This is a genomic window from Paraburkholderia sediminicola (genome assembly GCF_046026675.1).
Lineage (GTDB): Bacteria > Pseudomonadota > Gammaproteobacteria > Burkholderiales > Burkholderiaceae > Paraburkholderia > Paraburkholderia sediminicola_F.
Genome location: NZ_JAQQEY010000002.1, coordinates 1,778,429 through 2,701,174, shown reverse-complemented (window position 1 = coordinate 2,701,174; position 922,746 = coordinate 1,778,429). Strand labels below are relative to the sequence as shown.

General features: G+C 61.8%; 813 protein-coding genes, 4 tRNA genes, 6 rRNA genes, 6 pseudogenes and 6 riboswitches (2 of these 835 only partly in view). Of the genes and pseudogenes, 433 read left to right on the top strand and 396 right to left on the bottom strand.

The features are described 5' to 3' along the window. A protein-coding gene (locus PQQ86_RS31800) for a porin (protein ID WP_408276155.1) crosses the window boundary here: on the top strand, positions 1-660 show its 3' portion. The gene continues 510 nt to the left of window position 1, outside the view; only the last 660 of its 1,170 coding nucleotides appear in the window; its start codon lies beyond the left edge, outside the window; its stop codon occupies positions 658-660. A 59-nt stretch (positions 661-719) separates the two neighbouring features. Here the strand turns inward: PQQ86_RS31800 and PQQ86_RS31795 are convergent, their stop codons facing one another. Next, a complete protein-coding gene (locus tag PQQ86_RS31795) occupies positions 720-1,856 on the bottom strand; it encodes a DSD1 family PLP-dependent enzyme (RefSeq protein ID WP_408276152.1) in 1,137 nt (378 codons plus the stop codon). 44 nt (positions 1,857-1,900) lie between these two features. Continuing rightward, positions 1,901-2,374: a LysR family transcriptional regulator gene (locus PQQ86_RS31790; RefSeq protein WP_408276149.1), complete on the bottom strand. Its 474-nt coding sequence runs from the start codon at positions 2,372-2,374 to the stop codon at positions 1,901-1,903. Between the two features lie 221 nt (positions 2,375-2,595). On the opposite strand from PQQ86_RS31790, the gene PQQ86_RS31785 reads away from it, so the two are divergent. Together PQQ86_RS31785 and PQQ86_RS31780 are read left to right on the top strand one after the other, a co-directional pair. Next, the gene (locus PQQ86_RS31785; RefSeq protein WP_408276147.1) at positions 2,596-3,675 is read left to right on the top strand and encodes a hypothetical protein; all 1,080 of its coding nucleotides are present in this window, start codon (positions 2,596-2,598) and stop codon (positions 3,673-3,675) included. 171 nt (positions 3,676-3,846) lie between these two features. Further along, complete coding sequence (locus PQQ86_RS31780) at positions 3,847-5,370, top strand: CoA-acylating methylmalonate-semialdehyde dehydrogenase (RefSeq protein WP_408276144.1); 1,524 nt, start codon at positions 3,847-3,849, stop codon at positions 5,368-5,370. A 167-nt stretch (positions 5,371-5,537) separates the two neighbouring features. Here the strand turns inward: PQQ86_RS31780 and PQQ86_RS31775 are convergent, their stop codons facing one another. The 9 genes from PQQ86_RS31775 to PQQ86_RS31735 all read right to left on the bottom strand — a co-directional run bounded on the left by PQQ86_RS31775 (position 5,538) and on the right by PQQ86_RS31735 (position 13,046). Beyond that, entirely contained in the window at positions 5,538-5,945 is a 408-nt protein-coding gene (locus tag PQQ86_RS31775; protein ID WP_408276141.1) for a type II secretion system protein, read from the bottom strand. 56 nt (positions 5,946-6,001) lie between these two features. Then, on the bottom strand, positions 6,002-6,385 hold the full coding sequence (locus tag PQQ86_RS31770; protein ID WP_408276139.1) for a type II secretion system protein: 384 nt from the start codon (positions 6,383-6,385) through the stop codon (positions 6,002-6,004). A 7-nt stretch (positions 6,386-6,392) separates the two neighbouring features. After that, complete coding sequence (locus PQQ86_RS31765; protein WP_408276136.1) at positions 6,393-6,875, bottom strand: type II secretion system protein; 483 nt, start codon at positions 6,873-6,875, stop codon at positions 6,393-6,395. A gap of 1 nt (position 6,876) precedes the next feature. Beyond that, positions 6,877-7,812 (bottom strand): type II secretion system protein GspD, encoded by a 936-nt coding sequence (locus PQQ86_RS31760; protein ID WP_408279410.1) that lies wholly within the window; start codon positions 7,810-7,812, stop codon positions 6,877-6,879. A gap of 43 nt (positions 7,813-7,855) precedes the next feature. Continuing rightward, a complete protein-coding gene (locus PQQ86_RS31755) occupies positions 7,856-9,196 on the bottom strand; it encodes an MFS transporter (protein ID WP_408276133.1) in 1,341 nt (446 codons plus the stop codon). A 52-nt stretch (positions 9,197-9,248) separates the two neighbouring features. Continuing rightward, the gene (locus tag PQQ86_RS31750) at positions 9,249-9,812 is read right to left on the bottom strand and encodes an isochorismatase family protein (RefSeq protein WP_408276130.1); all 564 of its coding nucleotides are present in this window, start codon (positions 9,810-9,812) and stop codon (positions 9,249-9,251) included. Between the two features lie 16 nt (positions 9,813-9,828). After that, positions 9,829-10,296, bottom strand: a complete 468-nt coding sequence (locus PQQ86_RS31745) for a MarR family winged helix-turn-helix transcriptional regulator (protein WP_408276127.1) — start codon at positions 10,294-10,296, stop codon at positions 9,829-9,831. A 144-nt stretch (positions 10,297-10,440) separates the two neighbouring features. After that, complete coding sequence (locus tag PQQ86_RS31740) at positions 10,441-11,586, bottom strand: porin (protein WP_408276124.1); 1,146 nt, start codon at positions 11,584-11,586, stop codon at positions 10,441-10,443. 545 nt (positions 11,587-12,131) lie between these two features. After that, on the bottom strand, positions 12,132-13,046 hold the full coding sequence (locus PQQ86_RS31735) for a LysR substrate-binding domain-containing protein (RefSeq protein WP_408276122.1): 915 nt from the start codon (positions 13,044-13,046) through the stop codon (positions 12,132-12,134). Between the two features lie 121 nt (positions 13,047-13,167). Between PQQ86_RS31735 and PQQ86_RS31730 the strand changes: the two genes are divergently transcribed. The 5 genes from PQQ86_RS31730 (at position 13,168) to PQQ86_RS31710 (ending at position 18,385) form a co-directional block, all read left to right on the top strand. Then, positions 13,168-14,055, top strand: coding sequence for a HalD/BesD family halogenase (locus tag PQQ86_RS31730; RefSeq protein WP_408276119.1), 888 nt, complete (start codon positions 13,168-13,170; stop codon positions 14,053-14,055). Positions 14,056-14,095: 40 nt separating this feature from the next. Beyond that, complete coding sequence (locus PQQ86_RS31725; protein WP_408276116.1) at positions 14,096-15,322, top strand: M24 family metallopeptidase; 1,227 nt, start codon at positions 14,096-14,098, stop codon at positions 15,320-15,322. Positions 15,323-15,416: 94 nt separating this feature from the next. Further along, complete coding sequence (locus PQQ86_RS31720; protein WP_408276114.1) at positions 15,417-16,454, top strand: ABC transporter substrate-binding protein; 1,038 nt, start codon at positions 15,417-15,419, stop codon at positions 16,452-16,454. Positions 16,455-16,559: 105 nt separating this feature from the next. Beyond that, on the top strand, positions 16,560-17,528 hold the full coding sequence (locus tag PQQ86_RS31715; protein WP_408276111.1) for an ABC transporter permease: 969 nt from the start codon (positions 16,560-16,562) through the stop codon (positions 17,526-17,528). Between the two features lie 23 nt (positions 17,529-17,551). After that, complete coding sequence (locus PQQ86_RS31710) at positions 17,552-18,385, top strand: quaternary amine ABC transporter ATP-binding protein (protein ID WP_408276108.1); 834 nt, start codon at positions 17,552-17,554, stop codon at positions 18,383-18,385. Between the two features lie 14 nt (positions 18,386-18,399). On the opposite strand, the gene PQQ86_RS31705 is transcribed toward PQQ86_RS31710, so the two are convergent. Next, positions 18,400-19,989, bottom strand: coding sequence for a tetratricopeptide repeat protein (locus PQQ86_RS31705; protein WP_408276106.1), 1,590 nt, complete (start codon positions 19,987-19,989; stop codon positions 18,400-18,402). A gap of 88 nt (positions 19,990-20,077) precedes the next feature. Further along, on the bottom strand, positions 20,078-20,782 hold the full coding sequence (locus tag PQQ86_RS31700) for an ArsR/SmtB family transcription factor (RefSeq protein ID WP_408276103.1): 705 nt from the start codon (positions 20,780-20,782) through the stop codon (positions 20,078-20,080). A 148-nt stretch (positions 20,783-20,930) separates the two neighbouring features. On the opposite strand from PQQ86_RS31700, the gene PQQ86_RS31695 reads away from it, so the two are divergent. The 8 genes from PQQ86_RS31695 (at position 20,931) to PQQ86_RS31660 (ending at position 30,708) form a co-directional block, all read left to right on the top strand. Next, positions 20,931-22,310 carry an MFS transporter gene (locus PQQ86_RS31695; RefSeq protein WP_408276100.1) on the top strand — a complete coding sequence of 460 codons (1,380 nt, stop codon included), beginning with the start codon at positions 20,931-20,933 and terminating at the stop codon, positions 22,308-22,310. Between the two features lie 359 nt (positions 22,311-22,669). Then, positions 22,670-22,879, top strand: coding sequence for a DUF3311 domain-containing protein (locus PQQ86_RS31690; protein ID WP_097393771.1), 210 nt, complete (start codon positions 22,670-22,672; stop codon positions 22,877-22,879). Between the two features lie 18 nt (positions 22,880-22,897). Continuing rightward, positions 22,898-24,283 carry a sodium:solute symporter family protein gene (locus tag PQQ86_RS31685; RefSeq protein WP_408276097.1) on the top strand — a complete coding sequence of 462 codons (1,386 nt, stop codon included), beginning with the start codon at positions 22,898-22,900 and terminating at the stop codon, positions 24,281-24,283. A gap of 38 nt (positions 24,284-24,321) precedes the next feature. Continuing rightward, positions 24,322-25,977, top strand: a complete 1,656-nt coding sequence (locus PQQ86_RS31680; protein ID WP_408276095.1) for an amidohydrolase — start codon at positions 24,322-24,324, stop codon at positions 25,975-25,977. After that, positions 25,974-26,939 carry a CobW family GTP-binding protein gene (locus PQQ86_RS31675; protein ID WP_408276091.1) on the top strand — a complete coding sequence of 322 codons (966 nt, stop codon included), beginning with the start codon at positions 25,974-25,976 and terminating at the stop codon, positions 26,937-26,939. Before PQQ86_RS31680 ends, PQQ86_RS31675 begins: the two co-directional genes overlap by 4 nt. A gap of 260 nt (positions 26,940-27,199) precedes the next feature. Next, positions 27,200-27,604 (top strand): nuclear transport factor 2 family protein, encoded by a 405-nt coding sequence (locus tag PQQ86_RS31670; protein ID WP_408276088.1) that lies wholly within the window; start codon positions 27,200-27,202, stop codon positions 27,602-27,604. A gap of 19 nt (positions 27,605-27,623) precedes the next feature. Then, positions 27,624-29,039, top strand: a complete 1,416-nt coding sequence (locus PQQ86_RS31665; RefSeq protein WP_408276085.1) for an NAD(P)/FAD-dependent oxidoreductase — start codon at positions 27,624-27,626, stop codon at positions 29,037-29,039. 241 nt (positions 29,040-29,280) lie between these two features. Beyond that, positions 29,281-30,708 carry an amino acid permease gene (locus tag PQQ86_RS31660; RefSeq protein ID WP_408276082.1) on the top strand — a complete coding sequence of 476 codons (1,428 nt, stop codon included), beginning with the start codon at positions 29,281-29,283 and terminating at the stop codon, positions 30,706-30,708. Positions 30,709-30,802: 94 nt separating this feature from the next. On the opposite strand, the gene PQQ86_RS31655 is transcribed toward PQQ86_RS31660, so the two are convergent. Then, on the bottom strand, positions 30,803-31,639 hold the full coding sequence (locus PQQ86_RS31655; RefSeq protein WP_408276080.1) for an IclR family transcriptional regulator: 837 nt from the start codon (positions 31,637-31,639) through the stop codon (positions 30,803-30,805). A gap of 219 nt (positions 31,640-31,858) precedes the next feature. On the opposite strand from PQQ86_RS31655, the gene PQQ86_RS31650 reads away from it, so the two are divergent. The 4 genes from PQQ86_RS31650 (at position 31,859) to PQQ86_RS31635 (ending at position 37,889) form a co-directional block, all read left to right on the top strand. Continuing rightward, complete coding sequence (locus PQQ86_RS31650) at positions 31,859-33,520, top strand: GMC family oxidoreductase (protein WP_408276077.1); 1,662 nt, start codon at positions 31,859-31,861, stop codon at positions 33,518-33,520. A gap of 188 nt (positions 33,521-33,708) precedes the next feature. Beyond that, a complete protein-coding gene (locus tag PQQ86_RS31645) occupies positions 33,709-35,013 on the top strand; it encodes an MFS transporter (protein WP_200620297.1) in 1,305 nt (434 codons plus the stop codon). Between the two features lie 144 nt (positions 35,014-35,157). Then, a complete protein-coding gene (locus PQQ86_RS31640; protein WP_408276074.1) occupies positions 35,158-36,147 on the top strand; it encodes an AAA family ATPase in 990 nt (329 codons plus the stop codon). Further along, the gene (locus PQQ86_RS31635; RefSeq protein ID WP_408276071.1) at positions 36,147-37,889 is read left to right on the top strand and encodes a cobaltochelatase CobT-related protein; all 1,743 of its coding nucleotides are present in this window, start codon (positions 36,147-36,149) and stop codon (positions 37,887-37,889) included. The genes PQQ86_RS31640 and PQQ86_RS31635 overlap by 1 nt, the downstream gene beginning before the upstream one ends. A 113-nt stretch (positions 37,890-38,002) precedes the next feature. Here the strand turns inward: PQQ86_RS31635 and pta are convergent, their stop codons facing one another. The 6 genes from pta to tauA all read right to left on the bottom strand — a co-directional run bounded on the left by pta (position 38,003) and on the right by tauA (position 45,567). Continuing rightward, the gene (gene pta / locus PQQ86_RS31630) at positions 38,003-39,040 is read right to left on the bottom strand and encodes a phosphate acetyltransferase (protein WP_408276067.1); all 1,038 of its coding nucleotides are present in this window, start codon (positions 39,038-39,040) and stop codon (positions 38,003-38,005) included. A 229-nt stretch (positions 39,041-39,269) separates the two neighbouring features. Further along, positions 39,270-41,072, bottom strand: a complete 1,803-nt coding sequence (xsc, locus tag PQQ86_RS31625; RefSeq protein ID WP_408276064.1) for a sulfoacetaldehyde acetyltransferase — start codon at positions 41,070-41,072, stop codon at positions 39,270-39,272. Between the two features lie 170 nt (positions 41,073-41,242). Further along, on the bottom strand, positions 41,243-42,700 hold the full coding sequence (gene phnY, locus PQQ86_RS31620; protein ID WP_408276062.1) for a phosphonoacetaldehyde dehydrogenase: 1,458 nt from the start codon (positions 42,698-42,700) through the stop codon (positions 41,243-41,245). Positions 42,701-42,804: 104 nt separating this feature from the next. Beyond that, the gene (locus tag PQQ86_RS31615) at positions 42,805-43,725 is read right to left on the bottom strand and encodes an ABC transporter permease subunit (RefSeq protein WP_408276059.1); all 921 of its coding nucleotides are present in this window, start codon (positions 43,723-43,725) and stop codon (positions 42,805-42,807) included. Further along, a complete protein-coding gene (locus tag PQQ86_RS31610; protein WP_408276056.1) occupies positions 43,718-44,533 on the bottom strand; it encodes a taurine ABC transporter ATP-binding protein in 816 nt (271 codons plus the stop codon). Before PQQ86_RS31610 ends, PQQ86_RS31615 begins: the two co-directional genes overlap by 8 nt. Before the next feature lie 32 nt (positions 44,534-44,565). Beyond that, positions 44,566-45,567, bottom strand: coding sequence for a taurine ABC transporter substrate-binding protein (tauA, locus tag PQQ86_RS31605; protein ID WP_408279409.1), 1,002 nt, complete (start codon positions 45,565-45,567; stop codon positions 44,566-44,568). Positions 45,568-45,921: 354 nt separating this feature from the next. On the opposite strand from tauA, the gene pdxR reads away from it, so the two are divergent. After that, positions 45,922-47,448, top strand: a complete 1,527-nt coding sequence (pdxR, locus tag PQQ86_RS31600) for a MocR-like pyridoxine biosynthesis transcription factor PdxR (RefSeq protein WP_200651299.1) — start codon at positions 45,922-45,924, stop codon at positions 47,446-47,448. Between the two features lie 8 nt (positions 47,449-47,456). Here pdxR and PQQ86_RS31595 read toward each other — a convergent pair whose 3' ends face one another. Together PQQ86_RS31595 and PQQ86_RS31590 are read right to left on the bottom strand one after the other, a co-directional pair. Beyond that, positions 47,457-48,209 (bottom strand): IclR family transcriptional regulator, encoded by a 753-nt coding sequence (locus tag PQQ86_RS31595; RefSeq protein WP_074288001.1) that lies wholly within the window; start codon positions 48,207-48,209, stop codon positions 47,457-47,459. 145 nt (positions 48,210-48,354) lie between these two features. Continuing rightward, positions 48,355-49,119 (bottom strand): IclR family transcriptional regulator, encoded by a 765-nt coding sequence (locus PQQ86_RS31590; protein WP_408276053.1) that lies wholly within the window; start codon positions 49,117-49,119, stop codon positions 48,355-48,357. Between the two features lie 201 nt (positions 49,120-49,320). Here PQQ86_RS31590 and sauS point away from each other — a divergent pair, with 201 nt between their 5' ends. The 3 genes from sauS (at position 49,321) to PQQ86_RS31575 (ending at position 53,975) form a co-directional block, all read left to right on the top strand. Further along, positions 49,321-50,766, top strand: a complete 1,446-nt coding sequence (gene sauS / locus PQQ86_RS31585) for an acylating sulfoacetaldehyde dehydrogenase (RefSeq protein WP_408276050.1) — start codon at positions 49,321-49,323, stop codon at positions 50,764-50,766. Beyond that, positions 50,763-52,439 carry an AMP-binding protein gene (locus PQQ86_RS31580; protein WP_408276047.1) on the top strand — a complete coding sequence of 559 codons (1,677 nt, stop codon included), beginning with the start codon at positions 50,763-50,765 and terminating at the stop codon, positions 52,437-52,439. Before sauS ends, PQQ86_RS31580 begins: the two co-directional genes overlap by 4 nt. A 153-nt stretch (positions 52,440-52,592) precedes the next feature. After that, positions 52,593-53,975 carry an MFS transporter gene (locus tag PQQ86_RS31575; protein WP_408276044.1) on the top strand — a complete coding sequence of 461 codons (1,383 nt, stop codon included), beginning with the start codon at positions 52,593-52,595 and terminating at the stop codon, positions 53,973-53,975. A gap of 7 nt (positions 53,976-53,982) precedes the next feature. Here PQQ86_RS31575 and PQQ86_RS31570 read toward each other — a convergent pair whose 3' ends face one another. Then, the gene (locus PQQ86_RS31570) at positions 53,983-54,303 is read right to left on the bottom strand and encodes a 3-phosphoglycerate dehydrogenase (protein WP_408276041.1); all 321 of its coding nucleotides are present in this window, start codon (positions 54,301-54,303) and stop codon (positions 53,983-53,985) included. 291 nt (positions 54,304-54,594) lie between these two features. On the opposite strand from PQQ86_RS31570, the gene PQQ86_RS31565 reads away from it, so the two are divergent. The 5 genes from PQQ86_RS31565 (at position 54,595) to PQQ86_RS31545 (ending at position 58,752) form a co-directional block, all read left to right on the top strand. After that, entirely contained in the window at positions 54,595-55,494 is a 900-nt protein-coding gene (locus tag PQQ86_RS31565) for an NAD(P)-dependent oxidoreductase (RefSeq protein ID WP_408276038.1), read from the top strand. 66 nt (positions 55,495-55,560) lie between these two features. After that, the gene (locus tag PQQ86_RS31560) at positions 55,561-57,312 is read left to right on the top strand and encodes an IlvD/Edd family dehydratase (protein WP_408276035.1); all 1,752 of its coding nucleotides are present in this window, start codon (positions 55,561-55,563) and stop codon (positions 57,310-57,312) included. Positions 57,313-57,445: 133 nt separating this feature from the next. Continuing rightward, the gene (locus tag PQQ86_RS31555; RefSeq protein WP_408276032.1) at positions 57,446-57,907 is read left to right on the top strand and encodes a VOC family protein; all 462 of its coding nucleotides are present in this window, start codon (positions 57,446-57,448) and stop codon (positions 57,905-57,907) included. 3 nt (positions 57,908-57,910) lie between these two features. Next, positions 57,911-58,249, top strand: coding sequence for an ArsR/SmtB family transcription factor (locus tag PQQ86_RS31550; protein WP_054039157.1), 339 nt, complete (start codon positions 57,911-57,913; stop codon positions 58,247-58,249). Then, entirely contained in the window at positions 58,246-58,752 is a 507-nt protein-coding gene (locus tag PQQ86_RS31545; RefSeq protein WP_408276029.1) for an SRPBCC domain-containing protein, read from the top strand. Before PQQ86_RS31550 ends, PQQ86_RS31545 begins: the two co-directional genes overlap by 4 nt. Before the next feature lie 28 nt (positions 58,753-58,780). Here the strand turns inward: PQQ86_RS31545 and PQQ86_RS31540 are convergent, their stop codons facing one another. Then, positions 58,781-59,392 carry a LysE family translocator gene (locus tag PQQ86_RS31540; protein WP_097393747.1) on the bottom strand — a complete coding sequence of 204 codons (612 nt, stop codon included), beginning with the start codon at positions 59,390-59,392 and terminating at the stop codon, positions 58,781-58,783. 64 nt (positions 59,393-59,456) lie between these two features. Next, positions 59,457-60,104: a VTT domain-containing protein gene (locus PQQ86_RS31535; RefSeq protein WP_408276025.1), complete on the bottom strand. Its 648-nt coding sequence runs from the start codon at positions 60,102-60,104 to the stop codon at positions 59,457-59,459. Between the two features lie 135 nt (positions 60,105-60,239). On the opposite strand from PQQ86_RS31535, the gene PQQ86_RS31530 reads away from it, so the two are divergent. After that, entirely contained in the window at positions 60,240-60,767 is a 528-nt protein-coding gene (locus PQQ86_RS31530; RefSeq protein WP_408276022.1) for a GNAT family N-acetyltransferase, read from the top strand. A 20-nt stretch (positions 60,768-60,787) separates the two neighbouring features. Here PQQ86_RS31530 and PQQ86_RS31525 read toward each other — a convergent pair whose 3' ends face one another. Next, positions 60,788-61,849, bottom strand: a complete 1,062-nt coding sequence (locus PQQ86_RS31525) for an alkene reductase (protein ID WP_408276020.1) — start codon at positions 61,847-61,849, stop codon at positions 60,788-60,790. A 93-nt stretch (positions 61,850-61,942) separates the two neighbouring features. Further along, positions 61,943-62,245 carry an ArsR/SmtB family transcription factor gene (locus PQQ86_RS31520; RefSeq protein WP_154567261.1) on the bottom strand — a complete coding sequence of 101 codons (303 nt, stop codon included), beginning with the start codon at positions 62,243-62,245 and terminating at the stop codon, positions 61,943-61,945. 525 nt (positions 62,246-62,770) lie between these two features. On the opposite strand from PQQ86_RS31520, the gene katG reads away from it, so the two are divergent. The 4 genes from katG (at position 62,771) to PQQ86_RS31500 (ending at position 69,407) form a co-directional block, all read left to right on the top strand. Beyond that, complete coding sequence (gene katG, locus PQQ86_RS31515) at positions 62,771-65,020, top strand: catalase/peroxidase HPI (protein ID WP_408276016.1); 2,250 nt, start codon at positions 62,771-62,773, stop codon at positions 65,018-65,020. Between the two features lie 430 nt (positions 65,021-65,450). Next, positions 65,451-66,422 carry an amidohydrolase family protein gene (locus PQQ86_RS31510; RefSeq protein ID WP_408276013.1) on the top strand — a complete coding sequence of 324 codons (972 nt, stop codon included), beginning with the start codon at positions 65,451-65,453 and terminating at the stop codon, positions 66,420-66,422. Between the two features lie 22 nt (positions 66,423-66,444). Beyond that, positions 66,445-67,914, top strand: coding sequence for an aldehyde dehydrogenase family protein (locus tag PQQ86_RS31505; protein WP_408276010.1), 1,470 nt, complete (start codon positions 66,445-66,447; stop codon positions 67,912-67,914). Positions 67,915-68,033: 119 nt separating this feature from the next. After that, positions 68,034-69,407, top strand: a complete 1,374-nt coding sequence (locus PQQ86_RS31500; protein ID WP_408276007.1) for an MFS transporter — start codon at positions 68,034-68,036, stop codon at positions 69,405-69,407. Positions 69,408-69,678: 271 nt separating this feature from the next. Here the strand turns inward: PQQ86_RS31500 and PQQ86_RS31495 are convergent, their stop codons facing one another. Beyond that, positions 69,679-70,446 carry a Crp/Fnr family transcriptional regulator gene (locus PQQ86_RS31495; protein WP_408276004.1) on the bottom strand — a complete coding sequence of 256 codons (768 nt, stop codon included), beginning with the start codon at positions 70,444-70,446 and terminating at the stop codon, positions 69,679-69,681. A gap of 294 nt (positions 70,447-70,740) precedes the next feature. Between PQQ86_RS31495 and PQQ86_RS31490 the strand changes: the two genes are divergently transcribed. Both PQQ86_RS31490 and PQQ86_RS31485 read left to right on the top strand, forming a co-directional pair. After that, positions 70,741-72,384, top strand: a complete 1,644-nt coding sequence (locus PQQ86_RS31490; protein ID WP_408276001.1) for an FAD-dependent oxidoreductase — start codon at positions 70,741-70,743, stop codon at positions 72,382-72,384. Continuing rightward, the gene (locus tag PQQ86_RS31485) at positions 72,381-72,710 is read left to right on the top strand and encodes a 4Fe-4S binding protein (protein ID WP_408275998.1); all 330 of its coding nucleotides are present in this window, start codon (positions 72,381-72,383) and stop codon (positions 72,708-72,710) included. Before PQQ86_RS31490 ends, PQQ86_RS31485 begins: the two co-directional genes overlap by 4 nt. Before the next feature lie 70 nt (positions 72,711-72,780). On the opposite strand, the gene PQQ86_RS31480 is transcribed toward PQQ86_RS31485, so the two are convergent. The 3 genes from PQQ86_RS31480 to PQQ86_RS31470 all read right to left on the bottom strand — a co-directional run bounded on the left by PQQ86_RS31480 (position 72,781) and on the right by PQQ86_RS31470 (position 74,837). Then, on the bottom strand, positions 72,781-73,626 hold the full coding sequence (locus tag PQQ86_RS31480) for an SDR family NAD(P)-dependent oxidoreductase (RefSeq protein ID WP_408275995.1): 846 nt from the start codon (positions 73,624-73,626) through the stop codon (positions 72,781-72,783). A gap of 58 nt (positions 73,627-73,684) precedes the next feature. After that, positions 73,685-74,254 carry a TetR/AcrR family transcriptional regulator gene (locus PQQ86_RS31475; protein ID WP_408275992.1) on the bottom strand — a complete coding sequence of 190 codons (570 nt, stop codon included), beginning with the start codon at positions 74,252-74,254 and terminating at the stop codon, positions 73,685-73,687. A 118-nt stretch (positions 74,255-74,372) separates the two neighbouring features. Beyond that, a complete protein-coding gene (locus PQQ86_RS31470) occupies positions 74,373-74,837 on the bottom strand; it encodes a MarR family winged helix-turn-helix transcriptional regulator (RefSeq protein ID WP_408275989.1) in 465 nt (154 codons plus the stop codon). 288 nt (positions 74,838-75,125) lie between these two features. Here PQQ86_RS31470 and PQQ86_RS31465 point away from each other — a divergent pair, with 288 nt between their 5' ends. From PQQ86_RS31465 to PQQ86_RS31450, 4 genes are all read left to right on the top strand, one after another. Continuing rightward, positions 75,126-76,775: an FAD-dependent monooxygenase gene (locus PQQ86_RS31465; protein WP_408275986.1), complete on the top strand. Its 1,650-nt coding sequence runs from the start codon at positions 75,126-75,128 to the stop codon at positions 76,773-76,775. Between the two features lie 114 nt (positions 76,776-76,889). Next, positions 76,890-78,041 (top strand): porin, encoded by a 1,152-nt coding sequence (locus tag PQQ86_RS31460; protein ID WP_408275983.1) that lies wholly within the window; start codon positions 76,890-76,892, stop codon positions 78,039-78,041. Between the two features lie 68 nt (positions 78,042-78,109). After that, on the top strand, positions 78,110-78,670 hold the full coding sequence (locus PQQ86_RS31455) for a YceI family protein (protein ID WP_408275980.1): 561 nt from the start codon (positions 78,110-78,112) through the stop codon (positions 78,668-78,670). A gap of 37 nt (positions 78,671-78,707) precedes the next feature. Then, positions 78,708-79,292 carry a YceI family protein gene (locus tag PQQ86_RS31450; RefSeq protein ID WP_408275977.1) on the top strand — a complete coding sequence of 195 codons (585 nt, stop codon included), beginning with the start codon at positions 78,708-78,710 and terminating at the stop codon, positions 79,290-79,292. Between the two features lie 339 nt (positions 79,293-79,631). Here PQQ86_RS31450 and PQQ86_RS31445 read toward each other — a convergent pair whose 3' ends face one another. From PQQ86_RS31445 to PQQ86_RS31435, 3 genes are all read right to left on the bottom strand, one after another. Next, entirely contained in the window at positions 79,632-81,638 is a 2,007-nt protein-coding gene (locus PQQ86_RS31445; protein ID WP_408275974.1) for a bifunctional DedA family/phosphatase PAP2 family protein, read from the bottom strand. Between the two features lie 141 nt (positions 81,639-81,779). Then, entirely contained in the window at positions 81,780-82,475 is a 696-nt protein-coding gene (locus PQQ86_RS31440) for a glycine zipper 2TM domain-containing protein (protein ID WP_408275971.1), read from the bottom strand. 114 nt (positions 82,476-82,589) lie between these two features. Then, positions 82,590-83,234 carry an HD domain-containing protein gene (locus PQQ86_RS31435; RefSeq protein ID WP_408275969.1) on the bottom strand — a complete coding sequence of 215 codons (645 nt, stop codon included), beginning with the start codon at positions 83,232-83,234 and terminating at the stop codon, positions 82,590-82,592. 194 nt (positions 83,235-83,428) lie between these two features. On the opposite strand from PQQ86_RS31435, the gene PQQ86_RS31430 reads away from it, so the two are divergent. Next, positions 83,429-83,767 (top strand): hypothetical protein, encoded by a 339-nt coding sequence (locus tag PQQ86_RS31430; RefSeq protein ID WP_408275966.1) that lies wholly within the window; start codon positions 83,429-83,431, stop codon positions 83,765-83,767. A gap of 3 nt (positions 83,768-83,770) precedes the next feature. On the opposite strand, the gene PQQ86_RS31425 is transcribed toward PQQ86_RS31430, so the two are convergent. After that, positions 83,771-84,412, bottom strand: coding sequence for a GntR family transcriptional regulator (locus tag PQQ86_RS31425; protein ID WP_408275963.1), 642 nt, complete (start codon positions 84,410-84,412; stop codon positions 83,771-83,773). Positions 84,413-84,521: 109 nt separating this feature from the next. Between PQQ86_RS31425 and PQQ86_RS31420 the strand changes: the two genes are divergently transcribed. The 10 genes from PQQ86_RS31420 to dhaK all read left to right on the top strand — a co-directional run bounded on the left by PQQ86_RS31420 (position 84,522) and on the right by dhaK (position 93,601). Further along, the gene (locus PQQ86_RS31420; protein ID WP_408275961.1) at positions 84,522-84,998 is read left to right on the top strand and encodes an OsmC family protein; all 477 of its coding nucleotides are present in this window, start codon (positions 84,522-84,524) and stop codon (positions 84,996-84,998) included. 193 nt (positions 84,999-85,191) lie between these two features. Continuing rightward, positions 85,192-86,211: a LacI family DNA-binding transcriptional regulator gene (locus tag PQQ86_RS31415; RefSeq protein ID WP_408199614.1), complete on the top strand. Its 1,020-nt coding sequence runs from the start codon at positions 85,192-85,194 to the stop codon at positions 86,209-86,211. A 114-nt stretch (positions 86,212-86,325) separates the two neighbouring features. Further along, complete coding sequence (locus tag PQQ86_RS31410; protein WP_408275957.1) at positions 86,326-87,657, top strand: ABC transporter substrate-binding protein; 1,332 nt, start codon at positions 86,326-86,328, stop codon at positions 87,655-87,657. 66 nt (positions 87,658-87,723) lie between these two features. Next, complete coding sequence (locus tag PQQ86_RS31405; RefSeq protein ID WP_408199610.1) at positions 87,724-88,680, top strand: carbohydrate ABC transporter permease; 957 nt, start codon at positions 87,724-87,726, stop codon at positions 88,678-88,680. Next, positions 88,677-89,630, top strand: coding sequence for a carbohydrate ABC transporter permease (locus PQQ86_RS31400; RefSeq protein ID WP_408199608.1), 954 nt, complete (start codon positions 88,677-88,679; stop codon positions 89,628-89,630). Before PQQ86_RS31405 ends, PQQ86_RS31400 begins: the two co-directional genes overlap by 4 nt. Then, positions 89,627-89,821: a hypothetical protein gene (locus tag PQQ86_RS31395; protein ID WP_097393719.1), complete on the top strand. Its 195-nt coding sequence runs from the start codon at positions 89,627-89,629 to the stop codon at positions 89,819-89,821. Before PQQ86_RS31400 ends, PQQ86_RS31395 begins: the two co-directional genes overlap by 4 nt. Positions 89,822-89,825: 4 nt before the next feature. After that, positions 89,826-90,929, top strand: a complete 1,104-nt coding sequence (locus PQQ86_RS31390) for an ABC transporter ATP-binding protein (protein ID WP_408275952.1) — start codon at positions 89,826-89,828, stop codon at positions 90,927-90,929. Further along, entirely contained in the window at positions 90,922-91,968 is a 1,047-nt protein-coding gene (locus PQQ86_RS31385; RefSeq protein ID WP_408275949.1) for an ABC transporter ATP-binding protein, read from the top strand. The genes PQQ86_RS31390 and PQQ86_RS31385 overlap by 8 nt, the downstream gene beginning before the upstream one ends. Continuing rightward, on the top strand, positions 91,965-92,597 hold the full coding sequence (gene dhaL / locus PQQ86_RS31380; RefSeq protein ID WP_408275946.1) for a dihydroxyacetone kinase subunit DhaL: 633 nt from the start codon (positions 91,965-91,967) through the stop codon (positions 92,595-92,597). Before PQQ86_RS31385 ends, dhaL begins: the two co-directional genes overlap by 4 nt. A 14-nt stretch (positions 92,598-92,611) precedes the next feature. Next, positions 92,612-93,601: a dihydroxyacetone kinase subunit DhaK gene (gene dhaK / locus PQQ86_RS31375; RefSeq protein WP_408275943.1), complete on the top strand. Its 990-nt coding sequence runs from the start codon at positions 92,612-92,614 to the stop codon at positions 93,599-93,601. A 64-nt stretch (positions 93,602-93,665) separates the two neighbouring features. On the opposite strand, the gene PQQ86_RS31370 is transcribed toward dhaK, so the two are convergent. The 4 genes from PQQ86_RS31370 to PQQ86_RS31355 all read right to left on the bottom strand — a co-directional run bounded on the left by PQQ86_RS31370 (position 93,666) and on the right by PQQ86_RS31355 (position 97,369). Continuing rightward, on the bottom strand, positions 93,666-95,333 hold the full coding sequence (locus tag PQQ86_RS31370; RefSeq protein ID WP_408275940.1) for an NRAMP family divalent metal transporter: 1,668 nt from the start codon (positions 95,331-95,333) through the stop codon (positions 93,666-93,668). A gap of 134 nt (positions 95,334-95,467) precedes the next feature. Continuing rightward, entirely contained in the window at positions 95,468-95,611 is a 144-nt protein-coding gene (locus PQQ86_RS31365; RefSeq protein ID WP_408275937.1) for a hypothetical protein, read from the bottom strand. 991 nt (positions 95,612-96,602) lie between these two features. Next, positions 96,603-96,836, bottom strand: a complete 234-nt coding sequence (locus PQQ86_RS31360; protein WP_408199595.1) for a hypothetical protein — start codon at positions 96,834-96,836, stop codon at positions 96,603-96,605. A 65-nt stretch (positions 96,837-96,901) separates the two neighbouring features. Next, the gene (locus PQQ86_RS31355; protein ID WP_408199593.1) at positions 96,902-97,369 is read right to left on the bottom strand and encodes an Lrp/AsnC family transcriptional regulator; all 468 of its coding nucleotides are present in this window, start codon (positions 97,367-97,369) and stop codon (positions 96,902-96,904) included. A gap of 155 nt (positions 97,370-97,524) precedes the next feature. Between PQQ86_RS31355 and PQQ86_RS31350 the strand changes: the two genes are divergently transcribed. Together PQQ86_RS31350 and PQQ86_RS31345 are read left to right on the top strand one after the other, a co-directional pair. Further along, positions 97,525-98,154 (top strand): LysE family translocator, encoded by a 630-nt coding sequence (locus PQQ86_RS31350; RefSeq protein ID WP_408275933.1) that lies wholly within the window; start codon positions 97,525-97,527, stop codon positions 98,152-98,154. A gap of 184 nt (positions 98,155-98,338) precedes the next feature. Continuing rightward, positions 98,339-98,659 carry a YnfA family protein gene (locus PQQ86_RS31345; protein ID WP_408279408.1) on the top strand — a complete coding sequence of 107 codons (321 nt, stop codon included), beginning with the start codon at positions 98,339-98,341 and terminating at the stop codon, positions 98,657-98,659. Between the two features lie 43 nt (positions 98,660-98,702). Here PQQ86_RS31345 and PQQ86_RS31340 read toward each other — a convergent pair whose 3' ends face one another. Then, positions 98,703-99,212: a DUF1993 domain-containing protein gene (locus PQQ86_RS31340; protein ID WP_408275930.1), complete on the bottom strand. Its 510-nt coding sequence runs from the start codon at positions 99,210-99,212 to the stop codon at positions 98,703-98,705. Between the two features lie 306 nt (positions 99,213-99,518). On the opposite strand from PQQ86_RS31340, the gene PQQ86_RS31335 reads away from it, so the two are divergent. The 6 genes from PQQ86_RS31335 (at position 99,519) to PQQ86_RS31310 (ending at position 105,064) form a co-directional block, all read left to right on the top strand. After that, positions 99,519-101,075 carry a S53 family peptidase gene (locus PQQ86_RS31335; RefSeq protein ID WP_408275927.1) on the top strand — a complete coding sequence of 519 codons (1,557 nt, stop codon included), beginning with the start codon at positions 99,519-99,521 and terminating at the stop codon, positions 101,073-101,075. Between the two features lie 255 nt (positions 101,076-101,330). Next, positions 101,331-102,995 (top strand): S10 family peptidase, encoded by a 1,665-nt coding sequence (locus tag PQQ86_RS31330; protein ID WP_408275924.1) that lies wholly within the window; start codon positions 101,331-101,333, stop codon positions 102,993-102,995. A gap of 253 nt (positions 102,996-103,248) precedes the next feature. After that, a complete protein-coding gene (locus tag PQQ86_RS31325; protein ID WP_408275921.1) occupies positions 103,249-103,902 on the top strand; it encodes a hypothetical protein in 654 nt (217 codons plus the stop codon). A 101-nt stretch (positions 103,903-104,003) separates the two neighbouring features. Beyond that, on the top strand, positions 104,004-104,354 hold the full coding sequence (locus PQQ86_RS31320; RefSeq protein ID WP_408275918.1) for a hypothetical protein: 351 nt from the start codon (positions 104,004-104,006) through the stop codon (positions 104,352-104,354). 291 nt (positions 104,355-104,645) lie between these two features. After that, positions 104,646-104,792, top strand: coding sequence for a hypothetical protein (locus PQQ86_RS31315; protein ID WP_408275915.1), 147 nt, complete (start codon positions 104,646-104,648; stop codon positions 104,790-104,792). A 5-nt stretch (positions 104,793-104,797) separates the two neighbouring features. Further along, positions 104,798-105,064 carry an RNA-binding protein gene (locus tag PQQ86_RS31310; protein WP_175050054.1) on the top strand — a complete coding sequence of 89 codons (267 nt, stop codon included), beginning with the start codon at positions 104,798-104,800 and terminating at the stop codon, positions 105,062-105,064. A 120-nt stretch (positions 105,065-105,184) separates the two neighbouring features. Here the strand turns inward: PQQ86_RS31310 and nadE are convergent, their stop codons facing one another. Then, positions 105,185-106,045 (bottom strand): NAD(+) synthase, encoded by an 861-nt coding sequence (gene nadE / locus PQQ86_RS31305; RefSeq protein WP_408275911.1) that lies wholly within the window; start codon positions 106,043-106,045, stop codon positions 105,185-105,187. A 414-nt stretch (positions 106,046-106,459) separates the two neighbouring features. Between nadE and PQQ86_RS31300 the strand changes: the two genes are divergently transcribed. Then, complete coding sequence (locus PQQ86_RS31300; RefSeq protein WP_408275908.1) at positions 106,460-107,476, top strand: L,D-transpeptidase; 1,017 nt, start codon at positions 106,460-106,462, stop codon at positions 107,474-107,476. A 132-nt stretch (positions 107,477-107,608) separates the two neighbouring features. On the opposite strand, the gene PQQ86_RS31295 is transcribed toward PQQ86_RS31300, so the two are convergent. Then, positions 107,609-108,481 carry a DMT family transporter gene (locus PQQ86_RS31295; protein WP_408275905.1) on the bottom strand — a complete coding sequence of 291 codons (873 nt, stop codon included), beginning with the start codon at positions 108,479-108,481 and terminating at the stop codon, positions 107,609-107,611. Between the two features lie 73 nt (positions 108,482-108,554). Next, the gene (locus tag PQQ86_RS31290; RefSeq protein ID WP_408279407.1) at positions 108,555-110,114 is read right to left on the bottom strand and encodes an ABC1 kinase family protein; all 1,560 of its coding nucleotides are present in this window, start codon (positions 110,112-110,114) and stop codon (positions 108,555-108,557) included. 175 nt (positions 110,115-110,289) lie between these two features. On the opposite strand from PQQ86_RS31290, the gene PQQ86_RS31285 reads away from it, so the two are divergent. Then, positions 110,290-111,045 carry a DeoR/GlpR family DNA-binding transcription regulator gene (locus PQQ86_RS31285; protein ID WP_093632798.1) on the top strand — a complete coding sequence of 252 codons (756 nt, stop codon included), beginning with the start codon at positions 110,290-110,292 and terminating at the stop codon, positions 111,043-111,045. A 112-nt stretch (positions 111,046-111,157) separates the two neighbouring features. On the opposite strand, the gene PQQ86_RS31280 is transcribed toward PQQ86_RS31285, so the two are convergent. Then, on the bottom strand, positions 111,158-112,267 hold the full coding sequence (locus PQQ86_RS31280) for a 2-aminoethylphosphonate--pyruvate transaminase (RefSeq protein WP_408279406.1): 1,110 nt from the start codon (positions 112,265-112,267) through the stop codon (positions 111,158-111,160). Between the two features lie 375 nt (positions 112,268-112,642). Here PQQ86_RS31280 and phnS point away from each other — a divergent pair, with 375 nt between their 5' ends. The 13 genes from phnS to rrf (PQQ86_RS31215) all read left to right on the top strand — a co-directional run bounded on the left by phnS (position 112,643) and on the right by rrf (PQQ86_RS31215) (position 126,798). After that, entirely contained in the window at positions 112,643-113,734 is a 1,092-nt protein-coding gene (phnS, locus tag PQQ86_RS31275; RefSeq protein ID WP_408275902.1) for a 2-aminoethylphosphonate ABC transporter substrate-binding protein, read from the top strand. Positions 113,735-113,822: 88 nt separating this feature from the next. Then, positions 113,823-114,923 (top strand): 2-aminoethylphosphonate ABC transport system ATP-binding subunit PhnT, encoded by a 1,101-nt coding sequence (gene phnT / locus PQQ86_RS31270; protein ID WP_408275899.1) that lies wholly within the window; start codon positions 113,823-113,825, stop codon positions 114,921-114,923. After that, entirely contained in the window at positions 114,901-115,845 is a 945-nt protein-coding gene (locus PQQ86_RS31265) for a 2-aminoethylphosphonate ABC transporter permease subunit (RefSeq protein ID WP_408275897.1), read from the top strand. Before phnT ends, PQQ86_RS31265 begins: the two co-directional genes overlap by 23 nt. Next, positions 115,835-116,698 (top strand): 2-aminoethylphosphonate ABC transport system, membrane component PhnV, encoded by an 864-nt coding sequence (gene phnV / locus PQQ86_RS31260; RefSeq protein ID WP_408275892.1) that lies wholly within the window; start codon positions 115,835-115,837, stop codon positions 116,696-116,698. Before PQQ86_RS31265 ends, phnV begins: the two co-directional genes overlap by 11 nt. A 93-nt stretch (positions 116,699-116,791) precedes the next feature. Continuing rightward, entirely contained in the window at positions 116,792-117,526 is a 735-nt protein-coding gene (locus PQQ86_RS31255) for a phosphonate utilization associated transcriptional regulator (RefSeq protein WP_408275887.1), read from the top strand. Between the two features lie 57 nt (positions 117,527-117,583). Beyond that, the gene (gene phnA / locus PQQ86_RS31250) at positions 117,584-118,840 is read left to right on the top strand and encodes a phosphonoacetate hydrolase (protein WP_408275884.1); all 1,257 of its coding nucleotides are present in this window, start codon (positions 117,584-117,586) and stop codon (positions 118,838-118,840) included. After that, positions 118,837-120,288 carry a phosphonoacetaldehyde dehydrogenase gene (gene phnY / locus PQQ86_RS31245; RefSeq protein ID WP_408275882.1) on the top strand — a complete coding sequence of 484 codons (1,452 nt, stop codon included), beginning with the start codon at positions 118,837-118,839 and terminating at the stop codon, positions 120,286-120,288. Before phnA ends, phnY (PQQ86_RS31245) begins: the two co-directional genes overlap by 4 nt. A 4-nt stretch (positions 120,289-120,292) precedes the next feature. Then, a complete protein-coding gene (locus PQQ86_RS31240; protein ID WP_408275879.1) occupies positions 120,293-120,853 on the top strand; it encodes a phosphonate degradation HD-domain oxygenase in 561 nt (186 codons plus the stop codon). Positions 120,854-121,429: 576 nt separating this feature from the next. Next, positions 121,430-122,960 (top strand): 16S ribosomal RNA (locus PQQ86_RS31235). A gap of 63 nt (positions 122,961-123,023) precedes the next feature. Continuing rightward, positions 123,024-123,100 (top strand) — tRNA-Ile (locus PQQ86_RS31230). Positions 123,101-123,178: 78 nt separating this feature from the next. After that, a tRNA-Ala gene (locus tag PQQ86_RS31225) sits at positions 123,179-123,254 on the top strand. A 342-nt stretch (positions 123,255-123,596) separates the two neighbouring features. Beyond that, positions 123,597-126,477 (top strand): 23S ribosomal RNA (locus PQQ86_RS31220). A gap of 208 nt (positions 126,478-126,685) precedes the next feature. After that, positions 126,686-126,798 (top strand): 5S ribosomal RNA (gene rrf / locus PQQ86_RS31215). The 16S, 23S and 5S rRNA genes sit together here with 2 tRNA genes alongside, the layout of an rRNA operon. Before the next feature lie 204 nt (positions 126,799-127,002). Here the strand turns inward: rrf (PQQ86_RS31215) and PQQ86_RS31210 are convergent. Continuing rightward, positions 127,003-128,007: a LysR family transcriptional regulator gene (locus PQQ86_RS31210; protein WP_408275876.1), complete on the bottom strand. Its 1,005-nt coding sequence runs from the start codon at positions 128,005-128,007 to the stop codon at positions 127,003-127,005. 199 nt (positions 128,008-128,206) lie between these two features. On the opposite strand from PQQ86_RS31210, the gene PQQ86_RS31205 reads away from it, so the two are divergent. The 3 genes from PQQ86_RS31205 (at position 128,207) to scpC (ending at position 132,463) form a co-directional block, all read left to right on the top strand. Next, a complete protein-coding gene (locus PQQ86_RS31205) occupies positions 128,207-130,372 on the top strand; it encodes an FUSC family protein (protein WP_408275873.1) in 2,166 nt (721 codons plus the stop codon). A 168-nt stretch (positions 130,373-130,540) separates the two neighbouring features. Then, the gene (locus tag PQQ86_RS31200; RefSeq protein WP_408275870.1) at positions 130,541-130,756 is read left to right on the top strand and encodes a hypothetical protein; all 216 of its coding nucleotides are present in this window, start codon (positions 130,541-130,543) and stop codon (positions 130,754-130,756) included. Positions 130,757-130,948: 192 nt separating this feature from the next. Then, a complete protein-coding gene (gene scpC, locus PQQ86_RS31195; RefSeq protein WP_408279405.1) occupies positions 130,949-132,463 on the top strand; it encodes a succinyl-CoA:acetate CoA-transferase ScpC in 1,515 nt (504 codons plus the stop codon). A 72-nt stretch (positions 132,464-132,535) separates the two neighbouring features. Here the strand turns inward: scpC and PQQ86_RS31190 are convergent, their stop codons facing one another. Together PQQ86_RS31190 and PQQ86_RS31185 are read right to left on the bottom strand one after the other, a co-directional pair. Further along, on the bottom strand, positions 132,536-132,790 hold the full coding sequence (locus PQQ86_RS31190; RefSeq protein WP_028197420.1) for a GlsB/YeaQ/YmgE family stress response membrane protein: 255 nt from the start codon (positions 132,788-132,790) through the stop codon (positions 132,536-132,538). 162 nt (positions 132,791-132,952) lie between these two features. Next, complete coding sequence (locus PQQ86_RS31185) at positions 132,953-133,660, bottom strand: MgtC/SapB family protein (RefSeq protein ID WP_154565796.1); 708 nt, start codon at positions 133,658-133,660, stop codon at positions 132,953-132,955. Between the two features lie 662 nt (positions 133,661-134,322). On the opposite strand from PQQ86_RS31185, the gene PQQ86_RS31180 reads away from it, so the two are divergent. After that, a complete protein-coding gene (locus tag PQQ86_RS31180) occupies positions 134,323-134,847 on the top strand; it encodes a hypothetical protein (RefSeq protein WP_408275867.1) in 525 nt (174 codons plus the stop codon). A gap of 129 nt (positions 134,848-134,976) precedes the next feature. Here PQQ86_RS31180 and PQQ86_RS31175 read toward each other — a convergent pair whose 3' ends face one another. Continuing rightward, positions 134,977-136,140 carry a metallophosphoesterase gene (locus PQQ86_RS31175; protein ID WP_408275864.1) on the bottom strand — a complete coding sequence of 388 codons (1,164 nt, stop codon included), beginning with the start codon at positions 136,138-136,140 and terminating at the stop codon, positions 134,977-134,979. 367 nt (positions 136,141-136,507) lie between these two features. On the opposite strand from PQQ86_RS31175, the gene PQQ86_RS31170 reads away from it, so the two are divergent. Then, positions 136,508-136,837 carry a hypothetical protein gene (locus tag PQQ86_RS31170; RefSeq protein WP_408275861.1) on the top strand — a complete coding sequence of 110 codons (330 nt, stop codon included), beginning with the start codon at positions 136,508-136,510 and terminating at the stop codon, positions 136,835-136,837. A gap of 23 nt (positions 136,838-136,860) precedes the next feature. Here PQQ86_RS31170 and PQQ86_RS31165 read toward each other — a convergent pair whose 3' ends face one another. Further along, positions 136,861-137,445 (bottom strand): malonic semialdehyde reductase, encoded by a 585-nt coding sequence (locus PQQ86_RS31165; RefSeq protein WP_408275860.1) that lies wholly within the window; start codon positions 137,443-137,445, stop codon positions 136,861-136,863. 141 nt (positions 137,446-137,586) lie between these two features. Between PQQ86_RS31165 and PQQ86_RS31160 the strand changes: the two genes are divergently transcribed. The 5 genes from PQQ86_RS31160 to yjfF all read left to right on the top strand — a co-directional run bounded on the left by PQQ86_RS31160 (position 137,587) and on the right by yjfF (position 143,466). Then, a complete protein-coding gene (locus PQQ86_RS31160) occupies positions 137,587-138,186 on the top strand; it encodes an alpha-ketoglutarate-dependent dioxygenase AlkB family protein (RefSeq protein ID WP_408275857.1) in 600 nt (199 codons plus the stop codon). 348 nt (positions 138,187-138,534) lie between these two features. Further along, the gene (locus tag PQQ86_RS31155) at positions 138,535-139,521 is read left to right on the top strand and encodes an ABC transporter substrate-binding protein (RefSeq protein WP_154565790.1); all 987 of its coding nucleotides are present in this window, start codon (positions 138,535-138,537) and stop codon (positions 139,519-139,521) included. 209 nt (positions 139,522-139,730) lie between these two features. Then, positions 139,731-141,341 (top strand): sugar ABC transporter ATP-binding protein, encoded by a 1,611-nt coding sequence (locus tag PQQ86_RS31150; protein ID WP_408275853.1) that lies wholly within the window; start codon positions 139,731-139,733, stop codon positions 141,339-141,341. After that, complete coding sequence (locus PQQ86_RS31145; protein WP_408275852.1) at positions 141,338-142,369, top strand: ABC transporter permease; 1,032 nt, start codon at positions 141,338-141,340, stop codon at positions 142,367-142,369. Before PQQ86_RS31150 ends, PQQ86_RS31145 begins: the two co-directional genes overlap by 4 nt. Next, positions 142,366-143,466, top strand: a complete 1,101-nt coding sequence (gene yjfF, locus PQQ86_RS31140; protein ID WP_408275848.1) for a galactofuranose ABC transporter, permease protein YjfF — start codon at positions 142,366-142,368, stop codon at positions 143,464-143,466. Before PQQ86_RS31145 ends, yjfF begins: the two co-directional genes overlap by 4 nt. A 22-nt stretch (positions 143,467-143,488) precedes the next feature. Here the strand turns inward: yjfF and PQQ86_RS31135 are convergent, their stop codons facing one another. Next, positions 143,489-144,790, bottom strand: a complete 1,302-nt coding sequence (locus PQQ86_RS31135; RefSeq protein ID WP_408275845.1) for an MFS transporter — start codon at positions 144,788-144,790, stop codon at positions 143,489-143,491. A 76-nt stretch (positions 144,791-144,866) separates the two neighbouring features. Next, a complete protein-coding gene (locus PQQ86_RS31130) occupies positions 144,867-145,646 on the bottom strand; it encodes a putative hydro-lyase (RefSeq protein ID WP_408275842.1) in 780 nt (259 codons plus the stop codon). A 174-nt stretch (positions 145,647-145,820) separates the two neighbouring features. Between PQQ86_RS31130 and PQQ86_RS31125 the strand changes: the two genes are divergently transcribed. Beyond that, positions 145,821-146,759 (top strand): LysR family transcriptional regulator, encoded by a 939-nt coding sequence (locus PQQ86_RS31125; RefSeq protein ID WP_408275839.1) that lies wholly within the window; start codon positions 145,821-145,823, stop codon positions 146,757-146,759. Positions 146,760-146,791: 32 nt separating this feature from the next. On the opposite strand, the gene mdcH is transcribed toward PQQ86_RS31125, so the two are convergent. From mdcH to PQQ86_RS31085, 8 genes are read right to left on the bottom strand one after another with little or no spacing between them, the layout of a single operon-like run. Continuing rightward, a complete protein-coding gene (mdcH, locus tag PQQ86_RS31120) occupies positions 146,792-147,730 on the bottom strand; it encodes a malonate decarboxylase subunit epsilon (protein WP_408275837.1) in 939 nt (312 codons plus the stop codon). Continuing rightward, positions 147,730-148,422, bottom strand: coding sequence for a malonate decarboxylase holo-ACP synthase (locus PQQ86_RS31115; RefSeq protein ID WP_408275834.1), 693 nt, complete (start codon positions 148,420-148,422; stop codon positions 147,730-147,732). The genes mdcH and PQQ86_RS31115 overlap by 1 nt, the downstream gene beginning before the upstream one ends. Beyond that, entirely contained in the window at positions 148,422-149,237 is an 816-nt protein-coding gene (mdcE, locus tag PQQ86_RS31110) for a biotin-independent malonate decarboxylase subunit gamma (protein ID WP_408275831.1), read from the bottom strand. The genes PQQ86_RS31115 and mdcE overlap by 1 nt, the downstream gene beginning before the upstream one ends. Then, positions 149,234-150,118: a biotin-independent malonate decarboxylase subunit beta gene (locus PQQ86_RS31105; RefSeq protein ID WP_408275829.1), complete on the bottom strand. Its 885-nt coding sequence runs from the start codon at positions 150,116-150,118 to the stop codon at positions 149,234-149,236. Before PQQ86_RS31105 ends, mdcE begins: the two co-directional genes overlap by 4 nt. Continuing rightward, positions 150,115-150,429 (bottom strand): malonate decarboxylase subunit delta, encoded by a 315-nt coding sequence (locus tag PQQ86_RS31100; RefSeq protein WP_171927925.1) that lies wholly within the window; start codon positions 150,427-150,429, stop codon positions 150,115-150,117. The genes PQQ86_RS31105 and PQQ86_RS31100 overlap by 4 nt, the downstream gene beginning before the upstream one ends. Next, a complete protein-coding gene (locus PQQ86_RS31095) occupies positions 150,417-151,514 on the bottom strand; it encodes a triphosphoribosyl-dephospho-CoA synthase (protein ID WP_408275825.1) in 1,098 nt (365 codons plus the stop codon). Before PQQ86_RS31095 ends, PQQ86_RS31100 begins: the two co-directional genes overlap by 13 nt. 2 nt (positions 151,515-151,516) lie before the next feature. Beyond that, complete coding sequence (mdcA, locus tag PQQ86_RS31090; RefSeq protein WP_408275822.1) at positions 151,517-153,187, bottom strand: malonate decarboxylase subunit alpha; 1,671 nt, start codon at positions 153,185-153,187, stop codon at positions 151,517-151,519. 8 nt (positions 153,188-153,195) lie between these two features. Further along, positions 153,196-153,969, bottom strand: a complete 774-nt coding sequence (locus PQQ86_RS31085; protein WP_408275820.1) for a GntR family transcriptional regulator — start codon at positions 153,967-153,969, stop codon at positions 153,196-153,198. A 188-nt stretch (positions 153,970-154,157) separates the two neighbouring features. Here PQQ86_RS31085 and PQQ86_RS31080 point away from each other — a divergent pair, with 188 nt between their 5' ends. The 3 genes from PQQ86_RS31080 to PQQ86_RS31070 all read left to right on the top strand — a co-directional run bounded on the left by PQQ86_RS31080 (position 154,158) and on the right by PQQ86_RS31070 (position 156,276). Continuing rightward, the gene (locus PQQ86_RS31080; RefSeq protein ID WP_408279404.1) at positions 154,158-155,456 is read left to right on the top strand and encodes an MFS transporter; all 1,299 of its coding nucleotides are present in this window, start codon (positions 154,158-154,160) and stop codon (positions 155,454-155,456) included. A 264-nt stretch (positions 155,457-155,720) separates the two neighbouring features. Further along, a complete protein-coding gene (locus PQQ86_RS31075) occupies positions 155,721-156,014 on the top strand; it encodes a type II toxin-antitoxin system Phd/YefM family antitoxin (RefSeq protein WP_175054819.1) in 294 nt (97 codons plus the stop codon). A gap of 10 nt (positions 156,015-156,024) precedes the next feature. Continuing rightward, positions 156,025-156,276, top strand: a complete 252-nt coding sequence (locus PQQ86_RS31070) for a Txe/YoeB family addiction module toxin (protein ID WP_408279403.1) — start codon at positions 156,025-156,027, stop codon at positions 156,274-156,276. A gap of 79 nt (positions 156,277-156,355) precedes the next feature. On the opposite strand, the gene PQQ86_RS31065 is transcribed toward PQQ86_RS31070, so the two are convergent. Both PQQ86_RS31065 and PQQ86_RS31060 read right to left on the bottom strand, forming a co-directional pair. Then, complete coding sequence (locus PQQ86_RS31065; RefSeq protein ID WP_408275817.1) at positions 156,356-156,736, bottom strand: hypothetical protein; 381 nt, start codon at positions 156,734-156,736, stop codon at positions 156,356-156,358. Between the two features lie 501 nt (positions 156,737-157,237). Beyond that, positions 157,238-158,158: a DMT family transporter gene (locus PQQ86_RS31060; protein WP_408275814.1), complete on the bottom strand. Its 921-nt coding sequence runs from the start codon at positions 158,156-158,158 to the stop codon at positions 157,238-157,240. Between the two features lie 114 nt (positions 158,159-158,272). Here PQQ86_RS31060 and PQQ86_RS31055 point away from each other — a divergent pair, with 114 nt between their 5' ends. Then, on the top strand, positions 158,273-159,160 hold the full coding sequence (locus PQQ86_RS31055) for a LysR family transcriptional regulator (RefSeq protein WP_408275812.1): 888 nt from the start codon (positions 158,273-158,275) through the stop codon (positions 159,158-159,160). Positions 159,161-159,263: 103 nt separating this feature from the next. On the opposite strand, the gene PQQ86_RS31050 is transcribed toward PQQ86_RS31055, so the two are convergent. The 6 genes from PQQ86_RS31050 to PQQ86_RS31025 form a co-directional block, all read right to left on the bottom strand. Beyond that, positions 159,264-160,322 carry an ABC transporter ATP-binding protein gene (locus PQQ86_RS31050; RefSeq protein WP_408275809.1) on the bottom strand — a complete coding sequence of 353 codons (1,059 nt, stop codon included), beginning with the start codon at positions 160,320-160,322 and terminating at the stop codon, positions 159,264-159,266. Positions 160,323-160,361: 39 nt separating this feature from the next. Next, positions 160,362-161,966, bottom strand: coding sequence for an ABC transporter permease (locus tag PQQ86_RS31045; RefSeq protein WP_408275806.1), 1,605 nt, complete (start codon positions 161,964-161,966; stop codon positions 160,362-160,364). Next, on the bottom strand, positions 161,967-162,998 hold the full coding sequence (locus PQQ86_RS31040) for an iron ABC transporter substrate-binding protein (protein ID WP_408275803.1): 1,032 nt from the start codon (positions 162,996-162,998) through the stop codon (positions 161,967-161,969). It lies immediately after the preceding gene. A 79-nt stretch (positions 162,999-163,077) separates the two neighbouring features. Then, entirely contained in the window at positions 163,078-164,478 is a 1,401-nt protein-coding gene (locus PQQ86_RS31035; protein WP_408275801.1) for a Dyp-type peroxidase, read from the bottom strand. 84 nt (positions 164,479-164,562) lie between these two features. Next, on the bottom strand, positions 164,563-165,714 hold the full coding sequence (locus PQQ86_RS31030) for a hypothetical protein (RefSeq protein ID WP_408275798.1): 1,152 nt from the start codon (positions 165,712-165,714) through the stop codon (positions 164,563-164,565). Positions 165,715-165,814: 100 nt separating this feature from the next. Then, on the bottom strand, positions 165,815-167,344 hold the full coding sequence (locus PQQ86_RS31025) for a carbohydrate porin (protein ID WP_408275796.1): 1,530 nt from the start codon (positions 167,342-167,344) through the stop codon (positions 165,815-165,817). Between the two features lie 396 nt (positions 167,345-167,740). On the opposite strand from PQQ86_RS31025, the gene PQQ86_RS31020 reads away from it, so the two are divergent. From PQQ86_RS31020 to hutC (PQQ86_RS30985), 8 genes are all read left to right on the top strand, one after another. Further along, positions 167,741-168,580, top strand: a complete 840-nt coding sequence (locus tag PQQ86_RS31020) for an arylamine N-acetyltransferase family protein (protein WP_408275793.1) — start codon at positions 167,741-167,743, stop codon at positions 168,578-168,580. Between the two features lie 51 nt (positions 168,581-168,631). Further along, positions 168,632-169,312 carry a methyltransferase gene (locus PQQ86_RS31015; RefSeq protein ID WP_408275790.1) on the top strand — a complete coding sequence of 227 codons (681 nt, stop codon included), beginning with the start codon at positions 168,632-168,634 and terminating at the stop codon, positions 169,310-169,312. A gap of 326 nt (positions 169,313-169,638) precedes the next feature. Beyond that, the gene (locus PQQ86_RS31010) at positions 169,639-170,463 is read left to right on the top strand and encodes a transporter substrate-binding domain-containing protein (protein ID WP_234486923.1); all 825 of its coding nucleotides are present in this window, start codon (positions 169,639-169,641) and stop codon (positions 170,461-170,463) included. 93 nt (positions 170,464-170,556) lie between these two features. After that, positions 170,557-171,279 carry an ABC transporter permease gene (locus PQQ86_RS31005; RefSeq protein ID WP_054040266.1) on the top strand — a complete coding sequence of 241 codons (723 nt, stop codon included), beginning with the start codon at positions 170,557-170,559 and terminating at the stop codon, positions 171,277-171,279. Between the two features lie 15 nt (positions 171,280-171,294). After that, entirely contained in the window at positions 171,295-172,050 is a 756-nt protein-coding gene (locus tag PQQ86_RS31000; RefSeq protein ID WP_408275788.1) for an ABC transporter permease, read from the top strand. A 34-nt stretch (positions 172,051-172,084) separates the two neighbouring features. Continuing rightward, positions 172,085-172,876: an ABC transporter ATP-binding protein gene (locus tag PQQ86_RS30995; protein WP_028197383.1), complete on the top strand. Its 792-nt coding sequence runs from the start codon at positions 172,085-172,087 to the stop codon at positions 172,874-172,876. 54 nt (positions 172,877-172,930) lie between these two features. Next, positions 172,931-174,574 carry an HAL/PAL/TAL family ammonia-lyase gene (locus PQQ86_RS30990; RefSeq protein ID WP_408275785.1) on the top strand — a complete coding sequence of 548 codons (1,644 nt, stop codon included), beginning with the start codon at positions 172,931-172,933 and terminating at the stop codon, positions 174,572-174,574. Between the two features lie 228 nt (positions 174,575-174,802). Further along, positions 174,803-175,486 carry a histidine utilization transcriptional repressor HutC gene (gene hutC, locus PQQ86_RS30985; RefSeq protein WP_093646454.1) on the top strand — a complete coding sequence of 228 codons (684 nt, stop codon included), beginning with the start codon at positions 174,803-174,805 and terminating at the stop codon, positions 175,484-175,486. Positions 175,487-175,523: 37 nt separating this feature from the next. On the opposite strand, the gene hutC (PQQ86_RS30980) is transcribed toward hutC (PQQ86_RS30985), so the two are convergent. From hutC (PQQ86_RS30980) to PQQ86_RS30960, 5 genes are all read right to left on the bottom strand, one after another. Next, positions 175,524-176,324, bottom strand: coding sequence for a histidine utilization transcriptional repressor HutC (gene hutC, locus PQQ86_RS30980; protein WP_408275782.1), 801 nt, complete (start codon positions 176,322-176,324; stop codon positions 175,524-175,526). 70 nt (positions 176,325-176,394) lie between these two features. Then, positions 176,395-177,264 (bottom strand): amino acid ABC transporter ATP-binding protein, encoded by an 870-nt coding sequence (locus tag PQQ86_RS30975; protein WP_154566041.1) that lies wholly within the window; start codon positions 177,262-177,264, stop codon positions 176,395-176,397. Between the two features lie 19 nt (positions 177,265-177,283). Further along, complete coding sequence (locus tag PQQ86_RS30970) at positions 177,284-177,946, bottom strand: amino acid ABC transporter permease (RefSeq protein ID WP_408275778.1); 663 nt, start codon at positions 177,944-177,946, stop codon at positions 177,284-177,286. A 30-nt stretch (positions 177,947-177,976) separates the two neighbouring features. Further along, positions 177,977-178,627, bottom strand: coding sequence for an amino acid ABC transporter permease (locus PQQ86_RS30965; protein ID WP_408275775.1), 651 nt, complete (start codon positions 178,625-178,627; stop codon positions 177,977-177,979). 27 nt (positions 178,628-178,654) lie between these two features. Continuing rightward, entirely contained in the window at positions 178,655-179,482 is an 828-nt protein-coding gene (locus PQQ86_RS30960; RefSeq protein ID WP_408275772.1) for a transporter substrate-binding domain-containing protein, read from the bottom strand. Positions 179,483-179,757: 275 nt separating this feature from the next. On the opposite strand from PQQ86_RS30960, the gene PQQ86_RS30955 reads away from it, so the two are divergent. After that, entirely contained in the window at positions 179,758-180,747 is a 990-nt protein-coding gene (locus PQQ86_RS30955; protein ID WP_408275770.1) for an isopenicillin N synthase family dioxygenase, read from the top strand. Beyond that, complete coding sequence (locus PQQ86_RS30950; RefSeq protein WP_408275767.1) at positions 180,744-182,168, top strand: FAD-binding oxidoreductase; 1,425 nt, start codon at positions 180,744-180,746, stop codon at positions 182,166-182,168. The genes PQQ86_RS30955 and PQQ86_RS30950 overlap by 4 nt, the downstream gene beginning before the upstream one ends. A 91-nt stretch (positions 182,169-182,259) precedes the next feature. On the opposite strand, the gene PQQ86_RS30945 is transcribed toward PQQ86_RS30950, so the two are convergent. The 3 genes from PQQ86_RS30945 to PQQ86_RS30935 all read right to left on the bottom strand — a co-directional run bounded on the left by PQQ86_RS30945 (position 182,260) and on the right by PQQ86_RS30935 (position 187,661). Continuing rightward, on the bottom strand, positions 182,260-183,042 hold the full coding sequence (locus tag PQQ86_RS30945) for a substrate-binding domain-containing protein (protein ID WP_408275764.1): 783 nt from the start codon (positions 183,040-183,042) through the stop codon (positions 182,260-182,262). A gap of 203 nt (positions 183,043-183,245) precedes the next feature. Beyond that, a complete protein-coding gene (locus PQQ86_RS30940; protein WP_408275762.1) occupies positions 183,246-186,656 on the bottom strand; it encodes an alpha/beta fold hydrolase in 3,411 nt (1,136 codons plus the stop codon). A gap of 213 nt (positions 186,657-186,869) precedes the next feature. Continuing rightward, positions 186,870-187,661 (bottom strand): hypothetical protein, encoded by a 792-nt coding sequence (locus tag PQQ86_RS30935; RefSeq protein WP_408275759.1) that lies wholly within the window; start codon positions 187,659-187,661, stop codon positions 186,870-186,872. A gap of 356 nt (positions 187,662-188,017) precedes the next feature. Here PQQ86_RS30935 and PQQ86_RS30930 point away from each other — a divergent pair, with 356 nt between their 5' ends. Further along, complete coding sequence (locus tag PQQ86_RS30930) at positions 188,018-189,799, top strand: ATP-binding response regulator (protein ID WP_408279402.1); 1,782 nt, start codon at positions 188,018-188,020, stop codon at positions 189,797-189,799. A gap of 45 nt (positions 189,800-189,844) precedes the next feature. On the opposite strand, the gene PQQ86_RS30925 is transcribed toward PQQ86_RS30930, so the two are convergent. From PQQ86_RS30925 to PQQ86_RS30910, 4 genes are all read right to left on the bottom strand, one after another. Continuing rightward, on the bottom strand, positions 189,845-190,591 hold the full coding sequence (locus PQQ86_RS30925; RefSeq protein WP_408275756.1) for a response regulator transcription factor: 747 nt from the start codon (positions 190,589-190,591) through the stop codon (positions 189,845-189,847). A 340-nt stretch (positions 190,592-190,931) separates the two neighbouring features. Then, positions 190,932-191,123, bottom strand: a complete 192-nt coding sequence (locus PQQ86_RS30920) for a hypothetical protein (RefSeq protein ID WP_408275753.1) — start codon at positions 191,121-191,123, stop codon at positions 190,932-190,934. Next, entirely contained in the window at positions 191,098-192,102 is a 1,005-nt protein-coding gene (gene cydB / locus PQQ86_RS30915) for a cytochrome d ubiquinol oxidase subunit II (protein ID WP_097396922.1), read from the bottom strand. Before cydB (PQQ86_RS30915) ends, PQQ86_RS30920 begins: the two co-directional genes overlap by 26 nt. A 35-nt stretch (positions 192,103-192,137) precedes the next feature. After that, entirely contained in the window at positions 192,138-193,550 is a 1,413-nt protein-coding gene (locus tag PQQ86_RS30910; protein WP_408275749.1) for a cytochrome ubiquinol oxidase subunit I, read from the bottom strand. Between the two features lie 419 nt (positions 193,551-193,969). On the opposite strand from PQQ86_RS30910, the gene PQQ86_RS30905 reads away from it, so the two are divergent. From PQQ86_RS30905 to PQQ86_RS30885, 5 genes are all read left to right on the top strand, one after another. Beyond that, positions 193,970-195,115 (top strand): CaiB/BaiF CoA transferase family protein, encoded by a 1,146-nt coding sequence (locus tag PQQ86_RS30905; protein WP_408275746.1) that lies wholly within the window; start codon positions 193,970-193,972, stop codon positions 195,113-195,115. Positions 195,116-195,283: 168 nt separating this feature from the next. Continuing rightward, positions 195,284-196,585, top strand: a complete 1,302-nt coding sequence (locus PQQ86_RS30900) for a CitMHS family transporter (protein ID WP_408275743.1) — start codon at positions 195,284-195,286, stop codon at positions 196,583-196,585. 48 nt (positions 196,586-196,633) lie between these two features. Next, positions 196,634-197,800, top strand: a complete 1,167-nt coding sequence (locus PQQ86_RS30895; RefSeq protein ID WP_408275741.1) for an acyl-CoA dehydrogenase family protein — start codon at positions 196,634-196,636, stop codon at positions 197,798-197,800. A gap of 18 nt (positions 197,801-197,818) precedes the next feature. Continuing rightward, complete coding sequence (locus PQQ86_RS30890; RefSeq protein ID WP_408275738.1) at positions 197,819-198,571, top strand: IclR family transcriptional regulator; 753 nt, start codon at positions 197,819-197,821, stop codon at positions 198,569-198,571. A gap of 901 nt (positions 198,572-199,472) precedes the next feature. Next, positions 199,473-200,294 (top strand): alpha/beta fold hydrolase, encoded by an 822-nt coding sequence (locus tag PQQ86_RS30885; RefSeq protein ID WP_408275735.1) that lies wholly within the window; start codon positions 199,473-199,475, stop codon positions 200,292-200,294. An 82-nt stretch (positions 200,295-200,376) separates the two neighbouring features. Here PQQ86_RS30885 and PQQ86_RS30880 read toward each other — a convergent pair whose 3' ends face one another. Continuing rightward, the gene (locus tag PQQ86_RS30880; protein ID WP_408275732.1) at positions 200,377-200,916 is read right to left on the bottom strand and encodes a DUF2867 domain-containing protein; all 540 of its coding nucleotides are present in this window, start codon (positions 200,914-200,916) and stop codon (positions 200,377-200,379) included. A 417-nt stretch (positions 200,917-201,333) separates the two neighbouring features. On the opposite strand from PQQ86_RS30880, the gene PQQ86_RS30875 reads away from it, so the two are divergent. After that, positions 201,334-202,161, top strand: coding sequence for an NAD-dependent epimerase/dehydratase family protein (locus PQQ86_RS30875; RefSeq protein WP_408275729.1), 828 nt, complete (start codon positions 201,334-201,336; stop codon positions 202,159-202,161). A 29-nt stretch (positions 202,162-202,190) separates the two neighbouring features. After that, the gene (locus tag PQQ86_RS30870) at positions 202,191-203,483 is read left to right on the top strand and encodes an MFS transporter (RefSeq protein ID WP_408275726.1); all 1,293 of its coding nucleotides are present in this window, start codon (positions 202,191-202,193) and stop codon (positions 203,481-203,483) included. 156 nt (positions 203,484-203,639) lie between these two features. Here the strand turns inward: PQQ86_RS30870 and PQQ86_RS30865 are convergent, their stop codons facing one another. The 3 genes from PQQ86_RS30865 to garL form a co-directional block, all read right to left on the bottom strand. Then, on the bottom strand, positions 203,640-205,835 hold the full coding sequence (locus tag PQQ86_RS30865; RefSeq protein WP_408275722.1) for a glycoside hydrolase family 28 protein: 2,196 nt from the start codon (positions 205,833-205,835) through the stop codon (positions 203,640-203,642). A gap of 278 nt (positions 205,836-206,113) precedes the next feature. Next, positions 206,114-207,028: a 2-hydroxy-3-oxopropionate reductase gene (locus PQQ86_RS30860; RefSeq protein ID WP_408275720.1), complete on the bottom strand. Its 915-nt coding sequence runs from the start codon at positions 207,026-207,028 to the stop codon at positions 206,114-206,116. A gap of 11 nt (positions 207,029-207,039) precedes the next feature. Beyond that, entirely contained in the window at positions 207,040-207,840 is an 801-nt protein-coding gene (gene garL, locus PQQ86_RS30855; RefSeq protein ID WP_408275718.1) for a 2-dehydro-3-deoxyglucarate aldolase, read from the bottom strand. 245 nt (positions 207,841-208,085) lie between these two features. Between garL and PQQ86_RS30850 the strand changes: the two genes are divergently transcribed. Continuing rightward, positions 208,086-209,669, top strand: coding sequence for an aldehyde dehydrogenase (NADP(+)) (locus tag PQQ86_RS30850; protein WP_408275715.1), 1,584 nt, complete (start codon positions 208,086-208,088; stop codon positions 209,667-209,669). A 116-nt stretch (positions 209,670-209,785) separates the two neighbouring features. Here the strand turns inward: PQQ86_RS30850 and PQQ86_RS30845 are convergent, their stop codons facing one another. The 3 genes from PQQ86_RS30845 to kdgD all read right to left on the bottom strand — a co-directional run bounded on the left by PQQ86_RS30845 (position 209,786) and on the right by kdgD (position 213,134). Continuing rightward, positions 209,786-210,529 carry a FadR/GntR family transcriptional regulator gene (locus PQQ86_RS30845; RefSeq protein WP_054040224.1) on the bottom strand — a complete coding sequence of 248 codons (744 nt, stop codon included), beginning with the start codon at positions 210,527-210,529 and terminating at the stop codon, positions 209,786-209,788. 198 nt (positions 210,530-210,727) lie between these two features. Then, a complete protein-coding gene (locus tag PQQ86_RS30840) occupies positions 210,728-212,080 on the bottom strand; it encodes an MFS transporter (RefSeq protein ID WP_408275712.1) in 1,353 nt (450 codons plus the stop codon). Positions 212,081-212,216: 136 nt separating this feature from the next. Beyond that, positions 212,217-213,134 (bottom strand): 5-dehydro-4-deoxyglucarate dehydratase, encoded by a 918-nt coding sequence (gene kdgD / locus PQQ86_RS30835; RefSeq protein WP_408275709.1) that lies wholly within the window; start codon positions 213,132-213,134, stop codon positions 212,217-212,219. Positions 213,135-213,361: 227 nt separating this feature from the next. Here kdgD and garD point away from each other — a divergent pair, with 227 nt between their 5' ends. From garD to PQQ86_RS30800, 7 genes are all read left to right on the top strand, one after another. Continuing rightward, on the top strand, positions 213,362-214,951 hold the full coding sequence (gene garD, locus PQQ86_RS30830; protein ID WP_408275704.1) for a galactarate dehydratase: 1,590 nt from the start codon (positions 213,362-213,364) through the stop codon (positions 214,949-214,951). A 34-nt stretch (positions 214,952-214,985) separates the two neighbouring features. Next, positions 214,986-215,828 carry an NAD-dependent epimerase/dehydratase family protein gene (locus PQQ86_RS30825; RefSeq protein WP_408275701.1) on the top strand — a complete coding sequence of 281 codons (843 nt, stop codon included), beginning with the start codon at positions 214,986-214,988 and terminating at the stop codon, positions 215,826-215,828. Beyond that, positions 215,825-216,754, top strand: coding sequence for an SMP-30/gluconolactonase/LRE family protein (locus PQQ86_RS30820; protein ID WP_408275698.1), 930 nt, complete (start codon positions 215,825-215,827; stop codon positions 216,752-216,754). Before PQQ86_RS30825 ends, PQQ86_RS30820 begins: the two co-directional genes overlap by 4 nt. 640 nt (positions 216,755-217,394) lie before the next feature. Next, positions 217,395-218,387 (top strand): TRAP transporter substrate-binding protein, encoded by a 993-nt coding sequence (locus PQQ86_RS30815; protein WP_408275695.1) that lies wholly within the window; start codon positions 217,395-217,397, stop codon positions 218,385-218,387. Between the two features lie 139 nt (positions 218,388-218,526). Further along, entirely contained in the window at positions 218,527-219,006 is a 480-nt protein-coding gene (locus PQQ86_RS30810; RefSeq protein ID WP_408275692.1) for a TRAP transporter small permease, read from the top strand. 7 nt (positions 219,007-219,013) lie between these two features. After that, positions 219,014-220,366 (top strand): TRAP transporter large permease, encoded by a 1,353-nt coding sequence (locus tag PQQ86_RS30805; RefSeq protein ID WP_408275689.1) that lies wholly within the window; start codon positions 219,014-219,016, stop codon positions 220,364-220,366. Positions 220,367-220,439: 73 nt separating this feature from the next. Beyond that, positions 220,440-221,639 (top strand): porin, encoded by a 1,200-nt coding sequence (locus PQQ86_RS30800; RefSeq protein WP_408275686.1) that lies wholly within the window; start codon positions 220,440-220,442, stop codon positions 221,637-221,639. 255 nt (positions 221,640-221,894) lie between these two features. On the opposite strand, the gene PQQ86_RS30795 is transcribed toward PQQ86_RS30800, so the two are convergent. From PQQ86_RS30795 to PQQ86_RS30785, 3 genes are read right to left on the bottom strand one after another with little or no spacing between them, the layout of a single operon-like run. After that, positions 221,895-222,128: a 4-oxalocrotonate tautomerase gene (locus PQQ86_RS30795; RefSeq protein ID WP_408279401.1), complete on the bottom strand. Its 234-nt coding sequence runs from the start codon at positions 222,126-222,128 to the stop codon at positions 221,895-221,897. Beyond that, the gene (locus tag PQQ86_RS30790; RefSeq protein WP_408275684.1) at positions 222,124-222,900 is read right to left on the bottom strand and encodes a class II aldolase/adducin family protein; all 777 of its coding nucleotides are present in this window, start codon (positions 222,898-222,900) and stop codon (positions 222,124-222,126) included. Before PQQ86_RS30790 ends, PQQ86_RS30795 begins: the two co-directional genes overlap by 5 nt. A 50-nt stretch (positions 222,901-222,950) precedes the next feature. Beyond that, positions 222,951-223,895 carry an urea transporter gene (locus PQQ86_RS30785; RefSeq protein WP_408275681.1) on the bottom strand — a complete coding sequence of 315 codons (945 nt, stop codon included), beginning with the start codon at positions 223,893-223,895 and terminating at the stop codon, positions 222,951-222,953. Between the two features lie 260 nt (positions 223,896-224,155). On the opposite strand from PQQ86_RS30785, the gene PQQ86_RS30780 reads away from it, so the two are divergent. Then, positions 224,156-224,710, top strand: a complete 555-nt coding sequence (locus tag PQQ86_RS30780) for a putative glycolipid-binding domain-containing protein (protein ID WP_408275679.1) — start codon at positions 224,156-224,158, stop codon at positions 224,708-224,710. Here PQQ86_RS30780 and PQQ86_RS30775 read toward each other — a convergent pair. From PQQ86_RS30775 to PQQ86_RS30720, 12 genes are all read right to left on the bottom strand, one after another. After that, positions 224,685-225,665 (bottom strand): alpha/beta fold hydrolase, encoded by a 981-nt coding sequence (locus PQQ86_RS30775; RefSeq protein WP_408275676.1) that lies wholly within the window; start codon positions 225,663-225,665, stop codon positions 224,685-224,687. The genes PQQ86_RS30780 and PQQ86_RS30775 overlap by 26 nt on opposite strands. Continuing rightward, the gene (locus PQQ86_RS30770) at positions 225,662-226,543 is read right to left on the bottom strand and encodes a metal-dependent hydrolase (protein ID WP_408275673.1); all 882 of its coding nucleotides are present in this window, start codon (positions 226,541-226,543) and stop codon (positions 225,662-225,664) included. Before PQQ86_RS30770 ends, PQQ86_RS30775 begins: the two co-directional genes overlap by 4 nt. Before the next feature lie 96 nt (positions 226,544-226,639). Beyond that, complete coding sequence (locus PQQ86_RS30765) at positions 226,640-227,548, bottom strand: SDR family NAD(P)-dependent oxidoreductase (protein ID WP_408275670.1); 909 nt, start codon at positions 227,546-227,548, stop codon at positions 226,640-226,642. A 48-nt stretch (positions 227,549-227,596) separates the two neighbouring features. Continuing rightward, entirely contained in the window at positions 227,597-229,207 is a 1,611-nt protein-coding gene (locus PQQ86_RS30760) for a flavin-containing monooxygenase (RefSeq protein WP_408275667.1), read from the bottom strand. A 248-nt stretch (positions 229,208-229,455) separates the two neighbouring features. Then, the gene (locus tag PQQ86_RS30755) at positions 229,456-230,457 is read right to left on the bottom strand and encodes a sulfonate ABC transporter substrate-binding protein (RefSeq protein ID WP_408275664.1); all 1,002 of its coding nucleotides are present in this window, start codon (positions 230,455-230,457) and stop codon (positions 229,456-229,458) included. A 200-nt stretch (positions 230,458-230,657) separates the two neighbouring features. Continuing rightward, positions 230,658-231,524, bottom strand: a complete 867-nt coding sequence (locus PQQ86_RS30750) for a MerR family transcriptional regulator (RefSeq protein ID WP_408275661.1) — start codon at positions 231,522-231,524, stop codon at positions 230,658-230,660. A 9-nt stretch (positions 231,525-231,533) separates the two neighbouring features. Then, positions 231,534-232,136 carry a GNAT family N-acetyltransferase gene (locus tag PQQ86_RS30745; RefSeq protein ID WP_408275658.1) on the bottom strand — a complete coding sequence of 201 codons (603 nt, stop codon included), beginning with the start codon at positions 232,134-232,136 and terminating at the stop codon, positions 231,534-231,536. 224 nt (positions 232,137-232,360) lie between these two features. Continuing rightward, positions 232,361-232,654 (bottom strand): hypothetical protein, encoded by a 294-nt coding sequence (locus PQQ86_RS30740; RefSeq protein ID WP_408275656.1) that lies wholly within the window; start codon positions 232,652-232,654, stop codon positions 232,361-232,363. Positions 232,655-232,709: 55 nt separating this feature from the next. Beyond that, positions 232,710-233,321 carry a peroxidase-related enzyme gene (locus tag PQQ86_RS30735; protein WP_408275653.1) on the bottom strand — a complete coding sequence of 204 codons (612 nt, stop codon included), beginning with the start codon at positions 233,319-233,321 and terminating at the stop codon, positions 232,710-232,712. Further along, positions 233,318-233,860: a CMD domain protein gene (locus PQQ86_RS30730; protein WP_408275651.1), complete on the bottom strand. Its 543-nt coding sequence runs from the start codon at positions 233,858-233,860 to the stop codon at positions 233,318-233,320. Before PQQ86_RS30730 ends, PQQ86_RS30735 begins: the two co-directional genes overlap by 4 nt. A gap of 15 nt (positions 233,861-233,875) precedes the next feature. Next, on the bottom strand, positions 233,876-235,381 hold the full coding sequence (locus PQQ86_RS30725) for an NAD(P)-binding domain-containing protein (RefSeq protein WP_408275648.1): 1,506 nt from the start codon (positions 235,379-235,381) through the stop codon (positions 233,876-233,878). Then, entirely contained in the window at positions 235,378-236,364 is a 987-nt protein-coding gene (locus PQQ86_RS30720; protein ID WP_408275645.1) for a LysR family transcriptional regulator, read from the bottom strand. Before PQQ86_RS30720 ends, PQQ86_RS30725 begins: the two co-directional genes overlap by 4 nt. A 350-nt stretch (positions 236,365-236,714) precedes the next feature. Here PQQ86_RS30720 and PQQ86_RS30715 point away from each other — a divergent pair, with 350 nt between their 5' ends. The 4 genes from PQQ86_RS30715 to PQQ86_RS30700 are packed head-to-tail and all read left to right on the top strand — an operon-like array spanning position 236,715 to position 241,405. Next, positions 236,715-237,911 carry an ABC transporter substrate-binding protein gene (locus tag PQQ86_RS30715; protein ID WP_408275642.1) on the top strand — a complete coding sequence of 399 codons (1,197 nt, stop codon included), beginning with the start codon at positions 236,715-236,717 and terminating at the stop codon, positions 237,909-237,911. A 58-nt stretch (positions 237,912-237,969) separates the two neighbouring features. Further along, positions 237,970-239,793, top strand: coding sequence for an ABC transporter permease (locus tag PQQ86_RS30710; RefSeq protein ID WP_408275640.1), 1,824 nt, complete (start codon positions 237,970-237,972; stop codon positions 239,791-239,793). A 10-nt stretch (positions 239,794-239,803) separates the two neighbouring features. Further along, entirely contained in the window at positions 239,804-240,646 is an 843-nt protein-coding gene (locus PQQ86_RS30705) for an ABC transporter ATP-binding protein (RefSeq protein WP_408275638.1), read from the top strand. Positions 240,647-240,664: 18 nt separating this feature from the next. Beyond that, positions 240,665-241,405: an ABC transporter ATP-binding protein gene (locus PQQ86_RS30700; protein ID WP_408275636.1), complete on the top strand. Its 741-nt coding sequence runs from the start codon at positions 240,665-240,667 to the stop codon at positions 241,403-241,405. 69 nt (positions 241,406-241,474) lie between these two features. Here PQQ86_RS30700 and sapR read toward each other — a convergent pair whose 3' ends face one another. Together sapR and PQQ86_RS30690 are read right to left on the bottom strand one after the other, a co-directional pair. Beyond that, positions 241,475-242,368: a sap1 transcriptional regulator SapR gene (sapR, locus tag PQQ86_RS30695; protein WP_408275633.1), complete on the bottom strand. Its 894-nt coding sequence runs from the start codon at positions 242,366-242,368 to the stop codon at positions 241,475-241,477. A 124-nt stretch (positions 242,369-242,492) separates the two neighbouring features. Then, positions 242,493-243,380 carry a DMT family transporter gene (locus tag PQQ86_RS30690; protein WP_408275631.1) on the bottom strand — a complete coding sequence of 296 codons (888 nt, stop codon included), beginning with the start codon at positions 243,378-243,380 and terminating at the stop codon, positions 242,493-242,495. 116 nt (positions 243,381-243,496) lie between these two features. On the opposite strand from PQQ86_RS30690, the gene PQQ86_RS30685 reads away from it, so the two are divergent. Next, complete coding sequence (locus PQQ86_RS30685; protein ID WP_408275628.1) at positions 243,497-244,939, top strand: aminotransferase-like domain-containing protein; 1,443 nt, start codon at positions 243,497-243,499, stop codon at positions 244,937-244,939. Positions 244,940-244,961: 22 nt separating this feature from the next. Here PQQ86_RS30685 and PQQ86_RS30680 read toward each other — a convergent pair whose 3' ends face one another. The 3 genes from PQQ86_RS30680 to PQQ86_RS30670 form a co-directional block, all read right to left on the bottom strand. Beyond that, positions 244,962-246,035 carry a TAXI family TRAP transporter solute-binding subunit gene (locus PQQ86_RS30680; protein ID WP_408275625.1) on the bottom strand — a complete coding sequence of 358 codons (1,074 nt, stop codon included), beginning with the start codon at positions 246,033-246,035 and terminating at the stop codon, positions 244,962-244,964. A 249-nt stretch (positions 246,036-246,284) separates the two neighbouring features. Further along, positions 246,285-247,292 carry a zinc ribbon domain-containing protein gene (locus PQQ86_RS30675; RefSeq protein WP_408275622.1) on the bottom strand — a complete coding sequence of 336 codons (1,008 nt, stop codon included), beginning with the start codon at positions 247,290-247,292 and terminating at the stop codon, positions 246,285-246,287. A gap of 440 nt (positions 247,293-247,732) precedes the next feature. Continuing rightward, positions 247,733-249,268 carry an MDR family MFS transporter gene (locus PQQ86_RS30670; protein WP_408275619.1) on the bottom strand — a complete coding sequence of 512 codons (1,536 nt, stop codon included), beginning with the start codon at positions 249,266-249,268 and terminating at the stop codon, positions 247,733-247,735. Positions 249,269-249,343: 75 nt separating this feature from the next. Here PQQ86_RS30670 and PQQ86_RS30665 point away from each other — a divergent pair, with 75 nt between their 5' ends. Further along, on the top strand, positions 249,344-250,132 hold the full coding sequence (locus PQQ86_RS30665; RefSeq protein ID WP_408275616.1) for a TetR/AcrR family transcriptional regulator: 789 nt from the start codon (positions 249,344-249,346) through the stop codon (positions 250,130-250,132). Between the two features lie 13 nt (positions 250,133-250,145). Here the strand turns inward: PQQ86_RS30665 and PQQ86_RS30660 are convergent, their stop codons facing one another. Next, the gene (locus PQQ86_RS30660; protein WP_408275613.1) at positions 250,146-250,868 is read right to left on the bottom strand and encodes a ribonuclease activity regulator RraA; all 723 of its coding nucleotides are present in this window, start codon (positions 250,866-250,868) and stop codon (positions 250,146-250,148) included. Between the two features lie 496 nt (positions 250,869-251,364). On the opposite strand from PQQ86_RS30660, the gene PQQ86_RS30655 reads away from it, so the two are divergent. After that, positions 251,365-251,877 carry a response regulator gene (locus PQQ86_RS30655; protein WP_408275611.1) on the top strand — a complete coding sequence of 171 codons (513 nt, stop codon included), beginning with the start codon at positions 251,365-251,367 and terminating at the stop codon, positions 251,875-251,877. A 113-nt stretch (positions 251,878-251,990) separates the two neighbouring features. On the opposite strand, the gene PQQ86_RS30650 is transcribed toward PQQ86_RS30655, so the two are convergent. Both PQQ86_RS30650 and PQQ86_RS30645 read right to left on the bottom strand, forming a co-directional pair. Then, positions 251,991-252,569 (bottom strand): Fur family transcriptional regulator, encoded by a 579-nt coding sequence (locus PQQ86_RS30650; RefSeq protein ID WP_408275609.1) that lies wholly within the window; start codon positions 252,567-252,569, stop codon positions 251,991-251,993. Positions 252,570-252,692: 123 nt separating this feature from the next. Beyond that, entirely contained in the window at positions 252,693-253,319 is a 627-nt protein-coding gene (locus PQQ86_RS30645; protein WP_408275606.1) for a glutathione S-transferase family protein, read from the bottom strand. A 243-nt stretch (positions 253,320-253,562) separates the two neighbouring features. On the opposite strand from PQQ86_RS30645, the gene PQQ86_RS30640 reads away from it, so the two are divergent. Further along, positions 253,563-255,266 (top strand): ATP-binding domain-containing protein, encoded by a 1,704-nt coding sequence (locus tag PQQ86_RS30640; protein ID WP_408275603.1) that lies wholly within the window; start codon positions 253,563-253,565, stop codon positions 255,264-255,266. 7 nt (positions 255,267-255,273) lie between these two features. Here the strand turns inward: PQQ86_RS30640 and PQQ86_RS30635 are convergent, their stop codons facing one another. Continuing rightward, on the bottom strand, positions 255,274-256,221 hold the full coding sequence (locus PQQ86_RS30635) for a phosphoribosyltransferase (RefSeq protein ID WP_408275600.1): 948 nt from the start codon (positions 256,219-256,221) through the stop codon (positions 255,274-255,276). Between the two features lie 295 nt (positions 256,222-256,516). Here PQQ86_RS30635 and PQQ86_RS30630 point away from each other — a divergent pair, with 295 nt between their 5' ends. Together PQQ86_RS30630 and PQQ86_RS30625 are read left to right on the top strand one after the other, a co-directional pair. Continuing rightward, positions 256,517-257,059 (top strand): putative pterin-binding protein, encoded by a 543-nt coding sequence (locus PQQ86_RS30630; protein WP_408279400.1) that lies wholly within the window; start codon positions 256,517-256,519, stop codon positions 257,057-257,059. Further along, the gene (locus tag PQQ86_RS30625) at positions 257,029-258,897 is read left to right on the top strand and encodes an ATP-binding response regulator (protein WP_408275598.1); all 1,869 of its coding nucleotides are present in this window, start codon (positions 257,029-257,031) and stop codon (positions 258,895-258,897) included. The genes PQQ86_RS30630 and PQQ86_RS30625 overlap by 31 nt, the downstream gene beginning before the upstream one ends. Positions 258,898-258,977: 80 nt before the next feature. On the opposite strand, the gene PQQ86_RS30620 is transcribed toward PQQ86_RS30625, so the two are convergent. The 3 genes from PQQ86_RS30620 to PQQ86_RS30610 all read right to left on the bottom strand — a co-directional run bounded on the left by PQQ86_RS30620 (position 258,978) and on the right by PQQ86_RS30610 (position 261,721). Beyond that, positions 258,978-259,832, bottom strand: coding sequence for a helix-turn-helix domain-containing protein (locus tag PQQ86_RS30620; protein ID WP_408275595.1), 855 nt, complete (start codon positions 259,830-259,832; stop codon positions 258,978-258,980). Positions 259,833-260,123: 291 nt separating this feature from the next. Continuing rightward, a complete protein-coding gene (locus tag PQQ86_RS30615; RefSeq protein ID WP_408275592.1) occupies positions 260,124-261,464 on the bottom strand; it encodes a type II toxin-antitoxin system HipA family toxin in 1,341 nt (446 codons plus the stop codon). A gap of 2 nt (positions 261,465-261,466) precedes the next feature. Next, the gene (locus tag PQQ86_RS30610; RefSeq protein ID WP_054036490.1) at positions 261,467-261,721 is read right to left on the bottom strand and encodes a helix-turn-helix transcriptional regulator; all 255 of its coding nucleotides are present in this window, start codon (positions 261,719-261,721) and stop codon (positions 261,467-261,469) included. 207 nt (positions 261,722-261,928) lie between these two features. On the opposite strand from PQQ86_RS30610, the gene PQQ86_RS30605 reads away from it, so the two are divergent. The 5 genes from PQQ86_RS30605 to zwf all read left to right on the top strand — a co-directional run bounded on the left by PQQ86_RS30605 (position 261,929) and on the right by zwf (position 266,892). Then, positions 261,929-262,561 (top strand): cysteine peptidase family C39 domain-containing protein, encoded by a 633-nt coding sequence (locus tag PQQ86_RS30605; protein WP_408275589.1) that lies wholly within the window; start codon positions 261,929-261,931, stop codon positions 262,559-262,561. 95 nt (positions 262,562-262,656) lie between these two features. Continuing rightward, complete coding sequence (locus PQQ86_RS30600) at positions 262,657-262,914, top strand: hypothetical protein (protein ID WP_408275586.1); 258 nt, start codon at positions 262,657-262,659, stop codon at positions 262,912-262,914. A gap of 147 nt (positions 262,915-263,061) precedes the next feature. Continuing rightward, positions 263,062-264,165, top strand: a complete 1,104-nt coding sequence (locus PQQ86_RS30595; protein WP_408275583.1) for a potassium channel family protein — start codon at positions 263,062-263,064, stop codon at positions 264,163-264,165. Between the two features lie 97 nt (positions 264,166-264,262). Then, on the top strand, positions 264,263-265,207 hold the full coding sequence (gene lhpI / locus PQQ86_RS30590) for a bifunctional Delta(1)-pyrroline-2-carboxylate/Delta(1)-piperideine-2-carboxylate reductase (RefSeq protein ID WP_408275580.1): 945 nt from the start codon (positions 264,263-264,265) through the stop codon (positions 265,205-265,207). A 203-nt stretch (positions 265,208-265,410) separates the two neighbouring features. After that, positions 265,411-266,892 carry a glucose-6-phosphate dehydrogenase gene (gene zwf / locus PQQ86_RS30585; protein ID WP_408275577.1) on the top strand — a complete coding sequence of 494 codons (1,482 nt, stop codon included), beginning with the start codon at positions 265,411-265,413 and terminating at the stop codon, positions 266,890-266,892. A 25-nt stretch (positions 266,893-266,917) separates the two neighbouring features. Here zwf and PQQ86_RS30580 read toward each other — a convergent pair whose 3' ends face one another. Further along, on the bottom strand, positions 266,918-267,964 hold the full coding sequence (locus PQQ86_RS30580; RefSeq protein ID WP_408275575.1) for a response regulator transcription factor: 1,047 nt from the start codon (positions 267,962-267,964) through the stop codon (positions 266,918-266,920). Continuing rightward, entirely contained in the window at positions 267,957-271,421 is a 3,465-nt protein-coding gene (locus tag PQQ86_RS30575) for an ATP-binding protein (RefSeq protein ID WP_408275572.1), read from the bottom strand. The genes PQQ86_RS30580 and PQQ86_RS30575 overlap by 8 nt, the downstream gene beginning before the upstream one ends. A 274-nt stretch (positions 271,422-271,695) precedes the next feature. Here PQQ86_RS30575 and urtA point away from each other — a divergent pair, with 274 nt between their 5' ends. The 7 genes from urtA to PQQ86_RS30540 all read left to right on the top strand — a co-directional run bounded on the left by urtA (position 271,696) and on the right by PQQ86_RS30540 (position 278,358). Continuing rightward, positions 271,696-272,961, top strand: coding sequence for an urea ABC transporter substrate-binding protein (gene urtA, locus PQQ86_RS30570; protein ID WP_408275569.1), 1,266 nt, complete (start codon positions 271,696-271,698; stop codon positions 272,959-272,961). Positions 272,962-273,033: 72 nt separating this feature from the next. Then, a complete protein-coding gene (urtB, locus tag PQQ86_RS30565; RefSeq protein WP_408275566.1) occupies positions 273,034-273,951 on the top strand; it encodes an urea ABC transporter permease subunit UrtB in 918 nt (305 codons plus the stop codon). Positions 273,952-274,011: 60 nt separating this feature from the next. Beyond that, positions 274,012-275,175, top strand: a complete 1,164-nt coding sequence (urtC, locus tag PQQ86_RS30560; protein WP_408275563.1) for an urea ABC transporter permease subunit UrtC — start codon at positions 274,012-274,014, stop codon at positions 275,173-275,175. Then, positions 275,172-275,915, top strand: a complete 744-nt coding sequence (gene urtD / locus PQQ86_RS30555; protein ID WP_408275560.1) for an urea ABC transporter ATP-binding protein UrtD — start codon at positions 275,172-275,174, stop codon at positions 275,913-275,915. The genes urtC and urtD overlap by 4 nt, the downstream gene beginning before the upstream one ends. A gap of 34 nt (positions 275,916-275,949) precedes the next feature. Further along, complete coding sequence (gene urtE / locus PQQ86_RS30550; RefSeq protein WP_408275557.1) at positions 275,950-276,639, top strand: urea ABC transporter ATP-binding subunit UrtE; 690 nt, start codon at positions 275,950-275,952, stop codon at positions 276,637-276,639. A 36-nt stretch (positions 276,640-276,675) separates the two neighbouring features. After that, on the top strand, positions 276,676-277,908 hold the full coding sequence (gene fmdA / locus PQQ86_RS30545; protein WP_211703476.1) for a formamidase: 1,233 nt from the start codon (positions 276,676-276,678) through the stop codon (positions 277,906-277,908). Positions 277,909-277,989: 81 nt separating this feature from the next. Beyond that, a complete protein-coding gene (locus PQQ86_RS30540) occupies positions 277,990-278,358 on the top strand; it encodes an FmdB family zinc ribbon protein (protein WP_408275553.1) in 369 nt (122 codons plus the stop codon). Positions 278,359-278,447: 89 nt separating this feature from the next. On the opposite strand, the gene icmH is transcribed toward PQQ86_RS30540, so the two are convergent. From icmH to tssJ, 3 genes are all read right to left on the bottom strand, one after another. Further along, positions 278,448-279,227, bottom strand: a complete 780-nt coding sequence (gene icmH, locus PQQ86_RS30535; RefSeq protein WP_408275550.1) for a type IVB secretion system protein IcmH/DotU — start codon at positions 279,225-279,227, stop codon at positions 278,448-278,450. Further along, positions 279,224-280,570 (bottom strand): type VI secretion system baseplate subunit TssK, encoded by a 1,347-nt coding sequence (gene tssK, locus PQQ86_RS30530; protein ID WP_093638429.1) that lies wholly within the window; start codon positions 280,568-280,570, stop codon positions 279,224-279,226. The genes icmH and tssK overlap by 4 nt, the downstream gene beginning before the upstream one ends. Positions 280,571-280,678: 108 nt before the next feature. Beyond that, positions 280,679-281,305: a type VI secretion system lipoprotein TssJ gene (gene tssJ / locus PQQ86_RS30525; protein WP_256458319.1), complete on the bottom strand. Its 627-nt coding sequence runs from the start codon at positions 281,303-281,305 to the stop codon at positions 280,679-280,681. Between the two features lie 363 nt (positions 281,306-281,668). On the opposite strand from tssJ, the gene PQQ86_RS30520 reads away from it, so the two are divergent. The 9 genes from PQQ86_RS30520 (at position 281,669) to tssA (ending at position 292,507) form a co-directional block, all read left to right on the top strand. Further along, positions 281,669-282,361: a tetratricopeptide repeat protein gene (locus tag PQQ86_RS30520; RefSeq protein ID WP_408275546.1), complete on the top strand. Its 693-nt coding sequence runs from the start codon at positions 281,669-281,671 to the stop codon at positions 282,359-282,361. Positions 282,362-282,398: 37 nt separating this feature from the next. Beyond that, positions 282,399-282,947, top strand: a complete 549-nt coding sequence (gene tssB, locus PQQ86_RS30515) for a type VI secretion system contractile sheath small subunit (RefSeq protein WP_097396852.1) — start codon at positions 282,399-282,401, stop codon at positions 282,945-282,947. A gap of 18 nt (positions 282,948-282,965) precedes the next feature. Beyond that, positions 282,966-284,456 (top strand): type VI secretion system contractile sheath large subunit, encoded by a 1,491-nt coding sequence (gene tssC, locus PQQ86_RS30510; protein WP_097396851.1) that lies wholly within the window; start codon positions 282,966-282,968, stop codon positions 284,454-284,456. A 72-nt stretch (positions 284,457-284,528) separates the two neighbouring features. Next, positions 284,529-285,032: an Hcp family type VI secretion system effector gene (locus tag PQQ86_RS30505; RefSeq protein ID WP_054036475.1), complete on the top strand. Its 504-nt coding sequence runs from the start codon at positions 284,529-284,531 to the stop codon at positions 285,030-285,032. A gap of 82 nt (positions 285,033-285,114) precedes the next feature. Then, positions 285,115-285,594, top strand: a complete 480-nt coding sequence (gene tssE / locus PQQ86_RS30500; RefSeq protein ID WP_054036473.1) for a type VI secretion system baseplate subunit TssE — start codon at positions 285,115-285,117, stop codon at positions 285,592-285,594. 128 nt (positions 285,595-285,722) lie between these two features. Then, positions 285,723-287,561 (top strand): type VI secretion system baseplate subunit TssF, encoded by a 1,839-nt coding sequence (tssF, locus tag PQQ86_RS30495; protein WP_408275541.1) that lies wholly within the window; start codon positions 285,723-285,725, stop codon positions 287,559-287,561. Continuing rightward, positions 287,525-288,619 (top strand): type VI secretion system baseplate subunit TssG, encoded by a 1,095-nt coding sequence (gene tssG / locus PQQ86_RS30490; protein ID WP_408275538.1) that lies wholly within the window; start codon positions 287,525-287,527, stop codon positions 288,617-288,619. The genes tssF and tssG overlap by 37 nt, the downstream gene beginning before the upstream one ends. Positions 288,620-288,654: 35 nt before the next feature. Beyond that, positions 288,655-291,330 (top strand): type VI secretion system ATPase TssH, encoded by a 2,676-nt coding sequence (tssH, locus tag PQQ86_RS30485; RefSeq protein WP_408275533.1) that lies wholly within the window; start codon positions 288,655-288,657, stop codon positions 291,328-291,330. A gap of 67 nt (positions 291,331-291,397) precedes the next feature. Further along, positions 291,398-292,507 carry a type VI secretion system protein TssA gene (tssA, locus tag PQQ86_RS30480; RefSeq protein ID WP_408275528.1) on the top strand — a complete coding sequence of 370 codons (1,110 nt, stop codon included), beginning with the start codon at positions 291,398-291,400 and terminating at the stop codon, positions 292,505-292,507. A gap of 84 nt (positions 292,508-292,591) precedes the next feature. On the opposite strand, the gene PQQ86_RS30475 is transcribed toward tssA, so the two are convergent. From PQQ86_RS30475 to PQQ86_RS30460, 4 genes are all read right to left on the bottom strand, one after another. Next, complete coding sequence (locus PQQ86_RS30475) at positions 292,592-293,545, bottom strand: OmpA family protein (protein WP_408275525.1); 954 nt, start codon at positions 293,543-293,545, stop codon at positions 292,592-292,594. 4 nt (positions 293,546-293,549) lie between these two features. After that, the gene (gene tagF / locus PQQ86_RS30470; protein WP_408275520.1) at positions 293,550-294,542 is read right to left on the bottom strand and encodes a type VI secretion system-associated protein TagF; all 993 of its coding nucleotides are present in this window, start codon (positions 294,540-294,542) and stop codon (positions 293,550-293,552) included. Continuing rightward, positions 294,539-298,423, bottom strand: a complete 3,885-nt coding sequence (gene tssM / locus PQQ86_RS30465; RefSeq protein ID WP_408275515.1) for a type VI secretion system membrane subunit TssM — start codon at positions 298,421-298,423, stop codon at positions 294,539-294,541. Before tssM ends, tagF begins: the two co-directional genes overlap by 4 nt. Before the next feature lie 268 nt (positions 298,424-298,691). Continuing rightward, positions 298,692-299,537, bottom strand: a complete 846-nt coding sequence (locus PQQ86_RS30460) for a M15 family metallopeptidase (RefSeq protein ID WP_054036462.1) — start codon at positions 299,535-299,537, stop codon at positions 298,692-298,694. A 125-nt stretch (positions 299,538-299,662) separates the two neighbouring features. On the opposite strand from PQQ86_RS30460, the gene PQQ86_RS30455 reads away from it, so the two are divergent. Continuing rightward, a complete protein-coding gene (locus tag PQQ86_RS30455; RefSeq protein ID WP_408275512.1) occupies positions 299,663-300,610 on the top strand; it encodes a hypothetical protein in 948 nt (315 codons plus the stop codon). Between the two features lie 113 nt (positions 300,611-300,723). Here PQQ86_RS30455 and PQQ86_RS30450 read toward each other — a convergent pair whose 3' ends face one another. Beyond that, entirely contained in the window at positions 300,724-301,632 is a 909-nt protein-coding gene (locus PQQ86_RS30450) for a LysR family transcriptional regulator (RefSeq protein ID WP_408275509.1), read from the bottom strand. A gap of 124 nt (positions 301,633-301,756) precedes the next feature. Here PQQ86_RS30450 and PQQ86_RS30445 point away from each other — a divergent pair, with 124 nt between their 5' ends. Both PQQ86_RS30445 and PQQ86_RS30440 read left to right on the top strand, forming a co-directional pair. Next, complete coding sequence (locus PQQ86_RS30445; protein ID WP_408275506.1) at positions 301,757-302,815, top strand: SDR family oxidoreductase; 1,059 nt, start codon at positions 301,757-301,759, stop codon at positions 302,813-302,815. A gap of 96 nt (positions 302,816-302,911) precedes the next feature. Further along, entirely contained in the window at positions 302,912-304,057 is a 1,146-nt protein-coding gene (locus PQQ86_RS30440; protein ID WP_408275503.1) for a nucleoside hydrolase, read from the top strand. A gap of 37 nt (positions 304,058-304,094) precedes the next feature. Here PQQ86_RS30440 and PQQ86_RS30435 read toward each other — a convergent pair whose 3' ends face one another. Together PQQ86_RS30435 and PQQ86_RS30430 are read right to left on the bottom strand one after the other, a co-directional pair. Beyond that, positions 304,095-305,051 carry a LysR family transcriptional regulator gene (locus PQQ86_RS30435; RefSeq protein ID WP_266258785.1) on the bottom strand — a complete coding sequence of 319 codons (957 nt, stop codon included), beginning with the start codon at positions 305,049-305,051 and terminating at the stop codon, positions 304,095-304,097. A gap of 819 nt (positions 305,052-305,870) precedes the next feature. Then, positions 305,871-306,923: an NAD(P)-dependent alcohol dehydrogenase gene (locus PQQ86_RS30430; protein ID WP_408275499.1), complete on the bottom strand. Its 1,053-nt coding sequence runs from the start codon at positions 306,921-306,923 to the stop codon at positions 305,871-305,873. Between the two features lie 320 nt (positions 306,924-307,243). Here PQQ86_RS30430 and PQQ86_RS30425 point away from each other — a divergent pair, with 320 nt between their 5' ends. Further along, positions 307,244-308,242, top strand: a complete 999-nt coding sequence (locus PQQ86_RS30425) for an AraC family transcriptional regulator (RefSeq protein WP_408275496.1) — start codon at positions 307,244-307,246, stop codon at positions 308,240-308,242. A gap of 20 nt (positions 308,243-308,262) precedes the next feature. On the opposite strand, the gene PQQ86_RS30420 is transcribed toward PQQ86_RS30425, so the two are convergent. From PQQ86_RS30420 to PQQ86_RS30410, 3 genes are all read right to left on the bottom strand, one after another. After that, positions 308,263-309,036 (bottom strand): molybdopterin-dependent oxidoreductase, encoded by a 774-nt coding sequence (locus tag PQQ86_RS30420; protein WP_408275493.1) that lies wholly within the window; start codon positions 309,034-309,036, stop codon positions 308,263-308,265. Further along, positions 309,033-309,665, bottom strand: coding sequence for a cytochrome b/b6 domain-containing protein (locus PQQ86_RS30415; RefSeq protein ID WP_408275490.1), 633 nt, complete (start codon positions 309,663-309,665; stop codon positions 309,033-309,035). Before PQQ86_RS30415 ends, PQQ86_RS30420 begins: the two co-directional genes overlap by 4 nt. Positions 309,666-309,765: 100 nt before the next feature. Then, positions 309,766-310,398 (bottom strand): hypothetical protein, encoded by a 633-nt coding sequence (locus PQQ86_RS30410; protein ID WP_408275487.1) that lies wholly within the window; start codon positions 310,396-310,398, stop codon positions 309,766-309,768. A gap of 184 nt (positions 310,399-310,582) precedes the next feature. On the opposite strand from PQQ86_RS30410, the gene PQQ86_RS30405 reads away from it, so the two are divergent. Then, a complete protein-coding gene (locus PQQ86_RS30405) occupies positions 310,583-311,254 on the top strand; it encodes a heavy metal response regulator transcription factor (RefSeq protein ID WP_093638501.1) in 672 nt (223 codons plus the stop codon). After that, positions 311,251-312,651 (top strand): heavy metal sensor histidine kinase, encoded by a 1,401-nt coding sequence (locus tag PQQ86_RS30400; protein ID WP_408275484.1) that lies wholly within the window; start codon positions 311,251-311,253, stop codon positions 312,649-312,651. The genes PQQ86_RS30405 and PQQ86_RS30400 overlap by 4 nt, the downstream gene beginning before the upstream one ends. Here PQQ86_RS30400 and PQQ86_RS30395 read toward each other — a convergent pair. Continuing rightward, positions 312,648-313,067, bottom strand: coding sequence for a VOC family protein (locus PQQ86_RS30395; RefSeq protein WP_408275482.1), 420 nt, complete (start codon positions 313,065-313,067; stop codon positions 312,648-312,650). The two genes, PQQ86_RS30400 and PQQ86_RS30395, sit on opposite strands and share 4 nt — an antisense overlap. A 71-nt stretch (positions 313,068-313,138) precedes the next feature. Then, positions 313,139-313,480 carry a zinc ribbon domain-containing protein YjdM gene (locus tag PQQ86_RS30390; protein ID WP_074287721.1) on the bottom strand — a complete coding sequence of 114 codons (342 nt, stop codon included), beginning with the start codon at positions 313,478-313,480 and terminating at the stop codon, positions 313,139-313,141. A gap of 207 nt (positions 313,481-313,687) precedes the next feature. On the opposite strand from PQQ86_RS30390, the gene PQQ86_RS30385 reads away from it, so the two are divergent. Next, on the top strand, positions 313,688-314,011 hold the full coding sequence (locus tag PQQ86_RS30385) for a VOC family protein (protein ID WP_408275479.1): 324 nt from the start codon (positions 313,688-313,690) through the stop codon (positions 314,009-314,011). Positions 314,012-314,058: 47 nt separating this feature from the next. Here PQQ86_RS30385 and PQQ86_RS30380 read toward each other — a convergent pair whose 3' ends face one another. Further along, complete coding sequence (locus PQQ86_RS30380; protein ID WP_408275477.1) at positions 314,059-315,537, bottom strand: sensor domain-containing diguanylate cyclase; 1,479 nt, start codon at positions 315,535-315,537, stop codon at positions 314,059-314,061. A gap of 266 nt (positions 315,538-315,803) precedes the next feature. On the opposite strand from PQQ86_RS30380, the gene PQQ86_RS30375 reads away from it, so the two are divergent. The 4 genes from PQQ86_RS30375 (at position 315,804) to PQQ86_RS30360 (ending at position 321,613) form a co-directional block, all read left to right on the top strand. Further along, positions 315,804-316,736, top strand: a complete 933-nt coding sequence (locus tag PQQ86_RS30375; protein WP_408275474.1) for a 2-hydroxyacid dehydrogenase — start codon at positions 315,804-315,806, stop codon at positions 316,734-316,736. Between the two features lie 145 nt (positions 316,737-316,881). Further along, positions 316,882-319,803 carry a molybdopterin-dependent oxidoreductase gene (locus tag PQQ86_RS30370; protein ID WP_408275472.1) on the top strand — a complete coding sequence of 974 codons (2,922 nt, stop codon included), beginning with the start codon at positions 316,882-316,884 and terminating at the stop codon, positions 319,801-319,803. Positions 319,804-319,895: 92 nt separating this feature from the next. Beyond that, positions 319,896-320,651, top strand: a complete 756-nt coding sequence (locus tag PQQ86_RS30365; protein ID WP_097396828.1) for a 4Fe-4S dicluster domain-containing protein — start codon at positions 319,896-319,898, stop codon at positions 320,649-320,651. 11 nt (positions 320,652-320,662) lie between these two features. Further along, the gene (locus PQQ86_RS30360) at positions 320,663-321,613 is read left to right on the top strand and encodes a dimethyl sulfoxide reductase anchor subunit family protein (protein ID WP_408275469.1); all 951 of its coding nucleotides are present in this window, start codon (positions 320,663-320,665) and stop codon (positions 321,611-321,613) included. Positions 321,614-321,675: 62 nt separating this feature from the next. On the opposite strand, the gene PQQ86_RS30355 is transcribed toward PQQ86_RS30360, so the two are convergent. After that, complete coding sequence (locus PQQ86_RS30355) at positions 321,676-324,237, bottom strand: adenosylcobalamin-dependent ribonucleoside-diphosphate reductase (protein ID WP_408275466.1); 2,562 nt, start codon at positions 324,235-324,237, stop codon at positions 321,676-321,678. Between the two features lie 372 nt (positions 324,238-324,609). Continuing rightward, positions 324,610-324,894, bottom strand: coding sequence for a DUF3331 domain-containing protein (locus PQQ86_RS30350; protein WP_028197253.1), 285 nt, complete (start codon positions 324,892-324,894; stop codon positions 324,610-324,612). Between the two features lie 345 nt (positions 324,895-325,239). On the opposite strand from PQQ86_RS30350, the gene PQQ86_RS30345 reads away from it, so the two are divergent. Then, entirely contained in the window at positions 325,240-326,322 is a 1,083-nt protein-coding gene (locus PQQ86_RS30345) for an AI-2E family transporter (protein ID WP_408275463.1), read from the top strand. 57 nt (positions 326,323-326,379) lie between these two features. On the opposite strand, the gene PQQ86_RS30340 is transcribed toward PQQ86_RS30345, so the two are convergent. Both PQQ86_RS30340 and PQQ86_RS30335 read right to left on the bottom strand, forming a co-directional pair. After that, entirely contained in the window at positions 326,380-327,240 is an 861-nt protein-coding gene (locus PQQ86_RS30340) for an alpha/beta hydrolase (RefSeq protein WP_408275461.1), read from the bottom strand. Between the two features lie 173 nt (positions 327,241-327,413). Then, positions 327,414-328,523, bottom strand: a complete 1,110-nt coding sequence (locus PQQ86_RS30335; RefSeq protein WP_408275459.1) for an OpgC domain-containing protein — start codon at positions 328,521-328,523, stop codon at positions 327,414-327,416. Positions 328,524-329,072: 549 nt separating this feature from the next. On the opposite strand from PQQ86_RS30335, the gene PQQ86_RS30330 reads away from it, so the two are divergent. Continuing rightward, a complete protein-coding gene (locus PQQ86_RS30330) occupies positions 329,073-330,245 on the top strand; it encodes a porin (protein ID WP_408275456.1) in 1,173 nt (390 codons plus the stop codon). 84 nt (positions 330,246-330,329) lie between these two features. On the opposite strand, the gene PQQ86_RS30325 is transcribed toward PQQ86_RS30330, so the two are convergent. Beyond that, positions 330,330-330,659: a hypothetical protein gene (locus tag PQQ86_RS30325; RefSeq protein WP_408275454.1), complete on the bottom strand. Its 330-nt coding sequence runs from the start codon at positions 330,657-330,659 to the stop codon at positions 330,330-330,332. A gap of 317 nt (positions 330,660-330,976) precedes the next feature. After that, the gene (locus PQQ86_RS30320) at positions 330,977-331,564 is read right to left on the bottom strand and encodes an NUDIX domain-containing protein (RefSeq protein WP_408275452.1); all 588 of its coding nucleotides are present in this window, start codon (positions 331,562-331,564) and stop codon (positions 330,977-330,979) included. A gap of 123 nt (positions 331,565-331,687) precedes the next feature. Between PQQ86_RS30320 and PQQ86_RS30315 the strand changes: the two genes are divergently transcribed. The 4 genes from PQQ86_RS30315 (at position 331,688) to PQQ86_RS30300 (ending at position 337,724) form a co-directional block, all read left to right on the top strand. Next, the gene (locus PQQ86_RS30315; protein ID WP_408275449.1) at positions 331,688-332,443 is read left to right on the top strand and encodes a DeoR/GlpR family DNA-binding transcription regulator; all 756 of its coding nucleotides are present in this window, start codon (positions 331,688-331,690) and stop codon (positions 332,441-332,443) included. A 447-nt stretch (positions 332,444-332,890) separates the two neighbouring features. Then, positions 332,891-335,719 carry a xanthine dehydrogenase family protein molybdopterin-binding subunit gene (locus tag PQQ86_RS30310; RefSeq protein WP_408275446.1) on the top strand — a complete coding sequence of 943 codons (2,829 nt, stop codon included), beginning with the start codon at positions 332,891-332,893 and terminating at the stop codon, positions 335,717-335,719. After that, positions 335,716-336,465, top strand: a complete 750-nt coding sequence (locus PQQ86_RS30305; RefSeq protein ID WP_408275443.1) for a (2Fe-2S)-binding protein — start codon at positions 335,716-335,718, stop codon at positions 336,463-336,465. The genes PQQ86_RS30310 and PQQ86_RS30305 overlap by 4 nt, the downstream gene beginning before the upstream one ends. Next, on the top strand, positions 336,462-337,724 hold the full coding sequence (locus PQQ86_RS30300; RefSeq protein WP_408275440.1) for a c-type cytochrome: 1,263 nt from the start codon (positions 336,462-336,464) through the stop codon (positions 337,722-337,724). Before PQQ86_RS30305 ends, PQQ86_RS30300 begins: the two co-directional genes overlap by 4 nt. A 185-nt stretch (positions 337,725-337,909) precedes the next feature. On the opposite strand, the gene PQQ86_RS30295 is transcribed toward PQQ86_RS30300, so the two are convergent. Further along, positions 337,910-338,089, bottom strand: a complete 180-nt coding sequence (locus PQQ86_RS30295; RefSeq protein WP_408275437.1) for a hypothetical protein — start codon at positions 338,087-338,089, stop codon at positions 337,910-337,912. A 32-nt stretch (positions 338,090-338,121) separates the two neighbouring features. On the opposite strand from PQQ86_RS30295, the gene PQQ86_RS30290 reads away from it, so the two are divergent. Both PQQ86_RS30290 and PQQ86_RS30285 read left to right on the top strand, forming a co-directional pair. Further along, on the top strand, positions 338,122-338,469 hold the full coding sequence (locus PQQ86_RS30290) for a hypothetical protein (protein ID WP_408275435.1): 348 nt from the start codon (positions 338,122-338,124) through the stop codon (positions 338,467-338,469). Between the two features lie 684 nt (positions 338,470-339,153). Beyond that, positions 339,154-340,107 carry a peptidoglycan DD-metalloendopeptidase family protein gene (locus PQQ86_RS30285; RefSeq protein ID WP_408275433.1) on the top strand — a complete coding sequence of 318 codons (954 nt, stop codon included), beginning with the start codon at positions 339,154-339,156 and terminating at the stop codon, positions 340,105-340,107. 159 nt (positions 340,108-340,266) lie between these two features. On the opposite strand, the gene PQQ86_RS30280 is transcribed toward PQQ86_RS30285, so the two are convergent. Both PQQ86_RS30280 and PQQ86_RS30275 read right to left on the bottom strand, forming a co-directional pair. Next, positions 340,267-341,085, bottom strand: a complete 819-nt coding sequence (locus tag PQQ86_RS30280) for an alpha/beta fold hydrolase (RefSeq protein WP_408275430.1) — start codon at positions 341,083-341,085, stop codon at positions 340,267-340,269. Positions 341,086-341,551: 466 nt separating this feature from the next. After that, positions 341,552-341,950 (bottom strand): hypothetical protein, encoded by a 399-nt coding sequence (locus tag PQQ86_RS30275; RefSeq protein ID WP_408275427.1) that lies wholly within the window; start codon positions 341,948-341,950, stop codon positions 341,552-341,554. Positions 341,951-342,403: 453 nt separating this feature from the next. Between PQQ86_RS30275 and PQQ86_RS30270 the strand changes: the two genes are divergently transcribed. From PQQ86_RS30270 to PQQ86_RS30260, 3 genes are read left to right on the top strand one after another with little or no spacing between them, the layout of a single operon-like run. Continuing rightward, the gene (locus PQQ86_RS30270; protein ID WP_093638590.1) at positions 342,404-342,859 is read left to right on the top strand and encodes a (2Fe-2S)-binding protein; all 456 of its coding nucleotides are present in this window, start codon (positions 342,404-342,406) and stop codon (positions 342,857-342,859) included. Position 342,860: 1 nt separating this feature from the next. After that, on the top strand, positions 342,861-345,095 hold the full coding sequence (locus tag PQQ86_RS30265) for a xanthine dehydrogenase family protein molybdopterin-binding subunit (RefSeq protein WP_408275424.1): 2,235 nt from the start codon (positions 342,861-342,863) through the stop codon (positions 345,093-345,095). A gap of 12 nt (positions 345,096-345,107) precedes the next feature. Continuing rightward, a complete protein-coding gene (locus PQQ86_RS30260; RefSeq protein ID WP_408275421.1) occupies positions 345,108-346,388 on the top strand; it encodes a c-type cytochrome in 1,281 nt (426 codons plus the stop codon). 126 nt (positions 346,389-346,514) lie between these two features. Here PQQ86_RS30260 and PQQ86_RS30255 read toward each other — a convergent pair whose 3' ends face one another. From PQQ86_RS30255 to PQQ86_RS30225, 7 genes are all read right to left on the bottom strand, one after another. Continuing rightward, positions 346,515-347,171 (bottom strand): amino acid ABC transporter permease, encoded by a 657-nt coding sequence (locus PQQ86_RS30255; protein WP_054036418.1) that lies wholly within the window; start codon positions 347,169-347,171, stop codon positions 346,515-346,517. Between the two features lie 2 nt (positions 347,172-347,173). Then, positions 347,174-347,926: an amino acid ABC transporter permease gene (locus PQQ86_RS30250; RefSeq protein WP_408275418.1), complete on the bottom strand. Its 753-nt coding sequence runs from the start codon at positions 347,924-347,926 to the stop codon at positions 347,174-347,176. A 67-nt stretch (positions 347,927-347,993) separates the two neighbouring features. Continuing rightward, entirely contained in the window at positions 347,994-348,818 is an 825-nt protein-coding gene (locus PQQ86_RS30245; protein ID WP_408275415.1) for a transporter substrate-binding domain-containing protein, read from the bottom strand. Positions 348,819-348,908: 90 nt separating this feature from the next. Beyond that, entirely contained in the window at positions 348,909-349,982 is a 1,074-nt protein-coding gene (locus tag PQQ86_RS30240) for an ABC transporter ATP-binding protein (protein WP_408275412.1), read from the bottom strand. 49 nt (positions 349,983-350,031) lie between these two features. Beyond that, positions 350,032-350,919: an ABC transporter permease gene (locus PQQ86_RS30235; protein WP_408197688.1), complete on the bottom strand. Its 888-nt coding sequence runs from the start codon at positions 350,917-350,919 to the stop codon at positions 350,032-350,034. Further along, positions 350,916-351,899: an ABC transporter permease gene (locus PQQ86_RS30230; protein WP_408275408.1), complete on the bottom strand. Its 984-nt coding sequence runs from the start codon at positions 351,897-351,899 to the stop codon at positions 350,916-350,918. The genes PQQ86_RS30235 and PQQ86_RS30230 overlap by 4 nt, the downstream gene beginning before the upstream one ends. Next, complete coding sequence (locus tag PQQ86_RS30225) at positions 351,896-352,990, bottom strand: ABC transporter substrate-binding protein (protein ID WP_408275405.1); 1,095 nt, start codon at positions 352,988-352,990, stop codon at positions 351,896-351,898. Before PQQ86_RS30225 ends, PQQ86_RS30230 begins: the two co-directional genes overlap by 4 nt. 563 nt (positions 352,991-353,553) lie before the next feature. Between PQQ86_RS30225 and PQQ86_RS30220 the strand changes: the two genes are divergently transcribed. Beyond that, positions 353,554-354,447 carry a LysR substrate-binding domain-containing protein gene (locus PQQ86_RS30220; protein WP_408275402.1) on the top strand — a complete coding sequence of 298 codons (894 nt, stop codon included), beginning with the start codon at positions 353,554-353,556 and terminating at the stop codon, positions 354,445-354,447. Between the two features lie 47 nt (positions 354,448-354,494). Here PQQ86_RS30220 and PQQ86_RS30215 read toward each other — a convergent pair whose 3' ends face one another. Both PQQ86_RS30215 and PQQ86_RS30210 read right to left on the bottom strand, forming a co-directional pair. Beyond that, a complete protein-coding gene (locus PQQ86_RS30215; protein WP_408275399.1) occupies positions 354,495-355,577 on the bottom strand; it encodes a calcium:cation antiporter in 1,083 nt (360 codons plus the stop codon). Positions 355,578-356,002: 425 nt separating this feature from the next. Then, the gene (locus PQQ86_RS30210; protein WP_408275396.1) at positions 356,003-356,365 is read right to left on the bottom strand and encodes a BON domain-containing protein; all 363 of its coding nucleotides are present in this window, start codon (positions 356,363-356,365) and stop codon (positions 356,003-356,005) included. Positions 356,366-356,761: 396 nt separating this feature from the next. Between PQQ86_RS30210 and PQQ86_RS30205 the strand changes: the two genes are divergently transcribed. Both PQQ86_RS30205 and PQQ86_RS30200 read left to right on the top strand, forming a co-directional pair. Further along, on the top strand, positions 356,762-357,409 hold the full coding sequence (locus PQQ86_RS30205) for a DNA-3-methyladenine glycosylase (protein ID WP_408275393.1): 648 nt from the start codon (positions 356,762-356,764) through the stop codon (positions 357,407-357,409). A gap of 270 nt (positions 357,410-357,679) precedes the next feature. Beyond that, positions 357,680-358,024: a DUF4148 domain-containing protein gene (locus tag PQQ86_RS30200; RefSeq protein ID WP_408275391.1), complete on the top strand. Its 345-nt coding sequence runs from the start codon at positions 357,680-357,682 to the stop codon at positions 358,022-358,024. A gap of 271 nt (positions 358,025-358,295) precedes the next feature. On the opposite strand, the gene PQQ86_RS30195 is transcribed toward PQQ86_RS30200, so the two are convergent. Then, positions 358,296-358,739, bottom strand: a complete 444-nt coding sequence (locus PQQ86_RS30195; RefSeq protein WP_408275388.1) for a CBS domain-containing protein — start codon at positions 358,737-358,739, stop codon at positions 358,296-358,298. Positions 358,740-359,006: 267 nt separating this feature from the next. Here PQQ86_RS30195 and ribA point away from each other — a divergent pair, with 267 nt between their 5' ends. Next, a complete protein-coding gene (ribA, locus tag PQQ86_RS30190; protein WP_408275386.1) occupies positions 359,007-359,657 on the top strand; it encodes a GTP cyclohydrolase II in 651 nt (216 codons plus the stop codon). Positions 359,658-359,844: 187 nt separating this feature from the next. On the opposite strand, the gene PQQ86_RS30185 is transcribed toward ribA, so the two are convergent. Both PQQ86_RS30185 and PQQ86_RS30180 read right to left on the bottom strand, forming a co-directional pair. Then, positions 359,845-360,045 carry a hypothetical protein gene (locus PQQ86_RS30185; RefSeq protein WP_408275383.1) on the bottom strand — a complete coding sequence of 67 codons (201 nt, stop codon included), beginning with the start codon at positions 360,043-360,045 and terminating at the stop codon, positions 359,845-359,847. A 26-nt stretch (positions 360,046-360,071) separates the two neighbouring features. Continuing rightward, positions 360,072-360,992, bottom strand: coding sequence for an NmrA family NAD(P)-binding protein (locus tag PQQ86_RS30180; protein ID WP_408275381.1), 921 nt, complete (start codon positions 360,990-360,992; stop codon positions 360,072-360,074). 207 nt (positions 360,993-361,199) lie between these two features. Between PQQ86_RS30180 and PQQ86_RS30175 the strand changes: the two genes are divergently transcribed. From PQQ86_RS30175 to PQQ86_RS30165, 3 genes are all read left to right on the top strand, one after another. Beyond that, positions 361,200-362,135: an AraC family transcriptional regulator gene (locus PQQ86_RS30175; RefSeq protein WP_408275378.1), complete on the top strand. Its 936-nt coding sequence runs from the start codon at positions 361,200-361,202 to the stop codon at positions 362,133-362,135. A 105-nt stretch (positions 362,136-362,240) separates the two neighbouring features. Continuing rightward, a complete protein-coding gene (locus PQQ86_RS30170; protein ID WP_408275376.1) occupies positions 362,241-363,341 on the top strand; it encodes a triacylglycerol lipase in 1,101 nt (366 codons plus the stop codon). 4 nt (positions 363,342-363,345) lie between these two features. Then, positions 363,346-364,404 (top strand): lipase secretion chaperone, encoded by a 1,059-nt coding sequence (locus PQQ86_RS30165; protein ID WP_408275373.1) that lies wholly within the window; start codon positions 363,346-363,348, stop codon positions 364,402-364,404. Between the two features lie 26 nt (positions 364,405-364,430). Here PQQ86_RS30165 and PQQ86_RS30160 read toward each other — a convergent pair whose 3' ends face one another. From PQQ86_RS30160 to PQQ86_RS30150, 3 genes are all read right to left on the bottom strand, one after another. After that, positions 364,431-365,258 (bottom strand): anti-sigma factor family protein, encoded by an 828-nt coding sequence (locus PQQ86_RS30160; protein ID WP_408275370.1) that lies wholly within the window; start codon positions 365,256-365,258, stop codon positions 364,431-364,433. Further along, entirely contained in the window at positions 365,255-365,773 is a 519-nt protein-coding gene (locus PQQ86_RS30155; protein WP_054036380.1) for a sigma-70 family RNA polymerase sigma factor, read from the bottom strand. The genes PQQ86_RS30160 and PQQ86_RS30155 overlap by 4 nt, the downstream gene beginning before the upstream one ends. A 143-nt stretch (positions 365,774-365,916) precedes the next feature. Continuing rightward, the gene (locus tag PQQ86_RS30150; protein WP_408275367.1) at positions 365,917-366,642 is read right to left on the bottom strand and encodes an anti-sigma factor family protein; all 726 of its coding nucleotides are present in this window, start codon (positions 366,640-366,642) and stop codon (positions 365,917-365,919) included. Positions 366,643-366,809: 167 nt separating this feature from the next. On the opposite strand from PQQ86_RS30150, the gene PQQ86_RS30145 reads away from it, so the two are divergent. The 3 genes from PQQ86_RS30145 (at position 366,810) to PQQ86_RS30135 (ending at position 368,821) form a co-directional block, all read left to right on the top strand. After that, positions 366,810-367,079: a DUF4148 domain-containing protein gene (locus PQQ86_RS30145; RefSeq protein ID WP_408275365.1), complete on the top strand. Its 270-nt coding sequence runs from the start codon at positions 366,810-366,812 to the stop codon at positions 367,077-367,079. 114 nt (positions 367,080-367,193) lie between these two features. Continuing rightward, positions 367,194-368,285: a catalase family peroxidase gene (locus PQQ86_RS30140; RefSeq protein WP_408275363.1), complete on the top strand. Its 1,092-nt coding sequence runs from the start codon at positions 367,194-367,196 to the stop codon at positions 368,283-368,285. Further along, positions 368,282-368,821 carry a cytochrome b gene (locus tag PQQ86_RS30135; RefSeq protein ID WP_408275360.1) on the top strand — a complete coding sequence of 180 codons (540 nt, stop codon included), beginning with the start codon at positions 368,282-368,284 and terminating at the stop codon, positions 368,819-368,821. The genes PQQ86_RS30140 and PQQ86_RS30135 overlap by 4 nt, the downstream gene beginning before the upstream one ends. Here the strand turns inward: PQQ86_RS30135 and PQQ86_RS30130 are convergent. Then, positions 368,818-371,322 carry a GcvT family protein gene (locus PQQ86_RS30130; protein WP_408275357.1) on the bottom strand — a complete coding sequence of 835 codons (2,505 nt, stop codon included), beginning with the start codon at positions 371,320-371,322 and terminating at the stop codon, positions 368,818-368,820. The two genes, PQQ86_RS30135 and PQQ86_RS30130, sit on opposite strands and share 4 nt — an antisense overlap. Positions 371,323-371,491: 169 nt before the next feature. Between PQQ86_RS30130 and PQQ86_RS30125 the strand changes: the two are divergent. The 3 genes and pseudogenes from PQQ86_RS30125 to PQQ86_RS30115 form a co-directional block, all read left to right on the top strand. Beyond that, positions 371,492-371,641: pseudogene (locus tag PQQ86_RS30125) on the top strand (type II toxin-antitoxin system MqsA family antitoxin); the annotation flags it as partial. A 104-nt stretch (positions 371,642-371,745) separates the two neighbouring features. Further along, positions 371,746-372,525 carry a DeoR/GlpR family DNA-binding transcription regulator gene (locus tag PQQ86_RS30120; RefSeq protein WP_408275355.1) on the top strand — a complete coding sequence of 260 codons (780 nt, stop codon included), beginning with the start codon at positions 371,746-371,748 and terminating at the stop codon, positions 372,523-372,525. A gap of 201 nt (positions 372,526-372,726) precedes the next feature. Continuing rightward, positions 372,727-376,203, top strand: coding sequence for a DEAD/DEAH box helicase (locus PQQ86_RS30115; RefSeq protein WP_408275352.1), 3,477 nt, complete (start codon positions 372,727-372,729; stop codon positions 376,201-376,203). Positions 376,204-376,269: 66 nt separating this feature from the next. On the opposite strand, the gene PQQ86_RS30110 is transcribed toward PQQ86_RS30115, so the two are convergent. Beyond that, complete coding sequence (locus PQQ86_RS30110) at positions 376,270-376,605, bottom strand: type II toxin-antitoxin system HicB family antitoxin (RefSeq protein WP_408275348.1); 336 nt, start codon at positions 376,603-376,605, stop codon at positions 376,270-376,272. Continuing rightward, positions 376,602-377,039, bottom strand: a complete 438-nt coding sequence (locus PQQ86_RS30105) for a type II toxin-antitoxin system HicA family toxin (RefSeq protein WP_408275344.1) — start codon at positions 377,037-377,039, stop codon at positions 376,602-376,604. Before PQQ86_RS30105 ends, PQQ86_RS30110 begins: the two co-directional genes overlap by 4 nt. 533 nt (positions 377,040-377,572) lie before the next feature. On the opposite strand from PQQ86_RS30105, the gene PQQ86_RS30100 reads away from it, so the two are divergent. The 4 genes from PQQ86_RS30100 (at position 377,573) to PQQ86_RS30085 (ending at position 382,981) form a co-directional block, all read left to right on the top strand. Then, positions 377,573-378,310, top strand: coding sequence for a response regulator transcription factor (locus PQQ86_RS30100; RefSeq protein ID WP_408275340.1), 738 nt, complete (start codon positions 377,573-377,575; stop codon positions 378,308-378,310). Continuing rightward, complete coding sequence (locus tag PQQ86_RS30095; RefSeq protein ID WP_408275336.1) at positions 378,307-379,761, top strand: FecR family protein; 1,455 nt, start codon at positions 378,307-378,309, stop codon at positions 379,759-379,761. Before PQQ86_RS30100 ends, PQQ86_RS30095 begins: the two co-directional genes overlap by 4 nt. A 66-nt stretch (positions 379,762-379,827) precedes the next feature. After that, positions 379,828-382,350, top strand: coding sequence for a CHASE2 domain-containing protein (locus tag PQQ86_RS30090; RefSeq protein WP_408275333.1), 2,523 nt, complete (start codon positions 379,828-379,830; stop codon positions 382,348-382,350). Between the two features lie 34 nt (positions 382,351-382,384). Beyond that, the gene (locus PQQ86_RS30085; RefSeq protein ID WP_408275330.1) at positions 382,385-382,981 is read left to right on the top strand and encodes a DUF4136 domain-containing protein; all 597 of its coding nucleotides are present in this window, start codon (positions 382,385-382,387) and stop codon (positions 382,979-382,981) included. Positions 382,982-383,003: 22 nt separating this feature from the next. On the opposite strand, the gene bluB is transcribed toward PQQ86_RS30085, so the two are convergent. The 5 genes and pseudogenes from bluB to cobA all read right to left on the bottom strand — a co-directional run. Continuing rightward, the gene (bluB, locus tag PQQ86_RS30080; RefSeq protein ID WP_408275327.1) at positions 383,004-383,663 is read right to left on the bottom strand and encodes a 5,6-dimethylbenzimidazole synthase; all 660 of its coding nucleotides are present in this window, start codon (positions 383,661-383,663) and stop codon (positions 383,004-383,006) included. Then, positions 383,647-384,945, bottom strand: a complete 1,299-nt coding sequence (locus PQQ86_RS30075) for a cobyrinic acid a,c-diamide synthase CobB (RefSeq protein ID WP_408275324.1) — start codon at positions 384,943-384,945, stop codon at positions 383,647-383,649. The genes bluB and PQQ86_RS30075 overlap by 17 nt, the downstream gene beginning before the upstream one ends. 3 nt (positions 384,946-384,948) lie before the next feature. Beyond that, on the bottom strand, positions 384,949-385,551 hold the full coding sequence (gene cobO / locus PQQ86_RS30070) for a cob(I)yrinic acid a,c-diamide adenosyltransferase (protein ID WP_054036361.1): 603 nt from the start codon (positions 385,549-385,551) through the stop codon (positions 384,949-384,951). Then, positions 385,548-386,060 (bottom strand): cobalamin biosynthesis protein, encoded by a 513-nt coding sequence (locus tag PQQ86_RS30065; RefSeq protein WP_408279399.1) that lies wholly within the window; start codon positions 386,058-386,060, stop codon positions 385,548-385,550. The genes cobO and PQQ86_RS30065 overlap by 4 nt, the downstream gene beginning before the upstream one ends. Before the next feature lie 33 nt (positions 386,061-386,093). Continuing rightward, a pseudogene (cobA, locus tag PQQ86_RS30060) lies at positions 386,094-386,816 on the bottom strand (uroporphyrinogen-III C-methyltransferase); the annotation flags it as partial. A gap of 224 nt (positions 386,817-387,040) precedes the next feature. Next, positions 387,041-387,268: riboswitch (cobalamin riboswitch) on the bottom strand. A 79-nt stretch (positions 387,269-387,347) separates the two neighbouring features. Further along, positions 387,348-387,620, top strand: a riboswitch (cobalamin riboswitch). Positions 387,621-387,811: 191 nt separating this feature from the next. Here cobA and cobW point away from each other — a divergent pair. The 4 genes from cobW (at position 387,812) to PQQ86_RS30040 (ending at position 394,451) form a co-directional block, all read left to right on the top strand. Next, a complete protein-coding gene (gene cobW, locus PQQ86_RS30055) occupies positions 387,812-388,912 on the top strand; it encodes a cobalamin biosynthesis protein CobW (protein WP_408275319.1) in 1,101 nt (366 codons plus the stop codon). Positions 388,913-388,918: 6 nt separating this feature from the next. Next, entirely contained in the window at positions 388,919-392,719 is a 3,801-nt protein-coding gene (gene cobN, locus PQQ86_RS30050; RefSeq protein ID WP_408275316.1) for a cobaltochelatase subunit CobN, read from the top strand. Continuing rightward, complete coding sequence (locus PQQ86_RS30045; RefSeq protein WP_408275313.1) at positions 392,716-393,780, top strand: magnesium chelatase ATPase subunit I; 1,065 nt, start codon at positions 392,716-392,718, stop codon at positions 393,778-393,780. Before cobN ends, PQQ86_RS30045 begins: the two co-directional genes overlap by 4 nt. 131 nt (positions 393,781-393,911) lie before the next feature. Beyond that, positions 393,912-394,451, top strand: coding sequence for a vWA domain-containing protein (locus PQQ86_RS30040; RefSeq protein ID WP_408279398.1), 540 nt, complete (start codon positions 393,912-393,914; stop codon positions 394,449-394,451). A gap of 41 nt (positions 394,452-394,492) precedes the next feature. Here the strand turns inward: PQQ86_RS30040 and PQQ86_RS30035 are convergent, their stop codons facing one another. Further along, positions 394,493-395,428 (bottom strand): flagellar brake protein, encoded by a 936-nt coding sequence (locus PQQ86_RS30035; protein ID WP_408275310.1) that lies wholly within the window; start codon positions 395,426-395,428, stop codon positions 394,493-394,495. Positions 395,429-396,183: 755 nt separating this feature from the next. Here PQQ86_RS30035 and PQQ86_RS30030 point away from each other — a divergent pair. From PQQ86_RS30030 to rrf (PQQ86_RS30010), 5 genes are all read left to right on the top strand, one after another. Next, positions 396,184-397,714: ribosomal RNA gene (locus PQQ86_RS30030) — 16S ribosomal RNA — on the top strand. Between the two features lie 63 nt (positions 397,715-397,777). Then, positions 397,778-397,854, top strand: a tRNA-Ile gene (locus tag PQQ86_RS30025). A 78-nt stretch (positions 397,855-397,932) separates the two neighbouring features. Further along, positions 397,933-398,008 (top strand) — tRNA-Ala (locus PQQ86_RS30020). Between the two features lie 342 nt (positions 398,009-398,350). Continuing rightward, positions 398,351-401,231: ribosomal RNA gene (locus PQQ86_RS30015) — 23S ribosomal RNA — on the top strand. A 208-nt stretch (positions 401,232-401,439) separates the two neighbouring features. Next, positions 401,440-401,552 (top strand): 5S ribosomal RNA (gene rrf, locus PQQ86_RS30010). 126 nt (positions 401,553-401,678) lie between these two features. On the opposite strand, the gene PQQ86_RS30005 is transcribed toward rrf (PQQ86_RS30010), so the two are convergent. The 3 genes from PQQ86_RS30005 to PQQ86_RS29995 all read right to left on the bottom strand — a co-directional run bounded on the left by PQQ86_RS30005 (position 401,679) and on the right by PQQ86_RS29995 (position 406,280). Continuing rightward, on the bottom strand, positions 401,679-402,746 hold the full coding sequence (locus tag PQQ86_RS30005; RefSeq protein WP_408275307.1) for a lipocalin-like domain-containing protein: 1,068 nt from the start codon (positions 402,744-402,746) through the stop codon (positions 401,679-401,681). Positions 402,747-402,967: 221 nt separating this feature from the next. Further along, entirely contained in the window at positions 402,968-405,538 is a 2,571-nt protein-coding gene (locus PQQ86_RS30000; protein WP_408279397.1) for an FtsX-like permease family protein, read from the bottom strand. Further along, positions 405,528-406,280, bottom strand: coding sequence for an ABC transporter ATP-binding protein (locus PQQ86_RS29995; protein WP_408275304.1), 753 nt, complete (start codon positions 406,278-406,280; stop codon positions 405,528-405,530). Before PQQ86_RS29995 ends, PQQ86_RS30000 begins: the two co-directional genes overlap by 11 nt. A 688-nt stretch (positions 406,281-406,968) precedes the next feature. Here PQQ86_RS29995 and PQQ86_RS29990 point away from each other — a divergent pair. From PQQ86_RS29990 to cysS, 6 genes are all read left to right on the top strand, one after another. Continuing rightward, positions 406,969-408,522, top strand: coding sequence for an NADH-quinone oxidoreductase subunit M (locus tag PQQ86_RS29990; RefSeq protein WP_408275301.1), 1,554 nt, complete (start codon positions 406,969-406,971; stop codon positions 408,520-408,522). Between the two features lie 375 nt (positions 408,523-408,897). Continuing rightward, positions 408,898-409,797 (top strand): ubiquinol oxidase subunit II, encoded by a 900-nt coding sequence (gene cyoA, locus PQQ86_RS29985; protein WP_408279396.1) that lies wholly within the window; start codon positions 408,898-408,900, stop codon positions 409,795-409,797. Positions 409,798-409,800: 3 nt separating this feature from the next. Continuing rightward, the gene (gene cyoB, locus PQQ86_RS29980; protein ID WP_408275298.1) at positions 409,801-411,789 is read left to right on the top strand and encodes a cytochrome o ubiquinol oxidase subunit I; all 1,989 of its coding nucleotides are present in this window, start codon (positions 409,801-409,803) and stop codon (positions 411,787-411,789) included. Beyond that, a complete protein-coding gene (cyoC, locus tag PQQ86_RS29975) occupies positions 411,789-412,394 on the top strand; it encodes a cytochrome o ubiquinol oxidase subunit III (protein WP_097396765.1) in 606 nt (201 codons plus the stop codon). The genes cyoB and cyoC overlap by 1 nt, the downstream gene beginning before the upstream one ends. Continuing rightward, a complete protein-coding gene (cyoD, locus tag PQQ86_RS29970; RefSeq protein ID WP_093644557.1) occupies positions 412,395-412,751 on the top strand; it encodes a cytochrome o ubiquinol oxidase subunit IV in 357 nt (118 codons plus the stop codon). Between the two features lie 354 nt (positions 412,752-413,105). After that, positions 413,106-414,491, top strand: coding sequence for a cysteine--tRNA ligase (gene cysS / locus PQQ86_RS29965; protein WP_408275295.1), 1,386 nt, complete (start codon positions 413,106-413,108; stop codon positions 414,489-414,491). Between the two features lie 77 nt (positions 414,492-414,568). On the opposite strand, the gene PQQ86_RS29960 is transcribed toward cysS, so the two are convergent. Beyond that, positions 414,569-414,817, bottom strand: coding sequence for a hypothetical protein (locus tag PQQ86_RS29960; protein ID WP_408275292.1), 249 nt, complete (start codon positions 414,815-414,817; stop codon positions 414,569-414,571). Positions 414,818-415,113: 296 nt separating this feature from the next. Here PQQ86_RS29960 and PQQ86_RS29955 point away from each other — a divergent pair, with 296 nt between their 5' ends. Next, positions 415,114-415,506, top strand: coding sequence for a carboxymuconolactone decarboxylase family protein (locus PQQ86_RS29955; protein ID WP_408275289.1), 393 nt, complete (start codon positions 415,114-415,116; stop codon positions 415,504-415,506). 25 nt (positions 415,507-415,531) lie between these two features. Here PQQ86_RS29955 and PQQ86_RS29950 read toward each other — a convergent pair whose 3' ends face one another. The 3 genes from PQQ86_RS29950 to PQQ86_RS29940 all read right to left on the bottom strand — a co-directional run bounded on the left by PQQ86_RS29950 (position 415,532) and on the right by PQQ86_RS29940 (position 419,751). After that, complete coding sequence (locus tag PQQ86_RS29950) at positions 415,532-416,224, bottom strand: HAD family hydrolase (protein WP_408275287.1); 693 nt, start codon at positions 416,222-416,224, stop codon at positions 415,532-415,534. A gap of 84 nt (positions 416,225-416,308) precedes the next feature. Continuing rightward, a complete protein-coding gene (locus PQQ86_RS29945; protein ID WP_408275284.1) occupies positions 416,309-417,760 on the bottom strand; it encodes a cytochrome-c peroxidase in 1,452 nt (483 codons plus the stop codon). A gap of 200 nt (positions 417,761-417,960) precedes the next feature. Then, positions 417,961-419,751 carry a phospholipase C gene (locus PQQ86_RS29940; RefSeq protein ID WP_408275281.1) on the bottom strand — a complete coding sequence of 597 codons (1,791 nt, stop codon included), beginning with the start codon at positions 419,749-419,751 and terminating at the stop codon, positions 417,961-417,963. A 380-nt stretch (positions 419,752-420,131) separates the two neighbouring features. On the opposite strand from PQQ86_RS29940, the gene PQQ86_RS29935 reads away from it, so the two are divergent. From PQQ86_RS29935 to PQQ86_RS29910, 6 genes are all read left to right on the top strand, one after another. Continuing rightward, the gene (locus PQQ86_RS29935) at positions 420,132-420,452 is read left to right on the top strand and encodes a YXWGXW repeat-containing protein (protein WP_408275279.1); all 321 of its coding nucleotides are present in this window, start codon (positions 420,132-420,134) and stop codon (positions 420,450-420,452) included. 47 nt (positions 420,453-420,499) lie between these two features. Beyond that, a complete protein-coding gene (locus PQQ86_RS29930; protein WP_408275276.1) occupies positions 420,500-421,060 on the top strand; it encodes an RNA polymerase sigma factor in 561 nt (186 codons plus the stop codon). Next, positions 421,057-421,476, top strand: coding sequence for a hypothetical protein (locus PQQ86_RS29925; protein ID WP_408275273.1), 420 nt, complete (start codon positions 421,057-421,059; stop codon positions 421,474-421,476). Before PQQ86_RS29930 ends, PQQ86_RS29925 begins: the two co-directional genes overlap by 4 nt. Then, complete coding sequence (locus PQQ86_RS29920) at positions 421,473-422,006, top strand: periplasmic heavy metal sensor (RefSeq protein ID WP_408275271.1); 534 nt, start codon at positions 421,473-421,475, stop codon at positions 422,004-422,006. The genes PQQ86_RS29925 and PQQ86_RS29920 overlap by 4 nt, the downstream gene beginning before the upstream one ends. Before the next feature lie 74 nt (positions 422,007-422,080). Beyond that, positions 422,081-423,616: a DUF1800 domain-containing protein gene (locus tag PQQ86_RS29915; protein ID WP_408275268.1), complete on the top strand. Its 1,536-nt coding sequence runs from the start codon at positions 422,081-422,083 to the stop codon at positions 423,614-423,616. Between the two features lie 5 nt (positions 423,617-423,621). Then, positions 423,622-424,770 (top strand): DUF1501 domain-containing protein, encoded by a 1,149-nt coding sequence (locus PQQ86_RS29910; protein ID WP_408275265.1) that lies wholly within the window; start codon positions 423,622-423,624, stop codon positions 424,768-424,770. Between the two features lie 95 nt (positions 424,771-424,865). Here PQQ86_RS29910 and PQQ86_RS29905 read toward each other — a convergent pair whose 3' ends face one another. Next, entirely contained in the window at positions 424,866-425,234 is a 369-nt protein-coding gene (locus tag PQQ86_RS29905) for a BON domain-containing protein (RefSeq protein ID WP_408275262.1), read from the bottom strand. A 203-nt stretch (positions 425,235-425,437) separates the two neighbouring features. On the opposite strand from PQQ86_RS29905, the gene PQQ86_RS29900 reads away from it, so the two are divergent. Next, on the top strand, positions 425,438-426,730 hold the full coding sequence (locus PQQ86_RS29900; protein ID WP_408275259.1) for an MFS transporter: 1,293 nt from the start codon (positions 425,438-425,440) through the stop codon (positions 426,728-426,730). A gap of 103 nt (positions 426,731-426,833) precedes the next feature. Then, on the top strand, positions 426,834-427,727 hold the full coding sequence (locus PQQ86_RS29895) for an IclR family transcriptional regulator (protein ID WP_408275256.1): 894 nt from the start codon (positions 426,834-426,836) through the stop codon (positions 427,725-427,727). Between the two features lie 52 nt (positions 427,728-427,779). Here the strand turns inward: PQQ86_RS29895 and PQQ86_RS29890 are convergent, their stop codons facing one another. Next, on the bottom strand, positions 427,780-429,585 hold the full coding sequence (locus PQQ86_RS29890) for an acyl-CoA dehydrogenase (protein WP_408275254.1): 1,806 nt from the start codon (positions 429,583-429,585) through the stop codon (positions 427,780-427,782). Positions 429,586-429,850: 265 nt separating this feature from the next. Here PQQ86_RS29890 and PQQ86_RS29885 point away from each other — a divergent pair, with 265 nt between their 5' ends. From PQQ86_RS29885 to PQQ86_RS29865, 5 genes are all read left to right on the top strand, one after another. Beyond that, positions 429,851-430,624, top strand: a complete 774-nt coding sequence (locus PQQ86_RS29885; protein WP_408275251.1) for an SDR family oxidoreductase — start codon at positions 429,851-429,853, stop codon at positions 430,622-430,624. 166 nt (positions 430,625-430,790) lie between these two features. Further along, positions 430,791-432,017: an acyl-CoA dehydrogenase family protein gene (locus PQQ86_RS29880; RefSeq protein ID WP_408275248.1), complete on the top strand. Its 1,227-nt coding sequence runs from the start codon at positions 430,791-430,793 to the stop codon at positions 432,015-432,017. Between the two features lie 120 nt (positions 432,018-432,137). Further along, complete coding sequence (locus PQQ86_RS29875; RefSeq protein ID WP_408275245.1) at positions 432,138-433,865, top strand: long-chain fatty acid--CoA ligase; 1,728 nt, start codon at positions 432,138-432,140, stop codon at positions 433,863-433,865. Further along, a complete protein-coding gene (locus tag PQQ86_RS29870; protein WP_408275243.1) occupies positions 433,862-435,418 on the top strand; it encodes a class I adenylate-forming enzyme family protein in 1,557 nt (518 codons plus the stop codon). The genes PQQ86_RS29875 and PQQ86_RS29870 overlap by 4 nt, the downstream gene beginning before the upstream one ends. Positions 435,419-435,481: 63 nt before the next feature. Continuing rightward, complete coding sequence (locus PQQ86_RS29865) at positions 435,482-436,387, top strand: SDR family oxidoreductase (RefSeq protein WP_408275240.1); 906 nt, start codon at positions 435,482-435,484, stop codon at positions 436,385-436,387. A gap of 65 nt (positions 436,388-436,452) precedes the next feature. Here PQQ86_RS29865 and PQQ86_RS29860 read toward each other — a convergent pair whose 3' ends face one another. The 7 genes from PQQ86_RS29860 to PQQ86_RS29830 all read right to left on the bottom strand — a co-directional run bounded on the left by PQQ86_RS29860 (position 436,453) and on the right by PQQ86_RS29830 (position 443,901). Continuing rightward, the gene (locus PQQ86_RS29860; RefSeq protein ID WP_408275238.1) at positions 436,453-437,637 is read right to left on the bottom strand and encodes an ABC transporter substrate-binding protein; all 1,185 of its coding nucleotides are present in this window, start codon (positions 437,635-437,637) and stop codon (positions 436,453-436,455) included. 84 nt (positions 437,638-437,721) lie between these two features. Continuing rightward, positions 437,722-438,429, bottom strand: a complete 708-nt coding sequence (locus tag PQQ86_RS29855; protein WP_408275235.1) for an ABC transporter ATP-binding protein — start codon at positions 438,427-438,429, stop codon at positions 437,722-437,724. Beyond that, complete coding sequence (locus PQQ86_RS29850) at positions 438,416-439,180, bottom strand: ABC transporter ATP-binding protein (protein ID WP_408275232.1); 765 nt, start codon at positions 439,178-439,180, stop codon at positions 438,416-438,418. The genes PQQ86_RS29855 and PQQ86_RS29850 overlap by 14 nt, the downstream gene beginning before the upstream one ends. Continuing rightward, entirely contained in the window at positions 439,173-440,183 is a 1,011-nt protein-coding gene (locus PQQ86_RS29845; RefSeq protein ID WP_408275229.1) for a branched-chain amino acid ABC transporter permease, read from the bottom strand. The genes PQQ86_RS29850 and PQQ86_RS29845 overlap by 8 nt, the downstream gene beginning before the upstream one ends. Before the next feature lie 8 nt (positions 440,184-440,191). Beyond that, on the bottom strand, positions 440,192-441,055 hold the full coding sequence (locus PQQ86_RS29840) for a branched-chain amino acid ABC transporter permease (RefSeq protein ID WP_408279395.1): 864 nt from the start codon (positions 441,053-441,055) through the stop codon (positions 440,192-440,194). 366 nt (positions 441,056-441,421) lie between these two features. After that, positions 441,422-442,513 carry a porin gene (locus PQQ86_RS29835; protein ID WP_408275227.1) on the bottom strand — a complete coding sequence of 364 codons (1,092 nt, stop codon included), beginning with the start codon at positions 442,511-442,513 and terminating at the stop codon, positions 441,422-441,424. A 476-nt stretch (positions 442,514-442,989) separates the two neighbouring features. Continuing rightward, positions 442,990-443,901 (bottom strand): LysR family transcriptional regulator, encoded by a 912-nt coding sequence (locus tag PQQ86_RS29830; RefSeq protein WP_408275224.1) that lies wholly within the window; start codon positions 443,899-443,901, stop codon positions 442,990-442,992. A gap of 125 nt (positions 443,902-444,026) precedes the next feature. Here PQQ86_RS29830 and PQQ86_RS29825 point away from each other — a divergent pair, with 125 nt between their 5' ends. Together PQQ86_RS29825 and PQQ86_RS29820 are read left to right on the top strand one after the other, a co-directional pair. After that, on the top strand, positions 444,027-445,121 hold the full coding sequence (locus tag PQQ86_RS29825; protein WP_408275222.1) for a tartrate dehydrogenase: 1,095 nt from the start codon (positions 444,027-444,029) through the stop codon (positions 445,119-445,121). Between the two features lie 99 nt (positions 445,122-445,220). Beyond that, positions 445,221-446,516 carry an MFS transporter gene (locus PQQ86_RS29820; protein WP_408275219.1) on the top strand — a complete coding sequence of 432 codons (1,296 nt, stop codon included), beginning with the start codon at positions 445,221-445,223 and terminating at the stop codon, positions 446,514-446,516. Positions 446,517-446,649: 133 nt separating this feature from the next. Here PQQ86_RS29820 and PQQ86_RS29815 read toward each other — a convergent pair whose 3' ends face one another. After that, positions 446,650-446,931, bottom strand: a complete 282-nt coding sequence (locus PQQ86_RS29815; RefSeq protein WP_408275217.1) for a hypothetical protein — start codon at positions 446,929-446,931, stop codon at positions 446,650-446,652. A gap of 120 nt (positions 446,932-447,051) precedes the next feature. Further along, positions 447,052-447,372 carry a hypothetical protein gene (locus tag PQQ86_RS29810; RefSeq protein ID WP_408200901.1) on the bottom strand — a complete coding sequence of 107 codons (321 nt, stop codon included), beginning with the start codon at positions 447,370-447,372 and terminating at the stop codon, positions 447,052-447,054. An 875-nt stretch (positions 447,373-448,247) separates the two neighbouring features. On the opposite strand from PQQ86_RS29810, the gene PQQ86_RS29805 reads away from it, so the two are divergent. The 4 genes from PQQ86_RS29805 to PQQ86_RS29790 all read left to right on the top strand — a co-directional run bounded on the left by PQQ86_RS29805 (position 448,248) and on the right by PQQ86_RS29790 (position 452,374). Continuing rightward, the gene (locus tag PQQ86_RS29805; RefSeq protein WP_093644473.1) at positions 448,248-449,426 is read left to right on the top strand and encodes a quaternary amine ABC transporter ATP-binding protein; all 1,179 of its coding nucleotides are present in this window, start codon (positions 448,248-448,250) and stop codon (positions 449,424-449,426) included. Further along, entirely contained in the window at positions 449,419-450,321 is a 903-nt protein-coding gene (gene choW / locus PQQ86_RS29800; protein WP_093644471.1) for a choline ABC transporter permease subunit, read from the top strand. Before PQQ86_RS29805 ends, choW begins: the two co-directional genes overlap by 8 nt. 7 nt (positions 450,322-450,328) lie before the next feature. Then, positions 450,329-451,330 (top strand): GlxA family transcriptional regulator, encoded by a 1,002-nt coding sequence (locus PQQ86_RS29795; RefSeq protein WP_408275214.1) that lies wholly within the window; start codon positions 450,329-450,331, stop codon positions 451,328-451,330. A 108-nt stretch (positions 451,331-451,438) separates the two neighbouring features. Further along, a complete protein-coding gene (locus PQQ86_RS29790; RefSeq protein ID WP_097396736.1) occupies positions 451,439-452,374 on the top strand; it encodes a choline ABC transporter substrate-binding protein in 936 nt (311 codons plus the stop codon). A 121-nt stretch (positions 452,375-452,495) separates the two neighbouring features. Here PQQ86_RS29790 and PQQ86_RS29785 read toward each other — a convergent pair whose 3' ends face one another. Next, positions 452,496-453,578: a GlxA family transcriptional regulator gene (locus PQQ86_RS29785; protein WP_408200895.1), complete on the bottom strand. Its 1,083-nt coding sequence runs from the start codon at positions 453,576-453,578 to the stop codon at positions 452,496-452,498. Positions 453,579-453,839: 261 nt separating this feature from the next. On the opposite strand from PQQ86_RS29785, the gene PQQ86_RS29780 reads away from it, so the two are divergent. From PQQ86_RS29780 to PQQ86_RS29750, 7 genes are all read left to right on the top strand, one after another. After that, entirely contained in the window at positions 453,840-455,234 is a 1,395-nt protein-coding gene (locus tag PQQ86_RS29780) for an L-serine ammonia-lyase (protein ID WP_408275209.1), read from the top strand. A gap of 46 nt (positions 455,235-455,280) precedes the next feature. Then, positions 455,281-456,525 (top strand): sarcosine oxidase subunit beta family protein, encoded by a 1,245-nt coding sequence (locus PQQ86_RS29775; protein WP_054038698.1) that lies wholly within the window; start codon positions 455,281-455,283, stop codon positions 456,523-456,525. Between the two features lie 16 nt (positions 456,526-456,541). Then, on the top strand, positions 456,542-456,868 hold the full coding sequence (locus tag PQQ86_RS29770) for a sarcosine oxidase subunit delta (RefSeq protein WP_408275207.1): 327 nt from the start codon (positions 456,542-456,544) through the stop codon (positions 456,866-456,868). Further along, positions 456,865-459,867, top strand: a complete 3,003-nt coding sequence (locus tag PQQ86_RS29765; RefSeq protein ID WP_408275205.1) for a sarcosine oxidase subunit alpha family protein — start codon at positions 456,865-456,867, stop codon at positions 459,865-459,867. Before PQQ86_RS29770 ends, PQQ86_RS29765 begins: the two co-directional genes overlap by 4 nt. Then, on the top strand, positions 459,857-460,513 hold the full coding sequence (locus tag PQQ86_RS29760; protein WP_408275202.1) for a sarcosine oxidase subunit gamma: 657 nt from the start codon (positions 459,857-459,859) through the stop codon (positions 460,511-460,513). The genes PQQ86_RS29765 and PQQ86_RS29760 overlap by 11 nt, the downstream gene beginning before the upstream one ends. Before the next feature lie 60 nt (positions 460,514-460,573). Beyond that, positions 460,574-460,837, top strand: a complete 264-nt coding sequence (locus PQQ86_RS29755; RefSeq protein ID WP_097396730.1) for a hypothetical protein — start codon at positions 460,574-460,576, stop codon at positions 460,835-460,837. 122 nt (positions 460,838-460,959) lie between these two features. Beyond that, positions 460,960-462,378: an MFS transporter gene (locus PQQ86_RS29750; RefSeq protein ID WP_408275200.1), complete on the top strand. Its 1,419-nt coding sequence runs from the start codon at positions 460,960-460,962 to the stop codon at positions 462,376-462,378. 119 nt (positions 462,379-462,497) lie between these two features. Here the strand turns inward: PQQ86_RS29750 and PQQ86_RS29745 are convergent, their stop codons facing one another. The 6 genes from PQQ86_RS29745 to PQQ86_RS29720 all read right to left on the bottom strand — a co-directional run bounded on the left by PQQ86_RS29745 (position 462,498) and on the right by PQQ86_RS29720 (position 468,183). Next, positions 462,498-462,788 (bottom strand): HigA family addiction module antitoxin, encoded by a 291-nt coding sequence (locus PQQ86_RS29745; RefSeq protein ID WP_063499006.1) that lies wholly within the window; start codon positions 462,786-462,788, stop codon positions 462,498-462,500. A 10-nt stretch (positions 462,789-462,798) separates the two neighbouring features. Beyond that, positions 462,799-463,095, bottom strand: a complete 297-nt coding sequence (locus PQQ86_RS29740) for a type II toxin-antitoxin system RelE/ParE family toxin (protein WP_408275197.1) — start codon at positions 463,093-463,095, stop codon at positions 462,799-462,801. Between the two features lie 131 nt (positions 463,096-463,226). Then, entirely contained in the window at positions 463,227-464,954 is a 1,728-nt protein-coding gene (gene betA / locus PQQ86_RS29735; RefSeq protein WP_408275194.1) for a choline dehydrogenase, read from the bottom strand. Between the two features lie 11 nt (positions 464,955-464,965). Further along, a complete protein-coding gene (gene betB / locus PQQ86_RS29730) occupies positions 464,966-466,435 on the bottom strand; it encodes a betaine-aldehyde dehydrogenase (protein WP_408275192.1) in 1,470 nt (489 codons plus the stop codon). A 41-nt stretch (positions 466,436-466,476) separates the two neighbouring features. Continuing rightward, entirely contained in the window at positions 466,477-467,064 is a 588-nt protein-coding gene (gene betI, locus PQQ86_RS29725) for a transcriptional regulator BetI (protein WP_408275189.1), read from the bottom strand. A gap of 183 nt (positions 467,065-467,247) precedes the next feature. Next, positions 467,248-468,183 carry an AraC family transcriptional regulator gene (locus PQQ86_RS29720; protein ID WP_408275186.1) on the bottom strand — a complete coding sequence of 312 codons (936 nt, stop codon included), beginning with the start codon at positions 468,181-468,183 and terminating at the stop codon, positions 467,248-467,250. Positions 468,184-468,309: 126 nt separating this feature from the next. Between PQQ86_RS29720 and PQQ86_RS29715 the strand changes: the two genes are divergently transcribed. From PQQ86_RS29715 to fdhA, 3 genes are all read left to right on the top strand, one after another. Continuing rightward, the gene (locus PQQ86_RS29715; RefSeq protein ID WP_408275183.1) at positions 468,310-469,392 is read left to right on the top strand and encodes a zinc-binding dehydrogenase; all 1,083 of its coding nucleotides are present in this window, start codon (positions 468,310-468,312) and stop codon (positions 469,390-469,392) included. Then, positions 469,389-470,357: an oxidoreductase gene (locus tag PQQ86_RS29710; RefSeq protein ID WP_408275180.1), complete on the top strand. Its 969-nt coding sequence runs from the start codon at positions 469,389-469,391 to the stop codon at positions 470,355-470,357. The genes PQQ86_RS29715 and PQQ86_RS29710 overlap by 4 nt, the downstream gene beginning before the upstream one ends. Before the next feature lie 192 nt (positions 470,358-470,549). Further along, the gene (gene fdhA / locus PQQ86_RS29705; protein WP_408275177.1) at positions 470,550-471,749 is read left to right on the top strand and encodes a formaldehyde dehydrogenase, glutathione-independent; all 1,200 of its coding nucleotides are present in this window, start codon (positions 470,550-470,552) and stop codon (positions 471,747-471,749) included. A gap of 142 nt (positions 471,750-471,891) precedes the next feature. On the opposite strand, the gene PQQ86_RS29700 is transcribed toward fdhA, so the two are convergent. Next, positions 471,892-472,887 (bottom strand): GlxA family transcriptional regulator, encoded by a 996-nt coding sequence (locus PQQ86_RS29700; protein WP_408275175.1) that lies wholly within the window; start codon positions 472,885-472,887, stop codon positions 471,892-471,894. Between the two features lie 442 nt (positions 472,888-473,329). On the opposite strand from PQQ86_RS29700, the gene PQQ86_RS29695 reads away from it, so the two are divergent. From PQQ86_RS29695 to PQQ86_RS29650, 10 genes are all read left to right on the top strand, one after another. Next, on the top strand, positions 473,330-474,604 hold the full coding sequence (locus PQQ86_RS29695; RefSeq protein WP_408275172.1) for a serine hydroxymethyltransferase: 1,275 nt from the start codon (positions 473,330-473,332) through the stop codon (positions 474,602-474,604). Between the two features lie 18 nt (positions 474,605-474,622). Then, positions 474,623-475,594 (top strand): dipeptidase, encoded by a 972-nt coding sequence (locus PQQ86_RS29690; RefSeq protein WP_134464784.1) that lies wholly within the window; start codon positions 474,623-474,625, stop codon positions 475,592-475,594. 43 nt (positions 475,595-475,637) lie between these two features. Further along, positions 475,638-476,174 carry a DUF5943 domain-containing protein gene (locus tag PQQ86_RS29685; RefSeq protein WP_408275168.1) on the top strand — a complete coding sequence of 179 codons (537 nt, stop codon included), beginning with the start codon at positions 475,638-475,640 and terminating at the stop codon, positions 476,172-476,174. 37 nt (positions 476,175-476,211) lie between these two features. Next, positions 476,212-478,275: an oxidoreductase gene (locus PQQ86_RS29680; protein ID WP_408275165.1), complete on the top strand. Its 2,064-nt coding sequence runs from the start codon at positions 476,212-476,214 to the stop codon at positions 478,273-478,275. 2 nt (positions 478,276-478,277) lie between these two features. After that, on the top strand, positions 478,278-480,191 hold the full coding sequence (locus PQQ86_RS29675; protein WP_408275162.1) for a (Fe-S)-binding protein: 1,914 nt from the start codon (positions 478,278-478,280) through the stop codon (positions 480,189-480,191). A gap of 4 nt (positions 480,192-480,195) precedes the next feature. Further along, positions 480,196-481,374, top strand: a complete 1,179-nt coding sequence (locus tag PQQ86_RS29670) for an electron transfer flavoprotein subunit alpha/FixB family protein (protein WP_408275159.1) — start codon at positions 480,196-480,198, stop codon at positions 481,372-481,374. Next, positions 481,371-482,162 (top strand): electron transfer flavoprotein subunit beta/FixA family protein, encoded by a 792-nt coding sequence (locus PQQ86_RS29665; RefSeq protein WP_408275157.1) that lies wholly within the window; start codon positions 481,371-481,373, stop codon positions 482,160-482,162. Before PQQ86_RS29670 ends, PQQ86_RS29665 begins: the two co-directional genes overlap by 4 nt. Before the next feature lie 73 nt (positions 482,163-482,235). Further along, on the top strand, positions 482,236-483,546 hold the full coding sequence (locus PQQ86_RS29660) for an aromatic ring-hydroxylating oxygenase subunit alpha (RefSeq protein ID WP_408275154.1): 1,311 nt from the start codon (positions 482,236-482,238) through the stop codon (positions 483,544-483,546). 33 nt (positions 483,547-483,579) lie between these two features. Then, on the top strand, positions 483,580-484,848 hold the full coding sequence (locus PQQ86_RS29655; RefSeq protein WP_408275151.1) for an FAD-binding oxidoreductase: 1,269 nt from the start codon (positions 483,580-483,582) through the stop codon (positions 484,846-484,848). Between the two features lie 143 nt (positions 484,849-484,991). Continuing rightward, entirely contained in the window at positions 484,992-485,849 is an 858-nt protein-coding gene (locus tag PQQ86_RS29650; RefSeq protein ID WP_408275148.1) for a glycine betaine ABC transporter substrate-binding protein, read from the top strand. Between the two features lie 86 nt (positions 485,850-485,935). Here the strand turns inward: PQQ86_RS29650 and purU are convergent, their stop codons facing one another. Both purU and PQQ86_RS29640 read right to left on the bottom strand, forming a co-directional pair. Then, complete coding sequence (gene purU / locus PQQ86_RS29645; RefSeq protein ID WP_408275145.1) at positions 485,936-486,811, bottom strand: formyltetrahydrofolate deformylase; 876 nt, start codon at positions 486,809-486,811, stop codon at positions 485,936-485,938. Between the two features lie 166 nt (positions 486,812-486,977). Next, positions 486,978-487,892, bottom strand: a complete 915-nt coding sequence (locus PQQ86_RS29640) for a choline sulfate utilization transcriptional regulator (RefSeq protein WP_408275142.1) — start codon at positions 487,890-487,892, stop codon at positions 486,978-486,980. Between the two features lie 152 nt (positions 487,893-488,044). On the opposite strand from PQQ86_RS29640, the gene betC reads away from it, so the two are divergent. The 3 genes from betC to PQQ86_RS29625 all read left to right on the top strand — a co-directional run bounded on the left by betC (position 488,045) and on the right by PQQ86_RS29625 (position 492,060). After that, positions 488,045-489,592 carry a choline-sulfatase gene (gene betC, locus PQQ86_RS29635; RefSeq protein ID WP_408275140.1) on the top strand — a complete coding sequence of 516 codons (1,548 nt, stop codon included), beginning with the start codon at positions 488,045-488,047 and terminating at the stop codon, positions 489,590-489,592. A gap of 40 nt (positions 489,593-489,632) precedes the next feature. Then, a complete protein-coding gene (locus PQQ86_RS29630; protein WP_408275137.1) occupies positions 489,633-490,586 on the top strand; it encodes a choline ABC transporter substrate-binding protein in 954 nt (317 codons plus the stop codon). Positions 490,587-490,911: 325 nt separating this feature from the next. Beyond that, the gene (locus PQQ86_RS29625; protein ID WP_408275134.1) at positions 490,912-492,060 is read left to right on the top strand and encodes a porin; all 1,149 of its coding nucleotides are present in this window, start codon (positions 490,912-490,914) and stop codon (positions 492,058-492,060) included. A gap of 61 nt (positions 492,061-492,121) precedes the next feature. Here PQQ86_RS29625 and fusA read toward each other — a convergent pair whose 3' ends face one another. Continuing rightward, positions 492,122-494,173 (bottom strand): elongation factor G, encoded by a 2,052-nt coding sequence (gene fusA, locus PQQ86_RS29620; protein ID WP_408275131.1) that lies wholly within the window; start codon positions 494,171-494,173, stop codon positions 492,122-492,124. 243 nt (positions 494,174-494,416) lie between these two features. Between fusA and PQQ86_RS29615 the strand changes: the two genes are divergently transcribed. Further along, positions 494,417-495,070 (top strand): protein-L-isoaspartate(D-aspartate) O-methyltransferase, encoded by a 654-nt coding sequence (locus tag PQQ86_RS29615; protein ID WP_408275128.1) that lies wholly within the window; start codon positions 494,417-494,419, stop codon positions 495,068-495,070. 88 nt (positions 495,071-495,158) lie between these two features. Here the strand turns inward: PQQ86_RS29615 and PQQ86_RS29610 are convergent, their stop codons facing one another. Then, positions 495,159-495,395, bottom strand: a complete 237-nt coding sequence (locus PQQ86_RS29610; protein ID WP_408275124.1) for a hypothetical protein — start codon at positions 495,393-495,395, stop codon at positions 495,159-495,161. A gap of 96 nt (positions 495,396-495,491) precedes the next feature. Here PQQ86_RS29610 and PQQ86_RS29605 point away from each other — a divergent pair, with 96 nt between their 5' ends. Then, a complete protein-coding gene (locus tag PQQ86_RS29605) occupies positions 495,492-496,001 on the top strand; it encodes an oxidoreductase (protein ID WP_408275120.1) in 510 nt (169 codons plus the stop codon). A gap of 82 nt (positions 496,002-496,083) precedes the next feature. Here PQQ86_RS29605 and PQQ86_RS29600 read toward each other — a convergent pair whose 3' ends face one another. Then, on the bottom strand, positions 496,084-496,464 hold the full coding sequence (locus PQQ86_RS29600) for a cupin domain-containing protein (protein ID WP_408275116.1): 381 nt from the start codon (positions 496,462-496,464) through the stop codon (positions 496,084-496,086). A 247-nt stretch (positions 496,465-496,711) separates the two neighbouring features. Here PQQ86_RS29600 and PQQ86_RS29595 point away from each other — a divergent pair, with 247 nt between their 5' ends. Continuing rightward, positions 496,712-497,566: an AraC family transcriptional regulator gene (locus PQQ86_RS29595; protein WP_408275113.1), complete on the top strand. Its 855-nt coding sequence runs from the start codon at positions 496,712-496,714 to the stop codon at positions 497,564-497,566. A 103-nt stretch (positions 497,567-497,669) separates the two neighbouring features. Here PQQ86_RS29595 and PQQ86_RS29590 read toward each other — a convergent pair whose 3' ends face one another. After that, complete coding sequence (locus tag PQQ86_RS29590) at positions 497,670-498,317, bottom strand: LysE family translocator (RefSeq protein ID WP_408275110.1); 648 nt, start codon at positions 498,315-498,317, stop codon at positions 497,670-497,672. Between the two features lie 103 nt (positions 498,318-498,420). Between PQQ86_RS29590 and PQQ86_RS29585 the strand changes: the two genes are divergently transcribed. Then, on the top strand, positions 498,421-499,269 hold the full coding sequence (locus PQQ86_RS29585; RefSeq protein WP_408275108.1) for a LysR substrate-binding domain-containing protein: 849 nt from the start codon (positions 498,421-498,423) through the stop codon (positions 499,267-499,269). Between the two features lie 86 nt (positions 499,270-499,355). On the opposite strand, the gene PQQ86_RS29580 is transcribed toward PQQ86_RS29585, so the two are convergent. Continuing rightward, positions 499,356-499,949: an ureidoglycolate lyase gene (locus PQQ86_RS29580; RefSeq protein WP_459252435.1), complete on the bottom strand. Its 594-nt coding sequence runs from the start codon at positions 499,947-499,949 to the stop codon at positions 499,356-499,358. A gap of 184 nt (positions 499,950-500,133) precedes the next feature. Further along, positions 500,134-500,463, bottom strand: a complete 330-nt coding sequence (locus PQQ86_RS29575; RefSeq protein WP_408275102.1) for a helix-turn-helix domain-containing protein — start codon at positions 500,461-500,463, stop codon at positions 500,134-500,136. A 679-nt stretch (positions 500,464-501,142) separates the two neighbouring features. On the opposite strand from PQQ86_RS29575, the gene PQQ86_RS29570 reads away from it, so the two are divergent. The 6 genes from PQQ86_RS29570 to PQQ86_RS29545 all read left to right on the top strand — a co-directional run bounded on the left by PQQ86_RS29570 (position 501,143) and on the right by PQQ86_RS29545 (position 505,247). Further along, positions 501,143-501,373 carry a hypothetical protein gene (locus PQQ86_RS29570; RefSeq protein ID WP_408275100.1) on the top strand — a complete coding sequence of 77 codons (231 nt, stop codon included), beginning with the start codon at positions 501,143-501,145 and terminating at the stop codon, positions 501,371-501,373. 385 nt (positions 501,374-501,758) lie between these two features. Then, entirely contained in the window at positions 501,759-501,950 is a 192-nt protein-coding gene (locus PQQ86_RS29565; protein ID WP_408275099.1) for a hypothetical protein, read from the top strand. Beyond that, a complete protein-coding gene (locus PQQ86_RS29560) occupies positions 501,950-503,740 on the top strand; it encodes a replication endonuclease (RefSeq protein WP_408275097.1) in 1,791 nt (596 codons plus the stop codon). The genes PQQ86_RS29565 and PQQ86_RS29560 overlap by 1 nt, the downstream gene beginning before the upstream one ends. A 14-nt stretch (positions 503,741-503,754) precedes the next feature. Further along, the gene (locus PQQ86_RS29555; protein WP_408275094.1) at positions 503,755-504,018 is read left to right on the top strand and encodes an ogr/Delta-like zinc finger family protein; all 264 of its coding nucleotides are present in this window, start codon (positions 503,755-503,757) and stop codon (positions 504,016-504,018) included. Beyond that, on the top strand, positions 504,015-504,227 hold the full coding sequence (locus PQQ86_RS29550) for an Ogr/Delta-like zinc finger protein (protein ID WP_408275091.1): 213 nt from the start codon (positions 504,015-504,017) through the stop codon (positions 504,225-504,227). Before PQQ86_RS29555 ends, PQQ86_RS29550 begins: the two co-directional genes overlap by 4 nt. 36 nt (positions 504,228-504,263) lie before the next feature. Beyond that, positions 504,264-505,247 (top strand): hypothetical protein, encoded by a 984-nt coding sequence (locus tag PQQ86_RS29545; protein ID WP_408275089.1) that lies wholly within the window; start codon positions 504,264-504,266, stop codon positions 505,245-505,247. Positions 505,248-505,363: 116 nt separating this feature from the next. On the opposite strand, the gene PQQ86_RS29540 is transcribed toward PQQ86_RS29545, so the two are convergent. After that, positions 505,364-506,284: a hypothetical protein gene (locus tag PQQ86_RS29540; protein WP_408275086.1), complete on the bottom strand. Its 921-nt coding sequence runs from the start codon at positions 506,282-506,284 to the stop codon at positions 505,364-505,366. A gap of 586 nt (positions 506,285-506,870) precedes the next feature. On the opposite strand from PQQ86_RS29540, the gene PQQ86_RS29535 reads away from it, so the two are divergent. The 3 genes from PQQ86_RS29535 to PQQ86_RS29525 all read left to right on the top strand — a co-directional run bounded on the left by PQQ86_RS29535 (position 506,871) and on the right by PQQ86_RS29525 (position 509,155). Beyond that, positions 506,871-507,200: a hypothetical protein gene (locus PQQ86_RS29535; RefSeq protein ID WP_408275083.1), complete on the top strand. Its 330-nt coding sequence runs from the start codon at positions 506,871-506,873 to the stop codon at positions 507,198-507,200. Between the two features lie 29 nt (positions 507,201-507,229). After that, on the top strand, positions 507,230-507,907 hold the full coding sequence (locus PQQ86_RS29530) for a hypothetical protein (RefSeq protein ID WP_408275080.1): 678 nt from the start codon (positions 507,230-507,232) through the stop codon (positions 507,905-507,907). 324 nt (positions 507,908-508,231) lie between these two features. Next, positions 508,232-509,155, top strand: a complete 924-nt coding sequence (locus tag PQQ86_RS29525; protein WP_408275077.1) for a hypothetical protein — start codon at positions 508,232-508,234, stop codon at positions 509,153-509,155. 174 nt (positions 509,156-509,329) lie between these two features. Here the strand turns inward: PQQ86_RS29525 and PQQ86_RS29520 are convergent, their stop codons facing one another. Together PQQ86_RS29520 and PQQ86_RS29515 are read right to left on the bottom strand one after the other, a co-directional pair. Further along, entirely contained in the window at positions 509,330-510,373 is a 1,044-nt protein-coding gene (locus tag PQQ86_RS29520) for a phage portal protein (RefSeq protein ID WP_408275074.1), read from the bottom strand. Further along, on the bottom strand, positions 510,370-512,148 hold the full coding sequence (locus PQQ86_RS29515) for a terminase ATPase subunit family protein (RefSeq protein WP_408275071.1): 1,779 nt from the start codon (positions 512,146-512,148) through the stop codon (positions 510,370-510,372). The genes PQQ86_RS29520 and PQQ86_RS29515 overlap by 4 nt, the downstream gene beginning before the upstream one ends. A 153-nt stretch (positions 512,149-512,301) precedes the next feature. Here PQQ86_RS29515 and PQQ86_RS29510 point away from each other — a divergent pair, with 153 nt between their 5' ends. The 27 genes and pseudogenes from PQQ86_RS29510 (at position 512,302) to PQQ86_RS29380 (ending at position 530,722) form a co-directional block, all read left to right on the top strand. Next, entirely contained in the window at positions 512,302-513,321 is a 1,020-nt protein-coding gene (locus tag PQQ86_RS29510; RefSeq protein WP_408275068.1) for a GPO family capsid scaffolding protein, read from the top strand. Between the two features lie 40 nt (positions 513,322-513,361). Next, a complete protein-coding gene (locus tag PQQ86_RS29505; RefSeq protein ID WP_408275066.1) occupies positions 513,362-514,381 on the top strand; it encodes a phage major capsid protein, P2 family in 1,020 nt (339 codons plus the stop codon). Beyond that, on the top strand, positions 514,381-515,061 hold the full coding sequence (gene gpM / locus PQQ86_RS29500) for a phage terminase small subunit (RefSeq protein WP_408279394.1): 681 nt from the start codon (positions 514,381-514,383) through the stop codon (positions 515,059-515,061). The genes PQQ86_RS29505 and gpM overlap by 1 nt, the downstream gene beginning before the upstream one ends. Before the next feature lie 102 nt (positions 515,062-515,163). Beyond that, positions 515,164-515,655, top strand: a complete 492-nt coding sequence (locus PQQ86_RS29495; protein WP_408275063.1) for a head completion/stabilization protein — start codon at positions 515,164-515,166, stop codon at positions 515,653-515,655. Continuing rightward, on the top strand, positions 515,655-515,861 hold the full coding sequence (locus PQQ86_RS29490; protein WP_408275061.1) for a tail protein X: 207 nt from the start codon (positions 515,655-515,657) through the stop codon (positions 515,859-515,861). The genes PQQ86_RS29495 and PQQ86_RS29490 overlap by 1 nt, the downstream gene beginning before the upstream one ends. 27 nt (positions 515,862-515,888) lie before the next feature. Beyond that, on the top strand, positions 515,889-516,230 hold the full coding sequence (locus PQQ86_RS29485) for a putative holin (protein ID WP_408275058.1): 342 nt from the start codon (positions 515,889-515,891) through the stop codon (positions 516,228-516,230). Between the two features lie 6 nt (positions 516,231-516,236). Further along, positions 516,237-516,518 carry a phage holin family protein gene (locus PQQ86_RS29480; RefSeq protein WP_408275055.1) on the top strand — a complete coding sequence of 94 codons (282 nt, stop codon included), beginning with the start codon at positions 516,237-516,239 and terminating at the stop codon, positions 516,516-516,518. Next, positions 516,515-517,321, top strand: a complete 807-nt coding sequence (locus tag PQQ86_RS29475) for an N-acetylmuramidase domain-containing protein (RefSeq protein WP_408275053.1) — start codon at positions 516,515-516,517, stop codon at positions 517,319-517,321. The genes PQQ86_RS29480 and PQQ86_RS29475 overlap by 4 nt, the downstream gene beginning before the upstream one ends. After that, entirely contained in the window at positions 517,318-517,764 is a 447-nt protein-coding gene (gene lysB / locus PQQ86_RS29470; RefSeq protein ID WP_408275050.1) for an Rz-like lysis system protein LysB, read from the top strand. The genes PQQ86_RS29475 and lysB overlap by 4 nt, the downstream gene beginning before the upstream one ends. Next, positions 517,658-517,885: an Rz1-like lysis system protein LysC gene (gene lysC / locus PQQ86_RS29465; RefSeq protein WP_408275047.1), complete on the top strand. Its 228-nt coding sequence runs from the start codon at positions 517,658-517,660 to the stop codon at positions 517,883-517,885. The genes lysB and lysC overlap by 107 nt, the downstream gene beginning before the upstream one ends. Then, complete coding sequence (locus PQQ86_RS29460) at positions 517,878-518,297, top strand: phage tail protein (protein WP_408275044.1); 420 nt, start codon at positions 517,878-517,880, stop codon at positions 518,295-518,297. The genes lysC and PQQ86_RS29460 overlap by 8 nt, the downstream gene beginning before the upstream one ends. Continuing rightward, on the top strand, positions 518,294-518,764 hold the full coding sequence (locus PQQ86_RS29455) for a phage virion morphogenesis protein (RefSeq protein ID WP_408279393.1): 471 nt from the start codon (positions 518,294-518,296) through the stop codon (positions 518,762-518,764). The genes PQQ86_RS29460 and PQQ86_RS29455 overlap by 4 nt, the downstream gene beginning before the upstream one ends. 85 nt (positions 518,765-518,849) lie before the next feature. Further along, positions 518,850-519,545 carry a phage baseplate assembly protein V gene (locus tag PQQ86_RS29450; protein WP_408275043.1) on the top strand — a complete coding sequence of 232 codons (696 nt, stop codon included), beginning with the start codon at positions 518,850-518,852 and terminating at the stop codon, positions 519,543-519,545. Further along, positions 519,542-519,901 (top strand): GPW/gp25 family protein, encoded by a 360-nt coding sequence (locus tag PQQ86_RS29445; RefSeq protein WP_408275041.1) that lies wholly within the window; start codon positions 519,542-519,544, stop codon positions 519,899-519,901. The genes PQQ86_RS29450 and PQQ86_RS29445 overlap by 4 nt, the downstream gene beginning before the upstream one ends. Continuing rightward, the gene (locus PQQ86_RS29440; RefSeq protein WP_408275038.1) at positions 519,898-520,809 is read left to right on the top strand and encodes a baseplate J/gp47 family protein; all 912 of its coding nucleotides are present in this window, start codon (positions 519,898-519,900) and stop codon (positions 520,807-520,809) included. Before PQQ86_RS29445 ends, PQQ86_RS29440 begins: the two co-directional genes overlap by 4 nt. Next, positions 520,802-521,365: a phage tail protein I gene (locus tag PQQ86_RS29435; RefSeq protein ID WP_408275035.1), complete on the top strand. Its 564-nt coding sequence runs from the start codon at positions 520,802-520,804 to the stop codon at positions 521,363-521,365. The genes PQQ86_RS29440 and PQQ86_RS29435 overlap by 8 nt, the downstream gene beginning before the upstream one ends. Positions 521,366-521,565: 200 nt before the next feature. Continuing rightward, the gene (locus PQQ86_RS29430; protein ID WP_408275033.1) at positions 521,566-522,423 is read left to right on the top strand and encodes a gp53-like domain-containing protein; all 858 of its coding nucleotides are present in this window, start codon (positions 521,566-521,568) and stop codon (positions 522,421-522,423) included. A 7-nt stretch (positions 522,424-522,430) separates the two neighbouring features. Then, entirely contained in the window at positions 522,431-522,874 is a 444-nt protein-coding gene (locus PQQ86_RS29425; protein ID WP_408275030.1) for a phage tail assembly chaperone, read from the top strand. 40 nt (positions 522,875-522,914) lie between these two features. Beyond that, on the top strand, positions 522,915-524,090 hold the full coding sequence (locus PQQ86_RS29420) for a phage tail sheath protein (protein WP_408275027.1): 1,176 nt from the start codon (positions 522,915-522,917) through the stop codon (positions 524,088-524,090). A gap of 27 nt (positions 524,091-524,117) precedes the next feature. Continuing rightward, on the top strand, positions 524,118-524,627 hold the full coding sequence (locus tag PQQ86_RS29415) for a phage major tail tube protein (protein WP_408275024.1): 510 nt from the start codon (positions 524,118-524,120) through the stop codon (positions 524,625-524,627). 75 nt (positions 524,628-524,702) lie between these two features. After that, the gene (locus PQQ86_RS29410) at positions 524,703-525,068 is read left to right on the top strand and encodes a phage tail assembly protein (protein ID WP_408275023.1); all 366 of its coding nucleotides are present in this window, start codon (positions 524,703-524,705) and stop codon (positions 525,066-525,068) included. 8 nt (positions 525,069-525,076) lie between these two features. Continuing rightward, positions 525,077-525,190: a GpE family phage tail protein gene (locus tag PQQ86_RS29405; RefSeq protein ID WP_408275021.1), complete on the top strand. Its 114-nt coding sequence runs from the start codon at positions 525,077-525,079 to the stop codon at positions 525,188-525,190. A 15-nt stretch (positions 525,191-525,205) separates the two neighbouring features. Next, complete coding sequence (locus PQQ86_RS29400; protein ID WP_408275018.1) at positions 525,206-527,887, top strand: phage tail tape measure protein; 2,682 nt, start codon at positions 525,206-525,208, stop codon at positions 527,885-527,887. An 11-nt stretch (positions 527,888-527,898) separates the two neighbouring features. Further along, positions 527,899-528,285, top strand: a pseudogene (locus PQQ86_RS29395) (phage tail protein); the annotation flags it as partial. Between the two features lie 317 nt (positions 528,286-528,602). Further along, entirely contained in the window at positions 528,603-529,670 is a 1,068-nt protein-coding gene (locus PQQ86_RS29390) for a phage late control D family protein (RefSeq protein WP_408275015.1), read from the top strand. A gap of 198 nt (positions 529,671-529,868) precedes the next feature. Beyond that, on the top strand, positions 529,869-530,234 hold the full coding sequence (locus tag PQQ86_RS29385; protein WP_120296296.1) for a tlde1 domain-containing protein: 366 nt from the start codon (positions 529,869-529,871) through the stop codon (positions 530,232-530,234). Continuing rightward, on the top strand, positions 530,231-530,722 hold the full coding sequence (locus PQQ86_RS29380; protein ID WP_408275013.1) for a hypothetical protein: 492 nt from the start codon (positions 530,231-530,233) through the stop codon (positions 530,720-530,722). Before PQQ86_RS29385 ends, PQQ86_RS29380 begins: the two co-directional genes overlap by 4 nt. 376 nt (positions 530,723-531,098) lie before the next feature. On the opposite strand, the gene PQQ86_RS29375 is transcribed toward PQQ86_RS29380, so the two are convergent. Beyond that, on the bottom strand, positions 531,099-532,157 hold the full coding sequence (locus tag PQQ86_RS29375) for a hypothetical protein (protein WP_408275010.1): 1,059 nt from the start codon (positions 532,155-532,157) through the stop codon (positions 531,099-531,101). Between the two features lie 1,231 nt (positions 532,158-533,388). On the opposite strand from PQQ86_RS29375, the gene PQQ86_RS29370 reads away from it, so the two are divergent. The 5 genes from PQQ86_RS29370 to PQQ86_RS29350 all read left to right on the top strand — a co-directional run bounded on the left by PQQ86_RS29370 (position 533,389) and on the right by PQQ86_RS29350 (position 539,903). Next, positions 533,389-535,206, top strand: coding sequence for a tetratricopeptide repeat protein (locus PQQ86_RS29370; protein WP_408275007.1), 1,818 nt, complete (start codon positions 533,389-533,391; stop codon positions 535,204-535,206). A 234-nt stretch (positions 535,207-535,440) separates the two neighbouring features. Further along, complete coding sequence (locus tag PQQ86_RS29365) at positions 535,441-536,502, top strand: hypothetical protein (protein WP_408275004.1); 1,062 nt, start codon at positions 535,441-535,443, stop codon at positions 536,500-536,502. 784 nt (positions 536,503-537,286) lie between these two features. Further along, a complete protein-coding gene (locus tag PQQ86_RS29360; RefSeq protein ID WP_408275002.1) occupies positions 537,287-538,336 on the top strand; it encodes a winged helix-turn-helix domain-containing protein in 1,050 nt (349 codons plus the stop codon). A gap of 194 nt (positions 538,337-538,530) precedes the next feature. After that, entirely contained in the window at positions 538,531-538,881 is a 351-nt protein-coding gene (locus PQQ86_RS29355) for a hypothetical protein (protein ID WP_408275000.1), read from the top strand. 548 nt (positions 538,882-539,429) lie between these two features. Then, positions 539,430-539,903 (top strand): response regulator receiver protein, encoded by a 474-nt coding sequence (locus PQQ86_RS29350; protein WP_408274999.1) that lies wholly within the window; start codon positions 539,430-539,432, stop codon positions 539,901-539,903. A gap of 201 nt (positions 539,904-540,104) precedes the next feature. Here PQQ86_RS29350 and PQQ86_RS29345 read toward each other — a convergent pair whose 3' ends face one another. Beyond that, complete coding sequence (locus PQQ86_RS29345; protein ID WP_408274996.1) at positions 540,105-540,392, bottom strand: hypothetical protein; 288 nt, start codon at positions 540,390-540,392, stop codon at positions 540,105-540,107. Between the two features lie 383 nt (positions 540,393-540,775). Here PQQ86_RS29345 and PQQ86_RS29340 point away from each other — a divergent pair, with 383 nt between their 5' ends. Then, positions 540,776-541,030 carry a type II toxin-antitoxin system RelE family toxin gene (locus PQQ86_RS29340; protein WP_408274994.1) on the top strand — a complete coding sequence of 85 codons (255 nt, stop codon included), beginning with the start codon at positions 540,776-540,778 and terminating at the stop codon, positions 541,028-541,030. Next, the gene (locus tag PQQ86_RS29335; RefSeq protein WP_408274991.1) at positions 541,014-541,340 is read left to right on the top strand and encodes a helix-turn-helix domain-containing protein; all 327 of its coding nucleotides are present in this window, start codon (positions 541,014-541,016) and stop codon (positions 541,338-541,340) included. Before PQQ86_RS29340 ends, PQQ86_RS29335 begins: the two co-directional genes overlap by 17 nt. A 70-nt stretch (positions 541,341-541,410) precedes the next feature. On the opposite strand, the gene PQQ86_RS29330 is transcribed toward PQQ86_RS29335, so the two are convergent. Continuing rightward, positions 541,411-541,941, bottom strand: coding sequence for an IS21 family transposase (locus tag PQQ86_RS29330; protein WP_408274990.1), 531 nt, complete (start codon positions 541,939-541,941; stop codon positions 541,411-541,413). A gap of 255 nt (positions 541,942-542,196) precedes the next feature. Between PQQ86_RS29330 and PQQ86_RS29325 the strand changes: the two genes are divergently transcribed. Beyond that, positions 542,197-543,612 (top strand): ISNCY family transposase, encoded by a 1,416-nt coding sequence (locus PQQ86_RS29325; protein WP_408265958.1) that lies wholly within the window; start codon positions 542,197-542,199, stop codon positions 543,610-543,612. Positions 543,613-543,932: 320 nt separating this feature from the next. Here the strand turns inward: PQQ86_RS29325 and PQQ86_RS29320 are convergent, their stop codons facing one another. Continuing rightward, complete coding sequence (locus tag PQQ86_RS29320) at positions 543,933-544,181, bottom strand: LamG domain-containing protein (RefSeq protein ID WP_408279392.1); 249 nt, start codon at positions 544,179-544,181, stop codon at positions 543,933-543,935. On the opposite strand from PQQ86_RS29320, the gene PQQ86_RS29315 reads away from it, so the two are divergent. The 4 genes from PQQ86_RS29315 to PQQ86_RS29300 all read left to right on the top strand — a co-directional run bounded on the left by PQQ86_RS29315 (position 544,155) and on the right by PQQ86_RS29300 (position 547,484). Next, positions 544,155-544,412 carry a hypothetical protein gene (locus tag PQQ86_RS29315; protein WP_408274988.1) on the top strand — a complete coding sequence of 86 codons (258 nt, stop codon included), beginning with the start codon at positions 544,155-544,157 and terminating at the stop codon, positions 544,410-544,412. The two genes, PQQ86_RS29320 and PQQ86_RS29315, sit on opposite strands and share 27 nt — an antisense overlap. Positions 544,413-544,476: 64 nt before the next feature. Beyond that, the gene (locus PQQ86_RS29310) at positions 544,477-545,517 is read left to right on the top strand and encodes an EpsG family protein (RefSeq protein WP_408274986.1); all 1,041 of its coding nucleotides are present in this window, start codon (positions 544,477-544,479) and stop codon (positions 545,515-545,517) included. Positions 545,518-545,523: 6 nt separating this feature from the next. Further along, positions 545,524-546,306 (top strand): glycosyltransferase, encoded by a 783-nt coding sequence (locus PQQ86_RS29305; RefSeq protein ID WP_408274984.1) that lies wholly within the window; start codon positions 545,524-545,526, stop codon positions 546,304-546,306. Next, positions 546,303-547,484, top strand: a complete 1,182-nt coding sequence (locus tag PQQ86_RS29300; RefSeq protein ID WP_408274982.1) for a polysaccharide pyruvyl transferase family protein — start codon at positions 546,303-546,305, stop codon at positions 547,482-547,484. Before PQQ86_RS29305 ends, PQQ86_RS29300 begins: the two co-directional genes overlap by 4 nt. Positions 547,485-547,553: 69 nt before the next feature. On the opposite strand, the gene galU is transcribed toward PQQ86_RS29300, so the two are convergent. After that, positions 547,554-548,435 (bottom strand): UTP--glucose-1-phosphate uridylyltransferase GalU, encoded by an 882-nt coding sequence (gene galU, locus PQQ86_RS29295; protein WP_408274979.1) that lies wholly within the window; start codon positions 548,433-548,435, stop codon positions 547,554-547,556. A gap of 396 nt (positions 548,436-548,831) precedes the next feature. Between galU and PQQ86_RS29290 the strand changes: the two genes are divergently transcribed. From PQQ86_RS29290 to PQQ86_RS29255, 8 genes are all read left to right on the top strand, one after another. Continuing rightward, complete coding sequence (locus PQQ86_RS29290) at positions 548,832-549,098, top strand: flagellar transcriptional regulator FlhD (RefSeq protein WP_408279391.1); 267 nt, start codon at positions 548,832-548,834, stop codon at positions 549,096-549,098. Between the two features lie 299 nt (positions 549,099-549,397). Continuing rightward, positions 549,398-549,856, top strand: a complete 459-nt coding sequence (locus PQQ86_RS29285; RefSeq protein WP_408274977.1) for a YjjA family protein — start codon at positions 549,398-549,400, stop codon at positions 549,854-549,856. Between the two features lie 19 nt (positions 549,857-549,875). Beyond that, positions 549,876-551,093: a chromate efflux transporter gene (gene chrA, locus PQQ86_RS29280; RefSeq protein WP_408274974.1), complete on the top strand. Its 1,218-nt coding sequence runs from the start codon at positions 549,876-549,878 to the stop codon at positions 551,091-551,093. 216 nt (positions 551,094-551,309) lie between these two features. After that, entirely contained in the window at positions 551,310-551,480 is a 171-nt protein-coding gene (locus PQQ86_RS29275; RefSeq protein WP_171928376.1) for a hypothetical protein, read from the top strand. Between the two features lie 106 nt (positions 551,481-551,586). Then, positions 551,587-552,099, top strand: coding sequence for a sigma-70 family RNA polymerase sigma factor (locus PQQ86_RS29270; RefSeq protein ID WP_408274971.1), 513 nt, complete (start codon positions 551,587-551,589; stop codon positions 552,097-552,099). An 11-nt stretch (positions 552,100-552,110) separates the two neighbouring features. Beyond that, positions 552,111-552,569: a DUF4880 domain-containing protein gene (locus PQQ86_RS29265; protein ID WP_408274968.1), complete on the top strand. Its 459-nt coding sequence runs from the start codon at positions 552,111-552,113 to the stop codon at positions 552,567-552,569. Between the two features lie 49 nt (positions 552,570-552,618). Continuing rightward, on the top strand, positions 552,619-555,117 hold the full coding sequence (locus tag PQQ86_RS29260) for a TonB-dependent siderophore receptor (RefSeq protein WP_408274965.1): 2,499 nt from the start codon (positions 552,619-552,621) through the stop codon (positions 555,115-555,117). Positions 555,118-555,178: 61 nt separating this feature from the next. After that, a complete protein-coding gene (locus tag PQQ86_RS29255; RefSeq protein WP_408274962.1) occupies positions 555,179-555,940 on the top strand; it encodes a hypothetical protein in 762 nt (253 codons plus the stop codon). Between the two features lie 350 nt (positions 555,941-556,290). Here PQQ86_RS29255 and PQQ86_RS29250 read toward each other — a convergent pair whose 3' ends face one another. Continuing rightward, on the bottom strand, positions 556,291-556,575 hold the full coding sequence (locus tag PQQ86_RS29250) for a DUF4148 domain-containing protein (protein ID WP_408274959.1): 285 nt from the start codon (positions 556,573-556,575) through the stop codon (positions 556,291-556,293). Between the two features lie 290 nt (positions 556,576-556,865). On the opposite strand from PQQ86_RS29250, the gene PQQ86_RS29245 reads away from it, so the two are divergent. From PQQ86_RS29245 to PQQ86_RS29235, 3 genes are read left to right on the top strand one after another with little or no spacing between them, the layout of a single operon-like run. Continuing rightward, on the top strand, positions 556,866-560,111 hold the full coding sequence (locus PQQ86_RS29245) for an efflux RND transporter permease subunit (protein ID WP_408274956.1): 3,246 nt from the start codon (positions 556,866-556,868) through the stop codon (positions 560,109-560,111). A gap of 19 nt (positions 560,112-560,130) precedes the next feature. Then, complete coding sequence (locus tag PQQ86_RS29240; protein WP_408274953.1) at positions 560,131-561,486, top strand: efflux RND transporter periplasmic adaptor subunit; 1,356 nt, start codon at positions 560,131-560,133, stop codon at positions 561,484-561,486. Between the two features lie 27 nt (positions 561,487-561,513). Then, on the top strand, positions 561,514-563,010 hold the full coding sequence (locus PQQ86_RS29235) for an efflux transporter outer membrane subunit (protein ID WP_408274952.1): 1,497 nt from the start codon (positions 561,514-561,516) through the stop codon (positions 563,008-563,010). Here PQQ86_RS29235 and PQQ86_RS29230 read toward each other — a convergent pair. The 10 genes from PQQ86_RS29230 to PQQ86_RS29185 all read right to left on the bottom strand — a co-directional run bounded on the left by PQQ86_RS29230 (position 562,991) and on the right by PQQ86_RS29185 (position 575,170). After that, a complete protein-coding gene (locus tag PQQ86_RS29230) occupies positions 562,991-564,574 on the bottom strand; it encodes a heavy metal sensor histidine kinase (RefSeq protein ID WP_408274949.1) in 1,584 nt (527 codons plus the stop codon). The two genes, PQQ86_RS29235 and PQQ86_RS29230, sit on opposite strands and share 20 nt — an antisense overlap. Then, positions 564,574-565,251, bottom strand: a complete 678-nt coding sequence (locus PQQ86_RS29225) for a heavy metal response regulator transcription factor (protein ID WP_256458125.1) — start codon at positions 565,249-565,251, stop codon at positions 564,574-564,576. The genes PQQ86_RS29230 and PQQ86_RS29225 overlap by 1 nt, the downstream gene beginning before the upstream one ends. 150 nt (positions 565,252-565,401) lie before the next feature. Continuing rightward, entirely contained in the window at positions 565,402-566,313 is a 912-nt protein-coding gene (locus tag PQQ86_RS29220) for an ABC transporter ATP-binding protein (protein WP_408274945.1), read from the bottom strand. A 79-nt stretch (positions 566,314-566,392) separates the two neighbouring features. Continuing rightward, complete coding sequence (locus PQQ86_RS29215; protein ID WP_408274943.1) at positions 566,393-567,364, bottom strand: ABC transporter permease; 972 nt, start codon at positions 567,362-567,364, stop codon at positions 566,393-566,395. Beyond that, positions 567,351-567,473, bottom strand: coding sequence for a hypothetical protein (locus PQQ86_RS29210; protein ID WP_408274939.1), 123 nt, complete (start codon positions 567,471-567,473; stop codon positions 567,351-567,353). Before PQQ86_RS29210 ends, PQQ86_RS29215 begins: the two co-directional genes overlap by 14 nt. Further along, the gene (gene uca / locus PQQ86_RS29205) at positions 567,470-571,093 is read right to left on the bottom strand and encodes an urea carboxylase (RefSeq protein ID WP_408274935.1); all 3,624 of its coding nucleotides are present in this window, start codon (positions 571,091-571,093) and stop codon (positions 567,470-567,472) included. The genes PQQ86_RS29210 and uca overlap by 4 nt, the downstream gene beginning before the upstream one ends. After that, positions 571,090-571,746: an urea amidolyase associated protein UAAP2 gene (locus tag PQQ86_RS29200; protein WP_408274931.1), complete on the bottom strand. Its 657-nt coding sequence runs from the start codon at positions 571,744-571,746 to the stop codon at positions 571,090-571,092. The genes uca and PQQ86_RS29200 overlap by 4 nt, the downstream gene beginning before the upstream one ends. A gap of 11 nt (positions 571,747-571,757) precedes the next feature. Beyond that, positions 571,758-572,513 carry an urea amidolyase associated protein UAAP1 gene (locus tag PQQ86_RS29195; protein ID WP_408274927.1) on the bottom strand — a complete coding sequence of 252 codons (756 nt, stop codon included), beginning with the start codon at positions 572,511-572,513 and terminating at the stop codon, positions 571,758-571,760. 57 nt (positions 572,514-572,570) lie between these two features. Then, a riboswitch (guanidine-I (ykkC/yxkD leader) is annotated at positions 572,571-572,728 on the bottom strand. Positions 572,729-573,163: 435 nt separating this feature from the next. Then, positions 573,164-574,222, bottom strand: coding sequence for an isopenicillin N synthase family dioxygenase (locus PQQ86_RS29190; protein ID WP_408274925.1), 1,059 nt, complete (start codon positions 574,220-574,222; stop codon positions 573,164-573,166). Positions 574,223-574,231: 9 nt separating this feature from the next. Beyond that, on the bottom strand, positions 574,232-575,170 hold the full coding sequence (locus tag PQQ86_RS29185) for a sugar phosphate isomerase/epimerase family protein (RefSeq protein WP_408274922.1): 939 nt from the start codon (positions 575,168-575,170) through the stop codon (positions 574,232-574,234). A gap of 156 nt (positions 575,171-575,326) precedes the next feature. Here PQQ86_RS29185 and PQQ86_RS29180 point away from each other — a divergent pair, with 156 nt between their 5' ends. The 4 genes from PQQ86_RS29180 (at position 575,327) to PQQ86_RS29165 (ending at position 578,851) form a co-directional block, all read left to right on the top strand. Continuing rightward, positions 575,327-575,695 carry a MarR family transcriptional regulator gene (locus tag PQQ86_RS29180; protein ID WP_408274919.1) on the top strand — a complete coding sequence of 123 codons (369 nt, stop codon included), beginning with the start codon at positions 575,327-575,329 and terminating at the stop codon, positions 575,693-575,695. Between the two features lie 117 nt (positions 575,696-575,812). Next, a riboswitch (guanidine-I (ykkC/yxkD leader) is annotated at positions 575,813-575,946 on the top strand. A gap of 173 nt (positions 575,947-576,119) precedes the next feature. Continuing rightward, positions 576,120-577,163 (top strand): ABC transporter substrate-binding protein, encoded by a 1,044-nt coding sequence (locus PQQ86_RS29175; RefSeq protein WP_408274917.1) that lies wholly within the window; start codon positions 576,120-576,122, stop codon positions 577,161-577,163. Positions 577,164-577,231: 68 nt separating this feature from the next. Next, positions 577,232-577,687 carry a hypothetical protein gene (locus PQQ86_RS29170; protein WP_408274914.1) on the top strand — a complete coding sequence of 152 codons (456 nt, stop codon included), beginning with the start codon at positions 577,232-577,234 and terminating at the stop codon, positions 577,685-577,687. Between the two features lie 120 nt (positions 577,688-577,807). Continuing rightward, complete coding sequence (locus tag PQQ86_RS29165) at positions 577,808-578,851, top strand: rod shape-determining protein (RefSeq protein ID WP_028194510.1); 1,044 nt, start codon at positions 577,808-577,810, stop codon at positions 578,849-578,851. A gap of 125 nt (positions 578,852-578,976) precedes the next feature. Here the strand turns inward: PQQ86_RS29165 and PQQ86_RS29160 are convergent, their stop codons facing one another. The 14 genes from PQQ86_RS29160 to PQQ86_RS29095 all read right to left on the bottom strand — a co-directional run bounded on the left by PQQ86_RS29160 (position 578,977) and on the right by PQQ86_RS29095 (position 594,074). Beyond that, positions 578,977-579,753, bottom strand: a complete 777-nt coding sequence (locus PQQ86_RS29160; RefSeq protein WP_408274910.1) for a GntR family transcriptional regulator — start codon at positions 579,751-579,753, stop codon at positions 578,977-578,979. 36 nt (positions 579,754-579,789) lie between these two features. Continuing rightward, on the bottom strand, positions 579,790-580,176 hold the full coding sequence (gene hpxZ / locus PQQ86_RS29155) for an oxalurate catabolism protein HpxZ (protein WP_408274907.1): 387 nt from the start codon (positions 580,174-580,176) through the stop codon (positions 579,790-579,792). Further along, a complete protein-coding gene (locus PQQ86_RS29150) occupies positions 580,167-580,862 on the bottom strand; it encodes a cysteine hydrolase family protein (protein WP_408274904.1) in 696 nt (231 codons plus the stop codon). The genes hpxZ and PQQ86_RS29150 overlap by 10 nt, the downstream gene beginning before the upstream one ends. Then, positions 580,859-582,523: an ABC transporter ATP-binding protein gene (locus PQQ86_RS29145; RefSeq protein WP_408274902.1), complete on the bottom strand. Its 1,665-nt coding sequence runs from the start codon at positions 582,521-582,523 to the stop codon at positions 580,859-580,861. Before PQQ86_RS29145 ends, PQQ86_RS29150 begins: the two co-directional genes overlap by 4 nt. Positions 582,524-582,526: 3 nt before the next feature. Continuing rightward, positions 582,527-583,264 carry a biuret amidohydrolase gene (gene biuH / locus PQQ86_RS29140; protein ID WP_408274899.1) on the bottom strand — a complete coding sequence of 246 codons (738 nt, stop codon included), beginning with the start codon at positions 583,262-583,264 and terminating at the stop codon, positions 582,527-582,529. 61 nt (positions 583,265-583,325) lie between these two features. Further along, entirely contained in the window at positions 583,326-584,252 is a 927-nt protein-coding gene (locus PQQ86_RS29135) for an ABC transporter permease (protein ID WP_171928398.1), read from the bottom strand. Then, positions 584,245-585,360 (bottom strand): ABC transporter permease, encoded by a 1,116-nt coding sequence (locus tag PQQ86_RS29130; RefSeq protein ID WP_408279390.1) that lies wholly within the window; start codon positions 585,358-585,360, stop codon positions 584,245-584,247. Before PQQ86_RS29130 ends, PQQ86_RS29135 begins: the two co-directional genes overlap by 8 nt. A gap of 57 nt (positions 585,361-585,417) precedes the next feature. Beyond that, positions 585,418-586,515 (bottom strand): BMP family ABC transporter substrate-binding protein, encoded by a 1,098-nt coding sequence (locus PQQ86_RS29125; RefSeq protein ID WP_408274896.1) that lies wholly within the window; start codon positions 586,513-586,515, stop codon positions 585,418-585,420. Between the two features lie 40 nt (positions 586,516-586,555). Then, positions 586,556-588,421: an allophanate hydrolase gene (gene atzF, locus PQQ86_RS29120; protein WP_408274894.1), complete on the bottom strand. Its 1,866-nt coding sequence runs from the start codon at positions 588,419-588,421 to the stop codon at positions 586,556-586,558. Positions 588,422-588,671: 250 nt separating this feature from the next. Beyond that, positions 588,672-589,358 carry a TetR/AcrR family transcriptional regulator gene (locus PQQ86_RS29115; RefSeq protein ID WP_408274891.1) on the bottom strand — a complete coding sequence of 229 codons (687 nt, stop codon included), beginning with the start codon at positions 589,356-589,358 and terminating at the stop codon, positions 588,672-588,674. 85 nt (positions 589,359-589,443) lie between these two features. Continuing rightward, positions 589,444-590,361: an ABC transporter permease gene (locus PQQ86_RS29110; RefSeq protein WP_408274888.1), complete on the bottom strand. Its 918-nt coding sequence runs from the start codon at positions 590,359-590,361 to the stop codon at positions 589,444-589,446. Then, the gene (locus tag PQQ86_RS29105; protein WP_408274885.1) at positions 590,361-591,458 is read right to left on the bottom strand and encodes an ABC transporter permease; all 1,098 of its coding nucleotides are present in this window, start codon (positions 591,456-591,458) and stop codon (positions 590,361-590,363) included. The genes PQQ86_RS29110 and PQQ86_RS29105 overlap by 1 nt, the downstream gene beginning before the upstream one ends. Further along, positions 591,455-593,095: an ABC transporter ATP-binding protein gene (locus PQQ86_RS29100; protein ID WP_408274883.1), complete on the bottom strand. Its 1,641-nt coding sequence runs from the start codon at positions 593,093-593,095 to the stop codon at positions 591,455-591,457. Before PQQ86_RS29100 ends, PQQ86_RS29105 begins: the two co-directional genes overlap by 4 nt. Before the next feature lies 1 nt (position 593,096). Then, positions 593,097-594,074 carry a BMP family protein gene (locus PQQ86_RS29095; protein ID WP_408274880.1) on the bottom strand — a complete coding sequence of 326 codons (978 nt, stop codon included), beginning with the start codon at positions 594,072-594,074 and terminating at the stop codon, positions 593,097-593,099. 208 nt (positions 594,075-594,282) lie between these two features. On the opposite strand from PQQ86_RS29095, the gene PQQ86_RS29090 reads away from it, so the two are divergent. Genes PQQ86_RS29090 through PQQ86_RS29080 form a run of 3 tightly spaced genes read left to right on the top strand, consistent with a single transcriptional unit; the run spans position 594,283 to position 597,867 of the window. Then, positions 594,283-595,083, top strand: coding sequence for a cysteine hydrolase family protein (locus tag PQQ86_RS29090; RefSeq protein WP_408274877.1), 801 nt, complete (start codon positions 594,283-594,285; stop codon positions 595,081-595,083). Further along, positions 595,080-596,270, top strand: a complete 1,191-nt coding sequence (locus PQQ86_RS29085; RefSeq protein WP_408274874.1) for an amidase — start codon at positions 595,080-595,082, stop codon at positions 596,268-596,270. Before PQQ86_RS29090 ends, PQQ86_RS29085 begins: the two co-directional genes overlap by 4 nt. 10 nt (positions 596,271-596,280) lie before the next feature. Next, a complete protein-coding gene (locus PQQ86_RS29080) occupies positions 596,281-597,867 on the top strand; it encodes a gamma-glutamyltransferase family protein (protein ID WP_408274871.1) in 1,587 nt (528 codons plus the stop codon). A 30-nt stretch (positions 597,868-597,897) separates the two neighbouring features. Here PQQ86_RS29080 and PQQ86_RS29075 read toward each other — a convergent pair whose 3' ends face one another. Next, positions 597,898-598,659: a GntR family transcriptional regulator gene (locus PQQ86_RS29075; RefSeq protein ID WP_408274868.1), complete on the bottom strand. Its 762-nt coding sequence runs from the start codon at positions 598,657-598,659 to the stop codon at positions 597,898-597,900. Beyond that, the gene (locus PQQ86_RS29070) at positions 598,656-599,621 is read right to left on the bottom strand and encodes a polysaccharide deacetylase family protein (protein WP_408274866.1); all 966 of its coding nucleotides are present in this window, start codon (positions 599,619-599,621) and stop codon (positions 598,656-598,658) included. Before PQQ86_RS29070 ends, PQQ86_RS29075 begins: the two co-directional genes overlap by 4 nt. 316 nt (positions 599,622-599,937) lie before the next feature. On the opposite strand from PQQ86_RS29070, the gene PQQ86_RS29065 reads away from it, so the two are divergent. From PQQ86_RS29065 to PQQ86_RS29045, 5 genes are all read left to right on the top strand, one after another. Continuing rightward, positions 599,938-600,996 (top strand): ABC transporter ATP-binding protein, encoded by a 1,059-nt coding sequence (locus PQQ86_RS29065; RefSeq protein WP_408274864.1) that lies wholly within the window; start codon positions 599,938-599,940, stop codon positions 600,994-600,996. Positions 600,997-601,148: 152 nt separating this feature from the next. Then, on the top strand, positions 601,149-602,444 hold the full coding sequence (locus tag PQQ86_RS29060) for an ABC transporter substrate-binding protein (protein WP_054042307.1): 1,296 nt from the start codon (positions 601,149-601,151) through the stop codon (positions 602,442-602,444). 119 nt (positions 602,445-602,563) lie between these two features. Then, the gene (locus PQQ86_RS29055) at positions 602,564-603,478 is read left to right on the top strand and encodes an ABC transporter permease (RefSeq protein WP_408274860.1); all 915 of its coding nucleotides are present in this window, start codon (positions 602,564-602,566) and stop codon (positions 603,476-603,478) included. 2 nt (positions 603,479-603,480) lie between these two features. After that, positions 603,481-604,374: an ABC transporter permease gene (locus PQQ86_RS29050; RefSeq protein ID WP_408274857.1), complete on the top strand. Its 894-nt coding sequence runs from the start codon at positions 603,481-603,483 to the stop codon at positions 604,372-604,374. Between the two features lie 718 nt (positions 604,375-605,092). Further along, positions 605,093-606,367 (top strand): acyl-CoA dehydrogenase family protein, encoded by a 1,275-nt coding sequence (locus PQQ86_RS29045; protein WP_408274854.1) that lies wholly within the window; start codon positions 605,093-605,095, stop codon positions 606,365-606,367. 124 nt (positions 606,368-606,491) lie between these two features. Here PQQ86_RS29045 and PQQ86_RS29040 read toward each other — a convergent pair whose 3' ends face one another. Then, on the bottom strand, positions 606,492-607,466 hold the full coding sequence (locus PQQ86_RS29040; protein ID WP_408274852.1) for an aliphatic sulfonate ABC transporter substrate-binding protein: 975 nt from the start codon (positions 607,464-607,466) through the stop codon (positions 606,492-606,494). A gap of 185 nt (positions 607,467-607,651) precedes the next feature. Here PQQ86_RS29040 and PQQ86_RS29035 point away from each other — a divergent pair, with 185 nt between their 5' ends. From PQQ86_RS29035 to PQQ86_RS29015, 5 genes are all read left to right on the top strand, one after another. After that, complete coding sequence (locus tag PQQ86_RS29035; RefSeq protein ID WP_408274850.1) at positions 607,652-608,710, top strand: LLM class flavin-dependent oxidoreductase; 1,059 nt, start codon at positions 607,652-607,654, stop codon at positions 608,708-608,710. Positions 608,711-608,812: 102 nt separating this feature from the next. Next, a complete protein-coding gene (locus PQQ86_RS29030) occupies positions 608,813-609,331 on the top strand; it encodes an SLATT domain-containing protein (protein WP_408279389.1) in 519 nt (172 codons plus the stop codon). Positions 609,332-609,825: 494 nt separating this feature from the next. Then, entirely contained in the window at positions 609,826-610,596 is a 771-nt protein-coding gene (locus PQQ86_RS29025; protein WP_408274848.1) for a DUF4118 domain-containing protein, read from the top strand. Positions 610,597-610,599: 3 nt separating this feature from the next. After that, positions 610,600-611,484: an alpha/beta hydrolase gene (locus tag PQQ86_RS29020; protein WP_408274845.1), complete on the top strand. Its 885-nt coding sequence runs from the start codon at positions 610,600-610,602 to the stop codon at positions 611,482-611,484. Continuing rightward, positions 611,481-612,320 carry a MipA/OmpV family protein gene (locus tag PQQ86_RS29015; RefSeq protein WP_408274842.1) on the top strand — a complete coding sequence of 280 codons (840 nt, stop codon included), beginning with the start codon at positions 611,481-611,483 and terminating at the stop codon, positions 612,318-612,320. Before PQQ86_RS29020 ends, PQQ86_RS29015 begins: the two co-directional genes overlap by 4 nt. Positions 612,321-612,390: 70 nt before the next feature. Here PQQ86_RS29015 and PQQ86_RS29010 read toward each other — a convergent pair whose 3' ends face one another. Beyond that, entirely contained in the window at positions 612,391-613,095 is a 705-nt protein-coding gene (locus PQQ86_RS29010; protein ID WP_408279388.1) for a YceH family protein, read from the bottom strand. A 223-nt stretch (positions 613,096-613,318) separates the two neighbouring features. On the opposite strand from PQQ86_RS29010, the gene PQQ86_RS29005 reads away from it, so the two are divergent. Together PQQ86_RS29005 and PQQ86_RS29000 are read left to right on the top strand one after the other, a co-directional pair. Beyond that, complete coding sequence (locus tag PQQ86_RS29005; protein ID WP_408274839.1) at positions 613,319-613,891, top strand: helix-turn-helix domain-containing protein; 573 nt, start codon at positions 613,319-613,321, stop codon at positions 613,889-613,891. 12 nt (positions 613,892-613,903) lie between these two features. Then, a complete protein-coding gene (locus tag PQQ86_RS29000; RefSeq protein ID WP_408274836.1) occupies positions 613,904-614,431 on the top strand; it encodes a GNAT family N-acetyltransferase in 528 nt (175 codons plus the stop codon). A gap of 31 nt (positions 614,432-614,462) precedes the next feature. Here the strand turns inward: PQQ86_RS29000 and PQQ86_RS28995 are convergent, their stop codons facing one another. The 3 genes from PQQ86_RS28995 to PQQ86_RS28985 all read right to left on the bottom strand — a co-directional run bounded on the left by PQQ86_RS28995 (position 614,463) and on the right by PQQ86_RS28985 (position 618,000). After that, positions 614,463-615,095, bottom strand: a complete 633-nt coding sequence (locus PQQ86_RS28995) for a LysE family translocator (protein WP_408274833.1) — start codon at positions 615,093-615,095, stop codon at positions 614,463-614,465. A 239-nt stretch (positions 615,096-615,334) separates the two neighbouring features. Beyond that, positions 615,335-616,540, bottom strand: coding sequence for a M20 aminoacylase family protein (locus PQQ86_RS28990; RefSeq protein WP_408274830.1), 1,206 nt, complete (start codon positions 616,538-616,540; stop codon positions 615,335-615,337). Positions 616,541-616,641: 101 nt separating this feature from the next. Then, on the bottom strand, positions 616,642-618,000 hold the full coding sequence (locus PQQ86_RS28985) for an MFS transporter (RefSeq protein WP_408274828.1): 1,359 nt from the start codon (positions 617,998-618,000) through the stop codon (positions 616,642-616,644). Positions 618,001-618,180: 180 nt separating this feature from the next. Here PQQ86_RS28985 and PQQ86_RS28980 point away from each other — a divergent pair, with 180 nt between their 5' ends. The 3 genes from PQQ86_RS28980 (at position 618,181) to PQQ86_RS28970 (ending at position 621,106) form a co-directional block, all read left to right on the top strand. After that, entirely contained in the window at positions 618,181-619,140 is a 960-nt protein-coding gene (locus PQQ86_RS28980; RefSeq protein WP_408274825.1) for a LysR family transcriptional regulator, read from the top strand. A gap of 76 nt (positions 619,141-619,216) precedes the next feature. Continuing rightward, a riboswitch (glycine riboswitch) is annotated at positions 619,217-619,310 on the top strand. Positions 619,311-619,484: 174 nt separating this feature from the next. Next, on the top strand, positions 619,485-620,696 hold the full coding sequence (locus PQQ86_RS28975) for a D-amino acid dehydrogenase (RefSeq protein ID WP_408274822.1): 1,212 nt from the start codon (positions 619,485-619,487) through the stop codon (positions 620,694-620,696). 188 nt (positions 620,697-620,884) lie between these two features. Next, positions 620,885-621,106, top strand: coding sequence for a BON domain-containing protein (locus tag PQQ86_RS28970; protein WP_408274819.1), 222 nt, complete (start codon positions 620,885-620,887; stop codon positions 621,104-621,106). A 2-nt stretch (positions 621,107-621,108) separates the two neighbouring features. Here PQQ86_RS28970 and PQQ86_RS28965 read toward each other — a convergent pair whose 3' ends face one another. The 4 genes from PQQ86_RS28965 to PQQ86_RS28950 all read right to left on the bottom strand — a co-directional run bounded on the left by PQQ86_RS28965 (position 621,109) and on the right by PQQ86_RS28950 (position 625,421). Beyond that, positions 621,109-622,281, bottom strand: a complete 1,173-nt coding sequence (locus tag PQQ86_RS28965) for an acetate/propionate family kinase (protein ID WP_408274816.1) — start codon at positions 622,279-622,281, stop codon at positions 621,109-621,111. Between the two features lie 12 nt (positions 622,282-622,293). Beyond that, positions 622,294-624,687, bottom strand: a complete 2,394-nt coding sequence (locus tag PQQ86_RS28960) for a phosphoketolase family protein (RefSeq protein WP_408274813.1) — start codon at positions 624,685-624,687, stop codon at positions 622,294-622,296. Positions 624,688-625,060: 373 nt separating this feature from the next. Then, on the bottom strand, positions 625,061-625,267 hold the full coding sequence (locus tag PQQ86_RS28955; protein ID WP_101563197.1) for a hypothetical protein: 207 nt from the start codon (positions 625,265-625,267) through the stop codon (positions 625,061-625,063). Positions 625,268-625,298: 31 nt separating this feature from the next. Further along, positions 625,299-625,421: a hypothetical protein gene (locus PQQ86_RS28950; protein WP_268966730.1), complete on the bottom strand. Its 123-nt coding sequence runs from the start codon at positions 625,419-625,421 to the stop codon at positions 625,299-625,301. A gap of 322 nt (positions 625,422-625,743) precedes the next feature. Here PQQ86_RS28950 and PQQ86_RS28945 point away from each other — a divergent pair, with 322 nt between their 5' ends. Then, positions 625,744-625,869: a hypothetical protein gene (locus PQQ86_RS28945; RefSeq protein WP_266226226.1), complete on the top strand. Its 126-nt coding sequence runs from the start codon at positions 625,744-625,746 to the stop codon at positions 625,867-625,869. Positions 625,870-625,911: 42 nt separating this feature from the next. Here PQQ86_RS28945 and PQQ86_RS28940 read toward each other — a convergent pair whose 3' ends face one another. The 5 genes from PQQ86_RS28940 to PQQ86_RS28920 form a co-directional block, all read right to left on the bottom strand. Continuing rightward, positions 625,912-626,616 carry an HAD family hydrolase gene (locus PQQ86_RS28940; protein ID WP_408274809.1) on the bottom strand — a complete coding sequence of 235 codons (705 nt, stop codon included), beginning with the start codon at positions 626,614-626,616 and terminating at the stop codon, positions 625,912-625,914. A gap of 15 nt (positions 626,617-626,631) precedes the next feature. After that, positions 626,632-627,729: a phosphogluconate dehydrogenase (NAD(+)-dependent, decarboxylating) gene (gene gnd, locus PQQ86_RS28935; RefSeq protein WP_494478231.1), complete on the bottom strand. Its 1,098-nt coding sequence runs from the start codon at positions 627,727-627,729 to the stop codon at positions 626,632-626,634. A 349-nt stretch (positions 627,730-628,078) separates the two neighbouring features. Next, entirely contained in the window at positions 628,079-629,401 is a 1,323-nt protein-coding gene (locus PQQ86_RS28930) for a sugar efflux transporter (RefSeq protein WP_408274804.1), read from the bottom strand. 173 nt (positions 629,402-629,574) lie between these two features. Next, positions 629,575-630,030 carry a hypothetical protein gene (locus tag PQQ86_RS28925; RefSeq protein WP_408274802.1) on the bottom strand — a complete coding sequence of 152 codons (456 nt, stop codon included), beginning with the start codon at positions 630,028-630,030 and terminating at the stop codon, positions 629,575-629,577. A 105-nt stretch (positions 630,031-630,135) separates the two neighbouring features. After that, positions 630,136-630,516 carry a DUF2628 domain-containing protein gene (locus tag PQQ86_RS28920; RefSeq protein WP_408274799.1) on the bottom strand — a complete coding sequence of 127 codons (381 nt, stop codon included), beginning with the start codon at positions 630,514-630,516 and terminating at the stop codon, positions 630,136-630,138. A 183-nt stretch (positions 630,517-630,699) separates the two neighbouring features. Between PQQ86_RS28920 and PQQ86_RS28915 the strand changes: the two genes are divergently transcribed. From PQQ86_RS28915 to PQQ86_RS28900, 4 genes are all read left to right on the top strand, one after another. Next, positions 630,700-631,116 (top strand): MarR family winged helix-turn-helix transcriptional regulator, encoded by a 417-nt coding sequence (locus tag PQQ86_RS28915; RefSeq protein WP_408274797.1) that lies wholly within the window; start codon positions 630,700-630,702, stop codon positions 631,114-631,116. 56 nt (positions 631,117-631,172) lie between these two features. Beyond that, complete coding sequence (locus tag PQQ86_RS28910) at positions 631,173-631,460, top strand: hypothetical protein (RefSeq protein ID WP_408274794.1); 288 nt, start codon at positions 631,173-631,175, stop codon at positions 631,458-631,460. A 168-nt stretch (positions 631,461-631,628) separates the two neighbouring features. Continuing rightward, positions 631,629-631,949 (top strand): thioredoxin family protein, encoded by a 321-nt coding sequence (locus PQQ86_RS28905; RefSeq protein WP_408274791.1) that lies wholly within the window; start codon positions 631,629-631,631, stop codon positions 631,947-631,949. 41 nt (positions 631,950-631,990) lie between these two features. Next, complete coding sequence (locus PQQ86_RS28900) at positions 631,991-633,010, top strand: class I fructose-bisphosphate aldolase (RefSeq protein ID WP_408274789.1); 1,020 nt, start codon at positions 631,991-631,993, stop codon at positions 633,008-633,010. A 107-nt stretch (positions 633,011-633,117) separates the two neighbouring features. On the opposite strand, the gene PQQ86_RS28895 is transcribed toward PQQ86_RS28900, so the two are convergent. Both PQQ86_RS28895 and PQQ86_RS28890 read right to left on the bottom strand, forming a co-directional pair. Continuing rightward, entirely contained in the window at positions 633,118-637,329 is a 4,212-nt protein-coding gene (locus tag PQQ86_RS28895; protein WP_408274786.1) for a CheR family methyltransferase, read from the bottom strand. Positions 637,330-637,621: 292 nt separating this feature from the next. Further along, positions 637,622-639,775 (bottom strand): hybrid sensor histidine kinase/response regulator family protein, encoded by a 2,154-nt coding sequence (locus tag PQQ86_RS28890; RefSeq protein WP_408279387.1) that lies wholly within the window; start codon positions 639,773-639,775, stop codon positions 637,622-637,624. 376 nt (positions 639,776-640,151) lie between these two features. Here PQQ86_RS28890 and PQQ86_RS28885 point away from each other — a divergent pair, with 376 nt between their 5' ends. Further along, positions 640,152-641,702 (top strand): FAD-dependent oxidoreductase, encoded by a 1,551-nt coding sequence (locus tag PQQ86_RS28885; protein ID WP_408274784.1) that lies wholly within the window; start codon positions 640,152-640,154, stop codon positions 641,700-641,702. Positions 641,703-641,742: 40 nt separating this feature from the next. Here PQQ86_RS28885 and PQQ86_RS28880 read toward each other — a convergent pair whose 3' ends face one another. The 4 genes from PQQ86_RS28880 to PQQ86_RS28865 form a co-directional block, all read right to left on the bottom strand. Then, entirely contained in the window at positions 641,743-643,743 is a 2,001-nt protein-coding gene (locus PQQ86_RS28880) for an AI-2E family transporter (protein ID WP_408274781.1), read from the bottom strand. A 65-nt stretch (positions 643,744-643,808) separates the two neighbouring features. Then, complete coding sequence (locus PQQ86_RS28875) at positions 643,809-643,997, bottom strand: DUF2934 domain-containing protein (RefSeq protein ID WP_408274778.1); 189 nt, start codon at positions 643,995-643,997, stop codon at positions 643,809-643,811. Between the two features lie 141 nt (positions 643,998-644,138). After that, positions 644,139-646,355, bottom strand: coding sequence for a glycogen debranching protein GlgX (gene glgX, locus PQQ86_RS28870; RefSeq protein WP_408274775.1), 2,217 nt, complete (start codon positions 646,353-646,355; stop codon positions 644,139-644,141). 465 nt (positions 646,356-646,820) lie between these two features. Beyond that, a complete protein-coding gene (locus PQQ86_RS28865; RefSeq protein ID WP_408274773.1) occupies positions 646,821-647,279 on the bottom strand; it encodes a response regulator in 459 nt (152 codons plus the stop codon). A gap of 577 nt (positions 647,280-647,856) precedes the next feature. Between PQQ86_RS28865 and PQQ86_RS28860 the strand changes: the two genes are divergently transcribed. The 3 genes from PQQ86_RS28860 to zapE all read left to right on the top strand — a co-directional run bounded on the left by PQQ86_RS28860 (position 647,857) and on the right by zapE (position 652,477). Beyond that, entirely contained in the window at positions 647,857-648,759 is a 903-nt protein-coding gene (locus PQQ86_RS28860; RefSeq protein WP_408274769.1) for a YihY/virulence factor BrkB family protein, read from the top strand. A gap of 261 nt (positions 648,760-649,020) precedes the next feature. Continuing rightward, positions 649,021-651,342 carry a hybrid sensor histidine kinase/response regulator gene (locus PQQ86_RS28855; protein ID WP_408274765.1) on the top strand — a complete coding sequence of 774 codons (2,322 nt, stop codon included), beginning with the start codon at positions 649,021-649,023 and terminating at the stop codon, positions 651,340-651,342. 19 nt (positions 651,343-651,361) lie between these two features. Beyond that, positions 651,362-652,477 (top strand): cell division protein ZapE, encoded by a 1,116-nt coding sequence (gene zapE, locus PQQ86_RS28850; protein ID WP_408274763.1) that lies wholly within the window; start codon positions 651,362-651,364, stop codon positions 652,475-652,477. Positions 652,478-652,509: 32 nt separating this feature from the next. On the opposite strand, the gene tkt is transcribed toward zapE, so the two are convergent. The 3 genes from tkt to PQQ86_RS28835 all read right to left on the bottom strand — a co-directional run bounded on the left by tkt (position 652,510) and on the right by PQQ86_RS28835 (position 656,442). Next, positions 652,510-654,594 (bottom strand): transketolase, encoded by a 2,085-nt coding sequence (gene tkt, locus PQQ86_RS28845; RefSeq protein WP_408274760.1) that lies wholly within the window; start codon positions 654,592-654,594, stop codon positions 652,510-652,512. 229 nt (positions 654,595-654,823) lie between these two features. Next, positions 654,824-655,069 (bottom strand): DUF6723 family protein, encoded by a 246-nt coding sequence (locus PQQ86_RS28840; protein WP_093644253.1) that lies wholly within the window; start codon positions 655,067-655,069, stop codon positions 654,824-654,826. Between the two features lie 266 nt (positions 655,070-655,335). Beyond that, positions 655,336-656,442 carry a porin gene (locus PQQ86_RS28835; RefSeq protein ID WP_408279386.1) on the bottom strand — a complete coding sequence of 369 codons (1,107 nt, stop codon included), beginning with the start codon at positions 656,440-656,442 and terminating at the stop codon, positions 655,336-655,338. A 285-nt stretch (positions 656,443-656,727) separates the two neighbouring features. Here PQQ86_RS28835 and PQQ86_RS28830 point away from each other — a divergent pair, with 285 nt between their 5' ends. After that, positions 656,728-657,954, top strand: a complete 1,227-nt coding sequence (locus PQQ86_RS28830) for an AAA family ATPase (protein WP_408274754.1) — start codon at positions 656,728-656,730, stop codon at positions 657,952-657,954. Between the two features lie 38 nt (positions 657,955-657,992). Next, positions 657,993-659,744, top strand: a complete 1,752-nt coding sequence (locus PQQ86_RS28825) for a cobaltochelatase CobT-related protein (protein WP_408274752.1) — start codon at positions 657,993-657,995, stop codon at positions 659,742-659,744. A gap of 5 nt (positions 659,745-659,749) precedes the next feature. Here PQQ86_RS28825 and PQQ86_RS28820 read toward each other — a convergent pair whose 3' ends face one another. Both PQQ86_RS28820 and PQQ86_RS28815 read right to left on the bottom strand, forming a co-directional pair. After that, a complete protein-coding gene (locus tag PQQ86_RS28820) occupies positions 659,750-660,583 on the bottom strand; it encodes a class II glutamine amidotransferase (RefSeq protein WP_408274749.1) in 834 nt (277 codons plus the stop codon). 85 nt (positions 660,584-660,668) lie between these two features. Further along, positions 660,669-661,346 (bottom strand): MarC family protein, encoded by a 678-nt coding sequence (locus PQQ86_RS28815; protein ID WP_408274747.1) that lies wholly within the window; start codon positions 661,344-661,346, stop codon positions 660,669-660,671. Between the two features lie 347 nt (positions 661,347-661,693). Between PQQ86_RS28815 and PQQ86_RS28810 the strand changes: the two genes are divergently transcribed. The 3 genes from PQQ86_RS28810 to PQQ86_RS28800 all read left to right on the top strand — a co-directional run bounded on the left by PQQ86_RS28810 (position 661,694) and on the right by PQQ86_RS28800 (position 664,160). After that, on the top strand, positions 661,694-661,909 hold the full coding sequence (locus PQQ86_RS28810; protein WP_408274744.1) for a DUF3311 domain-containing protein: 216 nt from the start codon (positions 661,694-661,696) through the stop codon (positions 661,907-661,909). Further along, the gene (locus tag PQQ86_RS28805; protein ID WP_408274741.1) at positions 661,906-663,378 is read left to right on the top strand and encodes a sodium:solute symporter family protein; all 1,473 of its coding nucleotides are present in this window, start codon (positions 661,906-661,908) and stop codon (positions 663,376-663,378) included. Before PQQ86_RS28810 ends, PQQ86_RS28805 begins: the two co-directional genes overlap by 4 nt. A gap of 134 nt (positions 663,379-663,512) precedes the next feature. Further along, entirely contained in the window at positions 663,513-664,160 is a 648-nt protein-coding gene (locus PQQ86_RS28800) for a glutathione S-transferase family protein (RefSeq protein ID WP_408274738.1), read from the top strand. A 65-nt stretch (positions 664,161-664,225) separates the two neighbouring features. Here the strand turns inward: PQQ86_RS28800 and PQQ86_RS28795 are convergent, their stop codons facing one another. After that, a complete protein-coding gene (locus PQQ86_RS28795; RefSeq protein ID WP_408274735.1) occupies positions 664,226-665,059 on the bottom strand; it encodes a phytochelatin synthase family protein in 834 nt (277 codons plus the stop codon). 108 nt (positions 665,060-665,167) lie between these two features. Here PQQ86_RS28795 and PQQ86_RS28790 point away from each other — a divergent pair, with 108 nt between their 5' ends. Beyond that, positions 665,168-665,587 carry a DUF1289 domain-containing protein gene (locus PQQ86_RS28790; protein ID WP_408274733.1) on the top strand — a complete coding sequence of 140 codons (420 nt, stop codon included), beginning with the start codon at positions 665,168-665,170 and terminating at the stop codon, positions 665,585-665,587. Positions 665,588-665,611: 24 nt separating this feature from the next. Here PQQ86_RS28790 and PQQ86_RS28785 read toward each other — a convergent pair whose 3' ends face one another. The 3 genes from PQQ86_RS28785 to PQQ86_RS28775 form a co-directional block, all read right to left on the bottom strand. After that, a complete protein-coding gene (locus PQQ86_RS28785; RefSeq protein ID WP_408274730.1) occupies positions 665,612-666,757 on the bottom strand; it encodes a diguanylate cyclase in 1,146 nt (381 codons plus the stop codon). Between the two features lie 1,148 nt (positions 666,758-667,905). After that, a complete protein-coding gene (locus PQQ86_RS28780) occupies positions 667,906-668,250 on the bottom strand; it encodes a cupredoxin domain-containing protein (RefSeq protein WP_408274728.1) in 345 nt (114 codons plus the stop codon). A 33-nt stretch (positions 668,251-668,283) separates the two neighbouring features. Continuing rightward, positions 668,284-669,252, bottom strand: coding sequence for a metallophosphoesterase family protein (locus PQQ86_RS28775; protein WP_408274725.1), 969 nt, complete (start codon positions 669,250-669,252; stop codon positions 668,284-668,286). A 587-nt stretch (positions 669,253-669,839) separates the two neighbouring features. On the opposite strand from PQQ86_RS28775, the gene PQQ86_RS28770 reads away from it, so the two are divergent. Beyond that, on the top strand, positions 669,840-670,532 hold the full coding sequence (locus PQQ86_RS28770) for a hypothetical protein (RefSeq protein WP_408279385.1): 693 nt from the start codon (positions 669,840-669,842) through the stop codon (positions 670,530-670,532). A 173-nt stretch (positions 670,533-670,705) separates the two neighbouring features. On the opposite strand, the gene PQQ86_RS28765 is transcribed toward PQQ86_RS28770, so the two are convergent. From PQQ86_RS28765 to PQQ86_RS28750, 4 genes are all read right to left on the bottom strand, one after another. After that, positions 670,706-672,880, bottom strand: a complete 2,175-nt coding sequence (locus PQQ86_RS28765) for a M1 family metallopeptidase (protein ID WP_408274722.1) — start codon at positions 672,878-672,880, stop codon at positions 670,706-670,708. 561 nt (positions 672,881-673,441) lie between these two features. Beyond that, positions 673,442-673,678: a hypothetical protein gene (locus PQQ86_RS28760; RefSeq protein ID WP_408274720.1), complete on the bottom strand. Its 237-nt coding sequence runs from the start codon at positions 673,676-673,678 to the stop codon at positions 673,442-673,444. 119 nt (positions 673,679-673,797) lie between these two features. Next, the gene (locus tag PQQ86_RS28755) at positions 673,798-674,250 is read right to left on the bottom strand and encodes an SRPBCC family protein (RefSeq protein WP_408274717.1); all 453 of its coding nucleotides are present in this window, start codon (positions 674,248-674,250) and stop codon (positions 673,798-673,800) included. Next, positions 674,247-674,582 carry an ArsR/SmtB family transcription factor gene (locus tag PQQ86_RS28750; RefSeq protein ID WP_408274714.1) on the bottom strand — a complete coding sequence of 112 codons (336 nt, stop codon included), beginning with the start codon at positions 674,580-674,582 and terminating at the stop codon, positions 674,247-674,249. Before PQQ86_RS28750 ends, PQQ86_RS28755 begins: the two co-directional genes overlap by 4 nt. A gap of 137 nt (positions 674,583-674,719) precedes the next feature. Here PQQ86_RS28750 and PQQ86_RS28745 point away from each other — a divergent pair, with 137 nt between their 5' ends. Beyond that, entirely contained in the window at positions 674,720-675,625 is a 906-nt protein-coding gene (locus tag PQQ86_RS28745) for a LysR family transcriptional regulator (protein WP_408274711.1), read from the top strand. 37 nt (positions 675,626-675,662) lie between these two features. Here PQQ86_RS28745 and PQQ86_RS28740 read toward each other — a convergent pair whose 3' ends face one another. Further along, positions 675,663-676,286, bottom strand: a complete 624-nt coding sequence (locus PQQ86_RS28740; RefSeq protein WP_408274708.1) for an HAD family hydrolase — start codon at positions 676,284-676,286, stop codon at positions 675,663-675,665. A 273-nt stretch (positions 676,287-676,559) separates the two neighbouring features. Between PQQ86_RS28740 and PQQ86_RS28735 the strand changes: the two genes are divergently transcribed. Further along, positions 676,560-677,327, top strand: a complete 768-nt coding sequence (locus PQQ86_RS28735; RefSeq protein WP_408274705.1) for a YkgJ family cysteine cluster protein — start codon at positions 676,560-676,562, stop codon at positions 677,325-677,327. 32 nt (positions 677,328-677,359) lie between these two features. Here the strand turns inward: PQQ86_RS28735 and PQQ86_RS28730 are convergent, their stop codons facing one another. From PQQ86_RS28730 to PQQ86_RS28720, 3 genes are all read right to left on the bottom strand, one after another. After that, positions 677,360-678,511 carry a branched-chain amino acid ABC transporter substrate-binding protein gene (locus tag PQQ86_RS28730; protein ID WP_408274703.1) on the bottom strand — a complete coding sequence of 384 codons (1,152 nt, stop codon included), beginning with the start codon at positions 678,509-678,511 and terminating at the stop codon, positions 677,360-677,362. Between the two features lie 131 nt (positions 678,512-678,642). After that, the gene (locus PQQ86_RS28725) at positions 678,643-679,872 is read right to left on the bottom strand and encodes an NAD(P)/FAD-dependent oxidoreductase (RefSeq protein ID WP_408274700.1); all 1,230 of its coding nucleotides are present in this window, start codon (positions 679,870-679,872) and stop codon (positions 678,643-678,645) included. After that, complete coding sequence (locus PQQ86_RS28720; RefSeq protein WP_408274698.1) at positions 679,872-679,994, bottom strand: hypothetical protein; 123 nt, start codon at positions 679,992-679,994, stop codon at positions 679,872-679,874. Before PQQ86_RS28720 ends, PQQ86_RS28725 begins: the two co-directional genes overlap by 1 nt. Positions 679,995-680,300: 306 nt before the next feature. Here PQQ86_RS28720 and PQQ86_RS28715 point away from each other — a divergent pair, with 306 nt between their 5' ends. Beyond that, on the top strand, positions 680,301-681,704 hold the full coding sequence (locus PQQ86_RS28715; protein WP_408274695.1) for an aminotransferase-like domain-containing protein: 1,404 nt from the start codon (positions 680,301-680,303) through the stop codon (positions 681,702-681,704). 122 nt (positions 681,705-681,826) lie between these two features. Further along, the gene (locus PQQ86_RS28710) at positions 681,827-682,912 is read left to right on the top strand and encodes a TIGR03118 family protein (RefSeq protein ID WP_408274692.1); all 1,086 of its coding nucleotides are present in this window, start codon (positions 681,827-681,829) and stop codon (positions 682,910-682,912) included. Here PQQ86_RS28710 and PQQ86_RS28705 read toward each other — a convergent pair. The 6 genes from PQQ86_RS28705 to PQQ86_RS28680 all read right to left on the bottom strand — a co-directional run bounded on the left by PQQ86_RS28705 (position 682,863) and on the right by PQQ86_RS28680 (position 691,268). Then, entirely contained in the window at positions 682,863-683,891 is a 1,029-nt protein-coding gene (locus PQQ86_RS28705) for a hypothetical protein (protein ID WP_408274690.1), read from the bottom strand. The two genes, PQQ86_RS28710 and PQQ86_RS28705, sit on opposite strands and share 50 nt — an antisense overlap. Positions 683,892-684,289: 398 nt before the next feature. After that, on the bottom strand, positions 684,290-685,645 hold the full coding sequence (locus PQQ86_RS28700) for a sigma-54 dependent transcriptional regulator (RefSeq protein WP_408279384.1): 1,356 nt from the start codon (positions 685,643-685,645) through the stop codon (positions 684,290-684,292). Positions 685,646-686,001: 356 nt separating this feature from the next. Next, positions 686,002-687,156, bottom strand: a complete 1,155-nt coding sequence (locus tag PQQ86_RS28695) for an epoxide hydrolase family protein (RefSeq protein WP_408274687.1) — start codon at positions 687,154-687,156, stop codon at positions 686,002-686,004. 260 nt (positions 687,157-687,416) lie between these two features. Then, positions 687,417-688,562 (bottom strand): porin, encoded by a 1,146-nt coding sequence (locus PQQ86_RS28690; RefSeq protein ID WP_408274684.1) that lies wholly within the window; start codon positions 688,560-688,562, stop codon positions 687,417-687,419. Between the two features lie 480 nt (positions 688,563-689,042). Beyond that, positions 689,043-690,053, bottom strand: coding sequence for a DUF4148 domain-containing protein (locus PQQ86_RS28685; protein ID WP_408274681.1), 1,011 nt, complete (start codon positions 690,051-690,053; stop codon positions 689,043-689,045). A gap of 315 nt (positions 690,054-690,368) precedes the next feature. Further along, on the bottom strand, positions 690,369-691,268 hold the full coding sequence (locus PQQ86_RS28680; RefSeq protein ID WP_408274678.1) for a DMT family transporter: 900 nt from the start codon (positions 691,266-691,268) through the stop codon (positions 690,369-690,371). Positions 691,269-691,615: 347 nt separating this feature from the next. Between PQQ86_RS28680 and PQQ86_RS28675 the strand changes: the two genes are divergently transcribed. Continuing rightward, positions 691,616-693,931, top strand: a complete 2,316-nt coding sequence (locus tag PQQ86_RS28675; RefSeq protein WP_408274676.1) for a PA14 domain-containing protein — start codon at positions 691,616-691,618, stop codon at positions 693,929-693,931. A 222-nt stretch (positions 693,932-694,153) separates the two neighbouring features. Continuing rightward, positions 694,154-695,821 (top strand): alpha,alpha-trehalase TreA, encoded by a 1,668-nt coding sequence (gene treA / locus PQQ86_RS28670; protein WP_408274673.1) that lies wholly within the window; start codon positions 694,154-694,156, stop codon positions 695,819-695,821. 116 nt (positions 695,822-695,937) lie between these two features. Here the strand turns inward: treA and PQQ86_RS28665 are convergent, their stop codons facing one another. The 3 genes from PQQ86_RS28665 to PQQ86_RS28655 all read right to left on the bottom strand — a co-directional run bounded on the left by PQQ86_RS28665 (position 695,938) and on the right by PQQ86_RS28655 (position 698,464). Beyond that, complete coding sequence (locus PQQ86_RS28665; protein WP_408274671.1) at positions 695,938-697,053, bottom strand: alkene reductase; 1,116 nt, start codon at positions 697,051-697,053, stop codon at positions 695,938-695,940. 213 nt (positions 697,054-697,266) lie between these two features. Beyond that, on the bottom strand, positions 697,267-697,902 hold the full coding sequence (locus PQQ86_RS28660) for a carbonic anhydrase (protein WP_408274668.1): 636 nt from the start codon (positions 697,900-697,902) through the stop codon (positions 697,267-697,269). A gap of 301 nt (positions 697,903-698,203) precedes the next feature. Next, a complete protein-coding gene (locus PQQ86_RS28655) occupies positions 698,204-698,464 on the bottom strand; it encodes a DUF1488 family protein (RefSeq protein WP_169490214.1) in 261 nt (86 codons plus the stop codon). A gap of 238 nt (positions 698,465-698,702) precedes the next feature. Here PQQ86_RS28655 and PQQ86_RS28650 point away from each other — a divergent pair, with 238 nt between their 5' ends. Continuing rightward, on the top strand, positions 698,703-700,196 hold the full coding sequence (locus PQQ86_RS28650) for an MDR family MFS transporter (RefSeq protein WP_408274665.1): 1,494 nt from the start codon (positions 698,703-698,705) through the stop codon (positions 700,194-700,196). Between the two features lie 6 nt (positions 700,197-700,202). On the opposite strand, the gene PQQ86_RS28645 is transcribed toward PQQ86_RS28650, so the two are convergent. The 3 genes from PQQ86_RS28645 to PQQ86_RS28635 form a co-directional block, all read right to left on the bottom strand. Next, positions 700,203-701,327 (bottom strand): alpha/beta hydrolase family protein, encoded by a 1,125-nt coding sequence (locus PQQ86_RS28645; protein ID WP_408274662.1) that lies wholly within the window; start codon positions 701,325-701,327, stop codon positions 700,203-700,205. Between the two features lie 2 nt (positions 701,328-701,329). Then, on the bottom strand, positions 701,330-702,226 hold the full coding sequence (locus PQQ86_RS28640) for an AraC family transcriptional regulator (protein WP_408274660.1): 897 nt from the start codon (positions 702,224-702,226) through the stop codon (positions 701,330-701,332). Between the two features lie 84 nt (positions 702,227-702,310). After that, complete coding sequence (locus PQQ86_RS28635) at positions 702,311-703,198, bottom strand: LysR substrate-binding domain-containing protein (RefSeq protein ID WP_408274657.1); 888 nt, start codon at positions 703,196-703,198, stop codon at positions 702,311-702,313. A 184-nt stretch (positions 703,199-703,382) separates the two neighbouring features. Between PQQ86_RS28635 and speB the strand changes: the two genes are divergently transcribed. Together speB and PQQ86_RS28625 are read left to right on the top strand one after the other, a co-directional pair. Beyond that, positions 703,383-704,369: an agmatinase gene (speB, locus tag PQQ86_RS28630; RefSeq protein ID WP_408274655.1), complete on the top strand. Its 987-nt coding sequence runs from the start codon at positions 703,383-703,385 to the stop codon at positions 704,367-704,369. 44 nt (positions 704,370-704,413) lie between these two features. After that, on the top strand, positions 704,414-705,529 hold the full coding sequence (locus PQQ86_RS28625; protein WP_408274653.1) for a polyamine ABC transporter substrate-binding protein: 1,116 nt from the start codon (positions 704,414-704,416) through the stop codon (positions 705,527-705,529). A gap of 28 nt (positions 705,530-705,557) precedes the next feature. Here PQQ86_RS28625 and cobM read toward each other — a convergent pair whose 3' ends face one another. Genes cobM through cbiE form a run of 4 tightly spaced genes read right to left on the bottom strand, consistent with a single transcriptional unit; the run spans position 705,558 to position 709,481 of the window. Beyond that, entirely contained in the window at positions 705,558-706,286 is a 729-nt protein-coding gene (gene cobM / locus PQQ86_RS28620; RefSeq protein WP_408274651.1) for a precorrin-4 C(11)-methyltransferase, read from the bottom strand. Positions 706,287-706,336: 50 nt separating this feature from the next. Further along, the gene (locus tag PQQ86_RS28615; RefSeq protein ID WP_408274648.1) at positions 706,337-707,059 is read right to left on the bottom strand and encodes a cobalt-precorrin-6A reductase; all 723 of its coding nucleotides are present in this window, start codon (positions 707,057-707,059) and stop codon (positions 706,337-706,339) included. Further along, positions 707,056-708,144, bottom strand: coding sequence for a cobalt-precorrin-5B (C(1))-methyltransferase (locus tag PQQ86_RS28610; protein ID WP_408274645.1), 1,089 nt, complete (start codon positions 708,142-708,144; stop codon positions 707,056-707,058). The genes PQQ86_RS28615 and PQQ86_RS28610 overlap by 4 nt, the downstream gene beginning before the upstream one ends. After that, positions 708,144-709,481 carry a precorrin-6y C5,15-methyltransferase (decarboxylating) subunit CbiE gene (gene cbiE / locus PQQ86_RS28605; protein WP_408274642.1) on the bottom strand — a complete coding sequence of 446 codons (1,338 nt, stop codon included), beginning with the start codon at positions 709,479-709,481 and terminating at the stop codon, positions 708,144-708,146. Before cbiE ends, PQQ86_RS28610 begins: the two co-directional genes overlap by 1 nt. Before the next feature lie 84 nt (positions 709,482-709,565). Continuing rightward, positions 709,566-709,744: riboswitch (cobalamin riboswitch) on the top strand. A gap of 84 nt (positions 709,745-709,828) precedes the next feature. On the opposite strand from cbiE, the gene cobG reads away from it, so the two are divergent. From cobG to cobJ, 4 genes are read left to right on the top strand one after another with little or no spacing between them, the layout of a single operon-like run. Further along, positions 709,829-711,430: a precorrin-3B synthase gene (cobG, locus tag PQQ86_RS28600; protein ID WP_408274639.1), complete on the top strand. Its 1,602-nt coding sequence runs from the start codon at positions 709,829-709,831 to the stop codon at positions 711,428-711,430. Continuing rightward, a complete protein-coding gene (locus PQQ86_RS28595; protein WP_408274637.1) occupies positions 711,423-712,049 on the top strand; it encodes a precorrin-8X methylmutase in 627 nt (208 codons plus the stop codon). Before cobG ends, PQQ86_RS28595 begins: the two co-directional genes overlap by 8 nt. Then, positions 712,050-712,781 carry a precorrin-2 C(20)-methyltransferase gene (locus tag PQQ86_RS28590; RefSeq protein ID WP_408274634.1) on the top strand — a complete coding sequence of 244 codons (732 nt, stop codon included), beginning with the start codon at positions 712,050-712,052 and terminating at the stop codon, positions 712,779-712,781. Further along, entirely contained in the window at positions 712,769-714,577 is a 1,809-nt protein-coding gene (cobJ, locus tag PQQ86_RS28585) for a precorrin-3B C(17)-methyltransferase (RefSeq protein WP_408274631.1), read from the top strand. The genes PQQ86_RS28590 and cobJ overlap by 13 nt, the downstream gene beginning before the upstream one ends. Positions 714,578-714,587: 10 nt before the next feature. Here cobJ and PQQ86_RS28580 read toward each other — a convergent pair whose 3' ends face one another. The 3 genes from PQQ86_RS28580 to PQQ86_RS28570 are packed head-to-tail and all read right to left on the bottom strand — an operon-like array spanning position 714,588 to position 719,224. Next, positions 714,588-715,415: an alpha/beta hydrolase gene (locus tag PQQ86_RS28580; protein WP_408274628.1), complete on the bottom strand. Its 828-nt coding sequence runs from the start codon at positions 715,413-715,415 to the stop codon at positions 714,588-714,590. Between the two features lie 45 nt (positions 715,416-715,460). Continuing rightward, on the bottom strand, positions 715,461-718,085 hold the full coding sequence (locus PQQ86_RS28575; RefSeq protein WP_408274626.1) for an AAA family ATPase: 2,625 nt from the start codon (positions 718,083-718,085) through the stop codon (positions 715,461-715,463). Beyond that, positions 718,082-719,224 (bottom strand): metallophosphoesterase family protein, encoded by a 1,143-nt coding sequence (locus PQQ86_RS28570; protein WP_408274623.1) that lies wholly within the window; start codon positions 719,222-719,224, stop codon positions 718,082-718,084. The genes PQQ86_RS28575 and PQQ86_RS28570 overlap by 4 nt, the downstream gene beginning before the upstream one ends. A 195-nt stretch (positions 719,225-719,419) precedes the next feature. On the opposite strand from PQQ86_RS28570, the gene PQQ86_RS28565 reads away from it, so the two are divergent. The 4 genes from PQQ86_RS28565 (at position 719,420) to PQQ86_RS28550 (ending at position 724,931) form a co-directional block, all read left to right on the top strand. Next, on the top strand, positions 719,420-720,700 hold the full coding sequence (locus PQQ86_RS28565; RefSeq protein WP_408274620.1) for a DUF445 domain-containing protein: 1,281 nt from the start codon (positions 719,420-719,422) through the stop codon (positions 720,698-720,700). Between the two features lie 137 nt (positions 720,701-720,837). After that, entirely contained in the window at positions 720,838-722,790 is a 1,953-nt protein-coding gene (locus tag PQQ86_RS28560) for an AI-2E family transporter (protein WP_408274618.1), read from the top strand. A gap of 220 nt (positions 722,791-723,010) precedes the next feature. Further along, positions 723,011-724,720 (top strand): FAD-dependent oxidoreductase, encoded by a 1,710-nt coding sequence (locus PQQ86_RS28555; protein WP_408274616.1) that lies wholly within the window; start codon positions 723,011-723,013, stop codon positions 724,718-724,720. Between the two features lie 19 nt (positions 724,721-724,739). After that, entirely contained in the window at positions 724,740-724,931 is a 192-nt protein-coding gene (locus tag PQQ86_RS28550) for a hypothetical protein (RefSeq protein WP_408274613.1), read from the top strand. Between the two features lie 97 nt (positions 724,932-725,028). Here the strand turns inward: PQQ86_RS28550 and PQQ86_RS28545 are convergent, their stop codons facing one another. The 3 genes from PQQ86_RS28545 to PQQ86_RS28535 form a co-directional block, all read right to left on the bottom strand. After that, complete coding sequence (locus PQQ86_RS28545) at positions 725,029-726,012, bottom strand: 2-dehydropantoate 2-reductase (protein ID WP_408274611.1); 984 nt, start codon at positions 726,010-726,012, stop codon at positions 725,029-725,031. 64 nt (positions 726,013-726,076) lie between these two features. After that, on the bottom strand, positions 726,077-726,868 hold the full coding sequence (locus tag PQQ86_RS28540; RefSeq protein ID WP_408274608.1) for a class II aldolase/adducin family protein: 792 nt from the start codon (positions 726,866-726,868) through the stop codon (positions 726,077-726,079). A gap of 54 nt (positions 726,869-726,922) precedes the next feature. Further along, complete coding sequence (locus PQQ86_RS28535; protein ID WP_408274605.1) at positions 726,923-728,122, bottom strand: amino acid aminotransferase; 1,200 nt, start codon at positions 728,120-728,122, stop codon at positions 726,923-726,925. A gap of 216 nt (positions 728,123-728,338) precedes the next feature. On the opposite strand from PQQ86_RS28535, the gene PQQ86_RS28530 reads away from it, so the two are divergent. Further along, positions 728,339-729,280, top strand: a complete 942-nt coding sequence (locus tag PQQ86_RS28530) for a LysR family transcriptional regulator (RefSeq protein WP_408194758.1) — start codon at positions 728,339-728,341, stop codon at positions 729,278-729,280. A gap of 95 nt (positions 729,281-729,375) precedes the next feature. Here PQQ86_RS28530 and PQQ86_RS28525 read toward each other — a convergent pair whose 3' ends face one another. Next, positions 729,376-730,194, bottom strand: coding sequence for a helix-turn-helix transcriptional regulator (locus PQQ86_RS28525; RefSeq protein ID WP_408274601.1), 819 nt, complete (start codon positions 730,192-730,194; stop codon positions 729,376-729,378). A gap of 141 nt (positions 730,195-730,335) precedes the next feature. Next, positions 730,336-731,226 carry a LysR family transcriptional regulator gene (locus PQQ86_RS28520; protein WP_408274598.1) on the bottom strand — a complete coding sequence of 297 codons (891 nt, stop codon included), beginning with the start codon at positions 731,224-731,226 and terminating at the stop codon, positions 730,336-730,338. Positions 731,227-731,333: 107 nt separating this feature from the next. Here PQQ86_RS28520 and PQQ86_RS28515 point away from each other — a divergent pair, with 107 nt between their 5' ends. Then, positions 731,334-732,557: an MFS transporter gene (locus tag PQQ86_RS28515; protein ID WP_408274596.1), complete on the top strand. Its 1,224-nt coding sequence runs from the start codon at positions 731,334-731,336 to the stop codon at positions 732,555-732,557. 117 nt (positions 732,558-732,674) lie between these two features. Here the strand turns inward: PQQ86_RS28515 and katE are convergent, their stop codons facing one another. The 5 genes from katE to PQQ86_RS28490 form a co-directional block, all read right to left on the bottom strand. After that, the gene (gene katE, locus PQQ86_RS28510) at positions 732,675-734,786 is read right to left on the bottom strand and encodes a catalase HPII (protein ID WP_408274593.1); all 2,112 of its coding nucleotides are present in this window, start codon (positions 734,784-734,786) and stop codon (positions 732,675-732,677) included. Between the two features lie 191 nt (positions 734,787-734,977). Further along, entirely contained in the window at positions 734,978-735,874 is an 897-nt protein-coding gene (locus PQQ86_RS28505; protein WP_408274591.1) for a MipA/OmpV family protein, read from the bottom strand. A 425-nt stretch (positions 735,875-736,299) separates the two neighbouring features. Continuing rightward, positions 736,300-737,043 (bottom strand): peptide-methionine (S)-S-oxide reductase MsrA, encoded by a 744-nt coding sequence (gene msrA / locus PQQ86_RS28500; RefSeq protein ID WP_408274588.1) that lies wholly within the window; start codon positions 737,041-737,043, stop codon positions 736,300-736,302. Between the two features lie 19 nt (positions 737,044-737,062). After that, positions 737,063-737,575 (bottom strand): peptide-methionine (R)-S-oxide reductase MsrB, encoded by a 513-nt coding sequence (gene msrB / locus PQQ86_RS28495; protein ID WP_408274584.1) that lies wholly within the window; start codon positions 737,573-737,575, stop codon positions 737,063-737,065. Positions 737,576-737,710: 135 nt separating this feature from the next. Further along, a complete protein-coding gene (locus tag PQQ86_RS28490) occupies positions 737,711-738,238 on the bottom strand; it encodes an Lrp/AsnC family transcriptional regulator (protein ID WP_408274580.1) in 528 nt (175 codons plus the stop codon). Positions 738,239-738,399: 161 nt separating this feature from the next. On the opposite strand from PQQ86_RS28490, the gene PQQ86_RS28485 reads away from it, so the two are divergent. Then, on the top strand, positions 738,400-739,416 hold the full coding sequence (locus PQQ86_RS28485) for a 1-aminocyclopropane-1-carboxylate deaminase (protein ID WP_408274577.1): 1,017 nt from the start codon (positions 738,400-738,402) through the stop codon (positions 739,414-739,416). Positions 739,417-739,863: 447 nt separating this feature from the next. Here PQQ86_RS28485 and PQQ86_RS28480 read toward each other — a convergent pair whose 3' ends face one another. Continuing rightward, on the bottom strand, positions 739,864-740,754 hold the full coding sequence (locus tag PQQ86_RS28480) for a LysR family transcriptional regulator (RefSeq protein WP_408274574.1): 891 nt from the start codon (positions 740,752-740,754) through the stop codon (positions 739,864-739,866). A 136-nt stretch (positions 740,755-740,890) separates the two neighbouring features. On the opposite strand from PQQ86_RS28480, the gene PQQ86_RS28475 reads away from it, so the two are divergent. Beyond that, entirely contained in the window at positions 740,891-741,616 is a 726-nt protein-coding gene (locus PQQ86_RS28475) for a pirin family protein (protein WP_408274571.1), read from the top strand. A 96-nt stretch (positions 741,617-741,712) separates the two neighbouring features. Then, a complete protein-coding gene (locus PQQ86_RS28470) occupies positions 741,713-742,126 on the top strand; it encodes a DoxX family protein (RefSeq protein WP_408274568.1) in 414 nt (137 codons plus the stop codon). Positions 742,127-742,213: 87 nt separating this feature from the next. Here PQQ86_RS28470 and PQQ86_RS28465 read toward each other — a convergent pair whose 3' ends face one another. From PQQ86_RS28465 to prpR, 4 genes are all read right to left on the bottom strand, one after another. After that, positions 742,214-743,368 carry an alkane 1-monooxygenase gene (locus PQQ86_RS28465; protein ID WP_408274563.1) on the bottom strand — a complete coding sequence of 385 codons (1,155 nt, stop codon included), beginning with the start codon at positions 743,366-743,368 and terminating at the stop codon, positions 742,214-742,216. Between the two features lie 362 nt (positions 743,369-743,730). After that, a complete protein-coding gene (gene ahpF, locus PQQ86_RS28460; RefSeq protein ID WP_408274558.1) occupies positions 743,731-745,323 on the bottom strand; it encodes an alkyl hydroperoxide reductase subunit F in 1,593 nt (530 codons plus the stop codon). A 152-nt stretch (positions 745,324-745,475) separates the two neighbouring features. Continuing rightward, positions 745,476-746,039: an alkyl hydroperoxide reductase subunit C gene (ahpC, locus tag PQQ86_RS28455; RefSeq protein ID WP_408274556.1), complete on the bottom strand. Its 564-nt coding sequence runs from the start codon at positions 746,037-746,039 to the stop codon at positions 745,476-745,478. A 148-nt stretch (positions 746,040-746,187) separates the two neighbouring features. After that, a complete protein-coding gene (prpR, locus tag PQQ86_RS28450; RefSeq protein ID WP_408274553.1) occupies positions 746,188-748,185 on the bottom strand; it encodes a propionate catabolism operon regulatory protein PrpR in 1,998 nt (665 codons plus the stop codon). Positions 748,186-748,357: 172 nt separating this feature from the next. On the opposite strand from prpR, the gene PQQ86_RS28445 reads away from it, so the two are divergent. The 4 genes from PQQ86_RS28445 (at position 748,358) to PQQ86_RS28430 (ending at position 752,383) form a co-directional block, all read left to right on the top strand. Beyond that, positions 748,358-749,239, top strand: coding sequence for an isocitrate lyase/PEP mutase family protein (locus PQQ86_RS28445; RefSeq protein WP_408274551.1), 882 nt, complete (start codon positions 748,358-748,360; stop codon positions 749,237-749,239). Positions 749,240-749,514: 275 nt separating this feature from the next. Then, a complete protein-coding gene (locus PQQ86_RS28440; protein ID WP_408274549.1) occupies positions 749,515-750,951 on the top strand; it encodes an MFS transporter in 1,437 nt (478 codons plus the stop codon). Between the two features lie 168 nt (positions 750,952-751,119). Then, positions 751,120-751,500: a GNAT family N-acetyltransferase gene (locus PQQ86_RS28435; RefSeq protein WP_408279383.1), complete on the top strand. Its 381-nt coding sequence runs from the start codon at positions 751,120-751,122 to the stop codon at positions 751,498-751,500. A 238-nt stretch (positions 751,501-751,738) separates the two neighbouring features. Then, complete coding sequence (locus PQQ86_RS28430) at positions 751,739-752,383, top strand: cation diffusion facilitator family transporter (RefSeq protein ID WP_408274546.1); 645 nt, start codon at positions 751,739-751,741, stop codon at positions 752,381-752,383. Between the two features lie 6 nt (positions 752,384-752,389). Here PQQ86_RS28430 and PQQ86_RS28425 read toward each other — a convergent pair whose 3' ends face one another. Then, positions 752,390-753,271 (bottom strand): 2OG-Fe(II) oxygenase, encoded by an 882-nt coding sequence (locus PQQ86_RS28425; protein ID WP_408274543.1) that lies wholly within the window; start codon positions 753,269-753,271, stop codon positions 752,390-752,392. Positions 753,272-753,369: 98 nt separating this feature from the next. After that, positions 753,370-753,849: a nuclear transport factor 2 family protein gene (locus PQQ86_RS28420; RefSeq protein ID WP_408274540.1), complete on the bottom strand. Its 480-nt coding sequence runs from the start codon at positions 753,847-753,849 to the stop codon at positions 753,370-753,372. Positions 753,850-754,217: 368 nt separating this feature from the next. Here PQQ86_RS28420 and PQQ86_RS28415 point away from each other — a divergent pair, with 368 nt between their 5' ends. Both PQQ86_RS28415 and PQQ86_RS28410 read left to right on the top strand, forming a co-directional pair. Next, positions 754,218-754,760, top strand: a complete 543-nt coding sequence (locus PQQ86_RS28415) for a hypothetical protein (protein WP_408274537.1) — start codon at positions 754,218-754,220, stop codon at positions 754,758-754,760. 140 nt (positions 754,761-754,900) lie between these two features. Beyond that, the gene (locus PQQ86_RS28410) at positions 754,901-756,253 is read left to right on the top strand and encodes a DUF2325 domain-containing protein (RefSeq protein ID WP_408274534.1); all 1,353 of its coding nucleotides are present in this window, start codon (positions 754,901-754,903) and stop codon (positions 756,251-756,253) included. Positions 756,254-756,272: 19 nt separating this feature from the next. Here PQQ86_RS28410 and PQQ86_RS28405 read toward each other — a convergent pair whose 3' ends face one another. The 3 genes from PQQ86_RS28405 to PQQ86_RS28395 all read right to left on the bottom strand — a co-directional run bounded on the left by PQQ86_RS28405 (position 756,273) and on the right by PQQ86_RS28395 (position 757,896). Further along, on the bottom strand, positions 756,273-756,596 hold the full coding sequence (locus PQQ86_RS28405; protein WP_093636141.1) for a winged helix-turn-helix domain-containing protein: 324 nt from the start codon (positions 756,594-756,596) through the stop codon (positions 756,273-756,275). A 127-nt stretch (positions 756,597-756,723) separates the two neighbouring features. Further along, positions 756,724-757,314, bottom strand: coding sequence for a nitrogen fixation protein NifQ (locus PQQ86_RS28400; RefSeq protein WP_408279382.1), 591 nt, complete (start codon positions 757,312-757,314; stop codon positions 756,724-756,726). Positions 757,315-757,407: 93 nt separating this feature from the next. Continuing rightward, positions 757,408-757,896, bottom strand: coding sequence for a molybdopterin-dependent oxidoreductase (locus PQQ86_RS28395; RefSeq protein ID WP_408274531.1), 489 nt, complete (start codon positions 757,894-757,896; stop codon positions 757,408-757,410). 225 nt (positions 757,897-758,121) lie between these two features. On the opposite strand from PQQ86_RS28395, the gene PQQ86_RS28390 reads away from it, so the two are divergent. The 3 genes from PQQ86_RS28390 (at position 758,122) to PQQ86_RS28380 (ending at position 761,878) form a co-directional block, all read left to right on the top strand. Beyond that, a complete protein-coding gene (locus PQQ86_RS28390) occupies positions 758,122-759,048 on the top strand; it encodes a hypothetical protein (RefSeq protein ID WP_408274529.1) in 927 nt (308 codons plus the stop codon). 87 nt (positions 759,049-759,135) lie between these two features. Next, on the top strand, positions 759,136-760,011 hold the full coding sequence (locus PQQ86_RS28385) for an extracellular solute-binding protein (protein WP_408274527.1): 876 nt from the start codon (positions 759,136-759,138) through the stop codon (positions 760,009-760,011). Between the two features lie 28 nt (positions 760,012-760,039). After that, entirely contained in the window at positions 760,040-761,878 is a 1,839-nt protein-coding gene (locus PQQ86_RS28380) for an ABC transporter ATP-binding protein/permease (RefSeq protein WP_408279381.1), read from the top strand. Positions 761,879-761,899: 21 nt separating this feature from the next. On the opposite strand, the gene PQQ86_RS28375 is transcribed toward PQQ86_RS28380, so the two are convergent. The 3 genes from PQQ86_RS28375 to PQQ86_RS28365 form a co-directional block, all read right to left on the bottom strand. Next, complete coding sequence (locus PQQ86_RS28375) at positions 761,900-763,342, bottom strand: nicotinate phosphoribosyltransferase (protein WP_408274524.1); 1,443 nt, start codon at positions 763,340-763,342, stop codon at positions 761,900-761,902. Positions 763,343-763,472: 130 nt separating this feature from the next. After that, the gene (locus PQQ86_RS28370; protein WP_408279380.1) at positions 763,473-764,099 is read right to left on the bottom strand and encodes a methyltransferase family protein; all 627 of its coding nucleotides are present in this window, start codon (positions 764,097-764,099) and stop codon (positions 763,473-763,475) included. Between the two features lie 409 nt (positions 764,100-764,508). Then, entirely contained in the window at positions 764,509-764,796 is a 288-nt protein-coding gene (locus PQQ86_RS28365) for a hypothetical protein (RefSeq protein ID WP_408274521.1), read from the bottom strand. Between the two features lie 1,243 nt (positions 764,797-766,039). Between PQQ86_RS28365 and PQQ86_RS28360 the strand changes: the two genes are divergently transcribed. From PQQ86_RS28360 to PQQ86_RS28345, 4 genes are all read left to right on the top strand, one after another. Next, a complete protein-coding gene (locus PQQ86_RS28360; RefSeq protein WP_408274519.1) occupies positions 766,040-767,476 on the top strand; it encodes a sigma 54-interacting transcriptional regulator in 1,437 nt (478 codons plus the stop codon). Positions 767,477-767,638: 162 nt separating this feature from the next. Then, on the top strand, positions 767,639-769,315 hold the full coding sequence (locus PQQ86_RS28355; RefSeq protein ID WP_408274516.1) for an MFS transporter: 1,677 nt from the start codon (positions 767,639-767,641) through the stop codon (positions 769,313-769,315). A 167-nt stretch (positions 769,316-769,482) separates the two neighbouring features. Next, complete coding sequence (locus tag PQQ86_RS28350; RefSeq protein ID WP_200561835.1) at positions 769,483-769,833, top strand: NIPSNAP family protein; 351 nt, start codon at positions 769,483-769,485, stop codon at positions 769,831-769,833. A gap of 323 nt (positions 769,834-770,156) precedes the next feature. Beyond that, positions 770,157-772,817 (top strand): mechanosensitive ion channel family protein, encoded by a 2,661-nt coding sequence (locus PQQ86_RS28345; protein WP_408274512.1) that lies wholly within the window; start codon positions 770,157-770,159, stop codon positions 772,815-772,817. On the opposite strand, the gene PQQ86_RS28340 is transcribed toward PQQ86_RS28345, so the two are convergent. From PQQ86_RS28340 to PQQ86_RS28330, 3 genes are read right to left on the bottom strand one after another with little or no spacing between them, the layout of a single operon-like run. Then, positions 772,756-773,037, bottom strand: coding sequence for an alpha/beta fold hydrolase (locus tag PQQ86_RS28340; RefSeq protein WP_408274509.1), 282 nt, complete (start codon positions 773,035-773,037; stop codon positions 772,756-772,758). The two genes, PQQ86_RS28345 and PQQ86_RS28340, sit on opposite strands and share 62 nt — an antisense overlap. Positions 773,038-773,056: 19 nt before the next feature. Then, complete coding sequence (locus PQQ86_RS28335) at positions 773,057-775,333, bottom strand: ATP-dependent DNA helicase (protein ID WP_408274506.1); 2,277 nt, start codon at positions 775,331-775,333, stop codon at positions 773,057-773,059. After that, positions 775,330-777,114 (bottom strand): VRR-NUC domain-containing protein, encoded by a 1,785-nt coding sequence (locus tag PQQ86_RS28330; protein WP_408274503.1) that lies wholly within the window; start codon positions 777,112-777,114, stop codon positions 775,330-775,332. The genes PQQ86_RS28335 and PQQ86_RS28330 overlap by 4 nt, the downstream gene beginning before the upstream one ends. Before the next feature lie 274 nt (positions 777,115-777,388). Between PQQ86_RS28330 and PQQ86_RS28325 the strand changes: the two genes are divergently transcribed. Continuing rightward, positions 777,389-777,961 (top strand): TetR/AcrR family transcriptional regulator, encoded by a 573-nt coding sequence (locus PQQ86_RS28325; protein ID WP_408274500.1) that lies wholly within the window; start codon positions 777,389-777,391, stop codon positions 777,959-777,961. A gap of 19 nt (positions 777,962-777,980) precedes the next feature. On the opposite strand, the gene PQQ86_RS28320 is transcribed toward PQQ86_RS28325, so the two are convergent. The 7 genes and pseudogenes from PQQ86_RS28320 to PQQ86_RS28290 all read right to left on the bottom strand — a co-directional run bounded on the left by PQQ86_RS28320 (position 777,981) and on the right by PQQ86_RS28290 (position 785,525). Beyond that, a complete protein-coding gene (locus tag PQQ86_RS28320) occupies positions 777,981-778,577 on the bottom strand; it encodes a LutC/YkgG family protein (protein WP_408274497.1) in 597 nt (198 codons plus the stop codon). Continuing rightward, a complete protein-coding gene (locus PQQ86_RS28315; protein WP_408274494.1) occupies positions 778,564-779,955 on the bottom strand; it encodes a lactate utilization protein B in 1,392 nt (463 codons plus the stop codon). The genes PQQ86_RS28320 and PQQ86_RS28315 overlap by 14 nt, the downstream gene beginning before the upstream one ends. Further along, a complete protein-coding gene (locus PQQ86_RS28310; RefSeq protein WP_408274492.1) occupies positions 779,952-780,695 on the bottom strand; it encodes a (Fe-S)-binding protein in 744 nt (247 codons plus the stop codon). Before PQQ86_RS28310 ends, PQQ86_RS28315 begins: the two co-directional genes overlap by 4 nt. Before the next feature lie 306 nt (positions 780,696-781,001). After that, a complete protein-coding gene (locus PQQ86_RS28305) occupies positions 781,002-781,748 on the bottom strand; it encodes a FadR/GntR family transcriptional regulator (protein ID WP_408274490.1) in 747 nt (248 codons plus the stop codon). A 235-nt stretch (positions 781,749-781,983) separates the two neighbouring features. After that, a pseudogene (locus tag PQQ86_RS28300) lies at positions 781,984-782,319 on the bottom strand (peptidase S10); the annotation flags it as partial. A gap of 406 nt (positions 782,320-782,725) precedes the next feature. Beyond that, a complete protein-coding gene (locus PQQ86_RS28295) occupies positions 782,726-783,913 on the bottom strand; it encodes a pyridoxal phosphate-dependent aminotransferase (RefSeq protein WP_408274487.1) in 1,188 nt (395 codons plus the stop codon). Between the two features lie 136 nt (positions 783,914-784,049). Then, positions 784,050-785,525 (bottom strand): RNA polymerase factor sigma-54, encoded by a 1,476-nt coding sequence (locus PQQ86_RS28290; RefSeq protein ID WP_408274485.1) that lies wholly within the window; start codon positions 785,523-785,525, stop codon positions 784,050-784,052. A gap of 534 nt (positions 785,526-786,059) precedes the next feature. On the opposite strand from PQQ86_RS28290, the gene PQQ86_RS28285 reads away from it, so the two are divergent. Beyond that, complete coding sequence (locus tag PQQ86_RS28285; protein WP_408274483.1) at positions 786,060-786,398, top strand: BON domain-containing protein; 339 nt, start codon at positions 786,060-786,062, stop codon at positions 786,396-786,398. Positions 786,399-786,474: 76 nt separating this feature from the next. Here the strand turns inward: PQQ86_RS28285 and PQQ86_RS28280 are convergent, their stop codons facing one another. The 6 genes from PQQ86_RS28280 to PQQ86_RS28255 all read right to left on the bottom strand — a co-directional run bounded on the left by PQQ86_RS28280 (position 786,475) and on the right by PQQ86_RS28255 (position 789,944). Next, positions 786,475-786,927 carry a PA2169 family four-helix-bundle protein gene (locus PQQ86_RS28280; protein ID WP_408274480.1) on the bottom strand — a complete coding sequence of 151 codons (453 nt, stop codon included), beginning with the start codon at positions 786,925-786,927 and terminating at the stop codon, positions 786,475-786,477. A gap of 340 nt (positions 786,928-787,267) precedes the next feature. Next, positions 787,268-787,852 carry a hypothetical protein gene (locus tag PQQ86_RS28275; RefSeq protein ID WP_408274478.1) on the bottom strand — a complete coding sequence of 195 codons (585 nt, stop codon included), beginning with the start codon at positions 787,850-787,852 and terminating at the stop codon, positions 787,268-787,270. A gap of 96 nt (positions 787,853-787,948) precedes the next feature. Next, entirely contained in the window at positions 787,949-788,293 is a 345-nt protein-coding gene (locus PQQ86_RS28270; protein ID WP_408274476.1) for a DUF1488 family protein, read from the bottom strand. After that, positions 788,290-788,853 (bottom strand): DUF4142 domain-containing protein, encoded by a 564-nt coding sequence (locus tag PQQ86_RS28265; protein ID WP_408274473.1) that lies wholly within the window; start codon positions 788,851-788,853, stop codon positions 788,290-788,292. Before PQQ86_RS28265 ends, PQQ86_RS28270 begins: the two co-directional genes overlap by 4 nt. A 97-nt stretch (positions 788,854-788,950) precedes the next feature. Then, positions 788,951-789,502: a type 1 glutamine amidotransferase domain-containing protein gene (locus tag PQQ86_RS28260; protein ID WP_408274470.1), complete on the bottom strand. Its 552-nt coding sequence runs from the start codon at positions 789,500-789,502 to the stop codon at positions 788,951-788,953. A gap of 100 nt (positions 789,503-789,602) precedes the next feature. Further along, entirely contained in the window at positions 789,603-789,944 is a 342-nt protein-coding gene (locus PQQ86_RS28255) for a chemotaxis protein (RefSeq protein WP_408274468.1), read from the bottom strand. 176 nt (positions 789,945-790,120) lie between these two features. On the opposite strand from PQQ86_RS28255, the gene PQQ86_RS28250 reads away from it, so the two are divergent. Beyond that, on the top strand, positions 790,121-791,353 hold the full coding sequence (locus tag PQQ86_RS28250) for a DNA topoisomerase IB (RefSeq protein WP_408274466.1): 1,233 nt from the start codon (positions 790,121-790,123) through the stop codon (positions 791,351-791,353). 139 nt (positions 791,354-791,492) lie between these two features. Here PQQ86_RS28250 and PQQ86_RS28245 read toward each other — a convergent pair whose 3' ends face one another. Then, entirely contained in the window at positions 791,493-791,768 is a 276-nt protein-coding gene (locus PQQ86_RS28245) for a hypothetical protein (protein WP_408274465.1), read from the bottom strand. Between the two features lie 83 nt (positions 791,769-791,851). Beyond that, entirely contained in the window at positions 791,852-792,154 is a 303-nt protein-coding gene (locus PQQ86_RS28240; protein WP_408274463.1) for a hypothetical protein, read from the bottom strand. Positions 792,155-792,553: 399 nt separating this feature from the next. Between PQQ86_RS28240 and PQQ86_RS28235 the strand changes: the two genes are divergently transcribed. The 4 genes from PQQ86_RS28235 (at position 792,554) to PQQ86_RS28220 (ending at position 795,775) form a co-directional block, all read left to right on the top strand. Continuing rightward, positions 792,554-793,081 carry a PRC-barrel domain-containing protein gene (locus PQQ86_RS28235; protein WP_408274460.1) on the top strand — a complete coding sequence of 176 codons (528 nt, stop codon included), beginning with the start codon at positions 792,554-792,556 and terminating at the stop codon, positions 793,079-793,081. Positions 793,082-793,279: 198 nt separating this feature from the next. Next, entirely contained in the window at positions 793,280-793,690 is a 411-nt protein-coding gene (locus PQQ86_RS28230; protein WP_408274457.1) for a DUF3175 domain-containing protein, read from the top strand. An 86-nt stretch (positions 793,691-793,776) separates the two neighbouring features. Further along, positions 793,777-795,096 (top strand): cation:proton antiporter, encoded by a 1,320-nt coding sequence (locus tag PQQ86_RS28225; RefSeq protein WP_408274454.1) that lies wholly within the window; start codon positions 793,777-793,779, stop codon positions 795,094-795,096. A gap of 109 nt (positions 795,097-795,205) precedes the next feature. After that, positions 795,206-795,775, top strand: a complete 570-nt coding sequence (locus PQQ86_RS28220) for an FUSC family protein (RefSeq protein WP_408274451.1) — start codon at positions 795,206-795,208, stop codon at positions 795,773-795,775. On the opposite strand, the gene PQQ86_RS28215 is transcribed toward PQQ86_RS28220, so the two are convergent. Further along, the gene (locus PQQ86_RS28215) at positions 795,772-796,725 is read right to left on the bottom strand and encodes a cupin domain-containing protein (protein ID WP_408274448.1); all 954 of its coding nucleotides are present in this window, start codon (positions 796,723-796,725) and stop codon (positions 795,772-795,774) included. The two genes, PQQ86_RS28220 and PQQ86_RS28215, sit on opposite strands and share 4 nt — an antisense overlap. Before the next feature lie 117 nt (positions 796,726-796,842). Between PQQ86_RS28215 and PQQ86_RS28210 the strand changes: the two genes are divergently transcribed. Further along, entirely contained in the window at positions 796,843-797,199 is a 357-nt protein-coding gene (locus tag PQQ86_RS28210) for a carboxymuconolactone decarboxylase family protein (protein WP_408274445.1), read from the top strand. A 179-nt stretch (positions 797,200-797,378) separates the two neighbouring features. Here PQQ86_RS28210 and PQQ86_RS28205 read toward each other — a convergent pair whose 3' ends face one another. After that, entirely contained in the window at positions 797,379-798,428 is a 1,050-nt protein-coding gene (locus PQQ86_RS28205) for an aldo/keto reductase (RefSeq protein ID WP_408274442.1), read from the bottom strand. Positions 798,429-798,770: 342 nt separating this feature from the next. Here PQQ86_RS28205 and PQQ86_RS28200 point away from each other — a divergent pair, with 342 nt between their 5' ends. The 3 genes from PQQ86_RS28200 to pdeR all read left to right on the top strand — a co-directional run bounded on the left by PQQ86_RS28200 (position 798,771) and on the right by pdeR (position 809,018). Next, positions 798,771-802,106, top strand: coding sequence for an autotransporter family protein (locus PQQ86_RS28200; protein ID WP_408274439.1), 3,336 nt, complete (start codon positions 798,771-798,773; stop codon positions 802,104-802,106). Between the two features lie 163 nt (positions 802,107-802,269). Next, positions 802,270-806,778 carry a DEAD/DEAH box helicase gene (locus PQQ86_RS28195; RefSeq protein ID WP_408274436.1) on the top strand — a complete coding sequence of 1,503 codons (4,509 nt, stop codon included), beginning with the start codon at positions 802,270-802,272 and terminating at the stop codon, positions 806,776-806,778. A 239-nt stretch (positions 806,779-807,017) separates the two neighbouring features. Further along, positions 807,018-809,018 (top strand): cyclic di-GMP phosphodiesterase, encoded by a 2,001-nt coding sequence (gene pdeR, locus PQQ86_RS28190; RefSeq protein WP_408274433.1) that lies wholly within the window; start codon positions 807,018-807,020, stop codon positions 809,016-809,018. A gap of 86 nt (positions 809,019-809,104) precedes the next feature. Here the strand turns inward: pdeR and PQQ86_RS28185 are convergent, their stop codons facing one another. Together PQQ86_RS28185 and PQQ86_RS28180 are read right to left on the bottom strand one after the other, a co-directional pair. Beyond that, positions 809,105-809,992 carry a crotonase/enoyl-CoA hydratase family protein gene (locus PQQ86_RS28185; RefSeq protein ID WP_408194678.1) on the bottom strand — a complete coding sequence of 296 codons (888 nt, stop codon included), beginning with the start codon at positions 809,990-809,992 and terminating at the stop codon, positions 809,105-809,107. A gap of 454 nt (positions 809,993-810,446) precedes the next feature. After that, on the bottom strand, positions 810,447-811,910 hold the full coding sequence (locus PQQ86_RS28180) for a M20 family metallopeptidase (protein ID WP_408274430.1): 1,464 nt from the start codon (positions 811,908-811,910) through the stop codon (positions 810,447-810,449). Between the two features lie 164 nt (positions 811,911-812,074). Between PQQ86_RS28180 and PQQ86_RS28175 the strand changes: the two genes are divergently transcribed. After that, positions 812,075-812,395 carry a superinfection immunity protein gene (locus PQQ86_RS28175; RefSeq protein WP_408274427.1) on the top strand — a complete coding sequence of 107 codons (321 nt, stop codon included), beginning with the start codon at positions 812,075-812,077 and terminating at the stop codon, positions 812,393-812,395. Between the two features lie 39 nt (positions 812,396-812,434). Here PQQ86_RS28175 and PQQ86_RS28170 read toward each other — a convergent pair whose 3' ends face one another. Continuing rightward, positions 812,435-812,854, bottom strand: a complete 420-nt coding sequence (locus tag PQQ86_RS28170; protein ID WP_408274425.1) for a winged helix-turn-helix transcriptional regulator — start codon at positions 812,852-812,854, stop codon at positions 812,435-812,437. Between the two features lie 84 nt (positions 812,855-812,938). Here PQQ86_RS28170 and PQQ86_RS28165 point away from each other — a divergent pair, with 84 nt between their 5' ends. Further along, a complete protein-coding gene (locus tag PQQ86_RS28165; RefSeq protein ID WP_093635885.1) occupies positions 812,939-813,256 on the top strand; it encodes a DMT family transporter in 318 nt (105 codons plus the stop codon). Positions 813,257-813,296: 40 nt separating this feature from the next. Here the strand turns inward: PQQ86_RS28165 and PQQ86_RS28160 are convergent, their stop codons facing one another. From PQQ86_RS28160 to PQQ86_RS28115, 10 genes are all read right to left on the bottom strand, one after another. Beyond that, positions 813,297-813,569, bottom strand: coding sequence for a YodC family protein (locus PQQ86_RS28160; RefSeq protein ID WP_408274421.1), 273 nt, complete (start codon positions 813,567-813,569; stop codon positions 813,297-813,299). Positions 813,570-814,055: 486 nt separating this feature from the next. After that, positions 814,056-815,621, bottom strand: coding sequence for an MFS transporter (locus PQQ86_RS28155; RefSeq protein ID WP_408274419.1), 1,566 nt, complete (start codon positions 815,619-815,621; stop codon positions 814,056-814,058). A gap of 30 nt (positions 815,622-815,651) precedes the next feature. After that, on the bottom strand, positions 815,652-816,290 hold the full coding sequence (locus PQQ86_RS28150; RefSeq protein ID WP_408274416.1) for a TetR/AcrR family transcriptional regulator: 639 nt from the start codon (positions 816,288-816,290) through the stop codon (positions 815,652-815,654). Between the two features lie 63 nt (positions 816,291-816,353). Continuing rightward, positions 816,354-817,196: an isocitrate lyase/PEP mutase family protein gene (locus PQQ86_RS28145; protein WP_408274413.1), complete on the bottom strand. Its 843-nt coding sequence runs from the start codon at positions 817,194-817,196 to the stop codon at positions 816,354-816,356. 191 nt (positions 817,197-817,387) lie between these two features. Next, positions 817,388-817,813 (bottom strand): OsmC family protein, encoded by a 426-nt coding sequence (locus tag PQQ86_RS28140; RefSeq protein WP_097396500.1) that lies wholly within the window; start codon positions 817,811-817,813, stop codon positions 817,388-817,390. A 280-nt stretch (positions 817,814-818,093) separates the two neighbouring features. Beyond that, positions 818,094-818,648, bottom strand: coding sequence for a carboxymuconolactone decarboxylase family protein (locus PQQ86_RS28135; protein ID WP_408274409.1), 555 nt, complete (start codon positions 818,646-818,648; stop codon positions 818,094-818,096). Between the two features lie 28 nt (positions 818,649-818,676). Next, positions 818,677-820,005: an aspartate aminotransferase family protein gene (locus PQQ86_RS28130; RefSeq protein WP_408274406.1), complete on the bottom strand. Its 1,329-nt coding sequence runs from the start codon at positions 820,003-820,005 to the stop codon at positions 818,677-818,679. Positions 820,006-820,039: 34 nt separating this feature from the next. Next, the gene (locus tag PQQ86_RS28125) at positions 820,040-821,086 is read right to left on the bottom strand and encodes a C45 family autoproteolytic acyltransferase/hydrolase (protein ID WP_408274403.1); all 1,047 of its coding nucleotides are present in this window, start codon (positions 821,084-821,086) and stop codon (positions 820,040-820,042) included. A 135-nt stretch (positions 821,087-821,221) separates the two neighbouring features. Beyond that, entirely contained in the window at positions 821,222-822,076 is an 855-nt protein-coding gene (locus tag PQQ86_RS28120; protein ID WP_408274400.1) for a MurR/RpiR family transcriptional regulator, read from the bottom strand. A 110-nt stretch (positions 822,077-822,186) separates the two neighbouring features. After that, complete coding sequence (locus PQQ86_RS28115; protein WP_408274395.1) at positions 822,187-824,469, bottom strand: amylo-alpha-1,6-glucosidase; 2,283 nt, start codon at positions 824,467-824,469, stop codon at positions 822,187-822,189. Positions 824,470-825,402: 933 nt separating this feature from the next. Between PQQ86_RS28115 and PQQ86_RS28110 the strand changes: the two genes are divergently transcribed. Beyond that, positions 825,403-826,653, top strand: coding sequence for an IS256 family transposase (locus PQQ86_RS28110; RefSeq protein ID WP_408265345.1), 1,251 nt, complete (start codon positions 825,403-825,405; stop codon positions 826,651-826,653). Positions 826,654-826,941: 288 nt separating this feature from the next. On the opposite strand, the gene gltA is transcribed toward PQQ86_RS28110, so the two are convergent. Then, positions 826,942-828,240 (bottom strand): citrate synthase, encoded by a 1,299-nt coding sequence (gene gltA, locus PQQ86_RS28105; RefSeq protein WP_408274390.1) that lies wholly within the window; start codon positions 828,238-828,240, stop codon positions 826,942-826,944. 433 nt (positions 828,241-828,673) lie between these two features. Between gltA and PQQ86_RS28100 the strand changes: the two genes are divergently transcribed. Next, entirely contained in the window at positions 828,674-829,075 is a 402-nt protein-coding gene (locus tag PQQ86_RS28100) for a hypothetical protein (protein WP_408197262.1), read from the top strand. Between the two features lie 14 nt (positions 829,076-829,089). Here PQQ86_RS28100 and PQQ86_RS28095 read toward each other — a convergent pair whose 3' ends face one another. The 3 genes from PQQ86_RS28095 to PQQ86_RS28085 all read right to left on the bottom strand — a co-directional run bounded on the left by PQQ86_RS28095 (position 829,090) and on the right by PQQ86_RS28085 (position 832,049). Continuing rightward, positions 829,090-829,875: an alpha/beta fold hydrolase gene (locus tag PQQ86_RS28095; protein WP_408279379.1), complete on the bottom strand. Its 786-nt coding sequence runs from the start codon at positions 829,873-829,875 to the stop codon at positions 829,090-829,092. A gap of 270 nt (positions 829,876-830,145) precedes the next feature. Continuing rightward, complete coding sequence (locus tag PQQ86_RS28090; protein WP_408274387.1) at positions 830,146-831,198, bottom strand: rod shape-determining protein; 1,053 nt, start codon at positions 831,196-831,198, stop codon at positions 830,146-830,148. A 191-nt stretch (positions 831,199-831,389) separates the two neighbouring features. Further along, positions 831,390-832,049 (bottom strand): alpha/beta hydrolase, encoded by a 660-nt coding sequence (locus tag PQQ86_RS28085; RefSeq protein WP_408274384.1) that lies wholly within the window; start codon positions 832,047-832,049, stop codon positions 831,390-831,392. Positions 832,050-832,417: 368 nt separating this feature from the next. On the opposite strand from PQQ86_RS28085, the gene PQQ86_RS28080 reads away from it, so the two are divergent. Next, positions 832,418-834,001, top strand: a complete 1,584-nt coding sequence (locus PQQ86_RS28080) for a DHA2 family efflux MFS transporter permease subunit (RefSeq protein ID WP_408274381.1) — start codon at positions 832,418-832,420, stop codon at positions 833,999-834,001. A 41-nt stretch (positions 834,002-834,042) separates the two neighbouring features. Here the strand turns inward: PQQ86_RS28080 and PQQ86_RS28075 are convergent, their stop codons facing one another. Beyond that, positions 834,043-834,795 carry an AraC family transcriptional regulator gene (locus PQQ86_RS28075; RefSeq protein WP_408274378.1) on the bottom strand — a complete coding sequence of 251 codons (753 nt, stop codon included), beginning with the start codon at positions 834,793-834,795 and terminating at the stop codon, positions 834,043-834,045. Between the two features lie 149 nt (positions 834,796-834,944). Here PQQ86_RS28075 and PQQ86_RS28070 point away from each other — a divergent pair, with 149 nt between their 5' ends. Beyond that, positions 834,945-835,859 (top strand): glutaminase, encoded by a 915-nt coding sequence (locus PQQ86_RS28070; RefSeq protein WP_408274375.1) that lies wholly within the window; start codon positions 834,945-834,947, stop codon positions 835,857-835,859. Positions 835,860-835,956: 97 nt separating this feature from the next. Here the strand turns inward: PQQ86_RS28070 and PQQ86_RS28065 are convergent, their stop codons facing one another. The 3 genes and pseudogenes from PQQ86_RS28065 to PQQ86_RS28055 form a co-directional block, all read right to left on the bottom strand. Continuing rightward, a complete protein-coding gene (locus PQQ86_RS28065; protein ID WP_408270448.1) occupies positions 835,957-836,241 on the bottom strand; it encodes a Fis family transcriptional regulator in 285 nt (94 codons plus the stop codon). Positions 836,242-836,274: 33 nt separating this feature from the next. Continuing rightward, a pseudogene (locus PQQ86_RS28060) lies at positions 836,275-836,633 on the bottom strand (type II toxin-antitoxin system RelE/ParE family toxin). Positions 836,634-836,783: 150 nt separating this feature from the next. Next, positions 836,784-837,653, bottom strand: a complete 870-nt coding sequence (locus tag PQQ86_RS28055) for an NmrA family NAD(P)-binding protein (protein ID WP_408274372.1) — start codon at positions 837,651-837,653, stop codon at positions 836,784-836,786. Positions 837,654-837,866: 213 nt separating this feature from the next. Between PQQ86_RS28055 and PQQ86_RS28050 the strand changes: the two genes are divergently transcribed. From PQQ86_RS28050 to PQQ86_RS28040, 3 genes are all read left to right on the top strand, one after another. Further along, the gene (locus tag PQQ86_RS28050) at positions 837,867-838,838 is read left to right on the top strand and encodes a PadR family transcriptional regulator (RefSeq protein WP_408274367.1); all 972 of its coding nucleotides are present in this window, start codon (positions 837,867-837,869) and stop codon (positions 838,836-838,838) included. Between the two features lie 82 nt (positions 838,839-838,920). Then, positions 838,921-839,748 carry a siderophore-interacting protein gene (locus PQQ86_RS28045; RefSeq protein ID WP_408274361.1) on the top strand — a complete coding sequence of 276 codons (828 nt, stop codon included), beginning with the start codon at positions 838,921-838,923 and terminating at the stop codon, positions 839,746-839,748. Positions 839,749-839,825: 77 nt separating this feature from the next. After that, positions 839,826-841,082: an MFS transporter gene (locus PQQ86_RS28040; RefSeq protein WP_408274358.1), complete on the top strand. Its 1,257-nt coding sequence runs from the start codon at positions 839,826-839,828 to the stop codon at positions 841,080-841,082. Positions 841,083-841,133: 51 nt separating this feature from the next. Here the strand turns inward: PQQ86_RS28040 and PQQ86_RS28035 are convergent, their stop codons facing one another. The 6 genes from PQQ86_RS28035 to PQQ86_RS28010 form a co-directional block, all read right to left on the bottom strand. Next, complete coding sequence (locus PQQ86_RS28035) at positions 841,134-842,282, bottom strand: enoyl-CoA hydratase/isomerase family protein (protein ID WP_408274355.1); 1,149 nt, start codon at positions 842,280-842,282, stop codon at positions 841,134-841,136. After that, complete coding sequence (locus PQQ86_RS28030) at positions 842,279-843,097, bottom strand: enoyl-CoA hydratase (protein WP_408274354.1); 819 nt, start codon at positions 843,095-843,097, stop codon at positions 842,279-842,281. Before PQQ86_RS28030 ends, PQQ86_RS28035 begins: the two co-directional genes overlap by 4 nt. Then, the gene (mmsB, locus tag PQQ86_RS28025; protein WP_408274351.1) at positions 843,097-843,990 is read right to left on the bottom strand and encodes a 3-hydroxyisobutyrate dehydrogenase; all 894 of its coding nucleotides are present in this window, start codon (positions 843,988-843,990) and stop codon (positions 843,097-843,099) included. Before mmsB ends, PQQ86_RS28030 begins: the two co-directional genes overlap by 1 nt. A gap of 42 nt (positions 843,991-844,032) precedes the next feature. Beyond that, the gene (locus tag PQQ86_RS28020) at positions 844,033-845,550 is read right to left on the bottom strand and encodes a CoA-acylating methylmalonate-semialdehyde dehydrogenase (RefSeq protein ID WP_408274348.1); all 1,518 of its coding nucleotides are present in this window, start codon (positions 845,548-845,550) and stop codon (positions 844,033-844,035) included. Between the two features lie 68 nt (positions 845,551-845,618). Beyond that, entirely contained in the window at positions 845,619-847,310 is a 1,692-nt protein-coding gene (locus tag PQQ86_RS28015; RefSeq protein ID WP_408274345.1) for an AMP-binding protein, read from the bottom strand. Positions 847,311-847,417: 107 nt separating this feature from the next. Continuing rightward, positions 847,418-848,551, bottom strand: coding sequence for an acyl-CoA dehydrogenase (locus PQQ86_RS28010; protein WP_408274342.1), 1,134 nt, complete (start codon positions 848,549-848,551; stop codon positions 847,418-847,420). Positions 848,552-848,840: 289 nt separating this feature from the next. Here PQQ86_RS28010 and PQQ86_RS28005 point away from each other — a divergent pair, with 289 nt between their 5' ends. The 6 genes from PQQ86_RS28005 to PQQ86_RS27980 all read left to right on the top strand — a co-directional run bounded on the left by PQQ86_RS28005 (position 848,841) and on the right by PQQ86_RS27980 (position 855,392). After that, on the top strand, positions 848,841-849,896 hold the full coding sequence (locus PQQ86_RS28005) for an AraC family transcriptional regulator (RefSeq protein WP_408274339.1): 1,056 nt from the start codon (positions 848,841-848,843) through the stop codon (positions 849,894-849,896). Positions 849,897-849,978: 82 nt separating this feature from the next. Further along, positions 849,979-851,646, top strand: a complete 1,668-nt coding sequence (locus PQQ86_RS28000; protein ID WP_408274336.1) for an NfeD family protein — start codon at positions 849,979-849,981, stop codon at positions 851,644-851,646. Continuing rightward, positions 851,643-852,416 carry a slipin family protein gene (locus tag PQQ86_RS27995; protein ID WP_054036028.1) on the top strand — a complete coding sequence of 258 codons (774 nt, stop codon included), beginning with the start codon at positions 851,643-851,645 and terminating at the stop codon, positions 852,414-852,416. Before PQQ86_RS28000 ends, PQQ86_RS27995 begins: the two co-directional genes overlap by 4 nt. Before the next feature lie 139 nt (positions 852,417-852,555). Then, entirely contained in the window at positions 852,556-852,813 is a 258-nt protein-coding gene (locus tag PQQ86_RS27990) for a DUF4148 domain-containing protein (protein ID WP_408274332.1), read from the top strand. A 482-nt stretch (positions 852,814-853,295) separates the two neighbouring features. Then, positions 853,296-854,597 carry an NCS2 family permease gene (locus PQQ86_RS27985; RefSeq protein WP_408274329.1) on the top strand — a complete coding sequence of 434 codons (1,302 nt, stop codon included), beginning with the start codon at positions 853,296-853,298 and terminating at the stop codon, positions 854,595-854,597. Between the two features lie 255 nt (positions 854,598-854,852). After that, positions 854,853-855,392 carry a cytochrome b gene (locus tag PQQ86_RS27980; RefSeq protein WP_408274326.1) on the top strand — a complete coding sequence of 180 codons (540 nt, stop codon included), beginning with the start codon at positions 854,853-854,855 and terminating at the stop codon, positions 855,390-855,392. A gap of 266 nt (positions 855,393-855,658) precedes the next feature. On the opposite strand, the gene PQQ86_RS27975 is transcribed toward PQQ86_RS27980, so the two are convergent. Next, positions 855,659-855,949 carry a DUF1488 family protein gene (locus tag PQQ86_RS27975; RefSeq protein WP_408274323.1) on the bottom strand — a complete coding sequence of 97 codons (291 nt, stop codon included), beginning with the start codon at positions 855,947-855,949 and terminating at the stop codon, positions 855,659-855,661. Between the two features lie 418 nt (positions 855,950-856,367). On the opposite strand from PQQ86_RS27975, the gene PQQ86_RS27970 reads away from it, so the two are divergent. Next, the gene (locus PQQ86_RS27970) at positions 856,368-858,359 is read left to right on the top strand and encodes a sigma-54-dependent Fis family transcriptional regulator (RefSeq protein WP_408274321.1); all 1,992 of its coding nucleotides are present in this window, start codon (positions 856,368-856,370) and stop codon (positions 858,357-858,359) included. Positions 858,360-858,432: 73 nt separating this feature from the next. Beyond that, a complete protein-coding gene (locus PQQ86_RS27965) occupies positions 858,433-858,732 on the top strand; it encodes a 2Fe-2S iron-sulfur cluster-binding protein (protein ID WP_408274318.1) in 300 nt (99 codons plus the stop codon). A 44-nt stretch (positions 858,733-858,776) separates the two neighbouring features. Here the strand turns inward: PQQ86_RS27965 and PQQ86_RS27960 are convergent, their stop codons facing one another. Both PQQ86_RS27960 and PQQ86_RS27955 read right to left on the bottom strand, forming a co-directional pair. Then, positions 858,777-858,971, bottom strand: a complete 195-nt coding sequence (locus PQQ86_RS27960) for a YqaE/Pmp3 family membrane protein (protein ID WP_028194701.1) — start codon at positions 858,969-858,971, stop codon at positions 858,777-858,779. Between the two features lie 86 nt (positions 858,972-859,057). Beyond that, the gene (locus PQQ86_RS27955; protein WP_408274316.1) at positions 859,058-859,252 is read right to left on the bottom strand and encodes a DUF1653 domain-containing protein; all 195 of its coding nucleotides are present in this window, start codon (positions 859,250-859,252) and stop codon (positions 859,058-859,060) included. Positions 859,253-859,496: 244 nt separating this feature from the next. Between PQQ86_RS27955 and PQQ86_RS27950 the strand changes: the two genes are divergently transcribed. After that, a complete protein-coding gene (locus PQQ86_RS27950) occupies positions 859,497-859,901 on the top strand; it encodes an OsmC family protein (RefSeq protein ID WP_408274313.1) in 405 nt (134 codons plus the stop codon). Positions 859,902-860,097: 196 nt separating this feature from the next. Then, on the top strand, positions 860,098-860,892 hold the full coding sequence (locus tag PQQ86_RS27945; RefSeq protein WP_408274310.1) for an SDR family NAD(P)-dependent oxidoreductase: 795 nt from the start codon (positions 860,098-860,100) through the stop codon (positions 860,890-860,892). Between the two features lie 139 nt (positions 860,893-861,031). On the opposite strand, the gene PQQ86_RS27940 is transcribed toward PQQ86_RS27945, so the two are convergent. Then, complete coding sequence (locus PQQ86_RS27940; RefSeq protein ID WP_054036018.1) at positions 861,032-861,676, bottom strand: helix-turn-helix transcriptional regulator; 645 nt, start codon at positions 861,674-861,676, stop codon at positions 861,032-861,034. A gap of 349 nt (positions 861,677-862,025) precedes the next feature. Between PQQ86_RS27940 and PQQ86_RS27935 the strand changes: the two genes are divergently transcribed. The 3 genes from PQQ86_RS27935 to infA all read left to right on the top strand — a co-directional run bounded on the left by PQQ86_RS27935 (position 862,026) and on the right by infA (position 863,499). Next, positions 862,026-862,244 (top strand): hypothetical protein, encoded by a 219-nt coding sequence (locus PQQ86_RS27935; RefSeq protein WP_028194708.1) that lies wholly within the window; start codon positions 862,026-862,028, stop codon positions 862,242-862,244. Positions 862,245-862,811: 567 nt separating this feature from the next. After that, positions 862,812-863,093, top strand: a complete 282-nt coding sequence (locus tag PQQ86_RS27930) for a hypothetical protein (protein WP_093635985.1) — start codon at positions 862,812-862,814, stop codon at positions 863,091-863,093. A gap of 133 nt (positions 863,094-863,226) precedes the next feature. Further along, complete coding sequence (gene infA, locus PQQ86_RS27925; RefSeq protein ID WP_012427521.1) at positions 863,227-863,499, top strand: translation initiation factor IF-1; 273 nt, start codon at positions 863,227-863,229, stop codon at positions 863,497-863,499. Positions 863,500-863,668: 169 nt separating this feature from the next. Here infA and PQQ86_RS27920 read toward each other — a convergent pair whose 3' ends face one another. Further along, positions 863,669-864,412, bottom strand: coding sequence for a GntR family transcriptional regulator (locus PQQ86_RS27920; RefSeq protein ID WP_408274306.1), 744 nt, complete (start codon positions 864,410-864,412; stop codon positions 863,669-863,671). Between the two features lie 269 nt (positions 864,413-864,681). Here PQQ86_RS27920 and PQQ86_RS27915 point away from each other — a divergent pair, with 269 nt between their 5' ends. From PQQ86_RS27915 to PQQ86_RS27895, 5 genes are all read left to right on the top strand, one after another. Then, positions 864,682-865,920, top strand: coding sequence for a cyanate transporter (locus PQQ86_RS27915; RefSeq protein WP_408274303.1), 1,239 nt, complete (start codon positions 864,682-864,684; stop codon positions 865,918-865,920). A gap of 357 nt (positions 865,921-866,277) precedes the next feature. Then, a complete protein-coding gene (locus PQQ86_RS27910; protein ID WP_408274300.1) occupies positions 866,278-868,386 on the top strand; it encodes a S8 family serine peptidase in 2,109 nt (702 codons plus the stop codon). 91 nt (positions 868,387-868,477) lie between these two features. Then, positions 868,478-870,400 carry a tetratricopeptide repeat protein gene (locus tag PQQ86_RS27905; RefSeq protein WP_408274297.1) on the top strand — a complete coding sequence of 641 codons (1,923 nt, stop codon included), beginning with the start codon at positions 868,478-868,480 and terminating at the stop codon, positions 870,398-870,400. An 89-nt stretch (positions 870,401-870,489) separates the two neighbouring features. Beyond that, positions 870,490-871,065 (top strand): ANTAR domain-containing response regulator, encoded by a 576-nt coding sequence (locus PQQ86_RS27900; protein WP_408197318.1) that lies wholly within the window; start codon positions 870,490-870,492, stop codon positions 871,063-871,065. Between the two features lie 10 nt (positions 871,066-871,075). Beyond that, entirely contained in the window at positions 871,076-872,227 is a 1,152-nt protein-coding gene (locus PQQ86_RS27895) for a CmpA/NrtA family ABC transporter substrate-binding protein (protein WP_408274293.1), read from the top strand. A 22-nt stretch (positions 872,228-872,249) separates the two neighbouring features. On the opposite strand, the gene PQQ86_RS27890 is transcribed toward PQQ86_RS27895, so the two are convergent. After that, entirely contained in the window at positions 872,250-873,668 is a 1,419-nt protein-coding gene (locus PQQ86_RS27890) for a sensor histidine kinase (RefSeq protein WP_408274290.1), read from the bottom strand. Continuing rightward, the gene (locus tag PQQ86_RS27885) at positions 873,665-874,336 is read right to left on the bottom strand and encodes a response regulator (RefSeq protein ID WP_120345163.1); all 672 of its coding nucleotides are present in this window, start codon (positions 874,334-874,336) and stop codon (positions 873,665-873,667) included. The genes PQQ86_RS27890 and PQQ86_RS27885 overlap by 4 nt, the downstream gene beginning before the upstream one ends. Before the next feature lie 139 nt (positions 874,337-874,475). Here PQQ86_RS27885 and PQQ86_RS27880 point away from each other — a divergent pair, with 139 nt between their 5' ends. The 4 genes from PQQ86_RS27880 (at position 874,476) to PQQ86_RS27865 (ending at position 879,650) form a co-directional block, all read left to right on the top strand. Continuing rightward, positions 874,476-875,564 (top strand): ABC transporter substrate-binding protein, encoded by a 1,089-nt coding sequence (locus PQQ86_RS27880; RefSeq protein ID WP_408274287.1) that lies wholly within the window; start codon positions 874,476-874,478, stop codon positions 875,562-875,564. A 99-nt stretch (positions 875,565-875,663) separates the two neighbouring features. Then, a complete protein-coding gene (locus PQQ86_RS27875) occupies positions 875,664-877,433 on the top strand; it encodes an ABC transporter permease (protein ID WP_408274284.1) in 1,770 nt (589 codons plus the stop codon). Beyond that, positions 877,426-878,493: an ABC transporter ATP-binding protein gene (locus PQQ86_RS27870; protein ID WP_408274281.1), complete on the top strand. Its 1,068-nt coding sequence runs from the start codon at positions 877,426-877,428 to the stop codon at positions 878,491-878,493. Before PQQ86_RS27875 ends, PQQ86_RS27870 begins: the two co-directional genes overlap by 8 nt. Before the next feature lie 80 nt (positions 878,494-878,573). Continuing rightward, a complete protein-coding gene (locus PQQ86_RS27865) occupies positions 878,574-879,650 on the top strand; it encodes a porin (protein ID WP_408274278.1) in 1,077 nt (358 codons plus the stop codon). Between the two features lie 370 nt (positions 879,651-880,020). Here the strand turns inward: PQQ86_RS27865 and PQQ86_RS27860 are convergent, their stop codons facing one another. Together PQQ86_RS27860 and PQQ86_RS27855 are read right to left on the bottom strand one after the other, a co-directional pair. After that, positions 880,021-880,461, bottom strand: a complete 441-nt coding sequence (locus PQQ86_RS27860) for an ester cyclase (RefSeq protein WP_408274275.1) — start codon at positions 880,459-880,461, stop codon at positions 880,021-880,023. Between the two features lie 608 nt (positions 880,462-881,069). Continuing rightward, positions 881,070-881,960, bottom strand: a pseudogene (locus tag PQQ86_RS27855) (LysR family transcriptional regulator); the annotation flags it as partial. A 543-nt stretch (positions 881,961-882,503) separates the two neighbouring features. Here PQQ86_RS27855 and PQQ86_RS27850 point away from each other — a divergent pair. Further along, the gene (locus PQQ86_RS27850; RefSeq protein WP_408274272.1) at positions 882,504-883,562 is read left to right on the top strand and encodes a Dyp-type peroxidase; all 1,059 of its coding nucleotides are present in this window, start codon (positions 882,504-882,506) and stop codon (positions 883,560-883,562) included. Then, positions 883,555-884,358, top strand: a complete 804-nt coding sequence (locus PQQ86_RS27845) for a family 1 encapsulin nanocompartment shell protein (RefSeq protein WP_175051605.1) — start codon at positions 883,555-883,557, stop codon at positions 884,356-884,358. Before PQQ86_RS27850 ends, PQQ86_RS27845 begins: the two co-directional genes overlap by 8 nt. 81 nt (positions 884,359-884,439) lie before the next feature. Here the strand turns inward: PQQ86_RS27845 and PQQ86_RS27840 are convergent, their stop codons facing one another. Continuing rightward, entirely contained in the window at positions 884,440-885,429 is a 990-nt protein-coding gene (locus PQQ86_RS27840; RefSeq protein WP_408274269.1) for a LysR family transcriptional regulator, read from the bottom strand. 282 nt (positions 885,430-885,711) lie between these two features. On the opposite strand from PQQ86_RS27840, the gene PQQ86_RS27835 reads away from it, so the two are divergent. After that, positions 885,712-887,139: an aminotransferase-like domain-containing protein gene (locus PQQ86_RS27835; protein ID WP_408274266.1), complete on the top strand. Its 1,428-nt coding sequence runs from the start codon at positions 885,712-885,714 to the stop codon at positions 887,137-887,139. An 89-nt stretch (positions 887,140-887,228) separates the two neighbouring features. On the opposite strand, the gene PQQ86_RS27830 is transcribed toward PQQ86_RS27835, so the two are convergent. The 11 genes from PQQ86_RS27830 to PQQ86_RS27780 form a co-directional block, all read right to left on the bottom strand. Next, positions 887,229-887,486, bottom strand: coding sequence for a MoaD/ThiS family protein (locus tag PQQ86_RS27830; RefSeq protein WP_408274263.1), 258 nt, complete (start codon positions 887,484-887,486; stop codon positions 887,229-887,231). A 55-nt stretch (positions 887,487-887,541) separates the two neighbouring features. Beyond that, entirely contained in the window at positions 887,542-888,093 is a 552-nt protein-coding gene (locus PQQ86_RS27825; protein WP_408274260.1) for a molybdenum cofactor biosynthesis protein MoaE, read from the bottom strand. Positions 888,094-888,138: 45 nt separating this feature from the next. After that, the gene (gene moaA, locus PQQ86_RS27820) at positions 888,139-889,245 is read right to left on the bottom strand and encodes a GTP 3',8-cyclase MoaA (RefSeq protein WP_408279378.1); all 1,107 of its coding nucleotides are present in this window, start codon (positions 889,243-889,245) and stop codon (positions 888,139-888,141) included. 240 nt (positions 889,246-889,485) lie between these two features. After that, on the bottom strand, positions 889,486-890,397 hold the full coding sequence (locus PQQ86_RS27815) for a bestrophin family protein (protein ID WP_408274257.1): 912 nt from the start codon (positions 890,395-890,397) through the stop codon (positions 889,486-889,488). A gap of 37 nt (positions 890,398-890,434) precedes the next feature. Next, a complete protein-coding gene (gene cydB / locus PQQ86_RS27810; RefSeq protein WP_408274253.1) occupies positions 890,435-891,442 on the bottom strand; it encodes a cytochrome d ubiquinol oxidase subunit II in 1,008 nt (335 codons plus the stop codon). Between the two features lie 4 nt (positions 891,443-891,446). Beyond that, on the bottom strand, positions 891,447-892,835 hold the full coding sequence (locus PQQ86_RS27805) for a cytochrome ubiquinol oxidase subunit I (RefSeq protein WP_408274250.1): 1,389 nt from the start codon (positions 892,833-892,835) through the stop codon (positions 891,447-891,449). Positions 892,836-892,955: 120 nt separating this feature from the next. Then, on the bottom strand, positions 892,956-895,238 hold the full coding sequence (locus tag PQQ86_RS27800) for an FdhF/YdeP family oxidoreductase (protein WP_408274247.1): 2,283 nt from the start codon (positions 895,236-895,238) through the stop codon (positions 892,956-892,958). Between the two features lie 250 nt (positions 895,239-895,488). Next, the gene (locus PQQ86_RS27795) at positions 895,489-898,278 is read right to left on the bottom strand and encodes an ATP-dependent Clp protease ATP-binding subunit (protein ID WP_408274244.1); all 2,790 of its coding nucleotides are present in this window, start codon (positions 898,276-898,278) and stop codon (positions 895,489-895,491) included. A 452-nt stretch (positions 898,279-898,730) separates the two neighbouring features. Beyond that, complete coding sequence (locus PQQ86_RS27790) at positions 898,731-899,111, bottom strand: TraR/DksA family transcriptional regulator (protein WP_408274242.1); 381 nt, start codon at positions 899,109-899,111, stop codon at positions 898,731-898,733. Between the two features lie 146 nt (positions 899,112-899,257). Further along, entirely contained in the window at positions 899,258-899,458 is a 201-nt protein-coding gene (locus PQQ86_RS27785) for a hypothetical protein (protein WP_408274240.1), read from the bottom strand. A 28-nt stretch (positions 899,459-899,486) separates the two neighbouring features. After that, positions 899,487-899,738, bottom strand: coding sequence for a hypothetical protein (locus PQQ86_RS27780; protein ID WP_408274238.1), 252 nt, complete (start codon positions 899,736-899,738; stop codon positions 899,487-899,489). Between the two features lie 253 nt (positions 899,739-899,991). Between PQQ86_RS27780 and PQQ86_RS27775 the strand changes: the two genes are divergently transcribed. Beyond that, positions 899,992-900,306: a DUF6566 family protein gene (locus PQQ86_RS27775; RefSeq protein ID WP_408274236.1), complete on the top strand. Its 315-nt coding sequence runs from the start codon at positions 899,992-899,994 to the stop codon at positions 900,304-900,306. Between the two features lie 92 nt (positions 900,307-900,398). Here the strand turns inward: PQQ86_RS27775 and PQQ86_RS27770 are convergent, their stop codons facing one another. From PQQ86_RS27770 to rhaM, 7 genes are all read right to left on the bottom strand, one after another. Beyond that, the gene (locus PQQ86_RS27770; RefSeq protein ID WP_244179394.1) at positions 900,399-900,758 is read right to left on the bottom strand and encodes a host attachment protein; all 360 of its coding nucleotides are present in this window, start codon (positions 900,756-900,758) and stop codon (positions 900,399-900,401) included. Positions 900,759-901,049: 291 nt separating this feature from the next. After that, entirely contained in the window at positions 901,050-902,057 is a 1,008-nt protein-coding gene (gene rhaS, locus PQQ86_RS27765) for a rhamnose ABC transporter substrate-binding protein (protein ID WP_200651977.1), read from the bottom strand. A gap of 94 nt (positions 902,058-902,151) precedes the next feature. Further along, positions 902,152-903,168 (bottom strand): ABC transporter permease, encoded by a 1,017-nt coding sequence (locus PQQ86_RS27760; RefSeq protein WP_408274234.1) that lies wholly within the window; start codon positions 903,166-903,168, stop codon positions 902,152-902,154. Beyond that, a complete protein-coding gene (locus PQQ86_RS27755; protein WP_408274231.1) occupies positions 903,161-904,219 on the bottom strand; it encodes an ABC transporter permease in 1,059 nt (352 codons plus the stop codon). The genes PQQ86_RS27760 and PQQ86_RS27755 overlap by 8 nt, the downstream gene beginning before the upstream one ends. Continuing rightward, positions 904,216-905,745 (bottom strand): sugar ABC transporter ATP-binding protein, encoded by a 1,530-nt coding sequence (locus tag PQQ86_RS27750; RefSeq protein WP_408274228.1) that lies wholly within the window; start codon positions 905,743-905,745, stop codon positions 904,216-904,218. The genes PQQ86_RS27755 and PQQ86_RS27750 overlap by 4 nt, the downstream gene beginning before the upstream one ends. A 53-nt stretch (positions 905,746-905,798) precedes the next feature. Beyond that, positions 905,799-906,692: an amidohydrolase family protein gene (locus tag PQQ86_RS27745; RefSeq protein ID WP_408274226.1), complete on the bottom strand. Its 894-nt coding sequence runs from the start codon at positions 906,690-906,692 to the stop codon at positions 905,799-905,801. 31 nt (positions 906,693-906,723) lie between these two features. Then, positions 906,724-907,047: an L-rhamnose mutarotase gene (rhaM, locus tag PQQ86_RS27740; protein WP_408274224.1), complete on the bottom strand. Its 324-nt coding sequence runs from the start codon at positions 907,045-907,047 to the stop codon at positions 906,724-906,726. 132 nt (positions 907,048-907,179) lie between these two features. On the opposite strand from rhaM, the gene PQQ86_RS27735 reads away from it, so the two are divergent. Continuing rightward, the gene (locus tag PQQ86_RS27735) at positions 907,180-908,178 is read left to right on the top strand and encodes a LysR family transcriptional regulator (protein WP_408274221.1); all 999 of its coding nucleotides are present in this window, start codon (positions 907,180-907,182) and stop codon (positions 908,176-908,178) included. A 15-nt stretch (positions 908,179-908,193) separates the two neighbouring features. Here the strand turns inward: PQQ86_RS27735 and lra1 are convergent, their stop codons facing one another. The 6 genes from lra1 to PQQ86_RS27705 all read right to left on the bottom strand — a co-directional run bounded on the left by lra1 (position 908,194) and on the right by PQQ86_RS27705 (position 914,490). After that, positions 908,194-908,976 (bottom strand): L-rhamnose 1-dehydrogenase Lra1, encoded by a 783-nt coding sequence (gene lra1 / locus PQQ86_RS27730; protein ID WP_408274219.1) that lies wholly within the window; start codon positions 908,974-908,976, stop codon positions 908,194-908,196. An 86-nt stretch (positions 908,977-909,062) separates the two neighbouring features. Further along, positions 909,063-910,241 (bottom strand): L-rhamnonate dehydratase, encoded by a 1,179-nt coding sequence (rhmD, locus tag PQQ86_RS27725; RefSeq protein WP_408274217.1) that lies wholly within the window; start codon positions 910,239-910,241, stop codon positions 909,063-909,065. Between the two features lie 49 nt (positions 910,242-910,290). Continuing rightward, on the bottom strand, positions 910,291-911,619 hold the full coding sequence (locus PQQ86_RS27720; protein ID WP_408274214.1) for an MFS transporter: 1,329 nt from the start codon (positions 911,617-911,619) through the stop codon (positions 910,291-910,293). 91 nt (positions 911,620-911,710) lie between these two features. After that, positions 911,711-912,463, bottom strand: a complete 753-nt coding sequence (locus PQQ86_RS27715; protein ID WP_408274210.1) for an SDR family NAD(P)-dependent oxidoreductase — start codon at positions 912,461-912,463, stop codon at positions 911,711-911,713. Positions 912,464-912,633: 170 nt separating this feature from the next. Next, complete coding sequence (locus PQQ86_RS27710) at positions 912,634-913,881, bottom strand: MFS transporter (protein WP_408274207.1); 1,248 nt, start codon at positions 913,879-913,881, stop codon at positions 912,634-912,636. Between the two features lie 300 nt (positions 913,882-914,181). After that, positions 914,182-914,490, bottom strand: a complete 309-nt coding sequence (locus PQQ86_RS27705; RefSeq protein ID WP_408274206.1) for a hypothetical protein — start codon at positions 914,488-914,490, stop codon at positions 914,182-914,184. A 784-nt stretch (positions 914,491-915,274) separates the two neighbouring features. Here PQQ86_RS27705 and PQQ86_RS27700 point away from each other — a divergent pair. Further along, the gene (locus tag PQQ86_RS27700) at positions 915,275-915,601 is read left to right on the top strand and encodes an H-NS histone family protein (protein WP_093636065.1); all 327 of its coding nucleotides are present in this window, start codon (positions 915,275-915,277) and stop codon (positions 915,599-915,601) included. Between the two features lie 85 nt (positions 915,602-915,686). On the opposite strand, the gene PQQ86_RS27695 is transcribed toward PQQ86_RS27700, so the two are convergent. The 3 genes from PQQ86_RS27695 to PQQ86_RS27685 all read right to left on the bottom strand — a co-directional run bounded on the left by PQQ86_RS27695 (position 915,687) and on the right by PQQ86_RS27685 (position 917,599). Beyond that, positions 915,687-916,208, bottom strand: coding sequence for an arsenate reductase/protein-tyrosine-phosphatase family protein (locus PQQ86_RS27695; RefSeq protein ID WP_408274203.1), 522 nt, complete (start codon positions 916,206-916,208; stop codon positions 915,687-915,689). A 211-nt stretch (positions 916,209-916,419) separates the two neighbouring features. Then, positions 916,420-916,620, bottom strand: a complete 201-nt coding sequence (locus PQQ86_RS27690) for a hypothetical protein (protein WP_408274200.1) — start codon at positions 916,618-916,620, stop codon at positions 916,420-916,422. A gap of 298 nt (positions 916,621-916,918) precedes the next feature. Beyond that, on the bottom strand, positions 916,919-917,599 hold the full coding sequence (locus PQQ86_RS27685) for a J domain-containing protein (RefSeq protein ID WP_408274197.1): 681 nt from the start codon (positions 917,597-917,599) through the stop codon (positions 916,919-916,921). 472 nt (positions 917,600-918,071) lie between these two features. Here PQQ86_RS27685 and PQQ86_RS27680 point away from each other — a divergent pair, with 472 nt between their 5' ends. The 5 genes from PQQ86_RS27680 to PQQ86_RS27660 all read left to right on the top strand — a co-directional run. Beyond that, on the top strand, positions 918,072-918,731 hold the full coding sequence (locus PQQ86_RS27680; RefSeq protein WP_408274194.1) for an NADPH-dependent FMN reductase: 660 nt from the start codon (positions 918,072-918,074) through the stop codon (positions 918,729-918,731). Between the two features lie 478 nt (positions 918,732-919,209). Next, a complete protein-coding gene (locus tag PQQ86_RS27675) occupies positions 919,210-919,425 on the top strand; it encodes a DUF6566 family protein (protein ID WP_408274191.1) in 216 nt (71 codons plus the stop codon). Between the two features lie 177 nt (positions 919,426-919,602). After that, on the top strand, positions 919,603-921,057 hold the full coding sequence (iaaH, locus tag PQQ86_RS27670; RefSeq protein WP_408274187.1) for an indoleacetamide hydrolase: 1,455 nt from the start codon (positions 919,603-919,605) through the stop codon (positions 921,055-921,057). Between the two features lie 91 nt (positions 921,058-921,148). After that, positions 921,149-921,925, top strand: coding sequence for a CDP-diacylglycerol diphosphatase (locus PQQ86_RS27665; RefSeq protein WP_408279377.1), 777 nt, complete (start codon positions 921,149-921,151; stop codon positions 921,923-921,925). 211 nt (positions 921,926-922,136) lie between these two features. Beyond that, positions 922,137-922,746 carry the 5' portion of a fatty acid desaturase gene (locus tag PQQ86_RS27660; protein ID WP_408274184.1) on the top strand. It continues 401 nt past the right edge of the window, so only the first 610 of its 1,011 coding nucleotides appear in the window; the start codon lies at positions 922,137-922,139; its stop codon lies beyond the right edge, outside the window.

The window sequence follows — 922,746 nt, the reverse complement described above, 5'->3', positions numbered from 1 at the left end:
GGACTGAGCTTCGGCGCGACTTACGGTTTCAGCAATCAGGCAGCGGCCGCGGACGGTTCGTCGGGCTTTACGAACAATCGCCTGATAAGCGCGGGAGCGGCTTACGCACGCGGACCGTTCGCGGCGGGTATCGGCTTTCTGCAGGCGGACCGCCCCGATGCGCAACCTGCCGGCGCATTAGGCGCGCCGGGTGCCGGTGTGTACGACGACTATGAGAATACGTTTTCGAGCAGCATCGCCAGCACAGCGGGGGTGAAACGGCAGCGAATCTGGCTCGCGGGGGCTTCGTACCAGTTCTTCGGCGCACTCACAGTGGGCGGCATGTACTCGAAAACGCAGTACCGCTATCTGGATGCGACCGCGTTGACGCTCGATAACTACGAAGCGAACCTGACCTGGCAGATTACGCCTGCGTGGGAGACGGGCGTGGCCTACATCCGTACCAATGGGCGCTATTCAGGCAGCGGCACGGGTGACGCGGAGCCAGGCTGGGATCAGATCAACCTCGGCACCGAGTACGCGATATCGAAGCGCACGACGCTCTATCTGGTCGGCGTTGCGCAACAGGGGCGTCATGCGGTGGCGCAGATTTATGGTGTGTCGCCGTCGAGTACGCGGCGGCAACTGGTGGTGACGTCAGGCATCCAGCATCAGTTCTAGTCCCATGCGGACGGCGCGGCGGCGCCGTTCGTCGCCGTGCCGGTGTTGTACCTGACACTTCACCAGCCTTGAAAACGCCTCCACTCGACGCTGCCGCCGTCCGCCGACACTGCGTGATACTCGGGGAACTGCGCTCCGGTCGCGCATGCGTGATTGGGCAGAATGCGCAGCTTCATCCCGACCGGAAAGCGCTGCGCGATGTCGTCCACAGGCGCGCCATCATCCGACGACGACAGAATCCCGTGCTCCTGATTTGCGCCGCTCACCTGAAAGCCGCCAAGCGGCGTTCCATTCAGCAGACAGGGCTGGCCATAGCCGAAATCGTGTGACTGCTTCGAGGTGCCGCGATCACGGCTCATCGCCATCCAGCCTGCGTCGAGAATCGCCCAGCCTTTGTCCGCCTGATGCCCGATCACGGTGGCGAGTACGCTGAGCGCGATATCTTCAAGCGCGCACACGCCGACGTTGTGCATGACCAGATCGAAGAAAACGTAGACACCTGCTCGCACTTCGGTCACGCCATCCAGCTGCTCGGCGGCCAGTGCCGTGGGCGTCGACCCGACGCTGACGGCGGGGCACGGAATGCCTGCGTCGCGCAGCCGTTGCGCCGCGCGCACGCAGCCGGCGCGTTCCTGCTCCGCTAGCGCGGCGAGCGCCTCCGGCGTATGAAGCTCGTAGCTGGAACCCGCGTGAGTCATCACGCCGCCCACCTTGACGCCGTTCTCGTGCAGAATCCGGCCGACTTCGAGCAGCGTGTCCTGTTCCGGCGCAATCCCCGAGCGGTGGCCATCTGTGTCGACCTCGATCCACACCTCAAACGATTCGCCGTGCTGATCCGAAAACGCGGCGATGGCCGCAGCGGTGGTCGGATTGTCGACCACCAGCTTCAGATCGCAACCCTGGCGGCGCAACGCCAGCGCTCGCGGCAGCTTTGAAGGGGCAATGCTGACCGCGTAAAGGATATCGCTGACGCCGGCCGCGAAGAAGGCCTCCGCCTCCTTGAGGGTCGAGACCGTGATGCCGCGCGCACCGGCGGCGATCTGTGCACGGACCACGTCGATGCATTTGGTGGTCTTGACGTGCGGACGGAAGGTGACGCCCAGTGTGTTCACATGTCCCTGCATTCTCGCGATGTTCTTCTGCATCCGGGGGATGTCGATCAGCGCGGCAGGGGTGTCGATGTGCTCGAGTTTCATGGGTTCACCGGGGAATGGAGTGGCTTTCGGTCTGGCTGAGCCGATTATAGAGTTTCGTCGGTCGCGCGGCGTTCAGTCAGGGTAACTCCAAGATTCAGTTCGAAGCGGTCCATCGTGTCGGTCAAGGGCTGGTCAGACAGTGTGAGCGCCACGTCGACATCGGGGTTTTGCTGCTGGAAGTCGGCGATGGCGGGCGCGAGGTGGCGCCGGCCGAATCCCAGCGGCGCATTGATTTTCAGCGTGCCGACCAGACCGCCCCGGCGTGTCTGCAGGTCTTCGAACAGCGAGTCGAACTGCTGGACCAGTTCGGCGCCGCGTTCGCACAGGAGCGCGCCTTCTTCCGTGAACTGCAAACGGCGCGCCGTGCGGTTCACCAACTGCGTGTCCAGTTTCTTTTCGAGCTGCTGCAGGCGCTGGGTCACCGCCGAGGGCGATAGCCCCAGTTTTCGCGCCGCGGCGATCAGGCTGCCACTTTCGCGGATCGTCAGCAGAAACCGGATATCGGCCGAGTCGTTCATGGCGGCAACTTTTGAGTTCGGGAGTCTGGCAGCTTAAAGCGTTTGGATGCGCTGTTCCAGTGCGTCACAAGACGTTCCTGCAAGGTAAACTGATACGTTCGTAACGAAGCCGACAGCTTGAACGGCTAAAGTGCGCTCTTGAGTGTGTACTTGAACCAGGTGGGGCGGGCAGCATCTGCCTTCCATCGAATCGTTGTTGCTTCCATTTGAAGAGAAGTCCCATGCCGTTATCACAAGGACCAGGTCCGGGAGCCCCCACGCAGCAAAATACCCTGAAACAGGGGGTATTCCTGCACACGGGCTGGCGCAGCGCAGGAACGTGGGTCTGGTCGCGTCTGCGCGCACTCGATTCCGTCACCGGATTCTATGAACCGTTCAGCAACGTGCTCGCCGATCTGAGCCTCGCCGACGTTTCTGCGTCCCGCCCTACATTGATCTCTGGACACCCGCCGCTCGCCGTGCCGTATTTCGAAGAGTACCGGCCGTTTCTCCAGGAGGGCGCGCGCGGCGTAGCCGGATACAGGAAGCGCTTCGGCACCGATCGCTTTGCACCCGCGCCCGACGCGGAATTCCCCGCCTTGCAAGCCTATCTGGCCAACCTGTGCGAACGCACCGCCGAGCACGGCAGCGTACCCGTCTTCAAGTTCTGCCGTTCGTCTGGGCGGTTGCCGTGGCTCAAGCAAGCTTTCCCGCAGGTCATGCATGCCGCCGTGTTGCGAAATCCCGCTTCGCAGTTCGCCTCGGGGTGGCTGCTCAATCAGCAATGGAGCAATTCGTTTTTCGTGGCCGCACCGTTTCGCGTGCTGGGTCTGAACCAGACGGAGCCCGTAGTCCGACAGGCCATCGAAATCTGCGGCGTGAGCTTGCCACCTGGCGCGCCCACTTCGGATGACGCCTACGCCATGGCGTGCGAGCAGTACGCGCGCACGGCGGAAGGCAACAACGCGTATCGGGCGTTCGTCGCGCTATGGATTCTCTGTGCGCTGCGTATGGCCGACGGCGTCGATCTGATGATCGATGTTGACCGGCTGGGGCAGTCGCGTGAGTACGCGGCCGGATTGCGCGCCGGGTTCGAGGCGCAGACCGGCTTGTCACCCGACTTCAGCAGCGCGCGCGATCTGGTCGAGGAAACGCGTCGCAGCGCGGCGCGCATGGCTGGGATCGACGGCCGGTCGATGCGAGCCGTTCATTCCGCGGCGCTGAAATTCCTCAAAGCCCAGAACGGCGCGGACGCAGACTTTATCGAGCTCGTCCGCGAAAAGATGGTGTTGGCCAATGAATTGACCGAGCAATGGCGCTGAGTTGGGCGTCTTTTCCTGAAGTTGCGCCAGCTTCACCGGCCAGTACAGTTGCCACGCAAAAAACAATACAGTGAGGCGCGGTTTTATTGTGCTGTATCGGGAATATGACCGGCGCCGTCGATACAGTTGGCGGATCAACCCTTGCGGCCTATCCCGAACACGAGGAACGAAATGAATGCAGTGAACGAACAAGCGAAGTTGTCGGTGCAGCAGTTGGGGCATTACATCAGCGGTGCACCGGCTGCGTCGACCAGCGGCCGCTTCAAGGACGTGTTCAATCCCGCCACCGGTCAGGTGACCGGCTCGGTCGCGTTGGCGTCGGTCGAGGAAGTGGACGCGGCGGTCAAGGCCGCCAAGGCTGCCTTTCCCGCCTGGAGCGAAACCGCGCCGCTCAAGCGTGCCCGCATTCTGTTCAAGTTCAAGGAACTGCTGAACAAACACCACGACGAACTGGCCATGCTGATCACGCGCGAACACGGCAAGGTGTTCACGGACGCGCAAGGCGAAGTGGTGCGCGGTATCGAAGTCGTCGAGTTCGCTTGCGGAATTCCGAATCTGCTGAAGACCGATTTCACCGACCAGATCGGCGGCGGCATCGACAACTGGAATCTGCGTCAGGCGCTAGGCGTGGTGGCGGGGATTACGCCGTTCAATTTCCCGGTGATGGTGCCGATGTGGATGTTCCCGGTCGCGCTCGCCTGCGGCAACACGTTCGTGCTGAAGCCCTCGGAGCGTGACCCGTCGGCGTCGTTGCGCATTGCCGAACTGCTGAAGGAAGCCGGTTTGCCCGATGGCGTGTTCAACGTTGTGAACGGCGACAAGGTGGCCGTGGATGCGCTGATCGAACATCCGGACGTCGCGGCGCTGTCGTTTGTCGGGTCCACGCCGATCGCCGAATATATCTATACGGAAGCATCGAAGCGCGGCAAGCGTGTGCAGGCGCTCGGTGGGGCGAAGAATCATCTGGTGGTGATGCCGGACGCCGATCTGGACCAGGCTGTGGACGCCTTGATCGGCGCCGCGTACGGTTCGGCAGGCGAGCGCTGCATGGCGATCTCGGTCGCGGTGGCGGTGGGTAATGTCGCCGATGAGCTGATCGAGCGCCTGGTGCCGCGCGTGAAGTCGCTGGTGATCAAGAACGGCGAGAATCTCGATGCTGAAATGGGTCCGTTGGTTACGGCCGAACATAAGGCCAAGGTGGCCGGTTATATCGACTCGGGCGTGGCGGAAGGCGCGAAGCTGATCGTCGATGGCCGCGCGCATCCGGTCACGAATGCAGACGGCTTCTTCATCGGCGGGACGCTGTTCGACCAGGTCGGTACCGAGATGAAGATCTACAAGGAAGAAATCTTCGGCCCGGTGCTGGCGGTGGTGCGTGTGCCCGATTTCGCGAGCGCGGTCGAGCTGATCAATGCGCACGAGTTCGGCAACGGCGTGTCGCTCTTCACGTCGGATGGCGGTGTGGCGCGGGCGTTCGGCCGGCAGATTCAGGTGGGCATGGTCGGCATCAACGTGCCGATTCCGGTGCCGATGGCATGGCACTCGTTCGGCGGCTGGAAGCGTTCGCTGTTCGGCGATCACCACGCGTATGGCGAAGAAGGCGTGCGTTTCTACACGCGCTACAAGAGCATCATGCAGCGCTGGCCGGATAGCATCGCGAAAGGTGCGGAGTTCACGATGCCGGTGGCGAAGTAAGCCCGCAACTTCCCGTATCGCCCGGTGCGGAACCGCATGCCGGGTGGTGTGGCAGGGGTGTAACCTCAGGGCTGCACCCTTGTGCCGATTGTTGAATGGTCATCACAACAGCGATATGTCATTCTGTATCGCTCCAGTTGCCGCATCGCACGGCACCATGCGCTTGCTCATGGTGCATAGGTGAACTCCCACTGCCGGTAGCTCTGCGCCACGGCAAATGCTATCTGATTCGTCATGAATCCGGCCACCTTGACTGGTTTTCGCAGGGACATGCTGCGTACCCCCATCACGCCGCCGTCGGGCGCAGGAATCGGAGAGAAGGCTTGTCCCGTTATTGGGTCGGGATAGAGCCTGCGCAAATAGCGGCGTATCACAGGATAGCGTGGGTCGCGCAGCAGATCGTCGAGTTTCTCCGGGTAGCGTTTGGCTCCGATTGGCGTGCTCTGCCAGTACTGCCGGATCGCGTCCCGATACAGATTACCGGTATACAGCAATTCTGCTTCTCGAGCGCGCTGGTTTGACTTCGCGACATCCTCCAGCAGCTTGCCAAGACCGAGCGTGATGAACAGCACCATCAGCAGTGCCCAGAAATACGCGACGCCTCGCTGACGCCCTAAGCTGGAGAAACTTCTCACCACGAGTCGTATTCCGTGCCGTCGAGCGCTTTGCCTCGCGCGCCACTTTTCACATCGACAACAGTTTTGTCGTCTTCATCGGCACCCGGCACCGGCACCCAACTGTCGGAGCGGTTGGTCACCGGGTCCACCGGCAGCGCCCGCAGATAGTGCCGTTCGGTTAGCGCGGGGAGGTTTTCCGGGTACTTGCCAGTGTCGCTGTAATACTCGTCCAGCGCCCGGCGCAAGACCGATAGATTTGCTTTCAACGCCGCTTCCTTTGCGCGGTCGGTCTGGTGAACATAGCGCGGCGCGACGATCGAGAGCAGAGTCGCCACGATGGCGAGCACCACCAGCAATTCAATCAGCGTGAAGCCACGATTCTGCTTTTGCGGGACCATCTACTCTTCACCATTCTCGATACGGGATGCCATTGGTTCCCTTCCGGTCACTCAACGAAGATACGTCATACACGTCGCCGCTGTCTTGCGGATCGTCAGCTTCGCTGGAGTAGCTGCGCTTACCCCAGCTGTCTTGAGCGGGCCCAGGCAGCGCCGGATTCATCGGATCGCGCGGCACGCGGCGCAGGAAGTAAATCTTCCTGCCTTTCGGGTCGCGCCGATCCACGACGCCGGTCACCAATTCGTCCAGGGACCTCGGATAACCGGTTGAATCGAGTGAACGTGCAATCCGGCCTTCGTCGCCCGCTTGTTTGTAGGCATCGATCGCGGCTCGGATTTCTCGTAACGCCTCTTTTAGTTCGCGCTCCTTTTGACGCTGCTCATGCAATTTGACGAACGGCGTCGCAACCGACGCAATGACCGCCACCAACGCGACAGTGACGATCATTTCGATCAGGGTAAAGCCGGAATCCAGAGGCTTCTGCTTCATCTCACGGGGAAACGACGATCTGTTTGGGGAGGGCCACCGTACTGGCCATCTGCGCGTGGCTTTCTTTCTCCACCCTCAGGTTCTGCAATGACAGATTGACTGGCCCATTCGACGGGTGATCCGCCTGAAACGTGATCATTGCGAGCGAGCCATCGGCTGTCGCCTTACCGATCGAAATATGAAGACGGTTGCCTTCCTGCTTCGCATCGAGCGCCACGCCCGCACGCGGCTCAACCTTGAGCAGCTGGATATCGGGCTGGTCCAGTACGAGATCGAGTTCCGCTTTTTCAAAGCCGGGGCCGTTGGTGAGCAGATTGACGGTAAAGCCGGTTTTTTGTGTGGCCTGTGAAGGCACGGCCAGATCGAAACGGACAGCGTCTGCCCGATCTTGTGGATTTGGCGAGGCGCTAAGAGCCCGCGCTGCGGGCGATGGCGCGACCGAGGCGGTACTGGGTCCTGATGCCGGCGGCGCGGTGACTGCGGCATCCGCCGCCGAAGCCGCCGGAGGAGGCAGGCTATCCGAATCGCTGTACTGTGCCGCGGGCGTTAGCCGTAGTGGCCGGGTCGACACCTGCTCGGCAGTTCCGCTGGGGAACGCTTGCGCGTAGGAGTTCGGCATCGCCAGTGAACGCGCCACATGAGGCGTAATCAGCAAAACGATTTCGGAGCGGGTATTGCTATCGCTATCGTTAGAAAACAATCGCCCGAGCACCGGAATTTTTCCCAAGCCGGGAATATGGGTACCGGATTCCTGGCTGTCGGTTTTGATCAACCCTGCCAGCGCCTGGGTTTCACCTTCGTGCAGGCGCAATACCGTATTCGCGTTGCGCGTACCGATCTGGTATGCAAGCAGGCCGGTGGCGGAAGAGCGGACTTCCTTGACAATATTGCTTACCTCCAGCGCGACTCGCATCGTCACATCATTGTCGACATGAATTTCAGGTTCCCTACGCCGTTCGCCGCGCTTCGCGCAGCGGCCCTTAAACCCCAGCGGACGTATCCTCTTCCGCTTCGCTCAACACGGCATTCTGCACTGCCGTGACGGGACTGACATAAGGCGGCGCCTGGCGCGGGTCGTCGATGCTGTAGCGCAAACGCCCCGCCTCGACATACACGCGCAACTGACGATACTTGACCAGATACATCAAGCCGACGACCGCCGCGGCGAAACCCGATGCAGCGCCGACGCCGAGCGCCCAACGCGGGCCGAAGCGATCCGCGACCCAACCCACTACCGGCGCGCCGAGCGGCGTGCCGCCTAGCGCGATGGCCAGCAGGATCGCGATGACCCGGCCACGCATGGCCGGCTCGGTGGAGATTTGCACGAGGCTGTTCGTCGACGTGTTGAACGTCTGCGTCGCTACGCCAACCACGACGAGTGCCAGGCCGAACAATACGTAGTTCGGCATTAACGAGGCGACCGTGCAGCCCACGCCAAAAACCGCCGCTGCGCCGAGCAGAAGAGCCATGCGAGGTTTCGCCCTGCGTGCGGAGAGCAGCGCACCGGTTACCGAGCCGATTGCCATGGTCGAGCTCAGTACCCCATATTGACTCGCACCCGCATGAAAGGCGGTGACCGACATGGTCGAGATGAAGATCGGGAAGTTCAGCCCGAACGTACCGATCAGAAACATCATCAACAGCGCGGCTTTCAGATCGGGGCGCGTCCACACATACTTGAAGCCTTCCACGAAGCTGCCGCGCGTGCGTGTCGCACGTGGTTTCAAATTCAGTTCGCTGACGCGCAGCATGCGCAGCGAACCGAGCACGGCGACGAAGGAGAGCCCGTTGATCAGAAACACCCAGCCCGTGCCCACTGAGGCGATCAACAGCCCTGCGACAGCAGGCCCGATCATGCGCGCCGCGTTGAACGAGGTGGAGTTCAGCGCGACCGCGTTCGACAGATCGGCTTCTCCCACCAGATCGGAGACAAAGGTCTGACGCGCCGGCGAATCGAACGCGGTGACACAGCCGAGCAAGCCCGCAAACACATAGACCTGCCATAACTGCACGAGGCCGGTCACTGTGAGAATCCCGAGGCATAACGCCAACGTGCCCATCGCCCCCTGTGTGGCGAACAGCAGCTTGCGGCGATCGAAATGATCGGCCGCATAGCCGGTTAGGGGCAGCAGGAGCATTTGCGGCCCGAACTGCAGCGACATCACAATGCCCACGGAGGTTGCATTGTGATGCGTGAGTTCCGTGAGCACGAGCCAGTCCTGCGCCGTGCGCTGCATCCATGTCCCGACGTTGGAGACGATCGCGCCGCTGGCCCAGACACGGTAGTTGAACGTACGCAGTGAACGGAATGTGCCACTCACCGGGACGTCCCCGTGTGGACGATTCGTGCCGTGCACCGGTTCAAACGCGTGGTCATGCGCGCGATGTCTCGAGCAGATCGAGGACGTCCTGCGTCGTGCCGGTTTCGCCGAGGCGCGGGAAGATTCGCGTGATGCTGTTGGTGTGAGCGTCCAGGTTCATGTCCGTCATCGCGTCCACCGCGAACGTGACGTTGAAGCCGAGTTCCTGTGCGAAACGGGCGGTGGACTCGACGCCGATGCTGGTGGCCACGCCGACCAGTACCACTTGCGTGACGCCTTGTTTGCGCAGATACGCTTCGAGGTCGGTGTTCGTGAATGCACCCCAGGTGCGCTTGGTCACCAGATGATCCGACGGCTGCTGATTCAGTTCGGGAACGAGGTCCGCAAAGCCGGCGGGGAAGTCACCGGCAGGGCGCGACTGTTCCGCGCGGCCGGGCGCGCCGCCCGCCACGTTGACGAGCACCACCGGCAGACCGTGGCGGCGAAATGCATCGGCCAGACCAACGGAGCGCTTGACGACCTCTGCGGTGGGGTGGGCGGTGGGCAGTGCGACGATGCCTTGCTGCAAATCGATGACGACCAATGCGGTCTTTGCGTCGAGCGTAGTGAGGGCCATGGTGTTTTCCTGGAAGTTACGAGTCGATAAGGCGTTTGAGCAAGTCGACGCCAATCGCCAGTTGTTTCTGTTCGGCGGCGGAGAAGCGGGTCTGGATCGTACGGAATAGCCAGTCTTCGCGCGCCGCGCGGCTTGCCTTGATTTTTTTGCGGAAGGCGGGCGTGAGGGAGAGAACGGTTTGCCGCCCGTCGTTCGGGTCGGGTGCGCCACTCACGAGCCCAGCTGCTTTCAGAACTGAAAGCGTCTCGCCCATGGATTGCGGCCGCATACCCTGGATGCGCGCGAGCGTGGTGACCGTTGCCGGACCTTCGCGTTCCAGCAGACTGAGAACCTGCACCTGCGACGGCGTGAAATCGCCCACATGTGCTTCTTCGCGCAACCGGCGGCGCAATTTGCCGACAAGTACGCGGAGGTCTTCCGCTGTTGTGTGCAACGCGTCGGGATCGGAGAGGGGCCGTGTGGGCTGGGTGTCGTTGCTGGACATACCGGCAGATGTGAAGGTTACCTACGAAGGTTACCTTCACATCTGCCGGGAGTCAAGTTGACTGGATTGACAGCGGAATGCAAGGAAAGCCATGCATTCCGTGTTGGGCTTGAGTAATCGGGCTGGCGCGCGGCGACGCGTCGTTTAGAACTTATGGCGAAGCGCCACGCGGGCCACGACCTGATTCTGCGTCGACGAGGGAGACTGCGTGCCTGGGACGAATGCGTCGTCGAGAATCGAGTTGGTCGAACTGCCGGCGACCTTCTGATATTCGCCTTGAACGTAGACGTCCGTGCGTTTGGACAGGTTGTAGTCCGCCATCAAGCCGACGGAGTGGATTTTGGGTTTTACGCTGCCTGTCGAGGCGTCGTATGTCTCCATCGTGTAGACATACTGTGCGCCGACAAAGAACGCGGGTGTGATCTGGTATTTGCCGTTCACTTCGAAGTTCTGGTATTTGAGCGTATTCAGCAGAACGCCGTTCGCGGCAAGCGGGATGCCGATATACCCATTACCGGTTGGATCTTTGTAGTTCGAGTTGGTATACGCGAAGCCGACGGTCGCTGAGCCGAACGTGTAGTTGATCCCACCACCGAACACGCGCATGCGGCCGGCAATGAAGCTTGCATCGTTGGCGGTAATTGCACCGTTCGACCCCACGCCGGGATTATTCGCCTGCAAATAGGCCGCGGCGATCAGCAGGCCGCCGTTTGCGTATTGAGCGCCGAAGCTGTACTGACGATTGTTGGCGAAATTCGTATCATTGCTGAAGCTATACGTGCCACCGAACTGGAACCCCGAGAAATCCGGGCTGGCGTATTTGATGGTGTTATCGACGCGGAACGAGTTATCGGTATTGTCGTTGTCGTACGGGTGAGCGAACAGATAGCCTGCCCAATTGCCGTTGGCGGTGGTTTGCGCGAGATAGTCGACGACCGAATCGTATTGACGGCCTAGCGTAACGGAACCGAAGCGATCGCTGCTCAGCCCCACATAGGCTTGCCGCCCGAACATGCGGCCGCCCTGATTGAGCCGCCCGGAATTCAGATCGAAGCCATTTTCGAGTTGAAAGATTGCTTTGAGACCACCACCGAGATCTTCCGAGCCTTTCAGGCCCCAGCGACTGCCTTGAGCGTAACCGCTGGCGAGCTCCACGACGCTACCGTGCCCGACGTTATTCGTGTAGTCGATCCCTTCATCGATGACTCCATACAGCGTCACGCTGCTTTGCGCGAAAGCGGGGGAGGCGACGACGCCGACCAGGGCGACAGCGAGGACTTTCTTTTTCATAGGATCTCCGGAATGTATTGGCAAGTGGCCGACGCATGATTTTCCGGACAATACTTTTTGCAAAGCGAGGAATTCTGATGGCACCAATCGGAAACCCCGATGGAGCAACCGCAGGGGAGGTGACAACCGAACCGCAAACCCTTTGCGATCCGAACTATTCGATTGAAGAGAGGACGAACAATACGCGAGTCAAGTTGGCACAAGACGCGCAGGACGAAGCGAGGAGGGGACAAACCAGACGGTGTTAAGAACAACGCTTCGGCGCGCGCAGCGCCGCCGGAAGAATGACACCCTTGTCACAAGCGCAAGCAGGTGCACAACCCCAGATTCCAGATGCACCACTACCCTACGCGAACTACGGTCCCCGCTTAGCAGGAGTGGTTTGAGCCGCTTTCTTTTGCCTACTTTTCTTTGCGGCAAGCAAAGAAAAGTAGGTGCCGCCCCGCACAGGGGCAACGCTAATAGACCACTAGCAAATCAAGGAAAGGCCAACGCCATAAGAACACTGACAAAAGCGCCGCACAGGCAAAAAAAACCAGCAAAAACTAAGCAGCAACCCCCACAACAACGTTGCGCCTTTCCTCCACCATCTCCTCAATCAACCCAGCGAGCACATCCACAGCAGGATCCCGATTAACAGAAGCCCGATGCAACTCCAGATCAGCCGCAGGCAAGGCGGGCAGCCCTTCATTAACCCCTAACACCCGCCAGTTATCCGGCAAAGTACACCGATCGATAATAGTGACAGCCGCCCCATGATTAACAGCAACCTTAATCCCAGTAGGACTCTGACTGGTATACACAACCTGATACTGCCGCTCAAGCGCGGCAAGCGCTTCAAGCCCCCGTTGCCGATAACAGCAAGTCTCGGGAAACAAGGCAAGAGGCACAGGCGCCCCAGCCTCAAGAACAAAATCCCGGTGCGCCGCCCACACCACCTCCTCACGCCCAAGATGCCGTCCACTGGTCTGCGACCCATGCCGCACCACTAGCGCCAGATCCAACTCCCCAGCCTGCAACCGCTCCAGCAACTCCAGCGACATCCGGCAATGAATATGCGGCCGCGCGCCTGGCCTCAGCGCATAAAACTTCTTGAGCAACTCGGGCAGCCATAACTCCGCATAGTCCTCGGGCAGCCCAAACCGGATCACGCCATCACTATTACTCCGGTTCAATGCAGCAATCGCCTCGTTCTGCACCTGAATAATGCGCCGGGCGTGAATCAAAAAATTCTCGCCATCGCGCGACAAAGCCAACCGCCGGCTGTTACGCAGAAACATATGCGTTTCCAACCGGTCCTCCAGCGTGCGAATCCGCAGACTGATGGTCGACTGTGTGCGGTGCAGCAATCTGGCCGCCGCGGTAAACCCGCCGCTATCGACCACGGCAACGAACGCCCGCACCAGTTCGGGGTCCAGAGAACTCAGTTTCGACCAATCGGGTCCGCTGATGGAAGCCATCGGAATTACTCGCTTTCCAAAGAAATTTGGCGATCAAAACATGGGGGCGTCAGTGAGGTGATTGTTGTCGAAAACAATTCGCGTCACAAATCAGTCTGAACCCCTAATCTGGAGTCCCGCCGTGTCAGTCAGTCTTCCTCTTGCCGATGCCGAATGCAACGATTTGAGCGACATCGTCGATACCGGGCGCTATCCGTTGCACGATCCGGACCACCCCCGTATGCGCGAGCTGATCGCAAGCTGCCGCGCCCACCTGGCGGGCAACGGCAGCGCGGTGCTGCACGGCTTCCTGCGGCCCGAGGCGCTCGTCCAGGCGCGGGCCGAGGGTGTGGCGCTGGCGGCCAAGACCTACTTTTCGACCCGTAAGGTCAACGCCTACTTCACGGCGGACGATCCGTCGCTGCCCGCCGACGATCCGCGCCGCGTCTTCATGGACCGCACCAGCGGCTTTGTCACCCGCGATGTGATCCCCGCCGACGCGATCGTGCATCGCATCTATGTGGCTCTCGCGATGAAGCGCTTCGTTGCCGCCTGCCTCGGTGAAGCGCGTGTTTGGGAATACGCGGACCCTTATGCCGGACTGGTTCAGAACGTCATGCCGCCGGGCACCGAACAGCCGTGGCACTACGACACCAACGAATTCATCGTCTCGATGATGACGCAACAGCCGGAAGCGGGCGGCGATTTCGAGTATTGCCCGAATATCCGTTCACCCCAGGGCGAAAACTATGGCGACGTGGGCAGCGTGGTGCGCGGCGAGACCCGTGCGCCGATCAACGTGATCACGTTGCAACCCGGCGATCTGCAACTGTTCAAAGGACGTTTTTCGCTGCACCGCGTCACCAGGGTGCAAGGCGGAATCGACCGGCATACGGCGATCTTCGCGTACTCGCAGAAGCCCGGTGTGATCGGCCGGCTCGAACGCACGCGCCAACTGTATGGACGCGTGTCGGAAATGCATCTGGAAGCCGAGCAGCGGCTCGTGCGCGCCGACAACCTCGTCGACTGAAGCTGTTTTTCTAAAACCATCCCACGTCCCCTTCGAAAACATGACGATTATTCGCCCGACTCACCGCCCGGAAGATTGCGAACCGACCGTAGAGGAAATCGCACAAATCCAGCGCGACCGGCTTGCCGCCGTGCGCCGCGAACTGAAAAAGCGCGATTTGACCGCCGCGATCCTGTTCGACCCCACGCATATGCGCTATGCGACCGGCTCGCGCAACATGCAGGTCTATTCGATGCGCAATCCGGCGCGCTATCTGTTCGTACCGGCCGAAGGCAAGGTCGTGCTGTTCGAATACGCCGGCTGTGATTTTCTTGCCGACGGACTCGATACGGTCGACGAAGTGCGGCCGGCTACCGCGATTTCCTATTACTTCTGCGACGACATGCTGGGCCGCGTCACCGAACGCTGGGCCGACGAAATCGACGAGCTGGTCAGGCAGAGCGGCGGCGGCAAACGCATTGCCATTGAGAGCGCAACGTCGGCGGCGGCCTTTGCGTTGCAAGCGCGTGGCTATCAGATCAGCGATGCGCAGGAACCGCTCGAACGGGCCCGCTCGATCAAAGTACCTAACGAGATCAAGATGATCCGTTCATCGCTGCGTGCCGCCGAAGAGGGCGTGCGTAAGCTGGAAGCCGCACTCGTGCCCGGCATCAGCGAAAACGAACTCTGGTCGCATCTGCACAAGCACATCATCGAAACGGACGGCGACTACGTGGAAACACGTTTGATCAGCTCGGGTCCGCGCACGAATCCGTGGTTCCAGGAAAGCAGCCCGCGCAAGATCCAGACAGGCGAACTCGTCGGTCTCGATACGGACGTAGTGGGACGCTTCGGCTATTACGCGGACTTCTCGCGCACGTTCCTGTGCGGCGACGCTCCCGCCACGACAGCACAGAAAACGCTCTACACACTCGCCTATGAACAGGTGCATTCGAACATGGAGAACGTGCGCGCCGGCACCACTTTCCAGGAGTTCATCGCGAAGGCCTGGAAGATTCCCGGCCCGTACCAGGCGCGCCGCTACTTCGCGCTCGCGCATGGCGTCGGCATGACCGGCGAGTATCCGTACATCGTCCATCGCGAGGACAACGACGCCAAGGGCTATGACGGCGTGATCGAGCCCGGCATGACGCTGTGCATCGAAAGCTATATCGGCCATGAAGATGGCGGCGAAGGCGTCAAGCTGGAAGAGCAGGTGTATGTGCGCGACGACGGCCGCGTGGAACTGCTGTCCGACTATCCGTTCGAGAAGCGCCTGCTCGCTTGAGCGCATGGCGTGTCCTCACCGGCATGTGTGGCAGAGGTTCGGTCCCTCGTGCATGCCGGCTCATTGCAATTCAACGCTCCAAGGGTGATCGACAATGCAATTCAGACAACTTCGGGCGGTGTTGTGCGCCGCCGCCATGACTTTGACCGGCGTCACCGCGCACGCCGCGGATAGCTGGTGCGCGCAGGGCAAGACGGTGCATTTCGCCGGCATTACATGGGAAAGCGGCTCCTTCGCGACCGAAGTGCTGCGGCAGATTCTGGAGAAGGGTTACGGCTGCAAAACCGATGTCGTGCCCGGCAGCACGGCCGCCACTGAAACCGCGCTCGCGCACAACGACGTGCAGATATGGGCCGAACAATGGACTGGGCGCAGCGAGATCACCGCCAAGGCCGTGGCTTCGGGCAGCGTCAAGCTGGTGGGCGACACCTTGCCGGGCGGCACGAAGGAAGGCTGGTTCGTGCCGGAATACGTGGTGAAGGGCGATCCCAAACGCGGTATCAAGCCGCTCGCAGCGGGTCTTGTTTCGGTGACAGACCTGCCTAAGTACAAGAGCGTATTCGCGGACGACGAGGAACCGGACAAGGGCCGCTTTCTCAACTGTCCGACGGGTTGGGATTGCGAACGGGTCAACACACGCTTGCTGAAGGTGCTGAATCTCGATGCGAGCTACACCAACTTCCACCCAGGCACCGGCGCCGCGCTCGATGCCGCTATCGCTTCGGCGTACCAGCGTGGCGCGCCGATTGTGTTCTATTACTGGGGCCCGGCCGCGCTGATGGCGAAGTACCGGTTCGTCGAACTGAAGATGCCTGCCTATAACGACGCATGCTGGAAGACCTTGCGCGACGAAAGCAGTACCTCGCAATGTGCTTCCTCGTACATGGTCTCGCATGTCACGGTAGGCGTATCCACACCGTTCTACGACGCCGACCCGCAACTCGTGTCGATGCTCGGCAAGGTCAAGTTTCCGATGGACTTCCTCAACAGCACGATCCTCGAAATGAGCACGAAGAAACTTGACGGCTCGGCCATGGCAACACAATTCCTGCGCGAGCATCCGGAGATGTGGAAGCAATGGGTGCCTGTCGACGTCGCGTCGAAAGTGCAGGCCGGACTTGCTGGCGCCTGACGGGCTGTAACGTCAGGCGGATTTCGACGGCACGAGGTCTTGCGGCTTCGTGCCGGACTGCAGGTGGTGTACGGCCTGTGGTCTACCTGTAGTGGAGGAGGGGTCATGCATTCGTTTTTTCTGCATCTTTCGATTGCCGACTGGGTGAACGACGCCGTGCAATCGTTCGTTACCCGTTACGGCGACAGCTTTCACCAGTTCAGCATTGCGCTCTTACGCTATGTGCTCGTGCCGCTCGAAGGCGCATTGCGCGCGTTGCCGCCATGGCTGATCCTGCTGACGGTCGGCGTGGTGACGTGGAATGCGACGCGGCGCCTGAGCATTGCCGGCTTCTTCATGCTGCTGCTCTATGCGATCGGTTGCTTCGGTCTGTGGGAAAAGCTGATGCAGACCCTCGCATTGATGCTGGTGGCGACGGTGCTGTCGGTCTCGCTCGGTGTGCCGCTCGGCATTCTCACCTCGCGCAGCGCGTGGCTGCGGCGCGTGCTGTTGCCCACGCTCGACGTCATGCAAACGCTGCCCAGCTTCGTCTATCTGATTCCGGTGCTGATGCTGTTCGGCCTCGGCAAGGTGCCGGCGATCCTCGCCACCATCATCTATGCGCTGCCACCGCTGATTCGCCTGACCGATCTCGGCATCCGCCATGTGGATGGCGAGGTGGTCGAGGCGGCGCGCGCCTTCGGCACGACGCGCTGGCAGTTGCTGGTGAACGTGCAGATGCCGCTGGCGCGGCCCAGCATCATGGCCGGCATCAACCAGACGACGATGATGGCGCTCTCCATGGTGGTGATCGCCTCGATGATCGGTTCGCGCGGCCTCGGCGAAGATGTACTCGCCGGCATTCAGACGCTCGACGTGGGCAAGGGGACACAAGCCGGCATTGCCATCGTGATCCTCGCAATCGTGATCGACCGTATCAGCCAGGGCTATGGGCAGGACCGTCGTGCGCGACGGGTGTTAGCGCAGCGCAGAAAGGCCCGGGCGGCTTCACGCATTCCTTATCGTGCGAGCAGTACGAATGCGGATGAAACATCGGCGGCTGAAGGCGGATTCGAAACCCGCACGGCCAAATGACAGGAAAAAGCGAGGAGAGCGACATGGCAGCGATTGAAGTCAACCACGTGTACAAGCTTTTCGGGCCGCCGGCCAGTCACGCGCGCGTGCTCGACCTGTTGCGAAGCGGCAAGGGCAAAGCCGATGTGCTGGCACAAACCGGTTGCAATGTCGGCTTGAACGATGTCAGCCTGAATATCGGCGCGGGCGAAATCTTCGTGATCATGGGACTGTCCGGTTCCGGGAAGTCGACCCTTGTGCGCCATTTCAACCGGCTGATCGAGCCGACCGCGGGCGAGATCGTGATAGACGGCTCCGATGTCATCAAGCTCGGTGCGCAAGGCCTGCGTGACCTGCGCCGCTATAAGGTCAGCATGGTGTTTCAGAATTTCGGACTATTGCCGCACCAGACCGTGCTCGACAATACGGCGTACGCATTGCGTGTGCGCGGCGAATGCAAGTCAGAGGCCAACGAGAAAGCCCGTGTCTGGCTCGGCAAGGTGGGCCTGAACGGCTACGACGAACACTATCCGGACGAGTTATCCGGCGGCATGCGTCAGCGGGTCGGCTTGGCCCGCGCGCTCGCCGCGGATACGGACGTCCTGCTGATGGACGAGGCATTCTCCGCGCTCGACCCGCTGATTCGCACGGAAATGCAGGACCAGTTGCTGCAACTGCAGGCCACGCTAAAGAAGACCATCGTATTTATCACGCACGATCTCGACGAAGCGCTGCGGATCGGTAATCGCATCGCGATTCTGCGCGACGGCAAACTCGTGCAGGAAGGGACGCCCAACGAGATCCTGACGCGCCCAGCGGATGACTACGTGAGGCGTTTTGTCGAGCGCCGCTCGGATCGTGGCACGGTCAGCCATTGATGTTGAGCCCGGTTTCACGGCGCAATCTCCGGAATGTCGGGCAAGCCATCTTTGGGCCCGAGTATGTCATCGACCGCGAGGTCTTGGCAGTCGGGTGCCGGAGCGGCCGTCGCTGTAACCGTCTCGATTCCAGCATGACTTCCTGTGTCAACGACGTGAGTTGTTTCGGCTTGCAAGGCGACGCTGCAACCTTGCTCCTCGAGCAGTGAGGTCGAGTTACTCGCGCGGCATTCCTTGTGCAAGCTGTCGGCCCAGTCCGCAAAGCCGAGGAGCTCATTTCGCTCTTTCGGATCCCCGACCAGTTTGGCGTACCTGGCATAGGCGAGCCCCGCGCGTGTCGGATCTATCTTGACGGCGCTCACGTATTCGCGGCGCGCGCCGTTGTCATCGCCGAGCAACCTGAGCGACTCCGCCAGATTGACGTGCGCTTCCTGATAGTCAGGTTTCAGATAAACGGCGATATGGAAATCGTCGCGCGCATTTTGCAAGTCGGACTTCGCTTCAGCGGAATGGCGGTCAGGCGCTTGTCTCGCCAGTGCCAGCCAGGCGCGGCCAATTGCATTGAACGCCGCCTCCCTTGACGAATGCAAGGCAATGGATCGTTCGAAAGCGCCGATCGCCTGTTTGTGGCAACCGAGCTCGCTGAGTGCGACACCCCAGTTATAAAAGCTCCAGGACGACGGGTATTCGGCGGATAGGCGGCTGACCGCGTTGATTTCGCCTTTGTAATCGTGGTTCACCTCGTCGATCTTCGAGAGTCCGAGGAGGGCCCATTTGTAGTTCGGCTGTTCGTCTCCGGCATCGACGATGCTCGAAAATATCCGTTCAGGCTCGGCAAAATCGCAGCCGTTCTTGTCACCGTAGCAGCTCGTCTGGGCTTCGGCCGACCGGTACGAGGCGTAGATATAAGGACTGTGCTTCTTCAGCACATCGCTGGCGAGATTGGGGAGTTTCTTCTTCAGATCGGCGATTGCGCCTTCGGTCGTGTCGAAACGGTAAACCTGGCCGCGTTCCACCAGGACCAGATGTAAAACGTAGTGGTCTGGGGTGCCGGTTACGCTGCCCGAGATGGTTGAAACCGGAAGCGGCAGCGCCTCGCGCACGTACTGCAGGATCGTCTTCGCGGAAATGGATGTGCCGGGCACGGAGAAATCCGGCATGTCGGAATCGAGCCTGATTTCTTCTTTGGCGGAGGCGGGTATCACGTTTGCCGCGCTCTCTTCGAGGACGATCAGTTGGCCCGCGACGAGTGACTGGACCACGTCGCTGGAGTAGCCGATTTTGGCGAGTTCCTCGGGAACAGAGAAGTTTTCGATGACGGTCTCGCGTGCGGATAGCAATTTCCAAAGCACGGCGGCGGCAAGGCATGCGCCGATCAGAAGCAGCAGGTTCAGCGAAACGATGCGCAGGTTGGACGTGAAGGTTGCGAGCTTCGCAAGACGGCCTTCGTGCGGGGTGCCCGTTTTCCTGGGTGTCGGCCCTGGCTTTTGCTCGGATTTCTGTTCCGGCTCGGGCCTCTGTCCCGGATGCGGCGGATCGGTTGGCTTGACCGCTTTCAGATGTGGGGGGCGATGAGCTCCGCGATGATGTTTCTGTGCGTGCATGTTGCCTCCCCTCGGTGAGCCGGCTTCAACAAAACGAAGCTGCGAGGCGAGGATTTAACAATTGGGCAGTCTGCGTGACCCGACGCTTTTAAACAGGTTCGACTGTCTCGCGCACGATGCCGAAGTGCGTCTTGAGTCCATCCCAGCCGAGCGCCGTGACGGCCACTGACCGCGTGGTGGAAGATTTGCGCACCCAGCCCCATGCAAGAAAGGCATCCATCAGCCGGGCGCCTAATGGCCCCGCGACGTGAAACTGCCGCTCGGTCCAATCGAGACATTGGCGGGCCAGTTCCGTTTGGCCTACCGGCAACTCGCCGATATCGATGCCGAGCTGCTGCAGCCACGCGTGGCCGGATGTGGTGAGCGCGTAGCGGCGCTCGCTCGCCTCGACGAGGAAGCCCCGCGTGAGCATGCTTTGCGTCACCGCGATGCTGATCTGGCCCGCCAGATGGTCATAGCAGCAGCGCGCGAAACGCAGTGCCTGCGCCGAGCGATTCGGCGTATTGCGCCAGGCCGGGGTCACCGGGCCAACCGACGCGAGGCTCTCAAGCACGTGCGAAACGTGCGCGCCGGCGAGCCGGTAATAACGATGCCGACCCTTGCTTTCGACGCTCAGCAAGCCGCCGTCGAGCAGCTTGGAGAGGTGTGAGCTGGCGGTCTGGGCTGTCACGCCCGCCGCTGCTGCAAGCGCGCCGGCCGACATGGTGCTGCCGTCGGCGAGCGTGATCAGCATCACCGAACGAACCGGTTCGGCGATCAGGTGAGCAACGCTCGAAATATTGTGCTGGCCCATTTATGTGCAATGTCCGTCATTGATGCGTGAGTGACACCTGCTGGCAGGTGAGCAGTCGCCCACACGCACACTTCGATACAGCCCGAAGCATTCTCTGTGTGGGCCGCCTTATAGTCAACGGCGAAGCAGAAAAAAGGGGCTGGAACTCTTGAACGATGAACGTGAATATCAGAAGCGTGTATTGATCGCGACGAGCCTCAGCTACGTCATTGTCATCCTGGATACGTCGATCGTAAACGTTGCGCTGGAGCCGGTTGCGGCGAATCTGGGCTCGGATATTGCCGGCTTGCAATGGGTGGTCAACGCTTACACGCTGACGTTTGCCAGCTTGCTGCTGAGCGGCGGCGCGCTAGGCGACCGGATCGGCGCGAAAACGGTCTACCTCGCCGGATTGCTGGTCTTCGCTGGCGCATCGGCGTTATGCGGATTGGCGCCGGATTTGCAGATTCTGGTGGTTGCGCGGGTATTGCAAGGCGTCGGTGCGGCACTATTGGTGCCGTGTTCGCTGACCCTGATCAACCATGCTTTTCCGGTTGCCCGGCAGCGCGCCAGCGCGATCGGCGTATTGGCCGGGTGTGGCGGTATCGCGATGGCGGCGGGGCCTCTCGCCGGTGGTCTGCTGACTCATCTGCTTGGCTGGCGCAGCATTTTTCTGGTGAACGTGCCGATCGCGCTGATCGGCGCGTGGCTGACTACGCGCGTCGATTCGGTGCGGCCGGCCAGCTCGGACAGGTCGATGGATGTCGCCGGGCAACTGCTCGCCGTCGTTGCGCTCGGTGCGTCGGTAGCCGTGCTGATCGAGGGAGCGAAGCTCGGGTGGAAAGCGGGCGCGATACATGCAGGCGCGGCGATTGCGCTTGCCGCCTGGGTTGCGTTCGTGCTCGTCGAGGTCAGGCGCAAACAACCGATGCTGCCGCTGGGCTTCTTTCGTAGTCCAGTATTTTCTGCGTCGGCATTCGTTTCGCTGATTTCCGGCCTGATTTTCTATGGCTTGTTTTTCCTGTTGAGCTTGTACTTCCAGTCTGCCCGCGGATGGTCACCATTGCAGACCGGCCTCGCATTCCTGCCGTTGACCGTGATGGTGGCCATCGGCAGCTTCGTATCCGGCGCGTTGAACCGGACGTACGGCGCGCACCGGCTCGTTTGTGCTGGCTTCCTGCTGTATGCACTGGGTTTCGCCGGGCTCGTGGCGCTCGCGGACGATGCGCCGTACTGGCGTATTGCGCTTTGCTTTCCCGCAGTCGGTTTCGGGGCGGGGGTGATTTCGCCCGCGGCGACCGCCGCGTTGATGACAGCGGTGGACAAGGCGCGTGCCGGCGTCGGGGCGGGTGTGCTCAACGCGAGCCGGCAGACAGGGGCCGCTTTTGGCGTCGCGATCTTCGGCGCGCTGATGAATACGATCCAACCAGTCGACGCTGGGATTCGAGTGGCGGTGTATCTGGCGATCGGCCTGTCGCTGCTGGGTGTGCTGGTTTGGAGTGTCGCTTTGGCCGTGGCGACGCGTTATGCGGGCAGTGATGCCTGGTAAGCGGGGTGAACCGCAAAAGTGCGGCGCGCTGGGCGGCATCGGCGGTCGCCGGCCCGAACATCTCGTGAGCGCTTTGCCGCGGTGTTCCGGGCTGGTCGCTCTGGTCACGTAAAAACGACCTGGCCACATTTGCTGAAGCGGGTGCCATGCCCGCTCGTGGCTCCTCATGTGGACCAGGCGATTTATTATCGCTGGTACTAGTCAGGTGCATTTTCGGCCACCGATACTGAATTCATCTGCTATGGCCGCCGTGCCACATTCGCTCGCTGCGGATCGCCACTACCTGGGGCCGGTCCTGCATTGGCCGGCGGATTCAGCAGAGATGATTTGATCGCTTACGAAAAGCAGACGGAGACTTCATGCTCAAGTTCCTGATTGGGATCGGCATCCCCTATATCGGCGTGATAGGCCTGCTGCCCTGGGTCGCCTCGGTCGATCGATTTGTCCTCGGCGTGCCGTTCATCTATGCGTGGATTTTCGCGTGGTTTGTCCTGACGTCCATCTGCCTGCAGGTGTGCTGGCGTCTGTTCGATCGCCGCGCGGACGAAGCCGATCCGCAAACCCACTGAAGCAGCAGGAGAGCCAGGATGTCCACCGTTGTCTTTCTCGGTTTGATTCTCTTTTCGCTGTATCTGGCGATACGGTCCAAAAAAGGCCATGGCGCGCAAAGCGTTCATGACTTCTTTGTCGCGTCCCGGCAGTTTGGCGCGTATCTGGTGTTTTTCCTCGCTGCGGGCGAAATCTACAGTATCGGCACGATGGTCGGCTTTCCAGGTGGCATCTATGCCAAGGGGCCCACGTATGGGGTCTGGTTCCTGGGATACATCCTGCTGGCGTATCCCGTCGGCTATTTCATCGGGCCGAAAATCTGGGAAGCCGGCAAACGCTATAACGCCATTACGCTGCCCGACCTGTTCAAAGGCTACTTCGGCAACCGTGCGCTGGAGGTGATCGTCGCCGGATCGGCGATTCTGTTCCTGCTGCCGTGGGGCGAGTTGCAATTCACGGGGCTCGTTGCCGCGTTCAAGGGCCTCGGCTGGAATTTCCAGCCGCTCTATCTGATTCTGATTTCAGCAATGCTGGCATTCACCTACATCGCTATTTCCGGCGTGCGGGCGTCGGCGTACATTGCGATCCTGAAAGACGTGCTGATGGTCGTGGCGATTGTGATCACCGGACTCGCGGTTTCGTGGGAATCCGGCGTCACGGAAGTTTTTCATGCCGCGAGCCTGCACGTCAGCAACAGCATGAACGCCAGTCAACTGACGTTTTCGATGAGCACCATACTGTTCCAGTCGTTGGGGTTCTATGTGATGCCGTTCGCCGTGCAGGTTTTCTTCACGGCCACCAGCCCGAACACGATCCGGCGCACCCAGGTGGCCATGCCGCTGTACATGCTGATGTATCCGTTTCTGGTCATCGCTTCGTACTATGCGATCAGTCAGAACCTGCACCTCGCGTCGCCGAATGAAGCGTTCTTTGCCGCAGCGATCCGGCTGCTGCCGGGCTGGCTGCTGGGTTTGGTCGCGGCCGGCGCCGCGCTATCCGGTCTGCTGGTGCTGACGGGTATCTGCCTCGCCATCGGCCCGCTCGTGACGCGCAATCTGTTGCCGAAGATGCCCGAGAGCAGGCAGAAAGCCACCGCGAAAACGGTGATCGTGGTCTACCTGCTGGTCTCGATCGTGATGACCTTGCTGACGCCGAATCTGATGCTCACGCTGATCAATACCGCGTACTACGGCGTGACCCAGTTTTTCCCGGGCGTGATGGTCATTCTGTTTTCGCTTCGAGTCAAACCGGCCGCCGTTGCAACGGGTATTCTGACCGGCCAGATCCTCGCGATCATCCTCTACATCCTTCATGTCGATCTCGGCGGATTCAACCTGGGCCTGCTGTGTCTCGTGATCAATATCGCGGTGACTGCCGTGCTGAACCATGGCTGGAAGCGTAAGCCGGTGCATGCGCTGTCCTGACCGTCCTGCCTGTGTCCTGAACCAAAGAACAGCTATCCATGAATTCGATTGAACGCGGTCCCGTCACCGTCTTCGTTGCCAGAAAAATTCTGACGATGAATCCGGCCCAGCCGCAGGCCACGCATGTTGCCGTGCGAGACGGCAGAATTCTCTCCGTCGGCAATCTGGAGGACGTGAGTCGCTGGGGCGAGGCTGAGATCGTCGACACGTTCCAGGACAAAGTGTTGATGCCTGGTCTCGTCGAAGGGCATTGCCATCTGATGGAAGGCGCCATGTGGGATGCCGTGTATCTCGGCTACTACGACCGGCGCGGTCCCGACGGCAAACTGTGGCGAGGACTAAGAACGCTGGACGAGGTGATCGAACGGCTCGCTGAAGCACAACGCGTTATGACGGATGCTGAGGCGCCGCTGCTCGCGTGGGGCTTCGATCCGATTTTCTTCGGCGCGAGCCGTCTGTCGGTTAGAGAACTCGATACCGTTTCCGCGAGCCGGCCCATTGTCGTGCTGCACGCGAGTGTGCACCTGATGAACGTCAACACCGCCATGCTGGCGCTCGCCGGTATCGATGAGGACACCGACATCGACGGGATCGACAAGGACGGCGAAGGCCGGCCGACCGGCGAATTGCAGGAATTCGCCGCCATGTTCCCCGTGTATCAGGTGATCGGCAGCCAGCTTTCCATTGCGGCGAGCGAAAAGACCGAGGCCATCTGGAACTTCGGCAAGGTCGCGCAACTCGCGGGCGTGACTACCGCGACGGATCTGGTCAACGATCTTTCGGCGCTGGGCAATCGCAATCTGCGCGAAGTCACAGCCGATCCGCAGTATCCGGTCAGAATCGTGCCCGCGTTTGCTCCGCAGCGAAGCCCTGATAACGGCGTCGAAAAAGTACTGGCGGCCATTCACGACAGCACGGAGAAATTGCGGTTCGGCCCGGTCAAGTTTATCGTCGATGGATCAATTCAGGGGTTCACGGCGCGGCTCAAATGGCCTGGTTATGTCGGCGGCCAACCGAACGGCTTGTGGCTGATTCCGCCGAGCCAGCTGGAAGAAGTGTTCACGCCGTTTCACCGCGCGGGGCTGCAACTCCATATTCATACCAACGGCGATGAAGCCACCGAGGTTGTATTGAACGCCCTCGAGAAGATGCTCGACGCCTGTCCGCGCAGCGATCATCGCCACACGCTGCAGCACTGTCAAATGGCTGACGCGAGCCAGTTGGCCCGCGCGGCGAAACTCGGCATGTGCATCAACTTTTTCTCCAACCATATCTACTACTGGGGCGACGCCCACTACGCGCAGACCATGGGCCCCGACCGGGCGAACCGGATGAACGCGGCGGGAACGGCGCGGCGTCTGGGCATTCCTTTTGCCTTTCATTCGGATGCGCCGATCACGCAGTTAAGCCCGCTGTTTACCGCCTGGTGCGCGGTGCAGCGCAAGACGGCCAGCGGTCGCGTGCTAGGTGCGAGCGAATGCATCCCCGTGGCGGACGCATTGCGCGCGATTACGCTGGGGGCGGCCTATACGCTCAAGATGGAGCATCTGATCGGCAGTATCGAGGTGGGCAAATTCGCGGACTTCGCCGTGCTGGCGGACGACCCGACCGAGGTCGCAGCCGAACAGTTGAAAGACGTCGAAGTGTGGGGCACGGTGCTGGGCGGCCGCGTGTTTCAGTCGCCGGCAAAATGAACGACGTGGCGCAGTCGACTGCTCGGCCACCCATTCCGCTGGTGGTGCTCGGCGGCTATCTCGGTGCGGGAAAGACGACGCTGCTCAACCATGTGCTCTCGAATGCGGGTGAGCGCGGGGTGGCGGTGCTGGTCAACGATTTCGGTGATATCAATATCGACGCCGCACTGATCCGCGAACGCACGGACGACGTCATCAATCTGGAGAACGGCTGCGTTTGCTGCTCGATAGGGGGCCGCCTCGTCGATGCGCTTGTGAAGATCAGCGCGCGTCCCGAGCGTCCTGAGCTTTTGGTAATAGAAGCCAGCGGTGTTTCGGATCCCGTGAAGATCGCGCAGATCGGTCTGCTCGACCGGGCATTCAGGTTGGTCGGGATCATCGTTGCCGTGGATGCAGAGCGGATTGGGGCGACCTTGCTCGACCCGTATGTTGGCGATATTGTGCGTCGCCAGATCGCGGGCGCGACGGCCCTCGTGCTCACCAAGACCGACCTCGTGACGGAGCAGGAAAAAGTCGCGGCGAAGGAGATGGTGTCGTCGTGCGCGACCACTTCCATCCTGCTCGAATCCGCAAACGGATCCATCCCGCTGGAGTTGATCTTCGACGCGAGTGTCGTGCCTCGTCATCGCACCGGTGGGCCCGCTTTCGCGGCGCGCGAGCATGTCAATAGTCATCAGGATATCTGCAGTTTTTCCTTTCGCTCGGACTTTCGCCTCGACAGGAAGAAACTCAGGGACGTGTTTCGCAGCCTATCGGTCCCGCTCTTGCGGGCGAAGGGCATCATATGGCTCGACCAGGAGGCTTCTCCGCAGGAGCTCCATGTGGTCGGCGGCCGCATTCTGATCACGCCTTTTGCAGGTCACGCAGCGGGTGAATCGACGATCGTTCTGATCGGTCGCTTCAGCGACGAAGACGAGCGTACGGTGAAGCGCTGCCTCGAAAGCACACAAGCGCTGAACTAGCGTTAGCCTCGCACCAGCGTGCAGCGGTCATCACGTCAAGCAAGTCAATCGCACTAAACCCACCAAGCCTACCAACGGTCTGAATCCGAAAACCCGGCTCCGAGCCAGTCAACCCGCGTCTCCCCGACACACGCTGCACCAGGCGAAACCAGCGCACTGGCCCTACCGTCGAGCGGACACGAAACTTACACTTTTCCATAAGAGATCGCCGCTTAGGCAAGCTCACGAGTCTCACCCAATTCACCAAGCAGGAGACATGCATGGCCACAACAGAAACGTCCGCATCGAAGGTCACCGCGGACACGCTCGCCGCATTTTCAGCCGCGTTCAATCGTCACGATGCGAACGCGCTGATGGACTTCATGACCGAAGACTGTGTGTTCGACGCCGCCGGCGGAAGCGAAGTCTATGGCGCGCGCTTCGTCGGCCGCGACGCGGTGCGCGCGGCGTTCGGAACAGTCTTCAAGACTTTCCCGGATGCACATTGGGGCAAGGGCCGTCACTACGTCATCGGAGAACGCGGTGTGTCCGAATGGGTCTTCACGGGGACGCATGCGGAAGGCTGGCGCATCGAAGCAGAAGGGTGCGACCTCTTCGAGTTCCGCGATGGTCTGATCGCAGTCAAGCGCGCGTTCCGCAAGGAACGTCCGAAGCAGAACGTTTGACGCCGACGAGGAGCTTCTCATGGAGCAAAGTGTCATCACACGGGTCGGCGAAGGTCTGTCCGCAGGACGGGATAGCGCAACACAGTATGACCCGAGATACGACCCGCTGGTCTCGCCGGGACCGGGGCATGGCAAACAATACGCACCGACCTACTGGGCGGCGACTGCCGGCACGCCGCCGCCGGACGACGGTCCGATCACGAAAGATATCGACGTGGACGTGGCGATCATCGGCGCAGGGTATACGGGGCTCGCGACGGCGCTGTGTCTCGCGCGCGAGCATGGCATCAAGGCTGTGGTGCTCGAGGCCAACAAAACCAGTTGGGGCTGCAGCAGCCGCAATGGCGGACAAGGGCAGAATGCGTCCGGACGCCTGTCGCGTTCCCAATGGATCGAGCGTTGGGGTAAAGACGTCGCGTTGAAAATGCACGACGAGATCCAGGAAGGCTTCGACAACTTCAAGTCGCTGGTGGCGGAAATCGATTGCGATCCGCAGCCGGGTGGCCACTTTCTGATTGCGCACCGGCCGCGCATGATGGACAAACTCGCTGCCGAAGCCAAAGTCTGGAAAGACGTTTTCGGTTATCCGTCCGAGCTGATCGACCAGGCCACGTTTCGCCGCGAGTATGTCAATGATTGCGAGGCAGCTGGCGCGCTCCACGAACCCGAGGGTATCGGCATCCACGCGTTGAAGCTCGCGTATGGCTATCTGCGGCTCGCACGCGAAGCAGGCGCGCGCGTTCATCCGGCGAGCCCGGTAATCGGCTGGGAAACCATTAACGGCATTCATCATTTGCGCACGCCGGGCGGCATCGTGCGGGCTCGCTCCGTGGGTATCGCGACCGGCGCGTATACGGCGCCGGACCTTCATCCTTCGCTCACGAGCCGGGTGATGCCGATCCTGTCGAATTCGATGGTGACGCGTCCGCTCACGCAGCAGGAAATCGCCGCCTGCAATTTTCGAACGACGCAGGTGCTCACCGATACGCGCACGCTGCGTTTCTACTACCGCTTCCTGCCCGACAACCGGCTGCAGATCGGCAGCCGTAGCGCGATCACCGGTGCGGATGCGCCGAATCCGCGCCACTACGAGTTGCTCGTCGAAGGGATGGGCCGCAAGTTTCCGGCGTTGCGCGGTGTCCAGATCGACTATTCATGGTGGGGCTGGGTGGATGTGAGCCACGACATGATGCCGCGCGTGTGCCAGCCGGATCCGAAGCAGTCGGTGTTTTACGCACTGGGCTATGGTGGCAACGGTGTGTCATATTCTCAGCAGGCGGGGCGACGCCTCGCCGAACGGATCGCGGGCAAAGGGTCGAAGCAGACGTTGCCGATTTTCACGTCCCCGTTGCCCGGCCATCCGTTCGCGCCGTTCCGTCGCATTGGACAACGGATGCTCTACCAGTTGTATTTCCGGCGCGACGAGAAACCTTGAACGTGGCCTGCGTGCCGCGCCACCCGCGGCACGTTAGTCGCCAGCCGTCGTGCGTCACTTGCGCGGCGTTGCGCAGCCAGACAGGTCTGCGCGTTAAATCATAAGAAAAGACACGATGCAGCGAGACGCGTCAGCGTCCTCGCTCGATCCGAATTGACGGCGCTCAGGTTCCGGGAATGCGCGCAGCTTCGTACGCAGCCCCGCACGATCGGCGTCGGCATCAACAGGATGTGGAGGTGACATGCAAGTATCGAACAAGAGTGAACTGAAGACCGGCCTCAAGGAGCGCCACATGACCATGATCGCGCTGGGCGGCGTGATCGGCGCGGGCCTGTTTGTCGGCAGCGGCGTCGTGGTCCAGCAGGCCGGCCCGGCAGCGGTTCTGTCGTTTCTGATTACCGGTGGCCTGATCGTGCTCGTCATGCGCATGCTCGGAGAAATGGCGTGCGCCATGCCGGCGGTGGGTTCGTTTTACGAATACGCGCGCCTCGCCTTTGCCGGCAAACGCGGGCCGGGCAAGCTGGCCGGCTTTCTGACCGGCTGGATGTACTGGTATTTCTGGGTCATCGTCGTGGCCGTCGAGGCGGTGGCTGGCGCGAAACTGGTTCAATTCTGGCTGCCGGATACGCCGGCATGGGCGATCAGTCTTGTGTTGCTGGTCGTGTTGACCGCGACCAACCTGATCTCGGTGGGCAGCTACGGGGAATTCGAGTTCTGGTTCGCGTCCATCAAGGTGGCGGCGATCATCGTGTTCCTGTTCCTCGGCGCGCTCTACGTGCTGGGCCTGTGGCCCGCGTCGATGCACACCACCTCGGTGATGCCGACGCTGCTGTCGCACGGCGGGTTGATGCCGAAGGGGATCGGGCCGGTGTTGAGTGGCGCCGTCGCGGCGACCGGTTTTTACTTTGGCGCCGAGATCGTCACGATTGCCGCTGCGGAAGCGCATGAGCCGGTCAAGGCCGTCGCCAAAGCCACCAATTCGGTGATCACCCGCGTATTGATTTTCTATGTCGGCTCGATTCTGCTCGTCGTGGCGCTGGTGCCGTGGGACTCGCCGAAAATGGCGACACCGTATGTGAGCGCGCTCAGTGCAATGGGCATCCCGGCCGCCGCCAATGTCATGAATGCGATCGTGTTGACTGCCGTGCTGTCCGCGCTCAATTCGGGCCTTTACGCCGCATCGCGGATGATGTTTGCGCTGACCCGCCACGGCGATGCACCGGCTGCGCTTGCCAAGGTCAATCGCCGCGGCGTTCCCGTTCGCGCGATTCTGATCGGCACCTTGTTCGGTTATGTGTCGGTCGTCATGTCTTACGTTTCGCCCGACAAGGTGTTCGCCTTCCTTGTCAATTCATACGGCACGGTGGCCATCTTCGTCTACGTGCTGATCGCCGTGTCGCAACTGAAGCTGCGCGCCCGGCTCGAGCGCGAGGCGCCGGAGATGCTGCGCGTGAGGATGTGGTGCTATCCGTATCTGACCTGTTTCGCTATTGTCGGCATGATCGGCATTCTGGTGGCCATGGCGTTCATTCCGGACCAGCGCACGCCGCTGTGGCTCGGGGTGGTGAGTCTCGGCGTGCTGCTCGTGGCGTATGTGTGGCGGGCCAGGAAAAGCGGCGTAGCGTCAACTGAACCGGAATTCGTGGATTATCGGCCTCGTACTCATTGAGGTTTGTCCAGGAGGGGGCTGTTTGATGTGCGGCGTTGGATCGTTCACGATCGCCGCCGCGCTCTGCTAATGATAGGTTGGCGGCGCGGCGTTGCTACTTCGGCACGGCCACCGTCACCGCCGTCGCAGGCTGAAGCAGCGGTCCGATGCGCACGGCGATCTCCTTGAGCTTCGGCACCGCTTTCAACAGATCCTCAAGACTGGAACGCGCTGTGGGCGAATGAACGGCCAGTGCCGCGAGCACGCGGCCATCCTCGACATTACGCACGGGCACCGCGACCGCCACCATCCCGCGCACGAACTCCTCGTTGTCCACCCCGATGCCGCGCATGGCGAGGCGGTCGAGTTCCGCTTCCAGCAGATCGATATCGGTCAGGGTGCGATACGTCATCGATTTGAGCGGCAAGCGGCGGATGACAAGTCCGCGCTCGGCCGAGTTCATCTGCGAAAGAAACAGCTTGCCGCTGGCGGTGCAATGCAGCGGGACGCGCGTGCCCGGTTGCATATGCAGACGCAAGGGTTCACTCGTCTCGACACGCTCGACGTACAGCACGGTATCGCCGTCGAGCACGGTGAGATTGCAGGTCTCGCCGAGCGACTCTACGAGCGTGCGCAGCAACGAACGGCATGCACGCGTAAACGTGCTGTTTGCGAGCGTGGTGAGGGCGAGCTGCGCGGCGCGCGGCCCGAGCGCAATGGCGCGATCGGCGCCGCGCGAATCCGGCATGTGTGTGACGTAACCGCGCGCTTCGAGCGACTCGATCAGACGCATCAAGGTCGCCTTCGGAATCTGCAGACGTGAGGACAACTGGGAAAGTGACGACGGCTGTCCGGCGGATGCAAGTTGTTCCAGCACGCTGAGCGCGCGCAGGACGCGGGTGTCGTCGGCGGGCTCGTGAGCGGGTGAGGGGAGATGCGTGGTGTCTCTCATTGTCCTTCCCGAGGCGGATGAAGGTGAATGCAGCCCGAACGGATCAGTGACAACCCGGATGAACGCGTGCGGACAGATTGAATAGTGAAACGAAAAAGTCGGTTTTCGTACCAGGTTATTCAATCGTAACCGGATTTGCTTGAAGTCGAAACTGCCATCCAATAAATTGGGACGAAATGATCCGGTTTTAAAAACAAAGGCAGCAGCACGGAGACATCAATGGTACGGAGTTTCGACTACGTGGTCGTCGGCGCGGGATCGGCTGGCTGTGTACTGGCCAACCGCCTCTCCGAGAATGGCCGCTACTCGGTTTGCCTGCTCGAAGCCGGGCCGCCCGACCGCTTTCTGTGGATCCATATCCCGATCGGCTACGGCAAGACCATGTTCCATCCGGTCTACAACTGGGGCTTTTACACCGACCCGGATCCGAACATGCACGGCCGCAAGCTCTACTGGCCGCGCGGGCGCACGCTGGGCGGCTCCAGTTCCATCAATGGGCTGATCTACATTCGCGGTCAGAAAGAGGATTACGACCACTGGGCCGCGCTCGGCAATCGCGGCTGGAGCTGGAAGGATTGCCTGCCTTACTTCCGACGGCTCGAACACAACGAACTGGGCGAGTCGCCGACACGTGGCGTGGACGGTCCGTTGTGGGCCTCCACGATCAAGCAGCGCCACGAACTTGTGGATGCATTCATCGCCGCGTCGAATCGCCTGGGGGTCCCAACGGTCGACGACTTCAATCAGGGCGATCAGGAAGGGGTCGGCTACTACCAGCTGACCACGCGGCGTGGCTGGCGTTGTTCGACGGCCGTCGCTTACCTCAAACCCGCGCGCAGCCGGCCGAATCTGCAGATCGAGACCGACGCGCTAGCGTCGAAGATTCTCTTCGAAGGCACCCGTGCTACGGGTGTTCGCTATGTGCAGCACGGCAAGGTTCACGAAGTGCGAGCGCATCGCGAGGTGGTGCTGACCGCAGGCGCGCTGCAGTCGCCGCAATTGCTGCAGGTATCGGGCGTTGGGCCTGCAAAATTGCTCACTGAGTTGGGTATTCCGGTGGTCGCCAATCGAGCCGGCGTCGGCGAGAACTTGCAGGACCATCTGCAAGTTCGTCTGACCTATGAAGTAACGCGGCCGATCACCACAAACGACCTGCTGCACTCCTGGACCGGCCGCGCGAAGATGGGGCTGCAATGGGCGCTGTTTCGCGAAGGGCCATTGTCTGTCGGCATCAATCAGGGCGGCATGTTCTGCCGCGCGTTGCCGGACGAGGCGAAAACGCCCGACATCCAGTTCCACTTCTCCACGCTCTCCGCCGACACCGCGGGCGGCGACGTCCACGCGTTTCCCGGCTGTACCTATTCGATCTGCCAGTTGCGGCCGGAGTCGCGCGGAAGCGTGCGGATCCGCACGAGCGACATGCGCGATGCCCCGTCGATCCAGCCGAATTATCTGGCAACCGATCTCGATCGCCGCACGACGGTCGCGGGTGTGCGTTTCGCGCGCCGCGTCGCCGCCGCGGAGCCGATGGCATCGCTGATGAAACGCGAAGTGCGGCCCGGCCGGGAAGCACAAAGCGACGACGAGTTGCTGCACTTTTGCCGCGAATACGGCCAGACGATTTTTCATCCGTCGGGCACCGCGAAGATGGGCGTCGCGAGCGATCCGGGCGCGGTGGTCGACGAACGCTTGCGCGTGTATGGCACGCAAGGCTTGCGGGTGGTCGATTGTTCGATCATGCCGACGCTGGTCTCCGGCAATACCAACGTACCGATCGTGATGGTCGCTGAGAAGGCGTCCAGCATGATTCTTGAGGATGCCCGCGCCGGCGACCTTCCGGCTGGGCAAGTGCAACCGCGGAGCATGGAAGCGCAATACTGAGGCAACAGCAGAAACAACGAAGCGAAGTGGCCACAAGAAGTAAAACGATCGCTATCTGACTCGCTGCATTCGAAGTCGATAAAAGCAGCGTGCAGGCGGCGGAATTCGTGCCCCAGGAGGAGACAGACAGGGGCTCAAATGTGCTGCGTTGCCGGGACGGCACGCGGCCATCCATTGGAGGAGGCGCTATGGCAATCGATAAGCGGGTTATCCGCCGCGTTGCATTCGCGAGCGTGATTGGCGCGACGGTCGAATGGTATGACTTTTTTCTGTACGGCGTCGTCGCAGGCATTGTATTCAACAAGCTTTACTTTCCCGCTCACGATCCGCTCGTCTCGACGATGCTGGCCTACGGCACATTCGCCGTCGGCTTCATCACGCGGCCGCTCGGCGGCGTGATCTTCGGTCACTTCGGCGACAAGGTCGGGCGCAAGTCCGCATTGATCTGCACGCTGATCATCATGGGGGTGTCGACGGCGGGCGTCGCCTTCGTGCCGACCTTCGATCAGATCGGCATCTGGGCGCCCATTCTGTTGCTCTTCCTGCGCGTGTTGCAGGGCATTGGGCTCGGGGGTGAATGGGGCGGCGCGGTGCTGATGGCCTATGAATATGCGCCTCCGAACCGGCGTGGTCTGTACGCGAGCTTGCCGCAGATCGGTTTGTCGATCGGCTTATGCCTCGCGTCGGGCATCGTCGCGGGCATTTCCCGGCTGCTGCCGGAAGCGGCGTTTCTTTCGTGGGGCTGGCGGGTCGCGTTCGGTGCTTCGTTGCTGCTCGTGGTGCTCGGCCTTTACATCCGCCTCAAGGTGATGGAGACGCCGGAGTTTCTCGCGCTCAAGCGCAACCGCCGCGATGTGAAAATCCCGTTCGTCGACATGATCACGCGCTACCGCAGTTCGGTGCTGCTCGGCATGGGCGCGCGCTGGATCGACGGGGTGTTCTTCAATATCTTCGCGGTGTTCATGATCGGCTACCTCACGCAGCGTCTTTCGATGAGCCGCACGGAAGCGCTCACCGGCGTGATGATCGCGGCGATGGTGATGTGTTTCTTCATCCCCTTCTTCGGCAGGATGTCGGACCTGATGGGACGTGCGCGCGTGTATCGCTGGGGCTCGCTGATCTGCGGCGCCTCGGTGCTGCCGGCGTTCTGGCTGATGGAGACGCAGTCCGGCAATACGCTGGGCGTCTGGCTCGGCGTGGTGATCCCGTTCGGCATCTTCTACGCGATGGTCTACGGTCCGGAAGCCGCGCTCTTTGCCGAGCTGTTCGATCCGGAGGTGCGCTATACCGGCATCTCGTTCGTGTATCAGTTCTCGGGCATCTTCGCGAGCGGCCTCACGCCGATCATCGCGACGGCGCTGCTGCGGCTCGACGGCGGCAAGCCCTGGTATGTCTGCGGCTACGTGATTCTGTCTGCGCTGCTCTCGGCGTGGGCGGCGCGAGCGATGGAACGGCGCACGAAACCTTTTGACGAGATGGCGACCGTGCGTTGATGGCGCGGGCTGATGGGTCGATGCGGACAAAGCGCCGCCCAGCACGCGGGATTCTGTTTATAATAAAACGGAACAAAATGTACCGAAAATTTAACGAATCCGGCGGCGCCGAACGAACATCCCCATAGCGGGGAGGAGAATGAAGTGACTGATATCGTGACTGGCAAACCCGACAGAATGGTCGCGGTACGAACCGTTTTCGGCATCGATTCGGGCCTGATGGTGCCCGCTTTCAGCGAGCGCGACGACCACGTGCCGGAGATCGACGAGGTCTACCGCTTCAATCCGGAAGTGACACTGGCGATTCTGGCCGGCTTCAGCCGTGATCGCCGGGTGATGGTGCAGGGCTTGCACGGCACCGGGAAGTCGACGCACATCGAACAGGTTGCGGCCCGTCTCAACTGGCCGTGCGTGCGTGTCAATCTCGATGGGCATATCAGCCGCCTCGATCTGGTCGGCAAAGACGCGATCGTGGTGCGCGACGATCTGCAGGTTACCGAGTTTCAGGAGGGGATCGTGCCATGGGCACTGCAGCGCCCGGTTGCCCTGATCTTCGACGAATACGATGCGGGGCGCCCGGACGTGATGTTCGTGATCCAGCGCATTCTCGAGCGCGACGGCAAGTTCACGTTGCTCGACCAGAATCGTGTGATTCATCCGCATCCGTATTTCCGGATGTTCGCCACCACCAATACGGTAGGACTGGGCAATCTGAACGGTTTGTATCACGGCACGCAGGTGCTGAATCATGCGCAGATGGATCGCTGGAACGTGGTGGCCACGCTCAACTATCTGCCGCGCGCAGAAGAGGCCGGCATCGTGCTTGCACGTGTACCGGAACTTGCGGACGAGGCGGGACGTGCGCTGATCGAGTCGATGGTGAGCGTGGCGGAACTTACTCGCAAGGGCTTTGCGAGCGGCGATCTGTCGACGCTGATGTCGCCGCGCACGGTGATCAACTGGGCGGAGAACTGCCAGATTTTCCGTGATCCGGCGATGGCGTTTCGCCTGACCTTCCTGAACAAGTGCGATGAAGCCGAGCGTTCGATTGTGGCCGAGTATTTTCAGCGCTGCTTCGGTACGGAACTCGAGTCCGTGGCCAATGCTGAAGACCACGCTGCGGGCATTCGCTGATGACGTCTGACAGGCAAGCGGCGCTGCGCGCCGAGCAGCGCGAGGCCCTGTGCGCAGCGACCGTGCGTGCTCTCACAGGCGACGCCGCGTTGCATTATCGCGAAGGCCGTTTGTGCCGTGACCTGCGGCCTTTGCCCTTGCATGCGCCGCATTTGCGCACCGATCCACAGCAGGACGATCTCGCGTCCCTGCGTGGCGCCGCCGACGGTGCAGCCTTGCGACTCATGCACTCCGATGCGGCGTTGCACAGCCAGCTATGCCCGACGGACCGCGTTGAGCGACTGGTATTCGAACTGCTCGAGCAACTACGATGCGAAACACAGACGCCGCCCGGCATGCCGGGTCTGGTGCGGAATCTGCGTGATCGTTTCGAGGCCTGGTCGCTGGCTTTCTACCGCTCCGGGCTCGCCGAAGACCACCTCGGCATCCTCCTGTACACCGTGGCACAGATTGCGTGGTCCCGCCTGACGGGCTGGCCCGTGCTCGAAGAGACCGAAGGCCTGATCGAAGCCACGCGCGCGGCCATCGCGCCGGTACTGGGCGTCTCGCTGGCGGGTTTGCGCCGGAATCGGCAGGAGCAGGGCGCGTTCGCGGTCCATGCGCTCGAACTGGCGAGGCTGGTGGGCGACATGATCCGTACCGCCCGCGCCGAGGCGCTGGACGATGCCCGGGATGACCCGCAGCAGAGCGACGACAAAGCCCCCCGCACGGCGTTCTCGCTCTGGTTCGATGTCGAGGACGACGAGTACAAGGACATGGCCGTTGCGCTGACCGGCAAGAGCCGCGTGCTCGAAGCCTCGGAGCAGGGTTATCGGGCGTTTACCACGCGCTACGACCGCGAGATAGCGCCTGGCACGCTGGTCCGCAAAGCCTTGCTCAGCGAGTTTCGCGAACGGCTCGACGAACGCGTCGCTGCCCAGGGCATCAACGTGGCGCGACTCGCGCACGCGCTGAAGGCGGCGCTGGCGATTCCGCAACGCGATGGCTGGTCGTTCGGTGAAGAGCATGGGCGTATCGACGGACGGCGTCTCGCGCAACTGGTTAGTTCTCCCTCTGAACGGCGTCTGTTCCGGCTGGAACGAAACACGCTCATGGCCGACTGCGTAGTCGGTTTCCTGATCGATTGCTCGGGCTCGATGAAAGCGCATATCGAGCCGGTGGCGATCATGGTGGACATCCTCACGCGCGCGCTCGACCAGGCCGGCGTGACCACCGAGGTGCTAGGCTTCACCACCGGCGCCTGGAACGGCGGCCGGGCCCGGCTCGACTGGCTGGCGCAAGGCCGGCCGTCGCACCCGGGCCGGCTCAATGAACTGTCTCATCTGGTGTTCAAGGACGCCGACCAGAGCTGGCGACGCGCCCGCGCCGATATTGCCGCGCTCTTCAAGGCGGACCTGTTTCGCGAGGGTGTGGATGGCGAGGCGGTCGACTGGGCCTGCGCGCGTCTCGTCGCCCGTCCTGAGGCGCGACGGATTCTGATCGTGATCTCGGATGGCAGCCCGATGGATAGCGCGACGGGCCAGGCCAACGACGCCTTCTATCTCGACAACCATCTCAAGGCCGTCGTGGCGCGCCATGAGGCCTCGCGCGATGCGGAGGTGCTGGGCCTGGGTGTCGGGCTGGATCTCAGTCCGTATTACCGCAGGTGTCTGGCGGTGGACCTATCCGTGCCGCCTGACATGAAACTGTTCGCGGAGATTGTGGGTTGGATCGGCGCACGCGGGCAGGGCGGCAGGAGGTGACCGCTCCGGCGGCCTTAAACGAATAGCTGGCGCGGGGGGGCGCAGGTTAAACGCGCAACCGATCACATCTGGCATGCCAAACGCGCCGCGTGGTCGCGGTGAACGTCAGTTGGTCACGACGTGAGCGGCGTGGTGTGTGCGTCCAGCGGCGCTTCGGCGGTTTGCGCCTGCACCGCAGTCACCGCGATCACGTAGTAGATATCGTCGGCGCTGCAGCCGCGCGAAAGATCGTTGGCCGGCTTTTTCAGGCCTTGCAGTAAGGGGCCAATTGCCTTCGCATCGCCGATCCGCTCAGCCAGCTTGTAGCCGATATTGCCGGCCTCGAGACTCGGGAAAATCAGCACATTGGCATGCCCTTGAACCTGCGAGTGCTCGATCTTGCGCATGGCGATCTCGGAGACGAGTGCTGCGTCCAGTTGCACGTCGCCGTCGATCGCCATATGCGGGCGCTGTTCCCTTACCTGGCGCGTTGCTTCCACGACCTTGTCGACTGCCGCGTGCCGGGCGCTGCCGCTAGTCGAAAATGACAGCATGGCTACACGCGGCTCCTCCATCAGCAGGCTTTGCGCGCTGTCGGCCGCCGCCATCGCAATCTGGGCCAGTTCTCCTGCGTCCGGGTCCACCACCAGTCCGCAGTCGGAGAAGATCAAGCCGCCTTTGAGCGTGTGGAAGGGCTCGCACAGCATCATCAGAAAGAAACTCGACACGAGTTTGAAGGACGGATGGATGCCGATGATCTGGATCGCCGTGCGAACCACGTCGGCGGTTGTGTGGACGGCGCCGGCCACCGAGCCGTCGGCGTGACCGAGCCGCACCATCAGGTTGGCGAAGTTGAGGGGTTTGAGGATTTCCTGCTTTGCTTCGTCAAGCGTCATGCCTTTCTTGCTGCGCAGTGCGAAGAGTGCTTCGGCAAACGAGGGCCCGAGCGGCGAGGTCGCGGGATCCACCAGCTCCATGCCAGACAGTTCGATGTTTTGCCCGGCTGCGGCCGCGCGGATGCGCGCACTCGCGCCCACCAGCACGATGCGGGCGATGCCTTCACGCGTGGCGCGTTGCGCGGCCTCCAACATGCGGGGATCTTCCGCCTCGCACAGCACGATGCGTCTCGGCGAGGAGCGGGCGCGTTCGATGATGCGGTTGATGGCTTTCATGGCACTGGGCGGCAGTCACGGTTGAAAAAGGGGAGCAGCAAACGAAGGCGGCCGGAGACGAAACAGGCAGCCAACGAATGCGGCCGAAAACAAAGCGGCCAGAAACCAGGCCCGAAACAAAGAAGCCCCGAAACAAAGAAGCCGGAAACGGCAGGGGACATCCCGTTTCCGGCCCGCCGGGCGCGAGGCGATATGCCCCCAACGCCCGGACCATCAGACAACGGTTGGGTCAAACATAGTCCTTGTACTTGTCGAGCAGACGCACTGGCTTGGCCAGCGCATCGCGGCGGAACGGATCGCCGAGTTCGCGGGTGCACATGATCTCGATGATGGTGGTCTTGCCGTGGTTCATCTGTGCATCGATCGCACGCTTGAGCGCCGGGCCGACGTCCTCGAGGCGGTCCACCGTCACACCCTCAGCGCCCATCGCACGCGCAATGCCAGCGAAGCTCTGGTTGTCGAGTTCACCCGCGACGAAGCGGCGGTTGTAGAAGTCGACCTGGTTCTTCTTCTCGGCGCCCCATTGCCGGTTGTGGAAGACCACCGCGGTGACCGGAATGTTATGGCGCACGCAGGTCATGGTTTCCATCAGGCTCATGCCCCACGCGCCGTCGCCGGCGTAAGAGACAGCGGGGCGATGCGGTGCCGCAACCTTGGCGCCGATGATGGTGGGGAACGCGTAGCCGCAATTGCCCCAGCTCATCGCAGCGAAGAAGCTGCGCGGCTTCTTGAAGCGCAGATAGCTGTTGGCCACGGAGTTGATGTTGCCGATGTCGGTGGAGACCATCACGTCTTCCGGCATGGCCTTTTCGAGCTCGCGCAGAACCTGGCGCGGGTGCAGATAGTTGCCGCCGCCGGGCGTGCGCTCGTCTTTCTGCTCCTCGATCATGTCCATGCTGTAGGGGTCGCGCTCGTGGGTCCAGCCGTCGAGCTCCTTCTCCCATGTCGCTTTCTCCGCGGCGATCTCGCCGGCGCGCTCTTCACGCGAGGCGTCGCAGACGAGGCTGCGGCCTTCAAGGCGCTGCGTGAGTGCAACCGCAGCGGCCTTGGCGTCGCCGCAGATGCCCACGGAGATCTTCTTCACCAGGCCGAGCATCTTGTGGTCGGCGTCGATCTGGATGATTTTGGCGTTCTGCGGCCAGTAGTCCATGCCGTGTTGCGGCAGCGTGCCGAACGGTCCCAGACGCGAACCGAGCGCGATCACCACGTCGGCGCGCTGGATCAGCTTCATCGCGGCCTTGGAGCCCTGATAGCCGAGCGGGCCGCACCACAGCGGATGGTCGGCGGGGAAAGAGTCGTTGTGCAGGTAGCTGTTGACGACGGGCGCGCCCAGACGCTCGGCGAGCGCCTTGCATTCCTCGATCGCATCGGCCATTACCACGCCGCCGCCGGAGATGATGACCGGGAACTTGGCCTGGGCGAGCAGCTCAGCCGCTTCGTTCAGGCGTTGATCGCCGCCGGGGCCGCGGTCGAGGCGCTGCGGTTGCGGAATCTCGGCCTTGATCTGGCCGTAGAAATAATCGCGCGGAATGTTGAGTTGGGTCGGGCCCATCTCGGCCAGCGCGCGATCGAAGCAGCGGCCGGTGAATTCAGCCATGCGCGCGGGATGGGTGACGTGGCCCTGATACTTGGTGAACTCCTGGAACATGGGGAGTTGCTTCGCTTCCTGGAAGCCGCCGAGGCCAATGCCCATGGTTCCGGCCTCGGGCGTGATCATGACCACGGGGCTGTGCGCCCAATAAGCCGCGGCGATGGCGGTCACGCAATTGCTGATGCCCGGGCCATTCTGGCCGATCACCACGCCGTGGCGGCCCGACACGCGGGCATAGCCGTCGGCCATGTGGCCGGCGCCTTGCTCGTGCACCACGGGAATGAGGCGGATGCCGGCGGGCGCGAAGATGTCCATGGCGTCCATGAAGGCCGAGCCCATGATGCCGAACATGTCGGTCACGCCGTTCGCGGCCAGGGTTTCGACGAAAGCTTCTGACGGGGTCATGGCCTGCGGGCCGCTGACGGGGGTGTGATCGCTCATGAGGGCTGTCTCCGATGTTTAATGAAACTGGAACAATTTGTTCCGAAAAGTTGTTGTCTAAAATGTAGAGCATGCACCTGAGATGGTCAATAGGTGATGCGAAATAAGTGGTACAAATTGTCTCGAAAATTAATGAATGCGATGCAGGGTGGCATGCAGGGGAGAGCGGCTCAATCCCACGGCAGCGAATAGGTCTTCACGTTGGTGAAGCTTTTCATCGCTTCCTGGACGCCTTCCTTGTAGCCAAGACCCGAATCCTTGATGCCGCCGAACGGCGTCAACTCGAGCCGGTAGCCGGGCACTTCGCGCACGTTCACGCTGCCCACCTGCAGTTCGGCGATAAAGCGCGTGATGTAATCGAGGCGATTCGTGCAAACCGAAGACGAGAGCCCGTAGTCGGTCGAATTGGAAATCCGGATCGCGTCGTCGATATCGCGAAAGCGGATCACCGGCGACACAGGCCCGAAGGTTTCGTATTTGACGAGCGGCATGTCCGGGGTGACGTGATCGACCACGGTGGGCGAATACAGCGCACCTTCGCGGAGATTGCCGACCAGAAGCTTCGCGCCGCGGCTGATCGCATCGTTCACCTGAGCTTCGAAGAATTTCGCTGCGGCTTCGTCGATGACGGTGCCCATGTCGGTCGCCGGATCGGTGGGGTCTCCATAACGTATGGCCCGGGTCTTCTGCACGAGCAGTTCGACGAAGCGGTCGGCCACCGCCTCGTGCACCAGAATGCGCTTGACCGCGGTACAACGCTGGCCGGAGTTCTTGTAGGAGCCGGAGACGGCCAGCGTGCTGGCCTCTTCCAGGTCGGCGTCTTCCATCACGATGATCGGATCGTTGCCGCCGAGTTCGAGCACCGCGCGTCGATAGCCCATCTTGCCGGCGATGTATTTGCCGATCTGCACGCCGCCCGTGAAGGTGATCAGATCGACGTGCTCGTTCGTGATCAATTCGTCGGCGATGTCTTTCGGGTCGCCGGTGATGACCTGCAGCATTTCTTGCGGCAGACCGGCCGCGTAAAAGATATCCGCGAGCAGATACGTGGACAGCGGCACCTTCTCGGAGGGTTTGACGACGATGCGGTTGTTGGTCGCGATGGAGGGCACGATTTTGTGGGCAACCTGATTCATCGGATGGTTGAACGGGGTGATCGCGGAGATGACGCCGAGCAGGGGATCGCGCTGGGTGTAGACGCGGCGCTTCTTCCCGTGCGGCGTGAGATCGCAGGAAAACACCTGGCCGTCGTCTTTGAGCGCCTCGTTGGCGCCGAACGTCATCACGTCGGCGACGCGGCCTGCCTCGTAGAGCGAGTCTTTCTTGCACAGGCCGGACTCGGCAGTGATCAGATCGGCAATTTCTTCGGTACGCTGACGAACCATTTCAGCCGCACGCAGCAGGATCTGTGAGCGCTCGTAGCGCGTCAGCCGTGCACGATATTGGTGTGCCCAGGCAAAGGCGTGTCGTACGTCGGCCAACGTCGCCTTGGGCACCGTGCCGACCAGTTCACCGTTGTAGGGATTGAAAACTTCGATGATCTCCGCGCGCCGGATTTGTTCTCCGCCGATGCGCAGCGCTTCATGACGAACCTGCGGCGACGGCCAGACTATCGCGATCGAATTCATGCTGCCCTCCAGCGATAACAGACAGCTGAAGTATTGCGGAGGGCACCGTCATCGGAGTAGTGCCAGCCGCCGCCAATCGCTGAGTCCACGCCGGCCTTCTACAATCACACCCGGCCTTTCCACGGCACCAGCACGCGCTCCAGGTGGCGCATCAACAAGTCAAAGCACAACGCAAAGAAGCCAATGACGATGATGCCCATGATCACCACGTCGCTCGCGAGAAACTCCGCGGCGTTGAGCACCATGAAGCCGAGACCGCTGGTTGACGCCACCATTTCCGCGGCGACGAGCGTCGTCCAGCCGACCCCGATGCCGATCCGCATACCCGTGAAAATCTCCGGCAACGCGGATTTCAGAATCACATACAACACGACCTGTGTGCGCGAGGCGCCCATCGAATAGGCCGCATGAATCTGCTCGATCGACACGGACCGCACGCCGGACCGCGCGGCAATCGCGAGCGGCGCGAAGATGGCGAGATAGATGAGAAAGACTTTGGAGAATTCGCCGATGCCGAACCAGATGATGATGAGCGGCAGGTAGGCGAGCGGCGGCAGCGGCCGATAGAACTCGATAGGTGGATCGAAGACGCCGCGCGCAAAGCGCGAGACGCCCATCATCACGCCGATTGGAATCGCGGTCACGCAGGCGAGCGCGAAGGCGCCGAACACGCGCAGCAAGCTGATGCCGGTATGCTGCGCGAGCGTGGAGTTGGCGAAGCCTTCGGTAGCGACGTAGATGAACTTTGCATACACCGCTTGCGGCGATGGCAGAAAGAGCGGCTTGATCCAGTGCAGGTTAGTCGCAACAAACCACAGCCCGACGAACAGGGCGACCGTAATGAGGCTCGTGACGACGCTGCTGCCCTGGCCGGGTACGCCGAATGTGTCGCCAGGACGCGCGGGTTTCTTGGCGAGAAGTCGTGGACGTCGACCGGGAGTGCGCGGCGGTTCCATCGGCGTGTCGGCTCCGAGCGAGGCTTGCTGGCCGTGCGCCAATGCATGAGCCCGTTTTGAACTAAACATGTGTCACCTCGGCTTCGGCGGCGTGCATTTTCTCGTCGCCGTAAATGATGCTGAGCACGCGTTCGCGCATGTCGATGAAATCGGGGCTCGACTTGATGGCGCGCGCGTCGCGAGTTTCCAGGAAGCGTCGATTGAAATCCAGCTCGTAGGTGTGTGTGATGCGCCCGGGGCGTGGCGACATCACGACCAGATGGCTGGCCAGAAAGAGCGCTTCCTCGACGCTGTGTGTGATGAAGAAGAACATCTTGCTGGTTTTCGTCCAGACGTCGAGCAGCAGTTCCTGAATAGTTTCGCGAGTCAGCGCGTCGAGTGCGGCCATCGGCTCGTCCATCAGCAGCATGGCGGGGTCGCAGGTCAGCGCGCGGGCGATGCCCACACGCTGCTGCATCCCGCCGGAGAGCTGATAGATCATGTGCTTGTGAAAGTCCTGCAAGCCGACCAGCGCCAGATTGCGCGCGGCGATGTCGCGCCGCTGTGCTTTCGGCACGCCCTGAAGCTTCAGGCCGAACTCGGCGTTGTCGATCACGTTGAGCCACGGCAACAGGGCATGCTTCTGGAACACGACGCCACGGTCGGCGCCCGGTCCAGCGATCGGCGAGCCGCCGAGCAGCAACTCGCCGCTGGTCGGCGCGATGAAGCCCGCCATCAGCGAGAGCAGGGTGGTCTTGCCACAACCCGATGCACCGAGCGCGACGACGAAGTCGCCCGAGTTGATCGTCAGATTGATGTTGTCGAGCGCGTGCACCGTCTGGCCGGCCTTGCGCCCCGGAAAGACCACGCTCACATTCTTGACTCTCATGCTTTCCATGTTGCCTCCTGATTCGACAGAACCGGCCTACGTCATTTGAGTTTCATTGCCGCTTCGGCATAAGCCGGGGTCACGAACTTCGAGTAATCGGGCAACACGGCGCTGATCTGCTTCTGATCCTTCAGGAAGTTCGCTGTGTCCTTCAGCGCGAAGGTGGCGCGGCCCGCACTGCCGCCGCCCAGCCATTGCGATGAGGCCTGCTCCTGGAGCGTCGGGAAGGCATAGAGCGAGAGCGATTCCGGCACGTCGGCCGGCGAGCCGCCAATCATCTTGGCGATGGCCGTGGCCTGCGGCGAAGTCGCATTCCATTGCGCTGTGTTCTTGCGGTACTGGTCGTCGGCATCAGCGATGGCTTTCACGAGCTTTGCCATGAAGTCCTTATGCGCCTCGCCCCATTGGCGATCGACGGCGATTCCATCGAAGGTTGGTTTGCCGAGCTTCGACAGGTCGCCGGACGTAATCAGGACCTTGCCGTTCTTCTTTAATTGCGCGAGCGCCGGGTCCCACACGTAGGCGGCGTCGATATCGCCGCGCTCCCACGCCGCAACCAACTGGTTCGGCTGCATGTTGAGGATCTTCACCTCCGACGGATTGATGCCCCAATGCTGCAGCGCGAACATGGTGTGATAGTGCGTCGTCGACACGAACGGCACGCCGATCGTCTTGCCCTTCAGATCGGACGGTTTGGTGATGCCGGAGCCATTGCGTACGACCATCGCTTCGGCCTGGTTGATGTTGTCCAGAATCCAGAAGAGCTGCAGGTCGAGGCCCTGGCTGACCGCGGCGGCGAGCGGACTCGAGCCGATCACGCCGACCTTCACGTCGCCCGACGCCATGGCGGTCGCGACCTTCGCGCCGGATTCGAACTGCCGCCAGTTGATCTTGTAGCCCGTGTCTTTCTCGATGGAGCCGCTCGCGATCGCGACGACCCATGGGTCGACGATCTGTTGATAGGCTATCGTGACCTCCTTGTCCTGCGCGTGGCTGGTGGGCGCCACCACGCAGGCGAGCGCAGCGAATGCCGCTACCGTCATGCGGCGCGTCAGATGGCCGAACCAGCGGGACAGCTTTTGGGGGTTATCGCTTTTCATCGTAGGTCTCCAGAATGGCCGTGCAGGCACGCGAGTACACGTGAATCCAACCTTCGCCGACGGGGGCTTGTCCCAATCGCCGGCAATGGGGTGATGCGAGTATCGTCAGTAAAAAATATTGCGGGTTAGGGCCAGACGTGGCTGATCGTTGAGTCCACACCCTTGCGCCAGAGTGGACCGTTGCACCGATCTCGCCGGTAGCCGCCCGGGTGGCTGGCTCCCGTTTTTTTGCGCATCCACAATGCCGGTGTCCGCCTTTGCGCGGGCGGGCTCCGCCTATAAAAATCAGGAGAAAGCATGGCAAGTCGCACCTCGGTGGCCCTATGGACCCAGCGGTTCCAGCGCTCACCCGAGTCGAACATGAGCCTCCAGGGTCAGATTCGCCAGATGCTGGTGGCCGCGATTCTGGACGGCCAACTGCTGCCGAATCACGCGTTGCCGTCCAGCCGGGAGCTCGCCGACCAGTTAAGCGTTGCCCGCAATACGGTCGTGCTCGCTTACCAGCAACTGGTGGAGGAGGGCTATCTGCTCTCGCGCGAGCGCAGCGGGCATTTCGTCAACCCGGCCATCCTCGAGGGGCGGCACGAATTTGCGCCGCTGCAGACGGTCCCCGGACAGGCGGCCAATGAGGCGCTTGCAAGGCCGGATTGGGACCAGCGCGTCAGAAGACGGCCATCCTCGCAGCGCAATATCGTCAAGCCGGGCAACTGGCTGAGCTACGAATACCCCTTTATCTACGGACAGTTCGACCAGTCGCTGTTTCCGACTAACGACTGGCGCGAATGCTGCATGAAAGCGCTGTCGGTGATGGAGATTCGCAACTGGGCGCCGGATCTGATCGAGCGCGACGACGATACGTTGATCCAGCAGATCCGCACGCGGGTGCTGCCTCGGCGCGGTGTGTTTGCGATGCCGGACGAAATTGTCGTGACGATCGGCTGCCAGCAGGCGCTCTATCTGATTGCGGATCTGCTCGCGAGCGAACGGACCACGATCGGCTTCGAAAACCCCGGCTATCCGGATGCCCGCAATATCTTCGAGAACCGCAATGCGCGGCTGCAGCCGCTGCCTGTGGATAGCGGCGGCGTGCGCCCGGTCGAGGACGCCGATTTGCTCGCTCAATGCGATTACGTCTATGTGACGCCAAGTCATCAGTGCCCGACCACGGCCACCATGCCTATCGAGCGCCGTCATGCGCTGCTGGAGCAAGCGCAGGCCCATGACTTCGTATTGATCGAGGACGACTACGAGAGTGAAAACAACTTCTCCGGCACGCCGCATCCGGCATTGAAGAGCCTGGATACGGCAGACCGGGTGATCTATATCGGCAGTCTGTCGAAGACGTTTGCGCCCGGGCTGCGGCTGGGTTATATCGTCGGCCCGCGTGAACTGGTCCGCGAACTCCGTGCGCTGCGGCGCCTGATGGTGCGGCACCCGGCGGCCTATATTCAGCGCGCCTTTGCCACCTTTCTGGCGCTGGGGCACCACGATGCGCTGCTGCGGCGGCTCGCTCACGCCTATCGGGAACGCGCACAGGCGCTGATGACGGCGCTCGACACGCACCTTCCCGAAGCACGCTACCTGCCGGTCGGCGGTGGTGCGTCCTGTTGGGTTGAAGGGCCGCCGTGGCTCGATGCGACGCAGCTTGCCGCGGATGCGCAGGCACATGGCATCCTGATCGAACTGGGGCGAGTTTTCTTCATGACGGGACTGGAACAGAACCACTGCTTCCGGATGGGCTTTTCGGCCATCAAGCTCGAAAAGATCGATGAGGGCGTGCGCCTGCTCGCGGAGCTTGTGCGCGCGCAGCAGCCCGAGGAATAGGCGGCGCGCTAGAACGTTTTAGCGAGCTGCTGAGCGGCTTCCTGCAGGCGCGGCACGAACTCGAGGGCGCGCGACAGCGGCGCCCGCGAGACCGGCGCATGAACGGCGATCGCCGCGATACAGGTGTTGTTCTCATCCATCACCGGCGCGGCCACACACGCGATACCGGCGACAAATTCCTCATTGTCGATGGCGATGCGCTTGTGCGCGGTGCGGTCGAGTTCCGCTTCGAGTAGTTCGGGGTCGGTTATGGTATTCGGCGTGAAGCGTTCGAGCTTCAGCGTGCGGACGAGGGCGCTGCGTTGTTCGCGCGGCAGCATGGCCAGCAGCAGCTTGCCGCTCGCGCTGCAATGCGCCGGTACGTGCGAGCCGGGCTTGAGATCGAGCCGCAACGGCCAGGGCGCTTCGAGCCGGTCGAGATACAGCACTTCGGTTTCGTGCAGCATTGTGAGGTTGCAGGTCTCGCCAAGATCGGCAACCAGATTCGACAGGATCGCATGCCGCAACCGGCGAGCACCCGAGTGCATCATGACGCCAAGACCGAGTTGCGCGAGACGTGGCCCGATCACGTAGGCATTCTTCTGACCTGGTTCGCGGATCACAAGGCCACCGGCCTCGAGCGAAGCCAGCATGCGGTGCAGCGAAGCCTTCGGCAGGTCGACGTCCTGAGCAATGTCGGCTAGCGAGACCGGACCTTCGGCGCGTACGAGATGTTCCAGCAGGGCGAACGCGCGCAGGGTAGGGGTATCCGCTTTAGTCATGGTGCCGTTCCGGAAAATGGATCGGCGCCATTGTACCGTGCGCCTTTGTCGGCCATGCTTTTGCAGGATTGAGGTGGATTCGGCGTGTAATTTCAGCGCAGATCGTCCCGTTTTTCGGAATGCGGTGCGGCGCGCTATTCCAGCGCTATTGCCGGAACGTCTTGGCGGTTTCCTCCGCGGCCAACCGCAGATCGGGCAGGAACGCCAGCAGATCGTCGAGCACGACCCGCCCGACCGGCGCCTGGACGGCGATGGCCGCGCACGCGCGATTGCGATCCAGCATGACCGGCACCGCGATCGCGATGAGCCCCTGCAGATGTTCCTGATTGTTGATCGCGAGCTGGCGGCGGCGCGTGATGGTCAGTTCCTTACGTAACTCGCCTCGATCCGTAATCGTCCGCTCGGAATAGGCGCGCAGCGGCAAGGTTTCGATAACCCGTTCGCGCCGGTCTTTGGGAAGAAAGCTGAGCAACAGCTTGCCGCTTGCCGAACAGTGCAGCGGCACATGCGAGCCCGGTTGAAGGTGCATGCGCAGCGGCCACTCCGTTTCCACCCGGTCCACATAGACCACGTCGTTGCCGGCCAGCATCGTCAGATTGCAGGTCTCGCCGATTTTGGCCACCAGCTGTTCAAGCAGGACATGGCGTGCAGCGGCCGGGCCCGCATGCATCAGCACATTGACCGCCAGCATACGCACGCGCGGCGAACACTCATACAGCCGGTCGCCGGCGCTGCGAGTGACCAGCCACGCATCCATTAACTGCACCAGAATGCGATGCACGGTCTGCTTGGGCAGTTCGAGGGCATGGACGAGATCCGTCATGGAAAGCGGGCCGTTTGCCTCAGCCAAGGTTTCGAGTACGCGAAATGCACGCACGGCTGCCGCATTCGATTGATTCGAAGTCGCCACGCTGTCTCCTCGATGTCGTAGTTATAAGTTGGATTGTGCATCGGTCTGTTTAGTTTTCGGGACTATGGAAAGTCCCGAATATCGCACTTTTCGATTCTGGCCCGCTCAGCGCAAGGGATAGTTCAAAAAACGGGACTCCGAAGCAGGTACGGCTCACTAGATTGGTACCAACGCCAATTTTTTCAGTCCGGAGTGAACCGTATGAACGTTAGGGCCACAGAAGCGGAAGCTACGCACGCTGGTACACACAGCGAAGTCGAACGCGTCGTCGCGTCGCTGGTTGCGCGTGCGCGCGCCGCACAGCGCGGATTCGAGGTCGCGGGGCAGGATGTGCTCGATGCCGCCGCCGATGCCGCCGCGTGGGCGATCATGGAGCCCGCCCGCAACCGCCAACTCGCCGAGCTGGCGGTGCGCGACACCGGTCTCGGCAACGCGGACGACAAGTTCCGCAAGAACTATCGCAAGACGCTCGGGTTGTTGCGCGATCTGCGCGGGCAGAAGACCACGGGTGTGATCGCGCGTCATGATGCCACCGGCATCGTCGAGATCGCGCGGTCGGTCGGCGTGGTGGCGGCGATCACGCCGTCCACCAATCCGGCGGCCACGCCGATCAACAAGATCGTCAACGCGCTTAAATGCGGCAATGCGGTCATCGTGGCGCCTTCTCCGAAGGGCTATTCGTCGTGCGCGCTGCTGATCGAATTCATTCACACACAGTTCGCCAGAGTCGGGCTCGCAGCTGACCTCGTCCAGATGTTGCCTGCGCCGATCAGCAAGGCGGCCACCGCTGAACTGATGCGGCAATGCGATCTGGTCGTGGCGACCGGGTCGCAGGCGAATGTGCGGATGGCGTACGCAAGCGGGACGCCCGCGTTTGGCGTGGGAGCGGGGAACGTTGCTTCGATCGTCACTGCGTCTGCAGATTTGCACGATGCAGCGCACAAGATCGCGCGCTCGAAAACGTTCGACAACGCCACCAGCTGTTCGTCCGAAAACAGCGTCGTGATCGAAGACGCGATGTACGCGGACATGCTGGCCGAACTGACCGCCTGCGGCGGTGTGATGCTCGACGCCGCACAAAAGGCACACTTGCAGGCCGCCCTGTGGTCGAACGGCAAGTTATCAGCGCACTGCACTGCACGCTCGGCCACGGAGATTGCACAGGCTGCGGGCCTCGACGACATCGCCGCACGTGAGCCCGCTTTCCTGATGGTGGAGGAAACCGGCTTCGGCGCTGACTACCCGTTCTCGGGCGAGAAGCTCGCACCGGTACTGACTGTTTATCGCGCGGAGACCTTCGACGCCGCTGCCGACGTCGTGCGCGGCGTCTACGGCTACATGGGCGCAGGGCACTCGGTCGGCCTGCATTCCAGCGATTCGGGCCAGGCGGAGCAGCTCGCCTCGACGCTGCCGGTAGCGCGCGTGATCGTGAATCAGGCGCATTGCCTTGCAACCGGCGGCAACTTCGATAACGGCTTGCCATTCTCGCTGTCGATGGGATGCGGAACGTGGGGCCGCAACAATTTCTCGAGCAACCTCAACTTTCAGCATTACCTGAACATCACGCGAGTGGCCTACCCGATCGAAGAGCGCGTCCCCGAACTGGACGACGTACTCGGGGATTTCTTCGTGAGGTATGGCAAATGACGACGCCTCACACAATCCGTGCGCTGATCGACGCGCGTGCCGTGCAGTATCCCGACAAGCCGTTCCTGCTGGCGGCTCCTGAATGTGCTGAAGACGGCGGCGCCGTGCTGCGTCCCGACGTGCTGACCTTCGCGGAACTGCGCGACGACTGCCGCGCGCTCGAGACGGTTTTTCACGAAGCAGGCTTGCAGCCCGGCGATGTCGTGTCGGTCTTCATGGGTAACGGCATCCATACGGCAAGGCTGCTGCTCGCGGCGATGTACAGCGGGCTCGTCGCCAACCCGCTCAATCTGTTGTGCCAGCCGTCGCAGTTGCGCTACATCGTCGAACATTCGGACACGCGCATGGTCTTTGTTTCGAGCGATACGCACGCGGCGATGTCGGGCGCGATCGCGGAGTTGCGCGAGCAGGGATTGACCCGCGACATCGCGTTGCTGCAGACGGCGCCCGATGCCGCTATTGCACCGGCGCCGACCGCCGTCGAACCCGTGTTGGCGGAAATGGCGGCGTCTATGGATGTGCACGCAAAACCGGCCCAGTGCGTGTCACGTGTGACATACGAGGCACAGGCGAAACATGTAGACACCTGGGATACCGAAACGCCTTCAAGCGGCGACCCGGCTGCAAGCGACGTAGCGCTGCTGATGTACACGTCCGGCACGACGGGTGCGCCAAAAGGCGTCCTGCTGGACCAGCGAAACCTGCTGGCCAATGCGCGCAACATCTCGCACGAACACCGGCTCGGAACCAGCGACCGGGTCTTCGCCGCCTTGCCGCTTTATCACATCAATGGTCTCGTCGTGACGTTGCTCGCGCCGCTCTTTCATGGCGGCTCGGTGGTCATGGCGCCGCGATTTTCCGCGCGCACCTACTGGCGCGATGTCGCGCGCCATGGTTGCACATGGATCAACGTGGTGCCGACGATCGTCGCTTATCTTCTCAATAACGACGAACCGTGCACGGTCGATCTGTCCGCCCTGAGATTCTGCCGCAGTGCGTCGGCGGCGCTGCCCGTCGATCATCACCGCGCGTTCGAGGCCCGTTTCGGGGTCGGCATCATCGAAACGATGGGTATGACCGAAACCGCGGCGCCTATGTTTAGCAACCCATACGACCCGGCAAGCAGAAGAATCGGCAGTATCGGCCTGCCGTCAGGCGGCGAAGCGAAGGTGATCGATCGTGACGGCCGCGAATGCGCGCCTGACGAGTGCGGCGAACTGGTGTTGCGTGGCGAACAGGTCATGCGCGGCTATTACAAGCGCGCGAGAGAAACGCGTGCGGCCTTTACCGCCGACGGCTGGCTGCGTACCGGCGACCTGGGCTATCGCGACAGCGACGGTTACTTCTACATCAACGGCCGTGCAAAGGAATTGATCATCAAGGGCGGCGAAAACATCGCCCCGCGCGAGATCGATGAAGCGTTGCTCAAACACCCCGGCGTGCTGGATGCGGCGGTGGTGGGCGTGCCGGATACCGCTTACGGCCAGGAGATCGTCGCCTTCATCGTGCCTCGCATTTCAGAGGGGCCGGGCGCGCTCGATATTGCGGATCTGCATGCGCACTGTCTGCGCGAACTGGGCCGCTACAAGACGCCGAAGGAGTTTCGCTTCATCGCGGAACTGCCTCGTGGACCGTCGGGCAAGGTGCAGCGCCTGAAGCTCGTACCTACCTGACGGCGCGTGTATCGGCATGCGCGGCGGCACGCCCGGATCGCGCTAGCAGGCACAGGAGGAGGGCGCGGGTCGAAGCGCACGCGACGCAGTACGACGTACGGATCGAACGATCACAGACGCCCCCGGCGTCACATAAGAGACACAGGAGACAGCATGCAAACGCTCAAGCGGCGTGTGAAGACACGCCACATCATCCTGGCCGTCATGTGCCTGATGTATTTCATCTCATACATCGACCGTGTGAATATTGCCGTGGCCGGTCCTATCATCCGGCACGAAATGGGGCTGACGACGGTTCAACTCGGCCTCGTGTTTTCCGCTTTCGCTTATCCGTACGCGTTCATGCAGGTCATCGGCGGCTGGCTGTCGGACAAGTACGGGCCGAAGCTGGTGCTGACGGTACTTTCGCTGATCTGGGGGGCGGCGACGCTCGCGACCGGATTCGCCGGCAGTGTGGCAATGCTCGTCGCGCTGCGGTTCGCACTGGGCATCGGCGAGGGCGGCGCGTTTCCGACGGCGACGCGTGCCTTTACCTACTGGATGCCGGTGGCGGAGCGGGGTTTCGCTCAAGGCATTACCCATAGCTTCGCCCGCCTCGGCGGCGCGGTCACGCCGCCGCTCGTGCTCGCGGTGGTGGTGGCGGGCGGCTGGCGCGACGCGTTCATTCTGCTCGGCGTGGCGAGTCTCGCGTGGACGGTTCTATACCTCTGCGTCTTTACGAACTCACCGGAGCAGAACCGGCGCGTGACGCCTGAGGAAACGGCGGAGATCGGCTATCGCGCGGGCGACTGCGAACGCGCCAAACGTGCGGCCACGCCATGGCGCAAGCTGGTCCGTCGTATGTGGCTCGTCACGTTCGTCGACTTCTGCTACGGCTGGCTGCTGTGGGTTTATCTGACCTGGTTGCCTTCATACCTGAAGGAAGCCCGCGGCTTCGATCTCAAGCAACTGGCGCTGTTTACGGCGCTGCCGCTGCTCGCGGGCGTGATCGGCGATACCCTGGGCGGTGTCGTCTCCGACCGGCTCTACAAGCGCACCGGCCGGCTGCGCTTTGCGCGCTGTGCCGTGCTGGTGGTGGGCATGGGCGGCTCGCTCGTGTTCCTGCTGCCGATGGTGTCCGCGACCAATCCACTCATGGCGGTGCTGTACCTGTCGGCGTCGTTCTTCTTTCTCGAGATCACGAACCCTGTGTTGTGGACTTTGCCGCTCGACATAGGTGGTCGATACGCGGGCACGGCAGGCGGCATGATGAACACGGGCTTCGGCGTCGCCGGCATGATCTCGCCCGTCGTGTTCGGCTATCTGATCGAAACGACCGGCAGTTATAACGTGCCTTTTACGATTTCCGCATGCCTGCTCGGGGTGGGGATCGTGGCGGCGCTTTTCATCGATCCGGCGAGGACGGTCGAGGCCGACGAGGAGCGCGAACGGCTCGAAGGCAGCCCGCTGGACGGCATGCCCGCGTTTCTCCAGGCGGGCGCCGCGGTGCGGTTGGAGAGGCATCATCTGCGCCGTCCGCTGCGCTGGTGGCGATAAGGTGCGCTCAGGCGAGTGGGCGGACGGCAGGCGACTCCGCCCGCGGCATGCCGCGGCTGGCGCGCAGATAGGCAACGCCGGCGTCGCTGAGCGTCACTTCGGCCACGCTGCCGGGTAAATGGGTGCGCGTGAGATAGCCGCGCGCGAAGGCATCCTCCCAGATCGGCAACCGTGGGCAGGAGGTCCGCCAGACTTCGATCGCTTCACTGTAGGGCCGGGCGCCCGGTCCAATCCATTCCAGCAGGTCCAGGATCAGGGTTTCGATAGGGTCGTGCATGTCCGCTCCGCGCAGCGTGTCCGAACTATCGTTGGGAATTGTGGGGTCCATGGCGGCTCCGTCTCCTTGCTGTGCTCTCATCCTGAGCGCCGCGCCGCGAGCAGTAAAATGAAAATATTTGCGGCATTGCTGCATTTTTCTTATGAACATCGGCACCCGCGGTGTGCAGGCGTGATTGCGGCAATTTAGATAGACTGGGCGGCGTCGCTCGGCTCGATTGACTTCGTCCAGCAAAGGGCGTTACGAGGTGGCCAAAGCGGTGGCCTCGTTGTCGCGCGCGTGCGCCTGCGCCCGGTCCACCGAACCGTGGCCACAAGCAACGGATAAGAAAGGGAGACACCCATGAAAGTAGGATTCATCGGCCTCGGCGTGATGGGGCAGCCAATGGCGCTCAACCTCGCGCGCGCCGGCACCCCACTGGTTGTGTGGAACCGCACGCCGGAACGTTGCGCCGCGTTGCGCGACGCAGGCGCGCAAGTTGTGGACAGCGCGGGCGATGTCTTCCAGCAGGCCCGCATCGTTATCCTGATGATGGCTACCGATACGGCGCTCGACGCAGTGCTCGGCCGCCACACCGCGGATTTCGCAACGAACGTCGCACAGCACATCATCGTGCACATGGGCACGACATCGGCCGACTATTCCCGTGGTATCGAGGCCGACATCCGCGCGGCAGGAGGGCAGTACGTCGAGGCGCCCGTCTCGGGCTCGCGCAAGCCGGCCGAAGCGGGTCAACTGGTGGCGATGCTGGCGGGCGAGCCGGTGGCCGTCGAAGAAGTGCGTCCACTCCTCAAACCGATGTGCCACGAAACGGTGATTTGCGGGGCGGTGCCAGCGGGCCTTCTGATGAAGCTGTCGGTCAACACGTTCCTGATTCCGATGGTGACCGCGCTTGCCGAGGCATCGCATCTTGCGCGGCGCTACGGGCTCGACATGAAGCAATTCCAGGCCGTGCTCGACGCGGGCCCGATGGCTAGCAACGTATCGCGCGTGAAGGTCGACAAGCTCGTGAACGAGGATTTCACGGTGCAGGCCTCGATTGTCGACGTGTTGAAGAACAACCGGCTCGCGGCCGAGGCGGCGCGCCATGCGAATCTCGCGTCGCCGTTGCTGGATGTCTGCTTTGATCTGTACACCGAGACTGTTGAGTTGGGTCACGGTCAAGCCGATATGGCGGCCGTCGTGCATGCGATCGAAGCGCGCACCGAGGCGAGGGAAAACGCAAAGGGTGGATCTGCCTGAGCGTCGCAGCACCGCTTCCCGCACTTGCCATGCTCCTCTTTCACGCACCTTATGCCGGATTTCCCCATGTCCAAGATCAAACCAGACGATTCGCTCGCCGCACCGGCCACCGGGATCCGCAAAGGTCTCACCAACTATGGTGACAGCGGCTTCTCCCTGTTTTTGCGTAAAGCTTTCATCAAGGGGGCGGGCTATACCGACGAAGCACTGGATCGACCTGTGGTCGGCATCTCCAACACCGGCAGCGCCTACAACCCGTGCCACGGCAATGCGCCGCAATTGATCGAGGCGGTCAAGCGCGGCGTGATGTTGGCTGGCGGCTTACCGATGGATTTCCCGACCATTTCCATTCATGAAAGTTTTTCGCAGCCGACCAGCATGTACCTGCGCAACCTGATGTCGATGGATACCGAGGAGATGATCCGCGCCCAACCGATGGACGCGGTCGTGCTGATCGGGGGCTGCGACAAGACCGTGCCGGCGCAGTTGATGGGCGCGGCATCGGCGAATATTCCCGCCATCCAACTGATCACAGGCTCCATGCTGACCGGCTCGCACCGCGGCGAGCGCGTGGGTGCGTGCACTGATTGCCGCCGCTATTGGGGCAAATTCCGCGCCGACGAGATCGATAGCGCGGAAATTGCCGCCGTGAACAACCAACTCGTGGCCAGCGTCGGCACCTGTTCGGTGATGGGCACTGCCAGCACCATGGCTTGCGTGGCCGAAGCACTGGGGATGACAGTGCCGGGCGGCGCATCGCCGCCGGCTGTGACGGCCGATCGTATCCGTATCGCGGAGGAGACCGGCGCCCAGGCCGTGCGAATGGCACGCAGCGGCCTGACGATCGACAAGATTCTGACCGCCGATGCATTCGAGAACGCCATCCGCGTGTTGCTCGCGATCGGTGGCTCGACCAATGGCATCGTGCACCTGACCGCTATTGCGGGACGCATGGGACTGGATGTCGATCTGAAGGCACTGGATCGCATGGGTCGCGAAACACCGGTGTTGCTGGACCTGAAACCGTCCGGCCAGCACTACATGGAAGACTTCCACCACGCCGGCGGCATGGCGACGTTGCTGCGCGAACTCAAGCCGCTGCTCAAGCTCGACGCGATGACCATCACCGGGCGCACGTTGGGCGAGGAGATCGAATTGGCCGGTCCCGGCTTCGAACAGGATGTGGTGCGCACAATCGCCGATCCGATCTATCCGCAAGGCGGCATTGCCGTCTTGTACGGCAACCTAGCGCCTGGCGGCGCGATCATCAAGCAATCCGCCGCCGATGCCAACCTCATGCAGCACGAGGGGCGCGCTGTGGTGTTCGAGAACGGTCAGGATATGGCTGAGCGTATTGACTCGGACGACCTCGACGTCACGGCCGACGATATTCTGGTGCTGAAAAACATCGGTCCGAAAGGTGCGCCGGGAATGCCTGAGGCCGGTTATATCCCGATTCCGAAAAAGCTGGCGCGTGCCGGCGTCAAGGACATGGTGCGCGTTTCTGACGGGCGCATGAGTGGCACCGCCTTTGGCACCATCGTGTTGCACGTGACGCCTGAGGCGGCCGTGGGTGGCCCGCTGGCCTATGTTCAAAACGGCGATCGTATCCGGCTTGACGTAGCCGCGCGCGAAATCACGCTGCTCGTGTCGGACTCCGAACTGTCAAGCCGTGCGGCCGCCGCGCCCGTAGACGTGCCGACGGCCGAACGCGGGTATCGGAAACTGTTCCTCGATACGGTGCTGCAGGCCGATAAGGGCGTCGATTTCGATTTCTTGCGTGCCGCGAGAATTCACGACACGACGCCGAAGGGCTAGCGGCTGCGTGCCGCACCGCGATCCAGATTTCCGTTGGAAAGAGTCAGCAATACAAACACGCCTTCCTTGCATTTCCAATTTATTTAACTATAATGTTAAATATAAACCAAAAGGTTTATAAAAGGAGGCAATCATGAACGAACCGTTTCATCGTCCTTCGCTGGGCGCGTCGGTGTACTACAAGGATCCGTTTGCCGCGCTCGACTGGCTTGAGAAAGCGTTCGGCTTCGAGCGTCAATTGGTGGTCACAGATAGCGACGGCCAGTTGGGCCACTCGGAAATGCGTTTCGGCGACAGCTACGTGATGATCTGCCGCGAATGGTCGGAAGACGCGACGAGTCCTGCTTCGATCGGCGGCAAGAATACGCAATCAGTGCACGTGCAACTGCGCGAGGGGATCGACGAACATTGCACCCATGCGCGTGCTGCGGGCGCTGTCATCACGCGCGAACCGGCGGATCAGTTCTATGGCGACCGCGTCTATGCGGCGCGCGATCCGGAAGGGCACGTCTGGAGCTTCGGCCAGACGGTTCGCGAGGTGTCGCGCGAGGAAGCAGAGCGTGTGAGCGGCCTGAAAATCGAAGGGTGGGTATAAGCGATGGGACTGCCTGCCAGCGTCTCGCTTGACCGCACTCTGGCCGCACTGGCGGATCCGAACCGGCGTCAGGTGGTCGATCTGCTCAGCCAGCAGCCGATGCGCGCCGGCGAACTCGCGCAAGCCACCGGTCTTTCGCCGCAGGCGATGAGCCGGCATTTGCGTGTGCTGCGCTCGAGCGAACTGATCGAAGAATCGCACGACGGCGTCGACGCGCGCGTGCGTCTCTACGTGCTCAGGTCGGCGCCGATGAGCGAACTCAAGGCATGGCTCGAACAGACCGAAGCCTTATGGTCCGAGCAATTGCTGTCGTTCAAGGCGCATCTGGAGCAACAGGAATGAGTTCGCGCGTGCAGGTGTCGCTACGCGTCGTGGCAACGCCCAAGCGCGCGTTCGAAGTGTTTACGCGTGAGATCGGCAGATGGTGGCGGCCGAATGGCCTGTTTCAGTTCACGCCGCAAGGCGCGGGCGTGCTGTCGTTCGAACAGGCCGAGGCGCCTCACACGTCCGCTGCGTATGTCCGCCTGATCGAAACACAACCGGACGGCAGCGTGTTCGAGATCGGCCGCGTGACGGTCTGGGAGCCGGGCGAGCGTTTGGCATTCGGCTGGCGTCAGGCCAGTTTCACCGACGCGCAGCACACGCAGGTCGAAGTGCGTTTCGAAGCGGTGGGTGACGAAACGCGCGTGACCGTGGAGCATCGCGGCTGGGATACGGTGCCGCAGGAGCATGTCGCGCGCCACCATTTCCCCGAGCGCGTGTTTCTGTTGCGGCACGGCGAATGGTGGCAGGTTTTGCTGGCGTCGCTACGGACTGAAGTGCAATCGGCTGCGCCACCGGGCTGAATGGCTGCGTGTGCGTCGTACGTTCTCGTCAGCGTGTGGCGATAGCGGCGGCAACACCGGCCATGACCGTGGCGCTGGCGCGGTTGGTGAACTTCACCGCGCGGCGCGTGCTCAGCAACTTGCGCGCACGTGTGGCGAGCAGCGCCCAACCGAAGTCGACGGCCATCAGTACGATCAGCATGGTGAGCGTGAGTTCGAACCACGCGACGGTGCCGATGCGCGACAGATCGATGATGGTCGGCAGCAACGCGAGGTAGAACATCATGATCTTCGGATTGCCGAGCGTTACCAGCAGGCCGGCGATGAACATGCGCCACGGCGACTGGCCGCTCGGCAGGTCGCTGCCTTGCACGTCGGCCGGCGCGCGCCACATCTTCCAGGCCAGGAACAGCAGATAGGCGACACCGACAAATTTCAGCGCGATAAACACCATGCCGAAGCTGCGCGCGATCACCGCAAGGCCGGCTACGGCGCAGGTGAGCCACAATGCTTCACCCAACCACATCGCGGCGAGAAACGGCAATACGTCGCGAAAGCCGTTGGTCAGCACGCGCGCGACCAGTGCGGCGATGCTGGGGCCGGGCGTGCCGGCGGCGATGATCAGCGCCAGCGCGAAGACGAGCAAAGCAGACAGCGACATAAGGTTTCTCCACGAAATTCAGTGGGCGCGCAACCATCGGCTTAGTGAGCGCGCAATCTCCGGTTTAATGAGCGCGCAACCGCCGGTTGACGAAGCGCCACACGGCGCTCACCAGCAGCGATCCGACACCGAGCGAGACGCCCAGCAGCACGATCGAACTCATATGATCGCGCACCAGCGGCACGTTGCCGAACAGATAGCCGGCCGCCACCAGCGACACGATCCACAGCGCCGCGCCGGCCGTAACGAACGACACGAAACGTGCAAACGTCATGCGCGAAACACCGGCGACGAACGGCGCGAACGTGCGCACGACGGCAATGAACGGGGACAGCAGAAAGGTCAGGCCACCGCGTGCTTCGTAAAACGTGTGTGCTTTGCGCAGTGCGTTTTTGTCGAGCCAGCGGTAGTCTGCGGTATAGACTTTTTCGCCGATGGCACGGCCGATCGCATAGTCGACGATGCTGCCGGTCACCGTGGCGGCGAACAGCACGGGGATCACGAGCCAGACGTTCAGCGCGCCAGTGGCGGCGAGACCGCCACAGATGAAGATCAGCGGATCGCCAGGCAAAAAGAAAAGCGGCAGGAAACCGATTTCGACGAACACGACGAGAAATAGCATCGCATAGACGGCCGTGCCGTATTGCACGATCAAACCGCTCAGGTGCTGGTCGAAGTGCAGGGCGACCTGCAGCACATGCATGAGATCCATCTTGGTTTGAAAGGGGTTTGGGTGTTCGGGATTTTAGTCCCGCGGCGGTGCGGGCACTTGTTTATTTCTTGCTGCTGATGTCAATATCGGGGCGTGTCTTCCAGAATCGCGCCCGAAAAAAGTTAAGAAACCCCTATGCAACACGCTTCCAACCTCACGTTCCGCCTTGCCGCACCGCACGATGCGGACGCTATCCGTACGATCGAATTCGAGGCCGGCCAGCGTTTTGTCAGCGTCGGCATGACCGGTATCGCCGATGCACCGCCGATGGAGCTGGAACTTGTCCACCACAAGATCGACGCGCAGCAGATCGTCGTCGCCGTGGATACTGATGAGACGTGTGTGGGGTTTGTGATGTTCGAGCCGCAACCCGCGCGCTTCTATGTTCAGGAGCTTGACGTGTTGAGTTCGCATGCCGGGCAACGTATCGGCGCGGCGCTGATCGAGCAGGTCGCGCGACTCGCGCGTGCGCAACAGATAACGCAACTCATTTTGTCGACGTTTCGCGATGTGCCGTGGAACGCGCCGTACTATCGGCGGCTCGGCTTTCGCGATATCGAGGAGGCCGATCTGGATGCGGCACTGATCGCACGGCGCGATGCGCACATCGCGCGCGGACTCGACGAATCCAAACGCGTGTTCATGCGGCGTGACCTTGCGTAACGCCGCATGAACCGAACGTCTTATTCCACTGCTTCCAGCGTCGGATAATCCACGTAGCCAGTTTCGCCGCGTGCGTAGTAGGTTGCCGGATTCGGCTTGTTCAGCGGCGCATTCGTCGCGAAGCGGCGCACCAGATCCGGATTCGCGATGAAAAGTTGACCCCAGGCCACCGCGTCCGCTTCACCCGCGTCGAGCACGTGCTGCGCGGTTTCCCTGGTGAACTTTTCGTTCGCGATGTACGGGCCGCCGAACGCCTTCTTCAGTTGCGGGCCGAGGCGGTCGTCGCCGAGTGCTTCGCGGGCGGCGATGAACGCGATCTTGCGCTTGCCGAGTTCGCGTGCCACGTAACCGAAGGTCGCTGCCGGATCCGAATCACCCATGGTGTGCGAGTCGCGGCGCGGTGCGAGGTGCACGCCGACACGGTTCGCGCCCCAGACGTCGATACAGGCGTCAGTGATTTCGAGCAGCAGGCGGGCGCGGTTTTCAATCGGGCCGCCGTAGACGTCGGTACGCTTGTTGGTGCTGTCCTGCAGGAACTGGTCGAGCAGATAGCCGTTCGCGCCATGCACTTCCACACCGTCGAAACCTGCTGCCTTCGCGTTTTCAGCGCCCTTGCGGAACGCTTCGACTACGCCCGCGATTTCGTCGAGTTCGAGTGCGCGCGGCGTCACGTACGGACGTTCCGGACGCACCAGGCTCACGTGGCCTTGCGCCGGGATGGCGCTAGGCGCAACCGGCAGTTCGCCATTGAGGAACAGCGGGTCCGAAATACGGCCGACGTGCCACAGCTGCAGGAAAATCTTGCCGCCGGCTGCGTGCACGGCGTTCGTGACGATCTTCCAGCCTTCCACCTGCTCCTGCGACCAGATACCCGGGGTGTCGGCGTAACCGACACCTTGCGGTGTAACGGACGTAGCTTCGCTAATGATCAGGCCTGCCGTTGCGCGTTCGGCGTAGTACTTCGCCATCAGCGCGTTCGGCACGCGGATTTCTTCGGCGCGTTGGCGCGTAAGCGGCGCCATGATGATGCGGTTCGACAACGTGATGTCGCCAATCTGGAGCGGGTCAAAAAGAGTCGGCATATGAGTTCACCTTAGGTGGCGGGCGCGTGGCCCCGGCCTTAAAAAACTGCGTGATGAAATAAGCGAAAAAACGCGGCGATGCGGATGAAGCGCTCAGAGCTCGGTGTTCATGTGCTCGAGAAAAGCTTGAATGACAGCCTCGTTGCGTTTGAAAAACACCCATTGACCGACCCGCTTCGACGTAACCAGACCGGCGCGCTGCAAGGCGGCGAGGTGCGCCGACACGGTTGACTGCGACAAGCCGCAGTGCGCGTCGATCTTGCCGGCGCACACGCCGTGATCGAGTGGCAGCTCCTGGTCGGAGAAATGCGCATACGGCTCGCGCAGCCAACCGAGAATCTCCCGCCGTACGGGGTTGGCAAGCGCTTTGTGAATCGCGTCGATATCGAGCGTCATGTGGGTCGGTTTCAGGGCATCAACTTCAGATCGTCAACAACAGGCAGGTATGACGCGCGTTAGCGGCCATTCATCTGCATCGCTACAAGACGAATCATATATCGGAATTTTACGATATGCTTGAAGCCACTACTGGCTATGGGGTCGATAGATGTAGACGCACAAATAAGCCGCACTCTCCACGGCGCTGGAAGGCGCACATGACGGTAAATATGAAAGGCATCTGTCACGTTATAGTTACGATCTATCAATAGCATTGCAAAAATCGCATTCTGTTGATGGCCGCTCTCACATATATTTTTATGTGCAGTAGGCCTGCCGACGCGGACCAATCCTGGTCCAATACACGCCAAGACGTCCGTCATCGGACGAAGGCTATGCGCGCTGGGTGACAGTGCCAGCACATCAAAAAGAGCCCATCATGTGATTTCCCGACCGCCCGTTGGCGCTGGTTCGGCGATGCACCGTAGAAGCCAGACGCCGTGGAAGAACTGGTAGTGGGTACATTCCCCAAGGAGATAGTGCATGTCAAACGATGCAAAGTGCCCGTTCAATCATGCTGCCGGAGGTGGCACGACCAACCGTGACTGGTGGCCAAAGCAGCTGCGGGTGGATCTGCTTAGCCAACACTCCAGCAAGTCGGACCCGCTGGACAGCGGCTTCAACTATGCCGAGGCGTTCAAGAGCCTCGATCTCGCCGCGGTGAAGAAGGATCTTGCGGCACTGATGACCGACTCGCAGGAATGGTGGCCGGCAGACTTCGGCCACTATGGTCCGTTCTTCATCCGCATGGCCTGGCACAGTGCCGGCACGTACCGCATCGGCGACGGCCGCGGTGGCGCCGGGCGTGGTCAGCAGCGTTTCGCGCCGCTCAACAGCTGGCCGGACAACGTCAGCCTCGATAAAGCTCGCCGCCTGCTGTGGCCGATCAAGCAGAAGTACGGCCAGAAAATTTCCTGGGCCGATCTGCTGATCCTTACCGGCAACGTCGCGCTCGAGACCATGGGCTTCAAGACATTCGGCTTCGGTGGCGGTCGCGCCGACACCTGGGAGCCGGACCTGGACGTCTACTGGGGCAACGAAAAGACCTGGCTGGGCGGCGATGTCCGTTACGGCAAAGGAGCTGCCGGCAGTGGCGGCGAAGGTGTGATCGTGGCCGATCCAGAACTGCATGGCAGCGAAGTCAGCCGCGATGACAACGGACGCAACCTGGAAAACCCGCTGGGCGCCGTGCAGATGGGCCTGATCTATGTCAACCCGGAAGGTCCCGACGGCAATCCTGATCCGCTCGCTGCGGCACATGACATCCGTGAAACCTTCGCTCGCATGGCCATGAACGACGAGGAAACGGTCGCGCTGATCGCCGGTGGCCACAGCTTTGGCAAGACGCACGGCGCCGGTCCTGCCGACAATGTGGGTCCGGTACCGGAGGCCGCCGACCTCGAGAACCAGGGGCTGGGCTGGAAGAGCAGCTTTGGCACCGGCAAGGGCGCCGACGCGATCTCCAGCGGACTGGAAGTCACCTGGACCACCACGCCGACGAAGTGGGGCAACGGCTTCTTCGAGAACCTGTTCAAGTACGAATGGGAACTGACCAAGAGCCCCGCCGGCGCCAACCAGTGGGTCGCCAAGGATGGCGGCGAAACGATTCCGCACGCTTACGATGCCGCGAAGAAGCAGCGGCCGACGATGCTCACCACCGACCTCTCGCTGCGCTTCGACCCCGTCTACGAGAAAATTTCGCGGCGCTTCCTGGCGAACCCCGACCAACTGGCCGACGCCTTCGCCCGTGCATGGTTCAAGCTCACTCACCGCGACATGGGACCGCGCGCCCGTTATCTTGGACCGGAAGTGCCCGCTGAAGAACTGATCTGGCAGGACCCGATTCCGGCGGTCGACCACGCTCTGGTGAACGATCAGGACGTCGCCTCGCTCAAGCAGAAGATTCTGGCGTCAGGGCTGTCCGTTTCGCAACTGGTGTCGACGGCCTGGGCGTCGGCATCCACCTTCCGCGGCTCGGACAAGCGCGGCGGCGCCAACGGCGCGCGCATTCGCCTCGCCCCGCAGAAAGACTGGGCGGTCAACCAGCCCGAGCAACTGGCGAAGGTACTGAAGGTCCTGGAAGGGATCCAGAGCGAGTTCAACGGCGCGCAGTCCGGCAAGAAGGTATCGCTGGCCGACCTGATCGTGCTGGCCGGTAGCGCCGGCATCGAGCAGGCCGCGAAAAACGGCGGCCATCAGGTGACCGTGGCATTTACGCCGGGACGCGCGGATGCGTCGCAGGATCAGACCGACGTGGAATCCGTTGGAGCGCTTGAACCCGTCGCCGATGGTTTCCGTAACTATCTGAAGGGCAAGTACAGTGTCCCGGCCGAGGCATTGCTGATCGACAAGGCGCAATTGCTGACCCTGACCGCACCCGAGATGACGGCGCTCATCGGCGGCTTGCGCGCCCTGAAGGTTCAGAGCGGGCAGGATTCGCATGGTGTCTTCACCAAGCGGCCGGAAACGCTGACCAACGACTTTTTCGTCAACCTGCTCGACATGGGTACGGAATGGAAACCGGTCTCCCGGGACGTGTTCGAAGGGCGCGACCGCAAAACCGGTGAGGTGAAGTGGACCGGTAGCCGTGTTGATCTGGTGTTTGGTTCGCACGCTCAGTTGCGGGCGCTGTCCGAAGTCTATGCAAGCGAGGATGGGCAGGCGAAATTTGTTCGCGACTTTGTCGCAGCGTGGGTCAAGGTGATGAACCTCGACCGCTTCGACCTCGCCTGAGCAGGGTGAGGGTTCCGTCAAGCTCGCAACCCTGACGGCACTTTGCCTCACTTTGCGAAGGTAATTCTGCATGTCGCGGTGCGACTCCGGTTATATCGGAGTCGCACCGTTTTTTTTGCGTCCATGCCATACCGTGCAGCCTGAGTGACTCGAATATTCGCGTCATTGCCTCAGCCTGCATGATCGTCCTCTCCCTTCCTTAGGTTTCGTAGCGGCCCACTTTGGCCCGCGACTCGACCGTTGCGTTGCTTGCGGGTGTCTGCCAGTCGATTCAGGGTTTACTCGGTGCACACATACTTGAAAAATCAAGTACACTCAGTCGCAACATAGTTGAAAAATCAAATAAATTAGCTTCTGGGACAAACCCGTGTGATGCGCCTCATCTTCGCTTTGCAGATGAGGTTGCGATGCCTTGAATTGGAGCAGATCAATGAGAAACAAGATTGCGCTTGAGGAACACTTTGCGATAGACCTCACTATCGAACAGTCGAAAATTTATGCGCCTGCCGCCGTTTGGGAAATGCTGAAGTCCAATCTGATGGACATCGAGCAGCAGAGACTCGAGCGGATGGAGCAGGGCGGAACCGGGTATTCAATCTTGTCACTCAACTCGCCTGGCATCCAGGGTATCCCGGACGTTAAACAGGCGATTGATGTCGCGCGACGGGCCAATGATGTCCTCGCAGAACATGTTGGCCGCCATCCATCCCGTTTGGGCGGATTTGCCGCGTTGCCTATGCAGGACCCCGAAGCGGCGGCACGCGAACTCGAGCGAAGCGTGAAAGATCTGGGATTCCATGGCTTCATGGTGAATGGCTTTTCCCAGGTGGGCGATGCGGAAAACGTTGTGTACTACGATGCCCCGCAATACACCGATTTCTGGGCGAGCGCGGCGGCGCTCGGCAAGCCTTTCTATATGCACCCTCGCGATCCGTTGCCGTCGCGCGAACCGATCTACGATGGTTTCCCATGGCTGACCGCCGCAACCTGGGCGTTCGCGGTTGAGACGAGTACTCACGCACTGCGGCTGATGACCTCCGGTCTCTTCGACCGCAATCCTGAGTTGCAGATGATTCTTGGCCATCTCGGCGAGGGGATTCCGTTCAACATCTGGCGTGTCGACCACATTCTCCAGAAGGCGCCGCGAGGATTGCCCTGCAAGCGCAGCGTGGGCGAATACCTCAGGGAGAATGTTTACGTCACGACGAGCGGAAATTTCAGAACGCAGACGTTGCTGTCCACGATGCTGGAAATGGGCAGCGACAGGATCATGTATTCGGTGGACTATCCGTTCGAAACGCATGACGAGGCGTCCCAGTGGTTCGACACATGCTCGATCAGCGAAACGGATCGCGTGAAGATTGGACGGGAAAACGCACAGCGTTTGTTCGGTCTTGAATGATGCGAGGAATAGGAGAAATCGAATGTCCGTGACTCAATTGGCACCAGCAGATGTGTGGCGTAACAAAATCTATAGCGGCGGATGGAAGACCGGAGGCGCGGGTACGATCCCGGTGACCGAGAAGGCGACCGGCGTGGAATTGGGATCGATTGGTTGCGCATCGGCTGCCGATGTGTCCGCCGCCGCCGCGATCGCGACCGAGGCGCAACGCGCCTGGGCCGCGACGCCAGGGCCTCAGCGCGGGGATGTGTTGCGCGAGGTCGCCCGTTTGCTGGAGGTTCACAAAGAGGAAATCGCCGTTCAGATTGTTCGCGAGACTGGGTCGATACGGCCAAAGGGGCAACTGGAGGTGAAGCTGGCGATACGCGAGATTCTCGAAGCGGCAGCGTTGGGCAGCCAGCCAACCGGGATGATCACGACAAGCGACGTGAAGGAGCGACATAGCGTAGCGCGCAGAATTCCCATGGGCGTGGTCGGTGTTATTACCCCGTGGAATTCTCCGTTCATTCTGGCGGCGCGCGCCATCGCTCCGGCGCTCGCCACCGGCAATGCAGTGCTGCTCAAGCCCGACCCTCAATCGCCGGTCAGCGGCGGCGTCCTGTATGCGCGGCTATTCGAGGCGGCGGGGCTGCCCGAGGGGCTGTTCCATGTCCTTCCCGGTGCGACGGAAACCGGTGACGCGCTGGTCCGGGATCCTCTTGTCAACATGATCAGCTTCACAGGATCCACGCGGGTCGGGCAAGCGATCGGCGCCGTAGCGGGCGGCTTGCTCAAGCGAGCGAGTCTCGAACTCGGCGGCAAGAATCCCTACATCGTGCTTGACGACGTCAATGTCGAAGCTGCGGCGAGCGCTGGAGCGTGGGGATCGTTTTTGCATCAGGGGCAAGTCTGCATGTCTGCGGGCCGGCATCTCGTTCATGAACGCATTGCTGACGCCTACATTGAAAGCCTCGTCAGGCGAACCAGGGCTCTATCGGTTGATGACCCTTTCAAGGGCAATGTCCATCTCGGCCCCATCATCAATGAACGGCAGGCTGCAAACGTCGATCGGATCGTTGCTGAGTCTGTGAGCAAGGGCGCGAAGGTTCTCGCTGGCGGGAGTCGCGACGGGCTGTTTTTTAACCCGACCGTTATGGTGGACGTCGCGCCGGGGATGCCTGCGTTCGAGGAAGAGATTTTCGGTCCCGTCGCCGCGGTGACGGTGTTCAAGAACGATGACGAAGCGGTCACGCTCGCCAATCAGAACCGGTATGGCCTGGTCGCGGCCGTGGCTTCTTCGGATTTACGTCGCGCCCAGCGGATTGCGGATCGACTGCATGCCGGCATCGTCCACATTAATGATCAGACGGTCATGCACGAGGTGTTTGGTCCGATGGGCGGTCTGGGTTTGTCCGGCAACGGACATAACTACAGCACCCTGACCAACATCGACCAGTTCACGGAATGGCAGTGGGTGACGAGCCGCGACGAACTTCCGGCTTATCCATTCTAGAACGGCGTTGTGCCGGGCTCGCCGCACACGGGCACGGATCCGCGTCGCCAGGCAACGTCGAGAAGACAGGAATGACCTATTGGCGCACGATTTCATGCGCCAACGGAGCGAGGTGAATTGTGACCCCCGATACTGCGCAGCGAGTCGAAGAGACGCCTGCTTCGATCGTCGACATTGGCGCGTTGATCGATAGCCAGCCATTGAGCACCTTCCAGAAATGGATCATGGTGATGATCGGTTGCTCGGTGGTGATGGATGGATTCGACGTGCAGACAATGGGTTTCGTCGCGCCTGCGATTGTCCGTGCGTGGGGCATCAGCCCGGCCGAGCTCGGCCCTATTTTCGGTGCCGGCTTGCTGGGGATGCTCGCGGGCTCCATCGTTCTCGGCGCCATGGCCGATCGTGCGGGGCGTCGGCCGGTACTCATTGGCGCGACCGTTTTCTATGGGCTATGCATGCTCGGTACCACTCTGGTTCAGAGTGTGCCGGAATTTCTTGTGCTTCGTTTCCTGACCGGTTTCGGGATCGGCGGCGTGATGGGTAACGCTATCGCGCTGGTCAGCGAATACAGTCCGCAGAAATATCGGGCATCGCTGATGACATGGGTCTCGTGTGGCTTCACGGGTGGGGCCATTGCTGGAGGACTTCTTTGCGCAGCCTTGCTCCCGTCGATGGGCTGGAGGTCGGTGTTCTTCGTTGGGGGCGTATTGCCGCTGCTCATTGCCGTCCCGATGGCGAGGTATCTGCCGGAATCGCTCCAACTGCTGGTGGTCAAACAGCGCAGCCTGGAAAAGGTGGCTCAGTGGCTTGGGCGAATCGCGCCGAACGTCCAGCTTGCGCCGGGAACGCGCTTTGCCGTTCGCGGGCAGTCGCAAGCGAAGGCCTCCGTTGGCGAGCTGTTTCACCACGGCCGCGGCACGATCACGCTGCTGCTGTGGGGGATCAACTTCGCGAATCTGCTGGACCTCTTTTTCCTGTCGAACTGGCTTCCGATGCTTTCCTTGCGAATCGGACACGGGGTGGCGACGGCTGTGCTCATCGGCACCTCATTGCAGATCGGCGGTACGGCGGGCGCGCTGGTGCTTGGTCCGTTGATGGACCGTTTCGGCTTCTATCGTGTGCTGGCGCTCAGTTTTCTGGTCGCCACATTTTCGGTAGCATCTGTTGGTCTGCCCGATCTATCAACGGGGTTGCGCTATGCCGTCGTGCTGATAAGCGGAATCTGCATCGTCGGCGGGCAGCCGGCGGTCAACGCGTTGACCGCGACGCTCTATCCAACTTCGTTGCGGGCCACCGGGGTTGGTTGGAGTCTGGGAATCGGCCGGGCGGGCTCAATTATCGGTCCTGTGGTGGCCGGACAACTGATCAGGCTGCAATGGTCGAATACCGCGTTGTTTGTCGCGGCTGCGGTGCCCGCGCTGGCATCGTGTCTGATGCTTGTTTTCCTCAGCCGTGCTTCGGCGAGAAATCGGATCGATTGCGTTGAGTGTTAGTGGGTTGTGACAGATTCAGAGAGAGCGCTTCGATCATTAACTTAGTAAAACTAATATAAATAGCCTTATGTGACGGCGGGAACCTGCATGGCCGCAGCGATGACTTCGTTTTGAATCCGCTTAATCCATGGCGTCATTTAGATAAAAGAAAAACAGCATAGCACTGTCGTGTCAACGACAGATTGCCCAAACAGCCAACCTGGATAATGACCCCGGCGTCGTTTGAATACGACGGCGAAAGATCATACCGATAGCGATCTGGTGCGGCTGCTCAAACGGGGCGGTGCGGCTCGAACGGTTCAATCGGATGGGCGGATGGCTGCCTGACAATGGATTCGAGTTCGGCGGTATCTATCAAGGTGATCCGGCCGTACCGGATACGCACGAGTTGCCGGTCTATGAACCAGCGCAGTTCCTTGTTGACGTGCTGGCGTGAGGCCATGAGCAGTGCAGCCAGATCTTCCTGTGACAGACGGATGCCGAGCGTAACGCCATCATTATCGGAGTGGCCGTAGCGTTTGCCGAGTGCGAGTAAATGGCCGGCGAGGCGCGCGCGAAACGACATCAAACCAAGATTGCCGAGGCAGTCGTGAAGGTGGCGCGCACGTGTGGCGAGTAAACGGAGCAGGCTTACGGTGAGGGTCGGATCGCGTTCGAGTGTGGCGTTCAACGCAGCGGCGGGAATGTGAAAAAGCCGGGTGAGTCCGCGCGCCCGCTGGTTGTGAATGGAGCGCTGATCGGTCATCACGGCGGTGAGATTGGCCAGCTCGCCTGGCGGGATGAAAGTCTCGACGGCCCGAATGCCCTGGGTGCTTGGCCATCCCCATTCGAGCATGCCGGAAAGAATGATGTGGATATCGGTGCAGGGATCGTTGGCGAGATAAATCAGCTGGCCATCTGCATATGTGCGCAGATGGCCAGCTTCGACGAGGGTGTCGAGGACGGCTTCGGGCCACGCGCGCAGGCCCTCATGGTTACGGAACGCAATCCATATGATCTCCCGCTGCCTGCGTGACAGATCGCGGCCGCTCGACTGCAATGGCAGATTTGCCGCTGCTTTGGCGGAGATATCTTCAGCGCGGTCGACAGGGGAAAGGTTTTGGGGTGGAGCTTGCATGCGGCAGTCCGGTTCGGGGTGTTTGAGTCGAAGAATCGATAAACGCGAGCTGTGTTGAATGGAATGTCTCGGGCGATTAACGATAAACGATAAACGTGTATCGCGGCACGGGTGCAGGGCCGCTTTAAGGACGTTTTTTTGTGAGCGCCGGACGTCTGCCGGCGGGATGATGGAACGCGAGCCGTCTGGACCTCGCCCTAATGGGAGAAGATTTATATGAGTCAACCGATTGTGAGCGGCGCGCTGGACGATGCAACCGCAGCTACGCGTCATGATGTCGATGTGCTGGTCGTCGGTGGCGGTCCGGCCGGCACCTGGGCCGCGATTAGCGCGGCAGCGAGGGGAGCGAAGGTCGTGCTGGCGGACAAGGGTTTCTGCGGGACCTCGGGCGCGACGGCGCCGTCAGGCACCGCGATCTGGTATGTCTCGCCGCAGAGCGATACACGAGAGCGGGCGAAACAGAGCCGTTTCGATCTGGGAGGCCAGCTTGCGGAACACGACTGGATGGATCGTGTTCTTGAGCAAACCTGGGTGAATGTCCACCAGCTTGCAGAGTGGGGTTATCCGTTTCCCGTCGACGAAAATGGCGAGGAGCAGCGCACATCGCTGCAGGGGCCGGATTATATGCGGCTGATGCGCAAGCGCGTGAAGGAGAGCGGTGCAAGCATCCTCGATCACAGCCCAGCCCTCGAACTACTCGTGGATGGGGGCGGCGCGGTTGCCGGCGCGCGCGGCGTGCAGCGCCAGAGCGGGGAAACGTGGGTCGTGCGCGCGAAGGCTGTGGTGATTGCAACGGGCGGTTGCGCGTTTCAGAGCCGCGCGCTCGGCTGCAATGTGTTGACTGGCGACGGCCACCTGATGGCCGCCGAGGTGGGCGCGGAGATGTCCGGCATGGAGTTCTCGAATGCCTATGGTCTTGGTCCGGCATTCGCTTCGGTCACCAAATCTCTGTTCTACAAATGGGCGACGTTCTACGACGAACAGGGCGTGAAGCTCGAGGGAGCAGGCTCGGCATTCGGGCGCAGCATCATCGCGCGCGAGCTGCAGACGCGCCGCGTGTTCGCGTGTCTCGACCGCGCGGACGAACAGGTTCGCGTGTGGATGCGCACGGCGCAACCAAACTTCTTCGTGCCTTTCGACCGGCTGGGCATCGATCCCTTCACCCAGCACTTCCCGATAACGCTCAGGTTGGAGGGGACGGTTCGCGGAACCGGTGGCCTGCATGTCACGGGCCGCGATTGTTCGACGTCGGTGGAAGGTCTCTACGCGTCAGGCGACGCCGCGACTCGCGAGATGATTTGCGGCGGGTTCACTGGAGGCGGCAGCCATAACGCAGCATGGGCGATGTCGTCGGGTTTCTGGGCGGGCGCCGGTGCCGCTGACCACGCGCTCGCGAAGCGTCGCGCCGGGACCGGCAGACTCTATTGCGCGGGCGATGTCGGCTTGCGCGACACGTCGCACAACACGCCTTTTGACAGCGCGAGTGTCGTGAAGGCCGTGCAAGGCGAGGTGTTCCCGTATGAGCGTAACTGGACGCGCAGCGGGGACCTGCTGGACGATTCGCTGAGCCGCCTCGACGCACTGTGGGCCGGCTTGCGCGCACGCGCGCCGGCACGCGGCGCGCACGAGGCCGTGCGTGCGCGAGAGGCGGCGGCGATGGTTGCGACCGCGCGCTGGATGTATCGCAGCGCGCAGGTACGTACCGAGACGCGCGGCATGCATCGACGCGCGGAATACAAGTCGATCGATGCCGGGCAGCGTCACAGATTGATCAGCGGAGGCCTCGACGACGTATGGGTCCGCAGGAAGGAGGTGGACACGGGGTTGGTGCCAGCTGAACATCAAGGAGCCCATGCATGATCGAACTTTTGAGCGAATCGCGCTGCACGGGATGCAACATCTGCGTCCGCGCGTGCCCCACTAATGTATTCGAGGCGGTGGAGGGTGGCATTCCGCGGATCGCGAGGCAGGACGACTGTCAGACCTGCTTCATGTGCGAGCTGTACTGTCCAGCTGATGCCCTGTTCGTTGCGCCGCAGGCCGATGCGGCCGTCGCGGTGGAGGAAGCACGTCTTCCGCACGGTGTGCGCCTCGGCAGCTATCGCGAAGCACTCGGCTGGGGTCCGGGGCGCAGCTCTACCGCCGCGCTTGATGCAAGTTACGCACTACTGACGCCTATCAATTGATGAAAGACGGCAGCAGTGCCATAGCTTCGGCGAGACGCCGTACCCCTCGTCAAAGGGGTAGCGGCACCGCTCACTCGGGCACGAAGCCAGTCTTGCCCTCGAACATCACGGACTCGGCGATGTCCTTTTGTGCCTGCAGCGCGGCCAGACTCCCGGCGTAGCCGGTTTCCAGCACAGAAAAGGCATCTCCGCCGAGGACGGTGCGCAGCGGCGGCTTCGGCATCTGGCTGACCGTATAGATGGCGTCGGCTATTTTCACGGGGTCGCCTGAAGCGTATGCGTCGCCGTTTTCCGCAATCCAGCGGCGCAGCTTGCCAACCGCGCTGTCCTTGTATTCATCGAGTTCTGCGGTCCAGCGGATATTGGCCACGAAGCCGGTCTTGATGGAGCCCGGTTCGATGATGATGGTCTTGATGCCGAACTCGGCGATTTCCTGGCCCACCGCTTCGGCAAAGCCTTCCAGACCGAACTTCGCGGCGTGGTACAGCGCGCCTCCGGGGAAGGCCGCGCGTCCGCCGACGCTGCTGACATGGATGAACGTGCCGCGTTTCTTTGCGCGCAACGCCCCGAGGAAGGCACGCGTGACGTGGATTGGCGCCAGCAGATTCAGCGCAAGCTGCTGCTCGATATCGGCCTCGCTCATTTCCTCCATCGCGCCGATCACGGCGCCGCCCGCGTTGTTGACGACCACGTCGACATCGGGATGGCGCGCTGCGGCGGCCCGAACCTGTTCGTGATCGGCCAGGTCGACCGACTCCACCTGGAGCAGATCCGGATGGGCCTGCTTCAACGCCTGCATCGCTTCGACACGGCGCACCGCTGCAACCACAGGATGCCCCTGGGCCAGTACTTTTTCCGTGAGGGCGAGCCCGAGACCGCCGGACGCGCCGGTAATGAACCACTTCTGATTTGACATGATAGCGTTCTCCTTTCAAATAATGAGCGCGTACGCACTCAATGATAATCGAAAATTTTTAGACCGTGATTGCCCGCCAGGCGACATGAAAGCCGAGTTGACGGTGACGTTCGGCACTCTCAGGGTGCTTGTCGACGTACTCGATCGTTGTGTCGGCGATGTGCTCAATGATGGACGAAAGAAATGCGATCGAGGCGTCCACCAGCACGCCATCGCGCACGGCGTCCTCCATCATCTGGGACACCGCCAGAAACGGTCCCATGCCCTGTGCTCGTGTGTCGTCGAGTATGTGGCCGGAGGCCGAAAGCCGTGAGAGGGCAAAGCGCCCAGCGGCATTGGCCAGTCCCCAACTCACATAGCGCTCGAAGACGTGCTGCATACGCTGCCGGTAGCCTGCATCGTGTGGATAGTCCGGCATCACGGATCTCGCCAAATCCTGCTTCAGGTGCAGGTACAGCTCCTGGAACAACGCGTCCTTGTTCTCGAAGTAGGTGAACAGGGTGCCTTCCGCCACACCGGCGCGCCGGGCGATGCCCGCCGTGGTGGCCAGCACGCCCTGTTCAGCAACGATTTGCGTTGCAGACAGCAGCAGGGCGCCGCGTTTTTCCGGACTCAAAGGGCGTGCCATCGTATGTCTGAAGATAAATAGAGTGATTACGCGCTCAATTATAACCACTTTTTGGGATGAGTGCCGATCAGACGATGGGGCGAAGAATGACACTTCAGCCGCGAACGAGTGAGTCGAGTCAAACAAGGTCGTCGAGCGCGCCGGCGTTTTCGTACACCTTGAGCAGCATGGCGCGAAGCACCTGAACGTCGTTTGCAGTAAAGCCGCTCAGTATCACCGACTCATGTTGCTTCGCGACCGGGACGATGCGCAGCGCCAGTTCGTCGCCCTTGCTTGTCAGGGCAATCCTGATTGATCGTCCATCCGTCGTGCTCTTCTCGCGCTTGACCAGCTCCTGGCTCTCAAGACGATCAATGATCCTGGACAGGGCGGAAATATCAGACGTTGCATGCACCGACAACTCAGACAAGGTCTGGCGCGGAACGTACAGCAACGAGGCACAGACTCGCCATTCGCTGAGGTTCAGGCCGAACGGTTTCAGTGCCTTCGCGAATGCGTTTCCCATTCGGCCTCCGGCCCGTGTCAGCAGGAACGGAATCGCCTGTTCGAGTTCTTGTGGTCGCTTCGGTGTCTTCATGGTCATCGGTGGGTTGCGGGTTTACATGGGTGCGTATATTTGAAAAATCAACTATACTCCATTTCAAATCTAGTTGAAAAATCAAATAAATGTTATCCGGGCGAATTCGGATAGCCCGCCTCTTTCTGAGTGAGCAACGCGTCATATGCTGAACCAGCGCAGACGTGAGGGAGGCGTCGGATCGATCGAGCCTGCTGGATAAAAAATATTCAGCGTTGGTCTTTCAATCACTTCATTGGCATTGCTAATAAAAATAACAATTGCAATGACGATCTATACGAACGGAGATCGGATTTGGACACTCAAGTCATCATTGTCGGAGCTGGGCCGGTCGGGCTGACACTTGCGATCGATCTTGGCAAGCGCGGCATAGCGTGTGTGCTCGTCGAGCAAAAGGCGGAGCCCCAATTTTTGCCGAAAATGGAGCGTTGCAACGCGCGGACCATGGAGATCTTCCGGCGGCTTGATCTCGCGGACTGCATCCGGGCCGCCGGCATGCCCGAGGACGTCCCCATGGACATCCAGATCATCCGCTCCATGGCGGAGCCTCCGATACTGCGCTTGCCCTATCCGTCGGTGGCGGAGGCTCGCGCGCTCACGCTCGAGAGCCACGACGGCAGCCTTCCGCTCGAACCTTATCAGCTCATTTCTCAGTACACACTGGAACCGCTTCTTCTTGAGGTGGCCGAGCAATTGCCGGCGGTCACGGTGATACGGAGTACGACGTTTCTGGAATTCACCGAGCAGGACGAAGCCGTTCTGGTGGCGGTCAATGCCGCCGACGGTGTGAGAAGAACTTTGAAGGCCGCTTACCTCGTGGGCTGCGACGGTGGCGCGAGCCATGTACGTAAGCAACTGGGCATCCGTCTGGAGGGCGAGGGCAACATTGCGCGACTGAGACAGGGCCTGTTCTACTGCGAGCAACTCTACGAGCGGCTTCCGATTGGCAACGGGCCGAGCCGGGGGCGGCACTATCTGGTGGCGGGCGGGCCTCCCACGTTCATGATCATGCAGGATTCCACACGACATTGGACGGTCCATTCCGCTGTCGAGAGCGATGACGAGATGCGACGGATGTTCGAACGGATCATCGGCGTTGCGTTGCCCTACGAGATGCTGTATTGCGCGGAATGGCGGCAGAATCTGCTGTTGGCCGAACGCTATGGAAAGGGACGGGTGTTTCTCGCAGGCGATGCGGTGCACCTCGTGATTCCTACGGGCGGTCTCGGCATGAACACCGGCGTTGGCGACGCAACCGATCTTGCCTGGAAGCTGGCCGCCACGCTGCAAGGATGGGGCGGCCCGGGGTTGCTGGCCTCCTACGAAGCTGAACGGCGCCAGATTGGCGAGCGGGTTGTCGGCGCATCGCGCTACGCGTCGCTTGGATATCGCGCATGGTTGGCCGAGGTGCGCCCGGAGATTGGAGACGATACACCCGCAGGGGCGACTGCTCGTGCCCATCTGGCCGTTGTGGCGAACGTGGAGCAGCGCAAAGCAAACGAGATGATCGGCGCGGAACTAGGCTATCGCTATGTGGATTCGCCCATTGTCGACAATGTACCGGGAGGGCCGCAGCACGATCTGCGTGCCTATCTTCCCACTACGTGGCCGGGCGCGCGGCTTCCCCATATGTGGCTCACCGACGGAAGCGCCATCCAGGACCGGCTGCGGCCGGAGCGCTACACGTTGATCGACGTCGCGGGTGGGCATGATGCGAGCCCGCTGCTCGCCGCGTTCGAAACGCTCGGCTCGCCACTCGATGTGCTCGTGCTCGCGGATTCGAGGCTTCGAACCGTCTATGAGCGCGACCTGATCCTCGTGCGGCCCGACATGCATGTCGCGTGGCGCGGCGACCGGCTCCCGCAGGCCGTCGATGATCTCGCCGCAAAGGTGACAGGACATAGCAACGCAAACCGCGCGTTGGGTTCGATCAGCAGCCGCTGACGGAGCCGGCTGAATCGAAGCAAATCATTCGGTCAGCCCCACGCAGCAGACTCGACGCGCGACGACGCGGGTGTGCCGTCGTCTTGAGATTTCAACAACATTGGAGACGAAAAAATGAGCGCACGGTTGAATCGGGCCAGAGGTGGCCATTCATGGCACCGGCTGTTTTGGTGGACGCTTCCGTCGCTTGCGGCATGTGCGTCAGGCGTATCGCATGCGCAGAGCTCTGTCACCCTATATGGGATCATCGATACCGGCGTTGAATATGTGACGAACGTCGGTGCTCAAAAATCCAGCTCAGTGCATATGCCGTCTCTCACAGCCTCGCTACCATCGCTGTGGGGCCTCCGTGGTAAAGAGGATCTGGGTGGTGGTCTGAGTGCGGTTTTTGTATTGGAGTCGGGATTCGCTCCAGCACAGGGCACGCTGAATCAAGGGGGACGTCTGTTTGGCAGGCAGGCCTATGTCGGGCTTGCGGGGCGGTGGGGGACGTTGACCCTCGGGCGGCAGTATTCGCAAATCTTCTGGGCGGCATTAACCGGCGACACGCTCGCTCCGAATATCTTTGCCGCCGCCGATCTTGACCCCTACTTGACCCAGCCGCGCGTTGACAATTCGATCGCCTATACCTTCACGTCCTCGGGACTGACCGTGGGCGCGACGTATTCACTGGGACGTGACGTGGCGGATAGTGCGCCGGCCGGAGGGTGCGCCGGCCAATCGCCGACTGACTGGCGGGCCTGCAAGTCCATGTCTGCGATGGTGAAATATGACGCCGGGAAGTGGGGCGCGGCGGCGGCCATCGACCGCAACTACGGCGGGGGCGGCACGGGTTCGCCCTTACCTCTTAGCTCGCAAACCGATACACGCGCCCTCATCGACGGCTACGTGAAGTTTGGCAACTCGACTTTCGGCGCGGGATTCCAACACCGGATCAATCACGGCGTGCAGACGCCGAAAGTCTTCGACGCGACCAGCAACTATTGGTGGATCGGTGGATCCTATTTGCCCGTTCCATATATTTCGCTTGACGCACAGTTCGGCCATATCATCGTGAACAGCAATGACGCGGGGGGCTCCGTGATCGCCGCGCGCGCGATGTACTTCCTGTCCAAGGGCACTGCGGTATACGTCACGGCAGGGCACGTGTTTAACCAACGTAACGCAGCGTTCTCGATTGACGGTGGCGTGGTCCCGCCTGCTTCGACGCCATTGCCGGGCATGGGTCAAACCGGTGCGATGGTGGGTATTCGACACCTGTTCTAAATGTCATTTTTTCGTTCGATTGCATAGTTAGGATAACAATATGTTTTATTTGGACGCGTAAGGAAGATATGAAACTCCGATTCCGTCAACTGATATTGGCCGCTACGGCTACCATGTCGCCCTTTCTGGGCGTTGCGTATGCGCAGGTCGATACGTCGAAAAGCACGGTAACTGCCACCTCGAAGCAGATGAACGTGCCTGTCGACGGGACGTTCAGGAAGTTCACTACGCAGCTTGTCTTCGATCCGGCCAGGCCGACGGCGGGCAGCGCGCGGCTGACCATCGACACCGCTAGCTACGATCTCGGCGACCAGAGCTACAACCAGCAGGTGCGCGGCAAAGACTGGTTCGACACGGCGCAGTTTCCCAATGCCACATTCGTCTCAAGCACCATTGCACCGGCTGGCGGCAACCAGTTCAAGGTTAGCGGCAAGCTGACCATCAAGGGCAAGTCGGAGAGCGTGACGATGCCGGTCACCGTCACGCAGCAGAGTGCGACGCAAACCTTCGACGGCAGCTTGCCGATCAGGCGTAGCCAGTTCGACATCGGCGCAGGCGAATGGAAAGACACGTCGGTCGTCGCCGACGAAGTCTTAATCAGGTTTCACATTGTCGAAGCCAAAAAATAAGCAGAAAAACCGCTCAGAACACCCAGGAGAAGCAAAAATGAAGAAGCAACTTTTGACGGTAGCGATCGCCGCTCTGGCCGCAGGCACATCGTTCGGCGCAAAGGCAGCGCAGACCACGTATCAACTGGATCCCACGCATACGTACCCCAGCTTTGAAGCGGATCACTTCGGTGGCGTCTCGATCTGGCGCGGCAAGTTCAACAGGAGCAGCGGCACGGTGACGATCGATCGCGAAGCCAGAACCGGCACGCTGGAAGCGACTATTGACATGACGTCGGTGGATATCGGCAACGATACGCTGGATACGGCGTTGAAGAGCTCGAAATTCTTCGATGCCACTCAATTCCCGACCGCTGTCTATAAGGGTACGTCGATGGCGTTCAAGGGCGATGTGCCGGTCGAAGTGATCGGCGAGTTGACTTTGCACGGCGTGACGAAACCGCTAAATCTGAAGATCGAGTCGTTCAAGTGCTTCCAGAACCCGCTGCTTAAACGTGAAGTGTGCGGAACGGAATCGACCGCGAGTTTCGACCGGTCGAACTTCGGCGTTGACATGGGCAAGACATACGGCTTCAGGATGCAAACGGTGCTGCACATTCAGGCTGAAGGTATCAGGCAATAAGGCGGCATCGCCCTGCCACCATGTCGAGCACGGGATATTGTGTAATGGCCACGGTGCCGGATAAAACCACCGGCACAATCGTCAAGCGATCGTTAACCATTTGAGACGTCTGGTCATGGTTATGTCCGCGGTCCTTTGCTTTGACATTGCCGTCTTTCAAAACGGACCGCTATAACCGTCCAGCGTCTCGACGGATCGCCTTGCTAAGGTTATCCACAGAAAATGTTCATATCCTTGTGGACAAGTCCTGGCCAAAGCCGCCAAGTGATTGAGCGCAGAGCGATTTCCTGATCGGTACGGCGAACCCGCGCATCCTGGCAGACCCAGGCAACGAGCCGCTCATTCCACCGGCGAGGTCAGCAGCGACACCGGCACGCCGTGACAACTCACCCTGGCCACGAGCGCCGCGCTGAGGTCGGCGCCTGCCCTTGCGTGCGCATCGAACGACGACTCTTCCTTGTCGACTCGCAGAATGTTAATCGGCCACGACGCCCGGGAGAGCCGCTCGTGGGCAAAGGACCCGACCCACAGCGGAGTAGCGGACGCACCGTTCTCCACTGCGTAGCCGCTCGGCCAGAAACGCAGGACGTCGCGTTCGTCGCGCGTGTCGCCGGGACGCATGAAGACCAGCGACGAAGGTACGCCGTTGTTCAGCTTCGGCAATACCGGCAGCGAGGTCGCCGCGACGTTCGGCGAGGCAAGCGAGAGCAGGCTGCGCGCGGAAAGGTCCGTGCCCTCGATCCATCCCTGGGCGCGCAGTTGCCCCCTGATCGAATCGATGTTCGACACCCATTGCAGCGTGAGCGGTTCCTTGTGGTCGCCGCCCATATCCGAGCGATAACATGGCAGTCTCTTCCACAGCGACGCTGTCCACTGCGCTTCTGTGACCAGCACGGGCTGCGGGCGCGGCATGTTGTCCGGCGCTGCGGTGGGAGAATTGATGCTCAGTTGCACGCCCACGCTCGCGAGCATGACCACCAGAACCACGACCGGCATGAAGCCGCGCGAGGGCGGCACTACCGGATACCGCAATATCGCCGTCAGCGAGACGATGGCTACCCACATGTACGCGAGCGCGGCGCCGCCGATCGCGTCGGAGACCCAGTACCTGCCGAAGTAAAGCCCTGCGAGCGCGACCATGATCACGACAACCATACTCGCGGTCGCCACGAGCAAACCTTCCAGCATGCCGACCCGTCGCACGAGCAGGAACGCGAGGAAGCCGTAGACGATCACCGTCGCGGCGACGTGATTGCTCGGAAACACGTACGCGTCGGATAGCATTTGATTGGGCGGCGCACGGTGCATGGCGAATTGCAGGGCGAAGATCAGCAATTGGGAAAACACGACCGCGGCTAGCCAGTAGCCGATGGCGCGCCAACGCCGTTCGAGCAGCATCCACACCACCACCGTCACGACCACCGCCGTCAGCGTAAAGACGCTGCCGAGTGTCGCCACGCCCGCAAGGACCGTGTCGCTCCATGGCGTGCGCACCGATTGCAGGAAGTGATAGACGGACAGATCGACGCTCACCAGCGGATCGCCACTGACGACGTCTTCGAGCACTCCGAAGAAGAGCGCACCCGCCGCGAGCACAACCAGCGACGTCAACACGATGCTGCTGGCATCCGGCTGTTCGGGGTCGAGCAACCGCCGCGCGAACCGGCCGAACGGCCCTGGGTGGCGGCACGCCCAGCTTCCCAGATAGCGGCCCGCCGCGCTCGACCAGGCACTGGCATGCGAGACCAGGAACTCCATCGCGCGAAAGCTCAGCCAGACGATGCCCACCAGCAACGCGATGATGACAACGAGGCGGAACGACACTGCGCCGGCCAGCAGCACCGAGGCGCCGAAGACCACGCCCGGCAGGATATGCGCGGGAGCCCATAGCAGCGCCGACAGGACGTTCATGCCGTAGAAGCGCAGCGGCGTCATGCCCAGCATGCCCGCCACCACCGGCACGATCGCTCGTAATGGTCCGACGAAGCGAGCGAACACAACGCCCTTGGCGCCGTGTTTCTGAAAGAAGCGGTGGCCGGCGTCGAGTATCAACGGGTGGGTGCGGAACGGCCAGAACTGGACGATCCTGTCCTTGTAGCGGCCGCCGATCCAGAAGCTCATGCCGTCTCCGGCGATGGCGCCGCCGATCGCCCACAGGAACACCCAGCCGAGGCTCAGTGAACCCGTGCCGGCCAATGCCCCGGCCAGGAACATCGCGGTGCTGCCCGGGATGAAGGTGCCGATGACGGCGATGGCCTCCAGAAAGGCCGCAAGAAAGACGACCGTGAGCATCCACGCCGGATGGCCGGCAAGCAGATGCAAAAGGTGGATGTAGGCATGCTCCATCGTGCGCGATCAGCCGTTCTGGCGTAACGGTTGATCATAACGCGCGCTGCGCTGCCGCACATTTTTGCCAACGGGCATCGGGCGACATGCCGGCGCACAATCTCACGAAGCCGTCAGCAAGTCGCCAGATGCGTTCGCCGGTTACGAAGCCGTCAACGAATCGCCGGATACGTGGACCCGCTCGCCGATCTGGACGTCCGGCTGCGTGGGGTAGCTGAAGTTGCGGTAGCTGCCGTCCTGCATGCGCACCTGAACCTGATAGGTGGTTTGCTTTCGCACGGCGTGCTCGATCCCGTTGCCGGCAAGACCCCCGCCGACAGCGCCCGCGATGGTGGTGAGAATCTTGCCCCGTCCTCCGCCGATCTGATTGCCGACGAGGCCGCCGGCCACCGCGCCACCTAGCGCGCCGAGCCCGGTGGTCGGCTCAGGCGCCTGCACCGTGTTGATGGCGACGACTTCGCCCGCATAAGGGTCGGCGACCGGCCTTGCCGGCGCGGGTTCATAGGGTGCCTGGTAGCCCTGATTGTTTGCGTACCTCGGTGCCTGCGCGGCGGGCGTGCTGTGCGTGTGATGCACAGGCGGCCGTGCCGGTGCGGCTTGCTGAACCGTTTGCTGAACCGGGGCCGCCTGGGGCGCGGCGACCGGCGCGCCGGCAACCTGCGTCGCGACCGTGGTGGCCGCCTGCACGGGCTCGGTAACGGCGTGCGAGGTAGGCAGAAGGCCAGTCATCGCCGCGATGCCGGTGGCGCTTGCCAGGATGACGGCTACCGCCGCGCCGGCGACCAGGGGGTGAATGCGGCTGCGCTGCGGATTACTGGAAGTGAGGTTCGTGTTCATTGCGGGCTCCGCGGGTAGGTGCCTGCAATAACGCCGCAGCAGCGCGGCCGGTGGACGCCGGATGCACGTTGCTTTGTAAGCATTTGTACAACTTGCCGACGAAGATGGGCCCGCTCAGATTTCGTCGGTAAATTCGTCGAGGAAGCGCTGCAGACGATCATGGCGAATCTTCGCCAGACGCGCGCCGGTTGCTGTCTGGAAACCGGCGGCCAGTTTCAGCAGCTTCGTATGGAAATGGTCGAGCGTGTACGCGGTGTCGTCCAAAGGACGCTCCGCCGCGTGTGGGTCGGCCGGGTCGTACAAGGCGCGGCCCATCCGGCCGGCCACGTAGAAGCAACGCGCGACGCCCAGCATTCCAATGGCGTCGAGCCGATCGGCATCCTGCAGCGTTTTTGCTTCGAGCGTGGTCGGCGCGACGCCGGCCGAAAAACTATGCGCTTCCACCGCGTGCGCCGCGGCCTGAATTTTCGCATCCGGCCAGCCGAGCGACGCCAGCACGCGCGCGGCTTTTTCCGCTGACAGCCGCGAGGCCTGCGCGCGCAGCGGTGAACTCTTCTCTACCGCGACGCAGTCATGCAGCAGCGTCGAGGCGAACAGCACCTGTGCATCGCCACCTTCTTCCGCCTGGATGGCGGCCGCGTTCTTCCAGACACGCTGCAGGTGTGAGGTGTCGTGGGAGCCGTCGCCGTTGTCGTCGTATGCGTGAGGCAACAAGATTGCGGCGAGGTCCTGAAATGGGGCGAAGGCAGGTTTCGTCATGGTATAGGGCGAGAAAAAGAGCCGCAGATTATCGCCGATCGTCGATCAATCCCTGAATTTCAGCGATGAACAAAAGTGGCTGGCGGACAGTCTTACTGTTTGACCGGGTTCCTTTGCAAGCGTCGTTGGCTCGACGTCGCTACGATGTGTGGGAAGCATAGGTCGGGCAATTCGACGGCATGATGGAGTGGGCTATGAAAATCGTAACAAAGACCATGTTGGCCGCGGCGCTGGTGATGGGTCTGACGGGCGTGGCTTGCGCTCAATCGGCAAACCTCAACGCCAATGGTATGGTCGGTTTGCAAGCAGGTGGGATGAACGGCGCGGGGCAGGGAACGGGTTTGGGGGCGGGCGCGGCCGGGCTGAGCCCAACGCCAGGCGGGGGCACCGTGGGCCACGCCCCAGTGATCGGAGGAACCGGCGGCACTGGATCGGGTCCGGTGCTCAACAACATGCGGGCAAACGGCACCAGCCTGAATATGAGCCCGGATCCTCGCGCACCGAACATAACGGGAAAAGCGTTCGGGCAGTAGTAATCATTCAGCCCGAACCAGTTGCAGAACAATGCGCTTCGCCGAAGCGAGATGTTCCACTGTCACCGATCGCGCGAGGCGAGCGTTGCCAGCCTCGCATGCTTCGAGAATCTTGAGATGCTCGTCCTGGAACGCCGGTGTGTCGGCGAGCAGCGTACTTTGCAATCGCTCGTAGCGTTCGACCTGAGCGCGCAACTCGCGGATCGCTTTCAATTGCCGGCCGTTTGCACACGGCCGGTATAGCAGTTCATGAAACTCGCGATTCAGTTCACCCTGTCTTTGCGCGGTATCGGCATCTCCCAGAAGCCGATGAACGAGTTCGGCGCGCGATAACGTCTCACTGTCCATGCGTTTGACCGCGTGGAAAATGGCGTCGCCTTCGAGCAAGATGCGCAGGCCGTAAATCTCGTCCAGGTCCGACTCGGTCAAGGTGCGCACGACCGCCCCGCGATTGCGCATGAGTTCGACCAGTCCTTCGCCCTCGAGCTTTTGTATGGCCTCCCTCATCGGCACCCGGCTCACGCCGAAGCGATCGGCGAGTTCGCGCTCGACCAGCCGTGCGCCATCCTCCAGTTCGCCGGTCGCGATCAGTTCGCGTAGTGAGACGGCGATGGCATCGGCCGTCGAATCCAGTTTGTGGTTCATGTGCGTCGGGTTCCTGTCGTTTGGAATAATGGTATACCAAAATGGGTGTGCGCATTTAGAATGTACCTGTTGCGAAATCAAATCCGGGTCAACAGCGAAGGAGATTGGCATGGCGTTCGGCGAGCACAAATATGGGGTATCGGTGCAATGGACTGGCAACCGCGGCAGCGGCACCTCGGGATACCGTGAATACGGTCGGGACCACATCATCGCTGCGGGAAACAAGCCTGACATTCCCGGATCATCGGACGCAGCGTTTCTCGGTGACGCGAACCGGTGGAACCCGGAAGATCTGCTGGTCGCCTCAGCGTCCGCCTGTCACAAGCTCTGGTATCTGCATCTTTGTTCGGATGCGGGCATCGTTGTTCTGAGCTATCGCGACAGCGCGGAAGGCACGATGCTCGATAGTCCGGAGCAGGGCCGTTTTTCACAGATCGTTCTACGCCCGCATGTCGTCATTCGGGCCGGCGGCGATCTCGAACTGGCCGGGCGTTTGCATCACATGGCCCATGAGAAGTGCTATATCGCGAACTCGGTTAACTTTCCAATTCTGTGCGAGCCGGTCATCGGGACGGATGGGAACTGACGGTTGTGCGGCGCCAGTGATTCGGCATAGCGAGCGTTCGGCACGGGGTTGCCAATTGGTTCACACCTCCGTGTGCACTGCACAATGTCATCAAAAATGATGGATTTATCGAAGTAAAAAAACTTGCATTTCGTGTAGAAAAAGCTACCTTCATAAAACAAAATGACTTCTGGCTCGGCACCGGAGGAGACACATGCCGGCTACACGTATGATGATTGCGCGTCGTGCGGGCGTTAGCGTGGCCACGGTCGATCGTGTGTTGCGCGACGATCAGGCCGTGCGTCCGGAAACCGCTGAGCGCGTTCATCTGGCGCTGGCTACGCTGCGCGATGAACGCGCAAGTCGCGGCCGCCCGGCGAAGGCCGGTTCGTTTCGTGTCGCTTTCGTGCTTCCGCAGATCAACTCGCGCTTTCTCGATCACGTCGAGCGCGGCATTGCGTTGTCCGCGAGCTTCTTTCGCGAACACCGCATCATCCCTTCGTTCTATCGCTGCGATTTCTCCAGTCAACGCGACACCGCCGCATTCGCCGAACAGGTGGCCGGCTACGACGCGCTCGTACTCGTGCCGCTCGACTATCCATGGGTAGAACGTCTGATCGAAGACCTGAACGCGGCGAACGTGCCCGTCGTCACGGTGTTCTCCGATCTGCCGTCAAGCCGCCGCGCCGCGTACGTCGGTGTCGATAACCGGATCGCCGGTCGTACGGCCGGTTTGTTGATGGGCAGATTTCTCGGTTCCCGCATTGGCACGGTGGCGGTGCTTTCCGCCTCGTCACGCCTGCACGATCAACTTGAACGGCGCACCGGCTTTTCGCAGGTTCTGGAAGAGGACTTTCGCAATCTGCGCTGGATCGCCGAGCCCGATTTCGCCGAAGACGACGACGGTGCGGGTCTCGCCGCGCAGGGTTTGCTGGCACGCCATCCGGACCTGGTCGGCATCTATGCAACGGGCGGCGGTATCTCCGGGATTGCCGCGGCATTGCAGGAATCCGGCGACAAGACCCGTCTGGTTGTGATCGGCCATGAATGCACCGCGGAGACCCGCAGCCAGTTATCCGAACGCGCGATCGACGTGATTCTCGATCAGGACGTGCGAGGCATCGTGCACTGGGCCGGCCTTGCAGCGATCAATTTTCTTAACGACGTGCGTGGCGCGCTCGCCATCCCAACGCCGGAAACCCGAATTTATCTTCGTGAGAATGCGCATGCCTGAAGCTCGCGACACGCGGATTGCCGTCTGAATCCGCTGGAGCCGAAACACGGCGCCCGGCGCATGGGCGCTGTTCCATATCAGGTTGGAGACCCAAGAAAGACAAGGAGAAGACACATGTTACGTCTTACGTCGGCAAGGGTAATGGCGGCGGCCATCGTATCGTTGGGATTCGGCATGGCGACGGGCGCGCAAGCACAGGGCAAGCAGTTGACGTTATGTTGGGCGGCATGGGACCCGGCCAACGCACTCGTCGAACTGTCGAAAGATTTCACGAGCAAGACCGGCATCAAGATGAAGTTCGAGTTCGTGCCATGGACCAGTTACGCGGACCGTTTCATCAACGAACTTAATTCGCATGGCAAACTATGCGACCTGATCATCGGCGACAGCCAGTGGATTGGCGGCGCGGCGGTCAATGGGCACTACGTCAAGCTCAACGATTTCTTTACGAAGAACAAAATATCGATGGATGACTTCGTGCCGGCGACTGTGGTCGGTTATTCGGAGTGGCCGAAGAATACGCCGAACTACTGGGCATTGCCGGCAATGGCCGACGCGGTCGGCTGGACCTATCGCAAGGACTGGTTCGCGCGCCCGGAGTTGCGCGCGGAGTTCAAGCAAAAATATAAACGCGAACTCGAACCACCCACCACGCTGGATGAGCTCAAGCAAACCGCCGAGTTCTTCCAGGGCCGCAAGATCGACGGCAAGACCGTGTACGGCGCGTATATCTTCACCGAGCGCGGTTCCGAAGGCATCACGATGGGCGTGACCAACGCGCTCTATAACTTCGGCTTCGAATACGAAGACCCGAAGAAGCCTTATCACCTGGACGGCTTCGTCAATTCGCCGGGCGCGGTCAAGGGGCTGGAGTTCTATAAGGCACTCTACAAGTGTTGCACGGCACCGGGCATGACCAACGCATACATGCAGGAAGGACTCGACGCGTTCAAGTCAGGCCAGGTGGCGATGCAGATGAACTGGTTTGCGTTTTTCCCGGGACTCTATAAAGACCCGAACGTCGGCGGCGACAAGATCGGTTTCTTCGTCAATCCGCGCGAGTTGAAGCAGTTCACGCAGTTGGGCGGGCAGGGCATCTCAGTCGTTTCGTACTCGGATCATAAAGACGACGCGCTCGAGTACATCAAATGGTTCGCGCAGCCGGATGTCCAGAAGAAATGGTGGCAGCTGGGCGGTTATTCGGCGGCGAAGTCGGTGGTCGATGCCCCAGACTTCCCAAAGAGCGCCCCGTTTGCACCGGCCTTCCTGAAGTCGATGGCGATCGTGAAGGACTTCTGGGCAGAGCCCGCTTACGCCGAACTGCTGCTCGACATGCAAAAGCGCGTGCATGATTACGTGGTGGCCGACAAGGGCACGGCCAAGGAAGCGCTCGATCTCCTGGTCAAGGACTGGAACAAGGTCTTCAAGGCCGAAGGCAAGAACTAGCGCGTTTCCCGACTGGGCCGGCGCCGCCTGCACGGATTGTCGCCGGTCCGCTTAAAGGAGTCAGGCATGTTGGCAAACAAGCCTTTTCCGTCGGCTGGGCTCGAGTCAGGCGCACAGGCGCGCGTGAGCACGCGCCTTGCCGGGCTATCGGACAGAACCATCGCGTGGCTGTTCATTCTTCCGACAATCCTGCTGCTGCTCGCAATCAACATCTTCCCGTTGATCTGGGCATTGCGTCTCTCGTTCACGAACTTCAAGTCGAATATGCCGAGCGTGCCGGCGCACTTTGTCGGCATCGACAACTACGTCGACATTCTCACCGACGAAGACATCTGGTACGCCATGCAAGTCACGGCGCGTTTCGTGTTCTGGTCGGTCGGACTTGAGGTGCTGCTCGGCTTCGGCCTTGCGTTGCTGATCAACCGGCAGTTCCGCGGGCATAGTTTCTGGACCACGTTGATCCTGCTGCCAATGATGCTTTCGCCCGCCGTCGTGGGCAATTTCTGGACCTTTCTGCTGCAACCGCAAACCGGTCTTTTCAACGATATCGTCAGCTTCTTTACCGGCATTGCGCCCGGTTCGTTCCAGATGATCGGCGACGTGTCGCTTGCGCCCTGGACCATTGTGATGGTCGACACGTGGATGTGGACGCCTTACGTGATGCTCATCTGCCTCGCGGGTCTGCGCTCGATTCCCGACTACATCTACGAAGCGGCGGAAGTGGATCGCGCTACGCCGTGGCGGCAGTTCTGGTCGATCACGCTGCCGATGACCTTGCCGTTCCTGATGCTGGCGGTGCTGTTTCGCGGCATCGAGAACTTCAAGATGTTCGACATGGTGAACCTGCTGACCTCCGGCGGACCGGGTTCGGTAACTGAAACCGTGTCGATTACGCTAAAGCGCGCGGCATTCGAGAAGTGGCAGACCGGCTATTCGTCGGCGCTGGCCATCATTCTCTTCGTGACGGTGTTCGGTGCGGCGAACATCTATGTGAAGGCACTCAACCGGGTGAAACAACGATGAGACCGACTGCCAGTCAATACTCGGTGGTGGCGTCGTCGCCGCGCAGCAAGCGCTTCGCCGCCGCGGCCGTCATCACGTATGCATTGCTCGCGACCTTGCCGATGGTCTGGATCTTCCTGACGAGCTTCAAGACCCAGGAAGACGCGATCGCCTATCCGCCGGTCGTGCTGTTCCATCCGTCCATGGAAGGCTATGTGAACCTGTTCACGATCCGTTCGCGGCAGACGCCGGAGTTCATCGCAAGTTTGCCGCCTGCACAAACCTGGTATGAGCGCGACGTGCGCAAGCGCAACATGGTGATCGCGGGACCGTCGAAGGTGTTGCCGCGCTTCGTCAATTCGCTCGTGATCGGATTCGGTTCGACTTTCCTCGCGGTGTTTCTCGGCACGCTCGCGGCGTATGCCTTTTCGCGTTTCAAAGTACCCCTCGCCGACGACCTGCTGTTTTTCATCCTGTCGACTCGCATGATGCCGCCGATAGCGGTCGCGATTCCGATTTACCTGATGTATCGCGCGTTGGGCCTGAGCGACAGCTATGTCGGCATGATCGTGCTTTATACGGCAGTGAATGTCTCGTTGGCGGTGTGGCTGCTGAAGGGCTTCATGGACGAGATCCCGCGCGAATACGAAGAGGCCGCGCTGGTGGACGGCTATACACGTCTGCAGGCCTTCGTCAAAGTCGTGCTGCCGCAGGCAATCACCGGCATCGCGGCAACCGCGATTTTCTGTCTGATCTTCGCGTGGAACGAGTATGCGTTCGCGTCTTTGCTGACAAGCGGCGATGCGCAGACCATGCCGCCGTTCATTCCGTTCATCATCGGCGAAGGCGGGCAGGACTGGCCCGCTGTGGCGGCAGCGACCACGCTGTTCGTACTGCCGATTCTCTTCTTTACTGTCGTGCTGCGCAAACATCTTTTGCGCGGTATCACATTTGGAGCGGTGCGCAAATGAAACGTGATTTCGTTCTCACGCAGGGACGCTGGCTGCGTCGCAGCTATAGCGAAACTGTCTCCACCGTGCTGATCGGTGCCGGCATGGCGATGCTGGTTCAGCCGTTTTCGCTGGCGCTGTTCACGTGGTCGTTTCCGGTCATTCTGGTGGGCGCACTCGCGTTCCTCGTTACGAGCCATTTCCCGGAATAGCGCCATGTCGACCATCGTGCTCGCCAACCTCCATAAACGCTTCGACGATTTCGTCGCGGTGCGCAACACCAGTCTGACGATCGATGCGGGGCGCTTTGTCGTGCTGCTCGGTCCGTCGGGCTGCGGCAAGACCACCACGCTGCGGATGATCGCCGGACTCGAGTTGCCGACTTCAGGACAGATTCTGATCGACGGCGAAGACGTGACGGCGCTGCGTGCGCGTCAGCGCGATATCGCGTTTGTGTTTCAGATGTTCGCGCTGTATCCGCATATGACGGTGCGCAACAACATTGCGTTTCCGTTGAAGAACGAGCATATGTCGCGCAAGGAAATCGCCACGCGGGTCGATGCGGCCGCACACATGCTGCGCATCGAAGACATTCTCGATCGCAAAACGGGCGGCCTGTCGGGCGGTGACCGGCAGCGCGTCGCTCTTGGCCGCGCGATCGTGCGGCAGCCGAAGGCTTTTCTGATGGACGAGCCTCTTGGGACGCTCGATGCGGACTTCCGCGAGTTGATGTGTCTTGAACTGCGCAAGCTGCATAACGCGCTCGCGGCAACGACGGTTTATGTGACGCACGATCAGAGCGAAGCAATGGCGATGGCCGACGACATTGTCGTGATGAACAAGGGCGAAGTGCTGCAAGCTGGGCCGCCACATGAGATTTATCATTTTCCGGCCACCGTGTTTGTCGGCAACTTTATCGGCAGTCCGCCGATGAATTTCCTGCCGGTCGATCGTGGTGTCGATGCGGGTGACGAAGCGGTACAACTTCACGGCGCCCCGGTGCCGGTGCCACGTTGCGAGGCGGCGGCCGAGCGTGTTCTGCTTGGTATTCGCCCGGAGCATGTGGTGATCGACGAGCGCGGCCCGCTGCGCGGCAAGGTCATCGCCGATGAATATCTCGGCTCGCATCAGGTGCTGGTGATTGAGACCGCGCTGGGCATCGTGCGCGTGCGGGCGGGCAAGGACGATGGCTTGCCTGCCGGATCGCCGGTCGGTTTGTCGTTTCGCAAGGAGCGCACGCTGCTGTACGACGCACAAACGGGCCGCCTGCTGCCACGCGCCGCTCAAACGATTCCCGCATACGGAGAGGTTCATGGCTGAAATCCAGTTGCGCAATGTATCGAAACGGTTTGGCGACATCCTCGCTGTGGACGATCTTTCGATCGACGTCAATGATGGCGAGTTCATCGTGTTGCTAGGGCCAAGCGGTGCGGGCAAGACGACGACGCTGCGTCTGATTGCCGGGCTGGAACGACCGGATGCCGGCGATGTACTGATCGATGGCGCCATTGCTACGGGCGTGCATCCATCGGATCGCGACGTCGCGTTTATCTTCCAGCAATACTCGCTCTATCCGCATCTGACTGTGTTCGGCAATCTGGCTTTTCCGCTGCGCTCGCCAAGAAGGCGCAGCAGCGAGGCCGAGGTGCGCGCGCGAGTCCAGGCGGTCGCCGAGATGCTGCACATGGAATCGAAGCTCGAGAATATGGCGACACACCTGTCAGGCGGCGAAATGCAGCGTGTGGCGATAGGGCGCGCGCTCGTGCGGCAACCGAAGGCATTTTTGATGGACGAGCCGCTGTCGTCGCTCGACGCGAAGCTGCGCGAGGAGTTGCGTATCGAACTCAAACGCCTGCATCGCACGATCGGTGCAACGATTGTCTACGTCACGCACGATCAGGTCGAAGCGACGACGCTCGCGGACCGCATCGGCATTCTCGAGCATGGGCGTCTCGTGCAGCTCGGCACGCCTCGGGAGGTCTACGGCAATCCGGTTTCGCTAAGCGCGGCGCAGCGGCTGGGCTCACCGCCGATCAATGTGCTGCCGCCGGCGCTGTTTGATTCGGCGCGCATGCCGGCGGGAACGGCTACCGTGGCAATCCGTCCCGAGGACATCGTGCTGCATGACGGTGACACGCGGGATCAACGTGATGTTTCAGGTGCGCAGGACGCATTGAATCTGAAGGTGCTCGAATATTCGCCGCTGCGGCACCTGCTGATCCTCGATCGCGCGGGAACCGCTGTAGTGGCAACGACAGTGGCGGAGCGCAATTTCACGCCGGGGCAATCGGTCGGCGTTTCGCTGCCGGCGCGCAGCCTTTTATATTTCCGTGCCGACGGCAGGAGGATAGCGACATGAACGGAAAAACGGTCATGGCGTGCATCGACGCCGCATATGCATCGCTGAAGGAACATACCGACGAGATCGCTTTGCTCGACCAGCAGATCGGCGATGGCGATCACATCTTCAATCTGCTGCGAGGCATGGAGGCCCTGCTGGCTGTGAGGTCGGACATCGAAGCCGCAGCATTCGGCCCCGCGATGGAAATCGCGGCATCCAAGGTGCTCTCGACGGTGGGCGGATCGTCCGGGCCATTGTTCTTTTCGCTGCTGAGCGGCATGTCTAAAGCTTCCGAACGACATGCGCTGGATACAACGGGCTTTGCACACGTTTTTGCCGCGGGGGTCGAAGCGGTCGGTCAACGGGGCAAGACCGGTGTCGGCAGCAAAACGATGATGGACGTCCTGATCCCGGTCGCGGAGCGCTTCGACACACTGGCCACACAGGGCGCGACCGCTCGCGAGGTGCGCGAGGTGTTGCCGCGAGTCGCGGAGGAAAACATGCTCGCTACCCGCGACATGCTGGCGACCAAGGGGCGGGCGTCGTTTCTCGGCGAGCGTTCGCGTGGGCATATCGATCCGGGCGCGCGTTCGAGTCAGATCATGATTGCATCGGTATGCGCGCGCCTCGCGCAACATGACGAGTGAAGGAGCGAGAGACCGTGAAAAAATTTATCAATCATGTGGACGATTTTCTCGCCGAGAGTCTGGCGGGATTCGCCGCCGCGCACAGCGACCTGGTCGTGCTGAACAATGAGCCGGTGTTTGTGTGCCGTAAGGCGTTGAAGCCCGGCAAGGTTGCGCTGATTTCGGGTGGCGGCTCTGGCCATGAGCCTCTGCACTCAGGCTTCGTCGGCTATGGGATGCTCGATGCAGCCTGTCCGGGGCAGATTTTCACGTCGCCAACACCCGACCAGATGATGGCCGCGGCAAAGGCTGTCGATACCGGCGCAGGCGTGCTGTTCATCGTGAAGAACTACTCCGGTGACCTGATGAACTTTGAAATGGCGTCGGAGATGTCCGAGGTGCCGAATGCAATGGTGCTGATCAACGACGACGTGGCCGTGGAGAATTCGAGTTACACGACCGGCCGGCGCGGCGTGGCCGGCGCGGTAATCGTCGAGAAACTGGTTGGCAGTATGGCGGAGAGCGGCGCGGATCTCGAGCAATGCAAGGCCTTCGGCGACCGTATCAACAAGCGCACCGCGTCGATGGGCGTGGCGTTCACCAGTTGCACAGTGCCGGCGGCCGGCACGCTAACGTTCAAAATCGGCGACGACGAGATCGAAGTGGGCGTCGGCATTCATGGCGAGCCTGGGCGTCGGCGCGCGAAGTTCGCACCAGCTGACGCTATTGCGGGAGAGTTGCTGACGGCTATTACTGAAGACCTGAAGCCGGCGGCAGATGCTGAACTACTTGTGCTCGTCAATGGGCTTGGTGGCACACCCCTTGGAGAACTGTATCTGCTCTTCAATTCCACGCGCGTGTGGCTCGAGAAGCGCGGACTGAATATCAGCCGGGTGCAGGTAGGCGCACTGACGACCTCGCTAGAGATGGCCGGTGCATCGATCACACTGTGCGTGCTCGACGATGAGATGACGCGCCATTGGGACAGCGCAGTACATACGCCGGGATTACGTTGGGGCGTGTAACGCGAAAGTCGGCTGTTTGCCCGCCGCTCACCGAAACAACCGGGAGCGGGCGGGCAGCATCGATTTAATGCAACAACGTCATCTGCACGACCTTCACGACGACGAGTGCGACTGCCACGACCAGATAGCCGCGCAGCACACCCATCCACACGCGTTTGGACAGGGTCAGTTGCGGTGCCGGCAGTTCTTCCAGGGGCGGCATGCGCCACGTATTGCGTGCTTCTTTCGAAAACTGCTGGTCGCTATCGGAAACCGCGGAAACCGCCGCGTCCGCCGGTGCGAGCCGCAGCCTGCGAACCGTCACGGTTGCGGCGTAGCCGACTACGGCCAGTAGCGTGCCGCCGGCCAGTATTTCCATAATCGCTTCGCCGGTAATGTCCGGATACATCACCGATGCAGTGAGGATGATGGAGAGCATGACGAGCACCCAGACAACGGCGCCTGTAAAGAAGTTCAGCTTCTTCGAGTTCACCCACGGACCGAGAACGGCGCGGTCGTTGCACAACAGCAGCAGGAACACTGTTGCACTCGGAAGCAGCACGCCCGCGAGCGTCTGCACGGCTTCGGTCAGAAGACCGAGCGGGCTGCCGGGAATCAATACCAGCGCAGCCGCGGCCGCGACGATGCCGAAGTAGACGAGGTAGAAACCCTTTGCATCGGTCACGCCGCGATGCAGCGAATGGCGGATCTTGAACACGTCGCCGATTGCATAAGCGGTGGACAGTGAGACGGCCGCCACGCCGATGATGCAGGCGTCGAGCAGCGCAACCGCGAAGAGAACCGCGGGTGTGCGGCCGGCATATTTTTCGAGGCCGGCGATCACGCCGCCCGCATCCGTGAAATTGCCGAACTCCGGTTTGCCTGCGTACAGTGCAGCGCAGAACGAGATCATGGCCACCGCACCGATCATCACGAAGACGATGCCGATCCACAGGTCGGCTTTCTCGTACTTCATGAAGCGCGGCGTGATGCGTTTGTCCACGATATAGCTCTGCTGGAAAAACAGCTGCCATGGCGCGACCGTGGTGCCGACGATGCCGATCACGAGCAGCATCACATCGCTCAGTTTCGAATTGACGGGCCAACTCGGAATGAAGAAATCGTGCGTCATCTGCGCAACCGGAGGATGAATCGACACCAGTACCGGCACCAGCAATAGGCTCGACAGACAGAGTACGACCGCAAAGCGTTCGAAGCGCCTGAAGTTGCCTGTACTGACCGCGGCCATCGTTGCGGCCGCGGCGATGCAGACCCCGGTCACTTTCGAAATGCCGAAGAAATCCAGCACGAACGTGATGCCGATGAACTCGGTCACGATGGTGAGCGCGTTCAGGATGAACAGGTCGATGACGCTGAATGCCCCCCAGAATTTGCCGAAGCGCTCGAAGATCAACCGGGCATGGCCGACGCCGGTCACGGCGCCGAGACGCAGCACCATTTCCTGATTGACGAAGAGAACGGGCACGAGCAGCAGCATGGTCCACAGCAAGGTGGTGCCGTAGTTTTGTCCCGCCTGCGTGTAGGTGCCGAACGCGCCGGCGTCGTTGTCGCCGACCATCACGATGAGGCCGGGACCGAGGATCGCGAGCAGCGTCCGGATGCGGGCCCACCAGTTGTTGCGAGGTGCGGTGTCGTGGTGCGCAATGGTGCCGAGCGCGCCTTTGATGTCGCCGAGATGGGCTTCGTCGAGAACGGCGCTGCGTGGTGGTGAGACGTTAATAGGAGTGGACATTTTTAACCGCCTTGGCAGTGTGATTTGAATGCAGTGGCGCGCCTTCGGAATCCCCAGTACGCGTTTCGTCGAATGAGATCAAGCGACGGCGGCGCATGCGGATCGCGAAGACGTGCGGGTACTGACCGTGGGTATTACGAAGCTGAATTCGAGAGGAACGCTTTGACTCGGTGCCAGGACACGGCGAGCCAGTGCGGCTTGATGCTGTGAAGCGCGAGTGCAGCGTCGCTGTGGATATGCGTTTGCTGCAGGGTCGGTACGAGGACGGCGATGTACATGGTATTTCTCCGGTGCGTATGGCTTGACGCGGATTGCGGAAAGCCAGCAGACACGGAGCGCGGCCGGCACTATGCGCGCGGCGGCGAACGTCTACCTGCTTTCCTCAGGCAAAAGAAAAATTGCGTGGCAATTGAGCGGCATAAGGGATAACTGTCACTGTCCGGCATGGTGGCTCCTTATCGGCGATTGCTAATCGGCGTTGCTCGTCTGCGTCGAGTACGCACGTGTTTGTCCACGCGCTCGGCCGCGCCGGAATTCGAACGGATCGAACCGGCGTGAGCGAACGCTGCCGCGAGTGGATGCTCGCGACGCGATGCCATACGGTTGCGGGACGTGCGTAAGCACGTCGCGGCCGAATGGCGCTAGTTAAGGTGCACGGGGAGGGTTACTACGGCGCGCACCGTCTGCCTGCTGGCAAGACGGCGGCTGAGAAAAGAGAGCGCGGGCGTCGGGCCGGTCAGGCAGTGAAACTGTTCGAAGATCGACTACTGCTGGTGTCCAAGGCAATGGCCCCGTTTGTGATGACGGGCGAATTTTATGCACTCCCGCAAGAAGAAGTCAACATGCTTCGTTAAGCGAAGCAAATAGTCTTTTTTTATGTGTGCGACAAGGCGCTTTGCCGTCGCTAGCGGGGCTGAGTCTTTCAGAAATGACAGGAAGGATAGGGGAATGAAGGGCGCGGACGCAGCGGTGAATAAGGTAACTGCGGGGTAACGACGGGGCAGGCGACGGGCTCGCCTGCAAATTCGGAGTGCAATCTCTTTTGTGTGATTTTTACTTGCTGCGCGGCGGCGCGTTGTTCATCGGCGAGGTGCAGTACACCGTCAACCAGCCTGCGGCGAATCCCTCGGCAGGGCGTCAAGACGCAACTAACGGTCAAGCCCGACCGGCTCCTCCGAATAACGCGGCGCCCGCCTCTGTGGAAACTGAAGACGGCCGCCGCTCGCGTCCTACTCAGCAGCTATGCAGTGAAGAGACCGGCTATGCCACTCAACGATTGCCGTCAAGCAGATCGCCAAGCAATTCGTCGAATGCGGCCTGGGCATCTTCGAGTTCCTGCAACGCAGCGTCGAACGTTTGCAGCGCGAACTGCGAAGGCTGGCCGCTGCCGGCCGGCGGGAATTGCGATTGCAGTGATGCGAAAGCCGCCTTTACCCGTGTGGTTGCGGTCAAAACGCGCTCCATCGCGGCTGTTTCTTCGGCTCTCGCCCGTTCGTGATCCATGAAAACTCCGTGCTCGTCTGGTCGGCTCGCGCCGTATCAAATGGGTGACTATGCCACGTCCGCGTTCAGGACAGCGGCAGGCCGGCGTTAGCCTTGATTTCCCGCAGCGACAACGCCGATTCCACCGACGTCACGCCCGGCAGGCTGCGCATCTCGTCGCGCATGAACGTGCCGTAGTCGTCGAGATCGCGCGCGACCACCTGCAGAATATAGTCGGCGCTGCCCGACACGTTGTGGCACGCCAGAATTCGCGGGATTGCCTGCACCTCACGTTCGAAACGGGTGGCCACCGCGCGGTCGTGCACGGCAAAACGCACATAGACGAACGCGACAACGCCGAGGCCGAGGGCGGAGCGCGAAAGCATCGCGCGGTACTGGTCGATATAGCCGTCGTTTTCGAGGCGCTTGAGGCGGCGGGCGCAAGGCGTCTCGCTCAGGCCGACCATGTCGGCCAGCCGTGCATTCGACATGCGGCCGTCGTTCTGCAGCGCGGCGAGGATCGCGCGGTCTGTTTTATCGAGGTCGGTTGTCATGGCTTTGGGGTGTTGACAGTGCGTTGGCGGTAAACATGGTTCGGGGGTGGAATACTAGCGTATTCCTTCAAAGATGAAGCCATTGCTCCTGTATTTCGCCAGCGAACCCTCCGCTGGCGACGGCAAGATAGAGCCCTTAAAAACAAGAGGCTTCTATGATTTCCGCACACCTTCTGGTCGTTTATATCGCTGCGTTGTTGGTGGTTTATGCCGTGCCTGGGCCCGACATGGCGCTGGTTCTGCAGACCAGTATCGGACGCGGCGTGCGCAGTGGCTTCGCCGCGGCCGGCGGTCTCGGGGTGGCGCGGGCCGTGCACGTCACATTGTCGGCATGCGGGGTGGCGACGCTGCTGCGCAGTGCGCCCTGGTTGTACGACGTGGTGCGTTACGGCGGCGCGGTCTATCTCGCGTGGGTCGGTATCCAGATCTTCCGTTCTCCCGTGTTCGCATTGCCTGACGGCGGCGCGTTGGGCTCCGAGTCGCGGCCGTTGCGGACCGCTTTCGTCAAGGGCTTGCTGACCAATCTGTTGAACCCGAAAGCACTGCTGTTCTGCTCGGTGCTATTGCCGCAGTTCGTGCGTCCTGCGGCCGGACCGGTTGCGCTGCAGATGGTCGAACTGGGTCTGGTGCTGCTCGCCATCGGCGCATGTTTCGACGCCGTGTACGCGATTGGCGCGGCGCGCATTGCCGGGTGGATGCGGGCTCATCCTCTCGCGCAGACACTGCAGCGTTGGACTTTCTCAGCGGCGCTGATCGGCTTTGCGTTGCGGCTTTCGCTGGACTGACCGCCGAACTTGCGGATGTGTCGGCACAGGGTGATGCGATGCCCATGACAGGTAGCGAATAGAGTGGCCAGGCGCGACGGTCGGCGCATGCATCATGCCCACGCGCGAAGTGATTGTGTTAATAAAGCCGATAGACAGCCGCGCACCGTCCCGCGGCAACACAACCGCTCGCTTCTATCTGTCGATGAAAACTTTTCTGCTTTATGCCGTGACCGCCATTGCTGAGATCGTTGGGTGCTATTTGCCCTGGCGTTGGCTGAAGGAAGGGGGCTCCATCTGGCTGCTGGTGCCCGGCGCGCTCAGCCTCGCATTGTTCGCCTGGCTGCTGACACTGCACGGCACCGCCGCAGGCCGCGTGTATGCGGCTTACGGCGGTGTGTACGTGGCAGTGGCGATCGTGTGGCTATGGGGCATCGATAAAGTGCGCCCCACGCTGTGGGATGCGGCCGGTGTGGCATTCACCCTGGCCGGCATGGCGATCATCGCGTTCCAGCCGCGGGTTTGATGCCGCAATCACATGGCGCACACGCAGCAGCGCATACGCCGTCTCACTTGATGCCGCCGAGATAGTCGAGCTTGCCAAGTTCGACGCCGTTGTGACGCAGAATGTCGTACGCCGTCGTGACGTGAAAATAAAAGTTCGGCAACACGAAACCGAGCAGATATGACAGCCCCGTGAACTCGATCGGGCCAACGCGCATTTTCAGTGTGATCGGGCGTTCTTCAGATCCATCGATCTGTTGCGGATTGAATTCCTTCAGATAATCAATCGTCTTTTGAAGGCGGGCATCGAGTTCGTCGAAGGTCTGTTCGACGTCGTCGTACTTCGGCGCTTCGACGCCGGCCAGACGCGCGGCGCAGCCCTTCGCCGTGTCGCTCACGATATAGACCTGGCGCAATAGTGGCAGCATGTCCGGCGCGAGCCGGGCGTTCGTGAGCACGGACGGGTCGATCTGTTTCTCCGCAGCGTGCGCCTCGGCCTTGCCGAGGATGACTTGCAGGTTAGTCATGCCGCGCACCAGCACGGGCAATGATGCTTGATACATCGAAATTGACATGAGGTTCCTCTGATTCTTCGATCGTGCGCGCGGGTGGCGCGCGAGGCGCTGCGACGGCTGGATTGCCGCTTCAGCATCATAGCGCGGGTGCTGCACGACGCGCATTGATCGAACGCCGCGTTAGCCATTCGGACAACTGCCGCGCACGCCGGAACTGTGTTCGAATGCATGGGTCGGACGGTTTGGCGAGGTCCTTGAAACAGCAATCCGCCGCTGGCCACGCGGCGGTAAGTTCGTGCAGGCGCGTGCCGTGCTTGGGGTCCACCTTGCGGTCCGCGCCATCACGCTAACAGGAGAATCGACACCATGGTCAATAGACAACCGCTGCCGGGAAGCGAGCGCACGGCGGAACAAGGTTCGACAGTCGTTGGGCAATGCGATCCGGCAGAACGGATCGAGGTTTTCGTGATGCTGCGCCGTCAACACCAGGCGCAGTTCGACGCACTGATGAGCAAGATCGAAGCGGGCGACCCGAGCGTCAAACCGCTATCGCGGGAGGCGTTTGCAAAAGATTACAGCGCCGCTCCGGACGATATCGCCAAGGTCAAAGCGTTTGCAGCTGCACACGGCCTGACGGTGGTGCGGGAAGATCCGGCAGCGCGCCAGGTGCTGCTGAGCGGCACGATCGCCCAGTTCCAGACCGCCTTCGGTGTCAAGCTGGAACATTACCAGCACCACACGGCGGGCCAGTTCCGCGGCCGCACCGGCACGATCAGTGTGCCGGACGATCTGCACGGCATCGTACAAGCCGTGCTCGGCCTCGATAACCGGCCTCAGGCGCGGCCGCACTTTCGTATCCGGCCGCCGTTCCAGCCGGCCAAAGCGCATCAGGCGTCCTTTACACCACCGCAGCTCGCATCGTTGTATCAGTTTCCGCAAGGTGACGGCAGCGGCGAATGCGTCGGTATCATCGAACTCGGTGGCGGGTACAACGCGTCGGACCTCAAGAGTTACTTCGCGAGCCTCGGCGTGGCGTCGCCCAAGGTGAAATCTGTCGGCGTCGATCAGGGTAGCAATCAGCCGAGCGGCGACCCGAACGGGCCAGACGGCGAAGTCACGCTCGACATCGAAATCGTCGGTGCGATTGTGCCTGGCGCGACGATCGCAGTCTATTTCACACAGAACAGCGACGCCGGTTTCATCGACGCGGTGAGCCGCGCGGTGCATGACACGACCAACAAACCCTCGGTTGTCTCGATCAGTTGGGGCGGCCCGGAGTCGAACTGGACCAGCCAGTCGCTGCAGGCATTCAACAGCGTGCTGCAAACGGCGGCAGCACTCGGTGTGACGGTCTGCGCGGCGTCGGGCGATAGCGGCTCGAGCGACGGTTCCAGCGGCGATCAGGTCGACTTTCCGGCGTCGAGCCCTTACGTGCTGGCATGCGGCGGCACGAGCCTGACCGCGTCGGACACATCGATTTCGCACGAGGTGGTGTGGAACGACGGCGCACAGGGCGGCGCAGGAGGCGGTGGCGTGAGCCGGACCTTTCCGGTACCGGTGTGGCAACAGGGTCTGTCGACCACTTCATCGAGCGGCGCGAAGACGGCGCTCAGCGGGCGCGGCGTGCCGGACGTGGCCGGCGATGCATCGCCCGTCACCGGCTATAGCGTATTGATCGACGGCACGCAGACGGTGGTCGGCGGCACCAGCGCGGTTGCACCGCTGTGGGCAGCGTTGATTGCGCGGATCAATGCGGCGAAGGGGCAACCGGCCGGTTTCATCAACCCGAAGTTGTACAAGGCGCCGGGCGCGTTCAACGACATTACCCAAGGCAACAATGGCAGCTTCGCCGCGTCGCCAGGCTGGGATGCGTGCACGGGACTCGGCAGTCCCAATGGTCAGAAGGTGGCGGCGGCACTATAGTCTGATGAGTCGCGGTTCAGTTCGGAAGGCGCCTCGCTGATTGCCAGCTTCGACGCGGCGCTCACCGGCTGTCCGTGCTTGTCCCAAGGTGCGTTGCGTTCAGGCCGCAGGCGGTACGGTGCATGCCTTCAGGAGACGCAGGCAACGCAGGACACACGAGTGACATCAAGAGACATCGAGACACATCGAGACACACCAAGACACACCAAGACACACCAAGACACACCAAGACGTTAACGAATCCATGGAGCGATCATGACGAACACCGAGTCAGCTTCCGTTAGTCCGCAGTCGTCACACAACACGCATGCTTCGCCCGCAACGGCCGCCGGCGGTGCGTCGCACAAAACCGGAGATCAGCCGTTCTTCGATCCGGTCGCCTATGGCAACGGGCCGGACGATTCCGTCACCGATACCACTGAAACAGCCGCGGTGACGCACCATTCGACCACGATCGGCGGCCAGAAGATCAACTACACGGCGACGGCGGGTCACCTCGTTATTGTCGACCCAAGCAGTTCGCAGCCTGAAGCCAAGATGTTCTACGTCGCGTTCACGCAGGACAACCAGAAGGAGGAAACCCGGCCGGTGACGTTCTTCTACAACGGCGGCCCGGGTTCGTCTTCGGTGTTCGTGCTGCTGGGCTCGTTCGCGCCGCGCCGCATCAAGACGTCGATGCCGGGCTTTACGCCGCCCGCGCCGTATTCGATGGAAGACAATCCGGACAGCCTGCTCGACAAGAGCGACCTCGTCTTCATTAACCCGGTCGGCACGGGCTACTCGGCGGCCATTGCGCCGAAGACGAACCGCGCCTTCTGGGGTGTCGACCAGGACGCCGACTCGATCAAGCAGTTCATCAAGCGCTTTCTCACCAAAAACAATCGCTGGAATTCGCCGAAGTACCTGTTCGGCGAGTCTTACGGCACGGCGCGCAGTTGCGTGCTGGCGTACCGGCTGCACGAAGACGGCGTCGATCTGAACGGCATCACGCTGCAATCGTCCATTCTCGACTACACGCAATCCGGCAACCCGGTCGGCGCGTTGCCCACAACGGCGGCGGACGCGTGGTATCACAAGAAACTCGGCATTGCGCCGCGGCCGACCGATCTCGGCACGTTTGCCGAAGAAGTGGCGCAATTCGCGCGCACCGACTATCTGGCGGCGCTGCGCAAGTTTCCGACGACGGATTCCGCAACGGTCGAAAAACTCAGCGAATACACCGGTATCGACAAAACCGCCTTGCTCGCCTGGAGCCTCGACATCGCCTCGTACGACAGCCGCGGCAATTCGCTGTTCCTGACCACGCTGCTGAAATCGCAGGGTCTCGCGCTTGGCGAGTACGACGGTCGTGTGACGGCGATCAACACCGGCATTGCCGGCAAGATCGACCCGAATTCCGGCGGCAACGATCCGACCATGACGGCGGTGACCGGCGTCTATACGACGATGTGGAACGTGTATCTGAACGAGCAGTTGAAATACACGTCGAATTCGGCGTTCACGGACCTCAACGATCAGGCATTCCAGTATTGGGACTTCAGCCATATCGATCCGACCGGCGCGCAGAAGGGGCTCGACGCGAAGGGCAACATCATTCTGTACACCGCCGGCGATCTTGCCGCCGTGATGGCGCTCAATCCTGACCTGAAGGTGCTGTCGGCGAACGGTTTCTTCGACTACGTCACACCGTTCTATCAGACCGTGCTCGATCTGCAGCAAATGCCGCTTGTCAGCCAGCAGGTCCGGCAGAATCTCTCGGCGCGTTTTTATCCGTCGGGACATATGGTCTATCTCGACGGTGGTTCGCGTACCGCGCTCAAGGCGGATCTCGCCAGGATGTACGACACGACGGTGTCCAATACCCAGGCCCTGTTCCGTATCCGCGCCTTGCAGGCTCGGGTGGTGCAAAAGGCGAAGTAGCTTGCGGTTGTGCGGCGCCTGAGCCATGCCCTGGCGCGGCTCAGGCAGCTACGTTGCCTTTGTACGGTGTTTCGGCGCGGTCCTGCCACGTGTATTCGTGCACGCCGGGACCGCGCTGGCGTTCACCTGCGAGCGCATTGGAGAGCATCTTCGCTAGCCTGCGTATGTATGCATTTTTCGCGCAGGGATATTGAATGTGTTTTAATTAGTCTGCGAATTGAACTATTGCGCGCCGCTGCCGGCGCGCCGACGAATGAACGCAGGCATTGCAGACAGGCGCCGCATCATCTATTACAGCGACGCAACCAGCAGGACATACGAGACGATTCCGCCGACGCACGCGCGCCGGTGCAGTGCCGCGCGTCCTGGCCGCAAGACGCGTCTTGCGTTCCTGCTCGGCTTCGCCGCGATATTCGCCTTGCGAATCGGTGAAGTATGGGCTCAGGATTCGGCGATGCTCGACGAGCGCGTCACGCAGGAGTCCGTCGGCGAAACGATTTGCCGACCCGGCTATGCGGACACGGTTGCACCACCGTTCGACGAGTTGATGGCCCACAGGGACCGCATGCTTGCCGCGCGCGGCATCGATGCTGACAACGGTCCCGCTTTCGCGCTGGACAGGCGCGTGCCCATTGTGCTCGGCGGCTCCCCGAACGCACCCTCCAATCTCGATCTTCTGCCGTGGGCAGGCCAGCAGGGCGAGCGTCGCAAGGCGCGCGCCGCGGTCATGCTCAAGCGCTGCGTTTGCGAAGGGAAGCTGAGCCTCGCGGAGGCGCAAGCGGCGATCGTCGGTAACTGGTCGGTGGTCTATTCGGGCTTTAGCCAGACGTCTTGCGATGTGAGCCGTCTCGATGTCGCAACTGGCGACAGCAACGGACGAGGCGACGGTCGCGACAGCGCGCCATGAGGCCGCCTGTCTTCGCCTTCGTTGTCCTCGCGGTTCATTCGCGCGTATTCGGCTGCGCCGCTCGCAGCACAGCTACCCCAATATATTCTCGGAGAATCAACATGACCCATTCACGCCTTGCCGCACTGGCACTCACGTTCGGCTGTCTGTTCGGCAGCGCTGCCGCGCTTGCCGCCGAACCCGTGCACTGCGGCAGTGCCGACTCGCTGCAGATTCGCGGCGACGTGCCCGCAGCAATCAGTTTCGACGTGTACCGGCAACTGCGGCCGCTAAACGCGCAGCGCGTCGCGCTATTTCAGGCGGCCGGCGAGGTGAAACGCCTGCCGGACGGTTTGACGGTGTGCGAAGTTGCTGACGACGGCGTCGACGACCCGTCCGCGGTGCTGGTTCACGTGCCGCAAGGCAAGAACGCATGGTGGGTGAGCGCGGCAAATGTGCAAGCGGCGGACTGATCCCGACGATCAGCCCGCCCTTTGCGCACGTCCCCCGCAGGATGCCGGTGGCGATAAATGTCGCTGTCAGGTGCGGCCCGGTTTTTGCGTCCAGCGTCCGCGTCTGGCGCGTGTGCCGGGCCTGCACCACTGAATGAACATGTGTTTTGCTATTTTTACGGCCGCTTATTCAGGTACAGTGCATTAACGGAAGTTTTTCGTAGGTCCGTTTTTACGACATTGTGTCGCATCGCTTTTGTTGTCGATTGTGGCTATCCTGAAAACAGGACGAAATTCGAAGGGGAGATTTAAATGATTGCCTTCTATCTGACATTGGCTGCTTTGGGTGCGGCCGGCGCGGCTTTGATCCGCGAACTCGCGGCTACCCAGGCGAAACAGCGTGCAGCGCTGCGCCCGGTGCGGGTACAGGCCTCGGATCGCAGCGCGCGCCGAGGGTAGGCGGCATGAACCTGATCGTGCGCAATATCGCGGAATCGTGCAGCGAACAGGAAGTGCGGGAATTCCTCAAGCGTGAGCTTGGGCATTACGCGAAACACGTCGAAGTGGTCGACGCCGGAAAACCCAGCGCCTACGCCACGGTCGAGTTAAACGCGGAAGTGCCGTATGTGGGCGAGGTGATCGCGCGGCAGATTCACGGCAAGCAGTTGGGTGGCTTGACGCTCGAGGCCAGTGCCGATCTGTTTAGTGACGACACACCGCCTGCTCACTGAGTCTGTCGCAACTGCACTTGCCGATTGCTTCGAATCCGCCGAGTGGGGAGAACGCGATGCGTCAGGCGCAAATTCCTGACGTGCATCCTCTCCGCGCATTCTCGTTGTTACTTCCCTTTTTCATTCCCCGCTTGCCTTTACCGGCCAATCGAACGGCGTGTAGGGTAGCGCCCGCTTGTGCCGCGTGACCTCGTAGAACCGCAGGACAGTTTCGCGCGCCGCGTCGCTCACCGGTTTGCCTTCCAGAAAGTCGTCGATGTCGTCGTAAGGGATACCGTATGCGTCTTCATCCGGTCGTTGTGGACGCAACATTTCCAGGTCGGCGGTCGGTACTTTGTGCGCCAGCGATTCGGGTGCGCCCAGGGCTTTGGACAGAGCCCGCACACGACGTTTATTCAGACCGGTGAGCGGCAGCACATCGGCGCCGCCGTCGCCGAACTTCGTGAAAAATCCCATCACCGATTCGGCCGCGTGATCCGTGCCGATCACCACGCCCACCCGTGCGCTGGCTACCGCGTATTGCGCGATCATTCGCTGCCGCGCCTTGATATTGCCGTGGACGAAATCCTGCTGTGAGTCGTCGTTAAATCGCACGCCACTGTTATCCAGTGCGGCGAGCATTGCATCGGCAGCAGGTTTGATATCGATGGTGAGATTTTCGTCCGCGCGAATGAAGCTCAAGGCCTGCTGCGCGTCGGCTTCATCTTTTTGCAGGCCGTAAGGCAAACGGATGGCGACGAAACGCGCGTCGTACTGTTCGGCACGCAGCCGCTCGACCGCGAGTTGCGCAAGGCGACCAGCGGTAGTCGAATCGACGCCGCCGCTGATACCGAGCACGTAAGTTTTCAGGCCGTTGGTACGCAGATAGTTCGCCAGAAAGGCGACCCGGCGCTCGATTTCCTGTGCGGCGTTGAACTCGGCGGTGACGTGCATTTCCGCTGCGATGCTTGCCTGGCGTGCGGCTGGGTCCTGTTGCGTCATGTTCCTCTTTCCTCCATGTGCGGTAATGCGAGTGTCAACCATGAACGCTCGCGTGGATTGCACGAGCGACCGGTCCACGAACGAGCCGATTCTGCGAGCATGTCGCGACGAATCGGTTGCGCGGTTTTATCGCGGATATTGGCTTTCAGTTCACTTTGCGCTGCTTAAAACCGACGGGCAGAGCGTTGAATATGGCCTGTTAATACGGTGATATGGGTGAATTGGCCGAGTCTTCGTCGACAGATGCCAATGTGCTTAGTAACATCCTCGTTCCGAGCGCCGCATGAGCCGGCGAGCAGTCAATAATAATCAGGTTTGCTCAAATACGCGATGAACTACCCCAATTGGCCTGGCCAGCCTGCACCGGACCGCAGTACTCCCACATCGGTAGATCGTCGAAGCGAAGTGGTATGTATGTCGGATTTACGCTTCGTGCCGCGTTTTGCGCGCGCCGTTGGTTCAGTGCGCTATCTGGCGCGCGTGTTCGCGGCTGTCTTTTGCGCGGTGTCATGTGGCGTCGCTATTGCGGCGTCGGGTACGACATCGGCCTCGGCTTCGGGCGCCACGTCTGCCCGGCTATCGGCATCCGTGGTGGCGAACCACCCGGCGCGCGCGGTCGACGCGTCGGCGGTTGCCGCGCTCGATGCCACCGGCGTGGTCGACCCACGCCGCGCGTTCCTGCTGCGCGACGTGTTCGCGCAAGACGTGACGCGTCGGCTGAAAGTGCCGGCCGCGGAGCAGCGCGCCTATGCCGACCGTCTGCAAACGGCGCTCGGCGAGCATGTGCTCGGCAACCTGTCGGGCGAGTATGTCGTGCTGGTCGATCGCAACGCCAACGTGCAGGCGCTGTTCATCTATTTCCGGGCAACGCCGTCCGACAACTGGCAAATGATCGGCGCGTCGCCGGTCTCAACGGGCCGGCCTGGCGAGTACGACCACTTCATCACGCCGCTCGGCGTGTTCGAACATACGCCATCCAACATGGACTTTCGCTCCGAAGGCACGCTGAACGAGAACCACATCCGCGGCTACGGCCAGCGCGACATGCGGATCTTCGACCTCGGCTGGGCGCAGGGAGAGCGGGGTTGGGGCAAGGGCGGCATGTCGCAGATGCGGTTCCAGATGCACGCCACCGATCCTGACCGGCTCGAGCCGCTGCTGGGTATTCGCCATTCGAAGGGCTGCGTGCGGATCCCTGCGTCGCTCAATGCGTTTATCGACCACTACGGCATTCTCGACGCTGAATATGTCGCGCTCGTCGAGTCCGGCAAATCGCTGTGGGTATTGAAAAGCGATCGCCAGGTGACGCCGTGGGCGGGGCGCTACATCGTCGTGGTGGATTCGGCGCGCAAGAGCCGCCCGGCCTGGGCGCCAGCCCCGGGCAGCAAGGTGCGCGCGAAAGTGCCGGCCGGAGCCGATACAGCGGATTAAGCGGCGGGTTGAGAGGCGACCGAGGGTGCTGAGCTGATATCGAACTGACCACGTTCGCGCGACCATGTCGTCTGGAACGAGCGACGAATACGCATTGACCGACGCAGGCCGCTCTGCGTCGATCGAAAAAACTCACGACCGCGCCAGCACCACGCCCACCAACGCCACCGCGAATCCGGCGATCTGCACCGGCAGCAGCGTTTCGCCGAAGCCGACATACCCTTCGAGCGCGGCGAGCGGCGGCGCGAGAAACATCAGCGCGGTGGCGCGCGCCGCATCGCCGCGCCTGACCATCCACACCAGCAAGGTGACGCTGATTCCGGACAGCATCACGATGCCCCACGCCAGCGCCCCCCACAAAGTGGCCGATGCAATCCAGCGATGCTCGCCGAGCGCCAGCGCAAGCATCGCCGCAACGACCGCCGCGCCGAAGTTCTGCACCGCACTTGCGCTGCGGATGTCGGCCTTTGCCAGCGAAGTCTTCTGAAACAGCGTGCCTGCGGTGATCGCGCCGATCGCGAGGATCGAAATAAGCACGACCAGCCACGGCGGCGCGTCGCCATGCGAGGCGGGTGGCGCGGCCGCGGCGAGTTTCGGTTCAAGAACCAGCACGACGCCGGCAAGGCCGAGCGCCATTCCGGTCCAGCCACGCCGCGACAGCCGCTCGCCGAATAGCGGGGCCGCGACGGCGGCAGTCGCAAGCGGCTGCAGTGCGCCGAGCAAGGCCATCACACCGGCGCTCAAGCCCTGTGCGACGGCCCAGTAGCCCGCGCCGAGATAGACGCCTTGCAGCAGCGCGCCCGCGACCAGGTGCTTGCCGAGATCGCGGCCGCCTGGCCACGCGGCGCGTGCGGCGAACGCGGCAAGCGCGAATATCAGCGCGGTGCCGCCGAAGCGCGCGAGCAGGAACAGATTGGGATCGGCATACGGTGTGATCGCCCGGGCGACCACGAAACCGGTCGACCACAACACGACGAATACGGCGGCGATTGAGGAGGCGAGCATCGGAGACGGGTAGCGTGAAAAACCGCCATCTTGCCTGGAGGCAAGGCGCGCGTCTTGTTCGAAGCTGCAATCATCACCACATCAGCAATACCGTTCCCGCGCCGAGTACTCCGCCGCACACCGCGCACGCCCACAGCAGCACACGCGTGCGCCGATATTCACGGCTGATATCCACCATCAACTGTGCATTCTGCTGCGGGGTGCGGGCGCGATCATGCTCGTGCTGTAGATAGCGCACGGCCAGTTGCGGCACGCGCGGCAGCATATGCGCCAGATGCGGCAACTCGCGCGAGATGCGTTTGATCCACCCGCGGTGATCCATGTCGCGCTGCGCTATGCCAGCCAGCACGCCGCGCGTGACATTCCACGTATCGACGCCTGGATGCAGCGCCCGCGCGAGCATTTCCGCCTGCTGGAACGAGCGCTGGGCGGCGGCGAGCCGTCCGGACACGGCGCCGTCGAACGGATGCACCGCGTGCAGCAGATGATGAAATAACGAACCCGCCGAGCGGTCCTCCGGCGCGGCTGCGAAGTGCGCTTCGGCGCGCGTGCGCAATTCGGCCTCGAGCGTTTCCTTGCGCGTGTCGTCGGACACATGACCGGCGTCGCGATGCAGTTCGGCGAGCCGGCCGTAGTCCTGGTCGAAGAGGGCAGTCGCGCCGTGTACGAAGAATTCGCGCTCGCCGGTCGACAGACTCGACATGATCGAAAACTCTGCCAGCACGAGGCGTCCCAAAGTGTCCGGTTCGATGCTCACGCGCACCTTGCGCGCATCGAGCGTCGCGTGAAAGAAGCCGTGCTCGAATGCCTGTTCAGTCACCACCTCGACGATATGCGCGGCCAGCGGCGCAAGCTTGACGTGATGCAGATGCAGGCCGGGCAGGTCGCTGGCAGGCAAGGTGCTCACGCGTTGCATCGTCAGCGTCTGGTTGGTGCACAGGTCCCAGATTACGTCCGGCACGACGATGCGCCGGTCGCCGTCGAAATGATGGCCGGTCTGGCTCAGATTGGCGGCTTCGGCGCGCAGGTCGAAGCGGCGTTGGATATCGTCGGTGAAGGTCTGCGCCAGCGTCCGCAGTTGCAGGCGGCGGGCTGAGCTGGAAAGTTTCTCCAGCCAACGCGCGACCCAGCGCAGAAGCGCGAGCTCGTCGCCGATTTGTTGCAACTGATCGGCGCGCACCAGCTTGATGGCCACTTCGCTATGGCCGTTGACCGGCACGATGAGTCGCGCGAAATGCGTCTGTTCGGCAAAGCCGCCGCGCACCGGCACCAGATCGACTGCGCTGAAGATCGTGGCGAGCGGCCGGCCGAATGCGCGTGCCAAAGCCTGTTCGGATTCCTGGGGCGGCAGCGCGGCTTCGAGATGATCGATCGCGTCGATGGCATCGTGCAGGGTACCGCTCGCGAGTTCGGGCCGCTCGACCAGGGTCTGCGCGAAACGGCTCGCGAGCGGCCCGAGCGCGGGCAGGACACCGTGCAGGCTCGCGCCGCTGCGCCCGGCCGCGTGCACGCGGCCGATCAGCTGGATCATCCAGTGCAGTTTGTGGTCGGATGGGGCGGCAAGCCAGATCAGGCGTGCGCCATAACGCAACGCGTGGAACAGCAGCAGTAAACGGCGAAACAGTGGCGGCATCGGCAGTTCGGTTGACGGACTACGCGGCTTCGACAGGCGTCGGCGCGTGGCCAGGGCGTTCAGGTTAGCAGGTAAGCGCCGTAAGAGGAGCATCCCCGCGCCACGCGTAATACAATACGGCGGCCTTCTCCAATCGTGGCGAAACCCAAGCGTGCCGGTTCCCGGCCTCCAATAGATGCTCGCAGAACAACGTCACCAATATATCCTGGCGCAAGTCGCCAAAACCGGCGCGCTCTCGGTCGCTGAACTGGTGCGCGAACTGAATGTGTCGCGCGAGACCATCCGCCGCGATCTGAATGCACTGGCCGGGCGCGGTCTGCTTGTCACGACCCATGGCGGCGCGCTCTCCAGCGACCGGCGCGAGCCCGACCTCGATACGCGCGAAGCCGCCAACGCTGGCGCCAAGCGGGCCATCGGCGAACGCGCGGCCGAGTTCGTGCCGGACGGCGCCTCGCTGATCATCGATTCGGGTAGTACCACCCAGGCGGTGGCCCGGGCGCTGCTCGACCGGCATCGCCTCTCGGTCTATACGAACGACTGGCGTATCGCGCTGCTGCTCGGCCGCCGCAACGATAACCGCGTGACGCTGCTCGGCGGCGAACTGTCGGATATTGAAGACGCCACCTTTGGTCTGGACACGGTCCATCAGCTGACGCAGTACCACGCGGACTTCGCCTTCATCGGCGCCGGCGGCATTTCGCCGGACGGCTACCTGACCGACTACAGCCGCATGGCCGCCGAGGTACGCAGCCGTATGATCGCCGCCGCCGACATGGTGGTGGTCGTCGCCGATCACTCGAAGTTCGGGCGCGTGACGCCGGTGCGCATCAACGGTATCGAATCGGCGCGTTATCTGGTCACCGAACTGGCGCCGGAGAAGGCGCTCGGCAAGGCGATCACGGCGCATGGGCCGGAAATCCTGATCGCCTGAGCGGCTGCGCCCGCGGAGCACCCGAACATCCGAGTGGGCCAGTGGCGTGGGCGCATGAGCGAGCGCCCCGCCGATCTGCGCGCCACGGCTGCTCCGCGGCATCCACGTCACTTCACTTCACGCGGATCCCAAGCCACTTCAGCGTACGGTCGATCGCAGCCACTGCGTTACGTAGTTCGTCCGCATCGATCGCGCCGATGCAACCCACGCGGAACGTGTCCACTTGCGTCAGCTTGCCCGGATACAGCACGTAACCCGCCTCGCGCACCGCGGCATAAAAGTTGGCAAAATTCCACGCGGGGTCGCGCGGCGCGTAGAACGTGACGATCACCGGCGCCTGCACTTCGGGTTTCAGAAACGGTTCGAAGCCGAGCGCTTTCATGCCGCTTACCAATGCCGCACAGTTCTGCGTATAGCGCGCGCCGCGTGCCGCTTGTCCCCCTTGCGCGAAGAACTGATCGAGCGCCTGACGCAAAGCCGCGACCACATGAGTCGGCGGCGTGAAGCGCCATTGCGTCGTCTTCTCCATGTAGACGTATTGATCGTAGAGATCCAGCGCGAGCGATGGCGAGCGTCCTTCGCTCCGCTCCAGCACGCTGCGCCGCACAATCACGAATCCCATGCCCGGCACGCCTTCCAGGCATTTTCCGCTCGCCGAGATCAGCGCGTCGATGCCGCCGAGCCGTAAATCGATCGGCAGCGCGCCGAACGAGCTCATCGCGTCGACGATCAGGCTTTTGCCGTGCCGCTGACACACCGCGGCGATATCGTCGAGCGGATTGAGCAGGCCGGCGCTCGTTTCCAGATGGACTTGCGCGACGTGAGTGATGCGCGATTCCCGATTCAGGGCGTCTTCGATGGCGGCCGCGCTGACCGGTTCGTCCTCGCGCAGCGTCAATTCCACATAGGCGATCCCCATTCGCTGCAATATTCGGATCAGACGGGCACAATACGCGCCGTTGTTCGGAACCAGCACGCAGCCTTGACGCGGCACCAGCGTGCCGAGCGCCGCTTCGACCGCGAACGTGCCGCTGCCTTGAAGCGGCACGCATACATAGTCATTTTCACCATGTACGATTTTGACGAGGTCGGCGCACACGGTATGGGTTATACGGTTGAACGCGGCATCCCACGAACCCCAGTCGCGCAGCATCGCCTCGCGGGTTTGCGGCGCAGTGCTCAGCGGCCCCGGGGTCAGCAGGATTGGATCGTTTCCAGGAATCACAGCGCCTCCGTCATCAGATGAATGTCCGTCGCCCGGGCAGGGTGACGAAAAGATTGATTTGGATATTATTGGCGAATTGTGTCAATTGTTGGAATTCGACAGAATCGTCATGGCGTTGTCATGGAAACCTGTGATCCTTGCCGTGCCCGTTCAGGCATGGCCGGCAGCGCGAGTATCGTAGATGAGCTGTAAGTCAGGCTGGAGAAGAAGCGGCAAAGTTGTCGGCAATCTGCAATCCGCGCGAATTCGGGCGAAACTGCACGGCAACTGGCTGCGGGCAACACGCAAGCGGCGCGGCGCTACCGCCGTTCAATCACAACAGGTATCGGGATATCCCGACCGTCTGGTTTTTTGCCTTTCGGAGAGAGCGACATGACAAAGACAAATTCCCTTCACGCCACGGCTGGCCTCGCACGCAAACTGTTGCCGGCGCTGGTCGCCGCGGCAGCATTCGGCGGCACGGCGATGCAGGCCCATGCGGCTGACGCAGTGGTGCTGTACACCGCCGACGGCCTCGAAAACCTCTATAAGGATGTGCTGCCGGCCTTCGAAAAGAAGGAAGGTGTGAAGGTCAACATCGTCACGGCGGGTAGCGGCGAAGTGGTGAACCGCGCCACCATCGAGAAGGACCAGCCGAAGGCCGACGTGATCGTCACGTTGCCGCCGTTCATCCAGCAGGCCGACCAGGCCGGCCTGCTGCAGGCTTACCAGAGCGCCAACTACAAGAACGTGCCGGCAATCGCCAAGGCGCCGAACGGTTCGTGGGCGACCTTCGTGAACAACTACTTCTCGTTCGCGATCAACCCGGACGTTACGAAGAACCAGCCGAAGACCTTCGCCGACCTGCTGCACCCGGACTACACCGGCAAGGTCGCCTACTCGAACCCGGCCACGGCTGGCGACGGCATGGCCGTGATCATTCTGACCACGTCGCTGATGGGCGAAGACAAGGCGTTCGACTATCTGAAGAAGCTCGAAGAGAGCGCCAAGTTCCACACCAAGGGCACGGGCTACCTCGATGTGCTGCTCTCGCGTAACGAAATCGCCTTCGCTAACGGCGACCTGCAGATGGATCTGGACGATGCAGCGAACGGCGGTCTGTCGCTCAAGCCGATCTTCCTCGCAGCCAGCGCCGGCGGCAAGCCGACCACGTTCCAGCTGCCGTACGCGATCGGCCTGATCAAGAACGGTCCGAACCAGGCTGAAGGCAAGAAGCTGATCGACTACCTGATGTCGACCGACGTGCAATCCAAGGTGCCGGACATCTTCGGTATCCCGGGCCGCACGGACGTGCCGCTCGCCGGCAAGAACGGCGAAGCAGTCAAGAAGGCGATCGCCGGCGTGACGCTGATCCCGGTGGACTGGACGCAAGTGATGGCGAAGAAGGCTGACTGGACGGCACGTTGGAAGAGCGATGTGATCGGTTCGTCGGGCAAGCAGATTGAAGTCGTCAAGCCGAAGTAAGCCGCAGTTTGCAGTTGAGTCAGGCGGCGCCTCCTGCATTCGCGCGGGGCGCCGTATCAGCATTAATCTAGTCGGAGGATGAAACCCGGTGAATACGGCCAGTCTTGCTCACCCAGGCGCGCTCGGCGCCTCACCGGACGCGCTCGACGGCGCGCGTTCGAACACGCCGGGCGGCGTACAGATCGACCATCTGACGGTGCGCTTCGGAACGCGCACCGTGCTGGACGATCTGTCGCTGACCATTCAGCGCGGCGAATTGCTCACCGTGCTCGGCCGCAGCGGTTGCGGCAAGACCACGCTGTTGCGCTTCATCGCCGGGTTCATTGAAGCGGACGGACTGTCGGGCACCTTGACCGTCGCCGGTCACGACCTGACACACGTGCCGCCGCATAAGCGCAATCTCGGCCTGTTGTTCCAGAGCTATGCGCTGTTTCCGCATTTATCGGTATTCGAGAACGTGGCTTTCGGCTTGCGTGCGCGCCGTACGCAGTCGAAGGATGTCGCGCGACGTGTCGCCGACGCGTTGAAGCTCGTGCAACTGGGCGACGCCGGGCATCACATGCCGGCGCAATTATCGGGCGGCATGCAGCAGCGCGTGGCGCTCGCGCGTGCGCTCGTGATCGAACCTGATGTGTTGTTGCTCGACGAACCGCTTTCCGCACTCGACGCCAATCTGCGCGCCTCGGTGCGCTCCGAACTGAAGGCGCTGCACGAGCGCCTGCCGAATCTGACGATCGTCTGCGTGACGCACGATCAGGACGACGCGCTGGTGCTGTCCGACCGCACGCTGCTGATGCGCGAAGGCCGCATCGCGCAACTCGGCACGCCGCAACAGTTGTACGACACGCCGAACGACGGTTTCGTCGCACGCTATCTGGGCGCGGCCAATCTGTTGCCGCCGCAGGTCGCATTCGGCATGGACGACGTGCGCTACAACGAGCGTGAGCGAGTGGCCTGTCTGCGTCCGGAAGCGCTGCGTATCGTGCCGCTTGGGGAGGGGCAATTGCATGGCGCGATTGCGTCGGTCGAATGGTACGGCGCGGTGTTGTCGGTGTCGGTCGCCCTGGACGCGATGCCTAACGAGCCCGTGCTGGTCACCATGCAGCGTGGCCACGGCATGATGCCGGAGAAGGGCACGCGTGTTTCCCTGCGTTATGAGGCTGACGATGTCGTCCTTATCAACCCCTGATACCCCAAATTCGATAAGCGAAGCCGCTGCCGATGCCCGCCGCAGCGCGAGCGCGGCCTCGCACACGGCGGCGGTGAAGCGACGCGAACGCGCGGCGCAATGGCACCTGCTGTTCCTTGCGGTGGTCGTGCTGGGTCCGCTGGTGATCTATCCGCTCGTGCGTCTGGTGCTGCTGAGTTTCACTGGTCCGCACGGTTTGAGTCTACAGGCCTACTCGACGTTTTTCGGCAATCCGGAAACGCGCGGCGTAGTCGGCACCACGCTGTGGATTCTGTGTGTGAGTGCCGGGCTCGCATCGTTGCTCGGTATCGGCCTCGCGTCGCTATTGTTCTTCAAGCCGTTTCCCGGCGCGCGCATGGTCACGCGTTTCCTCGAACTGTTCGTCGCGTTCCCGTCGTTTCTGGTCGCATTCACGTTGATCTTTCTGTACGGCTCGCAAGGCTCGGTCAGCATCGCCTTGCAGCAGCTGTTTCACCTCGAGGCGCCGCCGCTCAATTTCCTGTTCGGTGTGGGCGGCGTGATTCTCGCGGAGGTGGTCTTCTACGCGCCGTTTGTCGTGCGTCCTACGCTGGCGTCGTTCGCCACGCTCGACATGCGTCTGATCGAAGCCGCCCGCAGCCTCGGCGCGAGCGGCTGGATGGTCGCGTTCAAGGTGATCCTGCCGCTCGCGTGGCCGGGCATCGCTGCGGGCACGATCCTGTGTTTTCTGCTGACGTTGAACGAGTTCGGCATTCTGCTCGTGCTCGGCAGCGCGCATCTGATTACGCTGCCGGTCGCGATCTACAGCTCGGCGACCGTCGACCTGGATCTGCCGACCGCCGCCGCCGGCGCGGTCGTGATGCTGGTCATGTCGTTGTCGCTGTACGCGTTGTACCGCCAGGTTAACCGTCGCAAGGTGAAAGGAGCGGGCCATGGCCGTTGAACTCGACCCAACCGTTTTGCCCGTCATGCACAAAAAGGCGCGGCCGGTGCGCCGCAGTCTGCCGGTGCGCATACTCGGCAGTCTGTTTCTCGGCTTTGCCGCGTTGCTGTGCTTCTGGCTGTTCGTCTTGCCGGTGCTGGTGGTCGCGCTGTCGAGCGTGGCCGGGCATTGGTCGGGCACGATCCTGCCGGACACTCTCAGCACGCGCTGGTTCGAGCGGCTCGGTTCCAGCGACTTCGACGCGCTGACGACGAGCCTCGGAATCGGCATGGGCGTCGCCGTGCTCGGCACGATTCTCGGGCTGTGGCTGGCATTGGCGCTCGAAGGCCGTGACCGGCGTGGTCTCGGCGCGTTCGTCGACACCATCGCGATGATGCCCAATGGCGTGCCGAGCGTGGTGCTCGGGCTGGCCGTGCTGATCGCGTATCACAAGCGTCCGCTCGATCTGTCGAGCTCGGCGGCCATCGTCGTGTTCGTGCAGCTCGCGCTGGTGCTGCCGTTCTGCTACCGCTGCGCGGCCGCCGCGTTGCGTCCGGAATTGACCATTCTGCGCGAAGCGGCAGCGAGCCTGGGTGCGCCGCCGTCGATGGTGCTGCGCCGCGTCGTGCTGCCGCAACTGGTACCGGCGATCCGCGCGAGTCTCGCACTTGGCTTCGCGCTCTCGCTCGGCGAACTCGGCGCCACGCTCACCGTGTATCCGCCGGGCTTTGCGACGGTGCCGATCGTGGTGGTCGGGCAGGTGGAGCGCGGGTATTACCTGCCGGCCTCCGCGTTGTCGCTGATCCTGCTGATGGTCTCGCTTGCTGCCCTGCTGCTGATCGCGGCGCGTGTCCCGCGCCGTCGGGTGGACTGACGAGCACCTTCTGATTGTTGTGTTTGCGTGCGCATGCCAGGCGGCGGGCGCGCAAACACGCAAACACATATCGATGTGGCGAAATTTGTCAAAATGACCGAATATATGCAAACTGCTTCTGTCGATCCGATTGAGGTTGTGCGCAGGCATTCGCTGACGACGCTGGTCCGCGACGAAATCGAACGGCACATCATCGAAGGGGCGCTCGCACCCGGCGACAAACTCAACGAAGCTGACTGGGCCGCGCGTCTACAAGTGTCGCGTGGGCCGGTGCGCGAGGCGTTTCGCGCGTTGGAGCAAGCGGGCCTCGTGCGCACCGAGAAAAACCGCGGCGTGTTCGTGCGGACGGTATCGCTGGAGGAAGCGGACGAGATTTATGCGGTGCGCGCGGTGCTTGAAGAAGCGGCGTGCCGCCTGCTGGCTTCGCGTATCGATGCGGGAAAGCTTGCGATGTTGCGCGAGTGGCTCGACGCGATGCGCGCCGCGCTCGATGCGCAGGATCACGATGCCTACGCGCGCGCCAACGTGGAGTTTCACGACGCGATCGTGGCGGCGGCGGGCAATGTGAAGCTGTATGAGACATATCGAAGGCTGGTGAGCGAATTGAGTCTGTTTCGCCGCGCCGCACTGGTGGTGCGTGCCGATGCGATGGAACGCTCGCTTGCGGAACATCGCGCGATTCTGACGGCGCTGGCCTCGCGCGACGCCGAACATGCCGCGGCGTTGATGCACGCGCATGTGAACGGCGGCCTGCAGCGCGCGCGTGAGGCGTGCGAACCGGAGGGATCGTTGGGCGCGGTGCGGATGTCGGCGGCATCGAACGATTGAGACTGGCTGCAACGGATTGACTGGAGCACACGTGCTCTCAACGGATGGAAGGTAACAATGGCAAACGCAAGCGAACGTACGATCGAAGTCAACGGCCGCAGTTACCGGCTGCCCTCGCAACCCACGGTCGTGGTGTGCGTCGACGGCTGCGAATACGATTACCTCGAAGCCGCGGTCGCGGCGGGCGTCGCGCCTTTCATCGGCAAGATGCTCAAAAGCGGTGCGGCCTTCAAGGGCGACTGCGTGATTCCGTCGTTCACCAACCCGAATAATCTCTCGATTGTGTGCGGTGTGCCGCCTTCGGTGCACGGCATTTGCGGCAACTACTTCTGGGACCCGGACGCGAACGGCGGCGAAGGCGCGGAAGTGATGATGAACGATCCCGCCTATCTGCGCGCGGGGACCTTGCTGGCTGCCGCGGCGGAAGCGGGCGCGTCAGTCGCTGTGGTCACCGCGAAAGACAAGCTGCGCCGGCTGCTCGGCTGGCAATTGAAGGGCATCTGCTTCTCGGCGGAAAAAGCCGACAATGTGACGCGCGAAGAAAACGGCATCGATGAAGTACTTGATCTGGTCGGCTTGCCGGTGCCTGAGGTGTATAGCGCGGATTTGTCCGAGTTCGTGTTCGCCGCGGGCGTGCGGCTTGCTGAAACCCGCAAGCTCGACCTGATGTATCTGTCGACCACCGATTACATCCAGCACAAATGGGCGCCGGGCACCGAAGGCGCGAATGCGTTTTACGCGATGATGGATGGCTACCTCGCCAGGCTCGATGCGCTCGGCTGGGTAATCGGCCTGACCGCCGACCACGGCATGAACGCCAAGCACGACCCGAAGACCGGCGAGCCGAATGTGATCTATCTGCAGGACGTGCTGGACGATTGGCTTGGTGTTCGCCGCGCCCGTGTCATCTTGCCGATTACCGATCCCTATGTCGTGCATCACGGCGCACTCGGTTCGTTCGCGACGATTTACCTGCCGCACGATGTGAGCGTTACGCAGGTGATCGAACGGATCGGCGGATTGCAGGGCATTGAAGTCGTGCTCGACAATCGCGCCGCTTGCGAGCGCTTCGAGCTGCCGAATGACCGCGTCGGCGATATCGTCGTGGTCAGTACCCGGCATGTGGTGCTTGGCACGCGTCGCGATGAGCACGATCTGTCCGGACTGACCGTGCCGTTGCGATCGCACGGCGGCATCTCCGAGCAGGAAGTGCCGCTGCTGTTCAATCGCCGCGTCGAGGTTTTGCCTTCCGGGAAACGGTTGCGCAACTTCGATATCTTTGATGTCGCCTTGAATCACGTGTCGTCATCATGAACGCCGTGCTGCGGGACCATCCGGCATTTCGGGCGGAAGCACTGCGGCTCAAAGGTGAGCGCGCGACCCGCTCACGCGCGCTTGACGTGTTCGATCCTTATTCGGGGGCGCGGGTGGGCACGGTCCCGTTGGCGAGCATCGACGATGTGCGAGCCGCGTTCGAATACGCCGCCGCCTATCAGGCGAAACTAACACGCTACGAGCGCTCGCAGATTCTCGAACGCGCCGCGGCGTTGCTGCGGGAGCGGACCGAGGAAGCCTCGGATCTGATTTCGCTCGAATCGGGTTTGTCGAAGCAGGATTCGCGCTATGAGATCGGCCGCGTCGCCGATGTGTTCAAGTTCGCCTCGATCGAAGCTTTGCGCGACGACGGGCAGAGTTTTTCCTGCGATCTCACGCCGCATGGCAAGCAGCGTCGGGTGTTTTCGCAGCGTGAGCCGCTGGCGGGTGTGATCGTCGCGATTACGCCGTTCAACCATCCGATGAACCAGGTCGCGCACAAGATTGCGCCGGCTATTGCAACCAATAATCGCGTGGTGTTGAAGCCGTCGGAGAAGGTGCCGTTGTCGGCGTTTTATCTGGCAGACATTCTTTATGAAGCGGGTTTGCCGACACCGATGCTGCAGGTGCTGACCGGCGATCCGCGCGAAATCGCCGATGAACTGATTACGCATCCTTTGGTCGATCTCGTCACTTTCACCGGTGGCGTGGCGATCGGCAAATATATTGCGGCGAAGGCGGCATACCGACGCGTCGTGCTGGAACTGGGCGGCAACGATCCGCTGATCGTGCTCGAAGACGCCGATCTCGATCGCGCGGCAACGCTGGCCGTGCAGGGTTCGTACAAGAACTCCGGGCAGCGGTGTACTGCAGTCAAGCGGATGCTGGTGCAGAAGAGCATCGCGGCGGACTTCACCGATCTGGTTGTGGAGAAGACGCGCGCATGGACCTATGGCGATCCGTTCGACGCGTCCAGTCAGATGGGCACCGTGATCGACGTCGCCGCAGCGCAACTATTCGAGGCGCGTGTGAACGAGGCTGTGGCGAGTGGCGCACGCTTGCGCATCGGCAATCAGCGCGACGGCGCGCTTTATTCGCCGACGGTGCTGGATGGCGTCGACCCGTCAATGACGCTGGTGCGTGAGGAAACGTTTGGCCCGGTGTCGCCGATCATTACCTTCGATACGCTCGACGACGCTATTCGTATCAGTAACGGCACGCCGTTCGGGTTGTCGTCCGGGGTCTGCACGAACCGGCAAGACGCGATCACGCGCTTCATCAATGAATTGCGCGTGGGGACGGTCAACGTATGGGAAGTGCCGGGGTACAGGATCGAGCTGACGCCGTTCGGCGGCATCAAGGATTCCGGGCTTGGCTATAAGGAAGGTGTTCAGGAAGCGATGAAGAGCTTCACCAATCTGAAGACCTTTTCATTACCGTGGGAGTAAGAACGTGGCATTGAGTCTGAACGACATCCGTTCGTTATATGAGCAATACGGCAAGCTCGCCTATAGCGGCGAGCCGGTGACGCAGCTTGAACACGCGCTGCAAAGCGGCGCACTGGCGGAAGAGGCGGGTGCCGACGATGAACTCGTCGCCGCTGCGTTTCTGCATGACCTCGGCCATCTGCTGAATCTGCAAGGCGAAACGCCGACGGAGCGGGGCATCGACGATCTGCATCAGTATTTCGCGCTGCCGTTCTTGCGGCCGGTGTTGTCGGACGCGGTGTTGGAGCCGATCCGGTTGCACGTCGACGCCAAACGCTGCCTATGTGCAATCGACGATGCGTACTTCGGCCAGCTTTCCGCCGATTCGGTGCGGAGCCTGGAATTGCAAGGCGGCATCTTCAGTAAGGAAGAGGCTGAGGTATTCCTGCAGAAGCCCTACGCGGAAGACGCCTTGTGTCTGCGCAAATGGGACGATCGCGCAAAAGAAGAGAACCGTGCGACGCCGGGGCTCGATCATTATTTGAACGTAGTCGAGCGCGTGATGCAGAAGCACGTGGCTGCCTGAACGAAGTGATTTTCGGCTGAGCTTCGGGTGAGCTTGTTGTGCCACTCGTTTTCAATTCTCGCGCCATTTCTGGCGCAGTCCATGCGTATCAAAATAACGCTTGCAAGGGGCGGTGCGGCTCGCTAGAATCTCGCTCTTTCGTGCTTCGGACACCGGGCACGGGAAGCGGGAGAGCCAGCAGTGGCAAGGCTTTGCGCGAAGTGGGCGGGTTCAGGAAGTTGGAAAAACCTGTTGACGGCGTAGCGAAAGTTCTTCATAATCTCGTTTCTCTGCTGCTGATGCAGCGACGCAGAACGAAGCGGTGCCGGGTGGTTGGGGTTGATGCCTCGCGGTGCAGGTTCGGTAGTGAATGCGGACTCGATCTTTAAAAATTAACAGCCGATAAGTGTGGGCGCTTGATGCGCGACGCGAGCCGGACTCTTCGGGGTCTGGCGACAAGCGAAAGTATCAAGTCTCACACGAGTATTAAAGGAAGGTTTTCCTGTCGGGGTGGATTCACGCCGGCAGGAGGATCATTCGTCAGTACGTTGAGTGAGCGACCGGTCTCGGAAGAGACCGAAAAACAGTAACAGGTTTGAACTGAAGAGTTTGATCCTGGCTCAGATTGAACGCTGGCGGCATGCCTTACACATGCAAGTCGAACGGCAGCACGGGAGCAATCCTGGTGGCGAGTGGCGAACGGGTGAGTAATACATCGGAACGTGTCCTGTAGTGGGGGATAGCCCGGCGAAAGCCGGATTAATACCGCATACGCTCTACGGAGGAAAGGGGGGGATCTTAGGACCTCCCGCTACAGGGGCGGCCGATGGCAGATTAGCTAGTTGGTGGGGTAAAGGCCTACCAAGGCGACGATCTGTAGCTGGTCTGAGAGGACGACCAGCCACACTGGGACTGAGACACGGCCCAGACTCCTACGGGAGGCAGCAGTGGGGAATTTTGGACAATGGGGGAAACCCTGATCCAGCAATGCCGCGTGTGTGAAGAAGGCCTTCGGGTTGTAAAGCACTTTTGTCCGGAAAGAAAACCTCTGCCCTAATATGGTGGGGGGATGACGGTACCGGAAGAATAAGCACCGGCTAACTACGTGCCAGCAGCCGCGGTAATACGTAGGGTGCAAGCGTTAATCGGAATTACTGGGCGTAAAGCGTGCGCAGGCGGTCCGCTAAGACAGATGTGAAATCCCCGGGCTTAACCTGGGAACTGCATTTGTGACTGGCGGGCTAGAGTATGGCAGAGGGGGGTAGAATTCCACGTGTAGCAGTGAAATGCGTAGAGATGTGGAGGAATACCGATGGCGAAGGCAGCCCCCTGGGCCAATACTGACGCTCATGCACGAAAGCGTGGGGAGCAAACAGGATTAGATACCCTGGTAGTCCACGCCCTAAACGATGTCAACTAGTTGTTGGGGATTCATTTCCTTAGTAACGAAGCTAACGCGTGAAGTTGACCGCCTGGGGAGTACGGTCGCAAGATTAAAACTCAAAGGAATTGACGGGGACCCGCACAAGCGGTGGATGATGTGGATTAATTCGATGCAACGCGAAAAACCTTACCTACCCTTGACATGTATGGAACCTGGCTGAGAGGTCGGGGTGCCCGAAAGGGAGCCATAACACAGGTGCTGCATGGCTGTCGTCAGCTCGTGTCGTGAGATGTTGGGTTAAGTCCCGCAACGAGCGCAACCCTTGTCCCTAGTTGCTACGCAAGAGCACTCTAGGGAGACTGCCGGTGACAAACCGGAGGAAGGTGGGGATGACGTCAAGTCCTCATGGCCCTTATGGGTAGGGCTTCACACGTCATACAATGGTCGGAACAGAGGGTCGCCAACCCGCGAGGGGGAGCCAATCCCAGAAAACCGATCGTAGTCCGGATCGCACTCTGCAACTCGAGTGCGTGAAGCTGGAATCGCTAGTAATCGCGGATCAGCATGCCGCGGTGAATACGTTCCCGGGTCTTGTACACACCGCCCGTCACACCATGGGAGTGGGTTTTACCAGAAGTGGCTAGTCTAACCGCAAGGAGGACGGTCACCACGGTAGGATTCATGACTGGGGTGAAGTCGTAACAAGGTAGCCGTATCGGAAGGTGCGGCTGGATCACCTCCTTTCTCGAGCTAACGTGTCGAACGTTGAGCGCTCACGCTTATCGGCTGTGAACAGGACAGACTCAGGGGTCTGTAGCTCAGTTGGTTAGAGCACCGTCTTGATAAGGCGGGGGTCGATGGTTCGAATCCATCCAGACCCACCACTGTTTCTGCGGTGGCTGCGCTGATCACTGAACCCCCTGGGGCTATCAATATACGGATAGCAGTATCCGTGTATGACTGGGGGATTAGCTCAGCTGGGAGAGCACCTGCTTTGCAAGCAGGGGGTCGTCGGTTCGATCCCGTCATCCTCCACCAATCTTCAATGCCGGTTTTACTGCAGCGGCCCTGAAAGGGATTTGCGGTGTAGTGAAACAGGCATTGGCGATTGAGCCAGTCAGAGTGATACGCGGTTATAGCAACCGCGCTATCGGCTGTCGTTCTTTAACAATCAGGAAGAAGTAGTAAAGAGATTCACGAAAGGACATCTAGAGATGGGTGTGTGAGTAGGTGAATCAGGGTTGTGATTGTATCAATGTATGAAAAGGGGAATCGAAAGATTGCTCTTGGAATACGGCGCAACACGAATACTCAACCTGTAGCGACTGTGACGAAACACTTCATTCCCCGTGGATGCAGTGCGAGACACACCCGTTATAGGGTCAAGCGAACAAGTGCATGTGGTGGATGCCTTGGCGATCACAGGCGATGAAGGACGCGGTAGCCTGCGAAAAGCGGGGGGGAGCTGGCAAACGAGCTTTGATCCCCCGATGTCCGAATGGGGAAACCCACCTCTTTTGAGGTATCCGTAGCTGAATACATAGGCTACGTGAAGCGAACGCGGTGAACTGAAACATCTAAGTAACCGCAGGAAAAGAAATCAACCGAGATTCCCAGAGTAGTGGCGAGCGAAATGGGACCAGCCTGTACTCTTTATCTTCATTGTTAGTCGAAGGCTCTGGAAAGTGCCGCCATAGCAGGTGATAGCCCTGTAGACGAAAACAGCGAGGAAGAACTGGGTGTACGACAAGTAGGGCGGGACACGTGAAATCCTGTCTGAAGATGGGGGGACCATCCTCCAAGGCTAAATACTCGTGATCGACCGATAGTGAACCAGTACCGTGAGGGAAAGGCGAAAAGAACCCCGGGAGGGGAGTGAAATAGATCCTGAAACCGCATGCATACAAACAGTAGGAGCCTCCTTGTGGGGTGACTGCGTACCTTTTGTATAATGGGTCAGCGACTTACATTCAGTGGCAAGCTTAACCGATTAGGGCAGGCGTAGCGAAAGCGAGTCCGAACAGGGCGATTCAGTCGCTGGGTGTAGACCCGAAACCAGGTGATCTATCCATGGCCAGGATGAAGGTGCGGTAACACGTACTGGAGGTCCGAACCCACTAACGTTGAAAAGTTAGGGGATGAGCTGTGGATAGGGGTGAAAGGCTAAACAAACCTGGAAATAGCTGGTTCTCTCCGAAAACTATTTAGGTAGTGCCTCGTGTATCACCTTCGGGGGTAGAGCACTGTCATGGTTGTGGGGTCCATTGCGGATTACTACGCCATAGCAAACTCCGAATACCGAAGAGTGCAATCACGGGAGACAGACATCGGGTGCTAACGTCCGGTGTCAAGAGGGAAACAACCCAGACCGCCAGCTAAGGTCCCCAAATATTGCTAAGTGGGAAACGAAGTGGGAAGGCTAAAACAGTCAGGAGGTTGGCTTAGAAGCAGCCATCCTTTAAAGAAAGCGTAATAGCTCACTGATCGAGTCGTCCTGCGCGGAAGATGTAACGGGGCTAAGCAATATACCGAAGCTGCGGATGCACATTTATGTGCATGGTAGGAGAGCGTTCCGTAAGCCTGCGAAGGTGCATTGAAAAGTGCGCTGGAGGTATCGGAAGTGCGAATGCTGACATGAGTAGCGATAAAGGGGGTGAAAGGCCCCCTCGCCGTAAGCCCAAGGTTTCCTACGCAACGTTCATCGGCGTAGGGTGAGTCGGCCCCTAAGGCGAGGCAGAAATGCGTAGCTGATGGGAAGCAGGTTAATATTCCTGCACCATTGTTAAATGCGATGGGGGGACGGATCGCGGAAGGTTGTCCGGGTGTTGGAAGTCCCGGTCCTTGCATTGGAGAAGGCGCTTAGGCAAATCCGGGCGCGGAATTCAAGGGTGCGAGGCCATTCACTTCGGTGAAGAAGCAACTGGAAGTGGTTCCAAGAAAAGCCTCTAAGCTTCAGTTTAACAAGACCGTACCGCAAACCGACACAGGTGGGCGAGATGAGTATTCTAAGGCGCTTGAGAGAACTCGGGAGAAGGAACTCGGCAAATTGGTACCGTAACTTCGGGATAAGGTACGCCCCTGTAGCTTGATGCGCCTGCGCGCAAAGGGTGAAGGGGTTGCAATAAACTGGTGGCTGCGACTGTTTAATAAAAACACAGCACTCTGCAAACACGAAAGTGGACGTATAGGGTGTGACGCCTGCCCGGTGCCGGAAGATTAAATGATGGGGTGCAAGCTCTTGATTGAAGTCCCGGTAAACGGCGGCCGTAACTATAACGGTCCTAAGGTAGCGAAATTCCTTGTCGGGTAAGTTCCGACCTGCACGAATGGCGTAACGATGGCCACACTGTCTCCTCCCGAGACTCAGCGAAGTTGAAGTGTTTGTGATGATGCAATCTCCCCGCGGCTAGACGGAAAGACCCCATGAACCTTTACTGTAGCTTTGCATTGGACTTTGAACCGATCTGTGTAGGATAGGTGGGAGGCTATGAAGCGTGGACGCCAGTCTGCGTGGAGCCGCCCTTGAAATACCACCCTGGTTTGTTTGAGGTTCTAACCTTGGTCCGTTATCCGGACTGGGGACAGTGCATGGTAGGCAGTTTGACTGGGGCGGTCTCCTCCCAAAGTGTAACGGAGGAGTACGAAGGTACGCTAGGTACGGTCGGAAATCGTGCTGATAGTGCAATGGCATAAGCGTGCTTAACTGCGAGACCGACAAGTCGAGCAGGTGCGAAAGCAGGTCATAGTGATCCGGTGGTTCTGTATGGAAGGGCCATCGCTCAACGGATAAAAGGTACTCTGGGGATAACAGGCTGATACCGCCCAAGAGTTCATATCGACGGCGGTGTTTGGCACCTCGATGTCGGCTCATCTCATCCTGGGGCTGTAGCCGGTCCCAAGGGTATGGCTGTTCGCCATTTAAAGAGGTACGTGAGCTGGGTTTAAAACGTCGTGAGACAGTTTGGTCCCTATCTGCCGTGGGCGCTGGATATTTGAAGGGGGCTGCTCCTAGTACGAGAGGACCGGAGTGGACGAACCTCTGGTGTACCGGTTGTCACGCCAGTGGCATCGCCGGGTAGCTATGTTCGGAAGAGATAACCGCTGAAAGCATCTAAGCGGGAAACTCGCCTTAAGATGAGATATCCCCGGGGCTTCGAGCCCCTTGAAGGGTCGTTCAAGACCAGGACGTTGATAGGTCAGGTGTGGAAGCGCAGTAATGCGTTAAGCTAACTGATACTAATTGCCCGTAAGGCTTGATCCTATAACAGGTGTGTCTCGACCAGCGCTTACGCTGGTCCGATCCCCGAAGGGGATACGTGTGAACCCCCGGATGGGGGAGCAGAACACACAGGTTGAGATCGATGTTGTGCACGATACGCACAACCCAAAGTAATACCGAGAGGCATCCTCTCAGCTACTTCTTCCAGATTGGTTGTATTGCTCCACGAGCAGTACGGCAACAAGTCATGCCTGATGACCATAGCGAGTCGGTCCCACCCCTTCCCATCCCGAACAGGACCGTGAAACGACTCCACGCCGATGATAGTGCGGATTCCCGTGTGAAAGTAGGTAATCGTCAGGCTCCCCAGCAGCACCAGAAACCCCACCCCGCAACGGTGGGGTTTCTGCGTTTACCGGCGCAAAAAGCGGGCATCTCACTCCTTCCCGATCAAAAACATTGCCTCTATCTGGCGAGTCATTGATGCCATCACGAAATGATCCGCCACTTCGTTGACCGCGTCGCTTCATCGCACAGGCGCGGCAGCGCTTCGTCTCCAAATCTGCGTCAGCGCGCAGCGACGTCCCTATCGTCCCCAATGCTGGCCGCAGGAGCAGGCGCCGCGTCATCGGCTGCATGCATCCGGCCAACTTCCGCAAGTAACGCCTCGTCGCGTGCAATCACCTTCGGTAGATGCGTGCGTAAGAACTCAACCCACGTCCGCGTCTTCGCATCGACGAACTTGCGTGACGGATACAGCGCGTAAACGTTCATCTTCTGCAGCTTATATTCAGGCAGCACCCGGACTAACGTCCCGTCACGCAGCCCGGCAATCGCCGCGTAAAGCGGCACCATACCAATGCCCATTCCCTCGCGAATCGCGACGATCAGCGATTCCGCAATATTCACTTGCACGGGTCCGTTCACTTCCATCATCTCGCTGCCGTTGGGGCCGTCGAGCACCCATTCATAGGCCGGAAATGCTGGCGTGTGCAAGATCAGACACTCGTGATGCGCCAGGCCGCTGGGCTGTTGCGGCGCGCCATGAGTACGCACGTAAGCAGGCGATGCGCAAAGAATGCTGAAAGTTGTACCAAGCGGGAGCGACACGAGGTCGGAATTCGGCAGAGTCGAGGCGCCGATAACAGCGACGTCAGCGCTGCCTTCGAACAGGTCGGGCATGCGTTGCGACAACGTCAACTCGACGGTCACTTCGGGATAAAGCGCGCGATACCGGGAGATGGCCGGCAGCACGTAATGCTGGCCGATACTGGCAAAGCTGTGCATCCGCAAAGCGCCGGCAGGGCGTTCGTGGGCGCAGCTTGCTTCTTCTTCCGCTGTGTCGACATCCGCAAGGATTTGCTGAGAGCGTTTCAGATAACGCTCGCCCGCTGTGGTGAGCGCGAGTCGCCGCGTCGACCGGTTCAGCAAGCGCGTACGCAGATGCGCTTCGAGTTCGGAAACCGCGCGCGACATCGCGCCAGTCGTCGAATTGAGCGACTGCGCGGCGGCGGTAAAACTACCGGCTTCAACCACGCGCACGAACACTCGCATATTTTGTAGCGTATCCATCGATCCTTCTATTTCACGGCAGAAGCCGTATTGTCCGCCTGTCCCGCAAGCCCATTGTTGTTCATTCTGGAAGGGACGTTCCGCGCCCGTCCTATTAATTCGCCCAGCACATGCTCTTACAATCGGCGCCTTGCCTGCTGGTGTGCGCAGCGTTCACCGGGGCCTCTTTTAGCGACAAACCGGGACGCGTTGCTTTCTGATGAGACGCCAACATGCGATCAAACCGACGGCGGATTCTCGCCGGCAGTGGCGCGTCATGTTGCCGGCGCTCAGTCTGGCCGTTCGCGACTGGGCAATCAGCGACGGTCTGATCTGGCTGCATCTGCTGAAAACGGTCACTGCGGGTTTGCTGGCGCTGGGTATCGCCATGTTGCTGGATCTCCAGCAGCCGCGAATCGCGATGACCACGGTGTTCGTGCTGATGCAACCCTTCAGCGGCATGGTGCTCGCCAAGAGTTTCTACCGGATTCTCGGCACCGCGGTGGGGACGGTCGCTGCCTTGATGCTCGGCGCGCTGTTCGTCCAGCAGCCCGAGTTGTACATGCTCGGCATGATCGTTTGGGTAAGCGCCTGTATCGCGGCAGCGGTCCGGTATCGGCATTTCAGATGGTACGGCTGTGTGCTGGCCGGCTATACCGCCGCGCTGATCGGCATCCCGAATGTCACAGTGCCTCACGACCTGTTTCTGGCGGCGCTCACGCGCGCAGCGGAGGTGGCGGTCGGCATCGCGTGTTCGAGCGCAGTCAGCGCGCTGATCGTGCCGCAGCGTTCCAGCCTTGCGCTGCGTCGCGCGCTCCATCTTCGATATACAAATTTTACTTCGTTCGCTGCCGACGTGCTGGGTCGTGGAATCGATCGTTGCCAATTTGAACGGCGCTTTGCGGACCTCGTCGACGAGATCGTCGGCTTTGAAGCGACGCGAACATTTGCTGCCTTCGAGGATCCGGCCATGCGTTCACGCAGCCAGCATCTCGGCCGTCTGAACGGCGAATTTATGGACGCGTGTGCGCGGTTGCATGCGCTGCACCAGTTGCTCAAACGCCTGCGCGTAAGCGGCCCGAGCTGGAGGGTCGACGCCATCACACCGTACTTCAGCGAGCTGTCGGCACTGCTGGAATCCACCCGGCCTGCAGATGCCGATGCCGCGCACCTGGCCGCTGGTTTGCGGCTCTTCCAGGCGAGCTTGCCAAGGCGCGTGCGCGAATCGAGACGGCCACTGGAAGCCGCGCCCGCTGAATCGCTAGCGGACTTCGACACAGCCGCGGAGCTGCTATATCGATTTGTCGACGAATGGATCCGCTACTCCGAGACTTACGCGTCTTTGGCCCGGCGCAAACCGGGAGCCGGGCAGCGCACCGCCGGCCGCTACGTGAGCAGGACGAACGGCTTTGTGGTCACGTTTACCTTTGCCAGGTCGGCGGCGGTGATGGCGATCGCCGGCTGGTTCTGGATCGCCACCGACTGGCCGAGCGGCGGTCTGGCAGTAATCGGCGCGGCGCTGGTTTGTGCGTTGACGTCGGCCGCGCCGAACGCATCAAAAATGGCCGTGCAGATGGCAGTCGGTGCGGTGCTGGCGACCATGACCGGCTACCTTTTTACGTGCTACGTGTATCCGAACATCGACGGCTTTCCGCTGCTTTGCGCGATGCTCGCCCCGGTGCTTGCACTCGGTGCCTTCATCGCGTCGCGCAAGCGCTCGGCAGGGTATGGCATCGGCTTTTCTGTGTTCTTCTGCCTGCTCGCCGGGCCGGACAACGTCGTCACGTATGCGCCCGACCTGCTGATCAACAATGGTATAGCGATCACGGCGTCGCTATTGCTTGCAGCGATCGTTTCCGCGGTGGTGTTTCCCGTGGACATGCCGTGGCTCACCGAGAGAATCAAGGGTGATTTGCGTGCGCAGGTTGTGTCTGCGTGCAAGGACGACCTGCCCGGACTCAATCAACGCTTTCAGTCGAGCACTCACGATCTGGCCTCGCAGTTGCGCATGCTGCTGACGCGGCGCTCCCGCCGCCGCCGTGATGCGTTGCGCTGGATGCTCGTCACCCTCGAAGTAGGGCACGCCGCAATCGATCTGCGCAATGAAGCAGCGCGTGCGGGCTACGCGCAAGCCCTTCATTCGCACTGGAACAGCGGCCTCAAGCGGACTTGCGACGACCTCGCGCGGCTCTTTACGCGACCGGACGCGCATGCTCTCGAGCGCGCGCTCGTATCCGTGCGCTCAGCCACGTGGATCGCGCAGGACCTGCTGGAAACCGTCCATGCCGACCGGGACCGGCGACACGACCTGCAACGCATCCTGAGCTGCCTGCACTTCATCCGCACGGCGCTGCTCGACAAAGAAGCGCCTTTCAATACGCGCTGATCTGTGCATTGGATCGGGCGTGCGCCCCGATCCTTCCGCCAGATGGAAAGATCCCTTCCGTCCAGCCCGGTTTATCTGTGTAGGTGGCCGTCATATAGTTTCATCACCGCCGCGCAGTCCCCAAAAGGGACTTCCTGCGGGACGGAACCGTAAGAACTGGAGAACGAAATGAATGTGTTGAAGATTGCCCTGATTGCCTGCACTTTGTCCGCTGCTGTCGCTCATGCACAGACGGCGCCTGCCGCCCCGGAACAACAGGTCGCACAGGCGAATGCACCGCGCGCGAACAGCGTCGCTGAGCAACGCCGTGTCGCAGTACCGAAGGCCAAAGCGGAAGAGTGCGTGGGGCCCGTGAGTTTCTGCAATATTTTCTTCGGCAGCTAAGCAGCGCCACGCGCAACACCAGCCGTACCTGCAAGACCTGTCGCGGGAATGTTGCACGCGACGAAACGTCTGGCCGCGACGCCGTTCCATCGAGACGCCGCGGCTAGTGCGACAAGCTGGCTACTGAGCGAAGCACACCGCAGACGTGCGCACCGGTAGACCGGACGGGTGACTATGGAGAGACTCGATTTCATGTACCAGGACCGGATTCGCTGCTCCGCGTTGTGCGGAAAAATCACGTCAGCCGCCGAGGCGGCGCTTCTGATTCAGGACGGCATGCGCGTGGGCGCCAGCGGCTTTACGCGCGCGGGCGACGCCAAAGCTGTTCCCGTTGCACTCGCCGAGCGGGTCCGTCAGGAAGGCACGCCGCTGCAAATTACATTGATGACCGGCGCATCGCTCGGTCATGACGTGGATCGCATGCTCACCGAGGCGCATGTGCTGGCGCGTCGCTTGCCGTTTCAGGTCGACAAGACCCTGCGCGATGCGATCAACCGCGGCGAAGTGATGTTCGTCGATCAGCACCTGTCCGAAACTGTCGAGATGCTGCGCGCGAATCAGCTCGGCAAACTTGACGTTGCCATTATCGAAGCCACCGCGATCACCGAAACCGGCGGCATTGTGCCAACCACTTCAGTCGGCAACTCGGCCAGCTTCGCGATCCTCGCCGACAAGGTCATCGTCGAAATCAATCTTGCCCAGCCGCTCGCCCTTGAGGGACTGCACGACATCTGGATTCCGGGCCGCAGGCCGAATCGCGAACCGCTGCCGATCGTGCGTCCGCAAGACCGTATCGGAACGCATGCCATCGAAATTCCGCCAGAAAAAATCGCGGCGATCGTGATCACCGACAAGGCGGACAGCCCGTCCACGGTGCTGCCCGCTGATGCGGAAACCGAGCTGATTGCACGCCATTTGATTGAGTTTTTCCGGCATGAAGTGTCATTTGGACGCATGCCTCCGCAATTGCCGCCGTTGCAGGCGGGCATCGGCACGATTGCCAACGCGGTGCTGGCCGGTTTTGTCGATTCGCCTTTCGACGCCTTCGAAATTTACTCAGAAGTACTGCAGGATTCGACCTTCGATCTGATGGACGCCGGCAAGGTGACGTTTGCCTCGGGCGCGTCGATCACGTTGTCGGCCGCACGTCAGGCGCAAGTGTTCGATGAACTCGAGCGCTATCGCGATCGCCTGGTGCTGCGTCCGCAGGAGGTCAGCAACCATCCTGAAGTGATTCGCCGGCTCGGTCTGATCGCGTTGAATACCGCATTGGAGTTCGACATATACGGCAATGTGAATTCCACACACGTTGGCGGCACGCACATGATGAACGGCATTGGAGGCTCGGGTGATTTCGCGCGCAATGCGTCATGCGCGATCTTTGCGACGAAGTCAATGGCGAAGGGCGGCCGCATTTCGAGTGTCGTACCGATGGTGCCGCACTGCGATCACAACGAGCACGATGTGGACGTGGTCGTGACGGAGCAGGGCCTGGCCGATCTGCGCGGACTGGCGCCGCGGGAACGCGCTACGCTGATCATCGAAAACTGCGCGCATCCGCTCTATCGCGATCTGCTTCGCGACTACTATCGGGATGCCTTGCAATGGGGTGGGCAAACGCCGCATCGGTTAGACCAGGCTTTCACCTGGCATACGCGTCTGCGTGATACCGGCTCGATGTTGCCGACAGTAGAGGCGCGTCTCTAAACACTAAATAAAACCGGCGTCAGGTGGCATTCACCCCCCCCCCCCGACGCCGTAAGACATCAGGTGCTGCGCTCAGGTGCCGCGCCGGACGAGCCGGATAAGAAACAGCAGAATGACGGCGCCGATCACAGCGGTAATGATCGAACCGATCCAGCCGCCGCCGAGCGAAATGTGCAGTACACCGGCAAGCCAGCCGCCGATGAATGCGCCGACAATCCCGACGATGATGTCGACGATCAGACCGAAGCCGCCGCCCTTGACGAGCACACCAGCCAGCCAGCCAGCGATCGCGCCGATGATGAGCCATGCAATGATGCCGTGTTCCATATTCGAGACTCCATGGTTGAGTGTGAAAAAATCACGGTGACAGAGCTTAGTCGAAGGTTATGGGACAGTCCATATTCAGGACGCGGAATTAACATTGTCTGAATCTATTGCAAGCTAAGTGTAGACGATGCGCGCGAATATGGGGAGCTTACACAAGGTGACTCACTCCGGCGTCGGCTCTGCATCTTTAGCCGTCCAGCTCACGCTCGATACGCTCTTTTCCATGCTAATACGGCTCGCCATCTGTTCGAGCTTCGGTTGATCTTTCGGATGCAGCTTCAATGTTGCGGTAACGCGAATGCGTCCCGTATCGTCTTCGACGTCTTCGCTCGTCAGGCTCTGGAACGACAGCGGTGTCGAATACATTGAGTTGGATACCGCGGTACGAATGTGGATTTCATCGGCCTCCCGGCAAACGATCGTCAGCACATACTCGCGCACGAGGTCAGCGTCCGAAACGGGCGCCGCGTTGATGGCACGGCTCACTTCACGCAGCACCGTATTGGTCAGCAGCACGACCGCGGTGCCGGCGAGGGCCGGGCCGTAGTGCCCCGCACCGCACAGTACGCCGACCGCCGCCGAGCACCACAAGGTCGCGGCGGTGTTGATCCCCTGAATGGAGCCCTTGTCGCGCATGATCACGCCGCCACCGAGAAAACCGACGCCGGAGACGACATACGCGGCAATCTGCGTGATACCGGCGGTACCGTTGCCGGTCAGCACGCCGAGCGTGACGAACAGGCAGGCGCCGCTGGCGACCAGCGTGATGGTCCGCAGGCCGGCGTTACGCTGGCGCATTTGCCGTTCGAGGCCGATCGCGACGCCACAGCTGAAGGCGGCAAAAAGCCGCAAGACGAATTCAATTGTCATCGGTAAGAAAGGTTGAGACGTGTGTTCGCACAGTGTGATCCTTACGCGTGACAGCATCACGTATCCGCAGGTGGAACGCGAACGCGACAAGGCGTGACAAGGCGTGCGAGCCGGGGCTCGCGACGCAAAAGTCGCGGAGCAAGCGCAAGGCATCGGACCATGCGGCGCTTCACTTGCTGCAAGAGGGTAAAAGCGACGTGCACCGTCGGGCCCGAAGGCAAGACGGCGACAGGCAAAGGCTGACGCGGAAATCTTGCCGATCAGGCGATCGGGCGAATCGAAGCTTGACTAGTACTACCGCTACTGTCCAAGATCGTGATTCCGGTTAAATGAACTGGGCGAATTTTAGGCAGCTCTGCAAAGTTAAGTCAAGCCGCGATGAGGCAGGCTGGCGGAATGTGTTGTGGGTCGCTTGCTGAATTTTCCCCGGTGAGATCAGAATTTTCCTCGCATAAATACGGACTCCGAATATTGACGAGGTCCATCCCGGAAAACACACTGTTCGCACACTTCGAAACACGTGGTGCGGTTCTGGTGTTCAATCCGCATTTCATCTCCCTGGGTTTCGCCCAGAAATTTTTCGGTTGTCCTTGCGCAGTACCTTGCGCATCCGATCCGCACCGTGTCGTCTCTTTTTCCGCTGTTCACCCAAAGAGGAATGTATGAAAGAAAAAGCTCTCGGCATCGTTGCCGGTGCATTGATTGCTGCGGCTCCGCTCGTGTCGTTCGCCGCCGGTTTGCCCGCGCCGTTTGAAGGCAGCAGCACGCTGCAGGCGGATGGTGTCGTGAAGTCGATCGACCAGGCAAAACATTCGGTGACCGTGCTTGACGCACAGGGCGGCGAAGCTTCATTCAACATCACCGATACGAGCAACCTGGCGCAAATCAAGCAGGGTGGCAAGGTCCACATCCGGATGATGCGCAACGCCATGGTCAGCGTAACGCGCGGTGCCGACGGCCACGGCGCGGCGGTTCAACCGGTACAGCAGAACACCGTACAGAACGTGACCGCCGAAGTTCAGGCGATCGATCATGCCTCCGGCATCATGGCCCTGAAGGGCCCGAATGGCGCGGTGTTTCATATCCAGGGCCGCGAGCCGGCAAAGGTCGCTGGCCTGACGCCAGGTATGCAAGTGTCGGTGGCGTACGCACCGCAGGTCAGCGTGGCCGTTGCGCCTGCTCAGTAACGCAAATTGGCCGAAGTCGTGCGCCAGTGCCGAAGCGCGGATGTCCTTTGCGGACGTCCGCGTTTCTTTTTGGCGGTGCAATCCAGTATGACTTCGACTCGGCGATACTCGGCACGCTAGCCCGGTGCCTTAGTCGGGTTCGCCGGGCACGAGGCGCAATCGCGTGATCTCAGAGGGAGCCCCCAGGCGTTTCGGCGGTCCCCAATAGCCGGTGCCGCGACTCGTGTAGACCCACAGGCCGTTCAGCCGTGCGAGACCAGCCGTGAACGGCTGCTGGAAACGCACAAAGAAATTCCATGGGAAGAACTGACCGCCGTGTGTGTGGCCGGATAGCTGCAGTGTGAAACCTGCTGCTGCGGCTGCTTCGGCAGAGCGCGGTTGGTGTGCCAGCAGTACTTTGATCAGCACGTCGCCAGGCGCTCCTGCGAGGGCCGCAACCGGGTCGCTGCGATGCAACGGATCATGATGGCCCGCTGAGTAATCGGTGACCCCGGCAATCACGGCGCGCGCGCCGTCGTGTTCCACGACCACATGCTCGTTAAGCAGAACGTTTAACCCCAGGCGCCGGAATTCGTCGATCCAGGCGTTCGCGCCGGCGTAATACTCGTGGTTGCCTGTCACGAGGAACGCGCCGTGACGCGCGCTGAGCCGTGATAGGGGCTGCGTGTGTCTGGTCAGTTGCGGCACGCTGCCGTCCACTACATCGCCGGTGACGGCAATCAGATCCGGCTTCAGACGATTCACCGCGTCGACGATTGCATCCACGTAACTGCCTTTGATAGTCGGGCCGACGTGGATATCGCTGATCTGGACGATTGTGAAGCCGTCGAGCGCCGGCGGCAAATCGTCGATCGGCACCTCGATCGTCACGACCCTGGCGCGACGCCGTGCGTTGAACAGGCCGACGAGCGTCGAGAGCAGCGCAAGCAGCGGTACCGCAGCCGCCGAGCCGATGCGCCAGTGCGCGATTGCTATTGTGTTCGGCCAGATTGCGTCGACGGTGAGCAGCGAGGCGAGCGCCAGGTCACGCGCGAACGTCAGAACCAGCAGCGACGAGAAGAAGCCCATCGCCAGCAGCCCGACCCACGCGAGGCGGTCGCTGAGTGGCTGCTGTTTGATGGTGCGCGCCAGCATGCCGAGCGGGATCAGAAAGATCGACAGCACCAGCCACAACGCGCACAGCCACCGGCCGGTGACGCTGACAGGCATGTCGGGAATCAGACGAAAACCGACGTAAATATGCAGCAGGATGCCAATCAGGATGAAGCGAACAAGAAACGATGAGCGGCGCATAGAGAGGATCGAGGCGGGAAGGGGCCGGCACGAGCGGAGCAACGGCGGCGGCTCGCCAACCGCAATCATGAAATAGCAGACGAGCCGGATCATTCTACCGACATGTACAGCCCCTTGCCGACGGCGCCAGATTTGCTTCCGGGGCTGGCCGAACACGTCCGTGTTTGACACGGCAAGAGGATCCCGCGTTGCAGCAATTTCCTCTGTCGCATGCCGCCGCATGAACTGCTGCAGTACTCTAATTAAATGGGCTTTGAATTGTGTTTCGCGTGCACTATTCTCAAATAGAACCGGCTCATTTAAGGGCCATCGCGGCCCAGCGGCGGTTCGTTTTGTCCTCGGTTGAGGGCGAGGCAGGAGGCGCATCATGAAACTGCTTGGATCGGGCAATCACGTACGCCACGGACTTCATGGGCATCACGTCGGACGAGAGGGCAGCCACGTCATGCTGCCGCTGGTGGGCATATCGCTGATGGCGCTCGCCTTGTACTTCGGCGTGCGCGACATCGACTTCTCCGAGCTGGGCAAAAACGCGTTATTCGACGTGGTAATGGTATGCGTTGCACTCGGCATCGCAGGGCTGTTCGGCGCCGTCGGCGCGTGGTTACGTTCGAGTGGCGACGACGCCGATGAAGGTTTTTGCTTCATCGGTGCGGTGATCGGTGCAGTAGTGTTCTACGTGGCGCTCCTCAGATAAACGCACCGGCGTCCTAAGGGCTGTCAGACGATCTGGGCGGCTTCGTCGAAGGAGAACCGCGGGCTGCGCGGGAACAGCTTCGACGAGTCGCCGTAGCCCAGATTGATCAGGAAGTTGGCCTTCACGGTCGTGCCGGCGAAGAAGGCCCCGTCGACCTTGGCGGCGTCGAAGCCCGACATCGCACCCGTGTCCAGGCCGAGCGCGCGAGCGGCGAGAATCAGATAGCCGCCTTGCAGCGTCGAATTGCGAAAGGCCGTGTCCGCAATCGCCTTGTCGTTGCCGGCAAACCAGCTGCGCGCGTCGGCATGCGGAAACAGTTTCGGCAGATGCTCGTAGAACGCCATATCCATCCCGACGATCACCGTGACCGGCGCCGCCATCGTTTTCTCGAGATTCCCCGGCGATAAAGCCGGACGCAGCCTTTCTTTGCCTTCAGGCGTTTTTACGTAGACGAAGCGGCCGGGGCTCGAATTGGCCGAGGTCGGACCGAGCAGCACGAGTTCGGTGAGTTGCTTGAGCACGGCATCGTCGATCGGTTTGGCCTGCCAGCCGTTATGTGTGCGCGCTTCGCGAAAGAGCTGATCGAGAGCCTGATCGGAAAGAATCATGGTGGTAGTCCCTTGTAGCGGAGTGGGAAATCCGGATGACAGCGCAAGCCACAGGCGTGAGCGTTGTCGTCATTGCCGCCATAATAGCCAAGGTTCTAATTCGCGCATGTATCGCACGCGCAATCGCATTCAGGCAATTTCATGGCGGACCTTTTCAATGACCTTCCAGCGCCCGACGTGGACTGGTATCCCGAGTGGCTCGCGCCCGAGGCCGCGGCGCACGCTTTAACGCAACTCATCGGCGAAGTGGAATGGCGTCAGGACATGATGGGCACGCCTGCCGGCCGTGTGCCGCTGCCGCGGCTGACGGCCTGGCAGGGCGAGCCGGATGCGGTCTACGTCTACTCCGGCATTCGCAACGTGCCGCAACCGTGGACTCCGACCGTCGCCGAACTGCGGGTCGCCGCGGAAGCAGCCTGCCACGCGCGCTTTAACAGCGTGCTGATCAATCGCTACCGCAGCGGCACCGACAGTATGGGGTGGCATGCGGACCGCGAGCCTGAACTCGGCGCCCGGCCCGTGATTGCGTCGATCAGCCTGGGCGTCGCGCGCACTTTCGATTTGCGGCACAACAAGACTGGCGTCGTGCAGTCGTTTTCGCTGAAGGGCGGCAGCTTGCTGGTGATGAAGGGCAACACGCAGGCCGACTGGCGGCATCGCGTGCCGAAGGAGCCGCGTGTGGCCGGCGAGCGGATCAATCTGACGTTTCGCTGGGTGACGCCGCGCGGGGCAACCCGCTAACTTGCGGGCTAGCCATTAGCCGCGCCGCACCCGGTCCGAAAGCCCAAAGACCCGGCGTCCACTCGCTACTTGGCCTGAAGCCACATCGAGCACTTAAGCGCATAAAAAGCATCTCCAACGCCACGCTCGGTCATTGCCGATACTCGAGCAAATCCCACAGTATCGCCCACGTCCACGCTACAGCCGATACCGCCCGCCATACCAGAATTGGTATCGCCGGCGCGAATCATATGATTGGACGGTTAACGCCCCAGACACTACGCTACATCACGATCCACGCACCGTGAGGGCCGCAAACACCGGGCGGGTCCGATGGATCGCCTACACAACAACGATCAGGAGACAGTCATGGCGAATACACGACGCGCCGCATGTCGTGCGTTGGGCGCGCTCGCGCTTTGCTCGAGCATCGGCGCGCTGGCGCTGACAGCGCCGGGCGCATACGCGCAGGACAAACAGATCACCCTCGGCTTCGCACAGGTCGGCGCCGAAAGCGCATGGCGAACCGCCAACACCGAGTCGGTGAAGTCCGCGGCGGCGGACGCGAAGATCAAGCTCAAATTCTCCGACGCCCAGCAAAAGCAGGAAAACCAGATCAAGGCGATCCGCTCCTACATTGCGCAGAAAGTCGATGTGATCGCGTTCTCTCCGGTCGTCGAATCCGGCTGGGAGCCGGTGCTGCGCGAAGCTAAAGCCGCAAAAATTCCGGTGATCCTGACCGACCGCAACATCGACGTGAAAGACACATCGCTGTACGTGACGATGATCGGCTCGGACTTCATGGAAGAGGGCCGGCGCGGCGGTCATTGGCTGGCCGATCACTATAAGAATGATCCAGGTCCCATCAACATCGCCGAACTTCAGGGCACGGTCGGCTCGGCTCCTGCCAACGACCGCCATTCCGGCCTGATCGAAGTGATCAAGAGCGATCCCAAGTTCAAGATCATTGCGTCGCAAAGCGGCGACTTCACACTTGCCGGTGGCAAGCAGGTGATGGAAGCATTTATAAAAACTTATGGAAATAAAATAAATGTAGTTTATGCGCATAACGACGATATGGCGCTCGGCGCCATCCAGGCGATGGAAGAGGCCGGCATGCATCCGGGCAAGGACATCACCGTCGTCTCGTTCGATGCAACCAAGGGCGGCTTCCAGGCGATGGCCGCGGGCAAGATGAATGTCGATGTGGAGTGCAGTCCGCTGCTGGGGCCGCAACTGATGTCGGCGGTCAAGGACGTGGTGGCCGGCAAGCCGCTGCCCAAGCGTATCCTGACGGAAGAGACCGTCTTCCCGATGAGCGTCGCGGCGCAAACTTTGCCGACGCGCAAGTACTGAGGCGGAGTGTGATGGCTAATTGATTAGCTATCCATACGATAGACGCAGAACGCAAGCGAAGTACGGACAGATCGCAGGGGTTTCTCCAGTGGTGCCTGACCGCCTGACTGCTCCGGCAGCGGGCGGTCTCTTTTCCGCAGAATCAGATGGCGCGTAGCTGAGCCACCCTGAGCCCACCCGACCAACGCACCGCCGATCGAGCGAGGTCTATGACGCATCCCGCATCGGAACCCAATCCGCCGGCCATGAAGGCCGTCACAGGCGACGCTCGCGACGGCGCCGCCTCGAATGCACTCGAACCCATTCTGGCCACTACCGGCGTCAGCAAGACGTTCCCTGGCGTAAAAGCGCTGCAACGGGTCGACTTTCGCCTGTTCCCCGGCGAGATTCACACCCTGATGGGGCAGAACGGTGCCGGCAAATCCACCCTGATCAACGTGCTGACCGGCGTAGTCGCGCCTGACGCCGGCACGATCCGCCTCGGTGGCGAGATCGTCGCGTTTGCGTCACCGCAGGAGGCGGAAGCGGCCGGCGTGCGCACGCTGTATCAGGAAGTGAACCTGTGCCCGAACCTGTCGGTGGCGGAGAATATCTTTGCGGGCCGGCAGCCAAAGCGTTTTGGCGCGATCGACTGGCCCGACATCAAGCGGCGCGCGCAGGCTGCGCTTGCTCGCCTCGACGTGACGCTCGACGTCACCCGATCGCTCGACGCCTATCCGATCGCCGTGCAGCAAATGGTGGCGATCGCGAGAGCACTGTCGGTCGACGCCCGCGTGCTGATCCTCGACGAGCCGACTTCCAGCCTCGACGACGGTGAAGTCGCGCAGCTTTTCAAAATACTTCGGCATCTTAAACAGTCCGGAATCGCCATTCTGTTTGTTACGCATTTTATTGAGCAAACCTATGCCATTTCCGATCGCATCACGGTGATGCGCAACGGCGAGCGTGAAGGCGAGTATCTCGCACGGGATCTGCCGGCCGATCAACTGGTCGCGAAAATGGTCGGCCACGAGCGCATGAGCGCGCGCTTGCGCGAAGCCGCACATGACGGCCACGCTGTCCATGAAGGACCTCAGAGCAAGGACGCTGTTCAGCCGTTCGTCGAATTGCGCGGCGTCGGACGGCGCGGCACGTTGCAGCCGATCGACCTCGACGTGCAGCCGGGCCAGATCCTGGGCCTGGCCGGCCTGCTAGGCTCGGGCCGCACGGAGACCGCCCGGCTGTTGTTCGGGGCCGACCGCGCCGACAGTGGCACCATCCTGATCGAAGGGCGGCCTGTCCGGCTGCGTTCGCCACGGGACGCGGTGCGCCACGGCATCGGCTATTGCGCGGAGGATCGCAAGAAAGAGGGCATCGTCGCCGAATTGTCGATCCGTGAAAACATTCTGCTGGCGCTGCAGGCGCGGCGCGGCTGGCTGCGCAAGATCAAACGGCATCGCGCGCAAGAAATCGCGGACATGTGGATCGAGCGCCTCGGCATCAAGGCAGCGGACGCCGAACAGCCAATCGGGCTGCTCTCCGGCGGCAACCAGCAGAAAGCGCTGCTCGCGCGCTGGCTTGCTACGAATCCCAAACTCCTGATTCTCGACGAGCCCACCCGCGGCATCGACGTCGCCGCCAAGTTCGACATCATGGACCGCTTGCTGGCGCTGTGCGCGAACGGTCTGAGCATCCTGTTCATTTCGTCGGAGATCGGCGAGGTGCTGCGTGTGAGTCATCGCGTGGCGGTGCTGCGAGACCGTCGCAAGATCGCTGAAGTGGCCGGCAAGGCTTCGAACGAAGACAACATTTATCGACTCATCGCGGGGAGCGGCGAATGAAGCTATCGAACTGGTTCGTGCGCGATGGTGCGGAGCGCCCGTTGATCTGGCCGTGCGTCACGCTGGTGCTCCTGTGCGCCCTGAACCTATTGGTGAATCCAAATTTTCTCTCTTTGAGGATGCTCGACGGCCACCTGTTCGGCGCGCCGATCGACGTGTTGAATCGTGCTGCGCCGCTGGTGCTGGTTGCGACTGGTATGACGCTGGTGATCGCCACGCGCGGCATCGATATTTCGGTTGGCGCGGTAGTCGCGATCGCCGGCGCCGCAGCGGCCACGATACTCGCGACGCAACCCGCGCCGAGTGCCGGATTGATCGCACAGGCCCTGGTCGCGGCGCTGATCGTCGGCGTGTTGAGCGGCATGTGGAACGGGCTGCTGGTGTCGTTCGTCGGTATGCAGCCGATCATCGCAACGTTGATCCTGATGGTCGCCGGCCGTGGCATTGCGCAATTACTGACGGCAGGGCAGATCATTCCGATCGGCGCACCGGGCTATCTGTTCGTCGGCGGTGGGTATTGGCTTGGCGTGCCGTGTTCGGTGTGGATCGCCAGCGTTGCCGTGCTGGCCACCGCAGGGCTCGTTGAAGGCACCGCGCTCGGGCTCTTCATTCGCGCGATCGGCGTCAATCCGGTGGCGACGCGTCTTGTCGGCCTGCGCTCGAAAGCGCTGGTATTCGCGGTGTACGGCTTCTCGGGATTGACGGCCGCGATGGCGGGCATCCTCATCAGCTCGAACGTGCGCAGCGCCGATGGCAACAACGCGGGCCTGCTACTCGAACTCGATGCGATTCTGGCGGTGACACTCGGCGGCACGTCGCTGCTCGGCGGCCGCTTCAGTCTCGCCGGCACCGTACTGGGTGCGCTGATCATCCAGACGCTCACCTATACGACTTATTCGATCGGCGTGCCGCCGGAAGCGACGCTCGTCGTCAAGGCGGCCGTGGTGCTGGCAGTGAGTGTGATTCAGTCGCCCTCGGCGCGCTCGCTCGCCATGTCGCTCTTCAGGCAGCGCGGGGTGGCGCGATGAGACGACTCCTCGAGGCCTGGGCTCATATCGTCGATCCGCGCACGTTACCGATCGCCGTCACTGTCCTGTTGTTTTGCGCGCTGTTCGGTTTCGGCTCGGTGATGTACACCGGCTTTTTCTCGTGGCAAGTGCTGCTCGATCTGCTGGTCGACAACGCCTTCCTGCTGATTGTCGCAATCGGCATGACGTTTGTGATCGTGTCCGGCGGGATCGATCTGTCGGTGGGTTCGGTGGTGGCGCTGACCACCATCGTCGAAGCGGTGTTGTCCGAACACATGCATCTGTCGGTCTGGGTGATCGTGCCGATCGTGTTGCTGATGGGCACGGTGTTCGGCGCGGTACAGGGTGCGCTGATTCACTTTTTCCGCTTGCAGGCGTTCATTGTCACGCTGGCTGGCATGTTCTTCGCACGTGGCTTGTGCTTTCTGATCACGACGCAGTCGATCACGATCAATGACCCGACGTTCCAGAAGATTTCCGCGTTTCGGCTCAATATCGGCGTTGGTTCGGTGACGGCTAATGTGTTGATCGCCCTCGCCACGCTTGCCGCAGCGATCTATGTCGCGCATTTCACGCGGTTTGGCCGCAACGTGTACGCGATTGGTGGCAATCCGCGCTCGGCGTTGCTGATGGGCTTGCCGGTCGCGCACACGCGGATCGGCGTGTATGCGCTGAGCGGCTTCTGTTCGGCGCTCGGTGGCGCGGTATTCACGTTCTACGTGCTGTCGGGTTATGGCCTCCAAGGGCAGGGTATGGAGCTCGACGCGATCGCGGCGACGGTGATCGGCGGAACCTTGCTGACGGGAGGCGTCGGCTATGTGATCGGCTCGCTGTTCGGCGTCGGTATTCTAGGCACGATCCAGGCGCTGATTACCTTCGACGGCACGCTCAGTTCGTGGTGGACCCGCATCGTTATCGGCGCGTTGCTGTGCGCGTTCTGTCTGCTGCAAAGGCTGATCGAGCGGCATGCGAAATCTGTGGGGCGTCCGGGTGGCACCGGTGCTGTTGTGACGCCAGGCCGTGAGCACGGCCGGGGCGACGCAACAGCGGCGTCCGATTCTCATGTGATCGGACGCGCGCCGGAGCAGGCGCTATAGCGCGAATGCGCGACGGCGCGGCTTAGGCGTTGAGTTCGCGCCCCCGGGTTTCCGGCAACGTCAGAGCGGCAAGGATCACGATACCGTATGCAGCGGCGGCGAATACGCCGATCGCGTGGCCGAGCGTCATGGTCTGCGAGACGTAGCCGATCAGGAACGGAAATGTCGCGCCGACCGCCCGCCCGAAGTTGTAGCAGAAGCCCTGGCCGGAGCCCCGAATGCGCGTCGGGAACAACTCGGTGAGGAACGCGCCCATCCCCGAGAAAATGCCGGACGCACAGAAGCCGAGCGGAAAGCCGAGCACGAGCATCGTGAGGTTATCGAGCGGCAGTTGCGTGTAGATCAGCGCGATCGCACACGAGGCCAGCGCGAACGTGATGAACGCGCGTTTGCGGCCGATCTTGTCGCTGACGTAAGCGCCCGTCAGATAGCCGCAGTACGAACCGACGATCACCACGCCCAGATAGCTGCCAGTGCCGATCACGCTCAGATGCCGTTCGGTTTTCAGATACGTCGGCAGCCAGGTGGTCACTGCGTAGTAGCCACCCTGCACACCCGTCGCGAGAATGGACGCGCGCAGCGTCGTCCAGACAATATCGCCACGGAAGATATCGAACAGCGAAGGACGCGTTTGTGCCGCGGCTTGCGCTTCTTTCTGCTGCCGATGCACCTCCGGCTCTTCAACGAAGCGGCGGATCCAGATCACAAAAGGCGCCGGCGCAATACCGATCGCGAACAGCACGCGCCACGCGTAATCTGCCGGCACCCATGAAAACACGGCCATGAACAGCAGCGTCGACACGCCCCAGCCAATCGCCCAGCCTGCCTGTACGAGCCCTACCGCCTTGCCGCGGTCACGCGGACGGATGACTTCGCCGATCAGCACCGCGCCCGCTGTCCATTCGCCACCAAAGCCGAGCCCCATCAGTCCGCGCGCCCACAGCAATTGCGAGAAGTTCTGCGCCAGCGCGCAAGCTAGCGTAAAAACCGCGAACCAGAGAATCGTGATCTGCAGGGTCTTCACCCGGCCGATGCGATCCGATAGCACACCGGCCGCCCAGCCGCCGAGCGCCGAACTCAGCAGCGTGACCGTCCCGATGAGACCGGCGTCACCGCGCGTGATGCCCCATGTCGCGATCAGCGTCGGAATCACGAAGCTCAGGAATTGCGTATCCATTGCGTCGAGCACGTAGCCGATCTTGCAGCTCCAGAACGCACGCTTCTCGCTGGTGGAGATCTGCTGATACCACGCGAACGGGTTTTTGCCTGCGCCTGGCGCGCTGTAGCGCTCGGTGTCTGTGGTCAACTGCGCTTCGGTTTTCATAGCTGGGCTCCGGTCGTAGTCAGTGGCCGCGTCTTGCCGCGCGGCTTGGGGTGGGACAACTCAAATAACGCCGCGGCTAGAGCATCGCCAGCGTGGTGTTAGGAATGTCGGTGACGAGCATATGTCCTGGTTTGTGCGCGATCGCAAACGGCAAACGTGCGCTTTCTATCGCGGCTTGCGGCGTGACGCCACAGGCCCAGAACACGGGTAACTCGTCGCTGCGCACCTCGACTGCGTCGCCGAAATCGGGCCGCCTGATGTCGCGAATGCCGATCAGCGAGGGATCGCCGATATGAACCGGCGCGCCATGTACCGCAGGAAAACGGCTGGTGATCTGGATGGCGCGAATCGCGTCGGCGGCTTTCATCGGCCGCATCGAGACCACGCGGTTGCCGCCGAACACGCCTGCGGCCACGTTGCGCTCCTGCGTGCGATACATCGGCACGTTGACCTGCTGTTCGATATGACGCAGCGGAATGCCTTCACGCCGCAACATTTCTTCGAATGAAAACGAGCAGCCGATCGCGAACACCACCAGATCGTCGCGCCACAATTCGTCGAGACTACGCACTTCCTCGGCACGTTCGCCGTGGCGGTACACATAAAACGCGGGGACGTCGTTGCGTATGTCGAGATCCGCGCCGAGCGACGGGACGCGCCATTCGCCGGGTTCGCCGATGCCGAGCAACGGGCAAGCTTTCGGATTGAGCGTGCAGAAGCGCAGGAAGTCGTCGGCGTATTGCCTGGGCAGGATGGCGAGATTGGCTTGCGCATAGTCGCCGCAGTAGCCCGCAGTCGGCCCGGAAAGACGGCGGCTGCGAATCTGCTGACGAAACTCGGATGGTGTGTAGGACATGAACGGCTTGACTCCAGCTAGCTCCACGTGACTGATGGGAGCCAGATTAGTAACGCCAAAAATATCCTTCCAGCGAGTTATTCTTGTGTTTCGGTAAATTAAACTTAACAGAACCGCTGACGATTTTGCGGCGATGATCGAGTCTTTCGGGTCGCTGTTGGGAGGGCTAATGCAATGAATACCCGCTTTGTCGAAACGTTTCTGACGCTCGCTCGTCTAGGCAGTTTTCGCGCGACCGCCGCTGCAATGCACGCCACGCCCGCCGCGATTTCGCTACGCATCAAAACGCTTGAAGCCGAGTTGGGCGTCGAGTTGATCGAGCGCGACGCCGCCGAGTTCCAGCTCACGGCGCATGGCGAACGGCTGCTTGCGCATGCGCGCTCGGTGGTGCAGGCCACGCGCTCGTTGCAACTGGCCGCGCAGGACGAAACCCAGGTGACGAAGCGGCTGCGACTCGGCGTCATCGAAACGGTGGTGCATAGCTGGCTGCCGGACTACATCCGGATGCTGAACGTCGAGTACAACCGCATCGTCGTCGACCTGACCGTCGACTCGAGCGCCGTGCTTGGGCCTCGTTTGCGCGCTGGCGAACTGGATCTCGTCATTCAGGTGGAGGAAACCGGCGAACAGGAAGCGTCGATCGTTTCGACCTTGCTGGCGAGCTATCCGGTGCGCTGGATCGCGCGCAACGATCTGATTCCGACGAGCCGCGCGAAGCATGTGCAGACGGTCTTGCAGAAACCCGTGCTGACATTCGGCCGTGGCACCGCGCCGCAAGTCGCCGTGGAGGCGATCGTGGAAATGCTCGCGAAGCGCGCCGGTGTGCCGCTTGCGGATACTCAGGTGACCTGTATGCCGTCGGTCGCGGTGATCGTGAAACTGTTGCGCGATGGCTATGGCATTGCGGCAGTGCCGGCACTGTTCGTTGAGCCTTTTCTGAGCAGCGGCGAACTGGGGCAATTGCAGGTGCGTCCGCTGCCGCCGCCGATCGACGTTGCGATGATCTACCGCGACGACGCCGACGTCGGCGTGCTGGCGGCTTCGCGCGTCGCACGCAGCGCGTGCGATCAGTATGCGAAGGCGATGGGGCGGCAGTTGATTGAGAGACGGTGAGGCGGGACTCGAGTCGGCCGAACGGCCGCGTCTTAAAGTCCATCAATACCGAGTCGCCGACGCGCCGTAGCGACCAGTTTGTCGAACGAGAAGGCACTCGCGGCAAGCGCGGTGGTATCAGGAAAGTTCTCGCGTGTAATGTCCGTCAACACCTGGCCCGGCGGCGCTTCGATCAGCACGCGGGCGCCCATTTCCTGCATAACGGTGAGCGCGTCGAACCAGCGGACGGTGTGGCGCATATTGGTCGCGAGATCGTCGCGAATGGCCTCTGCTGTGTACAGCGGGCGGCCGCCGCGATTGCCGATATAGGTAGTCTGGGGCGTGTGAAAAGGGATGTTTTTTGCGTACGCAACGAGCTCGTCCGTGGCCTGCGCGAGCAGTTCGCAATGTGACGGCACGCTTACCGCAAGACGGACGGCTTTGCGTGCGCCTGCCGCCAAAGCGCGTTCGATGAATGTGTCCAGCGCGTCATTCGCTCCTGCCATAACGATCTGACGCGGCGCATTGACATTGCCAACATAGACACGTTGATTACCCGCATCCGCGTGTTGCGCGGCGAGTGTCTCCAGTTGGTGTTCGGTCAAACCCGACACTGCCGCGAGACCGTAGCCGGATGGGTACGCTGTCTCCATCAACTCGGCGCGTTTGCGAACCATCTTTAACGCGTCGCCAAAGCGAATCGCACCACAACTGACAGCCGCTGCATACGCGCCCACCGACAAACCCGCACTGATCTCCGGCATGAGCTGTTCCTCTGCCAGTGCCCGCGTGATCGCCACGCCCGCGACGGTCAAACTGATCTGAACGGCTACGGTTGAGCGCAGGGCATCGGGTGTGTCGAGGGTGAGTACGTCGATGCCGAGCACTTGAGACGCTTCTTCGAGCGTGCCGGTTACGGCATGATGCTGCGGCAGACGGTGCAGAAATCCGTCCGACTGCGCGCCCTGGCCGGGGAACAGAAGCGCAAGCATCAGGCATTGTCGCGAGCGGGCGCCCACGGATCGGTAATCAGCTGGGGCCCGCGAGCATGGCGCGCCATCACGCGTGCTTTGTCCGCTGCCCACTCGGCCAGCGCAACGCCGCCTGCGGGCGTTTCCAGTTGTGCATCCACACGAATCCCGGCGCGTTGCGCGGTCGCTTGAAGATAGTCCAGCAACTGAATGGCGGCGTGGTGCGAGAGTTTTTCCGGGGCGCGAATCAGCAGATCGAGATCGCTTGAGAACGTAACCGCGGGAGTCTGAGTTGCCAGTTCGAAACCTGCGCTGCCGGTTGGTCCCCAAACGAACCCAGCCAATGCGCCGGCCGTGTCGCGTCGTAGTGCAGCAAGGGCCGCGAAAGTCGGCAACGCATTGCGCGACGCAAGCGGGCTGCGTCGCGCCAACGCTTCCGGCGGCACGGCGATTTCAATATCGTCCCCATGCGCCCACGTGCCGTAACGCTGCGACCGCTCCATACCGCGCAAGCCGATCGCCACAAAGCCGTCAGCGACCAGTGCGCGCCGCACAACGGCATACGGCGCGCGCTCGAAAGACCCACGAACCCACGCCGGTTCGCCGTCAAACTGTGGCAAGCGGTGCAAGCGCAACAGATCATGAGGCTGCCAGCGCGCGTCGCATGACAGCGCGTGATCGGCTGCAAACGGCGGCGCGGCGCAGACCTGCATTACACGGCATCCCATTGTTCGGCGAGACGCCGCCGCACTTCGATCGACGCTGCGCGATTCTTTTGAGCCGCAGCCGACTCCAGACGATGCGACAGATCGCGGCCGCCAGCGCGCGCGCTGCGGATCTGTTCGGTTAATACCTGACGCACGCGCTCGATTTGCGCGGCATCGGGCGCGTCGGCGTCGACGCCTTCGATTAACTGATCGAGCAGGCCGAGCTTGGCGAACGACGTCATCGAGTAGGACATCGGCACAATGGTTTCGCCGAGCGCGTCGAGTGCTTCGACGGTGCGCCGCGTAACGCGTGCGGCCGCTTCCTTGCCCATTGCGTGAACCATCGTGCCCGGCGCGTCTAGTGCCACGATCCGATTGGCCTGATAGCCGTGCGCGAGGAACGCGCCCGACATGGCCGGTCCGACGATCAGTGCGATCACCGGATGCCCGGCGTCGCGCGCCGATGCATACGCGTCGACCGCGGCGGCGCAGGCGAGGTGAATGCCGAGCATCTCTTCGCGGTAACCGTACGCCTGACTTTTGACATCGACGATCGCGACGATCGGGCGGCGCGTACCGCTCGTTTCACCCTGCGCGATGACCTCGCGTACAGCGCGTGCGAGCAGCCAGCCTTGTTCGAGGCCGACAACGTTATCGGTCGCGCGCGGAAAGCGGTTGTCGGGATCGGGGACGACCGCAATGAAGTGCGCGGGCTCGCCGCCGAGCGACGCGTCGCCGCTCCATACGGGCGCTTTACCGGACGGTTCACCGGCAAGTGTATGGAACCAGCGTGCGCCGCGGCTGAGGGTGGCATCGCTCATGCCTGCTCCTTGCGCGCGTTGTTCTGCGCAGGTGGGTTGTACACGTCACGCATCGTTTCCGGCGTCACGCTGGCCGGGTCGATTCGCGCGAGGCGGTTGAGAAAACCGTCGACCTGTTCGCTGCGATGCGCAGCCGGCAGCCCTTGGGTGAATGCGGACCGCACGGCGGCGTGTACAGCGTCCGCATCGTCGTCGACCAGTTGATCGGCGAGCGCGGTCGCAGCCCGTTGTTCGCCGCCGATCAATTGCCACGCGCGGCGCCGATCGCTCGCGTCGAGTTCTTCGATACCGGCTTCCTGTTCGATCACTTCGGGGCCGTTCATGCCGAGTCGTCCCTGCTTCGTCACGACCAGATACGAGCACAAGGCCGCGGCCAGCGACATGCCGCCAAAGCAACCGACCATCCCCGCGATCACGCCAACTACCGGTACATGCCGGCGCAATGCCACGATCGCGGCCTGAATCTCGGCGATCACGGCAAGGCCTAGGTTTGCTTCCTGCAGCCGCACGCCGCCAGTTTCGAACAGCACGACAGGGCGCACGATCTTGCCGCGTTCGCAGTCGCGCAAGGCCATGTCCAGCGCGGCGGCGATCTTGCTGCCCGACACTTCGCCGATGCTGCCGCCCTGGAACGCGGACTCGATCGCAGCGACCACGGCCGGCTCGCCGTCGATGGTGCCGCGTGCGATCACACAGCCGTCATCCGCCTGGCAGACGACACCTTGCAGCGGCAGCCACGGCGATTCGATCTTGTCGAACGGTCCGAGCAGTTCACGGAACGTGCCGGCGTCGAGCAGCGAGCGGGCACGTTCGCGGGCGGACAGTTCGATAAAGCTTTCGCGCAGCATCGGCGCTGGGTGTGCGGTGGCGACAGTAGTCATGCGGCGTCTCCCTGTTCCGCCGCTTCAATGGCCTCCGCGAGCCGCAGCGCTACGACGCCCGGTGTCGCACCGAAGTCGTTGATTTCGATTTGCGCTGCGCCGTCGTAGCGCGTGAAGAAGCGGTCGAGCACGCTCTTCCAGATGTGGCTGTAGCCGTCGACGCTGGTCCGCACGACTACATGCGCGCTCAGGGCCGCACTGTTTTCTGCTGGCGACAGCAGGACTTCCAGATCGCCCGAACCGACCACGCCGACATGCGCGCGGGTTGTGACGGCGCGTTGCGCCGGATAGTCGAAGGTCAGATGTTCCATGAGGCTGAGCTCCCGCCGGCGTCGTGATGCGCCAGCATATCTAGAAAGAGGGTGGCGGCAAGCAGATCGGCTGCGCCGCCGGGAGATGCGTTGAGCGACAGCAATGCCCGTTCGAGTGCCACGAGGGCGGTGCGCCCATCCGGCGTCGAACTCCCGCCGGCTTGCAGCACGCGGCGCGCGCCTTGTTGCGCGGCGTGCAAACCGGGCAAACCCGCGCGATGCAGCAGACAGGTGTCGTCGAGCGACACCATGATCGAGAGCAGGGCGTCGATGCGCGCGGCGTTTTCGTCGACTCCGCTGGCTCGCGCTGCGAGCAAGGCGGGCAATCCGATGTCGACGACGTGCGGGAATCCGTCTTGTGCCTCGCGGCGTGCTCCACCCACCTGATAGCGCTGCCGCGCTCGCTCGCCGTGACTATCGGCGGGGGCGGCGAAACGATCCGGGAAACAGGCAGTCTGTGCGGCGAGTGTGCAGACATCCGAAGCGTTGATACGCGTGGCGCTGCCTGACATCGAAGCACCCGCCACCAGCAGGCCGACGATCCAGATTGCACCCCGATGTGCGTTACTGCCGCTGGTTGCGTGCAGCATGTCCTGTTCGCCGGCGCGGCCGATTTGCGCGAGTTCCGCACGCAATAGCGCGGATGGTTCACCGCGGCGGCGCGCCGTGCGCGCGAGCGCCGCAAAGGTCGGTTCGAGCGCGTGTGCCGAACGCAGCATGGTGGCGAGATCGAGGTCGCGATGTGCGCCGCTGCCCCGCTGGTCGACCAGCGCGGGTTTCGGCGTGAGTTGGGCTTCCTCGATCAACGCGGTCACCGCGAAGCGCGCGAGCTGCGCATCGGACGGTGCTGCCCGTACCCTAACCGCCAGCCTTTCTACCGTGCCTGCCGCGTGCAAAACCGTGGCGCGCTGGCGTGCCGGCGCGATGCGCCAGAGCACGTCGACCTCGGCCACTGGTTCGGCATACGCCGTGGATCTGACCGTGCCCGTCTCTCTCCCAGTCAGCGCGGCAGCACGGGACGCGAGTTCCGCCTTCGCGTCCGGCATGGCGTCGGCCTCGCACTCGAGCAAAACAGCGGGCGCCATCGTTACCAGCTCCTGAAGCGAGCCGGCGGCTCGTACAGGCCGCCCGACCACGTCACCAGATCGTCGATGCTGCGTGCGGCCAGCAACGAGCGCTTCGCTTCACCGCGTCGAATGCCGAGATCTTCCGGATACGCGACGATGCCACGCCGGCGCAATTCGGCCGTTTTCTCCGGCTTCGCGCGCAACCCGATCGGCGTGACACCGGCTACTGCAGCCAGTGCCGCACGCCGCTCGTCGATCCCTTCGGCCTTGTGCAGATGCGCGATGCCTTCCTCGGTGACGACATGGCTCACGTCGTCGCCGTAAATCATCACGGGCGCGATCGGCATGCCGCTCTTCGCGCCGACAGCCACCGCATCGAGTTCATCGACGAAGGTCGGCTCGCCGCCTTTCTTGTACGTTTCGGCCATCTGAACGACCAGTTTCTGTCCACGCGACACCGGACCCTGATCCTTCAGCAGCTTGAGCCATGCTTCGCTTGAATGACGCCGGCCGCGCGGATCGTGGCCCATATTCGGCGCACCGCCGAAACCGGCGAGGCGGCCACGCGTGACCGTCGACGAATTGGCGTCCGCGTCGATCTGCAAGGTCGAGCCGATAAACAGATCGACACCATATTGGCCGGCCAGTTGGCACAGCACGCGGTTCGAGCGCAGGCTGCCGTCGTTGCCCGTGAAAAACACATCGGGGCGCGCTTCGATGTACGCCTCCATGCCGACCTCACTGCCGAAACAATGGATGCTGTCAACCCAGCCCGATTCGATTGCGGGGATCATGGTGGGGTGCGGATTGAGCGTCCAGTTGCGGCAGATCTTGCCTTTCAGGCCGAGCGATTCGCCGTAGGTGGGCAGCAGCAATTCGATCGCCGCCGTATCGAAGCCGATGCCGTGATTCAGCGATGTCACACCGTACGGTTCATAAATGCCGCGAATCACCATCATCGCGGTGAGCACCTGCAGGTCGCCGATATGCCGCGGATCGCGCGTGAAGAGCGGCTCGACGGCGAAGGGCCTATCCGCCTCTACGACCACGTCGACCCACGAACCCGGAATATCGACGCGCGGCAGTTCATCGACGATCTCGTTGACCTGCACGATCACGATGCCGTGGCGGAATGCGGCGGCTTCGGCGATGGTCGGCGTGTCCTCGGTGTTCGGGCCGGTGTACAGATTGCCGTGACGGTCCGCCTTTTCCGCGCAAAGCAGCGCGACGTGCGGCGTGAGATCGACGAACATCCGCGCGTATAACTCGACGTACGTGTAGATCGAGCCGATTTCCAGTTGCCCGTCTTCGAGCAGTTGCGCGACGCGCAAACTCTGCGGTCCGGCAAACGAGAAATCGACCTTGTGCGCGATGCCGCGCTCGAACAGCGTCAGATGTTCAGGACGGCCGATGCTCGATATCAGCAGATGCACGTCGTGGATCTTTCGCGGATCCACCTTGGCGAGGGCACGCGACAGGAAGTCGGCCTGTTTCTGATTGTCGCCTTCGAGTGCGACACGGTCGCCCGGCTGAATCAACGTTTCGAGGGCGTCGACGATACGGTTGGTCGGCAGGACACCGTCTTCCAGCCACGGTGCGATGGCCGCGAGTCGACGGTTCTTTTCGTCGCGGCGGGTGGTCCAGGAACGTGCGGTGGTGGAAGCTTCGGTGGCTTCGGCGGATCGGTTCATCGGCGGATTCAGCTCCCGGTGGTGGTGCGCGTGCGTCTGGCGCGCGGCTTGGGTTGATTCGCAAGCGCGGCTTCCGCCTGCACGCGTTCGGTCAGAAAACGATGGAGCAGGTCACCGGTGCCGAGCAGATGCGCGACAACCAGGGACTGTGCAGCGGGAATATCACGACGTTGTACGGCGTCGAGCAAGGCGGTGTGTTCGTCGTCCGACTCGCCCTTGTACGACGGCAAACCGAACTTCAGACGCAAATACCGTTCACCGCGCCGATGCAGCGTGCCGATCATGTCCTCGAGTTGTGGACGGGCGGCGGGCGCATACAGGCTCATATGAAACGCGACATTGCGTGCGACGTACAACGACGGGTCCGGCTCGCGTTCGGCGGCATGGCACAGAGTGGCGCATTCGCGCAGCGTGGCGGCAGTGTGATTCGGAATCGCGAGGCCGATGGCGAGGCTCTCCAGCGCGGAGCGAATCTCATAGATTTCGCGCGCTTCATCCGCCGACAACGGCGCGACGGTCGCGCCTTTATGCACGGCGGCTCTCGCCCAGCCTTCACTTTCGAGCTGGCGCAAGGCCTCGCGCACGGGAATTGCGCTGACTGAGAAATGCCGTGCGATCGCGTCCTGCCGCAGCGGCGCGCCAGGCGCTAGCGTGCCGTCGACAATCGCCGCGCGCAGCGCCTCCGCGATCACGCGGGACGTGCTCTCACGCGGCGCCGCCGCGGGTAAAAGCGGGCTGCGCGCCGGGGCATCCAGGGGAAAACCATCTATTGCATCGTTCATAATATTGAATATTATATATGAAATTGCGCACTTGACAGGCGGGCAAACCCGGAAAGTTTTTCCCACCCGGCGGCCTGCGATGTCCTCTCATCCGTTATACGAGGCACATCGATCCACTAGCAAGCGCGCCATCTCGTCGTTCCCTTTATGTAAGCCACGTACGCCAACCGCAGGGCCGGAGGAGCATGATGAATTCACTAACCGACCGCACGCCGGTCGTTCGGCGCCGCACGCCGCTCAATCGTTCGCAGATTGCAGGATTTTGGGGAGCGTGGGCCGGCTGGACGCTCGACGGGATGGACTCGTTCATCTATGCCCTCGTGCTGACGCCGGCATTGACTGAGTTGTTGCCGCGCTCGGGGTACGCCGCGACGCCCGCGAATGTGGGCCTCGCCGGCTCGATTCTGTTCGCGCTGTTTCTGGTGGGCTGGGGGCTGTCGTTCATCTGGGGACCGCTGGCGGACCGCTTCGGCCGCACCAAGGTACTGGCGGGCACCATTTTCACGTTCGCCATTTTCACGGGACTTGCGGCCACCTCGCACAACGTGTGGGAGCTCGCCATCTATCGCTTCATTGCCGGGGTCGGCATTGGCGGCGAGTGGGCGTTGGCGGGGACTTATGTGGCCGAGTCATGGCCGGAAGATCGCCGCAAGATGGGCGCCGGGTATCTGCAAACGGGCTATTACGCCGGGTTCTTTCTGGCGGCCGCGCTCAACTACACGATCGGCGTGCACTACGGCTGGCGCGCGATGTTCCTGACCGGTGCGGTGCCGGTCGTGGTCGCGATTCTGGTGCTGCTGCGCGTGAAGGAATCGGAGAAGTGGGAAAAGGCGGACGCGAGCATCGTGCGCGCCAAACCGCTGCGCGAAATTCTCGGACCGACGTATCGGCGGCGCACGTGGGTTGCGTGCATTCTGCTGACGATCGCGATTATCGGTTTGTGGGCAGGCGCGGTATACGAGCCATCGGCTGTGATCCAACTGGCGACGAAGGCCGGCATGGCGAAGAACGATGCGATCCGGACGGCGTCGCTGGCAACCGGCTTGCTGTCGATTTCAACGATTCTCGGCTGTCTCGCGTTGCCACCGCTGGCTGAGCGGATCGGCCGCAAGAAGACGCTGGCGATTTACTTCCTCGGCATGGCGGTGGCGATTGTCGGCAGTTTCGGCTGGGCGTTTTATCTGCCGAATGGACTCGCGCCATTTATTGCGTGGCTCTGCGTGCTGGGTTTCTTCGGCGGCAATTTCGCGCTGTTCAGCTTGTGGCTGCCGGAGCAATTCGAGACCCGCGTACGGGCCACGGCGTTTGCGTTCTGCACGTCGTTCGGACGGTTTGTCGGGGCCGGCGTGAACTTTCTGCTCGGCGCGGCGGTGTTGCATATGCATACGCTGGGCGTGCCGGTGGCGCTCACGGCGCTGGCGTTTATCGTGGGGCTGTTCGTGATTCCGTTTGCTCCGGAGACGAAGGGGGAAGTGTTGCCGCAGTGAGATTGGCCGTTTGGCTGAGTGGCGGGCGTGGGCGGCAGCAGGCATGCTTTCTATTGGTTAGACGACGTGTTCCTCTGCCGTTTTTGGTTTGCTGACCTGTACGGTAATCTGTACAATGATTGCCGTTGCGCAGATGTGTTTTTTCTTCTGGGCCACCGGCTCATCTGCCAGTCCCGGCGGTGCAAGAGGTCAACTCGACGGTGGAATCGTCTCTAACTTTTGACAGGAGCGACTGGGGGCAAACCTCTCAGGTCGATAAAACGAATGAACGTCCTTACTTACAGCGAGGCGCGTGCCGGCTTTAAGCAAGCGATGGACGACGTCTGCCGCGATCACACGCCCATGCTGATAACCCGACAGGGCGGAGAAAATGTGGTCATGGTTTCGCTCGAGGATTTCAATGCGATGCAGGAGACCTTGTATCTGTTGAGTTCGTCGAAGAACGCCCAGCGGCTCGCTAAGTCTATCGCCCAATTGAACGCCGGCGGTGCCACTGCGCGCGAATTGCTGACTGATGAACAAACAGAAAAGCCGCAACGAGGAGGCCGCAAAGGCTGATAGTGTTTTTATGTTCACCGACGACGCGTGGCACGACTATTTGTATTGGCAAGCTACTGACCGAAAGGTCTTGCGCAAGATCAACACGTTGTTAGAGGAGTGTCGGCGCGACCCCTATCGCGGGACTGGAAAACCAGAGGCGTTAGTTGGAAGCCTGAGCGGGTTCTGGTCGCGACGTATTACGCACGCAGATCGTCTGGTCTACTTGCCGAGAGACGGAAAGATCTTCGTGATTGCCTGCCGTTTCCACTACGACGACTAAAGCAAAAAAACCGGGCGCATTGCCCGGTTTTCTTGTTTAACGCATCAATGCGTGCAGCGCGTGCCACGCGTTACACCCCTCACATATGCCACCTTGCCGACACCGTCAGCGTGCGTGGCGCGCCCGGCATGTTGTACATATCCGCGTTGCCGTGCGCCGCGATGAAATACTTACGGTCGAACAGGTTATCCAGCGTCAATGCCACGTCCACGTTCTTGCCGTGATACCCCGCGCCGAGATCGAACGTCACGAAAGAAGGCAAGGTGACCGCATCGCTTGCTGAGGTATAGCGCGCCGATTGGAATTGCGCACCGCCGGCCGCGGCCTTGACTGCGATGGCGGGCAGCGTGCTGTCCGCCGCGCCGGCAGCGGGTGTAGCTTCCTGCGCCAGCAAAGGTTTGGCGCTGGCAAGAGAGGTGGCGAGCAGCAGCGCTCGATAAGTATTCTTTTTGACGTTCATGGCGACGTTCTTCGAGTATGGATCGGTGGTGTTTTTTGTTTTGGAGTGCAGCGGAAGCGGTAATACAAAGACGCGAGGCAGGCGCAAAACGAGGCGCAAGCAGGCGCGCACGGCGAGGCAAAGCTCGTGTGGTCGGTCAGGCGAGACGAAGTGGTGATTTCCCCTGTTGCTGTTGAATGAATTCGAAAATCGAAACGGCCGGGGCGCCGTGCGTCAGCGCGAGATGCGCTGGCGTGACATCGGCTGCCTCGGAATGGCATGTCGATGTGGGGATGGGAGGTGCTGCAGAAGCCGGATCAGTGCCCGGCTTGTAATATTTGGAAAGTATAAACGAGAACGATTCTCGCTTGTGCTGAATGAAGGGGAAATGCGGGGGTTCTGCAGGGATTTTTTCGGCGAAATGAAAGCCGATGCCGCGAACGCGAACCGTCGCCGGGTGACGGTCAGCAGCGTGCGACCGGCGTGCAACCAGTCTGTCGCCGCCGGCTTACTGCTCAACGCTCAATCGGCGTGATGCCGCGCACGTGCGCCGGGACGCAACATCGAAAGTAGCGGCCAGCCGAGATTCACGCCAAGACTTGCGATGACGATCAACGCCATCCCCGCGAGTTGCGGCACCGACAGCGCCCGCCCATACACGACGGCATCGACCATGATCGCCGTCAGCGGATAGACGAACAGCAGCACGGCGATGATCGGCGTGGTCAGTTTCGGCAGCGCGCCGTAGATCAGCACGTACGATAGCCCCGTATGCAGCACGCCCATGCCGACCAGCCAGAACCACTGCATCGGCCCGATATGCACGGCGGTAAGCGGCGCAATGAACGGCAGGCACACCACGCCGACCGCGCATTGCGCGAGCGTCAGCAGATGCGGCCGCAAATTGCCGAGTCCTTTGGCGATCAGCGTGACGCTTGCATACAGCACCGAACCCGCCAATGCTTCGCCGATACCGATCAGATAGCTCGTATGCCCCTGCAGATTCGCAGTGGCCGCGACGCCCGAGGCCAAAACAAGCCCGACGAATGCGGTTGCGATCCAGCCGAGCCGGTCGACACCGAGGCGCTCGTTGAACAGCGCCGCGCCCATCAGCACGACCCAGAACGGCTGCACATGAAACACCACGGTCGCCACCGCAATGCTGGTGCGATGAATCGCGTCGAAGAAGCCGACCCACTGCGTGACCATCAACACGCCGGAGATCAGCGCGAGCGCGACGGTGCGCTGTGTGAAATGCGCGCGTGTGAAGAAACCTTTCCACGCGCAATACGCCGCTAGCGAGAGGAAACCGAACAGGCAACGAAAGAACACCAGCGTCAGCGCACCCAGCCGCGCTTCCTCGACGAAAATGCCGAGCGTGCCCATCAAAAGCCCGCCGCTGGCCAGCGTAATGGCGCCTTGTTGACGTTGGGTGAGGGACATGCGAAGCGGCTCCAGAAGTGGGTCACATAAGATGGAGTCAGAAGTATTGCGTGGCTTGCACGGCATCGGCAAACGAATTAAATTGAGTAATTCCATAAGCTGGATTGATAAATCATGCACCCCGAATTCGACGTCGATTTGCTGCGCACCTTTGTCGCGGTGGTGGAAACGGGCAGTTTCACGAAGGCTTCGACTACCGTGCACCGCTCGCAGGCAGCGGTCAGCATGCAGATCAAGCGGCTCGAAACCATGCTCGGCACCACGTTGTTCGCCCGCAATACGCGCAATCTCTCGCTGACGCGGCCTGGCAATACGCTGCTCGAGTACGCGCGGCGCGTGCTGGCGTTGCATGAGGAGGCGTGGTCGGCAATCGTGCGGCCCGAGGTGACCGGGCGGGTGGTGCTGGGCGCACCGGACGATTACGTGTCGTCGCTGCTGTCGCCGGTATTGCGGCGTTTTTCGAATCTGTACCCGCACGTGGAAATCGAGATCGTCTGCGCGCAGAGCACGTCGCTCGCGCCGATGCTGGCCGATAACAAGATCGATCTCGCCTTCGTTACGCGCGATCGCAAATTGCGGGGCGAATTCGTGCGCAGCGAGCCGATGGTGTGGGTGGGGGCGTCAGTGGATACGCCGGTGCTGGCGGCGTCGCCTTTGCCCGTGGGGCTTTATGAGCCCGGTTGTGTCGCGCGCCAGCATACGCTGGCTGCGCTCGACGGAGCGCATATCCGCTATCGGGCGGCGTTTAGCAGTGCCAGTCTGATGGGGTTGGTGGCGACGGTGGATGCGGGACTTTCGGTAATCGCGCTCACGCGTTGCAGCGTGCCGTCGCGGCTGGCGATTCTGGGCGAAGCGCAAGGCTTGCCGAAGATCGCGCCGCTGGAAATCGTGGTGGCGCGCAGCGCCAAATCGGACCGGCCCACGTGCGATTATCTGGCCGCGCAGATGGTGCAGGATTTGTCGCTGCGGCCGCAGGGGCGCGGGGCCGTGGCGCCGGCGTGATGATGCTGCAATGGACGCCCCCTAAAGGGCGTTACTTAAGCGCGCAGGTTACGGCGTGGCTCAACCGCGCGATTTGAGCGCGTGACTGAACCGCGTGCGCCACTCAATCCCGCGGATAAGCCGTCACCTCGCCATCCACGGCAAGCCGCACGTGTTCCCCCGGTCGCGGCGACAGATACCCCGGCACGCGAGCGCGCACCACGGTCCGCGCGCCGGACTGCAATTGCAGCGCGACGCCGGCGTCCTGTCCCTGAAAGATCACCTCCTGCACGACGGCCTCATAGGATGCCACGCCATTCGGCATCGTTTCTTCAGCACGCAGCAGACGGATCTGTTCTGGTCGCACCATCACGTCGACTGCGCCATTGCCCATCGGCTCGCACAGCGGCAAGTCGCCGAGTTCGCAGTCGACGCGATCCTGCTTGACCACGCCCGGCAACAACACCGCTTCACCGACGAACGATGCGAGTTCACGTGTCACCGGCCGGCGGTAAAGCGTCTCCGGCGTGGCGGTCTGGATCAGCCGGCCGTTCCACAGCACCGCGACCTCATGACCGAGCGACAACGCTTCCGATTGATCGTGTGTGACAAGAACCGCCGTTGCGCCCGTCGCGGCCAGGGCGCTGGCCACTGCTTGCCTCGTTTCGAGCCGCAGGGCGGCGTCGAGTGAGGAGAAAGGTTCGTCAAGCATCACCAGCGTTGGCGACGGCGCGAGTGCGCGAGCCAACGCCACACGCTGCTGCTGACCGCCCGACAACTGCTGCGGTGCGCGCGTGCCGAAGTTCGCCGGCAAGCCGACCAACTCCAGCAATTCAGCCACACGATGACGCGCGCGCCGCTGCGTACGCGGCAAGCCGAACACGATGTTGTCCGCCACGGACAGATGCGGAAACAGCGCGCCTTCCTGCGGCACATAGCCGATGCGGCGCTGCTCTGAAGGCATATGCAGGTTGTCGCCGGCCACGCGGCGGCCGTCGATTTCGACGCTGCCGCTATCCGCGCGTTCGAAGCCGCACAACAGCCGCAGCAAGGTGGTCTTGCCGCTGCCGGAAGGTCCGAGTAGCGCGAGCAGCGTGCCGCGCTCGACGGAGAGATCGATGCCGTGCAGCACCGGATGGCCGTCGAACGATTTTTGCAGTCCGCGGATACGAAGTTCGCTCATGAAAATCCGATTGAAAAAGCGGGCGAGGGCGCGCGACGTTCAGCTGCGTTCGCCGAGTAGTGCCGATCTGCCGAGCAACGCGAACAGGAGGCCGGAGGCGAACAGCGAAATGCCGGTGAGCAACGCCGCATAGGGCGCGGCGGCGGCGAACGCCATCGTGGAAGTGTCGGCCCAGACCTGGGTCGCGAGTGTTTGCGTGTCGAGGGGAGAGAGCAGCAGCGTCGCGTTCAACTCGGTGACGACCGAGATGAACACCATCGCCGCGGCCGCGCCGAGTCCAGGGCCCGCCAGCGGCAACACCACGCGGAACAGGGTTTGCGACCAGGTCAGGCCGAGTGCGCGCGCAGTTTCTTCGAGGCGCGGCTGCGCCTGCATGAAGGCGGCACGCACACTCACCAGCGCCACCGGCATGAACAGCATCGCGTAAGCGATCACCAGCAGCGTCGCGCTTTGATAAAGCGGCTGCAGCGCGTGCACCGCGAGCGACACGATGGCCAGCGCGATCACCAGCCCCGGTATGCCTTGCGCCAGAAACACGGTGCGTTCGAACAGCGTCGCGAAACGCGTCGGATAGCGCACCAGCAGAAACGCGAGCGGTACCACCAACAGCGTGGTCAGCAATGCGGCGGCGAGCCCGAAACCGAGCGACGAGATCGTCGCGTTGAACAGCAGTTCGGGCGACACGTCGGCCGGGGTGACAGCAGCCGCGCCCGGTTGCGTAAGCCAGAAGCCGATCATGCCGAGCGGCACACCGAGCGTTGCGATCGCCAGCGCGGCAAAACCGCCGACGACAATCCAGCGCCATGCGCCAAGGTCGTAGCGCAACACCGCGCGACGTGTGCCGCGATCGACGCGTTCATAGCGCGCCGCGCCGCGTACCCGAAACTCGAACGCCAGCACGACGAGGCAGATCACGATCAGCAGACACGCGAGCAGCGAAGCACCACCGCCATCGAAACTGGTGCGGTATTCGGCGTAGATTTGCGTGGTGAAGGTGTGAAAGCGCAGCAGCGTAAACGCGCCGAATTCGGACAGTACACCGAGCGCCACCAGCAGCATGCCGCCGAGCAGCGCAGGCCGCAGCTGCGGCAGCACGACGCGAATAAACGTGGTCCAGCGGTTGCAGCCGAGCGCGCGCGCGCTTTCTTCGAGCGCCGGGTCCATGCTGCGCAACGCCGCGGCCACCGGAAGATAAACGAGCGGGAAATACGCGGAACTCAGTACCAGCAATGCACCGTTGAAGTCCTGCAAATCGAGGCTCAGCGACACCCAGGCATAGCTCGAAATGAAAGCCGGCATCGCGAGCGGTGCGGCGGCGAGCACAGCCCAGATGCGACGCCCCGGCAAATGCGTGCGCTCAACAAACCAGGCGGCCGCCGTGCCGACGACAGCGCAGACGAGCGTGGTCGATACGGTGATCAGCACCGTGTTGACCAGCAATTCACCGACCAGCGGGCGGAAGATCAGATCGACCGCCTCGCCGATACCGAAGCTCGCCGCGCGCCAGAAGGTAAACGCAATCGGCAGCAACACCAGCAAAGCGCTGAGTGCTGCTGCCGCGAACAAACCGCGCGGCGCGCGCGAACGGGCGCGCGCCGGGGCGGGGGTTACAGCCGGCGGCCCGGCTGACACGGCATCGCTCATTTACAGCAAACCTGCCTGGCGTAGCAGTTTGCCTGCCTGGCTGTCGTCGCCGAGTTGCTGGATCGTCAGCGCCGGCGGCTTCAATTCAGCGAAGGGCTTGAGGATCGGGTCCGGCGCGACACCTGCGTGCAGCGGATATTCGAACATGACGTGGCTGTTCGCCATCAACTGCTGTGCGCGTTCGCTGACCAGATAGGCCAGAAACTTCTGCGCGCCGTCCGTGTTGTGGGCCGACTTCAGCACCGCTGCGCCCGACACGTTCACCATCGCGCCGGCGTCGCCGTTGCCGAAGTGATAGATCGCGCTGCGGGTTTTCGCATCGCCGATTTCAGCGTGCAAACGCGCCCAGTAATAGTTATTGATGATGCCGGTCGCGACGCCGCCGCGATTGACGGCTGCCACCACGCCTTCGTCGTCGTCGAAAATCTGCGAGTTGGCTTTCAGGCCCTTCAGCCATGCGACGGTTTGCGCTTCGCCCTTCAACGCGAGCACGGCGCTCACGAGCGGCAGGAAGTCGCTGTCGCTCGGCGCGATGCCGACCTTGCCTTTCCATTCCGGCTTGGCCAGGTCAAACAGCGATTGCGGCAGTTGCGATGCCTGCAGCTTGGTCGTGTTGTAGGCCAGCACGCTTTCGCGGGCGGTCACGCCCACCCATGCGCCGCTCGGCGAGTTGAAGCGCGCCGGTACGGTGGCGAGCGTCGAGCCGTCCACCTTGTTCAGCAGGCCTTTCTCTTCGAGCAACATCAGCTCGGGCGAATTTTCCGTGAAATACACGTCGGCGGGCGTCGCTGCGCCTTCCGCGACGATTTGTGCGGCCATCGCCGGGCCTTCGCCGTTACGGATCTTCACCGAAATGCCCGACTGTTTTTCGAAGTCCTTGGCGAGCAGATTGACGACCTGCTCGTGCTGCGCGTTGTACAGCGTGATCGACGCAGCGTGGGCTGTCGACGGCACGGTTGCGAGCGCTGCCAGAGTGAGGGCGGCGGCGCCGCTGACGAGGCGCAGGCGGGTGCCAAACCAGGAATGAGCCATGATCCTAAAATCCGTTAGTGATGTTGTTGGTCTTCGAAGGGCCGCCAGCCTCATGGCCGGCGGTTTACTGCGGCTTGCATTACGTCTCGAACAACCCCGCGCCGATATACGAACCCGGCTTCGCGCCCGGCGGCACCGCGAACACCGCGCTGCCTACGTGCGTCGTGAACTGGTTCATCATGTCGAACTTCGCGAGCTTGTCGTTGATCGGAATGAAGCCGGTACGCGGGTCGCTCTGGTGAGCCACGAAAATCAGCCCCGCGTCGTATTCGGTTTCCTGACGCCATGGCGGCCAGCGCTCGATGTAGAAGTTCGTGCCGTCGTTGTACGAATACGAGCGGCGCAGAATCTGCGCACCGTTGTTGCTGGCCTGGTTCGACAGACGCACATGCGAGTTCTCCGGAATCACCGGATTGCCGTCCTTGTCTTCTTCCTTCAGGTTCACCGGATCGAACTCGTTCTTCTTGCCGATCGGCGCGCCGCTGTACTTGTGGCGGCCGAACACCTGCTCCTGGAAGTCGACTTCCGTGTTGTCCCAGTGTTCGAGTGTGATGCGGATGCGCCGTACCACGGTGTAGGTGCCGCCTTCCATCCACGGCGCGTCGGCGGTGGCGCCGGCCCAGACGAATTCGTTCATCAATTGCGGTTTCGCGGTCGACGGATTATTGGTGCCGTCCTTGAAGCCCATCAGATTGCGCGGCGTCTGGCCGCGCGGACCGGACAGGAAACCGGATTGGCCCCAACGCATCGCCGCGGTGCCGTAGGCGAGACGCGCCAATTGCCGGACCGCGTGAAACGCGACCTGCTGGTCGTTCGCGCAGGCCTGGATGTACAGGTCGCCGCCGGTTTTTTCGGCGATGAGCTGATCGCCGTTGAAACGCGGCAGATCGACAAGCGCGGCGGGGCGGCGCGAGGCCAGCCCGTAGCGGTCCTTGCCGTCCTTCGTGAACAGACCCGGACCGAAACCGAACGTGATCGTCAGGCCGCATGGACCGAGGCCGAGCACGTCGCCGGAATCCGGCGCGGCTTTTGTGTTGGCCGGGCTGTAGGCCGTGTCGTTGGACTTGGCATCGGTCTTGGCATCGGCCTTCGTGCTGACCTGCGTATCAATCTTTGTGTCGGCCAGTGCCGTTTTCGCCGCGGCGCCAGTCGGCAGCGGCGCGGCCGTGGCGCCTTGTGTCAGGCGCGCAGCAGCGTCGGTCCAGGCACGCAGCAGCGCGATCACGTCTTCGCGTTTCCCGGTCGTCAGATCGAGCGCGGCAACGTACGTGTGACTCTGCTGCGGCGTGACGATGCCGCCTTGATGCAAACCGTAGAACGGCTCGACCGCCGTCTGCGGATCGGCACCGTGCGCCGGCGTCTTGCCGAGCGCGGCCTGGGCGACGCCGGTCGCACCGAGGCTCGCGCCCGCTGCGACCGCGGCGCTGCCGGCCTTCAGAAAACCGCGCCGGGAGGGCCGCGGGGGTTGATCGTTTGCCATGGTTCCTTCACCTTCATTTGGCCGTGGGGATGCCAGGGTTGCGTTCCGGCTCGTTGGCCGGATCTGCGTCCGTCTTTGCTGCGTTTACTTCGCGAGCACCAGGGTGTTCACGTCGTCCTGCACGTAGTAGAAACCGTCGCCTTCAGGCGTCATCGCGAGACCGAACAGGTCGCCGTTGCCCGGGGGCGATTGCGCCTTGTCGGTGTCGATCCAGCGCGCGTAGATCTGCTTGCCGCCGGCCGGATCGATTTCGACGATCTGGCCGTTCAGCGCGTTCGTGACGAGCAGGTGGCCGTTCGGCGCGGTGACCATGGCAAGCGGGCGATGCAGCAGACCGTCGGCGGTCAGTTGGCGGCCCACGCCCGCGCTGGTGTCGCGCGTCATCGGTTCGTCGATTTCGGTGATGCGATTGCCGATTGCATCGGACACGTACAGCAGTTTCTGATCGTTCGAGAGCGCGAGTCCGGTCGGGCCGACGAGGAACACGCCCTTATCGGCCTGCGCGCCGAAGCCGCTGCCCACCACGGTTTCCTGCTTGACGACGGGCGGCTTGCCGGCCGGCACGTCGAGGTCCAGACGCAGCACGGTGGCCTGCTTGAACACCGGCGGATTGCCGTTCGCACCGCCCACGCCGAAGCCGGCATTGCTGACGAACAGCGTCGCGCTGGTGCCGTTGTCGACGACCGCCATGTTGCCCCACGGATCGTTGATATTCTCGCTGCGGATGGTCGATGCAACCTTGCCGTTCGGATCGATCACGATCAGGCAGCCAGCGCCCTTGGTGCCGGTGGTGCCGTCATTGCTCGGCGTGCTGCCGACGATCACATAGCCCGACTTGAGCATCGTCATCGCGGTCGAGAGGCCGATACCGCCTGGGCATTCCTTCAGATCGCGCGGCACCGTGGCGAACACCGTCATCTCCCTGGTGTCCGGGTGATAGTTGATGATCGTGCTGCCGGTGCCCTGCAGATTGGTCGAATTATTGAAGTTGCCGACCAGGACGTCGCCTTGCTTGACGGTGCCTGCCGTGACCGGAGCGACCACCACCGCGTACGGATTCTGGTCGCCGTTTCCCGGCACGGTGTTGATCAGCGTGGTGTGATGCTTGACGGTTTCGAGGAAACCTTGCGGCTCGGCGTGCGCGACGCTGGCCGTAGCGAATGCGGCAGTGCTGACTGCGGCGGCGATCAAGGCGCGCGCGGCGCGCGGCGAAAACTTGCGCGTGGGATTGTTCATGAGTGAGCCTCGGTGCCTGCGCACAAAGCGGTAGTTGCGGTCATGATCGAAAGCATGGGATTCGATTGGTCTTGAGCGTGTGTGGTGATGGCGAACGGCATCAGAACGTAATGTTGGTCCGCACGCCGATGACGAACGTGTTGCGCAGCGGCTGCGTCGGATCGCTCGGGTTCTGGCCGGCGCCGGCATTGAATGTGTATTGCGCGTCGGCCTGCAGTTGCCACCACGGGTTGACCTGATACTGGTAGGTCGCTTCGAGCGTGGTTTCGCTGGTGCGCACACCGTACGGGCCGCCGCTGAATGCCAGGTTATCCTGATCAAGACCATTCGCGTGGTTGCTGATCTTGATGTACGTGAGCGCAATGCCGGCGCTGTCGTTGTCGCGGCCGGCGAACGGCGCCTTCAGCACGACGCCGAGGTTGGCGGCGACGCTCACCAGATTGCGGTCGCCCGGCGCGCCCATCACGCGCGCGAAGACATTGAGGCTGCGCGGTTCGTCCGGATCCGGGCGCCAGATCATCTGGTCGGCGACTGCGTAGAGGCTATAGTCGCCGTGGTGATTCTGCGCGACGCCGGTCGTCGCCGGGTTCGCGAGCGAGAGGCCGGTGTTGTCGAAGCGCTGGTCGGCGAAGCTGCCGTTGTTGTACCAGACGCCGAGCTTGTAGGTGCCGGGCAAACCGCCGCCGCCCGCACTGACCATTTCGCCGTCGGCCGGCTGGTTGATCGCGTACTGCAACTCGCCGATGAATAGCGTGCCGTTGTGCAGATTGAAGTTGGTGCCGCTTATGTTGTTCGGGTTGTTGCCGAGCGGATCGCCGTCGAATACGCCGGCGAGCGCCGTCAACGAAGGCGTGATCTGTCCACGCACGCGCACGCCGAGGTCGGCCAGCGGATAAGCGGGACCGCCGGACGGCATGTCGTAGGACGGCAGGGCAGGCCAGCCGAACATCGTGTTCACGAACAACGCCGAATTCGTGCTGGTGATGAATTCCTGGTCGATACTTTGCTGACCGACCTTGACGTCGATGCGCTTGTTCAGGAATGACTGCTGGTACCACAGTTCCCACAGGCGGGTCGTGTCCTGGGCTTCGATTCCGCTCGCCGTATTCAGCGTGCCCAGCTTGTTGGCGCTGAGGTTGGCCCCGTGGATCTGCAAGGCGCTGACGTTGAACAGGCCGCCCGGCAAACCGAACGCCTTTTGCGTGTCCATCTGCACGGTCGCCGTGGTCAGGCCATCGTAGTCCGCACCGCGCGCGAGACCGCCGCGGACATTGGCAAGCACTTCGCTGGTTTCGGTGAGGGCGAACGTCACGCCGTATTTGCCCAGCCAGGGACGCAGACCGCCGATGTCGCCGAGCATCGTCGGGCGATTCCAGAAACCGGTCCATTGATTCGTCTGCGTCGCCTTGATGTTCAGGTCGGCTTCGGGCGCTTCCGGCGCGGCATCGGGATTGGCTTCCGCCATGGCTGCGCCGGCGGTCAACGAGGCCCACGCGAAAGCGGTGCAGAGTGCGGCGCGGCGCAGGGAAGGCAAACGCGAACGCGAACGGCGCGTGGCGCCGCCGCGCATGGCGGAGTCGTGAAGCGAACGCGCCTTAACGGCGGGCTCGACGGAGTGAGCGAACTTCATCGAAATCCTTATTTGTGTTGTATCGACTGATCTGACTATCGCGGCGCTACGTCACCATGGGCCTGCGATGTGCCGCATCGGTTCGCGACGCCTGACGCGGCAGATGGCGAGATCGTACGCATGCGGAATAGGTGCGTCAACACAAATGAGAACGATTCGCATCAATATTACTGGGGTGTAATTTTGAGCTTTACGTACCGCTACTAAAGGGTCTTTGAATGTAAATAAAATGGAATACAAACGTAATGATTTAGTATGGTTTAAGTCATATCGAACCGGTGCCGGTGCCCGGGTCCAGGGCCGGTAGCAAAAGACGCTATGATTATCTTCCGAAGCTGCGGCGCAGCGCGAAAGCCTTAAGTGCCTGGCGCCCAAAACCATACCGGGACGACACCGATGTCACACACAGTGAATCTGGAAAACTATTTCACCCGCATAGGCTACAAAGGACCTCGCGCGGCGACGTTGGAAGTGCTCCAGGAACTCCACAAGCTGCACCCCCGAGCGATCCCCTTCGAGAACCTGAATCCGCTCACTCACCGCGCGGTAAAACTGGATCTCGAATCAGTCGAACAAAAGCTGATCACGCAAAAACGTGGCGGCTATTGTTTCGAGCAGAACGCGCTCTTCGCGAACGTCCTGACGCAGTTAGGCTTCAACATAACGCCACTGCTAGGCCGAGTTCTGTGGGGCCGCGAATCCGGTGCAATCCCGCCTCGCACGCACATGGTGTTGCGTGTCGACATCAAAGATGAAGCATGGATCGCCGATGTCGGATTCGGCAGCGTGACGTTGACGGCACCGCTGCGTCTGAGCGCCGGCACCGCGCAGCCGACGCAGCTGGGCACGTTCCGTCTCGCCGATGCATCGAACGACGCGCTCTACCTCGAAGTCCAATCCCGCGACGACACGTGGGCCCGCGTCTACCGTTTCGACCTGCATCCGGTCGAGTGGATCGATTACGAGACCTCGAACTGGTACACCTCGACCGCACCGGATTCGGTCTTCCTGAACCATCTGATCGTTTGCCGGGTCCTGGCGGAGTCGCGGCTGACCTTGCTCAACGACCAACTGAACGAACGCGCCGCGGACGGCCAGATCATCAGCGAACGGCAGCTAAAAAGCGCGGACGAACTCGCGACCTGCCTGCGCGATCAATTTGGTCTGAACACGGGCGACATCGACATGGCAGACGTATTCGGACGCGTGCGCTCACCCGCGACGGCCTCAGCCTGAGACAGGCGCGTATAACGAACTTCAACAATCACCAGCGGGCACGAGCCAGCCATGATCACGCGCCTTGTCCTGCAAACGGCAGCCTGGCTGGTATGTATGGGCGCGCTGCTGTTCGGCGCCGCGGGCACGCTCGCGTGGCCCGCCGGCTGGTGGTATCTGATCGAGACCGGCGGGCTGAGTTTGTGGGTCGGGTTCTGGCTGGCGCGCCACGATCCCGGCCTACTTGCCGAACGTCTCGCGCCGATCGTTCAGGCGCAGCAAAGCCGCTGGGACCGTTTCTTTATGGTGGCCGTGGCGGTGATGTGGAGCGCCTGGCTCGTCCTGATGGCTCTCGATGCAATGCGCTATCGCTGGTCAGCGCCGCTGCCGGTATGGCTGGTGAGTTTCGGCTCGCTCAGTATCTTCGTCTGCATCTTCATGTGCCTGATCGTCTTCCGGGCGAATAGCTATGCCGCGCCCGTCGTGAAGATCCAGGCAAGCCGCGGTCACAAAGTCATTGACACCGGCCCCTACGCTTTTGTCCGTCATCCGATGTACTCGGCCGCGCTGCTGTTGTTCATCGGCACACCCTTGCTGCTCGGCTCGTGGTGGGGGCTTGCCTGCGTGCCGTTACTGGTGATCGGCATTGGCTGGCGCGCCGTGCGCGAGGAGCGCGTACTGGCCGCGCAACTCGAAGGCTACATTGCCTACACAACGCGTGTGCGTTATCGCTTCGTGCCGTTCATCTGGTAGGGCGCGCCATGCGCCAACTCGGAGCGCGTTCGTTCCTTTCACACCAACCTGTCTAGACAAACCGCACCACGTTGGCGCACCTGGCGTTGACCGGCTCATCGTCTTTGTCCTTTCAAAACTCCCTTAAAAGCCTTATCGCACGGCCTTGTCTAGGGGCTTACCCGATGATTTCGACGATTTCGAAGAAATCCGCTTGCGATGGTTTTTTGACTCATGCAAGCTTGTCTATACAAATTAGGCGGCAGTTAAACATCCAGCTCGATGGTTTCCTCAATCAAAGGAGTTTCGACGTGAAAGTGAAGCGCACGACGTTAGCAAAAGCATTGATGGGCGCCGTACTCGGCGCCGCGACGATTTTCGCGGCACCGGTGCAGGCCAAAGACTGGAAGACGGTGACGATCGCGCTGGAAGGCGGTTACGCACCCTGGAACCTGACCTTGCCGGGCGGCAAGCTGGGCGGCTTCGAACCTGAGCTGGTTGCCAATCTGTGCGAGCGCATCAAGCTCCAGTGCAATCTCGTAGCGCAAGACTGGGACGGCATGATCCCCGGTCTGCAAGCCGGCAAGTTCGACGTCCTGATGGACGCGATCTCGATCACGCCGGAACGCGAAAAAATCATCGCGTTCTCGAAGCCGTACGCCGCTACGCCGGCCACATTCGCCGTGACTGACGCGAAAGTACTGCCCAAGGCCGCGCCGACCGCTGCCGTCGTCAAGCTGTCGGGCGATCCGAAGACCGATCAGCCCACCGTCGACGCCTTGCGCAAGCAGCTGAAGGGCAAGACCATCGGCATTCAGTCGGGCACGGTCTACACTAAATTCATCAACGACGGCTTCAAGGACGTCGCCACGATCCGCGTCTACAAAACCTCGCCTGAGCGTGACCTCGATCTGGCCAACGGCCGCATCGACGCCTCGTTCGACGACGTGACCTACTACGCCGCCAACATCGACAAGAAAGAGACCGCATCGATCGTTATGGCCGGCCCGAAGATCGGCGGCCCGATCTGGGGTCCGGGTGAAGGCCTCGCGTTCCGCAAGCAGGACGCCGACCTGAAAGCGAAGTTCGACACCGCGATCAGCGCTGCGCTTGCCGATGGCACCGTCAAGAAACTCTCCGCCAAGTGGTTCAAGACCGACGTCACGCCTTGATTCACCTGAGCGTTCAGAGGTAACGGCAGGCGCGGCGTAAAAAACCGCGCCCGCCGGCTGGTTCGATCCGCCGTAATGGATGAGAGGTAGGGAATGGCTCTGATAGAGATGCTCGGCTTCGGGCCGGAAGGCTGGGGCGGCGTGTTGCTGCTTGCGGCATTGATGACGGTCGCGCTTACGCTGGCAGCGCTCGCGGTCGGCGCCGTGTTCGGCGCACTGATTGCGGCGGCCAAGCTGTCGCGCTTTCGCACGCTGCGCGTGCTCGGCGATGCGTACACCACCGTGTTTCGTGGCGTACCTGAGCTGCTCGTTATCTATCTGTTCTATTTCGGCGGCTCGACGCTCGTGACCACGATTGGTCAATGGTTCGGCGCGGACGGCTTTGTCGGTGTGCCGCCGTTCGTGATCGGCGCGCTCGCGGTCGGCATGATTTCCGGCGCGTACCAGGCCGAGGTGTATCGCTCGGCGGTGCTCGCGGTATCGCGCGGCGAACTCGAAGCCGCGCGTTCGATCGGCATGCCGACCATGACCATGGCGCGCCGCATTCTGATTCCGCAAGTGCTGCGTTTCGCCTTGCCTGGCATCGGCAATGTCTGGCAATTGAGCCTGAAAGATTCGGCGCTGATTTCCGTCACGGGGCTGGCCGAACTGCTGCGTGCCAGCCAGGTGGCGGCGGGTTCGACACATCAGTACTTCACGTTCTTCGTGGTGGGCGGCGCGCTGTATCTGCTGATGACCAGCATCTCGAACCGGGTCTTCAACCACGCCGAAGCGCGCGTGGGCCGATCCTTCAAGCGCAACTTCGCGCGCAACTGACGAGGAGCGGACATCATGCATTTCGACTTCGATTTTCTGCTCGACACGCTGCGGCAACTGATTGCGGCTGTGCCGACCACGCTCGGGCTGTTCTTCTGCTCGTTGATTCTCGGCGGTTTGCTCTCGCTCGTGATCGTCACGATGCGCGTGTCGCCGCACTGGCTGCCAAATCGCTTCGCGCGTGCTTATATCCTCGTGTTCCGCGGTTCGCCGCTGTTGATCCAGATGTTCCTCGTCTACTACGGCATGGGCCAGTTCGGCGTGATTCGCGAGAGCTTCCTGTGGCCGGTGTTGCGCGAGCCGTACTTGTGCGCGGTTTTATCGTTGGCGCTGTGCACTGCCGGATATACCGCTGAGATTATCCGCGGGGGTTTGATGGCCGTGCCGGTCGGTCAGATCGAAGCGGGTTATTCCATCGGTTTGTCGGGTTTCGCGCTGCTGCGCCGTGTGATCGGTCCGATTGCGTTGCGCCAATGTTTGCCGGCGTACTCGACCGAGGCCGTGCTGCTCGTCAAATCCACTGCGCTCGCGAGCCTCGTCACCGTGTGGGAAGTGACCGGCGTCGCGCAGCAGATCATTCAGCAAACGTATCGCACCACTGAAGTATTCATCTGCGCCGCGCTGATCTATCTGTTCCTGAATTTCGTCATCGTGCGTTTGCTCGGCTTCCTCGAAACGCGCCTGTCGCGCCATCTGCGTGCGGCGCCCGCGCAAAGCTCGCCGACCCGGCCGGTTTCGTCCACGACGGAAGCACGCCGCGCCGCGCCCTGAACGATCGCACATCTTGCAGAATCTGGAGAATCCCATGAACGCCACGGCACCTGTTGCACTGTCGGTCAAGAACATCCATAAGTCGTTCGGCGACCACCACGTGCTCAAAGGCATTTCGCTCGACGCCCATCAAGGCGACGTGATTTCGATTCTCGGCGCGAGCGGCTCCGGCAAGAGCACGTTCCTGCGCTGTCTGAATCTGCTCGAAACGCCGGATGATGGCTCGGTGGCGCTTGGCGGCGAAGAGCTGAAAATGAAGCGGCGCGGCGACGGCAAGCTGCAACCGAGCGACCGCCGCCAGGTGGACCGGGTGCGCTCGCAACTCGGCATGGTGTTCCAGAACTTCAACCTCTGGTCGCATATGACCGTGCTGGAGAATCTGATCGAAGGGCCGATGCGCGTGCAAAAGCGCAGCCGCGCCGAATCGGTTGAAGAAGCGGAAGCGCTGCTGGCGAAAGTTGGTCTCGCGGAAAAGCGCGGCCACTATCCGGCACATCTGTCCGGTGGTCAACAGCAGCGGGTGGCGATCGCGCGTGCTTTGGCGATGCATCCCAAAGTGATGCTGTTCGACGAACCGACTTCGGCGCTCGATCCTGAACTGGTCGGCGAAGTGCTGCGCGTGATGCGCTCACTCGCCGAAGAAGGCCGCACGATGTTGGTCGTCACGCACGAGATGGGTTTCGCACGCCATGTGTCGAATCGCGTGATGTTCCTGCATCAAGGTCAGGTAGAAGCCGACGGGACACCGGACGAAGTGTTCGTCGAATGCAAGTCGGACCGCTTCCGCCAATTCGTGTCGAGCCACCAGGATCGCACCACTAACTAATCAATCAGCATTGGCTGGTTGCCACTTCGTTACTTCACCGCACAGAGCACTATCATGGCCGTGATCCGTTCCGATCGTCCTCTCGACTGGGTTCAGGTGGCGGCCATCGCCGCCGGCGAACCGCTCGAGCTTTCCGCCGATGCCCGCTCGCGTATCCGGGCGGCACGCGTGCTTGTTGAACAGATCGTCGAGCGCGGGATTCGCGCGTATGGCGTGAATACCGGCGTCGGGGCGTTGTGCGATGTAATCGTGTCGCCGTCCGAACAGCGCACGCTGTCGCGCAACATTCTGATGAGTCATGCGGTAGGCGTGGGCGCGCCGCTCGGTGTTGCCGAGACGCGCGCGATCATGGCGGCGGCCGTCAACAATTTTGCACACGGACATTCGGGGATTCGCCTCGAAGTCGCGGATCAATTGGTCGCGCTGCTCAATGCCGATTGCCTGCCGGAAGTGCCCGCGTTCGGCTCGGTGGGTTATCTGAGCCATATGGCGCATATCGCACTCGTCTGTATCGGCGAGGGACATGTGCGTTATCGCGGCGAACGCCTGAATGGGCGCGATGCGTTGCAACTGCTCGGCCTCGAACCGCTGGTGCTCGAAGCGAAGGAAGGTTTAAGCCTTATCAACGGCACGCCGTGCGTGACGGGTCTCGCCGCCTTGGCGCTGGCGCGCGCCGCGCGTCTCTTCGACTGGACCGACGTGGTCGCTGCGATGAGCTTCGAGAATCTGCGCGGTCAGCTCGCGGCCTTCGACGAAGACTCGCTGGCGCTGCGCATTTCGCCGGGCTTGAACCTGGTCGGCGAACGCATGCGTACCGCGCTCGCCGATAGCGGCATTCTTGCCGCGGTGGTCGGCCAGCGCACGCAAGATCCGCTGAGCATGCGGACCATTCCGCACGTACATGGCGCCGCGCGCGACGTGCTCACCGGGACCGCCGAGGTGGTCAACCGCGAGCTCGCGTCGATTACCGACAATCCGATCGTCGCCGGCACACCGGAAAACCCGCGCGTCTATTCGCAGGCGCACGCGGTGGGGGCGTCGATCGCGCTGGCGATGGACAGCCTCGCCACCGCGATCGCGCAAGTCGCGGCAATGGCCGAGCGGCGCCTCGACCGTCTCGTCAATCCGCTCGTGAGCGGCTTGCCGGCGTTTCTTGCGGAGCCGGGCGGCACCTGTTCGGGCTTCATGATCGCGCAGTACACTGCCGCCTCGCTGGTCGCGCAGAACCGGCGCCTCGCGATGCCCGCGAGTCTCGACGGTGGCATCACGTCTGGCTTGCAGGAGGACCACCTGTGCCATGCCACGCCCGCCGCGCTGAAAGCGTTGGAGATCGTCGACAACGCCGGGCGTATCGTCGCCATTGAATTGCTGGCGGCGGCGCAAGCCTATGATCTCCAAAGCATCGACGCACCGCGCGCGCCGCACACCGACTCGCTCTGGCAACGCATACGCCGTGCTGTGCCGACCTATCGCGACGATCGGCCGCTCGCGGACGACATGACCATCGCGTTTCGCATCATCGCCGATGAAACACCGCCGCCGCTGCCAAACCCGGGTACTATTCGGCCCGGGCCGGAAGCTTCAGTCAACGGCGCAGCGCTTGCCGCATTAGCGAGCGTGACGAGCGTGGGCACCACAGGCAAGCTCGGCGCCGACGCGGCGGCCAACGACGGCCGGGCCACTGCCCACGCAGGTTGACGACGCTCGTTGCTGGAATTGCGTGGCTGGTTTGAATTGATGGATTCGAAATGATGGATTCGGATTGATGGAGACAGAGCCGGTGAGCGGGCTTACCCGCCGGTGAACCGGCCTAACGTGTACCACCCGCGTACCACCCACGAGGTCGACGTGAACACTATTACAAACGCGCAAACCGCAGACACGCAGGACCGCCCTGGTCGCACCCCTGAGACACCCGCCAAGGCGATGCCCGCCTATGAGCAGATCAAGCGCTATGTGATCAGGCGCATCAGCGAAGGCGACTGGAAGCCAGGCGGCCTGATCCCATCCGAAACGGAGCTGGTTAAAGAGTTCGGCGTCGCGCGCATGACGGTATCGCGCGCGCTGCGTGAGCTCACCACCGAACGCGTGCTGACGCGCGTGCAAGGTTCCGGCACGTTCGTTGCGCCACAGCGCTACGAATCCACGGTGCTGGAAATCCGCAACATCGCCGACGAAATCGCCGCACGTGGTCATCGCCATTCCGCGCGTGTGCTGACGCTCGAACCCAGCGACGATCCTCACGCGCTCGAAGCGCTCGGTCTCGCCAGCGGCCCGGCGTTTCACTCGTGCATCGTGCACAGCGAAGAGGGCGAGCCGATTCAGTACGAAGATCGCTACGTCAATCCGAAGGTATTCCCCGAGTACCTGGAGCAGGATTTCACTGTCGAGACGCCGAATCACTACATGGTGCGGCTTGCGCCGATCCAGCGCGCGGAGTTTCGTATCTATGCGCAGAAGCCCGACGCGTATGTGCGGCGGCATCTGATGATGGATATCGGCGAGCCTTGCCTGCAGCTATGGCGCCGCACATGGGTTGGTGATGATGTGGCGACGTCGGTGCAGCTGTGGCATCCGGCGTCGCGTTTCCATCTGGCGGGCAACGTGTGAGTGGAGGCAAGCGGGCGAGGGCGCGGCGTGCGCGCCGCTAGCCCTGGCGCTGCGACAGATCGGGCGTGAATCGGCAACCCAGCCGATATCGCGAGCCCGGATGCACGAAACGCGCGAACGTGACCGCAATGCCGCTCGTCCATGTGCGGCGCATCAGCGTCAGGCACGGCTCATCGGCACGAATTTCCAGCCACTCGGCTTCGGCGCGCGTCGGCAGACCTGCGTCGACGACATGCTCGACGTCGTGCGCCGGCACGGTCTCGAACAGATACTCGGACGGCCTTGCCGTGGAGAAATCCTGCTTCAGGAAGTCCGGCGCCGTGACCGGATTGACGTAACGGTCTTCGAGCTGCACCGGCAGACCGTTCTCGCGATGCACGCAAATTACATGAAACACGGAAGTGCCGGGCGCAAGCCCTAAAGCGTTCGACACCGTCACCGGCGCGGTTTCACGTTGCGAGAGGACGGTGTCGTAGCTGTATTCGTGACCCCGCGAGCGGATCTCGTCGCCGATATGGGCGATCATCAGCAGCGTCGATTGCGGCTTGGTTTGCGCGACAAACGTACCGACGCCGGACACGCGGGTGACGAGGCCTTCATCGGCGAGTTCGCGCAGCGCGCGGTTCACCGTCATGCGCGACACGCCTAACGTCGCGACCAGGTCCAGCTCGGACGGCAGACGGTCGCCCGCTTGCCGCGCGCCCGATTCGATGATCTGGCGGATGTGATTCTTGACCTGTTCGTAGCGGGCGGCCGGTGCGTCGGTCACCACGCGCGCGGTTTTCATTGCCGCGGCGGGTGGGGTGTCGTGAGCTTTGCTGCGGACGGTGGAGGACATCGGCGGCCCTTGCGCTACAGTCCGCGTGAACTGCACGAGTCAGCCGAATCAGGAGGGCATCGGCGCAAGTTCATACCGGCTCCGCATCATCCGGACCACGCGCCCAGAAGGCATTGCGGTCGAAGTAGTTTTGCAGGAACTGCCGCAACCGTGGCTGCCCGGCATCGTGAAAGACTTCGCGCGGCTTGCCTTGCACGGCAATGCGCCCCTGGTCGATGAACATGACCTTGTCGGCGACCTGCGCGGCAAAGCCCATTTCATGTGTGACCACGGCCATCGTCATGCCGTCGCGCGCGAGCTGTTTCATCACTTGCAATACTTCGCCGACCAGCTCGGGATCGAGCGCCGAGGTCGGCTCGTCGAACAGCATGATGTGCGGCTCCATCGCCAGCGCACGGGCAATTGCAACACGCTGCTGCTGGCCGCCCGAGAGTTTCGACGGGTAGGCGTCCCCCTTATGCGCGAGGCCAACGGTTTCCAGCATCGCATTGGCGCGGCGGCGCGCTTCATCGCGTGACAGACTGCGCACGCGCAGCAATGCTTCCATCACATTGCCGAGCGCCGTCATATGCGGCCACAGATTGAATTGCTGAAATACCATGCCGACGTTGCGCCGCACGCGATTGATCTCGCCTTGCGACGCTCGCACGCGTTTTCCATTGCGCTCGCTGTAACCGAGCAGTTCGCCTTCGATGCGCACGTCGCCCTGATCGTAGGTTTCGAGCGCGGCGAGGCAGCGCAGCAGCGTGCTCTTGCCCGAGCCCGACGGGCCGATGATGCAGACCACTTCGGAGCGGGCGATCTCGAGATCGACGCCGCGCAGTACTTCGACTTCGCCAAAGCGTTTCTTCAGGTCGCGCACTTCAATCAGCGGCGCGCCGGGTGGCGTATCGAAGGCAGCGGTGGAAGTGGAGGACGGCATGTCGGCGATAGCGTTCATAAGATGGTCCGGATTCCGTTCATGCCATGAAGCGCGCGATGCGGGTTTCGGCCCACATGCCCGCGCGCGAGGTCAGTTCGACCAGCGCGAGATAGCACACGCACAGCACCAGCAGCGTTTCGACAAAAGCGAAGGTGGCCGAACCGATGCCGGTCAGCACGAACGTGAGCTCGGGGACGGTGACGATTGACAGCACCGCGGTTTCCTTGCTCAGCACGATAATCAGATTAGTCAGCGCAGGCACGATCAGCACCAGCATTTGCGGCATCTGAATGCGCAGGACGGCTTGCCAGCGGGTGAGTCCGAGACAGGACGCCGCTTCGAGATGACCTGGCGGCACCGATTGAAAACCGGAGCGGAAGGCTTCGGCGAAATACGCGCTGCCGTAGAGGCCCAAGCCGAGCACGCCGGCTGTCATCGGTTCGAGCGTGAGGCCGAAGGACGGGCCGCCGTAATACAGCAAAAAAAGCTGCACCAGAAATGGCGTGCCGCGAAACAGTTCGATATAGAAGCGCAATACGCCGCGCACCCAGCGTCCGCAAAAGAGCTGCAGCACGGCGATGAGAAAGCCGATCAGAATGCCGATCGCGACGCCCGCGGCCCAGGTGCCGAGCGTGGTCGCGAGACCGGCGGCGATCGGCTGCAAGTTGTGCGTGATGACGGTGGGGTCGAGCTTTTGCATGGCCTATTTCAGTCTCAAGCTCAAGGTGGGTCAGGCATGCTGCAAACGGTATTCGGCGGCATGCGCGACGAGCGCCAGCGTGCCGCAGATCACGAAGTAAATCAGCCCGGCCGCGACGTAGGCTTCGAGCGGTCGATAGGTGCTGGCCGCAATGTTCTGCGCAGTGCGCGTCAACTCGGCTACGCCCACCACCGAGATCAGCGATGAAGCCTTGATCAGCAGCACCATTTCGTTGACGAGCGAAGGCAGTGTCAAGCGAAACGCCTGCGGCACCAGAATGCGCCGCAGCATATCGAACGGTGACAGCCCGAGCATGCGCGCGGCTTCGAGATGACCCGGCGGAATGCTGAGGAAACCGCCGCGCAGAATCTCGGCGATATAGGAAGCGGAACACAGCGACACGGTGCTGATTGCCGCGACGATGGGCGATACGTTGATCCCGGCGAACGGCAGCAGGTAATACACCAGCAGCAGTTGTACCAGCATCGGCACCCCGCGAAAAAAGAACACGTAGGCGCCGCCGAACATGCGCGCCCAGCGCTGCGGGGAGAGACGTGCCGCACACACACCGATCGCGACGAAGAAACCGATCAGGAGTCCCGTCAGCGAAATGCCGATGGTGGCGAGTGCCGCATGCAACAGCAGCGGCAGGCCCTGAAGGAAGACGGTCGTGCTGAACATAAGAGCCGCACTCGCTAGATCAGTGCATCAATAGTTCGGCGCCGGCATCGTTGTCGGCGCATCCATCGCGACACCGAACCACTTTTTCTGCAAAGTAGCGAGGCGCCCGTCGTTGTGCATTTTTACGAGGGCGGCGTTGAAGGCATCGGCGAGCGGCTTGCTGTCCGCGTCTTTACGCAGGCAGTAAGCAAAGTACACCTTTGCGCCGAACGGCGGCTGTACTACGGCGAAGGTTTCAGGGCGTTGTTTGGCCACGTACGCGATGTTGGTCATCGAGTTCGCGACCGCCGCGATGCGGCCGGCGGCGAGATCGGCGTAGGCCTGATTGTTGTCGACGTATTCGCGGATTTCAGGCGGCTTCGGCAAGGTGGCGACGTAGGCCTTCAACTGATCGAGCTGGGCCGAGCCTTTGCCCGCGCCGACCGTCTTGCCGGCGATATCCGACGATTGCTTGACGGCGGAGTCGTTGGCGCGCTTGAGCAGCGCGTCGGTGGCGTCCGCGATCGGCAGCGTGTACGTGTAGCGTTCCATGCGCGCCTTGGTGACCGTCAGTGGACCGCCCACCATATCGAACTTGCCGGCTTCGAGACCCGGCAGCACGCTCGGCCACGGCAGGTCGATGAAGCGCACCTTCACGCCCATTTCCTTGCCGACCTCGGCGAACAGGTCCTTATTGAAGCCCGCTTGCTGGCCGTTTTCAAGGAAGTCGAACGGCGCGAACTGCATCTCGGTGCCCACCACCAGTTCGCCTGCTTTCTTCACTTTGGCGAGCTGGTCTTCTGCGTGGGCGGTGACGCTTGCCGCGCACAACGACAGCATGACCAAACGACACTTCCAGCCTGCAAGGATGCTCATGGGATTCTCCGGTTGGCAAAGCGGTGTCGCGCGAAAGCGGTTCATCAGTAGGGACCGGCGCGAGTCATGCGATGCAGTATATACCGCAGTTTTCGTGCGAAATAAATAAACGTGCGAGTAGAGAAAAGCCCTTACGTAAAGGCGCGCAAAGCAACTTGCGGGTACGCTTTTGGCGGTATATACAACTGGAATGCACGAGGCGCGCGAACCTGTCGCGAATGATTCATCAGCCTCTTTCGTCGGTTGAATTGACCGGCCCACCAGGGAGCAACGCAATGCCCGTGACCCGCATTCCGATCATCGACCTTGCCGGCGTGCGTGCTGGCGACCCACAGGCTTTGACGCGCGTGGCGCACGAAATCCGCGAAGCGTGCACGACGATCGGCTTCTTCTACATCATCAATCACGGCGTGCCGCAAGCGGCAATCGATGCGGCCGAACAGGCGGCGCGCACGTTCTTTGCGTTTCCGGTGGAGACGAAGCGGCGCGCGGCGGTCAATCAACGGCACCGAGGTTTCAACGCGCTGGGCGACGCCACCATGTATCAGGCCAAGCGCCCCGACTACAAGGAGTTCTTCAGCATTGGTCTTGAGTTGCCTGAGGACGATCCCGATGTGAAGGCCGGACAGGCGCTGCGAGGGCCGAACAACTGGCCGGAGTTCATGCCTGAGCTGCGGCCTGCGCTATACGGCTATTACGAAGCGGTCGCCGCATGCGGCGCCGATCTGTTGCGTGCCGTGGCCGTGAGTCTCGGCGTCGACGAACATTTCTTCGCGCCGCGCTATACGAAGCGGATGCAGCGCACGCAGATGGTCTACTATCCGCCGCAGCCGCCCCAACCGGACGCGGATCAGTTCGGCGTCGCGCCGCATACCGACTACGGCTGCATTACCCTGCTATGGCAGGATCAGGTGGGCGGTTTGCAGGTGCGCGAGATCGCCAACGATACGTGGGTCGATGCGCCACCGATCGAGGGTAGCTTCGTGGTGAACGTCGGCGATCTGCTGGCGCGCTGGACCAATGACCGTTTTCGCTCCACCTTGCATCGCGTGATCAATGCGTCCGGACGCGAGCGCTATTCGATCGCGACGTTCTATGATCCCACTTACGGTGCAACGGTCGATCCGCGCGAACTCGGTACGAGTGATGCCGAACTCAAGTACCAACCGGTCGCCGCAGGTGACTACATCCTCGGGCGAATCAACGATTCGATGGGCTATCGCAAGAAAGCGGTAGCGGAAGGAACGCAAGGAACCACTGCATGACAGATAACAGTTTGGCGAATGGCGCAACCCATACCGCAGCGCCGCTTTCCGCGACGCTCGATGCGCTGCGTGCCGCGCTCGGAGCCGACGCGGTGCGCGTTGGTGAGCAGATCGGCGAACACGCGATGACCGATTGGACCCGCCACGATCCGACACGTCCCGCCGGGCTGCTTTTGCCGCGCAACACGGAAGAAGTCTCGCGCGCGCTGGCCATTTGCCACGCGGCGCATCAACCGGTGGTGCCGCAGGGCGGCATGACCGGTCTCGCGGGCGGCGCGATTGCGCGCACGACGGATATCGCGTTGTCGCTCGAACGGCTCACGGGCGTCGAAGAAATCGACGCAGCGTCGGCCACGCTAACCGTGCGCGCCGGCACCACTTTGCAAACCGCGCAGGAAGCCGCTGCCGAAGCGGGTTTCGAACTCGCCCTTGATCTGGGCGCGCGCGGCTCGTGCCAGATCGGCGGCAATCTGGCGACTAACGCAGGCGGCAATCGCGTGATCCAGTCAGGCACTGCGCGCGATCAGGTGCTAGGACTCGAAGTCGTGCTCGCCAACGGCGACGTGCTGACTTCGCTCGGCAAGATGGTCAAGAACAACACCGGCTACGACCTCAAACACTGGTTCATCGGTTCGGAAGGCACGCTCGGCGTGATCACACGCGCGGTGCTACGGCTCCATCCGCCACGCGCGGCGCGCCACACGGCGCTCGTTGCACTCGACGATTACGCCGCCGCCGTGAACCTGCTGCGCCGCCTGTCGACGCGCTTTGGCAACGACATCGGCGCGTTCGAGATCATGTGGCCGGATTTCTACGATTTCGGCGTGAAGCTGACGGGCACGCGCTCGCCATTCGCCGACTCGCACCCGCTCTATGCACTGATCGAACATGCGAGTTTCGACGCAAGTGACGACGGCGAACGCTTCTCGGCCGTGCTGACCGAAGCGCTCGATTCAGAAGCGATCCGCGACGCCGTGATCGCGCAATCGGTGGCCGACGTGCGGGCGTTATGGGCAATTCGCGAATGCACCGCAGAGTTTCCGGTGCGGCTCGATCCGATCAACTTCGACGTGAGCTTGCCCATCGGCGAAATCGGCGCTTTCGTCGACCGTTGCCGCGCGGCGCTCGACCAGCGCTGGCCGGGCAACGTGTCGTATTTCTTCGGCCATATCGGTGATTCGAATCTGCATCTCACCGTCGACGGCCATTCGATTCCCGGCGTCGATCATCACGCGGTGTATGCGTTCGTCTATGAGATGCTGGGGCCGTTGCGCGGTTCGGTATCGGCGGAACACGGGATCGGCTTGCTCAAGCGCGAGTTCTTGCCGATCTCGCGCTCGCCTGCTGAATTGGCTGCAATGGCCGCCATCAAACATGCGCTGGATCCGTACGGCATTCTGAATCCGGGCAAGTTGTTTTGAGCAGAGTGCGCCGCGCGAGTTACCGCGGCGTGTCTTCGCTGCGCGCCAGCAGTTCGCGGGCGTAACGCGCGGCGACGCCCTGGCAGTTTCGTCAATGCGTCGCGACGGAATCCATTCCGGTCGACGTGACTTCGGGTTGCGCAGCAGGGGAAGCGAGATAGTCGAGCAGCGCCTTCGCCTCTTTCGGATGCTCCGCGCCCACCGGGATGCCCGCGGCAAATCGCGTCACGGATTGCACCGACTCAGGAATCTTTCCGACGAAGGTGGCGCCCGGCACCGGCAGCAACTCGCTGACCTGCTGGAATCCCACTTCGTAATCGCCATTGGCGACCACCGAGGCGACCGGGATCTTCTGAATCATCTTCGCTTTGGCTTTCACCTGATCCTCGATGCCGAGCTTCCTGAAGAGCTCGCGCTCGATATAGACACCGCTCGCGCTGTCCGAGTAGGCGATCGATCTGGCATGCAGCAAGGTCTCTTTCAGCGCACCGACCGAGCTGATATCCGGTTTCGGCGCACTGCTGCGCACGACCATACCGATGCGGGAATCGGCGAGCTCGACGCGCGATCCGGGAATCACCTTGCCTTGCTTGATCAGATCGTCGAGCGCGTAGCCGACCATGATGACCACGTCTGCGTGTTCGCCGCGGTCGAGCCGGTTCGGAATGGCCTCCGGCGATTTACCCATCGAGGGCCCGAGTATGGTGTCGAGCGTATTGCCCGTCGACGCGGTGAACTTGGGGCCGAGCAGTTTATACGCGGCGGTGAAGCCGCCCGAACTCATCACGTGGAGTTCGGCGGCTTCTACGTGTGCCGTTGCAACGGTGCCGGCCAGCAGCCCGGCGGTCAACATGGTCTGAAAGAAGGTTTTCATCCGGATAAGCGTGGCAGTCTGACGTGGATAAAGGCGTGATCGGTTCACGATGCCAGGCAAGCCGACCACAAAACGTGGCGACTCGCCGCCCTTATACATACCACACCTGAACCGGCGCCAGCACAGCGAGCGGCGCGCAACACGTGCACGCGCCTACGGGATGCTCCGGCCCGGCCCAATCGCAACACTGCGCTCAACCTCCGTCAATGCGCATTCAGATACCGCGTAATCACCGGATAGACATCCACCGCCGCATTCTTGCCGAGGATGCAGTCGATGTGCCCATAGTTGGGAATCAGATGTCGCTCATACGGCTGCTCGGGCCATTGCTCGACCAGCATGTCATAGGTCAGCAAGGTGCTCTTCGGCAGATAGGTTTCGTTTTTCTCGCCATGGATAAAGCCGATCGGCAGGCGCAAGCCGTCCAGACCCTTCATGCCGTCCGCGCCGTTCAGGTAGACGTCTCTGCCTTCGGCATCGACGACTTTGCCCGCCCGCACCATCGCAGCGAGATGCTTGAAGACGGCGATGTCGTGCACACCGAGCAGTTCCTGCAGATTCGAATGAAGCGTCTCATTCAGCTGCTCGTGTTCGTAGAGCAGGCCGTAAAGGAAGGTCGCCCGGTGGCAGATGGGGCTGCCGCAGCCCTGTTTATGACTGAGCGGGTAGAGCCGCAACGCTTCATCGAGCAGATTCTGGGGCCACGACCGGTGCTCCGTAAAAGCGGTCAGATCAAGCACGCCGAGATGCTGCATGATGTCCGGGACATGCAACCCGCACTTGATCTTTTCCAGCGTGCCCGGCACCGGATGCGCCGAGACCTGCGAGATGACCGCCGAGCGCACGCCCTTGAGGCCGTACAGCAGCGACATGGTCAACGCCAGCCCACCCAAGCAGTGGCCCAGCACCTGAATGTCCGGCAGGTTGGTCAACTCCCGCACTTTGGCGACCGCGGCCGGAATGTCCTCACGAGCGACCTTGTCGACATTGGTCGGCACCATCACGCTGGGCATTTCGATGCTGACACGCAGATCGACGAGCCACACGTCGTAGCCGGCCGCACAGAGATATTCCACCAGGTTGGTTCCGATCAGATCGGTGGAGTAGATCCGGCTCGACACGCCCGAGCCGTGGATCAGCAGCACGGGACGCAGCGGTTTGTCGGGCGGCCCGGCGTAGCGCGTGAGTCGCAGCGTGGTCCCGTCGGCTGTGTCGAAGAAGACGACTTGCGGCACGGGCGCGCGTAGTGCGCGCTTGAGGCGCGGCGCGGCCTTCGGATCGTAAAACTGCAAGGGCGCGGCCACGCCGCCGTATTCGGTGAACAGCACGCCCGCGAAAAACTTGCCGAACTTCAGGGTCCATTCAAGGCGCGATGTCAGGTCGGGCGTGTTGGTGACCTCGAGCGTGCGTTGCTGCTTGAGGAAATTCTCGGGCGTGATGATCAACGTTGCTTTGCCGATCGCCGGCGCATCCGCTTGCGCCGAGTCGCGGAGTTCGGCGTAGAGCGTGTTGGTCTGGTCCCATAGATTGATCGGCGACGTACGGGTGATGATTTTCTGTCCCGTCAGGTAATACCTCTTGCCATCCGTGGAATTGAGCGTCATGCGGTAATTCATGTTGCGCTCATCCACATCCGATTCGTTGACCACGAACAGATTGAAAGTGCCGTCCGTGATCGTCATCGGTTGCGCGGAGAGCGCGGGGCAGGTCAGCGTGCCCGTAGTGTGGGCCAGATGTCGCGGATTGCTCAGCATATCGGCCAGATCGTCCGATTCCACCGTCAGCGTGAATTGGATCGGACTGGTGGCGGCTTCGCCCGCCACCGCCGGCGTATAGGTGCCGACCATCGTTTCGGTGAAGCGCAGGCCGATCTTCTGGGGCGTGGGCGTAGCGGCCGTGCCCTTCGCCTGGTAATCGATGTCCCAGCCTCGCGCATTGGCGAGCAGCGCGCAATTGCGTTCCGCCAGCGCGGAAATCGTCAGCAGCGGATTGACGCCGAGCGACATCGGCATGACCGCGCCGTCCATGACATATAGGCCTTCGTGTACCGCATTTCCGGTAGTGCCGCTAAAGACTCGACCCTCATGATCGACGACGCCACGCGCCGCGTCTTCGCCCATCCCACAGCCGCCAAGCGGATGCACGGTGACAATCTGGTTGCCGAGCAATCTGGTCGAAATCGGGTTGCGCATGTATTTGCCGCCGAGCGGCGCCTGCGCCTTCTCGAGCGTTTCTTCGATGGTCTGGAAGATCGGCTGCTTGCCGGCATTCGGCCAGGCGATGCGCGGCCTGCCTTTGTCATTCACGCTGATCTGGCCGCTTTCGTCGTCATGCGCCATCACCAGGTAGGTTTGCGTGTGATTGAGGGCGCCGTGATAGGGGCCGCGCAGGAAGCTCTCGATCACGCGCGCGTCGTAGCCAAACGGTTCGCCGGCGGCGCGCGGCGCGGGAATGTCGACGCCTTCGAACGGCGCTGCGCCGCCGAGCAGGGCGACCAACGCGGCGCCGACCGGCCCGGCGAGCGAGCCTTCTTCGATTACGAAGCCGTCGGTCACGTTAGCGGTGTTGCGGTGGTCGATAATGCCAGTAATCGTCGGTCCGACCGGTGGGATGTCGCCCTTCTTGTGCGCACCCCAGCCGACGCCGTTGATCACCTCCTCGGTGTTGTACGCGAAGGCGAGCACGTCGCCGTTACCGGTGAGGTGCTGGCCGACCATGTCCGACACGCTCAACCCCTCCTTGCGCGAGCGCAACAGCAGGGCGGTCGAACCGATCGTGCCGGCCGACATGATAACGACATCGGCGCTGACGAACAGATTGGGCGCGTCATAACTCTCGCGGCCCAGCTTGACTTCCTGGAAGCGCACGATCCACTTTTGCGTGGCAGCGTCGCGCAACACGGAATGCACCGCTGCGCCCGTGAAAATATGGGCGCCGTGCGCGACCGCGTCGGGCAGGTAGTTCATGTGCGTCGAATTTTTCGCGTCGTAGTTGCAACCCGAGTTGCAATCGCCGCATCCGACGCAGGCTTTCTGCTCGACACCCGCAGCGTTGACGCGGTCCTCGAAAGTGACCGTGACCGGCGGCGGGTAAAAGCGATCTTCCATGCCGAGCGCCCGCGCGGATTTTTTCAGCGCCAGAAGTTTCGGCAACTGCAAAAAATCGCCGGACACCGCCGACGGCTGCAGCATGGCGCGAGCCAGTTCATAGCCCTTGTCGCGTCCCGCCTTGTCGGCGCGGAGTGCCTCGGGCCAGCGGTCGTCGTCCCATAAGCGCGGTTCGGCTTCGAGCGCGACATTTGCGTTGATCAGCGAGGTGCCGCCCAGACCGCAGCCCACCACCGCATTCACGTCTTCATTCACATGCACTTCGAGCAGCGCGAGCGGTGAGCCGATTTGCGCGAGGGCGGTGTTGTACTGCATCTGCGCGGCGCCTTCGATCGGCGTGCGCGGATAGTCGCCGGCCATGAATTCACGGCCGCGTTCCAGCACGCACACGTTTCTGCCGGCACGCGCCATACGGCTCGCGGCAATCGCACCGCCATATCCCGATCCCACCACCACCACGTCGTAATGCGACTGCATTGCTGTCAAGGCGCTTGATAAGCGGTTCATTCAGACCACCTCGTCAGGAAGGGGATGCCGGGTAGGGGAACCCGGACTTCGGAAGGAAGACGGCGTGCGGCTGCGGCTTTTTTATCGTAGGCGGTGCGCGATGACAAAAAAAGGCGCATCGTACGTGGCGCGCGACGCTTGCGTGGGGCGGGCCCGATTTCCGGAAAGGGGAAAAAAGCCGCCGTCGGCCCACGCTGGTCTGTCAATGCGCTTTTAGGCGGCTACTTCATTCATTTCGCTGTCGCTCGATTCGGCGGCGAGCAGGTTCAAGGCGATCAGAATCGCCGCGCGGTTGTCGAGATCGATCTCGATGCCGAGCACCTCGATCAGCCAGCGGCCGATCTTGGTATTGGAAAATTCGTCGGCCCCGGCCGTCTTTTTCATGGTGACGCCAAGTTTGACGGCGCGATAGTGATACGAGGGCACACGATGCTGAGCAGCGACTGCCGACAGGCCGCCTTTTCCTTCCGAGCACCAGCCGAGGCTGCCGGCCAGCACGATGCGCTCCGGCTCGTCGAGGCTGTCGATAAAAGTCCGTGCCGCGAGCCGCACGCGTTGTTCGTCGAGGTCGTATTGCAGCAACACGCTTTCGACCGGGTCTTCCAACGCTTGCGCGTGCAGATCGATTTCCTGCGCCATGCCTTCGTTTTCCATCGACACGTTGCGTTGATGGCCGGCGCTGCGCAGACAGTCGATCAGGTAACGGCGAAAATATGCGCACAGTGCGTAGCCGTTGGACGGCGCGCTGTCGGCGCAGGCATTCGTTTCCGTGTGGCCGGGCGCAAGGCGCAGTACTTTCGCGTAGATGAACTGGGCGACCAGTTCTTCCTTGTCTTCGCCGAGCGCCTGCAGTTCAAGCGGGTGGTAGGTGCGTAGCGCCCGCTTGACCAGATCGACCATCGACACCATTTCGTCGGCGGACAGCTGGGTACGCCGACGCCACAGGTCGGGCAGGATCGCATCGTCGAGATTGCGGACGAACGCGTGGCTCGGAACTGCGCCCATGAAAACCTCCATAAAGGGTTAGGCAATGAGCGCGGGGAGCCTCGACTGCAGGCGAAGAAGGGGTGTTGGAACTTTTGAGCCGCGCTGGAATGTGAAGCCAGTATGGTTTCCGGCGGGCGCTTCGCCTATATGGATTAAGTGGTAGCTGATGGGTAAACTGCCGGGTAAACCATCCGCGCGTCTGCCTGTTCGCCGTCTGATGACCGTGCGCTGCACCAAAAGGCTGCAGCGCGCGATGGAGCACCGCAACACTTGATGCAGCCACTCTCGCGCAGCACGTCAGGCCCGCCGTGCCTGCGTCGCTGAGCTTGCGTCCTACGCCATCGAATCTGTCGTGCCGACGAGGAGACCGCATGATGCGGGCTGATCCAATCCAGCGTGCAATCGACGAAGACCTCGTGCGCGTGCTGTACGCGCAAGATCCCATCGCCTTCTTTTCGCACTGGTTTTCGATTGCGGTGCTGGTGGCGATCTACTGGCCGAACGTGCCGTCGCCGCCGCTGTTCATCGCGTGTTTCGGGTTTTACGCGACCGCCAATTGCGGCGGCCTGGCGCTGTGGATCTGCAATCGCCGCTATCCGCACCTCGCGACGCCGCGCGGCTGGATCAACCTGCATGCGCTGCGCGGCGTGCTGCTGTACAGCGCGCCGGGGCTTGCGGTGTGGTTCGCGTTCCAGAGCACCCAAGCCGATTTGCCGCTGCTGCACACTGTGATGCTCGTCACGCTGGCGGCCGGCGTATTCATGTCGAACGGCTTCGATCTGTTGAACTTTTCGACCGCGATTCCGTTTCTGCTGTTTCCGGCAATCGTGCTGCATTTCGGCACGCATACGTTCGACCGCACCATTCTCGCAATCGTCCTCGCGTTCTTCTTCTGCGCGATCAATGTCTATGCGCTGAGTTATCGCAAGCTGTTCCAGCAGGTCGTGCAGGCGCGCGTCGATCAGCAGTATCTGGCGGAGTCGCTGGCGGCGCAAAAGCGTGTCGCCGAAGAGGCCAGTCTTGCCAAAACGCGGTTTTTTGCAGCTGCGAGCCATGATTTGCGCCAGCCGCTGCATGCGATCGGATTGCTGGCCGCTTCGCTCAACGACACGGCGGCGACGCCCGTGCAGCATGCCAGGACAGCCCAGCACATCGTTTATAACGTCGAGGCGTTGAATCAGCTGTTCAACCAGGTGCTCGATCTTGCGAGGCTCGAAAGCGGTGTGACCCAGGTGATCCGCTTGCATTTCCGGCTGTCGGAACTGTTCGAGCGGGTCGGCAGCCAATACCGTCCGCAGGCGGCGGCCAAGGGGCTGGCACTACGGATCGCGCCGTCCTCGGTGGTCCTGCATGACGATCCGGTGCTGCTCGAGCGTGTGCTGAGCAATCTGCTCTCGAATGCGGTGCGCTATACCGAGGAAGGCGCGATCTGGGTCGGCTATCGCCGCGCGGGGCGTCTTTCGGGCGGCTATATCGAGGTGCGCGATTCCGGCATCGGCATTCCTGCCGAGGAACACGAGCGCATCTTCGAAGAGTTCTACCAGGTTGCCAATCCGCAGCGCGACGCGCGTCAAGGGCACGGTTTGGGCCTGCCGACGGTGAAGCGCCTCGTCGACATGCTCGGCGGCGAGTTGCAACTGCGCTCGGCGCCGGGCCGCGGCTCGGTGTTCCGCTTTCCGGTGCAGGCGGGCGACGCCGGCGGAATAGTCGCGAGCCTGAACGAGTCGGTGGCGGGCGGACCGTCGGCGCAGGGGCGGCGCGTGCTGTGCATCGACGACGAACCGTCGATTCTCGAAGGCCTTACCAGTCTGCTGGGACGCTGGGGTTGCATCGTACGTGGCGCACGCGATGAGGTCGACGCGCTGGTCGCGCTGGAAGACGGCTTCGTGCCGGATGCCGTGTTATGCGACTACCAGCTGGCCAATCACCGAACCGGCGCGCAAGCGCTGTCGGCCGTGCGCAATATGCTCGGGCGGGCGGGCCACGACGGTGTGGTGACCTTGCTGATCACGGGCGATATGGCCTCGGCCGAACTGGCGGCGCTGGCCCTGCAGGGCATTCCGGTGCTGCACAAACCGGTTACGCCGGCGCGTTTGCGACGCACCCTGGAAATGCTGTGGCAGCAGGCTGAACTGGATAAGGGACGGGCGGCGTGAAAGGCGTCATGAAGGGCGGCATGAGCGCCGCCCGTTGATCCGTTGTTACAGGGTTTTCCCCGCCTCAAGCCAGCCGTTGATCACGGCGATCGCCGTGGACCGGTTGTGTACGCCAAGCGCCCGGAAGATGACCGACAGATGCACCTTGACCGTCCCTTCCGCGACGCCCAGCTCACGCGCGATCATCTTGTTGGTCCAGCCGCGATGCACCAGCCGCATGATGTCCTGTTGTCGCGGCGACAGGTTCTCCAGCAGATGTTGCTGGTGCGGCTGCAGCGCCTGGATTTGTGTGATCGGTTCCGTGAGCGCGGTGCCGCCCTGAGTCGGGGCGTGCGCGGCGTCATGGGCGACAAGCTCGACACGCGCGGGTGCGGCTTGCGTCTCACGCGAGCCCAGCAGGCTAAGCGCCTCCATCGGCACATAGGCGCCGCCCGACAACACCAGCTCAATCGCTTTGAGCATGACGCTGGCGGGTTGCCGCTTGGGCACGAAGCCGAGCGCGCCGGCGGCCAGCACCGCGCGCATCTCGTCGGGCGACTCTTCGGCTGAGAGCACGACGACCGGTAACGCCGGGTTCGCCTTCAACAGCACTTCAAGCGACGAAGCGCCGGTCATGCCCGGCATATGCAGGTCGACGATGGCGAGGTCGTGGTCGGCGTCGGGCCGCGCGGCGGCGGCGAGGGATTCCCAGCTATCGGCTTCGTCGAATTGCGCGTCGGGATCGAGCCCACGCAATAGTCCTTTGACGCCTTGCCGGATCAGTTCATGGTCGTCGGCCACAAGAAACTTCATGATGTCTCCGCGAGTCGGGACTGCGCGTTGTGGACTGCCACCGCCGTGCTTCTGGCTCTATTTCCCGTTTTACTTCTATTCTCGATTCGCGTCATTGCCGGCTACCCCGCGATCATATGCCGATCGGTGGTGCGGCGCGCCTTCCGGTTTGCCGCACGAATGAACATCTATTTATATAATCGCCGGCTGGTCCGATGCACCAGCATTATGTGTAAGGTAGGTCTCCCGCGCATAGGTTCCGGCTTGTTACGAAGACGAGCCGCACGGCGCAATTTTTGAAGCCGTCCACGCGGGAATCCGCAGGTTATGCGCACCAGATGAAATCACGCAAGCACATGATTCATTTGACTGCAAATAACGTCGCATTCATCAGAAGCTTGAACGCGAAGCCGAGCGACATCGCCGAGGCTACGCCAAAGCACCATAGCGCGACGAACCACAGCCAGCCGGGCAGCCGGCGCTCCGGCGATTGAGACGTGCCGCGTGCGGTGCTGTCGCCCGCGTCCTTAATGATAGTGATGTTGGTCGCCATGACGCACCTTGCCGCGAAATACCCAATAACCCATCGTCGTATAAGCGATGATGACCGGCAGAATCACTGCTGCGCCGACTAGCGTGAACATCTGGCTCGAGCGCGGCGCAGCGGCTTCCCAGAGCGTCATGCTCGACGGAATCGCGTACGGCCACAAGCTCACCAGCAGCCCGGCATAACCGAGCAGCACCAGCAGGAGCGCCAGCACGAACGGCGTGTTGTGATGCCGCGCACGCACCGCACGATGCATGAAGAACGCGCAGATCGCCACGAGGAACGGTACCGGCAGCAGGCGATAGAACAGGTTATCGTGGAACCAGCGTTGCGCGATATTCGGATCTTGCAGCGGCGTCCACAGGCTAACCATTGCGATGAACCCGAGCAGCACGAGCGTTAGCGGCCACACTACGCGATGCAGGCGGCGTTGCAGATCGCCTTCGGTTTTCGCGACCAGCCAGCAGCAGCCGAGCAACGCGTAGGTGATCACCAGGCCGAGGCCCGTTAGCAGACTGAACGGCGTGAGCCAGCCGAAGGCGTCGCCCGCATAGCCGCCGTCAATCACCGGAATGCCTTGCAGGAACGCGCCCAGCACGATGCCCTGAAAGAAGGTTGCGCCCGCCGAGCCGCCGATGAACGCCAGGTCCCATAGATGTTTGGTGCGCTTGGCCTTGGCGCGAATCTCGAACGACACGCCGCGGAAAATCAGGCATACGAGCATGAAGATCAGCGGCAGATACAGCGCCGACAGCACGGTTGAGTAGACCACCGGAAACACCGCGAACAGCGCGGCGCCGCCAAGTACCAGCCAGGTTTCGTTGCCGTCCCACACGGGCGCGACGGTGTTCATCATCAGGTCGCGCTCTTTCTCATCGGGGAAGAACGGGAAGACGATGCCGATGCCGAGATCGAAGCCGTCCAGCACCACATACATGAATAGGCCCAGCGCGATGATCGCGGCCCACGCTACGGTTACGTCCATTTTCTTTCTCGCTTGCGGGAAGTAAAGCAGTGAGGTTAGGCGGCGTCGATCATGTGATCGGCGGCGGACAGCGGGCGGCGCGCGGTCTGATTCGGCATGTGCTCAGGCACGCCATGTGGTGTTTGTCCCGGCAGTGCCGGACCCGAGCGCATCAGCTTGAGCATGTAGTAGATGCCGGTGCCGAACACGAGGAAGTAGACGACCACGAAGGCCATCAGCGAGATGCCGACCTGCTGCGTGGTGAGCGGCGACACCGCCTGCGAGGTGCGCATGACGCCATACACCACCCACGGCTGACGGCCGGCTTCAGTGGTGACCCAACCGGCCAGCAATGTGATGAAGCCGGTCGGGCCCATGGCCACGGCGACGCGCTGGAACCACTTCGCTTCGAACAGACGTTCGCGACGACGCAGCACCCATGCGGCCAGCGACATCAGGATCATCAGCACGCCGAGTCCGGCCATGATGCGGAAGCTCCAGAACACCACCGTCGAGTTCGGCCGGTCTTGCGGCGGGAATTCCTTCAGGCCGCGAATTTCGCCATCCCAGCTATGCGTGAGGATCAGGCTGCCAAGGCGCGGAATCGATACGGCATAGCGCGTGGTCTCCGCTTGCATATCCGGAATGCCGAAGAGATTCAGCGCGGTGCCGCCTTTCTCGGTTTCCCACAGACCTTCGATCGCCGCGATCTTGGCCGGCTGATATTTGCGCGTGTTCAAACCATGCTGATCGCCGACGAATGCCTGGATCGGCGTGAGGATCAGGAGCAGCCAGAGCGCCATCGAGAACATCTTCTTGACCGCCGGATCGCGTCGACCGCGCAGCAGATGCCACGCGCCTACCGCCGACACCACCAGCCCCGCGACGATGAACGCCGCCAGTGCCATATGCGCAAGCCGGTACGGGAACGAAGGATTGAAAATGATCTTGAACCAGTCGAGCGGCACGACATGGCCGTCGACAACTTCAAAGCCTTGCGGCGTTTGCATCCAGCTATTGGACGCGAGAATCCAGAAGGTCGAGATCAGCGTGCCGATCGCCACCATCAGCGTGGCGCCGAAGTGGGCGCGCGGACTCACGCGCTGCCAGCCGAACAGCATGATGCCGAGGAAGCCCGCTTCGAGGAAGAACGCGGTCATGACCTCGTACATGAGAAGAGGTCCGGTGATGGGCCCGGCGAAACTGGAGAAGCCCGACCAGTTGGTGCCGAACTGATAGCTCATCACGACGCCGGACACGACGCCCATGCCGAAGGCGACTGCGAAGATCTTCGACCAGAACAGGCAAAGATCTTTGTAGTACGCCTTGCCGGTTTTCAGCCAGCGCCATTCGAGGACAGCGATGAAACTGGCGAGGCCGATGCTGAGCGCCGGAAAGACAATGTGAAACGAAACGGTGAACGCAAACTGAATGCGGGCGAGATCGAAGGCCGAAATTGCGGAGTTCATGAGCGTGAAGTGCTTTAGGTGCGTCATGCCAGGAGGCGGCTACGCGCGTCGACCGTTGTCGGTGCGCACTGCGCTGGGCAGATGGCGCAAGAGTAGGGGATGGGTGAAACTTTTGCTGCAATGCGACGTGCGTCAAAAAACCGCGTTGTTTTGCGCGTATTTTCGTTTTTGAGACGGCAAAGCCTTGATAGGTATCAAGTTTTCCTTAGTACGTCCTCGCGTGCGTCTCTCGTGGTCTGCGCGGAACTGCGGCAATAGACCGCGCTGCAACAATGCCGCCAGACGCCTTCGCAACTGATTGCGTTGGCCTGGTGTTTCCCCGCAACCTGCTTGACTTCGATATTTCCTGGGCATAAAGTTTTATTCATGCATAGGAATTAACGGCCGTGGTCCGCCATCGCTCAATCAGGAGACAAGCCTTGCTCAATCTCACGCCCGGTTCGCTCGCGGGGCTCCGCATCGTCGATTTGTCACGCGTGCTCGGCGGCCCGTATTGCACGCAAATCCTCGCCGATCACGGCGCCGAGGTGATCAAGGTCGAACCGCCGAATGGCGACGAAACGCGCACGTGGGGTCCGCCGTTTGACGGTGACACGGCGTCGTACTTCGTTGGCGTGAATCGCAACAAGCTCGGCGTGTCGCTCGATCTGACGCAGGCGCCGGACCGTCAGAAACTGCTGGCGCTGCTCGACACGGCGGACGTGCTCGTCGAAAACTTCAAGATCGGCACCCTGGAGCGTTGGGGCCTCGGCTACGACACGTTGCAGGCGCGTTTTCCGCGCCTCGTACATTGCCGCGTGTCCGGTTTCGGCGCGGACGGGCCGCTCGGCGCATTGCCCGGCTACGACGCTGCCGTGCAGGCGCTGACCGGTTTGATGAGCGTGAACGGTGAGGCGGGCGGTGCGCCGTTGCGCATCGGCGTGCCGATTGTCGATCTGGTCACCGGGTTGAACGCGGCGCTTGGCGTTCTGATGGCGCTGCGTGAACGCGAGTCGAGCGGGCGTGGTCAGTTCGTCGAATCGACGTTGTTCGACAGTGCGCTGTCAATCCTGCATCCGCATACGCCAAACTGGTTCTACTCAGGCAAGGAACCGCAACGCAGCGGCAATGCGCATCCGAACATCACGCCGTACGACATGTTCCATACGGGCAGCGTCGATATTTTCCTGGCGGTGGGCAATAACGCGCAGTTCGCGGGACTGTGCGCCGTGATTGATGCGCAGCCGCTCGTCGACGATCCGCGTTTTGCCAGTAACAAGGAGCGTAGCGCGCATCGCCGTGAATTGCGTGCAGAACTCGAGAAGCACTTTGCGTTATGGGAGGGCGAGTTGCTCGCCGACACGCTTATCAGGCGTGGCGTGCCGTGTGCGCCGGTGCTCGGTCTGGGTGCGGCGCTGGAACATCCGCATACGGCGCATCGCGGTATGCGCGTGGAGATCGGCACGTACAAGGGCATTGCGTCGCCGATCAAGCTGAGCCGCACGCCGGCCAGTTACCGCAGCACACCGCCTGCACTCAACGAGCACGCCGAACAGGTCTTCGGCAAGCGGCCCGCGGACGACTGACGTTTTCGCTTCGCCTCGATAAATCTCGTCGATATAACCAGGAGCGGCCGCGTGTCGCCAAGGAGACAGCATGTGCACGAACCGCGCAGGACGACGCGCGCCGTCGGGTTTTACGTCCCGTTTCATGGGGCTCGTTGAATGGACGTCCAGCACGCACGGAGTCGCACAATGCTCGCGCTGATCGGCACGGTCGCCATCGTCGCGTTGTTTGGGCTGATCATCACGAAGCGCCTTTCGCCGCTGGTCGCGCTGATCATCGTGCCGATCGTGGCGGCGCTCGTTGCCGGCTTCGGGCTTTCGACGGGCAAGTACATCGTGCACGGCGTGCAGAACATCGGGCCGGTGGCCGGCATGTTCGTGTTCGCCATTCTGTTCTTCGGCATCCTGACGGATGCGGGCATGCTCGATCCGATCATCAACGGCGTATTGCGCGTGGTCGGCTGCCATCCGACGCGCATTGTGATGGGCTCGGCTTTGCTCGCGCTGCTGATTCACCTCGACGGTTCCGGTGCGGTGACGTTCCTTGTCACGTTGCCCGCGATGCTGCCGCTCTACACGCGCCTTGGCATCGACAAGCGGATTCTCGCGTGCGTGGCATCGATGGCGGCGGGTGTCAATTTTCTGCCGTGGGTGGGGCCGATGCTGCGGGCCTCGGCGGCCTTGCACATTCCGGGCACGGTGATTTTCTATCCGATGATTCCGGTGCAGATCGTCGGTCTGATTTTTGTGTTCGGCACCGCGTACGTGCTCGGCAAGCGCGAAGAGAAGCGCCTCGGTCTCGATCGCGCGAGTGCTGCAGCGGTCGCCGCGATGACGCGCGAACTCACGCCGGAAGAACAGGCGCTGCGCCGCCCCGGCCGCTTCTGGATCAACCTTGCCTTGACGCTGGTCGTACTGGTCACGCTGGTGTCGGGCATCGTCGATCCGATGGTGATGTTCATGCTCGGCACGGTTGCCGCGTTGATCATTAACTATCCCGACGTCAAACATCAACGCGAGCGAATCGACGCGCACGCCAAAGCCGCGCTGATGATGGCAAGCGTGCTGCTTGCCGCGGGCGCGTTCACCGGCATCATGTCCGGCACCGGCATGCTCACGGCGATGGCGCAGGTGGTGGTGCAGCACGTGCCGGTCGAACACGCGCGCCATATGCCGTTCGCGCTCGGGCTCGTCTCGATGCCTTTGAGTCTGCTGTTCGATCCCGATTCGTTTTACTTCGGCATTCTGCCGGTGCTGGCCGAGAGCGGGAAGATTCTCGGCGTGCCGCCGGTGCAGATGGCACAGGCCGCCTTGCTCGGTCAGATGACGACCGGTTTTCCGGTCAGCCCGCTCACGCCCGCGACGTTTCTGATCGTTGGCCTGACCGGCGTCGAACTCGCCGAGCATCAGAAATTCACGATTCCCTTTCTCTTCGCCGCCACGATCATCATGGTGTTGACCGCGGTGCTGGTCGGCGTGTTTCCGCTTTGAGTGCGCTTTGCATGTGTTTGGCGAGGCGCGGTAACCCAGGACCTTGACATGAATTTCGATCTCACCGAAGACCAGCAATCGATCCAGGCCGCGATCGAAAAGCTTTGTGAAAAATACGACGACGAGTATTGGCTGGCCCGCGATCGCGACGGTGGTTTTCCACACGATTTCCACCGCACGCTGGCCGATGCCGGCTGGCTCGGTATCGCGATGTCGCCGGAATACGGCGGCTCGGGTCTCGGCATGACCGAGGCCGCGCTCATGATGCGCACGATCAGTGGCTCGGGCGCGGGCTTGTCGGGAGCCTCGGCGGTGCATATGAACATCTTCGGGCTGAACCCGGTACAGGTGTTCGGCAACGAAGAACAGAAGCGCCGTTTTTTGCCGCCGCTGATCGAAGGGCGCGACAAGGCCTGCTTCGCGGTGACCGAACCGGACGCCGGGCTCGACACCACGCATCTGAAGACCCAGGCCGTGCGCGACCGCGACCACTACGTGCTGACGGGACGCAAGATCTGGATCTCCACGGCCCAGGTCGCAAGCAAGATGCTGATCATTGCGCGCACCACGCCGCTCGAGCAGGTCGCCAAGCCGACCGACGGTCTCACGCTGTTCTACACCGACCTCGACCGCGAGCGGGTGGAAGTGCGCGAGATCGAAAAGATGGGCCGCAAGGCGGTCGATTCGAACATGCTGTTCATCGACAATCTGCGCGTACCGGTCGAGGATCGCATCGGCGACGAAGGCGCGGGCTTTCGCTATCTGCTGCACGGCCTGAATCCCGAGCGCATCCTGATCGCCGCTGAAGCCATCGGTCTCGGTCAGGTGGCGTTGAAACGCGCAACGCAGTATGCGAAGGAGCGCGTGGTATTTGGCCGGCCGATCGGCCAGAACCAGGCGATTCAGCATCCACTCGCCCAGGCGTGGATGCAGCTCGAAGCGGCCAACCTGATGGTGTTCAAAGCCGCTTCGCTCTACGACGCCGGCCAGCCCTGCGGCGCCGAAGCCAACGCGGCCAAGTACCTCGCTGCGGAAGCCGCGTTCCAGTCGTGCCAGACGGCGATCGCCACGCTCGGCGGGATGGGCTACGCGAAGGAATATCACGTCGAACGCTATCTGCGGGAGTGTATGATTCCGAGGCTCGCACCCGTGAGCCCGCAGATGATCATGTGTTTCATCGCGGAGAAAGTGCTGGGCCTGCCGAAGTCGTACTGAGCGTTTCTCTTCATCGCCATGGATGTCAAACTCGTTGCCCGCACGCTAGACCTGTTCGAATTGTTCGCCGCCGAGCAACGGCCGCTGCCGCTCACTGAACTCGCGCGTTTGCTGAACGTGCCAGTGTCGAGCTGTCTTGCGCTCGCTCGCACGCTGGTGAGCCGAGGCTATCTGTACGAGGTCAGAAAGCGCGGTGGCTACTATCCAACGCGTCGCCTGCAATTACTCGCCAGCGCCATCAACGCGGTCGACCCGATTGTGGAGATGGTCCATCCGCGACTCGTCGAATTACGCGACGCGAGTGGCGAGACGGCCGTGCTTGGCAAGATTCACGGCACGGCCGTGGTGTATCTCGACGTGGTCGAATCGACCAAGGCCATTCGCTACACGCGTGCGCCCGGCGAGTTGCGGCCCTTGCACGCGAACTCGATCGGCAAGGCAATTTTCGGTGAACTCGACGCCGCCGCGCAGCAATCACTCGGGGTGCAACTGTCGTTCGAACACTTCACCGGTGCGACCGTTGCCGATCTTCCCGCGCTCGTCGCGCAAGCAGCGGTTGCGAAGGCTAAGGGCTGGAGTGCCAATCTCGGTGAGAGCGCGCCGGAGTTGTCGGCGATCGCGGTGGCAGTGACGATTGGCGGGGACCTGTACGGTCTTTCGGTTGTGGGGCCGACGGAGCGCATTCAGAAAGATCAGAAGGCCCATGCGATCGAATTGATGCGCGTAAAGCAGGCGATCGAAGCGCAGGAACAGCAGGAGCCGCAGGAATAAACGACGCGTGGACGCAAGTTTCAGTCTCGCGAAGTTTCAGCGCTGCGATTGAAGGCTGTGACTCAAGGCTGTGATCCGCGGTTGTGACCCAACGTTGCGAAAGATCACCTCCGCAAGAATTGCCTCCGCGACGACTCAACATCACGGGTACGCCGGCTACGCGATCGAGATAAACAACTGCTTGCCACACGCGGCCGCGTACCTGCGCAACGTGTCGATAGAAGGCGAGTGCTGTCCCGACGCAAGTCAGCAAAAATTGGGAGCATTGCCTGGCAGGAAATCGAACGACAGGAAGAGGGCGAAAGCAGGACCGCGATGAACGGCTACAACGGCGTTGGCGCAACCAGGTGTTCGGGAGAGTTGATTCGTGCGGGACGCGATATTGGGCGCGGCACAGCGGAGATCTCCTTTCTCAAGGGTTGACTGAATCGGAGTAGCGACGCAAGGGCCACTCAAGGGTCACTCGCCACCATCCGACAATAACGCCGTTCGCGCCGACTTTTTATTAACCCTTTAGCTAGCCAACAGGCCAGTTTGCTTCTACCATGCAAGCAGCGAACCGGCGGCTTCTTCAGCGTCATCACATGCCCGAAATGGATGAGCGCCGCATCGCCATCCTGTTTCATTCCTGATAGTCATTTCGAACACCACGTGAACCGACCGGTTCTTCGTGCGCCCGTCATCAAAATGCGTTGCAGACCGTGTCATGCTGGAGCAAGTGTCTCATCGTGCATTGACTGGTCGTTTCCCTCGCATGCTCCACTCACGCGCGTCGAGTTCGTCCTGCATTCGCTGTTAACGGTTTTCGTTGGGCGGCACGGCTTGTGCTGCCCGACCGGTTTGAGCGGCACGCTCCATCCACCTGCCGGCGACGGCAGACTTCATCCAAAGGAGTCGACAGATGAGCACGATCACCACGAAAGACGGTACGGAAATTTTCTACAAGGATTGGGGCAAAGGGCGCCCGGTTGTTTTTTCGCACGGCTGGCCGTTGTCCGCGGACGCCTGGGACGCGCAGATGCTGTTCCTCGGTAGCAAAGGGTTTCGCGTGATCGCGCACGACCGGCGCAGCCATGGCCGTTCGGCGCAGACGTGGGACGGCAACGACATGGATACTTATGCCGACGATCTCGCCGCGCTGATCGAACATCTCGACCTGCAGGACGCCACGGTGGTCGGCCATTCGACCGGCGGCGGGGAGGTCGCGCACTACATCGGCCGCCACGGTACGAAACGTGTGGCGAAGGCTGTGCTGATCGGCGCGGTGCCGCCGTTGATGCTCAAGACAGAGGGCAATCCCGAGGGCACGCCGATCGACGTGTTCGACGGCATCCGCAAGGGTGTCGAGGCGGATCGTTCGCAGTTTTTCAAGGATCTGGCGCTGCCGTTTTACGGCTATAACCGTCCGAACGCCAAGGTGTCACAAGGCGTGATCGATTCGTTCTGGGCACAAGGCATGGTCGGATCGATCAAGGGCTTGTACGACTGCATCAAACAGTTCTCCGAAGTCGACTACACGGAAGACCTGAAGAAGATCGACGTGCCGACTCTGGTATTGCATGGTGACGACGACCAGATCGTGCCGATCGATGCCGCAGGCCGCAAGACCGCGAAAATCGTGAAGAACGCCACGCTCAAGGTCTACCCGGGCGGCCAGCACGGCATGTGCACGGTGGAAGCGGACAAGGTGAATGCCGATCTACTGGAGTTCATCAGCTCGTAATGCGCTGACGTAGCAAGTGCGGCTGGCGCAGGGCGATTGTCCCGCGCGGGCCGCACCCGTACCCGCATACGACGGCCGCCGCTCAGGCAGTCGGCCAGCCGATGCGCGCCGCTCGGCGCAACGTCGAGCGAACCACCAACCGGTGGAACGGAGCGATGGCGAGGATATAAAAACGCCCAAGCCCGTTGTGACAGTGCACGACCGTGGACAGGATCAGATAGCGCGCGCTGCCCTCGCGCGTATCGCGCGTTTGCTGCAATACCGAAAGCCGGAAGTCGAGATGACTGTCGTTCTCGCCGAGAATGATCTCGTGTGCGCTGCGCGTGTAGATTCGGAAGATGTCGACCCGATCCCTTGAGCCGGGTGGATTCGCCATGCGCAACTGCTTCGACGTCTTGAGCCCGAAACGGGCGACTAACGCATCACGCAGCCCCAGCAGTTTCGCTATCCATCCCGCCTGATGGGCGAACATAAAGCGCGCGAGCAATTCCGGGTCGTCGATTGTGTCGTCCGGCAAGCGGACGGCGTACGCGTCTGCGAGGTCCGGGGCATCGTATATGCGGGCCACGCCGGATTCGGCCGGCACGGCAACGGAAAGCACGGAACGGTTGGCAAATGGCATGGGATGGCGCTGCGTCGAAAAGAGAACGGGGTGGAAAGGGTGACTTCGCCGCGGAGCGCCGCAGTTCGATCGCGCACATGCGCGTCAAGTCTACGCGCGCTCGACAACGCGCGCTCGAGAGTCGGTGTCCATTGCGCCAACTGGCCGCTTGCGCTGGATGACGTATGACGGGCATTAATCTACGCATCGAGTTATACGACGTCACATAAATAGTGTCTGGTGTATGTGTTTGTTTGCAAAAGACAAATCACTAGACGGCTTGCGCTTATGCGGGTAAATGCCTGGTTGAAATCAATCTAAGAATCGAAGATAGTACGTTATCGTACAACTAGGAGCTGGTTCCGGCCCGTTGCTGCCACGGCTCGACTGCTTGCCGTCCTCCGGCTCTAATCGCGCGCGGCGCTGTAAAGGATTCTTATGAAGAAGATTGCCCTGAGTGGAGCCGGCGGCCAGCTCGGCTCGGTAGTGCGGACGGCGTTGGTCGGTCGCGGCATCCCCTTGCGTTCGGCGGCGGGTTCGAAGCCCCTCGTGCCGTTGGTGGAAGGCGAAGACGTGATGCACGGCGACCTGCGCGACCCCGCCGTCGTGGATCGCCTGCTGAAGGGTGTCGACGTGCTGATTCACTTCGCCGGCACGAGTGTGGAACGTCCGCTGCCCGAAATCATCGACAACAATCTGCGCGCGCTGGTCGAGGTGTACGAAGGCGCACGCCGGCAAGGCGTTCGGCGCGTGGTGTTTGCCAGCTCGAACCACGCGATCGGCATGTATCCGGTCACCGAGCATCTCAGTCTCGACTGCGCGCTGCGTCCGGACGGTTTCTACGGCTTAAGCAAAGTGTGGGGCGAAGCGCTGGCAAGAATGTATTGGGACAAGCACGGCATCGAGAGTATTTGCGTGCGCATCGGCAGTTGCCTCGAACGGCCCACCGAGCCGCGCCACCTGAGCACCTGGTTCGGTCATCGCGACCTGCTGCATTTCCTCGACCGCTGTGTCGAGGCGGAGGACATCGGGTTCATCACCGTGTGGGGCGTGTCAGCCAACACACGTAGCTGGTGGGACAACAGCGGCGCCGAGCGCCTCGGTTATCAACCGACCCAGGACGCCGAAGCCTACGCCGGGGAAATCCTGGCTCGGCCTAATCCGCTCGATGCCTTGGGTCAGCGTTACCAGGGCGGCAGCTTCGTCGGCATCGATTACTCGCGCGACGACACCACGGGCAACGACACCGCGGGCCAGCCGTCCTGATTGGTTAAGGAATACGAGGAGACGCAGTCATGAAAATCAAGGGCATCCGCTGGTGGATGGTCAGCCTGGTCGCGGCCGGGCTCATTATCAATTACCTTGCGCGCAATACGCTGTCGGTGGCGGCGCCGACGCTGATGAAGGACCTCAACATCACCACCGCGCAGTATTCGCATGTCGTGGTGGCGTGGCAACTTTGCTATGCATTCATGCAGCCGGTCGCGGGCTATGTGCTCGACACCGTCGGCACCAAGATCGGCTTCGCGGCGTTCGCGCTGGCCTGGTCGCTGGCCTGTGCTGCGGCGGCATGGTCGACGGGCTGGCGCAGCCTGGCGTTCTTCCGCGGCGTGCTCGGTATCGCCGAGGCGGCGGGCATCCCGGCCGGCGTCAAGGCGACGAGCGAGTGGTTTCCGGCCAAGGAGCGTTCTGTTGCGATCGGCTGGTTCAATATCGGCTCGTCCGTTGGTGCGCTGCTTGCGCCGCCGCTGGTCGTTTGGGCGCTGTTGCACGGGCAATGGCAATGGGCTTTCCTGATCGTCGGCGTGGCCGGGATTGTCTGGAGCGCGCTGTGGATGCTGCTGTACAAGCACCCGCAGAAACAGAAGCTCTTAAGCGACACCGAGCGCGATTACATCCTCAGCGGGCAGGAGGCAAAGCACAGCGACGCCGGCGCGGTGAAACGCAGTTGGGCTTCCATGCTCGGCAGCCGCGATTTCTGGGCAATCGGCATTCCCCGGATTCTTTCCGAGCCGGCCTGGCAGACCTTCAACGCGTGGATTCCGCTGTACATGATGACCGAGCGGCACATGAACCTGAAGGAAGTCGCGCTGTACGCGTGGATGCCTTTTCTGGCGGCGGATATCGGCTGCGTGCTCGGCGGCTATCTCAGCCCGCTGTTTCATAAGTACGCGAAGGTCTCGCTGTTTACGTCGCGCAAGATGGTGTTCGTTGTTGGCGCGCTCTGCATGATCGGGCCGGCTTGCGTCGGGCTGGTGGCGAGTCCTTATGCGGCCGTCGCGCTGCTGTGCGTCGGCGGCTTTGCTCACCAGACCCTGTCGGGTGCGTTGTACGCGATTACCTCCGACATGTTCGGCAAGAACGAAGTCGCTACCGCCACGGGTATGGGCGGCATGGCAGGCTACCTGGGCGCGGCGGCGTTCACCGCGCTGTTCGGCGTGCTGGTCACGCAGATCGGCTACAGTCCGTTGTTTGTGGTGCTGGCGGTGTTCGACATTATCGCGGCTGCTGTGGTGTGCCTGCTGGCCCGAAGTGGTGATAAGACAATCGACCTGCGTTGGGTGGCGGCGAGTGTAGCGGCCAAGTGAGTCACGGTTAGGACCGGGCCGCGAATGGCGCCGGGTAGTGAAAATGGCGGCTCCCGAGGGCGCCGCCATTTGTTTTGCATCGCGCTTAACACGTAACGCCGAGCGACGACCGTCGCGAGGTCTCCAGCATGACGCACGCCGGCGACCGTTTGCCCGTTAACCTACCAGCGAACTGTTATACGTGACGCCACCGATCACCACATTGCTGAGCGTGATGGCTTTCACATTGCTCACAAAGACCGGCCCTGGCGTGGTCGTCGTTGCGGGCCCCACACAGATCGGCGTTCCGAGGTTGCAGTTCGAGATCGTCACGCCGGTAATCGGCTGCACCGTCGGCACGGGTAGCGGACCGTTGTAATCCGCGGCCACCGGACCCTGCGCGACGATCGCCTGGAAGCACGAAGCCGATGTCGCAGAAAAGCCCGTAGGCATCGCGTAACTCACCGTACCCGACACGTTGGTCGCGTTCACGTTCGAGATGTTGACGTTGTTGATCGTCGCCGGGTTCCAGCGCACCGCATCGCCCGAGGGGCTGTAGTCGCAGTCGAACGTGATCAGCCCACCCTGGCCGGTAGACGGGTTTGCCGCGAGACCGACCGTGCCCGTACCGGCGACCGAACCCGGAACGCTCGAGCCCAGCGCGCCGCCGCCGTATTTTCCCGCCAGATTCACGCCATTGGGCAGCGTCACGCCATTGATCCACACGTTGTTGATGAATCCGCCGCGATTCATGTTGGTTTTGAAGCGAAGCGCGATATTCAGCGGATTGGTCGCCCAGTTCTCGTTCTGCATCGTCAGATTGCGTGCGTAGACGTTTTCCACGCCCGCGCTCATTTCGCTGCCGATCGTGAGGCCGCCGTGGCCGCTCTGCATGGTGCAGTTCTGGACCACGATGTTCTGCATCGGGCCGTATTCCGTGTCGAGGCACTTGCCGGACTTGATCGCGATGCAGTCGTCGCCGGTATTGAACTGAACGTTCTGCACGAGGACGGTGTTACACGCATCCGGGTCGAAGCCGTCGTTGTTCGGGCCGATGCTGTCGGCAAACACGCCGTCGATCACCACGTTCGTGCAATCGGTCGGATGGTGCTGCCAGAACGGCGTGTTCTGCGTGTGGTAATTCTGCAGCAGCACGTTGGTGCAGCCGATGAATTCGACCATGCATGGACGCAGAAAGTGACCGAGGCCGAAGACGCGATTCACGACCGGCACGCCGAGTTCCGACAGCGCGGGCAGATAGTTCTGGTCCTGATTCCAGCCCGAAACCGTGAGCAGATTCATCAGCGTCGTTGTCGTGCCATCCTGATTCGTAAACGACACGTTGGCCTGCGGATTCGTGACCTGGGCCGCGGGCAGACTCGTCAGGGCCGTGCTGGCCGGGTAGGTGCCGGCGTTGGCCGGGTAGGAGGTGGTGCCCGTGTTCGCGTCGGCTTGCGAAACCGGTACTCCTCCCGAAGCCGGTTTCACGTAACCGTACGCGCTACTCGTGCCCTTGAACGTCCACCAGCACGACGTTGGCGGCCTGGTGCTCAACTGCATTGGTGTCATCGCCTGACCGTTCAGAACACATGTGTTGTCGTCGGCGGTCAGCGCGATGTTGTTCTGCTGGTACGCATAGATCGGCGAGCCGAAGTTCAGGCAGTCGTTCGCCTGCCAGCGCGTCCAGTACAGATTGCCGTTTGCAGTGGGGTACGGGCCGTTCTTCGCGTAGTCAGCCGGGTTCGGGCTGAAATAGATGGTGCAACCGGAGCTCAAATGGAAATTCACGTTGCTCAGGAGAACGATCGGGCCGCCGCAATACCAGTTGCCCGCAGGCACCACGACGCGGCCGCCGCCCACCGCATGCGCGGCCTGAATCGCGGTATTGAACGCGGCGCACGAATCATAGGCCGTGTCCGTCATATCCCACGGCACCATTATGTTCGAGCCGGGGCTTTGCGGCGACGTCGCCGCCTGCGAACCCGTCACCCATGAAATCGCGCCACCGGGCCAGGCGCTTGCCTGGATCAAGGCGGATGCCGGCAGCGTCCGTGCGCCGTAGCCCGTCACCTGGAAATCAACCGCGGGGAACGTCGACGTGGTGATGCCCGCAAGCTTGTTGATGATCGCCGTTGCCTGGCCGGTTGGTCCCCAGATTGGGTCCGTCGCCACGGTTGGTGTAGTCGACACGGGCGTCGTGGAGCTTAAAGAGCCGCTGCTACCGCCGCAGGCGGATAGTCCGCCCAGCAGGGTTGCGCCTGCGGAAGTTCCTGCGAGCACGATAAACGCTCTGCGTTTAGGTGAGTTTGGTTCGTCCTGGCTGCGGATTCTCGATGTCGCCGGTTTGCCGTTGTTTTTATCTTTGGATGCCACGGATGTCTCCTTGCCCTTTGCGGGCGTTGTAAGTGATCGTCAGTTTTCGATGAGCCATGCCTCTTCAATCCGTCGCTTGAATCGGCGGCGAATATCGAACCCATTTGCATGGTCGTAAGTTATACTTAATATTTGTAATAAAACTTTATTGATGAGTGTGATTAGGTTGCTGTGAAGATTCGCGAGGATGCCTAACGCGACGTGCGCCGTTCCATCTTCTCTATTTGCATAGAGCAAGCGGAAACGGCGCTGCGGATCGGGCTTGCGGGCTTGCAGGTTTAGGCGGACTTCTGGCCGATCTCGTGATTGGCGAGTATTTCGAGCGCGCGCACCATGGCGGAGTGATCCCATGCCTTGCCGCCATGCGCCACGCAGGCGTTGAAGAGCTGCTGGCAGGTGGCCGTGTTCGGCAAGGAGACGCCGAGCGCCTGGGCCGTCGAGAGCGCGAGATTCAGATCCTTCTGATGGAGCTCGATCCGGAAGCCCGGGTCGAAGGTGCGCTTCGTCATCCGTTCACCGTGCACTTCGAGAATGCGCGAGGACGCAAAGCCGCCCATCAGTGCTTCGCGTACGCGCGCCGGATCGACGCCGGCTTTGGAGGCAAGCAGCAGTGCTTCGCCGACGGCCTCGATCGTCGCGGCGACGATCACCTGATTGGCCACCTTGCACACCTGGCCCGCGCCAACTGCGCCGATCAGCGTGACGTTCTTGCCCATCATGTCGAAGAGCGGCTTGACGCTATCGAAGGTTGCCGGTTCGCCGCCCACCATGATGGTCAGCGAACCGGCCTTGGCGCCGACCTCGCCACCTGAAACCGGTGCGTCCATATAGTCCGCGCCGCGCTCACGCACGCGGGCGGCGAAGTCGCGGGTGGCCATCGGCGAAATCGAGCTCATGTCGACCACCGTCTGTCCTGGACGCAAGGCCTCGGCGAGGCCGTGTTCGCCAAACAGCACGCGTTCGACGTCCGGCGTATCTGGCACCATGACGAAGATCACATCGGCATGCGCGGCCACGGCGGCTGGGCTGTCGCACGCAACGGCTCCGGCCTGGATGAGATCGTCGGGTACGCCGCTGCGCGTAAACGCAGCAAGCGCGACGCCGTTCTTGAGAAGGTTGGCGGCCATGGGCTTGCCCATGATGCCGAGTCCGATAAAGCCTGCTTTTTGCATGGAAATCTCCGGAGATGTCATGGCGGCCGTCCTTACTTCCGGTCCGCCTGTTTCTGCATGAAGTGTTTTTGAACTGTCTGCGCGGCGGCTTTCAGCAGCCCCATATCGGCACAGACCGCGATGACGCGGCAGCCCATCGAGATATAGCGCTCCGCGTCGGCCTGCACGGGCGCGAGGATGCCGCTCGGCTTGCCGGCGGCCTGTGCGCGCTCGAAAACGCGCGCTATGGCCTGTTGCACGTCGGGATGGTTCGGGTTGCCGATGTGGCCATGGGCAGCAGCGAGATCGGACGGTCCGACGAAAACGGCATCGACGCCGTCCACGGCGAGGATCTCGTCGATATTATCGACCGCCTTGCGGCTTTCGATCTGAACGATGACGCAGACGTTGTCGTTGGCGATATCGAAGTAGTTGGCAACGGTCGCATAGCGATTGCCCCGTTGGCTCACCGAGACGCCGCGGATACCCTGAGGCGGGTAACGCGTCGCGGCGACAGCACGCACTGCGTCTTCGGCGGTGTCGACGAAAGGCACCAGAAAATTCGAGAAGCCGCTATCGAGGAGCCGTTTGATGAACACGCTGTCGTTGGCCGGCGGCCGAACCACAGGCGCGCTCGGGCTGTCCTTGAGCGCCATCAACTGGGGGATCAGCGTCAGAACGTCGTTCGGCGCGTGCTCGGCATCCAGCAGCATCCAGTCGAAGCCGACAATGCCAAGCAGCTCCGTGGCAATCGGGCTGGCAAGCGAAGCCCAGCAGCCAATCAGGGTTTCGCCGCCGCAGACCGCGCGGCGAAAGCTATTGGGTAAAGGCTGGTAAGGCGTGGCGGCTGTCATGGGTGTCTCCTCGAGCTGCAATTGAGCGGGCAGGTAAGCTGGCAGATAAGCGGTCAAGCTCCGACGTTTACTGAATGAAATGTTATAGGTCGTCGTACATCTTAATGAAGATTAGCATCGGCCCGACTGGTTGTAACGGCCACGTAAACCCGAATTCCTCGCGGAGCAAGGGTTTCAGGTTGCATATGGGTCGCTCAATGTTGTAGGATGACCTATATCTGAGATGTCCATCCAAGGAAAGCGAAATGTCTATTACCGGCGAAATGCTGATTGGCCGCAAAGCAGTGCGCGGCGAGGAAAAACCCTTGCGCGCGTTCAATCCCGCCACGGGATCCGACATCGCCGAGCCGGTGTTCGGCAGCGGCTCGGTCGTGAATGTCGAGCTTGCCTGTGAACTCGCGCAGAAAGCGTTCGACCCGTACCGGCATCTGCCGCTCACGGTGCGCGCCGAGTTTCTCGAGCGTATCGCGGACGGCATCACGGCGCTCGGCGACGCGCTGATCCAGCGCGCGCACGAAGAGTCCGGCCTGCCGAAGGCGCGCCTCGAAGGCGAGCGCGGTCGTACGACTGGCCAGCTCAAACTGTTCGCGCAGGTAGTACGCGGCGGCCAATGGCTCGCCGCCACGCTCGATTCGCCGTTGCCCGAGCGCAAGCCGCTGCCGCGTTCCGACCTGCGGATGCAAAAGATTCCGCTGGGCCCGGTCGCCGTGTTCGGCGCCAGCAACTTCCCGCTCGCGTTTTCGGTGGCGGGCGGCGATACCGCTGCGGCGCTCGCTGCGGGCTGCCCGGTGGTGGTGAAGGCGCATCGCGCTCATCTGGGCACTTCCGAAATGGTCGGTCGTGTGATTCAGCAAGTCGCGCAGGACATGGACCTGCCTGAAGGCGTGTTCTCGATGATCGTCGGCGCAGGCAATTCAGTCGGTGAAGCGCTGGTCGCGCATCCGGCGATCAAGGCGGTGGGCTTCACGGGTTCGCGCGCAGGCGGTACGTCGCTGATGCGCGTTGCGGCCTCCCGGGCCGAGCCGATTCCGGTCTACGCGGAAATGAGCAGCATCAACCCGGTGTTCCTTCTGTCGAATGCGCTGTCGCAACGCGGTGCGGCCATCGCGCGTGGCTTCGTCGATTCGCTGGTGCTCGGCGCGGGGCAGTTCTGTACCAACCCGGGGCTCGCGATCGCCATCGATAGCGACGCACTCAAAGGCTTCGTCGCAACGGCCTCCGAGGCGCTGAGCGGCAAGCCGGCGCAGACCATGCTGACCGCCGGCATTCATGCGGCCTATGAAGAGGGCGAAGACAAGCTGGCGGCGACACGCGGCGTCGAGGCGGTTGCCCGTGGCATTGACGCGACCGGACCGACGCAGGCTTGCGCGGCCTTGTTCGTGACCGACGCGCTGACCTTCCTGTCCACGCCGGCACTGGAGGACGAGGTTTTCGGGCCCGCGTCGACCATCGTACGCTGCAAGGACGAGCAGGAGTTGCTCGCCGTTGCCGAACACTTCGCCGGTCAGTTGACCGCCACGGTACAAATGGATAGCGCCGATCTGGCGGCGGCGAAGAAGCTGGTGCCGATTCTCGAGCGCAAGGCCGGCCGGATTCTGGTCAACGGTTTCCCGACCGGCGTCGAGGTTTCGCACGCGATGGTGCACGGCGGCCCGTACCCGGCCACGTCCGACAGCCGGGCGACGTCAGTGGGGACGACGTCGATCGAACGCTTCCTGCGTCCGGTGTGCTATCAGGATTTCCCGGCCGATCTGCTGCCGGAAGCGTTGACCGACGCCAACCCGCTGGACCTGTGGCGTCGTCGTGATGGCGAGATCACGCGCAGCTAAGCGATGCGTGAGCGGCGCCCAGGTGGGCGCCGCCGCGTGAGACAAAAAAATGGCCGGGATATCCCGGCCATTTTTGCATTCAGCGTGATGACTCAGTGTTTGCTCAGCGCAAGGAATCAGCTATTTGCTTCAGCCGCTTCGTTGGCGCGCCGCAGCCGCTCGCGGCTATTCGACAGATGCATACGCATCGCGGCACGTGCGCCTTCGGCGTCGTGCCGCGTGATCGCCTCGAGAATGCTTTCGTGCTCCAGGTTGACGAGCGACAGATACGCGTCGGGTTCAGCACGCGCGATCCCCGCCGAGTCGAGCCGGTTGCGCGGAATCAGCGCGCTGCCCATTTGTGTGAGGATGTCGACGAAATAGCGGTTGCCGGTTGCACGCGCCACGGAGATATGGAACTGCAGGTCGGCATCGACACTATCCAGCCCGTTGTGGCGGGTGGCTTCGATCGCGTCGAGCGCCGCGCGCATGCGCGCGAGATCGTCGGGTTTGGCCCGTTGAGCGGCGAGACCCGCGCATTCCGTTTCAAGGCTGATGCGCAGTTCCAGGATCGACAGCACGTCGCGCAAGGTGGTGGCGGGCACCATGTCGATGCCCAGCTTTTCGCGCTGCGGTTCCAGCACGAAACTGCCGATGCCATGGCGCGTTTCTATGATCTTGCCCGCCTGCAAGCGTGAAATCGCTTCACGGATAACGGTGCGGCTCACGCTCAGCGTGACCATCAATTGCGATTCGGTCGGGAGTTTGTCGCCGGGCTTCAACGCGTTAGACGCAATTTGCTCGGTGACGTAGCTGACGACAAACTCGGCAAGATTGCGCGCGCGCCGTGGCGGTGCTGCGGATGCCAGTGGTGTAGCCATCGAAAACGCCCCTTGAATCAGATAGTTGCAGGTACTTCCTGCGATTCATTATACCGTCGTCTGACGACTGATTATATAAACGCCGGATCATTTTCGGCATCGGTGTCGGACCTGACGCCGATGCCCGGTTTCAGGCGCCTGGCGGACAAACCGCGTTATTTGGCAGGCGCGCCGGGAAGTACGATAACAGCCTGACTGCTAGCCCCGGCGCAGTTCGACCCGTTTGATGTCTTTCACGATCACGAGGTAGCTGAACACCGTTAGCAGGGCATTCAGGCCGACGAAAACCAGCGCGCCGTTGAACGACCCTGTCTTCGCGACGAGGTAGCCGATCACGATCGGCGTCACAATGCCGGCGACATTGCCGAACATATTGAAGATGGCGCCCGACAGACCGAGGGCCTCTTTCGGCGACGTATCTGCCACCACGGCCCAGCCGAGCGCCCCGATGCCTTTGCCGAAGAAGGCGAGCGACATGAGCGCGACGACGATCCAGTCGGTCGACACGTAGTTGCAGCCGATGATGGACACCGAGAGCAGCATGCCGCCGACAATTGGCACTTTGCGCGCGATGGTGAGCGAATGTCCGCGCCGGATCAGCCCATCGGACAGGATGCCGCCGAGCACGCCGCCGGAGAACCCGCAAACCGCCGGCAGCGACGCTACCAGACCCGCCTGCAGAATCGTCATGCCGCGCGCCTGCACGAGGTAGATCGGAAACCAGGTCAGGAAGAAGTAGGTCAGCACGTTGATGCAGTACTGGGCGAGATAGACGCCGAGCAGCATGCGGTTGGTCAGCAGTTGACGCACCAGCGACCAGCCTCCGGTACTGGCGACGTCTGCAGCCCGGGCCGCTTTCGTGTGCCCGTTCACCACGCCGCCGCCCTGTTCGATGTAGTCGAGTTCGGCGCGCGAGACACGCGGGTGATCGGCGGGGTTCTTCATCACCTTCAACCAGGTGAGGGCGAGTAACAGTCCGGCCGCGCCCATCACGACGTAGACCGCGTGCCAGCCGAATGCATGGGTGAGCCATGCCATCAGCGGCGTGAAAATGACTGCCGCGAAGTATTGCGCTGAATTGAAAATGGCGGAGGCGGTGCCGCGTTCGTTGGTGGGAAACCAGCTGGCCACGACCTTGGCATTGGCCGGAAACGCCGGAGATTCGGCGGCACCCATTGCGAAGCGCAGCACGAACAGCGCGGTGACGGCGGCGGCTGCACTCCCCAGCAGACCGATCGAGCTTTGCAGCAATGTAAACAACGACCACAGGAAAATGCTCGCCGCGTAGACGCGCCGCGCGCCGAAGCGGTCGAGCAGCCAGCCCGCCGGCAATTGCGACAGAACATAGGCCCAGCTAAACGCGGAGAAGATATAACCCATCTTGATCGCGTCGAAACCGAACTCGGCGCGCATCGCGGATCCGGTTACTGAGAGCGTGGCGCGGTCCGCGTAGTTGAATGTCGTGATCAGAAAGATCAGCAACAGAATTGCGTAGCGGACTTTGGTGCGCTTTGCGACATGGGCGGGGCTCGCGGTGCGGCTCATTTCCATCGTCATCTCCTGAACTTTTTATCTGTGAAAAAGCGCCCGGCGACGTTGCCGTCCCGGGCGCTCTTTACGGTGCCGCGTGCTCGAGCCAGGTTCGGCCAGATTGGGCCAGGCTCGCACGGCTTGGCGCCTTGCTGCGTTACTGCGCGCCGAGCTTCTTGATCAGCACGTCGAGTTGCGCCATTTCTTCTTCGGTCAGGTCGGTCAGCGGTGCGCGCACCGGACCGGCGCTGTGGCCGACCAGCTTGGCGCCGGCCTTCACGATGCTGACCGCGTAGCCCTGGCGGCGGTTGCGGATCGCCAGATACGGCAGGAAGAATTCGTCGATCAGCTTGCCGACGGTTGCGTGGTCGTCCGCGGCAATCGCGCGGTAGAAGTCCATCGCGGTTTTCGGGATGAAATTGAAGACGGCCGACGAATACACCGGCACGCCCAGCGCTTTGTAAGCCGCAGCGTAGACTTCAGCAGTCGGCAGGCCGCCGAGGTAGGAGAAGCGGTCGCCGAGACGGCGGCGGATCGACACCATGTTCTCAATCTCGCCCACGCCGTCCTTGAAGCCGATCAGGTTCGGGCAGCGCTCGGCCAACCCTTCGAGCATGTCGGCGTTAAGCTTGGAGTTCGCGCGGTTGTAGATGATCACGCCCATGTCCGGCACGGACTTGCAGACTTCTTCCGCGTGCGCCGCGATGCCTTCCTGGCAGGCTTCGGTCAGGTAGTGCGGCATCAGCAGAATGCCGTTCGCGCCGTGACGCTCGGCCTCCTGGGCATACGCGATCGCCACGCGGGTCGGGCCGCCGGCGCCGGCGAGAATCGGTACCTTGCCTTTGCAGACTTCAGTTGCCGTACGCACAACGTTCGAGTAGTCGTTATGCGTGAGCGAGAAGAATTCGCCCGTGCCCCCCGCGACGAACAGCGCCGAGGCACCGTAAGGCGCGAGCCATTCGAGGCGCTCGGCATAGGTGTCGGCGCGGAAATCGCCTTGTTCGTCGAAGTCGGTAACGGGGAAGGACAGAAGGCCTTCGGAAACGATCTGCTTCAGTTCCTGCGGTGTCGTCATGATGGGTATCCAGGGCGTCGAATAGGGTCGGTATTTAGAAATGATGATTTCTTATACGTCATCGTACAACAACAATTCGGCTAACTCAACGATGTTTTCACGGCATAATGCGCGCCATAGGGTAAATACGGAACGTCTGGGCAATCTTTCATGTTGTAGGATGACGTATGAATGATTGGCGCAACGATTGGCGCAGCAGGCGTGAAATCGCCACAAGGATCGATGTCATGGAACAAACCCCGCTCTACATTCGCGTTCACCCCAATGACAATGTCGCGATCGTCGTCAACGACGGCGGTCTGGGTGAGGGCGCCGTATTTCCCGACGGTCTCGCGCTGCGCGAGCGTGTTCCGCAGGGCCACAAAGTCGCGCTGGCCGATCTCGCGGAAGGCGACGAGGTCATCCGCTACAACGTGGTGATTGGCTACGCGCTCAAGGCCCTGCCGAAGGGCAGTTGGATCAATGAGCACGTGATCCGCATGCCGAGCCCGCCGGGGCTGGAAGATCTGCCGATTGCCACCATCAAGGCGCCGGAGATGCCGCCGCTGGAAGGCTTCACGTTCGAAGGCTATCGCAATGCCGACGGCTCGGTCGGCTCGCGCAACATTCTGGCCATCACGACCACGGTGCAATGCGTCGCTGACGTGGTTCAGCACGCGGTCACGCGCATCAAGGCCGAACTGCTGCCGAACTATCCGAACGTCGACGATGTGGTGAGCCTCGGCCACACGTATGGTTGCGGCGTCGCGATCGACGCCCCGGACGCGATGGTGCCGATCCGCACCGTGCGCAACATCAGCCTGAATCCGAACTTCGGCGGCGAAGTGATGATGGTCAGCCTCGGTTGCGAGAAGCTCCAGCCTGAACGTCTGATGCCGCCGGGCACGATTCCGATTGCCGCTGCTGCGAATGTCGCCGAGGTTGCCGACATCGGCGACGTCGAGGCCGATCTGAATGGCGGCGTGGTGGTGTTGCAGGACGAAGCGCACGTCGGCTTCCAGTCGATGATCGAGTCGATCATGAGAATGGCCGAGGGCCACCTGAAGCGGCTGAACAATCGCCGCCGCGAGACCTGCCCGGCCTCCGATCTGGTGATCGGCGTGCAGTGCGGCGGCAGCGATGCGTTTTCCGGACTGACCGCGAATCCTGCCGTGGGCTTCGCTACCGATTTGCTGGTGCGCGCCGGGGCAACGGTGATGTTCTCCGAAGTCACCGAAGTTCGCGATGGCGTCGATCAACTGACGGCGCGCGCGGCCAACGCGGACGTGGCGGCGGCGATCATCCGCGAAATGCAGTGGTACGACGATTATCTGAAGCGCGGCGGTGCGGATCGCAGCGCCAACACCACGCCCGGCAACAAGAAGGGCGGCCTGTCGAACATCGTCGAAAAGGCGATGGGCTCGATCATCAAGTCGGGCAATTCGGCCATCTCCGGTGTGCTGTCGCCTGGTGAAAAGGTCAAGCAGAAGGGCCTGATTTACGCGGCCACGCCGGCGAGCGATTTCATCTGCGGCACGCTACAGGTCGCCGCGGGCATCAACCTGCATGTATTCACGACTGGCCGCGGCACGCCGTATAGCCTTGCTGAAGTGCCCGTCATCAAGGTCGCGACGCGCTCCGATCTGGCGCGCCGCTGGCATGATCTGATGGATATCAACGCCGGTACCATTGCGACCGGCGCCGCGACGATCGAAGACGTGGGTTGGGAACTGTTCCGCCTGATGCTCGACGTCGCAAGCGGACGTAAAGAGACCTGCGCGGAGAAACTCAAACTCCACAATGCGTTGACGCTGTTCAATCCGGCGCCGGTGACCTGATGGTACCGATCGTAATCACGACAAAGACTGAGACATGACTGACTCGAACCTTGAACGCCCGGCGGCGCAGAAACCTTTCCGCCGTCTTCTGCTCACCGGTGCTGCCGGTAACCTCGGCCAGCAGTTGCGCGGCGCGCTCGCTGCGTGGGCCGATGTGGTGCGCGTCACCGATATCGCGCCGCTGGGCGAAGTGGCGGCGCACGAAGAAGCATCGATCGTGGATCTCGCGGATGAAGCCGCCGTTCACGCGCTGCTAGAAGGGGTGGATGCCGTCGTTCATCTGGGCGGCATCTCCGTCGAGGCGCCGTTCGAAGACCTGCTCGAAGCGAATATCCGCGGCCTGTACAACCTTTATTCGGCCGCGCAGAAGCAGGGCGTGCAGCGCATCGTGTACGCGAGCTCGAATCATGCGGTGGGTTTTCATCCCACGACGTCGGTGGTCGATATCGACGCGCCGCTGCGTCCCGATAGCCTGTATGGCGTGACGAAGTGCTTCGGCGAATCGCTGTCGCGCTATTACTTCGACCGCTTCGGTCTCGAGACGGTGTGTCTGCGGATCGGCTCGTCGTTCGAGCAGCCGAAGAATCCGCGCATGCTCGTCACCTATCTGAGCTTCCGAGACTTTATCGAACTGGTGCGTTGCTCGCTCTTCACCAACCGGGTCGGGCACGCGATCGTTTATGGCGTGTCGGATAACCGGACCAAGTGGGTCGACAACACCAAGGCAGCGTTCCTCGGCTTTCGTCCGCAGGACAGTTCGATCGAATTCGAGCATCTCTTCCCGGTCACGGCGCCCACGGCCGAACTCGCCGATCCGACTCAGCATTTCCAGGGCGGCCCGTTTGTGCTGGCCGGTCCGATGGAGCCGAAGCGGTGAGCGGCATGGCGAACCCGCGGGTGGAGCGTGTCGAGGCGGCGGGGCAGGCGCCCGCGTCAGTCGGCGAGAGCCCGGTGTGGCGTGCCGCTGAACAGGCGCTCTACTGGGTGGATATTCCGGCGCAAAAGATCGTGCGGTTTCGGCTCGAAACGGCTGAGCGCATCGAGTGGCAATTGCCGGAGAAGGTGGCGTGCATTGCCTTCGATCATCGCGGCACGGTGCTGGCAGGCTGTGAGACGGGGCTGTTTGCGGTCACGCTGACTGAAGGCGCGCCCTGCGGCGAACCGATGAAGGTGACGGGCAGAAAGCTCGCCGCGCCGCGCTTCGCGTTCGACGATATGCGCTTCAACGACGGCCGTTGCGATCGGCAGGGGCGCTTCTGGTCCGGCACGATGGTGCAGGACATGGCAGCGGCAAATCCTGCGGGCGCGCTCTATCGCTTCGACGAGCGCGGCGTGCTGTCGGCGCCGGTTGTCGACGCGTTGATCACGCAAAACGGTCTGGCGTGGTCGCCCGATGGGACCACGATGTATCTGTCGGATTCGCATCCTCTGCGCCGGCAAATCTGGGCATTCGATTACGACATCGAAGCGGGCGAGCCGAGTAATCGACGCGTATTTGCCGATCTGCGTGATTACGCTGGTCGTCCCGACGGCGCAGCCGTGGATGCCGACGGCTGCTACTGGATTTGCGCAAACGACGCCGGACTGCTGCTTCGTTTTACACCGCAAGGCAAGCTCGATCGGCAGATTGCCGTGCCGGCCGTGAAGCCCGCGATGTGCGCGTTCGGCGGCCGGGATCTGGATACGCTGTTCGTGACGTCGATTCGTCCCGCGACGGGTGCGAGCGAACACGACGGCCATCTGTTTGCTGTTCGCCCAGGCGTGACCGGGCTGCCCGAGCCTGAATACGCGGGCGAACTCTGAACAAGCGACGTGCATGAGGCGGGGCGCCGGGGAATTAGCACGCCGGCGCCCAATAGTTGCAACCTTTTATTCATCACTTGTCGTACAACATAGTGGCAAAAATGCCACTCTCGGGCCATCTTCCTCTCTACGAAAAATATAAATCCGCAAGGTGGGGAGTTTGCTCGAAATCCCTTCTGGCTTGGCTTTGGCGTCATATATTGGTCCGGAAACTTTTACGCTCAAGCTGCTGTCGTGCGGGTAAATACCGGCTGTACAACTCAAACTACGTTTTATAGACTTCATATGTCGTCGTACAACATATGAGCCCAAACAAATTCCTTTCGAGATAGCTTTGGGCAGCCGGACAAAGAAGGCAGCGTTCTCTGCGCGCATGACCAACGCGCGAGGGGTTCATGCCGAAGCAGTCGGAGTAAAGAAGTCGAGTTGTCTGACAGGAGTGCTGAGCATCTGCGCCGGGGTAGCAAGCAGACCAGCACGGCAAACCGCTCGCTGCCCACTGGGGCTGCGTGCGTGGAGCCGGGAGACGCATCAAAACCATGTCGCATCCGTAAGCGGCCCTCCGAAGGCGGCCCCGCGAAAGCGGTCCTCCGCAAGCGGCCTTCCGCATCTGGATGATCTAATTTCAAGGAATGTCACGATGAAAAACAAGTTTGCCTCTTCCCGTGTTTCGATGATTGTCGCGGCGTCTGTGCTGGCATTCAGCACCGTATCGGCACACGCGCGCGTGTTCCGTGTGTCGGACGTGCATGGCGACACCTATCCGACCAATATGGCCGTGAAATACATGGGTGAAGAAATCAGCAAGGCAACCGGTGGCAAGGATTCCGTGAAGGTTTTCGGCAACAGCGCACTGGGTTCGGAGAACGACACGATCGATCAGGTGCGCATTGGCGCACTGGATATGGCGCGCGCCAACGGTGCCGCGTTCAACGAGATCGTGCCTGAATCGATGATTCCGTCGCTGCCGTTCCTGTTTCGCGACATCGACCATTTCCGCAAAGTGATGTACGGCCCGGAAGGCCAGAAGATTCTCGACGCCTTCAAGGCGAAGGGCATGATCGCGCTGACGTTCTACGAGAGCGGCGCGCGTTCGATGTACGCGAAGAAGGCCATCCATTCGCCCGCCGACATGAAGGGCCTCAAGGTACGGGTGCAGCCTTCGGATCTGATGGTCGACGAAATCAAGGCGATGGGCGGCACACCGACCCCGATGCCGTTCGCCGAAGTCTATACGGGCCTGAAAACGGGTCTGGTGGATGGCGCGGAAAACAACCTGCCGTCGTACGAAGAGACCAAGCACTTCGAAGTCGCGCAGGTCTATTCCGAAACCCAGCATTCGATGACGCCGGAAGTGCTGGTGTTCTCCAAGAAGGTGTGGGACACGCTGACGCCGCAGGAGCAGGAGATCATCAAGAAGGCGGCGGCTGACTCGGTGCCTTATTACACGAAGCTGTGGACCGCGCGTGAAGCCGACGCGGCAAAGACGGTCACCAAGGGCGGCGCGACGATCGTTACCGCGTCGCAGATCGACCGTCCTGCTTTCGTGAAGGCGATGCAACCGGTCTGGGCGAAGTATGAAAAGACGCCGCAAATGAAGCAGCTCGTCGACGAAATCCAGGCAGTCAAATAAGTTTGGACGTAACGCGGTGGAGAAGGGCCGTGCAGCACGCGCTGCCGGTTTTTCCCACCGTACGGTTTCCTGAGCCGGTGAGGCTTAGCAGGATTCCTGAAGATCAAATATAAGTCCGCTGTATGCAAGGATGGGGTCAATGAGATTCATGAAACGCCCAAATGATTTTCTCTTCGGTGTACTGGTGGTCGTGGCGTCGGCGAGTCTCGCCACGCTGTGTCTATTGGTGATTTATAGCGTCGTGATGCGCTATGTCTTCAGCGATGCACCGGATTTCGTCGAGCCCATTGCCCTCCTCCTGGTGATTGTGATCGCCATGTTCGGCGCCGCGCTCAAAGTTCGCGAAGGCGGCCACATCGGGCTTGATTCGCTAGTCAAGAAACTGCCGCCGAAAGGTCAGATGATCGCTCATGCGTTCCAGCATATTTGCCTGATCGTGCTGGCCGTGGCGATTTTCTTCGGCTGCTGGCAGATGGCGGAGACGACGATAGACGACAAGATCCCGATCCTGGGCCTTCCGGAAGCGCTTCGATATTTGATTCCGGTCATTGCCAGCGCCTGCATCGCTCTGTTCTCGTTCGAGAACCTGCTGGGGCTTTTCGCACAGAAACAAAAATAGAAGAATCATGGAACTTGCCATTCTCTCAGTTAGTTTCCTCGTTTTCCTCGTATTCGGGGTTCCTGTTTCATTCGCGTTGGGACTCTCGTGCGTCCTGACGTATCTCTATGAAGGCTTGCCGGCGGCCACCGCCATGCAGTCGATGATTTCGGGAATGAACGCGTTTTCGTTTCTCGCGGTCCCATTCTTCATCTTCTCCGGCGAGTTGATGCTGCACGGCGGTATCGCCGACCGTATCCTGCGTTTCGCGCAGGCCACGGTCGGCCATTTCCGCGGTGGGCTCGGCATGGCTAACGTGGTCGCGTGCACGCTGTTCGGTGGCGTGTCCGGTTCGCCGACGGCAGACACGTCGGCCATGGGTGGCGTCGTCATTCCGTTGATGAAGCGCGAAGGCTATAGCGCGGCCTATGCGGTCAACGTGACGACCCATTCGTCGCTGGCGGGCGCGCTGATGCCCACGTCGACGAACATGATCATCTATGCGTTCGCGGCCCAAGGCATCACCGGGACGTTGAATGGTCACCAGATGAGCGGCGTGTCGATCGGCGATCTGTTGTTTTCTGGTCTGTTGCCGGTTCTGTGGGTGATGGGTTTCGTGCTCATCGCCGCGTACTGGCAGGCGGTCAAGTTTGGCTATCCGCGCCGCCCTGACGGCTCGACCGAATTGCAGCGCTTTCCCGGCTGGTTCGCGGTGGCCCGCACCTTTCTCGGTGCGTTGCCCGGCTTGATGGTGATCGCAATCATTCTGGTCTGCGTGGCCAAGGGTATTGCTACAGCGACGGAGGCCGCCGCTATCGCGGTGGCTTATTCGCTCGTGCTGACGATCGTCATTTATCGCACGATGACGATGAAGAAGCTCTTTCACGCGCTGTCCAAGGCCGCTAAAACCACTGGCGTGGTGTTGCTGCTGATCGGCGTGTCGAACATGCTGCGCTACCAGATGGCCTATCTGGAGATTCCCGATGCCATCGAGCACATGCTCGATGGGGCAACGAGCCTGCCGTGGTTGATGCTGCTTTACATCAACATCATCCAGATCTTTCTCGGCACGTTCGTCGACATGGCCGCGCACATCCTGATCACCACGCCCTTGTTCCTGCCGATGGCGATGCATGCCGGCGTCGGTCCCGTTCAGTTCGGGATCATGATTTTGCTGAACTGTGCATTGGGTCTCGTGCATCCGCCGATTGGTTCGGTGCAGTTCATCGGCTGCGCGATCGGCAGTGTGTCGATAGGTGAAACCACCAAGGTGGCGTGGCCTTATTACCTGGCTATCTTCAGCGCGATCAACATTGTGACGTACGTACCGATGTTCTCGACGTGGTTGCCTAGCCTGATCAATGGTCACCCGGTGTTTTGAATGCTTGATTAAGAGTCGGCGCCGGTGTGGCACTGCCAGATACGACAAATAAGTTTTTTAAAGAGGAGCAGAAATGAAAAAGGTAATAGCAACCTCGGCCCTTGGGTTGGTCGCCCTCGGCGCGCACGCTCAGAGCAGTGTGACGCTGTACGGGATCGTCGATACGGGAATCGGTTATCAGAGCAGCCAGACGTCGCTCGGTTCGACGAGTGGCGGCCGCTCGGTGATCAAGATGGTGAACGGCATCTGGGCGGGCAGCCGCTTCGGCCTGAAGGGCTCCGAAGATCTGGGCGGCGGCACGAAGGCGATCTTCCAGTTGGAAGAGGGCTTTAACAGCGCAACCGGCGCACAGTCCGTCACCGGTCTTGCGTTCAACCGGCAGGCGTATGTCGGCGTGGCCAACGCCACCTACGGCTCGTTCACGGCCGGCCGTCAATACACGTCGTACTACACACTGCTGTCGCCCTACAGCCCGACCACGTGGCTGACGGGCGCATACGGCGCACACCCGGGCGATATCGATTCGCTGGATACGCTGTACCGCGCCAACAACTCGCTGGTGTACACGTCGCCGAGCATGTATGGCCTGACGGTGAGCGGTTCGTATTCGGTGGGCGGCGTGGCGGGCAGCACCAATGCCGGTTCGACGTATAGCGCGGCAATCCAGTACCTGAATGGTCCGTTCGGTATCGCGGCAGGCTACCAGCGCATCAATAACTCGACGCCTGGCGGCGGTGCGTGGGGTGCGGATTCCACGACGTCGAATGCGGGCGCGCAGGCGGGTGTGTCGGGCATCAATAACGGTTACCAGACGGCGCAGGCGCAGCAGCGCGTTGCGGTGACGGGCGGTTATGCGTTCAGCTCGCAATGGGACGTCTCGTTCTCGTATTCGAACGTGCAATACATCCCGGGCATCAACTCGAAGTTCCACAACGAGGCGATTTTCAACACCGCGGGTGCAGTGCTGCACTTCAAGCCGCTGACGGTGCTGGATCTGGCTGCGGGCTATAGCTATACGCGCGCAACGCAGTCGAATGGCATCTCGAGCTCGGCACGCTACCAGCAGTTCAACCTCTCGCAGTACTACAGCCTCTCCAAGCGCACCGGTCTGTACGCGCTGGAAGCCTATCAGCGTGCGGGTGGCCAGACGATCGGCACGAACGGCACGAGCATCATCAACGCAACGGCCGATATCGGCGACGGCCAGAACAGCGCGCCGTCTTCGTCACGCAGCCAGTTTGCTGCTGGCGTAGGCATCATCCACAAGTTCTAATCGACGGGTGGCGTGGCGGCGTCTGTCGACACTGCCACGGCGACGCGTTTCAGATACGCGTCGCTCAGAAGTACCTGCTGCGCGCGCAACGCGCGCAGCATTTTCGGCGGTGCATGGACTTCGGCTCAGTCGTGAAGCGCTCCGTGTCGCGTTACTGCCCACCGATAGACCCAGTGACGGCTTTTCAGCTCACATGGCGCAAATCCGTGGTGCCAATCGGACAGGATTAAGACGCAGGATAGCGAATACGGACAATCAAGCGTCCGCTTCGGACCACAAACGTCCACCCGTTGCCCAGTTTTCGCGTTTGACGTCGGTGAGAATAATGTCCACCGAATTCGGTTCGACGCCGAGCGATTCGCAGGTCGCTTTGGTAATGGCTTCGACGAACTGGCGTTTTTGTTCCAGCGAGCGGCCTTCGAAGAGTTCGATACGAAACGTGGGCATTGCATGACTCCGTGATGAGTGATGTTGAGAAGTAAATTTAATCGCGGTACGTGCGATCGATCCGGTCGAGCTTGCGTAGCAACGCAGGCCATTCCAGCGCGCCTTCAATAGCACCGCCGTCGTACAGTTGATCGGCGGTGCGTGCGGCTACGGCGTCGCTCGGCACGACAAGCTCGCTGCCGCATGCTTGCGCCTGCAACTGGATTTCGCAGGCCTTGATCAGCGTCGCCATCAGTACATAGGCTTCGGCGACGGTGCGGCCGGCGGTCAGGGTGCCGTGATTACGCAATAGCATGGCCGGTCTGTTGGCGAGATGTGCGACGAGGCGTTCGCCTTCGGTCGGCGTAAAGGCGAGGCCTTCGTAGTCGTGATACGCGAGGTGGCCGTAAAAACGCAGCGCATGTTGCGACGCCGGCAGCAAGCCGGCCGGTTGCGCGGAAACCGCCACGCCCGCCGTATTGTGCAAATGCATCACGCAGAAAGCATCGGCGCGTGCCGCGTGCACGGCGGCGTGCAGCGCGAAGCCGGTGGCGTTGACCGGATGCTCACTCGCGCCAACGATGTTGCCTTCGATATCGATCTTCACCAGGTTCGACGCGCACACTTCGTCGAATGCGAGACCGAACGGGTTGATCAGGAAGTGGCCGGGTTCGCCGGGAACGCTGGCCGAGATATGCGTGTAGACCAGGTCGTCCCAGCCGTTGAGCGCCGCGAGGCGATAGGCGGCGGCCAGGTCGACGCGGGTTTGCTGTTCCGCTTCTGACCTTGGCCCCGCCTCGGTGACACGGCCAGCGGGCGTGTGGGTGAACGACATGTCTGCCTCCTGAAATTGCTTGATGGGCTGTGACTGTGGCCTGGGTCCAGCTAAACCTGGCGCCTGGCCGACGCCGTCGACGTGACACGCCTTCCTGCTTCGACACGCTTCGCCAGTTCGGGCATTGCCGTACCGCGCGTAAAACGGCCCGCGAGCCACTGCATGCTCCAAGTCGCGAGTACGAATGGCGCGGTCATAGCCGGCAACGCATAGTAAGCGGCCGCCATTTGCAGCACGACCGAAAGTACAACACCGCCGAGCGTCATCGCGATGCCGCAATCGACCAGTGCAATCGCGGTCAGCGCGCCGTTGAATCCTAACAGGCCTGCGTCGAACGAGCTTGCACCCGCGCCGAGCAGCAAATGCATGACGCTCGCGAGGCCCGCGCCAACCAGCGTCCACAGCGCGTGCCGTCTTGACGCAGCCGCAATGCCGATCCACACGAGCACACCTGGCAACGCGCCGGACGCAAAGCCGGTTTGCGCGAATCCGGCGAGTAAGCCGCTGCTCAATTGCACCGTGCTGAGCGGGGGCTCAGCGGCGAGGCTTGCTTGTTGAGCGACGCGAGTCACCAGCGGCAGCCAAAGCCACGTGACGATCAAACAGGGGCTCGAGAAATAGCCGAGCCCACGCGCGCGCAAGCAGCGCGACCACGGTTCCAGCAGCCATGCCGTGCCCGTCGCGGCCAGAATGGCCACGGCGGCGGCCGTCGCGTTGTCGGGGATGAAGCTGAATGCGGCGAGACCAGCCAGCGCGCCATTGAAGCCGTGCAAGCCGGCGCGCGTGTCGGCCTCGCAATAGCCGGCCAGCACCGCGCTCACGTTGGCCGCGATCGCGCCCATTAGCGCCGCACAGGCGAGGCGCGGATCGTATAGCAGCCACGCGCCTAGCAGGCACGCGCCGGTGAAGGCGTTCGGTTGCAGCACGATCTGGCCGAGACTGCGCAGCAAGGTGCGCAAGGCGGCAGATTGTGCTTCGGTTGCGGCGGCGTGCATGGTTTGAGGGCGGCGAATTCGATGCGGCGCGACTTTGCCGCGTGCAGGTCGGCCGCGCGCAGCGGATCAGGTTAAGAATGAACCGCGAGCATAGGCTACTGGCGCCGCGCCGGGGATCGCCGCCGTTGATAGTGGCTATTTGCGACACATGCGCGCCATAGAGCCGAAAGCCGAAAAAGATGCGTCGGCGAACCGAAAACTTTCACGCTACGATAGAAACCCGGCGCGTTTGCCGCGCCGTTCCACAAGGAGAGAGGCTGATGCGTGAACTAAGGTGGGCATCGGAAGAGGGCGACGGCTTCGAACATCTGGCGTTCGACGCGCACGCGGACGGTTTTGCAGTGGAAAGCGTCCTGGTCGGGCAGCGCTACGGCAAGGAATATGGTTTGCACTATAAGGTGCGCTGCGATGCGCAATGGCGCACCACGTATGCGTGGCTGAAGATCGTCGGCGGCGCTGAGCTGGAATTGCACGGCGACGGCGCCGGCCATTGGCATGATGGCCACGGCCTCGTACTGAGCGCGATTGAAGGCTGCATCGATATCGATATCGCCGCCACACCCTATACGAACACGTTGCCGATCCGCCGTTTGCAACTAACCGAAGGCGAGCGTCAGCCGATTTCCGTGGCCTATATTTCGACACCGGATCTACAGGTTACGCGGGCCGAGCAGGCGTATTCGTGCATCGAGTTGAATCGCGTGTATCGCTATGAAGGCATCTTCCGCAATTTCACCGCGGACCTGACGGTGGATGAAGACGGCCTCGTGATCGACTATCCGACGCTGTTCACGCGCCTGCCGCGCGAGCGGTGACCGTCGAGGTGCCGGAGCCGCCGTTGTCTGATAGCTGCTGTGCCCTGTGTTGCTCGACAAAGCACTCGATGCCTGCCGCGATACGTTCGGGTTCGCGCAATACGACCCAATGGCCGGCATCGATTTCAGTGCGGCTATACGGGCCGAGCCAGCCTTCGAGTCCAATGGAGAGCTCGGGCCCGACGTAGCGATCGCGCAGCGGCACGATGAATTGCACCGGCGCATGTGCGTGACGCGCGCGTGGGTACAGCAATTTGTCGATGAAATTGGCGCGATAAAGATTCAGGCCGTTGATCGCGTTGCGCATCTGCGCAAGATCGCGTTCAGGGCGCACCCGTTCGGTCAGGCGCAGCCATAGCGGCCACATGCGTGCGCCGCCGGCGCGCCATACCAACTCCGGCAGCAACGGTAGGTGAAAGAAGAAGATGTACCAGGATTTGAGTGCTTGCCGAACGCCGCTGCCGAACGGGCGCTTAGCTGCCCGATGCGCATTGGACTGTTCCGCACGATCGGCGCTAGCACCAGCACCAGCACCGCGTAAGCCGAAAGACGCATGATCGAGGCACGGCCCTGAGATCGACGTGTACGACGCAATGCGGTCTTTGAAGGTCGGATCAGTGACCGCTTCCCAGCTTTGAATCGAACCCCAGTCGTGGCCGACCAGGTGAAACGGCCGCGCGCCGCATGTTGCATCCGCGACGGCCGCGAGATCGGCGGCCAACCGTTCGAGCCGGTAAGCCGCGCGCGACTCGGGCGCGCCGGATGCCCCGGCGCCACGCACGTCATAGCTGATGACGCGGTAGCGCGCGTCGAGTTGCGCGCGGACCGGCTCCCACACTGCCGCCGAATCGGGGTAACCGTGCACGAGCACGATCGGTGGCGCGTCGCGCGGTCCACTCACGTAGACCGCGAGCCGCACGTCGCCGGCTTCGACCGACAGCGTGTCGCGTATCACGCGGCCGCCTGCACGCCACGTCGTGCGGCTTTGCGGGCGCTCGGCATGGCCGCGTTGGTGGCGTCGACCGCGGCGATGAGCCCGTCGATGCGCGACAGTTGTGCGCGATTGTCGTGATCCCACGGATGGAAGCTCGGCCGGAAAAAGCTCAGCCATTCACCGGCAATACGCGGAAACACGCCATGGCGCGGGCCGTACAGATACTTCACGACGCGCCACATGCCGCGGATATGGCCGCCGCGTTTGCGATCGGCGATTAGCAGACGCACGTGGAAGTCGAACACGATCAGCCAGAAGGTCAGCGTCGTGGCGAGCATCGTGCCGGTGCGCAGCAGATAGCGTCCGAGGCCGGGCTTCAGCACCGCATTCCACACGTCGTACGAAACCGACTTGTGTTCCGTTTCTTCGAGCGCATGCCACGTCCACATCTGCGTATAGCCTTCGACCGAACCGCCGATACGCGATGCGTCTTCCAGCAACAAGCCGGCAAGCATCGCCGTGTAATGCTCGAGGCAGACCGTGACCGCGAGTTGATACGAATGCGGCAGGATCTTGCGGCCGAAGTTGAGAATCGCCCACAGGCGCTTGTCGAGCTTATGCGCGGGCAAACCGGCTTCCTGCAACAGATCGTTGTATTCGATGTGTTCGCGCGTATGCATCGCTTCCTGGCCGATGAAGCCGAGCACCTGTTTTTTCAGCACGGGGTCGTCGATCTGGTCGCGGTAGTTGCGCACGCTGTCCATGAAGAAACGTTCGCCGGCAGGGAAGAGCAGCGAAAGCGCATTGAAGAAGTGTGTCACATGCGAGCCCTGCACGTGCCAATCCGAGGCACGTTCGGGCGGTAAGTTGAAGCGGAGGTCGCGGCGAACCGGCATCATGGCCATTCTCCTTGTTTTCCTTTATGTCCTGTTGATTGTGCTGATCGTGCTGATCGTGTGAATTGCGTTGCGCGCTGCACGCCATCGGGCGACGCATCACGCACGCCGGCCGTCCACTTGCGCGGCGCGGCGTGCGCGCTTTTCCGCAACGCGTTTCATACGGCGCGTCTGCATCACGACCAGCGCCTGATAGGCCGCCGGCAACGTGCGCGCCAACCAGTCGGCGGCGCGCGCATCGCGGCCGATCAGCACGCGCCGCTTGTTCTTGCGCACGCCGTCGAGAATTACACGTGCGGCTTCGTCGGCGGTGGTGATGAAAAACTTCTCGAAGTCGTCCTTACCTTGCTGTTCGTTTTCCAGCATGAAGCCGACCATGTTCGACGAGATCCGGCTCGACTGCGCGATGCTGGTGCGAATGCCGCCCGGGTGCACGCAGGTGGCCGACACGCCGCACTTCATCAGATCGAGTTCCTGGCGCAATGCTTCGGTAAAGCCGCGCACGGCGAACTTGGTCGCGTTGTAGCCGCTCATGCCGGGCTGCGAGAACAGGCCGAACACGCTCGACGTATTGACGATGTGTCCCGCACCGGAGGCCTTGATATACGGCAGAAACGCCTTCGTGCCATGCACTACGCCCCAGAAATTGATGTTGACGATCCACTCCAGGTCGGCGTACTCCATACCTTCGATGGTGCTCGACAGCGCCACGCCCGCGTTGTTGAACACGAGGTTCACGCGCTGATGCTGCGCGGCCGTTTCGGCGGCCCATTCGAACATCGCGGCGCGGTCCGATACGTCGAGCACACGCGTAGTGATACGCAGCGGCGAGCCGACGATATGCGGCGCGGCGGCCTGCGCAAGTTGCGCGGTTTCGGCGAGGCCCGCGGCATTGCGATCGGCGAGCGCGAGGTGGCAGCCTTCGCGCGCCAGCCGGATCGCGAGCGAACGGCCCATGCCCGAGCCTGCGCCGGTGATCGCGGCCACTCTGTCGGTGAAGTTCTTCATTGGCTTATCTCCTGTCCTCTCTGAACGGTGCCTTGTCGTTATGCTTATTCAGGTTGCTTCGGCGGATGTCGCGGCTGCATTGCCATGTCCATGTGCATGCACGGGTTGCTGCTGCGAGCCGGCGTGGCCGCCTGGCGGTTGCACCGCGGGCGAATACGCGAGGTAATCCTCCATGCTGAAGGTGCTGGTCGCCTGGCGGAATTTGTAGGCGAATCCTGGCCACAGCGTGGTGTTCTTGCCGGTTTTCGGATCGAGATACCAACTCTTGCAGCCGCCCGTCGACCAGATTGCGCGGCCGAGTTTCTGCTGGATCTGTTCGTTGTAGGCGCGTTCGACATGCGGACGCACTTCGATCGCATCGGCGCGTTCCGCGTTCATCGTCTTCAGCGCGCGCAGCACGTATTCGACCTGCGACTCGATCATGAACACCATCGAGTTGTGACCGAGGCCGGTGTTCGGGCCGACGATCATGAAGAAGTTCGGATAACCAGGCAGCGTCGTACCGAGATACGCATGCGCGCCATCGCGCCACGTATCGACGATATCGACGCCGCCACGGCCACGCACCACACCCGCCGGAAACGGATCAGCCACCTGAAAACCGGTGCCGAAGATCAGGCAGTCGGCCGGATGACGCGTGCCGTCGGTCGTGATCACCGCATCTTCTTCGACGCGGGCGATGCCGGCGGTCGTCACCGCCACGTTCTGGCGCGACAGCGCGGGGAAGTAGTCGTTCGAGATCAGGATGCGCTTGCAGCCCATCGTGTAGTTCGGCGTGAGGGTGGCGCGCAGTTGCGGATCGGGCACCTGGCGGCGCAGATGGCGTTCCGCGACTTTCTGCGCGGTTTTCATGAGCGTTGGATGAATCGCGAAGCCGAAGGCGCGCGATTCGAGCATGCAGTAGAGCGCCGAACGCATGATCTTCTGCGTGAACGGCAGATGCTTGAACAACCACTGTTCGAACGGCTTCACCGCGCGGTCGGCCTTGGGCATGATCCACGGCGGCGTGCGCTGGAACAGGTTCAGATGCGAGACGCGCGGCGCGATCTGCGGCACGAACTGGATCGCGCTCGCCCCGGTGCCGATCACCGCGACGCGTTTGCCTTCGAGCGGATACGTGTGGTCCCAGTGCTGCGAGTGGAACGCTTTACCCTTGAATGTCTCGATGCCGGGAATGTTCGGCAGGGCCGCGCGTGACAGTCCGCCCATGCCCGAGATCAGCACGCGCGCCGACCATTGCTGGCCGTTTGCGAACGTCAGTTGCCAGCGGTGGCGGGTTTCGTCGTAGATCGCGGAGGCCAGTTCATGGCCGAAGCGCAGATGACGCTGGATACCGAAGCGTTGCGTGCATTCTTCCAGATAGGCGCGAATTTCCGGCTGACGCGCGAACATGCGGGTCCAGCGCGGATTCGGGGCGAAGGAAAACGAATAGACGTGGGATTGCACGTCGCAGGCACAACCCGGGTAGTGGTTGTCGCGCCAGGTGCCGCCGACCGACTCGGCCTTTTCGGCGATGACGAAATCGGTCATGCCGGCTTGCCGAAGCCGGATCGCCATGCCGAGGCCGGCAAAGCCGGAACCGATGATGGCGATATCGGTGTCGACGGGCGCGGATGCGTTGGGCGCCGCGTCGTCGGGGGGCATCATGCGTGCGTTCATCCGATCCGTCTCCTTGTTGTTCGCTCTTAACTGTTACATTGGTTGATGTAACAATAAAGGCTGTCAACGGACGACGCAAGCGGGCTGTTAGACCCTGGGCTCTAAGACTGGCCACAGAATTTTCGTAATGTGAAATAAAGATGAGAGCATCAGGCGTAAAAAAGCGGACCGGCGGGTCCGCTGTTCCTGGCTACGCAGGCTATGCGTAAGACGTGCAGCACGCACGGCAGCACGGCCGTGCTGCCGCTTCACTTCGCGGCCAGAGCCGCAGCCACCTCGCGGTTCTGCCAGACGTTGTCCTTCACCGTGATTTTTTGCGGAATCAGATGCGCGCCGTAAAACGCATCCGCGACGACCTGCTGCGAGCGCACGATCTCGTCGGTCACGGCGGTGGTGCCGTACGGATAACGGCGCACCCAGGTTTCGACCAGCTTCTGATCGAGGCCGACCTTCGGCGCGATCAGCGCGGCAGTTTCCACCGGATGGTCATTTACCCATAGGCCGGTGATGCGCAACTGTCCAAGAATCGCACCGATCACATCCGGATGCTGCTGCGCGAAGTCACGTGTGGCCTCATAGAAGTTATGGGGGCTGTTGAGTTCCGAATAATCGACCAGCGTGCGCGCCTTCAGCGCCTGCTGTGCGGACGCATAGTAAGGGTCCCAGATCGCCCATGCATCGACGGTGCCGCTTTCGAAGGCGGCGCGCGCATCGGCGGGCGCCAGATAGACCGGGCGAACGTCTTCGTAACGCAGGCCGGCTTTTTTCAGCGCTTCGAGCAGCAGATAGTTCGCGCTGGAACCCTTCTGCAGCGCGACGCGCTTGCCCTTCAATTCCGCCACGCTATGCAGCGCGGAATCGTTTCGGACCAGAATCGCTTCAGCATGACGCCCTGACGGCTCCGCGCCGACATACACGAAGCTCACGCCGCCGGCCTGTGCGAACACGGGCGGCGGCGCGCCGGTGTAGCCGAAGTCGACGCTGTTCGCGTTCAGTGCTTCAAGCAGTTGCGGGCCGGCCGGAAATTCGAACCACTTGATGCTGTAGCCGAGCGGCTTGAGCTTTTCGTCGAGCGAGCCTTGCGCCTTGAGGATCGCGAGCAAGCCCGATTTCTGATAGCCGATGCGCAGCACGTTGGCCGGCTCGCTGCCGTTGCCATTACTGGTGCTCTGCGCGCTCGCGCTGAATGTGGTGAGCGCCGCCAGCAACGCAGCGGCGACGTGTAGCGAAATACGGGTATGTCGGGACATCCTGCGAATCTCCATTGCGTTCGATTAGTCGAAGATCGTCGCATGGACGTCCCGCCGATCAAACGAAGCAATGCAGATTTGAATATGACGCGCACGCGTACGGCCGGGGCATGAAAGCGCCTGCTTGCTCGCTGAAAGGGGACGCGCTCGCCGCGCACGCGAGCAGCACCGCTAGCGGGAGCAAATGGCCGCGTGCAACGCTATTTCCTGGGTTTATCTTTCTTTGCCGCGGCGCGCTCGGCCGCCGTGCCTTCGGGCACGTGACCCAGCTTCTTTTCCATGATCGCCGCGACCCGGTCGCCGAGATAGTCGCCGGAGGCTTCTTCCAGCGCACGGTTCATTTCGCTTTCTACCAGCACCATCGCCAGCGGCCGCACCCGCCAGATCGCGTCGACCAGGGCGGGCACGTCGGCGGGCGGCGGCAGGGCGTCGGCGTCATAGCGGTCCAGTTGACGGACCACCAGATCGACCAGCGCCTTGGCGACCGCATTGAAATGCGGTCTGGCGATACCCACGGCGTCGAGCAGGTCGGCGAGCGGAATGCCTTCCTTGGCCATGGTCGCGCCGGCGGCCAGCGCTGTTGGGCTGCCGGACACGAAGGAGAGGCCGTCGCGCTCCAGCAAACCCAGATCAACCGCTTTGCCGAGGGCGCTCGGCGAGGCTTTGTCGCCGAACATTTGCAGCAGTTCGATCAGCGAGTATTTTTTCGGCCGTTCGCGCGACCAGCGGCTGCCGATCGCAGTTTCGAGGCCGAGGATCGAACGCAGATCGTGGCCTTCGTCGACGGCCATGATCAGATCCTGGATGTTCGCGAGCGTGTAGCCGCGCGTAAGCAGGTGATTGATCAGCTTCAGACGCGAGACATGCGTGTCGTCATACACGCCGACGCGGCCGCGCTTTTCCGGCGGCTCGAGCAGGCCGCGGTCCTGATAGGCGCGCACGTTGCGCACGGTGGTGTCGGTCACACGAGCGAGTTCGTCGACGGTGTATTCGTTGCGCGGCGTAGCGCTTGCCGGGACGCTCGGGGCGTCGGACGAAGGCGGAATAGGGGGCGGCGTTTTGGGCATGAGGGGATTTTAACGCGCCACGTCGTCCGGCACGGTCGAATCGCCCACGCCCAACGTCCGCTGCATCAGCGTGGTGTCGAGCCACCGGCCGTGCTTGAAGCCGACCGCCTTCAACGTGCCGGTCAATTCGAAGCCCAACTGCGCATGCAGAGAGAGTGAACCGCCGCTGCCGCCGTCGGCGATCACGGCGACCATCTGGCGCCACGGTCCGGTTTCGCAGCGCTCGATTAGCGCCTGCAGTAGCACGCGTCCCAGGCCGCGCCCGCGATAGGCGTCGCTCACATAGATCGAATCTTCGATCGTGTTGCGATAGGCGGCGCGCGGCCGGTACGGCGTCGCGTAACAGTAGCCGGCGACTTCGCCGTCGATCTCGGCCACCATGTACGGCAGCCCGTGACTGCGTACCGACGCGAGCCGCGTGCGCAAGTCGTCGACGGAAGGCGGAATTTCTTCGAACGAAGCGACGCCGGTCAGTACGTGGTGCGCGTAGATCGCCTGGATCGCGGATAGATCGGCTTCGGTGGCATCGCGGATCAAGGGCGCGGTGGACAGCGGGGTGGCAGTGGAGTCGGCTGAATGGGGCGTGGAGGGCGCGGGGCGGGTGGTGCTCATACGTGGTCCTGTCGGCGGTGAGTCTGAGGATACGTTTCACTATGCCCGCCGCGGGCGAGAATTTGAAGCGAATCAAAAATCGCCGGGATTTTTAGGCAGTATCCGCGTATGCATAGGTGGCCGGCGCGATCGAGGGATGGCGCGTAGCGCCCGGCCATACGGCTGCGCCGGGCGCTACGGATTTTCGTCGCGAAGACGCCTGCGCGTGGCAGGCGTTTCGCCGATCAGTTATGCGAGTACGTATCCGGCTGCGTCACATGCCCACGATGATGCCGATGATGCTTTGCCTTGTGCTTCGGCTTGGCCTTGGCCGGAGCATTTTCCGCCGCCTGCTGTTGCGGCTGGGCCTGCATCGGTTGCGGCTGTTGGGCCTGGGCACCGGGAGCGGGTGCCGGATGGGCATTGCCGGACGGCAGCGAGCTCTGGCCTTCGCCGAAGCGAAAGGTTTGCGAGGTTTGCGCGTATGCGGTGGCGGACAGCGTCAGGGCGGCAACCGCCACGCAAATCGAAAACTTCATGAATCCATCCTCCTTCTGAACGAGCCCGTGAGGATACCGCAATGCGGCTGATGGCCTATTCGGCATGCGGAAACACCGGTTCTCCAAGCGTGAGCATCAAGCGGTTGGCCCACGCGAAGATCGCGATAGCGTGAGTCAGATCGAGAATCTCCGCCTGCGTCAGGCCGTTTGCTTCGAGCCGCTTGATAGTGGCGGCGTCGACGCCTTCAGGGTGTTCAGTCAGTTCGATCGCGTACCGGATGATTGCGCGCTCGCGCTCCGTGGTGCCTGCGGTCGACGGGTCTTCAAAAACCTGTTCGATCGCGTCGGTCCGCTTCGCGAGCTGACCGAATCGTTGTGCATGCACCGAAGCGCAATACACGCAGCCGTTCAGGCGCGAAACCACGGTGCTGGCGAGTTCACGCTCGGCGCGCGGCAGGCCGCCTGGCGCATACATGATCGCGTTGAAGACCCCGGAGCGCTGGCGCAGAATTTCCGCCTGCTGGACCAGCAGCAGATAGTAGTCGGAGGTCTTGGCGTGCGGATGGCTCTCTTCGAGCACGGCGATCTGCTCTAGTGTGGCGCCGGCGAGGCTGACCGTGTCGAGCCACGCGCGCCAGCCGAGCGTATCGAAGGTGAAGCCGTTGAGCCGCTCAACCGGCGATGCACTGGTGTTGACCTGGCTCATGCTGCCTCCTGTGCGGCGCGCAATGCCTTCAGGCCTGCTACCACGCGCAATTGATAAGTGACAAACGCGATCAGCTGTGACAACGCGATGATGCCGCGTGTCGTGATGCCGGCTTGCTGCAGCGTTTGCAGATGCTCGGGGCGTGCTTTGACTGGTGTGATAGTCAGCAGTTTGACGTGCGAGAGGATCGCGATCAGGCGAGCGTCGGTGGCGGGGTCGAGCGTGCCCGCTTCGATTGCGTCGAGCGTGGCGGGCTGTGCGCCAGTGGCGATGAGCTTCGTCGAGTAGGCATCGGCGAGGTCATTGGCCAGCGAGAGGCGCGAGGCATACCACGCGGCAAACAAACGCTCCTGCGGCGACAGGTCGGGCAACGCCGGATCGAACAACGCGTCTTCGCTGCGTTGCGTGTGCAGTGCGACTTTGTCGCGGGCTTGGCGAATCGCAGCGAGTGGGCTGCCGGCTTGCAGGCCGGCGAGGGTGTCGATGGTGTCCGCGCCTGAGGGCGCTGCGGGTTGAGTCGGTGACGCGAGGTCGGTCATGTCTGCTCCGGCGGGTTAATCTGTGTTTTCGGCGGCGTTTTCAGCAGTGCTGTCAGCGGCGTTCTCTGCTTGCAGGTGAGCGCGTGAAGTGTCGGACGATGCATCCGCATCGGTCCATTCGTCCCCTCGAAGCTCAGCCGTGTCGAAGGCAAGCAGCGCCTCGTAGTGCCGCTCGCGATCCGCGTCGAACAGGCGGCTTGCGATGCCGCGCGCCAGACGCTGCGCGCCATCGCTGATCGCGGGGATGTCGCCGGAGAGCTTGCCGTGGCTGAGGCTCGCTGCATGATTGAAGCAATGGATCTGCGTCAGCGCGCCACATGTGCCTGGATCGCGCTCCTGAAACGCGAACGCGGCGCCGAGATCCGGCGACTCGGCCAGTTCGTACGAAGGCAGCGACGGGTCTGCCTGATAGCGGTCTTTCCAGCGCCGTACAAAGCGGGCGAACGGCGCGAATTCGGCGCGCGTGGCGATATCCGAATGAAAACCGGTCGCGAAGATCAGAAAGTCGACCACGTAGCGACCCTTCGGCGTCGTTATAGCGAGCGCGTCATCGTCGAGTTTATTGAGGGCAACAAGCGGGCTGCCGACGTGAAAGCGTGCGCCCGCATGGCGTGAAACCCGCAGCACGCTGTCTCTTGGCGGCGGTGTTTGCTCAGCCTGTGCGTAGTGCAGGAAACGCCATTTGGATGCGTCGTCGAGATCGGCGAAACCGTGCACGAGCCCCGGACTGCCGATGCCCGTCAGCTTGTTCACGCGCGGAATATCGTCGCGGCGGATAAACAGATCGACGCTGGCCGCACCCGCTTCGAGCGCGGTCGCGGCATTGTCGAAGGCGGATGCACCCGCGCCGACGACGCCGACACGCTTGCCGGCCAATGCAGCGAAATCGATTGCATCCGCGGAGTGCGCCCAGTAGCGGTGTGCAACCGTATTGGCGATGGCGGGTACAGACGGGCCGCCCAAGCCGTCGCGTCCGGTGGCGAGCACGACATGCCGCGCGAGCACCGCGCGCTGCCCACTCGCATCGGCGAGATCGAGTTCAAGCAGGCCGTCGTCGCGCGGACGCAGCGAGGTCAACGTGGTGTCGTTTTGCACCGGCAGATCGAGCACCTCGCGATACCAGCGCAAATAGTCCATCCACTGTGTTCGCGGAATCTTGTAGAGCGCATCCCACGCGCCGCCGCCGAATTGCGCTTCGTACCACGCGCGAAACGTGAGGGCCGGCATGCGCAGTGCGGGCCCCGTGAGTTGCTTGGGCGAGCGCAGCGTTTCCATTCGCGCGAACGATACCCATGGGCCTTCGCGTCCTGATGGCGCGCGGTCGAACACCTGCAGATTGTCGATGCCGAGCCAGCGCAGTTCCGCCGCCGCAGCGAGCCCCGCCATGCCGCCGCCGATCACGACGACATCGAGTACGCGTTCAGCGCCGGCGAAACGCGGCGGGACCCACGAGGGTGCGGGCAATTCCAGCCAGCGCAGATCTTCACGCAAGCGGGCTTCGAGTGCGGCAAGGCGATTCATGCTGTGTGTTCCGGGTGTTTGGTGCGCGTGCGGGAGACGCGCGTTTCGCGCTGTAGCAGTGCATCGTGTTGCTGGGCAGGATGTAGCACTACGTCTTCCAGCAGTTCGCGGGTCGCGTGTTCGATGGATTGCAGCAACGCGTCGACGGCCGCGCGGCGTGGTTTGCCTGCCGGCGTCACGACGCCGAAGAAGAACGGAATCGCGCAGTCGAGCGGCCGCGCCGTCACGCCCTCGATCGACAGGCCGAGTCCGGTGGCGGGGTCCACAATTGCGACACCGGCGCCCGCGCGAGCGGCCATCACCGCGTTCAACGATGCGTTGGTTTCGAGAAACACGTCGGCGGAAATACGCGCGGCCGCGAACGCGGCGTCGATCCGATGCCGCAGCCGAAACCGGTTCGCCACGGTGACGATGCGCCGGTCCGCCAGATCGCGCAGCGCGATTTGCGGTTGCGTGGCGAGCGGGTCGCCGCTCTGCACGAGCGCCACGCAGGGCGCTTCGGCGATCCAGTGGATGTCGAGCCCTGCATGCCCAATCGGCAGCGTGACCAGACCGATATCCGCGGTACGGGTCAGGACTTCATGCACGACGTGTTCCGCCGACAAACTGCGTAACTGGAATTGCGGGGCGTGGCCGAGCGGCGGCAGCGAGGCGATGGCTGGCGGCACGATCGACGCCGCCAGCGCGGGCGTGGCCGCCACGCGCAGCGGTTCCGCTTCGTCGAGGCCGATGGCGCGCGCCCGTTGCTCGATGGTCTTCAGCCCGATTAGCGAACGCTCGACTTCTTCGTAAAGCAGAAACGCGCGATCCGTCGGCGTCACACGCGGACCGTTGCGATTGAACAGCGCATAGCCGAGATCCGCCTCTAGTTCCTGAATCTGACGCGTGACGGCTGGCTGCGAGCGTTCTAGCAAACGTCCCGCACCGGTGATGCTGCCGGCGGACATAACCGCCGAAAATGCTTCGAGTTGATGCAGCTCCATGACTCGCCCTGGCAATTCGGTCTGCGCATTGTAGGGTCGTCTGAATACGGGATTTATATAATGAATTCCGATATCGACAACCGAAAAAGTGCGAAGCGGATTCGCGGGCGAGTGCGTGGCGCCGCAGATTCTGTTTCATATGGCGCGTGTCGGAAGAGAGAAAAGTCAATTGCGTCAATGAGATACCTCGGCGTGTCTGCGCATGGGCGTGAACACGGGCTCGTCGCGTTGCCGCGAGCGAGCGGAGGCACCTTCTCCAGAGTGATAACCATATTCCCAAAACTTCGTTGGTTCGCCGGAATTCACCGTGGTTACATGGCCCCACTTTGAAGCTGACAGGCGGGGCAAACATGAAACACGTATCCAAATCGTCGCGGACCAACTGGTCACGCTGGCTGAAAACGCTGCCGGTGCTCGCAGCAGTGGCGGGCATCGCAGCAACCTCGCCGGCCTACGCCGGCGCCGCGACGGGCGAGCCGTATCTGATCGGCGTGAGTGGCCCGCTGACCGGACAGGACGCGCAATACGGCACGCAGTGGAAGCGCGGCTTCGATCTCGCACTGGAGCAGATCAACAGCCAGGGCGGCATCAAGGGCCGACCGCTCGCGTACGACTTCGAGGACAGCCGTGGCGACCCGCGTCAGGCCGTATCGATCGCGCAAAAGTTTGTCGGTGATCCGCGCATTCTGCTGGAGCTGGGTGACCTGTCGAGCACGACCTCGATGGCAGCGTCGCCGATTTATCAGCGCGGACAACTCGTGCAATTCGGCTTCACCAATTCGCACCCCGACTTCACCAAGGGGGGCGACTACATGTGGAGCACGGCGCTGAGTCAAGCCGAGGAGCAGCCGCTGCTCGCGCACTACGCGACGAAAGAACTCGGCTTCAAGCGCATTGCCGTGCTCTATCTGAATACCGACTGGGGCCGCACGAGCAAGGACATTTTCGCGAAAGCCGCCGCACAGGATGGCGCGCAGGTCGTCGCGGCTGAAGGCTATCAGCCGACCGAAAAGGATTTCCGCGCGACGCTGGTGCGCGTGAACGAAGCGAAACCCGATTCGCTCGTGCTGATCTCGTACTACGCGGATGGCGCGCAGATCGTGCGCCAGGCGCGTTCGTCGGGTTTGACGCAACCGATCGCGGCAGTGGGCTCGGTCTATTCGCCGAAGTTTCTCGAACTGGGCGGCGAGGCCGTGAACGGCGTATTCACCGAATCGAATTTCTTCCCCGGCGACAAGCGGCCTGAAGTGCAGGACTTCGTGCAGCGTTATCGCGCGAAGTACAACGGCGAGCCCGATACCTTCGCCGCGCGCGCTTACGACGCGATGATCGTCTCGGCTGAAGTCATGCGCCGCTACGGCGTGAGCCGTCAGGCGGTGCACGACGGGCTGAAGCAGATCAAGGACGTGCCGAGCCTGATCTTCGGCAAGGTGCAGTTCGACCCGCAGACGCGCCGCGTGGCCGGCGCGCGCAGCGTGTACCTGGTCGTCAAGGACAATCAGTTCACGCAATGGGATGGTGTTAAGCCGCTGGTCGCTTCGAAATAACGCCTGGGCAACGCACAAGCAACGCTCACGTGTCTGCTTCTCACCGGATCTGAATGCTATGGCTTCATGGCTCGACTACACGATCAACGGACTGATCGTCGGCAATATCTATGCATTGCTGGCGGTCGGACTCGCGCTGATCTTTGGCGTGTCTCATCTGATCAACTTTGCGCACGGCTCGGTGTACATGATCGGCAGCTTCATCGGCTGGCTGTGTCTGACGCGGCTTGGGTTGCCGTTGCCGCTGGCTTTGCTGGCGGTGGTGATAGGCTGCGGGCTGCTGGGCATCGCGATCGAGCGTATTGGCTTGCGGCCGCTGCAGGGCGCGGCACGCATCGCGCCGCTACTCGCGACGATCGGTATCAGCTTCGTGCTCGATCAGTGCGCGCAGCTGCTGTTCGGCGCGGATCCGCGGCCGGTGCCGAGCACGCTGCCCGATTGGCACTTTCGCGTCGGCGGCGCAACGATCGGCTCGCTGGATCTGCTGATCGCAGGCATCGGCGTGACGGCTGCTGCCGTGCTCTATGTGTTCCTGCGTTTCACGCGTCTCGGCTGGGCCGTACGCGCCACTGCGCAGGACCGGGACGCGGCGCAGCAGATGGGCGTCAACGTCAACGGCGTCAATCAGGCGGTGTTTGCGATCGCGTGCGCGCTCGGCGGGGTGAGCGGCTTGCTGGTCGGCATGTACTACAACAGCATCGATCCGGCGATGGGCTTCCAGGCCACGCTGAAGGGCGTGGTGGCTCTGCTGATCGGCGGTCTGGGCAACGTGCCGGGCGCGATTGTCGGCAGCCTGCTGCTGGGTCTGGTCGAGAGTTATGGCGTGGCGATCTTCGGTACCAGTTACCGCGATCTGTTCGCGTTCGTGCTGCTGTTGCTGTTTCTTGTGTGGCGTCCCAATGGACTCTTTAGCGGCAGCCGCCGCTTGCCGCCCGAGCCGATGACCGGCACGTTCCTGTCCGCTGGAAAAGCGGTGAAAGTGCCGCGCGCCGTGGTGATTGCGCTGGCGCTGGCCGCGGTTGCGCTGCCGTTTGTCGCCAGTTCGTCCTATCTCCTGCAAACACTCACCAATGCCTGGCTGTACGGAATGTTGGCGTTGAGCCTGACGCTGGTGGCGGGTACGGTTGGGCAGATTTCGCTCGGCCATGCTGCGTTGCTGGTGATCGGTGCGTACGCGTCGGCGTTGCTGTCGACGAATCTCGGCTGGTCGCCGGTCGTGACGATCTTCTGCGCGGGTCTGATCACCGCCGCGCTGGGCACGCTGCTGGTTTATCCTGCGTTCCGTTTGCGCGGTCACTACGTATCGATTGCGACGCTCGGCATCGGCGAAGTAGTGAGCCTCGTGATCCTCAACTGGGACAGTCTGACGCGCGGCCCGCTCGGCATCGCGGGCATTGCGCCGTTGTCGGTGTTCGGCTGGACGCCGGACAGCGCGCGTGCGATCTACTGGTTCGCGCTGGGTGTGCTGATCGTGCTGGCGCTGCTACAAACGCGGCTGTTGGGCTGCCATCTGGGCCGCACGCTGCGGGCGATTCGTGAAGACGAGGTCGCCGCGCGCTCGCACGGGATTCGCCCGAACCGCTACAAGGCGATCGCGTTTGCGTTCGGCGGTCTGGCTGCCGGCATTAGCGGCGGGATTGCGGCGCATCTGTATAGCTACATCAACAACCAGACTTTCGACTCGCAAGTATCCATCCTCGCCTTGACGATGGTGATTCTCGGCGGCCTCGGTAACGTGCTGGGCGGCATCGTTGGCGCGGTCGCGCTGATTGGCTTGCCGGAGATTTTCCGCTGGGCCGCCGACTATCGGATGCTGATCTACGGCCTGGTATTGCTGCTGCTCGTGCGGTTCAGGCCGCAGGGTTTGCTGGGAACGGTATGACGGAGCGCACATGACACAGACCCTTCTCGACGTGCGCGGCGTGACACGGCGCTTCGGCGGACTGACCGCGGTGAACGCCGTTGATCTTTCGATTGCGGAAGGCGAACTCGTCAGCGTGATCGGGCCGAACGGCGCAGGCAAGTCGACGCTGTTCAATCTGATCACCGGGCTCGATACGCCGGACGGTGGCAGCGTGCAATTCGACGGCCGGGACATCACCGGCGTGCGGCCGGAAAAGCTCGCCGCGCTCGGACTTGCGCGCACGTTTCAACATGGCCGCGTGTTCGGCAATCTGAGCGTGCTCGACAACGTGTTGATCGGCGCGCATGCGCGTTTGCGGGCCACTCGCACGGGTTGGCCAATTGTCGGCGCCATCGCCGAAGTCGCACGCGCACTGATCGGACCCGCTTCGATCCGACGTGAAGACGCGGCGTTGCGCGACGAAGTGCGCGAGATCATCGCGGGGTTTGGCGAGCGCCTCGCGCCGCGTATCGATCATCCGGCGCATAGCCTGTCGTATGCGAACCGCCGGCGCGTCGAGATCGCCCGTGCGCTCGCCTTGCATCCGCGGATCCTGCTGCTCGACGAGCCGACGGCCGGCATGAACGAGTCCGAAACCGCCGAAATGCTGGTGCTGATCCAGCAACTGAAAGCGCGCGGACTGACCATCCTGCTGATTGAACACAAGCTCGACATGGTGATGCGCTTATCGGATCGTGTGGTCGTGCTCGACAACGGCGGGAAAATCGCCGAAGGGCTGCCGCGCGACGTGCGCAACGATCCGCGTGTGATCGAAGCGTATCTGGGCCATCGCAATGTCGGCGGTGCGGCGGCTGTACGCGTCGCGGCCTGAACTTCTGGAACATCGACGATGAGCGACGCTCTACTGAAACTCGAACACATCGAGACGTTTTACGGTCCCGTGCAGGTGCATTTCGACGTCAATTTTCAAGTCCGGCGTGGGCAGATCGTGAGTTTGCTCGGCGGCAACGCGAGCGGCAAATCGACCACCATGAAGCTGATTCTCGGTCTGCACAAGCCGCGCTCCGGCAGCGTGACGTTCGAAGGTGAGGCAATCACAGGACTCAGTACGCCGCAGATCGTACGGCGCGGTGTTGGGTCCGTACCCGAGGCGCGGCGGCTGTTCGGCGACATGACGGTGCGTGAAAACCTGCTGATGGGCGCATACACACGGCGCGACCGTGTTGCCATCGACGAAGATTATGAGCGCGTGCTGGGCCTTTTCCCCCGCGTGAAAGAGCGCCTGACGCAAAAGGCGGGCACGCTTTCGGGTGGCGAACAGCAGATGCTGGCTATGGCGCGCGCGTTAATGAGCCGGCCGAAACTGATCTGCATGGACGAACCCACCATGGGTTTGTCGCCGCTCTACGTCGATAAAGTGCTGGAATTGATCGACACGATCAACCAGCAAGGCGTGACTTTCTTCATGGTCGAGCAGAACGCCAGCCTCGCGCTGGAGATCGCGCATTACGGCTACGTGTTGCAGACCGGCCGCGTCGTGCTCGAAGGCACGGCGGAGTCCTTGCTCGGCGATGAACGGATCCGTGACGCGTATCTCGGTGGGGAAGCTGCGGCGACGACCGCGTCCTGATGCGATTGCGCAGCTCGGAGGCCGCCGGTAAGCCGACCGTCAATCGCGTGGCTTACCGCGAATGCGGCCTCAAAGGTCAAACTGGTCGAACTCGCTCTGCAGTTCACGGTTACGTGCAACGCGCTCGTCGATGCCCGGCCCGAGCCGTTCGACAATCGCCGAAATCAGCAGATTGAACAGGCACGTGAGCGGCGCCAGCGAGTCCCAGAACTGACCGACATCGGTCTTCACCTGCAAAAGATCACCGTCGAATTCGCGCGCCCACGGACAGTAAATATCCGTGATGAGCGCGAAGGGTAGCCCACGGCGGGTGGCCGCCTCGCAATAGCGGCGAGCGATCATCGAATAGGCGCGCGTATCGGTGACGATCAGATAAGGCGACTTGAACCCGGAGTTCAGCGAATCGACATACGAGCCCGACATGCCGTCCGAATAGAACACGCGCGGACGGATGTACTCCAGGTAGCTGTAGAAAGCGTTGCTGATGCCGCGTGTGGACTGAATGCCGAGGATATAGACGGCGTCAGCGCTCGAGATGCGTTCGGCCACGCGGGCAAACACCGGCGATTGCGCAAGCTGGTAGACATGCTGGATCGCGCCGATTTCGAGTTCGAGCGAGTGGGCGAGGGCGGGGTTGCCAACATCGGGCTCGCTTGCGGCCGGTGTGGCTTCGTCATGCTGGCCGGAGGTACGGCGAAATGCGTCGAGCCGGTCGGTGATCAGCCACGGACGCTCCTGCGCGCCGCGCAGTTCGCGCTTCAGGTCATCCAGGTTCTGGTAGCCGATGCTGCGCAAGAACCGGCCCACCGAAATGCCGCTGGTGCCGGCTTGCTGGGCGATCTGGTCGGCGTTTTCGAGGCCGAGCCGGTCGAGATTCGCCAGCATGTAACTGGCGACGCGCTTGGAGGTGGGCGTGAGTTCGGCAAAGCGGGCTTCGACGGTTTGTGCAAATGCGGTCGGCATCGTAGTCGCGGCGCGAGTGGTGGATCGATTATCGAGATGATGACATATTCATTCGACAGCCGACCCCGCGCGGTCCCAAAATCAGGGAACGCACGCACGCACGCACGCGCGGGCGAGACACCGTTCAGACTGCCGGCCGCACCGGCGTGCTTCGCGAGAAGCGCCGCGCGCCCGCCACACACGCGACCACCACGACGGTCACCAGGATCATCGCGGGCGGCACCTGTTCGTGCAGCAGCAAACCGGCGAGCAACAGGCCAAAGAACGGCTGCAGCAATTGCAGTTGCCCGACTCCCGCGATGCCGCCGAGCGCCAGTCCGCGATACCAGAACACGAAGCCGATCAGCATGCTGAAAAGCGACACGTACGCGAGTCCCCACAGCGCCGCATGGCTCACACCTTCAAACGATGCCGGCCGTGCCCACCAGGCGAGCGGCAGCATCACCGGCAGCGACAGCACCAGCGCCCACGAAATCACCTGCCAGCCGCCGAGATGGCGCGACAGCCGCGCGCCTTCGGCATAACCCAGGCCGCAGACGACGATCGCCGCCAGCATCAGCGCATCGCCGAGCGGCGACGCGTCGAGGCCGTGGCGCAAAGCAAACGCGACCACCGCGCCGCTGCCGAGCGCCGAGAACAGCCAGAACGCCGGCTGCGGGCGCTCGCCGCCGCGGAGCACGCCGAAGATCGCGGTGGATAGCGGGAGCAGCCCGACGAACACCACGGCGTGCGCGGCGCTCACGTGGCGCAGCGCGAGGGCGGTCAGAAGCGGAAAGCCGACCACCACGCCGAGTGCGACGATCACCAGCGGGACGAGGTCGCGCTTCGCCGGCCGAGCCTGGCGAAACACGAGCAGAAGCAACAGCCCCAACGTGCCCGCGATAGTCGCGCGGGCCATCGTCAGAAACACCGGATCGAAGCCTTGTACGGCGATGCGGGTGGCGGGTAGCGAACCGCTGAAAATCAACACGCCCACCATGCCGCTCACCCAGCCGTTCGTTGTCTTGTCCATCGAAAGAGCCCATACGCATTGAAAATGGAACCTGCAGCATCCGCTTTCGCGCTGCAAAGGGTAAGCTACGGATCAGTACAATTCATACAAACTGTACCGAACATGGAGCAGTACAGATGGCAGAAAGCGATACCAACCGGGCGGCCTTGGGTGCGCCAGCGGGCACGCGGGTCGGCACGGTGATGCACAGTTTGCGCGAGCGCATTGCGAGCCGTTCGTTGATGCCGGGCGCGCGCGTGCCCTCGATCCGCGCGATGACCGAGTCGCTCGGCGTGTCGAAGTCGACCGTAGTGGAAGCGTACGACCGGCTGGTCGCGGAAGGGGTGATCGTGGCGCGGCGCGGTTCCGGTTTTTTCGTGTCCGGCCATGCGCCGCCGCTCGCGCTGGCCGATCTCGGGCCGCGGCTGGATCGAGAGGTCGACCCGCTGTGGCTCACGCGGCAGTCGCTGGAGGCCGGTGCGAAGGTGTTCAAGCCGGGCTGCGGCTGGATGCCGCCTTCGTGGCTGCCGGAAGACGGCGTGCGCCGCGCGTTGCGTGCCGTGGCGCGCGATCCACAGTCGCCGCTCGCCGACTATGCGAGCCCGCTCGGTCTGCCCGCGCTGCGTCAGCAACTCGCGTGGCGGCTCGTGCAACATGGCGTGGAAGCGCCGCCCGAGCAGATCGTGCTGACCGACGGCGGCACGCACGCGCTCGATCTCGTCTGCCGCTTTCTGCTCGAACCAGGCGACACGGTTCTCATCGACGATCCGTGCTACTTCAATTTCCAGGCGCTGCTGCGCGCGCATCGCGTCCGCATCGTCGGTGTGCCTTATACGCCGTCCGGTCCGGATCTGGCGGCATTCGAGCGAGCGCTGATCGAGCACCGTCCGCGGCTCTACGTGACCAACTCCGCGATCCACAATCCGACCGGGGCGACGCTTGCGCCGGCCATTGCGCATCGGCTGCTGAAACTGGCGGGCGAGCACAATCTGCTGATCGTCGAAGACGATATCTTTGCCGACTTCGAGGACGAACCCGCGCCGCGTCTTGCGGCGTTCGACGGTCTCGCGCGGGTGGTCTCGATCGGCAGCTTTTCGAAGACCCTGTCCGCGGCCGTGCGCTGCGGCTACATCGCGGCGCGGCGCGAATGGATCGAGCCGCTGGTCGATCTGAAGCTGGCCACCACGTTCGGCAACGGTCAGCTCGCGGCGAGCGTCGTGCATCGCTTGCTGGTGGATGGCACCTACCGGCGGCATCTGGAATCGATGCGCGCGAAGCTGGCGGACGCCATGGGCGAGACGATCAGGCGGCTGGGTTATGCCGGCCTTGAAGTGTGGACGCGGCCACGTGCCGGCATATTTGTGTGGGCACGCCTACCCGATGCGCTCGACGCCGCCGATATCGCGCGTCACGCGTTAGCCGAGAGTGTGGTGTTCGCACCGGGCAACGTATTCAGCGCGTCGCAATCGGCGGCCGGTTTTCTGCGCTTTAACGTGTCGCAGTGCAACCGGCCGAAGGTGTACGAGGCGTTGCAACGGGCGATGGACGTGTCGGCCGCATCGAAGAAGACGCACGCCTGAGCGCGCGCCTCGCGACACGACGTCACTTGCACAGCAACAGCAGACGCTCCTGATCCGTGCAGGAGGAGCGCGGTTTCTGCGCGGCTTGCGCGGCCGTCGCGCTGATCGCTGCGCTTTTGTTCGCAAGACACGCGCGCAGATGTTTTTCTACCGGCCCGTAGTATTTCCATCCGCGCACGAGAGGTGGCAGTTCGAGTTTCACCTGCTTCCACTTCGGATGCCCGTGTTCCTGCAGATTGTCGAAGTTGGCGCAGAGCGAGTCCGCAAAGTGATTCAGATTGCCAACGGTATCGCGCAGACCGTAATCGTAAGTGACGAGAAAGGCCTTGACCGTGAGCGTTGGGACATCTTCCTTCAGCCAGTTCGGATAGCTGGTCGTGCGGAGGGTCGTGGGAAAATACGTCTGCTTTGCACGGGTGGTTTCGGGCGCGTTGGGATCAACCTTCAGCGGGCGGATCTGTTGCAGCAGTTCGGGATTCATGTCGTTGAACAGTTTCGCCGGCTGCCCGACCACGATGATCGCAACGTCCACCTTCTTGACGATCAATGCGGCGAGCGCATCTTCGTTGCTCAGGTGCTGGACGTTCTGCTCGGGAATCGCCTGTCCGAACATCAGGTGATAGAGCGTCGTGGCCGTTTGAGCGGTGCCGCTGCCGAGCAGGCCCACGCTGATGCTCTTGTCCTTGATGTCGGCGAAGGTTTTCATCGGCGAATCCGCGCGTACCACGACGTTAATTTCCTCGTCGTAGAGCGGCATGATGAGCCGTAGCGGCCGGATTGCCGTACCCGCGTCGGCATTGCCCGCGTTGGCCATGTCGATGTAGGCCTGATACACGTCGGACTGCACTAGCGCGAGCTTCACGCCCGGCTCGAAGCGCATGCGTTGTACGTTTTCAGCCGAGCCCTTCGACGCCATCACTTCCAGATCGATGCCCGCCGGCTGCGCCACCCATTTCGACAGATCCTGGCCAATCTGAATGTACGTGCCGCGCTCCGGACCGGTGACGATCTTATAGTGCGCAGCCTCCGCGCTTGCAAACGAAGACATGATCATCAGCACCAGCCCCAGCCATCCCGTTAGAAGTCTCTTCAGCATGGTTTATCTACCTATCGGTCAGGGTTGAACTGCCTCTCGCGTCGGCGCGCGCGAAGCACTGGTGAGCCGGCTTGCCTTCTCATGTTCAATGCGTGGCGCCCGCCACGTCCGTCTGTTGCCGCTCAGAGGGCACGCGAACCGTCAGTGCAATCGGGTGTGCCGTGATTCATGCGCTCAGTCAGACAAATCGGTCGTACGAACCGCCAGGAAATTCGGTATCCAAACCTTTTCGCTTACGGGAATTCCGGTTTACGCATGCGGCTTAAGCGGTGCCCAACCTGTCTCGTGAATCACGCGTTCGAGGATCGTTTTCGCGGTGTCGTTGCCGGAGTCGATCGCGAGCGCCTCATTGGCGTGCTGGCGTGCGCAACCCCACGACTGCTGCGAGGCACACAGTTGTGCGGCCTGCAACGCGGCGTCGCGGCGCGCGGCGAGTGGCTTCAATTCAGTCAACAGGCTTTCCGCGTCGCTATTGCCGGGTTGCAGCGTTTGCGCCGCGCCAAGCGCCGCTTGTGCCGCGGAGAGATCGTTGGCGCGGAAGGACAGACGCGCTGCCTGCAGCGCTTGCGCGGCATCACGGAACTGTGGCGCCACTGGTTTTACAGGCGCTGCGGGCAACGGCGGTGCGATGGGCGTGGCCAGGATTGCCGGTGCGGCTTTGGGTGGATTGGCGGCGTTGCTGGGAATAGCGGGCTTAACCGCGGCGGCCTGATTCGTCGGCTGAGCCGGTGCGTACGGCGCAATCGTGCCGGTAGCCGTTCTGGCGTCCTGAGGATTGTCCGCCGCCTGCTCGGTATTGCCGCTCTGCGATTCGTGGGTGTCGCTAAATAGCGTAAAGGCGACATACGCTAGTCCGATTGCGCCAATCGCCACGATCGCGAGCAGCACCCGGCGTATCGGGAACACGATGCGGCCTGCAGAATGCGGTAGATCGGCGAGCGGCGGAATCGGCGTATCCGGAGACGCGAGTACCGACGCTTGCATCGGGGGCTCGACAGGGGTGGCTTCGCCGGTGGCCGCATTCGGCGCGGCGAGATCGGTTTCAAGCGGCTGTGTCGGATCGAAGCCGTTTTTCTGCGCTGTCTTGCTGACGGCACTGGCGCGGCTGCCGGGAATCACGACACGCTTGTGCGGCCCGGCGTCGAGCGGATGCACGGCGCCGCAATACGGGCAATAGTCGACTTGCCGGTACAGCGCACCGCCGCAGCGTTTGCAGGGCGTCGGGAAACTATGGCCGAGTATTGTCTGGGTGGACATACTGTGGACCCACCTGTGGAAAACAGTGCCGTTACGGCATGCTCCAGATCGTGTTGAGGCAGGAGTAATGTCCGCGGAAACCACGATCCACATGCGCTGGAGAGCCTTGGGACGCAAGTCCTCGCTTGCGGTGCCGCTGAATGCAATATGTGGCGTTTCGGTGAGAACGTCAATCGACGTTCTCACCTACTTTATGTGCGTTAGAGCACATTTGTAGGTACGACGAAACACTGCATATGTCGGCAGAACGAACAGGCTGTCTGTTTTTTTCACACGGTTTGCGAAGTTAAGGTGCAGACGCGTCGACAACGATGGCGCGCTGGCGGAATTGGCAGAACGAAATGGCGGCGATGAAAGCAGAACGAGGTCGAAGCGCGCGGCGTTCGACCTCGTCATCAAGCGCTTGCAGAAAACGCTCGTTGGAAACGGGATGCGCGAAATCAGTGCTTGCGCAACGGGTGATCCTTCAAAAGCCACGCGAGCGCAAAGGCCAGTACGACAACGCAGGCCGCCGAGAGATACACCGTGTGCAACGCACCGGCAAACGCTTGCAGATAATCGTCGCGCAACGCTTCAGGCAACTGGTGGATAGCGGCCGGTCCGAGCGCGTGCGGCAATTCGGTGTCGGCCGGAATCAGTTTTTCCAGACGCGCGGCTAGGCCATTCGAAAATACCGCGCCAAAAGCGGCCACGCCGATCGAGCCGCCGATTGAACGGAACAGCGTTGCGCCCGAAGTGGCGACACCCATGTGCTTGAACTCGACTGTATTCTGCACGGCGAGAATCAGCACCTGCATCACCATGCCGAGGCCGAAGCCGAGAATGCCCATGTCGATATACATCACACGAATGGGCGTGTTGATCTGCAGGCGTGCGAGCAGCACCATCGCGACGGCGACGAGAAACGTGCCGGCGATCGGGAACATGCGGTACTTGCCGATCTTGCTGATTACGCGTCCGGTCACCATCGACATCACGAACAGGCCGCCCATCATCGGCAGCATCTGCATGCCGGCTTCCGTGGGCGTCGAACCCTTGACCACTTGCAAATACAGCGGGAGGAACGTCACCGAGCCGAACAGCGACACGCCGATGATGAAGCCGATCAGACTGCTCAGCAAAAACGTGCGCTGTTTGAAGAGTTCGAGCGGCATGATCGGTTCGACGGCAGTGCGCTCTTCGTGGATGAAGCCCCAGATCGCCACCAGCCCCATCCCCAGCGTGAACCACAACTGCGGCGACGACCACGGCAGGATCGTGCCGCCCTGGCTCGTGAACAGGATGATGCAGGTGAGTGCGCCGGCGAGAAACGCGGCGCCCATGTAGTCGATGGTGTGCTTCACGTGCCGCACGTGCGGCTTGAATACCGCGCCGATCACCGCCAGCGAGATGAGGCCGAGCGGCAGGTTGATGTAGAAAATCCAGCGCCATGACAGATGCTCGACGAGAAAGCCGCCGAGCAGTGGCCCGACCACCGTCGCGAGACCGAATACGCCGCCGAATACACCCTGGAAGCGGCCGCGCTCAGCCGGCGGAATTACGTCCGCGATGGCGGCCATCGTCACGACTAGCAGACCGCCGCCGCCGAGCCCCTGCAGCGCTCGCAGCACGATCAACTGGGTCATGTTCTGAGCGACGCCGCACAGCGCGGAGCCGGCGAGGAACACGACGATCGCGGTTTGCAGCACGATCTTGCGGCCGAACAGATCGCCGAATTTGCCGTACAAGGGCACGACGATAGTCGAGCTGAGCAGGTAGGCGGTCACCACCCACGAGAGGTTATTCAGGCCACCTAGTTCGCCGACTATGGTCGGCAGCGCGGTCGAGACGATCGTCTGATCGAGCGCGGCGAGCAGCATGACCAGCAGCAGCGCCGGAAACAGCAGCCGGATCGGCGGGTGGTCATTTGCCTGCGGGCCGGACTGCACATCTGGCAGCGTTAGCCCGGCGGGTTGAGTCGTTGTCGATTGGTCCATGGCGCCACAGTGTTGAAATTAATTAATTCGGAGATTAATATATGCGACATTGTCTCACTCGTCAAATTGAATGCAATGGCAAGGATTACGTCAGATGACCGGGAAGTGAAACGCCAGCCGCGCAGCACGGCCGCCGTGAAGGCGCGAAAGCTTTCGAAGCAGGCGTCGACCGCCGCAGGCGATTCTGCGGACGCTTCATTTGCCGCACCGCCGTCCGCAGCCGCACGCCGACCGGGCAGGCCTTCGGGCTCGGCGCGCGGCCCGGAGCAGCGCAGCCGCCTGCTGGACGCCGCGCTCGCCCTGTTCGCGCGGCAGGGCATCGTCGACACCACGCTCGGGGAGATTGCCCGCGAGGCGGGTTTCACGCCGGCGATGATGCATTACTACTTCAAGACGCGCGATCAGCTGCTCGACGTGCTGATCGATGAGCGTTTTGCGCCGCTGCGCGCGGGGATCGGCGTACCGTTTCAGGAGAATCGCGACGATCCGGTGGCCGCCATCACGCAACTCGCTCGGCGTTTGGTGAAGACGGCGAGCGACAATCCGTGGTTTCCGTCGCTGTGGGTGCGCGAAGTGATCAGCGACGGCGGCTTGCTGCGCCAGCGCATGCATGAACGGTTCGGCGACGCGAGTCAGAAGGCGTCGCTGTTAGCCATCGCGCGCTGGCAAAAGGAAGGGCGCCTGAATGCCGGGCTGGAGCCCTCGCTGGTGTTCGTTACGCTGCTGGGCATGACGATTCTGCCGCTGGCCACCTCGAAGCTGTGGCGTAACGATCCCGCGCGGTGCAATATCGGCAGCGAGGAGATTGCCCGGCATGCGGTGGCCTTGCTGGTGCAGGGCGTCGGTCCGGGCAAAGCGGACTGACACACTGCCTGACTCATTCAGAAATACGTTTCTGCCGCCACGCCTCATACGCAGCCCTGGTTTTTTCGTTCGGCGGATAAGTGCCGGGCAGGGCGGCGCCCTCACGAATGCGCTCGGTGAGAAACACTTCGAGTTGCTCCTGTTCGGCGGCGGCTTGCGCAACCTCGGCTGCCATTTTGAACGGGATCACCACCACGCCGTCCGCATCGCCCACGATCACGTCGCCGGGAAACACCGCGACACCGCCGCAGCCGATCGGCACATCGATATCCACCGCGTGATGCCGGATCAGATTCGGCGGCGCGCTTGCACCGGCACAAAACACCGGCATACCGAGCGCGGCGATCGTCGTGCTGTCGCGCACCGGACCGTCGGACACCATGCCCGCCACGCCGCGCACCTGCAAGCGCTGCGAGAGGATCGAACCGAACGAGGCGCTGCCGCGTTCGCCGCGGCAATCCTGCACGAGCACATGACCGGCCGGAATGGTCTCGACACATTTGCGCTGTGCGTACTCCGGATCCGCAAACAGTTCGAGTACGTCGATGTCCTCGCGTGACGGAATATTGCGCAGCGTGAAGGCCGGCCCGACCAGATTCGCGCCACTGTGCGCGGCGAGCGGCGCGACGCCCTGCATGAACGTATTGCGCAAGCCGCGCTTGAACAACTGGGTGGTCAGCGTGGCGGTACTGACATGGCGGAGTGCTTCGAGCGTGGCGGAGTCGAGATCGGACATGGTGTCGGGCGGCCTCAGGTTTTAGGGGCGGGGAGATGGCGCTCATATGACGTGCTGCATCGCAGCGGCAGAACGTAACGTAGTCGCTGCGATCTCGCGCACACGATCATAGCGCCGCTGTGGATCGTGCGGCAGGCTCGCCAACAACGCTGAAGTAACGTCGGATCTGGTGAATCTGACGAAGCCGGCGAGGCACGCAACGTGCTACCTGAGGAGTGGATGTAAACGCCGCGCGGGGGGCTTAACAGCGCCGGCGTCGCAATAGAACATGAATGTCAGAGCAGACGCTGAGGCGGGCAAGGCGATGGACATGGGTTTCACCAGCCGCCACGGCGAATCGGATGTCGGCATCGGTCAGCCAGGGCAATGGAGCCGAGGGCCGGTTTTTCATCGGCGTGCAATTTTGGCGCGTTACTGTGCGCACGCGTTGCGCCCAGGCCATGTTTTACAATCGCGGGCCTGCATGCAACTCGACGCATGAAATCGAGTCGGAACCATGAACAGCAATACCGCAGCCGCGCACATCGGCGGCAAACAGCAAGACAATACGTTGGCCGAATCTGATGGCCTAACCGGTTTTTTAGAGCAACAACAGAACATGAACGGAGCATTGAGACTCGATCAGGCCACGATCGTGCTCGTCGAAGACGACCGGGATAGCCGGGAATCGCTGGCCTTGTTACTCGAGGCGGAAGGGGCGCATGTCGTCGCCGTGGCGGATGCGGAAGAGGGTGTCGAAGCGGCGCTGCGGCTATTGCCTGACGCCGTGGTGTGCGACCTCGAATTGCCGGCCATGGACGGTTTTTATCTGATCCAGCGGCTGCGCGATCACGAGATTCGCGGTGACCACGCGCCTTCGGTGGCCGTGGCGCTCACAGGCCATACCGACGACGCTTACCGCTTACGCAGCATCGGCGAAGGGTTCCAGCATTTCATGACTAAGCCGGCATTGCCGGAGGACCTCGTGACACTGTTGCACGACGCGATCGACGCTCGCGCGGCAGGCTGAGGAGCGGCCTCGCGGCCGGAGGGCGGTTTCTTGCCGCCGCAATTTTGGCGGCAAGCTTTCGTCTGGCGAAACGATCTGCAATCAGATTGCAAACCTGATTGCAGGCACCACTGTTATTTGGCGGCGGCGACCGGTGCAACAGCGCTGGCGCTGGCCGCTTCCGTTGCCTGACAGGCGGAACACAATCCCTTCAATTCGATTTCATCGCTCGCAAGGCGGTAACCCGCGTCTTCGATTTGCGTGACGAGCGCCTGGCGCAGCTTCGGCTGATGCAACTCGGTAACGTTGCCGCATTGCTGGCAAACCACCAGAATGCCGTGCTGGCATTGTGTCAGGTCGTGGCAGACGGTAAACGCATTGATCGACTCAATCCGGTGCACGAGCCCTGCCGAGAGCAGAAAGTCTAGTGCCCGGTAAACCGTAGGCGGCGCCGAACCGGGATGGATCTGGCGCATGTCGTCGAGCAGCGAATAAGCTTTGGTGGCGCGCCCGGAATTCAACAGCAATTCGAGTACTTTGCGGCGGATCGGCGTGAGTTTTTCGCCGCGTTCGCGGCAATATTCCTCCGCGAGAGTCAGTGCGGCTTCCTGCGATTCACCGTGCCCACTGTGCATGTGCCCCGGCTCATGATGATGAGCGGAGGCGGCAGGGGTGGTTTTGTCGGCGGTCGCGGCGGGCTTGGCGGTCTTCATGCGAGGATTATAAAGGCCATCGTGCTTCGCTGTGCCGGTGTGCGAGGCACCTGCCGGCCGCGGCTGGACGCCGCGGCGGCGCATGAAGTCGCCCGTGAAGCCGTTCAATGGCCGTCGGATAGTTTAAGTCAGCGGGAAATCGATGTATTTCTTGAAACCCGGACGTGTCGCAAGCCGCGAATACCAACGCTCCAGATTCGGCAACGGCGGGCGTTCGACGCCGTCCAGTCCGAACCAGCGTTTCGCATACGCGCCGATCACGATATCGGCGAGCGTGAACTTTTCGCCTTCGAGGAAGAAGCGGCCTTGCAGATGGTTGTCCAGCAGGCGCCACAGCAACGTGACCGCGCTGAAGTCGGCGGCGAGCTTGCTGGCATCGCGCTCGGCGGCGGGCGTGCGCACGAGGGCCCAGAACACGGGCTTTTCCGCGGGTTGTAAGGTGGTGAGCGACCAGTCGAGCCAGCGGTCGATGCTGGAGCGCAGTTTCGGTTCGGACGGGTACAGGAGGCTCGATTCGCCGTATTCCAGCACCAGATAGCGCAGGATCGAATTCGATTCCCACAGCACGAAGTCGTCGTCGACCAGCGTCGGAATTTTACCGGTCGGGTTCATCGCCAGATAGTCGGGCTCGTTATTACGGCCGAATTGCAGGCCTGCGTCGATGCGTTCGTACGGCAGCACCAGTTCGTCGCAACACCACAAGACTTTCTGTACGTTGACCGAGTTGGCGCGTCCCCAGATCGTGATCATCCGGTAAATCCTTTCTTTGTATTGACAGTTGGCAAGCCGCGCGGCGCGCGGCGTTCAGCCAGTAACAATACACGATGCGCATGGGTTTGCGCGCCGCCAGTCTGCAATCTGCCGCGTGAAGCGGTACCCGGAGCGTAGTCCGAAGCACCTTGCCCATAGAGGTCCGAGCTCGTCCGATGTGTCATGCCGGCAACGCGCGGTCGTTGCGTACAATGAGCGCACCCGAATACGACGAGGCACCGCATGGCCCGCATTGTCCCCGACGACTGGAAGAGCCTCGCCGCCACCGGCGCGGCGGCACGTGAACGCGAGACCCTCTCGTTGCTGGAAGAAGCGCTTCCCGATGGCTACACCGTCTATCACGGCGTGCACTGGACCCGTCTGAACCAGAACTTTTCGGTGTTCGGCGAGGCCGACTTCGTGATCGTCAGCCCGGCTGGGCGCGTGATGATTGTCGAACAGAAAACCGGTTTCCTGCGCGAAACGCCCAAGGGGCTCGTCAAGGTCTATCTTCAGACGGAACGCAATGTGGCAATCGCGCTCGCGCATACCGTCGAAACGCTGCACCGGCGCTTCACCGCGGCGTTCGGCGCGGGGACGTATTTCATCGAAGAACTGCTGTATTGCCCGGACCACATCGTCAAGGACGCGGCGATTGCCGGCGTGAATCCCGCACGGATCGTCGACGCGGCGTGTAAGGACCGGCTTGCCGCGATCATTCGCGAAGCCTTGCCGGCGGACGAAGCGCGCCTCGCGTGCGCACCGAAAATCCACCATTTTCTCGCCGACGAACTCTCGCTTACGCCCGACGCCAGCGCCCTGGTCGGCCAGGCCGGCACGCTCGTCACGCGTCTTGCCGGCGGCCTCGCGACCTGGGCGCGGCGGCTCGAGTTTTCGCCGTTCCGGCTGCGTGTGATCGGCACGGCCGGTTCCGGCAAGACGCAACTGGCGGTGCAGGTGATGAAGGACGCGGCGGCGCGTGGCCAGCGGCCTTTGTACGTGTGTTTCAACCGCCCGCTCGCGGATCACATTGCGCGGGTCGCGCCACCTGAGGCAAAGGTGGCGAACTATCACCAGCTATGCGACTGGATCGCGCGCGATGCGGGCCGCGAGCCGGATTTCCAGTCCGGCGACGTCTTCAAGCAGCTTGAAACGACTTTCGCCGAAACGCCGATCGACGCGCGCTGGCAATTCGACGTGCTGATCGTCGACGAAGGACAGGATTTCCAGCAGCCGTGGGTGGCCCCACTCGAGCGGCTGTTGCGGCCGGGCGCCGCGTGGTGGTGGCTCGAAGATCCGCTGCAGAATCTGTATATGCGCGAGCCGGTCGAGCTGCCCGGATGGACCACGCTGAAAGAGACTACCAACTACCGCAGTCCGCGTGACATTCTCGATTATGTGCGCGACGTGGTCGGCGCTTCGGTGCCGGTCGCGGCGGGTCTGGCCTCAGGCAGTCCGTTCGACGGCTCCGATATTTCGCTCTCCGTCTACGACGAAGCGAATGCCGCCGAAGGCAGCATCGAGGCAACCAAGCGGGCGATCACGCAGGCCTTGTCGCTCGGCTTTCGCAAACAGGATATTGCAGTGCTCTCGTTTCGCGGCCGCGAAGGCTCGGCGATGACCGCGCAGGATCAACTCGGACCGCATCGGCTGCGCAGCTTCACGGGTAAGTACGATCTGTTCGGCAACCCGGAATATCGTGAGGGGGATGTGCTGTTCGAGTCGATCTACCGCTTCAAGGGGCAGGCGGCGCCGTGCGTGATTCTCACGGAGGTCGACTTCGAGCTATTCGACGAGCGGATTGCACGCAAGCTGTTCGTCGGCGCCACGCGTGCGACGATGAAGCTGATCATCGTCGCCTCTCAGCGGGCCGCGCGGCACCTGCATCTGCGTGATGGTAAAGAGCTCAGAGAAACTAAAGAGCTAAGAGAGACGAAAGAAGCCTAGCCGCCGCTCACGTCCACGCGCGCGCACCCACCAGCATCCCGGTTTGCGTAAGTGCGTCCCACCAGATCACGCGCAGTAACGGCGCCTGCTGCGCGATTAACAGCGCCTGCACCGGATCGCTCTCGACAAAATGCGTGACACCGCTGCGCAACGCCGCCGCGGCCTTGTGAGCGGCAGCGCCGGCGGCACTTTCGTCGTGCGTGCCGGGCATGCGCATCACCAGTTGCATATGACCGAAGCCGTGCCGCGCGAGCCATGCTTCGGTGCGCGCGCGATCCAGTTCCGGCCGGCCGGTGATGATCGTGCGCACGCGTTGCAGATCGATGCCCGGCAGCACCTCGAACGGCAGCAGCGCGTCGCGATCGGCGAGCGCCGCGGCCAGATCCTCGTCGTAGCGTGCGAGCGGCACGTCGGGCAGCAGGATGCCGTCGAGGTCGATCGCGTAGGTGGCGTATTCGTGATCGTCGGCCATGGCGGGCGCGGCCCCCGCTTCGACGCGCTCCCAGTCCTCGCGATAACGCTCGGTGTAGGCATGGCGCTCCCACGGAAACAGCGCGAAGTAGCCGCGGGCGTCGATCGCGTAGTCGGGTTGCGTGCGGCTCAGGTCGTCGACCGCTGCAGTCAGCGTTTTGACGTCGAGGCCATGCTGCTGAAGGAACGCGATGCAATCGGTCAGCGTAAAGCCACGCCCGGCGATATCCTCGCACAGCAGCACTTTCGAGCCAGCGGGCGGAATCGGCAGCGTCGAATCCCAGGCGACCGTGCGTGACTGGCGGTCGTACCGAAGGAAGGCGACGGGCGTGCCGGCCGCATGCGAAACCATCAGCGCAAGCGGCGCGCCGCCACGCAGAATGCCGATCGCCATGGTGAAATGCTCCGCCAGCAACGCGGGTTGCAGCGACTCGATCCAGTGATCGAGTTGTTCGTACGTCAGGGGTAAAACCGGCTTGTTCATGACTCTCAGGGCGTCGCGGTGCGCGCGTAGGGCAGGTGTCCCGTAGACGGAGAGCGGCGCGCGGCGCAGCGCGGCGGCAGGTCCTCGTTTTTGAGACAAAGAATTTTGGCGATATTATGCATGCGGTTCAAAGATCGCGCGTCGGGGTGACGCGCGTGCGCCGGACGGGGCGTGTCGCAAAGACCACCGCCGCGGCGGGAAAAGGACAAACGCGGGGTGCTGCTGGTTCGCTGGCCGGTTGAGCCGGCGCAGCGCAGCCGCCCGCAAAATAACGAACGATGGAATGGCCAAACAGATGACCAAGGTGAGCATAGCGGTGGATGGCAGGAAAGGCGCGGTCAGGGGCGCATGGTGGGGACTGGGTCTGATACTCGCTTTCGCCGCGTGGAGCGTGCAGGCGCAGGCAGAGTCGTTGCCGTTGTCGCTCGACGTGAAGGGCAAGATCAGCAAGACCAACGATGCGACGCACCAGCTTTATCACTTCACCGAGGCCCAACTGCTCGCGCTGCCGGCTCATTCGATTACGACCGCCACCACCTGGACGCCACGTTCCACCTTCACAGGACCGCTGCTCGCAGATATCCTGAAGACAGTCGGCGCATCCGGCAGCGCAGTCGAGATCCATACGCTCGACGACTATACATACACCATTCCGGTGTCGGACTGCGATCGCTACGGCGTGGTCGTTGCGTACAGCATGAACGGCCAGCGCCTGAAGATCAGCGACTTCGGGCCGCTGTTTCTTATCTATCCGCGCGACGCGTTTCCCGATGAACTCATGGGCGCGGCGGGCGATTCGAAATTCGTATGGCAGATCAAGGCACTCATCGTCAAATAACACGCCGCCGCTTGCGTCGTGTCCTCTACGTGTTGATCTGGCTGACCGCGCTTGCGGCGCCGGCAGGCGCGATCGGCTATCTGTTGTACGCGAACCTGCTCAATCCGCGCGCCACCGAACAGCTGACCGGTCAGTACGATGGTTTCTATTGGGATGCCGCGCAACTGCAGATCGCCTACGCGCGTTTCGAGAACCAGTTGCTGCTGTATCAATCCGGCGTCGACGACGACTATCCGCGGCTCATGCTGCGCTACCAGTTGCTGCAATCGAAGCTGCACGTGATGGCCGGTTCGACCCGCAGACTGACTACGCAGCTCGCGCTGCTGCAACGGCAACAGGACGAAATCCAGTCGCTCGATCATTTGCTGGATGGGATTCAGCCTGAGGTGGATGCGCTGCCGAAGGATCGCAGCCACGCCGATAAGATTGTCGTGGAGTTGCGCCAGCATTGGAACGAGGTCAACGATCTCGCGTTGAGCCGCCGTTTCGCCGACGTGGCCGACCGTGAGGCGATGAACCGCGATTTCATCGACAAACGCCGCATGCTGTTCGCGGGCGGCCTGTTGCTGCTATTGCTGTCGGCGGCCGCAACCACGCTGCTGGTGCTCAACGGTCGGCGCCGCACGCGCCTGATGCATCAGCAGCACGCGGCCCTTGACGCAGAGCATCAGGCGAGCCGCGCGGCGCGCGAGGCGAGTCTCGCGAAGGACGCGTTTCTCGGCATGATCAGCCACGAACTGCGCACGCCCTTGCATGCGATCGTGTCGTCGATCGAATTGCTGGGCTTCAACTATCACTCCGAGGCCGACCGCAAGGTCATTCAGCGGCTCGAAACGGCAGGGCGGCATCTCGAAGCGCAGATGAAAGACCTGACCGACTACGCGCGCCTCGGCGCCGGCAAGCTCGAGTTGCGTCACGAGCATTTCGAGCCGCGCGAGCTGCTGGCGTCGATCGTCGACGAACACGCGATGTCGGCCGCCGCGCGCGGCCTCAAACTGGAAAGCGAGGCGAGCGGCATGAGCGGCCTCGTCGATTCCGATCCGCACCGCATCCGCCAGATTGTCAATAACCTGGTCACCAACGCGATCCGTTACACCGAAACCGGCACGGTGCGAGTGCAACTGAGGCAGCGGCCGGCGGTGCTGATTTTCGTCGTCAGCGATACGGGGCCGGGCGTGCCGCATGCACAGATTCCGCTGATCTTCCAGGAGTTCACGCAACTGGACGCGTCGCGCACACGCCGCTTCGAGGGCGCGGGGATGGGGCTCGCGATCGTGCAGGGGCTGATCAGGCTGTTCGGCGGCACCGTCGAGGTGGCGAGCACGGTGGGCGAGGGCACGACCTTTACGGTGACGATCCCGGTCACGCCGGTCGCGGCAACCGCACCGCCCGGTGTGGCGGCGCAGGCCGAACCAGGCGGCGCGCGCCCTTGCGTGTTGATCGTCGACGACAACCGGCTGATTCGCGAGTCGCTCAGCGAAATGATCGCGCACATGGATTTCGACGCGCATGCCGTTTCCAATGCCGACGATGCGCTCGCGTGGCTCGACGCGCGTCGCTGTGACGTGGTGCTGCTCGATCTGCATATGCCGGATCGCGACGGTTATGCGTTCCTTGCGGATTTCACGGCACGCCCAGGACCGTCGTCGGGTGTTCCAGTGATCGTGGTGAGCGCGTATGCGCCGGAGGCGGATAGCGTAGGCAGTGCGGGTGGGGCGGCAGGGGAAGCGGGAGAAGCCGGCTTGCAGCCGTTCTTTGAAGCGTTATTAAAGCCAGTACATTACGAGGAACTGCGCAGTGCGTTGCAGCGAGCCTTGGCTTCGCGGCATACGGTGTGACGTGACGCCTTGAGGAAACGCAGTTGGAGGAGGGCTCAACCTGAGCACACACCTTCAGCCGCTTGCTGGCGCATGCAACATTAAGGCCGGTTGAGGCGCTTGGACAGATCGGCGACCAGGATCGCCATACGCGCGGGCTTTTCATAGCACGCGACGTCGTAATTGCGGATGACCTGGCTGATCTCCGATTCGCTGGCCTTGCCGGTCAGCAGTTCGCCGGTCAGCACGAAAATCGGCGCGTCCGGATTCTCCGACGCCCGCACGGCGCGGATCGCTGCCGCCGAGGTCTGCGAGCCGAACAGCCAATCGATCACAATGCCGTCGAAGATCTGCGTTTGCAGTTGTTCGGTGAACGCCGCGAGGCCGTAGATCGCCACCGCCGTGAAACCGCTGCGTTCGAGATAGTCGCGCAGGTTGTCGGCGGAGGCCTGATCGTCGTCCACTACGGCGATGGTCGGCTTGTCGGTTTCGGCGCGGCGTGGATAGATCTCGATCTTGTGGACTTCGTACGCGCTTTGGTAGAGCGTGCCGTCGTGGCGCGCCACGCGCCATTGGCCAAGCTTCGAGTACGCGACAAATTCAGGGCGGCTGCCCGGTTCGAGCGCGGCGCCGACCCATGCGGTGCAGGCCAGTTCGATCGCGCCGACGCAGAACAGCGCCTCCTGGGCGATGGCGCCGACCATGCCCGGATCGAGCGACTGTGCGCCGAATAGCTGGGCGGCAGGTTCGCCGAACACCTCGGCAACCTTCTTGATCTGCGAGAGGGTCCACGGGCTGTTGCCGCGCAACTTGCGGTGTCCCTGCGAAAAACTCAGATCGAGGATGCGGCATAGCTCAGTGGTCTGCTGGCGTTTGCCGATTCCGTGCCGGCTCATCAACTCGCGCACGCGCTCGGCGACGGCAATGGAGTCAGGTGAGTTTGTTTCGTTGGTCATACTGCGTGAGGATCTGCCTTCTTGAAGGGTGGCTGGGGGCATGCGATATGGCATGCGCAGCGCGGCCATGCACATTGGATGCGCATTGACGCGGCTACGCGGGGGACAGCAAATGTACCGTAAAAAGTCTCACGGCCTGTGTTTTGGTATGACCGCCGCCAAACCTGTCGGTAGGAGGCGCGAACAGACGAATTCGGCGATCTGTTTATGCCTTTAGCATCGAATGTATTTTACCGATTAAACCGGGAGGAATCTGTAAGTAATTCCGATTGGATTTTTCCCTATCCGCCGTTACGCCGGCGGCATGGTGTCGAGCTTCGCCGCCGAGTTTTTCAGGCCTTTGAAAATCCGCTCGGCGACCTTGCCCGGAAAGCGCTCGGGCAATTCGGCCGAGACCCGTGCGATGACCTCCGGCGTCTGTTCGATCAGCCGCTGGATCAGCGGTTCGGCGTTCGCGCCGTATGAGCACCGTAGCGCCATGGTGTTGAAGTGGCGCCGCTGCACGTCGCGGAAGGCGTCGTGTTTGCTGCGCGACCACATCCCCATGGCGAGCCTGGCCTTGAACCATGACCACTGGTTCGGGCCGTTGCCTTCCACCGGCCAGATCGACATCACGTCGTAAAGCGGTGTGAGACGGTACTGGCCGCCCGCCAGCAGGCGAATGCTGAAGTTCTTGGCATGGCCGTCCGGCGCCGCCAGCATCCAGAACAGGATCTGGCTGGCCAGCAGCGTCTCGATGTCCTGTTGCGCCGACACCGATTGCTGGAGAATCCGCGCGAGGTCCAGCATGCCCGGGCCGCCTTCGTTTTCATACTTGCGATGCGGCGGCACGCCGTACACCTGGCAGAAGTCCTCCTGCGGCAGGCGCAGCAGCCATTGCCCGCTCGAATGCAGTTGCCGGTCGAAGCGTTCGACGCTCAGCACCCGCTGCTTGCCGAACGTCATGATCTCGGTGTTAGCCACCGGCAGGCCATAGGCGCGCAGAATCCGCAGACACAGCCATTCGTTTTCGACCGAGGTGCTGAGGTCGGCGAGCTTGTTGCCGACCAGCCCAAGTGGCAGCTTGAAAATGTGCGTGGTAGGCGTGGCGCCATGCGGGCGTTGCCATTTGCCGTCGTGCCACAGCAGCGCGGTTTTCTCCTGCGCGCCGGCGAGCGAGATGCGGAAATCGTCCGCTTCGTCGGCCGCGCCGAGGGCGGGGGTGCTGACGGTACGGGCCAGCATGGTCTCGATCTCGTTGTCGGAGAGCGGCGTGCCCTCGATGCGTTCGACGCCGGCCGGCGCGTCGTCTTCGGCCAGCAATTGGACGGCGCCCACGCAATCGCGGCCGATTGCTTGCAGCAGATCGAACGCATCGAGCGTATCGGTCTGGTAGCGCTGGGCGATGCGCTTTCTGATCGCCTCACTATCGGGGAGCAGATTGTCGAAATAGTTGAGCACCCGTGGCCCTTTGTTCGCCACGTTGCTTGGCGCGAACGGCAGCGAGAGCGAAAGCGGTCGGCCCGCGGGTGAGGCGACCCATGCGGGGTCGTAAGCGAACTCCATGGGGCCGCGGGTGGGCAGGCGCCAGACGCCGACGCGCTCGCCGTTGGCCCACACCGAAAGCGCCCGCGAATGCGTTTGGCGGCCCATGCTTACCACTCGACTAAAGGCGCCGGTTCAGGCACCGGCTGGTTTTTGTCGCGCACTTGCAATTGCAGCCCGTAGGCGCCGCACAGCGCCAGCAATTGTGCGAGGGTAAGGGCGGTGGCGTCGGTTTCCAGCGCCGAGATGCGGCTCTGGCTGACGCCGATGCGCGCGGCGGCGTCAGCCTGGGTGAGGCCGGCCTGGCGCCGGCCGGCAGCGAGCAGCTGGGCCATCTGGTCCGGCGTGGCGACAAGGTGGATCATGGCAAATTATCCGCGAGACGAATAAACACACTTTATGCGTCGCACAGATATTTGTCAAACATTCGTGTGACGGATATTCGACAAATATCTGTGTGACGCATAAAAGGCAAATATCCGCATGACGAATAAATCCCGTCTACGTGCGCCCCTGCTGGACCGGCCGTGTAGCATGCTGTGAAAATATTTTCTGCCGACTCCGCGTGACTCATGAACCAACCGACACTACGCCACACCGACGTGCCGTATCACACGCAATGGGGCAGCCCCGAATGGGTGCGCCACATCGTCGAACAACAGGGCGACCCATGCGACGATCCGCACTGGCAGAAGAGCGGTTTTGCCGACCCGGAGCGCTACCGTTTCTGGGCGAAACGCCTGTGCGGTCTGACCTGCCTCGAATCCGCGCTCGACTACTGGCGCATCGAACACGCGCCGCGCGCCGTGTTGCTGGATGAAGCGTTGCGCTACGGCGTGTACCGGCTGCGCGACGACGGTGGCGTAGACGGTTTGATCTACCGGCCGTTCGCCGCCTGGCTCGGCGAGGCATTCGGTCTTCAGGTCGAGGTGCTGCCGCAGGCGCCGCTCGAAGAGATCGCCGTGCGTATCGACGGCGACACGCTGGCGATCGTTTCCGTGAGCCCCGAAATCCGTTATCCGGAGCGGCCGAATCAGCGCCAGGGCGGGCATCTGATCCTGCTGCACGGGCGCGATCGCGATGGCGTATGGTTTCATAATCCGTCGGGCATTGCGCCTCATCAGGCGGATGTCTATTTGCCGTTCGCAACGATGGCGCGTTTCTACGCAGGGCGTGGCATGACGCTCACCCGCAGCGCGCGCTAGACACAGCAGCCGGCAAGCCGCACGGCGAACGCAATGATCGGGCCCGTTTTCTGCTGTGGAGCTTCACACCGACTTTTGCGATACCGGAGCCTGACATGAAGCGAACCTATGCCGTGCTTGCCGCCAGCCTCGTCGCGCTCGGCGCCGTCACCGCAGCGCATGCAGCTTCCCAGGACGACCAGTCCAAGGCCTGCCGCGGCGACGCGATGCATTTCTGCGCTGCCGACATTCCGAACAAGGAAAAAATCACCGCCTGCATGAAGCAGCACCTCGACGAACTCAGTCCGCCGTGCCGCGCGATGTTCAAGGGCGGCAAGAAAGACGACGCTAAAGCCGACGCCGCTTCGCAATGACCGTAGCGGCGGCGCGCCGCTGCTTTTCAGTAAGACACGCTAATTCCTGCGCCGTAGTTGCAGTTGCGTGCCCGTGCTCCCGTGATGCGGCCCCACGGCGCGCCGGGCGTCGTAAAATCGCTTGTTCCCGATTCCCGGAGTAGCCGCGTGTCTGACCAGCCACACCCGCAGTCACGCCCGCCACGTTTTCGCCTGCCGCGCCGTGCCCGCACGCCCTGGCAGGCGCCGCGCGCCCGCACACTTTTCACGCGCCCCGCGGCGTCCCCGCAGCGTGTGCTGCTGCAGCGTATCTATCTCGTGCTCGGCCTGTGCGTGCTCGCCTTCGCCGTGCTCTATCTCGACCGCGACGGCCTGCGCGACGCCAACCGCAAGGTGCTCGGCATCGTCGATCTGATGTACTTCACGATGGTCACCGTCGCCACCGTCGGTTATGGCGATATCGTGCCGGTCACCGCCCGCGCGCGACTTATCGACGCCTTCTTCATCGTGCCGATCCGTATCGTCATCTGGTTCGTGTTTCTGGGCACCGCTTATCAGTTCGTCATTCAACGCGTCATTGAGGAATTCCGCATGAAACGCCTGCAAAAACAACTGCGCGATCACGTCGTGGTGTGCGGCTACGGATTGAGTGGTTCGGTGGCGGTGCGCGAGCTGCTGGAAAGCGGCTTCGCCGCGGAGTCGATCGTCGTCATCGATTCACAGCAGGACGCGCTCGAAGCGGCCACGGCGTTGGGCGTGGCGGGCCTGCTTGGCGATCCGTCGCGTGAGGATCTGTTGCAGCAGGCCCAGGTGCGGATCGCCAAAGCGGTGATTATCGCCGTCGGCGACGACGCCGTCGCGATCCTGCTTACGCTGACCGTGCGCAGCGTCGCGCCGGATACGAAAATCGTCGTGCGGATTCAGGAGCAAACCTATCAGCGCCAGCTGCGCCAGGCCGGCGCGGACGTGATCGTTTCGTCGACCAGGATCGGCGGCCTGCTGCTCGCCGACGCGGTGGACAGCAACTACATCGTGCCATTCGTCAACGATCTGCTGTCGGCGCGCGGCCGCGCCAATCTGATCGAACGTGTGGCAACGGCGCAGGAAGTCGGCCGCTGGAGCAATGCGTTGCCGGGCGCAGTGGTGGTCGGCCTGGTCCGTGCGGGACGCATGCTGTCGTTCTACGACGACGAGCCGTGCCCGATCGAAGCCGATGACCTGCTTATGGTGATCCAGTCGTCGCGTCCGCCGAGAGCAGACTCCTCGCGCTAGCCCACACTGCAATGTGCACGACCGGGTGCGCTGACTTACGGTTTTCTGCTGCGCTGAATCGAACACATCAACTTGCCTCGACAGGAAAAGCCCGCTTATGACCCGCCCGACTACGCAGATTTTCGACGCCGCCACCACCGCGCAGCTGATCCCGTACGCGCCGCTCGTCGACGCATTGAGGCGTGCGAGTATCGACTACGCACAGCAACGCATTGTGAGTCCTGAGCGGCTCGTCGTGCCGCTCAACGAGGGCGGCATTATGCTATCGATGCCGGCCACCGCGCCCGATCTCGCGATCCACAAGCTGGTCAACGTGTGCGCGAGCAATGGACCGCGCGGCATTCCGACGATCCACGGCCAGGTGATGGCCTTCGACGCCGATACCGGCGAGACGCTCTTCATCCTCGACGGTCCGACGGTGACCGGGCGCCGCACGGCGGCGATGTCGATGCTCGGCGTACACACTTTCGCGCCGGCAAGGCCGCGCGAATTCCTGCTGATCGGTACCGGCACGCAGGCTGTGAATCATCTGGAAGCGATCGGCGAACTGTTTCCCGATGCCCGTGTTTGGGTGAAGGGCAGTGCGCCCGCGCGGGCCGAAGCGTTTTGCGCCGCACATGGTGCGGATGGTGGCAAGGCGCCCGAACTGCAACCGCTGGCCGACTCCAATGCGGCCATCCCCGATTCGATCGACGTGGTGATCGCGCTGACCACCAGCAAGCAGGCCGTTTACGACGAAGCCGCGCGCGCGGACCGGCTCGTGATCGGCGTCGGCGCGTTCACGCCGGCCATGGTCGAGATCGGCGCGCGCACAATCGCAGGCAGCGCGCTGTTCGTCGACGACGAAGCCGGCGCGAGGCATGAAGCCGGCGATTTCATCCAGGCCCGTGTCGATTGGGCGCGGGTCGGCGGAATTGCCGCCGTGGTGGGCAACGTCGCTTTGTTGCCGTCGAAACAACCGATTGTTTTTAAAAGTGTCGGCTGCGCGGCGTGGGATCTGGCGGCCTGCCGCGTGGCGCGCGAAGCCTTGTCCGGCGGCTGATCGCGGACTGTTCGCAGCACCCGGCGCCTTGCGGTTCGGAGGTCCGGGTTGGCATCTTGCGCCAACCTGCGGCACATGTTGCCGTGCAAACAATCTCAAAACGTTGCACCATAGGCGTTTGCCAGAAAAAAGCGCCGGTCCGCCGGCGTTTTTTTGCCCTTTGTCTGTTGACTTGACGCCTACCACGACGCTGCGACCGCGCTATGACGACCCAACACGCTTCTGCCACTCCCAACCTGCCGCTCGACATGATCATCTTCGGCGGCACCGGCGACCTGTCGTTCCGCAAGCTGCTGCCCGCGCTCTACATGGCGCATCTGCACTGCAATCTGCCGCCGGAGACCCGTATTCTCACGATCGGCCGCAAGCCGTGGTCGCGTGAAGAGTACATCAGCGAATTCATGGAAACGAAGGCGAAGCCCTTCATCGAAAAGAAGGCGTTCGATGCCGCCGCCTGGGACAAATTCCTTGCACTGTTCGAGTACGTGCGCATGGACGTCGATTCGGTCGAGGACTACCAGCGTCTGAAGGAAGTGTCGCGCGAAGGCGTGCGGCGCGTGTTCTATCTCGCGACCTCGCCGGATCTGTTCACGAATATCTGCGAAAACCTTTCGGCGGCGGGATTGGTCGACGAGAATTCGCGGGTCGTGCTCGAGAAACCGCTGGGCCACGATCTGGCGTCCGCGCAGGAGATCAACACGGCGGTTGGCAAGCATTTCAGCGAAGCGCAGATCTACCGGATCGATCATTACCTCGGCAAGGAAACCGTGCAGAACCTGATGGTGCTGCGCTTTGGCAACGCGATTTTCGGTCCGCTGTGGCAGGCGCCGTATATCAAGCGCGTGCAGATCACCGTGGCCGAAGAGGTCGGGGTGGGCAGCCGCGCGGGCTTCTACGATAAAACCGGCGCGCTGCGCGACATGGTGCAGAACCACTTGCTGCAGCTGCTGTGCATCGTCGCCATGGAGCCGCCGGTGTCGCTCGATCCGGATGCGGTGCGCGACGAGAAGCTCAAGGTGCTGCGCTCGCTGCGTCCCATGACGCCCGAGGATATCGCGCGCGATACCGTGCGCGGCCAGTACACGGCCGGTGCGGTAAACGGCGAGCCGGTGAAGGGCTACCTCGAGGAAGACAACGTGCCGGCCGGCAGCCGCGCCGAGACTTTCGTCGCGTTGCGCGCGCATATCAACAACTGGCGCTGGGCCAACGTGCCGTTTTACCTGCGCACCGGCAAGCGTCTGCAGAAGAAGGTATCGGAAATCGTTATCGAGTTTTCCGAGTTGCCGTTCTCGATCATTCCGAGCGGTGGACGCAATTACGGCAACCGTCTCGTGATCCAGTTGCAGCCGGAAGAGTCGATCCAGTTGCAGATGCTCGCGAAGGAACCCGGCAGCGGCATGCACATGTTGCCGGTGAATCTGAACCTGGACTTGCAGCAGGCTTTCACCGAACGTCGCGCGGAAGCGTACGAGCGTTTGTTGATCGACGTGATTCGCGGACGCCTCACGCACTTCATGCGCCGCGACGAACTCGAAGCCGCATGGGCGTGGGCCGAACCGATTCTGGACGGCTGGGCCAAGTCGGGCGACAAGCCACGTGGTTATACGGCAGGCACGTTTGGACCGGCTGCGTCGACGGCGCTGATGGCGCGTGAAAACGCCGTGTGGGCGGAAGAGTCGCAGTAAGCAGCCTGCCGTAGGGCGGGGATCTTCAATACCGCGTGCTCGCCTTGGCGGCGATCGCCGCCGCCGCTGCGCGGGTCTCCACATGCAACTTGCCGAACACATGTTCGAGGTGCTTGTTGACCGTGCGCGGCGCCATGCCGAGGATGTCTCCGATATCGCGATTGGTCTTGCCGCGCGAAAGCCATAGCAGGACTTCCGCTTCGCGGGCCGTCAGGTTGAATTGCGCGCCGAGCGCGCTGGTGTGCGCGGCGTCGTTGAATTCTTCGAGCAGGATCACCCAGTCGCCACGCGTCGCGCGGCCAAGTACCCGCGCGACGCGGCGCGCGCCGTCTGCAGCCGTCTCGAAGGCGGCTTGCAGGTCGCAGCCCGTTTCGATCCAGCGCGCCAGCCATTGACTCAGCACCGGCGGCAGACGCGGGCCGGCTTCGATAAGAGGGGCCGGTAGCCGCGTGCCGTCGTCCGCCAGATTGTCCTTCACGTTGCTCCCCGCGCTTCCATTCCTCTCCTCGGTTTGCGCGTCGCTCGATCCGTAACGCGCGAGCCGCTGCCGCGCAAGGTCGCTCTGCCATCTGATTTCTCCGCTCGCGGCGGCAATCAGCGCCGCGCGCATGCCGATTTCGAGCACCATGTCTGCCTGACGCTGCTGGCGCGAGCGCTGCACATGCGCGGCGATGCGCGCGCTGACCTCGCTCGGCTTCACGGGCTTGGTCACGTAATCAATTCCTCCGACCCGAAAGCCTTGCACGACATGTTCGCTGTCGGTCAGCGCGGTCATGAAGATCACCGGCAGATGCCGGTTGCGGGGATCGGCCTTGATCTGCCGGCAGGTTTCGAAGCCATCCATGCCGGGCATCAGCGCGTCGAGCAGCACAGCATCCGGCGTGATGCGCGCGAGGCGCTGCAACGCAGACTGTCCGTCGAGTGCAACCAGCACTGCGTAGCCGGACGCCTGCAGCGTATCGGACAGCAGCGCGAGGTTGTCGGGCGTGTCGTCGACGATCAGCACAACCGGCTTGTCGTCGGGTAGTTCCGGTTGCGTATCAGAGGGCAGGAGCAACGATTCATCATGCATCGGGATTGACCTGCTGGGTAGGCGCGAGCAATTGCGCGAGTTCAGTCAGCCGGAATCGTCGCGCGAGAGTGCGCAACGGTTCGAGCAGGGTAGCCAACTCCGGCGCGCCGCTCTCCGCCGCGTCGAGTTGTTCGATGAAGCCCTGCACGTAGCCCATTTCAAGCTGCGCATGCAGTTTCTCGCGCAGGGTGGCGGGCAAGCTTGCCGGCACACCGGTCAGCGAAACGGCGGAAACGGGCAGCGCTGTGTCGGTCGACTCGACGATCCACCGCAGTTGCAGCAACGCAGCCAGTTTGTCGAGCAGGAGCGGAATGTGCAGCGGTTTGGCGAGGTAGTCGTCACAACCGGCCGCGGCCCCTTTGTCGCGATCGTCGGCGAAGGCGTTGGCCGACAGGATCAGGATCGGCGCCGCTGACAACTGGTTGTCGCGAATCAGGCGGCTCGCCTCGAAGCCGTCCATGTCCGGCATCGAGACATCCATCACGATGAGGTCGGCCGACCCCGTGCCGAGCCATTGCAACGCCTCCGGTCCGCTGGCCGCTTCGACCACCAGGAAGCCCAGCGGCGCAAGCGTATGCGTGACGATACGGCGCTGCTCGGTGAGATCGTCGACTACCAGCACCGTACGGCGCGGCCCGTCGTACCCCTTGACGTTGAGCGGGCCGCTTGCCAGCAACTGCGGCGCGCGCACTTCCGGTGCGAACAGCTTGACGATAAAGCGGGTCCCGTTACCCACCTCGCTTTGCACCTGCAGGTTGCCGCCCATCAGCTCTGTGAGCAGGCGGCAGATCGTCAGGCCGAGCCCGGCACCGTGGTCGTGTTCACGTGCCGCCGCGCCGCGCTCGAACGGCAGGAACAGGCGCTCCAGTTCGGCAGCCGGCATGCCGGGGCCCGTGTCGGTGATCTCGAAGGTGAGGGTCTCCCACGCATAGCCGGCGCGCACCTTCACCGAACCGCTCGACGTAAAGCGGATCGCATTGCCGATCAGATTGATGAGAATCTGCCGTACCCGCTTCTCGTCGACGCGTACGACTTCCGGAATGCGGCCGGTAGTCTGGAAATCGAAGTGCAGTCCTTTGTCGGTGGCCTGCGGTTCGAGCATCGCCGAGAGTTGCATGACGAAGTCCGGCAGCGAAATTTCCGTCACGTTCAGTTGCAGCTTGCCCGCCTCGATGCGGGCGACGTCGAGCAGGCCGTCGACGAGCGCCAAAAGATGCTCGCCGCTGCGATAGATAGTTGCCACTGCGTTGTGGCGGGCGGGAGGCAGTTCATCGGTGCCTTGCAGCAGCAGTTGCGCGTAGCCGAGGATGCTGTTGAGCGGTGTGCGCAATTCGTGGCTGAGACCCGTCACATAGCGGCTCTTCGCGCGGTTGGCCGATTCGGCGGCGGCGCTCGCCTGCTGGAGTGCGGCGTCGGTTTTACGGTGTGCCTCGATTTCCTGCATCAGCAGTTCCGCTTGCCGCTGCGATTCCTCCTGCGTTACCTTGCGGTTCTCGTTGGCGAGCACCAGCCACCATGCGGCGATACAGCCGACCAGCGCGAGTGCGAAAAAGGCCTTCAGATACCCCTGCAGCAGTACGTCGTGGACAGTGGCGTCGAGATCGGGCAGGGTTCGCACGCTCTGATACCACTGCACGGCAAGCACGCCGCCAAGCAGAGCGAGCACGACGATCAACAGACCGGCGTACTGCGCGAGCCGCAGGCCGGCGGCACCGAGCCTGAGCCGTGGGAACAGCGCATGCATTGACTTGCCGAACTGGGCCGGCAGTCGCGCGTGAGGTTTGCAGGAGTCGTTGCAGCGCGAGTCGAGTGAGCAGCAGAGCGAGCAGATCGAACCGGCGTAGGCCGGGCAGTGCGCCATGTCTTCGCGCTCGAAGCTGTTTTCGCAGATCACGCAGCGCAGAACCGCGCCCGCTTCGAGGTCGCGACTGTCGCGCGCCAGATAGAAGCGCCCGCGTGTGGCGATCGCCAGCAACGGCGAGCAGACGAAGGCGACCAGCAGCGCGATGAAGGACGCCAGTGCTTCAGCGATCGCGCCGAAGACGCCCGCATGGGACAGCGCGGCAATCAGCGAGGCGATCACCATGGCACCCACCCCGACGGGATTGATGTCGTACAGGTGTGCCCGCTTGAACTCGATGCCGCGGGGGCTATAACCGAGCGGCTTGTTGATTACAAGGTCACCGACCACCGCGCCAATCCAGGCAATCGCCACATTCGCATAGAGTGCGAGCACCTTGCTGATGGCTTCAAATACGCCCATCTCGACGAGCAACAGTGCGATCAGCACATTGAACACCAGCCATACCACGCGTCCCGGGTGGCTATGCGTGAGCCGCGCGAAGAAGTTCGACCACGCGAGCGAACCGGCGTAGGCGTTGGTGACGTTGATTTTCAGTTGCGAGACAATCACCAGCAGCGTCATTGCGGCGAGTGCGCCTTCAGGCGAGTGGAACACGTAGTGATACGCGACGAGATACATCTGGGTCGGCTCGACCGCCTTCACCGGGTCGATTTCGTGCTCGATTGCGAGGAAGGCAAGAAACGCCCCGCCCAGCATTTTCAAAGCGCCAGGCACGATCCAGCCAGGACCGGCCGAAATCAGCGCGACCCACCAGCGGACGCGATTTGCACGTGTGCGCGGCGGCAGGAAGCGCAGGTAGTCGACCTGTTCGCCGATCTGCACGATCAGAGAAAACACTACAGTGCAGCCGGCACCGAAGGAGACCAGGTTGAACTCGCGGCCGTCCGCCGAAAGACCGCCGAAGGTGACCCATTCGGCGAGCAGGTGCGGCTCGCGCCACAGCACCACGGCATAGGGCACGACGAGCAGCACGAGCCACACAGGCTGGGTCCAGCCTTGCAAGCGGTTGATGAAGGTGATGCCGAAGGTCACCACCGGAATGATGACGAGCGCGCTGATCACGTAGGCGACCGATAGCGGGACCTTCAGATAAAGCTCGAGCGCGAGCGACATGATGGCCGCTTCGAGCGCGAAGAATACAAAGGTGAAGATCGCGTAGATCAGCGACGTCAGCGTGGAGCCCAGATAGCCGAAGCCGGCGCCGCGCGTAAGCAGGTCCATGTCGACGCCGTTGCGCGCGGCGTAGTAGCTGATCGGTATGCCGGTCAAAAAGATCAGGACCGAGACGGCGAGGATCGCGTAGACCGCGTTCGTAAAGCCGTAGTTCACCACCAGCGCACCGCCGATTGCTTCCAGCACGAGGAACGATACCGCACCGATCGCCGTATTCGCGACCCGGAACTCCGACCAGCGCCGGAATGTACGCGGCGTGAAGCGCAGCGCGTAATCCTCGAGCGTTTCGTCGCCGACCCATGCGTTGTAGTCGCGGCGAATCTTGACGATGCGCTGCGTGCCGCCGGACGGTGGGCGCGATGCCCCAGCTTGGGTGGCCGGGTCGGCGGGGCGCGGGGGCTGTGACTCTGTTTGGTGCATCGAGGCTTGTCGTCGACGGGTTCCGGGGCTAACGGTGCGGCCATGCAAATTGCATTCCATTCGAAGCCGGCGCGACACCGTCATGCCATGGGCGGCGCTGCGTCGGCACCGCTCGCTCGCCATGCCGACGCGATTATAGGGAGCGGATTTTTACCGCGCCCTACGTCAACTGACGTATTGGGCCGCGCAAATTGGCTACCTACCTTTCGTTCCGTCGACACCGCCAGCCGGTTCCCAGCGCGGGTCGCCCGATTACGACCACAAGGAGAATTCGATGTCACACGACGACCAGAACGAATCTGGCATGCCTTCGGCGCTGCGCCGCAAACTCTTGATGGGCCTCGCCGCCGCGCCCGCGCTCGCCGTCTCCGGTATCGCACGGGCCCAGCAGTATCCGACCGCGAAGGTCAACACCACGCGCCTCGCGGTGACCGATACCGAAGTGACAGTCGGCCAGTTGCACTCGGCAACCGGCACGATGGCGATCTCCGAAACCGGTTCGATTCAGGCGGAGCGTCTCGCGATCGAACAGATCAACGCAGCAGGCGGCATTCTCGGCCGTCAGATCAAGATCATTCAGGAAGATGGCGCGTCCGATTGGCCGACCTTCGCGGAGAAGTCGAAGAAGCTGCTTGAAAACGATCACGTGGCTGCCGTATTCGGTTGCTGGACGTCAGCGTCGCGCAAGGCCGTGTTGCCGATCTTCGAACGCGATAACGGCCTCTTGTACTACCCGACGTTCTACGAAGGGCTCGAGCAATCGAAGAACGTGTTCTACACCGGGCAGGAAGCGACCCAGCAGATTCTCTGGGGGCTGAACTGGGCGAACCAGACGAAGAAGGCGAAGAGCTTCTTCCTGATTGGCTCCGACTACATCTGGCCGCGCACGTCGAACAAGATTGCGCGCAAGCATATCGAGCAGCATCTGAGCGGGTGCAAGGTAGTCGGCGAAGAGTATTACCCGCTCGGCACCACTAACTTCAACTCGTTGATCAACAAGATCAAGATCGCCAAGCCGGATTGCATCTACGCGATCATCGTCGGTGGTTCCAACGTGGCGTTCTACAAGCAACTGAAAGCGGCCGGCATCACTGCGGACAAGCAGTTCCTGCTGACCATCTCGGTGACCGAGGACGAAGTGCTCGGGATCGGCGGTGAAAACGTCGCGGGCTTCTATTCGGCGATGAAGTATTTCGAATCGCTCGACAACGACAACAACAAGAAATTCGTCGCGGCATTCAAGGCCAGGTACGGACCCAAGTCGGTGATCGGCGACGTCACCCAGGCCGCCTATCTCGGGCCATGGCTGTGGAAAGCGGCGGTGGAAAAGGCCGGCAGCTTCGACGTCGACAAGGTCGTCGCCGCATCGCCTGGCATCGAGTTGAAGACTGCGCCGGAAGGCTACGTGAAGATTCATGCAAACCATCACTTGTGGAGCCGCACGCGCATCGGTCAGGCGCAGGCGGACGGTCAGTTCAAGGTGGTGGCCGAGTCGCCCGATCTGATTGAACCGAACCCGTTCCCCAAGGGTTATCAGTGAAACGCGAATCAGCCGCGAATCAGGCGCGCTGCCGCCACGTGAGCGCGCGCGGATCATTTCGAGGAGAGCGTCATGTCGGCTTCAGACATTCTTAACGTCACGCTGATGCAGGGCTTTGCCGGCCTGAGCCTGTTCAGCGTGCTCCTGCTGATGGGGCTGGGGCTGGCGGTGATCTTCGGCCAGATGGGCGTCATCAACATGGCGCACGGCGAGTTCATGACGATTGGCGCGTACACGATCTACATGTTCTCGCAACTGGCCGACAACTACTGGCATGGCTACGCGCCGGTGTACTTTCCGATCGCGATCGGCGCCGCCTTCGTGCTGGCATTCGCGGCAGGCTGGGTGGCGGAGTGGGCGCTGATCCGCCATCTGTACCGGCGTCCGCTCGACACACTGCTGGCGACCTGGGGCCTGAGCCTGGGGATGCAGCAGGTGTTTCGCTCGGTGTTCGGCCCGAAGGAGGTGAGCCCCACGCTGCCGGACTGGTTGATGGGTTCGTGGTCGCCGAAGCCGGGTCTCGACATCCCGATCAACGGACTGTTCGTGATGAGCCTCGCGGTGCTGATGACCGGCGGTGTACTGCTGGCGCTATATCGCTCGCGCTGGGGACTACGAGTGCGCGCCACCGTCGCGAACCGGCAGATGGCGAACGCGGCCGGCATCGATACCCGCAAGACCGACCGGCTGACCTTCGCGATCGGCTGCGGGATCGCGGGCGTGGCGGGCGCGGCGTTCACAGCGATCGGCTCAACGGGACCGACCAGCGGGTCACTCTACATCGTCGATTCGTTCCTGGTGGTGACGTTCGGCGGCGCGGCGAGTCTGCTCGGCACGGTGGCGTCCGCGTTCGGCATCGCGCAGATGCAGTCGATCAGCGAATTTTTCATGACCGGCTCATCGGCTCGCGTGGTGACGCTGCTCACCATCGTCGTTGTGCTGATGTTGCGGCCGCAAGGGCTCTTCGCTTCGAAGGTGCGTCGTGCCTGAGCACTCATCGACTGCGCCACTGAACGGCTGCCTCAATCGCTTCAGCCCGGAGAAACGAATATGGACCAGCTGAACCCTTCCGCCGGCGCGTCCGGCGCGCCCGGCCCCGCCGCGGCCCGCGCCGGCTTGCGGCCCGCGCTGAAGCGCTGGCTGACAGGCGATGGCTACGGCAGCATCGTCGTGCTGGCGTTGCTGATTCTCGTCGTGTTTCCACTCGCGCTCGATGTGTTCCGCCTGAACCTGATGGGCAAGTATCTGACTTATGCGTTCGTCGCCGTTGGGCTCGTGATGGCGTGGGGCTATGGCGGTGTGCTGAGCCTAGGGCAGGGCGTGTTCTTCGGCCTCGGCGGCTACTGCATGGCGATGTTTCTGAAGCTCGAAGCTTCGGACCCGATCAGCACAAAGATCCAGTCGACGCCGGGCATTCCCGACTTCATGGACTGGAATCAGTTGACCGCCTTGCCGTTCTGGTGGAAGCCGTTTCATTCGCTGCCGTTTGCGCTGGCGGCGGTGCTGGCCGTGCCATGCGCGCTCGCGTTCGTGGTCGGCTTCGCGATGTTCAAGCGGCGCGTGGGTGGCGTCTACTTCGCGATCATCACGCAGGCGGTGGCGCTGATCCTGTCGGTGCTGATCATCGGCCAACAGGGCTATACCGGCGGTGTGAACGGCATCACCGATCTGCGCACGCTGCTCGGCTGGGATATTCGCGGCGATGGAGCAAAGCTGATCCTGTACTTCGTCAACGCGGTGCTGCTGCTCGTGGCCATTGTTTGCTGCCGGCAGATTCAGCGCAGCAAGCTCGGTACCTTGCTGCTCGCAATGCGCGACAAAGAGGACCGGGTGCGCTTCTCCGGCTACGACGTCGCCATGTTCAAGGTGTTCGCGTTTTGCATCGCCGCTGTGCTTGCGGCGATCGGCGGGGCGATGTTCACGCTGCAGGTCGGTTTCATGTCGCCGTCGTTCGTGGGCATCGTGCCGTCAATCGAGATGGTGATCTACGCCGCGGTGGGCGGGCGCATGTCGCTGGTGGGCGCGGTCTACGGCGCGGTACTCGTCAATCTCGGCAAGACGTGGTTCTCCGAGAGTTTCCCGAACCTGTGGCTGTTTCTGATGGCCGCGCTCTTCATTGGCGTCGTGTTGGCGTTTCCGAACGGGCTGGCGGGTCTCTACGACAGCCACGTCAAACCATGGCTCGCGCGCCTCGGCGCAAGGAGCGCTTCATGAGCAATACCGATTTCGTGCTGGCCGTCGAAGGCCTGAGCGTGTCGTTCGATGGTTTCAAGGCCATCGATTCGTTGAACCTGTATGTCGATCGCGGCGAGTTGCGCGTGGTGATCGGGCCGAACGGCGCGGGCAAGACGACGCTGCTCGATCTGATCTGCGGCAAGACACGAGCGAGCGAAGGCAGTATCAAGTTTCGCAACGAGGAGATGACGCGGCTGCCGGAGTTTCGCCGCGTGCGCAAAGGGATTGGCCGCAAGTTCCAGACGCCGTCGATCTACGAAAACCTCTCAGTGTTCCAGAACCTCGAGGTGTCGTTCCCGCGCGGGCGGGGCGTCTTTGGCGCGCTGACGTTCCGGCGCACCGGCGATGTGCTCGACCGTGTGCGCAGCGTGGCCGGTGAAATCGGCCTTGAAAACCAGCTCGATCTCGAGGCCGGGCTGCTGTCGCACGGGCAGAAGCAGTGGTTGGAAATCGGCATGTTGCTGATGCAGGAGCCGGAATTGCTGATGCTCGACGAGCCGATTGCCGGCATGAGCGTGCGCGAGCGCGAGGTTACGGCCGAGCTGCTCAAACGGATCTGCCAGAACCGCTCGATGATCGTGATCGAGCATGACATGGCGTTTGTCGCGCAGATTGCCCACAAGGTCACCGTGATGCACCAGGGAAAGATTCTCTCCGAAGGGGCGATGGAACAGGTGCAGGCGGATCCGCGCGTCATCGACGTTTATCTCGGCCACTGAGCTGGCTATCGAGTCGTTCACGGAGGAGCCCAGCATGTTGAATGTCGACGACGTATTCGTCAGTTACGGCCAAAGCGAAGCGCTGCATGGCATCAGCTTCAACGCCGCCCGCAACGAAACCGTGGCGATCATGGGACGCAACGGAATGGGCAAGACCACGCTGTTCAAATCGCTGATCGGCATTTTGCCGCTTAAGGCAGGTTCGGTGCAGGTAGACGGTGAGGAGGTGTCGCGTGACGAGAGTTTCCGACGGGTCGCCAAAGGCATCGCCTATGTGCCTCAAGGCCGGCAGATTTTCGCAACGCTGAGTGTCGAAGAGAATATCCAGACCGGTCTCGAGAATGCCCCCACGAAAACGGTACCCGAAGAGATCTACGCACTGTTTCCCGTGCTTTACGACATGCGCACCCGCAAGGGCGGCAACCTCTCCGGCGGCCAGCAGCAACAACTGGCGATTGCCCGCGCGCTCGTTGCTCAGCCCAAAGTGTTGTTGCTTGACGAGCCGACCGAGGGCATCCAGCCGTCGATCATCAAGGACATTGCCAAAGCATTGAACGAGATCCGCAAGCTGCGCGATATCACGATCATCGTGTCGGAGCAGGTGCTGAGTTTTGCGCTCGACGTCGCAGATAGGCTGTTCGTTATCGAAGGCGGCCGGCTCGTGCACGAGAGTCCGCGCAGCGCCGTCGACACTGCAAAGATTCGCGAATACCTGTCGGTGTGAGCCGACTGTCTGTCATTTCCTGGAGGAGGGTTTGCAATGGCTGAAACGCTAATCAAGGTCGACCTGAAACAGTCGGCCTACGACAACGAAAACGTCCACAACCGATGGCATCCGGACATCCCGATGGCCTGCTGGGTCAATCCCGGCGACGATTTCATTCTCGAAACCTACGATTGGACCGGCGGTTTCATCAAGAACAACGATAGCGCTGACGACGTGCGCGATATCGACCTGTCGATCGTGCACTTTCTGTCGGGACCGGTCGGCGTCAAGGGCGCGGAGCCGGGCGATCTGCTGGTGGTCGATCTGCTCGATATCGGCGCGAAGCAGGAAAGCCAGTGGGGCTTCAACGGCTTCTTCTCGAAGAAGAACGGCGGCGGCTTCCTGACCGATCATTTCCCGCAGGCGCAAAAGTCAATCTGGGACTTCCATGGTCTCTACACCAGTTCGCGGCATATTCCCGGCGTGAACTTCGCGGGGCTGATTCACCCGGGGCTGATCGGGTGCCTGCCCGATCCGAAGATGCTGGCGACGTGGAATGAACGCGAGGCGGCGCTGATCGCCACGGACCCGCAACGTGTGCCCGGCCTCGCCAATCCGCCGTTCGCGGCGACGGCGCACATGGGACGACTCGCTGGCGACGATCACGCCAAAGCTGCCGCCGAAGGGGCGCGCACAGTGCCACCGCGTGAGCATGGCGGCAATTGCGACATCAAGGATTTGTCGCGGGGCTCGAAGGTGTACTTCCCCGTGTATGTCGACGGTGCAGGCCTATCGGTTGGCGACCTGCACTTCAGTCAGGGCGACGGCGAAATCACTTTCTGCGGCGCGATCGAAATGGCCGGCTGGGTACATATGAAGGTCGAGCTGATCAAGGGCGGCATGGCGAAGTACGGCATCAGGAATCCGATCTTCAAACCGAGCCCGATCACGCCGAACTACAACGACTACCTGATTTTTGAAGGTATCTCGGTCGATGAGCAGGGCAAGCAGCACTACTTGGACGTGCATATCGCATACCGGCAGGCTTGCCTGAACGCGATTGAATATCTGACGAAGTTCGGCTATTCACGCGCACAGGCCTATTCGATTCTTGGTACTGCGCCTGTACAAGGGCATATCAGCGGTGTGGTCGATGTGCCGAATGCGTGCGCCACGCTGTGGTTGCCCACGCAGATCTTCGACTTCGATATCCGGCCGAGTTCGGCCGGGCCGGTCAGGCACATCGCGGGCGGGGTGGATCTGCCGTTGTCGCCGGATCTGGTCTGACGCGTGTCTTATTGAGCGGGCGCGATAGCGCGTGCCGAGGCCGCCGCGCAATCAGTACGGCGGCCATCCGGCATGCTGGCGATGCAAATACCGATCCACCGATCTTTAGAGGGCAGCACGATGCCGACTTACGACTACCGTTGCGATACCTGCGGCCCCTTTGCCGCGATACGCCGCGTCGCCGAGCGCGATACGGCCTGCGCGTGTCCTGCTTGCGCCGCACCGGCGCAGCGCATGCTGAGTCTGCCGGCGTTGTCGCTGATGTCGACGGCCGCGCGTGCCGGTCACCAGACTAACGAACGCTCCGCGCATGCGCCGCAGCGTTCGGGCGAGTACACGCATCGACATGGGCCGGGGTGCGGGTGCGGGGCGAAGGCGTCCGCCGGCGCGACGACCCAAGGCGGCCTCAAGACCAATCCTGGCGGGCGGCCGTGGATGATCAGCCACTGACCTGTCATACGGGGCCGTGCGCCGGGCAGCGGTTTATTAACGACGTTGCGTGCTGACGCACCCGGGCACAAAGGGTCCCTTAATGTCCCTTAAGGCAACGAAATCGTCAATGTGGCCGATTGCGGTCCGAGTTTGACCACCTGCGAATACGGAGCGAGCGTGCGCAACGTCTGATCTTTCAGGTAAGTATTCAGCCCCAAATAAGCGAGCAGCCCAACCAGCGCGAACACCGCGCCGATAGACCACAACGGCACCTCGCGCTTAAGCCGGTGCGCGACCTGGTCCGGCAGCGGCCAATGCGGCGCGAACGGTGCGCGCTTGCCTTTCATATGCGCGATTTCGTCGCCGATGCGCGCGGTCAGATAGGCGAGCTTCTCCGGTCCTTCGAGCAGATATTTGCCCTGGAAGCCGAGCAGCAGGCACATGTGGAACACCTCGAGCGACTGCAAACGCGCGGCGCCCTGCGCACGGCATTCCTCGAGATACTGGAAGAATTTCTCGCCTGCCAGTTGCTCACCGAACAGCACGAGCTGCAACGGCCGGCGCTCCCACTCCGTGCGAATCTTGAAGGTGGACGACAACACCGATTCGTCGATGGCCGCGCAGAACGCAAACTTGGACGCGTAGACATCTTCCGCCGACGCATTGAGCTTTTTCGCGCCGCGCTCGAAGTCGCCGAGAAACTGCTGGATGCGCTGGCTGAATTCGTTGGCTTCGCCGGGCTCGCGACCGTTCTTCAACAGAAACAGCATGAAGAAACCGTCGTACAGCAGATCGAGCAGCGAGCGGACCTGGTAGCTCGGCTCGGTCATGGGGGCGGGCGTCGCGGCAGGCGTGCTGCCGCCAAACAGGGAAGGCGCGTAGCTCATGATGTGACGGCGATCAGTTCGAGTTGAAGATCGTTGATGCCCGACGGCGCGTAAATCATTGCCGATTGGGCCTGCAACATACGGTCATACAATGCGCCGCGCGATTCGCAGGAGAAGTAGCATGCGCCCGGCCGCACCGGAATGGCGGGCGGGACTTGCGGCGTGTAGACGAGGCGCACGCCCGGCATGGCCGAGAGCACCAGCTTGTCGACGTCGTCTGGTGCGCCGACCTTGAAGCGGGCGGGTACGGCTTCGACGAGTTCCGCGGTCGGCATGTCCGCGGACACCGCGATGTAGAACATCGTTTTGTCGTCGATCTTGCCCGAGTCGAGACGGCCCGCATGGAACGACGGGCGCACTTCTTCGAGTGCGATCGCGAAGTAACGCGTGGAGATCACGGTTTCGAGCAGATCGCGCAGAATCGTGTCGAGACGCGCAAAGCCGGGGCCCGGATCGTCATGCCGGTAAGCCGGCAGATCGGACAGCGCATAACCCTTCGAAAACGTCATCAACTGGCCGGCCAGACGCAGCAATTCCTGAAACAGACGCTCAGGATGCAGCGCCGAATGCTGATACAGATGCGCGAGCGAGGCGAACGCGGCGCTCGCGGTGTGCAGCAGCCAGAACGACGCGATGTCGCCGGAGCGGAACTCGATGATGTTCTTGGTCGGCTCGCGGTGAAAACCATACAGCGCGTTGACCTTGGCCTGCAGCGCGTCGATCAGTTGACGCAGCCGTTGATGCAGGATCGGCGACGCGTCGATCGCGAGGCAGGGCGGCACGAACGTGTCGTCGATTTCAAAACCCGAGGTGGCGGTGCGGCGCACGCGCACGAGCGGCACCGACAACAACTGGTCGCGCGGCTCGCTATGCGCAATGAGTTTGACGCTGGTCTTCAGGAAGGTGATGTCGGCTTCGGCGGCGTCGGTGAAATGATCGGCCACCGGTGTCTGCTCGCTGACGTAACGCGACACGAAACCCGCATTGCTGTCTTGTGAATAGTTCGCGCCGGCTTCGCGCAACGGATGCAGCGCGAGATAAAAGGTAAATTCGTTGATGCCGTCTGGCAGCGTGTCGAGCGCGATCGGCGGTGGCAGGCCGTCGGCTTGCGGCGCGGAGTAGAGCGCGCCATCCGGAAACACTAGTGAGAGTTCGCTCACGCGCAGCACGTTGCTGCCGAGCGCGTCGCGGTCGAAGCGCGCCGAACGCACGCCCCAGTTGTACGGCTGGATTGCCTGGATCGATTCGAACAGGCGCGCCTCGTGATAGGCGTCCTGACGCTGAAAATGCTGCGGCCTCAGAAACAGGCCTTCCCCCCAGAGCACTTTTGCTGAATAACTCATCTCAAACCTGTTATATGCGTTCAGCGTGTGACGCGTCCGGAGATAACCGATTCGAACGCCGCATTGTTAATTCTCTAAAAACTGTTAAATCGTATTTGCACGGCATCTTTAGCCACAGCTTACCGAAGAAAGCATATTCAACGGCTGGGCGGGCAATCCCTGTTCTGGCGGGATCACAGTGCCGTTGGTCACCGTCATTGCACAGTTATGCAGGCCGATCATTATGCCGGATTTCTCCGACTTCGCCGGGTCGAAGGCGAATTTCCAACGTTGCATGGCCGGGTCGCGGAATAGAGCGACGATACCGAATGCCTGCGCTTCGCGCGAGACTTTTTCGGTAACGACGTAACGTTGACCGGGGATCAGCGTCACTTCGCGCACGCCCAGCAGATCGCCGCCCAGTACGGTCTTTTCCTTGGCCGGATCGGTAAAAGCGTCGAATGGCGCCTGCTGGAATGAAGTCGGGTCTTTCAGCACGTAAAGCCGCACGACCAGCGCCAATGGGCGATTGTCATTGGCGGAATTCAGATTCGGTGCGGCGTATAGCGTGAGGCCGACATTACGTGGTGGCTTTTGCGCGTCCGGCACGTCGGGCTTGCCGAGGCCGCTCGCCTGCAAAACCGCGTTGGCAGCGGCTCCCAGCGCCGGCACGGCGGCCGCGCAGCCGCCCAGAAGTGCGCATACCGCGGCGCTGGCAATCAATAGCGATGCATGGCGAACAAGACGCGAATTCATATACATCGACCGGCTCGGCGCCGTCCCCCGTCAAAACATCAATAACGAATTCAATCCGGCAAATTTGCAGCAACGCTATGCCGCGTAATGCCGCTTTATGCAAAGTGCATTGTTCTCTGGCACTCGCGTGTTGGCAGGCCGATATGCGGAAATTTTTTCCGTTCTCCGCAATGTGACTATTGCGCCAGGAAACAATTTCTGCATGTTTCGTTTAAATCATCCACGTGCATTTTTTTTGTGCAATGCTTCTTCACACGAAAGTTGAATTATCGAAAATTGGCCTGTACTATACCCGCGCAGTTGAAGCAAAGCAAAACTCCGGTTTTCCCTTGAATTAAAAAAATCGCACGTCGGTGAAAAACGATGAATGAGCGTCTGTTAGTAAAACTATCTGGGGTAGTGTTGGCATGCGGCGTGATTGCCGGTTGCGCGACACAGGGCAACAATACAGCGACCACACCGGAGGCTTTTAATAAGCAACTCGCGGACGCGGATACCGTCGCCAAGGGCGGTGATCAGGATCGCGCCATCTCGCTTTATCAGCAATTGTCAAAATCGGATCCGACCCGTGAAGAACCGTGGTCGCGCATTGCGCAGATCCAGTTCACGCAGGGTCATTACGGTCAGGCCATCGTCGCCGCGCAAGAAGCGCTGCAGCGCGACCAGACAGATCGTCAGGCCAAGAGCGTGCTGGCGGTTGCCGGCCTGCGCGTGGCCACGCAATCGCTCGGCGAACTGCGTCAGGATGCGTCGCTCGCGGGTGATGCGAAGTCAGACGCGCAAGCGCTCGCCAAGCAGCTGCGCGACACGCTCGGCGAAGCTACGTTGTTCCCGCCTGATCCGAACGACAAGCCGACCGCGAAGAAGAAACGCGTCGTTCGCCACGTCGTCGCCAAGGGCAAGACCGCGGATACGCCGGATGCCACTACCAGCGCAGCGGCTCCGGCCGCTACGCCGGCGGCTCCCGCAGCGCCCGCCGCCCCGGCTGCGCCTGCAGCACCCGCCAAAGCCGCACAAAGCGGCGGCGCGTCCGACCCGTTCAGCGCGCTGCGCTGATCCTCACGCCTGATCTATCTGCATCCGGGAGCCGACGATGGCGAAGAAAGAGAGTATTCAGAAACGTTTGCAAAAAGTGCGGCCTCCGCGCGTTCAACTGACGTACGAAGTTGAGCGCGGCGATGCGATCGAGATAAAGGAACTGCCGTTCGTCGTCGGCGTGGTCGCCGATCTGGCCGGGCAGTCCGAAGTCGAGCAGCCGAAGCTGCGCGATCGCAAGTTCGTCAACATCGACCGCGACAATTTTGACGACGTGATGAAAGCGATCGAACCGCGCGCTGCGTTTCAGGTGGAAAACCGCCTGAGCGAGACGGGCGGCAAATTTGCAGTCGACTTGCGTTTCAAGTCGATGGCCGATTTCAATCCGGATGAAGTGGTCGCGCAGATCGAACCGCTGCGCCGTCTGCTCGATGCGCGTTCGAAGCTGGCCGACCTGCGCAACAAGCTGGCCGGCAACGACAAGCTCGAGGACCTGCTGAGCGAAGTGCTCAACAACACGCAGCAGTTGCAGACGCTGGCGAAAGATCAGGGCAACGCAGCAGACCAGCACGCCGGCGCGCCGGATCACGACAAGCAGGGCGAATAAGTACGTACGGGGTGTGAGATGAACCAGCAAACGGCAGCAGCCCAACTCGCCAGCGCGCAGAGCGGCACGGAATCCACGCTGCTCGACGAAATCGTCGAGAAAAGCCGCGTGGCGAAGTCCGACTCAGAACACGCGCGCGCGAAAGACCTGATCGGCGAGCTCGTCCACCAGGTGCTCGACGGCACGGTGGTGATGTCCGACAATCTGTCGGCCACCATTGACGCGCGCGTCGCGGAACTTGACCGCCTGATCTCCGCGCAACTGAGCGCGGTGATGCATGCGCCGCAATTCCAGCGCATGGAAAGCACGTGGCGCGGCCTCGACTACCTGTGCAAGGAAAGCAATACCGGCTCGACCGTCAAGATCAAGGCGCTGCACGCGCCGAAACGCGACCTCGTGCGCGACTTCAAGAACGCCATCGAATTCGATCAGAGCGCACTCTTCAAGAAGGTATATGAAGAAGAGTTCGGCACATTCGGTGGCGCGCCGTTCGGCACGATCATCGGCGACTTCGAAGTGACGCGTCAGCCTGAAGACGTGTACTTCATCGAACAGATGGCGCATGTCGCGGCCGCGGCGCACGCACCGTTCATCGCATCGGCGTCGCCTGAACTGATGGGTCTCGAAACGTTTGCCGATCTCGGCAAGCCGCGCGATCTCGGCAAAGTGTTCGATACCGTCGAATACGCGAAGTGGAAGTCGTTCCGCGACTCCGAAGACTCGCGCTATGTCGGCCTGACCTTGCCGCGTTTTCTTGGCCGCCTGCCTTTCAATCCGAAAGACGGCGCCACGGCGGAAGGCTTCAACTTCGTCGAAGACGTGGACGGCACCGATCACAGCAAATACCTGTGGTGTAACGCAGCGTGGGCATTTGCCGCTCGCCTGACGGCCGCATTCGACGACTTCGGCTGGTGCGCGGCGATTCGCGGCGTGGAAGGCGGCGGCCTGGTGGAAGACCTGCCCACCCACACGTTCAAGACCGACGACGGCGAAGTCGCGCTGAAATGCCCGACCGAAATTGCGATTACCGATCGCCGCGAAAAGGAACTGAGCGACCTCGGTTTCATCCCGCTCGTGCACTGCAAGAATTCGGATTACGCCGCGTTCTTCGCCGCGCAATCGGTGCAGAAACCCAAGAAATACAGCACCGATAGCGCAAATGCGAACGCCGTGCTGTCCGCGCAGCTGCAGTACATCTTCTCGGTATCGCGCGTCGCGCACTACCTGAAGGCGATGATGCGCGACAAGATCGGCAGCTTCGCATCGGCGCAGAACGTCGAAGTATTCCTGAACCGTTGGATCTCGCAGTACGTGCTGCTGGACGACAACGCGACCCAGGAGCAGAAAGCGCAGTTCCCGCTGCGCGAGGCATCGATACAGGTCTCTGAGATTCCGGGCAAGCCTGGTGCGTATCGTTCGGTCGCGTTCCTGCGTCCGCACTTTCAACTGGACGAGCTGTCGATCTCTTTGCGGCTTGTCGCTGACCTGCCGAAACCGGCAAATTCATAAACGAAGTCAGAAAGCCCGTGCCGGCCGCACGGGCAGGCTGTTAAAACCACCTCTTTGGGGAGTCGATGAGTTATGAAGGACATCTATTTAAAATTCGGCAATCCGGCGATCAAAGGCGAGTCTGCCGATAAAGATCATGCTGGCTGGATCGAAATCGATTCGTGGAGCCACTCGATTACGCAACCGCGTTCGGCAACGGCTTCGACGGCGGGCGGTCACACGTCCGAGCGTTGCGAGCACGCTGACATGCAGTTCACGAAAGACATCGACGTGGTCAGCCCGCTGATCTATCAACACGCATCGGGCGGCACGACGTTCGACGAAGTGACGATCGACTTCATGCGTTCGGACGGCGAAGGCAACCGCATCAAGTACCTGGAAGTGAAGCTCAAGTACGTGATCATCTCGAGCGCCACGCCGAGCGTGGTAGGCGAAGGCCTGCCGACCGAACAGTTCTCGCTGAAGTACGCTGCCGTGCAGTGGAAGTACACGCAGCAGAAGATCGGCGGCAACCAGGGCGGCAACGCGCAAGGCGCGTGGAGCCTGACGAAGAACGACAAGACGTACGCGGTCTGATGCCGGGGCGCACGCGGCGTGCGGCCTGAAAAGGCTGACGCCCGCCGCGCGCGCCTCGCATCGAACCGGTTTTCGGACGCTGATGAAACGCTTCGAACCCAGCTTTCTCGACAAGCTGTTCGACGACGAACCGCATCTGCCGGCTTCCCCGGCGATGCGGCAATTGTCGTTGGACGAGTTGAAGGCCACCGTTGCGCGCGACGTCGAGGCAATCCTGAACACCCGGATCGCCCTGACCGAGCACGAGCTGGCGGCGCTGCCGGAATGCCAGCGCTCGGTGCTCACGTACGGCCTGAACGATTTCGCGGGCTTGAGCCTGGCGAGCCATTACGACCGTACGTTTATCTGCAAATCGATTCAACAGGCGATCGCACGGCATGAGCCGCGCTTGCAGCAGGTGGCGGTCACGCTCGAATTGAACGAACAATCCACCAACGCGCTGAACTTTGCGATTCAGGCGCTGCTGGTTGTGCACCCGGCGGAAGAACCGGTGAGTTTCGATGCGATGCTGCAGCCTTCTACGCTGCAATATTCGGTGACGCGCGCACGCGCGAAGCTTTAGTAGCTGATTTTGGCGGCTGAGTTTTAGTACCTGCGTTTTGGTGTTTTGAGTACCGCTTTGTCGTCACCGTTAACGCGCAACGGTAGCGGCTGATCAGGCGGCGATGGTTCAGGTTCGGGGATAGATCGATGGAAGAATTGCTGCCGTATTACGAGCGCGAATTATCATTTCTGCGGCGCTATTCGCGCGATTTTGCCGAGCGCTATCCGAAGATCGCCGCGCGCCTCGCGATGTCGGGCGAGCACTGCGAAGATCCGCACGTCGAGCGGATGATCGAATCGTTCGCGCTGTTGGGCGCGCGTATTAACAAGAAGCTAGACGACGATTACCCCGAATTCACCGAAGCGCTGTTGGAAGTGCTGTATCCGCACTACCTGCGGCCGTTTCCGTCGTGCTCGATCGCGCAGTTGGGCACCTCGGCCGCGCTCAGTCATCTGACCGAACCGGTGCTGGTCGAGCGTGGCACCGAACTCAAGTCGCGCCCGATTCGCGGCGTGCAATGCCGCTTCCGGACTGCCTACGATGTGACGCTGACGCCGATCCGGATCTCGGAGGCGAAGTACACGTCGGTGGCCATGGCGCCGAGTGCGACCGTCCTGCCAGGCAACGCTACGGCGATCGTGTCGATCACATTCGAATCGACGGCCGCGCAGCTCGATCTCTCCGCATTGAAAGTCGGCACGTTGCGCACGCACCTGCACGGCGAACAATCGTTTATCGCGGCGCTGGCGGATTGCCTGTTCGTCAACGCGATGGCCACTTATGTCGAAGCCGACCGCCGCGGTGTGTGGACCCAACTGCGTGAGTCACCTGTCGTACAAGCCGGTTTTGACGAAGACGATGCGCTGATCGACTATCCGGCCAAATCGCATCCGGCGTACCGGTTGCTGACCGAATACTTTGCTTTCCCCGAGAAATTCAACTTCACCGATTTCGATCTGGCGGCGATGACCCGCGCGAGCGGCCGCTGCCAGCGCCTGACGCTGCACATCGTACTCAAGGAAGTGCGCAGCGACTCTCACGTCGCGCGCTTGCTGGATTCATTGTCTGCGCATCATTTCCGGTTGTTCTGCACGCCGGTCGTGAATCTGTTTGAACAGCACGGCGAGCCGATCCGCATCAGTCACCAGGCGATTTCGTACCCGGTGATCGCCGAAGCGCGCCGGGCATTCGCGTACGAAGTCTATTCGATTGACTCGGTGAAACTCGTCCGGCAGCAGGCACATGAAGAATCGGTGATCGAATTCCGGCCGTTCTATTCGCTGCATCACGGCGAAGCGGCGCGTGCGGGACACTACTGGTTCGCGCGACGCAACGATTGGGTTGCGCAGAAAAGCCCCGGCTACGAGACCGAAATCTCGATCGTCGATATCGACTTCGAACCTGCCGCGCCGCAGACCGATACACTGAGTCTCGATCTGACGTGTACCAATCGCGACTTGCCCGCCGGCCTCGCCGTGGGTCTCGAAGGCGGCGATCTGTTTCTGGAAGGCGGCTCGCTGACCGGCAGCATCACGATGCTGCGCAGGCCGACGCCTAGCGTGCGTTTCGAGCGCGGGCGCGCCTCGCACTGGCGGCTGATTTCGCATCTGGCGTTGAATCATGTGTCGCTCGCCAATAGCGGCCTGTCGGCGCTCAAGGAAATGCTGGTGCTTTACGATTTGCGGCGCACGGCGGTGTCGGCGCGACATATCGACGGCCTGGTCGGCATCGAGCAGCGCGCAGCGGTGCAATGGCTGCCGGGCAAGCCGTTTGCAACCTTCGTGCGCGGCATCGAGATTCGTTTGACGATCGACGAAGAGCACTTCGTCGGCACGAGTCTCGCGTCGTTCGTGCGGGTGATCGATACGTTTTTCGGGCTGTACGTGCATCTGAACAGCTTTGTGCAACTGGTCGTCGTGTCGAAGCGCACCGGCGAGGAGATTCTGCGATGCAAACCGCGCAGCGGCGAATCGATCCTGGCGTAGTCGAGCAACTTCTCGACGAACCGCATCGCTTCGAATTTTTTCAGGCGGTGCGGATTCTCGAGAAGTGGTTCTCGCAGCAAACGCCGTCGAGTCATGGACGCCCCGGCGAAATCGTCGCGCAGCGGATTGCCTTTCGCAATTCGCTGTCGATGTCGTTTCCGCCTAGCGAAATTCACAGCGCACAGTCTTACGACGATGAAGGCACGGCGCTGAAAGAGAAGCCGCAACGCACCGCCGCGCTCGAAGCAGGCTCGCTCCACAAGGTCGATATCACGCCGGCGTTTTTCGGTTTGCTCGGTGGGCAGGGTGCCTTGCCGCTGCATTACACCGAACAGATCATCGCGCGCGAGCAGATCAAGCGCGACCGGGCCGCACGCGAATTTTTCGACGTGTTTTCGAATCGCGCGACTGCACTGTTCTATGCGGCATGGAAGAAGTACCGGCTGCCGTTTCATTACGAACTGGATCGCGACGAACGTTATCTGCCGCTGTTGCTCGCGTTAGCAGGCGTCGCCGACGACGACACGCGCAACAGTCTGCAAAGCGGCGACGGCGCGCTATTCGACGAAGCGATTGCCGGTTATGCACTGGCTGCGCGGCACCGGCCGGTTTCAGCGGCCTATCTGCAACGCACGCTGTCCGAGTACTTCAAGGTGCGGGTGCGTGTCGAGCAGTTCGTCGGCAAATGGTACGACGTGCCGCGCGATCAATTGACCGTGCTCGGCGGTGTCAATGCGACGCTCGGCGCAACCGCGCTGGCGGGCGAGCGGGTCTGGCAACGCGACATGCGCGCGCGGCTCGTGATCGGGCCGCTCGACAAGGCCGACTACGAAGCGTTTTTACCTGGCGCCGACCGCGCCGTCGCGCTCGAACGCATGCTGACGTTGCTCGCCGGCGTGACCCTCGAATACGAGGTCTCGCTGGTACTGCGCCGCAAGGAGGTGGGACCCAGCACGCTGAGCGGCGGCGCGCGCCTCGGCTGGGACGCATTTCTGTGCACGAGAGAAGCCAACCGTGACCGTGCGGATGCCCGCTACGAATTGCACGTGATTCACTGACTACAACGATAGAACCTGGACCCGGATCGCACGACATGAGCACGTCCCTCAATACCCTGATCGCCAAACTGAATCCGACCTGCCGGCAAGCGGCTTTGCTTGCGGCGAACAACTGTCTCGCGCGCGGTCACTATGAGGTCGACCTCGAACATCTGCTGCTGGCGCTGCTGGATGAACCGGCGAGCGATGTCACGCTGGCGCTGCGTGCGAGCCGGGTCGACGCGCATGCTTTGCGCGCGGATATCGAGCGTGAATTGCAGCGCTTGAAGACAGGCAACACGCGCACGCCGGTATTCTCGAAGCACCTCATCGATTTGCTCGAACAGGCGTGGTTGATCGCGTCGCTAAATTCGCAGATCGGACGGATTCGCTCAGGGCATTTGCTGTTGGCGTTGCTGACGGCGCCGGACCTCGCGCAGTTTGCTGAGCGTATGTCGCCGCTGCTGCGCGACGTGCGGGTGACGGATCTGAAGCACAAGTTCGACGAAATGACTGCGGGGTCGCGTGAAGTCGAATGGAGCAATGCGGCAGAGAACGCCGCAGAAGGCGTGAGCGATGTCGCTACGGCCGACTCCGCACCCGGTGCGCCTTCTAAAACCCCCGCGCTCGATACCTACACCAGCAATCTTACGCAGCGTGCGCGCGAAGGAAAGATCGATCCGGTGATCGGCCGCGAAGGCGAGATTCGCCAGACCATCGACATCCTGATGCGTCGCCGGCAGAACAATCCGATCATGACGGGTGAGGCAGGCGTCGGTAAAACGGCGGTGGTCGAAGGTCTCGCGCTGCGCATCGCGGCCGACGACGTACCCACGCCGCTGAAAGGCGTCGCGTTGCACGTGCTCGATATGGGGCTGCTGCAAGCCGGTGCGAGCGTTAAAGGCGAGTTCGAGAACCGCCTGAAGAACGTGATCGACGAGGTGAAGAAGAGCCCGCATCCGATCATTCTGTTTATCGACGAAGCGCATACGATCATTGGCGCCGGTGGCCAGGCAGGCCAGAACGATGCGGCGAATCTGCTGAAGCCGGCTTTGGCGCGCGGCGAATTGCGCACCATCGCAGCGACCACTTGGAGCGAATACAAGAAGTACTTCGAGAAAGATGCGGCGCTGGCGCGGCGTTTCCAGGTCGTAAAGATCGAAGAGCCGAGCGAGACGCTCGCGGCGGCGATGCTGCGCGGCATGGCTGCGTTGATGGAAAAGCACTTCAACGTCCGCGTGCTGGACGATGCGATCACCGAAGCAGTGCGTCTGTCGCATCGCTACATCAGCGGCCGCCAACTGCCGGACAAGGCGATCAGCGTGCTCGACACGGCCTGCGCGAAAGTCGCGCTCGCGCACAGTTCGACACCTGCAGCGATTGATGACACGAAGAAGCGGCTCGAACGCATCGACGCCGAAATCGCCGCGCTGGAACGCGAAGCGGCGAGCGGTGCATTGCACAACGAGCGGCTCGCGGAACTGCGCGGCCTACGTGAAGAAGACGTGAAAGATCTGGCCGTTGACGAAGCGCGCTACGACAACGAGCGCGCATTGGTGACGGAGATCGTCGGCCTGCGTGCGGAAATCGACGCCGCACGCGTGAGCAGCGCGGACGCCGCGCAGGCCGACAAGGCGCAGCAGGCGCGTGAAACGCTGGCCACGCGTGTTGCGGAATTGCATGCTTTGCAGGGTGGCCAGCCGATGGTCCCATTGCAGGTCGACGGCCACGTGGTCGCCGAGATCGTCGCTTCATGGACAGGCATTCCGCTCGGCCGCATGATCAAGGACGAAATCCAGACCGTGCTGAATCTGCAGCCGCTGCTGGCCGCGCGCGTGATCGGGCAGGACCATGCGCTCGATGCGATTGCACAACGCGTGCGCACCGCCAGCGCGAGTCTCGAAGACCCGAACAAGCCGCGCGGCGTGTTCATGTTCGTCGGACCGTCGGGTGTCGGCAAGACCGAAACCGCGCTGGCGCTCGCCGACGTGCTGTATGGCGGCGAGCGCAAGATGGTCACGCTCAACATGAGCGAGTATCAGGAGGCGCACAGCGTGTCGGGCCTGAAGGGTTCGCCGCCGGGCTACGTCGGTTACGGCGAGGGCGGTGTGCTGACCGAAGCGGTGCGTCGCAATCCGTATTCGGTAGTGCTGCTCGACGAAGTGGAAAAGGCGCATCCGGACGTGCTGGAAATGTTTTTCCAGGTGTTCGATAAGGGCACGATGGACGACGCCGAAGGGCGCGAGATCGATTTCCGCAACACGCTGATCATTCTGACCTCGAACGTCGGCTCGCAGGCGGTGATGCAGGCCTGCCTGAACAAGAGCGCCGAAGAGCTGCCGGATCCGGACGAACTCGCGGAGACGTTGCGCCCGCAACTGTACAAGACGTTCAAGCCGGCGTTCCTCGGTCGTATGAAAGTGGTGCCGTACTACCCGATCTCCGATGACGTGCTCGCCGAAATCATCGACTTGAAGCTGGAGCGGATCCGCCGCCGCATCGAGTCGAATCACAAGGCGGTGTTCGAGTGGGACGAATCACTCGTCGACGCTGTGCTGGCGCGCTGCACCGAAGTGGATTCCGGCGCGCGCAATGTGGACCACATTCTGAACGGCACGCTATTGCCTGAGGTCGCGCAGCAGGTGCTGGAGCGTATTGCCAATGGCACCGCAATCGAGCGCATCGCGGTCCGTGCGAGCGAGGCGGGCGAGTTCGAATACACGGTTGCGTGAACAGGCAAGTCCCCGCCTGCTTGCCAATCTGTTTTAATGCCGTACCGGATACTTATTGCTTTCTGTCATGCCGACTAATCTGAACACGCTGCTGGCGCCGATCAGCGAAACATCGCCTTGCGGCGACGACCTGCTGTTTTCGGCGGACTTCGACGCGATTCAGCACGCGCGCCGTTTTGAAGACCCGTCGCTGGATCAGGGCGAATGGGTCACGGATATCAAGGAGGCCGACTGGCCATTCGTGGTCGAACGCTCCAGCAACCTGCTGCAGACGCAGACCAAAGACCTGCGCCTCGCTGTCTGGCTCACCGAGGCGTTGGCCATCGAAGAGGGCGTAACCGGTCTCACGCAAGGGTATGCGCTGCTGACGGGGCTGTGCGAACAGTACTGGGATCACGTGCATCCGTTGCCGGAAGGCGACGACACTGAGTATCGCCTCGGCAACGTCGCTTGGCTGATGGGCCGCACCGGTGATCTGCTGCGGGCGATGCCCCTCACGTCGTCGCAAGGCAGTTCGTACAGCACGATCGATTGGGACGTGGCCACGCATGTCGCGCAAGCGGTCAAGCGCGATCCGGATCACGCCGATGACATCGCGCGCGGCAAGCCCTCCATCGAGCAGATCGAAGCGTCGAAACGCGCCACGCCGCCTGCGTTCTATTCAACCCTGCTGGTCGATCTGAAAGCGTTCGAAGCGGCGATGCTCGCACTCGAACAGCAACTGGACCAGCGCGCGGCCGATTCGGCGCCAAGTTTCCGTCAGGCGAAAGATGCGTATGAGAGCGTCTACCGGTTGGCGGAACGCTTCGCACGCGAACTGGGCGTCAGCGCTGAAGCGTCGCCGCCGAAAGTGCCGAAGCCGGAAGACCACGAACGCGCTGAGCCTACCTTCAAGACTTCACCGCAACGCGAGGAACCCGTGTTGACGACCATGCCGACCACGATCAGTCCGATTGCAGGAATCCAGAGCCGTGCGCAAGCCGTCGCGCAGTTGCGTGCCGTGGCCAGGTTCTTTCGCAGCACCGAGCCGCATAACCCGGCTGCTTACCTTGCGGACAAGGCGGCGGAATGCGCGGATATGCCTTTGCATCAGTGGCTTTCCTCGGTGGTGAAGGACGATGGGTCGCTTGCGCATATTCGCGAGCTGTTGGGCGTGAAGCCCGAGGAAAACAGCTAGAACTTCCTTGAACGCAAGAAAAAAAGCCTGGCATCGAAATCGGTGCCAGGCTTTTTTAATTCATGAGGTCAAGCAGGCAGCAACTCAAGACCCCGCGCGAAACTCAATACGCCGATTACGCGCGCGCCCGTCGGTCGTATCATTCGATGCGATCGGCTGATCGGGACCAACCCCTGTGGTCGTCATCTGCTCGGGCGGAATGCCTCTCGCGACCAGATAACCCTTCACCGCATCCGCACGCGCCTGGCTCAGCGCGATATTCGAGGTGCGATTGCCCGAGTTGTCGGTATGGCCGATGATCGCCACCGTCTTCGTCTGCATCTTCGACAATACAGCCGCCATCTGATCGAGAATCGCGCGGCCCTGCGGCGTGAGGGTCGCGCTGCCGGTCTCGAACTCGATCGTGCGATTCGCCAGAGTCTGATCGAGCACGCCCTGTTCAGATGCACTCACGCGTAGACCGTTTTTGATCGTATAGGTCGGATTCAGTGCGTTCGCCATATCGCTTGCGAGCTGCTGACGTTGCGATTCGTTGTGCACTTCACCTTTCACGTCGATCTGGGTGCCGTCGATCTTCAACTGGCCTTTGCTGATCTGCTTCAATTGCGGGCCGATCAGCTTTTGCACGTTGGCGGACCAGTTCGGCGGCGTCGCGACGTCCGCGACTTCGATCTGATCGACCACGTTGGACGCGCCGTAGGTGTCGCGCAGACGTGCCAGCACGGCGGCCTTGGTCGCTTCATCCGGCACTTTGCCGCCCACTACGACCTGGCCCGGCATGGCATTGGCGGGCGGCGGTGATGCGCTGATCGCACCGGTGCCGGCACCGGTGGTGCCGCTGGCGAGCCCGGCCGTGCTGACCGCAGGGCCTCCATTGCCCGACTGCGACGACGGCGCGGGCAGAACCGTCGTGCGAATCGCAATGCCGCTGTTGTCGACCGGCGTGACGCGTGCCGGGCCGTCATTGTCGGCATGGGCGAACGCGCTGATCAGAAGGCCGGCCAGCAGCGAGGCAATGTGCGTGGATTTGCTCAACATCGTGTCACGCTCCCGTGAATGCTTCGCGGAACGTGTCGATGCTGACACGCAACGACAGTTGCGGTTGGTCGAGGTAGCTGACGAGCTTGCTGATGCCATGGTCGTTTTGTGCGTGTTCGTCGATCCACTCGGGATCGTCGATATCGATGTTATGTGCCGCGTACGCCTGCGGATCGACCACGCTGTGCAGCGTTTTGGCCGAGGCGCCGTTAAAGCCGATGATGAGCCGTTCGCGCTCGGCAATCGTGCCAATGAAAATCGCCAGTTCGAAATCGGCCTGCGAGACGAACGGTGCGATCAGTTCGAGCCAGAAAGCGGCGACGAGAGAGCGATAGAACGGATCGTTCGGCAGCGGCAATGTCAGTCCGCGTTCGAGATGCGATGAACCGCTTTGCATCACCGGACGCAGCAGCGAACCGAGCGCCAGCATCGCGCCACGCAAGCGCACCGGATGGCCGCTCGCAAGCAGCATCTGCTCGAGGCCGGAGAGGGTCTGATGCTCGACGAAGTCGTTGAAGGTGCCGTCGTGCGGATTGCCTGGACCGCCGCCGATTTCGATCAGCACTTGCGTTTCGCCGAGCGCGTGTAACGCGCCGGCCGGCTCGCTCACGCCGAGCAAAGGCTTCATCTGCGAGGCGATACGCGACCACAGGCGCGCAAAGGCCAGCGGACTGTGCGCGAGGAACGTCAGCGGCTTTTCTACTTCCAACGCGGTGGCGGCAAGAAACGGAAAGCGGCGCGACGATTGATCCTGGCTCGCCACCATATGGCCGGCAATCGCCAGCTTGCTGCGCGAACCGAGGAACGCGAAGTGCATCGGCTTGGCGTTTTCGTAGACGATCTTCCAGCGCGGATCGTCAGTGAGCAACTCCATGGCCTCGGCGATCCAGCGGTCGAGCGTGGCCAGCAATTGCGGGTTGTGCGCGCTTTTGACGAAGTCGCCGCGCGACGGAATCTTGCCGAAGTAGGCGATTTGCGCCTGCACGGTTTGCGTCATTGCGCACCCCCTGTGTTCGAAACCGCGGCGGCGGCCGTTGCCGGCCGTGCCGCTGGTGAGGCCGGTGCGATAGCAGGCGCGGCGCCCGGCGCACCCGCGGCCGTCGCATTGACTGAATTCGCTGCCGCGCTTACGTCCGCCACCGACGACGGCAGCCGCAAGCCGCGCAGGCTTTGCTGTTGCGGTGCGTCGCTGCTAGCGCTGCCCGAGGCCTGTGACGTGCTGATGATGCGCATGCTGACCGCCACCGTGACATTGCCTTGCGTCCACGACAGATCGAAGGTGCCGTCCGGACGGCGTTTGCGTTGCGCCGAGTTGATCAGCTTCTCCAGACCGTAGCGGCCCGGCTCGTTGACCAGTTGCAGCGTGCGGCCGTCGAAGGTCGTGGCATTCAGCGTCGCACCCGGCGAGCCCGACGGATTCGGCCATACGAAGTTGGTCCACTGCGGCGGCGTATTGCGGTAACGCATCTGCTGGCCGTCGATCGCGAGCGTGTATTCCGTGGTGCCGCTGCTCGGCTGCGGCAGGATCTGGAATACGGTCTGCGGTTCGGCCGAGCTTTGGCCACCCGAGGTCGCCGCGCCGCCGGCAAGCGGCGCCACCCAGCGCGCGAAACCGCTGGTGAAGTCAGGCGTCAGCGCGAGACCCATATCGCCCCATGTGCGTGAGGTCAGCGTGTCGCCGCGGCGCACCGCGAGCGGCCCGAGCGTCGTGCCGACGAACTTGGCGATCGCGCCGTCCGGCCCGAACACCTGGGCGATTTCGCCGGCGCCGGCTTCGACCTTTGCATCGCCTTCAAACGGATACTTGTTCGCGAGCGACCCCTGGAAGGTCTGGTAGACCTGCGCGTTCCACACCTTGTTGACTTCGACGCTAGCCGGCTGGATCACCACCGCATACGCCGCCATCAGGGGACGCACCAGCAGCGGCCGCAGTGCCTTGCGTTGCGAATCGGTGAGGCCCGTCAGCATCTGTTCGTCGACGTACTTCAGCGAATCAGCCAGTTCGGAGCCGCTGCCGTCCAGCGTCTGCTGCATCAGCTGACGCGAGCCCGGCCCCGGATCGCCCTGGTTCTTGATCACGTTGAAGCGCGTACGGACCTTCGAGAGCGTGTCCATGTAGCCCTTCAACATCGAGCCGTTGTCGCCGGAGACGACGATGCGGCCCAACGCCGAGAACTCCTGGCCGATCGGGCCCATCGGCACTTCGACCGGATTGCCGTTGATGTCGATGTTGGCGTTCAACTGGCCGGTCGGCGCACGCGAGAACCAGTTCCTGAACCAGCTGGTCATGCCGGTTTGCGCGCGCTTCAGGTTCGCGTTGAAGAGCGACGGGTTGTCCCACGAAGTCTGGTCATACGCAGTTTCGAGAACCTTGCGGATCGGCGAATCCTGCGGATCGCCGAGACGGTTCATCGCATCCACCGCCTGACCGAAGCTGCCGAAGCTCTGCACGGCAATGCCTTGCATGAACTTCTGCCAGTGCATCGCGTACTCCGTCTTGTACATCGCTACGAGTGCTTTCTGGATCTGCTCGGGGCTGCCCTCGAGCGTCAGGTCGTCATGCGCGGAGGTGTTGAGCACCCAGTCCTTGGCCTGCAATTCCTTGGTAGCGGCATCGCGAATCGCCGGCTGCACATACTGGAACCACGCTTCACGCGTGAACGTGCCGGGGATCGCGTAGCTGCCGGCCACCAGGGCCGTATTGTTTTCGCCGACGATGCGCGCGATCGTCATCGGCGCGAAACGGGTCGACGCACGCGCCTTGATTTCCTCATAGACGCGCTGACGGGCCGGCATGCCGCGCACCACGCGGCGCAGGTTTTCACGCGTCTGGTCAACGAGACCGAGGTTCTGGTCGATCATCGGCCAGTCGTTGTCCGACACGCGCGACAGATAGAAGGTGATCATGCGCTCGGCGCTGCGGATCATCTCGTCGCGGGGCATGTTGCCGCGATTCGTTTCGAGCCAGCCGCGCCAGAAGCGGGCGACCTGATCGGTCAGGTGAGCGGTTTCCACGTGACGCTTGTCGCTCAGCATCAGGTAGGTCTTGAGCGCGTTGTACGCGTCTTCGACGTTGGTCGGCGACGCGTCGCTATACAGGCCGCCCTGGCTGTTCGCCGCCATCGCCGTGTGCGCGGACACCGGAATCGCCGCGGCGTCCGGCGTGCGGTTCAGCGGTGCGAGCTGATCGGGGTGCGCATTGACGTCCTTCAGGAACGACGCGAGATTCTGCGAGACCGGGTCGAGCAGGATCTGGCGCACGCCGTTGTAATACTCGGTGAGCAAGTGCTGCTCGAGGCGGTCGCCCTGATACAACCCGAGCGACACTGCCAGCGGCTTGTCTCGGCGGAACTGTTCGAGCTGGTCGATGCGGTCTTCCAGAATGTCCATGGCCTGCAAACGCGATTGCAGGTCGTTGCGGTTCTGCTGCAGGCGCACCACGTTGTCGAGGTCGGCCTTGACGTTGTCGGCGAGCTGCTCATTGCCTATCGTCGACCACGTCCAGCCGCCGAGCGCCAACGCGAGCACCGCGACGAAGCCGAAGAACGTGGCATAACGCATGCGCGTCTTGGCGGGACTGGCGAACTGCTTGACGGTCTGCCGGTCGGCGAAGATCACCTTGGAGAACAGGTCGCGCAGGAAGAAGCCGTTCTTCGAGAACGCGCTATGCGGCTTGGGCAGACTGTCCGCGGAGAGGCCGAAACGGTTGGCGATGCGCGTGGCGGCGGCGCTGTTGGTTTCGCCTTCCTGCAGCGCGCTGGTGAAATAGAAGCCGCGGAAAATCGGCTTGTGCTGGAACGGGTTGGTTTCGAACAGCGTGGCGAGGAACGCGCGCAACGCGGGCTTGATCGTCGAGAATTCGAGCGGGAAGCTCAGCTGACCCGGCGAGAGCTTGTTGCCGCGGTTGATCGACATCTGCGCGACGCTGATTTCTTTCAGGCCGTCGTAGAGCTCTTCAAAATGCTCATCAAAGAGGCCCACCACGTCGCGCTTTTCGTCCGGTTCGTAGGGCAGGGTGGCGCCCCACACGCGGTCGTATTCATGGCGGTCGCTGCCGCTGAAAAATTCGGTGAAGCCCGTGATCAGGTCGGCCTTGGTGAACATTACATACACCGGCGCGAACACTTCGAGTTTCTCGGTCAGTTCCTGCACCCGTTGGCGCAGATTCTTCGCGAGATTGATCGCGAACTCGGGCTTGCTGCTGGTCAACTCGGCAATGCTCGCCGTGACGATGATGCCGTTGATCGGCGCCTTTGGCCGGAAGCGCTTGAGCAGGCCGAGGAAGCCGATCCATTCGGTGCGGTCTTCTTCGTGCACGGAATAGCGGCCGGCGGTGTCGAGCAGAATGCCTTCGGTCGTAAAGAACCAGTCGCAATTGCGCGTGCCGCCGATGCCGTGAATCACTGCACTGTTTTTGTCGGCGAAGGGAAATTGCAGACCGGAATTCAGCACGGCGCTGCTCTTGCCTGCGGCCGGGTTGCCGATCACGATGTACCAGGGCAATTCATACAGCGCCGAGCCGCCGGACATCTGACCGATCTTCGAGGTCTTGATGGTTTTCACCGCGTCGACGAGGCGCGTGCGCAGCACGTCGAGTTCGGCCTGGCGCGCGGGCGTTGGGGCAGGGCCGGTTTCGGTCTGTTTTTCGGCTTGCTGCTCAAGCATTTCGCCGAGCTTGTTGTTCGCGCGCCGTGCGCGCAGGCGGCGCACTACCCACACCAGCAGCCATAGCGCGATCACCGCGCCGAGCACGATGGCAGGCCACATCAGGTCGATCTGCAAGGTATCGGCACCGATGAACAAAACAGCAGCGAGCGCGAGCAAGCCGATGATCGAGAGCGTGCGTGTATGGGTCAACACGTTAAGAATGCGTCGCATAAGCCGTTCAGGTCTTGGTGAGGTGTGTTGTGGCGCGTGTGTGGCAAACAGCATGGCGCGAGCGCGGGCAAAGTCTGCCAGCGCCGCGTTTGAAACAAATGGAAAGCATATTCAGGCGAAGGTGAATGCGGCCGGATTGTTAAATCCGCCATGGGCGGTTTCGCCAATGGCGCTGGGGCGAATGCCGTTATGCATGCGGCATTGCCGATTTTTGCCGGAAAATTTGCTTGAACGCCCCATTGCCAACCTCTTTATTGCCCACTTCGCCTTAATGACCACGCCCCAGGACGAAGCCGGGTTTGTGATATTCAACGTGCCCGAGATCCATCAATTTCCAACGGCCACCCCACGTCAGGCCGACCTGTTCGGCCGTCTGTCCGTATAACTGATAGCCTCGCATGGCCCAGGGATCTTTTTCTGAAATGACGAGCTTGCCGTCGCGCAAAAACGCATTGTCCGCGGCAAGACCGTATTGGTGATAGCTTTGAAACGCTGCGGCATTGGTGACGTTGCCCCCCATTTGCGCCAGGCGGTTTTGCCGCTCCGGACTGCGATAACCTTCCAGCAATGCCATTTCATACCCGTACTGCTCGTGCATGATTTTGTACACGAGCAATAAACGCGTTCTGAAATCGGCGTCGAGCAAATTCCAGTCGCGGCTCGCGTCTTTCAGCGCGGGCCGAATCTGCTCCACTTCCTGCGTTGCAAATACCTCGGGCGGCAGCGGCGGCGGGGGCACGAGCTGTTCGCCATTCAATAACGCGGCAATTTTCTCGTCCGGTACCCGTGCAGTGTCATCGAATTGGAATAATTGCCGGCCGCGTAAAGCCAATGCCACCAATGGCGGCGTCGCAAGAATACCTGTGGTGGTAAAAATCAGCAAGCGCCGCTTTGCCAGTAACTTTTGCATATCAACTGCGGTCGATTGCGAAATTTTTGCCGAACGTACTAATTGACCGCGAGCACGTGAAGCACCTTGAGATGCTCCGCGCATAACGCGGCCATGAATGGCGAGTGCGGCGCCTAATAAAGAGGCGCGTACCGCCGGCAATAGCAGCATTGCGGCGATCACAACGGCGAAGGCGAAATAGGCGAGAAGTACTACGGCAATCAAAGTCGACCCCGGAAATTGGAAACAATTGTATTTTGTAATGCTTGCTCTTAGAATCAGGCCTGCTCGGAGAGGAGCCGGAACGGTATTATCACGGCGAAATAATCCAGGATTCAATGAGACAGTGAATGAGTGCGCCGGAAAGTTCGAATTCCAAAGCCCCACCTAGCCTGTTATCCGATAAGGCTAAGGGCGCCGATGGCAATGGTTCGCGAATTCTCGCGAATCTGGAAGGCCGCGTCGAGCCGCCTACCGATAAACCACGCCGGTCGAAAACGCCGCTGCTGCTGGTCGCCTTGCTGGTGATCGCGGCCGGCGGTTGGGGCGCGTGGCATATGCAGCAGCGTGTGCAGACGGAGTCGTTGGCGTCAGCCACGCCCGCCAACGCCGCGAAAGCTGCGGTGCCGGCGTCCGCAGCGAGCGGTGCGCCGCAGGTCACTGTGAAAGCGGAGGCGCCGGTTGCCGCGTCGTCGCAAGCGGCCACGATCGTTGCTGACGACAGCGACAGCAAGGCGCCTGCGGCATCCGCGGGTGAGCCTGCAAGCGGTGATGCAAGCCGCTTGTCGCGCGCGCTTGCCGATGGCGCTGAGCCAAGCACCGCGTCTACACCGGTTGCGTCCGCAACGGCCGCGTCGGCGGTCACGGTGCCGGCGGCAAAGCACGGTAAGAGCTCTTCGACGGCTGTCGCCAGCAATGCGAAGCACGACACGGCGGCGCACGGCAAGAAGGAAAGCGCGAGCGCAAGCAATCATCACGCGAGCGCGCCGACCGCAGTCGCTCAAACGAAGAAATCGCGCCCGGCCGGTAATGCTTCGAAAGATGATTCGGATGCCGATCTATTAGCTGCACTCGTGGCGCGCACCAAACCGGCTGACGCGAAAGCGGCAGACGGTAGCACGGCCACCAAGGTCAGTGCATCGGCTACGCCTGGGAATGCCAAGCTGGCCGAACGCGTGAAAGAGTGCGGGCAACGCGGCTTCTTCGAAGACCAGTTGTGCCGCTGGCGCGTGTGCGATGGACATTGGGGTAAAGACCCGGCTTGTCCGGGGGCTGCGCCACAGGCACGTCAGCCGTAAGTTCACGTAATGCGCCGCGCGTCTTCGTGACTCGCGGCACATTCGGTCCACGCGGTTCACATTCGCTGCCGCAGCGTTTTGTGAATCTGCGGCTTCACAGCTAGCGGTGCGCGTCACTCGACGCGCATCCGTTCCACCAGAAAGTCGAGCAGCGCGCGCACACGGGCGGGCAGATGACCGCCCTGGCCAAGATAAAGCGCGTTGACCGGCTCGGTCTCGCCGGGATCCAATGCTTCGAGCAGCACGGTGAGCTGGCCGGCAGCGACATCCTCACGCACCTGAAAGGCAGCAAGCCGCGCCAGACCCACGCCAGCCAGCGCGAGTTGGCGAAGCGTCTCACCATCGCTGACCTGCGCATTGCCTTCCACCGGTACTTCGATCCTGCGCTGCTCCGCGTCGAGCAGCGGCCAGGCGCTCGTCGCTCTTGCAAAGCCGAATCCCAGCCGGTTGTGCGCCGCCAGATCCGCGGGCGTTTGTGGCGTACCGTGCCGCGCCAGATAGGCAGGTGCACCGACAATCACCATTTTCGCGTCGCCCAGCTTGCGCGCCACCAGTTGCGAATCCTTCAGCGGACCGCTGCGCAGCGCGATATCCGTGCGCTGTTCGAGCAAGTCGACCACCTGATCGGTCAGCACAATATCGAGCGTAATGTCGGGATGGATAGCAAGAAATTCAGGCACGAGCGGCAGCAGATAGTGCCGTCCGAGCGGTACGTTCGCATGCACGCGTAGCCGGCCACGGGGCGCCGCGCCGGTGGCCGCACCGCGTTCGGTTTCATCGAGTTCAGCGAGGACGCGCACGCCGCGTTCGTAGAATACGCAGCCTTCCGGCGTGAGTTGCAGATTGCGTGTCGAGCGGTTCACCAGCCGCGCGCCCAGCCGGGCTTCGAGACGCGACACCAGTTTGCTGACTGCCGATGGCGTCATCCCTAGCGCGCGTGCCGCTGCCGAAAACCCGCCTAGGTCGACCGCGCGCACGAACACTTCGAGCTCGCCGGAACGGTTCACATCCAAACGTGCCATCGTGAGTTCAGTTCACAGGTGATATGCCATACGGCAGTCTACCGAAAGCACTGTCGTGCCGATATCTTTCAGTTACCGAATGGCGTGGGCCGTCGCAACGAAAAGAGTGACCGGGAGCATGGCAATGAACGCAACAAAGAAGGTGGCTTTGGTGGTGGGCGCACAGGGTGTGATCGGGCGCAATCTGGTCGATCATCTGGTCACGCTCGACGATTGGGAGGTGATCGGCCTCTCGCGTCGCGGCGGCGAGGCTCGGGAACGGGTGCAACACATCGCCGTCGATCTGCTCGATCCGGCCGATACTCAGTTGAAACTGCGCGCTTTGGATCACGTCACGCACGTGTTCTATGCCGCGTATCAGGACCGTCCCACCTGGGCCGAACTGGTGCCGCCTAATCTGGCGATGCTAGTCAACGTGCTCGACGCCCTCGAACCAGTCGCGACGGGCTTGCAGCATGTGAGCCTGATGCAGGGCTACAAGGTGTACGGTGGGCATCTTGGTCCGTTCAAGACACCGGCGCGCGAGGACGATGCGCATTTCATGCCGCCAGAATTCATGTTCGACCAGCAGACTTTCCTCGAGTCGCGCCAGCAGGGTAAGCCGTGGAGCTGGTCGGCGATCCGGCCTTCAGTGGTGGGCGGCTTTGCGTTGGGTAACCCGATGAATCTGGCGGTGGCGATTGCAGTGTATGCGTCGATGTCGAAAGAGCTCGGCTTGCCTTTGCGTTTTCCCGGCAAACCAGGTGCCTACGACAAACTGCTGGAAATGACCGATGCCGGTTTGCTTGCGCGCGCAACGGTCTGGGCCGCGACCGAGCCACGCGCCGCAAATCAGGCGTTCAACATCAACAATGGCGATCTGTTCCGCTGGAACGACGTGTGGCCGAAGATTGCCCGCTATTTCGAGCTCGACGCGGCGCCGCCGTTGCCTATGTCGCTCGATTCGATCATGGCTGACAAAGAATCATTGTGGAGCGCGATGGCAGTCAAGCATGGCCTGCAGCCCGTTCCCTATCGGGATGTCTCGTCATGGCGTTTTGCGGATTTCGTTTTCTCCTGGGACTACGATATGTTCGGCGACGGATCAAAAGCGCGGCGTTTTGGGTTTCACGAATTTGTCGATACCGAGACGATGTTTATCGCCATTTTCGATGATTTAAGGCGCAGAAAGCTGATTCCATGAATTACGCATTGAATCTGACGATTTTATTTCGTTAGGTTTACGTCTATGATGAGCCTCCTTATTCGAGCAGTATGACTGCATAAAAAGGAGACATCGGTGAAGGGACTTTTCGTGGCGTTGACCTGCATGGCAAGCGTGGTGGCCGTCTCAGCGCTCTCGGCGTGTGGCGGGAACGATCTCAACGCCCAGACGAATCCACCCAGGGTGATTATCGACAGCGACTACAACACATTGAGCGACGACGGCCAGCTCGGCGTAATGGCTGCGCAATTACAGGCGCAAGGTTCACTGAAAGTATTGGGTATTACGGTGGTCTCCGGCAATCAATGGTTGAAGCAGGGCGTATCGGACGCATTGAAATCGGTTGAGCGTCTTGGCGTTGAAAATCAGATCGGCGTCTATGCGGGCGCCAATTATGCGTTATCGCATGATTTCGCCACCATCCAGGCCGAGCAGAAGCAATTCTCCGGCGGCGACGGCTATTTCGGCGCGTGGAATACGCCCGAGCCGAAATCGGACAGCGACCTCGTTGCACCGCCGGACGGCTTCGCCACGCACACGAAAGTGCAGAGCAGGAGCGCGGTGGATTTCATCGTCGATTCGGTGAAGCAATATCCTGGCGAGGTGACGATTCTGGCGATCGGCCCGCTGACCAACATCGCGCTCGCCACGCGTCAGCATCCCGAGATCGTGCCGTTGATCAAACAGATCATCTACATGGGCGGTGCGGTCGATGTGCCTGGCAACACTACACCCACAGCCGAATTCAACTGGTGGTTCGATCCGGAAGCGGCGAAGACCGTGCTGCGCCTGCCGATCAAACAGGTGGTGATTCCGCTCGACGTGACAGATACCGTGAAGATGGACAAAACGCTGTACGACCGCGTTGCGCACGATCCGAACAAACAGACCATCATCACGCAACTATTCAAGACCTTGAATGGCTATGGATTCGACGGCAAGAACGGTTTTGAAACGAATCCAAACTACACCACGAACATCTGGGACACGCTGACGCTGGCGTATCTGATGCATCCGTCGTTCGCAACGCAGACGGTGGATGAATGGGTGGATGTGGATATGAGCTTCGGCGCGAATGATGGCAAGTCGACCGGTTACACCAGTTCGCCGCCGGCGGGTTTGCAGAAGATGACGGTGGTGAAACGCTTCGACAATCCGAGTTTTTTCAATTTCTACGTTGATCTGCTGACACGTCCGGTGCCGGTGACACTACCGAACTAACGCGTCCGCGGTGTTGCGGGCCTGCATGAAACCCGCCTCAAGCGGGATGCAGGCCGCGCAACAACTGACGCACTCGCGACAGGTCCTGATCGACGTGCTCGGTCTGCTCGAACAACTCTGCGAGCCAGTCGACGAAGGCCCGCACGCGAGGCGACACACGGCGGTTCTTCACATACGCGACCGAGACTGGCATCGGCACGGGTTTCCATTGCGGCAGTACTTCGCGCAATAGTCCCGAATCGAGGTAGGGCTGTGCAGCGATTCGCGCGGGCTGGATGAGCCCCAGGCCTTGCAATCCGCAGGTTAGATACGCCTGTTCGTCGCTGACTTTGACGAAGCCTCTGACCTTGACGTTTTGCGCTTCGCCGTCCACTTCGAAGTCGAAATCGACTTCGCGGCCGTTATGCGGCGACATGCAATTGACCGCGACGTGTCCGCGCAGATCGTCGAGGTCGACGGGCGTGCCATGTCGGGCCAGATAAGCCGGGCTTGCGCATGTTACGTGCTCGAGGGTGCCCAATTGCCGCGCGATCAGATTCGAGTCTGGCAATTCGCCTAGCTGGATACTGCAGTCGATGGCTTCGGATATCAGGTCAACTGTGCGGTTGCTGATGCCGATGGCGAGATCGAGATTCGGGTAACGGGCATGGAAGTCTTCCAGCGCCGGCAGGACGATGGTGCTCGCTACCGCGCCGGGCATTTCTATGCGCAGGCGGCCGGTCAGGTTATCCGTTGCGTGACGGAGGCTCGCTTCCATTTCGTCGATGTCGGCGAGGATTTGCGCGCAGCGTTCGTAGTAGGCCGCGCCTTCCGGGGTGATGCTCAGGCGCCGCGTCGTGCGGGTTAGGAGGGCGGTGCCTAGTAGTGCTTCCAGGTTCTGGACGATGGTTGTCGCTGTCGCGCGGGGGATGTTGAGGGACTCCGCTGCGCGGGTGAAGCTGTTGGTGTCCACGATTCGGATGAATGTCCGCATTGCAGTTATTCTGTCAATCACGATTCAAACTCCAGTTGGTGAATTAAGGGTGTGGGTTTTTGCCTTTGACGGCGGCATTGTCAGTGTTCTTATGGCTTTGGCCTTTCCTTGTTTTGCTAGTGGTCTATTAGCGTTGCCCCTGTGCGGGGCGGCACCTACTTTTCTTTGCCGGCTGCAAAGAAAAGTAGGCAAAAGAAAGCAGCTCAAACCGCTACTGCTAAGTGGGCACCGTGGTCTGCCACGGGTAGTGGTGCATCTGGAATCTGTGTTCGTGCACCTGCATACGCCAGTGACAAGGGCGTCATACTTCCGGCGGCGCTGCGCGCGCCGAAGCGTAATTCTTAAAACCGTCCGCTACGTTTGGTCCTTGCGTTGGTGCTCTCGCATTTTTCCGGCACCATGACTCGTTATTGCATTGCCACCGTCACCGCCACTGCGAGTGATCGATATTTATTTGAAGTGGGGTTCGCCCATGAGTGCGACGGCGCATCGCCGAGGCGAAGCCGATGGCTCCCGCTGCACAAAAACGAAGCCCCTGGTTTCCCATGCATACCCGTCCGCGACGCACGCAGTGCGGAGTGGGAGCTGATGACACCTTTGTCACTCACGCGGAATGTGCGGGAACACAGATTCCGGATGCACCACTACCCGTGGCAGACCACGGCGCCCACTTAGCATTAGCGGTTTGAGCCGCTTTCTTTTGCCTACTTTTCTTTGCGGCAAGCAAAGAAAAGTAGGTGCCGCCCCGCACAGGGGCAACGCTAATAGACCACTAACAATTCAAGGAAAGGCCAAAACCCCAGGAACACTGACAAAAAGCGCCGCGAAGGCAAAATAAAATCACTTCCGTAAGGAATCCAGATCAACAACAAACCGATACTTAACATCACTCTTAAGCATCCGTTCAAAGGCTTCATTAATCCCCTGCATAGGAATCACCTCAATATCCGAAGTAATCCCATGCTCGCCGCAAAAATCAAGCATTTCCTGCGTCTCAGCAATCCCGCCAATCAACGACCCAGCCAGCCTGCGGCGCTTGAAGATCAGATTGAACACCTGCGGCGACGGATGGTCATGCTCCGGCGCCCCAACCAGCGTCATCGTCCCATCACGCTTGAGCAGATTCAAAAACGGATTCAAATCATGCTGCGCAGCCACCGTATTCAGAATGAAATCGAAACTGTTGGCATGCGCGCCCATCTCTTCAGCATTTTTCGAAATGACAACCTCATGCGCACCCAGTCGCCTGGCATCTTCAATCTTCGACGGCGACGTCGTAAACAACACGACATGCGCGCCCATCGCACGGGCCAACTTCACGCCCATGTGACCCAGGCCGCCAAGGCCGACAATCCCGACCTTCTTGCCAGGACCGGCACCCCACGTGCGCAACGGGGAATACGTTGTGATACCCGCGCACAGCAACGGCGCCACGCCCGCCGGGTCGAGATTCTCCGGCACGCGCAGCGTAAATGCCTCATCCACCACCAGTTGCGTCGAATAACCGCCGTAAGTGATCTGACCGTCAACCCGGTCCACACCGTTGTACGTGCCGACAAAACCGTTTTCGCAATACTGCTCGAGACCTTCCTCGCAACTCGCACACGTACGGCACGAATCGACCAGGCATCCAACGCCCACCAGGTCGCCTGCCTTGTACTTCGTCACGTCCGGACCGACCGCCGTCACACGACCGACAATTTCATGGCCCGGCACCACCGGAAAAACCGTGTTCTTCCATTCGTTGCGTGCCTGATGCAAGTCGGAATGGCACACACCGCAAAACAGGACTTCCATCTGCACGTCATGGGCGCGCAGTTCGCGGCGCTGAATTTCGAACGGAGCGAGCGGCGCGGTCGCGTCGGTCGCTGCATAGGCGTAAGTCGTGCTCATGGGTAACTCCAGCAAAGAGGGTGATGTCGCAAGGCGCCGGCGATGGGCGACGCGCGTCGCCGATGCGGCCAAACCTTGTCATGAACCGGGATCAGGGCGCAGGCGGTGGTCGACGTATTCACCGAAACGGTGAACGGGTAACCGAGCCCGGCGCAGCGTGGAAATAGATGATCCGGTAGGGTTCCCATAGTAGGGGCCGGGAGCGAACCGGGGAATACCTGAATGTCTTGAAGATTTGCCTAAAACTCCTGGCGGTGAGCGCACTAGGTCGTTTGATGCTAAATTTCAAGCATTATTCTCTTGCACGTCACTATACCGTCATGTCAACCCGTTCCATTGAACCCGCCTCGGTCAGTCGTGATCCGGCCGAGCGCGGCCCCGCCGATCCTGCCCAGCAGCGTCTGGTCGATTTGTTCGATTTGCTCGCGCCCAAGCCGGGCGTGACGCGTTCGAGCTTCGAAGGTGTCAATCTGTTGCGCGCCAATAGTCCGATGCCGCGTATGCCCGTGATGTACGAGCCGAGCATCGTGATCGTGTGTCAGGGCCGTAAGCGCGGTTTTCTCGGCGATCAGGTGTTCCAGTACGACGCGCAGCAATACCTGGTGTTGTCGGTGCCGCTGCCGTTCGAATGCGAAACCGAGGCGAGTCCGGAAGAGCCGTTCCTCGCGATCTCGGTGCGTGTCGATCTGACCATGGTGGCCGAGTTGCTGATGGCGCTGAGCGAGACGCAGGGCGCTACGCAGAACGAGCCGCTCGGCATTTATTCGACGCCGCTCGACCCGGCTCTGTCCAATGCCGTGCAGCGTTTGATGGACGCGTTGGCCTCACCGCTCGATGCGCGGATTCTGGCGCCAGGCGTGGTCCGCGAAATCTGTTATCGCGTGTTGACGGGCGAGCAGGGCGATGCGATTCGCGCGGCGCTCACGCATCAGAATCATTTCGGCCGCATCGCCAAGGCGTTAAGGCGCATCCACGCCGACTATCAGGGGCAACTCGACGTCGATACGCTCGCCGCCGAAGCCGGCATGAGCCTCGCCGTCTTTCATGCGCAATTCAAGGCCGTGACGGCGACCTCGCCGATGCAATACGTGAAAACCACACGTTTGCACCACGCGCGTTTGCTGATGACGCACGATGGTTTGAATGCAGGTGCGGCCGCGGCACGCGTCGGTTACGAAAGCGCGTCGCAATTCAGCCGCGAGTTCAAGCGTCTGTTCGGCCTGAGCCCGGTCGATGAAGTCAAGCGTATGCGCACCGTGTACGATGCACCGCCGCCGCGCGTGGTCAGGCCGGTCCCGCGTTATGTGACCGCGGTATAAGTGCGCATTCTCAGGAAGCGTTATAGCCCGCTAAACCAGTTGTACCCCTGGTCTTCCCAATAGCCACCAGGGTTCGTGTTGGTCACGAAAATTGCCGCGATGTGCTTCGGATTCTTGAAGCCCAGTTTGGTCGGTACGCGCAACTTCAGCGGGTAGCCGTATTTGGCCGGCAGCGGCGCGTCGCGGAAATCGAGCGTGAGTTGGGTTTGCGGATGCAAAGCCGTCGCCATGTCGAGGCTCGAGTAATAGCGGTCCGCACATTTGAATCCGACATAGCGTGCGCTCAGGTCAGCGCCGATACGTTCGAGGAACGTGCGAAACGGCACGCCTCGCCATTGCCCGATCGCGCTCCATCCTTCGATGCAGATGTGCCGCGTAATCTGTGAAGCCTGGGGCAAGGCGCGCAGTTGATCGAGATTCCACGTGCGCTTGTCCGATACCAGACCCGACACTTCCAGTTGATACGTCGAGCCGTCGATATCCGGCGCGTCGAACTCCGGATAGAACGCGTTGAAGGGGAACGGGTCGGTGATTTCGCTTGCCGAATAGGTCGGCGCGAGCTTGTTGCGATCGAACAGCCACCCCTGCACGCGATCGTTCCAGCGCGACATGGCCCACAACACCTTGTCGGCCGAATCGCCGTCCTGCATGTTGCAGCCCGACAGCATCGCCAGCGCGCCGATCGAGAGCGACGAGCGCAGGAACAAGCGCCGTTGCAATCGTTCGATTTGCGGTTTGTGGTCGGCGAGGACAATGCGCGTGCCGCGCGAGTCTTTGCGTTCTGCGTCGCTCATGCCTCGCTCCTTTCATGCGTGGACAGCCGGGCGCGGCCGGTCAACATCGGCAGCAACGTGCGCGGCACCAATAGCACCAGCGCCAGATGCACGACGACAAAACCCACCACGCCCGCCATCGCGACAAAATGCACGCGACGCGCGAAATCGAAACCGCCGAATAGTGCGGTAAGCCAGGAGAATTGCACCGGCTTCCAGATCGAAAGCCCGGACGTGACCAGCAGCACGCCAAGGCACAATACGAAGAGATAGAGCGCGCGCTGCACCGCGTTATATTTGCCCGTATCGTGCGGCAGTTTGAACCGCATCGCTAATGCGGCATCGTGTACGACATCGCGCGGATAGACAGGCAATAGCTTGCGACGAAAATGCCCACGCCCGATGCCATACGCCAGATACAGCAGGCCGTTCGCGCACAGCAGCCACATGGCCGCAAAGTGCCATGCAATCGAGCCACCCAGCCAGCCGCCTACGGTCGCCCACACCGGAAATTTGAACGGAAAGAAGGGCGACGCGTTATAGATCGCCCAGCCGCTCATCACCATGCAGACCATGGCAAATGCGTTGATCCAGTGCGTAATTCGTACGACGAGGGGGTGGACGATGAAGCGCGCTTGCGGTTCGGGCATGGTCAATGGTGATGAAACAAGGAAAAATCTGAAAGCCGCGTCATTGAGGCACGCGGCTGTTCGAACGGTTAAAAATGAGAGCGTTTGAAGAAACGCCGTATTACATCGGCGGCGTTACACCGTGCTCGCCCGCGGAGATGAAATTCGCCGCCATCGAGCCATCGGCTTCCTTATGGGCGAACAGCACGACCTTCGCGCCCGGCACCAGCAGCGCGCGGTCACCGGGTTCGAGCGCGACGATAGGCACGTCTTGCGGGATCACGATTTTCTTTTCGCCGTCCTTGTACTTGACCGTGATCGTGCGACCGTTGCTGACCACGAGCGAGCCCACCGTGCCGTTGGTCATCGTGCTGTTCGAGCCGAGGTCCCACGGGCGATGACCTTCGCCGGAGCCACGCATGCTGGCCGGGAATACGTGTACTTCGAGCGCCTTCAGCGAGCCGTCGGGCTGCGGGATCGCGGCGGTGCCGACATAGCTGTCCGGCTTGATGTCGTTCACGTCGGCAATCGTCACGCCGCGAATCGGCGTGTCTTTGGCAAGCTTCACGTCGACGTCTTTGCCGTCGCGCGTGTGGACCTTGAGCACGTCGCCCGAGAGCGCGGTCACGGTGCCACGTACGCCGGTGGGCGCGGCGCTCTGAGCTTCTGCGACGGATCCTGCTGCGAACAATGAGGCGGCGACGAGCGCGGGGGCAACGAAGGCGCGCATCGCATTAGCGGAGACAATCTTCATGAGTCTGCTCTGGGTGGGTGAAAGATAGCCTCAGGTTAGGCGCGCGATCGGCTCCGCCAAGTGACAGACGGATGACAAAAACGTCATGAACGGCGCGCCGCGGCCGCGTAGAATGGCCGCCATATCCACGTCCACATTCATGACCCACGTCCACGGCGGCGCTCGGGATCGGAAACCAGGCATCATGAGCATCCTCGTCATCGAAGACGACCCGAAAACCGGCGACTACCTGAAGAAAGGCCTGCGCGAAAGCGGCTACGCGGTCGATCTTGCGCGCACCGGCACCGATGGGCTGCACATGGCGCTCGAGCACGCGTATGACCTCGTGGTGCTGGACGTGATGCTGCCCGGCATCGACGGTTGGGAAATCATGCGTGCGCTGCGAGCGCGGCGCGATCTGCCGGTCATTTTTCTGACCGCGCGCGATCACGTCAGCGACCGCATTCGCGGCCTCGAACTCGGCGCCGACGATTACCTCGTCAAGCCTTTCTCATTCACCGAGCTGGTGCTGCGCATCCGCACGCTGTTGCGCCGCGGCGTGATCCGCGAGAGCGATGTGTTCGAGATCGCCGACCTCAAGCTCGACGTGCTGCGCCGCAAGGTGACGCGCGAAGGCGTCGAGATTCCGCTGACCAATAAGGAATTCATGCTGTTGCATCTGCTGGTGCGCCGGCAGGGCGAGGCGTTGTCGCGTACGCAGATCGCCTCGGAAGTGTGGGATATGAACTTCGACAGCGACACCAATGTGGTCGACGTGGCGATCAAACGGCTGCGCGCGAAGATCGATCATCCGTTTGAAAAGAAGCTGATTCATACGGTGCGCAGCATCGGCTACACCTTCGGCGACGGCGCATGAAAACGTGGACCGAACGCTCGTTGACGGCTCGCACCACGGTGCTGTTCGCCTTGATCGCGTGCGTGGTGATCGGCACATTGGGCATGTATTTCTACCATTCCGCCGAGCTGTCGTTGCAGCGCCGCGCGGACGTGGTGCTCACCGGCCGTGTCGAGCATTTCAGCCGCATCGTGCACGATCTCTATTCGGTCAGCGAATTGAAGAGCCGGCCTTTGCTGTTCGAGAGCATGCTCGGCGCGGAGCAAGACGTGCTGCTGTTTCGCCGTCCGGGTGAAGCGCCGTTCGTCGACGTGAACCCCGGCAATGTCGCGGTGCCTGCCCTGCAGGCCGGCACGGCGGACCATTTGCCGACGCTCTCGGACATCCGCCAGACCATGCTGCCGGACGGTGTGCCGGTTCATTGGGCGATCGCTACCGTCAAAGCGCGTGAGGATGGCAGCGAAGTCGAAGTGATTGCCGCGCATCCAATGACCCAGGAAGTGCGGATGCTGGCCGCCTACCGCAATCGCATCGTGCTGGCCACGCTGACCGGCATGCTGGCTGCCACGTTGCTCGCCTATTACGTGCTGCGCCGCGCGTTGCGGCCGGTGCGCGAGATCGCCTCGCGCGCGGCGCAGATCAGTCCGGCGAGTTTGTCGGTGCGGCTCGACAGCGAGGCCGCGCCGGTCGAATTACGCCAGCTCACGCACGCCTTCAACGCCATGCTCGACCGTCTTGCCGACGGTTACCAGCGCCTCTCGCAGTTCTCCGCCGATCTGGCGCATGAAATTCGCACGCCGGTAGGTGCCTTGATCGGCCAGACCCAGGTGACGCTCGCTAAACCGCGCGATGCCGAGGAGTATCAGCAACTGCTCGAATCGAATCTCGAGGAGCTGAGCCGTTTGAGCCACATCGCGGAGAACATTCTGTTCCTCGCGCACGCGGACCATGCGGCGCTGTCCATCGATCGTGAGCCGGTCGATCTGCGCGACGAACTCGTCAGGATCGCAGACTATTTCGAAGGTCCCGCCGATGAACGCGGCATGCGCTTTACCGTCGAGGCTCAGGGCGTGGCGTCGGCCAATCCGATGCTATGCCGGCGGGCGATCAACAATCTCGTCGTCAATGCGGTGCGATACGGCGCGGGCGATACGGTGGTGCGCTTGAGCGGCGCACAGGACGAGCAGGGCGCGACCGTGGTGGTGGAAAACGACGGTGCGCCGATTCCTGGCGAGCAACTGGACCGTCTGTTCGATCGTTTCTACCGGGGAGACGCGGCGCGTAGCGCGTTCACCGAATCGAGCGGGCTGGGACTCGCGATCGTCAAGGCGATCATGCATCTGCACGGCGGCACGGCGCGCGTGGTGTGTCCGGTTCCGGGCGTGGTGCGCTTCGAATTGCGCTTTCCAGGCGCTTAGACGGCTGTCTGCGTGGCTGAGGTTGTGTCCGGCGTGTGGCAACACACGCAAAGCTTGTTGCCATCAGGATCGCGAAAGTACGCGCCGTAGTAGTCCGCGTGATAGTGCGGCCGCAAACCCGGTGCCCCTTCGCAGGCGCCGCCTTGAGCGAGCGCCGCAGCATGCGTGCGATCGACCGTGGCACGGTCCGTGGCCAGCAGGGCCAACATCTGGCCGTTGCCGACGGTGGGAGCACGGCCGTCGTGGGGCCTGCTGATCACGAACAGCGGCCGCGGTGCGTCTGCCGGCATCCAGCCAGCCCAGCACGCATCTTCATCGCGGAACTTGAGCCGCAGTCCTAGCGTTTCCATCAGCACGCCATAAAAGCCGAACGCGCGCTCGAAATCCGTAATGCCGACGAATACGTGGGAAAGCATCAGTGTCGCTCCTCACTTGTGTTGCAGGCCGACCCAGGCCGACCCAGGCCGACCCAGGCCGGCCGGATGCGTCAAACCTTCTTCAGATACTCCGCCTTCAGCATGAAGTTGCCTGCGTCCATCTTGCAGTCCACTTCGTGATCGCCGCCGACCAGACGAATGCTTTTCACCTTGGTGCCCATTTTCAACGTGATCGACGAGCCTTTCACTTTCAGGTCCTTGATCAGCACCACGGCGTCGCCGTCGGCCAGCGGGTTGCCGTTGGCGTCCTTGACGACGCGCTCGTCAGCCTCGTCAGCACTTGCGGCAGCGGTCATCGGCCACTCGTGCGCGCAATCCGGGCAGACGTAATTCTCGCCGTCCGGGTAGGTATTTTCCATTGCACATTGCGGGCAGGCGGGAATCGTCGACATGATTTTCTTTCCAGGCCGCGGCGCACCGCGGATAACTTCAGGGCCGGGGAGTATAGCGGACGCGCACCGGGCCGCCAGCATCCGGCACGCCGGATACTGTTGCAGCGCAAACCGGTAATACCGATACCGGGATGATCGCGCAACTGGTTGCGGCAGCGCACGACAGATACGATGAAACACCTCATCCTAACCGTCGGGACAACCGCTATGAAACGCTTCCACATTGCTTTGGCCGTTACGAGCCTCGAGGCTTCAATCGACGATTACAGCGCCCGTCTCGGCCAGCCGCCCACGGCCGTGGTGCCGGGCCGTTACGCGATGTGGCGAACCGAGCTGCTCAACTTTTCGATCAACGAGATGCCGGGTAAGGGTGGGCAGCTTCGGCACGTCGGCTTCGAGGATGACTCAGTAGAAGGCTACTCGAGCAGCAAGGACGTGAACGGCCTCGAGTGGGAGCTGTTTTCGGCGGAAGAGCAGGATCGGCGGATCGTCAGCACTTACGGCGAGGCGGTGCGGACCGACAAAGGCTGACGCGCCTTTCCGCTCCGGCCCGAGCCTGGGTGATGCACGGCCAGGCGTCAGTCCTCCGGCGCGTCCGCAGCCGGACGGTTCGCGTAGTGCGCGCGCTTTTCCTCATACATCAGCAGATCGGCGCGTTGCACACCGGCTTCGAGACGGTCGCCGCGCTGGCACGTCGCCGCACCCATCGAAAGACTCAGCAGAGCGCCCGGATAAAACTGGTTGTTCAGATCGACCAGTTGCCGGATCGCATCGACCATCGCGGCGCCGCCACGCTCGTCGGTGTCCGGCATCAGGATCGCAAACTCGTCGCCGCCGATGCGCGCCGCGTGAGAAGGCGAGTCCGTCGCTTTGGCGAGGACTTCGCCGGCCCGCCGTAACAGCGCGTCGCCGGCCGCGTGGCCGAGCTGGTCGTTCACGCGTTTGAGGCCGTTCAGATCGGCCATGATGATCGTCACCGGCCACGGACCTTTGCGTTCCAGCCGGTTCAGTTCATCTACGTAAAAGGAGCGGTTGCGCAGTTTGGTCAGCACGTCATGCTTGCCGAGGAACTCCAGATACGCTTCGGCCTTCTTGCGCGCCGTGATGTCGGTGAGGGCCACCAGCACCAGATCCCAATTCTTTTCATGACCCGGCAGTACGGAGAACTGCAGGTGCACGTGCACCTCGTTGCCGTCGAGCGAATAGTTGAGCACTTCGCGTTGTTGGAACAGCTTGCCGTCCCATAGATCGATCAACTGCTCGCGGAAATGCGGTCGCATATCGTCGCGGAAGACGTCGGGCAGGCGCGCCAGCAGTGTTTTCTTGTCTTTTGCCACGAACATGTCGAGCGTGTGCTGGTTCACGTCGAGCACGTGGATTTCCTGCATACAGCGCTCGACAAACTCGGGATGCACGTCAGTAAACACGCGGAAATCGCTGATGCCGGCGGAGCGCGCGTCGTCGAGCAGACGCTTGACCGCGCTGAAATCTTCCACCCACAACGAGACCGGCGAATATTCGAACAGGCCGCGCACATACTGTTCGGCAAGCGTCACGCGATGCCGCGCGCCTTCGAGTTCGGTAATGTCTTCGACCGATACGAGCACGCGGTCCCAGCGGTCCTCATGGCCGGGCAGCACGGCGCCCTTGAGCAGCACGTCGAGGCGGCGCCCGCCGAGCGTGTAGTTGACCGTCTGGCTCGTGAAATGCACCTGGCCGGCCCATAACTGGCATAACTCCTCGAGGTGAGTCTTGAGCATGTCGTCGCGGAATACGGAGGCGAGATTGCTGGTGAGCGCGTCGAAATCGGCGGCCTCGAATTGCGTCAGCGTTTTCTGGTTGACCTTGATGACGCGGATGCTATGCGCGCATTCGGCGACAAGGGCCGGATATTCGGCGAAATGGGCACGCAGATCGGTCACGCCTTCTGCCCGCCATCTGTCGAATAGCGCGCGTACGCCGCTGAAGTCTTCGAGCCAGAGCGAGACAGGCGCGAGTTCGAACATTTCGGAATCGTCGTTGGCGGGCGCTGAGCCGCGTCGGAGGGTGTCCTGCATGAGATTCCCGTGGTCGGAGTTCCGGCTATTCTAAAGCGGCTTGGATTCGGCTCAAAAGAAAGACGCATGGTGCATATTTTTCGTGCCGGTCCATTCACGAAGATAACGGCGTGGTTCGCGGGGACTTTAGGCCGCGCGACGGCCGGTTCGCAACAGGGTCTTTTGCTTATGACCGCCCGTGATTGCCCGCCAGCAGGGCCACGGGCGGCTTGTTACACTCACTCGTCGTGTTTTCCGTCCCTCATCGTTTAAGAAAAAGCGCCCCCATGAAGCCATCCCTGCTGGTTCTGATCTCCTTGAAAGACGCAAGCCGCGCCAGCGTCGAGACTGCTTTCGACGTCGTCTATGCACCCGATGCCATTCAGCGGGCCGCCGCGATCGCAGCGCATGGCGAGACGATCCGCGCCGTGCTGACCAACGGCACAACCGGGCTGACGGCCGCAGAAATCGATCGGATGCCGCAGCTCGAGTTTGTCAGCGCGCTCGGCGCCGGTTACGAAAACCTCGCTGTCGACCATGCCCGTTCGCGCGACATCGTGCTCGTCAACGGCGCGGGCACCAACGATGACTGCGTGGCCGATCACGCGTTCGCCTTGCTGCTTGCGGTGGTGCGCGACGTGCCGCAACTCGATCAGGCCACCCGCAAGGGCGCCTGGCGCGACACGTTGCCGATGCACCCGAACGTGTCCGGCAAGCGGCTCGGCATTGTCGGGCTCGGCAATATCGGCGAGAAGGTCGCGCGGCGTGGCGCCGGGTTCGATATGGAAATTGGTTACCACAACCGCAAACCGCGTGAAGGCTCGCCGCTGCGCTATTTCGACAGCGTGCAGGGTCTGGCGCATTGGTGCGACTTTCTGGTGGTCGCGACGCCCGGCGGCGCCGGTACCCGTCATCTGATTAACAAGGCGGTGCTGGACGCACTCGGTCCGGACGGTTTCGTGGTCAACGTCTCGCGCGGCAGTGTGGTGGATACCGCTGCTTTAGCGGATGCGCTTGCCACCGGCGCGATCGCCGGCGCGGGTCTGGACGTCTATGAAAGCGAGCCGCATCCGCCCGAAGCCTTGCTGACGCTGCGTAACGTGGTCCTGACGCCGCATGTGGGTGGCCGCTCGCCGGAGGCAATCACGGCTTCGGTCGACAATTTCCTGGCTAATGCGGCGCGCCACTTTGCTGGTGAGGCGGTGTTGACGCCGATCTGACATTTGAAGGCGAACTGAAACCATCAGCTCAGCGGATAGTTTCTCTCGTAAATCGCGATTTCCCTTGTAGGCTCGTGGCGAATAGGATGGTCGGTATCGAACCCACATCGCTTCGACACAGCCGGAGCCGCGACGGAGATCCCGCATGGAACACCACGCCCGCACGCAGGACGAACGGCTCGAGATCAAGACGACCACCTGCTACATGTGCGCCTGCCGCTGCGGCATCCGCGTGCATCTGCGTGAAGGCGAGGTGCGCTATATCGACGGCAACCCCGAGCATCCGCTGAACCAGGGGGTGATCTGTGCGAAGGGCGCCTCGGGCATCATGAAGCAGTACTCGCCCGCGCGCCTGACCCAGCCGTTGATGCGCAAGGCGGGCGCGGAGCGGGGCAGTGCGCAGTTCGAGCCGGTGTCGTGGGAGGTTGCGTTCGACGTGCTCGAAAAGCGCCTCGCTACGATTCGCGCCACCGATCCGAAGAAATTCGCGCTGTTTACTGGCCGCGACCAGATGCAGGCGCTTACCGGCCTCTTCGCCAAACAGTTCGGCACGCCTAATTACGCGGCGCATGGCGGCTTCTGCTCGGCCAACATGGCAGCCGGGATGATCTATACGATCGGCGGCTCGTTCTGGGAGTTCGGCGGCCCCGATCTCGACAGTGCCAAACTTTTCTTCATGATCGGCACGGCGGAAGATCATCATTCGAATCCGCTCAAGATCGCCATTTCGAAGTTCAAGCGCGCGGGTGGGCGCTTCATCGCAATCAATCCGATCCGTACCGGCTATGCGGCGATTGCCGACGAATGGGTGCCCATTAAACCCGGCACCGATGGCGCGTTGTTCATGGCGTTTCTGCACGAACTGATCGCGGCCGACGCCTGGGATCACGAGTTCGTGCAGCGTTATACGAACGCGGCGGAGCTTGTCGATCTCGACGAAGCCAGCGAAAACTTCGGCCTGTTCGTGCGCGATCCTGAGCGGCCAGTCGGCAATCCGCTGTTTCCGCAGAACCATCTCTGGTGGGACGCCGCGGCCGCGCGCGCTGTGCCGCATCATGCACCCGGTGTGACACCCGCGCTCGACGGCCGCTATACGCTCGCGGACGGCACGCCGGTCACGCCGTCGTTTGCTTTGCTGCGCGAACGCGTGGCCGACTGCACACCGGAGTGGGCCGCTGAGATCACCGGCATTGCCGCGGACACGATTCGCCGCCTCGCGGGCGAAATGATCCAGACCAGCCGTGATCACCGGATCACGCTGCCGATCCAATGGACCGACGCGTGGGGTGAGACGCACGAGACCGTCACCGGCAATCCGGTCGCTTTTCACGCGATGCGCGGGCTGGCCGCGCATTCCAACGGCTTCCAGTCGATCCGCGCGCTGGCGGTGCTGATGTCGTTGCTGGGCACGATTGACTGCCCCGGCGGCTTTCGTCATAAGTCGCCGTTTCCTCGCGCGGTGCCGCCATCGGCGAAACCACCGAACAGTCCGGATGCCGTCAAGCCGAACACGCCGCTTGCCACCGGTCCGCTCGGCTGGCCCGCCGCGCCCGAAGATCTGTTCATCGACGAACACGGCGGCCCGGTCCGCATCGACAAGGCCTTCTCCTGGGAATATCCGCTTGCTGTGCACGGCGTGATGCATAGCGTGATCGCCAACGCATGGCGCGGCGACCCCTATCCCATCGACACGCTGCTGATTTTCATGGCCAACATGGCCTGGAATTCGTCGATGAACACGATGAAGGTGCGCGAGATGCTCGCCGACAAGCACGCGAACGGCGAGTACAAGATTCCGTTTCTCGTGGTGTGCGACGCGTTCCAGTCGGAGATGACGGCATTCGCCGATCTGATCCTGCCGGACACGACCTATCTCGAGCGGCATGACGCGATGTCGATGCTCGACCGGCCGATCTCCGAATTCGACGGTCCGGTGGATTCCGTGCGCGTGCCGGTCGTGCCGCCAACGGGTCAATGCAAGCCGTTTCAGGAAGTGCTGATCGAACTCGCTTCGCGCCTCAAGTTTCCCGCTTTCACGACGGCCGAAGGCACGCGCCGCTTTCGCGACTATCCCGACTTCATCATCAATCACACTACGACGCCTGATTCCGGCGTGGGCTTTCTGATCGGCTGGCGCGGCAAGGACGGCGACAAGGCGCTGGTGGGCGAGCCGAATCCGCAGCAGTGGGAACAGTACGCAAAGAACAACTGCGTGTTCCATTACCGCTTGCCGGAGACGCTCCAATACATGCGCAACTGCAACGGGCCGTATCTCGACTGGGCGGTGAAAAACGGCTTCCGTAAATTCAACGAGCCGATCCTGATCCAGTTGTACTCCGACGTCATGCAGAAGTTCAGGCTCGCTGCGCAAGGCCGCAGGAGCGGCAGGCAACCGCCCGAGCACCTGCGGGCGCGGGTCGAAAAGTATTTTGATCCGCTGCCGTTCTGGTATGCGCCGCTCGAAAGCGATTCGACCGATCTCACGCGTTTTCCGCTGGCCGCGGTGACGCAACGGCCCATGGCGATGTACCACTCGTGGGATTCGCAGAATGCGTGGTTGCGGCAGATTCATGGTGAGAACTATCTCTACATGAATCCGCTGATGGCGGCCGAAAACGGCATTGCCGACGGCAGCTGGATCTATGCCGAATCGCAATGGGGCCGCGTGCGCTGCATGGCGCGCTTTAGCGAGACCGTCGAGCCGGGGACGGTGTGGACCTGGAATGCGATCGGCAAGGCATCGGGCGCATGGAACCTCGGCGCGGGGGCGAACGAATCGCAGCGCGGCTTCCTGCTCAATCACCTCATCACCGACGAGTTGCCCGGTCGCGACGAAGCCGCCGCGCGTCTCTCGAATTCGGACCCGGTGACAGGCCAGGCCGCGTGGTACGACGTGCGCGTGCGCGTCTATCCGGCAGAAGCGGACGCGCGTCATACGCTGCCGCAGTTCGGTGCGATGCCCGCGTTGCCGGGATCGAACGGGGTGATATCGCGGGTCGTGCAGACCTATTTCGCGGGGCGCGGCGAATTCGCGGCACGGTTGCGTGGTGCGGTGGGACGCAAGTGATGCAGGTTTCGCACGCGAGCAATGTGAAACCCGGGCACCGCAGAACGGCGGGCGGCGCGCGAATAACGCAGTAAAGCAGCAAGGAGCCTTTAATGACTCAGATGGCGTTAGTGATCGACCTGAACGTGTGCGTGGGATGCCAGGCTTGCGTGACGAGCTGCAAGGAGTGGAATACGTCGGGCGAGTCGGGCAGTCTCGCCGATCTGAATCCGTACGACGCCGATCCGTCTGGCACCTTCTTCAATCGCGTGCAGAGCTTCGAAGCCGGCAGCTACCCGAACGCCGACACGATCCACTTCCCGAAGTCGTGCCTGCACTGCGAGGACCCGCCGTGTGTGCCGGTGTGTCCGACCGGCGCCAGCTACAAGCGCAAGGAAGACGGGCTCGTGCTGGTTGATTTTGACAAGTGCATCGGCTGCAAATACTGCGCGTGGGCGTGTCCGTACGGTGCGCGCGAACTCGACGAAGCGCGCAAGGAGATGACCAAGTGCACGCTATGCGTCGATCGCATTCACGATGAAAACCTCTCCGAACGCGACCGGCAACCCGCGTGCGTGCTCGCGTGCCCGACCTCCGCGCGACTGTTCGGCGATATCCACGATCCGGAGTCGGTGGTGTCGAAGGCAATCGAGGAACGGGGCGGCTATCAGTTGATGCCTGAGTGGAACACCAAACCGGCGAACCACTATTTGCCGCGCATCACGACGTCGGCATCGGGTTGCGGCAGCGGCGCATGCTCGTGCAAAGACACAGGTATGGCCCTGGAAGCGCCCGAATCGCTCGAATCACTTGATGCGCAACTCGAACACGGCCAACTGCATCTTGCGTCGATGGCGACGCGTATCTAAAGGACCTCGCGATGAATCCGGCTTTTTCGGTGGTTTTTCTCACGACGTTGAGCGGCGCGGCACAGGGGCTGCTAATCGCGCTCGTCGGTGTGGAGACGGCCGCGCATCTGGGACTCGTCACGGCGCCCGCGGATGTGTTCTATGTCACCGGCGCGGGCGTGTCGGTCGTGTTGGGTGTCCTCGGGCTGATCGCCTCGTTCTTCCATCTCGGGCATCCGGAGCGTGCATGGCGCGCGGTCGCGATGTGGCGGACGTCGTGGTTGTCGCGTGAGTGTCTGTGCTTGCCGGCGTTTCTCGCCTGCGCGTTTTTCTACGGCGTCGCGCACGGGTTCGGCTCACCGTGGTCACTCGCGATAGGTTGGCTCGGGGTGCTGGCAAGCGCCGCGCTGTTCGTCTGCTCGGCGATGATCTACGCATGCCTGCGCTTCCTGCAGGAATGGGCCACGCCGCTTACGCTGGTCAACTTCGTGCTGCTCGGTTGCGCGTCCGGCTTCACACTGGCAACGGCGCTGAGCGCGTGGTTCGCACCCGCGCTGACAGTGGGGCTCGCGATCTGTGCCTGCGTGCTGACACTCGCGGGCTGCGCGAGCCGTTCGGCATCGCTCGTGCGCAACGCGCGCTTACGGCCGAAGTCCACCGTGCAGAGCGCGACGGGTATCCAGAATCCGAAGCTCGTTCAGGTCTCGCGCGGCTTCACCGCGGGCGCGTTCAATCTGCGCGAGTTCTTTCACGGCAAATCAGCGGGGACGCTGCGTGGCGTCAAATGGGGGTTCCTCGCCACCGCGTTTGCCGTGCCAGTTGTGCTGATGGCGCTGGGCGCGGGCCTGCATCCAATTGGTGTCTCGCTCGGCTTGCTGGCCGCCGCCTGTCTGGTGCAATACGCCGGACTCGTGGCGGAACGCTGGTTCTTCTTCGCCGAAGCGAAGCATCCGCAGAATCTGTATTACGCGAGAGTCGGGTGACGCGTGGGTTGGCGCGGCCGTTCGATACCGGCGGCCGCGTCTGCGTTGCGGCTAGCTGTCATTCACCCGCACGCGCCGACTTCACCACACGCGGTACAGAAGTCGCACCCATCTTTGCGAATCACGGCATTCGCTCCACACGAGCCGCATTTTCGGCCGAGCATGGTGTGCAACCCTTGCATACCGCCGGGTTGCATCAAGGCTGCTTCGTCAGCCTCGCCAGGCGGCGGACGGATACCGAAATCCGCTGGCAACGCCGTCTCGGCTTTCATCTGCCCGCGCGGCAAACGCGCCAGCATGCGCGAGGGCACCTGATTGCCTTCCGCGTCGAGAAAACCGCGGCGGTGCAGAATCTGCTGGATCGCAAAGGCGAGCGCCGCCACTTCGGAATCGTGCCAGCGCGGCGTGCGATGACCGTCGAGACGTTGCACTTCGCCGAGCCGCACCTGCCCGCGATCCCATGACACCTTGCGCATATCCTGCAGGTTGCGCGCGACAAAGCCGCCGCGTGCCGCGAGCGACAGCGAACGCATCGTCGCCGTGATCCATTGCTGCGATTCGTCGCGCTGCCCGGTCGGAATGAAGAACTCGATGGGGCGTTCAATCGTGACTTCTTCACCGCCCAGCCGTCCCGTCACTTCGATGAACGACACCGCCACGTAAAGCGACTTTTTGCCGGCTTGCGTCAGGTATTCGACCTTTTCGATGATCGCCGGCAATTCACCCTTGGGCCGGTGATCGATCGCGATCCGCAGCGGGTCCTGATCGGTTTCGGCCAGCGTGTCATCCGCTTGCGGCGGGCTTACGCTCAGCACCGCGCCGAGTGTCTCATTCGGGCGGTACGTGGCGAGCCCTTTCAGACCGTTTTTCCAGGCGTCGAAGTAGAGGCTTTCGAACGCTTCGAACGGATAGTCCGCCGGCACGTTCACCGTCTTCGAGATCGACGTGTCCACGTATGGCTGCACGGCGGCCATCATGTCGAGGTGGTCGCGTGCCGACATTTCCAGTGCGCTGACGAAGTAGTCGGGCAGGTTTTTCACGTCGCCGCCGAGCTCGCGATAAAGGCGATACGCGTAGTCTTCGACATCGAACGACTCGCGGCCGCCGTCTGCCATCACCTTCACGCGCGTGTAGGTCCACGAGAAGGCCGGTTCGATGCCGTTCGACGCGTTGTCGGCGAATGCGAGACTGACAGTGCCCGTTGGCGCGATCGACAGCAAATGACTGTTGCGGATGCCGTCCTGGCGTATCGCATCCTTGATGTCGTCGGGCAGGCGCGAGGCGAAGGTGCCCGTTTCCAGATAGCGTCCGGCGTCGAACAATTCAAACGCGCCGCGCTCGCGCGCCAGTTCCACTGACGCCCGATAGGCCTCGTCGCGCATCAGCTGGGCGATGCGCACCGCGAAGTCGCGGCCTTCCTGCGAGTTGTAGCGCAGACCGAGCATCACCAACGTATCGCCGAGGCCGGTGAAGCCCACGCCGATGCGCCGCTTGGCACGCGACTCGTCATATTGCTGCTGCAGTGGCCATAGCGTGACGTCGAGCACGTCGTCGAGAAAGCGCACCTGGACGCGGGTGCGTTTGGCGAGACCGTCCCAGTCGAACGAAGGCTTGCGGCCTTTCATTTGCGCGAACGGATCGACCACGAAGCGCGTGAGGTTCAACGGTCCGAGGTTGCAACAGCCGTAAGCCGGCAGGGGTTGTTCGCCGCACGGATTGGTGGCGCGGATGGTTTCGACGGCGCGTAGATTGTTGTCCTCGTTCATGCGCGAGATGAACACGATGCCGGGCTCGGCGACGTCGTATGTGGAGCGCATGATGCGGTCCCAGATCTCGCGTGCCGGCCTTTCGCTATAGACCCACAGGCCGTCCTCGCGTTGCCGCACATCGCCGGCCGCGCGCAGCGCCGGCGACGGCTCGCCGCGGTGCACGAGCTGCCAGGGCTGATCTTCTTCGACGGCGCGCATGAATTCGTCCGTGACGCCTACTGACACATTGAAGTTGTTCCAGCGGCCTTTCGAATGCTTCGCCTCGATGAACTCGATCAGATCGGGGTGATTGCAGTCGAGCACGGCCATTTGCGCGCCACGCCGCGAGCCGGCGCTTTCCACCGTCCGGCACGAGGCGTCGAACACGTCCATATAGCTGCACGGTCCGGACGCCGACGAACTGGTGCTATGAACCCGGGCACCCTTGGGCCGGATCGCGGAGAAGTTGTAGCCGACGCCACCGCCTCGGCGCATCGTTTCGGCGGCTTGCAACAGCGCTACGTAGATGCCGGGCAGGCCCTGTTCGTCGACACCCTGAATCGCGTCGCCGACCGGCTGCACGAAGCAGTTGATGAGCGTGGCGGCGATGCCCGTGCCCGCTGCGCTCATGATGCGCCCGGCGCCGAGCGCGCCGTGCCGCAGGTTGTCGGCAAAGAGCGCTTCCACCGACTCGCGCAGGGCTTCTGGCTCCGCCTGAGCGACGCCGCGAGCGACGCGTTTGAACACGTCGTCGGCCGATTGTTCGTCGCCTTTGGCGTATTTCTCGAGCAGGACGTCCAGAGAGAATTGTTGCGGTGCAACTAGCGGGGCGGGAGAAACCGCTGCGGCGCGGGGTTCGTGCGTGTCTTCTGCCATGGTGTCGCCTCTCGTTTGCCGCGAGACGGGCTGCGGCGCGTTCGAATGGGATGCGGGGCATTCATTTGACGCTGCGCGTCTGACAGGCGTGGTGGCCTGGCGCATCGGGGATCACCTTAACGCACGTGGCCAAGCGCCGCAATCGGGCTTTTGGGGGCGGGACTGCAGAGTGGGCCAATGCCACCGGCCTTCAGCAGCGGCCATGATAGACATATAGGCAGTGAGTTGACGAGCGGCGCCGGGCGTGTCGAAGAGCGGCTGAAAAAGCGGACAGCGCAGCGGAGAGCCAGCGCCAATGAATCACGAAGGGCGCGCCTACGACGGCAGGGGCAGTGAGCTTACCGCAGCCACGTGTCGCCGAGGCAAAAAACTTCAGGCTTCAACCAGTTCGCCCAACACCTCAGCACAAATCATTGCAGAAGCATTCGAAGGCGCCGGCCGTTCGGCCGGTTTGAACACCGCATCGCCGCGGCGAATCTTGCGCCGTGTCACGGCGCACGTTCCCGACGTATGCGCTGAGCGCCGCCGCCAACGCTGCTCGCCGTAATGACAGCGCCCCGGTTCGACCCAGCGGATCACCAGCGTGGTGTCGGAGCGTTCGAGAATTTCGATGCGTACGCCATTGGTTCCGTCAAGGGGGATGGACTCTAAGGTCATCATCGTCGGCTCCGTATTGTGGTGTGCCGAATGTAGTCCCGCGCGCGGCGGATAGCCATTGTGCCGCGGTTGAAACACTGTTCTCGAAACAGCAACAATGAAACTTGACATTCGCGCTTACCCGAAACGACGGGGCTTTGCGGGATGTATGCGAGGTGAATTTGCGATAGCGTGGATTTTTGCAACGCAGTGTTGTACGCAGTGCGACGAGCATGCCGCCTGCGAAGGGCGCCGGTGCTTCCTTTAAGATGTGGTTATTGATGAGCAACCGTGCGACGCAAGTGTAGCGGGTTTGCATTTTTCTGGTCGTCACGCGCGCATATCCACAAGATCTCAAGAGCCCACATGATTTCACGCCCCCCCGTAGCACCGCCCGAATCGCCGACACCGCCTGATTGCCTGAAAAAGCAGAAAGCGGCTTCACTCGTCCTGTATATCGCGCTCGTGTTGCTGGCGCTGTGGGTCGTGCGCGATTTCATTGCGGTGGCGGCTTGGGCAGGTGTCATTGCGATCGCGCTGTGGCCGCTTTTGCAAAAGGCGGAGGGCAGCCGCTGGTTCACGGGCCGTACGACGCTGATCGCCGCGACGCTAACCCTTGCGATCGCATTGCTGGTGGTGCTGCCGGTCGGCATCGGCATTGCCCAGGCGCTACGCGAAGCCCATGACCTGAATGAGTGGTTCAAGGCCGCGCAGGAAAACGGTATTCCGATGCCGGCCATCATCGAGCGCCTGCCGCTCGGCGTGCAACAGATTTCATCCTGGTGGCAAGCAAATCTCGCTCAGCCACTGCGCGACTCGGCGGCAATGAAGGGGCTGCACAGCACCACGGTGATGACACTCGGCCGCCACTTCGGCGCGCGCGCCGCGCACGGCGTGATGGTATTCGCGTTCATGCTGATCACGCTGTTCGTGATCTTTCAGGCGGGGCCGCGTCTGTCCGGCTCGTTGTTGAAAGGCGCGCGGCGCGGCTTCGGCGACGACGGCGCGCAGTTGCTCGAGCGCATGGCCGCGGCAGTACGCGGGACGGTGTCGGGGCTGGTGGTGGTCGGGCTCGGCGAGGGCGTGCTGATGGGCGTCGCCTATTTTGTGACGGGCTTGCCGCACGTCGCGCTGCTCGCGTTCGTCACGGCGATCGCCGCGATGCTGCCGTTCTGCGCGCCGCTCACGTTTGGCCTTGCGGCCCTGTGGCTGTTCTCGCAAGGCTCGGTTGCCGGTGCCATCGGGCTTGCGGTGTTTGGCTCGGTTGTGGTGTTCGTCGCCGAGCATTTCGTGCGGCCGGTGCTGATCGGCAACTCGACGCGATTGCCTTTCCTGCTCGTGCTGTTCGGCATTCTCGGCGGGGCGGAGACGTTCGGTCTGCTTGGCCTCTTCATCGGGCCCGCGCTCATGACCGTCCTGGTGGTGCTGTGGACGGACCTCGTGCAATAGTTGCACGCAATGTTCGGCGCAATCACGATTGCTGATTTGCCGGCTTATTTTTCCTGATTACTTTTCCTGATCGCGCGCCGACTGTTTGACGCAGCCCAGCGTGTATTTCAGCGCGGCAGGCAGCAGCGCGCTCCAGACATCCCAGGTGTGGCCGCCGTCGATGATGCGCAGCGCCGCCGGATTCCCCGTCAGCCGAAGGTGCGTGTAAAGCGATGACGCATCGGCCTGGATCGCCAGGTCGTCGTCGCCGGCGGCGATGAACATCGGCAGGCGATACGGCTGGCTCATGTACCGCTCCCATTGCGCGGGATAGTTGAGCGCATGCCAGACATGCGGATCGAACTGCCGGTCGCCGAACACGCCGACGCGGCGCGCCGCCGAAGCGAGCGGCGGCTCGTTCGCATAGATCGCGGGGCTTAGCAGGAGCGCACCGCAAAAGTGCTCGGGTTGCGTCATGGCGTAGCGCAACGCGCCGAAACCGCCCATTGATACGCCGCCGATCATCCGCCCGCTACGCTGCGTCGCGACCGCGTAGCGCGTTTCGATCTCGGGCAGCAGATCGCCAAAAAACGCCGTTTCCATCTTCTCCTTGCGATCGACATACCAGTCCGTGCCGCCTTGCGGCATCACGATCGCGACCGGTGGCATCTCCTTGTGCTCGATCAGCGCGTCGGCGGTGGATTGCAGATGGCCCTGCGTGAGCCAGTCGTTGGCGTCGCCGTTGTTGCCATGCAGGAGGTAGAGCACGGGAATGCGTGCGGCGTCGTGACGATAGCCGGTGGGCAGATAGATCGTGTACGCCCAGTCGCGGCCGAGCGCTTCGGAATGGAAGCTTCGGCTGATGACGGTGCTGGCGCTCGCCGGCGCGCCGACAGCGGCGCATAGCGCGAGGAGTGCGGAATGTAGGAATAGACGCATGTCAGAGTAAGAGGCCGCCGCGCAGATCGCGCGCGGCCGTCATGCTATCAGGATCGGCAGTGAAAAATTGACAAGCGGCAGCGGGGTAAGCGACGCCGCGGTAATTCGTCAGGCACGCAAGCGGCAAGCGGCAACACAGCAAAAGCTCGCGCGTGCATGCGCACGCCGCTCACTCAGGTCGACGTTCTGAGACGCAAGCTCCACAGGTGCGTCACGAAGCGCTTGAGTGGCTCAGATGCCCTAGCGACGGCGAATAGCGCGCCCACCGCACATGCATCCGCTACCAGCCCGAGGGGATAGTTCAGATAGCCGTCAGTCGCGGCATACAGCACCGAATCGACGACTAGCGAAATCACGGCGCCCGCGATAAAGCACAGCAGCCCTTTGCGCCCGATCATGCCAACCCACGGCATCCATTGAGCGAGCTTCCTTGCCCAGCCGAGCTGGATCAGGTTCGCGACGAGCCAGGCAATCGCCAGAAAATTGACCGCGCGCAGATAGGAAAGATTTTGCTTGAAGCTGGCATCGAGCGGCTCGCGTTCAATAAAGAGCTTGTAATAGGCCGCGGCGGCGACCACCGCGAACGCCAGCACACTGACCAGCCAGCCGAGACGGTGCGTGCTGATCCGCTGATAAACCGGTTGGCAACGTGCCAGCACGCCGAGCACGAACAGCAATTGCCAGGCAAACGGGTTGAAATCCCAGTGCATGTCCGGAGCGGCGGGCAGGTACGCGTCGATCGCCGGTGCACCTGCCCACAGTGCGACGCTGCCGGCCAGCAGCAACCACGGCTTGCTGCGTGCGAGCGGCAGGATCATTGGCACCAGCAGTGCGAAGAACGCGTACATCGGCAGCACGGAAGCGAGATATGGCTGACGGCGGAACAGCAGAATGTCGCGCAGGGCGGCCACGGGGGTGTCCATCAGATCGTCGAGATCCGTGGTGGCGAGATTCGGGCCGTCGATACTGAACGCGGTCAGCACCGCGCTGACCAGCAACATCAAGCCTGCGGTGATGAGGAAGGCGCGATAGATTTCGAGCGAGCGGCGCAGGAAGCGGCTGCGCGCGGTCGCCTCGTTACGCCGTTCGGCAAGCGCCGCGTAGGCCGTCGCGGTGGCGAAGCCGCCGAGGAACACGAAGACTTCAGCCGCATCGCACAGCGCATAGGCATGCAGCGTGACGCGCGACAGAATGCTGCCGCCGATGTGATCGACGACGATGATCAGGAGGACCAGCCCGCGAAAAAAATCGAGCTCGATCAAGCGGGATTGCGACTTTTGCATTGTGTGGTGCCAAAAGCAGCCCCGTGCGACGGCGCGCTAGTCCAGCGCGGCAGGCGTCTCACAAAGCTTTTTGAAATTGGATCAGGTGTTGCGGCGGGCGGCGGACCGGTGGATGCGCGACCTGCGGGGCGGCCATCCGTGTCGCCGCTTGAACCGGCCATGCGAGGCGCGGCTGCAGAGGCCAGTAAAAATGACCCGTTTGAGGGCGCAGAGTTCCGCTGCAGCGCCGCAAAAGCTTTCGATTATATTTCCTTCCATGACAAAACCGCTTCGAAACGCGCAAAGCCGGCGCGGCTAATCCGGCAGCCAGCTTAAGTCCCGGCGGCGCGGCGCCGTTTACCTGAATAAGCGCTGCGAAAAAAGGGGCCGCCCCAGGCAGTGGAGATTTCGCAACGTTTTGAGATATGCGCGCGACACCTGATGGACGGCGACGTAACGGCGTGTGAGGATTTCCTCAAAGCGCGTCGGGGTCGCTAAACGCCTCGAGAAGCGTCAATAAGAAAGCGGTCGGATCGAGTTGTCCCATTGCTCGAGCTCAGGGAGATCTTCATGAACAAGCAAGTGTTCGCGCTGGCTGTCTCCACCGCTTTGTCCGCCACTTCGTTAGCGATTTTCTCCCTGCCTGCTTTTGCCCAGACAAGTGTCACGCTGTACGGCGTGCTCGATGAAGGCATCAACTACACCAACAATGTCGGCCGCGGCCATGTCTATGAACTCGCGAGCGGCTATGCGCAAGGCAGCCGCTGGGGTTTGAAGGGCGCCGAGGAACTGGGCGGCGGCCTGAAGGCGATCTTCCAGCTTGAAAACGGCTTCGACGTCAGCTCCGGGCGGCTTAACCAGGGCGGCCGGATGTTCGGTCGCCAGGCGTTCGTCGGCCTGAGCTCGGAGCCATACGGCACCTTGACGTTCGGCCGCCAGTACGACTCGGTGGTCGACTATCTGGCGCAGACCACGGCCAACGGCAACTGGGCCGGTTCACTGTTCTCGCACCCGTACGATAACGACAACACCGACAACTCATTCCGCCTCGACAACAGCGTCAAGTACACCAGCCCGTCGATCTCGGGCTTCCAGTTCGGCGGCGTCTACAGCTTCAGCAACGACACCGGCTTCGCCAACAATCGCGCGTACAGTGTCGGCGGACAGTACACCTATGGCGGACTGCTGGTGGCTGCGGCCTATCTGCAGGCCGACAACCCCGGCAACGGCTCAAACGGCGCGATCACCGCGAACGACGCCAGTTTCATCGCCGCCCGCATGCGCGTGTTCGGCGGCGGCATCACTTATACCTTCGGCCCGGCCACTGCCGGCTTCGTGTACACCAACTCGAATTATCTTGACCCGACCGGCAACGGCTATCTCGGCGTGACGCCGCTCGTGCCGCCGGGCGTGTTGTTGAACTCGCTGAAGTATCAGAACTTTGAGGTGAACGGCAAGTATCAGATTTCGCCGATGCTGTTCGTCGGCGCGCAGTACGTCTACACGATGGAAACCTACGATGCCTCGAGCGGCGGCGTGAAGCCGAAGATTCATTCGTTCGGCTTGATGGCGGACTACAACCTGTCCAAGCGCACCGATGTGTACATTCAGGGCGAATATCAGCAGGTAACCGGCGACGCTACCTATTCGATTCTGGACGATGCCTTCACGCCCGGCACGCAGTCGCCGTCATCGACGTCGAAGCAGGTCGTGGTGCGCGCGGCGATACGGCATAAGTTCTAGGGGTGGCAGGGCGTGCCGGTGGTGGACTGAATGATAACTGCAGAGCCCGATGCGATGGATATTGCCTTCCCGTGTGACGGGAGATTAATTCATCACGTAGTTCTGAATCAGAATCCCGATAACCACGCCGGCAGGAATGCCGAAGGTTCTGCCGCGAATAGTCGCGCTCAGATCTTCATCGAGTACGAAGCTGCAGCGGCGTTCACGCCAGACGGTCTTATAAGCCAATGGTTTTGCATCGACGATAACGATTGAAATGAGCGCGGTCAGGATGACCTGTTCCAAAGCATGCAGTTTCGCGATAAACGGCGAAAATTCACCGGCATTGCACAGCAATACCATTACGACTGCAGCGATCAGGGTGCCGAAAAAGAAGCCGCCCATAAATCTGTTCGCTGAATTAAGAGAATCCACTTAAAAACCTCAAATCATTCGCCGGCTTTATGAAGCTGACGAAGTAAAAAATATATTGACGGAATGAGTTGTCCGTTTAAAGACCGGCCTCGCAATGACTGCGAGGCACGTTTTAAAAGGACCCGTAAGGATATTTTTTTGATGTTCTCCGACATATCATCCTTTTCCCAAAGTCGCGTGGAATTAGTCTGAAATGCCAGGCTCGTGGCGAAGCCACTGACAGAACAACCATAGCGGAAGCAGGGCGCTCGCGACATTCCGCGCAAGCGCCCATGCGCGCTGCCGTCGATATCGCCGAACGACCTGCGAGTCGATGCTTACGCGCCGAACAGATTCAACTTTGCGTACTGCAACAGCATGATCGTCTTCCCGTCGACGATATCGCCACGCTCGACCATCGCCAGCGCGTCGTGTACTGGCAGTTCCAGCACCTCGATATCTTCGCCCTCGTCGGCAATGCCGCCACCCGCGCCGACTTTCGCCACCGCATCATATTCAGCGACGAAAAAGTGCAGCTTTTCCGTCACCGAACCTGGGCTCATGAAGGCTTCGAATACTTTGCGCACTTGATGCACGCGGTAGCCGGTTTCCTCTTCGACTTCAGCGCGAATCCGTTCTTCGGGCGAAGCTGCCTCCAGCAGACCCGCCGGCGCCTCGATCAGCATGCCGTGATGACCGTTGACGAACGCCGGCAGGCGGAATTGCCGCGTCAACACCACCGTGCGGCGGCGCAGGTCGTATAGCAGTAGCGTCGCGCCGTTGCCGCGGTCGTAGGTTTCTCGGCTCTGGCGTTGCCAACTGCCGTCCGCGCGTTGGTAGTCGAAGGTGGTTTTCTTCAGCAGGTACCAGTCGTCCGATAGCACTTTCACGTCGACGATTCGCACCCGCCCGGCGATTTCGTTCATGGCTCGCATCCTGTCCTGTTCGGAAACGCGGTCTGCACCGCATGCAATTCATGGTATCGTGCAATATCATGCAAAAACAAGAAATTTCGTGCAGTTTGCCAAAATGCTTTCAGGACGGCCGCCTTGCTCACATCGCAAAGAAAACAGTTGATCCTGGAAGCGCTCAAGCGCGACGGCCAGGTGATCGCCAGGACCTTGAGCGTCGAGTTCGACGTCTCGGAGGACACCATCCGCCGCGATCTGCGCGAACTCGCCGCCGAGGGGCAGCTTCAGCGCGTACATGGCGGCGCCTTGCCGGCGTCGCCGGCGGCGGTGGATTTTGCCGGGCGCGAGCGCATCGAGTCGGCATCGAAAGCGGCGATCGGCCGGGCGGCGGCGGGCATGATCGCGCGCGGGCAGATTGCGTTCATCGACGGCGGCACGACGGCCGTGCAACTGGCGCGTCACTTGCCGCGCGACTTGCGGGCGACAATCGTCACCCACAGCCCGAGCATTGCCGTCGAACTGGCGGAGCACGCGGAGCTCGAGGTCATCATGATAGGTGGGCGCCTGTTCCGGCATTCAATGGTCAACGTTGGCGCGGCGGCCATCGAATCGCTCAGCCACATTCGCGCCGACTTCTATTTCATGGGCGTCACCGGTGTGCATCCGCAAGCGGGCCTGAGCACCGGCGATATGGAGGAGGCCTACGTGAAACGCGCGCTTGCGGAACATGCGGCTGAAACGGTGGTGCTGGCGTCGGCGGAGAAACTCAATGCGGCGTCGGCGTACAAGATCGCGGACGTGTCGGCGGCTAGCACGATCGTCGTCGAGCGCAACACGCCAGAGGTGCTTACCGTGCCGTTCGAAGCATTGGGGATCACGATCCTGCGCGCTTAGTTAAGTACGTTTTAGTCAGGTACGCTCGCGCCAAAATAGCGGCCATCGCCGATTCGCGACAGATAACAAAAGGCGTAATAAACCCGCTGTTATAGCGATTCATACCCAATCCGTTATTTGCGAGATAGCTGACAAAAAATGACGCACCGTGTGTCTAAACAGCGAGATAATCCCGGCCCTTGGCCCTCTGTAGGGCGGGGAAAAGGCAACTCACGGTAGTTCAAGGTAAATCAGATCGACTGCGGCAGCCGAAGTGATGGCTACGGCACGTCGCCGGTACGCCCGGGCTCGAGCAAGGGCCCGCGGTTCGAACACCTCCCTCGTGGTTATAGCCGTCCAGCGCAGGTTTGCCGCGCGCGAGCACGCGCGTGGTCTCGCGCGAGATTTGAGGTTTTCCACGGTCGTCCTGCTCACGAGTTGCCGCTGTGTTCACTAAAGGAGAAGTCCATGGGGAAACTCGACCTTTCGCGTCGTAGTTTTCTGAAGGCCAGCGTGTTGGCGGGTGTGTCGGTGTATATCGCGCCGATGGGCAGCCGCGCATTTGCTGCGTTGTTCGAAGACAAAATTCTGACGCCGGTTCAGTGGGACGCCGTCAACGGGCAGGCGAAATTCCGCATCGACGGTATCGCTAAAGTGACTGGCTCGAAAGTGTTCGCGCGCGACATCCGCGCCGCCGACATGCCGCACTGGCCGCAGCAGCAGTCGCACGCCTTCATCTTGCGCACGACGCAAGCCGACCGTAGCTATGAAGGCTTCGACCTGTCGCTGCTCGGCGACGAACTGAAGCCCGACCGCGTGGTGACGGCGGACGATTTGACGCGTGACGGCCTGATCTTCCCGGCCTTCTACGGCGACGATATGTTGCTGCCGCCGGGCAAGACGCCCGCGTATCTCGGCCAGGCGGTCGCGATCCTGATTTATCACGACTTCGCGCGCTTCCGCTTCGCCAAAGACAAGCTCAAGTTTCAGGATCAGATCATCCGTTACGGTGCGCCAACGGGGCCGCTCGAGCGCGATCCGTGGGGCACGTTCCGCTTTGTGCGCGTCGGCGGCAAGACGCCGTATGACGACGATATCTTCTCCAGTCTGAAAGATGCGCCGGTGTTCCCGAGCATGATGCGCAAGCACCAACCGGTGTGGCCGGACGGCGTCGAACACGGCAAGCTCGACGAGCAGGGCATGTTCCATGCCGGCCAGATCCAGCAGGAGCTGGATCATCCGTCGGCGGACTGGCTCGTCATGGAGCGCGAGTACAACACGCAGTCGATCGACACGGCCGCGCTCGAACCCGACAACGCGAACTGCTGGTACGACGCGGCGACACAATCGCTGCACATGGTCGTGCCGACCCAGGCGCCGTCCGAAGTTGCCGACAGTGCGGCCGGCATGGTCGCGAAGTGCGCGTTCCCGGTGAAGAACCTGTTCATTCACCCGTGCTACACGGTGGGCTATGGTTCGAAGGATCACTTCAACGTGCCGTTCTACGGCCTCGTCTGCGCGATGTATGCGGACGGCCGCCCGGTGCGCCTTGCGAACGATCGTTACGAGCAGTTCCAGACGTCGTTGAAACGCCATGCGTTCAAGATGAACTACCGGATCGCCGTCGATAAGAACACCGGTCTGATGCAATCGTTCAAGGCCGCGATGGAAGCGGACGGGGGCGGTCGCTGTAACTTCTCGCCGTCGGTGGCGATGGTCGGCGCGACGGCCGCGCAATCGATCTATTACTTTCCGAAGAACGATCTTTCGGCGGTGGCGATCGCCTCGCGCGCGATCGACGCCGGTTCGGCACGTGGCTACGGCACGCTGCAAAGCATGGCCGCGACCGAGATGATGGTCGACGAAATCGCCGCGCAACTGAAACTCGATCCGATCGACTTCCGCCTGAAAAACGCGCTGCGTTCGGGCATGAAGAACACCCAGGGCGCGGTGCCCGCAGGCGCGATTCGTGTCGATGACGTGTTGCAGAAGGCGAAGGTTCATCCGCTGTGGGTGAATCGCGCGAAACGTAAGGCCGAGTTCGAAGCCGCGCATCCGGGCAAGCGCTATGGCGTCGGTTTTGCGTGTGTGCAGAAGGACTTCGGCACGGGTGCGGAAACTTCATTCGCGAAGGTCGAGTTCAGCGCCGACGGCAAGATCGGCCTGCAACACACGGCGGCTGAAATCGGGACCGGCATGTCGACCTCGCAGGCGATCGCGGTCGCGAAGTGGCTCGGCAAGCCGGCCACCGACGTGCACGTCGCGATCACCGATTGGTCCGATCTGCCGGTCGTCACGAGCGGCGATCCGTACATGATGTCGCAAGCGGACCAGGACAAGCTGGCCGCGAATCCGCGCTGGTCGCCGGGCTATGCGTCGCCGTCGAGTGCGACGAATTCGGCGTTCTATTTCACGCACAGCACGCGCGAAGCGGCACGCGTCGTTTTCGCGCACGGCTTGTGGCCGGCGGCGATGTCGATCTGGAGCCAGGGCGGCGGCGGTGGTCAGGCCGCACCGCTGGTGGTGCGCATCGAGGACGCGCGTTGGGTCGACGGCAAGCTGTCGGCGGCGGGGCTTGAGGCGTTGCCGTTCGAACAGCTCGCGAAGAAGGCTCACGAGTTAGGTCTGGTCACGGGCGCAACGGTGCACGTGTTCAATCGCTGGCAATGGACCGAGTCGGACTTCGAGATCGACGGCAATGTCGAGCGTCTGCCGCTCGACGGGCTTGCGCTTCGATATGGCGACAACGCTTCGGCCGATAAAAAGAAACTGCAAACCACGCCGAACCATTACCGCGTGCTCGATCGTCTGCGCGTGTTCATTCCGCCGGTTCAGCGTAACAACGCAGCCGTGACGTACTACAGCGCCGTCGGCACACTGGTCGAGTTGTCGGTGCATGAAGCGAGCGGCAAGGTGGACCTGCTCGCCCATCACTCGATCATGGAATGCGGCAATCAGCTCTCGCCTCAACTCGTGTCGGGCCAACTGCAAGGCGGCCTTGCGATGGGTATCGGCCATGCGCTGCACGAGTATTTGCCGCTCTATGAAGACGGTCCAGGCAACGGCACGTGGAACTTCAATCGCTACCACTTGCCGCGCGCGACGGATGTCGCCGTCTGGACCCAGACCGGCGAAGTGCTGCCGCCGCTTACCGAGACCGATCCGCCGAAGGGCATCGCCGAAGTGGTGATGATTCCGGTGGTCGGCGCCATCGTGAACGGTATCGCGCACGCGATCGGCCATCGCTTTACCGATTTGCCGGTCACCCCGCAACGTATTCAGGAGGTGCTCGCATGACGGCCCCCACTCAAACTTCCGCTAATGCTGCGAGCGCCGTTGTTGCCTCGAGCTCTGTTTCTGGCGCTTCCGCCGCAGCTACTGCGGCCTCCAGTCCCGCGGGTGCTGCTGCCGCGCACACTGCTTCTGGTGCTTCTGGTGCATCGAGTGTCTCCGCCGGCGCGCCAGCCGCAACCGTGGTGGAGCGTCCGTTGACGCATTTCCGTACGCTGCCGGTGTCGGTCAAGGTGAACGGCGAGATCGTCGGCCCGACCGAGGTGCCTGCCGGTCTGATGATGATCGACTTCCTGCACGAGTATCTGCACCTGACCGGCTCGCGCCTCGGCTGTGGCCAGGGCATCTGCCACGCGTGCGTCGTGATCGTCGACAAGCCGGACGGCACCAGCGAAGAAGTGCGCACCTGCATCACGGGCGCGAATTTTTTCCACGGCAAAACCATCCGCACGATCGAAGGCCACGCTAAGCGCAACGAAGCAGGAGAGGTGGTCGAACTGTCACCGATCCAGCAGAAGTTTCTCGAGCACTTCAGTTTTCAGTGTGGCTACTGTACTCCCGGTTTCGTCAATGCGGCGACCGTGCTGATCGAACGTCTGAAGCGTCAGCCGATTGCCAAAGACAAGGTCGAGCAAACCATCACCGAGGCGCTGAACGACCATATCTGCCGTTGCACGGGCTACGTGCGCTACTACGAAGCCGTGAAGGAGGTCGTGATGACCACGCCAGGCCTCGTAAAGGACGCGGCATGATGACTCCCTCGATGAATGTGCGTCGCGCGTTGCTGTTGCTCGGCACGGCCGCTTTGCTAAGTGCCTGCGGTAAACACGATGACTCTGCTGCTGCGATGCAGGCAGCCGCCGCAATGGGCCCGCAATCCACCGCGGCCGATCCGCTCGCTCGCGGCCGTTACCTCGTGAAAGCCGCCGATTGCGCCGCCTGCCACACCACGTCGGATGGCGCGCCGTTCGCCGGTGGCGTGAAGCTGTCCTCGCCGTTCGGCACCTTCTACGGCACCAACATCACGCCGGACAAGGACCACGGTGTCGGCAAATGGAGCGCGGACGATCTCTACAAGGCGCTGCACGATGGCGTCACGCCGACGAAGCAGTTGTATCCGGCCATGCCGTACACGTCTTACCGTCAACTGTCGCGCGCGGATAGCGATGCGATCTACGCGTACCTGATGGCGCAGAAGCCGGCGGCCGTGGCGAACCATGAGCCCGAGTTGTCGTTCCCGTTCAACATGCGCTTTGGCGTGCGCTTCTGGAACTGGGTGTTCCTGACGGACACGTTGCCCGATGCATCGAAAGGCCAGTCGGCCGACTGGAATCGCGGGCGCTATCTGGCGAGCGCACTTGGCCATTGCGCCGAATGCCATACACCGCGCGGCAAGTTCGGCCAGCTCGACGGCGCCAGGCCGCTGACGGGCGCGGCGCTCGGCAGAATCGCCGCACTGGACATCACGCCGCATGGTTTGGCAGCGCGTGGCTGGACCGCAGCGGATCTGCAGTCGTTCTTCGCCACGGGCGTCGCGCCGCAAGGTTCGGCTTTCGGCGAGATGTATCCGGTCGTGCATCTGAGCAGTCAGTACATGACGCATGATGATCTGCGCGCGATGTCGAGCTATCTGCTTGGTGACCAGCCGCCGGCGCCGCAACCGTTGCAATCGGTCTCCGCCGATGCCGCGCAACTCGAGGCCGGGCGCAATGTGTATCTCGCGGTGTGTGCCGGCTGTCACGGGCTGAGCGGCGAGGGTAAGCCGCACGTCGCTGTGCCGATGCATGGCAACTCGACAGTGCGCCAAAGCGATGCGCACAATCTGATCGTGGCGATGCTTGATGGCATCGGCGCGCAGGATTTCCCGGGCCTCGAGCGGATGCAGGAGATGCCGGGCTTCGCCACGCAACTCAGCGACACGGAACTCGCGCAGCTCGCGAATTATCTGCGCGCGACGTATGGCGGCCAACCCGCCGACGTGACGGCCGATGCGGTGAAGGCGTTGCGTTGAAGCATGCCATGCGTTGGGCGCTGGAAATGAAGCGCTAATCGTTATGTAAGAAAGAGCCGGTGCCGATAAGGGCACCGGCTTTTTTTATATGCTCGCCACCAAGCCACCAAGCCACCAAGCCACCAAGCCACCAAGCCACCAAGCCACCAAGCCACCAAGCCACCAAGCCAATGATTGACGTCTTTTCACGCCGATCCTCGTGTCTCCCGCGAATGGCGTGCAATGAACTCACGCGCCAAGGTTTGCTCAAACGGTATCGCGCCGCTGCCGCCCGGCGGCGCGCCGTACGTTTCGCCGTAGACCGATCCGATGTCCTTCATGGAGACTTCATGAGCAATCTCGCAACGCAGATTCTTCCTCATCATAGTGACCCTCATTCGGTGGGTGCGCCGCTGGCTTGCGTACAGGTACGATCAGCAAGGTGTTCCTCAGCCCGGAATTTCACCACGCCGCCGAACATCAGCAATTCGTCATCAAAATCGACAAGGTCGTGAAGTTCGACGGCGGCACGCAGAACCTGGTGGGTACCGAAGTATTCGTTGCTGTGCGCTACGGCGACAGCGAAGGGCTCGCGCAGGAGATCCCCGGTCTGCAGGTCGGGCAGCCAATCGAGGCGCAAGGCGAATACATCGCCGAAGCCAGCGCCTATCCAACCGCCGATAACAACAACCCTGTTCTGCCGGTGCTGCACTTCACGCATCATCCGGTCGGCTACGTGCTGTATCAAGGGCATACCTACAGCTAGGCCAGTCGCTGCGAGCCGGGCGGGCGCACGCCCGCCCGTCCGCTCGCCTGCGCATTTCCCATCCCCGTTCCTCGTCTCGCGTACCGGCCATTCAAGTTTTCGCCGCGTTGTGCCGATAAGCAAACGTTATCGTCCGGTCGTCGGGCGGCGCGGCCGTTTACGGTCTTCGCGATCATGCGCGTAGAGACCGCGAGGCCGACGCCGCGTGTGAGGCGCAGACGGACCTGATGTGCCGGCTGGTGCCGTCAGGGCGGCGGTAGTCGGACCAGCACGGAACAGCACGGAGCAGCGGAGGCTCCGCGACGTGCGGCGCCGGACTGGTTGCGGATGCAACCGTGTCTGCAACACCGTAAGTAAGGTTTGTATCTGTTTGTGTGGACCGGGACGTTTTTTGCAAAACGCACTTTACAATTCCGCGTGAATTTTAATCGGCAATCTGGCCCTTTTCGCGGAAGATCGGCTGTTTTCGGGCATCCGGGCATCCGAAGACCCGGCGTCCGGGCATTCAGCATCTGGGCATCCAGTAAGGCGAAAGGGATTGGGTTGGACGGCAGGGCACGGGTGGGCGCCGCACGAGGCGGCCTCGCTGTGTCGCGGCGGAAAGCAGCGCTTCGTCAGTCAGAATGCGCGCATTGCACGCGACAGGGCAGCATCCGGCTCGCCAATAAAAAGCAGGAGTCGAACATGTTGGGAAAGCGTTTCGACAGAACAATGATGGCCAGTCTGGCTGGCGTGTGGGTCGCGCTGGCGGTCAGCGGTTGTGCGAATGTGGGACAGCCGGACGCGCAAACTGGCGCGGCATCGGGCGCGTCGGCTGCCTCCGGTGTGCCGGCAGCGGCTGCAGCGCCGGCTTCCGGTGCGCTCGCAAGTTCGCCGGTCCAGTTGGCCGCCGACGACGGTACGCCGCTTAAAAAGTCGCCGCCGTTGGTGTATCGCGTCAAGCGTGGCGACACGTTGGCGCGCATCGCGCAGCATCATCATTGCAGTGTCAGGCAGTTACAGGCGTGGAACGGGCTCAAGCCGTCCTCGCGATTGAAGCTCGGGCAGGTACTGCACGTCGCTTCGCCGGAAACGGTGCGGGCCGCCAACGCGGCAACTGCCGCTGCGAAGGCTGCGGCGGCGTCCGCGCCAGCCGTTCCGCTTGCCGCGCAGCAGGCGCCGGCGGGAACCACATCGCAGGCAACGACGCAGTCCGCCACGCCATCACCCGCGCCCAGTGCAGCCGAGGCGCGCGAAGTCGCGCAGCAGACTTCCCGGCATGCGAACGGCGTGTCGCTGGTATGGCCTGCAGGCGGCCGTGTAGTCGAAGCATTCCAGCCGGGCGAAACACGCGGCATCGAAATCGGCGGCAAGGCCGGCGATCCGGTGCGGGCTGCGGCCGACGGTAAGGTGATGTATGCCGGCACCGGTTTGAACAGCTACGGCAGTCTGATCATCGTCCAGCACAACAAGGACTTTTTGACCGCGTACTCGCATAACCGCAAGCTACTGGTCAAAATCGGCGACATCGTGCGGCAAGGCCAGCAGATTGCCGAGATGGGCGATGAGAACAACTCGCGCGTCTCGGTCGGTTTCGAGTTGCGCCGTGACGGCAAGCCGATTGATCCGATGCCGTATTTGCCGCAAGGCCGCGGCTAGACGCGGCTAGACATTAGCCGGCGATTTTTCGCCATACCAAACAAGCAGCGATCCCGGTCATTCATTTGCGGGGATAGCTGCTTCGTCACATCCTCGCATCCGGGGCCTCCGAGTCCACTCCCAGGCAGATCAGACCGGCTAACGGTAACGCGCCTTCCTTCAATCGAACCAGCGCAGCGCCGCTGCGACGATCGCTTCGGGCGCGTCTTCCTGCACCAGATGACCGGCCTTGGGCACTGCCTGAAAGCGCGCCTCGGGTATGACCGCCGCCAGTTGCCGGCCGCGTTCGAGCGGAATCCACTGGTCGTCTTCGCCCCACAGGATTTGCGTCGGGCAACGCATCTGCGAATAACGTGTTTCGACCGCGTCGGTGTAGCGCTGATCCATCTGGGCGATCTGGCGGTAGAACGCGGCTTGTCCCATTGCGCCGAGCCACGGCGTCATATAAGGCGCGAGTTCCTCGTCCGGAATGTCGCGAGCAATCGCGCCGCGCACGTAGGCCTTCACCACCGCTTCGTGGATATACGGCGGCAGCCCGGCGAAGGCCGCGCCGTGTTCGCGCACGTGCTGCACGAACGGCGAACCCCATGGTGCGACGGCGACCGGATCGATCAGCGTCAGGCTGCGATAGTCGCACCCGTCAATGAGATGCGCGCGCAAGGAAGTGGCGCCGCCGAAATCGTGCGCGATGATGTCCGGATTCGTCAGTTGCCAATGCGCGAGCAACTCCGCCAGCAGCACGTTCTGCACGCCGAGCGAGACGTCCTGAGCGTCGCGTTGCTCGGATTGGCCGTAGCCAAGCAGATCGTAGTAATACACGGTGCGCACTGGCGCGAGATGCGCAGCGATGCGATGCCACACATACGAAGAAAACGGTGTGCCATGAACCAGCACCAGCGGCGGGCCGTTGCCGGTCACGCGAAAACGTACGGTTTGATCACGGAACGTATAGCTTTCGGGAAGCGGCCAGTTTTGCATGGTGATGAGCGTCGCGAGAAAGTCTGCTTACATTAGCAGGGCGCGCCAAAGCGCGCTGACCGGCTTATCGTAGTGTCGTAGCGCGCTCGGAAAGCCTCCCGCAAAAGCTCACCTTTGTTTTATTCAGCAAAGCCAGGCAAATTCAAAAGACTGTGACTCACGGCGTCGCCGGATTGAACGGTGAGTGGCGCGGATATAGCGTACTGTTACGAAACGAGCATAAATCACCTTGAAACAAGGTGTTTTTGTGTTGGCTGGATTCGGGAAACCTGGTAATCGTCGAGGACACGTCGATTCGGTATTCAACGAAACGACGTGTCCTCGACCAGAATGTGCGTGTGGCAATGGTGAGCGAATTCGGGAGCCGAAGGCGCAATCAATACGGGACGCCGCGCTGCCACGCACTACCACAGCGACAACCTCCGGCTAACGCCGACGAAACCGAGGCAAAGTAACGCGCCGTCGGCTACTTCGTTTCAGCGCCGCGCAGCAATTGCGAAACCTGGCCGTGGTGATGCAGGATCGCCGGGTCGACTTGCAGGAGCGGCAAGTAGCGCGGCAGGAATGCGTTGTTGGGCTGGTCGGGAGAAAAGAGGCCGGAGACGGCTTCGGCTGCGGCGAGCCGATCGGCGGCGTCTGCTTCCTTGTCGTCGAGAATCTCGTCGACGTTGGCGATCACCGTGGAGAGCGGCGTGAGCCAGCGGAACGCCGAACCGTTAATGAGCACCTGCAGGAAGGCCGCCGGGGTCACAGGGCCGAATTCCTTTTCGTACGCCGCGCGCTCGTGATCGAGAATCGACTTATGCAGCGCCAGTAGCGGTTTGCGAATCTCCGAGAGGAATTGAATGCATTGCTGGTCGTTCATCTTGCCGCTCCTTCGGATAGTCATGCCGGTTCAGACCGGGCGATCGGATCAAGCCAGATCCATGCTAACAAAATCGCTCGCAGATCCATCAATAAGATTGATGCGCGCACGCGAAGCGCATCAGATCAAACCAATGCCGCAATGGTAACGCATTGATTTGAATCTCGTTTCACTTCCGGCAAGCGCCGCCGCGAAGTCCCTTTCGCCATGTGGATGCGCGTGCGGACATGTCACGTTGTCGGCGAATTTCTTTATCCACGACTACAATTTCCAGGTCCCTTCCAGTGCACTCGCGCTGCGCATCATTTACTGTACTCATTGATCTGCAATTGAACTGTAGCCGCATGACGTATTAGCACGGCGTGTCGAATAAACACGGCAAGTCTTTGCGTTTTGGTTCGACGTCTCTGTCTAAACAGACTGATAAACAATAAACCCCACCCGGAGCCGCCCATGACAACGTTCAACATCAACGGCCAGACTCATACCGTCGACGCACCCCCCGACATGCCCCTCTTGTGGGTCTTGCGCGACCTCGTCGGTTTGACCGGCACCAAGTTCGGTTGTGGTATCGCTCAATGCGGCGCGTGCACCGTGCATCTCGATGGCGTCGCGGTGCGCTCGTGCGTGCTGCCGGCGGCGGCTGTCGGCGATAAGAAAATCACCACCATCGAAGCGGTCGGCAGCACGCCGGCCGGGCAGAAGGTGCAGCAGGCGTGGCGTCAGCTGGACGTCGTGCAATGCGGCTACTGTCAGTCCGGGCAGGTGATGTCGGCGGCTTCACTGATCGCGAGCAACCCCAATCCAAGCGATGCGGATATCGACGCCGCCATGGCCGGCAACATCTGCCGCTGTGGGACGTACAACCGCATCCGCGCGGCGATCAAGCAAGCCGCGAAGGGAGCCTGACATGTCCCAGGGATTGCTCGATTCACAAAACGGCGCGCAGCCGTCGAAGGGTGGCATCTCGCGCCGCACCTTCCTCAAATTCGGCGTCACGGTAGGCGCGGCAACCGGCGGCGGCTTGCTGCTCGGCTTCAGCATGCCGGCTGCCAGTCAGGACCAGAAGGCCGGCAAATCGGTGATCGGCGGCGATGGGGATGAAGCGCCACAAAGCGGCGTCTTCGCGCCGAACGCCTTCATTCAGATCGACACCGCGGGCAAGGTCACGCTGGTGATTCCGAAGGTCGAAATGGGGCAAGGCGTCTATACGTCGATCCCGATGCTGATCGCCGAAGAACTCGAAGTACCGCTCGATTCGGTCACGCTCGACCATGCACCGCCGAACGAAAAGCTCTTCATGGATCCGCTGCTCGGCGGCCAGCTCACCGGCGGTTCGACGTCGATTCGTTATGCATGGGAGCCGATGCGCCGTGCCGGCGCAACCGCGCGCACGGTACTGATCAGCGCCGCCGCGCAGCAATGGCAAGTCGATCCGGCAAGCTGTCATGCGCAGGCCGGACAGGTGATGCATGCGGCGAGCAATCGCAGCATCGGCTACGGTCAGTTGGTAAGCGCCGCCGCCAAATTGCCCGCGCCGCAGAACGTCAAGTTGAAAGACCCGAAGGATTTCAAGCTGATCGGCACGCCGGCCAAACGGCTTGATTCGCCCGAGAAGGTCGACGGCACGGCGATGTTCGGGCTGGACGTGCGCGTGCCCGACATGGTCTACGCGGCCATCGCGAATTGCCCGGTGTTCGGTGGCACGCTCGCGAGCGTCGACGATACCAACGCGAAGAAGATTCCCGGCGTGCGCCGGGTCGTCAAGCTCGATAACGCGGTCGCCGTGATCGGCGATCACACGTGGGCCGCCAAACGCGGTTTGCAGGCGCTGGATATCAAATGGAACGAAGGCGCGGGCGCGCAGATCGGGATGAAGCAGATCGTCGACGATCTCGCCAATGCGTCGCAGCGCAATGGCGCGGTGGCGCGTAAAGACGGCGACGTGAACAACGCGTTTTCAAACGCGAAGACACGCATCGACGCCGTGTATCAGCAGCCGTTCCTCGCGCACGCCACGATGGAACCGATCAACTGCACGGTGCATGTGCGGCCCGACGGCTGCGATGTCTGGCTCGGCTCGCAAGTGCCGACGCGGGTGGTGGATGCCGCGGTTGCCGTCACCGGCTTGCCCGCTGACAAGATCGTCGTGCACAACCATCTGATTGGCGGCGGCTTCGGCCGGCGGCTCGAGTTCGACATGGTCACGCAGGCGGTCAAGATCGGCAAGCAGGTCCCGACGCCGGTGAAGGTGCTGTGGACGCGTGAAGAAGACATCCAGCACGACATGTACCGGCCGTACTACTACGACAAGATCTCGGCGGGCCTCGACGCGAACGGCAAGCCGATCGCGTGGCAGCACCGGATTGTCGGCTCGTCTGTCATGGCGCGCTTTGCCCCGCCCGCCTTCCAGCATGGGCTCGACCCGGATGCCGTGGAAGTGGCTGCCGACCTGCCGTATGACCTGCCGAACCAGCTGATCGACTATGTGCGCCAGGAACCGCATGCTGTTCCCACCGCATTCTGGCGCGGCGTGGGGCCGACGCGCGGTACCTTCGTGGTCGAGAGTTTCGTCGACGAACTTGCCGCGCAGGCGAAAATCGATCCGGTGAAATATCGCCAGGATCTGCTGGGCAAAACGCCGCGCGCGCTGAACGTGCTCAATACCGCCACGCAGGCGGCGAATTGGGGCAGTGCGGTGCCGAAGGGCCAAGGGCGCGGTGTCTCGGTGATGCATGCGTTCGGCAGCTTCTTCGCGATCGTCGTCGACGTTGCGGTCGATCAGGGCGAGGTGGCCGTCAAGCGGGTCGTGTGTGCGGTCGATTGCGGGATGGTGGTGAACCCGAACACGATCGAAGCACAGGTACAGGGCGGCATCATCTTCGGCATCACGGCGGCGCTCTATAGCGAGATCACGATCAAGGACGGTCGCGTCGAGCAGAACAACTTCACCGACTACCGGATGCTGCGCATCGATCAAACACCGCCGATCGAGGTGCATATCGTGAAGAGCAGCGAGGCGCCTGGCGGCATCGGCGAGCCTGGCACAGCGGCGCTCGCGCCGGCTCTGACGAACGCGATTTTTGCGGCCACCGGTAAGCGGCTGCGGCAATTGCCGGTCGGCAGTCAACTTCAAACCGCCTGACTGGAGCCCAACATGAAAAACACACTGAAGGGTTTCGGTGCAGCGCTGTGTGTGGCGTTGCCGTTCCTCACGCAAACTCCGGCGCAAGCCGCGGATCAGGCGCTGGTGCAACGCGGCGCCTATCTGGCGAAGGTCGGCGATTGTGTCGCTTGCCATACGGCGCCGAAAGGCAAACCGTTCGCGGGCGGCCTGCCGATGACTACGCCGATGGGCCAGATTTACACCACCAACATCACGCCGGATCAGCAAACCGGCATCGGAAACTACACGGAAGAGGACTTTGCGAAAGCGATGCGCGAAGGCGTCGCGAAAGACGGTCACAACCTGTATCCGGCAATGCCGTATCCGTCGTATGCGAAGGTCAACGACGACGACATGAAAGCGCTGTACGCGTACTTCATGAGCGGCGTGGCGCCGGTGCTGCAGGCGAACCGTGAGCCGGATATCAAATGGCCTCTGAACATGCGCTGGCCGTTGAAGTTCTGGAACATGGTGTTCCTGGAGAAGGGCGCCTATCAGGACAAGCCGGGCAAGGATGTCGCGTGGAATCGGGGCGCGTATCTGATCCAGGGCCTGGGGCATTGCGGTTCGTGCCATACGCCGCGCGGCATCGCGTTCCAGGAGAAGGCGCTGGATGAAAGCGGCAACGCGTTCCTCACGGGCGGCGTGCTCGACGGCTGGTTCGCGGCGAACCTGACCGGCGAGCACAACGTCGGCCTGGGTCGCTGGAACGATCAGGATCTGCAGGCGTTCCTGAAGACCGGCGCCAATCGCCACGCATCGGCATTCGGCTCGATGACCAGCGTGATCAACAACAGCACGCAGGGCATGAACGATACCGACATCGCCGCGATGTCCACGTACCTGAAGTCGCTACCGCCTGCGGGCGGCAGTGGTACGCCGCCTTATACGTACGATCCACAAGCGACGAAGGTGTCGCTGAACCGTCCCGCGAACGATGCCGGCGCGCGTGTTTATACGGCGTATTGCATGCACTGCCATGGTGTCGACGGACGCGGCTTTGCGCCAATGCTTGCGCCGTTGGCCGGTAATCCGAACGTGCTGGAGAAGGATCCGTCCTCGCTGATCAATGTGACGTTGAACGGTACGGAGGATCTGGTGATCGGCGGCATTCCCGCACCGTACCCGATGCCGAAGTACGCACCGGTGCTCAACGACCAGCAGATCGCGGATGTGCTGACCTTCGTGCGTGCCGGGTGGAATAACGGCGGGTCGGCAGTCACGGCGGGTGACGTAGCGAAGTTGCGGAAGTCGACGCAGGCGGCGAAGTAGTCAAATCGCTATGGCAATAAAAAACGGCAACCGGGTGAAACGGTTGCCGTTTTTTTATGCATGCGTGTGAGGGCCACTAAGCGTTTGGGGAGGCGTTCAGTGAAGCAAAGAACAGCCAACGGCAAGTCACCGGTGCTGCCCCACCTTCTGCCGCTTCTCCAGCACGCGCGCGTACCACGTCAACGGGAAACACATCGCGAAGTAAATCATCGCGACCATGCCGTAGATCGGGAACGGGCGGAATGCGGCGTTGGTGATCATCGTGCCGGTCTTGGTCAATTCCGTGAAGCCGATGATCGACGCGAGCGCCGTGCTCTTCACCACCTGCACGAGGAAGCCGACCGTCGGCGCCACAGCGATCTTCAGCGCCTGCGGCCAGATGATGTAGCGCAGTTGCTGGCTGAACGTCATGCCCAGACTCGCGCCCGCAGCCCATTGACCACGCGGCACGGCTTCCACGCAACCACGCCAGATATCGACCAGGTACGCGCTGGTATAAAGCGTCAGCGTGACGGCTGCCGCAACCCAGGGCGACACATCGACACCCAGCAACGGCAGGCCGAAGAAGGCCAGAAACAGCTGCATCAGCAAGGGCGTGCCCTGAAACACTTCCACATACACCACCACGATCCGCCGCAGCCACGGCAACGGTGACACGCGCATGGCGAGCAGGATCAGCCCGACAATGCCGCCGCCGACAAACGCGATCAACGACAACAACACCGTCCAGCGGGCGGCGAGCAACAGATTGCGGGCGATGTCCCACAGCGTGAATTCGACCATGATCAACGCTCCGTCGGCAAAGTGCGGGCGCCGCGCCACATCAGGCGGGTGCGCCAGTTACGCGGCGCGCTGCCGTTGCTGCCGCCGCGAGCCACACGGCCCGCGAAGAGGCCGCGGCCGAGCCGGTTCATGAGTTGCCGCAGTACGATCGACAACACCAGATACGTCGCGGTGATGATCACGTAGCTCTCGAACGAGCGGAAATTGCGTGACTGGATGAAGTTGGCCGCATAAGTCAGATCGGGCACCGAAATCTGCGAGACCACCGCCGAACCAAGCATCACAATCAGCACCTGGCTCAGCAGCGCGGGAAACACGTTGGCGACCGCCTGCGGCAGCACGACGTAGCGAAATACTTGCCGTCCATGCAGGCCGAGCGCTTGCGCGGCCTGCACCTGACCGCGCGGGATCGAGTCGATACCGGCGCGCACGATTTCGATCGCGTACGCGCCGAGATTGACGGTCATCGCCAGAATCGCGGCCTGCACCTCGTCGATATGAATGCCGAGGCTCGGCAAGCCGAAGAAGATGAAGAACAACTGCACGATGAAGGGCGTGTTGCGGATCAATTCGACGTAAGTCGCGACCACCCAGCGCGCCCACTTCGGGCCGGCCACCGCAATGCTCGCGCCGCCAATGCCGACGAGACCGCCGAGCACGGTGGATACGGCGGTCAGCCCCAGCGTGACGGCGACGCCGCGCGCGAGCAGCCCCGCATAGAGGCCGAAACCGCTGAAATCGAACGCATAAGTCATGGCGTGGCGCTCATCGTGAGGTCAAACTCCGGCGCGGGCCGGCCTGGCCGGTCCGCGCAAAAACGGTTCAGAGGTCGGCCGGCAGCGGCGCACGCAGCCATTTCTGCGAAATCGCGTTCATGGTGCCGTCCTTGCGGGCCTTGGCAATCGTTTCGTCGACTTTCTGCTTCAAACGCGGCTCGTTCTTGTTCAAACCGACGTGATCCGGCGAGCTGAATAGCGAGAACTTCTGCTCGGGATCGTTCGCCGGATGACGCGCGAGAATGGTTGCGCCGACGTCGTTGCCGACTACCATCAACTGTACCTGACCAGAAAGAAACGCCGAAATTGCGCCGTTAGGATCGTCGAATCTTTTGATGTTCGCACTGGGGGGCGCGATTTTGGTCACGCTCAGGTCTTCCAGCGTGCCGCGCGCAACTGAGATCGACTTGCCGGCGAGGTCGGCGGCGTTCTTCACGGGCAGCGTCTTCGGGCCGAAGACGGCGAGGTAGTAGGGCGCGTAGGGCTGCGAGAAGTCGATCACCTTTTCGCGTTCCGGCGTCTGACCGACTGAAAGCAGCATGTCAGTCTTGTGGTCAGCGAGGTAGGCCATGCGGTTGTCGCCGGTCACCTGCACGAGTTCGACCTTTGCGTTGAGCGACTTGCCGATCAGATTCGCGACGTCGATGTCGTAGCCCATCGGCTTCATGTCTGCGCCGATCGAGCCGAACGGCGGGTAGTCCTCGAATACGCCGATGCGTACCGTGCCGGACTTGGCGATGTTGTCGAGCGCGTCGGCATGCGCAGCCGACGAAAAGGCGCACAGTGCGCCGAGGCCGGTGAAGGCGAGCGTCGCGGCGAGGGTGGCGAAGACGCGGCGCGCGTTCGATTGGGCAACTTGGGGCTGATTCATGGTCTTTCCTCTGTCGAAAACTCGGTATTGGAATGGATTTCAGTGAACGCTTCAGCGACGCGTTTCGGTGCCTTGCCTCAGCGACACGTTTCAATGCGCCGCACGGGCGGCGATCAGTTTGCACGCGTGCGGCGGCAATTCCGCGAACACCGGCATGCCGAGCGTCAACCCCGGCGTTTCGCGGGGTGTGGTCGCGGCAGTCAGGGTGAAACCGGCGCAATCGATCGTGGCTTCCAGCGACGCCCCCACGTCACGGATAAAAGTCACCGTGCCCGCGAGCCGGTTCTGCCCGGCATCGCCGGACGCTGTTTTGACGCAGACGTCTTCCGGCCGGATCAGCAGACGGATATCGCTGCTGGACTCCGGCATCCGCGCCGGTTGCGCAACCTCAATGCGCCTTCCGCCCGGCAGATTGACGCTTCCCGCGCCGTCGTAGCTGACCGGCAGGATGTTGCCGAGGCCGATGAAGTCCGCGACGAATTCGCTGACCGGATCGCGATAAATATCGAGCGGCTTGCCGACCTGGGCGATCCGGCCTTTTTCCATTACGACGATCTCGTCGGCCATCGTCATCGCTTCGCGCTGGTCGTGCGTCACCATGATCGTTGTGATGCCGAGGCGCTGTTGCAGCAGGCGGATTTCGACCTGCATCGCTTCGCGCAGTTTGGCGTCGAGCGCGGAGAGCGGTTCGTCGAGCAGCAGCAGTTTCGGTTGCGACGCGATCGCGCGGGCAATCGCCACGCGTTGCCGCTGGCCGCCGGAGAGTTGCGTGACCGGCCGGTTCGCCATATGCGGCAACTGGATCAGTTCCAGCAATTCAGCGACGCGGCGCGCTTGTGCGTCTTTCACGGTCTTGCGCAGCTTGAGCGGATACGCAACGTTCTGCGCGACCGTCATATGCGGAAACAGCGCAAGCGACTGGAACACCATGCCGAAGTCGCGCTGATTGGCAGGCAGACGGGTGATGTCGCGGCCGGCGAAGTTGATGCTGCCTGAACTCGGCGTTTCCAGGCCGGCGATCATCCGCAACAGCGTGGTCTTGCCGCAGCCGGACGGCCCGAGAAAGCACACCAGCTTGCCGTCGGGCACGCTCAGATCGACGCTGTCGACGGCATAGGCCGCGTTGAAGCGCTTGGTCACGGCCTGCAAGGTCAGATGGGTCATCGAATGCTCCAGCAAAAAGGCATCAGCGCAGCGCTAATCGAAAGCGTGGTCAAAGCGCCACCCCTTCGTCGCCGATCAGCTTTTCGAGCAGCCAGATCAGCGCGAAGTCGATCGCGACGATGAATACGGCGAAACAGAACACGGTCGGATCGAGCGACGACACCGTGCGGCTATAGAGCCACACCGGCAGCGTCATCGTGTCGATGCCGTACAGGAAAAACGTCACCGTGAATTCATTGAACGAGACGATGAACGCGAATAGCATGCCGGCGAGAATGCCGGGGCGCATGAGCGGCAGGATCACGTCGATCAGCGCGCGGCTCGGGCTCGCACCCATCACGCAGGCGGCTTCCTCAAACTCGGGGCCGATCGATGCCACTGACGCCGCGCAGTTTTTCACGGTGAACGGCAGCGCCAGAATCACGTGCGCGATGATCAGGCGGAATACGCCGAGTTCGATCGGCAGCACGTTGAACACCAGCAACAGCGACAAGCCGAGCATCACCAGCGGATAGACGAGCGGCAACGCCACCAGTTGTTCGACCGCGGGTTTGCCGCGAAAACGGTAGCGGCTCAATGCGTAGGCGGCGGGCACCGAGACGAGCGTGGCGATGACCATCGTCGAGAGCGCGACGATCAGGCTTGTGCTGAGCGCGGCGCCCATCGAGAGGGAGTCGCTCGCGTCCGGCGAGACGAAGCTGTGCCATGCCGCGCGGTACCAGTGCAGGCCGTAGGCGTGCGGCGGGAATTCGAGTGTGTCGGCCGCGCTGAACGACATGGTGATCATCGTCAGGATCGGCAGCGCGGCGAGGAACAGCACGATGGCAGCGAGCAGCGCGGTGGCTTTGCCGAGCTGGCCGGGCATGGTCATCGGTAAACGCGGCAGGCGCGGTGAACGCGGGGGGCGCGTCAGGGGAGTCTGGATCGGCGTGCTCATGCGTGGGGCTCCTCGGCAAGATGTTGCGTACGGCGCACGAGCCGTTGCGACAGCGCCATCACGGTGAGCGTCGCGATCATCAAGACGACGCCCGATGCGGAAGCGGCGGGCCAGTTCAGCAGGGGCGCCACCTGGTCGTGGACCAGCACGGCGAGCATCGGCACGCGACGTCCGCCGAGCAGCAGGGGCACGGCGAAGGCGCTGGCGTTGTAGGCGAACACGAGCAGGGCGCCCGACACGAGACCCGGCATGGCGAGTGGCAGCAACACGTGACGCAGCGTTTGCCAACGCGTCGCGCCAAGGGTGGCAGCGGCTTCTTCATACGAGCTCGAGACCGCGCGCATTGCACTCGACAATGGCAGCACGGCCAGAGGAAACGCCGTCTGAATCAATCCGAGCAACACGCCGTGTTCGCGATACAGCCACATCACCGGGCGGTCGACGAGGCCACTGCCGAGCAGCGCGTGATTAAGCAGGCCGGCCGGGCCGAGAATGATCAGCCAGCCATAGCCTTGCAGCAGCAGATTGACGAGCAAGGGCAGCAGCACGCCCGCGAGCAACAACCGCCGCGCGAGCCGCGACTTGGTGCGGGCCATTGCCAACGCGACAGGAATCGCCAGCAGCACGGCGCAGACCATGCTTTGAAATGCGAGCCTCAACGTGAGCCACAGTGACTTCAAGAAATAACCATCGACGAGATCGGCATAGTTCTGCAGCGTGAAGCCGTGCCATTCGTTGCCTTGCGTACCGAAGCTCATACGCAGCACGACGAGCGCTGCCGCGCCGAGAATGGCGAGAAACAGCAGGATTGGCGCGAGCAGAATCCAGGGGCGCGCTTTCGCGAGCGCCGTGGACGCCTGCTCGTCCGGTGCGCGGGAAGCGGCGCCGGGTGAGCCGGAAGCCGCGCCCGACGCATCACCCGACGCAGCGTCTGACGCTGACGAGGCACGCCGCGAAAAACGCGCGAGCATCGCGGTCATGCCGAGAAAATTTCGGTGTAGCGCTTGATCCACGCAGGCTGCACGACGGCGAGCGCCTTGTCGTCATGCAGGATCGCTTTTTCAGCGATCTGCTGCGGACTCGGCACGAACGCGCGGCTTTCGGCGGGAATCACGGCTTTCGAATTGACTGGGCCGTTCAGCACGTCGGCGGCCATGCGGCCTTGCACGCCGGCGTCGAGAGAATGGTTGATGAAGGCATGGATCAGATCGCTGTCGGCCGGGTGCGACTTCGGAATCACCGTGAACATCAACTGCGTAGCGAAGCCTTCCTTCATGCCGTAGGTGACGCCCATTTTGTACTCGGGCTTGCGGATCTGGTCCGGGAAAAAGGCCGGCGAATAGATGCCGCCGATATCGAGCGAACCCGTGCGGAACAGATCGGCCACCTGATTCGGGTTCTCGCCGAGCGTCATCACGCGATCTTTCAGTTGCATCAGCTTCTTGAAGCCCGGCTCGATGTTCTGTTGCGAGCCGCCGTTCATTTTCGCGGCGATGATCGCGAGGTCCACCGCTTCGGCCCATTCGGGCGGCGGAAGGAACAGGCGTCCGGCGTACTTCGGGTCCCACAGTGCTTCGTACGAAGACGGCGCCGTCTTGACCGTCGACGTGTTGTAGATCAACCCGTCCGACCACAGCAGATAACCCACGCCGAAGCCGTTCGCGCCCGTGCGGTATTGCGGAGCGACCTCCTTCAGGTTCGGCAGCTTGTCGAGATCAGGCTTCATCAGCAGGCCGGCGTCACCGAGACCCGCTGCGCCGACGCCGGCCAGCGTGATGACGTCGTAAGTCGGGCGATCGCCCGCGGCCTTGACCTTGGCGACCATGCCGGAGGTGCCGTCGGCGCGGTCGGCGATCACCTTCGCGCCGGTCTTCGCCGTGAACGTCGCGGCGATGTTGCGCAAGGCGGCGGCGCCGGTGTCGTCCGACCAGGTCAGCAAGCGCAGTGTCTTGCCGGAGAAGTTGTGCTCCTGCGCCCGCAGATTGATTAACGGCATCGGCAAACTGGACGCCGCGAGTGCTGCGCCGATTGCCTTGATGGCCTGCCTTCTACCCCGTTTGATCTCTTGCATGGCGGTCTCCTGTGTTGAACGCCTGTTGCCTGGTGATATTCGCTCTGACCGCTGCCGCTGCATCGCCCATTTGCGCTGCGTGCTGTACTCAACTTCATGTACCCGACCTCGCGCAATGCCGGTGCGTTGCGTGTTGATGCACTCTAGGTTTGCCAAAATCCCCCAACAAACGAAATATGCGCATGGAGCGCATGACGGAATCTCATGGCCTGGTCGTCGCGCGACGCTAGCGGCGGCTTTGCTGCGATCCGTGGGAACGCCAATCCAGTGGCGTATCGGGGTTAACGTCCATGATTTTTTCGAGCTAGCGGGCTGCAGGGAGGTATGAGGAAAGCTCGGTTCTGGTGCGGTATCCGGCGGGATCTGCCCTGAGTCGGTGCAAGCGGGGTCGCCCAGGCCGGAATCGACAGCCGCGTCATGAGCGAAATGCATGCATATTTGCTCGCGCACAACGCGTCAGAAACATTCTGATCGCGTATCCTGCGGGTTCAAGGGGCGCGACGGCAGGCAACGCCGCCCGCCCGCGCAATGACTTTTCCTGATCCCTGACCGGACTCATCCAGATGCGACGTCTCCCGCCGCTCAATGCGCTGCAGATTTTCGAAACCGTCGCGCGGCATCGCAGCTTCACACGCGCCGCTGACCACCTATGCCTGACACAAGGCGCGGTAAGCCGGCAAATCATCGCGCTCGAGGACTACTACAAGTTTCCGCTCTTCAAGCGTCATGCGAAAGGCCTGACGCTGACCGCCGAAGGCGAACTGTTGCTGCCGGCGGTCAAGGAGAGCTTCGCGCGTATCGAAGAGATATCGCTGCGCCTTACGCGTCAGCGCACCGATCTCGCGCTGAAAGTGCCGACCTGCGTGATGCGCTGGATGTTGCCGAAGATCATGCGCTTCCAGGCCGAGTATCCGGAGCTGCACGTTCAGATCACCACCACCTGGCAGCACGACGTCGACTTCCAGCTCGAGCCGTTCGACGCGGCGATCATCTATGGCTCCTCACCGGGCGTGGACGTGCAGGCGGTGCCCTTATTCGAGGAGCGTCTGACGCCGGTGTGTGCGCCCGATCTGTTGAAAGACAAACCGTTGGACGAGGTGGCGGATCTGACGCGCCACACGCTGCTGCATCCAACGCGCGACCATCGCGACTGGAAGATGTGGCTCGCCAAGGTGGCCGAGGTGGATGCCGCGAATGCGCCGGCAATTGACGCTGAGCACGGCCCGAGCTTCGACACGCTCGACATGGCGACCAACGCCGCTTTGCAGGGCTTCGGTGTCGCCATCAGCGATCTTGCCTTGATCGACGAAGACGTCGCGGCCAAGCGTCTCGTGCGACCGTTCGATACGGTGCTCAAGACCGGCTGGCGGTATTACTTCGTGTATCCGGATTCAGTCGCGCATCAGCAGAAGCTGAATCTGTTCCGCGATTGGATTGCGGAGCATTGGGAAGAGTAAGAAGAGGGGCCGGTTGTCTGCGTAGAGCGTGGCCCCGAGCCTTATCGTCAGGGCGCGAAGGACAGAAACAGATAGGCCGCGAACAGCGACAGATGCACAGCGCCTTGCAGGATCGTCGTGCGTCCGGAACTGAGCGTCAGGGTGCCGACGATCAACGTGAGCATCAGCAGCACGGTTTCCTTGCCGTCGATACCGAGTATGAGCGGCTGAGCGGTCCACAAGAACACGGCGGCGACCGTTGGAATGGTCAGCCCGATACTGGCCAGCGCCGAGCCGAGCGCGAGATTCAGGCTGTTCTGCAAGCGATCGGCGCGCGCCGCGCGCACGGCGGCGAGCCCTTCCGGCAATAGCACCAGCGCAGCGATGATAATGCCGACCACCGCCGGCGGCGCCCCCGCGTTCTTGACCGCGGTTTCAACCACCGGCGAGAGCACTTTCGCGAGCAACACGACGGCGACGAGGCACACTACCAGCAAGCCGCCGGCTGCCAGCGCGACACCGACACTCGGTGGGGCGGCATGGACGTCCTCGTCGGGCACGCCGGCAAGAAAGTAGTCGCGATGCCGCACGGTCTGGACAAACACGAAGACCCCATACAGCACCAGCGACGACACCCCCGCGAACGCCAGTTGCGAAGACGACAGAACCGGGCCGACGCTGGTCGTCGTGTAGTTCGGCATGACCAGGGTCAGCACGGACAATGACGCGAGCACCGCCAACGACGCCGCAGCGCCACGACTCTGAAAGTCCTGCTCGCGATGCCGGATGCCGCCCACCAGCAGGCAGATGCCCACGATCCCATTGCAGACGATCATTACTGCGGCGAACACCGTGTCGCGCGCAAGCCCGGCCTTTTCCGGGCCGGACGTCAGCATCACCGAGACGATCAGGGCGACCTCGATCACCGTCACGGCCACCGCCAGCACGAGAGTGCCGAACGGCTCGCCGACGCGATGCGCGACCACTTCCGCATGGTGCACCGCTGTGAACACGGCGGCGCACAGTGCGACTCCGATCAGCGCGAGCAGCAGCCCGTTGCCCGGCACGGCGTACGCGATGCCCAGCACGATCCAGGCAACGAAGGGCGCGGCAATGGTCCAGCGGGGCAAAACGGTCGCGGGCGTGGTCATTCAGGACTTCCTCAAGTTGCGTGTTCTTGTTGCTTGTGCGGGACTGATGCGACGTGCACACACGGGTGTCGACGAGATCTGGGAGTGAGCGAAAATGCTAAACTATTTTGTCAATAATGCGCTCTAACGCATTAAATTATAAAGGATAATTCTCGGCGGGCGAGAGTTTATCAGCCCGCGCTACAGGTTGTGCTGACGCAGTAGCGAAGGTCACAAGGCAACCGGCAGCTGTTCTGCATCTGAAGGATTGAGTGACGCAGGATTGCGCGGACAATGCGGCGCGGTTTCGATAGGTGAAACACCATCAGACAAAACTGCCGTGTTGGCAGCGTCAGGGAAAGAAGCGGGATGTATCGGTCCGGACGCGCCGCCTCGTGATGAAGCGATGCGTCCGGGTATATAGCGTTACAACCGACCGACGCGGTTTACTGGCCGACCGGACGGATCGAGAGGGCGTTCTTGACCGACGTCACGCCCGGCACGGCTTGCGCGGCCTGGGTTGCCAGGTCGACTTGCGGCTGCTCAGGCACTGTGCCGGCCAGCGTCACTGCGCCGTCACGTGCGCGCACGGTGATGTTGGTCACGCTCAGGCCCTTGGTCTTCGACAACGCGCTGCGCACTTTACGACCCAGTGCGCGGTTGGCCGCCTTGGCCGACTTGGCGCTAGGTGCGGACGAAGCCGCGGGAGCCGCCGGAGCTGCAGCGTCGCTGCTTTGCGCGTACGCATTGATGGACGCCAGAACGATCAGCGCACCGCCGACCATCTTGATTGCCTGGAATGCTTTCATTCAACTCTCTCCTATTGTCATGAATACGACGGCCCCGGGATGGGCCGGTGTACTGCACCAGCGGGTACTTCGGGATCAAATCTGAATGGAACGTTGCTGCGGTAGTGCGACTTCTTGCAATCTGTAAGCGGATCAGGCGCGCCTAAGCACACGCATGCCGGCAAAGGCTGTCCTGCAAGCCGGAAACACACGATACTCCAATTAGTGCCATGGTGAATGCGTCAGTGCCTGGAAATGAGGTTTTGGTACAACGAATGGGCCGATGAAGGCAGGCCGATGGCGCTCCGCCGCTTGATTCGGTGCGGGTGATACACCAGTTGGCGTGTCCGCTGCACTATCGCAGGTCGCGCATCTATCGAACCCTGCGCTTTGCGCTTAACGACTCGTCCGGATTGCATGCCGAATCAGCCTCTACCCATCCTCCCATTGCTTCGTGACGATTTGCCGCTCGATACCGTCGCGCTGGCGCGTTTCATGATCGGCAAGTATCTGGTGCATGACCTTCCCGAAGGCCGGATCAGCGGCCGCATTGTCGAAACCGAGGCGTACCCGCTCGGCGATTCGACCAGCCACGCGTTTGCCGGCCGCCGTCCGTATAACGGTTCGATGTTTCTCGCCCCCGGCCACGCCTATATCCGGCTGACGTACGGGCTTTCGTACATGCTGAACATGTCCGCGGAAGCGGAAGAGGTCGGCGCGGGCATTCTGATTCGCGCGATCGAGCCGCTGGAGGGCTTGCCGCTGATGGAAGCGCGGCGGCCGGGCGTGCCGCTGCGCGATCTTGCGCGCGGTCCCGGCCGGCTCACCGTGGCCTTGGGTATCGATCAGTCGTTTGACGGCCGCGATCTTTGCAACGGGCACGGCCTGTGGATCGGCGTGATCGAGACCGGCGACGTGCCGATCGGCGTGACGACGCGCATCGGCTTGTCGCGCGAAATGCATCGGCCGTTACGGTTTTTCGAACCCGGCAGCGCGTTCGTCAGCGGACCGCGAAAATTGCTGCTACCGCCGCATGCCGAAGCGTTGACGAGTCCGCAAATCTGACCATTAGCGTGACGCAAAGCGGCAAAACATGCCAAGTGGACGCGCATTTTCGAACCATCAAACAGAAAGGTTACGATCCCGACAATTATTACGGCAAAACGAAGCCTTCAATCAAATTTGGCGGTAAGTTTCGCCACACTCTTGCGTTTTGAACAATTATCTATCTCACAATTAAGGGTTTTCCCCTGATGATCGGGTGACTAGACTGAATTCATTCGCTTCTCACATGGTGTGGCAAGCGAAGCTAAAAAACAGATCTGGAGGTTAGTCATGAAATCGCTCATCAAGGTAATCGCCATTGCAGCCGTTCTCGCCGCCCCAGCTGTCTCGTTTGCTCAATCGAGCGACCAGCCTGCGACCCGCGCGGAAGTCCGCAGTCAGTTGATCCAGCTTGAACAAGCGGGTTACAACCCGGCCGCCAGCAACGACACGAACTATCCGAGCGACGCTCAAGCCGCCGAAAGCCGTGTGCAGGCGCAAAATCCGGCCGTAGCGCAAACGCAGGAACCCGTCGCGGATACCAGCGGTTACGGTGGCGCGGTGAGCGGTTCGTCACAAGCGGGTGGCGTCTTGCAACCGATGTCCGGCCCGAAGTCGGTTTATTTCGGTAACTAAATTTGGCGGCCGGGTGGTCCGGCCGGCAGTTGATCTGATCGAAGCGGGGCGTGCGTAAATCCGCTGAACGCAGGTTCCGCGTTCCGCAAGCGTCAGTAGTGTGGTGTGGCGAGGTAGGTGCGCGCTTTATGCGGCGCGCATTCTCGCCGTCCACATTTCAGGAACCTCCGCTGCCGCAAGGTAGCTTCGCCCAACCTTTTTCAAGGATTGGGCTTTTTTTGCGCCCCGTTTCGGCAGTGTGCGACCTGCGACCTGCGATATGCCGCGATCCTCAGGGGCGTTCGCCGTGGATATAGAACTCGAGTTGCTGAATGGTGAATTGCTGCTCGGCGATGATGTTCTTCACCAGGTCGCCGATCGATACCATGCCGACCAGGCGGTCGTTTTCGATGACCGGCAAGTGGCGCATGCGCCGTTCGGTCATCAGGGCCATGCAATCATCGGTGGTCTGGTCGGGACGGACGAAGCGCACGGCTTTACTCATGATGTCGCGCACCGGCGTAGCCTTCGACGAACGGTCCATCAGGACGACTTTGCGCGCATAGTCTCGCTCCGTAACGATCCCGGCGATGCTGTCGCCGTCTGTCACGACCAGCGCGCCGATGCCTTTTTCAGCCATCAGCTTGATCGCGTCGTAGACGGAATCGTCAGCCCCGACGGTGAAGACGATGGTGTTGTTCGGTTTAGTTTTAAGAAGCTGTGCAACGCTTGTCATGGAGCAACTCCGTTTCGCAGTGCAGCACGCCGATGCGGCGCGCTGTCGTGAGGGACAGGCCATTCCAGTATAGGCGCGGCGCGCGGCGGAAGGACCTCGGGAATACCTGTGGCGCGCGGTGCGTTTAACTCGGATAGCCATGTGACGCGCGCCGGTTTGGTACGCGGCACGCGGGCATCCGGGCGCGGTGTGCCGATTAGCGGTAAACTGCCGGTCCATACCGCATCCCAATTTTGCGGGTTCATGTCAGCACCATAGTCCAACGCCATGCTCACGTCTCACGATCCGTCGCAAGCAACAGACGGCGCACCCAACGGCGAGTGCGTCGTCCTCGACGCTACCGCCACGCTCCCCACGCGCTACGGCACGTTTACCTCCTACGTGTTTCGCGTGGCCGAGAGCGGCGCCGAACATCTCGCGCTCGTGATGGGCGACGTCGCAAACCAGTCGTCCGTGTTGACGCGCCTGCACTCCGAGTGCCTGACGGGCGATGTGCTCGGCTCGTACCGCTGCGATTGCGGCGAACAGCTCGATCTGGCGCTGCGCTACATCGCGGCTGAAGGCTGCGGCGTGCTGCTCTATCTGCGCGGCCACGAAGGGCGCGGCATTGGCCTGTCGAACAAGATTCGCGCGTATGCGTTGCAGGAGCAGGGTCGCGACACCGTCGAGGCCAATCTCGATCTCGGCTTGCCCGACGATTCGCGCGAATACGATTCCGCGGCAGGCATTCTGCGCACGCTCAAGGTCACCTCGGTGCGCCTGATGAGCAACAATCCGGAAAAATTCGACACGCTGTCGAAGCACGGCATTCCGGTCTGCGAGCGGGTCGCGCTGGCGATTCCGATGCGCGAGGAAAACGAGCGCTACATCCGCACCAAACAATTGAAGTTTGGGCACTACTTCGACGAAAACGAATAATTGACGCATGCGTACCGGCCATCGTTTGCAGACGGCGGCCGGTGCTGTGACGTCGATTTCGTCAATGTAGTGGCGGGGTCGTGCTGGCGGCTTCGCCGCATTGGCGACGCACCTGCGCGTGTCTACCGCGTATCGAGCCGAGCGGAGTGGAGCCGGATCGATACGATTCGATTCGAGCCGTGGCGAATCAGAACAAGCCAAAGTCGTCGTTGCTATCCGGGATTGCGTTCAGCACGTCCCGAAGCGATCGCCAGCCTGTCAGTCCCGCAAGACCTGCGCGGATCGCCATCCAGTAGTTGACGCTCGTAGTCGCGCGCGTTAGCGAGGTTCGATGCGCCACGATCTTCCGCGATTCAATCGATGCGCGCAGCAAAGGGCAGGTATGCATGTCATTCCTCCTGATACGAGTGCTGTTTAGTGCGCGGTTGCCTTTGCATTTGCAGCTGAAGTTTCAGCAACACGCGCCAGGATCGACGCAAACACGCCCTCTAGCACAGTCGCGCCGAAACGCTGCTCGCTGATCTCCGTTTCAACGTCGATGCGGCCCGCGTTGTGCGCGTCGTACAGATCCGCGATGAGACGCGCGTGGTTCTCGCCAAGTCCCGCGCCATGGAGCATGGCGGCCCATTCGCCGCGCGGCACTTCGTGGGCCGTGATCTGACGGTGCGCCAATGCACCGAGCGTGCGTGCGACGTCTAACGCGCTGACGCGCGCCTCACCTTCGATACTCACCACCCGTGGCGACACCTTTGCCGGTCTGTCGTCAAGCAATAGTTCAGCGGCCAGCAGCCCGACATCCTGTGCGGCGACCGTCGGAAACAGCTTGCTCAACGGATGATGCAGACTGGGCAGCACGCCTCTGGCGAGCGCGATTGGCAGCACGCGCGCCCAGTTGTGCATGTGTTCGGCTGCGCGCAGAAACGTCAACTGCGAGTCAATGGGCGCGAGTTGCGTTTCGAGGATGTGAAACAGCGTCGTGATGCCGGTGCCGCTCGGGTGTTCCGCGCCGTAGTCGGATAGCGCGAGCACGCGTTGCGGCGGGTTGGCGCGCAATGCGCCTGCGCTTACGTCGATCATGCGCCGCATCGTGGTTGCGGGATCGGCGTCGGCGTGCGGCACTGGGCACAGTATCTGTACCGCGTACGCTCCCTCGATAGCTTGCGCGACCGAAGCTGGGTCGAGCAGATCGGCGATGGTAATTTCACAGCCGATTTCCGCCAACACGTCGCCTTGCCTCGCGTGGCGCACGACTGCGCGCACTTCGCGGCCCGCCCGGCGCAACGCCGCCGCGCTCACTCTGCCTACATTGCCTGCTGCTCCAAAGATCACGATCACGTTGAGCTCCTTCCTGGGTCGGTATGCGGCCATCTTAAGGAGACGGGGGCGGAGAAACGCGCGGGCACGGATCGTCGTGCGCAGATTCGGATGATTGTTTTTCGTTGTGGCGGCGCAGCACGTGTATTGAGGGGGTGCGCGCCAAGCGAAAGAGCGAAAAACGCAGCACAATGCACACACGTTGGCCGCCATCCACGAGGGAAAGCAATGAATGCCGTGACACCGATTCCGCAGCCACACAGCGGCTCCCGCATCGCGCTGCTCTCGAGCAAGACGCTCGGCTGGCAGGGCTTCGGCGCAGAACTGGTCAACGTGTCGGCCGGGCTGCACCGGATTCCGGCGCTCAAGCATCATCGCGTGGGTGTGCATGTCGGCGCGCCGGTCAAGGCGCGTTGCATGTGCAATGAGCGCCGCTATTCGCGGATTCAGGCGCATGGCGATGCGGATGTGATTCCGGCGGGCGTCGACGGACAGTGGACCGATGAAGCCGCCTGCACGATTTTCAGTGTGTGGATCGGCGAAGACTTCGCGCAGAGGATCGTCGAACAACTGGAATTGAAGGCGAGCGAAGCGCGGCTTCGTCCGCAGTTCCAGATGCGCGACCCGCGTTTTCAGCATCTGGCCTGGGCGTTGCGCGCGGAACTCGAAGCGGACGATGCGTCTGATCCGCTGTACGCCGAAAGCCTGTGTACGGCGATGGTGGTGCGGCTGATCGGCAGCGCGCCGGCGCTCGACAAACTCGAGAACAAACGTCGCACGCTTGCGCCGAAGACTGCCGCTCGCGTGATCGAGTTTATCGAAGCACACCTCGATCAGCGCCTCACGCTTGGCGAACTGGCGGTGCACGCTGAATTGAGCGTCCCGCATTTCAAGGTACTGTTTCGCGAAACGCTCGGCATGCCGGTGCATCAGTATGTGGTGCAGCGGCGCGTGGAGCGGGCGGGAGCGCTATTGCTTCAAGGCAGATTGAGCGCGAGTCAGATCGCGCTGGAGACGGGCTTTGCGCATCAGAGTCATATGGCGCATTGGATGGGGCGGTTGTTGGGGGTTACGCCGCGAGAGCTGGTCAAGTCAACCGCGAATCCAGGTAGCATTGTCGAGCTCGATGCCTTCAATGCCCGTCGCATCGCAACACTGCGATAGACCTCAAAAACGCACTGCAGCATAAGCAGTTTGGAGGACCGGCTCTATTGCCCTCGATCGATTTGTATAGCTAAATACGCGGACTTCGCAACCGGAGGCCGTCACATGTCGAAATCGAAGGGGAAGGGTTCTCGCATCGTCGCCTGGGCGATCGCTGCTGCTGTCGCCAATGCGCCGCTCGCTGTGCTTCTCACAATCGCCACGCCGGTTGCCATCGATCGTGCAGTCGCCGCGACGTCGACCACCAGCGCTGACGATTATGCGGCAACTCGCTATCCGATCATCCTCGTCCATGGCCTCACCGGAACCGACAAATATCTCGGCGTGCTCGACTACTGGTACGGCATTCAGTCCGACCTTCAGCAGCACGGCGCAAGCGTGTATGTGGCGAACCTATCGGGCTTTCAGAGCGATGACGGTCCGAACGGGCGCGGTGAACAGCTACTCGCCTACGTGAAGCAGGTGCTGGCCGCGACCGGCGCGCAGAAGGTGAATCTGATCGGCCACAGCCAGGGCGGCTTGACCTCGCGCTATGTTGCGGCGGTAGCGCCGGAACTCGTCGCTTCGGTTACCACGATCGCTACGCCGCATCGCGGCTCGGAGTTCGCCGACTTCGTGCAGGACGCGTTGCAAAAAGATCCGACCGGTCTTTCGACACCGATCATCGGTGCATTTGCGAATATATTCGGCATCCTGACGAGTAGTAATCACAACGCGAATCAGAATGCGGTAGCCGCGCTGCAAACGCTGACCACGGCTAACGCCGCGGCCTACAACTTGCGCTATCCGAGCGCGGGCCTCGGTGCGCCCGGCTCGTGTCAAACGGGCGCCGCGACTGAAACCATCAACGGCAACACGCATCTGTTGTACTCGTGGGCTGGCAGTGCGATTCAGCCGACCTCTGTGCTGGGCATTCCCGGCGCCACCGACACCAGCGTCGCGCCAATCGATTCCGCCAACCTCCTTGATCCATCGACACTTGTCCTGTACGGCACCGGCACGATCATGCTGAGTCGCCAGTCGGGACAGAACGACGGACTCGTATCGGTGTGCAGCGCGCTCTACGGCAAGGTGCTCGGCACGAGCTACAAGTGGAACCATCTCGACGAGATCAACCAGTTGCTCGGCGTGCGCGGCGCGAATGCGGCTGACCCGGTGGCAGTGATTCGCACGCAGGCAAATCGCCTGAAGACGCAAGGCGTGTGAACGGATGCGGCGATTGGATCGGCAGCGGGGCAGTGCGCGGAGTCAGTGGCTGGTTTTCGTGGCGGTGGGTGTGGTGTCGGCGGCCGCGGCATTGTGGCTGAACCGCCCGCCGTCCTCGCATGATGCGTCGGCGCTGCACGCGGTGAATGCAGCGAGTTCCGCGCAGCCCGCGCTTGCTTCGGGCAAGGACATGGTGGCCGGCACGTCGACGACCGGCGCATTGCCCACTTCGCTCGACGGTTCGTCGCCACCGCATCTGCCAACCGATGGCCGCGGCCACCTCGCGCACACGCGCGCGGTCCGCGATTTCTTCGATTACTTCCTGACGGCGCAAAACGAAATCTCTCCAGCGACGCTCGATGCATTGGTGCGTCGGCAGATCGCCGCACAACTCGACGGCACGCCGGCCGCCGACGAAGCGGTGACCGTCTGGCAACGCTACAACGCGTATCGCACGGCGCTCGACCAGTTGCCGCAAACCTCGCCAATCCAAAGCCAGAGCGGCGCAAAGCTGGACCTCGACGCGTTGCAACTCTCGCTCGACCAGCGCGATGCTTTAGGCGCCCGCTTGATGGGCGAATGGAATGAGCCGTTCTTCGGCGCCGAATCGCAGCAGCGACATACGGATCTAGCGCGTCTGCGCATCGCGTCAGATGGCTCGTTGAGCGCCGCGCAAAAAGCGGCGCGTCTTGCCGCACTAGATGCGGGACTGCCGCCGGAAACACGCGCAGCCCACGAACGAGCGCGCCAGCAGCAGGCCGCACTCGACGCGATCAGTCAGGCGCAGAAACAGGGCGGCTCGCTCGATACGATGCGTGCGCAGATCACGCAGACACTTGGGCCTGAAGCGGCGCAGCGCGTCGTGCAGATGCAGCAGGCTGATGACGCCTGGCAAGCCCGCTACGCAGACTATTCGAGCCAGCGCGCGCAGATCGACAAACAGGGTTTGCCGCCTCAGCAACGTGACGCGCAGATCGCGCAATTGCGCCAGCAGTTCTTCACCAATCCGAGCGACGCGATGCGCGCGGCGTCGCTCGATCGCGGCGGCGGCTCGGCAAACTGAACCCGCTATCGCAACGTGGCGGCAGCTCAACCCGGCGCCGCGCCCGTCAACTGCGAGTACACGTCATGCGACAGTTGCAACAGCACCTTGCGATCGATCCCGCCTGACACCGCATAGCCAAAGTCGCCATCCACCCAGTAGAACACGTTCACAGGGCCGTCCTGATACAGCTTGAACGCGGTGGTATTCGAGTTCACCTGACGGTGCGAAATGCACAGTGTCACGCGTTCGCCATTCGGCCCGCGATACATGAACTGCGCGGTCGGTCCATCGGCGCCCGGCAGCAGGCGGCCGCCCGAGAGGTTGAAACCGCTCTTCGAAAGCATCGGCGGATGCACATTGGTGCCGAGCCGGTTGGACAGCCACTGCACGAAATCCTGTTCGTGATCCGCAGTCATTTCGGCTGGACGGTCGACGGCGGGCATATAGACCACATGCGCCACTGCGGCCTGCCGCGCAAACATTTCCGAACTGTCCGCGCTGACCGGGCGCGTGTCCGAATGACCGGCCACCGGTGCTACGACGTCCTGCCCCATATGCGTGCCGACGCCGATACCCACGCCCAACACCAGCGCTGCCGCCATCCCGGCGAACTGCGGCCAGTTAGCGGCTATGCGCCAACGGCGCCCACTGGCCAGAGGCGTTTGCAGACGCTTGGGCACGGGCTCGCTCAGCACGCCGTCATAGCGTTCATGAAACATGTTGTTCAGCGAGAAATAATCGCTGACGCGTGTGGCCAACTCGGGGTTCTGTTCGAGCGCGCGCTCCACCTCGACGCGCCGTTCGTCGGACAGCGTGCCGTCCACGTACGCGTGCAGGTCTTGTTCGCCGATCGGCGTGTGTTGGTCGCTCATCGCACCACCTGTAATTTTGCACCGGGCTGCGTGCCCGCCATCAATGCCCGAAGCCGCTCGCGCCCACGCGAAAGGCGCGACATCACCGTGCCGATCGGAATGTTCAGCGCCAGCGCCACGTCGGCGTAGCTCATTTCCTCGAGACCGACCAGCAGCACGACTTCGCGCTGCTCCATCGGCAGACGCTGCAACGCATAATCGAGGTCGCGCATTTCGAGCGAACGGGTCTGATCGGACGGCACGGCAAATTCGCTTTCGTGGACGCTGTCGTCGTCGACCGCTACGTGAACCGCGCGCGCCGAAGCCTTGCGCGCCTGATTGGCGAACACGTTATGCATGATCGTGAACAGCCACGCACGCAGGTCGGTGCCGGGCTGGAACATGCCGGTACGGCCGAGCGCGCGTTCGAGCGTGTCCTGCACCAGATCGTCGGCGAGATCGCGATTGTTGATCAGCGCTCGCGCATAGCGCCGCAAGCGCGGCACATGCTCCATCAACTCGTCACGGACATCCATTTTTCATCCCAATCGTGGGGCTTCTCGTGGGCGCCGGGTGGGCGGCCGTCGATTGAACCACCACGCGCATTCGAGGTGCAAACACGCGTGGACACATTTTATTCAATTGTTTTTGTCGCGTTGCGCAAAAACCTGGCGACGGCTTAGCGCATCGTCATCACGTCGGCGGCGCGCATCAGGCCGTGGGTGCGGGCGTCGCCGGCGACCACGAAGCGCTGCCATTGCGCCGTCCAGGTCAACAGCCTGATCTCGCCGACGCGCAGGGCGGCCCACTGCGGCTGGGCCGGCGCCAGCAGTGCCAGCGTGGAAATCAGCACGACGGGGCGGTTGTCGCCGTTCAGGTAGATCAATTCGCTGGCGCGTTGGAAGGGACCGAGCGATAGGACCCTTTGATCCACCAGCCGCAATCCGATCGCCGCGAGGTTGGGCGCGGACACGTCGCTTCGCGTCGGCGACGCAGCGGAATACTGTGCGGCGGCGGTTTCCGCCAACGCCATCACGGCCGCATTGTTGAGTGCCTGCCGGGACACCTGGGTGGCGGCGAGCCAGCCGCTCGCGGCGACCAGCGTCAGAACGAGCGCCCCGAGAGCGTTCACCACCTTGCCCGGACGCTTCGCGGCCTTCAGCCGCTCGAATACGCCGCGCCGTCCTTCGGCGCGGGTCGAAACGGGTTCGTCAGTTGTCTGGAAGGCCTGCTGCATCTGCGTGTTGAGCCTTCCGTAGAACGCCACGCGGCGTGCTTCCGCCGGATCTTTGCCCAGATAGTCCTGCAGAAACGCAGCGCGTTCCGGCGTCAGCGTGCCATCGGCGTAGGCCTGAATGTCGGCTTCGGAAAGCGGCGAATCGGAGGGAGGGACGGTTGAGGTCATGGCATCGGCATTTGTCGGATTTCAGCTATCGAGTGGCGAACACATGCAGGTGGGGGTTTATTCCACGTTCGAAGATTGTTTTTTACGACGCGCCAAGGCAGGAATAAAAGCCGGGAACCCGTGGTTATCCCTCATGCAAACCCGCACAAAACTCTCTGGAGTCCATCATGAAGAAGATCGCTTTTGCCGCATTGTCCCTCGTCGTTCTCGCCGCTTCGTCGAGCGTTTTTGCAGAAGGCAAGACACGTGCTCAGGTGTACCAGGAATTGATCGAAGCCCAGCAGAATGGCCTCGATTATGTGACTGATACATCGTATCCGGAAGTCAACCCCATCTTCGCCCAGCAGGTCGCGCACAACAAGGAAGCACTCGCCGCCAAGGCGGCCGCCGCGAGTCATGTCGCGAGCGGCGCCGCGACGGCAGGCAGCGTCAATTGACCGTATCGGCAGCCGGCGCGCACGCGGAACGGACGCGCCGGACGTCGAATGGAATAGATCGCCGGATTCGGTGTTTGCCGATGAGTGCATCTATCCGACAGTCAAGGAGTCGTCGTGACAAAACCATCCGTTCCCAACGCTGCGCCTCCATGCGTGCCATGCCGGCTCGCCGCGATCGGCGCGGTCGTCGCGGCTCTTGCCGGCGGCTTCGCCTATACGGCGGGCTGGCTGACACCCGCACGGCTCACCGCGCCGCGAATCATCAATACTTTCGAAGCGGTGGCCGGCCATCCGCATCCCGGCTATCGCCGCAACCATGCGAAGGGCTTATGTGTAGCGGGGTATTTCGACAGTAGCGGCGACGGTTCGGTGCTTTCGCATGCTGCAGTATTCGCGCCGGGCCGCACGCCGGTCATCGGCCGCTTCGCGGTTCCCGGCGGCAATCCCTCCGCGCCCGACACGAGCTCACCGGTGCGCAGCATGGCGTTGCTGTTCCAACTGCAGAATGGCGGACAGTGGCGCACAGGAATGAATTCGACACCTGTATTCGCGGTCCATACGCCCGAGCAGTTCTATCAGCAACTGGTCGCGGCGAAACCCGATGCCGCGACCGGCAAACCGGACCCCGCAAAGCTGAAAGCGTTTTATGCGGCAAATCCGGAGACCAAACCGTTTCAGGCATGGGTGAAAGCGCATCCGCCATCGTCGAGTCTGGCGAATGCTGCGTACTACAGCATCAACGCTTTCCAGTTCACCGACAGTGCGGGCAATACTCGCGCCGTGCGTTGGGCGATGGTGCCTGAAACGCCGTATGCACCAATCACCGATGCACAAAAGGAAGAGAAGAATTTCCTCGAAGCCGACCTCGATCAGCGTCTGCAAAATGGACCGTTGCGCTGGCATCTGATCCTGACGGTCGCGCAGCCCGGCGACCCCATCGACGACGCGACGATGCAGTGGCCCGACGATCGTCAGCATATCGATGCCGGTACGCTGGTGATCGATCACACGACGTCGCAGGAGGACGGTGTCTGTCGCGATGTCAATTTTGATCCAACCATCTTGCCGGCCGGTATCCGACCCTCCAACGATCCGTTGCTCGCCGCGCGCTCGGCTGCGTACGCTCTGTCGTATAAGCGCCGCACGCGCGAAGAATCGTTGCATCCAGAGGTTCATCAAATGGAGTCGAACGGAGAGCGTTCATGACACAGACGCGTACCCATTTCAGTCCGCTCGCGCGACTCCTGCATTGGACCATGGCGCCGCTGATCATCGCGATGCTGTTTATCGGCGTGGGAATGGTCGCGACGGTGTCGCGGGTGCATACCACGCTGATCGCGATCCACAAACCGCTTGGGATAGCGCTGCTGCTATTGGTGATACTGCGCGCGGGCGTGCGTATCCGGCGCGGCAGTCCGCCGTTGCCGGCATACATGCCAGCGCCGCAGCGTATTGCCGCAAGGCTGTCGCATCTCATTCTCTATGCGCTGATGATCGCGATGCCGTTGATCGGCTGGGGGATGCTATCCGCCGGGGGATTTCCGATCACGCTATACGGCCCCCTGCATTTACCGCCGATCGCGCCGCACAACACAGAGTTGTTCGCGCTACTACGTGCCTTGCATACATGGCTCGCATTCGCGCTGTTTGCCACGGTGCTGTTGCATCTCGCGGCGGCGCTGTTTCATGGCCTGATTCGCCGCGATGGGGTGTTTTCGAGTATGGCACGCGGCGGCCGTTAGCTCTTCACCCGTTCCGAGCGCGGATCATAGGGCGCCTTCAGATGCACGGTCGCCGGCAGCAGATCGCCGGCGACGTCGATCATGTATTGACCGCTGTTCAGATACGCGGCATCGGCGACGCCGTCCGGATGGTTGATATAGCCCATCGCCACCGGGCAGCCGAGCGTGTGGCCGAACGCCGCCGAACTGACGAAGCCGACCGGCTTGCCGTCACGCAGAATGGCTTCGCCGCCCCACAGCATGCGTTCGGCGGCGCCGTCGGCAGTGAGCACCACCATGCGGCGGCGCAGCGGTTCGGCGCGCAATTTCAGCAACGCGTCGCGGCCGCGGAACGGGATGTCCTTATCCAGCTTGCAGGCGAACGAGAGCCCCGCTTCGAACGGATTCGTATCCGGCGTCAGTTCGCGGCCCCACGCGCGGTAGCCTTTCTCGATGCGCAAAGAGTCGATCGCGTAGTAGCCCGCATTGACGAGCCCGAACGCCTTGCCCGCCTGTTGCAAGGTTTCGAACACGCTGACTGCGAACTCGACCGGCACGTACAGTTCCCAACCGAGTTCGCCGACGTAGGTGAGGCGGGTGGCGCGCAACGTCGCGTAACCGAGATCGACCTCGCGGCTCTGGCCGAACGCGAACGCCTCATTGCTCCAGTCCGCCTTCGACACGCTTTGCAGCAACTCGCGTGAACGTGGACCCATTACGGCAAGCACGGCGTATTGGCCGGTGACGTCGACCAGCATGCAGTGTTTGTCGCGCGGAATCGCTTTTTCGATGGTGTCGAAATCGCGCGTGGTTTGCGCGGTGCCAGTGACCAGCAGGTATTGATCGTCGGCGAGGCGCGTGAGCGTGAAATCTGATTCGTAGGTGCCGCGCTCGTTGAGCATGCCGGTGTAGACCGTGGTGCCAGGCGGCACTGCCACATCGTTGGCGACGATACCTTGCAGCACGCTTTCCGCGTCGCGCCCTTTGACGAGAAATTTGGAGAACGAAGTCATGTCGAATAGCGCGACGCCTTCGCGACACGCGCGATGTTCGGCGCCGCTCCACGGCAGCCAGTTCTGCTGGCCGAACGCGTAATCGATCTGTGCTTCAGCGGGTGTCGGCGCGAAAAAGTTAGCGCGCTCCCAGCCCATTTTGCTGCCGAAGCAGGCGCCGTCGTCACGCAGCAGCGAATACAGCGGCGAGCGGCGGAACGGCCGCGCGCTGTCGAGTTCGCGATTCGGCCAGGGCATCGCATAGTGCAGGCCGAGCGTTTCCTTCACGCGATCATGCAGCCACGTGTCGTTGCCGTTAAAACGCGCAAAGCGGCGGATGTCGACCGGCCACAGGTCCATCGTTGGTTCGCCCGCGACGATCCATTCGGCGAGCGCCATGCCCGCGCCGCCGGCCGATGCGATCCCCATCGAATTGAAACCCGCGCCGATGAAAAAGCGCCGCAATTCCGGTGCTTCGCCGAGCATGAAGTTGTTGTCCGGCGTGAACGATTCCGGGCCGTTATAGAACTGCTTCACCTGCGCTGTTTCGAGTGCGGGTACGCGCTGCAGCGCATTTTCCATCAGGATTTCGAACTGATCCCAGTCGTCGGGCAGCAGCTGGAATTCGAAATTGTCCGGGATGCCGTTCATGCCCCACGGTTTCGCATTCGGTTCGAAGCCGCCCATCACGAGACCGCCCACTTCTTCCTTGAAGTAGATGAAACCGTCTGGGTCGCGCATCACCGGCAGGTCCGGATGCACGCCGGAAATGCGTTCGGTGACGATGTAGTAGTGCTCGGCCGAGTGCAAGGGCACGGTCACGCCGCACAGGCGGCCCACCGCTTTGGCCCATTGACCCGCGCAATTCACGACGATGTCCGCGCCGATCGTGCCTTCTTCGCCGTCCTTGTTGCGCCACGCGAGGCCGCTGACTTCGCGCGCGCCTGTCGTGCCGTTTGCCTTGTCTTCGAGTGCGGTGCGCGTGTGAATCGCCGTGACCCGGGCGTTCTCGACGATGCGTGCGCCACGCGTGCGGGCGCCGCGGGCGAGGGCCTGCGTCAGATCAGTGGGATTTGCTTTGCCGTCGCCGGGCAGCCAGACGGCGCCGAGCAGGTCGTCGGTGCGCATCACCGGCCATAGATCGCCGGCTTCCTGCGGGCTGATCACGTCGCACGCCACGCCGTAGGCGCGCGCGACGGCGGCGGTGCGCTTGAGTTGCGTCATGCGCTCGGCCGTACGGGCCACCGAGAGCGAGCCGCATTGCTTCCAGCCGGTCGCGAGGCCGGTGTCGGCTTCGAGTTCGGCATAGAGGGCGGTCGAGTAGCGGATCAGCTTGGTCATGCTTTCCTGCGCGCGCAGTTGGCCGACGAGGCCGGCAGCGTGCCAGGTCGTGCCACACGACAACTGACCCTGTTCGAGCAAAACCACATCGGTCCAACCCAGTTTGGTCAGGTGATAGGCGACTGAGCAGCCAATGATGCCGCCCCCGATGATGACGACACGGGCGTGAGTGGGGATGTGTGTGGACATATGTGGAAATAAGTTGAATTAACACGCGTAGATTGCAACAAAATTTGGCATAAAGCAACGATCGATTTGGCTGACGTGGGATCAAAGGAGGTGACGAATGCGTTGGCAGCAGACGGCAACGCTACCTTTTGATAACCAGGCAGGTTGTCCTCGTCGTGCCATTCAAGGCCAGCGTGAGGCAGCGGAAATTTTCGATGCGGGGTGAACGCTTTTTCACGGTATGAGAATGGCAAGACCAGGCCGCCGCTCGCGCTCATCAAACTATTGAAGGTTGCTGGGTCGGCATCCTGAGTTGCTGGCGGAAGTGAAGGCGGATTGAGCTCTGAGGTGGTGAATGTGGGTTTGTATGGAAATGAGTTGGGATTTCTTGGCGAATTATGAGGTGTTTGCTAGACTGGGTGCCGTCATGTTTGCCGCCATCCTATGTTCTCCACCCAACGCCAAGCCGAAATCCTGCGACTCGTCCGCGACGAGCGTACCTGCACGATTACTGATCTCGCCGGGCGCTTCGAGGTTTCCGACGAGACCATCCGCCGCAATATCAAGCCGCTGATCGCCGACGGCCTGCTTATCAAGGTCCACGGCGGCATCATGCTGCCCGAGCGGCTCGACGAGCCGCCGTTCCAACGGCGCATGGTGGCAAGCCGTGAGGGCAAGCAGGCGATTGGCGCGCGCGTCAGCGAACTGGTGCGGGACGGCGATTCGTTGATCCTCGAGGGCGGCACGACCTGCCTGCATATCGCTCAGGCGCTCACCGCGCGCTCGCGGCTCACGGTGGTGACCAATTCCACCGAAGTCGCCCGCGTGCTGGCGCCGCGCAACGGCAACCGGGTGTTCATTGCGGGTGGCGAGCTGCGCGCCGACGACTCCGCTGCGTTCGGCGACAGCGTGCTCGCCTTTCTGCGCCAGTTCCATGTGCGCTACGCAATCGTCTCGGTTACCGCGATCGACGCGCAGGGCCGTTTCATGGACGCACTGCCCGCCGACGTCGCGTTTTCGCTTGCCGCTTTCGCACAGGCCGAGCGGCGTGTGGTCGCGGCGGATCACGCGAAATTCGGTCATAGCGCGTTGGTACACGCTTTCGGCCCGGATGCGGTCGATCTGCTGGTCACCGACGAAACCCCGGCGCCGGCGCTCGCTCAGGTGTTCGCGGCAGCGGGGCTGGAAGTGAGCGTCGGGGCATCCAGCGTCCCCGCGCTCTGAGCGAAGCCAGGCCATCCGTCCCTTGCACCGCCTTCAAAGCCGTCTCCACAGATAATTGCGCCCAACGCGTAAAATGGCCGGTTATCACGGGCAACCTATGCCGGGCTGAAACTGCGTGGGCAGTCGCGATTCATCGCCTGCCGCGCCGATTTCGCGTCCGCGCACAGTTGCCCCCGCCGGCTTGAAAAGGAATGGACCCTGATGTCGTCAGTTTTCTTCGATCGGGAACGGATTACGGAATGGCTGGGCGACCACACCGTCGCCAAGGCACGCTCGGTCGGCGCAGTCACGAACGTGAAATGGGACGGCCCCAAGCTCAGCGGCTATGTGCAGGGCTCACGAGTGCTGCCCTACCACACGCAGGTGAGGTTCCGTACTGATGGCGGCAGACCTTGGGCGCAAAGCGAATGCAGTTGCCCGGTCGGCCGCAATTGCAAGCATGTCGCCGCGCTGCTGCTCGCTGAGCTCGAATATCACGACGAGATGGACCACATCACCAACGTCGACACTGACATCGACTCCGATGAGCGCTCGGCCGACGGCTATCCGCAGGCGCCGTCCGGAACAGCGATGCAGCCGCCCTCCGGCGTGCGTCCCGAACTGGTCAGCTGGCTGGAGCGTTTTCGCGCGCGCGCCGAGGCCGCCGATGCAGTCGCGCAGAAGGCGGGCGCCGCACGCACCCAAACGCTGGCCTACCTGCTGAACTGGTCCAAATTCCACATGCGCCACGAGGTCGTGCTGTACCGGGCGCACCGCAATCCGGACGGCACGATTGTCGAAGTCGACGAGCCTTGGGGCAATGTGGAAGCCGCCCTGCTAAAACAACCCAGGTTTGTCTCCGACGAAGACCTGTCGATCCTGCGCGGCCTGTGGCTCGGCCGTTCTCGCGAGGACTTCGGCCAGTTCATTCTGCGGGGCACGAGCGGCGCGGAGATGCTACAAAAGCTGATCGCGACGGGGCGCCTGTTTTTCGAGCTCAAGCCGGCGCCGGGTCACGAGGGGCCGACGCCGTTGTCGCGCGGCGCCGACCGGCCCGGGCGGATCGAATGGGAACCGCTGGCGGACGAACGCCTGCGGCCCGTCCTGTGCACCGAGCCGCGCGCCACCATGGTGCTGCCCACCGAGCCGGTCTGGTACGTGGACGGCGTCGCGAATGAAGCGGGCATCGTCGAATCGTCGTTGCCGTTCCAGCAGTTGCCCGATTACCTCGCCATGCCGCCGATCTCGCTCGCCGAAGCGCCGCTCGTCGCCTCGGTGCTGCGCGAGATCGCGCCCGATTTGCCGCTGCCGCCCACGCACGACGCCTCCGCGATTCGTGTGATCGACGTCGATCCCGTGCCGGTGCTCACGCTCAATAGCCACGCGTTGCCATCTACAGCCAAGGCGGGGCAGCGCAAGTCCGAGGCCGTCGAGCTGGCCGGCGTCAGCTTCGATTACGACGGCGTCAGCATCAATGTCGACAGCAGCGTCACCCTCGTGCCCATGCCGGGCGGCGACGTCATCCATATCCGCCGACGCTACGAAACCGAAAAGAAGCGTTTACTCGAACTGCGCAAAACCGGGCTGCAGAAAGTCCCGACCAGCCGCGTGTACGCATCGCGGCTTTTGCCTGACACGATGCTCGGTCTGCCCGATGCCGAATCCTGGTCCGCCTTTGTCAACGACGCCGTACCTGAGCTCGTGAGCAAAGGCTGGCGCGTGACGATGGCGCCGGAGTTCCGCTACAACGTCATCGAGATCGACGCGATCGACGGCACCGCGCAGCAGGCGGGCGACGGCTGGTTCGATCTGGAGATGGGCATCCGCATCGGCGAGCGCAATGTGCGGCTCGAGCCGCTGCTCGCCGATCTGTTCCGGCGCGACCGGCGTTGGCTTGGCGGCGCGCTTGAAGCCATCGCCGACGACGAACCGATCGAGTTGAAGACCGAGGAAAACAAACGCCTGCGTTTGCGCGCCGACCGGCTGAAGCCGGTGGTGCGCGTGCTGGTCGATCTGTTCGACGCACTGGGCGGCACGTTGGCCGACGGCGCGCCGCTGCGGGTGCCCTCCGTCGATGCGGGCCGCCTCGAAGCCTTGAACAGCACAGGTCGCTGGCAATTCCAGGGCGACGATTCGATTCGCCAACTGGCGCAGCGTCTGCAGGCCGGCCCGGGCTTGCACGAGGTGCCGGTACCGCGTGGTCTGAAGGCGGAACTGCGCGCGTATCAGCAGCAGGGCCTGAACTGGATGCAGTTTCTGCGCGAACACGATCTGGCCGGCGTGCTCGCCGACGACATGGGTCTCGGCAAGACCGTGCAGACGCTCGCGCACATCCTCGCGGAGAAGGAAGCCGGACGGCTCGACCGTCCCGCGCTGATCGTCGTGCCGACCACGCTCGTGCACAACTGGCGCGAGGAAGCGCGACGCTTTGCGCCCGAACTGAAAGTGCTGGTACTGAATGGCCCGCAGCGCAAGGAGCGTTTCGAGCAGATCGGCGAGCACGACCTGATTCTTACGACTTACGCGCTGCTGTGGCGCGATCAGAAGGTGCTCGCCGAGCATGACTATCACCTGCTGATCCTCGACGAGGCGCAGTACGTGAAGAATGCCAGCACCAAAGCCGCGCAGGCGATCCGCGGATTGCGCGCGCGGCATCGGCTATGTTTGACGGGGACGCCGCTGGAGAATCACCTCGGCGAGCTGTGGTCGCAGTTCGACTTTCTCTTGCCGGGCTTTCTCGGCAGCCAGAAAGACTTCACCAAACGCTGGCGTAATCCGATCGAAAAGAACGGCGACGGCGTGCGCCGTGCGCTGCTGGCGCGCCGCATCCGGCCGTTCATGCTGCGCCGTCGTAAGGACGAGGTCGCGAAAGAATTGCCGGCCAAGACCACCATCGTCTGTTCAGTCGATCTGGAAGGCGCACAGCGCGATCTATACGAAACGGTGCGTACGGCAATGCAGGAGCGGGTGCGTGCGGCGGTCAGCGCGCAGGGCCTCGCGCGCAGTCACATTATCGTGCTCGATGCCTTGCTGAAGCTTCGCCAGGTTTGCTGCGATCCGCGTCTCGTGCGGAAAATCAGGGTTGACGAGGCGCCGGGCGAACCAGGCGAGAAGCGCGGCAAAGTGGAAAAAGCTGAAAGGCTCGAAAAGGGCGCACGTGTCACGCGCTCGGCCAAGCTCGATTTGCTTCTGTCGATGCTGCCTGAATTGATCGAGGAAGGACGGCGCGTGCTGCTGTTCTCGCAATTCACCGGCATGCTGGCGCTGATTGCCGACGCGCTCGAGGAAGCGGCGATTCCCTATGTCATTCTGACCGGCGACACGACGGACCGCATCACGCCGGTCGAGCGCTTCCAGCAAGGCGAAGTGCCCTTGTTCCTGATCAGCCTGAAGGCGGGGGGCGTAGGTCTGAACCTGACCGCTGCGGATACCGTGATTCATTACGACCCGTGGTGGAATCCTGCCGCCGAGAATCAGGCGACCGATCGTGCCCATCGGCTGGGGCAGGATAAGCCCGTATTCGTCTACAAGCTGATTGCCGCGGGCAGCATCGAAGAAAAGATCGTGGAGTTGCAGGAGCAGAAGGCGGGACTCGCCGACAGTATTCTCTCCGAAGACGCCGCCGGCGCAGCCAAGTTCTCGGACGACGACCTCGACGCGCTATTCGCGCCGATGCCGGGGATTGAAAGCAGCAGGTGAGGAAAGGGTGGGCTGCGCCTGCCGCGGAACCTACACGGTCCTGTTTGGTGCGCAAGCGGCACGGTTTCAGGCGTGCGCCGCGCGCGCTAGCACTTCGTCGACCCACTGGTTGATGCTCTTGCCGGCCGCCGCCGCTGCGATCCCGACTGCAGCGTGTACTTCAGGTCGGATGCGCAGCATCAATTTGCCGGAAGCGGGCTTTTGCGGATTGCGTCCAGTTTCAGCGCAGTCTTCCAGGTAGTGATCGACCGCCCGATGAAACTCGTCGGTCAGTTCAGTCACGGTTTCCCCGTGGAAACTGATGCGATCTGAAACGCCGAGCACATGCCCGACAAAAATGTTCTCGCGCGGATCGAATTCAACTCGCGCGAAATAGCCTTTGTACGTCATCGAATTCATCACGGTTCGACTCCAAGTTCGGTAAACCACACACGCAACTCTTCCACCTGATATTTCCGGGCCTCTTTTCCGGGATGCGGGCGATGCAGATATCTGCGGCTGTCGTGTAACTCGAACGCCACCCGAGACCCGGCTCCCTCTCGCACCTCTCCGCCGAGCGCCAGGATCAACGCTTCAATGTCCGCGAATACGATGCCGCCCTGAGTGGGCCGTTTGAATAGGGCGTGGAGCGTGCCGAAGTGTTTTGATTTCATTATGATAGCAGAAATTGATAGCATTGGCATGCGCTTGATGTCAATGATCGGAACACGTCGCAGACCGCTCAACCCTCGCCGCGACAATTGTTGCGGATCACCTCGCTCATCGTCAGCCTCTCTGACGCGTCCACAAAAGCGCCAGGTTCCCCGCCAACCCGCCAATTTTTTAATTTCAATCAAAGCAATCTAACAATCCTTAAAGGATTTATTTTGAGACTGTTCCTATACTGACTCGCAAATTGTCAAATCGCTGTTTCCTGAACGCCGGGGGCACAGCCCGATAGGACAAAAGGCAGACGGGGCCAATCACCGTGCGAGCGAGACCAGCCGACTCGAATAACGATCCATTGAGGTCGATTTCAATAACAGGCAGAGCCTGAGAGACGTTGGGGAAAATCCCATAGAGCGGCCCGCAGCGGCCGAGCCGGGCCGGATAGCTGCATAAGTACATCCGGGAAAAAGAACGGCCGTTTTCGATTATGATGATCTGCCCCCTCGGTAATCAGCGCATTAAAGCCAAAATACGCGCTAATTTTGAGACAGTGGGGCGGCAGAACTGAACAGGGCGCGAGGCAACGGACCGTTAATCGAAAAAGAGTGCAGCCGAAGTTGAAAACAGGAAGCTGGATCGTCGGTGTTCGCACCGCCATCCCGGCCATCTGCCGGCTCACCGGCCACCAGTTACGAAGGACGATGCCGCATTGCGGGGTTTTATGAGAATTGCAGTCCTGGATGACGATTCGGCTCAAGCCGATCTTGTTTGCCAAACGCTGTCGGCGGCCGGCCATGTCTGTCATGCTTACGGCGCGGGCCGTGAACTGGTGCGGCAATTGCGGCGCCAAACTTTCGACCTGCTCGTGCTCGATTGGAACGTGCCCGACATGTCGGGTGAAGAGGTGCTGCGATGGGTGCGCGAAAGCCTCTCCGAGCGCTTGCCGGTCCTGTTCATGACAAGCCGCGGCCGCGAAACCGATATCACTTCGATCCTTAACACCGGCGCGGACGATTACGTCGTCAAGCCGGTTTCTGCCGCGGTCCTGCTGGCGCGTGTCGGCTCGTTGCTGCGCCGCGCGTATCACCTCAAGCCGGCTGCGGCGAAAGAAGTTTTCGGCGAATTCGAATTCGATCTGGGCGCGAAGCACGTGGTGGTGCGCGGCGCGACCGTCGCTGTGACGCAGAAGGAGTTCGAGCTTGCGCTGCTGCTGTTCCAGCATTTGAGCCGGCCGCTGTCGCGCGCGCACATTCTCGATGTGATCTGGAAGCAGGCGACGGACATCCCGTCGCGCACGATGGACACACACGTGTCGATGCTGCGCAGCAAGCTCGGCTTGCGTCCGGAGCATGGCTATCGTTTGACGCCGATCTACGGCTATGGGTACCGGCTCGAACGGATCGAATCCGGCTCGCCACCCGTGCCGACCGAAGACCGCCCCGAAGCGGGGGATGCGTGACGGTTGCTTTCGATGTGGTAGCACCCGGCTGCGTAGGTTCGCCGGGTCGGCTCGCCCGTGTGGCGCTTGCGGTGGCCGCCCTGATTGCAATGACGTGCTTCGCGCCGGTGTCGGCGGATGCGCAATCGTCGCGCGCGCCGAAACCACGTAACAAAGCGACTGCGCCAGTCTATGTGTCCTACGTGACCCACGACGGCGACACGTTGTACGAAATCGCCGGCCGCTATCTGCGCGACTCCGGCGATTGGGCCATGTTGAGCCGTCTGAATCACGTGCCCGCGCCACGCCGCATGCCGGCCGGGATCACGCTGCGTCTGCCGGCCGACAGGCTCAGACAGGACCCCGAGTCGGCGCGCGTGATCGCGACGAGCGGTCCGGCGGAGCACGCTTTCGGCAAGAATCCTTATACGCCGCTCACGGCGGGCACAACGCTTGGCGAGGGCGACCGCATTCGCACCGGCCATAACGGCTTTGCCACGCTGGAGTTGCCGGACGGCTCGCACATCACGGTGTCGCAGGACGGTGTGCTCGATATCGGCACGCTGCGGCGCACCGTGCTGACCGGCGCGGGCGATCGCGTACTCGATCTGCAGCATGGCGAAGTCGAGAGCCAGGTCACGCATGCCACCAAAAAGGACGACCGCTTCCAGATCCGCTCGCCATCGGTTGTCGCGGGCGTGCGCGGTACGCGCTTCAAGGTCGCCTACGACGGCGACGCACAAACCACGGCGGTGGAAGTGCTGGACGGAGCGGTTGGCGTTGACCCGGCCGCCGTCGCTGGCCGGATCTCCGCGCCGCCACCCGGCGTGCCGTTGCAGGCGTCGGCGCAACTCGTCAAGGCGCGCTTTGGCAGTGTCACGCGGGCCGGCGGCGCGATCGGCGGTCCGGTGGAATTGCTGACCGCGCCGTCGCTTACTGACCCGGCAAACGTGCAGGACAGCAAAACGGTCGCTTTCGACCTCGTCCCCGCCGAGCGCGCCGTGGCCTATCGCGTACAGATTGCGCGCGATGCCGATCAGCTCGACCTGATCCGCGATCTGCGCGTGAATGCGCCGCATGCCGACTTCGGCGATCTGGCAGACGGCACGTATTTCGTGCGCATCGCCGCGATCGACGCGAACGGACTCGAAGGCCTGCCCCAGGTGTATGGATTCGAGCGGCGCCAACTCGGACTGGCGGCCTCCGCAGGGCCGCGCGCCGGCAGCCGCGACTACGAGTTCCGCTGGTTCGTCAGCCGCTCCACGGTCGAGACGCGCTTTCGCTTTGTGCTGGCCACGACCGCCGACCTGCGCCATCCGCTCGTCGATAAGACCGATCTGACGGGCGGCCAGATCGTGGTGAGCGACCTGCCGGGCGGCGTCTACTACTGGACGATCGTCGCCGAGCAGTTCGAAAACGGCCGCTTCTACGAGAAGAGCAGCGCGGTTCGCTCGTTTACGCTTGCACGCTGACGCTGGTAGATTCACGGGGCCGGGTCAACAACCGACCCGTTCCTTAGCTCTCAACCACGCCACGTCTTGCCGACCACACACACGCGCCTGAGTCTCGACCCTCGCGCCCGTCTCGGACGGCGCGCCGGCCGCCGCTTCCTGCTCGAATGGGTGGCGATCGGCTGTCTGGGCATTGTGGTGGTTTTGCTCAGTTCGCTCGGCCGGCTGACCGCCGGCGTCGATCATCTGGTCTACGACCGGTTCCTGAGTCTGCGCGCGCAACCGGTGCTGCGCGATATCGTGGTGCTCGAAATCGACAACGCCAGCATTGCGCAGCTTGGCCGCTGGCCATGGCCGCGCAGCATCCACGCCAGGCTGCTCGAACAGATTGCGAAGGCGAAGCCCGCCGCAGTGATCTACGACGTGCTGTTTACCGAAGCCAATGCCGAAGACGCCGAGCTCGCCCGCGCGGTCGCCCTGAGTCCCACCTATCTGCCGATGCTACTGACGCCGCCGGACAGCGCCGGCCAGCGCGTCGCGGTCGAGCCGGTGGCGCCGCTCGCGCATGCGGCAGCGGGGCTTGGGCATATCAACCTTGAAGTCGATAGTGACGGCATCGTGCGCAGCGTCGCGCGGTTCGAGGGCGACGCGAATTCGCGCTGGCCGCAATTGATGGTGCCGGTCGCCCAGGATGTCGAGCGTGGCGCGCTGCAATTGAACGAGCGGCTGCATCGGCAGTTTTCCGGCGAGGCGGCGGCCCAATCCGATGACCATGACGAAGGCGAGGGCCGCTTCCTGATTCCTTTCGGTCCGAACGCGCAAAATTACGCGAAGCTGAGTTTCGCGGATGTGCTCGCCGGCAATGTCCCCGCGGACAAGCTGCGCGGGCGCATCGTGTTGATCGGCGTGACCGCGTCCGGCTTGTACGACCGCTTTGCCACACCGGTATCCGGTGAGCTGGGGCCGCTGCCCGGTGTCTATATCCACGCGAACGTGCTCGATACGCTGCTGACCGGTCGCGAGCTCGAGCCCGCCGGGCCCTGGGTGCTGTTAGCGGTATCGCTGGCGCCGCTCGCCGCGCTGCTCGCAGGTTTTCTGGTGCTGTCGCCGCGACGTTCGTTGCTGCTGACCGTCGCGTTGGGCGTGCTTGCCACCGTCGGCAGCGCGGCGCTGCTGTACGGCGCGCGGCTGTGGATGTCGCCGGTGCCGGCGATCGCCGGTTTGATCGTGGTGTATCCGATCTGGAACTGGCGGCGCCTCGAAATGACGATGGCTTATCTGCGCGAAGAGTTGCAACGCCTCGCCGACGAGCCGCACCTCTTGCCGGAAACGCCGCAGCGCCGCCGCGAGTTCGGCGGCGACGTGCTGGAGCAGCATATGGCGCTGATGGCGCAGGCCGCGCAGCGCGTGCAGGACATGAAGCGCTTCGTGTGGGACAGCCTCGACAGCATGCCCGAGCCGATCCTGGTGAGCGACGTGGAAGGCATCGTGCTGATTGCGAACCATGCCGCCAAGGCGCATTTCGCGCGTCTTGGCGCACCGCTGCCGGAGGGCCGGCCGATGCGGGCGGTGCTGGGCGGACTGACGCTGGTCAAGACTATCGACAGTGGCGCAGCGTCGGACGCCGAAAACAATCTCCTCGCGCATGCGCAGTGGCCGGCGCTGCTCGATCCCGCGCGCGGCGAGTTCGCCGAGCTGATGGCGCAAGGCGTCGAGGTGCGCGACGCCCACGAGCGCGACCATCTGCTGCGCTACGCAAATTGCACGAACGAGCAAGGTGAGACGACGGGCTGGATCGCGGGCCTCGTCGACGTATCGGCCTTGCACGCGGCCGAGCGCCAACGGGAGGACGCGTTGCGGCTGCTGTCGCACGATATGCGCTCGCCGCAGGCTTCGATTCTGGCGCTGGTGGAGATCGAGCGGGCGCGCAGCGAGCCGGTGCTCGCGCGCGGCCTGCTGGAGCGCATCGAGCGTTATGCGCAACGTGCGCTGACACTCGCCGACGATTTCGTGCAACTCGCGCGCGCCGAATCGCAAACCTATGTGCTCGAGGCGGTGAGCATGACCGAGCTGTTGATCGACGCCAGCGACGAAGTCTGGCCGCAGGCCCACGCCAAGCGCATCACGCTGCAAACCGATACGGCCGGCGGGACCGACGCCGACGACGGCCACTGGATCTGCGCCGACCGCTCGCTGATGACGCGTGCGCTCGTCAACATCCTGAACAATGCGGTCAAGTACAGTCCGCCGGATACGCAGATCACGTGCAGCCTGAAGAGCCTCGGCGGTCTCAGCGCTCCACGCGGCCTGGCGCAGACGGCCGCGCCCGCTGTGGCAAAACGTGTATCGTGCACGATTCGCGACGAAGGCTATGGTATTCCCGAAGAGCAGCAGGCGGGCCTGTTCGAGCGCTTCCGGCGCTTTCACGAAACGGAACGGCCGGAGGTGGGCGGCGCCGGATTGGGTATGGCATTCGTCAAGACGGTCGTGACGCGCCATGGCGGCGACGTCGATGTGGTCAGCGCGCCGGGCAAGGGGACCGCATTTACGATTTCCCTGCCGGTACTCGACGAAGCGCAAGCCGACGTCTCCACAACGCCACGCTTATGACTATGAACACTCACCTTATCGAAGCGAGAAGCCGGTGAAAGCGATATTGATCTGTGCCGCGCTGGCCGCGGCGAGTCTGACCGGATGCGCGGGTTTGAACGCCGACGTGCACACGGCGAATCCTGCGGCCGTGCTGCAGGGCGAGCGCACCTATACGATTGCGCGGATGCCATCGCAGGAGGCCAGCACGGATCATCCGCAATTTGAAACCGTGCTGCGCGATGAATTGGCGAAGAACGGCTTCACCGATTCGACGGCCAGGTCCGCGCACTATTTATTGTCGATTGCGTATGACACGCGGCCGGCCGCGATCGGCGTGGGCGCGAAGGATTGCGCGCCAGGTGCGTGCGAACGCTCGCCCGAGCCACCGTTTTCGCTATTCGGTGGACGCGCTTATCAGCACGCGCTGACGCTGCGGTTTTTCGAACAGTCGAGCGGACAGGAAGTCTACAAGGTGAGCGCAGCAAGCAGCGATCGCGATGCCGATCCGTTGCATGCGATGCCGGTGCTCGTGAAAAGCGCGTTGGCAAAGTTTCCGTTCGATGCGCCGCCGGACTGGCGCGTGAAACTGCGGGCCGATCAGACGGGCGGCGTGCCGGATGTGGTTTCGGTCAAGCCCCTTCAGCCGTAGCGGTCAGACGTCAGCGCCAGCGTTATTCCGGCGCTTTGTCGTCTTCCGGCCAGCGATTTTCGAACACACAATCGGCGAGCGGCATGCGGCTCGCCCAGCGTTCGGTTTCCAGCATCGGCTCGCTGTAGAACTGATCGACGTGACCGAGACACAGGATCGCCACCGGCCGTGCGCCGTCGGGCATATGCAGCAGCGTACGCACCGTGTCGACGTCGAATAGCGACACCCAGCCCATTCCCAGACCTTCCGCGCGCGCGGCCAGCCACATGTTCTGGATCGCGCACGCCACGGAAGCCAGATCCATTTCCGGCAAGGTGCGGCGTCCGAAGATGTGCCGCTCGCGGCCGTCCATCAGCGCCATCACCAGCAGTTCGCCGCACTCCAGCATACCTTCCACTTTTAGCTTCATGAACTCTTCGCGACGCTTGCCGAGTGCGTCGGCGGTAGCGAGGCGTTCGCTTTCGACGCTCGCATGCAGGGCCGTGCGCAAAGCCGGGGCGGTAATGCGCGCGATGCGCCACGGCTGCATGAAGCCGACGCTCGGCGCATGATGTGCTGCATCGAGCAGGCGTTGCAACACGGCAGGGTCAACCGGGTCGCGCACGAAATGGCGCATGTCGCGCCGCTCGTAAATCGCGCGGTAGACGGCTTCGCGTTCGAAATCGTTAAAAGGCTTCGCCATGGAACAGGGCGGCCGTGAAGGCCGGGTTGGAGGGCCAATAAGCATGCATATAGGTTGCCACAATCGAGCCTGTGCGGAACACGGCCTCGCCGGGGGCGTCGCTATTTGGCCGGGTGGCTGAACGCAACGGCGTGAGCGGCGTCGTCAGCTTCGAGTAGTGAAACGTGTGGCCGGTCATTGAGCCGTGCAGGCTGTCGATCTGTTGCATGCCGAGCGCGGTGAAGCGCGTTTGCATCATTGCATGGCCGGGCAGCAGGCCGAGCATCGGCGTTGTGGTGCCGCCCGTGTCGGTCAACTGTTCAAGCAGGTAGAGCATACCGCCGCATTCGGCGACGACCGGTTTGCCTGCTGCAGCATGTGCGCGGATCGTTGCGGCACTGCGCAGATTGCCGGCGAGCAATTCAGCATGCAGTTCAGGATATCCGCCCGGCAGGTACAGGGCGTCGGCATGCTTCGGCAACGCTTCATCGGCGAGCGGTGAGAAGTAGTCGATGCGCGCGCCGAGTGTCTCCAACAGCGTGACGTTGGCCGGATAGATGAATGAGAACGCGGCATCACGCGCAATGGCGATGCGCTTGCCTTCCAGAAGACGCGGCGGCGCTTCTTCTATAGGCGTGCCGAATTCGACCGGCGGCGGCAATTCGGCCAGCGCGGTTTGTGCGAGCGCATCGGCGGCACGATCCAGACGTGTGTCCAGATCGTCGATCTCCGTCGCCTGATGCAAGCCGAGATGCCGATCGGGCAGCTCGATTTCGTCGTTGCCGCTGATGTGCCCGCACCAGCGCAGGTCCGGCGGCAAAGCCTCTTCGAGCATTTGCGCGTGCCTTGATGAGCCGACGCGATTGGCGAGCACACCGTAAAACGGCACTTGCGGCCTGAATTGCGCGAGGCCGAAGGCGACCGCGCCGAAGGTCTGCGCCATGGCTTTCGCCGAAATTACCGCGAGTACCGGCACGCCGAATGTGGTTGCCAGATCGGCGCTGCTCGGTGTGCCGTCGAACAGACCCATCACGCCTTCGATCAAGATCAGGTCCGCTTCGGCCGCCGCCTGCGCGAGCAGGTTGCGACAGGCCGCTTCGCCTACCATCCACAGATCGAGCGACAGGACCGGCGCGCCGCTGGCACGCGCCAGGATCATCGGGTCGAGAAAGTCGGGGCCCGTTTTGAATACACGCACGCGTCGCCCCAGCCGCCGGTGATAGCGCGCCAGACCCGCAGTAATCGTGGTCTTGCCTTGGCCCGACGCGGGCGCGCTAATGAACAGGGCGGGGCATGCGGACATCGCTCAGAACTCCACGCCGCGCTGCGCTTTCACGCCTTGCTCGCGATACGGGTGCTTGACGATGCGCATTTCGGTGACGAGGTCGGCGGCTTCAATCAGCGCGTCCGGCGCGTGACGGCCGGTCACCACCACATGCAGCATTTCGGCGCGCGCGTTCAATACCGACAAAACTTCGTCGAGCGGCAGGTATTCGTACTTCAGCACAGTATTCAATTCGTCGAGGATCACCATCTGATAGTCACCGCTTTCGATCATGCGACGTGCTTCGTTCCACCCTTTGCGCGCGGTGGCGATGTCGGCGTCGCGATTCTGCGTGTTCCAGGTGTAGCCGTCGCCCATCGTGACGAAGTCGCAATTGGCGATTGCGCCGAGGAAGTCGCGCTCCGACGTATGCAGCGCGCCCTTGATGAATTGCACGACGCCAAGGCGCATGCCGTGCCCAAGCACGCGCACGGCCATGCCGAACGCAGCGGTGGTTTTGCCTTTGCCGGTTCCGGTATTGACGATCAGCAGACCCTTTTCGACGGTGGCGCTGGCCTGCTTTTTCTCGTGGCCCTCGCGCCGGCGTTCGGTCATGCGTTGATGTGATTCGGGATCGGTCTTCATGGCAGGTCCTGTTCTCGAGTGTCGTTGTTTGTCTGTTCGCAGGCGAGGCGGGCGGTGGTGGATGCTATCGCGACTGTGACGCCGGCGTGCACGGTTTTGCGTACGAGTAGCCGTGCGTTGGGGGTCTCGGCTGCAAACGAGCCGAGTGGGGTAATTGAGCCAATCGAGGCATGGGCTGCGTCAGGCGCGCGGGCCGCATCAGATTCGGCCGCTGCAGCGAGCAAGGCGCACGGCTCGCAGACGCCGTCCATGCCGAGATGCTCGCGTGCGGCCGCCGACGGATCGTCCACGGAGATCGCCGCAATCTGCTCGCGGCTGAACAGCTTCAGCGGTAGCGCATGACGTGCGCAAAACTCGAGCAAGCCGGTTTCGTGGGCTTTGATGTCAACCGAGGCTATCGTGCTGATTTCATCGAATGAATGCGAGCCGAGCGTGGCACGCACAGCCGTTTCGATTTCCTCGGCGGAGCTGTGCAAACGACAACCGATGCCGACGGTTAGCGTTCTCATTGCGTGTCTGTGGGATTCGCAGCCGACATTCACCGCATCCCGCGCCAAAGCCAGCGACGCCACACCACCGATCACCACGATCGCCGGCGAGCCGAGCCCGGCGCGCGAGACCGTATCCGCGAACTCGCCGAGCCGCGCGAGCGCATGCCGTTGCTCGGGGCGCGTAGCTGATTCGATCGCCGCGCATGGCGTATCGGCGCTCATCCCGGCCGCGAGCAACGCATCGACGATTTCGTTCAGTCGCCGCATGCCCATGTAAATCACCAGCGTCATCCGCGTAGCGACGAGCGCGGCCCAGTCCGGCTCGCCGCTGCCGGCGCCGTGTCCGGTGACGAACACCACGCCTTGCGCGTGACCGCGATGCGTCACAGGAATACCGATTGCCGCGGGCGCCGCAATTCCGGCGGTGATGCCGTTGATCACGTCCACGCGAATGCCCGCGGCATGTAGCGCCTGCTGTTCTTCGCCGCCACGGCCGAACACGAACGGATCGCCGCCTTTCAAACGGGCGACGCTGCGTCCCGCCTGCAGATGTTCGAGCATCTGCGCGACGATGCCGGCCTGCGGCGTTGACGGATGCCCGCCGCGTTTGCCGACATAGACGACCAGCGCGTCGACGCGCGCGAACTGCAGTACTTCAGGGTTCACCAGATCGTCGACCAGCACCACATCGGCTTGCGCCAACGCGCGTGTCGCCTTGAGCGTCATCAGTTCGACGTCGCCAGGGCCGGCGCCGATCAGCCAGGCGCGGCTCATCGCGGCGTGCATGGCGCGCGCCATGTCGTGACCAGCGGGAGCGGGTGAGGCGCGAAGATGCCGGAGGCGGCAGAAATTGAGGTCATGCGGTGCTACGGATTACGCGCAACGAAAAACGCCGCTCGCCAGGTTTCCCACAGGAAAACGCCAACGGCCGCGCCACGTCGTGCTTCAGCGCCTTCACATCCGTCCCTCGCGGATTCCAGCGGCCGGCAGCGTGACGTTCACTGCCTCCGCGTCTGGCCGGTATCCGGGCTGACGGCCTCATGCGTTTTGCCTTCCCGTCCGGATTCGTCGGACAGTGGCATCAAAAACGCATGCGCGATGCGAAAGCACCGCAGGTCGCTTACCGTTGCGGGGACAGCACAGGTTGAGCGCAGCGAGCGCGGCCTGTTTCCCGTTTAACTGCACATGCGAGCGCATATGCGGGCACCAAACGCGCGCATACGATAGCACACGGCAGGCCGCGCCGGCACTGTGGAAAGGCCTTGCCGAAGCCCGCGTTTCCTTGACGGCACGGGGCGCTCGGCCTAAACTCGCACGCACTTTGGTGCTCGTGTGCGCGCTCGTGCGCATGCAGTTAAACGGGAAACAGGGTGCCCACCTGCAATGGACCGGGTCAACCTGTGCTGCCCCCGCAACGGTAAGCGAAAAGCGGTGCGCTCAAGAGCGCCGCGGAGCCGGCTTCGATGTCCACGCGCAAGGCCGCGTCGGCATATAACCACTGGGCGAGAAACCACTCGTCCGGGAAGGGGAAGCGGCGCTTTCGCCAGCCCGGATACCGGCCAGACTACGAAGAACGACCATCGCGGGGATGCGGTGGCGCGTTCATGACCTCATTCCCGTTTTCTGATTTTCGGTTGCCTCGGCAACGCCGTTGTTCGTCCCCGTGTTTTGTTATTGTTGTTGCCGGCAGGGCTTGAACCCCGTTCGCATGACCTATAGAGACAAAACGCCCCGGCGTGCACGAGCAGCTCCTACGGATGGACCTCACGATGCAAACTCAAATGCGCAAGATTCCCGTCACCATCGTCACGGGCTTTCTCGGCAGCGGCAAGACCACGCTGCTGCGGCACATTCTTCAGCATGCGGGCGGCAAGCGCATCGCGGTGATCGTCAACGAGTTCGGCGAACTTGGCATCGACGGGGAAATCCTCAAGGGTTGCGGCATCGGCTGCGATGAAAACGGCGTCGAGACCGAAGGGCAACTGTACGAACTCGCGAACGGCTGCCTCTGCTGCACCGTGCAGGAAGAGTTTTTCCCGGTGATGGAAAAGCTGGTCGAGCGCCGCGAGCAGATTGATCACGTGCTGATCGAGACCTCCGGTCTCGCCTTGCCGAAGCCGCTGGTGCAGGCGTTCAACTGGCCGCAGATCAAGAATAGCTTCACCGTCGACGCGGTCGTCACCGTGGTTGACGGCCCGGCCGCAGCGAGCGGCCAGTTCGCCGACAACCCGATCGCCGTGGATGCGCAACGCAAGGCCGATCCGAATCTCGATCATGAATCGCCATTGCACGAATTGTTCGAAGATCAATTATCGGCGGCCGATCTGGTGATTCTGAACAAAACCGATTTGCTCGATGAAGCGCAGCAGGCTTCTGTCGAGGCCGTCATTCGCGAAGAAATTCCCCCGCAAGTGAAGATCGTGCGCGCGCAGATGGGTCAACTCGACATCCATACGCTGCTGGGTCTCGAAGCGGCGTCGGAAGAAACGATCCATCTGCGCCACGACCATCACGGTTCGGCCGAAGACGCCGATCACCACCACGACGAGTTCGATTCGGTGGTGGTGCACGCGAATGTTTCGTCGCGCGAAGCTGTGATCGCCGCGTTGCAGGGCCTTGTCGAAACGAACACGATTTACCGCGTGAAAGGGTTCGCGGCGTTGCCGGGCGCGGCGATGCGTCTGGTGATCCAGGGCGTGGGCCGTCGTTTCGATAGTTACTTCGACCGGCGCTGGCAAGCGGGTGAAACGGGCACAGAACAACAAAGCCGCTTTGTGCTGATCGGCGCAGACCTCGACCAGGCCGCGCTGCAAAAAGCATTCGACGCCGCGTTGGGCGCCGTAGCGAGCGCCCAGCCGCAACAGGCGTAACCGGTCATGCATCTGCTGCGCACCACGCCGGGCGGTTTTGTCGACGATACACAGGGTGTGATCCGGATCGATCAGCAGCCCGCCGATATCGTGGTGCTCAGTTCCGCGGATACCACGCTGTCTTTGCTCGCGAGCGTGTTTCCTCGTCTGGGTGCGGGTTTTCCGAGCGTGCGGCTCGCGAACGTCACGTATTTGCGTCAACCGGCCTCGATCGATTTCTATGTCGAAGACGTGCTGCAGCATGCGCGTGTCGTAGTGGTCGACCATCTCGGTGGCGAGGCGTACTGGCCGTACGGCATCGAACAGGTGGTCGCCCTCGCCGAGCGCGAGCAGCAAACGCTCGCGATGTTTTCCGGCGATCTGCAGGAAGACCCGAACCTGCTCGCGCGCAGCACCGCCGACGCCGATCTGTGCCATCAGCTATGGCGCTATCTGCGTGAAGGCGGCCCGCAAAATGCCGAGGCGTTCCTGCGCTGTATCGCGTACCGCTCGCTTGGCTGGGGGGGCGAGCCTGCGTTGCCGCGCGCGTTGCCTGCCGCGACGCTCTACCATCCGGATCGCGACACGCCGACCATTGCCGACTGGCAGGCGCGCTGGCGGGAGGGCGCGCCGGTCGCTGCGATTCTGTTCTACAAGGCCCATCTGCAGGCGGCCAACACGGCGGTGTTCGATACCCTGATCGATGCGCTCGAAGCACAAGGTCTGAATCCGTTGCCGATCGCGATTACCTCGCTTAAAGATGTGATGAGCCGCGACGTCGTTCAGCAGTTGTGCGCGCAACATAATGTCGCGCTGGTGCTGAATACAACCGCATTCGCCGCGTCTGCGATCGACGACCCGGAGCCGCTTGCGCTTGCCGGCGACGCGCCGGTGCTGCAGGTGATCCTGAGCGGCAGCAATCGTGAAGATTGGGTCAAGGACAATCAGGGCCTCAATTCGCGCGATATCGCCATGCATATTGCGCTGCCGGAAGTGGACGGCCGCATCATCACGCGGGCGATCAGCTTTAAGGGCCTCGCCTATCGTTGTCCGCATACCGAGGTCGATGTGGTCCGCTACCAGCCGGACCTCGAACGCGTCGGCTTTCTGGCCGAACTGAGCCGCCGCTGGTGCCGTTTACGCACGCTAGATAACGCGGACAAGAAACTTGCGTTGATCCTCGCCAACTATCCGATGAGCGAAGGGCGTATCGGCAATGGCGTGGGGCTCGATACGCCGGCCTCGGTGGTCGGCCTTCTGTCCATGTTGCGTGATGAGGGATATCGCCTGGCCGAGCTGCCCGCCGACGGTGACGCGTTGTTGAAGAAGCTGACCGAAGGCGTGACCAACGATCCGGTCGTGCGTGATTTGCGGCCCGCGTTGCAAAGCCTCGCGCTCGACGACTACCTTTTGTACTTCAACGCGTTGCCGGCGGAAGCCCGCAATGCGCTGAACGCGCGTTGGGGCTCACCCGAGCAGGATCCGACGCTGCGGCGCGGCCGTTTCATGATCGCGGGCTGGCGTTGCGGGCAGGTGTTCGTCGGGATCCAGCCGTCGCGTTCGCGCGAGCAGGGCGATTACGCGAGCTATCACGACGCCGAACTCGTGCCGCCGCATGCCTATCTGGCCTTCTATTTCTGGCTGCGTCATCAGTTCGGCATCGACGCGATCGTGCATGTCGGCAAGCACGGCAATCTCGAATGGCTGCCGGGCAAGAGCGTCGCGTTGAGCGATGCCTGTTGGCCCGATCTGATTCTCGGTCCGATGCCGCATCTGTATCCGTTTATCGTCAACGATCCGGGCGAGGGTAGTCAGGCGAAACGCCGCGCCCAGGCAGTCATCATCGATCACCTGATGCCGCCGCTCACGCGCGCCGAAAGTTACGGGCCGTTGCAGGACCTCGAGCGCCAGGTCGACGAATACTATGAAGCACTGATGGTCGATCCGCGCCGCTCGAAGCTGTTGAGGTGCACCATTCTCGCGACCATCGTCGAGCACAAGCTGCATGACGAGTTGAGTCTTGCGGAGCCGAACGGTCAGGACGATGAAGATGCGCTGTTGACGCGCGTCGATGCGTGGCTGTGCGAGTTGAAGGAGGCGCAGATTCGCGATGGTTTGCATACGTTCGGGCAATCGCCTGAAGGTGTGCAGCGGCGCGATACGTTGCTGGCGCTGGGGCGTTTTCCGGTCGGCGATGGCCAGGGCGGCAAGGCTGGTTTGATCGACGCATTGGCGCGTGATCTGCAGATGGATCACCTGTTCGACCCGCTGTCGGTGGATTGGTCTGCGGTGTGGGACGGTCCGCGTCCTGGCGCATTGCAGTGTGTGAGCGATGCGCCTTGGCGGCACTGTGGCGATACGCGCGAGCGTCTGGAACTGCTGGCGGCTGAGATTTTACGTGAAGTGTGCGGCGATGAATCGTCCGATGCGACGCCCGCAAGCGGAACTTTGCCGCAAGCCGAACGTGTGATCGAACGCTTGCGCAACGACGTGCTGCCGCGGCTCGACGCCTGCGGTCCGCAGGAAATGCTGCATTTGAAGCGCGGCCTTGAAGGGCGCTTCGTGCCGCCGGGGCCGAGCGGTTCGCCGTCGCGTGGACGACCCGACGTGCTGCCTACCGGCCGCAACTTCTATTCGGTCGATACGCGCGCTGTTCCGACGCAAGCGGCATGGTCGCTTGGTTTGAAATCCGCGCAGCAGTTGATCGAACGGCATCTGCAGGAAAAGGGCGACTACCCGCGAGCGATCGGGCTCTCGGTATGGGGCACGGCGACGATGCGCACCGGTGGCGACGATATCGCCCAGGCGCTCGCTTTACTCGGCGTGCGGCCGAAGTGGGCGCCAGGCAGCCATCGCGTGACCGACTTCGAAATCATGCCGATCGCGGCCTTCGACCGGCCGCGTATCGACGTCACGTTGCGCGTATCCGGGTTTTTTCGCGATGCCTTCGCGAACGTGATGCATCTGTTCGACGCCGCCGTGCAGGCCGTGGCCGAACTCGACGAGCCCGAGGACCTGAACCCGATCCGCGCGCGCGTGCTGCGCGAACGCGACGCGCTGATTGCGCGCGGCATGGACGCCGCCGAGGCGCGCAAGCGCGCCGGCTGGCGCGTGTTCAGCGCGCGACCCGGCGCGTATGGCGCGGGTCTGCAGGACATGATCGACTCGCAGCAATGGCAAACCGACGCCGATCTCGCGAACGCCTATCAGGCGTGGGGCGGTTACGCCTACACGCAGAAAAGCGCCGGCGAAGAAGCGCGCCACGCATTCGGCACACGCCTTGCCGCGATGGACGTCGTGCTGCAGAACCAGGACAATCGCGAGCACGACCTGCTCGATTCGAACGATTACTACCAGTTTCAGGGTGGCATGGTCGCGGCGGTGCGACATCTGGCGGGTAATCAGCCGCAGATCTATCACGCCGATCACAGTAATCCGGCCGCGCCGCGCGTGCGCACGCTGCATGAAGAGATCGCGCGGGTGGTCCGTTCGCGCGTGGTCAATCCGAAATGGCTCGATGGCGTGAAACGCCATGGCTACAAGGGTGCCGCCGAAATCGCGGCGACGGTCGACTACCTCTACGGCTACGATGCAACCGCGCGGGTGATCGCCGATCATCAATATGCGCTCGTCACCGATGCTTACCTGAACGACGCCGACACACGCGAGTTCTTGCAACGGCACAATCCGCACGCCATGCATTCGATCTGCGAGCGTCTGCTCGAAGCGATGCAGCGCGGTTTGTGGCAGGCGCCCGGCGACTATCGCGCGCAAGTCGAACAGCATCTGCTCGCGAGCGAGCAGCAGATCGAAGGAATGCAACCATGAACGCTTCGACCCAACGGCCCACTTTTCCTTTTGCCGCGCTGATCGGCCAGACGCCATTGCAGCAGGCGCTCCTGCTCGCTGCGATCGATCCTGGTCTGGGTGGCGTGCTGGTGAGCGGGCCCCGCGGCACTGCGAAATCGACCGCGGCGCGCGCGCTCGCGGAGCTGTTGCCCGAAGGGCAATTGGTGAATTTGCCGCTCGGCGCAAGTGAAGATCGTTTGATCGGCACGCTCGATATCGAAACCGTGCTGCGCGACGGCTCGGTGCGTTTTTCGCCAGGCTTGCTTGCGAAAGCGCATCGCGGCGTGCTGTATGTCGATGAGGTGAATCTGTTGCCCGACGCACTTGTCGATGCGTTACTCGATGCGGCTGCCAGTGGCGTGAATACCGTCGAACGCGATGGCGTCTCGCATAGTCACGATGCAAGCTTCGTACTAATCGGCACGATGAATCCGGAAGAAGGCGAGTTGCGGCCGCAATTGATCGATCGCTTTGGTTTGATGGTTGGGCTGCAGAACTGTTTTGAGCCGCACGTGCGTCAGCAGATTGTCAAGGCACGTCTGGCGTTCGATCTTGATCCGCAGAGTTTTCGTGCGGGATATACCCAGCAACAGGAAACGTATGTTCAGCGGATTCATGCGGCACGTGAAGCGCTGCCGCAACTCGACTTCGACGACGCTGTGCATGCGCATGTCAGTGCGCTGTGCATCGACGCGGCGGTCGATGGGCTGCGTGCCGATCTCGTGATGTTGCGCGCGGCGCGGGCATTGGCAGCGCTGGAGCAGGCGGATGCGGTGACGACGGAGCATGTCGAACGGGTTGCTGAGTCGGTGCTGATGCATCGGCGCCGCGATCGGGAGGCGCGTGCAGGCGACGACGCACGTAAGAGCGAAGCGCCGCGGCAGGCTGCCGACGATGAGGATGCAACGTCCTCGCCATCTTCGCTGGATGCAACGTCAGGCGTCGCTGCCGGTGATAGCGACTGGGGTTACTTGCCACCACAGCCTGCTGGCGTCGCGCAGGTGAAAGGCGTCATCCCGCTCAACGCAAAAAAACGCTGAGCCATCGAAAGGGTGCCGCCGCTGACTCGCGCAGCGGTTTTCGATGGCGGCAAGGTGCCGGCGCAGGTCCGCGCAGCCGCTTGCAAGGCGCGCCGGGCAAGCGCATTGCATGGCTGCCGACGCTCATCGCAATGCGTCAGGACACATTGCGCGCCGAACATCTGCGTTTCGCACGAGAGGCGCCGCAGGGCGGTGTGCTGCATTGCTTCGTGCTCGATTGCTCCGGTTCCATGCTTGGCGGCCAGCGCCTCGCGCTCGCCAAGAGTCTGCTGATCGCCTTGTTCGATCGCGCAAGCGCCGCTCGCGCCGAGGCGGCGCTGGTGTGTTTTGGCGGGGCCGGCGCGGATCTGCGTTTCGGTCCGGCTGTGCCGCGCTGGTGGAATGAGCGGTGGCTAAGACCGGTGTGCGGGGGCGGTGGGACGCCGTTAGCGTCCGGCGTGAAGCAGGCTGCGCAGGTGCTGGAGCGCAGCGCCCGACGCAAGCCCGCGCAGCAGCGCTGGCTGTGGATCCTGACCGACGGCCGCAGTGGCGATCAGCCAGCGCGGCCGCGCCACGCGGACGAGGTGGTATTCGTCGACTTCGAGCGAGCGGCGATACGGCTGGGCCGTTGCCGGACACTTGCCGATGCATGGGGCGCGGCGCTGTTTACGCCGGACGAACTGATCGCCTGAGTCTGAGCGGCACGCGCGACGTGCGGCACGTTTTCGCGCGATTATTTCAAACCGTTGGACCAGTACTGCACATCGTCCTGGCGATCGAATACGAAGACTTTCATCGCCATCAGCTGCGCGGCGTCGAGTTGATCGAGTTCGAGGCCGTGGGCCGACGGCTCGCCAGGCGCACTGCCTTTCTGCACGTTGCGGATGACTGCGGTGGTTTCGATCTCCGTTTGCATCTCCGCCGATTTGAGGCTGAAGGCGATGCGTAGTCGTTCGCCGACTGCACCCAGCGTCCACGAAGCGGCCAACGACATGCCGAGGGCGCTGATGCTTTTGGCGAGGCCCAGGCCGTCATACGAATCGCCAGCTTCGCCGACGCCGAAGCGCACTGCGAGGTGCGCATGGACGCGGATCGATTTGCGTTCGCGCAGGCGGCGGATCACACCGGGTTTCGATAGCACCACATAGTCGAATGGGGCGCGGCACACGGCCTCGACCGTGCAGACGAAACGAAACACAGCATGGCTTGCTATGGCGACGATCTCGATGTTTTCACCGAGTCGTAGCGGGGGGGTGCGGCCGTCTTGCAGTGGAGGCGTGACGAAGAGCGCATGGTTGGGTGCGAAACCGATGATGCGGCTTGGATGCATCGGGGCGCCGCTGCCGAGCTGGGAGCGCACGCCGATTAATGCACCTATCGTCAGGTGCATGTCTTTTAGTGTGAGGTTGCCGGTGGTGTTGGCGGGGTGGTCGGTTTGGGATTCCGGTTGTGAGGCCTTTTCCAGCAGGTCGCCGCGGTGCGGGTGAAAGTTGTCGAAGAGGAATTTGCGCTCGTCCGTGGTCGCGAGGATGGTGCCGCCGGCGAAGAGGAGCGTGCCGTCGGAGTCTGCAATCGGCCAGTCGAGTGGGGTGCCTACCGGCACGGCTTCCAGCGTCAGGGTTGGGGCCGCGGCTAGGGCTTCGGCTTGGGTTTCTGTCGGGTTTTCCATGGTCGGCGGCTAAATATGTGGCGGGATTACTTGTTTACGGCTGTTCTGGCTGGGAGCTTTAGGGGTTGTTTGGCTAGGGACTGTGGTTTTGCTTGATTTGCTAGTGGTTTATTAGCGTTGCCCCTGTGCGGGGCGGCACTTTCTTTGCCGCCGTGTACGCGCCAGTGACAAGGGAGTCATTCTTCCGGCGGCGCTGCGCGCGCCGAAGAGTACTTCATAACGCCACTCCCCTTGGTTGCACTTCTTGTGGCGTGAGTTCGCTCGTTAGTATTGGCGTCTCCCGCTTGCAAAAAATTGCGATCACAGCTATCGCCCGTAAATTAACTTGGATACCTAAGTATTTTTCCGTCGCCGTGACGTGGGCTGCTTCGGTGTCTCTCAACTTTTTGAAAATAATTGCTCAAGGGGGATTGACGACCTGTCGACCGATCTCCATAATCTCGTTTCTCTGCTGCTGATGCAGCGACGCAGAACGAAGCGGTGCCGGGTGGTTGGGGTTGATGCCTCGCGGTGCAGGTTCGGTAGTGAATGCGGACTCGATCTTTAAAAATTAACAGCCGATAAGTGTGGGCGCTTGATGCGCGGCGCGAGCCGGACTCTTCGGGGTCTGGCGACAAGCGAAAGTATCAAGTCTCACACGAGTATTAAAGGAAGGTTTTCCTGTCGGGGTGGATTCACGCCGGCAGGAGGATCATTCGTCAGTACGTTGAGTGAGCGACCGGTCTCGGAAGAGACCGAAAAACAGTAACAGGTTTGAACTGAAGAGTTTGATCCTGGCTCAGATTGAACGCTGGCGGCATGCCTTACACATGCAAGTCGAACGGCAGCACGGGAGCAATCCTGGTGGCGAGTGGCGAACGGGTGAGTAATACATCGGAACGTGTCCTGTAGTGGGGGATAGCCCGGCGAAAGCCGGATTAATACCGCATACGCTCTACGGAGGAAAGGGGGGGATCTTAGGACCTCCCGCTACAGGGGCGGCCGATGGCAGATTAGCTAGTTGGTGGGGTAAAGGCCTACCAAGGCGACGATCTGTAGCTGGTCTGAGAGGACGACCAGCCACACTGGGACTGAGACACGGCCCAGACTCCTACGGGAGGCAGCAGTGGGGAATTTTGGACAATGGGGGAAACCCTGATCCAGCAATGCCGCGTGTGTGAAGAAGGCCTTCGGGTTGTAAAGCACTTTTGTCCGGAAAGAAAACCTCTGCCCTAATATGGTGGGGGGATGACGGTACCGGAAGAATAAGCACCGGCTAACTACGTGCCAGCAGCCGCGGTAATACGTAGGGTGCAAGCGTTAATCGGAATTACTGGGCGTAAAGCGTGCGCAGGCGGTCCGCTAAGACAGATGTGAAATCCCCGGGCTTAACCTGGGAACTGCATTTGTGACTGGCGGGCTAGAGTATGGCAGAGGGGGGTAGAATTCCACGTGTAGCAGTGAAATGCGTAGAGATGTGGAGGAATACCGATGGCGAAGGCAGCCCCCTGGGCCAATACTGACGCTCATGCACGAAAGCGTGGGGAGCAAACAGGATTAGATACCCTGGTAGTCCACGCCCTAAACGATGTCAACTAGTTGTTGGGGATTCATTTCCTTAGTAACGAAGCTAACGCGTGAAGTTGACCGCCTGGGGAGTACGGTCGCAAGATTAAAACTCAAAGGAATTGACGGGGACCCGCACAAGCGGTGGATGATGTGGATTAATTCGATGCAACGCGAAAAACCTTACCTACCCTTGACATGTATGGAACCTGGCTGAGAGGTCGGGGTGCCCGAAAGGGAGCCATAACACAGGTGCTGCATGGCTGTCGTCAGCTCGTGTCGTGAGATGTTGGGTTAAGTCCCGCAACGAGCGCAACCCTTGTCCCTAGTTGCTACGCAAGAGCACTCTAGGGAGACTGCCGGTGACAAACCGGAGGAAGGTGGGGATGACGTCAAGTCCTCATGGCCCTTATGGGTAGGGCTTCACACGTCATACAATGGTCGGAACAGAGGGTCGCCAACCCGCGAGGGGGAGCCAATCCCAGAAAACCGATCGTAGTCCGGATCGCACTCTGCAACTCGAGTGCGTGAAGCTGGAATCGCTAGTAATCGCGGATCAGCATGCCGCGGTGAATACGTTCCCGGGTCTTGTACACACCGCCCGTCACACCATGGGAGTGGGTTTTACCAGAAGTGGCTAGTCTAACCGCAAGGAGGACGGTCACCACGGTAGGATTCATGACTGGGGTGAAGTCGTAACAAGGTAGCCGTATCGGAAGGTGCGGCTGGATCACCTCCTTTCTCGAGCTAACGTGTCGAACGTTGAGCGCTCACGCTTATCGGCTGTGAACAGGACAGACTCAGGGGTCTGTAGCTCAGTTGGTTAGAGCACCGTCTTGATAAGGCGGGGGTCGATGGTTCGAATCCATCCAGACCCACCACTGTTTCTGCGGTGGCTGCGCTGATCACTGAACCCCCTGGGGCTATCAATATACGGATAGCAGTATCCGTGTATGACTGGGGGATTAGCTCAGCTGGGAGAGCACCTGCTTTGCAAGCAGGGGGTCGTCGGTTCGATCCCGTCATCCTCCACCAATCTTCAATGCCGGTTTTACTGCAGCGGCCCTGAAAGGGATTTGCGGTGTAGTGAAACAGGCATTGGCGATTGAGCCAGTCAGAGTGATACGCGGTTATAGCAACCGCGCTATCGGCTGTCGTTCTTTAACAATCAGGAAGAAGTAGTAAAGAGATTCACGAAAGGACATCTAGAGATGGGTGTGTGAGTAGGTGAATCAGGGTTGTGATTGTATCAATGTATGAAAAGGGGAATCGAAAGATTGCTCTTGGAATACGGCGCAACACGAATACTCAACCTGTAGCGACTGTGACGAAACACTTCATTCCCCGTGGATGCAGTGCGAGACACACCCGTTATAGGGTCAAGCGAACAAGTGCATGTGGTGGATGCCTTGGCGATCACAGGCGATGAAGGACGCGGTAGCCTGCGAAAAGCGGGGGGGAGCTGGCAAACGAGCTTTGATCCCCCGATGTCCGAATGGGGAAACCCACCTCTTTTGAGGTATCCGTAGCTGAATACATAGGCTACGTGAAGCGAACGCGGTGAACTGAAACATCTAAGTAACCGCAGGAAAAGAAATCAACCGAGATTCCCAGAGTAGTGGCGAGCGAAATGGGACCAGCCTGTACTCTTTATCTTCATTGTTAGTCGAAGGCTCTGGAAAGTGCCGCCATAGCAGGTGATAGCCCTGTAGACGAAAACAGCGAGGAAGAACTGGGTGTACGACAAGTAGGGCGGGACACGTGAAATCCTGTCTGAAGATGGGGGGACCATCCTCCAAGGCTAAATACTCGTGATCGACCGATAGTGAACCAGTACCGTGAGGGAAAGGCGAAAAGAACCCCGGGAGGGGAGTGAAATAGATCCTGAAACCGCATGCATACAAACAGTAGGAGCCTCCTTGTGGGGTGACTGCGTACCTTTTGTATAATGGGTCAGCGACTTACATTCAGTGGCAAGCTTAACCGATTAGGGCAGGCGTAGCGAAAGCGAGTCCGAACAGGGCGATTCAGTCGCTGGGTGTAGACCCGAAACCAGGTGATCTATCCATGGCCAGGATGAAGGTGCGGTAACACGTACTGGAGGTCCGAACCCACTAACGTTGAAAAGTTAGGGGATGAGCTGTGGATAGGGGTGAAAGGCTAAACAAACCTGGAAATAGCTGGTTCTCTCCGAAAACTATTTAGGTAGTGCCTCGTGTATCACCTTCGGGGGTAGAGCACTGTCATGGTTGTGGGGTCCATTGCGGATTACTACGCCATAGCAAACTCCGAATACCGAAGAGTGCAATCACGGGAGACAGACATCGGGTGCTAACGTCCGGTGTCAAGAGGGAAACAACCCAGACCGCCAGCTAAGGTCCCCAAATATTGCTAAGTGGGAAACGAAGTGGGAAGGCTAAAACAGTCAGGAGGTTGGCTTAGAAGCAGCCATCCTTTAAAGAAAGCGTAATAGCTCACTGATCGAGTCGTCCTGCGCGGAAGATGTAACGGGGCTAAGCAATATACCGAAGCTGCGGATGCACATTTATGTGCATGGTAGGAGAGCGTTCCGTAAGCCTGCGAAGGTGCATTGAAAAGTGCGCTGGAGGTATCGGAAGTGCGAATGCTGACATGAGTAGCGATAAAGGGGGTGAAAGGCCCCCTCGCCGTAAGCCCAAGGTTTCCTACGCAACGTTCATCGGCGTAGGGTGAGTCGGCCCCTAAGGCGAGGCAGAAATGCGTAGCTGATGGGAAGCAGGTTAATATTCCTGCACCATTGTTAAATGCGATGGGGGGACGGATCGCGGAAGGTTGTCCGGGTGTTGGAAGTCCCGGTCCTTGCATTGGAGAAGGCGCTTAGGCAAATCCGGGCGCGGAATTCAAGGGTGCGAGGCCATTCACTTCGGTGAAGAAGCAACTGGAAGTGGTTCCAAGAAAAGCCTCTAAGCTTCAGTTTAACAAGACCGTACCGCAAACCGACACAGGTGGGCGAGATGAGTATTCTAAGGCGCTTGAGAGAACTCGGGAGAAGGAACTCGGCAAATTGGTACCGTAACTTCGGGATAAGGTACGCCCCTGTAGCTTGATGCGCCTGCGCGCAAAGGGTGAAGGGGTTGCAATAAACTGGTGGCTGCGACTGTTTAATAAAAACACAGCACTCTGCAAACACGAAAGTGGACGTATAGGGTGTGACGCCTGCCCGGTGCCGGAAGATTAAATGATGGGGTGCAAGCTCTTGATTGAAGTCCCGGTAAACGGCGGCCGTAACTATAACGGTCCTAAGGTAGCGAAATTCCTTGTCGGGTAAGTTCCGACCTGCACGAATGGCGTAACGATGGCCACACTGTCTCCTCCCGAGACTCAGCGAAGTTGAAGTGTTTGTGATGATGCAATCTCCCCGCGGCTAGACGGAAAGACCCCATGAACCTTTACTGTAGCTTTGCATTGGACTTTGAACCGATCTGTGTAGGATAGGTGGGAGGCTATGAAGCGTGGACGCCAGTCTGCGTGGAGCCGCCCTTGAAATACCACCCTGGTTTGTTTGAGGTTCTAACCTTGGTCCGTTATCCGGACTGGGGACAGTGCATGGTAGGCAGTTTGACTGGGGCGGTCTCCTCCCAAAGTGTAACGGAGGAGTACGAAGGTACGCTAGGTACGGTCGGAAATCGTGCTGATAGTGCAATGGCATAAGCGTGCTTAACTGCGAGACCGACAAGTCGAGCAGGTGCGAAAGCAGGTCATAGTGATCCGGTGGTTCTGTATGGAAGGGCCATCGCTCAACGGATAAAAGGTACTCTGGGGATAACAGGCTGATACCGCCCAAGAGTTCATATCGACGGCGGTGTTTGGCACCTCGATGTCGGCTCATCTCATCCTGGGGCTGTAGCCGGTCCCAAGGGTATGGCTGTTCGCCATTTAAAGAGGTACGTGAGCTGGGTTTAAAACGTCGTGAGACAGTTTGGTCCCTATCTGCCGTGGGCGCTGGATATTTGAAGGGGGCTGCTCCTAGTACGAGAGGACCGGAGTGGACGAACCTCTGGTGTACCGGTTGTCACGCCAGTGGCATCGCCGGGTAGCTATGTTCGGAAGAGATAACCGCTGAAAGCATCTAAGCGGGAAACTCGCCTTAAGATGAGATATCCCCGGGGCTTCGAGCCCCTTGAAGGGTCGTTCAAGACCAGGACGTTGATAGGTCAGGTGTGGAAGCGCAGTAATGCGTTAAGCTAACTGATACTAATTGCCCGTAAGGCTTGATCCTATAACAGGTGTGTCTCGACCAGCGCTTACGCTGGTCCGATCCCCGAAGGGGATACGTGTGAACCCCCGGATGGGGGAGCAGAACACACAGGTTGAGATCGATGTTGTGCACGATACGCACAACCCAAAGTAATACCGAGAGGCATCCTCTCAGCTACTTCTTCCAGATTGGTTGTATTGCTCCACGAGCAGTACGGCAACAAGTCATGCCTGATGACCATAGCGAGTCGGTCCCACCCCTTCCCATCCCGAACAGGACCGTGAAACGACTCCACGCCGATGATAGTGCGGATTCCCGTGTGAAAGTAGGTAATCGTCAGGCTCCCCAGCAGCACCAGAAACCCCACCCCGCAACGGTGGGGTTTCTGCGTTTACCGGCGCAAAAAGCGGGCATCCGAAAACATCGCCACCGCAAGACTTTGACCGAAGCGCTCCGGGGCTGCCGGTGTCACTCCTTCCCGACCCGCAGTGCGTTCGCGTAACCCGTCAGCTCCAGATAGGCACGCCCAACGTCCACGCCGCCACGGCTCACCCGCACAGCACCTTCCCAATACACTGCGCCCGTGGATTGACGGGAATCGAGCTCCTGGTCATCCATCAACGGATCGAGGCGCCACGTAAGCGCGCCGGTTTTGACCGTCATCGACACAGGATACGACGTGTTCGTGTGCGGCGAGCGCCATGTGCGAACTGGAGTGAAATCGACCTGATCGCGGCTGAACGTTGTCACCTGACCGTCGCGATTTCTGAGTGCGGCATGTGCCCATACTGCGTGTCCATCGCGACTGCGGACCTTGAAAGCCATCAAGGCTGAACCGTCCGTCAGATTGGCGCCGAGCCAATCCCATCCGAGCGCGTCGGTATCGAGCAGCGTGCTGGACCATTCGTGATCGAGCCACGCAGCGCCGGTAACGACCGTTTCGCCCGTCGATTTGCTGCCCGCCGCGACCGGTCGAACTACGCTGCCAGTCACGCGCAATTGCGGCTCGCTGTAGTAATAGCTTGCCTGTTCGGGGCGCGGACCCTTGCGCGAGTAGCCCCGTTCGCCCTGGACCAAAGGCGCCTGTGTCGGCGTCAGTGCGAGGCGCAGCGCGAATCCGTTCGCGTCCACTGTAACGTCATAGTGGCCGTCGTCCGCACGGACGATTTTCCATGCATCGAGTTTGACGTCGGTATTGTCCGGTTTCGCATATGCCAGCCCGAAGCCTTCGCGGGCAACGCGCTGATCGTGAGTCAGATGACCAAGCGCAGGGTCGCTTAACGCGGCATGGGCAATGATCAATTGCGACGGTGCGAACGCGCTCGGGTCCGCTGGGTCGTGACCGGTTGCCGAGCGAAAGAAGGTGATCTGGAAACCGAGCGGCTGATTGTCCGGTGTCGTGAGCCAGCCTGTTGCGTACCACCACTCGGTGCGAAAAGCCGCGTGTGCACCCGTGTCTTGCGGCAGCACGATCGAATGGCCCGGCGTGACCGCCGCGAACTCGGGTGTCGCGGCGAACGCAGGTGCGGTAGCCATCAAACCCAGGCAAAGCAACGCCGAATGAATCGCAGCGCTCAATTGCCGTGCACTTGCGAGGCGAGGCAGCGCAGCCGATGACCCGCATGGAGCACCGTGCGCCAGACAGACGCGACCGGCTCGATAAGCGCGTGTCGCTACTCGATACGTCGCTTGATACATCGATCCATACGCCGCGTCATACATCGATTCTCGCCCCATCTCATGCGACGACCCGTCCATCACCAATCCTCCTTCACCGCCCGCACGGCATCCACCGACACCGCGCCTCGTCCCGCGATCACCGCCGTCGAACACGACGAAGCCAGCATCACCAACGCGACGGTGCTGAGCACGGTCCATGGAACGTGCAACGACATGCTCCAATGAAACGACTGCGGATTGACGACGAACACCAGGATCAGACTGATCGCGAATCCAAGAAGGAAGCCCATCGCGATCCCGCAAGCGGTGAGCATTCCGCCTTCGAGCGCAAGAATCGCGAGAACCTGCGAGCGGGTCACGCCCACATGCCGCAGCATGCCGAACTCACGGGCCCGTGCGAGTGTCTGCGCGGAAAACGTCGCTGCGACGCCGAACAGGCCGATCACGATCGCGACCCCCTCGAGAAGATACGTGACGGCAAAACTTCGATCGAAAATAACCAGCGTACGCGCGCGGATTTCGCCTGGTTGCGACAGGTTCAGCGATGCACTGAAGGGCAGCGCACGCAGGCCAGCAATCACACGTTCGACGCTCGTTCCCGGCTGAACGGTGACTGCCACATCTGTCGCGCCTGTGTCGGCGGTTAGGCGCCGGTAATCCGCAAGCCGTATCTGAATCGCGCCGGTCTGCCGCACGTAATCACGCCATATACCGGCTACAACGAACACGTGACCGCGCTCGCCGAGCGGCAACTGCACGCGCTGGCCGAGCTTATATCCATACAGATCGACCATTGCTTCGGATACCCAAACAGGTATCTCGCCCTCATGCAACGCGGAAGGAGGCAGCACCGCTCCAGTCATCTGCAGATTCGCACCCGGATCGGCGGCGTCGATTTCACGGGCTAGCACCGCGACGTCCGGCCGTGCAGGATCGAGCGTGAGATGCGAGGTGCGGGCAAACGCCGCCGTCTTGATGCCGGGCACGGTACGCAGCAGCGTCTGTTCGTCGGGGCGCAAGCCACCGGTGTCGCCGTTCGGTGCCACGCGAACGTACAGATCGGCCGAGAGCAGGTGGCCCAACCAGTCTTCGACAGAAACACGGAAACTGGCCACCATGATCGCCATCGCGACGATCAGCGCGAAGCTCGACAGCACGCCGCCTATCGCGATCGATGCATGGCCCGGCGCATTCGCGAGACGCGCCAATGCCAATGTGCTCGCCGCGCCGGCCCGGCGCCGCGCGCCGAGAGCACGGCTTGCAGCGCCGAAGATCAAAGCGGTCACGCGCGGCATCAGCGCAATTCCGCCGACCAGCAACAGCGCAACAGCCAGATAGCCGCCGACAGGCGCATCGAACAACGGCGGCACCTGGGTGAGCACGGCGGCAACCAGCAGACACGTCAACGCGGGCCAAGGCGTAGCGAGCCGGGCCAGTGCGCCTTCTTCGGCGCCGGCTTTGAGCGCCACCGCGGGCCGCGCACGTGCCGCCTCCAATGCGGGGGCAAGACTGCCTAATACGGACACAGCAATGCCAAGCGTCAGAAATAGTGCGGTTGCTAGCGGCTCGAAACCGACGTGCGGTTGCACGCCGGGAAAGTATCCACCGCCCAGGTCGCTGCCGAAGAAACGCAACGCGCCGCTCGCCATCGCATAGCCGAGTGCGAGTCCGGACAGCGAGCCGAGCAGGCCTAGCAGCGCACCTTCCATCAGGATCTGGCGCAGCAACTGGCCGCGCGTCAGCCCAAGTACGCGCAGCATCGCGAACTGTGCACGGCGCCGCACGACGCCCAGCGCCTGGGTCGAAAACACGAGGAACGCGCCGGTGAAAAGCGCCACCAGCGCGAGCACGTTCATATTGATCCGATAGGCGCGCGACAAACGATCGGTGCGGCTTTCGGCGTCGCGCGTTTCGGAGATCACCCACCGGCCACCGAGCCGCGCTTGAAGATCACGCTTGAAGCGTTCGCGATCGACGCCCCGTTCGAGTTGCACGTCGATGCGTGACAGCTTGCCCACCTTGCCGAACTTCCACTGAGCGGCGGCAATGTCCATCACCGCGAGCCGCTGCCCCGGCCGTGTTCTCACGAGACCGCCGGCCACACGAAAGTGCACGATCGATGTGCCGCTTTGCAGCGCCACGTAATCGCCGATCTTCACGTTCAACCATTGTTGCGCCGCCGCCGAGAGAAACACCGTATCGGCCGCGAGCGTATCGAACGGCCGTTCAGGCGACGGCACACCAATCAGATCAGGCGCAATGCGGCTTGCCTTGAAGACATCGATACCGAGCACAGGCAACGCTGCGCTCTGATCCGGCACGGTGACATCGAGAGCGAGTACGGGACTCGCCAGCGCCACGCCAGGCTTAGTCGACAAACGCGGATAGATGGACTCGTCGAATAAAGGTTGCGCACCGCGCACCTGCAGATCGGCCTCGCCCGACAGGCTGCGCGCCGCCGCCGAGAATTCATTGAAGGCCGCGCTGTTGATCAACTGAACTGCGTAGCCAAGCGCGACGCCGAGCGCGATCGTTGCGATTGCAACCAGTGCGCGTCCACGATGACTGCGCCACTCGGCACCCAACAGCCAACGCGCGAGCGTGCGATGACCTCGCATACGCTGCAGCGGGTGTGGGTCAGCGTGCATCATCGGCTGAACGCGCAGCGGATCGAGCGTCGGGTGTCGAACCGGAAAACGCGGAACGTCCGGACGACGATACGTGCAAACCGCCGTCGCTCAGAATCAGAATGCGGTCCGCCACTGCCGCGGCTGCCTCCGAGTGCGTGACCATGATGGTGGCTGCACCGGTTGCCTTGCTTTGCGTGCGGAACAAGCCGAGTACTTCGTGTGCGGTATCGGGGTCGAGGTTGCCGGTGGGTTCGTCGGCGAGAATCAGTTTCGGACGATGCACGAGCGCACGCGCAATGGCGACGCGTTGCAACTCGCCGCCCGACAGCTGCCGCGGAAAATCATCGCCACGGCCGCTCAAACCGACGGCCGCGAGCATATCGAGCGCGCCGGCCGTGGGCAGCTCGTTTAGCAGCAGCGGTAGAGCGACATTCTGCGCAAGCGTCAGATGAGGGAGTACGTGAAACGCCTGAAACACGAAGCCCAGTTTTTGCCGGCGCAACCGTGTTGCCGCGTTGTCATCCAGACGCGAGACTGCGCTGCCGTCGATGATCACGTCGCCGCTATCTGCACTGTCGAGCCCTGCAATGAGATTCAGCAGCGTCGATTTGCCGACGCCGGAGTCACCCATGATCGCGACGAATTCTCCTGGCGCGAGCGTGAAATCGAGGTGTGCCAGCACGATGCGGCCGGCGCCATAGGTCTTGCCAAGCCCGCGGCATTCGAGCGCGGGAACGACACCTTCATCACGAAGCAGCATGCGGTATCCGATAAGTCTGGCCGGTGAGGGCGCGGCGTCCAACCGTGCGAAGAACTACCTTACTACGCACGAGCGTCGGCCCCTGAACCGCCGAAGTATATTCGGGTTCTGTAAGGCTCGCAGGCGAGCGCCGCCATCACCCGATACCTGTCTGACAATGGACAGGCAGGCAGATCGACCGGGTCTTTTCGGGCCCGCGCCGATGCTTCTTTAGAGTGCCGGATCAAAAAAATTTTCCGTTCGTGAGCGCGCTAAATTTTTGCCGGCGGCTCGAAATCGGCTTTGATGGCGCGTCGCGCACCAGAATGATTTATTTCGGTGCGATCGTCGCGTTGAAGCGGTTGTGCAAGAGTGGCTAATCGCACGTCAACTGCTTTCTTCTACATGTAAATAGCATGGTGTATACCCTGAAAAAATTGCTTTGTGCATCTGCACATTTTTGGGCGTTTCGCAAGGGCGGGCGTGACAACAATGCATTACCAAAGGCGTTGCAGCGTTGTTGCGCTGCAAAAGTATTCTTATCTTGGTAATCTCCCACCCTTGGTCATTCGACTGCGGGTAAACGTGAGGCAGGCAGCACCGCTTCCACGTCAATTTCAGCGAAATCCAGCCTACATATCCATTTCAATGCTTTCGTTTTTGAAGGCGTTGATGCGGCGTTTTGTATTTCAAGTTTTCAACAGAACACATGCCATTGCCTCCGCTTCTTAGCCTACTCATCTGGATCCCTATTGTCGCCGGCCTGGTGGTTTTGCGTGCCGGATCGGACTCGGCACGTAACCGCACGCGATGGCTCGCGTTGACCGGCGCGATAGCGGGTTTCCTGCCGGTGATTCCGCTCGTGTCGAATTTCCGCAATGACGTGACGTCGATGCAGTTCGTCGAGAACGTCCGCTGGTCGCCCACGTTCGATATCGCATGGCATGTGGGGGTGGATGGGATTTCGCTTTGGCTCGTCGCGTTGACCGCGCTGACCACGATCATCATCGTGGTCGCCTCGTGGGAATCGATTACCGAGCGCACCGCGCAATACTTCGGCGCGTTCCTGATGTTGTCGGGTTTCATGCAGGGCGTGTTCACGTCGATGGACGGCATGCTGTTCTTCATCTCGTTCGAAGCGACGCTGATTCCGCTATACCTGCTGATCGGGACGTGGGGCAATTCGAACCGTTCGTATGCCGCAGTGAAGTTCTTCTTCGTCTCGTTCCTCGGCTCGCTGATGATGCTGATGTCGATGCTGTATCTGTATGCGCAGACGCACAGCTTCGACCTCGCGCTGTGGCGTGAAACGCACCTCGGCACGTGGCCGCAAGTCCTGATCTTCCTCGGCTTCCTTGCCGCGTTCGGTGTGAAGGTGCCGATGTGGCCGCTGCATACGTGGCTGCCCGACGTCCACCTCGACGGCCCGACCGGCGCCGCGGTAATGATCGGCATGCTCAAGCTGGGCGGCTACGGCCTGCTGCGTTTTGCGTTGCCGATCGCCCCGCAGGCCAGCCACTTCTTCGCGCCGATGATGATCACGCTGTCGCTGGTCGCGGTGATCTATTCGAGCCTGCTGGCACTCGTGCAGACCGACATGCGCCGTCTGCTCGCGTATTCGACGATCGCGCACATGGGCCTCGTGACGCTCGGCCTGTTCGTCTTCAACCGCATCGGCCAGGCCGGCGCGATCGTGCAGATGCTGTCGTATGGTGTGGTGTCCGGCGCGATGCTGCTGTGCACGGGCATGCTCTTCGACCGCACGAAGACGGCTTCGATCGCTGAATACGGCGGCGTTGCCAACACCATGCCGCGCTTCGCTGCGTTCGTGATGCTGTTCTCGATGGCCAATATCGGCCTGCCGGGCACTTCGGGTTTTGTCGGCGAGTTCATGGTGCTGATGGGCGCGATCCGCTTCAATTTCTGGATCGGCGCCATCGCGGCCTCCACGCTGGTTCTGAGCGCGGCCTACACGCTGTGGATGTACAAGCGCGTGATTTTCGGCGCGATTGCCAATGCACGTGTCGCGAAGCTGCAGGACCTCGGCAAGCGCGAGTTCGTGCTGCTCGGCGCGATGGCTCTGCTGGTGCTGGCCATCGGCATCAATCCGAAGCCGTTCACCGACGCGATCGACCCGTCGGTCGGCACGCTGCTGGCGCAATCGGAACGCAGCCTGCATCCGTCAGACTCCGTGCCGGCTGACGGTGGCGAGCACCTGCAGGCTGCGGCGCCCGCTACTGTCGCGGCACGCACACCGGGCTGATCGAAACAAGGCGCGTGTCGCAGGTGCAACATCCGTCGCCAGGACTTTGCTGGCGCGAACGCGCTTTTTTTCACCCCTACACACGTCCTTTTCGGGCATTCGGCACAGATCAACCACTCAGGTCACGCTGCGTTTTAATGCTTGTTTAAAGGGACTTTTGTGATCTGTCGATTCCGTCGGCACTTCGCAATAGCGCATTGCAAACCCTCACGTGCGCGCAGCCGTGCGGCAACATGTCACACGGTGTTGCGGCGCAATAGATCGTTGCGAAAACGAGTGTTTATATCCCCTTGACGACCCCCTATTATGCGATCGCTTACTAATGGAGAGCGGTCGAATGACGTTCGTTGAAGTCGTAGAAGAAAGGCAATGGATATGAAAGGAAAGACGCTGCGAGGGTCGGCAGGTTTCCTTTCCGCCGGCCTTGTGTTGTTGCTCTCGGGTTGCAGCAACCTCGATGTTTTGAATCCGAAGGGAAGTGTGGGTCTGGCTGAACGTGAGCTGATTGCCACGTCGGTCTGGGCCATGCTGATTGTGGTCGTTCCGGTTATCGCGCTCACGCTGCTGTTCGCATGGCGCTATCGTGCATCGAACAGGAATGCCGAATACAAGCCGGGCTGGGTGCATTCGACCGGCATCGAAATCGCCATCTGGACGATTCCGACGCTGATCATTCTGTTTCTCGCCGTGCTGACGTGGAAGAGCACACACGAGCTCGATCCGTATAAGCCGCTCGAATCGCAGGTCAAGCCGATCAACGTCGAAGTCGTCGCACTCGACTGGAAGTGGCTCTTCATCTATCCCGACCTCGGCATTGCATCGGTGAACCAGCTGGCGTTCCCGGTCGGCACGCCGGTGAACTTCCTCATCACGTCGGACACGGTGATGAACTCCTTCTTCATTCCGCAACTCGGCGGCCAGATCTACGCGATGGCGGGTATGCAAACGCGTCTGCACCTGATCGCTGACGAGGCCGGCAACTACGCAGGCACTGCAGCGAACTTCAGCGGTAAGGGTTTCTCGGACATGAAGTTCCGCGCGCTCGCCACGTCGCCGGACGAGTTCAACGCGTGGGTCAGCAAGGTACGCGCCTCGTCCGACCGTCTTGACATGGACCGCTATCACGCGATGTCGGCGCCTACCGAGAAGGAGCCGGTGCGCTACTTCTCGTCGGTCGATCCGAGGCTCTTTCACAACATCATTGCCCGATACAACAACGGTAACGTCCTCGACAACATGAACGACGCCAACTGTGCGCCTAAGGGTAAGGGGTAACGCATGTTCGGAAAACTTACGCTCGATGCGATTCCGTACCACGAGCCAATCATCGTGGGCGCGGGCATCTTCATGGCGCTCGTCGGGTTGGCCGTGCTCGGCACGATCACCTATCTCGGCAAATGGCGCTACTTGTGGACGGAATGGCTGACTTCCGTCGACCATAAGAAGCTCGGCATCATGTACATCATCGTGGCGATGATCATGCTGCTGCGCGGCTTCTCGGACGCGATCATGATGCGTCTGCAACAGGCGCTCGGCTATATGAGCCCAGGCTATCTGCCGCCGCATCACTACGACCAGGTGTTCACGGCTCACGGCGTCATCATGATTTTCTTCATGGCGATGGCGTTCATGATCGGCCTGATGAACCTGATCGTGCCGCTGCAGATCGGCGCGCGCGACGTAGCGTTCCCCTTCATCAACTCGTTGAGCTTCTGGATGACCGCGGTAAGCGCGATTCTGATCAACGTGTCGCTGGTGATCGGTGAGTTCGCGCAGACGGGCTGGCTCGCTTATCCTCCGCTATCGGAATTGCAGTTCAGTCCGGGCGTTGGGGTCGACTATTACCTGTGGAGTTTGCAGCTCTCCGGTATTGGCACCTTGCTTACCGGTGTGAACTTCTTCGCGACCATCGTGAAGATGCGCGCCCCGGGCATGACCTGGATGAAAATGCCGGTATTCACGTGGACCGCGCTCTGCACCAATGTGCTGATCATGGCGTCGTTCCCGATCCTGACCGTGACGCTCGCGTTGCTCGGTCTGGACCGTTACCTCGGCATGCACTTCTTCACGAACGACGGCGGCGGCAACGCCATGCTGTACCTGAACCTGATCTGGGCATGGGGTCACCCGGAGGTGTACATCCTGATCCTGCCGGCGTTCGGTATTTTCTCGGAAGTCGTGGCCACCTTCGCCAAGAAGCCGCTGTTCGGCTACAAGACGATGGTATGGGCGACCTGCGCGATCATGGTGCTGTCGTTCCTCGTGTGGTTGCACCACTTCTTCACGATGGGTTCGGGCGCTGACGTCAATGCCTTCTTCGGCATTGCGACGATGGTGATTGCGATTCCGACCGGCGTGAAAGTGTTCAACTGGTTGTTCACGATCTACAAGGGTCGTCTGGAATTCACCACGCCCGTGCTGTGGACGATCGGTTTCATGATCACGTTCACGATCGGCGGAATGACCGGCGTGATGATGGCGATCCCGGGCGCGGACTTCGTGCTGCACAACAGCCTGTTCCTGATCGCTCACTTCCACAACGTGATCATCGGCGGTGTGCTGTTCGGTTATCTGGCCGGCTTCAACTACTGGTTCCCGAAAGCGTTCGGTTTCAAGCTGAACGAGAAACTCGGCAAGGCTGCATTCTGGTTCTGGCTGGTCGGCTTCTATGTCGCGTTCATGCCGCTGTATGTGCTCGGCTTCATGGGCATGACGCGTCGTCTGAACCATTACGACAATCCGGCATGGCATCCGTGGCTGATCCTCGCTGCGTTTGGCGCAGGGCTGATTGCTATCGGCATTGCCTGCCAACTGGCGCAGTTGTACGTCAGTATCCGCGACCGCAATCTGCCGCAAAATCGCGACGTCTCGGGCGATCCATGGAATGGTCATACGCTGGAGTGGGCGATGAGCTCGCCGCCGCCGGTGTACAACTTCGCGATCATCCCGACGGTGCGTAAGCTGGATGCGTTCACCGATATGAAGTCGCGTAAAGCGCAGCAAACAGAGCCGGTGTATCGCGACATTCATATGCCGTCGAACACGTCAGCGGGTCTGCTGGTTGGCCTGTTCTCGCTGGCGCTCGGCTTTGCCGGTGTGTGGCACATCTGGTGGCTTGCGATTGTCGGCCTGGTCGGTGCAATCGGAACAGTGATCGTCTATAGCTTCCAGGGCAACGACGGCTACTACATCCCGGCCGACACAGTCGCGTTGATTGAAGAAAAACGCGCCGGCGCTGGTGCCCACATTGCGCTTGAGGTGGACTGATGCTACAGAAGACTATTGCGGTTCAACCGCATCTCGCGCCGGACCATGTGCCGTCGCAATCGGTATTCGGTTTCTGGCTGTACCTGATGACCGACTGCATCATCTTTGCCGCGCTCTTCGCCGTGTTCGCGGTAATGGGCCATCAGTTCGCGGGTGGCCCGACCGGCAAGGATCTGTTCGAGATTCCAGGCGTTGCGCTTGAAACGTCGATGCTGCTGCTGAGCAGTATTACGTACGGTTTCGCGATGCTGGGCGCGCACAAGAACCGGAAGGGCGTGCTGCTCTTCTGGCTCGGCGTGACCTTCCTGCTGGGTCTCGCGTTCCTCGTGCTGGAAATGCGCGAGTTCTCGCACCTGATCGCAGAGGGTGCGGGCCCGAGCCGCAGCGCGTTCCTGTCGTCGTTCTTTACGCTGGTCGGCACGCACGGTTTGCACGTGACGTGCGGCCTGGTCTGGATGGTGGTGCTCGCCGTGCAGGTGATGCGTCATCGCGATCTGACCGAACGCGACATGATTCGCCTGACGTGCCTGAGCCTGTTCTGGCACTTTCTGGACGTCGTGTGGATTGGCGTCTTCACCTTTGTCTATCTTGCGAGCGTGATCTAAATGGACCATAGCCATCACTCACACCTGGCGCACCCGGACGAAGGACACGGCGGAGAAAGTCACGGCAGCTTCGGCAGCTATACGGTGGGTTTCATTCTCTCCGTCATCCTGACTGCCGCGGCTTTCGGTCTCGTCCTTAACGGGACGTTGACCGGCGAGAACGCGCTGCTCGCGATTGCAGGCCTCGCGTTTGTGCAGATCGTCGTGCATCTGATTTTCTTCCTGCACATGAACGCGTCGTCGGCACAGCGTTGGAACGTCATGGCGTTCGGCTTTACGGTGCTCACGGCTGTGATTCTGATCGTCGGGTCATTGTGGATCATGCATAACGTCAGCATGCACATGATGTCCCGCTAGGCGGAAAACTAAGTCATTTGAGAAAAAGCCCCGCAAGTTGAAAACTTTGCGGGGCTTTCTTCATGCATTCCAAAGGCGCACGATTTGGACACGGCGCCGCGATTCAGGATTGACCGCTCTCGAAACACGCGTTAGCATCGTTTCCATGATCGCATCTATCCATTCTCGTCCGCATTCTTTGCACGCATGCTGTTGCAGCCTGCCAAGGGGAGCTTGCGTCTAGCGAGTCGATCTGTACACGTCCGCATCCCTGAGGCCACCCGTCACAAGACCGGTGGCTTTTTGTTTTGATCTTTCCGCTTTCGTTCTTGCGCTCTCACGTTCACTAACGCGCTCAACACCACAGGAATTCACATGCCACTCGTCCTGTACGACACCTGGTCGCGCACCTTACGCGCTTTCACGCCGATTCAAGCGGACCATGTGGGGCTGTATTGCTGCGGTCCGACCGTGTACGACCACGCGCATATCGGCAACCTTCGAACCTACGTGTTCGAAGACGTGCTGCGACGCGTGCTGACATTGAACGGTTACACCGTGCGGCACGTCGTCAATATCACCGATGTGGGTCACCTGGTGTCCGATGCTGACGAAGGCGAAGACAAAATGGAGAAGGGCAGCCGCCGCACTGGCGAATCGGCGTGGACGATCGCGGAGCGATATACGGAAGCCTTCATGAACGACTGGCGCGCGCTGAACCTGCTCGAGCCTGCCCTGTGGTGCCGCGCGACCGATCACATCGTCGAGCAGATCGACTTCATTGCCGAACTCGAACGCAACGGCTATACGTACCGCACGACCGACGGCGTCTACTTCGATACGAGCAATCAGGACGACTACGGCTTTCTCGCACGTCTCGACGTCGCTGGCCTGCAGGCCGGCAAGCGTGTTGCGCTGGGAGAGAAACAGAACCCGACGGATTTCGCGCTGTGGAAATTCAGTCCGCCGGACACCATACGGCAAATGGAGTGGGATAGTCCGTGGGGCCGGGGTTTTCCCGGTTGGCATATCGAATGCTCGGTGATGTCGGCGAAATACCTCGGCCCGTGGTTCGACATTCATTGCGGAGGAGAGGATCACATTGCCGTGCATCACAGCAATGAAATCGCGCAAACGCGGGCACGCCATGGAACCCGTCTCGCGAACTTCTGGATGCATGGCCATTTTCTCACGCTGGACACCGGCAAGATGTCGAAGTCGGGCGGCGATTTCGTGCGTTTGCAGACGTTGATCGATCGAGGCATCGATCCGCTCGCGTATCGCTACTTGTGCCTCAGCGCGCATTACCGGAGCACGCTGCGCTTCAATCTCGAAGCGCTCGATGCCGCGCAATCCGCGTTGGACCGTTTGCATCGAGCTTATGTGCAATGGCCTGAAGGGGGCATGCCCGATGCGAACAGCGTTGAGCGTTTCAAGGCTGAGGTCGATCAGGATCTGAATCTGCCGCGTGCGCTCGCCGTGCTCTGGGATGTGGTGAGAAGCAATCTCCCGGCGGCGACGCGACGGGCGACGGTCGATCGATTCGACGTCGTGCTCGGACTTCGGCTTGCCGACTGGAAGGAAGACGTGCCTGTGATTCCCGCCGATATCGCGCTTATCTTCGACGAGCGTGACAAGGCCCGCGCGGCTAAGGACTGGAACGAGGCTGATCGTCTGCGTGAGCAATTAAAAACCGAGGGCTGGCTCGTGAAAGACGGTCCGGGTGGGCAGGTGCTGCGTCCACGCGATACAGGGAAGTAACGATACCCCGGCGTGGCGATGAAGATAGACGGGCCGCCATGCTGGCCCGTCTATCTTCACGCGGTTTCTCGCGTTGCCTAAAGCGGCACCACGACCGGCTCGGAGTGGCAAGGCGGCTTGCCGTAGGGGACATGGACAGGCCCACAACCCCAGTGAATCGGCGGACACTCCCAGCCGCGCCGAACGACAATAGGCGGCATCATCCCGCCAGGGCAAGCAGACGGTGCTTCCCGCGTGAGGCAAGCGATGCCGCCGCGGATGGATTGCGAAGCCGTGCAGTCGAGCTCATCGACGCGGGGCAAATCTTTGAGAACTAGCGTTTTCATGGTGGATCTCCGGCAGGGTTGGATTGACAGTGAGCCCGGGTATCGCCGCGCTCATTGATTCCCTTTGCACACACCATGCCATCCGCCGCAAAGCGTTATGGCGTCCACATCTACCGATCTCGCGAGCGCAGGATGGTTGAGATACACCGACTCGTGACGCTACGGTGTTGGCGCACCACCAACAGCTACGCTGTTGCGAGCATTCGCTACACCTGCCGGAATTCTGGGCACAATGGGCAACCCTGCGCCACTCGCGCACGAATCGCCGATTTCCATTAGCAAGCAAAGGAGGATGTATGAGCCAGCTTAAAGCCGTCGAATATTCCGCAGCTTCGCCTGAAGTCACAGCCGTCTATGACGACATCAAGCAGACGCGCCAGGTCGACGACGTCAACAACTTCTGGAAATACATCGCCCAGCATCCGCCTACGCTCGCGCGCACGTGGGACAGTCTGAAGGACGTGATGGCACCGGGTGCGCTAGATCCGCTGATCAAGGAATTGCTTTACGTCGCGGTGAGCGTGACGAACAACTGCGGCTACTGCGTCGCAAGCCATACGGCGGCGGCCCGCCGCGCGGGCATGACCGATGAAATGTTCGGCGAGCTGCTGGCGGTGGTCGGTATGGCGAACGAGACCAACCGCCTCGCGGTGGGGTATCGCGTGCCGATCGACCCCGCTTTCGAGTAACGTCGTCGAGTAACGGTGCGCGCGCTTAACCCTGCACGCCGCGCCATCCGGCGAGCAGCGTGGGCAGGTCGGCCATGTCACGGAAGACGTGAACCGCGCCCGCGCCGTGCAAGGCAGTGGCGCTGCTGTGGCTCAGTTCTTTCGGACAATAGCCGAACACTGTGGCACCGGCGGCCACGCCTGCAGTCACGCCCGTAACGGTATCGTCAACCACAGCGCAGCGTTGCGGCTCTACGCCCAGGCTTGCGGCCGCGGCGAGATAGACATCGGGATACGGCTTGTTGCGCGGTGTTTCGTGACCGCTAGAGATGCGCCCTTCGAAGCAGTCGAGAATACCGGCCTTCGCCAGTTGCAGTTCCACTTTGATGCGATCGGCGCCGGACGCGACAGCAATGCGTCCGTTGAGCGATGTGTAAAGCGCGCGCACTGCCGACGCCGCGCCATCGATCGCCACCAGCTCGCGATCGAGCGCCTCATTGCGACGCGCGCGAAATTGCATGAGCCAATCCGCTGTAATTGCGAAGCCGGTGCGCGCTTCGATGAGTGCGGCTTCATCCCTGACGGCCTTGCCGACAAAAATTTGCATCGCCTCTTCGACACTCAAGTGCCAGCCCAGCTCACCGAGCATCTCGGTCAGCACGCGGTTGGTGATGGGTTCGGAGTCGACGAGCACGCCGTCGCAGTCGAAGAGTACGGCGTGGAAAGGGAAATCGGCCATCGGGCAGGGTACGAAAAGTGGTCGCGGAACCGGGAAGGATACCTCACCGGCTCGCGCGACGCTGCGTAACGGCCCCTGTGGGAGTCAGGACCCTGCGGCCTTATACCCGTCATTCAGCGTTTTCATAAACGCAATGATGTCCTGAATGTCCTGATCCGTCATGGCCGGCTGATCCCCGAACTTGCGATCGAACGGCGCATCGGCAACATCGACATTGGCGCGATACTGCGCCGGCAGATCGTTGTACTTCTGTACCTTGCCCGAAGCATCGCGTGGATAGATCTTCTCGGGCGCCGTGTTGCGCAGGTTGTAGAAGTCCATGACCTGCTTGAGATCGTGATACACGCCGTTGTGGAAGAACACCTTGCGCTCGGCAACATTGCGCAGGGTCGGCGTAAGGAACATCCCGCAGTACTGCGTCTCCTTCGTCATGTCGTCACGGAACGGCCCGCACACGCCCATATCGAAGAACTTCGGATCCTTGTTGGCCGGAATGGCCGGATTCCGCGGCACGCCAAGGGCCTCGTACTGAGTGTCGGTGAACACTGGCGGCAAGCCATCCTTGCTGGGCTGGCTCAAGTGGCAACCCGCACAATTAGCCTTGTCCTTATCGTTGAACAACTGCAAGCCATGCAATTCGGCGTGGGTCAGCCGTGCTTTACCTTCGAGCCAGTAATCGTACTTGCTGGTAAAAGCATGGAACGACTGATCCTCGGTCTGATACCGTCCCACTGCGAACATGGCTTCCGAGATCAGCAGGCTCGGATTATTGACGATGCCCGGTCCGAAGATCTGCTTGAACTGGTCCACATACTTCGTTTGCAGCAGCTTGTGCGCGACATCTGCTTCAGTTGCGTTGGCCATCTCCACCGGATTCATCAGCGGACCGATTGCCTGGATTTGCAGCGTATCGGCGCGGCCGTCCCAGAACAGACCGCCTTGCGGCACCATCGCCGGGGCGGCGGGGGCGGCAAGCGCCGTCTTCTGTGCGCGCTGCACGCCGGCGGCCTGCGACGCCAGTTGGGTCATATCGACGGGCACGTCGGTATCGCCCTGATCTGGTCCGATGCTGAATGGCGCCTGGCGGTACAGATACGTCAGCGACGGCGGCGGCCGATAGCCCGCCTGATTCATGTGCGCGCCGCCGAGTTGAACCGGGAACGCGTTATCCGGCGCATACGAATGCTGTGCTGAGTGGCACGACGCACACGACTGCGTACCCGATGCCGACAACGTCTGGTCGAAGAAAATCTGTTTGCCGAGCAGCGCAACCGCGCTCAGCGGCGCGTCTTGCGGACGCATCAAATGAACTGGATTGGGATTCGCGCCGGTGATTTCCTCGACGATCGAGCCAACTGCGGGCGGCATCCGTTCCGGATAGATGAGCGCGTACGCGCAAACCACGACGAGCGCGAGCATGATGCCGGCGGCGCTCCACGCGAGCAGCCTGAGCCAGGCGCGACGGGTAATGACGGGACCCGGCTCACCGCCGGCAGGCAGATGCGGGGGCAGCAGGGCGTCTGAAGGATGATTCATGGCGGTAGTGACAAGTAATTCGATCAGGTGCGATCAAAAAGCAAATCGAGCCAGCACGTTTGCACTGGCTCGACGCCCAACTACAGCTTGATGTGTTTCGTGCTCTTCCTCGCGCTGCGCATCGTGTCGTCATGCACGAGCAGCGCTCGTGCATGACATGACGGCAGGTGCACCGAAAGAGCAGTCCGCACGTTTGCGGGTCAGCTAGCCGGCGGCGCCGACAGTTTCGTACCCAGGTTTTCGTCCAGATACACCGTCGGATTGTTGCCCGAGCCCGAGAAGTTGAACATGTTCATGATGCTGCCCGCGGTTGCATCGAACGAACCACTGCCAAGGCGTTGACCGCCGAGCCAGTTGTCCTCAATGAACCTGACCACGGACGCCTGGGTGATCGGCGTATCGTCGACGAAGTTGACCTTCGCCCACGGCGACACCACGATAAACGGCGTGCGCGTACCCGGGCCGCAACGCCCGTTCACCGCACCGCCATTCACACCCTGCGGCTGAACCGCGCCTGTTGCAGTGCACTGACCCGTGCCGCTCAGGTTGTCGGTGCCAGCCACCGTCGCGCCGCCCGCGGATTGCGCCGTGGTCGAATCGAACGACGAGCTCTTCGGCGCCATGTAGCGGTGGTCGTACCAACCGTCCGAATCGTCGTAGGCGATGATCACGGCGGTGTTCTTCCAGTCAGGCTGTTGCTGCAGGAAGTTGATCACCTTCGTGACGAAAGCTTGCTCGTCGATCGGGTCCGAGTTGCCCGGGTGGCCATCGCTGATCGCAGGCGCCTTCAGGAAGCTCACCGACGGATAGTTGCCCGCCTTCACCGCGGTGAAGAAGTCGTCGGTGTCGTACTGGTGGTGAACCGGCGTTGCCGTGTTGTCGAGCGGATCGGTCGCGCCGATCACTGCCGTCGACGTCGGACGCGTGTGCTTCAGGTTGGCCGTGGTCGCGTAGTACTGGAACCAGGCGTGATGCTGCACGTAGTCAGACTTGGTTGCGTTCAGGACTTGCGAGAAGGTCGAGCGTGCGCAACCGGTCGTGCCGTTGGCATTCGTGGTCGTCAGGTTGAAGCCGCCCATGAAGCCGCCCCACGTCAGGCCCTTCGCGCTGAGCAGGTCGCCGATGTTCCTGGACGTCATCGCGCCCGTCACCGTGCTGCCTGCCGCGATCGTGCAGGCGTCACCGGTCGGGTCCAGGTCGCCGACCATCGTGAAGCCGCCGGTCGAGTCAGGAATTGCGTTGGCCGAGGTTCCGCCCGTCACCACGACACCGTTGTTCTGGCCTGAGATGACTTCGAGTGCGCCAGGCGTCGACGGACCATACGTGTCCGTGTACGCGTTCTGGTTCATTGCGAAGTTCTGCGCGTAGTTCCACATTGCCGTGACCGTATTGCCGTCGAAGTAACCGAGCACCTGGCCTTTCGTGGCGAACGCGCCGGTGCTGCCGGCAATGGTCGAACCCGCCGCCGTGAACAGCGGGAACGAGTCCATCGCGCCGTTGTTATATGCGAGCTGTTCTGCGGCATACGCGTGGTTCTGGCTCGACGTATTGGCTTGCGAACGATCGAGACGGAACGGCAGCAGGTCGGCGGCCGGCAGGCCGAGACCCGCTATCGTCACCGAACCCACCGTGCGGCCCGCCGTGTTCGGCGAGGTCGACAGCGCGTTCGGGTTCGCGGTGATCAGGTTGTTGGTGCTGAGGTTGTTGACCGACGGCGTGCCAGCGGCTGCTGAGAATTGCGGCTCGCCAACCGGGTTGTTGGCCTGCGGGTAGGTTGCGAAGTAGTGGTCGAACGAGACGTTCTCGCCGAAGATCACCACCACGTGTTTGATCGGCGTGGCCGTCGTGACGGCATCCTGCGCCGACACCGTAACTACCGGCGTCGATGCAGCCGCCGGCGCGGACGCCGTCGAACTCACGCTATTGTTGCCGCAAGCAGCGAGCGCAAGCATCGCGGCAAACGGGATGGGTAAGAGGGTTCTACGGAACATGTGACTGGCTCCAGATTCGACTTCGCCGTTCAGCGTTTCCAGTAATGCACGTGTGGATGTTCGCTGGGGATATTGTTAGAAATACAGCTGAGGTGTCTTACCGCTAGAAACAGCGCGCATTGAAACACCCGCTGATTAAGATTTGAGGGCGCGAACATTACGCCACCTATCGGTTGCCATTCATTTAGATAACTTTTACTGTCGTTCCGCTTGCGCGAGGCCGCGATGGAAAGGTTGTTATGGCCTCCTCGATTCGCGTGCAGCGGCGCGTTTCTTTCAGCGCCAATCAGAACGGCGGAGAACGACGGATTTTTCCGGCTGCGGCGTTCAAGAAGAAACGCAGCCGCTTCTGGCTTCGGCTCTTATGGGAGAAATCCAACATGACATCGACCAAACTGGTCCGCCTTCTGACTTCCGTGCTCGCTGCGGCGATTACGTCCGTTGCCACACTGGCGGCTGCGCCTGCCTTCGCGCAGGCGGTGATCGTCGCGCCGATGGCGCCGCCGCCGCCGCGCGTCGAGGTGATGCCGGCGCCGCGTGCCGGCTACGTCTGGGATCAGGGGCGCTGGCGTTGGGAGCACGGCCGTTATGTGTGGGTGCCGGGCCACTGGCAGCCGGTGCGCGTCGGCTATCGTTGGGTGCCGGGGCATTGGGTGCAGCGCGGACCTAACTGGCGTTGGGTCGAAGGGCATTGGGCCTGAACGTTGAGCGCCGTGGTGCTCTTTGGCTCGCTGTGGAGCCGCATACCTTGAGCGAACGCGATCCCGATGCGGAATTGCTCGAGGGGGTGGCCCGGCAGGACCCGGCCGCCGTCCGCTCGCTCGTCGCGCGCAAGCTGCCGCGTCTGCTCGCGCTCGCCACGCGCATGCTGGGAGACCGCATGGAAGCGGAAGACGTGGCGCAGGAGGTCTTCGTGCGGATCTGGAAACAGGCTTCGCGCTGGCGGGAAGGCGAGGCGAAGGTCGATACGTGGGTCCATCGTGTCGCGCTCAATCTCTGCTATGACCGTCTGCGCGGCCGCCGCGAAGTCCCGCAAGACGACCTGCCCGACGTGATCGACCCCGCCGCGTTGCCCGACGCCGCGCTTGAAGCGCGCGCCCAGGACGAACGCGTTCGCGAGGCGCTCGCCGCATTGCCGGCACGACAGCGCGAGGCGCTGGTGCTGAATTACTACCAGGAGATGTCGAACATCGACGCTGCCGCCCTGATGGGCATCACGGTCGATGCACTGGAAAGTCTGCTGGCACGTGCGCGCCGCAATCTGCGCGCCCAACTGGCCGGCAGCGGCCTTAGCAAGGACAAGTCATGACGCCCGAAAGATTCCATCAGATCGTCGAAGCCTACGGCGCCGATCCGCGCCGCTGGCCGCAACAGGAACGCGCAGCGGCAGATGCCTGGGCCGCGGCGCATCGTGCCGAGGCCGGCGCGTTGCTGGCGGACGTGGCCGGCATCGATGCATGGCTGGCCACCGACAAGGTCGATCCGCCTGGCGCGGCATTGCAGCAGCGCATCATCGGCAGCGCACCGGGACGGCGGCCGAGCGCACCACGCCGGAAACTGTGGTGGTCGGGTGCGGCGGTGGCAGGCGTTGGCGTGCTGGGCGGCGTGGCCGGCGCTTTTGCGGTCTCGTTCTTTGTTTTGACGGGGACGGTTCCGCAAGTGCATGAGTCCTCTTATTTAACTTCGAGCTTCGGTGGTTCATCCGCCGATTGGAGCGGCGAATGAACGGCCGGTCATGGAAAATCGTGCTGGTGGCTTCGCTGGTGCTCAACGTGTTTCTGCTGGGCGCGATTGCCGGGGGCGCTTATCAGTGGTTTGCGGCGCATGGCGCGACCACCACGGTGCTGGCGCAGCAGCGCACCGCGCTGCGCTTTGCTGCTGAAACGCTGCCGGCCGAGCGTCAGAAGGCTTTCGTCGACGGCTTGAAGAATGCGCGCCGCGAGGGCCGGCAATATGCCCGCGAAGGCCGCGAAGGGCGTCACGACGTGTTGCGTCTGCTCGCCGCGCCGCAGTTCGATCGCGCGGCACTGGACGCGGCGTTGGCCCGCACGCGTCAGGCCGACAGCAGCTTGCGCGCGCAAGTGGAGGGCAGTGTGGCGGATTTTGCGGCGACGCTGTCGCCTGAAGAGCGCGTCGCATTCGCCGACAGCCTGAAGCTGCGCGGACAATGGCGTGAACCGCAACCGGCCGCCAATGCGAACAAGCCACCGAAGCCGGCCGCAAGTGAGTCTTCGAGTGAAGTGTCGGGCGAATAAAAAAATCGGAACGGCCGCGACGGATTGGAGCGTGGCGGTCGTTTAAAGAAATATCCAACGCCGAAGAGGATGGCATGGCCACATCACCGAACATGAATGCCGCGGCGATTGCGCTGAACCGCTTCGGCCTCGGCGCGCGTGCCGACGATACGCCGCCCGTCGACCCGAAGGGATGGCTGCTCGCGCAGTTCGAGCAATATCAGCCGCGGCCTGCCGCGTGGGCGAGCCAGCCTGATTCGGCGGCGCTGTCCGGTGAGCTGGCACAGCAGCGCATGCAACTGAATCAACTGAACCGCCAGACTCAGCAGACCGTCAACGAAGGCGCATCCGCCAATCAGACGAATGCGCAGGCCAGCATGCAAACCACTGGGCAGGCCAACCTGCAAACCAGCGGGCAGGGCGCACCAGAAACCGTCGCACAAACTGATAAGCAAGCCGAACGAAAAGCATTGCGCGGCGAAATTCTCGACATGTACCGTTCTTCGGTGAACGCGCGGGTCGCCAGCGCGCTGACCACGCAGACACCTTTTATCGAGCGGCTGGTTCATTTCTGGGCGAACCACTTCGCGGTGTCGACGGAAAAACCCGGCGTCGCGGCGCTGGCCGGTTCATTCGAAGCGGAAGCGATCCGCCCGCACGTGCTTGGCCGTTTCGAAGATATGCTGGTCGCCGTCGAACGTCATCCGGCCATGCAGTTGTTTCTCGATCAGACGCGTTCGGTTGGACCGGACAGCATGGCGGCCATGCGCGCCGCAGAGCGCAATCCGAACGTCAAACGCGGGCTGAATGAGAATCTGGCGCGCGAAATCATGGAGCTGCACACACTCGGTGTGCGCAGCGGCTACAACCAGGACGACGTCACGGAATTCGCCCGTGCGCTGACCGGCTGGAGTCTCGCTGGCAATCCAGGCAACCCGCGCGGGCAGGGTACGCAGCCGAACGCCGCCCCAGGCACCTTCGTGTTTCGCGTCGCGCTGCACGAGCCGGGCTCGCGAACCATCATGGGCCTCCGCTACGACCAGCCGGGAGAAGAACAGGCGCTGGCGATCCTGCACGACCTCGCGAGCGCGCCCGCGACGGCACAGCACATCGGCGGCAAGCTCGCCCGTCACTTCGTTGCGGATAATCCGCCGCCGGATGTGAGCGAGCGATTGGCGAATGCATTCGCGCGTAGCGGCGGCGATCTGCCGACTGTGTACCGGACGCTGCTCGACATGCCGCAGGCGTGGTCGCCGGCTGCGGTGAAGTTCAAGACGCCGTGGGAGTGGACCATTTCTTCGATGCGCGGGCTCGGCTGGCAGGACATCGGCAACCTGCAGGCCGCACCCATCCTGACGCAACTCGGTCAACCGGTGTGGCGGCCAGGCTCGCCTGCGGGCTACGACGACATTGCCGCAAGCTGGGCGGCGCCCGATGCGCTCGTGCGCCGGGTCGAAGTGGCACAGCGCTTCGCGTCGCGCGTCGGCGACCGGCTCGACGCGCGCTCGCTCGGGCAGACCTTGCTGGCCGGCTCGCTCAGTGCGCCGACTGCCACGGCCGTGTCGCGTGCCGAAAGCGCATCGACCGCGATCGCGCTGCTGCTGGTCTCGCCGGATTTTCAACGGAGATGAACGCCATGTTTTCACGCCGAAAATTTCTCAGCGTTGCCGCTGCAGGCGCAGGCGCGATTCTCGTGTCGCCACGGATCGCGTTTGCCAGCGTCGCAACGGATCGCCGCTTCGTGTTCGTGATCCAGCGCGGTGCGGCCGATGGCCTGAACATCGTCGTCCCGTACGCCGAACCCGCCTACGCGACATTGCGCGGTGCGCTTGCGATCGATGCATCCAAAGCGACCCGGCTCGACGGCACCTTCGCGCTGCATCCCTCGCTGGTGCAGACCGCCGCGATGTATGCGGATCGCCAAGCGCTGTTCGTGCATGCAGTAGCGTCACCGTATCGCGACCGCTCGCACTTCGACGGGCAGAACGTGCTGGAGACCGGCGGCACCTCGCCGTATCAGATGAAGGACGGCTGGCTGAACCGGCTCGTCGCATCGATGCCCGCCACGCGCGAGAACGCGATCGCCTTTGCGCCGACCGTGCCGATGGCGCTGCGCGGCAACGCGCAGGTGACCTCGTACGCGCCCTCGGGGTTGCCGCAGGCTCCCGACGATCTGCTCATGCGGGTCTCTCAGCTGTACGATCAGGATGCGCAATTGCGCCCGCTATGGGAGTCCGCCATGACCGCGCGCGGACTCGCGGGCGACGCCGGAGCGCGTCAGGACCCGGCGAGCCTTGGCAAGCTCGCCGCCGGTTTTCTGTCACGCGACGATGGTCCACGCATTGCGATGATCGAAACCGGTGGCTGGGACACGCACACTGCGCAGAACGCACGCCTTGCCAATCAGCTGAAAGCGCTCGACACGATGCTGGCGGCATTGCGCGACGGCATGGGGCCGTTGTGGAGCAAGACTACCGTGGTGGTGGCAACCGAGTTCGGCAGAACCGCCGCCGCCAATGGCACGGGGGGCACCGATCATGGCACCGGCTCGGTGGCGATGATGCTGGGAGGCGCGGTGGCGGGCGGACGTGTGCTCGCCGACTGGCCGGGCCTGAAACCGGGCGACCTTTACGAAGCGCGCGACCTTAAGCCGACGATGTCGCTGGATGCGTTGATCGCCGGCGCCGCAAGCGAAAGCCTCGGACTCGATCCGCAGCGTACGGCCGCTACATTGTTCGGCCAGACCGCCGGCATGCGCCCGCTGACAGGGCTCGTGCGCACATAAGCTGAAAACCGCCAGAACGACAGACAGCGCCGCAAATTGGCTCTTGCGGCGCTACCCATCGTCACTGCTCGTCATTCGTCAATCGTCAGACGCGATCAACCTCCACCGCCGCCCTGCGTGCCGAGCGTCAGCTTGTTGTTCACCGACGTCACGCCTGAAACGCCCTTGGCCACTTCCTCAGCTTGTGGGATTTGAGCGCCATCGGGCACCGTTCCAGTCAAGGTCACCGCACCGCCGCGCGCCCGGACAAACACGTTCGACACATCAAAACCCTGCGCCTTGCCTAATGCCTTGCGCACGGCCAGACCCAACTTGCGGTCCGTGCTCTTCATCGCTTTCGAATTCGGAGCCGGCGCCATCATGGTGCCCGACGCCATCGCATCGCTCGATTGGGCATAGGCGCCGGACGCAGTCGCCACACACAATGCGATGCCGAGCGCCTTCAATAGATTGACTGTTTTCACGTTTTCTCCATTCCTCGAAAAGTTGATTTCGCATCGTTGCATGCAAAAAAACACGCGCCTGCAAGCACTTTTCCGCCCGCATGGGCCTCCGGTCTTGTAGAAGAGTAACGTCGTGAAGCTCCCGGCGCGCTTAAACAATACTCCAGCAAACGCGCGAGCGTTGAAAAAACTGACCTGGCCGCCCGTCACCCGATTCGCCTATCATGACGGCTTCGATCATTCAGGGCGTACCGCAGATGTCTGATGGCGTACAGGAACAACTACACGAACCACGCACTGAAGCCGCTGCATCGTCGATCGATTATGGCTTGTGGGCACTGACCTTCAGCTACGTATTGAGTCAGTTTTTCCGTAGTTATATCGCTGTGATTTCCACCCAGCTGATCGGCGATTTTCATTTCTCGCCGCAGATGTTCGGCTGGTTTGCGGGCTCATTCTTCCTTGTGTTCGCCATCGCGCAACTCCCGGTCGGCGTCATGTTCGACCGCTACGGCGTGCGCGGTCCGACCGCGCTTTTGATGGGCGTCGGCGCCGCGTGCGCCGGCGTTCTTTCGATGACGACGAGCGCAACCGTGGCGCTCGTCGCGCAAGCCGGCATCGGACTGGGTTGCGCGCCGATCTTTATGGGGCTGCTCAACTACGTGCTGCATTCCGGCCACGGCACGCGCAATGTACGCGCTGTCACGACGGCGAGTGCGATCGGCATGGCGGGCGCATTGCTGGCCGCGTTTCCTCTGAGCCGGGCGACGGCTAGCTTCGGCTGGCGTCCGGTCATGGTTACCGCTGCGTTAGCCATGCTATGCGCGACGCTTGGCGTCGTATGCTTCGTGCGCCGGCGCGATGCCGCCGCGCATGAGCAAAGCCTCGCTGCATCGCAACACGCGGCAGGCGCATTGAAACGGCGTACCGGTTTCTGGACCTTGATGCCGGCCTGCCTCGCGCTCTCGGTCGGCAGCACGTTTCGTACGTCATGGGGCGGCCCGTATCTCGCCGACGTCTACGGCTTCGACGTTATCGCCCGCGGCAATGCAATGACCGTCACCAGCGTGATCGGGATCGCCGCATCGTTCTGTATTCCGGTGGTCGTGCGGTTCTGCGCACCCAAGCTTATTTCGTTGCTGTGGCTGATCGCCGGCGTGCTGGCGGCACTGGTACTCGCTGTCAGTCCGGACGGCAACTGGGGCGTCAGTGTCGCGTTGATCTGCGTGTTGTTCTCGGTCGGCTCGATCCATCCGCTCGTAATGTCGCAAGCGCGCGCCATCATTGCACCGCGCCGGCTCGGGCTCGGTCTGGGCCTGCTCAACAGCCTCGTTTTTCTCGGCGTGGCGCTGACCAGCAGTTGTTTCGGCTGGATCGCGGGTGTCGCAAAACAGGCGCATCTGTCTAATGCGGGGATCTACTCGGCGCTATTTGCCGTGACCGTCGTGCCGCTTGCTGTCGGCGCGGTAATTTATTTTTTCAGCCCGGTGGTGGCTGCGCCGAAAGAAGAAGTCTGAGCGATTTTTTGCATTTGTCTATAATTCCGCAGCCCGGATCACCCCTGTTCCGGACTATGGTTTGTCCTTCAGATGGTGCCGTTTCGCGGGAGCGCGTTTCATTTTGAGCAAAACCAATCACAGCCCGATCGATCATCCGGTCGAGGAGCCGAGCGCGGCAGACGGTGAGCAGACACCCGCTGCATCCGCCAGCGCAAATTCGGTCCTCGCGAGCCGGACGGCGCACGAGGCGCACAAGGACGACCGGCATTTCGTCACGGCACTCGCGCGCGGGCTCGAAGTGCTGGCGTGTTTTCGCTCAGGCGACAAATCGCTGAGCAATCAGGAACTCGCATTGCGCTGCAAGCTGCCGAAATCGACGGTATCGCGTCTGACTCACACGCTGACGCTGCTCGGCTATCTGATTCATTTGAAAGAGAGCGGCAAATACCGGCTTGGCACGGCTTCGCTCGCGCTGGGCAGCGCGATGCTGGCGCGGCTTGATGTCCGCAAGATCGCCCGGCCGGTGATGCAGGAGTTGGCTGATATCGTCGGCGCAACCGTGTCGTTGGGTACGCGCGACCGGCTCTCGATGATCTACGTGGAAAATTGCCGGGCCTCGGTTGCGCTTACGCTGACGCTGGAAGTCGGTTCGCGTATTCCGGTTGCCACGTCGGCGATTGGCCGTGCGTGGCTCGCGGCGATTCCTGAACACGATCGTCTCAGCTTCATGGAGCAGGTGCGTGAGCTCGATCACGTCGCGTGGCCGAAAACGCGCCGTGGCATCGAGAACGCGCTCGAAGATTACCGCACGCTCGGCGTGACGACTTCGTTCGGGGACTGGCAGAAAGAGGTGAATGGCATCGCACGTGCTTTCCAGCCGGGTGGCGAGCTGCCGATCATGGCGATCAATGTCGGCGGACCTTCGTTCAAGCTCTCCAAAGAGTTCCTGCTCGAAGAAGTGCGGCCACGTCTGATCGACGTAGTGACGCAGCTGGAAGTCGCGCTGTCGCATTGAGCGGTGTCAGGCGGTATCAAGCGGCGTGGAAAGCCGCACTGAGCGGCAGCGCCTAGAACCACTGAGGTGCCATGCTGAGCGTCGTATCGTCGAGACTGCGCAGCGTGGCAAGCATCAGCGAGACACGCGGCAGTTCCCAATGGAAGAACCACTGACACGCATGCAGCTTGCCGCGATAGAAGTCACGGTCGGCTTCACTCTTCGCTTCAGGTAGCGCGGCGCTCGCAACGATCGCCTGCCGCAACCACGTCCACGCAATCACGATATGCCCGAACGCTTCGAGAAAAGCATTCGCGTTGGCGAGCGCGCGTTCGCTTTCGCTGGCGAGCGTGGGCAACAACGCTTCAACCGTGCCGGTCAATTCGTTCCATGCCTGGCCGAGTGAATCGGCATGCGCTTGCAGTGCCGGATGAACTCGAGCCGATTCGAGGCTGCGCTGTATTTCACGTCCCAGCAGCTTAAGCGCCGCGCCTTGTTTCATCACGACTTTGCGGCCGAGCAGATCGATCGCCTGGATACCGTGCGTGCCTTCGTGAATCATGTTCAGGCGATTGTCGCGGTAGAACTGCTCGACCGGATATTCACGCGTATAGCCATAGCCGCCGTGAATCTGGATCGCCAGACTATTCGCTTCGAGGCACCACTGCGAGGGCCACGACTTCACCACCGGCGTCAGCAGATCGAGCAGCAGGCCCGCTTCGGCGCGTGCAGTGTCGCTCTCGCCGGTGTTCTGTTCGTCGACGAGGCGCGCCGCGTACAGGCACAGCGCGTACGCGCCTTCCACATACGCTTTTTGTGCAAGCAGCATGCGGCGCACGTCGGCGTGTTCGATCAACGGCAATTGCGGATCGAGCGGATTCTTGTTTTCCGGACGACGCCCTTGCGGCCGTTCGCGCGCGTAATCGAGCGACGCCAGATAGCCGCGATAGCCGAGCATGACTGCACCGAGGCCGACGCCGATACGTGCCTCGTTCATCATGTGGAACATGTAAGCGAGCCCGTGATGCGGTTCGCCCACCAGTTCACCGATGCATTCGCCGCGCTCGCCGAACGACAGCATCGTCGACGTAGTGCCACGCCAGCCCATCTTGTGAATCAAGCCCGCGAGCGCGACGTCGTTGCGCGCACCGCGGCTGCCGTCGTCATTCACATGGAACTTCGGCACCGTGAAGAGCGAGATGCCTTTGACACCCGGCGGCCCGCCGGGAATGCGCGCCAGCACCAGGTGAACGATGTTCTCGCTCAACTCGTGATCGCCGCCCGAAATGAAAATCTTGTTGCCGCGGATCGAATAGGTGCCGTCTTCGTTAGGCGTTGCACTGGTGACGAGATCCGAGAGGCTCGAGCCCGCTTGCGGCTCGGTCAACGCCATCGTGCCGAACGCGCGGCCTTCGAATAAGGCTTGCAGATACTTGCGCTTCTGCGCGGCGCTGCCGAAGCGCTCGATCACGTTCGCATTCGCCGTGGTCAGCATCGCGTAAGACGAGGTGGCGATGTTGGCGCTCTTGAAGAGCGACAGGCAAGCAAAGGAAATCACCGAGGGCAACTGCATGCCGCCCCATTCGTAGTCTTTGCCTGCAGCAAGGAAACCGGCGGAGCGGAACGCGTCGAGTGCGTCTTTGACCTCGGCGGGCATCGTGACGCGTTGACCGTCGAATTGCGGTTCGTGTTCGTCCGAAAGACGGTTGTGCGGCGCGAACTTTTCAGCGGCGACCGCATGAGCGGTTTCGAGCGCCGCGTTGAAAGTTTCGCGAGTGTGGTCGGCGTGGCGCGCGCGCTGCGTGAGCGTCTCGGCCTCGAGCACCTCGAACAACTGGAATTCCAGATCACGCGAGTTGATGATCAGCGCATCTTGCATGGGAGAAGATCCGTCCAAAGGTAAGCCGCTACGCAGAACAACTACGCGGCAAGCGCGGGAACCCACGAAATCGCATAGACGCGGCTCGATTGAAAAGTGCGGTATTCGGGTAAGTCCCGATGACCCGCCCATCGACGATGCGTGTCAGTTTAAATCAAAAGTGAATGAGCGTGCTTTTATTTACAGGCTGAATTTCGGCACGTATGATGGTTAGCAAATCTGGAATAGAAGTCTGCATTGCAGAACAACTTGGAGGAGCGTCGTAATGTCTGTGAAAGACCTGTTTCAACTGGACGGCAAGGTTGCACTGATCACCGGAGGCTCGCGCGGGCTGGGCCTGCAAATGGCCGAGGCACTCGGAGAAATGGGCTGTCGCGTGGCAATCACCGCGCGTAAGGCCAATGAACTCGCCGAAGCGAAAGCACATCTGCAAAGCCGGGGTATCGAGGTACAGACCATCGTCAACGATCTGCAGCGCTTTGAGGGAATCCCCGGTCTCGTGGATGAAGTGCTCGGCCTGCATGGCAGCATCGACATTCTCGTGAACAATGCGGGCGCGACATGGGGCGCACCGGCCGAAGATTATCCCGATGAAGCGTGGCACAAGGTGATGAACCTGAATGTTCATGCGCCGTTTTTCGTCGCTCGTGAAGTGGGCAAGCGCAGCATGATTCCGCGTCGTGCGGGCAAGATCATCAACATCGCGTCGGTGGCAGGGTTGAAGGGTTCGCCGCCTGGCATGAACACGATTGCGTACAACACCTCCAAGGCTGCGGCGATCAATTTCACGCGGGCGCTCGCGGCGGAATGGGGCAAGTACAACATCAACGTCAACGCGATCTGCCCGGGATTTTTCCCTTCGAAGATGTCGGCGGGCTTACTCGACAAACTCGAAGACACCATCGTTTCGCGCACGCCGTTGCAGCGCCTCGGCGGTGATGAGGATCTCAAAGGCCCGGTCGTGTTCCTCGCGAGTGAAGCGTCGCGTCATATCACGGGCCAGTATTTTGCGGTGGATGGCGGATCGATCATTGTTTGATCGGCTGGTCACGAGACGCGGCGCGTGGGCCAGGGCGCGCTGCGTTTACCTAAAAGAGCTTTGCATGGGACCGGAGTAAGTGCTTTGCATGGGACCAGAGTAAGCGCTAAAGCGCCAACTCTGGCCGACAGCTAAAGCGCTAACTCCAGTCGACAGGAGACGCCGCATGAATTTTCAGCACTCGGACAAGGTCAAGAGTTTGCAGCAGCGCCTGAACGCTTTCATGGACGAGCACGTGTATCCAGCCGAGGCGGTTTTCGAAGCGCAGATGGACGCCGCGCGTGAATCCGGTAACCGGTGGCAGCCCGCGCCGGTCATCGAGGAATTGAAACAGAAAGCGAAGGCCGTGGGTTTGTGGAACCTGTTCCTGCCCGAATCGAAATACGGCGCGGGGCTCACCAACCTCGAATACGCACCGCTGTGCGAAATCATGGGGCGCTCGCATATCGGTGCGGAGCCGTTCAACTGCTCGGCGCCGGACACCGGCAACATGGAAACGCTGGTGCGTTACGCAACACCGGAGCAGCAACAGCAATGGCTGCTGCCGCTGCTCGACGGCACGATCCGCTCGGCATTCGCGATGACGGAGCCGGAAGTGGCGTCGTCAGACGCGACCAATATCGAAGCGCGCATTGAGCGCGACGGCGACGATTACATTCTGAACGGCCGCAAATGGTGGACCTCGGGCGCGAACGATCCGCGCTGCAAGGTCCTCATCTTCATGGGCAAGTCCAGCCCGGACTACACCAACCGGCATCAGCAGCAGTCGATGATTCTGGTGCCGATAGACGCACCAGGCGTGAAAGTACTGCGTCATCTGCCGGTATTCGGCTATGACGACGCCCCGCATGGCCACGCCGAAATCTCCTTTGAAAACGTACGTGTGCCGGCCAGCAACATGCTTCTCGGCGAGGGCCGCGGCTTCGAGATCGCGCAAGGGCGGCTCGGGCCGGGCCGTATTCACCACTGCATGCGTTTGATCGGACGCGCTGAGCGCGCGCTCGAAGCAATGTGCCGCCGCTCGCTGGAGCGCGTTGCGTTTGGCAAACCGATCGCGGACCAGGGCGTCACCCGCGAACGGATCGCGAACGCACGCATCATGATCGACCAGACGCGGTTTCTGGTGCTGAACGCGGCGCACAAGATGGACACGGTCGGCAACAAGGACGCGCGTCAGGAGATCGCCATGATCAAGGTGGCTGCGCCCAGCATGGCGTGCCAGGTGATCGACTGGGCGATGCAGGTGCATGGCGGCGGCGCGGTCAGCGACGACTTCGGCCTTGCTCGCGCGTATGCGAGTTCGCGCACGCTGCGTTTCGCGGACGGCCCTGACGAAGTGCACCGTAACGCCATTGCGAAGATGGAGCTTGGGCGTTACCTCGGGCGTTCATGAAGCCGCTGACTCCACTGATTTCCCTGATTCATTAGCCAGCCGCGTCCGTCACGCGGTGGATGTAAACGAAGCGCGCACCACCGTGTGAAACGCGCACAGACAGTAAGGCAGGAGACGCCGATGAACGAACGCCATCACCCGAATTGGCCGCCGCAAGTGCCACTGCATCTGACGCTGCCCGAGACCAACATTTTCTATAACGCCGAAGTATCGGCGGCGCGTTTTCCCACGAAGCCGTTCATCGTCTTCTACGACACGCCGATTACGTTCGGCGAGTTCAAGGACGAAACCGAGCGTATCGCGGGATTTCTTCAGCAGGAATGCCACGTCAAGGCGGGCGACCGCGTGCTGCTTTACATGCAGAACAGCCCGCAATGGATCATCGCTTACTACGGGATCCTGCGTGCGAACGCTGTCGTGGTGCCGGTCAATCCGATGAACATGAGCGGTGAACTGGCGCATTACGTCGAGGACAGCGAGGCGACCACGATCATCGCGCCGCAATGCCTGTTCGCGAACGTCGAGCCGCTGATCGGCAAGGGGTCGGGGAAGGGCATCGAGCACGTCATCGTCGCGACGTATAGCGATTATCTGAAGCGGCCATCGCCGATTCCCGTGCCGGAATTCGTGGCGGCGCCGCGCAAAACCTTCAATATCTCCGGCGTCATACCCTGGCGCGAGGTGCTCGAACGGCATATCGCGCCGGGTCCGCTCACTACCGGTCCGGACGATCTGTGTGTGATGCCATACACGTCCGGCACCACCGGCAAGCCGAAGGGCTGCATGCATACGCACCGCAGCGTGATGAGCACGCTGCTCGGCGGCTGCGTCTGGTTCTCGGCGCCGCCGGACGGTGTGTATCTATCGATATTGCCGTTCTTTCACGTGACCGGCATGCAAGGCGGCATGAACAGCGCGGTCTTTTCCGGCGCCACGATTATCGTGTTGCCGCGCTGGGATCGGGAAGCGGCGGCGCTATGCATGCAGAAATATCGCGTGACCGCGTGGCAGTCGATCACGGCGATGATGGTCGATTTTCTGTCGAACCCGAAGCTCGGCGAGTACGATCTGTCGAGCCTGACGGGCGCACGCGGCGGCGGCGCGGCGATGCCGGACGCGATTGCCAGGAAGCTCAAGTCGCTGACGGGGCTCGATTACGTCGAAGGCTACGGCATGTCGGAGACGATTGCCGGCACGCACATCAATCCCCCGCATCGGCCGAAGCCGCAGTGCCTGGGCATTCCCGTGTTCGACGTCGACTCGCGCGTGATCGATCCGGTCACGCTGCAGGAACTACCGCAAGGCGAAACCGGCGAGATCATCGTGAACGCGCCACAGGTGATGCAGGGCTACTGGCGCAATCCCAAGGCGACTGAAGAAGCGTTTATCGAACTCGACGGCAAGCGTTTTCTGCGTACCGGCGACCTCGGTCATATCGACGAGGATGGCTATTTCTTCATGACCGATCGGCTCAAGCGCATGATCAATGCATCGGGCTATAAGGTGTGGCCCGCGGAAGTCGAGGCGCTCATGTACCGGCATCCTGCCATCCACGAGGTGTGCGTGATCGGCGTGAAGGACGCGAAGCGCGGCGAAACCGTCAAGGCGCTGGTGGTGCCTGCCGCGGCGCATGCCGGCACGATCACCGAGCAGGAGATCATCGACTGGTCGCACGATCAGATGGCGTCTTACAAGGCGCCGCGCATTGTCGAGTTCGTGACGTCGCTGCCCAAGTCGGGCAGCGGCAAGATTCTGTGGCGCAAGTTGCAGGAAGAGGATGCGGCACGCACGGCCGCGGCCAGTGAGAGCAGCGGCAGCACTGGCAGCACAGGAGGCGCCTCGTCATGACATGGCTCGAAGCCTTACTGGACGAACCGTTCGTCTGCATCACCGACATGCTCCGCCGCTTCGCCAAAGAACGCGGTGAGCACGCGGCATTGATCTGCGACGGCGAGGTCGTGACTTATGCCGAGCTTGATGCACGAGTCGATCGCTTTGCTGCCGCGTTGCAGCGCGACGGCATCAAGCCTTACGATGCGATTGCGTTATGCGCCGCCGCCTCGGTGGAATACGCGGTGGTGTTTCTTGGCGGCCTAAGGGCAGGAGCGGCGGTCGCGCCGCTCGCGCCATCGTCGAGTGCGGCGAGTCTCGTCAGCATGATCGGCAACTCCGGCGCGCGGCTGTTGTTTCTCGGTGCCGACGTCAAGCGTCTCCTCGAACCGGTGGCCGCAGAGATCAGCGCAATCCCCATCGCGCTGGATGCGCACGCAGGCAGCACCCCGCTTGAAGCGTGGCTCGCGCCCAAGGGCGCAACGCCAGAAGCCGTGACGATCGATCCGGCGTGGCCGTTCAACATCATCTATTCGTCAGGCACCACGGGTACGCCGAAAGGCATCGTGCAGTCGCACGGCATGCGCTGGGCTTATGCGGTGCGCAGCATCCAGCGCGGCTATGGACCAGACGCCACGACGCTCATCTCCACACCGTTGTATTCGAACACGACGCTCGTGAGTTTCATGCCGACGCTGACATTCGGCGGCACAGTCGTGTTGATGCCGAAATTCGACGCCACACGCTATCTCGAGCTGGCGCAACAGTATCGTGTCACGCACACCATGCTGGTGCCGGTCCAGTATCAGCGCTTGATGGCGCATCCGGACTTCGACCGTTACGACCTCTCAAGCTTCCAGGCCAAGTTTTGCACGAGCGCGCCGTTCGCCGCGAGCGTGAAGGCGGACGTGGTGCGCCGCTGGCCGGGCAAGCTGACCGAGTACTACGGCATGACCGAAGGCGGTGGCTCGTGTCAACTGGAGGCGGACGAATGTCCCACCAGGCTGCATACGGTCGGCAAACCGATCGAAGGTCACGATATCCGTCTGATCGACGAGCTCGGTAACGAGGTCGCAGCGAGCGAGGTGGGCGAAATCGTCGGCCATTCGCCCGCGATGATGACCGGCTACTACCGTCAACCGGAGAAGACTGCCGAGGCGGAGTGGTACGACCCGAGTGGCAAGCGTTTCATCCGCACCGGCGACATGGGCCGTTTCGACGCAGACGGATTTTTGACCCTGCTCGACCGCAAGAAGGACATGATCATTTCGGGTGGCTTCAACGTTTATCCAAGTGACCTCGAGGCAGAACTGTGCTCGCACCCGGACGTCGCGGATGTGGCCGTGGTGGGCGCGCAGTCGGAGCAATGGGGCGAGACGCCGGTTGCGTTCGTGGTGCGCCGCCCGGCCGCACCGATCGACGCCGACACGCTGCTGGCCTGGGTCAACGCGCGGCTCGGCAAGGTGCAGCGGCTCTCCGCGCTGACCTTTGTCGACGCGTTGCCGCGCAGTCCGATCGGCAAGGTGCTGAAACGGGAATTGCGCGAGCAGTACTATCCCGCATCGCGTTAGCACAGCGTATAGAGACGTCTGAATACACCTGGCTGAATACACCAACTGGCAATGGGACAAGGCATGGACAATTTTGAAGGCAAGGTTGCGGTGATCACCGGCGCGGGCTCCGGATTCGGCCGAGAGTTCGCTCGGCTCGGCACGAAGTTGGGCATGCGCCTCGTACTCGCCGACGTGCAACAGGACGCGCTCGATGAAACCTTCGCCGAGGTGAGCGCGGCCGGCGCACAGGCCATCGCGCGCCGCTTCGATGTCGCGAAGGGCGAGGAAATCGACGCACTGGCCCGCGCCACGCTCGACGCCTTCGGTGGCGTGCATCTGGTTTTCAACAATGCGGGCGTAGGCGGCAGCGGCGGTCTCGTGTGGGAGAACACCGAACGCGACTGGCAATGGCTGCTCGGCGTCAACCTGTGGGGCGTGATTCACGGCGTGCGGGCTTTCACGCCGCTGATGCTCGACGCCGCCAAACGCGATCCGGACTATCGCGGACATATCGTCAACACGGCGTCGATGGCCGGCATGCTCAACCCGCCCATGATGGGGCCGTACAACGTGTCGAAACATGCCGTGGTGTCGCTGACCGAGTCGCTATACCAGGATCTTTCGCTGGTCACGCAGCAGGTGGCGTGCTCGGTGCTGTGCCCGTACTTCGTGCCGACGGGTATCGCGAAGGCGCATCGCAATCGTCCGTCCGAACTGGACAACGACACGCCGCCGACCTTATCGCAACGCGTGTCGCGCGCGATGAGCGAAAAGGCGGTGAGTTCAGGGAAGGTGAGTGCGGAAACAGTCGCGGGCATGGTGTTCGATGCGATCCGCGAAGAGCAGTTCTATATTTTCTCGCATCCGCACGCGCTAGCCGCTGTGAAAACGCGCGCTGAGGACATCGTTACGCCGCGCAATCCGACCGATCCGTTCGCCGAGCGGCCTGAAGTGCGTATTCAGATTATCGAAGCGTTGAAAGGCTAATCCGAATTGGAGATGCGCGAAGCGCCGTGGGAACCACGGCGCTTTTTTTCGCCTATATTACGTTGTCACTTTGCCGTTGTCAGCGAACTCAGCACCGCCGACTTCAACTGTCCGCCCTGAACTACCGCCGCAACCGGATTGCCGATCACGAAGCCACCGTGATCGTCGACGCCCGTCACACTTTGCGGATTGGCCTGTGGCGGCAGCGCCTTCACGGCTTTATCGAACTGATTGCGGATCGCGGCCGCGTCACTGACGCTGCCGGCCAGCTTCATCGCGAGTGCCGTTGCGTAGACCGCGGTGTAGTTCAGCGATACTTCCTGGCTCGGATCGCGGCCATCGTGACTCTTGCGGAAGCGCTCCACAAACATTTTGGCGTTCGGCGTTTCATCATTAGCCAGCGGCAATACCCCGATCGCGCCGTTCAACGGTGCATAGCCGCCGGTCACCTTGGCCACTTCGTCGAGCTTGGCCTGATCCATCACGATGAAGCCGCCTTTGAAACCCAGTTCGCGTGCCTGCTGCGCAATCAGGCCGGTCGGCTCGGACGGGCCGCCGATAAACATCACATCCGGTTTGGCGGCCAGCACACGGCTCACGCCGCTGTAGAAATCGGTGGCGCGGTTATACGACATCGAATTGTCCGCGACGATCGTGCCGCCGGCCGCTTCCCACGCGGGCTTGAATGCGGCGACCCAGACCTTGCCGTAGTCGGTATCGGTGGCGGCGAGTGCAACCTTCTTGCCGTACGTCGCCATTTCGTACTTGATGAACGCGTTCAGATACGACGTGAACGCGGGCGGAATGCGCACTGTGAGCTTGTTGCCGCGCTCGCTGATCTGCGGCACGCTGGTGTACGAGAGCAGCAATAGTTTCTGTTGTTCGTTGCTGGTCTGCACGGCGAAGCCACCGCCCGAATGCGGGACGAGCACCACAGCCGCCTGCTGTTCCTGCGCGAGACGACGCGCGTTGATGGCGGTCTCTGCGGGGTTGTACTTGTCGTCAAGCGGCACGATTTCGAGCTTGATCTTCTTGCCGGCCACTTCGATGCCGGCCTGATTGACGTCGGCGGCGGCCATCTGCATGCCTTCGAGCACTTCCTGGCCGTACTTCGCCGCGCCTCCGCTTAACGGACCGGAGTAGCCGATATGCACCACCTGCTGCGCCATGACTGCGCTGGAACCCAGCAGCGCGGTCGTGGCGACCGCCGCAACCACTCCGGCGCGTCCGCACAAGCGTTTGATCGTCATACGTGTCTCCTTTAGGATTGTTCGAATGGCCCGACGCTTATGGTCACGTTCATGGTCATGCGTCAGGCTGTGCATCAAATCCGTTTAGCCGCCGACGTACGCGCGCCGGATCGCTTCGTTGTTCATCAGACTCGCGTGATCGCCTTCGAGCACGATGCGGCCGTTCTCGATCACGTAGGCACGGTGCGCGATCTTCAACGCCGCAAACGCGTTCTGTTCGGCGAGCAGCACCGTCGTGCCCGCGCGATTGACCTGCTGGATCACCTCGAACACCTGTTTGACCACCAGCGGCGCGAGACCGAGCGACGGTTCGTCGAGCAGCAAGACCTTGGGCCGGGCCATCATCGCGCGGCCGATCGCCACCATCTGCTGCTGCCCGCCGGACAACGAGCCGGCCGCATGATCCTTGCGTTCGGCGAGAAGCGGAAAGAGTGCGAACACCTGGTCGAGATTGCGCTGATTACCGGCCTTGTCACCGCGGTGCACATAGGCGCCGAGCGTGAGGTTCTTCAGCACCGACATGCCCGGGAAAAGCTTGCGGCCCTCGGGGCACTGAATCACGCCGTTGCGCACAATCTGCGCGGGCGTCATGCCGAGCAGCTCGCGCGTCCCGAGGCGCAGGCTGCCACTCGTGGCGCGGCGCAGGCCGCTCGTCGCGAGAAAGATCGAACTCTTGCCCGCGCCGTTGGCGCCGAGCAGCACCACCAGTTCGCCGTCGTCCGCGTGCAGCGTGATGCCGTCCAGCGCGCGGAAACTGCCGTAATCGAGCGCGACGTTCTCAAACTTCAGCATGTTCGCTCCCAAGATAGGCATCGATCACGGCGGGGTTGGCGCGAATCTCGGCAGGCGTGCCCTCGGCGATTTTCTTGCCGTAGTTCAGCACCATGATGCGATCGGCGAGCTTCATGATCATGTTCATCTTGTGTTCCACCAGGCAAACCGTCACGCCGTGTTTTACAAGCTTGCGGATCAGTTCGGCGAGGCCTTCGGTCTCTTCGGGGTTGACGCCGCCAGCGGGTTCGTCGAGGAGCATCAGGCTCGGCTCCGTGGCGAGTGCGAGCGCCACGGCGGCACGCTTGCGCTCTTCCTGCGAGATGTCGCCGGCCATCCGTTCCGCAATCGCCGACAGCCCGACGAAATCCAGGGCCTCGCGCGCCTTCTCGCGGCAGATGCGTTCTTCCTGCTTGAGCCGCGCTGAATGCGTCAACACATCCCATAGCCCCGAGCGTGTGCGCAGCCGGTGGCCGACGATCAGGTTGTCGAGCACGCTGGCCCGGTCGAACAGCGCGGTGGATTGAAATGTGCGCGCGATGCCGAGGCGCGCCATCTGGTCGGCGGCCATCTTGGTCACGTCCTGGCCTTTGAAGCGGATGCGTCCCGAGCTCGGCAGATGGGTGCCGCTGATCAGATTGAAGAAGGTGGTCTTGCCCGCGCCGTTCGGCCCGATGATTGCATTGATCTTGCCGGCTTCGATATGCGTGCTGATGTCGTCGACCGCGACGAGACCGCCGAAGCGTTTGCTGAGCGAGTCGATTTCAAGCATGACGGTCTCCGCTCGTGGGCTGCGATTGACGCGCGACACTGCCGCTCGTCGCCGTTGCCAGTTTCGCCCGCTGGCTCTTTCTCGCCCTATACAAACCGACAATACCGTTCGGCAGAAAGATCACCAGCAAAATGAGGATCGGGCCGAACACGACGAAACGGTACGCCTGCAAAAACTGCAGATACTGCGTGAGCCATGGTATGGCGAGCGCGCCGAGCAGCGGGCCGGCGAGGGTGCCGATGCCGCCCACCAGCATGTACATGGTCATGTCGAAGGTATGCTCGACACCGGCCAGATCCGGTCCGAGAAAACGCACGGAGCCCGCATAGAGGCCGCCCGCGAGCCCGGCATAGACGACCGACAGCACGAAGGCCAGCACCTTGTTACGCATCAGGTTGATGCCGAGCGACTGCGCGAGACCGTCGCTATTGCGGATCGCCATGAACGTCCGGCCGAGCAGCGAGTCGACGATGCGATGCATCAGCCACACGCCGAGCACCAGAAAGGCAAACACCAGGTAATAGAGCGGCCGCGGATTTTCAAACGAGACGATGCCGAAGCCCGAGGGCGCCGGGATGCCGACGATGTCCGAGACACCATGCGTGAGGCTGTCCCATTTCTCGATGACGAGAAACATGATGTAGCCGACGCATAGCGTAAAAATAGAAAAGTAGTGGCCGCGCAGACGCAGCGAAACAAGGCCGACCAGCGCACCCAGTATCGCGACGACGACGCCCGACGCAATGAACGCCAGCCAGAACGGCACCTGATGATCGACTGTGAGAATGCCCACCGTGTACGCGCCCACCGCCATGAAGCTGCCATGCGCGAGATTGAACTGTCCCGTATAGCCGGTGATCAGATTCAGCCCGACGGTGGCCAGCGCGAAGACGTACGCGGTGGACATCACGGTGAGCATGTAGTCGTTGGTGGCCAGAAACGGAAACACGAGACCGAGCACGAACAGCAGTGCCCACGCCAGCTTGCCCTCGAATAATTTCATGACCGGTTTCACGATGCGCGCAGTTCCCTGGTGAACAGTCCTTGAGGACGAACCGACAGAATCACCACCAGCAGTACGAAGGCGATGATGTCCTTATAGTCGGTCGAAATGTAGAAGGCGCCGAAGCTCTCCGCCATGCCGATGATCAATCCGCCGACGATCGCGCCAGGCACGCTGCCCATGCCGCCGAGAATGATGATCACGAAGGCCTTCAGGATCACCAGTTGGCCCATGGCCGGATAGACGAGGTTGATCGGCGCGTACAGCGTCGCGGCCACGGCGGCGAGAAGGCCCGAGATGCCGAAGGTCAGCATTGTGACCTTGTTGGCGTCGATGCCCATCAGCGATGCGCCTTCGCGGTCCTGTGCCATCGCGATGATGCTCGAGCCGATCACTGTGTATTTGAGGAAGAGTTGCAGCAGCACCACCAACGCGAACGCGGCGCCGATGATCAGCAGGCGCTGCACCGGCGCGGTCACGCCGCCCAGATCAATGATCCCGGCGTAAGGCGTGGCCATACGGTGAAAGTCCGCGCCCCAGAGCGCCTGCGCACCGGCTTCGAGGAACAGCAGAAGGCCGATCGCGGCGATCATCGGATGCAATTCGGAAGATTTGCGCAGCGGGTGGAATACCAGCCGTTCGGCGAGGATCGCGAGTAGTGCGACTGCGAGGCCGGAGCCGATCATCGCGAGCCAGTAGTTCCAGCCGAGCCGGCTCATCAGGTAGAACGAGACGAACGCGCCGACCATGTAGAACGCGCCGTGGGCGAAATTCGGTACGGCGAGAATGCCGTAGACCAGCGTGAGTCCAAGTGCGACGAGGCTGTAGATGCCACCTAGCGTCAAGCCGTTGAGAAGCTGCTGCAAAAACATGTCCACGCTTTGACACCCTCCAACGGAGGCACACTGCGCAATGGTTACCCTTGCTGCAGGGGACGCATCGCCGCATGCCTGACTACGGATGGGACAACAGCCGCTTCCTCGAATCCGGCGACCGTTATCGACGGTTGTCGACGCTTAAAACACGCACCCATCGGCACAAACTGGAATTGGTGATGGGTGGCGGCGCTAGAGAAATTTGGCACGGGCGTTCGCTTTGCGTCAATAAGTTTTTCCATTTGATTGTTCTGCATTGCAGATTACTAGGGAAGTCACTTACATGGCGCGCATCAACTCGCCCGTTCGCATGATCCAGCGCGCCGCTTACGCGGCACTCCGGCATCTCTGGTTCTGCGGCGGTCAGAACATGTGCCGCATGCCGATGTTCACGCCGGCCGTTGTGCCGGTCACTTCGTTCAGTGCGTTGTTGACGGACAGTCCGGTGTGCATGGCACCGTGGTTAGTCACGAAGCCGGCCTGCCCATACACCACAGTAGCCTTCGAGAGGGAATACTCGACCCCGGTGGAGGCCAGTATCGAATTGTTCGACGAGTTGTTTCCGTCGCGCGTGACCCACACGCCAGCGTCGACGTTCAGCGCCGGTGTGATGCGATAGCTGGCGCCGCCTGAATAAACACGATCGTTGAACGAGCCTGCCACCTTGTACTGCACGTAGGAAGCCTTCACGGTCAGGTTGTTGAACACGTAGCTGGCGCCGATTGCACGGCCGTCAAATTCGACCACGCTCGGAATCGCGATCGATGCTGCGCTGCCGCCGGCGTTGCCGCTATAGAGCGCGGCATCGATGGTCAGCGTGCCGAGGTGGTAGCGCAGGCTCGCCGAGTACTGCCGTCCCGCCTGAAAGTCTCCGGCTGTGCCGCCCAGCGCCATCATCGCGCTGCCTTGCAAGCCGGCGATTTCCGGCGACGTGTACGAAATACCGTTCGGGTTGAACAGGCCGGTCACATAGACGTTGTTGAGATAGGTGATGAGACCGCTGCCGAAGTACGACATCTCACGCGGATCGAAGTCGTACACTGCGAGGAAGAAGGGCGAGAACTGCAAGCCGGCCTTGACCGTACCGTAGCGGCTGTCCACACCGACCCACGCCTGCCGCCCGAACGCGTTGCCGTTCGAATTGCTGAACGCGCCGTTAGCAATGCTGATGCCGCTTTCGAGTTCGAAGATCGCACGCATGTTGCCGCCAAGATCTTCGGCGCCACGCATGCCGAAGCGTGAGCCGGAGAGGCCGCTGTCCGTGAACGAGTATTGATGGCCGGCGTTCTGACCGGTGGTCGCGTTAAGCGTTTTGCTGGTGTAGAGGATCGAGCCGTCGACGATACCGTACAGCGTGACACTGCTTTGCGCATGGGCGCTCTGGGCCGTACCCAGAGCGCATGCGCCCACTAATCCAAGAATGGCTCCAATTCGATTGCGATGACTTGCCGGCATGCTTCGTGTCTCCTTGTTTATTGGAATCAATTGAACTGGCGAAGTAATGCTTGTGCTGCAAGATTCTGGCGATCTGTTGCGCGATGCGATTTCAACAGGCGATAAAGAGCCCTCGCGATCTGATAAGGGATGCGAAATTTTGGGTCTGCTGGTATGCGTCTCGAGTCCGGTTGCCGGCTGGCTTGTCTCCTGGGTGCTGGGGCGGCTCGGCGCTGCTAGGAGCTCATCGATCGCGTGCTTGCGCACAGGATGCAGGCGCAATTTGGCACGACCGTTCGTTCTGTGTCAACGGGGGAAATCGCTCGTTTGGACTGCAATGCAGGCCAAAATAGGGAAAACACCTGGCACTGAAGGTGTGCTTGAAGTGCACCGTAAGGCTATGTAACACAAGGAGATTGCCGGAATTATCCGGTTTGAATTGCGAGAGAGGCGGTTGATTTGACAGTTCTGCATTGCAGAACTGTCAAAGAACTGCCTCAGCGCGCGGCGAACGCCTCTATCAACACGTCGACGAATGCCTTGACCCGCGCCGTCATCTGCAACTGTTGCGGGTACACCGCGTAAATATCGGCATCCGGCGTGCGGTATTCCGGCAATACGTGGATCAGGCGGCCATCGGCGAGATACTCCGCGATGTCCCATTCCGCCCGCATCAGAATGCCGTGACCGTCGAGCGCCCATTTCACTGCAATCTCACCGTCATTGGTGGTGAGGTTGCCGCGCACGCGTACGGTCTCGGTCTTTTCGGCCGCGCCGCGTCCGCTGGTTAAACGCCATAGCCCGTAGCCATCGTCGCCCTGACGAATGCCGATGCAGTTGTGTTGCGATAACTCCGCCGGACTGCGCGGCGCGCGCCGTTTGGTGAAATACGTTGGCGATGCGCACAGCAGCCGGCGGTTGGACGCGACCCTGCGCGCAATCACGCGCGCATCCGGGGGTTCGCCGAAACGCACGCACACGTCGAAGGCGTCGTCGCTAATCGGTGGTGGGTCGACGGAGAGTTGCAACTGCACGTCAACCTCGGGAAAGCGCCGCACAAATCGGGAAATGAGCGGCGCCACGTGACTGCGGCCGAAACCGAGCGTCGCGTTCACACGCAACAGACCTTTCGGGGCCGCTTGCGAGCCGCCGAGTAACTGGGCCAGGTCGTCCATTTCGCTCAAGATGCGCCGTGCCCGGGTGAGATAGAGCTCGCCCTCCGGCGTCAGGCTCATACGCCGGGTTGTGCGATTCACGAGCGACACGCCCGCGCGCGATTCCATTTGCGCCAGATGCTTGCTTACGGCCGCCGTGCTCAAGCCGAGTTCGCGCGCAGTGGCGGTCAGGCTGCCGCTTGCGGCGAGCGTGGAGAAGAAGGCGAGGTCTTCCGGTTGTATCGACGAAGTCATGTTGAGCGGGCCATTGAGCGGCCCATTATTAACTTCAGGTTAAGGATGCTTTGAGTCTAGCAGCGTTTTCGCGTGCGGTCTCCGTTCTAGCATGCAGCCATACGTTCAACACCAAGGAGACGCCAGTGAAGACCTATCGCATCGCAACCATCCCCGGCGACGGCATCGGCAAGGAAGTCGTGCCCGCGGGCCAACGGGTTCTCGAAGCCATCGCTGCGCGAAGCGACGCCTTCCAGTTCGAGTTCGAGAATTTCGACTGGGGCGGCGATTTCTATCGCCAGCACGGCGTGATGATGCCGGCCGATGGACTCGATGCCATCCGCAACAAGGATGCGATTCTGTTCGGCTCGGCGGGCGACCCGCATATTCCCGATCACGTGACGCTTTGGGGGCTGCGCCTGAAGATCTGCCAGGGTTTCGATCAGTATGCGAACGTGCGTCCTACCCGCATCCTTCCTGGCATCGACGCGCCGTTGAAACGCTGTGGACCGAAGGATCTCGACTGGGTCATCGTTCGCGAGAACTCGGAGGGCGAGTACTCCGGCGTAGGCGGACGCGCACACCAGGGCCATCCGATCGAAGTGGCCACCGATGTTTCGATGATGACCCGTGCGGGCGTCGAGCGCATTCTCCGTTTCGCGTTCCGCCTCGCCCATTCGCGGCCGCGCAAGCTGCTGACGGTGATTACCAAGAGCAATGCGCAACGCCACGCGATGGTGATGTGGGACGAGATTGCACTCGAAGTCTCGAAGGAATTTCCTGACGTCAAGTGGGACAAGGAGCTCGTCGACGCTGCCACCGCGCGCATGGTCAACCGTCCCGCCACGCTCGACACGATCGTCGCGACGAACCTTCACGCAGACATTCTCAGCGATCTGGCAGCGGCACTGGCCGGCAGCCTCGGCATCGCGCCGACTGCGAATCTGGACCCTGAGCGCCGCTATCCCTCGATGTTCGAGCCGATTCACGGTTCCGCGTTCGACATCATGGGTAAGGGTCTCGCCAATCCGGTTGGCACGTTCTGGTCGGTTGTGATGATGCTCGAGCATCTCGGCGAGATGGCCGCTGCCAAACAATTGATGAGCGCGATCGAACGCATCACCGCTGACCCGGCGTTACACACGGGGGACCTCGGTGGAACGGCCACGACCGTCCAGGTGACGGATGCTGTCTGCGCGATCCTCGCCGCGAAACCAGCGGCAGAGTTCAAAGCCGCCTGAACTCGCAATACGTAGTACGCAATACACAATGCCCGCATTAGACAAAAACAAAACGCCCGGACGAACACGTCACGGGCGATTTGAAGAATGGAGACTGGCATGGCCAATGAATTGCAAGCCCGTGTGGTTCGCAAGCTGACGTGGCGGATTTTGCCCTTCGTCATGCTGCTTTATTTTGTGAGCTTTCTCGATCGTGTGAACGTTGGCTTTGCCGCGCTCACGATGAACAAGGATCTCGGCCTCTCGCCGACCATGTTCGGGCTCGGCGGCGGCATCTTCTTTCTAGGGTACTTTCTGTGCGAAGTGCCCTCGAACCTCATTCTGAATAAGGTCGGTGCACGCATCTGGATTGCACGCGTGATGGTGACGTGGGGGCTGGTGTCGGCGGCTTCCGCGTTTGTCGTCGGGCCAAACTCGTTCTATACGCTGCGTTTTTTGCTTGGTGTGGCCGAAGCCGGTTTCTTCCCCGGCATCATTCTTTATCTCAGCCAGTGGTTTCCTGCACGGCAGCGTGCAGTCGCGGCGGCCGCGTTCATGGCGGCCGCACCGTTGTCGACGGCAATCGGATCGCCCATTTCAGGCGCCATCATGCAGATGCCGGCCCTGTTCGGCTTGAAAGACTGGCAATGGCTTTTCCTTATCGAAGCAATTCCTGCGGTCGTTCTCGGCTTCGTGGTTTTGAAAGCGCTCACCGATTCGCCGGAAAAGGCGACGTGGCTTGCCGCGGATGAGAAAGCGTGGCTCGTCGCAACCTTGCGCGAAGAACGCGCGGGACGTGAATCGCAGGCAGGCCACGCTGCGGGTGCGCTCGCTGCGCTGCGCGACCCGCGCGTGTGGATCATGTCGATGATTTATTTCGGCACTTCGGCGGGACTTTATACGCTCGGACTGTGGGCGCCGCTGATCATTCGTCAATTCGGCTTTACCGCGCTCGGCACTGGCGCGTTGAACGCGATTCCCAGCGTGCTGGCTGTGATCGGCATGGTGATGTGGGCGCGTCATTCGGATCGCACTGGTGAGCGCACGTGGCATGTGGTGATTCCGTGCGTCGCAGCCGGCGTCGGGCTCGCATGGGCAGGCTTTGCGGATACCGTCCTTGCGGTGGTGCTCGCGCTGATCCTCGTGAACGTGGGCATCAGCGCGGCCAAGGCGCCGCTGTGGGCTATGCCGAGTACCTTTCTCTCTGGCGCCGGCGCCGCGGCCGGTATCGCCATGATCAACTCGATCGGCAATCTCGGCGGTTTCGTCGGTCCGTTTGCGATCGGCTGGCTGAAGAGCGTGACGGGTGGATACGCTGCCGGACTTTACGTGGTGGCGGCGAGTCTTGCGGTATCAGCCATACTCACGTTGGCTATCGGCCGGCGAGGATATCGGCCGGCTCCCGCGCCACAATGATCTCGCTGGCTTTCTGATCGGTTTCCCGATTGACGATGTGCCTCGCTTCCGCGCCGATTGTTGTGCGTTGACTTGCTGTGAATAGCGGTTAGCGCGGGGACAGCGCGGAAGTGCAAGGCATCATCGCGCGTATTCAATGCCTGAACAGTCGCGAGTCCTTACCCGCGAAACGCATCGTCGCAGATTGCGAAAAGCTTGTCGCGGGTGCGCCGTAACCTGAGCTGTCACCATGGCCCGACAGCGTGTGCGAGGGTTGCTGATATTGCGTACCCGCCTGATTGTTCTGCGTGTCGTGCATCGAGACGGTCGGCGCGGGTGGTGTGTCGTTCATCGGTGCGTTCATCTGCTGGGCAAACGACAGGGTCGGGATGGCGACGATCGAAGCAATGAGCATGACGTGTTTGAGTGCTTTCATGAAGGCTCTCCTATAGTGTGATGGTGCCGCGCCGACCATTCCGGTCGACGCGTACCCACAGAATAAGAAGCTTTCCTTAATTTCTCCTTAGGGGCGCTCAAACAACTCTCTTCCGCATCTTCAATCCCCATCCCAACCATGGCGCTCACGCCATTCGCGCTCGTGCTCCTCATGCTCATGGTGGCGCCACTGTCGTTCGCGCCACTCCCGACGTTCATGCCACTGTCGTTCGCGCCAGTCGTCGCCGTAGCCGTAGCCATATTCCACCACCGGCGGGGGCGCATAAACGACCGGTGGAGGTGCAATGTAGGCGGGCTGGGCAGGCACGAAAACCGGCCCGGGAATGCCGATGCCGATGCCCACGTCGACGTGCGCCGAAGCGACTGTGGAAGCCACTAATATCGCGCCGCCGAGAATCACTGATAATAGGTTCTTGCGCATGTTTTTCTTTTCGCCCGATGATTGCGGGCGATGACAGTGAAGATGGTGCGCAGTTTAGGCAGGGCCGCGGTTTGCAGGTGCAAGAGGGATGCGAGATTGGTAACACGGAGTAACGGCGCGTAGCCTTAAGGTTGCCCTAATGAATTCCGTGCACGATGAACCGGCTAGACCTCTGGTTCTCCTCCTCTGCGTGCAACCAGTGGCGCTGTGTTCGGCTCGAACCAGCAATCGATAGCCAGGTCGCGCCGTTTCAATTTTTGCCGAATGGCATCCACGATGGGCGGGGGATCGTAATGGGCTTTTCTGCTGAGGTTTGGGCGCTAGTGCGCCTGTGTTGCATGTACCCCGTGCTGGGCGGCCTTGCGATCTGGTATTTTTCGCGGGCGGACCGTCTGCTGCAGGTGGTTCGCGCCCGTCATTGAGGCTCGATCCTTGATCATGGCGCCAACCTCGCGGACGTGCAACGACGCCTATTGAGCAACGGTGGGCTTGCTGCGTTGCGGCAAAATGCGCCTGCCACGTCGTCCGCACAGCTTTTTTTCCGCCAGGCCACCCTGACTTGCTCTGGTGCGACACGGCCGGCCAACCGCTCCAACACCCCGCAAACCCTTTACCAGAAGGGCTTCGCCCGCCGCCAGCCGGCGCCCGCGCACTGGCGGTGTCGCATTTCCACATGTGGTTGTCGCAAATAGTCGGCTAGGCGTACTTTTTTCTGGCAACTATGTATGCACAGCGCGGACGGACGTCCGCCACTGCAGCAACCATCTTGCATGGGACCGGAGTAAATGCTTTGCATGGGACCAGAGTAAGCGCTGAAGCGCTAACTCTGGCCGGCCGCTAAAGCGCTAGCTCCGGTCGACAGAGGAGAGCATTCAATGAATTCCCCAAAGGTCGTGGTCGAAGGGCTGTGCAAGGTGTTCGGCACCAACCCGAAACAGGCGATCGGCATGCTGGCAGGCGGCGCAACCAAAGAAGAGGTCTTTGCGCGCACCGGTCAGATAGTCGGCGTCCATAACGTGTCATTCGAAGTCAAGGAAGGCGAAATCTTCGTGCTGATGGGCCTCTCGGGCTCCGGCAAGTCGACGCTGATTCGCCTGATCAACCGTCTCGTCGAGCCGACGGCCGGCAAAGTGCTGATCGACGGCCGCGACGTGGCCAGCGTGCCGCGCGCGGAATTGACGGCGCTGCGCCGCAAGGACATGAGCATGGTGTTCCAGTCCTTCGCGCTGATGCCGCAACGCACGGTGCTGTCCAACGCGGCGTTCGGGCTGGAAGTGGCGGGCATCGGCAAGAAGGAGCGCGAGAAGCGCGCCATGACCGTGCTCGAGCAAGTTGGCCTCGCGCCCTTCGCACAAAAGCTGCCGGCCCAGCTGTCTGGCGGCATGCAGCAACGCGTGGGTCTGGCGCGGGCGCTGGCCGTCAACCCGTCGCTGATGATCATGGACGAGGCGTTCTCCGCGCTTGATCCGCTCAAACGCAAGGAAATGCAGAACGTGCTGCTCGACCTGCAACGCGAGCAGCAGCGCACCATCCTGTTCGTCTCGCACGATCTGGAAGAGGCGATGCGCATCGGTACCCGGATCGCGATCATGGAAGGCGGCAAGGTCGTACAGGTCGGCACGCCCCAGCAAATCATCACCAATCCCGCCGACGACTACGTGCGCGCGTTCTTCGAAGGCATCGACACCAGCCGCTATCTGACGGCCGGCGACCTGATGCAGACAGACGCCGTGCCGCTCATGCAGCATTCTCCCCAGATCGACGCCTCGAGCGTGGCCGCGACGCTCAACGGCAGCGCCGAATACGCGTTCGTACTCGACAGCGAGCGCAAGTTCCGCGGTTTCGTATGTCGCGATGCGATGGGCAGCGCGTCGCCGCAGCTCAATCACATCGAATGCATCCGCCGCACTACGCCGTTGGACGACGTCGTCGAGCGCGTGGTGGCGAGCCGTGCGCCGCTGCCGGTCGTCGAAGCGGACGGCTCCTACTGCGGTTCGGTCAACAAGACGAACGTGCTGAACGTTCTCACGCGCCATCGAGGTTCCCATGTCTGAAGTCATTCCACTTGGCGCCTGGGTCGATCACGGCGTTCACTATCTGCTCGACCACGACGCAAAAACCTTCGACTCAATCGGCAAGGTCATCGAGAGTTTTGCCGCGCTGATCGAGCACGGCCTGCAAGCGGTGCCGATGTGGGCGCTGATGGCGTTTTTCGTCGGTGTCGGTTTGTGGCGGGTGGGCTGGCGTTTCGCGCTGTTCACGTTGCTGGCGATGCTGCTGATCTACGGCACCGGCTTCTGGGATCAGATGGTGATCACGCTCGGTCTCACGCTCTCGTCGACGTTGATCAGCCTGCTGCTCGGCGTGCCGCTCGGCATCTGGACCGCGAAGAGCCGCACTGTCGAAATGATGGTGCGCCCCGTGCTCGATCTGATGCAGACCATGCCCGCGTTCGTCTACCTGATTCCGGCGGCGATGCTGTTCGGTCTCGGCCGCGTGCCGGGGATTCTCTCCACGGTGATCTTCGCGATGCCGCCCGCTGTGCGTCTCACGTCGCTCGGCATCAAGCATGTGAATCGCGAAATCGTCGAAGCAGGGCAGGCATTTGGCTGCACGCCCTTGCAGTTGCTCTACAAGGTGCAGTTTCCGAACGCGTTGCCGTCGATCATGACCGGCGTGAACCAGACCATCATGATGGCGCTCTCGATGGTGATCATCGCCTCGATGGTCGGCGCGGGCGGCCTCGGTAACGACGTGCTGGCGAGTATTCAACGGCTCGATATCGGCCTTGGTTTTGAAAGCGGCCTCTCTGTGGTGATGCTTGCGATCATTCTCGATCGCATCACGGAAAGCTTCGGCCGCTCGCCGGGCACGGCGCGGGCGCCTCTGTTGTCGGGCTTGCGCAGCGTCATGAAGGTGCGCAGGGCGCCGGCGGCACAGCACGGCTGAGCCGCCTATGAAGCGCGACGCGATCTCTCCTGTTGTTGAGGCTCCATCCGATTCGCCGCTGTCCGGACTCGCGCACTTCGGCTTTCTGACGCTGCCGAATTTTTCGATGATCGCGTTCACGAGCGCGGTCGAGGTGCTGCGCATGGCCAACTACGTGGGCCGCGCGCAGCACTACACATGGTCGGTGATTACACCGGACGGCGAGCCGGCGCGAGCGAGTAACGGCATCACCGTGAAGCCGACCACGACGCTGGCCGAAGCGGGTATGCCGGATGTGCTGATTGTCTGCGCCGGCTGGCATGTGCGCGACTACGTGGACGATACGATCATCGCATTGCTACAAGACGTTGCGTCGAAGGGCATTCCGCTTGGCGGCATTTGCACGGGACCGTACGCGCTGCTGGCTGCGAATCTGCTCGACGGTTATCGCTGCACCGTGCATTGGGAAGACATGTCGCCGTTGCACAAGAGTTACCCGCACGTGCGTTTTGCCGATGAACTGTTCGTGATCGACCGTGACCGGATGACCTGCACCGGCGGCACCGCGCCGCTCGATCTGATGCTGAACCTGGTCGGTATGCGCCTCGGCCATGCAGTCGCGGCGCAAGTGTCCGAACAGTTCATCGTCGAGCGGATTCGTGGTTCCACGGATTATCAGCATATTCCCGTCGACGCGCGGGTCGGCTTCTCGCGAGCCGAATTGATCGAAGTCGTGCGCTTGATGGAAGCCAATATCGAAGAGCCGTTATCGCTCGATGAGCTCGCGCGGCTGGTGCATCTGTCGCAACGTCATTTGCAGCGCATGTTCAAGATGTTTCTGAGCGTGTCGCCGACGCACTACTACCTGACGTTGCGTTTGCGTCGTGCGCGTGAACTGCTGCGCAATACGGATGCGTCGATCGCGCGGGTAACGGCTGTATGCGGCTTTCATTCGCCGTGTCATTTCAGTAAGGCCTATCGCGCGCAGTTCGGTCACGCGCCGAGTGTAGAGCGACGGTTGTCTGCGTAGATGAGTCCGTATGAGTGAGTTGACGTCAATGAAGTCGACGCAAGAAGCCGCACTTTGAAAATCCGATTATTAAAACCAGTGAAGCATCAATCACCCAAAGGGAACGCCATGAAACGTTTGTGGGCTGCGTCGTTGTGCGCGCTGTCGGTGTCGTCTGTCCTCGCAGCAGAACCTGCCACCTGCCGGGACGTCCGGTTCGCCGACGTCGGCTGGACCGATATCGCGGCGACGACCGGTCTCGCTTCGACGGTGCTTGAGGGGCTCGGCTACAAGCCGACCAAAACCATCGCTTCGGTGCCGATCACTTTTGCGGGTGTGAAGAGCAAGCAGATCGATGTGTTCCTTGGCTACTGGTCGCCGACCATGGACCCGATGATCGATCCGTTCAAAAAGGCCGGCCAGCTCACTGTGCTGCCTACGCCGAATCTGACCGGAGCGAAATACACGCTGGCTGTGCCGGACTACGCGTATCAGGCTGGCATCAAAACCTTCGCCGACATCGCGAAGAACTACGACAAGCTCGACGGCAAGATTTATGGCATCGAACCGGGCAACGACGGCAATGCGCTGATCAAGAAGATGATCGACAGCAACCAGTATGGTCTTGGCAAGTTCAAGCTGGTGGAGTCGAGCGAGGCGGGCATGCTGGTCGAAGTGAATCGCGCGGTTCGCGATAAAAAGCCAATCGTGTTCCTCGGTTGGGAACCGCATCCGATGAACGTGCAGATGAAGATTGATTACCTGTCCGGCGGTGACGACGTGTTCGGCCCGAATTACGGCGAAGCCAGAGTGCTGACGGTCGTCCCGAACGATTACTCGACGCGTTGCCCGAACGTCGCGAAACTCGTGTCGAACCTGCACTTCACGACGGATATCGAGAACCACGTGATGCTGCCGATCATGAACAAGACGGATCCGAACAAAGCGGCGAAGGACTGGCTGAAGGCGAATCCGGCTGTGCTCGACAAGTGGCTTGCTGGCGTGAAGACCTTTGATGGGAAGGATGGGTTGCCGGCAGTGAAGGCTTATGTTGCAGGGAAGTGAGGCTTGAATTTGGGTTTAGCTTTCGCGCCGCTCCGGCGGCGCGAAAGCGGGACTGCAAAAGCAGACCCATCACTTCAGCCGGCAAACCAGGGCTGCCAAACCCGGACAACAAACGGCGCGCTCAGATCGCCCGAGCCCGCCCCGGAAAGGTTTCGTCATAGCCTGAGCCGTCATCGACTTCAGCCGCCGTACCGCGTTGCTCGCGGTACATCATCGGCGGCAGGCCGAACTGCTTGCGGAATTCGCGGCCCAGATGCGAGGCATCGGAAAAGCCGCAGCTCGACGCGATATCCGCCACCGTTTTATCCGAACTCGTCAGCAGCCAGGCGGCGGTGCGCAAACGCACCTGCTTCGCATAGGCCTGCGGCGCCTTACCGGTCTGCGCCTTGAAGAGCCTTTCGAGCTGACGCGGCGACAGATCGAGTTTGCGCGCCAGTTCATCGAGCGATAACGATCGCCCCACATGCTGCTCCATCAGCAGAATCGCGCGCTTCACCTTGGGATGCGCAGCAGGCGCCAACCCCGGCGGATGCGGCTGCGGCGCGTTGCCCTTCTGCATATCGTCCACCAGCAGAATCCGCAACGCCTTCTGCACCGTGGCCGTTTCGAAGTGGCGCAGCAGAATCGCGGCCGCCACGTCGATCGACGCCCGCCCACCGGAACATGTAATGCGCCGACGGTCGATCACGAACAGCCGATCCGCCACCAATGCCTCCTCGTTGACCGCCGGAAAGCGCTCGATGAAATCCCAGTAGTGAAACCAGCTCACGCAGATACGGTGGCCTTCCAGCACGCCCGCGCGCATCAGCGAGAACACGCCGGTGCACATGCCGACGAGCGTCGCATCGGTAGCGGCGGCGCGGCGGATGAAGGCCAGCGTCGCATCGTTCGCGGCCGGCCCCGAATGCAGCAGCCCCCCCACCACGACGACGTAATCGAACGGTTCGGCCTTGTCGAACGTCTCCCACGGCGTGATCTGGATCCCGCAACTCGCGCGCACCGGAGCGAGGGTTTCCCCTATCACGCTCCACGAACAGCGCACGGGCTTGCTGAAGTCGCCTTCGTCCGCGGACAGGCGCAGCAGGTCGACGAAACCCGAGAACGCCGTCAGCGTGAAGTTCGGCAGCAGGATGATGCCGAAGCGGATGCGCTGCTTCGAGGCGCCGTCGATCGATTGAAGGGGAAGCGGTTCAGCGGAATTCATGCACGCAGCCAGCAAGGGAAAAGGGTTGAAACAAGCATAGCACCGGGGACAGGGACCGCTTGAGACGCCCTGTCGCAAATGCGTCAGAAGTCATCGCAAATCCGCCGCAGTGCTTGGCCGGCGGTCCGCTTGACGCCACTATCCCACTGTCATGCCGTTTTTATTCTATCGGTCCAATTTGACGTGCGGTGCAATAGGGGCTACTTCAAGCCAAACCCGGCACCCCAGCTAATTCTGGTCTCGCAACGTATAAGGCACGCCATGAACGTCAGCGTCTTCGATCTGTTCAAGATCGGCATCGGTCCCTCCAGCTCGCACACCGTCGGGCCGATGATCGCTGCGTGCCGCTTCGCCTCGCATATCGAAGACGCCAATCTGCTGGGCTTCGTGCGGCGCGTCAAGGTCGAGCTGTTCGGCTCGCTCGGCGCGACCGGGAAAGGGCATGGCACGGACAAGGCGGTGCTGCTCGGCCTCGAAGGTAATCTGCCCGATCTGATCGACCCGGACGTGATCGAACCGCGCCTGCAAGCAATTCGCGAAACGAAGCAACTGGTGCTGCTTGGCAAGCATCCGGTCAAATTCGACGAGCGCGAACAACTTGGCTTTTTCCGCAAGCTGATGCCGGGCGCACCGGGCTCGAGCATCGTGCATCCGAACGGCATGCGTTTTCAGGCCTTCGACGAAAACGGCCAGTTGCTGGTGGAGAAGGAGTATTACTCGATCGGCGGCGGCTTTGTGATCAATAGCGAAGGCGATCGCGTCAATGGCCTGCGCGCCGGCGCGGAAGTGCCGTTCCCGTTTCGCACTGGCGACGATCTGATGCGTGTGTGCCGTGAAACCGGATTGTCGATCGCGCAGGTGACGCTGCGCAACGAATGCGCGTCGCGTCCCGAACAGGATGTGCGAGAAGGGCTGCTGGCGATCTGGCGTGTCATGTCCGCCTGCGTCGAGCGTGGCTGCAAGGTGCATGGCGAATTGCCCGGCCCGATGCACGTGAAGCGCCGCGCCGCCGACCTGTGCGCGCAATTGCGCTCGCGCTCTGAAGAGTCGTTGCGCGATCCGCTGTCGATGCTCGACTGGGTCAACCTCTACGCCATGGCCGTGAATGAAGAAAACGCAGCGGGTGGGCGCGTCGTCACGGCACCGACCAACGGCGCGGCCGGCGTGATTCCCGCAGTGCTGCATTACTACGTGAAGTTCATGCATGCGTCGAACGACGAGGGCATCGTCACCTTCCTGCTGACGGCCGCGGCGATCGGCATCATCTACAAGGAAACCGCTTCGATCTCAGGCGCCGAAGTGGGCTGCCAGGGCGAGGTCGGCGTCGCGTGCTCGATGGCCGCAGCGGCGCTCGCCGCCGTGATGGGCGGCACGCCGACGCAAGTCGAAAACGCCGCCGAGATCGGTATGGAACACAACCTCGGCATGACCTGCGACCCGGTCGGCGGCCTCGTGCAGATTCCCTGCATCGAACGTAACGCGATGGGCGCGATCAAGGCGCTCAACGCGGCGCGCATGGCGATGAAAGGCGACGGCCAGCACTACGTGTCGCTCGACAACGTGATCAAGACGATGCGCGAAACCGGCGCGGACATGAAGACCAAATACAAGGAGACGTCGCGCGGTGGACTCGCCGTGAACGTCATCGAGTGTTGAACAAGTTAAGAATCAAAGAGTAACAACAGGACCCAAAGGACCAACAATGAGCCGCTATTCGATATTCAGCCTGTTGCGCAACGGGATGTCGTATCACGAGAACTGGGAGCGTCAGTGGAAGAGCCCGGAGCCAAAGCGTGAATACGACGTCGTGATCGTCGGCGGCGGCGGGCATGGCCTCGCCACTGCCTATTACCTCGCGAAGGAGCACGGCGTGCGCAATATCGCCGTGCTGGAGAAAGGCTGGATCGGCGGCGGCAATACCGCGCGCAATACGACCATCGTGCGCTCGAATTATCTGTGGGACGAATCGGCCGCGCTTTACGAAAAGGCGATGAAGCTGTGGGAAGGTCTGTCGCAAGACCTCAACTACAACGTGATGTTCAGCCAGCGTGGCGTGATGAACCTCGCGCACACGTTGCAGGACGTGCGTGACACCGAGCGCCGCGTGAATGCAAACCGGCTGAACGGCGTGGATGCCGAGTTCCTCACGCCGGAGCAGATCAAGGAAATCGAGCCGACCATCAATCTGAACAGCCGCTATCCGGTGCTCGGAGCGTCGATTCAACGCCGTGGCGGTGTGGCGCGCCACGATGCGGTGGCGTGGGGCTTCGCACGCGGGGCGGATCAACACGGTGTCGATATCGTGCAGAACTGTCAGGTCACGGGGATTCGCCGCGACGGCAGTCAGGTGGTTGGCGTGGATACCACCAAGGGTTTCATCAAGGCGAAGAAGGTTGCGGTGGTTGCGGCGGGTAATACGTCGTCGCTCGCCGATATGGCGGGTATCCGCTTGCCTCTGGAGAGCCATCCTTTGCAGGCTTTGGTCTCGGAGCCGATCAAGCCGGTCGTCAATACGGTGGTGATGTCGAACGCGGTGCACGCGTACATCAGCCAGTCCGACAAGGGCGATCTGGTGATCGGTGCGGGCGTCGATCAGTACACGGGCTTCGGTCAGCGCGGTAGCTTCCAGATCATCGAAGGCACGCTCGAAGCGATCGTCGAAATGTTCCCGGTGTTTTCGCGCGTGCGGATGAACCGCCAGTGGGGCGGCATCGTGGACGTGTCGCCGGATGCGTGCCCGATTATCAGCAAGACCGACGTGAAGGGGCTTTATTTCAATTGCGGCTGGGGTACCGGTGGCTTCAAGGCGACGCCTGGTTCGGGATGGGCCTATGCACACACGATCGCGAAGGACGAGCCGCATCCGCTGAACGCGCCGTTCTCGCTGGATCGTTTCTACACCGGCCATCTGATCGACGAACACGGCGCTGCCGCTGTTGCCCACTAACGCTGAGGAAAACAAAATGCTGCTGATCGAATGTCCTTGGTGCGGGCCACGCGCCGAAACCGAATTTTCCTGCGGCGGCGAAGCGGACATTGCACGTCCGCTCGACACCGACAAGCTCACAGACAAGGAATGGGGCGACTACCTGTTCATGCGCAAGAATTCGCGCGGCGTGCATCGTGAGCAATGGATGCACGCGCAAGGATGCCGCCGCTGGTTCAAGGCCCAGCGCGACACCGTGAGCTACGAGATTCAGGGCTACGAGACGTTCGAACGTCCGCTGCTCGCAATGGACAGCAACGAGGCTAACGCACAAGACAAGGCACACGAGGGCAAGGCATCATGAGCCAGAAAGACCGACTCCCCAGTGGCGGGCGCATCAACCGCGCGATTGTACTGAACTTCACGTTCAACGGACGCAAGTATCAGGGCTATCAGGGCGATACGCTCGCGTCCGCGCTGCTCGCGAACGGCGAACACTTCGTGGCGCGCAGCTGGAAGTACCACCGGCCACGCGGCATCGTGACGGCAGGCGTGGAAGAGCCGAATGCGGTCGTGCAGCTCGAAACCGGCGCATACACGGTGCCGAACGCGCGTGCGACTGAAGTGGAGTTGTATCAGGGACTTGTCGCGACCAGCGTGAACGCGCAGCCGAGCATCGAAAAAGACCGCATGGCGATCAATCAGAAGTTCGCACGCTTCATTCCGGCGGGCTTCTACTACAAGACCTTCATGTGGCCGCGCAAATTCTGGCCGAAATATGAGGAAGTGATTCGCGATGCGGCCGGTCTCGGCAAGGCGCCCGAGCAAACCGATGCGGACCGCTACGACAAGTGCTTTGCGCACTGCGACGTGCTGGTGGTCGGCGGTGGCCCGACGGGGCTGGCGGCCGCGCATGCGGCGGCATTGTCCGGCGCGCGCGTGACGCTGATCGACGATCAGCCGGAACTCGGCGGCTCGCTGCTGTCGTGCCGCGCGGAGATCGACGGCAAACCGGCGCTGCAATGGGTCCACAAGATCGAGGACGAGTTGCGGCAGATGCCTGATGTGAAGATCCTGTGCCGCAGCACCGCATTCGGCTACCAGGACCATAACCTCATCACCGTTACGCAGCGGCTCACCGAGCATCTGCCGGTGTCGCAGAGAAAGGGTACGCGCGAACTGATGTGGAAGATTCGTGCGAAACGCGTGATTCTTGCAACGGGCGCGCACGAGCGGCCGATCGTGTTCGGCAACAACGATCTGCCCGGCGTGATGATGGCCTCGGCTGTGTCGACCTATCTGCATCGCTATGCGGTGCTGCCGGGTCGCAATGCTGTCGTGTTCACGAACAACGACGACGGCTATCAATGCGCGCTCGATCTGAAAGCGGCCGGTGCCCAGGTGACGGTCGTCGATCCGCGCGTGGGCGAATCGAAGGGCACGCTGCCCGCGCTCGCACGGCGCTATGGCGTCAGGGTGATGAACGGTGTGGCTGTGACAGCGGCGCACGGCAAGCTGCGGGTTGCCTCGGTCGATGTGGCGTCGTATTTGAACGGACAGGTCGGTGCGAAGCAGAGCGCGCTGCCCTGCGATCTGCTCGCGATGTCCGGCGGCTGGAGTCCGGTGCTGCACCTGTTCGCCCAATCGGGCGGCAAGGCGCACTGGCATGACGACAAGGCCTGCTTCGTGCCTGGCAAAGCGATGCAGGCGGAGACGAGCATCGGCGCGTGTGCCGGCGATTTCACGCTGGGACAGGGGATTCGCTTCGCGGTCGATGCCGGTATCGAGGCGGCGCGTGCGGCGGGTCACATCGTTGCGCGGCCGAATCCGGTGCACGTGGCCGAGGTTACCGAAACGAAGATGCAACCGTTGTGGCTCGTCGGCGGCCGCGAACTGGCGGCGCGCGGGCCGAAGCAATTCGTCGACTTCCAGAACGACGTATCCGCAGCCGATATTTTTCTGGCGGCGCGCGAAGGTTTCGAATCGGTCGAACACGTAAAGCGTTACACGGCAATGGGATTCGGCACCGATCAGGGCAAACTCGGCAACATCAACGGCATGGCGATTCTCGCGCAGGCGCTGGGCAAGACGATTCCCGAAACCGGCACGACGACGTTCCGCCCGAACTACACGCCGGTTACGTTCGGCACGTTTGCGGGCCGCGAACTGGGTGAGTTTCTCGATCCGGTGCGCAAGACCGCGGTGCACGAATGGCACGTGGAAAACGGTGCGGCGTTCGAGGACGTCGGCAACTGGAAGCGCCCCTGGTACTTCGCGAAGGCCGGCGAGGACATGCACGCCGCGGTAGCGCGTGAGTCGCTCGCAGTGCGCACGAGCGTCGGCATTCTCGACGCTTCCACGCTCGGCAAGATCGACATTCAAGGCCCCGATGCGGCGAAGCTGCTGAACTGGGTCTACACGAATCCGTGGAGCAAGCTGGAAATCGGAAAGTGCCGTTATGGTCTTATGCTCGACGAAAACGGCATGATCTTCGACGACGGCGTGACCGTGCGTCTCGCCGATCAGCACTACATGATGACGACCACCACAGGCGGCGCGGCACGCGTGCTTACCTGGCTCGAGCGTTGGCTGCAAACCGAGTGGCCGGACATGCGCGTGCGGCTTGCCTCCGTAACGGATCATTGGGCGACGTTTGCCGTGGTCGGCCCGAACAGCCGCAAGGTCCTGCAGAAGGTGTGCCACGACATCGATTTTGCAAACGCGGCGTTCCCGTTCATGAGCTATCGCGAAGGCACCGTGGCGGGTGCAGCATCGCGCGTGATGCGGATCAGCTTCTCGGGCGAACTGGCTTATGAAGTGAACGTCCCCGCGAACGTCGGTCGCGCGGTGTGGGAAGCGCTGATGGCTGCGGGCGCGGAATTCGACATCACGCCGTATGGCACGGAAACCATGCACGTGCTGCGTGCAGAGAAGGGCTACATCATCGTCGGTCAGGATACGGACGGTTCGATGACGCCGTACGACCTCGGCATGGGCGGTCTCGTCGCTAAGTCGAAAGACTTTCTCGGCAAGCGTTCATTGACGCGGACGGACACGGCGAAGGCCGGGCGTAAGCAACTGGTCGGGCTGCTCGCGGACGATCCATCGTTCGTGATTCCCGAAGGCTCGCAGATCGTCGCCGGTCCGTTCCAGGGCGATACCGCACCGATGCTCGGCCACGTCACGTCGAGCTATTACAGCCCGATCCTGAAGCGTTCGATCGCAATGGCGGTGGTGAAGGGCGGTCTCGACAAGATCGGCGAAACGGTCACGATTCCGCTCGCGAGCGGCAGGCAGATTGCGGCCAAGGTCACCAGCTCGGTGTTCTACGACAGCGAAGGAGCACGTCAACATGTGGAATGAAACAAGAGGGACGGTGTCGGCAGTGGATCGCGCTGTCGGCCAGCAAACGGGCGTGTGGCAGGAGTCGCCGCTGGTGGGCACGGATGCGCTGCTGAAAAAGCATCAGGCGACGGTGTCGGCGGCTTTCAGGTTGAGCGAGCGGCCGTTTCTCGAACTCGTGAACGTGCGAGGCGACACGCGTGACGCGGCGTTCGTGAGCGCGGTGGAAAGCGTGATCGGCTGCCGGCCGCCCGAGAAGGCGAACACCATGGCAAGCGGCAACGACTACGACATGCTGTGGCTCGGCCCCGACGAGTGGCTGGTGCGCTCGGCTATGGCGCACGACGCGACGCGTACCGCGCCGTTGCAGGCGAAGCTCGGCACGGCGTTTGTGGGCGTGTTCGCGTCGGCGGTGGATATCGGCAGCGGCTATACGGTGCTCGAAATCAGCGGCACGCGTACGCGTGAGGTGCTGGCGCGCGGTTGCCCGCTCGATCTGCATCCGAAACTGTTCGGCGAAGGGCAGTGCGCGCAGAGTCACTACTTCAAGGCGTCGATGACGCTGGTGCCCACCGGCGCGGACAGTTTCGATATCGTCGTGCGCCGCAGTTTTGCGGACTACTTCGTCAAGATGATGCTCGACGCGGCCGAGCCGCTGATGTCGTGAAATGCGGCGGGCGGTGTCTTGCTGAGGCACCGCTCGCGGCTTTCCCGGCCGCCGACTGACATGACGTCGACACGTCTAGCCACCGCGCGTCTCACCGAGCGTGCATGCCTTCAGGGCGATGCCCACGCTGCGCTCGCGCTGCTCGATCAGAGCATCGTGCTGCGGCACCGGCGTATTGCATTAATCCGCTATCTCCTCGCGCAGCAGTTGGGCGCACCGCTGCAGCCGCGGCATCACGAATACGTTGAGAAAATCGCCGCTCGCTTGAGTGCGGATGCACTCGCGCGTATCGCCGGCGCCGCGCGTGCGCGGTTGCGACCCTAACGACGCCCTCGTTCCATCCCGATGACGTATTCCTTCTATGTGGCCGATTTATGTCGGCGTCTACTGAATACGCACTGATCGGAACGTCCACGCGGCAGCCGCCGCATCAACGAGGGCATGACATGTCTACCGCTTTTCAGCCTCGCGCGAGCGCAGCCGCCAGACTTGAGCGACTGCCGTTCTCCGGATATCACCGGACCATTTTCATCATCATCGCGATCGCATTCTTTTTTGACTCGGTCGATCTCGGCACGATGACTTTCGTGCTCGGCTCGATCAAGAGCGAATTTCATTTGTCGAGCGCGACGACGGGGCTGGTTGCGAGCGCGAGCTTCTTCGGCATGGTGATCGGCGCGGCCGTCGCCGGATTATTGGCCGATCGCTTCGGACGGCGCCCCGTGTTTCAATGGAGCATGGTGCTGTGGGGGCTCGCATCATATTTGTGCTCGACCGCGCAGAGTGTCGAGGCGCTGATTTTCTATCGAGTGCTGCTCGGTTTCGGCATGGGTATGGAGTTTCCCATTGCACAGACGCTCCTGTCCGAATTCGTGCCTGCCAAGTCACGTGGACGACTGATCGCGTTGATGGACGGCTTCTGGCCGCTCGGGTTTATCACGGCGGGCGTGGTGTCGTATTTCGTGCTGCCGTCGTTCGGGTGGCGCACGGAGTTCGCTTTGTTGGCCATTCCCGCTGTGTTCGTGCTGATCGTGCGCCGCGTCGTGCCGGAATCGCCGCGCTGGCTGGAACATCGCGGACGCCTGGCCGAAGCGGACAAGATCCTTGCTGAGGTTGAAGTGAAGGTGATGAAGGCGACCGGACTGAGCCAGTTGCGCGCACCGGTGATGCTGCAGGAACCGCCGGCCGCAAAGGGTACGAGTGCGTTTCGCGAGATATGGAGCACAGCCTACCGTCGCCGCACGATCATGGTGTGGACGCTGTGGTTCTTCGCGTTGCTTGGATTTTATGGGCTGACGTCGTGGCTCGGCGCGTTGATGCAACAAGCGGGCTTTGCGGTGACGAAGTCGGTGCTGTATACGGTGCTGATTTCGCTCGGCGGGATTCCGGGCTTTATCTGCGCAGCGTGGCTGGTCGAACGCTGGGGACGTAAGCCGACCTGTATCGCGTCGCTGGCCGGCAGTGCGGTGATGGCCTATGTCTACGGACAAACCGCGCTGCACGCGCAAACGCCGACGCTGCTGATCTGTGCCGGACTCGCGATGCAGTTTTTCATGTTTGCGATGTGGGCGGTGCTTTACACCTATACGCCTGAGCTTTACGGCACAGGAGCGCGGGCTACAGGATCAGGGTTTGCATCGGCGATCGGTCGTGTGGGGTCCTTGATCGGCCCTTATGTGGTCGGCGTGGTGCTGCCGATGTTCGGGCAAGGCGGCGTGTTTTCGCTTGGCGCGATGTGTTTTGTGATCGCTGCTGCCGCAGTGTGGATCATGGGCATCGAGACGCGTGGGCTGGCGCTGGAGACTTTGGTGTCGGAAGCGGTTGAGCCGGATGCGCAGGGGGTGTTGAGTCCTGCGCGAGAATGAATGCTTAGGGGGTGTTGGATCTCGCTGGAAATGAGCTTTTGCGCACGCCAGATACATACGACCAGGGCGGACGTAAAAAAACCGCCCGGAGGCGGTTTCATGTTGGTGCTGTCGGGCGTCTATGCGGCGTGTGCCAGTTCTGGGAACGCCTGGATCTTGCGATGCGGCCTCTGTTGCGCCTGCCATAGGTCATAACGCGCCTGCATGATGGTCCACATCTCCGCCGAGGTGCCCAGCGCAGCGCCGAGCAGCACGGCCATGTCCGCCGAAATTCCGGCGTGACCGTTGAGAATCCTTGAGAGCGCCGCTCGCGTGACGCCAAGCCTCTCAGCAACAATCGTGACGCTGAGATCGCCAAGGTACTCGCGCAACACCAGTCCAGGGTGCGCCGGGTTGTGCATTGATGTCATCGTCGAATCCTTAGTGATAGTCCTGATAATCGACAAGAACAGCATCCGGTCCCTCAAAGAAGAACGTGAGACGCCAGTTCCCGGTTACCCAGATAGACCAATGGCCTTCGATATCCTGCCCCTTCGGGTTCTTCCCGGAAAGCTGATGCAGCCGCCATGGCACTGCGTTCATATCCGCCGGTCCTGTCGCAGCATGGAGCGCTGTCAGGCGAACCCGAAGTTTCTCCGCGTGGGCGGCCGTGATCCCTTTTTTGGAACCCGTCAGGAAGAACTGCTCCAGCCCTTTGTGTCTGAAGGTCTTGATCATTCGTATAGTGTATATGAACGCTATACGAAAAGCAAGCGACCTGAAGGGATGCCATGTCCTAACCGTCGCCGCCTAGTTCGCAGGGTTGCTGCGCGTTGCCTTTGCCACTCAACTTCAGGCGCGTGCGAGCCTTACGCCCCTGAGGACGCCCCCTGTGGGATAACTTGTTTTTGCCCTTTGGACGTTGACCGCGAATGCGTCGCGCCCGCTCCATTCGCCACGAAGTACGGCGTCTCCACCCGCGCCAGCGCATCCCGTCCGCGAATCCGATCGGCGATCTTTTCCGCGAGCATGATCGTCGGCGCGTTCAGATTGCCGGTTGTGATCTGCGGCATGATCGATGCATCGACGACGCGCAGCGCGTCGAGCCCATGCACGCGGCCCTCGCTATCCACCACGGCCATATCGTCATAACCCATCTTGCACGAGCACGACGGATGAAACGCCGTCTCCGCCCGCATGCGCACGAACGCATCGAGCTGTTCATCCGTCGTCAACTCCGCGCCCGGATTCAACTCCCGGCCGCGATAGCGATCCAAAGCCGGCTGCCGAACGATCTCGCGCGTAATACGGATACCGTCACGGAATTCCCGCCAGTCGAGCGGATCGGCCATGTAATTGAACAGGATGCTCGGATGCGCGGCAGGATCGCGTGACGTGAGCTTCACACGGCCACGGCTTGGCGAACGCATCGAGCCGACATGCGCCTGGAAGCCGTGCATCTTGATCGCGTTGGAACCGTTGTAGTTGATCGCAACAGGCAGGAAGTGATACTGGATGTTCGGCCACAGGTCCTCATCACGGGTACGGATGAAGCCGCCCGCTTCGAACTGATTGCTCGCGCCAATACCCGTGCCGTTAAACATCCACTCAAGTCCGATGGCAGGCTGATTCCACCATTGCAACGCGGGATACAGGGAAACCGGCTCCTTGCATTCGTACTGGATGTACATCTCCAGATGGTCCTGTAGGTTTTCGCCGACGCCTGGCAGATCGTGCACGAGCGGCACGTCGAGTTCACGCAGCCACGTCGAGCGGCCCACGCCCGAGCGTTGCAACAATTGCGGCGAGGCAATCGCGCCGCTGCACACCAGCACTTCGCGGCGCGCATGCGCAGTCTCGGCATTACCGTTATGCAGATACGTGACGCCTATCGCACGCTTGCCGAGGAACAGCACGCGATCGGTCATGGCATGCGTCACGATCGTCAGATTCGGACGCGTCTTCGCGCGATCCAGATAACCGCGTGCGGTGCTGGCGCGTCTGCCGTTCGCCGTGACCGTGCGATCCATCGGGCCGAAGCCTTCCTGCTGATAGCCGTTCAGATCGTCGGTACGTGGAAAACCCGCCTGCACGCCGGCCTCGACCATAGCCGCAAACAGGGGATTGTTGCCGGGCTTGCTCGTCGTCACATGGACCGGGCCGTCGCCGCCGTGGTACGCGTTCGCGCCGACATCACGCGTTTCCGCTTTGCGGAAGTACGGCAGACAATCCAGATAGGTCCAGTTTTCCAGTCCAGAACGCGTTGCCCAGCCGTCGTAATCGAGCGCATTGCCGCGGATGTAGCACATGCCGTTGATCAGCGACGACCCGCCGAGCCCCTTGCCGCGCCCGCACTCCATGCGGCGGTTGTTCATATGCGGCTCGGGGTCGGTTTCGTATGCCCAGTTATAGCGTCGCCCCTGCAATGGATAGGCGAGGGCCGCAGGCATCTGTGTGCGGAAATCGAAACGGTAGTCCGGGCCGCCTGCTTCGAGCAGCAGCACGGTCACGTCCGCGTCTTCGGTCAGGCGCGAGGCGAGCACGTTGCCTGCCGAACCCGCGCCGACGATGATGTAGTCGTATTCGTTCGAAGCCATCTCCATCCCTCCTAGAACACCGGTTGATACGGGCCGAGTTCGACCTGCACGGACTTGATGCGCGTGTAGTGTTCGAGCGTGGTGATGCCGTTCTCACGGCCGACGCCCGATTGCTTGTAGCCGCCCACCGGCATTTCCGCAGGCGACTCGCCCCAGGTGTTGATCCAGCAGATACCCGCTTCGAGACGGTGAATCACGCGATGCGCACGCGCCAGGTTCTCGGTGACAACGCCGGCGGCCAAACCGTACGCGGTGTTGTTTGCCCGCGAGATCGCTTCGTCTTCGTCATCGAAAACGAGGATGCTCATCACGGGGCCGAAGATTTCTTCGCGCACGATACGCATCTCGTCATTGCAACCGGTGAAAACTGTCGGCTCGACGTACTGGCCGTTGCCGAAGTGGCCTTCCGTCAGCCGCTTGCCGCCGGCAATGAGCCGCGCGCCGTCCTGCACGCCGCTTTCGATGTGGCCGAGCACTTTCTGCAATTGTGCGGCGCTGACCAGCGGGCCGAAGTTGGTGTCGGCGTCAGTGGGTGCGCCCACGCGAATCCGCTTTACACGTTCCAGCACCAGTGCTTCGAACCGTTCCAGCACGCTACGCTGCACGAATACACGTGTGCCGTTCGTGCAGACCTGACCGGAACTGAAGAAATTGGCGCTCATCGCGATGTCAGCGGCGCGTTCGAGGTTGGCATCGTCGAAGACGAGCAGGGGGGACTTTCCGCCTAGCTCCATCGTCACTTCTTTCAGCGACGAGGCGCCCGCCAGCGACATGACCTTCTTTCCCGTTTCGACGCCGCCGGTGAACGAAATCTTCTCGATGTCCGGATGCGCGGCGAGCATCGCACCCACGCGTCCGTCGCCTTGTACGACGTTGAACACGCCGGCTGGTACACCGGCCTCGGTATAAATCCCGGCGAGTTTCAACGCAGACAGTGGCGTGATTTCGCTCGGCTTGAAGATCATCGCGTTGCCGGCAGCCAACGCGGGCGCCGATTTCCAGCACGCGATCTGGATCGGGTAGTTCCACGCGCCAATACCTGCACACACGCCCAGTGGTTCACGCCGCGTATAAACAAACGACGACGGCCGCAGCGGAATCTGCTGACCTTCGATGGCGGTAGCCAAACCTGCGTAGTACTCGATCACGTCCGCGCCAGTGACGATATCGACAGCGCGGGTTTCTGCAATCGCCTTGCCGGTGTCGCGTGTTTCGAGTGCGGCGAGTTCGTCATTGCGCTCACGCAGGATCTCGACTGCACGGCGCAGGATGCGCGAACGCTGCATCGCCGTGAGCGCGGCCCATTCGCGTTGGCCGTCACGTGCGGATTGCACCGCGCGATCGACGTCGGCCGCCGAGGCCTGTTGCACGGTCGCGAGCGTTTCGCCGGTGGCGGGGTCGAGGGTGTCGAAAGTCTCGCCACTGGTCGCGTCGACGTAGGTGCCGCCTATATAGAGACGTTGCGTTGCGAATACCGCCATGACTTGCTCCTTTCTGAAGATGTCGCCGTTCTGGACGCGTGCTAGTTGCGTGCGTCCAGAAGCAGATCGATGTAGTCGTTTGCCACACGCAGTGCAGCCTTGGTATCGAAGGGCTCACCGGACAAAGCGCCGCGCAGCCACAGTCCGTCGATCAACGCCGCCAGGCCGCTTGCTGCACGGCGCGCCGCCGGACGCGGCAGTGCTTTAGAAAAATCCGCGCACAGGTTCGAGTTCAAGCGCCGCGTGTTCACGTACTGAAGCCGCCGCAATTGCGGCTTGTGCATGCTCTCGGACCAGAACGCGAGCCACGTTTTCATGACCGGGCCGCTGGTCTGCTCGATGTCGAAATTCGCTGCGACGACCGCGCGCAGTTTCGAGCGCGGATCCGCCTTCGCCGCACGGCGCCGTCTCGACGTGGCTTGCCACAGATCGCGCAGCACGTGGCGCATGGTGGCTTCGAGCAAACCGTCCTTGTCGCCGAAATAGTGGCTGACGATGCCGGTGGAAATGCTCGCGCGCTGTGCGACCGAGGCGAGCGTCGCACCGGCCAGACCAGTCTGGTCGATGGTCAGCAAGGTTGCGTCGATCAGCTGGGCGCGGCGGATTTCGCGCATTCCAAGTTTGGGCATGGTGCTGGAGGCGGCGGGCGCAGGCCGGCCGCCCAAGTGTTCGATGGGGAATGTTAGTTTTTTTATATTGAACGGTCAATCAATAAAAACGGGGTGCATCAGTGAACTCGTGGGCGGTCCGTACGATTGCGGCCGCCGTACCGCAACAGGAATAACACCGCGGTTGAACGACAGACGTTAGCCTCAGGCCTCGCGGCTGAGCGTACGGAAACGGCCGGGACTCTGTCCGGTCGAGCGCTTGAAGGCGATGCTGAATGCCGTGTCCGACTGATAGCCGATTCGCGACGCAATCTCCGTCAACGGTTCCTCCGAGTGTTTGAGCGCGGAACGGGCAATCGTCATGCGCCAATGAACGAGATAGTCGAGCGGCGCGCTGCCCACCTGGCGGCGAAAGCGTGTCGCAAACGCGGTGCGCGACATGCCCACTGCGGACGCGAGGCTCTCGACGGTCCAGCGTTCACCGGGTTGCGCATGCATCATGGACAAGGCGCTACCGATCTTCGGATCGGCCAACGCGCCGAGCCAGCCGTCGGGTTGCGGCGTTGACGCCAGATAAGCGCGCAGCACGTGAACGAGAACCAACGCGGCGAGACTGCTGCTCGCGACCTCCGCACCGGCATGCTGACCGTTCGTTTCCCATTCGAGCAGGTCGAGGACGCGTGAAAGCGCGTGCGAGCCCAGGTCTGCCGCACGAAGATGAATCAGCGGCGGCAGATGCCTGAGCAGAATCTCCGTGACGTCGTTCTCGAACGTGAAGCGGCCGCTCGCGAGACTCACCTGTTCGTGATCGCCGTCGCCCGGGTCGCCCTGGTAGCGAACCACACCGTCCGCGCCGCGAATGCTGCGATAAACCGCCGGTCCATCGAGCGGCGCACGCTCGGGGTCGCTCGCCGAACAGAACGGCTGGCCGTCCGTGAGCATGTAGAAATCGCCCTGTTCGAGCGTCAACGGCGTCTTGCTGCCGGCGATCCACAGATGAAACCGCCCCGACAGCACGCCGCCGAACTTGATCCCCTCATACGCGGGAAACCGGAAGGCCCACGCGCCGTGTCCTTCGAAGCGGGACGACAACACGCTGCTCACCCGCAGCATGGAAAGCACATCGGAAAGTGCGTCCATAAATGTACGATCTAATAGGAATTAAGGCGTTTAAATTATAGAAACGATTGTTCGTTAGCGGGATCATAGCGCCAATCCAGCATTGAATACACCGACTACACCGTTTAACTGACGGAGAACCTATCCATGAGAGCCTGGCAACTCGATCGGCTCGGCGGGACCTTGAGCCTGACCGATCTTCCTGTTCCTGAACCGCGTGCCGGCGGTGTTGTGGTTCGCATCGAAGCGTCGTCGTTGATGTCATACATGAAGGAGTATGTCGACGGCAAGCTGCCGATCTATCACGCGCCACCGCAACCGTTCATTCCCGGAGGCAACGGTGTGGGTGTCGTGCATGCAGTAGGCCCTGACGTGTGGCATCTGCAGCCGGGTCAACGGGTTGTCCTGTCGTCGCATTTCGTCGCGCAGGAAAACGTGCGGGAGCCCGCGCAGATCCTGATTGGCGTGACAGCAAACGGACCCGTCGGCCATCGCGTGCAGGCCGGCTGGCCGGACGGCACGCTCGCTGAATTTGCTTCATTTCCCGCGAGCGCGGTGACACCGGTCGACGATCTGCCGCAACTCAGTGCCGTACAGCTCGCGTTGACGATGCGCTGCATCGTGCCGTTCGGCGGCTTGCTGCGCGGGCGTCTCGCGGCGGGAGAGACCTTGATCGTGTCGGGTGCGACGGGCGCGTATGGCAGCGCCGCGGTGCTCGTCGCGCTGGCGATGGGGGCGAGCCGTGTCATCGCAGTGGGCAGAAATGCACAGGCGCTCGAGTCAATCGCGAAGCTCGGCGGCGGGCGTGTGGTCACAATGACGGCGACCGGCAACGTAGCCGCCGATGCTCAGGCGATACGCACAGCGGCGGACGGTGGCGCGCACATCGCGTTTGACATGGTCGGCAACGCCCGCGACCCGAACCTGACGCTTGCCGCGCTGCGCGGCCTTGCTCAAGGCGGCAGGCTCGTACTGATGGGCAGCATGACCGTCCCGCTGCCGCTTCCCTATACCGAAGTCATGCTGAACGGCTGGGAGATTCTTGGCCAGTTCATGTATCCACGAGACGCGTACCGGCGTCTGCTCGATCTCGTTCGCGGTGGACAGCTCGACATCGCCGCGCTGCATGCGCTTGTCTATCCGCTCGCTGCACTGCCGGAAGCCATGGACGCCGCGGCTGCTGCGAGCAACGTTGAATGTGTCGTCATCGATCACAAGGAGAACCTATGACAACCCCACAAACTCCTCTTCATTCCGGATTCGGTCCGCGTAACACGGCTGCAGATGTCATCGCCGACATCGATCTGCGTGGCAAGGTGGCAATCGTCACCGGCGGATATTCCGGTATCGGCCTCGAGACGACACGCGTGCTGGCAGAAGCAGGCGCTACGGTGATCGTTCCCGCGAGAACGCCGGACAAGGCGCATGACGCGCTTTGCGACATTCCGCGCACCGAAGTGGCAGAAATGGATCTGCTTGATCCCGTCTCGATCGACACGTTTGCGGAATTCTTTCTGTCGAGCGGACGCCCGCTGCATCTACTGATCAATAACGCCGGCATCATGGCCACGCCGTTTACACGCGATGCCCGCGGATACGAGGCGCAATTCTCCGCCAATCATCTGGGTCATTTCCAGCTTGTCGTGCGGCTTTGGCCCGCACTGAAGCGTGCCGGCTCCGCGCGGGTTGTCACGCTGTCGTCCGGTGCGCACCGGCGCGCCGCCTTCGATTTCGACGATCCTCACTTCGAGCGCCGTAGCTACGACAAATGGATCGCCTACGGTCAGTCCAAAACCGCCGGCGTGTTGTTCACGCTAGCACTCGATAAACGGGGCTTACCGCACGGCATTCGCGCGTTCGCTGTGCACCCCGGCCGGATCGAGACGGCGCTGCAACGATTCATCACGATGGAAGAGCTTAAGACGCAGGGTTTTCGCGACGCGGCGGGGCGGATTCCCGAGGATCAACTGTCGCTCTACAAGACCGTTGGGCAGGGCGCGGCCACGACAGCATGGTGTGCCACGAGTCCAGCGCTCGAGAACACGGGCGGCGTGTATTGCGAGGATGTCGATATCGCACAGGCTGTCCCGGCGGATCACAAGGCATTGAACGGCGTGTTGCCGTGGGCAATCGACGCGGACGCTGCGGAACGTCTGTGGATTTTGAGCGAGAACCTGTGCGGAGCGCGTTTGTAGGGGCGGTAGCAGGTTTGGCTGCGAAATTGACGAATGCCGGTCACCGTCCATACAGTTGCACCTTGCTTGTCGGTTCCGGCCAAAACAGTGTCGTGTTCGGTACACGTCCTTTGTTTCAGCGGGCGCTACGCTCGTTGAACGGCGCGTCATGTAGAGTCAGACGCGCCGCTCACGAGACATGGAGACAGACAAATGAGCAGCAATCGCGGCGTCGTGTATCTAGGGCAGGGCAAGGTGGAAGTGCAGTCGATCGACTTTCCGAAGATGGTCGATCCGCGTGGCCGGTCAATCGGTCACGGCGTAATCCTGAAGGTGGTAAGCACCAATATTTGCGGCTCCGATCAGCACATGGTGCGCGGCCGCACGACCGCCGAGGTCGGCCTCGTACTCGGCCACGAGATTACCGGCGAAGTGATCGAGGTGGGCCGCGACGTTGAAACGTTGAAGGTTGGCGACCTGGTGTCGGTGCCGTTCAACGTGGCTTGCGGACGCTGCCCAACCTGCAAGGCGCAGCACACCGGCGTGTGCCTGAATGTGAATCCGTCGCGGGCGGGCGGCGCTTATGGCTACGTCGACATGGGCGGCTGGATCGGCGGTCAGGCCGAGTACGTGCTGGTGCCGTACGCCGACTTCAATCTGCTGAAATTCCCCGACTACGCCCAGGCGATGTCGAAAATCCGCGACTTGACGTGTCTCTCCGACATTCTGCCGACCGGTTATCACGGCGCGGTGATGGCGGGCGTGAAGCCGGGCGCTACCGTCTACATTGCGGGCGCAGGGCCGGTTGGGATGGCGGCGGCCGCATCCGCGCGCCTGTTAGGCGCGGCCTGCACGATCATCGGCGATATGAATGAGGCGCGTCTCGCGCATGCGCGCAAGATGGGTTTCCAGACCATCGACCTGTCGAAGGACGCGACGCTTGGCGAGCAGATCGAACAGATTCTTGGCAAGCCCGAAGTGGATTGCGCGGTGGACTGCGTCGGTTTCGAGGCGCACGGCCATGGCAGCAGCGGCTCGCATGAGGAAGCGCCAGCCACGGTACTCAATTCGCTAATGGAAATCACCCGTGCCGCGGGCGCGATCGGCATTCCGGGCCTGTATGTGACGGACGATCCGGGCGCCACCGATGCCGCCGCCCGCAAAGGCAGCCTGAGCATCCGTTTCGGCCTCGGCTGGGCCAAGTCGCACTCGTTCCACACGGGGCAGACGCCGGTGATGAAGTACAACCACAATCTGATGCAGGCGATCTTGTGGGACCGGTTGCCGATTGCGGATATCGTGAACGTGACGGTTGTCTCGCTCGACCAGGCTCCGGACGGTTACCGGCAGTTCGATGGCGGCGCGCCGAAGAAGTTTGTGATCGACCCGCACGGGCTGTTGAAAGCAGCTTGAGGGCGCGAAGGGACCGCGTTCGCGGTCCTGTCTGAGGCTGTCACGCAAGGCTGAACAGCGTGATCACAACGCACGCGTTGAGCGGGTTTCCGTTCAACGCGTTGTGTTTTCAGGCGGTGAGGTTATCAGCGAGGAAATCGACTCAAGCCGCCAGCACCGGCACTGCGGCCAGCGACGGCGCCTGCTTGCGCCGTTCACGCGTCGGCGCGGTGCCGAACGCGTCGCGATAGCTCTTCGAGAAGTGGCAAGCCGACTGGAAGCCACAAGCCATCGTGATGTGCATGATCGACATATCGGTCTGCAGCAGCAATTCGCGGGCGCGCCGCAAGCGCAGCGTCAGATAGTAATGCGTCGGCGTCATCCCTAGATGTTCGCGGAACAGGCGCTGCAATTGCCGCTGCGACATGCCGGCCAGCCGTGCAAGCTCTTCGCGCGAAAGCGGCTCTTCGATGTTGTTCTCCATCAGCGAGATCACTTCGAAGAGCGACTTGTTGGCCGAACCGAGCCGCGCCACCAGCGGCATTTTCTGTTGTGCGCTGTTATCGCGCACATGCTCGACGATGAACTGCTCCGCGATCTGCGTGACCCGTGCCGTGCCGACTCGCGGCGCGATCAGGTTGAGCATCATATCGAGCGGCGCCACGCCGCCTGTGCACGTGACGCGATCGCGATCGATCACGAACAGTTCTTTCAGAAAGCGCGTGTCGGGAAACTCTTCTTTGAGCGCCGACATGTTCTCCCAGTGAATCGCACACGCGTAACCGGCCAGCAAACCGGCACGCGCCAGCGCATAGGTGCCGGTGCACAGGCTGCCGAGCACGCTGCCCATGCGGGCGAAGCGGCGCAGCGCGACGAGGTGGGCAGGGGTGGTGGCGCGCTGCACGTCGATGCCGCCGACCACGAACACGATATCCGGCTGACCGACACATTCAACCGAACCGGTATCGACCGAGAGGCCGTTGCTCGCTGTCACCGGGCCGCCTTCGGGGCTCACGATCGACCAGCGGTAAAGCGTTTGTCCAGTCAGGTAGTTCGCCATGCGGAGAACTTCGATCGCGTTGGTGAACGCGATCATCGTGAAGTTCGGCACCGGCATGAATGCAAAGTGCGACAGCGACGCCGTGCGATCGGTGGACATGGGGGAAATGATTCCTTCGAATCTGTAATGTCACGTCGCCGTGGGGAGCAGCGACTCCTGCAATTTTGAGTACTAGCGCAACTAACGTGCCATCAGGCTAAACCCTCGGTTGCGCATCAATAAGGTTGGATCGCTAAACGAACGGCACCAGAACGGAGCTACCCAAGCCCACACGCGCACCCGAACTGCGCACAACGATCGGCTGCAGTGCAGCAAAAGCGCGAATCGCTAACGATCGTTCAAAACCTGCCATCGCGACTTGTCGAAAAAGGACGCTCATGGCGGAAAAGGCAAAGAACACGTCTGAATTCGTAAATTGGCGCGTGAGGCGAGAGTCAAGAATAGACGCAATGCAGACCGGTGGCAGCAGGGCTTCACGGCCCGTCAACAGCCCGCTTCACAGCCGCTTCCGGTCCTTCGCCAACCACCCCACGGACCTTCCATGTCGAACCCGAATCCTTTCTTCGAAGAATCGCTGGCCACGCGTGACGCGGCGGTGCGCGGCGCCATTTTGAAAGAGCTGGAGCGCCAGCAGTCGCAAGTAGAATTGATCGCGTCGGAAAACATCGTGTCGCGCGCGGTGCTCGAAGCGCAAGGTTCGGTGCTGACCAACAAATACGCGGAAGGGTATCCGGGCAAGCGCTATTACGGCGGGTGTGAATACGCCGACGTGATCGAAACACTGGCCCTCGATCGCATCAAGCAGCTGTTCAACGCGAAGTTCGCCAACGTGCAGCCGCATTCCGGCGCGCAGGCCAACGGCGCGGTGATGCTCGCCCTGGTGAAGCCGGGCGACACGGTGCTCGGCATGTCGCTCGACGCGGGCGGCCACCTGACTCACGGCGCCAAGCCGGCGATGTCGGGTAAGTGGTTCAACGCGGTCCAATACGGCGTGAATCGCGACACGATGTTGATCGACTACGAGCAGATCGAGGAACTCGCGCAGCAGCACAAACCGGCGCTGCTGATCGCCGGCTTTTCGGCCTATCCGCGTGCCCTTGATTTTGCACGGCTGCGCGCAATCGCCGACGGCGTGGGCGCAAAACTGATGGTGGATATGGCGCACATCGCCGGGATTATCGCGGCCGGGCGTCATCAGAATCCGCTCGAGCATGCGCATGTCGTCACGTCGACCACCCACAAGACGTTGCGCGGTCCGCGCGGCGGCTTTGTACTGACGAATGACGAAGACATCGCCAGGAAGATCAACTCCGCTGTGTTTCCGGGCTTGCAGGGTGGCCCGCTGATGCATGTGATCGCCGGCAAGGCCGTTGCTTTTGGCGAGGCGCTGCAACCGGGTTTCAAAACCTACATCGATAACGTGCTCGCGAATGCGCAGGCACTTGGCGAAGTGCTGAAAGCGGGGGGTGTCGATCTGGTCACGGGCGGCACGGACAACCATTTGCTGCTGGTCGATCTGCGTCCGAAGAGCCTCAAAGGCAATCAGGTCGAGCAGGCGCTGGAACGGGCAGGCATCACCTGCAATAAGAACGGCATTCCTTTCGATACCGAGAAGCCGACGGTCACGTCCGGCGTTCGCCTCGGCACGCCGGCGGGCACCACACGCGGCTTCGGCGTCAGTGAGTTCCGCGAAGTCGGTCGGCTGATCGTCGAGGTGCTCGATGCGCTGCGCGATCACCCGGAAGGCCACGCCGCAACCGAACAACGCGTGCGCCGCGAGATTTTCGCGCTGTGCGAACGCTTTCCCATCTACTAAGCACGCCTGGAGCAAACGATGAGCACTTTGCACGACAACAGCATCATCATCGACGGTCTGAACATTTCGAAGTTCGAGCGCTCGGTGTTCGAAGACATGCGCAAGGGCGGCGTAACCGCGGTGAACTGCACGGTGTCGGTCTGGGAAAGCTTCCAGAAGACCGTCGACAACATCGCCGAGATGAAGCAGCAGATCCGCGAATACGGCGAGATCCTGACGCTCGTGCGCACCACCGACGACATCTTGCGCGCGAAGAAAGAGAACAAGACCGGCATCATTTTCGGCTTCCAGAACGCGCATGCATTCGAAGACAACCTCGGCTATATCGAGGCCTTCAAGGACCTCGGCGTGAACGTGGTCCAGCTTTGCTACAACACGCAGAATCTGGTCGGCACGGGCTGCTATGAACGCGACGGTGGTCTGTCGGGTTATGGCCGTGAAGTGATTCAGGAGATGAATCGCGTCGGCATCATGGTCGACCTTTCGCATGTGGGCGGCAAGACGTCGTCCGAAGCGATCGCGGCCTCGAACAAGCCGGTGTGCTACTCGCATTGCTGCCCGTCGGGGCTGAAAGAGCATCCGCGCAACAAGAGCGATGAGCAACTGAAAGAGATCGCCGATGCAGGCGGTTTCGTTGGTGTGACGATGTTCGCGCCGTTCCTCAAGCGCGGCGCGGACGCGACCGTCGAAGACTATATCGAAGCGATCGAATACGTGGTGAATCTGATCGGTGAAGACCAGGTCGGCATTGGTACGGATTTCACGCAAGGCTATAGCACCGAGTTCTTCGACTGGATCACGCACGACAAGGGTCGTTATCGCCAGTTGACGAACTTCGGCAAGGTGGTGAATCCGGAAGGCATTCGCACGATCGGCGAATTTCCGAACCTGACGGCCGCGATGGAACGCGCCGGCTGGAGCGAGACACGCATCAAGAAGATCATGGGCGAAAACTGGGTACGCGTGTTTGGCGAAGTCTGGAAAGTCTGATTCGCCATTCACTGAACCTGAACCTATAAAAACGGAGCCCCACATGCAACCCCAACTGCCTATCGATGTCGATCCAAACACCGGCGTCTGGACGACCGACGCGCTGCCGATGCTCTACGTGCCGCGTCACTTCTTCACGAACAATCACACGGCTGTCGAGGAAGCGCTTGGCATCGACACGTATGCCGAGATTCTCTACAAAGCCGGCTACAAGTCCGCGTATTTCTGGTGCGACAAGGAAGCGAAACAGCACGGCATTGCCGGCATGGCGGTATTCGAGCATTACCTGAACCGTCTGTCGCAACGCGGCTGGGGCATCTTCACGATCACGGAAGCCGATCCGTCCAGCTCGCGTGCCCGCATCGAATTGCATCATTCGTCGTTCGTGCTCGCGCAGCCGGGCAAGGAAGGCAAGCTTTGCTATATGTTCGCCGGCTGGTTTGCGGGCGCGATGGACTGGGTCAACGACACGGCGCCGGACGGACAGCGCAAGGGTCCGCCGTCCCATTCGAAGGAAGCGCGCTGCGCGGCTGAAGGCCACGATCACTGCGTGTTCGAAGTGTCGCCGCTCGCGTCGTAAAAACGCACAAAGCCTATCCATTCCGAGGTCGATCGCGATGCGTTACCCGAACCTTTTCAAGCCTCTCACGCTGAACAAACTGACTTTGCGCAACCGCATCGTCAGCACCGCGCACGCCGAGGTGTATGCGGAACCGGGTGGTCTGCCCGGCGACCGCTATATCCGTTACTACGAAGAGAAGGCCAAGGGCGGCGTCGGCCTCGCCGTGTGCGGCGGCTCGAGCCCGGTGTCGATCGACAGCCCGCAAGGCTGGTGGAAGTCGGTAAATCTCTCGACCGACAAGATCATCGATCCACTCGCACGGCTTGCCGAAGCAATGCATCAGCACGGCGCGAAGATCATGATTCAGGCCACCCACATGGGCCGCCGCTCGGCGTTTCATGGCGAGCACTGGCCGCATCTGATGTCGCCGTCGGGCGTGCGTGAGCCTGTGCACCGCGGCAATGCGAAGATCATCGAAGTGGAAGAGATCCGCCGCATCATTTCGGACTTTGCCGCGGCTGCCAAGCGCGTGAAAGATGCCGGTATGGACGGCGTCGAAATCTCGGCGGCCCACCAGCATCTGATCGATCAGTTCTGGAGCCCGCGCACGAACTTCCGCACCGACGAATGGGGCGGTTCGCTCGAGAACCGTCTGCGCTTCGGCACGGAAGTGTTGACGGCTGTGCGTGAGGCGGTGGGCGCGGACTTCTGTATCGGTCTGCGCATGTGTGGCGACGAATTCCATGAAGACGGTCTCGATCACGAACAGTTGAAAGAGATCGCCCAGGCGATGAGCGAAACCGGCCTGATCGATTATCTCGGCGTGATCGGTTCCGGTGCGGATACGCACAACACGCTGGCGAACTGCATGCCGCCGATGGCGCTGCCGCCCGAGCCGTTCGTGCATCTCGCGGCCGGCATCAAGTCGGTAGTGAAGCTGCCGGTGATGCATGCGCAAAGCATCCGCGATGCGGGGCAGGCGGAACGTCTGCTCGCGAGCGGCATGGTCGATCTGGTTGGTATGACGCGTGCGCAGATCGCCGATCCGCATATGGTCATCAAGATCCGCGACGGGCGCGAGGACGAAATCAAGCAATGTGTTGGCGCGAACTACTGCATCGACCGCCAGTACAACGGGCTGGACGTGCTGTGCGTGCAGAACGCGGCGACATCCCGTGAAGAAACCATGCCGCACGTGATCGCGAAGACACGTGGGCCGAAGCGCAAGGTGGTCGTGGTCGGCGCGGGTCCTGCCGGACTGGAAGCGGCGCGCGTGGCGAAGTCGCGCGGTCATGACGTGGTGCTGTTCGAGAAGAACGACTACGTCGGCGGTCAGATCATGCTGGCCGCGAAAGCGCCCCAGCGCGAGCAGATGGCGGGTATCGTGCGCTGGTTCGACATGGAAACGAAACGCCTCGGTGTCGATCGGCGTCTCGGTGTTGCGGCCGATGAAAAGACCATCATGGCAGAGAAGCCGGACATCGTCGTGTTGGCGACGGGCGGTTCGTCGTTCACGTCGCAAGTGGCGGCGTGGGGCGTCGAAGAAGGGCTCGCGGTTAGTTCATGGGATGTGTTATCGGGCAAGGTCGAGCCGGGCAAAAACGTGCTGGTTTATGACGGTGTCAGCACGCATGCCGGCGCGGGCGTTGCGGATTTCATGTCGAGCCGTGGCTCGAACGTCGAAATCGTCACGCCCGACGTGAAGGTCGCCGACGATGTAGGCGGCACCACGTTCCCGATCTTTTATCGCCGCCTCTACGCGCAAGGCGTGATTCACACGCCGAACTACTGGCTCGACAAAGTTTACCAGGAAGATGGCAGGAAGATCGCCGTGATCCGCAACGAGTACACGGAAGAGCAGGAAGAGCGCGCGGTCGATCAGGTGGTGATCGAGAACGGCAGCACGCCGAACGACCAACTCTACTGGACGCTCAAGCCCGAGTCGGTGAATCGCGGCCAGGTGGACGTGCACAAGCTCTTCGCGTCGGAGCCGCAACCATCGCTCAGCGAGGAACTCGGCAACGGCCGCTTCCTGCTGTTCCGCGTCGGCGACTGCATTTCCATGCACAACATTCACGGCGCGATCTATGACGCGCTGCGCCTTTGCAAGGATTTCTGACGATGAGCCCCGTGTTTGTCATCACCGTCCTGCTGTGGTTGTCGGTGGCCGGTCTTGCGTTCGCGCTCGCCAAACGCGCTGCGTATTGGCGTGAAGGCCGCGCCACGGCGGCGGGCGCGTATGGATGGACCAATCTGCTGGCGATCCCGAAGCGTTATTTCGTCGACCTCCACCATGTGGTCGCGCGCGACCCGTACATCGCTAAAACGCACGTGGCGACGGCGGGCGGGGCGATCCTCGCGATGGCGCTGGTGTTCGTCAACTACGGTCTCGCGATCTACTCGCCGTGGCTCGACAAGCTGATCTTTCTGGCCGCGCTGGTGATGCTGGTCGGCGCGGTGTTCGTCTGGCGTCGGCGGCATGGCGCGAAGGCGGTGCCGGCGCGGCTTTCGCGTGGGCCTTGGGATCATCTGCCGCTGCTGCTTGGCTCGTTTGCGCTCGGTTTGGCGCTGTTTATTGCGCTGCCGGAAGCGGCGATGTCGGGTGCGCTGGCGATTATCGTCGCGTTGCTGATCGCGGTGGGGGCGTTCACGATGACCTTCGGCGCGGCTCGCGGCGGTCCGATGAAGCATGCGCTCGCCGGGCTGCTGCACCTCGCGTTTCATCCGCGTCAGGAGCGTTTTGCCGAGCGCAACGACAACGATGTCGTGCCGCCGACCGCGCTCAAAGCGCCGCTGCTCGACGCGAAGGAATACGGCGTCGGCAAGCCGGTCGAATTCCGCTGGAACCAGTTGCTGAGCTTCGACGCCTGCGTGCAATGCGGCAAGTGCGAAGCGGCGTGCCCCGCGTTTGCTGCCGGGCAGCCGCTCAATCCGAAGAAGCTGATTCAGGATCTCGTCACGGGCATGGTCGGTGGCACGGATGAAGCTTATGCCGGCAGCCCGACGCCGGGCATTCCGGTCGGCAAACACGGTGGCGCGCCGGGCAAGCCGCTCGTATCGAGCCTGATCGAAGCGGATACGCTGTGGTCGTGCACCACTTGCCGCGCCTGCGTGCAGGAGTGCCCGATGTTGATCGAGCACGTCGACGCGATCGTGGATATGCGCCGCAATCAGACGTTGGTGGAAGGCAGCGTACCGGGCAAAGGTCCGATCACGCTCGCCAATCTGCGCGAAACCGGCAGTTCGAACGGCTACGACATCGGTGCGCGTTACGACTGGGCGGTCGATCTGCAAGTACAGGTCGCGCAACCGGGCCGGCAGGTGGACGTGCTGTTGATCGCGGGCGAAGGCGCGTTCGACATGCGCTATCAACGCACGCTGCGTGCGCTGATCAAGGTGCTGAATCGGGCGGGAATCGACTACGCGGTGCTCGGCGGCGTCGAAACCGATACCGGTGACACGGCACGGCGTCTCGGCGACGAAGCGACTTTCCAGCAGCTCGCTCAACGGCTGATCGGCACGCTCTCGCAGTACTCGTTCCGCAAGATCGTTACCGCCGATCCGCACGTGCTGCACAGCCTGCGCAACGAATATCGTGCACTCGGCGGTTTTTACGAGGTTCAGCATCACACCGCACTGATCGAAGAACTGGTTTCGAGCGGCAAGCTATTGCCGAAGGCGGTCGCCGCGTTCGCGGACCGCAAGATCACGTATCACGATCCGTGCTATCTGGGCCGCTATAACGGTGAGACGGAAGCGCCGCGCCGTTTGCTGAAATCCATCGGCATCAAGGTGGTCGAGATGGAACGCAATGGTATGCGCGGACGTTGCTGCGGAGGTGGCGGCGGTGCGCCATTGACTGACATCCCCGGGAAAAAACGCATTCCGGACATCCGTATCGACGACGCCCGCACGATCGGTGCCGAAATCGTCGCGGTGGGTTGCCCGAATTGCACGGCGATGCTCGAAGGCGTGGTCGGCCCGCGTCCGGAAGTGCTGGACGTCGCCGAACTGGTTGCAGCGGCGCTGGAGTAACGCCATGAACAATCTCAAACGAATCGATCCGCGCCGGCCGTTCACGATTACGGCCGGTGGGCTTAGGCGCATTACGCTCGGCGTGACGGCTGTTGCCGGCTCGACGGAACTCGCGGCGCATGGCTCGACGGGGTCGGCGCATCGCGAGCACGCAAAACCGCGCCGCACGACGGCTGCAGCACAGCGTGTGCTGCTGGTGGCTGCTCACGCGGACCGCGGCGCGCTGGACGATCACGCGCGCCAGATCCTGGCCGCTGCCGCGTTGATCGCGGACGCGACAACCGAAGTCGTACTGCTCGTATTCGGTGAGTTCAGCGGCGACGCCGCCGCGCTCGGCGCCGACAAGCTGATCGAGTTGCCGATGTTCGACCGCCGCGTTTTTGCGCCGCTGGACGAATTGAACGCACTCGCCGCGTGCGTCGCGGCCTATGCGCCGGCGCACATTTTCCTGCCCGACAACGCCACCGGCGACGGCGATCTCGGCCGCCGTTATGCGGCAGCCGCGAACGCGAGCATTGCGACACACGTCGTCGAGATCGACGCGGCCCATGTCGCTGCTTATATTCAGACGAATACGGCGTTCGCTTCTCGCGCTCTGCCTGAGGTCGTGCTGCTTGCGCCGAATGCGGTCGATCCGAAGTTGCCGTTTTTGGGGGCGGGTGAGCGAGTAGTGTGGCGTTTCGATGGCGAACCGGCGGCGTCCAAAGGCGTCGTGCGCGACTTGGGCATCGAGGAAATCGACGCCGCCCAGCTCGCGCTCGAAGAGGCGGATTTCATCGTCTCGGCTGGCAACGGTGTCAGCGATGTACCCGCGTTCGAGCGCCTTGCGGCCACGTTAGGCGCCGCGATTGGCGCGAGCCGCGTCGCCGTGGACGACGGCAAGTTCACCCGTGACAAGCAGATCGGCGCCACCGGCAAGACCGTCGAGGCGAGCGTCTATATCGCATTCGGCATTTCCGGCGCGGTTCAGCATTTGCAGGGCATCAAGGATTGCCGGCACGTGATCGCCGTGAATCTCGACGCCAGCGCGCCAATCGCCAAACGCGCCAATCTGACCGTCATTGCCGACGCGCAGGAAACCATCGCGGCACTGAACGAAGCCGCGGCGGCTGCGCGCACGGCACGCGGCACGGGGGCTGCGCTATTGAACTCAACGGCAGTTGCGGAAGGAGCGCTTGCATGAAAATCGCCGTACTGGTTTCCGTGGGGCGGCACCCGGTCAGCGGCACCGCGCGCTACAGCCGCAACGACGCCGCCGCGCTGACGATAGCGCTCTCGCTCGCCAAAACGCACGGCGCACCGCTCGACGTGTTGCACGCGGGCGATCCGTCGAATCCGGCGCTCAAGGAATATCTCGCACTCGGCGCGCGCACTGTCGAGGTGCTGGAGGTTCTGGCAACGCCTGAATTCCAAGGCGATGCGATAGCGCCGCTCGCCACGCGTTTGCAAGGCTACGACCTTGTATTGACCGGCACCCGCGCGGAAGGCGCATTCGATAGCGGCATGCTGCCGTATCGCGTTGCCAGTGCGCTGGATATGCCGCTGGTCGGCGCAGCGGTTGATCTGACGATTCGCGACGGCTGCGCAGAAGTCCGGCAATTCATGCCGAAAGGTTTGCGCCGCCGCGTCGAAGTGCGGTTGCCGGCGCTGATCGCCGTGCATCCGATGGCCAACGCGGCACCGAGCTACGCCTACGCAAGGCTGCGCGAAGGCACGATCCGTCCAGTCGCGACAGATGCGGCCGCCCGCCCGGGCGCAGCCAACCCCGACGAACCCGCCTGGACGATCCGTCCCGCGACCGCCAAACCGGTGCGCCTCGCCGCTGCCGAAAAGCGCTCCGGGCATGCCCGTATGCTCTCGGCGACGACGACCGAAAGCCGTGGTGGCAGCGTCGTAATTGAAGGGAGTTCCGTCGAAAAAGCACAAGTGATCCTCGCGTATTTGCGCGAGCATAAACTTGTGGATTACTGATTTCCGGTTCGGGCGAGCATGCGACCAGGAGGGCCTGGTGCAGCGCCAGACGTGACATGCAACGGAGCACACAATGAAAGTTTCGGCAGACGTTCGCGCAATGATCGAACGCCGCAAAAGGAATCACACGCTGGAAGCGCCGTTCTATACGGGCGAGGAGATTTTCGCGCTCGACATGGAGGCAATTTTCCGCAAGCATTGGATTCAGGTCGCGGTGGAACCGGATGTCCCGGAGCCGGGTGACTACATCACAGTGGAAATCGGTAACGATTCGATTCTGATCGTACGCGACGATGACATGCAGGTGCGGGCATTCCATAACGTTTGCCGCCATCGTGGTGCGCGTTTGTGCAATACGGACAAGGGTTCGCTCGGCAATATCGTTTGCCCGTATCACAGCTGGACCTACAACCTGAACGGCGATCTGATGTTCGCCGAGCATATGGGCGACCAGTTCGACCGCTGCAAGCACAGCCTGAAAGCGGTGCACCTCCAGAATCTCGCCGGCCTGATCTTCATCTGTCTCGCGGATGAACCGCCTGCTGACTTCGCCGTGATGCGCGCAGCGATGGAACCGTACCTGCTGCCGCACGATCTCGCCGGCTGTAAGGTCGCAGCGTCGATCGACATCATCGAAGAGGGCAACTGGAAGCTCACGATGGAGAATAATCGCGAGTGCTACCACTGCGTTGCGAACCATCCCGAGCTGACGATTTCGCTTTACGAATACGGCTTCGGTTATCAACGCACGCCCGCCAATGAAGAGGGCATGGCCGCGTTCGAAGAGACCGTGGCGCGCCGTACCGCGCAATGGGAAGCGATGAAACTGCCGTCGGCGGAAATCGATCGTCTGGCCGATCTGGTCACGGGTTTCCGCACGCAACGCCTGCCGCTCGATCGCGACGGCGAATCGCAGACCATGGACGCGAAGGTGGCATCGAAGAAGTTGCTCGGCGGTTTCGAGCAGGCCGATCTCGGTGGTCTCTCGTTCTGGACGCAACCGAATTCGTGGCATCACTTCATGAGCGATCACATCGTCAGTTTTTCGGTGATTCCGTTGTCGGCAGGTAAAACGCTGGTGCGCACCAAGTGGCTTGTCCACAAGGATGCACGCGAAGGCATCGATTACGACGTGAACAATCTCACTGCCGTGTGGCGCGCCACCAATGACCAGGATCGAGCGCTTGTGGAGTACTCGCAACGTGGCGCGACCAGCAGCGCCTACGAACCAGGTCCGTATTCGCCGTTCACCGAAGGTCTCGTCGAAAAGTTCTGCGAGTGGTATGTCGGCCGTATTGCGGAGTACAGCAATGCGCCCCAAACCCATGATGCCGGTGACACGCCGGTTTCGCACGGCGAAAAAGTCGTGTCTTTCATGCGCTGAGCGCGATACCGCAACCAGGAGCGGGAGAAAATAATGATGCGCGATCAGGCGACGCTTCAGCTCAGCCCCGAGCCGGCTCCGAACCGTGAGGCTTCAAGCCGCGAAACCTCGAGCCGGGTGACGCAGCCGCGTTTCTGGGAGACGTTGCCGGCGCGTTGGAACAGCGATACCGACGAGACGCTGGTGTGCTGCCAGGTCCGTCAGGAAACGCACGACGTCAAGAGCTTTTTCTTTCGCGCACCGTCCGAGCGGGCGTTCGTGTTCGAACCGGGACAGTTCATCACGCTGGAGTTGGAGATCGACGGCGAGGCCGTGAATCGGTGCTACACGATCTCCTCGCCGCCCACGCGTCCGCATACCATCTCCATCACCGTGAAGCGCGTGCCGGGTGGCAAGGTATCGAACTGGCTGCACGACAATCTGCACGCGGGTACTCAGGTTCGTGTGCTGGGACCGTCCGGCGAGTTCACCTGTGCGCGGCATCCGGCACGTAAGTTTCTGTTTTTGTCGGCAGGTTCGGGCGTTACGCCGCTCATGTCGATGAGCCGCGCGCATCACGAACTCGGCGAGGATAGCGACATCGTGTTCGTGCATAGCGCCCGCACGCCGGACGACATCATCTTCGCGCGCGAACTCGATCTGATTGCATCGAATCAGGCTAATTTCCGCACTGCGTTTGTTTGCGAGCGGGTTGGTACGCGCACGAACTGGCCTGGCGTCACCGGTTTTCTGACCTTGCCGCTGCTGAAGCTCATCGCGCCGGATTTTATGGATCGGGAGATTTTCACCTGCGGTCCGGCACCCTACATGCAGGCAGTCCGAAGTTTGCTGAATGAAGGCGGCTTCGATCGCAGCCATTACCACGAGGAAAGCTTCTCGTTCGAGACGATCAGCGAAATGGCTGCACAATTGACGACCGCCCATGTCGCCGATGCGTTGCAGGCGCCCACAGCTAGCGCGGAGAGCTTTGCCGAAGCGCGTGAACACGCGGCTGGATTTGCACCCGCGCAGGTGCCGGTCCCGCCGGCGGAAATAGAAACGACGTTCAAGGTAAGCTTCGCCAAAAGCAATCGCGAGATCGAATGCGGCAGTGGCCAGCACGTACTCGAGGCGGCGAAGAAGGCCGGCATACGGCTCCCGTCCTCGTGCACGCAGGGCATGTGCGGCACCTGCAAGGTGAAGCTGATGTCCGGTGAAGTCGCAATGAAACACGCCGGCGGGATTCGTCAGCGCGAAATCGATCAAGGCATGGTGCTGCTGTGCTGCAGCAAGCCGTTGAGCGATCTCGTCGTCGATAAGTAAGACAAGAGCGGGGCCCGGACTCGCGGTCGAGGCCGAAGTCGCCTGCGGACAACTGGATGTCGTAAAACAACGCTACCCGGCAATTCTGGTTGGCGATTCTAAATGCTCAATGGGTAGTTTGGACGGCGAACGGGAGAACGGCGATGAGACTGATCAAAAAGATACTGGTGTTGAGCGCGTTGAGCGCGGCGCTGGCGGCAAGCAGCGTGAGTGTGTCGGCCGATAGCAAGCCGACCATCAAGATCGGCTATGTAGAAGGCTGGGACGACAGCGTCGCGACCACAAACGTCGCTGCGCGCGTGATCGAAAAGCGCCTCGGCTATCAGGTGCAACTCGTGCCGGTCGCGGCCGGTGTGATGTGGCAGGGCGTGGCGCGCGGCGACCTCGACGCGACGCTGTCCGCATGGCTGCCGGTCACGCACGGCGCGTACTGGAACAACTTCAAGGATAAAGTCGTCGACCTGGGTCCCAACTTCAATGATGCGAAGATTGGCCTGATCGTGCCGGATAACGCCGACGTGAAGAGCGTTGGTGATCTGGAAGCGAAGAAGACGGAATTCGGTTCGCGCATCGTCGGTATCGATGCCGGCGCGGGCGTGATGCAGAAAACCAGCGAAGCGATCAAGGCATACGGGCTCGACTATCAACTGATGCCGAGCTCGGGCAGCGCGATGACCGCGGAACTGGCGCGTTCGGAAGCGGCGAGCAAGCCGATTATCGTGACCGGCTGGAAGCCGCACTGGATGTTCGCGAAGTACAAACTCAAATTCCTCGACGATCCGAAGAAAGTGTTCGGCGATGCAGAACACGTGGATAGCGTGGTGAATCCCGAACTGGCGACGAAGGCGCCGACGGTCGTCGCGTTTCTCAAGAAGTTTCAATGGAAACCGGGCGAGATCGACAGCGTGATGCTGGCGACGCAGAACGGCGAGAAGCCGACGGCTGCTGCCGATGCGTGGATCAGTGCGCACGGAGATCGAGTGGATAGCTGGGTGAAGTGATTTCGTATTTCACGTGAGTGAGTTGCCGCTTGTTTTGAGCGGCAACTTGTACGATAGAAAACGCCGCTTTTTTCAGCGGCGTTTTTTTATTGCAGCACGACTGTGCGATCGCCGTTGATAAATACACGTCGCTCGATAAACGCCTTCACGGCCCGCGCAAGCGTGATGCATTCGACGTCGCGTCCCGTTGCCAGCAGCCGCTCCGGGCTGTAGGAGTGATCGACGCGCTCTACGACCTGCTCGATGATCGGACCTTCGTCGAGATCGTCGGTGACGAAGTGCGCTGTTGCGCCAATCAGCTTGACGCCGCGCGTGTGCGCCTGATGGTAAGGCTTGGCGCCTTTGAAGCCGGGCAGAAACGAATGGTGGATGTTGATCGCGCGGGCTGCTAGCGCACGGCTCGTTTCGCCTGAAAGAATCTGCATGTAGCGCGCAAGAATCATCAACTCAGCGCCTGACGTCTCGAACAGATCGAGCAAACGCGCCTCCTGTTGCGGCTTGGTATCAGCGCTGATCGGCAGATGATGGAACGGCAAGCCGTGCTGCTGCGCGAGCGGCTCCAGATCGTGATGATTCGAACCGATGCCGACAATATCCATCTTCAACTCACCCATGCGCCAGCGGAACAGCAGATCGGCGAGACAGTGTTCGAGTTTCGACACCATGATCAGCACTTTCGGCCGTGTGCTGACGTCATGCATCGCCCATGTCATCTGAAAGCGCTCGGCGATCGATTGGAATTCGCGCTTGAGTGCCGCAATGTGCAGGGTCTCGTTGGTGTCGACGCCATGAAACACGCAGCGTACGAAAAAGCGCTCGCTGAGGTCGTCGTCGAAAACGGTCAGTTCGTCGATATAGCAATGATGCCGGTCGAGAAAGCCGACAACAGCGGCAACCTGGCCCGCCGCGCTAGGACAGGCGACCGTGAGAACCAGTTGATCGGGACGGGAATCGGCGGACATGCGCTCTCCACTTAGGCAGTAGGGCAACGCCGCGGGGCGCGGCATGCATCATCGCAGTAGAGCAAATCAGCGGCACAGGGGGATAGAAGCTAACCGCCGTCGCGCTGGAATGGGAGCGTCAGGGGAGGTTGGGGCGGTGGCGCACGGCATTGACAGCTTGCCGTGCTCACTCAGCATCGAGCCCACATTCGCCGAGCAGCCATTGACGAAATGCGCTGACCGCCGGTGTCGCCGCGCGTTGCGTGACGAGCAGGTAGCCGCGCTCCGTTACCACCGGCGTGTCAAACAGTTCCACGAGTTGCCCCGTGGCAAGAAGCTCGTCGACCAGTGGCGCCCAACCAAGCGCGATGCCTTGGCCCATGATCGCCGCGTGGGCCACGAGCGTGAAGCTGTTGAACGTGATGCCGCGATGTGCGGCCGGCGCCTCGAGACCCTGCGCGGCGAACCAGTCGGCCCACGACAGCCAGCGTGCCGGCTGAGTGGGTTCGAGATGCAGCAGCGGCAAAGTCAACAGGTCCGACGGCGTGCGCAATTGCGGATGCGCCGCGAGAAAAGCCGGACTGCACACCGGCGTGACACGCTCAGGAAATAGCTTGAGCGCGCCTCGCGCGCTCAGGTCCGCATCTTCATCGCCGAACGCAATCGCGATGTCCGCCTGATCGTGCGATGGATCAAATACGCTCTGCGACGTGATGATCTTGACGTCGACGTCCGGCATCAGCGCCTTGAACTGAGACAGGCGCGGCATCAGCCAGTAGGTCGCGAAACCGAAGTCGGTGGAGAGCGAGAGAGTTTGCGGCGTGCGCCGCGCACGAATCTCGGTGGTGGCGAGGCGGATGGTGTCGAGGGCGCTGCGCACCGCTTCGAAAAGGCGCACACCATCTTCCGTCAGCGTGACACCGCGATGGCCGCGCTCGAACAGCGGCACACCGAGTGCATCTTCGAGTTGCACCACGCGTTGACTCACCGCAGGCTGCGTCGAGCCCAGCTCGCGCGCCGCCGCCGTGAAACTCGCCAGACGCGCTGCGGATTCGAACATCGTCAGCGCCTGCATTGGCGGCAAGCGATCCTGCCTCGACATAAGTCCCCCTTATAGGCACATAACGATTTGCCGTCTTCACAGCGGCGAATTGGACGGCAATAGTGGTGTTCACGCGAGGACTGGCACACCGGTTATCCCGCTTGCAACGACACCCGCACCCCTATTTGCGATTCTATTCGAGGCACGCTCCAATGCATGACACGAAACAGAATATCCTTATTCTGATGGCCGACCAGCTGACGCCGTTTGCGCTTGCCGCATACGGACATCGTTTAACCAAGACCCCTAATCTCGATCGCCTCGCGAAACAGGGCGTGGTATTCGACTCCGCGTACTGCGCCAGTCCGCTGTGCGCGCCGTCGCGCTTTTCTTTTCTATCGGGCAAGCTGCCGTCCGCGATCGGTGCCTATGACAATGCAGCAGAATTTCCGTCGCAAACGCTAACGTTCGCGCACTATCTTCGCGCCGAAGGGTATCGCACGATCCTGTCCGGCAAAATGCATTTCTGCGGCGCCGATCAGCTGCACGGATTTGAAGAGCGACTCACTACAGACATTTATCCCGCCGATTTCGGCTGGACGCCGAACTGGGACGATTTCGAAACGCGCCCCACGTGGTACCACAACATGAGTTCGGTGGTCGACGCGGGTCCGTGCGTGCGCACGAACCAACTCGACTTCGACGATGAGGTCACGTTCACCACACGCCAGAAGCTCTTCGATATCGCGCGTGAGCGGCATGCCGGCAAAGATGTACGGCCGTTCTGCATGGTCGCCTCGCTGACGCATCCGCATGACCCGTACGCGATTCCGCGGAAATACTGGGACATGTATGCGGACGAAGACATCGAGCTGCCCGCACATCGCGATTCGCTAGATGAAGCCGATCCGCATTCGAAGCGCCTGCGCCACGTGTGCGAAACCGACCGCACGCCGCCGACTGACCAGCAAATTCGCAATGCAAGACGCGCCTATTACGGCGCGATCTCTTACGTCGATGACCAGTTCGGTGCGATCCTCGAGGCACTCGAAGAGTCAGGGCTCGCGAAAGATACCGTTATCGTGGTGACGTCCGACCACGGTGAGATGCTCGGCGAGCGCGGGCTCTGGTACAAGATGACGTTCTTCGAAGGAGGCTGCCGCGTACCGTTGATCGTTCATGCGCCGCAGCAGTTCGACGCGCATCGTGTGCACGAGTCGGTTTCGCATCTCGATCTGCTGCCCACGTTAGTGGAATTGGCGCGCGGCGAACAGCCCGCAGTCTGGCCGGATTCGCTGGATGGTCAAAGTCTCGTACCGCATCTGCGTGGCACGCAAGGCGCTGACGGCGGCCACGACGAAGCGATCGGTGAATACCTGGCGGAAGGCGCTATAGCGCCGATCGTAATGCTACGACGCGGGCGTTTCAAATTCATTCACACACCGGCCGATCCTGACCAACTATACGATGTAGCAGCGGACCCGCTCGAGCGCGAGAACCTCGCCGCGGGCGCCGAATATGCATCACAGGTCGCGGCATTTCGTGAGGAGATCGCACAACGCTGGAACCTCGCCGCGCTGCACAACGAAGTACTGAAAAGTCAGCGTCGCCGCCGCTTCCATTTCGAGGCCACAACGCAGGGCACGGTCGCGTCATGGGACTGGCAGCCGCATGTCGATGCGAGTCAGCGCTACATGCGCAATCACATCGACCTCGACACGCTCGAAGCGATGGCGCGTTTTCCCGCTGTAACGCGCTAACGTCTCCGCTCACAATTCAATCCATCCACAGGAAGCCGACATGATGAAAAAGCTCTTCAAACAGGCTGTATCCGGCGTTGCGCTGCTGTGCGCGGCGGCCACCTTTGCCGCGGCCGCAGAACCGCAGTCCTGCACGCAGGTCAACATGGCGGGGCCTGGCTGGACCGACATCGACGCGACCAATGCGATGACCGGTGTGCTGTTGAAGGCGCTCGGCTACCATCAGAACGTGTCGAACCTGTCGGTGCCGATCACCTATCAAGGCTTGAAGAAAGGCCAGATCGACGTGTTTCTCGGCAACTGGATGCCGGCGCAAGCACCGGTCGTGAAACCGTTCGAGGATGAAAAATCGATCGAGGTTGTGCATCCGAATCTGAGCAACGCAAAGTTCACGCTCGCCGTGCCCGACTACGTGGCGGCCGCAGGCGTGCATTCATTCGCGGACCTTGCGAAGAACGCCGACAAGTTCGACAGCAAGATCTATGGCATCGAACCGGGGGCGCCGGCCAATCAGAACATCAAGAAGATGGTCGACGACAAGGCATACGGGCTCGGCAGCTGGAAGCTCGTCGAATCGAGCGAGACCGGCATGCTCACGCAGGTCGACCGCGCGGTGCGTGAGAAAAAATGGATCGTGTTCCTTGCATGGGAGCCGCATCTGATGAACACGAAGTTCAAGCTGACTTACCTCGACGGCGGTGACAGGTACTTCGGGCCGAACTACGGCGGCGCCACGGTCAATACCGTTGCGCGTAGCGGGTACGCTGAGCAGTGTCCGAATGTCGGCCGCCTGTTCAGGCAACTCACATTCAATGTCGATCTGGAAAACGGCGTGATCACCGAGGTGCTCGAGAAGAAGACCGGTATTGCCACGGCCGCCACCGAAGCGCTCAAGCGCCACCCCGAATTGCTGAAATCATGGCTCGACGGCGTGAACACCGCCAGCGGCGCCAACGGCTTGCAAGCGGTGCAAACCGCACTCGGTGTGAAATAAGCCCGGCATTCCTGACTACGAGGTCGCTACCCGACAGATTCATGTCGCATCCGGTCGAATCCTCATAAATCTGGACACTTATTCTTGATCCGTCGATGCAGGCATGCAGATGATCGTATGCAGTGCCGATAGCTTCAATCAGCCTCGCCGGCTAGTTCAGGTTTAGCCGGCCAGGTCAGCGTGTGTGAGCTTCAATCCGTTTCAATCAGTCTCAGCCGATTTCGAACTGCCCGTCATGCGAGAAGCGCCGCGCGTTGGAAGACAACCCGCAGCAGGGATCGCTTTATCTAACGAAATACGCAGGCAAAGAGCAGGGGAGAACTAGATGAAGAAGAAAAATGCCGTTAGTCTTTCGGGACTCGCCCTCGCGGCAAGCGCGGTATGCGCACCGACGGCGGTCCATGCGCAGAGCAGCGTCACCCTGTACGGGATTCTGGACGCCGGTATCACCTATGTGAACAATGCCGGCGGCGCACACCAGTTCAAATTCGACGACGGCATTTCGTACGGCAACCGGATCGGCTTCAAAGGCGTGGAAGATCTCGGCGGCGGCTTGCAAGCGGTCTTCGTGCTCGAATCGGGTTTTCACCTGGGCAATGGCCAATATGCATTTGGTGGTGCTGAATTCGGGCGCCAGGCTTATGTCGGCATCAAGAACTCCTGGGGGACTTTCTCGTTCGGTAACCAGCTCGATATGACCGAAGAGTTTGTCTTTCTGTACAACATCTCCGCGTGGGCAAGCGGCTACGCGATTCACCAGGGCGACTTTGACCGGATGAACGGCGACCGTCTGCCGAACTCGGTGAAGTTCCTGTCGAACGATTTTGCCGGCTTCACCTTCGGCGGCATGTACTCGTTCGGCAACACCGCCGGCGACTTCCATCAGAAGAGCGCGTGGAGCGTGGGCGCGCATTATGACCACGGTCCGTTCAACATGGGTGTTGCGTACACGCAGTTGAACAATCCGTTCGGCATCTATGCGTTCGACCCGTACGCGATGATCGGCACGCACACGTTCCTCGGCCAGCCGACCGTTTCCGTCGATCCGGCCACTGGCGCGGTGACCGATCTGTATAGCTCGTCGGCATTCCCGGTGGATAAGCAAGGCGCGTTCGCGATCGGCGCCGCGTATACGATCGGCAACCTGATGCTCACCGGCGATTTCACGTACACGACGATCAAGGGCTTCGGGCAGACCTCGCGCATGCAGGTTTACGAAGGAGGCGCGTCGTATAACTTCACGCCTGCGCTGTCGCTGTACGGCGGCTATCAACACACGGCCTTCGAAGGCAATCACTGGAACCAGGGCTCGCTCGGACTGCACTACCTGTTGTCCAAACGGACCGATGTGTATATTTCCGGCGACTATCTGCGTGCGTCGGATGGCGTGAATGCGGTGATCGGCTACAGCTTCACGCCATCATCGTCGAATACGCAATCTGATGTGCGGATCGGGATGCGGCATTCGTTCTGAGGCATCCGTGGTGGGGCTGGCACTCAAGTGCCAGCCAGCGCCTGGGATCTCGGTGCAACACTCACTGCGCCGCGCCGTCGCCCTGTTTCTTGTGTTGCGACGCCATCCGTTCCTGCTGGGCAGGCGGTACCGGATCGTAGTGGCTGAGCTGGATGCTGTAGTTACCATGCCCGCCTGCGATGGCGTTCAGCCGCGACTGATAGTCGTTGAGTTCGGACAACGGCACCTGGCCCGCGACGACCACTGCGTTGCCCGCAGCCGAGCGTGTGCCATGGACCTGCCCGCGCTTGGCGGACAGGTCGCCGATAATGTCACCCATCGCGGCTTCCGGCGTCATCACCTCGATGTCCACGATAGGTTCGAGCAGCAGGGGCTGAGCTTTCAGCACCGCGTCGATGAAGGCCTTGCGCCCGGCGGATACGAATGCCACTTCCTTGGAGTCGACTGAATGGCTCTTGCCGTCGAAGACGGTGACGCGCACGTCCTGCATCGGGAAGCCGGCAAGCGGCCCGCTATCGATGACCTGAAGGATGCCTTTTTCTACGGCGGGCATGAACTGCCCAGGGATGGCGCCACCCTTGACGGCGTCGACGAACTCGAACCCCGTACCGCGCGGCAGTGGCTCCACGCGCAGCATCACTTCGCCGAATTGCCCGGCGCCGCCGGTTTGTTTTTTGTGGCGATGGTGCCCCTCGGCTTTGGCGCCGATGGTTTCCCGATAGGCGATTTTCGGTGGGCGCGTTACGACCTCGAGCTTGTACTGCTCGGATAGTCGCTCCAGCATAAGGCGCAGGTGTAACTCGCCCAGACCTCGCACCACCGTCTCGTTGGTGCCGACCGGGTGGTCGATGCGCAGACATGGGTCTTCGGCACTCAGCTTTTGCAGAATCTCCCAGAGGCGCTGCTCGTTGCCCCGGCGCGCAGGCTCGATCGCCAGTCCATAGATGGGCGTGGGGAAGTCGAGCGGAGTCAGGTGGATGTTGCCGTCCTCGGGGGCGTCGTGCAGCACGGCATCGAAACCGATCTCATCGATTTTGGCCGTGGCGCAGATATCGCCTGGGCCGGCTTGTGAGACATCTACGTGGTCCTTGCCCTGCAGCATCATCAGATGGGCGACTTTGAACGGCTGGCGTGCGTCGCCGATATAGAGCTGGCTGTCCCGCCTGATCGTGCCCTGATGGACGCGAAACACGGCCATTTTGCCGATGTAGGGGTCCATGACGATCTTGAAGGCATGTGCCAATACGTGCTTGTCGGCGACCGGTTCGGCACGCACGATTTCCTGGCGGCCGCGGGCATCGCGGTAGAAAAGGGGCGGGTTGCCTTCCATTGGATTGGGCAGGAGGCGGACGAACACGTCGAGCAATTCCGCGATGCCGGCGCCGTTGGCCGCTGACGTGAAGCAGATCGGCACCAGATGAGCCTCGCGCAGCGCCCGCTCGAAGGGCTCATGCAACTGCTCCGGGCTGATGGCTTCGCCTTGTTCCAGGTAAAGCTCCATCAAGGCGGGATCGATCTCGACCACCTGATCGACCAGCGCATTGTGCGCCGCCGCAACAGACAGGAAGTCGGCGTCGCCGGCGGGGTTGAAAAAGCAATCTACCACCTGGCTGCCGTTTTGCGCCGGCAGGTTGATGGGTAGGCATTCCTTGCCGAAGGCCTCCTGGATTTGCGTCAGAAGCCCCGGAAGATCGACCTTGTCGCGATCGATACCGTTCACGACGATCATTCTGCACAGCCTGCGATTTTCCGCCCACGCCATCATGCGGCGGGTGGTCATTTCAATGCCGGTCTGCGCGTTGATGACTATGGCGACGGTTTCAACCGCGGGCAGGGCGCTGATCGACAGCCCGGAAAAGTCCGGATAGCCAGGCGTATCCAGCAGATAGATGCGTGTATCCCGGTAGTGCAGGTGGGCGATGGCGGAGTTCAGGGAGTGGTGATATTTGCGTTCGAGCGGGTCGAAATCGCAGACCGTGTTGCCGCGCTCCACGCTGCCGGGGGCGCGCAACTCGCCACCCTGGTGGAGCAGGGCTTCGACGAGCGATGTCTTGCCACATCCGGCATGGCCGACCAGAGCGATGGTGCGGATGGCTTCGGGGCTGTAATGCATGGCCGCCCTCGTCCAGTAGTGGATGTGGGGCCATTATTGGCGAAAACGGACCGGTGTGCCATACGACGCCATCAGTGCTGACCCTTAAGCGGCTGGACATCGAATATCTGATTCGTCGGGCCGCGTTAAACGCAAGGCCGTTGCGCGTTCGCCAACATCGAACGAGGCGCAGAATTGAATCGTCCGGTAGACGCTATGCGCAGCCCGCTGCAAAGCCTGCGCGCCCCTCAGACGGAGGCCACAATGATCGATTTCAGAGAAGCCCGGGAGCGGATGGTTGTACGGCAAATCGCGGGGCGCGGCATCCGCGATTCCAACGTGCTATCCGCGATGCGCCGTGTGCCGCGCGAGGAATTCGTACCTGCACAACTCCGTGAATTCGCGTACGACGACAGCGCGTTGCCCATCGCGAGCCAGCAGGCGATTTCGCAGCCCGCCATCGTCGCGCAGATGATGGAAGCGGCCGAACTGGGTCCGCGCGACCGGATTCTCGACGTCGGCACGGGGTCGGGGTATGCCGCCGCAATTGCGGCGGCAATCGTGGCGCACGTCCATTCCGTCGAACGCGATCCGGTGCTCGCCGACGCCGCTCGCGAGACGCTGGCGCGGTTGGGCATTTCTAACGTGACTGTTCATCTTGGCGACGGCACGGTCGGTTTGAGCGACTATGCGCCGTACGACGCGATTATCGCCGGGGCTGGCGGCCCTCGTATCCCGCAGGCGTGGCGTTCGCAGTTGTCGATTGGTGGCCGGATCGTGATGCCGGTAGGGCGCGAGCGTCACCATCAGCGATTGATCAAACTGGTGCGTGACGGCGAACAGGATTACCACGAGTGCTGGTTGGGCGATGTGAGCTTCGTACCGCTAATTGGTGAGGACGGTTGGGCAGATTACTAGGTGCACGGCTGGCGGGTTTCGGTGCGAACGCATGACTGCTCAGGGTGCGGCCCCAGGAGCATATGTGACAAGCAACGGTACAACGACGCTAGAGCCGACCGGCTTCCATAAGAGCAAGCATCTGGACGGCCGCATCACCCGCATATTCGGCGATATCTTCTTCGCTGGGGCTTTTTAAACCAAGCAACGCATCGTCGAAAAGCCTGGCTTTCAGGAGTGCCGCGAAGGTTGCACCGGCGCCGTGCTTATTTCTTACTTCCCAGCCCGTGACAGGCAGCCATCGATCAAGGTAGCTCGTGAACAGTGCGTCGCGTGTGTCCGTCACTTCCTCGCGATAGCGGCGCGCCAGTTCGGGGAAGCGAGGTGCGTCCCGCGTGACTTTCAGAAGGGCGGGTTCACCAATGCCGAGTGCGTCGAACTCATGAAGAAGCTCAACGATTCTTCGCTCGATTTGCTGGAGCTATCGGGCGGTTCGCTCGAGCAGCCGAAGATTGCCGGCCTCACGCTAAAGGACGAGGGAGAAGACGCGCCGCGCGAAAGTACCGTCAAGCGCGAAGCCTTTTTCGTGGATTTTGCCGCCTCCATTCGTGCCGCGGCGAAGATGCCCGTGATGGTGGTGGGTGGATTTCGTACGACGGCAGCTATGATCGAATCGCTGGAGCGCGGTGAACTGGATGTCATCGGGCTCGGCCGTCCGATCATTGCCGATCCTGAAGTTCCGAAGCGCATTCTCTCTGGTGAAGTTGATCGTGTGCCTAGTCCCGAAACTGCGCTCCATCCGTTTCATCTTCTGCCATGGAACAACATGCAACTCGAGCGCCTGGCAGACGGGCTCGACCCGGATCTGTCGCTGGATGGCGCCGATGCCGTGGAGCAGTTCACGGAGCTCGAGACTCGCAACATAAGCGCATTACTGCAGCATCGCGCTTAGGCCATTGTTGCCGCATCGCCCGAACGCCGCCTCGCCTCAAGGGGCGTTCGGGGGCTACCAAGACAGACTCAGTCAGGCGCGGCTATTTGTACTCGACCAGCACTTCGCGGTAGGGGGTGCTACCCTCGTTGCGTGCCTTGTGCGTCGCGGGAACCTTCGCGCCCTTGCCGATCTCGGACAGCACTTCCAGATACCCGTTCTCGCATTTGAGTGAGTAAATCGCGCCCGTCGGCACTTCGAAGATGCCGAGGTCCCCGCCGTTCTCGTCGAAGATATGCAGGGGCGCACCTTCGATCGCGTACCACATGTATGAAAGCGTGTGGGTATGTACCGGCGTTTCCTCGCCTGGAGCGAGAACGAAGTTCCATACAATGACTTTGTCATTCTCAAATACCTTTTCACTGCCGACACCAGCCATGATCGTCTCCTTGAGTGTGCGAATGTAGCGAGAGGCATCTTGCATTGCAGCAAACACCATTCACGTTCGGACTTCAAAACGTGTTGGTCAGCCGCCGGATCGTACTTCGATAGCTGCGGTGCAAGAGAACCTGTACGCAGAGTAGGCGAATGTCCCACTTGTAGTGGCTCCGGCCGTATGCAGACTTGTCACAGACGAGGCCGATTTATCATTCCGGATGGTGACTTTTTTCGCGAAGCGGCCGAGACACCGCGAATGCTTTGAATTCATCGGGACGGCAGGAGGTAATTACATGTCGGAACCTTTACGAATCATTCACGGGCCGTTCGGAAGAGTGGCGTTGCTGCTGCTGGACAAGAGCATGGTCCTCCATGCGCATCGGGTTTCCCACGTCATCTTCAAGGAAGGCGGTCCTGACATCCAGTTCGGGGTCCGCAATCGTGAATATGTTTTGTCAGACAAGAACGTGCTACTCGTTAATGCGTGGGAGCCGCATTTCTATGAGCATCGCCCACAATCGCAGTCGACGGTGCTGCTCGCGCTTTATCTGGAGCCGGATTGGTTGAGGGATATTGACCGGCGTTTCGCGTACAGTATTCATCCCCGGTTCTTTCCGAGCTCTTCCGTACTGTTGCAGGGAAAGCTCAGCCGCCTTCATTCTGACCTGCTCGACATTCTGACCGACCGCGAGGGCCGGTCGCTTCAGGCGGTTCAAGGGCTGATCGCCGACATGACCGGCGAACTGGTCGGTAAATCGCTCCAGGGGAATGTACTTTCAGCAGCCGGACTCGTTGGTGGTATCGCGTATGACATCAGGATTCGTCATGCGATCGAAGCAATAAAACAGGCGAGGGGCCTTACACCCGACTTCGACGATCTCGCGCAAAGGGTTGGGCTATCGCGTCCGCATTTCTTCCATCTCTTCCACAAGCAAACCGGCATGACACCGGCGACTTTCAGCAGCATGCTGAGGATGGACCTGTCGATCGAGAGTGTTTCGCAGCAGGAAATGGCACTTCAGGATATCGCGCTCGATCTGGGCTTTGACTCGCCGGGAAATTTCACGCGTTTCTTTGTTCGTCAGCAAGGCGTGACACCCAGCCAATACAGACGCAGCGTTCAATATGTCCCTGGGGAAGGGCGGTGACAGCAGCGCGTAGCGATCGCTCTAGACCTGGCGCGAGGCGTAGCTCTGTATCGACCGTGCCCGACTCCGCGTGCTCACGGCAAATCAATTCAAAGAGCAACAATCAGGTGGTGCCTGCCAGCTTCAATGCATCGATGGTCATATGTGCACCGAGGGCAACCAGAATGACTCCCATAGTCCAGCGCTGAGCTTGCAGGAGTCCCGGGCGACTGGAGAGGAACGTCGCCATGCTGCCGGAGCAGACCGCCACGAAACCATTGACGGATGCAAACGCAACAATCAACGACGAACCGAGCACGAGCGATTGCCTGAGAACGCTGCCGTCCTGGTAGTTGATGAATTGCGGCAGCAGTGACAGAAAGATCATCGCGAGCTTGGGATTCAACAGACTAGTCGTCGCGCCCATCGCGAAGAGCCGGCGAGGCTGTTCGCGAGGCAACTCACGAACCTCCAGGGGAGAGCGGCCGCCGGGCTTCACAGCCTGCCACGCCAGATAGAACAGATACAGCGCGCCCCCTGCGCCCAGAACGCTGGCTGCATAAGGCACGCTCAGGAAAAAGGCGGTGATGCCGAACGCTGCCCCAAACATATAGAAGAGGTATCCGAGCATGACGCCCGCAAGCGAGATAAGCCCGGCCGTGCGTCCCTGCGCAATCGAGCGCGACATCACGTAGATCATGTTCGGCCCCGGTGTCACCGCAAGCATTCCGCCGACCGCCAGAAATCCGTAAATCGAAACCGTACCGTGCATTTTCCCGGGCTCCACCAAGTGGTCATTCGTCGTAGTATCGCTTTGATGAATACTCCAGTAAAACGGATTAAACTGAACCTATTACTCAGATTTTCTGACTAACGTGAAAAAACTCGATCTGGACGTGCTTGAAATGCTGGTGGCGGTCGCTGATACAGGATCGTTTGTTCGAGGTGCGGAGTCCGTGCGCCGGTCACCGTCGGCAGTGAGCATGCAGATAAAGGCGCTTGAAGAAGCGCTGGGAAAGCCGCTCTTCGTGCGAAGCACCCGCAACGTAGCGATTACCGCAGAGGGCAAGACGCTCCTCGACTATGGCCGTCGAATGCTTGCGATGCGGGAGGAAGCATGGGCGTCGGTGGTTCGCCCGGAGATGAAGGGCCGCGTAACCATCGGTGTTCCGGACGACTACGCTTCATCGTTGCTGCCGCAGGTTCTGGCAAAGTTCGCGGTGGCTCATCCGCGTGTAGAAATTCGGGTGATCGGTTTGCCAAGCAGTGAGCTTGTTCCATTGCTTAAAGACAATACACTCGACCTGGCTTGCTTCACGAAAACAAGGGGCGTCGCGGGCGAATTCATCCGATTCGAGCCAATGGTTTGGGTCGGGTCGCCCGCAAGAAAAGTGTGGAAAGAGCGCCCGCTTTCGATTGCCGTTTTCGCACATGGCAGTACTGCGCGTGCCCATGCCGTCAACGCGCTCCAACGGGAAAATATCAAATACCGAATGTCCTACGAAAGCCCGAGTTTGCTGGGCCTTATCAGCATGGTCGAAGCAGGGCTCGCGATAGCGCCTCTTGCAAGATGCAGCGTACCGGCGCACCTCGTTCAGCTATCGCAGAACGAAGGGCTGCCGCCGCTGAGTGACCTGGAAGTCGTCCTTGCACGCAGTGCGCGGTCTGGGCGACCGCCGTGCGATTTTCTGGCTGAACAGATTCTGGCTGATTTGAGGGTTTGAACCGGCCGCTCGATGGCAGAATCACCGCATAAAAAACGCTGATTGTCTGCGCTTTACCGCTGTAGGTCGGTGTCTTGACCAAACGTTTAGGCGTTGCTGGCGATCGGTGCCTCGAGAAGGCAACCAAACTCGCGGGCAAAGTCGACAGAGACGCGGGCGTGGACGGCGCCTTGCTTGTCAAAGAACCGCTGCGTCCCTCTGAGAGTGAACACACCTTCATGCCAGATGTTTGGATGGATGTAGAGACCCTGCCGTCCATCGAAGCGAAAGCACACGAACTTCTCCGGCGCGATGTCGTCACCGGGTAATGCCAATGGAACGTAGAAGGGGCGATGGCCGAGAGGGAAGAACAGTTGCCCGCCGTCTGGGTGGTAGTTCGCGTGCCAAAGCAGCATGCGTTCCGGTGCGTTGGCGTGGTCGTCGCGGGCTGCTTCAGGCTCCTTTGCGTATGCAAGGATGTAATTGCCACCGACAGCGTCGTTTCGACCGTAGAGAATGTCCCCGCGCCATTCGCTGACGAATGTGCCTTCGGTTGTGCCTGCTTCATCGCCAGTTCCGGGGTCTATGGGCCTTACTCCGATCGCCGGCCACTGCACAATCTCGATCGAGCACTCGTTTGGGTCTGTTACAAGCCTGCCAAATCCAGTGAGGGAGTCTGGAGTCGCGTCGACCACGGGCATCGACACGTGACGGAGCCCAGGAGGAAGGGCTGGGTTGAGGTAATCTATTTCTTGGGGCATGCGAGGAGTTTATATGAGTCAGAAGATACTGACTGCTGATGCTCGGACCGGGCTTGTTTGATGGTGTCGTCGAATATTCTTAATTTTACATAATATAAACAGACTTGCTAACTAAAAGCTGGCGTCACACCTGTGGAACCAAAGCCCCACAAGCGTTAGCGGGTAGCGCCAGCCACCGAAAACCCTTGGAAAATTTTTCCAAGAGGCCAGACCAAACAGCGCGTGCCTCATCGCTCTTCGCGCGCTCGACCTGCATCGAAAAAAGAATCTCGGCCGGATCGATTTCGCACAGATAGGCGAGTTTGATCGCCATCGCGTCATCAAAATGACTACGGCCCTTGCGGTAGTTCGTGATGCCGGAAGGGCTTACGCCGAGCAGCTTCGCGAGGGCGTAGTCGGACGGAAGGTCCCGCTTGATCTTCGCGAGATCAAGGTAATGATCGCAGCTCTTCATGGAAAAACCCCTTTAATTTCAACCCGAAGCAAAGGTACTGCAAGTACCTTGCTAGTGCAATATGCAAGAAACTTGCAATTGCAAGGTACTTGCATGGTGCAAGAGTCTTGCATTATGCTTGCGCCTGTCGCCCGGCAACCGGTTCCCAACCCCGCCGGTGCTGGAATAGCTACCCAGCCGCCGGGCGAGTTTTGCGCCGTACATCGTTCAAGGGGTTGAACAAGGGGAAGTCAAATGAAGCACATTTCGTTACAAATCACACGCCCTGGTTACAGACCGGTCGCGCTTGATCGACAGGTTGTAGACGCCGCATGGCGCGCTCTTATGGACTCAATGCAAAAAATTGTCCGCAAGTGGAGTTCGGTTGCTCTGGACGGTTTAGCAGGAGCGTACTGAGCCGGTGAATTGCAGGTTTCAATTGCCTGCCTCTTTCAAGCGTGGCGGACAGACGCGAACGCCACGCTCGGATAACTAGAAAGAATCAGTATCGAAGTGGAGATTTCATGTTGCCTATGAATCGGACTACTAACGTAGTGAATGGCGAGTCTGATGCAATTCGCCGTGAGTTGAACGCACACAACGAAACACAACGGGCGCGCTACCGGGCGCGTGCGGCAAGCATGACTGCATTGCGTGCCCGTCAACAAGGACGCACGCATTTATCCGCCGTAGGTGTCGCATGACGGATGGTGATATCGAACAGGCGCAGCCGCGAGTAGTGGCGCCGGGTGTCGTGGAGTGTGGTCCGTACTTTGGTTACTTTGAACGGCATGCACGTGGCGGCTACTTCGTCGTCGGGGGGCGTCAAATCCACTGGTACGAGGAAACCCCGCCGCTGAGTGCGTCGTACCTGCTGACGCGCGACGAGGCACGTAGCGCAGCGTTGCATGAGACACGAGGGCGCGTGTGAATCCTGATCTCGCGCCCAATGAACCAAGACCCGGCCGTGGAGAGTTGATTGAAGACCTCGCGGCATTTGGGGTCGGGGCGGGGGTGCTGGTAGCCCCGTTCGTCGTTTACGCCCCACCGCGAAGCGCACATGCAGATCGAGCGGCGGCCCAAGCGCTGGATGAATTGCGGCCCCTCCTAATCAAGCTCGCACGGCGTCGTCGTGTCATTCGCTAGGAAATCTCATGAAGAAACGAAGCCTCGATAGGCCGATGCCCCTGTGGGCAATTTGGCTGATTTCGGCCGCTGCGATCCTCGCGTGGTGTGGTGTCCATGGAGAGACTGGCGGCGATGCGTCGGTGCCTGTGCGGCCGGTTGTTTGTAGTTGAACGATCAGGGGGCAACGCATGTACGTCTATATCGAAACCGAGCGCGTCGAAAGCGAAGATGAATTTACCCGCGTGAACTACACAGTCGGTTTCTTCGATCCGTCCGGTCGATGGCGGCTGGAATCCGCCGATCATGGTTCACCAGAAGAAGCGGCCCGCCGCGTCGCGTGGCTGAACGGTAATCTGACTGAGCACCCGGCAGGCGAGTGATGTGGATATACGCGAACGCAGTGGCGACCGAACTGCCGAACCTGCCTGCCGTGCAGAAAGCGCGTAAGCGCCTCCCTTACAAATGGTATCGACGTGCATATCGGACGGCCGAGGACGCGGGTCGCGAAAGCGCTCGAAAGAGCGGTACACCGTATCTATTCGACATGAACGCGGCCGCGCGCAGCATGGCCGCGTTTGTGGGCGAACACGCGCCGGATTCTATGCCGGTGCGCCCCGATGCATCCGATTTCGAAATCTGCATGAAAGCGCGCACGCTCGCCAACGACTTTGTGTTTCGCGCGTTCGGTCTTGACTCCAATAAAGCGCTCGTAGTCGCGGCTCGTACATGCGCCGCGTATGGTGTGCCAATGCCGGCATTCGATGACCCGGCGCAACAGGTGCTGCGTGTGAAGTGCGAACTGTGGTGGCGCCGCCAACTGCGACGCCTGCATATCCGCACGTTGGAACATTCGAACATCCGCCTGCATTACGTCCACTACAAGGCCGAGCCATACGCGAGCGACGATGCTGTTCGTCGGCGCATCGCGCAGAATCGGCGCAACGCGGCCACGCTCGAAGCTGTTACGCTGGAAAACGAACTCGGCCACCGTTTCACGCTCGCCGAGCTGGCTGCAAAGAGCGTTTCCAACAAAGCGCTGAAGCGCGGCGAGCTGATGACTCGTCTACGCGGCTGTGAAGACCTGGCGGTGGCGGCGCACTTTGAAGGCGTGATGTTCACGCTCACTTGCCCGAGCCGCTTTCACGCAATCCGGCAACTAGGCGATGGCACGCGGTTCATTCCCAATAAGAAATACAACGGCGCTTCCGCTCGCGACGGGCAGGTGTATTTGCGCAAGGTGTGGGCGCGGATTCGTGCGCAGCTCAAACGGGAGGGAGTGACCTATTTCGGTATGCGCGTGGCAGAGCCGCACCACGACGCTACACCACACTGGCACGGCCTGATTTTCTCGAACGATGTGGACCGCGTGTGCGCGGTGATACGCGCCCATGGCCTGCGCGATTCGGGCAATGAGGCCGGCGCGCACGAACGGCGTGTGAAGTTCGAACGAATCGATAGTGCCAAGGGCTCGGCAGTGGGCTACATCGCGAAGTACATCGCCAAGAACATTGACGGCCACGCGGTCGGCGATCACAAGACGCAAGAGGGCTACATCGTCCAAGCGGATATGTGGGGGGAAGACGAAATTACGCCGTCGCAGCGTGTCGAAGCGTGGGCCGCGCTGTGGGGTATCCGACAGTTTCAGCAGTTCGGCGGTGCGCCTGTCGGCGTGTGGCGCGAGCTGCGACGTGTGAAGGTTGAAGACCTGCCGGCCGCAGAAGAATCCCCTGCAATCGTGGCGGCATGGCACGCGGCGCAGAAGACTGAAACCCATAAAGCGGACTGGGCGCAATACGCGCGCGCCATGGGCGGCGTTGCGGGCGAAGAGCGCCTGATCTACGTCAAACGCACTACGCAGCACAGGGAAGGCCGGTATGGCATCTCGCCTGTCAAGGTGGCACACGGCGTTGCGGCAACCGGCGTTGCCTACATCGTGGACGGCATGTGTGCGTACTCGAAGGAAACAGAGATTTTTGTTCCGGCTACTCGCTACGAGTGGCGGAAGGTTGAGCGCAGCGGCGAAGCCGCGAGCACTCGGACTTGTGTCAATAACTGTACGCGCACCGTTCGACTAGGGGCGGCCGATCCGGTTGCGCAGTTGGATCGCAGCAAAGAAATCAGCGTCGGGGGGGAAGGGGACGGCGCGAAATGGGGTCAATGGAACCTGTAGAGCGAGGAATTCCCATGACACAAATGAAGATCGATTGCCCGTGCTGCGGCGGCGAAATTGACGCACGCCATACCGAAGGTTTGTCTACAACGCTGCGGCGTATCTACTTCGTTTGCGAGGACTGCGGGTATCGCACCCCGGCGGGCTTTGAAATCCTTTTCTCGCTGTCGGCGTCGTCCCGTCCGCGCGAAGGCGTGTTGCTCGAAGTGCGGCCGTCGCCGATGCTGCGCGGCGCGGTGAATGCGCGCACGACGATGCATCGGGAGAGCCGCCCGTGAGATTCACAATCGTTTGCCCACATTGCGGCGCGCGCGGCATCGCGCGCGCGATGGAAAAGAAGTCGGAGACGGATTGGGAAATTGACTTTCAGTGCGATGACGTAACGTGCGGTCACACGTATCGCACAAAGCTCGAAATGTTCCCGCCCGAATTGCCAATACCCAAACGGCAGAGACGAAGCAACACCGAATTGCAGTTTGATCTTTAACCACCTCCGGGGGAGCGAAACAGGATGACTTTGCCAATGAGAGCACCACCAGCATTACTCGCGCTCGCGGCCACCATAACTGCGGCCTGTCTGTCGATACTATCGGGGTGGCAGCGGGGCGGGTTACTCGCGGAGCGTGTGCTTCTGGTCTGCGTGGGCGTCGTACTGGTTGTCGCTACTCACCTGCTCCCTGCATTGTGTCGTCCGCATGGCTGGCGGATTCGGGCGCTTGGCATTGCGCTATGGATTGGCTGCATGACGGCAACCTGTTACGGCCACGCGATGTTTTTCGTCATGGCCCAGAAACACGCCGGCGAAGTCCGCGCGGCGGTCGTTCCCGGAATCTCCGCTCCGTCTCGCAATCGGGCAGAGATTGCCAGTGACCGCGTCAGCCTCGTAGCACGACTAGCCCGCGTGACCGAACGCAAATGCGGCGACCGATGCGCAGCGGTTCGCATCGAACGCACGACTCTCAATGCGCAACTCGACGCACTCGACGCCGAGTCGGCCGAAGCAAAGCGTCGCCAATTGGCGTTCGACCGTGCGGACGCCGAGCGTGCAGCGGCGAAAACTAATCCGCTCGCAGGGCTGTTGACCGACTTTGGCGTCGCGGCCGGTGGCGTCGATCTCGTAGCCGGTATGGCGTTCGCCGTCGTCGTTGAGGGAGTCGCATGCTTTTGTTGGCTGCTTGCGCTATGGCCTACCGACGGGACCGACACCACAGTCACGACCGCACGGGAAGTCCGTGACGGACTCTCAGTCACGCGAGTCACGGGCAATAGTACGTTGGTCCCGTATGCCGGTAATGGTGCGACCGGACGGCGGAATACTGCCGACTCACCGGCTGTCGAGCAGGCGAATGAACTTACTCGAGTGTTGACCGCAGTAAGCAACGGAACGCTACGCGGCACCGTCACTGAGATTCGGAAGCACCTTGCATGCTCCCAGGCAAAGGCCGCAGCTCTCCGCAAACAGCTCGCGCAACAGATGCAATCCAGTCGCGAGACCAATGAAAAATGATCGGAGTTGGCTGACTGCGGCCCGATGCAGTCGGCACAATCCAACAACATTTCGGCAATCGCGTCGACGAGTCCTCAAAATCGGTCTGTTGCTATCGCCAGCGGCGTACATGCGACCTACCGATTTTTCTTGCGTTGGGCAGCTTGCTTCGCTATCTCGTTTGAGCGCGGTCCAGGTGAAAATCCGGATTTAACACCCTTGCGCACGTCTGTTGTGTCGGGAAACGCCCCAACCATCAAATTCGTTGCTTCTTCCATCGTCTCGGCTGCGATGTTCAAAAAGCGAGTCAGATAATTTCTGTCACTGACGTTCTCCAACCCAGTTCCCCGGCCATTTGGCTCCAGACGATAGAACGATAAAGGCAGGATATGCGTGTTCTGTGAAAGCAAGTCCCAAAGAACACTAAACGTCTTCGGTGCTATACCAAGCTTATTCAGTCTTTCATCCCGCGAGTCGATCATTAGATACTCACCAGCGAGAAACCGCTTTCGCTTTGGCTCTGGCATGGACAGGAAGAAATCGTTCTTAAGGAGCCGCTCACGAAGTTCGTCCGCCTGCGCACTTAAGGATGCGACCTGATCTCGGCTCTCTAAGCCTGTAAACAGCTTGATGCGCCTCATGCAGTCGTTAAGGTGCATGATGTTGATCTTAGTGGACCACTCCTCGGTTGACTCAGGGGTTTCGATGATGTACGAGAAAAGTTGATACCCTTCCAGAATCGCTCGTACGTGCGGTGCCGCGCAAGAAAAATCCCAATCCCAGTGGTCGGATTTCACCCATCGCGTAAGCGGAACCGCTCGAATCAACGCGATCCCGTGCGCGCAAAGACGCGTGAACAATTTCGTCGCATGGCCTTTGTGAGCCTCGACAAATCGTCCCGACGCCGCTTGGCTTACCGCGACCGCTTCGCAGATGGCTGAGTCAAATTCATTTAATGCGGCGACGTAGTCGCTTCTCGTGGCGTCTATATCTTCAACGGCTTCCTCGGCAACAGAATTGAGATCATCCGGTCTTGACGGATCTTCTTGTGGGGTCATATGGGAGAGGCCATTAAAGGTTTTCAATAGGTCGGATCGGCGAACGTCCGTTGCTGTCTTTTAGATGCGGGCATTCGAACGGCCATCTTAACCTGAGAGCGAGCGACGGAAACTGGCCAAACGGCCACGAGATAGGCATGCGGCGAAGTGCGTGGAAGATCGGTTACGCGCATCAAATTGCATCATTTGGCCGGCTCCGAACCGATCGCGAATTCGGCGCAGACAGGCCCTACAGCGGCTGGCGGCATCCTGCATCAAAACCAGCGCCTCAAGAGGAGGGCAGGCGGGGAGGGGGACTGCGATCCTGAAGCCGCCCGGACCACTCAGTGTACGTAGAACCGACCAGCGGCAACAATGGGCCCGCGCCGCGTTGCTGGATCGCGACCAGCCCGTCATGATCCGGGAAAACGAGTCGGGAGCCGCTGCGTACTTCTAGGTTCAGCGACCTACGGGCACTCGATGCCGCTACGCTATGTAGCTCGTTGGTTGCTTCCAATATTCTTACGGGCGCGTGTTGGCGTTTTCGCCACCTAGAGCGGTCTGGGCGGCATGCTACGATTCTCGAAATGCACACACGGAGGTTATTATGTCCCGCGAGTCCGAGTGGATCGAGGCCATCCTTCGAGGCGAATTTTCCGATGATGTTGAATTCCAGGAGGGCAGTCGTCCGAACCACGTCGTCGTCAACTGGGCAGTCGTCGGGCCTGACGATGCGCCGCGACGTAACGCGCCGTTCGTCATCGTCGCAGATATGGAAGCGATCGACCGATACGACTCAAGTAATGCTGTAGAGCAGGCGAGAATAGAGGCCCGCGTATGCGAGATAGTCGGGCATCGGCGCCGGCGCTACGATCCGAATGGCCCCGTCGATGTTGCCACCCCGTTCGTCGTTCAGATTGACGAAGGCGATCTCTAACTACTGTCGAGCACGAAGGGACTAGGCAAATGCAAGTATGGGGGAAACCGCTGGAGTTCTGGGACGCAGCGTCTGTTTGGTTGATATGGATCGCCGCCGTTTGTGGCGCCGTGGCTGCGATCTCGGGGCTCTTCGGAGCAATCGTTAGTAGAGAAGTAACCGCAGTCACTCAGCGGGAATCGGATGAGCGTCTCGCTGCGTCGAACGCATTGGCGGCGAAGTCAAATGAGGCGGCAGCAACCGCGGTGTTCAAGTTGGAGCAGCTCCGTGCACAGGTCGGGCCGCGGCAGTTCAATCGTGCCGCGTTTCTAGAGGCGCTCCGGGGCGAAACCGTGGGCAGCGTTCAGATTGTCTATCTACGAAACGACCCTGAGTGTTTCGACGTCGCACAGCAGGTTTGGCACCTCTTAGAAGATGCGGGCTGGCAAGTCACGCCACCTGCCCCGATCTTCGACGGTAGAAACGACCAACCTGCCGCAATGAACGTTGACGGCCAGCCCGCTGGACTGACGGTCGTGGCCTCGATTCAGTCGCCGGCGGAAGCGGAAGCGGAGCTACTTCGCACAAATGGCCAAGCTTGGGCGCACACGCCGTTTACAACCCTGACGTATGCGATTGAGCGCGGCATTGGCAGGGTTGCGACGCACATTAACGGCCCGAACCATCCCGCGCCTGGCACACTACGTGTCGTGGTGGCGCCTCGCTAGGACCCGCGTAATAGACGATGGCCGTTCGGACTCGAAGCCGGTCGTTGAAACCACGCGGCGTCGAAGAACCGCGCAGGGTCATCTTATGCCTTTTGCATGAAACGCACGCCCTAGGCTATCTCCGCGCTCGGGTGTGGGACGCGGTACGGCTAGGATGCGGCATTCGAAGGGGATGCCGAGATCGTCAATCGCGTGCAAATCTGTGATGCTTTTGCAAGATTTGCACGGCTACATGCAGTATTCTGGCCGCGCTCACAACGCGACCGCTATTCAACTCTCCGGGAAGCCTGAAACGTGCCAAGACTTTTGTTACGAAGCAACGGTGTGCTGCGTCACTTGGCATCCGTCAATGTTATGCACGACGGTTCCATCAAACTCAACTTGGTCCGAGATGGGATCAGCGAGAGGGGCTATCAGTGGTCTGGTGAAAAAGATAGCGTAAGTCCCGTCTTGGAGCGTGAATCCGCTGAGCCCAAAACAAAGTCAATAACGATTCATACGAGTGGGCGGATAAACTACCACTTTGGCGGAGGCCACATCCATTACGTGCCTTGCCTGCTGGACCTTGATGTCCCCACGCCGATCGTCGGGTATTCGATTCCTTGCGCGCAGCTTCTTGACGAAGTCGGTCAACTCCGCAACGACGACTGGATTTCCGACATTCCGCCCGAAAGCAATCGTCGAATCGCTTTCTCGTTTGTTGTGCTACCAGCTGTTCTCCCCTTACAGGCGGGGGAACTTGGCAGATTTGGCGTAGAAGGCCTTTATGCGCTCAGTTGGGGCGCCCATGCTGACGCGACGCGAGCCGACCTACCCGAGGACGTGTTCACGACGTTTCGGCCTCACAACGGACTAGATAAGCAGGCCATTGCCGAGGAAGTTGCCTATTTACGTTTCCGACGCGCGATGTATGCGAATGACGTGACCGCGGCAGTTGACGCATTGCCAAACAGAGACGAAGTTACTGCTGAACACATCGAGGCAATGATTGAGGAAGGGCCTGGCCTCTACCCTCCGAACAATGAGGGCGTTTGGACCTTGCTTACCCGGGTACCAATGCGCATTGCGCCCGAGGTTGTAGTTGAATTTGAAGACGCAAGATACCGAGCGGTAATAGTAGAACTACGGCCCGGTGACACTCGACTTTCTACTGTGCGCGTACGGTTTAAAGTTTTCGATGAACAGGCGAAGGGGTATGTGAAGAGTCATGTCGCCATTCGTGGGTGGACGCTCGACGCCCGTCTGTAACGGCGCGTGCTGGCCGCTTTGAGATTTTGTCGAGCGCGGGCGTTGCGTCATCGTTATCAGCCGAGTTCTCGAACCTGAGGTTCTGGACCGACTTAGTACTGACCGGCCGCTTTTGCATTTTTCGAAAGACGGCTTAGGGGCGGATATATCCGGTCGCAGTAGGCTGAATGCTGCTCAAGCTGTGGCGGCCGCCCGCTTGATAGTGTAGGGATTGAACCGCACGACCTCGTCGCCGATCCACTCATTGAGCTGCGTAAAGCGGCGCTGTAACGGTTCGATCTCGTTGGCCCCGAATACCTCGGCCGCCGTGTCTGCGGCCCCAAATCCGCCCGTATTGCTCGGCACCACGCCGATAAGCTGCGGCGGTACGCGGTGCGCGGCGAGCAAATCGTCGCGCGTCACGTTCTTGATGTTGAAAAACTCGTCTTTCGCCGTGACCTCGGACACCGGGATTAGCTGAATGCCTTCCTTTTTGCCGTTCGGCGCGTACATGAAGAGGTTGCGGAAATTGCCTGGTCCCTTGCTGTTTTTCAACGCCTCGCGCAACGCGTCAACGTCCTCCTGTTTCTGAGCCGCATCCGTCATGTACAGGATGAACCCGGCATGCGATCCGTTCTCATAGTAGCGCCGGCGAAACAGCGTCGCCGACTCGTTCAACCATGCCGCGTGCAGCGCGCCGAGATATTCAGGCAGGCCATACACTTCCTGATTGATATCCGGTTCCATCAGGTTAAAGATCACTCCCGGTTCAAACTCGTGCCTTTCCTGTATTCCGTTGACCTGAAAGAAGCGCTGCAAGTCGGTCGCACGTCGCATGTACTTTGCCGGCGCCCGCTTGAGCGCGAGCGTGCCGCCTAGCCGGTTCTTTTGCTTCTCGATCGGGCCGTTGCCAAACACCAGGAAATCAAGCGCCCACTTGTCGAATTCCTCGCGCGAGAGCAACTTGTGCGGGATGAACGTGGACGACAGCACATTGCGCTTGAAGTAAATCGCCGAACTGTGATGCACGCCGGCGCGAAATGACTTCGCAAGGCCGGCGAACGACACCGGCGGCTCAAACCATTCGCCGGCCGACCAGCTTTCGACGTAATCCAGGATCTCGGCCCGATCCATAACCGGCATCGGGTCGCCGAACGTGAAGGCCTCGGCCCGCGCCGGCGGTGCTTCAGCCAGCGCCGGCGCTGCGGCGTGAGTGTGGTTGTGTCTGCGCTTGCTCAATTTGAAAACTCCATAAAGCCAGTGTTGTTGGCGGTAATGCCCTCTAGCGGTTCATTGCCGAGCGCATGCAGGCAAGCCCATGCAAGGTCCGCGTGCCCGGTTTCCTCGCTGCGGCTCGCCTCATAGGTGACTTGTTTTCCGCTCGCGGTCATGGTTTTACGGATAGCCATGAAGGATTGCGCCAGGTCGGTCCATCCCGCATCGAACTCGAGTCGGCCCTTGCCGATCACCGACAGGCCTTTGAGTACGAGCCGCCCTTTAACCTCGGGCGAGTAGTTGAGCGCGACCGCGTTCGGGTAGAACTGGCGAACGAGCTGGTACACGCCCTGGCCGATGCCGGTCGTATCGATCGCCATGTATTCGACGTTGAAATCTTGAGTGACACGCCTGATCGCATCGGCCTGGGCTTCGAAGTCCATGCCGCGCCATTGCTCCTTGTGCAGTACGCGAAACTTGCCACCCGGCAGCGCCGGCGGCGCCACCACGATCAAGCCGGCCGAGTCGCCGGACAAGGCAGGGTCATAGCCAACCCATACAGGGCGATAAGCGAAAGGACGGGGTGCCAGGGGCTTGAAGTCGTCCCATAGCTCCCACGAATCCACCATGCAGCGCTGCAAGTCGGCGAGCGGGAAAATCGATGCTGTGTCATCAATGAAGTGACACATCAACAGGTTGAGATATTCCTCGGGGCTGTACTCAAGCCCCAGCTCGGCAAGATCGAACAGATTGCAACCGCCGGCAACGGCGTCTTCAACCGTCACGATCTGGCGCCACTGCCGATCCTCGCAAAGCCGGCCGCGTGCGAGCGCCTTGTGTGTCACGTCCAGGTGAAGATGATCGGCCTTGGCGCGGCCGCGGTTGAAGTGATCGCCGGTCCAGAAGGAATACGCTTCATGCTGCATGCTCGATGGCGTGGAGAAATAGGTTTTTCTCCACTTGCTATGCATCGCCATGCCCGATGCAACCTTGTTCAGCTTGCGAAAGCCACCGACCCAGAAATACTCATCGAAATAGAAGTTGCCGTGATAGCTCTGCGCGGTGCGGGCGTTCGTGCCGAGAAAGTAAAGCATTGCCTCGTTCGGCAACAGGATTGGCTCACCGGACAGGTCAACATCGGCGGCCTCGCGCGCGAACTGGCACATGTACTGCCGGAACACATGAGCCTGTGCCTTGCTCGCCGATAGAAAGATCTGGTTCCGGCCTGTCTCGATGGCATCAACCAGCGCCTCACGGGCGAAATACCACGTCGCGCCGATCTGCCGCGATTTCAGGATATTGCGCGTGCGCTGATCGCGCTGGCGATACCAGACCTTCTGATAGTCAAACAGGGAATCGCGGAAGGCCTCGACGATCCTGTCGCGCTGCTCGTCGCTGAATTCGTTGCGTACGGCCTTGGCCTTGCGCGGTGCCGTGTTGCGCGCCTCGATCGCGGGGTTTAGATCGCTCTCCCTGCCTGTCTCGCGGTACTTGTGGACACGCGCCATGCGCTCGACTTGGCGCATGAGCAGATCGACCTCTTTGAAGTCACGGCCGTCTTTTTCCGGCTTGGCAATCAGCACCGCAAGCCGCGTTTCTAACGACGACTCGATGCGCTCGATCGGCGTCGCCTTGTCCCATTCGTCGCGCTGTTTCCACGCCTCGACTGTCGCGCGCTTGATCTCCAGATGATGTGCGATCGACGTGACGCGCCAGCCCTGCCAGTACAGCGCGCGGGCTATACGGCGGGGGTCGGCATTCGATTCAAGTACAGCGACGATTTCAGCGGTTTCTAGCATGGCCCCAAGTTTCTCGCGACGCGCACGCGCGAGCATCCCTGGGCGTCTGTACCCATATCGGGAACATATGCCAACCGTTGAGCCGCAGCGCGCGCAAACGCAAGATATGGACTCACGCTTAACCAACCTTTAAACCCGCTGGAGACCTAACACATGCAATCCCGCAAGCTGTCGCTAATGTCGTTCGCCGTTGCGGCGATCGCGTTCGCTTTCACGATGGACGCGCACGCGGCGACGCTCGCCGTGAGTAGCGTTCTCAGCCATTCCGATTTCATTGCCGACCACCTCGGCGCCGGCGCGCTTGCCATCGGCTCTGTCGCTGCGGCTGGCGCCGGCGAGTCGGTCAAGCATGCGACAACGAAGTTTTTTCGCATCGCCGTCGAAGGTGCGACAAGTGACGGCCGGAGCATCGATCGCGCATCGTTGGTGCAGATGGCGAAGAACTACAACCCCGATGTGTATGGCGCACGGCTGAATCTCGAACACTATCGCGGCATCATCCCGGACAGCCCGTTCAAGGCATACGGCGACGTGATCGCACTGGAAACCCGCGACGAAACCGGCCCGCTTGCTGGAAAGCTCGGCCTGTATGCGCAAATCGCCCCGACGACCGACCTGGTCGCACTGACGAAAGCCAAGCAAAAGATTTACACGTCGTGCGAAATCGATCCGTCATTCGCCGACACGAATCAGGCGTACCTGGTCGGCCTCGCCGTGACCGATAGCCCGGCAAGTCTCGGCACGCAGATACTTTCTTTCGCAGCTCAGAACCCGACCGCCTCACCGTTCGCAAGTCGCAAGCTTTCGCCAGCGAACCTTTTCACGGCGGCCGAGCTGGCGACCATCGAGCTGGATGAATCGGCCACGACGCCCAGCATGGGCGCGCTGTTCTCCCGCGTCGCCGAACTGCTCGGCATGTCGAAGAAGAAAGATGCGAGCGACGAAACGCGATTCGCTGACGTGGGGCAGGCCGTCGAAACGCTTGCCGCGCACGGCAAGCAACAGGCCGACGCCGTCGCCGCCCTCACGAAAACCGTCGCGGAACTGACCGAGCAGCGCGAAGCCGACCGCAAGGCATTCGACGAACTGCACACGCAGCTTTCGACGACCAGCGGCACGCAGGCACGGCCGCCGGCAACCGGCGCCTCCGCTGCTGTTGTCACCGACTGCTAACCCGCATTCGTCCCCCTCACCGATCCCGGAGAACCTTTAAATGCGCAATGAAACCCGGATTGCTTTCAATAAGTATGTGGAAGCGATCGCACAACTGAACGGCGTGCAAGATGCCACGCTGAAATTTGCTGTCTCGCCCAGCGTGCAGCAAAAGCTCGAGACCCGCATTCAGGAGTCCAGTGACTTTCTGAAGCGCGTCAACATGATCGGCGTGACCGAACAGCAAGGCGAAAAGCTCGGCCTCGGTATCGGCTCGCCGATCGCCGGTACGACCGACACCACGAAACAGGATCGCGAAACGACTGACGTTAGCGACCTCGATGCGAAAGGGTACATCTGCACGCAGACGAACTTTGATTCACACATCACGTATGCGAAGCTCGACGCGTGGGCGAAGTTCGCCGACTTTCAGGCGAAATTGCGTGACGCGATTGTGAAGCGTCAGGCGCTCGACCGCATCGCGATCGGCTTCAATGGCACCTCGCGCGCGGCAACTTCCGACCGCACGAAAAACCCGCTGTTGCAGGACGTGAATAAGGGCTGGTTGCAGAAATATCGCGGCGAAGCCGCAGCGCGAGTTCTGCACGAAGGCACGAAAGCGGCCGGCAAGGTGCAGGTAGGCAAGGGCGGCGATTACGAAAACCTCGACGCGCTGGTTTTCGACATTCTCGCGAGCATGGTCGATCCGTGGCACCAGGACGATACCGGCCTGTTCGTTTTCTGCGGCCGTGGCCTGATGCACGACAAGTATTTCCCGATCATCAACACGACGCAGGCACCGACTGAAACCCTCGCGGCCGACGTGATCGTGAGCCAGAAACGCATTGGTGGCCTGCCGGCGGTTAGCGTGCCGTTCTTCCCGGCCAATGCGCTGCTGATCACGCGTTTCGACAACCTGTCGATCTACACACAGGACGGCGGCCGCCGGCGCAACATCGTCGATAACTCGAAGCGGGACCGGATTGAGAACTACGAATCGAGCAACGATGCGTATGTCGTCGAAGATTTCGGCTGCGGTGCGATGGCTGAAAACATCGAACTTCTGCCGAAGGCTGCATGATGAAAAGCCCCGCCCAACGCCATTACGAACGCGTCTCGGCCGAACAGGCGGCGGCCTCGGCCGCGCCCGGCGAATCTCTCGCCGGCGCGAGCGCATACGAGCTGATGCTTGCGAAGCTGGCGACCGATCGCCGGCGCCTGAAAGCGATCCAGTCGATCGAACGCAAGATCGACGTGAAGCGCGCCGAGCTGCTGCCCGAGTACGTCGATTATGTCGCAGGCGCACTGAGCGGCGGGCGGGGCGCACAGGACGATGTTCTTACGACCGTGATGATCTGGCGCATCGACGCGGGCGACTTCGCCGGCGCGCTCGATATCGCCCGGTACGCACTCGCACACCGCATGACACTGCCCGACCAGTACGACCGGCCGCTCGCGACTGCGATCGCCGAAGAATTCGCACAGGCGGCACTGGCGGGTCTCAAGCTCGGCGAAACGTTCGACGCGGGCCAGCTCGCCGAAGTAATGACGCTGACCGGGTCGGCCGACATGCACGACCAGGTACGCGCCAAGCTGCATAAGGCGCTTGGCAAAGCGCTACAGGAATCCGACCAAACGGCGGCCCTCGATCACCTACGCCGCGCGTTGCAGCTTGACGAACGCGCTGGCGTGAAACAGGACATTGCCCGGCTCGAAACCGAGCTGAGCGATGCGGCCGGCACCAAAGCCGGCCACAAGTAAAGAGCCCCCCCGGCATGGCGGCGCCGGCTGACGAAACGCAACACCTGACGGAAACACGTTTCCGACGCCGGCCCACCGCCATCATTTTCTGAGCCATGTTCCATGAGTAGCTTTCTCGCGACCGCTGAACCGACCACGCCCCAGACACCTGGCTCGCCGGCCAATGCCGCGATCGTCACAAACGATGGCTGGTTTCCCGACATCGACATGAACGCCTTGCGCGCCTCGATGCGGCTCGACGGCACCGCGACACATGAGCGCTTGCGCGACGCCACGATCGATGCGATCGCCAGCATCAATGCCGAGCTGGGCACGTGGCAAGCCGGCCAGGTTGCGGCCGGCTATGCCGATCTGGCCGGCGTACCGGCGCCGAACATCGGCGGCGAAAGTGTGCAGCTCGCGCGCTATCGCCGCGCCGTTTTCAACTGCGCACACGCTGACCTCACCGAGCGGTACCGCGATTTCGATTCGACGAAATCGGGCGGTCAGAAGGCCGAAGACCTCGAAACGACCCTATGCGACGCGCGCCGTAACGTGCGCTGGGCACTGAGCGACTTACGCGGCTTGCCGCGCTCCACGATCGAGCTGATCTGATGATCGTCACTGCACAACAGGGCGACACCGTCGATTCCCTTTGCTGGCGCCACTACGGCCGCACCGATAGCACCGTTGAGGCCGTACTCGAAGCCAATGCGGGCCTCGCCGATTACGGCGTCTTTCTGCCGATCGGTACCCCTGTTTTCCTTCCCGAGCTGGCGAATGTCGATACATCGACGCCGCTCTTGCAACTGTTTGACTGATTGAACCACACGAACCCAGGAGCCGACATGGCGGAACCGAGCACCACCACCCTCGCACTGTCGGCCGCGATCGGCCTCGCGAGCCTCGCGCCGGGTATCGACGGCAACGCGCTGATTGGCGCCTTCACGGGCGCCGCGCTCGTCGTCGTCACGTCGAAAGATATCGGCGCCCTGAAGCGCGTCGCCTACATGCTGATTTCGCTGGTGATGGGCTATCTGGCTGCGCCTGAGATCGTCAACGCGACACCGATCAAGTCAACCGGCGTGGCGGCGTTCTTCGCGGCCGCACTGGTTATCACTGTGACGCTGCAACTGATCGACCGGGTCAAGACGCTCGACGTGTTCGCGATGTTCAGGAAAGGAGGGTAGGCCGTCGTGTTATCCCAATTCGCTCCTTTCGCCCTGATCGCTCTCGCGGCCTACGTCGCCGCAATCGTGCGCGTGCTGACGTTTCGCAGGCAGGGCGCGCGGCACCGTCGCCATGTTTCATGGATCGCCTGGGCGCTTGTCGTCGTCCTGGGCGGCTCGGCGATCGAGCTGGCGCTACACGCGAAATCTGTCGGCATTTTCGAAGCTGGCTCGGCTGTACTGCTGGCCCTGTTTGTGTTTGGCGTGCGCGGCAACGTCGCGCGCCTGCTCTGGAGCAATGAACCATGAAGACGCACCGTTTTGGCGACCACGGCGACGATGTAGGCCTGTTGCAACGCCGCCTTATCCGCGCCGGCTTTTCCGTAGAAGTCACGCACCTGTACGACGGCGCGACCGAATGCGCGGTGATCGCGCTGCAGAAGAAAACCGGCCTGATCGATGACGGCGTCGCCGGCCCGAAGACGCTGGCCGCGCTCGCGACTGGCCAGCGGGACCCTAAACACCTGGCGCTGGCCGATCTCGTCGCAGCGGCCGACACGCTCGGCGTGCCGCTCGCATGCGTGCGCGCCGTCAATGAGGTGGAGTCAAGTGGATCTGGCTTTCTCCTCGACGGCCGGCCGGCGATCCTGTTCGAACGCCACAAATTCTGGAAACAGCTACAGGCGCGCGGCATCGATCCGGCGCCGATCGCGGCGAAGTATCCGAACATACTTTCGCAGATCGCCGGCGGCTACCTCGGCAAAGCGGCCGAATACACGCGCCTGGCATCGGCCGAGCTGATCGACGCCGGCGCCGCGTATGAGTCGGCGAGCTGGGGCGCATTCCAGGTGATGGGCTATCACTGGCAACGGCTAGGATATTCGAACATCGACGATTTCGTCGCATGCATGGAAAACAGTGAAGCCGACCAGCTCGATGCATTCGTGCGCTATGTGGCAGCCGATGCGGCCTTGCTGTCGGCGCTGAAGGGCAGGAAGTGGGCGGCGTTCGCCAAGGGCTACAACGGGCCGGATTACGCCCGCAACCTGTACGACGCGAAGCTCGCACAGGCTTACCTCAAGTACGCCGGGCCGACCAAGGCGGCCGCATGAACGCGTTCGCCGCACGTCTTGTTGCCCGCGTCGTCGCCGGCGTCGTTGCGCTGCTGCTGATCGTCGCCGGCGTCCTGTACGTGCGCGAGCTGCGCGCCGAGCTGGGCGGCGCACAGGACGCCGCCAAACGTGCCAGGGACGATCTGGCCGGCCGTGACGAAACAATCAGGCACCTGCAGGACGATGCGGCCGACAAGGCAACGCAACAGCGCAAGCTCGATGCCGATCGCAACAGCATCGACGCGAAGCTCGCCGGCATCCGTGACGAAATCAGGAGATACAACAATGAAAGCGCAGAACTCCGCGCGTGGGCTGCTGGTGTTTTGCCTGCTGACGTTGTCCGCATGCACGCAAGCCCCGCTCTCATCGGCGCCGCCGATTACCTTGCAAGAGTGCCAGGCGGTGACGCGCTGCACGCTGCCGGCGATGGCCCCGACCACTAACGGCGCTCTCGACGACGCGCTACACATGGTTAAGGCAGCGTGGGCAGCATGCGCGGCAAAGGTCGATATGGTGTTTGACTGCCAGGCGAAACATACGGCGCCGGTGGCCGGCCATGATTAAACCGGCGAGTCTACGCGCGGCGCTCGTTGCGGCAATTCCTTCACTCAAGATCAACCCCGACGCACTAACCGTCTTTATCGATCGCGGCTCGATCGCCGCCACCGGAAGCCACACGCTATCGTTCGAGTATCGCTATGTGTGCAATGCGCTCCTGCTCGACTTCGCCGGCGAAGCGGACGACGTCTTTATCGCACTGGTCGCTTGGGTCCGTGAGAATCAGCCGGATCTTGTGACGAACTTTGACGAACGCGCGAGCGGCATCACGTACGAGATCGACATACTGAGCAATGCCACGGTCGATATTTCCGTCAAGCTAACGCTGACAGAAAGTGTCGTCGTGTCTGTCGATACTGAAGGCAAGCGCACCGTGACGCACGTCAATGACGCGACCGAAGAGTGGGTGGCTCCCTGATGGATGAATTGCAAGCCGTCGAGAGGTTCCTGGGCGGTCTGCTCGGCAAGCTCGAACCGGCCGCGCGCCGGGCCGCGATGCGCGACATTGCGCGTGAGCTGCGCCGCAGCCACCAGACGCGTATTGCCTCGCAGAAGAATCCGGACGGTACCGCATACGACGCGCGCAAGCCTCGCAGGAAACCGGACGGCAAACTACGCGACAAGCGCGGCCGCATCAAACGCGCAGCGATGTTCGCGAAGCTGCGCACTGCACGCTATCTCAAGACAGAGACAGATTCGAATGGCCTCGCGCTCGGCTTCGCCGGCCGCGTTTCGCGGGTCGCGCGTGTTCACCAGTTCGGCGAGACTGATCGCGTCGCACCGCACGGCGTCGAATACAAGTACCCGGCTCGCGTGCTACTCGGCTTCACCCATGACGAGCGTGAACTGATACGCGATATGTTGCTGAAACACATCGCCAGATAGCCCCTGATTTCAGGGGCGTTTGTACCCAAACGCGTTACATGCGGCGTTACTCGCATCGCGCGCGTGCGGCCGGCAACATGACCGGATGGACGCTAACGAAATCCGCCGACTCATCATCAATCTGATCCGCAAGGGGTCAGTGATGAAAGTTGACCTCACCAGCAAACCGCCAACGTGCCGCGTGTCGGTCGGCGACCCCGACGACCCTGCCGGCGACGGCCTGCAAACGAACTGGCTGCCGTTCCTTTCGCTGCGCGCGGGGAAGACCCGCGAATGGAATCCGCCGACCGAAGGCGAACAGGTCATTCTCTTTTGCCCGATGGGCGACCCGGCGCAAGGCGTCGTTCTCTGCGGCCTGTCATCTGACGATTACCCGGCCCCTAGCGATAGCCCAGACAAGCATTTGCGCGCCTATCCGGACGGCGCGACCGTCGAGTACGACCATGCAGCTCACGCGCTCAAAGCCGAGCTGCCGGCCGGCGCGACGGTGCTGATCATCGCGCCTGGTGCAGTCAACGTGCAGACCCAAACCGCAACCGTGCAGGCCGACGACGTGATGCTCGATGCGAAGCAGACGACCATAACGGGAAACATGCTTGTTAAAGGTGCGTTCGTTTTCGAAGGCGGCATGAGTGGCAAGGCGGGCGCAAACGGCGGGCCTGCCGCAATCATCGCGGGCACTGTCGCCGTGAGCGATGACGTGATCGCCGGCGGCAAGAGCGGGGCGCATCACTCGCACATGGAAGAGGGTGACGGCAAGCCAGTGAGCGAACCGATATGAAAGGAATGAACGCCATCACCGGCCGCGCGATCGCCGATCTCGATCACCTGTATCAGTCCGTGGGCAAGATCGCCTCGACGCCGCTCGCCTCATGTATCAAGCGCCGCACGTTCGGCTCTGATCTTTTTTCCTACGTCGATGCAGCGAACAACGGCGCGACACGTACGCGCCTCTATGCCGCGATCGCCACGGCCCTGATGCTCTGGGAGCCACGCATCACGCTCACGCGCGTGCAGCTCGTGGCCGACGAATCAGATACGGACGGCAAAGCCTTCATTGATATCGAAGGCTTTACGACTGTATCCGGCGATGCCGTGCGCACGCGCGTCCCGCTCAACCTTGGGAACATCGCATGACCACGTCCGCACTGATCGACCTCGCGAGCGTGCCGATTCCCGACGCCCTGGAGCTGCTCGACTTCGAAACAATCTATTCGACGCGAAAGGCGAGCCTGATCGCGCTATGGCCGGCCGACCAGCAAGCCGAGGTTGCTGCAACGGTCGAGCTTGAATCTGAACCGCTCGCGCGACTGCTGCAGGAAAACAGCTATCGCGAACTGGTCTGGCGTCAGCGCGTCAATGATGCGATCCGCGCGGTCATGCTTGCGTTTGCGAAGGGTAACGACCTCGAACAGCGTGCGGCCCTGTTCGGCCTGAAACGTCTGGTTATCACGCCGGCCGATCCGGCGAACAACGTCGCCGAAATAGACGAAGGCGACGACGACTTACGCGAACGTATCCAGCTCGCGCCGCAGGGCTTTAGCGTCGCCGGTCCCGGCGCCGCGTATGTGTCGAAGGCGCGCGCGGCGGATGCCCGCGTTCTCGACGCCAGAAGCTCACGCCCGATTCCCGGCGACGTGCTCGTGACGATCCTGTCACGCCAGGGCGACGGCACGGCTGGCCGCGATCTGCTCGACATTGTCGAAGCCGCATTGAGTGCGGAAGATCAACGCCCGCTTAATGACACTGTCACCGCGGAGTCGGCTGAGATCGTCCGGTATCGCATCCGTGCGAAGGGTTACACGCGCTCGGCCGTTGGCGCAGACGTGCTGATCGCGCAGGCTAACAGGAACACGCAGGCTTATACCGTCACTTCTCACCGGCTGGGTGTGGGTATCGCCGAATCCGCCATCAAGGGCGTTTGTCAGGCTGCGGGCCTGTCGAAAACCGAGCTGCTTGAACCTGCCGGCGATCTGGTTATCGGCCCCACGCAGGCCTCGTACTGCGAAGGCGTTGAGATCGTATGGGGCGGCGTCTATGAATAGGCTGCTGCCGCCCAATGCGACGACGCTGGAAAAGCGCACGGCGGCCGCGCTGGCTGTCGTCGACGAAATGCCGATCCTGATCCGCGATTACTGGAATCCGGACAAGTGTCCGTCTGCGCTGCTGCCGTATCTGGCCGCAGAGGTTTCCGTCGATGGCTGGGAGCTGGCCGAGTCCGACGACGCTCGCCGGGCGCTTATCAAGGCCGCCATTCCGCTGCACCAGAAGCGCGGAACGCCCTGGGCAATCCGCGAGGTTATCCGCCGACTCGGCTTTGGTGAGGTGACGCTTGTCGAAGGCCGGCGCATCCGCCGGCGCGACGGATCGACCACCCGTAACGGTGATTACCTGCACGGCGACCCTACGGCGTGGGCGCAATACATCGTCAAGCTCACCCGTCCAATTACCCGCGACCAGGCGGACAACCTGAAAGCCGTTCTCGAACGGTATGCGCCGCAGCGATCGCTACTGGCATCACTCGACTATCGCGCAGCACCGATCCGGCACAACCGCACGGCAACGCGTAACGGCCAATACAACAGAGGGAGCGCTACCTAATGGCGAATCTAGTAGAAACCCCGCAATGGGAAGGCGGGATTTACCAGCTCGAAACATCGGACCCGGTTGAAGGCGGTCCGGATGGTATCGACAATGTACAGGCTCGCCAGCTCGGCAACCGCACCGCGTATCTCAGGGCTCAGCAGGAAGCGCACGCAGCCGCGGCGAACCCGCACCCGCAATATGCGACGCTCACCGCCATGCAGGCCGCGATTGCCGCGCTCGTGAATTCGTCGCCGGCCGCGCTCGATACGCTCAAGGAACTGGCCGACGCGATCGGCGATGACCCGAATTTCGCCACGACGATGACGAACGCGCTGGCGTTGAAAGCTGCGCTCGACTCGCCGATCTTCTCCGGCACACCTGAATCGACGACGCCGGCGCAGTTCGACAACAGCGCGAGGTTGACTACTTCCGAATGGGTCAATGCTCGTGGCGTTGCATATGGTGGGCAAATCATTGTCAATGCTGTCACAGCGCTGACAGCAGCGGCAGCAGGGCGCTTTCATACGTTTTCTGCGGCCGTCACTGCAACGTTGCCAGCTGCCAGCAGTGTCGTTGTCGGTTCCTTACTGCATTTCCAGTCGATCGTGTCAGGCGCATCGGTAGTACGCAAAGGGACGGACGTAATTGCGATTGGAAATGGTGGGTCTACGCCGAACGTGTCGATTGGCGCAGGTGACACGCTGGTATTGATGAGCGACGGAGTTTCAAACTGGATTGCTATTGGCGGATCGACGCAACTTGGTTCCGCTGCTGCGTTCGGCTCGTTGGTGACTGGCACTGGTTACCAGAAACTACCTAGCGGGCTGATTATCCAGTGGGGTAGTTCTGGTTCCAACGCTTCCGGCATTGCCGCACTGACTCTTCCGATTTCATTTCCGAATGCGTTGATTCTGGCCAATTGCAACTACCTGCTTTCAGGTAATGCGCTTGGTGTTGCGGCGCAAATGTCAAGCCTTTCGACAAAGAGTGTCTTGTACGGGAACGTATTCGCGACTCCGACGGGCGCGGCCGTGAATAACGGTCAGGTGTGGTTTATCGCATTCGGTTTCTGAGGAAAGTATGGGTCAAAAATTTGCTGCGTATAACACGCAAGGCGCGATTGTCGCCTTCTACGATTCCGTTGATAGCCCCGCCCCCGAAGGCGTCGCTGTCACCAAAATAACCGACGAGCAATGGCGTCTTCTGCTGGCCGGCCAGGAGGCCGGAAAGCGGCTCGCAGTCAACGAATCAGGCAATGCCGTGCTGCTCGACCCTTTGCCGCCGTCGCGCGCGGATGTCGCTGCAACCATGCGCGCCGGTCGCGATGCGGCCATGTCGGTGACCGACTGGCTTGTGTCGCGGCACCAGGACGAAAAAATTATCGGCAACGGCACGACGCTCACCGCCGACCAGTTCGCCGCTCTCCTGAAATATCGCCAGGCGCTGCGCGACCTATCGGACGCACCGGGCTGGCCGAACGTCGCTCTGCCGGTCGCACCTGATTTCGTGACCGCGATCGCCTGATCGCTTTCCCTCTCTGTTCTCTTAATCTGGAATCCATAATATGGCGCAGGATCAATATCACCACGGCGTAAGTGTCTACGAAATCAATCAGGGCTCGCGCCCGATCCGGACGGTTTCGACCGCGGTACTCGGTCTCGTTTGCACGGCCGAAGATGCTGACGCCGAAACCTTTCCGCTCGATACGCCCGTCCTGCTGACGAATGTCGTCGGAGCGCTCGGCAAGGCCGGCACCAAGGGCACGCTTCGCCAGGCGCTGACCGGCATCGGCGCACAGACGAAGCCTTTCACGATCGTTGTGCGCGTCGCTGAAGGCAAGGACGCGGCCGAGACAACGAGCAACGTGATCGGCACCGTTACGGCCGCCGGCAAATACACCGGCATGAAAGCGCTGCTCACGTCGCAGGCCAGGTTTGGCGTGAAGCCGCGCATTCTCGGCGCTCCGTTCCTCGACACGCAAGCCGTAACGGCGGGATTCGTGACGATTGCCCAATCGCTCGGCGGCTTCATCTATGCCTATGCATCCGGTTGCAAGACGAAGGAGGAAGCCACCGCGTACCGCAAACAGTTCGCTGCGCGTGAGCTGATGCTGATCTGGCCGAATTTCCTCGCATGGGACGACACGACCAGCTCGACCGTTGAAGTCCCGGCCGTGGCCTACGCGATGGGTCTGCGCGCGAAGATCGACAACGATATCGGCTGGCATAAGACGCTATCGAATGTCGCGGTCAACGGCGTGACCGGTATCAGCGCTGACGTGTCCTGGGATCTGCAGGACCCGGCGACCGATGCGAACTACCTGAACGAACAGGAAGTAACGACGCTCACCAATCAGGACGGCTACCGCTTCTGGGGTTCGCGTACCTGCTCTGACGAACCGAAATTCAAGTTTGAGAACTACACGCGCACCGCGCAGGTTCTCAAGGATTCGATTGCGCTGGCGCAAATGGCGGTTGTGGACGGTCCGCTGAATCCATCGCTGATGCGCGACATTATCGAAAGCATCAACGGCAAATTCCGCAGCCTGATATCGCTCGGCTACCTGATCGGCGGCACGTCATGGTTTGACCCGGAGCCGAACACGACCGACGAACTGCAGGACGGTCACGCATACGTCGATTACGACTACACGCCGGTTCCCCCGCTGGAAAACCTCACATTGCGCCAGCGCATCACGGACCGATATCTCGCCGACTTCGCCGCCCGCGTGAACGCGTAAGCACGGCACAACCAGGAGAAAACAAACATGGGTATGCCTCGCAAACTCAAGGGCTTCAATCTGTTCCACAACGGAAACAACTTCAGGGGGCAGGTTGCAGAAATCACCCTGCCGAAGCTCACGCGAAAAATGGAGGATTACCAGGGCGGCGGCATGAGCGGCCCGATCAAGATCGACTTTGGTCAGGAAGCGATCCAGATGGAGTGGACATGTGGCGGTTTCATGTCGGAGGTACTGAAACAGTACGGCATTACCACGCATGACGGCGTACAGCTGCGTTTCGCCGGCGGCTATCAGGCAGAAGATTCGACCACGTACGACTCGATCGAAGTCGTCGTCAAGGGCCGTCACATGGAGATCGACCCTGGCACTGCGAAGGCGAAAGAGGACACCGCATTCAAGGTAACCACCGTCGCAAGCTATTACAAGCTCACCGTGAACGGCGAAGACATCATCGAGCTGGACTTTATCAACATGATCGAGAAGATCAACGGCACCGACCTGCTTGCCGCGCTGCGTACCGCGATCGGCCTGTAACGCGGCCGCCATGCAATACCCGCCTGCCTGCTCGATCGGGCAGGCCTCTCACTCCCTCACATCAAAGGCAACACCATGCAAACCATCGACCAGTCGCCGAACACGAGCGTATCGACCGACACCAACGCGCCGGCGGCCGCCAGTAAAGACCCGAACACGCATACGCTTGACGTGCCGATCGTGCGCGGCTCGCAGACGATCGACACTGTCACGTTGCGCCGGCCGAAATCGGGCGAGCTGCGCGGCGTGACGCTTTCCGACCTCGTCAATCTCGACGTGACCGCGCTCTCGCGCGTGCTGCCGCGCATCAGCTCACCGACGCTCACCGAACAGGACGTGGCAAACCTCGACCCGGCTGATCTGGTGCAACTAGGGGGCATCTTTTCCGGTTTTTTAATGACGAAGGCGATCGCCTCGAAAGTGGCATCCCTGATCGCGTAGAAGATCCGATGGCCGATATCGCCACGGTGTTCGGCTGGATGCCGGCGGCGATGGATGATTTTTACCTGGACGAATTAATGGAATGGCGTGAACGTGCGCGCCGACGGTCAGGCACGGAATAAGAGAAGCGAATAACGATGGATAACGCCCTGAAGCTTCGCGTCATGTTCGACATGATCGACAACATGACGAAGCCCCTTAAAACCATGCTGGCGGGTCACAAGGGGCTTGCCAACTCGCTTAAGAACACCCGGCGCGAGCTGGCCGAAATGGGCAAGACGCAGAAGGCCGTCGCCTCGTTCCGCGAAATGCGCATCGGTCTCGATGCGACCGGCACGCAGCTCGCCACCGCGCGCGGCAACGTCAAAAAACTGGCCGACTCGCTGCGCACGATGGGACCACCGTCGCAAAGGATGATTGCGGATCTGCAGGGCGCACGCGAGGCGGCCCGCGCTGCCTCGCAGCAACACAAGGCGCAGACTCAGGCCGTCAACGAACTGCGCACGAAACTCGAATCCGCCGGCGTTAATACGCGCAATCTGTCGCAGCACGAGCGCGAGCTGCGCGCCAACATGGCGGCAACCACCTCGGCGATGAACGCACAGGCCGCGAAGCTCGAGCAAATCAGCGAGCGCGAGCGGCGTGTTGCCACGGTGCGCAGGAGCATGCAGACCATGCAGGGCGTCGCGGCTGGGATGGCGGTCGGTGGCTATGCCGCGAAGGCCACCGGCATGCACATGATTGGCGATCTGCGTGAGACGCTGGACGAATCGAAGAAGGCCGAAGCCGAAGGGATGCGCATCAAGGCGCTCGGCCTCGGCGATCATGCCTCGGCCGACGCGGTCAAGTATGCACGTGCGATGAAGCTGTACGGCGTATCGACGACCGATAACCTCACCATGATGCGCGATTCGCTGACGATTTTCGCGGACGAACATCATGCCCAAATGGTAATGCCGACACTCGGCAAAATGAAGTTCGCCAATGAAGCCATGTTCGGCGCAGAGGACGCGCACGCGAACGAAGAAAAGTTCATGAACATGCTCAAGGTGATCGAGCTGCGCGGCGGCACGAAGAACGAAGCCACATTCAAGGACGAAGCGAACATGGTACAAAAGGTTCTGACGGCCACCGGCGGCCGCGTGGGCGGCGACGAGTGGCGCAACTTCATCCAGACCGGCGGCGTCGCAGCCAAACAGATGCGCAAGGACGCGTTCTATTACCAGATGGAGCCGCTCATTCAGGAAATGGGCGGCCATGCTGTCGGTACCGGCCTCATGTCCGCTTACAGCAACGTCTACCAGGGTAAAACGACCGTCAAGGCCGCCAAGGCGATGATGGGGCTCGACCTGCTCGACAAGAACAAGGTCGAGTACAACAAGATCGGCATGATCAAACAGATCCGGCCGGGCGCGCTCGCCGGCGGCGACATGCTCAAGGCCTCGCCACTCGAATGGCTTGAAAGGGTTCTGTTGCCGAAGCTGGCCGCGAAGGGCATCACCGACCCCGACAAGGTCAAGGACATGATTGCGACGATTTTCACGAATCGCACTGCGGCGAATCTGTTCACGACGATGTACATGCAGAAGGACCAGATTCACAAGAACGAAAAGCTCAACGCCGGCGCCGATGGCATCGACGAGCTGAACACCAAAGGCCAGCAGCTCACGGCCGGCCGTGAGATCGCAGCGCTCTCGCAACTGCGCGACCTGAAACTGGAAATCGGTGAGAAGGTTTCCCCGCTCTATAACGCTGGCCTGCAGGCAACGGCGGCCGCGACAGAGAAGGTCGTCGCCTTCATGCGCGAACACAGCACGGCCGCGAAGGCGATCATCGTCACCCTGGCCGCACTGGCGGCGCTGCTCGTCGTCGCCGGCACGCTGACGATTGCGCTCGCCGGCATTCTCGGCCCGATGGCGATTCTCAAATTCAGCATGACGACGCTCGGCATGCAGGGCGGCATTCTCGCGCGCGTGCTTGGGCTGGGTGTGGGCGCGTTCCGGATGCTGGGCTCGGCGATCATGTTCGTCGGCCGCATGATGCTGATGAACCCGATTGGCCTCGCGATCGCCGGCATCGCGCTCGCCGCGTTCCTGATCTATCAGTACTGGGAGCCGATCAAGGGATTTTTCGGCGGGCTATGGGAACAGGTGCGCGGTGTGTTCGCCGGCGGGATCGGCGCGATCGGCGCATTTATCCTCAACTGGTCACCCCTCGGCCTGTTCTACCAGGCATTTGCGGGCGTGCTGTCATGGTTCGGAATCGACATGCCGGCGAAGTTTTCGGAGTTTGGCGCGAACCTGCTTTCCGGCCTCGTGAACGGCATCACCGGCGGACTCGGCGCCGTGAAAGACGCGATCGTCAACGTCGCCAGCTCGACCGTCGGGTGGTTCAAGGAAAAGCTCGGCATCCATAGCCCAAGTCGCGTTTTCGGCGAGCTGGGCGGATTCGTCAGCGAAGGCGCGGCCGTCGGCATGGAAAGCGGACAGGGTAGGGTAGCCAAAGCCGCGATCGGTCTCGCAGCGGTCGCCGCGACCTCGTTCGCCTCGCCGGCGATCGCGGCCGGCGCGCAGCTCGCCAATGCAGCCGCCGTGCCGCTCGTGCGGCCTACCGTGCCGTTCGATACCCGACCACCGCTCACAGCGGCACCAGCGACCGGAAATGCGGCCGGCGCTGCAGGCGGAGCAGGGCAAACCATCATCAATATCTATCCGGCCCGCGGCGACGACCCGGCCGCGATCGCGCGAGCGGTTGAGGCCGCACTGGATCGCCGCGAACGCGCGAAGCAATCGCGCATCGGCTCGCGCCTGTCTGACTAGGAGACCCCGACATGATGCTGTCACTCGACCATTTTGTTTTCAGTCTGGCCACCGCTCCGTATAAGGAGCTACAGCGGCAGCGCAACTGGAAACACCGCACCAGCTCGCGCGTTGGCGTGCGCGATGCGAGCCAGTACAACGGCCCCGGCGATGACACGATCACGCTTAACGGCATGGTCGCAGCGGATAACAAGATTGGCACGCGCGCATCGCTCGACCAGCTGGGCAAGATGGGCGATGTAGGCGATGCCTATGTTCTCGTCGATGGGATGGGGACGGTATTCGGCGCGTTCATCATCGACGGACTGAACGAAACGGCGACGTATCACACACCCGAAGGCATCCCGCGCAAGATCGAATTCAGCCTCACATTGAAGCGCGTCGCCGATGAAACACTGGCGGCGCAGCAGGGTGACGGAAAGGAGACAGAGAGCGCGGCCGCAAGCCGGTTGAACGATATCAGGGCTGTCTCAAAGGTGGCATCCGACGCTGTAGAGCGGGTTAAGAATCTGTCCCTCAACAGCATCAAGGCCGGCGCGATCACTGTCGCCGCGACGATGGCGCCCGGCGCAGCAGAAGCCGCGATCAAGGGGCTCTCAACGGGAAGCGGCGAAGCGCTCGACAAGGCATTGAGCGCGGCCAAGGACATATCGTCCGGTAATGGCGAAGCGGTCGCCGGTGTCGTTTCGTACATCCTCGAAAAATCGGGCGGCGCATGACCAACCAGACGCCCGCAATCGCGCGCCGGCAACCGCAGGCCGATTACCGCATCACGCTCGACGGTCGCGATCTGTCGCGCCTGATCGCGCCGAGCCTCATAAGCCTGTCGCTCAAGGAGTCGCGCAGCGACGAAGCCGATACGATCGACCTCGTCATCGACGACTCGAAAAACACATTCGCCATTCCGAAGCGCGGCGCGAACATCAAGGTAGCGATCGGATGGGTCGGCGAGCCGCTCGTCGATAAGGGCACGTTTTCCGTCGATGAAGTCGAGCATAGCGGCACGCCTGATATCCTGACGATCCGCGCGCGGTCGGCGTCGATGACAAACCAGATGCACGAGCGGCGCGAACAGAGCTGGCACGCGCAGACGATCGGCTCGATCGTGCGCGCGATTGCCGGTCGCCACTCGCTCAAGGCCGCGATCGCCGACGCACTCGCCACGGTTACGATCGCGCACATCGACCAGACGCACGAAAGCGATATGTCCTTTCTGACGCGGCTCGCCAGGCGGTACGACGCCGTGATGAACGTCAAGGATCTGAACCTGCTGTTCATGCCCATAGGCTCTGGCAAGACGGCAAGCGGGAAAGCGCTGACGGTGTTGAACCTGACGCGTGCAGACGGCGACACGCACCGTTACCACGTCGCGCAGCGTGAGAGCTATTCGGCCGTGCGGGCGCACTACCACTCAAACACCAAGGGAAAGCGCAAATCTGTCGTCGTTGGTGGCGAAAACAACAGGAACGTGAAAGTGCTGCCGGAAGACTATGCGAGCGAAGCCGAAGCGCGCGCGGCCGCCGAAGGCGAGTTTGCACGCACGCAGCGCAGTCAGGCGACGTTCTCGTACCAGCTCGCGCTCGGCCGGCCCGAGGTTTTCCCCGAGCTGCCGGTGAGCGTCGCCGGCTTCAAACCGGAAATCAACGAAACGCCCTGGCTTGTGAAGGAAGCGACGCATTCGCTCAGCGGCGATGGCGGCCTTACCACGTCGCTCGAAATGGAAGTTCGCGACGACCCGGCCACCGATCGGCACCGCTCGCATTTTCGCAAGGGCGGGCAGTGACATACCGGCGCGTGATTAAAACTGATGCATTGAAAGGGGCGCCAAGCGCCCCTTGTTTGTGGCTATCGCGACCGATGCAAGCGGCATAGAGGAAGGCATAAAGCTTTATATGACCGGCTGGTTTATCTGATAATGTGCACTCCGCGTTTCCCCCTGGTCGGTGAGAACAGCTTTTTACAGTTGAAACAAGGAGCGCTTATGCCGTGGTCATATCAGCAGAGCACCGGAAACCTTTCGTTCAATGGCGAATTCGTTGAACGCGGTTATTCCGGCGCGGCGACAGGTAAAAACAATCCAGCTATGCAGGCGGTTCCGAACATCGGGCCAATCCCGCGCGGTAATTATCAAGTCGGCGAACCCCACACCTCCCCTCACACGGGAACCTACACACTCAATCTAACGCCGACTGCTGGAACCAATACGTTTGGGCGAAGTGCTTTCAGGATTCATGGCGATAGCCTGCACCACCCGGGTACAGCGTCCGAAGGCTGCATCATCATGGGCGTTCAAACTCGCCATCGCATATGGGTGAGCGGCGATCGTCGGTTAGAGGTTATTCAATGAAACGCGCATCCGGTTTCACGCTTGTACTCGCTTTGGCCTGCTCGACCGCAAACGCGGGCGCACAAACAAGCCCTTCCATCTTAGCCAAACTGATCAACGACGAAGGCGCAAAGGCCGCGGTAAGCGCCATGTCGGAGTCAGAATGGGACAACGTTCTTACCCGTATCGATTCTGGCAATGCCGCGTGGATCGCACTCGCACCAAAGCTTGCAAAAGGGACTGACGGCGGGAATTCGGAAGACCTCGGAATCGGATTGGCCTACGCGCTCCCGAAAAATGCCAAGGCGGTTCTATCGGTCATCGATCCCGACAACGGGCCAGTGCTGGGCGTCAGTCGCGTTTGCTCTGCGCCGTTCATCGAAGATACAGTGAAGGACATTCCCGCGTACATCAAGCGTGCCAAAGCGGCGCTAACCAAGGTCCACGAACCATCGTTGCAAAACGTGAAAAAAGATTGCCTGACGGAGCTATCAAAGCCGCAAGGATAAGCATATATAAAACGTTGGATTTCTCGATCCCTGAAAAAGGGGCAACCTATGCCCCTTTTTTACGTCTCGACGTCAGGAACTAAGGCGGTTGTTATCCGGCTCTGTGCGGCCATGAGGTGTCGTTCGACACCCTCGTTCATCGGACATTCGGGCGACTGCTTCGCCTCGCAATCAGCCGTTGGATTGGTGACTACTTGTCGTCTCGCCATCTGCCGTCGATGGGATATAGAGGTTTCTTTTGTGCCAATCGGACCGCCACTAGGATTTTTTAGATAGCTGTCTAAACTGCGTGGAGGTAGCTACGCGCGGTTTTTATAGTGGCGGGGATATCGCTGTGCGCAGCCAGCGACACATGCGTCTCTCAGAGAGCATTGATCTAGCTTTCTTTAGCATCGATGAGTCGTTGGAACGCCTTTCTCCAAAGGTCGGGATTCGGCCCAGGAAGCGTCTCGTGGACCGTACGTGTGCCCACAAATCGAAAGAGTAGACCGTAGTCAGTTGAATCAGGCAGCGACAATCCGATATCTTGGCAAGCATCCTGCGTTTTGCGCCAACCAAGCGGTACGTCATGCAGGGCCCCAGAATAGTCGCCCTCTTTACTAGGAGGCGTGATGAAGATCGTTTTATTCAGATAATTGCCTTCAACAATTTGCTTCACCTCCCAGAGTGTCCCGAGATGATACGACGGAATGACAAATATGAAGGTAGCATGCTTAATGAGCCCTAGGGCAACCCGCTGCCAATCTTGTTCCGTCGTCAATGCGCGTCCCGCGCCACGATGCTCACCCGGATTTCCGAGGGCGATGATGCGGAGCGTAGCCTTCAATGCACGGGCGGTCAGCCTTTCAATGTCGTCGTATCCGTCGTATTCAAACTGTTCCAATTCAAATGGCACCACCTTCGATTTGATCTTGTATTTATTGGTAGAATCAAATGGACGAAGATAAATAAAGAAAGGCTCCCAGGTGACCGCCTTGGCATCAAGATTGGGAACGGGAGATTCAAAGTGTAGTATGGCGCTCACTATTGCTTGTGCCCGTCTGTCGTCCCTCTTTTGCTCCGCGCCACTACATTTGTGCAAAACGAGGTACCCTGTTCCCAGCAATATGGCATTTATCACAAAAGAGATAAGGCCTTCCGGCGACAAAGGAGTTTGCTTAAAAAATAAAGTATCAACAAGAAACCCCCCGACGCCTGCAAAGACAAACAAAGAGCCAAGCCACTTTGTTCTCGATAACAGCAACGCTGGAGCGCATTTATATAGTAATAAATATCCTGATCCGAGCATAGTCGCGTTGATCGAGAGGCCGGGAATAAAATAAAATGTGAAAGGATTATTTTTTATAATGAAAGCGTTGGCAATGAATCCTGCAACGCCTAGAATCATAAGCAGGGAAGCAAGCCAAATTGAGATTTTTACGAAAAAAAGCTTCATTTTTTGGTTGCTCCGCACCACTATTCAACGCAGATGCACGTCATGTTCAAGGGTGACTATTTAACACAGCATCAAAGTAAATCACTTAGAAAAACCACCCATAGGATGATATAGAGCAGAGAGGATAGCAGGCCAATTCTGAGTATGCCGGACCCATACGAAGCTGCCCGTTTAAGTTTTAGAGGCTCGGAGCCTTTTCCCTTCGCTCCGTTCCAGAACTTGAATTTTGCGGACACCTATTCTCCCCCTTTACAGGAGCGAGCGTGACGACGTTGGGAAACCAACTCGAACCGGACGTCGGCCGACGCCTGAAGCCTTTGTTAAGAGAGTACAGGTCAGACTGGACAAGTCAACCCGCCAAGGGCTGGCGATGGCAGTGATGACAAGTTATACCCGGAAACCTGCCGCCGTCGACGCCGCGCGTTCATGGTTCGCAAAGTGTCGACTTGCGTGGGGTGCGGTCTGACCAACATCGTCCCACCAACCGGGTTCACCATCGGACCGGGATCGGCCGAGGGTGTGTCAAAACACAAAAGTTGAAGGTTTTGAGGGGTCACTTTGCCCTTCCTGACACGTCACCAAGCCGTTGTAGGCCCTTCTCGAAAGCCGACTTTTTGAACGAGAGGCGTGAGCCTGACTTTTGACACACCCTCGGCCGGCAGCGGCCATTAGCACACGTTCCAATGCGGACACTCGAACGTCGGGTCCCCCAGAGAACGGGCTTTAGCGACCGTACTCTTGCCGGACAATCGAACCCAGATTGGCCGCCCGATGTAGCAATACCCGCGCGGGCGACACGCCGCCGGACTCAGTTGGGTACAATTCCCAGCGTTTCTCATGAGCTTGTAACGAAGCATGCGCCGGATCGTCTTGGTTTCCCAGTGTCAATCTCCGGCAACTTCTCCTCTTGATTTCGCGTACGCGAGTCCTATGATTCCGTGATCAGTTCCTTCTCAGCGACCTGTCAGAGGCATCATGGTCATCGATCCGCCAGGCCAGACGAAACGCTATTTGGAGGGGCGTCACTACCGTGCATTCCCGATCAATATATTTGGCAGGCTCTGACCGCGTTGAGATTTCGACGGGTTAGAAGAATTGAACGATTTTAAGTCGCCGTTTTGGACGAGAACGCCGTTACGTCGAGCTGTTTGGCTGGGTGCAAAAATTTGAGATAGTTAATGGCGTTTCCCCTATCCGGATAATCTATTGGCCGCTTTCGATTCATTGGTTTATGCAGAAATCCAATAAAAATAAAAGGCGGCCGATTCAGCGAAGTCAGCCCACAAACCAAAACGTCGAAGAAAGTGAGGTAAATCCGGGGCGACGATCCACTGCCGCGAATTCATGGGGAAAAGGCGGCAGGGTATATAGGTCGTGGCGCAAAATCGACGAGGTCGGGGGTCCTTTGGCGAACATACCATTTTCCACCTTCAATGGTCATCTAAAGAGCATGCGCTGGTCGCGTTTCAGCGATGCGGCGAAAGAGGCCACGAAATTAGCTTTCCCCCATTTTTTTCAGACGGCCGCTGCCGATCCGGAAATAAAGCGTTTCTTCCGTAACCGGCCATCCAGCGGTACGCAACCACCATATTCATATCGAAGATTCGCAGGAGGGGCGGAGTTCCCGCGAGAACGTTACTATTCCATATCAGACGGTAACAGCGGCGACGACCAGGAAACACTACTTTACGAGTTGTTAGCTTACACTGCGCCTGGGACGGCCGGCGCGATGATTCCGATCGACGGGCTCTATCGAAAAAATAGGGAAACAGTTGGACGCGAGTTCGGGATCAATCCTGCCCGTTTTTCAACGAGAGCAATAAATCTTTTGTTCATAGATGATGATGAAAGAACCCTCACGCCGTTATTCAGGAGTGAAGGAATGCGGTCGCACAGGAAGTTGACCGAGATTGTTTGCTTGCCATACACGGTCGAGAGGATGACGATCGAAGGTGTGATCGATCTTCGCCTTCCACAGACGCGGGAGTGGTTCGAGAAAAACATCCTTGCTGGCCTTCCGGACATTCGATTCGTCTACGGTAAGGCACGTGTCGAAAGACTCAGCGTCGGCATGGAGCGACCGGAGAGGAGCGCTAGGAGGCCGCGGCGCCAGGCGCCCGTGAGTGATCGAGTAATGCTTACATGGGCACCACGGTCAAACTGGGACGGTGAAACGATCTTCGGAACTGATGACTTCTTCGGCCTATTGCCATTTCTGACTTTTCCACAATTAGGAGGAAGCCCGGTCACCGAGGCCATTGGCGTTTGGTTGCGAAACATCGGTGCCAACGGACTTGTCTACCCGTCTGCCCGCAACGACGTTGCTGTGCGGGTTGAAAAGGGAGTATTGATCGGATCGCGCGGGTGGTGTTTCGTAGACTACCGCAATGCTCCACCTCCAACAAACGAATTCCGACTAATCTTTGAACCCGATAGCTGGAGCAGCATAGACGGCTTTTTGCAGCCGGAAGTCATCATCGATAAAGCCAATCATGCTTTCGGCTCTTGGCGTCTCCTTGGCCGGGCGCACCACTCCGCTAGGCAATTTCGAGCGGGTCAATTGGCCCTTCTCCGGGCAATGCTGAGTCATCAACGTGAAAATCAGACAGGAAATCCCTCGCGGAAACTTGAGTCGCTGGCTTCCAGCAGCGTTGCATACCGCTTGTGGGCAGCGAGAGAAGCCTATCGAGCGAAAGATTATGCATTGTGCAAAGAAGGATTGTACGAATTGGTGCGGTATAACGCGGCATCGGCCGACGCTTACTTCCTTCTTGGGTTGACGGAAGCGAAGCTTGGCGATCATCAGGCAGCGATCACAGCATTTGAGAATGCCTCGATCCTTGACCCCGGAAAATCCGAAGCTCATGCGAATATTGGTAACAGTTTTATAGTCCTCGGCGACTTCGCCCAAGCCGCCGCCGCATACTCTCGCGCCCTCGAAATTGATCCGAATGATTCGGTGGCGTTGCGCAACATCAAAACTGCAAGAATTTTGTCACGAAATCTCCGCAGCAATCGCGGATCGGCAAAGAAACTGGATGGGGGTTAGCCCATTACGCAAGGATGAGCCGATGATCCGGTATCTGTGCGAGTAGTGCCAAATTGTCGGATGTACGAGCGTGAGGTTGTGGTTTCATCAAAAACGTTTAGTAGCTATTTGAAGCAATCGTGGTAAGGAGTTCGGCAAAGCACGGAATGAATTTTGCGCCGACGGGGCAAACGCAAGCGCTCGCTGGTGCACTTCCCAAAACGAGAATTTTGTACAAGTTCCTTCGGAGATATCATGAGCGCCACTATTACGGACTTTGTTGCGGTGATTGGTGGCCTTTGGCAACTCGAGCCAGTTAAAGCGGAGGCAGCAAGAGCTGCGGCTGGCGCGGTCGGGGCGGAGCTCGCAAAGGCCGGCTTTGGCCTCGTTGTCTATTTTTCCGACAAGGAGTCGCTGGAGCCCCATGTTGTGTCTGGATACTGTGCCGCATTGTCCGATGGTAACGGGGTGATCCGTGTTCGGTATGCGCAGCCACAACGCGGCGAAGTCAAATTCGAAGAGGAAGAAACTCACGCGGAGATTTTTGAACATCGCTTGTTTCCCGGCCAAGACTGGGAAGCGCCGTTTTATCGATCGTTGGCGGAGGACAACGGCGTCGATGGAATACTCTTGCTTGGGGGCGCCGCCTCAACACTCATCGCGGGGCAAATAGCGGTGGCACGCCGACTTCCGGTGCTTGCGATCGATCAGTTTGGCGGATCTGCAGCCAAGATTTGGAATCAACTTGCGCAGGCCTCGTCTGAAGGCAGTCAATCTTCTTGGGGAACGCGTCCCGCCAGAGCATTCGTGCAACAACTCAAGGACGAATGTGCCGCAAGACGTGCCAAGCGCGACGAAGAAAGCCGCCGACAACGGATCTTCGAAGCAATTACGACACAGCGCAAACAAGTTGGCCATGCGGCGGGCGCATTCGTAACGCTTTTGATCAGCTTATTTTTCGGAATGGTATATACACCACTGCCCGGCGCATATACTTTCATTATGTTTTTGGGGCTCGTTTCGGCGGGGGCTACCGGTGCCTTAATCCGATTGATACTTTCCAAACTCGAGCAAACTGATCCTCGGACGTCGCTTTTTCTTGGTAGCGTCGCAGGGTTCGTCGTTGGGCTCGCTTACCTTATTCCACAGTGGATTGGTGCTCCGGGAGTTCTTGCGTCCACTGAATCTGCTGTAACAGCCACTGACAAAATCCAATTCGCATCAGCTGTCCTTGTTGCGATTTCCGCTGGCGTAGGGTTCGATACCGTTTTCAACCGACTGCAGAAGGAAGCTCAGGGCATTTCCGTCAGTCCGTAGTCTTGGGGAAAGGGGCTAAGTTTAATAACCATTTCTCTCGGAAGCGACCATTCGAGTTGTTGCATCGACCGGTTGAATCCGCAGCTTGCTTCACCCGCTAACTTGGCTGGTTTCGTGGTTTCTGAAGGGAAGGTTTCGCGGATATAGTTCGGATTGCGTGACGATAGTTGTTGCAGACAAGCTCCGGTGACAACGGGGTACTGCATTGCAATGAGATCAGGCGGCTTGCCATACGTTAGAGACCGTGAGACAAGATCCCTGACGTCCGCCTCGGTCGGCATTCTGCCGACAGACTCGATGGGATGAATGGCCGTTACACTCCGAAAGCTGCCGATTGGACGGCGCCTGATCCAACGGCCGGAGAGGGTCGAACAGAGCCGTTCAAGGTCACTTTGACGGGTCTTCTCAGGCGGAGACTACCCGAAGCGTCAATCCATCGCGATGTGATGCACGTCGTCGGCAGCGTACGCGGCGTGAAAAAAAGCCGGCGCGAAGGCGGCTTGAAACGATCTAGCATCCGAGTGAGCTAGAACCTGAGAGGAGGTGAGGCACAGGCGCGACCTTCCCACAGGCGCTGAACGCGTCTGGGAAGATCTGACATGAGCGGAGGCGCGCATCCTACCTGAGAACCGACTGGATATGCTTAAGGAAAACTGAAGAGTCAATTGCAAGGCGCCACGCGAAACGAAGGCGGAGAGGCCCGCCACGAAAGATGTCGAAAATCGTGTATAAATATTGTGAATGTCAGAGCGACATAGCCACCAAACCACTTCCGCCAGGGACGATGAGTAAGCAGATCGACGATGTTCCGCTCGCGCGGCGTAGGGCTCTCGCCGCTGAGCTTCTGTTGAACGGTGAGGGTATTAGCGAAGTGTCCAGGAAGGCCCGGTTGAGCCTTCCGACCGTGAGCAAATATAAGGACCTGGTTGAAAGAGGGGGAGCTGCCGCCCTTGCTCACCTTCGCATCCACGGGGGTGCCCCGCGACTGGATGATGCTTCGCAAAGCTGGCTCGTTAGCGCGATCAAGCACTCACCCGGCCTTCATGGATATCCAGGCCCGACCTGGACTATACGCCAACTGCGCGAATTGATCTTTCGGCGTTTCGCAGTCCAGTTTTCAGCTTCGCATGTTGGTCACCTTGTTCGGGGCTATGGCCTCGCATACCGACTCACTTATTCAACTTCAGAAAAAACGTCGCCGGCTACCGTTCAGGCATCGCAGAGCGACGTCTATGCCGCGCGCCGAAAGATTGCTGCGAAAATGCTGCTGGATGGGGACAGTGTCGAGCGCGTCTCGAAAGCGCTCAACATCAGCGTGCGCACCATTACAAAATACAGATCAATGGCAATGGCTGATGGAGTTAAGGCTGTTGAACAGCTCAAGTCGTCCGGGCGCAAGGCTACGCTTGGCCCCGAAGCTCTTGAGTGGTTACGGGCGACATTGGAGGGTAGCCCCTTGGCCCACGGTTATGAAACCGAACTCTGGAGAAACGGGGATGTCCAAAAGCTGATCAAGGAGAAGTTCGGCATTTACCATTCCACTGGACACGTGAGAACCGTCGTCGGGAAACTTGGAATGGGCCATCGAATGCGATCGCCGAAGCAGCGCACGGACAAAAAGCCTTCCGCGATGAATGACGAAACGCTGGCATGGGTTGCCGCAGCACTCAGGCAGTCGCCTCGAGCGCACGGAATAGAGGCTGATCACTGGACCAACGCACGTTTGCGCACCGTGCTTCATCGGCGGGTAGGCGTCGATTATTCTCGCGGATATATATGGGAAATTGCCGCCCGTGCTGGGGTGGCAGACCTGCTTACAAGACGCCGTAGCTGAAGAGTTCATTCTGGTCCTGGCCGCCTCACCGTATGTGTCCTCTGCAGCAGCGCGGAATCGCTGCAATGCGTCGCGAACAGCGTGCAGCTCGTTTCTTACCGCTCGGCGCTCAATGCATAGTCGTCCCATTGCGGCCCATTTCAATGCCGTAGACTGTTAGCTCTGCATCCATCCAGCTCGGCACCAAACGAGAAATGAACAACTCGAGCAACCTTGACGACGAAGCCCGTGCAGAGCTGCTTTGCTATCTGGTGGTGGGGCAACTGATTGCGCGCGCTCGAACAGGCGGCTGGCTGCGAACCGATCATGTGGTGGAGTTGCTGAACATCTGGCTCCAAGGCAATGGAGCGCGAGCCGGCTGGCTTGACCGTCTGTATCTTGGTGCCCTATCGGAAAAGATAGCACTGGACTTCGCCGAGCTGGCAGCGTTCGAAAATTCGGAGTCGCTCGCGCAGCTGTTCACCGATGGCTGGCGTATGGACTACCGGTCGCCGCTCGTTGGCCGGATCTATTCGGCCTGTGAAGACGAGTTGAAAAAGGGTTAGGACCGCTCAATCGGGATCATGTTGCCGGGTTCCCGCAGGGTGAGTTCAAGCGCAACCATTCGAAGTTCAGGAACATGCGGGCGGGAGGGCCGCCCGCAAGTCTGCGCCGCACCTCCGCACAGTCATTCTCGGGAGGACAGGTCAACCGATACGCTCATTGCGGTCGGCCTGTGGTTACCGGGCAGAAAAAAAAGCCGCAGACGATGCTGCGGCGAACAAACACACACGCCGAACGTTGGGAACGCTGACGCGTTCTGTCATGCTATCCAGGCTCGTTGCGGATGCAAATCGGGTGTCTCGTGTGATGAATTCCGTCTCGCCCCGTCAAAGCTTGCAAAGACGGGCTTTGCGGCATAACTGGATGACGCGGTGGTCGCAAAAAAACCACACAGAACTTTGGGCCAGGCGTAAAAAAATCAATACCGGATTGGTAATGATCGGCATAGACGACGGTCCAGCGATGTGAAATCATCAGCCAGCCCGGCTGGAGCGAAGCTCTGGCTCCGGTTGTTCCCTGTTGCTCGTCGCAACCAACCAAAGTGGGTTTTATGTCCCTCCCGTCAATCACCCAACGTCCATCCCACGACGACGGGGGACAGCTTGCGCTGTGGCGCCTGAAGAGCGCAATCAGTGCAGTCGACTCTCAAAGTGTGGTCGTTGCCCATGCCGAAATTTCGGTAGGAGAATCGATAGCGTTGCTACTGAGGTTGAAAGGTTTTGTCGCCGTAGCCACATCGACTATGGAAAACCTGGAACTCATGCTTGAGCATTGGAAGCCGCGCGCGTTGCTGATCGACACGCGCCTGTGTCATGCCGACGACTTCCGGTTCGTCCGGCATGCAGCCAGCGATCCCGCCTTCAGCGGTGTCGTGATTGTCGCGATGACGAATGTCTTTCCCGAAGAGACGGCACGCGATATCAGCCAGATTGGCTTTGACGGACTATGTCGCAGGCCGTGTCCGGTTTGGAGGCTTGCGGACGTGCTTGAGGGGCATTTTCGCCCCTCGCGGGATCGCAACTAACGTCGCACGGTTGCCCTGAAAAATTCTTCGATGCTTAGGATGCCAAAACCGGGTAACTGGCCAGGTGTCGGGCACGACTTGCGGGTACCGTTAGAAGCGGCCCATCCCGCCGGATGGGCCGAAATGTCCAGATCACCCCAAACAACAATGCCGCTGTGAGCTAGGCGATTAATTCAGTGCGAGCGCGGTGCATCCGGTATTTCATTGGGGTGGCGTTTCGACCGGAGTGCGGCTCCGGGATATTGGCGTCTCGCCCTGGTTACTATCAACGTTGCCGTCACGCTCGCAGATCCATTCAAACGCCCATTGTTGGGCAACCTCGATCGCCTCGTCCTCCGTGTCGAAGTAGGAGAGATCGCGCTCGATGTGGATTTCACCATCAACGTCATCGTCAGTCGAAGCACGGACCAGTCGCGCGTGTGCGAAGAATTTCCCAAGGGAGAAGTCCGGAGTCGCGTCGATGATCCACCCACGGTACCCGCATTGCATGATTACCTCCGATACTCAGGCTGTTCGGGATTCGAAAAGACAAAGCATGGATTGGTCCGGTCATAATCGCTAAACCTCCTTCCACGGTCAAAAGTTCGCGGGTTTCCGCGCCTCGGCAGTTGAGCAGGCAGTCATCTCGGACTACCGATAATGTTATAGACCTTCGGCAGCCCAACGAGGACTCCTACGGTGCACGCACGCAAAAAAATGCCCATTCAAATAGACCGCGAAATCGAGCGGTTAAGATCCGAGAAAACCGTGACTTGGAGCGCATCTTTAGGGCCGCACCATGAAGTGCGGAGCTGCTTCAAGGCGGGCAGGGGGCTCGGCGTCAGAAATAGGTGAAGCTGGCATAAAACTTATATTATACTTATAATCGAAGTATGAACGCGATTAACTGGACCCAGAAAGCGGCAAAACAATTGCGCAAGCTTGACCGGCAGCATCAGGTTGCGATTCGTGACGGCGTGAGCACTCTGGCCGCGATGCCAGATTGCCAGAGCGTGAAAGCGCTGACCGATCACGAATACGGCTACCGGCTCCGCGTCGGCAATTACCGGGTCTTGTTCAACTGGGACGGCGCTGTCAAGGTCGTCGAGATTGAGGAAGTGAGGAAACGCAATGAACGCACGTACTAACATTCAGGTCATCAACGGACCGGACGGCAAACCCGCCTATGTCGTGATTCCGTACGCGGAGTATGTCGCCGAGCATAGTGCTGAACACGGCCTGATTCCGCACGAAGTCGTGAGCCTGACGGTTGACGGTGCAACGCCGGTTCGCGCCTGGCGCGAGCATCTTGGCCTGACGCAGGTTGAAGTCGCTGCACGTATGGGCATCAGTCAATCAGCCTACGCACAGCAGGAAGGCAGCGATCGCTTGCGCAAGGCTTCACGCGAAAAGATCGCGACCGCGCTCGGCATCACGGCGGTGCAGCTCGACTTCTGACGGTTCCCAAACCATCCAGATTGAATGGGGCGCCAGACGCCCCATTTTCCGCCCATACGTCGATTAGCCGTCACGATGCTGTTTTGTCATGCACGTACGTAGGTGGGCCAATACCCGCAAACATCCGGCCGGAGCGCCACATTCGCGGCAGCTCGACTGCCTGGGTGCGCCAGCGCGCGAGTACGGCCGCGAACGTGCCTTCACGCTTGGCGCGTCGGATTTTTTCGACTACGTTCCAGCCGCGTACATATAGCGCAAAGCTGCGCCTGCTGGAAACGTAATGCGGGGCGTGAACGCCGACCCACGCGAGCAATTCAGCGGGCGGAACATCCGGAGCAGCGGGATCGGGTTCGATATTGGCCACTACAGGCGTTTCATCGGCCGACATACCGTTGCTGGAATTGCCTTGCGTCGCGGAGGTTTCAAGCGCGAGCAGGCGAAGCATTTCGATGCGATGCCACGGTATTGGCGAGCGGCCGGCGACGTAGTTGCGGATCGTTCGCGAGCAACAGCGCAGTTTCCTAGCGACTTCGGCGATTGAAAAACCGCCGGTCAGCGCCAGAAACTCATGCAGACCGCCATGTCGTTGTTGTGCGAACACCTGAGAACCCTCTGAAGTCTGAAGGGCGCGCAATCTAACGTAAACATTACAATCTTGCAAAATACGCTACAGATTGTAAGCAACGGGGATTTGGTGTTAGCAAGTCTATTTGACATAATATAAATTATCAACATTTCGAATGTCAGGGCTTTTTAGAAATGTCCGGTTCTGGCTCATTAGAAATGTCCGGTTTCCTGCTCCGGGCTGGCTGCTGTGGCGCATGCTGCGGCATCCCAGCGAGCCCGGAGCCAGATCATGAACGGACGTGGATTCATCACGATCAGCATGCACGAGCTCGAGCGCGTGAAAATCATCGAGGCGGTCGTCCAGCATCGCCTGACGATCGTACTGGCGGCTGAACGGCTGCAGCTGTGTGAGCGCCAGATCAGCCGGCTGGTGCGGCGCTACGAGGCTGCTGGACCGGCTGGGCTCGTCTCGGCGCGTCGTGGACAACCCAGTAACCGCGAACTGCCGGTGGATGTCCGTGCGCGGGCGATGGCGCTGGTGCGTGAGCGCTATGCCGATTTCGGGCCGACACTGGCGTGCGAGAAGCTGGCTGAATGTCATGGCGTGGTGCTGGCGAAGGAAACCGTGCGGCGCTGGATGCGGGAAGCCGGACTATGGATTCCACGCAAACTGCGGCCGCCGAAGCTGCACCAGCCGAGAAACCGCCGCGCGTGTCTGGGCGAGCTGGTGCAGATCGACGGCAGCGATCACCGCTGGTTCGAGGAGCGCGCGCCAGCGTGCACGCTGCTGGTGTTCATCGACGATGCGACCAGCCGGCTGATGGCGCTGCACTTCACGGCGACCGAATCGACCTTCAGCTACTTCGAGGTGATGCGCCGTTATCTCGAGCAGCATGGCAAGCCGGTCGCGCTGTACAGCGACAAGGCCAGCGTGTTTCATTGCAACAGCCATTCGGTGACGCCTGGCAAGGGCGTGACGCAGTTCGGGCGGGCGCTGTATGAGCTGAATGTGGATACGTTCTGCGCCAATAGCAGCCAGGCCAAGGGCCGTGTCGAGCGCGCCAACCTGACGTTGCAGGATCGCCTCGTGAAGGAGTTGCGGCTGCGCGGAATCAGCACGAAGGAGGCGGCCAACGCTTACGCGCCCCACTTCATTGCTGACTTTAACGGCCGGTTTGGCAAGATGCCGCGGAGCACATTCGATGCACACCGGCCGCTGCGTGCCGACGACGATCTTGATCTGATCCTGACATGCAGGGTGCCGCGGCGCGTGTCGAAGGTATTGACGGTGCAGTACGACCGGGTGATCTATCTGCTGGAGGATACGGTAGCGAACCGCAGCCTGATTCACCGTTATCTGGATGTGTTCGAGTATCCGGATGGGCGTATCGAGATCCGGGTGAATGGCGCTGCCCTGCCCTGTGTACCGTATGACCGGCTCTCGGAGATCGATCAGGCGGCGGTGGTCGATAACAAGCGGCTGGGACACACACTGCAGATGGCGCAGGTGATCCAGGCACAGCGTGATGACCGGCGGACATCAGGCTCCCCATCGAGGACCAACCAGGGTGAAGCGCCGCGTCCGAAGGAGCGCAAGGTGGGCACCCGCAAGCAGCGCGAGCTGACCCGGGAGCAGTTGAATGAAGCGATTCTGGGAACTGCCGGAATGCGGGTTGGCTCGGTGCTTGAAAGCCGTCTAACATAGAGATTTCTGAACCTCAAAACCGGACATTTCTAAAAAGTCGCAACCCGGACATTTAAAACCAGCCTCGACAATGGTTGTAGTAGCTTTATAGAAATGTCGTGTTCTAGCCATTTAGAAATGTCGTGTTTTGGCCTCGGTATGCTTGCCGGTTCCCTGCGGGACTATGGAGCCGGCCATGCATGCAGCTGCACTGGTGACATTGAACATGCGCGAACTCGACCGACTGAAGATGATCGAGGTTGTGTGGTGGACACGGGACTGAAGCCCGGCCGCGCGGATGCCAACGCGCTCACGGTATGGCAGCATCCGCCAGCCTGTCACTACGCTGAAATCAACGCCGCAATCTGCTCTGCACCAAGCGCGTTACGGTAGATGCGAAACTCGTCGACCAATCCATTGAAATACGGATCGGCTGAAAATTGCGATCGCCCAATCCAGTTCTGGCTCGTGCTTTCCACACGGAACGGCGCAAACGACATCGCCGTGTTGGAGCTGATCTCCGCACCGTTCAGATACAGCGTGCCGACGTTACCCGATAACTCATGCTGCTCGAAGTCGTGCTGGTGGATGCAGGCCAGGCCTATCTGTTTTCAACGCCGCTTTCGTACATCTACAAGGCGCAATTCGGCGCGCGAACAGGCCTGAGCGCGCAACTTTGGAAAATCCAGAAAGGCGAACAGGACAACTACCTCCAGTTGCGCAGACGCAGAGCTATCAGCAATGTCGAATGGCTGTGTTTTTCCCTGTTGAGCGCGGTCAAGTATTTTCGACGCTGCCTGGTGGCGCGGAGGTTCACGTGAGGAATCGTCCCACAACCCACGTACCCGCAAGCACCGCAACGTATCAACTGGCCGGGCGCGAGATATGACTTACTACCTCATTCCCCTGCTGATCTTTTACTTCGGCGTGGCACTGTGCATTGCCTATGGTGGGACCAATCCCGCCGTCGTTCTCACGTGTGCGTTTCCGATGGTGGCGCTGGCCGTCTTGCGTGGCCATACCGGTACCGACACGGCGGCGTATTACCAGGCGTTCACGGACCTCGGCAAGGGCAATGGCTATGGCGCTGAACCGCTATTCAATGCGTATGCGCAGTTTCTCTGGGCCATCGATCCCGACCCGCGCTTCGTCGTCAACAGCATTTCCATGACGACGGCGCTGCTGTTGCTGTGGTCCATTTCCCGCAGCCGCTTTGGCATCTGGTTCGGCGGACTGGTGCTCGTGCCCGGCATGTTCTACGAACTGACCATGAACGTGATGCGATTCGGTCTGGCGTCGGCGATCTTTCTGCTCGCGACCCGCGTTTCGCCCCACCAGAAGCCGCTTCGATACGTCATTTACGCGTTGATCGGCACCTGTGTGCATTTTTCTTCGGCGCTTCTGTTTCTGCTTTTCATTGCAACGACCCGGCGCGGCCACACGCTGATGTTTGTCGGCGTTGCGATTGCCGTCATCGCCGGCTCACTGTTGATGCCTGATTACTTCGCCGACAAGACCAGTCTCTACACCGGCATAGCGGCTCCGAATGCCTCGTCGGGATTGCTCTTTCTGCTGATCCAGATGCTGATGCTAGGCGTGATGATCGTGTACCGGCGGCAGTTCGCCATTCCACCCATCGGTTGGCTGATCTGTGCGGTGTTGGCAGCCGCGCTTTACGGCATGACCCAGGTGACCTACGCGGGCATCCGCTTCCAACTGATCCTCGTGTTCCTGATGCTAGTCGTGCTCTGGCGTCAGTTCTCTCCACCGACAGGGCGCATGCGGATCAATCTGGCGACGTGGCTGTTCCTCATCGGACTGATCGCGCTCGCGGGACGCATCCACAACATGACCGATGAAGAAGGACACGGCGAGTCTCCGTTCCTGCCTTATCAGACGGCCCCAGCAATCCAGCAACTAGGGTGAGCGATCATGCGACAAAAAATCGTACACGTAACGGAAGCACTGGGCGGCGGCGTGCTGCATTGCGTTGCTCTGCTGGCCAATCGCCAGGCAGCGGCAGGCGACGAGGTTGTCGTGCTGCATTCCGTGCGGCAAGACACGCCGCCGGCCGCGAAGCTGAACGAATTGTTCGATCCGAGAGTGCGGCGCCAGGTCGTGGACATGCGCACCAGTATCGGCGCTCACGATATCGTGAGCGTGTTCCGGCTCCTCATCGAACTGTTTCGGGAGCGTCCGGACATTGTTCATCTTCATTCGTCGAAAGCCGCCGCGTTGGGCCGGATCGCGGCGCGCGTCCTCGGCATCACTGCGCGCACAATCTATTCGCCGCATGGGTTCGCCTTTCTCAAAGAGGACATCTCGCCACTCAAGATCAAGCTGTTTTTGCTGATTGAACGGGCGCTGCATGCAACGGGCGGCCATATCGTTGCCTGTTCGAAGAGTGAATTGCGTTACGCGCGAATGCTGCTGTTGCGCGCGGAACGGACAAGCCTTGTTGAGAACGCGGTGAAACTCGATGAATTCCATTCGGGCGGTCGCGGACCGGCGGGGGAACAGGTGGTCGTCTGCACGTCGGCGCGCGTCACCTGCCAGCGGGTGGGTGCCGCCGCGAGTGCGCACGCCCGCGCCCGGTTCGGTGACTCGCAACTCTTCCGTTCTTACGTGGGGATCTACCGGCGACTGCTGACGCCGGTACAAGGCCACCGCTTACCGGCTGTGACGCACGTACTTTCCCATGAGGTTCCGAAATGAACGCACCCGAAACCGAAACCGCGCCCGTCGTCGTATCAAGCCCTCCTTCCGCTCGATCGCCCCAGGTCGGCAACGCCCAGCCTGCGACTGTCCGCCGCGAGACACGCATCGCATTCTTCGGATTCTACGGGCGGCACAACTTCGGCGACGATCTGTTCGGCTACCTGCTCCAATCGATGTCGGTCAGAACACCGGGGATTCGTCCGCTGATAGTCGGCGCATCGCATGCGTATGAATTGACGCATCCGTTCCACTTGCCGGTTGCGAGAGCATTTTGGGCGCGTCCCGGGGCAATCGGCGCGGTGGTGCGGTCGGTGACCTACGTAGCAGCCATCCTGCGGGCCCGGGCGGCGATCTTCGGCGGAGGGTCGCTATTTGGCGCCAATGCGTCGCTGCCCTTTGCGAGGCTGATCGTCAACGTGGGGCGGCGGTTCAACAGGGCCGTCGCCGCGCTCGGGGTGTCGGTTGGGCCATTCGAATCGGCGGAGCGGCGCCACGCGTTTGGACGTGTTCTCGGCGCGATGCAGCGCATTGCGGTCCGCGACGAAGCGTCGGTCCGAGCGGTCACCGACGCGACGGGGGCGGCGCCTGCCAACCTCAAGGACCTCGCGTTCGCGTTGCCGGCGCTCTATGCACCAAAGCGCAGGCAGGGGGATCGGCGCACCCTGATCGTGTCCATTCATCTGCGACAGTACATGGACGCGGTGCTGGCCATCCTCGCCGCGGTCGACAGCCTGCACCTCGTCGATGAGGTACTGTTCGTCTCGCTGGACGACGAAAGCGTTGCAGTAACAGGAGACATTGCTCGCCTGTTCTCGCCTTCGAACGTCTCCGTGAGCCGCTTTCAATACGGCGATTCGATTACCGAGGTTGTCGATCTGCTTGCTGCCGCCACGTGTATCGTTACCTCGAAGTTGCACGGTGCGATCGTCAGCTTCGTGTACGACGTCCCTGTCATGCTGTTCTGCTATCAACGAAAATGCGCGGAATTCCTGCTGGACAATGCATTGCCGGGACCCCAGGAACCTCAACCGCCAGACGATGTGTGCGTGAGACACGTCACGGAGCTTCTTTCAGGTCGCGGCCGTGAGCAACGATATTCGAGCGCTGGATGGCATCTCGACCAGTTCACGCAGTTCATCACCGCTATCGGCAACGTGCAGACACGCACTGGCTGATGGATGTCGGGAGGTGGCGATGCCGGGGAGCGTAAGGACCTCTCCTCAGTATCGCCACTTCGGCGTCTTTTATATTTGCAGCTCTGCCATGCGGGTGGCGAGATAATCGCTGAAGTCTGCCGAGACTTCAGGATGGCGCAGCGCGAACTCCACCGTCGCCTTCAGGTAGCCAAGCTTGCTGCCGCAGTCGAAGCGCGTGCCTTCGTACCGATAGGCTAAAACCTGCTCATCGCGCAGCAAGGACTGGATCGCATCCGTCAGTTGCAACTCGCCCCCGCTGCCTGGCCGCAATGCACGCAGATGCTCGAAAATCCGGGGCTTGAGCACATAGCGGCCAACCACGCCGTAACGGGAGGGTGCATCTGCAGGTGCGGGCTTCTCGACGATACCTGACAGCTTGAAGATATTCTCCTCCCATTGTTTGCCGTCGATCACGCCATAAGACTTTGACTCGTCCGGCGCAATCTCTTCGACACCCAGTACCGACGTATGGTAATGGTCGAATACATCGATCATCTGCCGCAACACAGGCGGCCTGCCGTCCAGCAGGTCGTCGGCTAGCACGACGGCAAATGGGCTGTCACCGACGAGCTTTTCGGCACATAGCACGGCATGCCCCAGACCCAGCGCTTCGGCCTGACGAACATAGAAACAGTCGACATGGCTCGGCTTGATACTGCGTACGAGCGAAAGCAATTTCTCCTTTCCCCGCGCCTCGAGCTCCGCTTCGATCTCATACGACTTGTCGAAATGGTCCTCGATGGCCCGCTTGCTGCGCCCCGTCACAAAGATCATTTCGGTGATCCCAGCTGCAATTGCTTCTTCAACGGCATATTGAATCAACGGTTTATCGACAATGGGCAACATCTCTTTCGGGCTTGCTTTAGTCGCCGGAAGAAAGCGGGTGCCGAGTCCCGCCACGGGAAAAACGGCTTTCGTTACTTTAAGCATGGGACTTGAATCTCGCGTGTGGAATGATCAGGCGTTAATTCGGAAATGCCGGTGCCCGGCCGTAAAAAGAACCTGCCCGCATGAATCCAGAATCCGGGCAGGTTTAACCGAGGCATGTAGAGTTCGCCGGGCGCGGCAAACCCCGGACAAGTATCGTCTGCCATTAGTCGGATCGGGTGGGGTCTTGTCGGATCACACTGATCAATTGACGGAACGCTACAGTAATGTCATTAACCAGCGTCGGTAATTGCATTCAAAAAATTCGCTCTTAAATCGATCGGTAAAACAGGCACGGTTGATACCGGACATTGGCGGAATGACTCAAGCTTTTGTCACCAACGGGCATGTCTGCGCGAGTAAACTTCGAATAGGCATATCACCGGGAAATGATCGGTGATGAACGTCAACCTTCGTATGCAAGATAGACCATTGACCAAGAAATCAGATAGCCTGCAGGCGATCGCCGCATTCAACCAGTCGTATCTCCTGCTCGCGCAGCGGATGCTTGGAGAAGACAGGGAGCAGGCAAAACGCGCACTCGGATTGTCCGATTCGATGGCGACACGGATCTGTTCGTTGACCGCGGCCGAGATCGAGACCATTGCCGATAGCTCGGACGTGATCTGTCAGTTCCGATTCGACGCAGCGCCTGGCCGGGCGTGAAATCAGACACCTGCCAACTGCAATCAACGCTGCAAGCACGCAGCAGTGAATGCCAACGCAGTCGCACACCAAATATCCGGCGAAACTCACTCCCCCTTACAACTTGCTCGACAAGCCCCCTTGCCTCTATCTGCGCTCGGATATACCGCGTACGCCTATACGATCAACATGACAGTCTATGGAGACTGCCGCAGGTTATCCATCGCGCATGACAACATTTAACATGACGACCCGGTCTGCCGTCCGTCTGAAAGGCACTATAGTAGAGTGGACTTCCAGCCAGCAGAAGGAGTTCGAGTATGAAAGCACGCACCTATCGCATCGCAGCTTCAGGGATGCTGATTGCAGCATTGCTGCCTGTCCCGGCCGCTCAGGCGCAGCTCGGTAACCTGCTCAACCAGGGCTCGGGTGGTGGATCGTCCGGTGGCCTCGGGAGCCTCGGCGGCATGGGCAGTGCCTTGTCAGGCCAGTCATTAACGTCCGGCAGCACCAGCAACGTCGCGGGCGTGCTGGAGTTCTGCATCAAGAACAACTATCTCAGCGGCGGCAGCGCGTCTTCGGTCAAGGACTCGCTGATGAGCAAGCTTCCGGGCGGCTCCAGTTCGGCCTCGTCAGACAGCGGCTACACCAACGGCGCCAAGGGCATCCTGAGCAGCGGCGACGGTAAGCAGCTGGACCTGAGCGGCGGCGGTCTGAAGGAACAGGTCACGAAACAGGTCTGCGACAAGATTCTCGCCCAGGGGAAATCCTTGCTGTGAGCGGGTGTGGAACATGTTGATGCAGAACACGGAATCCGATGCGCCCCTCGAGCTGCCCGCACACAGTTCGCCATGGAGCCTTTTCTGCATTTTCCTGCGGCTCGGCCTGACCTCGTTCGGCGGCCCTGCCGCACATCTTGGCTACTTCCGCGACGAGTTCGTCAAGCGCCGCCGTTGGCTCGACGAACACACGTTTAGCGATCTGGTCGCGCTGTGCCAGTTTCTGCCGGGCCCCGGCAGCAGCCAGGTCGGTATCGCGATCGGCCGTTTTCGTGGCGGCATTGCGGGAGCGCTCGCGGCCTGGCTCGGCTTTACGCTGCCGTCGGTGTTGTTGATGGTCGCGTTTGCCTATGGTTTCACCCATCTGGCAGAGGCGAACGGGCTTCATCTGCTGCGTGGCCTCAAGCTCGCAGCGGTCGCGGTCGTTGCGCAGGCGGTCTGGTCGATGGGACGCACGCTGTGCCCCGACCGTGCCCGCATCACGATCGCGGCGGCGTCGGCCATCGCGGTGATCGTGCTCGGCGCAACTTACGGCCAGATCGCATCGATCGTTGTGGCGGGCATCGCTGGCGCTCTGCTTCTGAAATCGTCGACCGAGGTGCCACGTGCGCCGCTCGGCATGCCCGGCACGAAGACCGGCGCCCTTCTTTGCCTCACCGTCTTTGGGCTGTTGCTGGTCGGCTTACCCGCTGCGGCTGCCTTGCTGCATGCGTATCCACTCGACCTGTTCGCGGCGTTCTACCGGGTGGGCTCGCTAGTGTTCGGCGGCGGCCATGTCGTGTTGCCTTTACTCGAAGCGGTCGTCGTGCCGCGCGGCTGGCTCTCGACCAATTCTTTCATGGCCGGCTACGGCGCAGCCCAGGCGATCCCGGGGCCGCTGTTCACTTTCGCGGCGTTTCTAGGCGCCGCCAGCACCGGTTACCCGGCGGGCATAGCAGGCGCGCTAATCGCCACCGTCGCAATTTTTCTGCCGTCGTTTCTGCTGGTCGGGGCCGCGTTGCCGCTGTGGGGCGAACTGCGGGCATTCGCGTCGATGCGCCGGGCGATGGCCGGCATCAACGCTGCGGTGGTCGGGATTCTTCTCGCCGCGCTCTACGATCCCGTATGGACCAGCGCCGTGCACAGTGGGCGCGATTTCGCCCTGGTCATCGTGGCGCTCGCTTTGCTCGGCTGGTGGCGCCTGCCTTCGTGGGCCGTGGTGCTGCTCACGGCGCTGCTCGCGTGGTGGGTCGTCTGAATCCCGGTCCGCCATCGTTACCAGCGTGAAACGGCGGATGCATCGACCCCAGGCGCGAAATCTGCTGCTCGATAGACCCGTTGATCGCATATGCCGGATTCGCCCTGCTGCAGGCCGCTTCGGGCACGCGACTTCAACGGCCCAATCGGGGTGACCGGTAACGCTTTCCATAGCAGGCAAGCTGGTCCCGTCCGTCGAAAGGAAAGGAGAAAAACGATGACCCTGCTCATTTATCTCGTAGGTTGGATCATTCTGATAGGCGGTGTGGCGTGGGGATTGATGGCGCTGCATGTCGCACAACATACGATCGCGATCGTGGCGGTCATCATGCTCGGCCTCGCGGTGATCACGGGCGCCACGCGGGCCCGTAACCGCGACCGGTCATAGCGCTGGGCACGTTCTCATTCCCGCCTTACATTTTGTCATGCTATGATGCGAATCGTTCTCATTTACAAGGGCGCCGCATCCACCGATCCGGCGCGTCCGGTAGGCCATGGCGGCAAACGAATCGGCCCTGCATCACGAGATGCAGGCGCTCTATAGCAATCATCACGGCTGGCTCCACGCGTGGCTGCGTAAGAAGCTCGGCTGCGCGCATCGCGCGGCCGACCTTGCGCACGATACGTTCGTGCGTCTGCTCGCCCGCGATGAACCTCTTGCCCTGGAAGAACCGCGTGCGTTCCTGACGACGGTCGCGCAACGCGTGATAGCCAACTACTGGCGTCGCGAGCAGATCGAGCGCGCTTATCTGGAAGCATTGGCGCTCGCCTCCGAAAGTTTTGCGCCCTCACCGGAAGACCGCGCGCTGCTTCTCGAAGCACTGTGTGAAATCGACAGTCTGCTGGAGCGGCTGCCGGTCGCTGTCAAGCGTGCGTTCCTGCTTGCCCAGCTCGACGGCTTGAGCCATGCCGAGATCGCCGCACAACTAAAGCTGTCCGTCTCGACCGTAAAGCGCCATCTGGTGCGCGCCGGCGCGCAGTGTTTCTTTGCACTCAGCGCGGCCTGACGGATCGACGGATGAACGCGAGCGCGCGACCCGATATTCCGCAGCACATCGCCCTGCGCGCCGTGGAGTGGTGGATGGAACTGCAATCCGGCGACAACACGCGCGCGCAGCAACTCGCGCTGGCGCGCTGGTGCGCGGAGCATCCCGATCATGAGCGTGCGTGGCAACACATCTGCAGCGTCGGCAGCCGCTTCCGGGGCCTCGCTGAAACAGGCTCGGGCAACGCAGGCGCAGGTGGCGCGGCGGCCGCACGCGCTGCGCTGACCGGTCCCGGCTCGGCGAAGCGCCGCGCGAGTGTCAAAGTCCTCGCGACTCTGCTGTTCGCCGGCGGAGCGACATGGATCGCCGGTGAACACGTGCCGTGGCGCGCATGGAGCGCGGATGCGCGCACCGCACTCGGTGAACGCCGCACCATGACGCTTGCGTCGAAATTTTTCGTCTGTCGTGAGCTGTTTTCGAATCTCGCGTGACAAGGGAGATGAGAGCAACACATCGTCTACCTTCCTGCGAGCTTTGAACATGGGACAGCATCGAAAGAACGGCGTCGGCAACGGCAGCCGTAGCAGCCGTGGCGCTTTGTGCGCGCGGCGGCCGGCACACTTCGCGCGGCATATTGCAACGGCCGCGCTGATCTCGGCGGGACTGCCGTTCAATGTCGCGCTGGCCGCCGATGCGCCAACCGCTTCGGCGTCGCCGCGTAAGAGCTACGACATCCCGGCTGGCCCGCTCGAAGCGGCGCTCAATCGCTTCGGGCGCGAGAGCGGACTGCTGCTGTCGTTTCCGGCGGCGCTGACCGATGGCCGCACGAGTGAAGGCCTGCGTGGCGATTACGGCATAGGGGAAGGCTTTGATCAAATCCTGCGCGGCACGGGGCTCGGCGCGGTGCAACAGTCCAATGGCAGCTATACGCTCGTGCAGCGCGCTGAGCCGTCGGCGGACACCAGCAACGGGCGCGGCACCACCCTCCCCGCCGTGACCGTCAGTTCGTCGACGGTGAAAGCCGGCAGCTACCGGCCACCTGTCGACGCAGTGGTGACGCGTTCGGATACACCGGTGCTCGACACGGCCCAGGCCGTCAACATCGTGCCGGCCCAGGTATTGCATGACCAACGTCCGCGCAATCTGGACGATGCGCTCGCGAACGTGAGCGGCATCGTGCAAGGCAATACGCTGGCCGGCACGCAGGACACCTTGCTCAAGCGCGGCTTTGGCGGCAATCGCGACGGTTCGATCATGCACAACGGTATGCCGCTCGTACAGGGGCGCGCGTTGAATGCGGCCGCTGACAGTGTCGAAGTACTCAAAGGTCCGACTTCGCTGCTGTACGGAATCATGGACCCGGGCGGCGTCGTCAACGTGGTGAGCAAGCAACCCTTGCTCAAACCGTATCACGCGATCTCCGTGCTCGGCTCGACCTACGGACACGGCCGCAATGGAGCCGGCGCGACGTTCGATACGACCGGGCCGATCGGCAACTCCGGCCTCGCCTACCGGCTGGTCGTCGATCAGACAGACGAGCAATACTGGCGCAACTTCGGTGAACATCGCGAGACGCTCGTGGCGCCGTCGCTCGCATGGTACGGACGCGATACGCAGGTGTTGGTGTCGTACGAATACCGAAAGTTTCTCTATCCATTCGACCGCGGCACAGCGCTCGACCCAAAGACAAACAAGCCGCTCGCCATCTCGAGCCGCGAACGTCTCGACGAACCTTTCAACGAAATGGACGGCGAATCGAACCTCGCGCAGATCAGCGTCGACCATCAGATCAACGCCAACTGGAAGGCGCACTTCGGCTACAGCTACAACCGCGAGACCTACGACGCGGGCCAGTTGCGCGTGCAGGGCATCAACAGCACGACCGGCGCCGTGTCGCGTAGCAACGACGCGACGCACGGCGCGCTCAGCACGGACAGCTACGCGATCGCCTATGTGGACGGCCATTTCGACATTGCCGGTTTGCGCAACGATCTGCAGGTCGGTGTCGACGACGAATACCGCCGCATTTATCGCAAGGACTTGCTGCGCCAGGCCACGAAATATCCGTTCAACTATTTCAATCCGGTCTACGGTCTGGAGAGTCCGTCGACCACGGTGTCGGCGAGCGACAGTGATCAGACCGACACGCTGCACGACCGCTCGCTCTTCTTCCAGGACAGCTTGCATCTCACGGACAAGTGGATTCTGATCGGCGGCGCGCGTTTTCTGAGCTACAACCAGATCGCGGGAAAGGGCCGGCCGTTTGTCGTCAACACTGACATCAACGGCACCAAATGGCTGCCGCGAGCGGGCGTGGTTTACAAGTGGACCGAGACGGTGTCGCTGTACGGAAGCTACTCGCAGTCGCTCAAACCGACATCGACGATTGCGCCGCTGTCTTCGGGCGTGGTGATCGATTCGTCGGTGCTGCCTGAGGAAGCCACCTCATGGGAGCTCGGCGCCAAAGTAGCGATGCCCAACGGCCTGAGCGGCACGCTGGCGTTGTTCAATATCGACAAGAAGAACGTGTTGGTTCAGCAGTACAACGACACCACCAGGCAGACCGACTGGCGCACAGCCGGCAAAGCGCGTTCGCGCGGCGTGGAACTCGACGTGGCTGGCCAGATCGGTCAGCACTGGAGCGTGATCGCGAGCTACGCGTACATCGACGCGAAGACTACCGAGGACCCGCTTTACGCCGGCAAGCGACTGTGGAATGCGCCGCAGAACACGGCATCGCTTGCGGCGGTGTACGACTTCGGCACAATCTTCGGCGGCGACCAGTTGCGCGTCGGCGCCGGCGCGCATTACGTCGGCACGCGCCCGGGCGATTCGGCGAACAGCTTCACGTTGCCCGCCTACACCGTCGCCGATGCCTTCGCCACGTATGAGACGAAACTGGGCAATCGCCATCTGTCGTTCCAGCTCAACGTAAAGAATCTGTTCAACAAGACTTACTACCCGTCGAGCGTGAACAAGTACTTCGTATCGGTTGGCGACGCGCGTCAGGTCTCTTTGCTGTCGACGCTGGAGTTCTAGGCCGTGCCGACATCGCACGCGATACACGCATTCACCTGGTCAACACGAGACTGGAATCACCATGAAACTTCAGAATCGCCGCGCTGAACACAGCTCAGCGCCCATACGTAAACGCCGGACATTTCTCGCCGCAGCAGCGGGCCTTGGCGCCCTGCTGGCTGTCGCGACACCTGCTGCGCGCGCGGCAACGAGCGGGCCACGCACGGGCAAGAAAGTCGTGATGGTCGTGCAACTCAACGGGCCGAGCATGGCTGTCGACCAGAAGATCGCGACACACCTTGAAGCGCGTGGCTATAGCGTGCGCATGCTGGACCAGGTGCAACCGCCGGAGGCAGTTGGCGACGCGGATCTCGTTGTTATTTCATCGACGGTCTCATCGAAACAGGTAGTGGGTGGCTGGCGCTATCTGGCCACGCCGTTGTTGACATGGGAGAACGATTTACTCGACGACTTCGCGATGACGGGCAAGCGTCACGACGTCGATTTCGGCGAAGCGGAGAAGGAGCGTTACCTGTGGCTGGTCAACGCACCCCATCCGATCGCAGCTGGTTTACCGGCGGGCGTGACGAACGCATATGTCAAACAGGCTGCGATGAGCTGGGGCAAACCGGGCTTGGGCGCGACGACGATTGCGACGTTGTATGGGCAGCCGGAGAAGGCGGCGATCTTTGCATACGAGAAAGGCGCGACGATGGACTACGAGTCGCTGGCCCCGGCCCGTCGCGTGATGTTCTTTCTGAACAACGACACCTTCGGCAACTTGTCGCCGGCGGGAACTAGCCTGTTCGACGCAGCGGTGGATTGGGCGATAGGCTTAAGTTGAAGGACACAAGCCACCGCGGCGGATAAAAGCGAGCGCAAAACCGCAGGATCGGTTTTATGAACTGCTCTTCGGCGCGCGCAGCGCCGCCGGAAGTATGACGCCCTTGTCACTGGCGTATGCAGGGGCACGAACCCGGATTCCAGATGCACCACTACCCGCAGCAGACCACGGGCCCCGCTTAGCAGTAGCGGTTTGAGCTGCTTTCTTTTGCCTACTTTTCTTTGCAGCCGGCAAAGAAAAGTAGGTGCCGCCCCGCACAGGGGCAACGCTAATAGACCACCAACAATTCAAGAAAAGGCACCAAAGCCAGATCAAGGAAAGGCCAACACCCCAGGAGTCCAGACGCAGCATCAATTAGAGGCCGCCTGAGCCTGATCGCCAGAAGCGCCAGCAGTCTTCACAGCACCAGCCCCATCCGCATGCTGAATAGCATAAATCTCCCGATTCCGAGCAATCTCCCTGGCCGTAGGCGGATAGTCATTATTAGACGTAGGCACGACCCCTTCAGCCTGAGCCTGCTGCAACTGAGCGATGACTTCAGCGCGGGTCAACCCCGACGAATTGGACTGAGCAAAAGCATTCGCCCCAAACGGCAAACTAAGCGCAGCAACAGCAATAGCGGTAAGCAATTTCATGATGTCTCTCCGATGAAGTGCAAGAAATGAGTGGCTTGAACCACGCTTCCCATTCTTGTCATTTCAGCTGTCGGAGCACTGACCCGGAGATTACCGTTTTGTTATCTACGCATCGGGCCCAAACGAAAACCCAAAAAACCAAACCTCAGATAACAGAACGGTAATCTACCGGACCACACCCGGTAAGTGCCCCACCCCCACACTCCAGATTAACGAAGAAGCCCGCGCCCCGCGCCACCAGTCGCATCAAAACCCGCGCGCCTCCCTCTGCCTCTTTTCAGGAAACCGTCATGTGGATCGTCAAGCTCGCGCTGCGCCGCCCATATACATTCGTGGTCCTCGCGGTGTTGATCTTTATCGTCGGCCCGCTCGCGATACTGCGCACACCGACCGATATCTTTCCGAACATCGACATCCCGGTGGTCAGCATCGTCTGGACGTATAACGGCTTTTCCGCGCAGGACATGGCCAACCGGATCACGTCGAACTACGAGCGCGCACTGACCTCCGATGTCGACGATATCGAGCATATCGAGTCGCAATCGCTGAATGGCGTCTCGGTGGTGAAGATCTTTTTCCACCCGGGCGCGGACATCAATCGTGCGATTGCCGAGGCGGCCTCCAATTCCGCATCGATTCTGCGCGTGCTGCCCCCCGGCACGCTGCCGCCGAACATCATCACGTACAACGCGTCGACGGTGCCGATTCTGCAACTCGGACTCTCCAGCGACACGCTGTCCGAACAGCAGCTCTACGACCTCGGCAACAGCCAGATCCGCACGCAACTGGCGACGGTGCAAGGCGCGTCGGTGCCGCTGCCGTTCGGCGGCAAAGTGCGGCAAATCATGGTCGATATCGATCCGCGAGCGCTGCAGGCCAAAGGTCTCGCCCCGCTCGACGTGGTCAACGCAGTCAACGCGCAGAACCTGATTCTGCCGGGCGGCACCGCCAAGATCGGCACGAAGGAATACAACGTGCAGATGAACGGCAGCACCGACACGGTGGCCGCGCTGAACGACCTGCCGATCAAGACGGTAGCCGGCGGCGTGGTGTATGTGCGCGACGTGGCCCATGTACGCGATGGTTATGCGCCGCAAACCAACATCGTGCGCAGCGACGGCAAACGCGCTGCGCTCCTCACCATCGAAAAATCCGGCAGCACGTCCACCTTGACCATCATCCAGCAGGTCAAGGCGATGCTGCCGCATATCGCGGCGGGTTTGCCGAGTGCGCTGCATATCACCGCGCTGTCCGATCAATCGGTGTTCGTGAAGTCGGCGGTAGTGGGTGTGGCGCGCGAGGCCGTGATCGCCGCGGCCCTGACCGCGTTGATGATCCTGCTGTTTCTCGGCAGCTGGCGCGCCACGCTGATCATCGCGGTGTCGATTCCGCTCGCGGTGCTGACCTCACTGATCGCGCTGTCCGCGCTCGGCCAGACCATCAACATCATGACGCTTGGCGGGCTCGCTCTCGCGGTGGGTATTCTCGTCGACGACGCCACCGTCGCCATCGAAAACATCACGCACCATCTGGAGAACGGCGAGCCGCTGCACGACGCGATTCTGAACGGCTCGGGCGAAATCGCCGTGCCGACTTTTGTCTCGACACTGTCCATCTGCATCGTGTTCGTGCCGATGTTTCTACTGTCCGGCGTGGCACGCTATCTGTTCGTGCCGCTCGCCGAGGCGGTGGTGTTCGCGATGATCGCGTCGTATTTCTTCTCGCGTACGCTGGTGCCGACCCTCGCGATGTATCTGATGCGTGCGCGCAGTAACGCGCCAGTCACGGGCAACGGCCCGATTGCACGCTTGGTCCGCTTTCAGGCTGCCTTCGAACATCGCTTCGAGATGTTGCGCGAACGCTATCGCGGCGTGCTCGCGTCGGCTATCGCTAGCCCGCGCCGTTTCATTGCGATCTTTCTGCTGCTGTGTATCGGCTCGCTCGCCCTGGTGCCATTTTCCGGCCGCGATTTCTTCCCCGCTGTCGATACCGGTGAGATCCGCCTGCATCTGCGTGCGCCGACCGGCACGCGTATCGAAGACACCGCGCGTATCACCGATGAAGTCGAAGCCCGTGTGCGCAGTGTGATCCCGAAGCAGGAACTCGCGGCCATGCTAGACAACATCGGCGTGCCGGTGAGCGGCATCAACCTGACTTACGACTCCTCCGACCCGATTGGCCCCGAAGACGCTGATGTGATGATCACGCTCGCAGCCGGACACAAGCCCACCGCCGCCTATGTGGCGACGCTGCGAACCACGCTCTCGAAAGATTTCCCCGGTGTCACGTTTGCCTTCCTGCCCGCTGATATCGTCAGCCAGATTCTCAACTTCGGCCTGCCCGCGCCGATCGATATCCAGATCGTCGGCAACAAGCTCGACGCCAATCGCGTCGTGGCGAACCGCTTGCTCGCTCAACTGCGCGGTGTGCGCGGTCTCGTCGATGCGCGCATCCAGCAACCGGGCGACGAACCCGCGATCAACGTGAATGTCGACCGTACGCGGGCGATTCAGGCCGGCCTGCTGCAACGGGACGTATCGCAGAACCTGCTGATCGCGCTCTCAGGCAGCTCCCAGACCACGCCGAATTTCTGGCTCGATCCGCGCAACGGTGTCAGCTATCCGCTGATGGCGATGATGCCGCAGTACGACATCAACTCGCTACAGGCGCTGGCCAATATTCCGGTCGCGCAGAGCGGAGGCGCAGGTGCGGGCGCGGCGACAGCGTCCGCTGCGGCCAACGGCAACGGCCCCGCTGCGCAGAACCTGCTTGGCGCGATGAGCACGCTGACACGTGCCACCCAGCAAGCCGTCGTCTCGCACTACAACGTGCAGCCGGTGCTCGATATTTTCGCGTCGGCCCAAGGGCGCGACCTCGGCGGCGTGGCGACCGACGTGAACCGGCTCGTCGATCAGATCCGGCCGCAATTGCCGCCGGGTGCGTCGATTGTGGTTCGCGGCCAGGTGCAGGCGATGCACGACTCGTTCAGCGGCCTCGCAAGCGGCCTCGTGTTCGCGATCGCCCTCGTCTATCTGCTGATGGTCGTCAATTTTCAGTCGTGGATCGATCCGTTCATCACCATCAGTGGTTTGCCGGGCTCGCTTGCGGGCATCGCGTGGATGTTGTTCAGCACAGGCACGACCGTGAGCGTGCCGGCGCTGACCGGCACCATTCTGTGTATCGGCATTGCCACGGCCAACAGCATTCTCGTGATCAACACCGCGCGTGAATTCCACCACGGCGGCAAACCGCCGCTACAGGCCGCGCTCGAGGCGGGCTTCAGCCGCTTCCGTCCGGTGCTGATGACCGCGCTCGCCATGCTGATCGGCATGCTGCCGATGGCCCTCGGACTCGGCGACGGCGGCGAACAGAACGCGCCGCTTGGCCGCGCGGTGATCGGCGGCCTTGCGCTTGGAACGGTGTCCACGCTGCTGTTTGTTCCGGTCGTCTACGGGATGGTGCATGCGTGGCTGGACAAACGCCGCGCGGCTCGCAACGCCGCAGAAGAATCCCGCGTTCCTGCCCGCACACTTTGACTCCGACGAGAACTTGCTCATGAACAATCCATCACTTCCGCCGGACCTCGGCGACAGGTCTGAAGCGGCTGTCGAGGCCGGTCGAGCCGCAGAAGCTGCCCGCGCCACCGATACCGTGCATGTCACTGGGACCGCTCAGGCGGCTCCGCAGGCTCAGCCCGCGAGCGGCAATGACTACTCGCATCCCAACGCTGCCGGAACCGCACGCTCCGCCGACATGACCCCAAGCCCGAAGCCGCGCCGCCGCGTTTGGCCGTTCGCGTTGGCCGGTCTCGCCGCGGCGTTGCTGATCGTCGGCATCGTGCCGCGTCTGCACGCAAGCGCCGCGCTGACGCAACAAACGCAAGCGCAAAGCGTGCTCAGCGTTTCCGTGGTTACGCCACGCCCCGCGTCGGCCGTCAACGAGTTGCTGCTGCCTGGCGCGGTGACGCCGTTCGCCGAAGCGTCGATCTATGCGCGCACGAGCGGCTATCTCGCGCACTGGAACACCGACATCGGCACCCAGGTGAAAAGCGGCCAGACGCTCGCCACGATCGACGCGCCCGATCTCGACGCACAACTGCGTCAGGCTCGTGCCGACGAAGCCACCGCGCAGGCCAACTTCGACTTCGCGAAAACGACCGCGCAGCGCTGGCAGGAGATGCTGAAAACGCAATCGGTCGCGCAGCAGGACGCCGATACGAAAGTCAGCGACATGGAAGCGCGCCGCGCGATGCTGGCGTCGGCGCAGGCTAATGTCTCGCATCTTGCCGAGCTGGTGTCGTACGAGAAGATCACCGCTCCGTTCGACGGCACGATCACCGCGCGCAACGTCGATGTCGGTGCACTCGTTACCGCGGGCGGCACGCCCGGAGCGGCAGGTATGTCGGGCGAGCTGTTTCATATCCAGCAGACCGGCGTGCTGCGTGTGTTCGTCGACGTACCTCAGAACGACGCGCCTTACGTCACACCTGACACCGGCGTGTATCTGACCGCGCAGCAATACCCCGGGCGGCACATTGCAGCGAAAGTGGCGCGTACGACCGGCGCGATCGATCCATCGAGCCGCACGCTGCGCGTGGAGGTGGACGTCGATAACAAGGATGGCGCGCTGATGCCAGGTGCTTACGCGCAAGTGCATCTGCAGTTGCAATCGACCACACCGGCGCTCGATCTGCCGGTGAGCGCCCTGCTCTTCCGCCCCGACGGCGTGACGGTCGCCGTGGTCGACGGCAATGGCCGTGCGGTACTCAAGACGGTGCACATCGGCCGCGATTTCGGCACGCATGTGGAAATCACTACGGGCCTCGCGGCGACCGACCGCGTGATCGATAACCCCGGCGATTCGCTGAGTACCGGCCAGTTGGTGCAGATCGCACCGGTCACGCATAGCTGAGCGCCAGTCACCGAAAGGATGAGCCGAATGTCTCCGATATCTCTTCCGCGTCCGTTGTTGCGGCGTTCGATCGTGGCCACGCTGATCGGCGCGCTGCTGAGCGCCTGCTCGACACTGCCGCCATACCAGCGCCCTACCGCCGAGATCCCCACGCAATACGCAGGCGCAGCGCCTGGCTGGGCCCAGGCGGCTCCTGCCGACGCGGCGCCGCGCGGCCCCTGGTGGACCCTCTTCAACGATCCGGTGCTCAACCAACTCGAAGCGCGCATCGACGTGTCGAACCAGACCGTGCGCAAGGCGGTCGCGCAGGTTCAGCAGGCGCGTTCGATGGTGGACTATCAGCGTGCCGGTTTCTTCCCGACCGTCACTGCCGGTCTCGCCCAGAATCGTTCGAGAACTTCGCAGAATCTCGTGGACCGTGCGCTGGCGGGCAAGACCATTCCCGACTATTCGGCCGGCGTTTCGGCGAGCTGGGAGCCGGATCTGTTCGGCCGCGTGCGCGATAGCGTGACCGGCGCGAAGGCCGATGCTGAGGCGAGCGAAGCGGACCTCGAAGCCGTGCGCCTGTCGATGAGCGCCGATCTCGCCGTCGACTATTTCTCGCTGCGCTCGCTCGACACGCAAAAGAAGCTGCTCGACGACAGCGTGACCGCCTACGCCGCCGCCTTGAAGCTGCTGCAGCAGCAACTGAAAGACGGCGCGATCGATGCCTCGGCGGTCGCTCAGGCCACCACCCAACTCGAAGCGACGCGCACGCAGGACACCGACATCGACGTGACGCGTGCGCAGATGCAGCATGCGATTGCCACGCTGATCGGCGAGCCGGCCTCGACCTTCACGCTGCCGCCGAACGGCTCGGCCGCGACGCCGCCGGCGATTCCCGTCGGCGTGCCGTCGCAACTGCTCGAACGGCGTCCCGACATTGCCGCCGCCGAACGGCGCGTGGCGTCGGCGAATGCACAGATCGGCGTGGCGCATGCAGCCTTCTTCCCCGATCTGGTGCTGTCGGCGAGCGCCGGACTGGAAAGCACCTTCTTCGCGCCATGGCTAAGCGCGCCGAGCCTGTTCTGGTCGCTCGGCTCGCAGCTGGTCGGCACGCTGTTCGACGGCGGCAGGCGCACGGCCAGCCTGCATGGCGCGACGGCGCAGTACGACGGCACGGTGGCGGATTACCGGCAATCGGTGCTGGTGGCCTTCCAGCAGGTCGAGGACAATCTGTCCGCCTTGCATTCGCTGGCTGACGAAGCCGCCAGCCAGCAGCGCGCGACCACGGCCGCGGATCTGTCGCTGCGGCTCACTACAAACCGGTTCAACGCGGGCGCGGTCAGTTATCTCGACGTGGTTACGGCGCAGACGATCGCGCTGACGAACGAGCGCACCGCGGATCAGATTGCGGCAAGGCAGTTGGAGTCCAGCGTGTTGTTGTTGAAGGCGCTGGGTGGGACGTGGCATAACCAAGGTGATGGTGCAGCGACGCCGGTTGTGGCGGCCGCTCAGGCAACTCCTAAACCCGCCGGAACGTAAGCACGAACCGCGTGCTCTGCGCGTCGCTCTCCGCATGCGCCGTGCCGCCATGCAACTCCATGATCGTGCGGACGATGGCAAGTCCGAGCCCCGTCGAACCCGTGGACCCTTGCGACATACCGGACGACGGCAAGGCACTGCGTGACGGATCGACGCGATAGAAACGGTCGAAAATCCGTTCGAGATGTTCGGCGGCGATCGGTTGCCCCTGGTTCGACACGGTGACGCGCACCGCGTCGGCCGCTGCGCGGGCATCGAGCGTGATCTCGCCGCCGCTTGGTGTATAGCGGATCGCATTGGCCAGCAGATTGCTGACGGCGCGACGAAACAGTTCGAGATCAGCCGTCAGCATCGCCGCGCCGGCGACCTGCACCCGGACATTGGCATCGTCTGCGATGCCCTCGAAGTATTCCGCGATCCGCGTCAGTTCCTGCCCCGCCTCGAACGCGCGCATATGTTTGACGAACTGCGGATGCTCAGCGCGTGCAAGAAACAGCACGTTTTCGATCATTCGCGAGAGCCGGTCGCACTCTTCCAGATTCGATGCGAGCAGCGCCTCATATTCGTCGGTGGAGCGTGGTCGGGCAAGTGCGACTTCGGCGGCGCCGCGCATGTTGCTAATCGGTGTGCGCATATCGTGCGCGAGGTCGGCCGTGAAACGCGACAGGCGCTGAAAGCCGTGCTCGACGCGTTCGAGCATGGCATTGAGCGCGTTCACCAGTGCTTCAAGTTCGCTCGGCACGCGCGCCACGGTGATCCGCGTGTTCAGGCGATTGACCGTGACGAGGCCAGCACTCGCCGCGATATCGCGCAACGGCCGCAAGGCGGCGCGAATCAGCAGATAGCTCAGCAACATCGCCAGAATCACGCCGGCTGCGCCCGCCAGGTTGAGCTTGTCGCGATAGCGGTCGAGCAGTCGCCAGCGATCGCTCATGTTGCGAGCAATCAACACGGTCGCCGTGTCGCCGTCGTGCAGCCGCGCGTCCGCGAGGATGCCGCGGATCGGGGCGCCGTTGCGGCCGGTCCAATTGCCGATATCCACGTCGGTGATGCGCGCCGCAGCGGGAATGCGCGTGAGCGGCGGCAGCGCGGCGATCGTCTCGACGCCGCCCGCTTCAGCGGTCTCGCCGGGATCGTGGAAATCGCTTGCCGCGCCTCCTTCGCCCGTTTCGCTCGCCTCGTTGAGCGCAACGGACGCATCAGGCGCATTTGAAACTGCCGAGGCAGCGCCGCTCGCCGCGCCACCCTGCGTCGCGAAAGTCTCCCCGGCGTTGTGCTCGATCGCCATATGCCCATCGGGACCGAACACCTCCATCGACATCGCTTCATTGCCCAGCACGATGCTGGTCAACCGGTCGCCATGTTCGCGAATCCCTTTCGATGCATCGAGTTCCTCGGCGAGCCGTCGCGCATGGCGTGCGGCAAGCACGATGTCGAGATCATCCTGCGCCTTGATCTGTTTCTCCAGCGCAAGGTACAGAAAACTCCCGACGAGCACGAAAACCGCGAGCGTGGTAACGCCGAAGGCCAGCGCAAGCGTCGCGGCAAGCGAACGGCCGCGCATCACGCGGCATCCTTCACTTCGAGCACATAGCCGACGCCGCGCACCGTATGAATGAGCTTGACGGGAAAGTTATCGTCGATCTTGGTGCGCAGCCGGCGGATCGCGACTTCGACGACATTGGTGTCGCTGTCGAAATTCATGTCCCACACATACGATGCAATCTGCGTGCGGCTCAGCACTTCGCCCTGGCGGCGCGCAAGCAGTTGCAGCAGCGAAAACTCGCGCGGCGTGAGATCGATACGCACGCCGCCGCGTTTTACGCGCCGGCGATTGACGTCCATTTCCAGATCGCCCACCTTGATCAGTTCGCTTTCGCGCGGCGGCCCCCGGCGCGCCAGCGTGCGCACCCGGGCCAGCAATTCGACGAAGGCGAAGGGCTTGACAAGGTAGTCGTCCGCGCCGAGTTCGAGGCCGCGCACGCGGTCGTCGACGTCGTCGCGGGCGGTGAGAAACAGCACCGGCGTGGTACGCGTGCTACGCAAGGTCTTGACGACGGTCCAGCCGTCCATGCCGGGCAGCATCACGTCGAGCACGATCACGTCGTATTCTTCTTCCTGCGCGAGGAGAAGCCCTTGTGGGCCGTCGTTCGCGACATCGACTGCGTAGCCGGATTCTTCCAGGCCTTTCTTCAGATAAGCCGCTGTTTTGAGCTCATCCTCGATCACCAGGATTCGCATGAGAGTGCTCCGCTGTGCTTGACCCTTAAATCATACCGGCAAGCGGAGCATCTGATGATTACGATTCGGTAATGTTGGCTGTGGACGGTGGCCGGCTATACCCGTTCACACAACGCAAATGGCCCCTCCCGCCTCATGCGCGCCACGTTCCTACTCGACGTTATCCGTGACATCCGTCATCCGGACCATATGCGGCTTGACGACATCGTCTTCCTCGTCGACGGCCGTGGGCGGATGAATCAGCGCTTCGAGCCGCGCCTTGGTAGCAAGAAATTCCGGCGACGTGGCCTGCGAATAATCGCGCGGACGCGGCACCGGCACCTCGATCAATTCCTGCACCTCGCCGGGATTTGCCTTCAGCACCAGGATGCGGTCGGCGAGAAAAATCGCTTCGTCCAGATCGTGCGTGATGAACAGCACCGTCACATCGATATTGCGCCAGATGTCGAGCAAATGCGTCTGCATCTTCGCGCGGGTTTGTGCATCGAGCGCACCGAACGGCTCGTCCATCAGCAGAATCCGCGGCCGGTTCGCGAGTGCACGCGCAATTGCCACGCGCTGCTTCATCCCGCCGGACAATTGATGCGGATACGCGTTGGCGAACTTCGTCAGACCGACCAGATCGAGCCATTGCAGCGCGTCGCGCTCCGCGTGCATGGTACTGTGGCCGTTCATCTTCAGACCGAACATGACGTTTTTCTTGACTGTCAGCCACGGAAACAGCGTGTAGCCCTGAAACACCATGCCGCGATCGGCGCCAGGCCCCTCCACCGGCTTGCCGTCGAGCAGCACGCTGCCACTCGTCTGCCGCTCGAGACCCGCAAGAATGCGGATCAGGGTCGACTTGCCGCAGCCCGACGGCCCGATCACGCAGACGAACTCGCGCCGGTGCGTTTTGAAGCTGATGCCGTTCAATGCGGTGCACTCGCCCTGCGCGCTCTCGAAGCGCTTGTCGAGGTCGCGAACTTCGAGAATCACCTCGCGCGACTTCAAACGATCGAAACGCTCACGCACCGCTTCGGACTGGATAAGGTATGACGGAATCGGTTGCGGATTTAACATGATTGAATCCTTGAATGCGGTGCAATGAGGTGCCGTGCGCTGCGATGTATGGCAGCAGGCCGTGGCGCGAACGGTCCTGCTACGCCTTGAGCGTGCGGTCCCACGGAAACAGCCTGCGGCCAACGTAGGCCAGCACAAGATCGGTGCCGAGTCCAATAATCCCGATCATCATGATCGCCGCGTAGACGTTGTCGAAATGCTCATAGCGCGCCTGTTGCGTGATGTACCACGTGATACCGGAGCTGGTGCCGACCAGTTCCGCCACGATCAGGTACGTCCACGCCCAGCCGAGCAGGATGCGCTGGTCGCGGTACAGGTCGGGCAGGATGCCGGGAATCACCACATGCGTGAGGAGCTTGAGTTTCTTCGTGCCGAGCGTCATCGCCGCTTCGAACAGACCGTATTCCAGCTTGCGCGTGGTGTTCGCCACAATCAGCACCTGCTGGAACAGCGTGCCGATCACGATGATGGCAATCTTCGGACCGTCATAAATGCCGAGGATCGCCACCATCAGCGCACCGAAGGCGGGTGCCGGCAAGTAGCGGAAGAACTCGAAAAACGGCTCCTGCAGCCGCGCAATCGCGCTATAAGTCCCGCAGACGATGCCGATCGGCACGCCGATCGCCGACGACAGCAGAAAGCCCCAGAAGATCACCTGGATGCTGTGCCACAGGCTTTGATGCAACCATACGCCGTCGCGCGACGCGGGCGGCGTCGTGAACGCGGTGTAGAACGCACGCAGCACTTCGTGGGGCGCGGGCAGGTACACCGGGTTGACCGGCTCGCCCGTCGGCAACGCCGTGTGGCCGGCTTGCGCATGGCTCAGTTCGTCGGCGAACACATCCTTGTCGACTCGCATACCAGGCTGAAAATAGTCGACGCTGCCCGGGCTCTCGATCAGCACCTGCGGATGCCAGACGAACGGCACATAGCTGACGATGCACCACACAAGAACGGGCAACAAAAACGAGCCGAAGCCCAATAGCCACTTGCCGCGTGCGGAGAGTTCGCGGCGCACCGCGAACCAGTCGCTTCTGTTAATGACGGTCATGGGATTCTCCGGGGCAGCGTTCGGTATCGGAACTCGATCCACCTGACTTGCAGCGCGACTGCAGCGCCACAATCAGCATCGATTCGAACAGTTTGTCGGCTTGCTTCATTTGCACGTCGCCTCCTCGGTGGTCCCGGCCGCCACGTCGGCACGCAGCACCATCAAACGCTGACCCGCGACAACCGCCGCGCCGGCCGCACAATCGATCGTTTCGATCACACCGTCTTCGGTGACGGCAACGGACACTTCCATCTTCATCGATTCGACGACTGCCACCACCTGCCCTTCGCTCACGCGTTCGCCTTCGCTGACGAGCAGTTTCCAGACGCTGCCCGAGACATCGGCGACGATGCTCTGCTGACCGGCCGCCAGCGCGTCGTCCGCCCCGTTGCCGGTGGCCGAACCGGCGTCGCTGCCCGGCTCGCCGGCATACTCGGCGTGCCCCGCGGCATTCCAGCGTTCGCGCTCTTCGTCGAACGCGGCCTGTTGCAAGCCCTTGAAGGCGGAGATCGATTCCGCTTCGTCTTTCAGGAAGCGGTTGTACGCGCCGAGGTCGAAGACCGATTCCTCGATCTTCAGCCCAGCGCGTCCCGCGATGAAGTCGGCGCGCAACTCGGCCAGCTCGGCTTCGCTGACTTCATAGAAGCGGATCTCGTCGAAAAACCGCAGCAGCCACGGCTTGCCGGCCTCGAATTCGCGGGTGGTGCGATAGCGGTTCCACATCTGCACGGTCCGGCCGACAAACTGATAGCCGCCCGGCCCTTCCATGCCATAAACACACAGATAGGCGCCGCCGATTCCCACCGCATTCTCCGGCGTCCAGGTGCGCGCCGGGTTGTATTTAGTCGTGACGAGCCGGTGACGCGGATCGAGCGGCGTCGCCACCGGCGCGCCAAGATAGACGTCGCCAAGACCCATCACGAGATAACGCGCATCGAACACGATGCGCTTCACGTCGTCGATGCTATCCAGACCGTTGATGCGGCGAATGAACTCGATATTGCTCGGACACCACGGCGCATCGGGCCGCACCGATTGCATGTAGCGTTCGATCGCGATCCGCGTCGACGGGTCGTCCCATGACAGCGGCAGATGCACGATACGGTTCGGCACGCGCATCTCGTCGACGGCGGGCAACTCGCGCTCAGCCTGCTGAAGATGCGCGAGCAAGGTATCGTGCGACAGCGCGCGCGGGTCGAAATGCACCTGCAGTGAACGGATGCCCGGTGTGAGATCGACGATGCCGGGCAGCTGGTGTGCATCGAGCCAGTTCATCAGCGCATGCACACGAAAGCGCAGGTTCAGGTCCAGCATGAGCGGGCCGTATTCGACCAGCACGTTCTGGTCGCCGGAGCGGCGGTAGACCACGCCTGTGCCCTCACCGGCCGATGGATCGCTGTAGAGAATGCAGTCGTGAGCGCTGAGGTTTATCGTCGCTTCGGTTGCCGTAGGTGCTGCCGACGCCGTCAACGACGCTTGCGCGCGCACCGGTTCGAACTGCACCGTGTCCCCCGGCCGCAGTTGCCCAAGCTTCCACAACTCGTCGGCCACCACGGTCACCGGACAGACAAACCCTCCGAGGCTCGGACCGTCCGGGCCGAGAATCACCGGCATGTCGCCTGTGAAATCGACCGCGCCGACCGCATACGCGTTGTCGTGAATATTCGACGGATGCAGCCCGGCCTCGCCGCCGTCCGTGCGTGCCCATTGCGGCTTCGGGCCGATCAGGCGGACCCCTGTGCGGCTGGAGTTGTAGTGAACCGTCCAGCGCGTGCCGTACAGCATCGCGATGTCATCGGGCGTGAAGAAGTCCGGCGCACCGTGCGGACCGTCGAGCACGCCGAGGGTCCAGTCGTGCGTCAGCGCCGGCACGCGCGCCGGATCGAGTTGCGCGCCCGCATCGCCGCGGCCTGCGTCGGCGGCAAGATGCAGCACGTCGCCCTTGCGCAAGGCGCGCCCCGCGTGGCCGCCGAACTGGCCCAGCGTGAAAGTGGCCTTGCTGCCGAGATAGTCCGGCACCTGCAAGCCGCCCTTGAGCGCGAGACAGGCGCGCATGCCCGCGCCGGTCACGCCACCGAGCTTGAGCACCGAACCCGCCGGTGCCCGCGTGACCTGCCAGAGCGTGACTGGCTGGCCATCGAGTGTGGCGGCAAGCGGCGCGCCGCCCAGCACGAACAACGTCGTGGTGTTGAAGCGCAGCGTCGCGCCGACCATCGCGCATTCGAGTCCGGCCGCGTCGGCCGGATTGCCGAGCAGTTCGTTGGCGAGCCGGAACGACAGATCGTCCATGGGGCCCGACGGCGGCACGCCGATGTCCCAGTAGCCAACCCGTCCCGGCGTCTGCTGCACGGTGGTCTGCACGCCGCCGTCGAGCACGTCGATGGTGTGCGGCGCGAACATGAAGCGCGTGAGGAAGGCGGTGGTTTGCTCGCCACGTGCGAAGGTCGCCGAACCGGCGATGGCGCGCAGATAGTCGAGGTTCGTCTCGATGCCGTACAGCTGCGTTTGCGCCAGCGCGGCGCGCATGGCGGCAAGCGCGGCATCGCGTGTTGCGCCCTTGACGATGATCTTCGCGAGCAGCGGGTCGTAGAACGCGCTGACTTCGGTGCCTGCATCGACCCAGGTGTCGACCCGCGCATCGGCGGCGAAAGCGACGTGGGTCAGCACGCCCGCGCTCGGTTGAAACTGCTTGTGCGGATCTTCAGCGTACAAGCGGACCTGGATACTTGCACCGCTGGCCATCGGAACCAGCGTGTCGAGCGGCGCAAGCTTGCCCTCAGCCTGACGAATCATCCACTCGACCAGGTCGATACCCGTCACCTCCTCCGTGACGCAATGTTCGACCTGCAGCCGCGTGTTCACCTCGAGGAAATAGAAGCGCCGCGTGTCGGCGTCGAATACGAACTCGACCGTGCCGGCGGATTCATACTTGACGGCCTGCGCGAGGCGCACGGCGCTTGTGTGCAATGCCGTGCGTTCCGCTTGCGTCAGATCCGGTGCGGGCGTCTCCTCGATCACCTTCTGATTACGCCGCTGCACCGAGCAGTCGCGTTCGCCGAGCGCGATCACGCCGCCCCGGCCGTCGCCGAAAATCTGCACTTCGATATGGCGCGCGTTCTCGACGAATTTCTCGATGTAGACACCTGCGTTCGCGAAGTTGGCCTCGCCAAGCCGCGCGACCGATGCGAACACGCTCTCCAGTTGCGCCGCATCGCGGCACAGCGACATGCCGATGCCACCGCCGCCCGCGGTACTTTTTAGCATCACGGGATAACCGATCGATCCGGCCTCGCTTAGGGCGGTAGTCACGTCAGGCAGTAAGCCGGTGCCGGGTAGCAGCGCCACGTCGTTCGCTCGTGCCAGCTCGCGTGCCGTGTGCTTCAGGCCGAATTCACGCATCTGCGCGGGGCGCGGCCCGATGAAGCGGATGCCCGCGTCTTCGCAGGCCTGCGCGAAAGCCGCATTCTCCGAAAGAAAACCGTAGCCGGGATGCACGGCATTCGCGCCGGTTGCACGCGCCGCCTCGAGAATCGCCGCGCTATTCAGATAGCTGGCGGCCGCCACCGCCGGGCCGATGCAGATCGATTCGTCAGCGAGCATCACGTGCATGGCGTGGCGATCGGCCTCTGAATAAACCGCCACCGACGCAATGCCGAGGCGTTTGAGCGTGCGAATTACGCGACAGGCAATTTCGCCGCGATTGGCAATCAGGACTTTGTCGAATGTCATTGGGCGTCCCAGATGGTCAGCCGCACGGGCGTCGGGTTGTAGCCGTTGCACGGATTGTTCAGCTGCGGACAGTTCGAGATCAGTACGGTCACGTCCATCTCGGCGCGCATCTCGACGTATTTACCCGGCGCGGAGATGCCGTCTTCGAAGGTCAGTTTGCCGAGCGGTGTCACCGGCACATTCATGAAAAAGTTGATATTGCTGACGATGTCGCGCTTGGTCAGCTGCGTGCCAACGCCGCAGGTGCAATGCGTAATGGCATGCAGGAAACTGTCGCGGCAGCTGTGCATATAGCGTTTGTCGAGCGAGTAGCGCACCGTGTTGCTCTCCGCGGCGCAGGCTCCGCCGAGCGTATCGTGGCGCCCGCAGGTGTCCGCGACAACGGTCAGCATCGGCTTGCCTAAGTTCGACATCAACACGCTGCCCGCGGACAGATAGAGATTGCGCTGCGCACGAATCGTGTCCTGCGCGCTGTAGCGTTCGAGCGGATCGGCGCTGTTGTAGAACAGCGTGTCAACGGCCTGATTGCCTTCCAGGTCGAGAATGCGGAACAGCTGGCCGCGTTTGATTTCATGCAGCCACGGCTCGCCGGACGGCAGCGTGAGGTCGTAGACCGCGTGACGGACGTCGAGTTTGCTTTCGATGATAGGCATCGCGGGTCTCCTTAAACGAACAGACGATCGGTATTGACGAAGCCGCGCCCGTTCTCAGGGCAGGCGGAGCGGCAAGGATCGTCGGCCGGTACGGAGCCGTCGGCGGCGTATGCGCGATACGCGATCAGCTTGACGGGCCTCGGTTCGTATTCGGAGGAAGGGTTCAACGGATGCGGTGCGCTCGAAAACGCGGCGAGCGTGTCCATTTCGAAACGCAGATCGAAGGCGGCGCCGGCAGCGGAATGTCCCGCTACGAAGTCGAGCGAGCCATCCTCACCGATCGCGAGTTTGCTGAAAAAGTTGATACTGGCTACGAGATCGCGCGTGCCCAGACCGTGTTTGGCCAGTTCGAGCAACAGGCTGTCGTGGCCGTTGCGGACCATCGCATTGCGGTGTTGCTGATAGCGGGCTGTGCCATATTTTTCGGCGAACAATTCGGCGTCGCCGAGGCCGCCTAGCGGATCGTGCCAGCCAAGCGTATCGGCGGTGATCGACGCCATGACGCGGCCCATATCCGAATAGAGCACGTGACCGCGCGTCAGATGCGCGGTGTGCTGTGCCTTCAAGGTATCAGCCATGTTGTAGCGTTCGAGCGGTTCGTCGTGCCGGTAGAACACGGTGGCCAGATTGGCGCCGCCCTCGGGATCGACGATGCGCAGCGCCATGCCACGGCGCAGCACGCCGGACCAATGCGTGCCGGCAGGAATCACTGTTTCCCACAACACATGCGGGATCGGTGCGAGATCGACTGAGGTTTGCGTCGACATGGAGGCTCCAGGTATCGGTTGGGAAAAAGCATGAGAGGGCGATTGACCGACATCGCGACCTCCCGGGCTTTTATCCCTCCGTGGAGCCTCGCCGGCGCCTTGAAAGAAGGTGAACGGCAAGACCGGATTGCTCTCGGACCAGACATCGTGTGCGCGCTTTAAAGCCTTCTGGAAGCCTTTAAAGCGGTACGACCGGAACCCTAGCGATCCTGAAGATGATGCAAATTACTTCGCACCTCTCGATGTGTAGCTAAGCGAGTTGCGTGCCAGCGTGATGTTGCTGAGGCCGTGACGCATTGTGGCAAGGGATTGAATGGTATCGGTGGCTCAACGGGGTGGCTGGTGATTGATCGGCCTGATGACGTACGCACCACGCCTGATGGCAAATCGGCACCAGTTGAATGCGTGAAGCACCATGATTGGGCTGCGCGCTCGCGTGTCCGACGGTGTGCAGGCGCTCTGCACGATGGCACGGTGTGTGCGAGTTATTGCGCCACACTCATCCTTCCCTCTTCCGACCATGCTCACGCTTGCCACGCTTCGCCGCACGCTCTACACGCTGATGTCGGCGCGTTTCATCGAACTGCAAAAGCAACGGCGCCGCTCGTAGACGAGGTGGCGCCGTAGTCCTGATGCGCGGGCAGTTCCTGCTAAACAACATCCTGCTCGGTGCCCGCATAACGAGCCAGTTGCCCAAAGCTCGCCAACCCCTTCGACCCCTCCGGCAACACCAGCTCACCGCGTTCGAGCCGCTGCTTCAAATAGGTAAAGCTCTGCGCCGTCTGCGCGAACAGATGATCGCCCGCCGAAACCGGCGGGTATTTCGCCAACGCCTCGGGTGTCGCGAACTGCGGCAGTGGCGCGACCATGGTGTGGTAGTCGCAGGCAAAGAAGAGCGGAAACGAGTAGCGCTCTTCCCTCACCTTGCGCACGCGATGTGACGTCGCCACGTACGTGCCGCCCGTCCACACCTCCAGCATGTCGCCGATGTTCACGACAAACGCGTTGTCGACCGGCGGCGCGTCGATCCACTCGCCTTCGCCGTTCATCACTTCGAGGCCCGGGGCCGTCGGCAGCAGGATCGTGAAGCACTCGTAGTCCGTATGCGCGCCGATGCCCGGCCGGTCTTCCGCGGACGGGTCGAAGGGATAGTGAAGCAGGCGTAGTTGACTCGGGGGCTTCTGCAAATACCTGTCGAAATGCGTCTCCGGCAAGCCGAGTGCAAGCGAGAAACCACGGAACAACGCTCGGCCGAGCGCGAACGCCGCCTCGTAATAGCCGCTGACGGCGTCACCAAAGCCCGGCTGCTCGGGCCACATATTCGGCCCGAGCATCGGCGTGCCGGCCTGGACATCCGGGTCGTCGGGCGGCAGTTCCCGGCCCGTATCGAAGCCTTCCTTCCTGTCGCGCTTGCCGCCTGCGAAAACCTCTTCGCCTTCGGGTACATAGCCACGGTGCGCGGTCGATTTGCCGATGTAATAGCGCATTTTCCATTCATCGGGGGCGGCGAAGAACTCCTTGGCCTGTTCTATGAGTGCAGCTTGCTGTGCACGCGAAACCTGATGGCCGGTGACGTAGAAGAAGCCTGCGTCACGCGCCGCGCGGTCGAGTTGGCGGGCGGTTGAAAGACGCTGGTCGGGATCATCGCTAAAGAGGCCGCTGACGTCGACGACGGGCAAGCGGTCGAAACGGGTGTGGGATTGGCTCATGAGCTTGGCCTATGCGTGCTGCGGTTCGGTGGGCGATTGGGTCGGCGAATGCGTTTGCGCGGACAGGTTCGTTTGCGATTCGGTTTGCAGGCCGCCACGCGTCTCGCGTCCGGCAAGAAACGCCGCGATGTGACGACGCTCTTCGCGCCCCATCCACGTGTTGATCTCCCACAGATCGGCCACCGGCGCATTCGTAAACGGAAGCGTGTGCAGATAACCATCGGGGCCGAACTCGGGTGTCATCGTCGTAGTCGTATAGCCCCTATCGATCTGCGCGGACCACAGCGCCTCCCAGATCCGCTGGTGCGAGGCGAGGCAATCTGCGTACTCGGGTGCCGCCGGATGCGGAACCTGCGGACCTTGCGGGTAGCCAACACGTCCGTGCAGATGATGCGCATGTGGCGCAAGCTCAAGGATCGTGTCCCATTCGCCGTCGAGCAGACGCTCACACACCGACACCCAATGGCTGAAATCGCAAGTCAGCTTGAGCTCCGGTACGGCACGCGCGACGTCGCGGGTAATCCATGGGTTATAGAACGAGCGGCCGCGATGCGTCTCGAAGCTGCAGGTCACCTCGTGCTTCGCGGCAATCTCCACCGCGCGCGCAAAGAAATCCACCTGTGTGGCGGCCGGCCATGCGTCGCAGCCCGCCATCACATTGAAAAAGCGCGGCTTGAGCGGCTTGCCCCACACGATCTTGTCCTCGAAGTCGCGCAGGTGGTCCGCCGGCGTAGCGGACCGTTCCGGCACATAACTGCCCGCCGTCGTAATTTCCGCAATGAACTCGAGACGTTCATCCGCGATTGCCTGCGCAAACGCTTCACGCTCAGCTCCACCCGACGGAACGGGCGCTTCGATACCGTCGAACCCGGCGGCACGTACCAGTGGCGCGGCATCGTGCGGACCGCCATCGAATCCCCAGAACGTCTTGAACAGTTCGAATTTCATCGCCTCTCCAATTACATGCAAAATTGCATGCAATGGTACACACGAAATTCCTTCGCCAATAAAATATCTCAACCTCGCCATGCATAATTCTGGCGCGCCCGATTTCCGGCGCGATTAGCACTTAAACTGTGCACCCCTCCTCCTCGTGGTGAATCGATGAAGAAGAAACTTGCGCGTCACAAGGGGCAAGCCGTCGCGCGCGCCATTCTCGACATGGACTGGCAGTGGTCCTCGCATTTCGGCGACCTGGGGCTGAACGACCTCAACTACAGCGATCTGTTTTGCCGGATGTGGGTGGAGCCGGAAGATGACTTCGCCAAGACGGCGCTCTACGAGTTCATGCCTGGCGTGAGCCGGCGCACCGCGGTGCGCTACGTGCAGGAGCTGATCGACACCGGCTGGCTGCTGGAGACGAGTTCCGAAGCGGATCGCCGCATCAAACGGGTCAGTCTCGCGGCCTCGATCGAGGAGCGCCTCGAGCAGTTTCTCGCCTACGTGCATCAGCGTTTTGCCACCTTGGATTGAGCTTTTGACGCGATGTCCGCGGTGAAGCATACGCATAACAAGCATCTCGACGCATCGCGTAATCCGGCTGGCATATTTCTCGCTAGATTATTCGTCGAGAGGTGCGGCAGCGTCGCATCTTAGGGATGCTAGGGTTCCGGTTCGCGAGAATGTCTGGTCCGAGAGCAGCCCGGTGCACCCGTTCGTTCGATTCGGACTTGATCCGGGAACGAGCTGGCCGCACTACACGGCGGGACAAAAGCCCGGGAGATTGGCGATAGCGATGCCTATCGTGCCTCTCCGTGGCCGGCGTTTGTCTCCCGCAGTTTTCGCGCAGTGTCCGCACCAATCGGATTCTCGCGGGAACCGGTCATGTTGTTTTATCGCGCAGTCGCCGCGCGATCCAACTCAACAATCGCAATTGACCGGTCTCCTGGAGAAAACGATGAAACGCTTCGAATCCGCCCGTACGTCCCTCACCTTACTGAGCAGCCTTGCCTCATCGCGCCGCGTGCGTGGCGCGATCGCCGGCGCTGCCGCCGCGGTCGCTATCGGCTTCGCTGCCGCGCCTGCACAAGCGGCCGCGCCGCTCGCCATCGGCTATAGCGACTGGCCCGGCTTCGTCGCGTTCCAGATTGCCATCGACAAAGGCTGGTTCAAGGAAGCCGGCGTGGATGTCAATTTCCAGTGGTTCGACTACTCGGCCTCGCTCGACGCGTTCTCCGCCGGCAAGCTCGACGCGGTCGGTGCAACCAACGGCGATGCGCTGGTCACCGGGGCAAGCGGCGCAAAAAACGTGATGATTCTCCTGACCGACTATTCGAGCGGCAATGACATGATCGTGGCCAAGCCGCCCATTCGCACGGTGGCTGGACTCAAGGGCAAGAAGGTTGGTGTCGAAATGGGTCTGGTCGATCACCTGCTGCTGGACACGGCGCTCGAAAAGCATGCGCTCAAGGAATCGGACATCACGCTCGTCAACGCGAAGACGAACGAGCTGCCGCAGGTGCTGGCGTCGTCAGGCGACGTCGCCGCGGTCGGCGCATGGCAGCCGAACGCGGGCGAGGCACTCAAGCGCGTGCCGGGTTCACGTCCCATCTTCACCTCGGCCGACGCGCCAGGGCTGATCTACGACGCGATCACGGTCAATCCGGTCAGTCTGCAGTCGCGCAAGGCCGACTGGGCCAAGGTGATCAAGGTCTGGTACCGCTGCGTGGCCTACATCAACGATCCGAAGACGCAACCGGACGCCGTCAAGATCATGTCCGCACGCGTCGGCCTGACCCCGGCCCAGTATCTGCCGCTGCTGAAAGGCACGCACCTGCTCGACGCGGCGGCCGCGAGGAAGGCTTTCGTCAAGGGTGACGGGCTGGACTCGGTGTACGGTTCGAGCGTGAACGCGGACAAGTTCAATGTACGCAACGCGGTCTACAAGCAATCGCAGAACGTGAGCGCCTATCTCGATCCGGCGTTGACCAATGCGCCGTAAGTAGCGCCAGTCGGGCGTCTATAGCTATACACGGTAATATGGGGGCAGCACGCTCCGTCGCTGCACACATGCGCTTCATTACGGCGCCGGAGGACGGCCACAAGGAGGCAATCGTGTATAAAAACCGGTCTCGCTATCACGCCCTGCTCGCGCCGGCGCCCGTACTGGCGCTGCTTTTGTCGCTTCTGCTGCTGGCCCAGCCGCGATCCGCGTTAGCCAGCGAAGACAGCGCCAACGGCAGCGCGGAAGCCGCGGGCCAGCGGGCCCGCTTCGCCAAAGAATTCTGCGGGGGTTCCGAGCAGGACGTGGTCGAATACAAGGAGAAACTCAGAAAGGTCCTCACCGAAGCCAGCCAGTTCGATACGCGCTGGCAGGCGGGTTGGCGGCGCGGGGATAGCGATGCGATCCAGATGCGCTCGCTGCAACTCAACTCCCCGTCGGAATTCGCAGTGCGGGTCAAAAGCAACTGCGACCGCATCAAATGGCAGGCCGACAACCTGCTGCGAGTACGCCCGCCCAAGTAGCCCGGCGCCCGAAGCTGGTATTCTTCCCTCTCTCCGGCCATCACCTGGTCGCCTGCCGCCTCCGGGCGGCATCCCAAGCGGCGCGCTCACGCGCCCGGCATCAGCGAGACAGGAATTTGCATGTTCGGTTTTTTGCGTGGCTATTTTTCCAACGACCTGGCAATCGACCTCGGCACGTCGAACACGCTGATCTATATGCGTGGCAAGGGCATCGTGCTGGACGAACCCTCGGTGGTCTCGATTCGTCAGGAAGGCGGCCCGAACGGTAAGAAGATCATTCTGGCCGTCGGCAAGGAAGCGAAACAGATGCTCGGCAAGGTGCCGGGCAATATCGAGGCGATCCGCCCGATGAAGGACGGCGTGATCGCCGACTTCAACATCACCCAGCAGATGATCAAGCGCTTCATCCAGATGGCGCACGAGTCGCGGATGTTCGCGCCGTCGCCGCGCATCATCATTTGCGTGCCGTGCGGGTCGACTCAGGTCGAGCGCCGCGCGATCAAGGAAGCCGCGCATAGCGCGGGCGCCTCGCAGGTCTATCTGATCGAAGAACCGATGGCGGCAGCGACCGGCGCCGGCCTGCCCGTGTCGGAAGCGACCGGCTCGATGGTGGTCGATATCGGCGGCGGCACGACTGAAGTCGGCGTGATCTCGCTCGGCGGTGTCGTCTACAAAGGTTCGGTGCGCGTAGGCGGCGACAAGTTCGACGATGCGATCGTCAACTACATTCGCCGCAACTACGGCATGCTGATCGGCGAGCAGACCGCCGAGGCCATCAAGAAGGAAATCGGCTCCGCGTTTCCGGGCTCCGAAGTCAAGGAGATGGAAGTCAAGGGCCGCAATATGTCCGAAGGCATTCCACGCAGCTTCACGGTGTCCAGCAACGAGATTCTCGAAGCGCTCACCGATCCGCTGAACCAGATCGTCTCGGCGGTGAAGATCGCGCTCGAACAGACGCCGCCGGAACTGGGCGCCGACATCGCCGAGCGCGGCATCATGCTCGCGGGCGGCGGTGCGTTGCTGCGCGATCTCGACCGCCTGCTCGCTGAAGAAACGGGCCTGCCGGTGTTCGTCGCCGAAGCGCCGTTGACCTGTGTGGTGCGCGGCTCGGGCATGGCGCTGGAGCGGATGGACAAGTTCGGCGGGGCGTTTTCGTACGAATGAGGGTGGCGTGGCAGTCGCCTGGCCACGCATCGCCCCATGACGCGTCGCTTCGCGCGGCCAGGCCGTTCGGGACCCTAGGGCCGCTGCTTCACGGCTGCTCCGGGATCCGAGGGCCCTGTGAGCAATCAGGATACGAATGGTAGTTTGCTATCACGCGCGGCGGCCAGCATGGACAGCGTGATCTTGCGCACTTCCAGCTTGCTCTGCGTGATATGCGCACGCAGCAGGATGAGCGCTTCGGTCACCCGGTTACGTTCGATCAGGTTCAGCATGGTCGAATGCTCGTCGTAGGTGGCGCTCGTGCGGTGCGGTTTCAGGAAGTCCAGTCGACGCACGATGCGGATGCGCTCGGTCACCTCGTTATGCACGCGCAGCATCTCCGCATTACCAGTCGCGGCGACCAGTTGACGGTGGAAGTTCTCGTCCATGCCGAACATCTTCACCGGGTCGCTCTCGCGCAATTCGGGCTCGACGCACCATATCGCTTTTAGCGCCTCCACAGCCGCATGCGCGACGTCGCCGCCCGCCCCCACCCGTTCAACGGCCGCCACTTCCAGCACGATGCGCAAATCGTAGAGCTGATCGAGTTGGTCGAAATTGATCGGCGAGACTTTCCAGCCACGCCGGAAGCCGACTTCCAGATAGCCTTCCCGTTGCAAACGAAACAGGCCGTCGCGCATCGGCGTGCGCGACACGCCGTAGTGTTGCGCGATGCCGTTTTCGGAAAAACGGTCGCCGGGAAACAGGCGAAAGCTGAAGATATCGTTCTTCAGTTGCTGGTACACCTGCTCGGCGAGCGGATTGGCGGCGGCCGGCACGGCAGGCATGTCCTGCGTTCCCGCCGAGCCTGGCGTGTCAGGCTCCGCGGGGGTCTCGAGCAGATTCGTCGTATCGTCGTTCATTGATGCCACATTCCCTTTTTTCTTATTATCGGCGCTTCATGGCATCGCGATAAGGCTGACGTGCGCGGCGACGATCTTCCAGCCGTCGGCGGGACTGAGCCTCGCCCACGTCTGCATCTGACGGCCGATCAAAGGCGTCGCGTCGCTGGTGAATTCAGTGCTGACAGTGGCGAAGTCGGTGCCGAAGGTCGTCACCACGGTGCGACGCAGTTTGCGCGACTTCGGCACTGGCGCGCAGGTCTCGCGCCATGCGCGGATCGCTTCGCCGCCATGCTGGATTTCGGCGATGCCATAGCGGACCGTCTCCGGCGTGTGCCAGAAAAGCGCGTTCATCGCCGCGACGTCGTTGTCGACCAGCGCCCGCTCGTATTCGATAAATGCTGCCTGCACTTGAGCTACCATTTCGGGCTGATTTATCTCCATGCCGGGATCGTCTCGTCGAGTTTAGTCAATGAAGAAAACGGTGCGGTCCAGCCGATAATGCCGCCTTGCGAGCGCACCATCTCGAGCGTCGCCTGCTTGAACGCGGGGAAATAGCTGGCGGTTGCGTCTTCGATCAGGAGACTGTCGTAACCGCGGTCGTTGGCTTCGCGCATCGAGGTCTGCACGCACACTTCGGTGGTCACGCCCGCGAACACGAGATGTGTGACGCCGCGCATCGCGAGCTCTTCGCCGAGCCGTGTGGCGTAGAACGCGCCCTTGCCGGGTTTGTCGATCACGAGTTCACCGGCAAGCGGCGCGAGCGGCTCGATGATTGCATTGCCGGGCTCGCCGCGAATCAGGATGCGCCCCATCGGCCCTGCATCGCCGATGCGGGCATTGGGCGCACCTCTGAGCCGTTTCGCCGGCGGGCAGTCGGACAGATCCGCCGCGTGCGATTCACGCGTATGCACCACGAGCCATTGATGCCTGCGCGCGAAGGCCAGCAACGCCGCGACGGTCGGCACGATCTCGGCCAGCAGCGACACATCGTTACCAAGCGATTCGCCGAAACCGCCCGGTTCGATGAAATCGCGTTGCATATCGATTACGATCAGCGCGGTTTTCGTGGGGTCCAATGTGAAGGGACCCGGTTGGGCGTCGATCGTCAATTGGGTTTGCCGTGTCATCCGATGGCTTCCTTCATTCTTTCTGCGGGTACGGCGCGATGCGCCGGGGTATCGCCGTGCCCTGCCATATGCTGACCGAGCACGGTCCGGTCCGCGCGTGCCGCCGGCGTCTCGAACACCAGCTTGCCCTCTGCGATCACCACGATGCGGTCGGCCAGTTCGAGCAGTTCGTCGAGGTCCTCGCTGACTAGCAACACCGCCGCGCCTGCATCGCGTGCGCCCATCAGACGGGCATGGATATCGGCGACCGACGCGAAGTCCAGACCGAACACAGGATTCGCGACGATCAGCACGTCCACCGGCTGTCCGAGTTCGCGCGCCAGCACCGCGCGCTGCACGTTGCCGCCCGACAGCGTGCCGATGGTTCGTTCGGGTAGTGGTGGACGCACATTGAACTCGGCGATCAGCTCCGCGGCGCGCTCACGCACTGCACGCCGGTCGAGCCACCAGCCGCCGCGCCGCAACGGCTCGCGATCGAAGTCGCGCAGCGCGAGGTTCTGTGCCACGCTCATCGCGGCGACGCAGGCGTTCTTCAGCGGCTCCTCGGGAATCGCGAACACGCGCCTTTGGGTCATTTCTTCGCGCGTTGCATGATAGGCCTTGCCCGCCACCTGCATGTCGCCGGCTTTCACCCGACGCTGCCCGACCAGCACCTCCACCAGTTCCTTCTGTCCGTTGCCGGAAACGCCCGCCAGTCCGAGGATTTCGCCCGAACGCACGGACAGCGTCGCGTGCTTGACCGCCGTGTGGCCGCGGTCGTCTTCGACTGAAACGTCGTGCAGCGCGAGACGCACTTGCGCCGTGTCGTCGACAGGTTTGCGCGGCGCGCGTTCCAACGTCACCGCGGCCATCACCGGCGCGGCGGCCGCCAGGGGGACTTCTTTCGGAGCACCCGCCAAGGGGACTTCCTTCGAGGCGTGTGTGGCGACGGTGCCCATCATCCACGCTGCAAGTTCATCGCGGCTGGTGTTTGCAACCGCGCTCGTGCCGACTTGCCGGCCCTTGCGCAACACGGTGACGTCGTCGGCATAGGCCATCACTTCGCGGAACTTGTGCGTGATCATCAGTACCGTCAGCTCGCCGCGTGAGGTCAGATCGCGCATCAGGCCAAGCACTTCGTCCGCTTCTTGCGGTGTCAGTACCGAGGTGGGTTCGTCGAGAATCAGGAAGCGCTGCTGCAAATAAAGTTGCTTCAGGATCTCCAGTTTCTGCTTTTCCCCGGCGGCTAGCATGGCCACCGGCGCGTCGAGCGGCAAGCGAAACGGCATTCGCTGCATGAACGCAGCAAGCGCGGCGCGCTCGCCCTTCCAGTCGATCTTCCACGGCATCCGTCCGCGCGCGAGCAACAGGTTTTCTTCGACTGAAAGGCCGGAAGCCAGCGTGAAATGCTGATACACCATGCCGATGCCGAGCGCCTGCGCATCGCGCGGCGATGCGATGTGGACTTCACGATCGTCGGCGACGATCTGCCCGTCGTCGAGCACGCCGTAGCCGACTAGTCCCTTCACGAGCGTGCTCTTGCCCGCCCCGTTCTCGCCGAGCAACGCGTGCATCGTGCCGGCTTTGACCTTGATCGACACGCTATCCAATGCGCGAAATGCGCCGAACGATTTGCTTGCGTTCAGCACTTCCACACCCAATGCCTTCGGCGCCGTGGTCATGGTTTATCTGCCTGAAGTGGCCAGCGCCGCTGCTGGCGCCGCCGTCATCGTGGCCGGTAGCGTAGCCAGCAGCGCGTTCGAATCCGACACCGTGCCGAACACACCGCCTTGCATGGTGATCATGTGTAACGCGGCGGCGTGATTGCCCTTGTCGGTCGCGCCGCAGCAATCGGCCAGCACCGTGCATTCGAAGCCGCGATCGTTGGCTTCGCGCATCGTCGTGTGGACGCAAACGTCGGTGGTGATGCCGGTCAGCACCAGATTGACGATGCCGCGCGTACGCAGGATCAGTTCGAGATCCGTCGCGCAGAAGGAACCCTTGCCGGGTTTGTCTATGATGATCTCACCTGGCAGCGGCTTCAGTTCGTCGATGATTTCCCAGCCCGGTTCGCCTCGCACGAGGATCTTGCCGCACGGGCCGTCGTCGCCGATGCCTACGCCGTCAGTGCCCGCACGGCGGCTGCGCCAGCGTTTATTCGCGGGCAGGTCGGAGAGGTCCGGGCGATGCCCTTCACGCGTGTGAATGATCGTGAAGCCCAGCTCGCGCATCGGCTTCAGCACGCTTTTGATCGGTTCGATCGGCGCGCGCGTCAGCGACAGGTCGTAGCCCATTTTGTCGACATAGCCGCCGTGGCCGCAGAAATCCGTCTGCATGTCGATGATCACGAGCGCCGTGTTGTCCGGCCGCAGATCGCCGTCGTAGGGCCACGGATAGGGTTTCGCTTCGATGAATCGGTTCATGGCGGTGAGATCCTTGTTAGGTCCTGGCAGGGTCTTTGAAGGCATGCACGGTGTGGCAAGCTCAGCGAGTCAGGCTCAACTCGCCCGGCGCGCCGGCCAGCGTGCGATCCGGACGGCAATTGACGATCATGATCGCGAGCGTCAGCACATACGGCGCCGCGTTGTAAAGGTAATAGCCGCTCGTCACGCCGATCGCCTGCAACGCCGGCCCGAGCGCGCCTGCCGCACCGAACAGCAACGCGGCCCACAGGCATCGCAAGGGCTGCCAGCGCGCGAAGATCACCAGCGCGACCGCCATCAGTCCTTGTCCGCTGGAGAGCCCTTCATTCCAGCTCCCTGGATAAACCAGCGACAGGTACGCCCCGCCGATGCCCGCGAACACGCCGCCCACCGCCGTCGCGGCGATGCGCACGCGTGTGAGCGGATAGCCCATGGCGCGCGCCGTCTCGGCGTGATCGCCGACGAGCCGCAGCACCATCCCCCAACGGGTATTGCGCAAGCCCCATTGCAGAACGAAGGACAACACCACGCCGATCACGAACAGCAGGTTGATATGCAGCGCGTTATGCAATTGCGGTGACGAGGTCCACGTGCCGAGGTCGATGAATGGCAGCATCGGCGCCTGCGGTTCGATGAAGGGTTTGCCGAGATAGAACGCGAGCCCGGTGCCGAGCAGCATCAACGCGATGCCGAACGCGATGTCCGACACGCGCGGCAACGAGCACACGAGGCCATGCAGGCAACCGAGCAGCAAGCCGACGAAACCGGCCGCAAGCACACCAGCCCACGGCGAGCCGGTCAGAAAAGCACCGGCATAGCCGCTCATCGCACCTGACACGAGGATGCCTTCGAGGCCGAGATTCACGCGCCCGCCCTTCTCGGTCAGACACTCACCGAGACTGACGAACAGATAAGGCGTGCTGACGCGGATCGCACCGGCGAACAGCGACAGCAACAGGATCACGATGGGCGAGTGCATATCAGGCATGGGTCTGCTCCAGTTGCACGGGAAGGTCGGTCTGCGCGGCGGCCTGCAATTTGACGCGCCATGCGGCGATGCGCCCGCCAAGCGCCTCCCACGCGAGCAGGTTCGCGAACAGCAGACCTTGCAAGACGAGCGTGGTGGCGTCGGGGAGATCGAGCCGGCGTTGCAGCAGAGAACCGCTCGCCTCGATGCCGCCGATCATCAGCGCACACGCGATGATCGCGAGCGGATTCTGCCGTGCGGCGAACGCAACGAGGATGCCCGCATAGCCATAACCCGCGAGCAAGGACGCATTCGCGCTGCCCTGTACCGCCGCCACTTCGAACATGCCGCCAAGTCCCGCCGCAGCACCGCCCAATACGCACGCCGCAAGGGCCAGCAGATTGACCGGCAAGCCGACCAGGCGTGCCGCGCGATGACTGCCGCCGACCACGCGCATCGCAAAGCCCTTGGTGCTGAATTTCACGAACACCCACGCCGCGATGCACGCAACGACGCCCCAGAACAGTCCCCAGTGCGTGTCGAGTCCGGGGATCGAGCCGATCATCATCGCGTCGGGCACTGGATACGTGGACGGCTTGTTCAGGCTCGCGGGGTCGCGCAGCGGCCCTTCCACCAGATGTTTGAAAAGCGCGATCGCGATATACGACATCAACAGGCTGCTGATTGTCTCGTTGACGCCACGCCACTGCCGCAATGCGCCGACCGCGCCGATCCAGATACCGCCAGCGAGCATGCCGGCCACCGCCATCAACGGCGTGGCGATCAGCCAGGGCGTGCCCTGCGGCAGCATCTGCGGGACGATCGCCGCGCACATGCCGCCGAGTGCGAGCGCGCCCTCGCCGCCAATCACGATCAGTCCGACCTGGGCGGGCAGCGCGACGCACAACGCGGTCAACATCAGTGGCGACGCGCGCAGCAAGGTGCTCTGCCACGCGAACGACGAGCCGAAAGCGCCCTCAAAGATCAGCCCGATCGCATCGAGCGCCGGCTGCCCCTGCACCAGCAGGAACAGCGAGAACAGCAGCAGCGTGCCGAGCACCGCCAACGCGGTCGGCAACGCGGGCAAGAGCGACAGCATCACTCTCGCGGTAGGGGCATTGGGGCGCATCACGGCTCCTTCGCTCATGCAAAGTCACGCACACTCACACAATCACGCAGGCCACGATCAGATCTGGCCGACGACGCCTGCCACCAGATAGTTCATGCTTTCGAGCGTGTAGTCGGTCTGTATGTGGCTCGCGCCGGAGGCGATCGCCGTGCCGCCCTTGTTGTCCTTCATCGGTCCTTTGAAGATCACGAAATTGCCGGCCACCATGCTGCCTTTGATCGAGTCGGCGTTCTGCTTCGTCGGCGCGGTCACTTTCGCGCCGTACGGCGACATCTTCACGAACCCTTCTTTCAAGCCACCGCGCAGCACATTCGGTTGCGGCGTGCCGGCCTGTGCGCCGGTAACCAGTTGCTTGTACGGCGTCGCCCAGTCCCATTCCGCGCCGGTCAGATAGCCTTTCGGCGCGAGCGCCGCCTGGCTCGCGTGGTAGCCGCAACTCATTGCGCCGCGCTTTTCTGCCGTTTCGACGACGACCTTCGGGCCATCGACGTGACAGGTCAGCACATCGCATCCCTGATCGATAAGACTGTTGGTGGCTTCCGCTTCCTTCACCGGCATCGACCAGTCGCCCGTGAAAATTACCTGCGTGGTGATCGACGGATCGACGGACTGCGCGCCGAGCGTGAACGAATTGATGTTGCGCAGCACCTGCGGAATCGGTTTGGCCGCGACGAAGCCGAGCTTCTTGCTCTTCGTCATATGGCCCGCGACGACGCCGTTCAGGTACTGGCATTCGTCGATATAACCAAAGTAGCTGGTGATGTTCGACGGGTTGCCCTGCTTCCACAAACCACCGCAATGCGCGAAACGCACCTTCGGATATTTGGCCGCCATCTTCAGCACGTGCGGATCGAAGTAACCGAACGAGGTCGCGAAAATCAGCGTCGCGCCGTCCTGTTCGATCATTGCTTCCATGGTTTTTTGCACAGCGATGGTTTCCGGCACGTTCTCCTCTTCCACCACCTTCACGTCAGGCATCTTCTTGATGACGGCGGCAGCGGTCGCCTGAGCCTGGTTGTAACCGTAGTCGCTGCGTGCGCCGACGTAGATCACGCCGACCGTCGTCTTCGGCGCGGCAAACACCGATTGAATCGGCAGGATATTGCCGAGCGTCAACAGGCTGGCGCTCTTGATGAAATTGCGGCGACTGGTCATGGTGTCCAATTCCTGGTGGGGGGGTGAAGAGCGTTGGCCTTCAGTTGACATTCAGGCTGTCGAGATAAGCGCGCCAGCCGCCAAACGAGGTGATGTCTATTGCGCCGCTACCGTTGCCGACCGCCGACGGTTCGCAGATGAAGCCCTTCACCGTGAGGCCGTTGGCGAGTTGCACAGAGCCGATACCGAGCGGTGCCGGCACGTCGGCGACAAATTTGCCGAAAGTGCGCAGCGGCATGTCCCAGACTTCCACGGCGATGGGGGCGCCTTGCTGGTCGGTGACGCGCACCAGGCCTGGTTTCGGCGGCTGCGTATTCGCAAGCGCGTAAAGCATGTAATCGGCGGTGGTTTGCGTCGCCACGACAAAACGCGCGCCGGCTTCCTGAAGTTGCCAGTTCAGCGGCTGGCCACGCAGATGCGCACCGACCACGGCAAGCGCGACAGTCGGCTCCTGAAACGGCAATGGCGCGATCGTGTTTGCCGCGGTTTTCTTTTCAGTCACGGTTGTGGCCACGACCACAGCCTCGCTCGCGCTCCGGGCTTCGCTCGCGAACAGCGCCTGGATCCGCGCGCCCAACTCCGCGAGACGCCGGTCCGCGCCGCTCGGCGCGATCAGCGTGACGCCGGCCGGCAAGCCGTCCTGACGACGCTGGCACGGCACGGCCAACGCACACAGATCGAGCAGGTTGACGAAGTTGGTGTAGTAGCCAAGCTGGCTGTTCAACTCCACAGGATTGGCCTGCACGTCGGCGATCAACGGATGCGTCGGCGTGGTCGGGACGATCAGGATGTCGATCGTCTCGAAGAGCTGTTCGGCGTGCCGCTTCAGATCGGCGAGCGCGTACTGGCCGTTGAACGCGTCAGCGGCACTGTAGCGATCCGCCTTGCCGATCACCGTCGCGACGACCGGATGGACCGCTTTGTGATGCGTCTCGAAGAATGAACCGAGCGCGGCTCGCCTTTCCGCCACCCAGGGGCCATCGTAGAGCAGCGCGGAGACCTGCTTGAGCGGCTGGAAGTCGATCGGCGTGGGCGCGAGATCCAGATGGGTAGAGAGCGTATCGAGTGCCGCTGAGAAGGCCTGATTCGCCGCTGTGTCACCGTAGAACTCGAGATGATCCGGCACGCCGATCCGCGGCGCGCCACGCAGGAGACCGAGACCTGGTACCTTGCGCGAATAGCCGTCGAGCGGATCGAAGCACGCGATTTCATTGAACACGTGCCACGCATCGTCGACGTCGTGCGCGAACACCGAGATCGTGTCGAGACTGCGGCACGCCGGCACGACACCGCGCTTGCTGACGAGTCCAAGCGACGGCTTCAGGCCGACAAGCGCATTGAACCCGGCCGGCACGCGCCCAGACCCGGCCGTATCGGTGCCGAGCGAAAAGGCCACGCAACCCGCGGCCACGGCAACCGCCGAGCCTGAACTCGACCCGCCTGACACGCGCTCCGGAAACGCCGTGTTCCGCACCGCGCCGTAAGGCGAACGCGTGCCGACGAGGCCAGTCGCGAACTGGTCGAGATTGGTCTTGCCGATCAGGATTGCGCCGGCGTCAATGAGCCGCTGCACGGCGAATGCCGAAGTGTCCGGCGTATAGCTGAAAGGCTCGCACGCGGCGGTGGTCGGCAAGCCGGCAACGTCGATATTGTCTTTGACCGCGAACGGCACGCCGAACAGCGGCATCCGCTCGAACACGGCACTGCCCTGCGCTTCGTAAAGCGCTTCGAGCGCGTGGGCGCGGGCCTCCAGGTCCGCTGCGGGCACGCGCAGGATCCAGACTTCCGGCCGGTCGATTTCAGCGATACGAGCAAGCGCCGACGCCACGACCTCAGTCGGCGTAAGACCTTTGGCGGCATAAGCAGAGAGGAGACTACGGACCTTCAGGGGCGACAAAATAGGCACTGGTTTTTCCTTGAGTTCAATCTTGAATACAAGTTTGAACTCAAATTAGCAGGAGCTATGCCAGGTGCATTCCACGGTCGACTGAACGCGCTGTCATCCTTACCAGGTTTGGTTTTTTGACGATTTTCCGGCGACGAGGACGGGCCGCGCTGCCACCCCTGGATCAATGCGTCATGGTGCAGCGCTCCCCAACTCGGGGCTCCTGCGCCCTGCATTCGAGCCTGGCGCGCGGTGCGCCGTACCGCAGGCGTTACGGCGCGCCGGCGACGACGAACGCGCGCACCATGTCATGTGCCTGCGCCTTGTGATCTTCCTGCCACTGCGTGGCGAGCATGTCGGTGTTGAAAATCCGCGACAACGTGAAAGCGTTCGACTTGTGAAACGAACACAGACTCACAAGAGCGACATACAGATGAAGCGGGTCCATGTCCTTGCGCAACGAGCCGTCGTTTTCGCCACGCGCGATTACCGTGCGCAGCAGGCTCAACACCGGCGATGACATTTCCGGAATCGCACTCGAGCGCTTCATCACCCGGGCGCGGTTCAGATTCTCGAACGACAGAAGCTTCAACAGTTCAGGATGGGTCGCGAAGTGCCCCTCGATGAAATCATAAAGCTGCACGATGGCCGTGACCGGCTCGATCTGGTCGGCGTCGAGTTTGAGTTTGAGTTCGGCCTCCCGCAGGCGCCCCAGCACGAACTCGAGCACCTCCAGATAAAGCGCCTCCTTGCCGCCGAAGTAGTGGTAAATCATCCGGATGTTGACCTTCGAGCGGCTCGCAATCGTCTCCACGCGCGCGCCGCTTAGCCCCTTGTCGGAAAACTCGGCGATCGCAATCTTGAAGATACGCTGGCGGGTCGCCGCAGCGAGCTTCTGACGCTGGGTTGTAGGCGCGGCCGATGCAGCGGGGGTCGATCGGGCGGAAGCACGTTTCATATCGATGGAAAGCCTGGCGGTGGCAGGGATGCGTCAAAGGGATGCGTCAGGGGTTGCGTGACTTCACAGGATTGTAAGCGCGGCCTCAGCGCCGGAACGGCTGGGTCAGCGCAAGCGGCGCGGTTTGCCGGCCAATCAGCCCCGCCACCGCGATCAGCGCGAGCAGATAAGGCAGCATCACCAGCAGCGCGGTCGGCACATGCACACCGATCAAGGGCAACTGAAACTGCAACGCGCTCGCGGCGCCGAACAGCAAACACGCGCCGACTGTGCGGCCGATCTTCCAGTTACCGAAGATGATCGCCGCAATCGCGAGGTAACCGGCGCCGCCGGTCATCCCTTCGGTGAAGGTGTGAATGTCGCCGATCGAAATGAAACAACCCGCAGCGCCCGACATGGCGCCTGAAAACAGCACTGCGCCATAACGCAGCCGCGTCACCGAGAGCCCCGACTGATCGACCGACCTCGGCGCGGCGCCCACCGCGTGCAGCGCCACACCGAGCGCGGTCCGCCGCATCACGAGCGAGGTTGCCAGCAAAATCGCGAGGCCGAGATAGACGAGCCATACCTGATGGAACACGGGCTCGCCGATGACCGGAATCGCACCCAAACCGGGTGGCGACCAGCGCGCGAGGCCAGGAATCACCGCGCTCGAACGTTCGCCGAACAGTTCGCGATAAGCGAGCGTCGTCGCGCCAAGCGCCAGGATATTGATGCCGATACCGGTAACGATCTGATTGGCGCGCAACGTCACGCTCAGGAACGCTTGCAGCAAAGCGATCGGCAGCACGCCGAGCATGCCGATCGCGAGACCCAGCGCCGCATTGCCGGTCGCCCATGCGCCCGCCGCGCCGAGAAATGCGCCCGACAGCATCATGCCCTCCACGCTCATGTTGAGCACGCCGGCCCGTTCGCTGATCAGTTCACCGGTCGAAGCCAGCATCAGCGGGACAGCAAATCGGATCGAGGAGCCGACGAAAACCGCTACGAATTCCGCGTTCATCAACGTGCTCCTTTCGGTTCGAGCCACAGCGATCCGCCGGCCAGCGCGACGATCACGACGCCCTGCACCACCAGCACCAGCGCCGACGGCACGGATGCGACCATTTCCATATTGATGCCGCCCGAGCGCAGAAAGCCGAACAGCAACGCCGCCGCGCACACGCCTGTTATCGAGCCGCGCGCGAGCAAACCGACCACGAGACCGTCAAAGCCGTAACCCGACGAAAAGCCGGCTTTCAGCGAATATTGATCGCCTTGCAGCATCAATGCCCCGGCGAGACCGCCGAGCGCACCGGCCAATGCCAGCGCGCCGACGATTGTCGACGTGATCGGCATGCCGGCGCGGCGCGCCGCCAGCGCGTTCAGGCCGACTGCGCGCAGATACATGCCGAAGCGGCTATACACCAGCACCAGCGCCACCACGATGCACAACACGAGCGTGATCGGCAAACCGATATGCAGCCCCGTGGAGCTTGCACTCGACAGCAGCGCAAGCTTGGTCGAATCGGGAATATCCAGCGACTCGGGCAGCGTGGCAGCGTTGGTCATCGGCTGGCGCAGCAGCGTTTCGGATTGCACGCACCAGTAGAGGAACCACACCGCGATGAACGTCAGCAGCAAGGTGCTGATCACCTCGTTGGTACCGGCGCGCGCTTTCAGCCAGCCGGGAATCGCGCCCCATGCCGCGCCGGCCAGCGCGGCCGCCAGCATCGGCATGATGAACGACAGACCGAACGGCAAGTGCGCGACGTGGCCATAGAGGCTGACAGCGGTGGCGGCGATGCCGCCCATCGCGATCTGCCCTTCACCGCCGACGTTAGTCAGCTGCGCGCGGTTCGCCAGCACGAAGCCGCTGCCGACCAGCGCGAACACGAGGCTGCGATTGATCGATGCGCCGATCGCGTAAGGCGAGCCCCACGCACCGTCGGCGAAGGCGGCGAGCGCATCGCCGATCGGCACATGAACGATTGCAATCAGCGCCAGCGCCGCTGCAACCGCGAAGAGCGCGGCGCCTCCCAGCACAGCCGCGGTTCGCACGCGCCGCGAACCGCGCCATGAGGCGAGGGACAAAGAAGTCAATGAGGTCGTGGGAGTCATGCTGTCTGGCCTGCCATCCATGCGCCAATGCGCTCGCGTTGAAGATTGAGTTGCGACGCATCCGGCATACAGGTGCCCATGATGCGGCCGCGATACATGACGAGGACGCGGTCGGCCACAGCCATCAATTCGTCGAGTTCGGACGAGATCAGCAATACGCCAACGCCCTGGTCGCGGGCGGCGCGAATGTGCTCATACACCGCCGCGACAGCGCCGACGTCGAGACCTCGCGTAGGCTGCGCCGCGACCAGCACGGCGAGGCCCTCAAGCGTGATCTCGCGCGCCAGCACTGCTTTTTGCTGGTTGCCGCCGGATAGGCCGCGAAACGCGACGTCGGGACTCGCGGCACGCACATCGAAACGCTGCATCAGCGCGCGGGCGTCGCGCCGCATCGCACGACGGCGCATGAAGCCGTGCCGCGCGAAGTCGTCGAGGCGGTTGAGAAAGAGATTTTCGGTCAGGCTCATGTCGGGCACACAGCCGACCGCGTGCCGGTCTTCCGGCACCACGCCGACACCCGCCTTCGTCAACGTCTGCGGCGCGGCCTGCGTGCAATCCTTGCCCTGCACGAAAAAGCGCCCGGCACTCGCTCGCTGCAGGCCGGCGAGCACCGCACCGAGTTCGCTCTGACCGTTGCCCTCCACGCCCGCGATGCCGACGATCTCGCCGCGGTTGACCACCAGCGTGCAGTTTTCGAGACGCGTGACACCGTCGGCATCGCGCACCGTAAGGCCGTCGATCTGCAAGACTTCATCGGCGAGTGGCCTGCCATAAGGGGACGCGCTGCGGGGTTTCAGCGGCGCGGGCTTCGCGCTGTGCTCCGCCCTGTGATCCTCATTGCCCGGCCGTTGAATCATGGCCCGCACCAGCATATCGACATCTGCTGACGGCGTGCTCGAACGGGCGACCACGCGGCCGCTTTGCAGCACCGTCGCGCGGCTGGCGATCCGGCGGATCTCCGCCAGCTTGTGCGTCACCAGTACGACCGCGCAACCGCGCGCGACAACCCGCGCACAGGTGTCGAGCAATGCATCGATTTCGGCCGGCAGCAGCACGGCGGTCGGCTCATCCAGCACCAGAAGCCGAGGCTCACGGATCAGACACTTGACGATCTCGACGCGCTGTTTTTCGCCGACCGACAGATCAGCGACACGCGCATGCGGCTCAAGCGCGAGACCCAGATCAGCCACCAGCGCGCGCACCCGTTGCGCCTCGCGCTTGCGATCTAGCCAGCCGCGTACCTGGCCGAGCAGCAGGTTGTCGAGCACGCTCACGTCTTCGACGAGACTGAAATGCTGATGCACCATCGCGATGCCGTGCGCAAGGGCGTCGCGCGGACTGTGGGGCCGATACGGCTCGCCATCCAGCCACATTGATCCCGCGTCGGGCTGATGCACGCCGAACACCACGTTGCACAGCGTCGATTTGCCGGCGCCGTTCTCGCCCAGCAGGCAATGCACTTCGCCCACGAAGAGTTCGAGCGACACGTCGCTCAACGCCTGAAACGGGCCGAAGCGCTTGCCGATGCCGTCCATGCGCAGAACCGCGGTGCGCGGCGCGTCGTGACTTGCGTGGGAGGCGGCGTCCACGCCGGCAAACGCCGTTGCGGAAGCGGCAGAAGCTGGAGTGGCGTCCATATCAGCCTTCCGAGACCTTGATCTTGCCGCTCTCGATGTCCTGCTCGATCTGCCTGATTTTCGTCGACATCTCCGGCGTCGGCTTGCAGACAACCATGCCCGACGCCTTCGGCCCCATTGCCAGGCCGAACGCCTTATAGCCCGGCTGCCACGTGCCAGCCGCCATCTGGTCGATTGCGTACTGCACCTGATAGCCGACGCCGGTAATCGAATACGCGATATACAGCGGGTCCGTGCCGCAACGGTCGGTATAGCTGCCGATCACATGCGTATGCTTTTCGTTGGCCGCCTGCTCCATACCGCGCAAGCCGAGATTGAGAATGTGATAGTGGACGTCCGCGCCCTGGGAGATGGCCGCCAGCGTGGCTTCCTTCGCCTTCGAGACATTGTCGAAATCGCCCGTGTAGCTCTCGAAATACTTGATCTTCGGATTGATCGAGCGCGCACCGTTGCCGAACTCCTTGCCGGCGTTGACGATTGACGGAATCTCCATGCCGCCCACGTAGCTGACCGCGCCGTTCTTCGACAGCATCGCCGCAGCCGCGCCGGCGACGTAAGCGATCTCCGCCTGCTTGACGTCGTAGCCCGCCACATTTGGCGGCATGTCCTGCCCCTTGTTACCGCCGACGATCGCGAACTTCACATTGGGAAAGCGCCTGGCGATCTTCAGCACGGACGCCTGGGTCTGCCCACCTACACCGATCACCAACTGGTTCTTCGACGCGAGGTTGGTCAGCGCCTGTTCCATGTCGGCGTAGTTGATGTTTTCGATCATCTGCGTCTTGAGCTTCGGACCCAGTTCATTCTGCGCGGCAACGAGCCCGTCATAGCCGGATTCCATCCAGCCCTTGTCTGATTTCGAACCGGGAATCAGCACACCGACCCGCAACGGATCGGCAGCGACGGCATGAACCGCGCTGGTGGATACGGCGAGCGCCACGACGCAGGTGGCGAGGGTTTTGAACTTGGCGATCGACATTCTGGCATTCCTCTTGCGTTTGATTTGGGTAAGTAGGTTATTCATGAACGAAATATATGCAACTTCGATGCCATGCCGTGCTTTTGACAGACGCCGGGCTTCGTTCCGATCTGCTCGAAACAGCGGGCTGCGCGCTGCAAACGCATCGTGCGGCAAGGTCCGGGCAACCCACTTTTTATGGCGATTCAGACGCGATGGAGAACCTCCGATGAAACAACACGACGCATATGGCACAAGCGTTTCCGGCCAGTTGGGCCGCGATGGCCGCTATCGCTGGAGTGCCAGCGAGAAACTGGTCGACATGTCGTTGCCCCCGCCCGCGCCGGTCGTCGCGACGCTGTCGTGCGAACCGCAAGACGTGCGCATCGACCTGCGCAGCACGGCGATCGTCGTCATCGACATGCAGAATGATTTCTGCACCAACGGAGGATGGGTTGCCCAGATTGGGGGCGATTTCGAGGTCGACCGCGCACCGATTGCACCATTGCAGCGCCTGCTGCCGGCTCTGCGTCACCGCGGCGTGCCGGTTATCTGGGTCAATTGGGGAAACCGGCCCGACCTCGCCAACATGCCGCCGAACCAATTGCATCTATATAAACCAACCGGAACTGGGACCGGCCTCGGCGAACCGCTCGCGAGCAACGGCTCGCATGTGCTTGAAAAGGATTCGTGGGCAGCCGCCGTGGTCGACGAACTCAAGCCGCTGCCCGAGGACATCTGCGTGGACAAGTACCGCATCAGCGGCTTCTGGGACACGCCGCTCGACAGCATCCTGCGCAACCTCGGCATTCGCACGGTGATGTTCGCGGGCGTGAACACCGATCAGTGCGTGCTGCATTCGCTGACCGACGCCAACTTTCTCGGTTACGGCTGCGTGCTGGTGGAAGACTGCTGCGCGACGTCGTCGCCGGCGTTCTGCACGGAGGCGGCCGTCTGGAACGTGAAGAAGTGCTTTGGCTTCGTCACGGATTCGGCGCGCATCGTCGATGCGTTGGCGGATGCCGCATGAGTGCGTTTATCTCCGGCCCACGCGTACGGGTAGCTGCGACGGCGAGCGGGCCACTCGACGGCCTGCGCTTTGCGGTGAAGGATCTGATCGACGTCGCTGGTGTGACGACCGGCGGCGGCAATCCTGACTGGCGGGAGAGCCATGTGGCAGCGCGCCGTCACGCGCCCTGTGTCGGCGCGCTGCTGGCTGCCGGCGCGACGCTCGACGGCAAGACGATTACCGACGAACTCGCCTATAGCCTCGAAGGCGCGAACCATCATGACGGCACGCCGCTCAATCCGCGTTGGCCGCATGCGTTGCCGGGTGGATCGTCGGGCGGCTCTGCGTCGGCAGTGGCCGGCGGTGAGGTGGACTTTGCGTTAGGCACCGATACCGGCGGCTCGGTGCGCGTTCCCGCGGCGTTCTGCGGATTGTGGGGTATGCGGCCGAGTCACGATGCGATTTCGCTTGAGGGTGTGTTGCCGTTTGCGCCGTGCTTCGACACAATCGGCTGGTTCGCGCGGTCGATCGATGTGCTTGCAGCGGTGGGCGACGTACTGCTGCCGCAAGCGCCCTCTGCAGCTTCCTCGTCCGGGCAGCCGGTGCGCCTGGTTCGTGTCGCCGAGGCGTTCGCTGCTCGTGCGCGCAACGAGCCTGACGATGCTTTACGGCTTGACGCGCTAGCTGAATCGTTAGGCGCGGACACGTCGCTCGATCTGTTCGCCGGGGACGAGGCGCGCTGGCTTGCGTGTTATCAGGCGGTGCAGGACCTTGAAATCGACGCCTCGCTCGGCGACTGGATCCGTTCGGCGCGGCCGCGTTTCGGTCCATCCATTGCAGCCCGCTTTGCGCGGCTGGAGACGCTCGATCGAAACCAGGCCACGCAACGGCGCGCCACGCAGCGCGAACTACGCAGCGTGCTCGATGCGATGTTCGAACCCGATGCCGTGCTGCTCATGCCGACCACGCCCGTTGCGCTGTTGGCGAAAGACGCGCCGGACGCCGCGATCGGCAGCTTCTATGAAGATGCGCTCACGATGAACTCGATCGCCGCGATTGGCGGCCTGCCGCAAATCACGCTGCCCTTTACTGACGAAATAGATCGTCCGCTTGCGCTGTCGCTCATCGGCGCGCGCGGCAGCGATCGCGCGTTGCTTGCCCTCGCGCGCAATCTATACTCGCAGCACACCTTGGCGAACCTTCGGTAGCGGGGCATTGATGCACAATCTGAAACTCGCCAGCAGCAACCGCGGCATGGTCACCAGCCCGCACGCCGTTGCCAGCGCCGCGGGCCTCGACATACTGCGTGCGGGCGGCAACGCGATCGAGGCTGCCATCGCCATCGGCGCGGCGCTGTGCGTGACGTATCCGCATTTCACCGGACTCGGCGGCGACGCATTCTGGGTGATCGGCGACCGGCACGGGATGTTGCGCACGGTGTCGGGCATCGGCCAGGCCGCGCAGCAACTGCCCGCGTTCACAGGCGCCATTCCATTGCGCGGCGCAGCCTCGGCACTCACCACGGCCGCGACCGTCGATACATGGCGTCAGGCGTATGAGATCAGTAAAGACGCATGGGGCGGCGCGCAATCGTGGTCGTCGCTGTTCGACCGTGCACTGGAATATGCATCCGATGGCTTCCCGGTCACGCCCTCGCAGCATTTCTGGCAAAGCATGCGGGCGGACGAATTGCACGCCCTGCCCGGCTTTGCAGAGACTTTCGCGCCACACGGCCGGATTCCCGCCGTCGCCGAACGCTTCGTGCAACCCGCGCTGGCGAAGAGCCTCGAACGGATTGCCCGCTTCGGCGCACGCGAATTCTATGAGGGCGAGCTTGCCGAGCGGATCGCACGCGGTTTGCGCGAGGCCGGCTCGCCGCTGACATTGAGCGATCTGGCACGAACGCAAGCACGCGATGAGGCGCCATTGCGGGTGGCTTACCGTGGCGGCGAACTGGTCAGCATGCGGCCGCCGACTCAAGGTGTGACGACCCTGCAGATCATGGGCATGCTCGATCGCTTCGATATTGCGCAGATTGCCGAGGGCAGCGCGGACTACTATCACCTGCTGGTGGAAGCGGTGAAGTGCGCGTTCGTGGACCGCGACCGTTTCGTGTCCGATCCCGAGTTCAACTGGGTGCCGGTCGACGACATGCTGTCGCCCGCCGCGCTCGATGCGCATGCGCGCTCGATCAATCTGCGTGAAGCGCGCGCATGGCCTCATGTGTTCCGCCCGGGCGACACGGTGTTTATCGGCGCGACGGATAGCGAAGGCCGCAGCGTCAGTGTTCTGCAAACGGTTTACTTCGACTGGGGTAGCGGCGTAGTGGCAGGCGATACGGGGATTCTGTGGCACAACCGCGGCGCGTCATTCAGCACGAACCCCGCACATCACAACGCGGTGCAGCCGGGCAAGCGGCCGTTCCACACACTCAACCCCGGCATGTATCTGAAGAATGGCCGGCCACACCTGCTGTTCGGCACGCAAGGCGCCGACGGTCAGCCACAAACGCTGGCCGCGATTCTCACGCGCCTGATCGACTACGGGGTGGACCCGCTCACTGCCCTCGCCCGTCCGCGCTTTCTGCTTGGCAAGACCTTCTCCGATACGCGCGATGCCTTGAAGCTCGAAGAAAACGCCGGCGCCGACGTGTTCGCCGAACTCGCTGCACGTGGGCATGAGGTGAGCGTTATTCCGGCGCAGAGTCCTTTGGCGGGCCATCCAGGCGTGATCCGCATCGAGCCGGACGGCGCAGCGTCAGGCGCGCATGATCCGCGCAGCGATGGCCGTGCGCTTGGGGTTTGAGTCGGCCGGGCGTAGAGCGGTCGCGTGTCGTCACGTAGTCGCCCGCGCCGAAGCGTTGGCGTGGCCAGTAATGCCGAGTAGCTGGCCGAGGCTTTTCTCGCCGCGCATCCGCGAGGTTTCGATCCGCTCCTGGATATCGCGAAGATGCGCTTCCATGTGGGCCATTGCACCTGCTGCATCGCGTGCTTCGATGCAATCGACAATCGTCGCATGCTCCGCGTGTTCGCACGGCGCATGCCCCGGTGGCTCATACACGCCGACAATGAGCGAGCATCGCGAAACCAGTTCCTTCAGATAGTTCTGCAGGATCGAGTTGCCCGCGAGCGCGGCGATGCGCATATGAAAACCACTGGCGAGCGTGGCCCACGATGGCTGGTCGAAGCGATGCATCGCTTCGTGCTCGCTCGCCAGTTGCTCGCGCAAGTCCTTGATGTCCTGAGCGCTCGCGCGCTGTACGGCCAGCTCGACCAGCATGCGTTCAACGGAGCGCCTCGCCTCGAAGATCTCGCGCGTTTCCTCAGGCGTCGGCTCGGCGATCACGGCGCCCTTATTCGGCCGTAGCACCACGATGCCGTCGTAAGCGAGCTTTTCCAGCACGCGCCGCACGACTGCGCGGCCCACGCCGAACAGTTGGCACAACTCGGGCTCCGGCAACTTCGTGCCGGGCGTCAAACGATGGTTCAGCACGCCGTCGAAGATCGACTGATAGATGCGCGCGTCGACGTCCGCTTCTTCCTTGGGCGTTTTTCTGGCGGTGGCCGGGCCGGCTTTCGGGTTGGTGCTCGTGCTCATGCGACCTCCGGGCGCAGCACGCCGTCCCGCTCCAGTTCGTCCATGTGATGCGCGATTGCGCCCGGCGTCGTGATCCACGCATCGCCTTTCGCTCGTGCCGCGGCGATGTGTTCGAGCGCGCGGCGCAGATGCCGCAGTCGGTAAGGCTGCCCCACCAGATAAGGATGCAGCGCGATGCCCATCACGAGCGCCTGCGGCTGCGTGCCGCGATTCGCCTGTTCGAGCATCTCGTCGAACTGATCGACGATCATGTCGGCAAACGCGCGGCCGTCCATATGGCGACCTACCATCATCGGCAGATCGTTGAGTTCCTGTGGATAGGGAATCGACCATAACGGCCCGCTGCGTGTGGCCATGCGTACCGGACGATCGTCGTGACACCAGTTCAGCGTATAGCGATAACCGGTCTCGGCCAACAGGTCGGGCGTCAGGTGCGATTCGGAGATCCACGGTGAAAGCCAGCCCTGCGGCGGCGTGCCGGACGCTTCGGCGATACGTTCGCGGCAATGCAGAAGCAGCTCGCGTTCCCCATTTTCGTCGAGGTCGCTTTGCCGATGTGCATTAGTGTGCCCATGGCCGATCAGTTCGTCGCCGCGCGCCACACAGGCCGCGATCAACTCCGGGCAATGGTCGTAGAGCGCTGTATTGATGAGCGTGCCCGCAGGCATTTCCAACTGGTCGAACAGTTCGATACAGCGCCAGGCACCCACGCGGTTGCCGTACTCACGCCAGCTGTGGTTCAGCACATCCGGTTGCGGCGAAATCGGGCCAAGCGCGGCGCCGAGTCCCTCGCCGAACGCAAAGTGCTCGATGTTGAAACCGAGGTAGACCGCTAGCCCGCTATCGCCTGGCCAGCGAAACGTGTCGCTGTCCGTGATCGGGCGATACGCAAAGCGGCCATGAGTAGCGATCGATTGATGGGCGCGATTCTCTGGTGCGGGCATGTTCCGTGTGTCGTTCATGTAAAGAAGCCGTGAGTGACGAAAAGCGACGCGTGGCGCCCCGCATGAACCGAGTTGGCCGGATCATGCCCCGGGACGGACCGAAGACGCACCGCGATTGCGCAAAAGAAACGCTTTGATCGCTGACGATCGACGCTACGGATCGTTTGCAATATGTGAGCCAACTCGTCGACGTTAAGCACACCGGCGCGTTTGCAATCCGCGACCATCACGAATCGACGGATGGCACATGTCTTGCATTTGGATGGCTTCATCGAGGCATCGCGTGTGGTTTAGCGTGCGTCAGCACTTCGCCGTTCACGAGGACATCCACTCCATGATTCAGCCTGCTTCAACGGTACTCGAAACCACAGCCGCCGATATCGAACTGGTGCACGTGTCGAAGCAGTACGGCGACTCGCTTGCCGTCGACGCCATCGATCTGCGCATCGCCGGCGGTCAGTACTGCTGCCTGCTCGGGCCTTCGGGATGCGGCAAGACGTCAACCCTGCGCATGATCGCCGGGCATGAATCGGTCACCGAGGGTGACATTCTGATCGCGGGACGCAATGTCACGCGGGAAGAACCCGCTGCCCGCGGCACGGCAATGGTGTTTCAGAACTACGCGCTGTTCCCGCATCTGAGCGCGCTCGATAACGTCGCGTTCAGCCTGAAGATGCGCGGCATCGCGAAGGATGTGCGCCGCAAGCGTGCCGGCGAGCTGCTGGAGCTGGTTGCGATGTCCGCGTATGCCGAACGCAAACCGGCACAACTGTCGGGCGGCCAGCAGCAACGTGTGGCGCTCGCCCGGGCGTTGCTGAATCAACCGGGATGTTTATTGCTCGACGAGCCGCTGTCCGCGCTCGACCCCTTCCTGCGCGTGCAGATGCGTGCAGAACTCAAGCGCTGGCAGAAAGAACTCGGTATCACGTTCGTGCACGTCACGCACTCGCAGGAAGAAGCGATGGCGCTTGCCGATCTCGTAGTCGTGATGAGCCACGGGCGCATCGAACAAAGTGGCACACCGCACGAAGTCTTCAACCGTCCACGTACTGAATTTGTCGCGCGTTTTCTCGGTGGTCACAACGTATTCAATACGAACGGCCGCTCGTTTACCGTGCGTGCCGATCATCTGCGAGTGGTGCCGCACGGCGTGACGCCCGTCCAGACGGCAACCGGTGAGAGTGGCCTGACGCGGATTGGCGGCGTGCCCTGCAAAGTACGCGAAGCGGAGTACCAGGGCACCCATTTACGCATGACACTCGATCCGCTCGACGGCTCGCCAGAACTGATTTCGCTCGTAAGCGACGGCGATTACGACCCGGCGCGGCTCGGCCCCGACGCGCGTGTGGTGGTCTGGTGGAACGAGCAGGACGCGCATCCGCTTGCGGCCTGAGCGGGTGCGCGATTGTGTTCTGCCTTGCGCGACATGGCGGCGCAAAGAACGCCTCTGAACGAGTAGTGTGAACGGGGCTTCAACTGAACGACAAACAGGCGCTGATCGAACATCAAGCGCAGATCAAACGAACGTCAACTGAGGAGAAGGCAATGAGTGAAGCGAACGAGAGCCCGGCAGCGGCCGCATCCGATCTGAAGGAAAAGGGCCTGTCGCGCCGCACGTTCATCAAGGGCGCTGTGGCGGCGGCCGGCATTGCCGGTTTTCCGTACGTGCATGCGCAGGAGAAGATCACGTTGCGCTACCTCGGCACGGCGGTGAATCAGAGCGCCGACATCGCGAAGAAATTCAAGGAAGACACAGGCATCGACATTCAATACGTGCCGGTGACGACTGACGACGTGGCCAAGCGCATCATCACCCAACCCAACTCGTTCGACATCGTCGACACCGAATACTTTGCGCTCAAGAAACTGATTCCGGCCGGTACGCTCGCGGGCATGGACGCGAAACGCATCAAGCTCGCCGACAAGATCACGCCGGTGCTGACGCGCGGTGAAGTGAACGGCAAGAAAATCGGCGATCAGGGCACCGCACCGAAGAAGGTGATGTTTCTGACAGGCCCGCGTTCCACCGAGTTCTCAGCGACGCCGACCGAATGGATGACATTGATCCCGACCACATACAACGCGGACACGCTCGGCATTCGTCCCGACCTTATCAAGCGCCCAATCGACAGCTGGGCCGAACTGCTCAATCCGCAATTCAAGGGCAAGGCGGCACTGTTGAACATTCCGGCGATCGGCATCATGGATTCGGCAATGGCGATCGAGGCGATGGGCCACGTGAAGTACGGCGACAAAGGCAACATGACCAAGGCCGAAATCGACCAGACCATCAAGATCCTGATCGAAGCCAAGCGCGCCGGCCAGTTCCGCGCGTTCTGGAAGGACTTCAACGAAAGCGTGAACCTGATGGCGTCGGGCGAGGTGGTGATCCAGTCGATGTGGTCGCCGGCCGTGACCAAGGTGCGCACCATGGGTGTCGCCTGCAAGTTCCAGCCGCTCAAGGAAGGCTATCGCTCGTGGGCGTCAGGTTTCGGCTTTCCGCGCTCGCTGCAAGGCAAGAAGCTCGACGCTGCGTATGAGTTCGTCAACTGGTTCCAGGACGGATGGGCCGGCGCCTACCTGATGCGTCAGGGCTACTACTCCGGTGTGCTCGAGACGGCGAAAACGCACATGCAACCTTATGAATGGGACTACTGGATCGAAGGCAAAGCTGCCGCGCAGGACATCAAGGCACCTGATGGCCAGTTGCTCGAAAAAGCCGGCACCGTGCGCGACGGTGGTTCGTACAACCAGCGCATGGGGGCGATTGCCTGCTGGAATGCGGTGATGGACGAGAACATCTACATGGTTCAGAAGTGGAACGAGTTCATCGCGGCCTGAATGTAACTTGAGCGTGGCTTGAGCGACTGAATCGCATGCCGGACTGCCGGTGCATGACATGCCGGCAGTTCTTCGATGACGCGGTCATGCCGCAAAAGTACTTCCACTGACATCCGCCCATGGCAACGATCGACCTTCCCTCTGACACGCAGGATGAGCCCGTCAAACACCGGCGCGCGCCGGCATGGCTGCAGGCGACACCGCTTTCGCTCACGTTCTTGCTGTTTTTCATCGTGCCGTTGATCATCACGTTGATCGTCAGTTTCTGGGACTTCAACGAATACCAGATCATCCCGGCCTTCACGCTGAAAAACTACGCGGCGATTTTCAACGGCTGTTCGTCGATGACGGACGTCTGCGTGACGTTAAAAACGTACTGGTCGACGCTCAAGTTCTGCGCGATCGTATGGACCGTGACCTTGCTGCTGGGTTTTTCGATCGCTTACTTTCTCGCGTTCCACGTGCGCACGACGAGCATGCAGACAATCCTGTTCCTCGTCTGCACGATTCCCTTCTGGACGTCGAACGTGATCCGCATGATCTCGTGGATGCCATTGCTCGGCCGTAACGGGCTCGTCAATCAGGCACTGCTGGGCGCGCATCTGATCGACCAGCCGCTCGAATGGCTGCTGTATTCGAACTTCTCGGTCGTGCTGGCGTTCGTGCACCTCTACACGTTCTTCATGATCGTGCCGATTTTCAACGCGATGATGCGGATCGACCGCTCTTTGCTCGAAGCGGCGCGCGATGCCGGCGCGAGCGGCTGGCAAGTGATTCGCGACGTGGTGTTGCCACTGTCGAAGACCGGCATCGTGATCGGCTCGATCTTCGTGATCACGATCGTGATGGGCGATTTCCTGACCGTCGGCGTAATGGGCGGCCAGCAGATCGCATCGGTCGGCAAGATCATCCAGGTGCAAACCGGCTACCTGCAATTTCCCGCGGCGGCGGCCAACGCGATCATTCTGCTGGCCGTCGTGTTGATGATCGTGTGGGGCTTGACGCGGGTAGTCGACATCCGCAAGGAGCTGTGAAGATGCAGGCCATTCGCCTCAAACATCGGGAGCGTCGGCCGGCCAGCTTTTACTGGCTCGCGCTGCTGTTCGGCTTGTTCGTGCTGTTCCTGTATGGACCGGTCATTACGATTTTCATTCTTTCGTTTCAGGGACCCGAGGGCGGGCTGACGTTTCCGATGCGCGGCGTGTCGTTGCACTGGTTTGCCGCGCTGCGTGACGGCGTCGGCGACGTCGATATCTGGGGTGCATTTGGGCGATCAGTGCGGCTCGCGCTGGCTGTAACGGTGTTGACCGTGCTGTTCTCAGTGGCGGCGGGATTGGCTTTTCGCCGGCGGTTTTGCGGCGACACGGCCGTCTTTTACGTGTCGGTTGCCAGTCTGATCATGCCATCCATTATCGTTTCGCTTGGGATCGGGTTGACGTTCCGGTTGCTCGATAACGGTGTGAAGTATCTTGCTTCCGCGTGGGGGTATCAGTCGTTTGCGGACACCTATACGACGTCGATGGGTTTGTTCACGTCGGCGCTGGGTGCGCATTTGACGTGGACGCTGCCGTTCGGCTTGCTCGTGATGTTTGCTGTGTTCAACCGCTTCAACCCTGCTTATGAGGAAGCTTCGCGGGATCTTGGCGCCACCCCATGGCAAAGCTTCCGGCATGTTGTCTTGCCGATCATCGGACCTTCGGTTGTCGGCGTGGCGATGTTTGGCTTCACCCTTTCATGGGATGAGATTGCGCGTACCTCGCAGGCGATTGGAGATCAGAATACCTTGCCGCTCGAATTGCAGGGGCTTACCACGTCGGTGACGACGCCTGTGATTTATGCACTTGGGACGATGACGACGGTTTTGTCGCTTACGGTTATGGTTTTGTGTTTGCTCGCGGTGCGGGGGTTGGGGCGTCGGCGGGTGAAGTAAAGTTTTTGCCTGCTCGGCGGTTGATTTTCTGTTTGCCTGAGGTTTGGGGCTTTCCTTGTTCTGGGTTTGGTGCCTTTCCTTGAATTGTTAGTGGTCTATTAGCGTTGCCCCTGTGCGGGGCGGCACCTACTTTTCTTTGCATGCCGCAAAGAAAAGTAGGCAAAAGAAAGCGGCTCAAACCGCTAATACTAAGTGGGCCCCGTGGTCTGCAACGGGTAGTGGTGCATCTGGAATCCGTGTTCTCGCACATTCGGCGTTAGTGACAAAGGACTCATCAGCTCCCACTCCGCACTGCGTGCGTCGCGGACGGGTCTGCATGGGAAACCAGAGGCTTCGTTTGCCGCGGCGGAGGCCATCGGCTTCGCCTCGGCGACGCGCTTCTGCGCTCACCTGGAACCCCCACTTCGAATCATATGTCGGTGTACTGCAATCACCCGTCCCGGTCCCGGTCTCGATTCGAACAGTCCCGGTCACATTCACAGTTGCGGTAGGCGGTTGCGGTTGCCGTTCTAATCACAATCGCGGTGGTGGTGCAGTGACGAGGTGCGGTTAAGGAAAGACCAACGCCCTAAGCGCACAGACAAACAAGCGCCGCGCAGGCAAAAAAGCCATTTCACTACCCGTTCTAAGAATCAACCAAATACTTGGTTGCTCGCCCCCGTCCCCTCCCGTACCGTTCTCAGATTGCGCTCGGCGCCCGGCCCGCTATGGAGAACACATGCCAACATCTGAACCGCACTCGCCCTCAAATCCCACCACCGCAGACGCAGCAGACCCGTTCGGCGACGACGAACTAACCCAACGCTTCGCACCCGTATTCGCCCGCATCGCCGAAGGTGCCGTGGAACGCGAACAGAATCGGGAACTGGCCTACGCGCCGGTGGAATGGCTTCGCGAAGCCGGCTACACCAAACTGCGCGTACCCAAGCGCTTCGGCGGCGAAGGCATCTCGCTGAAAGCGTTCTTTGCGTTAGTCACGCGTCTCGGCGAAGCAGACTCGAACCTTCCGCAAATCCTGCGCGTGCACGGTGGGTTTATTGAATCGCTGCTGGAAAACGGCGATGAATCGTTGCGTGACCGATGGTTCACGCGTATCGCACAAGGTCAGATTATCGGCGGCGCCGTTTCGGAACGCACCGGCGTGACCAACAACAGCGTACGTCTCACCCAAACCGACGGCGCGTGGCATCTCGACGGCGAGAAGTACTACACCACGGGCACGCTCTACGCTGACTGGGTCGACGTTACCGCGCACGACGGCGAAAGCGACGTCCGCGTACTCGTCAAAACCGATACGCCGGGCCTCGCCCGCATCGACGATTGGGATGGTTTCGGGCAGCGGCTGACCGGTAGCGGTACGGCACGTTTCGATCACGTGCCGGTCTCGCTCGACAATCTGTACCGCCGGTATAACGCCGCCGAGCCACGCCGTAACAGTCTGCTTACTGCGTACTATCAGGCGCTTCATGTCGCGAACCTGGCCGGTATCAGTCGCGCGGCGCTACGCGATGCGGTGGCGTTCACGCAGGGTAAAACGCGGACTTTCGGCATTCCGGGTGAATCGAACCCGCGTGACAATCCGTTGGTGCATCGAGTAGTCGGCCGGCTCGCGAGCCTTGCTTACTCGACGCAGAGCATCAGCGCTTCGCTAGCCAGCGCAATCGATGAAGTGTCGGTCGCGCGGCAGGACGGCCGCACAGACGAACAGACCTATGTGCGCCTCGATATCCAGACTTTCCAGGCGCAGCAGATTGTTATCGAACAAACCTTGCAAGCGGCGACGTTGTTGTTCGAAGTGGGCGGTGCATCGGCAACCAGCGAGACGCGTCGCTTCGATCGCTACTGGCGCAACGCGCGTGTGCTGGCGTCGCATAATCCGGCAATCATCCGTGAAGCCGCTATCGGTGATTTCTATCTGAATGGGACGGCACACAAGGAAAGGTTCGGTGTGGCGCGGAATCCGGAAGTCTCCGGGGCGATTGCCCAGCTGTAGAAAGTATCAGGTCGGTGCCCGCCTAGGTCGCGGCGCCCGCCCGGTCCGCTAAAAACTCTAAGGCCGCTCACGCGGCCTTAGAACTTGGAATCCGGGTTGATGCTGGATGCAGCGGCTCCCCGGATCACTTCGCCGAGGGCGTCCAGATACGGATATCCGTCGCTTTCAAAGTGGCGGGAATCAGCCCTGCCGCGCGATACGTGTCGGCGATGCGCTGCTGCTCGGCCAATTGATCGCGTTTTACCGGCACGATGTCGTAGCTGCGGCGGCTATTGGCCAACTCGACAGTCGGCCCAGGAATATTGCCCCACACCGGGCCGAGAATCTGTGCGGCTTCCTGGGGATGCGCCTTGACCCACTTGCCCGTCGTGTTCAATTCGTCGAATACGACGCGCAGCACATCCGGATGCTTATCCGCGAAGGCGGTTGTCGCCGTGTAAAAGCGGTTGTATTGAGCGACGCCGCCGCTGCCGTCCGCGATCACGCGAACATGCGCCTCACGCTGCTGGGCCGCGAGGAACGGGTCCCAGATGGCCCATGCATCGATGTTGCCGCCGCGGAACGCGGCGAGCGCGTCGGGCGCCTCCAGATAGCGCACCTGTATATCGTTGATCGTCAGACGCGCTTTTGCCAACGCGCTCAGCAACAGGAAGTTGCAGCCCGATCCTTTGGACACCGCGACGCGTTTGCCCTTCAGGTCCGCCACCGAATGAATCGGCGAATCCGGCGGCACGATGATCGCCTGGGCGGTCGGCGCAGAGGTCTCTTCGGCGTAGTAGGTCAGCGGTGCATTGGCGGCCTGCGTAAAGAGCGCAAAGGCATCCGCCACATCCGCATGCAGATCGACGCTGCCGGCGTTGAGCGACTGCAGCAGGCCCGTTGAGAACTCGTGCCAGCTCACGTCATAGCCGAGCGCGTTGAGCTTCTTCTCGAGGGCGCCCGTTCGCTTCAACAGGATGAACAGCGTCGAGGAACGCTGGTAGCTGATCGACACCGTTTCGTTGGCATATGCCACGTCGGTCGACAGCACGCCGCCGATCAACGTCAGGCATACGCAGAGGCGTCGCAGGCTTCGGGAGCCAGAGAAAGCGAGGGGCATCGATCGAGATCCATGTGATGTGAGTATGCGGAATCGCTGAATATATAAAAGAACGACACACGGCCAAAGACTGATTTCATCGATCGATATGGGTAGAAATTGGAACGCACGACGGCGGCATCGCTCATCATTCGAAGTTTGATGCGAGTTGAAGCGCACGCTTTCACCGTGGAGATTTCTGCGTTATGTCGACACTCCCTCCCCGCTTCGGTATCTGGGCGCTGGTTCACGGCAGCCGCGCCGCGCTGCAGGACCCCGATGAACCGTACGACGCATCGTGGGCGCGCAACAAAGCCCTCGTTCTCGAAGCCGAGCGGCTTGGCTACGACTCTGTGCTGGTCGCGCAACATACGATCAATCCGCACAATCCCGACTTCGATCAGCTCGAAGCGTGGACCGCGTCGGCCGCGCTCGCGGCGCTGACCGAGCGCATCGAGATCATCGCCGCCATCAAGCCGTATCTGTATCACCCGGTGGTGTTGGCAAAGATGGCGCAGCAGATCGAACACATCAGTGGCGGGCGCTTCGCGATCAATCTCGTCAACGCGTGGAATCGTCCTGAGCTGGAGCGCGCCGGTATCGGCTTCGCGGAGCACGACGCCCGCTATGCCTACGGGCGCGAGTGGATCACGGTGGTGGATTCGTTACTACGCGGCGCGCGTACGCGTTTTCGCGGCGAGCATTTTAATGTGGATGACTATCTATTGCGCCCAGCGGATCCGTTTCGCAGCCGTCCGCGCATCTATGTGGGCGGCGAATCGGAACCGGCGCGGGAACTGGTCGCCGACAAGGGCGACGTGTGGTTCATCAACGGCCAGCCACTGGACGCCGTCAAAGCGTTGATCGCGGATGTCTCCGACCGCGAGCGCCCCGAGCCGCACGAGCCGTTGCGTTTTGGTTTGTCGGCCTTCGTCATCGCTCGCGAATCCGGCGAGGCTGCCGACCGGCACCTCGCCCATCTGTTCGCACTGGCGGCAAAAGATGCTCCGCTCCGTGAGCAACAGAAATCGAACATCGACCCCAAGGCGGTGATGTTCCAGACCTTCGCGCAAACGCCGCGCGTGGGGTCGAACGGCGGCACGGCGGCTGGACTGGTCGGCAGCTATGACACGGTCGCGCAGGGGATCGCCGCTTTTCATCGTGCGGGGATCGAGTTGTTCATGTTGCAATTCCAGCCGTTCGAGACTGACATGCGCATTTTTGCCGAAGAAGTGATTCCACGGGTACGTCGCCTGCTCGGCTGATCCGGGCGGCGTCCGTGGCCTTCAGCGCGTCGCACTCATGTGGCACAGTATCGTCAAACGCATGCGCTACGCTTGCGATACTGGACAGCCCCGATGAGCGAGATGAAGAACCTGACTGCGTACGAGCCCCCGGTCGACGAAGACCAGCTTCTGCTGAAGTGGATCCGTCGTGCGCGTGAATCCCAGATGAGTCATTACGACATGGCCGACCTGTTATCGGCGCGGGACCGCAGCGTTGGCTGGCTGGTCACCGCATTAACCGCGTTCGTGGGGACGGCCGTGTTTGCATCGCTGAGTTCGAGCGCTGTCTCGCCGGCGCTCAGGATCTTCGTGGGCTTCGTGAGCGTTGCGGCAGCGGTTTCAGCCGCGCTGCAAACCTTCCTCAGATACGCGGAGCGTGCGGAAAAGCATCGCGCGGCGGGGGCCCGCTATGGCGCTGTGCGGCGCAGGCTGGAAGCGATCTTCGCAGGTGACGCCGACGCACGCGATGGCCACTATCTCACCGCGATCCGCGACGAACTCGACCGGCTCGCAGAAGATTCACCCAACGTGCCGCCGCGTATTTTCTATCGCACCCAGCGAACCCTATCCGCCGAACCGCGACGAAGCCGCGATGCGTGAGCGCCTCCCACTCGCCTGAAAGCACCGGCAAGGCCCTGTTTCAAGCGGCCCAGTTGGCTGTAGTTGTCGAAGAATGCGGTGTCGTCGTAAATGTTCTGTGCCATTTGTAAATGGCATTAACTTCAATTGAAGCGACGTAGCCGCTGATGTATATGCGCGGAACCCGCAGCACATCATTTCCCCATGCAGTTTTCGATTGCAGAGACCGGCCACCATTCCTTGTGAGGCGCCTCACAGGCCATATGGGCCGCGCCTCGCGGCCCTTAAGCGTCACTTAAGGACATTGCCCGCACAATGCGCGCTGGTGAGAATACCCCTATGCGCAGGCGTGTTTTTCCACCACACATTCGAAACACGATATTCCCCTCAGCCTTCCGGTATTTACGTCTTACCGGGCCTTTCCGTCCGCCTGATTATGGTATCGTCCGACCTGCGCTTAAAAGCGCATTGCCACACTCAATCGGGAAGCGCAATCGCTCCCTAAAAAAAAGATTATGGAAGTCCAAAACGCCCGTCGTTGGGCACCACGGGGAACCCGCGTCTGGCTCACCGCGGCCGCCGCATTGGCGATCGCGAGCGGAGTACGCCTGTTGCTCCATCCGCTGCTGGGACCGATCATGCCGGGGACCGCGTTTTGTATCGCGGCGGCCCTGGTCGAATACTTTTGCGGGTTGGCTCCGGCGCTAAGCGTCATGGTGCTCGGCCTGGGTATCGCCGACTATCTGTTCGTGCCGCCCTACGCCACCATCGCTGTATTCGATCGCGCGGACGTGGTCCTGCTGATCTCGTATCCGTTGGTAACACTGATTGTCATCGTGCTGATCGAACGCCTGCGTCGCTCGCAGTTTCGTGCCGAACTGATCGCATCGGTTGCGCAATCGCGCTATGAAATGCTGTTGCGTCACGATAACGAACGCATGCTGGCGCGCCGCGGCGTCGACGAAACGCACCGGCTGCTGCGCCACCTGTCCCATCACCACAGAACGTTCATTTTCATTCAGGCGCTCGAGCGCAACGCGCTACAGCCGGGCAACGACGTCAAGCCGCAAGGCATGCTGCCGCGCCTGCCCAACGAGATCGCACCAGGCCCGCGCTTTGCCGATGTCGATCCCGACGACATCCAGCGGCTCAGCAAGGCGCTGTGGCCCGGCAGCCATCGCGTGCACCTGAAAAGCGGCGATGGTCCGTCGAAGCTGACCGAGTGCATGTGCGAACGGTTCACCACCCATGCCGGCGAGTTTCTCGTCCTACGGATCGGAGCCTGATCCATGAGTCAACCGACGAGTCTCTTCTTACCGGGCGACGATCATGCCGTGCTGATGTTGCACGGCCTGTCGAGTTCGCCGCTTGAATTGCGTTTTCTCGCCCGCTTTCTGAACGCCGAGGGCTTCACCACCTGCGCGCCCATCCTGCCAGGCTACAGCGCCGGCTCGGAAGAAGAGGCAATGGAGGCATGGCTCGACGCCGCCGTGCGTGAGTACGACGCTTTGGCTGAGCGCTTTGCCCGCGTCTCGATCTGCGGGCTATCGATCGGCGCGGCCCTGGCACTGGCACTCGCGCATCGCCGTCCAGGGGCGCAGTCGCTCGTGTTGCTGTCGCTGACGCTCTCGTACGACGGCTGGGCGATCCCCTGGTATCGTTTCCTGCTCAACTGGGCGTACTTCACGCCAATGCGCAAACGCTGGCGCTACCGCGAGGAAACGCCGTTCGGCCTGCGCAACGAAGCGCTTCGAGCAAAGATCGCCCGCGCAATGCAACGCAGCGACTTCAGCGAAGTCGGGCCGTCGACGATTTCATTGCCGGCATTGCACCAGGCGAGCCGCCTCGCCGCGAGCGTGCGCACGCAGGTACGCGACATCAAGACCGATTGCCTGATTGTCCACGCGATCGACGACGAGACGTCGAGCCCGCGCAATGCCCGTTTTGTCGCCGCGAATATCGGCGCTGCCTTCTTACGCACAATCTGGTTGGATGATTCGTATCACATGATTACGTCGGACAACGAGCGCGAAATCGTCGCGCGCGAAACCGCCCTATTCCTGCGCGAAAGCGAAGCCGTCCATAGCGGCGACGACGGCAAACAACAGGTTGTCTCGAAGGCTTTGGCGCGACGCCTCAGGCAACTCGCGGCGCTTGGCAAGGAGCGCGTATGACGGCGGATACCACGCTGAGGTTCGGCAAATCCGCACGCATGTCGCTGCTGCTCGCCGCTGCGCTCGGCCTTTGCGCTGCGCGCGCTGCCTACGCGGACGATGCAAGTCCGACCGCGACGACAGACGCCAGCACCGGCGCGGCCACCGACAGCAAATGGAAAATCGGCGTAGGCCCTGGCGTGGTGATTACGCCCAAGTACCCGGGGTCCCGTCAGTTGAGCGTATTCCCGTTCCCTGCGCTGGACATCTCATACGACGACCGGATTTTCTCGCAAGGTCCGGACGTGCTCGGCGTGAACGTGCTGCGCGGTCCTGCCTATCACGTGGGCGCTGCATTGAGTTTCGATTTCCAGATGCGCAAGGAGTCAGACGATCCGCGCCTGCATGGACTTGGCAATGTGAATGGCGGGCCGAAACTGAAGCTCTTCGCCGACTACACGTGGTGGGCGTTTACCGGGTCGGTGGCCTTGTACCAGGATATCGCCGGACATCATCAGGGGACGACGGTCAGCACGGATTTCGTGGCGTCCGCGCCGGTTGGCGGCTGGTTGTTCTCGGTGGGACCTGGTTTCACCTGGGCGAATGGCACTTATACGCGGACGTTTTTCGGCGTGTCCGGGCAGCAAAGCGCGGCGTCAGGTTTGCCCACGTACAGCACCAGTGCAGGCGTGCGCGACGTCCATATGAACGCCCAGGTGACTTACGATTTTTCGAAGCACTGGAATGGGTCGGTTTCCGCGACATTCGGGCGACTGGAGCACGATGCAGCGAATAGCCCGATTACCGAAAAAAGATTCGAACTCAATACACTCGCTTCGGTGAACTACAAGTTCTAGTTTCAGGTTTCTCGCGCGCCTGGACGCTCCCACGCTCGCAGCGTGCGAAAGACCAGGCGCCAGTCGCGTTTCAATCCCCCGTACCCAGCTCTTCAACTTCAATCCCCAACTCCGCAGCCATGCGCCGCACCACGATCTGAAGCCGGCTCAGCTCGTCGGCGAGCCGCTTCTGTTCAGCTTTGACCGCCTCGAACGCCGACAGCGGCACGACCTCGTCGTCTCCGCCCGGCTGGGCAAGATCGCTTGCGCTGACTTCGCCGCATAGCAGATGCACCCAGCGATTTTCGCGCTCGCCCGGCGTGCGGGCCAGCTTTGCCACCCGCGGCGGATCGTTGGCAGCCAGTTCGTCGAGAAACGCCTCGACCGACGAGATGTCAGCAAATCCATGCAGGCGCGCGCTGTTCAAGCGCAACTCGGCCGCGGTCTGCGGACCGCGCAACAGTAGCGTGGTCAGTAATGCAGCCGACTGGCTTGGCAAGCCCAACACCCGATTCATGTTGTGCTCGAAACGCGGTACTCGGCTACTGCTACCCTCCATCACCAGGCTCAACCGCTTCAATCCGTCGACGGCGGTCAGCACCTCGGCTTCGGTCGCATTCATCACGGGTGCGCGGCCGGTCTTCTGATTGCAGCCCAAAGTCAGCGCGTTCAGCGAAAGCGGATAACTGTCCGGCACAGTGTGCTGTTTTTCGACGAGCACGCTAAGCACGCGCCCTTCAAGCAAGGTCAAAGCGCGGATGGAGGGACGGGAAACAGCGTCGGGAGTTGAGTTCATAGAAGATGTCGCGGCATGCGCCGCCGGGTCTCGTGGATGGTGTGCCTTACCGTTGCACAGCCGGGCGGCAGGTTTTAGTTTGTGGCCACTATGATAAACGGCCCGGCCGCTCGCAGTGTACGAATCTCCGCAATGGCGAAGCGTGCCCGGAACGCGTTCGCATCCGAGCCGGCGCATTTTTGTTTCGTTGACGAATTCCCATATTCGAGATAATTTCCCGAATATGGAAAACACGCTCACCGACGACAATGCCATCGACCGCCGCATCGCCCAGCGTTTGCGCGGATTACGCGCCGAGCGCAACTGGTCGCTCGACGATCTCGCCAAGCTGAGCAACGTCAGCCGCGCCACCCTCTCGCGCCTCGAGAACGCCGCTGTGAGCCCCACCGCGAGCGTGCTGGGCAAGCTCTGCGTTGCCTACGGCTTGCCGATGTCGCGTCTCATGCACATGGTTGAAGAAGACTTCGCGCCGCTTGTGTCACGCGATACGCAGTCGGTCTGGATCGATCCGAGCGTCGGCTTCCGGCGCCGCTCCGTGTCGCCACCCGCCCAGGCGCTGAGCGGCGAGGCGCTGGAGTGCGAGCTCGATGCAGGTGTGCGCATCACCTACGACGCGTCGCCGCGGGCCGGCCTCGAACATCATCTGATCCTGCTTGAAGGGCAATTGCAGATCACCGTCGACGGCCGAAGTCACGATCTGCAACCCGGCGACTGTCTACGCTATCAGCTGTTCGGTCCCAGTGCTTTCGTCACGCCCTCGCATAGCGCGGCGCGCTACATCCTCTTCATCGTCTGAGTTCGAGCCACCATGAACGCGACCACCATCACGACCTTTTCCGCCGACGACCTCGTTCACCATCTGCGCGAACTCGGCGCGCTGCTGCGTGCCTGCGTGCATGACGGTGCGAGCGTCGGCTTTGTGATGCCGTATAGCGTCGAGGAGAGTGAGGCGTTCTGGAGCGGCAAGGTGCTGCCGTCGCTGCGTGCGGACGCGCTGGTGCTGTTCGTCGCTCGACATGGCGAATCGATCGCCGGCACCGTGCAACTGGATTACGACACGATGCCGAACCAGCGTCATCGCGCCGAGGTGCGCAAGCTGCTGGTCCACCCAGGGTTTCGCCGCCAGGGCATTGCCAAAGCGCTGATGGCGGAACTGGAACGCCGTGCGCACCAGTTGCAGCGCAGCCTGCTGACGCTCGATACGCGCACCGGCGACAAGGCCGAGCCACTCTATGCCGCGCTCGGTTATCAGACGGCTGGTGTGATCCCGCAGTTTTGCCGCGACACGCTGGAGGAGCGGCTTGATTCAACCACCATCATGTACAAGACGCTGTGAGCGTGACGCAGGCGAGTCTGCATCGCGTGGCTCAACGGCGCGAATCGAGCGCGATCCGCACGGCCAGACCGGCGAGCACGGTGCCCATCAGCCAGCGTTGTATCTGCAGCCAGACCGGCCGCCCCGCGAGAAACCCGGCGATCGAACCTGCCATGGTCGCAATCAACGCGTTGATCGTGACGGAGACGACGATTTGCACGCAACCCAGCGCGATCGACTGCGTGAGCACGCTGCCGTGCTCCGGTGAAATAAATTGAGGCAGCAGCGACAGATACATCACCGCGATCTTCGGATTCGCGAGGTTCGTGACGAGCCCCATGGTGAACAGTTTGCGGCGGCTGTCGTGCGGCAGGTCGCGCACCTGGAACGGCGAGCGGCCGCCCGGCTTGACCGCCTGCCACGCCAGATACAGCAGGTAGAGCGCGCCGCCGAAACGCAGCGCGTCGTACGCATAGGGCACCGTCAACAGCAGTGCGGTGATACCGAACGCCGCGCAAAACATGTAGAACACAAAGCCGAGCGCGACGCCACCGAGCGACACGAGCCCGGCGCGCCATCCCTGGCAGAGCGATCGAGAGATCAGATAGATCATGTTCGGGCCAGGTGTGAGCACCATGCCGAGCGAGATCAGGGCAAAGGCGAGCAGCGTTGTGGCAGCGGGCACGGCGTTCTCCTGTGGGAATTGAAGTCGGGCAATGCCGCCAAATATAGCCGATGCTACCGGTTCAAGCCTTTAATCCCACATGAAGAGTCCGGATAGGCGGTTGAAAGGCGCTCGTCGCACGGAGGATTGCACATGTGCGTGCGACCGCTGCGTCGCTTGTTGAGAGTCGCGATTGACTGGCAACGCGCGCCGTGCTCCGGATCACGGCGCGCGATTTACCGCGCTACTGCCAGGTGAAGTCAGCCGAGGTACGCTTCCACGAGCTTGACCCAATAGCTCGCGCCAAGACTGATGATGCGGTCGTTAAAGTCGTATTTCGGGTTGTGCACCATGCAACCGCCCCACTCGCCCACGCCGTTGCCGATCACCACATAGCAGCCCGGCACCACATCGGACATCCATGCGAAGTCTTCGCTGCCCATCATGCCTTTGGTGTCGGTCAGCACGTTCGCGGCGCCGACCAGATCGGTCAGCACATTACGCGCAAGCGTGGTCGGCGCTTCGGCATTGACCACCACCGGCACGAGCCGTTTGTAGTCGATCGAGGCTTCCACGCCGAAGCATTGCGCCTGCAGCGTGACGATTTCATGCACGCGCTTTTCGATCCGCTCGCGCATCTCGGGGTTGGTCGAGCGCATGTTCAGCAAGAGCTTCACCGTCTCGGGGATCACGTTGTGGGTCGCGCCCGCGTGAATTCCGCCGATGCTCACCACGCCCACTTCAGAGGCCGGCAGATTGCGCGAGACGATGGTCTGCAACGCCATGATCAACGAGCCGGCCGCGACGATCGGGTCTCGCGCTCTGTCGGGCATCGCGCCGTGGCCACCTACGCCCGTCAGTGTGACCGTGGCGACGTCCGAGGCTGCGGTCACGCCGCCCGTCTTGACCACGACCTGGCCGACCGGAATGCCAGGCCCGTTGTGCAGCGCGTAGACCGCATCGCATGGAAAGCGCTCGAACAGGCCCTCTTCGATCATGCGGCGCGCGCCGCACAGGTTTTCTTCGTCGGGCTGGAAGATCAGGTTGAGCGTGCCGTTGAAGCCTCGGCTCGTCGCCAGATGTTTGGCGGCGGCGAGCAGGATCGCGGTGTGGCCGTCGTGTCCGCAGGCGTGCATCTTGCCCGGAATCCGGCTCGCGTACGGCAGATGCGTCTGCTCGTGAATCGGCAAAGCGTCCATGTCCGCGCGAATGCCGATCTTGCGTGTCCCGTTGCCCAGTTTCAGCTGCCCGACCACGCCCGTGCCGCCGATGCCGGTATGCACTTCATAGCCCCACTCCTTCAGCAAACGTGCAACCAGTTCAGCGGTGTTGACGACGTCGAACCCCGTCTCCGGATGGGCGTGGATCTGGCGGCGCAGATCGACGAAGGTCTGTTCGTCGGCGACGACGTCCGCAATAAGTCCCGTCGACTGCAGATCCGTCTCAACGATTTGTACTTCAGACATGCGATGTTCTCCTGTTGGTTCTCTTGATTCTGTGGGGCCTGCCAGTCATTCCGGGCGATCAATTGCGCTGCTTCGATTGATCGAAATCTCCAGCCGTGCGTTTAGTCGGCGCGGTGCTCTTTCAAAGCCGCCAGTGCGCCAAGAGACACCGCGCTGCACGTGACCATGTACCAGGCCGGCGACATGGGGTTGCCGGTCGTGCTGATCAGCCATGTGACGATGAATTGCGCGAAGCCGCCGAATACAGACACGCCGATGCTGTACACCACCGACAAGCCCGTGGCCCGCACATGCTTAGGAAAGCCTTCCATCAAAATCAGAAAGCCCGAACTGGAACCGAGCGCGAGACAGCCGACCAGCGCGGCGATCACCGTCAGCGCGACGCCGAGTTGCGCGGTGTGGTTGAGCAGCCAGAACGCCGGATAGATCAACACGGCGCCGAGCAGCGTGGCGCCGACGACTAGCGGCTTGCGACGCGGCAGACGGTCCGACAGCAGACCGGCGAGCGGCGAACCGATCAGCAATACCGCGCCGGCCACGCAGCCCGACAGGAACGCGGTGCCCGGTGGCATATGCAATACGCGGATCAAATAGGTCGGCATGTAGAAGACGACGATGTACATCGATGCCGTGCCGCCGACGATCATCAGAATGCCGACGCATACTTGCCGCCCATGACGTGCCATCACCTCACGAAACGCACTGCTTTCGCGCGACGTCACCTGATGCGTTTCATGCAGCGTACGGCGGATATAGAGGCCGACCGGCCCGATCAGCAGACCGCACAGGAACGGGATGCGCCAGCCCCAGCTTTCCAGATCGGCGGGCGCGAGGAAATGCGACAGCAGAAAACCGCTCAGCGCGCCGACCAGCGCCGCCGCACCCTGGCTCGCCAGTTGCCAACTGACCAGAAAGCCGCGCGTGGACGGTACGCCCGACTCCATCAACAACGTGGTCGACGCGCCGATCTCACCGCCTGCCGAGAAGCCTTGCAGCAAGCGTCCGATCACGATCAGGAGCGGCGCGAACAGGCCGATCTGCGCGTAGGTGGGCGCAAGGCCGATCAATGCCGTGCCGAGTGCCATCAGCGCGATGGTCAGGGTCATTGCGGCCTTGCGGCCTGCCCGATCCGCGTAATTGCCGATCAGGATGCCGCCCAGCGGCCGCATGACGAAGCCGATTCCGAAGGTGGCGACCGCCATTAGTAGCGAGCCGAAGGCCGTATGCGACGGGAAAAACAGCTTGCCGATCAGCACCGCGAAGAAACTGTAAATCGTGAAGTCGAACATCTCCAGGCCGTTGCCCAGCGTGGTCGCGGCGATCAGCGCGAACTTCGAGGCGCGCGGCTGAGCCGACGTCTGAGCGGACAATTGTGTGGGCAATCGGGTGAGCCCCTGAACCGGCCCCTGGGGCACCGCGTCGACTGGCGCGGGTTGCAGCGAGGTGTGCAGATTTGCCATGAGAATTCCGATGATTCCGGTGGAAGGGACTGCGTCGCCTGGCGAGCCGACGTCAACCGAACAGTGAGGTCGTCAATTTCCGAGCGCAAATCGTTTGTTTTTATAGCCATCACTTTTATTTATCCCCACACTGGAGGCTGCCGCGGCACACAGCCGAGGCGCCATCCAGTGGATTCGACGATGAAACTTCACCAATTGCGCTCGTTGATCGCCGTCGCGGAGAACGGCAGCATCCACGAGGCGTCGCGCGCGCTGCATGTCACGCAGCCTGCAGTGAGCAAGGCGCTGTCCGATCTGGAGGCGGAACTCGGCGCGCCGATGTTCGTGCGCTCAGCCAAGGGCACGCAGCTCACGCCGTACGGGCAAAGCCTGATTCGCCATGCGCGTGCAATCGAACAGGAACTGCGCCACGCACACGAGGACATTTCCACGCTGCTCGGCATCGCGCGCGGCACCGTGACGGTGGGCGTTACGCCGGTAACGTCTGCCGGGCCGTTTGCTGAGGCGTTGCGGGAGTTTTCGCGCGTTTATCCGCAAGTCACCCTGAACGTGTTCGAGTTGCGTCCGGCGCAGATCCAGGAGGGTCTCGCGGACGGCTCAATCGATTTCGGCCTTGTCTCGCGCATCGGTCAGCCGACCGACACGCGTTTTTACTGGGAGACGCTCTACACGATCGCCACCACGTTGGGTGTGCGCACCGACCATCCGCTGCGCGGCACGCATTCTCTGCGGGCGCTCGTTCAGGCAGCGTGGCTCAGCTGGGATGCGCTCGACGATTCGACGAGCCTGATCGGCACGCTGTTCGGCAGCCAGGACGTAGCGCCGCCGAAAAATGTGCTGCGTTGCACGTCGACGTCGCTCTACCTTGAGATGGCCAGCACTACCGACCGCATCAGCCTGTGGTCGGAATTGCCGTTCCATATGACGCCGTACAAGAAACTGCTGCGTAAGATCGGTTTGACCGAGCCGCTGCCGGACATGACGATCGGGTTGATCTGCCGCGATATCGAACTGACCACCACCGTCGCTGCGACGTTGATCGAGATGATCCGCACCGCCTGCACCGAATTCGCCGGGGTGTACCTGCGCGCCGGGGCGACGCCGGGGCGGCGGGCATTGGCGCCGAAGGAGCCGCCGTGAACATGGCTAATTGCGCACGGCATCGCAGGAAACACTTGCGGTGAAATTTATTGCCCGGTATCGTCGAGCCGTTCTGCAATGCAGCGCGGGAGAGATCGTCAGAGGATTGTGACGACGCCGACGGAGCAACCGCCCCGGAAACTCTCAGGCAAAAGGACCGCGCAGCTGGAACATCTGGAGAGCGGCGCCGTGCGCGCCCACCGAAGGGGATTCCCTGCATACCGCTTGCATCGCGAGCGTAGGCTCACGGGAAGAAACTCTCAGGTACATGGACAGATGGGGCATCGACGCCGGTTTCGACACGAAATCGACACCGGTGATGCTCAACTACTCTGGACCATGTCATGTCACGAATCGCCATTATCGGCGCCGGCATTACCGGCGTCACGACTGCTCACGCCCTTGCGCAACGCGGCCACCACGTCACCGTGTTCGAACGTCATCGCTATGCGGCGATGGAGACCTCGTTCGCCAACGGCGGCCAACTGTCCGCCAGCAATGCCGAAGTCTGGAACAGCGCGGCCACGGTGCTCAAGGGCTTGCGCTGGATGCTCACGCGCGACGCCCCGCTGCTGCTCAATCCGATGCCCACGTGGCACAAGTATTCGTGGATGGGCGAATTTTTGCGGCAGATTCCGCACTACCGTGCGAACACCGTCGAAACGGTGCGGCTCGCGATTGCGGCGCGCGAGCATCTGTTTTCGATTGCCGAGCGCGAAGGGATCGACTTCGATCTGGAGCGGCGCGGCATTTTGCACATCTACAAGACGCGCAAGGAGTTCGATGCGGCTAGCAAGGTGAATGAATTGCTGCGCGAAGGCGGGCTGGAGCGGAATCCGGTGACGTCGGGCGAGTTGCACGCGATCGAGCCCACGCTGCATGGTGATTTCTTTGGTGGTTTTTTTACGCCATCGGATTCGACTGGCGATATTCACAAATTCACTCGCGGGTTGGCCGAGGCTTGCGTGCGCCATGGTGTGGAATTTCACTACGACGCGGAGATTACTTCGATCGAGCAGCCGGCCGAGGGGCGGTTCTCGTTGAGGGTCAATCTGGAAGATGAGTCGCAACAGTTTGCTTTCGAGCGGATCGTGGTGTGCGCCGGTGTGAAGAGCCGCGACTTCGCGGCGATGCTTGGCGATCACGTGAACGTCTACCCGGTTAAGGGTTATTCGATCACCGTATGTCTCGATGATGAAGTGAGTCAGCAGAACGCGCCGTGGGTAAGTTTGCTCGACGACAGCGCGAAGATCGTGACGAGCCGGCTTGGCGTGGATCGGTTCCGGGTCGCCGGCACTGCGGAGATCAATGGGTTCAATCGGGATATCCGGTCGGATCGGATTGCGCCTCTGGTCGACTGGACTCGACAGTATTTTCCTGAAGTGTCGACTTCGAAGGTGATTCCGTGGGCGGGGTTGCGGCCCATGCTGCCGAGTATGTTGCCGAAGGTTGGGCGCGGGAAACGGCGCGGCGTTTTCTACAACACCGGGCATGGACATTTGGGGTGGACGTTGTCGGCGGCTACGGCGCAGGTTTTGGCGGGTTCTATTCAATAGGGCCTGTTTGCGTGCGCGGCGCTCAATGCCATACTTCCGGCGGCGCTGCGCGCGCCGTCGCAGTGGTTCCATTGGACACGCCGACAAAGGAAAAATCGGCCACATCTGCTAGTGTTGTCCAATCAGCACCTACTCTCGAGGGAATGTCCATGACCAGATCCCGCTCCGTCAGGCGCAGCAACCCAGCCATGCGCCTCACTGATGAACAGATCGCCGCAGAAGCGAGGAGGCGTCTGGCATGGGATGCAGCCGTTCCCCCAAACACCCTGCAAGTCAAAGTCTCACACGGACGCATCACCCTGCTCGGCGTACTTCAGCACGACCAGCAACACGCCGCCGCGCTCGAAGATGTCTCCCGCCTCTTCGGCGTCACCGGCGTCTCCGATCACGCCACCATCAAAGCGACATAACCCTAACCCGCTTCGGCTCGCAACAGCATCCGGCAATGCCTTGCAATCTGCTTCTCCTCCTCGGTATGAATCGCCCTCACCTTCCCCGCTGAATCCCCCTCCGATAGCCCCAAAAACGCAAGCCCCTCGCACACGCGCTTACGAATCTCCTCACTGTGTTCACCGATTCCACCCGTGAACACCAGCAAATCGATCCCGCCCAGCACAGCCGCATAGGCGCCAATCGTCTTGCGCACGGCGGTAGCAAACGCATCCAGCGCCAGCGATGCATTCTCATCGCCCGCCGCGACACGCTTTTCCAGCGCCTGCATATCGCTCTCGCCATCGGCGTAACCGGCGAGACCGCTCTGGCGATTCAACAGCGTCTCCAGCGCATCGGCATCGAGCTTCTCCACGCGCATCAGATACAGCAGCACGCCCGGATCAAGGTCGCCACTGCGTGTGCCCATCGGCACGCCGCCGGTCGGCGTGAGACCCATCGACGTATCGACTGATTTGCCGTTCTGCAATGCACATAAACTCGACCCGTTGCCCAAATGGGCGAACACCGCTCGCGGCGGCAAATCAGCGCCGAGTTGCGTCACCAACGATTCATACGACAGCCCGTGAAAGCCGTAGCGAATCACGCCGGCCTCCGCATAGCGGCGGGGCAACGCCAGTTGCGCCGTGCGTGCCGGCAGTGTGGAATGAAACGCCGTATCGAAGCAGGCGAAATGCTCCGCGTCGCCGAAAATCCTGGTTGCCTCGTCGATCAATGCCAGCGCCGGTGGAATGTGCAAGGGCGCAAAGTGCACGGCGTCCTGCAAGCGCTGCCGGACTTCAGGTGTCAAGCGTTGATGCGTTCGCAGATGCGGCCCACCATGCACCACGCGATGCCCCACCGCAGCAGGACGCCCGTGCTTCTGCTCCGCAAGCACGCGCGCGAGCTTCTGCAACGCGTCGGTCTGCGACTCCAGCACATCCTTCTCCTGCACCAGCACGCGGCCGTCAGGCGACTTGATGCGCAAGCTTCCGTCGCCGCGCCCAATACCTTCGGCACTGCCTTCCAGCAGCAAGGTTTCGTCGCCGCCGGAGCGCGCGGAATGCGTAAACAGTCCGAATTTTAGCGACGACGAACCGCTGTTCAACACCAGAATTGTCGGAGTCGGGTCGCCGGTCTTCTTATGAGTCTCCATGGCACGCTCCGCTCAGCCCTTCCACGTCCAGTTGCGGATCTCTTCCTTGTCGATGCCCTCGGCATGCGCATAAGCAAGATGCTCGATGATCTGCCCACGCAACCACTCTTTCGCGTGGTCGCCGACGCCACGCAGCGCCGGCACGCGATCGATCACGTCGATAGCCAGCGAGAAACGGTCGACCTGATTGATAATCGCCAGTTCGAGCGGCGTATTGATGTTGCCTTTCTCGTGGTAGCCGTGCACATGCAGATTGCCGTGATTGGTGCGGTTGTACGTGAGCTTATGCACCAGCGACGCATACGAATGGAAGTTGAAAATCACCGGCGTGCTGGTGGTGAACAACGAATCGAAATCGCGATCGGACAGACCGTGCGGATGCGCATGTTCAGGCATCAGGCGGAACAGATCGACCACGTTGACGAAGCGGATTTTCAACTCGGGAAAGCGCTCCTTCAGAATCTGCACGGCGGCAAGCGCTTCCATTGTCGCGATGTCGCCCGCGCACGCCATCACCACGTCCGGCTCGACGCCCTGATCCGTCGACGCCCAATCCCAGATGCCGATGCCCTTGGTGCAATGCGTGACGGCCGAATCCATGTCGAGATACTGCAGATGCGGCTGCTTGTCGGCCACGATCACGTTGACGTAGTCGCGCGAACGCAAACAATGATCGGCGACGCTCAGCAGACAGTTAGCATCTGGCGGCAGATAAATACGCACCACGTCCGGGCTCTTGTTGGTCACGACATCGAGAAACCCCGGGTCCTGGTGCGTGAAGCCATTGTGATCCTGACGCCATACCAGCGACGTGATCAGCAGGTTGATTGACGGCACTGGCTGCCGCCAGCCGAGATCGCGCTTCGCTTTCTCCAGCCACTTGGCGTGCTGGTTAAACATCGAATCGATCACGTGGACGAACGCTTCATAGGTGGCGAACAGCCCATGGCGTCCGGTCAGCACGTAACCTTCGAACCAGCCTTCGAGCGTGTGCTCGCTCAGCATCTCCATCACGCGGCCGTCCACCGAGAGTTCGCCGCCATCAGCGTCGCTTGCCATGGTTTCGGCCAGCCAGGTTTTCCCGGAGGCCTCGTAGATGGCCGTCAGCTTGTTGCTCGCGGTTTCGTCGGGTCCGAAGACGCGAAAGTTCGTCATGTTGTTGCGCATGACGTCGCGCAGAAACGTGCCGAGCACCTCGGTAGGTGACGTGTACGAGCTTGCGGGCTTTTTCACCGCAACCGCGTAGTCGCAAAAAGCCGGCAGGTCGAGCGTTTTGCACAGCATGCCGCCATTCGCATGCGGATTGGCGCTGATGCGACGCGTGCCTTCGGGCGCGAGTTCGCGCAGTTCGTCGACCAGACGCCCTGCTTTGTCGAATAACGATTCCGGTTCATAACTGCGCAGCCAGCCTTCGACAAGTTTCAGGCTCTTGCCATTCGTGACCGGATCGAGCACCGGCACCTGGTGCGCGCGCCACGAGCCTTCCACCTGATGGCCGTCGACTTCCTTCGGTCCGGTCCAGCCTTTTGGCGAACGCAGTACGATCATCGGCCAGCGCGGCCGCGTTGCGTCGTTGGCTTCGCGTGCATGCTGCTGGATCGCACGGATTTCGCCGATGCATTGTTCCAGTGTCGCGGCCATCTGTTGATGCATGGTGTCCGGATCGTCACCCTCGACGAAATACGGCTTGTGGCCATAGCCGGTCAGCAAGGCCTCGAGTTCCTCGCGGGGAATCCGCGCGAGGATCGTCGGATTGGCAATCTTGTAGCCATTCAGATGCAGAACCGGCAGCACCGCGCCATCGCGAATCGGGTTGAGGAATTTGTTCGAGTGCCATGACGTGGCCAGCGGTCCGGTTTCCGCCTCGCCGTCACCGATCATCACCGTAACGATCAGGTCCGGGTTGTCGAACGCGGCGCCGTAGCCGTGCGACAGGCTATAGCCGAGCTCGCCGCCTTCGTGAATCGAGCCCGGCGTTTCGGGCGTGCAATGCGAGCCGATGCCGCCGGGAAACGAGAACTGGCGGAAGAAGCGCCGCATGCCGGCTTCGTCTTCGCTGCGGTCAGGATAGATTTCCGAGTAATGGCCCTCGAGGTAGCAATGGGCCAGCGTGGCAGGCGCGCCGTGGCCCGGGCCGGCGATATAGATCACGTTCAGATCGAGCTTCTTGATCAGCCGGTTCAGATGCACCAGCAGGAAGCTTTGCCCTGGATCCGAGCCCCAATGGCCCAGCAGGCGATTCTTGATGTGTTCGGGTCTGAGCGGTTCGCGCAACAGCGGGTTGTCGCGCAGGTAGATCATGCCGGCCGAGAGGTAGTTGCAGGCGCGCCAGTAGCGGTCCATCTTGCGCAACGTTTCGGGCTCCAATGTTTTCGGCGGGGTCGGACGGGAGGTTGCTTCGGCCATGGCGCCACTCCTTGAAAAGGACTGTCAGGCAGGTTAGCGGGTGCTGCAGCGATTGTTCGCGGCAAGATCAGTGAAGAAAAACCGGCAATGGCTGCCACCTTGTCATGCGCATGACATAGCGCAAGCGTACGGCAAAGGTCCGTTGTACAAGGCTCCCGGGAGCGGGCCGGCGATCGTCAGAGGTGTGACAGGAAGTGCGCGTCATGGTTCGGCGCAATCGTCCAAAGCTTGATCTTGCGACACGTGTGCGTCGCTTTCGCGTAGGCGCGGGAAGCGCCGATAGGGAAATGGCCGATCCGATTGCCGACCCGAACGTTGGCTAGCGCCCGTTCGATTGTTTATTCGTTCGTTCGCGGGTGTTCAGTTGAAGGCCTTACACCGGCTCTTTTTCTTTCCGTTGTGGTGGCTGGTAGCGCCATTTGCTGGCATTGGGATCGTTGCGTGTATCGTCGCGTTCGCGTTGCTCGGCGCGCGCTTCATCGGCACGGCCGAGTTCGGCGCGCCGGTCGCGCACGGCGCCAGGCGAATCGGACTGACGCAACGGCGACGGCGAACGTCGCGGAGCAGGTATTGGTGACATGGTGCCTCCCTTTTAGAGGATGTGGGACGAATCAACGTTTCTTGCCAGTCCAACGGGGGTCCGGGCGGTGCAGGAGACGAAGCTGACGCAGGTACATCGAAGCGCCGAACATCAGCGCCATGCCTGCTACGATGCCCCAGATTGCGGATGTCATGATTTTTCCTTGGCCCGCCGGCCGCACTGCGTCTGATCGCCTGCGGCGTGAAAGTGGGCATCCGATTGAGCGCGCGGCCGATTTTGAGCAAATCTGCTTACGACACGCGCCAAGCAAGGATCATGCGCTCAATTGGCCGCCGTGTCTGTACGGTGTTGGACCGTCCGGCTGACGGGCCGTTGGCGCGGCAGAGGCTGCCGGTTTTGCGCCAGACTTTAAGTGAGCATTAAGTGAATGCGATTAAGCTCTTTATGCTAAATGCGCGACGGCGGGCCGCATCTGGCGCCTCCTCTGCTGCTCGCCCATTATCCGAACGGCCACTATGTCGACACCCAGCCGCCTCAAAGGGCCCCTGATTCTCCTTCTCACGCTCGTGCTGTTGTGCGCTGGCGTCGCCGTTCTGGTGGGCGTGTTCGGCTTGCTGGTCAAACTGCTGGGTCTTGGCTAGCAAGCGCTGAAGCCACCCGGTGGGCGCTGAAAGGCAGAAAATCTAGGCGCCCCCAGCCGTCCCGCCGCTGAGAAGCATATCGAGGTCGATATCAGCCAGCTCCCCAATCCTCTCGATCGTCACATCCGCGGGCGGATTGCTGGAAATTTCCTTGGGATCGAAAGCGTAGTGCCCCTGGCGAGGAAAAACCGTAGTCAGCGTCTCTCCCCAGGCCTTCTTCATGGCGGTCAAAATCCGCAATTTGTCATCCACCATCACATAGTGCCGGGCCGGGAAGCATTCCATCACCTGATCGAGCATCTGCTCCTTATGGATGTAAATCAGAACCCGTCCCCCAACCTCTTCCCATAGGCCCGAGCGGGCGATCTTGCGCGGCTGGAACACGACATCGCCGTCAGACAGAATCACCGCCGGCCCCCACTGCGACACATGTTTGATCGCATCCAATGCCCCCGGATACAGCCGGTTCGCAAACGGATAATCGATCAGAAACGACGACATCAACAACAGCCGCGTGTCCCGAGTGTGCTCCTGCCGATAGCGCTGCAACGCCCCAAGGTAATCGGCGTAGCCAAGCTCCTTGCGCAAGTCTTCAAAAATTTCCCAGTACCGCGCGCTGTTCTGCTCGCCGAACTCCCGCATCATGTGAGCACGCAAATCCGCCAGCACATGATCGTTGTCCAGCAACGTGTTGTCGCAATCGAAAAGAAAGACGACTTCGTGAGGCGTGGTATTGGAGGCTTGCATTGCGGCTCCCCTGAATTAGCTCTTGTGTCCATCGGCCGGCGTGGCCGCTTTCTCGACGTGACCACCGAAGTCGTGCCGCATGGCCGACAACACCCGGTTCGCAAAATCCGCGTCGCCCCGCGAGCTGAAACGCGCGAATAGCGCTGCGCTCAGCACCGGCGTCGGCACGCCTTCGTCGATCGCTGCCGCCACCGTCCAGCGCCCTTCGCCCGAATCCGATACACGCCCCGCGTAGCTTTGCAGATCGGCGTCGCTAACAAGCGATCCCGCTATCAGGTCCAGCAGCCACGAACCGATCACGCTGCCGCGCCGCCATACCTCGGTGACCTCGGCGAGATTCAGTTCGTATTGGTAAAGCTCGGGACGGCGCAACGGTGATGTTTCGGCGTCGGCTTCGCGCGCGTGTTTGCCAGCATCGGCGTGACGCAGAATGTTCAGGCCTTCGGCATACGCGGCCATCATGCCGTATTCGATACCGTTGTGGACCATCTTCACGAAGTGCCCCGCGCCTTGCGGACCGCAATGCAGGAAGCCCTGATCGGCCGTGCTGGCGCCGGCTGTACGGCCCGGCGTGGCTGGCGCTGCGCCCGCACCCGGCGCAAGCGTCGAGAAAATCGGTTCGAGCCGTTTCACCACTTCAGGCTCGCCGCCGATCATCAGACAGTAGCCGCGCTCACGTCCCGCAACACCACCGCTCGTGCCGACGTCCACATAGTGAAGCTGACGCTTCGCGAGTTCGGCGCTGCGGCGGATGTCGTCGTGGTAATAGGAGTTGCCGCCGTCGATCACAATATCGCCGGGGTCCAGCAAGGGCACGAGGTTCTCGAGGGTCTTGTCGACCACCGCTGCAGGCACCATCAGCCACACAGCGCGCGGCTTTTGCAACTGAGCGACCAGGTCTTCCAGCGATGTGGCACCCGCGACGCCGTCCTGTTTCAGTTTTTCCACCGCGGCCGGTTGCACGTCGTAAGCGATGCATTGCTGACCGCCCTTCGTCAGGCGCCGCACCATGTCCGCACCCATGCGGCCCAATCCAATCATGCCTAGCTGCATATCTCGCTCCGGAAAGTGTCTCGTTGCGCTGCTCGATCTGGCCCGGTGTGCTGCGGCCATGCCGCGCGCTTTGCAGGCGGCAAGTGGCTCTCCTGACTGTAGTTGCGTTTTGCGTGATCCGACGGACACACGGTAGCAGCCTCGCACAGTCCATGCAGTGAATCGGGCATCCCCGCCTGCATCGAACGACGATACGCTTCTTTGCAGAGGTTTTGCGCAGCCTGAAGCTCCGGACGTGCGTCGATGCGCGCTGTAGTCAGCACGCACGCTTCGATTTAGCTAACTGCCTTCTTACACTTCTGGCACACGATAAAGCGGGACGCTTTCGCAGGCGCCGCCGCATTTGCGGCCATGGGATCGGTCTGCGTGCGCGAGGAGCATGGTGCGTTGTGCGTGCGAACTGCGGGCCCTATCGCCGCCGCGCCTGCACCTTCTCGTATTGCGTGAGCGCAAAACGCCGCACCGCGCGCCACATGAGCGGATAACGATAACCCGGCACGGCAAACAGCACCAGCGCACAAAGCGCCAACAATCCGCAGAACAGGAACGTGCCGCGATAGCTGAATGCCTGGACCAGCAAACCCGACAACACACCTGAGAGAATCGAGCCGACCCGCGCAGCGTTGAAAAACAACGCCGTCGCGCGGCCCGGCGCGTGCGGCATCAGATCCTGCACGTAGACCATGCCGAGGCACGAAGTCACCGCGACCACGAACGCGTTGAGTATCTGCATGGGGATCAGCACGTGGACGGTCCCCGCCATCGACATCGCGACGAAATACAGCGCGTGAACCGCTGCGCAGGCGGCCAGCCAGTTCGGCTTGTGCAGCGTCGACGACTTCGCGCCGAGCGCGAGCATCATCGGAATTTCCGTCAAGGCACCAAGGCCGAGCATCACCGACACGTCGAGATGCGTGCCGTTCAGGCCGTGCACGATGTAGAGCGGCAGCACGATCATGGTGGCGTTGGCGGCGAGACCCAGCAAGGTGAGCGCGGCCACGGCACGACGGATGTCGTTCTGCGAAGCGACGCCCGGCAAGTCCTCGTGCGCCTCTTCGCCGGGCGCGGTCAGCGGCGGCACGGTGATCGAGGCCGACGGCTCCGAGGCCGTGTCTTCGACGGTGTGATCGCCCAGATGGCCTTGCGGCTCCCGCATGCGCCAGACGATGGTCGCGCAGGCCGCGAAACTGGCCGCCGCGAACAGGAAGAGCCCATAGAAGCCGGCGCCGGCGAGCACCAGTGCACCCACCGACGGACCGAACACCCACGCCGCCGAGAGGATGGTCCGCAAGGTGGCGCTGGCAAACGCGCGCTCCGCAGGGTCCGGCACCGGCAGCGCCGCGCGGCTGAACGAGAACACCATCGAGATGGCCGAGCCGCCCGCGCCGATGAAGACAATGCCAACTGCCAGCAGTAGCCGGTAGTCACGCACTACGCATAGACAGAGATAACCGAGTGCGGCGGCCACCAGCGCCGCCAGCAGCAACGGCCGATGCCGTCCGCTCGCGTCGCTCCAGCGGCCGGCGAAGGTGCTGGCGAGTACCCCGCTGGCAGCGATCAGCGTCATGAAGATGCCGAGCTTGAGCGGCGTCATGCCGGCGCGCTCTACGCCGAACAGCGACAGATACGGCGCGGTGAACGACATGGCCACACCGAGCATGAGCGTGGCGGCGGCCAGCGGCTTGAAGCCTGGGATGTGCAGCAGGTCGAAAAAACGGGAGGTTTTCAACACGGGTGGCGGTGGGTCAGGGAAAGCGGGCCTGCGACGCGTGATGCGCGGCGCAGACTTCGTGGCCGGAACAACCGGGGCATTATCGGCCTAGCTTGCGGACGCGTAAACCAACGCCCCGACATCCCAAATCTGTGTTGCGCGCCGTTGCGGACACGCTGACGGCATGGACGACGCTACTTGCCGTCCGTTGAGCGCATTTGCTGCGCTTGCGCCTTGTAATCGTAGGTCGGATAAAACTCGGTGCGATAGCCGCCCCACGCCGTCGTCTCGATGGCACGGTTGACTTCACGCAGACGGCTCGCCGGCACGCGCAGCGTGACCACCTGGCCGATGCCCATCATCACGTACCACGACACGACCTCGATTCCGGGCGGCGGAAAGGTCTTGAAAAATCCTTGCGCGCGCAACTGATCGTTGATTTTCGGTAGCGGTTTGGATTCGTCGTGACGCAGGAAGATGGTGAGCAGAAAGGTGTCGTCGGGGGCGGCAGGCATGGCAGCTTGCGTGCCTGCCGCGACCGGTGTGCCAGGGCCTGGCGTTGGCGCGACGGCCGGATCGGCGCTGTGCGCGAACGGGGCGGCACAGAGCGACGAGATAAGCGCCGCGCATAACAGGCCGCGGCGGAGCATGGCGCGATGCTTGGCAGGCGGGGCAAACGGGGCGGGGGTCCTTACGGCAATTCCAATCGGCATCGAATATCTCCATGACGGCGTGAGAAGACCTGGCGGCCTGCTTCAGGGGATCTGCTTAGGGGGACGTGCATGAGTGGCTTGAGCTTCAGCAATATCCGCTCCTACCGAACTGCCCTCGCCCGCCGGACGCACCACGACGTATCCGCGCTGTTCGAGCGTCCGACGGTGCCACTGGTTGCCATAAACACCGCAGGCAACGCCGAACAGCACCGACAGCACCAGCCCGATCGTGCCGATTGTCTCACCCCACAAGCCCGAGAAAAACAGCAACGTGTTGACCGCCAGCATGATGAAAGTGGCAAACCACATTCTCTTCGACATGGCCCAGACGAAGCCCAATAGCAACGCGCCCCAACTGAAACCGGTAGCGACCGCGACGGTTTCATCCTTGCCGGGGTGCCGAAGGTAGATCTTTTCTGCCATGTCCTTTCCTGAACGCGATGGTGCCTCGAGAGCGAATCATGACGTTTAACATGTCACGCTGGCAAGAATATGCGTTTGTGTGAAATTTGCGGGACGAAGCACCCGCTGGTGGCTCTCAGAAGCGCGATACATCCCGGCATATTTTAGTTGCCTTGCTAACCATATTGAGTTTCAATAGCGCTCATGTTCGATCATTGCCTTTACTTCAATTCATCCGCATTGGCGCGGCTGGCCGAGCGCGAATGGGGTGCCGTGTACGCCGGATTCGGGCTGACGCCGCCGCAGGGTTTCGTGCTGCGCGTCGTGCTGGCCACGCCCGGTTGCCTGAGCAGCCAGGTGGCGGATCTGCTGGGCATCGCCCGCCCCACTGCCACGCGGCTGATCGATAACCTGAGCGACAAGGGCTTGATCGAGCGCCGTCAGGGCGAAACCGACGGACGGGAATGGCGCGTGTATGCCACGCGGGCCGGCAAGGCGCTGGACCGGCCGATCAACGAGGCCAGCGCGCAAATAGCAAAGAATCTTCGGGCAAAGATTGGGCCGGAGTTGTTTGAGGCGGCCGTTACCTCAATGCACGGCGTGCGAAAAGCGCTTGGATAAGGTAAGGCGTTTTTTTTGCCAAATGGTTGTCTTGCTAACTATAACGAGGGGTGTAAATGGATGATCTGGCGAGTCAGCACTGCACAGCGATCCGCAAGGGTGCAAGGTTTTCTGCCGGCCATGTGCGGTGGTCGGCGAACTGGATTTTTGGGGGTGTGATGGGGGTTGCGCTCTGCGTCCTGCTGGGTATCGCGATTGCCTGCGCGCCCGCTGCCGTACGCAGCAACAACGAGCGTTGTTTGCAGGCGCTGGCCGAGGAACAGCACGTTAGCGTCGAGGACTTTTTCCAGAACCCTGCAGGGCAGGATGCTTTGGCTCTGGCGGTAACGCAATGCACGAGGTAGCGGGTTTTGCGCCTCGGGCGGCGTTGTGGGTTTGCCTGCGCACAGACAACTGCCACCCGCACTGACGATCCTGACCATAGCTGCTACTCTTACAAAAATCGACGGGCAGCGAGAGTCCGCGACAGTGGAAAGCCCCGCCGGCACAGGTAAAAAAGCACCGGAGCACTCATGGCAACCCGAACGGCCTATTCCCCCAAAGCGCCCGCACGAGCCGAAATCGACGCCTTCCCGGGCGTCACGGTCATAGAGTTCGGCACGGACTGGTGCGGCTACTGCCAGGGCGCACAGGCATCGATCGCAAAAGCTTTCGAACCGCATGCCGGCATCAGGCATCTGAAAATCGAAGACGGTCCCGGCCGCCCGCTGGGTCGGTCCTTCAAGGTGAAACTCTGGCCCACGCTGATCTTCATGCGCGATGGCGCCGAAGTCGCACGCATTGTGCGCCCGGCTAACGCCACCGAGATAGCCGAGGCTTTCACTTCGCTCTGACAAGGCTTCATCCGCTAACCGGATTACTGGGAGCATACTTCATGGACACCCGTAGCGAGCTGCAAGCCACCGTCGATGCGATGGCCCAACCCGGCAAAGGTCTTCTCGCCGCCGACGAAAGCGGCCCGACCATCGCCAAACGCTTCAAGACGATCGGCCTCGAATCCAGTGAGGAAAACCGCCGCGCCTATCGCAACCTGCTGCTGACCACACCGGGTCTCGGCGAATTTGTGAGCGGCGTGATCCTTTACGAAGAAACACTCGGCCAGAAAGCGGACGACGGCACGCCTTTTCCGCAACTCTCCGCGAGGAACGGCATCGTGCCGGGTATCAAGGTGGACCTCGGCAAGATTCCGCTCGCGCTCGCCCCGGGCGACGAAATCACCGAAGGCCTCGACGGCCTCGCCAGACGTTTCGTCGATTACAAGCGGCAAGGCGCGCGCTTTGCGAAATGGCGCGCGGTCTACAACATCACGGCGAGCTTGCCGGGCCGCCTCGCCATCGAAGCAAATGCGGACTCCCTCGCGCGCTACGCGGCGATCTCGCAGGAAGCGGGCATCGTGCCGATCGTCGAACCGGAGGTACTGATGGACGGCGATCACACCATCGGACGCAGCGCGGAAGTAACCGAGGCCGTGTTGCACGAAGTTTTTAACGCTCTGCACCGGCATCGCGTGGTGCTCGAACACATTCTGCTGAAGCCGAGCATGGTGCTGGCGGGCTCTGAACACGCGCAGCAATCGTCGACTTCGGACATCGCGGCGCACACGGTACGAATACTCAAGCGCACGGTGCCGTCGGCGGTGCCGGGGATCGTGTTCCTGTCCGGCGGGCAAACGCCGGAAGAAGCAACGGCCAACCTCAATGCAATGAATCGCCTCGGGCCGCTGCCGTGGAATCTGAGCTTCTCGTATGGCCGCGCGTTGCAGGAACCGCCGCTGCAAGCATGGAAGGGTCAGGCGGGCAATGTTAAGGAAGCCCAGGAGGCGTTGCTCAAGCGCGCTCGCCTGAACAGCGCGGCGGCGCTCGGCAAGTACGACGCGTCACAGGAAAAGAGCTAGCCCCACGGCGAGCGGTCCGCGCATGCCGCGACTTTCGGCACGCGCGGGCACGATCCGCGTCGAACAGGCTTCAAACAAAGCCGTCGGAAGGGAAGATCAGACCAATCTCAACGATTCGCGGTGGTTGCACGGGCAATCTTGTCGAGCAGCGCCTGCAGCGAAACCGGTTTGCCGAGGTGGCCGTCATAGCCGGCACGGATCGCACGCGTGGCGTCCTGTGGGCGGCCAAAGCCGGTCAGCGCCAAGGCCGGGACCGAAGCGGTAGCCGGCAGTTTGCGCAGCGCCGCGATCAGTTCGTAGCCGTCCATGCCCGGCATGCCAATGTCTGACAGGATCAGATCGAACGGTTGGTGGGCCGCGACTGCAAGCGCGTCAGCGCCATTGGTTTGCGGCCACACTTGCGCGCCTTCGAGTTCGAGCAGGCTCTGAAACGCCTGCAAACTTTCGACCGCGTCGTCGACCAGCAGAATCCGCATACCCTTGAGCAAACTGGCGTCGCCCGGCGTGTCGTGGGTTTCGGGCTGCGCCCCCGTGCTGTCGGCCGGCAGCCAGACGCGGAAACGCGCGCCCTTGCCTACGCCCGCGGATTCCGCCTTCACATGGCCGCCATGCATTTCGGCGAGCTGTTTGACGAGCGCGAGCCCGATACCCAGTCCTCCGCTACGGCGCCGATGCGCGCCCTCGGCCTGGCTGAACATGTCGAATACGTTCGGCAGGAAGGCAGGCTCGATGCCGCGCCCGGTATCCTGAACCTCGACACACGCATAGTCATCTTCACGCGAGAGCGTCAGATTCACCTGTCCGCCCTGCTGCGTGAACTTCACCGCGTTGCTGACGAGGTTCCACAGAATCTGCTCGAAGCGAACGGGATCGGCGTCGATAAAGAACGGCTCCGCCACGCCGCGCACGGTCACGCTCACGTGATGCGCCAGCGCATCGGCCTCGATCGCGCTGGCCACCAACGCCGTGATTGCCGCGATGTCCACATGCGAGCGCTCCAGCGCCAGTTTGCCGGTGCGCACGCGCGACAGGTCGAGCAGGTCGTCGATGATCTTGGCGAGGCTGATCACCGAGCGGCGAATCGCGTCCGCTGCATCGCGCACCACCGGCAGGCCCTGCGTCGACGGCGCGCGGTCCAGCATGTCCGCCTTCACGTGAATCAGGTTCAGTGGGTTCTTCAACTCGTGCGACAGCACCGCAAGGAATTCGTCTTTCAGGCGGCTGGCCGCCTCCACCTTCTGGCGCACCGAGCGCTCAAGAGAGATCTTGCGCTGTTCGAGCGCCTCGGTGCCTTTGCGCTGCGTCAGATCGCGCACGATCTTCGCAAAGCCGCTGAAGTTTTCCGACGACACCGGCGTGATCACGCCGCTGCAATAAAGCCGGGAGCCGTTTTTGTGGATGTACCAGCGCTCGTCTTCGACGCGGCCATCGTTCTGCGCGCGCTGCCGCTCTGCCGACGGTTCGTTGGCTTCGCGCTCTTCCGGCAGATAGAGCCGGTCGAGCAACTGCCCCGCCATCTCGCTCTCGCTGTAACCGAAGATCCGCTCCGCACCCTTGTTCCACGTCACCACGCGGCCATCCAGATCCTGCACGACGATCGCGAAGTCGTTGGTACTTTGCGCGGCGAGATGCAAACGCGCTTCACCCAGGCGGACCAGTTGCTCGGTGCGCCGCAATGCCGTGATATCGACAATGGTCAGCACCGCGCCCTCGATGTGATCGTCGGTCGTGCGATACGGCGAGAGGCGCGTCAGGAAATAGCGGCCGTCGACGCCGCGAATCTCACGTTCAATCAGCTGCAGCGATTCGAAAACGGCGACCGTGTCCTCGGCCAACTGCGGATAAGCGAGCCGGTGCGTGATGTCGTGCAGCGGGCGGCCCACATCCGAGGGAATCACGTTGAACAGTTCGGTCGCGGCCGGCGTATAGCGCTTGATGCGCATCTCACGATCGACGAACACCGTCGCGATGCCGGTCGAGGCGATCACATTCTGCAGATCGTCTTTGGCCTTGCCGGTCTCCTCGATCTTGGCCTGCAACTCGGCATTGACGGTAAACAACTCCTCGTTCAACGATTGCAGTTCTTCCTTGCTGGTCTCGAGTTCTTCCGTCGCCGCGCGCAATTCCTCGTTAATCGCCTGCAATTCTTCGTTCGATGCTTTCAGCTCTTCAGTCGAGGCTTCCGACTGCTCGACGGTCGAGCGCAACTCCTGCTTCGTGCGATGCAGTTCGTCTTCGAGGTGTCCAAGCAGCGAGTCCTGCGCGGCCGGACCGGCCGGCTGAACGGTTGCCACGGGCACACCGGTTGCGTTTTCCTCGAACAGCACCAGCGCGAATTCCGGCGAATCTTCGGTACGGCGGTATGGACGCACGATGATCCGCACGAGCGTCCCGGCTGTGAATTCGATCGGCGCGGTCGTCACCTCGCTGTTGCTGCGCATGGCCTGAAACAGCGTGCCGCGCAGCTGCAGGCGCAATGCCGGATTCACCAGCATGATCAGGTTGTACGACGGCTCGCCGCGCGCGAAACGCAGGAAGCGGCCGGCGTGTTCGGACATGTGCAGGATGTTCGCATCCGTATCGACCACAACGCTCGGCGGCGCATACAGCTCGAGGATGCGGTGATGCAAGGCCGAGAACGGCAAGGCCTGCGGCAGCGGCGGCGTGGGCCCGGCGCTGGCGGTGGCGGCCACGCCGCCTTGCTGCACGACCGGCATGCTGATCGGCGGCCGTACTGCGCTGGTGACCATGTTCGCGCGGTAGATGCGATTCTTTTTATCGACCGGCGTGAACAGTTCGCCCGCGGCCTCGGCGGATTCCGAACTGCCGAGCAGCAGATAGCCGCCCGGTTGCAATGCGAAGTGAAACATCTGCAGCACCTGGCTCTGCACGCTGCGATCGAGATAGATCAGCAGATTGCGGCAGGACACCAGGTCGACACGTGAAAACGGCGGATCGCGCAGCACGTTATGCACCGCGAACAACACCTTTTCGCGGATGGCTTTGGAGACGCGGAAGTGCGCGCGCTCCGGGGTGAAGAACTGGCGCAGGCGTTGCGCGGAGACATCCGCGGTGATCGATTCGGGATAAAGACCTGAACGGGCGAACGCAATCGCGCGTTCGTCGATGTCGGTCGCGAACAACTGGACCGGTATTCCTTCATGCCGCTCCGGATGATCGGCGAGCAGCATGGCCAGCGAATAGGCTTCTTCCCCGGTCGCGCAGCCGGCGACCCAGGCGCGCACCGGATCGTCTTCGGATTTCTTCTGGAACAGTTTCGGCACGATTTCGCGTTCGACCACCTCGAACGTTTCACGATCGCGGAAGAAATTGGTCACGCCGATCAGCATGTCCTTGAGGAGCGCCGGCGTTTCGTCGAGATGCGTGAGGACATAGTCCTGATACGCCTGCAGATCGGGAATGCCGTTGACCTGCAGACGGCGTTCGATACGCCGCAGGATCGTGGCGCGCTTGTAATGGCGGAAATCGTGGCCCGTGCGCGCGCGCAAGGTGGCGAGCACGCCGAGCAAAGCCCGCTCGGCGGCGGACACCGGATCGGGTTGTGCGGCGGTGAGCGTTTCGGGTTCGTCGTCCGCGGGCGGCAGGCGAATCGCGCGGGCGTTGTCGGCGAGCTCGCGAAGTTTGCGCGGCATGTCCACTGCTCGCAGCGAGAGATCGATCATGCCGGTCGCTATCGCGTTCTGCGGCATTTCCGGGTATTCGGCGTCCGCCGGGTCCTGCGCGATCGTCACGCCGCCCTGTTCCTTGATGCGGCCGATGCCGGTCGCGCCGTCCGCGCCCGTGCCCGAGAGCACGATCGCAATCGCCCGCTCGCGGTGCGTATCGGCGAGGCTGCGGAAAAACAGGTCGATGGCGATCGGGCGACCGCGCGGCCGGTCGGCTTCGACAGGTGTCAGATGGCCGTCGTCGAGCGACAGATCGTGCGACGGCGAAATCACATAAACGTGATTCTTTTCGACCTGTATGGCGTGCTGCACCTGGCGCACCGGCATGCCGGTGGCGTGTTGCAGGACCTGATCGGCGCTGCTGGCATGATCGGGAGACAGATGCAGCACGACGACGAAGGCCATGCCCATGTCGGCCGGAGCGTTCTCGAAAAAGCTCAGAAGGGCCTGCACGCCACCCGCGGACGCACCGATGCCGACCACCGGAAAATCCAGCGAGCTCACGGCAGGCGCGCGCGTGTCTGCCGAGTCGGCGTCCGTGCTAGTGGTGGTCGTTGGAGTGCCTGTCTGCGTGCTCGCCTGCGCAGCGGACTGCGCGTTCGGTGGAGACGCCCCTGCTTCACTACCCGCCATACTCATCCTTTGTGCGCTACGCTGCGTCTCAGTACCCCGCCTTTTTGAGGCGCTGGGCCCGTGCTGTTTCCGCCCGCATTGTCGCGTGTGTTGCGCCGCATTGCAAAGGCCGTCACGGCTATGACGGCACGGTCCGGGCGAGCCGGCTGCGGACTCACAGACCTGACTGCTGCCGGCTCTCGCTCACGGCTCTGGCCAACTGAATGCGCAGCCCTCGTCATGCTTTCAGCAAGGGTCGTGCCGCGTTGCTGAAACGCTTCGAACATAGCCGACAGCGCGGAAAAGTGGCGCCTTACGGTTCGCAAGCCACCAGCGCGTGCAGCTCGTCGATATTGAAGGGTTTCGCGAGTATCGCCACGCCGAGCCGGCGTGCCCGTTCGAGTTCGTCGGCATAGCCTGTCATCAGCGCGATCCTCTGCGCCGGCCACGCGCTGCGTACTTTCTCCGCGAGGTCGATGCCGCTGAGCTTGCCCGGCATCTGGATGTCGGACAGCACGAGTTCGAACTTCGCGCCTGCGGTCAGCACGTCGAGAGCCTGGTCGGCGGTCGGTTCATGCCGCACTTCGCAGCCAAAGGTTTCCAGCACGGCGGCTACGCCGGCCGCCACGTCTTCGTTATCTTCCACCAGCAGCACGACGCCCTTTGAGGCCGGCGCAGGCTGTTGCGCTGTGTCTGCATCGGGCACCAGCGCCTTCTGCCGATCGCGATAGCGCGGCAAATACAGTCTGACCGTCGTGCCACTGCCCGGCACGCTGTCGATTTTGGCCGTGCCGCCTGCCTGTTCGCACATGGCGAGAACCTGGGCGAGGCCGAGGCCGGAGCCCAAGCCGCGCAGCTTGGTGGTGAACAGCGGCTCGAACGCGCGACGGGCGACGGTTTCGGGCATCCCCTCGCCGTCGTCGGAACAGGCGATCAGCACGTATTCGCCGTCGGGCAGCAAGGTGTCGCTGCCCACCAGGCGGTTATTCTGGCAACGGATCACGAAGCGGCCACCGCGCGGCATCGCATCGCGCGCGTTGATCGCAAGATTCATGATCGCGAATTCGAGGTCGATCGGATCGGCTAGCACCTGCCAGACGTTGTCGACCATGTTCAAGGCCATTTCGACGGTGTCGCCGAGCGCCGCGTCGATGAGCGGCGCGGCGTTCGGCAACCATGTGGCGAGGTCGACGGGTTCCTGCTTGAGCGGCTGTTTTTTTGCCACGCTGAGGAGTCGCCGCGTCAGCGATTCTGCCGTGGCGGTAGCGCGTTCGACCGCTTGCACTTCTTTTTCCAGGTTGTTGTAGCGTTTCAAACGCGCAAGTTCGGTGTTCGCCGACACCACCATCAGCAGATTGTTGAAATCGTGCGCGACATTGGCGACGAGATTGCCGAGCGCGCCCATGCGCTGCAATTGCCGGCTCGAGGCCTCGGCGGAAAGACGCATGGCCACTTCGCCTTGCCAGCGCTCCCACGCGCGGCGCTCGCCGGCGAGCTGGCGCAACGAGAAAAACACCAGCAACCAGATCGCCACACAGGGCACCGCCGTGATCGCCGCGATCGCCATGAAGTGCTCGCGCCACGCCTCGCCGATCGAGGCCGTGTCATAGGCGCTCATCACATAAAGCGGATAGTCGCCGACGCGGCGAAACGCCAGTAGCCGTTCGACACCGTCGACGGTGGACGTCAGACGAATGTGACCGAATAGCTGTTTGTCGCGCAAAGCCGCGGTGAACGCGCTCTGCTGGGTGGGCTTCGCGCCGGTCGGCCACGCCGGATAACGCACCAGCAGATTGCCGTCCTGGCGGTACAGACCTAATGAGAGCGACGTATCGCCATTCGTCAGTTCACGGTAGAAGCGCGAAAAGTAATCGGTGCGCAGCGCCACCGACACCACGCCCAGGAATTGCCCATTCTCGCCCGAGCGGCCGGTCACAGTGTTGAACACATTGGTTTGCGACAGCGGCCCGAATAGGGGCAGTGAGAAATAGGGCTGCGGCCGCATCGCCTTGGCGGCAGTGAAGTCTTCGCGCTGACTCGTCGACATGACCGGCGCCGGATAAGCGCGGCTCGACACCAGCAAATTGCCGTTCGCGCCGACCACGTAAATCGAAGCGACCTGCGTGAAGTCGCCGCCGATTTGCCGAAGGCGGTCGTGCAGCCCGGCCTCCTGCGCACGGATCTGCGCGTCGTCGGCGTTGCCGAGCAGGTCGACGATGCGCGAGGCCATCTGCTGGTTGAGGTCCAGCACCTTGACGGCCTGCTCCTCGGTCACGCGCGCGAGCCGGTCGATCATGTCGTTCGAATCGGCAATCCGGCGCTGGTAATCGAAATACCCATAGCCCGCGAGGCAGGCCAAAGGAAACGCAATCGAAACGGCGAGCACGATCAGAAGCACACGCCGCGTCGCCGCGAAATTGCGCGACGGCATGGGGAAATCGACTGCGACACGCTCCGCACGTTGCACGGTCACGATCTCCATGAAAGATAAACACAGGTCGGGGGTGGCGGCGCACAACGCGCCCCAGGTTGTTCGTGCGCTATTTCTCTTCCCCGGAATTTACCGCACTTCCGCCGTTCTCCATAGGGTGGCACGTAATCAAAACGTCACACGTGAAGCCGCGCGTGAGCGGGCATGTGGTTTGCTGCCGCAGAGGTGTCCAAAGGGTCCGTTTTCGTGTTGCAGCGCGGCGTAAAGTCCGCTGAGGCCGCCGCCCTCTCTTCACGCGCAGCGGACCTTCGTCCCTACGCCTGACGATGCAGCATTTAATGAACCCGATGGCGCTGCTGAATTGCCGGCAGCCTGCTTATTTTCCGCGATTACTTTCCGCGAGGAATTGACCATGCCAACACCTGCCCGATGCGTCGCCCGGTTATCGCAACTGCGTGCGGACCGCGCCGAACGCATCGTGGTGGACGGCGAAAACATTCTGCTCGTACGCGCCGGCGACACAGTGCGCGCCTATGCCGCGGATTGCCCGCACGCTGGCGGCCCGCTGGAAAAGGGCGCGCTGTGCAATGGCCGGATCATCTGTCCTTGGCACAAAGCGACGTTCGACGTTGCCACAGGCAACGTGCTCGAACCACCCGCGCTGGTCGCGCTCGACCGTTATCCGGTGGTAGTAAGCGGCGACGATGTGATGGTCACGGTGGAGAAAATGCCGCAGCCCGTGCACAAGGCATCCGTTCAAAACCCGCATTACGTGGTGATCGGCGCGGGCGCAGCCGGTGCCGCGGCTTGCGCGGCGTTGCGCGAATGCGGCTTTGCTGGTCGTATCACGCTGGTCGGAGACGAGCCGCACGCACCCTACGATCGCACCACCCTCAGCAAATTTGTACCGTCCGGCGAGATGGCGCCAGACGACGTGCCGCCCCTCCTTGCCACGGATTGGCTTGAGCGGCAGGACGTGGAACGTATCGTCGCAAAGGTCGCGCGGCTCGATGTGCCACGACGCACGATCCATTTCGAGTCCGGCGGCGAACTGGCGTACAACACCGCGCTGCTCGCCACCGGCGGCGTGCCGAAGATCCCGTCCATTCCCGGCCGTGAACTCGGCGGCGTGTACGTGCTGCGCACTCTCCACGACGCCGCCGCGCTCGTCGGAGCAATCGGCCAGGACGCCCGGAACACTCATGTCGCCATTCTCGGCAGCAGCTTCATCGGTCTGGAAACGGCTTCGGCGTTGCGCAAACGCGGCACGCGGGTCACCGTTATTTCGCCGGAAAAAATACCGTTCGCGAGGCAATTCGGCGAGCGGGCGGGCACCATGTTTCGCGAACTGCACGAGCGCAACGGCGTGGTGTTCCACCTCGACACAAAAGTCGCTTCACTTGAAGGCGAGGAAGGCAACGTGCATGAAGTGATGCTCGAAAGTGGCGAGCATGTCGCCGCCGACGTCGTGTTGCTGGGCACGGGCGTTGCACCGGCTACCGGTTTTGTCGAAGGTTTGCCGCTGCAAAAGGATGGCGGCGTGATCGTCAATGCGGGCATGCAGGCCGCACCTGGCCTTTACGCAGCCGGCGATATCGCCGTCTTTCCGCTGTACGAAGATCAGGAACCCGTGCGCATCGAGCATTGGCGCGTCGCGCAGCAACATGCACGCATCGCCGCTGAAAACATGTGCGGCGCGCGCCATCGCTACGTCGGCGTACCGTATTTCTGGACTTATCACTTCGGCAAGCGTTTCGAATATCTCGGTCATGCGAGCGAGTGGGACGACGTTGTCATCGACGGCGAACTCGATCGCCAGCAATTCGTTGCGCTGTATGTGAAGGATGACAAGGTGGTTGCCGCGCTTGCCTGCGAACGCGAAGCGCAGACCGCGCGTCTAATCGACGTCTTGGGTCGCGGTTTGTCGCTGGCGCAAGCGCGGGAGATCGTCAAAGGCGATTAGTTCGCTTCGCGCTTTACTTGCGCAGCACAAGGCTACGCCGTCATCCATTCACTACGTCCAGCGCCTGCTCCGCCCTGATGCCGTCGATTCGCCGGCACGCGTCCACCACTTCCCGCAACGAAGTGGCATAACACTCGGCCCCCATCGCGGTCTGCAAATCATCGCTCCACTTTTCGGTATCCGTAGCCGCCCATAACCCGACAACAATAGATGCTTCGGGCAACCTCGCACGAATGCGCCTGACCATATACCGGAGATGTGAAGGAATCCCTTCGATCTGCAAATAAAAAATACACACGATACCGACATCGTCGGCATCGAGACTATCGATCGATGCCCGCGAAGCCGCCTCATTCGGCAAACCGCGCGCCGCAAATCCGTGCTTGCCGAGCAGTTGCAACAGGATCGTGGTCGCGAGCGAATCGAGCGGTCCCCGCCCGGGAATACACAACACGCGTTTTCCTGGCGGAGAACTGACCTCCCGGCTTCTCGCCTCAGCTAGTCGAACGGTCGAACTAACGGCCACTTCAGCCACCGGCTTGTTCCCTTCGTCGGCAGGAAAATCTCCTATCGGCCCCGCTGCACTCCAGTTTTCTTCTGCCGTTTGCGGCGCCGGTTCGTGGTCCTCATAGCCATCCAGACCGTCGACCAGATCGTTGGTGGTCGACTCGATCCGAGCAAGTTGCTGTGCCGTCACGCTACCGCGAAGCATATCGTTGGCGGCGAGCTGCAAGCCCTTGATCGCCACTTCGTCGTAATACGCGCACAACGAACGCTCGCGCAATAAAACCTCCGCTTGTTGCAACGCCTCATCGGGATCGCCGGCAAGGGCGCGCTGGTAAAAATTCTCGATCGGCGTGAGTGCCGGCTGATCGCCCAGCAGCACGTCGAGAAACTCCAGACGTCTCACGTGCCGTCCGAGCACCAGGAGGCACAAGGTCAAAGGCGTCGACAGAATCAACCCTATCGGCCCCCAGATCCAGCTCCAGAAAATCGCCGCGACCACCACCGAAAATGGCGAGAGTCCCGTGCTGCGTCCGTACAGCAGGGGCTCCACCACCTGCCCCACCAATAATTCGACCGTGCCGAACAACGCGAGCGACCAGATCGCCATTGCCCACCCTGGACTGACCGCTGCGGCGAGCGCGGTGGCAAGCGTCGCGGAGATCCAGATGCCGACATACGGCACGAGCCGCAGCAACGCCGCGAGAATCCCCCACAAGATCGGGCTCGGCACGCCGATGAGGAACAGCCCCGCGCCGATCACCACGCCAACGCCCGCGTTCACGCCGAGTTGTGAAACGAAGTACCGGCTCAAGCGTCGCGTGGCCTCGTCCATCACGGTGGTCGTGCGGTGCAGATCCCGTGAACCGAACAGCCGGATCGCGCGATCGCGCAAATCGTCGCGTTGCAGCAGGATCACCACCGTCACGATGAACACGATAAACGCCGTCTCCAATGGACTGATCGCCGGCGACAGCACACGCCGCGCGAGTTCGAAGGGCGTCGGCACCGGTTCGCGCACTTCGACGGGCACGGCGGCAGGCGGATGGACGCTCGAAGTCGAGGTCGCATCTCGTTGCGCTTGAGGTTGCGGCGGCTCGATCGTCGCGCGCTGCAATGCCTGCCCGGCCGCACCCGCGAGCCGGTTCAGCTTGCCGATGGTGAGGCTGTGCGCGGCGTCCGCCTTGTGCTCGATGGTCGCCTGATAGCGCGGCATGCCGGCCGCAAGGTCGGTCAACTGCGTGGCGATCACCGCGCCGAGCATCACGATCACCGACACCGACATCACCACCGCGGCAAATACGGACGCGACATGTCCGAGCTTCAGACGTCCAAGCGAATTGGCAAGCGGTGCGACCAGGAAACTGAGCAGAATCGCGAGCGTGATCGGAATCAGCACCGCGCGCGCAAAGTACAGGCAGGCGACCACGGTAACGCCGACCGCGAGCGCGACCACGCCGTCGATGCCAAATGCGGAAGGCGACGCAAGAATGCGCGCGGCCGGCGTTGCGCCACGAGGTTCGGGGAATTCCTTCATCGGATTCGTTGCTGCCTCTGCTTTGGCATCTGCGAGAGCCTGCGCGCCGGCGAGGCCTCGCACCTTCACTTCGGCGCGTCAGCCACTGGCCCACTTTCTGTCGGCGGTGCTTCCTTCTCGATTTCGTCGCGCGCCTGCTCCCAATACTCGTCCGGCGTCCCCTTCGGATCCCCGGCCTGCTGCCAGAGGTAGTAGGCGCGTGTGCGAATCTGTTCTTCCTGAGAAGATTCTTGAGACGTTTGTTCCTGTTCCATTTGAGCACCCTCAGTTGCACCGGGCAGAGACCGACACCGGCTGCCTGACTCATTTGTCGCGGGATGCGCCAAACGGTGGCTATCCGGAATCGAGCAAGCGCTATACCTGGCGGCTAGCGCTCGCGCCCGGCCCCAAGCTCGTCACGTTGCCGCAGGGCGTTCGCTTTCATCAGTGGTAAGTTGTTCTTCCAGGCGATCAAATACGCGTTGTGTCGCGCGGCTTGGCGCCTCGAGTGCGAACAGCAGCAATGAACGGCCGGTCACCTGATACGCGTCGCCGGCGCTGAATTGTGGCAACTCGGAGCGCACCGGCATATTCGTATCCAGCAGACAGGTCCACTGATCGCCCTCGGGAACATCGGGCAGCGTGAAATTGACCACGTCGTGATGCGCGTTCAGCACGAGCAGCAAGGTTGCATCGGACGCGGGGCGTCGAATGCCGCTCGCCTGAGCGCGTCCGTCGATCACGAGGCCGAAGCAGCGCATCGACGGATCGTCCCACTGTTCCTGCGAAAGATCGGTGCCGTCTGGAGAAAGCCAACGTGCGTCGGTCACGTCGAGCGCCTCGTTATATTCGCCGCTGAGAAAGCGCCCGCGACGCAGTACCGGCAGACGATGGCGCAGCGTCGTCAGATTCTTGACGAACTCGATCAGTGCACGGCCGTCATCGTCGATGCCCTCCCAATCGACCCAGCTGATCTCATTGTCCTGGCAATACGCGTTGTTATTCCCCTGCTGCGTGCGGCCGAATTCGTCACCCGCGAGGATCATCGGCGTGCCTTGCGAGAGCAGCAGCGTGGCCAGCAGATTGCGCTTCTGGCGCTCGCGTTGCTGCCGGATATCCGGATCGTCCGTTGGCCCTTCGCTGCCCATGTTCCATGACTTGTTGTCGGAGTGACCGTCCTTGTTGTCTTCGCCGTTGGCCTCGTTGTGCTTGTCGTTGTACGAGACCAGATCGTTGAGCGTGAAGCCGTCGTGCGCGGCGACGAAGTTGACGCTGGCCCACGGTCGGCGCCCACGATGGTTGAACTTGTCGCCCGACCCGGTCAGTCGTTTGGCGAGATCCGGGACCTCGCCTTCGTCGCCCTTCCAGTAGCCGCGCACGGTATCGCGAAAGCGGTCGTTCCATTCGGCCCAGCCAGGCGGAAAGCCGCCCACCTGATAGCCGCCGGGACCACAATCCCACGGCTCGGCAATCAGCCGCACAGCGGAGAGCACCGGGTCCTGCCGGCAACTGTCGAGGAAGCCTCCGCCTTCGTCGAACCCGTGTGTTTCACGGCCGAGAATCGTGGCGAGGTCGAAACGGAAACCGTCGATCTTCATCTCCGTCACCCAGTAGCGCAGGCTGTCGGTCACCATCTGCAGCACGCGCGGATGGGACAGATTGAGCGTGTTGCCGGTACCGGTATCGTTGATGTAATAGCGCGGCTCATCGGGCATCAGGCGATAGTAAGACGCGTTGTCGATGCCTTTGAAGGAAATCGTCGGACCGCGCTCGTTACCTTCGGCGGTGTGGTTGTAGACCACATCGAGAATGACTTCGAGATTGGCGTTATGAAAACGGTCCACCATTTCCTTGAATTCGCCGACCGAGTCGATCGACGACGCGAAGAAGCGCGGGTCGGCCGCGAAGAAGCCGATCGTGTTGTAGCCCCAGTAATTGGTGAGGCCTTTGTCGAGCAGATGACTGTCGTTGACAAAGGTCTGGATCGGCATCAATTCGACCGACGTGACCCCAAGGCTCCGGATGTAATCGAGCACGACCGGCTGGCCGAGACCCGCGAAGGTGCCACGCAAATTCTCCGGTACTTCGGGATGACGTTTGGTAAAACCGCGCACGTGCGTTTCATAGAAGATCACGCGCTCCCACGGCAGCGCGTTGCGTTCCGGATGACTCCACGAAAAGTTGGCGTCGACCACCTTGCACTTCGGCACGAAGGGCGCGCTGTCGCGCTCGTCGAATGACAGGTCGCCCTCTTCCGAATCGAGCGTATAGCCGAAGATTTCCGGCGCCCATTTGAGCTCGCCGATATGCGCTTTGGCGTAGGGGTCGAGCAGGAGTTTGTTCGGATTGAAGCGATGTCCTTTTTCCGGCTCATAGGGCCCGTGAACCCGATAGCCATACACCGCACCCGGCTTCAGATTCGGCACGAACACGTGCCAGACCTCGTCGGTGTACTCCGGAAGCTCGATGCGTTCGATTTCCGTCTCGCCGGTTTCATCGAACAGACAGAGTTCGACCCCGGTTGCATGCGCTGAGAACAGCGCGAAGTTTACGCCGCTTCCGTTCCACGTCGCACCAAGCGGGAAAGGTGTGCCTTCCGCGATGCGCGTCGAATAGCTGGCTTGGGATGACATAGGGATTCCTGTAAAAGCTGAGGGCGCTCGGATACGTGCTTTGCATGTGTAAGCTTGCTGCGTCAGCAAATTATGGGCCTGAGCGTTGCGTCGCTGGAACGCAACTGCAACAAGCCGTCCTTCAGGCAACTACGGAAAAACGCAAGGACGTCGCGTGCACGCACTGCATACGATGCGTTCGCCGTGCATGAATGGAGACAGGAATGACGTGGGCTAAAGCCCGTGAGCTGAACCGGTTGACCGGCGAGAACATCGCGGAGAAATTAACGCACCGGACATGATGCGTTTTGTGGCCATATGTCGCGAATGATGCGCTTGTGCCCAGGGTTTTTGCTTAAGGGCACACCGTTGCGAACCGTGCGTATCCGATGCTTGCCGCGACTGCGCAGAACTGCGCAGAACTGCGGGAAGGCGTCATTAAACATCTTTTTTAAACGGTTCAGCCTTTCGGCCATTGTGCCGGCTTTACTGTGGTCCCACAGTATGCAACGCTGCGGCCGACTCGAGCACGCGCAAGAGCCGCTCCGGTGTCAGGGGTTTGGCACAATGCGCGTCGAAACCGGCGGCCTTGGCGCGCACCTTGTCTTCGCGCGAGGCAAAAGCCGTACAGGCCACCAGCAGCATGTCCGAAGTCAATGGGTCGGCCCGCAGGCGGCGAGCCAGCTCAAGACCGTCGAGGCCGGGCATCTTGATGTCGAGCAGAACGGCAAACGGCTGCCACTCACAGGCCATGCCGCAAACAGCGAGCGGATCGCACAGCGCGCGGCACTCAAAGCCGTCGGCGTTCAGCAGCATCTGCAAAGCTTCGGCCGCTTCGCGGTAATCGTCGACCACGAGCACGCGACGGTTTGATGCCATCGCATACTGAATAGTCCGCCAAACCACGACGTCATCGTTCTCGTCCATTCTGTCGTCGAACGTCACCCTGGTCTCCCTGGCTACTTTCTGGTGCCACTTCCGGGCATCGAGGAACATGCGAGCAAGATTCGCTCCCATCGCGCGGCGGAGGCTTATCGCGCGCCAGGCATTCGCTTCGGTTTCGCCACGCCGCGTCCGATCCGCCGCTGCACACGCGCTACCCCCTCACCATAGCGCACTGCGCAGACTCCCGCTTCCTGATTTATGCTGTCTTGACGCCTCCCGACACATCGTGCGCAAGCACGGGATATTGCGTTGAAATACGGATGAAACGCACTTCCGCCGTGCATGCTGCCCTTGCTGCGTGCATTGCGCATAGCTTCGTATTCACCTCGACATCATCGGCTCGTTGTATACGAATGAATATAGTCACGGCGAGTTGGGGAAAACACGCAAACCTCAGTTGAAGAAAACGCGAAATTTTGTCGGAAGACGGCGTCGCATCGATGAACCCTGCCCGCGGGTTATCCCGCACGGTCGGCGGGGGTGGCTGCGTTCTTGCTACGAATTTACGGTAAGTGCTGAAACGGACTGCTTTCCGGCAGGCCCGCGGCAGGCCCAATGACGCACACCGTGAGGAGCCATGCCAACCATCCTCGATGAGCATGCGCTGTATGTCGCGAAACATCCCGGCACCTTTGTGCTGCAAACGTTGAAAGCTTTCCGCGCGAACCAGGGTTTGCTGCTCGCGGGGGCGGTCGCTTATTACGCGTTGTTGTCGATTGTGCCGCTGATGATTCTCATCGTGATCGTGTTGTCACGGCTCGTGCCGCAGCACGTTCTGCTGGCAGCGCTGGCTCATCTGTTGCAGTGGCTGGTGCCGGGGCAATCCACCGCGCTGGTACGCGAACTGGCCAATTTTCTGGCGCATCGTGCGGCGATCGGCTGGGTTCTGTTGTTGACGATGATCTTTTTCAGCTCGCTCGCATTCACAGTGCTCGAGAACGCGATGTCGTTGATTTTTGTGCACCGGGTGGTGGTTCGGCGCCGGCACTTTTTGCTCTCTGCGCTGCTGCCGTATTGCTACATCCTCTTTCTCGGCATTGGATTGTTGATCGTGACGTTTGTGTCGAGTGGCCTGGAGGCCGTCGGGACCGAAGGTGTCGAACTATTTGGCCTGCATGTTTCATTGCAGGGATTGTCGCGCGTGGTGTTGTATCTGCTTGGCCTCGCGGGCGAGATTTTTGTGTTGACATCGATTTATATGGTCATGCCCGTTGGGCGCCCTTCCCTCAAGCACGCGCTGTTCGGCGGAATCGTTGCCGCCGTGCTGTGGGAGATCACGCGGCATGTGCTGGTCTGGTATTTTGCAACGCTGTCGCAGGTCAGTGTGGTGTATGGTTCGCTGACCATGGCGATCGTGATCCTGTTCAGCCTGGAGTGGCTCGCTACCTTGCTTCTGTTCGGCGCGCAGGTGATTTCGCAATACGAACGATTCGGGCTCGATCCGGCTGAAGCGCCGCCGCAGGAAATCAAAACGGCATGAGAGATAGCGCATCTTTGCAGTTGCACATCACGCACGGCCTCACGGCAAGACTGCGGTAACATTGCCCCATTACATGCCGGGCCTGGCGTATCCGCTGCTTAGGCCCGCAGGCATCAGGACTCGGTAATGAGCATCAGCAAGCGCAATAACGTGAAAATTTCCGGTGCCGGCCAACGGACCATGGTGCTGGCGCACGGCTTTCTCCCAGCGCGAGCGCAGCGGCCATGCGCGCCTTCCTTGAGCCGATGAGTCTGTAAGACAATGCAAAGCACGGACCGTCCGCTGCCGTCTGCCGATGTATTGTTCGAGCACGCCGCCTGCGGCCTGCTCGTGACCGACGCCGATGGCTGCATCCTGCGCGTGAACGCGACCTTCTGCGGTTGGCTCGGCTATCAGGCGGTTGAACTCGCCACCACGAAGCGCATTCAGGACCTTCTGACCACCGGCGGCAAAGTGTTCTACCAGACGCACTGGGCGCCGCTTCTGCAGATGCAAGGCTCGGTGGCCGAGGTCAAACTGAACATGATGCATCGCGACGGCCACGTGGTGCCGATGCTGCTCAATGCCGTACGCCGTCGTCATGGCGAAGTCAGCTATGTCGAAGTGGCGGTGCTGATCGTCGCGGATCGCCACAAGTACGAGCAGGAATTGCTGCTCGCGCGCCGCAATGCGGAAGCGTCCGTCGCCGCACATCAACTCGCGCAGAAAGAGCTGCGGGAAAGCCGTGATGTGCTGAGCCTTGCCATGCGCGGTGCGCGTATGGGTGCGTGGTCGCACGAGCCGAAGTCGGACGAGTTCTGGTGGAGCCGCGAGCTCGAAGCGCTGGCGGGCTACGCCGAGGGACGGTTTGCGAAAATACCGGGCGGTTTTTTCGAGCTGATTCATCCTGGCGACCTGATTGCGCTCAACGAGGCAGTCGATCATGCGGTGAAAAGCGGTGACGACTACGTCGCCGAATTCCGCTTCCTGCATGCAAGCGGCGACTGGTGCTGGATGGAAGGCCGCGGCCGTGCCACTTATAACACCCACGGCGAGCCGCTGATGATCTATGGTCTCGGTATCGACGTCACCGAGCGCAAGGAAGCACAGACCGTGCTGCTGCGCCAGGCGGCGATTTTCGAGCATCTGAGCGACGCGATCGTGATCACCGACCTCAGGGGGAACATCACCGACTTCAACGTCGGCGGAGAACGCATGCTGGGTTATCGCATGCGCGAGATTCTCGGCAAGCCGATCTCGATGTTCCATCCGCCGGAAGATGCGCTACGCATCCGGCGAGAAGCGTTCGCCGGCCTCGCTGCAGACGGCACGTGGCGCAGCGAACTGACCTTCGTGCGACGCGACGGCTCGCGTGGCGTGTGCGAAACGGTGGTCAAACCGCTGGCAAACGCGCGCGGTGACATCTATGGCGCAGTCAGCGTGAGTCGCGACATCACCGGGCGCAGACGTGCCGAGCAGCAATTGCAGCGTCTGAATCTGGAGCTCTCAAAAGCCGATCGCCGCAAGGACGAATTTCTCGCCACGCTCGCCCATGAGCTGCGCAATCCGCTCGCGCCGATGCGCAACGTACTCGAAATCCTACGTCTGAAGGAATTCGCCGACCCGCAATTGAGCTGGTCTCGCGACGTGTTCGACCGGCAATTGCAACACATGACGCATCTGGTCGACGACCTGCTGGAAGTGTCGCGCATCACGCAGGGCAAGCTCGAATTGCGCAAGCAGCGGCTCGAACTCGCGCGTGCGATGCAATCCGCCATGGAAGCCGCGCGGCCCACCGTGCAGGCGTCGGCGCACCATCTGAGTGTGACGTTGCCGCGCGAACCGCTCTATCTCGACGCCGATCCCACACGCCTGTCGCAGATGATCCTGAACCTGCTGAACAACGCGGCCAAGTACACGCCGCCCGGCGGCAGCATCTCGCTCGCCGCGGAGCGCGAAGGCGATGAAGCTGTGATCGTCGTACGTGATTCCGGCATCGGCATTCCGCGCGAGCATCTGGACAGCGTGTTCGAAATGTTCTCGCAACTCGCCCCGGCGCTGGAGCGCTCGCAAGGCGGTCTCGGTATCGGTCTCGCGCTGGTGCGCGGCCTCGCCGAACTGCACGGCGGCACGGTCGCCGCATTCAGCCACGGTCCAGGCAGCGGCAGCGAGTTCGTGATCCGTCTGCCCGTATCGAAAGCGACCCCGCAGCAGTCGGAGAATGCGCCGGTCGAGATGCCACGCACGGCGGGTTTGCGCGTGGTGATCGTCGACGACAATGCGGACGCCGCCGATAGTCTCGCCATGGTGCTCGAACTCGAAGGCCACGAGGTTCGCACAGCCGGCGACGGCATCGCCGGGCTGGAACTGATCGGCGAATTCGCGCCGCAGGCAGTGATTCTCGATATCGGCTTGCCGCGCCTGAACGGCTATGAATTGGCGCGGCGCATTCGCCACGAGCATCATGACGCCGGCATTCTGCTGATCGCCGTTACCGGCTGGGGTCAGCAGCAAGACAAACAGACGGCTGAAGAAGCGGGCTTCGACCATCATTTCACCAAGCCTGTCGATCCGCGGGAATTACAGCGCGTATTGAACCGCTAACGGACGAAAACTTCAGCCTATGCTCGATGATCAGGTAATCAGTGCCCTCGCCGCGCACGACATCGTTCCCGATGCCACCCAACGCGATGCCATCGCGGCGCTCGTCACGTTGCTGGGCGCGAACGGAACAAGCGGATCAGCCGCGCGCCGCGCCAAGTCCGGTATCACGCCGGCGCATCAGGGCGTCTATTGCCACGGCTTGCCCGGTCGCGGCAAAAGCCTGGTGGTCGATACGGTATTCGAGCTGGCAAGCTGCCGGAAGCGGCGCCTGCATTTCCACGAATTTCTGCGCGAGATGAACCGGCGCCTGGTGAATGAGCCGCGCGGCGACGACCGGCTGGGGTCGGTCTCGCGACAATGGCTCGACGGCGTGGAGCTGCTGTGCTTCGACGAATTTCACGTGCACGATATTGCCGACGCGTTCCTGATGGGCCGGTTTCTCGATACCGCGATCGGTTTGGGTACGCGCGTTGTGCTGACCTCGAACTACGCGCCGGACGCGCTGCTGTCCGACCCGGAGTTTCACGAGCGCTTTCTGCCGACGATCGAACAGATCAAACGCTGCTTCGCGGTGATTCACTTCGACGGCGCACGCGATTACCGTTTCGGCGGCGAAGAAGCCGCGCTGTCGCATTTTTTTGCGCCGCTTGACGCGGCAACCAGCGACGCACTCCTGCAGATTTTCGAGCGCTATGAAGGCAATGAGACGCTGGAGCCTGCCACCGTCAGCGCGGCAGGCCGACCGCTCGCCGCATGCGCCGCGGGTGCCGCTTTGCTATGGGCGGACTTCGAAAACCTGTGCGTGGCGAGCCGTTCTCACCTGGATTACCTGGACCTCGCGGAGCATTGGCACGGCCTGATTCTCGACCAGGTGCACACTGAGTGGCTTGCCCAAACGCATACGCTGCAACGGCTCATATGGCTTGTCGATATCTTCTACGACCGCAAATGCGCGCTGTTCATCGCGTCCGATCGGCCGATCGAGGCGGCGTTGAGTGGACTCGAAGGCGCGCACGATCTGTCGAGAACGCTCAGCAGGCTCGCCGAAATGCAATCGCGCAGCTATCGCAGCACGCTTGACGGCACTGCCGGCAGGACTGGGACTGCTGCAGCGCAGACGGTCGCCCAGCCGTGACAACGGCGTGAACGACCGTCTGTAGACGCACCCTACGCCTTGCCGCTCTTCCCCTTCACCCGCGCAATCTGCTGCTTCGCCGCGTCATACACATGGTCGGGCGTGAAGCCGAACTTCTTCTTCAGATCGGCGAGCGGCGCGGACGCGCCGAACGTATGCATCACCACCTGCGCGCCGAGCCGACCGACATAGCGGTCCCAACCCAGCGTTCCCGCCTGCTCGACGGCTACGCGCGCATCCACATCGGGCGGCAGCACAGCGTCCTGATAAGCCTCGTCCTGTAGCTCGAAGAGGTCCCACGACGGCATCGACACCACCCGCGCCGCGATCCCCTCACTCTTGAGCTTCTCGTAGACGTCGGCACATAGCGACAATTCGCTACCTGTAGCGAGCAGAATCACTTCAGGCTTCTGCCCGTCAGGCGCATCGGCGAGCACATAAGCGCCCTTCTGCACACCTTTCGCCGACGCATAGCGCGTGCGGTCCAGGGTCGGCAACGCCTGACGCGACACGACGATGCACGACGGCCGCCGCGGATGCGACATCGCCACGCGCCACGCTTCGGCGACCTCATTCGCATCGCCCGGACGCAGCACGGTCAGTCCCGGCACACCACGCAACGAAGCCAACTGCTCAATCGGCTGATGGGTCGGACCATCCTCGCCGACGCCGATCGAATCGTGCGTGAACACGTAGATCGACGGCACCTCCATGATTGCGGAAAGACGAATCGGCGGCTTCATGTAGTCGCTGAAAATCAGGAAGGTCGAACCGAACGGCCGCATGTTCGACAACGCGAGCCCGTTCACGGCTGCGCCCATGCCGTGCTCGCGAATCCCGAAGTGCAGGTTGCACCCGCCATAGTTGTCGGATTCGAAACTGCCCGCGCCTTCGAATTTCAGATTCGTCTTGGTGGACGGCGCGAGATCGGCCGCACCGCCGATCATCCAGGGCACGCGAGCGGCAATTGCGTTGAGTACCTTGCCTGAGGAGTCGCGCGAGGCGATGCCCTTCGGATCGGCATCGAACGTGGGGATGTCGCTGTCCCAGCCCTCCGGCAATTCGTGCGCTTCCATCTGCGCGAATTCGCGTGCCAGTTCCGGGTATTGCTTGTTGTACGCGTCGTACTTCGCCTGCCATGCCTCGCGCGCCGCCTTGCCGCGCGCGCCGATACCCTGTGCGAAGCGTTCATGCACGCCGTCCGGCACGTAGAAGAACTTGTCTTCAGGCCAGCCATAGAACTTCTTGGTCAGCGCCACTTCTTCGACACCAAGCGCCTCGCCATGCGCTGCGGACGTGTCCTGCTTGTGCGGTGCGCCCCAGCCGATGATGCTATGGACCACGATCAGCGTCGGCCTGTCGGTGATGCTTTTCGCTTCGACAAATGCGGCTTCGAGCGCCGCGGCGTCGTTGGCATCGTTCACATGCAGCGTGTGCCAGTTGTAGCCACGGAAACGGCTCTCCACGTCGTCGCTATAAGCGAGGTCGGTGTGGCCCTCAATGGTGACGCGGTTGCTGTCGTAGATCCAGATCAGATTCGAGAGCTTCAGATGCCCTGCGAGCGACGCCGCTTCGTGCGAGATGCCTTCCATCATGTCGCCGTCGCCGCATAACGCGTAGACGCGGTAATCGAACAGCGGCGCATCGGGCTTGTTGAAGTGGCTTTCGTGCCAGCGTGCCGCCATCGCCATGCCGACGCTATTGCCCAGCCCCTGGCCGAGCGGACCGGTGGTCGTCTCCACGCCAGTGGTCATACGATATTCGGGGTGGCCAGGCGTCTTGCTGTCGAGCTGGCGGAAATGTTCGATGTCGTCGAGCGAGACGGCGGGCGAACCAGTCGGCTTGCCGTCGTGGTCCACCGCCTTGACGTTCGCCAGATGCAGCAGCGAGTACAACAGCATCGACGCGTGCCCGACCGAAAGCACGAAGCGGTCGCGATTCGCCCACAGCGGCTCGTCCGGATCATAAACAAGGTGGTTTTGCCACAGATGGTAGGCGACCGGCGCCAAAGCCATTGGCGTGCCGGGGTGACCGGAATTGGCCTTTTGCACAGCGTCCATCGATAGCGTGCGAATCGTGTTGATGCACAACTGATCGAGGGCGGGATCGTTTTGCATGGGGACACTCCTTGTTCGGCGGTTGGAGACATCGCCGGGACGCGTATTGAAACGGCGTGGTCGGCGACCGGTGTTCGTCTGGAAGAACGTGGAAGAACGCTTGAGGACCACAAGGCTCATCGATGATGCGCCGATGTGCGTAAATCTGCACGGCGCGTTACATCCTGTGCAGCGTTGTGCCGAGATTGGAGATCGTTCTTTCAAAAAGCTTGCGATTTTACCTGGCGCGTTACTTCTCGGGGGCCGCGCGGTCGGCGGCCACGATCTCGCGGCCGTAGTCGATCGCCGCACGGCGCGCCTCGTCGGCGGTCGCGTACGGGCCAATCTCCGGTGCGCCATCGAATGGAAACAGAATCCGCCTGTCGGCTTTTCTGACGACCTTCAATCCACCTATGTAACGGCCGTCGCCTGTTCCGTGATAGCTGGCGTAAATCTCGAAGTCGTCGTCCACAACGTCGGCCTTATGTCGCGCCATGTTTATATCCCTTATCCCTGCACCGTTGGGCTGGTGCGTCAATTCCAATGGCAGCAAGCTGCGTACCGGCGTTCAGCAATACCTGTTCCACCCGAAACGGATTGGCTAAGCGCGAAATTGGGAGGGGGAGTAAAACTGCGCGCACTGGATATCCGATGAACTCGGTTCCAGTGCGCCTGGGCAAATAGACATGCGGTCGTTGTCGCCGCAACGGGTTGGGCGGCCGTCGTATGGACGGCTGTTACGAAGGTGCCGCTAAAGCCAGATTAAAACTGATGCAGCATCCCGACATACGCGCCGGTTTGCGATTCGCCGGCGAGTGGACTCGTGTTATTGGTGGCATCGCGCGGCGACGCTTCAAGCGAAAAATTCGAGTTGCTGCCGTTATGCACGTAGCCAACCGTGCCGTACACGAAGGTCCGCTTCGAGAGGTTGTAGGTGGTGCCGAGCACGTACATCATCGCGTGGCCGGACGGATCGTGCGCGGCATCGCTGCCGCCGTCGCCGACCTTGATGTAATAGCCGCCCGCCGTCACCGCCCAGCGCGACTGGATGTTGTACGTCGCGCCGAGCCAGTAGTGATCGGCACTGTCGGCCACGCCCACCGGTGAATCCGGCGCCGAGTAATGCGTATACGCGCCCTGGATCTTCCACGCGTCGAAATGCACATTTGCACCGGCGAAATATTCTCGCGAAGCCTGGAAGATGTTGGTGAAGCGGCCGTTGCTGTCACGCAGTTCGTCGTAGATGCCACGCACGTCGAAGAGCGGCGAGTGATACGTCAGCATGATGCCGTCGGAGCGGCCAAACTCGCCTGATGCACCGCTGTTGAACGCGCCCGCCTGATTGCCGAAGGCGTATTGCGCCTGCACGTCGAAACCCCAGAACACCGGGCTGTGATACTCGACGTTGTTGCTGGTCTGCTGCCAGTTGCGTCCGCGCACGAGCGATGCCGACGAAAACGCCTGCTGCACGAACGGGTCGAATTCCCACACGCCGTCGCTATCGATAAACAGATTGCGCCCGGCCTGCAGCGTGCCCCACTGGTCGCTCTTCAGGCCGACGAAGGCACGCCGTGACCACAACCGTCCGCCACCGGTGGTGCCGTTCATGATTTGCAGACCGGTTTCGAGGTTGAAGATCGCATTCAGCCCGCCACCCAGATCTTCATTGCCTTTGAGGCCCAGCATGCTGGTGCCCCAATCGCCGCCTTCAGCACTCCAACGGGTCGAACTGCCGCCCGCGCCATTATTGATGTGATTCAGGTATTCCACGCCGCCGTCGAGACGGCCATATAGCGACACGCTGGTTTGACCATATGCCAGCGGACTGATCACCGCCAGGGCGGCCACTAATTTTGTATGTAGTCTCATCATTGTTTTGCCGTGAGTTTCTTCTGTCGAGAATAGAATGTTGTAAAACTACACGTTTCGCGCACGAACTATAGGTGATCGGTGCTTGCTGGCCTATCCGTTTGACGCAATAAACTTTTGCGGACTGCGCGCCCGGCTTTGAAATTCCGCAGTGGAATGGGCGTGCCTCAAAAGAAGTCCCCATCGGTGAGATCGAAAGGTACTCACGATAAGATAGTCGGTCATTCGGCATCAGCCAAATAGAAACGCACTGATCGTTTGCCCATTCATCCTTTGCCACTCGCCATGAACGTGCCTGAACTGACCGAAGACGAAAACCTTGGCCTTTACCAACGTGCAACGGAGAACGGCTCGGAATGGTGGCGCGTCAGCGTGGCGGACCGCCCGGAAAACTATCGGCTCGAGCATGGCGTCGATGTCGGCAACGGCACCGGATCGGTCGATATGGATCTGGTGGTCGATGGGGAAAACCTGCGCGCGAAGCTGAAGAAGTGGCGCCGCGAAGGCTTTGCGATCGATACGCCCGATGCCGCGGACGAAGCGGGCGCGGCAGAACGGGTGGCCTTCATGCCGGAGTTGCAGCGCGTCGCGGCGCTGGCCTCGGCGGCGAAGCGCCATTCACACGTAGAGGGCGCGGGCGAAACGGTGCGCATCGGTCGTGTCGACGTGCCCTGCGGCGTCGACAATCCGCTCGTGCCGCGCGTCAATCCGGCCTATCTGTTTTCCGAGCGCTTTAACGACATCGTTGAAGATATCGTGGAGAACCGGCGCGTCATGCTGATCGGCCACACCGGCGCCGGCAAGACCAGCCTGATCGAACAGGTCGCCGCGCGCTCGCATCACGGCGTGTTGCGCTCTAACATGAACGGGCAAACCACCGTTGGCGATTTTGTCGGTTTCTGGACGGTCAAGGGCGGCGAGACGATCTGGGTGGACGGCGTGCTGCCCACGGCGATGCGCGAGGGCCTTTGGCTGATCGTCGATGAAATCGATTTCGCCGAACCGTCGATTCTCGCCGCCCTCACCGCCGTGCTCGAACCGCACGGCCGCCTCGTGCTGAAAGAAAAAGGCAACGAGATCGTCGCGCCGCATCCTGCGTTCCGGCTGTTCGCTACGGCCAATGCGGTCGGCGCGATGAGCCAGTTCCGTCATCTGTATCAGGGCGCGAATCTGATGAACGAGGCCTTTCTCGACCGCTGGCGCGTCTATATGCTGGACTATCTGACGCCTGCCGAAGAAGCCGATGTGCTGATGCGCACCCTCGCGCCGCATATGACACGCGCGCTCGCCACCACCCTCGCCGCGATTGCCGCCGACTGCCGCGCGGCGTTCGCCCGCGAAGACCTGTCGAGCGCATTCTCCACACGGCGCCTGCTCGACTGGGCCGAGCTGATGCTGCGCACCGGCGACCCCGAACGCGCCGCCGGTCCGGCGATCTATGCGAAGGTCAGTCCCGAAGACGCGGCGCTCATTCGCGGCATCATTCGCCATCACATTGCGCCGGCCGCCTGACGCTAAGTGACCACAACACGCTGACGACGACACGCACCATGAACGCCATGCACGCAATGCGCGACACGCGAGGCTTCGCGTTTGAATCGACGCTCAGCAAAGTGGCGCGCGTGCTGACCGGGCAATACGGCGTGACGGTCGCCTTCAGTCCGGATGGGCCGCGTGTGGAACCCGGCCGCATCGTGATTCCCGACTACGAGTTGAGCAACGGCGTCGAGCGCGACGTGCTGATCGGCTATCTGGATCTGCTGGTGGCACGCGCCAAACATTCGTCGCTCGCGCAGATGGACGTGCTGCCGCCGGGCGTAGCGGCGAATCTCGCGCAAGTGATCGAGGACCGCCGCGTTTGCGCTCAACTGCTCGACGAGTATCCGGGCGCGCGCTGGTTCATCGGCAAACTGCGTGTGCATGCCGCCGAGCAGGCGCGGCAGCACTGGCCGAAGCTGCATTGGCGTGACCGGTTGGTCTGGCTGGTGGAGCGCGCGCTGTGGGACGAACAGCCGACTCGAACCGAAGCGAGCCATTCCCTGCTGGCCGCGCTGCACGCCACACAGGATCTGCTGGACGAATCGCGCAGAAGCCGTTCGACCGCGCAAAGCATCGCGGCAGCGCAGGCCCTGGTGGCGCGCGTGCGGGCTTTGTCGGCGGGCGATGTCAACAGCATGGTGTTCACCGCGGATCCGGTTGAAGACATCGACACGGAAACCGCCGCGTCTTCTTCAGCGCCACTCAACGATGACGACACGGCGCTGCCCGACCAGGACAACGCGGCCTCACCGCCGTCCGATAAAAGCGGTGGCGCGCAAGCGGAAAAAGCGGTGGGCATGGGCCAATCGCTAGCCGATGCACAGCAGCCGTCGGCACGTTCCGAAGGGCAAGGCGGTACTGCATCAGACACCACTCGCGCGCGGCTGTCGATTCCGCTCGCCACCGAATTCGACGAGGTCACCGACGTCACCGGTCAAGGCGACAGCGCGACATGGCGCGAGCTTCGCGCGCAGGCCCGAGCGGACACCGCGCCGCTCAAGGAGAAACTGGAACGTGCGCTGAGCGCCGACGAACGCACCCGTTGGCGCCGCGAACAGGAACGCGGCGAGATCGACCGCACCGCGCTGGCCAAACTGGCGACCTCGCCCGGTTACCGCACGCCGTTTCGCACGCAGCGGGCAGCCAAAGGGCGCGACGTCGCCGTGAGCTTGCTGATCGATCGCAGCGGTTCGATGGCCGGGCGCAAGATCGAGCTCGCGCGCCTGTGCGCGACCGCGCTGTGCGATGCGCTGACACAGTTGTCGTTCGACTGCGAAGTGCTCGGTTATTGCTCGCTCGAGTCCGCGCCGATGAAGCAACTGTATGAGCGGCAACTCGCGGCCGGCGCGGATTTGCAGCGTTATAACCGCTTTGTCGAGCGACTCGATCTGAAAGTCTACAAACGCTTTGGCGCGATCGATCCCAGCGGGATCGCCACGATCGATTGCGGCCACGAGAATCCGGATGGCGAAGCGCTCGCCTGGGCCGCGACGCGGCTCGCGGATCATCAAGCCGGGCGGCGCATCCTGATCGTGTTCTCCGACGGCTATCCGTCGACCGGCGACGGCGATCCACAGGTATTGCGCCACGATCTGCGCGAACGCGTCGCGGCGATCCAGAAGCGCGGCATCGAACTACTGGGGATCGGCGTGCTGACCGATGCGGTCGAGGACTTCTATCCGCACAACGTGGTGGTGAGCCGCCTTGCCGAATTGCCGTCGACGGTCTTCTCGGTGTTGAGTTCGATGCTGCTGACGCGCTAACGCGCCTACGCCAGTTGCGGCTTGAACGGATACTGATCGATCTCCCCGCCCCGCGCGACCACGGCTGTGCTCTCCGGAATCTCCTCCCACCAGCCCGGCAAATCCGACAGCGGCTCCGACAAGACCAGGAAGGCGTCTTCGCCCGCTGTCGCGATGCGCGGGTCGTCCGGATACAGATCGTGCAGATGCCGGAACGAGGTGCTATGGAAGAGCGAGCGCGACTGCGCTTCGCTCGAATAGCGAACTGCGACGATCTGCTCGCCGTCGGTGGCGCATAGGGTCATGTTCAGCGGCTCATCGACACCGTGTTTGCGCCCGATATCCTCGACAAAACCCACCATCCGCTCGAGCGCGGTAACCGGCGCGAGTTCGAGACCGAAGGTCAGCGCGAGAAAAAACAGCACCTCGGAATCCGTCGAACCTTCGATTGAAGGGAACAACCCGGGATCGATCGCCAGCATCAGATCGCGGCGTACCAGTGGAAAGTTACGCACCAGCCCGTTATGCATGAAGAGCCACCGCCCGTAACGGAACGGATGACAGTTGGTTTCCTGCGACGGCGTTCCGGTGGCCGCCCGGATGTGCGCGACGAACAGCGGCGCGCGGATCGCCCGCGCGGCCTCGCGCAGATTGCGGTCGCTCCACGCGGGCTGGATGCAGCGATAGCGAAACGGGATGTCGGTGGGATGACCGTACCAGCCGATGCCGAACCCGTCGCCGTTGGTGGTGGTCTGGCCGAGCCGCGAATGCAGGCTCTGGTCGATCAGGGAGTGTTTGGCGTTGAACAGCACCGTTTCGAGTTGCAGCGCGTTACCGGTATAAGCGAGCCAGCGGCACATGAGTTCCCCTCCGGTTGCGACGAAATGCGACGAGATATCTGACGAACCTCGCACAGCCTCGACCAGGCTCGCGTGCCGCCGACCGCTATTTGACCACGGGTTGCAACTGTGCAATCGGTATCAGGAACTCCGAAAAACCGGTCAGGATAATCTGCACGCCAATGCACAGTAGCAGGAACGACGAGACGCGCATCGCGACCTTGGTGCCGTCCGCGCCGAGATACTTGGCGAACACCACCGCCCGGCTGTAGATCAGATACACGGTGGCCGCCACCAGAAGCGAGATCACCACCGAGGCGATGCTCGACAGCACGAACGCCGAAAGCTTATGCGTGCGGTTCGCGGTCAGCGCGACCGCGGTGGCGATCGAACCTGGCCCGGTGGTGAGTGGAATGGTGAGTGGGAAGAACGCTTTCGACATGGCGTTATCCGCGTCCACGCGCTTGACCGCCGGCTGCTCGGCCGGTTGCGTGTCGGGCGCGTTGAGCATCTGCCAGCCGCCGACGGCGACCGCGAGGCCCCCGCCGATGCGCAATGCCTCCATGGAGATGCCGAAGAAATGGAGAATCGGGGTGCCGACAAAGAAGGCAACAAGCAACACGCACATGACGTTGAAGGCGATTTTCTTGGCGAGCGCCGTGCGGTCCTCCGTAGTAAGCGATGCTGTCCGGTCGAGAAAGACGAACGCCATGCCGATTGGGTTGATGATGCTGATCAGCCCGGTAAAGCCAAAGAGAATGTCCGAGATCAGACTTTCGACCATATGCGATCCGTTTCGGGCAGCGGCGCGGGCGGGCTGATCGACTGACTGCCCACCGGAGCGCCACGCCAGGTTGAAGTGCCGGACGCCTTCGGGCGGTCCAGATTGATGCTCGCGTTGCGTGGGTCAGATGATATCGCGGCGCGGCACGCAAATTGGCAAAAAACGGGGCGATACACACGGCGCGCGGCGCTGCACCGCAGCAGACGAGCGCCGAAAGGTGCGCGCACAACTTTCGGAAAGCCTACACTTTTTTGACTTACTTTACGTAACCAAAGCATCAGGCATACAGTCCCCAGCGAAGCCGCACTTTCAACGAGACGTACTTACCGGTTCGAGGAGCTGCCCCTATGTTGCTTCGTGTACTCGCCGCGCTGCCGTTCATCGGCATTCTGCTCGGCGTCCCGTTTGTGAATCGTGTCGAGCCGCTGGTGCTCGGCATGCCATTTGTGCTGGCCTGGATCGTCATGTGGGTCGTGCTGAGTTCGATCATTATGGCGATCATCTACCGTCTGGACCCCACCAACCGGCAGCTTGCCGCTGATGCCGAGGAGGTCCAATCATGAGCGCACTCGTCATCATTGCGGCCATTACGCTGTTTGCGCTGTACCTTGGCGTGCGCGCGCGGCGCGGCCACGACATGAGTCTCGAACAGTGGACCGTGGGTGGCCGCAGTTTCGGCACCGCGTTCGTGTTCCTGCTGATGGCGGGCGAAATCTATACCACCTTCACCTTCCTCGGCGGCAGCGGCTTTGCTTATGGCAAGGGCGCGCCGGTCTACTACATTCTTGCCTACGGCACACTGGCGTACATCCTCTCGTACTGGATGCTGCCGCCCATCTGGCGTTATGCGAAGAATCACCGTCTCGTCTCACAGCCGCACTTCTTCACGCGCAAGTACGACAGCCCGGCGCTCGGCACCCTCGTTGCACTGGTTGGCGTGGCCGCGCTGATCCCGTACCTCGTGCTGCAACTCAAGGGACTCGGCATCATCGTGGCGACTGCCTCGTATGGCGCGATTTCGTCGACGGCCGCCATCTGGATCGGCGCCGCGGTGGTGACGGCTTACGTGATCGTCTCGGGCGTGCGCGGCTCCGCGTGGAATTCGGTGGTGAAGGATCTGCTGATTCTGGCGATCGTGCTGTTCCTCGGCATTTATCTGCCGTTGCACTACTACGGCGGCTTCGGCGAGATGTTCCACGCCATCGACGCCGCGCGCCCGGGCTTCCTGACCTTCCCGGCGAAGGGTTCGAGCGTGACCTGGTTCCAGTCGACCGTGCTCCTGACCGCGTTGGGCTTCTTCATGTGGCCACATACGTTCGGGTCGATTTTTACGGCGAAGGACGAGCGTATTTTCCGCCGCAATGCGATGGTGCTGCCGCTATACCAGTTGATTCTGCTGTTCGTGTTCTTCGTGGGCTTTGCGGCGACGCTGAAGGTGCCGGGCCTGAAGGGCGGCGACATCGACCTGTCGCTGTTCCGTTTGTCCTTGCAGACTTTCGACCCATGGTTCGTCGGCGTGATCGGCGCGGCCGGGATTCTGACAGCGCTGGTGCCGGGCTCGATGATCCTGACATCGGCGTCCACACTGCTCGCCAACGACGTGTATCGCGGTATGGTGAGCCGCAATGCGTCGGACGCGACGGTGGCCAACCTCGCACGCCTCCTGGTGCCGGTGGTGGCGCTAGTGGCGGTGGGCTTTACGCTGCATGGCGGCGAGACGATCGTGGCGTTGCTGCTGATGGGCTACAGCTTCGTGACCCAGCTGTTTCCGGCGGTGATCTGCAGTTTGCTGCCGCACAACCGGGCGACCAAGTACGGCGCGTTTTGCGGGATTCTTGCAGGCGTCGCGGTCGTCACGGTGACGACGACCATGCATCTGAGTATCGGGCAGCTGATGCCGTTTTTACCTGATGCGCTGAAGGACATCAATATTGGCTTCCTGGCATTGGCCGTGAATGTGATTGTTTTTGCCCTGGTGAGCGCTGTGACGCAGCCTCGGTCAGTCGAGCAGACTCACGCGTCGGTCCATTGAGGGTTTCTTCGTATCTTTTTGTATAGCGGTTGAAGGGCTGGTCGCTTTAGGCACCAGCCCTTTTTTTCACGAATCGCGCTAGACTTCGCCCGAATTGAAGTCGATCGAATCGAATGAGTGTGCGGAGCGAATGAATGGGCTATCGTCTTTACTACTCGCCGGGCGCGGCAAGCATGGCCGTTCACTGGATGTTGATAGAAATGGGCATCCAGTTCGACGTCGATCTTGTCGACATCGACGCCGGCAATCAGCGAAACCCTGAATATCTGCGGCTGAACCCCGCAGGCCGTGTTCCCACACTAATGGTCGACGGAGCGCCGCGCCACGAGTCAGCCGCGTTGCTGATGCTGCTGGCCGAGCGGCATCCTGAAACCGCCCTCGCGCCCGCGCCGGGTTCCGCCGACCGGGCCGCGTGGCTGGAACTGACGATCTATCTGGCCAACACGCTGCTGCCCTCCATGCGCGACTGGTTTTACGCGGACGTCGACGGCGATCCGGCAGGCGCCGAAGCAGTCCGGGCGCTCGCACGGCGGCACATCGAAGAGGCCTGTGACCGGCTCGACACTGATCTCGCCGACGGACGTGACTATCTGGTCGGCGGCAAGCTCAGCACAGCCGATTTCCTCGCGGTCGTGGTGATGCGCTGGACGCGCCACATGCCGCGCCCCGCACTCGGCTGGCCACATCTCGCGCGCTATATCCGCGGACTCCGAGCTCTGCCCTCGTTCATCGAATTGAATGTGCGAGAGGGACTTACCGAATGGCGCAACCAGGATGATTGATGCGCGTGCAACTAATTTTCGCTCGTCGGCGGTTGGCGTGACCGCGTGGTTGTGAACAACGTCAGTTAGTTCGAGTTCGCTCGCGTGCCAACGATCACGATGCCGCGTGAAAGTCCGCTCACGTTGTCGACCGCTTGCGCCCCTGCGTACAGTTGCGTGACAGGTACCCAGACTGCCGGATACTTGTAGCGCGCCACATCGAGAAGCAGCGCGCTGTCGCTCGCCGCGTCGTAGGCCGCGAGTGGCGACCAGTGACCGCCCCCTGCTTCGCCTATCTCCACCCGCCTGAAGTTCAATAATGCAAAGCGGTCGCTGTGGCCCGTCGTGTCGCGAATCAGATCGCGAAACTGACCGAGCGTCAGGTCGCCGGCATGGAATTTCCTCACCTCGACAGGAAATGTGCTTAGGGCCGTGCTCAGCTGGTCAAGCGTCATGCCCTCCTTCGATACTCGCGCGGCGTTGGCCACCTGCGGATCGACGCTGCGAAAAAAATCCTCTTGCGAGAAGTATGGGAAATCCGGGTACAGCGTCGACTCGGGACGGCGAATGCCCAACGCATTGAGCGCCATCACCGAAGTCGCCACCGAACAGTAGGCTTCGTTGCGCTGCGTTTCGAAGTACTGCGACAGCGGCCAGTACGATTGGTTGTGGGCGGTGGCCATCAAGCGCTTCTGGCCAGCCGGCTGCGTCAGCGCGATCAGATTCGGCGGAACGGGTAGCGGCCCGTCGGCTGCGCGCGCCGTGCTCGCTGCGGGGGCTTGATGCGCGGTTTGATCTGTGGCTTGATTTGCAGCCGGTGGCAGCGGCGCGCAGGCCGTTAGTGTCGCCGTCAGCACAACAGCAATCCACTCAGGCCGGCTTACGCGCTCAATGGCGCGTATCAACGAATATCTGGACATTAACCCTTCCGCCGCTGATGATTTCGGAACGACTTCGGTCATACCGATGCGTTTTTCATCCCGCGTCGGCAAGCCCCGATTTTTAACACGAAACAGCTCGGCGCGTGAATGTGCGGCCCGGGCGCATGGTTGTTCATGCCGCTTGCTATACTCCCGCGGCATATTCTGGACAGCGCGTTTGAACAACGATCGACGTCGCTTACAGCCAATTCAAGTAGATCGGATTCGAAAATGAGTGAATTAAAAAGCGCCGCGTGTGACGCAGAACGCGACCATACCTCTTCGGGCGCATTCGATAGAAAGCCAGGTCAATCCAGCGGAACCGATGCCTCGATTGTGACCGTTCCTTCGCCTTGCATTGACGTCTGCAAAATCGACGGAGATACGGGCTTGTGCATCGGCTGTCTGCGCACACGTGAGGAGATTCGCGGATGGAAAAACATGCCCGACGACTCGCGCCTCCAGATGATCGATGAACTATCGCTGCGCAGGGCGAAGCTGGAGACCGGGAAGACGCAGACGCCATAAAGCGGGCATCATCAAAAACACAGATCAGATCGCCTGATCGGCGAACGCATAACTGTTCTTGCCGCTGCGCTTGACCCGGTACATCGCCTCGTCGGCCGCGGCCACGAGGCGATGGTAATCGTCAACAGAACCCGGAAAACTGGCGATACCGATGCTGGCACGAACCATCCCGACCCCCATCGCCAGGTCCGTCTGAACCACGCAGGCGATGAGCCGCCGGGCGATTTCGCCAAGCTCCGCATGCGACGAAAATTCGCGGACCAGAACGGCGAATTCGTCGCCGCCGATTCGGGCGACGACATCGACTTTGCGCACCGACTCACGAAAGCGTTTCGAAACCGCGATCAGAAACTCATCGCCTACGCGGTGACCAAGCGAATCGTTGACCTGCTTGAATCCATCCAGATCGATATACAGCACAGCAATTTCGCAAGGCGCTGTGCGCGCGGACAGTTTCGTCGCCGCCGCTTCGAGCGTGGCAAACAGCTTGCGCCGGTTCGGCAGGCCGGTCATCGCGTCGTGCAGCGCCGCCCACTCGAATTCGTGCGACCGCCCTGCCAGCAGACGATTCCGTTTGGCATACATCCCAAGCGCAGTGATCAGCATGCAGAACAGCAACGCCGCCGACGCGATCAACGTGCGCGCGACGTGAGCAATCCGCACGCGCACATCGGCGCTGTCGGCGTCGCGCTGCGCCCGCCACCAGGCCGACACGGTACTGAGCACGGCGTCCGTGTCGCGCAGATCGGCGTCCGGCGCTAGCGAAGCTGGCGGCAGACGCGGCGCCGCCGACGGACTCGCGTTCACCAGCGCCGCAAGCGACGCGAGCCGATGGGCGAGTTCGGTGCGCGCGTGCCGATACCCAGCGGCTCTGGCTTCCGTGGCGTCGGGCAGTTGCTGCCAGATGCCGACCAGATTCCGGGCGCCTTCCGCTCGATCGACCGCTTCGAGAACGAGCCCCGCGTATTCCTGCTTCAACTGATCGGAAAAGATCGTCCGGATTTGCAGCGCAAGGTACAGAAGGCCGATCAGCAGACAAACCAGCGCGGCGGCGGCGATCGCAGCCGGGCCCGGCCTGAAGCGAATCGCGAGAGCGCCCCTACGAGCAGCGCGGGGGGGACGCGTCCGCTCAGGGATGGGAATAGATGTCTTGCCGGTTTCCGGTGTCATGCTGGCGGTAACTTACGCGACGAAAGAACGAACCCATCCGGGCAAGCAGACTGCCTTTGTGCCTGGCATTTGCCGCCGAAGTAGCGCGACGATCCTGCTGCGCGAGGCGCGCGTCTTTGCCTGGCCGGCCGGACGCCGATTGCTGCGGAGCAGGCTTGGACGGCGCCGCCGCAGGGGCAGACGACCCGGCCAAGGCGGGTGTTGCATCGGCCACGACGGTTTCGCTAACCATAGTAGGCGCCGGGGGGCGCGTGACCGGACCGGACCAGGAAGCCAGTTTTCCGCCCTCTTCCCCGTCCGGTGCTGCCTGCATTTGTGCTGCTGCCGGTGGGCCTGCTGTTGCCTGCGTGCCCGTGGTCGCCGGCGCAACTGCTGTTACCTGCGGTTTAACTGGGGGTGCATGCATACCGCCCGCCGCTGCCGCTGCCGATCGCGGCGCTTCCGCGAAAGTTGCCGGTCGTGGCGGCGCAATCGATTTTGCCAACGCCGGTCCTGCAGCCGCTGACGCAGCCGCGCCTAGCGCCTGCCGCGCACGCGCCATAGCCTCGGCATATGCTTGTTGATCGTGGTTGAACCAGACACCGTAAGCGACCGTACCCACTACGCCAAAAGCCAGCGCGCTCGCCGTCGCAACGCACAGCGCAAGACGTCCGAATCGCACAGGCGGCGCCGCAGCCGGCGGCTCAGCGCCAGAATCGAAGCCAGCCTCCGGACTCTCTACGGCAGATTTTGAAAATTCGGTATCGTTGAGCATCGCAATACTCTCCGGAATCCTCACATGTCTGACCCGTCGGCAGACATTGTTCATATGATTCAGCGGGGGTCGATCTGGCGTTGTTGGAAGAATTTTTCCCGCTCGCCGGCTAGCGACAACACGCTAATGCTGCGCTTTAAACGCTGGCTTTGCGAGTCCGCTTTGCGTCGATGAGACAGGTAAAAGATTCAACGCCGCACGTATCCACTTGCTGGCCCGCGAGTGCTTGCAGGCCGCTTCCGCGTGGGGATTGGAGGTGGCGATAGGGGGCACGCACGGCAGTTCTGCGTCATGCAATAAACACGCCTATCTGGAACGTGCTCATCGGTAGCGGCCGCTTAAAACGCCATGCATGCCCAGTGGCGCGCGGAACGCCCCACACACGACCCGTCACCTACTGCACGGTAATGGTTTCTTTCATATTCGGGTGGATGCCGCAAAACACCTTGTAGACGCCCGGTTTGTCGAACTTGAACTGGAACGTGTCGTTCTGATCGAGCGCGGCGGAGCGGAACATGCCCGCATCGTTTACGACCGTATGCGGCTCGCCGTCGAGATTTTTCCACGTCACCGTCGAGCCGGCTTTGACCGTCATTGCCATCGGGGAAAACATGAAATTCTTGATGGCCACAGCGTTCGGCGTTTCTGCTCGCGCAACGGATAGTCCAGCCGACGCTGCGATCAGCGCCGAACTCCCGAGCAACACGAAAAACGCACGACAAATAACATTAGTTTGCATAACTGATCTCCTGCGAAATAAAAAATTCTGAAATCAAACGAGGGTCGTGTCGGCAAGCGTCGCCTTGAGCGGATGACGCACGATCTTGATGCTCGTCACACCTAGCATCTTCGGGAGTTCATCGCTCGCTACCGTGAGCGGCCCCGGGCCTGGACCGTTGCCGGCGGTCGGTTGCGGATAGGCTGTCGAGCGGGCGGTATGGAAAGTAATATTGCCTTCGACCTTGGACACGATCTGGTGAATATGACCGTTCAGCACAGTCACCGAGCCGAAGCGTTTCAGATAGCTCATGGCCTGACCGGCATCGCCTGTGCCCCACCCCCACGGTTCGTAGATCGTCCACATCGGCATGTGGGCAAAGACGACGATCGGCGTGCTGGACGAACGCCCCTTCAGGTCATTTTCGAGCCAGGCGAGTTGGTCGTCGCCGAGACCGCCCAGGCCGTTAGGCTTGAAATGCATCACGTTGACGAGTGCGACGAAGTGCACGCCGTTGTGGTCGAAGCTGTAATAGCCTTTGTTGTCCGACGCCTTGCCGAAGCGGCTGAAGTATTCGGCTCCGGGGCCGTCCGTCACGTCGTGTTCGCCGGGCACGGTGTGGAGCTCCGTGATATTCAGCCCTGACATCAACTGCGCCGCGAGATCGAACTCCGCCGGCTTGGAAAGATGCGTGATGTCGCCCGTGTGGATGGTCAGCGCGGGCTTGACCGGCATGGCATTGACGTAGTCGATCGTCTGTTTGAGCGTGCCCGCGACGTCCGGGTTGGCTTCTTTATTGAAGCCGATGTGCGAATCGCTGATCTGCAGGAAAAGCGGCACGCCCATGGACGTCGCGGATGATTTTGCGTCGGCCGCAAGGGCCAGTTCCACCGGCGTAAGAATGCCGCCGGCAAGAACGAACACTGTGCCTACGCCGCCGAAAGCGAGACATTTCAGGGCGCCACGCCGCGACGGGCTGAATGCGGGGTTGAATTCAGGATCGGATGAATGATGTGACGACATGTTGACCTCACGATAAGGATTCGCAGGCAAACCGCGGGATCATCCGGCGGGCCACACGACTCGGTTCATCAGGAAGACTGGCATGCCGCCGGTTTTATTCCCGGGACAGAAAATTAGTGCTGGACGGCCAATCCAACCGCGCCAGCTGATATGACGCATGCCAGGGTAAGTGCGGGAATAGCCGCGCCGCGGCGGCGGTCATGCAGATGAGAGAACCTGAAAAAGGAGTAGCTAACATGGACATCATCGACATGGCCCGTGCCTCGGGCATGGCAGTCACCCTTGACGGCAGGATTGGCCGCGAGGAATACCAGAGCGTGTGCGGATCGCTATCCGCACTACAGCGATTTGCCGAAGCGGTGCGCCTGGGCGCGGTACAACAGAGCGGTCCTCAGACACGCGCCGCCGCACCCCGCTCGCAGAGCGTGAGGAGTACAAGGGGCTTGAGAAGGCCGGCAAGGCCGCCTGCCCGACGCGATTCGACTGCGGCCACCCATGCCGCTTCTGAGCATACAAATTGAAAGGAGAATGATGTGCGACCGGAATTGTGGCCCGTTCTGCGCCGCCTGCAACTCGGATCTGGCGTGATGCTGCTCATTTATCTGTTCTTGCACTTGGTCAATCACGCGCTCGGAATCTGGTCACTCGATCTTGCCGGGCGAGGACTGACGTTCGCCCTGTGGATCTGGCACAGCCTGCCCGGCACGCTCCTGCTGTACGGCGCGGCCCTGGTCCATTTCGCGTTGGCTGTGCGCACGATTTACGGACGTCGTCACTGGGTGCTCCCGCCCGCCGAATGGATCCGGCTGTGGGCAGGACTCAGCCTGCCATTGCTGCTCATCCGGCATGCGGTCGCAACGCGCCTCGCGACGTCGCTGTATGGCTTCGAGCCGAACTACGAGCGGATCGTGATATCGCTGATCACGAGCGGCACGCAGGGTCTGCAACTTGCACTGCTTGCGCCAGGCTGGATCCATGGCTGCCTCGGCGTGTGGTTCCGATTGCGCCACTATCCGGCGATGCAACGCGCGAGGCCCGCTCTGCTGGCCCTGCTCGTTGGTTTGCCATTGCTATCCGCCGTGGGTTTTCTGCGAATGAAGCAAGCCGTCGTGGCAATGCATGTGGTTCTCCCTGCGCCTGATTCGAAACTGCTGATGCACCAGCTTGCACTCGATACGTGGCGCCACAGCCTCGTCTCGCTTTACCTTGCCGTGATCGTTAGCGCGCTTCTGGCGGGTCTGTTGCGGAATTGGCTGGAGCGTCGACCGAGTTCGGCATGAGCGACACCGGTATTCGACCGCTTATCCAGGCGGATGTAGATATCAAAGCATGGTTGGAAAAAGCTGCGCTCCTTCGATGCAGCAGACGTGCCGTGGCCCGCATCGCATCTGGATGCGGGCCACGACGGCCCGGCCTTTTACTACGGCCATGTACAGCTACGGGCTTTCCGGGCTTATTGCCCTTGCTGCGCTTGCGGCTTCAGTTTGAACTTGCCCTGATAGCGGATCGTCGGACGCAGCGACTGTGTCGTCGGCGCAGTCATCAGCAACTGACGCGCAAGCGGCGTAGCCGTCGGGCTAAGCGAGCCGATACTGGTTGCACGCGATGGATCCGCCAGACCGTTCTTCACCAGCAGCTTGGCTTCGAGTTGCAAACTGGTCAGCAAAACCGGATCCTTCAGCGCGTTCCCCTGCGCCAGCAACTGACTCCACGCGTTGTTGCTGTAGTTCGTCACGTAGTAGTCGAGACCGCTCGGATCCGCGAGCACCGCTGAACAGCCATTCAGGCGCACCTGCGTTTGCGTGTCCTTCATCGCAACCGTCTTGCGCGATGTCAGTCCGTCACCGTAGGCGAGCGTCAACGGAATGGTCCATTGCGTGCCGGGATACTGGTTCTGATTCGGGAATGGCGACTGCTTGAGCGTGACCACGGTCTGATTGGTCGTCAGATCGCACTGGGTGTCGAGCGAAAGCAAAGGCACGCCGGTTTGCCGTACGAAACTGTCGCCGATCGCGACCATCGGCTCGCCGCTCGCCTTGGCTAGTTCGTCCCACAAACGCTTCGGCGTGCCGTTGCCGAGCGCATAGTCGGCCAGATACGACTGCAGCCCTTTGCGCAACACGTCCTCGCCGAGATAATTTTCCAGCATCTTCAGCACATGGCCGCCCTTGTCGTACGTAAAGGCGCTTGCGCTCAGGACGAAGTCGTTCGAGGCCCAGCCGTTGAAGTTTGGCTGCACCGGGAACGAAGTGGATTTCAGATCGGCGTTGATGACCGCATACTTGTTCTTCACGTCATCGACCCAGCTGAAGCGGTCCGGGAAGAAGCGCACCTTGGTCTTGTTCTCGAAGAACGTCGCGAACGATTCGTTCAGCCACACGTCGTCCCACCAGTCGAGCGTGACCAGATCGCCGAACCATTGGTGCGCGGCTTCATGCGTCAAAACCGTCACGCCGTAATCGGACATGGTGGTGCCAGGCGCCGGCAGAATGTCGTCGGCGAATTCGAGAATCGCGCCCCAGTTCTCCATCCCGCCGAAGTTCAGATCCTTCTGCTCCTTGAACGCGTCGTTGGCGGCGATCGTGTCGAACTTGGTGAGCGGCAACGGAATGCCGGTATAGCGATAGTAGTAATCGAGTGCCTGCCTGGTCTGCTGCATGGCCGGTTTCGCCCAGTCTCGCATGCCAGGTGGCGTGAAGATGCGCAGATGCAGACCCTTGTGGTCAGGCAGCGGGCTCGAGAAGTCGTCTTCGAGAATGTCGAACTGGCCGCCACCGAAGAAGAGCAGATACGAAGGCATCGGCGGCGTCTTTTCGAACGACACCAGTTTGTAGCCGCTGTCCACATTCACGGCCGGTTTTTCCGCCGCGTTCGAGACGACGTTCCAGTTCTGCGGGACTTCCGCACTCACCTCGTAGGTGGGCCGGAAAGCTGGCTCGTCCCAGCCCGGGAACCACTGACGCGCGAGATTCGACTCCCCCTGCGTGAGAATCGCGCCGCTCGTCGTGCCATCGGTCGACTTCAGGTCGACGCGAAACACGCCCTCCGCCGCGGAGCAACCCGGATAGGGATCGTCGCCGCAACTGCCGCCGGTCTTGGCGACCGGATCGTCGTAGGTCTTGAAGTTGATGATGCCGCTCCACTCCATGTGCAGCGAGTAGTTGCCGGCGGCGATCTGCCCGCTTACTGGCCGAAGCTGGTAGAAATCACCGTCATCCTGCGGCGTGGCGATCAGCTGGATGTTGCCTGGCTGCAGCGTGATCGTGCCGTTTGTGAACTTGACGCGATGCCCGGCAATCGTGATCGCGTTGACGGCCTTCAGCACCTTGATCTGGACGTCCGCGCGGCCGTCGAATGAAGAGAGCGCCGGGTTCGGCCGGAACCACAGCTTGTAGTTGATCGGTGTGACCGTATCGGGCAATTCGACCGGCGGCACGCTCTTGTTGATCGATGTGTCCGCAACGATCGGCGCAGTGGGCGGCGCAAGCGCCACATCGGAGGCGGCGGCCGGCGTCTGAGCCGACTTGCTCGAGAGCGTCGACGAGCCGTCTGAACCGCCGCAGCCCGCCAGGACCATTATTCCGGCTAAGGCCAGGCATTGTATCTGCAATCGGAAATTTATACGCATAGTTAATCCTCGACTGACAAAATCGGCATAAAGAAAGTGCGATGAGTGCTTAAGCTGTGTTTCTCTGATTTTTCAGCAAAAAAGGTCTCCCGCACTAGCGCCGGATTGCTAGCGAGAATATACGGACGTGTTACTACCTCAGCACTTGTGGCTGATTTTTGAATTACGCTTCCTTATTATTACAATACTTTCAAAAAGACGACGTGAGCCGTTTTTCTGCAGTTTCACGCGATCGCCTGACTGACGGACAAAGCAGCGGCTTACCTGCGTCTCCGAGCAGGTGGACAGGATCCGGGTCAGTTTTTAGCGACAGTGCGTAGCCTAGATTGGCAAACGTTCTCGTGTCAACTTCCTTTCACAATCTTTCCTGAATGGGTGCACGACGTATGCAGATCGAATGGATTGAGTAATCGGCAGAGTTAATACTCTAAAGGTGGGATAGGCGCACATTTCTACGAGAAACTTTATTTTATTGCAGTGCGGAGTGTGCTATTAGACGCGGCGACAGCCAATGTTTTTTAAAATTAACCAGCTGTTGAGTTCACGAATGAAAATAAACGACTAGTGAATGAAGTGGCCGCAAATCGGCATCGCGCTCAGGCGCGCATAGAACGACAACTGTTCGCTCCGGACATCGGCGAATTGATCGGCCGCCAATGCGGAGCCGGCAGCGGCGCCGATCGCAATCAACACGATTGCGATGCGGCGCAGACGCCCGGCACGGCCGATCAGCGTACCCGAGACGCTACGCCAACTGGCGAGCAAGGTCATGGCGAGTGCAACGATCGCACAGCACATGGTCGTGCCTTCAGACGTGGAGCGCGGAGTTCGCGGCGGAAGTGCCGGAAGTGCCGGAAGTGCCGGGATAGAGCTTCACATTCGACCTCAGTATGAGTTGAGTTCGTTTCCGACGCGAGTCAGTTGCCCTCGTCTTCCAGCTGAGCCATGAATGTATCGAGCTTGTCCAGTGCAGTGCTCCAGCCGGTCTGATGAGCGTCGCGTGCGGCCTCGTCGAAGAACTGCGCGTGCGTGAGCGTGAGCTCGGTTCCGTCTTCAATGGGGTGCAACTTGATGGTGACGAGCGAGCGTCGTTCGGGCGTCGTGACCCACTCCCACGTGAAGACGAGCTTGCGATCCGTTTCGACTTCCCGGTATTCGCCGCGGCAGTCGTGCGTTTCGCCGTCCAGTGTCTGGAACACCACGCGAAAGTGGCCGCCCACGCGCGGATCGGCTTCGGCGCTGAGCACTGGCCCCGCGTCAGGCCCCCACCAGCGCGCCATCAGTTCGAGGCTCGTCCACGCTGCGTAAACTCGGGCTGGCGGGGCTTTGATGCGCCGCACGATAGTCAGGCTCGGCTTTTCCTGGGTCATTCCTCGTGTCCCTCCACAAAATCGGCAAGCCGGTCGAGGCTCGCGGACCAGAAGCGCTCATAGCGCCTCAACCATGCCATTGCCTCCTCCATCGGCCCTGCGACCAGATCGACCGAAACGGTCCGCCCGCTCTTGGTACGCGCCACCAGACCCGCGTCGCTCAGCACGTCGAGGTGCTTCATGATTGCCGGAAGCTTGAGCGGCAGCGGCCGCGCGATTTCCGTTATCGACAGGCCGGGCTCCCGCTCAAGGCGAGCGAGGATGGCCCGGCGTGTCGGGTCCACGAGGGCGGAAAACGTACGATCGAGTTGACTGACTGGATACTTTGCCATATGGTGAACTATAGGCAATGAACGAACGGTGTCAAGATTTTCTGTGAGCGGGCCACGGCGCGCGCACGCTCGTTTGCGTGCCCATCACCAGTCCGTTCCAGACTGCGGATCGGCCACATTCGAGGGGGCAAGCCGGTATGGACATTCTTCAAGGCATGGCAGTGTTCAAGCGCGTCGTCGATGCATCGAGCTTCTCGAAGGCGGCCGATTCGCTGGAGATGCCGCGCGCGTCGGTGTCGACCCTCGTGCAGAATCTGGAGAGTCATCTTGGGGTACGCCTGCTGAATCGCACCACGCGCAGCGTGCAGGTTACGGAGGACGGCGCGCTCTACTACGAATACTGCTCGCGCATTCTGGCCGAGGTCTCCGACGCTGAGTCCGCATTATCGAACAAGCGACTCAACCCACGCGGCACGATTCGCGTCGACACGTCCGCCACCTTCGCCGCCAACGTGCTGCTGCCCGTCATGCCCGATTTCAATGCGCGCTACCCCGACATCACCGTGAAGCTGGGGCTGGCCGATCGCAACGTTGATCTCGTGCAGGAAGGCGTCGATTGCGTGATACGGATCGGTGTTCTCGACGACTCCAACCTCGTCGCGCGACCGATCGGCAGCGTGCGCACGACTATCTGCGCTGCGCCGGCGTATCTCGAGCGAATGGGCGAACCCGCCACGCCCGACGACCTCGACCGCCATCGTGCAGTCAATTATTTTTCCGCGCGCACCGGACGTATCTATCCATTCGAGTTTGAAGTGGATGGAACGCGAATCAGAAAAACAGTGAACGGCATCATCGCGGTCAACGAAGGGCTGGTGTATGTCATGTCCGCAACCGCAGGCTTGGGGATTATTCAGGTTCCGCGTTTCATGGTCGCCAAGGCGATTGAGGCCGGCGCGTTGCGTGAACTCTTTAGCGCCTACCAATGTCCGTCCTTGCCGCTTTCTTTGCTGTATCCGCACCGCCGGCTGAGCATGTGCGTGCGGGTATTCAGCGAATGGATTCACGAACTCGCGCAGAATAATCCGGACCTCAACGGTTAGCGGCACGCTTAACCGCGTATCACGCATGGCGCCCGCGTTACGTCGGCTCGATCAATCCGCAACGCTCCAACTCCGTCGACAACGCTGCTGCACTGACAAACTGATATCCCTGCAGACCGGCGTGGCGCGCGCCGGCCACGTTGGCATCCGTATCGTCGATGAAGAGCGTTTCGGCCGCTGGAACACCGAGTTGTTCCACACAGCGAAGATAGGTTTGAGCGGCCGGCTTCGCTGCGCCGAACGCGGCGGACGCATACACGTGAGGACCGAACAGTTGAGCGACGGGTGGATTCAGAAAGCCAATATGGTCGGTCAGCAGACGGCAGTTGTTGGTGAGCACTGCAATCCGGTGATGTTCTGCGACGCGTTCGGCGAGCGCGAGCACTTCTTTATTCGGCGTGATCGATGCGTGGCGCGCGCTTAGCCAGTCGTCCCGACTGACAGGATAGTTCAGCAGTTCACCGAGCGCGGCCAGATAGTCGCCGTCGCTGATCTGCCCCGCGTCGGCACGAGCTTCGAGCCCTGATCCCCAGATCGCGTCCCGCACAGCCTCCGGCGTCTGCCCGGAAATTGCCGCGAGACGATCGACCCGCGCCGAACGATCGTAGTGGGACAGGACGCCCTCCATGTCGAACAGGACCAGCGTGATGGATGCAGTCATGCTGTCGGCCTCGCATCGAAAGCTTCTAGAAATGAACATGCCACCCGACTGTAGGCCATCGGACGACCCTCTGTTTCTATTGTGCCTCGGCTGGCCGGCGACGCCATGCGCAGCATGAACGAAAAGAGATCGAGCGTACAGACGCAAACCACCGCCGGGCGGAGTCGTTGGGCAGCGCGGCGAGCCCGCAAAAAAAATTATCGAATTCACAGTCAGAATTTTTCCTCTGCCTCGACTAAGACCCGCGTACACTTTTGCGGCGAGGGATTTAGCGTGAATGACATCAATTTCGAATGCACTGCTTGCGGCAAATGCTGCCACGATTTGCGTCTGGCGCTGACGATTGCCGAGGCTATCGTCTGGCTGGAGCGCGGCGGGCACATGGAACTCATCTGCGAGGCCATCCCGTGGCCGGTCGAGCCCGAGCCGGGCAATGCGCAAGCTGAGTACAAACGGGCGCGTTCTTCGCCTGCAATGAGCGGAAGCCTGCCGGTCCGTATCTCGATCGTTCTCGCGGCGGCGTTCGATGGAGCCTGTCCCAATCTGGGCGCTGACATGCGCTGCGGCATCTACGAAGAAAGACCGCTGGTATGCCGGATCTATCCCGCTGAAATCAATCCTTTCGTCGTGCTGACACCGGAAAACAAGGCGTGTCCATCAGATGCGTGGCAGAAGACACCGCTGCAAAGACACGGAATCCTTGTCGATGCCACGACCGTTGAACGGATCGAGCAGTCACGTCGCGCGAACCAGCTCGAGGCGCCGCTGCGCATGCAGGTATGCCTTGAGCTGGGACTGAATCATGCCGCGCTCGCGAACGAAGGCTTTGTCATGATTTCGCCAGATAGCGATGCGCTGTTGACTGCCCTGCGCCATGTTCACGCGGCGCCGGAATCGCAAGAAGCAGCCGCGCAGTGGACATTTGTGTCGAATCGGGCGGGAACCCTGGAAACGCTTCTTTCGGTGGGCGCCACCGGTCAGCTCGCTGAGCCCACCGCTGCCGGCAATTCCCGGTATCACGGATTCTTCCCGCCGTCATAAACGCAGAACCACCCGCAGCTCTTCGCAGAGCACTACGCTCCGTTGCCACCCACCGTCTTGATGCTCTTCCATTGTCCTTGCTGGACCTGAAACAGCGTGTACGGCGGCTTGATCAGATCGCCATACGGGTCGAAGGTGATGTTGCCGGTCACGCCGGTAACCTTCACTTTCGACAGGCTGCCGACGATCTTCGCGCGATCGAGCGAGTCGGCCTCGTGAATCGCCTTGATCATGGCGAGCGCGGCGTCGTAGGCAAACGGTGCGTACAGTTCGACATCCTGATTGAAACGCGCCTTGTAGCGCTTGCCGAACTCCTGCGCGGCAGGCAGCTTGTCGAGCGCCGGACCGGGCTCGAGATCCTGCGTACCGTCACCCGCCGAGCCGGCGATCTGCAGGAAAGCATTGCTCTTCAACGCACCCGCGCCGAACAGTTGCGCTTGCATGCCCAGTGAGCGCATTTGCTTGACCAGCATCGCGCCCTGTTCATCCAGACCGCCGAAGAAAATCAGATCGACGTTCTTGCTCTTGAGTGTCGTCAGGATGGCGCGAAAATCCACTGCCTTGTCATTTGTGAACTCACGATCGACGATATTGCCATTCGCTTCTTTTGCGCCTTTTTCGAATGCGTCCGCGAGTCCTTGCCCGAATGCCGTACGGTCATCGATGATGCCGATGCGCTTCGCCTTCATCTGCTCCACCACGAAATGTCCCGCCACGACACCGCCGATGCCGTCGTGCCCCATGGTGCGAAACACGTTCTTGTACCCTTGCTTGGTGAGTTGCGGATTGGTCGAGCCCGGCGTAATCATCGCAATGTTCGCCTGGTGATAGACCGTCGACGCCGGAATGCTGCATCCCGAGTTGTAGTGGCCGATCACGCCGACTACGCCGTCGTCGACCAGTTTCTGCGCAACCTGAATCGCGACGCGCGGGTCTGCCTGATCGTCCTGCACGTCGAGCACGAATTTGACCGGCTTTCCGCCGATAACCGGATGTTTCGCGTTCTCTTCATCGAGCGCGAGTTGCGCACCGTACTGCAAGTCTTTACCGACTCGCGCGACCGGCCCGGTCAACGGCCCGACGAAACCGATCTTGACGACCTCAGGATCGGCCGCCCACGCAGACGGTAGATACGTGACGAGTGCGCAAACTGTGGCACTCAACAGCCAATTGCGGCGATTCATGATGCGCTCCTTGCGAGATGTAACGTCGCGCGATATGTAGGTTGGCCGATCCGATGCGCGACGCGTCGAATCTGTCCTGCCGTGCTAGTCGTGAAACAAGAAAATCGGTGCGGTCAAAAACTCAATAAAAATCAAAAACGCGTGGCCGAGTAAGGCGCGAGATCAAGCGCCGGCGCACGCTGCGCGATCAGATCCGCGACGATGCGTCCGCTCACCCCGGCTAACGTCAGTCCGAGATGCTGGTGGCCGAATGCGTAGATCACCCGTTCGCTCGCGCGTGAGCGTCCGAGCACCGGCACACCGTCCGGCAACGTCGGCCGGAACCCGAGCCAACTGCTATCCGGCGTATCGAGCGCGGGTAACGCGCGCTTCGAAGAAAACGTCAGCAGATCGATCAGCGAGCGGTTGTGCGTGTCGCCGAAACCCGCCAGTTCGACCGTGCCGGCGACGCGCAGGCCGTCGCTCATCGGCGTCATGTAAAAGCCGCGCTCGGCCCAGCCGACCGGTCGCGAAACGAGTTGTTGTGCGCCTGGAAAGCGAACGTGATAGCCGCGCTCCGTGTCGAGTGGAACCGGGTCTCCGCATTGTTTGGCAAATTGGGCGGAGCGCGCGCCGGTGGCGATCACGACATGATTGAAGCGGCGCGTGGCGCCATCGATCGTCACACTCGCGCCGTCAGCCGAAGGCTGTACTGCATCGACAGTGGAGCGCTGCAGTGTCAGCCCCTGGTCGGCAAGCTGTAGATAAAGCGTCTGCAGAAAGCCTTGTGGATCAGAGAAATGCCAACTGTTACTGAACAACACTCCGCGCTCGAATATCGGCGCGAGCGACGGTTCGAGCGCACGGATGTCGCTGCCCCTCAGCACGTCGAAGGCAACGCCTAACTGCCGGCGCAGATCGAGTGCAGGACGCGCGGCATCGAACGAAGCCGTATTCGAGTACAGATAGAGACATTCACGGGGTCGGACGAAACGCGCAAGTTCCGGGTCTGCCAGCAGCGGCGCGTAGCCATCGCTCGCTCGGTCGAGCAACGCGGCGAGTGCCGCAGCGCTCGCTTCGTAACGCCGCGGCAGCGAACTCATCATGAAGCGCGCGAGCCAAGGGGCGAGATGGGGCAGATATCCCCAGCGCAATCTGAAGGGGCTGTCGTTAGACAGAAGAAAACGCGGCAAATCGCGGAACACTGAGGGGTTGTTGACCGGAATGCACGCATAGTGCGCGAAGGTCCCCGCGTTGCCGAAGGACGCGCCCTGCCCCACGCCAGCCGGATCGAACAGCGTGACTCGATGGCCGTCGCGCATCAGCGCCGCAGCGCTCGCGAGGCCGATGAATCCCGCACCGATGATGGCAATTTCCGGCATCACTTGCGTCCTTCCATTTCGCCGCCGCCACCGCAAAGCGCGTGCACCGTGACATGCTGCTCACTCGCCAGCGCGCCATGCTTTGGCGCGGATGAGGCTTGAGGAGACTGCGGAAAACTCATCGGGAGACTCCTGCGGACTGAATCCGGACACAGTCCGGCGACACCTTGGCGCACTCGCCACCAGACAAACTCTGGCAATCAGAATCACACAATATTTTTTTGTGTGCAATTAAAACTCACATTGTGTGGCCCTGGCATTTTCCCTGGATGGTCTATGGCGCAGTCCTTGCAAACGTGGGCGCACCAAACCGCAACTGTGCTGGAGCGTCGTTTTTAGGCGTTGCGGCGGCGCTTGTCTGGTATAGAATCGGCAAAATTCCGCACAATCGCGGACAAAGTCGATTTTGTATGGAGACATCAGTTCTTATGGCTTCTGGCAAAGACACAGCGCGTGGGGCCAACGGAGCGCCGGCGCAGGCGAAGCGTTCCACGTATGTCGAGGTGTCCAGTTCGATCGAGAACGAGATTCGCAGCGGCGTCTATCCGCCGGGCAGCCGCCTGCCGCCGCAGCGGCAACTGGCCACCGAACTGGGCATCAATGTGTCGACGGTGTCCCGCGCGTACAAGGAATTGCAGTTGCGCGGGCTGGTGATCGGCAGTAAACGGCGCGGCTCGCTCGTGACCGGCGGCGCCATGCCAAGCGTCGAACCCGCCCAGGCATCCAGCAACGCGGCGATCGACCTGACCGTCAACCGGCCGGCCACGGGCGAATTCCTGAACTGCCTCGCACGCACGCTGGCGGAATTGCCGCGCGATCCGCGTTACCCGCAATTGCAGGAGTACCAGCCGCCACAGGGCCCCGCCTGGGCGCGCGCCGCCGGCGCCCGCTGGATGGCCGCGCCGGGCTTCACGCCGACGCCCGATCACGTGGTGGTCACGAGCGGTGCGCAGCACGGCTTGTATGCGGTGCTGAACAGCCTGATCGGCACCGACGGCGTAATCCTCGCCGATCAACTCACCTACTACGGGTTGAAAGCACTGGCTCCCGTGTTCCAGTTCGAGATCGTCGGCATTCCGAGCGACCGCGACGGCCTGCTGACCGACGAGGTTGAGCGTGCCTGCCGCCGTATGCCGGTGAAGGCGATCTTCACCGTACCGAATCTGCAAAACCCGACGGTGACGACGATGAGTCTCGAGCGCCGCATGGCGCTCGTCGACATTGCACGGCGGCATGGCGTGGCGATCATCGAAGACGACGTCTATGGGCCACTGGTTTCGCAGCGGCTGCCAACCATTGCGAGCCTGTGTCCGGAACTGACGTTCCACCTCGCGGCAACCTCGAAGATTCTCGCGCCCGGTTTGCGGCTCGGCTACCTGCTAAGTCCGCCGGACAGTTCCGCGCTGTGTGCGGAGGCGGTGCGCACCACCGCGTGGATGCCCGCGCCGATGTCGATGCTGATCGCTTCGATCTGGATCGAGGACGGCACCGCACGCCACATCATGGACGCTCAGCTTGCTGAAATTCGCGCGCGGCAGGATCTGGCGCGCGAGTTGTTGCCACAGGAATTGCTGCAGACCGACCCGGCGTGCATGTTCGTGTGGCTCAAGCTGCCGCCGCCGTGGCGTGCCGACGACTTTGCGGCGAATGCGAAGGCGCGTGGCGTCGTGGTGATGCCGTCTTCGGCGTTTGCGGTGGACAGGTCGGAGATCGAGCACGGCGTGCGGATCAATCTCGCTTGCGCGACGAGCCGCGATCAGCTCGTGAGTGCGTTACGACTGTTGACAGGCACGCTGAAAGATCGTCCCCGGGCACTGTTCGGTACGATCTGAAAGAAGGCCAACTGAATACCGCCTCAGATCAGATCAAAATTGTTCGCCCACCAAAGGAATAAACCCACCGCCTGCCTCGTTCAATAACCGCAGCAACCATCGGTCTTGAGAGAGGTGCGGTCATGAAGTCTGTGCTTACAGTGTTGAGCGCCGTGGTGAGCACCGCGGCTTTGACGAGTCTTGTCGCGTGCGGCGGCAGCTCCGGGTCTATCAACTCGCAGTCGTTTACCTCGACAGTGCTGGTCTCCGACGGCGCGGTATCCGCGCCGCACACTGACCCTAATCTGAAAAACGGGTGGGGTGTCGCGTTCAATCCAAAGGGCTTCGTCTGGGTTGCCGACAACGGGACCTCCGTCGCCACACTCTACGACGGCAACGGCGTGCCGCAATCCTTGGTTGTCAGTATTCCGAACGGAACCAGCGGCCCGGCGAATCCGACCGGCATCGTATTCAACGGTACGACGGATTTCACGGTCACACAGGGCGGCAAGTCCGGCGTAGGCGCCTTTATCTTCTCCGGCGAAGGCGGCACGATCACCGCATGGGCGCCGGCGGTCGCGCCCACGAACGCGATCGTCATGTTCGACGACGGTAGTGGCGGCGCGGTCTATAAGGGGCTTGCCCTCGCCAGCAATGGCACGGCGAACTTCCTCTATGCCACCGATTTCCACAACAACAAGATCGACGTGTTCGACAAGAACTTTGCGAAGGTCGCAATGCCCGGCAAGTTTCAGGACGCAACGCTGCCGGCAGGTTTTGCGCCGTTCGGCATTCAGGCGATCGCCTCAAAACTCTTCGTGACCTACGCCAAACAGAACGCAGCCGCGCATGACAATGTCGACGGTTCCGGGTTGGGCTTCGTCGACGTATTCGATACGGCCGGCAACCTGTTGCAGCACTTTGCCTCAGCGGGTCCGCTGAACGCACCGTGGGGCGTCGCTCAGGCGCCGGGCAACTTCGGCCGCTTCAGTGGCGACATACTGATCGGCAATTTCGGCGACGGCACGATCAACGCTTTCGATCCGGCAAGCGGGCAATCCTTCGGCACCGTCAACCTGTCGAACGGAACCACGTTCGTGCAACCAGGGCTCTGGGGTATCGCGTTCGGCAACGGACTCGATAACCAGCCGACCAACACGCTGTTTTTTGCTGCGGGGCCTAACGACGAAGCCAATGGCGTTTATGGGCGCATCGACGTGAAAATGTGAACGCCTGGCTCTTTACGCGGCGCAAGGAGTAAGCAGACAGTGTCGCGAGGCGTTCGACACTGAGCAACCGGGCGATCCGTTTCAACGCGTGACGCACACGGCCGCGCAGATGCGCCACGCGCATGTGGCGCCAAAAACGGTCCGGCGCAAATTCATCAAAACGCGCCTCTCTTTCCAGCAACGCCTTACCGCCTGGCAAATGAACGAACGAACAGCAGCGAAACCAGCGCACGTCGCGATAATTATTGCCGGGCCAATGACGGCCGACGGCCTGATAAGCCCCCACTTCGATCAGGCCCTGCCCTTCGTCGACCAGCACATTGAGTGCCGCGGAAATGAACGCTTCGTCGCCGTGATGTGTCAGGCGCTTGATTTCGGTGACATAGCGCGCGTAACTGGCACGCGCGCGGGGAACCAGCCGGCGTAATGCAGCGGGCGTCGCCAGAAGAAACTCGCCGCCGTACCAGCGCGGATTTCTGAGCCGCCTGTCCGCCACGATCTCGAGATCCGCAACAACACGTTCGCTGCCGTACGGCGGAAATACCTGATCCGAAATATCGAATGCGCCGAGTCCTGCTTCAGCGCAGCGTTCGATCAGATTACGCTCGAGCGGCAGCAGCGCGACCATGTCGGCGTCGAGCAGCAACAACATCGTGTCGGCAGGCAGCGAATCGGCCATCTGGTCCATCAGATCCAGCTTGAAATGCGCGGCATAGAACGGCGTGCTCTTCGGCAACTCGATCGTTGCCTTCAACGTCATCAGTGCCGGCCGATGCTCCTCCGGCATGCTTTCGAGCCGTTGCGCGACCACCGCCGGCGCGTTGGTCATGATGGTCAGCTTCGGCATGCCGGCTTGCCGCAAGCTGTTGTTCAGGCAGATCGCCTGACTCACGTACGACAGCGGATCGCGATTCGTCGAGTTGGGACCCGGACTCGCGTCGACATCCACATAAACCAGCGTGCAAGGAAAAAGATTCACGTTGCTCCTCACCAGGCGTGAGAGACGGTTCGCTTTTTTCCAGCGTTGCCGCTATCGTTCGCGGAATGATCCGCCTCTCCTTTCGTGGGGTCAGTCTGAAGTCCGCGCGAGGCGCGCAGCCTTCGTGCCGCGGCCCGCGCCTTCATGGCGTCACACTCGAGCCGGGTGATGATCCGCGGCGATGGAGTCGGATGAACCGGGGCGCAGGCATCAGCTATGAGCTATCGTTTCACGTCCCTGCATTGCCTTTCCGCCAAAAGTCAGCAAGAGTCAGCAAGACGCAACACGGGTGCCGTCAATCGGCTTTCGGCCGGTCGAAAGTACGCCAAAATATCCGCCGCTTTAGCATTCGAGTGAACAAGTTACCTGCCTGCCGCACACAATCTTTGCGTCAAGTGTCACATTTCAGCGGCGCTGTCTTCCCCGTATCGCATGCCATGCGCGCCAAGCAAACGGTACAGCGTCGCGCGTGAAATGCTGAGCTCGCGCGCGGCGTCGCCGGGCCGCCCACGATGGCGCAGCAGCGCGAGTTCAATGGCCTGCCGCTCCGCTGTCTCGCGTGCCTGTGCAAGCGTCAGGGGCGCGGTCGCGACATAACCCGCCAGTTCGAGGTCGTCCGCGGTAATCGTGCGCCCCTCCGACATCACAATGGCGCGCCGAACCCGGTTGATCAGTTCCCGCACGTTGCCGGGCCAGTCGTATTGATGCATCACCGCGATCGCGTCGGGAGAAAATCCATACAGCCGGCGGCTCGCATCTTTCCTGTAGCGATCCAACGTGTACAGCGCAAGCAGTTCGATGTCCTTGCCGCGCGCGCGAAGCGGCGGCTCGTCGATTCTCAGTACGCACAAGCGGTGATACAGGTCAGCACGGAAGCGCCCGTCTTCGATCGCGACCTCCATATCGACGTGGGTGGCGGAGATGATGCGCACGTCGACATCGATCGAACCGTTGCCGCCCAGGCGGTCTATGGTGCTTTCCTGCAGGAAGCGCAGCAGGCTCGCCTGACTCTCGAACGGCAGATCACCGATTTCATCGAGAAATACCGTGCCGCCGTGAGCGGCTTCGACGCGCCCTATTCTGCGTTGATTGGCCCCTGTGAACGCACCGCGCTCGTAGCCGAACAACTCAGACTGCAACAGGTGCGGCGGAATCGCACCACAGTTGATGGCGACGAACGGCGCGTTGCGACGCGGCGAGTGTGCGTGAATCGCCGCTGCCGTCAACTCCTTGCCCGTACCGGATTCACCGGAGACAAAAACGGGCGCGTCGTTTGCGGCCACTTTGCGGATCGAGCGGAATAACGCGAGCATGGCATCGCAGGTGCCGATCATCTCGTCTTCTGCAGTGGACGTATCGACGAACACCGGCTCGCCGAGCGAAATCATGCCGCAGGCATGGCCCACCGTATCGATCACCCTGGCGTTCGCGGTAGGCAGCGTCACGTAATCGAAGCAATAGTCGCGCACCAGCCTGCGTATTGCAGCGTCATCGAGTTCCGGCGCCGCGGTCATCGCGACCCAGCCGATGTTTGGCATCGCGAGGCAAGCTTCCAGCGCGGCAACGTCGCCGGAATCGAACACGCTCGACAGATCGGCCAGCCCGGCCGCCAGCGAGCCGTCATCCACGGCCGCGCGCACGTCACGAACCGAGCCGATGACTTCAACCTGCCAATCGCGCTCCTCGAAGCTCGTCAATAGATCTGGCAAGGGATCTCGCGTGAAGTAGATGACACGCCGCTTGATGGCCTTCATTTTCTGCATTGTTTTTTTGTTTTCCCGCCGGGCCTGCTCTGAAACCTGGTGCGGTCAGACCTATCGTCGCGGCATTGTTCTTGTGCCCCATGGCGCGGATGCCTGTCCTCGCGAATCAGACGCGTACCGGGAGCTGCCATTTCATGGTGCATCGGGTTTCGGCGAGTCGGCGGCGCTGCGAACGTCGGCTGACGAAAAACCGGATGCGACAACGACCGTCGATCATACGCGGCTGCGTGGGCGCCGTGACGGGTCCTGACCTTATTTGATGATTGACTCCGCAAGCGCACCGCCCGGCGTATCGGAGTCACTATCGAGCTGCCGTCTTGTGCGCCGCCACTGAGGCGTCAATGCGCCTAACGCCTCAACTTCCTGAAAAACTTGCGAATCTCGGCAGCGAGCAAATCAGGCTTTTCCATCGCAGCAAAATGGCCACCGCTCGGCATGTCGGTCCACTGCACGACCTCGAAGGTCCGTTCGAGCCACGTGCGCGGCGGGTGATTGATCTCCTTTGGGAAACGGGCGAAGCCCACCGGCGGCACGACACGCTGCCCTTCGGCGAAGCGCATCGGCTGCAGACGGTTTTCCCAATACATCTGCATCGCCGTTCCAATACTCTGCGTGTGCCAGTAGAGCGAAATGTTGGTGAGCAACTCGTCTTTCGAAAACACCCGCTCGACGTCGCCGTCGCAATCGCTCCACGCCCGAAACTTCTCGCCGATCCACGCCGCGAGACCCACCGGCGAGTCGTTCAGCGACGCCGCCACGGTTTGCGGTTTCGTGGCGTGCATATGGGCATAGCCGCCTTCGAGAGCGGCCCATTCGTTCTTCTCCCGCAGATAGGCTTCCTCCGCGGACGTAAGCGGTGTTTGCGCGGCACCGCTCGCGGGCTCGTATGAGCTCGGCAGGAAGTTGAGATGAATGCCGTCGACATGCTCATGATGCCGCGCCGCGAGTGCGATCGAGACGCCGGCGCCCAGATCGCCGCCCTGGGCGCCAAAGCGCTCGTAACCAAGGCCACGCATCAGTGATGCCCACAAATCCGCCACCTGAAACGCGGAAGTACCGGGCTCCGCTGGAGCCTGCGAGAACGCGAAACCGGGCAGCGACGGAACGACGACGTCGAACGCATCGGCAGGATCGCAGCCGAATGCGGCCGGATCGCATAGCCGGTCGAGCAGCGCGTGGAACTCGAAAAATGATCCCGGCCAGCCATGCGTAACCACGAGCGGATAGGACACCGGACCGACGCCGCGCCGATGCACGAAGTGCACGCGCTGACCGTCGACCTCGGCGAGAAATTGCGGTTGCAGATTCAACCTGCGCTCCGCCTCGCGCCAATCGAAACGCTCGGCCCAGTACTGGGCGAGCTCGCGCAGCCAGGCGGAATCGGCGCCTTGCTGCCAGGCGGGCGACGGCGTCGCCGGTGTCCAACGTGTCGCGTGAATCCGCCGGCGAAGATCATCTATGTCAGCGTCAGGCACGGCAATCTGAAACGGCTCTATCTGCATGTCAGTTCATCCGGCACGGGGTGTGGGATAACAGGCGCTTCGGATTCGATAGCGCTGTTCACGGCAGTCCAGCAGGCGCCACGGCACGAAGCGAGCATGAAGCGCACGCAGCGTGCAAAGCAATCTGCATGGTACACAATGAGCGCATTTCTCGTTTGGGCCCCGGAGACCGCCACGCTTGCAGCGCCCGCGGCTTCACTGCAAACAAGAAAGCCCGCAAAATGCGGGCTTTTCTACAGCTTACTGCCTACACCAGCCGCTTAGAAGCGGTGACGGATACCCACCGTGCCAACCACCTGCGAATCGGTTGCCGAGCGGCTCACACCGACGATATCCGCCGTGATGCCCGAATCACCCACGCTGCCGACGTGCTGGTATGCCGCTTCAACATACACGTCGGTACGCTTGGACAATGCGTAGTCGGTCTGCAACGTAAGCTGTTGATACTTCGGGCTCGCGCCGTTCAGACTTGCATCGGTGAACGTGTACGCGCCCGACACCGTCCATGCCGGCGTGAACGCATAACGTGCGTTCACTTCATAGTTCGTGAAGCGCGCGCTGCCGCTGGTCAGCGCGAATCCGCTCGTCGTGCCCGACGCCGACGATCCGATCGACGTTGCGTTGCTCAGTTGCGTCTGCGTGAACACGAGGCCGACGTTGGCCGCGCCGAACGCATAGTTCACACCGGCTCCATACGTGCGCTGAAGGCCTGCGTTGAACGTGGAGTCACCGCTCGCCACGGCACCGCTCGTGTTGGTCGTCGAACCGCCGCCGTTCAGTTGCAGGTAGCCCGCAGCGAACTTCAGGCCGCCGAATGCGTACGATGCACCGACGCTGTAAGCGCGGCTGTCCGCGAAGCTGCCCGCTGCGTTCGAGAAGCCGTACAACGCACCGAACTTGAAGCCGCCGTAATTGACACTCTGGAACTTCACCGAGTTGTTGATACGCACGGAGTTGTTCAGGTTGTCGTTGTCGTACGGGTGCGATGCGAGCGTGCCGCCGTATTGCGTGCCGTTCAGCGCGAGCGGAGCGAGATAGTCGACCAGGCTGTCGTACTGGCGACCCAGCGTGACCGAGCCGAACTGGTCGCTCGACAGACCGACGAAGGCCTGACGCCCGAACTCACGGCTGTTCTGCCCCAGCTTGCCGTTCGACAGATTGAAGCCGTTTTCCAGCACGAAAATCGCCTTCAGACCGTTGCCCAGATCTTCCGAACCGCGCAGGCCCCAGCGATTGCCGTTCAGCATGCCGCTGGCTTGCTGGAAGTTGCTGCTGCCGCCCGAATTGCTGGTGTAGGTCAGGCCCGTATCGATCAGGCCGTACAGCGTGACCGAGCTTTGTGCGTGGGCGGCACCCGCGGCGCCGATGAGTGCGAGCGAGAGGCCCGACAATACGAATTTATTCATGGATTTCTCTCCTGATTCGAATAGCGGATGCTATCGAGCGGCCGAGAATATCTCACCAATCGAAATACTGTTTTTCAGTTGATTACGACGTTGTGTTTATACGACGCCACTGATTTTTTAGATTGCCGATCATTTCACGTAATAGCCGGACTTCCGCCGAAAATGAAATGGGACGTACTCCTCTCGCGAGCACGCCCCAAGTGCCTGATTTTATGCTTCTCCCGGAGAATCAAGCCGACGCAGAATAGCATGACGAATCTCGGTCAACAACGAATTAAGATCGATTTATAATTCCAATTAATTCCAATGGAAATTAATTGGAATATTTTGGCAGATAAATAAATCAATTAAATCAATTATTGCGGAAATTGAAAATAGTTGTTGTTAGTTTTAAAGGCCACGCGGGAATCACATTGCACGGAGAAATCCAGTTCTGCCCGGCTCGCTGCATCGCTTCGATAGCCGGCAGTCTGCGCAGCTTCAGGGTCGCGGCACGACCGTCATGCTCGGTGCGCCGCCGGGTCCCGCCGGGTCCGGATTGCCGAACGCGGGAAGGCTGCCGTCGGCGCGAGCGCGGGCAATTTCCGCACGCACCTCTGCGCGGGTTTTTGGCCCGCTCGCCGATTTAACCAGCGTGCCGGCAGAGGGCATGAGCTGAGATGCCGATGGCGTCGGTATGGCTTGCGCGGTTACGTCGACTTGCGAGCTTGGCGGCGCTGACGTCAGCCGTGTCGGCTGTATCGACTGTATCGACTGGATCGACTGGATCGACTGGATCGACTGGATCGACTGGATCGGCTTTGACGCAGCTGGCGCGCTGGTCACGTTGGAGACTTCCTTCATCTCGGCAGGAACAGTGGATGACGAACTCGCAACAGCAGGCGCGCCAACGCCACTCGTTCTTCCGCTCGACAAGCTACTGGCGCTAACAGCGACTACTGCGGTTTCAGGAGCATGCCGGGTCTTCGCGTAACTGGAGGACGCGCGGTTCGAGTGTTCGCGCGTCGCTACGTAACTTTCGTGAGAACGGCCTGTTTTCCCGGAAGACAGCGACGCAGAGCGTGCCGATTTCGCCCCCTGCAACGCCGGCTTCTCCCCATGCACCGCGGCCAGCGTGTGCTGCGCCTGCTCCGCGCGCGCGTCCACTTCTCTTTGCAGCGCAAGAATCTGATCGTCGTCCCGGTGTGCGGAGCGCATCGCGTCCAGTTGCGCCCGCGCGGCGGCAAGATCGTCGCGCTGCAGACTATTGCGCGCCGCCTGCAGGCTCCTGGCAATGGCCACTGCCGAATCGCTGCGCCCAACGACCGGTCCGGAAGTCACCGAACCGGTCATCGTGTCGCCGCGTGAGTAATGAGCCGACGCATTGTCGCGCTCCAGGTCGAGTTCGTCCGTCGACAGCCAGCTTGTGCCCGACTGCGAAATATAAGCCGCAATCGCAACCGCGCCGACAAAAAGGCTCGTGAGAACAATCTTCCTGGGTTCGCTAACCATGACATCTCCCTCTCAAATCGTGGACATGCGCGTCTGCGGCATCGTAAACGTGCCCGAATTCATCAGAGGGTTCGCAGCGAATCAATCGATGTCGCCGCAACGACCGCGAGTTCCGGCCGGTACAGTCACGTACGAATGAGAGTGCAAGCTGGATGCGTGCTACCTACTATTTATAGTCGCCCAACACCGATTCGTCCGCATGTGCAGGGCGTGTTGTCCGAAAAAGCCAGCTTGCTGGCCAGGCTTTCCTAGGACGATTGTTTGAACTGCGAAGCAATAAAACGTGAGTTTGAATTCGGCGAATGCGGCGCACGCCTACACGAGCGGACCCTCGGTCTGCTTGCCGCGCACGGCAACCGCAATCGAGCTGCCGACAATCAACGCAATGCCGAACAGCGACATGCTCCCGATCGTCTCGCCCCACACGATGTAACCGAACAACGCAGCCCACACGATGCTCGTGTAGTTATACGGCGCGAGCGCGCCGGCATCGGCCTGTCGAAATGCCATCGTCATCAGCAACTGCCCTGCCGTGGCGAACCCACCGAGCAGGGCCATCACCCCAAGTGCTTCGATCGACGGCGTGCGCCACGCGAAATATAGCGATGCCCCAGTGACGATCGTGCCGATCACCGTGAAGTACAGCACCGTGGTGCCCGAATCGTCAGTGGCGCGAATCCGCTTGATCTGAATGATCGACAAAGCACCAAAAAACGCGCTCGAAATCAGCAGGACCGGACCGAGCCAATTCGAATGCGAACCGTCCGGACGCACCACGAATAACACGCCGACAAAACCGACCGCGGCGGCAAGCGCATCGCGCGGCTTGAGCGTTTCCTTCAGAAGCAGCGGTGCAAGCACGATCACCAGCAAGGTCTCCGAGTAGACGATCGCCACCGCTTCGCTGAGCGGCACATAGGGCAGCCCTGCAAAGAACAGCCCCGACGCGCCGAGCAACGTCAACGCGCGCAAGGTCTGCCCACGCACATCCATCTGCCTGAAACGCTCGATGAGAGGCTTGCCGCGTAAGCAAACCGCCACCGCAGGCAGCAAGCCGAACAGCATCCGGAAGAACGTCACTTCATTGGCCGGATAGGCGAGCGCCACGGATTTCGCGAGAGCGTCGACGAGGGCGAAGCAGAACATCGAAACGAGAATCAGCGCGACGCTACGCAGCGGCACGCCTGCATTCCGGACGGCGGTGATGGGCGGCATGAGTTTTCCTGGGAACGCGCAAAGCAGCGCGTCGCTTAGGTTTCGCCTCCGGTGAAAGGGAGACGTAATCAGAAAACGGATTATGCCTGCTGCTCCTCGCGCGATCGACCGGGAAAACAACGCTCACCTATTCCGCATCCGCGCCGTCAAGCGAGCCAGCGCACCCGTTTGACACCCTGCCCTCCGTTTGCACCATTCCGGGTAAGTACCGATACAGGTCTCGCCAACTAATAATATTATTCATATCGATTTCCGCATCCATGGGGCTTGGACACGCTGTCTATGGCCCTATGCAGATTTAATAATAATTATGACCATCAATTAAGCGGGGACATCAGGAGATACAGGTGCGCAATTACTTTGTGCTGGCGGCGCTCGCCATGCTGGGCGCTTGCGGCGGCAATGACGGTTCACCGGGCGCGGCAGCGTCAGCGAACAGGCAGATCGCGGCAGTCGATTCCGCAGCGGCATCGGCGGCGTCGGCGGCCTCGGCAGCGGCTCTCGCGGACACCGCTAACGTCGAAGCCGAATTCAGGGCCGCGAAGGCCATTCCATTGGGGATGAAAACGACCACACCCCCGCTCGTGATCGCCGACCCCACCCTCAACCTTCCGCCGTACACCCCGCCACCGCCGCCCACTCCGGTTTCCACCACGACCCTCAACTTCGGCGACTTCACGAGCTACCTCGCGCCCGGATCGACACAAGGCTGGCAGCCCGGCACGAGCAGTTCGACCATCACGATTGCCCCACCGGCCACCAACGGCACGGGCGCCGGCGATAAAACCGTTGCGCTTGCAAGCACCTACGCCACTGCGTCCTACGAAGCGGATGTGACGGTGAGCGCGCCAGTGGGGAACGGCGCTGCGAACGCCGGTTTTATCGTCCGCACGACAAACCCCACCGCAGGCGGCCCAGATAGCCTGACCGGCTACTACATCGGCCTCGATACCGGCTCGCACGTGTTGCAGGTCGGCCGCGAAAACAACAACTGGACGAACTTCATCGCGTATCCGATAAGCACGATCGTGGGCGGCAGCACGCACCACCTGAAGGTCACGACGAGCGGCACGGCCATCACCGTCGATTTCGACCAGCAGCGCGTGATCAGCGTCAACGACGCCACCAACGCCCTCCCAGCGGCCTTCCAGTCGGGCAGCTTCGGGCTGCGGCGATTCGGCGTTGGCGCGACCTTCAGCAACATCACGATCCACACGTATCCGACCGTTACCTCACCCACCTTCGATTTCTCCAAGGTTGTCGGCGCGGTTTACACGCCGTCCAACGCGGTGAACGCGATCGACTTCTGGGAGAACTACGACCCCGAGATCGTCAATCGCGAGCTGACGTACGCGCAAACGTACGGTATGAACACGATTGCCGTGTATCTGCACTACCTCGTGTGGGCGAACGATCGCGTCGCATTCCTGAGCAAGTTCGAGAACCTGCTGAAGATTGCCGCGCGGCATGGCATCAAGGTCTCGCCGATCTTCTACGACGACTGCTGGAACCCGACGCCCGCGTATGGCCCGCAGCCCGCGCCGGTCTGGGGCGTGCATAACAGCCAGTGGGTGCAGTCGCCCGGCACACCGGTCGAGCAGGCGTATTTCCAGCCGACAGCGACCAATGCCAGCATCACGTACAAGGCGAGTCTCGCGAGCTACATCACCGACTTCGTCGCGCCGCACCGCAACGATCCCCGCATCATTTTCTGGGAGCCGATGAACGAACCGGGTTGCAGCGGCAACGGCTCGTTGCAGCAAACGCGCGCCGTGATGATGAACGATGCGCGCATCGCGATTCTGAATGCAGGTGCGACGCAGCCGATCAATTCGCCGGAGGTGCAGGAGGACGAAGGCACGTATTTCTCGGACTTCTATGCGTTCCACCCGTACAACAACCCGTACACAGGTCCGGTGAACGGCAGCAATGTAAGCGCGCTGAATTCCGAAACGCTGCAGCGAGGCTTCCCTGGCACGACGGGGCAAACGATGCCGGGCATTGTGTCGAACTATGGCGGCACGACGGGCTTCATCGTGTGGGAACTGATGATCGGCCGCACCAATACGCGCTTCCACTGGGGCCAGGTGCCGAGCGCGCCTGCCACCGTCGAACCGGCAACGCCCTTCCAGGGAACGATCTATCCGGACGGTCACCCGTGGCAGACCTCGGAGACTCAGGCATTGACGGGTGGATTCGATGTAAAGCTGCCGGTGCTGCAGGTCGCCTACTACAACGATCCGACCTTCAACAGCGCGCCGGTCAAGACATCAATCGCGCCGTTGATCGACTTCGACCTGAACACCGAACGCGGCACCGATTCGCCTGATGCCTCAGCGGGCGTCAACGCGACCGGTTATGGCGTGCGATGGACCGGTGCGATAGAGGCCGCCAGAACCGGGCCCTACACGTTCTCGATCAATAGCGACAACGTTGCGCGTCTGTGGATCAACGGGGTGCGGGTCATCAACAAGAAGACCTCGACACTGGCCACCGTGAGCGGCACGACCTGGCTCAACGCGAAGCAGCGCGCATCGATCAAGGTGGAGTATGTGCATGGTACAGGTCCGACCAGCATGCATCTGTCGTGGTCGAGTCCGGCGGCGCAGGGCCCCGGGGCACTGAGGATCGTGCCGTCGGATTCGCTCGTGACGTCGAACTGAAGAAGGCTTAAGGAGGCCTGGTTAGCCGCTCGGCAGCGCGCAAGCTGCCGGGCGGCTAATGCAGTCGTATGCCGTCGGCTTGCGCAGCGCACCTCGGCGCATTCCTCGCGCATAGTTTGAACCGCCCTCCGTTTTGTGCGATGCTAGCCGCGCCCCGGCAATCATGAGAAGAAAGAGGGCGTGAGGCAGACCAATCCTGTTGTCCATTCCTCAGGAGGAGACATGATTGTGTCATCGCAATTGCGCCGTATCGGCCTCGCCCGTCGTCTGTCATTCGCCCCGCCGCTGGGCGCTGCCAGTTTAAGAAAAGCAAGCGCCGTTTCCAGCTTCGTTTTCCTCACCAGTCTCAGCGGCGTGTGTCACGCCGACACCCAGGTCGGCGGCACGCTTCCTCCCGCTCCCGACAAGCTATACGGCGATCTTTTCGTAGCCGTGCAAACCGCGCAGATCTATCCGGATCAGAAGACTTTCGTCGACGCAACGCCGAACGCCGATCCTGCCGCGATTGTGCAACTGTACGAACAGCAGAAGAACAATCCCGGCTTTTCGCTGGCGAACTTCGTCAACCAGTACTTCACTCCGCCGAGCGAACCTGTTATCACGCCGCCCGCGAATCAAACGCTGCGCGAGCACATCAACTGGCTGTGGCCTGCTCTCACCCGCACCACGACGAGCGCGCCTGCAAACAGTTCGCTGATCCCGTTGCCGAAGCCGTACGTGGTGCCAGGGGGCCGCTTCCGCGAGGGCTACTACTGGGATACGTACTTCACGATGCTAGGCTTGCAGGAGTCGGGGCATGAAGATCTCGTCGACAACATGCTCGACAACTTCGCCTATGAGATCGATACGTTCGGCCACATCCCGAACGGCAATCGCACCTACTACCTCGACCGTTCCCAGCCGCCGTTCTTCTCGTACATGGTGGCGCTGGCGGCGAAAGTCGAAGGCCGCAGCGTCTATCAGAAGTATTTGCCTGCCCTGCGCAAGGAGTACGCTTACTGGATGCAGGGAGAAAGCTCGACGCAGCCGGGCCAGGCAACCCGCAACGTCGTCGTGATGCCGGATCGCACGGTGCTCAACCGCTACTGGGATGAACTCGATACGCCGCGTGACGAGTCCTATCTGGAGGACATTCAGACCGCCCAGCAGGCAACGGGCCGCAATCCGAACGAGGTCTACCGCGAGTTGCGGGCGACTGCCGAGAGCGGCTGGGATTTCAGCTCCCGCTGGTTCGGCGACAACATGACACTCGCGACGGTGCGCACCACGTCGATCATCCCGGTCGATCTGAACAGCCTCATGTTCCACCTTGAAATCACCATTGCGAAAGGCTGCGGCGAGACGCGCGATTTCCGGTGTGTCGGCGAGTTCGCTGAGCGCGCCGCCAAACGGGCGCTCGGGATCAACCGGTACTTGTGGAACGCCAACGGTTACTACGGCGACTACGACTGGACGCTTGCGAAGCCGCGCGACAACAAGACTGCGGCGATGGTGTTTCCGTTGTGGGTCGGTGCGGCGTGGCCGGACCGCGCGCAGAAGACGGCTCGACAGGTGCAGTCCGTCCTGCTGCAACCGGGCGGCCTTGCGACGACCACCTACAACACCACGCAGCAATGGGATGCACCGAACGGCTGGGCGCCATTGCACTGGGTTGCGATCGAAGGCCTGAAGCGCTATGGCCAGGATGCGCTTGCGCAGCAGATCGGCACGCGCTTCCTGACTGACGTGAAAGGCGTTTACGCGTCGCAGAACAAGCTGGTCGAAAAGTACGTGGTGGAAGGCGCTGGCACCGGAGGGGGCGGCGGTGGCGAATATCCGCTGCAGGACGGCTTTGGATGGACCAACGGCGTGACGCTCAAGCTACTCGATCTGTATAGCCCGGGAGACTGATCGGCACAGTAAAGCAATGCAAGGAGGCACACACGTCGCTCATAGCGGCGTGTGCGCGGGAGCGCGGATTACGAAATCGGCCTTGTGATTCGCTGCGTGACGAAGCCCAGGCCCACTCAGCGCTTCGCTTCTTCGTCCATCGTCGGGTAATCGATGTAACCTTCCGCGCCACCGCCATACATCGTGTTCTTATCCGGCTCGTTCAACGGTGCGCCGGCCCGGAGCCGCTCGACCAGATCCGGATTCGAAATAAAAGGCCGGCCAAACGCGATCAGATCCGCCCGTTTTGCCTTGAGTGTCTTCTGCGCGAGCTCTCTGTCATAGCCATTGTTCGCCATGAACAACCCATCGAATGCCTGGCGCAACACCTGCAGATCGAAGCCGCCCTCGACTTCACGCGCGCCCCCCGTGTCACCTTCGATGACATGCAGGTAGACGAGCTTGCGGGCGTTGAGTTGCTTCACCACATAGGTGAAAAGCGGTTCGGGATCGCTGTCGGCGATATCGCCGAAGCTGCTGAGCGGAGAAATACGCACGCCAACGTGCTCACCGCCCCAGACCTCCGTCACGGCATCGGCCACTTCCAGCAGCAGGCGCGCGCGATTTTCAATCGAGCCGCCATATTGATCGGTTCGCTGATTGGTCCTGTCGCGCAGAAACTGGTCGAGCAGGTAGCCGTTTGCCGCGTGGATTTCCACGCCATCGAAACCGGCGGCCTTCGCGTTTTGTGCGGCCAACCGATATTGCTCGACGATGCCCGCCATCTCCGAAGTTTCAAGCGCACGCGGCGTGACGAGCGGCACGAAGCCCTCGTCGGTATAGGCCTGGCCTTCGGGTTTGATTGCCGAAGGCGCTACGGGCAACGCATTACCCGGCTGCAGCGACGGATGGGAAATACGGCCCACGTGCCACAACTGCAGGTACATATGGCCGCCCTTCGCATGCACGGCATCGGTAATATGTTTCCACGCCTGCACCTGGGCGTCGTCATAAATACCAGGCGTGAACACATAGCCCTTGCCTTGCTGCGAAATCTGCGTCGCCTCGGCGATGATGAGGCCGGCCGTTGCACGTTGCGCGTAATACTCGATGGCCAGTTCGCTCGGCACATCGCCCTCCTTCGCGCGACTGCGCGTCAGCGGCGCCATCACGATGCGATTGGGCAACTGCAGCGGCCCGAGCGCAACCGGTTCGAACAGGTAACTATCGATGTGCGCGGATTCGGTAGACATGGCGGTTCCTTGAAAAAGATCCAATGCATCGAAAGGCGGCTAGCTGCCTGGCTCGTGGCGCTCCATCGAGCGGCGTCACCGGCGTGTGCTGCAACACACGGTGGAGCGGTGTCACCGGCTCCAGGCGCTCTGGCAGTATAGGCGGCTATGCGGCACGTCGAAGCGGTTTTCCGGTTTGACTACGCCCGCTTTTCGTGGGGCGGCCGTGCGCGGCTAGACCGCATAAATTTCAGGGTTGTCCACCAACGGCAAGAAATCCCCTGTGCGCCCATCGAGTGCGAGCATGGCGCCGCTTTCGATATTGAAAATCCAGCCGTGCAGGCGCAGCGTTTTGTTCGTCAGGCCCACGGCCACCGATGGATGCGTGCGAATGTTCGCGAGCTGCGCCATCACGTTATCTTTGACAAGAGCGTCGAGACGCTCGGCATCCGACGCATAAGTTCGCGATGCGTTGATGGCTTTCGCCGCGTCGGCGTGACGGAGCCAACCCGCCACGGCCGGCAGATGGTCGAGGTTCTTGCAGGTGCAGATCGCCGTCATCGCCCCACAATTGGAGTGACCGCAAATCACGATATCCCGCACGCCCAAGACCGCCACCGCGTATTCGACAGTGGCCGATACGCCGCCCGGTTCCGGGCCGTAAGACGGCACGATGTTGCCCGCGTTGCGGATCACGAACAGCGCGCCGGGCTCCACCTGGGTCAATAACTCGGGAACGACACGGCTGTCCGAGCAGGTCACGAACAGCGTTCTCGGACTTTGCGCGATCGATAACCGTTTGAACAATGCGCTTTGCTGCGGGAAGACTTCGCGTTGAAAGCGGATGAATCCTTCTATGATTTCCTGCACGACGTTCTCCGGATGGTCAAAGCCTCAGCCTGCCGGTCCCGCGGCAAAGGTCCAAGGCGTGTCTGCGATCGGTTGGCGCGACTATACCGCAGCACATCGGAAAGCCGTAGCTCAGGTTCATGTACTTGAGGCATTCCAATTGATCGTGTTGTACTCGATGGCGTTGCTCACGCGCACCGGACGGTTCGGATTGTCGCTGTGATTGCAGGCGAGGCGCGCTGCGAATGAAAAGCCATTGAAGCAGGCCCGGCGCGCAGATGCCGGACCGCCCTCCCAAGTCAAGATTTGGGCCGCTCAGGCCTTAGTTGAAATCCCCGGTTTCGAGCTCCACGGATTGTCCCCCGTTTTTCTCGAGAACCCGCCGCGTAGCATTTTCAATCCGCGCGCGATTAGCCTCGAAGGTACCGACCAGATTGTGGGCCGACGGACCCTCGTTGCCGAAATGGTCGTTCAGCGCGTCCAGCGACACGCTGCACCAGACGTCAGCCCCATCGACATTAGCTTCAAAGGCTACGCGCGCCGCTGCCACCACTTCACGGCGTCCGGTGAATTCGATCCTCATAATGACCCTCCATTTGGCGAAAGTAGCGGTGAGCGCGCAAAGGCTGTGCCAGGCTGACGCTTTGAAGCCGAATCAAAGCCGCTTGAGCCTGGCCATCGCTGAGCACGTTCAGCACACATTCTCCACAAGGTGCATACTCGACATCGGCCGCCTTCGTGCGGCCGCGCTTTTGCGTCGCGGCATGCCTGCCACCTGTCACGCCGTCAGACGCTTCCAACATCCTAATACTACCCGCCCCATGTCCCGCAGCCCGCAATCGTCGCGTCCTCTAGTCATTGCCGCAGTCATGGCTTCAATGGCGATGGTCGCCATCGAAGCCACCATCGTTTCCACCGCCATGCCGCAGATCGTCGCCCAACTCGGCGATCTGCATCTGTATAGCTGGGTTTTTTCGTCGTTCCTGCTGACACAAACCGCGATGACCGTGGTGTTCGGCAAGCTCGCCGATCTGTATGGGCGCAAGCCGGTCATGCTCGCCGGCATCGCCATCTTTCTGCTCGGCTCGGTGCTGGCCGGTTTCGCCTGGTCGATGCCCGCCATGATCGTGTTCCGCCTGATTCAGGGCGTCGGTGCCGGCGCGATCCAGCCGGTTACGCTGACCATCGTCGCCGACCTCTATCCGGCACGCGAACGCGGCAAGGTGCAAGGCTATCTCGCCAGTGTGTGGGCCATTTCAGCGGTGGTCGGGCCGATGGTGGGCGGCTTCATCATCCACAACCTGTCGTGGGCATGGATCTTCTGGATGAACGTGCCGATCGGCCTTGCCTCGGCAGCCGGCTTCATCGCGTTCCTGCGCGAGTCGGAACGGCATGCGCGTCCGTCGATCGACTTCGCGGGCGCGGCGCTGTTCATGGCGGCGATCGCGGCACTGATGATGGCGCTGACCTACGCAGGCGACGACGACATCGCCAAGGCATCGCTCGCGGGTGGCGCATTCATGCTGTGCCTGCTGTTGTTCGTGTTCCAGGAACGCCGCGCAACAGAACCGATGATCTCGTTCGCGCTCTGGAGCCGCCGGCCGATTGCCGCGTGCAATGCCGCAACCGTGCTGTCCGGCATGATCCTGATGGGCTCCACCACCTTCCTGCCGATGTATGTTCAGGGCGTGCTGCACCGCTCGCCGGTGGTCGCCGGTCTTGCACTCACGATGATGATGGTGGGCTGGCCGGCGGGCGCGACGCTCGCGGCGAAGTCATTTCACCGTATCGGCTTGCGGCGCATTCTGATCGGCGGCAGCGCGTTCATACCGATTGGCGCCGTGCTGTTGCTGTTCCTGCAGCCTGGCGGCTCGCCGCTCATCGCGGCGTTCGGTTCGCTCATCATGGGTTTCGGCATGGGCACGTCGAGCGTCAGTTCGCTGGTGCTGATCCAGGAGATCGTCAAGATGGATGAGCGCGGCAGCGCCACTGCATCGAATCTGTTTTCGCGCAATCTCGGCAGCACGCTGGGTGCAACGCTGTTCGGCGCGGTGCTCAACTTCGGGCTCAGTCACTCGAAGGACGTCGCCGTGGTCACGTCGGATCAGTTGAAGGCGCTGTTGCAGAATCAGGTGGCGAGTCTTGCCGATAGCGACATGATCCGCATGGTGTTGCACCAGTCGCTGCACCTGACCTTCATCTCGATCTTCGCGATTGCGATTTTTGTGGTCGTGCTGCTGGGCTTCGTGCCGGCGATCAACCTCGGGCCGGCGAAGCAGGTGCCGCTTGAAGCGCTCTCGCCACTTGAGGACTGAGCTTCGCTACTCGTCACCCGCAGGCAACGTGGTGGCGAAAAAATCGATCGCCCGTTGGGCCGTCTGCGCATGGATCGCATCGCGATCGACGCCCGGATTGTCCTTGCAGATGGTCGCAAGGTGTTCGACGCCTGCGGGCAAGCAGGTATCCAGAAAGGTATAGTGCGACGCGCCCGGCACCATCGTAATGGTTGCGCTCGGCATAAAACCCGCGATGCGGTGGATGTTGGTGTCCACCGGCGCGGTTACGTCGGCCTCGCCCGCAAGCAGCGACACGGGGATGCTGACATCCGCGAACGAGGTGCTGTCGAACGCCTCGCCCAGTGCCGGCGCGATCGCAAAGACCGCCTTGATGCGCGGGTCGCGATACGAGTCACCGGCGCGCGCTCGTGACGCCTTCGTCTCAGGTGAAAGCGTTGCGAGCGTCAAGGCAGGCGCGCCGGGGTCCTCATGGATTCTGGCGGCTTCCGGCGGATGACAGATCGCGTCAGCCTGCGGTGACGAACAGAAGCGCTCGAACGCCGGCAAATTGGTGTGCGCGCCCGCCAGTTCAAGAACCGTATACCCACCGAGCGAGAAACCCACCGCGCCGATCCGGTCCCGGTCGACATGCGGACCCAGCATCGGGTCGGCAAGCACGCCGTCGAGCACCTCGCTTGCGTCCGTGGCGCGTTCCCACCAGAGCATGAAGCCGTCGCGGGTCATCGGTTCGAATGCGTTGTTACCCGGATGGTTGGTACCGGCGACGATATAGCCTTCGGCGGCCAGCGCCGATGCCAGCCAGTCGAGACTGTCCGCGGTGCCGCCGGTGCCGTGTGAGAGCACGAGCAGCGGATATTTTGCACGTGCGCCGGACAGCGGCGCATCGACGACAGCGGGATGCCCGTGGAAAAACGGACGACCGTGCGCGCCAATGTCATGCGCGACTTCCGGGCGTGTCAGATCGGCCGGATACCAGATGCTCGTCACAAGCGCCTGCGTCTGCGCCCCACGCCAATGACGAGCCGCAGCGGGATGAAAGACACGCGTCGCCTCGCCCACATGCCAGACAGCCTGATCTGCCCGCGCGGCGGCCGCCGCCGACCACAACGCCGCCGCGCATGCGAAAGCGGCACAGTAACGACGAAACATGTTCAGTCCTTGCGAATGGGGATCATCAGGTCCGTGACGCAGGCGTGCTGCAAACCCGCAACCATCAGGTTCCGGTACACCTCGAGCCCCGGACGGTCGTCGTGCGCATAGCCGCTTTGCGGCAGCCAGCCGCCGTAGAGCGCCCGGAATGTCGGCGCGATCAACGCATACGGACCGATCAGCCGGTGGACCGCATACAGGCCGCCCTCCACGCGCACCGCCTCGATTGCCTGGCTCTCCGCCGCTCGCGGCACGCGAGGAGGCGTGGCGACGATGCCGGCGTAATACTGGAAGCCACCACTCAGCGCAGGATCGTGCCTACAGATGCCGACGCGTTGACCCTTCGTCGAGCTCCCCTCGCAGCGCAGCACGTCCATCAGCGACCGGTAGGTCTGCCCGATTGTCGCGATAGGTCCATCGTGGCGAAGGCACATGAGATCGATCGGTGCGATCTCGGCGAGTTCGATCGACGGCAAAACCGACAGTTCGCTTTCAGTCGCGGCGGCCTCGCATGGCTCACTTGTGCGGCACGCTTTCGACGGCGCGGCGAGGCGTTTCTGCCGCGCCTTGAATTCGCTCGGCGTAACCCCGGTGAAACCGCGGAACGCTCGCGCAAAGGCCTGCGGACTGTTGTAGCCGGCGTCATGCGCGACCGTGGTGACCAACGCAGCGGCATCGGTAAGCCGTTGCGCGGCCTGGGCTAACCGCAGCCGTTGCACGGTCTCGACCACGCTCTCGCCGGTCAATGCGCGATAGATGCGATGGAAGTGATACGGCGACAGATGCGCCACCGCGGCAAGGGTCTCGAGCGTGTGCGGCGCACCAGGCTCCCCCAGGATTGCCTCGATGACGCGGGCAATCCGTCGACGGTAATCGCGTTCCGTGCTGGGCTTCATCATCGCGCTAGGATAGCTGCCTCATGGCCGGAAGATGGTGCAGAGCTTGCGAAATTTTCCCGGGGCGCAGCGCGCATGGGCCACGCCTCAACCACCGTCCCGACAGAGCCTCACCATCCACGCATAAACCGCATCCACCGCAGCGGAGCGCGCCGGTTGGGCGGAGCGCATCAGCCAGAGCGGCGCGAGCGCGAAGCCCGGTACCTGCGGCATGACCTCGACGCGTCCGCTCGTCAATGCATCGCCGGCGGTAAGCCGGGACACCATCGCGATGCCCGCTTCCTGCTCGGCGGCCGCCACAAGGATGCGGGGGTCGTCGACTGTCATCGCGCGCCGCGTGCGCAAACCGCCGCGCCTTAACTCAGGCAACCACGGGGCCCACTCCGGACGCTGCTCGAGCACCAGCAAAGGCGCCTGCGTCAACACCTCGGGAAAGGGCATCGAACGCAGACGGCGCGCGGTCACAGGTCCGCAGATAGCGACCGCCTGCTCGTCGAGCAAAGGCTCGCAGATCACTTCCGGCGTGCGGATCTCCTTCGCGGAAACGATCAGGTCGACATCGACACGATCGATCTCGTTGACCTCGTCCCCGGTAACGAGCCAGATCTCGATGTTCGGCATTGCCTCCGTAAACGCCGGCATGCGCGGCATGATCCAGCCTGTCGCGAACTGCAGCGCGCAATAGATGATCACGGAATCGGGGTTGCCATACGGCTCGATGCGATCGCGCCCATCCGCGAGGGTCGTCATCGCCGACGTCACGGTCTGCGCAAATAGCAAACCGGCCGCGGTCAGCGCGACGCCGCGCCCAATCCGCCGGAATAGCGGCACCCCGGCCCACTCCTCGAGTTGCTGGATCTGATGGCTGATCGCCGACTGGGTCAGCGCGAGTTCTTGCGCCGCGCGCGTGAAGCTGCCGACGCGCGCGGCGGCGTCGAAAGCGAGCAAAGCCTGCAGAGGGGGAAGTCTACGCATCGGATCGCCGCGGTCAGGGAAGATATTAGAAATATCGATACTTCCAGCAAAAATCTTCGCTTTTCGCCGGAATATTGCCTCGCAATCATAGCGCCAGTTGGCCTTCACACGTCTCATGCTGTTTCTACAGACATGAGAAATATTTGTGTGACGGCGCTCATTGAAACTGACCGGACCGACGTGTATGACCCTGAACCTGAACGCTTTGCACCCTGCCTCGACCGCCCCTGCCGCGGGCACTGACGCGGCCGGCCAACCCCTTGCGCCCACCTACGCCGGCGTGCTGTCCTTCATGCGCCGGCCCTACACGCGCGATCTCACCGGCGTCGACGTCGCCGTATCGGGCATTCCGCTCGATCTCGCGACCACCTTCCGTCCCGGCACGCGTTTCGGCCCGGCGGGCATGCGTGCCGCCTCGGTGCAACTGGCCGAACTCGGCGCGTTTCCGTGGGGCGTCGACCCGTTCGATCATCTGAACGTGGTCGACTACGGCGACTGCTGGTTCGACGCCCACAACCCGCTCGGCATCCGCGACGCGATCATCGCCCACGCTCGCGAAATTCTCGCCACGGGCACCCGCATGCTGACGCTCGGCGGCGACCACTACATCACCTATCCGCTGCTGGTCGCTCACGCTGAAAAGTACGGTAAGCCGTTGAGCCTGATCCATTTCGACGCGCATTGCGACACGTGGCCGGACGACAACCCCGATTCGCTGAACCACGGCACGATGTTCTACAAGGCGATCCGTGAAGGGTTGATCGATCCCGCGCGCTCGGTGCAGATCGGTATTCGCACCTGGAACGAGGACTTCATGGGCGTGCGCATTCTCGACGCGCCGTGGGTCCATCGCAATGGCACACAGGCGACCATCGACGAAGTGCTGTCGATCGTCGGCGATGCGCCCACCTACCTCACCTTCGACATCGACTGTCTCGATCCGGCCTTCGCACCCGGTACGGGCACGCCGGTGGCGGGCGGCCTGAGCTCGGCACAGGCGCTGGAAATCGTTCGCGCGCTGGGCGCCGTGAATCTGGTCGGCGCGGACGTGGTGGAAGTGTCGCCGCCCTACGACCACAGCGACGTCACCGCGCTCGCCGCAGCCCACCTTGCCGCCGACATGCTGTGCCTGATGCGCAATCAGAAGCTGCAACGCCATCAGCGTATGTAAGGCCGCGACCGCTCTGTTGAATGAATCCTCTCTGGACGACCATCATGCCCCACACCTTCATGAAGCCCAGGCCGACCGCGTCGCTGCTGGCAGCGCTGTTGTTCTGCGCGTTCGGCACTTCCTCGCACGCCGACGAAAAGCAGCTCAATCTGTACAACTGGGCCGACTACATCGCGAAAGACACCGTGCCGAACTTCGAGAAAGAGTCCGGCATTCACGTGCAATACGATGTCTACGACGGCGACGAAACCTTGCAGGCGAAGCTGCTGACGGGTTCTACGGGCTACGACGTCGTGGTGCCGACTTCGAACTTTCTCGCCAAGCAGATCGAAGCCGGCATCTACCAGAAACTCGACAAATCGAAACTGCCGAACCTGGTGAACCTCGACCGCAATCTGCTCAAGCTGGTCGCCGATGCGGACCCGGGCAATCAGTACGCCGTGCCGTGGGCATGGGGCACCACGGGGCTCGGCTATAACGTTACGCGAGTCAAGAAAATTCTCGGCAACGATGCGCCGCTCGATAGCTGGGACATCCTCTTCAAGCCCGAGTATCTGAGCAAGCTGAAGAGTTGCGGCGTGTCCATACTCGACGCGCCGAGCGATGTGTTCGCGGTGACGTTGCACTATCTCGGGCGCGATCCGAGCAGCGTGAATCCGGCCGACTACCAGGCCGCGTACGACGCACTGAAGAAAATCCGTCCGTACATCACGCAGTTCAACGCGACGAGCTATATCAACGATCTTGCGGGCGACGACATCTGTTTTGCTTTGAGCTGGTCGGGTGACGTGTCGATGGCGAGCCATCGTGCGCGCGAAGCCAACAAGAGTTACGAGGTCAAATACTTTATTCCTCAAGGTGGTGCGCCGATCTGGTTCGACATGATGGCGATCCCCAAAGATGCGCCGCATCCGGAGGCGGCGCTCAACTGGATCAACTACATCGAGCGCCCCGAGGTTCATGCCGGGATCACCAATGAGGTGTTCTATCCGAATGCGGACGCCGCCGCGCGCAAATTCGTGCGGCCGGAAATTCTCAACGATCCGACCGTGTACCCGCCTGAGTCCGTGCTGAAAACGCTGTTTCTGCTCAAGCCCCTGCCCGCCCAGATCAAACGTCTGGAAAGCAGGCTCTGGGCACAGTTGAAGTCAGGGGGCTAAGGAATCGGCTGAATCGGCGGTGTGCGGGTCAGCCGCCTTTCGCGTACAACGTCGACTCCGCGAATCCTTCAGCCGCCAGCACCTGCCCCACCAGGATCAGCGCAGTCCGCTCAATGTTCGTGGACTGCACTTTGCCGACGATATCGTCGAGCGTGCCGATGATTTTTTCTTCATCCGGCCAGCTGGCGCGATAGATCACCGCGATCGGACACGCGCCGCCGTAATGCGGCCGTAATTCATCGACAATGCGTGCAAGATGGCGCACGCCGAGGTGAATCGCCATCGTCGCGCGATGTTTCGCGAGGTCGCCGAGTTGTTCGCCTTCCGGCATCGTTGTTTTGCTTGCGAAGCGCGTGAGGATCAGCGTCTGCGAAATGTTGGGCAACGTGAGTTCGCAACCGAGTGTGGCCGCGCATGCCGCGGTCGCCGTTACGCCCGGTACGATCTCGTAGGGTATGTCGAGTTCGCGGAGTCTGCGAATCTGCTCGCCGATCGCGCCATACAAGGACGGGTCGCCGGAATGCACGCGCGCCACGTCCTGGCCTTTGTCGTGTGCGGCCTTGAGTAAGGCGACGATCTGGTCGAGGTCGAGCTCGGCGGTATTGACGACCTGCTCCGCGCTATGCCCCTCGAGCACGGCGGCCGGCACCAGCGAGCCGGCGTACAGGATCACCGGGCAGCCGCGCACAAGGCGTTGCCCTTTCACCGTGATCAGTTCCGGGTCGCCGGGACCCGCGCCGATAAAAAACACCGTCATTCACTACTCCATGATTCGTTTGGCCGGCATGGCATGCATGCATGCGCCGTTTAACCTGAGACTTGCAATGCTTCCAGCAAGTCGGCCACGTTTGCAAACTCGCGATCGACTGCGGGCAATGCAGGGCGCCGCAGCATGACCACCGGCAAGCCGCGTTCGCGCGCGACTTCGAGTTTCGCTTCGGTGGCGCTGCCGCCGCTGTTTTTGCTGACGACGACATCGAATGCTTCCGCACTGAATAGCGCTCGCTCGCATTCGAGTGTAAACGGCCCGCGTGTCGCCAGAATCCGCGCACGTGGATTGGCTTCGTGTGCGTCGAGGCAGCGTACCGTCCAGAATTGCTGCGACGGGATTTCGTCGAGATGCGCGAGCGGTTCGCGTCCGAGCGTGAACAGGGGTCGATTGAATGAAGCGAGCGCGGCCGTGAGTTCGGCCCAATCGTCGACCATGCGCCAGTCGTCGCCGGCTTGCGGCTGCCATCCCGCGCGACGCAGCGCCCAGCACGGTATGCGCGCCGCACTGCTCGCTTTCGCGGCATTCGCGCTGATCTGCGCGGCGTACGGATGTGTCGCGTCGATCACGAGGCTAACGCGTTGGTCCTCGATATAGCGCGCCAACCCTTCGCTGCCGCCGAAGCCGCCCACGCGCACCTCGCAGGATAAATCGTCCGGCACCTTGCCGAGGCCCGCAAGACTGTACACATGCTCGGGGCCGAGCTGCCTGGCAATCCGCAAAGCGTCGCCTGTGCCACCGAGCAGCAGGATCCGCATCATTGGGCCGCTCCGATCAGATTGCCGAGGCGGTCGATCGCGAACATTTCGACCGCGACCTGCGGCGGCACGATATCGCGCGCAACAGCTAGCGCGTGACGGCAGACGATATCGCCGAGCGGCACATGTTGCGCGTGCGCCAACGCGACCGCCTGCTGGCTCGTATTGGCGGCGAGGATCGCTGCCCGTAACGCGTCGTCGGCGCCATACTCGGCGGCCCACGTTGCGAGCCGTTCAAGATCGATGCTCGAATTGCGGCTATGCAGATCGAGGTGCCCGGCTGCCAGTTTGCTGAGTTTGCCGAAACCGCCGCACACGCTCAGGCGCTCGACCGGCGCACGCTTCATATGCTTGAGCACCGCGCCGACGAAGTCGCCCATTTCGATCAGCGCGATGTCCGGCAGACCGTAATGCGCGCGCATCGCGTCTTCGCTTGCATTGCCGGTGCAGGCCGCGAGATGCAGGTAGCCGTTCGCACGCGCGACGTCGATACCCTGATGAATCGATGCGATATAGGCCGAGCACGAGAACGGCCGCACGATGCCGGTGGTGCCGAGAATCGACAGGCCGCCGAGAATGCCGAGGCGCGGGTTCATCGTTTTCAGTGCGAGTGCTTCGCCGCCTTCGACGCCGATCGTCACTTCGAAGCCGCCCGCGTATCCGTGTTCCGCTGCGAGCTCGGTCAGATGTTCGGTCATCATCTTGCGCGGTACGGGATTGATTGCCGGTTCACCGACGGGCAGCGTGAGGCCGGCGCGCGTCACCGTGCCAACGCCTGGCCCTGCGCGGAATGTCACGCCCGGTTCGGCAAGCAAGCGCACGCGGGCGAATACGATCGCGCCGTGCGTCACGTCGGGGTCGTCGCCAGCGTCTTTTACTGTGCCGGCTTCCGCGCCATCGGTGGTCCGGCGGCAGAACACCAGTGGCATCGGCACACGCCGGCCCTTCGGCAACACGATCTCCGCGACCTCGCTGACGACACCCGCGAGCAACAGACGCGCGGCCGCGAGCGACGTCGCGGTGGCGCAACTGCCGGTCGTGTAGCCGCTACGCAGCGGTGCGGGTTGTTCGGGCGTTTCTTCGCGCATTACGGGTGGCGTGGTGAGGCGGCTGAACTGGTGGACGTGCTGGATATGGCGCTCTTGCTTGAGGTGCCGTTTGTGCCGTTTGTGCCATTCGTACCGTGCGCGGTATTCGTGCTGGAAGGGCCGCTCGTGCTGCTGGCCAGCTTCGTGACCTCCAGCAGCGTGATCGGCAGCGCCTGGCGCCACGTATCGAAGCCACCGAGCGGCTGTGCGTCGGCCAGCGCGATGCGGGTCAACGTGCCGCCGTGTTGCTCACGCCACGCTGCTAGCGCTGCCTCCCCTTGCAAAGTGACGGCATTGGCAACCAGCCTCCCGCCGTCACGCAGACGCGCCCAGCATGCGTCGAGCACGCCCGGCACCGTCACGCCACCGCCGATGAACACGGCATCCGGCACAGCCAAGCCCTCCAGCGCTTCAGGCGCGCGGCCGGCCACCAGTTGCAAACCCGGCACGCCCAACGCATCGCGATTGTGCTCGATGAAACGCTGCCGCTCCGCGTGCCCTTCGATCGCGATCGCGCGGCAGGTCGGGTGCGCGCGCATCCATTCGATACCGATCGAGCCGCTGCCCGCGCCCACGTCCCATAGCAATTCGCCGGGCGTCGGCGCGAGGCGCGCCAGCGTGATCGCGCGGACGTCGCGCTTGGTCAACTGACCGTCGTGGCGAAAGGCGTCGTCGGGCAAGCCGATGGTCAGCGGCAAACGCGGCGCGCCTTCCGTTGCACGGCATTCAAGCGCGATCAGGTTCAACGCCGCCACTTCTCCTGCGGGCCACTGGTCCGCGCGGCCATCTATGCACCGTTCAAGATCTCCGCCCAGATGTTCCAGCACGGTCATCCGGGTCGCGCCGAAACCGCGCGCATTCAGTAGTTCGGCCAGTGCAGCGGGTGTACGCCCGTCTGCACTCAGCACGAAGACGCGCGCGCCGTCGTGCAAATGAGCATTCAGCGTAGGCAACGGGCGTCCCACCAGCGAAACCGTGGCGACATCCTGCAACGGCCAGCCAAGCCGCGCGGCCGCCAGCGACAGCGACGAGGGCGCGGGCAGCACCCGCAACTCACCTGCCGGCAACTGCCGCGCGAGAGTCGCGCCTACGCCGAACAGCATCGGGTCCCCGCTCGCCAGCACACACACAGGGCCGCCACGCTCCGCCAGCAAAGGCGCGAGATCGAACGGCTTCGGCCATGCCGCACGGCGCGCGGCGAGGCGCACGGGCAGCATCGCCAGATGACGTTCGCCGCCATAAACCACCGACGCTTCCAGCAAAGCGCGTCGCGCGGGCCTCCCCAAGCCGGCGAAGCCGTCATCGCCTATGCCCACCACGGTCAGCCACGCCGGCATGCATCCATCCTCTTTCTGTATCTTCAAATAATGCGCTGTGCCACGCCGATCAAAGCGTCCAGCCTCGTTGTGCTGTTCGAAAAAAGGCATAATACAGCCGCCGGTGCCCTTCGGGGCCGAAGAGGGAACACAGTGTCGCTGTGGCTGCCCCCGCAACTGTATGCAGCGAGTCCGCCTGCGCTCCGCGCCACTGGTTCGACCGGGAAGGCCGCGGCGGACCATGACCTGCCAGCCAGGAGACCTGCCGGCCAGACTGTTCGTGCCAGCCTACATCGGGCGGGGTGTACCGATGCCGTAGCAATGGCCGCTGTGCGGCTTGCTCGGGCCGTCGCGCGACGCTCAACCCGGTGTCCGTCTTGAATCAAGCTTCGCCCTCCACTGCTTTGCCTGACCCGGCTCTCGCGCTGCGGCCCTCGGCGTGCCCGGGGCTGCTGCGCATCGTCGCCGCGCGCGATGGCGGGATCTGCCGGATCAAATTGCCCGGCGGCGAGCTGAGCGCGGCGCAGGCCGCGGTGATCGCCGAAGTCAGCGAGCGGCATGCGGCGGGCGTAGTCGATCTGACCAATCGTGCGAATCTGCAGGTGCGTGGCGTGCGAAGCGGGCATGAAACGGCGTTGATCGCGGCGCTGGTCGATGCGGGGCTTGGACCGATTTCGGCGGGCGGTGCAGCGGATGCTGACAGCTTGCTGCTCGCGACCTCGGCGGATACTTCTGACGCGTCTCGATTCGGCGCAGCGGATGTCTCAACTACGCGACCGTCGACCGCACAGCAAGCGCCTGGCCCGATATCGGCGTCCGCTGCGGACGATGTGCGCAATGTGATGGTGAGCCCGACTGCCGGACGCGATCCATTTGCGCTGTTCGATACGAGGCCGCTCAGTGCCGAACTGCTCACCTTGCTGCAATCAGAAGCGCGTTTCGCGGCGCTATCGCCCAAATTCGCGCTACTGCTCGATGGTGGTGAGCGTCTTGCGAGGCTCGATCATCCGCACGATGTCTGGCTGGCGGCGACGCAGGCGGAAGATGGTGTGCGATTTGTGTTTGGATTCGCGGGTTGTCCGCCAGCTCTGGCGAACGCCGATGCCGATGCCGATGCCTTCCTGCATGTCGCGCGTACCGGCTCGCATGGCTCCGTTGACCATCCTCATCCGAATTACGCCGGCGCTCTCGCCGCAGTGCTGCCTTCTCAAGTCACAGGCCTTGTTCGTGCACTGCTGCACACGTTCCTCGATCTGGCCGCGCCAGATGCCACGCGCATGCGTCACCTGCTCGCCACGCATCCTGTCGACACGCTATTGCAGCACGCTCAAACGTACGTTGATTTCCCGCTGTCACGCGACACATCGCTTGCAGACTGGCAACGGCCCACGCGCGCCGATGTCATGCTTCGACTCGGCGCGCACGCACAGCGAGTCGTGGGAATGATGCACGTAGGCGGCCAACCGCCGCTCGGACGCCTCGACGCCGCGACCTTGCGCGGCCTCGCCACGCTCTCGCAGCAGCAAGGCAACGGCACGTTGCGCATGACGCCCTGGCAAAGCGTATTGCTGCCCGATATCGCTGCCGATGCCGCGCCCGCCGTGCTCGCTGAAATGCACGCGCTAGGCCTCGCCTGCGATCCCGCGCAGCCTACTACGCACTTGATCGCCTGCGCCGGTTCGACAGGCTGCGCAAAAAGCCTCGCCGACACCAAAGCCGACGCGTTACTTCTAGTGGATCGCTTACCCGACGGTGTCGATGTTCATCTGAGCGGCTGTCCGCGCTCATGCGCCGCCGCACATTGCGCGCCGTACACGCTGCTCGCCGCGGCGCCCGGCATCTACGACCTTTATCGCCGCGACGGCCAGCCGGGTTTCGGCTCGTGCGTCGCGCACCAACTCACGATCGAACAGGCCGCCGACATGCTCGACCCATTGTCACACCCGGCCCGGAGCCCCTCAGATGCTTGATTACATTCGCGACGGTCAGGAGATCTATCGCCAATCCTTCGCGACGATACGTGCGGAGGCGGATCTGTCGCGCATCCCCGTCGACCTCGAGAAACTCGCGGTGCGCGTGATCCACGCCTGCGGCATGGTCGACGTCGTTGAAGATCTTCAGTTTTCCGAAGGCGCAGGCGCCGCGGGCCGTACGGCGCTGGCACAAGGCGCGCCGATTCTGTGCGACGCCGGCATGGTGGCGCAAGGCATCACGCGCGCGCGACTGCCCGCGAACAACGACGTGATCTGCACGCTCACCCATCAGGACGTGCCCGCGCTTGCGCGCGAACTCGGCAATACGCGCTCGGCCGCCGCGCTCGAATTGTGGCGGCCGCAGCTGGCAGGCAGCGTCGTCGTGATCGGCAACGCGCCGACCGCCCTCTTTCATCTGCTCGACATGCTCGATGCCGGCGCGCCGAAACCCGCGCTGATCCTCGGTTTTCCGGTCGGCTTTGTCGGCGCGGCCGAATCGAAAGCGATGCTGGCCGAAGACAGCCGCGGCGTGCCCTTCGTCGTGGTTCACGGTCGACGGGGCGGCAGCGCGATGGCCGCCGCTGCCGTGAACGCGCTGGCGACGGAGGTCGAGTAAATGACGGTACAAGGACGTTTATTCGGACTGGGCGTCGGCCCCGGCGACCCGGAACTCATCACGCTGAAAGCGCTGCGTTTGCTGAAAGCGGCACCCGTGGTCGCGTATTTCGTCGCGAAGGGTAAAAAGGGCAACGCCTTCGGCATCATCGAGGCGCATCTGCATGACGCTCAACAGCATCTGCCGCTCGTTTATCCCGTCACGACCGAAGCGCTCGAACCGCCGCTTTCGTATGAGGCGATCATTGCCGACTTCTACGACACCGCTGCGGAGGTCGTCGCCGGGCATCTCGACGCGGGCCGCGACGTCGCGGTGATTTGCGAAGGCGATCCGTTTTTCTACGGCTCGTATATGTATTTGCACGACCGCCTCGCGGCGCGTTTCGAGGCCGAAGTCGTGCCCGGCGTGTGCTCGATGCTCGGCGGTGCAGCGGTGCTCGGCTCGCCGCTGGTGTATCGCAATCAGAGTCTGTCGGTGCTCTCCGGCGTGTTGCCTGAATACGAACTGCGTCGGCGTCTCGCCGATGCCGACGCTGCGGTCATCATGAAACTGGGCCGCAATTTTGATAAGGTGCGGCGCGTGCTCGGCGAACTGGGGCTCGCGCATCGTGCGCTCTATGTCGAACGCGCGACCATGGGCAATCAGCGCATCGTGCCGCTTGACGAGGTCGATCCGATGGCATCGCCGTATTTTTCGCTGCTCGTGGTGCCGGGGGAAAAATGGCAAGGTTGACGCCACCCGCGATCGTGATTCTCGGTGCGAGCGCGTTGGAGACCGCGCGGCGTATCCAGATGCTGTATGCAGGCTGCCAGGTTCATGCCTTGCAGGGGCGAGTCGAGGCTGACGTCTCGTACACGGAACTCCGCGCGCATCTGTGTGATCTGTATGCACGCGGCACGCCGATCATCGCGTTATGCGCCGCCGGGATCGTGATTCGTTGCGTCGCGCCGTTGTTGTCGAACAAGGGTGTCGAACCGCCTGTGCTGGCCGTTGCAGAAGATGGCAGTGCGGTCGTGCCCCTGCTCGGCGGACTTGCCGGTGTCAACGTGATGGCTCGCGAGATTGCCGCTGCGTTGAACGTGCCGCCCGCGATTACGACGAGTGGCGAATTGCGCTTCGGTACGTGCGTGCTCAATCCGCCTGAGGGCTATGTGCTTGCCGATATAACGCAAGGTAAGCGCTTCGTGTCAGATCTGCTGGCGGGTGAAAGCACGCGCATCGAAGGTGAAGCGCCGTGGCTCGATGACGCGCAATTGCCGCGCTCGAAATCGGCACGTCTCGCGATCCGCGTGACGCCGCGTGCATGGGATGGGCGGGATGATGAGTTGGTGATTCACCCGCGGAGTGTGGTGGCGGCGGTGACTGTTCCGGGTGCGGATGCCGGCGCCGCTGCCGGTGCGCATTCCAGTACGGATACGGACCTCGGCGCAAATTCCAGTGCTGATGCGCTGACGGCTTCCGGCGCGCGAATCGCCGCGCTGGTACACGAGGCATTGGACGCGCACGGTCTTGCACCGCTTTCGCTCACAGCATTGCTGGTTCCTTCCGAACACATGGCGAACCCGGCGCTCGCCAATGCCGCCGCGAGCCTGAACGTGCCGCTGCGTTTTGCCCAGGCGGGCCCGGAGGACGGCGAGCCGCCGAGCAATTTGCTGCATGCCGCGCTACGCGTCCCATATCAAACCTTGCATGACGACGCAGACGCAGGAGTCGCACTCGCGTTGGCCGCGCTGGCCATCGACCCGGACACGATTGGCCGTACACGCGGCCGCTTGACCGTGATCGGCCTCGGCCCCGGCAGCGCGGACCTGATGGTGCCTGCCGCTCGAACGGCGTTAAACGAAGCCACCGATATTCTCGGCTACGAAACCTACGTGAAAATGGCCGGCCCCTTGCGTGCCGACCAGCGCGTACACGGCACGGACAATCGCGAAGAGATGCAGCGGGCACGCCATGCGTTCGAACTCGCGAGCACGGGACGTTCTGTGGTGATGGTGTCCTCGGGCGATCCCGGCGTGTTTGCCATGGCGGCCGCGGTGCTTGAGGCGCTCGAAGAAGGCGCTTCGACGAACGCTGACTGGCGAGCCGTGCAACTTGCCATCGTGCCGGGGGTGTCCGCGGCCATGGCAACCGCGGCGCAAGCGGGCGCGCCGTTGGGCCATGACTTCTGCATGCTGTCGCTATCCGACAATCTGAAACCGTGGACCATCATCGAAAAGCGCCTTCGGCATGCGGCCGAAGCGGATCTGGTGATGGCTTTCTATAACCCGATCTCTCGCGCACGGCCGTGGCAGTTGGATAAAGCGTTGGACATCGTGCGTGAATATCGCGCTGCCGCGACGAAAGTGGTGCTCGGCCGCGATATCGGCAGACCGGGCAGCACGCTGCGCACGATCACGCTCGGTGAACTGCGTTCGTCGGATGTGGACATGCGCACGATGGTGATCGTAGGGTCGTCGACGACACGTGCGTTTGCTAACGGCGTCGATGGTGGTGAGTGGGTTTACACGCCGCGGTGGTATGAGTGAGCGCGGCGCATTATTTTCGCCTCATCCCCCTCACCAACGCCTCCATTTGCACCCCATCGGCCCGCGCGAGGTCCTCAAGAATCGTAAAGTGATTACACCCGGCGAGCGGCACAAACTCCACCTGCTCGCCCGCTTGTCGACACGCCGCCACATATTCCTCTGAATGCCGAACCAGCTCTGGCAACTCGGCCGTGCCGACGCTGACAGTCATCGGCACACCTTTGCCGATGTGCCGCATCGGGCTGTAAGCGCCGATCTCTGCCTGCGTTAGCTGCAGCTTCTCGTTGAGCCATGACATCGCAATCGGCTCCAGGTCCACCAATGCGCTGATCGGCATGGCGTGCACGACAGACTCGTGTGCGCGATAAAGCGCACTCAACTGCCCGCCCGCAGAATGCCCCGCAAGGCAAACCGGACCACGCGTGCCGAGCCCATCGTGATCAGCGGCCAGCGCCGCCAGCAACGCATCGATTTCGCCGACGATCTGCGTCATCGACGCCTCCGGCGCCAACGTGTATTCCGCGAGCACAACATTAAAGCCGCACCCCAGCGGGCCACTGGCGACGAACGCAAAATCCTCTTTGCTGCGCGCCTGCCAATAGCCACCGTGTATGAACACAAAAATAGGCGCGTCAGGCTTTCCGCACGGAAACCAGTCGAAACGTTGCCGGGGCAGCGGGCCGTACGCCACATCACGCCTGCACGGCGCAGCCGCATACAGCGCCGCGCTGCGCGCCTGAAAGCCGAGCATGCGCTCAGCGACGTCGGCCACCGCTGCCACGTTGTCGTAGGCTGCACGCAGCGCCGCTTGATCCATGCCGCGATAAAGTTGAGTCATGACGTTCCCGAGTCATTCACCGAAATCAAAGCGTCGCAAGACGCCCTATGCCGCCACCTTCAAATCCTCAATCGCCCGCTGCCTGACGCCCAGATCGTCCCAGAGCTCCGGATGGCACGTGAATACCAGAATCTGGTGCCGCGTAGCCGCATCGATCAGCGCCCGCTTGATCGCGTCGCGTCGCGTCGCATCGGTATGCACGGCTGCATCGTCGAGCATTAGCAGGGTGGGTCGACCCGACGCCTTCAATAGATCCGCATAGGCGAGCCGCGTCAGAATACCGAGCTGCTCCCGCGTGCCAAAGCTCAACGCATCGAGCGTATCCGCGCGGCCATAACGATCCAGCGTCGCCGGACTCAGATCGTCGCCGAGCGCAATCGTCGACTGCGGGAAAATTCGCTTCAGATAGTGCCCGAGCCGCTCGGTCAACGGCGCACGCAGTTGCGCCACCGCCGCATCACGTTCGTCGACAAGCACCTCATCGAGCAGACTCAAAGCGCTTGCTCGCAAGCTGAGTTCTTCCTTACGCCGCGTGGCCTGTTCCACCGACGCCTTCACCGTCGCAAGACGCTCTCCCAACCCGGACGCGCCGACCGTCTCAAGCTGACTGCGCAACTCAGCGATCCGCAGTTGCCGCGTGTGCTGCTCGTTACGCGCGAGTTCCGCCGACGCACGATAGCGCTTCGCCTCAGCTGCCGGATCGTCAAGGCGCGCAGCTTCCAGTTCGCGCGCTCGTCCTTCAAGCTGTTTCTTCAACGCCTCGACCTGCACGCGCTGCTCAACGATTTTCGTCTGCCACTGCGCGCGGTTGCGGCAGAACGCCTCGTCGCCCAGTTGCGCTTCCTTGCGTTGGAGTTGCGCGGCGAGCGATTCCGTCGTGGCCGTAGCGGTCGACCGCTTCTCCGCCGCTTGCGCCAATACATTTCTGGCGGCGTCCAGCGCATCACGTGCGATGTCGGCGTTGCGGCGAGCCTCGTCGAGCGGTGGCGCGGCGGAGACATCGGGCAAGGCTGCGAGCCGTCCGTTGGCCGATTGCAATCGCGCATCCGCCGAAGCCAACGCAGCGCGCAGCGCGTCGATACCCTGCGGCGCATGCACCTCGAGAATCTTCGCCTGGCTTTTCTGCTGCGCGACCAGCATCTTCCACTGCTCGTGCCGGGCCTCGGCCTCACCCAGCGACGCCACGCCCAGCGTCTGCAACAGCTGCGCATGCTGGGCTTCGAGCGACGCCAACTCGGACAATCGCGCCGACAGATCGGAAACGCCCGGAATCACGCGCAACTCGCCGAGCTCGCCAAGACCGATCAGTTTCTCCTCGTCGAGCCGCAGCACGCCCTCGCCGCTCACCTTCGCATCGCCGACGGTGATCGCGCCGTTCAACCGGTATTCGATCCGCGTCATCGCCGCCTCGGTCCGCGCACGCAGCACGGTCAATTCCGCATCGAGCGATTGGAGCCGCTTCAATTGCGCTCCGTCGATCTCGAGCGCGGCCGCTGCGCGCGTCGCCTCCAACACGGCCTCGTTCGCCTTGCCGGCGGCTGCGATCGACGCTTCGAGCCGCTCGCTCTCGGTGCGGTGCAGAGCGATCTGACTGCGCAAATCGCCCGCGGTTACCGCGGCGTTCGCCAGTTCGTACGCGCGGTTGGCATCGGCACAAGCCTGTTCAAATTTCGCCACGCTCGCCTGAGCCTGCGCATGTTCGTTCTGAACCGCCGAAACATTGGCTCGTGCGGCGTCGAGTTGCTGCCGCTCGCGTGCAACGGCGGCTTCGAGTTCAGTCGCCGCCTGTTCCTGCTGTAACGAAAGCGCTAACTCTGCGTCCTTCAACTGCAGCGATTGCGAGAGCCCCTGAAGACTGCGTTCGAGTTCTGCCGCGGCATCGGCGCGCTGTTGCGCCTGCATGGCCTTCTGCTCATGAAGCTCCCAGGGGCGCTTGCGTTGCGCGTCGTCGAAGGCTTCCTGCTGCGTGGCAAGCCGCACGATGTTCTCGTCGAACTGCTGGCGCTGCTGCTCCAGCTCGTCGCGCTCTTCGATTAGCGCCGCCAACGCCTGCTCGGCCTCGGCCAATGGGCCGGTGGACTTCTGCGTACGCGCCGTGAGCAGTTGCCGGAGTTCGCGCTGCACCGCCGAGATCAGCGCATCCTCACCCGCCGATTCATTGCCCCCGGACAGTTGCGACAACGCATCGCGCAGATACTGCGCAGCATGTCCCGTTGAATCGCGCATCTCCTGCGTGCCGCCTTGTTGCACCCACAACAAACCGGGGACGCCGGCGTTTTCCGCCTTTAGCGGCCCACGTGCAGCGCGCGAAAAACCGAGCAGCGCGGCGAGCTTGTCTTCCGCTTCGTCCTCGCCGAACACCGCCTGACCGATCTTCAATTCGCAGCGCTGCCGGGTGACGAACTGCTTCGACAACCTGCATGCCGTGCCGTCCATGTCGAATGTCACTTCAACCGACGGCTGCCCGCTCGCCTTGCCCCAAGGCAGCAGGTCTTTCAGATGCGAAGCCTTGTAGCGTTCGAGAAACACCGCCCGCACGGCTTCGGCGATCGTGCTCTTGCCCGCCTCGTTCGGGCCGGTGAACAGATTGAGTCCGGGCTGCAGATCGTCGATGACGAGCCGTCCGGTGAACTGCTTGAACTCCTGAATCGCGATGCTTTCCAGCTTCATGTGGACCTCGCTTCGCGCGGCAGTTCACGTTGAAAACGCGCCAGAAGCAATAACGCCTCCGCCGCGCGCTTGACCTGTTGCGGGTCGGACTGCGGGTCTTCCTGCAAGCTTCGCAGACGCGCCACCACCTTCGCGAGGTAGCCGCTCTGCGCGCCGAGTTCGGCGAGGTCGTCGGCGGTGGGCAGCACCTGCAGGCCACTCAGATCGACGCGTAGCGCACGCACCCGCGCACGGGCTTCTTCCACCGCGACGTGAATGGCTTCGGCCCCGGCCAGCGCGGTCGAGCCGCTTACGGTCACCCGCAGCACGTCGTGACTGCCTAACGCGCTGAGGCGCAGTTTGAGCGAATCGACGTCGGTCGATACCGAGATCGCCTCCTCCCAACGATGCCATTGATATTTACCGACCCGCACTGCTTCAACTGCCGGCACGGCGCCTGGCTCGGCCAGCGTGACGTCGAGCATGAAGCCCGGATCGTTGGCGCGGAAACGGTCCTGCTCGTGCGTGCCGGCATACCAGGTGCGTTCGTCGACGCGCAAGTGACCGTGCCAGTCGCCGAGCGCGAGATAGTCCAGACGCGCGCTCGCTGCACGCGTCGGGGCGATCGGATTTGACGAATCGATGCCCTCCTGCAGAATCCCGCTCACGCTGCCATGCGCGAGTCCGATACGGTGATAGCCGGGCGGCGTCTCCGTCGTGTCGAAGAAGCCCGTCGTGTCGTCGTAAGTGATGCGTTGCGTGAGCGGTGCGCAGAGCAACGCGCACTGGCAGGCGTCGAGCGTCACCACGCCGGGCTCGAGCACCAGCCGTACGTTCGGTGCGACGCAGTTCAGTCGCTGCGCGCGGGTCCACACGCTCTCGACCAGCGCGGCATCGTGATTGCCCGGCAGCATGATCCAGGGCCCGGAGAACGCTTGCAGCGCGCCGAACAAGCGGCGGATCACTGTGTCCGAGACGGTCTGCAGGTCGAATACGTCGCCGGCGACCAGCACGGCGTCGACCTTGCGCGCCGCCGCCTCCTCAGCGATCCGGCGCACGGTCTCGAAGCGCGCTTCCGCGAGATGCGCGGCCTCGTCCGGCTCGAACTGGCCGAATTGCGTGCCTATCTGCCAGTCTGCGGTGTGCAGAAACCTGATCACTGTGCCTCCATTCCGTTCATTTGCATCGTCACTCAATGTTCATTCGGCGCTCATGTTACCGCGCCTGCGGGTCAAAGAATGTCCGAGGGCCGCGCCACACGGCAGGAACAGCGGCGCTACACTCGCGTTTCTGGACCAGCACGCCAACCGCACCGCACCATTCCAATCGGATAGAACCCCGCTGCCCTGCTGCCGATGAACAAAGAAACCGAACTGAAGAAGGCCAAGCGCACCCCGCTACTGCTGCTGGCGGCCGCCGCCTGCGTTTTCCTCGTGACCGCCTTCATGCCGCGCGGCCTCTGGGTGGACGGCATCAAAGCGGTGGCCGAGGCCGCCATGGTCGGCGCGCTCGCCGACTGGTTCGCCGTGGTCGCGCTGTTTCGCCGCGTGCCGATCCCGATCGTCTCCGCGCACACCGCGATCATTCCGAAGAACAAGCACAAGATCGCGGACAACCTCGCGGTGTTCGTGCAGGACAAATTTCTGGACGTGCCGTCGCTGGTCGGGCTGATCCAGAAACACGACCCGGCGCAAAGCATCACCGGCTGGCTGACGAAACCGGCCAATACCGCGCGGCTGGGCGATTACGTGGTCAAACTGACGGGCGGCATCCTCGAACTGACCGACGACGTGCGCATCCAGGTCTTCATCAAGGACGCCTTGCGCGATGTGCTGGCCAAAGTCGATCTGTCGCAATCCATGGGCTCGATTCTCGACACGCTCACCAAAGACGGCCGTCACCAGGAACTGCTCGACGCCGGCATCGAGCAGGTCGTGGCGCTGTTACGCGAACCGCAGGCGCGCGAGTTTATCGCTGAGCGCATCGTCGAATGGGTGAAGAGCGAATATCCGAAGATGGAGATGATCCTGCCGTCTGCGTGGCTCGGCGAAAAAGGCGCCGAGGCGATCGCCAATGCGGTGAACCGGATGCTCGAACAGATCAGCGAGAACCCTGCCCATCAGCTGCGCCAGAAATTCGACGACGCGGCGCAGAAGCTGATCGTCAAACTCAAGAGCGATCCGGCATTCCTGCAGAAAGGCGAGGAACTGAAGCGTTATCTGGTGGAAGGTGAGGCACTCAGCACGTACGTGAAGGACATGTGGGGTGAATTGCGCGCATGGCTCAAACGCGATCTGCAAAGCAGCGATTCGGCCCTGCACGCCCGGGTGTTGGCGATGGGCCAGTGGGTAGGCCGCGAACTGGCACACGACCCCGCGCTGCGTCAGTCGCTCAACGACCACCTGGAAGAAGCGGCGCGCGCCATGGCGCCGGATTTTGCCCAGTTCCTCACGCGCCACATCAGCGATACAGTGAAGAACTGGGACGCACGCGAAATGTCACGGCAAATCGAGTTGAACATCGGTAAGGATCTGCAGTACATCCGCATCAACGGGACGATTGTGGGCGGCTTTATCGGCTTGCTGCTGTATGCAAGCTCACAGCTGTTCGAGCTGTTGCGTTTGCACATGGGCTAAGGGATACGGCCGCCGCACTACAAAGCGCCTACAATCCGGGCATATGAATTGCTCGGGCGCTTTAACTGACCGCCGCCGTTCCAGCCGCGCGAACCCTCAGTAAAAGCGTCAGCGCCACAACATCGAGAAGTCTGTCCATGAAAATATCGTTACCGCCAGCTGGGCGGCCGAACCGCGTATACCCACCGGGCACGCCCAGTCTGCATGGGTTAGCCTCGGTCATCACCGGCGTCGTGGTGGTCTGCGCGCTGTACTTCGCCCGCGAGGTGTTGATCCCGATCACGCTCTCCGTGCTGCTCAGCTTTCTGCTCGCACCGCTGGTGCAGGCGTTGCGGCGCTTGCACATGGGCCAGTTGCCGTCGATCTTTATCGCGGTGCTGTTCGCTCTCGCTACCTTGCTGGCCGTCGGCGGCCTGATCGGAGCGCAACTGGTGCAACTGGCGGGCGATCTGCCGCAGTATCAGGCAGCGATCGAGCAAAAGATCGAGACGGTGCAGGAGAAAACCGTCGGCCGGGCCGATTCGCTGATGAGCCGTGCCGCCGCCACACTGCAACGCGTCGCGCCGAGCAAGCCGAGCCCGCCGCGCCTCACCGGACGCGCCGCGCGCAACGCACCCGCTGTGCCGACGCCCGTCGAAGTGCACGAGCCGTCGCCCACGCCGATGCAACTCGCTCAACGTGCGCTGTCACCGGCCATTGCTCCGATCGAGACCACCTTCATCGTGCTGGTTGTGACGATCTTCATTCTGCTGCAACGCGAAGACCTGCGCGACCGTTTGATCAGTCTTTTCGGTTCGCGCGACCTGCACCGCACCACTACCGCGATCAACGACGCCGCCGGGCGGCTGAGCCGCTATTTTGTCGCGCAACTGGGCGTGAATCTCAGCGCGGGGGGGATCATCGCCATCGGCCTCGCGATTATCGGCGTGCCGGGCGCGCTGCTGTTCGGCGTAATTGCTGCGTTGCTGCGTTTCGTGCCGTATATCGGCATCTGGATCGCCGCGATTCTGGCGGTGTTTCTCGCTGCCGCCATTCAGCCGCAATGGACGATGGCGGTCTATACGCTGATCCTGTTCATCGTTGTCGATGTGGTGGCCGGACAGATCGCCGAGCCGCTGCTGTACGGTCATCGCTCGGGGCTGTCGCCGCTGGCGGTGGTCGTGGCGGCGATTTTCTGGAGCTGGCTGTGGGGGCCGATCGGCCTCGTGCTGTCCACGCCGCTCACGCTGTGCGTCGTCACACTGGGCCGCTACGCCGACCGTCTGAACTTCCTCACGGTGCTGCTGGGCGACCAGCCTGCTCTCACGCCTGCACAGAACTTTTATCAGCGACTTCTGGCGGACGATCCACACGAAGCCATCGTGCAAGCCGAGCGGTTGCTGCGCGAGATGTCCCTGATCGATTACTACGACAATGTCGCGCTGGAAGGCCTCAAACTCGCGCGCAACGATGCGATGCGCGGCGTGTTGATGCCCGAGCAACTGGCGCGAATCAATGACGCACTGGTCGACATCGTCGAAAACCTGGAAATTGCCGATGGACTGCCGGATCGCATGTCGCGCACGGAACCGGCAGACTCCGCTGGGGCAATCTCGGCATCGGCGACGGCCGACCTTTCGGAGCGGCACGACAGCCACATTTCGGCCCGTGCGCCGATGCAGCGTGAAACAGACAAGACGTCGGTGCTATGCGTGCCGGGACGCGGCGCATTCGATGAAGTCACCGCCGCGATCGCCGTGCAATTGCTCGGACGCCAGGGCCTCGCGCCGATGATGGCCACGCACTCGGGCTATCGCAGCGCGCATGCCGACGAACCGAGCTTCAAGGACGCGCCGATCATCTGCATCATCTCGCTCGACGCGCCGGAGTCGCCGCCGTATCTGCGCAACATGCTGCGGCGCACGCGTGAATGGCGGCCGAGGGCGACGCTGGTGATCGGCGTGGGCGACGCACCGGAAGGCGGGCCGGAGATGGGTGCAACCGGCGCTTCGCACGCGGCGCCGACGTTCCGCGCGATGATCGAGGAATGCCGGGTAGGAGCGAGCGTCCAGCACTCGCGCCAGGCGTCGCATCTGGCCGGGGCAGATTAGGCAAGTCTGCGCGGTCTGCATTGCACGGATCAGAAAGGCCGCAGGGTGCGTAAGCGCCCTGCGGCCTTTCTATCGCCGGAACGCCCGGTGCTTGTACCCAAAATGAGGACAGCCACCCACCACCCCTCCTCCATACTTCACCTATCGATTCGCACCGCCTCCAGAGAGCACTCAAGCCGCGGCGGGCAATCCATCGGCAACGAAGATCCAGGAGACACGCATGAGCCGCAGTTTCAAACCCTATCCGTTCACGCCGCGGCACTATGCGGGCGAGGTGCCACCGCTGGTCGACGGGTGCGACCCTGTGCAGCGCGCCGTAGCGATTGTCGGGGGCGGTCCGGTAGGCATGACACTGGCGCTTGCGCTGGCTCGGCAGGGCGTACGTTCAGTGCTGATCGAAGCCGACGACGGTGTATGCACCGGCAGTCGCGCGATCTGCATCTCGCGCCGCAGCCTGGAGATTTTCAAACGCCTCGGCGCCGTGCACGGCTTCCTGCAAAAGGGCTTGCCATGGACCGGCGGCCGCAGCTTCTACCGCGACGCCGAAGTATTCCGCTTCGCCATGCATCAGGACGACGAGCAATCGCTGCCGCCGATGATCAACATCGCGCAATACCAGATCGAACAGTTGCTGCTCGACGAAGTGGAACAACATGCCGATCTGATCGACATCCGCTGGCAAACCCGCGTGACCGGTATTGAACAACATACCGGCAACGGCGCCACGCTCGACCTCAGCACCGGCGACACCGCCTGGAAAATGCGTACGGATTGGGTCGTCGCATGCGACGGCGGCCGCAGCACAATTCGCGAGGCGCTCGGCCTCAAGCTCACCGGCACCACGTACGAGGGACGCTACGTGATTGTCGATATCGAACTGGAGAGCGAGCGCGCCACTGAGCGTCTCGCCTATTTCGATCCGCCCTCCAATCCCGGCTCGACGGTGCTGGTGCACAAGCAACCCGACAACGTCTGGCGCATCGACTACCAGCTTCGCGACGATGAAGATCCCGAGGCCGCGGTCAAGCCTGAAAACGTGATGCCGCGCGTGCAGAGCGTGCTCGACTCGATGGGCGAAACAGGCGAATGGTCGCCGATCTGGATTACGGTCTACAAGGCCAACGCGTTGACGCTCGAACGCTACCGCCACGGCCCGGTGCTGTTCGCGGGCGATGCCGCGCATCTCGTGCCGATTTTCGGCGTGCGCGGCGCGAATTCCGGTATCGACGACGCCGACAATCTCGGCTGGAAACTCGGTTGCGTGGTCAACGGCATTGCGTCGGACCGTCTGCTCGACAGCTACAGCGACGAGCGCGTGTTCGCGGCGCGTGAAAACCTGAGCTACGGCATGAAGAGCACCGAATTCATGGCGCCGCCCTCGTTCGCGTTCGAGCTGATGCGCCAGGCAGTCCTGGGACTTGCCACGCATCATCCGGCCGTGCGGGCACTGATCAATCCGCGGCAGACTCATGCGATTGCGTATGCCCAGTCGCCACTCAATCGGGTCGCCGCCGTTGCATCGGACGCGTTCGCCAAGGGTCCGGCGCCAGGCACGGTACTGCCGGAGTGCCGACTTCAGCGCATGTGCGACGGCGTAGCAGTGGATATCCATCTCACCGATCTGCTTGAGTCGTGCTTCACCGCACTTCGCTTCGGCGTGGACATGGCGCAAGACGAAGGATGGCAGCAATTGCACCATGTGCTCGGCGAACATCGCATTCCGTTCAAAGCGATCACGCTGGTCACAGGCGACGCACCGCACGCCACCGTGCCGCATGTGGTCGATCCGGCGGGACACTTGCATGAGATGCTCGATGCCACGCCGGGAACCGTCTATCTGATCAGGCCGGACGGTCATGTGCTCGCCCGCTGGCGCAACGGCAATGCGACGGACGTGCAAAGCGCCGTGACGGCCAGTCTGACGAATTGACGCAAGAGGAATCCACACCATGACCGATAGCGAACTCGACCTCGTCTACACGACGCTCTGCAAGACACTGACCGCTGAAGGCGAAGCGCAAGCGCCCTTATATCTGGCCCGTCTTGCGCTACTGTGCATGACGGAACTCGGCGACACGCAGCGAGCGCTGTCGCTGATCGAAGCGGCGAAACTGCCAGCCGCTTCGGCAGTGACTGCGTGATGCGGAAAGCCCAGCACATAAGACTCGAAACATAAGACGAAAAAAACCGCCCCGTTGCTTACGTGGGGCGGCTTCTTTTCGGAAGTCGGAACAACCTTCACTGCCGGGGATACAACCCCAACGTACTCGCATGCAGACGCGCGAGCCCGAGCAAGGCGTCCGTGTAGGGTGTCGGCACGTCGGTAAGCTGCCCCAGTTCACGCACCGCAGCCACCAGCGCATCGAGTTCGACCGCCTTGCCCGCCTGGACATCCTGCAGCATCGAGGTTTTCATCGCACCGAGTTTGAGCGTGACCTCGTGACGATCCGCCGGCGCCTGTTCGATCGGAATACCGAAGCGCGCGCCGATCTCCTTCGCTTCCAGCATGATGCTCGTGACGAAGTTGCGCACCAGTTCGTCGCTGAGAATCCGGTCGGTGGTCGCGCCGGTGATGGCGCTGATCGGATTCATGGTCATATTGCCCCACAGTTTGTACCAGACGTCGCGCTGAATCTGCTCCGACAACGACGCGTTGAAGCCCGCTGCGGCCAGCGCGGCGGTGAGCGTTTTGACGCGTTCACTCGCTTGCCCCGACGCCTCGCCGACGATCAGCCCATTGCCCTGGTGATGCCTGATGACGCCAGGTGCCTCGATCAGACAACTGGCGTGCACCACGCAGCCCACTGTCTGCGCAGTCGGAATCGCGGCTGCGATCGCACCGTCAGGATCGATCGACTTGAGCCGTTTGCCGGCGAAATCACGGCCGAGCCCATCGCAGAACCACCATGGCACACCGTTCATGGCTGTCAGCACAATCGTCTGTGGGCTCAGCAGCGGCGCAATATGCGCGGCCACTGACGCCATCGCCGGACCCTTGACTGCCACCACGACGAGGTCCTGCACACCGAGATCCGCCGGCTGTTCACTCGCCTTCACCTTCACCGCGTGCGTCTCGCCGCCTTCGATCAGACGCAGGCCGTACTGCTGCAAAGCACTGAGTGTCGCGCCGCGCGCCACCACGCTCACGTCGTGGCCGGCCTGCGCGAGCTTCACCCCCATCCAGCCGCCGATCGCACCGGCACCGTAGATACCTACTTTCATTGCTTCAATCCTTGCGTTAAGCCTCGGGTCAATCTTTGCCGCAATTTCCGCGTCAATCCTCGCGCTAATCCTTATAGCTCGCATCGATGCGATCCACGCGCCGCACCAGCGCATCGAATACATCCTGTCCCGCACCGTGACGCGGATCGAATTGCAAAGAGTCGCGCGAGCAGCGGATCGCCACGTCTTCCGGCACCGGCCGCGCGCGGCCCATCGAGAATGTGGCCATCTGGATTTCGCACGCGCGGTTGAGCGTCCACAGAATAGCGAAAGTCTGCGGCAACGTGTGACCCCATGCCAACAGGCCATGATTGCGCAGGATCACCGCTTGCCTGTTGCCGATATGTTCGACGAGACGCGGCCCTTCCTCCGCATGCACCGTGATGCCTTCGAAGTCGTGATACGCGATGCGGTCATGCAACTGCGCGCTATAGAAGTTGGTTTGCTCCAGGCCGTTTTCGAGGCACGCCACCGCGACGCCGGCCGTGGTGTGTGTGTGCATCACGCAGTGCGCATCACCCAGACCTTCATGAATCGCCGCATGCACGACGAAACCCGCAGGGTTAACCGGATACGGCGAGTTGTCGAGCACGCGTCCTTGCCCGTCGATCTTCACGAGATTGCTCGCCGTCACTTCGCTGTAGTGCAGGCCGAACGGATTGATCAGGAAGTGCCGCTCGCCGCCGCTCACGCTCGCCGGCACACGCAATGTGATGTGGTTATAGATCATCTCGGTCCAACCGAGCATATCGAAGATGCGATAGCACGCGGCCAGTTGCACACGCGCATGCCATTCGTCGGGGTGCATCGCGGCGGCCTTCGCAGGGCTCGCCGTCGGCATTTCAAGAGTCGTCATCAAGGTCTCCGTATTTATCGCTCGTTATCGTCAAGCCGTTGCGGGTAACAGCCGTTATGCGCCCGCCACCACCGCTGCGATCGACGACGCCACATAGCCGGCGTTGCGCGCATTCAGTCCGGCGACGCACATGCGTCCCGAACGCAGTACATACACAGCGTATTCGCTGCGCAAACGCTCGACCTGGGCTTCGCTCAAACCCGTGTAAGTGAACATGCCGCGCTGTGCGACGTAACGTGCGCGCATCACTTCGTCGACACGGCCTGCGAGGCCCTCGTGAATCGTGCCGCGCATGGCGAGAATCCGTTCGCGCATGGTGGCGAGTTCCGCTTCCCACGAAGCACGCAAGGACGCGTCGGACAGCACATTGGCGACGAGACGCGCGCCATGCGTCGGCGGATTGCTGTAGTTGGCGCGCACCGTCGACATCAATTGACCGAGCACGCGAGCCGCCTCTTCACGGCTCTTGCACACCACGCTCAGCGCACCGCAGCGCTCGCCGTACAGCGAGAAGTTCTTCGAAAACGAATTCGCGGCGATCAAGGGCACGCCCGCATCGGCGAGCAGGCGCACGCAGGCGGCGTCCTCCTCAAGGCCTGCGCCGAAACCCTGATACGCCATGTCGACAAACGCAATCAGTTTGCGGCGCTGCAATACCGGCACCAGTTCCGCCCATTGCGCCGGGCTCAGATCGACGCCGGTCGGGTTGTGGCAGCACGCGTGCAGCAGCACGACGCTTTGTTCCGGCAAGCGGCCGATCGTGTCGAGCATGTCAGCGAAACGCAAGCCGCCGGTGTGTTCGTCGTAATACGGATACGTGTTGACCGTGAGGCCCGCGCCTTCGAACACCACCCGATGGTTTTCCCAGCTCGGATCGCTGATCCAGATCTGCGAGGCCGGGAAATAGCGCTTCAGAAAATCCGCACCGACTTTCAGCGCACCCGAACCGCCAATGGTCTGCAAGGTCGCGATCCGACCCGCGGCACGCGCTTCGTTGTCCGCACCGAATACCAGAGCCTGTGCCGCGTCGCGGTAGAGCGGCAGGCCCGCCATTGGCAGGTAGGAGCGCGGGCCGATTGAATCGAGCAGCGCAGTTTCGGCGCGCCGCACGGCGTCCATCACCGGCAACTTGCCGGCGTCGTCGAAATAGATGCCGATGCTCAGGTTGACCTTGTTGGGCCGCGGATCGAGTTGAAAATCCTCGTTCAGGCTCAGAATCGGGTCGCCCGGATAGGCGGGAATGTGGTCGAACATGGCAATTCCTTGAGTGGAGCACTGCATGCGGCTTGATTGCGGTCTGCGTATACCCTGACTGTGGACTATTGCAGTCTGGTCGCAGCAGCGTGGGCGAGACGGAAGTCTAAGCGGGTTTCCTGCATCGCGTCGATTGGGGCAAGTGTCGGCCAGTGGCTCGCTCCACACAATCAATCGATTTTTCACGATTCGTAAGTTTTTCTTTAGAATCGCCTGATGCCACTCACACGCGTCACCATCCGTCAGTTCGAAGCGTTTCTCGCCATCGTCGATTTGCACAGCATCGGCGCCGCGGCGGAACGGCTCGGGCTAACCTCATCGGCGGTCAGCCAGTTGCTGGCCGAACTGGAAACGGAACTGGGCTTTCGCCTCTTCGACCGTACGACGCGGCGCGTCAATCTGTCGAGCGCGGGGCAGGATTTCCTGTCGTCGGCCGAATCGGTGTTGCGCTATGTGCGCGCCGCCGCCCAGTCCGCCGACGACATCCGCAATCGCGCGGCCGGCATCGTGCGAGTCGGCGCGCCGCTGGTGCTCGCGGCGACCGCGCTGCCGGCGGCCATCGCCGAATATGCGCGCGACAAACCGAAGGTGGTCGTACGCATTTGCGACACCGTGGTCGAACAGTTGGTGGAGCGTGTGGAAAGCGGCGACGTGGATCTCGCGATCGGCCCGGATCGTCAGAGCGGCACGCGGGTGCGTTGCGATCCGGCTTTCGCGAGCCCGTGGGTGATGTGGTGCGCGCCGACGCATCCGTTGAACGCGCGGCGCCGGGTGCAGTGGCAGCACCTGCGCGGCGTGCCGATTGTCGCCACCGGCCGCGACCACGAGCGCGCAGTCGAACAGATGCTGGCTAATCTGCCGGTGGAGGCGCGCATCATTCCGGTGGACGTGGTGGACAACGTCACGACGGCGTTCGGTCTGGCGTCGCAGGGGCTTGCCGTGACGCTCGCACCCGCCTATGTTGCGCCGCTCGCGCGAACCTTCGGGCTGGTGATGAAGCGGATCGTCGATCCTGAAACGATTCGTGAAGTGTGCGTGTATCGCTCGACCGAACGTGCGCTGTCACCGCCCGCGGACGGATTCGCGGAATTCATCATGCCGTGGTTGAAGCGCTGGGATCGTGAGACGCAGGCCGACGCGCGGGCAAAGCGCGGATGATTTTCTCAACGCGGGCTCAATGGCACTTCGGCAGTCTTTGGCCGATCTTCGGCTGCATAGCGGTTAATCTACGGCTGCAATTTCGGCGCGTCGGCTCAAGACTGCTCAGGCAGCAGACATAGCGCGAACAACTGGCGCTGGCTCGAGATCCCCAACCGCGCGTAAGCGCGCTTCTGATACGTAATCACGCTGGTGGCCTTGACGCCCATTTGCTCTGCGATCTCGGTAGCGCTTGCGCCTTCGAGCGTGCCTCGCAGCACGTCGATCTCGCGCGGCGTCAGCGCCGGGCAGGCACGTCTGACCCGTGCCAGCATCGCTGCTGTTGCGCCTTGTTGATGTTGCCCGTTGAGCGCGTAATGGCTTTTTGCAGCATGCGCAAACAGATGCGCCATGCTTTCCACATGTTCCAGTTCGCCTGGCTGAAACATGCCGTACGCGCTGTCACGATACAGATTGATCGACAGCCAGACGCTTTCCATGGGTTGCAAAAGCAGCGACAGCCGGTCGGACACGTTGGGCTGCGCGTAGCAGGCGGCGCGGTAGGCTTCGTTTTCGATTTCTTCGCTTTGCTGCTGATGCAGCACTAACGCCTCGTGCGCCTGCTTAGCTTGCGGGCGGCCGACGATGGCGCGGTTTCCGTCGAGCGCATAAAAGTGCGTGGCGTAGCGATCGGCGACATCACGGAGAAAGCGGCCGCCGCGATGGTCGGCGGCGGAGACGGTACGTGGCCTCGCATCAAACTCGTACGCGAAAATCGTGCACTGCGACACGGGAAGCGTGTCGCCAACCGTTTTCAGAATGCTTGCAGCAAGCGCGTCCGGGTCGTCATGTGAGATCGACATGACGAGGTCGGTAACACGCAACGTGTTGATGTGCCCGCTGCGGGCCGGTGTGGATATGCGCCAGGAACGCATGATGATGGCGAGGTCACGCTACGTGGAGTTTGGTCTGGCAAGCGTAGCACAATGAAGCATTGCACCTGATTCTGCTCTGCCTTCACGGCGAAATCCGCTCACGCCGCCGAGCCCTCGCAAACCCTTCGGCGGGCGATAAAGCTACAACGCCCCCAACTTGACGGCAAGGAAATCGGCCAACAGCCGTGTCCGCTGTGGCAGCCGCCGCGTCCTCGTCCACATCGCATGTAACGGCAAAGGTGTCAGCGGAAAATCCGTGAGCAAAACCTCGACCTTGCCTGCTTCGATCCACTCCTGAATCTGCCAGAACGCAGCGATCCCAACCCCCATACCACCCAGCACGCCCGCATTCACCGCCGCAACCTGATTGCTGTCAAAGCGCCCCGCCACGTTCACCGCAATTTCGTTGCCGTCCGGCGACATAAACACCCACCGCACGGGATGCCGCGCGCCCGTTCGAACGACACAATCGTGTCTCGCCAGATCCCGCGGATGTGATGGTCTGCCGCGCTCGGCAAGATAAGCCGGCGCTGCGAACACCACCCGCCGAAGCGTGCCGATCCGTCGCGCCACCAGCCGTGAATCAGGTATTTCGCCAATGCGGATCGTCACGTCCGCGCCGGTCTCTGCAGGATCGCGATACTCGTCGCTCAGATCGAGCGACAAAGCCAGTTGCGGATGACGTTGCAAAAATTCCGCGGCAAGCGGCGCGACGAATTTTGGTCCGAACAGCGTAGGCGAATTGATGCGCAAACGCCCGGTGAGCCTGTGTAATTCCTCCGCGAGTTCGGTACGCGCCAGTTCGAGTTCGGTCAACGCGCCTTTGACACGCTCGTAAAAACGCATACCGGCCTCGCTCGGCTGCGAAGTGCGGGTGGTTCGCACGATCAGGGTCGATCCGTGCGCGCGCTCGAGCACCTGAAGCGAACGGCTGACAGCCTGCAATGAGCGGCCAAGCCGGCGCGCGGCGTTCGTCAGACTGCCCTCCTCGACCACGGCCACCAAAGTTTCCAGATCGCGCAATGCATCCATCGGCGATTCTCCCGTTTTTCGTGAGGATGTATCCAATTCAGTGCGAATTGTGTTCGTCTGACGTGAGAGTAGCATCGATTCACTTTGACTTTACCGGTAGCCCGACGATGGACTCATCCACGATTCAATGCCCGACGGCGGCCCAAACGGCCACGCCGCCGGCACAGAGCGTTCCGACCGCACGCTTCGCCGCGATGGTCGCGGTCGCCGTGCTGCCCCTGTATGCGTCACAAACGCTGATCGGCCCGCTTAATGTCTCGCTGCATCTCGGCGCGTGGACCACGCTCGTCACCGCATTGACGCTGTTAGGCTATGCGGTCGGCCTCGTCGGACTCGTACCGCTAATCGACCGCCTGCCCAATCGGCCTCTGATTGCGGCGACGTTGTTCGCGCAGATCGCGTGCCTCGCCCTGGCCGCCATCGCGCCGCTCGCGCCTGTGTTTCTGGCGGCATCGTTCGCCGTCGGTGTGACGTCGAGTGTCGTGCAGATGCTGGTGCCCGCAGCGGCGTCGCTCGCACCGCCGGCTTCGCGTGGCAAGGTCGTCGGCAATGTGATGAGCGGTTTGATGCTCGGCATTCTGTTGTCGCGCCCGCTTGCCAGTGTGATTGGTGGCGCACTCGGCTGGCGCGCGTTCTACGCAGCCGATGCCCTGCTGCTCGCCGCGGTTACGCTCGCCGTGGTGCCACGGTTGCCGGATAGCCGCCCTGTCGGTGCGCCGCCCTATGCCGCGTTATTGGCGTCGATGGTGCGACTGGTAGCACATGAGCCGGTGTTGCGCCGGCGGGCGCTGTATCAGGGCCTGCTCATGGCTGGCTTCAATGCGTTCTGGAGCAGCGTTGCCATTGTCCTGACGCGTGCGCCGCTCGGGTTGAACAGCACCTCCGTCGCGTTCTTCGCGTTAGCCGGCGGCGGTAGCGTGTTCATCGCACCGTTGGCGGGCCGTGCCGGCGACAGGGGCTGGTCGAAGCCCGCAACCCTGCTCGCTCATGCAGTTGCCATCGCGGCCGCACTGCTGGCGGCATTCGCGCTGACTTCGGGTGTGTCGCGCGTCGCATCGATTGCCATGCTGGCCGTGGCTGCATTCTTTATCGACGGTGGCGTGATTGCCGATCAGGCGCTCGGCCGGCGCGCGATCAATCTGCTCGCGCCGGAATCGCGTGGTCGGGTGAATGGGCTCTACACGGGGCTCTTTTTCGTCGGCAGCGCGGCAGGCGCCACCATCGCCGGGCCGGCGCTCGCGCATTGGGGCTGGCCGGGCGTATGTGTCGCTGCGTTGGGGTTTTTCGCCGCGGCTGCGGGGCTGCATCTGCGCGACAGTTCGCGCGGGTGAGGTGGTTTTGGGTTGCAGGGTCAGGGAATTAGTCCGGTTGTTCAGCGCACAAAAGACTGGCCGGTTCGCACCGGCCAGTTCTGTTTGATCAACCCGATTGCTTAAACCATGACGCGGCTACGCCGGCACCGTCTCCGCCTGAGCGGCACGCGACCACACGCGATGCTGTTCGGCCACCTTGATGAAGGTCTTCAGCACCTCGGCAGCCTGCTTGTCGTCGCCGGTTGCCACACCATCAGCATTGGCTGGCAGGTGAGCCGCAGCCAGCACGTCACGCCCTGCGCCGATGGCCGCAATCGCCTTCAGGTGCTTGAACGCTTCGAGCACGAAATGCCGTGCATCGCCCGATTGCGCCAGCTTCTTCGCGCCCGCCTCGCCACCCACCACGATCACCGCGTCGAACATGATCGACGGCAAGCCGGCAATCGTTGCGTCCGGCGCCATACCGTCGATCGCAGCAAGGGTCGGCGCGATCAACATCGGCGTCGCGCCCTCGCCTTGCAGCGTCTGTTGCAGTTTCTTGATCACCGCGCCATCGGAACCCGGCGCAGCCAGCAAAGCGATTTTGCAGGTCTTGATGCCGGGCTTCACGCGATTGAGCAGACTCAGCGCGGCCGACGCTTTAGTACCCTTGAGCTTCGCCGTGCCCTTCTTCGGCGCCGGCAAACCGAGACCTTCGGCAACCTTCGTGGCAAGCCCCGCATCGAAATTGGCCAGAATCTCGTTGACCACGCGCGCGCGAATCTCCGGCTTGGTGACCTTGCCGAGTTCGAACTGGTAAGCCGCGGCGATATGGTCTTTCTCAGGCTCCGACATGCTGTTGTAGAACAACGCGGCCTGCGAGAAATGATCGGCGAACGACTCGCTACGCACGCGAATCTTGTTGCCTTCCACGCGTTCCGGATAGCTTTCGAAGCCACCATCCGACGGCGCCGGATCGGTTTCCTTCGGCCAGCCGCCACTCACCGAATTCGGCTCGTACGAGGCCTGCCCGACGTTGATCGTCTGGCGGTGCATCGCATCGCGCTGATTATTATTGAACGGACATACCGGGCGGTTGATCGGAATCTCGTGGAAATTCGGTCCGCCGAGACGGCTAATCTGCGTGTCGGTGTATGAGAACAAACGCCCTTGCAACAGCGGATCGTTCGAGAAGTCCAGGCCCGGTACAATGTGGCCCGGATGGAACGCAACCTGCTCGGTTTCGGCGAAGAAATTGTCCGGATTGCGATTGAGCGTCATCTTGCCGATGATTTTCACCGGCACCAGTTCTTCCGGAATCAGCTTGGTCGGATCGAGCAGGTCGAAGTCGAACTTGTGCTCATCCTTTTCCTCGACGATCTGCACGCCGAGCTCGAACTCAGGGAAGTCGCCTCGTTCAATCGATTCCCACAAGTCGCGCCTGTGGAAATCCGGATCCTTGCCGGCCAGCTTCTGCGCTTCGTCCCACAGCAGCGAATACGAACCCAACACCGGGCGCCAGTGAAATTTGACGAAACGCCCCTTTCCTTGCGCATTCACGAAGCGGAACGTGTGAATACCGAAGCCTTCCATGGTGCGAAGGCTGCGGGGAATCGCGCGGTCCGACATGGTCCACAGCACCATATGCGCGGACTCCGGCACAAGCGACACGAAGTCCCAGAAGGTATCGTGCGCGGAGCCGCCGGTCGGCATTTCATTCGGCGCTTCTGGTTTTACCGCATGCACGAAGTCCGGAAACTTGATGGCGTCCTGAATGAAGAAGACCGGCATGTTGTTGCCGACCAGATCGTAATTACCTTCTTGCGTGTAGAACTTCACCGCGAAGCCGCGCACGTCGCGCACGGTATCGGCCGAACCGCGCGGGCCCTGCACCGTCGAGAAACGTACATAGACCGGCGTCTGCTCGTTCGGGTTCTGCAGGAATGCAGCCTTGGTGTACTCGCTCATCGACTCGTACACCTGGAACACACCATGCGCGGCAGAGCCTCGCGCATGGACGATACGCTCGGGGATACGTTCGTGGTCGAAGTGCGTGATCTTCTCGCGCATGATGAAATCTTCAAGCAGCGACGGGCCGCGCGGACCGGCGCGCAACGTGTTCTGATTGTCGGCGAGCTTCACGCCCTGATTGGTTCGCAGCGCCTCACCTTCGGGACTGACACGGAACTGTTCGAGATCCTTCGACTTCGGATCGTTGGCGTGTCCGGGCTTCGCCGCGGGCTTCTGCGTGTTCGTTTTTCCTGCCATGAGATCTGCTCCTTGCATTCGGGCGCACCGGGAATGTCCGGTTTAACGCACCCGAAGAGGGCAGCAAGCGATGTACCCGTGAGCACTCGATTGCATATTGGATTGGCTGCTGGACCAGACTGATGGACTAAAGAAGCGGCGCGCCTCAATCGCGCGCCTGCGTCCATACCGTCAAATAGAGAACCGCTGCATCAGAAGCGGTAGTTGATGGAGATATCGGCCACACCGGTGGCCCTGGTGTGCGTAATCGGACTATTGCCCGCGCTGCCGACCAGTTGTTCAAATGCGCCGTCGGCAGTGGCGAACCAGTGCTTGTCGAACAGCCACACCGCGCTAATGCCGAAACCCACCGACTTGAAACCCGCACTCGCGTGATACTGCGAGTATTGCGAGTGCGCCGCCTGGTTCTGATTCACACCGTACCAGCTGTTCATGTAGGTGGAGTCCGCGAGTGTCACGTTCGGCCCGGCGAACCAGAAGAATTTTTTGGTGCTGCCCGGCATCGGCATGTAGGCGCCCAGATCGCCGATCCAGCCGTTCGAACCGCCGAAATAGCGTCGGACGTCGGCGCGCAGTACGAGCGGAAAATCCTTCGACACGACATATTCCCCGGAGAGTTTGACGCCTGGCGCCGGATTGATGTTGCCGAGGCCGTTCAACTCCTGCGGATCGTCGTGCGCACGACGCCCGAGATCGTAAACGGCCGCGAGACTCGCGCGCCAGTTCTGCCCCTGCGCGAAGTTAACCCCGAGGCCTTCGCCGCTCGAAAAGAAGAACAGATCCTTGTAGCGCACGTCGATGCTTGGACCGCCCATCACGTGATACCGGTCGGACCCCTCGTAACGTGGCTGGAACGACGTCGCCGCGCCGACGCGTACCTGCCAGTCCGGAATTTCGGGCTGCCACATCTTCTGCAGCGGAATGCCCACGGAGTACTGCCATTCGCCCAATGGCGAAGGGGTTTGGGCGAAGGCCGAAGCCGGCAGAATGCCAATACCGCCGAGGGTCACGGCGACCAGAGATGTTGCCGCTATGCCTGTTTGTTTATTGCGGATCTTGCCGATCCGCTTTCTACGGCTGATCAACACCAGAAGCCTCCGTTTCTCGCGTATCGCGAAGAGGTTTATGTTCTCGCCCGAGATCCGTGATGGATTGCATACCCTCCGGGCAACCGCCGCATTGCTACGCGCGGCATGTAATTTTTTCAGCAGACGACACGCATTGTCCGGCAAAACGCCCTGTTCGATCCTGATGCCGCCCCGACAATTGGGTAATTGTATGAACAGTTACGTGCGAACGCTTCGCCGACGCACACTGCTGTGCAAAATGCGGGCCTGGTCACCGGAGTGTCGGCTCGGATCGGGTCGGAGAAGCGGAAGGACAGACCGACGGACGCCGGCAAGCGCGCCGTGGCGATGATGACAGGCAGAATACAACCACAAAAAAGAGTGGCCGGCGCTGCGCGATGCGGCGCCGGCAAGGGAAGATAGCCGCCGGCGTGGCGCTCGCCCTTTTACTGCGCCGCTTCGACCAGCACCGCCTTGTCGCGATAGAGATTCGGAAACAGACGCTTCAGGTTGGCAACCTTCGGCATGTCGTTGATGGCGATATACGCTGAGTTTGGATGCAACGTCAGGTAGTTCTGATGGTAGGACTCGGCCGGATAGAAGCCCTTGAACGGCTCGGTTTTCGTGACGATCGGCGCCGGAAAGGCATGCGCCTTCTCGAGTTGAGCAATGTAGTTTTGCGCGACGTGCCGCTGCGTGTCATTCAGCGGGAACACCGCCGAGCGATATTGCGTGCCGCTGTCCGGCCCCTGGCGGTTCAACTCGGTTGGGTCCTGAATCACCGAGAAGTAGACCTGCAGCAACTGCCCATAGGTGACCCTGGTAGGGTCGAACGTGACCTGTACGGATTCCGCATGGCCTGTCTCGCCGCCACTGACGGTCTCGTACTGTGCGGTGTCGCGCTGGCCGCCCGAATAGCCTGACACCGCCTTCGTGACGCCCCGCACGTGCTGGAATACGCCCTGCACGCCCCAGAAACAGCCGCCCGCGAATACGGCGGTTTCTTCGTGCGCGGTTGCGGCGGAGATCGGTTCGTCGACTGCGGGCGGCGCAATGACAACCCCTGCTTCCGACGAAAATGCCATACGCTGCGCCAGCAGCAGCGCCAGCGCGCCAAGCCCGACCGAAAGCGCGATAGCCACCCCGCGCGAGCGGGCCGGTTTGCCGATAGTGCGTTTCTCGATGCTCATGATGTCCGTCCTGATTCGATCAACTCGTGCCGCGCGCGGCAGGCGTGAAAGTCAACGCGAGGCCGTTCATGCAATAGCGCAGGCCGGTCGGTTTGGGGCCGTCGTCGAATACGTGGCCCAGATGGCCGCCGCAGCGCCGGCACAGTACTTCGTCGCGGGTCATGCCGAACGACTTGTCGGTATGCGTGATCACGGCGTGATCCATCGGCTGCCAGAAGCTCGGCCATCCAGTGCCGCTATCGAACTTCGTTTTCGACGAAAACAACGGCAGCGCGCAACCGGCGCATGCGAATGTGCCGACGCGGTGCTCGTCATTCAGCGGGCTGCTGAATGGGCGTTCCGTGCCCGCTTCGCGCAACACGCGAAATTGCGCATCCGTGAGCAGCTTGTGCCATTCGGCGTCGCTGCGCGCAACCTCGTAGGCCGCTGCTGTGCCTAATTCCGCCGCGCCTGCCGTGCGCCATGCAGCGGTACCGCCGGCGAGCGACGCCGCGCCGATTAACCTGAAGAATGTCCGTCTGTTGCAAGCCATGATGATCGCCCCGGAAAGTCCGTACCGTCCACCCGCTCAGGCGCCAAGCGCGCCGCCCGTGAGGGGTCCCGACACTTAGTCGTCCAGCAAGGGGATTTATGACAGCATGCGCGCCTTTTTACGTGACGGCAGCGACTACAGCGGAAATTTCGTGGTCGACAGGATTTCCTTGAGCACCATGAACGAGCGGATTTGCCGGACGCCGGGCAAATAGAGCAGCTGTTCCGCATGCAGACGATTGAAGCTGTCGCTATCGCGCGTGCGGATCGTCATGAAATAGTCGAACTCGCCGGTCACGACGTGGCACTCCATGCACCCTGCCACCTTCTGCGCCGCTTTTTCGAACTCGGCAAACGACTCCGGCGTGGACCGGTCCAGCACCACGCCGATGATGACCAGCATCCCCGCGCCGGCCGCCTTCGGGTCGATCAACGCGACCACGCCGCGAATCAGTCCCGACTCCTTCAGCCGCTCGACGCGCCGCAGACACGCCGGCGCGCTCAGTTTGACTTTGGCCGCGAGCGCGACGTTCGAGATCGACGCATCGGTTTGCAGTTGACGCAGGATCGCCCGGTCGATGCGATCGAGCGTGTGAAGCGGATCGGCTTCCGCGAATGAGGCGTCGGCAGTCATAGGTGCCCTACGAACTTTTGTTGCGTTCATTGATTCCAGTCCGGCTGTTTATTAGATCATTTTGGAGTGAGTAGTTTTAAAAGTATGCGGAACAGAATTTATTTGCAAGCTCATTTCTAGCGCTTTTCCTTAACATTTGTTGTAACGCGACTGCTTGCTGCTCGCGTCAAACCTACCATTCCGGAGCTGCCATGAACCTGCAACGATTCCCTCGCTACCCGCTGACTTTTGGGCCCACGCCGATCCAGCCGCTGAAGCGTTTGAGCGACCACCTGGGCGGCAAGGTGCATCTATATGCGAAGCGTGAGGACTGCAACAGCGGTTTTGCCTTCGGCGGCAACAAGACGCGCAAGCTGGAGTATCTGATCCCGGAGGCGTTGGCGCAGGGTTGTGACACGCTGGTTTCGATTGGCGGCATCCAGTCGAACCAGACCCGCCAGGTGGCGGCGGTTGCGGCGCATCTGGGGATGAAGTGTGTGCTGGTGCAGGAGAACTGGGTCAACTATTCGGACGCCGTGTATGACCGGGTCGGCAACATCCAGATGTCGCGCATTCTGGGCGCGGACGTCCGCCTGGTTGCTGACGGCTTCGACATCGGCATTCGCAAGAGTTGGGAGGACGCATTAGAGAGCGTACGGGTTGCGGGCGGCAAGCCGTACGCAATCCCTGCTGGCTGTTCCGACCATCCGCTGGGCGGCCTCGGGTTCGTCGGCTTTGCCGAAGAGGTACGTCAGCAGGAAGCCGAGCTGGGCTTCAAATTCGACTACATCGTGGTGTGTTCCGTGACCGGCAGCACCCAGGCCGGCATGGTAGTGGGTTTCGCTGCCGACGGCCGCGCTGAGCGCGTGATCGGCATTGATGCATCCGCGAAACCGGCACAAACGCGCGAGCAGATCACCCGAATCGCGAAGCAGACCGCCGAAAAAGTCGGCCTGGAGCGCGACATCACCGGGAAGGACGTGGTTCTGGACGAACGCTACGCCGGCCCCGAATACGGCTTGCCGAACGAAGGCACGCTGGAGGCGATCCGTCTATGCGCGCGCCTCGAGGGCGTGCTGACCGACCCGGTGTACGAGGGCAAGTCGATGCATGGGATGATCGACATGGTGCGAAACGGCGAATTCCCGGAAGGCTCACGGGTGCTGTACGCGCACTTGGGCGGCGTGCCGGCACTGAACGGCTACAGCTTCATTTTCCGCAACGGGTAAGCAGCGGTAGGCCCGCGGGCGGCGGGCGGCGGGCGGCGGGCGGCGGGCGGCGGGCGGCGGGCGGCGATTAGTCTGCCGCGACGAAGTCCGCCGCTGCTGCGCGAAATGTTGCTGAACTGGCGAAGTCGAAGACTGAAACGCGGCGGGCGGGCGGTTTTTGAGGTGCTCTTCGGCGCGCGCAGCGCCGCCGGAAGTATGACGCCCTTGTCACAAGCGCGTGCAGGTGCACGAACCCGGATTCCAGATGCACCACTACCCGCAGCAGACCACGGGCCCCGCTTAGCAGTAGCGGTTTGAGCTGCTTTCTTTTGCCTACTTTTCTTTGCAGCCGGCAAAGAAAAGTAGGTGCCGCCCCGCACAGGGGCAACGCTAATAGACCACTAACAAATCAAGAAAAGGCCAAAGCCCCAGGCACACAGACGAACAAGCGCCGCGCAGGCAAAAAAATCAAGCCACTAACCTCTTCCTCAATTGCTCCCGCAAAAACTCAACAAAAACCCGAATACTGACAGAGCTCTGCCGATGCTGCGGATAGACGGCATAGACAGTAACCGCCGTAGGCAAAAACTCTTCCAACACAGTCACCAACAGCCCACCCCGAACCGCCTCAGCAACAATAAAATCAGGAAGCCGAACAATCCCCAACCCAGCCACAGCCGCATCGCGAATCAAGTCCCCATTATTAGCCCGAAGTGGCCCATTCACCTCAACCCCCTTCGAAACCCCATCAACAACAAAATCCCAACTCACAACCCCACCATGCCCATACAACAGACATGAATGCCGCGCAAGATCGCCAGGCACAACCGGCGCCCCCCGCCTCCGCACGTACCCAGGACTACAGCACACCACCATCCTGACATCCACAAGCTTCTGCGCAATCAAAGTGGAGTCCGGCAACGTACCGATCCGAATCGCCATATCGAACCCCTCGCCCACCACGTCGACGGTTCGATCACTCAACTCCATGTCGAAGCGCACATCGCCATGCTCGCGCAGGAAGCTCGCCACCAATGGCGACAAATGCATCATCCCAAACGACATCGGCGCACTAACCCGCAAGAGCCCCCGTGGCCCGGCGCGCCGCAACGACATCGCCTGCTCGGCGTCTTCCACCTCACCGAGAATGCGCCGCGCACGCTCATAGAACTCCTGGCCGAGTTCAGTCACGGCCAGCTTGCGTGTATTGCGGATCAGCAATTGCACGCCGAGCGCCTCTTCCAGCGCCATAACGCGCCGGCTGACGAACTGCTTCGACAGCGCCAGCCGCTTTGCCGCGGCGGTGAAGTTATGGGCGTCGACCGTGGCGACAAAGATCCGCATATCATCGAGTTGCATCGTATTGTCCACCTCATGGAGACAGTATTTCCTATTTGCATCTGATTATAGCCATCCTGATTGACCTACACTGTCATTCATGGATCGCGGCCAAACATCCGGCCGGATCGCACAACCGGAAACAAGGAGAAATACGATGCTCGATATCAGACACGCCAATCAACGCGGCCGCGCGGAGCACGGCTGGCTTAGCTCGCGTCATACGTTTTCCTTCGCGAACTATCACGATCCGAAGCAGAACGGCTTTTCCGACCTGCTTGTGATCAACGACGACCGTGTCGCACCAGGACAAGGATTCGGCAAGCATCCGCACCGCGACATGGAGATTTTTTCGTACGTGCTGGAAGGTGCGCTGGAACATAAGGACACGATGGGCACCGGCTCGGTGATCGTGCCCGGCGACATCCAGTTGATGAGCGCAGGAACCGGTGTCGCGCATAGCGAATACAACCATTCGAAGACCGACCCGGTGCACTTCATGCAGATCTGGATTGCGCCGGCGCAGAAAGGCACCACGCCGCGCTATCAGCAACGGCGCTTTGGCGCGGACGAGAAGCGCGGTGCGCTGCGCCTCGTGATGTCGCCTGACGGTGCGGACGACTCGCTGGTACTGCAACAGGACGCGCGGGTCTATGCCGGTCTTTTCGACGGTGAAGAAACTGCGCGCCTCGAACTGGCCAGTAATCGCTATGCTTATATCCACGTGGCGCGCGGCAGCGTCACGGTGAACGGCGTCGAACTTGGCAAAGGCGACGGCGCGCGGGTCCGCGGCGAAGAAGCCCTGACCTTCACGCAGGGTCACGACGCGGAGGTGTTGGTGTTCGATCTGCGTAACATTGAAGTATCGGAGTTGTGGGCTTAAGCGGCTCAATCCTGTCGATTGATCTGGCCGGCTTAAGCGTGGCTCGCCGCGAAGTTTGCGGCGAACCGCACCCTTCCTTACCTACAGAGAAAAATCATGCGCTATACGCTATTTGAAAACCAGAAAGACACGGTCCTTCTCGTCGCCCGCATCCTGTTGATGGTGCTGTTCGTGATGTTCGGCTGGTCGAAGCTGACCGGCTTTTCCGGCACCGTTGCTTATATGACGTCGACCGGTGCGCCTGCGCCGGAGTTGTCGGCGGTCATCGCCGTCGTGATGGAATTAGTGGTGGGCATCGCGCTGCTGGTGGGCTTCTATACGCGGCCGCTTGCGCTGCTGCTGGCGCTCTATACGCTGGGCACGGCGATCATTGGCCATCACTACTGGAACATGACGGGTGCGATGCAGTACGACAACATGATCCACTTCTACAAGAACATCAGCATCATGGGTGGACTGCTGTTGTTGTGCGTGACCGGCGCCGGCAAGTATTCGATCGACCGGCGTTAAGGCTGCGCTGCTGGTCTTCGACACGCTCGATAAAAAAGCCGCCCGGTATTGCCCGGACGGCTTTCTCTTTGCAAGAAGCAATCTACGTTAGCCGCCAAACTGCGCCAACACGCGCTCACGAATGGCCGGCCGGATATTCGACTGCGCCATGTTGCCTTGATAATGCGCGACCACCCGCGGGTTCATCACGCGGAACCACAGTGGCGGCACGTAGGCGAACATAATCATCGTCGCGTAACCGGAGGGCAATTGCGGTGCACCATCGAAATGACGCAGCGCCTGATAAGAGCGCGTTGGATTCGCATGATGATCGGCATGACGCTGCAGTTGATACAGAAACAGATTCGTCACGATACGATTGCTGTTCCATGAGTGCTGCGGCTGGCAGCGCTCGTAACGGCCGCTCGCGAGTTGCTTGCGGCCGAGCCCGTAGTGCTCCAGATAGTTGACCACTTCCAGCAGCGAGGCCCCGTACGCTGCCTGAATCAGCAGAAACGGAATCACCGTTTTACCGAACAGCGCGACCATCGCACCCCACAGCACGACGGTCATGGCCCACGAGTGCAGGACTTCATTGCGCCATGTCCAGGGCGATTTGCCGAGACGTTCGAGCCGATGCTTCTCGAGATGCCACGCCGACGCGATGCTGCCGAATACCGTGCGCGGCAGAAACCGCCAGAATGATTCGCCATAGCGCGCGCTCGCCGGATCGGGCGGCGTAGCGACGCGCACGTGGTGTCCACGATTGTGTTCGACGAAGAAATGGCCGTAGGCGACCGGAGCCAGCGTGATCTTGGCGAGCCATCGTTCGAAACCGTCCGTTTTGTGACCGAGCTCGTGCGCGGTATTGATCGATACGCCAGTCGCTGCGCCCAGCGAGAGCGCAAAACCCAGATAGTCGTACCACGTCAGAGCGTGCGTGCCGACGATCCACAGCGCGCCGAAGAACGACACGTATTCGATGAAGGTGGCCAGATAGACCACGCGGCGGTAATAGCGCTCCCGTTCGAGCGTGGGGACGACCTCCTCGGGCGGATTGCTCGGATCGTCGCCGATCAGATAGTCGAGCACCGGGATAATGCCGAACACGAAAATCGGCCCGAACCACCAGAAAATATGCCAGCCAGTCTGCAACGCCAGATTGGCCGCATGCAGCGGCAAGGTGATGGTGAGTGCGCCCAGCAGCCACAGATAGCGCTTGCTGTCGACCCACCGAGCGGGGGCCGCCTGCGATGTTGCCATTGTCTCCCTCCTTGTTTTATGTCGCCTGGTATCGGCAAACTGTGCGCTTGCGAACCAGTACGCATGTCGGCGGGACCGTGCCCGACTCCCAGATTTATATGGCCTGACGGGCGGGATAGCCAAGGAATTGGCCTAGACGGGAGGCTCCAAACGAAGGTGCCGTTGCTGCGGCATTCGGGGTGGGCGTCGAGCGGATGAATAAAACGGGTGTTTGCCGGTTTGCTGCAGTGCACCTCGGGGCGCCAGCTTTGTGATCAGTCGAAGTCGCCAAATGGCGAAGCCCGCATTGACGTGCGCTCCGGTCTCAACCACAAACAAAAACGGCGGCCCGCAGGCCGCCGTCCACTACTCACGCAACACCATCAAGCTGTCGCTTCAGTTTCCGCTTCGCTCACCACTTCATCTACGTCGCTGCTGCGGATCAAATGATCGAACGCGGAGAGCGATGCCTTCGCACCCTCGCCCACAGCAATCACGATCTGCTTGAACGGAACGGTGGTTACGTCGCCTGCGGCAAACACGCCCGGCACCGAAGTCGCGCCACGCGCATCGACGACAATCTCCCCGTGCTTCGACAATTCGACCGTGCCCTTCAGCCATTCGGTGTTCGGCACGAGACCGATCTGCACGAAGACGCCTTCGAGTTCGATGTTCTTCGTTTCGCCCGAACGCAGGTCCTTGTAGACCAGACCGTTGACCTTCTTGCCGTCGCCGGTGATTTCCGTGGTCTGTGCCTGCGTGACGATCGTCACGTTGGCAAGGCTGCGCAGCTTGCGTTGCAGCACTTCGTCGGCACGCAATTGCGCACCGAATTCGAACAGCGTCACTTCACGGACGATACCCGCGAGATCGATCGCCGCTTCGACGCCCGAATTACCGCCGCCTATCACCGCAACGCGCTTGCCCTTGAACAGCGGACCATCGCAATGCGGGCAGTACGCCACGCCGTGGTTACGGTACTCGCGCTCGCCCGGCACGTTGATTTCGCGCCAACGGGCACCTGTTGCCAGAATGATCGTCTTCGCCTTCAGCACCGCGCCGTTCGCCAGACGCACTTCGTTGATGCGGCCCGGGATCAGCGCTTCAGCGCGCTGCACGTCCATGATGTCGACTTCGTAGCTCTTCACGTGCTGTTCGAGCGCCGTGGCAAACTTCGGTCCTTCGGTTTCCGTTACGGAGACGAAGTTCTCGATCGCCAACGTATCGAGCACCTGGCCGCCGAAGCGTTCCGCCACGACCCCCGTCGCAATACCCTTGCGCGCCGCGTAAATCGCCGCAGCAGCGCCCGCCGGGCCACCGCCGACGATAAGCATATCGAACACCGGCTTCTTTTCCAGTTCCTTCGCCGCACGCGCACCGGCATTGGTGTCGAGCTTCGCGAGGATTTCCTTCACACCGCTGCGGCCCTGGCCGAACACTTCGCCGTTCATGAACATGGTCGGTACCGCCATGATCTGGCGCGCTTCGACTTCGTTCTGGAACAACGCGCCGTCGATCGCCACGTGGCGGATGCGCGGGTTGATCAGCGCCATCACGTTCAGTGCCTGGACAACTTCCGGGCAGTTCTGGCATGACAGCGAAAAATACGTTTCGAACTGATAGTCGCCGTCGAGACTGCGGATCTGTTCGATCACCGCATCGTCGAGTTTGACCGGATGGCCGCCGACCTGCAAAAGCGCGAGGACGAGCGACGTGAATTCATGCCCCATCGGAATGCCAGCGAAACGGATACCGGCTTCCTTACCCGGCTCGCCGATCGAAAACGACGGCTTGCGTTCGCTGTCGCCGCGACGTTCGACCACCGTGACGCGTTCCGACAACGTCGCGATATCGTTCAGCAATGCCAGCAGCTCTTGCGATTTCGCGCTGTCGTCGAGCGAGGCGACGATCTCGATAGGCCTGCTAACCTTTTCGAGGTAGGATTTCAACTGAGTCTTGAGATTGGCGTCCAGCATGGCTATTCGATTCCGTGACGAGGGGTGTTGGATCCCGGGCGCCGCGCGCATCCGGATAGGAGGCGCGCAGTCCGGGGACGTGCGGACCGCTGTATCAAGCGGTCCGCACGGCAATGCGCCGTGAGGCGCTTACTGCGAGAGGCTTTTAGACCTTAGATCTTGCCGATCAGGTCGAGCGACGGGGTCAGCGTTTCAGCGCCCGGCGTCCACTTGGCGGGGCAAACTTCACCCGGGTGAGCCGCGATGTATTGCGCAGCTTGAACCTTGCGCAGCAGCTCGCCGGCGTCACGGCCAATGCCGTTGTCGTGAATTTCGGCCAGCTTGATCTCGCCTTCCGGGTTGATCACGAACGTGCCACGCAATGCCAGACCTTCTTCTTCGATCAGCACGTCGAAGTTGCGCGAGATTGCCAGGGTCGGGTCAGCGATCATCGGGTACTTGATCTTCTGGATCGTGTCCGACGTGTCGTGCCATGCCTTGTGCGTGAAGTGCGTATCGGTCGAAACGCTGTAGATTTCGACGCCGAGCTTCTTGAATTCGGCGTAACGATCTGCCAGGTCGCCTAGTTCGGTCGGGCAAACAAACGTGAAGTCAGCCGGGTAGAAAACGAAAACCGACCACTTGCCCTTCAGGCTCTCTTCAGTGATGGTCTGGAAGTCGCCATTGTGATAAGCCTGTGCCTTGAACGGTTTGACTTGACTGTTGATGATCGGCATTTACTGAGTCCTCTTTCGGAGTGGTTGGAAAGTGGAATCAGTATGTCAGACGTTGCTTAATAGGTAAAGTGGTGTGTTTAAATTATTTCGATAGTATATTACTATTTGACTGGCTACCGGCGACTATTGCGTCGCACCAATCCTCGGTTCAGTCTCGCATGAGCCGCCAGAGGGTTGTGCGGCCGATTCCCAGCGCCCGGCTTGCTGCAGCGCGATTGCCGCCAGCCTGTTCGAGAGCGCGTATGACATCCTCGCGGGTGGGTGAACGGCGGCCCAAGGCGTCGCCGGTGGCGCGGGCGGGAGCCATGGCCCCATGCATGTCCGCGGCCGTCTGCCGCATCCGCCCGAACTCCGGAAACACCGCCTGCAGATCCTGCCAGCCCTCGCCGGCCGAATCGCTCAGATAAATCGCGGCGCGCGCCAGCAGATTTTCCAGCTCCCGCACATTGCCGGGCCACGCATAGTGCTCGAACAAAGGTGCGAGAAACGCCAGCACCCGCTCGAGCGCGGCGCCTGACAACCCATACTGGAGCGCGCTGCGGTTCAACAAATGCCGCGCCAGTTGCGCGACATCGCCACGTCGTTCGCGCAACGGCGGCAATTCTATCTGGAGCAGATTCAGCCGAAAATACAGGTCCGCGCGAAAGCCGCCCTGCTCGACCAGCGCGTGCAGATCGCGATGCGTGGCAGCAATCACCCGCACGTCGACGGGTGTCGCGCGCCCAGAGCCGAGCTTCATGACTTCGCGCTCCTGCAACACCCGCAGCAGCCGGCTTTGCAGCGCCGCCGGCATCTCGCCGATTTCGTCGAGGAAGATCGTCCCGGTGTGGGCGATTTCGAAGAGCCCTTGCTTGCCGCCCCGGCGCGCACCGGTGAACGCGCCTTCCTCGTGACCGAACAGTTCGCTCTCGATCAACCCTTCAGGGAGCGCCGCGCAATTGAAGGCGACAAACGGATTGCCGCGCCGCCGGCTGGCGTTGTGGATGCCCTGCGCGACCAGTTCCTTGCCGGTGCCGCTTTCGCCGCACAAGAGCACGGTGGCGTCGTGAGCCGCGCCCGCGCGTGCGAGCCGCCGCACCCGCTCGAGCGCCGCCGAACTGCCGATCAGGTCCTCCAGATGGTGCCGCGCGACCAGATGTTTCGGCCGCTGGCTGGTGCGCAGCGAGCGGTCAATCCGCTGCGCGACCAGCGCGTCCTGCACCATGACCACCGAGCCCGAGCGCACGCCCTGCTCGAGGATCGGCACACAGTTGACGATCAGCGCGCGGCCGCCGATCTGCTCGATACGCTCCTCGACCGGCAGGTCATGCTCAAGCGTCTCGCGCAGTAAAGGGCCGACAGTGCGCGTCAATTGCGCCGGGACGTCCTGTTCGCGGTCGAGGCCGAGCAGATCGAGCATGGCCGGATTGACTGCTTCGAGCTGACCGGCGTCGTCGAAGGCGGCCACGCCGTCGCGCAGATGGGCCACGATCGTGTTCAGGCGTACCCGCTTCGATTCCTTCTGGCGGCTCACGCGCGCCAGTTCGACCGAGCGCTCGAACGCTTCTTCGACCGCGCCCAGCGAGTACAGGAAGACGCTTTCCAGGCCGGCTTGCTGGGCAAAATCGCAAGCCATGCCGGGGCCGATGATGACGCTGCAGCCCTCTGCTGCGAGGCCCGCGACCGCGAGCCGCACTTCATCGATCGAGCGGTAGGCGCGCTGTTTCAGGCCAACATTCAGCCACGCGCTCAGGTCCGCGAGTTCGTGCGAGATGGTTTCGTGCAGGACAAGGCCGATCTTTGCGCCGGGCCAGGTCGTCGTGGCGCGGGTGATCGCGCTCAACACGTCGAAGCCGTTCACCTTGACCATCACCACCGGCACGCTCAGATTGTCGCGCAGGTAGGCGCCGTTCGATCCGGCTGCCAGCACGACATCGACCGAGCCCGCATCCACATAGGTTTGCAGGGCCGTGACGGCAGCGCCGTAGCCTTCCCTGACCGAAAAGAACCTGGCCCGCCCGGTATAGCGCGGCGCAACCGTCTCGCAAAGCGATTGCAACCGGCTGATACTGACCAGGGCGATGCCTGGGTGACCGGAATTGGAATTGGCAAGGGACGACGTGAAAGTGGACACCGCGACGCTCCGCTCGTAGGTGGAACGTTCCATGAAACGTTTCATGGAACATATCGGCTATTCTGCCATGAACAGCGGCGCGGCCCCTTTCCGCCTAAGCTTTTGATTGTCCGGCACAAATCGTGAAACGCGGCAAATGGCATGCTTCCTGCAAATTCAGCTCAGCGTTCTATCACCCACTTCCCATCTGGAGACACACACCGTCATGAGCACTTCCGCTAATCGACGCGCCGCGTTCCGCGCCAAAGTCAACCAACGCCAGGGTCTGCTCGTGCCGGGCGCCTTCAACGCAATGAGCGCGCGGGTGATTGAAGACGCGGGTTTCGAGGCGATCTACATCACGGGCGCGGGAGTCACGAATATGTCGCTCGGGCTGCCCGATCTTGGCTTCATCGGTCTCGCCGAAGTCGCCGAGCATTGCGCACGGATTCGCGACGCGGTTGCGCTGCCGCTGATCGTCGACGCCGACACCGGCTTCGGTAACGCACTGAATGTGCGCCAGACGGTGCGCGTGCTCGAGCGCAGCGGCGCCGACGTGATCCAGTTCGAAGACCAGATCATGCCGAAGAAATGCGGCCATTTCTCCGGCAAGGAAGTCGTCAGCACGAGTGAGATGGTCGGCAAGATCCGCGCCGCCGTCGACGCCCGCGAAGACGGCAACCTGCAGATCATGGCGCGCACCGATTCGGCCGCGGTCCACGGCATTGAAGACGCGATCGAGCGTGGCCATCGCTTCATCGAGGCTGGCGCGGACATTCTGTTTATCGAAGCGACCGAATCGCTCGCCGATATCGAGCGGTTGCCGTCGCTGTTCGACACGCCGCAATTGATCAACATCGTGATCGGCGGCAAGACGCCGGTGCAATCGCGTGAAGCGCTCGCCAAGCTCGGCTACGGCATCGTCCTGTATGCGAACGCGGCGCTGCAAGGCGCGGTGCTCGGCATGCAACGCGCGCTCGGCACGTTGAAGAGCAATGGTCGCCTCGACGAAGACGCATCCCTCGTCGCGCCGTTCAGTGAACGCCAGCGTCTTGTGAACAAGCCGCTGTACGACAAGCTCGATCGCGAATACGCAGCGAAGGATTGAGCGGCAAGAAAGCCATGTTTCCGGCGCGGTCCTCGCCACGTTGGCTTGGTGCGCCGCTGTCTGCAGCGGCTTGTTGCGTTACGATGCAGAGCTGGCTTACGCCAGACAGGCCGCGACCTCGTTACCCGTCCAACGAGGCGTACCGGAAACACGTTTTCGAAAGGTTGTCGCAAGAACATGAAGTCAACACGATCGCGCGGGACACGCCGACACGCTAAAGACGCCGGAGGCGTCGTCGAATTCACACGCAACGGCAAGGCGTCGAGGACGGCGCCATGACCGGCGGCGCACGCAATTCACATGTCGGCTGGCTGCCGTATATCGTCGCGGCCACCTTCTTCATGGAATATCTCGACACCACGGTGATCGCCACTGCCTTGCCGCAGATGGCGCACTCGTTCGGCGTCGGGCCGAACAGCCTGAGCCTCGGCATGACGGCCTACATGCTGGCGCTGGCGATTTTCATCCCGGTGAGCGGCTGGGTCGCCGACCGCTGCGGCTCGCGCACGGTGTTCTTCAGCGCGATCGGCGTATTCACGGTGGCTTCCGTGTTGTGCGGCTTGTCGCACAACGTGACCGAATTTACGGCCGCGCGGCTGCTGCAAGGCATGGGCGGCGCGATGATGGTGCCGGTGGGCCGTTTGATCGTGGTCCGCAGCACGGAAAAGAGCCGAATGATGCAGGCGATCTCGACCATCACCTGGCCGGCCATCGCTGCGCCGGTGGTCGGACCACCGGTGGGCGGCTTCATCACCACCTATGCGTCATGGCGCTGGATCTTTCTGCTGAACGTGCCGTTCGGTCTGGCAGCGATGGCCGTTGCGCTCGCGCTGGTGCCGAATCTGCGTGGCACGGAACGCAAGCCGCTCGACGTCGTCGGCCTCCTGCTGAGCGCCACGACGCTCACGGCGATTCTGTACGGCGCTGAACTGGCGAGCCAGCCCGGCGAAAATCCCTGGGTGGCTGGCGCGTTCATCGTCGGCGGATTGCTGATGGGCGTGGTGGCGTTCCAGCATGCGAAGCGTCACCCGCATCCGCTAATCGACGTATCCACGCTGAAGATCCCGACTTTTTCCGTGACGGTGGTAACCGGCTCGTTCACCCGGATCGGCATTGGCGCGGTGCCGTATCTGATGCCGCTGCTGTTCCAGATCGGCTTCGGATTGTCGGCGTTCAAGTCGGGCCTGTTGTTGCTCGCGAGCGCGCTCGGCAATCTCGGCATGAAGGCGCTGACCACGCGCATCCTGCAACGCTACGGTTTCCGCATGGTGTCGATTATCGACGTGGCGGTGGCCGGCGTTTTTATCATTGCCTGCGGGCTGTTGACGCCGAACGTGCCGCTCGTGCTGGTGCTGTTCGTCGTCTTCATCTACGGCGTGGCGCGCTCGATGCAATTCTCGACGCTTGCCACGCTAGCCTACGCCGACGTCGCACAGCCGCAGATGAGCGCGGCCAGCACGCTATGGAGCGCTGCCGCCCAGATGACGATCGGTCTGGGCATCGCCTTCGGCGCCGTCTCGCTGCGCGCAGCGGCGTTCTTCAACGGCGAGACGACCGGCCGTGTATTCACCCTGGACGATTTTCGTCTCGCGTTTCTGTTTGCCGGCGTGCTGACGCTGGTGTCCGTGACCGGCTACCTGGGTCTCGCGCGCGACGCCGGACAGAGCATCGGCGGCGGTTCGCGCGGCACCGAAGATCCGGCGAAGGGCTGAGCTCGCAGCGGGCTGGAGGAATGGAAAGGTTTGAAGCGGAGTTGAAGCAGCAGCGCAGCGCCCAACCGGCGCCGCATCCTTTGACTGCCTGACCGGAACAAGCGGAGACACGCAGTGCGAACAAACGATCTGACGATTTCGAGCAGCAAGGCCGACCTCGACATAGAGATGGTCTACGCGTTTCTGTCGCAGGAAACGGCGTGGGCGAAGGGCATGCCGCGCGAGACGTTCGACCGGGCGATAGCGGGGTCGCTATGTTTCGGCGCGTATATCGAAGGCAGGCAAATCGCGTTTGCCCGCCTGATAACGGACCAGGCGACATTCGCGTACCTGTGCGATGTGTTCGTGCTGCCGGCGTACCGTGGCAACGGATACGCCTCGGCGTTGATGAAGCATGTATTCGGCAGCCCATCGCTGACCGGTTTGCGCAGAATCGTGCTGGTGACGACAGACGCTCACCACGTCTACGAACCGCACGGCTTCACGGGACTGGCAACGCCGGAGCGTTATATGGAAGTGCACAACCCGGACGTTTACAAGACGGCTTGAGGAAAGCGCGGGCGGCTGGTGACGGGGCCGCCTGTTGGCGCAGCACGCGCAGGCCGGGCGCCCTGCCCGGCTTCGCCGGGGCGGACGAGCTGGTCCTGATCGCCGGCAGCCGTTACAGCACTGTCATCTGCACGCCACGTTCGACGGGTATTTTTCTGCGACAACGTAACCCGTCCCGACCCGATGCCACAGCCTTCCGTGCGCGACAGCCACAGCCGCACCACACAAGGCGGCCGCCTTGCTTAAAGCCGCCTCCACCAGTGCGCTGCTCAACGCCTTTCTCATGGCGCTGCAGATTGCCATCGGCCTGACGGCGCATTCGGACGGGTTGGTCGCGGACGGCGTCCACACCTTGAGCGACCTGGCCGCCGACGGCGTCGTGCTCATCGTGCTGTATCTCAGCTCGAAACACCTGAATGCAACGCCGCGTGAGGGGGACGGCAACACCGCGCAAGCGATGGCATCCCTCTTCATCGCCGCCCTGCTGATTGTCACAGCAGCCGAAATGCTCTGGCACAGCATCGGGCAAACCGCCACGTTGAGTGGCAACACGACGATGCAGGTCGGTGCACTCGCCATTAGCGGCTTCGTCACGATCGCCAAGGAAGCATTGTTCCGCTACCTGCGCGCCGAAGGCCAGCGCACCGGCTCGGCGATTCTGCTGGCAAGTGCATGGCACGCGCGAATGGATGCAGTGTCGGCGCTGGTCGCTACATTGGGAGTGGCCGGCAGCATCGCGGGCATGCCGATGCTCGACCACGTGGCCGGCGCGGCGATCGGCCTGATGATCATGCGCATGGGTTGCGTCGGCGCGCGCAGTGCATTGAAGCAACTGTCAGCCGGTGCTCCAGGAAAAACCGCCGCACCGCACGCGGCCGAATAGCGCGCGTCAGCCGTAGGCGCGCTCGCGCATCCACTTCGTCATGATCCATTTGTCGCCGCCGAGCACCGGCGCGCCGCCGTGCAAGGTCAGGGGATCGAGTTGGCGCTGGCCGTTCATATAGCGGAAATATACCGCGCCGCCCTTGACCGCCGCGACTGACATGCCCGCTTCCGGAAAGATCGTCTCGCCGCCGTCGGGCACGTCGTTCAAATAGATCACCAGAGTCGACACGCGCTGGCCGCCCTGGGCGGTATGCACCGCACTGCCGGGCTGATCGGGCGGGAAATAATCGAAGTGCGGGCGATATTCGCCTGTCGTGCCGTAATGCAGGATCTGCAGCCCCTCGCCGTTTTCAACCGGCCAGTTCATCAGACTCGAAATGCGGCGGTCCATCTTTTCGATGAACGCGTCCTCCCCGCGCTGGTACCAGATGCCTTCGCTGGTGCGGTTGCGGATCACGTCTTCCTTGCCGGTGGCGGGATTGACCGTGGTCGAGCGTTTCAGTCGATGACGCGAGCGCTCGATCATCTCGTCGCATTCGTCAGGCGAAAGTACATCTCCGAACACGATTACCTGGGGCCGCTCGCAGCGCATCAACACGCGGACGTCGCGATCGTGCGCACGGATCACATTGCCGCGCGCTACTGGCGACTCGTCGTATTGGTAGGTTTGCGGCGAGGTTTTGACCAGGGTGGCCTCGGTCGCTACGGCCGCCGGGGCCGCTCCTGCGTCCGCCGGGTTCATGCCGAACGCTTTGCGCACTTCCGCGCGCGCGGCTTCCGTGGCGAAACCGGCTTGCACCATCGCGCCGATCATCGAGTCGATGCTGCAACCGCGCGCTACGTTGCTGCTCAGCCACGCTTCCCATGACGCATCCACTACCGGCATAGAACTCCCCGCTTGTCGATATCACGAAATACTGCATCAACTGGCCGGTTCATAGCAAGACTGGGTGGATTGCGCCGGGCTGAACCCGGGTTGACCCGTTAAGCGCGGTGCTGTCGGCTTCGATAGAGGTCGAGGCCTTTTCTCGCCTGCGCCCTGATCGCGCCCTGCACGAAAGGTGTCCAGCCGAGCAGCAGGCCCTTGATCCCCAAAGCCTGACGGGCCCAACGCCAAAGGTCGAAGGTATCGCGGTGTTCGACGATGCGGCCCTCGCGAAACACGAAGCGGGCGTCGATGCTGTTCACCACCGTGCGGCCCGTCTGACTGAATGTGTAACGGGCTACCCAGTGGGCGCGGCCGTTGAGCTCGTCCGCTTCGACGCCGTCGAACGTCAGCGAGAAGTCCTGTGCGCGCGACATCAGCATGCGCCACATGTCGCGGGCCTCTTCGCCGCGCAGCTCGCCAAAGGCCGGATCGCTGAAGACCACATCGTCGGCATAGCAGGCAGCCATCCTGTCCGCGTCGCGTTGCTGGAACGCGGTGTAAAAACGCTCGATCAGTTCGGTGTTGGGATGGCTCATTTTCTTGTGTTTATGCGTGACCCGGTCGGCCGGTCGTGGAAACGGCCCGGAAAGGAGCGCGCGCCAGGATTTGAGTTTGGCCGCGCACGCAGCACACGATATCGGAAAATGGGGCGGCCGGGGCCGCGACGCCCGCCCGGTAAAACCAGCGCCGCTACCCTCACGCCACCTTTCGTTATATCCTGTCGAATATCACGGTATGCTTTTGTGCGGCGCAGCGACCCGCCCGCCAATCGCGTACGACAAAGCGAAACAAGCAGGAGCCAGCAGCAGTGCCTAGTCGACCCCCATTGCGACCCCCATTGCGACCCACCTCGTCCGACCCGGCGGGACACCGCCCGAAAAGACTGCCGTCGACCATCGTCGCGGTGAAATCGGTATCAGAACGTGGCCGCGCCGAACTGATCCGTGACGTCGTCGATGCTTACCGGCGCCTTTACGGCAGCGTGCAGCGCTTCGTGCTGATGCTGACCGGCGACCAATTGAACTTCGCGTCGGTGGGCACGTCGGGCTCGCACTCATTGAACCAGCTGCTGTCGATCCTGGCCGAACAGGCCAAGGCGGCGGCTTTTGCCCGTCTGCGCGATCTGAAAGCGTCGATCGAAGAGGCGCGCTCGGCCGAGCAACTTCGCGACGCGATCTTCTCGGATGCGTTCAGCAACGACCTGGCAGCGCTACGCAAGGTGGTGGCGGAACTCGAACGGCTCGATACCGCGTTTATCGGTCTGTGCGTTGGACATGTTCTGGATCAGCATGCACGGACAACCGGCGGCACAACGCCGGCCGTCACCCGTCGCGCCGCCGGCCGCACTACCGCGGCAGTTCCCGTCACTGCTTCTGCCGCCGCTTCTACCACGATCACTCAGCGCAAAGCACGCGCTGAGCGGACGCTCGTCCACCCGAACGACTAATTCGTCATTGCCGCATATGAACGTTTTCTCTTGCCGATCGTTATATCTTTTCGAATATATCGCCAGCAGCGCCTGCATGGCGCGGATGTCCAGCACGCACGTTCAGTCAGCCTGACGCCAGATCCGGATTCGAGGTCCTCATGCACACGCCGCCGTTTCGTCTCGCCCAGCCTTCGCGCCTCAAACTGTCCGGCGACGAGCTTGCCGGCACCGGTTTGCGCGCGGCCGATCCGTGCTGCACGCCCGCCAAGGCATCGCTCTCGAACACCAAACGGCGCGCGCGCCTCGCCGAGCTCGATGGCCAGCTGCATTGCTCGATCATCGGCACCTGTCTCAGCACGCACGAACTGCGCAAGCTGGTGCCTAAATTCACCAGCCTCGATCGCCGGGACGCGAGCGATCTGGAGATTCATCACTCGGCCGTCGAACTCGCGATCGATGGCGGCGCGGGCGCCAAAGCCCTGCACAAGTTGCTCGACGAGCACTATGCGGCGGCGATCCGCCGCTTCGACAAAGCCGCCGACGACGTCGAGCTGCTGAAGCTCTGGGACGAAGCGCTGAAAAGCGGCGAGATCCCGCCGGCTTACTGGGCTTTGATGACGCATCCGTGCGCGACCCTGCAAGTGCGTCAGAAAGCGTTCGGCGAATTGCACATGCTGTCGCATCTGGTCGGCGCGGCGAATCGCGCGGACATCCGCAGACTGGTTGCGCTCGAAGCGGAAAACGCCGAGTTGAAAGAGAAAGTCGAGCGGCAGCAAAGCCGCTTGCAGGAAATCAGCACACAGCGCGACGCGGTGATCGCCACGCTCAACGAGCAGATCGCGCAACTCACCGCCCGGGCCACGCGCCAGACGCCGACGGATCCTTCCGATCTCGAAGCCGAGATATCGAGGCTGCGCGACAAGCTCGCCGACAGCGACCAGCGGGTGGCGCTCCATACGAGCCGCCGTGAGGCCGCTGAACAACGCGCGCTGCAGGAACAGGGCGCGGCACTCGCGTTACGCAAGAGCCGTGATGAGACGTTGGCGCAGCTCCTGTTAGTGCAAAACGAATGCGACGCGCTGGAACGCGCGACGGTGAATTCAGCGGACAGCAGCCATGGCGCGCAGACGCGGCAAGCCAGCCTCGACAGCGTGCGCGGCAAACGGATTGTCTACGTGGGCGGCCGTCCCGGCTCGAATGCCGCGCTCAAGCGGCTGGTGGAGGCCGCCGGTGGCGATTTCGTGGTGCACGACGGCGGCGTGGAAGACCGCAAAGGTCTGCTAGCCGCCGCGCTGCCGGGCGCGGATATCGTCGTGTTTCCGGTCGACTGCGTCGATCATGATTCGATGAATACGCTCAAACGGGTATGCGAGCGCCATCAGATCGACTATCACCCGTTGCGCACGGCAAGCGTGGCGAGCTTTGTCGAATTGGTGGACCGGCTGCGCCCCGAGCATCTTGCCCAGTTGGGCAATCCGCCGCCCTCGGCGTTTTGCCTGCGCCACGGTTGAACTGTGAGTGAGGCCGCGCTCAGGAACGAATCAGCCGGGTCAACTCGGCGATCTGTTTCGCGCAGCTTCGTTGGGCCTCGTCTTCGACATCGCGGTACAGATGAATGATGCGTTCGCCGACCGGCGTGAGCGTACAACCGCCGCCGCTTTGACCGCCCTGCTCCGAGTGCGTGGCCGGCGTTTTGAGCGAGCGGTTCAGCTCGTCGATCAGCAGCCATGCGCGCCGGTACGACATGCCGAGGCTGCGCGCCGCAGCCGAGATCGAGCCGTATTCGCGCACGGCCTCCAGCAGTTCGACTTTGCCCGGTCCGAGCGCGACAGCGTCGCCGCTGCGGATGCGCATTCTGAAGCGCACTTCGGGGCGTGGTTTCGCGGATTTTGTCGCGGGGCTTGGTTTGGTTTTCGCGGTATCAGCCATGCGCGAAAGCATACACGAACCGCCTCGCGCTGCCACCCTGGCTGCATGGCCGTCAGTGGTGGCCGGGAAAGCAATGCCCATAGTCTTCACAGCCCGGGCAACCGGGCGCCGGGCCGGGCTGAAGCCCCAAGGAAAGCGCCCGTTGCTGCGCGAGGAATTTCTTCCAGCGCAGGTTATCGACATTCAACACCACGAGCGTTGGGAAATAGCGCGTCAGCATCCACGTAACTTCTTCGCGGCCCGCAAGACCGAGGTCACGCCACAGGTGATCCGGCCGCAAGCACGCGTGAGCGACGATTGAGGCGAGGCAGCGAGCGTCGTTCGTGTCGACGGCGGCGCTGGCGTACGTGAGCAGCAATGCGTGCAGCGTTTCGACGAATGCCGCGTGTTCGCTGGTATCGACGGGTGGCAATGCAGGCAGGGACGCAGGGGCGTGAACAAAGTGCCGCTCCAGTAGCGCGCGCCACGCCGGTTGAGGCAACCCAAGCAGCGTGAGTTCGTCCCGGACATCACGCGCGGCAATCAGCCTGACGAACAATCGAGTATCGGGTGACGCGGCGTCCGTGGCCGCGGCCAGCCACTGCGCCGTGCGCTCGGCAACCCGCGCATCGAGCGACGCAAATAGCGGTTCGGGGCTGGGCACGGCCGGTTGCGCAACAGGCGAAAGCGGTTCGTCAGACATGGCGGCGGCACGATGAAGAACATCGAACCATATTACGCCCGTCATTCGAATCACCTACGCCAAGGGCTTCAAAACATGCGCCTCGATACGCGCGAGCCGTTTGACGTGGCGTGGCGCGGGCAGAATGTCCGAACCGGAAAACAGAATCGGCGCACCGTCTTCAGCATCGAGCGCGCGGCCATCGCATTCGTAAGCAACCAGCACGTTCTCACCGATCGGCGTGTTGAACAGCTCATGCCACGAGAATGTCACGACGTAGCCATCGTGCCCCACCGCCACGAACACCGTGCGCTTGAACTCGCCCGGTACCTCGTTCGGCAAACCCGCTTCCGAGATCAAGGTCGTCAGACGCACACCGCGGTATGGCTCAACGCTGCGGATGAAACGGTTCGTCGTGTAGCAACGCAGATCGAATGGCCTGGCCAGCACGCTTTCGTAACCCTTGAGTCGATCGAGGTCGAAAGACAGCGTCCGCTGGAACCGTCCGCTCAGGACGAGCGCGCTTTCGACGGCAGGCGCGGCAATCACATTCACACTATCCATACGCGATTATCTCCAGCATTAAAGCCTGACCAGCTTGTTCACCCGTTATTTCCGTGTGTATATTACGCTGCGATGGCCGCGTCGGTGCAAGACCGCATCGATACGCAATATATCGCCAGGCATATCGGCCGCTCCGCCGGCCGGTCCACATCTATAAAAATTCACAGCTCGTGTCGACCGGCCGGCTTCGCGGCCGGCCTTCAACCCGGCCGCTCAGGAGATCACATGCGCCTTTCACCCGCTCTGCGACGCAGCACCCAGCTCGCCCTCGTCAGTTGTGGCCTGATCGCCTTGCTGGCGGGTTGCGGCGGCGATAGCGTCACGGCCGTCCCGCAACGGGTCGCCGTCAGCGCTTCGCCGAATGGCATCGCGGTGCGCGCGGCTGACGGCGCCGTCTTCATTACCGACGATCAAACCAACGGCGTGCTCTCCTCGCCCGACGGTCACACCTTCTCGCATTACGCCACTGTGCCGGTCGTGGCGGGTCAAGCCAACAGCCTGAGCCAGTTGAGCTTCGCCGACGCCGGCGCGCTGATGATCGAACGCTTCGGCTTCGGAACCGCGAGCGCGGTGTTCAGCATCACAGGTGTGGACACGATCGTGCCACTGAGCGGCCCCAATCCGGCGCGACGCCGCCTCGGACTCATCTCGATCGGCGCGAATCGCTTACTGTCGACGTGGTTCATCAAAAACGGCAGCGCGCCGCCACAGGGTGGCCTGAGCCTCATCACTTACGATCCGACCGCCCACACCGCTGTCGAGCGCGATCTGCTGACGGGCCTCGGCAAACCGGTCGGCGTTGCGGTGTCGGGCGACACCGTGTACGTCTCCGATCAGGCGAACAACAACATCGTCAAAGCGAGTCTGAGCACGCTGCTCGGTGGAGCGCAGGCGGTGGCGCCGAGCGCGACGCTCGCGCACATCAACAGCCCCGACCTCATGGCCGTCGACACGAGCGGCAGTCTCTACACCAAGTGCAACACCACGGGTCTGTGCCGGATCGCCCCGGACGGCACCATCAGCGTGCTTGCAAACGACTTTCAGGACGCGCGCGGCGTGGCCGTCGACACGCCCCGGCACCTGCTGTACGCCATCGACCGAACCGGCAGCACAGGCGGCACTAGCTACGTGCGGATTTTCCCGCTCAATTAATTGACCACACAGAGCGCGCAGCGACCCACAACGCAATGCGATGGCGTCGTAATATAGCGCTCTTAATAACGCATCGGGGTTAATCGCATGATTCGCAAGCTGCTTGCATCTTTTGTGGTCGTCGCCGGCGTGGTAACAGCCACGCCCGCCTTCGCGCAGGACGACACGGTCAACGTGCTGTACGCCGGTTCGCTCGTCAATCTGATGGAGCGCAGCGTGGGGCCGGCCTTCGAAAAGGCCACCGGCCAGCACTTCCGCGGCTACGCGGCGGGCTCGAACAAGATCGCCAACGAGATCAAGGGCAAGCTGCGCCGCGGCGACGTGTTCATCAGCGCGAGCCCGAAGGTGAATACCAGCCTGATGGGTCAAGCGAATGGCGATCACGTCACGTGGTACGTGAACTTCGCCGAATCGCCGTTGATGATCGGCTATAACCCGCAAAGCAAATTCGCGGCGGACTTCAAGAACAAGCGCTGGGATCAGGTGTTGCAGGAGCCGGGCATCCGTATCGGCCGCACCGATCCGAAGCTCGATCCGAAGGGCGCATTCACCGTCGAGATGATGACGAAGGCCGCGGAGCTCTACCATCAGCCGGACCTCGTCGAGAAGACGCTGGGCGACGCGGAAAATCCCGCGCAGGTTTTGCCTGAAGAAACGCTGGTGGGCCGTTTGCAGTCCGGCCAGCTCGATGCCGGCTTCTTTTACTCGACCGAAACGTCCGACCTGAAGATTCCGGCGCTTCGTCCTGCGCCCGAATTGCAGGCCAAAGCGAGCTACACGCTCACGATTCTCAGCGATGCACCGAACCGTGAGGGCGCAAGCAGCTTTGTCGACTTCCTGCTGAGTGCGCAAGGCCGCGCGTTGCTCAAGCAACACGGCGTGGACGTCATCAAACCGACCATTACCGGCAATGTGCAAGCCATGCCGCCTTCGGTGCAAGCCGTGATCGACGCCGCGCAGTAAGGCGATGGAACAGGCGGTGAATCAGGCGGTGAAGCGGTCCGCCGCGCGACCGCTGCTGTGGCTGGCCGCGCTGCTGGCCGTCTATTTGTGCGCGCCGTTTATCGCGAGCGTGCCGCAACTCGGCGCAGCCGATTGGCCGAATGTCGATTGGCGCGCAGTGTGGTCGGCGGTCGGCATCTCGGCGGCGAGCGCCAGCGTGGCGTCATTCGTGATTCTGCTCGGCGGCGTGCCGCTCGGCTATCTTCTGGCGCGCTCGAACTCGCGCAAGATGGCGCTGCTCGGCTTCGTCGTGCAGTTACCGCTCGCCTTGCCACCACTCACGAGCGGCGTGCTGCTGCTGTTTCTGCTTGGGCCCTATAGCTGGGTCGGCCGCTTCACCAACGGGGCGCTGACGGATTCGTTTGCCGGCATCGTGCTCGCGGAAATCTTCGTGGCCGCGCCCTTCCTGATCATCGCCGCGAAATCGGCGTTCGGCGCTGTGGACCCCGTGCTCGACGACGTGGCCGCGACGCTCGGCCATCGTGCAGGCAGCCGCTTCTTCCGCGTGATGTTGCCGGTTGCGTGGCCGGCGATTCGCGCGGGACTTGCGCTGGCGTGGTTGCGAGCATTCGGCGAATTCGGCGCAACGGTAATGGTGGCCTATCACCCGTATTCGCTGCCGGTGTACACGTACGTCGTATTCGGTGGCCAGGGCCTGCCGGCGATGATGCCGTTATTGCTGCCGACGCTCGCGATTGCAATTGTCTGCGCGGCGTTATCGATTTACAGCCTTCGGCAGAAAGCCTCGCTCGAACAAACCGAAAACGGCGATGACGCGCTGGAACCCGGCACGGATCTGACGGCGAGCCGGGGCGAGATTTCCGACCTTCGCCTCGCCTTTCATCTGCAGCGCCGATTGGGCGCATTCGAACTCGACATAGCATGGGCGCCTGTCACGCGGCGGCTTGCGATCATCGGCCCGTCGGGCTCCGGCAAATCCCTCGCATTGCGTCTGATTGCAGGGCTCGAATCCAACGCAGCCTGTTCCGTTCGGCTCGGCACAACTGACTTGGGCACACTGCCGCCCGAGCGCCGCCAGATCGGCTACATGCCGCAAGACTACGGTCTGTTCCCGCACATGACGGTGGCGCAGCAACTCGCGTTTCCCGTCGACGCCGACGCAGCCAGCGCTCGTTACTGGCTCGATCATCTCGGCCTCGCGCAACTGGTTGCGCGCTTGCCGCATCAATTGTCGTTCGGTCAGCGGCAACGCGTGGCGCTGGCGCGAGCGCTCACGCGTCACAGCGAATTGCTGCTGTTCGATGAGCCGTTCGCCGCGCTCGATACGCCGCGGCGACGGCGTTTGCAGCAGTCGCTGCGCGCGTTGCAGCGCGAAATTGCGGCGGTGACGATCATCGTCACACACGATCCCGACGAAGCGGCTCTGCTTGCCGACGAGGTGCTGGTTGTCGAACAGGGGCGCGTGCTGCAGGCGGGTTCCATCGATGAGGCGTTCGAACGGCCGGCTTCGATGCGGGTTGCCGAGTTGCTCGGCTTGCACAACGTCGGCGAAGGTTTGATGACGGCGCCGGGGCGAGTCGAGATTGGCAATGGGTTGACGATCGCGACCGGCGATAGCGGTTTTGCCATTCCTGCGGGGCAACGGGTGATGTGGCGCATCTCGTCACACGCCGTGGTTATTTCACCCGGTGGCGCATACGCCGGCATGGTCGACGCCGTCGAGTTACGGCGCGGCGAGCGGTATGTCCGCCTGAATATCGCGGGGCTGCGTTTCGACATCGCGAACGAAGATGCCCGGTTGCGGGAAGGGAGCCCTTGCCGGATTGACGTTGATGCCGGTGGCGTGTCGGTCTGGTATGTGCGCTGACATATCGGGCCAAACAGCCGACTAACCCTCGGCCGCGTGAGCCCTCTTTCTGATTTCGGAAAACGTCGCATCGACGAGCAATTTTCCAGAATCGAAAACCGTCGCGAGCGCCTCGTCCCAATCGCCTTCAACAGTGCGCTCATCCCACGCCACCGGCAGCGTCACTGTCCGATATTCGCCTGTGTGACGATTCACCAGCAACGTAAGCCGCCCTTTCATCGAGCGCTTGCCGGCATCCGTGACCGGGTCCTTGCGTACGTCGTGCCACTCGTCACCGAGCCGGATGGCCGAACACTTCATGGCGAACCGCTGCGTATCGCGGTTGATCTGCTGCAACAACGCGCCGCCCATGCCAAAGACGATGTTGTCCGCCGCAAAGCCGGCCTCATCCATGGCCGCAAGGATGGCCTCGATCGAATCCGGATTCACGCCGTCGCCCTGAATCACGCGCACGTTGTTGAGCACACGCCGCCCCTTGCCGTTCACCGTCGAACCGAACGACGCCTCGAGCGCCCGCATGGTCTGCAGGACAATCGTCAGCGGATCGCCGGAATCAGGCCGGATCACCAGCGTGCCACCGGAGTCGAGCACGGCCTGCTTCAACGTCGTGCCCCATACTTCGAGCGCGGCGAACAGGTCGTAGGAATCGGACACCACCGAAACGATCGCCCCAGGCTTGCCGAACTTCGCGATCATGTTGCGGAACGCGTCGGTTTCACGCTCGCGCCCCCATGACGTGATCGTGCTGTGCTCCGCGGCCGGCACGGAAAACGCCGCCATCGATTCGTTGTAGTAGTGGTTTGCCGCAACTACGCCAAGCACCGTATCCGAGCCCATGAAACTAACCAGATGTGCCGAGCCGCCAATCGCAGCCGACTCCGCACTCGACACGCCGCGCGCGCCGAAATCGTGCAGCTTGAACGGCAATTGCGTGAGGTCGTCGCTACTCTTCTCCAGATAAGCGCGGATCGTGTTGCGCAGATGCCAGCTTTGCGTCGCGACGGTAATCGGATACCACACGCGCAGCAACATCGTTTCCAGATACGAGGCTAGCCAGAACACCTCGGGATCGTCGCATTCGACCGTGACCAGCACGTTATGCGTGGGCACGACCGAACCTTCCGGCACCGCGCGAATCCGCACGGGCAGATAGCCCTCATGGTGCTCGACGATGTAGCGCCAGCCGCCTTCGTTGAACGGCTCGCCATGCGCCGTGAAAAACACCTTCGCCTGGTCGATCATGGCCGGTGTAATGGGCCGGCACAGATACTCCTTGATCAGCATCTGCAGGCCAAAAAACAGCGTACGGTCGTAGCGTCCCCCACGCGACTCGATGTATGAAAACATCGCCGACGCTTCCGGCGGATATTGCAGGTAGTGCGACGCCTTGTACGAATCCGTGTTGAGGATCGGATTGGAAAGAATCGATGCCATGTCGTGGAACGGGTTTGTATCGCTTTGCATGGATGATGTGGCGCTCGTGCGGATCTATCAGAGGTAGTCAGGCGGGTTGGGGGTTGGGGGTTTGCCGTTTAGCGCCGCTCATTGCGGCTCGTTGCGGTTTGCACCGCAAGAGAAACTACACGATACACCGTCAAAACACGCCCGGAATTACCCGGAACCGCACCTTACCCCTGTACGTCCGATACCGCTCGTCGTCGGACAGGAGCCGCTCCTCCCGCACAATGCGTCCAACCTGCAACGCAAACTGGCATCCGTAGACAATCACATTCTGAATCCCGAAGTTCGCCAGCAAAAACCCGACGTCCGTCACGAAATACCCCAGATACATGGGATGACGCACGAACCGGTAAGCCCCGCGGGAAACAACCCCGCGATTGGCGGGCAAAATGCCGAACGACCTGCGCAGCGAGACCTTCGCGAACAGTTGCCAGACAATCCCCAGCAGTTGCAACGACGCGCCGGCCGCCTCCGGAATAAGTTGGGTGCCGGGCGAAAGCCGCACAGCAAGAAAATAGAACGTCCCACCCACCGAGCAGATGAAAGCGAAAGGCGTCCAGTCACGATGGATGGGCACCCGCGCAAATAGCGACAACCCCAGAGTCATGAACGCGCTTACCACGAGCAGCAGCAAGGTGATGCGTGTGGGCGCCGCGAGCCATTGCTTGACCGCCGCATAAGTAAAGATGCTCAACATGAGCGCCGCGGCAATGCGCGCGAGAATTTCGGTCAACGCCTCGCGGATGCCGCCAGCCGGCATAACGCCGTCTCCACCGTCGGCGCGGGGCGCTGCGCCCGCCGGGTCCACGATCGTGGCATCCTGGAGACGGCCCTCACCATCGAATTCCCGCGAAGGTGTGGTCTTTGTCATGTCACACTCGTTTCGATATGCGAATTATTATTCAAGCCTGCTTCATGAAGGCTTCCGGTCCGTCAGTGTCGCAGCGTAGCAGTCACACCGGACGAATGTCCATATCATGCCACGCGCGCCAGGATTCGATTCTGGCGTGCAAGTTTCAGTGATCGGGTGGGTTCAGCGGTTGTACTTGAGTTGCGGCGGCACATTCGACTGCCTGGCGAACCGGCGGCCGAGCATGCCTTTGTGGGGCGCGACGACGACCGGCCTGGAGCCATCCGGCCGGCAACGCCACGCCAATCGCCGTCAGCATTCAGATGTAATCGTCGGGTCCGGCTGGGTCGACGTCCGCACTGCGCTCGTGGCCTCGCTCAGGCGACGGCGGCATCTCATGGATCGCGTCGCGCAGCGCATCGCGCTGAATTTCAGGCTGAGCCTTGCGTTTCATCGCCTCGGCGATCACCAGCGTGAACAGATCGGCCGGCGGCGCAGCGAACAAGCCGCGCGGGCCTGCGACAAGACGCTGATAGGAGAGAACGGCGCCATGCGCCGTGCTGTGGTGGTCCAGCCGCAGTGCGGCCAACTTGCTGATCGTTTTCATGACAACCCCCGAATGGTGAGCCATTTCAAGCCCGCGTCCAGGTAAGCCGTGCCCGCGCAATCGCGCCGGCACGGCGCCCAGTCCACCTCGTGAAGCGTGCCCCTCTATGGAGACTAAGGCCATCCCTCCCCGCATCGTCGCGCCGGCTGGTCCTGACCGTGCGCTGCCCCGCCCCTGTTCTGTGCTGTGCATCGCGTGCCCGCAACTTGCACGAGCACGGTACCTGTCGCTATTGCGATCAATTTAATTCCGGCCATCAACGCCAGGTCCGTCCAGTCGGACGGAAAAAATGGCGAGGTCAGCGTTTCACGTCGTCCGGTGAAGAATGACCGATGCACCGCATCGACCATTCAGCCCACTTTTTTGACGTCCGTTTTTCAGTGGCCCCGCCACACCCTCGTAAGACACATTGGCTTCCCCGGCCGCGCTTACGAAGACGATGTTCACCGCCGGGCTCCGGCTGCTTTCCCCGTGCTACCGGAGCGGGCGGCAATGCATTCGCTTGTAACGCTCCTATTGCAATGGCTGTGCCATGTCCTCTCAACCCCTTGATGCACGGTGAATTTCGCTATAGCGCACCGCGCCGGACCATACCTCACGGCACACGTTGATTCGGATTTGACACGCAATGGGTTCATCCGCCAGCGCGTTGCAGGAGGATCTACCTGTTCGCGAACCTGGATGGGCGCCTGGCCGGCCTCGGTCGGGCCACGCTTTGCGGCGTGGCCCGGTCAAATGTGCCGAAGCTTCGGGCCACGAAACAGCTCTCGCAGCAGTTGCCCAAAATGTTGCAAGCCTGAGACACGGTGATTCGACGGCGCCGCATCCGTTGCACGATGACCGCCATGCGATTTGCAATCGCTATGTGGGATTTCGCACATAGCGGCGGTTGACCGATCATTTTTGAACCGCAAACACGCAGGCCGAAGCGGGAAAAACGTTTCTGAATCCAGATTTGTTTGTATGGCGCTCGAAAGCACTTTCGCTTATCGTTAAGCAATGCGCCACGTAGAGCGCGTCTGCCAGACCACTGAGGTAGAAAACGGCTTTTGTGATTCGGGGATGAAATAGTCAGGCGGTCTCACCGTTAAATGCTGTCCTGCTATCTGTCCGACGTGTAGCACCTCGCGGTTCATGCCGCCGCTCTACGTCCCCGCCATTGCCGCTACCGTGAATTTGTCATAGCCGGTCTGTCCAGTTCGTCGAAGAGCAGTTCTGAGAGCAGCAACAATCCGGGGGTCACATGAACACGACTTGCACGCCTGTCGACACCGAACGCACCGTTCTATACGTGTCGAACTCGCCCGACCGGGATCTGGCCAGCTTCCTGGCCGCATCCGGCTGGCAAGCTGTGCACGCCAAAAGCACCGCAATCGCCGAACGCATGATCGAGCGCGACAACATCAAGGTCGGCCTCGTCGAATTGCCCGGTGACTGCACGTCCCAGCATTTGTCCGCTCTCGCCTCCTGCATGCGCCGCGTCGAAACCAATTGGGTCGCGCAGATCGCGCCAGGCCAGTCGGACGACGAACTGGTCAGCCGCTTCATCCTCGATTATTGCTTCGATTTCGTCACCCGGCCGTGGCTGAACGAGCGGCTGGTATTCGCGCTCGGCCACGCGCACGGGCTGTCGAGCCTGCGGCACGTGCCAGCCGCCCCCGAGCCTTCGCTCGGCCGGCACGGCATGGTTGGGCAATGCGAGGCGATGCAGCAGCTATACCGGCGCATCGACAAATGCGGCGTGACCGACGCGCCAGTGTTCGTTGCCGGCGAATCGGGCACCGGCAAGGAACTGACCGCCCGTGCGATTCATGAGCGTTCGCCGCGCGCCGGCCGGGCGTTCGTCGCGATCAATTGCGCGGCCATTCCGCCGAGCCTGCTGCAAGCCGAATTGTTCGGCCACGAGCGCGGCGCCTTTACCGGCGCGTTGCAGCGCAAGATCGGCCGGATCGAAAGCGCCAACGAAGGCACCCTGTTTCTGGATGAAATCGGCGACATGCCGCACGAATGCCAGGCGGTGCTGCTGCGCTTCCTGCAGGAAGGCACCATCGAACGGCTGGGCGGCAATGGCCCGATCAACGTCGACGCACGGGTGATTTCGGCGACCCACGTCGATCTGGACAAAGCCGTCGAAGACGGCCGCTTCCGCTCCGACCTGTATCACCGCCTGTGCGTGCTGCGGCTTGTCGAGCCGCCGTTGCGCGAGCGCGGCGGCGACATCAAGCTGCTCGCCAACTATGCGCTCAGCATGTACCGGCAGGACGGCGCGCGTAAATTGCGCGGGCTGTCGAGCGACGCGATTGTCGCCATGTCGAACTATCCGTGGCCGGGCAATGTGCGCGAGCTGATCAATTGCGTGCGCCGGGCCGTGGTGATGAGCGAGGGCCGTTTTATCACGGCAAGCGACCTCGGCCTGCCCGAAACCGACAATGGACCGGCCGTGACGCTGGCGGAGATCCGCAGCAAGGCCGAAAAGGACGCCATCGAGCATGCTTTGCAGCGGCACGGCTATAAGCTGTCCGAGGCAGCAACCGAGCTCGGCATTTCGCGCGCCACGCTGTATCGCCTGATGCATGCGAGCCGGCTGCATCAGGATCCGGCGGCCGGACGCGCGTCGAACGCCAACGGCGGTGCGGATGCCGACGACGAGGCGGAGCGGCAGGCGCCTTCGCTGGTTTGACCTCGCTGGTTTGACCTAAGGCCGCCTGAACGGGCAAACCACCGCCAATAGTGCCGCGACCGCGCCGGTTGGCGCCGCTCGGTCGGCGAGGCGTCGTAACCGCCTATCGGTTCTCCCCTGGCGTTGCTATGCTGAAAGCCGTTCATCCACCCTGGAGTGGACTTGGCCAACCAGCACGCCCCGGCGCCCGTGCGCCGCCCTGCCTCCACGCTCCCCGCCCAGGCGAGCCCGTGCGACGCGCTGGCCATCCACGCGCAGCCCCTCAGCTTCGATCACCCGTGCCGACGCAAAAAGCTCGCGCTCACCGCGACCATCCTCGGTTCAAGCATGGCGTTCATCGACGGCTCCGTGGTCAACGTCGCGCTGCCATCGGTCCAGACCGAACTGGGCGCGAGCGTCGCGGCAATCCAGTGGGTCGTCAATGCGTATCTGCTGTTTCTCGGCGCCCTGGTGCTGGTGGGCGGCTCGCTGGGCGACAAGCTGGGCAGGCGCACCGTATTCATCGCGGGAATCGGCCTGTTCACGCTGGCCTCGATTGGCTGCGGCCTGGCGCCTGGCGTCGGCGCCCTGATCGCGGCGCGCGCCGTGCAAGGCATCGGCGCGGCGCTGCTGGTGCCGAGCAGTCTCTCCATCATCGGCTCGGTGTTCGACGACAAGGAGCGCGGCAAGGCGATCGGCACTTGGGCCGGCGTCGGCGCGATCACCTCGGCGGTCGGGCCGGTGGCGGGCGGCTGGCTCGTCGATGCGTTTTCGTGGCGGGCGATTTTCTTTCTGAACGTACCGGTTGCGTGCGCAACCATCGCGCTGGCTGTCATCGCCGTGCCGGACAGCCGGCAGGAAGACGACTCATCAGACCTGGACCCCGCGCACAAAGGGCAAGCGCTGCCGAGGCTCGACTTGCCGGGCGCCGTCACGGCGGCCGCAGGGCTCGCCGCGTTGACCTACGGCCTGACCATCGCCTCGGCGCGCGGCTTCGGCGACCGCAGGGTGCTGGCGTCGATCCTCGGCGGCCTCTTCGTGCTGTCCGGCTTCGTCGTGCTCGAAGCGAAGACCCGCAATCCGATGATGCCGCTCGATGTGTTCCGTTCGCGTGACTTCGTCGGCGCAAATCTTGTCACGCTACTGCTCTATTTCGGGCTGGGCGGGGCGCTGTTCTTCCTGCCGTTCACGCTGATCCGCGCGTATGGCTATAGCGCGACCGAGGCAGGCGCCGCTCTGCTGCCCGTGCCGGTCACGATCGGCCTGTTGTCGCGTTTCACCGGCGGCCTGACGAGCCGTTACGGTGCACGGGCCTTGCTGGGCATCGGCCCGGTGATCGCGGCGATCGGCTTTGCGATGCTCGCGCTGCCCTGGGTCCGCGGCGAATACTGGCGCGGCTTCTTTCCGGCGCTCGTCGTGCTCGGACTCGGCATGACGATTACCGTCGCGCCGTTGACGACGACGGTGATGACATCGGTATCCGCTGCCCGCACAGGTGTCGCCTCGGGCATCAATAACGCCGTCGCCAGGGTGGCAAGTCTGCTGGCGATCGCTGTGCTCGGGATCGTGTTCGTGTGGTCGCACGACGCGGCGCTCGACGCGCGGCTCGATGCGTCGAACGTGCCGCAAGCGGCGCGTGAGTCGGCACGGTTGACGCAGGACACGATGAGTACGAGCTCGGCGGCGCCAGGCGCAACGGACGACACGACACGAGCCGAAGTGGCGCGCGCGCAAGCCGAGGCACTTGGGGCGGCCTTGCGGGCAGTGGCTCTGGTATCGGCGATGTGTGCACTGGCCGGCGCGGCGCTCGCGATGTTGACGATCCGCAAGGCTAGCGGGAAAACAGCTGCGCCAGGCTAATTAATGAGGCACTTGTCGCTTGCCAGGTATGCGGCTTTCATACCGTCGATGAATCCAGTCATCCCCGCTCAACCACAGTTCAGAAAGCAGTGAAACGTCGCAGTCGAGCAGTCTCCATACTGGTACTCACTGCTTCAAACCACCCCCACCCGATCGGGAGCTCGCACATGACGATTACCTGCTTCATCCGCTATCAGATCGATCCGTTCCAACGCGAAGCCTTCAACGACTACGCTCGGAACTGGGGCCGCATTATTCCGCGCTGCGGCGGCCATCTGATCGGCTACTTTCTGCCCCACGAAGGGACCAACGACGTCGCCTGGGGATTGATCGCGTTCGACAGCCTCGCCGCGTACGAAACGTATCGGGCGCGGCTGCGCTCCGACGCGGAAGCACGGGAAAATTTCCTGTTCGCGCAGACGAAGCGCTTCATTCTGCGCGAGGAGCGCACCTTCACCGAGGTGGTTGAAGGCACGCTCGGCGTGGCGGCGACGGATTCGGTGGAAGCAACGGAATAGGCATTGCCGGGCCTGAGCGCCCCTGTGGTGCCGAGCCCTTGCGCTTTCGCGCATGGCCGCCTGCCACACGGCGCCTGCCGCCTCAGCAAATCTCAAGCCGCGCGATCTTACGCGCTACGCCGTGGACGGCGCCTCCGTCAGGCAAGCTTTCTGCTACCTGACGTTACAATTCGGACCAACTGGCCGAACCTCCGCGTGAACACCAATAGCCGCCGCGGATGGAACTTGTACGACTAAACGCGTGTCGGTCCAAGGTCACGCCGCCGAATCGACCCACGCGTCCCGGCACCGCCGTCCGCACCTGGTACCCCGCCTTACACCCTATGCGCAAAAAACTCCACGCCTGGCTTGTCATTTTTCTCCTCCTGAGCGTCTCGCCGGCCTTTGCCGTCGCAGCGCAACCCGCCACCGCGTCCGCGGCATCTGGCGCCGCGCCCACCCTGACGCCCGAGCAGGCCCGCCAGGCTCTCAGCGTCCTCAATGACCCCACCCGCCGCGCGCAAGTCAGCGACACGCTACAGGCGATCGCCGCAGCGGGCGCGCTCAGCGCTCCGCCTGCCTCGGCGGCCGCGGCTGCGTCGGCACCCGCCGCAGCTAGCGGCGCGACCGCGCTCGTCCCAGCTGCCTTCCAGTCCAATGGCCTCGCCTCGCAACTGGCGCGTCAGGGCGCGCATTGGGCCGTGCACCTCGGCAAGTCATTGCGCAGTTCAGTCGCAGCGCTGCTCGACGTCACTTCAGTGCGTGCCTGGTGGCATTGGCAATCGACCAACCCGCAAGCACGCGGCGTGCTCGGCCAGGTCGCATGGTCGCTGCTGGCCGCACTGCTGCCCGCGCTCGCGCTCGAATGGCTCGCGCGCCGCCTGTTGCGCCGCGCGTACGCGGCCCTCGCCGCGCGCCGCGAACGTGGCGATGAAGACGGTGCATCGCAAGCGGACCTGCCCGTCGACGTCCAGCCGCAACCGGCTGACGCGCCGGATGCCGCGCCGCCGCTGCCCGTTTCACCCACATCGCCCGATGCAACGGCACGGGCGGCGAAGCCCGGCGCGTCCGTCACGACGCCCACGCCCACCACCGGCAAAGCCACTGAGGCCAAAGGCGAGCAGAAGGCCGCTCATCACCTGACGCTGCTGCAGCGCCTGCCGCGCGCGCTCCTGACGATGGTGCTGCGCCTGTTGCCGCTGGCGGTGTTCATCGGCGCGGCGAGCGCGCTGATGTCGATCTTCACCGAAGACGGCACGCCGCAAGACCGCGCGCTCGATTCGTTGATCGACATCTACGTGCTGTGCCGCCTGATCGTGATAATCAGCGGCTTCTTCCTGCAGCCGAGCGCGCCCCGCCTGCGCCTGTTGCGCATGAGCGATGCGTGGGCCGCCTTCGTGCAGCGCTGGATCGTACGGATCGTCGCCGTGGTCGGCGCGGGTTCGGCAATCGCTGAGATCGCGCAGTCGCTCGGCCTGAGCGACGCGGCGCACCTCGCGCTGATGAAAGTGGTCGCGCTCGCCGGCCACATCATGATCTCGATTCTGATCCTGAAATGCAGGAAGCCGGTCGGCGAATTGATCCGCAGGCGCTTTGCAGCGAGCGAATCGCTGCAAATGTTCGGCAACGCGCTCGCCGATGCATGGGCCGGGTTCGCGGCGTTCGTGGTGATGGCGCTGTGGTTCATCTGGGCGCTCGACGTGCAGAACGGCTATCGCACCCTGCTGCATCTCGGCGGCATTACGCTGGCGATCCTGGTGGGCGCGCGGGTCGTCGCGATCGTGATTTTCGGCGCCATGGCGCGGCTATTCAATGTACAGGGCGACGCGGAGAAGTCGCTCGTGCAACAGCATGCCTACCGCTATTATCCGCTGCTGCGGCGGGTCGTCGCGTGGATCATCGGCATCGTCACCGCGCTCGCGCTGCTGCAGGTTTGGGGCGTCGACGTGGGCGAACTGTTCCGGACCGGCTCGATCGGCCATCGGCTGGCTTCGGCGCTGGTTACGATCGGTGTCGCCGCGGTGATCGCGCTGGTGGTGTGGGAAGGCGCCAACGTGGCGATCGAACGGCGGCTGGACCGCTGGACCACCAGCGGCGACCTCGTGCGCGCCGCACGTCTGCGTACCCTGCTGCCGATGCTGCGCAGCGCGCTCTTTTGCGTGATCGCGCTGGTGGTGGTGCTCACCGGCCTGAGCGAACTCGGTGTGAACATCGGGCCGCTGCTGGCCGGCGCGAGTATTTTCGGCGTGGCGCTCGGCTTCGGCTCGCAAAAGCTGGTGCAGGATTTCATCACCGGCATGTTCCTGCTGATGGAAAACGCCATGCAGGTCGGCGACTGGGTCACGCTCGCGAGCGTATCCGGTACGGTCGAATATCTGTCGATCCGCACCGTACGCTTGCGCGGCAGCGACGGTTCGCTGTACACCGTGCCGTTCAGTTCGGTCACGACGGTGAACAACACCAATCGCGGACTCGGCAATGCGGCGGTGAAAGTGAATATCGTGTTCGGCGAGGATGTCGATCTGGCGATCGCCACGCTGAAGGAAATCGGCGCCGCGCTGCGCGAAGACGAGAAGTTCAAGGACGGCATCCTGTCCGACTTCAGCTTCTGGGGCGTGGATGGCGTGGATGGTTCAGCGGTCACGCTGGCCGGCCAGATCCAATGCCGCGACACCGCGCGCTGGGGCGTGCAGCGCGAATTTAACCGGCGCATTCTCGACCAGTTCAGCGCGCGCGGCATCGAAATCGCGAACCCGCAGCGGCATCTGCTGACGTGGGACCCGGAGAGCGTACCGGCCAAAGTCGAATCGAACGGCGCACCGGATGACGGCCCCGACGCTGCAGGGAAAGACGAACCGCCTTCAACGGCGCCTGCCGACGCCTCGCTGAAAGCGGCGGCCGGCAAGGCCGACGCACCGGTTGAAGATCAACTGCCGGTCGACCCTAAACCGGCCGGTGGCCCAGGAACGCCAGCAAATCCTGGTTCAACTTCTCCGCATGAGTGAAGTACAGGCCGTGGCCGACGCCTTCGTAGACGTTGAGTGACGCGCCTTCGATCAGCGCCGCGGTCGGCCGCCCGGTCAGCTCGAGCGGCGCAGAGGCGTCCCGGTCGCCTTGCACAACGAGCGACGGCACCCGGACGCGGGCCAGCTCCGCGCGGAAATCGGTGATGGTCTGGACGCGGGCGAGTTCGAGCATGGCCTGATGCGAGGTTTGCAGCATCATGCGGACAGTGACGAGCCGCTTATTGCACCTGCCACCAGCGCGGCAACAAGCGCCGCACTTCCAGCCGCCGATACCGGTCATCGATCAGATGCACCACCCCCTGATCCTGCTCCGTGCGAATCACGCGGCCGGCGGCCTGCACGACCTTCTGCAGGCCCGGATACAGATACGTGTAGTCGTAGCCGTTGCCGAACTTCGCGTCCATCGTGCGGCGCATCTGCTCGTTGACGTCGTTCATCTGCGGCAGGCCGAGCGTCGCGATGAATGCGCCTATCAGCTGCTGCCCGACCAGATCGATACCCTCGGAGAATGCGCCCCCAAGCACCGCGAAGCCGACGCCCTGGTTCATGGTGCGAAAACGTGCGAGGAACGCATCGCGCGCCGCCTCGTCCATGCCCTGTTCCTGTGCCCATACCGGCAGTTCCGGATGACGCGAGCGCATCAACCCCATCACCTGCTGCAGATACTCGAAACTGCTCAGGAACCCGAGATAATTGCCCGGCTGCGCTGCGTACTGCTTTGCGATCAGATCGACGATCGGCACGAGCGAACGTTCGCGATCACGCCAGCGCGTGGATACGTTGCCGGCCACCCGCACCTGCAACTGCTCGGCGCGGAATGGCCCTTCAACGTCGAGCCAGTTCGTCTGCTCCGGCAGACCCAGGGTGTCGCGATAGAAATGATGCGGATTGAGCGTGCCTGAAAACATCACTGTGGTACGCGCGGCGGCGTAACGCCCGCCAAGGAAAGGTGCCGGGATCACGTTGCGCACGCACAGCGTGGTGCTGCTTTTGTCGCGCGGCGCGTAGCGATCCGTGGTGAGCGTGATGTCGAAAATCGAATGCTCGCCGAATTGCTCCGCCAGCGCGACGAAATGCATGGCATCGAAGAAAAATCGCAGCGAGGCTTCGTCGATGGAAAGCGGTGCTTCGGCGAGTTGATCCGTCACCGCGCCGATCAGATTCTGTGCTGCCGAAAGCAGTTTGCCCGGGACGTCGGCGTAGACCTGATAGGTGTCGGTCTGTGCGCGCTTGACCGCGTTCCACTCGCGCTGAAGCCGTTCAAGCGGCTTCTTCAACGTCGCAGGCGCGGTTTTGCGGGCGAGCCGGAACGCTGCCTGATCGAGCGTCGCGCTGTACATGCGCCGTGCCCGCTCGAGCAGGTTGTGCGCCTCGTCGACCAGCACGCCAACGCGCCATTGATTGATCTGCGTGAGCGCGTACAGCATCGCGCTGCTGTCGTAGTAGTAGTTGTAGTCGCCGACCACCACGTCGGACCAGCGCGCCAGTTCCTGCGCGAGATAGTACGGGCAGACGTCGTGCCCGAGCGCAGCGTCACGCACCGATGTCCGGTCGAGCCGCGGTCCGGCCAGCGCCGCGCTGCGGGCCGCGTCGAGCCGGTCGTAGAAGCCGCGCGCGAGCGGACAGGACTCGCCGTTGCAGGCCTTGTCGGGATGCTCGCAGGCCTTGTCGCGTGCGACCAGTTCCAGGGTTCTCAGCGGCAAGCGCGCAGAAGTCAGCGCGGCGCTTCGATGAAGCGTTTCGATTGCATCGAGGGCAAGCGCGCGGCCCGGCGTCTTCGCGGTCAGGAAGAACACACGGTCGATCTGATCCGATGCACATGCCTTGAGCAGCGGAAAAATCGTCGCCAGCGTTTTGCCGATGCCGGTCGGCGCCTGCGCCATCAAGGGCTTGCCGTCACGCGCAGCGCGATACACCGACACAGCCAGCTCGCGCTGACCACTGCGGAACTGGCCATGTGGAAACTGCAACGCACTGAGCGCGGCATTGCGCGCGGCGCGATGGGCCTCTTCCTGCACGGCCCAATCGAGAAAGCGCTCGCATTGCTCGACGAAGAAAATTTCCAGCTCACGCGCGGTGTGCGTTTCGGTCAGCAAGGTTTCCTTCTGATTGCCGACATCGAAGTACACCAGCGCGACCGTCAATCCGGCGAGCCCGCGGGTCTGGCACAACAGGTGACCGTACACCAGCGCCTGCGCCCAATGTAGCGTGCGGTGATTGGCCGGCACCCGTTCGAGCGCGCCACGATGGGTCTTGATCTCTTCCAGCCGGTTCGACACCGGGTCGTAACCGTCGGCGCGGCCACGCACGGTCAAACCGCGATGCGTGCCCGTCAGCGTGACCTCGGCTTCATAGCCGCTCGCGCGCCGCCCGGCGACCGTCACATGGCCGGCCATGCCTTCCAGCGACGTAGGCGCGGGCGTGAAGCGCAGATCCAGATCGCCGCGCCGCGCGGTGAATTCGCACATCGCCCGGACGGCGACCACGTAGGTCATGGGGTGATCTCCGTGACGGCTTCAGACGCGACGATCTCTTCATCGGCCCACCGCACGTCGAGCACGCGCACCGGCATGCCGTGCTGCGCGCAGTACGCGAGCCAGCGGATCTGGTTGTCCTGCAAGCGGTCGCCGGGGCCTTTCACTTCGATCAACTCATAACGGCGCTCGGCCGGCCAGAACCGAATCAGGTCCGGCAGGCCCGAGCGGTTGCCGCGGATGTCACGCAGCAAACGCTCGAACCATAGTTTCAGATGCGCGGCAGGCAGGCAATCGAGCGCCAACTCGACCAGTTCCGGCGTCAGCAAGCCCCAGAAGACGAACGGCGATTGCAGACCCGCCTTGCTATGCAGATGCCGCAGAATTGTCTCGCGATAGGCGCTGCCGTCGAGTTGCGCAAGACAGGCGGCGAATTGCGCGGCGCGGCGCGCGTGAAAATCTGGTGCATGCAGATCGGCCGGCCCGCGCTGGAACGGGTGAAAAAACGCCCCGGGCAGCGCCGCGAACACCGGCTCCCAGCACAGCAAGCCGAACAGCGAGTTGATCAGCGCGTTTTCGACGTAGTGAACCGGCGCGGCGTCGCAAGTCAAATGGTCGCGTGCGACGTATTCGACCGGGTGTGGCGCCTCTGGCCTCGGCAGAACCAGGGTGCTGCGCTCGACCGGGCGAGCGGCAGCCACACGCGCCACCCGCTCGCCACGCTTGCGCTGCAAACGCGGCAACATGCGCTCGACACGCTGCGCTTCCTCTTCGCTTTCAGGTTTGGCAGCGGCTTGCAAAGCGAGGGAGAAGGCTTCGTCGAATCGCTCGCTGCGTTCCAGCACACGCAAACGCCGATGGCGCGCGCCGGGCCACGCGCAACGCTCATAGACAGCGAGCGCGGCGGGCCAGTTCTGTTGACGCTCGCAATGCTGGCCGATACGAAACAGCAGTTTCGCGCGACGCGTTTCGAGCCAGGGATTCGAGGTTTCGATGGCGGTAATTGCGGCGACGAGTTCGTCGATTGCCTCTGACTCCAATTCACCCGAGGGCAGCCATTCGAGCGCTTCGCGGCAGGCATGCAACGCAAGATAGACGTCGACGTCCACACGCTGCTGGAAGGCGCGCGACGACGGCGCGAATGCAACCTTCTCGTACTGGAACACACCGAGATCGGCAAGTACGAACTCCGACCAGTCCTGCTGCAGATTGCCGAAGAACATGAGGCGCAGACGCTCGCAAACGGGTGCGATGGCGACGTGGAAGACGCGGTCGGTGGTTTGGCCGTGCCATGTGGACAACGGATGCGCGGTGGTGCCTCGTTCGTCGCCTTCGCCTTCGCCCTCACCCTCTCCTTCGCTTTCGCTTTCGTAAAACGGCCGCAGCGTTTCCAGCAGATCGGGTTTGCGCAAGCCTTTCGCGCCGGGAATCGACGCGATGGCTTCCGCAAAGATCAGCAGCAATTCGGGCCGCGTGGTGAGCGCGAACAGATCGTCGAGTGTCAGACCCGGTTCCGTGTCGACCCAACCGAGCACTGCCAAAGGCGCAACTGCCTGCAAAGGACAACCGATCTCGTCATAAGAAAGACGGCTGGCGCGGAACAGCGAGCCCTTGCGCATCAGCATGCGAACCAGCAACGCGCGCGAGGGCTGCGGCAAAGCGGCGAAATCGCGCAGGAAGCCGTGTTCGTGCGCGTCCAGCAGATCGTCGTAACGCTCGGCGAGCCACGCCAGCGCGCGCTCGAAATTCAGCAGGTAATAAGGGACATCAGAACGGAGGTCTGACGGAGCATCTGTCGCCACGGCGTTTTCACGAAACCTGTATGTTTATACAGTGATGATATCAAAATATAGCCACACGTTGATACCCGCTCGGTATGCGCATGGAGAATTCACTCACTAGTCCTCGCCGCCCGAAATCGCCTGGGCCCGGCCAATCCAGAAGACGCGTTCTGGTATATGTGGGCAGAATTGTCACGCATATGATATAGATCGTTCTACAAAGGCGGCAACGAAGCCAAGTTACGTCCGGTGTTAAGATTTTTTTGAAATAAGCCCTAGTGAGAGCGTGATCTGCATGCGTGCGAGCAAACGACAACTTGTCGTCGACAAAGCCACCCAATTGTTTTCGATGCACGGTTTCCAGGCCGTCGGCGTGGACTGGATCATCGACGACTCAGGCGTTGCGCGAATGACGCTATACCGCCACTTTTCAGGCAAGGACGAATTGATCCGGGAGGTGCTGCTGCAACGCTATGCACTGATCGTCGGCAGTATCGAAACCCGTCTGCAGACGCTTGAGATCCCGGAAGAACGGGTCAAGGCAATTTTCGACTGGTATGGCGATTGGTTCGCGACGCCAGAATTCGCGGGTTGTCTGTTTGAACGCGCACTGGCGGAGTTTGGCACTGAGTACCCCAAGATTTCAGGCGTGGCCATCCAATATCGGACAAAGATGACCACCTGGATAGCGGAGCTGCTGCAGGGTCTCATGCCGGCATCCGAGGCAAAACGCCTTGGGGATGTCTTCATGATGTTGCTCGACGGGGCAACCGTCAACGCACGCGCGGCGAATGATCCCGGGCCGGCTTCGCAGGCGTGGGCTGCCGCAGAGGTTCTGCTGCGATCGGCCAAAGCCAGGGCAGCGTGAGCGGGCGTCCGCTCACCCGCTAGATTCCTTGCGGTGCCGCCACCCACACCACCGTCAACGACCGCACCCCCTGTGCACCGCGAATCAGCACGCCTTCGATATCCGCGGTGGCCGAAGGGCCGGTGACCAGCGCCGCATAGCGCGCATCGCGGAAGTCGTCGCGACGGTACACGTCCTGCAAGCCGTCGAGTACTTGTGCCGGATCAAGCAGCACCACCAGATGCTGCACGATGTACCCCAGCGAGTTGACCACATACTCGCGCTCGCTGAACCACACCGAGCCGGTTTCGGCCACGCCGAAGCGCCCCCGCACCACGCCCACCTCGATATCCTGCAGCGAAGCCGGTTCGGTTTCGGCCGTGATCACGCGCGTGCCGGACACCTCGGGCGTTGCCGACGCCACCGACGCTGCATCGCCGAACCGCTCGCGGATCAGCGCAAGCACGTCACCCGCAGCCGACGCTTCGACACACGTGCCGCCCATCGCCTGCAATGCCGTCGTGAAGCGCGCCCGCAAGTCCCCGCCCGCCGAAGCGAACAACGGCACATCGGGCCGTGGACGCGCCGGCGGCTGCGCCTCACGCACCTTCGCCAGAAAAGCTTCACGCGTTGCCATCGCCACCCCCACGATTCTTCTTGTACCAGGCGTGGAAGGTCAGCTTCGGCGCCTCCGGCAACTCACGCTGCCGGCCCCAGATATTGAGCGGGTTGTACAACACGAAATTCGGCAGCCGCCGCAACGCGCCGCCCATCGACGACACCGTCGCCCGATAGAGCGTTGGACTCGCGAGCAAGCGTCCCGCCATCTTCAACACTTCCTGCTTCACGAACGGCACCTCGTGACGCTCGGCGATCACCGTGCGCCATTTGTAGATCTGCTCGTGAATATTGATCTTCACAGGACACACATTCGTGCAACTGCCGTTCAGCGTCGACGCGAACGGCAACGCGCTATAACGCTTCAGGTCGAAGGTCGGATTGATGATTGCGCCGATCGGCCCCGAATACGTGCCGCCATACGACAAGCCGCCGCTGCGCCGGTACACGGGGCAGGTATTCATACACGCGCCGCAGCGGATGCATTTGAGCGAATACCAGAAGTCCTCCATCGCCAGCCGCTCCGAGCGGCCATGATCGACGAGGATGAAATGCATCTCGGTGCCCGGACGCGGCGCACGAAAATGCGAGGTGTACTGCGTAATCGGCGAACCGAGCGCGCTGCGCGACAGCATGCGGATAAATACGCCGAGGTCCGACACTTTCGGAATCAGCTTCTCGATACCGATCGATGCGATATGCAACGGCGGCACATTCGCCGACAGGTCGGCATTGCCTTCGTTCGTACACACCACCACCGTGCCCGTCTCCGCCACCGCGAAATTGCAGCCCGTCATGCCGGCCGTTTTCTCGCGTACGAAGTACGGCCGCGTATTCATCCGCTGGCTTTCCGCGAGGTAATGAATATCGCTGTTTTGCGGATCAGTGCCGATGGTTCGACCGAACAGTTCGGCCACATCGGCGCGCAGTTTATGGACCGCGGGCACCACCATATGGCTCGGGTCCTGATGATCGAGCTGCTGGATGCGCTCACCCAGATCGGTCTCCATCACCGTGATGCCACGCGGTTCGAGATACTCGCGCATCTTGCATTCGTCGGTGAGCATCGACTTGCTTTTGACGAGTGTGGTCATGCCACGCTCGGACATGATCTGGTAGACCAGCGCATTGTGCTCTTCGGCCGTCGCGGCCCAATGCACCACGACGCCATTTGCTTCGGCCGCAGCGGCGAACTGTTCGAGGTAGTCGGACAGATGCGACAGCGTGTGTTCCTTGATGCCCGATGCCAGTTCGCGCAGCGTCTCCCACTCCGGGATGCCGTGCGCCTGCGCATCGCGCTTCTCACGCAAATCCCACAGACGCTTGTCGTGAAACGCGACGTGCTCCGTTTTCCTGATGAAAGCGCCCGCGGCTTTCGCGTGATCGATGCGGCTCATGCGCGTGCTCCATTCAGGACCTGCGCGATATGGATGAAGCGTGCGTCGGCTTTCATCCGTTCCGCACAGCCTTGCTGATGCATCAGGCACGACATGTCGCCCGACACAATGTACTCAGCGCCCGCGTTGAGATGATCGCGAACCTTGTCCTGCCCCATGCGCACCGACACCGGCTCCTCGGTCACCGAGAAGGCGCCGCCGAAACCGCAGCATTCATCGGGCCGCGACGGTTTGACGAATTCGATGCCTTTCACGCCTTCGAGCAAGGTGCGCGGCTTCGAAAATGGCGGCGCGGCAATCTCCGAAACCGACGCTTCCTTCAGATGCCGCAGCGCGCTGCAGCTGTTATGCAGGCCGACGCGATGCGGAAACTCGGCCCACGGAAACTCACGCGCGCCAACCACGTCATGCAGAAACTCGACGAGTTCGTACGCGTTGGCGCGAACCTTTCTGACTTCATCGGTCTGCTCGAGCGCCGTCAAATGCTCGCGCACGTGATGGATGCAACTCGCCGACGGTCCGACGATGTAGTCGTAGCCGGCAAAGTTGCGCGCAAACACACGCTCGGCACCGGCTGCCTCGGTGTGCGCGCCACTGTTGGCCATCGGCTGCCCGCAGCAGGTTTGCTCCTGCGGATAGTCGACCTCGATGCCGAAGCGCTCGAGCAATTCGAGCGTGGCGATCCCCACTTCGGGATAGAACGCGTCGATGAAGCACGGGATAAACAGGGCGACTTTCATAGGCTCTTTGAAATGAAAAGCGGCGGCCGCTGATTTACCTACTTTAGTGCGGAATCGTGGCGGCGCAGGCGTTTCCTGCCGACAGCGTGTTCGCGGTCGGTCAGTAAGACTGGTCTTGTTGGTCTGACCACGAAATATAAGGAAGTCGCCGGGCGGTGTCAACCGGGAGAAGGTTGGGAAGCAGGCTGCGCGGGCCTCAGCGCGGCTGTGGGCGAACGCGGCCCGCCGCCTGCGCGTGGGCAGCCGCAAGCGGTGGTCAGGAAATCAGCGAATCAGGAAGTTGGGGACGGATGGGAGACCAGCAACTCAGGAAATCACGCTCGGCGAAGGTTTCGCCGCGTCTTCCTTGTACATCTCGCGGACATAGGTCAGATGACGCTCGGCGGCCTTGCGCGCCTTTTGCGCGTCGCGGGCGATGACCGCGTCGTAGATGGCCTGATGCTGGCTCATCAACTGCTTTTCCATCGCGTCGTCGTAGTCGATCAGACGATGGTACTGCCGCATGCCCTCGCGAATCAGCGTATGAATGCCGTGCATCACATGCGCGAGCGCGATGTTATGCGTGGAGTCCGCGATGGCGAGATGAAACGCGGCATCCAGTTCCGCGAGGTTCACGCGGTCTTGCGACTGCGAACCGGCCTTCAAGGCTTCGAACGCCTCGGTGATCTTCTGCAGATCGGCTGCCGTGGCGCGCTCGGCGGCGTACACCGTCGAAATCGATTCGAGACCCTGGCGCAGTTCGAGAATATCGGCACTGGTGCGCGGATTTTGCAGCAGCAGTTCGGCGAGCGGCTTGGAGATGATCGGCGCGGTGACATCGACGACCGTGAAGCCGCCCCGCCCCGACGTTTCGATATACCCGTCCGCTTCCAGCCTGATCAGCGCTTCCCGCAACGACGGCCGAGACACCCCGAGCTGCGTGGCCAGATCGCGTTCGGCCGGCAAGCGGTCGCCGGGCATCAGCGCGCCGTCCGAGATCAGTTGCTTGATCTGGTCGGACACCACGTCGGAAAGTCGTTTGCGCGTGAAGGACTGGATCGGGAGAAATGGCATGGGCGGCGCTGGGCGAAGCCTGGTTGATGAAGTCTGGTTGGCGAAGCCGTGGACAACGGCATGGACGCACCTTCGAAGGAACGCGCCAAAGTGGCGGAATTATACCGTTCAACGACTTGCCGCGGACTTGCGCACCGGCCCCAGCCGCCTACCTGGGCCAAGGCGCTGCGCCAGTCGCTCCTGACGGTCCGACAGTCGCTCACCGCATCGTGTGCCAGCGCCACTGCTTGCATAGCTAGCCCGCCCTCGCCTTATAGAAGCTCGCCAGGTCCCGCTTGAGCGCATGCAACGCGGCATCGTCGAGATAGATCATGTGCCCGGTCGGGTAGTAGGCAATGCGCACGTTGGCGCGCAGCGGCGCATCGACGCCCAGATGCGCGAGCGCGTACCCGGTCGCATAGAACGGCGTGGCGAGGTCGAAATAGCCGTTCACCGACATCACGCGCAGGTGCGGATTCTGCCGCATCGCTTCGGCGAGATCGCCCGCCGCATACGGCACGGACAAGTGTTCGCCCCACCACTCACGGAGTTTTCAGTCCCATTGCGTCAACGCGTCGTCGTTGAAGACGCGATTGCCGGCAGTTGCAGCGGATGAGTTGTCCAGTTCGGCCGCCGCGCACATCTGACTGAACGTGGCAATCACGGCAAAAACCAGCGCCATCGCCACCAGTGCGGCCGCCATGGATCCTGCCATCAGTGATCGGCGCAACGAGAGGTAGAAGCGAATGGCCATGGGGTATCCGGCTGCGAGTCGATAGGCGTCGATGTTCCGATTGTCCAGCTTAAGACGAATCAGGCGACCGATTCTTGACGCAAGCATCGAAAATGGCCTCAAACGCGTGGCCCTCTCAAGCCGCATCGTTTCCTCGAGGAAAACGAAAGCAATACGAAATACTTAAGAAAGCCGCTCCGCTATCGCGACGCCATAAGGACCTCGCCTGGCGTTCACTATTCAGGCGGCTTTCTTTGTTCCCGGCCTACGCGTTCGTACGCACCCGCAATCCACCGACGAACGCAGCAATCCGCTCGCACGCGTCGATCAGGCTTGCCTCGTCGACCACGAAACCCAGCCGCACGAAGCCGTTCGCGGTCTCGCCGAAGGCGCTGGCGTCGAGCAGCGACACGCCTTGTGTGCGAAACAGTTGCCAGGTGAAATCTACCGTATCGAGACCCGTGCCGCTGACGTCGACCATCATGAACATGCCGGCTTCGGGCAACAGGCAACGCAAGCCCGGCACACGGTGCAGGCGCTCGAACACGACGTCGCGGCGGCGCCGGTAAATCTCGCGCATCTCGGCGACGATCGGCGCCTTGTTCTGCAGGGCCGTCAATGCAGCCTGCTGGATGAAACCTGGCAAGCCATACAGCATCGCCAGCGCGAGCCGCCCCATATGCTCGATCAGCGTGGCAGGCCCGATCGCCCAGCCCACACGCCAGCCCGCCATTGCATGCGATTTCGACAGACTGCCAAGCGTCACCGTGCGCTCCGCCATGCCCGGCAACGCGGCGATGCTCACGTGCTCACGCTCGAACGTGAGATCCGCATAGACCTCGTCGGAGAGCACCCACAGATCGTGCTCGCACGCGATTCGCGCGATGCGTTCGAGATCGGCACGCGGCATCACCACGCCGGTCGGATTGCAGGGCGTAGCAAAGAAAATGGCCTGGGTGCGCGGCGTGATGGCCGCTTCGAGCGCATCACAGTCGAGGTGAAAAGCCCGCTCCGGATCGACTGGCACCGGCACGAGCGTGGCGCCTGCGGCGCGCACGCAGGCCTCGTACGTGAGGTACATCGGCTCGGGGACGATCACTTCGTCGCCCGCTTCCAGCAGGCACAGCGAAGTCGCGAACACGCCGTTCTGCGCCCCCGCGGTCAGGATCACGTTGGCCGCGCTCACGGCGCAACCGGTGGTGCGCGCATGGTCTTCGGCAATCGCCGCGCGCACCGGCTCGCGCCCGGACACGGCGCTGTAATGCGTATCGCCACCACGCAACGCCTCGATCGCCCGCTCGACGATCGGAGCGGGCGTCGCAAAGTCGGGGTCGCCGACGCTCAGCACGATCACGTCTTCGCCATTGGCGAGCGCCTGTTGAGCGACACGATGGATTTCCCACGCCGACGTACGCCTGCCCTGCAAACGCTCAACCAGATTCGAATACTTCATGGAACTCACCCCGTTTCGACTTGAGCCGCCAATGTAATGGGGCGCGTGCGAAACGTCCAGATACGAAAAAGCGCCACGCAAGCACGGAGTCTCGCGTGGCGCTTCGCCAAAGCCATGGCCCCAAAGGGCAACGCGTTTAAATCTGGCGGCGCAATTCCGCCGGCGGCACTTTCATCAAATGACGATATTTCGCCACGGTACGCCGCGCCACCAGCACGCCCTGATCCGCGAGCATCCTGGCGAGTGTCACATCGGATAGCGGATCGTGCGTGTTCTCCGCGGCGATCATTTCCTTGAGCAGCGCGCGCACGGCCGCGGCCGAACAGGTGCCGCCGCTTTCCGTGCCGAGTTCGCGCGGGAAGAAGTGCTTGAACTCGAAAATACCACGCGGCGTGGCCATATATTTGTTGCCGGTCGCACGCGAGATGGTGGACTCGTGCAGGCCGAGCTCCTCGGCCACATCGCGCAGCACCATCGGCTTGAGCGCGATTTCACCGTACTGGAAGAAGGCTCGTTGATGCGCGACGATGCACTCGGCCACGCGTTGAATCGTATCGAAGCGTTGCTGCGCATTGCGGATCAGCCAGCGCGCTTCCTGCAATTGCTGCGCGAGCGGCGAGCGGCTTGCACCAGCCGACTGCGCGAACAGCTCGGCATACATGCGATGGATCCGGGCGCGCGGCTGCACTGCCGGGTTGATCGTCACCGCCCATTTGTTGCGCACCTGACGCACGATCACGTCCGGCACCACGTAGTTGTCTTCGGTACGGCCGTAATTGTTGCCCGGCTTCGGATCGAGCTTGCGCACCAGCACGCAGGCCACCCGCAGTTCCTCGGCACTGCAGCCGATCTGCTTTTGCAGTTCAGCCTGTTCGCGGCGCGCGAGACGTTCCAGATGATGGTCGACGATTTGCCGCGCTACATCGCGTCCCGGCGTGTCAGCGGGCAAGGCGTTGACTTGCAGCGACAGACACTCGGACAGCGAGCGGGCGCCGAGACCGGGACGATCGAGCGATTGCACGAGCCGCAGCGCCACCAGCAATTCTTCTTCGGTCAGTTCGGGTTCGAGATCGACGCTATCGGCGAGCTCGGAGAGTTCCTGACGCAGATAGCCGTCGTCGTCGAGCGCCTCGATGATGAAGCGGGCCACCGCGCGGTCACGGTCGTCGAGTCGATAGAGACGCAGCGAGTCGTGCAACTGCTCGCGCAAGCTCGGTTGGGATCGCGCCCATTCCGCAGGATCGCTACCGTCGGAGTCGCCGCTCTGGCGCGTCGAACTGCGGCTGCTGTAGTCGCCCGAAAAGTCGCCGGGTATGTCGTCCTGCCCTGCGCTTTCCATCGTGTCGCCAGCGCTGTTGTCAACCGGCGACGATTCGGGTTCGGCTGCGGCGACCGTGGCGGGCGTCGCGCCGGCGTCATCGCCAGGCGTTGCGGTGGCGAGCGCGACGTCTTCCGTGTCGGTCGAGTCGTACTCGAGGAACGGATTGGTGTCGAGCGCGGTGCGCAGCTCCTGCTGGAACTCCAGAGACGACAACTGCAACAGACGCACCGATTGCTGCAGACGCGGCGTGAGTGCGAGGGACTGCCTTGCGCGTAGTTCAATTGACGGCATTGTAGTGAGGTCCCGTTGGATAGCTGAGAAAAGGGTTATGGCCTCAATAGAGCAACTGTCATACCAGCTCGCCCAACACCCTGTTTTTTCTAAGTTTTGCGCTTTCAGGCCCGCCAATTGCGCGGGGGGCGCGCGCCCTTTTTACAAGGACCCGGCAATTTCCGGTCGCGGGCCTTACGGACCACGGCACAGCCCGCCGTACATGGCCAGCGCCCTATTCCTCAGCCTAAACGCATGTGCAGCAACGGCTTGTCCCGACATCGGGCATTGGTGCGGTGCACCGGGCACACAGCTTGCGGATCAACACGATGTGGACGGACGTGGGTCTTTGCACGCGAGTCGATCGCGAGGTAGCGCACAAGTAGGAACGCAGCCGCGCAAACGGAACGCATGCATAGACCGTCGTCCGGTGTCGATAACGGGCCCTGACGGAACCGTAGCGGCAACGACCCCACGCGAGTCATCAACGGTTTCGACCGCGATCGACCGCAGGCAACAAGACCGCATTTTTCATCAACACCCGAAGGAGAAACCATGAAGACCAGCCAACTTCTGAAGACCGCAGGTAGCATCGCTTGTGTCGCATTCGCATTGAACGCTACGGCGCAAACCAGCAGCTCGGCCCCGTCGGCAGCGTCCGAGACCATCGGCCAGCACGTCGACGACGGCACGATCACCACCAAGGCCAAGGCCGAACTGCTCAGCGCGAAGAACGTCAAATCGACCCACATCCACGTGAAGACGCGCAATGGGGTGGTGTGGCTCACGGGTTCGGTGCCGTCGGCCGACGACAAGGCCGCAGCAGAAGAAGTCGTGAAAGGCGTCGATGGCGTCTCGAGCGTGAAGAACCACCTGAAGGTCGCGGCGGAGTAACAGCAGCATCTTCGCTGCTGTCCCGCTTCAGAAAACCGGCGCTCGTAAGAGCGCCGGTTTTCTTTTCTACCTGCAATTACGGCCTGGCCGCAGCGTATTGATCGCGCAAATCACGCACGCGGTCATGGTTCTGCAGTACGCCCTGGTACTGACGCTCGACGATAGCCCGCACGTCCAGCGGCAAATCCTTTTCAAGCGCGTCGTGGTAACGCTTCTTCGCAACGTCTTCGCCCTTTTCGCATTCGGCGAGAATGGCGTGGTCACTGCGATCCGTCACGGCCGACTTCACGTCGACCCAGCCCCGATGCAGCGCACCACTCATGCTGCCGCCTGTTTCAGGCTTGCCGCCCAACGCTTGAACCGCATCCTGCAATTCACGCGCGCCGCGCGTGCAGTCTTCGGCACGCGATAAAAACAGCGTTTTCAGCTGCGCGTCATGCGCGTCTTCTGCTGCCTTCCGAAAGCCCTTCTCGCCATCCTTCGACGTTTCGACCAGATCGTTCAGCACGGAAACAACGTTCGTAGCCATTCAATACCTCCAGGGGTTTCGTTAATCGTGGAATCCGCCGCTACGCACCGCCATGTAGCCACGGGGTTCATCGGTCTATGCGCATGAGCCGTGCCCGGCGGGCCCGGTCGTCGATACCCTGTCCGATGGCGCTGGCGAGCATCGACACGCACTGGCAAACTTGCCGGCGCACGTAAATGTTGCGCGCCCAGGCGCACCCTCTCGACCTGAGAAAGCCACCCAGCGGACTTCTGGCGGATGGCTCGCGGGGAGTCCTGTTTGCAATGCAAAACGGCCCGACATACGTCGGGCCGTTTCGTCGTCCACCACGCCCCCACTCAAACGGAGGCGATCACCTCACTCAAGCATGCCTCTCGCTGAATTCGCTGAGCGGCTCGGGCGTTTTGAGCGGATCGAAGTCGGCCCAGCGCCCTTGCTGCCAGCGCCCACTCGCGCGTTCGATCGCGAGTCCTCCTGCGTCGCGCAATACGCGAGCAGCGTCGAACTGATTGTCGGGCGATACGTGGACGGCAACCAGCACGCCGGAATCGCGCATTTCCTGATGAAAGTGCAAATGGTGGCGGCCGGCCTCGTCGCCTTCGCGTGTGCGCGCCATCGCCCCGACGAGAGAGCCGACGTAAGCGCCGACGCCGGCCGCGATCAGCGAGACGACAATCGGCGCCGAAAACGCCGCAAATATCCCGACGCCGACCACCGCCCCCACGACCGCGCCGATGGTGACGCCCATTCCCGCGCCCTTCGGCGCGTCCCTCGCGCCCGCATCGGTGCCGGTATCGCCGCCGATCGGATAACGCGCGTGCTGGCCGCGCGGATTGACAAAAAACAGCGTGACGTCTTCTTCGACAAAACCTGCGTTGAAGAGCTTTTGCGCCGCGTCTTCAGCAGCGGGGAAAGTCGTAAACCGTGCTGCGACGATAAGTGACATAAGGCCTCCTTACATCGTTGAATCGCGTTTTGCGGACCCTGCCGCCGCGCGGCATCGCGCTGAAAAATACGCGCAGGCGGCAGGCATGCGCCCGGGCTACGCGGTGGTTCCGCGATCGGGTTCCATGCCTTCCACTCTGAACAGTCCGCTATGCAACACTACGCCTTCACCGCCGCTCTGGTCGAGTGCTTCCGCGCAAACCGAGCGGATGCGATTGCGCCCTTTGCGGAAAGCGGCCATCAGGGCGGATTCGAGCGCGGAATCGGCGCCGAAATGATCTTCCAGCGCCTCGGCGGTGATCTCGCACACAACCGCTTCGCCGTCGACGCGCGCCATGAAACGCACCGTCAGATTCGCTCCGTCGAAGGCCGGTTCATCGTCGGGAAAAGTGATATGCATAAGAGAATCCTCATAGGCCGGCCGTGGCAGGATCGCGTTCATGGCGAACTCTTCATTGAACCGGCAAGTTGCTGCGCCATCGCGAGGTGATGCCGGATGGTGGGCAGCGCATGCGCGGCGGCCGCCTTCAGTTGCGAATCGGTGCCGCTCTGGCTCTCCTGCTGGAACAGGTCGACCGCTCGCTGATGCGCTTCCACCCCGATCTGCTCGACATAGGCCTGATCGAATTCGCGGCCGTTGAGCGTCTGCAGTTTGCCGACCAGCGCCGAATCAGCCGACGGCGCCGTGGCAAGGCCCTTCTTCGCGACGAGTGTGGCCATGCCGTGCGAAAGTTTCGTATGGTCAGCGATCATTTGCTGCGCGAATTTCTTGACGTGCGGATCGCTCGAATTCTTGAGCGCGATTTTGCTTGCCGCGATCTCGGTGGCGTCGGACTGTGAGGCATCCTGCACGAATTGCTGGTCCGCCGGCGAGAGCTTCGTGCCGCTCATCGGCGCATCGCTAGCGGGGGCATCACTGGCTTGTGCGTACGCAGCCCCGATCGACGCCGCGCCGAGCCCCAGCGCAACCGTCATCACTTGTACGGAATACCGGAATTTCATGCATTTTCTCCCTGGTCGAGCTATCCACCGAAGCGGCTGAACGATGAAGCGCAGTACGTCAAAACAGCTTCTGCACATCTCGCCAATCTCGCTTCGCTCAGGCGGCCTTGCGCTTCGACAATTGCGCAATCAGCGTTTTGTTGAAAGCCGGAATATCGTCGGGCTTGCGACTGGTGATCAGATTGCCGTCCTCGACGACTTCCCGGTCCACCCACGTGCCGCCCGCATTGCGAATGTCGTCTTGCAGACTCGGCCAACTCGTCACCGTGCGCCCCTTGATGATCCCTGCGGACACCGGAAGCCACGTGCCATGGCAAATCACCGCGATGGGCTTCTTTGCGCTATCGGCAGCTTTAACGAAAGCCTGTGCCTGCGGCAGCAAACGGATCGCGTCCCCGTTCACCACACCGCCCGGCAGTACAACGGCGTCGTAGTCATTCGCGCTGGCTTTGTCAAAGGTCGAATCGACCTCGACGGTGTCACCCTTGTCGACGTGCCTGAAACCCTGAATCTTGCCGGGCTTCGCTGATATGACGTGTACTGTCGCGCCAGCTTCGGCGAGCGCGCGTTTCGGCTCGATCAGCTCGGCTTGCTCGAAGCCGTCCACCGCGAGTACCGCTACCTTGCAACCCTTCAGCGTATTAGCCATGCGTTTCTCCTTCACGTTAGTGCGGGGTATGGCGCTTCAGGCGGCCTACCCCCTGTTACGTCGTAAGCCAGCAAAAGACGTGCCTATGTCTGAACGCGGCCTAGAGACCCTGCGGATCCTCGTCGAGGCCATCGTCATCGCCGGCCAGCGGATCGACGATGCGGTCGGGTTCGATATCGCCACTCTCAACGAGCGTCGAGTCGCCGTCGGCGGCAGCCCGCTCGCCGGTACCGGCGCGATCGGTGTCACTGCCGAGTTCGGTGTCGCCGGTTTCGAGCGCGTGGTTGTCCAGTTCCGAATCGACGTCGAATTCATGACGCTTCGCACCGGCGACATCGCTACCGCTATCGGACGAATCGCTCGGGCCTAGCGTGCCGGTCGTGCCTGAGGTTTGTTTGACTTCCTGTTGCGGCTTTTCATCGGGATTCAGCGTGCTGCTCATGGCGCTCTCCTTGATTTCTCCAGTACCCGGATTGCGTGTTCGCAAGGACTGTTCCGCTTGTGCGTCACGCAGCACGGTGTGGCACGCGGTCGCCACGCCCGGCACTGGGCATCTCCTTTGCTTGCAGGCAGGCATCGGCGCAAATCGCGCGCTGCCTGAAACTTCTACCTGCGACGATGGCTGCCAAGACCACTTCGATCCGACGTCAACCCGACCGCGCTGACGACAGCGCGCGACCCGCTCCCGCCGTCATGCCGCCGGGCTTGCGCCACGCTGACGACACCAAACCCGGCTACACCCGCAAGCGTGAAAAAGACGGCTTCATCTACGTCGACCTGAGCGGCACGCGTATCGACGACGAAGATGAAATCAAACGCATCAATGCGCTCGCCATTCCGCCCGCTTACGAAGACGTCTGGATCTGTCCCGACGCGCGTGGCCATATCCAGGCGACGGGCCGCGACGCACGCGGCCGCAAGCAATACCGGTATCACCCGCGCTGGCGCGAAACACGCGACGCCGACAAATACGAGCGCATGGCCGAATTCGGGCGTGCGTTGCCGAAGATCCGCGCGCGCGTCGCACGCGACCTGAAACTGGCGGGCATGCCATGCGACAAGGTCATCGCCGCGATCGTGCAGCTGCTCGACACAACGCTGATTCGCATCGGGAGCGCGGAATACGCGCGCGAGAACCAGTCGTACGGTTTGACAACGCTGCGCAAAAAGCATGTGAGGATCGAAGCTGGCCAATTGCGTTTCAAGTTTCGCGGCAAAAGCGGCATCGAGCACGACGTGACCGTGGACAATCCGCGCATCAAACGCATCGTGCGCCGCTGCGCCGAGCTGCCGGGCCACGACCTGTTCCAGTATCTCGACGAAGATGGCACGCGCCGCACTATAGGTTCGGCCGACATCAACGACTACCTGCGCCGCGCGAGCGATGCCGACTTCACCGCGAAGGACTATCGAACGTGGGCCGGCAGCGTCTATGCATTGGCCGCGCTACGGCGGCTGGTGTGCAGCAGCGCAACGGAGGCGCGCCGCCATATCGCTGCGACCGTCAAGGATGTGGCAACGTTATTGCGCAATACGCCCGCGGTTTGCCGGCGCTGCTACATCCACCCGGCGGTGATCAGCGCGTTCGAGGCGGACGAGCTGCAGAGCTTGCCACCCGGCCACGCGCGCCGTGGACTGAGAGTAGACGAAGTGGCATTTGCCGCACTGCTCGCCCACGCTGAGAAACGTGCGGCGAAGCTGGCACGCACGGCCGGCGCCAAGGGCCGCAAGATGCGGGAGACGGCGGTGACGGACAGCGTCAACGGCTCGCTGACAAGCCTGCTGAAAAAGTCACGCGTGGTGCGTAAAGAGGCCGCGGCGAAAGCCGACGCCAGGCAGGCGGCTCGCTAGGCAAAACTGGCGGCGTCGAAAGAGACTGGACTGGCGGAAATCACCGCCTCAGATCCATCTGGGCGTGGAATCCTGGGGGCAACAATCCACTCTTCCATAGTGCAAATGCACGCGCTATTGCCTGGATCTCCGACCTGACTTACTGACTGGCGCCGGAGGCCCCTGCGGCCGCGCCCGGCGCACTCGTCGCGTCGGTGGCGGCCGCAGCAGCCGCACCGCTGCTCGTATCCGCAGTGCTGCCGGTAGCCGCGTTGCCGTTCATCACGCCGCTACTGGCCAGCGCGGCACTGGCGGCAGTGGACGTATCCGCGCTGCCGCTATCGGAACGCTTGCAGCCTGCGGCTGCGGTCAATAACACCACCGCCGCCACGATCAGCGCCTGCTTGCCTGCGCTCTGTCTGGATAACTGTTTCATCACGCCTCCCTCATCGGCCGGGTGAATCCGTGCCGTCATGCGAACGTGGATTCACCTGCCATGGTTGGTGTTTATTGCCTGAGTCATTGGCCTTTCGTATCGCTGCTCGCGTCCGCGCCCGGCGCGTTGGTCGAATCGCTCATCGGCTTCTTCGTCTTCGCCTTCGACTTCGACGTGTGATGCGTTTTCGAGCCGCTAGCGCTCATTGCCCCCGACGCTGGATCGCCGCCTGCCGTCGGCCCTGCGGTTGCCGCACCATGGCCGTTACCCGAGCCGCCGGCTCCGCCTCCGCCACCGCTGTTACCGTTGCCGCCGCCCGCTTGCGCGAAAGCGGCGCCCGACATCGCGACCAATGCCGACACCAGCAATGCCTTTGAATATTTCATCGAAATCTCCGTAAGTGAATGGACGGCGTTTGCCGTGTGCAGCGCGAGGTTCTCCTATCCGTGCTGCCGTTCGCTTCGGGCTTCAAGATTGCCGCTCGAACCGGGCACGGGACTCATGCTGTTGGCGAAACGCGCAGCAAGGGCTATGCCGCGCGCCGCCTTCATGACCGGGTAGAGCGTCGCAACTTGCTCCGTCGCACGCTTTCACTTCTCTCGTCGATACAGACGAAATTATTTCAAACGCTTCGGCATCCTTTACGTGCCGTCTGGATGCGTCGTTGGACTCATTGTTTTAACGAAGCCCGCGCTACACCGATACCGCCCATGCAGCGGTGCTGGAATCCGGAGGAACGATGGTTGCTCAGTTCTCCACACATCGAACCGGTAAGGAGAAACATCATGCTCAACCAGACACAAACCAGCGGCGGTATGCGGCAGGGCCAAGGCGCACGTATCGTCGGCAAAGGCAGCGCGAATGCCGGCGGCCCCGGCCCGGACGTCATGGCGGCAGCCACGCTCGACGGCAACAAGGTGGTCAGCAGCGATGGCGAGGACATCGGCAAGGTCAAGGACATCATGCTCGACGTCGGCTCGGGCCGCATCGCCTATGCGGTGCTGTCGAGCGGCGGCTTTCTTGGCATTGGCGACAAGCTGCTGGCGATTCCGTGGAGCGCTCTTACGCTCGATACCGAGCAGAAGCGCTTCGTCCTCGATATGACTGCCGAACGCGTGAAAAACGCACCGGGTTTCGACAAGGATCACTGGCCTGCGATGGCAGACCAGACATGGGCCACGTCGGTACACCAGTACTACGGCAGCGAGCCCTACTGGGGGCGCGATCCGTATGACCGGCGCGACGACCTGGGTGTAGGTGACATTCCAGCAGGCTCGTCGGACGCACCCGAAGCCGGCGGCCTGAAACTGTAGTTCGCCCACCCGCTGCGGGCAAATCCGGTTCCTGCAGCTTCGAGCTGCACACGCAGCGATGCGCCGGCATACCGCGAAAGCGGCAGCCGGCGCGTTTCGCTTTGAGTAAGCGATTCATCGAGCAGATGACCAGGCGAGCAAATATGCAAGCTGCCAAACGACGTCATCGCGAGCACGAAGGGATAAGGAGGCAAAAGCATGGCTACCAGAAAAGCCGCTAGCAAATCGAAACACCCGGTCGCGCGCGGCAAGTCAGGCCGTCCACCGCGTCAGCGGCATGCACAGGCACATGCCGCGCAGCGCGCGAAAGCCGCCGGCCAAAGCAGCGCGAAGGGTCCGAAAAAATGGTCGCATCATGTGATGGAAACCAGCGATGCGATGGATATCGAACACGATATTTTCAGAACCGGCAGCGCTGAATCGATCGCAAAATCGCTGAAGCAGTCTTCGACGCATAGCCGCCGCCGCAAGGGCACGCCGTTTCAGTCGGCGATGTCGATGCTGAACTTCTATATCAATCGCGCCGGCCGGAATCTGCCGAAGACGCGCCGCGACACCTTGCAGCAGGCCAAACGCAAGTTGCGCGAAGCATTCGGACGCGCACCTTGAGGGAGCGAGTTCGTTGACGCATTCGCGCGAGCGCCCTCACCCGGTTGCGCATGCGTCGTTCGCATGCCGGCCCTAACCGGATGCCCATGCACGAAACACTGTGGTTTCTCATCGTCGGCGCCGTGCTCGTTTTTATGGGCGTGGCAGCAACGACGCTGCGGCGGCTCCCCGTAAGCGCCGCCATGTTCTACCTCGCCATCGGCTACGCGCTTGGGCCGTCCGGCATCGACCTGTTGCGCCTCGATATCGGCGCCGATGCGCATCTTCTGCGAACCATCACCGAGGTCGCGCTGCTGGTCTCGCTGTTCGCCATCGGCCTGCGTTTGCGGCTCGGCGTGCTCGAGAAACTCTGGACCGTGCCGCTGCGTCTCGGCTTCCTTGCCATGCTGGCGACTATTCCGTTGCTCACGCTGTTCGGCGTCTACGTATTGCATCTTGGCTGGGGGCCGGCCCTGCTGCTCGCGGCGATCCTTGCGCCAACCGATCCGGTGCTGGCCCACGACGTCCAGGTCCACAATCCCGGCGATCACGACCTCCTGCGCTTCGCGCTCTCCGGCGAAGGCGGCCTGAACGACGGCATCGCGCTGCCCTTCGCCATGCTCGGACTTGCGATATGCGCGGCGCCCACCGCTCGAGTCAGCGACGTACTGACGTTCAGGCTCGCGGGCGGCATCGTCTGGGGCGTGGCCGGCGCAATCGCGATCGGCGGCCTGCTCGGCTGGGTCACGACGCATGCGGTCGCCTGGTTGCGTACGCGCCATGCGCAGGCGCTCGGTCTCGAGGGCTTCTTCGCGCTGGGTCTGATCGAACTCTCGTTCGGCGCCGCGCAACTCGTGCACACATATGGCTTTCTGGCGGTGTTTGCCGCGGGCGTCGCGATGCGCCGCGCCGAGCATCGCGCAAGCGGCGGCGCTTCACCTCGCGAGGCGATCGGCACGGTCGATTCCGAAGACGTCGAAGCAACCGCGGCAAACCCGAGCAAAGCGCATGCGTACATGACCGAGTCGGTGATGGGTTTCACGATCGAACTTGAACGCATCGCCGAGGTGGCGGTGATGGCGATGGTCGGCAATGTGCTTGCCACGCTGCAAGTCCCGCTTTTCACCTGGCAGACGGTTGCACTCACGGTTACGCTGTTCGTGCTCGTGCGGCCGGTATCGGTGGAGTTGTCACTGCTGGGGTCGAGCGCGACGTCGGCGCAGCGGCGTTTAATGAGCTGGTTCGGCATCCGCGGCATCGGCTCGTTTTACTATCTGGCGTACGCACTCGAACACGGCGCGGCGTCCGACGTCGTGCCACTGGTGCCGCTCGCATTGGCGGTCGTTGCGGCTTCAGTCGTGATTCACGGTGTCTCGGCCACGCCTCTGATGAACTGGTATCACAGGCTGCGCAGCAGCGAAAAGTAAGCTGCCCGAGCCAATGTCCGTTCGTGCCGGCCGGTCCTTATCCGTTCGATCGTAAATTGGAGTCGCTAGAATACGAGTCCCTCGTGCTGCGACAAACTCCCCCCATTCGATGACCGCTCCCGACGAATCAAGACGTGAAGCGCGGACGAACGCCGCCAATTCGCTGTTTGCTTTTCTCAAGGCGTTGCCGCTGGGCGACCGGCTGGCCGAAGGCAGTGTAATGGCCGCGCAGGCGGTGGCCGGCGCCAGCCTTGCTTTCGTGATCGGCCGTTGGCTGCATACGGAGCAAGCCTTCTGGGCCGCGATTACGGCGATCGCTGTCAGCCAGCACAGTTATATCGACACCCGCAATCTGTCGCGCGACCAATTCATCGGCGCGATGGTCGGAGCCGTTTGCGGGCTCGTCGGTGCAACCCTCGGTGGTGGCAATCTTCCCGCTTACGCGGCCACAGTTGCCGCGGCAATCGTGATTTGCTGGGTCGTGAATGTGGGCAGCGCCGCACGTCTGGGCGGCATTACAGCGACCATCATGCTACTGGTGCCGGGCGTCGGTTCGCCATGGGACAGGGCCTTGCTGCGCCTCGGTGAAGTCACGTTGGGCACGGTCTGCGCACTGCTGGTGACCTTGATCATGTCGAGGATAGAGAAGCACTGGTTCGGGCGACCCGACAAAGCCTAGCCGGATTTCTGACCGCTCTCCTGCGGTTGACGCCGGTAACGTCCCGGCGTCGCGCCGACGCTCTGCTGAAACGCCTTGCCGAAGGCCGCTTCCGATTGATACCCCACTGCCTCACCGATCTCCGCGGCGCTGCGCTGCGTGCGTAGCAGCAGATCGCACGCGATCGTCATACGAATCTGCGTGAGGAAGTCCATCACCGTCATACCCGCACGCTCGTTGAAATGGCGTGCGTAAGTCGCACGGGACATCGCCGCGCGTTCACCGAGCTCGGCAATCGTCCACGCCCGTTCGGGCGCGCTCAGCATGCTCTGTACGGACGCACCCAGACGCGCATCAGCCAGCAGCGCCAGCACGCCTGCGCCCGATGCATTCTGTTCGCCATGCACGCGCAGGGCGATCGTGAAGAGCGCGTGGCTCAAAGCAGTGACGATCGAGAGCGCGCCGGGCTGACGTTGTTCGGCTTCGGTTCGCATCAATGCAATCACCGTCTGCAACGCGCCGAGCGTTTGCACACCGCTGAGCGACACATGAAACGGGTCGGGCAGCGCGTTGAGCAGCAACGCTGAGGAACCCGGCGCGTAGACGAACCGGCCGCATAGAAGATCGAGATCGGCGCCGCCCTCGTGCTCGTCATTGCGCTCGTCATTGCGACGCAACGGCAGCATGCCGTCGTGACTTAACGTCAGCGGTGCGGTGGCAGCCGCGCGCCCGCTATCGCGCACCCGATGCGCGGCGCCACGCGGGAACAGCATGAAATCTCCCGCCTGCAGCGTAACCTGCGCGCCACCCGCAGTCTCGACGACGCACTCGCCGTCCAGCACCAGATGAAACGGCGCAATGCCCGCCTCCATCGGTGCGTGATCGATGTCGAAGCCCCCCGTGAGCAGGCAACGCAGATCGAGGCTGGCTTGCGGCCGGGCAAGGTCGATCAGTCGGCTAAGCGTATCCATGAGACGGTCGCGCTAAAAGTTGAGCGAATCGAGTATTCAGGATATCGCGGCACAGCGCAATACTTTGCCTAACGACACCGGCACCCGCCGGGGCGTGGCAAACAAAGGAGCACTGTCATGTTGAACTGGATCGATTACCGCAAGGAACTGTTCGGCCGCATCGGCGAGATCGCCAAACTGTCGCCGGATACGGTGAAGGCTTATCAAACGATGTCGAGCGCGGGCCAGAAGGCCGACCTTCTCGGCGCGAAGACGCGCGAGCTGATTTCGCTCGCGGTGGCCGTGAGCTTGCGATGCGACGGCTGTATCACCGTGCACACCGCCGAAGCGCTGAAACACGGCGCGACACGTGAAGAGATCGCCGAAGCGCTCGGCGTGGCGGTCGCGATGAACGCGGGCGCCACCATGGTGTACTCGGCACGCACGCTGGACGCCGTCGCCGCTTATCAGGCGGATAGCAAACCGGCAGTGTGAAGGAAGCAGTGTGAAAACGATGTGACGGCATGCGGCGCTCACTACGCGCCGCTAGCCCGTTTTGCCGCCGGGCCACCAAGCCGGCGCACCGTTGACCCATTCCCTGCTACCCGCGGCCCACGAGCCATAGTCCGTGACTGCGCCGCGCAACCGCTTCACGCAGCACGTACCACCTGGCGCTACGCCGGATGACGCGCCTCTTCAAGCTGCTTGCGGCGCACCTCGCCCTGGCGCTCCAGCATCCAGCCCGGGTACTCAGCCGGCAGCGTGCTGACCTTATCGAGCTTCGCAAGCTCGTCGGCAGTCAACGTGACGCCGGTTGCGGCGATGTTGTCGTCGAGTTGCTCGATTTTCTTCGCCCCGACGATCACCGAGCTCACCACGCGTTGATGCAGCAGCCACGCAAGCGCGATCTGCGCCACGGACACTTTCTTCGCCTCCGCGATATCGCGCATCACGTCGATACAGTCATAAGCGCGCTCGCGATTGACCGGCGGGAAATCGAATGTTGTGCGACGGCTGCCCGCTTCGCCCTGCTGCTCGCGCCCATATTTGCCGCTCAGCAAGCCGCCCGCGAGCGGACTCCACACCATCAGTCCAAGCCCTTCGCTGTGCAGCATCGGCACGAGTTCGCGTTCGAGGTCCCGGCCCGCCAGCGTGTAATACGCCTGTAGCGATTCAAAGCGTGCGAGGCCGAGGCGCTCCGCAATGCCCAGCGCCTTCGCGATCTGCCATGCGGCCCAGTTCGACACGCCGACATAGCGCACATGGCCATGCTGAACCAGCGTATCGAGCGCGCGCACGGTTTCTTCGATCGGCGTGGCCGGATCGAAACCGTGGATCTGATACAGGTCGACATGATCGAGTTGCAGACGCTTCAGGCTCGCCTTGATCCCGTCGATGATGTGATAGCGGGAAGCTCCGCGCGCGTTTGGAAACTCGGCCGTCTGGCCGAATACTTTGGTTGCGACCACAACCTTGTCGCGCGGCACTTTCAGGTTCTTCAGCGCCTGACCGGTGATCTGTTCGGACTGGCCATCGGCATAGACGTCGGCCGTGTCGATGAAATTGATGCCCGCATCGAGCGCCCGGCCGACCAGCCGCTCCGCGTCCCCCTGCTGCAGATCGCCGATCTGCTTCCAGATACCCTCGCCACCGCCGAAGGTCATCGTGCCCAGGCACAGCTCTGAAACAAACACACCGGTACGGCCTAACTGGTTGTATCGCATCGTCGAGACTCCATCGTGGATTCGTGGATCGGTGAGCCGTACAGAGTACTGCACCTGGCAAATTTCGACAGGACCTGGCGCAAGTCCTGGTTAGCCACCTGGCGAACGAATGTTTCAAACCACTTACGGTTCGCGCAGTAGTTACCGCAGCTCTTTTTTCGGTCCGGAAATAATTCCTTCTCCTTCCATGAGCGAGGCGCTATGCGGGTCTCCGCCAAGCGTCGGCGATGCGCAACATATTCGTAATGTTATGTCGGGGGCGTTTGGAAAGTTTCGGTAAGGCGTGTATAAGTCGGACCATTCCGCTCGTATGGTGCAGTGCCTTTACCAAGGACCGTGCGTATGAAGAAGAAGAAAACGTTTGGAATCGGCCTCGGCAGCGTCGTGCTGCTCTCAAAGGCGTTCACCCCTTCAGCAATGGCCGCGTGCAGCAATACCGCGCCGCCGAGCAATACCACAGTCACCTGCACGGGCAGCGGCCTCGCCGCCGTCATTGCGCAAACCGGCAGCACCGGTGTGACGATCAACGCCGATAGCACCGCCTCGGGCAGCTTCGTGCGCAGCGCCAATCCGGTTGTCTTCAGCGTCGACACCAACAGCACGATCAATAGCAGCGGCAACTTCACACTGACGGGCGGCGGCGGCACGGGCACCGTGCGCGGCGCGGTGCTGCTCGGCGTGGGCAACGGCAATCAGATCACCAACGCGAGCGGCGCGGTTATCACCACGAGCGGCGCCTTCAATGACGGCATGGCCGCCAACGGCAGCGGCAACACGCTGATCAATCGCGGCTCGATCACCACCAGCGGCCCCAACGCTTACGGCATGACGGCCGCGTGGGGACAAACGAACGTCGGCCAGTTGAACAACACGTTGGTCAACAGCGGCAGCGTGACGACCTCGGGCAGCAACGCGCGCGCGGCATCGATCCTGGGCGGTAGCGGCACCATCAACAACAGCGGCACGTTGACTACCACGGGCTCGGCCAGTCCAACCGCTTATCTGCAAGGCAATAACGACCAGCTGATCAACAGCGGCACGATCAGCGCGAGCGGCAGCGGCTCGGATGCGGTGTTTTCCAACACCGCGGGATCGAGCTTCGTGGCGACGATCCAGAACCTCGCGGGCGGCAGCATCATCAGTCAGAACGGCTCCGGCATCCGCACGCTCAACGGCAACAGCACCATCATCAATGCGGGGCTCGTGCAGAGCGGCATCGGCACGGCCATCACGATGGGCAACGGCAACGATTCGCTGATTCTGCAAACCGGTTCGGTGATCAACGGCGCGGCCGATGGTGGCGCAGGATCGAATACGGTGACCTTGCAAGGCTCTGGCACGGCATCGAATGCGTTTACCAACTTTCAGACCTTGCTGATGCAAGGCACGCTGTGGAACTGGACCGGCAGTGGGACCTTCACGCTCGCGCATGTGCAAACCGGCACGCTCAATCTCACCGGCACGTTGGGCGCGAGCGCAACGGCGCTCGTCGATAGCGGCGCGACCTTGCAGGCGAACGCGCAGAACCTGCCCTCCAGCGTGACCGACAATGGCCTCGTGCGGTTTGCCCAGGACAACGCGGGCACCTACACGGGATCGATCAGCGGCACAGGCGCAGTCGACAAAACCGGGGCCGGCGTGTTGACGCTTGCGCCGGCTGCAGCGAGCGGCAACACCTATTCGGGTGGCACGACGATCGATCAAGGCACGATCGCCGTCGGAGCGGACAACGCGCTCGGCGCGAACACGGGCGGGCTCACGTTCAACACCGGCACGCTGCAATTGACGACAAGCTTCGACCTCGCCGGCACGCGTGCCATCACGTTGGCAGCAGGCGGCGGCACGATCGATACGCAATCGTTCGATACCACGCTCTCCCAGGCGGTAAGCGGAACCGGCGCCTTGACGAAAGCGGGCAGCGGCAGCTTGCTGATGACCGGCGTGAGCACCTATAGCGGCGCAACCACGGTCGCAGCGGGCACTCTCGCAATCGGCGATGCCACCCATGCCAATGCTGCGCTGACGGGCGGCGGCGCCACCACGGTGGCCTCAGGCGCGACGCTCGGCGGCTATGGCAGCGTGACGGGCGCGGTCACGAACAACGGCACGCTCGCGGTGGCGAATGCCTTGCCGTCGTTTGCCAGCGAAGGTAACGGCGCGTTCTCGATCAACGGCTCGCTGGTGAATGCCGGACTCGTGCAGATCGGCGGCCCTGCCAACGGAGGTGTGGGCAACCGCTTGAATGTGACGGGCAACTACACCGGACAGAACGGCACCATCGGCCTGAACACCGTCGTCGCCGGCGACGGCGCGGCATCCGATCGCCTCGTTCTGAGCGGCGGAACAGCCACTGGCTCGACGCATCTGCAAGTCACGAACGTTGGCGGCCAGGGCGCACAAACGGTAGCCGACGGCATTCAGGTGATTCAGGCGACCAACGGCGCCACCACCGCCTCGAGCGCTTTTACTCTGGCTGCACCGGTGAAGGCCGGCGCCTATTCCTACTATCTTGCCAAAGGCGGTGTGAGCAGCGGCACGACGGACAACTGGTATCTGCGCAATACGGTTGCGCCGCTGCCGCCCGCCACGACACCCGGCCAGCCGCCGGTCACGGCGCCGGGCACCCCAGGCGAGCCACCCGGTGTCGCGTCCGGCGTGCCGATTGCGGCCGAGGGCACGCCGCCCTTGCCGCCCGCGCCCCCCGCCGGCTCGGCCGCCACGCCGCTGTATCGCGTCGAAGTGCCGGTCTACGCCGCAGCGCCCGGCGTCGCGCGTGAACTCGGGCTGATGCAGATCGATACGTTTCATGACCGGCAAGGCGATCAGGCCTTGTTGAACGAAAGCGGCAAACTGCCTGCCGCATGGGGTCGCGTGTGGGGCGGCCATAGCGTGCTGAGCCAGAACGGCACGGCAAGTCCGCAATTCGACGGCTCTGTGTATGGCATCCAGGCAGGCCAGGACCTGTACGCGGATCGCAGCGCGAGCGGCCAGCGCAATCACTACGGTTTGTTCGTCGGTTTCGCGCGGGCCACCGGCGATGTCGACGGCTTCGCGCTCGGCACGCCCAATCTCGCCGTCGGCCACCTGGCGATCAATGCATACAGCCTCGGCGGCTACTGGACGCATATCGGCCCAAGCGGCTGGTACACAGATGCCGTGCTGATGGGGAGTTCGTTGACCGTCGATCCGGTCTCGCGCGACGGCCTCGCCACGACGACGCACGGCAACGCGGTGACCGGCTCGCTCGAAGGCGGTCTGCCGATCCCGCTCGGCGCGGGGCTCACGCTCGAGCCGCAAGCGCAACTCGTGTGGCAGCACCTCTCGCTGTCCGATTTCAACGACGGCGTGTCGAGCGTCGGCTTCAACAGCGGCAATACTTTCGTCGGACGAATCGGCGCGCGCCTGCAAGCTCAGTTCGATGCCCTCGCGATCGCCTGGCGGCCTTATCTGCGCGTCAGCTTCCTGCGCGAATTCGGCTCCGACGACAAAGTCACCTTCGGCGGCGGGACCGTGATTCCGGGCACCGTCGGGCAAACTGCTGCGCAACTCGGCGCGGGCGTGGTCGGCAAATTCAGCACGTCGGGCAGCGTGTTCGCGACGCTCGCCTGGGTGACGAATCTGGGTGGCGCACACCAGAGAACGGTGACGGGTGACGCAGGCGTGCGCTGGGTCTGGTAGTTTTGCGCAGGACTGTGCTGCAGGTGCGGTGCGGTCCGCACCTGCAGTTATTGCCGCCGTGTTCCGCGCGATAGCCCCCACCGAACCATCGGCAAAGCCGCCCAAAACCTGCCAGACTGAGCGTTGATCCTCGAAACACGCTAGCGCTTGCCGCCCTCTGGATATGGCAGATCGCGTCCCCATCTATGCCAGCATGACTTCGGCCTCGACATCCACCGCCGCGTTGGACGAGCGCTCTGATTCTTCGGGCGTCGATCCGGTATTGCAGGCGACTTCAGACGCTGCTTCGGGTCACGCTTCGGCCCCTGCTTCGGGCCCTTTCACGCCCAGCGCACTGGATGACTTCCATCCGGCAGTCGCCAGTTGGTTCCTGAAGACCTTCCCCGCCCCCACCGCCGCCCAGGCCGCCGCCTGGCCGCAGATTCGCAGCGGACGCTCGACCCTGGTGGCCGCGCCCACCGGTTCGGGCAAAACCCTCACCGCCTTCCTGTCCGCGCTCGACGAACTCGTCCAGCAAGGCCTCGCCAACGGCGGCGCGTTGCCCGACGAAACCCTGGTGGTCTATGTCTCGCCGTTAAAAGCGCTCTCCAACGACATCCGCATCAATCTGCAAGTGCCCTTGCAAGGCATCGCCGCGGAACTCGAGGCGCGCGGCCTGCCGCCGCTCGACATCCGCACTGCGGTACGCACCGGCGACACCACGCAGCAGGAGCGCAACGCGCTAAAAAAACGCGCGCCGCATATTCTCGTGACCACGCCGGAATCGCTCTATGTCCTGCTCGGCTCGGATTCCGGCCGACGCATGCTGTCGACGGTGCGCACGGTGATCGTCGATGAAATCCACGCGCTTGCCGGCAGCAAGCGCGGCAGTCATCTGGCGCTCAGCCTCGAACGTCTCGACGCGTTATGTCAGCGGCGCCTGCCACGAATCGGTCTGTCGGCGACGCAAAAACCGGTCAGCGCTGTTGCACGCTTTCTGGTGGGCGGTGCGAGTATCGAAAGCGATATTCCGGCGGACTGCGCGATCGTCGACGTGGGTCACATTCGCGAGCGCGATCTCGCGCTGGAGATTCCGCCCGTGCCGCTTGAAGCGGTGATGCCCAACGAAGTGTGGGAGCGCGTCTACGACCGCCTCGCCGAACTGATCGCAATGCATCGCACCACGCTGATTTTCGTCAACACGCGCCGCATGGCCGAACGCGCGGCGCGCCATTTGACCGAGCGACTCGGCAAGGACGCGGTCGCCGCGCACCATGGCAGTCTCGCCAAGGAACATCGCTTTGACGCCGAGCAGCGCCTGAAACGCGGCGAGTTGCGGGTGCTGATCGCGACCGCTTCACTGGAACTGGGCATCGATATCGGCGACGTCGATCTGGTCTGCCAGATGGGTTCGCCGCGCGCGATCGCGCCGTTCCTGCAGCGCGTGGGGCGCTCCGGCCACCATGTGGGCGGCATGCCGAAGGGCCGGCTCTTTCCGGCTTCGCGCGACGATCTGATCGAATGCGCCGCGCTGCTCGATTGCGTGCGGCGTGGCGAACTCGACGCGTTGCGGATTCCGCGCGCGCCGCTCGATGTGCTTGCACAACAGATCGTCGCCGAGGTTTCGAGCGCCGAATGGAGCGAAGACGCACTGTTCGAGATGGTGCGGCGCGCGGCCCCCTACGCGGGCCTCGAACGCGAACAATACGACGACGTACTGCGCATGCTGGCCGAAGGCTATACCAGCCGTCACGGCCCGCGCGGCGCCTATATCCATCGCGACGTGGTGAGCGGCACCTTGCGCGGCCGGCGCGGCGGCAAACTGGTCGCCGTTACTTCAGGTGGCACGATTCCCGAGAACGCCGACTATGCGGTGGTGCTCGAACCGCAGGCGATCAATATCGGCACCGTCAACGAGGATTTCGCCGTCGAGAGTCTCGCCGGCGACGTGTTTCAACTCGGCAATGCGTCGTACCGGATTCTGCGGATCGAGAGCGGCCGCGTGCGGGTCGAGGACGCCCAGGGACAGCCGCCGAATATTCCGTTCTGGCTCGGCGAGGCGCCGGGGCGCAGCGATGAACTGTCGTTCGGCGTGGCGCGCCTGCGTGAGCAGATTGGGCGCCTGCTCGATGGGGGCGAGCTCATGACGGTGCGCATCCAACGCGCAATCGACTGGCTCGTCGACGCTCCCGGTCTCGACGAAGCCGCCGCGCGGCAAATCGTCGACTATCTCGCGCGCGCACGCGCCGCGCTCGGCGTGCTGCCGACGCAAAACACGCTCGTGATGGAGCGTTTCTTCGACGAATCCGGCGGCACGCAACTCGTGATCCATGCGCCTTTCGGCAGTCGCGTGAACCGCGCCTGGGGCCTCGCGTTACGCAAGCGTTTTTGCCGGACCTTCAACTTCGAACTGCAGGCCGCCGCCACCGAAGACGCGATCATCCTCTCGCTAACCGGCAGCCATTCCTTCGTACTCGACGAAGTATGGCGATACCTCCATTCGAACAGTGCCGAGCATCTGCTGGTCCAGGCGCTACTCGACGCGCCGCTCTTCGGCGTGCGCTGGCGCTGGAACGCGACCACCTCGCTCGGCCTGCCGCGTTATACCGGCGGGCGCAAGACCCCGCCGCAATTGCAGCGCATGCGTAGCGAAGATCTGCTGGCGAGCGTGTTTCCCGAACAGGCCGCGTGCCTGGAAAACATCGTCGGCGAGCGCGAACTGCCGCATCATCCCTTAGTGGACCAAACGGTCGACGATTGCCTGCACGACGCGATGGACAGCGAAAGCTGGATCGCCTTGCTGCGTCGCATCGAACAGGGCGAGGTGCAACTGATCGCCCGCGATCTGCCGGCGCCCTCGCCGCTTGCCGCCGAAATCCTCACTGCCAAGCCCTACGCCTATCTCGACGATGCGCCGATCGAAGAGCGCCGCACGCAAGCCGTGCAGAACCGTCGCTGGACCGATCCGTCCAGCGCCGACGACCTCGGCGCACTCGATGCCGACGCGATCGACAGCGTACGCGACGAGGCCTGGCCGCAGGCGCGCACCGCCGATGAGATGCACGAAGCGCTAACAGGTCTCGCCTGCATTACCGAGACGGAAGCACGCAGTGTCGAAGGCTGGCCGGCATGGCTCGCGTCGCTTGCCGAATCCGGCCGCGCGACCCGTCTGTGGACCGCTGCCGACGACGCGCTGTGGCTGCCCGCCGAGCGCCTGACCTGTTTCCAGGCGCTCTACCCTGACGCCCGGTTCGAACCGCCGCTCACCGCACCGAAGGGCTATACCGATAGCTGGAGCGCCGACGACGCCCTGCTCGACGTGCTGCGCGCCCGGCTCACCGGCTTCGGCCCGCTGCCGGTGCGCGTGATCGCGCAGGCTCTGAGCTTGCCCACAGCGTCGGTCGAACACACCCTGACGCGCCTCGAAGCAGAAGGCTACGTGATGCGCGGCCGCTTCTCGCCTGGCGCAACCGAAGAAGAATGGTGCGAACGCCATCTGCTTGCGCGGATCCACCGCTACACGGTGAAACGCTTGCGACGCGAAATCGAGCCCGTGGAACGGCACGACTTCATGCGTTTTCTGTTCGAGTGGCAGCATTTGACGCCTGACACCCGCAGCGAGGGACGCGACGCGTTAGCCGCCGTTCTCGACCAGATGGAAGGTTTTCAGGCCGCGGCGGGCGCATGGGAAGAAGATATTCTGCCGGCGCGCGTAAAGGCGTACGCGAACATTTCGCTCGACGAACTATGCCGTGCGGGCAAGATCGTCTGGACGCGTCTGACCGAGCGGGCACGCGGTGCGACGGGACCGGTGCGCAGCACGCCAATCGTGCTTTTGCCGCGCGCACAGGTACGCGTCTGGCGCACGCTGATCGATCCGTCGAAACAACCGGAGCTATCGGCGCGCGCGCAGAGCGTCCATGACACGTTATTGCAGCATGGGGCGATGTTCTTCGACGAATTGCTGACCGAGGTACACGGCTTGCGCATGGAACTGGAAAACGCGCTGGGCGAGCTGGTTGCCGCGGGCCTCGTGAATTCCGACAGTTTTGCCGGCTTGCGGGCGTTGTTGAAACCTGTCGCCAAACGCAGTGCTTATTCCAGTAGCCGGCGTGTCAGGTCGAGTGCATTGATCGGAGGAATGGACGACGCGGGGCGCTGGGCCCTGGTCAGCCGGCAGCCCGTTGTCGCCGCAGCGGAAGCCTCACCGACGCGCCGTCAGCAGTTCGCCCCCGAAGTACTCGAGCATGTCGCAATGACGCTGCTGCGCCGCTATGGCGTGGTGTTCTGGCGTTTGCTCGAACGCGAGGCCGAGTGGTTGCCGCCGTGGCGGGACCTGTTGCGCGTGTTTCAGCGGCTCGAAGCACGCGGCATCGTTCGCGGCGGGAGGTTTGTGAATGGCCTCGCCGGCGAACAGTTTGCTTTACCCGAAGCGATTCCAATATTGCGCGAAGTTCGGCGGCATGCGAACGATGGTGCTTTTGTGTGTATCGCAGGAACCGATCCTTTGAATCTTGCCGGTACGTTGCTGGTGGGTGAACGCGTGCCTGCTGTTGCCGGGAATCGGGTTCTGTATCGCGATGGAATCGTTATCGCGACGCTGGTTGCGGGGACTTTCTGGTTTGACCCCACGGTGGAAACGATTCCCGCCGAGCGGGAACGCGCCCGAAGCGCGTTGGCCCGGCGGTTTTGAGGCAGTCCTGAGCTAATTCCGCGGCGGTTTAATGCGGTTTCAATGCGGTTTCGAGGCTTCGCGCCTGTGTGTGCGCCAAAACAAAAGTCTCAAGACGAAGGCCATCACGACCGTTAATGTTTATAGGCCCGAACGCCAGCCGCTTCGCTACAATGGGGGTCAGTCTTTAAGTATGATGAAGACTGTTTGCCGCCGCCCCACCTTATGGTTGGCTCATCGGCACACCGCCCGGGGATCTCATGAACGACGACCAACACGATCAGGTGCTGTTTGCCCAGTTCGGCACAAGCAGCCCTTGCTGGCGTCTGTCAAACGACAGCAACGCGCTGGAACTCACGCCCGTCACCGGTGACGTGCCGGCTAATGTCGCCATTCCGCTGAATCCCCAACAGGCTTCGCAAATCCGCTGCCTCACCGGCATCACCTCGCACCTCGTCCTCGACGTGCGGCTGTTCGGCGAACCGCTGCGCCTGCACCTCGTCGGTAAAAAACTCGCCAGCAATACGTGGGCAGGTACTGCTTCGGCCTACGACGATACGGAGTCCGTTGCACGCGACCTCGTCCACGGTCTCTCTTTCGCCGAACAGGTGGTCTCCGAAGTCAATTCGGTCGTGGTCATCGTCGACAGGCACGGTCGAATACAGCGCTTCAACCGCCTCGCCGAGGAACTCACCGGCGTTAAGGAAGAAGACATCGTCGGCCGCAATGTGTGGGCGCTGTTCATGAGCACCGAGTCCGGCGCGGCGTCCAGCCAGAACATCACGGGCTTCTTCAATCGCGGCGTCTCGTACGAAGTCGAGCGGCGCGTAAAAACCCTTCGCGGCGAACGGCTATTCCTGTTTCGCAACAAGTTCGTTCAAAGCGGCAGCGGCGTCGAAGAACAGTTTCTGATCTGCTCGGGCACCGACATCACCGAAGAACGGCTCGCGCAGGAACGTCTCACCGAACTGGCGAACACCGATTCGCTCACCGGTCTCGCCAATCGCAACGCGATCCAGGACAAGATCAGTGCCGCGATCGAAGCAGCGGGAAGCGAATCGGTCGGCGTGCTGTTCCTCGATCTCGACAACTTCAAGAAGGTCAACGACCACTACGGCCATGTCTTCGGCGACCGGCTCATCCGCGATGTGTCGTCGGCGATCAGCACCTGCCTGAACGAAGGCGACGCGCTCGCGCGCCTCGGCGGCGACGAGTTCATCGTGCTCGCCGCCCAAGGCACCGCCCACGATCTCGAAGCCACCGCGCAGCGCATTCTCGAACGCCTGCGCACGCCGTTCAGCCTGGGGCTCGTCGAGGTCTACACCGGCTGCTCGATCGGCATTGCGCGGTATCCGGAACATGGCAACGACCTCGAATCGCTGATTCGTTCGGCGGACACGGCAATGTACGTTGCCAAAGATGAAGGCAAGCGCACCTATCGCGTGTTCTCGCCCGACATGAACCGCAAGGTCGCCGAGTACATGTGGCTCGACACCAATTTGCGACGCGGTCTCGACGAGGGCCAACTGACGCTGCACTACCAACCCAAGCTCGTACTCGCCACCGGCGCGGTGCAGGGCGTGGAGGCGCTGGTCCGTTGGAACTCGCCGGAGCGCGGGCAGATCATGCCGGCGGAATTCATTCGCTATGCGGAAGAATCCGGGCTGATCGGCGTGCTCGGCCGCTGGGTCATGGAAACGGCCGCGAAGCAGGCGGCCAAATGGAAGGCGGATGGCTACAGCCTGCGCATCGCGATCAATGTGTCGGCACGGCAACTCGTGGATACCGCCGTGGTGCGGCATTTCAGCGAAGCGCTGCAGCGCGCGAATCTCGATCCGTGCCTGATCGACCTGGAACTCACCGAGAGTTGCCTGATCGAGGACGAAGTAGCGGCAATCGATCTGATCAAGCAGTTCCGCCAGCTCGGCGCGCAGGTTCACCTGGACGACTTCGGCACCGGCTATTCGTCGCTCTCGCAGTTGGGCCGCATTCCGCTCGACGTCATCAAGCTCGACCGCAGTTTCGTCCGCTCGATCAATGCCGACACCAAAGCGCAGGCACTCGTGCGCTCCATGGTTGTGGTCGCGCAAGAACTGAATTTCAAGGTGGTCGCCGAAGGCATCGAAACCGAATCGGAAGAGGTGTTCATGAGGGGGCTGGGCGTCGACTACGTACAGGGCTTCCTGTACGGTCAGGCCATGCCGGTCGCCGAATTCGAACGCTGGTTGCAGGATAGGCAGAAGCTCAGACTGATTGCCTGAGCTTCCACGCGCCCGAAGGACACATCCCCTTGGGGGATTGAGAGACCGCCCGCCTGCCGCTCGATATCGTCGCGGCCCGGAGCGATTCAGGCGAAATTGGCCGCGCTGGAGGCCGTCTGGCGCAGGTTCGAAGTACGGCGGTTCTGCAGCATCACCAGCCGCTCCATAAAGACGAGGTCCTTCTCCTCGATCGTGAAAGCGGCATCCACCCAGTCCTCGGTAATTTCCATCAACTCGGCGCGCGAGAGTTGCAACACCCGCTGACGCGCCCGCAGCATCGCGCGGATCCCGTTCATCTTCGGCCGGAGCGTATCGATGAAGGTGCGCGTCGCCATATAGGCGTCGCCAGGTTCGAACAGCTGATCGACCAGTCCCTTGCCGAAGTGCCACTCAGCCGTGTGCGATTCGCCCATGCCGATCAGTTCCTCGGCCAGACGCATGCCCACCTTGCGCGCGACCAGCGAATAACCGCCCATGCCCGGGAACAGATTGAATGCGATCTCCGGAAAGCCCATGCGTGCATCGTTCTGCGCGAGCAGGAAATGATGCGCGAGCGCCGCCTCGAACCCGCCCCCAAGCGCCGTGCCCTCCACCATCGCGATCGAAATCGCCCCCGTATCGAAACCGCGTGCCGCCGCATGCACGCAATCGACGCAAGCGCGCGCGTACGCCATCAACACCTGGCGCTTACCGGAGCGGATCGTATCGGCGAAGAAATCGAGGTCGCCCCCGACGTTGAACATGGTGGGAATCAACGAGCCGGTCACCCAGAAGTCGATCGGCAAGCCGGACTCTCGTGCTGCCTGCGCGAGACCCAGAATGTCATGCACCAGATCGAGGTTGAAACAGGGACGCGGCTGCGCCCGCAGCATCATCCACATGATGTTGCGACCTTCTTCATAGTAGGCGGAGACTTGCGACAAATTGCCGGCTTCAAGGAACGGGCGGCAGGCGTGGTGGTTATGCAGATTCATTTTGAACGGTCCTTTTAAGGTTAAACACTGGCATTGCAATGCGAGCCTAAAGCAGACCGGAATCGGATGGGAGCGGGGTAACCAACAGATGAATGCAACACGCGCGTGAAGCCCCGCCAGACGGAGCTCTGCGGGGAGGCGGACGGATGGGTAAAAGATCCTGCGGACGCAAACGCTTGCGCACCGAGGAAGGGCGAAATTGGCCCGCAAATGAGCACCCGGCCGCAATAAATTAGCGAACGAACAAAGCTTGAATTTCTTGCCGGATTCGAAAGAAAAAGAAATAGTCTTCGATTAGGTAATGCAATCGAAAATATGGCTTGCGGAGGTTTGTTTTTTTATTTGTGGGCCAACAGACGGACTATTCAATTCGCATATTCAAACGCGGGCGCTCCGGAGCGCCCGCTGATTCGCCTGCAACGTTATTGCAGGAAAGCTCGAGGCGAAACGCTCATCACGGCGCGGCCGCGATCACCTGAGCAACGGCTGCCGTCAGCTTCTTGCCATACGGCACGTGCAGGAACTCGTTCGGTCCGTGTGCGTTCGACTTCGGCCCGAGCACGCCGCACACCATGAACTGCGACTTCGGGAAACCCGACTTCAATACGTTCATCAACGGGATCGTGCCGCCCTGCCCCATGTAGGCAACGTCCGCGCCGTAGTGCGCGCGCGACGCGTCGTTAAGCGCGGTGGCGAGCCACGGTGCGAGATCGGGCGCACTCCAGCCGCTCGCCGCGCCAGCATCCGGCTTGAAGGTGACCTTAGCGTTGTACGGCGGATCGAATTCAAGCAGCGCCTTCAGTTCGGCGACGGCCTTTTCCGCTTCGATCAGCGGCGGCAGGCGCAGCGACAGCTTGAATGCCGTGCGCGGACGCAGCACGTTGCCGGCGTCGGCAAGCGCGGGCAAGCCGGCCGCGCCGGTCACCGACAACGACGGACGCCACGTCGAGTTGAGCAAGGCTTCCTGCGGATCGGTGGTAGTGGGCAGCACCTGACGGCCGTCCTGACCGCAGGCCCACGGCAGCTTCTTCCAGACGTCGTCACCGAGAATCTGCGCGGTCGCTTCCGCTTCGCGCAGACGATCCGCCGGGATCGAAACGTGGAAACCCTTCGGCAACAAGGTGCCGTTGGCGGAGTCTTCGAGACGGTCGAACAGTTGCCGCATGATGCGGAAGCTCGACGGCGCGATACCGCCGTAACCGCCCGAGTGAATGCCTTCGTCGAGCACCTGGACTTCGAGGTCGCCGGCGACCAGCCCGCGCAACGACGTAGTGAGCCACAGTTGATCGTAGTTGCCCGCACCCGAGTCGAGACACACCACAAGCCCGACTTTGCCGAGCCGCTCACGCAATGCGTCGACATACGGCAGCAGATCGTAGCTGCCCGATTCTTCGCAGGTTTCGATCAGACCGACGCAGCGAGGACGCTCAATGCCTTGCGCGTCCAGCGCGGCCAGTGCCGTGAGGCTGGCATAGATCGCGTAGCCGTCGTCGGCGCCGCCGCGGCCGTACAGCTTGTCGTTTTCGAGCTTCGGCGTCCAGGGGCCGAGGTCGTTGCGCCAGCCGTCGAATTCAGGCTGCTTGTCGAGGTGGCCATACAGGACGATGGTTTCTTCGCTGCCCGACCGGGTTGCGGCCGTTTCAAAGAAAATCACCGGCGTGCGGCCCGGCAAGCGAATCACTTCGAGTTTCAGGCCGCGCACGGGTTGCTGTTCGGCCCATTGCGCCGCGTCAGTAATCACGCGCTCGAGATAGCCGTGCTTGACCCACTCGGGATCGAATGCCGGACTCTTGGCCGGCACGGCAATGTAGTCCGTGAGCGCAGGAACAATCTCGTCATTCCATTTACGGTCTACGAATTCGCGTAGCGTGTCCTGGTTGATGCGCTGGGTCTGCTGGGTCGTATCGTCGGAGATCATGGTGGCGGTCCGTGGCGGTTCTGTTCAGTCGAAACGTCCATGATAGTCCCGATGCGCGATGCGCTGAACCCCCTCGCCCCGCATGCAGGTTTCAGAGCGACCCAGCGCAAAGAAAACAATCGCGCGACAATCGGGGGATACATCGCGTCCTGAGGAGCCAGTCTATGGGCGGCAACATCGTGGTACAGGCCGTCGCCGCGGTGCTCGCGCTGGCGCTGTATTTTCTGCCGAGCATTCTCGCGGACCGGCGCAAGCGTCATGACGTGCTGACGCTGGCACTCTTCAACGCGTGCCTCGGCTGGACCGGCTTTGGCTGGCTGCTCGCCCTCTACTGGTCGCTACAGCCCAACCCGCCGAAGAACGTGGCCGGCGAAGTGGTAGAGACGCGGAAGATCGTGCGGATGCGCGCGTTTTCGTCAGCGCTTCTGGTGCGCGTACAAAGGCGGTCCGCGGCGCGTGAGCGTCCGGAAAACAAACAGCCTTGATTTCAATAACAATTGTGCGCAACAACCGCAGGCAGCAAGCTAGCGGTGCGTTTGCTGCCGCGCGTCATAGCGCTCACGTGCAGCATCGAGTGCGGCCGCGTTTTCCTCGGCCCAATGATCGAGCGTCACCAGCGCGTCACTGAGCGTTCGCCCCAGTTCGCTGAGCCGGTACTCCACGTGCGCCACCGCGCCCGGCTGCTCCTCGCGGATCACCAGACCGTTCCGCTCGAGTTCCTTGAGCGTCTGCGTCAGCACCTTTTGTGAAATGCCGCCAATCTTGCGCAGCAACGCGTTATTGCGCATCGGGCCGGGCAGCAGCGCCGGCATGATGAGCAGCGTCCACTTTCCCGCGATCAGTTCGAGCGCGAGACGCGACGAACAGGCGGCGTCGAAAACGTCACCGCGATAGGGTTGTTCGGTCGAGGCGAGGGATGCGTTGGCGGACTCGGGAAATGCCATGGTTACCAGTGGGTAAGTAATGGTGAGCGCATCACTATAGCCCTAAGCTGCCCGCTTACTAACCACTCACCAATGGGGCTCACGATGGCATGGCTCATTCTGCTCGCAGCAAGCGCGGTCGAAATCCTGATGGCGTTGGCGTTGAAATATGCAAATGGATGGACACGCTTGTGGCCGAGCATCGGCGGCGTTGCGGCCGCGCTCGGCAGCGTGTTTTTACTAACGCTGGCGATGAAGCATTTGCCGGCCGGTACAGCCTACGTGGTATGGACAGGGATCGGATCGTTCGGCATCACGGTGCTCGGCGTGATGCTGTTCAACGACCCGGTTTCGGCACCCCGCGTGATCTGCATGACCTTGATCGTGCTGTCAGTGGCGGGGTTGAAACTAATCGATGGATAAACCGGTTTGCGGGACTAGTACGTGCGCAGGGCCGCTTTTCTCAGGCCGCCCGCCCCATTCTGCCCCACATCACCGAGCCGGCCGGAATCGAGCGCGGCTCAGCCCGCACGCTCTCGTGCGCGAACATTTCGCGGCGCAGTTCGCCATGTTCGTCGAACCACTCGCAAATCAGCCAGTCGCCCGGATTGAGCGCTACCGGTCCCGCATACGTCACCGTCATGCGCGAACCACCTTCCTTCAGCGTGACAACATCGCCGACATTGAAGCGCGCGGCTGCCGGTGTTTCGAATACGTCAATGGTAGCGGTCAGCATATTCAATCCCCTACGGAACCCGTTGAGCGGAATAAAGTCATCGCACCGTGCTTTGCAACATAGAACCCTGCCGAAGGAAAACTCTAAAAAGTTGACCAAGATTAACAATCGAAATTAACAACGGCAAGCGCTTTTTATTGATACCGTTTTCATTGGGACTGGAATAGGTTTCCCATCCCGACAGTCGATGGGTAAAACCGGGGAAAACCCTTTATAACGACGCCAGACCACCACCCGTGCGGCATTGCACGATCGCAAAACTTACGGCGGCAAACCCGATCCGCAAGTAGAAAATGCGCACTGGATTTGTCATATCTAAACTGCCACCGACAAACCCGATTCGGGTTTATTCCGATCACTCACATGCGGAATTACCTATGAACGGGAAACTCATCGGTAAATGCACCCACTCCAAAACCGGTTTTGTTTAAAGTGCATAATAGTTTTTAGCGACCACCGTTGAAAACGATCTCCCGTCCGCTATTTTCAAACCGGCTGTGCAGCGCGGCGCAATGCGAGTTGTTGATGCCGAACCAGCAGCACGCTCAAACCGATACAGACGAACATCAGACACGCGTTGATCGCGAGGCTGTACTGGAACGCGTGCGCATAGGCAGCCGGGGTTTCGCGGCCGCCGATCACGCCGAAAAACGCGCCACTAATGGCCGCCGTGCCGAACGCCGAGCCGATCTGCAAGGTCGACGACACCACGCCCGAAGCAAGCCCTGCCTTCTCCGGCGCGACTTCCAGCAGCACGATGCGCATGATCGACGGCAGGAGCAGACCATGACCGACGCCCGCACACACCAGCCCGCAATAGAACAGCAGATCAGGCACAGCGGCATGGGTCGCGGACCAGCCGGTGACGGTGAAGCCTATGGTCATCATCGAGAAACCGAGCGCCAGCACATGGCCGCCGATGCGCTTGACCACCGCGGGCGACGTCAACGGCCCGATCACGAAGCCAATCGCGAACGGCATGATGGCCATGCCCGAGGCGAGCGGCGTCCAGTGCAGACCGGTTTGCAGGAAGATCCCGTAGGTCAGGAAAAACGCGCTGTTGCAGTAGAACAGGAACGCGAGCACGAGACCCAGTGCGAAGGCCGGGTTGCGGAACAATTGCAGATCCACCAGGGGATGGCCGCCGCCGCGCTCGACGCGCCGCTCGATCGCCACGAATAGCGCGAAGACGGGGACGGCCAGCGCGAACATCACGAAGGTCCACGTCGGCCAGCCGGCTTCACGGCCGTGCGTCATCGGATAGATGACCAGCAGCAGCACCATCGAGAGCAGCGCGACGCCCTTCAGGTCGATGCCGGTGTTCGTGGCCGGCTGATTTTCCGGCACGAACTTCCATGTGCCGATGAAGGCCACGATGCCGATCGGAATGTTGATCAGAAAAATGATGCGCCAGTCGAGCCCGAACGGGTGATAGGTAATCAGCGCGCCACCGCCCAACTGCCCGACAATCGACGACAGCCCGAATACGAAACCATAGAGGCTCATGACCTTGGTCTGCCGATGCAGCGGCACGACCGCGCGGATGGTCGCGAGCACTTGCGGCGCCATGACCGCGGCGGCGATGCCCTGCACGATCCGCGAGATCACCAGCATGTGGCCACTGGTGGCGAAGCCGCACAGCGCGGAGGCTACCACGAAGGCCGCCATGCCCGTCATGAACATACGACGCCGGCCGAACAGGTCGCCGAGACGCCCGCCCGTGATCAGCAGCACGGCATAAGCCGATGCGTAGGCGGACACCACGAGTTGCAATTGCGCGTCCGTAGCGTTCAGGCCGGTGTGAATCGACGGCAGCGCGAGGTTGACGATGAAATAGTCGAGTGGCGCGAGGAAGGCGCCGACGAACAGCACAGCGAGCGCGAGCCCCTGGCGCTCGAAGCCGGAGGTGGCCTTTCCAGCGCTGGTTGCCGCCGCCGCACCGGCGGCAACCGTACTGGCGGCCACCGCACCCATGCCTGGGCAAACGGCGGCGGATCCACCCGCCGCTCCAGCGAATCCCGCCGGAGCGGACTTGATGGGGTCTCTATTCATGACCGTTCGTTCAATAATTTGGTAAAAAAATTAGACGAGCGCACGCATGGCGACGTCCACGATTCCGATCAGCGCATCTTCCTTGTGGGCGACTCGCCCCAATACACGCAGGCCTTGCATCACGCACAGGAGGAAATCGCCAACGGCTTTTTCGTCGAGCGTGGAATTGAAAGCGCCGCTCGCCTGGCCGCGAATCACCGAAGCTGCAAGCAGCGTCGCCATGCGGCGTTGAATCGCCGCGACGCGGCTGCGCAGTTCCTCGTCCCCGGGTTGCATCTCCAGCGTGGTGTTGGTGATGAAGCAGCTGCGCTCGCCGGTCAGCGCGCATGCGACCCGGGCGTAATGCAGCAAAGCGTTGCGCAGTGCCTCTTCCGCCGGCACCGGCGCGTTCAGCCGCTCGGCGAGCCGCGCGACCGAACCTTCCGCATAGTGATCGAGCGCGGCGAGCATGATGCCGTGCTTATCGCCAAATACCCCGTACAGACTGCCACGCAACAGGCCGGTGGCCTTGCAGAGGTCGTCGATCGAGGTGGCGTGGTAGCCGTGATTCCAGAAAACCTGGCTCGCGCTCGTTAAGACGGTGTCCGTGTCGAACTCGCGCGGCCTGCCCCGGGTGCAGACCTCGCCGTCTTTCTTCACGGATTGTTTCGAACTGCCAGATTGCTTCATGTGACGGATATTATGACTAACCGTTCAAGAAATCAAGGTGAGATTCGAAACGGGTACGGTCGTCTATTTACCCCACTTCTGCGCGGCGCTCGTGAAGAGCTGGTTGATCTCATTGCCGCTGGCGGCTTCTTTCGTGTAGTTGAAGGTGCCGTGATCGCGCATTTCGTGCGCGGCGCGGAGAAACGCGCCCAACGCCGCGCGCGCCAACGAGCCGCCCACACTGACACGCTGCACACCCAGCGCCTGCAGGTCCTCGAAACTGAGCAGCACGCCCTGCAAGCCCATCAGCACATTGACCGGCCGGTCGAGGGAGCTGACCACGGCGGCGATCTCTTCGCGCGTCTTCAGGCCGGGCGCATAGAGCACGTCGGCCCCGGCCTCCTGATAAGCCTGCAGACGCCGGATCGTATCGTCGAGATCGGGCCGGCCCACCAGATAATTCTCGGCACGCGCCGTCAGCGTGAACGGAAACGGCAGAGCACGCGCCGCGACGACTGCCGCGCGCACACGCTCCACGGCGGCCTCGAACGGGTAGATCGGTTCTTCCGCACGACCGGTTGCATCCTCGATCGAACCGCCGACCACGCCCGCAGCCGCGGCCTGCATGATCGTTTCGGCGCAGTCTTCCGGCGCGTCGCCGAAGCCGTTTTCCAGATCGGCGCTAACTGGCAAATCGGTCGCTCCCGCGATTTCGGCGAGATGCACCATCATCTGCGCGCGACCGATGGCGTTATCCGGCAGGCCACGCGAAAACGCATAGCCTGCACTGCTGGTAGCGAGCGCCTTAAAACCGGCCAGCGCGAGCAACCGTGCGGTGCCGATGTCCCAAGGATTCGGGATGATGAAGGCCTCGCCCGCTGCGTGATATGACTGGAATTGCCGTGCTTTTTCGGTTTGCGTTGTCATCGACGGTCCCATTGAAGACGGCGACCGGCGTTTGCGCCCACGCGCTGCCGGATCGTCGTCGTGTGTTCGTTAAATGGCCAACAAGCAGCAAATAAACAGCAAATAAGGAAATGTGCGAAGAGTGGCAGCCGGCGGTCTGGCTACCGCCGCCAGCCAGCCCTTCATCTGTCCGCAATAGACAAACCGCGCGCTCAGGTTTCGAGCTTCGCGTCCATCGTGATGGTGGCGTTCAGTACCTTGGAAACCGGGCAGCCCGCCTTGGCGTCCGCGGTTGCCTTCTCGAACGCGGCTTTGTCACCACCGGGGATTTTCACGGCCACATCGAGATGCACTGCGGTAATCGAAAAGCCGCCGCCGTCCTTGTCGAGCGTGACGGTGGCCGTGGTGCCAATACGTTCAGGCGTGATGCCGGCCTTGCTCAGTTCGGCCGATAGCGCCATCGAGAAACAACCCGCGTGCGCAGCCGCAATCAGCTCTTCCGGATTCGTGCCGATGCCGTCCGCGAAGCGCGTGGCAAACGAGTATTGGGTGTCCTTGAGGACGCCGCTGTCGGTGGAAATCGAGCCCTTACCGTCTTGGAGGCCGCCTTGCCAGACTGCTGATGCCTTGCGCTTCATCGCTCTCTCCTGTTTGTGCCCTGCTTCGCACCGCTCCTCAACCCTACGTGATGCCGTCCACAACGGTCCAGCCCGGGTATTCGTAGTATCGGCATCGGTCGCGAGTGCCCCAAGGGGACGTCCTTCGGGGCGTGCCGCGCGGCGCAAGAGGTGCGGGCGTGGACCGAACTTCATCATAGGCGCTTCCGTGTGCCAGTGTCGTGACGACGCCGGGATACGGTTCGCGGATGCGAGTCACAGTCCGAGCCGCAGTCCGTGCAGCAGACTCAGGGCGCAGTCGCTACTCGGCGAACGGCAAGCTCTCCTGTCCCACTGCGCGCATGTCGAACACGCTCAGTGTCATCGCCACCAGGGCGTAGTAGCCGAGCAAGCCCACCAGGTTGATCACCACCTGGTGGCCGAAGCGCCCGACCGCCTTTCTATAGGTGACATCCGACACCCGTTTGGTGTCGTACAGTTCGCTCGCGAAGTCATGGATCAATGCGTCATCAGCATCCGCGAAGGCGGGCCGATGCCCCTGGCGGATCGCCTCGGCATCCGCTTCGGCGACTCCGGCATGGACGGCGATCGGATGGTGGATATACCACTCGGCTTGCGCCCGCCAACGCGCCGCGGTCACCAGAATCGCCAGCTCTGAAAGGCGCAGCGGCAAGCCGGTACGATAGCGGCAGAACGCGCCAAGCCGCTGCGCCTGCTGCGCCAGCTCCGGACTATGAATCCAGCCCAGAAACGGCCCGTTCAGATTGCCGCGTGGACCGGACAGAATCTCGTCGAGTACGGCCTTCTGTTCGGCTGTGGCATCGGATAGTTCGAAGTGAGGCAAGCGCTCGGTCATCGCAGATCTCGCTGAAAGGGAAAGGGTGTCAGATGGCGGTCAACGCGCCTTCGATCGCATCGGTCAAGCGGCCGACGATCTCGTCGATGTCGCGCGCGGTGCAGATGAATGGCGGCGCCAGCAGCACATGATCGCCGATCTTGCCGTCGACCGTGCCACCCATCGGATACACCATCAAACCACGTGCGAACGCTTCGCGCCGGATCGCCGCGTGCAGTTTCAGCTTTGCGTCGAACGGCGCTTTAGTGGCGCGGTCCTGCACGAGTTCGACACCGACAAAGAGCCCTCGCCCGCGCACGTCGCCGATATGCGGATGTTGCGCGTAGTGCTCACGCAGCCGGCCCCGCAATTGTTCGCCGCGCGACTGCACGTTCGCCAGCAGGTGGTCATCGGCAATCACGCGTTGCACTTCGAGCGCCGCGGCGCAGGCCGTGGCGTGTCCGATATAGGTATGCCCGTGCTGAAAGAAGCCCGAGCCGCCGACGATCGCCTGATAAATCCGGTCGCTGACCAGCGTCGCGCCGATCGGCTGATAGCCGGCGCCGAGCCCCTTGGCGATCGTGAGGATGTCCGGCGCGATGCCGTCTTCTTCACACGCATACAGGTAGCCTGTGCGGCCCATGCCCGACATGATCTCGTCGAGGATCAGCAGCACGCCGTAGCGATCGCACACCGCGCGGATCTTGCGGAAGTATTCGCGCACCGGCGGCACGGCGCCGGCCGTTGCGCCCACCACCGTTTCCGCAACGAATGCGGCCACTGTGTCAGCGCCGAGTTCGAGAATCTTCTGTTCGAGTTCATCGGCGAGACGCTGCGCGAACTGCTCTTCGGTTTCGTCGGCGCGCTGCTCGCGATACGCGTAACACGGGCTCACGTGATGCGCTTCGATCAGGATCGGTAGAAACGGCTCGCGCCGCCACGCATTGCCGCCAATTGCCAGCGCGCCCAGCGTGTTGCCGTGATAGCTCTGGCGCCGCGCGATGAAATGACGGCGCTGCAACTCGCCCTTCTCCACAAAATACTGCCGCGCCAGTTTCAACGCCGCCTCGATCGCTTCCGAGCCGCCCGACACGAAGTACACGTGTTCTAGCCCTTGCGGTGCGCTCGCCACCAGGCGGTCGGCGAGTTCCTCGGCGACCTGGGTGGTGAAGAACGACGTGTGCGCATACGGCAACTGCTGCGATTGCCGCTTGATCGCGTCGATCACACGCTGGTTGCTGTGGCCGAGGCATGAGACGGCTGCGCCGCCCGAGGCGTCGATATAGCGCTTGCCGGTGGAATCGATGATCTCGATGCCGTCGCCGGCAATAGCCACCGGCAGTGACTGCTTCGGCGAGCGATGGAATACGGTGGACATGATTTTCCCTTTCCTTTCTATTGGCGACGGCTGCTCACACGCGGGGCGGCACGCATGCGATGACGGTGTCGAACGCGCATTGCCCCTGTCGATAGACTTTCATCGAGACATCGGTGCTGCCGATTTCGAAGAGCGCCGTGGCGAGCGTGTTTTCGTCGTCGGGATCGAGCGGGTCGTCGCGGTAGATCGGCAAGCCCACAGGCGCGCGATCCTGCAATACTTCGAGCAATTTGGCGGGGGTAATTGCACTGGCGAACCTGGGCAGCACATGTTCGACACGCGTCTGCCTGTCACGCGAAGAATCGGTGACGATTTGCGCCTCGGCTTCGCAGCCAGGATGGATCAGATGGTTCGCATGGCCGGCGATAGTCGACACCGTTTGCACGGAACATCGCTGCGCACTTGCTTCAATGCTCAGGAGACGCTCATCCCCCGCACAAGCGAGCGTGTGATGAAAGCCGCTCGCAGCCGGTGTGGCGCGCAGGATGTGCAGCGCTTCGTCGAGCGAGGCCGCATCGAGTACCGCGCGCGCGAGAATCATCCGCGGCACGCCGGCTACAGGTACGCGGATGCGCAGATTGTTGACGGCCTGCACGAGACCGGCACGGTTAGCGGCGAAGGTGTGACCCGGCAGCGATCCAGGGTAATAGAAGCTCACGAAGCCGGGCTTGCCCGCAGGTTGAACCTCAACCAGCGAGCAACGCTCGCGTAGAAAGGGATCGCCGTCTTCGTTGTGGGCAATGAAACGTGCATGGCTTGCGACGGCGGCCAACGTCGTGCAACCATCCGGCGCGTTGTGAATCAACTCGCCGCGGCAATTCCACAAAAAGAGATCTTCCGCCGACCAACCCAATCCTGCCGCCATGCCGTCGAGTTCGACCAGCAGCGCTGGAAAATGGGTCTGGGCCGCATCGCGCAGTTGCTGCACGAACGGATCGCCGTGCCAGCGCCGCACCGCCCGCCACGCACTGCTTTGCTCCATGTATTCAGCGAACACCGGTCTGGCGATTTCACCCAGCCGGTAGCCGATGTCATACGGCTCACCGCTTACCTGAAAAAGACTCAAATCCTGCTTCGACACCACGGCTCGCACCTACTCAACAATCGGTACGTATTTATACTTCTAAACAACATTTGTTGTCAAACGATGTGATGATGAAGCAAACGGAGCGGCTGCGCTCCGTGACACGCTGCTGCGCGGTTCAGGGGAAAAACTTCAGGGTACGTACGCGCCCTTTTCGTGCAACGACTGCTCGGCGATGCCGAGTTGCTCGACGGCACCTGCCCCTTCCAACGCGAGCAGATGCGCGACCAGCGATTCGGCAATCGCCGTGGCCGCCACCAGCGATGGAAAGAACGACGGGCTTTCGTGCGAAAAAATCAGCACCTTGTCGGCATTCAACGCGATCGGCGAAACCGCGCTGTCCGTGATCGCGATCAGCTTGCTGCCCTTTTCCAACGCGGCTTCGGCCACGCGCGCCGCTTCGACTGAATAGGGTGCGAAACTGATGACGATGGTGGCGCTGTCGCGCGCGACGGTACGCAACTGCATCTCGAGCGTGCCGGCTTCGCCGTTAAGCAGCGACACCGACGAGCGAAACAGCCGGTAGCCGTAGACCAGCCCAAACGCCACCGCATAACAGGAGCGAAAGCCTGCTACATGCACGTGCGGCGCGCGCCGCAACAGGCGCGCCGCTTCCACGATCACGCGGCCGTTATGCGCTGCGGTGACCTCGAGGTTGTGTTGTTGCGCGACCAGCAGGTCGTTGGCCAGTGCATCTTTCGATTTGACGAGAGAACGGGCGCGGCTCGTGAGCGGCTCGGGCCGCGTGCGCACGCGCGCGACGAACAGGTTGCGCAACTCGTTCCAGCCGGGAAAACCCAGTTGCTGCGACAGGCGAACGAGCGAGGCCGGTTGCACCTGCGCCCGCTCCGCCACTTTGCGCATAGACGAGACCGCGACTTCGTCGGGATGATCGAGCAGGAACCCTGCTCCCATCTGGAACTGCGGACTCAGTTCGGAGAAGCGCGCCCGGATCAGGGCGGCGAGCTGGTCAAAACTGTCTGGCATGCGATATACCGGGCGAACGGTCGATAAGGATGACAACAAATGTTACCACCCGGTGCATCGCATCCAACAGAACTTCCAGCGTGCGCTTCGTGCCTCGCGAAGACGCGGTTCTACAGCAGCGCGACCACCCGCACGTCGCCTTGCTCGGCCGCCGATGCGACCACCTTGTCGCCGATCCGCCGGAACGTGATGGACACCGACGAATCGCCCACCCTCAGATCGCCGACCTCGAGCCAGTCGATACCCTCGGGCAACATGGGCTGCTCGATCACGACTTCGCGCCGCTCCGCATCGATCGTGATCCCCAGACAGGCTTCGAGCATCATGAACGGCGAGCCCGCCGCCCAGGCTTGCGGCAGACAGGCGACCGGATAGGCTGTAGGCGGCTCGCCCCGTCGCCGCGGAAAACCGCAGAACAGCTCGGGCAGGCGCATGTCGAAATTGACCGCCGCCTGGAACAGCGCCTGCAACAGCCGCACGGCCGCCGCCTTGCCGCCGTAGCGTGACAGGCCGCGTGCGCAGAGCGCGTTGTCATGCGGCCAGACCGAGCCGTTGTGGTACGCCATCGGGTTGAAGCGCGCCTGGCTTGCGGCCAACGTGCGCACGCCCCAGCCGGTATGAAACAGCGTGGAGTCGAGCGCGTGCACCACCGCTTCGCCGCGCTCGCGCGAGGGCAAACCGAAGGCCAGCAAGTGACCCGCATTCGACGCCATCACGCGGCACAGTTCGCCGTGGCCGTCGAGCGCGATGCCGTAGAAGCCGGACTCTTCCATCCAGTACTTTTCTTCGACGCACTGACGGATTTTCTTCGCGCGCTCGCTGTATTGCTTGACCTGATCGTGCAGTCCGCGCAGCTTGGCGAAGTGAGCCATCGTGTCGAAGGCGGCACTCGCATACGCCTGCACTTCGACGAGTGCAATGGGACCGTCGGGGAAGCGGCCGTCGGCGTGGAAGACCGAATCGTGGCTGTCTTTCCAGCCTTGATTGGCGAGACCACCGTCGGACTCGCGTTGATAGTCCAGCAGACCGTAACGGTTCTTGTCGCAGACGCCCGCGACCCACTGCGCCGCGCGCTCCAACGCCGGCCACAGTTCGTCTACCAGTGCGAGATCACCCGTGCGTGCCGCATAGGCGCCGGCCAGCACGATGAAGAGCGGCGTGCTGTCGACGCCGCCGTAGTACAGGGCGAACGGCACTTCGCCGGTGGCGGCCATTTCGCCCTTGCGCATCTCGTGCATGATCTTGCCGGGCGCGGCGTCACGAAACGGCGAATTCTCGCGCGCCTGATGTTCGGCGAGAAAGCGCAGCACGCCCGCGGCCAGATTCGGTTGCAACCACAGCGTCTGCAACGACGTGATGATCGCATCGCGGCCGAACGGCGTTGAAAACCACGGGATGCCGGCGTAGGGATACGGGCCGGTGGCGAGATCGGTCGTCAGCAAACCGAGGTCGGCAAGCGAACGATCGATCCACGCGTTGAAGAGCGGATTGCCCGAACGCACGCGGGCGGTGACGCGGCGCCGTTCACGCATCACCAGGTGGGCGTCGACCAGCGCGGCGCGCACAGCAGCGCGGCCGACGCGCGGGCGCTCTGCATCGATTTGCGAAAGATGGGCTTCGCTCACTGCGTGCGCGGGTTGCGCGACGCCCGCGGCTGGTTTGTCGGCTTGCGCGACCACTTGCACCGAGACGGACAGATAGATCGACACGCACGCTTGCGCCGGCAGCTTGACGGTGTAGTCCGCGCGATCGGCGAAGAGCTTGTCCGGTTCCGGCGAGAAGGCGATCTGCACATTGCGCGCCACGTCATCGAGACCGACATAGCCGAGCAGCACTTCGCGGTTCTCGACGCGCGCCGGTTCGACACGACCCTGTTTGTCGCGCTTGAGACCGCGCACTTCGAACATGTCGCGAAAGTCGCTGGCGAACGAAATGGACAGCGGCACGACTGCATCGCTCGTGCCGTAGTTGGTGAGTTCGATGGCTTCGTTGAGCACGGTGCCGGAGAGCACGCGCACGCGTTCGACGTGGATCACGCCTTCCGGTGTGCTGTCGCCGCCGAGCGGCGGCAGGGGGCGGTTGGTCAGGTGTGCGGTGAACGAGGTGTTGTCGCTGCTGACGCTGCCTGACAGCAGCGAGGGCGCGCGGCCGCCGAAGGTGAGGCGCAGGTTTGACAGGACGCGGGTGTCGTTGACGAACAGGCCGTCGTCGTGGCCGGTGATATCGCCGAGGGGGTCGTTGACGATAAAGGTGTCGCCAGACTTCAGCACGTGCTGGGTGGCGCTCGCGACGTTGAGGTTTTCCGTCGGGATGAATGCGCCGTCCGGCTCGGGTTCGCGGTGGTCGATTCCGCCCGAGTGGGACAGGCCGCCGAGGGCTTCTGGCTGCTGCATCAGGGTCGCTCCTATGGTGTTCGCTTTCGGGTTGATTTTCAATTTCGGATGCCGATGGGGGCTGGCTGGTCGATTCCGATTGTAGAGGGTCTGTCCGCGTCAGACGAACTTATCACAGGCGAGTTTCTTGTTTTTGGTTTGGCATGGGATGTGCAGGCAGGTTTTGCGTTTTGCACCAAGTGCAGGGGGTTGGCTGCGTGGCGCTTGTTTGTCAGTGTTCTTAGGGCTTTGGGCTTTCCTTGTTCTGGCTTTGGTGCCTTTCCTTGTTCTGGCTTTGGTGCCTTTCCTTGCATTGTTAGTGGTCTATTAGTGTTGCCCCTGTGCGGGGCGGCACCTACTTTTCTTTGCCGGCTGCAAAGAAAAGTAGGCAAAAGAAAGCAGCTCAAACCGCTACTGCTAAGCGGGGCCTGTGGTCTGCCACGGGTAGTGGTGCATCTGGAATCCGTGTTCTCGCACATTCCGCGTGAGTGACAAAGGTGTCATCAGCTCCCACTCCGCACTGCGTGCGTCGCGGACGGGTCTGCATGGGAAACCAAGGGCCTCGGTTGAGGCTAGCGGGGGCCGTCGGCTTCGCCTCGGCGAGGCGCCTATGCACTCAGCCGGAAACCCCCACTTCAAATGTTTTGTCGATGTGCTGCAATCACGGGCACGATCACAGTTGCGGTTGCAGTTCCAATCACAATCACGGAGGCGGAGGCGGAGGCGGAGGCGGAGGCGGAGGCGGAGGCGGAGGCGGAGGCGGAGGCGGAGCAATGATGAGCCGCAGCGCAGTGGGAAAACGCGGGCACCAAAACGTAGCGGGTGGTTTTATGAAGTACGCTTCGGCGCGCGCAGCGCCGCCGGAAGTATGACGCCCTTGTCACAAGCGGAGGGTGTAATTAGTTTTGTGTAAACGGTCATTTGGCAGGAGACTGCCAGTAATCAGGAGCGACGATGACCGTAGCGAAACGCAACAAACGCGTGAAACCCGACCCTGAGCTCGTCAAGCTGGCCGACAGCCTGCTGGCGAACTACCAGAAACCAGAGGACCTGATTGGCGAGAACGGCCTGCTCAAGCAGCTCACGAAGATGCTGGTTGAACGGGCGCTAGAGACGGAGATGTCCGAACACCTGGGCCACGGCAAGAGCGAAGCGGTCACCAATGCCACGGGCAACACCCGCAACGGCCATAGCGCCAAGACGTTGCAGGGGGAGTTTGGCGAGTTGCCGCTCGATATCCCGCGTGACCGTCAGGGTGCGTTCGAGCCGAAGCTGGTGAGTCGTCATCAGACGCGCTGGTCGGGCTTTGACGACAAGATCATCTCGCTATATGCCCGCGGCCTGAGCGTGCGGGAGATTCAGGGGCATCTGGAAGAAATGTACGGTACCGAGGTGTCGCCCACGCTCATCTCGGCCGTAACAGACGCGGTGAGCGAGGATGTGAAGGCCTGGCAAGCCCGCCCGCTCGACGCGCTTTACCCCATCGTTTATCTCGACTGCATCCACGTCAAGGTGCGCGACAGCGGTGCTGTACGGACCAAGGCGGTCTACCTCGCCATCGGCGTGAACATGGACGGCCACAAGGAAGTCCTGGGGCTGTGGATCGCCCAGACCGAGGGCGCGAAGTTCTGGCTGCAGGTGGTGACCGAGCTGAAAACGCGCGGCGTGCAGGACATTTTTATTGCCTGTGTCGATGGGCTCAAGGGCTTCCCCGAAGCCATCGAAGCAGTCTATCCGAAGGCAGCAGTTCAACTGTGCATCGTGCATATGGTGCGCAACAGTCTGAACTTCGTGTCCTGGAAGGTGCAGCGCGAGGTCGCCGCCGACCTGAAGACGATCTACACTTCATCGACGGTCGAGCTGGCCGAGCAGAAGCTGAGTGCCTTCGAAGCCACGTGGGACAAGGACTATCCGTCCATCGGGCAGAGCTGGCGGCGCAACTGGGCACGCGTCATTCCGTTCTTCGACTATCCGCCGGAAATCCGGAAGGTGATCTACACCACCAACGCCATCGAATCGATCAACATGAGCCTGCGCAAGGTGATCAAAACCCGCAGTTCGTTCCCGACCGACGAGGCCGTGACCAAGCTGTTTTACCTGGCACTTAACAACATCAGCAAGAAGTGGTCGATGCCGATCCGGGACTGGAAGGCAGCCCTGAACCGCTTCACTATCCAGTTCGAAGACCGCCTGTTACCGGGTTAAATCAATACCCGTTTACACAAAATTCCGGACACCCTCCACAAGCGCGTGCAGGGGCACGAACCCAGATTCCAGATGCACCACTACCCGCAGCAGACCACGGGCCCCGCTTAGCAGTAGCGGTTTGAGCTGCTTTCTTTTGCCTACTTTTCTTTGCAGCCGGCAAAGAAAAGTAGGTGCCGCCCCGCACAGGGGCAACGCTAATAGACCACTAACAATTCAAGGAAAGGCCAACGCCCCAAGAACACGGACAACCAACCGCCGCAAAAGCAAAAGCAAAAACCAAAACCTTTACCGCCTGGAAAGCGCCCGAGCCTCCCGCTGAGTCTCTCCGACAAACAACTGCCGCGGCCGCCCAATCTTCTGCTCCGGATCGGCGATCATTTCATTCCACTGCGCAATCCACCCCACCGTCCGCGCCATCGCGAAGATACAAGTAAACATCGCCGTAGGAATCCCCAGCGCACGCTGCACAATCCCAGAGTAAAAATCGACATTCGGATAAAGCTTCCGCGAAACGAAGTATTCGTCTTCAAGCGCAATCTTCTCGAGCGCCATTGCTAGCTTGAACAACGGGTCATCATGCAGACCCAGCTCTTCGAGCACTTCGTGACAGGTCTCACGCATCAGCTTCGCGCGCGGATCGTAGTTCTTGTAGACACGATGACCAAACCCCATCAGCTTCACACCGGAGTTCTTGTCCTTCACCTTCGCAATGAACTCAGGAATGTTGTCGACCGAACCGATCTCTTCCAGCATGTTCAATGCGGCCTCATTCGCACCACCGTGAGCCGGACCCCACAGGCATGCAATACCCGCTGCGATACACGCGAACGGATTCGCGCCCGACGAACCCGCAAGACGCACCGTCGACGTCGACGCATTCTGCTCGTGATCCGCATGCAGAATCAGAATGCGATCCAGCGCGCGCACCAGCACGTCGTTGACCTCGTACTCTTCCGCCGGATTGGCGAACATCATCCGCATGAAATTCGCGCTGTACGACAGGTCGTTCTTCGGATAAACAAAAGGCTGGCCCACGGTGTACTTGTACGCCATCGCCACCAGCGTCGGCAGCTTCGCGATCATGCGGATCGCCGATACGTCCCGGTGCTGCTGGTTATTGATGTCGAGCGAGTCGTGATAGAAGGCCGACAGTGCACCCACGGCGGCGACCAGAACCGCCATCGGGTGCGCATCGCGGCGGAAACCGCGGAAAAAGAAATGCATCTGCTCGTGCACCATCGTGTGCAGCGTGACAGTGTTGACGAACTCTTCCTTCTGCTCCGCATTCGGCAACTCGCCCTTCAGCAACAAGTAGCAGGTTTCGAGGAAGTCGGCGTTTTGCGCCAGATTATCGATCGGATAACCGCGATACAGCAGCTCGCCTTTGTCACCGTCGATATACGTGATTTCGGAATTGCATGCCGCCGTGGACATGAAACCCGGGTCATACGTGAACTTGCCAGTCTGGCCATACAGCTTGCGGATGTCGATGACATCCGGCCCGAGCGTGCCCTGATAAATCGGCAAATCAATCGTCTGATCGCTGTCGGAAAAGCTCAGCGTTGCGTGTGTCTTCGAGTTCATCTACACGTTCCTTTTACTTTCACATCGCACACATGCCGGCATGCTCGATCGTCGGATCGCCGCGTGGCATGCTCAGGCTCCGCTTCGCATTCTACGGTCCGAAGGTGCTTTGATTGCGGCGATTGACAGCAACAATCCATCTCGGCTAGCGCAACATTCGTTGCCTGAAAGATGGGCGTAATCACCGGAAACACGCGCAAATAAGCGGAAGTACGCAGCACGGAAACGCGCTGAGCCCGCCGGGTGGCGTTGCCAGCCAAATGAAAGTTAGTACGCTTGCTGCAACAATGTTTTGCGGCCGCCAGGCTGCACAAGCGACGCTGCTCTGCGATACTGAATCCGTGTTTTGCTTCCCCTGCGAACACATCGCTGTCTTTGGCCCGCCGTTCTACGGCGGGCCTTTTTAATCAGCCAGAAGAACAGGAAGGACCAGATGAACGCCTCACTCGAAACACTGTTTCCGGATCACGTCCATACCGAAGACAACATCGTCACCGCGCTGAATCACCAGGACATCGTCGTGGCATTGTCCGCGGCGCTGAAGACGCAAAACGTGGCGGTGCTACATATGCTTTACCCACGAACCGACGCGCGCACCCATCACAGTCTCGATACACTGGTGAATGTGCTGCATGGGCATGGCCTGCATGAGGTCGCTGATCTGATCGCGCAGGAAGCGCACTATCTGCTGTTCAAAGACCCCGTGAAAGCATGGAAAGCCTTCCACGAAATTCGCAACGACTCGCTCGCGATCGGCGTGCATCTGTATTACCACGGCCTCGTCGGCGAAGCCGCGGAGCTCGCGCTCGATAAAGACGCGCATCGCAAGGCCTGAACTGCGCCGGTAATTCAAACGTCCATTGCGCGAATAAATTCGTCGACGTAACGATTGAACGCTGCCGGATGCGCGAGATTCATTCCGTGCGAGGCACCGCGCACCGTTTCGCGGCGGGCATCCGGCAGCCATGTTTGCAGCGCCGTCGCCGTGCGGCGGAACATGTCGGGACTCTTTTCGCCATCGATCAGCAGCACCGGGCAGCGCACCTCAGCCGCCTGCTCGGGTACGTACGCCGGCAACGGGTCGCGGAATTGACGCGCGAGCGTGTGTGCGTTGTCGGTCGCCATCTTGCGAAAACCCGGCGTGCTCATCGCCCAGAAACCAGGGCGGCTCACCGAATCGACGAACAGTTGCAAGCCCGCTTCCACCTCACCTGTTTCGATCAGCTGCGCAGCTTTTGCGCGCAATGCGTTCACGGTCTCCGGCAAACTCGCGGGCGGTCGCCCGGCAATCTGCAACGGTCCGCCCGGGTCGGCGAGCGTCAGCGTGCGCACGTACTGCGCATGGCGCCGCGCGAAATGAAAGGCCACGCACCCGCCGCGCGAATGACCCACCACGTGCGCCGGCCCGGCGCCGAAACGATCGATGAATTCGGCCACGTCATCCGCATGTTCGCTCCAGCTGAACGGCTGGTCGGGCTCGGTATCCGTCACCGGCCAGTAATGCGTGAGACTCACCGTGACGCAGCGGTATTGCTTCGACAGCCCTGCGAGTTGCGGTTGCCAATAGCGGTAATCGCATAGCGAGCCATGCACGAACAGCAGCAGTTCACCCTCCCCGGCTTCCACATAGGGCATGCGCAAGCCGCTATGCAGTTCGATGAAGGACGGGGATGCGGGAGAGGACGAAGCGGAAACGGATTGATTCACAGGTGGTTCACGGACGGCGCGGCAACGGCTGAAACCATCAGCGGTGCCGGCTAGAAATGGATTCGAAGAAGAAAACGTGTTCGCGTCCCTGAAATTGGGACGAGAGGCGTATTGTCACACAGCCCTTCAATATCCGCCGAGGCTCACGCGGCCGGCCGGTGTCCCAGCCACCTGCAACGCCGGACGTCCCGCATCGAATCATTCGTAGGCGTTGTCGTCGAGCAAACCGGCCGCCGCCGCCGCGCCCGCGCCACGCACCGCGCAAGTGAGCGGTTCATCGGCGACGCGGACCTCGAGCCCGAGTTCATTGGTCAGGCGGCGGCCCAGATTGCCGAGCAGCGCGCCGCCGCCGGTCAGCACAATGCCGCTGTGCGCGATATCGGTCACCAGTTCCGCGGGCGCCGTTTCAAGCGCACGTTTCACAGCGCCGATCACCTGACGCAGCGGACCCTCGATCGCATCGGCGATATCGTGATTGCTCAACTGAACCGTGCGCGGCAAACCATCGTCGACGCTGCGCCCAGTCGCGTTCATATGTTCGACCGGCACCTCGCGCAAGGCCGAACCGATGCCCTTCTTGACGTGCTCGGCGGTTTGTTCGCCGAGCAGCACGCCATACAGGTTGCGCACGTAGCTGACGATCGCCATGTCGAAACTGTCGCCGCCCACGCGAATCGAGCCGCTATACGCGAGGCCGCCGAGCGAGATCACACCGACTTCGGTCGTGCCGCCGCCGATGTCGACCACCATCGAGCCAGTCGCCTCCGAAACCGGCAGGCCCGCGCCGACCGCCGACGCCAGCGATTCGCCGATCAGACTGACCTTCCACGCGCCGGCCGCCACCGCGGCTTCCTTGATCGCGCGACGCTCGACCTGGGTCGCGCCCGCAGGCACACACAAGGTGAATGCAGCGCGCCGGCTGAACAGCGGCCGCGGCCGGGCCATGTCGACGAATTGCCGGATCATCTGTTCGGCAGCGGAAAAGTTGGCGATCACGCCGTGCCGCATCGGCCGTATGGCTTCGACGTTGCCCGGCGCGCGGCCGAGCAACTGGCGCGCTTCGGTGCCCACTGCCGCCACGCGTTTTTGCCCGGCGGCGGACTCTTTCTGGAAAGCGACGACGGACGGCTCGTTCAGCACGATGCCGCCGTTGTCGGTATAGATAAGGGTATTGGCCGTGCCGAGGTCCACCGCCACGGAATGACGGAACAGTCGATCGAAAAGCGGGTAATGCGGCGTCGGTCTGGCCATAGGAAGGCTCTGATGTGTCGTTATCCGCCCTTGCAGGGCAATATGGAAAATGCGCCCCCGGTCACCCGAACCGCTTGGCACGCCTAGATGGGCGTTGCGCGATCCGCGCGGCGGGAGTGATTTTCATGCTAATGAGCAGTTAACGGCAAGCAGATCAGAATCTTTAGGGCCACTTTTCAATTGGGACCGTGTCAGTCGCGCGACAAAGTGCCGAGCGCATGCTCCAGCGCCTGCCTGCCGAGCTCGACGCCGTCCGCGTTGATCGTGTGGCCGATGCCGGGCAAGGCGTAGGCGTCGACCGTGTAGCCGGCGTTGCTGAATGCATCCGCGGCGTATTCCAGTTCCTCTACCGGGATCACTTCGTCGTCTTCGCCGTGCACGAGCGTGAGCGGCGTACCGTTCTGCGCGACGATCACCGAGGCGAGCCGCCCCGAATACGCGATGACAGCGGCAGCGCCTTCCGCGCTAGTCGCCACGTGATGCATCGCCATGATCGAGCCTTGCGAGAAACCGATCAATGCAAGGCGATCGAAAGAAAGCTGCCAGTGCGCCAGTTCCACCTCGAGCATGCGCCGTAATGCCGGATAGGCGGCGGCCACACGCGCCTCGCGATTGCCCTCGTTGACATCGCGCAGGCTGAACCATTGGCGCCCGCCAAAGCCGCCGTCGAAAGCGTCAGTGCCGTCGAGCGACGCAAACGCCACGTCCGGCAGGCTCTCGCTCCAGATGTCCGCGAGCGGCATCAGATCGCGCGCATTGCTGCCCACGCCGTGCATCAGCACCACGACTGCCTTGGCCGGCGTTATCGCCGGCGCGCGCCGCCAGCCGTGTTCGAATTGCTCCCAAGCCATATTCAATCCTCTCTCTGTACCCGCTGTACTCTCGGTTCGTATTTCTGCACGCGCGCTCAGCCACGCGGCAACGTGCTGCCCTCCGTGGCGCCTTTACTTGTACCTGGCTTCGCTCGCGTAGCCCTGGCGATGCCTCAGGTCTCAGGTGGTTTCACGGCGCCTGGTATCGCTCCATGCAGCCTCAGCCGGGAGCATACGCTGCCGGATTCGGTTCTGGCGTCCGATCTGCATGGCTCGACGACGCCAAAACGCGAATACAGGTATGCTTTTTTGCGAGCATTCGATGGACCGCCCGGCTCATTGCCCGGGTGGTGAATAGAATAGAACGCCGTGCAGAACATCCGTCGCATCGCCATCCGGAGAATCGTTTGAGCCAGCCCTCTTCCGCGCCCGCCGCTGCCCCACCTGCACCGCCAGCACCGCCGCCACTGCAAGGCGGCAAACTGGTTCTGGCGACCATCGCCGTTGCACTCGCCACTTTCATGAACGTGCTCGACACGTCGATTGCGAACGTCGCGATTCCCACCATTTCGGGCAACCTCGGTGTCTCGGTCGACGAAGGCACATGGGTCATCACGGTGTTCGCCGCGGCCAACGCGGTCTCGATTCCGCTGACCGGCTGGCTCACGCAACGCATCGGCCAGGTCAAACTGTTTGTCGGCGCGATTCTGATGTTCGTGCTGGCTTCGTGGTTGTGCGGCATTGCGCCCACGCTGCCGATCCTGCTGGTCGCCCGGGTGTTCCAGGGCGCGGTGGCCGGCCCGCTGATTCCACTCTCGCAAGCAATTCTGCTCGGCTCGTATCCCAAGGAGAAATCGTCGACCGCGCTCGCGCTGTGGGCCATGACGGCCACCGTCGGCCCGATTGCCGGCCCCGCGCTCGGCGGCTGGATCACGGATAGCTACAGTTGGTCGTGGATCTTCTATATCAACATTCCGGTCGGCATTTTCGCGGCCGGCGTGACGTGGATGATCTATCGCACCCGCGAGTCTGCAACCCGCAAGCCGCCCATCGACGTGGTCGGGCTCGGCCTGCTGGTTACGTGGGTCGCGTCGCTGCAGATCATGCTCGACAAGGGCAAGGACCTCGACTGGTTTTCGTCGCCGGTGATCGTGATTCTCGGCATCACCGCGGTGATCAGCTTCGCGTTCTTCCTCGTGTGGGAATTGACTGAAGAAAACCCGATCGTCGATTTACGGCTGTTCCAGCAGCGCAATTTTCTCGGCGGCACGATTGCGATTTCGGTGGCGTACGGCGTGTTCTTCGGCAACCTGGTGCTGCTGCCGCAGTGGATGCAGGAGTATCTGAACTACCGCTCCGTGGATGCCGGTCTCGTCACCGCGCCGCTCGGCGTCTTCGCGGTGCTGCTCGCGCCGGTAATGGGCCGCGTGCTGCCGCGCTCAGATGCGCGCATCATCGCCACGCTCGCATTTATCGGCTTTGCGATCGTGTTTTATATGCGCTCGAAGTACGTGATCGAAATCGACACGTGGCACCTCGTGCTCCCCACGCTGCTGCAAGGTATTCCGATGGCGCTGTTCTTCGTACCGCTGACAGCGATCATTCTGTCCGGCCAGCCGCCCAACAAGATTCCGGCTGCCGCCGGCCTGTCGAATTTCGCGCGGGTGTTTTGCGGCGCGGTGGGCACGTCGATCGCCGGCAACGAGTGGAACAACCGCACTGCCCTGCACCATGAACGGCTGACCGAGCAGGCTACCGTGAACAACCCGCTGTTCAATCAGCAGATCGATTCGACCCAGTCGTTGCTGCATCTGAATACGCAATCGGCGCACGCGCTGTTCGATTTCACCGTGAACACTCAGGCCGCGATGATGGGCCTGAACGACATCTTCTTTGTGTCAGCGATCATTTTCATTCTGATCATTCCGCTGATCTGGATTACGAAGCCGGCCAAGGGCGGCGGCGGAGCGGCCGCGTCGGGCGCGCACTGATCGCGGTGTTTTTCGGCGGTGCGTCAGCGGAGTCAACGCAGTCAGCGGAAATAGCGAGCGGGCGTGTCGCCGAAGGCATCGCGGAACACCGCGATAAACGACGACACGTCGTTGTAGCCGACTTCGAGCGCCACCTGCGTGACGCTCGCCCCCGCGCCGAGGTGCTCAAGCGCAGCCAGCAAGCGCAGTTGCTGCCGCCACTGGCCGAAGGTCTGCCCGGTCTCCTTGACGAAAAGGCGCGCCGCCGTGCGAGCGGTTACGCCCGCAGCCCGGGCCAGATCGTCGAGTACCGCCGGTTCCGCCGGGTTGGCGCTCAACGCTTCGGCGATCCGCTGGATCCGTGGATCTTGCGGCCAGTGCAGTGCCAGAGGGGCCGTGGGCAAGCCTGACAGGCGGTCCAGCAAGACTTGCAGAAGACGCTCGGCGGGTTCGTCGAGCGGTTTGTCGTGCGGCAGATCGGCTGCGGCACTCAGCAGCGCTTCCGCCAGAGGGTCGAGCGCCAGGGCAACGCTTTGCGCGGGTAGCGGCACAGCGTCCGCATCGGCATACAGCGAATGGAGTCGCACCGGCTCGGCGCTCGACAGGTAATGCTGCACGTTCGCCATCAGCCAGAGCGCGTGCCCCGTCGGCACGACCCATCGGGCGGTTTCGGTGCGCACGGTCAGCACGCCGGCGCTCACGTGGATCAACCGCGCGCGGCGATAGGCGCGCCACGGTTCGTCAAGCGCGTTGTAACGCTCGTCGACCACGAATACCGGACGCGCGACGCCGTCCGGATCGAAGGCTTGCGTCATGGATGTCTGTTTTACCCGGTTACTGTAAAAAACACAGTAAGACTAGCATAGCCTTGGCGAAACGCTGTTCGAACCCGGCAGCGCCTGGCCGCACGAACAATTCGCGCCAGGTTGCCAGTAGAATCGCGGCTTCAAACGGTCCGAGCCCAATGAACTACGCATCCATCCTCGAGCAGATTCAACGCGATCTTCAGCCGTATCTGGGTACCGGCAAGGTCGCCGATTACATTCCCGAACTGGCAAAAGTCCCGGCCGACAGCTTTGGCATGGCCATCGTCACGCCGTCCGGCGAAGTCTTCTGCATCGGCCAGGCCGATACGCGCTTCTCGATTCAGAGTATCTCCAAGTTGTTTGCCTGCACCATGGCTTTCCGGCTGCTCGGCGACGAACTGTGGCAGCGCGTCGGCCGCGAGCCGTCGGGCACGCCGTTCAATTCGCTGGTGCAGCTTGAAACCGAGCAAGGCAAGCCGCGCAACCCGTTTATCAACGCTGGAGCACTGGTTGTCACCGATGTGCTGTGCCGCCGCTTCGTACGTGCCGAGACAGCGCTGGTGGAGTTCATGCGGCGGCTGACCGGTGAGATCACGATCGACTACGATTCGCGCGTCGCGCAGTCAGAGCTTCAACATGCAGACCGCAACCAGGCGATGGCGCATTTCATCGCGAGCTTCGGCAACATGGACATGCCCGTCCACGCGGTGGTCGAGGCGTATTGCCGGCAATGCGCGATCTCGATGAGCTGTGTCGAGCTGGCCAAGGCTGCGTTGTTTCTGAGCAATGGAGGCGTAGTGCCTTCGACCGGGGAACGCATCCTCGACAGCAGTTCGACCAAGCGTTTGTCGGCCCTGATGCTGACCTGCGGCACCTACGACGCTGCGGGCGACTTCGTCTTTCGTGTCGGCTTGCCAGCAAAGAGCGGCGTGGGCGGTGGCATCGTCGCGGTGCTACCGGGCGAGATGGCGGTCTGCGTGTGGTCGCCCGGGCTCGACGCGAACGGCAACTCACTTGCCGGCGCGAAGGCACTGGAATTGTTGACCACGATCACTGGGCGGTCGATTTTTTGAATTTGAGTTTCTTGACGCGCCCTGCCACGTCCGTGCGCACTCGAGGCCGCCTTACACATCAAGAAACTGGCTGAACGGCCCCTCGAGCACCGTTCGTTCAAGCCGCCAGTTCGAATCGAAAGGTTTTCCCTAGTGCCGCTGCCGCGCTCGCCAACGTAGTCAACGTCAGACTCGTATCAGTTTCATCGAGCAATCGATTCAGTGCCGCGCGACTGGTCTTCATCTTCGTTGCCATTGCCGTCTTTGACAGATGTTGAGCTTTCATTTCCTGCTCGATCTGCCAGGCAATGACACGCTTCATCGCGGTGGCGGTGGCTTCTTCAAGCATCGCCTCTTCCGCTAAGAAGTCATCAAAGTCACTGCCGATATGCCTGTTTGCCATGTTCAGTTCCTTGGCCATGACCCATCCTAAAATTTACTTGACGTTCCTCAACTGGCGCAATCGATCCTTTGCCAAATCCAGATCTTCCTGAGGCATAGCCTGAGACTTTTTTTGATAAACCCATGCAGCAGCACAATATCGCTGGCCACTACGGTGAACAGCACTCGGGCAATTCGCCGGTGAAGGTGAATGCGAATTTCCCAGAGATCCTTACCCATTTTGCGCACCAGCGGCATCCCGATAGGCCAGCCGACTTGTACGGTCTTTATGTCTCCGCCAACTGTTCTGCGATCCTCTGCGCCGAGGCCTTTAAGCCATTCCCGAACGGGTTCGTTACCGGCATCCGTTCGAAAAAATTTAACAGCAAGTACAACTTGAACCGTCTTTGACATCGTGACGAAGCGGAAGGAGTGGCATCAATTGAATACCTCAATCGTACCAAAATTGGTACGACTGAACAACTACCAAGAATACGCGCCTTGCAGGCCAGCGACGCTCGAACAATATATTTGCCCCGCCCCGCATGCCCGCACTGCCGTCGCTCAGCCCGCCCGCTCAACCAACTCAGCCAGCACCGCCTGATACCCGGTGTTGCCAATCACCCGCTCATGCACGCCGTCTTCGAAATCGATCCACCCTGAATTGAAGCCATCGATCATCTCGATACGCGGCACAGGCCACCCCGTGCCTTGCGGGTGGAACAGCGCCTCCCACTGATCGTGCGGCACAGCCTGAGCCTTCACCGAACGTCCGAGCACGCCGCCCAGCATCGCGGCGATCTCATTTTGCGTATAGCGCTGCGGCCCTTCAATCTCGATCACGCGGCGCCCCTGCCACGACTGAGTCAGCGTTTCAGCGATCACCCGGCCGATATCCGCGGTTGCAATCATCGGATACGCACGTTCGAGCGGTTGCAGAAAGCTCGACATCACACCCGTCTCGCGCGCCGGTGCGATATCCCACAGCGAATTCTCCATAAACCACGCAGGCCGCAAAATCGCCGTCGGAATCTGCAGGTCCGCAAGTGCTTCTTCGAGAATATGCACTTGCGTGACGAGACCGAGACCCGACTCGCGCTGCCCGCCGATCGACGAGAGCGCCGCGACGCGCTGCGGCCTCGCCGTTACCAACGCTTCTTTCAGCGCCGCCGCCGCTGCACGCGCGCTCGGATAGCCCGGCTGCGGCGCGAAGTTCGGCGCCACCATCACGAAGACGCCCGCCGTACCGCTCAACGCCGCGGCGAGTGCATCCGCGTCTTCGAAGGACGCGATCGCAACTTCGGCGCCCCGCTCCACCCACTCTGGCGCCTTCTTTTTGTCGCGTAAGACAGCGCGCACTGCGTGTCCCGCGTCCAATAACGCGCGTGCCGCCGCGCCGCCCACCTTCCCTGTCACACCGGTAATTGCATACATCTTCATCGCTCCTTGAATACGGCCAATGCCGTTCTGAGTGCGATTCTCGGCGTTTCCCGATGATTTCACGAGAGCATGAATGTCATTTGCGCAATGACTCGATGGCATGAAAAGCCCCGTCCGAACCCCAGCGATGCAAAAAATGAGTTTGACAAACTATCTTTAGATATATATCTTACGACACATCTTAAGACACAAATGGGAGTACCCAACATGCGTCATCACCATCGTTTTTCCCGTTCGCGTGGCGCGGACGAAGGTTTCTTCGCAGGACATGATCGCCCGTCGCTGCATGCGCTTTGGCATGTGTTCGCTCGCCACTACGAGCTCCGCGGCGAGCGCGGCGGCGAACAACGCGGCGAAGACTTCGACCGCCGTCATGGCGGCCGCAGAGACTGGCACGAGTTTCATGGCGACGAGCGCGGCCATGGCCGCCATGGCGGACGCAATGAACACGGCGAGCGCAACGGCTTCGGTCACGCTCACCGCTTCGGCCGTCACAGCTACGACCGCTTCTCGCTTCACGCCCTGTGGCACGCAATCGGCCGCCATGACGACCATCGCGGCGGCGGGCGCGGCGGACGCTTCGGCGGCGGCGGCCCGGGTGGCTTCGGCGGCGATGGCGACGGTTTTCCGCGCGGCCGCAAATTCAGCTCCGACGACCTGCAATTGCTGCTGCTCTCGATGATCGACGCGCAGCCAAGCCACGGCTACGAGCTGATCAAGGCGCTCGAAACGCGTTCGAACGGCTTCTATAGCCCGAGCCCGGGCATGGTCTATCCGGCGCTCACGTATCTGGAAGAACTCGGCTACGTGACCGTGCAACTCGAAGGCAATCGCAAGCGTTACGAGCTGTCGGAGGCGGGCCGCGAATACCTGGCCACCAACCGCGACCGCGTCGAATTGATGCTCGCCAAACTGTCGCATATCGCCCGCAAGATGGATTCGGTGCGCCGCGCGTTTGCCGGCGAGGAGCCAGCCGACATCAGCGAAGGCGGCTGGCTGCCCGAACTAAGCCAGGCACGTCGCGCGCTGAAGCATGCGCTCCTGCGCCGTGACAACGTGCCGGCCGCCGAACAGCGCCGCATCGCCGCGATCCTGATGCGTGCGGCGAATGAAATCGAAGGCGAAGGCAAACCCGGCAGCGATCAAGGCGGTGATCAAGGCAGCGAACCGGCCGCTTGAGATCGCGCTATCCAACAGACGCGTTCGAAGGCGTCCATGCGCACTTTCGAATGCCAATCAAACCGACAGGAGTGGCACCCTTATGCTGACAAATGACAACCGAGCCGATCTGGCAGTCCATCGCGTGCGGCATCCGCTGAAGTTCCGCTTGTTGCAGGTCAAGAAGGTGCATGCGCTGAACCCGCATCTGATTCGCGTGACCTTCACGGGCGAGGATCTGCACGACTTCGTCTCCGCTTCGTTCGACGATCACATCAAAGTGTTCTTCCCCGAACCTGGCGCCGACAAACCCGTGCTGCCGGAGAGCGGCCCTGACGGTCCCGTATTTCCCGCCGGCCAGCCGCGGCCGATTGCCCGCGATTTCACGCCGCGCCGCTTCGACGCTGAAGCGCGCGAACTGGACATCGAGTTCGCCATGCACGAGGCCGGCCCGGCTGCAACGTGGGCGGCGCAAGCCAAAGTGGGCCAGTACCTCGGCATCGGCGGCCCGCGCGGTTCGCTGGTGATACCGACTGGCTTCGACTGGCATCTGCTGATCGGCGACGACACCGCCTTGCCGGCAATTGCTCGCCGCCTGGAAGAGTTGCCTGCCGGCACACGCGTCGCGGCAGTGATCGAAGTGGCCGATCCGTCGGCACAGATCGAATTCGCAACGCGGGCCGAATTGCACATGGTCTGGCGCCATCGCAGCGAATCGGGCTATCGCGGCGAGGCCTTGCTGCAAGCGGTACGCGAAATCTACTTGCCCGAAGACGGTGAAGGCTACGTGTGGGCCGCCGGCGAATCCGCGACGATGCGTGCTGTGCGCTACCACCTGTGCACGGAACGTGGCGTCGACAAATCGCGCATTCGCGCGGCCAGCTACTGGAAACAGGGCGCCGAAGCGGTACATGAATCGCTCGACGACTGACTGTCTGCTGCCTGCGCGCAGTGAACTGCGCGAGCCTTGCAAGCGGCGTGCGTCGAACAAAAATAAGGAATTGACCGATGTATTCAATTAGCACAAAGCACGAGCGACGTTTGCTGTGGCTGCTTGCGCTGACGCAGTTCACCATCATCATGGACTTCATGGTGATGATGCCGCTCGGCCCGCAGATCATGCACTCGTTCAGCATCACACCGGCCGCGTTTGCGACAGCTGTATCGGCCTATTCATGGTGTTCGGGGCTGTCGGGCTTATTCGCGGCGACCTACATCGACCGCTTCGACCGGCGTCGTCTGTTGCTGACGATGTATGCGCTGTTCGCGCTGTCAAACCTGGCGTGCGCATTGGCGAGCAGCTTTCCCCTTCTGCTTGTCGCGCGCGCGTTTGCGGGCATCACGGGTGGCGTGTTGGGCTCGGTGATCATGGCGATTGTCGGCGACGTGATCCCGGTGCAGCGCCGCGGCGCCGCGACGGGCACGATCATGACCGCCTTTTCATTGGCGGCGATTGCCGGCGTGCCGGCTGGCGTGATGCTTGGCGCGCACTTCACCTGGGCGGCACCGTTTTATTTGCTGGTGGTGTTGTCGGTGGCTGTCTGGGTTGTGGGGTGGCAACTGGTCCCGTCGCTTGCGGAGCATTTGAGCCGTCGCCAGCCGGCGCTTGGCGAGGTGCTGCCTGAGTTGTGGCGGCTGCTGAGCAACCCACGGCATATGAATGCGTTTGCGCTGACATTCATGATGATGGTCGCGCACATGCTGGTGATCCCCTTCATTTCACCGGTGCTGGTCGCCAATCATGGCGTGGCCCCCGCGCAGTTGTCGTGGTTATACATGGCAGGTGGCGCGGCAACGTTCTTCACGTCGCGCCGGGTGGGCCGCCTGGCAGATCGGTTCGGCACGCGGCTCGTATTCCGGATTGCGGCGGTACTGTCGTTTCTGCCCGTCCTGTTTGTGACCCATCTGCCGAATCTGCCGTTCTACGCGCTGGTGATGTTTTTCCCGTTTTTCATGGTGCTGATGTCCGGGCGGATTGTGCCGATGCAGGCACTGCTGACGACTGTGCCGGAGCCTTCCCGGCGGGGTGCTTTCCTCAGCGCCAACAGCGCGCTGCAGGCATTGGGCACGGGGTGCGGCGCATGGATCGGCGGCTTGATGCTGAGCAGTTCGCCGACGGGACAGATCGAGGGGTATGGGACCGTTGGATGGGTGGCAGTCGCCGTCGCGTTGATTGGGGTGCTTTGGGTTTCCCGGGTTCGAGGGGCGCAAAGTACAGTGCCGCCAACTGGTGTATTCAGGGGCGACACAGTGGGAGAAGGTTGACGTTCAAGCGCGCCGACGCAGTCTGAAACACCGCGTCGGCGCGCGCGGCCTTCAACCTTCTTCAACCCCCAACCCAACCAGCGGATGCGTTTCCCGCTTCCATGGTGAGCTCAGAAAATACCGGACGCGTTCCGAGCGCACTTCCGCAAGCGTCGCCGGCGCCCAGCGGCTCTTGCGATCCTTGTCGATCAACTGCGCCCTCACGCCTTCGCAGAAATCGCCTTCCTCGATCACCAGCTTGACGATGCCCAGCTCCATCCGGAAGCACTCCGCCAAGGTCATCTGCCGGCCGCGCAGGAGCGCCTCGCGCGCGACATACAGCATCGTGGGCGAGTGTCCAACCATCGCGTCATAAGCAGACTGCAGCCACTGTTTCACCTCACGTGCAGGCTCGCGCTCCAGATCGTGGCGCAATGTCGCGACGATCCGCTCGATGCTCGAGCGCCGGTCGAAGTGCCGCAGGATCAACTGCGTAAACGGCCCCAATGCAGCATGCGGGATGATGTTGCACGGCGGCTCGAACACGCCACGCAATGCAGCCATCAAGTCTCCCGCGTGCGACATGCGCTGCAGGCGCTCTTCGAATGTGCCAAGCCACTCGGCCGGCACGCACAGATCCGCCAGTTGAAGGCGCAACGCATCGGCGCCGGATAGCGTCACGCCGGTGAGCCCGACATATAACGCGACTTCCGCCGGCATCACGCTCAGGAAACGCGTCGCACCGACGTCGGGCAGGAAGCCGATGCGCGTCTCCGGCATCGCGATCTTGCTGCGCTCCGTGACGATGCGCAGCCGCGCCCCCTGACCGAGCCCCATGCCGCCGCCCATCGAGATACCGTCGAGCAGGGCGACGACCGGCTTCGGAAACTTGTGCAACGCGTAGTCGAGCCGGTATTCGTCGGCAAAGAACGCAAGCCACCGGCTGTCGCCATTCTTCGCAAGCCGGTACACCTCGCGCACGTCGCCGCCGGCGCAAAAGCCCTTGGCACCCGCGCCTTTCAGCACGAGCGCAACAATGCCGTCGTCGGTGCGGCAATGTTCGACCAGTACGGCAAGCTCGCGCACCATCGCGTGCGATAGCGCATTGAGCGCGGCCGGCCGGTTCAGCGTGATGATCGCCACACGGTTGACGACGCGAAACAGAATCTCCCGCTCCGCTTCGACGCCCGTATCGACCGCGACGCTCTGCAAGGCGCTCATCGATGCGTCTCCTGCCCGGCGTTAGCGGCCGGCTCAGCCTGCGTCACCTGCCAGCGTGGCGCGCGCTTCTCGAGAAACGCATTGACGCCTTCGCGCTGATCCGCGCCGTCGAACAGATCGACAAAGCGTTCCCGCTCCACCGCCAACGCCGCCGCACGCGGCACGCCGTTGCGGCCCTGGTGAATCAGCGTCTTGCTGAAGCCGACCGCCTGCGGGCTGAGGTTCGCGACACGCGCCGCCATCGTCAGTGCGGCCTCGCGCGCGGCGCCCTTTTCCACCACCTCTTCGACGAGGCCGATACGCAATGCGGTCGCAGCGTCGACGCGTTCGTCGGTGAGAATCATCCGTTTGGCCCAGCCTTCGCCCACCAGCCACGGCAGTGTCTGGGTGCCACAGCCGCACGGCAGTAAACCCACTGCCGTTTCGGGCAATGCCATCAACGCGTGTTGCTCGGCGATGCGGATATCGCAGGCCAGCGCGCATTCGAGCCCACCGCCCATCGCGTAACCGTTGATTGCGGCGATCACCACCGGCCGAGCGTTCTGCAGGGTCTCGAACGCCGCGCCGAAGCGCGTCGCCGCCGTGCGCGCAACTTCGCGATTACCGTCGGCGAACGTGTTCAGGTCAGCGCCCGCGCTGAAGAACTTCGGGCCGTCGCCCGTGATCACGATGGCCCGCACGCGCGCTTCGCCGTTCAGACGCTCCACCGTCTGCTGTAATTGCAGCAAACCGTCCGGTGTGAACGCGTTCGCGGGCGGCCGTTTGAGCGTCAGCAGCGCAACGGCGCCGTCGTGTGCGTAGTCGAGTTCGATCATTACGCGTCTCCGTCTTTGCGATAGAGCTTGATCACAGCCGAGAAGTCCAGACGTCCCGCGCCCTTCGTGCTCATCGTCTGATAAAGCTGTTGTGCCAAAGCGCCGAGATACACCGGTTGACGCGCGAATTTCGCGGCGTCGGTGGCGAGGCCCAGATCCTTCAACATCAGATCGGTGCCGAAGCCACCGGTATAGCCGCGCGTGGACGGCGCGGTTTCGATCACGCCAGGCATCGGGTTATACGTGTCCGAACTCCAGCAGCGGCCCGTCGAAGTATTGATGATGCCGCCCAGCACTTTCGAGTCGATGCCGAGCGCCTCACCCAGCGACATCGCCTCGGCAACACCCGCCATCGTGATGCCGAGCACAAGGTTATTGCAGATCTTCGCGACCTGACCGGTGCCGGTGTCGCCGCAATGCACGATGTTCTTGCCCATCGCCGACAACACCGGCTTGACCTGCTCATAGGCATCCGCGCTGCCGCCGACCATGAAGGTCAAGGTGCCTGCTGCCGCGCCGCCGGTACCGCCCGAGACGGGCGCGTCGACGAAAGTATTGCCGCGTTGTTCGGCCAGTTCGGCAAACGCCTTCACACTCGCTGGATCGATGGTGCTCGAATCGATGATCGTGACGCCTTCCGCGATGCCGGCGAAAACACCGTCATCCGCTATCAGCACGCTGCGCACGTGAGTGGCAGCGGGCAGCATCGTCACCACACATTCGACGTCGGTCACTGCGGCTTTCGGCGAACTTGCAGCTTTGGCACCCGCATCGACGAGTGCCTGCACCGCTTGCGCGTTCAGATCGAATACATTGACCGCGTGACCCGCCTTCAGCAGGTTGAGCGCCATCGGTGCACCCATGTTGCCGAGTCCGATAAAGCCTATTTTCATGGTGTTGTCTCCCATCCGATACAAAGCAATAGACCTTAGGCCTCAGCGCAGGCTGATGGTCGTGTTAACACCGTCGTTGACGGTATCGTCGTCGAACCAGCGGGCGGTAACTGTCTTGGTCTGCGTATAGAACTGCACGACCTGCTTGCCGTACGGCCCGAGGTCGCCGAGTTTCGAGCCGCGCGAGCCGGTGAAACTGAAGAACGGCACGGGCACCGGAATCGGAATATTGATGCCGACCTGGCCGATATCGATCTCGCTCTGGAATTTGCGCGCCGCCGCGCCGCTCTGGGTGAAAAGACCCACGCCGTTGCCGAACGGATTGCGATTGACGAGCGCGATCGCGTCATCGAGCGTGGCGGCATTCAGCACCACCAGCACCGGGCCGAAGATTTCCTGTTTGTAGATTTCCATCCCGGTGGTGACATCGGTGAATACCGTCGGGCCGATAAAGTTGCCTTGCTCGTAGCCCGGCACCTTCACGTCGCGGCCATCGAGCGCCAACGTTGCGCCCTCTTTCACGCCTGTTTCGATCAAGCCGAGAATGCGTTGCTTCGCGGCGCGTGAGACGACCGGACCGACGTCCGTACCCGGCTCATTACCCGCGTTGACCTTCAACGTCTTTGCCTTCGCAACCAGATCGGGTAGCCATTGCTGCGCGGCACCCACCAGCACGACCACCGAGGTCGCCATGCAGCGCTGTCCCGCTGCGCCGAAACCTGCACCGGCCAGCGCATTCAGAGTCTGCTCGCGATTCGCATCGGGCAGCACCACGGCATGATTCTTTGCGCCCATCATCGATTGCACGCGCTTGCCGTGTTCGCTGCCGAGGCGATAAACGTGCGTGCCCACCGCGGTCGAGCCGACGAAGGAAATCGCCTTCACCAGACCATGCGTGCAAAGCGCGTCGACCACATCCTTGCCGCCATGCACGACATTCAGCACGCCCTTCGGCACACCGGCTTCGAGCGCCAGTTCGACCAGTTGCATCGTCGACAACGGACCCTGCTCGGAAGGCTTCAACACGAACGTATTGCCGCAGACGATCGCCATCGGGAACATCCACAATGGGATCATCGCGGGGAAATTGAACGGCGTGATGCCGGCGCATACGCCGATCGGCTGACGCAGCGTGTAAGTGTCCACGCCACCCGCCACGTTCTCGGCGAACTCACCTTGCTGCAAGGTGCCGATCGAACAGGCGTGTTCGACCACTTCGAGCCCGCGGAAGATATCGCCTTCCGCGTCGGGGATCGTCTTGCCCTGCTCGGCGCTCAAGGTCCTGGCGATACGCGGCGAATGCTCGCGAATCAGCGCCTGGAACTTCAGCATGATGCGCATACGCGCGCCGATCGGCGTGTCCTTCCACGTCTTGAACGCGGCGTGCGCGGAGCGGATCGCTTCGTTCACTTCATCGGTGGTGGCGAACGGTACGCGTGCGAGCACCTCTTGCGTGGCCGGGTTGACGATGTCGCGCCATTCGGTGGTTTTGGATTCGACGAACTCGCCGTTGATCAGCAGTTTGACGGTGGTGGCCTTGTTCGATGCAGTAGCGCTCATGCTGGAACTCCTGTAGTGGTCGCGTGGCGGCCGGACAGTGATGTGGAATGAAAAGGATCAACGCAGAATCAACGCAGATCCGGGAAGTCCTCTTCCCAATACTCGCCCGGCAGGCGCGCGGGTTCGGCTTCGCGCTCCATTTCGCGGCGCCGCAATTCGACGCGGCGGATCTTGCCGGAGATGGTTTTCGGCAGCTCGCTGAATTGCAGGCGGCGAATCCGCTTGTACGGTGCGAGTTTTTCGCGTGAGAACGCGAAGACCGCGCGCGCGAGTTCGGGGCTGGCTTCATAGCCCTGGCGCACGGTGACGAACGCTTTGGGCACCGCCAGGCGCAACGCATCGGCGCTCGGCACCACAGCGGCTTCGCCGATCGCTTCGTGTTCGATCAGCACGCTTTCGAGTTCGAAGGGGCTGAGCCGGTAATCGGACGATTTGAAAACGTCATCGGCGCGGCCGACGTAGACGTAGTAGCCGTCATCACGGCGCAACGCGACGTCGGAGGTATGGTAGAACCCGTTGCGCATGGCTTGCGCCGTGGCGTTGGCGTTGTTCGCGTAGCCGGTCATCAAACCAAGCGGACGTTCGGCCAGAGGCAGTGAGATTTCGCCTTCGGTAACGGGTTGATCGTCGGCATCGAGGAGCTCGATTTTGTAGCCCGGCAGCGGACGGCCCATCGAACCCGGCACCACCGGTTGGCCCGGCGGGTTGCCGATCTGGCAGGTCGTTTCGGTCTGGCCGAAGCCGTCGCGTATCGTGATACCCCACGCATGCCTGACGCGTTCAATAATCTCCGGATTCAACGGCTCGCCCGCGCCGACGATCTCGCGCAGCTTCACCGGATAGTCGGTGAGATGCTCCTGCACGAGCATGCGCCAGACGGTCGGCGGCGCACACAACGTCGTGACGTTGAAACGCACCAGCACGTCGAGCGTGTCTTTCGGCACGAAGCGCGGAAAGTTGAAAACGAACACGCAGGCCTGCGCATTCCACGGCGCGTAGAAGCAGCTCCACGCGTGCTTGGCCCAGCCCGGCGAGCTGATATTCCAATGGATGTCGTTCGGTTGCAGGCCGATCCAGTACATCGTCGACAGATGGCCGATCGGGTAACTCTGATGCGTATGTTCGACCAGCTTCGGCTTCGAAGTCGTGCCCGAGGTGAAGTACAGCAGCATCGGATCGGTGGCGTGCGTGACGCCGTCGGGCGTGAATTGCGGCGATGCGTCATAGGCCGCGGCAAGATCGATCCAGCCATCGCGCGGCGTGCCGACCGAGATGCGCGTGAGCGGCACATCGAGTGCATCGAACTTGGCGAGCTCCGCACTATCGACCACCACGAACTGCGCGCCGCCAATCTGCACGCGGTCGCGCACGTCGTCGGCGGAAAGCTGGGTGGTGGCCGGCAGCACGATCGCGCCGAGCTTCATGGCGGCGAGCATCACGTCCCAGAGTTCGACCCGGTTCGGCAGCATCAGCAGCAAACGGTCGCCACGCCCCACGCCAAGGCCACGCAGGAAGTTCGCCATGCGCGACGAACGCTCCGACATCTGCGCGTAGGAAAGGCGCAACCCGTCGCTTGCCGGATCGTCGACGATCCACAGCGCCGGGTTGTCGTTATCTCGCGCGATCACGTCGAAGTAGTCGAGCGCCCAGTTGAACTGGCCCAGCGTCGGCCACGCGAATTCGCGGTAGGCGCGGTCGTAGTCGGTTCGATGGCGCAATAACAGATCGCGCGCTTCGAGAAAGCCCTTCGCTGCAGTCATCGTCGTCTCCAATTCCATGCTGGTGGCGCGGTATGCGCTCTGATTTTTGCCTGTGCATTTGCCTTGCCGGCAGGCTATTTTGCGCTCAAACGCCCTCTAACTTGCGTTTAAACATGCCGCGCAATAACCATCCGCTGCACTTCGCTGGTTCCTTCGTAAATCTGCGTGATGCGGGCGTCGCGATAGTGGCGCTCCACCGCATAGTCCTCGAGATAGCCGTAGCCACCGTGAATCTGGATCGCATTCGAACAGACTTCTTCGGCGAGTTCCGACGCAAACAGCTTGGCCTGCGACGCCTCGGACAAACACGGCTTGCCCGCCGTGCGCAAACGTGCCGCGTGGTGCACTAGCAGACGCGCGGCGTTCAGGCGGGTCGCCATGTCGGCGAGCATATTGGCGATGGTCTGGTGATCCTTCAGCGCCTTGCCGAACTGGATGCGTTCGTTCGCGTAGAGGCGCGCGGCATCGAATGCGGCCCGCGCGATGCCGACCGCCTGCGCCGCAATACCGATGCGCCCGCCCTCGAGATTCGACAACGCAATGCGCAGGCCTTCGCCCGGTTCGCCGAGCAGATTGGCTTCGGGCACCGCGCAGTCATCGAGGGAGATCGGGCAGGTGTCCGAGGCACGAATGCCGAGCTTGTGCTCGGGCTTGCCGACGTTGAAGCCGGGCGTATCGGTCGGCACGATGAAGGCTGACAGGCCGCGCTTGCCGCGGTCGGGATCAGTGACGGCAAACACGATCGCGATGCTGGCGCGCGCCCCGTTGGTGACGAACTGCTTGTTGCCGTTGAGAATCCATTTGCCGTCGCGCAGCACCGCACGGGTGTGCAGATTGTTCGCCTCAGAGCCGGCTTGCGGCTCGGTCAGGCAGAACGCGCCGATGCGGCGGCCAGTGGCGAGGTCTTGCAGATAGCGGTCCTTTTGCGCGTCCGTGCCGAAGTTCAGGATCGGCCCGCAGCCGACCGAGTTGTGCACACTCATCAACGTGGCGCAGGCGGCGCAGCCCGCGGCGATCTCCTCGAGGGCGAGCGCGTAGGCCACGTAGTCGGTATAGGAACCACCCCACTCGGACGGCACGATCATCCCGAGAAAGCCCAGTTCACCCATTTGCGTCACGACTTCGGAGGGCAGTTTCGCGTCGCGATCCCACTGCCCGGCGTAGGGCGCGAGACGTTCGGTGGCGAAGTCGCGGGCGGCGTCGCGGATCATCCGCTGTTCGTCGGTGTAGAAGCTATCCATGGCTCGATCCTGTTGTATGCATCGCGTCGCAGCGACGAGGCGCTGCCTCGTCATTTGCGACTCATCGCGGGGGATGACCGGCCTCGCCGTGGTGTCTCGGGGGCAAGGCGTCCCGCGATGGGTTCAGGTCAAGTGTAGGGAAGCTACTGGACAGGTTCGATGCTCAGCCCGATCATTCTGGTTGAGCGCATTTACCATGCCGGTATCATGCAGACCCGATTCAAGCCACGTTTTCAAAGGCTTAGCGGATCGCCACAAGGAAAACGCTGAGCGCATTTGCCAGACAGTCATGAAAAACCTGAAAAGCACCAAGAGCGACAGGGGCACAATTTCCGTCAGTCTCGTCGAGGAGGCCCTGACGCTGGCGCGAGCGCGCGGGTTCGAGGCGCTGCCGCTCGCCGAAGCCGCCGGCATCGCGGCAACGATGCTGGCGTCGCCGAAAAGCCGGGTCTCGTCGGCGCAGTACGGCGCGCTATGGGCCGGTATCGCCCGCGCGCTGGACGACGAGTTCTTCGGCCAGGACTCGCGCCGCATGAAAAGCGGCAGCTTCATCGCAATGACCCAGACGGCGCTGAGCGCGCGCAACGGCGCGCAAGCGCTCGCGCGGGCGGTCGGTTTCATGCGGCTCGTACTCGACGATCTTGGCGCCGAGATCGAAACGGATGCGCTGCGCGTGCGCTTGCGGTTTGTCGAACGCGAAGGTGCGAAGCCGCCCGCCATGTTCGCTTATGCGACCTACTTCATCGTCGTCTACGGCCTGCTGTGCTGGCTGGTCGGGCGGCGCATTCCGTTGCTCGAGGCGCGCTTTCGCTGCGCCGAACCGCCTGCCGCGCATGAATACCGTCTGATGTTCTGCGACGACATGGCGTTTGATCAAACCGAGTCGTATGTCGATCTGTCGCCGGCATTTCTCGAGTTGCCGGTGATCCAGACCACGAAGTCGGTCAAGCCGTTCCTGCGCGACGCGCCCGGCAGCTTCATCGTCAAATATCGCAATCCCGGCTCGCTTGCCGCGCGCGTGCGCAAAATGCTGCGCGCGCTGCCGATGGCCGGCTGGCCGGCCGCCGACCAGATGGCGCTGCGCCTGCACGTCGCCGAAGCGACGATGCGGCGGCGTCTGAAACAGGAAGGCTATACCTATCAGTCGATCAAGGACGACTTGCGGCGTGACATCGCAATCGGCGAACTGCAGGACACCGATCGCACGATCGCCGACATCGCCACTGCCGTGGGTTTTGCCGAACCGAGCGCGTTTCACCGCGCGTTTCGCAAGTGGACCGGGATGCGGCCGACCGACTACCGGCCGGCGCGCGCGGATTTCACGCGCCGCGCGGAATCGGACTAAGCTGTAAGGAGCAGGCCAGCCTTTTTGGGGTATCGGCCCGCGCCGGTCGATACCCGTCGGCATGGCGCGGCAGCCGTCAGCGATGAGCACGTATCCGCGTCTCCCGTTCCGGCAGTCTGGTCCGCGCTTTGCGCTTATCCGTGGCGGAGTCGTGGGCCGGTTGATGCGCGGCATGACCGCGTTCGGCGTACTTTTGGCATTTGGATTCGCGTTGTGCGAAAACGCGCCGCGGGTCTGGGCCGCCGAGGCCGCCGTCGCGCCGAATAGCGTTATCGTGATCCCGGTGAACGGCGCGATCAGTCCGGCCAGCGCCGACTTCATCGTGCGCAGCCTGCAGCGCGCCGCCGACGACCGCGCGCAACTCGCCGTGCTGCAACTCGATACCCCCGGCGGACTGGATACGTCGATGCGGCAGATCATCAAGGCGATCCTCGGCTCGCCGGTGCCGGTCGCCACCTTTATCGCCCCGAGTGGCGCGCGAGCGGCGAGCGCCGGTACTTATATCGTCTACGCCAGCCATATTGCGGCGATGGCGCCGGGCACCAATCTCGGTGCGGCGACGCCGATTCAGATGGGCATGGGCGGTGCGGAGCCGCCTGCGGGCGGCGGCGGGATGCCCGGTTTGCCCGGCACTGGAGGCGGCACTGGCGCGCCAAAGAACGGGCCCGGAACGCAGGCCTCTGGGGATTCGGCGAACCCAGCGGCGCCAGCGAATTCTGCCAACTCAGCGACCCCGGCGAACGCTGGTAACTCCGCCAGCGCCGCCCTCCCACTCGACACCCAATCCACCGAACTGCGCAAGCAGGTCCACGACGCGGCCGCCTACATCCGCGGCCTCGCGCAAATGCGCGGGCGCAACGCCGATTGGGCCGAGCGCGCCGTACGCGAAGCCGTCAGCCTGTCGGCCAGCGAAGCGCTCGCGCAGCACGTGGTCGATCTGAATGCGCGCGACATTCCCGACCTGCTGCGTCAGGTAGACGGCCGCACGATCGCCACAAGCCACGGCGATGTCAAACTCCGCACCGCCAACGCACCGGTGGTAACGCTAGAAGCCGACTGGCGCAGCCAGTTTCTCGCGGTCATCACCGATCCGAACGTCGCACTGGTTCTTCTGATGATCGGCATGTACGGCCTTTTCTTCGAGTTCGCCAATCCCGGCTTCGTACTGCCGGGCGTGGTCGGCGCGATCAGTCTGCTGATGGGACTCTTTGCGATGCAGATGCTGCCCGTCAATTACGTCGGACTCGGCCTGATCTTTCTCGGCATCGCATTCCTGATCGGCGAGGCGTTTCTGCCGACCTTCGGCTCGCTCGGCTTCGGTGGCGTAGTTGCGTTCGTGATCGGCGCGTTGATGCTGATCGATACCGATGTGCCCGGTTACGGCATTCCGCTGCCCCTGATCGCGGCCGTGACCGTGTTCAGCGTCGCGTTCGTGTTCGGCGTGTCGAGGCTCGCCCTGCGGGCGCGCCGCCGGCCCGTGGTAACGGGCTCGGAAGGACTGATCGGCAGCCTCGGCGTCGTGCTCGACGGCGGCCTGTCGCCCGACGGTAGTCCGCCGCCGGGGGACGCAACAGCAGACGCTGCAGCGGGCGGCACGCTGGCCGGCTGGGCTCAGGTGCATGGTGAACGCTGGCGGGTGTCCAGCACGGCCCCGGTCGCAGCCGGTCATGCGGTGCGCGTCACGGCGCGCCGCGGACTGACGCTGACCGTGGTGCCCGCGGAAGCACAACAACAAGGAGAACGCTCATGATCGGTTTCACATTCGGCTTCAGCAGCATTCTGATTCTGCTGGTGGCCGCACTGATTGCTTCATCGATACGGATTTTTCGCGAGTACGAACGCGGCGTGGTGTTCATGCTCGGACGCTTCTGGAAGGTCAAGGGGCCGGGCCTCGTACTGATCATCCCGATCGTGCAACAGGTGGTGCGCATGGATCTGCGCACTGTCGTGTTCGACGTGCCGCCGCAAGACGTGATTACGCGCGACAACGTGTCGGTGAAGGTCAACGCGGTGGTGTACTTCCGCGTCGTCGATCCGGAAAAGGCCGTGATCCAGGTAGCGCGTTATTTCGAGGCGACCAGCCAGCTATCGCAGACCACACTGCGCGCGGTGCTCGGCAAGCACGAACTCGATGACCTGCTGGCGGCTCGCGAACAACTGAACGCCGACATCCAGAAGGTGCTCGATGCACAAACCGACGCGTGGGGCATCAAGGTGGCAATCGTCGAGATCAAGCATGTGGACATCAACGAAACGATGATCCGCGCGATCGCCCGCCAGGCCGAAGCCGAGCGCGAACGGCGCGCCAAGGTGATTCACGCGGAAGGCGAATTGCAGGCCTCACAGCATCTGCTGGAGGCGGCGCAGACGCTGTCGAAACAACCGCAGGCCATGCAATTGCGCTACCTGCAAACCCTCACGACGATCGCCGCCGACAAGAATTCGACGATCGTTTTCCCACTGCCGATCGATCTGCTGAGCGCGGTGCTCGATCGCTTCAGCAAGCCGTCGGCCTCCTGAACCGGGGGGCGCGCCGCTTCACTTTAGCCCGCTTTGGATCACGGGGTGAAATGGTGCATTGTCTGCAATCGACTTACTCGGAATGCCCATGAAATTTAAAATTTAAGGGTCGTCTTTAACCGCTCCATAGGAGCCAATCATGAAAATCGTCTCTCTCGTTGGACTCGGCACCTTGTTAGCCGCCGTGAGTATGAGCAGCGCGTTTGCGCAGACCTCGCGACCTTACGACCCGTCGGCGCCGCTAACGCGCGCCCAGGTGAAGGCCGATCTGGCCGACTGGCGCGCCGCCGGCTACGATCCGCTCGACTGGATCGACTATCCGGACAACGCGCAGCGCGCGGGCCGCATCGTCGCCGCGCGGCGAGCGAAGCAGATGGGTGGGAGCATGACGCAGTAATCAGTTTCATCCTGGCCTTGAAGCGGCAGGCCGGACTACTTGCGACTGCAAAGGTCCGCAGGCGGCGCCGGCCTTGGATGCCCTGCCCATCCCCGCACGAACGGCCTGCTGCGCCCTTTCGCCGTCCGCGCCTTCTACCTGCGTTTTTACGGCTGGCTTCTGGCCGAATCGTTTCCATTCACGCTGCCCCGCCAGACTCCGCCTGTCCCCGCGCCCCCGCAAGCCCACCGTTTCCCGTCGCAACATCGTAAATTCGCTTGCCGCGCCACCCCGCGCGCTGGCAAGGTATCATCTCGCCCCTTCAGCACAGCCCGCAGTCACACAAACCGGTGCGCCACCGCCAATCATGACTACAATCCGCCCGTAGGCTTCGCCGCCTGGTGTATCGGTGCCGTGTCGGACGGCAGAGTCGCCCGTTTATTCGCGACGCATTGCCCGTATCAACCACAAGAAGCGCTTTTGAAAAACGAGAGACCCGCCTAATGGACTCCATAAAACGATACTTCGGCTTCGAAGCCGCCGGCACCAACCTGCGCACCGAAGTGCTCGCTGGGCTGACCACCTTCCTGACGATGGCCTACATCATCTTCGTCAACCCGGCGATTCTCGGCGACGCCGGCATGCCGAAGGACGCGGTGTTCGTCGCGACCTGCATCGTGGCAGCGTTGGCCTCGCTGATCATGGGCCTCTACGCCAACTACCCGATCGCGCTCGCGCCCGGCATGGGTCTGAATGCGTACTTCGCGTACACCGTCGTGAAAGGTATGGGCTTCACGTGGCAAGCCGCGCTCGGCGCGGTGTTCATCTCCGGCTGTCTGTTCCTGATCGTCACGCTGTTTCGCGTGCGCGAGGCGATCGTCAACGGGATTCCGCATTCCATACGCATTGCCATCACCGGCGGCATTGGCCTCTTTCTCGCGATCATTTCGCTGAAATCGGCCGGTGTGGTGGTCGGCAATCCGGCCACGTTGGTCACGCTCGGCGATCTGCATAACCCGCACGTGATCCTCGCCGTGATCGGTTTCTTCGCGATCGTCACGCTCGACTATCTGCGGGTCCGCGGCGCGATCCTGATCGGCATTGTCGGCGTGACGGTGCTGAGCTTTTTCTTCGGCGGCAATCAGTTTCACGGCATCGTTTCCGCCCCGCCATCGATTGCGCCGACGCTGTTCCAGCTCGACATTCGCGGCGCGCTGTCCGGCGGCGTGCTGAACGTGATCCTGGTGTTCTTCCTCGTCGAACTGTTCGACGCGACCGGCACGCTGATGGGCGTGGCCAATCGCGCCGGGCTGCTGGTCGAAGGCAAGATGTTTCGGCTGAACCGCGCGCTGCTCGCCGACAGCACGGCGATTCTGGCCGGCTCGATGCTGGGCACGTCGTCGACCACGGCGTATATCGAAAGCGCGTCGGGCGTACAGGCCGGTGGCCGCACGGGTGTCACAGCGATCACCGTCGCCGTGCTGTTCCTCGCAGCGCTGTTTTTTGCGCCGCTGGCGGGCGTGGTGCCCGGCTACGCGACAGCGCCGGCCCTCTTGTACGTGTCCTGCCTGATGCTGCGCGAAATGCTCGATCTGCCGTGGGACGACGCCACCGAAGTCGTGCCGGCCGCCCTAACCGCACTGCTGATGCCGTTCACCTACTCGATCGCCAATGGCGTGGCGTTCGGCTTCATCTCGTATGCCGGTCTGAAACTGCTGACCGGGCAGGCACGCAAAGTGAAACTGGTGGTGTGGATCATCGCGGCGATTTTCCTGTTCCGCTATTTCTACCTCGGCAGCGAATAAGCTGCGGCGGCAATTAACGTGAAGGCACGGGAGTGAAAGCGCACGACAACACGTGACACGGCGTGGCATGGCGATACGCGATGCTGCCGCCAGGCGTCGCAGCCTGACCGAAAGCGCTGCGGCATCGTCGCTGCGTCTGGTCACCGTTCGGTCTGGGTCAACAATCATTTTATTGATGGAGCCCGTTCTGGTCGGGCACCCTTTATCATCTGATGATTGATAAAAACCAACGAACCGGTCACGGGAGTTCCCTGCATGTCTTCTTACAGCCACAGCCGCGCCACGGACCGTTATACGTCGCCCGCCATCTTCTTCCACTGGGCGATCTTTCTGCTGATCGCGCTCGCTTATCTGGCAATCGAAATCCGCGGACCGAAAGGCTCCGATAGCCGGATCTTTTGGAGCAGCGTGCATTTCTGGGCCGGTACCCTCGTGCTGGGACTGGCGGTCCTGCGCGTGCTATGGCGTCTGTGGGCCGGCGCGCCTGCGGAAATCGAGGGCAATCGCCTGCTCGTCTTTCTGGCGCGGGCCGCGCATCTCGCCCTCTACGTCTTTATCTTCGCGCAGCCGCTGCTGGGCATGCTGATGATCAACACAGGCGGACATCCGGTCACGCTGGCCTGGGTCAACTTCAGCTTCACGCTGGTCGGCGCGGATCCGCTTGCGCGGCCATTGCTCAAGACAGCGCACGAGTGGCTCGGCAATGCGTTTTACTGGGTGATCGGATTACACGCGCTTGCGGCGATTGCGCATCACGTGGTGTTCAAGGATCGGACGCTGCGGCGGATGGTTTGATCGGCTTCCAGTTTTCGACGCTTGCGGCATTGGCGCATGCGTTCGCAGTATCTGGAACTTACGGCCGCGCGAGCGCAGACCTGGGCGGCGCGAATGGCCGCGGCCAGTTGTAGACCCGTTGAGTTGCGGACGCCGCGCCTGGGTTTGCGTCTCGTGTTTCTCTTGCGCGGCTGGTTCTGCTTTTCTGCTCTGCCCGCTAGTTGGACTTATTTTTGGGCTGACTTCCGCGCTTTTTTTGGGCTGAGACCCGACAGGCGCGGATTCGCTCAGTTCCGCCAGTTCGCTTCATAGAAACGCACGTAGCCGCTCCTCAGCACCAGACATTGCGCCCGCGTTTCCGATAGCAGACGCCGCGTGGCCGCTTCGATCCGGGCCCGGTGTGCGTCGAATGCATCGACCATGTCCTCCAGACGCGGCGACGCGGCGCCGAAGTGATCTTCCAGGGCCTCGGCCGTAATCATGCACTCCACCCTTTGCCCATCAATCATCGCCGGGAACGCCAGGGTAAGTTCGCGACCTGAATATTCAGGAGTTTCGTTCGGGAATAGGATCTGCATGGGAGTTCACCTGAAAGGTTGGGTGCTGCGCATGGGTCGATTGGTACTGCGCACGCTGGTTAAGACTGGTCGCACCTTCAGCGCTTGTCCCCCTTTTCGAATGCCGGTAGCGCGGGTCCGTCACCTCACAGTTGCGAAGGCGCCGTACTTCGCGCCCCGCGGAGGTGATTTGATTCACTGTAGACGAGTTCGGCCACTGCGCAAGTTTTCCTTTTTGTTTGCTTGATTTTGGTGCCTGACGTGGTCTTTTGAGGCGTTTTTTCCTGCCGCACGATCCGGTTTTATCCCTGCTGCGCGGCTTTCGCCTGGGTCCTGTTTCGTCCTGTAATATCGGTGTTCGGCCGCAGACGCGTATGTTGCACTGCGGAACGCAGCGGCGGGCAACGCACCCGCCGGATCCGATAACCGGAGACATGCTTTGGTCCATCGTTCTGCCACGCCGCCCACCATTGGTCGGCCAGATGTCATCGCGCAAGCTCATGCCCGCTCGCTCGAAGTCGGCCTGCGAGTGTCGGAAACGCCGGACTTCCATCCGCTGCGCCGCCCCGCCCTGCGCGAACTCCTGGAACGCAACCAGTCGCTCTATACCCACGCGCTCCCCGTCATGGAGACGCTGCACGCGCAGATCGTCGACACGCAAAGCATGGTGCTGCTCACCGACAATCACGGCGTGATTCTCCACAGTCTCGGCGATAGCGATTTTGTCGAAAAAGCCAATCGCGTCGCGTTGTGTCCGGGCGTGTCATGGGCCGAAGCGGATCGCGGCACGAACGCGATCGGCACCGCCCTGATCGACGGGCAGCCGACCGTTGTGCATGCCGGCGAGCACTTCTTGCACGCGAACCGGATTCTCACCTGTTCGTGCGCGCCTATCGCCGATCCGTTCGGGCGCACCATCGGCGCGCTCGACGTCAGTGGCGACACGCGCGGCTTCCACAAGCACACGCTTGCGCTCGTGCGGATGTCGGCGCAGATGATCGAAAATCATCTGTTTTCCAACCAATTCGTCGACGCCATTCGCATTCACTTCCACGCACGCGCGGAATTTATCGGCACGCTGTATGAAGGACTCGCCGCGTTCGCGCCGGACGGCACATTCCTGTCCGCGAATCGCAGTGCACTGTTTCAATTCGGGCAGCAACTTGGCGAGCTGTTGCGGCAACCGTTCGACGCGCTGTTCGGAATCACCTTTGCCAGAGTGTTGCAACAGGTCTCCCGCGCGCCAGGCGAAAGTATCGAGCTGACGCTGCCAAGTGGCGTGCGCGTGGTCGCACGCGGCGAATTCGCGGCGCCGCGCTATGTTGGTTCGGCGGAGGGCTTTGCTGAGGCGGCGCGTACGGCCACGTCCAGCGGCGCGCGTGCTGCGGCTCAGCCCTGCGAAGCGGCGCCGCTCGCTACACTCGAAACGCTCGATACCGGAGATACAACGGTCTCCGCAATCCTGCGGAGAGTCGCCAAACTGCGCGGACGCGATATTCCCATTCTCGTGCTCGGCAAAACCGGCACCGGCAAGGAATGGCTCGCCCGCGCGATCCATCACGATTCGCCGCGGCGGGCCGCGCCCTTCGTCGCGCTGAATTGCGCATCGTTGCCCGACACGCTGATCGAGGCAGAGTTGTTCGGCTACGAAGACGGCGCGTTCACCGGCGCGAAGAAACGCGGCAGCGTCGGCAAGATCGTCCAGGCCGATGGCGGTACGCTTTTTCTCGACGAAATCGGCGATATGCCGCTCGCCCAGCAAGTGCGCCTGATGCGCGTGTTGCAGGAGCGCACTGTCGTGCCGCTCGGCGGCACGCGGGCGATTCCGGTCGATCTGCGCATCGTCTGCGCAACTCACCGCAACCTGCGCGAGATGATCGAAGCCGGCACCTTCCGCGAAGACCTGTATTACCGGATCAACGGCCTCGTCGTCACCTTGCCGGCGCTGCGTGAGCGCAGCGATCTGGCGGCGCTCGTCGAGCGCATGCTGGCATTCCAGCCGGATGGCGAGCGGTTGCCGCGTCGCGTGTCCGATGAGGTGCTGGAACGGTTTGCGCAATGCCGCTGGCCAGGCAATCTGCGGCAATTGGCTAACGTGCTGCGCACCGCCAGCATCATGGCCGAAGGCGCGCAGCAGATCGAACTCGAGGATTTGCCGGAAGATTTTCTGCAGGATTGCGAGGCTTCGTCGGTCGAAGTCCGCGCCCAGGCGCACGGGGTGCTGTCAGGCAACGGCAATGGCGGCGACGGCCGCGACAAGTCAGCCGAGCCTGCGAATGCGCCACCCGCGCGGATGGAGGAATGGCAAGCCACGTTGATTGCGCAAACGCTCGCCCGGCTCGACGGCAATGTGTCGGCGGCGGCACGCGAGTTGGGGCTTGCGCGAAATACGGTGTATCGGTATTTGCGGCGTGGGAACACGACGCATTGAAATGGCGGCGCCGGAGCCTGGGCGTTTGGTGTGAACGTGTAAAGTGTGGCGCAATCCGTCACCGATTCACACGATGTCCGACTTTACCCGCCCACCTCTCGTTCGCGTCGAGCCGCTCGGCCAAAGCTTCGAAGCGCCGGATTCGCTGACGATCCTCGAAGCCGCCGGCTTCGCGAATCTGCGTCTGCCACGCTCGTGCCGCAACGGCACATGCCGCACCTGCCTATGCAAAATGACGGCGGGACGCGTGCGCTACACGATCGAATGGCCGGGTCTCAGCCGGGAAGAAAAAGCGGAAGGCTACATCCTGCCGTGTGTGGCGATCGCCGAGACGGACTTGGTGATCGAGGCGCCGGACGCGGTCGAAATATAGCGGCGCGAGGACAGTGCCCGGCGCCGCCCGCATCGCATTCGGCCTTACCGACCGTTGCCCATCGCTCGGGCGATTTTCTTGTCGGTGTTGTACTGACTCAGTGCATACACCGACCAGATCGCGGCCGGAATCCAGCCAATCAGTGTGATCTGCAGGATCAGGCAGATGATCCCGGCAAAAGGCCGGCCGATCGTGAAGAACTGAAACCACGGCAGAATGATGGCAAGCAAAAGACGCATTCAGATTTCCTGTTTGTATTGACCTGGCGGCACACGTTGTTCGAGTGCAATCGTGATGACGATAACGATCGCCTGAACGAGGCAGCCTAGTTGATCGGTGCGAAGCGCGACACCTTGGTGCCGTCGACTTCGACCAACTCGAAAAACACCGAAGCCGGACGGGTCCAGATCGTACCATTGCTGGCTTTGTAGACGATCATCGTGACCGTCGGATCGGACTCCAGCGTGGCCTCGCAAACCAGCTCGTAAATACCGCCTTTGTAGTGTCGATAACGCACCATTCAACTACTCCTGTCCCAATCAACGGAATCTTTTATAAGCGGGCCGACGTGTTCCGGAAGAGAGCACGGGGTTTTGTTGCAGCTGTCATTGTAAACCTGTGCTGGACCGCGAAAGATCACTGATGCAGGCTTACGCTGTCGCCAACACTTGCAGAGAAACCTTCGCCCGCGCATTTCAACGCGTGCCCAGGCCCTGGCATGTGCATGCGCTCAATCTTTTGACGTAACACCCATGAGGACAATGATGACTCTCGCGATCGCAACCGCCACCTCGGACGCAGATTCACCCAACTATGTCGTCAAAATCGATGCGGGCACACACAGCCTGCTCGGTGATGAAGGGCCTCGCGAAGGAGGACAGGATAGCGGCCCGGCCCCGTTCGAATTCGTCCTTTCGGGTCTCGCGGCATGCACCGCGGCAACGCTCAGGATGTACATGCAGAAGAAAGCGTGGCCGGGCGGCCGGATCAAGGTCGACACGCAATTGCACGCCGAGCGCGACGGCGGTCAATACATTCGCCGCACCGTTTCCGTCGATGGCCCTCTCGACGATAGCCAGCGGAAGCGCCTTGGCGAAATCTGCGAGAAGACGCCGGTCACCCTGTTTATCAAACGGGGAACGCGAATCGACACGACGATGCAGTGGTGAGGCGGCCACGATCTTTCCAATTTTTTTGAAAATGATTCAAAAGACACCCCTATTATCAAATAGTGCTCCAGCTCGCACAATGCGTCACGTCGTCAGAACAGTCCGGCGTTCAGCATCGAGTCGATGCTTTTCACCGGCGACCTGAGATGACGCACGCAATGCTAATGCAGGCTCACCCCGCAGCAAGGAGCAGAACATGTTTGTCTATCGCAACTCGACCGCCCTGATTACCGGCGCCTCAAAAGGACTCGGCAAGGTCTTTGCGCAGACGCTGGCCGCGCGCGGCATGAACCTTGTGCTGGTCGCCCGCTCGGCTGACACACTGCAGACTCTGGCGGAGGGACTTTCCGCCAGACACTGCGTGCAAGCCGTTGCGCTCAATATCGACTTGAGCCATCCCGATGCCGCCCTCCAGATCGGCGAAGAGCTCGAGCGCAGCGGCATTCAGGTCGATCTGCTCGTCAACAATGCGGGGCTCGGTCTGACCGGCAGTTTCCTCTCGCACGATCCGACGAAAGAGCAGTCACAGATTCAGGTCAACGTTCAGGCGCTCGTCGGCCTCAGTCATCGGTTTGGCAGCGGTATGGCGAAACGCGGCAGGGGCGGCATCATCAACCTCGCGTCCAACGCGAGCTTTCAGCCCCTCCCGCATATGGCCACTTACGCAGCGACCAAGGCTTTCGTCCTGTTCTTCAGCGAGGCGCTGCAATTCGAACTCGTCGGCACGGGCGTTCATGTGATGGCCGCCTGTCCGGGACCCACGGCAACGAGCTTCTTCAACGGTGTGTCGACCAATGTATCGCCGAAAGACATGGACAGCTCGGAGTCCGTCGTTCAGGAAACGCTCAAGGCCTTCGATAAACGAAAAGCGGTTGCGTATCCTGGGCGGACCAGCGTGCGAGCCGCGACCTGGCTGTCACGCCTGCTTCCCAGGGGGCTCGTGGTCCGCGTCGCCGCCATGGCGAGCGGCAAAATGGGACTGCACAGCTGAACGCAGCGATTCCTCCCGCAGTGCGGTCTCAATCTCCCGGGCGCATCGGCTTACTGATCAGCGTGATCATCGGCTCACTGCCGGGTCCGGGTCCGGGTCCGGCGCCGCGCAGCGCCAGCCCACTGTGATCTGAGGAGCGTCAGCCGCCCTCTTTCATCTGCTTCAGAATCTTGTAGACGGTAGCGCGGCCCATCGTCAGCACAGCGGCCACGTAGTTGGCGGAACTACGGCCGCGAAACGCGCCCTGCGCATGCAGCGCCTCGACGATTTCCCGCTTGTGTTCGCGCGTGAGTGCATTGATGCCGATTTGCCGCTCGCGCAGCCACGTGTGCAGGAACGTGTTGATGCGGTCCTGCCAGTCGTCGCGGAACAGCTCCTCCGCGGGCGCGTCCGTCAGATTGCCGCCCTTGATGAACAGATCGAGCGTGGAGCGCACATCTTCGAACACCGCGATGTTGAAGTTGACGCACAGCATGCCGGCCGGCTTGCCCTCGTCGTCGAACAGGATGTTGCTCACGCAGCGCATGCGACGGCCGTCCCAGTTGAGCTTCTCGTACGGCCCGATCGTCCGGCCGCGTGCCGCGTAGTGGACTTCATCGAGCACCGAGGGGCCACCGACTTCGAGCTTCGACAGATTGTTCACGAGATACGCGATGGTCTGATCACGCAGGTCGTGAATCACGACTTCGGCACACGGATAGAACAAGGCCGCGATGCCGTCTGCAATGGGTGCGTAGCGGTCCAGCAGCAGGTCTTTCACAGGAGAGACGGTTGTCTTGCGCATTGAGAAATCGCAGTGTTCCAGGGAGGCGGAGCCGCTCTAGCCTGATTGAGCCAAAAGCGGCGCCGAGGTTATGGCCGGCAGACGAGGCAAGCACAACAATGCCGGGCAGCCGCGCGCTGCAACTCGCCATTGTAACGACCCCAATCGCCCGCGACGACCACGGCGGCACGGCGCCAGCGCAGCGGCTATTTTATTGCGGGGCCGCATCACGCGCGGGGCCTTGATGGGCGCTCCACGGCGTGTTGCCAGCCCGTTCCGGTTGTTGCATCCGCACCCGGGGATTTTTGTTCGCTTGGCGGGCGCTTTTTTTTCGTGCGATAAAAGAACTATCTATTTCACGGAGCAACAGATGGCTACGCTCGAAGCGTTTCGCGCCGTGCTCGATGACGAAGGCACGCCCGAAATCATCCGCAATCACATCATCGATTCGCTGCAATACACGCTGCGCAATCACGGACAGATTTTTACCTCGAAGGAAGTCGAATGGCTCGCTGGCTGGGATGATGCGCGCATCCCGCTCGCCGCTTCACGCGAGCTGCAAAAGCGCGTCGCCGAAACCACCCGCTGAAGCCGGCTCGCCCTCGTCCTCACGGCGCGACCTCACACACGGCGTTCCGCTCATGCCCCGGCGCGCCGTTCGCGGCAGCCCTTTTTCGCCCAAAGCCCCGCCGGCTGGGCGGTTTGCCCGCGCGCGGAACTTTTTGCTATCCAATTAGCCCCATTTAGTGCATCATATTGGAATAGCTGTATTCCGCATTCGTACCATCGGGAATACAGCGCGGGAACACAAGCGGCAGTACCAAGCACAGTATCAATCGGCGTCTCCGCACCACCCCCGACTGTTCGACCGCTGCCTGTCAGCGATCCCGTCACTCCGGCAATGCGCCGCCTGCATTCGCCGTCGCGAGTTGTGCAGCTGAGTGGTTCATTTACGCGCCCGATGTCTGCGCGACATCAGCGTGTTTCTTCTCCATCGAATCCGCGATTTTGCGCGGCCGCGCTCATGCCCTTGCCATCGGGCCTGTGCCAACCTTTTTTCAATGGCGGCGCGCCCCAAGGTGCTGCGCTGCCGGGTCTGTCGTGCCGCGCGTAACACGCGTGACACGGGGGCCACGTAATACAGGACACGTGCTTCATGAATTCAGTTGTCAAGACGTACAAGGGTTACGAAATTCACCCACTCGTCTATCCGCGCCGCCCGGCGGACGGTCAGACGGGTCGCAATCCGGACGCAGGTTACGACGCGTCGGTGCGCATCTGCCGCGTGGGCGCCAATCCGGCAGCCGACGGGCGTGTGTTCCGTCTGCAGTATCTGTTTCCGTTCGACGGCACGGGCAAGGCGCGCATTGCGTGCATGGCCCACGCCGAGCAATTGATCGACGGCCGTGTAGACGGCCAGTCCGTCGCCGATCTTTGAGCGGTACTATCAGCGAATCAGCTGGTGCCGCAACAGCTGGCCTGAAAGCCAACTGTCAACCGTATCAGATGTTGCGCCAGGCGGCTTAGCCGTACGGCCAACACCCACTTATCCCATCGACCAGGAGTTATGCATGGCGAAAGAAGAACTGCTTGAACTTGACGGTATCGTCGACGAAGTACTTCCGGACAGTCGTTACCGCGTGACGCTCGACAACGGCGTCGTGGTTGGCGCTTACGCGTCCGGGCGCATGCGCAAGAATCACATCCGTATTCTCGCGGGCGACCGCGTGACGCTGGAACTGTCGGTTTACGATCTGACCAAAGGCCGGATCAATTTCCGTCACAAAGACGAGCGCGCCACCGGTGGCGGCGGCGCACGCAATACGCAATTCCGTCGCCGTTAAGGCTGGCGGCACGCTGACCGTTTCCTGAGTTGTTTCATGACCGGTCCGGGCGTGGTCAATTGTTGCTATCTGGTTGTTCGCGAAGCCTTTCGCGCGCCTTCTCCGGCTTGATTCGTTGACTCGAGTCTGAGCGGCGCGCTGCGGCGTCGCACGCGTTACCTCTCCCTTCTTACATTCCGAACACCGCACCGAGATCTGCTCCTGCGGCGCTTTTGCGCACCTGCGCGACCACCCGCTCCTCCAGTTCCGACAGATGCTCCCGCATCGCCGCCAGGGCCGCATGCAGGTCTCCCGCATCGAGCGCTTCAATGATCTGCATATGCTCGTCCGCGGAGCAGGCCGAACCCTTCGACGGGTCGAACAACGCCTTGTACAACTCGGTCTTCGCGACGAGCTGCCCGACGAGGCCAAGCAATTCCGTCCCGCCCGCCAGTTCCGTCAACAACACATGAAACTGGCCCGCGAGCCGCACGGATTCCTCGACCGCGCCAGCGTGTGAAGCCTTCTCTTCGCCACGCACATGGGCGCGAAGGCGGCGCTTGTGAGCCGCGCTCAAGCTCCCGCACAAAGCTGCAACGATGCCCGCCTCGACAATCTGCCGGGCGCGATACACCTGACGAATGTCTTCCTCCGATGGCGACGGCACGAACGCGCCGCGATTCGCCTCGAGCACCAGCTTGCCCTCGAACCCCAGCCGCGCGAGCACCTTGCGCAATGCGCCGCGAGTGCAGCCAAACGCCGCAGCAAGATCGCGCTCGACCAGTTGCGCGCCCGGCCGTAGACGGCCTTGCAGTAATGCCGCGGTGATCAACGCATAAATGCGCTCTTCGACGCTGATCGAATCGTCTTCGGGCGCGCTGCGGATTGGTGTGCCGGTGTTGGCGGACGGCGTACGCGAGGAACGGGAGAGCATGGGTTCAGTTATGGAGAACGGAGCGATATCGCCCGGCATTGTAGCGACGAGGGGTGGCAGGCGCCATCCGCGGGCGCTCGGACTTATACCGGGCATCAGGAAAATGGTTAACCATCACATGATATTATGGTTGACCAAAATAGTCGCGCACGGTCGTTTCCACCCTGCTCGAGCCTCGTCACCCGCCTTGCCGCCGCTGGTCGCGCAGCGCCCCGCAGCGTGTTTTTCCCGCTCGCAAGGTGTCGCCCACTCCCGCATTCAGGTCCATTGTGAACTCGCACTCCAGCGCCAGCCCGACCCCCGCCCATGCCAACGACGCATCCCACGCGCTTACGTGGCGAGACGCGCTATGGCTGGGCGCGATTGTCGCGATCGGTATCAATCTGCGGCCCCTGCTGACGTCGATCAGCCCGTTGATGACGACGATCCGCGACGCAACCGGGTTGAGCTTTTACGGCGCGTCGTTGCTGACCAGCCTGCCGGTCGTCGCAATGGGCATCGGCGCATTCGGCGCAGGCGCGCTAACCCGGTCGATCGGTGAAACGCGCGGCGTTGCGCTCGGCTTGCTGGCGATCGCGCTTGCCTGCGGCGCACGCTGGTCGACCGCCGGCGGCGCTGCGCTCCTTGCTACGGCAGCGCTCGCCGGCGTCGGTGTCGCGGCGATTCAGGCGCTGCTGCCCGCCGTCCTGAAGCAGCGTTTCCCTGCACGCGTACCGCTGGCGATGGGGGTTTTCTCGGCATCGATCATGGGCGGCGGCGGCCTCGGGGCGCGTTTGAGTCCGTGGGTAAGCGCGGCGATGGGGTCGTGGCAGGCGGGACTCGCGGTATGGGCGATTCCCGCTCTCGTGGCGTTGCTGTGCTGGCTGGCTTTGAACCGCGGACCTTCACACGGCCCTGCGGCACAGCCCGCTCCGGCAGACGGGATCGCTTTTTCGCTTTGGCGCAAGCGGCGTGCGTGGACGCTTGGCTTGTACTTCGGGATCGTCAACGGCGGCTATACGACGCTAGTCGCGTGGTTGCCGGCGTTCTATCAACAGCATGGCGCGAGTGTCACGGAGAGCGGTTCGCTCCTTGCCGGCATGACGGTGTTTCAGGCCGCTGCGGCCTTATTGCTGCCTCTTGCTGCCGCACCGTTCCGGGATCGGCGCCCCTGGTTGATCCTCGGATTGTCGGCGCAACTGGTCGGCCTGCTTGGCTTGATCTTCTGGCCCGATGCCGCACCGCTGGTGTGGGTCGGCATTGCCGGCGCCGGGCTGGGTGGCACTTTCTCGCTGACGCTCGTTACCGCTATGGATCATTCGGCACACCACTGCGTGGCCGGAAAGCTTGTCGCGTTTACGCAAGGTGTCGGCTTTGTTGTAGCGGCCATTACGCCCATTTTTGCCGGCATGGTCCGGGGCTGGACCGGCGGGTTCGGCGCCGCCTGGGTCATGCTGGCCGTTAGCGTTGCCGCCATGATCGTAGTGAGTGTCTTCTTTTCGCCCCGCAGTTACGCGAAATGGAACTGATGCGTTGGCATGCTGCGTGGACGCTCGTCGATGACCTTACACGGCAGGTAAATTATCTGACCGAAAAATAGAAAGTCCTGATTGCTTATATCAATCAGGCTATTTATTCTCCTCCTTGAGCTATTTATAGCGTCCAAACATAAGAACCTGACCGGCTGACCTACAGCCGCAGAAGGTCACGTACCACGCAGCCGTCACCAACGGTCATTAGTTAGGAATCTTAACTCGGCATAAAAGGCAACCTGTGTCGGCTGGCCAAATGACGGTCTATGGCTTTGGCACCACTGATGACCGCAGTACGACTACTTCATAAAAACAGGGGCAATCATTTCTGTACGTCGTACCGGGAATAAAACCGTGAATCAAAAGACAGATGAGAGCCTGCGGAACGGCTCTCGTAGAACAACGGACTACATTAGCGCGCAGCGGTCCAAAGCAGGCGCGCGCCATACGTTGGCAAGCGCTGGCTGTATTTTTTCGCTTTCGCTGGCACTCGCGGCATGTGGTGCGAGCAACGCGAGCGACGCGACTTCCGAGGCTAAAGAGCCAGTCGCGGCGGCGGCAGACGCGGCCAACTCAAGCACCGTTTCACTGCAAACGGCGCTAAAGATGAATACGACCAGCCTGTCACCAGATGTGTCCAGCGACCGCTTCATCATCAAGTACAAAACCGGCACCGCCGAGCGCGGAGCAGCATCGACGGTGCAATCAAAACTTAACCGGCTCGCCAATGCTTTCCCGTCGAAGGCGCACCACATGCGCCGCATGGGCATCGGCGCTGACGTGGTGACAACGGAGCGCAAGCTGACGGCGAAGGAGGCCAAAGCATTCATGCGCGCCATTGCTTCGGACCCTAACGTCGAATATGTCGAACCGGATACGGAAATGTCGACAACCATGGTTCCGAACGATCCTGAGTATTTCAGACAGTGGAGTTTGGCCTCGAACCTGAAGCCCGCAACCCCCTACCCGGGAATACGGGCCGAGGGCGCGTGGGATATTGCTAACGGCTCGGGGTCCGTGATCGCGGTGGTGGACAACGGCGTAACGAGTCATAGCGACCTGGATGCCAATATCCTGCCTGGGTACGATTTCACCGCTTTTAACCGGGGCGGCAACGGCAGCAATCCAGGAATCACAACAGAGACGTGCGCGGTCCAGTGGCACGGCACGCATGTCGCGGGCATCATGGCCGCGCCGGCCAACAACGGTCTGGGTATAGCCGGCATTGCTTCTGCTGCAAAGGTCGTCCCGGTCCGGGTGCTGAACGGGTGCGGCAAAGGCTATACGTCCGATATCGCCGACGGCATCGTATGGGCCGCTGGCGGGAATGTTCCGGGCGCCCCCGCCAACGCCCACCCGGCCAGGATCATCAATGTGAGCCTCGGCGGTAGCGGATTCTGCGAAACGACATTTCAGAACGCGATCGACTATGCAGTCAGTCAGGGTGCCGTGGTCGCCACAGCAGCGGGCAATGACCAGGTCAGTGCAACGAATTTTGAGCCCGCTAATTGCCGCAACGTCATCAATGTTGGCGGTAGCAATCGCTATGGCGCGAGGTGGATCGGTTCAAACTTCGGCGCCGTGGTCGATATCGCTGCGCCAGCCGACTCGATCTGGTCCACTTACAACAGCGGAACAACTGTGCCCGGGGCCGAAGCGTATGCCTTCATGAACGGCACGTCGATGGCGACACCGATGGTAAGCGCTGTGATTGCTCTCGCCCAGTCAGTCGCGCCCACACCCTTGAGCGCAGCGGAAATGCGAACCCTGCTCTCGCAGAATGCACAGCCCTTTCCCACCGGTCAGCCAGATCGCGCGCTCGGGCAGGGCATTCTGGATGCGAACGCAGCCGTCGTTGCAGCCAGGTCCGGGAAGATTCCAGCCGCGGCGGATTTCAAATGCTCCCAGAGTACGGCGGTGATGCAGGTGTCATGTACCGACCTCTCGACTGCGAGGGGTGTGCCCATCAAGTCATGGTCCTGGAACTTCGGTGCCGGCGCGCCTGATTTCACGCGTACGCAATCAGTCAATCCGACCGTGAACTATGACTATCCCGGCATTTACGAAATCACACTGACGGTGACGGATAACACCGGCGCTGTTAGCCGGCTGACGCGCCCTTTCCGGGTCATACCACCGGCCATTACGGATATCAGCCCCAATGCTCCGGCGACGTTTTCGGCTAACCCGGGCGATATGAGGTATTTCGCATTGGACGTTCCAGCGGGCGTAAAGAGCCTCACTTTTAGCCTGTCGCCCGGCGCCAACGGCGAAACCGGAACGCTATATCTCAGGGCCGGCACGCCTTCCGTGCTCCATCCTGACTGCGGGAACGCCTGGACCAAAGGTGCGAATGCGATCTGCACCCTCTCCAACCCGGCGTCCGGGATTTACTACGGGATAGTTAGCATTCCCAACTCAACCGTCAGGGATGCGTCCATTCTGGCAACTTATACGCAATAGGCATCTGTCAACGGAATGACACCCCGCCCCTGCTGCGGATCACAGGGGCGACTTCCCGCGCACGATAAGCTTGCCCCAGGACCTCCTGTCGATGTTCAGAATCCCCCCTTGCAATAACGATGACTCAGGCGTCGACGCGCTCGTAGCGCGTGCAGACGCGCATTTTTCCGCGCGGCGGATGACAGAGGCGATCGTCGCTTACCGGCAAGTGCTTAGCGTGCGTCCACGTGACGCTCATGCGCTGCACCACATGGGACTCGCCTGCGTTCATACAAACGACATGGAGCGGGCTCGCGGTTGCCTGGAGCAGGCACTGCAAGCCGCCCCTGACCGGGCTGAACTATGGGAGCACGCGGGCCTGCTTGCGGCGTTGGCAGGCAAGCACGAATCGGCTGAAGCGTTCTATCGTCGCGCAATCAGCCTGGCGGGCAGCACGGCCAGTCTCCACAGAAACCTCGGCGACTGCCTGCGGCAATCCGGCGACCTCACGGAGGCAATGACTCACTACGAGAAGTCGATCGAAATCGAACCGGGGCTGCATCACGCGATTCGTGCTCTGGCTCGCATCCATGCGCAACTGGGGCAGTTCGATAGCGCGGCACACTACTGGCGCCGCGCATGGACACTCGAACCGGCCAGCCTGAACGATGGACTCGGCCTGATCGCCGTACTCGCAAAATCCGGCCGTACGCACCAGCTTGCCAATGCGATCACGCAGATAAGAACCCGTTTTTCCGGCGAGGCCAATGTTCTAAAAGCGTTGGCCTTCGTACTGAACACAAGCGATCGCTTCAACGACGCACTCAGTGTCGCGCGACAAGGTCTCGCCATCGATCCGCACCATCCACTCCTGCATCACAACGCGGCACGCGCACTCAGCATTTGCGGAAAAATCGCCGAAAGTCGGCCGCACAGTATGGAGGCAGCACGGCTTCTGCCGGATAACCCCCACATGCAATTCCATCTTGCGGGCGTGCTGCTTGGGCTGGGTGAATTCGAAGAAGGCTGGAAGCGGTACAGATGGTTCTACGATCTGCCGGACAGGCAAAAGGAACAGGTCCGGCCCATCTTCCGCGAATGGAACGGGGAACCCGTTGCGGGTTGCCGGTTCCTGCTCGTGGGTGAACAGGGGCTCGGCGATGAAATACAGTTCATCAGATTTGCCGAATGGCTGCATCGCCAGGAGGCAACCGTTGATGTGCTGGTAAGCGAGCCAATAGCGGACCTCGCGGCCAGCATGATGGGCGTGCATGCCGTATTCACCACGATGCCACCCGGACCTTACGACTACTGGTGCAACATGCTAAGGATACCGGAGCATATGAAACTCGATATATCGATGCTCCCCGTCGCCATGCCGTATCTGAGGGTGCCCCCCGACAAACTGCACCAATGGCGAGCTCGTATCGACGCTATTTCACCGGGCAGAAGACATGCCAATAACAGACGCGTGGGCGTCGTTTGGGCCGGCAGCCCAAACCACGTTCTTGACCGTTACCGGTCGATCCGGCTCGATACGCTAAAGCCTCTTTTGGGACTCGCTGGGGTGACGTGGTATTCAGTGCAAAAAGGCGACCACGAGCGTGAAAGCGAAAGCCTGGCGCATGAATACGACTTGCACACGCTGGGCCCCGCAATCGACGATTTCACGGACACGCTGGCGATATTGCAGACGCTCGATCTTCTGATTACCGTCGACACGTCCGTCGCGCATCTTGCCGGTGCGGCCGGGCTCCCCGTTTGGGTACTGGTGCCCGCCTACTCCGAATGGCGATGGTTGACCGGCCGAACCGATAGTCCATGGTATCCATCAATGCGTCTGTTCCGACAGAGGGAACTGGGCGAATGGGCTCCCGTCGTCAATGAAATGCAGGCCGCGTTGCAAGTGTGGCGTGACACCCGCAACCCGCCTTTGCGCGCATTGAGACAATGTTCATACCTCATGCGCCGCTTCGGTGCATGCCTTGCGCATGCCCCGTACGGGTGCAACTGCTGTTGTCTACGTCGTTTGTAAGCCCATGATTGCGCTGCCTTCAGCGTAATCATTCCGCACTGGCATACACGTTGCTTTATCAGTAGCCAGCCGTCGATAAACCACACTCCATGCTGCGTGTTCTCCTCGTAACCGATACCGACAAGCCGATAGGCGATCTGCGCGATGCCCTCGCGCGACTCGGCTACGAGATGCTGGCCGGCACGGCGACGCCTCAAGCGCTGCATCGCGTGGTTCAGAGCGAGCGGCCCGACGTCATCATCATCGATACGGAATCGCCGTCGCGCGACACGCTCGAACAACTCGCGGTGATGAACGCCACCGCGCCACGTCCGGTGCTAATGTTCAGTCACGACGCGAACCAGCAATTGATCCGCGACGCGGTCGGCGCCGGGGTCACGGCCTACCTCGTCGAAGGGCTCGCCACGGAACGACTGGCGCCGATCCTCGAAGTCGCCCTCGCACGATTCGCACAGGAATCAGAGTTACGCGAACGCCTGGCGCAAGTCGAAAACGAACTCGCCGAACGCAAGCTGATCGATCGCGCCAAACGCCTACTGATGGATCAACAGAAGATCACGGAACACGCCGCCTACGCCAACCTGCGCAAGCGCGCAATGAACCAGGGCGTCAAACTCGCCGAAGTCGCACGCGCCGTCGTCGCGGCGGCCGACTCGCTCAAATGAAGCGCCGCACATGAACTCTCCCAGCTCCCCCTGCCCATCGTCCGCGCCTGCGCCGCTCGAGAAAACCCACTTGAGGCTCGGTTTCGTCGCACTAGCCGATGTCGCGCCGCTCGTCGCCGCAAAGCTGCTCGAATTCGGCCACGCCCATGGCTTGACGCTGGAATTGTGCCGGCAGCCATCATGGGCTGCCGTGCGCGACAAATTGCTGTCGGGCGATCTCGATGCGGCACATGTGCTCTACGGTCTCGTCTACGGCGTGCAACTCGGCCTCGGCGGCCCGCAAACGGATATGGCTGTGCTGATGGTGCTGAATCGCAACGGCCAGGCGATTACGCTCTCGAATCGTCTCGCCGATGCTTTGGCCGAACACGGCACCTTGCCCAAGGCCTTGGCGACGCTCGGACGCAAGCCGGTGTTCGCACAGACCTTCCCCACCGGCACGCACGCAATGTGGCTGTACTACTGGCTCGCGTCGCAAGGCGTGCATCCATTGCGCGATATCGAGAGCGTGGCGATTCCGCCGCCGCAAATGGTCGCCGCGCTCGCGGAAGAAAGGCTCGATGGCTTCTGTGTCGGCGAGCCGTGGAATGCAATGGCAGAAGCGGAAGGCGTCGGCAGAACGGTCGCTTACACGAGCGAAGTGTGGCCCGACCATCCCGAGAAAGTGCTGGCGTGCCGGCGCGATTTTGTCAGCGCGAATCCGAATACCGCGCGAGCGCTGGTGCAGACAATGCTCGAAGCGTGCCGCTGGCTCGACGGCGCGGGGCATCGCGAGGAGATTGCACGCTGGCTCGCGCGGCCCGAATTTATCGGTATCGATGAAGCGTTGATTGCGGCGCGGCTCGGCAACGAGATCGCGGCCTCAGCGCCGCGGGGCCTGCCCATGCGGTTCTTCGACAACGGCGCGGTGAATTATCCGCGAGCAACCGACGGTGCGTGGTTCCTCACGCAGTTCGAACGTTGGGGCATGATCGACCCACGCGCGGATTATGCGGAAATCGCGGCGCACATCAATCAGACGCAGTTGTATCGTGAGGCGGCAGCACGCGTCGGCATAGCGGTGCCGGGCGATGAGCGCTCGCAAGTGCTAATCGACGGTAAGGTATGGGGTAACGACATGGAATCCAGGGCTTACGCGCGGAGCTTCACTATCCACGCATAGCGATGCCGATGCGGCGCGACCGTCACGCGGACTTTAGCGTTGGAAACAACACACTAACCACCAGCCCACCGCCAGGCGCATCGCTCAACGCAATCACCGCGCCATGCACACGCGCGATTTCCCGCACGATCGACAAACCCAGCCCGCTGCCCTCGACCGCCTGGGTCGCTTCGCTGCGATAGAAACGCTCGAACACCGCATCGCGTTCACCGATGGAAATCCCAGGCCCGTTATCGATCACCTGCAGCAACGGTTGCTCACCTTCGCATGCAACGCGTACGGTAATCACCGCCCCATCGCCCGAATAACGAATCGCGTTGTCGATCAGATTGCCGACCAGCTCCGCCAGCAGATCGGTCTGCCCCATCACGTCGATATGCGCGTCCTGTTCAAAGCCGAGATCGATACCACGCGAGCGCGCCACCGGCGACCAGTCGAGCGTCACGCTGCGCGCCACTTTGTGCAGCGGCACGGCGGCATGCTTGACCATATAACCGCTGTCCGCATCGAGCCGCGAGAGCGACAGCAATTGCTGCACGATACGCACCGCCTGCTGCACCGCGCGATTCAGCCGCCGCAAATGCACGCCTGGCCGACCATTACCGTTCGAGGCCTCATCACCACTATCGATATCACGCAACGCCAGCTCCGACTCCGCCTGAATGATCGCAAGCGGCGTCTTCAACTGATGCGCGGCGTCGTTAAAGAATCGCCGGCGCGACAACTGCATCAACTGCGTGCGGCCAATGTACTGATTAATCGAATCGACCAGCGGCGCGACTTCACTCGGCAGGCCCACCGTATCGAGCGGCGTAGGATCGTCCTCAGCACGCGCAGCGACTTTCGCCGACAGGCGGTTCAGCGGCCGCAAGCCGCGCGCCACCCCCAGCCACACGATGCCGAGCGCAAGCACCACCAGCAGGAATTCCTGTTGCAGTGAGCCGATCAGAATCTCGCGCGCCAAGGCCTGGCGCTGCTCGATCGTTTCGCCGACCCGCACCAGCACCACACGCGTCTGCGCTGACGGCACATCGTGGACCGGCAATCTCAGCATCGCGATGCGCAACGGCCGTCCGCGAAACACGTCATCATAAAACTGCACGCTGTAGGGCTCGGCAAGCGCCTTCGTGCCTGACGGCAGATCCGGGTAACCGGTCACCACCCGGCCGCCCTCCTCACGGATCTGATAGTAGATATTGCCGCCGCCGTTTGATTCGAACATCTCCAGCGCGAGATACGGCAGATCGACTTCGATCTGGCCATCGCGCAAACGGATGCCGTCGCGTATCGAACGCAGCGAAAACTCCAAGGTGCGATCGAAGGCCGCGTGCGCGGCGTTCATTGCGCGTTGATACGTGAGCCATGCATCGAAGGCGAGCAGCAGAAGCAGCGGCAGCAACAACCAGAGCGCGACGCGAACGCGCAGATTCGGCCGCGTCATGCGTCTTTCGCTTCCAGCAGATAGCCAAGTCCGCGCAGCGTCACGATGCCGACCGAACTGCGTTCGAGCTTCTTGCGCAAGCGATGCACGTAGATTTCGATGGCATCGGCATTCACCGATTCATCGAGCCCAAAGATTTTCTCCGAGAGCGTGTCCTTGTTGATCGCACGGCCGTTGCGCAGGATCAGCACCTCGAGCACCGAACGTTCGCGCGGGGTCAATGCGAGCGGCTCGCCATCGAGCGTGAAGCCGCGATCGACGCTGTCGTAAAGCAGCGTGCCGCATTGCGCATGCAGCGGCTCCTGGCCATGACTGCGGCGCAGCAGCGCCCGTGCACGCGCTTCGAGTTCGGTGAGCGCAAAGGGCTTGGCGAGGTAATCGTCGGCGCCAAGATCGAGGCCGCGCACGCGCTCTTCCACCGAACCATGCGCGGTCAGCATCAACACCGGCACCGCGTTACGCCGCGCGCGCAGACGACGCAGCACTTCGAGGCCGTCGAGCTTCGGCAAACCGATATCGAGAATCACCAGCGCGTAGTCCTGCGTACGCAAAACATGGTCGGCGGACTCACCGTCGTGCATGCAGTCGACCGTGAGTTTCGCGCTGGTCAACGCATCGGTTAGCGAGCGGGAAAGGATCGGATTGTCTTCGACGAGCAGCACACGCATAAACAGAATCCCAGGGAAATCCATGAGGCGAATTCGACCATTGTGACGCATTTTCCTCGAAAACTGAAAGCATTCAGAAAGCACGCGTCTCTTACCATTCGCCTACACAAAACAAACACAATGTTTTCTGGAGGAAGACGTGCAAATCTCTTTGAAGTATCTCGCCGTAGCCGTTGCATTCGCCGCAAACTCAGCATGGGCGGCCTTTCCGGCCGGTTATCCCAGCGACTACCAGACCACCGTCGACGGAGCAAAGAAGGAAGGCAAGCTGATCGTGTATTCGGTCACGGACACGGCCCTCGTGCGTCCGCTCATCAAGGATTTTGAAAGCTTGTACGGCATCAAGGTCGAATACAACGACATGAACAGCACCGAGCTGTACAACCGCTACATCAGCGAAAACGCGGCCAGCAGCACCAGCGCCGACGTGCTGTGGAGCTCGGCGATGGACCTGCAGGTCAAGCTCGTCAACGACGGCCTGATGGCCAGCTACGAATCGCCCGAAGCGAAGCAGTTGCCGCAATGGGCGCAGTACCAGAAGCAGGCGTACGGCACCACGTACGAGCCGCTTGCGATCGTCTACAACAAGCGCCTTCTGCCGCCAGGCGAAGTGCCGCAAACCCGCGCCGATCTGATCAAGCTGCTCCAAAGCAAGCCGGATCAATTCAAGGGCAAGGTCACGACTTACGACATCGAAAAATCCGGCGTCGGCTTCAACTATCTGACGCAAGACGCGCGCGTCAATCCGCAAGTCACGTGGAACCTCGTGAAAGCAATGGGCGCAACCGGCCCGAAACTGCAATCGAGTACCGGCGCGATGATGGAGCGAATTTCTTCGGGTGAAAACCTGATCGGCTACAACATCCTCGGTTCGTACGCGCTTACCAAAGCGAAGAAAGATCCGTCGATCGGCTACGTCTATCCGAAGGACTACACGCTGGTGGTGAGCCGCCTTGTGACGATTTCGAAGAAGGCGCAAAGCCCGAACGCCGCGAAGCTGTGGGTCGATTACCTGCTGTCGCAACGCGGTCAGACCTTGCTCGCGAACCAGGCGAGCCTGTTCTCGATTCGCGCGGACGTCGATGGCGAAACGTCGATGGCGGGCCTCACGAAACAACTCGGCGACTCGCTCAAGCCGATCCCGATCGGCTCCGGCCTGCTGGTCTATCTCGACCAGTCCAAGCGGCTTGAATTCCTCAAGCAATGGCAACAGTCGATCAAGCGCTAAGCCTCGGCTGACCCGACGGCGTCCACGCTGAAACGCGCGGACGCCACGCCTTCCTTCACTACCTGTCGATATGCGGCTTCACGCTGCAGGGGGACACTCATGCTTTCCACTAGCGCAACCGGACACCGCGATGCACCCGCCCTCGCGGCCGACGGCGGCACGATAGGCGCGCTGCCGCGCGGCGGTCTGCAGCCGTTTGCGGGGCTGCTGCGCTGGCTCGTCATCGCGGTGCTGACCGTCGCGGTGGCGCTGCCGCTCGGCTTCATTCTGTTCCAGAGCGTGCTGAACGCGCCGTTCTTCGACGCCAAACGCACGCTCGGTCTTGCCGGCTTCGAGTTCATTTTCAGCGACCCCGACTTCTGGTCCGCGCTGAAGAACTCTTTCATCATCGCGGCCGGGATGCTGTTCATCTCGATCCCTCTCGGCGGCATTCTCGCGTTCCTGATGGTGCGCACCGATCTGCCCGGCCGCCGCTGGCTCGAGCCGTTGCTGCTCACTCCCGTGTTCGTTTCGCCGATGGTGCTCGCGTTCGGCTATGTCGTCGCGGCCGGCCCGGTCGGTTTCTATTCGGTCTGGTGGAAGGAACTGTTCGGTACCGCCGAAGCACCGTGGAGCGTGTACTCGATTCTCGCGATCACGGTGATCGTGGGGCTCACGCATGTGCCGCACGTGTACCTGTATTCGTCGGCGGCGCTGCGCAATCTCGGCTCGGATGTCGAAGAAGCGGCGCGCGTCGCCGGTGCACGGCCGTTCCGTGTCGCGCTCGACGTCAGTCTGCCGATGACGCTGCCGGCCCTGCTGTTCGCGGGCGTGCTGGTGTTCTTCCTCGGCTTCGAAGTATTCGGCCTGCCGCTCGTACTCGGCGACCCCGAAGGTCACCTCGTGCTGGCGACGTATCTATACAAACTCACCAACAAGCTCGGCGTGCCCTCGTATCACCTGATGGCCGCGGTCGCCGTGTGCATCGTCGCGATCACCTTCCCGCTCGTACTGCTGCAACGACGCTTGCTGAAGAGCGCGAACCGCTTCGTCACGGTCAAGGGTAAGGCGGGACGTCAAACCGTGCTGCCGCTCGGCGTATGGCGTTGGGTTGCGCTGGCAATCGTCGCGCTGTGGTTGCTGCTCACGGTGTTCGTGCCGCTCTCCGGCATCACGCTGCGCGCGTTCGTCACCAACTGGGGTGAAGGCGTGAATCTCGCCGAAGTGCTGACGCTCGCCAACTTCACCGAACTGTTCGAACAGGACAACCTGGTCCGCGCGATTCTCAATACGCTCGGCATCGGCGTGCTCGGTGGCGCGCTTGCAGTGGGCTTCTATTCACTAGTCGCATTTGCCGGCCATCGTCGCAACGACTGGGCCACGCGCCTGCTCGACTACCTCGTACTGCTGCCGCGTGCAGTGCCCGGCCTGCTCGCCGGTCTGGCGTTCCTGTGGATCTTCCTCTTCGTGCCCGGCCTGAAGGAATTGAAGAACTCCATGTGGAGCATCTGGATCGCGTACACGGTCGTGTGGCTCGCGTACGGCATGCGCCTGATTCAAAGCGCGCTGCTGCAAGTCGGCCCCGAACTCGAAGAAGCGGGACGCAGCGTCGGCGGCACGCGGGCGCGCGTCAGTCTCGACGTCACGTTGCCGCTCGTGCGCTTCGGTCTGCTCGCGGCATGGCTCCTGATCTTCATGATCTTCGAGCGCGAATACTCGACCGCCGTCTATCTACTCTCGCCCGGCACGGAAGTGATTGGCGCGCTGCTGGTGTCGCTGTGGGCGACCGGCGCGGTCGATCAGGTCGCGGCGCTTTCTGTCATCAACATCGCGATGGTCGGCGCCGGACTCGGCGTCGCCCTGCGCTTCGGAGTGAAATTGCATGGATAAGCTCTCGGTCGACAACCTGTTTCTCAGCTATGGCGACAACCCGATTCTGAAGGGCGTGTCGTTCGAACTGAACCCCGGCGAAGTGGTGTGCCTGCTGGGCGCGTCGGGCAGCGGCAAGACCACCCTGCTGCGCGCGGTCGCGGGGCTGGAGCAGCCCTCCTCCGGCCGTATCGAACTGGACGGCAAGGTGTTTTTCGATGGCGCGTCCAAAGTTGACCTGCCGGTCGAACAACGCTCGCTTGGGCTGGTGTTTCAGTCGTACGCGCTGTGGCCGCATCGCACCGTGGCGGACAACGTCGGCTATGGATTGAAGTTGCGGCGCGTGTCGAGCGCTGAGCAAAAAAAACGCGTGCAGTCTGCGCTCGACCAACTCGGCCTTGGTCATCTCGCCGCGCGTTATCCGTATCAGCTTTCCGGCGGCCAGCAACAGCGTGTGGCGATTGCGCGGGCGCTGGTCTACAACCCGCCCGTCATCCTGCTCGACGAACCACTATCGAATCTCGACGCCAAGCTGCGTGAAGAAGCACGTGCCTGGCTGCGCGAACTGATCGTTTCGCTGGGTCTGTCCGCCTTGTGCGTCACGCACGACCAGACCGAAGCGATGGCGATGTCCGACCGCATCCTGCTGCTGCGCAACGGCCGCATCGAACAGGAAGGCACGCCCGCCGAACTGTATGGCGCGCCCCGCTCGCTCTATACCGCCGAATTCATGGGCAGCAATAACCGGATCGACGCGCGCGTTGCCGCGGTCGATGGCGAACGCGTGACGCTGACCGGCGACGGCTGGCAATTGCAAGCCCAGGCGCGCGAAGCGCTCACCACCGGACAAAACGCGCAGGCCGTGATTCGCCTCGAACGCGTACAGGTCGCCGATGGCCCAGGCGCAAACCGCCTCGAGGCGGACCTCATCACGTCGATGTATCTCGGCGACCGCTGGGAATACCTGTTCCATTGCGGCGATCTGCGTCTGCGCGCCTTCGGCCATGTGCCGCGCGCGGCCGGCCGCCACTGGATCGAATTCCCCGCCAACGACTGCTGGGCCTTCGCACAGGCGAGCTGAAGCGAGCTCAAACGTGCTGATGGAGCCAGCCACACCGTATCCCCAACCGAAGTGAATGAACCAAGCACAGGAGACTGTTGATGAAGTGGAGCATGACAAAGGCGACCCTCGGCGTGACGTGCGCCGGCCTCACCGGATTGGCAGCAACGGCCCATGCGCAATCGAGCGTGACCTTGTACGGGATCGTCGATGCGGGCGTCGAATACGTGAATCACGCGAGCAAGGACGGCGGCGCCGCGCGCCTCGTCTCGGGCGGCAAGAACACGTCGCGTTGGGGCCTGCGTGGCGTGGAGGATCTTGGCGGCGGACTGAAGGCGGTCTTCCAGTTGGAGAGCGGCATCAACGTCGCGAACGGCCAGTTCGACGACGGACCCGGCGCAATCTTCGACCGCCGCGCCACGATCGGCCTGAAAAACCGCTTCGGGCAAATCACGCTCGGCCGCAATTTCACGACCACCTACGACTATATGCTGCAGTTCGACCCGATGGGTTACGCGCCGAACTACTCGTGGGCGACGTCATCCACCGCGACCGGCGGTCGTAAGGACGGTTTGTTCTCGCGCTCGGCCAACGCCGTGCGCTATGACGGCACGTACGCCGGCTTCAAGTTCGGCGCCATGTACGGCTTCGGCAACGTGCCGGGCAGCATGAAATCAAGCTCCAAGTATGACTTTGGTCTCGGCTACGAGAACGGCCCGTTCGCCGTTGTCGCCACGTTCGACCGGCAGAACGGCGCGAACGACAGCGTGACGCCCGCGGACACTACCAACTACATTCAAGGCATCCACGCAGGTTTGAGCTACGACTTCGGCACGGTGAAGGCGATGGCCGGGTATCGCAACTATCGGCGCACCTTCCACACTGCCGCGCCGACTTTGCGCAGCGATATGTACTGGGTCGGCGGTCAATACGACGTGACGCCGTTCTTCTCGCTGTTTGCCGCGGTCTACCATCAGGACATCAAGGACGCGAGCGACGCCGATCCGACGCTGTTCTCGCTGCGGGCGCAGTACGCATTGTCGAAGCGGACGGTGCTGTATATGGCGGGCGGTTATGCGATGGCCAAGCATGACAACGCGGTCAGCCTGTCACGTGATCTGACCGGCGCGGCGGATACGCAAGCGGGTGTCACAGCGGGGATTCAGCACCGGTTCTGACGCATCCGGAACGGGTCCCGTATCTACAACACCCACGCATCTGAAGCATTCAAAGCGTAGCGAGGCTCGGCGAAGGTCTATCCTTCGCCGAGCCTCGTTCGTTTGCTTTTAGATGGATTCGGGCAGTCCATTCGCCTAAAATGAATCAGGCAAATAGCGCACTAGCCGACAGGAGCCATGCCATGTCACAGGTAAGCCGTGATCCCCATAAGACGCCTCGCCACGGCCTGCTGTGGTTCCTTGCATTGTGGCTGCTTGGCGTCGGCGGGACGGCACTACTCGTGCTCCCATTTCATCTTCTAGTCGCTGCAGCCATGCATCACTAGCATCGGCACTTTCCCCGGCGCTTATGCGTCCGTCCTCGCGCAACTCAAGATTGCTCAAGCGTTGGCGGTAACTGTCCAAGTTGCCGGAACACCGACAGCCAGTCTTCGAGGTGCCACGTCTTCGCAATTAGATTTCCGCGCATCTGATGGAAAGAGTGAATCGCGAAACTAATGTGTTTGGAACTTGCAGCAATGCCCAGTAGTGTCCCGGTTTGCGTGCCCGTGATCTCTGCGCGAACGCCCACCCGGTCCCCATGAATCAACACGTCGAGAATGGTGATTTTCATATCCGGCAGTGCTGTGGCGATGTTCGCGAATATTTGAACCATCTGGTCAGGTCCCGGCGCCACCCCGACGGGCTCGGGAATATATTCCCAATCAGGGGTAACGACCTTTCGTAACAACGCGACGCTTTTCTGCTCGAAGGCGCGATAGAGCCCTTCAATCGCTTCACGGGTGATAGCTTCGTCCGCAGATACGGCCATGTCCGGTTACTCCTGAAGAATGCACCCGGTCAGGCAAGGGGTTTGCGAAAAACGCTCCCACCATAACCGAGCACGATATTGTCGACTTCAAACGGTGACGCCTCCTGCGCCTCGAGGATGAATGCCACGTGGCCAGCGGTCAGTTTGCCGGATATCGATGCGACCAGATCGTCGTCGAACGTCTCCTTGATCGCATGCTCAGCCAGTCCACCGCTCGCCCCTATCGTGAAGCCAAGTAGCGCCCCCGCCGGCCCACCAAGCATCCCGAACAAACCGCCCGTTAGCGCACCGATCACTGTGCCCCAAAACGGCCGGGTTTGCTTGTCGAGCACGATCAGTTTGCCGGTGGCGTCCTTTTGAACCAGCACGCCGCTCCCGATTTTGAAACCAAGGTCTTTTTCCTCAAAATTCCTGAAATCCCGACCGGCTCTTTCGGCAACGTCCACACTGTCGAAAACCGCGACGATCAACTGTTGTGCCATTTGATAGCTCCTTGACTCGCCAACGTTGTCTATCAAAGATAGTGATTTTCGCATCGCGTGCCATTTGTTTATTTCCGATTCATGGTATCGGTCGAGGTCGGCTCTGACCTCGGCGCGCGCTCTGCCGAGGATTTCCGGCGTGCAATGGTTTAGCATCGTCACAATCAGCTGTACCCGCATGGGTATCAGGCGTTGGGTCTGACTCAGGAGATTCAGTTCGAATGGCGGCAGCTCGAATTCCGGCAGGATTCGGACCAGCCTGCCCGCACCAAGCGCATCGGCACACGCCGGCTCTTCCAGCACCCCGATGCCGGCGCCCGAGAGAATCATTTCATACATGGGCCGCCAATGACTGGTCCTGATTGCGGTACGGATCGGCGCGCTCTCCACAACGGTCGCCATGTGCCTGAGCGGCAACTGGTCGGTGCCGAACATGCCCTGGACGCGGATGAACGGGTGCTTGACCAGATCAGACGGCTCGGTGATTGGACCGTGCTGGCTGAGATAGCCTGGCGCGGCAACAAGAACGCGGCCAACCTGCCCCAGTTGACGGGCAATGAACGCCCCTTCGCCAAGTTGCCCAAGACGAAACGAAATATCGACGCCGTCCGTCACGAGGTCGACGATCCGGTCGTTAAGGACCAGTTCCAGATCCAGCTCTGGATAGCTTGCCCGCACCAGCGTCAACGCATCGGGTACGATCGTCTCGCCAAAGCAGTGGGGCGCCGCGATACGAATCGTTCCCTTGAGACCCTGCGCGTCGCTCGACACTTCAGCGACTGCCTGTTCCACCGCGTGCAGAATCCTCTTGCTACAGTTGTAGAAGGTGACGCCTTCGGGCGTGCGATTGAATGCGCGCGCACTACGGAGCAGGAGCCGGCAGCCAAGGTACTTCTCCAGCCGCTCGATGCGTTCACTCGCGGCCGGCTGCCCGATATTGAGGTCCCGTGCCGCGCCGGAGATACTCCCACGCTCAACCACCCTGACGTAGATACGCATGGCTTCGAGCAGATTCACCGCACCCTACCTCCATTCGCAATGCGAATTATCTGGCGCAGCCTTTCTCGCTGCGATAGACAGCCTTGAACGGATGGTAACGATATGACAGGAGAATAAAAGGCCGCCGGGTCCGATATGAAGTATCGAATGAGAAGCAGAGATTTACGACAAAACAATGTCGAACCTTATCGGCACATGATCTCGCCCGCCGCCGCTTGATACGTTGCCCCGCCGGCAAGCATGCAAAACGCAATCGGGTCGCCCGTCTGCCTTCGGGATGCCGCATTCGAACTCACCCGGATCCTTTGCACTGTTTCCATAAAGTGCCTGGGCGGTATAACATCTCTGGACGCATAGTTGAACATCGACCATGTCACGTATATCTGCGCACCTCCTGATGACGAAGCAACGCTTAACGTGTACTTGCGGCGACTGCAGCAGCACACGTACTTCATTCATCCGGACGAAAAATTTGCGCGCGCCTTAGACAGATGATCGCGAAGGCGGAAAGACACTCGCTCCATTCCCGGAATCAATAACGGTTCATCAATATTCAATCCGATGCCCAAAGACATCCCAGAATCGCAAGCCGTTTGTAATGACATCACACGTAGCGCGATCTTCATCGTCGCGACCCTCGCGGCCGGCCAGGAGCCCGCTGAACAGGTGCGCGCGTGGTGCGGGGACGTTGCCGCCCTGGTGCGCTCGGTCGGCAAGCGTGTCCCCTCAGGCAACCTGTCGTGCGTTGTCGGCTTTGGCTCCGACGTGTGGGACACGTTGTTCGGCGCCCCGCGCCCGGAGAGCCTGCATCCGTTCCGCGAATTCGGCGCAGGCGAACGCCGCGCCGTGAGTACGCCGGGGGATATCCTGCTGCACATCCGCGCGGATCAGATGGATCTCTGCTTCGAGCTCGCCACGCAGCTGACAGGACGGCTCGGTACTGCGGTCTCGGTCATCGACGAAGTACACGGTTTTCGCAACTTCGATCTGCGCAGCATGGTGGGCTTTGTTGACGGCACCGAGAATCCAGCGGGTCGCAAAGCCGTCGATTCCACCCGCATCGGTGACGAGGACCCGGAGTTCGAGGCCGGCAGCTATGTCATCGTGCAGAAGTACCTGCACGACATGACCGGCTGGAATGCGCTTTCCGTCGAGACGCAGGAGCGCATTATCGGCCGCACGAAATTGGCCGATATCGAGCTCGACGAAGCCGTCAAACCGTCGTGTTCACACAGCTCGCTCACAACGATCACCGAGAACGGCGAGGAAGTGAAAATCCTCCGCGACAACATGCCATTCGGCCGCCCCGGCATGGGAGAGTTCGGCACCTACTTTATCGGTTATGCGCGTTCGCCCGAGCCTATCGAGCAGATGATGGAAAACATGTTCGTCGGGCGGCCGCCGGGCAACTACGACCGGCTGCTCGACTACAGCCGCGCAGTCACGGGCAACCTCTTCTTCATCCCCTCGGCCACCTTGCTCGAGGCGCTCGCAGATCGCGATCCGCAAGCGGCCGCCGCCGTTGTCGAGCAACGGTCCGAACCGTCTTCATCCGCCGAGCCGCGTCACGAGGGCTCGCTGAATATTGGCTCTCTCAAGGGAATCTCTCAACATGAATAATCTGCATCGCGAGCTTGCCCCCATCTCCCGTGCCGCCTGGTCACAACTCGAAGACGAAGTGGCTCGCACGTTCAAGCGTAGCGTCGCCGGCCGTCGTGTGGTTGACGTCAAGGGGCCCGGCGGAACCGAACTGTCCGGCGTCGGCACGGGGCATCAGATCGCGATCGCCGCGCCGCAGCAGGGCGTCGTGGCGAAGCTGGCTGAGGTAAAGAGCCTCGTCCAGTTGACCGTGCCGTTCGAACTGCAGCGCGAAGCGATCGACAGCGTCGTGCGCGGCGCGAAAGATGCCGACTGGCAGCCCGCTAAGGAAGCAGCCAAGCAGCTCGCCTATGCCGAAGATCGCGCGATTTTCGATGGATATAAGGCTGCGGGCATAGGCGGGCTTCGCGAAGGCTCGTCGAATCCGTCGCTCGCACTGCCGGCCGACATCAGCGATTATCCGAACACGATCAGCAACGCGCTCGAAGAGCTACGGCTTGCCGGCGTCGACGGGCCCTATTCCGTGCTGCTCGGCGCCGACGCATACACAGCGCTCGGCGAGGCGCGCGATCAGGGTTATCCGGTGATCGAGCACATCAAGCGGATCGTGAATGGCGACATCATCTGGGCGCCCGCGCTTGCGGGCGGCAGCGTGTTATCCACTCGCGGCGGCGACTTCGAGTTGCACCTGGGCGAAGAGCTGTCGATCGGATACGTGAGCCATACCGACACCGTAGTGCGCCTCTATCTGTGCGAGACGCTGACATTCCTGATGCTGACGAGCGAAGCTTCAGTGTCGTTGACGCAAGCAGAGTAAGCGGCTTCCGATTCCTGCTATCGGTTGCCGGGGGTTGCCGGGGGGTTGCCAGATCTCCCGGCCTCAGCCATCGTTGCGAGTTCAGGCCCGCAACGATGGTGTTAGAAGTGCGGACACATCATCGTCGGGAAGTACTTCAAAGCGACTCGTCACTTCGCCGCAGTCGACCTGCACCCTCTCCAGGATTTCCGACGTGCACTTTCTCAACATCGTCACCATCATCCGTACCCGTGGCGGCACCGGACGTTGCGCCTGAATCAGTACATTCAGATCGAAGGGCAGCACCTCGAATTCCGGCAGTATGCGCACGAGCCGGCCCGCTGCAAGCGCATCGACACATGCCGGCTCTTCCAGCACCCCGATGCCGGCACCCGAAACGATCATTTCATACATGGGCCGCCAATGACTGGTCTTGATTGCGGTACGGATCGGCGCGCTCTCCACAACGGTCGCCATGTGCCTGAGCGGCAACTGGTCGGTGCCGAACATGCCCTGAACCCGGATGAAGGGATGGTTGACCAGATCAGACGGCTCGGTGATCGGACCGTGCTGACTCAGATAGCCTGGCGCGGCGACGAGAACACGCCCAACCTGCCCCAGTTGACGGGCAATGAATGCCCCTTCGCCAAGTTGCCCAAGACGAAACGAAATATCGACGCCTTCAGTCACGAGGTCGACGATCCGGTCGTTCAGGACCAATTCCAGATCCAGTTGCGGATAGGCTGCGCGCACCAGTGTCAACGCTTCCGGCACGACCGTCTCGCCAAAGCAATGAGGTGCTGCGATGCGAATCGTTCCCTTGAGATCCTGCGCGTCGTTCGACACTTCAGCGACCGCCTGCTCCACGGCGAGCAGAATCGCTTTGCTACGCTCGTAGAACGTGACGCCTTCGGGCGTGCAATTGAAAGCGCGTGCGCTACGGAGCAGGAGCCGGCAGCCGAGGTATTTCTCCAGCCGCTCGATACGCTCGCTTGTGGCCGGCTGTCCGATATTGAGGTCCCGTGCCGCGCCGGAGATACTCTCGCGCTCAACCACCCTGACGTAAATCCGCATGGCTTCTAGCAGATTCATAGTGCCCAACCTCCCTTTGTACCGATCTCGAGTCATTCGAACCAGTTTTTACGCATTGGGAGGCCCCTGCGGGGCGACCTGGCAATGCGCATTCGATGGAGAAGAGGTTAAGGCCGGGCCATCAGTCGCAGAGTGCACACATCGGGTCGACTCGGGTCAGTACAGTTCTGCTACGCTCCTTGCACCGGGCGGCGGCATGGCGAGGCGAGCGCGTACCAGCCGGGGGGGAGAGGTCGATGCAACGTGCTGCTGCGGAACGCTAAGGGCAAAGGAAATCGTCCGATGAATCTCTACGAGAAGCTGGCAGATGACATCGAGAAGCTGATCCGGCAAGGCGTGTACGGGCATGGCGAACGCCTCCCATCGGTACGGCAGACCAGCCAGCAACATCGGCTCAGCGTGACGACCGTCATCCGCGCCTATTTGCTGCTCGAAAGCCGTGGCTTGCTGACCGCGAGGCCTCAGTCGGGCTATTTCGTCAACTTCCGGGGCGACGGGGGCGAACGGAAAACGCTCGAACTCCGGCCATCGAAGCCGATTCCGATTTCGTCACCGGTTGACGTCAGCCGGCTGGTGCTTTCCACCTTGCGCTCGATCGGTGTCGACGATGCCGTGCCGCTCGGTTCGCCCTACCCCGACCCTGGTCTCTTTCCCTTCGAAAGGCTCAACCGCTACGCCTACGACGCGGGACGCGGCAAGACGCGCTGGGGCGTGACCGACGCGCTGCCGCCCGGCAATGCGGCCCTCGTGCGGCAGATCGCGCGACGCTACCTCGAGAACGGCATGGCCGTCGATCCGAACGAGATCATCATCACGGTCGGCGCGACTGAGGCGATCAATCTGTGCCTGCAGGCGGTCGCGAAGCCCGGCGACGTGATCGCGGTCGAGTCACCGACGTTCTATGCGATGCTCCACGCGATCGAGCGGATGGGCATGAAAGCGATCGAGGTGTCGACGCATCCGGAGCACGGCATCGATATTGAAGCGCTCGCCGCCATCGTGGAGTCGCAGACCATCACGGCCTGCATGGTCATGCCGAACTTCCAGAATCCGCTGGGTTTTCTGATGCCCGACGAACGCAAGCGCCAACTCGTGGAATTCCTGACGAAGCGGAACATTCCGGTCATCGAGAACGGGGTCTACAACGAGCTTCACTATGACAGCACGCACCCCAGCACGTTGAAGTCCTTCGACACGAAGGGGCTGGTGCTGCACTGCGGGTCGTTTTCGAAGACCCTCACGGCAGCCTACCGGATTGGCTGGGCGCTGCCGGGCCGATATCGCGATCAGGTGGAGAAACTCAAGTTCCTGAATACGCTGACCTCTCCGTCGATTCCGCAAATGGCGATTGCGGAATTCCTCGAGCGCGATGGTTACGAGCATCATCTGCGAAGGGTTCGCAGAGCGTATGCGCAGCAGGCCAATCTGATGAAGGCGACCGTCTCGCGTTTCTTTCCTGAAGGCACCCGCATGTCCAACCCCGCGGGCGGATATGTGCTGTGGATCGAGCTGCCGCCCAAAGTCGACGCCATGCGACTCTATAACCTCGCGCTCGATCAAGGCATCACCATTGGACCAGGCTACATGTTCTCGGTCTCGGAGACGACCTATCGAAACTTCATTCGCCTGAACTACAGCAGCCCGTGGTCAAGCGAGATCGAACAGGCGGTGATTACTGTGGGCAAGCTCGTCGCGATGTGCGCCAGGTAGCGGCTCGCTGGTACGCTGACCACGACCTTAGCGCACGTGGGCGCGGATGAACTCCGTGCGGCTCGATCAAGATCTTGAGGGCAGGAGCCTCAGCCCCCCGTGACTGGCGGAAAGAACGCGATTTCGCTGTCCTCGCGCACGACAAACGTGTCGGCGACCATCTCGTGATTGACGGCTGTGCGGAGCGGCCGACCCGCGCGCAGTGCCCCGGCCATCCGCTCGTCTCTCGACGCGAGCCTGACCCGCAGGGAGTCAACGGCGAGTTCGGGCGCGTCAATGTGCACAATCTCGTGCGAGATGCCGAGTTGTTCACGAACGCTAGCGAAGTATCTGATGGTGAGTTTCATTCGTCTGTTCCTGTTGCCGGCGCGATGTGGGCGCACGTTGTGAGCGAATCGCGCATCAACCCCACCGCAGCATCGACTGTTCGTCGCGCGTCTTGGCTTCGACCCATCTGACTTCGCCGTCACGGCGGATTTCCTTCTTCCACAGCGGTGCATGGGCTTTCAGGAAGTCCATCAGGAATTCGCAGGCGTCGAATGCCGCCCTGCGATGCGGCGCGGCGACCACGACGAGGACCACCGCCTCGCCAAGCGCGACGCGGCCCACCCGATGCACGATCTTCACCGCCTCCAGGTGCCATCGTGCGATGGCTTCTTCGACGATGCTGCTGAACGACTGCTCCGTCATCCCCGGATAGTGCTCAAGCTCCAGTGCGACTACGTCGTCGAAATCGCCGCAATGACGCACCACGCCGAGGAAGTTCACGATGGCGCCCACGTTGCGATTGCGTGTGACCGGCATGATCTCCGACTGGATATCGATCGGCTGAAGCTGGACCCGCACTTCGAAGCCCGACGCGATGGTGGTCTGGACAAGCGCAGGATCGCTTGCACGCTTGTCGGCATGCGCTGCGTCAGGCTGTGTGCGATCGCTGGGCGACGGTGTTGTCATGGCAGAACTCCGGTCTGTGTCTGCTTCGCAAGGACTCGCCAGGCATCAACCGCCGACCAGCGACATGCGGACGGTGGGATAGGTCTTCCCCGATCCTGGCCTGCGCGGTGTCGAGCGAAGCTCGGAGTAGCGATCGGCGCGTTGGATCCACCGGCTGCGGACGACCCCTGCCAGTTGCTCGACCGAAGCGGCCTCAGTGAGCCATGGTCTGAGGTCCGTGCCATGTGTGGCGAAAAGACATGAATAAAGTTGACCGTCGGCCGATACGCGAGCGCGCGAACACGACCCGCAGAACGGTTGCGATACGCTCGCGATGAAGCCGACTTCGCCTGTGCCGTCGGCATGGCGATAGTTGACGGCGGTGCCCGTCTGTTCACGAACGACGACGGGAACCAGGGGAAAAGCCGATTCGACGATTTCGCGCGTCTCGCGCGCCGTGATCACCTTCGTGTTCGACCAGCCGCCCGCGCCGCCAACATCCATAAATTCGATGAAACGCACAGCCACGCCGGTGCCCTTGAACCGCCGCACGAGCGGGAGAATCTGGCTGTCGTTGACGCCTCGCTCGATCACGGCGTTGACCTTGACCGGATCGAGTCCCACCGCGCGTGCGGCCTCGATCCCGTCCAGGATCCGCGACACGGGCATGTCCACGTCACTCATCCGGCGGAATATGGCGTCGTCCACCGCGTCGAGGCTCACCGTCACGCGACCGAGGCCGGCGTCGCGTAACGACCGCGCCTTTGCGGCAAGCAGGGAACCATTTGTCGTCAGCGCGAGTTCCAGCGGTTTACCGCTGGCAGTGGTCAGTTTCGCGAGTTGCTCGATCAGGGATTCGAGTCCACGCCGCAGGAGCGGCTCGCCGCCCGTGATGCGGATTTTCTCCACCCCGAGCAGCGCGAATGCTTTCGCGAGCTTGAGCATCTGTTCGAACGACAGGCGTTCCGAAGACGGCAGGAACCGGTAGTCTGCGCCGAAGGTCTCCCGCGGCATGCAGTATGTACAGCGGAAATTGCATTGATCGATGACGGAAAGGCGTAAATCCCGCAGTGGACGATCGAGCGTGTCGAGCGTAGTCGTGATAGCACCGGCGGGTACGCCATGGCGGGATTCTATGTCGGCGAGTATGGGCTGGTGGACGATGTTCACGATCTATCCGAAGGTAGGCGGCGGCATACGGGGTAAGGGCGTGGCGGCAGTCGATCCGTCTGACTGGGACGGCCGCCGGTCCATCAATGACCTGTTGGCAGGATAGTGCGTTGGGCTCGCCCTCGGGACGCACAGTCTGTGGCGAATTTCAGGAGTACAGTTCGTGTGCCGTATCGGGTGTGACGGCGAGGTTGACGCAGTATCCTGCTGGGCAGGCCGACCGGATGCATCGAAGGACGCACCCTAAGTCAGTTGGTACGCGCGCACCGGTTCGACCTCGGCGGGAAGTTCACAGCCACACAGTTCGAGAATGGATCGTTCGATGTTGCGCGTCATGGCGTCAAGCGCCAGCGCGTTCGGCGCGACAGTAAACGGCTCGGCGACTTCGCTGGCAATCGCTTCGAGTGCAATGAGCGTATAGGAAATAAAAACACAGAGAAGCGGTGTGAAGAACTCTGTCGAATCGACCAGACCGAACGGCAGCAAAACACAATAGGCATAGACGGTGCGGTGCAGCAACACACTGTAGGCAAACGGAATGGGCGTCGATGCGATCCGTTCACACCCTCCCACCGTCTTTCCCAATTCGTTGATCTGCGCATCCAACATCCAGAGCTGGGTATCCGACATCAAGGCCCGAACCTGCAGATCGGCAAAGTCGCGACGAAGCTCATTGAGCAGCGTGGTCGGTTTGTAGCAGGTGTGTTGCAACGCCTCGGTTCGCGTGCGTCCGAGAAAACGAACGAGATCTGAAGTTGGGTCGGTCCCACGCAGTTGATGCTTCAACGCGTACACAGCGGCAATCAGCGTATGGGCTATTTGAACGTTGTGATCGCCCCGCGGGACGTAACACAGCATCTGCGATGTCAGCGCCCGCGCCGAGATCAGGATGCTCCCCCAGAGATGGCGGGCCTCATTGAAGCGCTCGTAACTTGCGTTATTGCGGAACGCAAGGAAGATCGCCAGCGCCAGTCCGAACAATGTGAACGGCGCCGTATTGAGCGGGATCTTTTCGCCGAAAATGCGCCCTTGCGTCACCACGGCAAGACTGCTGACAGCCGCCATGAAAGTCAGTTGGGGAATAATCGACTGCAACACGGAACCGTTCCAGACAAACAGCAGCCGGAACCAGTTCTGCCCTGGCCTCACAATCATAATGTGCTCTTTTAATAGTCAGACTGCGCCGTCACCCTCAGTGGTAACCGGCATCCCCTTCCCGCACCTTGCCCCGGAACACGCGATACTGCATGACGTTGTAGACGAGGATGACCGGCAGCACGATCACGGTGCCGACCAGCGCGAACAGCTGGCTCGAGTGGCTCGACGAGGCTTCCCAGATCGTCAGCGACGGCGGAACGATGTTCGGCCAGATGCTGATGAGCAAGCCGCTATAGCCGAGAAAGCACAGCGCGAGCGTGAGCAGGAACGGCGTCGCCTCGTGCTTCTGGCGAAGCGAGCGGAAGACGCCCCACACACATGCGACGACAAGAATCGGCACCGGCAGGAACCAGCCGAGATTGCCGCTTCCGAACCAGCGATGTGCAACCGCCGGCAAGCCGATTACCGTCCATAGACTCACGACGACCATCACCCCGAGCAGGATGCTCACGAGCGGCCGCATCACTTCACGCATCTTGTGCTGCAATTCGCCATCCGTCTTCAGGACCAGCCAGCCGCAACCGAGCGTCGCATACGTGGTGAGCACGCCGATTCCGCAGAACAGACTGAACGGCGAGAGCCAGTCGAACGGGCCGCCGGCGAAGCGACCATCGACAATCTTGATACCTTGCAGCAGCGACCCCAGCACGATGCCCTGGCAGAGCCCCGCGAGCGCGGAACCGCCAATGAAGGCGAGGTCCCACGCGTGCTGCGTCCTGACGGCCTTGGCACGCAGTTCGAAGGCCGCCCCGCGGAAGATCAGGCCGATCACCATCAGGATCAGCGGGAGATAGTTCGCCGGCAGCAGCGTCGAATAGACCACCGGGAACGCCCCGTAAAGCCCGGCGCCGCCGAGCACGAGGAATGTCTCGTTGCCGTCCCAGACCGGCGCGATGGTGTTGAGCATCACTTGCCGGTCGCCCTTCTCCTCGAAAAACGGAAACAGCAGGCCGATGCCCAGATCGAAGCCGTCCAGCATCACGTAGATGAAAACGCCGAGTCCGATGATCGCGGCCCACACAACAGGAAGATCGATTTGCATGGCGTCACTCCCCTTCCAGTGCGTCCAACGGACGATTACGCAGAACCGGATGCCGGCGGGAATCGCGGCGCTCGACGTGCTCTTCGGGCCCACGCTTCATCATCTTCATCATGTAATAGAAGCCCATGCCAAACACCAGGAAATACACCAGCACGAAGATCAGCAAGGAAACGCCGACCTGCTGGGAACTGACTGGCGAGACCGAGTCGACTGTGCGCAGGACACCGTAGACCGTCCAGGGTTGGCGACCGACCTCGGTCGTTATCCACCCTGCCAACAGCGCCACGATTCCGGACGGCCCCATGCACAGGACGAAACCCTGATACCAGCGCGTCTCGTAGAGACGGCCGCGCAGTCTGAGCAGCAAGCCAAGCAGCGCCGTCAACAGCATCAACATGCCGAGACCCGCCATGATCCGGAAAGTCCAGAACACGATCGGCGAATACGGACGGTCCTCGGGCGGAAACTCTTTCAGGCCGCGAATCTCGCCATCCCAACTGTGCGTCAGGATCAGGCTGCCCAGATGCGGTATCTGGATCGTGTATCGCGTCACTTCCGCATCCATGTCGGGCAGGCCGACCAGGTTAAGCGCAGTGCCGCCGTGCTCGGTTTCCCACAGGCCTTCGATTGCCGCGATCTTGGCCGGTTGATATTTGCGCGTGTTGAGTCCGTGCGCATCGCCAACGAAAATCTGTATCGGGGTCAGGAAAAGCAGGATCCACAGCGCCATCGAAAAACTACGCGTGACGGGTTTGTCACGTCGGCCCTGCAACAGATGCCACGCACCGCACGCCGCAACAATGAAGCCCGCGACGATGAACGCGGCAATCGTCATATGCGCGAGGCGATACGGAAACGACGGATTGAAAATCACCTTCATCCAGTCGACCGGTACGATCCGGCCATTCTCGATGGCGAATCCTTGTGGCGTCTGCATGAAACTATTCGACGCGAGAATCCAGAACGTGGAAATGAGCGTGCCCACCGCAACCATTAGCGTGGCAAAGAAGTGCGCGCGTGGACTGACGCGTTGCCAGCCAAACAGCATGACGCCGAGAAAGCCTGCCTCGAGAAAGAATGCCGTCAGCACTTCGTAAGTCAGAAGCGGCCCGGTGACGTTGCCGGCCACGCTGGAAAATCCACTCCAGTTGGTGCCGAACTCGTAGGCCATCACCACGCCCGAGACCACTCCCATTCCGAAGCCGACCGCGAAGATCTTCGACCAGAACTGGAACATGTCCTTGTAGGCAACGTCGCCCGTGAGCAACCAGCGCCATTCCAGCACCGCGAGGAAACTCGCCATGCCGATACTGATCGCGGGGAAAATAATGTGAAATGAAACGGTGAACGCAAACTGCAGCCTGGCAAGGTGGAATGCATCGAAAATTTCCATGATCGATCAATGGCTCCAGGTAACAACAGAATTTGCGTAAAACGGCGTTCACGCCCGCTATCCTGCAGGCCGGTCAACTGGACGCGCACGCCCGGTTGATCGACCCGCTATTGCTCAAAGTCAGGCGTCTGCCGAGCGCACAACATGAACCGGAACAGACTTGTACGAAGGCGTACCGCTCTCCTTGTCGATGAAGTCGAGCGGCACCAGCACGTTGGCTTCCGGATAGTATGCCGCCACAGAACCCGGTGCGATGTTGTAAGCGATTACAGTGATTTTCTTCAATGTTCGCTGCCTGCCCGATGAAATCGTCTCAATGTCGACCAGATCGCCGTGCTCGAGTCCACGTGCGGCAAGATCGTCTTCGTTCATAAACAGCACGTCACGCCGGCCGAACACCCCCCGGTAACGATCGTCCATGGCATAGATGGTCGTGTTGTACTGGTCGTGGCTGCGGATCGTGATGAGACGGAGCACATTTTCAGCGCCGAAAACGTCGGCGTCTTCCCTCACGCCACCGTACACCGAAAAGATCGCCTTGCCAGACGGCGTGGGCCACACGCGTTCGGTCGGGGGAAGCGGCATACGGAATCCGCCCGGCACTCTGATTCGTGCATTGAATGCCTCGAATCCCGGCACAGTTTGCTCGATCAGGTCTCGAATCCTGTCGTAGTCGGCAACCAGTTCCGACCATGCCACCTTGCTGTTCGGCAACGCAGCCCTCGCGATACCGGCGACGATCGCCGGCTCGGATAGCAAATGTTCGGACGCGGGCTTCAGCTTGCCCGACGAAGCGTGGACCATCGACATGGAATCCTCGACCGTAATGGATTGCCGGCCGGTCGCCTGGATATCCAGTTCCGTGCGCCCCACAACAGGCAGCACGTACGTTTCTTTCGCCACCAGCAGGTGCGAACGATTGAGCTTGGTACCGAGGTGGACGCTCAGATCGAGCTTGCCCATGGCCGGAAAGCACTGTTCGGAATCGGGTAACGCCACCGCGAAGTTTCCACCCAGGCAAATCAGAGCCTTGGCCGTACCGGCGATCATCGCCTGCATTGCCTGGACGGCGTCGTGTCCGTGCGCTGCCGGCGGCTTGAAGCCGAATACATCTTCGATCTGCTTGAGGAAGGTGGCGGACGGTTTTTCGGTGATACCGACCGTGCGGTTCCCCTGCACGTTGGAATGCCCACGCAAAGGACAGATGCCTGCGCCGGGTTTGCCGATGTTGCCGCGCAATAGCAACAGATCCGCAATCAGACGGACATTGGCGGTGCCTTTGTTATGCTGGGTAACACCCATGCCATACGTGACAATCGTCGCATTCGATTTTGCATAGGCAATCGCAACCTCGTCGATATCCTCACGAGTGAGTCCACTGGCTTTTTCGATGTCGTCCCATGACGTCGTTTCCAGATCGGCGGCAAACGCGTCGAACCCCTGGGTATGCGTTGCAATGAACTCGTGGTCCAGAACCGTGTTGCCCTGTTCCGCGTCCATCTGCAGGAGCGCCTTCATGATGCCCTTGAGCGCGGCGGCGTCTCCACCGGCGTCGAGCTGAAAATAGGTCGAAGCGATTCGGGTCGATGCGAACGTCGCCATTTCGATAACGCTCTGCGGATCGGCGAAGCGCTCCAGCGCGCGCTCGCGCAGCGGATTGAACACGATGATCGGGACGTTGCGCCGCGAACATTCATGGAGCGTCCCCATCATGCGGGGGTGATTCGTGCCGGGGTTGTGGCCGATGGAGAGGATCAGTTCGGTCTTGTCGAAATCATCCAGCGATACCGTGCCTTTGCCGATCCCAATCGATTGGGGCAAGCCAACGCTGGTCGGCTCATGGCACATGTTCGAGCAATCCGGGAAATTGTTGGTGCCATATTCTCGCGCGAACAACTGAAAGAGGTAGGCGGCCTCGTTCGACGCTCTGCCTGAGGTATAGAATTCGGCCTCGTCCGGAGAGGACAACCCGCGCAGCACTTCGCCAATGCGAGCAAATGCGTCCTCCCATTCGACCGCCCGGAATTTATCTGTGACTCGGTCGTAGACGAGGGGATGCGTCAGCCGGCCGAGATCCTCCAACTCGTAATCCGTTCGTTGCAGCAACGACGACACGGTGTTGTTCTCGAAAAACTCAGGCGTCACCCGCTTGGTCGTCGCTTCCCATGTGACCGCTTTGGCGCCGTTCTCGCAGAACTGGAACGTGGACTTGTGCTCCTTGTCAGGCCACGCGCAACCCGGACAATCGAAGCCGTCGGGCTGATTGGTCCGCATCAACGTGATCGGCGCCTCGATGCTTTCCATTTGGGTGCGGACGGCTTGAGCTGTCGCCCGGAGCGCTCCCCACCCGCCAGCGGGTCCGTCATACGGTCGGATTCCAGGCACTTCGCGTCGTGTGGTCATTTTAAACTCCATGGCCTTTATTAGGATGCCTGATGGCTATCCAGATTGAGGTTACGCCGCATCACGGCATAAAGCGTGGATACGGGTTCAGTCTAATCAGGTTGATGCACCGTGAAAGGTACAGATCGCCCAGCGGCGAGCGTGCACAGTACACACAGCACAAGTACGGCCATACCGCCTGTATCGCCAGGCTGGGAGCCCGCACACCGTCGGCAATGACGTTGCGGCTCCTCCCAGCTGGTTATGCACCTCATTCCTTCGAGTGAGCGCTTTCCGTTGGCTCTGGGCTGCTGACCTCTTTGGACGGTTTCTTCTTCGCACGTCCGTTACTACCCTTCGCGCCCGCCGCCTTAGGCGTAGGCGGCGCCTCGCTCTTGCTGAACTTCACCTCGCCACTTTCCTTGTCGTAACTGACCTCGACACTGTCGCCGGACTTCAGGGCGTCGCTGAGAATCTCCTTCGCAAGCCGCGTTTCCAGTTCCTGGCGAATCTGCCGCTTTAACTCGCGTGCACCGAACTCCGGCCGATAACCGGCATCGGCGAGGTGATCGACAACCGATTCGTCTATCTTGAGGGTAATGTCCTGCGCGGCGGCCGTGCGCACGACCCGCTCGAGCTGGATCTGCACGATCGAGTGGATGTTGTCGCGCGAGAGCCCGTGGAAGACGATGATCTCGTCGATCCGGTTCAGGAATTCCGGCCGGAAGTGGCCCTTGAGCACCCCCATCAACTCCTCGCGGATTGCTTTCTCGGTCTGGCGGTCCGCCTCGGGTTTTTCGAGGTTGTCCATGATGATCGATGCGCCGAGGTTGCTCGTCGCAATGATGATCGTGTTGCTGAAGTCCACCACGCGGCCCTTGCCGTCGGTCAGCCTCCCGTCGTCGAACACCTGCAGCAGGACGTTATACACGTCGGGGTGGGCCTTCTCGATCTCATCAAGCAGGATCACGCTGTAAGGGCGCCGCCGCACGCGCTCGGTCAGTTGCCCGCCTTCGTCGTACCCGACGTAGCCCGGAGGAGCGCCGATCAGCCGTGCAACCGCGTGACGCTCCATGTACTCGGACATGTCGATACGAACAACCGCCTGCTCGTCGCCGAACACCGTTTCCGCCAGCGCCTTCGCGAGTTCGGTCTTGCCGACGCCCGTGGGTCCGAGGAACAGGAACGTCGCGATCGGCCGGTTCGTCTGGCCGAGTCCGGCACGTGACAGGCGCACGGCATCACTCACGGCAATCACCGCGTCGTCCTGGCCGACCACGCGTTCGCGCAGCCTCTTCTCCATATCCAGCAGCTTCTGACGCTCTTCCTGAGTGAGCTCCGTGACCGGAATGCCGGTAAGACGCGATACCACTTCGGCGATTGACTGCACAGTCACTTCCAGCGTCTCCGAGCCGGTCTTGCGCTGCCATGCCTCCATCTGCTCGTCGAGTTTCGCCTGCTTTTCGCCGATACTCGCCTCGAAAGCCTTCGCTTCATCGAAGCGTTTGCGCGAGGACGCATAATCCTGCTCGCGCTTCATCTGGGTCATTTCGGCTTCGAGCTCCTGGATGGCCGCGGGGCGCGAGGTCGCGCCGATGCGCACACGCGCCGCCGCCTGGTCGATCAGGTCGATGGCCTTGTCAGGCAAAAAGCGCGACGTAATGTAGCGATCCGAAAGTTCGGCTGCCGCAACGAACGCATCGTCGGCGAAAGTCACCTGGTGGTGCGCCTCGAGCTTGTCGCGAAGGCCGCGCAGGATGACGATGGTCTGCTCGACCGTCGGCTCCGGCACTAGCACCGGCTGGAAACGCCGCTCGAGCGCCGCATCCTTTTCGATGTACTTCTGATACTCGTTGAGTGTCGTTGCGCCGATCAGACTGAGCTCCCCGCGCGCAAGCGCTGGCTTGAGCACGTTCGCGATATCGAGGCCGCCTTCTCCCCCGCCTTGTCCCGCGCCCACGATCGTGTGCAGTTCGTCGATGAACAGAATCAGTTCGTCCTTCTTCGCTGTAACCTCATCGATCAACTGCTTTGCACGCTCTTCGAATTCGCCGCGATACTTCGCGCCTGCCACCATCGAGTTGATGTTGACCTCGACGAGCCGCTTGCCGCGCAGCACTTCAGGCACGTCACCGTTGATGATGCGCTGCGCCAGACCTTCGACGATCGCCGTCTTGCCGACACCCGGCTCGCCGATCAGCACGGGATTGTTCTTTTTGCGCCGCGCGAGCACCTCGATCGTGCTTTCGATTTCCTGCGCGCGGCCGAGCACCGGGTCAAGTTTGCCCTGACGCGCCATGGCCGTGAGGTCGCGCCCGAACTTGTCAAGGTTGGGTGTGCCGGTTGGCGTGTCGACACGACCGTCCTCCGCGCCTTTGCCCACGACTTTTACGACTTTCTGTCGCAACGCCTCCGGCGTCACGCCATATTTCTTCAACAGGGTGCCTGCGATACTGTCCGGCACGGCAGCAAGCCCAATGAGCAGATGTTCCGGACCGACGTATGAATGCCCCAGATCACGCGACGCCTGGAACGCATACTGGAACGCTTTTTTCAAACGAGGCGACACGGTCATCTTGTCGACCGGCGAGTCAGGATCACCCTTTCCCTTCTGCGCATGCTGATCGATGTAAGCCTTGATGTCGTCCGGCGAGAGCTTGAGCTCCTTCAGCAACGCCGCACACACATCGGTGTCCGCAAGCACGTACAGCAGGTGTTCGGTGTCGAGTTCATTGCGGCCAAGCTCGTGTGCCTTTTCCGCGGCGCGTTGCAACAATTCGAGCGTCTGCTCGCTGAAAGCATCCGTGGCATCGACCGATTCCCGTGGCACTTCAGCGTATCCGGCGTCATCGTCCTCGTCCCCATCCTCCATGCCGCCGAAGAAGCGCGACAGGCCTCCGCCACCCAGCAGTGAATCGAATGGGTTCTGCATGCTTTGATGCCGCATTAATTGCCGATAGTCGTAGTCGCAGATCGATAAAGATTTCCGCTCCCCGTTTTGCACAACGGTTACACGGGCGACAGCGGGACGGGCATTACAGATTTCGCAGAGAGCTGGCATCGGGAGTCACCTTTTCGGTTAAGGCATCCGGCTACGTAAAAGGTTATGGGGTGCGGTCATATGCGTTGCGAAGGTTTTGACGGGCTTCGTCAACATGTCAACTTGAGTCACTGTTCACGGGCCGTTTGTCTGGCTCAATAATCGGGGACCCGTGATAGCGATAGCTCATCGAGCGCGGTTTTAGCATCGGCGCGGAGCAGCTGTTCGTGCTCGACGAGCTCTGTCTGAACAATACGGATTGGTTACAACGTCGATATCCAACATGATTAGCATAACGAAACCCTAATCCGCCATTGGATTCTATGAGGGGCCTGTGAAGAATGGAACATTGGTTTTTCCGATGATAGGCATTGGCGCAATCTGCCAGCGGCACTTCATGGAACAGGATCTCGCGGCCCGGCTTCAGGACCGCATCACGGCCTTCCCTGACATCACAGCGAGGTTGGACGCCATCATTTGCCGGTCTCGCGACGGCCCTGCTCTTCAACAGTCAGGATCGCTTCCGGGGCAACTTCGAGCCGGGCTTTCGGTATCGGGTCACCACTCTCATCGGAGAGACCGTAAGTCCCCTCGTCGATCTTCTGCAGCGCCCGCTCGATATCGCTGATGCGCTGGTCGTTCACGTCGTGCAGTGCCTGGTTGACCTCGTTCTGCGCCATGCCCTGCGCCTCATCCTCGAACTCGTGCGCCTCGTCGCCGTGCTGCTCCTCGGCCGTTCGCTCGCCCGCGATCGTATTCTCCTCTCCGCCCAACAGTTCCTGGCGTAACGAGAGGAGGCGCGTGCGCTGCTGCGCGATGAACTCGTCACTCAACGTACCCTGCTGCTCCGACATGGTTCTCTCCCTCGCCCTATATCATTCGACAGCGCGCTTTCAGCCAGCCTAAGGCAAGAATAGTACTAATTTGTAGAGATCAAAGTGCTATCTCGACCGTGTCGGAACGGCGCGCTCACCTCATCGATTCACCGTGACATGAACGATCAGGCACCCAACTCCTGAAACGCATGGCCATTGGCCTCGAGCCCTTTCAGGATGTCTGGCGTCAGCTCGCTTTGCCACACGTGTCCATTGAGTTGCCAGTCACCTGTGTCGACGAGGTCGGGGAGGCCCGCTCCCGTGCGGACATAGAGACCGAGTGTCGGCTTCTTCAGGTTGATATAGAAATCGAATTCCTGCTGCATGGCAACACCTCGTGCGAGATACGGAGAATCAACTATCGTCGACGTTGTCCGCATAGTGGTCGATAGCGACTTTGCACTCGTCCACAACGACCTGAAGGAAAGCGGGTTCATTTCTTTCAACCCATCGTTCCACATGGAGAAAGCGTGCCGTTCCCAGATCGGCAATGCGCGCCTGATCCGAGGTTGTGACATCGACTGTGACAATCCCCCGGTTACCCTGCAGAGGCGAGATCGTTGCGGCGATCAGGAACCGCCGATATGAAAGGTCATTCTGTGCCATGAAACCTCCCGTCGACCGAAAAGTGTGAGCCTTACAATTCTTTTGTACTCGAAGTCTATGAGCAAGTCATGTCCATGTGAACATGGGTTTCTCCGATGCTAGATATTGGTGAAATACGCCTACCGGTTTGTCACTTAACCTCAATAATCCGCGTGTCGAACTGCTGGAGTTACGGCATGATGGCGCTAGAAGGCAAGCCCGCACGCTGCGTTGCGGGTGGATATCGATCATGACGGCTGCAAAGGAGAGAACGATGCCAACACGCACTGTTTCTTACGGCGAATTCGAAATCGCCGTGCACCCTGAGTGCAACAAGCTCGGCGCCTGGATCGCAAGTGTGAGTGTGAGTCGCGGCGCCCAAACAGTCGTCGATATTCGTCCCATGACCGTTCAACCCGAGTGGCTAACCGAAGAAGAGGCGGCAAGAGACGGGGTCGAATGGGGATGTCGGTTCATCGATCGCGAGTTCAACACGCCGCCGTCTCGCTCCTGGGTTGCCGAGCGGTCTCATGCGGAAACCTGGTTCCGTGATGCCGAAGAATCGGGTAGCTCGGAGACGAGCGCGTAGACAACACATCAACACAGAAACCCTGCGAGGCCACGATCCGTGGCCAGGTCGGGTTGACTGTGTGAGGGCTATTTCACGCCGAAGGCAGCCGATCAGTGTCGCCGCAGGTGCGCCTCGATTTCCCGGGCATTGAGCGTCGACAGATCCTCGCTGGTTTGCTCGAATATCAATCGACGGGTTTCCTCGCTGAGATCCGCTTTGACCATGCCAAGAAACTTCGGCTCGATGGCAAGTCTCAGCCGATTGTAGAGTTGATGGAGCCGCCCTGCCTCCAGATACTCGGCAACGCGCTTCGCGAATTTCTCGCGGTCCTTTTCCGTCAGCATCGTGCCGGTATATTCAGTGTTGATGAGACTTTCTTTTTCATGCAAGTCGAGTGTGAGCCCCGGCGTCTGGAAAACACGCGCACGGCCTCCGTCAGCCACAACAAGCCACGTCATTCCGATCATCATGCACCTCTAAGCAGGGATTTATCTGCGTGTACGGCATCCGTTCTGACTGCTCGCCTCCGTCCTCGCCGAAAACCGCGACCGCCAACTGCTGCGTCAATGATCATCCGTGGTCCGAACGGCGTTCACTCAAGATAGCAGTTCGGAGCCACCACGCCCACGGTCGATTTACCGATTCATAGTATAGGTCCTAAAGTTCACGACGACGCCTCCTGCGCGAATCCGCAGCGGTTCCCGGATTGGCCGGGAGGCATGCATATCCCGTACCCGAATTGCGGGGCTCTGGCTCGCTGGCTAGAAATTAAAGTTGTCGATATTGCTCGCGTCGAACGTGGTCGGCGGTCCGAGAATGATTTCGCCTTGCGGTCCGATCGTGCGCTTGCCGAGCTTGCCGGCATCAAACGATTCGCCTTCCTTGCCGGCAATCGTCCCCGAGGACAGCGCCGCTGCAGCATAAGCCGCCAGATAGCCGAGCTGATTCGGATCCCACAACTGGAACGCCTTGACGGTCCCGTTCTTCACGAAGGCACGCATCTGATTCGGTGTGCCCAAGCCGGTCACTTGTACCTTGCCCTTGCTCGACGACGACGAGATATAACGCGCCGCCGCTGCAATGCCCACCGTGGTCGGCGCGACGATCGCCTTCAGATTCGGATACGCCTGCAGCAAGCCTTGCGTTTCGACGAACGACTTCTGGTCGTCGTCGTTACCGTATGCGATCTTCACGAGCTTGATCTTCGAATATTCGGGTTTTTTCAACTCCTCCTGCATCCACTTGATCCACGTATTCTGATTCGTCGCGTTAGGCGTGGCCGACAGCACGGCAAACTCCCCCTCCCCGCCCATCAGTTTCGCGACCAGCTGGATCTGTCCCCGCCCGATACCCTCGGCGTTTGCCTGGTTGACGAAAAGCTGACGGCCTTCAGGCGCCGTGTCGGAGTCGAAGGTCACGACCTTGATGCCTTGCGACATCGCTTTCTTCAGATACGGCACGACCGCATTCGCGTCGTTAGCCGCGATCACAATCGCGTCCTGCCGTTGCGTGATCAACGTGTTGATGTATTGCACTTGCGACGATGCGCCCGCATCCGACGGCCCCACGACCTTGCCTACCCCGTTGAATTCCTTGATCGCGGCCATGCCGCCGTCGTCGGCAATCACTTCATAGGGGTTGTTGATCTGCTTCGGCACGAAGGCAATCTTAAGACCGCTTTTCAGGCCCGCCGCGGACGCGGCACAACTGATCGCGACTAGCGCAATGCAAAGCGCAGTCTTGCCGGTGTGACGTAGAGGATTGAACATGAGGTGTCTCCTGCTTTGTTGTTGGACGACATGCTGTCCGGGTTGTCGGTATTTGGTATTGAGTATTTCTTGTGGAGCCGGTTATAAGAGAACGTTATAAAGAAGAAGCGGACTTCGCGATGAAACGCCGGTCACGCGCCGCACGCCAGCGTGCAACCAGATTGGGAATCAGCACCGACGCCAGCAGCAGCACGCCGGTGACGATCGTCAACGTTTCGCTCGACACGTCGTCGAGCGTCAGCGCGTTTTTCAGCACGCCGATAATCAGCAGCGAGAGCAGGACGCCGAGCATCGAGCCGCGTCCGCCGAAAATACTCACGCCGCCGAACAGCACCGCCGCGATCACGGACAATTCGAATCCTTCGCCGTTATCGCCGCGTGCGCTGGTGAAGCGCAGCGTGTAGACGACGCCCGCCAGCGCGCTCATCGCGCCGGACAACACGAATAGACGCAGCCTGATCTTCGCGACTTCGATACCGGAGAAAGCCGCCGCGGTCGGATTCGCACCGATTGCGTAGAGGCTGCGGCCGAACGCCGTGGATTGCAGCAGCACGGTAAACAGCACCGCGCCGACGATCACGATCGCAAAGGGCAACGGAATGAAAGTCGCGCCGACCGTGTCCATGCCGAACGCCGTATAAGCTGCGGGAAAATCCGCGACCGCCTGATCGCCGAGCAGCACATACGCGAGGCCACGAAACAGCGCCAGTGTGCCGATGGTGACCGCGAGCGAAGGCAGATTGAGCTTGACGATCACGAGGCCGTTCAGCAGACCCGCCAGCGCGCCGGCAATCAATACCAGCACGATCACGACGGGCATCGGCAGGCCCATATGCCACAGCACGCCCATCAACGCGCTGGACGCGCCCAACACCGACGCCACCGAAAGATCGATTTCCGCAGCGACGATAATCAGCGTCATGGGCAGCGCCATCAACGCGATCTCGGTCAGATCGGCGAGGATGTTGCTGACATTCGCACCGGTGAGAAACACCGGCGACAACAAGCGCCCGAGCACGAGCGACAGGGCCAGCACGATGACCAGCAACACTTCCCATTGCAACGGCGTTTCGCGTTTGCGCGTGAGCAGCGCGGAATCGGGTTTAGCCATGATCGCGTTTCCTCATCATGCGTTTGGCGACAGAGCGGGCCAGCAAGGTGTCGGCGGTAATGGCGGCGACGATCAGCGCACCCTGGATCGCCTGCTCCCAGAACGGCGAGACGTGCAGCACGACGAGCGCGATGCTGATCACACCCAGCACGAGCGCACCGAGCGTGGCGCCGAGGATGGTGCCCACTCCACCGGTGATCGCCACGCTGCCCACCACGGCGGCGGCAACGACCTGCAATTCGATGCCCTTCGCGGTGCTTGCATCGACGGTGCCGAAGCGCGCGAGCCACAGTGCGCCCGCGAAACCGGCAATCGCGCCGGACAGCAGAAAACCCGCCATCACGCGACGTTCGACGTTCACGCCGGCTAGTCGCGCCGCCTCCGGATTCGAGCCGATGGCATAGTGTTCGCGTCCGCCGCGAAACTGCTTCAGATAGACGGCCAGACCGGCCAGCACGACGATCGCGATCAGCGCGAGCGTCGGAATGCCTAAGAAAGTGCCGGTAGCGAGACGGGAAAACGCGTCAGGCAAACTGGTCGCGTTGATCTGGCCGCCGTGCACCCATGCATAATCCGCGCCGCGAAAGATATAGAGCGTGGAAAGCGTCGCTACCAGCGACGGCACGCGCCCCACGGCCACGAGCAACGCATTGATACCGCCCGCCACCAGACCGATCGCGAGTCCGGCCAGCAACGCGACGATCACCGGCATATGCGGAAACGCAACGTACAGGCTGCCGACCGCGTACGCGCTGATACCGACCGTCGACCCGACCGACAGATCGATATGTCGCATCAGGATGACCACGGTCATGCCGGCCGTCAGCAAGCTGATGATCGACACGTTGAGGAGCACGTCACGCAGATTCTGCAGATTCAGAAACTGCGGTTTCGCGAGCCCCGTGCCCACGATCAACAGAATCAGCACGACAAAGAGCGTCGTTTCGCGGCTCTTCGCAACGCCCGCGATGAAGCCGCCCGGCGCGCTGCCGGTGCGCTTGGTGGCTGACGGCTGAACCGGCGCGGGATGGGTCGTCGAATGGCGCATCATGCCGCGTTCCCCAACGGTGGAATCGGTTGGCCGAGCGCAGCGCCCATGATGCGTTCTTCGTCGGCTTCGGCGCGCGCTATGTCCGCGCTGATACGTCCCTCGTGCATGACCAATACGCGATCGGCCATGCCGAGTACTTCCGGCAGTTCGCTCGAAATCATCAGCACGGCCATGCCATCGCGCACCAGTTCCGCCAGCGCGCCGTACACCTCGGCCTTGGCGCCGACGTCGATGCCGCGCGTGGGTTCGTCGATGATCAGGACCTTTGGATTCGTGGCGAGCCACTTGCCCAGCACGACCTTCTGCTGATTGCCGCCGGAAAGCGTGCCGACCGGCGCATTCGGGTCACCCGCTTTGAGGCGCAAACGCGTGCCCCACTGGTTGGCCAGCTGCGTCTCGCTTCGCGTGGAAATCAGCCCATGTTTGACCAGACGTCCAAGCACCGTCATCGAGGCATTGCGCGCGATGCTCAACTCCAGTGCCAGCCCTTGCTGACGACGGTCCTCCGGGACCAGCGCGAGGCCGGCACGTACCGCGGCGGCCGGACTGCCGGCGGCGAGACGTTTTCCGCCAATCGAAATTTCGCCCGAATCAAGAGGATCGATACCGAAGATCGCGCGTGCCACTTCGCTGCGCCCCGCGCCGACGAGCCCCGCCAGTGCGACGATCTCACCTGCGCGGACGTCGAAGGAGATGTCCTTGAAGACACCGACGCGCGTCAGGCCACGCACTGACAATCGCACTTCGCCCGGTGGCCGGTCGGCCTTGGGATAAAACGTTTCCAGATCACGGCCCACCATCTTTGCGACGATGGATTCGGTGGTGAGATCGGCAGTGAGTCCGTCGAATACTTTCGCGCCGTCGCGCATGATCGTCACGCGTTGCGTCAACGTGAACACTTCATCGAGCCGGTGCGTAATGAACAGAATCGCCACGTCACGCTCACGCAGCTTGCGCACGATCGCAAAGAGCCGCTCTACTTCGGGCAGCGACAAGGCAGCGGTCGGTTCGTCCATGATCAGCACGTTCGCGTTCAACGACAACGCCTTCGCAATTTCGATCACCTGCTGATCGGCAATCGACAGACCACGCACCAGCTGATCTGCACGCAGATCGACCCCGAGCGAAGCCAGCAGACCATCCACCTCGCGGCGCATGGCATCATACTGAATGCGGCCGATCCGGTCGACCGGCTGCCGCCCCATGAAGATGTTCTCCGCGATCGAGAGATCGAAGAACAACGTAGGCTCCTGATAGATCACGGCCAGCCCCGCGTCGCGCGCTTCGGCAGGCGTGGCAAAGCGGCGCGCCACGCCGTCGACCAGCAGCTCGCCGGTATCCGGCTGGTGCACACCCGCGAGGATCTTCACGACCGTCGATTTGCCCGCGCCATTTTCGCCGAGCAATGCATGCACTTCGCCCGGCCACAACGCGAGATCGCCGTCGGATAACGCACGGACCCGGCCGAATGATTTGCTCGCGTGCCGTAGTTCGAGCCTGGGCACGGTGGATGGGGATTGCTGCACTGCGTGTCTCCTTCTCTTTTGCTTTTGGGAATGCGTCAGACGCGGCAGGTACGTCAGATACGATAAAAACGCTCCGCGTTACGACAAAACAGTGCTTCTTTTTCAGCATCGCTCGCGCCGTCGACGATCGACGCGTACGCATGCCACAAATCCTGGTAAGAGCCAAACAACCGATCGACCGGAAAGTTTGACGCGAACATCGCGCGTTCGACGCCGAACGTATCGATCGTCTCAAGCACATAAGGACGCAGGCTCTCGACGCTCCACTGATGATCGAACATGGCGAGTCCGCTGATCTTTACAGCCACGTTCCTGCAACCCGCGAGCGTCCGCATACCTTCGCGCCACGCGCGATAACCGGAGACGCTGCTGCGATCCACGAACATCCCCGCGTGGTTGACGATGAAAATCGTATCGGCATGCGCGCGCGCCAATGCAGCCGCCTCCTCCATCTGCGACGGATACAGTTGCAGATCGAACGACATGTCGTAACGGTGCAGCAAGGCAAAATGTTCGCGCCACTTCGACTCGCGCATGAAATGACGGCCTACGTAATCGAACAACTTGTTCTCGTGCACGTTCAGGATCTGTCTGATGCCACGCGTGTTGGCAAACGAAGCGTGCGCCTCAAGCAGCTCGGGTGCGTTCGCCGCGGACAGATCCACGGCGGCGACAATCGCATCCGGCATGCCGCGCGACGCCGGACGATCCGCAATGGATTGCAACCAGCGGGTTTCCTCGACCGGATCGGCAGGATCGTGATTCGCTTCCACGTGCACCAGTTTCAGCACCTCGATCTCGCCCGCCTCGCCGAGCAGATCGTCGAGCAGATAGTCGTGCTTCAGGTCGCGCGCGTCCCCCACGAACGACACACCCGGGTTTTCCAGCCACGGATAGCGATGCGACTTCAGATTCCACAGATGGATATGCGAATCGACAACCTGCATGCGACACCCTCCGCCCATTGGGCAAGCACAGTCAGCTAAGCGAATTCAGACGAAAGACCGGCTCCAGCGGTTGCTGAAGCGGCGTATGGTCAGGAGCCGTCTGCATGATGTCGGCCATGTAATCCCACCATTTGCGCATCACGTCGAGTTGCGGCAGCGCGTTCATGGTGTGATTCGTGCTGCGCGTCAGAATGGCGAAAAGGTAATCCGAGTCGGCGTCGAAGAAGATCCGATAGTCGCGCACACCGGCGTTGTGCAATGCATCAACCAGCTCAGGCCAGATTTGCGCATGACGTCGTTCGTATTCCTCGCGCATGCCGGGGTTGAGTACCATCCGGAAAGCGATTGTTTCCATTGCGGCCTGTCTCCCGTCGTATCCGGGCGCTTTCTCAGAGAAGCGTCTGGTACGACTATAATTCCTGCGTCGATAGCATCTCAATCCGTGTTTGGGATTGGGCGATCCACAAACCGAATCGCACCCGGAACCATGAGCCAACACTCAGCTGCCATCGCACTCGTCAATCGGCTCAAGTTCAAGCATCTAGCGCTGCTCGTCGCGCTCGACGACGCACGCAATCTCCACCAGGCCGCCGAGGCCATCAACGTCGCTCAACCCAGCGCGAGCCGCATGCTCGGCGACATCGAGGAAGCGTTCGGCTTCCTGCTGTTCGAGCGCAACGCGCGCGGCATGACGCCCACGCCGCTCGGCGTGGTCACGCTGGCGTATGCACGCCGCGCACTCGCCGAGTTGACCCGTTTTGCCGACGACCTCGACGTCAAACGCCGCGGCGGGCATGGGCAGTTGACCGTCGGCGCAATCATGGGCGCCGCGCCCGATCTGCTGGCCATGGCGGTCGCCGCCCTGAAAACCGAGAGCCCTCTGCTGAACGTGCGCATTCTGGGCGAAACCAGCGACCAGGTCGTGCAATTGCTGCATCGCCGCGAAGTCGATCTGGCGCTTGGACGCCTGACCAGTCCGTTGCAACACAACGATTTCAGTTTCGAGCCGCTCGCGCGCGAGACGTTGTTGCTGGTCGTGCGTTCGGTGCATCCACTGGCGCAGCGCTCGCACATTACGTTGCGGGAGCTGATCGACTGGCCGTGGGTGGCTCAACCTGTTACCAGTCCGGCACGCGTGCTGTTCGAAGAGGAACTCGCGCGTGCGGGTCTCGCGACACCCGTCAACCTGACCGAATGCGCGTCGATCTTCGCCACGCTGCAATTGCTCGAGAACTACGACGCCGTGGCCATGCTGCCCGAGTCGGTGGTGCGTGATCATGTGCGCGGCAAACTGCTGGTCGCGCTGCCGCTCGAGATCGGTAAGAGCCTCTCCGGCTTCGGCATTCTCACGCGCAAAGAAGAGGCCCTCGCCGAACCCGCGCTGCGCTTTATCGATTTGCTGCGTGGTTTCTCGCGCAAGCTCGCACGCGACGATTCCAGCGCGACTGCGACTGAGTCTGTGGTCGTATCCGCACCGGTTCATTGACGTCGGCATTGCGCGCTACTGCAAGTTGACGAACAGGCCGCCGTCCACCAGCAGCGCGGCGCCTGTTACATAACGCGCGCGGTCGGAGGCAAGGAATACCACGCAATCGGCGACGTCCTCCGGGCGGCCCAGCCGGCCCAGCGGAATGCGCTTTTCGAAGTAGGCTTTTTTGGCTTCGTCGGCGAGATCTTCCGCGTTCAGGTCGGTCGCAATCGTGCCGGGCATCACCGAATTGCAGCGAATGCCGTACGGCCCCAGCGCCACCGCGCATGACTGCATCAGCGAATGCACACCGGCCTTGGTCGGCGTGTAGTGCGTTTGCATGCCGCCGCCCACCAGCGCGCTGATCGAGCTCGTCGCCACGATCGCACCGCCCGTGCCCTGCGCTTTCATCTGCTGCGCGGCGGCTTGCGTGACGTAGAACGCCCCGTTCAGATTGACTGCTACTGTCGACTCCAATACCTCGGGCGGCATGTCGAGAAAGGCGTGAAACGGGCAGATGCCGGCATTGCTCGCGAGCACGTCGACTTTGCCGAAGGTTTCGACCGTGTGGCGAACGAGGTCCTGACCAGTTTCGCGCGCGGCGACGTTGCCTTCGATCGCGATTACGCGCCGCCCCAACGCTTCGATTTCGGCGACGACTTCCGCGACGGCCGAACGGCGCCCATACGATGCGTCGTTATCGCCCCAGTAGTTGATCGCCACATCCGCACCTTCGGTTGCGCACGCAACTGCTATCGCGCGGCCGATGCCACGCGAGCCGCCGGTAACGATCACGACCTTGTCCTTGAGCAACACGTCATTCTCCTGTTGGCTGGGTCAATACGATGTCTTGTGCGTCGAGCCCGGGCTCACCTTGCCCACAACGCGTATTCAACGCGCATTCAACGCGGATAGGGCCGCACCAGCGCACACTCCGGATTGAGCCGCACACCAAAGCCCGGTGTGTCAGGCACTTTCATCCGTCCATTCACGGGTACCGGTTCATCGAGCAGCAGCGGCGTGAACATCGGCACGACTTCATCCGCCTTCGGCGCCATCATCAGAAACTCGGCGAACGGCGAGTTGTGTCGCGTGACGACGAAGTGATAGCTATACACCGATGAACCGTGCGGCACCACCATCACATTGTGGGCATCGGCGAGCGCGGATATCTTGATGAGTTCGGTGATGCCGCCGCACCAGCCCACATCCGGCTGAATCAGATCACAGCACTGCATCTCCAGCAGCATGCGAAAACCCCAACGCGTCGCTTCGTGCTCGCCGGTCGATACCATCATGCCGCGCGGCACGTTGCGGCGCAGTTCGGCGTAACCCCAGTAGTCGTCCGGCGGCAGGCACTCTTCGATCCACTTCAGACCGTACTCGTGCGCCGCCTGCGCGAGCCGCGTGGCATACGGTACGTCGAGGCTCATCCAGCAGTCATACATCAGCCAGAAGTCGTCTCCAACGCGACTACGCATCTCGGCGAGCTTCTCCAGATTCTTCCTGAGACCCGCCTCGCCTTCTGCGGGACCATGCTGCAACGGCAATTTGCCACCGATGAATCCCATCTCCTTCGCGAGATCGGGACGCGCGCCGGTCGCATAGAACACGAGTTCGTCGCGCACCGGGCCGCCCAATAGTTGGTACACCGGTTCCTTGCGCACTTTCGCGAGCAAATCCCACAACGCGAGATCGACGCCCGAGATCGTATTCAGCACCACGCCTTTGCGGCCGTAGTACAGCGTCGAGAAATACATCTGATCCCACATCTTCTCGATGTCGGTGACGAGCTGGCCTTCGAGAAAACGTGCGAGATGTTTTTCAACGATGAACGCGCCGATCTCACCGCCCGTCGTCACCGCAAAACCAACCGTGCCGTCGCTCGCTTCGATCTCGACCACCAACGTGCCGAGCACATTGATGCCGAATGACTGGCGGCTCTGGCGATACTCCGGATAACGCGCCATTGGCGTGGAAATGTGGTCGTCGATCCAGTGTCCGTCAGGTTGATCGTGATAGTCCGCGCCGCCACCGCGGACGATGAAGGCACGCACGTGCCGGATAGTAGGCATGGCCATGAAAAGGGCTCCGATATGGGTGCGTCGAACGTGCAGCCAGAAAATGCGCCTAGCGGGCGCGGTGCAGTAAGTGTTGGAAAGACCAGCTTGATTCGGTGCCGTCGCGGCGCAACAGCGTACCGATCATGAGCGCCGCCAGCAGACTCGACGCGCCCAATACGATCAGCCCCGCCGAGGTCGATGAAAACGCGCGTTCCGCAGCGGTGCGCAGGCTCGGCGCAATAAATCCACCGAGGCCGCCGAGCGAATTGATCAGCGCGATCCCGCCCGCCGCTGCGGCACCCGTGAGGTAGCGCGTCGGAAACGTCCAGAACAGCGGTTGCGCCGCGATGAAGCCGCTGGCTGCGCAGCACAGCGCGATCAGGCCGATCGACGGGTTATGCGCGAGCCCTGAGGCGCCGATGCCGACGCCCGCGAGCACCAGCAGCGCGACCGCCCAGCGCCGGTGTCCACCCGTGCGATCCGCTCGACGCGGCACGTACCACGTGACAGCCAACGCACATAGCCACGGCAAGGCGCCGACGAGGCCCACGCGCAGGCCGACCGTCGTGCCGAGCAAAGCCGCCACCTGTTGCGGCAAATAGAAGATCACACCGTAGACACTCATCTGAATCAGCAGATAGATCGCCGAGAGCAGCAACACACGGCGGTCCACCAGCGCAGCGAGAATATGACGCGGCCCATGCGCCGATGCGGCGAGCGCGTCGTCGTCGAGCGCGCGGCGCAACGTGGTGCGCTCCTGCGCGTCAAGCCACTGGGCGTCTTCAGGGCGGTTGTCGAGATACCAGAACGCCCATACGCCGACCACCGAGGCCAGCGTCCCCTCTATCAGAAACAGCCATTGCCAGCCGGCCAAGCCCATTGCGCCATGCAGTTCGAGCAAGGAACCCGACAACGGACTGCCGAAGATGAACGCCAGCGGCGCACCGAAATAAAACACGCCCACCGCGCGAGCTCGCGCCGCTTGCGGAAACCAATGCGTCAGGTAATAGATCACGCCGGGGAAGAAACCGGCTTCGGCGACGCCGAGCAGAAAACGCAATGAGTAGAAAGCAGTCGGCGTATGCGCAAGACACATCGCCGCTGAGACGAGCCCCCAGGTCACCATGATCCGGCACATCCATGCGCGCGCGCCGACCTTATGCAGCAGAAGATTGCTCGGTACTTCGAACAATGCATAACCGACGAAGAACACGCCCGCGCCGAAGGCAAAAGCCGCATTGGACAAGCCCGTATCGTGCTGCAACGCTTTCTGTGCGAAGCCGATATTCGCGCGGTCGAGAAATGCCAGCACATACATCAGCAACAGAAACGGCAACAGCCGGCGCATGACCTTGCTGTTGATCGCCTCCAGTGAAGCCGGCGAATGCGGATTCATGTCGTCTCCTTCGCAGAGCATGCGGGTCGCGCTCTGCGTTTTTCTACCTTTTGCACTGCTACTGCTACGACTTGGCCGACGCTGTGACGACTCAGTAAGTGGCGCGGCCGCCGGACAGGTCGAATACCGAGCCGGTGCTGAAAGCGCAGTCTTCGGAAGAGAGCCAGAGAATCAGCGACGCCGCTTCTTCCGGCAGCAGGAAGCGGTTCATTGGGATCTTCGAGAGCATGTAGTCGATATGCTGCTGCGACATGGAATCGAAGATCTCCGTTTTGGCCGCCGCGGGCGTGACCGCATTGACGAGGATGTTCTTCGTCGCAAGTTCTTTGCCGAGGGATTTGGTCAAGCCGATGAGCCCGGCTTTGGAGGCACTGTAGTGGGAAGCGTTCGGGTTGCCTTCTTTACCGGCCACCGATGCAATATTGACGATCCGGCCGTAGCCCTGCTTGAGCATCTGCGGCACGACCGCGCGGCAGGTGAGATACGGGCCGATCAGATTCACGTCGATCACGCGGCGCCAGACCTCGGGGTCCAGCTCCCACGTCGCGCCGTTGCCGCCGGTGATACCGGCGCAGTTGATCAGCACGTCGATCGCGCCATGGGCGGCGACCGTTTGCGCCACCGCCTGAACCACTGACGCTTCCTGGGTGAGTTCGACCGTGACGGCGGTGACCTTGCCCAGCTCGCTGAGTTCGCGCTCGCTGCGCGCGAGGCGCTCGGCGTCGATGTCCCATAGCGCGACCGACGCGCCCGAGTTCAGCGCCCGTTGAGCCACTGCGTAGCCAATACCGCGCGCGCCGCCCGTAATGGCGACAACACGCCCCTCCAGATCGATTCGATTCATCGCTGTGCTCCTGTAGCAGGCCCGAGTGGCCTGCCGTTCAGTTGTTGTATTTCTGCTGTCTGTGCTTTCGTCCAGCAAATATACGAGCGGTGCGATGCGCTAACAATCCGTGTATTGGAGGGGCCGATAACAAAAGCGGATCGGTTGACCTGACGCTCGACGCTTACCGGCTAGTCAGTGCACGCCGGACACGCCATTGCTTTCGCGGGCACTTCCTGCTTGCTTCGCCCGAAACTCGCGAGCGCCGCGAGTCCCAGCAGCGCCAAACCGCTGCCGAAGAGAAAGTCGGCGGAAATGCCAACATGGTCGACCACGACGCCACCAATGAGCGATCCCAAAGCAATAGCAACCTGGATGATGCTGACAAACAGCGCCGAGCCCGCCTCCGGCGAATCCGGCGTGGCGCGCTGAATCCAGATGCTGAAACACAGCGGCAGTGCGCCGAAGGAAACACCCCACGCGAGTACGAGCGCTGCCACTCCAATCGGCGATTGTTCCAGCAACGGCATTGCCAGCAGCGCGAACATGAGCAGAGAAACCATCACGGCCAGAGACACTTTCAGGTTATGCGTCACCGTCGACGAAACGGCGAAGTTCGAGAAGAAGCCAATAATGCCGAAGCCGAGCAGCAGCCACGTAATCGTCGACATCGAGAAACTCGCGTTATGCAGCAGGAACGGCGTGATGTACGTGTACGAGGAGAAATGCGCGCCGAATACGAGTGCCACCATCAGCATGCTTCTACGCGGATGCGGTCGGCGCAGCAGCGCAACCAGATCGCGCAGCCGCAATGCGGTTGTCGACGGCAACGACGGCACGAAAACGAACTGCGCCACGAGCGCGATCGCGACAAGCACGCCGGTTGCCATAAACGAAGCACGCCACGACGCGAAGCTGGCAATGAATGTGCCGAGCGGCACACCGATCACTGTCGCGCAGGTCACGCCGGTCAGGATCGTCGCCATCGCCTTGGCCGAATCTTTCGGCTGCACGAGGCGCCCCGATGCAGCCGTCGCCAGGGTCCAGAAGCCGCCCAGAGCCGCGCCGAGCAACGCGCGTCCGACCAGCATGACCAGGAAATCAGGCGCAAAAGCCGAAATCAGATTCGACGCCAGCAGCAAGGCCGTGAGCAACAGAAACACACGCCGGCGATCCATCCGTCCGGCCACCAGCATCAAACCGGGCGCCGAGATGGCGGCAATCACGCCCGGCACGGTGACCATCAGCCCCGCGGTGCCAGGCAGCACACCCAGATCCGCCGCTATTCGCGGCAGCAGGCCAACAGGTAAGAATTCCGTGGTCACGAATGCGAACGCACCGATTGCAACGGCCACGACGGCGAGCCAGGAACGCAGGGACGACGAGGCGCCATCGTCCGGCGAGGCAATGCTCGCCGGCAGATTATCTTCCATCAACATAGTATTGTTTGCGAGTAACTAAACAACGGGTGGGATTGGAGCACTCACACCGGACTAATCAAATCGCAGACGGCAAATCATGAATAAAAAAGCAGGCGGTATTGGCCTGCTTATGATTGCGATCGGAAAAGACTACGGGTGAAAACCTGAATGGAACACACCTTAACATCGTATTAAATCGCCCGCTGACGACTCCGTAAAATTGCACTCGGGCGTGTGGGTATTCCGATCAGGGTGCCGTGCGCGGATGGGATTGGAGGCGGTGGTTCATCTCCTACCGCCTCCTGAACTGCCGGCCTGCTATTGGCCAAAATAGATCCTGCATTGCGGCCCGGAAGCGCACGGCCGCTCCTGTCGGCCTCCCACTTCCGTCGCGCCTGCAGCCACCCCGCCATAAGAGACGTTCTGCACCGATTGCCCGGCCGGCATCACGGTCCGCACAGCGTCACCAAACGACATGTCGGTGGTGGCTTGCGCAGATTCGTTTGCGTTCTGCATGAGCGCCCGGCCCGAGGCGGCTTCGCCCTGCTGGCCGTCCAGTGCGCCGGCTGTGCTCGGCGCCAGAAACAGAGCGGCGCTTGCCAACGCCATCAATAAACGTAGTTTCATGTCCAGACTCCTCGAATCCGGCGCAGCAGCGCTTGTCCCCTTCAAAAAGAATTGATCCGCGAAAAAACGTCGTGTCATGAAATCGAACTAACTAACTGCCGAACTGACAAACGGGCGAATGCCTATGCGGGACTGCTGCGGCGAGTCACCGAACTAAATGAGTAAATAGTTGCCAGACCTGAAACCGATGTCGGGCGTGCACGCGCGGCTTGCCGGAACCGGTCGCCACCAGGCTGGAAACGCAGATTGTTGCTCTGCTGTTTCGTTATAGCTCGGCCACTCAGGATTGCAATCCCGGCGGTACAGGCGGCCTTGGCGGCACCGGCCGCCGCTCGATCGGCGACATGCAATAACAAAATCAGGCTGGCCGGCACGTGCGTTACCCGAACAGTGCGTTATGATGCTGGCATAACGCACAAAAATCGGCCCCACGCGAGGCACCGGCGAGAGACGGAGCGTGGACATGAGACCGACTGTTCGCAATCATTGCATTGTCATCACCGTTTTTTCATTGCGGCCGTAGGGCTTACCCAGCCGTACCTGCCGCGCGGCGGAGCGCTTGAATATTCACTGATTGGCACAGTCAGCCTTATAGGCGGGCTTGTTGGACATATGCTGTACCGCAATGTATGGGCAACGTTCTTTGACGCTGCCACTGGAATTTCCTTCGATCAATAACCTTACCGCGAGCGGACCCCATATACGTGGGCTCAATGCTTTCGCGGCTTCCCCTTGCAATCTGTAACTGACAGAACGCCGGACGCTTTAGAAGGACGAATATCTTATGGACGAAAGGAAGCGAGATAGCATGATTGCGTATCTCCGCCACCGCATGGAAGAGTTTGGTATCAAACCAGAAGACCTCGCCGCCGTGCTGGCGGCCGAACCGAAGGGGCAAAAAGCTGAACGCTACCGCAGCGCAACGGGAGATAGCTGGGACGGCCAGGGTGAAATGCCCCAATGGCTTAAACAGGCAATTAGCGCTGGTCAATCAATCGACCACTTCGAATTATCGGCCACCCCGGCACCCGCCCCGCAGCCGAAAAAACAGGTGGATTGGCTAAACGACCCATTCGCGGGAAGTCCGCTTGCGCGCCCGAACAACCGCTAAGCCGTCTGATCGCCAAACCCAAACCGTTAGACCAAAGGCATAACCCCGAGGCATCACCCCGTACTGGCTGACGCGCCGGGGCCGTTCACACGTTGCACTGAATGGCGGGATTCGTTGCGTCGTTCATCGATGCACACGACGCGTCGCCGGTACGAGCCGGCGCCGCCGCGTACTGCGGCAATTCGATAAACGTGCTGACCTGCCGGACGATCTGCCAGAACACCTTTTCAAACGAACGGACGCGCTCCGGCTCGAGCATGCCATCGGCAAGCGGATCGGCGAAGATCCAGCTACACAACGCAGGTTCTCCCGGAAAGCGCGGCGCATGATGCCCGGCGACGCACGCGTCCATGGCAATGACGACGTCCATCCGCGGCGCCCATTCGCCGGTGAATTCCAGCCAGCTTTTCGGGCAGAGCACGCCGAGGTCCGATATACCGGGCCGCAATTGCGCGATCGCAATGGGATGAACGCGCGGGGCCGGTTCGGGCCCCGCGCTGAACGCTTCGAACCGGTGTCCAGCCAGTTCGCGCAGTAAAGCTTCGGCAATGATGCTGCGTGCTGAATTCTCGCGACAGAGAAACAGCACATTGTATTTTCTGGTCACGCTCACCCCGAGTTTTTTTATCTCTCTCTATGCGCAATTGTGCCGGCCTAGTCTTGCGTCCTCGTGACACTACGATGTCGTAATTTGTTGCGCCACAAGAATTTGTACCTGGACAGTCAATCCACGGATATCGCGCGCTGCATTGGCGACGAAGTTGAGCAGCGCAAGGTCGAATCTTTCATTATGCCGACAATTTCGTGGCAGCATCTCCTCATACGGAAGCGCCGCTGTCGCGCTGCTCAGACACGATCCGGTTCGCGGCGTCGCTCGCGCCGTCAGACACCGCAGGTGACGCCTCGAACAGCATCGCCGCAGGCTGCGCGCTGATCGACTTGACGCCGTTCGCGATGCCGGGCGCCGCGACGTACGGGATAAACGCCGCCATCGCAACGACAAAAATAAAAGTAACCATGGCTGTCGAGCCTCTCGGAATCTGCAACGTGGAGGTCAAGCGAAGCGGGTCTTTCGCGGGGGAAGTAGAGTCGGCGACAAAGGGAGGAGCAGCGAGCACGTACATCCTGTGCCCGACATGCTGATGCGTCCGCCACCCGCATGCGTGGCAATGAGGAACTGTCGCGCTTCACCTTGGCGTTCGAACGACACATGTCACGGACGTGTCTTTGATTCTAGAAGCGGATATACCGACGCCGAAGGCCGCTCTCTATATCAATTCGGCCTACGTGTGGGGTCTTTCAGCCAGAACTGTCTGTTCAAAACCGCAAGCCGTTCAGGAACTGGAACCAGAGTCCACCCAGTACGCCGGCCGGATGAGCATCGCTGGCATTTTCTTCGCGCTTGCCTGGGTTGGCGTGCTTACCTGACGCGTCACGATCAGCGGCATCGTCGCTCGCGGCAGTTGCCTTCGCTTCGGCTGAAACGTCGGGGACGTCCACCGCTTTTGCTGCCGCTTCGGCCGCAGCCGCCGCCCTCTCCGCCTCGCGCCGCGCCGCCTGCAAGGCCGACACGCTGTCGGCGATCTGCGCGGCCCGCTGTGCCTCGCATCGACGTCCTAGCAGCACGCCGAAGAGCACGTCGCGATTGTGGCCGTCGTCGGCGAAACGCATGGCGAGCGACACCATCTCGGCGTAGGCTGCTTCGTCCGCGGCACGCACTGCCGCTTCACGTTCGGCCTGCGCTTTTTGCTGACGGGCACGCTGTGCTTCCCAGCCGCGCATCTGCTCGGCGTAGACCGCGTCATACACCTTGCGCTGCGCGGTGTCGGAAAGGATCGCGTACGCGTCCTTGATTTCCTGGAAGGTGGCACGCGCAACTTCTTCGGCGCCGTTGTTGCGATCCGGATGCCATTTCATCGCGGCCTTGCGGTAAGCCCGCTTGATTTCTTCGTCCGTGGCGTGCGCGTGCACACCAAGCGTGTCATACAGGGTTGCCATTGCTTGTTCGACCTCGCCGTGATTCGCGTTGCGGACCATCGTAGCATGCAAAAAACGGCTTTATCGTGAAGCGGCAAGTGCTGGCGCCACTGGAAGTCCAGACAAAAAAAGGCCCCACCACTGACGTAGCGAGGCCGAGTCCCATGTCAAGGAGATGTCATGGAGGAGACGACTCGATCTTAGCCGCGTGTCATCGCGCCCCCAAACAATGGTTCGCCATATGCTTATCCGGTGCCGCCTCAACTACATTGCACAGGGCGGCGTATGTGGATCGAAAATGGCTTCGAAGCATCCGTCAGACGCCCCACTGAGCCGCCAATAACCCCGCACGGTTATATCGTTAGAACAAAAAGTCGCTTCGCCCGGCTCGCGGCGGTCATTAAGATAACGCTTCAAAGTCCGGTTCGCCCCGGTTCGTCTACGCGCAGCCCCGCGCCAGCGTCCCGTGAGCCGCTACCGAAGGAGCATTTCGTTGACCAGTTTCGATCATCAACGCCGGCCGCTCGTGATCGGCATCGGCGGCACGACACGCGCGGCGTCGTCGACCGAGCGCGCGCTCGGCTTTGCGCTGCGTGGCGCGGAAGCCGCGGGCGCGAATACCCGCCTGTTCGGCGGCACTTTCCTGCATAGCCTGCCCCACTACGCTCCGGAAAACCCTCAACGTACCGCCGAACAGCTCGAACTGATCGAGGCCGTGCGCCATGCGGACGCTCTGATCATCGCGACGCCCGGCTATCATGGCGGCGTCTCGGGCCTCGTCAAGAACGCACTCGACACGCTCGAAGAGCTGCGCGCCGATGAACGGCCGTACCTGGATGGCCGTGCGGTCGGCTGTATCGTCACCGCTTATGGCTGGCAGGCTGCCGGCTCGGTGCTGACGTCGCTGCGCTCGATCGTCCACGCCTTGCGCGGGTGGCCGACGCCGTTCGGCGCCGGGATCAACACGCTGGAAACGCGTTTCGACACCGTCGACACCTGTTCCGACGCCAAGGTCGTCGATCAACTCGCCACGGTCGGCCAGCAGGCCGCGCAATTCGCCCTGGCGTTCAACGCGCATCGCACGCCGACAGCCGCTCCGCTCGGCAATGCAGTCAAGGAAGCGCAACCCGCCCGGTTGCTGCACGCGGTTTAACGCCTTTAAGTACGGCGTCGAGGATCCGCGCTTATGGGGTCCTCGACGCACTCGCGTTTGCACTGAACCGACTGCCGTCCCGCTGCCTCGACGAACCATTCAACGCATGCGTGCGTCTGCCTCCTCGCCCCGCCAACCGCAGCATCCTCCAACGATTCTTTTAAGGCCGACAAGCCGCGTCATGCGCGTTCGAACGCACGCGTGTTTCCGCTCGTCCAAACCGTGCGCCACACAACAGACCGCTCTCCCACAACGCCGGATAGTGTGTTCGAACGCTGCGACTATCGTCCGATCCGGCCTTGCGAAGACCGTTCCCGAACCTCGCTGATTTGCTTACGACGAAAGATTGGTTCACCCGCTGCGCGGCGCGGCCTACGCTTGATCCTGCTCGCTCACCCACCGGTTGCCTGACGCACAGGGTTGCGTCCCGCGCGCCGGCTCCTTAGTAATACACGCGGGCACACTCACTGCCACGACCATGAATTCAAATATCCGCTACAAGGGCTACGAAGTCGCACCGGTTGCGCAACGGCTGCCCAACGGCCTGTTCGCCGCCAACCTGACCATCGAGAAAACGTCTGCAAGCCAGGGTCAGGCTTACTCGTTCGACGCACTCGATTATTTCTTCGACGAAGAGCACGCGCTCGCCTATGCGTTCCGTTGGGGACGTATGTGGATCGACAGCCGGCAATAACGTCGGCAGGCTCGTTCGATAGCACGCAGGCGGACGCGTCGATCTCGCGTGCAGAACCCTATAGAAGGTCGTCCGGCTTGCGAGTCGGCAAACGTGGGCCACCTTGCGCCACCCGGCGTCGATTTTTAAGCGGCTGTGCCAGAATAGGCGACACCTCAGTTAAAGGAGACGCCTGCGATGACATGGACCGTAGATCAACAGTTGGCCCTAACCGCAACCGAAGCGGTCGCTGCGATCCAGTCCGGGCGCCTCAAGGCCGCCGACTATATGGCCACGCTGCTGGCGCGCGCGGCGTCGCTCTCGAGCCTCAATGCACTAACCACGCTCGACCTCGACGGCGCGCTTGCCGCCGCGCAGCGCATCGATGCATTGCCACCCGAAGCAAAAGCGCAATTGCCGCTCGCCGGTTTGCCCATCGTCGTGAAGGACAACATCAACACGGCTGGTTTGCAGACTTCTGCGGGCACGCCTGCATTGGAGGGCTTCGTACCGAAGACAAACGCGCCTTCGGTGCAACGGCTTCTCGATGCCGGCGCGATCATCCTCGGCAAAGCCAACATGCACGAACTTGCGTTCGGCATCACCAGCACCAACTTCGCCACGCACGCCGGACCGGTGCGCAATCCGTACGACCCCACGCTGATTCCCGGCGGCTCGTCGGGCGGCACCGCCGCCGCGATTGCCGCGCGCATCGTGCCCGCGGGTCTGGGCACCGACACCGGCGGCTCGACTCGCATTCCGGCTGCGTTGACCGGCATCGCGGGGTTTCGTCCGTCGGTTGGTAACGGTGGTGCCGAACGGCGCTATCACGACCCGGATGCCGTCGTGCCGATCAGCCATACGCGAGATACGGTGGGGCCGATGGCGCGCACGGTTGCCGACATCGCTTTGCTCGACGGCGTGATCGCCGGAACGGGACCGTTGCCTGAGCTCACGCTGAATGGTTTGCGCATCGGCCTGCCCGAGCCGCTCTGGGAAGGGCTCGAAAAGCAGGTTGAAGACGTCGCGCGCGCCGCCTTGCTCCGCCTCGAAGCAGCGGGCGTCACCTTCGTGCCTGTGGCGATGAGCGAACTCGAGACCTTGAACGGCCACGTCGGTGGACCGATCGCGATCCACGAGCCGCGCGAGGACGTGCTCGCCTGGCTCGTCGCCAATAACGCACCGGTAAAGACAGTGTCCGAAATGGCAGCCCGCATCGCGAGCCCGGACGTGCGCGCGATCTACGACGGCGTGCTCGCCGACGTACTCGGCGCTCAATACGACGCAGCGCTGAAGCAATGGCGGCCGCGCTTGCAGCAGTATGTCGCGGCGACTTTCGCAGATGAGCGTCTCGATGCGCTGCTCTTCCCTACCACGCGCCTCGCCGCGGTGCCGATCGACGACCTGAACGGCTCGTCGACGGTATCGATCGATGGCTCTGCGCCAATCGATACGATGGACGCGTTCCTGCGCAATACCGACCCGGCCAGCACGTCCGGCATTCCGGGCTTGTCGCTGGCGGCGGGGATGACTGCCGGTGGTCTGCCGGTCGGCCTGGAGCTGGATGGGCCGCTCGGCGAGGACCGGCGGCTGCTGGCGATCGGCGTCGCCTTCGAGCAATTGCTCGGCGTGCTGCCGGCGCCAGTGCTCTGACGGTTCTGAAAATGCCGTCGAAGGGGCCATTGAAGGTGCCATTGAAGATGTCGCTGAACACTCCAGTAAAAAAATGCCGATCCGCATGCCGATGACCGTGCTCAAACCCGCCCGCTTTCGCCAAACTATTCTGCGCACCGCCGCCGCATTGGCGGTCGCCTTCGCCGCCTCCTCCTGCGCGCGCCTTGCTGCAGTCGATTCGAACGCACTCTGGAAAATCGTCGATGTGCGCTGCGTGCCCTCGCAACAGGCCACCGGCACGCCGGGCCAATGCACGGTTGTCGATCTCGACAAACGCTATGTGATCCTGAAGGATATTGTCGGCCGCTCACAGCATCTGCTGATTCCGACCGATCGCGTTACCGGCATAGAAAGCCCGTTCGTGCTGGCGCCGAATGCACCGGATTACTGGGACGATGCGTGGGTGTCGCGGCCGTACGTGGAAAAGTCGGTCAAGCGATCCTTGCCCGACAATCAACTCGGCCTCGAAATCAATTCGCAATTCCGCCGCACGCAAGACCAGTTGCATATCCATATCGATTGCATGCACAACAAAGTGAGCGACGCCTTGGCGCGTCACGCGAACGACATACCTGGCGAGTGGCGCTGGGATACGCTCGACGGCCAGCGTTACCGGATCATGCGCGTCACCTCGCTCACTCAGGCAAGCAATCCGTTTCGCATCGTCGCGCGTGATAACAAAGACGCTGCGGCGATGGCCATGCAAACCATTCTCGTGACGGGTGCGGGGCCGTCGGCGGAGAAGGACGGCTGGCTCATCGTGAATAGCGGCCTCGATGTCGACAACGGTAGCGGCTCGGCGGAAGGCTTACTCGATCACGCGTGCCGCGTGGCGGACGATAAATAAACGTCTTCTACCGATCGCCCGGACGGGATCCGCGAGGACCTTGCATGGCATTCTGCGCGCCGGGTGATGGCGGCCTGGCGCTGCGTAAGCGCTGGCGATGTGCCCCCCGCTTTTGCACGTATGCGCAGATGCATTGCTGAACAAAATGGTTCTAGTCGCATGAATTGGTCCGTAGGATCGGTCTAAACCTGCATTCCGACCGATCCAGCCGATGGCGATTTACCTCGACGACACGCAACGCAAAGCACTCGCCCAACAGGCTGCAAGCTGGACATGGCGCACGCAATGGCCGACCTGGCTACTGATCGCCACAATCTACGGTGGATGGTTCGGTGTGGCGACGAATGCGCGCGTGTTCGGCCTGCCGCTGACCATTGCGCTGCTGGCGTTGCTGGGCGCATGGTACATGTCCCTGCAGCATGAGTTGCTGCACGGCCATCCGACGCGTTCGCCGTTCTTCAACGCACTATTGGGATTCGCACCGCTCGCGGTGTGGTTTCCGTACAGCGTCTATCGAGATTCGCATCTTCAGCATCACGTCGATCCGCATCTCACGCTTCCTGAGCGCGATCCCGAAAGCTACTTCGTCAGTCAGCGCGTCTGGCAACGTGCGGGTTTGGCGATTCGCGCGCTGCTGACCTTCCGCAATACGTTTGTCGGCCGCCTGCTAGTCGGGCCGGTTTTTGCCATAGCGGCAACGGGTGTCGATGAACTCCGCAGTATCAAACGCGGCGATTGGCGCCATGTGCCGATGTGGCTTGCGCATCTGACCGCGTTAGCCGCGCTGACGGTATGGCTTCAACGCGTCTGCGGAATCCCTG

Coding starts and splice junctions, on each gene's coding strand:
- PQQ86_RS28830 (WP_408274754.1), top strand. CDS start 656,728: ATGAACGTGCCTGAACTGACCGAAGACGAAAACCTTGGCCTTTACCAA.
- PQQ86_RS31030 (WP_408275798.1), bottom strand. CDS start 165,714: ATGAACAATCCCACGCGCAAGTTTTCGCCGCGCGCCGCGCGCGCCTTG.
- PQQ86_RS31410 (WP_408275957.1), top strand. CDS start 86,326: ATGTTACGTCTTACGTCGGCAAGGGTAATGGCGGCGGCCATCGTATCG.
- mdcE (WP_408275831.1), bottom strand. CDS start 149,237: ATGAGCGATGCCACCCTCAGCCGCGGCGCACGCTGGTTCCATACACTT.
- PQQ86_RS29745 (WP_063499006.1), bottom strand. CDS start 462,788: ATGACATCAATGCACAACCCGGCGCACCCTGGACTGGTGTTGCGCGAG.
- cobN (WP_408275316.1), top strand. CDS start 388,919: ATGCATCTGCTGCGCACCACGCCGGGCGGTTTTGTCGACGATACACAG.
- sapR (WP_408275633.1), bottom strand. CDS start 242,368: ATGCCGACCGCATTTGCACAAACCGTCGAAGCCCGCTTTGCCGAACTC.
- PQQ86_RS31170 (WP_408275861.1), top strand. CDS start 136,508: ATGAAACTGCTTGGATCGGGCAATCACGTACGCCACGGACTTCATGGG.
- PQQ86_RS30885 (WP_408275735.1), top strand. CDS start 199,473: ATGAGCACGATCACCACGAAAGACGGTACGGAAATTTTCTACAAGGAT.
- PQQ86_RS30740 (WP_408275656.1), bottom strand. CDS start 232,654: ATGAAGTTTTCGATTTGCGTGGCGGTTGCCGCCCTGACGCTGTCCGCC.
- PQQ86_RS29935 (WP_408275279.1), top strand. CDS start 420,132: ATGACATCGACCAAACTGGTCCGCCTTCTGACTTCCGTGCTCGCTGCG.
- PQQ86_RS29275 (WP_171928376.1), top strand. CDS start 551,310: ATGACCCTGCTCATTTATCTCGTAGGTTGGATCATTCTGATAGGCGGT.
- PQQ86_RS28410 (WP_408274534.1), top strand. CDS start 754,901: ATGCACACGCCGCCGTTTCGTCTCGCCCAGCCTTCGCGCCTCAAACTG.
- PQQ86_RS31075 (WP_175054819.1), top strand. CDS start 155,721: ATGAACGTCCTTACTTACAGCGAGGCGCGTGCCGGCTTTAAGCAAGCG.
- PQQ86_RS31660 (WP_408276082.1), top strand. CDS start 29,281: ATGCAAGTATCGAACAAGAGTGAACTGAAGACCGGCCTCAAGGAGCGC.
- PQQ86_RS29190 (WP_408274925.1), bottom strand. CDS start 574,222: ATGAGCCAATCCCACACCCGTTTCGACCGCTTGCCCGTCGTCGACGTC.
- PQQ86_RS28345 (WP_408274512.1), top strand. CDS start 770,157: ATGCGCAAAAAACTCCACGCCTGGCTTGTCATTTTTCTCCTCCTGAGC.
- PQQ86_RS28030 (WP_408274354.1), bottom strand. CDS start 843,097: ATGATCGAACTCGACTACGCACACGACGGCGCCGTTGCGCTGCTGACG.
- PQQ86_RS29090 (WP_408274877.1), top strand. CDS start 594,283: ATGAAACAACACGACGCATATGGCACAAGCGTTTCCGGCCAGTTGGGC.
- PQQ86_RS28130 (WP_408274406.1), bottom strand. CDS start 820,005: ATGTCCACCGTATTCCATCGCTCGCCGAAGCAGTCACTGCCGGTGGCT.
- PQQ86_RS28280 (WP_408274480.1), bottom strand. CDS start 786,927: ATGGCTACGAACGTTGTTTCCGTGCTGAACGATCTGGTCGAAACGTCG.
- PQQ86_RS28770 (WP_408279385.1), top strand. CDS start 669,840: ATGCTGCTCATTTATCTGTTCTTGCACTTGGTCAATCACGCGCTCGGA.
- PQQ86_RS29160 (WP_408274910.1), bottom strand. CDS start 579,753: ATGAACGACGATACGACGAATCTGCTCGAGACCCCCGCGGAGCCTGAC.
- PQQ86_RS29950 (WP_408275287.1), bottom strand. CDS start 416,224: ATGGCCGATTTCCCTTTCCACGCCGTACTCTTCGACTGCGACGGCGTG.
- PQQ86_RS31080 (WP_408279404.1), top strand. CDS start 154,158: ATGAATTCACTAACCGACCGCACGCCGGTCGTTCGGCGCCGCACGCCG.
- PQQ86_RS30730 (WP_408275651.1), bottom strand. CDS start 233,860: ATGACCGACCTCGCGTCACCGACTCAACCCGCAGCGCCCTCAGGCGCG.
- PQQ86_RS31780 (WP_408276144.1), top strand. CDS start 3,847: ATGAATGCAGTGAACGAACAAGCGAAGTTGTCGGTGCAGCAGTTGGGG.
- PQQ86_RS30305 (WP_408275443.1), top strand. CDS start 335,716: ATGACGGCCCCCACTCAAACTTCCGCTAATGCTGCGAGCGCCGTTGTT.
- bluB (WP_408275327.1), bottom strand. CDS start 383,663: ATGGCGAAGCCTTTTAACGATTTCGAACGCGAAGCCGTCTACCGCGCG.
- PQQ86_RS30355 (WP_408275466.1), bottom strand. CDS start 324,237: ATGGCAGAAGACACGCACGAACCCCGCGCCGCAGCGGTTTCTCCCGCC.
- PQQ86_RS31615 (WP_408276059.1), bottom strand. CDS start 43,725: ATGTTTAGTTCAAAACGGGCTCATGCATTGGCGCACGGCCAGCAAGCC.
- PQQ86_RS28840 (WP_093644253.1), bottom strand. CDS start 655,069: ATGGCGCGACATAAGGCCGACGTTGTGGACGACGACTTCGAGATTTAC.
- dhaL (WP_408275946.1), top strand. CDS start 91,965: ATGAACGGAAAAACGGTCATGGCGTGCATCGACGCCGCATATGCATCG.
- PQQ86_RS28360 (WP_408274519.1), top strand. CDS start 766,040: ATGAACACGACTTGCACGCCTGTCGACACCGAACGCACCGTTCTATAC.
- PQQ86_RS30130 (WP_408275357.1), bottom strand. CDS start 371,322: ATGTCCACACACATCCCCACTCACGCCCGTGTCGTCATCATCGGGGGC.
- PQQ86_RS30715 (WP_408275642.1), top strand. CDS start 236,715: ATGAAACACGTATCCAAATCGTCGCGGACCAACTGGTCACGCTGGCTG.
- PQQ86_RS30400 (WP_408275484.1), top strand. CDS start 311,251: ATGAAAACGTGGACCGAACGCTCGTTGACGGCTCGCACCACGGTGCTG.
- PQQ86_RS28245 (WP_408274465.1), bottom strand. CDS start 791,768: ATGAAACAGTTATCCAGACAGAGCGCAGGCAAGCAGGCGCTGATCGTG.
- PQQ86_RS31420 (WP_408275961.1), top strand. CDS start 84,522: ATGGCGTTCGGCGAGCACAAATATGGGGTATCGGTGCAATGGACTGGC.
- PQQ86_RS29285 (WP_408274977.1), top strand. CDS start 549,398: ATGAAAGCACGCACCTATCGCATCGCAGCTTCAGGGATGCTGATTGCA.
- PQQ86_RS30635 (WP_408275600.1), bottom strand. CDS start 256,221: ATGAACAAGCCGGTTTTACCCCTGACGTACGAACAACTCGATCACTGG.
- tssK (WP_093638429.1), bottom strand. CDS start 280,570: ATGAGTTATTCAGCAAAAGTGCTCTGGGGGGAAGGCCTGTTTCTGAGG.
- PQQ86_RS31690 (WP_097393771.1), top strand. CDS start 22,670: ATGCTCAAGTTCCTGATTGGGATCGGCATCCCCTATATCGGCGTGATA.
- PQQ86_RS28875 (WP_408274778.1), bottom strand. CDS start 643,997: ATGGAACAGGAACAAACGTCTCAAGAATCTTCTCAGGAAGAACAGATT.
- PQQ86_RS31435 (WP_408275969.1), bottom strand. CDS start 83,234: ATGACGAAACCTGCCTTCGCCCCATTTCAGGACCTCGCCGCAATCTTG.
- PQQ86_RS28390 (WP_408274529.1), top strand. CDS start 758,122: ATGCGCCTTTCACCCGCTCTGCGACGCAGCACCCAGCTCGCCCTCGTC.
- garL (WP_408275718.1), bottom strand. CDS start 207,840: ATGACAGCCGCCACGCCTTACCAGCCTTTACCCAATAGCTTTCGCCGC.
- PQQ86_RS31020 (WP_408275793.1), top strand. CDS start 167,741: ATGTCACACACAGTGAATCTGGAAAACTATTTCACCCGCATAGGCTAC.
- tssG (WP_408275538.1), top strand. CDS start 287,525: ATGCAAACCGCGCAGCGGCGAATCGATCCTGGCGTAGTCGAGCAACTT.
- PQQ86_RS31070 (WP_408279403.1), top strand. CDS start 156,025: ATGTTCACCGACGACGCGTGGCACGACTATTTGTATTGGCAAGCTACT.
- PQQ86_RS28795 (WP_408274735.1), bottom strand. CDS start 665,059: ATGTCCAGATATTCGTTGATACGCGCCATTGAGCGCGTAAGCCGGCCT.
- PQQ86_RS29400 (WP_408275018.1), top strand. CDS start 525,206: ATGGATAACGCCCTGAAGCTTCGCGTCATGTTCGACATGATCGACAAC.
- PQQ86_RS31715 (WP_408276111.1), top strand. CDS start 16,560: ATGCATTCGTTTTTTCTGCATCTTTCGATTGCCGACTGGGTGAACGAC.
- PQQ86_RS30970 (WP_408275778.1), bottom strand. CDS start 177,946: ATGCAAAAGCTCGACCCCACCGTCATCACGCACAACTTGCAGCCGATC.
- PQQ86_RS30145 (WP_408275365.1), top strand. CDS start 366,810: ATGAAGAAGATCGCTTTTGCCGCATTGTCCCTCGTCGTTCTCGCCGCT.
- infA (WP_012427521.1), top strand. CDS start 863,227: ATGGCGAAAGAAGAACTGCTTGAACTTGACGGTATCGTCGACGAAGTA.
- PQQ86_RS31360 (WP_408199595.1), bottom strand. CDS start 96,836: ATGGATCACGAACGGGCGAGAGCCGAAGAAACAGCCGCGATGGAGCGC.
- PQQ86_RS29195 (WP_408274927.1), bottom strand. CDS start 572,513: ATGTCGACGCAAACCTCAGTCGATCTCGCACCGATCCCGCATGTGTTG.
- PQQ86_RS27835 (WP_408274266.1), top strand. CDS start 885,712: ATGAATCTCTACGAGAAGCTGGCAGATGACATCGAGAAGCTGATCCGG.
- PQQ86_RS29840 (WP_408279395.1), bottom strand. CDS start 441,055: ATGTTTTTGCAGCAGCTTCTCAACGGCTTGACGCTAGGTGGCATCTAC.
- PQQ86_RS29385 (WP_120296296.1), top strand. CDS start 529,869: ATGCCGTGGTCATATCAGCAGAGCACCGGAAACCTTTCGTTCAATGGC.
- PQQ86_RS29650 (WP_408275148.1), top strand. CDS start 484,992: ATGAGACTGATCAAAAAGATACTGGTGTTGAGCGCGTTGAGCGCGGCG.
- cydB (WP_408274253.1), bottom strand. CDS start 891,442: ATGCAAATCGATCTTCCTGTTGTGTGGGCCGCGATCATCGGACTCGGC.
- PQQ86_RS30135 (WP_408275360.1), top strand. CDS start 368,282: ATGACACAGACGCGTACCCATTTCAGTCCGCTCGCGCGACTCCTGCAT.
- PQQ86_RS28275 (WP_408274478.1), bottom strand. CDS start 787,852: ATGTCACTTATCGTCGCAGCACGGTTTACGACTTTCCCCGCTGCTGAA.
- PQQ86_RS29765 (WP_408275205.1), top strand. CDS start 456,865: ATGAGCCAGAAAGACCGACTCCCCAGTGGCGGGCGCATCAACCGCGCG.
- PQQ86_RS30660 (WP_408275613.1), bottom strand. CDS start 250,868: ATGTCCGATCTCGACTCCGCCACGCTCGAAGCACTCCGCCATGTCAGT.
- fdhA (WP_408275177.1), top strand. CDS start 470,550: ATGAGCAGCAATCGCGGCGTCGTGTATCTAGGGCAGGGCAAGGTGGAA.
- PQQ86_RS28895 (WP_408274786.1), bottom strand. CDS start 637,329: ATGGCGGGTAGTGAAGCAGGGGCGTCTCCACCGAACGCGCAGTCCGCT.
- zwf (WP_408275577.1), top strand. CDS start 265,411: ATGACGACCCAACACGCTTCTGCCACTCCCAACCTGCCGCTCGACATG.
- PQQ86_RS29560 (WP_408275097.1), top strand. CDS start 501,950: ATGTGGATATACGCGAACGCAGTGGCGACCGAACTGCCGAACCTGCCT.
- PQQ86_RS29050 (WP_408274857.1), top strand. CDS start 603,481: ATGCAGGCCATTCGCCTCAAACATCGGGAGCGTCGGCCGGCCAGCTTT.
- PQQ86_RS30185 (WP_408275383.1), bottom strand. CDS start 360,045: ATGCATACCTGCCCTTTGCTGCGCGCATCGATTGAATCGCGGAAGATC.
- PQQ86_RS28680 (WP_408274678.1), bottom strand. CDS start 691,268: ATGCCGCCCATCACCGCCGTCCGGAATGCAGGCGTGCCGCTGCGTAGC.
- PQQ86_RS30370 (WP_408275472.1), top strand. CDS start 316,882: ATGGAACACCACGCCCGCACGCAGGACGAACGGCTCGAGATCAAGACG.
- PQQ86_RS27675 (WP_408274191.1), top strand. CDS start 919,210: ATGAATTCAAATATCCGCTACAAGGGCTACGAAGTCGCACCGGTTGCG.
- PQQ86_RS28710 (WP_408274692.1), top strand. CDS start 681,827: ATGAAGTCTGTGCTTACAGTGTTGAGCGCCGTGGTGAGCACCGCGGCT.
- PQQ86_RS28425 (WP_408274543.1), bottom strand. CDS start 753,271: ATGCCGGTAGTGGATGCGTCATGGGAAGCGTGGCTGAGCAGCAACGTA.
- PQQ86_RS29035 (WP_408274850.1), top strand. CDS start 607,652: ATGTCGACACTCCCTCCCCGCTTCGGTATCTGGGCGCTGGTTCACGGC.
- PQQ86_RS28215 (WP_408274448.1), bottom strand. CDS start 796,725: ATGGATACGCTTAGCCGACTGATCGACCTTGCCCGGCCGCAAGCCAGC.
- PQQ86_RS31650 (WP_408276077.1), top strand. CDS start 31,859: ATGGTACGGAGTTTCGACTACGTGGTCGTCGGCGCGGGATCGGCTGGC.
- PQQ86_RS31765 (WP_408276136.1), bottom strand. CDS start 6,875: ATGAAGCAGAAGCCTCTGGATTCCGGCTTTACCCTGATCGAAATGATC.
- PQQ86_RS31575 (WP_408276044.1), top strand. CDS start 52,593: ATGCAAACGCTCAAGCGGCGTGTGAAGACACGCCACATCATCCTGGCC.
- PQQ86_RS28040 (WP_408274358.1), top strand. CDS start 839,826: ATGTATTCAATTAGCACAAAGCACGAGCGACGTTTGCTGTGGCTGCTT.
- PQQ86_RS29170 (WP_408274914.1), top strand. CDS start 577,232: ATGCGCTTCATTACGGCGCCGGAGGACGGCCACAAGGAGGCAATCGTG.
- PQQ86_RS28485 (WP_408274577.1), top strand. CDS start 738,400: ATGAACCTGCAACGATTCCCTCGCTACCCGCTGACTTTTGGGCCCACG.
- tssH (WP_408275533.1), top strand. CDS start 288,655: ATGAGCACGTCCCTCAATACCCTGATCGCCAAACTGAATCCGACCTGC.
- PQQ86_RS28120 (WP_408274400.1), bottom strand. CDS start 822,076: ATGCCAGACAGTTTTGACCAGCTCGCCGCCCTGATCCGGGCGCGCTTC.
- PQQ86_RS30615 (WP_408275592.1), bottom strand. CDS start 261,464: ATGGGCCGCCAAACGCATTCGCGGGCGCTTTCGGTGTGGGCCAACGGC.
- PQQ86_RS29710 (WP_408275180.1), top strand. CDS start 469,389: ATGACAACCCCACAAACTCCTCTTCATTCCGGATTCGGTCCGCGTAAC.
- PQQ86_RS31405 (WP_408199610.1), top strand. CDS start 87,724: ATGTTGGCAAACAAGCCTTTTCCGTCGGCTGGGCTCGAGTCAGGCGCA.
- PQQ86_RS27860 (WP_408274275.1), bottom strand. CDS start 880,461: ATGGCCGTATCTGCGGACGAAGCTATCACCCGTGAAGCGATTGAAGGG.
- PQQ86_RS29535 (WP_408275083.1), top strand. CDS start 506,871: ATGTCCCGCGAGTCCGAGTGGATCGAGGCCATCCTTCGAGGCGAATTT.
- PQQ86_RS29885 (WP_408275251.1), top strand. CDS start 429,851: ATGTCTGTGAAAGACCTGTTTCAACTGGACGGCAAGGTTGCACTGATC.
- PQQ86_RS29390 (WP_408275015.1), top strand. CDS start 528,603: ATGACCAACCAGACGCCCGCAATCGCGCGCCGGCAACCGCAGGCCGAT.
- katE (WP_408274593.1), bottom strand. CDS start 734,786: ATGGCAGGAAAAACGAACACGCAGAAGCCCGCGGCGAAGCCCGGACAC.
- PQQ86_RS29165 (WP_028194510.1), top strand. CDS start 577,808: ATGTTCGGTTTTTTGCGTGGCTATTTTTCCAACGACCTGGCAATCGAC.
- PQQ86_RS28465 (WP_408274563.1), bottom strand. CDS start 743,368: ATGGCAACATCGCAGGCGGCCCCCGCTCGGTGGGTCGACAGCAAGCGC.
- PQQ86_RS30670 (WP_408275619.1), bottom strand. CDS start 249,268: ATGGACCAATCGACAACGACTCAACCCGCCGGGCTAACGCTGCCAGAT.
- PQQ86_RS31415 (WP_408199614.1), top strand. CDS start 85,192: ATGCCGGCTACACGTATGATGATTGCGCGTCGTGCGGGCGTTAGCGTG.
- PQQ86_RS31725 (WP_408276116.1), top strand. CDS start 14,096: ATGACGATTATTCGCCCGACTCACCGCCCGGAAGATTGCGAACCGACC.
- PQQ86_RS28805 (WP_408274741.1), top strand. CDS start 661,906: ATGAGCGCACTCGTCATCATTGCGGCCATTACGCTGTTTGCGCTGTAC.
- PQQ86_RS30605 (WP_408275589.1), top strand. CDS start 261,929: ATGAACCAACCGACACTACGCCACACCGACGTGCCGTATCACACGCAA.
- PQQ86_RS28545 (WP_408274611.1), bottom strand. CDS start 726,012: ATGAAAGTAGGTATCTACGGTGCCGGTGCGATCGGCGGCTGGATGGGG.
- PQQ86_RS28975 (WP_408274822.1), top strand. CDS start 619,485: ATGTCACGAATCGCCATTATCGGCGCCGGCATTACCGGCGTCACGACT.
- PQQ86_RS28385 (WP_408274527.1), top strand. CDS start 759,136: ATGATTCGCAAGCTGCTTGCATCTTTTGTGGTCGTCGCCGGCGTGGTA.
- zapE (WP_408274763.1), top strand. CDS start 651,362: ATGCTCGATGATCAGGTAATCAGTGCCCTCGCCGCGCACGACATCGTT.
- urtE (WP_408275557.1), top strand. CDS start 275,950: ATGTTGAATGTCGACGACGTATTCGTCAGTTACGGCCAAAGCGAAGCG.
- PQQ86_RS31675 (WP_408276091.1), top strand. CDS start 25,974: ATGAACGACGTGGCGCAGTCGACTGCTCGGCCACCCATTCCGCTGGTG.
- PQQ86_RS29245 (WP_408274956.1), top strand. CDS start 556,866: ATGTGGATCGTCAAGCTCGCGCTGCGCCGCCCATATACATTCGTGGTC.
- PQQ86_RS30750 (WP_408275661.1), bottom strand. CDS start 231,524: ATGCCCAAAACGCCGCCCCCTATTCCGCCTTCGTCCGACGCCCCGAGC.
- PQQ86_RS29960 (WP_408275292.1), bottom strand. CDS start 414,817: ATGAAAACGCTAGTTCTCAAAGATTTGCCCCGCGTCGATGAGCTCGAC.
- PQQ86_RS30870 (WP_408275726.1), top strand. CDS start 202,191: ATGAAAATCAAGGGCATCCGCTGGTGGATGGTCAGCCTGGTCGCGGCC.
- tkt (WP_408274760.1), bottom strand. CDS start 654,594: ATGCAAAACGATCCCGCCCTCGATCAGTTGTGCATCAACACGATTCGC.
- PQQ86_RS29425 (WP_408275030.1), top strand. CDS start 522,431: ATGGGTCAAAAATTTGCTGCGTATAACACGCAAGGCGCGATTGTCGCC.
- PQQ86_RS29410 (WP_408275023.1), top strand. CDS start 524,703: ATGCAAACCATCGACCAGTCGCCGAACACGAGCGTATCGACCGACACC.
- PQQ86_RS29435 (WP_408275035.1), top strand. CDS start 520,802: ATGAATAGGCTGCTGCCGCCCAATGCGACGACGCTGGAAAAGCGCACG.
- PQQ86_RS28860 (WP_408274769.1), top strand. CDS start 647,857: ATGCCAACCATCCTCGATGAGCATGCGCTGTATGTCGCGAAACATCCC.
- PQQ86_RS29335 (WP_408274991.1), top strand. CDS start 541,014: ATGAACGCACGTACTAACATTCAGGTCATCAACGGACCGGACGGCAAA.
- PQQ86_RS31180 (WP_408275867.1), top strand. CDS start 134,323: ATGAAAGAAAAAGCTCTCGGCATCGTTGCCGGTGCATTGATTGCTGCG.
- PQQ86_RS31095 (WP_408275825.1), bottom strand. CDS start 151,514: ATGGCGCCCGCTGTTTTGCTCGAGTGCGAGGCCGACGCCATGCCGGAC.
- PQQ86_RS28650 (WP_408274665.1), top strand. CDS start 698,703: ATGTCCCGCAGCCCGCAATCGTCGCGTCCTCTAGTCATTGCCGCAGTC.
- PQQ86_RS28320 (WP_408274497.1), bottom strand. CDS start 778,577: ATGGCAACGCGTGAAGCTTTTCTGGCGAAGGTGCGTGAGGCGCAGCCG.
- PQQ86_RS28405 (WP_093636141.1), bottom strand. CDS start 756,596: ATGCGCATCCGCAGCGGCGACGCTGTCGCGCTCGGACCGGGCAAAGTC.
- PQQ86_RS29215 (WP_408274943.1), bottom strand. CDS start 567,364: ATGACCGTCATTAACAGAAGCGACTGGTTCGCGGTGCGCCGCGAACTC.
- PQQ86_RS28560 (WP_408274618.1), top strand. CDS start 720,838: ATGAAAATATCGTTACCGCCAGCTGGGCGGCCGAACCGCGTATACCCA.
- PQQ86_RS27710 (WP_408274207.1), bottom strand. CDS start 913,881: ATGTTGATGGAAGATAATCTGCCGGCGAGCATTGCCTCGCCGGACGAT.
- urtA (WP_408275569.1), top strand. CDS start 271,696: ATGTCACACGACGACCAGAACGAATCTGGCATGCCTTCGGCGCTGCGC.
- PQQ86_RS29820 (WP_408275219.1), top strand. CDS start 445,221: ATGGCCAATGAATTGCAAGCCCGTGTGGTTCGCAAGCTGACGTGGCGG.
- PQQ86_RS29670 (WP_408275159.1), top strand. CDS start 480,196: ATGAACAATCTCAAACGAATCGATCCGCGCCGGCCGTTCACGATTACG.
- PQQ86_RS29175 (WP_408274917.1), top strand. CDS start 576,120: ATGAAACGCTTCGAATCCGCCCGTACGTCCCTCACCTTACTGAGCAGC.
- PQQ86_RS28065 (WP_408270448.1), bottom strand. CDS start 836,241: ATGGCAAACAGGCATATCGGCAGTGACTTTGATGACTTCTTAGCGGAA.
- PQQ86_RS31425 (WP_408275963.1), bottom strand. CDS start 84,412: ATGAACCACAAACTGGATTCGACGGCCGATGCCATCGCCGTCTCACTA.
- PQQ86_RS31190 (WP_028197420.1), bottom strand. CDS start 132,790: ATGGAACACGGCATCATTGCATGGCTCATCATCGGCGCGATCGCTGGC.
- PQQ86_RS30930 (WP_408279402.1), top strand. CDS start 188,018: ATGCGGGCTGATCCAATCCAGCGTGCAATCGACGAAGACCTCGTGCGC.
- PQQ86_RS31340 (WP_408275930.1), bottom strand. CDS start 99,212: ATGTCAATTTCGATGTATCAAGCATCATTGCCCGTGCTGGTGCGCGGC.
- PQQ86_RS28055 (WP_408274372.1), bottom strand. CDS start 837,653: ATGTATGCAATTACCGGTGTGACAGGGAAGGTGGGCGGCGCGGCGGCA.
- PQQ86_RS29580 (WP_459252435.1), bottom strand. CDS start 499,949: ATGCCCGTGGTCGACGCGACTCCAGACTCCCTCACTGGATTTGGCAGG.
- PQQ86_RS30215 (WP_408275399.1), bottom strand. CDS start 355,577: ATGACCACGCCCGCGACCGTTTTGCCCCGCTGGACCATTGCCGCGCCC.
- PQQ86_RS30620 (WP_408275595.1), bottom strand. CDS start 259,832: ATGACCAACGAAACAAACTCACCTGACTCCATTGCCGTCGCCGAGCGC.
- PQQ86_RS30195 (WP_408275388.1), bottom strand. CDS start 358,739: ATGACAAGCGTTGCACAGCTTCTTAAAACTAAACCGAACAACACCATC.
- PQQ86_RS28610 (WP_408274645.1), bottom strand. CDS start 708,144: ATGCGCGAAGAAACGCCCGAACAACCCGCACCGCTGCGTAGCGGCTAC.
- PQQ86_RS30655 (WP_408275611.1), top strand. CDS start 251,365: ATGAACAGCAATACCGCAGCCGCGCACATCGGCGGCAAACAGCAAGAC.
- PQQ86_RS30300 (WP_408275440.1), top strand. CDS start 336,462: ATGATGACTCCCTCGATGAATGTGCGTCGCGCGTTGCTGTTGCTCGGC.
- PQQ86_RS31335 (WP_408275927.1), top strand. CDS start 99,519: ATGGTCAATAGACAACCGCTGCCGGGAAGCGAGCGCACGGCGGAACAA.
- PQQ86_RS31395 (WP_097393719.1), top strand. CDS start 89,627: ATGAAACGTGATTTCGTTCTCACGCAGGGACGCTGGCTGCGTCGCAGC.
- PQQ86_RS28175 (WP_408274427.1), top strand. CDS start 812,075: ATGGGCGGCAACATCGTGGTACAGGCCGTCGCCGCGGTGCTCGCGCTG.
- PQQ86_RS30200 (WP_408275391.1), top strand. CDS start 357,680: ATGAAATCGCTCATCAAGGTAATCGCCATTGCAGCCGTTCTCGCCGCC.
- yjfF (WP_408275848.1), top strand. CDS start 142,366: ATGAGACGACTCCTCGAGGCCTGGGCTCATATCGTCGATCCGCGCACG.
- katG (WP_408276016.1), top strand. CDS start 62,771: ATGTCAAACGATGCAAAGTGCCCGTTCAATCATGCTGCCGGAGGTGGC.
- PQQ86_RS29785 (WP_408200895.1), bottom strand. CDS start 453,578: ATGAATTCCGCTGAACCGCTTCCCCTTCAATCGATCGACGGCGCCTCG.
- PQQ86_RS29130 (WP_408279390.1), bottom strand. CDS start 585,360: ATGCGCCCCAATGCCCCTACCGCGAGAGTGATGCTGTCGCTCTTGCCC.
- PQQ86_RS27995 (WP_054036028.1), top strand. CDS start 851,643: ATGATCGGTTTCACATTCGGCTTCAGCAGCATTCTGATTCTGCTGGTG.
- PQQ86_RS29125 (WP_408274896.1), bottom strand. CDS start 586,515: ATGACCAGTCGCCGCAATTTCATCAAGAGCGCCAGCCTGTTGACGCTC.
- PQQ86_RS30900 (WP_408275743.1), top strand. CDS start 195,284: ATGCTCGCGCTGATCGGCACGGTCGCCATCGTCGCGTTGTTTGGGCTG.
- PQQ86_RS28340 (WP_408274509.1), bottom strand. CDS start 773,037: ATGATGCTGCAAACCTCGCATCAGGCCATGCTCGAACTCGCCCGCGTC.
- PQQ86_RS29005 (WP_408274839.1), top strand. CDS start 613,319: ATGGAAAACACGCTCACCGACGACAATGCCATCGACCGCCGCATCGCC.
- PQQ86_RS31505 (WP_408276010.1), top strand. CDS start 66,445: ATGTCCGTGACTCAATTGGCACCAGCAGATGTGTGGCGTAACAAAATC.
- PQQ86_RS29865 (WP_408275240.1), top strand. CDS start 435,482: ATGGACAATTTTGAAGGCAAGGTTGCGGTGATCACCGGCGCGGGCTCC.
- PQQ86_RS30765 (WP_408275670.1), bottom strand. CDS start 227,548: ATGAAGAACTTCACCGACAGAGTGGCCGCGATCACCGGCGCAGGCTCG.
- PQQ86_RS31700 (WP_408276103.1), bottom strand. CDS start 20,782: ATGGGCCAGCACAATATTTCGAGCGTTGCTCACCTGATCGCCGAACCG.
- PQQ86_RS30580 (WP_408275575.1), bottom strand. CDS start 267,964: ATGCATGATGAATCGTTGCTCCTGCCCTCTGATACGCAACCGGAACTA.
- PQQ86_RS29230 (WP_408274949.1), bottom strand. CDS start 564,574: ATGCGCGGCCGTTCGCTTGCCGCGACGCTTGCGCTGGCCTTCGGCGTT.
- PQQ86_RS29340 (WP_408274994.1), top strand. CDS start 540,776: ATGAACGCGATTAACTGGACCCAGAAAGCGGCAAAACAATTGCGCAAG.
- PQQ86_RS29940 (WP_408275281.1), bottom strand. CDS start 419,751: ATGTTCCGTAGAACCCTCTTACCCATCCCGTTTGCCGCGATGCTTGCG.
- PQQ86_RS30280 (WP_408275430.1), bottom strand. CDS start 341,085: ATGCAAAACTGGCCGCTTCCCGAAAGCTATACGTTCCGTGATCAAACC.
- PQQ86_RS28365 (WP_408274521.1), bottom strand. CDS start 764,796: ATGAAAACGATCAGCAAGTTGGCCGCACTGCGGCTGGACCACCACAGC.
- PQQ86_RS30955 (WP_408275770.1), top strand. CDS start 179,758: ATGCCCGTGACCCGCATTCCGATCATCGACCTTGCCGGCGTGCGTGCT.
- PQQ86_RS31470 (WP_408275989.1), bottom strand. CDS start 74,837: ATGACCATGAAGACACCGAAGCGACCACAAGAACTCGAACAGGCGATT.
- PQQ86_RS28540 (WP_408274608.1), bottom strand. CDS start 726,868: ATGACGACTCTTGAAATGCCGACGGCGAGCCCTGCGAAGGCCGCCGCG.
- PQQ86_RS29045 (WP_408274854.1), top strand. CDS start 605,093: ATGCCAACATCTGAACCGCACTCGCCCTCAAATCCCACCACCGCAGAC.
- PQQ86_RS27700 (WP_093636065.1), top strand. CDS start 915,275: ATGGACGAAAGGAAGCGAGATAGCATGATTGCGTATCTCCGCCACCGC.
- PQQ86_RS28435 (WP_408279383.1), top strand. CDS start 751,120: ATGGTCTACGCGTTTCTGTCGCAGGAAACGGCGTGGGCGAAGGGCATG.
- PQQ86_RS29925 (WP_408275273.1), top strand. CDS start 421,057: ATGACGCCCGAAAGATTCCATCAGATCGTCGAAGCCTACGGCGCCGAT.
- cyoC (WP_097396765.1), top strand. CDS start 411,789: ATGCTACAGAAGACTATTGCGGTTCAACCGCATCTCGCGCCGGACCAT.
- PQQ86_RS27870 (WP_408274281.1), top strand. CDS start 877,426: ATGGATAAGCTCTCGGTCGACAACCTGTTTCTCAGCTATGGCGACAAC.
- iaaH (WP_408274187.1), top strand. CDS start 919,603: ATGACATGGACCGTAGATCAACAGTTGGCCCTAACCGCAACCGAAGCG.
- PQQ86_RS31480 (WP_408275995.1), bottom strand. CDS start 73,626: ATGTCAAATCAGAAGTGGTTCATTACCGGCGCGTCCGGCGGTCTCGGG.
- PQQ86_RS28470 (WP_408274568.1), top strand. CDS start 741,713: ATGCGCTATACGCTATTTGAAAACCAGAAAGACACGGTCCTTCTCGTC.
- PQQ86_RS27800 (WP_408274247.1), bottom strand. CDS start 895,238: ATGACCACACGACGCGAAGTGCCTGGAATCCGACCGTATGACGGACCC.
- PQQ86_RS29210 (WP_408274939.1), bottom strand. CDS start 567,473: ATGAAGCAAGCCGACAAACTGTTCGAATCGATGCTGATTGTGGCGCTG.
- PQQ86_RS31440 (WP_408275971.1), bottom strand. CDS start 82,475: ATGAACACGAACCTCACTTCCAGTAATCCGCAGCGCAGCCGCATTCAC.
- PQQ86_RS28375 (WP_408274524.1), bottom strand. CDS start 763,342: ATGCAAAGCGATACAAACCCGTTCCACGACATGGCATCGATTCTTTCC.
- PQQ86_RS29780 (WP_408275209.1), top strand. CDS start 453,840: ATGAACGTCAGCGTCTTCGATCTGTTCAAGATCGGCATCGGTCCCTCC.
- phnS (WP_408275902.1), top strand. CDS start 112,643: ATGACAAAGACAAATTCCCTTCACGCCACGGCTGGCCTCGCACGCAAA.
- PQQ86_RS27985 (WP_408274329.1), top strand. CDS start 853,296: ATGGACTCCATAAAACGATACTTCGGCTTCGAAGCCGCCGGCACCAAC.
- PQQ86_RS31015 (WP_408275790.1), top strand. CDS start 168,632: ATGATCACGCGCCTTGTCCTGCAAACGGCAGCCTGGCTGGTATGTATG.
- PQQ86_RS28420 (WP_408274540.1), bottom strand. CDS start 753,849: ATGAGCCATCCCAACACCGAACTGATCGAGCGTTTTTACACCGCGTTC.
- PQQ86_RS29370 (WP_408275007.1), top strand. CDS start 533,389: ATGCAGAAATCCAATAAAAATAAAAGGCGGCCGATTCAGCGAAGTCAG.
- gpM (WP_408279394.1), top strand. CDS start 514,381: ATGAAAAGCCCCGCCCAACGCCATTACGAACGCGTCTCGGCCGAACAG.
- PQQ86_RS31155 (WP_154565790.1), top strand. CDS start 138,535: ATGGCGAATACACGACGCGCCGCATGTCGTGCGTTGGGCGCGCTCGCG.
- PQQ86_RS30385 (WP_408275479.1), top strand. CDS start 313,688: ATGAAACGCTTCCACATTGCTTTGGCCGTTACGAGCCTCGAGGCTTCA.
- PQQ86_RS29640 (WP_408275142.1), bottom strand. CDS start 487,892: ATGTCGAGGCAGGATCGCTTGCCGCCAATGCAGGCGCTGACGATGTTC.
- PQQ86_RS28230 (WP_408274457.1), top strand. CDS start 793,280: ATGGCTACCAGAAAAGCCGCTAGCAAATCGAAACACCCGGTCGCGCGC.
- PQQ86_RS30390 (WP_074287721.1), bottom strand. CDS start 313,480: ATGTCGACGATTCCCGCCTGCCCGCAATGTGCAATGGAAAATACCTAC.
- PQQ86_RS31185 (WP_154565796.1), bottom strand. CDS start 133,660: ATGACAATTGAATTCGTCTTGCGGCTTTTTGCCGCCTTCAGCTGTGGC.
- PQQ86_RS28685 (WP_408274681.1), bottom strand. CDS start 690,053: ATGGTTAGCGAACCCAGGAAGATTGTTCTCACGAGCCTTTTTGTCGGC.
- PQQ86_RS28855 (WP_408274765.1), top strand. CDS start 649,021: ATGCAAAGCACGGACCGTCCGCTGCCGTCTGCCGATGTATTGTTCGAG.
- PQQ86_RS29040 (WP_408274852.1), bottom strand. CDS start 607,466: ATGCCCCTCGCTTTCTCTGGCTCCCGAAGCCTGCGACGCCTCTGCGTA.
- PQQ86_RS27975 (WP_408274323.1), bottom strand. CDS start 855,949: ATGCAGATCCTATTCCCGAACGAAACTCCTGAATATTCAGGTCGCGAA.
- mdcA (WP_408275822.1), bottom strand. CDS start 153,187: ATGAACCGATCCGCCGAAGCCACCGAAGCTTCCACCACCGCACGTTCC.
- speB (WP_408274655.1), top strand. CDS start 703,383: ATGACCCTGAACCTGAACGCTTTGCACCCTGCCTCGACCGCCCCTGCC.
- PQQ86_RS28615 (WP_408274648.1), bottom strand. CDS start 707,059: ATGATGCGGATCCTGCTGCTCGGTGGCACAGGCGACGCTTTGCGGATT.
- PQQ86_RS28370 (WP_408279380.1), bottom strand. CDS start 764,099: ATGCCGGCTGGCGGCATCCGCGAGGCGTTGACCGAAATTCTCGCGCGC.
- PQQ86_RS30935 (WP_408275759.1), bottom strand. CDS start 187,661: ATGGGCGCAGTTCCGAGCCACGCGTTCGTCCGCAATCTCGACGATGCG.
- tssC (WP_097396851.1), top strand. CDS start 282,966: ATGAACCAGCAAACGGCAGCAGCCCAACTCGCCAGCGCGCAGAGCGGC.
- PQQ86_RS31060 (WP_408275814.1), bottom strand. CDS start 158,158: ATGTCCCTCACCCAACGTCAACAAGGCGCCATTACGCTGGCCAGCGGC.
- PQQ86_RS28045 (WP_408274361.1), top strand. CDS start 838,921: ATGCTGACAAATGACAACCGAGCCGATCTGGCAGTCCATCGCGTGCGG.
- PQQ86_RS27815 (WP_408274257.1), bottom strand. CDS start 890,397: ATGATTGTGAGGCCAGGGCAGAACTGGTTCCGGCTGCTGTTTGTCTGG.
- PQQ86_RS28295 (WP_408274487.1), bottom strand. CDS start 783,913: ATGAAGTATTCGAATCTGGTTGAGCGTTTGCAGGGCAGGCGTACGTCG.
- PQQ86_RS27945 (WP_408274310.1), top strand. CDS start 860,098: ATGTTTGTCTATCGCAACTCGACCGCCCTGATTACCGGCGCCTCAAAA.
- PQQ86_RS29770 (WP_408275207.1), top strand. CDS start 456,542: ATGCTGCTGATCGAATGTCCTTGGTGCGGGCCACGCGCCGAAACCGAA.
- PQQ86_RS30220 (WP_408275402.1), top strand. CDS start 353,554: ATGCGACGTCTCCCGCCGCTCAATGCGCTGCAGATTTTCGAAACCGTC.
- PQQ86_RS31005 (WP_054040266.1), top strand. CDS start 170,557: ATGGCTCTGATAGAGATGCTCGGCTTCGGGCCGGAAGGCTGGGGCGGC.
- cobW (WP_408275319.1), top strand. CDS start 387,812: ATGCAAACTCAAATGCGCAAGATTCCCGTCACCATCGTCACGGGCTTT.
- PQQ86_RS28015 (WP_408274345.1), bottom strand. CDS start 847,310: ATGACTGCAGCGAAGGGCTTTCTCGAAGCGCGCGATCTGTTATTGCGC.
- PQQ86_RS29875 (WP_408275245.1), top strand. CDS start 432,138: ATGAACGAACGCCATCACCCGAATTGGCCGCCGCAAGTGCCACTGCAT.
- PQQ86_RS29675 (WP_408275162.1), top strand. CDS start 478,278: ATGAGCCCCGTGTTTGTCATCACCGTCCTGCTGTGGTTGTCGGTGGCC.
- PQQ86_RS27685 (WP_408274197.1), bottom strand. CDS start 917,599: ATGGCAACCCTGTATGACACGCTTGGTGTGCACGCGCACGCCACGGAC.
- PQQ86_RS29305 (WP_408274984.1), top strand. CDS start 545,524: ATGCGACAAAAAATCGTACACGTAACGGAAGCACTGGGCGGCGGCGTG.
- PQQ86_RS28825 (WP_408274752.1), top strand. CDS start 657,993: ATGAACGCCATGCACGCAATGCGCGACACGCGAGGCTTCGCGTTTGAA.
- PQQ86_RS28970 (WP_408274819.1), top strand. CDS start 620,885: ATGCGCCTCACTGATGAACAGATCGCCGCAGAAGCGAGGAGGCGTCTG.
- rhmD (WP_408274217.1), bottom strand. CDS start 910,241: ATGGCCATGCCTACTATCCGGCACGTGCGTGCCTTCATCGTCCGCGGT.
- glgX (WP_408274775.1), bottom strand. CDS start 646,355: ATGTCATCCCAAGCCAGCTATTCGACGCGCATCGCGGAAGGCACACCT.
- PQQ86_RS28445 (WP_408274551.1), top strand. CDS start 748,358: ATGAGCACTTCCGCTAATCGACGCGCCGCGTTCCGCGCCAAAGTCAAC.
- tssM (WP_408275515.1), bottom strand. CDS start 298,423: ATGCGACGCATTCTTAACGTGTTGACCCATACACGCACGCTCTCGATC.
- PQQ86_RS29715 (WP_408275183.1), top strand. CDS start 468,310: ATGAGAGCCTGGCAACTCGATCGGCTCGGCGGGACCTTGAGCCTGACC.
- PQQ86_RS28165 (WP_093635885.1), top strand. CDS start 812,939: ATGGCATGGCTCATTCTGCTCGCAGCAAGCGCGGTCGAAATCCTGATG.
- PQQ86_RS27705 (WP_408274206.1), bottom strand. CDS start 914,490: ATGAAACTACGTTTATTGATGGCGTTGGCAAGCGCCGCTCTGTTTCTG.
- PQQ86_RS27980 (WP_408274326.1), top strand. CDS start 854,853: ATGTCTTCTTACAGCCACAGCCGCGCCACGGACCGTTATACGTCGCCC.
- PQQ86_RS29095 (WP_408274880.1), bottom strand. CDS start 594,074: ATGTCGATCGCCAAGTTCAAAACCCTCGCCACCTGCGTCGTGGCGCTC.
- PQQ86_RS28480 (WP_408274574.1), bottom strand. CDS start 740,754: ATGCAACTCGATGATATGCGGATCTTTGTCGCCACGGTCGACGCCCAT.
- PQQ86_RS29450 (WP_408275043.1), top strand. CDS start 518,850: ATGGACGCTAACGAAATCCGCCGACTCATCATCAATCTGATCCGCAAG.
- PQQ86_RS29590 (WP_408275110.1), bottom strand. CDS start 498,317: ATGCACGGTACGGTTTCGATTTACGGATTTCTGGCGGTCGGCGGAATG.
- PQQ86_RS29100 (WP_408274883.1), bottom strand. CDS start 593,095: ATGGACGCCACTCCAGCTTCTGCCGCTTCCGCAACGGCGTTTGCCGGC.
- hutC (WP_093646454.1), top strand. CDS start 174,803: ATGCCCGCCTATGAGCAGATCAAGCGCTATGTGATCAGGCGCATCAGC.
- PQQ86_RS30940 (WP_408275762.1), bottom strand. CDS start 186,656: ATGAACCGCTTATCAAGCGCCTTGACAGCAATGCAGTCGCATTACGAC.
- PQQ86_RS30710 (WP_408275640.1), top strand. CDS start 237,970: ATGGCTTCATGGCTCGACTACACGATCAACGGACTGATCGTCGGCAAT.
- PQQ86_RS31445 (WP_408275974.1), bottom strand. CDS start 81,638: ATGGAGCATGCCTACATCCACCTTTTGCATCTGCTTGCCGGCCATCCG.
- PQQ86_RS30120 (WP_408275355.1), top strand. CDS start 371,746: ATGTTCTCCACCCAACGCCAAGCCGAAATCCTGCGACTCGTCCGCGAC.
- PQQ86_RS28820 (WP_408274749.1), bottom strand. CDS start 660,583: ATGTGCCGCTGGCTCGCTTATACCGGTAACGCGCTGCAACTCGAAACG.
- PQQ86_RS27795 (WP_408274244.1), bottom strand. CDS start 898,278: ATGCCAGCTCTCTGCGAAATCTGTAATGCCCGTCCCGCTGTCGCCCGT.
- PQQ86_RS31025 (WP_408275796.1), bottom strand. CDS start 167,344: ATGAAGTTCGCTCACTCCGTCGAGCCCGCCGTTAAGGCGCGTTCGCTT.
- PQQ86_RS28990 (WP_408274830.1), bottom strand. CDS start 616,540: ATGTCTGAAGTACAAATCGTTGAGACGGATCTGCAGTCGACGGGACTT.
- PQQ86_RS28135 (WP_408274409.1), bottom strand. CDS start 818,648: ATGACCGAGCGCTTGCCTCACTTCGAACTATCCGATGCCACAGCCGAA.
- PQQ86_RS30160 (WP_408275370.1), bottom strand. CDS start 365,258: ATGAGCGACCAACACACGCCGATCGGCGAACAAGACCTGCACGCGTAC.
- PQQ86_RS31455 (WP_408275980.1), top strand. CDS start 78,110: ATGAAACTCCGATTCCGTCAACTGATATTGGCCGCTACGGCTACCATG.
- PQQ86_RS28580 (WP_408274628.1), bottom strand. CDS start 715,415: ATGACTCAACTTTATCGCGGCATGGATCAAGCGGCGCTGCGTGCAGCC.
- PQQ86_RS31055 (WP_408275812.1), top strand. CDS start 158,273: ATGCACCCCGAATTCGACGTCGATTTGCTGCGCACCTTTGTCGCGGTG.
- PQQ86_RS29495 (WP_408275063.1), top strand. CDS start 515,164: ATGAGTAGCTTTCTCGCGACCGCTGAACCGACCACGCCCCAGACACCT.
- PQQ86_RS31610 (WP_408276056.1), bottom strand. CDS start 44,533: ATGGAAAGCATGAGAGTCAAGAATGTGAGCGTGGTCTTTCCGGGGCGC.
- PQQ86_RS31745 (WP_408276127.1), bottom strand. CDS start 10,296: ATGTCCAGCAACGACACCCAGCCCACACGGCCCCTCTCCGATCCCGAC.
- rhaM (WP_408274224.1), bottom strand. CDS start 907,047: ATGGAAACAATCGCTTTCCGGATGGTACTCAACCCCGGCATGCGCGAG.
- PQQ86_RS28100 (WP_408197262.1), top strand. CDS start 828,674: ATGAACGCCTCACTCGAAACACTGTTTCCGGATCACGTCCATACCGAA.
- PQQ86_RS29300 (WP_408274982.1), top strand. CDS start 546,303: ATGAACGCACCCGAAACCGAAACCGCGCCCGTCGTCGTATCAAGCCCT.
- PQQ86_RS29850 (WP_408275232.1), bottom strand. CDS start 439,180: ATGCTTGAAATCGACTCGCTCAGCAAACGCTTCGGCGGTCTCGTCGCG.
- PQQ86_RS31085 (WP_408275820.1), bottom strand. CDS start 153,969: ATGAACGATGCAATAGATGGTTTTCCCCTGGATGCCCCGGCGCGCAGC.
- PQQ86_RS31330 (WP_408275924.1), top strand. CDS start 101,331: ATGACGAACACCGAGTCAGCTTCCGTTAGTCCGCAGTCGTCACACAAC.
- PQQ86_RS29220 (WP_408274945.1), bottom strand. CDS start 566,313: ATGTTAAATCCGCAACCGATTCCGTCATACCTTATCCAGTCCGAAGCG.
- PQQ86_RS27990 (WP_408274332.1), top strand. CDS start 852,556: ATGAAAATCGTCTCTCTCGTTGGACTCGGCACCTTGTTAGCCGCCGTG.
- PQQ86_RS30415 (WP_408275490.1), bottom strand. CDS start 309,665: ATGCCCGAACCGCAAGCGCGCTTCATCGTCCACCCCCTCGTCGTACGA.
- tssJ (WP_256458319.1), bottom strand. CDS start 281,305: ATGAATTCGCGTCTTGTTCGCCATGCATCGCTATTGATTGCCAGCGCC.
- PQQ86_RS28195 (WP_408274436.1), top strand. CDS start 802,270: ATGGCAGATCGCGTCCCCATCTATGCCAGCATGACTTCGGCCTCGACA.
- PQQ86_RS30335 (WP_408275459.1), bottom strand. CDS start 328,523: ATGCAAAAGTCGCAATCCCGCTTGATCGAGCTCGATTTTTTTCGCGGG.
- PQQ86_RS30650 (WP_408275609.1), bottom strand. CDS start 252,569: ATGAAGACCGCCAAGCCCGCCGCGACCGCCGACAAAACCACCCCTGCC.
- PQQ86_RS30950 (WP_408275767.1), top strand. CDS start 180,744: ATGACAGATAACAGTTTGGCGAATGGCGCAACCCATACCGCAGCGCCG.
- PQQ86_RS30330 (WP_408275456.1), top strand. CDS start 329,073: ATGAACAAGCAAGTGTTCGCGCTGGCTGTCTCCACCGCTTTGTCCGCC.
- PQQ86_RS29815 (WP_408275217.1), bottom strand. CDS start 446,931: ATGAAAGCACTCAAACACGTCATGCTCATTGCTTCGATCGTCGCCATC.
- PQQ86_RS30270 (WP_093638590.1), top strand. CDS start 342,404: ATGACAACGTTCAACATCAACGGCCAGACTCATACCGTCGACGCACCC.
- PQQ86_RS29900 (WP_408275259.1), top strand. CDS start 425,438: ATGACGGCTTCGATCATTCAGGGCGTACCGCAGATGTCTGATGGCGTA.
- PQQ86_RS29180 (WP_408274919.1), top strand. CDS start 575,327: ATGAAGAAGAAACTTGCGCGTCACAAGGGGCAAGCCGTCGCGCGCGCC.
- PQQ86_RS29570 (WP_408275100.1), top strand. CDS start 501,143: ATGACGGATGGTGATATCGAACAGGCGCAGCCGCGAGTAGTGGCGCCG.
- PQQ86_RS30175 (WP_408275378.1), top strand. CDS start 361,200: ATGAATGCCGTGACACCGATTCCGCAGCCACACAGCGGCTCCCGCATC.
- PQQ86_RS30340 (WP_408275461.1), bottom strand. CDS start 327,240: ATGCGTCTATTCCTACATTCCGCACTCCTCGCGCTATGCGCCGCTGTC.
- PQQ86_RS28810 (WP_408274744.1), top strand. CDS start 661,694: ATGTTGCTTCGTGTACTCGCCGCGCTGCCGTTCATCGGCATTCTGCTC.
- PQQ86_RS28905 (WP_408274791.1), top strand. CDS start 631,629: ATGGCAACCCGAACGGCCTATTCCCCCAAAGCGCCCGCACGAGCCGAA.
- PQQ86_RS28775 (WP_408274725.1), bottom strand. CDS start 669,252: ATGTCGTCACATCATTCATCCGATCCTGAATTCAACCCCGCATTCAGC.
- PQQ86_RS29860 (WP_408275238.1), bottom strand. CDS start 437,637: ATGACGATCAAACGCTTGTGCGGACGCGCCGGAGTGGTTGCGGCGGTC.
- PQQ86_RS27770 (WP_244179394.1), bottom strand. CDS start 900,758: ATGATGATCGGAATGACGTGGCTTGTTGTGGCTGACGGAGGCCGTGCG.
- PQQ86_RS30505 (WP_054036475.1), top strand. CDS start 284,529: ATGAAGGACATCTATTTAAAATTCGGCAATCCGGCGATCAAAGGCGAG.
- PQQ86_RS28980 (WP_408274825.1), top strand. CDS start 618,181: ATGAAACTTCACCAATTGCGCTCGTTGATCGCCGTCGCGGAGAACGGC.
- PQQ86_RS28095 (WP_408279379.1), bottom strand. CDS start 829,875: ATGCCCTATGTGGAAGCCGGGGAGGGTGAACTGCTGCTGTTCGTGCAT.
- PQQ86_RS30675 (WP_408275622.1), bottom strand. CDS start 247,292: ATGTCCACCCAGACAATACTCGGCCATAGTTTCCCGACGCCCTGCAAA.
- PQQ86_RS30380 (WP_408275477.1), bottom strand. CDS start 315,537: ATGCAGGACACCCTCCGACGCGGCTCAGCGCCCGCCAACGACGATTCC.
- kdgD (WP_408275709.1), bottom strand. CDS start 213,134: ATGACGACACCGCAGGAACTGAAGCAGATCGTTTCCGAAGGCCTTCTG.
- PQQ86_RS28720 (WP_408274698.1), bottom strand. CDS start 679,994: ATGAGTTTTCCGCAGTCTCCTCAAGCCTCATCCGCGCCAAAGCATGGC.
- PQQ86_RS30005 (WP_408275307.1), bottom strand. CDS start 402,746: ATGGCTACCGCACCTGCGTTCGCCGCGACACCCGAGTTCGCGGCGGTC.
- PQQ86_RS29700 (WP_408275175.1), bottom strand. CDS start 472,887: ATGTCCACCGATCGCACGGCGTCGCTGTCGCACTTTGCATTCATGCCG.
- ribA (WP_408275386.1), top strand. CDS start 359,007: ATGCTCACGTCTCACGATCCGTCGCAAGCAACAGACGGCGCACCCAAC.
- PQQ86_RS28200 (WP_408274439.1), top strand. CDS start 798,771: ATGAAGAAGAAGAAAACGTTTGGAATCGGCCTCGGCAGCGTCGTGCTG.
- PQQ86_RS30815 (WP_408275695.1), top strand. CDS start 217,395: ATGAAAAACAAGTTTGCCTCTTCCCGTGTTTCGATGATTGTCGCGGCG.
- PQQ86_RS30205 (WP_408275393.1), top strand. CDS start 356,762: ATGCCGAATCAGCCTCTACCCATCCTCCCATTGCTTCGTGACGATTTG.
- rhaS (WP_200651977.1), bottom strand. CDS start 902,057: ATGTTCAATCCTCTACGTCACACCGGCAAGACTGCGCTTTGCATTGCG.
- PQQ86_RS27785 (WP_408274240.1), bottom strand. CDS start 899,458: ATGCAGCAGGAATTCGATTTCTATATCAACCTGAAGAAGCCGACACTC.
- lysB (WP_408275050.1), top strand. CDS start 517,318: ATGAACGCGTTCGCCGCACGTCTTGTTGCCCGCGTCGTCGCCGGCGTC.
- PQQ86_RS29760 (WP_408275202.1), top strand. CDS start 459,857: ATGTGGAATGAAACAAGAGGGACGGTGTCGGCAGTGGATCGCGCTGTC.
- PQQ86_RS28255 (WP_408274468.1), bottom strand. CDS start 789,944: ATGAGCAGCACGCTGAATCCCGATGAAAAGCCGCAACAGGAAGTCAAA.
- PQQ86_RS28020 (WP_408274348.1), bottom strand. CDS start 845,550: ATGAGCGCTACTGCATCGAACAAGGCCACCACCGTCAAACTGCTGATC.
- PQQ86_RS27845 (WP_175051605.1), top strand. CDS start 883,555: ATGAATAATCTGCATCGCGAGCTTGCCCCCATCTCCCGTGCCGCCTGG.
- PQQ86_RS31105 (WP_408275829.1), bottom strand. CDS start 150,118: ATGACTACTGTCGCCACCGCACACCCAGCGCCGATGCTGCGCGAAAGC.
- PQQ86_RS29475 (WP_408275053.1), top strand. CDS start 516,515: ATGAAGACGCACCGTTTTGGCGACCACGGCGACGATGTAGGCCTGTTG.
- PQQ86_RS28530 (WP_408194758.1), top strand. CDS start 728,339: ATGCCACTCACACGCGTCACCATCCGTCAGTTCGAAGCGTTTCTCGCC.
- PQQ86_RS30805 (WP_408275689.1), top strand. CDS start 219,014: ATGGAACTTGCCATTCTCTCAGTTAGTTTCCTCGTTTTCCTCGTATTC.
- PQQ86_RS28325 (WP_408274500.1), top strand. CDS start 777,389: ATGCGTGCGAGCAAACGACAACTTGTCGTCGACAAAGCCACCCAATTG.
- PQQ86_RS29720 (WP_408275186.1), bottom strand. CDS start 468,183: ATGGACGCACTTTCCGATGTGCTTTCCATGCTGCGGGTGAGCAGCGTG.
- PQQ86_RS30610 (WP_054036490.1), bottom strand. CDS start 261,721: ATGATCCACCTTGTCGCCACGCCGGACCAGATGGCCCAGCTGCTCGCT.
- PQQ86_RS31000 (WP_408275788.1), top strand. CDS start 171,295: ATGCATTTCGACTTCGATTTTCTGCTCGACACGCTGCGGCAACTGATT.
- PQQ86_RS29600 (WP_408275116.1), bottom strand. CDS start 496,464: ATGCAAGATGCCTCTCGCTACATTCGCACACTCAAGGAGACGATCATG.
- PQQ86_RS28090 (WP_408274387.1), bottom strand. CDS start 831,198: ATGGCCAGACCGACGCCGCATTACCCGCTTTTCGATCGACTGTTCCGT.
- PQQ86_RS30255 (WP_054036418.1), bottom strand. CDS start 347,171: ATGGTCGAATTCACGCTGTGGGACATCGCCCGCAATCTGTTGCTCGCC.
- PQQ86_RS29855 (WP_408275235.1), bottom strand. CDS start 438,429: ATGCTGAAGTTTGAGAACGTCGCGCTCGATTACGGCAGTTTCCGCGCG.
- PQQ86_RS29490 (WP_408275061.1), top strand. CDS start 515,655: ATGATCGTCACTGCACAACAGGGCGACACCGTCGATTCCCTTTGCTGG.
- PQQ86_RS27890 (WP_408274290.1), bottom strand. CDS start 873,668: ATGACGCGGCCGAATCTGCGCGTTCGCGTCGCGCTCTGGTTGTTGCTG.
- msrB (WP_408274584.1), bottom strand. CDS start 737,575: ATGGCTTGCAACAGACGGACATTCTTCAGGTTAATCGGCGCGGCGTCG.
- PQQ86_RS30625 (WP_408275598.1), top strand. CDS start 257,029: ATGGCAGATCAAGGCACTCATCGTCAAATAACACGCCGCCGCTTGCGT.
- urtD (WP_408275560.1), top strand. CDS start 275,172: ATGAGCAATACCGATTTCGTGCTGGCCGTCGAAGGCCTGAGCGTGTCG.
- garD (WP_408275704.1), top strand. CDS start 213,362: ATGGAACAAACCCCGCTCTACATTCGCGTTCACCCCAATGACAATGTC.
- PQQ86_RS31520 (WP_154567261.1), bottom strand. CDS start 62,245: ATGACGCTCGATATCGACGCGATTCACAAAGCGCTTGCCAACCCCGTA.
- PQQ86_RS28250 (WP_408274466.1), top strand. CDS start 790,121: ATGGCTGCCAAGACCACTTCGATCCGACGTCAACCCGACCGCGCTGAC.
- gnd (WP_494478231.1), bottom strand. CDS start 627,729: ATGGCCGCAGCACACCGGGCCAGATCGAGCAGCGCAACGAGACACTTT.
- PQQ86_RS29790 (WP_097396736.1), top strand. CDS start 451,439: ATGAAACGTTTGTGGGCTGCGTCGTTGTGCGCGCTGTCGGTGTCGTCT.
- PQQ86_RS31050 (WP_408275809.1), bottom strand. CDS start 160,322: ATGAGCGAACTTCGTATCCGCGGACTGCAAAAATCGTTCGACGGCCAT.
- PQQ86_RS30810 (WP_408275692.1), top strand. CDS start 218,527: ATGAGATTCATGAAACGCCCAAATGATTTTCTCTTCGGTGTACTGGTG.
- PQQ86_RS27900 (WP_408197318.1), top strand. CDS start 870,490: ATGCTGCGTGTTCTCCTCGTAACCGATACCGACAAGCCGATAGGCGAT.
- PQQ86_RS28780 (WP_408274728.1), bottom strand. CDS start 668,250: ATGCAAACTAATGTTATTTGTCGTGCGTTTTTCGTGTTGCTCGGGAGT.
- lhpI (WP_408275580.1), top strand. CDS start 264,263: ATGACCCGCCCGACTACGCAGATTTTCGACGCCGCCACCACCGCGCAG.
- PQQ86_RS28755 (WP_408274717.1), bottom strand. CDS start 674,250: ATGACCCAGGAAAAGCCGAGCCTGACTATCGTGCGGCGCATCAAAGCC.
- PQQ86_RS29810 (WP_408200901.1), bottom strand. CDS start 447,372: ATGCGCAAGAACCTATTATCAGTGATTCTCGGCGGCGCGATATTAGTG.
- PQQ86_RS29870 (WP_408275243.1), top strand. CDS start 433,862: ATGACATGGCTCGAAGCCTTACTGGACGAACCGTTCGTCTGCATCACC.
- PQQ86_RS28315 (WP_408274494.1), bottom strand. CDS start 779,955: ATGAGCCGCATCGATCACGCGAAAGCCGCGGGCGCTTTCATCAGGAAA.
- icmH (WP_408275550.1), bottom strand. CDS start 279,227: ATGAGCTACGCGCCTTCCCTGTTTGGCGGCAGCACGCCTGCCGCGACG.
- PQQ86_RS30350 (WP_028197253.1), bottom strand. CDS start 324,894: ATGACCTTAGAGTCCATCCCCCTTGACGGAACCAATGGCGTACGCATC.
- PQQ86_RS31130 (WP_408275842.1), bottom strand. CDS start 145,646: ATGTCCTACACACCATCCGAGTTTCGTCAGCAGATTCGCAGCCGCCGT.
- PQQ86_RS28035 (WP_408274355.1), bottom strand. CDS start 842,282: ATGAGCGCCTTGCAGAGCGTCGCGGTCGATACGGGCGTCGAAGCGGAG.
- PQQ86_RS30965 (WP_408275775.1), bottom strand. CDS start 178,627: ATGTTCAGCACGACCGTCTTCCTTCAGGGCCTGCCGCTGCTGTTGCAT.
- PQQ86_RS29945 (WP_408275284.1), bottom strand. CDS start 417,760: ATGAATCATCCTTCAGACGCCCTGCTGCCCCCGCATCTGCCTGCCGGC.
- PQQ86_RS31315 (WP_408275915.1), top strand. CDS start 104,646: ATGATTGCCTTCTATCTGACATTGGCTGCTTTGGGTGCGGCCGGCGCG.
- PQQ86_RS31750 (WP_408276130.1), bottom strand. CDS start 9,812: ATGGCCCTCACTACGCTCGACGCAAAGACCGCATTGGTCGTCATCGAT.
- cyoB (WP_408275298.1), top strand. CDS start 409,801: ATGTTCGGAAAACTTACGCTCGATGCGATTCCGTACCACGAGCCAATC.
- PQQ86_RS31550 (WP_054039157.1), top strand. CDS start 57,911: ATGGGACTGCCTGCCAGCGTCTCGCTTGACCGCACTCTGGCCGCACTG.
- PQQ86_RS30395 (WP_408275482.1), bottom strand. CDS start 313,067: ATGCTTTCCCACGTATTCGTCGGCATTACGGATTTCGAGCGCGCGTTC.
- hutC (WP_408275782.1), bottom strand. CDS start 176,324: ATGTCCTCCACCGTCCGCAGCAAAGCTCACGACACCCCACCCGCCGCG.
- PQQ86_RS27825 (WP_408274260.1), bottom strand. CDS start 888,093: ATGACAACACCGTCGCCCAGCGATCGCACACAGCCTGACGCAGCGCAT.
- PQQ86_RS31565 (WP_408276038.1), top strand. CDS start 54,595: ATGAAAGTAGGATTCATCGGCCTCGGCGTGATGGGGCAGCCAATGGCG.
- PQQ86_RS28750 (WP_408274714.1), bottom strand. CDS start 674,582: ATGGCAAAGTATCCAGTCAGTCAACTCGATCGTACGTTTTCCGCCCTC.
- PQQ86_RS31355 (WP_408199593.1), bottom strand. CDS start 97,369: ATGACAACCGACCTCGATAAAACAGACCGCGCGATCCTCGCCGCGCTG.
- PQQ86_RS30285 (WP_408275433.1), top strand. CDS start 339,154: ATGTTGGGAAAGCGTTTCGACAGAACAATGATGGCCAGTCTGGCTGGC.
- purU (WP_408275145.1), bottom strand. CDS start 486,811: ATGTCCGCCGATTCCCGTCCCGATCAACTGGTTCTCACGGTCGCCTGT.
- PQQ86_RS29085 (WP_408274874.1), top strand. CDS start 595,080: ATGAGTGCGTTTATCTCCGGCCCACGCGTACGGGTAGCTGCGACGGCG.
- PQQ86_RS31720 (WP_408276114.1), top strand. CDS start 15,417: ATGCAATTCAGACAACTTCGGGCGGTGTTGTGCGCCGCCGCCATGACT.
- PQQ86_RS30075 (WP_408275324.1), bottom strand. CDS start 384,945: ATGTCCGCATGCCCCGCCCTGTTCATTAGCGCGCCCGCGTCGGGCCAA.
- betI (WP_408275189.1), bottom strand. CDS start 467,064: ATGCCCAAACTTGGAATGCGCGAAATCCGCCGCGCCCAGCTGATCGAC.
- PQQ86_RS29685 (WP_408275168.1), top strand. CDS start 475,638: ATGCAACCCCAACTGCCTATCGATGTCGATCCAAACACCGGCGTCTGG.
- PQQ86_RS28110 (WP_408265345.1), top strand. CDS start 825,403: ATGACCGTAGCGAAACGCAACAAACGCGTGAAACCCGACCCTGAGCTC.
- PQQ86_RS27775 (WP_408274236.1), top strand. CDS start 899,992: ATGCCAACACGCACTGTTTCTTACGGCGAATTCGAAATCGCCGTGCAC.
- PQQ86_RS28915 (WP_408274797.1), top strand. CDS start 630,700: ATGTTCGATCATTGCCTTTACTTCAATTCATCCGCATTGGCGCGGCTG.
- PQQ86_RS30165 (WP_408275373.1), top strand. CDS start 363,346: ATGCGGCGATTGGATCGGCAGCGGGGCAGTGCGCGGAGTCAGTGGCTG.
- PQQ86_RS27960 (WP_028194701.1), bottom strand. CDS start 858,971: ATGCGTCTTTTGCTTGCCATCATTCTGCCGTGGTTTCAGTTCTTCACG.
- PQQ86_RS27735 (WP_408274221.1), top strand. CDS start 907,180: ATGAGCCAACACTCAGCTGCCATCGCACTCGTCAATCGGCTCAAGTTC.
- tagF (WP_408275520.1), bottom strand. CDS start 294,542: ATGACGCAAACCGTGCAGGCGCAAATCGCCTACTTCGGCAAGATTCCG.
- PQQ86_RS30275 (WP_408275427.1), bottom strand. CDS start 341,950: ATGAACGACCAGCAATGCATTCAATTCCTCTCGGAGATTCGCAAACCG.
- PQQ86_RS29420 (WP_408275027.1), top strand. CDS start 522,915: ATGGCGCAGGATCAATATCACCACGGCGTAAGTGTCTACGAAATCAAT.
- PQQ86_RS31100 (WP_171927925.1), bottom strand. CDS start 150,429: ATGGAACATCTGACCTTCGACTATCCGGCGCAACGCGCCGTCACAACC.
- phnV (WP_408275892.1), top strand. CDS start 115,835: ATGGCCGTTGAACTCGACCCAACCGTTTTGCCCGTCATGCACAAAAAG.
- PQQ86_RS31570 (WP_408276041.1), bottom strand. CDS start 54,303: ATGGACCCCACAATTCCCAACGATAGTTCGGACACGCTGCGCGGAGCG.
- PQQ86_RS31490 (WP_408276001.1), top strand. CDS start 70,741: ATGAGTCAACCGATTGTGAGCGGCGCGCTGGACGATGCAACCGCAGCT.
- cbiE (WP_408274642.1), bottom strand. CDS start 709,481: ATGCCGGCGTGGCTGACCGTGGTGGGCATAGGCGATGACGGCTTCGCC.
- PQQ86_RS29415 (WP_408275024.1), top strand. CDS start 524,118: ATGGGTATGCCTCGCAAACTCAAGGGCTTCAATCTGTTCCACAACGGA.
- PQQ86_RS30790 (WP_408275684.1), bottom strand. CDS start 222,900: ATGTCGTTCACCCACACGCCCGCTGGCCGTGTCACCGAGGCGGGGCCA.
- PQQ86_RS31530 (WP_408276022.1), top strand. CDS start 60,240: ATGCAACACGCTTCCAACCTCACGTTCCGCCTTGCCGCACCGCACGAT.
- PQQ86_RS28475 (WP_408274571.1), top strand. CDS start 740,891: ATGCTCGATATCAGACACGCCAATCAACGCGGCCGCGCGGAGCACGGC.
- PQQ86_RS30800 (WP_408275686.1), top strand. CDS start 220,440: ATGAAAAAGGTAATAGCAACCTCGGCCCTTGGGTTGGTCGCCCTCGGC.
- PQQ86_RS27755 (WP_408274231.1), bottom strand. CDS start 904,219: ATGATGCGCCATTCGACGACCCATCCCGCGCCGGTTCAGCCGTCAGCC.
- PQQ86_RS28760 (WP_408274720.1), bottom strand. CDS start 673,678: ATGTGCTGTGCGATCGTTGCACTCGCCATGACCTTGCTCGCCAGTTGG.
- PQQ86_RS31400 (WP_408199608.1), top strand. CDS start 88,677: ATGAGACCGACTGCCAGTCAATACTCGGTGGTGGCGTCGTCGCCGCGC.
- tssF (WP_408275541.1), top strand. CDS start 285,723: ATGGAAGAATTGCTGCCGTATTACGAGCGCGAATTATCATTTCTGCGG.
- PQQ86_RS30685 (WP_408275628.1), top strand. CDS start 243,497: ATGGCAGAAAGCGATACCAACCGGGCGGCCTTGGGTGCGCCAGCGGGC.
- PQQ86_RS30100 (WP_408275340.1), top strand. CDS start 377,573: ATGAGAATTGCAGTCCTGGATGACGATTCGGCTCAAGCCGATCTTGTT.
- cydB (WP_097396922.1), bottom strand. CDS start 192,102: ATGGACGTAACCGTAGCGTGGGCCGCGATCATCGCGCTGGGCCTATTC.
- PQQ86_RS29145 (WP_408274902.1), bottom strand. CDS start 582,523: ATGACCACGGCGCCGAAGGCATTGGGTGTGGAAGTGCTGAACGCAAGC.
- PQQ86_RS30115 (WP_408275352.1), top strand. CDS start 372,727: ATGTCGTCAGTTTTCTTCGATCGGGAACGGATTACGGAATGGCTGGGC.
- PQQ86_RS30960 (WP_408275772.1), bottom strand. CDS start 179,482: ATGAGCATCCTTGCAGGCTGGAAGTGTCGTTTGGTCATGCTGTCGTTG.
- PQQ86_RS29015 (WP_408274842.1), top strand. CDS start 611,481: ATGACGGCGGATACCACGCTGAGGTTCGGCAAATCCGCACGCATGTCG.
- PQQ86_RS29990 (WP_408275301.1), top strand. CDS start 406,969: ATGCCATTGCCTCCGCTTCTTAGCCTACTCATCTGGATCCCTATTGTC.
- PQQ86_RS31680 (WP_408276095.1), top strand. CDS start 24,322: ATGAATTCGATTGAACGCGGTCCCGTCACCGTCTTCGTTGCCAGAAAA.
- PQQ86_RS28725 (WP_408274700.1), bottom strand. CDS start 679,872: ATGCCGGAAATTGCCATCATCGGTGCGGGATTCATCGGCCTCGCGAGC.
- PQQ86_RS31310 (WP_175050054.1), top strand. CDS start 104,798: ATGAACCTGATCGTGCGCAATATCGCGGAATCGTGCAGCGAACAGGAA.
- PQQ86_RS31485 (WP_408275998.1), top strand. CDS start 72,381: ATGATCGAACTTTTGAGCGAATCGCGCTGCACGGGATGCAACATCTGC.
- PQQ86_RS28395 (WP_408274531.1), bottom strand. CDS start 757,896: ATGGATAGTGTGAATGTGATTGCCGCGCCTGCCGTCGAAAGCGCGCTC.
- PQQ86_RS29630 (WP_408275137.1), top strand. CDS start 489,633: ATGATGAAAAAGCTCTTCAAACAGGCTGTATCCGGCGTTGCGCTGCTG.
- PQQ86_RS31560 (WP_408276035.1), top strand. CDS start 55,561: ATGTCCAAGATCAAACCAGACGATTCGCTCGCCGCACCGGCCACCGGG.
- PQQ86_RS30265 (WP_408275424.1), top strand. CDS start 342,861: ATGTCCCAGGGATTGCTCGATTCACAAAACGGCGCGCAGCCGTCGAAG.
- PQQ86_RS28555 (WP_408274616.1), top strand. CDS start 723,011: ATGAGCCGCAGTTTCAAACCCTATCCGTTCACGCCGCGGCACTATGCG.
- PQQ86_RS27720 (WP_408274214.1), bottom strand. CDS start 911,619: ATGAATCCGCATTCGCCGGCTTCACTGGAGGCGATCAACAGCAAGGTC.
- PQQ86_RS28655 (WP_169490214.1), bottom strand. CDS start 698,464: ATGAGGATCGAATTCACCGGACGCCGTGAAGTGGTGGCAGCGGCGCGC.
- tssE (WP_054036473.1), top strand. CDS start 285,115: ATGAAACGCTTCGAACCCAGCTTTCTCGACAAGCTGTTCGACGACGAA.
- PQQ86_RS30890 (WP_408275738.1), top strand. CDS start 197,819: ATGGATGTCAAACTCGTTGCCCGCACGCTAGACCTGTTCGAATTGTTC.
- PQQ86_RS29010 (WP_408279388.1), bottom strand. CDS start 613,095: ATGAACTCAACTCCCGACGCTGTTTCCCGTCCCTCCATCCGCGCTTTG.
- PQQ86_RS27920 (WP_408274306.1), bottom strand. CDS start 864,412: ATGCTCTCCCGTTCCTCGCGTACGCCGTCCGCCAACACCGGCACACCA.
- PQQ86_RS31795 (WP_408276152.1), bottom strand. CDS start 1,856: ATGAAACTCGAGCACATCGACACCCCTGCCGCGCTGATCGACATCCCC.
- PQQ86_RS28590 (WP_408274634.1), top strand. CDS start 712,050: ATGACGGTACAAGGACGTTTATTCGGACTGGGCGTCGGCCCCGGCGAC.
- pta (WP_408276067.1), bottom strand. CDS start 39,040: ATGAAAGCCATCAACCGCATCATCGAACGCGCCCGCTCCTCGCCGAGA.
- PQQ86_RS31165 (WP_408275860.1), bottom strand. CDS start 137,445: ATGATTCTTTCCGATCAGGCTCTCGATCAGCTCTTTCGCGAAGCGCGC.
- PQQ86_RS28310 (WP_408274492.1), bottom strand. CDS start 780,695: ATGAAAGTCGCCCTGTTTATCCCGTGCTTCATCGACGCGTTCTATCCC.
- PQQ86_RS31545 (WP_408276029.1), top strand. CDS start 58,246: ATGAGTTCGCGCGTGCAGGTGTCGCTACGCGTCGTGGCAACGCCCAAG.
- PQQ86_RS31345 (WP_408279408.1), top strand. CDS start 98,339: ATGAAAACTTTTCTGCTTTATGCCGTGACCGCCATTGCTGAGATCGTT.
- PQQ86_RS29955 (WP_408275289.1), top strand. CDS start 415,114: ATGAGCCAGCTTAAAGCCGTCGAATATTCCGCAGCTTCGCCTGAAGTC.
- PQQ86_RS27745 (WP_408274226.1), bottom strand. CDS start 906,692: ATGCAGGTTGTCGATTCGCATATCCATCTGTGGAATCTGAAGTCGCAT.
- PQQ86_RS28900 (WP_408274789.1), top strand. CDS start 631,991: ATGGACACCCGTAGCGAGCTGCAAGCCACCGTCGATGCGATGGCCCAA.
- PQQ86_RS28515 (WP_408274596.1), top strand. CDS start 731,334: ATGGACTCATCCACGATTCAATGCCCGACGGCGGCCCAAACGGCCACG.
- PQQ86_RS27950 (WP_408274313.1), top strand. CDS start 859,497: ATGACTCTCGCGATCGCAACCGCCACCTCGGACGCAGATTCACCCAAC.
- PQQ86_RS29910 (WP_408275265.1), top strand. CDS start 423,622: ATGTTTTCACGCCGAAAATTTCTCAGCGTTGCCGCTGCAGGCGCAGGC.
- PQQ86_RS29575 (WP_408275102.1), bottom strand. CDS start 500,463: ATGAAGAGCTGCGATCATTACCTTGATCTCGCGAAGATCAAGCGGGAC.
- fusA (WP_408275131.1), bottom strand. CDS start 494,173: ATGCATTACAGCCCCGAAGCCATCCGCACCATCGCTCTGGTCGGCCAT.
- PQQ86_RS27865 (WP_408274278.1), top strand. CDS start 878,574: ATGAAGTGGAGCATGACAAAGGCGACCCTCGGCGTGACGTGCGCCGGC.
- PQQ86_RS31595 (WP_074288001.1), bottom strand. CDS start 48,209: ATGACTAAAGCGGATACCCCTACCCTGCGCGCGTTCGCCCTGCTGGAA.
- betB (WP_408275192.1), bottom strand. CDS start 466,435: ATGGCGGTATTCGCAACGCAACGTCTCTATATAGGCGGCACCTACGTC.
- PQQ86_RS31710 (WP_408276108.1), top strand. CDS start 17,552: ATGGCAGCGATTGAAGTCAACCACGTGTACAAGCTTTTCGGGCCGCCG.
- PQQ86_RS29845 (WP_408275229.1), bottom strand. CDS start 440,183: ATGAAATTATTCGAGGGCAAGCTGGCGTGGGCACTGCTGTTCGTGCTC.
- PQQ86_RS28270 (WP_408274476.1), bottom strand. CDS start 788,293: ATGAACGCGATCCTGCCACGGCCGGCCTATGAGGATTCTCTTATGCAT.
- PQQ86_RS30420 (WP_408275493.1), bottom strand. CDS start 309,036: ATGAGCGACGCAGAACGCAAAGACTCGCGCGGCACGCGCATTGTCCTC.
- PQQ86_RS27940 (WP_054036018.1), bottom strand. CDS start 861,676: ATGCGCAAGACAACCGTCTCTCCTGTGAAAGACCTGCTGCTGGACCGC.
- PQQ86_RS29660 (WP_408275154.1), top strand. CDS start 482,236: ATGAAAGTTTCGGCAGACGTTCGCGCAATGATCGAACGCCGCAAAAGG.
- PQQ86_RS29350 (WP_408274999.1), top strand. CDS start 539,430: ATGTCCCTCCCGTCAATCACCCAACGTCCATCCCACGACGACGGGGGA.
- PQQ86_RS27690 (WP_408274200.1), bottom strand. CDS start 916,620: ATGGTTACTTTTATTTTTGTCGTTGCGATGGCGGCGTTTATCCCGTAC.
- PQQ86_RS31555 (WP_408276032.1), top strand. CDS start 57,446: ATGAACGAACCGTTTCATCGTCCTTCGCTGGGCGCGTCGGTGTACTAC.
- PQQ86_RS31200 (WP_408275870.1), top strand. CDS start 130,541: ATGAATGTGTTGAAGATTGCCCTGATTGCCTGCACTTTGTCCGCTGCT.
- PQQ86_RS29030 (WP_408279389.1), top strand. CDS start 608,813: ATGAAGAACCTGACTGCGTACGAGCCCCCGGTCGACGAAGACCAGCTT.
- PQQ86_RS29365 (WP_408275004.1), top strand. CDS start 535,441: ATGAGCGCCACTATTACGGACTTTGTTGCGGTGATTGGTGGCCTTTGG.
- PQQ86_RS28260 (WP_408274470.1), bottom strand. CDS start 789,502: ATGGCTAATACGCTGAAGGGTTGCAAGGTAGCGGTACTCGCGGTGGAC.
- PQQ86_RS31645 (WP_200620297.1), top strand. CDS start 33,709: ATGGCAATCGATAAGCGGGTTATCCGCCGCGTTGCATTCGCGAGCGTG.
- tauA (WP_408279409.1), bottom strand. CDS start 45,567: ATGACGGTAGCGGCATTCGCTGCGCTCGCCTGCGTGGTGGCGCCCACC.
- PQQ86_RS30825 (WP_408275701.1), top strand. CDS start 214,986: ATGACTGACTCGAACCTTGAACGCCCGGCGGCGCAGAAACCTTTCCGC.
- PQQ86_RS30925 (WP_408275756.1), bottom strand. CDS start 190,591: ATGAAGTTTCTTGTGGCCGACGACCATGAACTGATCCGGCAAGGCGTC.
- PQQ86_RS29200 (WP_408274931.1), bottom strand. CDS start 571,746: ATGCCTATCATCGAAAGCAAACTCGACGTCCGTCACGCGGTCTACGAC.
- PQQ86_RS31475 (WP_408275992.1), bottom strand. CDS start 74,254: ATGGCACGCCCTTTGAGTCCGGAAAAACGCGGCGCCCTGCTGCTGTCT.
- cyoA (WP_408279396.1), top strand. CDS start 408,898: ATGAAAGGAAAGACGCTGCGAGGGTCGGCAGGTTTCCTTTCCGCCGGC.
- PQQ86_RS28790 (WP_408274733.1), top strand. CDS start 665,168: ATGTGCGGCCCGGGCGCATGGTTGTTCATGCCGCTTGCTATACTCCCG.
- PQQ86_RS29105 (WP_408274885.1), bottom strand. CDS start 591,458: ATGACTCCCACGACCTCATTGACTTCTTTGTCCCTCGCCTCATGGCGC.
- PQQ86_RS28525 (WP_408274601.1), bottom strand. CDS start 730,194: ATGCGTTCCTGGCGCATATCCACACCGGCCCGCAGCGGGCACATCAAC.
- ahpC (WP_408274556.1), bottom strand. CDS start 746,039: ATGCCGATCATCAACAGTCAAGTCAAACCGTTCAAGGCACAGGCTTAT.
- cyoD (WP_093644557.1), top strand. CDS start 412,395: ATGGACCATAGCCATCACTCACACCTGGCGCACCCGGACGAAGGACAC.
- PQQ86_RS30295 (WP_408275437.1), bottom strand. CDS start 338,089: ATGATGAGGAAGAATCTGCGTTGCGAGATTGCTCATGAAGTCTCCATG.
- PQQ86_RS29060 (WP_054042307.1), top strand. CDS start 601,149: ATGAGTGAAGCGAACGAGAGCCCGGCAGCGGCCGCATCCGATCTGAAG.
- PQQ86_RS31705 (WP_408276106.1), bottom strand. CDS start 19,989: ATGCACGCACAGAAACATCATCGCGGAGCTCATCGCCCCCCACATCTG.
- PQQ86_RS31045 (WP_408275806.1), bottom strand. CDS start 161,966: ATGAGCGATGCCGTGTCAGCCGGGCCGCCGGCTGTAACCCCCGCCCCG.
- PQQ86_RS28115 (WP_408274395.1), bottom strand. CDS start 824,469: ATGCAGCAGCCAGAAGCCCTCGGCGGCCTGTCCCACTCGGGCGGAATC.
- PQQ86_RS30155 (WP_054036380.1), bottom strand. CDS start 365,773: ATGGATGTCCGTGACGAGTTGATGGAGCATGTGCCGCGCTTGCGGCGC.
- PQQ86_RS31265 (WP_408275897.1), top strand. CDS start 114,901: ATGTCGTCCTTATCAACCCCTGATACCCCAAATTCGATAAGCGAAGCC.
- PQQ86_RS31525 (WP_408276020.1), bottom strand. CDS start 61,849: ATGCCGACTCTTTTTGACCCGCTCCAGATTGGCGACATCACGTTGTCG.
- PQQ86_RS29345 (WP_408274996.1), bottom strand. CDS start 540,392: ATGCAATGCGGGTACCGTGGGTGGATCATCGACGCGACTCCGGACTTC.
- PQQ86_RS28150 (WP_408274416.1), bottom strand. CDS start 816,290: ATGAAGCAATCTGGCAGTTCGAAACAATCCGTGAAGAAAGACGGCGAG.
- PQQ86_RS29440 (WP_408275038.1), top strand. CDS start 519,898: ATGACCACGTCCGCACTGATCGACCTCGCGAGCGTGCCGATTCCCGAC.
- PQQ86_RS28880 (WP_408274781.1), bottom strand. CDS start 643,743: ATGAAGGAATTCCCCGAACCTCGTGGCGCAACGCCGGCCGCGCGCATT.
- PQQ86_RS29595 (WP_408275113.1), top strand. CDS start 496,712: ATGTCGGAACCTTTACGAATCATTCACGGGCCGTTCGGAAGAGTGGCG.
- PQQ86_RS30250 (WP_408275418.1), bottom strand. CDS start 347,926: ATGACTTATGCGTTCGATTTCAGCGGTTTCGGCCTCTATGCGGGGCTG.
- phnA (WP_408275884.1), top strand. CDS start 117,584: ATGGCAAACGCAAGCGAACGTACGATCGAAGTCAACGGCCGCAGTTAC.
- PQQ86_RS28205 (WP_408274442.1), bottom strand. CDS start 798,428: ATGCGATACAACCAGTTAGGCCGTACCGGTGTGTTTGTTTCAGAGCTG.
- PQQ86_RS30040 (WP_408279398.1), top strand. CDS start 393,912: ATGCGTCAGGACACATTGCGCGCCGAACATCTGCGTTTCGCACGAGAG.
- PQQ86_RS27790 (WP_408274242.1), bottom strand. CDS start 899,111: ATGTCGGAGCAGCAGGGTACGTTGAGTGACGAGTTCATCGCGCAGCAG.
- treA (WP_408274673.1), top strand. CDS start 694,154: ATGATTGTGTCATCGCAATTGCGCCGTATCGGCCTCGCCCGTCGTCTG.
- PQQ86_RS30410 (WP_408275487.1), bottom strand. CDS start 310,398: ATGAAGATTGTCTCCGCTAATGCGATGCGCGCCTTCGTTGCCCCCGCG.
- PQQ86_RS27885 (WP_120345163.1), bottom strand. CDS start 874,336: ATGCGTGTGCTGCTCGTCGAAGACAATCCGATCCTTTCCCGCTCGCTA.
- PQQ86_RS30345 (WP_408275463.1), top strand. CDS start 325,240: ATGATTTCACGCCCCCCCGTAGCACCGCCCGAATCGCCGACACCGCCT.
- PQQ86_RS29515 (WP_408275071.1), bottom strand. CDS start 512,148: ATGCTAGAAACCGCTGAAATCGTCGCTGTACTTGAATCGAATGCCGAC.
- PQQ86_RS30735 (WP_408275653.1), bottom strand. CDS start 233,321: ATGAGCCAGGTCAACACCAGTGCATCGCCGGTTGAGCGGCTCAACGGC.
- PQQ86_RS30630 (WP_408279400.1), top strand. CDS start 256,517: ATGACCAAGGTGAGCATAGCGGTGGATGGCAGGAAAGGCGCGGTCAGG.
- PQQ86_RS28700 (WP_408279384.1), bottom strand. CDS start 685,645: ATGAAGGCCATCAAGCGGCGTGTCATCTACTTCACGCGAGATCCCTTG.
- PQQ86_RS30150 (WP_408275367.1), bottom strand. CDS start 366,642: ATGACCTCAACCGTCCCTCCCTCCGATTCGCCGCTTTCCGAAGCCGAC.
- PQQ86_RS30745 (WP_408275658.1), bottom strand. CDS start 232,136: ATGAGCACCACCCGCCCCGCGCCCTCCACGCCCCATTCAGCCGACTCC.
- PQQ86_RS31010 (WP_234486923.1), top strand. CDS start 169,639: ATGGGCGCCGTACTCGGCGCCGCGACGATTTTCGCGGCACCGGTGCAG.
- PQQ86_RS30725 (WP_408275648.1), bottom strand. CDS start 235,381: ATGAATCGCCTTGCCGCACTCGAAGCCCGCTTGCGTGAAGATCTGCGC.
- PQQ86_RS31255 (WP_408275887.1), top strand. CDS start 116,792: ATGACCGAATATATGCAAACTGCTTCTGTCGATCCGATTGAGGTTGTG.
- PQQ86_RS28800 (WP_408274738.1), top strand. CDS start 663,513: ATGGGCTATCGTCTTTACTACTCGCCGGGCGCGGCAAGCATGGCCGTT.
- PQQ86_RS28000 (WP_408274336.1), top strand. CDS start 849,979: ATGAGCACGTATCCGCGTCTCCCGTTCCGGCAGTCTGGTCCGCGCTTT.
- PQQ86_RS29445 (WP_408275041.1), top strand. CDS start 519,542: ATGAAAGGAATGAACGCCATCACCGGCCGCGCGATCGCCGATCTCGAT.
- PQQ86_RS30360 (WP_408275469.1), top strand. CDS start 320,663: ATGAATCCGGCTTTTTCGGTGGTTTTTCTCACGACGTTGAGCGGCGCG.
- PQQ86_RS29240 (WP_408274953.1), top strand. CDS start 560,131: ATGAACAATCCATCACTTCCGCCGGACCTCGGCGACAGGTCTGAAGCG.
- PQQ86_RS29750 (WP_408275200.1), top strand. CDS start 460,960: ATGTCTACCGCTTTTCAGCCTCGCGCGAGCGCAGCCGCCAGACTTGAG.
- PQQ86_RS28835 (WP_408279386.1), bottom strand. CDS start 656,442: ATGAGACTACATACAAAATTAGTGGCCGCCCTGGCGGTGATCAGTCCG.
- PQQ86_RS28070 (WP_408274375.1), top strand. CDS start 834,945: ATGAACTACGCATCCATCCTCGAGCAGATTCAACGCGATCTTCAGCCG.
- PQQ86_RS30645 (WP_408275606.1), bottom strand. CDS start 253,319: ATGATCACGATCTGGGGACGCGCCAACTCGGTCAACGTACAGAAAGTC.
- PQQ86_RS29795 (WP_408275214.1), top strand. CDS start 450,329: ATGAAGCGCGACGCGATCTCTCCTGTTGTTGAGGCTCCATCCGATTCG.
- PQQ86_RS28815 (WP_408274747.1), bottom strand. CDS start 661,346: ATGGTCGAAAGTCTGATCTCGGACATTCTCTTTGGCTTTACCGGGCTG.
- PQQ86_RS28745 (WP_408274711.1), top strand. CDS start 674,720: ATGGACATTCTTCAAGGCATGGCAGTGTTCAAGCGCGTCGTCGATGCA.
- PQQ86_RS31370 (WP_408275940.1), bottom strand. CDS start 95,333: ATGTCCACTCCTATTAACGTCTCACCACCACGCAGCGCCGTTCTCGAC.
- PQQ86_RS31665 (WP_408276085.1), top strand. CDS start 27,624: ATGGAGCAAAGTGTCATCACACGGGTCGGCGAAGGTCTGTCCGCAGGA.
- PQQ86_RS30850 (WP_408275715.1), top strand. CDS start 208,086: ATGTCTATTACCGGCGAAATGCTGATTGGCCGCAAAGCAGTGCGCGGC.
- PQQ86_RS31175 (WP_408275864.1), bottom strand. CDS start 136,140: ATGCGCCGCTCATCGTTTCTTGTTCGCTTCATCCTGATTGGCATCCTG.
- PQQ86_RS29315 (WP_408274988.1), top strand. CDS start 544,155: ATGCTGCTCGAAGTCGTGCTGGTGGATGCAGGCCAGGCCTATCTGTTT.
- PQQ86_RS28140 (WP_097396500.1), bottom strand. CDS start 817,813: ATGAAGCGCAAGGCATCAGCAGTCTGGCAAGGCGGCCTCCAAGACGGT.
- PQQ86_RS28960 (WP_408274813.1), bottom strand. CDS start 624,687: ATGGCCGAAGCAACCTCCCGTCCGACCCCGCCGAAAACATTGGAGCCC.
- PQQ86_RS31580 (WP_408276047.1), top strand. CDS start 50,763: ATGACGACGCCTCACACAATCCGTGCGCTGATCGACGCGCGTGCCGTG.
- PQQ86_RS29290 (WP_408279391.1), top strand. CDS start 548,832: ATGAACGTCAACCTTCGTATGCAAGATAGACCATTGACCAAGAAATCA.
- gltA (WP_408274390.1), bottom strand. CDS start 828,240: ATGAACTCGAAGACACACGCAACGCTGAGCTTTTCCGACAGCGATCAG.
- PQQ86_RS30450 (WP_408275509.1), bottom strand. CDS start 301,632: ATGGCACGTTTGGATGTGAACCGTTCCGGCGAGCTCGAAGTGTTCGTG.
- PQQ86_RS30910 (WP_408275749.1), bottom strand. CDS start 193,550: ATGAACTCCGCAATTTCGGCCTTCGATCTCGCCCGCATTCAGTTTGCG.
- PQQ86_RS28765 (WP_408274722.1), bottom strand. CDS start 672,880: ATGCGTATAAATTTCCGATTGCAGATACAATGCCTGGCCTTAGCCGGA.
- PQQ86_RS27895 (WP_408274293.1), top strand. CDS start 871,076: ATGAACTCTCCCAGCTCCCCCTGCCCATCGTCCGCGCCTGCGCCGCTC.
- PQQ86_RS28635 (WP_408274657.1), bottom strand. CDS start 703,198: ATGCGTAGACTTCCCCCTCTGCAGGCTTTGCTCGCTTTCGACGCCGCC.
- PQQ86_RS30665 (WP_408275616.1), top strand. CDS start 249,344: ATGGCAAGGATTACGTCAGATGACCGGGAAGTGAAACGCCAGCCGCGC.
- PQQ86_RS29995 (WP_408275304.1), bottom strand. CDS start 406,280: ATGCTGCTTCGTGATGAAGGTGTCGTTCCCGCGCTCGAATGCCGCGGG.
- cobM (WP_408274651.1), bottom strand. CDS start 706,286: ATGACGGTGTTTTTTATCGGCGCGGGTCCCGGCGACCCGGAACTGATC.
- PQQ86_RS31635 (WP_408276071.1), top strand. CDS start 36,147: ATGACGTCTGACAGGCAAGCGGCGCTGCGCGCCGAGCAGCGCGAGGCC.
- biuH (WP_408274899.1), bottom strand. CDS start 583,264: ATGAACCGATTCATCGAAGCGAAACCCTATCCGTGGCCCTACGACGGC.
- PQQ86_RS30000 (WP_408279397.1), bottom strand. CDS start 405,538: ATGCACGCTGACCCACACCCGCTGCAGCGTATGCGAGGTCATCGCACG.
- PQQ86_RS30755 (WP_408275664.1), bottom strand. CDS start 230,457: ATGTCCCGACATACCCGTATTTCGCTACACGTCGCCGCTGCGTTGCTG.
- PQQ86_RS30425 (WP_408275496.1), top strand. CDS start 307,244: ATGTCAACCCGTTCCATTGAACCCGCCTCGGTCAGTCGTGATCCGGCC.
- PQQ86_RS29185 (WP_408274922.1), bottom strand. CDS start 575,170: ATGAAATTCGAACTGTTCAAGACGTTCTGGGGATTCGATGGCGGTCCG.
- PQQ86_RS28965 (WP_408274816.1), bottom strand. CDS start 622,281: ATGGAGACTCATAAGAAGACCGGCGACCCGACTCCGACAATTCTGGTG.
- PQQ86_RS28985 (WP_408274828.1), bottom strand. CDS start 618,000: ATGGCAAATCTGCACACCTCGCTGCAACCCGCGCCAGTCGACGCGGTG.
- PQQ86_RS31685 (WP_408276097.1), top strand. CDS start 22,898: ATGTCCACCGTTGTCTTTCTCGGTTTGATTCTCTTTTCGCTGTATCTG.
- PQQ86_RS29805 (WP_093644473.1), top strand. CDS start 448,248: ATGAATTCCCCAAAGGTCGTGGTCGAAGGGCTGTGCAAGGTGTTCGGC.
- PQQ86_RS28645 (WP_408274662.1), bottom strand. CDS start 701,327: ATGTTTCGTCGTTACTGTGCCGCTTTCGCATGCGCGGCGGCGTTGTGG.
- urtB (WP_408275566.1), top strand. CDS start 273,034: ATGTCGGCTTCAGACATTCTTAACGTCACGCTGATGCAGGGCTTTGCC.
- PQQ86_RS29255 (WP_408274962.1), top strand. CDS start 555,179: ATGAAACTTCAGAATCGCCGCGCTGAACACAGCTCAGCGCCCATACGT.
- PQQ86_RS31790 (WP_408276149.1), bottom strand. CDS start 2,374: ATGAACGACTCGGCCGATATCCGGTTTCTGCTGACGATCCGCGAAAGT.
- PQQ86_RS31210 (WP_408275876.1), bottom strand. CDS start 128,007: ATGGATACGCTACAAAATATGCGAGTGTTCGTGCGCGTGGTTGAAGCC.
- PQQ86_RS27875 (WP_408274284.1), top strand. CDS start 875,664: ATGCTTTCCACTAGCGCAACCGGACACCGCGATGCACCCGCCCTCGCG.
- PQQ86_RS27955 (WP_408274316.1), bottom strand. CDS start 859,252: ATGGTGCGTTATCGACACTACAAAGGCGGTATTTACGAGCTGGTTTGC.
- PQQ86_RS28350 (WP_200561835.1), top strand. CDS start 769,483: ATGACGATTACCTGCTTCATCCGCTATCAGATCGATCCGTTCCAACGC.
- PQQ86_RS29310 (WP_408274986.1), top strand. CDS start 544,477: ATGACTTACTACCTCATTCCCCTGCTGATCTTTTACTTCGGCGTGGCA.
- PQQ86_RS27805 (WP_408274250.1), bottom strand. CDS start 892,835: ATGGAAATTTTCGATGCATTCCACCTTGCCAGGCTGCAGTTTGCGTTC.
- PQQ86_RS28145 (WP_408274413.1), bottom strand. CDS start 817,196: ATGACAACGCAAACCGAAAAAGCACGGCAATTCCAGTCATATCACGCA.
- mmsB (WP_408274351.1), bottom strand. CDS start 843,990: ATGAAAATAGGCTTTATCGGACTCGGCAACATGGGTGCACCGATGGCG.
- PQQ86_RS28285 (WP_408274483.1), top strand. CDS start 786,060: ATGAAGACCAGCCAACTTCTGAAGACCGCAGGTAGCATCGCTTGTGTC.
- PQQ86_RS29605 (WP_408275120.1), top strand. CDS start 495,492: ATGAAGAAGCTCAACGATTCTTCGCTCGATTTGCTGGAGCTATCGGGC.
- PQQ86_RS31150 (WP_408275853.1), top strand. CDS start 139,731: ATGACGCATCCCGCATCGGAACCCAATCCGCCGGCCATGAAGGCCGTC.
- cobO (WP_054036361.1), bottom strand. CDS start 385,551: ATGAAGACCGATCCCGAATCACATCAACGCATGACCGAACGCCGGCGC.
- PQQ86_RS30945 (WP_408275764.1), bottom strand. CDS start 183,042: ATGAAAACCTTCTTTCAGACCATGTTGACCGCCGGGCTGCTGGCCGGC.
- PQQ86_RS30860 (WP_408275720.1), bottom strand. CDS start 207,028: ATGACATCTCCGGAGATTTCCATGCAAAAAGCAGGCTTTATCGGACTC.
- PQQ86_RS28690 (WP_408274684.1), bottom strand. CDS start 688,562: ATGAATAAATTCGTATTGTCGGGCCTCTCGCTCGCACTCATCGGCGCC.
- PQQ86_RS29915 (WP_408275268.1), top strand. CDS start 422,081: ATGGCCACATCACCGAACATGAATGCCGCGGCGATTGCGCTGAACCGC.
- PQQ86_RS29530 (WP_408275080.1), top strand. CDS start 507,230: ATGCAAGTATGGGGGAAACCGCTGGAGTTCTGGGACGCAGCGTCTGTT.
- PQQ86_RS29025 (WP_408274848.1), top strand. CDS start 609,826: ATGGAAGTCCAAAACGCCCGTCGTTGGGCACCACGGGGAACCCGCGTC.
- PQQ86_RS28520 (WP_408274598.1), bottom strand. CDS start 731,226: ATGGATGCATTGCGCGATCTGGAAACTTTGGTGGCCGTGGTCGAGGAG.
- PQQ86_RS30990 (WP_408275785.1), top strand. CDS start 172,931: ATGGCCGTGATCCGTTCCGATCGTCCTCTCGACTGGGTTCAGGTGGCG.
- PQQ86_RS30840 (WP_408275712.1), bottom strand. CDS start 212,080: ATGGAAATGAGCCGCACCGCGAGCCCCGCCCATGTCGCAAAGCGCACC.
- chrA (WP_408274974.1), top strand. CDS start 549,876: ATGCAGAACACGGAATCCGATGCGCCCCTCGAGCTGCCCGCACACAGT.
- PQQ86_RS31325 (WP_408275921.1), top strand. CDS start 103,249: ATGAACGCAGGCATTGCAGACAGGCGCCGCATCATCTATTACAGCGAC.
- mdcH (WP_408275837.1), bottom strand. CDS start 147,730: ATGCTTGCGCTTCTGTTCCCCGGCCAGGGCGCGCAGTCGGACGGATTT.
- PQQ86_RS31770 (WP_408276139.1), bottom strand. CDS start 6,385: ATGGTCCCGCAAAAGCAGAATCGTGGCTTCACGCTGATTGAATTGCTG.
- PQQ86_RS31290 (WP_408279407.1), bottom strand. CDS start 110,114: ATGCCGCCACTGTTTCGCCGTTTACTGCTGCTGTTCCACGCGTTGCGT.
- PQQ86_RS28075 (WP_408274378.1), bottom strand. CDS start 834,795: ATGACGCAAGCCTTCGATCCGGACGGCGTCGCGCGTCCGGTATTCGTG.
- uca (WP_408274935.1), bottom strand. CDS start 571,093: ATGACATTCGACAAAGTCCTGATTGCCAATCGCGGCGAAATTGCCTGT.
- sauS (WP_408276050.1), top strand. CDS start 49,321: ATGAACGTTAGGGCCACAGAAGCGGAAGCTACGCACGCTGGTACACAC.
- PQQ86_RS28210 (WP_408274445.1), top strand. CDS start 796,843: ATGTTGAACTGGATCGATTACCGCAAGGAACTGTTCGGCCGCATCGGC.
- PQQ86_RS29250 (WP_408274959.1), bottom strand. CDS start 556,575: ATGAAATTGCTTACCGCTATTGCTGTTGCTGCGCTTAGTTTGCCGTTT.
- PQQ86_RS30475 (WP_408275525.1), bottom strand. CDS start 293,545: ATGTTGAGCAAATCCACGCACATTGCCTCGCTGCTGGCCGGCCTTCTG.
- PQQ86_RS28715 (WP_408274695.1), top strand. CDS start 680,301: ATGGCTTCTGGCAAAGACACAGCGCGTGGGGCCAACGGAGCGCCGGCG.
- PQQ86_RS30065 (WP_408279399.1), bottom strand. CDS start 386,060: ATGAGAACGCTAACCGTCGGCATCGGTTGTCGTTTGCACAGCTCCGCC.
- PQQ86_RS29080 (WP_408274871.1), top strand. CDS start 596,281: ATGCACAATCTGAAACTCGCCAGCAGCAACCGCGGCATGGTCACCAGC.
- tssB (WP_097396852.1), top strand. CDS start 282,399: ATGGCGAAGAAAGAGAGTATTCAGAAACGTTTGCAAAAAGTGCGGCCT.
- PQQ86_RS29225 (WP_256458125.1), bottom strand. CDS start 565,251: ATGCGAATCCTGGTGATCGAGGATGAGCTCAAAACAGCGGCTTATCTG.
- PQQ86_RS31065 (WP_408275817.1), bottom strand. CDS start 156,736: ATGAACGTCAAAAAGAATACTTATCGAGCGCTGCTGCTCGCCACCTCT.
- PQQ86_RS27930 (WP_093635985.1), top strand. CDS start 862,812: ATGAATTCAGTTGTCAAGACGTACAAGGGTTACGAAATTCACCCACTC.
- PQQ86_RS29430 (WP_408275033.1), top strand. CDS start 521,566: ATGCAGGCCGCGATTGCCGCGCTCGTGAATTCGTCGCCGGCCGCGCTC.
- PQQ86_RS29510 (WP_408275068.1), top strand. CDS start 512,302: ATGCAATCCCGCAAGCTGTCGCTAATGTCGTTCGCCGTTGCGGCGATC.
- galU (WP_408274979.1), bottom strand. CDS start 548,435: ATGCTTAAAGTAACGAAAGCCGTTTTTCCCGTGGCGGGACTCGGCACC.
- PQQ86_RS31430 (WP_408275966.1), top strand. CDS start 83,429: ATGAAAATCGTAACAAAGACCATGTTGGCCGCGGCGCTGGTGATGGGT.
- msrA (WP_408274588.1), bottom strand. CDS start 737,043: ATGAGCATCGAGAAACGCACTATCGGCAAACCGGCCCGCTCGCGCGGG.
- PQQ86_RS29695 (WP_408275172.1), top strand. CDS start 473,330: ATGTCGAACCCGAATCCTTTCTTCGAAGAATCGCTGGCCACGCGTGAC.
- PQQ86_RS28730 (WP_408274703.1), bottom strand. CDS start 678,511: ATGAATCGCCGCAATTGGCTGTTGAGTGCCACAGTTTGCGCACTCGTC.
- PQQ86_RS30705 (WP_408275638.1), top strand. CDS start 239,804: ATGACACAGACCCTTCTCGACGTGCGCGGCGTGACACGGCGCTTCGGC.
- PQQ86_RS31740 (WP_408276124.1), bottom strand. CDS start 11,586: ATGAAAAAGAAAGTCCTCGCTGTCGCCCTGGTCGGCGTCGTCGCCTCC.
- PQQ86_RS28535 (WP_408274605.1), bottom strand. CDS start 728,122: ATGTTCGACCACATTCCCGCCTATCCGGGCGACCCGATTCTGAGCCTG.
- PQQ86_RS28665 (WP_408274671.1), bottom strand. CDS start 697,053: ATGTCTACCGAATCCGCGCACATCGATAGTTACCTGTTCGAACCGGTT.
- PQQ86_RS28220 (WP_408274451.1), top strand. CDS start 795,206: ATGACCGCTCCCGACGAATCAAGACGTGAAGCGCGGACGAACGCCGCC.
- PQQ86_RS27850 (WP_408274272.1), top strand. CDS start 882,504: ATGCCCAAAGACATCCCAGAATCGCAAGCCGTTTGTAATGACATCACA.
- PQQ86_RS29615 (WP_408275128.1), top strand. CDS start 494,417: ATGATCGATTTCAGAGAAGCCCGGGAGCGGATGGTTGTACGGCAAATC.
- PQQ86_RS30365 (WP_097396828.1), top strand. CDS start 319,896: ATGACTCAGATGGCGTTAGTGATCGACCTGAACGTGTGCGTGGGATGC.
- PQQ86_RS29690 (WP_134464784.1), top strand. CDS start 474,623: ATGAGCACTTTGCACGACAACAGCATCATCATCGACGGTCTGAACATT.
- PQQ86_RS30520 (WP_408275546.1), top strand. CDS start 281,669: ATGAATGAGCGTCTGTTAGTAAAACTATCTGGGGTAGTGTTGGCATGC.
- PQQ86_RS28640 (WP_408274660.1), bottom strand. CDS start 702,226: ATGATGAAGCCCAGCACGGAACGCGATTACCGTCGACGGATTGCCCGC.
- PQQ86_RS29380 (WP_408275013.1), top strand. CDS start 530,231: ATGAAACGCGCATCCGGTTTCACGCTTGTACTCGCTTTGGCCTGCTCG.
- PQQ86_RS31160 (WP_408275857.1), top strand. CDS start 137,587: ATGGCGGACCTTTTCAATGACCTTCCAGCGCCCGACGTGGACTGGTAT.
- PQQ86_RS29020 (WP_408274845.1), top strand. CDS start 610,600: ATGAGTCAACCGACGAGTCTCTTCTTACCGGGCGACGATCATGCCGTG.
- PQQ86_RS29360 (WP_408275002.1), top strand. CDS start 537,287: ATGAGTAAGCAGATCGACGATGTTCCGCTCGCGCGGCGTAGGGCTCTC.
- PQQ86_RS30880 (WP_408275732.1), bottom strand. CDS start 200,916: ATGCCATTTGCCAACCGTTCCGTGCTTTCCGTTGCCGTGCCGGCCGAA.
- PQQ86_RS30895 (WP_408275741.1), top strand. CDS start 196,634: ATGAATTTCGATCTCACCGAAGACCAGCAATCGATCCAGGCCGCGATC.
- PQQ86_RS31655 (WP_408276080.1), bottom strand. CDS start 31,639: ATGAGAGACACCACGCATCTCCCCTCACCCGCTCACGAGCCCGCCGAC.
- PQQ86_RS30845 (WP_054040224.1), bottom strand. CDS start 210,529: ATGGCTACACCACTGGCATCCGCAGCACCGCCACGGCGCGCGCGCAAT.
- PQQ86_RS30210 (WP_408275396.1), bottom strand. CDS start 356,365: ATGAAAGCATTCCAGGCAATCAAGATGGTCGGCGGTGCGCTGATCGTT.
- PQQ86_RS30320 (WP_408275452.1), bottom strand. CDS start 331,564: ATGAACGAAATCGCCGGGCGGGTGCGAATCGTCGACGTGAAAGTGCTA.
- PQQ86_RS28155 (WP_408274419.1), bottom strand. CDS start 815,621: ATGAATAGAGACCCCATCAAGTCCGCTCCGGCGGGATTCGCTGGAGCG.
- PQQ86_RS28925 (WP_408274802.1), bottom strand. CDS start 630,030: ATGCTCCGCCGCGGCCTGTTATGCGCGGCGCTTATCTCGTCGCTCTGT.
- PQQ86_RS29890 (WP_408275254.1), bottom strand. CDS start 429,585: ATGCAAGATGCGCTGATCATCAACTCGCGTGATCTGGAATTCCAGTTG.
- PQQ86_RS30680 (WP_408275625.1), bottom strand. CDS start 246,035: ATGCTGAAGAGACTTCTAACGGGATGGCTGGGGCTGGTGCTGATGATC.
- PQQ86_RS28740 (WP_408274708.1), bottom strand. CDS start 676,286: ATGACTGCATCCATCACGCTGGTCCTGTTCGACATGGAGGGCGTCCTG.
- PQQ86_RS29135 (WP_171928398.1), bottom strand. CDS start 584,252: ATGCCTGATATGCACTCGCCCATCGTGATCCTGTTGCTGTCGCTGTTC.
- PQQ86_RS30225 (WP_408275405.1), bottom strand. CDS start 352,990: ATGCAAGAGATCAAACGGGGTAGAAGGCAGGCCATCAAGGCAATCGGC.
- PQQ86_RS28440 (WP_408274549.1), top strand. CDS start 749,515: ATGACCGGCGGCGCACGCAATTCACATGTCGGCTGGCTGCCGTATATC.
- PQQ86_RS29150 (WP_408274904.1), bottom strand. CDS start 580,862: ATGACACGGCAAACCCAATTGACGATCGACGCCCAACCGGGTCCCTTC.
- PQQ86_RS29755 (WP_097396730.1), top strand. CDS start 460,574: ATGACGTCGACACGTCTAGCCACCGCGCGTCTCACCGAGCGTGCATGC.
- PQQ86_RS31460 (WP_408275983.1), top strand. CDS start 76,890: ATGAGCGCACGGTTGAATCGGGCCAGAGGTGGCCATTCATGGCACCGG.
- PQQ86_RS31540 (WP_097393747.1), bottom strand. CDS start 59,392: ATGTCGCTGTCTGCTTTGCTCGTCTTCGCGCTGGCGCTGATCATCGCC.
- PQQ86_RS28305 (WP_408274490.1), bottom strand. CDS start 781,748: ATGCCATTTCTCCCGATCCAGTCCTTCACGCGCAAACGACTTTCCGAC.
- PQQ86_RS31365 (WP_408275937.1), bottom strand. CDS start 95,611: ATGTACATCGCCGTCCTCGTACCGACCCTGCAGCAAACGCATATCCAC.
- PQQ86_RS30700 (WP_408275636.1), top strand. CDS start 240,665: ATGAGCGACGCTCTACTGAAACTCGAACACATCGAGACGTTTTACGGT.
- PQQ86_RS29270 (WP_408274971.1), top strand. CDS start 551,587: ATGGCGGCAAACGAATCGGCCCTGCATCACGAGATGCAGGCGCTCTAT.
- PQQ86_RS28185 (WP_408194678.1), bottom strand. CDS start 809,992: ATGAATCTGCATAACCACCACGCCTGCCGCCCGTTCCTTGAAGCCGGC.
- PQQ86_RS28910 (WP_408274794.1), top strand. CDS start 631,173: ATGGATGATCTGGCGAGTCAGCACTGCACAGCGATCCGCAAGGGTGCA.
- PQQ86_RS29485 (WP_408275058.1), top strand. CDS start 515,889: ATGGCGGAACCGAGCACCACCACCCTCGCACTGTCGGCCGCGATCGGC.
- PQQ86_RS29540 (WP_408275086.1), bottom strand. CDS start 506,284: ATGACCCCACAAGAAGATCCGTCAAGACCGGATGATCTCAATTCTGTT.
- PQQ86_RS31385 (WP_408275949.1), top strand. CDS start 90,922: ATGGCTGAAATCCAGTTGCGCAATGTATCGAAACGGTTTGGCGACATC.
- PQQ86_RS28050 (WP_408274367.1), top strand. CDS start 837,867: ATGCGTCATCACCATCGTTTTTCCCGTTCGCGTGGCGCGGACGAAGGT.
- PQQ86_RS29260 (WP_408274965.1), top strand. CDS start 552,619: ATGGGACAGCATCGAAAGAACGGCGTCGGCAACGGCAGCCGTAGCAGC.
- PQQ86_RS28955 (WP_101563197.1), bottom strand. CDS start 625,267: ATGTCACCAATACCTGCTCCGCGACGTTCGCCGTCGCCGTTGCGTCAG.
- pdxR (WP_200651299.1), top strand. CDS start 45,922: ATGGCAAGTCGCACCTCGGTGGCCCTATGGACCCAGCGGTTCCAGCGC.
- PQQ86_RS28575 (WP_408274626.1), bottom strand. CDS start 718,085: ATGAAGCTGGAAAGCATCGCGATTCAGGAGTTCAAGCAGTTCACCGGA.
- PQQ86_RS29460 (WP_408275044.1), top strand. CDS start 517,878: ATGATTAAACCGGCGAGTCTACGCGCGGCGCTCGTTGCGGCAATTCCT.
- PQQ86_RS28170 (WP_408274425.1), bottom strand. CDS start 812,854: ATGGCATTTCCCGAGTCCGCCAACGCATCCCTCGCCTCGACCGAACAA.
- PQQ86_RS30455 (WP_408275512.1), top strand. CDS start 299,663: ATGAGTGCGCCGGAAAGTTCGAATTCCAAAGCCCCACCTAGCCTGTTA.
- PQQ86_RS28550 (WP_408274613.1), top strand. CDS start 724,740: ATGACCGATAGCGAACTCGACCTCGTCTACACGACGCTCTGCAAGACA.
- PQQ86_RS28225 (WP_408274454.1), top strand. CDS start 793,777: ATGCACGAAACACTGTGGTTTCTCATCGTCGGCGCCGTGCTCGTTTTT.
- PQQ86_RS29555 (WP_408275094.1), top strand. CDS start 503,755: ATGACACAAATGAAGATCGATTGCCCGTGCTGCGGCGGCGAAATTGAC.
- hpxZ (WP_408274907.1), bottom strand. CDS start 580,176: ATGGAGATAAATCAGCCCGAAATGGTAGCTCAAGTGCAGGCAGCATTT.
- PQQ86_RS27715 (WP_408274210.1), bottom strand. CDS start 912,463: ATGAATCGAATCGATCTGGAGGGGCGTGTTGTCGCCATTACGGGCGGC.
- PQQ86_RS29375 (WP_408275010.1), bottom strand. CDS start 532,157: ATGAAGCTTTTTTTCGTAAAAATCTCAATTTGGCTTGCTTCCCTGCTT.
- PQQ86_RS31035 (WP_408275801.1), bottom strand. CDS start 164,478: ATGGCAAACGATCAACCCCCGCGGCCCTCCCGGCGCGGTTTTCTGAAG.
- PQQ86_RS30430 (WP_408275499.1), bottom strand. CDS start 306,923: ATGAGCACGACTTACGCCTATGCAGCGACCGACGCGACCGCGCCGCTC.
- PQQ86_RS29235 (WP_408274952.1), top strand. CDS start 561,514: ATGTCTCCGATATCTCTTCCGCGTCCGTTGTTGCGGCGTTCGATCGTG.
- PQQ86_RS30995 (WP_028197383.1), top strand. CDS start 172,085: ATGAACGCCACGGCACCTGTTGCACTGTCGGTCAAGAACATCCATAAG.
- PQQ86_RS29775 (WP_054038698.1), top strand. CDS start 455,281: ATGAGCCGCTATTCGATATTCAGCCTGTTGCGCAACGGGATGTCGTAT.
- PQQ86_RS31320 (WP_408275918.1), top strand. CDS start 104,004: ATGACCCATTCACGCCTTGCCGCACTGGCACTCACGTTCGGCTGTCTG.
- PQQ86_RS28335 (WP_408274506.1), bottom strand. CDS start 775,333: ATGACCTACGTGGTCGCCGTCCGGGCGATGTGCGAATTCACCGCGCGG.
- PQQ86_RS30235 (WP_408197688.1), bottom strand. CDS start 350,919: ATGAGCACGCCGATCCAGACTCCCCTGACGCGCCCCCCGCGTTCACCG.
- PQQ86_RS29355 (WP_408275000.1), top strand. CDS start 538,531: ATGAACAACTCGAGCAACCTTGACGACGAAGCCCGTGCAGAGCTGCTT.
- PQQ86_RS30920 (WP_408275753.1), bottom strand. CDS start 191,123: ATGGCGACCAACATCACTATCATTAAGGACGCGGGCGACAGCACCGCA.
- PQQ86_RS27905 (WP_408274297.1), top strand. CDS start 868,478: ATGTTCAGAATCCCCCCTTGCAATAACGATGACTCAGGCGTCGACGCG.
- PQQ86_RS30720 (WP_408275645.1), bottom strand. CDS start 236,364: ATGGAGCTGCATCAACTCGAAGCATTTTCGGCGGTTATGTCCGCCGGC.
- phnY (WP_408276062.1), bottom strand. CDS start 42,700: ATGAATTCGATCGCGATAGTCTGGCCGTCGCCGCAGGTTCGTCATGAA.
- PQQ86_RS31535 (WP_408276025.1), bottom strand. CDS start 60,104: ATGGATCTCATGCATGTGCTGCAGGTCGCCCTGCACTTCGACCAGCAC.
- urtC (WP_408275563.1), top strand. CDS start 274,012: ATGGACCAGCTGAACCCTTCCGCCGGCGCGTCCGGCGCGCCCGGCCCC.
- PQQ86_RS30690 (WP_408275631.1), bottom strand. CDS start 243,380: ATGGACAAGACAACGAACGGCTGGGTGAGCGGCATGGTGGGCGTGTTG.
- PQQ86_RS29680 (WP_408275165.1), top strand. CDS start 476,212: ATGCGTTACCCGAACCTTTTCAAGCCTCTCACGCTGAACAAACTGACT.
- PQQ86_RS28595 (WP_408274637.1), top strand. CDS start 711,423: ATGCTTGATTACATTCGCGACGGTCAGGAGATCTATCGCCAATCCTTC.
- PQQ86_RS28940 (WP_408274809.1), bottom strand. CDS start 626,616: ATGCAAGCCTCCAATACCACGCCTCACGAAGTCGTCTTTCTTTTCGAT.
- PQQ86_RS29265 (WP_408274968.1), top strand. CDS start 552,111: ATGAACGCGAGCGCGCGACCCGATATTCCGCAGCACATCGCCCTGCGC.
- PQQ86_RS30875 (WP_408275729.1), top strand. CDS start 201,334: ATGAAGAAGATTGCCCTGAGTGGAGCCGGCGGCCAGCTCGGCTCGGTA.
- PQQ86_RS29880 (WP_408275248.1), top strand. CDS start 430,791: ATGAATTTTCAGCACTCGGACAAGGTCAAGAGTTTGCAGCAGCGCCTG.
- PQQ86_RS31040 (WP_408275803.1), bottom strand. CDS start 162,998: ATGGCTCATTCCTGGTTTGGCACCCGCCTGCGCCTCGTCAGCGGCGCC.
- PQQ86_RS28920 (WP_408274799.1), bottom strand. CDS start 630,516: ATGGCAGAAAAGATCTACCTTCGGCACCCCGGCAAGGATGAAACCGTC.
- PQQ86_RS28180 (WP_408274430.1), bottom strand. CDS start 811,910: ATGATCTCCGACGATACGACCCAGCAGACCCAGCGCATCAACCAGGAC.
- PQQ86_RS29625 (WP_408275134.1), top strand. CDS start 490,912: ATGAAGAAGAAAAATGCCGTTAGTCTTTCGGGACTCGCCCTCGCGGCA.
- PQQ86_RS28005 (WP_408274339.1), top strand. CDS start 848,841: ATGAAAAACCTGAAAAGCACCAAGAGCGACAGGGGCACAATTTCCGTC.
- PQQ86_RS30405 (WP_093638501.1), top strand. CDS start 310,583: ATGAGCATCCTCGTCATCGAAGACGACCCGAAAACCGGCGACTACCTG.
- PQQ86_RS28785 (WP_408274730.1), bottom strand. CDS start 666,757: ATGACACCGGAAACCGGCAAGACATCTATTCCCATCCCTGAGCGGACG.
- PQQ86_RS28010 (WP_408274342.1), bottom strand. CDS start 848,551: ATGGATAGCTTCTACACCGACGAACAGCGGATGATCCGCGACGCCGCC.
- PQQ86_RS30375 (WP_408275474.1), top strand. CDS start 315,804: ATGAAGCCATCCCTGCTGGTTCTGATCTCCTTGAAAGACGCAAGCCGC.
- PQQ86_RS31735 (WP_408276122.1), bottom strand. CDS start 13,046: ATGGCTTCCATCAGCGGACCCGATTGGTCGAAACTGAGTTCTCTGGAC.
- fmdA (WP_211703476.1), top strand. CDS start 276,676: ATGGCTGAAACGCTAATCAAGGTCGACCTGAAACAGTCGGCCTACGAC.
- PQQ86_RS30445 (WP_408275506.1), top strand. CDS start 301,757: ATGAACGCAACAAAGAAGGTGGCTTTGGTGGTGGGCGCACAGGGTGTG.
- PQQ86_RS28885 (WP_408274784.1), top strand. CDS start 640,152: ATGCCAACACCTGCCCGATGCGTCGCCCGGTTATCGCAACTGCGTGCG.
- PQQ86_RS30975 (WP_154566041.1), bottom strand. CDS start 177,264: ATGAACGCTATCGCCGACATGCCGTCCTCCACTTCCACCGCTGCCTTC.
- PQQ86_RS30785 (WP_408275681.1), bottom strand. CDS start 223,895: ATGCACGCCGCCGCAACCGAAGCACAATCTGCCGCCTTGCGCACCTTG.
- PQQ86_RS31390 (WP_408275952.1), top strand. CDS start 89,826: ATGTCGACCATCGTGCTCGCCAACCTCCATAAACGCTTCGACGATTTC.
- PQQ86_RS30640 (WP_408275603.1), top strand. CDS start 253,563: ATGGCCCGCATTGTCCCCGACGACTGGAAGAGCCTCGCCGCCACCGGC.
- PQQ86_RS29325 (WP_408265958.1), top strand. CDS start 542,197: ATGAACGGACGTGGATTCATCACGATCAGCATGCACGAGCTCGAGCGC.
- PQQ86_RS28625 (WP_408274653.1), top strand. CDS start 704,414: ATGCCCCACACCTTCATGAAGCCCAGGCCGACCGCGTCGCTGCTGGCA.
- PQQ86_RS30760 (WP_408275667.1), bottom strand. CDS start 229,207: ATGAACGCACGCATGATGCCCCCCGACGACGCGGCGCCCAACGCATCC.
- PQQ86_RS27935 (WP_028194708.1), top strand. CDS start 862,026: ATGGCTACGCTCGAAGCGTTTCGCGCCGTGCTCGATGACGAAGGCACG.
- PQQ86_RS28290 (WP_408274485.1), bottom strand. CDS start 785,525: ATGCCGTCAATTGAACTACGCGCAAGGCAGTCCCTCGCACTCACGCCG.
- PQQ86_RS30045 (WP_408275313.1), top strand. CDS start 392,716: ATGAACGCTTCGACCCAACGGCCCACTTTTCCTTTTGCCGCGCTGATC.
- betA (WP_408275194.1), bottom strand. CDS start 464,954: ATGGCTTCGAACGAATACGACTACATCATCGTCGGCGCGGGTTCGGCA.
- PQQ86_RS30780 (WP_408275679.1), top strand. CDS start 224,156: ATGCGTGAACTAAGGTGGGCATCGGAAGAGGGCGACGGCTTCGAACAT.
- PQQ86_RS27760 (WP_408274234.1), bottom strand. CDS start 903,168: ATGGCTAAACCCGATTCCGCGCTGCTCACGCGCAAACGCGAAACGCCG.
- cysS (WP_408275295.1), top strand. CDS start 413,106: ATGCCACTCGTCCTGTACGACACCTGGTCGCGCACCTTACGCGCTTTC.
- PQQ86_RS31285 (WP_093632798.1), top strand. CDS start 110,290: ATGCTCGCAGAACAACGTCACCAATATATCCTGGCGCAAGTCGCCAAA.
- PQQ86_RS27965 (WP_408274318.1), top strand. CDS start 858,433: ATGTCCGACTTTACCCGCCCACCTCTCGTTCGCGTCGAGCCGCTCGGC.
- PQQ86_RS31350 (WP_408275933.1), top strand. CDS start 97,525: ATGATTTCCGCACACCTTCTGGTCGTTTATATCGCTGCGTTGTTGGTG.
- PQQ86_RS31775 (WP_408276141.1), bottom strand. CDS start 5,945: ATGGTGCTGTTCATCACGCTCGGTCTTGGCAAGCTGCTGGAGGATGTC.
- ahpF (WP_408274558.1), bottom strand. CDS start 745,323: ATGCTGGACGCCAATCTCAAGACTCAGTTGAAATCCTACCTCGAAAAG.
- phnY (WP_408275882.1), top strand. CDS start 118,837: ATGAACGCCGTGCTGCGGGACCATCCGGCATTTCGGGCGGAAGCACTG.
- PQQ86_RS29545 (WP_408275089.1), top strand. CDS start 504,264: ATGAGAGCACCACCAGCATTACTCGCGCTCGCGGCCACCATAACTGCG.
- PQQ86_RS31115 (WP_408275834.1), bottom strand. CDS start 148,422: ATGCAGGTCTGCGCCGCGCCGCCGTTTGCAGCCGATCACGCGCTGTCA.
- PQQ86_RS30310 (WP_408275446.1), top strand. CDS start 332,891: ATGGGGAAACTCGACCTTTCGCGTCGTAGTTTTCTGAAGGCCAGCGTG.
- PQQ86_RS31295 (WP_408275905.1), bottom strand. CDS start 108,481: ATGCTCGCCTCCTCAATCGCCGCCGTATTCGTCGTGTTGTGGTCGACC.
- PQQ86_RS29000 (WP_408274836.1), top strand. CDS start 613,904: ATGAACGCGACCACCATCACGACCTTTTCCGCCGACGACCTCGTTCAC.
- PQQ86_RS31670 (WP_408276088.1), top strand. CDS start 27,200: ATGGCCACAACAGAAACGTCCGCATCGAAGGTCACCGCGGACACGCTC.
- PQQ86_RS28235 (WP_408274460.1), top strand. CDS start 792,554: ATGCTCAACCAGACACAAACCAGCGGCGGTATGCGGCAGGGCCAAGGC.
- PQQ86_RS28565 (WP_408274620.1), top strand. CDS start 719,420: ATGAACAAAGAAACCGAACTGAAGAAGGCCAAGCGCACCCCGCTACTG.
- PQQ86_RS29665 (WP_408275157.1), top strand. CDS start 481,371: ATGAAAATCGCCGTACTGGTTTCCGTGGGGCGGCACCCGGTCAGCGGC.
- PQQ86_RS31145 (WP_408275852.1), top strand. CDS start 141,338: ATGAAGCTATCGAACTGGTTCGTGCGCGATGGTGCGGAGCGCCCGTTG.
- PQQ86_RS31135 (WP_408275845.1), bottom strand. CDS start 144,790: ATGAAAACCGAAGCGCAGTTGACCACAGACACCGAGCGCTACAGCGCG.
- PQQ86_RS27830 (WP_408274263.1), bottom strand. CDS start 887,486: ATGAAACTCACCATCAGATACTTCGCTAGCGTTCGTGAACAACTCGGC.
- PQQ86_RS29055 (WP_408274860.1), top strand. CDS start 602,564: ATGGCAACGATCGACCTTCCCTCTGACACGCAGGATGAGCCCGTCAAA.
- prpR (WP_408274553.1), bottom strand. CDS start 748,185: ATGGAACGTTCCACCTACGAGCGGAGCGTCGCGGTGTCCACTTTCACG.
- PQQ86_RS27780 (WP_408274238.1), bottom strand. CDS start 899,738: ATGGCACAGAATGACCTTTCATATCGGCGGTTCCTGATCGCCGCAACG.
- PQQ86_RS28085 (WP_408274384.1), bottom strand. CDS start 832,049: ATGGCTTGGGAGCAATTCGAACACGGCTGGCGGCGCGCGCCGGCGATA.
- PQQ86_RS31125 (WP_408275839.1), top strand. CDS start 145,821: ATGAATACCCGCTTTGTCGAAACGTTTCTGACGCTCGCTCGTCTAGGC.
- PQQ86_RS28240 (WP_408274463.1), bottom strand. CDS start 792,154: ATGAAATATTCAAAGGCATTGCTGGTGTCGGCATTGGTCGCGATGTCG.
- PQQ86_RS31450 (WP_408275977.1), top strand. CDS start 78,708: ATGAAGAAGCAACTTTTGACGGTAGCGATCGCCGCTCTGGCCGCAGGC.
- PQQ86_RS29655 (WP_408275151.1), top strand. CDS start 483,580: ATGATGCGCGATCAGGCGACGCTTCAGCTCAGCCCCGAGCCGGCTCCG.
- PQQ86_RS30770 (WP_408275673.1), bottom strand. CDS start 226,543: ATGATGCCGGTTCGCCGCGACCTCCGCTTCAACTTACCGCCCGAACGT.
- PQQ86_RS29565 (WP_408275099.1), top strand. CDS start 501,759: ATGTACGTCTATATCGAAACCGAGCGCGTCGAAAGCGAAGATGAATTT.
- PQQ86_RS30170 (WP_408275376.1), top strand. CDS start 362,241: ATGTCGAAATCGAAGGGGAAGGGTTCTCGCATCGTCGCCTGGGCGATC.
- PQQ86_RS30245 (WP_408275415.1), bottom strand. CDS start 348,818: ATGAATCAGCCCCAAGTTGCCCAATCGAACGCGCGCCGCGTCTTCGCC.
- pdeR (WP_408274433.1), top strand. CDS start 807,018: ATGAACGACGACCAACACGATCAGGTGCTGTTTGCCCAGTTCGGCACA.
- PQQ86_RS29110 (WP_408274888.1), bottom strand. CDS start 590,361: ATGAACGCGGAATTCGTAGCGGTTTTCGTCGGCTCCTCGATCCGATTT.
- PQQ86_RS28945 (WP_266226226.1), top strand. CDS start 625,744: ATGTCGACACCCAGCCGCCTCAAAGGGCCCCTGATTCTCCTTCTCACG.
- PQQ86_RS29070 (WP_408274866.1), bottom strand. CDS start 599,621: ATGAACGACACACGGAACATGCCCGCACCAGAGAATCGCGCCCATCAA.
- PQQ86_RS28950 (WP_268966730.1), bottom strand. CDS start 625,421: ATGACATCCGCAATCTGGGGCATCGTAGCAGGCATGGCGCTGATGTTC.
- tssA (WP_408275528.1), top strand. CDS start 291,398: ATGCCGACTAATCTGAACACGCTGCTGGCGCCGATCAGCGAAACATCG.
- PQQ86_RS27665 (WP_408279377.1), top strand. CDS start 921,149: ATGACCGTGCTCAAACCCGCCCGCTTTCGCCAAACTATTCTGCGCACC.
- PQQ86_RS29405 (WP_408275021.1), top strand. CDS start 525,077: ATGGCCGATATCGCCACGGTGTTCGGCTGGATGCCGGCGGCGATGGAT.
- PQQ86_RS31785 (WP_408276147.1), top strand. CDS start 2,596: ATGCCGTTATCACAAGGACCAGGTCCGGGAGCCCCCACGCAGCAAAAT.
- PQQ86_RS31300 (WP_408275908.1), top strand. CDS start 106,460: ATGTCGGATTTACGCTTCGTGCCGCGTTTTGCGCGCGCCGTTGGTTCA.
- nadE (WP_408275911.1), bottom strand. CDS start 106,045: ATGACGCAACAGGACCCAGCCGCACGCCAGGCAAGCATCGCAGCGGAA.
- choW (WP_093644471.1), top strand. CDS start 449,419: ATGTCTGAAGTCATTCCACTTGGCGCCTGGGTCGATCACGGCGTTCAC.
- PQQ86_RS31510 (WP_408276013.1), top strand. CDS start 65,451: ATGAGAAACAAGATTGCGCTTGAGGAACACTTTGCGATAGACCTCACT.
- xsc (WP_408276064.1), bottom strand. CDS start 41,072: ATGAGCGATCACACCCCCGTCAGCGGCCCGCAGGCCATGACCCCGTCA.
- PQQ86_RS29065 (WP_408274864.1), top strand. CDS start 599,938: ATGATTCAGCCTGCTTCAACGGTACTCGAAACCACAGCCGCCGATATC.
- PQQ86_RS29835 (WP_408275227.1), bottom strand. CDS start 442,513: ATGCCGGCAAGTCATCGCAATCGAATTGGAGCCATTCTTGGATTAGTG.
- PQQ86_RS29075 (WP_408274868.1), bottom strand. CDS start 598,659: ATGAGCACGAGCACCAACCCGAAAGCCGGCCCGGCCACCGCCAGAAAA.
- PQQ86_RS30230 (WP_408275408.1), bottom strand. CDS start 351,899: ATGACCGCGATGCTCGCGCGTTTTTCGCGGCGTGCCTCGTCAGCGTCA.
- PQQ86_RS30540 (WP_408275553.1), top strand. CDS start 277,990: ATGCAAATACCGATCCACCGATCTTTAGAGGGCAGCACGATGCCGACT.
- PQQ86_RS29920 (WP_408275271.1), top strand. CDS start 421,473: ATGAACGGCCGGTCATGGAAAATCGTGCTGGTGGCTTCGCTGGTGCTC.
- PQQ86_RS30575 (WP_408275572.1), bottom strand. CDS start 271,421: ATGCACCAAACAGAGTCACAGCCCCCGCGCCCCGCCGACCCGGCCACC.
- PQQ86_RS30035 (WP_408275310.1), bottom strand. CDS start 395,428: ATGGAAAACCCGACAGAAACCCAAGCCGAAGCCCTAGCCGCGGCCCCA.
- PQQ86_RS27840 (WP_408274269.1), bottom strand. CDS start 885,429: ATGAATCTGCTAGAAGCCATGCGGATTTACGTCAGGGTGGTTGAGCGC.
- PQQ86_RS29830 (WP_408275224.1), bottom strand. CDS start 443,901: ATGACTTCGTCGATACAACCGGAAGACCTCGCCTTCTTCTCCACGCTC.
- scpC (WP_408279405.1), top strand. CDS start 130,949: ATGTACCAGGACCGGATTCGCTGCTCCGCGTTGTGCGGAAAAATCACG.
- PQQ86_RS28490 (WP_408274580.1), bottom strand. CDS start 738,238: ATGAACGCAACAAAAGTTCGTAGGGCACCTATGACTGCCGACGCCTCA.
- PQQ86_RS30260 (WP_408275421.1), top strand. CDS start 345,108: ATGAAAAACACACTGAAGGGTTTCGGTGCAGCGCTGTGTGTGGCGTTG.
- PQQ86_RS29505 (WP_408275066.1), top strand. CDS start 513,362: ATGCGCAATGAAACCCGGATTGCTTTCAATAAGTATGTGGAAGCGATC.
- PQQ86_RS28265 (WP_408274473.1), bottom strand. CDS start 788,853: ATGAAATTCCGGTATTCCGTACAAGTGATGACGGTTGCGCTGGGGCTC.
- PQQ86_RS29740 (WP_408275197.1), bottom strand. CDS start 463,095: ATGATCAAGACCTTCAGACACAAAGGGCTGGAGCAGTTCTTCCTGACG.
- PQQ86_RS30600 (WP_408275586.1), top strand. CDS start 262,657: ATGAAGCGAACCTATGCCGTGCTTGCCGCCAGCCTCGTCGCGCTCGGC.
- cobJ (WP_408274631.1), top strand. CDS start 712,769: ATGGCAAGGTTGACGCCACCCGCGATCGTGATTCTCGGTGCGAGCGCG.
- betC (WP_408275140.1), top strand. CDS start 488,045: ATGCATGACACGAAACAGAATATCCTTATTCTGATGGCCGACCAGCTG.
- PQQ86_RS30240 (WP_408275412.1), bottom strand. CDS start 349,982: ATGACCCATCTGACCTTGCAGGCCGTGACCAAGCGCTTCAACGCGGCC.
- PQQ86_RS29115 (WP_408274891.1), bottom strand. CDS start 589,358: ATGAAACGTGCTTCCGCCCGATCGACCCCCGCTGCATCGGCCGCGCCT.
- PQQ86_RS31205 (WP_408275873.1), top strand. CDS start 128,207: ATGAGACGCCAACATGCGATCAAACCGACGGCGGATTCTCGCCGGCAG.
- PQQ86_RS28160 (WP_408274421.1), bottom strand. CDS start 813,569: ATGCTGACCGCTACCATTGACGTATTCGAAACACCGGCAGCCGCGCGC.
- PQQ86_RS28695 (WP_408274687.1), bottom strand. CDS start 687,156: ATGCAGATAGAGCCGTTTCAGATTGCCGTGCCTGACGCTGACATAGAT.